Here is a 920,133-nt window from a genome sequence, read left to right as displayed (position 1 = left end):
GCTCCCCGGTGAGGTCCAGCAGGTTGACCGTGTTGGAGAACGGCTGCACCGTGAAGCCCTCGCCGTAGGTGACCACCCCGTCGCCCTCGTCCCCCGAGGCCGCGTACGTCAGATCGGCGCGCACCCCGCCCGGGTTCATCAGGGCCAGATCGGTGGACTCGTCCAGGGCCAGACCGTGCGCCAACTGCGCGTCGGCGATCAGGTCACCGGCCGGGAACTCGGGCGTGCCGGCGCCGCGTCCTGGGATGTCCCCGGCGATCCAGCCGATCGGGGCGTTGGCCACCGGATCGGCCAACTCACGCCAGTAGTCCAGCAGTTCGGTCAGCTCGGCGACCGGCTCCCGCTCCCGGTCGACGACCACGTTGGTGCCGGTGACCGAGGTGCGCACGATGTCCTTGGCGCGGCGGTCGTAGGACATCGAAAGCTCGGTGAACAGCCGCCCGTTGGAGGACGCCGACGTCACCAGCCGGTCGTCGCCGTTCGGGTCGGGCACGGTGCACACATACGGCTGGTGCGTGTGCCCGGTGATCAGCGCGTCGACCCCCGCGTCCGTCCGCTCGGCGATGTCCACGATCGGCCCGGAGAGGCCGCCGCCGTCCGCGTCGCAGTCGTGGTTGTACGCCGCCGACTCCGGATAGCCGCCCTCGTGGATCAGCGCGATCACCGCGTTCACCCCACGGCGCCGCAGCTCCTCGGTGTAGCGGTTGATGGTCTCGGCCTCGTCCAGGAACGCGAGGCCCTCGATGCCCTCCTGGGTGACGATGTCGGCCGTCCCCTCCAGGGTGACGCCGATGAAGCCGACCTTGACGCCGCGCAGGTTCTGCACCGCGTAGGGCGCCAGAATCGGCTCCTGGGTGTCCTCGTCGACCACGTTGGCCGCCAGATAGGGGAAGTCCGAACCCGTGAACTCCCGGCCGTCCGCGTAGCAGCCGTCCTCCGGGTGGCAGCCGCCGTCCTGGAGCCGCAGCAGCTCGGCATAGCCCTCGTCGAATTCGTGGTTGCCGACGCCGGCGACATCCATGCCCAGCTCGTTGAGCGCCTCGATGGTGGGCTCGTCGTGGAAGAGGCCGGACAACAGCGGGGTGGCGCCCACCAGATCGCCGGCCGCCACCGTCACCGAACGCGGCTCCCCGGCCCTGGCGTCGGCCAGCGCGCCGGCCAGGTACTCCACGCCGCCGGCCTCGATCGTCTCCGTGGTGCCGTCCTCGTGCTCGTGCACCACCTCGCCGTCCGAACCGCCGGGCGGCTCCAACGCGCCGTGCAGATCGTTGATCGCCAACACCTGGAGATCGACGGTCCGGCCGTGGTGGTGCCCGCCGCCATGGCCCTGAGGGCCCGTGGCGGCCGTCTCCGCGTCGGCCGACGGGGCGAGCGCCAGCGCCCCGACGACCCCCACGGCGACCGCGCTTGTGGCCATTCTGTACCTGCGTAGCTGCTTCACGAGCGGGGTCCCTCTCGGCGATGGGGGGCGGGATTCAGCCGCACCCTAGCGGCTACGCGCGTAGCCCCACAGGGGCCCGCATGTAACAACGGAGTGAAAGGAAAACCGCGTCCGGGGGGCATAGGGTCGCGGGTATGAGTGAGGTCGTGGTGCTGGACGAGGTGTCCGCGGATGAACAGGCCCTGGTGGAACGGCTGATCGAGGCGGCGGCCCGGGTGGACGGCCAGCCGGCCGTCTCCGAGCAGGGCCGGCTGCTGCTGCGCGGCGGCCCCCGCGAGGGCGTCCGCCATCTGCTGCTCAACCGGGGCGGCGAACTGCTCGGCTACGCGCAGTTGGACGGCACGGATCCGGTGGAGCCGCCGTCGAGCGAACTGGTGGTGCACCCCGAACACCGGGGCAACCGCCATGGGATGCGGCTCGGCCAGGCGCTGTTGACCGAGTCCGGGCAGCGGCTGCGCCTCTGGGCGCACGGCGCGCATCCGCCCGCACGCCGGCTCGCGCGCCGGCTCGGGCTGGCCGAGTTCCGCGAACTGCGCCAGCTGCGGCGCCCGTTGACGGACCTGGTGCTGCCGGAGCCGACGCTGGCCCCGGGCATCACCGTCCGCGCGTTCGTCCCCGGCGGGGACGACGCGGCCTGGCTGCGCCTCAACGCCGCCGCCTTCGCGCACCACCCCGAGCAGGGGTCGCTCACCCAGCGGGACCTCGACGCGCGCGCGGCCGAGCCGTGGTTCGACCCGGCCGGCTTCTTCCTGGCCGAACGCGAGGGCGAACTCCTGGGCTTCCACTGGACCAAGGTGCACGCCGCCGAGGGCCTCGGCGAGGTCTATGTGCTGGGCGTCGCCCCCGACGCCCAGGGCCTCGGCCTCGGCCGCGCCCTCACCACCATCGGCCTGCGCCACCTCGCGGACGAACGCGGCCTCGCCACCGCGATGCTCTACGTCGACGCGGACAACACGGCGGCGGTCCGCGTCTACGAGTCCCTGGGCTTCACCACGTACGAGACGGACCTGATGTACCGCACCGAAACGTAGCCGGAACCCGGCTGCCCTCGGCCACCACCCCCGTCCCGCCGGGCCCGCCGGGCGGGCCGGGCAGCGGCGCTGGCGCGCTGGCCCTCCGGCCGGGCCGGGCGGCGGCGCTGGCGCGCCGGGGCTGCCGGCCTGGCGGCCGGGGGCGCCCGCCCTCCCGGGCAGGGTCTGGGGGCGCCCGCCCTCCCGGGCGGGGGGCGGGGGCTGCGGGCCCAGGGCTGCCGGCCTGGCGGCCGGGGTGCCCCCGGGCCGGGGGTGGGAGCGTCCGCTTCCGGCGGGGGATGCCGCGTGCCGGGCCTTGCGGGGTCAGGGCTGCCGGCCTGGCGGCCGGGGTGCCCTTCCGGCGGGGGATGCCGCGTGTCGGCAGCGGCGCTGGCGTGCCCGCCCTGGGCTGCCGGCCTGGCGGCCGGGGCGCCCTGTGGGGGGTTGGTTTTGGGGTCGGTGTCGGCGGATTGGTTGGTTGTGGCGTGGTGGTCCGGCCCGGGGTGGCCGGGGGAGGCCGCGCGGCGGCCCGCCGGGCGGGCCGGGCAGCGGCGCTGGCGCGCGGGGGCTGCGGGCCTGGCGGCCGGGGTGCCCGCTTTGAGTGGGGGACGTGTCGGCCCGCCGGTCCGGGCAGCGGCGCTGGCGCGCCGGGGCTGCCGGCCTGGCGGCCGGGGCGCCCTGCGGGGGGTTGGTTTTGGGGTCGGTGTCGGCGGATTGGTTGGTTGTGGCGTGGTGGTCCGGCCCGGGATGGCCGGGGGAGGCCGCGCGGCGGCCCGCCGGGCGGGCCGGGCAGCGGCGCTGGCGCGCCGGGGCTGCGGGCCTGGCGGCCGGGGGCGCCCGGTCTCCCGGGGCGGGGGCGGGGGTTGCGGGCCCAGGGCTGCCGGCCTGGCGGCCGGGGGCGCCCGCCCTGCCGGGCCGGGGTCAGGGCTGCCGGCCTGAGGCTGCCGGCCTGCCGGCCTGGCGGCCGGGGTGCCCCCGGGCCGGGGGTGGGAGCGTCCGCTTCCGGCGGGGGATGCCGCGTGCCGGGCCTTGCGGGGTCAGGGCTGCCGGCCTGGCGGCCGGGGGCGCCCGCCCTCCCGGGCGGCGGCGCTGGGGCTGCCGGGCTGGGGGCCTGGGCGCTCTGTGGGGGGTTGGTTCTTGGGGTGGGCGCCGGCGGGTTGTGGTGTGGTGGTCTTGCCTGGTTCGGCTTGGCGGCCGGGTGGGGGGCTGGTCGTGGTCGGTCGTCCCGGCCGGGGGTGCCCGCCATCGGTGGGGGGCGCCGCGCTGGGTTGCCGGCCTGGCGGGTGCAGGTGCGGGCCTCGTCTTCGGCTGGGCTGGGCCGAGTGCGGCGTGAACGGGTTGGCGGTCGGGGGAGTGTTGGCAACTGGGCGGGCCGGCCCTGCTGTTGGCCGCCCCGGCCTTGGGCTTGGTGGACCTGAGCGGCCCGCCGGGCCGGGCGGCGGCGCTGGCGCGCCGGGGCTGCCGGCCTGGCGGCCGGGGGCGCCCGCCCTCCCGGGGCGGGCGGCGGTGTTGGTGGGCCGGGCTTGGGGGTGGGGCCGTCTGGACGTTGGGGGAGGTGGGTCCGACAACGGGTCGGTCCGGTCGGGGGGTTGGCCGTGTCGGCAGAGGCCGTGACGGGCGCGTCGTCGCCCTGCCCCGGTGGTGGTGGTTGGCGGGCGGGTGGTTGCTCGTGGGGGTTACCGTGTGTGTGGCTGAGAGGGGGCGCGCGTGGTGGAGTCGCCGTTCGGGCGGGCTGGGAGGTTCTGGCGGGGGAATCTGCACGCGCACTCGGATCGGTCCGATGGCGCGCTGTCGCCCCGTGAGGTGGTTGGGCGCTATCGGGAGGCCGGGTACGACTTCGTCGCCGTCACCGACCACTTCCGCGCTCGGCACGGGTTTCCGCTCACCGACACGCGGTCGTTCCGCACCCCGGAGTTCACCACCCTGCTCGGTGCCGAACTGCACCCGCCGCGCACCGAGTTCGCCAGTGAGTGGCATCTTCTCGCCGTGGGGCTGCCCCTGGACTTCCGGCCGCCCGAGCCGGACGAGGACGGCCCCGGGCTCGCGCGCCGGGCGCGCGCCGCCGGCGCGTTCGTCGGCCTCGCGCACCCCGCGGCGTCGCTGCTCACCGCCGCCGACGCGGCCACCGTGGACGCGGCCCATGCCGTCGAGGTGTACAACGCGCTCTCCGCGCGCGAAGACCGGGGCGACAGCTGGCATCTGACCGATGTTCTCCTCAACCGCGGTCACCGGCTCGGCGCCTTCGCCGCCGACGACGCGCACTTCCAGCCCCAGGATCCGCCGGCCTGCGCGGCCTGGGTGTGGGTTCGTGCGGAGTCCCGCACCCCCGAGGCGCTGTCGGCGGCCCTCAAGGCCGGCCACTACTACGCGAGCACGGGGCCCGAGTTGCACGATGTCCGTCTCAGCGAGGGGTGGTTGACGGTGCGCTGCTCCCCGGTGCGGAAGATCGTGATCAGCGGCGGGGTGCCGGGGGCGATCGTCCAGCGGGGCGAGGCGCTCACCGAGTGGCGCGCGCCGGTGGCGATGTTCCGCGACCGGCACTTCCGTGTCACCGTCGAGGACGCGGCCGGCCGCCGCGCCTGGAGCAACCCGCTCCTACCGGGCCAGTACACCTAGCTAGCTAGCCGGCGGTCAGCCACCCGCTGATGCGGGACATCGCGCGGGGGCCGTGGTCCGTGCCGACGTCGCGGACGAGGTCGGCGATGGTGACGGCGCGCAGCGCGTCGCGCCAGGCCGCGTCGGCCGTGTGCATGGCGCGGGCGATCGCGCAGGGCGCGGCGCAGGACTCGGGCGGGGTGGCCAGCGGGCCGCGCTGGCGGATCTCGGTGCAGACGAAGGCCGGGGCCGCGCCGTCCACCGCCTCCACCACGTCGAGCACCGTGATCGCCGTGGGCGCACGCGTGAGCGTGTAGCCGCCCGCCTTGCCCTGCACCGATCGCACCAACCCGGCGCGGGAGAGCGCCTGGAGCTGTTTGGCCAGATAGCTGGGCGAGACATCGTGCAGCTCGGCCAGTCGGGTCGCCGGGACCGGCTCCGCGACCGAGGTGAGGACCACGCAGCAGTGCAGCGCCCACTCGACCCCGCCGGACATCTTCACCCGGTCACTCTAACCAGGCGGTTGACCACCGGCGGGGTACTCGGACAGTTGGTGTCCGAGTATCGTCTCGGACGAAACGTGTCCGAGTTGACGGGCGCGGTGTCGCCGCTGGGGCATATTGCCCTATAGGGGCACATTCCACTCCGAAGGGCATGCCATGAAGATCGCAGTCATCGGCGGTACCGGTCTGATCGGGTCGCAGGTCGTCGAGATCCTGAACAGCGCCGGGCACGAGGCGGTGCCGCACTCGCAGTCCACCGGCGCCGACGTCATCAGCGGCGCGGGTCTTGACGCCGCGGTCGCCGGCGCCGATGTCGTCGTCAACCTGACGAACTCGCCGACCTTCGACGCGGCCTCCCCCGCGTTCTTCCGGACCTCGATGGAGCAGTTGCTGGAGGCGGCGCGCAAGGCCGGCGTCGGGCACTTCGTCATCCTCTCCATCGTCGGCGTCGACCAGGTGCCCGAGCTGGACTACTACCGGGCCAAGACGCTCCAGGAGGAGGATCTTGAGGCCGGGGGTATCCCCTACTCGATCGTCCGGGCGACGCAGTTCATGGAGTTCGTCGACGCGGTGCTGTCCTGGACCGCCGACGACGACACCGTCCGGCTGCCCGCCACGCCGATCCAGCCGATCGCCGCCGGGGACGTGGCCCAGTCGGTGGCCGACGTCGCCGCCGGGGCGCCGTTGAACGGCGTGCGGCATGTCGCGGGGCCCGAGGTCTTCCCGCTGGACGAGCTGGGGCGGATCACCCTGGCGCACGCGTCCGACGGCCGCACCGTCGTCACCGATCCCGCCGCCGGAATGTTCGGCGCCGTCCAGGGCGATGTCCTCACCAACACCAACGCCCAACTCGCGCCCACCCGTTACTCCGACTGGCTGGCGCGCCGGGGCTGACCCCGCGCGCGGTTCCGGACCGCCGCGGGTGGGGCGTTCAGGAGTTGCGGGGTACATTCCGAGACATGAGTGGTGGTGACCGGCGCGAACGGTACCTCTCGGAGGAGGAACGGCTGCGCCTCGCGCGCGCCGTGCTGCGAAACGGGTGGTCGATGCGTCGTGCGGCGGCCGAGTACGGCGTCTCGCCGCGCACCGTCAAGCGCTGGGCCGCCCACTACCGCGAGGATCCGCGCGTCACCCCCACCGCCACCCCCACTCGTCACCCACGCGTTGTGTCCCGTTCGCCCGGATGGCGGGAGAATGGTGGCATGAGCCCAGCGCGTAACGGTCAGTCGGCCCGAGTGGACGCCGAGGAACGAGCCCCCGACCCGATCGGCGCGCCGAGCGATCGCGCGCCGAGCGATCGCGCGCCGGGCGACACGGCGTTGGGCGACGGTCAGATGGGGGACCGGGCGATGTTGGCGGCGCTCGACGCCGAGATCGCGCCGGGGGGCGACGCCGCCGCCCAGGACACCGCTTTCCCGCCCCTCCCAGAGGATCGTTTCCTCGATCGGGAGCGCAGCTGGCTGGCGTTCAACGAGCGGGTCCTGGAGCTGGCCGAGGACCCGGCCACCCCGCTGCTCGAACGGGCCAACTTTCTGAGCATCTTCGCCAGCAACCTCGACGAGTTCTTCATGGTGCGGGTCGCCGGCCTCAAACGGCGGATCGCCACCGGCGTCGCCACCCGCTCGCTGACCGGCCGCCCGCCGGGCGAGGTGCTGGAGGACATCTGGTCCGTCGCCAGGGAGCAGCTCGCCCGGCAGGCCACCTGCTACCAGCGGGAGGTCAACCCGCTCCTGGCCGAGCAGGGCATCCACCTGCTGCGCTGGCCCGACCTCGCCGAACACGAACAGACCACGCTCTTCTCGCTGTTCCGCAAGCGGATATTCCCCGTCCTCACCCCGCTGGCCGTCGACCCGGCGCACCCGTTCCCCTACATATCCGGGCTCTCCCTCAACCTCGCCGTGGTCGTCCGCAACCCGGCCACCGGCCACCGGCACTTCGCCAGGGTGAAGGTGCCGCCGCTGCTCTCCCGCTTCCTTGAGGTCTCCCCCCGGCGCTTCGTGCCTGTCGAGGATGTGATCGCGGCCCACCTGGAGGAACTGTTTCCAGGCATGGTGGTCCTCGCCCACCATGTCTTCCGGGTCACCCGCAACGAGGACCTGGAGGTGGAGGAGGACGACACCGAGAACCTCATCCAGGCGCTGGAGAAGGAACTGCTGCGCCGCCGCTTCGGCCCGCCCGTCCGTCTTGAGGTGGAGGAGTCCATCGACTCCGAGGTGCTCGACCTCCTGGTCCGCGAGCTGAAGATCCGCCGCGAGGAGGTCATCGCCGTCCCCGGGCCGCTGGACCTGACGGGGCTGCACTCCATCGCCGGGATCGACCGCCCCGAGCTGAAGTACCCCAAGTTCGTCGCCGGCACCCACCGCGACCTGGCCGAGGTCGAGTCCGCCTCGGCGCCCGACATATTCGCCGCGCTGCGCACCCGTGACGTGCTGCTGCACCACCCCTACGACTCGTTCTCCACCTCCGTGCAGGCGTTCCTCGAACAGGCGGCGGCCGACCCCGACGTGCTGGCGATCAAGCAGACGCTGTACCGGACGTCGGGTGACTCGCCCATCGTCGACGCGCTGATCGACGCGGCCGAGTCCGGCAAGCAGGTGCTGGTCCTGGTCGAGATCAAGGCCCGCTTCGACGAGCACGCCAACATCAAGTGGGCGCGCAAGCTGGAGGAGTCCGGCTGTCATGTGGTCTACGGCCTGGTCGGCCTCAAGACGCACTGCAAGCTCTCCCTCGTCGTCCGCCAGGAGGGCGAGGACCTGCGCCGCTACGCCCATGTCGGCACCGGCAACTACCACCCCAAGACCGCCAGGGTCTACGAGGACCTCGGCCTGCTCACGGCCGACCCGGACGTCGGCGCCGATCTCTCCGACCTCTTCAACCGGCTCTCCGGCTACTCCCGCAGGGAGCACTACCGCCGGCTGCTGGTCGCGCCGCGCTCGCTCCGCGAGGGGCTGGTCTCCCGGATCGGCCGCGAGATCGAGCACCACCGGGCCGGCCGGCCGGCGTGGGTCAGGTTCAAGTCCAACTCGATCGTGGACGAGGCGGTGATCGACGCGCTCTACCGCGCCTCGCAGGCCGGCGTCCCCGTCGACATCTGGGTGCGCGGCATCTGCGCGCTCCGCCCCGGGGTGCCCGGCCTCTCCGAGAACGTCAGGGTGCGCAGCGTGCTGGGCCGCTTCCTGGAACACTCCCGGGTCTACGCGTTCGCCGCCGGCGGCGAGGCGGAGGTGTGGCTCGGCAGCGCCGACCTGATGCACCGCAACCTGGACCGCCGGATCGAGGTGCTGGTCCGCGTCACCGACCCGGCCCACCGTTCCACCCTCACCCGGCTGCTGGCCGCCGGCACCTCCGACACCACCGAGTCCTGGCATCTCGACTCGGAAGGCCACTGGCGGCGACACGCCACCGACGAGGACGGCCAACCACTGCGGCGCGTTCAGGAAATGCTCATCGAGGCACGGAGGAAGCGGCGTGGCACGTCGAGTTGACGGGGGCGCGACGGGGGCTTCGGTGATCCTGGCGGCGGGGTGCGTCCTCTGGCGCGAGGGCCCCGCTGGCGGCGTCGAGGTCGCGCTGATACACCGGCCGAAGTACGACGACTGGTCCCATCCCAAGGGCAAGCTCGACGCCGGCGAGAGCGCGGCGGCGGCGGCCCGCCGCGAGGTGTTCGAGGAGACGGGGATGCGCTGCGAGCTGGGCGCTCCGCTGGCCAGCCAGCGGTATGTGGTGCCCGAGGGGTTCAAACAGGTCAGCTACTGGCTGGCGCGGGCCACGGGGGGAACGTTCACCCCCAACGACGAGGTGGACGCCCTCCGCTGGCTCCCCACCCCCGACGCCGCCCCCCACCTCACCCACCCCCAGGACCGCGCCCTCCTCACCCAGGCGACCACCCTGCTGCCCAGGCCCTGACCCCCCGCGTCGGCCTGCGGCCGGCTGTCGCGGTACGCGCTGGCGCGCGGTTGCCGCCTGCCGCCTGGCGGCGGGCATACGGGCCAGGTCCGGGCCACCCGGCGGGCCGGCGTCGGCCTGCGGCTGGGTTTTGCGGCGCGGCTGCCGTCTGCCGGCGGGAGCGATCGGCCCGCGGCCGGGCCGGCGTCTGCTCCCGGTCGGCTGTCGCGGGAGGCGCTGGCGCGCGGTTGCCGCCTGGCGGCAGGCATGTGGGCCAGGTTCGGGCCACCGGCTTTCGCCCGGCCGAAAGCCGCTTCCGTGGCCGGGGTGGGGTCTGGTGTGTGGTCAGGGGGCGAGGGTGGGCCAGGGGAGGGTGATTTCGCCCTGGCGCCAGCGGTGCGGGGTGTCGGTGACGGGCCAGTCCGTGGTGAGGGCGTGGACGGCGTGCAGCCATCGTTGGCGCGCGCCCAGCGGAGCGTACGGCGCGGCGGCTGCCCACGCGTGGTCGAAGTCGCGCAGGAAAGCGTGCACCGGCTGGCCGGGAACGTTGTGGTGGATCAGCGCCTTGGGCAGGCGTTCGGCCAGGTCGGACGGTGTGCGCAGGGAGCCGAGCCGCGCGGCGAACGTCACGGTGCGGGGGCCCTCGGGCCCCAGCGCCACCCACACCTGGCGCCGGCCGATCTCGTCGCAGGTGCCCTCGACCAGCAGGCCGTCGGGGGCCAGCCGGCCCCGGAGGCGCGCCCAGACGGCCGGCACCTGTTCCTCGTCGTACTGGCGGAGCACGTTCGCCGCGCGGATCAGCAGCGGGCGTTCGCCGCCCGGCAGCGGCAGCTCGAAGCCGCCCCTGACGAAGTCGAGGCCGGGCTCGGCCCACCGCTGGGCCGCCGTCACCCGGTCCTGGTCGATCTCCACGCCCGTCACCCGAATGTCGGACCGCACCCGGCGCAGTCGGTGCAGCAGTTCGACGGCCGTCCAGGGCGCCGCGCCGTAGCCGAGGTCGACGGCGAGCGGCCCCGGGCCGCCCGGCGCCCGCCGCAGCGCCGGTCCCTGCACGGCGGCGATCCAGCGGTCCATCCGCCGCAGCCGGTTGGGGTTGGTCGTCCCCCTGGTCACAAACCCCTCCACCATGCGCCGGAGCGTAACGCCTCCCGGCGGGAACAGGGCGGGGCGTCGGATGGTTGTAATCGCGGTAGCCCGCCCCGCTCGCCGTTGAGGAGACGTTGTGCCGCACATCCGCCGGGTAGCGATGCTCAGTGTGCACACCTCGCCGCTGCACCAGCCGGGTACCGGCGACGCGGGTGGGATGAACGTGTACATCGTGGAGTTGGCGAAGCAACTGGCCCAGTTGGGTACCGAGGTGGAGATCTTCACCCGGGCGACCACCGGCGGTCTCGACCCGTGTGTGGAGCTGGCGCCCGGCGTGTGGGTGCGGCATATCGACGCGGGTCCCTACGAGGGGCTGAGCAAGGAGGAGCTGCCCGCGCAGCTGTGCGCGTTCACCCATGGCGTGACCCAGGTCTGGGCGGCCAGGGCCCCCGGCTACTTCGACGTGGTGCACTCGCACTACTGGCTGTCCGGGCACGTCGGCTGGCTGGCGGCCGAGCGGTGGGGGGTGCCGCTGGTGCACGCGATGCACACCATGGCGCGGGTGAAGAACGCCGCGCTGGCCACCGGCGACGCCCCCGAGCCGCTCGCGCGGGAGATCGGCGAGGCGCAGATCGTGCGGGCCGCCGACTGGCTGATCGCCAACACCGAGGCGGAGGCCGGCGATCTCGTGCGCCACTACGACGCCGATCCCGAGCGCACGGCCGTGGCGCATCCCGGGGTCAACCTCGACGTGTTCCGGCGCGGCGACGGCCGGCCGGCCGCCCGCCGGCGGCTGGGGCTGCCGGAGGAAGCCGTGGTGCTGCTCTTCGCCGGCCGGATCCAGCCGCTGAAGGGGCCCGACATCCTGCTCCAGGCGGTCCGTGAACTGCTGGACGCCGACCCGTCGTTGCGCGGCCGGCTGGTGGTGCCGGTGGTCGGCGGGCCCAGCGGTTCGGGCCTGGCCAGGCCGGAGCGGCTACAGAAGCTCGCCGCCCGGCTCGGCATCGCCGATCTGGTGTGGTTCCGGCCGCCGCTGGCGCAGGAGCGGCTCGCCGACTGGTACCGCGCGGCGAGCGTGCTGGTGATGCCCTCGTACAGCGAGTCGTTCGGCCTGGTGGCGGTGGAGGCCCAGGCGTGTGGCACCCCGGTGGTCGCGGCCTCCGTCGGCGGGCTGCCGCTGGTGGTGCGGGACGGGGAGACGGGGTTCCTGATCGACGGGCACGATCCGGCCGCCTACGCCGTCGCGTTGCGCCGCTTCTGCGAGCGGCCGGCGCTCACCGACTCGCTCGGCGCAGCGGCGGAGCGGCACGCGGAGCGGTTCGGCTGGGCGGCGACGGCGGGCAGCACGTCGCGGGTGTATGAGCGGGCCGTTGACGAGCGCCGCTTCGCCCGCTCGGGCCTACGATCGGCCCATGGCTGACTCCGCTGACCCCGCCGGGCCGACGCCCGCCGACGCCCCGTTCACCGAGGCCACCGAGATTCTTGAGGCCGCGCTGCGTGACTCGGGCGCCGAGTGGGAGTCGCCAGGACCCGGGCACTACGTGGTGTCGCTGCCGGGCAGCCGCAAGCTCTCCACCACCTGCTCCCTGGTCGTCGGGCGGCACGCGCTCTCCGTCAACGCGTTCGTGATCCGGCGCCCCGACGAGAACCACGCCGAGGTGCACCGCTGGCTGCTGGAACGCAACACCCGCCTCTACGGCGTGGCCTACGCCGTCGACCGCCTCGGGGACGTCTATCTCACGGGCCGGCTGCCGCTGGCGGTGGTCACGGCGGACGAGATCGACCGGCTGCTCGGTGTCGTGCTGGAGAACGCCGACGGCCCGTTCAACACGCTGCTTGAGCTGGGCTTCGCCGGCGCCATCAGGCGCGAGTACGAGTGGCGGGTGTCGCGGGGCGAGTCGACCCGCAACCTCGACGCGTTCCACCGGCTCACCCGCCCGTCCGAGGGCGAGGAGCAGCGCTGACCTCGGCCGTGGCGCACGGTCACCGCCGGCCGGGGAGCCGCTGTTCCGCCCAGATCACCTTGCCGCCCCTGGCGTGCCGGGTGCCCCAGCGGGTGGCGTACTGGGAGACGACGAAGAGCCCCCGGCCGAACTCGTCGGTCATCGACGCGTTCCGCATCTGCGGCGAGGTGCCGCTGTTGTCGGACACCTCACAGATCAACGAGCGGTCCCGCAGCAGCCGCACCCTGACCGGGCCCGAGCCGTGCCGGATCGCGTTGGTGACGAGTTCGGTGACGATCAGCTCGGTGACCTGCGAGGACTCCTCAAGGCCCCAGGCCGCCATGGTCTCCCTGGCGCGGGCGCGCGCCGCCGGCACCGAGGCGTAGGAGAGCGGCACCTCCCAGTCGACGACCTGGTCGGGGGCGAGCCGCGCGGTGCGGGCGATCAGCAGCGCCACATCGTCCGTCGGGCGTTCCGGCAGCATCGCCGCCAGCACCGCGTCGCAGGCGTCCCCCGGGTCCCTCGGCGCCTCGGCCATGGCGTCGGCGAGCAGCGCGAGTCCCTCGTCGATGTCCCGGTGCCTGGACTCCACCAGGCCGTCCGTGTAGAGCGCCAGCCGGCTGCCCTCTGGCAGCCACAGGGTGACCGTCTCGAACGGCATGACGCTCACCCCGAGCGGCGGATGCGCCGGCAGGTCGGGGAACTCCGTCGAGCCGTCGGGCCTGACCACCACCGGCGGCAGATGCCCGGCCCTGCCCATCACACAGCGGCCGTCGACCGGGTCGTAGATGGCGATCAGGAAGGTCGCGCCGGTGATCGGCCCGGTGATGCCGAGGCCACCGCTCTCGTCGCGGTCGGTCCGCTCCGCCAACTCGTCGAGCCGGCCCAGCAGATCCTCCGCCATCAGATCGAGCGCCGCGAAGTTGTGCACCGCGGTACGCAGCAGGCCCATGGTGACGGCCGCGTGCAGACCGTGCCCCACCACGTCGCCGACCACCAGCGCCACCCGGGCGCCGGAGAGCGGGATCACGTCGAAGAAGTCGCCGCCGACCCCGGCCTGTGCCGGCAGATAGCGGTAGTCGGCGCGCACCGCCGACTGGTCGGGCACCGCGGTCGGCAGCAGGCTGCGCTGGAGCGCCTCCGTCATGTCGTGCTCGCGGGTGTAGCGGCGCGCGTTGTCGACGGCGACGGCGGTGCGCGCGGCCAGCTCCTCGGCCAGCGACAGATCGTCCATGTCGAACGCGTCCGCCCGGCCCCGGCCGCGCCAGAACTGGGCGATGCCCGCCACCACGCCCCTGGCCAGCAGCGGCGCCGAGACCAGCGAGTGCAGGCCGTGGGCGAGCACCACCCGCCCATGCTCCTCGTCGTCCCCGCGCCACCAGCCGCTCTCGTCCAGATCACCCGTCAACACCGCCCGGCCGGAGAGGAGTTCACGCTCCTGCGGGGTATCGGGCTCCAGCCGGAACGCGGTGCCGACGGGGTGCAGCGGCTGCCCCTCCGCGCTGCCGCCGATCGCGGCGCGCCGCAGCCGGCCCTCGGAGCCGCGCGCCTCCTCGCCCTGGAGCACCGCGTGCGAAAGGTCGACGGTGACCAGATCGGCGAACTCGGGGACCGCCACCTCGGCCAGCTCCTCGGCGGTGCGGCCCACGTCCAGCGTGGTGCCGATGGCGACGCTCGCCCGGTAGAGCAGCGAGAGCCGCCGCTGGGCGGCCTCGGTCTGGTCGTTGAGCGCGCGCATCTCGGTGGTGTCCCGCAGCGTGGTGACGGTGCCAGGACGGGCACCGCCCTCGTCGATCAGCCGGTGGTTGACGGTGATCAGCCGGTCGGCCCAGAGATGGACCTCGTCGGTGACCTCCCGGTCGGAGGCCAGCAGCGCCACCGTGCGGCGGTCGAGGCCCAACTCCTCGACGGGCCGCCCCGCGGCGTCGGTCGGCAGGTCGAGCAGCCGCTCCGCCTCCTCGTTGACCAGGGTGAGCCGACGGTGTTCGTCCAGGATCAGCACGCCCTCACGGACCGCGTGCAGCACCGCGTCATGATGTTCGTACATGCGGGTGATCTCGGTCGGCCCGAGGCCCCGGGTCTGGCGCAGCAGCCGCCGGCTGACCAGCGCGGTGCCGCCGGTCACCAGCCCCACGGCGCCCGCCGCCGCGCCCACCACGATCGGCAGCTCGTCCGACAGCAGCAGGTTGATGGTCCGCACGGTGACGCCGGCGCAGATCATCCCGACGATCTCGCCGTCGTCGTCCCGGACCGGGACGGTCGCCTGGTGCAGCGGACCGAGGGTGCCCTCCACCGACTCGGTGACGACCTCGCCCTCCCGCACCGGATCGAGCGTGCCGATGAACTCCTTGCCGATCCTGTCCTTCTTTGGATGGGTGTAGCGGATTCCCTTCATGTTCAGAACCACGATGAAGTCGAGATCGGATGCCTTTCTGGCCGCTTCGGTATGCGGTTGCAGCTCCGCCGTGGGGTCGTCGGACGCGAGCGCCTCGACGAGCCCCGGCGCGTTGGCGAACGCCTCGGCGGCGGCGACGCTGCGGTCGAAGGCCCCGTCCGTCTTCTCCCGACGGGACTGGAACATCAGCGTGGTCACGGCGGTGGCGGCCAGCAGCAGCACGATGGCCAGCTGGATCATGAACATCTGGCCGACCACACTGCGCCCGCTCAGCACCGAGCCCGACAGCCGATCGCGCAGCCGGCGCGGCAGCCTGGGGCGGAAGAAGGGAAATGCACGCATTGCCTTACTTTGCACCACGGTGAGTTCGGGGGCCGGACATCCCGCCGGACGGCCTCGTCTACGCTCGACACATGGCCGACGCACCGTACAAGCTGATTCTGCTCCGCCATGGCGAGAGCGAGTGGAACGCGAAGAACCTCTTCACCGGGTGGGTGGACGTCAACCTCACCGAGAAGGGCGAGAAGGAGGCGGTCCGCGGCGGCGAGCTGCTGAAGGACGCCGGGCTGCTGCCCGACGTGCTGCACACCTCACTGCTCAAGCGGGCCATCCGCACCGCCAACCTGGCGCTGGACGCGGCGGACCGCGCCTGGCTCCCGGTGCACCGGGCCTGGCGCCTCAACGAGCGGCACTACGGCGCGCTCCAGGGCAAGGACAAGGCCGCCACGCTCGCCGAGTTCGGCGAGGAGCAGTTCACGAAGTGGCGCCGCTCCTACGACACCCCGCCGCCCGAACTGGCCGACGGCGCCGAGTGGTCGCAGAGCGACGACCCGCGCTACGCCGGCATCCCCAGCGAGCTGCGTCCGCGCACCGAGTGCCTCAAGGACGTCGTCGAGCGGATGCTGCCGTACTGGTACGACGCCATCGTGCCGGATCTGAACGCCGGCCGCACCGTGCTGGTCACGGCGCACGGCAACAGCCTGCGCGCCCTGGTCAAGCACCTGGACGGGGTCTCGGACGAGGCCATCGTGGGCCTCAACATCCCCACCGGCATCCCGCTCCTCTACGAGCTGGACGCCGACTACCAGCCGGTGACCCCCGGCGGTCGCTACCTCGACCCGGAAGCCGCTAAGGCGGCCATCGAGGCCGTGGCGAACCAGGGCAAGAAATAGGGCGGGGAACAGCCGCCGGAGCGGCCCCCTCGCCTTCGCCCAACTCGGCCAGCCGGCCCAGGAGATGATCGGCGGCACCGAGTGCCGGGCCAGCGAGGGCCCGCCGACCGCGCCCGGCCGCCCGGCGAGCCAGCTCGCCGGGCGGCCGGAGCGGTCTCCCGGGTCAGCCGCAGCCGCCGCCACACTGGCAGCTGGACCCCGACTGGCAGCCGCAGGAGCAGCCGGAGCCGCAGCCGCAGGCGCCCAACAGCGGTAACGAGCGCCGCGCGCCCGGAGCCGGCACGGTCGGCTCGATTGGCTTGATCGATCCGGCCGGGCCGGATGAGGTCGGTGAGGCAGCCATGGGTGGAATCCCCTCCTCGGTGGTGTGTCCCCCTCATTGGATGTCCGCGCCACCCGGGAGCGTCAACCGCGCGTGACAAGCGCGCGGGGGCGAGGAACACGCGCCCCCGGGCGCACACCACCCCGGCCCCAGGCGCGTCGCCTCAGGCCGTCGCCTCAGGCCGTCGCCTCCGGCTCCGGCGTGAACTCGTCCGCGTGCTCCCCGGTCACCAGGAACACCATCCGCTGCGCGATGGACACCGCGTGGTCGGCGAACCGCTCGTAGTACCGGCCCAGCAGCGTCACATCCACCGCCGTCTCGATGCCGTGGTTCCACCGGTCGTCCAGCAGGTGACTGAAAAGCGTGCGGTGCAACGAGTCCATCTCGTCGTCGTCCTGCTCCAGCTGCATCGCCAGGTCCACGTCCTTGGTGAGCAGCACCTCGGTCGCCTTGGCCATCAGCCGCTGCGCCAGCTGCCCCATCTCCAGGATGGTCGCCGACAGATCGCGCGGCACCGCCGAGTCGGGGAAGCGCAGCCGCGCCACCTTGGCCACATGCTGGGCCAGATCCCCGCAGCGCTCCAGATCCGCGCTCATCCGCAGGCTGGTCACCACGATCCGCAGATCCGTGGCCACCGGCTGCTGCCGCGCGAGCAGCGCGATCGCCGCGTTCTCCAGGTCGCGCTGCATCTCGTCGACCTTGTCGTCGCCCTCGATCACGTTCTCCGCCAACCTCAGGTCGGCGTCCAACATGGCCGTGGTCGCCCGCCCTATGGCAGACCCGACGAACCGCGCCATCTCGACCAGATTGTCGCTGATCGCATCCAATTCCTCGTGATACGCGTCACGCATGACTGTCCTTCCTCACCCGACACAAAGGTCCACGTCCCAAGCTCTGTCCGGAAAGCAGCCGTTTCCGCCCCGTCAAGTGAACCATCGCTGTCGCCAAGGTGAACTCTCACAGGCGTGTGGACGAGCATCTTCGGTCACCCCTGTGGCACCCGGCCCACCGCGCATAACCTGAGGATATGGACGTGAACGCGGCGGTGGCCGCAGTGGCGGCGGTGGCCGGGGTGTGCACCGGCGTCATCGCCATGCTGGCCTTCCGGCTCAGCGAGCGCGAACGCACGCGTCCCCTCCGCAACCCCCAGCAGACCGAGCAGAACCTGCCACCCGGCGTGGACACCGTCCTCTCCGTGCTGCGCTCCTCGGCCGTCGTCCTCGACGAGAGCGACGCGGTCCTCAAGGCCAGCTCGGCGGCGTACGCGCTCGGCCTCGTCAGAGGCGGCCGGCTGGCCGTCGAACCGATGCTCAAGATGGCCAGGGACACCCGCAGGGACGGCGAGATCCGTCAGCTGGAGCTCGACCTCCCGCGCCGCAACCGCCCGGGACGCACCGACCTCCTCGCCGTCTCGGCGCGCTCCGCGCCGCTCGGCGCCCGCCTGGTGCTGCTGCTGGTCGAGGACCTCACGGAGGCCCGCAGGATCGAGGCGGTCCGCCGCGACTTCGTGGCCAACGTCAGCCACGAGCTGAAGACCCCGGCCGGCGCCCTCTCGCTGCTCTCCGAGGCCGTGCTGGACGCGGCCGAGGACCCGGAGGCCGTCACCCGCTTCGCCGGCCGGATGCAGAACGAGGCCACCCGCCTCACCAACCTCATCCAGGAGCTGATCGACCTCTCCCGGGTGCAGGACAACGACATGCTCAGCCAGGCCGAGCTGGTCTCGGTCGACGAGCTGGTCACCGAGGCCATCGACCGCTGCCGCCAACAGGCCGACGGCAAACAGATCACCATCGCCTCCGGCGGCACCGCCGACCTCTCCGTCTGGGGCAACAGGGGCCAACTGGCCGCCGCCCTGGGCAACCTGGTCGAGAACGCCGTCAACTACAGCCCGCCGCACACCCGGGTCGCCATCGCCGGCTCCCGGGCCAGCGGCCCCGGGCGGGGGCAGATCGAGATCGCCGTCACCGACCAGGGTCTCGGCATCCCGGAGACCGACCGCGAGCGCGTCTTCGAGCGCTTCTACCGCGTCGACCCGGCCCGCTCCCGGGCCACCGGCGGCACGGGCCTCGGCCTGGCCATCGTCAAACACGTCGCCGCCTCCCACGGCGGCGAGGTCCTGGTATGGAGCGCCGAGGGAGAGGGCTCCACGTTCACCCTGCGCCTGCCGGAGCCCGGCAGCGCCCGAGAACGCCATCTGGCCGTCCAGCGTGATCTGGACGGCCTGGGTGGCACCCTGCACGAACCCGCCGAGTTCCCCGAGTCGGACGATCCGGAGAACTCCGAGGCCGAACGGCCGGCGGGCGCCCACCCCACCCGCACCAACGAAACAGCCCGGGAGGTCCTCCCGTGACCCGAGTGCTCGTCGTCGAGGACGAGGAGTCGTTCAGCGACGCTCTGTCGTACATGCTCCGCAAGGAGGGCTTCGAGGTCGCCACGGCGGCCACGGGGCCCGAGGGGCTGGACGAGTTCGAGCGCAACGGCGCCGATCTGGTACTGCTCGACCTCATGCTGCCGGGTCTCCCCGGCACCGAGGTCTGCCGCCAGCTTCGGGGCCGATCCAACGTCCCGGTCATCATGGTGACCGCCAAGGACAGCGAAATCGACAAGGTGGTGGGCCTGGAAATAGGGGCTGACGACTATGTGACCAAGCCCTTCTCCTCACGCGAACTGGTGGCCCGCATCCGTGCGGTGCTGCGCCGCAGGGGCGAGTCCGAGGAGGAGAGCCCCGTCGCGCTTGAGGCGGGCCCGGTCCGGATGGACGTGGACCGGCATGTGGTCACCGTCGACGGCCGGAAGGTCGATCTGCCGCTCAAGGAGTTCGACCTGCTGGCCATGCTGCTGCGCAACGCCGGGCGGGTGCTCACCCGGATGCAGCTGATCGACCGCGTCTGGGGTGCCGACTACGTGGGCGACACCAAGACGCTGGACGTCCATGTGAAGCGGCTGCGCGCCAAGATCGAGCCCGATCCCGGCGCGCCGCGCTATCTGGTCACCGTGCGTGGGCTCGGCTACAAGTTCGAGCCGTAGGCCGGCCCGGCCGGCCGTAAAGCGGTGGGGCGCGTCGCCTTGGGCGACGCGCCCCACCGCTTTCCCGCGCGTGCGCGGGCGACGTCAGTCCTGCGCGGGGACGCCGTCCGCCGTGTCCTCGGGGTCCTCCGCGTTCTCGGGGTCTCCCGCGTCGGGCGGCGTGCCGTCGCCGGCGTCCTGCTCGTCGTTCCGCTGCTCGTTATCCGGGGTGTCCCCGGCGGCGCCGTCCCCTGGCTCCTCGCCGTCCTCGCCGTCCTCAGGAGTCCCGGCGTTCTCGTCGGGAACCCCCGGGAGCTCGGGGAGCTCGGGGAGCTCGGGCTCGACGGGGCGCGGTGCCCAGTCCTGGTAGTAGGCGAAGGCACCGGTGGCCGGGACCACGCGGGCGGAGAGGCTGACCTCGCCGGTCTCGCTCAACAGGAACACCAGATGCTGGGCGTTGCCGAGACGCACATCCGCCGCGACGGGATCGGCGATCACCGCCTCGGCGTTGCCCTCACCGCCCAGCGCGACCGAGCCACCCGCCGGCACCACCACCCGGGTCTCGTTCTCCGCGGGCAGCAGCTCGAAGGCGGTGCCCGAGCCCGGCAGCCCGACGGCCTCCAGCGTCTGGTCCTCGGTGCCCGAGTTGAAGAGGCTGGCGCTGATCCCGACCGGGCCGCCCTCCTCGGGCACGATGATGTTGACGCTCTGCACCTTGATGTCCTCCACCTGGGCGGAGGCGTTGTCGGGGCGGACGTTGCCGGTCTCCGCGTTGTGGCCGGCCCCGCAGGCCGTCAGCGCGAACAGCGGGAACGCGAAGAAAGCGGCGGCGACGCCGCGTCGAAGGCTGCTGCTCACGGCGGCGGCATCTCCTCGGACGGTCTAGGTGATCTACATCGGCCGCCTCAGGGTACCCAGCCCCTCTGACAGGCCCGCACCCGGGCCCGGGTGTGCGAAGTGAAATGGCGATCAAGAGGCTTTCCGTTGATCAATTCTTCGACTCTTCCGCATGCTGCGGGAAGGCATTCTGTCAACCATGACAAAACGGACACCTTTCCATCTTCGGGGGAACTTCTTTCTCTTCTTCGACGCGCCGGGGCGGGAAGTTCTTGCTTTGGCAAACCGGGCCCCCACCTGCGGATACCCGCCGCCGGAGGCTTCCCGAAGCACGCCACGGGCGCCCTTGTCAACCCCCGAGATGCGGCCTGACCTGCGGAAACGTCATTCAAAGGCGCGTCTCGCCGTGTTAGGATGGAGAGCCACGGAAGGGGTACCTGTCACATGACGTTCAAGGTTGGCGACACCGTGGTCTATCCCCATCACGGCGCCGCGCTGATCGAGGCTATTGAAACTCGCCAGATTAAAGGCGTGGACAAGACTTACCTGGTGCTGAAGGTCGCACAAGGCGATCTCGAAGTGCGTGTGCCGGCGGAAAACGCCGAACTCGTCGGAGTGCGCGACGTGGTTGGGCAGGACGGCTTGGAGCGGGTCTTCGAGGTGCTGCGCGCGCCGTATGCCGAGGAGCCGACCAACTGGTCCCGCCGCTACAAGGCCAATCTTGAGAAGCTGGCGTCCGGCGACGTCATCAAGGTCGCGGAGGTTGTGCGCGATCTGTGGCGCCGGGAGCGCGAGCGTGGTCTTTCCGCAGGTGAGAAGCGCATGCTCGCCAAGGCTCGGCAGATCCTGGTGAGCGAGCTGGCCCTGGCCGAGTCCACCAACGAGGACAAGGCCGAGTCCCTGCTGGATGAGGTTCTCGCTTCCTGAGGTTCGTTCGCGATCCCTCGGCGTCCGCCGCGCACCGTTGACACCTCCGTCCCCGCGTGTCCGCCGGCTCTCCGAGCTTCGCGAGCCTGTCTCGGCGCGCGTTCATTCGGCCCGGGAATACATCCACTGCGGTGCGCCGCGCGTGCCACGCGCGGTAATCCCCAGGGAGACAACGCGAGTTGCCCCGGCTGTTCCCGTCTCGGTCGCATGAGGTACCTGGCACGCGACCGATGAACGTGCGACAACATAACGTGCTACAGCGCCCGAAGGTATGCGATGCCACACCGGGCGCTGTGGCACGTCTGGAACCTGGCCGATCGGCCCGTGAACGCTGGGGCCACGGCGATCGACACCTCAGAAACGTGCCGGGCTTGGTCGGACTCTGTGCGACTGGTCTGTCACGGAAGGGCCAGTCATGTGCGCCCGGCACGCTCAGGCCATACCCATCACCCCACCGAGAACAAACCTGCACCGGTTATCAATGACTGACGTCACACCGTTCATCGAACAGCCGCCGCCCGCCCGCGCCGCCGCCGTCATTCCGGCCGCCGGGCTCGGCCTGCGGCTCGGCCCCGGCGCGCCCAAGGCGCTGCGCCCCCTGGGCGGCACGCCCATGCTGGTCCACGCCGTGCGCGCGATGGCCAGGGCCAGGGCGATCGCCCTGGTCGTGGTGGTCGCGCCCGCCGAACAGGTCGCCCTGGTCCGCTCGTTGCTCGACGAGCACCCACCGCCGCCGGCCGTCGAGCAGCTGGTGGTAGCCGGCGGCGCGACCCGGCAGGAGTCGGTGCGGCTCGGCCTCGCCGCGCTGCCCGAAGAGATAGAGGTGGTGTTGGTGCACGACGCGGCGCGCCCGCTCGTGCCGGTCGGCACGGTGGACGCGGTGGCCGCCGCGGTGCGGGCGGGCGCCCCCGCCGTGGTGCCCGCGCTCCCCGTCACCGACACCGTCAAGAGCGTCGCCGCCACGGCCGCCTCCGGGGATCCGGAGCCGGTGGTCGCCACGCCGGATCGGTCGCTGCTGCGCGCGGTGCAGACCCCGCAGGGGTTCGACCGGGCGACGCTGCTCGCCGCGCACCGCGCCAACACCGCGGACCAGGCCACCGACGACGCCGGGCTGGTCGAACAGCTCGGCGTGCCGGTCGTGTTGGTCCCGGGGCACGAGGAGGCGTTCAAGGTGACCCGCCCCCTGGATCTGCTGCTCGCCGAGGCCGTGCTCGCCCGCCGGAGGACCACCGATGACTTCTGAGCCCACCCCCGAGCCGACGGCGGCGCCTGCCGCGCTGCCCCTGGTCGGCATCGGCACCGATGTGCACGCCTTCGAGGCGGGCCGGGAGCTGTGGTGTGCCGGGCTGCTCTGGCCCGAGGCCGGCTTCGGTCTGGCCGGGCACTCGGACGGGGACGTCGCCGCGCACGCCGCCTGCGACGCGCTCTTCTCGGCGGCCGGGCTCGGCGATCTGGGCGCGCACTTCGGCACCGACCGGCCCGAGTGGGCGGGCGCCTCGGGCGTCGCGCTGCTCGGTGAGGCCGCGCGGGTCGTGCGGGCGGCCGGTTTCACCATCGGTAATGTGGCGATCCAGGTGATCGGTGTCCGGCCCAAGATCGGCACCCGGCGTGCGGAGGCGCAGCGCGCGCTCTCCGACGCGGTCGGCGCGCCGGTCGCGGTCTCGGGCACCACCACCGACGGGCTCGGTCTCACCGGTCGGGCCGAGGGCCTCGCCGCGCTCGCCACCGCCCTGGTGCTGCCGACGTCCGGCGCGGACCGCGGCTGAACGAGGGGCCCGCCCCGCCCGCCGTCCCGGGGTGCGAGGCACCGGCCGACGGGGTAGCCGTAACCGGACGACTCGAACACCCCGAACACCCCGAACGACTCTAACGACTCTAACGACTCTAACGACGAGGAAGGTGCCACCGTGGCAGTCGCGCTCCCGGAGAAGCTGAAGACGGTGCTGGACGGCAAGGTCTTCGTCACCATCGCCACCATCCAGCCGGACGGCAGCCCGCAGCTGTCGCCGGTGTGGGTCAGTCGCGACGGCGACGACGTGCTGATCTCCACCACGGTCGGCCGCCGCAAGGAGACCAACCTGCGACGCGACCCCCGGGTCACCGTGCAGGTGCTCGACCACGAGCGGCCCTACAACTACGCCGAGATCAGGGGCACCGCCGAGCTGACCACGGAGGGCGGCCAGGAGCTGATCGACGAGCTGTCGCTGAAGTACGTGGGCAAGCACTACGCCGAGTTCAACCCGGCCTCCGAGCAGGACGCCCCCCGGGTGGTCGTGCGGATCAGCGCCCGCAAGATCGTCGGTCAGGGGATCGTCTAGCTAGCTAGGCCCCGTCCCGTCGATCTTGGGCGAGGGCGCCCGGGGCCGAGGTGTGCCGCGCCAGGGGGGCGCGGCACACCGGTCACGCCTACTACTCTTGAGCCGTGAGCATTCGCCTGTATGACACCAGCACCCGGCAGATCCGTGACTTCAGCCCGCTCGTTCCCGGCTGTGTCTCGATCTACCTCTGTGGCGCTACCGTCCAGGCCGCGCCGCACATCGGCCACATCAGGTCCGGGCTGAACTTCGACATCATCCGACGCTGGTTCGCCTATCGCGGGTTCGATGTCACCTTCATCCGCAATGTGACCGATATCGACGACAAGATCATCGCCAAGAGCAACGAGTTCGGTCGCCCCTGGTGGGCCATCGGGTTCGAGAACGAGCGGGCCTTCGACGCGGCCTATGACGCCCTGGGCTGCCTGCCGCCCGACTACCAGCCGAGGGCCACCGGCCATATGCCGGAGATGATCGAGATGATGCGCACCCTGATCGGTCGTGGCCATGCCTATCCGGCCGATGGCAACGTCTATTTCGATGTGCGCAGCTTTCCCGACTATCTCCAGCTGTCCAACCAGGAGTTGGACCAGCTCCTCCAGCCGAGCGAGGGCGGGACCGGGAAACGCGACCCCCGTGACTTCGCGCTGTGGAAGGCCGCCAAGCCCGGTGAGCCCACCTGGGAGACGCCCTGGGGCCGTGGCCGCCCCGGCTGGCATCTGGAGTGCTCGGCCATGGCCCACAAGTACCTGGGCCGTGCCTTCGACATCCACGGCGGCGGGATCGACCTGGTCTTCCCGCACCACGAGAACGAGATCGCCCAGTCCCGCGCCTACGGCGACGCGTTCGCCACCTACTGGGTGCACAACGCCTGGGTCACCATCGACGGCGAGAAGATGAGCAAGTCGCTGGACAACTCGGTGCTGGTCGCCGACATGGTCCGGCAGTGGCGGCCCATCGTGCTCCGCTACTACCTGGGCACCCCGCACTACCGCTCCGCCGTCGACTACAGTCCCGGCGCCCTCAGGGAGGCGGAGGCCGCGTTCAACCGGATCGAGGGCTTCCTCCAGCGCGGCGTCGAGCAGGCCGGCGAGGTCGAGCCGGCCGCCGCGGTGCCCGACGACTTCGCCGCCGCCATGGACGAGGACTTCGGCGTGCCCCAGGCGCTGGCCGCCGTGCACACCACGGTGCGTCAGGGCAACGCGGCGCTCGCCGCCGGCGACAAGGAGTCGGTGACCGCGCTGCTCGGCCAGGTCCGTGCGATGCTGGGCGTGCTGGGCCTCGACCCGCTCGACCCCGCCTGGTCGGGCGCCGCCGAGCGCGGCGCCGAGCTGACCGGAGTGGTCGACACCCTGGTCGCCATCGTCCTCGGACAGCGCCAGGCGGCCAGGGAACGCAAGGACTACGGCACCGCCGACGCCATCAGGGACCAGCTCAAGGCTGCGGGACTGGTCATCGAGGACACCCCCAACGGCCCCCGCTGGGAGCTCGGCTGACCGCCGAGCCCACCCCAGCGCCCCAACAGAGAACACGAGACACCCATGCCAGGCAACAGCCCGCGCCCCAACCGTCGCACCAGTAACAAGAAGGGCCCGCAGATCGGCAGTGGTGGCCAGCGCCGGCGTGGCCTGCGCGGCAAGGGCCCAACGCCGCCGGCTGAGGCGCGCACCGGCCATGTCAAGAAGCGCGCCGCCGACGCCAAGGCCCGTCAGCAGGCCTCCCGTCAGGGCGGCCGGCGCGGCAAGTCGCCCGCCGAGATCGTGGTCGGCCGCAACCCGGTGCTTGAGGCGCTGCGGGCAGGCGTCCCGGCCAGCGCGCTCTATGTGCAGCAGTTCCTGGAGAGCGACGACCGGGTGACGGACGCCGTCAAGCTGGCCGTGGCCCGTGCCGACCTGCACCTCGTCGAGGCGGGCAAGCCCGAGCTCGACCGGCTCACCGCCGGGCTCAACCACCAGGGCCTGGTGCTCCAGGTGCCGCCCTACGAGTACGCGCACCCCGACGATCTGGTCGCCGCGGCGGCCGAGGCCGGCGACGATCCGCTGATCATGGTGCTGGACGGGGTCACCGACCCGCGCAACCTGGGTGCCGTGGTGCGCTCCACGGCCGCCTTCGGCGGGCACGGCGTGGTGGTCCCCGAGCGGCGCGCGGCCGGCATGACGGCCGGTGCCTGGAAGACCTCGGCCGGCACCGCGGCCACCACCCCGGTGGCCAGGGCCACCAACCTCACCCGCGCCCTCCAGGGCTACCAGCGGGCCGGGCTCACGGTGGTCGGTCTCGCGGCGGACGGGGACGCCGAGCTGGCGGATCTGGCGGCGCTGGACGGGCCGGTCGCGATCGTGGTGGGCAGCGAGGGCAAGGGGCTCTCCCGGCTGGTCGGCGAGACCTGCGACATCCGGGTGCGCATCCCGATGCCGGGCGGCGCCGAATCGCTGAACGCCGGCGTCGCCGCCGGCATCGTGCTCTACGCGGCGGCCACCCGCCGCGCCTGAGCTCCCGTCCGCAGGGGCGGCCGTCCACAGGGGCGTCCTTCGAACTGCTGGGCGGCGCGCGGGAGAAGGCGCGCGCCGTCTCGTACCCCCGTGCGCCGCAAGGGATTTGACGGGTCGCGGACAGAGTTTTGGGCGCCAGGCAGTGTCTTAAGCCTGGGTCACTCGGTTAGATGAGTGTGGACACCAGAACACTCCCTGGGCGACCGATGGACGAACCGGTGCTGAGCATGGCGAAAGTGCCATGCGATCCCGCGCAGGTCATCGTGAACCACGCCAGTTTCCGGGTGCGGCTCGCCACTCCGCCCCCCGTGAGCATCGTCGTCCCCGACAGCGCGCGGCTGCCCGGCGTGTCGGGCTCGGTCGGCCGGCGCAAGCCGCTGGTGTGGAGTGGTCGGGGCGAGCCGGGGGACGCGGCGGCCGGCACGCTGCTGCGGGCCGTCCGGGAGGCCGGCCGACCACGGCTGAGCCCACCGACGGACGGGCTCGGCACCCGGGTGCTGCCCAGGGCCGGCACCGTCCTCGCCCCCAGGCCGCCGCTCTCCGAGGAGGGCACGCGCCCGCTGCCCACGGTGCCAAGGCCCACGCCCGGCACCCACGACCGGGCGCCCGAGCGCAGCTGGGCGACCAACCCGGCGGACGACGGCGAGTTCGTCTCCCCGCTGGCCGGGGGGCGCAGGTCGGACGGCGCCGGGCGCGGGGGCGCGCGCAGCCGGCAGCGCGCCCGCGCGTTCCACCCGGACCGACGGCTCTCCCTCGGTCTCGTGCTGCTGCCGCTGCGGCTGCTGCTCGGCTTCATGGCGATCTACGCCGGCATGGGCAAGCTCACCGATCCCGTCTACTTCGACGGCGGGGAGCGCGGCTCGCTCTCCACCTGGCTTGCCGGGCTTGAGCCCTGGGCGCTGGCCGAGCCGCTGCACCAGTGGACGCTGGCGCACCCGGTGGGCGCGGGGCTCACCGTCGCCTTCACCCAGATCGTGGTCGGCGTGCTGACCCTCTTCGGGCTCTGGCAGCGGCTGGCCGCCGCGCTCGGCGCCGCGCTCTCGCTGGCGCTGCTGACGACGGTCAGCTGGGGCAACGGCCCGGCGTACGACACCCCGGAGGTGGTGCTCTTCGCCGCCTGGACGCCGCTGTTGATCGCCGGCGCGCCGGTGCACTCGCTGGACGCCCGTCTCTCCGGCGAGGCCTGGCGCCGGCTCGGGCCGCGCGCGCCGCTGTCCCAGCTGCGCCGCCGGGTGCTGCGCCGGGGCGGGCTGCTGGCCGCGCTGCTGCTGGGCGTGGCGCTGCTCGTCGGCTCGCTGCTGGGCAGCGCGGTGCGCTCCTCGCAGTTCGCCACGGTGCCGCAGCCGGGCGAGCCACCGCGCAACCACCTGCCGGGGCAGCCGCTGCTCGACGAGGCGGAGGAGGAGCGCGAGGCCGCCGAACGCGAGGCGGTGCGGGCCGAGCGGGAGGAGGCCGAGGAGGCGGCGGCGGAGCGGGACGCCGAGCCCGGGCCGACCGAGCAGCCGGAGCGGAACGCCCCCGGCACCGAGCCGCCGGCCCAGTCCGAGCCGGAGAGCACGGAGAACAGCCCCACGCCAGAGCCCGTGCCAGCTCCCCAGGACTCGGCGCCGGCCGAGAGCCCGGCCGCCCCGAGAGACGAGTCGGGCACCGGCCAGGAAGCCGGCGAGCCGAGCCCGGAGAACGGCGGCGGTCAGGACGACGGGGGTGATCAGAGCAGCCTCGACCCCCTCGGCGGGCTGCTCGGTTAGCGGCCTCCTCGGAGAGTGACGGAGCGACGGCCGGGAAGTCGGTGGCGACTGCCCCGCCGCGCCATGCAGACTCGTTCGGGTGAGCGAGGAAGCGACAACGACACATCCCGACACGGCCGTTGGAGCCGCGCTCGGCCCGCTCGGGCGGCGCGCCCTGCGCCATGTGGCCGCCCTCGCCAGGGGCGGGCCCGTTGACCCTTCGCTGCCGCTGACGCTGAACTTCCACCCGGACCGGCTCAGCGGCGGCCTGCCGATCCTGCGCCGGATGGCCGAGGACGGCGTCTATGTCTCCCAGTTCGTCACCGGCACCAGCAACGGCGGGCTCACCGCCCGCCCCGGCGGGGACCGCTGGCGCTGGGAGAGCCGGATCTTCGGCGGCGCCTACGACGCCGCGCCCGCCGAACAGCGGCCGGTCTACGGCGGGTTGAACGCCCTGCGGCGCTCCACCGGGGCGGCGCCCCGGTTCGGCTCGGCGCACTTCCGGCTGGCGCCCGGGGTGCTCTCCCGCACCACCTTCTGCTACCCGGACAGCGCGATGGAGCCGACGGCCTTCGGCGTCGCCGAGCGCTGCGATCTGGTCGCGCTGGCCGGCGCCGAGCTTGGCGATCCCCTCGACGGCCATATCGAGGCCCATGTCCATGGGCCGGTCGGCTTCGCCCGCGATGTGGCGGCGCTGGTGCTCGACCCCTGCTACCTGGACACCCCGGTGGCCGAGGCCGCCGCGCTGCTGCCGTTCCCCGTGGAGTGGCACGGCGGATACCGGCTCTCCACCGAGGAGTTGAGCGCCCGCTCCGAGTTCCGGCCCCCGCCCGCCGTCGCCGTCGGCCGCCGGATCGCCGAGGACGGCTGGCTCACCCCCCGCGTCATCGGCGACGCGGCCCGCAGCGGCCGGCACGACCCGGGGACCCTCAAGTGGATCTGGCACCACCTGGCCCGCTTCGCCCCGCCACCCGAATCGACGCCGCCGGCGGGGCGCGGCGGCCCCGAGGCTTGACCCTCACACCGTGTCACCCGGTGAAGTGGACGACGTCATGTTTGGTATCGGAGCATTCGCCACCTATGGCGGCGTCTCGGTGCGCATGCTGCGCCACTACGACGCCGTGGGCCTGCTGCGCCCGGCCCGGGTCGACCCGCGCACCGGCTACCGGTCCTACGAGGCCGACCAACTGGCCCGGCTCAACCGCCTGATGGCGCTCAAGGAGCTGGGTTTCACGCTGGACCAGGTGCGCGTCATCCTCGACGAGGAGCCGGACGCGAGCGAGTTGCGCGGCATGCTGCGGTTGCGCAGGGCCGAGTTGGAGTCGGCCCTGGCGGCCGACGCGGCGCGGCTGGCGCAGGTCGAGGCGAGGCTCCGGACGATCGAGAGTGAGGGACGGATGTCGTCCGACGATGTGGTGATCAAACAGCTGCCGGCGATGCGGGTGGCGGAGTTGACGGCTGTGGTGGAGAGCTTCGAGCCGCTCCTGGTCACCCCGGTGATCACCTCGCTCTACGAGGAGCTGTGGGGCCGGATGCGGGCCGCCGGGCTCCGGGCGAGCGGGGCGGCCGTCGCCTACTACGAGCACCCCGAGGGGCCCGTGACGGTGCACGCGGCCATCCCCGTGGACGCCGACCCCGAACCGTCCCACGACTTCGCGGTGGTGGAGCTGCCGGCGGTGACGGCCGCGACGCTGGTGCACCGAGGGCCAGACGAGCAGGTCATCCCCAGCGTCCAGGCGCTCGCCCGCTGGATCGAGGCGCACGGCTACACGTCGACGGGCCCGGCGCGCGAGGTCACCCTCTCCTGCCCCGACTGCGGCGGCCACGCGGTGACCGAGTTGCAGGAGCCGGTCGTCCACCGCTGACCGGCTCGGGCCGCCGGCCGTGGCGCGTCGCCGTGCGCGTGTCGCTGCCCGGGATGCCGTGGCCCCCGCGGTGGGTGGGATCAGCCCTGGGTGAGTTCCTTGGCGGCCTCGGTGAGGTCCTTGGCGGTGTCGATGGCGCGCCAGTAGGCGCCCTGGGAGAGGGGGAAGCCGGCCAGGCGGCGGTTGCGGGCCAGCCGGGGGAACGTGTGTCGTTCGTGGTCGCCGCGATCCGGCAGCAGGGCGGTGAACTCGGCGGCGAACACATAGACGCCCGCGTTGATCAGATACGGCGAGGGCGGGGCCTCGATGAAGTCCAGCACATGGCCGAACTCGTCGGTCTCCACGGCGCCCCAGGGGATGCGGGGCCGGGCCAGCGCCAGCGTGGCCAGCGCGTCGCGCTCGGCGTGGAACGCGGCCATCTCGCGCAGCGAGAACCTGGTCCAGATGTCGCCGTTGGTGGCGAACCAGGGCTCGTCGGGGCGCGGCAGCGCCTTCGCCGCGTGCTTGAGGCCGCCGCCCCGGCCGAGCGGCTCCGGCTCCACGACCGTGGTGACGCGCAGTGGCAACTCCGTGGCGTCGAGCCACTCCTGGAGCACCTCGGCGAGGTGCCCGCAGGAGATCACGGCATCGGTGACGCCCTCGGCGGCGAGCCAGCGCAGCTGGTGGCCGATGATCGGCTCGCCCGTGCCCGGGATCTCCACCATCGGCTTGGGGCGGTCGTCCGTGTAGGGCCGCAGCCGGGAGCCCTGGCCACCGGCCAGGACCACGGCCTGCGTCGGGTGGTTCGTGTCGTCGGTCGCGGCGTTGCTCATGGCCGCAGCCTATGTGGGGTCAGTCGTTCCCCGCGACGCCGGCTGCGAAGGAGGTGTCACAGACCGGGCGGGCGAAGCGCTGGGCGCGCTGCGCGCTGCCGTACTTCTCGACCGCGGCCTCGCCGAGCGAGCTGGCGATGTCGGCGCAGTGCGGGGCCAACGAGGGGTCCTCGTCCACCGCGGTCTGGAGGGCGGTGAGGGCCACGGACGGGTCCTCCTGGCGGAGGGTGGTGTGCAGTTGGTCCCGCAACAGCTCGTGCGGGGCCTGCTGTTCCTGCTCGGCGGCGGCCGTCAGCATCTGCACCTCGGAGGGCTCGGAGGCCCAGGGCACACGGGTGACGGCCAGGGTGCCGGAGAGCACCAGCACGGCGGGCAGGGCGATGGCGAGACTTCGGCCGATGTGGCGGAGTGCCTGGTTCACGGTGTCTTCCTCCGCTTCCTCGCGAAACGGTGACGCGAAACGATGGGGGCAGCGACGGGCCAAACCGGGCCGAGGGAAGGGTCCTTGACGACCGTCGGTGTTGGCACTGCCGAATCGTAGCGAGCCGTGGCGACTCCACCACACTCCGCCACTCTCCCGGGTGACGGCCTGCTGGGCGTTCTCCCCGCGAGGTTGACGCGCGCGTTGACGCGGGCGCGTCCAGGGGCGGCCCCGGGCACGGCGAACGGGGCCGCGCTCCCGCCATGACGGCGGGGCGCGACCCCGTTCGGGTCAGCCGGTGGTGGGCGCGGTCAGTCGCTGAGGCGCTCGCCGGAGCCGGTGGCGAAGACGTGGGTCTCGCCCGGCTTGGGCTCGACGTGCAGCTTGCTGCCCTTCTCCGGGACGTCGCGGCTGTCGACCCGGATGACCAGGTCCTTGACCTCGCCACCGAACTCGGCGGTGCCGTAGACGTAGGCGTCGGCGCCCGTCTCCTCGACGACGTTGACCGTCACGGCGAGGCCGGCGGCGGCGCTCTCGTCGGCCTTGGCCAGCGCGGTGCTGGAGGCGTCGTCCCTGACCACCGAGAAGTGCTCGGGGCGGCAGCCGACGACGACCTTGCTGTCGCCCTTGCTCTGCGCCTCGGTGAGCGCGGCGCGCTCCACCGGGACCACGCTGTTGCCGAACTTCACGCCGCCGTCGGTGATCGGCACCTCGACCAGGTTCATGGCGGGGGAGCCGATGAAGCCGGCGACGAAGAGGTTGGCGGGCCTGTCGTACATGTTGCGCGGGCTGTCGATCTGCTGGAGCAGACCGTCCTTGAGCACAGCCACCCGGTCGCCCATGGTCATGGCCTCGACCTGGTCGTGCGTCACATAGACGGTGGTGACGCCGAGGCGGCGCTGGAGGCCGGCGATCTGGGTGCGGGTCTGGACCCGGAGCTTGGCGTCCAGGTTGGAGAGCGGCTCGTCCATCAGGAAGACCTGGGGCTCACGGACGATGGCGCGGCCCATCGCGACACGCTGCCGCTGACCACCGGAGAGCGCCTTGGGCTTGCGGTCCAGGTACTCGGTGAGGTCGAGGATCTTGGCGGCCTCTTCGACCTTGGTCCTGATGTCCGTCTTGTTGACGCCGGCGATCTTGAGCGCGAAGCCCATGTTCTGGGCGACGGTCATATGCGGGTACAGCGCGTAGTTCTGGAACACCATCGCGATGTCCCGGTCCTTCGGCGGAAGGTGGGTGACATCGCGGTCACCGATGTGGATCGAGCCACCGTTGACGTCCTCAAGGCCGGCGAGCATCCGCAGCGAGGTGGACTTGCCACAGCCGGAGGGGCCGACGAGGACGAGGAACTCGCCGTCCTCGATCTGGATGTCGAGCTGGTCGACGGCGGGGGTTTCGGAGCCGGGGTAGACCCGGGTCGCCTTGTCGTAGGTGACCGTAGCCATGTCGTGTTGTCTCCTTCTACCGGCAGGAACGTGCCGGACGATCCGAGTAGGAAGGTGTTACGACCATGTATATGGACGCAGGGTGAACCTAACTCGAAAGCAATATAAAAGTCAGTACCCACCGGCAAAAAAATCCTCCGCCCTCCCACCGGCCCATGCCCCTCACCTGGCCGTGTAGGCTGGTCCGGCCGGTACGGCAGCCAAGCGCCCGTGGGCACCCGCCGCCTTAGCTCAGTCGGCCAGAGCAGCTGTCTTGTAAACAGCAGGTCGTCGGTTCGAATCCGACAGGCGGCTCTCGCCACGCATATGGTCCGACCAGTATCGGGGCGCCTGGAGACGCCCCCACACTGGAGTGTCACCTCGCCCCGGTCCGCGCTCCGACGCCGCGCTCCCCTCGATCCTCGGACCGACCCGGTGGCCGTCCACCCGACGCCGCCGCGCCACACCGCAGCGCGGGGTAGCCCCGCATCCGGTACCCGAGGTGCTGGGCCAGGCGTTGGGCGGGCCGACTGCACCTGCGCCTACTTACTGACGACCGGTCACAACATCATCACGGTGCGCGGATAGCGCTGCGCCACAGCGTTACGCCGCGCCATGATCGCCGCACCCCCCCACACCACGCACTCGCACGCACCCTGAGGGGGGAAACCCATGGCCGATCAGCCCAGTTGGGCACAGGGGCAGGGCCCCGGCAACATGCCGCCGCACGCCCAGCACCCCGGCCCTCACCCCATGCACCCCATGCCGCCCGTCCCGCCCCGACGCCAGCGCAAGACGATCCTCACCCATGGCGCGGTCGGAGTCGTCTGCCTCTTCCTGGGCGTCGGCATCGGCGCCGCGGGCAGCAGCACCGAGGACGACAGCAACGCGCGCGCGGAGCAGTCAGCGTCGGAGACGGACGAACCCCCGGCCGATGACCCCGCAGCGGCGGACGCGCCCGCCGACGACGCCGAGCCCGAGGCGGAGCCCGAACCAGAACCCGAACCGGAGCCGGAGCCGGAGCCGGAAGGACCGGCCCAGACCTTCTCCGACGGCGTCTACCTCGTCGGCGAGGACATCTCCCCCGGCGAGTACACCACCGCCGGCCCGGACCCCGACAGCATTTGGCCCATGTGCTACTGGGCCCGCAACAGCGACGCCAGCGGCGAGTTCGAGGCGATCATCGCCAACGACAACATCGAGGGGCCCGGCCGAGTCACGATCAACGATGGTGAGTACCTGGAGGCGTCCGGCGGCTGCGACTGGACACTCGCATAGCCCCCCGGGGCGCACTCCCGGCCGGTCCGGCGTGAGGGCGCCCCGGGGCCGCGCACGATCACTCAGGATCCGCCCAGTCGGGCGCCCCCGTACCCCAGAGAGGGGACGTCGGCGGGTGGCCGCGGGGAATGTGGTCCTCGTGATCCCACCGTCGATCCGTCTCATACCACCAGAGGCCGTACCCACAGAACTCGCAGCTCGTGGGGTCACGGAAGTGGGAACATCCGCAGGCGCAGCGCAGCGCGGCCTTCGGGCTGCCGCCGCCCCAGCCGAGCCCGGATGGCCCGTCGACCAAGCTGTACGGGGATCGGCCGTGATCCCGACGCGGATGAAGGCATTTGGCACACTTCAGCTCACGGGGGTTGTAGCCCAGGAAACCAGCGTTCATGCCACTGTCGTTCCCGCCCTGTCCTGCCGCCATCCCCACCCCCTGACACAGCCGCCCGGCGGCGCTCAGCCGATCCAGGCGCCGTCGATCAGGGCCTTGGCCACCTCGGGTGAGAAGACCCCGGCCGGTGTGTCCGGGGCGATGCCGCACTCCCCGTCCGAGTTGCCCGGCACCTTCACCCACAGCAGCAGCTCCGCCTCGCCGCCCACCTGGGGAGGGGTGCCGAGCTTCCGTCCGTCGGGGTTGCACCACTCGCCGATGGAGCCGTGGCCGTTGCGGCTGGTGTCCACGGCGAAGCTCGGCCGGTAGCCGTGGCTGGCCTCGATATGGGCGGCCACCGTTCGGGAGTATCCGGCCGACTCCTCGGTCGTGTAGTAGTTCGAGACGTTGTTGACGAAGCCGTGCGCGTTGCGCTGTCCGGCGTTGTCCAGGCGTTCCGCCATCTCCTCGGCGGGGACCCAGCGAGCCGTCCCCGAGTCCAGGTACGTCCAGGTGTTGACGGCGTGTTCGCTCAGCTGCTCGGTGGCGTGCCGGATCAGCTCGGTCCTGACCCGCCGTTCGTCGTCGCTGGGCATGCAGTCCAGCTGGGCCAGCGCGTCGGGTTCCAGGATGACGATCGCGGGGCGGTCGCCGATCGACGTGGCGAAGTCGGTGATCCACTGCCGGTATGCCTCGGGGCTGCCCGCGCCGCCGTCGGAGTGGCCGCCGCAGTCCCGGCCGGGGATGTTGTACGCGACCAGCACCGGGAGTTCGCCCGCCTCCTGGGCGGCGGTGGTGTAGCCGGTGACGCCCTCGACGACGTCGCCGCTGGTGTCGGTGAACCAGCGGGCCGTCGGCTGCTGGGCGATCGCCTCGTCGATCTCCTGGGCCCGGCTGTCCCCCGGGTTCGCGCGTACCCAGGCGGCGGGGGTGGAGTCGGGATTCACATAGAAGCCGTCGGTCAACTCCAGCGGGTTGCCCGCCGTGGCCCGCGCGTCCTCCCGTTCAGCGGCCGGCTCGGCGTTCGCGGCCACCGGCAGCAGCAGTGTCGCCGCGAGCGCCGCCGTCGCGGTCAGTGCCATGGAGTGTCGTCCGCGTCCCATGCTGAGACCTTCCCTGTCCTCGTGGCTGTCGAGACACGGAAATACTGATCGACCGACCGTATGCGGTCAATGGATCGATCAGAAGAAAATGAATGCGCGCAAATGATCAGTCGGTGGTTCGGTCGAGCCGCTCCGTCGAGCCGCGCACCTGCAACTCCGGGAGCAGCTCAAGGCGGCGCACCGGCTGACGGCCGGCGCCGGCGGGGGCGCGCAGCCGACGCAGCAGCAGTTCGGCCGCCGCCTCGCCGATCTCAGCCCGCGGCGCCGCCACCGAGGTCAGCGGCGTGCTGCCGAGCCGCGCCACCGTGCCGTCGTAGCTCACCACCGAGCAGTCCCGCGGCACCCGCACCCCTCGGCTGTTGAGCTGCTGCGTCAGCAGCAGCGCCTCGATGTCGCCGTGCAGCACGGCCGCCGTCGCCCGCCGCTCGGCGAGCAGCGCGGCGAGGTCGATCGGCCCGCCGCTCTCGTCCGGGGGATAGTCGGGCCCCGCGTCCGGGGAGCTGAGCACCACCGACCAGTCCGCCACCTCGGGCCGCGCGGCGGCGATCTCGGCGAACGCCGAGCGCACCGCCCGCGCGGTGGGGCTGTCGTCCCGCGCGGCCAGCACGATCCGCCGATGACCGAGCCCCACCAGGTGGTCCACGGCGAGACGCGTCCCGTACCAGTGGTCGGTGCACACCGAGTCCAGCGCGTGCAGGGCGCCGCCCGCCCCTGGCCGGCGCTCCATGAGGACGGTCGGCACCGCCACCCGGCCCAGCCAGCCGGAGTCGGCCTCCTCGGCCGCCGCGCTGCGCCACTTGGGCGCGATCAGCAGCCCGTGGGCCCCGCCGGCCAGCGCGTCCGCCACCATGGGCCGCTCCGCGCCCGGCGTCTGCGGGGCCACATGCAGCGCGACGCGCACCCCGGCGCCCTCCAGCACCCGGCGGGCGCCGTGCAGGATCTCGTGCAGATAGATGTGCCGCGCCGGGACCACCAGCGCCACCGTCAGCCCCTCGACCGTCGGCTCCTCGACGGCCCGCCCGGCCGCGCCCGCGTCCTCGGCGGACGCGGGATCGACCGAGCGGGCCACCCCGTGCCCCCGCCGCAGCCGACCGTCGTGGGCGAGCTCCTCCACATCCCGGCGCACGGTGACCACCGAGACGTTCAGTTCGGCGGCGAGATCGCTCACCCGCACCGTGCCCCGCGACCCCACGATGTCCAGCACCCGCCGGCGCCTCGCCTCGACCGGCTCCCGCATGTCGCCCCTCGCCCGGCCCGCCGTCCGCCGCCCACCCGGCCGAGCGGTCCGTTGTTCGTTTGACTGTTTGGTCCGTAGCCTAGCGATCGAATGCCATCAGGCGATCACCGACGGGGAGGCGGGCGGGCGGCGGGGCGTGGGGTCAGTCGGCCACCGAGGTCGAGCCGAGGAGCGCGCGGATGCGGCTGGTGATCCGTTGGAACTCGTGGCTCTCCAACGTCGGCTCGTAGGCCCGGTGGCCCGGGATGTCGATGGTGAACTCCTCGATCACGCGCCCGGGGCGTGGCCCCATGACGACGGCCCGGGAGGCCAGATAGACGGCCTCGGCGACCGAGTGGGTCACCAGCACCACGGTCATGCCGGTGGCCTCCCAGATCCTGCGGAGCTCGACATTCATGTTCTCCCTGGTCAGCGCGTCGAGGGCGCCGAAGGGCTCGTCCATCAGCAGGACATCGGGCTCGTGCAGCAGGGCGCGGCAGAGCGAGACGCGCTGCTGCATCCCGCCCGAGAGTTCGAACGGCATGGCCTTCTCGAAGCCGGTCAGGCCCGTCATCTCGATCAGCTCGTCGGCGCGTCTGCGGGCCCATGCCTTCTTCAGGCCGCGCATCTCGGCCTGGAACAGGATGTTGCCCCGGGCGGTGCGCCAGTCCAGCAGGGCGGCCCGCTGGAAGACGAACCCGACGTCGCGGCGCGGGCCCGTCACGGGTGTGCCGCGCAGCGCCACCCGGCCGGCGCTGGTCTCGGTCAGTCCGGCGATGACCCGCAGCAGCGTCGACTTCCCGCAGCCCGAGGGGCCCGCGATGCTGAGGAACTCCCCGGGTTCGATCGCCAGGTCGATTCCGCTGAGCGCGTGCACCGTGCGGCTCTTGGTGCGGAAGGTGACGTCGACCCCCTGGATGTCGACCATCGGGCCGGTCGGCGCCGGCGTTCCCGCACGCGTCCCGCCCAGGTCGCCGTCGGCGGTTCCGGCGAGCACGTTCACTCACCACCCGTGGTGAACGACGCGTCGAAGTAGGCCTCGGTCTCCCGTGGTTCGGCGATGAGACCGGCCTCGGCCAGCACCTCGACGGTTCCTCGCCAGTCCTCCTCCGTGGTGTGTCCCGGCGCCTGCCCCGCGCTGTTCTCCGTGGTGAGCAGCGCGGTCGTCTCCTGCCACTGGGCGAGGAGCACGCTCTCGTCGGGCATCTGCGGGTCCCCGATGTCCATCGCGGCGACCGCGTCCTCGGGGGACTCCTGCGCTGCGGCGAACGCCTCCGAGGTGGCGGCCACCATCCGGCTCACCAGATCGGGGTCGTCGGCGATGGTGGAGGTGTGGGCGATCAGCCCGTTGCTGAAGAAGTTCAGCCCGGCGTCGGTGTACCGCAGATAGGTGACATCCCGGCCGCTCTCCGCCGAGATGGTGGGGCCCTGGTCGTGGGCGAAGCCGATGAGGCCGTCGACCCGGCCGCTCAACATCGCCGCGTTCTTGCCGGCGGAGTCGAGGTTCTGCTGCCGCACATCGGCCTCGGCGAGCCCGACGGCGTCCAGATACATGGGGAAGGTGAGGGTGACCGCGTCCCCGGCGGAGACCGCGATCGTCCGGCCGCTGAGGTCCTCGGGACCCTCGATGCCGGTATCGCTGAACACCTGGACGGCGGACGGTGTGGACTGGAGGAAGACGCCCACGGACCGCACGTCGACCCCGCTGTCGATGTTGGCCAGCACGGCCGGGGTGTCGGCCCAGCCGAAGTCGAAGTCCTGCTGACCGATGGCCTGGACCGTCCTGGCCGACCCCTGCCCGGCCTCGATCGAGAGCGAGATCCCGTGCTCCTCGAAGATCCCCTCCTCCACGCCGTAGTAGAAGGGTGCGTGCTCGCCGTAGGGATACCAGTTGAGTTGCAGGGACACCTGGTCGTTGCTGTCGTTGCCTTCGCCGCCACTCGTGTCCCCGCCGCCGCCTCCGCAGGCGACGAGGGCCAGGGCGCCGGCCCCGGCGACGAGGGCGGTCAGGGTGGTGCGCGCCGGCCTGAGGGATGTGCGAATGGCCATGAGGCATCCTTCGGTCGTTGACTGGCGGTGGGGGTTGGCTCGGTTCGAATGGGCTCAGCGCCGGTTGCGGCGCGAGGCGTGCCAGGGGATCAGGAGCATCTCGGCGATCTGGATCACCGCGAAGAGCAGGATGCCCAGCAGCGACATGATGATCAGCGCGGCGAAGAGCATGGCGGTGTCGAGGTTGCCGTTGGCCTGGAGGATCACGTAGCCGAGACCGGAGTTGGCGCCGACGAACTCGCCGACCACGGCCCCGGTGACCGCCAGGGTCGCCGCGACCTTGAGACCGGACAGCAGCTCGGGCAGCGCCGCGGGGAACCGGACCTTCCAGAACGTCTTGACGGGGGAGGCGCCCATGGTGGAGGTGAGTTCGATGAGCTCGGGGTCGACCGAGCGCAGGCCGCTGATGCCGGAGATCACGACGGGGAAGAACGCCATCAGGACGGCGACCAGGATCTTCGGGCTGGCGCCGAAGCCGAGCCAGACCACGAACAGCGGCGCGATGGCGATCTTCGGGATCACCTGGGCGAAGAGGATCAGCGGATAGAACGTCTTCTCCAGCGTGGCCGAATAGACCATCAGGACGGCGAAGAGGACGCCGACCACGCTGGCGATCGCGAATCCGGCGAGCGTCTCGCCGGCCGTGACCAGCGTGTGCTCCCAGAGGTAGTCGGGGTAGTCGGCGAACGCCTGCCAGGTGTCCTGGGGCGACGGGATGATGTACGGCTCGACCAGCTCGGTGGCCGTGACGAAGAACCAGGCCGCGACGAGCAGCGCGAGAAATGTGGCCGGATAGACCGCCGCCATCAGCCCACGTGTGGTGCGGCGGCGCTTCGGTTCCTTCTCCTGGTCGGACACCTGGACTGGCGGAAGGGCTGGAGCATGCTGTGCCTGTTGGGTCATGCGGTCCTCGCGTCGCACTTCAAGGGACGGTGGGATGAGGCCTCGCTATGCTTGGAAAGCGCTTACCCAAGGTGCCCGCAGAAGTGGGATAGCGCTTTCCCAATTCCGGGATACTAGGGTCGGCTTCGCTGGAGGGTCAATGCCTGTGCAAGGGTCGGGTCGGGGGAAGCGGAAGCGGTCCAGGGTCTCCAGCGGCAACCCGACCCTCACCGATGTGGCCGCCCGGGCCGGTGTCTCCCTGGCCACGGCGTCCCGGGTGCTCAACGACAGCGACCGCAAGGTCGGCCCGGCCCACCGGGAGCGGGTTCTGCGCGCGGCGCGGGAGTTGGACTACCGGACGGATCTGTCGGCGCAGGCGATGGCCCGCGGGATGGCCCCCGTGCTCGCGCTGCTGGTCAGCAGCATCGACGACCCGTACTTCTCGGCCATCGCCGAGGGGGTCGCCACCTCCGCCCACGCCCACGGTGTGATCGTCACGATCGCGATCACCGCGCGGGAGACCGCGTGGGAGCTGGCCTCGCTGAGGATGATCCGCGGGCAGCGACCGCGCGCCATCCTGGTGAGCGGGAGCCGTGTCTCGGGCAGCCCGCACGCCGAGGCGCTCCTCGCCGAGCTGCGGGGATTCGCCGAGAGCGGTGGCCGGGCGATCTTTCTGAGCCAACCGGTCGGTGGCGTCGGCGCGGTGCGCCCGGCCAACAGCTCCGGCGCCCGGGCGCTGGGCGCCGCCGTCGCGCGCCTCGGCTATCGCAGAGCCGCGGTGATCACGGGCGCCGAGCGGCTGGTGACCGTGGTGGAGCGGACGGAGGGGCTGCGGCAGGGGCTCGCCTCGCTGGACGGCGGGATCGCGATGGTGGAGAGCGACACGTTCGACCGGGTGGGCGGCTACCGGTCCACCCGGCGGTTGATCGAGTCCGGCCGGATCGCGGAGGCCGATGTGCTGTGCGCGGGCAACGACTTCATGGCCGTGGGCGCGATGACGGCGCTGCGGGACGCGGGGATCGAGCCGGGGCGGGATATCGCCGTCACCGGCTTCAACGACATCGAGACGGCCGCTGACGTGACGCCCCGGCTGACCACGGTGCGCTTTCCGCTGGCGGAGATCGGCCGGCGCGCGGCGGATCTGGCGCTGGACGCCACGGCGCCGCTGGGGGAGGACATCAGCGTGCCGGGCCAGGTGATCCTGCGGGCGTCCTGCCCACGGCGCGCGGGCTGACGTTCCCGCGCGCGCACCGGCTGACGCCGCCTGCACGCTCCGAACCCCGTCGGGGTGGGCGTTGCATGGGGGTATGGGGTTTTTCTCGGTCCGGAGATGTGAGTTTTCGTCAGTTCCTGTTGTCCGGCGGGTTGACAGTCCTCTGGGGCGGTCGTAATTTTCGGCAGCAGAAAGCGCTTACCCGAGCCGCGTGACCCCCACCCCCCACCCACCCCGGGTCCCCGCAGGGCCCGCCAAGGGCCGCCCGCGCCCTTCGCCGACGTTCCGTCCGCCCGTGCAGTAATCGATGTAAACGCGCACTCCCGACATATCAACGACCCCGGTCGGCGGTCGAGTTGACGAGCCGTCCACGCTCACCGCGCTCTTTCCGCAATCGATTTCCCCCCGCCGTCGCCCACCCATGTCCCGGCGCTGTCCCGGGCGCCCGAAGCACCAGATGAACCCGATTTCCCCAGCCGTGCAAAGGAGTCAGTTCATGCGTGTAAGACCACGTCGCCTACCGGCGGTGACCCTGGGGGTCGCCCTGGTGGCCGCGGTGATCCTGCCGGTCGGAGCCGCCAACGCGGCTGCGGAGGATCTGCCGCCACAGGAGCCGGGTGTCACCCTCCGCGCGTTCGACGTCGGATTCGAGCCGGAGGAGATCTGCGTTCTGACCCAGGGGCAGACGCCGAACATCGATGTCCTGCGGCCGACGGTCGACTGGGAGTCGGACGAGGACTTCGGCGGGATCGCCAACAACTTCATGGCGCACGTGATCGGGAACATCCACGTTCCCGAGGACGGCACCTACGACTTCCGGATCATCAGCGACGACGGCTCCCGGCTGTCCCTCAACGGCGAGGAGATCATCGAGAACGACCGGCGGCAGCCCCCGACCCCGGCCGACGGTTCGGCCGAACTGACCGAGGGCGCCCACGCGTTGTGGATCGACTACTTCCAGGGCGCCTTCGGCAAGGCGCTGCGCCTGGAGTGGCGCCCGCCGGGGCAGGACGAGTTCGTGCTGGTGCCCGAGTCGGCGCTGAGCACCGACGCCGATGTCACCCGGGTCACCTCGCCCGGGGTGAAGAGCTGTGAGGGCGTCGACGCCAGCCCGGGGGACGGGATGCCGCTGGCCGAGATGCACCCGAACTACACGCTGACCGATCTGCGGCCCGAGGGGTTCGAGCCGAAGGTCACCGGCATGGACTGGTTCGACGACGGCCGCATGGTCATCACCACCTGGGCCGGCCGGGAGAGCTTCGACGGCGCCGTGGAGATCGTGGACGGCACCGTGGGGGAGGACGCCGGTCCGGAGACGGTCACCACCGAGGTCGTGGCGACGGACATGAACGAGCCCCAGGGGGTGCTGGTCGAGGACGGCGAGGTGATCGTCGCGGAGAAGCACCAGCTCAGCCGGCTGATCGACGCCGAGGGGGACGGGTTCTACGAGGACAAGGAGGCCATCGCCAGCTGGCCGAGCGGGGGGACGTACCACGAGTTCGGGTTCGGCCTGCTGGCCGACGAGGAGCACTACTACCTGAACCTGTCCGTCGCCATCACCCCGGGCGGTAGGACCACCGTGCCGCAGCATGTCGAGAACCGGGGCACCTCGGTCCGGATCGACAAGGGGACCGGCGAGGTGGAGTACGTCGCCGGCGGTCTGCGCACCCCGAACGGCATCGGCTGGGGCCCCGAGGGCGAGATCTTCGTCGCGGACAACCAGGGCGACTGGCTGCCCTCGTCGAAGCTGGTCGAGATCCAGGAGGGGGCGTTCTACAACCACTACACGACCCCGCCGGGACCGTTCGACGACCAGCCGGTGACCGAGCCGGTGCTGTGGCTGCCGCACGGTGAGATATCCAACTCGCCGACCAACCCGGTGCTGGTCGAGCAGGGTGCTTTCGAGGGCCAGCTGGTGTTCGGCGACGTCACGTACGGCGGGCTCCAGCGGGCGTTCCTCGAAGAGGTCGAGGGGCAGCGGCAGGGCGCGGTGTTCCGGATGACCCAGGGCCTGGAGTCCGGTGTCAGCCGGCTGGCGCTCGGCCCCGACGGCGCGTTCTACGTCGGTGGCATCGGTGGTGGCGGCAACTGGGAGCAGCCGGGCAAGTTCCCCTACGGCTTGCAGAAGTTGACGCCCACCGCCGAGGACGCCATGGACATCCTGTCGATGGAGGTCACGGAGAGCGGGTTCGACCTCACCTACACCAAGCCGGTCGCCGACGACGTGATCGGAAACCTCGCCGAGCGGTACGAGGTGGAGCAGTGGAACTACAACCCGACCTCGCAGTACGGCGGGGCGAAGCAGAACCAGGAGGTGCTGACCGTCACCGGCGCCTCGGTCTCGGCCGACGGGCGCACGGTGAGCCTGGAACTTCCCGGGCTGCGTGAGGACCGGGTCGCCCACGTCCGTTCGCCGCGCCCGTTCGAGGCAGCGGACGGCACGGCGCTGTGGAGCACCGAGGCGTGGTACACCGTCCACACCATCCCGAACTACGTGGAGCCGCCGAACGAACTCGGTCTCTACGAGGCCGAGAACGGGACGCTGCGCGGCGGCGCCGACATCGACGACGAGCACCCGAACCACACCGGGGGCGGCTATGTCGACGGCTTCGACAATATCGGCGCCGAGCTGACCTGGGACGTGTCGGTCGACGAGGCCGGCACCTATCCGGTGACCTTCCGCTACGCCAACGGCCCCAACCCCTTTGTCGGCACCAAGACGATCTCGCTGGACGTCAACGGCACCGACCTCGGGCAGATCGCGGTCGAGACCACCGAGATCTGGCAGGCGTGGGCCGACCACACCGAACAGCTCGACCTCCAGGCGGGGACGAACACCGTCACCGTCTCGGCCGGTGAGGACGACGACCGGCATGTGAACTGGGACCATCTCCGCGTCCAGCGGGACCAGTGCGTCCCGGCCGAGCCAGGCGCCGGCTACCGGATGCTCTTCGACGGGACGGAGGAGAGCCTCGCCGACTGGCAGATGGCCGCGCCCGGCGACTTCATCCACCAGGCCGACTGCACGATGCGTTCCGTCGGCGGACTGGGTCTGCTCACCCATCCCGAGGAACTGACCGACTACAGCCTGAAGTTGGACTGGAAGATGGCCGGGGACGACAACTCGGGCGTGCATATCGGCGTCCCGGACCCGCAGGGCGATCCGGCGGCCCGCAACCAGGGCTTCGAGGTGCAGATCGACGCCACGGACGCGCCGGAGCGCACCACCGGCGCGATCTACGACTTCCAGGGCGCCGACATCGAGGCGCGGGACGCGGCGCTGAACCCGCCGGGGGAGTGGAACACCTACGAGATCGTGGTCGAGGGGCTGCATGTCAGCGTCTATCTCAACGACGTGCTGATCAACGAGTTCGACACCGAGGGCGCGGACCCGAACCGGGATCTCAGCTCGGGCCGCGTCGGGTTGCAGAACCACCACACCGGATCCGACGTCTGGTTCCGGAATGTGCAGGTGATGGACCTCTGAGGGCGGCACGGGAGATGATCACCGCGTCGTGAACCGTGGGAGGGCGGACACCCGGCAGGGTGCCCGCCCTTCCGCGCGGTTCGGACCGGCTGTTTGACCCGGGCCGGCGAACGCGGAAAGAATCGCGCAGGTATCAACAGGAGCGAACAAGGGGATCTCCGATGCACGATGGGCCCTACCTGAACTTTCGGTCGGCGGGGACCGGGCTCGTCCTGGACCGCACGGGAAGCGGGCTGCCCCGCGTCGTGCACTGGGGCGTCGACCTGGGCGAACTCTCACAGGAGACCATGGCGGAACTGGCCCTGGCCCAGGTGCCCCAGGTGGCGTCCAACAACGTCGACCTCGCCGTCCCGCTCGCGCTACTCCCCGAGCACTCCGCCGGCTGGCAGGGCACCCCCGGCCTCACCGGGCACCGCGCCGGCGCCGACTTCTCCACCGCCTTCACCGTGACCGCGTCCGAGGTCGGGGAACGTTCGCTCTCCCTCACCGCCGAGGACGTCGTCGCCGCGCTCGAACTGCGCCTGGAGATCGAGCTCACCCCCAGCGGCCTCGTCCGCCAGCGCGCCACGTTGACCAGCCAGGCCGACGAGGCCACCGCCCCGTTCAGCCTCGGCGCGCTGCTGCTGGCCCTGCCGGTGCCCGAGCGGGCAACGGAACTGCTCGACATGACCGGCCGCCACCTGCGGGAACGCACCCCGCAGCGGCACGAGTTCACCATCGGCACCCATCTGCGGGACAACCGCAAGGGCCGCACGGGCACCGACGCGGTCACCGTCCATATCGCCGGCGAGGCCGACTTCGGCTTCCGCGCCGGCGAGGTGTGGGGCCTGCACGTCGCCTGGAGCGGCAACCAGCGCTCGCTGGCCGAGCGCACCCACACCGGCGTCTCCCTGCTCGCCGGCGGCGAACTGCCGCTGGCCGGCGAGATCACCCTGGGCTCAGGCGACTCCTACACCACCCCCTGGATCTACGGCAGCTACGGCCGGGAGGGTCTTGACGAGCTGGCCGCCCGCTTCCACGGCTTCCTGCGGGCCCGCCCCCACCACCCCACCGGCGCGCGCCCCGTCACCCTCAATGTGTGGGAGGCCGTCTACTTCGACCACCGCCTCCCCAAGCTCAGGGAACTCGCCGACGCGGCGGCCGAGATCGGCGCGGAGCGGTTCGTCCTGGACGACGGCTGGTTCCGGGGGCGCCGCGACGACCACGCGGGCCTCGGCGACTGGTATGTGGACGAGGACGTCTGGCCCGAGGGGCTGCACCCGCTGGCCGAATATGTACGCGGCCTCGGCCTGGAGTTCGGCCTCTGGGTCGAGCCCGAGATGGTCAACCAGAACTCCGACCTCGCCCGCGCCCACCCCGAGTGGATCATGGCCACCGGCGACCGGCTGCCCCCCGAGTCCCGCAACCAGCAGGTCCTCGACCTGGGCCACCCAGGGGCCTACGCGTACATCCTTGAGCGACTCGACGCCATCGTCGGCGAGTACGCGCTGACCTACCTCAAGTGGGACCACAACCGCGACCTCGTCGAGGCCGGCCACAGCCCCACGGGCCAGGCCGGCGTCCACCGGCAGACGCTCGCCGTCTACCGCCTCCTGGACGAACTGCGCGCGCGCCACCCGGGTCTTGAGATCGAGTCCTGCTCCTCCGGCGGCGGGCGCGTCGACCTCGGCGTACTGGAGCGCACCGACCGCGTCTGGACCAGCGACTGCATCGACGCCCTGGAGCGGCAGCGCATCCAGCGCTGGACGGGGCTCCTGCTGCCGCCTGAGCTGATGGGCTCCCATGTCGGCGCGCCCCGCGCCCACACCACGGGCCGCACCCACGGCCTGGAGTTCCGCGCCGGAACCGCGATCTCCGGCCACTTCGGCATCGAGTGGGATCTCACCAGTGCGTCCGCCGACGACCGCGCGGCGCTCGCCGAGTGGATCACCCTCTACAAGGAGCTGCGCCCGCTGCTGCACACCGGGCATGTCGTCCGCGAGGACCACCCGGACCCCGCGCTCTGGGTGCACGGCGTGGTCGCCCAGGACGGCGCCCGCGCGGTGTTCACCCTCGCGCAGGTCGCCACCAGCGTGCAGGCGCCGCCCGGGATGGTGCGACTCCCCGGGCTCGACCCCGAGGCGCGCTACCGGGTCACCCCGCTCGCCCCTGCCGCCCGTTCCGTCGGCCCCGCGATGAACGCGCTCAGCTGGTGGGACCGGGGCGTCACCCTCCCCGGCCGGGTGCTCGGCACGATCGGCGTGCGCGCCCCGATCCAGCACCCCGAGCGGCTGCTGCTGCTCGACGTGGTCCGCGTCGACGGCTGACCGCACGCACCCCGGGGGTGGCCGGCGCCGGCCACCCCCGAGGGGGCCGTTCAGGGAACGAGCACGACCTTGCCGACGGTGGCGCGGGACTCCAACGCGCGGTGCGCGGCGGCGGCCTCGGCCAGCGGGAAGGTCTGGGTCAGGGGGACGGCGACGCCCTCGCGGGCGAGGTCGAGGGCCTCCTCCTCCAGGACCCCGAGGTTCTCCATCCCGCCGATCCGCTCGAACAGCGCCGGGCCCAGGACGACCTCCGAGGTGATGCCCCGCTCGGCGAGCTCCTCCTTCGGCAGGGTGGCGCTCTCCGCGTCGCCGATGCCCTGGGACGCCGTGCCGTAGGCGAGATGCGCGCCGCCCGGGGCCAGCAGCCGGATGGCGGCCAGGGCGCGCTCCCCGCCGACCCCCTCGAAGACATAGCGCACCGGCCGGTCGCCGAACGCGCCGCGCACCGTGTCCGCCCAGTCGGCCCTGTCGTAGTCCACGGCCAGGTCCGCGCCGAGACCACGGACGGTCTCGACCTTCGCCGGCCCGCCGGCGGCACCGATCACCGTCGCGCCACGGTGCCTGGCCACCTGGGTCAGCAGCGCGCCGATGCCGCCGGCGGCGGCCAGCACCAGGACGGTGTCGCCCGGCTGGATCGCGGCGAACCGCAGAATGCCCATGGTCATCCGACCCGTGCCCAGCAGCGCCACGGCGTGGGTCTCCGGCAGATCGTCCGGCAGCGGATGGAGCTTCTCCACGGCGGTGACGGCCAGTTCGGCGTAGCCGCCCGGCACCATCCCCAGATGGGCGGAGACCCGACGGCCCAGCCAGGCGGGGTCGACGCCGTCGCCCAGGGCGTCGACGGTGCCGGCGACCTCCCGCCCCGGGACGGTCGGCAGCGGCGTCGGCTTCCAGTGACCGCCGAGCGGGACGCCGCTCCGCAGCGCCGTGTCCACCAGGTGCACGCCGGCGGCGGCCACCGCGATCCGCACCTGTCCCGGGGCGGGAACGGGGTCGTCGACGCGCTCGTGGACCAGGTTCTCCGGCGGGCCGAACGCGTGCAGACGGATGGCGTGCATGGGTGCTCCTCGGGTGTGGTTCTCGTCCTGGTGCTGGTTGCCTGATGGCGGGACCAACACTGGTACTTCAAGGAAGCTTGAAGTCAAGGGGGTGTCTCGCGGTCGGGCCGACTGTCAGTGGTGGGGGGCAGGATGGGCGGTATGGCGAGTAAGAGCGTGCGGGGCAAGCGGGCCAACGGCGGGGTGGTGGCGGCCCCTCGGCGGCCGTCGATCTCGCTCCCCGAGGAGCCGGTCCCCTTCGAGGCGTCGGCGGCCTTCGGGGCCGAGGAGGACTACGACGGCGTGGAGTTCGTCTCCCACGACCTCACGGGCGCGGAGGCGGGCGGGGTCAGCCTGCTGGACTGCGCGCTCCGGGGCTGTGTGCTCGACGGCGTGCGGCTCAAGGGGGCGCGGCTGCTGGACAGCCTGCTCCAGGAGGTGCGCGGCGTCGGCGTCGACCTGATGGACGCGGAGCTGCGGGACGTCGAGATCAGCGACGCGCGCCTCGGCGGTGCGCAGTGTGGCGGCGCCACGCTCACCAGGGTGCTGCTGCGCGGCGGCAAGATGGACTATCTGAACCTGCGGCAGGCCAGGCTGATCGATGTCACCTTTGAGGGCTGCGTGCTGATCGAGCCGGACTTCGGCGGCGCGACGCTGGAGCGGGTCTCCTTCGACGACTGCGAACTGCGCGGCGCGGACTTCTCGTCGGCGACGCTGCGGGACGTGGATCTGCGGGGCGTGTCGTCCCTCTCCATCACCCGCGGAGTGGGACGCCTGTCCGGCGCGGTCATCAGCCCCACCCAACTCCTGGAGCTGGCCCCCCTCCTCGCCTCCGAACTCGGCCTCCACGTGGCCCCTGCCGGGGCGGCCTGACCCCACCCCCGAGGCCCTGGCGGGCCCGGGGGAACTGCCCCCTGCCGGGGTGGCTGTGGCCCTGGCGGGGTGGCTGTGGCCCTGGCGGGGCGGCTGTGCCCCTGGCGGGGTGGCCGTGCCCCTGGCGGGGTGGCCGTGCCCCTGGCGGGGCTGCCGGTTGCGGGCCCCGGCGGGCCCGCGCCGGGCGCGCCGGGCGCCACCGGTGGGCCCTGGCGGACCCGTGCCCGCTGGGGGCGGGCCGGGCCGGGCCGTGCCGCGATGGTGGTGCCCCGGCGGGCCCGCGCCCGCCGCGCCGGGCGCGCCGGTGCGCCTTGGCGGGCCCGTGCCCGGTGGGGCCGGGGCGCCGCCGGTGGGTGGGAAGAGGGCGCGTGTGGGTGGGGGAAGGCCCAGTTCGGTGCGGCTGAGCCCCTGCGGGTGGCCGTGCCCTTGGCGGGACGGCTGGCCCCCTTGTGGGGTGGCCGGTTGCGGGCCCTGGCGGGCCCGTGCCCGCCGCGCCGGGCGCCGCCGGTGGCGGACGGCTCGCCGGTGGGTGGGGATAACGCCCCGCGCGGGCGGCCGTGCCCCTGGCGGGGTGGCCGTGCCCTTGGCGGGACGGCTGTGCCCCTTGTGGGGTGGCCGGTTGCGGGCCCCGGCGGGCCCGCGCCCGCCGCGCCGGGCGCCGCCGGTGGCGGACGGCTCGCCGGTGGGTGGGGATAACGCCCCGCGCGGGCGGCCGTGCCCCCGGTGGGGCCCGGCGCCAGCCGGTAGGCGAAACGAGGGCGGGTGGGTGGGGATAACGCCCCCGCGGGGGCGGCCGTGCCCCCTTGTGGGGCTGCCGGTTGCGGGCCCTGGCGGGCCCGGACCCGCTGGGGCCGGGCGCCAACTGCTGGCGGGCGGCCTGCCCTTGGCGGGGGCGGACGGCCGCAGGCCCTGGCGGGGCGGGGTGCCGCCGGCAGGCGGGAAGGGGGCGGGCGGGTGGGGATAACGCTTGGCGCGGGGCGGCCGTGCCCCCGGCGGGCCCGTGCCCGCTGGGCCCCGGCGTCAACCGGCGGGCGGTGGTTCGCCGGTAGGCGGGAAGGGGCCCCGGCGCCAGCCGGTGGCGGGGGGCTCGCCGACAGGCGGAAAGAGGGCGGGTGGGTGGGGAAAAACCCGGCGCGGGGCGGCCGTGCCCCTGGCGGGCCCGTGCCCGCTGGGCCCCGGCGCCAGCCGGTGGCGGGGGGCTCGCCGGTAGGCGAAACGAGGGCGGGTGGGTGGGGGAAACGCCCCCGGTGGGGCTCAGCGCCGCGTACCGGCGGCGCAGGCTCAGCGCCGCGTACCGCTCGTGCGGCGATGTTGGCCGGTCGGGCGGGAGTTGAGCCAGCGGCCGAAGACGGCCGTCGTCGGCCCCACGGCCAGCGGGCCCAGCAGGAGAAGCACCGCCGCGGCGACCGAGGCCCCCAGCGCGGTGCCCGCGACCACATCGTGCGGATAGTGCACCCCCACCATCACCCGCAGCAGCGCGCCGAGCGCGGCCAGCGGCAGCGTCAGGGCCGCCAGCCGGGGCAGCAGGACGGCGAGGCCGACGCCCAGGGCGACCGCCAGCGTCGAGTGGTTGCTGGGGAAGGACCAGTCGCCCACCGGCGGGCACTCGGCGAGCGCTTCGGCGCCGGGCACGGCACGGCAGGGCCGCTCCTCGTCCACCAGCAGCTTCAGCCCCTCGCTGGTGCCGTAGGCGGCGAGCATGCCGACGCCGACCACTATGGCGCCGGCGACCCGGCGGGCGTTCCCGTCGCGCAGCCCCTGCCACCACACCCACAGCAGTATCAGGCCGAGGATCACCAGGGTGCCCTCGGTGGCCAGTTCCAGCAGGTGGCCGAACCAGGACGGGGTGTCGGCGACCCGTTCGGTGATCGACCGGTAGATGTCGACCGAGGTGCCGCCCACCACGTGCACCGGCTCGTCGTTGACCAGCCCGCCGGGTGCGAGCCAGACGATGAGCAGCGCCCCCACGACCAGCGAGGCCGCCGCACCCAGCAGACGACGGCCGGGCCCGCCGAATTCAGGATCTGTTTCCATGGCAGCTGAACGTAGGCCATCCGGGGGCCATATGCCCAAGTCGCATGGCCAACCGGAACCCCTCCCGCCGCTGGGAGCGGCCGATGTTCACCGGCTGGGATGTCCGAAAACACGCTGTTGGTGCGGGCACTCCATCATCTCCCGTGCGGACAGGGGGTGTTGGCGTGAGGCCGCTGTGTCAGGCGTCACACCGAAGCCGTGTCACGAACGGGAGGGCGGCACCCGTCTGCTGGTGGTCGACAGCGAGCGGCAGCGAGAGGGAGCGAGACGATGAGCGCACAGCAAGCGGACGGTGCCGCGACCGAGGTGTTCCACCGGCATCGGAACCTGCTGTTCTCGGTGGCCTACCGCCTCCTCGGCTCGGCCGCCGACGCCGAGGACGCCGTCCAGGACGCCTGGCTCAAGTGGTCGGCCGCCGACCGTTCGGACGTGGTCGAGCCGCGCGCGTATCTGACCCGGATCGTGTCGAACCTCGCGTTGGAGCGGCTGCGTTCCGCCCGGTACCGGCGCGAGACCTATGTCGGCCCCTGGCTGCCCGAGCCCATCCTCACCAGCGGCGAACCCGTCGGGACCGCCGCCGGAGCCGCCGCCGAGACCGCCGATGTCGCCGACACCGTCACGGCCGCCGAGTCCGTCTCGATGGCGATGCTGGTGGTGCTGGAGACGCTCAGCCCGCTGGAACGCGCCGTGTTCGTGCTGCGGGAGGTCTTCGCCTTCGGCCACGCCGAGATCGCCGAGGCGGTCGGCCGCTCGGAGCCAGCCGTGCGCCAGGCCGCGCACCGCGCCAGGGAGCATGTGCGGGCCAGGCGCCCGCGGTTCGCCGCCGACCGGGCGCGGCAGCGCGCCGTCACCGAGCGGTTCGTCGCCGCCGCGTCCGGCGGCGACGTCAACGCCCTGATGGAGGCGCTGTCCCCGGACGTCACCCTGTGGACCGACGGTGGGGGGAAGGTCTCCCAGTTCATGGACCCGCTGGTGGGCGCCGAGGAGCTGGCCTCCTGGTTCGTCTCCCTGGGCACGTTCGCCTATGAGGGCGTCGAGCCCGAGGAGATGGCCGTGGAGCTGGTCGAGATCAACGGCGCGCTCGGCATGTTGTTCACCGGGCGGGGGCGGGTCTTCTCGACCATCACCTTCGACTTCGACCCGGAAGGACGCATCGCCGGCGTGTACGGGGTGGTCAACCCGGAGAAGCTGCGCGCCGTGGCCGGCGGCGTCGCGCGCGACGTCTCGACGGCGTGAGCCGCCGGCGGCGGGCGCGACGAGGCGGGTCAGCGGGCGAACAGCTCCCCGAGGAGCGGCACCCCGCCGAGCAGCGTGCGCGCGCTGGCGCCCTCGCTGATCGGCCCGGTGACCAGGTCGGTGCCCACCGGCTTGAAGTCGGCGACCTGGGTGCCGACCGTGTTGTCCAGCGGGTCGGTACCGGTGTTGGCCAGCGGGTAGAGCTGGAGGTCGAGGGCCGGGTCGAGGGCGCTGCCCAGGGACTGCTGCGTGACGTCGGTGGTGGTGCCCAGGGTGTTGCCGAGGGTCTCGGGGAGGACGTTGGCGGCTGCGGCGCCGGCGCCGACGGCGAGCAGCGCGCCGGTCGCGGTCGCGGTGACGGAGGCCAGGCGCAGCGTGCGTGCCGCGCGGGAGTGCTGAGTCATGCCACGCACCGTAGTTGGCCGACCCCGTCCCGCTCATCCCGCTGTCCGGGGATGTCCCCCGAACGAGTAGGAGGGGCATCCGGGACAATGGTCGGGTGACACGTGCCTCGCTGGAGAAGCAACCCAAGGAAGTCGCCGCCATGTTCGACGCGGTGGCGGCGCGCTACGACCTCACCAACGACGTTCTCGCCATGGGCCAGAACCGCCGCTGGCGCAAGGCGGTGGTGCGCGCGGTCGCTCCGCGCCCGGGGGAGTTCGTCCTCGATCTGGCCGCCGGCACCGGCACCTCATCCGAACCCTTCGCGGCGGCGGGCGCGTTCACGGTGCCCTGTGACTTCAGCCAGGGCATGTTGGGCGAGGGCAAGCGGCGCCAGCCCTGGCTCCCGTTCACCGCGGGGGACGCCACCCGGCTGCCGTTCGCCGACGGCGTGTTCGACGCCGTGACGATCTCCTTCGGCCTGCGCAACGTCGCCGACCCGGACGCCGGGCTACGGGAGCTGCTCCGGGTCACCAAGCCGGGCGGCCGGCTGGTGGTGTGCGAGTTCAGCCACCCGACGTGGGCCCCGTTCCGCACCGTCTACAGCGAGTATCTGATGCGGGCGCTGCCCGCCGTGGCGACGCGGGTCTCCAGCAGCCCCGACGCCTACACCTATCTCGCCGAGTCGATCCGCGCGTGGCCCGACCAGCCCGGGCTGGCCCGGCGGTTGCTCGGGGCGGGGTGGGAACGGGTCGCCTGGCGCGATCTGACGGGCGGCATCGTCGCCCTGCACCGGGGCACCAAGCCCGGGGAGTAGCGGGGCCCGCCCCGGACTGACGGGCCGCTTCACCGGGCAGTCGTCCCCTGGGGCCCGCCTTCGTCGGCGTCCAGGGGCGCGCGCCGCGCCCCGGCCGCGCCGGGCTGCCGTCGCGCGGGGCCACCCGCCGAATAGACTCCAGCACTGTCTGCCTCTGACGCCGATGGGAGAGCCGAACGTGGCTGAGACCGCCGAGAAGACCCCCTCCGAACACCGCGCCGATGTGATTGTGGTGGGGGCCGGGCCAGCAGGCTCCACGACCGCCTACCACCTCGCCCAGGCCGGACTTGACGTGCTCCTGTTGGAGAAGACCGCCTTCCCCCGGGAGAAGGTCTGCGGCGACGGACTCACGCCCCGGGCCACCAAGCAGCTGATCGCCATGGGGATCGACGTCTCCGAAGAGGCCGGCTGGCTGCGGAACAAGGGGCTCCGCATCCTCAGCGGCGGCCAGCGCGTCCAGCTGGACTGGCCGGAGTTGGCCTCGTTCCCCGACTACGGGCTGGTCCGCAAGCGCGACGACTTCGACGAGCAGCTGGCCAGGGCGGCCGAGAAGGCCGGGGCCAGGATCCACGAGCGCTGCAACGTCTCGGCGCCGATCCGCGACGAACGCACCGGTCGGATCATCGGCGTGGAGGCGAAGCTGGGTCTTGAGAAGACCCCCACCACCTTCCGCGCCCCCGTGGTCGTGGCGGCCGACGGCAACTCCTCCCGGCTCTCCCTCGCGATGGACCGGCACCGGGACGAGCGCCGCCCCATGGGCGTCGCCGTGCGGACGTACTTCACCACCCCGCGCCACGACGACGACTATCTGGAGTCCTGGCTCGAACTCTGGGACCGGCGAGGCGACAAGCCCAAGCTGCTGCCCGGCTACGGCTGGGTCTTCGGCATGGGCGACGGCACCTCCAACGTCGGCCTCGGCGTGCTCAACAGCTCGCCGGCCTTCCGCGACCTGGACTGGCGCGAGGTGCTGCGGGCCTGGTGCGCGGGGATGCCGGAGGAGTGGCAGTTCACCCCCGAGCACATGACGGGCCCGATCCGGGGCGCGGCGCTGCCGATGGCGTTCAACCGCAAGCCGCACTACGGCCGTGGCCTGATGCTGGTGGGTGACTCCGGCGGCCTGGTCAACCCGTTCAACGGCGAGGGCATCGCCTACGCCATGGAGTCCGGCCGGATCGCGGCCGAGGTGATCAGCCAGGCGATGGCCCGACAGACGCCCACCCAGCGGGAGTTGGCGCTGCTCGGCTACTCCAAGGTGCTGCGGGAGACCTACGGCGGCTACTACACGATGGGCCGCGCCTTCGTGAAGATCATCGGCAACCCCCGGGTGATGAAGCTGGCCGCCGAGCGCGGTCTCAGCCACCCGATGCTGATGCGCTTCCTGCTGAAGCTGCTCGCCAACCTGACCGACCCGGCCGGCGGCGACGCCTCGGACCGTGTGATCAACGGCCTCACCAAGCTGGCCCCCCGCGCCTGAACGTCTCTGAACGGACACCGCGCCCCCGCGCCCGGCCTGTCGCCGGGTGCGGGGGCGCGGTGCTGTCGTGGGCGGGGTCAGAGCACGCGGACCGCGCCGGAGGGGGCGTCGTAGTCCAGCTCGCGCTCCACCACGCCCGTCGAGGGGTTCTGCGCGCCGACGAACGTGCCGTCACCCGTGTAGATGGCGACGTGGTACGCGCTGCTGGGGCTGCCGCCCCAGTAGAGGATGTCGCCGGGCTGGAGGGCGTCCAGCGAGACGGAGGTGCCGGCCGTCGCCTGGGCGCCGGAGACGCGGGGCAGGGAGACGCCGACGGTCTGGAACGCGGCCTGGACCAGGCCCGAGCAGTCCCAGCTGTCGGGTCCTGTGCCGCCCATGACGTAGGCGTCGCCCAGTTGGGAGCGGGCGAAGTCGATGACGGCCGCGGCGCCGCCGGACGCGGGCGCCGACTGGGTCTGGATCTGCGGCTCCTCGGCCGGCGCCGACTCCGCCTCGGCGGCGGTGGCCTGCTCGGCGGCCTGCGCGGCGGCCTCCTCGGCCTGGGCGGCGGCCTCCGCCTCCTCGGCCGCCAACCGCTCGGCCTCGGCGCGGGCTTCCGCCTCGGCGCGCTGCTCGGCGGCGGTGCGCTGGGCGGCGACGATGGCGCGCTCCTGGGCCCAGGCCAGGGTGCGGCGCTGTTCGGTGTGGGTGGCCAGGTCCTCGGTGGCCTGGGCGGCTCGGATGTTGCTGGTGGCCAGCGCGGCGGTGACCGTGGGCAGTTCACCGGTGGACTCGGCGGGCTGCTCGGTCGCGGAAGCGGGACCGGCCGTGCCGGTGACCGCGACCGAGCCGACCACGCCCGTGAGGACGCCGCCGCGTATCAGGCGCAGGCCGCTGATGCGGGAGGTCCGGGGTTTGCGGTGCCGGCCTCGGTAACGGATTGGGGACATGGGAACAACGGCTATCAGCCCGTCGGGGTTGAGCTCAATCCTCGTGGAATCCGCCACATTGGGCGTGTACGCGACGAGTTGAGGGGGCATTTGCCCGAAGTGTCGCTTGCGCGGCAAGTTGATCTTTCCAGCCGATTCACCGCGCTGTCCTGCTGATTGTCCGATTTTCCAGGGGCGACCGGACGGCTAACACGTAAACCCCTCGGGGATCAATGTTGCCCTCTCGTTACCGAACCCCACTGTGGCGCACCTCACGAACCCACCGGCGTGGGGGTCGGTGTGAGTGTCGGCTTGGGTGGCGGTCTGGACGCGTTGGTTCGGCCGTTACATTCGAGGGGAGAGTCGTGCGTCCCTCCTTCAACGATCTCGCCACCGCCCAGGACGATGGTCCGGTCGGCGGTGCGGGGAGAACAGAGCTGGTGGGCGATCAGAATGACGGACCGGTTCGCGCTGAGGTTTCGAACGAGCTCGCAGCCGGCTTCCTCAACCAGCGGAGGTCGGCCGTCGCAGATCAGCAGCATGGGCGGCGATGCGTTGCCACGCGCTGCGAGGGGCGGTCGTGTCTGCCCACCAGGAGATGGACTGTGGAACGAACTGTAAGATGCGCCTGCGACCATCGCGATAAGGTCAAGGGTCGTTCTTGTGGGAGCTGTTGAGCCTGCGGGGTCGCGGAAGGGCTCATGGTGGTCTGCGACGGGCACAAGACCCCTTCAAATGTAGTCGGGACCCCTGCCTGGCTAGAACCCGCCGCTCTGTTCCTGAGCGGGCCCAGACCAACTGTCCGTCACTGGCCGCAGTCCGCCCGATATCACTGACTCACGCCAGTTCCTCCATGCGTCGTGCTTACCAGCGCTTACCTACTACCGTCATGTACCCGGCCGGACCCGGGAAATACGAAGTGCCCGTCGAAAAACTTCAGAACGTGGCGCGGCAGCACGGCGGAGCTAGCCGCGTTTCGTCGAGGGGCCCGTCGCGGCCGCTGGGTAATGATGCGGCGGTGGCCCGTGCCCGATCGCGCTCAGGTGCCGACCCTATGTGGATACCGGGGGACTATCGGCACCTCCTGACATGTCCTCGGCGAGGACCATCTCGCCTGCCACGTAGTAATGGCGCGCGCTCTCGCTGCGCAATTCCCTTGGGTACATGACCACGTAGCCCGGTAGAGCCATGATCTGCCACGGCTCCGGTAGAGACCCACTAACGAACTGGAAAAAGTCGCCGGCGGTCATCTGCGGCTTCGAGATCTCTACCTCGAACTGTTCATAGATATTTTCCTTTGCCTTCCGGTAGTAGGCGTACCGGAAGGTGTATGGGAGCGCGTCCTTCGCGATCTTCAACAAGGTGCGCAGGTTCTGCGTTCCAAGAGGGAGACCGTCTATGATCCAGTCGAGCCTCGCCGGGTACAGTTGGTCGAAGTGGTTATCTGCGAAGACCGTGGTGTCACGCTTGTCGCCAGGATCGTTGATGCCAAATCCATTCTCGTTCCACGGAGCCTCCCCGGCGCCCTGAAACCTGTTGATGAGCAATTTCTCAGGAGCGACGGCGGAGAAGTCTTCGTCGACGGAAAGTGCGGTGAAGGTGATCTCCTCAAGGCGGATTCCTTCGCGGCCGCTCAGTTTTCGCAGATGCTTCCCGAGGCGTTGGGACAGGGTGACTTCAGCTTTGCCGACGTATAGAAGTTTGCTGCCCCGACGCAGCTGATAGACGCCCTTGGTGGGCGGCAACAGGCGGATGTTCGTCTCGGTAAGGGGAGCGGGCGTGAGTTTCTCAAGTTCCTCGGCCAACTGGTCGCCGAGAGCCTTTGTGATGCTTAGCTTGAAATCGGCGTGGTTCCCCAACTGCATGGCCTGTGGCCCCCTTCGTCAAGTGATCAACTTCACTCTAGCCGGTGCGGGCAGGGGGCACGGTGCCAGATTCTCTGGATGCTGCCTTGGAGATCATGAACTCCGCGGTATGCTTTCTGTATGTCTGAGCTGCGAGAAGAGCGTCATGAAGTGGGCACCTGCGTCGAGCTGTTCGCCGGCGGCGGAGGGCTCGCGATGGCCGTGCATGCGGCGGGCTTCCGTCCGCTCCTGGTGAATGAGTACGCCAAGCGGGCCTGTGAGTCCCTGAGTAGCAACCCGCCGAACCCTGCCGAGCCCGAAAAGCGTTGGCCTCTTGTTTCAGGTGACGTGCGGTATGTCCACTACGCGGACTACATCTCGGAGAAGGTCGATGTACTCGCGGGTGGGCCGCCGTGTCAGCCGTTCAGTCTGGGCGGTATCCATAAAGGCGTAGAAGATGAGCGGAACATGTTCCCCGAGATGTTCCGCGCCATCCGAGAGCTGAAACCCAAGGCGGTCATCTGTGAGAACGTGCGTGGTCTTCTCCGGCCTTCTTTCCGGCCGTACTTTTTGTATATTTTGAACGAAATGCGTTTGCCGTTCGAGGAGCGAAAAATGGAGGATACATGGGAAGAGCATAACGAAATTCTTGAAAAGTTGATCGCCAATGAAACGGTTGACTTGTCGAAGCGTTATGTGGTGAAGGAGCTGGAGGTTAACGCGGCCGACTACGGGGTACCGCAAATTCGAAATCGAGTGATCATCATTGCGTTCCGTGCTGACCTGGAGGTCAACTGGGACGATTTCAAGCCCAAGAGGACTCATTCATATGAGTCCATGATCCATTCCATGCGTGAAGGCGGGCCTTACTGGACTGAGCGACACACCAAGGTGCCCGCCGAGGTCCGCAAGCATGTTATCGCCAACCTTCCTGAGCTGGACTATGAAGACGCGAAGGTCAAGGAGGGGCTGAAACTGGAGCCGTGGCGTACTCTGCGCGACGCCATCGAGGGAATCGACGAGAACGAGGGGAGGCCGCTCCCGTACGTCACGGAAGAAGCGGTCAAGGACAAGGTTGAAGTGGGCGGTATCCCAGATCATATCGGGTGGCCTGGAGCGCGTGCGTACGCTGGGCACACTCCGAATGTGTTGGACCGGCCCGCAAAGACCGTGAAGGCGGGCGTGCACGGTGTGCCCGGAGGTGAATCCGTCATGCAACTCGACGATGTCAACTTCGTTAATGAAGGCGGAGGAACCGGGTACCGATACATGACAGTTCGGGAGACCGCGAGAGTCATGACATTCCCGGATCATGTTGTTCTGAATGGGCCACGGGGTGAGAAAATGAGGCAGTTGGGGAACGCGGTACCGGTGAAGCTCGGGACGGTATTTTCTAAAGCCGTTGCTGAAGCACTCAAGTCCGTAGGCGCTCTGAAGGGCATGGAGGGTCAGAAGTGAGGCAGATCGGGCAGGATGGGCAGAGTTGTTGGAATGACCGAATGCCTCCTGACCGGGCGTGGAAGCCTCGAGTTGGGATGAGTAGGGAGTCCCGAGCGGCTGAGCAGGACCGCGCCGCCGGCGGTCGCCACGAACGAGCAATCGACCTTGGTGAAGGAAAGTTCGCCCGCGCCTCCGTTACGTTGCGTCTTTACCGCAGGACACGACGCATTCGCGCTTACCTGAGATGGTCGCAATCCGGTGAGACGAGAGAGCAATACGTCGGTGAGGTGGATAAGGATACGCGCGCCGCGAACTTGGAACGTGCGTGGTCGATGGCACGTTCTGCTGGTCATGTCACCGCAGAGACCGTGCCTTCTGGCTCGTGGGCCACATCTCCTGCCTCCCGTGCGGTCATGGCAGGGAACAAGGGGCGAGACACCAAGCCGGAACGCCTCCTTCGATCCGCCCTTCACCGTAAGGGGATGCGTTACAGGGTCTCGGTTCGGCCGGTCGCCGACCTGCGGCGAACCGCTGATGTTGTGTTTACCAAGGTTAAAGTAGCTGTCTTTGTTGATGGTTGCTACTGGCACGGTTGTCCGGAGCACTATCGGCCGGCCACGAAACGGGCTGAGTTCTGGCAAGAGAAGATCGCGGGAAATCAGGCACGGGACGGGGAGACAACAGCGGCCCTCGAAGAGTGTGGCTGGAAGGTCATCCGATTTTGGGAGCATGAAGACCCATTGGAAGCTGCCGAGATAGTCAACGAAGCTGTCAAAGCTAGGCGAGCAGCGACTTTGCTTAATTCATGAATCCCTGTCAACTGACCCTGCCATGGCCTCACTCCGAAGGCAATTGCTGGAAGTCAACGTCGCCCTGGTTCTTGATGCGGGAGTAGATCGGCCCGGGCTTCCGGACTCGATCAGGGGGAGTGTCACCATGCCGCACGCACTGTTGGACCACTTCCGCGTCCGTCGTTAGCGATGTTCTCCATGATGGTGTCGCTGAAGTCCAGGGTCCGTTCGGCAATCTGGCCTACTGACTGGAGAGCATCAGGTTTGAAGCACACCACGAAGTGGTCGATCTCCAGCAACCCGGTCTATGGCGCGGGTTCCTGCCTGCTGGCCGGTACGTTGCCCGCAAGCCGGGGCTCCGGGACCGCCTCACCAGCGCTCCAAGAGGGTATGCCGGACACCGTCGAGGACCACCATGGAAGCGGTGATCGCGTCCTCGTGTTCGGTCGGCTCGACAGCGAGCAGGGCACCGCGGTGAAATGCCTCGGCGAAGGCGGTGCCAGCGCCGGGAACCGGCACGTCGATGTCGGTGACTCCCTCGCCGTGCTGACCGGGGTATAGCGGAACGCGGGCCCATCACCTCGTGCGTCGAGGCCGTGCTGTATCCCGGCTGACCCGCGCTCGCGTCCACTGGGGAGATCTGCTGCCCACCGAGCCGCAATCCCGCTGTGCGACCTGGCCGTCGGCGTGTGTGAGCGGACGGATTTCCCCGCTGTACGGGAACTCCTCAGACACGTCGCCACTGCCCTGGCGGTGCACCGACGCGCGGGCCGCAGTAGGACGCCCGCCCTCATCGGGCTGCGTCCGCTCCGAGGGCAGCGCCGCCACGCGGCTTTCGCTCGCCAGGTGGCCAGGACTGCCCGTGCCGCGTCGGATGCCCACTCCTGTTCATGATGGTCAGCCCACAGGTATGCGTCGTGCGCGGTGAGCTTGACGGGGTCGCTCCTGCGGGTGGTTCAGGTGGTGAAGTGAGACTGACGGTCTTCTTACCGCTCCTATGAGAGGTTGCCCAAGGGGCCGAGGTAGGCGCAGCCACGATGACCGTGAGCCCTTCGGCGACCTGCCGTTGGAGGGCCTCGGCCAGGCTCTCGCCCGCGTCGACGCTGCCGCAGGCGAGCTCCTAAAGGCTGCCTAGACAATTGTCGGAGGCGTGACTGAGGTCGCTCAGTGGGACGGTGTTGACAGGTGCGCTCCTTCGATGAGGAACCTTGTTGTGTTAGGGACTTGGAAGCGCTTCGGCGTGGCTCACTGGCAGCAGACTCGCTGGTCGCGTCGTGCGTAACGCCGCCGAACCAAGCAGCCGCCGGGCGCCTGGTGTGTCGCATGGGTGCCGGGGAGGGGTCAGGTGGCCCACTGGTCGTAGGCGAGGCGGGCGACCAGGGCTGTGACGACGGTCAGGAGGACCACGCGGACGAAGCCGCTGCCTCGGGCGAGGGCCATGTGGGCGCCGGTCCAGGCGCCGGCCATGTTGAAGAGGGCCATCGCGGCGGCCAGTTGCCAGAACACCGTGCCGTTGGCCGTGAACACGGCCAACGCCCCGACGTTTGTTCCGACATTCACGATCTTGGCAGTAGCGGTCGCGTGCAGCATCGACATGTGCAGAAGTCCCACCAGACCGATCACCAGGAACGTTCCGGTGCCCGGGCCGATCAGGCCGTCGTAGAAGCCGACGCCCACCCCGATCAGCAGCAGCGCGGCCACCTTTCGGCGGCGGGACGGGACGCGGGGCGCCGCGCCCTCGGGGGCGAGGCCGAAGCGGGGGCGGAGCACCACAAAGCCCGCGACCCCCAACAGCACCACCATGATCAGGGGTTGCAGCGCCTCCTTGCTGACCGCCGAGGCGAAGACCGCGCCGCCACCGGCGGCGAGCAGCGCCACGACGCCGAGACGGAGCGCCAGTCGGCGGTCCAGCGGTGCCTTCCGGGCATAGGTGAGCGCGGCGATGGAGGTGCCGGTGACGGCGACCGCCTTGTTGGTGCCCAGGGCGTAGGTGGGGGAGCTGTCCGGGAGGCCGATCAACAGCGCGGGGAGCAGCAGCAGTCCGCCGCCGCCGACCACCGCGTCGATCCAGCCGGCCAGGGCCGCGGCCACACACAGCAGCACGGCCGTGGTGAGGGATATGTCTGACACGTGCCACCACTCTAGAACCGGGGTCCATCCCCGGTCGGGTCGGCCACCGGGTGCGGGCGCGCACCCCCGGGCAACGTTATGACCTGCGTGGTATCACCGAGCGATTCCGCGAGCGAATTTGCTTGGTATGGGCATCAAGTGGTACGAGCCGGGCGTTCGAAATGCCCGGCCATGTACTGTCAAGCACCGATTGTTCGGCGGATCGTTGTTGAATGACGACGTGATGTGACAGATCATGCTCCGGGGCCCGTTGGGGGAAAAGGGCGGGTGGGAGAGATCACAGACTTCATCGGCGACCCCGTGTCGAAGGTCACAGGGGTCCGGGCATAGGATGCTCTGCAGCCTTGTGAACTGACTCACATAGCGATGATCTTCGTGGTAGCGCAGTCGCCGACGACTGGAAGGAGCGAGGTGGCGTGAACGCGTATGTGCCCATCCTCGTACTGGGCGCCCTAGCGGCGGGATTCGCCGTCTTCTCCGTGGTTGCGGCTGCGTTGATCGGCCCCAGGCGGTACAACCGCGCCAAACTGGACGCCTACGAGTGCGGCGTCGAGCCCACTCCGCAACCGGCTGGCGGCGGGCGGTTCCCCGTCAAGTACTACCTGACGGCGATGTTGTTCATCATCTTCGACATCGAGATCGTCTTCCTCTATCCCTGGGCCGTGCACTTCGACGCGCTCGGGATGTTCGGGCTCGTGCAGATGCTGGTCTTCGTCGGTCTGATCGGCGTCGCCTACGCGTACGACTGGCGGCGAGGGGGCCTGGAGTGGGACTGAGGACACGGGCGTCGAGGGCCGGGACGACCGGGACGGCACCTCGGACACCGCCTCCCACCGGAGCTCCCACACGACGCGGGGCGACACCACGCGAGGAAGGGCACTGACACATGGGCCTGGAAGAACAGATCCCCAGCGGGTTCCTGCTCAGCACCGTCGAGCAGGTGGCCGGACTGGCCAGGAAGACCTCGATCTTCCCCGCCACCTTCGGACTCGCCTGCTGCGCCATCGAGATGATGACCACGGGTGCCGGCCGCTACGACCTGGCGCGGTTCGGCATGGAGGTGTTCCGTGGCTCGCCGCGACAGGCCGATCTGATGATCGTGGCCGGGCGGGTCAGTCAGAAGATGGCGCCCGTGCTGCGCCAGGTCTACGACCAGATGCCGAACCCCAAGTGGGTCATCTCGATGGGCGTCTGCGCCTCGTCGGGCGGCATGTTCAACAACTACGCGATCGTCCAGGGCGTGGACCACATCGTCCCGGTCGACATCTACCTGCCCGGCTGCCCGCCGCGCCCCGAGATGCTGATGGACGCGATCATCAAGCTGCACTCCAAGATCCGCGAGGAGAAGCTCGGCGTCAATCGCGAGCAGGCCGCCAGGGAGGCGGAGGAGGCCGCGATGAACGCGCTGCCCACCATCGAGATGAAGGGGCTGCTGCGGTGAGCGACGAGCACGAGACCCCCGGCGCCGGCGGCGTTCCCGCGGCCAGGGGCGAGGGCGAGCCGATCGCCCGCCGGCGCGGGATGTTCGGCGCCAACAACGGCGGTGACACCAGCGGTTACGGCGGGCTCAGCCGCGTCGTCCGGATGCCGGGCGCCAGCCAGCGGCCCTACGGCGGCTACTTCGACGAGGTGGCCGACGAGTTGGAGGGCGCCCTGGAGGAGCAGGGGATCGCCCCCGAGGCCGCCATCGAGAAGACCGTGGTGGACCGGGCGGAGATCACCTTCCACATCGCCCGCGAGCACCTCCCCGTGGTCTGCCGCACGCTGCGCGACGATCCGGCGCTCCGCTTCGAGCTGTGCACCGGCGTCAGCGGCGTGCACAACCCCACGGACGCGGGGCGCGAGCTGCACGCGGTCTACCACCTGCGGTCGTTGACCCATGGCCGGCTGATCAGGATCGAGGTCAGCGTCCCGGACAGCGACCCCCATGTGCCCTCGGTCGTCGACACCTACCCGACCAACGACTGGCACGAGCGCGAGGTCTACGACTTCTTCGGGTTGATCTTCGACGGACACCCGGCGCTCACCCGGATCATGATGCCCGACGACTGGCAGGGCTTTCCGCAGCGCAAGGACTACCCGCTCGGCGGCATCCCCGTCGAGTACAAGGGCGCCCAGATCCCGGCACCCGACCAGCGGAGGTCGTACAGCTGATGACCACACACGCCACCCGGTCCGCCGAGGCCAGGGAGACAACCGAAGGCACCGTCTACACCGTCACCGGAGGCGACTGGGATGAGTTCGCCGCCGCCGTCGAATCCGCGGACGACGAGCGGATCGTCGTCAACATGGGTCCCCAACACCCCTCCACACACGGGGTGTTGCGGCTGATCCTGGAGATCGACGGGGAGACGGTCACGGAGGCCCGCGCCGGCATCGGCTATCTGCACACCGGGATCGAGAAGAACCTGGAGTACCGCACCTGGTCGCAGGGCCCCACGTTCGTCACGCGCATGGACTACCTGACGCCGCTCTTCAACGAGGCGGCGTACTGCCTGGGCGTGGAGAAGCTGCTCGGCATCACCGACGACGTCCCGGACCGCGCCAGCGTGATCCGGGTGCTGCTGATGGAGGTCAACCGCCTCGCGTCGCACTTCGTGGCCGTCGCCACCGGCGGCATGGAGCTGGGCGCCACCACGGTGATGATGTACGGCTTCCGGGACCGCGAGCACTGCCTGGACATCTTCGAGCTGATCACCGGGCTGCGGATGAACCACGCCTTCATCCGCCCCGGCGGCCTCGCCCAGGACCTGCCGCCCGGCGCCATCGACGCGCTCCGCGAGTTCATCAGGACGATGCGGAAGAACCTGCCGGAGTACGACAAGCTCTGCACCGGCAACCCGGTCTTCAAGGCGCGGCTCCAGGACGTCGGCTATCTGGACCTGACCGGCGCGCTGGCGCTCGGCGCCACCGGGCCGGTCCTGCGCTCCGCCGGGCTCCCGCACGACCTGCGCAAGTCCGACCCGTACTGCGGCTACGAGAACTACGACTTCGAGGTGCCGACCACCGACACCTGCGACTCCTACGGGCGCTTCCTGCTGCGCATCGAGGAGATGCGCCAGTCGCTGCGGATCATCGAGCAGTGCATCGAGCGGCTGGAGCCTGGCCCCGTGATGGTGGCCGACAAGAAGATCGCCTGGCCCGCCCAACTGGCCCTCGGCCCCGACGGGATGGGCAACTCGCTCGACCACATCAAGAACATCATGGGCACCTCCATGGAGGCCCTGATCCACCACTTCAAGCTGGTCACCGAGGGCTTCCGGGTCCCGCCCGGGCAGGTGTACACGGCGGTCGAGTCCGCCAAGGGCGAGCTGGGCGTGCACATGGTGAGCGACGGCGGCACCCGCCCGTACCGGGTCCACTTCCGCGACCCCTCGTTCACCAACCTCCAGTCCATGGCGGCGATGTGCGAGGGCGGCATGGTCGCCGACGTCATCGTCGCGGTGGCGTCCATCGACCCCGTGATGGGAGGCGTTGACCGATGACAGCCACCGCTGAGAACCGCGGGGTGCCGCTGGGGATGCCCCAGCCGCCGGCGGCCAGCTACCCGGCCGACGTGCGGGCGCGGCTTGAGGCGGACGCCGCCACGGTCGTCGCCCGCTACCCGGACAGCCGCTCCGCGCTGCTCCCGCTGCTGCACCTGGTGCAGTCGGAGGAGGGCCATGTCACCCGCACCGGCATGCAGTTCTGCGCCGACGTGCTGGGCCTGACCACGGCCGAGGTGACCGCCGTCGCCACCTTCTACTCGATGTACCGGCGCCGCCCCTCGGGCGACTACCAGGTCGGCGTCTGCACCAACACGCTCTGCGCCGTGCTCGGCGGAGACGCCATCTTCGAGGCGCTCCAGGAACACCTGGCCCTCGGCAACGGCGAGACCACCGAGGACGGCAAGGTCACGCTGGAGCACATCGAGTGCAACGCGGCCTGCGACTTCGCGCCGGTGCTGATGGTCAACTGGGAGTTCTTCGACAACCAGACGGTCGAGTCCGCCAAGGCGCTCGTCGACCAGCTGCGCGCCGGCGAGGAGGTCGTCCCCACCAGGGGCGCCCCGCTCTGCGACTTCAAGCGCACCGCCCGCATCCTCGCCGGCTTCCCCGACGAGCGCCCCGGCGCCGTCGCCGCCGGCGGCAGCGCCGGGCCCGCCTCCCTCGCCGGGCTCCGCCTCGCCAAGGGCGAGACGGGCCCAGCCGTGGTCGTCACCCCGCACAACCCCGATGTGCCGGATGACGAGGAGCCAGCGCGCCACCCCAGCTCCCATGACGCCCCCCAGCAGACTTCGGCATCCGACCCGCAGAACCCCGCGGGCCGCACCGCCGAGGAGGGTGAGTGATGACCGTGACCACGGACGACGTCAACGAGACGACCCCGAGGAAGCTGCTCGCCCCGGTGCTGTCCGCGTCCTGGGACCAGGCCGAGTCCTGGACGCTGGACGTCTACCGGAAGAACGGCGGCTACCGCGGCCTGGCCAAGGCGCTCGCGATGGCACCGGACGACGTCATCGCCTACGTCAAGGAGTCCGGGCTGCGCGGCCGGGGTGGCGCCGGCTTCCCCACCGGCATGAAGTGGCAGTTCATCCCGCAGGGTGACGGCAAGCCGCACTACCTGGTGGTCAACGCGGACGAGTCCGAGCCGGGGACCTGCAAGGACATCCCGCTGCTCTACGCCAACCCGCACTCCCTCGTGGAGGGCATGATCATCGCCTGCCACGCGATCCGCTCGAACCACGCCTTCATCTATCTGCGCGGCGAGGTCGTGCCCGTGCTGCGCCGGCTCCAGGCAGCCGTGGCCGAGGCGCACGCCGCCGGCTACCTCGGCGAGGGCGCGCTCGGCGAGGGCGGCGATCTGGAGATCACCGTGCACGCCGGGGCCGGCGCCTATATCTGCGGCGAGGAGACCGCGCTGCTCGACTCCCTGGAGGGCCGACGCGGACAGCCGAGGCTCCGCCCGCCGTTCCCCGCCGTGGCCGGCCTCTACGCCTGCCCCACCGTGGTGAACAACGTCGAGTCGATCGCCTCGGTTCCCGCCATCATGGATCAGGGCAAGGACTGGTTCCGCTCCATGGGCAGCGAGAAGTCCCCCGGCTTCACGCTCTACTCGCTCTCGGGGCATGTCGCCCAGCCCGGGCAGTACGAGGCGCCGCTGGGCATCACGCTCCGCGAACTCCTTGAGCTCAGCGGCGGGATGCGCCCAGGCCACCGGCTCAAGTTCTGGACGCCGGGCGGCTCGTCGACCCCGCTGCTGACCGACGAACACCTCGACGTCCCGCTGGACTACGAGGGCGTCGGCGCCGCCGGGTCGATGCTCGGCACCAAGGCCCTCCAGTGCTTCGACGAGACCACCTGCGTGGTCCGCGCCGTCACCCGCTGGACGGAGTTCTACGCCCACGAGTCCTGCGGCAAGTGCACCCCCTGCCGCGAGGGCACCTACTGGCTCGTCCAGTTGATGCGCGACATCGAGGCGGGCAAGGCCCTGCTCAGCGACCTGGACAAGATCGCGGACATCGCCGACAACATCAACGGCAAGTCGTTCTGCGCCCTCGGCGACGGCGCGGCCAGCCCGATCTTCTCCTCGCTCAAACACTTCCGCGCCGAGTACGAACAGCACATCACGGAGCGCGGCTGCCCCTTCGACCCCGCCAAGTCCACCGCCTGGTCGGACAGCGCATCCCCCCAGGAGGTGAACGCATGACGGTCACCACCGACGCCAAGAACGGTGGTGGGCAGGCAGCCAAGCCGCCCCAGGCCGATCTGGTCACCCTGACCATCGACGGCATCGAGATCTCCGTGCCCAAGGGCACCCTGGTGATCCGGGCCGCCGAGCAACTCGGCATCGAGATCCCCCGCTTCTGCGACCATCCGCTGCTCGACCCGGCCGGCGCCTGCCGGCAGTGCATCGTGGAGGTGGAGGGCCAGCGCAAGCCGATGGCCTCCTGCACCATCACCTGCACCGAGGGCATGGTGGTCCGCAGCCACCTCACCTCGCCGGTCGCCGAGAAGGCGCAGCGCGGCGTGATGGAGCTGCTGCTGATCAACCACCCGCTGGACTGCCCGGTCTGCGACAAGGGCGGCGAATGCCCCCTCCAGAACCAGGCGATGTCGACGGGCGAGGCGGAGAGCCGCTTCGAAGGCGCCAAGCGCACCTACGAGAAGCCGGTGCCGATCTCGGCGCAGGTGCTGCTGGACCGCGAGCGCTGTGTGCTCTGCGCCCGCTGCACCCGCTTCTCCAACCAGGTCGCCGGCGACCCGATGATCGAGCTCATCGAGCGAGGCGCGCTCCAGCAGGTCGGCACCGGACAGGGGGACCCGTTCGAGTCCTACTTCTCCGGCAACACCATCCAGATCTGCCCGGTCGGCGCGCTCACCTCGGCCGCCTACCGGTTCCGCTCCCGCCCGTTCGACCTGGTCTCGTCGCCCAGCGTCTGCGAGCACTGCTCAGGCGGCTGCGCCACCCGCACCGACCACCGGCGCGGCAAGGTGATGCGCCGCCTGGCGGCCGACGAGCCCGAGGTCAACGAGGAGTGGATCTGCGACAAGGGCCGCTTCGCGTTCCGCTACGCGCAGCGCCCCGACCGGCTCACCGTCCCGCTGGTGCGGAACGCCGAGACGGGTGAGCTGGCCCCGGCCAGCTGGCCGGAGGCGCTGCGCGCCGCCGCCGCCGGGCTGGCCAAAGCCAAGGGCCGGGCCGGCGTGCTCACCGGCGGCCGGCTCACCGTCGAGGACACCTACGCGTACGCCAAGTTCGCCAGGGTCGCCCTCGGCAGCAACGACATCGACTTCCGCGCCCGGGCGCACAGCCCGGAGGAGGCCGCGTTCCTCGCCAGCCAGATCGCGGGCCACGGCCAGGACCTGGACGGCGCCGGCGTCACCTACCGCGCCCTGGAGTCGGCGCCCGCGGTGCTGCTGGTCGGCTTCGAGTCCGAGGAGGAGGCGCCCGGCGTCTTCCTGCGGCTGCGCAAGGCCAACCGCAAGCACGGCCAGCGGATCTTCAGCGTCGCCAGCCACATCACCCGTGGCCTGGCCAAGACCGACGGCACGCTGCTGCCGGCCGCGCCCGGCACCGAGCCCGACTGGCTGGAGGCGCTCGCCGGCAACGACCAGGCGCTCGGCGCCGAAGGCCGGCGCGCCGCCGAGGCGCTGCGCCAGCCGGGCGCCCTGCTGATCGTCGGCGAGCGGCTGGCCGGCGTGCCCGGCGGGTACACGGCGGCCGTGGCCGCCGCCGCGGCCAGCGGCGCCACGCTGGTCTGGATCCCGCGCCGCGCCGGTGAGCGCGGCGCGATCGAGGTGGGCGCGCTGCCGGGGCTGCTGCCCGGCGGGCGGCCCGAGTCGGACGTCCAGGCCCGCCGCGAGGTGGCCGCCGCCTGGGGCCTTCGCTCGCTGCCCGAGGCGCCGGGCCGGGACACCGCCGGCATCCTCGCCGCCGCGGCAGACGGCGGCCTTGACGCCTTGGTGGTGGCCGGCGTCGAGCTGGCCGACCTGCCCGATCCCGCGCTCGCCCGGCGCGCGTTGGACGCGGTCGCCGACCGCGGCTTCCTGCTCAGCCTGGAGCTGCGTCCCTCCGAGGTGACCGAGCGGGCCGACGTGGTGCTGCCGGTCTCAGCCGTGGTCGAGAAGGAGGGCACCTTCCTCAACTGGGAGGGCCGCGCCCGGCCGTTCCACGCCGCCATCAAGCCCGACCAGATGACCAGGCGGCAGACCCAGACCGACGCCCGCGCCCTCCAGATGCTGGCGGACGAGCTGGACGTCCATCTGGGCCTGCCCGACATCGACACGCTGCGCGCCGAGTTGGACGGCTTCGCCGAGTGGACGGGCGCCCTGCCGCTGGGGCCGACCGCCACGCCGACCGAGCTGCCCCGGCCCGACGCCGGTGAGGCGGTGCTCGCCGGGCACCGACTCCTGCTCGACCAGGGCCTGTTGCAGCAGGGCGACGACGCGTTGGCCGCCACCCGGCACGCGGCCGTCGCCCGGCTGTCGCCCGCCACCGCCGAGGAGGCCGGCGTCGCCCACGGTGATCCGCTCGCCGTGACGGGCCCGGCCGGCACGGTCACCCTGCCGCTGTATGTGACCGACGAGCTGCCGGACCGCGTGGTCTGGCTGCCGCTGAACTCCGTTGGTGGCGGCGCCTACCAGGACCTGGGCGCCCGCCCGGGGCAGCTGGTCCGGGTCGCCGCCTTGACTTCGGCCGCTTCGCAGGCCACCGAGGAGGTGAACGCGTGATGCTGGCCGAAGAACTGACAACCGGGCTGGCGGCGGAGGCCGACCTGTCCATGTTCGGCGACGACCCCTTCTGGCTGGTCCTGATCAAGGCCGTCTTCTGCTTCGCGTTCCTGCTGGGCACGGTGCTGGTCTGCATCGTGATGGAGCGCAAGGTGCTCGGCTGGATGCAGCTGCGCATCGGCCCCAACCGGGCCGGGCCCTGGGGTCTGCTCCAGTCGCTCGCCGACGGCGTCAAGCTGATGATGAAGGAGGACATCGTCGTCAAGGGCTCCGACAAGGTGCTCTTCATCATGGCGCCGATGCTCGCCACCATCCCCGCGCTGATGGCCATCGCGGTGATCCCGTTCGGCCCCGCCGACGATCCGGTGAGCATCTTCGGCACCCAGACGGTGCTCCAACTCACCGACCTCCCGGTCGCGTTGCTCTATGTGCTGGCCACCGCCGCGATCGCCGTCTACGGCACGGTGCTCGCCGGCTGGTCGTCAGGCTCCACCTACCCGCTGCTCGGCGGGGTGCGGGCCACGGCGCAGATCATCTCCTACGAGGTCGCCATGGGCCTCAGCTTCGCCGCCGTCTTCCTCTACTCCGGATCGATGTCCACCTCGGGCATCGTGGAGGCGCAGGAGGACCGCTGGTTCATGATCCTGCTCCCGGTGTCGTTCCTGATCTACATGATCGCGATGGTTGGCGAGGCGCACCGCCCGCCGTTCGACATGCCGGAGTCCGAGGGCGACCTGGTCGGCGGGTATCTCACCGAGTACTCGTCCATCAAGTTCGCCTTCTTCATGATGTCCGAGTACATCCACACGGTCACCGTGTCGGCCCTGATGGTCACCCTCTTCCTGGGCGGCTGGCGCGCGCCGGCGCCCATCAGCTTCTGGGAGGGCGCCAACTCCGGCTGGTGGCCGATGCTCTGGTTCACCGTGAAGCTGGTCGCGGTCATCTTCTTCTTCGTCTGGATCCGGGCCTCGCTGCCCCGGGTGCGCTACGACCAGTTCATGGTTCTGGGCTGGAAGGTCCTGATCCCGATCGCGCTGGTCTGGCTGATGCTGGTCGCCACCGTGCGGGCGATGCAGAACGAGGACTACGGCTTCCAGGACATCGTGCTCTGGGTGGCCGGGGGAGTGCTGGTCCTGCTGTTGCTCTCGCTGGTCGTCGACTTCCTCAGGGACCGCTCCGATCAGCGGCGCGAGGCCGCGGAGGAGGAGCAGCCCGAGGAGCCGTTCGACCCGCTGGCCGGCGGGTATCCGGTGCCGCCACTGCCGGGGCAGACCCTGCCGCCGGTGCCACGCCGCCGCTCCAGGGCCGAACGGGCCACCCCGGGCGACTCCGAGGGGGACTCCACCGACTCCGAGGGAGACGGGAAGGCGGGCGCCGCCATCACGTCCGAGGGAAAGGAGGGTGACGATGGCTGAGTTCCACAATCCGGTGGCCGGCTTCGGCGTGACCTTCAAGGCCATGTTCAAGAAGCGGATGACCGAGCAGTACCCGGAGGAGAAGAAGCCGACCGCGCCCCGTTTCCACGGCCGGCACCAGCTCAACCGGCACCCGGACGGCCTGGAGAAGTGCATCGGCTGCGAGCTGTGCGCCTGGGCCTGTCCCGCCGACGCCATCTATGTGGAGGGCGCGGACAACACCGAGGAGGAGCGCTACTCCCCGGGCGAGCGCTACGGCCGCGTCTACCAGATCAACTACCTGCGCTGCATCCTCTGCGGGCTGTGCGTGGAGGCGTGCCCCACGCGCGCGCTGACCATGACCAACGAGTACGAGCTGGCCGACCGCTCGCGCGCCTCCCTGATCTACACCAAGGAGGAGCTGCTCTCGGGCCTCAAGGACGGCATGGTCGAGGCGCCGCACGCGATGTACCCGGGCACGGACGACCAGTCCTACTACCGGGGCGAGGTCACGGAGGCCGCGCCTGGCACCGTGCGGCAGACCGCCTGGAGCAAGGGCGAGACGCCCGAAGGGGCCGAGGCCGACGACGCGTTGGCGGCGGCCTCCCGGCTGACCGACCCGAAGGACCCGGCCGACTCGGAGGTGCGCCCGTGAGCGCCCTCACCTCGCTGGCCGCCGAGACGTCCACCTCCACGGGCGAGGCCGTGCAGTTCTGGCTGCTCGGCCCGATCGCGCTGATCGGCGGCCTGGGCACGGTGCTGATGAAGCGCGCGGTGTACTCCGCGCTCTGCCTCGCCGGCACCATGGTCATCCTGGCGCTGTTCTACCTCGCCAACGGCGCCTACTTCCTCGGCATGGTGCAGATCGTGGTCTACACCGGCGCCGTGATGATGCTCTTCCTCTTCGTGCTGATGCTGGTCGGCGTGAGCCATACCGACACGCTCAAGGAGACGCTCAAGGGCCAGCGTTGGGTCGCCGCTGGGCTCGGCCTCGGCCTCGGCCTGCTGCTGGTCTCCGGCATCGGCCAGGCGTCGACCGGCTCCTTCACCGGCCTCGCCCAGGCCAACGCCGACGGGAACGTGCAGGGGCTCGCCTCGCTGCTCTTCACCCGGTATGTGGTGGCCTTCGAGGTCACCGGCGTGCTGCTGACCATCGCCGCGATCGGCGCCACCCTGCTCACCCACCGCGAGCGCCTCGAACGCGCCAAGAGCCAGCGCGAGCTGGCCGACGCCCGGGTGCGCGGCGGCAAGCAGCTCCCGCCGCTGCCGGCCCCCGGCGTCTACGCCCGCCACAACGGCGTGGACCTCCCCGGCCTGCTGCCCGACGGCACTCCGTCGGAGCTGACCGTCAACCCGACGCTGCGCGCCCGTGGTCATGTGCGTGAGGTGCACGAGGACGCGCTCGCCGCGGTGCGCGCGCTGGAACAGCGCACCAACCGGCACCACGGCCGCGAGGAGGCCCCCGGCCGCCCTGGCGCCGAGGGCCCCGATCGTGACGGAACAGACGGTTCCGACGGCGCCCCCGGTGACGCCAAGGACGCCGAGGAGGCCAGGAAGTGAGCCCGGAGAACTACCTCTATCTGGCGGCGCTGCTCTTCACCGTGGGCGCCTGCGGCGTGCTGCTGCGGCGGAACGCGATCGTGGTGTTCATGTGCGTGGAGCTGATGCTCAACGCCGCCAACCTGGCGCTGGTCACCTTCTCCCGTATGCACGGCAATCTCGACGGCCAGATCATGGCCTTCTTCGTGATGGTCGTGGCCGCCGCCGAGGTGGTGGTCGGGTTGGCGATCATCGTCAGCGTCTACCGCTCGCGTCATTCGGCCTCGGTTGACGACGCCAGTCTGATGAAGCTGTAAGGGGACGAGAACCAGTGGAGTCATTGATCGGACTGCTCGTCGGCGCGCCGCTGCTCGGCGCCGCGCTGCTGTTGGTGGGCGGGCGCCGCCTGGACCGGACGGGCCACTGGCTGGCGACCGGCCTGTCGGCCGTCTCCTTCGTCCTCGCCGCCGTCCTCTTCTTCGACCTGCTCGGTCGGGACGGCGACGACCGGGCCCTGCACCAGCACCTGTTCAGTTGGGTGCCGGTGGCCGACTTCCAGGCGGATGTGGCGTTCCAGCTCGACCAGCTGTCGATGACGTTCGTCCTGCTGATCACGAGCGTGGGCACGCTGATCCACCTCTACTCGATCGGCTATATGGAGCACGACGAGCGGCGGCGGCGGTTCTTCGCCTATCTGAACCTCTTCCTGGCGGCGATGCTGCTGCTGGTGCTCGCCGACAACTACCTGCTGCTCTACGTCGGTTGGGAGGGCGTCGGGCTCGCCTCGTTCCTGCTGATCAGCTTCTGGCAGCACAAGCCGAGCGCGGCGACCGCGGGCAAGAAGGCGTTCGTGGTCAACCGGGTCGGCGATGTGGGGCTCTCCATCGCCATCCTGCTGATGTTCACCACCTTCGGCAGCTTCGCCTTCGAGCCGGTGCTCGCCGGCGCCAACGAGACCTCGGAGGGCACGCTCACCGCCATCGGCCTGATGCTGTTGCTGGCCGCCTGCGGCAAGTCGGCGCAGGTGCCGCTCCAGTCCTGGCTGGGCGACGCGATGGAGGGCCCGACCCCGGTCTCGGCCCTGATCCACGCCGCCACCATGGTCACCGCCGGCGTCTATCTGATCACCCGCTCCGGGGCGATCTTCAACGCGGCGCCCGACGCGCAGACCGTGGTGATCGTGGTCGGCGCGGTGACGCTGCTCTTCGGGGCGATCGTCGGTTGCGCCAAGGACGACATCAAGAAGGCGCTGGCCGGTTCGACCATGTCGCAGATCGGCTACATGATGCTGGCCGCCGGGCTCGGGCCCGTGGGCTATGTCTTCGCCATCATGCACCTGGTCACCCACGGCTTCTTCAAGGCCGGCCTGTTCCTCGGCGCCGGATCCGTGATGCACGGCATGAACGACGAGGTCGACATGCGGCGTTACGGCGGCCTCCGGAAGTACATGCCGATCACGTTTGTCACGTTCGGCCTCGCCTATCTGGCGATCATCGGCTTCCCCTATCTCTCCGGATACTTCTCCAAGGACGAGATCATCTACGCCGGGTTCAGCCAGGGCGGCACCGAGGGCTGGATCCTCGGCGGCGTCATGCTGCTGGGCGCCGCGCTCACCGCGTACTACATGACGCGGATCATGCTGCTGACGTTCTTCGGCGAGAAGCGGTGGCAGCCGGACGCGCAGGGCCACGAGCCGCACCCGCACGAGTCCCCGCTCTCCATGACCATCCCGATGATGGTGCTGGCGGTCGGCTCGGTCGGCGCCGGCTTCTTCTTCAACCTGGACGAGCGGTTCGTGCACTGGCTTGAGCCGGTCACCGGCCTCGACCACGGGGACTCCCCGGTCAGCCATGGCACGGTCGCGCTGGCCGCCACCGGCGTGATGCTGCTCGGCGTCGCCGCCGCCTGGTGGCAGTACGGCCGCCGGCCCGTGCCCGTGGTGGCGCCGCGCGGACGCTGGATCACCAGGGCGGCCCGACGCGACCTGCTCCAGGACGACTTCAACCACGCCGCGTTCGTGGCGCCGGGCAACTACCTGACCCGTGGCCTGGTCTATCTGGACCACAAGCTGGTGGACGGCGTGGTCAACGGCACGGCCGCCTCGTTCGGCGGTCTCTCCGGCCGGCTGCGCCGGGTCCAGAACGGATTCGCCCGCAGCTACGCGGTCTCGATGTTCGGCGGTGCGGCTGTGCTGATCGCCGCGACCCTGCTGATGAGGGCGGTCTGATATGTCATTTCCCCTGCTGACGGCCACGGCGCTGACGCCCGCCATCGGGGCCGTCGTCACCGCGACGGTGCCGGCCGCCCGGCGGACCCTGGCCAAGTGGCTGGCGCTGTTCTTCTCGCTGGCCACGGTCGGCTTCGCCGCCGCCGTGCTGCTGCGCTTCGACACGGGCTCGGGAGCCGACCGCTTCCAGCTGACCGAGTCCAGGTCCTGGATCGAGGACTTCGGGGTCCGCTACGAACTGGGCGTGGACGGCATCGGCGTGGCGATGATCGCGCTGACCGCCCTGCTGATCCCGTTCCTGATCGGCGCGGGCTGGCGGGACGCGGATCCGGAGGAGAACGAGGGCGCGGAGCGCGCGGAGAACCGCCGTTGGCGGCCCACCCAGGCCTTCTTCGCCCTGATCCTGCTGGTCGAGGCGATGGTCATCATGTCCTTCGCCGCCACCGACATCTTCCTCTTCTACATCTTCTTCGAAGCCATGCTGATCCCGATGTACTTCCTCATCGGGGGCTTCGGGGACCGCGCCGGCGAACAGGGCGAGGAGGGGCAGGCGCGGCAACGCTCCTACGCCGCCGTCAAGTTCCTGCTGTACAACCTGGCCGGTGGTCTGGTGATGCTGGCGGCCGTCATCGGCCTCTACGTCGCCACGGCCGACCAGCTGCCCGAGGGCACGTTCTCCCTCCAGCAGATCCTCCAGGCGCGGGCCGCCGGCGAGTTGGACTTCGGTACCGGCACCGAGCGGTGGCTCTTCCTCGGCTTCTTCGTGGCCTTCGCCATCAAGGCGCCGCTCTGGCCGCTGCACACCTGGCTGCCCAACGCGATGGGCGAGTCGACGGCGCCGGTCGCGGTGCTGATCACGGCCGTGGTCGACAAGGTCGGCACCTTCGCGATGCTCCGCTTCTGCCTCGGCCTCTTCCCCGAGGCCAGCTCCTGGGCCACGCCGGTGGTGCTCGGCCTGGCGCTGGTCAGCATCATCTACGGCGCGCTGCTGGCGCTGGGCCAGCGGGACATCAAGCGGCTGATCGCCTACGCGTCGATCAGCCACTTCGGCTTCATCGTGCTGGGCATCTTCGCGATGACCAGCCAGGGCCAGAGCGGCGCGACGCTCTACATGGTCAACCACGGGGTCGCCACGGCGGTGCTGCTGCTGGTGGCCGGCTTCCTGATCGCCCGCAGGGGTTCGCGTCTGATCCAGGACTACGGCGGGGTGCAGAAGCCGGCGCCCAAGCTCGCCGGCGCCTTCCTGATCGGCGGTCTCGCCACTCTCTCGCTGCCGGGGCTCGGCCCGTTCGTCTCCGAGTTCCTGGTCCTGGTCGGCACGTTCAGCCGCTACCGGGTGGCCGGGATCATCGCCTGTGTCGGCATCGTGCTGGCGGCGCTCTATGTGCTGGTGCTCTACCAGCGCACCATGACGGGCCCCGTCAAGCCCGGCATCGAGAAGCTGCCGGACCTGAGGGTGCGGGAGATCGCCGTGGTGGCGCCGCTGGTCGCGCTGCTGATCTTCCTCGGAGTCTTCCCCAAGCCGATCACCGACATCGTCAACCCGGCCGTGGAGCACACGCTCTCCGACGTCGGCAAGACGGACCCGGAACCTGAACTGCCCGCAGTGGAGGCCGCACCGTGAATGAATTGCAGGCCCCGGACATCGAATGGGTCGCGCTCTCGCCGAGCCTGATCGTGTTCGGCGCCGCCATCGTAGGCGTGCTGATCGAGGCGTTCCTGCCGCGCCGGCAGCGGTACTACGCCGAAGTGGCGGTGTCCGCACTGGCGTTGGCCGGCGCGTTCGCCGCCGTGATCGGTCTCGCCGCCAGCGGGCATGCCACGGACGAGTCGCAGATCGCCGGCATGGGCGCGCTGGCCGTCGACGGGCCCGCGCTGTTCCTCCAGGGCGTGATCGCGCTGGTCGGTCTGGTGTCGGTGGCGCTCTTCGCCGAACGGCGCCTTGAGCCGGCGGTGCACGGCGCCCGCGTCGACTCGTTCGCCGCCGCGCCGGCCGCCGTGCCGGGCGGGCCCGCCGAGCAGGAGGCCGTCAAGGCCGGGCGCACCACCACGGAGATCTTCCCGCTGCTGCTCTTCGCGGTCGGCGGGATGCTGCTCTTTGTCGCGGCGAACGACCTGCTGGTGCTGTTCATCGCCCTTGAGGTGCTGTCCCTCCCGCTGTATCTGCTCTGCGCGCTGGCCCGCAGGCGGCGGCTGCTCTCCCAGGAGGCGGCCGTCAAGTACTTCCTGCTGGGCGCGTTCGCCTCCGCGTTCCTGCTCTTCGGCGTGGCCCTGCTCTACGGCTACGCGGGCACCGTCTCCTACGCCGGCATCGCCGACGTGGTGGCCGGCGAGCCGGGCGCGATCGACCCCGGCCTCGCCGGGACGATGGGCAACGACGCGCTGCTGCTGATCGGCGGCGCCCTGCTGGTGATGGGCCTGCTCTTCAAGGTGGGCGCCGTCCCGTTCCACATGTGGACCCCCGACGTCTACCAGGGCGCGCCGACCCCGGTCACCGGCTTCATGGCCGCCGCGACGAAGGTCGCCGCGTTCGGCGCCCTGCTGCGGCTGCTCTATGTGGTGCTGCCGGGGCTGAGTTGGGACTGGGAACCGGTGCTGTGGGGCGTCACCATCGCCTCCATGGTCGGCGGCGCGGTCATCGCCATCACCCAGACCGACGTCAAGCGGCTGCTGGCCTACTCCTCCATCGCGCACGCCGGTTTCATCCTGGCCGGCGTGGTGTCGCTGTCGGAGGACGGCGTCAGCTCGGTGCTGTTCTACCTGGGCGCCTACTCCCTGGTGACGCTGGGCGCCTTCGCCGTGGTGACGCTGGTGCGGGACTCCGGGGGCGAGGCGACGCACCTGTCCAAGTGGGCCGGGCTCGGGCGGCGTTCGCCGCTGCTGGCCTCGGTCTTCGCGCTGTTCCTGCTGGCCTTCGCCGGCATCCCGCTGACGTCGGGCTTCGCCGGCAAGTTCGCCGTCTTCCGGGCCGCGGCCGATTCGGGGGCGATGGGCCTGGTGGTGGTCGGCGTGCTGGCCTCGGCGATCGCCGCGTTCTTCTATGTCCGGGTGATCGTGCTGATGTTCTTCAGCGAGCCCAAGCCGGACGGTCCCTCCGTGGTGATCCCGTCCCCGCTCACCAGCTCGGTGATCGGTCTTGCCGCCGTGGCGACGGTGGTGCTGGGCGTGGCGCCGCAGTACTTCCTCGATCTGGCCGGCCAGGCCGGGGTCTTCGTCCGCTGACCACCCCCGGGCGGCGTCTGAACACGACGGCGGCCCGGCACCCTCATCCGATGTCGCGGAGAGGGCGCCGGGCCGCCGTGCCGGTTCAGCCGTGCCAGCGGGCCACGGTGCCTCCCCGGGCCCTGGGGCCCGGACCGTGGCCGCCGGTCAGAGGCCCAGCTCCTCCAGCTCCCGCTGGAGCTCCTCCAGCTCGGCGAGGTCCTCGTCCAGGCCGCCCAGGTCGCCCAGGTCGGGCATGTCCTCAAGACCGGCCATGTCGCCCAGCGACTGGTAGGTCTCGGTGGTGCCGGAGGCCCAGGTGACGTTGAGGTCCGAGCCGTTGAGCGCCAGGGTGGCCTCGCTGAAGTCGGTGGAGCCGTTGTCGCACTCAAGCGAGATGGTGTCGTCGGCGACCGTGCCGAAGCAGGAGGCCCCGGACATGTCGCTGAGGGTGTTCTCCACGAAGGTGACGGTGCCGGAGGTGAACGTCAGCACCGCGTCCGCTTCCTCAAGGCCGGTGGCCCAGAAGCCCTCCAGCTCCTCGGCGGTCGGCGCCGCACCGCCCGCGTCACCGCCCGCGGCCTCCTCGCCGCCCGTCTCGTCGCCGCCGGTGTCGCCACCGTCCTGCTCCTGGCCCCCCTGGCCCAGGCTGCCGCCGCCCTCACCGTCCTCGTCGTCACCGCCACAGGCGCTCAGCAGCAGCATGGCCGCGGCCACGGCCGGCACGGCGAGACGTATCGAGCTACGCATCTGATTCCCCTCAAAGTTGAGCATGTCGAGGGAAGATTAGCCTGTGCGGGGCGGGGTAGATGGCACTGTTACGGTCCTATTTCATCTGCGCCCCCGGGTTGAGACCTTGGGCACAACTTCCCCACTTCGCGACCGTTTTCGACGCCGGTGGCCACGCCCGCCCGTTCCGGGGCGCGCGGCGGGGTCGCGGGTCCAGGGGTCGCGGGTCAGGGGCCGTGGGTCAGAGAGGCGGGCCCACCGTGCCGCTGACCTCGCCCAGGCCGATCCGCCCGCCGCCGGTGCCCGGCGCCCAGGCGGTGATGGTGACGTGGTCCCCGTCCGCCAGGAACGCCCGTTCCCCGTCCGCGAGGCGGAGCGGACGCTCACCGTTCCAGGAGAGCTCAAGGAGCGAGCCGCGCTGCCCCTCGGCCGGCCCCGAGACCGTGCCCGAGGCGAAGAGGTCGCCGGTGCGCAGGGTGGCCCCGTTCACCGTCATATGGGCCAGCTGCTGCGCCGCCGTCCAGTACATGGAGGCGAACGGGGGCTCGGCCACGGCCTCGCCGTTGAGCAGCACGGTCAGCCGCAGATCGAGCCCGCCTGGCGGCTCGGCCGCGTCGTCCAGATAGGGGAGGAGCGGCCGGTCACGCTCGGGGGGCGCGACCCAGGCCGCGTCCAGCGCGTCGAGCGGGGTGATCCAGGCGGACACTGAGGTGGCGAACGACTTGCCCAGGAATGGGCCGAGCGGCACGTACTCCCACGCCTGGATGTCCCTGGCCGACCAGTCGTTGACCAGACACACGCCGAACACGTGCTCGCGCAGCGCGGACAGCGGCACCGGGCGCCCGGGCTCGGACGGGGTGCCCACCACGAAGCCGACCTCGGCCTCGATGTCCAGCCGCGTCGAAGGCCCGAACTCGGGCAGCGCGGCGCTGTCCGACGAGGAGGCCGGCCGCCGCTGCCCCAGCGGGCGCCGCACCGTGCCGCCGCTCACCCGGACCGTGCCGGCCCGGCCGTGGTAACCGATCGGCAGATGCTTCCAGTTGGGCGTCAGCGGCGGCTGGCCGGGCCGGAAGATCCGGCCGACGTTGCTCGCGTGGTGCTCGCTGGCGTAGAAGTCGACATAGTCGGCGACGGTGAACGGGAGCCGGAGCGCGACCGCGTCCAGCGGGTGCAGCAGCGGCTCCACCGTGGCGTGGTGCGCCGGATCGCCGAGCCATGCCCGCAGCTCGGCCCTGACGGCCTGCCAGACGGGGCGGCCGGCGGCCAGCAGGGCGTCCAGGGAGGGCGCGGAGAGCGGCGCGGCATGGGGGGAGCCAAGGGCGCGCGCGACGGCGCCCACGTCCAGCACACGCTCCCCCCACCGCACGCCCACCCGAGGCGCGTCCGGTGCGTCGGCGGGGGTGAAGACCCCATAGGGAAGGTTGTCGATTCCGAACAACGCTGCGGCGGTCGGCATGGAGACATGCTATCGAGCGCACCCACGCGCACCAGCGGTACGTCCCCGAAGTGATCGACATGCGACCGGATACGCTGCCAGGGACAACGCATCGGAGATCAGGGGAGAGCGCTCGTGACCGTCGTTGGTCCCTTCGGGGTGAGCGTGCGGGACCCGGCCCTGGACGCCGAGGTCCAGGCGGGGCTTTCCGCCGTCGAAGCGGGGCTGGTCGAGGCGACCAAGAGTGATGTCGACTTTATAACCGAGACGGCGCAGCACCTCGTCCGAGCCGGGGGTAAACGGTTCCGCCCGCTGGTGCTGCTGCTGGCCGCCCAGTTCGGCGACGCCCACGGGCCCCGGGTCGTGCCGGCCGGTGTGGTGGTCGAGTTGACTCATCTGGCGACGCTCTACCACGACGACATCATGGACGAGGCCCAGGTCAGGCGCGGGGTGCCCAGCGCCAACGCCCGCTGGGACAACTCCGTGGCCGTGCTCACCGGCGACTTCCTCTTCGCGCGGGCCTCGACGATAGTGGCCGAGCTGGGCACCGACGCGGTACGGGTCCAGTCCGAGGCGTTCGGGCGCCTGGTCACCGGGCAGATCCAGGAGACCGCCGGGCCGCGCCCCGGCGAGGACCCGGTCGTCCACCACCTCGACGTGGTCGCGGGCAAGACGGGTTCGCTGATCGCTGTGGCCGGCCGGATGGGCGCGATGATGGCGGGCGCCCCCGCGGAGGCCGTCGAGGTGCTGGGCCGCTACGGCGAGCTGATCGGCATCGCGTTCCAGCTGGCCGATGACGTGCTGGACATCGCCAGTGACCGTGCGGAGTCGGGCAAGACGCCCGGCACCGACCTGCGGGAGGGCGTCGCCACGCTGCCCGTGCTGCGGCTGCGCGAGCTGGCCGCCCGCAGCGGCGCGGCCGAGGACGTCGGCCTGGTCGAGCTGCTGGCCGGCGATCTCTCGGACGACGCGCGGCTGGCCGACGCGCTGACGGGGCTGCGCGCGCACCCCGCGCTCGAACTGGCCCGCCAGGACGCGCTGGCGTTCGCCGAGCGCGCCAGGGAGAGCCTCGCGCCGCTGCCGGACGGCGCCGCCAAGGAGGCGCTGGGCGAGCTCTGCGACGCGGTGGCGGATCGTACCAGCTGATGAGCGGAGCGTAGTTACAGGTGCTCAACGCCGGCCGCCCCCGAGCCCGAGGGCGGCCGTCCCCTACGGGTTCCCCAGGTCGAAAGGTCACAACCGTCGTCCTTTGGTAGTACCGAAGAGCCGTCCACGGGCGGATGCCTTCGAGCCGCCGTGCTGGTGCAATGGATACAGCCACAAGGCAAGCGGAGGGGCATCTGATGGCTTTGCACAGGAACATCCGGCGCGCGGGACTTCCCATCGCCGTGACAGCTGGTGTCGCGGCGATCGGTGTCGGCGTGTGGCCGGCCCTGGCCAGCGACGGCAGCCCGGAGCTGCCGGAGATGACGGCCGAGGAGTTGGTGGTGCTCGTCGCCGAGTCGGAGACGGCACAGCTGTCCGGCACGGTGCGCGTGGAGACAGACTTCGGCCTGCCCAGCCTGCCGGACTTCGGCGGGGTCACCGAAGGGGCGATAGGCGAGTTCGTCGGCGTGGACGGCCCGTTGGCCTCCCTGCTGTCGGGGGACAGCACGCTCAGGGTGGCCGTGGACGGCCCCGAGCGGCAGCGGTTGGCGCTGGTCGACGGCTCGGACGAGTTCGCCGTGATCCGCAACGGCGACGAGCTGTGGGCGTACGACAGCGCGAGCGACGTGGTCTACCAGGCGGATCTCTCCGAGACCGCCGCCCGTGCCGAGGCCCATGCCGAGGAGCGCGGCGAGCCGGCGCCCGAGGAGGAGTGGGCGGAGCTGACCCCGCAGGAGGTGGCGGAGCGGCTCCTCACCGATGTGGAGGGCACGGCCGACATCACGGTCTCCGGCACGGCCAGGGTCGCCGACCGCGATGTGTACCAGCTGACGGTCAGTCCCTCGGCCGCCGACGCCCCGGTGTCCTCGGCCCGGATCTCCGTCGACGCGGAGACGGGGGTGCCGCTGGCCGTGCGCGGCGAGGCGCCGGGCGGTCAGGTGCTCAACGTGGCGTTCACCAACGTCGACTTCGCGGCCCCGGCGGGCGGGGCGTTCCAGTTCACGCCGCCGGCGGACGCCGAGGTCGTCGAGCTGAACCCGGAGGAGCCCTTCGGCGGGCTGCTGGACGAGCTGCTGCCCGATGGCCTGCCCGGCGGGCTGGCGTTGGACCCCTCGGCCGACATCCCCGAGGAGGCCGTCGCCGAGCTGCCCGACGAGCTCGCCCAGCGCCTGCCCGAGCTGCTGGAGCAGTGGGAGGAGCTCGCGGCTCAGCACGGCTGACACCGGCGCTGGCCCCCGCGACCGGGGTGGGGTCGCGGGGGCCCGAGTGGATTCCGGGGTGCCCGGTCGGGGTGCCCGTCAGCCGATGTTGAGGCTCGCCTCGTCGACGGCCAGGTCGGGCACGTCCCAGGAGTCCAGGATCTCGGCGTAGGTGCCGTCGTCCATCATCTCCTGGAGGGCGCCCCGGATCGCGTCGCGCAGCTCACCGGCCCCGGCCGGCACGGCGATGCCGCGCGGGGTGACGCCGAGGTGGTCCGTGGTGGCCCACAGGCCGCTGTCCGGGTTCTCGTCGACATAGGTCCTGGCCCCCGAGTAGGTGACCAGCATGCCGTCGACCTGGCCGTCCCCGACCATGGAGACCATCTCCTCGATGGTGTTGGCGGCCGTCACCTCCACCGGCTCCGCGCAGCTCCCGCTCGCCTGCTCGACGATGCTCCGCAGCCGATCGGACTCCCAGGTGACGACCGACCCTCCGCAGAGGTCCGCCAACGAACGGTTCCCCGACTGGACGGGGACGAGGAGCGTCATCCCCTCCTGGATGTGGTTGACGAAGTTGACACCCTGCTCCTGGCGGACGGTCGGCACGTCCTCCAGGCCGCCCATGGCGACCTGTGAGGTGAAGCCGGCCCTGGCCGCGACCGTCAGGGACTCCAGGATGGCCCTGGCGTCCACGGAGGGCGCGAAGTCGACCCGCAGGCCCAGGCGTTCGCCGATCGCCAGCGCCAGATCGTGCTCCACGCCCGCGACGTCGTTCCCCGATTCGAGGTACATCAGCGGAGCGGCGTAGGTCCCGGCGCGGACGGTGATCTTCCCTTCCTGCCTGAGGTCCTCGGGCAGCTGGTCGAAGAACGGCGCGCCCGGGTCGCCCGGGTAGCCGGGGTCGTCGATCGGCGCGCCGCCGGACTCCTCGCCCGGCTCCTCGTCCGGCCCCGTCGGGTCACCCGTGGGGTCGCCGCCAGCGGTCGGCGACTCGTCCCGGTCCGAGAACTGGTCGACCGCCAGGAGCACGCCGCCGACCAGCGCCAGAACCACGGTGGCCGCGAGCAGCGGGGTGCGCCAGCGGCGCCTTGGCGGCGGCGGTGGGGGCGGCACGGTCGGCGCGGAGCCGGTCGGCGGGCCAAAGCCGGTCAGCGGCCCGGTGACGGTGGTCTGGCCGGGCGGCGGCGTCCCCTGGGGCCAGCCGGAGGAGGGCGGCGGCGGGGTGTCGGGGGCGTCCTTCGGCCCGTCGAGGGCGAGCAGGTTGGCCGCGTCCCTGCCGAGTTGCGCGGTGAGCCCGGGCGGCAGCCAGACGCCGCTGTTGTCGGTGTGGTGGGCGGCGAGCCGGAGGATCTGCGGCAACGTGGGCCGCTCGTTCGGGTCCTTGAGCAGGCACCGCTCGGCCACCTGGCGGAGGTAGCCGGTCAACGGGCCCTCCGGCGCGCCGAGTTCGGGCTCCTCGTGCAGGACGCGGTAGAGCACGGTGTGCAGCGACGGCTGGTCGGGGGCGAACGGCGAAACCCCGCTGGCCGCGTAGGCCACCACGGCGCCCAACGCGAAGACGTCCGCCGCCGAGTTGATGTGCTCGCCCCGGATCTGCTCGGGCGCCATGTAGCCGGGCGAGCCGACCATGGAACCGGTGCGCGTCACCTGGCTGGCGTCCACGGCGCGGGCGATCCCGAAGTCGATCACCTTGGGCCCGTCCAGGGTGACCAGCACGTTGGACGGCTTGAGATCGCGGTGCACCAGGCCGTTGTCGTGGATATCGGTGAGCGCCTGGGTGAGCCCGTGCGTCAGCGCCCAGACCGACTCCTCGGGCAGCGGGCCGTACTTCTCCACCACCTGCGTGAGCGAGGGGCCGGGAACGTAGCCCGTGGCGACCCAGGGGACGGTCGACTCGGTGTCGCTGTCCAACACCGGCGCGGTCCACTCGCCGCTGACCCGCTGCGCCGCGGCCACCTCGCTCCGGAACCGCCGCCTGAACTCGGGGTCGGAGGCCAACTCCGCGTGGACCAGCTTGATCGCCGCGGTCCGCCCCGTGGGGGAGCGGCCGAGATAGACCTCCCCCATGCCGCCGGCTCCCAGCCGACCCAGCAGCCGGTAGGGGCCGACGCTCGTGGGCTGACCCGGGCTGAGGGGCTGCACGCCATCGCCTCCCTTGTCTGTCGAGCGAACCATCTCCCGTGTCGACGGGGAGAGTTGGGGAGGAATCCTGCCACGCCGCACACCGGCCTCGCCCTCGCGGGCGCCGTTCGCGCGCTCGGAGCCGCCGACGCGGCCCCGACACCCCCCGGGACCAGGACGCCGCCGGGGCCGCGCGTGGTTGCACACCCCGCCGGCGGCGCGGGTGTGTTCAGCGGATCAGTTGGAGGGTGGGCTCGTCGCCGACGGACTCGCCCTGCCCCGCGAGCAGCCAGCCGCTCTCGCCGGGCAGCTGCCGCAGCAGCATCGCGCCGCCCCCGTTCAACGTCGGCTCGATCCGGGTCTCCCCGCGTTCCTCCCCGGTCGCCGCGTCGAAGACGCGCAGCGACGACCGGACGCCGCGGGACAGCTCGTTCAACACCACCACCTCGCCGTCCAGGGCCGTGATCCCGTTGACATCGCCGGAGAAGGCCCCCGTTCGCCACAGCTGTCGGCCGTCCGTCAGCGAGTAGGCCGCCAGCCGGGACCTGCTGTGCCAGATCTCCCCGCCCCGGTTGGACGGGACGCGGTAGACGTCGGACGGATCGCCGTGCCGCAGCACCAGCGTGTCGTCCACGATCGCCGCGCCCCGCAGCGGCACCGCGTCGAAGGCGCCGCCGGCCAGCCCGTGGCGCAACGTCAGCGCGTCGTGCTGCGCCGCCAGCGGCACGGCCCGGGCGGCGCCTTCGGGGAAGGCGTAGACGCGGCCTGCCGCGGCCACCAGCAGGGGGTCCACGGAGGCCACGTCCAGGCCGGTCGGGTCGGGGCCGTAGGGCATGACGTGCTCGGTCAGCGGCTCCCCTGTCGCCGCGTCGCGGCCGGTGAGCAGGATCTGCCGGGGCCCGTCCGCCTCGGTGCAGAACTCGACCGTGAACAGCGCCTCATCGGCGCCCGCCACCGCGACCGGGGCGCATCCGTCCGCCGCCGCCAGCCGCCACAGCTCCTCGCCGCCGGCGGCCGTCACCGCCCGGAAGCCGTGCTCCGCCTCCAGCAGCACGGCGGCCTCCCCGGCCAGCGCCAGCTGGCCGGTGACGCGGGGCTGGCGCTGTTCGGACGGCGGGCCGTCGTCCGCAGGGAACGTGGGGCCGCCGGCGAACTCGCCTTCCCAGAGCGGCGTGCCCTCGTCCGGGTCGACGGCCAGCGCCGTGCGGCAGCTGTCGCCGTCCGCTTCGCGCAGCGCCAACAACAGCGCGCCGCGAGCGGGGTGTTCGGCGGCGGCGCAGAACCGGCGGTCCGCCGGGGGCGACCAACTCCAGCGCTCGGCGCCCGAGTCGACGTCATAGGCGGTGAGCCGGTCCGAGGTGAGCCGGATCAGCTGGTCCTCGACGAGCCAGGCGCCCGCGGTGTGATCGCCGCCGGTGGGCGTGGAGCCCGTCTCCACGGCCCACACCCGCCGGGCCGGATCGGTCAGCTCCAGCATCCCGGCGACCAGCCAGGAGAGCGGCCCGAGCACCGCCCAGCAGGCCACCAGGACCCACGCGCGGCGCACGGAGATCCGCGAGCGCCGCACGACCACCAGCGCGAGGAGGGTGAGGCCGCCGAGGCCGAGCGCCGCCGGCACCAGCCAGGCCGGCACGGCGTCCGCCCCGGACGCGACTCCGGGGGCGGCTCCGGACGCGACTTCGGGGGCGACGATGAGACGGATCAACGCCGGGAGCAGGAGCGCCGAGCCGATGACCACGGCGAGGGCGAGGGTGAGCCGGGTATCGCGGCGGGTCCGCCGGACGGGCGGCGGGCCGCCCCAGGGGTGGGCGACGGGCCTGGTCGCCGGCGCCTCGGGGGGCGCGGCGGGCCAGGCCCGGCTCGCCGTCGCCGGCTCCTCCTCCTGCCCGGACTCGGGTTCGGGCTCGGGTTCGGGCCCGGGCTTGGGTTCGGGTGCCGGCTCGGGCTCGGGCTCGGGCGCCGCCGCTGGCCGTGGCGTGCGGCGCGACGGGACGGTCGCGCCCGTCAGGTGCAGGAAGGTCAGCAGCAGCCCCCAGAGGCAGACCAGCACCAGCGCGACCACGGCCGGCGTCGCGTCGCCGACCTCCGTCATCCTTGGGTGCAGCCAGTCGTTCGCCAACTGGAGGGCGCCGGCGCCCAGTACGCCGGCCGAGCCCCCGGTGAGCCAGCCGTGGCGGACGGGCGCGCGGGCGCCCCGGCGCGGCAGGCCGACCTCGCCTTCGGCCAGGGCGTAGGCGATCGCGGCGAGGATCAGCACCAGCAGCGCGCCGGCGCCCCAGTCGGTCCAACTGTCGGGCGGGCTCTCGTGGAGCGACTCCTCCAGCATGTTCAGTGCGATCGCGAACAGCACCAGTCCCCAGAGGAACCCGGTGCTGAACGAGATCATGAACCGCGCCAGGGGATAGCGCGCCCCACCTTCGCCCCCCACCGTCGCCTCCCCGAGTGGTCGCGGTCGCAAGGGCCCCGGGCGGGGGCCCTTCGCCCAGCATCTCAGATGGCTGGAAACCGCCGGTGTGGCCGGGGGACGTCAGGAGGCGCAGAACTCGTTGCCCTCCGGGTCGAGCATGATCCACCAGTGGCCCGCGGGATCCTGGTCCTCCTCCCGCACCCGGCTGGCGCCCAGGCCCTCCAACCGTGCGACCAGCGGCTCCAGTTGGCCCCGCTCGCCGTGGATGTCGATATGCAGCCGGTTCTTGACCGTCTTGGGCTCCGGCACCTCCTGGAAGAGCAGCCGCCGGCCGAGGCCGATATCGCTCGCCTCGTCGAACGGGTCGTCCGGGTGCCGCACGGCGGCGAAGCCACGGAACTCCAGCCGGCCCCGATGCTCGACGACGGCCTCCTCCGCCAACTGGCCGCCCGCGCGGAGCCGTTCCACCAGGGGGCCGTTGTCCTCCCGCCGGTACTCAAGGGCGGCGGCCCAGAAGTCCGCCTGTCGGTGCGCGTTCGCGCAGTCGATCACAAGTTTCCAACCAAGGGTCATGTAACTAGTTATAGTGGTTACATGGAGCCAACGCCAAGCAACGTGACCGGACTGCGGCTGCGTTCCCACCGTGGCGCCTGGTACCGCTTCGATCCGGGGGCGCTCTGTCTTGAGCTGCTGCCCACCGGCGGGCCGGGCGAGTTCGCGCGCTGGGAGACGCTGCACACCCCGCAGGCGCTCGACGACTGGGCACGCGCCTGCCGGCTGCGCCCCGCGCCCCAACTGACGGCGCGCACGCCCGAGGTGGCGGCGGCCCGCGGGCTGCGCGACGCGCTCTGGGGCCTGGCGCTCGCCAGGGTGGCGTCCCAGCCGCTGCCCGCCGCCGAGCTGGCCGTGGTGAACGCGGCGGCGGCCAAGGCCCCGTTGACCCCCGCCCTCACCCCGGACGGCACCCGCGCCTGGGCCGGCCAGCCCACCGTGGAACAGCTGCTGTCCACCGTCGCCAGGGACGCCGTCGAGCTGTTCACCGGCCCCTTCGCCGACCGGATACGGATGTGTGCGGCCGACGACTGCCAGCTGGTCTACGCCGACACCTCCCGCCCGGGCCGCCGCCGCTGGTGCGCCATGGAACACTGCGGCACCCTCAACAAGACCCGCACCCACCGCACCCGCCGCACCACCCCGGGGTAAAGGGCCGACTCCGGTTACCCGACAACGCGAATACCGGCAATGCCACATGGACGGTCGAGGCCGAGGCCCGTACCTTCGGATCTATCGGCCCAACAGGGCTGTATGTAAGGGGGTTGCAGCGTGGCACGCGGAGAACTCACCCGCCTCACCGGAAGCGGCAACGGGGAGTGCGGGAAGAACGACTGTCCGAATGTCTACCGCACCGCCGGAGGCTCTTTCATTGTCCAGGGCGATGTGTCCGAGGTGTTCATGCCACCGGAGGGAGAAGGGCTCGTGGAGATTCCGGAGAGAGTACTGAGGGAGGCCGTACGTGCTCTTGGCTGGTGAGGAGTGGGCGGCGCGGTTTCAGAACTTCCGGCGGGAGGCATGGCGGCTCGAAACCCTGCCGCAGTACCTCATGCCGCAGGAGGCGGAGGAGTTCGCGGCGTTCAGGGCCGGAACGCGCATCGACCCGCACGCCGTCTCCAACGAGTACACGGACCGGCTGCGTCGGCAGGTCACCGAGGGACGTTCGCAGGGGCGTGTCCATATCGTGGCTCAACCGCTCTCCGACTATCTGCGGTTCGAGTTCTCCCAGTACTACGCACCGCACGCGCTGGCCGGCGAGGAGATCCGCATTCTTGATGTGACCGACCGGGAGAACCCGCTGGCCGGTGTTCAGGATTTCTGGATCTTCGACCATGCCGAGGTGGTGCTGATGAACTACCATCCGGACGGTCGGCAGATCAATCGCGAGGTCCATGACGGGGATGTGGCCGCCTTCATCGAGTACCAGCGAGTGGCGGTCGCCGCGTCGGTGCCCTTCGAGGAGTATGTGAAGGGTCTTGACGTTTGAACCCGAGAAGCTGGGTCGGAGTAGATCGGACCTGGCTGAGGAACTGAGACATCAGCGGCGGCGAGCCGGGAGAACACAGACCTGGCTAGCTCGCCGCTGCAACATGTCCCAGACAAAGATCAGCAATATCGAAAGCGGTAAGCTCACGCCTGCGCTGGTCGATGTCGAACTGATCCTGGACGCCCTCAGGGTGGATCAGCCCATGGTGGCCGAGATCCTGTCGTTGGCGAGAACCGCCAACACCGAATGGCAGGATGACTGGTCCTCCCGCCGCAGGGGTTTGGACAAGAAGCAGAACGAGCTGGCGCGGCTGGAAGCGCTCTCGCGGGATTTCCGATTCTTTCTGCTCTCGATGATCACGGGGCTGCTCTCCACCCCCGAGTACGCGCGAGCCAGCATCGCTGACGCGCCAGGAGATCAGTCGAAGGTCGTCGCCAAGAAGATGGAACGGCAGCGGGTGCTCCACGAGCCCGGCAAGTCGTTCACGTTCGTTCTCACCGAGCAGGCGGTCAGATGGCCGCTGCTTCCCCCGATGGCGATGGCCGCGCAACTGGGGCGGCTGGTGTCGGTCTCCCGTATTCCTCAGGTGCGGTTGGGGGTCATCCCCCTGGGGGGCTATATCCCGGAGAGGCCGCTGAACACGTTCACGGTCTACGACCGGAAACTGGCCACCGTGGAAACGGGCACCGGTGTGCTGATACTGCGTGACCATCGGGATGTGACGGCGTATCTGCATGACTTCGAGCATTACGAGCGGTATGCCGTCTTCGGGGATGGCTGCCGGCAGTTGCTGGACGAGTGGTCCGAGGTTTTTACCCGACAACGCTAATACGCCTGGAGCGCTTCGGCGTGTGCCTCTAGCCTGGGAGGAGCGGAAAACCCTTTTCCACGGAGGAAGTTCATATGGGTACGGAGATCGAATTCGAGGCGAAGGTGCTCGATATCGACCCCGAGAAGATGCGGGCCCTGCTGCTCGAAGTGGGCGCCGAACACCATGGAGACCGGCTCCAGCGTCGCTATGTCTACGACATCCCCGGCAGGTCGGGAACGTGGGTGCGGCTGAGGGACAACGGCACCGTCGCGACCCTCTGCGTCAAGGAGATCCTGACGGACGCCGTTGACGGTGTGCGGGAGACGGAGACCCCGGTCGGCGACTTCGACGCCACCCACACCATTCTCGGCAAGCTCGGTTACCAGCCGGAGGCATATCAGGAGAACCGCCGTTCGTCCTGGTCACTGCTCGGCGCGGCCGTCGAGTTGGACCACTGGCCGCTGATCCCCCCTTATCTGGAGATCGAGGGAAGCAGCGCCGAACACGTCCACCAGGCGGCCCATGCCCTTGGGTTCTCTGCGGGCGACCTCACCAGTGAGAACACGACGCTGGTCTATCGCCGGTATGGCATCGACATCGCGTCGATGCCCCGGCTCACCTTCGAGTGAGCGGGCCGACGCACATGACCATGGAAAAGCGTGATCTCCCGGTCCGCGTCGTGCGGGACAGAACGGTCAGGATCAAGGTCATTGACGACTGCGGGTTGGCATGCACGTTCTGTCATAACGAGGGCACCCCTGTCACCGCCGACAACAGGGGCCGGACCCCGCTGCCGGTCGTTTCGGGCCCCGGCAGGACCGGACGGGTGTCGGTCTACGCCGAAACCAACGGCGTGTCGTTCCTCTCCGCGAAGATGCGTCCCGACATGGCCTTCCGGCGCGCGGTCAGGACGGTGGCGCGAGCGTTCGACGCCGACGAAGTGCATCTCACCGGTGGGGAGCCAACCCTCCACGCAGAGATTTCCGCGTTGGTCTCCACGCTGGGCGGCATGGGCCTGGTGGTGGGTATGACCACCAACGGTGAGCGCGGCTCACAGGTCATGAGGGCGTGCTCGGCCGCCGGGCTCGACCGGGTGAATGTCTCGGTGTTCGGCACCACGGCCGAGGAGCTTCTCACGGTGCAGGCCGAGCGCTTCGGGTCCGCCCGCCTGGCCGAGACGAAGATCAGAGCCGCGCGGCAGACCATCCGCGACGCGGTGTCCCATGGTGTGAGGGCCTCGGTGAACATCGTGGTGCCCGGCACCGACCATGTGGAGCGCACCGTGCGCCTGATCGAATCCCATGGGCAGTACGCGGACGTGAGAATGCTCTCCAGCATTCAGAACCAGGCGGAGTCGAGCGCGGCGATCGCCGAGGTGCTCAGCCGAGTTGGCGCGGAGCCGGTGCTCCGGACGTTCACCGCCGGCACCTCGGACCAGAGGACCCTCTACCGGGCCCTCGGCGGCCGGGCGGTCCATGTCAAGCGGCTGCTGCCCGTGCGACTGCCGGACACCTGCGAGGGGTGCCGCTTCAACAACGACACGGACTGCCAGGAGGGTTACTACGGCATCCGTCTCTATCTCTCGGAGGAGGGCACCTACATGCTGGGTGTCTGTATCCAACGAATGGATCTCTGCGTACCCGTCGCGGACCTGGCGGAAAGCGGCTTGGCGGCGGAGGTCCAGGCGTTCAGGGAGGCCGAGGTCCGACGCCTGCGGCGCGAACACGACACGGCCGCCTGAGCGCTGGGTGGGCAGGTCAGGTGGTGGTGTCGAGGAGTGCGGTGAGGTAGGTCTCCAGGCGGGTGGTCAGCAGGGGTGGGGTGAGGTCGGGGCGACCGCAGGCGCGCCAGGGGGTGGCGACCTTCTCCGCGTCGGGGGCGAAGGCGAGCGCGTCCAGGAGGCGCCAGTAGCGTCGTGCCTCGGCGGTCGGGGAGAGCCGGCCGCCCGCCGTCAGGTAGTGGTCGGGGAAGGAGAGGCCGACGTCGGGGCCGTGCAGCAGGGCCAACGCGGTGGCGCAGTGCGCCACATCGAGATCCGCCGGGCCGAACGACGTCTCCACCCAGTCGACCACGCCCGTGATCCGGCCCGCGTCGTCGAAGAGCACATTGCCCGGGTGGAAGTCCCGGTGCAGGAAGCGGCCTTCGAACGGTGGCGGCGGCCGGTCGATGGCCGCGATCGCCGCCCGCCACAGCGCGGGCCGCGCCGTGCCCGCCGGCACCCGCACCCGCTCGGGGCTGGTCCACGCCTGGTAGGGGCGTGGCCGCCCAGGACCGTCGGCGGGCAGCCGGTGCACCGAACGCAGCAGCTCGGCGAGCGCCACCACCCGCCCCGACACGTCGGCGTCGGCCAGCCGGATACGGCCGGGCAGCAGCGACATCAGCAACGAGGGCGCCGCGCAGTGCGCGCCGTCCGGATCGACGGCCAGCGGCTGCGGCGCCGGGATCGACGTGTCCATGAGCTGGCCCAACACCTGGTGCTCGCGCCCCAGGAGACCCGGCGCGTGCCGGCGGAAGAACGGCGTGACAAAGGAGCGCAGCACCACCTCCCGGCCGCTGCCACCGGGCCCGGTCACCGTCAGCCGGCGCATCTGGGACGTCCAACCGCCGTGCAGCGCCACCACCTCGGTGACCCGCTCGCCGGGCGCCAACCGCCTCTCGACCCACGCTCGGGTGGTTTCAGCCAGCAGGGCTGGTCGCCTCCTTCGGAACCGTCGCGGTGACGGGGTTGTGGGCCACCGTACGCCGACGGGTGCGCGCCCGGCGCAGCGCGTCCCAGGTCAGCACCGTCAACGCGAGCCACACCAGGCCGAAGCCGATCCACCGCTCGGGCGGCATCTCCTCGCCGAAGACCAGCAGTCCCAGCAGGAACATGGTGCTCGGCGCGATGTACTGCATCAGGCCGACGGTGGACAGCGGCAGCCGCACCGTCGCCGCGCCGAAGAAGATCAACGGGAGGGCGGTGGCCAGGCCGCTGCCCACCAGCAGCAGCGCGTAGCCCGGCCCCTCGACCGTGAACGAGCCCTCGCCGCGCCCGGCGAGCACCACCAGGAAGCCGAGCGCCGGCACGAACTGGATCGCGCTGTCCGCGCTGAACCCCTCAAGCCCGTCCAGGCCGGTCCGCTTCTTGACCAGCCCGTAGGTGGCGAAGGACACCGAGAGCGAGAGCGAGAGCCAGGGCACCTGACCGTAGGCCACGCTCATCACCACGACGGCCAGGGCACCGATGCCCACCGCCGCCCACTGCGCCGTCCGCAGCCGCTCGCGCAGCAGCAGCACGCCCATGGCGATGGTGAAGAGCGGGTTGATGAAGTAGCCGAGGGACGCCTCCAGCACCCGGTCCTCGGCGACGCACCAGATGAACAGGCCCCAGTTGAACGTGATCAGCGAGGCGGAGAGCAGCAGCAGCGCCAGCCGCTTGGGGTCGCGCAGCAGCGGACCTATCCAGGACCAGCTGCGGACCAGCAGCAACAGCAGCAGCGCCGTCGGCAGCGACCACACCATGCGGTGGGCGAGCACCTCGAAGGCGCCGCTGTCCTCCAACAGGCGCCAGTAGAGGGGCAGTAGCCCCCACAGACCGAAGGCCGCGAATCCCAGCGCCAACCCCGATCGGTTCGCCGCGCCCGTTCCCGCCACCGTCCACCTCCCGCACTTTCGAACCGCTGCCGCTCTCGAACAGCCCCCCGAAGGTAACGCCGGCGGTCGGGCCTGTCATTCCGGATAACCGGCCGACGCGGGTGATCCCCCGCCCAAGGACCGGACGGGGGATCACAGAGGATCAACGGGCGCCGACGGGCCGAGACGTCAGCCGGCGACCGTCCAGGTGTCGTTGCCGGCGAGCAGCGCGCCGAGGTCGCCCTTGCCCTGCCGCTCGACCGCGAGATCCAGCTGGTCGGCCATCTGGTCCTCGTACGCCGGACGCGGCACGCTGCGGAACACCCCGATCGGGGTGCGGTGCAGCGTCTGCGGGTCGGCGAGGCGGGTGAGCGCGAACGCCGTGGTGGGCGACGCCGCGTGCGCGTTGTGGACGACGATGCCGTCGGTGCCCTCGGTCGCCACGTCGATCACCCGCAGATCGCCGCTCTCCGGATCGCGGACCACGCCCTTCTCGCCGAGACCGTCCTCGGCCGGCAGGCCGAACCGGATCGGCTCGCCGTGTTCGAGGCGGATGACCGCCTCCTGCGCCTGCTTCTTGTCCTTCAGCACCTCGAAGGCGCCGTCGTTGAAGATGTTGCAGTTCTGGTAGATCTCCACCAGCGCCGAACCGTGGTGCTCGGCCGCCGCGCGCAGCACGCCGGTGAGGTGCTTGCGGTCCGAGTCGACCGTGCGGGCCACGAAAGACGCCTCCGCGCCCAGCGCCAGCGACAGCGGGTTGAACGGGGTCTCAAGCGAGCCCATCGGCGTCGACTTGGTGATCTTGCCGGCCTCCGAGGTCGGCGAGTACTGGCCCTTGGTGAGCCCGTAGATCCGGTTGTTGAAGAGCAGGATCTTGAGGTTCACGTTGCGCCGCAGCGCGTGGATCAGATGGTTGCCGCCGATGGAGAGCGCGTCGCCGTCGCCGGTGACCACCCAGACCGACAGATCCCGTCGGGACGCCGAGAGCCCGGTCGCGATCGCCGGGGCGCGCCCGTGGATCGAGTGCATCCCGTAGGTGTTCATGTAGTACGGGAAACGGGAGGAGCAGCCGATGCCGGAGACGAAGACGATGTTCTCCTTGGCGAGGCCCAGCTCCGGGAGGAAGCCCTGGACCGCCGCGAGCACGGCGTAGTCACCGCAGCCGGGGCACCAGCGGACCTCCTGGTCCGACTTGAAGTCCTTGGCGCTCTGCGGCTTGTCGGCGGTGGGGATGAGCGCCAGCGAGGTGCGGTGCTGGATAGGTGCCTCAGTGGACATCGTCCAGAGCCTCCTTGAAAGCGGACGCGAGCTGCTCGGCCTTGAACGGCAGCCCGGTGACCTGCGTCAACGACTGGATATCAACCAGGTACTTGGCGCGCAGCAGGGCGGACAGCTGGCCGAGGTTCATCTCCGGCAGGACCACCCGGTCGTAGGAGCGCAGCACCTCGCCGAGGTTGGCCGGCAGCGGGTTGAGGTTGCGCACATGGGTCTGGGCGATCTTCCCGCCGGCCTTGCGGACCCGCCGCACCCCGGCCGTGATCGGCCCGTAGGTGGAGCCCCAGCCGAGGACCAGCACCCTGGCCTCGCCGCTCGGATCGTCCACGACGACATCCGGCACCTCGACGCCGTCCACCTTGGCCTGGCGGGTGTGCACCATGTGCTCGTGGTTGGCCGGGTCGTAGGAGATGTTGCCCGTGCCGTCCTGCTTCTCGATGCCGCCGATGCGGTGCTCAAGACCCGGTGTCCCGGGCACCGCCCACGGGCGGGCCAGCGTGGTCTCGTCCCGCTTGTAGGGCCAGAACGTCTCGCTGCCGTCCGGCAGGGTGTGGTTGGGCCCGGTGGCGAACTGGACGCGCAGGTCCGGCAGTTCGGACGGATCGGGCACCCGCCACGGCTCCGAGCCGTTGGCCAGATAGCCGTCCGACAGCAGGAAGACGGGCGTCCGGTAGGCGAGCGCGATCCTGGCCGCCTCGATGGCCGCGTCGAAGCACTCCCCGGGCGTCGAGGGGGCCACGATCGGCACCGGCGCCTCGCCGTTGCGCCCGTACATCGCCTGGAGCAGGTCGGCCTGCTCGGTCTTGGTCGGCAGCCCGGTGGACGGGCCGCCGCGCTGGATGGCGATGATCAGCAGCGGCAGTTCGAGCGAGACGGCGAGACCGATCGTCTCGGACTTCAGCGCGACGCCGGGGCCCGAGGTGGTGGTCACGCCGAGCGAGCCGCCGAAGGACGCGCCGAGCGCGGCGCCGATCGCCGCGATCTCGTCCTCGGCCTGGAAGCTGCGCACCCCGAAGTTCTTGTGCTTGGACAGCTCGTGCAGCACGTCGGAGGCCGGAGTGATCGGGTAGGAGCCGAGGAAGAGCGGCAGATCGGCCTGCTGGCCGGCGGCGACCAGGCCGTAGGCGAGCGCCAGATTGCCCGAGATGTTGCGGTACGTCCCGGCGGGGAACGCCGAGACGGCCGGCGCGACCTCGTAGGAGACCGCGAAGTCCTCCGTGGTCTCGCCGAAGTTCCAACCGGCGCGGAACGCCGTGATGTTGGCCTCGGCGATGTCCGGACGCTTGGCGAACTTCGACCGCAGGAACGCCTCGGTGTTCTCCGTCGGGCGGTGGTACATCCAGGACAGCAGGCCCAGGGCGAACATGTTCTTGGAGCGCCCGGCCTCCTTGCGGGTCAGCTCGTACGCCTTGAGCGCCTCCACGGTGAGCGTGGTCAACGGCACCCGGTGCACGCGGTACGCGTCCAGCGACTCGTCGTCCAGCGGATTCGTCGCGTAGCCGACCTTGGTCAGCGCCCGCGAGGTGAACTCGTCGGTGTTGACGATGATCTCCGCGCCGCGCGGCAGATCGGGCACGTTCGCCTTGAGCGCGGCGGGGTTCATCGCCACCAGCACGTCGGGCGCGTCGCCCGGGGTGAGGATGTCGTGGTCGGCGAAGTGCACCTGGAACGAGGAGACACCCGGCAGGGTGCCGGCGGGGGCCCGGATCTCCGCGGGGAAGTTCGGCAGCGTGGAGAGATCGTTCCCCAACGAGGCCGTCTCCGACGTGAAACGGTCGCCTGTCAACTGCATTCCGTCGCCGGAGTCCCCCGCGAACCGGATGATCACCCGGTCCAGACGTCGCACGTCCTTGTCGTCCCGGCTCGCCTGGTTGACCTCGATGGTCACTGCTGTAGCCCTCCTTACGAGGCGGCTCTTGTCGGCCATGGTACGGCGGGTAAGGCTTGCCTTCCCGAGGGCGTCTCACAGCGCGGACGTGCTCTTACCCCGTGTGTTCGGACGAGCGGTGACCCCCACCACCCGGTAAACCCCCCGCTGTGGCGTGAAACGCCTCAACTACCGGCCGAATGCCGGTCGTTCACCTCACACTCCAGCGTGGCAGAGGGCTAGGAATTGAGATACGTGAGAACCGCCAGAACCCGCCGGTGATCTGTGTCACTCTGCGCCAAACCGAGCTTCATGAAGATGTTGCTCACATGCTTCTCCACCGCCCCATGGCTCACCACCAGCTGCTGCGCGACCGCCGAGTTGGTCCGGCCCTCCGCCATCAGCCCCAGCACCTCGCGCTCCCTGGGCGTCAGCCCGCCCAGCACGTCCTGCTTGCGGCTCCGGCCCAGCAGCTGGGCGACCACCTCGGGATCCAACGCGGTCCCGCCCTCCGCCACCCTGGCCACCGCGGCGACGAACTCGCTGACGTCCGCCACCCGGTCCTTCAACAGATAGCCCACACCCCGGCTGGAGCCGGCGATCAGCTCCGTGGCGTACTGCTCCTCCACATACTGCGAGAGCACCAGCACCCCGAGCTCGGGGAAGCGCTGCCGCAGCCGCACCGCCGCCCGCACCCCCTCGTCGGTGTGCGTCGGCGGCATCCGCACGTCCGCCACCACCACATCGGGCACCTGCCCGGCCGCGGCCAGCTCGTCGATCGCGGCGATCAACGCCTCCGCGTCCCCGACCCCGGCCACCACCTCGTGCCCCCGGTCGTTCAACAGGCGGGTCAACCCGTCCCGCAGCAGCACCGAGTCCTCGGCGATGACTACCCGCACCCGTCCACTCCCCGTTTCTCACCGCAGCTCAAGAGTCCGTCCCCCAGCATCTCACCTCGGTCGACGTCCGCTCGGGGAGCCGTCAGGTTCCCGCCAGGGGAGTTCGGCGGTGATGGTGGTGGGTCCGCCGTGGGGGGATTGGATGGCGAGGAGGCCGTCGACGGCGGTGAGGCGTTCGGTGAGTCCGGCGAGGCCGGTGCCGTGGGTGGTGGTGGCGCCGCCTTGGCCGTTGTCGGTGACCTGGATCATGAGGCGGTCGGTGGTGCGCCAGATCTCGATGGTGGCGTGGTGGGCGTTGCTGTGTTTGCTGATGTTCTGGAGGAGTTCCGAGGTGGTGAAGTAGGCGATGCCCTCGATGGCGGGTGCGGGTCGTTGGTCGAGGTCGATGTCGACGGTGACGGGGACGGTGCAGCGGGCGGCGACGGAGGAGAGGGCGGGGCCGAGTCCTCGGTCGGTGAGGACGGCGGGGTGGATGCCTCGGGCGAGGTCGCGGAGTTCCTGGAGGGCGAGTTTGACCTCGCCGTGTGCTTCGTCGACCATGCGGGCTGCGGCTTCGGGGTCCTCGGTGAGTTTCTCCTTGGCCAGGCCCAGGTCCATGGCCAGGGCGACCAGGCGGGCCTGCGCCCCGTCGTGCAGATCCCGCTCGATCCGCCGAAGATCGGCCGCCGAGGTGTCCACCACGACGGAGCGGTCCTCCTCCAGCTGCGACACCCGGCTCGCCGCCGCCGAGGGCCCCAGCAGCGCGCGGACCGCCAGCCGGTCGACGGCGACCATGCCCCGGATCAGCAACGAGCCGCTGATCAGCAGCAGCAGCCCGACCACCGAGACCAGCGCCAGCTCGAACGGGTTGTCCCAGATCCAGCCGTTGCCCTGCCCGTCGGTGTTGATGCCGATGTCCTCGTTCAACGTCCAGGACCACAGCGGAAGCGTCAGCGCGGCGAAGCCACCGGCCCAGGTGGTCACCACCACGGTGAACGTCGCGATCGCCCACGGCAGGTGCAGCAGGGCGTACGCCGTGGACCGCCAGGAGACGTCGCTGCGCAGCACCGCCCCGATCCAGGCCAGCAGCCCGGTCTTCCCGTCCCGGTGCCGCACGGGGCCCGGCTCGGCCACCTCCGACCCCAACAGCAGCCGCGCCCGCTGCCGCTCCACATAGCCGAAGGTGCGCAACCACAGCAACGTCAGCGCCAGCAGCGGCAGCCCGACGAACGTGATCAACAGACCGGCGCTCACCGCCAGCCCCGTCACCGCGGTGACGAAGCCGACGATCGCCATGGGGAGGTTCAACAGGGCGTAGAGGCCCTCCCGCCAGGCCCGTGCCGTGAACGGCAGACGTAGGACGGTCATCGAACCGCCCTCCCTTCGTGCTTGTGTCCGTGCCGGTCCCGCCAGGGGAGTTCGGCGGTGATGGTGGTGGGTCCGCCGTGGGGGGATTGGATGGCGAGGAGGCCGTCGACGGCGGTGAGGCGTTCGGTGAGTCCGGCGAGGCCGGTGCCGTGGGTGGTGGTGGCGCCGCCTTGGCCGTTGTCGGTGACCTGGATCATGAGGCGGTCGGTGGTGCGCCAGATCTCGATGGTGGCGTGGTGGGCGTTGCTGTGTTTGCTGATGTTCTGGAGGAGTTCCGAGGTGGTGAAGTAGGCGATGCCTTCGATGGCGGGTGCGGGTCGTTGGTCGAGGTCGATGTCGACGGTGACGGGGACGGTGCAGCGGGCGGCGACGGAGGAGAGGGCGGGGCCGAGTCCTCGGTCGGTGAGGACGGCGGGGTGGATGCCTCGGGCGAGGTCGCGGAGTTCCTGGAGGGCGAGTTTGACCTCGCCGTGTGCTTCGTCGACCATGCGGGCTGCTGCTTCGGGGTCCTCGGTGAGTTTCTCCTTGGCCAGGCCCAGGTCCATGGCCAGCGCGACCAGGCGGGCCTGCGCCCCGTCGTGCAGATCCCGCTCGATCCGCCGAAGATCGGCCGACGCCGTATCCGACACCGCCGTCCGATCCTCCTCAAGCTCGGCGATCCGCCGCTCCAGGCTCTCCGAAGGCGACAGCAACGTCCGCACCAGACCCCGGTCCACCTGGCTGAAACCACGCGCCAGCCACGGCAGCACCGGCCACGCCACGAAGAACGCGACCGACATCAGCGCGAACGTCACGAGCGCCCACGGCAGGCGCACCACCACGAAGAGCGCCGACCGCCAGCCCACCGGATCCCTCAGCGCCGACCACAGCCAGACGAAGAAGCCCGCGCCCCGCCGCGCCCGCAGCGGACTCGGCTCCTCCACCACGACCCGCAGCAGCGCCCGCGCCCTCGCCCGCTCCCAGCGACCGAACCAGCGGCACCCCACCAGGCCGAGCGCCAGCACCGGCAGACCGATCACGGTCACCGACAGCAGCACCCCCACATAGATCCAGATCAGGACATAACAGAAAGCGATCAGATCCAGCGGCCAGCTCGACAGCAGATAGGCACACTCCCGCCAGGTCACCGCGCTGAGCGGCGCCTGGGGCGGCGGCAGCACCGCGTCGTCGGGGAGGGGCCGCCGCCCCGCTGGGGAGCCGGAGCCGTAACCGGAGCCATGGCCGGAACTGATCATGTCGTCCAGACTGCCGCGTCCGTCCCACCGACACCATGGGGTGGGTCGGTGAACGACGGTAGGGCTATCCCCACCCCCCGGCCTGGTCACAACCGGCGCCTGACCCCCTAGACTCCCGTGCTGTCAGCCCTCCCTGACTCCACCGGAGGCCACAACGTGCCCGACTACTTCCACGGCTACACCGTCGTCGGTCTGGTCGCGGTGGTCGGCGTGCTCTTCGTCGCCGTGGCCTTCCTCGCCGGGCACCTGCTCAGGCCCACCGTGCCCACGCCCGAGAAGCTGCTGGTCTACGAGTGCGGCGTCGACCCGGTCGGCGAGGGCTGGGCCCACACCCAGGTGCGGTACTACATCTACGCGTTCCTGTATGTGATCTTCGCCGTCGACTCGGTCTTCCTCTTCCCCTGGGCCACGGTCTTCGCCGCCGACGGCTTCGGCGCGGCCACCCTGGTCGAGATGTTCGTCTTCCTCGGCTTCCTGACCGTCGGACTCCTCTATGCCTGGAAGAAGGGCGTGTTGACATGGACCTGAGACCGGCGGGCAGCTCCCTTGGGCCGCTGGCGCGGCTGGCCCCCGAACCGATGAAGGTCGTCCTCAACTGGGGCCGCCGCTACAGCCTCTGGGTCTTCAACTTCGGCCTCGCCTGCTGCGCCATCGAGTTCATCGCCGCGTCCATGTCCCGCCACGACTTCATCCGCCTGGGCGTCATCCCGTTCGCCCCGGGACCGCGCCAGGCCGACCTGATGGTCGTCTCCGGCACCGTCACCGACAAGATGGCGCCCGCGATCAAACGGCTCTACGAGCAGATGCCGGAACCGAAGTACGTCATCTCCTTCGGCGCCTGCTCCAACTGCGGCGGGCCCTACTGGGACTCCTACGCGGTCACCAAGGGCGTGGACCAGATCATCCCCGTCGACGTCTATGTCCCCGGCTGCCCGCCCAGGCCGGAGGCGCTGCTCCAGGGCATCCTCAAACTCCAGGAGAAGATCGCCGAGGAGTCCACGTCCGAGCGGTACGCCTTGCCGGCGGGGGCCGCCGTGGAGGGTGCGCGTTCGGCCTCGCCCGCGGGTCCCTCGCCCGCGGCGCTCAGCAGCGGGCTGGTCAGGTGGGACGCGCGGTGACGCCGCATCGGCCGGGGGTTTTCGGTCTTGGGGCGGTGGCCGGGGAGAGGTACGACGTGTTGACGGTCGGCGCGTGGCCCCTGGTGGTGCGGGGGGTGGCGTGGTGACGGTGGGGTGGTTGCCTGGGGAGGCGGCCGACGTCTTCGGGCCCGGCGCGGTGGCTGAGGAGGCGTACGACGTGTTGACGGTCGACGTGCCGGCCGGCGACGCCTGGCCGGCCGCGTTGACCGCCGCCCGCGACGAACTGGGCTGCACCTTCTTCGACTGGCTCAGCGCCGTCGACGAACCGGGCGTCGGACTGCTGATCTGCGCCCATGTGGTCGCCCTCGGCACCCCGCCGCGACGGCTCCTGCTGCGCACCACCATCCCGCACGAGGCCCCGTCCCTGCCCACCGCCACCGATGTCTACGCGGGCGCGGGCTGGCACGAACGGGAGACCCACGAGATGTTCGGCGTCGCCTTCCCCGGCCACCCGGGGCTCGCGCCGCTGCTGCTCCCCGACGGGTTCGAGGGCCATCCGCTGCGCAAGGACTTCGTCCTGGCCGCGCGGGTGGCCAAACAGTGGCCGGGCGCCAAGGAGCCGGGCGGCGAGACCCCCCGCCGCCGCCAGCCCCTGCCGCCCGGCGTCCCCGACCCCAACGACTGGGGCCCCCTCAAGGGCCAGGCCCCCACCCCCGCAGCGCCACCGCGCCGCGCCAGAAAGAGCACCCCCACCACCGACGCCGCCCCGCCGTCGCGCGGCCCGCGCCGCTCCCGTTCGGCGAGCGACGGCTCAGCGACCCAACGGCCCGCAGCGGACGCTGCGGCGCCGGCCGGGTCGGACTCCGAGCCGCCGCCGTCGCGCGGCCCGCGACGCTCTCGCTCGGCGAGCGAGGGTTCAGCGAGCCAACGGTCCCCAGCGGACGCTGCGGCGCCGGCCGGGTCGGGCTCCGCACCTTCGCCGGCGCCGGACGCGCCGGCCGCCGTCTCCCCGCCGGAGGCGGACGCTGCCACGCCGGGTTCCGTGTCTTCGGCGAAGCCGGACCCGCCGGCCGGTCCGGGCTCCGCGCCGCTGCCGGGGCGGGGCGCTGCCGCGTCGGGCTCCGCGTCGTCGCGTGGCCCGCGACGCTCCCGTTCGGCGAGCGAGGGTTCAGCGAGCCAACGGTCCCCAGCGGACGCTGCCACGCCGGCCGGGTCGGGTGCCGTGTCTTCGGCGGAGCGGAGCGCTGCCGCGCCAGCCGGAACGGGTTCCGTGCCCTCGGCGGAGCCCAAACCGGCGGTCCCGTCCGATGCCGTCTCCCCGCCGGAGCGGAGCGGTGCCGCGCCGGGGCCTGACGTGCCGCCCTCGGCAGAGCCGGGGGCCCCGGCCCTGGGCAGTTCGCGTGCCGGAGGTCCGTCGGGTCCGGGCGACCCGTCGAAGCCCGAACAGCCGGACGCGTCGGCCGCCGTTTCCCCGGCGGAGGGGGACGCTGCCGCGCCGGCCGAGTCGGGGGCTGCCCCTTCGGCGAAGCCGGAACCGCCGGCCGGACCGGGCCCCGAGCCACCGCCGGAACGGTCCGCTGTCGCGCCGGCCGAGTCGGGTGCCGCACCTTCGCCGGCGCCGGACGCGCCGGCCGCCGTCTCCCCGCCGGAGGGGGGCGCTGCCACGCCCGCCGGGTCGGGTGCCGCACCTTCGCAGGCACCGGACGCGCCGGCCGCCGTCTCCCCGCCGGAACGGTCCGCTGCCGCGCCAGCCGGAACGGGTTCCGTGCCCTCGGCGGAGCCCGAACCGGCGGTCCCGTCTGATGCCGTCTCCCCGCCGGAACGGAGCGCTGCCGCGCCGGCCGAGTCGGGGGCTGCCCCTTCGGTGAAGCCGGACCCGCCGGCCGAGTCGGGCTCTGCTCCCCCGCCGGAACGGTCCGCTGTCGCGCCGGACGCGCCGGCCGCCGTCTCCCCGCCGGAGGGAGACGCTGCCGCGCCGGCCGGTCCGGGCGCCGAGCCGCCGCCGGAACGGTCCGCTGTCGCGCCGGCCGAGTCGGGGGCTGCCCCTTCGGTGAAGCCGGAACCGCCGGCCGGGCCGGGCTCCGAGCCGCCGCCGGAGCGGGGTGCTGCCGCTTCCCCGCCGGAGGCGGACGCTGCGGCGCCGGCCGGAACCGGCCCTGAGCCCTCGGCGGAGCCGAATCCGGCGGTGCCGTCCGATGCCGTCTCCTCGGCGGAGCCGGATCCCGCGGTTCCGTCCGATGCCGCCTCCTCGGCGGAGCCGGATCCCGCGGGGCCGGGCGTCGGGGTACCGACCGCCCCGGCGGGGGCGGGCGCTGGGCTGCCGGCGGTGCCGGGGTCTCCGGCTACGGGCAATCCTGATGCCGCGGGCCCGCCGGATTCGGCTGAGCCGGGTGGCGTCGCGCCCTCAGCCTCGGTCGACGCGTCCGAATCCGACCCCGCCTCCCCGGCTGGCGAGGCCGGCCCCCGGGGCCGGCCGGAGCCGGCCGTGGCCGAACCGGCGGAGCCGCCCGCGGAGCCGCCCGCCCGGGAAGGGGACTAGTGGACGTGTGGGAGGTCGCGCTGCGGCTCGCGGTCGTGTTGGCCGCGTTTCTCGTGGTGCCGCTGCTGGTGGGGCAGGCGGAGCACAAGGTGATGGCCCATATGCAGGGGCGGCTTGGGCCCATGCACGCGGGCGGGTTCCACGGGTGGGCCCAACTCGTCGCGGACGGCGTGAAGTTCGTGCAGAAGGAGGACACCGTTCCGGAGGGTGCGGATCGGCGGATCTTCCGGCTGGCGCCGGCGGTGGCGTTGATTCCGTATCTCGTGGTGCTGATCGCGATCCCCGTCGGGCCGGACGGGTTGGTCGGGCAGAGCCTGGACGCGGGCATCTTCTTCGTGCTGGCGGTGCTGGGCATCGGGGTGTTGGGGTCGCTGATCGCGGGTTGGGCGTCGGCCAACAAGTACTCGCTGCTCGGCGGGCTCCGGACGGCCGCCCAACTGATGGCGTACGAGCTGCCGTTGCTGCTGTCCGCCGCCTCGGTGGCCATGGCCGCCGGCACGCTCAGCCTGACCGGCATCCTCAACGAGTTCGAGTGGTGGTGGGTGCCCTGGCAACTGGTGGGCGCCTTCGTGTTCTTCACCGCCGGGTTGGCCGAGCTGCAACGGCCGCCGTTCGACGCGCCGATCGCGCCCGAGGAGATCATCTTCGGCGCCTACACCGAGTACTCGGGGCTCAGGTTCGCGTTCTTCCTGCTCGCCGAGTACGCCGGCATCGTGGTCGTCTCCGCGTTGACAGCGGTGCTCTTCCTCGGCGGGTGGCATGGGCCGTTCTCGGACCAACTCGGTTGGCTGTGGACCTTGTTGAAAACCGGCGCGCTGTGTTTCGTGGTGATCTGGGCGCGCGTCGCCTGGCCCAGGCTGCGCGCCGACCAGATCCAGAAGTTCGCCTGGACGGTCCTGGTGCCGCTCGCGTTGGCCCAGATCGCGTTCACCGGAGTGATCAAGGTGGTGATGGGATGAGCCTGGGATCGGGGCTCGCCAAGGGGTTGGCCATCACGTTGCGCACCATGACCCGGCGGGCGGTGACCGCGCGGTATCCGGAAGAGCAGCCGGAGTTGCCGCCGCGCAGCCGGGGGGTGATCGGGCTGTTCGAGGAGAACTGCACGGTCTGCATGCTGTGCGCGCGGGAGTGCCCGGACTGGTGCATCTACATCGACTCGCACAAGGAGACCCTGCCGGCGGCGGGGCCCGGCGGGCGGGAGCGTAGCCGCAACGTGCTCGACCGGTTCGCCATCGACTTCTCGCTCTGCATGTACTGCGGGATCTGTGTCGAGGTCTGCCCGTTCGACGCCCTCTTCTGGTCGCCCGAGTTTGAGTACGCGACCACCGATATTCGTGAACTGACCCATGAACGGGACACGTTGCGCGCCTGGATGTGGACGGTGCCCGAGCCCCCGCCGTTGGATCCGGCCGGCGAGGAGCCCAAGGAGATCGCCGCCGCCCGCAAGGCCGCCGAGAAGCGGGCGGCTGAGGAGAGCGCCACATGAGCGGGCAGGAGTTCCTCTCGCCCTCCGGCCAGGAGATCGTGTTCCTGCTCGTCGGCGTCGTGGTGCTCGGCTCGGCCGTGCTCTGTGTGACGACGCGGCAGCTGGTGCACGCCGCGCTCTGGCTGGTGGTGGCGCTCGGCGGGTTGGCCGTCGAGTACCTGCTGCTGACCGCCGAGTTCATCGCCTGGGTGCAGGTGTTGATCTATCTGGGCTCGGTCGTGGTGCTGCTGCTCTTCGGGCTGATGCTCACCAAGGCGCCCATCGGCCCGTCGCCCGATATCGACTCGGACAACCGCTGGGTCGCCCTGGCCGTGGCGTCGGCCTCGGCGGCCACGCTGGTCACCCTCGTGGTGGACGCGTTCCGCAGCACCTGGATCGATCTGGACACGCCGCACGGCGAGTCGGCCGCGTTGGGCGACAGCCTGTTCCGCTACTGGGTGCTGCCGTTCGAGGCGCTGTCCGTGCTGCTGCTGGCCGCGCTGGTCGGCGCCATCGCCCTCTCCAGGACGCGGGCTCGCGCCGGGGCGGGTGAGCGCTGATGCATCTGGTCTATCCCACCGTGCTGGCCGCGCTGTTCTGCGTCGGGATCTATGGCGTGCTGGCCCGCCGCAACGCCATTCTCGTGCTGATGTCGGTGGAGCTGATGCTCGCCGCCGTCAGTCTCAATCTGGTCGCCTTCGACGTGTGGCTGCGGGACGAGGCACACACCGGCCAGATCTTCACTCTCTTCCTCATCGCCCTCTCCGCCGCCGAGATCGGCGTCGGACTGGCCATCGTGCTGCTCGTCTACCGCCAACGCGGCACCTCAGCCGTCGACCAGCTGCGTGAACTGGCCGACGGGGAACGGGACTCCGCCGGCGCCGCGAGCCGGGAGACCACCACCACGTGAACACCACGACCGCCGCCGTCCTCGTCCCGCTGCTGCCGCTGCTGGCCGCCGCCTGCACCCTGCTGACGGGGCGGCGGGCCCCCGGCTTCGTCCGGCCGCTGGCCGTGCTGCCGATGCTGGCCGCCACCGCGCTGGCCGTGCTGGTGGCCGTCCGGCAGTACGGCGAGGAGCCGTTGACGGCCGCCACCGAGCTGACGCCCACGGGGAACGCGACGCTGCCCATCGAACTCGCCCTGCGCCTGGACGGGTTCGCGGTGCTGGTGGCGGTGCTGGTCACCGTCGTGGCCAGCTGTGTGCAGCTCTACTCCACCGGCTATCTGCGCGGCGACGCCCGCTACCCCTCCTATGCCGCGCTGGTCTCGCTCTTCACCTCGGCCATGCTGCTGGTCGTCTACTCCGACGACCTGGTGGTGCTGCTGGTCGGCTGGGAAGTGATGGGCATCTGTTCCTACTTCCTGGTGGGGCACTACTGGGAGACGTCGGCCGCCCGTGCCGCGTCGCTCAAGGCGTTCCTGGTGACCAAGCTCGGCGATGTCCCGTTCCTGATCGGCATCCTGGCGCTGGCGTCGGAGGCCGGCAGCTTCCGGATCAGCGAGATCGTCGCCCGGGTCTCGTCCTCGCTCTCCGGTTTCGAGCTCGACCATCCGACGCTGATCGCGTTGCTGCTGCTCGCGGGGGTGGCCGGCAAGTCGGCGCAGGTTCCGCTGCACACCTGGCTGCCGGACGCGATGGCGGGCCCGACGCCGGTGTCGGCGCTGATCCACGCGGCCACCATGGTCGCGGCCGGCGTCTACTTCATCGCCCGGCTGCTGCCGGTCTTCGCCCAGTCGGCCGCCGCGCTGGTGGTGTTGGCCGTGGTGTCCGCGCTCACCATGCTGGCCTCGGCGCTCGCCGCGCTCGCCCAGGACGACGTCAAACGGGTGCTCGCCTATTCGACGATCGGCCAACTCGGTTTTATGACCGGCGCGTTGGCCGTCGCCGACCGCGAGGCCGCCGTCTTCCATCTGCTCACCCACGGCGCGTTCAAGGCGCTGCTGTTCCTGGCCGCCGGGGTGCTGATCCAGACGGCGGGCACCGGTTCGCTGACGGCGATGTCCCGGATGCGGAACCTGCGCGGCCGGGCGCCGGACGCGTTCTGGGCGATGACGATCGGCCTGCTCGCGCTGGCCGCCGTGCCGCCGTTCGCCGGCTTCTTCTCCAAGGAGGCCGTCATAGGCGCGGCCGAACACGTCGCCCTGGACAACGAGCACGGGGTCTCGTCCAGCCTGGCGGCGCCCGCCGCCGCCGGCTGGATCGTGCTGGTCGCCGGGCTCGCCGCCGCGCTGTTGACCGCCGCCTACGCGGCCAGGCTATGGCTGCTCGCCTTCCACGACCCGGTCCGCGCCCGCGAGGGGGCCGTGCCGCCCGGGGAGCGGTCAAGCCCCGTGATGACCGGTGTGCTGTGGCTGCTGATGGTGCCGTCGCTGCTGCTCGGGCTCGCCTACGGCGAACTGCCCGAGTGGTTCGACGGCGGCTCGCTGGCGCCCACCCTCACCACCTCCGTACTGGCCACGGGCGCCGCCGTGTTGGGCGGCACCGCCACCTACGCGGCCTGGCGCCGCGCCTACGAGGGCGCGGGTCCCGAGGATCCGGCGCCCGCGCTGCTCGGCCCGCTGCGCGGGCCGGCGGAGGCCGGATTCCATCTGGACGCGCTCTACGCGGCGGCCGTGGTCCGTCCGGTGCGGGCGCTCGCCGGTCTGGTGCGGTTCCTGGACCGGACGGTGGTCGACACCTATGTGCGGGGCGCCGCCGCCGCGCCGGGGCTGTTGGGAACGCTCACCCGCCGGGCCCAGACCGGCAATGTCCAGACCTATCTGAGCGCGCTGGTCGCCGGGGCCCTGGTGCTCGGGCTGGCCGCCGTACTCGTCGCGGCGGGGGATTGATCCGATGATCACGCTGTCCGACTCGGTGCAACAGTGGCTGCTGGTCGCGGTCCTGACGCTGCCCCTGCTGGGCGCCGCCGCCGCGCTGCTGCCGGCCCCGCCGGGACTGCGCGGCGCCGGCGGCCCCGACCGGGACGTGCTCCGGCACGGCGTCACCGTCACCGGCGTGGTGCTGGTCGCCACCCTGGTGCTGGCCGTCGCCTTCGACCACGACCAACCCGCCGCCGTCCAGGCCGAGACCGACGCGTCCTGGATCCCGGCACTGAACATCAGGATGCATCTCGGGATCGACGGCATCTCGCTCCCGCTGCTGGTGCTGACCGCGCTGCTGACGTTCCTCTGCGCGCTCTACTCCTACTTCCGGCCGCCGACCGGCGAGCACGTCCCGGGGCCGCGCGCCTTCGTCGCGCTGCTGCTGTTGCTTGAGACCGGGATGCTGGCCACCTTCGCCGTGCTGGACCTGGTGCTCTTCTTCCTCGCCTTCGAGACCGTGCTCATCCCGATGTACTTCCTGATCGCCCGCTGGGGCAACGGCGCCGAACGGGCCGCAGCCGCCTGGAAGTTCGTCCTCTTCACGGTGCTCGGCTCGGTGCTGATGCTGCTCGGGCTGCTCCTGATCGGGGTCCGCGCCGGCACCTTCGACATGATCGCGCTCGCCGAGGCGCACGGCACCGGGCTGACCCGGGGCACCCAGCTGATCGCGGTGCTCGCCATCGGCCTCGGCTTCGCCATCAAGACCCCGATGTGGCCGCTGCACAGCTGGCTTCCCGACGCCCACACCGCCGCGCCCACGGTGGGCTCGGTGCTGCTCGCCGGGGTCCTGCTGAAGATGGGCACCTACGGTTTTGTGCGGATCGTGCTGCCCTCGGCGCCGGAGGGGATGCACACTTTCGCGCCCTATCTGGCCGCCTTCGCGGTGGCGGGCATCATCTACGGATCTCTCGCCTGCCTCGCCCTGGTGCTGCCACCACGGGCGGACGGCTCCGCTCGCCTCGGCTCGGCGTTCCTCCCCGCCCCGGGCGAGGGCCGCGACCTCAAGCGGCTGATCGCCTACTCGTCCGTCGGCCACATGGGCTTCGTCCTGCTGGGCATCGCCACCCTCACCCACACCGGGGTCAACGGCGCGCTCTTCGCCAACATCGCCCACGGCCTGATCACCGGGCTGCTGTTCTTCCTGGTCGGGGCCCTGAAGGACCGCACGGGCAGCACCGATGTCGACACCCTCGCGGGGCCGGAGGGCGGCGCGCTCTACGCCAGGGCGCCGCGCTTCGGCGGGCTGCTCGCCTTCGCCGCCATCGCCTCGCTGGGGCTGCCGGGGCTGGCCGGCTTCTGGGGTGAACTCCTCGCCATGCTCGGCTCGTTCCACCCGGCGGACGGTCTCAGCCGGCCGGCCTTCCTCACCTATCTGGCGGTCGCCGCCGTCGGCACCCTGTTGACCGCCGCCTATCTGCTGCTGGTGGTCCGCCGGGTCTGCATGGGCCCGCGCCCGGAGCCTGACGTCCCCGCCCTGCCCGACCTGCGGGGATTCGAGTACGCGGCGTTCGGCCCGCTGGTCGCCCTCACGTTGCTCGCCGGGCTCTGGCCGGCCGTGCTGCTGAACCTCACCGATCCCGTTGTGCAGAACCTCCTGCCGGGAGCCGTCCGATGAACCTGATCCAGAACGTGGACTGGGCGGTCGTCGCGCCCCCGCTGATCGCCGCGCTCGCGGCCGTCGCGGTGCTGGTCGCCGACCTCTTCCTCCCGGCCGGCCGCAAGGCGCCGCTGGCCTGGACGGCCGTTGGCGGCCTCGCCCTGGCCGCGCTGGCGCTGCTGCCGCTGCGCGACGGGGACCGCGCGACCTTCTGTCTTGCCGACGATCCCGGGCTCTGCTCCTACGCCGCCGACCGGTTCGCCGTCATCATCCAACTGCTCGTCCTCGGCGGTGCGTTGGTAGCCGCGCTGCTCTCGGTGCCCGAGCTGCGCCCCGGCCGCTCCGCGAGCGGCGACGATGACGAGGGCGACCTGCCGGGCGGCGAGTTCTGGTTCCTGCTGCTCTCCTCGGCCGCCGGCGCCGCGCTGCTGCCGGCGGCCCGCGACATGGCCACCCTGATCATCGCGCTTGAGGTGACCACGCTGCCCGCCTACGCCCTGGTCGGGCTGCGGCGCGGCAGCCCGACCGGCCCCGAGGCGGCGCTGAAGTTCTTCCTCTCCTCGGTCACCGCGACCGCCGTCGCCCTGCTCGGCATCAGCTTTGTCTACGCGGGGGCCGGCAGCCTCCACCTGGACGAGATCGCCGGCGCGCTGCCGGACGCCGATCCCCAGCTCGCGACGCTCGCCGAGGCCGGGGTGGCCCTGACCCTCGTCGGCTTCGCCTTCAAGATCGCCGCTGTGCCGTTCCACTTCTGGGTTCCCGAGACCTACCAGGGCGCCCCGCTGCCGGTCGCCGGCTATCTCTCGGTGGTCGGCAAGACCGCCGGCCTGGCCGGGCTGGTCCTCGTCACCACCCGCGCGTTCCCCGCCTTCGGCGACCTGTGGGGTCCGGTGCTCGCCGTGCTGGCCGGGCTCACCATGACCGCGGGCAACGTCGCCGCCCTGCGCACCGCGGGCCAGGCCCCGCACAGCGCGGTGCGGCTGCTGGCCTGGTCGTCGGTCGGCCAGGCCGGCTATCTGCTGGTCCCGATCGCCGCCGCCGGCTATGCCGTGGGGGGCGAGGAGACGTCCTCGGCGGTCGGCGCCGCCGTCGCCTATGCGCTGATGTACGGCGCGGTCAACCTCGGCGCGTTCGCCGTGCTCGCACTGGTCGTTCAGGAGCGGGGCGACGGCACCGGGCGTCGCATCGCTGACTTTCGGGGCCTCTATGCCCGGCGCCCACTGGCGGCCCTGGCGCTGGCCTTCTTCCTGCTCTGCCTGGCGGGCCTGCCGCCCGGGGTGATCGGCCTCTTCGCCAAGGTGGCGGTCTTCCGCTCCGCCGTCGACGCGGGTCTCGGGGTGCTGGCCGTGGTGATGGCGGTGAACGTGGCCATCGCCCTCGTCTACTACCTGCGTTGGACGGCGCTGCTCTTCCAGCCGGCCGAGCCGGCGACCGAGGCCGACCGGGACGTCCCCGCCGAACCGGCGGATCGCCCCCCGCTCGCCACCCGCCGACCGCTGGCCGTCGGCGGCGCGATCGCGCTGACCGGCGCCGTCGCGCTCGCCCTCTCCGGCGCCCCACAACTCGTTCTCACCTTCGCCGCCGGCGGCCTGATCTAGGGCGCGCGGCGGACCCGGCCATGGTGACCCTGAAGGTGCTGACGACGGACGACGCGCCGCTGTGGCTGGCACTCCGCCGCGCGGCGCTGACCGACGCGCCGTGCGCCTTCCGGGCCCGGCTCGCCGACTGGGACGTGGGCGAGGAGGAACGGTGGCGCGCCCGGCTCGCGCTGCCCGGCGCCCACCATCTCGCCGCGCTGCTGGACGGGCGCCCGGTCGGCACGGCCAGCGGTCTGCCCGGCGCCGCCGGCGTCAGGGAGTTGAGGTCGCTCTGGGTCGACTCGGCGGCGCGCGGCCTGGGCGTCGGCGGACGGCTGATCGAGGCCGTCGAGACCTGGGCGCTGGAGTCGGGCGGGGCGACGCTGCGGCTCACCGTGCTCGCCGGCAACGAACCCGCCATCGCCCGCTACCTGCGCCACGGGTTCACCGCCACCGGCCGGCCCGGCGCCGCGCTGCCCGATGGGCGGGCCGGTGAACAGGCCATGGCGAAGGTTCTTCGCCCGGGACCCGCCCGTGCGGAGCGCTGAAACGGCGGCCACGGCCCCCATGGCGGCCCGTTCGTCACCGGTTCGACCCCGGGGCGTACGGCTCGGGTAACGGCGAGGCGGCCTGGGAACGCATCCCCTTCGTATGGCGTTGTGCACATCGGGAGTGTCCACTGTTAGTGGAGATACTCCAAAATCCGGGACGATCCGGACACCCCCATGCGCGCGATCTGGAGGGTACACCGTGCACCGCCGGCACAACGGATTGAGGACAGCCGCACTACTGGGCGGCATGTCCGCCTTGATCCTGGTGGTGGGCAGCCTCTTCGGCCGCACGGGGCTGGTGATCGCCCTCTTCCTCGCGCTCGCCACCAACGGCTACGCGTACTGGAACAGCGACCGGCTGGCCCTGCGTTCCATGCGGGCGCGCCCGGTGGGGGAGTTCGAGGCCCCCGCGCTCTACCGCATGGTGCGCGAGCTGGCCGGGCAGGCCCGGCAGCCGATGCCCCGGCTCTACATCTCGCCGACGGAGGCCCCCAACGCCTTTGCCACCGGCCGCAACCCGCGCAACGCGGCCGTCTGCTGCACCGAGGGCATCCTGAGTCTGCTTGACGAGCGGGAGCTGCGCGGGGTGATCGGACATGAGCTGAGTCATGTCTACAACCGCGACATTCTGATCTCCTCGGTGGCCGGAGCGATGGCCTCCGTGATCATGTTCCTGGTGAACTTCGCCTGGTTCCTGCCGCTCGGGCGGGACGACGACGAGGGGCCTGGGCTGGTGGGGATGCTGCTGGTGATGGTGCTCGGCCCGATCGCGGCCTCGCTGATCCAGCTGGCCGTCAGCCGCTCCCGCGAGTACGAGGCGGACGCGGCGGGCGCTCAGCTCACCGGGGATCCGTTGGCCCTCGCCAGCGCGCTGCGCAAGCTGGAGGCCGGCACGCAGCGTCTGCCGCTGCGCCCCGAGCCGCAGTTGGAGACGGCCAGCCATATGATGATCGCCAATCCGTTCCGCCGTGGCGAGGGCCTGGCCAGGATGTTCGCCACCCACCCGCCGATGGCCGAGCGCATTGCTCGCCTGGAGAGGATGGCGGGCGGCGGGCGTTGACGCCATGCTGTGTTCGTGCGAACCCTTCTGAACATTCTCTGGCTCGTCTTTTCCGGATTCTGGATGGCCCTGGGCTATGCCCTTGCCGGACTCATCTGCTTTGCGCTTGTGATCACCATCCCCTTTGGGGTGGCCTGCTTCCGTATCGCCAGATATGCCCTCTGGCCCTTCGGGTACCGGGTGACGGACCGGCCCGACGCGGGTCTCGCGTCCGGGCTCGGCAATGTGATCTGGCTGATCGTTGCCGGAATCTGGATCACCCTGGGCCATATCCTGGCCGGTCTCGCCTTCTGCGTGACGGTGATCGGCATCCCCTTCGGCATCGCCCACTTCAAGCTGGTCCCGGTGTCCCTGATGCCCCTCGGTCGCGAGATCGTCCCCACCTGACCGCTCCGGCGGTCCGTCCACAGGATGTGGACATGGCGGCGGCCCGGGCGTTCACCCCCGGGCCGCCGCCATGCGCCGTTCGACTACCGCCGTTTGGCCCGCTCCTCGGCGCGCTCGCCAGCGGCGGCGTCCTCGTCGGGCTCCCCGTCCGGCCCCTCGTTCGCCACCCCGCCCGCGCGCTTGGCCGTCACATAGCGTTCGCGCGCGTAGCGGATGCCCTCGTGCAGCAGGGTGATGCCGAGCGCGAGGCCGAGGCCCAACATCACGCCGCGCAGCGGCTCCTCCTCGAAGGCGTGGCCGCCGATATAGCCGATCGCGGTCGAGTAGACGGCCCAGGAGATGGCCGCGATGGTGTCGTAGAAGCTGAACGAGCGGAGCGGGTAACCCGTCGCGCCCGTGGTCAACGTGGCCGCCGTACGCCCGCCCGGGATGTAACGGGCGACCACCAGCACAAGGCCGCCCCGCTTCTCCAACATCTTGGCCACGCCGTCATACGCCTTGCGGGTACGGGTGCCCGGCTTGAGCTTGGCATAGATCCGGGAACCGGACTTTCTGCCTATGTAGTAGGAGATGTGGTCGCCCGAGAACGCGCCGAGCGCGGCCACCAGGACGATCAGCAGAACATTGGGCTCACCATTCGCAGCTGCGAATACCGCCAGGGTGATCACCAGCGTCTCACTGGGCACCACGGGGAAGAAACCGTCGAGCATGGCGATGGCGTACAGCGCCAAATACACCCATGGGGTGGAGACGAAGTCTTCGACCGCCTGGAGGATCGCATCGTTCATGTCCGCAAGGCTAAGTAATAGAAGCGCCTGGCGCTGCTGTTGATCCGTAACGGTCACGTCCGGTTTTTGTTCGGACCTTCCCGGTGACCGGCACGGCGGAGAGCGGGGTCGCTCCACCCGGCTCCGAGGGGCGCGGCGGAAGTGGGCGAACTCACATGGCGTAACGCCGCCTCCCGGCGGGCCGGGCGCCGCGAACGGACGCGCCATGGGGCCGATCGGGGGTTCGCCCGGTTCGTCACCCGTCCGTCGTCCGTCCGCCGCCGGCTCGCGCCCCGACCGGGACACCGGCCGGTTCGACGGCGCGCGGTCGAGCCACCCGAGCCGGACATGCCACCGGGACGTGTATTCGCTATGGCAAATATCCGGCGGGGGTGCGCTAGAGCCAGCCGTTCCGTCGGAAGCCCCGGTGGATCAGGAAGCTCGCCGTCGCGATGACCGCGAGCACCAGCGGATACCCGAACCGCCAGTGCAGCTCAGGCATATGGTCGAAGTTCATGCCGTAGACGCCGCAGACCATGGTGGGCACCGCGATGATCGCCGCCCAGGCCGTGATCTTCCGCATGTCCTCGTTCTGCGTCGCCTGCACCTGCGCCAGATTGGCCTGGAGAATCGAGTCGATCAGCGAGTCATAGCCGGTCACCTGGTCGGAGACCCGGGTGAGGTGGTCGGCGACATCGCGGAAGTAGCTGCGGATGTCCGGGTCGATCACGGCCAGCGAGGACTCGGAGAGCCGCTGGAGCGGACGGTCCAGCGGGCCGACCGCGCGCTTCAGCTCCAGGACCTCCCGCTTCAGCTGGTAGATCCGCCCGACCTCGGCGGCACTGCCGCGGGTGTCGGCGAACACCGCCGACTCGATCTCGTCGATGTCGTCCCGCACCGCCGCCGTCACGTCCAGATAGTGGTCCACCACCTGGTCGGCGATCGCGTGCAGCACCGCCGACGGCCCCTTCGCCAACTGCTCGGGCGCCCCTTCGAGCCGGCGCCGCAGCGTGCCGAGCGAGCCATGGCTCCCATGGCGGACGGTGATCACGAAGTCGGCGCCGACGAAGACCATGATCTCGCTGCTCTCCACCACCTCGCTGGTCTCGGTCAGCTCACTGTGGCCGACATAGCGAACGGTCTTGAGCACCATGAAGAGCGTCTCGTCATACTGCTCCAGCTTGGGCCGCTGATGCGCGTGCACCGCGTCCTCGACGGCCAGCGGGTGCAGCCCGAACTGCGAGGCCACACCGGCGAGTTCGTCCTCCGTCGGCTCATGGAGCCCGATCCAGACGAACGTGCCGCGCCCGCGCCGCCTGACCTGGCGGATCGCCGAGGCGGGGTCCCCCGCTTCGGGGCGACGCACCCCGTCCCGGTAGACCGCGCAGTCCACCACGGCGTTGGTCACCACCGTGCGCTCGTCGTCGACAACCTCGGCGGGACGCTGCCGCCAGGCCAGCTCGAAGGCCGCGCGGAGCGGACGAATCATGGACACGCCTACCTCCTACCCCACGCGACACCCCCTGTCAGCGGGCCACGCCTAGCGATAGTTCACAAACTGCACAGCGAAGTCGAAGTCCGCCTCCTTCACCAGGCGTTGTACCTCCTGAAGGGAGTCCCGGCTCTTCGAGCTGACCCGCAGCTCGTCCCCCTGCACCTGCGCCTTGACGCCCTTGGGGCCCTCGTCCCTGATCAGCTTGGCGACCTTCTTGGCGTCCTCGGTGGAGATGCCCTCCTTGACGCTGGACACCAGCCGGTACTCCTTCCCCGACGCCATGGGCTCACCGGTGTCCAGCGCCTTGAGGGAGATGCCGCGCTTGATCAGCTTGGACTGGAAGATGTCCAGGACGGCCTTCGTCCGCTCCTCGGCGTTGGCCCGGATCTCGATCGCCTCGCCGGACCAGCCGATGGAGGCTCCCACCCCACGGAAGTCATAGCGCTGCGAGATCTCCTTGGCGGCCTGGTTGAGGGCGTTGTCGACCTCCTGCCGATCGACCTTGGAGACAATGTCGAAACTGGAGTCGGCCATGGTGGTATTGGCTCCTCACACATCCGGATCGGGCTCGGTCGCCGACAGCCTAGCCACCACCCCGCCCGTTCGACCCGGCCGAACCGAGTGGCGAACCACCCCCACGCATCGGGTATGGTTTACCCGCAGCAAGGCGGTGTGCCCGAGCGGCCAAAGGGAGCAGACTGTAAATCTGCCGGCTCAGCCTTCCCAGGTTCGAATCCTGGCGCCGCCACAGCTCAGCGAAGGCCCTCTGACCAGCGATTACGGCTGGGAGGAGGGTCTTTTCGCTGCCCCGATTCGCGAGTCTCGAACGTGAATCGAAATGCGGCTTTCATCTCACTCTGATGCCGGGGTGTCCTGGCGGCCCAGTCCGTGTCCCCCAGGACTTTCGGCTGCGGCCCTACCGCGTTGAGTCGTTCCACTCCCGCATCGCCGTGTCGATGGGGCGGTTGGAGCGTTCCTCGCTCCGGGTGAGGACCTTGGCGTAGACGCGGAAGAGGACGGCGAGGCTGTGTCCGGCGCGACGAGCGCACTCGGCGGGGTCCACGCCGGAGCTGAGCCAGAACGAGACACCCGCGTGCCGCAGATCGTAGGGCCGGCGGGCGAGTCGTGAGGCTGCGGAACACCCCCGCTGGCGCGGGGAGGACACCAAGCACCTGCCGGAGTGCACGCAGGACTCCGGAACACCCCTGCTCGCGCGGGGAGGACCGGGTCAACAGCGCCATGGGGCTGCTCCTATTCGGAACACCCCCGCTCGCGCGGGGAGGACCTCTTCCAGGCTCCACTCGTTGCGATCGGTCCCGGAACACCCCCGCTCGCGCGGGGAGGACACGGCTACCTCTAGGGGGAGCCACGGCTACCCCGGAACACCCCCGCTCGCGCGGGGAGGACACTTTTTGACCTGCGGCGTTAGGAGGGCTTTGCCATTTCATTACCGAGTGCGTCGGGTGCAGCTGTGTAGGCGCACGATGGTTGGTCAGGCATTGCGGTGTCTCTGTTCGTCGTTGGGCTGGGGCAGGTCTTCAGGCTATCTGTCACTGCCGACGTGGGGTGCGGGAGTTGCATCTTGTCGCCCTGGCTGGATCCCACGGGTGGACGGGGCTGTCTGATGCGCCGGCGTTCGGTCGCTGTGGGGGTTGCTCCGGTTCACCCCACCCTGCTGATGCCCGCCACTCCGTAGGGGAAGTCGGGTGGGGTCCAGCCCCGGTAGGTGAGGTGCCAGGGGCCGTGGGTGAGGTGGTCCAGGGGGACGATGTCGATGCGGCCTGGGGCGACGATGTCGTTGGTGGCGACCTGGCCGTTGCCGAGGTGGAGGGCGACGTGGCCGGTGGTGTCGTCGGTGGCGTAGAAGAGGAGCGCGCCGGCTGGTGGGTTGGGGTCGCCGGGGTGGGTCTGGCCGGCGGCGTGGAGCCGGCGCCAGGCGGTGTTGGCGGTGGCCTCGCCTGACGCTCCCCAGCCGTATGCCTCGGCGACGAACGCCAGGCACCAGCGCTCCCAGGTGAGGTCGCCGGAGGCGGCCTCGGCCCTCGCCGCGTCGATGGCCTGTTGGCAGCTGCGGGGGTTGGGGCGGTCGAGGGTGAAGTCGCAGTCGCCCGCAGCTGGGATGGTGGCGATGGCCTGGTAACGGGGGAGGAGCGCGCGGACGGATTCGACGTAGTCCCGGGTTTCTGCGGTGGGTGGGCGTCCGCCGTGGAGGCGGACGGCGAAGGGGCCGGCGTTGTAGGCGGCGAGGGCCTTGTTCGTCGGGTCGCCGGGGAGGTCGGCGAGGTCCGCGAAGAGGTGGCAGAGGTAGCGGGCCTGGGCATCGATGGCGTCGGCCGGGTCGAGGGCGGAGGCGCGGCCGTCGCCGTTGGCGTCGTCGCCCCACTGTTGCCAGGTGGCGTCGGTGAACTGGGCGAGCCCCTTGGCTCCCTGGTCCGATACCGCGTTCGGGTCCCAGCCGGACTCGACGTCGATCCCTGTGGCCAGCAGCGGGGCGTTGATCTCGTCGCAGTGTCGGGCGGCTGTGACGATCAGCGCGCGGTACGCCTCGGGTACCGGTGCGTCCGGATCGAGATGGGTGGTGCTCGCCGCCGTTTGTGGATCGTCCGGGGCGAGGCCCACCAGGAGGGCCAGGCCGGCGACCGTGAGTGCCATCGGCAGTGCGAGACAACCAATTTGTTTCATACGGGTGTTCCTGCCGGGGGCCGTGCTGAACAGAGCAAGTAACGTGGCGAAAGGTTACGGCGCTTTAAAAGGGACATCACTGAGAGGCGCGCGTCTTCTCCGCGAATGGGGCGTCGATCCTTCATCGTTGCGTTTGAGTGCCGATAGGAATCGACGCGCAGAGCACCGGTTATCAATCCGGGAAGCCGCCCTCCTGTAAACAGTGAAGGAAAACGTTCGTGAGTGATTCGCCGGCTGAGGAGCCGCTGACCGAGGCGTCGTTTCGTGCGACGGCCGCCAGTCGGCTTGGCGCACCTCCACTTCCGCCCGCGCCCCCACCTCAGCTTGTGCCCGAAAAGGAGACGCCATCGGCGTTGTTGCCGGTGCAGGCGGCGGTGGCGAAGGAGTCGGGGCCGGCGCCGGCGGACTACAGCGGCTTCGCGGCCTCGCTGCGGCAGCGGGCTCGGACGGCGGCGCCGCAGTGGGGGTGGCGTGGGCGGTTGCATCGGTGGTCGGGAGGCCGTTTCTCCCCGCAGATGTCGGTGGCCGAGCGGGGGTGGAACACGGCCTTGCGCGCTGTCCAGATGACCTTCGGTGGGCCGCGTTCCATCGTGTTCGTCAACCCGAAGGGCGGGTCCTTCACGACCACATCGACGTTGATGGCGGCCCGGACCTTCGGGGTTCATCGGGGCGGTGGGGTGGTCGCGATCGACAACAACGAGACGCGCGGCACGCTGGGGGAGCGGGTCCTCCGCGCCGGCCATGCCAACACCGCGCGGGAGCTCCTCGCGGCGATGGATCTCTTCCGTGGCCCGGCCGCTCGGTTGGGTGACCTGGGCCAGTTCACGCGAGGCCAAGGGCCCGCTCATTTCGACGTGTTGGCCAGTGACGAGCGGCCCGAAGTCACTGGCCAGCTCGACGCCGAGGCGTTCGGGCAGCTCCATGAGCTGTTCCGGCGCTACTACCGGCTGATTCTGATCGACTCGGGCAACAACGTGCGTGCGCCCAACTGGATCGCCGCGGTACGTCAGGCGGACCTGTTGGTCATCACCACCACCGTGCGGGAGGACACGGCGTCCTCGGCGCTGTGGATGGCGGATGTCCTGGAGCGCGGCGTGTTGGAGCCGGGAACCCTGAAGCGGCGGAGCGTCGCACTGGTCTGTGACCCGGCACCCGACTGTGACGGTGACCTGCGTCGACTGCTGTTGGACACCTTCGGCGAGCGTTGTCACACGGCGGTGCCGATCCCTTACGAGCCGGCGTTGGTCGGCGGAGGCCAGATCGATTACACGCGGCTGTCGTCCGCCACTCACACCGCCTGGCTCTATGCCTGTGCGGCGATGGCGTCGGCTATTTCTCCGGTGTGGGAAGGCTGAGCAGTCATGCGACTCGCCGACGAGTACAACCCGTTCACCGGAATCAACCCGAGCTTTGGCCCCTTCGCTGGCCTGCTGGAATCGAAATTCGGCATGTTCTTGGCGCTTGCGTGGGTGATCGGTTTCTTCGCCTGTGCTTACTTCCTGATCGAGGCGATCGGCCGTGCGGCGAAGTCCAGGCGTAATGGGATGGTCGGCGATCTGGACGAGACGCGCGGGGAGTTGGTGCGCGTCGGTGCGGCCACCATTGGCATGGCATCTCTGCCCGTTCTCTACACCATTCTTATTAGTGCCTGAGCGGTCGAAGGCTGATTCCTTGAATGTTCGTATGGATTACCAGTCACCGAGTGCGCGTGATCGTGGCGGGGCCCTTGGTGTGAGCCGATTCGCCCTGCTGGCCGTGATGCTGGTCGCATTGCTGGGAGCGGTTTTGTCGGCGCGGTTCCTCGTCGGGGGAGAGACGCCGGACGATGACGAGCGGAACGGGGCGCTTGTCGACACGTCGGCGCCTTCGCCGGACGAGGTCGAGTGGGGTGAGGCAACGGCGACTGGTGCGTTGGCGAGCCGGGTCGTGTCCGGTCTGCCTCGGGGGTTTCCGCGCTCCGAGGCCGGTGCGGTGGAGGCGGGGACGACGTTCGCCGCCGCCACCTCCGACCTCCTGCGGATGGCCGGCGACGATCGCACCGCCTATGTGCGCGACGCGATGTTGGACCCGCCCTCGGTCCGACGTCTTGACGAGGATGCCTCCAACTTCCGGGAACGGCACGGGCTTTCGGACTCAGGGGGCAGTTCGGACGACGAGCGATTCGTCTCCGAGTGCCACCCCGAGCTGGGTGCCTACCGGGTGGTGGATTACACCTCGGAGCGGTCGGTCGTCGACTTCTGGATGCCGTGCCTGTTGGGCACGGTGGACGACGCCGGGGCAGCGGTCGAGATGGCCACGCGCTGGGAGATGGGCCGCGTCGCCCTGGAGTGGAAGGGCAACGACTGGCGCGTCGAGGAGCTGACCGCTGGCCCGTTCAACGAACCCGTCATGCCCGAGGACGCCGGCGATCCGGTGACCGAACTGACCATGCGGCTGGCGCTGTTGGGGCATGACTGGCAGCTCTACGCGGACGCCAACGAGGAGACCCCGCCGGAAGCGCGAACGGGCGAGAGCCGCTGAACATGGCTGACGAGAACGAGTGCGCGGACGCGGCCCTGGGGGAGCGGGTCTGTTCGGTGCTGAACGACATCCCGGGCGTCAGCCAGGTCTACCGCTACCTGGGCGATGTGCAGCGGGAGAAGGTCGAGGCGGTGGCGAGCGCGCTCGGCGACCTGGTTCCCGACAGCTTCATCGAGGAGTGGGTGCGGGGCATGGCCGAGTCCACGGTCAGCCTTCTCTCCTTCATCCAGCAGTTGGGGGAACGGGTCACCAGGCCGGCCTTCGATCAGGACTGGTGGGCCTCGCAGTACGCCACAAGCTTCGGTCTCTCCCTGCTCCTGCTGGGCTTCCTGCTGGTGTGGATCACGGGCAGGTTCGCGGCCTCCGGTTCCTCGTTCACGGCTATGGATCTGCTGCGGCAGTCCGGTTGGCGGCTCGTCTTCGTCGTTCCACTGATCTCGCTGGGGCCGCTGCTCCTGCTCGAACTGCAAGTGGCCAGCGCGGAGTTGGCCCGCTCCTTCGCCGACGAGGGGACGGAGCACGCCGCCAGCGCCGTGGAACGCCTGATGGATCTGATCGTGGAGAAGGCCGGCGACTGGGGGGTGTTCGGGGGAACGGTGCTGGCGCTGCTGCTGTTCCTGTGCATCCTCTGCCTGGGCCTGGTGACGCTGATCGAGATGACCGTCGCCCAGTGGGGCCTTCACCTGGCCGGCCTGCTCGTGCCCCTGGTTCTGGTCGCCTGGGTCTATCCACCGTGGTCCGGCGCGCTCAGGCGGCTGGCCGGGCTGATCGGCGGCCTGATGTTGCTGCCCGCGTTCATCTACTTCTTCTTCCACACCTTCTGGTCGGCCCTCGACTCGATGCTGGGGGACCACCCGGACGATGACGGGCTGACCGTCCTGCTCTTCCTGCTGGTCGGGCTGCTGATGATCGACGCCTTCCCGATGGTGGCGATGTGGCTGATGTCCCTGGCCATGCCGTCCGGGGCCGGAATGGACCCGGACCTGCGTGGGACGGTCTCGCATCCGTCGGGCGGGGAGATGGTCGCCGGCGCCGCAGAGCGATTCGAGGAGCGCGCCAGCCGGATCGGCGGCTCCGGGATCGCCGCGGAGCCGGGCGGAGGGTCCGACGACGACGGACAGGAGAACTCGTCCGGAGCGAGCGAGGCGGCTGCGGCTGCTGGGGCTGCCGCCGGCGGAGGTGTGGGCGCGGCGGTCTCCGTGGCGAAGCAGGCGAACGACGGCGATGACGGCGACGATGGGAACAACGGGGCGGATCCAGGGGGGAGTTCGAGCGGTCCGAGCCCTGGTGCTGTCGACCCGGGACGTCCCGGGATCCCCATGGATTCCGGCGGCGCACGCGACGAGGACATGCCCGCAGACCAGGACGACGCTTCCGGTTCCCGTGTCGACGCCGACCGACGGGACCAGACATGAGCGCGGGCGAGCGGACCTATGTATTGGGCGGCGAGACCCGCCGCCGTTCCCTCTTCGGCGCGGTGACGCCGCTCCAACTGGGCTGCCTCGGCTGCTACCTGCTGGTCTGGGTGATGCTGCTGGTGGCTACCCAGTCGGTCATCGTGCTGGTCCTGGGCCTGCTGGGTGCCGGCATCGGGCTGCTGCTGGCCCGGCGCCGTACGGGGGAGGGGGACTCGTGGCTGGCCGCGGCGCTCGACCGGGGTCACTGGCGGTTGGCGACGGGCGGGGGACAACGCCCCGACTATCAAGCGGAGTTGGGGCTGCCTCCCGAGGTGGGCGAGGTACGGGTGATGTCCTACACCCCGCCGGGGGCGCCCGACTCGCCGATGGCGTTGCTGCACCACAGGGACCACCGTCACCGTTCCTGGGCCACGGGTCATCTCTCCGCGACCTTCGAGATCGCGGGCGGGGGTGACGGGCTGCTGCCCATCCGGGCGGTGAACACGACGGGCTACCTCTTCGAAAGGCTGCTGGGCGGGCTCGCCGGCGCGAACCTGCCTGTCGACCAACTTGACCTGTGCACACGGGTGTTGCCCGTCCACCCCGACACCTACCGCGCACATATGGCCGGGCTGCTCGCACCTGATATTCCGCCCCGGCTGCGCGCGTCGATGCGGCAGCTCGCCGGCTACGCGGCCGGCAACACGGAGGAGTACCGCAGCTTCGCCACCGTTCGCGTGCCGCTGGCCCAGCTGGGGCAACGCATCGCCCAGCCAGCGGACCTGGAGGCGCTGTGCGCGGAGACGTTCGCCGTGCTCGGCGATGTCGTCGGCCGGGTCAGCCGCGCCGGCCACCCGTTGCGCGCGGTGCTGGGGCCGCGCCGGCTGGGCGCGCTGATCCGCCACCTCCACGACCCGGACCGGGACATCGACGCGTTGGACGGGATCGAGTCGTTCGCCCACGGCTGGCGGCACGCACGCGTCCCTGGCCGCGACCATGTCCGAACGGAGGGCCTGTCGAGGCCCTGGTACCACGCGATCGGCTCCGTTCCCCGGGATGCCTGGCCGCTCCAACCCGTCACCGCGAGGTGGATGGAGCACCTGGTCACCGGCATCCATCCGGCGACCATCCGCACCGTCCAGGCGCAGTGGCGGTTGGTGCCCAAGGTCCCGGCACGTGAGCGCGCCCGACTCGCGCTGACCTACGACACCGCCGACCGTCACGGGGAGCGGCGCCGAGGCCAGGTCTCCACGGGGGAGAGCGAAGCGTCGATGTCCTCCGCCCGCCGGGTCCTGGACGATCTGCTCACCCCCGTGGTCGGCGGCGTCCACCCCGCGCTGCGCATCCACGTATCGGCGCCCAGCGCACCGGAGTTGGCCGCCGCGCGGGTCCGGGTCACGGGGGCGGCCGAAGCCGCCGGCGTCACCCGCGTGCGCTGGCACCACCACCGCCACCACCAGGCCCTCCTCCTCGCACTCCCGATGGCCCGAGGGATCACCACATGACCGCCGTCGAGCAACGCCCCGAGACCGAAAAGCCGGCTGTGTGCGGGCCACGTCGGCGCGGTCGGCTGGGCGAGTTCCTGGGGCGCAACGAGCTGTCGACGGAGACGATCTTCACCTCCACCCGGCAGGCGGCGGCGCTCAACCCGGCCGTGGTCGCCACCCACCCGGCGCTGGCCGGCCCGATCACCGGAATCGACCTGGCCACCGGTCAGCCGATCACCACCGACCCGCACGCCCTCTATGACCAGGGGCGGATCACCAGCCCCAACGTCCTGGTGCTGGGCGACATCTCCTCGGGCAAGTCCTCGCTGGTCAAGACGCAGTACTGCGTGCGACAGGTCGCCTGCGGCAAACAGGTCGTGGTCCTGGACCGGAAGAACCAGCAGGGCCGAGGCGAGTACGAACGGGCCGCTGCCGAGTGCGGCGTCACCCCCGTCCGCTTCGCCCGCAGCGGCGGCACCGCGATCAACCTGCTCGACCCCCGGATCTCCACCACCTCCGAATCCGGCGGCGACGGACGCGTCGGCCAGGACCGCCTCCTGTTGATGGTCGCCGAGCACGCGCACGAACGAACGCTGTCCTCGCGCCAGCGCTACGCCCTGCGGACCGCCCACCGCACAGCCCTGGACCGGGCTCGCTCGGACGGGCGCGTGGCCACCCTCCACGATGTGGTCGCCGCGCTCTACGATCCGGCATCGGACGCCGTGCCTCGTCCGCACCTGGAAGCTGAGGGAATCATCACCCGCCGGTCGGTCATCGAATGGGGATTGGACCTGGCGCTCGACCTCGAACGGTTTATCAGCGGCGACCTGTCCGGGCTGATCGACCGCGCCACCAGCGAGGAACCTGGACCTGACCGCGCCGCTGATCGTCTTCGACACCTCGGCGTTGCCGGAGGACTCTCCCGCCCTGTCGCTGGTCATGGCGCTGGTCGCGACGTTCCTCTCGGCGGTGTGGGCCCACCGGGAGGGCCAGCGACTGATCATCTTGGAGGAGGGTTACCACACCGCCAGGCTCGACAAGGTGGCTTCCGTGCTGCGCTCACTGGCCAAACGCGGCCGAGGCATCGGGCTGGCGTTCATCACCGTCGTCCACCACCTCAGCGACATCCGCCCGGACTCCGACGCCATGCCCCTGATCCGAGAGGCCGGCGTCGTGCACGTCTACCGCCAGTCCCGCGAGGACGACGCCGAACAGGTCGTGCGCCAGTTCCGTCTGCCGGCCACCCTCAACGGTCAACTCGCCAGCCTCGCACAGGGAGTTCACGTGCTGCGGATCGGACACGAACCGGCTCGGATGGTGCAACACCTGCGCACCCCGTTGGAGATCGAGATCACCGACACCGACCAGGCCATGTCGGCGCGGGCGCGGTGAACACCGTGCCCATCCCGCTCGGCGTCCTGCTCTTGGCCTTCGCCGGGCTCTTCGTGCTCGCCTTCCTCCGCGGCTACCTCACCCGCCGATCCGGAGCCGGCTCCCAACCAGCCACCCCACACGCCGGATTCGCCACCCCGCAGCAACTCCGTGACGGTCTCTCCGAAGCCGCGGTCCGCCGCGCCGGTGCACAAGTCCGTCCTGGGCTGGTCTCGTTGCCGAAGGAGTCGATCGGTGGTTGATCAACCGGTCACCGCATACGGGTACTTCCTCGGGCACGCCGTCCGCCCGGCCTGCGGCCGGATGCCGTTGTATTCGCCCTATGACCAGGCCCTCCGCGTCATCGGCCCGATGGGCTCGGGCAAGACATTCCGCTTCCTCGCCCGCCTGCTCCGCGATGTGCCGGGACCCGCGCTGGCCACCTCCACCAAGCCCGACCTCATCGAACTCACCCTCGGCGCCAGACAACGCCGAGGCCCCGTCGTCACCCTCGATCCACAGGAACTCGTGCCGGGCCAGGAGCCGTTGCACTGGTCACCGATCCACGGCGCGGCCGACACCGTCACCGCCGAACTGCGGGGCCGCGCCTTCATCGCCGGCGCGCGGAGTCGTAGCTCGGGCGGCCAGGACGAGGCAGCCGCCCACTATCGTCAGCTCGCCGGCACCTGGCTCTCCTGCCTCCTCCACGCCGCCGCGCTCGACGGGGCCTTGCTGCGGGACGTCCTGCGCTGGGCCAAACGCCCCGAAGACCCCGCACCCCGCCAGATCCTCCAGCACCACCCCGGCGCCGGCCCCGAGTGGGCCGAGAACCTGCTCGACGCCACCACCGGCGACGACCGCGCCATCGGCAACACCCGCTCCACCCTCGCCAACGCCCTCGCCGCCTTCGCCCACCAACCCGTCATCGACGCCGTCGACGTCCCACCCGAACGCGCCACGCACATCGAGGAGTTACTGGACGCGGCCGGCACGTTGTACCTGCTCGGCAAGGACAGCGAACACTCCAGCATCTCCCCACTGGTCACCGCCACCACCGAGGACGTGTTGGACCGCGCCGAACAGCTGGCCGTTACCAAACCCCACCGCCGCCTCGACCCCCCCCTTGTAGCCGCCCTGGACGAGGCCCCCAACATCGCCCGCTACCCTCCCTCCGCCAACGCGTCGCCGACGGGCGAGGACGCGGACTGTGTGTGATCTACCTCGTCCAGTCCTGGGCCTCAGCCGAAAGCCGATTCGGGCGCGCCGTCGCCAAGGAACTCGCCGCCATCACCAACAACACCCTGGTTCTCGGCGGCTCCCACGACGTCTCCCTCCTGCGCGATCTCCAAGAACTGTGCGGCACGGCCGAGGTGTTCAAGACCTCAACCACCCTCACCCGTGACGCACGCGGCGGACCACCAGGCAGCAGCCGCGCCGTCAGCCAGGACCGCGAACCCGTCCTCCGCGCCCATGAGATCAGTCGCCTGGAAACCACCACCGGCCAGGCCCTGCTCCTCGCGGGCAACCTCCCACCGGTCCTCGTCGAACTCCCCCCACTCACCGAACACCCGGACTGGCCCACCATCCAGCAGGAGATCCACACCATCCGCACCCACGCCGACACCACCCGCGCCGCGGCCCTCGCCGAACCGAACGAACCTGCCGACCCGCCCCCGAACCCCTGGGACGTGCTCTCCGCGCGAGCGGAGGTGGACTGCTGGGCACGGTCAGGAGGCGCTCGCCGCCGGTGGCTTCGTTGATCTCCAAGGACGGCGTTTGTCGACGTTTTCCGGAGGCAGTTGGTGATCAACCGGCTCTGGAAAATGGATGAGAAATGACGGCACTGCGTGGATGCGAACGCGGGGACGGTCAGCCACCCGCAGGGCGGCTGACCGTGGAGGCAGGTAGCGGCAGTGAGAGAGTGCAGCCCTTGATGTTCGTGCGGTTTCGAACGGCGTTTGGTCACTTGACCAGGTCCGTACGGTGTTCGAGTGAAGGCCACTCTGATCACCGAACTCCGCAGCGCATATGACGCCCAACTCCGTGGTGTCACCCCGCCTGGCGGTAGCGCCCGCATCGAAAAGGACGGCCCATTGACCCGTGTCGTCGGTTGGCATCGTGGCTTCGTCACGGGCCCACACGACCTCGGTGTGTACGGGGAAGAGCTCGACACGCTCATAGCACGGCAGCGTGACTTCTACGCTGCCCGTGGCGAGGCGGTCGAATGGAAGACCCGCGCCCATGATCTGCCCGCCGACCTCACCGACCGACTCACGGCGGCCGGCTTCGTCGCCGAGGACAGCGAGACCGTGCTCATCGGGCAATCCGCAGCCCTTGCCGCCGAACCCGTCCTGCCCGACGGCGTGACCCTCCGCCGTGTCACCGCCAGATCAGACCTCCACCGCATCGTCGCCATGGAGAGCACCGTCTGGGGCGAAAACCGGAGTTGGCTCGCCGACGACCTGACCGCCCGGATCGAAAACGCCCCAGAGAACACCATCGTCCTCGTCGCCGAGGCACGCACCGAAGTCGTCTGCGCCGCCTGGCTGGTATTCAAGGACGGCGTCGACTTCGGCGGGCTCTGGGGCGGCTCAACGCTCAAGGAATGGCGTCGGCAGGGCATCTACCGGGCCATGGTCGCCCACCGAGCCCAACTCGCTGCTGCCCGCGACGTCCCCTACATCTACGTCGACGCCTCAGCCGACAGCGCCCCGATCCTCACCCGCCTGGGCCTACACACAGTCACAAGAACGACACCGTATGTCTGGTCGCCCTGAGCTCGGCCGGCCTTCGCCGGCTCCTCGGCCCGTGCCCGGGTGCTGGCGAGGCGGTAGGAGTCAGTGCCGGTCTCGATGATGGTGCCGTTGAACGCCAGCCGGCCGACGATGGCCGCGCAGAGGCGGGGATCGTTGAAGGTCTGCTTCCACTCATCTGGGGCTGGCACTTGTTCCCTCACACGAGTTGTCGCTGTCACCTGGTCGTATCCGTCTCCAGGGGTCCTCGTTGGTTCTCGCGGTAGCACCCCGGTTTCCGAGGTGCTGCCTTGACCGTTCAGCTGCGAGGAAGGTGTGCCGGTGGCGGAGGCGAGAATGCAGGTCATTGCGAGCGGGGCCGTCGAGGGGCCGCTGAGTTCGGATCCGTGGCAGTTCCAAGCCATATGTGTCGACGCGTTTGTCGCCTCGTGGCAGGCCCGCGGGTTCAGCCCGGTGACCGTCGACAACGACATCGGGCTGTTGGAGCGGACGCTCACGGCTCTGGGCTGGCCCGCGGGGGAGGTGACGCCTGACGACATCGACCGTGTCGTCGGCGATCTCGCGGTGCAGGGCCGCAAGACGTCGACCCGGCGCGAGTTTGTGTAGATCTTCAAGGGCTTCCACCGGTTCCTGCAGGCCCGCAAGTCGGCTGAGATCGAGGCCGTCGTCGCCTTCGACGCCTCCCGTAAGCGTTCCTGGCCAAGTTGCCCAGGGCCCGCAAGCGGCGGCTGACCGTGCTGCGGCAGTTCTTCCGCCTCGCCCGTGCTCAGCGCATCGTGCTGGTTGATCCGACCCGGAACCTGACCGCGAGGCGCTCGAACGGCTTCCGCGGCAGAACCCTCGCCCTCGACTAACAGCGCGATTTTTTTCTGGCGCTGGACAACCGACGAGCGCGTGCACCCGCACGAGGCACTCGTGGGCATGCTCGCCCTGCTGCACGGCGCCGAAGTCCGGCCTCAACTGCCTATCTTTCCCACGTCCTTGACGAGCGACAGCGCTGGAGGATCATACAGAATTACGGCATGACCGCCTTCTTCTGCATGAACTGTCAGCAGCGACTCAGCCCTGACCTCCGAGAACTGCCGATGCCGCCGGCGTCCACAGAGGAAGCCCCGGGACGCAGGTTCCTGCCACCGCTGATGCCACGGGGGTCGTATGCGGCCAGCCCTCACACCGGCGTGCTCGTCCTCAACCCCGACGACATCTCGGGAGTGGCCAGACACCCTGACCATGGGCGCCTCAACGGATGCTGCGGACTCGACGGCCTGGACGGCCCCAACCTCGTCTGCGATGCCTGCGGAGCCGAGCTTGCCACCCAGCAATCGGACTGCTGGTCTCAGCAACTGATCGCACTGATACCCAACGCCGTGACCGCAACCGTATCGCCCTCCGGTTGAACCCGTGAAGTTTCGACAGCACCTCGCGCGGGTTCGCCGGAACATGTGCGCTTTGCCAAAGGACTCGTTCGAGGCGATGGCGACGCGGTTCTTCTCCTCGCGTTCCGTCAGCGCCTGGAAGAGGAGTTCGGCGCCGCGGCGGTCAAGTTCCATGTAGCCGAGTTCGTCGATGCAGAGGAGGTCGACGCGGCCGTAACGGGCGATGGTCTTGTTCAGCTGCTTCTCGTCGGCGGCCTCGACCAGCTCGTTCACCAGTTTCGTGGCGAGGGTGTAGCGGACACGGTAGCCCTTCATCGCGGCCTCGGTCCCCAGCGCGATGAGCATGTGGGACTTGCCGGTGCCGGAGTCACCGATCAGGCAGAGCGGCTGGCTCTTCTTGATCCATTCGCAGCTGGCCAGGGTGTGGATCGTCGCCGCGTCGATGTTGAGGTTGGCGTCGAAGTCGAAGGTCCGAAGCGACTTCTCCCTCGGGAAGCCGGCGGCCTTGATCCGCCGCTCCGAACGGCGGCGGGCCCGGTCGTCGCACTCGGCCATCAGCAGCTCTGCGAGGGAGCCCAGGTAGCTCATCTGGTCCTTCAGCGCCCGCTCGGCGATGTCGGAGAACCCATTGCGGATCGACGGCAGCCGCAGCAGCCGACAGGCGCTGTCGATGGCGGCGTCGGCGGCCTGCTCGGTCAAGCCTCGCTGGCGGGGCAGGGTGATCGTTGGGCTTCTCCCTCACGGTGGTCACCGCCGCTGGTGCGGCGGCGTCGGAGCAATTGGTCATAGAGGGTCACCGAAGGCAGCGGCCTGGTGTCCGGAGGAAGGTGAGCGAGCCGCCATTCGTGCAGGGACGTCACCGTCGCAGACGGCTTGCCGGAAACCGGCTGGCCAACCGCAGGGGTGGGTTCCGTCTCCGCCTGGGCGGCCTTGCGTGCCTCCAGAGCGACGGCGTCTGCGGTCATGGCACCGGCCCGCAGGGCCGCGGCCAGGCCGGCGACAACATGCTCGTGGGGCAGGTGACGCCCCAGCAGGAGGACCTCGATCAGTGCCCGGGTGCCGTCCCGCTCGCCATGGATCTTGCGGGCCTGGTCCCACCAACCGTCGTGGACCGGGGTGAACCTGCCTGCCGAGCGGGCTTGTTCGAGAGCGGTAGAGCCAGGGAAGGCGCCAGGCTTGCGGACCAGGACTTCCAGGTAGTGGTCCAGGTCCAGGCGTGGCTTTGTCCACGAGAACGGACAGCGAATGTTCACCGCTTCGGGAGGCAGCTGACCCAGGCTCTGTTCGATATTTGTGATGCGGGACGAGCTGCTCCGATGGTCCGACCGTAGCGACTGGGCCGCGAAGCTAGGCTTCGGCCATGCCCCCTCAGAAGCCGTCCGCAAAACACGCCGGCGACCAGTTGTCGATAGTTGATGGCTTGATCCTTCGGCCCTTCCCTGACGAGGAGGGCCGACCGGAAGCGAACGGGCAGTGGGGCGGGCCCGGCTTCCACCTGGCGGTGCTCCGTGAGAGCCAGGACTTCTGGGAAGACCGGAGCACCGAGATCGTCGCCGCGGCCGAAGAGGAGCTGGCGGCCGACCTTGCCGCGCTGGCTGTCGTTCTCACTGGACGCTGGGGTGCCCCAGAGACTGTCGACTTGCGGCCCTATCTCGGGCTTGACGACCCGGGCTACCCCGACAACGAGGCGCCCGAGCCGTTGAGCTACTTGTGCAACGTCGCCGTGGACATGCAGGTCTGGCGGGTGCCGTCTACTGGCCGTTGGCTCGGCCTCACTATCGGCCAGGGGGACCGAGAACTCCCCTTCGAGCTTCTTGCCGCCGTCGGTCACAGTTCCGCGTTTCCAAGGTGAGCAGAGAGAAGCGGCGCCTCCGGCATGCCCCAGGCTACTGACCGTTCGAAGCGCTCGCGCCTCCCGAAGTGGTGAACATCCGCTGTCCGTTCTCGTGGACAAAGCTAACTGCTGATCGTCGGAACACCTCCGCTCGCGCGGAGAGCGCCCACGTCGCCGCCGGGTCGCTGGCGGCGGCCTCGGAACACATCCGCTCGCGCGGAGAGCACGCCGGCACGCGGCCTTCCGCAGGGTTCCTGAGCGGAACACCTCCGCTCGCGCGGAGAGCACCCGTCTCCCCTGACCTCTCCCCTACCGTCTCCCGGAACACCTCCGCTCGCGCGGAGAGCACCTCCCCAGCGGCCTGCTGCGTCGACTCGGCCTCGGAACACCTCCGCTCGCGCGGAGAGCACGGCGCCGGCCGCTGAGCAACGCCACCAGGCCGTGGAACACCTCCGCTCGCGCGGAGAGCACCGATGCAGTGGGACATCCCCAGCGTGGAGCTGCGGAACACCTCCGCTCGCGCGGAGAGCACCGGGCCGAGGCGCCAGGAAGGGGGTGGAGCATCGGAACACCTCCGCTCGCGCGGAGAGCACACCTACGCCAACGTCGAGCAGCAGGCGATCAACGGAACACCTCCGCTCGCGCGGAGAGCACGTGGCGACAAGGCGAAGTATCAGGCGCTCCACCGGAACACCTCCGCTCGCGCGGAGAGCACGTGCGCTGCTCGGCGCGGGCCATGCCGGTGGACGGAACACCTCCGCTCGCGCGGAGAGCACTGCGCCAAGTCGTCGGCGGCGGTGATCTGGTCCGGAACACCTCCGCTCGCGCGGAGAGCACGCCTCCGGGTCGGCGGTCGCGCACGCGGCCGACGGAACACCTCCGCTCGCGCGGAGAGCACGTCGCCCTCACCACCGGAGTCTGGCCGTGAACCGGAACACCTCCGCTCGCGCGGAGAGCACCCTTTTTGACCTGTGGCGTTAGGGGCGGTTTGCCATTCCTTTGCCATTGGCGAGCGCAGGCCCCAGGCCGGTCCTGTTTTCCATGCCCGCAAGTCTAGGGCCGCCCGCTGCGCCGTGCCGGGCTCCGAAGTGTGGACGCCGGCGTTGTCGGCGAGGCGCGTCGCGCACAGGGGCTATAGAGCAACGACCGTGCGATAGAGGCGTTTTCCGGACGGCGGCGGCAGGAGGCGACTTTCCCTGGCGTTTGTCTCGAAAGCGACGGCGGTGAAGATCGTCCGTAGCGCTCGTTGATGGCGCTGCGGGCGCTTCACCGCTGGTTACGGCGAGTGTGCATGATCATTCAGGCGGTAATGCCCGCATGGCGGTCTTTCCACGTATGGCCGGAAGTTGGTCGCTGCCGGGCGCCCGTCGGCGTCCGGAACCCGCTTCGGAGGGTCCGACTGTCAGTGGCGCTTGCTTCGATACCCACGTGACTGAAGAGCGACTCAGAGTGGCGACGTGCACGGCCCTGGACACCCGGCAGTGGGGTAAGGAGCACGGGCTGGACCGGCCGTACCCGGTGGTGTGTCACCTGCTGGACACGGGGGCGGTGTACCGCGTGCTGTGGGACACGGTGTTGGGCGAGACCATGCGGGCCCGTATCGCCGTGGCGCTCGGTCTCACGGTCGAGGCGGCGCGCGAAGTCACGGCGTTCTGGGCGGCCTTGCACGACCTGGGGAAGATCACCCCGCCGTTCCAGGCGCAGGTCGAGGCCGCGTTCGCACGGTTGAGTGGCGAGCCAGCGTACCGATTCAGTCAAGGGGCCGAGAAGCAGCGCGAGTTCCGGCACGAGATGGCCACCCACAGGGCGCTGGTCGGTCTGCTGGCCGAGATTGGCTATCCGGATCACGCCATGAGTCGCAGGTCCGTTGCTCACCAGGTGGCTCAGCTTCTCGGCGGTCACCACGGGCATTTCGGCGGCGTGCTCAAGCGGAGGGATCTGCTGCTGGACAGCCAGTGCCAACCGGCGTTGGGCGAGGAGGGTTGGGGCGAGCAACGGCGCGTCCATCTGCACGAGGTGCGGCGGGTCCTCGGGGCCGACGGCGTCCCCAAGGCTGGGCTTCCGGCCGAGTTGGCCGTCGTCGTCGCCGGACTCGTGGTCGTGTCCGACTGGCTGGCCAGCCAGACGTCGAGCGTCCGTGCGCTTCTCCCCCCACCCGACTGGGCCGGCACCCCGGAGCAGTTGGACGCGTACTTCGCGCGGGCCGTTCTCCAAGCCGAGGACGCCGTCGGCAGAAGTCGCCTGGGCCGAGCGCGTTTCGACGAGCGAAGCTTCGACGCGATCTTTCCCTTCTCTCCGAATCCTCTCCAGCGGGACATCGTCGAGCAGTTGCCGGCGCTGGTCGAGGAACGGGGGCCGGGGCTCGTTCTGGTGACCGCGCCCACCGGCGACGGGAAGACGGAGGCCGCTCTGTTCGCCGCGTCCGTCCTGGGACGCGCGGCGGACGCCCGGGGCCTCTACTTCGCGCTCCCCACGATGGCGACGGCCGACGGGATGTTCCCTCGCGTGCGGAAGTACGCCAAGGCCGCGCTGTCGGGCGAACGCGCGCTCACCCTCCTCCACTCCATGGCGTGGCTCAGCCCCGTCTACACCGACAGTCCCGCCGACGAGCCGGATGGCCCCGAAGCTCCCTCCGAGTTGGCGGAGGTCAGCGCGGCGCGGACCACGGTCATCGAGTCCGACGGTTGGTTGCGCGGCGCCAAGCGGCCGATGCTGGCTTCTCTCGGCGCCGGGACCATCGACCAGGCGCTGGCCGCGATGCTGCCCGTCAAGCACAACGCGCTCCGGCTCTTCGGGCTGTCGGAGAAGGTCTTCATCGTTGACGAGGCCCACGCCTACGGGCCATGGATGCAGCAGCATCTGGTGCGTCTTCTCGAATGGCTCGGAGCGATGAGGACGCCGGTGGTGCTTCTCTCGGCGACACTCACCGGGCAGGCCGCCGGCTCCCTGGTGGAGGCCTACCGCCGGGGCGCAGGCTTCACCGAACCGCTGGAGTTCGATCCCTGTTACCCGGGCTGGCTGTTCGCGGACGTGCGAACGGGTCAGGTAACCAAGCCACGCCCCACGGGCACGCTGCGTGGACGGACCCTCGACGTCGATCTCCGGATGGTCGCCTGGGACGTAAGGGAGCCGCATCTGAACCCCACCCGGAAGGGAGGACGTCGAGCGATCCTTCGCGAGGTACTCGCCCCGATCCCGGCTGAGGGCGGCACCGCGCTGGTCTGCTGCACGACCGTCGCCGAAGCGCAGCAGACATACCGCGACCTGTGCGGGGCGTTTCCCGAACTGGCGGACCGGGACGGCGGTATCCGACTGCTGCACTCCCGCTTCCCCGCCCGCGAGCGCCAACGGATCAGCGAGGCGTGCGAAGCGGCCTATGGCAAGCCGCACTCCGACCAGGACGCCCAGTCGCTTGAAGCCCGGCCGGGGTCGATTCTGGTGGCCACACAGGTCGTCGAGCAGTCACTCGATCTGGACTTCGACCTCGTCGTCAGTGACCTGGCGCCGTTGGCCCAACTTCTGCAACGCGCCGGCCGCTGCTGCCGCCACGCCCGGGGGCGGTCCGGCCGGCCCACGTGGCTCGCCGACGAGGATCGCCCACCCCTGGTGGTCTTGGCCCCGGCGGGCAGCGCCAGCGCCTCGGGACTCCCCGGCGCGATGACCGCGGTCTACGACCCGAGCCTGCTGGTCCGCACCGTGACCTTGCTCGGCCAACTCCCCGAAGGCGAGATCACCGTCCCCGACGACGTCCAGCACCTCATCGACGAGGTCTACGCGGAGGACTTCGCGCACGGGCTGGACGAGGCGGCGCTGCGCCAGCTCAAAGGGATGGATCTCGACCGGAGCGCCCGCGAGATGGTCGAGAAGAGCATGGCCACCACGGTCGACGTGGTCTCGCCCGACGGCGTGAACGGCGATCTCGGCAGGCTGAGTAAACGGGACGTCGGCGTCACGGAGGACCTCCTGACAACCCGCCTCGGCGCGGACACCGGCCGGATGCTCTGCCTCTACGAGCAGTCGCCGGACCACTTCACCCTGGACAGGGAAGGGGCTGTCCCCCTGCCACGCGACTGGGACAAGCAGCCGTCGCGCGACTCGGTGCGTCAGCTCATGCAGTTCGTGACCCCGGTCCCGGGCAAGTGGGCACGCGAGGCGGGCGGCCTCAAGATACGGCCCGCGAGCTGGGAGAAGCAGACGCTGCTACGGCAGTTGGTACTGCTTCCCATGACGTCGCCCGCCGGTGGCGGCGCCTGGAGCCTTGAGGTCGGGAGCGGCGTTCTCTCCAGCTCTCACGTCGGGCTTGAGCTGAGTGGTTGAGTGACGGCCCCGTGTTTACGCACCCGCCGTTGCCCGTCGTCGGAGTTCTGGAACCCGCCATCCTCATGAGGAGAAAACGATGTCCCCGGGCGGATGCTGCCTGCTCAACACCTCCTGGATTCCCGTGCGTTGGATCCCACCCGCAGAGGACTCCGCGACAGAGGACCTACCGGAACAGGTCGGCTTCGCCGAGCTGTTGCGCCGTGCCCACGAGATCGCCGGGTTGGCCGTGGTGGACCCGCCGGCGCACTCCGCGCTGTTGCGCGTGCTGTACGCGCTGACCGTGCGCGTCACCGGCCTGGACAGGGTGGGCACATCCGAGGACGACTGGGCCGATCGGCGTCAACAGGTATGGGAGGACGGTCGGCTGCCGGTCGACGGGATCGCGGAGTACGCCGACCGTTACGTGCACCGCTTCCGCGTGTTCGACCCCGAGGGGGGACGCCCGTGGATGCAGGACCCGAGGCTGGAGAAGCAGTGCGACCCGGCCAAGACCGCCGGGGTCAACAAGCTGGTAGTGACGCGGCCAGCGGGCAACAACCACGCCTGGTTCCGCCACAATTCGGACGCGAGGCCGGACCTGCCGACGGTTTCGGAGGCCGTTCTCAACCTGCTGGTGTGGCACTACTGGGGGCCCTCCGGGCGGTGCTCCGCCCGCGAGGTGGACGGGGAGAAGACCGCCAGCGGGACAGCTGGCCCGCTTCGGACCGCCCTGTCATACCACCCGGAGGGCGAGACGCTCTTCGAGACGTTGCTGGCCGGCCTTGTGCCGCCCGATCCACGCGACCGGCTCGATGAGGACCACTGCCCCTGGGAGTTGGCGGAGCTGCCCGACCCCGCCGCGGTGCCGAGGGAGCCGGTAGGGCCTTGCTCCCGGCTGACCGGCCGCTCCCAACACGCGCTCCTGCTCGTACCGGACGACGACTCGCGCGACAGCCACGGCACGCCGACCCTGGTGCGCGACGCGTACATCACCTGGGGAAACCGGGCGGGACGCATGGCCAGGGACGACGACTTCCTGATCTGGCAGATCAGTCAGCAGGGGAACCGCTACCCGCGCCCAGCGGACTCGCGGCGCGCGCTCTGGCGGGACCTGGACGCGTTGCTGCTCGCTGAGCCGGGGGGTTCCGCTCAGGCCGCGCGGCCGAAGGTGTTCGCCTCGGCCGCCGAGATGCCCGAGGAGGTCAAACTCCGGGTGCGCGCCCTGGGATTCGAACAGGACGGGCAGGCCAAGGACACGCAGTTCGTCGACGGCTCCACGCCGCCGGTTCTCGGATTCGTGGAGGAGCGGGTCCCGCGGATCGCTTACCCCGTTGCAGAGCTGAAGAGGTTGGGCGAACGTTACGGCTTCCGTCTGGTCAGGACGCTGAAGCGGGCCTGGGGAACATACATGGGCGATCCCAAGAGCGACGCGAGTGCGTGGACGACGCCCGCCGCCGCCCGGTACTGGCCCGGAGCGGAGGACCAGTTCTGGGCGGTCTTCCGGGAGTTGAGCCGCGATCCCGAACGGATCGACCCGGGCTTCGACTTCGAGGAAGCCCGTAGAGCCTTTCTCCGTCTCGCGGAGAACGCCTACGACGAGGTCACGCGCAGCATCACCGGGAGCCAACGAGGAGCCAAGGCTGTGTTCGAGGCACGCGTCGGCCTACGGCGGCCTCCCGGGAAAAGCCAGACGCAGAGCTGACAGCTGACAAGAGCTCAGCGGAACCAACAAGACCAAGAAGGAGGGGAAACAGACCATGATCACCACCGAGTCGCCGAAGCCCGACCGGGCGGCCAAGCACCGTCAGAAGCTCGTCGAGTACGTGACCTGGATCGACCGGACCTGTTCCGAGAACCCGGGCGCCCGTGTCGCACTCCGAGCCGGTCTTCGGCAGAACATCAACAACCGCAGCACCTTCGCGATGAACCGCTACATCGCCCCATGGCTGCCGGAGAACGCCTCCGACGCCACCCAGCGGGCCTACTTCACCGTCGCCGCGTTGATCGCCTCCCGCCCCCGGGCCGCCGAGAACGAGGACGACGAAGACGAGAACGAGGACGGGGCGCCGGACGGAGCGAGTGCCGAGCGTTCGGACAACGGCGTCCAGCGCCCCGAGAGCGGCCCCGACTCCACCGACGCCCCCGCCGGCGACGAGGCCGAGCCCGCCGTGCCGGCCGAGGCCCCCGAGCGCTGGGGGCCCAGCCTGGGCAGCGCCTTCGCCGAGGCCGTGGCGGAAGCCCCCGGCAGGGACCGGGAGATGAGGGAGAGCGCGGCGGAGAGTCGGTTGAACATGCTCACCCGACAGGGCGCAAGCGGCATTCACCGGAGCCTGCCCGCGTCCGTCCTCTATCTCCGTCAGCTCGACGTTCCCGTCGACTGGGCGCAGCTTCTGGCCGACCTCATCGCCTGGCCGGACCACTCCGGGCGAATCGCCCGGCGCTGGCTCCAGGACTACTACCGCCGTCGTCACCGCGACGCGAACCAGGCCGGCGGAGACGAGGGCTCCACCCCTGACTCCACCGAGGAGTCCCCGGAATAGCCCGGCCCGACGGCGGCCCTCACCCGCGCTAGGCGCCCGCCTTCCAGACCTTTCGAAGCCATCAACAGCAGCATGGAGAAGACCGTGTCCGCAACACCTCGTCCCGCTCGCTTCATCGACATCCACGTGCTCCAGTCGGTCCCCTTCGCCAACCTGAACAGGGACGACACGAATTCGGTGAAGACCGTCCAGTACGGCAACGCCCAGCGCACACGGGTGAGTAGCCAGTCCTGGAAGCGTGCGGCGCGGGAGAAGTTCCAGGAGGAGATCGGCGAACGAGCCCTCCGCACGCGCCGGATCGGCGAGCGCGTCACGCGCGAGCTGGCGGAGACGCGCGGCTGGCCGCTGCCTCTCGCGGAACGCGGCGGCGCCCATGTGGCCGCCGGCAGCAGCATCAAGTTCGAGCTGGCGAAGGAGAAGCAGAAGGAAGGCGCCGAGGGCGGCGCCGCGAAGAAGGACGCCAAGGTGGTCGTCCCCAACAAGGTGTTCACCAACGCGCTGGTGTACGTCCCGGAGACCGCCGTGCGCGAGCTGGCGGACATCGCCGAGGAACACCGCGAGAAGCTGGAGTCCGCCAAGGACATCAAGAAGCCCGCCGACAAGAGCGTGCTGCCCCAGCCGACGATCGACGGTGTGCTGAAGGCGCGCAACGGCGTGATCAACCTCTTCGGCCGCATGCTCGCCGAGGTCGACGACGCCGGCGTGGACGGCGCCGTCCAGGTCGCACACGCGATGACCACCCACGAGACCGACGTGGAGTTCGACTACTTCTCGGCCGTGGACGACATCAGCCAGGAGTGGAACGACGCCACCGGCAGCGGTCACATGGGGCACGGCCAGTACAGCGCCGGCACGTTCTACCGCTTCGCCACCATCGACCTGGAGGAGCTGGCGGGCAACCTCGGTGACGACCCCGCGAGCGTGCGTGAGCTGACCGGCGCCTTCCTCGCGACGTTCGTCGAGTCGTTGCCCGGCGCCAAGAAGAACTCCACCGCCCCGTACACCCCTCCCGGGCTCATCCATCTCGCCGTCCGCGCCGACCGCCCGCTCTCCTTCGCCGCCGCCTTCGAGAAGCCGGTGACGTCCTCGCGCGGTGAGGGCTTCGAGGAGCCCTCCGTCGCCCGGCTGACGGCGTACGCGGCGCAGGCCAACAAGATGTTGGGAAGCCGGCGACTGCTGGCCTCCGGCTGGACCAGCATCGGGCACGAGGACGCCCAGCACGTGGGGGACCGGTACGACGGCATCGAGGAGCTGGTCGAGGCCACGCTGCGCGGCGCCCTGGGCGAGAAGACCGGTGAGGTCTCCTCGTGACCAGCTCGAAAGCCGAAGGCCGGCCGGGTCTGCTGCTGCGGTTGGCCGGTCCGCTCCAGTCCTGGGGCGAGAAGAGCCACTTCACGGATCGGGACACCGCGCGTTTTCCGACCCGTTCGGGCGTCATCGGGATGCTCGCCGCCGCCCTCGGCCGCAAGCGCGGCGAGCCGCTGGACGACCTGACGGCCCTCTCGCTGACCGTGCGCGAGGACCGGCCGGGCGTCATGATGACCGACCTGCACACGGTGGGCGGCGGCCTGCCGAACCGCGACACCGTCACCACCGCCGAGGGCAAGAAGCGCGGTGGGGCGACCGCCACCCTGCTCAGCCGGCGCGCGTACCTCGCCGACGCGGTGTTCACCGCCGCGCTGACGAGCACTCCCGGCGGGCCGGACGCGGAGGCCCTGAGCCGGTACGCCGAGGCGCTCCGCGAGCCGCGTTGGCCGTTCTACCTCGGTCGGCGCTCCTGCCCGCCCGAGGGTCCTGTGTTGCTGGCGCAGAGCGAGCGCCCGCTGGAGGAGCTGGTCAGGCTGCCCGTCTCGGCCGAACGTGTCAGGGGCGCGGGGCCGTTGAACCTCGTCTTCCTCTCCGACCAGCCCCTGGACGTGCTGCCGGTACCCGACGAGTGGGCGTCATCTCCGGCCGACGAATCCGCGCGGCCGACCAGCACGATCAACGACGACCCCCGTTCCTTTCACCCGAAACGGCGGACCTACCGGGTGCGTCCGCTCTACCGCCGCACCGTCGCCGTTCCCGAGGAAAGGTTCGCCGGGCTGGGCGCCCCCTACCTCGTCGTGTTGGAGAAGCACCTGGCGGAGTATCGGGCGCCGTCCGAGGAAGGGGTGACCCCGTGACCGTCTGGCTCAGCCGACTCACGCTCAATCCGCGTTCCCGCGCGGTCCGAGCCGACCTGGGGAGCAGCAAAGCGGCGATCAACCTGCATCGACGCGTGATGTCCCTCTTCCCGGAGACCGAGGGCGACGACGCGCGCGCCCAGTTCGGCGTGCTGTTCCGCGTCGAGGACACACCCCAGGGGTACGCCGTCCTGGTCCAGAGCGCCCACGAGCCCGATCCCGCCCGCCTGCCCGAGGGCTACGGCGCGCTGCGGAGCAGGCCCCTCGACCCGCTGCTCGACGCGCTCAAGCCGGGGCGCCGGATTCGCTACCGCTGCGTGGCCAACGCCGTGCGCCGCCCCGGGGCGACCACCCGCGAGCTGTATCAGCTGAAGGCGGTCGTGCCGCTGAGCGGGCGGGTCGCCGACGAGTGGTGGCAACGAAAGGCGACCGCCGCCGGCCTGGACGTCGAAAGCGTGCTCTCCCACCCGGTCGACACGGTGCGCGGCCCGCGCGGCACCTCGGGCGAGGCGGCGAAGCAGCACATGCGGCACCACCGCACCCAGTTCGACGGGATCGCGACGATCACGGACGCGGACCAGCTGCGGAAACGGATCATCGCGGGCCTTGGCCGCGCAAAGTCCTACGGCTGTGGGCTGTTGACGATCGCACCGGCCGGGGGCGCGTCATGACGGTCGCGCCGCAGACCCCCGGCCAGGCACGGCGCCGACTGGCCGCGCCCACGGTCGCGATGCTGCCGCGCATCGCCGACTCCCTGTCGTTCCTGTACCTCGACGTCGTCCGTGTGCAGCAGGACGACACCGGCGTCTGCGCGGAGATCACCAGCGAACGCCACGGCACCGAGACCGTCTACCTGCCCACGGCCGCGCTGAGTTGCGTGCTGCTCGGCCCCGGGACGTCCATCACCGCCCGGGCCCTGTCCACCCTGGCTCGCCACGGGACCACGGTTCTGGTCGTGGGCTCCGGCGGCGTCCGCTGTTACGCGGCGACGCTGCCGGACTCCCTCACCACCAGTTGGTTGGAGCGCCAGGTCCGAGCCTGGGCGGACGACGGACAACGCCTGGGTGTCGCGCGGGCGATGTACGAGAAGCGGTTCGGGAGCGGAACGGTCCCGGCCGACGCCTCGCTCTTCCAACTGCGCGGCTTCGAGGGCGCGCGGGTCAAGGCGCACTACCAACTCCTCGCGAAGCAGTACAAGATCGGCCGTTTCCGCCGCAACTACGACCCGGAGTCCTGGGAGGACCAGGACCCGGTGAACCTCGCGCTCTCGGCAGCCAACACCTGCCTGTACGGGATCGTTCACGCGGCCATCGTCGCCCTGGGCTGCTCCCCGGCGCTCGGCTATGTCCACAGCGGCAACCAGCAGGCGTTCGTGTACGACGTCGCCGACCTGTACAAGGCGCAGCTCACGATCCCACTGGCGTTCTCGCTCCACGCCTCCACCAACCCGGAGGCCCAGGCCCGCCGTTCGTTCCGGGACGGACTGCGGCTGTTCAAGCTGCTGCCGCGCATCGTCGCCGACATCCAACAACTGCTGGACCCGGCGGGCGATTACGAGATCGAGGACCCCGACGAGCAGCTCGTCGACCTCTGGGATCCCATCGCCGGCGCCATCCCCGGCGGGGTCAACCACGGGGGCGGAGACATGAGAGACGAGAGGCCGCACCCATGGCATCCATGATCATGATCTCGGCGACGGCGGTCCCCGACCACCTCCGGGGCGCCCTCAGCCGCTGGCTGCTGGAAGTCACCCCACAGCTCTACGTCGGCACCGTCTCGGCCCGCGTCCGCGACGAACTGTGGACCTCGGTCTCCGCCAGCATCGCCGACGGCCTGGCCGTCCTGGCCTACCCCGACGCCAACGAACAGGGCTTCTCCCTCCGCACGGCGGGAACGCGTCGCCGACACCCGCTGGACTTCGACGGGTTGACGCTGATCGGCTTCCGGAAGGAGAGTCAAGAATCGATGAAGCCGCTCTAACGCCGCAGGTCAGAAAGTTTCCTCTCCGCACACGCGGAGGTGTTCCGGCGACATAGGTCTCGTGCGGTGCTGCCGCCGGGCCCTCTCCGCACACGCGGAGGTGTTCCGAACTTCACGAGTTGCGCGGCCGGGGCGGGTTGGTCTTCTCCGCACGCGCGGAGGCGCCCCGTCCTGTAGTCCGCTGTGGGACATGGAGACAAGCCTCCCGCGATGTCCACGTCACCCTTCGGTGACTCATTGATAGATCACATGAGCATGGGGTAACTTCGCGGTGGTCGAACGTTCGTGGGGGTGGGGTTTGGTGGGGCGTCCGTCTGATTGGTCTCCGGTGGATATGGAGCGGGATCCAACGCCTGGTGACCCGGAGGAAGTACGGGAGCTGGCTGACGAGTTACAGGTGTTCGCCGACGATGTCGGGGAGGCGTTGGGCAGGATCCGTGGGTTGGCGTCCGAGCGTGCTGTCCTGGATTGGGCGGGGCTTTCGGCGGATGCCTTCCGTGGCGAGTTCGACGGGGTTCCGGGCAATCTGACGAAGCTGGAGCAGAGTTATTCCCTCTGTGCGGGGGCGCTGCGTGCCTACTGGCCGAAGCTTCAGGCGGCTCAGGGGATGGCGGATCGCGCGCTGGACCGGGCGATCTCCGCCCAAGTCGACCTCGGTAGCGCCCAGTCGGCCCTCGGCGACGCGACGGACTGGGTCGGCCGTGCCGGTGAGGAGGCGGAGCGGCTTCAGCGGGCGGGGGAGTGGGAGAACGTCGAGCCGCCGGATGAGGCGGAGGTGCGGGACGCGGCGCGGGATCGGCAGGCCGCCGACGCGGCAGCGACCGCCGCCCAAGGACGGGTCGATGACGCTGAGGAACGCCTCTCCGCCGCACGCCAACTCGCCCAGGACGCACAGGAGATGCGCGAGGAAGCTGCCCGGCAGTGCGCGCAGGGCATTGATGAAGCCTCCGACGCCGGTATTCAGAACCGGCGTTGGTGGGAGAAGGCCATCAACTGGGTGACGGAGAACTGGGACACCTTCGTCGAGGCATGCAAGGTGATCGTGGCGGTCCTCGGCCTCGTCGTGATGATCATCGGTGGCCCGTTGGCGTGGGTGGTGCTGGCCGCCGCCCTCGTCGTCCTCGCCGACACCCTCGTCAAGTTCGCCCAGGGCAAGGTCGGGCTGCTCGACGTCGTGTTCGCCGCGCTCGACTGTATCCCCGGGATGAAGGGGATCACGACGGCCGCCGGCCTGGCACGCGGTCTCCGGTCTGCCGGCAGGGTCGGGCTGCGTGGCATGTCCCAGGGACTGCGCGGTGCGGCAAGGAGCGGTCGCCGCATGGTCACCGAAGGGGCGCGCGGTGCCTACAACCGCACCCGGGACATCGTGCGCAACGTGGCGACCGACCCCGTGGACATGGCCACGGGCGCCATGTATCTGCCCCAGACCGACCTGGTGCTGCCCGGTACTCTGCCGCTGGCGTTCCGTCGTCGGGTCGAGTCGGGATACCACGCGGGCCGGTGGTTCGGCCCTTCCTGGGCGTCCACCGTCGACCAGCGTCTTGAGATCGATGACGAGGGCGTGGTGTTCGTCACCGAGGACGGGCTGCTGCTCGTCTATCCCATGCCGCCGGAACCCGACGTTCCCGTCTATCCCGACGAAGGGTCGTCCCTTGCGCTGAGAAGGCAGTCGGACGGCGGCTGGACGGTGTCCGACTCGCTGACGGGGCATGTCAGACGTTTCGCGAGCCAGGAGCGCGGCATCGCTCCTTTGATGTCCCTGTCCGACCGCAACGGTGCGACGACCAGCTTCCTTCATGACGAGGACGGGACGCCGACACGCATCCGGCACTCGGCGGGTTACGAGTTGCGGCTCACCACCGACGAGGGGCGTGTCACCGCGCTCAAGCTGGTTGATCCGGATGACGGCTCGCTCACGACGATCCGTCGCTACGAGTACGAGGCAGGCAACCTCGTCGCGGTCGTCGGGCCGTCCGACGCGTCATTCCGGCTGAGCTATGACGAGCGGCTCCGGGTCACGTCCTGGACGGACAGCAATGGCCGTTCGTACTTCTACCGCTATGACGAGCGGGATCGATGCGTGGCGCAGCGGGGTGAGGAAGACCATCTGTCGTTGGCCTTCGCCTACGACATCCAGGACGCGGCCTGGCCCGACCACCGCGTCACCATCTCCACCAGCGCCGGCGGCTCCGTGCGGCGTTTTGTCATCGACGACTCCTGTCGGGTCGTTGCGGAGACGGACGCCTGCGGCGGCATCACCAGGACTGAGTACGACGCGCGGAACCGCGTGACCGCACGTATCGACGCTGCGGGGGGCATCAGCAGGTACGCCTACAGCGAGGCCGGGCAGCCTCTCTCCGAAACCAGTGCTGACGGCGCGACGGTCGAATTCGAGGCCGATCCCGTGGCGCGCGTCGTCACGGTGGCTGAGGAGGACGGCGCCCAGTGGTCGCGTCGGTTCGACGAGCGGGGCAACTGCACGAGCGTGACGGATCCGTCCGGAGTCGTGACGCACTACGCCTACAGCGATCTCGGGCATCTCGCGAGCGTCACCGATCCCCTCGGGGCCACCACGACCATTCGCTGCAACGACGCGGGGCTGCCGGTCGAGATCACCGATCCGTTGGGTAATCGCACCATTCAGCGGTACGACGCCTTCGGTCGACGCACAGAAGTCGTGGACCCGCTCGGCGCGATCACCCGCACCGAGTGGGCGTTGGACGGGAAGCCCGCCCGCCTGACGCGTCCGGACGGATCGTCGGAGACATGGGACTACGACGGCGAAGGCAACTGCCTGCGGCACACCGATGCCGCCGGCCAGACCACCTCGTACGAGTACACGCACTTCGACGTTCCGGCCTCTCGCACTACACCGGATGGCGTCCGGCACTCCTTCACCTACGACTCCGCGCTGCGTCTCGTCTCCGTCACCGCGGAGGACGGGCTTGTCTGGCGGTACGAGTACGACGCCAACGGCCGGGTCGTCGCGGAGGAGGACTGGGACGGGCGCCGCGTCACCTTCCGCCGTGACCTGCTCGGACGCATCGTCGAACGAACCAACGCGTTGGGCCAGAGCGTCGCCTACACCTATGACGCGGCAGGGCGCACGGCGACGAAGACGGTGGCGGACGTCGTCACCGAGTACACCTACAGCCCAGGCGGAGCGCTGCTGCGCGCCGTCGCCCCTGATTGCGATGTCGCCTTCGAGCGTGACGCGCTGGGACGAGTCACCGCCGAGACCGTCAATGGCCATGTCCTGCGCTTCGCGCTGGACGCCGCGGGGCAGCGCGTGGAACGGATCACCCCTGGTGGCGCCCACAGCCGGTACAAGCGCGACGCCGCCGGCAACCTGACCGGGCTCACCACCGTCGGACGGGCCCTCACCTTCACCCACGACGGACGAGGCAGGCAACTCTCCCGCAGCCTCGGGGAACGCTTCACCCTCGCCCAGCAGTGGGGGCCGGACGGCACCCTCGTCAACCAAACCCTGCTGAACCCGACGGGCACCGTTCAGCGCCGTGACTACGGCTACCGGGCGGACGGCGCTCTGACCGAGGTCGACGACCTCCTCCGTGGTGACGTCACCTTCACCCTCGACACCGCCTCCCGCATCACCAGCGTGCAGGCGCCCAACTGGAGCGAGAGCTACGCCTACAACGCGTTGGGCGACCAGGCACACGCCACCTGGCCGGTTCGCCAGGCGGGGAGCGACAGTTCCGGCGACCGGACGAGTCACGGCACCACGCTCACCCGAGCGGGCTCCACGCGTTACGCGTACGACGCCGTTGGCCGGCTCGTCGAGAAGCACACCTCGGACGGTGTCTGGTACTACGCGTGGGACGCGGAGGACCGACTCACCTCCTTGACCACGCCGACCGGTGCGTGCTGGCGTTACCACTACGACCCCTTCGGGCGACGGCTCTCCAAGACCCTCGGCGCCGACGAGGACGAGATCGCCGAGATGACCGTATTCACCTGGGACGGCGAGACCCTGGTCGAGGAGTCCAGAACGGACGGGACGACCAACAGCACGGTCACGCTCTCCTGGGAGCACGAGAACGGGCACGTCCTGAGTCAGGCCGAACGTCGGGTCGACTCCCTCTCCGGGGCCGAGCTCGACAGCCGGTTCTTCGGCATTGTCACCGACCAGGTCGGGACGCCCACCGAACTCGTCGACGAGAACGGCGGCATAGCCTGGCGCGCCCGCGCCACGCTCTGGGGAGTCACGGCCTGGCCGGCCGAAAGCCACGCGTACACTCCGCTGCGCTTCCCGGGCCAGTACCACGACCTCGAAAGCGGACTCCACTACAACCGCTACCGCTACTACGACCCGGCGGTGGCACGCTTCCTCTCACCCGACCCGCTCGGCCTGGAACCGGCCCCCAACCCGTTCACGTACCCATACAACCCGCACCTTTTCGTCGATCCGCTCGGCCTGTCGCCCTACGGTGGCTTCCGAGGCCGGATGAGAGCCTGGTTCGGTGGTGACAGGGTCCGACAGGAGGCTGTCGATCAGCAGATGCGTGCGGCCCGTACACCGACACGGCTAGGAGACCTGGAAGGGATTGAACTTCCCGACATAGGAACTGACCCTATGAAGGAGGGGATCATGCGCAGCATGGGTGACGAGCAGCTCCTCGAAGCCATCAACGACCCGGACGGCATCGGTCATGTGGTCACGCTGGGGGAGGACTCGGTCTCACAGGGAAACCATCGGATCAACGAGGCGCTCTCTCGGATGAACAACCCACGACATCCGGGGATCACGCCCGACACGGAGATTCTGGTGCTCGGCGACAGATGGGACGACGCTTCGTGAGATTCCGACGCCTTCGTATGCGTTTCGAGCGGCGTATCCCATCCCCCGTGGGCTGGCCGGTGCCCGCCCGCCCCAGACGTGCTACCCCACTGGAGATCGCAGAGCTGATCGAGGAGGCAAAGAAGCGAGGCGACAGCCGTATCGGACGCGGATATGTCCCGGTGAGTCAGGATGCCTGGTGTGCGATCACTCCCATTCAGTACGAAGAGTCACCTGACCCAGCCTGGATCTGCATTTTTTGGCAGTACGGGGGACAGGAGAGCTATCGTTTGGGAATCTCTCATCAAGATTTCTCTTGCTTGGACTTGCTTTCGCGTGATGAGCAGGTGCAGGTGATGCAGCGGCTCATGCTCAGAGCGTCCCTGGGGAAAAGCAAGTTTAATTAGGGGGTATAGGCAACAACGTGTGGGGTATGCGGGCCTCTGGGAGAAGCAGGGCCGGCATGAACTGTCCGATCAACCGCCGCGTTCTCTCCGCCGCCCAGCCTCCTCTTGATCAGGACGAGTTCCACTCCCTTCCCCAGAGGGACGGTGGCCACCGGATGGTGGAGGTCGTGGAACCGGATGCGACGGAGTCTTGCCTGACGGAGCAAGGCGTTTCGCAGTGCCCCGGGAGGGCGCAGACGTAGCCATTCCTTCGGGGGCGACGATGTCGTTGGTGGCGGCGCGCCCAAAAGCTGAAGTCTGACGAACTTCTTTCTGCCTGCACTTTATTTCTGTCGGGCTGGTTGGTTGCCGGTGTTGGGCTGCCAGCGCCAAGTGCGGAGAGGGGCATCGGGCGGGGAGCTGTTCAGCGACCTGTGGGTGCGGGATCCTCTGCGGGCGGCAACCGCACCTTGGTGGTTCTGCGGTGCGGGCGGAGCCCCTGGCGAGGGCAGATGGATGTTTCTCCGAAGCCGTTCACCTCGAAGTGGAGCAGCTTCGCTTGTGCGGTTGTCAAACGTTGTCCCCGCGGGTCTTCGGCTCGCTTTTTTGCTGGGCGGGATCCGCTCGATCGAGGGTGGGAGAGATGCGCTGTAGGTGCCGGTGTCGAGTCGAAGGGGAGTGCCCCTCCCGGAAGCGGTGCAGAACCAGGAGCACTCCCGATCGGGTGGGGAGGACCCACCAGCAGACGCGGCCCCGCCGGCTCCTGGAACAGTCGCACCGGTAGCCGCCGCGTATCCCGTTGGGAAACCGCTTCAACCCACCGGCCGTCCACCCGGTTGAAGGTGCGACGCGACACCACCGTATCGGCGAGTTGCCGGTCCCGGTCCGCCCCGCCAGCTTCGCCGTCGCCCTGCGGAAGTGCGCGTCGAACCTCTCAACGTCTGCCCGGTCCTGACGCAAGACCAGCTGACGAAGGAGCGTCATCCGCACCACGGCGCCGCCTTGAGTCGAGGGATCCTTGTGCCGCGTCGGGTTGATGGGCCGCGCCCAGCGGCGGCGTCAACCGGCCGATGGTGGCCACGGCTGCTGCTGGTAGGGGGGTTGGGGCTGCTGCTGTCCGACGCTGGTGAGGAAGTAGTGGAGTTCTCGCTGCCAGAGAGAGATGACGCGCATCTTGCTGGGGCGGCGTCTTCCGGGGAGTTGGTAGCGGAATTCGGCGTCGCCGTAGCCGTCCCACCTCAGGTCGCTGAAGGTGCTGAGGAACTGGGCGCGGGGGATGGTGTGTTTGACGCGTTTCACGCGGTGGAACACGCGGCCGGTGCGGATGAAGAGGACGTGGTGGTCGGTGAGGACGACGGTGTAGAGGCGTTCGACGAGCGTCTCGTAGAGGGACAGCGCCCAGACGAAGATCGTCGCCCAGGAGAGCGTCTCGCCCAACTCCCCTGAGGTGGCCTGGAACGTGACCCAGGGCCGTTCGGCTGGGTGCGCCTCGGCGGCTCGTCGGGTGCCGTTCTCCACGATGGCTGGTTTGCTGACTGGCATCTGAGCATCCTCCGTAGGGCACGCGGCCGTACCGCGGGCCGCTGATCACGTCATGACGTTCGTCAGTTGGCCGGCGGCGGCCCTGGGCGTTGCGTCGGATGAGCTCTCCCGTCCTCCACCGGGCCGGCGACAAACGCGATGCTGCGCAGCAGGCGCACGACGGATGGCATGTACGTCTCCCAGTGCGCTGGTTGGGGTGTGCTGAAGGAGACCGTCAGGAGGTACTGATCGGTCAGCGACGGCGATGTCGGTACCGGGACGTACGCCTGGAGTTCGGCGACGCGCAGCACGAACGGCTCCCTGGAGCTGTCCTGCCAGGGCACGTCGTAGGCGTGTCCACCGGTGACCACGGCGGCTGGACCGCACGGCAGGTCGTAGACACCTCCGGTCCACCCCTTGCCCTTGGCTGCCACGAGGGAGTGCATTGCCCCCTCGGCGGCGACCCGGGCGCTCTCTCCGTAGGAGAACCTGTGCGTAGCGACGACCAGTGTGGCGGTGGAACGCTCCCCGCTGATCTCGCGCAGCGCGCTGCCTGCGAAGAGCGTGCCGGTGGCGCGCAGGAGACCGGAAAGCGCGTGGAACGGACGTACCAACTCGTTGTCGACCGGATGCTCCCCCGCGCCGCGGGCGTCGAACTCGCGCCGCAGGTAGTCAGCGGTCCCCTCGGCGGTCATTCCCGCGGGCATGCCGGTGTAGGCTTCCGAAACTTCGAAGAGAGCCTGCACTACGCCGCCTCCCGGTCATGCCACGCGCGGTCGAAGCCCTGATAGAGCGGGACTTCCGGTATCGCGACAGGGCTGGGAGTCGGCATAGTGGCCAGCCCCAGTGCCTCGACATGGCTCTGGTCGGCAACCGTCTCGGACAGCACCTGCCGGGCGGAGGCGCCTGGAACGAACGCGGTCGTCTCCGCGTCGGCGGCGCTGGCCTCAAGAGGAGCACCCTGGACGAAGAACTGGTCCATGTCGACCTCCCGCGTCTCGATCTCGCCTTCCCACGGCATCTCCAGCCAGGGCCAGTCGATGTCCTCCCAGGGGTACTGGACATCGGCGCCGCCCCAGTCCGCCACGCCGTAGGCACCGAGGCCGGCCAACTGCATCGTCCAGCCGGAGATCTTGAAGCCTCTGGCGACGGCCAGAACGACACCCCTGACCTGTGGGATCGGAATGAACCTGGCGACGTTCCGCAGCACGTTGCCCACGGTGGAGTACACATCGGCAATGGTCATCAGGATGTCCCCGATGACCGCGATCTTCGCGGCGTTCTCCCGGATCCACTGGGCGACGTTCTCCAGGACTTCCTGGGCGAGGTCCGTGACGGCGTTGATGACGTCGCCGATGGCGTCGCCGATGCGCGAGAGCCAGCCTGGTTTGTTGGGCGCGATGTCGCCGGCGCTGTTCAGTCGTTCCGCGATCGACTCGCCGTATTCGGTGTAGTCCATGGCGAGTGCGAGCGCCCGGCTGCGGATGTCCTCAAGGCGCTGCTGGGCGGCCTGTTGGTCAACCTCCTGCCGACGGAACCGGGCCATGGCTTCCTCGCGCTCCTCTTCCGGCATCTCCTCGAACGGGTTCACCGGTGTGGGGGAGGGCAGAGCGTCCACCGCGGTTTGCGGCCTCGCGGGCCTCGATCTCCAGGTTTCTGGCACGGTTCTGTGCCCCCGGCATATAGCGTGACCAGTCCTCCAACGCTGAGGCAGCGACGGCGAAGGAATCGCGCGCCGCTTCGACCTTGGGTCGGAAGTCGTCGTCGAAGCTCTCGCGAAACGCCTCGGCGGACCGCCCGCGCCACTGTCCGGGGCCGGCGGTTCCGCTGAGCAGGAACACGATGTCGCTCAGGGTGGTGGCGGTCTGTCGCACGTCCTGAGCGATCCCCGTGGCGGTGGGCTCATCGCCAGGACAGGGGACGAAGCCCAGGGCCGGATAGTCCGCCTCCTGCTCGGGCGAGGGAGCCGCTGGTAAGGACCAACTCATACGGCGACCACCTCATGCGGGCTGTTGCCCGGGGCGCTGGGTCCGAGGGAGGACGCGAGCTCCTCGTCGATCCCCTGGAAGGCGCGGATCACCTCGTCCAGGGCGGCTGCGGCCTCTTCGGCGAACTCGCCGAGCTGCGAGATGCCGTACTCCCACTCGCCTCCGAAGTCATCCATCCGGTTGACGAGACGCGAGACGCCCATCGCCGTCCCGTCGGCCTCGGCCATGGCCTGACATGGCCGTTCCATCAGATCGGCGATCTGTCTGATGTTGTCCCGGGTGGCGCGGAGCATGTCGAAGTCCAGGTATAGATCGCTGGTAATCATGTCAAACCCCCTGCTCGTGGGCGAGCGAGTCTCCGGTAATGGGCTACGCGGAGATGACGGCACCCAACTCCCCATTGGGGCCGTCGAGTTAAGCAGTGTAGTCAATTGGTGACCGTAGGGGTAGGGCTTTTGACTCTCCGTGAGTGGTGGCAGGGTCGGGCATGTTCTGAGTCAGGCCGAACGTCGGGTCGACTCCCTCTCCGGGGCCGAGGTCGACAGCCGGTTCTTCGCCGTCGTCACCGACCATGTCGGAGCGCCCGCCGAACTCGTCGACGGGAACGGCGACATAGCCTGGCGCGCCCGCGCCACGGGGTCGCGGGGCGGCGAAGTTGGGATCGGTAGTGGGGGGCGGCTTCCTACGGTGACGGGGTGCTCAACCCCGAGCGCCCGTGTCGAAGGAGGACCCACGTGAAGTGGTTCGACAAGAAGATCAAAGCGCACCAGGACCAGGCCTTCCGGACCTTCGCGGAGATGCAGAACGTCCCGCCGGAGCAGCTTCAGGCGGCGCAGTTGAACGTCATCCAGGGTGCTCAGGGGCATTACGACCCGGCCATGGCCGCCGTGCTCAGCGACCAGGAGACGGCGGACTTCCTGGCTCTGCCGCAGGCCGAGCAGATGCGCCAGCAGCAGGAGTTGCAGGCCTACGGTCAGCGGCTGAGGCTGCTGTGGGAGACGGGCACCGACGTGGAGGTGACGATCACCTCGATCGAGGCAACCGGCGTCACCCTGGGTGGGCAGCGCCAGTACACGATCGGTGTGCGGGTGACCGGGGCCGGTGAGCCGTACCAGGCCTCGGCCGTGCAGATGATCGCGGCGCCGATGTTCGCCAGTTTCGCCGTGGGCGCCCGGTTCAGCGGAAGGATCAACCCGCGCGACCGCGCCGAGGTGGGGATCTTCCAGCGGATCGGCTGAGTCATGGACCCCTTCACCACACGTCCGGTCGCGCCGAACTCCCGCCCGGACCCCGGTCCTGCGAAGCGTCGTCGGGCCCTGGTGTCGCTGGTGGTGCTGATCCCCGTGACCACGGCCCTCTGGGCCCTGGCAGCTTTCGCGTCGGTGTCGTTCCTCGACACCTTCCGGCTCATGGCGACCAATGACATCGACGGCTGGGGGGACGGGGTGGGCAGCCTGGACGGCGGGCCCGTGGTGTTCTTCGGCGCGGTCTTTCCCGCCTCGCTGTTCGGGTTCGCCGTCATGTGGCAGTCCACCAGCGCGTTCGCCACGTTCAAGGCGGGGGCGACGCTGAGCGGCGCGGTCGGATCCGGCGGCGCTGCCGTGGGGTTGCTCGTCGCCTGGCTGGGGGATCGGTGGACAGAGCCGAGGGCGGTGGGGCAGTTCGCCTCCGCGGGGGACGGCACCTCGGACTGGGGTCCGCTCTCCTGGATCGCCTACCACGCGTCATGGCTGTTGCCGGTGGTCTTCGGCGGCATGGCGGCGATCGGCCTGCTGCGGTTCGTCTCTTCTCACCGGCGTGGTCGGTGGGCGGACACCAAGGCGGCGGAGATCAAGGAGCACGGGATCAGAATGCCGGGCACCATCGACCGGGTCGTTTTCACCAACACCTGGATCATGGGGAACCCGCAGTTCGAGGTCACGGTCACCTATGTGGCCAAGTACGGGCCACGGCAGGCGATCCAACGGTTCGTCACCCCCGCCATGTCCGCCCCCACCCGCGGCGGACAGGTGGATGTCTGGTACGACCCGCTGGGTGACGAGGGCACGGTGCTCGTCGAGTTGACCGAGCGCAGCTCCGACCACGGGTTCGACCCGGGTCTGTTCCCCCGCTGAGGCCCACTCGACGAGTCCGCCCCGGCGCGCGTGCGCGGCCGAGTGGGCGGGGTGCGGTGACGCCCGCCCACTCGGGGGGAGTTACGCGGTCTCGTTCGTCGCGTCGCCCGGGCGCTGGCGCAGTTCGTCGACGATGGTCTGCTCGACGACGCCCGTCCAGCCGAGGAGCGTGCCGGGCTCGGCGCCGTTGCCCTCCAGGGCCACGATGCGCTCACCGAGATAGGCGTAGGTCTCCTGGTCGAAGACCCACTCGATGCGCTCGGCGTAGGTCTCGCTCTCCAGGGCGACGGCGATGCCCTCGTTGCCCGTCGCGTCGGTGGCGTCGTCGACCACCATCACCCCGGGGATCTGGCCGGCGGCCTCGTACAGGCCGGCGCTCAGTCCGGGCGGCAGCAGGTTCTCCCGCAGCAGGGTGCCGATGGTGCTGAACGCGCGCTCCTCGGGGGAGTCGCCCTCACCCAGTCCGTCCTCGTAGATCAACTCCAGCAGCGCGTCCGGGTCGGTCGGCAGGGTGCTCAGGAAGTCGTAGGAGGGGCTGGACAGGCTGTCGCCGAGCCCCTCCTCATCACCGAGCTCGACGCCCTCCTCCTCCATCCCCGGCGCGTCCGGCTCGATCAGCCAGCCCTGGGACCCGTCCGGCGAGAGCCAGATCTCGCGGGAGCGCAGCGGCGACAGCTCCGCCGTCGGCTCGTTGGTCTCCCCGTCCTCCGAGGCCTGGATGAACTGGACCTGGGAGTGGGTGTAGATGAACTGGTCGGCCTCGGGGACCTGGGGCTCCGCCGCGTGGGCCGCGGAGACGATCTGCCCGATGGTCTCCTCCAGTTCGGCGTTCGGCGCCGGCTGCTCCCGCGCCACCGGCGGCGCGTCGCCCGGCGCGTCGTCGCCGCCCCGCAGGCCGACGACCAGGGCGCCGGCGGCCACCGCCATCGCCACGGGCACGCCGATCAGGGCCAGCCTCCGGCGGGACCGAACCGGCGCCTGGCGGGGTTCAGGGGTCTGTGCCTCGTTCATCAGGTGCTCCTCAAGGACGCGTTGACGGTCGGGAGACAGCACCGGGTTCCCGGGCGAGGGGAGCAGGCGCGCCAACTCCTCGCGCTCGGGGGTGTCCTCGTGCCTCATCGGGTTCTCTCCTCGATCGACCGGACCGCCAGCTGCCGGCGGTCACCCTGTACTTGTCCGCGCCGCCGAGAGGGTTCCGCGTTGTCCTTCCGCAGTTCCTCGGCCGCGAGCCGGCGCAGTCGCGTCCTGGCCCGGGACAGGCGGGACCGCACGGTCCCGACGCGTATCCCGAGTGCCTGCGCGGTCTCCTCATAGCTCAGACCCGACCAGACGTGCAGCATGAACGTCTGCCGCTCGCCCTTGGTCAGCCGATCCAACGCGCGCTTGACCGCGGCGAGTTGTTCCGCGTCGGCGAGGCGTCCGACCAGTTCGTCGGAGAAGTCCGGCGCCACGGGGGGTGCGGGAAGCCTGGCCATCGCCTGCTCGTGGCGGCGCTTGGCCCTGGAGGTGTTGCGCAGCACGTTGACCGCGATGCCCATCAGCCATGGACGAGGCGTGTCCCCCTCGTCCCGCAGCCGTTCGCGCAGCCGCCATGCCTCCAGGAAGCACAGCGAAACGACATCCTCGGCCAGACTCGGATCACCTGTCGCTCGTGCCGCATAGCCGTAGACCAGCCCCGCGTAGGACTGGAACAACTCCCTGAACGCGTCCGGATCGCCTGCCCGTACCCGGGCGTGCATCGTATGGTTCACTCCCCGTCTTGTCCGCGGACCCCCATGGGTTCCTGTGATGTGCGCCACACTCGCGGGGTGCGGTGGGCGCGTCCGTCACAGGGGAAGGACGACCAGGGCGGTGTCGTCGGTGGCACCGGCCGGTGGGATCAGATCGGCCAGGAGCGCGTCGGCGAGCGGTTCGGGGCCGGCGTCCCGGTGGCGGGTGAGGGAGCCGGCGAGCCGGGCCAGGCCGGCGTCGATGTCCTCGTGGCGGCGTTCGATCAGCCCGTCGGTGTACAGCACCAGGGTGGCCCCCTCGGTGAACGGGATCTCGGCCTGGGGACGGCGGACGTGTTCGGGGCGGGCGCCGAGCGGGGGATCGGTGGCCCGGTCGAGGAAGTCCACGGTGCCGTCGGCGTGCAGCAGGGCCGGCGGGGGATGGCCGGCGCTGCTGTAGGCGATGGTGTGCCCCGCGCGGTCGATGAGGGACGAGACCGCGGTGGTCGACTCGGCGCCGTCGACCGAGCGGGCGTACAGGCCGAGGACCTCCAGCGCCTCGGCGGGACCGTCCGCGACGCGGGAGGCGGCGCTGAGCGCGCTGCGCAGCTGGCCCATGACGCCGGCGGCGGCCAGGCCCTGGCCGACGACGTCGCCGACGGCCACCGCGACGCGGTCGCCGGGCAGGTCGACCAGGTCGTACCAGTCCCCGCACACGTCGAGGTCGCCGGCGGCCGGGCGGTAGCGCACCGCCGCGCGGTGGTGCCGCAGGGGCCCGAGGACCGGCAGCATCGCCTCTTGCAGACTCTGGGCGACCTCGCGTTCGTGGGCGTGGGCCTGGCGCAGCCGTTCGTTGACCGCCTGTAGTTCCCGGGCCCGAGCGCGCAGTTCGGCCTCCAGCACCGTCGCCCGGTCCTCGCCGCCCGAGCCGTCGCGGGTGCGGATCAGCTCGGTGATGTCCGACTCCAGGTGCAGCAGCAGCGCCACCCGTCCGTCCGGGCCGAGGACGGGGACGTTGACCGGGCTCCAGTACCGCTCCTCCCACACCCCTGGCCGGTCCTGGCGCTCCACGTCGTAGCGGTGCACCGCCATGGCGTCGCGCCGCCCGGTTTCGGCCACCCGCCGCAGCGACTCCCGCAGCATGCGGCTGCCGGCCACGGCGGGGGCCTCGGGGTTGTCGGCGAAGGCGTCCGCCAGGCCGCGGCCCACCACCTCGTCACGGGTGCGCCCCATGCTCCTCAGGAACGCCGCGTTGGCGTCCGCGTACACCAGGTCCGTGGTGAACAGGGCCACCGCGTTCGGCAGCGCCTGGAAGACGGCCCCGTAGTCGATCTCGGATGCGTTCACGATGCCACCTGTCCGCGGCGCTGTGCTGACCACGTGCCCTTTCACGATAAGCACCAGCGACGTTCCGGGCAGATCAGCGCCCGGTGCCAGGTCTCCCCGTCCGCCCCCCGCGTGAGTTCGCCCCCGGGCGGGTTTGCCTCCCGCGCGAGGGGGAACTCGCGGGCGATGGCCGTCTCGCAGGATTCACTGTTCAAACGTTCCCAGGTGTTCAGCGGGTTGCTCCGCGGTCTGATGGCCGGCCCCCGGCGTCCGGGCCCGGCGCTGTCCGCCATGGACCGGATCGAGGGCTCGCGCCGCGCCGACCCGCTGATCCCCCCGCTGCGCGACGCGGTGCACACGATGCCGGCCGGACTCAGGGACGCCCTGCACGGCACCTGGCTGGGTCACCCCGCGCATCCCGCCATGGTCCAGATCCCGCTCGGCACCTGGATGTCGGCGGCCGTCCTCGATCTGCTGCCGGGACGCCGGCGCGCCGCCGATCTGCTGATCGCCGTGGGGCTGAGCGCGGCGGCCCCGGCCGCGCTCAGCGGCTGGGCCGACTGGGCGGAGCTGCGCAAACCCCAGATGCGCGTCGGCCTGCTGCACGCCGCGAGCAACACCGCCGCCGTCGCGATGTACGCCGCGTCGCTGTCCGCCCGGCTGCGGGGCCGCCGCGCGGTCGGCCGGGGGTGGAGCTACGCCGGGCTGGCCACCGTCAGCCTGGGCGGCGCCCTCGGCGGGCATCTCGCCTACCGCCAGGCCGCCGGCGTCAACCACACCGACCAGGTCGCCGCCGCGCTGGACCCCGGCTGGCACCCGCTCGGCGCCCTCGACGACTTCCCCGTCGGCACCCGGGTCACCGCCACCGTGCGGGACGTCCCGGTCCTCGTCTTCCGGGAAACGGCCGACACCGTCCGCGTGCTCGCCGAGCAGTGCGGCCATGACGGCGGCCCGCTGTCCGAGGGCGAGATCGCCGACGGCTGTGTGCGGTGCCCGTGGCACGGCAGCACCTTCCGGCTGACCGACGGCTGGAACGTCACCGGGCCGGCGACGGCTCCCCAGCCGGCGTTCGAGACCCGGGTCGTGGACGGGCGGGTCGAGGTCAGGCTGCCCGCCGCGGACAAGGAGACGTGACGGCGTCGGCCCGCCACGGGGCGAGGGGCGTCATTCGAGGTCGAGGTCCAGCTCGGTGAGGTCGGGGGGGACGAGGGTGGTGGAGTCCACCAGCTCCCGCAGCAGGTTGTGGATCAGGGTGCCGTCGCTCGCGTCGTCGTCCTCGTCGCGCACCAGCTTCGTCGGCACGCGACCGCTCTGGTGCAGCCGTCTGCGCACCGCCCCGACCCGCTCCTCGATCCTGCGCTTGGTCCAGCCGAACTCGGGGCGCAGCGCCTGGAGTTGGGCGACCGCCCGGCGGTAGACCAACGGTCGGGGCTCCAGCTCGTAGCGCAGGTAGCTCTGGCCGAGCACGATCAGCGCGAGTCGTTCGTCGTCGTCGAGCGGCCACCGCTTCGGCGGCACGGTGCTGGCGGTCTCCTTGGCGTTCTGGCCCCGGTCGTCCCAGTCCGTGACATACAGCTCGATGAGGTGTTCGCGGTAGCCGGAGCCCCGGACGAAGACGGGCGTGTATCCGGGGGCGAGCGGGATGGGCTCGGTGCTGGTGTGGAGGAGTTGGCCGCGCGGCAGCCGCAGGAGCCGCTGGCCGGTGTTGCCCAGCCACCAACTCCGGTCGCTGTAGGTCAGTTCGCCATGCCGGCGGCTGACGCAGGTGTCGTCGCCGCCGACCTTCAGATCCGTCTCGGGCTTGCCGCCGCGACCGAAGCGGATGGTGCTGCCGGCCCTGGGGGCGGCCCTGATGCCGCCGGCGAGGGTGCGCGCCTGGAGCGTGCCGGGCGGCGGCGCTCCCTCGCCGTAGGGGAGACGGGCCAGGCTCGGGGGACGACGGACGCTCATCACCGCTCTCCTTCGCGTTCTCGGCTGTGGCGGGGGACGCGCGTCCAGTCTCCCGCGACCTCTCGGGACCCCTCCCCGGGACTCAGCCCGTGGGCGCCGGGGGGAGTTCGGCGGCGGCGGAGGCGGCGAGGTCGGAGGCCATCGCGCAGAGCTCGTCCATGGGCCGCCGCCCCCCGACGTACAGGCGCACCATCTCGGCGTAGGTCTCGGCGTTCTGGCCGCCGTACCTGCGGTACTCGACGAAGACCGTGCAGGTCTCCTCGCCGTTGCCCTCGGGCGTGACGAACGCGTCGTAGCCGCTCAGCCGCAGCCGCCTCTCCTCCGGGGCGTTCTTGGGCTGGTCCCGGTGGAAGGACACCTCGGTCTCCAGCCGGTCGGTGTCGCCGGACCACTCGCAGTCCCAGCTCTCGACCCCGGCCTCGGGATCGTCCACGTCGAGGCCGGGAACGACCGAGAGCGCGTCCTGGTCGAGCAGCGCGCAGGCGTCCGCCCAGACCAGTGAGGAGTCGGGGAAGGGCGTGGCGCGACGGGGGACGGGCCCCTCGTTCAGGACCGAGGCGACGCCGTTGGCGACCGCGTCGGCGACCGAGCACAGCGTGGCGTTGCCGCCGGCCACCGGGCCGTCCTCCAGGTTGACGCGCACCCCGAGCACGATGCCGTCGCTCTCCATATGGGGTGGCAGCAGCGTCAACGCGCACTCGTCGCTCTGGGCCGGCTCGTCCATGACGCCCACCGCCTCGATGGTTCGGGTGAGTTCGGAGCTCTCGGGCGGCGAGCCGGGGCGGAGGGTGACCGACACGTCGAAGCGGGTCTCCTCGTCCGGGCGGACGATCACCTCGCAGGTGTCGAAGTTCCCGAAGTCCCAGTCCACCTTGACGGCGCCGCGCCGGTCGAGCGCGTCGAGGTCGACGAGGGCGCAGAGGTCGGCGCTGCCCGGCTCGCCGATCAGGGAACGGGGCTCGTCGCCCGGCGCGGCGTCCGTGGGCCGGCCCCCGGCGCCGGTCGCGTCGCCGCCGGCGCCCCCGTTGTCGGCGAGGGTCACGATGCCGAGGGCCAGCAGGGCGACGCCGAGGACTCCGGCGAGTAACGGCCAGCGTCGGCGCGGGCGTTCGGCGGGCGCGGCCGGTGGGGCATCCCCGGCTCCGTCCGCGACGGCCGCCAACAGCCGTCCGGCCTCGGCGGCGTCGGGGCGCTGCCGGGGATCCCGTCGGAGCATGGCGGTGAGCACGGGGTACAGCGGGCCCACGGCCTCGGGGGACATCGAGACGACGCCCTGCTCCGCCCGCCAGTACCGCAGCAGTTCGGCGTCGTCCCCCTCGACCGGATCGATCGCGTCGTCCGCCTCGGGTTCGCCGCCGCGCGGCGGCGAACCGGTGACCAGCGCGTGGAGGGTGGCGGCCAGGCCGAACACGTCGGCGGCCGGCCGGGGGATGTTTCCCCTGACCAGCTCGGGGGCGGCGTAGTCGGGCGTGAAACTGGAGGGGCCGTTGACCGTGACGGTCTCGGTGCCCCGGAAGCGGTAGGCGGCGCCGAAGTCGAGCAACTTCGCCGCGCCGCGTCGGCTGAGCCCGACGTTGGCCGGTTTGACGTCGCAGTGGACGAGGCCCGACTCGTGCAACGCGGCGAGCGCGTCGGCGAGTTGGGCGCCCACCCGGGCCGCCTGGTCGGGCGGCATCGTCGGCCGGCCGTCCAGGCCGCCGCCGGGCACGTACTCCATGATGAACCAGTACGCGCCGTCCCCGTCCCCGTCCCCGTCCCCGTTCCGGGTCACGATGTCCAACAGGGTGACGACATGCGGGTGGTCGCGGAACTTCGCCAGCGCGCGTGACTCGCCCAGCAGTTGCCCCAGGCTGGTCGCGCGGGCGCCGTCGATCCGCTCCGGCTTCAGCGCGATGTCCTCCTCGACCAGGGTGTCGTGGGCCAGCCACACATCCCCGTTCCGGCCGGTGCCGATGATCTCCTTGAGGACATAACGGCCAGCGAACTCGTCTCCCGGACGCACGCACTTCCCCCAGCCTGAGCGAGACGCACGGCTACGCCACCGCGCACAGACCGAACCTACTGTCCCTGGCGGGCCGTAGGCGGCGACTTACCCAGGGTCTTTACGGGAAGCCCATATGCGGGTACCGGGACGGCCGCGCCGCCCGCCGCCGGCGGGCGGTTCAGTGGCGCTCCCTGACGAGCCCCAACTCGCGGAACACCTCGGCGCACCAGGCCATCGCGGACTCGAAGGTGTGCCACTGGGGATCGGCCGGCTCCAGATAGGGCAGCACATACGGGTCCCTGACGCCGTCCGGAAGGTCGTCGGGATGGCAGGCGTACGACGCCCACCCGTAGTCGTCCCGGCACATGCGCTCGGCGCGGTCCCGAGGGGCGCTGTCCCACACCGCGAGCCACAGCCGGCGCAGCATCGCCGGGTGGGCCAGCACGAAGATCAGACGGCCCAGGTCGAACGGCTCGGCCGCCGAGATCACCCGCGCCACCGACACATAGCGTTCGCCCTCGACATGGACGCACATGCCGGACCAGATCTCCGCGCTGTGCCCGGCGGCGATGATCGCCGAGCACAGCGCCGCCAGGGCCAGTCCCCGGTTGCGCACCGAGGCGTGCGGCGTGGCGTTGGTGTAGCCGGCCGGCACCAGGAACGTGACGACCCGCCCGCGCGTGGAGACCCGTTGCGGCGTCGCGTCCACCATGCACTCGGGCACGCCGGACAGATAGGCGCCCACATCGACCTCGCTGCCCGTGACATCCCAGGTGGGGACCAGCATGGTGGTCACCACCTCGTCGCGGACGCGCTCCCGCAGCGTGGCGATGGCGGCCTCCACCTCGGGCACCTGCCGGGTCCAGCCGTCGGTGGCGAGGCGCAGCGCCTCGGGCCAACTGGCGCCGGCCCACTCGCCCGTGTTGTGGCGGCCCTGGCCGCCCTCGATGGTGTCGGGCGCCCTGGCGCGGTCCAGGAACTCCTGCCAGGACCACATCGGGGGCAGCTCGTACCCCACTTCGCGTTCCGCAGGCGAGCCGGGGGCGTCGCCGGAGCCGTCCAGGTCGCCCGGCCCGTCCAGGCGGGCGGGCACCTCGTGCGGTCCCGGCGGGTACGCGCTCACGGGTCCACGCCCAGCGCGGCACGGTGCGCCGCCGACATGCCCCGCACGATCCGCCACCGGATGGCCTGCTCCACGCTCGCCCCGGCCTGGAGGAGCTTGGCCGCGTCGATGCTGGCGCGCGGCGAGAACATCACCGGCAGCCGCTTCTCGGCGGCCACCGCCCGCAGCCGCCGCACCTCGTCCAGCACCTCCCGCGCGTGCACCGGCCTGGACGGCGCGTGCGCCAGCGTGATCTTCTCCTCCAACTCCTCGTCCACCGGCACCTCGATGACGAGGAAACGGTCGAGGGTCGCCGCGTCCAGCGCCTGCCGGCCCACGTACTGCCGGTCGCCGCCGGTGCCGAAGGTGTTGGCGGTGGCGACCAGACGAAAGTCCCGGTGGGCGGTGACCATGCCGTCGGCGAACGCGCAGGTCCCGATGGACAGGGCCTGGTTCAGCTCGGCCAGCAGCCCGGGATGGCCGCTGTCCAGCTCGTCGAGCAGCATCAGCCCGCCCTGCTCGAAGGCGCGGCGGAACGGGGTGTCGTGGTAGTGGCCGTTGGCGTCGTAGTAGCCGAAGATCTTGCTCATCGGCGTGGTCGGGCCCAGCGAGAGCGCCTGGAACTCCAGGCCCAGCGTCTCGGCCACCTGCTTCGCCAACATCGACTTGCCGGTCCCCGCCGGCCCGACCAGCAGCACATGGCAGCGGGCGTGCAGCGCGGTGAGCACATCGGGCAGCACCTGGTGCCGGTGGCCCACCAGGCGGACCGACTCGCCCTCGGGCAGCACCACCTCCAGGATCGGGGGAGTGACCTCGGCCAGGATGCCGGCCGCCTCCACGCGGGCGAACTCCAGCAGCGCCTCCCGGCCTTCGTCCAGCAGCCCCCGCACCGTGGCGTCGCTCTCCCGCGTCAACTCCTCGATCGCCGCCGTGGCCTCCCGCCGCGCTTCCCCGACCTCGCGCAGCGCCCGTTCGGCCCGCTCCCCGACCTCGCGCAGCGCGGTGTCCGCCCCGTCCCGCACCTCCCGCAGCGCGGCGCCACTCCGCTGCCCGGCCTCCTCAAGCGCGGCGTCGGTCCGCTTCCTGACCTCGGCGAGCGCCGCGTCCGCCGTCTCCTGGACCTCCTCACCCACCGCCGTGGCCCGCTGCCTCATTTCGGACAGCGCGGAGCCCGTTCCCTCCCGCAACTCCCTGAGGGCCGAGCCGCTCCCCTCCCGCAGTTCGGCCAGCAGCGCGCGGCTGTCCGTGCGCACCTCGGCGATGGCGGCGCCGCTCTCGGTGCGCACCACCCGCAGCACCGATCTCCCCTCGGACCGCACGTCCTCAAGCGCCGCCCTGGCGCTCGCCGTTCCCGCCGCCTTCCCGTGGGTGCCGGCGATCTCGCGTACCTCGCTCGCCTCGACGCGGGACTCCGCCAGCAGCTGGCGGGTGACCTCGGTCGCCGCCTCGTGCGCCGTGTCCCGGACGAGTTGACGCACCCGCTCGCCGATGGCGGCCTGGACGCCGTGCGGTCGCACGGCGTCGAGCGCCACCTCCCAGGCGATCCGGCGAACGTCCAGCGCGGTGTTCCTGCGCATCGCGGTTCCCCTCGTAGTCGCTCCGATCCCGTCGGAGGGGAATTCTCCCGACGCTCCCCGTGACCCCTCCCGGGCGTCGCGCCGCGCCGCTCCCCGGGACCCCTCCCCGGCGACGGTGCCTAGCATCCCGCCGCACAACGAACTCGGATATTCGGATAGGGAGGACACCCCGTGAGGCAGATTCGCTCAACCCGTTCCGCGCCGCGGAGACGCGGGCGGCGGTCGTTCGCGGTTGCCGCCGTCGCCGCGGTCGCCGCGACGGCGTTCGTGCCGGCGTCGGCGCGGGCGGCCGACGAACAGGTGACGCCGGGCCCCGACGCGGTCACGGCCAGCACCAGCGACGAGAACGTCCCGGCGAACGTGGTGGACGGCGACCTCGGCACCCGCTGGTCGGGCGAGGGCGACGGCGCCTGGCTGGAACTGGACCTGGGCACGACCGCGACCGTCAGCCACATCAAGCTCGCCGTGCACAAGGGCACCACCCGCCAGAACGTCTTCGAACTCCAGCACTGGGACGGATCGCGCTGGGTCACCGTCCACGAGGGCGAGAGCAGCGGCCGGACGACGGGGTTGGAGACCTTCGCGTTCGAGCCGGTCGAGACCACCAAGGTCCGCTATCTCGGCCACGGTTACGAGAGCGACGTGGACGAGGAGGGCGACTGGAACAGCCTCACCGAGGTCGAGGTCTGGACGGGCCCGGCCGACGACGGCGGGGGCGGCGGCGCCGAGCTGCCGGCCGAGGTGCTCGACCTGAGCGACTGGAAGGTCACGCTGCCCATCGGCGACGACGAGGACCCGACGGAGATCTTCCAGCCCGAGCTGGACGGCTACTCCCACGACCCCTTCTTCACCGTCACCGACGCGGGGGACGCCGTCCGGTTCCGCGCGCCCGTCAACGGCGTCACCACCGGCGGCTCCAGCTACCCGCGCTCCGAGCTGCGGGAGATGGAGAGCGGCGGCGGTGACGAGATCGAGTGGTCGTCGACCGACGGCACGCACTCCATGACGGTCGAGGGGGCGTTCACCCACCTGCCGGAGGACAAGCCCCACCTGGTCGCCGCCCAGATCCACGGCGGCGACGACGATGTCACCGTCCTGCGCCTTGAGGGCTCCGAGCTGTGGATCACGGAGGGCGACACCAGCAACCACCATCTGATCACCGACGACTACGAGCTCGGCACGCTCTTCGAGCTGCGCTATGTGGTGAGCGACGGGGAGATCGAGGTGTACTTCGACGGCGCGTTGGAGACGACCATCGACCACTCCGACTCCACCAACTACTTCAAGACCGGCGCCTACACCCAGGCCAACTGCGGCAACTCCTCCCCGTGCGACGAGGACAACTACGGCGAGGTCGAGATCCACTCGGTGAGCGTCACCCACGACGACGACAGCCGGGACTCCGACCAGACGCAGGCGGCCGTCCGCCACGACTGGGGCACCCCGCTCCCCATCTCCGACGAGTTCGACTACGAGGGCCCGGTCGACCCCACCCGGTGGGCCGTGCCGACGGGCGAGGTCGGCGGCACGGCCGGATGCTGGGAGGGCCACGCGGGCAACGGCCGCCGGTGCGCCAAGAACAGCACCGTCGGGGACGGCGTCCTCACCATGGTCGGCGAGGCGAACGGCGACACGGGGTGGCTCAGGCAGGAGCGCGACGAGCGGTACGGCCGTTGGGAGATCAGGTCGCGTTCCGAGAACACCGGATCGACGGGCGGCCTCTACCACCCCCTGCACCTGATCTGGCCCACCGAGGGCAACCGGCTTGAGAACGGGGAGTACGACTGGGTCGAGTACTCGGACCCCGACGCCCAGTGCCTCACCGCCTTCCTGCACTACCCGCAGAGCCCGACGGACGAGAAGGAACGCCGCGACCTGTGCCCGCTGGACATGACCCAGTGGCACAACTTCGCCTTCGAATGGACCCCCGACGCGTTGGTCGGCTACGTCGACGGTGAGGAGTGGTTCCACCTCTCCGACGGCGCGAACGACGACCGCGGGGACATCCAGGACATGCCCTCGGGCCATCTCAACATCCAACTCGACAACTTCACCGGCGACACCGGCCTCCGCCCCGCCGTCTTCGAGGTGGACTGGGTCCGCGTCTACGCCTGACGACGCCCTCGGCCTCCTCCCCCTCGGGGGAGGGGAGGAGGCCGAGGGGAGTGCCCCCCGGTTCAGGGGCGGTCGTCCAACGGTTCGCCCGTGATGGGGAGTTCGGTGCCGGCGCCCTGGGTGCGGGCGCGGTGGTAGGTCTCGTGGGCCAGGGCGACGTCCCAGGCGCCCACGCCCTGGGAGCAGAACACCGTGATGCCGGTGGGGGGTCGGGCGGCTGAGAGGACCAGGGCGCCCAGGGGCTCGACGCGGGACCAGTCCACGGTTCCCTCGGCCGCCGCCATGCGGAGGTCGCCGCTCACCTCGCGGGCCTGGGCCATGTCGTCCACATAGACGGCGTCCGCGCGGGCGAAGAGCGCCGCGTCGGCCTCCCTGCGCGCCGGCGTGTTCGCCCCGGCCAGCACCACATGGGTCCCGTCCCGCACATCGGCGCCACGCAGGATCGGCTCCGTGGCCGCGGTGACGGTGACGACGATCCGGGCGCCGGCGACCGCGTCCACCGGGCGAGGGGTGACCTCGCAGCGCAGCCCCAACCGCTCGGTGACCCGGCGGGCGAGCGCGTGGGCGCGCTCCGGGGTGCGGTTCCAGAGCAGCACGCGGGTGATCGGGCGCACCCGGGCGATCGCCTCGATCTGCCCCCACGCCTGGTAGCCGGCGCCGAGGCAGCCCAACACCTCGGCGTCCGGCGGCGCGAGCAGGCCCGCGGAGACCCCGGAGGCCGCGCCGGTCCGCAGCAGGCCGAGGCGGTTCGACTCCAGCAGCGCGCGCAGTGTGCCAGCCCCGTCGAAGAGCGTGAACCACGACTTCTTCCGGGCGCCGCCGCCGGCGGAGGCGGAGATCTTGGCGCCCATCCACCCCTCGTCGGGGGAGGACACCAGCCCGTCCTCGGTGAGGGCCAGCGCCCCGCCCAGCACGTTGAGCGCGGCGTCGCCCAGCGGCAGCCGACGCCGTGGCGCGTTGGCGGCATGGCCCCGGCCCTGCGCGGCCAGCGCCCGCTCCACGCTGACCAGGGCCTCGTCCATGGTGACCAGCCGTGCGATGTCGCTGTCGTCGAGGAACAGGACCATGTCGCTTCTCCGGTTTCTGCCGAATGGGGTTCACAAACGCGTGCTCAGATGACCAGGTCGCCGTCGGGGATCGGCCTCCCCTCGCGCAGGGCGAGGGTGTTGGCCACCGCGCGGTCGACCATCTGGCCGAAGTTGTCGAGGGTCGCGCCGGCGACATGCGCGGTGAGCACCGTGTTGGCCAGCTCGGGGAGCGGGCTGTCCCGCAGCGGTTCCGCCGCGAAGGTGTCGAGACCGGCGGCCAGGACGTGGCCCGAACGCAGCGCGTCGGCGAGGGCGTTCTCGTCGATCAGCCCGCCGCGCGCGCAGTTGACGACCACCGCGCCCGGCTTGAGCGTCCGGATGCGCTCGGCCCCCAGCAGCCCCCGGGTCCCGGGGAGCAGCGGGAGGTGGAGGGAGAGCACGTCGGACGTGGCCAGCAGCGCTTCGAGGTCCAGATAGCGGACGCCGAGGTCCCGTTCCACGTCGCGGGGCAGCCGGTTCGGGTCGTGGTAGACGATCTCCACGTCGAATCCGGCGAGGCGCCTGGCCACCGCTTGGCCGATCGCGCCGAGCCCCAGCAGGCCCACCGTCCGTCCGGCCAACTGGCGTTGGATGACGCGTGCCTCCTCCTTGAACCACTCCCCGGCGCGGGTGCGCGCGTCGATCTCCGGGAGGCGGCGCAGCGCGGCGAGGATCAGCAGCAGGGTGTGCTCGGCCACGGGCACCGCGTTGCCGCCGCTGATCCGCGCCAGGCGCACACCGCGCTCGCGGCAGGCCGCCTGGTCGATCTTGTCGACTCCCGCCCCCAGCTTGTGGATGAGCCGAAGGCCAGGGACGGCCCTGATGGTGTCGCCGCGCACCTCCCACCAGTTGGCGAAGGCGACATCGGCGCCGTGCAGCGCGGCCAGCTGCCGCTCGTCGTCGTAGCCGTCGGCGAAGGCGCAGTGCCAGGCCGCCGGCAGCCGGGAGCGGATCAGGGCGCGGGTCGGCTCCGGGTAGACGTCCAGCACGGCCACGCGGGTGTCCGCGCGCCACGGGCCGCCCGGGGGTTCACTGGCGGTAGCCGAAGACACCGTTCCACTCCGCAATCCAGTCGTCGCGCAGGCTGATCCAGTCCTCCGACGCGGCGGTGACGACGTCGACCTCGTCGATGGTCGGCAGCTGCTCGCCGTTGATCTCCGCGGTGGTGGCCTCGGGGTGCACGGGGAAGTCGAGGCCCTCCTGGGACACCACGGACTGGCCGCGCTTGGACATCGCCCAGTTCAGGTAGACCTGGGCCGCGTTGGGGTGGTCGGCCTCGGCGACCTGGGCGATATAGAAGTTGAAGGTCGGGGTGCCGTCCGACGGCCAGACGAACTCGACCGGGGCGCCCTGCTCCTGGAGCCCGCCGACCTCGGGGACCCGGGCCGCCGCCACCGCGATCTCCCCCCGGCCGAGCCGCTCGGCCAGCGCGCCGACCGACGATTCGAGCACCGGGCCCGACTCGGCCAGCTCCTCCCAGTACCCCTCGCCGAACGCCTGCCGCATGAAGAGCGCCAGGCCCCAGCCGCCCGCGCCCTGGGACGCGTGCACCACGCCGATCTCGTGGCCCTGCCGGCCCACCTCGGGCAGGTCACGCCAGGAGGTCGGCGCCTCGTCCGGGTCGATCACCTCCGTGTTGTAGGCGATGACGGTGGGCGCGGAGTTCAGCGCGTAGTAGAGCCCGTCGGGCGAGGTGAACTCCTCGGGTATCAGGTCGTGGGACGGCACCTCGTGCGCGCCGAACAGACCCGATTCCACCAGCTCCTGCCAGAGCGACTCGTCGGGCATCGCGATGATGTCGGCCGCCAGGTTGCCGCCCCCGGCCTCGGTCCTGATCCGTTCGTGGAGTCGGCCCGTCGGGGTGCGCACGCCGCTGACGGAGATGCCGGTGTCCTCCTCGAAGGCGCTGGCGATGGCGTCGTTGGAGACTTCGTTGAGCGAGGTGTAGACGTTGACGCTGCCCTCGTCCAGGGCGGCTTCGAGCAGCTCGGCCGAGGCGATGACCTCGTCCTCGACGACCAGCTCGCCGCTCTCGTCGATGGCCTGGCCCTCGCTGGTGCCGCCGCCGCAGGCGGTCATCGCCAGGCCGACGGCAAGGGCCGTCGCCGTGTAGGTCAGTGCGGGCTTCGGAGGTTTTCTCATCGTGTTCTCCCACGCTTCTCGTCCGGCCGGAAGGAATGCCGCCGGCCGATTGGTCCAGTTGGCCTTGGAATAGATGGCACCAAATGGCAGGTGGTGGTCACCGGCCGCCCGGATCGCGCATTCCGAACCACCGGCGAGCCACAAAGGTCAGCACCAGGAGGAACACGACATAGACCAGGCTCATCGCCGCGACCGGCGGTAGCCGTCCGCCCTCCCAGGCGTTGTAGATGGAGATGGACAACAGCTGTGTGTCCGAGGTGAAAAGGAACATCGCGACGCTGATCTCCCGCATCGACAGGATGAAGATCAGCAGCATCGTCGAGACCACCCCGGTGCGGATCAGAGGCAGCAGGATCTCCTTCGCCGTGCGAATCCTGCCGGCCCCGCACACCTCGGCGCTCTCCTCCAGATCCCGGTGCACCTGGATGAGCGAGGACGACATCCCCTGGAATCCCTGCGGCAGGAGATTCGCGATATAGGCGAGGATCAGAATGGCCAACGTCCCGTAGATGAAGTGGAAGTCGGACCAACCCCACAGGAATCCGAGGCCGATGATCAGCGCCGGGATGGCCGCCGGCCACATGGCGATATAGGTCAGCGTCCGCCGCCCGATACCCTGGGCCCGGTGCACGTAGTAGCCGAGCACCAGATAGAAGAGCCCGCCGAATACCGCGGCGCCCGCGCCGACCATGATGCTGTTCCGCAGGCCCGTCTGGAGCGCGTCGGAGCTCAGCACCTCGCGCATGGTGTCGGTGGCGAAGTTCTCCGGGGAGAACATGGCGGCGACGTCCGCGGTGTAGGGGTTGCTGCGGAACGCGCCCTGCACCAGGGCGAAGATCGGCAGCACGATCGCGACGAACACATAGGTCATGGCGAACGCGAAGGCCGGCCAGCGCCAACGCCCCAGATCCTGCGGGTTGGGCTTGAATCCCTTTCCCGTCACCGTCACGTACTGCCGGGTGGCCAGGACGCGGCGCTGGAGGAAGACCATCACCGCCGTGATGAGCAGCAGGATCGCACCGGTCGCGCTCGCCTGGTTGGGCAGCGAGGGCGCGGTCGCCATGAGGCGGTAGATCTGTGACGGGAGCGTCTGGATGTTCTCCGGGGTGCCGAGAATCTGGGGTATGGGGAAGTTCTCCATGGAGAACACGAGAATGAGTGTCGCGGCACCGAGCAGGGACGGGGCGACCAGCTTGAACGTGATGTTGCCGAGCACGTTCCTGAAACGCCCACCGTGGACGTAGGCGGCCTCCTCCAGCTCGGGGTTGAGCAGGGTGAAGGCGCTGTAGGAGAACATGAACGCATAGGGCGCGTAGTAGAGGCCCGAGACAAAGATGATGCCCGGCAGCGAGTAGACGTTGAGGAATCCCGGCAGTCCGATATCCCGCAGGAGGATGTTGAGATAGCCCTGCTGGGGTGAGGCCAGGAGCGACCAGGAGAGCGCGCCGATGAGGGTGGAGATGAACAGCGGCATGACGCCGGCCATCTGCACGAACGCCTTGCCCGGCACATTGGTGCGGGCCGCGATCCACGCCAGGCCCGTGCCGATGAACATGGCCAGGCCGGTGGAGCCGATCCCGATGATCAGGGTGTTGTAGAGCGCGGAGCGGTTCTCCCCGGCCAGCACGGCCCGGTAGTTCTCCCAGGTGAAGCTCCCCGGCGGTGAGCCGGGGCGCGGCGGCTCGTCCACCACCGTGGCGTACAGCAGGGTGCCCATGGGCAGGATGACGAGGAAGGTCAGGATCGCGAGCAGGATCAGCAGCGGAACGCGCTTGGTCACCCAGCTCCGTGTCCGGACGACGGCCGCCCGGCTCTCCTTCTTCCGCGGAGCTGCCGGCTTCTGAAGACTCGCTGGTGGACTATTCATCGAGCAACTGCACCTTCTCTCGCGGGATGACGGCGAGCACCTTCGCTCCCGCGGCGAGCGGGGCCTCGGAGCCCGGCGACATCACATACAGGCTCGGGCCGCCGTCCACCGACAGGTGGTACCGGGTGTGGTCGCCGAGGAAGCTGGCGGAGACGACGGTCGCCGGAAGGGAGTTGGCCGCCTGGGAGGTCAGATCCGTGTCGAGCCGCACATCCTCGGGCCGTACGCAGACGAAGACGGACTCCCCGCCGGACTTCTCGGCCGCCGCCGCGAGCCGGACGGTCGAGTCCTTGAACGCGACCACGGTCTCCCCGGCGGCGTGCTCCAGGGCCTCGTCATCGCTCCCGGCCGCGCCGGAGACCACCTCGGCGGGGTAGATGTTGTCGACGCCGAGGAAGTCGGCGACAAAGGAGGTGCGCGGGCTCTTGTACATCTCGACGGGGCCCGCCGCCTGGACGATCTCGCCCTTGCTCATGACGGCGATCCGGTCGGCGAGGGCCAGCGCCTCCGACTGGTCGTGGGTGACGTAGATGGCGGTCATGCGCAGGCTCTGCTGGAGTTCGCGCAGTTCGTACCTGAGCTTCTCCCGCAGCTTCGCGTCCAGGTTGCTGAGCGGCTCGTCCAGCAGCAGCATGCGCGGCCTCATCACCAGGCTCCTGGCGAGGGCGACGCGCTGCATCTGACCGCCGCTGAGCATGCTGGCGCCGCGCTCGGCGAACCCGGTGAGCCCGACCGTCTCAAGTACCTCCTCGACCCGTGGCCTGATCTCGCTCCGGTTGAGCTTCTGCATCCGCAGCGGAAAGGCGACGTTCTGGTACACCGTCATATGCGGCCAGATCGCGTACGACTGGAACACCATGCCGATCTGGCGGGCGTTGGTCGGGACGTTGATTCCCCTGGCCGCGTCGAAGACGGTCTCGTCCCCGATGGTGATGCTGCCGGCCGTGGGCGTCTCCAGGCCCACCAGGCTGCGCATCGTCGTGGTCTTGCCGCACCCGGAAGGGCCCAGCAGGACGAGCATCTCGCCGTCCTCGATGTCGATGCTGAGATCGTTCACGGCGGTCTGCGAACCGAATTTCACGGTCAGGTTGCGAACGTTTATCTCCATGCCCACTCCTGAACCTTGGCAATGGGGTGTGGTCCGGGTTGCGTCCCGGACGGTGGTGTGACAACCGGTTGCGCTCATGCTGAGAAGGGGGCGTCCCGGGATGTTTGCCGCAGCCTAAGCCGCCTGTGTTCGGCGCCACAAGGGTGTTGCATGCGTTTTGTACACAACCTCTGCGCCGGTTCGGCGCCGGCGTCCCCCGCCGCTCCCCACGGGGGCGTCCGGCGCGCCGCGCGAGGCGTCCGCACGGTCAACGGGAGCATGAGCGTAGACGTCGGGCCAGGTGGATGGCCATCTCCCCGGGGGAGAGCGCCACTTGGACGCCGGCGGCCAGCAGCGCGTCGGCCTTGGCCGCGTACCCGCCGCCCTCCGCTCCGACCAGCGCCCCCGCGTGCCCCATGACCGTTCCAACGGGCGCTGTTCGGCCCGCGATCAGAGCCGCGCATGCAAGTGGCGAGTCGGCCAGGGCGTGCGCAGCCTCCTCCTCGTCGGCTCCGCCGATCTCGCCGACGAACGCCAGGGCCCGCGTTCCCGGGTCGGCTTCGAGAGCGGGCAGCAGATCGACGAGCGTCGTGCCCTTGAAGCGGTCGCCGCCGACGCCGATCCACGCGGACTCCCCGAGGCCCACGTCGGCCAGGGCCCGCGCCACCTCGTAGGACAGGGTTCCGCTGCGGGACACGAGAGCCACGGGCCCCGCCCGCGCCACATCGCCGGGGAGGAACCCCAGGCTCAGCCGCTCGGGCAGCAGCAGCCCCGGGCTGTTGGGCCCGACCACCAGCATGCCCGCCCGCTCGGCGTGCTCAAGAGCAGCGAGCATGCCATGGGGAGTGGCGCCCTCCGTGGTGCTGACGGCGAGCCTGATACCGGCCTCCGCGGCCTCCATCAGCCCTTCGGCCGCCGCGATCGGCGGCAGGAACGCCACCGAGACCGTCGCGCCCGTGGCCTCGACGGCACGCCGCACCGTGCCGAACACCGGCACGCCGTCGACGCTCTCGCCGTCCCTGCCGGGTGTCACCCCCGCGACGACCTCGGTGCCGTACGCGCGCATGCGCCGGGTGTGCCTGCGTGCCACCCGGCCCGTGATCCCCTGGACCACCACGGGCCCCCGGCACGCCCGCAGCACGTCGCCCGGCCGGTGACTCCCCCGCTCCGGACGGCTCATCGGGCCGCCCCCCGACCGCGCACGACCCGGCCGACCTCGTCGACAAGGGAGTCGAGGCTCTCGACCACGACGACACCAGCGGCGCGCAGCCTCTCCCGCGCCGACTCGGCGCCGGGGCCGTCGATCCTGGCCACGATCGGGACATGGGACGGCCACCGCGCCAGGGACTCGACGAGAACCGCGCCGAAGGCGTCGAGATCGGTCACCCCGGCAAAGAAGTTGATCGCGAGACAGCGCACCCCGGGACGTTCGCCGAGGTGGTCGAGGACATGGCCCAGCCGTTCCGCGGCGCCCGCCGTGCGGCCCGAGCGCAGATCGCAGAAGTTGACCGGCCGGACACCCGACTCGGTGAGCAGGTCGGCCACGAGCATGGAGGCACCGGCCCCCGTGCTCAACAGCCCGACGTCGCCGTCCGGATCCAGCTCGACCAGGTCGAACCCCAGCTCCCCGGCCCGCTCGAAGGGCGTGACCGCCGAAGGCGGGTGCGCCCTGCGGTACGCGCCGCCCTCCGTGGGAACGACCCGCACATCGCCGGCGACCAGCGCGTGGTCGGCCGTCAGGAACAGCGGGTTGATCTCCACCAGATCGGCCTCCACCTCGTGGAACAGCCGGTGCACGGCGTGCGCGGCGGGGAGCAGCCCCGGAACGGCGCCGATGTCGACGCCCGCGTCGGACGCCGCCTGCCGCACATGGAAGTCGCGCAGCCCCAGCAGCGCCGGGATCGGCACCTTCGCCACCGCGGCCGGGTCGCCCTCCACCTCCACGCCGCCCGAGGCGGAGAGCAACAGGACGGCCGAGCGGTCCCCGGGCGAGAGCGTGACCGCGAGATAGAGCTCTTCCGCCGCCGCCACCGTCTCCTCGACCAGGACCGTGGCCGCCCGGAAGCCGCCGATCGACAGGTTCAGCAGCGCCTCGGCGCAGTCGCCCACGCCCTGTTGGGGCACGATCCGCACGCCGCCCCGCTTGCCACGCCCGCCCGTCGGCACCTGCGCCTTGACGACGACCCGCGCGCCGAGCCCGGCGGCCACGGCGCGCGCCAGCGCCGGGCTGTCCGCCACCGCTCCCCGGGGGATCGTCACCCCGCCAACGCCGGCCAGCAGGGCCTTTCCCTCGTGCTCCAGCAGCTGGGTCACAGCTCCCCCAGGAGATGGCGCGCGATGCCGTTGCGCTGGATGTGGGGGGTGCCGCCGCCCAACGGGCCGTAGCGGGCCCAGCGGAGATAGCGTTCGGCCGGCACCTCGTCGATCCAGCCGTGCCCGCCGAAGAGTTGCAGGGTGTTGTCCGTGACCTTGAGCGCCATCTCGTTGGCGAACGTCTTGGCGACGGCGGACTCGTAGCGCCGGGGGAATCCGTCGCTCGCCTGGGCGGCGGCGCGGTGCACCAGGAGCCTGGCCGCCTCGATCTGGATCGCGTTGTCGGCGAGGATCCACCGGATGCCCTGGTGGGAGCCGAGGAGTTGGCCGCCGGCGACCCGGCTGCGCGCGTGTTCGAGCGCCGCGTCGTTGGCGCCCCTGGCGATGCCGACGCTGATGGCGGCGTTCAGACAGCGCTGCCCGTTGAAGGCGTGCAGCATCTTCCGGAAGCCGTCCTCGCGGACCAGGAGGTTCCCGGCCGGCACCCGGCACTCGTCGAAGACCACGCCGTAGAGCCCCTCGCCGCCGAGGGTGGAGAAGCGCTCGGCCACCTGAAGCCCGGGGGTGTCGCGGTCGACCAGCACGGCGCCGATCGACCGGCGGCCGGCGTCGTCGGCGAACCGCGTGAAGACGACGAAGACCTGAGCCACGTCGGCGCGGCTGATCAGCGTCTTGCGCCCGTTGAGCACCAGGGAGTCCCCGTCCTCCCTGACGGTGGTCGTCATCGCGGAGAGGTCGCTGCCCGAGTCGGGCTCCGTCATGCAGATGGCGCAGATGACGCGCCCGGCCGCCACGCCCGGCAGATACCTCTCGCGCATCTCCTCGGAGCCGTAGTGCAGGATCGCCTGGGTCTGCACGCCGAGTTCGCCGAGCGCGGCCATGGCCGTCGTGTAACAGGAGGCGCCCAGCTCCTCCAGGACGACGGCGGCGTGCAGCCAGGAGCCGCCACCACCCCCGTACCGCTCGGGCAGTGCCACGCCCAACAGGCCCGTCTCGGCGAGCAGGGCGATGTTGCGCCAGGGGAACTCCCCGTTCCGCTCCCAGTCCAGGGCCAGGTCCCGGAACTCGCGCTGGGCGATGTCCCTGGCCAGGGCGCGCAGTTCAGTCAGCTCGTCGTCGAGTTCGTACAGTGCCCGGCGCTGGGCCGGGGAGGCCGTGGTGTCCGTCATGGCTGCTCCTGTTCGCCGTTGTCGCTGTTCACGGATGCCTCGGGCTCGATCGCCAGGATCACGGTCTTCAACTGCGTGTACTCGGCCAGGGCCTCCACCCCCTTCTCCCGGCCCATGCCGCTTCTGCGGTAGCCGCCGAAGGGGGTGTCCACGCCGCCGGCCGGATAGGCGTTGATCTGGACCTGTCCGGCGAGCAGCCCCGCGGCGAGGCGGTGCGCCGCGGAGATGTCCCTGGTGAACACGCCGGCGGCCAGGCCGTAGTCGGAGTCGTTGGCGATGGCGAGGGCCTCCTCCTCGGTGTCGAAGGTGAGGATCGACTGCACCGGGCCGAACACCTCCTCCCTGGCCACCCGCATGTCGTTGGTGACTCCGTCGAGCACCACGGGCGCCTGGAAGTGGCCTGGCAGATCGGGCAGTTGGACGCCGCCGGCGACGTCTCTCGCCCCGTCCCCGAGCGCGCCGTCGACGAACTCCCGCACCTTCGCCGCCTGTTCGGCCGAGGCCAGCGGGCCCAGGTCCGGGTCGTCCAGGCCGTGGCCGACCGTGAGGCGGGAGACATGGGAGGCGACGAGCTCGGTGAACCGCCGATGGACCCGGCGGTGCACCAGCAGGCGCGTGGTGGCGAAGCAGGACTGGCCCGCGTTGCGCACCACCGCCCTGGCGCCGGCGAGCGCGGCGGCTTCGAGATCGGCGTCGGGGAGGACGATCGTCGGCGACTTGCCGCCCAACTCCAGGTTGCACGGCACGATCGCGTCCGCCGCCATCCGCAGGATCGCGCTTCCCGTGGCGACGGAGCCGGTGAACACGATCTTGCTGATCCCCGGATGGGTGGCGAGCGCCTTCCCCGTGGTCCGGCCCCGGCCCGGAACCACATTGCATACGCCGGTGGGCAGTCCGGCCTCGACGAAGAGCCCGGCCACCAGCGTCGAGGTCAGCGGGGTCACCTCGGACGGCTTGACCACCACCGTGTTCCCCGCCGCCAGCGAGGGGGCCACGCCCCGGCACATCTGGCTCAGCGGGGAGTTCCAGGGGGTGATGTGCGCGATCACCCCGAAGGGTTCGCGCACCGTGTAGGCGAACCCGCCGGCCGGCTGCGGCAGCGTGTGGCCCCGGATCTTGTCGGCCAGACCCGCGTAGTACTCCAGGTACCGCGCCGAGGTCTCCACGTCGGCGCGCGCCTGCGAGAGCGGCTTTCCCGTGTCGAGGGACTCAAGTCGGGCCAGGTCAGGGGCGTGTCGGCGGAGGATGCCGGCCATGGCCAAGAGCACCCGGCCCCGGTCCCTGGGCGTCGTCCTCGCCCAGACCCCCCGGTACGCGACCTGCGCCGAGTCGACGGCGCGGGCCACCGTCTCCGCGTCGGCCTCGGCGACCACGGCGAGGGTCGTGAGGCGCGCCGGATCCTGGGTCTCGAAGGTGTGGGCGGCGGAGCCGGGTTCGTCCCAACGCCCGTCGATATAGGCGGGGAGCGGATCGGGGATCTCCCAGACTTCTCGTGCATCCAGGTGGACATTGCATATACTTCGCATGCAATCATGCTAGTGACCGGGTAACTCGGTGTACAGGCTCGTGAAGTGGTGGGAATCCCGTCGGCGGAGTTCGACGGAGGTCACGGGGGCGAGCCCCGAGAGGCGGCGGACGCGGTCGTCCGCACGACATGTCAGGAGGTCTGTTCGAGCATGGACATCGCACAACGGGTGGCGCGCACGGTGGCACAGCTGGGGGTCACCCGCGCCTACGGACTGCCGGGCGAGGACCATATGGCGCTGCTGGACGCCCTCGCCGGCGCCGGCATCACCTACCAGACCGCGTACAACGAGTCGTCGGCGGTGATCATGGCCGCGACGGACGCCCAGTTGACCGGACGCCCGGGGCTCGTCGTCCTGTCGCTGGCGCCCGGCGTGAGCAACGGGATGAACGGAATCCTGCACGCCCATCTGGAGGGCCTGCCGGTGCTCGTGCTGGCCGGGCAACACCCGGCCGCCAAGCTCCCGTTCGTCGTACGGCAGGGGTTCGACACCGAGCAGATGGTGCGGCCCGCCGCCAAGTGGACCACCAGCGTCCCCGCTGGCGCGGACCCGGCCGAGCTGGTGTGCAAGGCCGTCGACATCGCCCTCGACGCGCGCCCGGGGCCCGTCTACCTCGAACTGCCCGACGAGGTGGCCGTCGCGCCAGCGCCCGTGTCGGAACGGGGCGACAACGCCACGGCCCTGCTCGCCGCCGAGTTGGACGAGGCGAGCCGGCGCCGCCCGGTGCTGACCCCGGCCGCCGCCACCACGGACGAACTGGCCAGGCGCCTCGCGGCGGCCGAACACCCCGCGCTGATCGTGGGCGGACGAGGCGCCCCCGTCTCGTCGGAGGTGCTGGCGCGCTTCAGCGAGACCTGCCGGGTCCCGGTGTTCACCACCACGGGGCAGAAGGGCGCGCTGGACGGCCGGAGCGCCTACTTCGCCGGCACCCTGCTCAACGGGAACCTGGAGGCCCGGCTCCTGGAGCGCGCCGACCTGATCCTCACCGTGGACTTCGAGGCGTACGACATCTACAACAAGCCCTGGCGCTACACCGCTCCCACCGTCTCGATCTCCCGGCGGCCCCTGCTGGAGTGGTTCCAGCCCTTCGACCTCCGCGTGGTGGCCGACCCCGACGCCTGCCTCACGGCGCTGACCGAACGGGTGGGCGGCGGCGGTCCTTCCCGCTTCACCCCGAAGGACGTCACCGCCTACCGCGACGACCTCCGCGCGACGCTGCTCGACACCGCCCCCGAAGGGCTCTCGGTGGCCCGCGCCGTTGACGCGGTGCTGCGCGGCTGCGACCAGGAGACGGTGGTGCTGGCGGACGCCGGCTTCAGCAAGCCGCTGCTGGCGCTGCTCAGCGACACCCACGCCCGGGGCCGCTTCCTCGCCTCCAGCGCGCTGTCCACGATGGGCTTCGCCATCCCGGCCGGCATCGCCGCCGCCCACGCCTCGGGCGAGCGCGTGGTCGCCTTCATGGGGGACGGATCGCTGCTGATGAGGGCCACCGAGGTGGCGGCGGCCCACAGCGCCCCCGTCCCGCCGGTGTTTGTCGCCGTCGTCGACCGCTCGCTCTCCCAGATCGAGATCAAGCAGTCCAGGCGAGGGCTGCGCACCGTCGGGGTCGGACTGCCGGAGATCTCCTGCCGCGCCCTGGGCGAGGCGCTGGGCATCCGAGGGCGGGACGCGCACTCGGTCGAGGAGATCGAGGCGGCCATGGCATCGGCCTGGGACGCGTCAACTCCCCTGCTGCTCGGGGTCCATGTGGAGCCATCGACCTCCCAGCCGATCTACGACCTGCTGCGGGGCTGAGCCATGGCGCCCACCCACGACGGCGAAGCCGTCTACGCGCGGCGGACGGACGCCGAGGACTTCGCCACCCGGCTCCTGCTCGCCCACTCCCTGCCGGAGGAGGACGCGCGAACGGTCGCCCGCTGCCTGATCGAGGCCGACCTGCGGGGAGTCGACACCCACGGCCTCGTCCGGCTGCCCGGCTACCTGCGGCGGGTGCGCGCCGGGCTGGTGAACCCGCGCCCGGAGCTGGCCCCGCGCCGCGTCGTTCCCTCGGCCGCCTCGCTGGACGGCCAGAACGGGTTCGGATTCGTCGTCGCCACCCGGGCGATGGCCGAGGCCGTGAGCCTCGCCGAGGCGACCGGGATCGGCGTCGTCTCCGTCCACCGCAGCACCCACTTCGGCATGGCGGCGACCTATGTGCTGCAAGCCGTCGAGGCCGACATGGTCTCCCTGGTCTTCACCAACGCGTCGCCGGCGATGCCGCCCTGGGGCGGCCGGGAGGCGCTGCTCGGCACCAGCCCGCTGGCCGCCGGGGCGCCGGGCGGGGAACGAGGGCCCGTGGTGCTCGACATGTCGCCCGCCGTGGTCGCGCGCGGCAAGATCAGGCGCGCCGCACGGCGGGGCGAGGAGATCCCGCTGGGCTATGCCCTGGACGCCGACGGCGTGGGAACCACCGATCCGCTGCGCGCCCTTGAGGGGGTGGTCCTTCCCGTCGGCGGGCCCAAGGGCTCGGGGCTCTCGCTGCTCATGGACATCTTCGGCGGGGTGCTCTCCGGCGCCGCCTTCGCCGGCGATGTCGGCGACCAGTACAAGGACTTCGACCGCCCGCAGAACGTCGGGCACCTCTTTCTCGCGCTGCGCCCCCAGCTCTTCCTGCCGCTCGCCGAGTACCGGAAGCGGATGGACCTGCTGGCCGACCGGGTGCGGTCCACGCCCCGCGCCGAAGGGGTGGACGCCATCACGCTGCCGGGGGAGGTGGAGGCGGGACGCGCCGCCCACCGCGCGCGCCACGGCATCCCCTACGCGCCGGGCGACCTCGCCCCGCTGCGCGCCGAGGCCGAGGAGGCGGGCGTCGACTGGCTGCCGACCGGCGGGGCACCGCTGAGTCGCTGACGCTCCGTCACCGAACGCACGATCGCCGGGGAGTGGCGGCGATTTGCCTGCATGCACTTTGGATCTCGAATGACCGGGGCCAACCCACGACGAAGGGCAAGGAAGACATGAAGGAGTCAACGGGCCACAGCGGGCCCGATGCCGAGGTGGACGTGATCGTTGTCGGGGCGGGGAACGCCGGCCTCTGCGCCGCGCACGCCGCGCGGGAGAAGGGCGCGAGCGTCGTCGTCCTGGAGAAGGCCGCCGCCGAGACGGCCGGCGGCAACACCTACTACACAGCGGGCGCCTTCCGGGTGCCGCACGGCGGACGCGACGACCTCCTCCCCCTGGTGGACGAGGAGAGCCGCGCGCGGGCGCCCCGCACCGTGCTGCCGCCCTACACGACCGACGAGTTCCACCGCGACCTCGCCCGTCTCACCGACGGCCGCAACGATCCCGAGCTCAGCGCGGCGCTGGTCGAGGGGAGCAAGGACATCCTCGCCTGGCTCGCCAGGCACGGAATCCGCTGGCAGCTGCTGTACGACCGGCAGACCTATCTCCGCGACGGCCAGTGGGTCTTCTTCGGCGGGCTCAACGTCGGCACGGTGGACGGCGGCAAGGGCCTGATCGCCCAACACACCGGCGCCGCCACCGCGTCGGGCGTCGCCATCGAGTACGAGGCGAGGGTCGTCGACCTGCTGCGCGAGGGCGAAGCCGTCACGGGCGTGGTGTACACCGACGCCGAAGGAGCCGAACGGCGGCTGCGGGCGCGCTCGGTGGTCCTCGCCGCCGGCGGCTTCCAGGCCAGCGTGGAGCGCCGCGTCCGCTATCTCGGGGAGAAGTGGTCCCACGCGCTGCTGCGCGGCAACCCCGCGAGCACCGGCGAGATCCTGGACCTCGCCCTGGCGGCGGGCGCCGCCCCCTACGGCGACTGGTCCACCTGCCACAGCGTGCAGTGGGACGCGGGCGCCGCCTCGGAGGGCGGCGAGCGGGAGCTGACCAACCAGCTCACCCGGCAGAGCTATCCGGTCGGCATCGTGGTGAACGCCGAGGGCCGTCGGTTCATCGACGAGGGCGCCGACTTCCGCAACTACACCTACGCCAAGTACGGGCGCGAGGTGCTGGAACAGCCGGGGCATATCGCCTTCCAGATATTCGACTCCAAGAGCCGACCGCTGCTGCGCACCCTGGAGTACGACAGCAGCCCCATCACGGAGTTCGTCGCCGACAGCCTGGAGGAACTCGCGACGGCGATGGGTATCGACCCGAAGGGGCTGCGCGAGGAGACGGAACGCTTCAACGAGGCGATCGACACCTCACGCCCGTTCGACCCGTCGGTCAAGGACGAACGCAGGGCAGACGTCATTCCGCCAAAATCACATTGGGCTCTCGAACTGAACAGCCCGCCGTTCTACGGTTATCCCGTACGCTGCGGAATCACCTTCACCTTCGGCGGTCTGCGGATCGATCCCGACTCGGCGCGGGTGCTCACCGAGGAGGCCGCGGTGATCCCCGGTCTCTTCGCCGCGGGAGAGCTGGTGGGCGGGGTGTTCTGGGGCAACTATCCGGGTGGCTCGGGGCTGACCCTCGGTTCCGTCTTCGGCCGCCGCGCGGGTTACGCTGCCGCCGGGTCGTAGGGGCGGCCCCGCCCCGCCCGTGACCGCGAACCGGGGGGCCGCGGGCGGACCCCGACGGGCGGCGCACCGTTGGCCGATTCTTTGGATACACTTCGTATGCAAGTATTCGGCCGCAGGGGAAATGCCGCAGTGAAAGCGCGGAGAGCCTCTTGGCGGCCGTCTTCCGCGCTGTCCATGAGGTTGTGACGAGGAGCCCCGATGAGCGACCTGCCCGACCCGTCCGCACTGGAGGTGCTTCGGAGATACGCGGTCGGCCGCCCCCAGCGGGGACGCACCACCGAAGCCGTCTCGGAAGCGCTGCGCGAGGCCATTCTCGACGGCGCGCTGGCACCGTCGACATGGCTGCGGGAGGACGAGGTCGCCGCGGTCCTTGAGGTCAGCAGGACGCCCGTGCGTGAGGCGCTGCGCCGCGTGGCCGACGAGGGGTTGGCGGTCAAGGTCGCCCATCACGGCACGGTCGTCGCGCCGATGAAGCTGGAGGACATCCTGGCCCTCTATGTGGTCAGGGAGAACCTGGAGGGAATGGCCACGCGTCTGGCGACCATTCGGCAACAGCCGGGGCTGACGGCCGATCTGGAATCGCTTCAGGAGGAGATGACCTCTCTGGTGAACCAGTCGGAACAGGTCGATCCGGACGCCGCGAAGAGAATCGCCGCGCTGAACCTGAAGTTCCACGGACGCATCAGGGAATCGTGCGGGAATCTCTATCTCGACCGTTTCCTCTTCCAGGTGGAGCAGGCCGTCCGTCGTCTCCAGCCCACCAGCTTCTCGGCGCCCGGCCGCGCGCAGCGGGCCCTCGACGAGCACATCGCCATCATCAAGGCGATCAAGGTCGGCGATCCCGCGGAAGCGGAGAGGTGCGCCAAGGACCATATGCGCAACGCGCGCGAGGTCAGGCTGTCGATGCTCCTCGGCTGACGGCTGAAACGGTCGGGTCTCAGCGGCTCTGGCGGCTGCCGCCCTCGGCGGCGGTGGTGAGGAACGTCCGGAGCGCGGCGGTGAGTTCGGCTGGGGCGTCCTCCTGGACCAGATGGCCGGCGCCGGGGAGCGTGGTCAGGGTGGCGGTGGGGATGTTGGCCGCCAGTTCGTGGGCCCTGGCCGGCGGAATCCAGGTGTCGTCCTCGCCCCAGCAGATCAGGACGGGCGGCTCGACGGAGCCGTAGCGGCCCTGGATCTCGTCGGTGAACCGCTGTTCGGCCTGGGCGATCTGGCGGTAGAAGGCCGGTTGGCCCAGGTCGCCGAGCCAGGGTTCGACGAGCCGTTCGAGGACGGCCGGGTGGAGCCCCGGGCTGCTGGCGGTGCCGATGTACTCGCGTACCAGCGCGCGGTGCAGGTGCGGCGGCAGTCGCTCGAAGACCGAGGCGTTCTCGCGGACCAGTCGGAAGAACGGCGAGCCCCAGGGCGCCAGGGCGACGGGGTCGACCAGGGCGAGTCGTCGGTAGCGCGCACCGTGCAGGAGGTGGGCGCGCAGGGCGACGGCCCCGCCGAAGTCATGTGCGACGACGAGGGGTTCGCGCAGTTCCCAGTGCTGGAGGAGTTCGGCGAAGACCCGGCCCTGGGCGGCGAGCGAGACGTCCTGGCCGTCGAACTTCGCCGAGGCGCCGTAGCCGGGCATGTCCCAGACGAACACCTGGTGGTCGGTGGCGAGGGCGCGGGCCACGCCGCGCCAGACATAGGAGGAGAACGGGGTGCCGTGGAGCAGGACCACCGCTGGCGCGGTGGGGGCGCCGAGCCGTTGCCAGCGCACCCGCCCCGAGGCGCTCTCGTAGGTTTCGGGCAGTTCCCAGTCGCGCATCGGGACCGGCCTCTCCGCGCCACGGGCGCTGCTTGTCGATGTCGCACGTCGGACGGATGCCCCCCGGCGGCGGAACGTCCGCCGCCGGACGCGGGGCATTATCCAACGGTCCGGCGCTGCCCGACTCCGGGATCGACCGGGCCGACCGGATCGACCGGGCCTTCCAGGTCGTGCTCCTTGCGGTAGGCGCTCGGGGACATCCCCATCTCCCTGCGGAAGACGGCCCGGAAATTGGCGGATGTGCCGAATCCCGCCGCTGCGGCGATCCTTTCGACCGGCAGGTCGGAGGTCTCAAGGAGCCGGCGCGCGCTGAGGATTCTCTGGAAGGCGACCCACCGCATGGGGGGCATTCCGGTCTCACGGGTGAAGCGCCGGATGAAGGTGCGCCGGGAAAGAAGGCTGTGCGCCGCCATCCTTTGCACCGTGATCGATGTGCCGAGGTGGTCGATCGCCCATTCCCGAGTCGCCCGTAGGCTGTCGCGATCCGCTGGGGGCCGGTCCGCGTACTGCGGTTCGTTCGCGCCCCGGATCGCGGGGGAGACGGCGTCCTTCGCCACGTCGTCAGCGGCGGTCGCGCCGAAATCGGTTCGAATGACATGGAGGCACGCGTCAATTCCCGACCCCGCGCCGGCGGATGTCAGTAGGGCGCCGTCCTCGACGAACAGCTGGTTCTCGACGACATCGACCTCGGGATGCGTCGCGCGGAGGCGATCGGTGTGGCGCCAGTGTGTCGTCGCGGACTTCCCGTTCAGCGTTCCGCTGGCCGCGAGGGCGAACACGCCCGTGCAGATGGCGAGGGTGCGGGCGCCCCGCTCGACGGCGAGCCGCAGCGCCTCGACATGGTCGTCGGGGACGGGCACCTCGACGTCCGCATAGCCCGGCACCACGACGATATCGGCGCTTTCCAGCTGGGCGAGCGAATGCGTCGGCCTGACGCCGATGGCCGCTTCGGTGTGCGGCGGCCCGACGCCCGAATCGCCCCTCGAATCGCCCGTCGAATCGCCCGTCGAATGCTCCGCCGAATGGTCCGCCGAATCGTTCGCCGAATGGTCCGCCGAGCGGGAGCCGATATCCCCGCACACCAGGACCCGATAACCCTCGTGCTGACCGAACACATACGCCGGAATGCTGACGTCCAGTGCGTAGGCGCGCGGCACCGCGAGGATCGCGACAACCCTGCTGCCGTCGGCAGCCGTTCCGTCGTCTCCGGATCGCACTCTCGCTCCCCTTTCCTGCTCCGTATTCGGGTCTGGCATGATCCTTGCGGTCAGTGGCACGGTCAGGACTGTCTCCGCCCCGAGTCGCCCGCATATCGTTCTGGCGATCCATACGAAACTCGCTGTCGGTGATCGGAGTTCCATGAGCGACACGGATCAGGTCGAAAGCTTTGGCGTCCCCTGGGAGGAGGACCACGGATACGTCCAGGCCGTCAGGCGCGGCGACACCATCTACCTCTCCGGTCAGGTCGCCCACGACGGGGCGCGGCTCGTCGCCCCGGCCCCCGTCGATGATGCGGGACAGGTCACCGACTTCGCCAACACGGGCGAGCAACTGCGCCAGTGCTACGCCAACGCGGCGGAGCTGCTGGGGCGTTTCGGCGCGTCGCTGGGCGATGTGGTCGAGGAGGTCATCTACGTGCGCGATATCGAGGCCGCCGGCGCCGTGGCGGGGCCGGTGCGCAGGGCGGCCTACGGCCGTCCTGACCCCCAGGTCGCGAGCACCGTGATCGGCACCCCTCGCCTCGCCTTCCCCGAACTCCTCGTCGAGGTCAGGTTCACCGCCCGCCTCTGAACGCCCGCCTCTGAACGGGGGGCGTCACGCCGGCCGGCACGCGGGTCGTCACGCCGGCCGGCCGGGCGCGGTCGGGGGGTCGGCGTGACGGATCGGGTGGCCGGAGGGGGCGGTGGTGAGCCAGGTGCCGTCGCCCAGCGGGTGGACGTCGTGGGCGGCCTTCGCGTGGGCGTGGAACTCGCCCCGGGGCTCGCCGGTACGGGCGTCGACCCGGTAGAGGCAGAACCACTCCTCCTCGTCCTCGGTCTCCCCGGTGAGTGCCGCGATGACGGTGTCCTGGTTCAGAAATCCGCCGTACCAGTCGACGAAGACCTCGCCCGGGTCGTGGCCGAAGGCGTCGACGGCGAGGCTGGACGTCACCTCGCCGTCGGGGTAGGTGTGGACGGCGAGGTCGGTCTGTTGGTGGTCGACGGTCATGAACCGGCGTCCGTCGGGCGAGAGATCGATCAGGATCCGGTCGTGCCAGGGGTAGCGGACGAGGTCCAGCCGGCCGTCGACCAGCGACGCGCGGTAGATGGCGGAGCCGTCCTGTCCCTCGCCCACGTCGAGGAGCATGGACTCGCCGGCGGGGTGCGGCAGTTGCTCGCCGCCGTGGCCGACGGTCCCCAGATCGGCCTGGGCGAGCACCCCGCCGGTGTCGGCGTCCAGGGCGACCCACTGGTCGGGCCGGTCGCGGCCGGCGATCGCGTCGGGCCGGTAGATCCACAGCACCCGCTCGTCCAGCGACAGCGCACAGCCCGGCCGGTGGCCGTACCGTTCCCGTGACCTGGGCGCGAACTCCGAACGCCAGACCTCGGCCCCGTCCGCCGTCACGCGGACCGCCGCGTCGAGCGTCGTGTAGTAGACGCGCCGCAGGTCGGCGGTGACCGCGTGCTCCACGACATCGTCGTCGGCGGTCGGCCGGCAGGTCAGGGCGGGGGAGAGCAGGCCCGTGGCGCCGGCGGCCGGCTGGTAGGCGCGGATGTGTCCGTCGACGAGCCGGGTGACGGTCCGGAGCGGGCGCGGGAGTGGGGCCATGTCCGGAGGCTAGCCGGCCGGCGGCGTCAGGGGTCGCCGGGGGCGTGGTCGCCGAGGCCGATCAGCAACTGGCGGAGCAGGCCGGCGAGTTGCCGCTGGTCGTGGTCGCTCAGCTCGGCGAGGAGCCGGGTCTCCAGGGCGAGGTGGCCGGCGACGGCTCCGTCGGCGAGTTCCCGGCCGTCGGCGGTCAGGGTGATCAGCACGCTGCGCCGGTTGGCCGGGTCGTTCTCGCGCTGAGAGCCATCGCCGCCGGCCAGCTGGCGCCCGACGCCGTCCGCGGTCTGATCCGGCGGCGCCGGCCCGGGGCGGGGTGACGCCGCGCGCCCTCGCCGAGGAAGGGCCGGCGCCGAGAGGCCCGTCCGGTGAACCACGCGTTTCGGGTGCGTGGACAACTCGGACAGAACTGGCCAACGACCACCTCTTGACTACGAACATCCCTGTACATACGCTCCCCCATGTTCAGGGTTGTCCACGTACAAAAGAGCCGGTGTGCATCAATGAAGATCGCAGTTGTCGGAAGCTACGGGGTCGGTCTCACCATGCGGGTGCCCAAGGCCCCCGCCCCCGGTGAGACCGTCTCGGACGGTGCCTTCGACGAGGGCCCCGGGGGGAAGGGCTCCAACCAGGCCATCGGCGCCGCGCGCCTGGGGGCCGAGGTGTCGTTCCTGACCGCCGTCGGCGACGACGACTACGGCCGGGCCGCCCGTGCCCTCTGGGAACGGGAGGGCGTCGACGCCGGCCAGGTGGTCACCGGCCGGGCCGCGACCATGGTCGGCTTCATCCTGGTCGAGCCCTCGGGCGAGAACCGGATCGCGATCGCGCCCGGCGCCCTGGACGAGCTCACCGCCGACTCCGTCGAGGCGTTCCGCCCCGCGATCGCCGAGGCCGACGTGCTGGTCGTCTCCATGGAGATCCCCGCCGCCGCCGTCAGCGCCGCCCTGCGGGTCGGGCGCGAGGCCGGCACCACCACCCTGCTCAACCCGGCGCCGGCCCGCCCGCTGGCCGAGGGCGACTGGCCGCTGATCGACCTGCTCACCCCGAACCAGACCGAGGCACCCGTGCTGCTGGGCCTCCCCGAGGGGCACGGCCGCACCGATGCCGAGCTGGTCGCCGCACTCCGCGCCCGCACCGGCGGGTCCGTGGTGCTGACCAGGGGCGGCGCCGGCGCGCTGGTCGCCGACGCCGGCCAGGACGGTGACCGGAGCGCCGAGGTGCCCGCCCGGCAGGCCGAGCGGGTGGTCGACACCACCGGCGCCGGCGACTCGTTCACCGCCGCGCTCGCCGTGGCCGTCGCCGGCGGCACCGAGCTGACGACGGCCGTCCGGTTCGCCGCCGAGGCCGGCGCCCACACGGTCTCCCTCGCCGGTGTCATCCCCGCCCTCCCCACCCGGGCCCACCTCAAGACCGAGATTGGAACACCCCGATGACCACGACCACCGCACCGGCGCGGGCGTCCCTGGACTTCCGCTCCCTGCTGCACGCCCGGGAGTCCGGGGTCTTCGCGGCCCTCGTCCTGCTGTTCGCCCTCGGCACCGTGCTGACGCCCAGCTTCGCCTCGTCCGACAACCTGCTCTCGGTCGGCCAGCAGATAGCGCAGATCGGCATCATGGCCATCGGCGCCACCTTCGTCATCGTCAACGGCGAGATCGACCTCTCCGTCGGCTCGATCTACGCCCTGTCGGCGATCACCACCGGAATGATCATCTCCGAGGGGGCCGCCTGGCCGCTGGCGATCCTCGCCGGGCTCGGGGTCGGCGCGTTCGCCGGGCTGCTCAACGGCCTGGCGGTGGTGGCGCTCGGCGTCCCCTCGTTCATCGTCACGCTCGGCACCCTCAGCGTCTACCGGGGGGTGGCGCTGCTGATCTCGGACGGCGCGCCGATCTCGCTCAGCTCCAGCCAGGACGGGGTCGCCGACTTCAACCTGCTCGGCCAGGGGCGGCTCTTCGGCGTGGTGCCGATGCAGTTCGTGTTCTTCGCGATCATCGCCGCCATCGGCATCCTGCTCCTCTCCCGCTCCCGCCTCGGCTTCAACACCTACGCGGTGGGCGGCAACCAGGAGGCCGCCCGGCTGGTCGGCATCAACGTCAAGCGCGTCAAGCTGACCGCGTTCGTCCTCTCCGGGTTCACCGCCGCGGTCGCCGGCGTGCTCGGCCTCTCGTTCCTCTCCTATGTGCAGGGCGTCACCGGCAGCGGCCTCGAACTCACCGTCATCTCGGCGGTGATCATCGGCGGCGCCGCGCTCTTCGGCGGCTCCGGAACGATGTGGGGCACCGTGATCGGCGTCGCCTTCATCGGTCTCCTCCAGAACATCCTGAACATCAAGGGCATCTCGTCCTTCTGGCAGACCATCGTCACCGGCCTGGTGATCATCGCCGCGGTGGCCGCCGACACCTGGCAGCGCAAGCGCAAGACCAGGGCCTGAACCCCGCACCCTCCCGATCTCTGAGCCCGGACACGACAAAGGAGTTCCGATGTCCCTTCGCTCCACCACCCGCCGGTTCCTGGCAGCCGGTGTCCTCGCCGCCACCGCGCTGACCGTCAGCGGCTGCGGCGCCATCACCTCCGAGAACTCGGGGTCGTCCGCGGAGGACGGGTTCCAGCTCGCCGGCCACATCCAGGACCGCATCGACAGCGGCGACCCGCTGCGCATCAAGCTCAGCTACCACGACCCGTCGCTCGCCTTCGCCGCCCCGATCAGCGAGGGCATGGAACGGGCCGCCGACGAGTTCGGCGCCGACGTCCAGCTGATCGGCCCGACCGGTGGCGACGCCGCCCAGCAGGTGTCGGAGCTTCAGACGCTGATCCAGCAGAAGTCCGTGGACGGCCTCGCCGTCTCCTCGTCGTCCAGCGACGCGCTGAAGCCGGTCATCGCGCAGGCGTACAACGCGGGCATCCCCATCGTCTCCTTCAACACCGACAACCCGGACTCCGAGCAGATGGGCTTCGTCGGGCAGGACCTCCCAGGGTCGGGCGCCGCGCAGGCCGAGGAGCTGCTCTCGGTGCTCGGCGCGGACGCCACGGGCAAGGTCGTCGTCTTCTCCGTGGACACCGGGGCCGGCTGGTCGCACGACAGGTTCGGCGGCTTCGAGAGCGCGCTGGCCGACTCAGGGCTCACGGTCGTCGGCCCGGTCAACGTCGGCAACGAGCCCAACGCCGCCTACAACACGGTGGAGTCCACCATGTCGGGCCAGTCCGATGTGGCCGCGATAGTCGGCCTGGACTGCTGCTCCACCACCGCCGCCGCGCAGTGGGTCCAGCAGTCGGGGAACACCGGCGAGGTCGCCGTGGTCGGCTTCGACCTGCTGCCGGCGACCGCCGAGTACATCGAGCGGGGCGTCGTCGACTTCACCATCAGCCAGAACCCCGCCGAGCAGGGCTACCAGGCCGTCAAGGTGCTGCACGACTTCCTCACCGACGACACCGAGATCACCGGCGTCGACACCGGCTCGCAGTTCGTCACCGAGGAGAACCTCGCCGACGCCGCGGTGGAGGGCTGATGTCCACCCGCCCAGCGGAGAGCGGAGGCGGCGCGCCCGCCGTCAGCGTCCGGGGGCTGAGCCGCAACTTCGGCCCGGTCCGCGCGCTCACCGATGTCTCGTTCGACGTCCCCGAGGGCGAGATCACCGCGCTCCTCGGCGAGAACGGCGCGGGGAAGTCGACGCTGCTGAAGATCCTCGCCGGGCTCCAGCCACCCAGCTCGGGCAGCGTCACCGTCTTCGGCGACGAGATGACCACGTTCGACCCGAGCACCGTGCTCAGCAGGCACGGCGTGGCGATCGTCCCGCAGGAGCTGTCGCTGCTGCCCGACCGCAGCGTCGCGGAGAACGTGCTGGCCGGCGTTGAGCCCGGGCACCGCTGGTTCCCCTCGCGCCGGCAGATGCGGGACCGCACGGTCACCCTCCTCGGCGAGCTCGAACTCGACCTCGACCCGGGCGCGCGAGCCGGGTCCGTCGACCTCGCCACCCAGCAACTCGTCGTCGTCGCCCGGTCGATCGCCCGCGGCTGCCGGGTGCTGATCCTCGACGAGCCGACCGCGATGCTCACCCCGGCCGAGGCCGAGCGGCTCTTCGGGCTGATGGGCCGGCTGAAGGACGCCGGCACCACGATGCTCTACGTGTCGCACCGGATGCCGGAGATCTTCCGCCTCGCCGACCAGATCGAGGTGCTCCGCGACGGCGGCCACGTCGCCTCGTCGCGGCGCGCCGAGACCACGCCCGACCAGGCGGTCGCCGCCATGGTCGGCCGGGAACTCGGCCAGTTCGAGGGCCGGGAGCGCGGCGGCCGGCCCGACCGCAGGCCCGCGCTCGCCCTCAACGGGCTCAGTGGCCGCCGCCACGAGGACATCACCCTCGACGTGCGGCCTGGGGAGATCCTCGGCGTCGCCGGGCTGCCCGACTCGGGCCGGGTGGAGCTGCTGCACAACATCTTCGGCGGCGACAAGGGCACCGGCGGCACCGTCGAGGTACTCGGCACCGACTACCCGACGCGCGATCCGATCGCCAGCGTGGAGCGGAAGTTGGCGTTCGTCCCCGGCGAGCGCCGCGCCCAGGGGCTGCTCTCCACGATGAGCGTCGGCGAGAACATCGGCGTGCTGACCACCGGCACGCTCAGCCGGTTCGGCTTCCTGCGGCGCCGCGCCTTCGACCGGGCCGCGGGCGAACGGGCGGCCCGGATGCGGGTGAAGACCGCCAGCCTGGACACGCCCATCACCAACCTGTCGGGCGGCAACCAGCAGAAGGCGGTGCTCGCCCGCTGGCTCGCCATCGACCCCGGCGTGCTGATCCTCGACGAGCCGACGAGGGGCGTCGACGTCGGCGCCAAGGCGGAGATCTACGAGCAGCTCTTCGCGCTGGCCGAAGGGGGCCTGGCGATCCTCTGCTCCTCGTCCGACCTGCCCGAACTCCTCACCCTCACCGATCGGATAGCGGTGCTGAGCCAGGGCCGGCTGGCCGGCGTGGTGGACAGCTCAGACGCGACGGAGGAGTCGATCATGGCGCTCGCCACCGGCCTCAAGGACGCCTCCCCCACCCAGCAGCCAGCCGCCTGACCGCCCATCCACCGAAAGGACCGTCCCGATGAAGCGCACCGGAATCCTCAACGCCCAGCTCAGCGGCGCCCTCGCCACGCTCGGCCACACCGACCTGATCATGGTCGTCGACGCCGGCTTCCCCATCCCGCGCGACGCCAACCGCGTCGACCTCGCCCTCGCCGAGAACCTGCCCGACCTGCGCACCGTGCTCGGCCTGATCGCCGACGAGCTGGTCGTCGAGGGCGTGGTCCGCGCCGACGACGTGCCGAGCAACAACCCCAGGCTCGACGCGTGGCTCCAGCAGCGGTTCACCGACGCCGAGTTCACCACCCGCACGCACGCCGAGATGCTCGGCGAGACGGCCCGTCAGGCGAAGGTCGTCGTCCGCACCGGCGCGTTCGAGCCCTGGGGCAACATCGGCCTGTTCTGCGGCGTCGACGTGCCGAAGTGGTTCGGCGGCGAGGGCGTCGTCGCCCCCGACTACTACGCCGACAAGCTCTGACCGCCCCGCCCAGGCAGGGCGCCATCCCCCCAGCAGCACCGCACGAAAGAGACGACCTGACGTGACGCAGTCCACCCTCACCAGCACGGATCTCCAGCCCGCCGAGCTGGCCCCCTACATCCAGCACACCCGGATCGACGCCGACGCCACCCGCGACGACATGGTCGCCCACGCCCGGGAGGCCGTCACCCACGGCTTCAACGCCGCCATGGTCGCCGCCTCCTGGGTGCCCGTGGTCGCCGCCGAGCTGAAGGGCACCGGCATCGAGGTGGCCTCGGCGCTCGACTTCCCGACCGTCGGCGTGATGACCAGCGCGGGCAAGGCGGCCGAGGCGGCGGAGATCGCCCGCCTCGGCGCCACCCAGATCGACATAGGCGTCCAGATCGGCTGGCTCAAGAGCGGCCGGTACGACGACTTCCGCGAGGACATCGCTGGCGTCGTCCGGGCCAGCGGCCTCCCGGTCAAGGTGATGCTCGAACTGCCCCTGCTCACCGAGGAGGAGAAGCAGACGGCCGTCGAACTCGCCATGGAGGCCGGCGCCACGTATCTGAAGAACGCCAGCAGCGGGCAGATCGAGACGGCGAATCCCGACAGCATTCGCTACCTTGTCGAGCGGGCCCGCGAAGGGGTCCTCGTCAAGGCGTCAGGGTCGATCAAGACCTACCGGCAGGCGCTCGGCCTGCTCCGTGCGGGCGCGGTCCTGCTCGGCACCAGTGCCGGGATCTCGATCGTCACCGACACGGGGGACGAGAACACCACGAGCTACTGACCGCCCGACCCGCGGCCCCGGCCCGACAGCCGCCGGGGCGGCGGGCACCGGCGCTCGGCCCGCCGGAGACGGCACGCGGATGACGGCGATGAATGGGAGAGAAGAGCGACAGTGAGCGCCAGGCCGAACGAGGCGGACCGCCCCGACATCAAACGCGATGTCCCCATGGCGATCCACGCCCAGATCTCGGAACACATCAGGTCGCGCATCGCCATGGGCGAGTGGCCGGCTCACTACCGCCTCAAGAGCGAGCCCGAACTCGCCCAGGAACTCGGCGTCAGCCGGGGCACCGTGCGCCGGGCGCTCGCCACGCTGATCGAGGAGGGCCTGCTGCGCCAGGTGCGCGGACGCGGCACGTTCGTCACCTCCACCACCATCGAGCCGGCGATCGCCCAGAAGCTCACCACCCTCTCCGAGGACTTCGCCCACCAGGGCGTGGTGACCAGCACCGATGTGCTGCGCTGCGCGCTGATCGAGCCCCCGAGGCCGGTGGCGGCGCTGCTCGACATAGTGCCGGGCGTCACCGTCCTCGAACTGGTCAGGTCGCGTCGCACCGGCGAAGGACCGGTCGCGCTGCTCTACAACTACGTGCGCAGCGACATCACTCCCGGCATCGAACAGGTCGACTTCACCAGCTCAAGCCTCTTCGGCGTGCTGGAGGGCACCTACGGCCTGAGGATCGCCACCGCCCGCCGCACGTTCAGCGCCGAGTCCGCGTCCCCCGACGTGGCCGCCGCCCTGGACCTGGCGCCCGGGTCGCCCGTGCAGTACCTCCAGCAGGTGACCTACCTCGCCGACGACCGGCCCGTCGAGTACTCGGACGTCTGGATCCACAGCGGCCGGCTGCATGTCACCTCGCTGCTGTCCCGGCGGTGACCGTCTCCAGCTCGAAGTCCAGTCGAGGGGCGAGGGAACGGAGGAAGCCGGCCGCGTCGAAGAGCGCGCCGGCCGAGGCGACGCCGACCGTCCTGGTCCGGCCGGTGAGGATCCGGTGCACCGCCTCCACGGCGAGCGGCGCCGTGACGGCGTAGATGTCCTGGCCGCGCGCCACCGCCCGCCGTTCCACGCCCCCGGCGCGCACCAGGGCGTGGACGAGGAAGGTCTCCGCCGTGCGCTCGGCTGCGGACTCGGCGGCTCCGGCGGCCAGTTCGGTGGCCGCCGCCACCGTCATATAGGTGGTCACCTCCGGCACGGCCAGATGGCTTGGGACGGTCACCAGATCGGCCATGGAGAACTCGCGAAGCACCGGGCGTTCGCCGAGCGGCTCGGGAAACGGCCAGCTCAGCGCGGGCGACGGGGCGTCGTCGTGGTAGGTCAGCCGCCCGCCGGTGTAGCGGACCCGGCGGCCGGCCCTGCGGTCGTGGGAGACCGCGCCGGCGGCCCGCGTTCCTGGCGTCGGCTGCCAGCCGCTCAGCCCGTAGGCGACATGCACCTCGTCGGCCGCCGTCCCACCGTCCAGCGCCGCGGTGACCAGCAGATCGCCGAGCCCGCCGTAGAAGGCCATCGCCGGCAGCACCACCGTGCCCGCCTCGCGCGCCCGGTCGGCGAAGTGCGTGAACGTGTCGACGTTGGCCTCGATCTCGGCCGCCACATCCACATAGGGGACGCCGGCGCGCAGCGCCGCCTCGACCAGCGGCGCCGCCGTGGTGGCGAACGGGCCCGCGCAGTTGACCACGGCGGCGGCGCCGGCCAACGCCAGGTCGAGGGCGGCGGGATCGTCGACGGTGGCCGGGCGGACGTCGAGCCCGGCCCCGATCGCCCGCAGCTTCCCGGGGTCGCGCCCCGAGAGCACCGGGACGAACCCGCGCCGCCGCAGCTCCGCCACCACGAAGCGCCCGGTGTGCCCGGAGGCGCCGAACACCGTCACCGAACGGTTCTCGCCCATCAGTTCTCCCGTCCTGGAAAGTTCAACCGTGAACATCCTGCGGGTGGATATCGGTCCACACGAGTGGCCGGAACGACGGCATCCGTACACTTTCGGACATGAGCACCGTCGCGCTGGTCGTCACCGAGGGCATGCTGCCGCTCGAACTCTCCCTGGCCCACGAGGTCTTCGGCGCCGAGATCAACGGGGTGCCAGAACCCTGGTACCGGGTCGCCGTGCACGCCAGCGGCCCGGTGCGGCTCGGCCGGTTCCAGGTGCTGCCCGACGCCGGGCTCGACCAACTCGCCGACGCCCACACGGTGATCGTCCCCGGCTGGGCCGATGTGGACGCGCCACCGCCGGCCGATCTGGTCGACGCGGTCGGCGCCGCCTACCGGGCCGGCGCCCGGATCGCCTCCCTCTGCACCGGCGCCTTCGTGCTGGCCGCCGCCGGGCTGCTGGACGGCCGCCGCGCCACCACCCACTGGGCCCACACCCGCACCCTGGCCGCCCGCCATCCCCGGATCGAGGTCGACCCCGACGTCCTCTATGTGGACAACGGCCAGGTCCTCACCTCGGCCGGCAAGGCCGCCGCCCTCGACCTCTGCCTCCATCTGGTGCGCGGCGACCACGGCTCGGCCGTCGCCAACACCGTCGCCCGCAACCTGGTCGTCCCCCCGCACCGGGCCGGCGGCCAGGCCCAGTTCGTCACCGCCCCTGTGCCCGCGCGGGACGACCACCCGCTCGGCGAGCTGCTCCCCTGGGCGATGGCCAGGATCGACCAGCCGCTGACCGTCGAGGACCTGGCCCGCCGCGCCCATCTCAGCACCCGCCACCTCGGCCGCCACTTCCGCGCCGCGACCGGCACCACACCGCTGCGGTGGCTCCAGGACCAGCGGATTCGCCGCGCCCAGGAGCTGCTGGAGAGCACGGACGAGAGCGTCGACGCCATCGCGACCGCCACCGGGCTGGGCACCGCGACCAGCCTCCGCCGCCACTTCCGCCGGGCTCTCGGCGTCCCCCCGGACACCTACCGCCGCACCTTCCGCGACGCGCGGCGGTGACGCGAAGGGCCATGGGAACCGGCGAGGGACAGGCATCCGTCAGCAGCGTTACGGTGTGGGCTCGTTGGGGCGATCACGAGGGGGGTGCCGGGTGGAAGGGCTTGAGCCGACCGATCCGCGGCGGGTGGGGCGTTACCGGATCACCGCGCGGCTGGGCGCTGGCGGGATGGGGCGGGTGTATCTGGGCCACTCGCCCGGCGGGCGGCTGGTCGCGGTGAAGGTGGTGCGGCCCGAGCTGGCCGACGACCCCGGCTTCCGCCGCCGCTTCGTCCAGGAGGTCAAGGCGGCCCGACGGGTCAACGGCTTCTTCACGGCCGCCGTGGTCGACGCCGACCCCGAGGGCGCGCCGCCCTGGCTGGCCACCGCCTATGTGCCGGGCCTCGCGTTGGACGAGGCCGTCGCCGCGCACGGGCCCTGGCCGGCGGCCTCGGTGCGGGCGCTTGGCGCGGGCCTCGCCGAGGCGTTGGAGGCGATCCACGCGGCGCGGTTGGTGCATCGGGACCTCAAGCCGTCCAATGTGCTGCTCGCCTCGGACGGGCCCCGGGTGGTGGACTTCGGGATCTCGGTGGCGGCGGAGGCCACGGCGCTCACCAGGACCGGAACGGTGCTCGGCACCCCGGGCTTCATGGCCCCCGAACAGTTGCTCGACCGGCCGGTCACCCCGGCCACCGATGTGTTCGCCCTCGGCGCGGTGCTCACCCATGTCGCCACCGGCACCGGCCCCTTCGGCACCGGATCCGCCCAGTCGCTCAACTTCCGGATCGCCTACGAGGCGCCTGACCTCTCCCGACTGCCCTCCCCAGGGCTTGAGTTCATCGCCCGTTGTCTGGCCAAGGAGCCGACCCAACGCCCGACCGTGCCCGCCCTGCTGGACGAACTCGCCCTGTCCGCACCGGAGTCGGGGGCCGCCACGGCGCCCTGGATCCCCGATGCTGTGGCCCGCGCCCTGCCGGCCGCCGGCAGCGTCCCCGAGCGGCCAACCGCCACGGCGACCGCCCCCGACCTCCCCCGACAGCCGGCGCCCGCGCCGGCCCCGTCGTCGCCCCCGTCGCCGTCGCCGGCCGCCCGGCGGGAGGACGGGGTGGGCACGGTGGTCGGCCTGGGGTTCGCCCTGGTGGCCTTCGCGGTGGCCATGGTGCTGCCCGCCGTCAACGGCGAATCGGTGGTCACCGGCCCCGAGGGCGGCTGGCCGTTCGGCCTTGGCGCCCTGCTGAACGTGGCCACGGCGGTGGGGTTGCTGGCGGCGCTCAGGCCCGGCGCCGACAGGGCCGGCCGGCGGCGGGCCCGCGCCCTGCACTGGGCCAGCGGCGGGCTCGCCACCTTCCTGGTCGTGGGCCTCACCGTGTTCTTCCTCGTCGAGGACGGCGCGCTGGACGACATCGGCCCCGGCGTGTGGGTCTACTACGTCGGCTGCGCGGCCACGCTCTTCGCCGCCGCCCGCTTCCCCGTCACCCCTCCGCCGCGTCCGGCTCGGCCGAAGTGACCGTCAGGGTCAGGTCGTTGTCGCTGGTGAAGCCGAGGCGCAGCGCCGAATCGCCGTGGACGACGGTGGGGTGGACATCGCTCTTGCGGCGGTCGGCGGTGTCGCCGGCGATCCGGGCCAGGGGGGCCGAGCGGCCGGCGGGGGTGGTGAGGCGCAGCCGCCAGGTGCCGAGGGCGGCGTCCCGGTGGGCCAGGGTGGCGCGCAGGCCGTCCGGGGTGGCCGCGACGGCCAGCGGTATCTCCTCGCCGGACTGGCCCCGGGCGATGACCCGCGCGCCGGCGCAGGCGGCCGTCGCCAGGGTGACCGTGGAGGCGTGGACGCCCGTCTCGATCGCGGTGACCTCGGCGTGGTCGGGCCGCCGCCAGGCGCGGAGGGTGAGGTTGCCGTCCTTGGTGGGGTAGGGGATCCAGGCGGTGGCGCCCTCGGCGGTGTCCCGGGGAAGGGCGTTGACCAGCGCGGCGGTCTCCACCAGGCGGGCGGCGAGGCGTTGCGGCTTGGCCGCGACCTCGGTGACCAGGAAGGCGTCCCAACGGCCCTCGGCGAGGGTGTGGTCGGCGCGGCGCAGGGTGGCGCGCCCCTGCCGGTCGAACGGGACGCGGACGGTGCGGCGCGCCGGGTCCTTGCGGAGGCGCAGCAGGAGTTCGCCCCGGCCCGGCTGGTCGAGCGTGACGCTGAGGCTGCCGTCGGGGGCGGCCACGGCATGGGTGCCGGGGCGGGCGGGCTCCGGCGGGACGGGGGCGGCCGGCGGGGCCGGCGCCGCCGCGCGGGGGGCGAGGAGGCCGCGCAGCCGGGCCAGGCCGCGGGCCCGGGGGCGGGTGTCGGGGCGCAGCCGTCCGACCAGCTCCTCGAACTGCGCCGCGATCAGGTCGGGGGCGTAACTCCGGGCGGTGGCCAGGGCGTTGCCGGCGATATGGCGGCGGAGCTCCGGGTCCTTCATCAGGGTGCGCAGGCCAGCGGCGATACCGGGGACCGGATCCTCGTCGAGGGGGACGAGGTAGCCGTCCTCGCCGTGGGTGATGATCTCCGCCGGGCCGTGCGGGCAGTCCGTCGAGACGACGGGGACGCCGCAGGCCATGGCCTCGATGATGGTCAGGCCGAACGACTCCCACTGGGAGGTGACGGCCGCGACGGCGCCCTTGGCCCACTCGGTCTCGATGGGGGCGACGGCGCCCATCAGACGGGCGCGGTCGGCCAGGCCGCGCCGGTCGATACGGGCGCGCAGCGCCGGGCGTTCGGGGCCGCGCCCGTAGATCCGCAGCCGCCAGTCGGGGAACTCGTCGGTGAGCTGGGCGAACGCGTCGATCAGCCGGTCGTACCGCTTGGTGGCGACGAGACGCCCGGCGGCGACGATGGTGCGGGTGTCGCCGGTGGCGGGGGAGACCCCGGGCAGCGGCGAGCAGTTGGGCAGCCGTTCGATCACGGTGGTCGCGTCGGGCAGGGCCCGCCGGTAGGCGGCGGCGTCGGCGCGGGAGACGGGCGTGAACGCGTCGAGCCGGGGCACCGCTTCGAGGCGCAGCGCCTGCCCCTCGGGCGGACGGGTGGCGAGCGGCGCGTGCTCCTGGCCGACGCGCAGATAGCGGGCGGTGCCGTAGTGGCCGAGATAGACGCTGAGCGTGGGGCGGGTGGAGACGACCACATCGGCGTCGACCGCGGCGAGATGGGCGCGCATCCGCTGGTCGCTGAGGAGCGAGACGTCGTCCTGCCAGGCGGGCAGCACCTCGCTGGGGCGGTCCGCCGCCGGCGACGCCAGATCGGCTGAGCCCTCCCTGCGGTCGATCAACGTCTCGATGGGCACCCGGGGATCGAAGGCGAAGCTGGCGCTGTCGCGGTGCCGGTAGAGGCTGGTGACACGCACCGTGTGGCCGCGTTCGGCCAGCCCGGCCGAGAGGTTGGCCACGGAACGGATCGTTCCGCCGATCCCGTACGCGTTGTTCAGCAGGAACACGATCTTCACGAAGGACCCCCCACAGGTCAGCCGCCCCCGGCCGTTCCCCCACGTCCGAGGCGCACACATGTCAACCGGCTCATATTGGCACGACATGTGAGGAGGTTGTGGCGAGTGTGGATCGCTCGGTGTCGGCGGTGAAACGTTTGCCGTCGCACAGGCGACCGGGTGGTGACACGCCGTCTGCGCTGTGTGTTCGCCGCCGGGGGCGGGCCGAGTGACGCGTCATGCACATGCTGTGAAATCGTCGAATCGACGTGCCAAACATGACATAGATCACGCGAGGGAAAGGCTCAACCGGCCCCGTCGGCAGGGGGTTAAGCGGAGGCGCTGTCGGTCAACACCTGACGGATACCGGCGAAGTGCTGGCGCATGGCGATGACGGCGCGCGGCGCGTCCCCCGAGGTCAGCGCGGTGACGATCTCCTGGTGCCGGGCGCAGGTGACCCGCGCGTCCTGGGCTTCCTCGCGCAACTCCTGGCGCACCCGGTGGAAGGCGGCCCAGAAGGCGTCGAGCACCTCGCTGAGCAGGTGGTTGCCCCGTGAGCGGTAGAGCGTCAGATGGAACGCGCGATCGGTGGCGGCGCTGACCCGGCCGTCCTCGGCCGCCTCCCGCTCCATGGCGGCGACCAGCTCCCGCAGCCGGGCCAGATCCTCCTCGGGCACCTCGCCGGCCACGCCGCCGATCAGGCCGACCTCCAACGCCTCGCGCACCTCAAGGAGTTCGGCCAGGCTGGCCTCGCCCCTGCGGTGTCGGACGGCGGCCCGGAAGACCATGCCGTCCACGAACGAGTCCAGGCTGAGGCTGCCGACATAGGTGCCGAAACCGTGCCGGATATCCACGATGTTGACCGCCTGGAGGGCCTTGAGCGCCTCCCTGACCGAGTTGCGGCTCACCTCGAAGAGGGTCATCAACTCGCTTTCGGTGGGCAGCGGATCGCCGGGCGCCAGGCGGCGGGTGAGGATCAGCTCCCTGATCTGGCCCTGCACCTCGTCGGACATCATGCGGCGGGCCATGGAGCCCCTCCCTCTGCTGCGCGCACCCGCCGCGAACCCCCGGGGGCGGGCGGTGATCACGTGAACCTCGGCCTTCGGTTCACATTCTGCCACTGGAGATAGGACATGGGACGTCCTGGCTCTTGACCGCTGTCCTGAAACCCTCCTAGGTTCCTAGGACGTACAACGTAGGACCTCTTAGAGTTTGCCCGGAGAGACGGAGATACAACGTGGTTCCTCCCCTCGATCGTCCCGTCGATCGCAGATCCTTCCTCCGGTTCACCGGCGCCCTGGGGGCCGCCGGGGCGCTCACCGCGGGGCTCGGTGCCTGCACCGGGCCGCCGTCCACCATCGGCACCGGCGGCGGGGGCGGTTCCGCCCTCGACACCCTCACGGCCGTCATCGGCTACGGCAACGACCAGAGCTGGGACCCCACCCAGACCGCGTCCGCGTTCTCCATGGCGGCCAACCACCACATCTACGAGGGGCTGTTGGACACCGACCCCCTCACCCGCGTCCCCTACCCCGCCCTGGCCACCGCGCTCCCCGCCGATCCGACCGCCACCACCTGGCGGTTCACCCTCCGCTCCGGCGCGAGCTGGCACGACGGCGAGCCGGTGACCGTGGACGATGTGCTGTTCACCTTCGAGCGGGTGCTGGACCCCGAGGTCAACACCCTGGCCAGGTCGTTCTTCGCCAGCTGGCTGGCGGGGGTCAGGGCGGTCGACGAACGCGTCGTCGAGCTGGACTTCCGCTTCCCGTTCCCCGACGCCGCGCCCCGGCTGACCATCGCCAAGATCATGCCGCGCCATGTCTTCGGCGAGGAGGGCGCCTGGGACCGGGCCACCGGCGGCCTCGCCGTCGGCTCGGGCCCCTACCGGCAGTCCGCCCACCACCCCAGGTCCAACACCACCTTCGAGGCGTTCGAGGGGTACAACGGCCCCCGCCACCCCGCCTTCCGCGCGATGAACTGGCGCTCCGTGGTGGACGCCGCACCCCGGGTGGCCGCGATATCGGGGGACAACGCGGAGGCCCAACTGGCCGAGAACATCCCCTATGCGAACGTCGAGCAACTGCGCGGCGACGGCCTCCAGGTGGAGGGCGGCGCCGGGATGAACCACCTCTTCCTGATGTTCAACACCGAGAACCCGCCCTTCGACGACGTCCGGGTGCGGCAGGCGCTGCTGCACGCCCTGGACATCGAGCAGTTGATCGAGGTCGGCCTCAAGGGCTACGGCCGCCAGGTGAGTTCGTTCCTGGACGAGGGCAACCCCGCGCACCGGGCCGCCTCCACCGTCTACACCTACGACCCGGAGCTGGCCAGGCGGCTGCTCGACGAGGCGGGCGTCGACGAGATCGACGTCAACCTGATGTCGGTCAACGTCAGCTGGGCCGTCGACTGCCTGCCGACCATCAAGGAGTCCTGGGACGCCATCGGCGTGCACACCACCCTGGAGCCCCAGGAGACCTCCGCGCTCTTCACCAAGATGGACCAGGACCGCGCCTACCAGGTGGTCGCGGGCGTCTCCAACCCCAACCAGTTCGGCCTCGACGCCGATCTGATCCTCCGCTACAACTACACGCCGGGCGGCCTGTGGATGGCCTACACCGGCTGGGACGGCGGCGAGGCGGCCGGCGAGCTGTTCGCGCTGATGGACCAGGCCACCGAGGAGCCGGACGCCACCCGCAAGCTGGAGCTGACCCACCGCTGCCTCGACCTGGTCGCCGAGGCCGCCGTGCTCTACCCCGTGGTGCACAACGAGCTGCTCACCGCCTGGAACCCGCGCGCCGTCACCGGCATCAGGGCCCAGGCGTACCCCGGGGTCAACGTCCTCCAGTCCGGGGCGGTCGTCTCGTGACCGTCGTCCTGCGGATGGTGCTGCGCCGGGTGCTGCTGCTGGTGCCGCTGCTGCTGGGCATCATCCTCTTCGTCTTCCTGCTCATGCGGTTCTCCGACATGGACCCGGCCTCCGCCTACTTCCAGGGCGCCAACCCCACCCAGGAGCAACTCCACGAGTTCCGCGAGGAGAACGGGCTGCTCGACCCGCTGCCGGTGCGCTACTTCGCCTTCGTCGGCGATCTGGTCACGGGCGACATGGGCATCAGCGTGCTCACCCGCGCCCCCGTCTGGGACCAGGTCACCACCGCGCTGCCGCTCACCCTCCAACTCACCTTCCTGGGCCTGGGGATCGCGGTGCTGATCGCGCTGCCGCTCGGCGTGCTGGCCGCCCTCTACCGGGACCGGCTGCCCGACCAGGTCATCCGCGTGGTCTCCCTGGTCGGCGTCGCGGCGCCCGCGTTCTGGCTGGCGCTGCTGCTGATCCAGTACCTGGCCGTGGGCCGGGGCTGGTATCCCACCGGCGGCTACATCAATCCACAGGACTCGCTGCGGGGTTGGCTCAACAGCCTGACGCTGCCCGCGCTGGCGCTCTCCCTGCCGGTCGCCGCCCAGCTGATCAGGGTGGTCCGCACCGCCGTGGTGGAGGAGCTGGACCGCGACTACGTCCGCACCGCCATCGGCGGCGGACTGCCCCCCGTGATCGTCGTCGGGCGCAACGTCCTGCGGAACGCGCTGATCAACCCGCTCACCGTGCTGGGCCTGCGGGTCGGCTACCTGCTGGGCGGCGCCGTGGTGATCGAGACCATCTTCTCGCTGCCGGGGATGGGCAAGCTGATGATCGACGCGGTCCGCAACGGGGACCCGGCCGTCGTCCAGGGCGTGGTGCTGACCACCGCCGTCGGCTTCGTGCTGGTCAACCTCGCCATCGACATTCTCTATCTGCTGGTCAACCCCCGGCTGAGGAGCGCCGCGTGAGATTCCTCAAGTCACCTTCCCTGACACGGGCGTTGACCCGTCCGCTGCTCAAGCTGACCTCGGTGCGCCGGCTGCCGACGCTCTCCAGGATCGCGCTGGTCGTGCTGCTGCTGGTGGCGCTCACCGCGCTGTTCGCCCCCTGGCTGGCGCCACACGACCCCTATGCCCAGTCCGGCACCTCCGAGGGGCCGTCCGCCGAACACTGGATGGGCCAGGACAGCCTGGGCCGCGACATCCTCAGCCGGCTCATGCACGGGGCCCGTTGGTCCCTGGCCATCGGCCTCGGCGCCACCGGGCTCGCCCTGGTCGCCGGCGCGGTGGTCGGCGCCATCGCCGCCACATCGAGGAAGGCGATCGACGAGGCACTGATGCGCTGCCTCGACATCGTCATGGCGTTCCCCGGTGTCGCGCTGGCCGCCGTCCTGATCTCCGTCTTCGGCGGCGGCATCCCCGTGCTGGTCTGCGCCATCGCCTTCCTCTACACCCCGGCCATCGCCCGGGTGGTGCGCGCCAACGTCCTGGCCCAGTACGGCGAGGACTACGTCACCGCCGAACGCGTCATCGGCGCCCGCACCCCGCACATCCTGATCCGCCATGTCGCCGTCAACTGCGCCGCGCCGATCCTGGTGTTCTGCACCGTGATGGTCGCCGACGCCATCGTCTTCGAGGCGTCGCTCTCCTTCATCGGCGCCGGCGTGCGACCGCCGGAACCGTCCTGGGGCAGCGTCATCGCGGACGGCAAGAACCTGGTCCTGCTGGACGGCTGGTGGGCCACCGTCTTCCCCGGGCTGCTGATGCTGCTCACCGTGCTGGCGCTCAACATCCTCGCCGAGGGCGTCTCCGACCGCTGGGCAGCGCCCGCGACGCCCAGGGAACGGCCGCGGGACGCCGAGGCCGCCGACCCGGTCGAGCGGGCCGCCGCCCCGAGCGGCGAGGTGCTGCCGCTGCCCGGCCTGGAACGCGCCGGCGAACGGCTGCGCGCGCTGGCCCGGCCGCCCGTCACCGCCGAACCGGTGCTCAGCGTCCGGGACCTGACGGTGGGCTTCGCCGACCGGCACGGCGGCACCGAGGTGGTCGCCGGCGTCGGCTTCGACGTCCGCCCCGGCGAAGTCGTCGGCCTGGTGGGGGAGTCGGGCTGCGGCAAGTCCCTGACCGCGCTCACCGTGATGGGCCTGGCGCCACGCGGCGCCCGCATCGGCGGCAGCGTCCGCTTCGACGGGCGCGAACTGAACGGCCTCGCGCCCCGCGCCCGCCGCGCGCTGCTCGGCCACCAGATGGCGATGGTCTACCAGGACGCGCTCTCCTCGCTGAACCCCGCCATGACCATCCGCGCCCAACTGCGCCAACTGGTCAGCAGGGGCGGCCGGCGCACCCCCGCCGAACTCCTCGAACTGGTCGGCCTCGACCCGGAGCGGGTGCTCCGCGCCTACCCGCACGAGATATCCGGCGGCCAGCGCCAACGCGTGCTGATCGCCATGGCGCTCTCCCGCGAGCCGAGGCTGATCATCGCCGACGAGCCCACCACGGCCCTCGACGTCACCATCCAGGCCCAGGTCATCGAGCTGCTGCTGCGGCTGCGCGCCGAGTTGGGCTTCGCGCTGGTGCTGGTCTCCCACGATCTGGCGCTGATCGCCGACGTCACCGACCGGGTGGTGGTGATGTACGGCGGGCAGATCGCGGAGACCGGCGTCACCGCCGACCTGGTGGGCGCGCCCGCCCACCACTACACCAGGGGTCTGCTCGGCTCCGTGCTGTCCCTTGAGTCGGGCGCGGAACGGATGACGCAGATCCGGGGCGTGGTGCCCTCACCGGCCGACTTCCCCGCCGGCTGCCGCTTCGCCGACCGCTGCCCGCTGGCCGACGACGACTGCGTCGAGCCACCGCCCCCGCGGCCGGCCCCTGGTCCAGGACACCGCGTCGCCTGCCACCACCCGGCCCCGCCACCGGACGGGAAGCGGGCCGTCGACCAGGACCAGCAGGACCAGCAGGACCACCAGGACCACCAGGAAGGCCAGGGAGCCCGATGAGCGTCGATGACGAGACCCAGGCCCCGCTGATGGAACTGCGCCAGGCGCACCTCTCCTACGCGGCGCGCGGCGGCGGCCTGTTCCGCCCCCCGCGCGTCCAGGCCCTGGTGGACGTCGACCTCGCCATCGCGCCAGGCGAGACGCTGGGCGTGGTCGGCGAGTCGGGCTGCGGCAAGTCAACGCTGGCCAGGGTGCTGGTCGGCATCGAGCGGCCCGAGTCCGGCACGGTGTCGCACCGGGGCCGCGACCTCTGGGCGATGCGGCCCGACGAACGCCGCCGCACCCTGGGCGTCGGCGTCGGCATGGTCTTCCAGGACGCCTCGACCGCCCTCAACCGGCGGCTCCCCGTGCACCGGGTGCTGCGCGATCCACTGGATGTGCACCGCCAGGGCTCCGGCAGCCAACGCGACGCGCGTGTCAGGGAGTTGCTCGGCCTGGTCGGGCTGCCCGCCGGGGTGGCCGACGCGCTCCCCGGGCAGCTCTCCGGCGGTCAGCGGCAGCGCGTCGCGATCGCCCGCGCGCTGGCCCTCGAACCCGCGCTGGTGATCGCCGACGAGCCGACCAGCGCCCTGGACGTCTCCGTCCGTGCCCAGATCCTCAACCTCCTGCTGGACCTCAAGGAGCGGTTGGGGCTGGCGATGGTCTTCGTCTCCCACGACATCCAGACCGTGCGCCGGATGAGCGACCGGGTGATCACCATGTATCTCGGCCGGATCGTGGAGGAGTCACCCGCCGAACGCGTCACCGGCCACGCCCGTCACCCCTACACCCGGGCGCTGTTCTCGGCCACGCCGGGACTGCTCGACCCGATCGAGCCGATCCCGCTCACCGGGCCGCTGCCGTCGGCCACCCGCCCGCCCAGCGGCTGCCCGTTCCGCACCCGCTGCTGGAAGGCCGACGAGCGGTGCGCCGAGTCGATGCCGGACTTCACCGGCGAACCCGGCGAGACTCCCGACGGACACCGCTTCCGCTGCCACCACCCGGTGGCCGCCTCGGAGTCCACCCGCCAGCTGGTCGCCCAGGCGACCGCGGCTGCCACCCCCGTCCCGCACAAGGAGCGTCCATGACTCTGCCCGCCCGCCTCACCGGGGTGATCCCCCCGGTCTGCACTCCCCTGAACCCCCGGGGCGAGGTGGACACGGCGTCCCTGACCCGCCTGGTCGACCAGTTGGTCGGCGCGGGCGTGAACGGGCTCTTCCTGCTGGGCTCGTCCTCGGAGGCCGCGTTCCTCACCGACCGGCAGCGGGTCACCGTCGTGGAGACCGTCGCCGCCCATGTCGGCGGCGGGGTCCCGGTGCTGGCCGGCGCCATCGACATGACCACGCCCCGGGTGGTCGAGCACGCCCGCGCCGCGCTGGCCGCCGGCGCCGACGCCATCGTGGCCACCGCCCCCTTCTACACCCGGGTCCAACCCCAGGAGATCGAACGGCACTTCAGGGAGCTGGCGCACCGGATCCAGGCCCCCGTCCTCGCCTACGACCTGCCGGTCGCCGTGCACAGCAAGCTGGGCGCCGACCTGGTGCTGACCCTGGCCGCCGACGGCGTCCTCGCCGGGCTCAAGGACTCAAGCCCGGATCTCGGCGCCTTCCGCGAGGTGCTGCGCGAACTGCGGGACGGCGCGGCGGGGGAGGGGTTCGCCGTCCTCACCGGCTCCGAACTCATCGTGGACGCGGCCCTGCTGCTGGGCGCCGACGGCGTCGTCCCGGGCCTGGGCAACGTCGACCCGCACGGCTATGTCCGGCTGGTCGCGCACTGCGAGCGCGGCGAGTGGAAGGAGGCCGGCGCCGAACAGGACCGGCTCGGGCGGCTGTTCGCCCTGGTGGACGAGGGCTCCCCAGGCCGGATGGGCCGCGGCTCGTCCGCCATCGGCGGCTTCAAGACGGCGCTCCACCTGCGCGGTTGGATCGACCACCCGACCACGGCCGAGCCGCAGATCCCGCTCGACGAACGGGAGACGGAGCGCGTCGCCCACCATCTGGCGGTGGCCGGGCTGCTCTGAGCCGACCACCTCAGAACCGGCGGCGGGCCGGCTCACCCCGGGGGGCGAGCCGGCCCGCTTCTGGTGTCAGCTCTCGTCGAGACGGCGGAACTCGACCGTCTCGTACGGGCCCTGGACACCGGTCTCGTAGAGCACGCCGACCGTGCCGTCGTCCAGACGCACCAGATCCGAGTAGGCCGCCGGCTGCTCGGAGAGCGTCACCGCCGGCTCGAACGAGGCCCCGTCGTCGTCGCTGCGCCAGACCGTCAACGCCTCCCTGGCGTCCGGGTTGGACGGCCCGGAGAAGAGCAAGGGCCCCTCCTCGCCCGGGAGTCGGAGCACGCTGCCCTGCACCACGGGCACCGACTCAAGGCCCGGCTGTGCGAGGAGCGGCCCCTCCAGGCTCGCCCCGCCGTCCGACGAGTAGCCGCCGAGACGGTTCCCCGCCGCCTCGCCGTTCTGGTCCCTGGCGCTGAAGTAGACGCGTCCGTCGGGGAGTTCGGCCGCGCTGGACTCGTTGGAGTTGACCGCCCCGTCATAGCTGTCGTCCACATAGCCCAACTCCCAGGTGACGCCCCCGTCATCGCTGTAGAGCGCGTGCGAACCGTAGTAGCGCGACTCCCGCCCGGTGTCGGGCGAGCCGGCGGGCGGGGCCGCCGAGTGGTTGGCCGGCACCAGCAGCCGCCCGGCGTGCTCGCCGGTGGTCAGCGCGATGGCGTGCCCGGGACCGGTCGCGTACCAGCGCCAGTCGGGCAGCTTCGCCTGGTCGGTGATCTCCCTGGGCGGCGTGAAGGTCCGCCCCTCGTCGTCGCTGGTCTGCACGAAGACCCGCCGGCTCTGCTCCGGGGTGACCTCGCCGCGCATGATCTCCGCCTCGGTGACCTCGCCGCTGTTGTAGCAGGTCACCAACACCAGCCGGCCGGTCGCCGGATCGATCACCGGCGCCGGGTTCCCCCGGGTGTCGCCGGCACCCTCGGCCACCACCGTCAACGGGCCCCAGGTGCAGCCGCCGTCCTCGGACCGGCGCGCCACCACATCGATCTCGCCGGTGTCGCTCGCGCCCGAGACCCGCCCCTCGGCGAAGGCCAGCAGCGCCCCTGACGGCAGCACCACGGCGGACGGCACCCGGAAGGTGTCATAGCCCTCGGTGCCGGACACGAACGGCACCGAGGAGTCACAGGCCGCAGGGGGCGTGCCGCCGTCACCACCGCCGGCCAGCGCGGCCGGTGCCGCCGCGACCAGCAGGCCGAGCGCGGCGCTGGTCGCCACCACCAGCGGCACCGCCCGCCTCCGCCGGCCGACACCCGCACGGGCGCGGGCCGTTGAGAGACGCGTCAGGGAAAACGTCAGGGGATGCATACCGAACTCACTCCTGTCGGCGAGGACTCTCGGACCACACATAGGACGCCATACGTTGGACGTTGGACGTCCCACGCACAGTAGAACGGCGTCCGCCGGCCGACAAGGCGACGGACGCCGTTCGTTCAGAGAAACCCAGGGAAGTCCGGGGAGGCTCAGGGAAGCCCGGGGACAGCCCGGAGCGGTTCAGGCCGCCTCGGCGACCGCGCGGGCGATCGGGGTGTCCCCGTTCACCAGATCCAACGTCAACCCCGCCGACGAAGGCCGCTCCAGCAACGCCGCCAGCACGGCCGCCACATCGTCTCTGGTCACCGTCGAGTAGTCGACGCTCGGCGCCAACCGCACCCGGCCCGTGCCCGGATCGTCCGTCAGCCGACCGGGCCGCAGAATCGTCCAGAACAGCCCGGTGCGCGCCCGGATATCCGCGTCGGCCGCCCCCTTCGCCCGCAGATAGGCGGCGAACACCGGATCCGTGCCGGCCGGCGGCTCGTCGTCCACCCCCATCGCCGACACCACCAACAGCCGCCGCACCCCGGCCCGCTGCGCCGCGTCGGCGAAGAGCGTGGCGGCGGCCCGATCCACCGTCTCCTTGCGGGCCACCCCGCTCCCTGGGCCCGCACCAGCGGCGAACACGGCGGCGTCCGCACCGGCCAGATGCCGAGCGACCTCCTCCACCCCCGCCGACTCCAGATCGCAGACCACCGGTTCGGCCCCGGCGTCGAGCAGCGCTCCGGCCTGCTCCGGCTGCCGGATCAACCCGGCCACCCGCTCACCCCGCCCGGACAGCAGCTTCTCCAGCCGCCGGGCGATCTTGCCATGTCCACCAGCGATGACTGTGCGCATACCTCGACGGTAACGCGCTCCGGCGCACACCCGGGGCTCCCGACCACGCTCATCCCGCCGGTTGGCGCGGCAGTTCGAGACCCACCGGGCTCGGTGGATCCGAGCGGTACTCGCGGACCGCGCTCGTCCTGGCCACGATCCGCCCCCGGTGCAGCACCACCCGGCTGTACCCCAACGACAGCGCCCCGGCCACCGACTCCCCCCGCACCGCCAGCAGTTCGGCCGGCGCCCCCACCTCGACTGCCACCGCCGCCAGGCCCAGCGCGGCCCGCGCCGCGCGGCTCACCGCCTCATAGGCGGCCAGCGGCGCCCGTTCGCCCCAGGACGCCAACAGAAACGCCGCCTCCAGCGGGTCCCCGCGCCCCACCGGATTGACGACCGAACGCAACGCCCCGCTGCCGGCCGCCACCCGCACCCCGGCCGCCGTCAGCTCCCGCACGGGCACCCGCCCGCCGCGGCTTCCCGCGCAGCCGCCCTGCGGCAGCGAGACCACGCTCACCCCGCCGGCGGCCAGGCCCTCGGCGACACCGGCCAGCTCCGCCGGCGCCAGCCGGCCGAGGCCGCCGGCCGGGCCCACCGTCAGCCGCGTCACCCCACGGGCCCGCGCCAACGCCACCAGCCGCCCCAGCCACCGCGCGTCCGCCGCGTCGGTGTGCAGATCCACCGGGCTGCCGTGTTCGGCGGCCAGCTCGACCACCTGGTCGAGATGGCCGGCCGGGTCCGGATCGAGATCGGGCGCGCCGCCGACCGCGTCCGCCCCCGAGACCACCGCCTCCCTGAGCAGGGCCCGCTGCTCAGCCCCGGCCGTGCCGGTCAGCCGCCCCGGCAGCGCCACCGTGCCCAGCTCCGTCAGCCCGGTCAGCGCCAGGGCGGCCCGCCGTGCGGCGGCGAGGGCGGCCAACCCCCGCTCGTCGCGCACCGTCACATGGCTGCGCTGCGCGGTCGCGCCATGGCCCAGCTGGGAGAGCGCCGCCTCGGTGATCCGCCGCTCCAGCACGACCGGGCCGCCGGCGGCTCCCCCCGCCTCGGCGGTCAGCGCGACATCGTGGTGCGCGTGGGGTTCGGCGGGCGCGGGCAGCAGCAGATAGCCGGCCAGATCGACCCGCTCGCCCGGAGCGCCCGCCGGCAGGGTGCCGGCCGGGGCGACGGCCAGGATCCGGCCGTCGGCCAGGGCCACATCCACCGCCCGGCCGTCGGCCAGGCGGGCACCACTCAGCAGCAGCCGATCCGAGTCCGGCATCGCTCTCCCAGGTCAGACGACGAGCAGCGGCCCGAGCGCGGTCGCGAGGGCGCTTCCGGCCACGGGCGGCGGGACGGAAGCGAGCGTAAGGGGCCGCCACCGGGCCGATCGGGAGCAACCTGGCGGATCAGCGGAATCTGGATAAAACCGAAGAAGCCAGAAGAAGCCAGCAGAAGCCGGAACAAGTCTGAAGAAGCCGGGGGAACGGGGCGGGAAAAATCGTACCGCCCCGCCCAGAGGGACCGGGTCTCAATGGATTTCGCCATCCGCCGGGGACCGTGTAATCTCTTGAGCGCTCGCCCCAATAGCTCAGTCGGCAGAGCGTCTCCATGGTAAGGAGAAGGTCAACGGTTCGATTCCGTTTTGGGGCTCTGGGGTGCCGGGCCCTTATCCGCGAGGATGAGGGTGGCTCACCCTGTGGCGGCGTAGCTCAGTCGGTAGAGCAAACGGCTCATAATCGTTGTGTCACCGGTTCAAGTCCGGTCGCCGCTACTCTCAGTAGCCGATTGCGGGGTCGGTCCTCCGATCGGCTACTCTTCTCTGTGTTCAATAGGTTTTACCCGTCCATCCGTCAAGGAGCACTCACGTGGCTGCCACCGACGTCCGCCCGAAGATCACGCTGGCCTGCGTGGAGTGCAAGGAGCGGAACTACATCACCAGGAAGAACCGGCGTAATGACCCGGATCGCATGGAGATGAAGAAGCACTGCCCGCGCTGCAACGCGCACACGGCCCACCGCGAGACCCGCTGATCCAGCGGGAGCCCCCCGGGTTCTCAAGCCCGAAGGGCCAGGAGTTCGCTGTGTGAAACCGCCCTCGGTATCCACCGGGGGCGGTTTCGTCTCTGTGGGCACGCGCCTGTCCCTACGATGGATCTCAGGATGTGAGGATTCCGCCGATGCCCCTCGACCAGTCCTTTGTCGGGCGGAGCTATCCCCCCACCGAGCCGTACGAGGTGAGCCGGGAGAAGATCCGCGAGTTCGCCGAGGCGATCGGGGACGACAGCCCGGCCTACACCCGGCCCGAGGCGGCCAGGGAGTTGGGCCACCCGGACGTGATCGCGCCGCCGACCTTTGTCTTCCTGGTCAGCTACCGCGCCGCGTTCGACGTCGTCCAGGACCCCAAGCTGGGGCTCGACTACAGCCGGGTGGTCCACACCGAGCAGCGGTTCACCTACGAACGCCCACTGCGCGCCGGCGACCGGCTCTCCGTGACGTCGACGATCGAGGCGATCAAATCGCTCAAGGGGAACGAGATGGTGACCGTGCGCGGCGAGCTGCACGACGAGTCGGGCGCCCATGTGGCGACCGCGTACACCAAGCTGGTCGCGCGCAGCGCCGACGAGGCCCCGGCGGGGGAGGGGGACCGATGAGCGCGAACACCCGTACGAAGGTCGCCTATGCGGAGGTCGAGGAGGGCACCGAGCTGCCCGCCCGCGTCTTCCCCGTCGACCGCGCCACGCTGGTGCGGTACGCGGGCGCGTCGCTGGACTTCAACCCGATCCACTGGAACGAGCGCTTCGCGGTCGAGGTCGGCCTGCCCAATGTGATCGCCCACGGCATGTTCACCATGGCCGAGGCGATCCGGGTGGTCACCGACTGGGTCGGCGACCCGGGCGCCGTGCTGGAGTACGGGGTGCGCTTCACCAAGCCGGTGGTCGTGCCCGACGACGGGGTCGGCGCCGAGATCAGGGTCGCCGCCCGGGTGGCCGCCAAGCTGGACGACGAACGTCGCACCGTCCGGATCGACCTGACGGCGCACAGCGACGAGCAGAAGGTGCTCGGCCTGGCCCGCGCCGTGGTCCGGCTCCCTTAGGGCCCCTCAACCCTCGACCGAGACGGCCAACACGGCGTCGCCGGTCGGGGGTTGACATGATTAGTGATTGACCAATAACTTACTCTCATGGCACGGGAGAGTGGCCGCATGTCGGCCGAGGAGCGGCGCGAGAGCGTCATCCGCGCGGCCGTGATCGAGTTCGGCCGCGCCGGCTACGTCGGCACCTCGACGGCGGCCATCGCCAAGCGGGTCGGCGTCTCGCAGCCCTATCTGTTCCGCCTCTTTCCCGACAAGCGTGCGATCTTCCTGGCCGCGGCCCATCGAACCATCGATGAGATGCGGCGGCGGTTCGACGAGGCCGCCGGGGGGCTCGCCCCCCAGGAGGCGCACGACGCCATGTGCAAGGCGTACTTCCCGCTGATCAGCGACCGCGCCCATCTGCTCTTCCAGATGCAGATGTATGTCGCGGTCAGCGCCAGGGAGTCGGAGGGGGACCACGAGTTCGCCGCCGAGATCAGGTCCGCCTGGGCCGAGATGTGGGATTCGATCCTGGCGAAGCTGGGCGACGACACCACCCTCACCAGGGACTTCGTCGGCATCGGCATGCTGATCAACGTGATGCTGACCATGGGCTTCCCCGAGGGGCACCGCGTCTGGGAGACCCTGACGGTCTTCGACTACCTGGAGGGCTCCAACTCCTAGGTTCTGTCTGTAGATCCTGTAGATCCTGTAGATCCTGTCGGATCAGCCTGTCGGTCCTGACCCGGGCACCCGTCTGCCCTCGAAAGTTATTGACCAATCAATACCAAGCCAGTCGCCACCAGCGGTCGGACCATCGCCGAACCGCCGTGGGGGCGGCCTTCGGCGAGCGTTTCCGGGACCTCCAAGGGCCCGGAGAGGAGGGGAACGTGAAAGAGACAGCCAGCCCACCGCGCGACGGAAGCGTCGTCTGGACGCTGATCATCGTGGGGGCCGCGACCTTCATGGCCGCGCTCGACAACCTTGTGGTCACCACCGCGCTGCCGGTGATCAGGGACGATCTCGGCGGGGAACTCGCCGATCTGGAATGGATAGTCAACGGCTACACCCTGCCGTTCGCCTGCCTGTTGCTGCTCGGCGCGGCGCTGGGCGACCGGTTCGGACGGCGCCGCGTCTTCGGCGTCGGCGTGCTGATCTTCACCGTGGCCTCGGCCGGCGCCGCCGTCGCCGGCTCCACCGGCGCGCTGATCGCGGCCCGCGCCCTCCAGGGCGCCGGCGCGGCGATCCTGATGCCGCTCAGCCTCACGTTGATCTCCGCCTCGGTCCCGCCCGCCAGGCGCGGCGCGGCCTTCGGCATCTGGGGCGCCGTCAACGGCCTCGCCGTCGCGGCCGGGCCCCTGGTCGGCGGGGCCATCACCGAACACCTCTCCTGGCAGTGGATCTTCTGGCTCAACGTGCCCATCGGCCTGGCCCTGATCCCGCTGGCCCGCCGCAAGCTCGCCGAGAGCACCGGCGGCAACGACCGGCTCGACCTGATCGGCACCGCCCTCGTCAGCTCCGGCCTGTTCGGTGTGGTGCTCTCCCTGGTGCGCGGCCACGAACACGGCTGGACGTCGGGCTCGGTGGTGACCGGTTTCGTCCTCGGCGGACTGCTGCTGATCGCCTTTGTCCGCTGGGAGTTGAGGACCAGCCACCCCATGCTGCCGATGCGCTTCTTCCGCTCCCGCACCTTCAGCGCCATCAACGCCGCCAGCCTGCTGATGTTCGCCGGCATGTTCGGCTCCATCTTCCTGCTCACCCAGTACCTCCAGCTGATCCAGGGCTACAGCCCCACCGAGGCCGGCCTGCGGATGCTGCCCTGGACGGGGATGACGCTGCTGGTCGCCCCCCTCGCCGGCGCGCTCACCGACCGGATCGGCGGCCGGGTGATCATCTCCTCGGGCATGGTGCTGATGGCCGCCGGGCTCGGCTGGCTGGCCGCCCTCGCCGGGCCCGACGCGGGCTACGCCCCCCAGATCCCGGCCTTCGTCCTCTGCGGCGTCGGCATGGCGATGTTCTTCGCGCCGGCCGGAGCCATGGTGATGGGCTCGGTCGCGCCCCGCGACGAGGGCATCGCCTCCGGCGTCAACAACGCGCTGCGCGAGGTCGGCGGCGCGCTCGGCGTCGCCGTACTGGCCTCCGTCTTCGCCAGCCAGGGCGGCTACGGGACGCCCCAGGTCTTCGTCGACGGGCTGACGCCGGCCGTCTGGCTCGGCGCGGCGGCGGTGCTGGCCGCCGGCCTCGTGGTGCTGCTCGCCCCCCGTCGCGGCGAGCAGGCGCCCCCGGCGGGCGGCGCCCCCGAGGGGAACGAGGGCGACCGCCCCGAGCCGGCCCCCGCGCTCGTCCCCTGACCGGCGACCCCGCCCGGCGGCTCCGTCCGACGGACCCCCCGGCCCCGGCGGCCCGTCAGCCGCCGGGGCCGGGGGGCCGTCACGCCAGGCCCAGTTGACGCTTCGCCGCCACCACCGTCTGCGCGAGCAGCACCGCGATGGTCATCGGCCCGACGCCGCCCGGCACCGGCGTGATCAGGCTCGCCCGCTCCCGCGCCGACTCGAAGTCGACATCGCCCACGTTCCCCTCGTTGTAGCCCGCGTCGATCACCACGGCACCCGGCTTGATGTCCGCACCCCGGATGAACCTCGGTCGGCCCACAGCGGCGAGCAGCACATCCGCCTCCCGCACCCGCGCGGACAGCTCGACCGTCCGCGAGTGGCAGTACGTCACCGTGGCGTCCCGACCGAGCAGCAGCAGGCCCGCCGGCTTCCCGAGAATCGCGCTGCGCCCCACCACCACGGCGTGCTTGCCGGCGAGATCGACGTCATACGCGTCGAGCAGCCGCATGATCCCGCCGGGCGTGCACGACACGAAGCCGGGCAGGCCGAAGGCCATCGCGGCGAACGAGTGCGTGGTGACCCCGTCGACGTCCTTCTCCGGCGCGATCGCCTCGAACGCCGCCCGTTCGTCGATATGCGGCCCCACCGGATGCTGCAACAGAATCCCGTGCACCCCGGCGTCACGCGAGAGGGCGGTCACCTCCGCCACCAGGCCCTCGGTGCTGATCGACGCGGGCAACGCCACCCGCCGGGACGCGATGCCGGCCCGCTCGCACTGCCGGCGCTTCATCCGGACATAGGCCACCGACGCGGGATCCTCGCCCACCAGGACCGTCGCCAGGCAGGGCGCCGTCCCCGTCCGCCGCAGAACCTCCGCCGCGTCCGCGGCACTGGCCTCGACCAGGCGCCGCGCCGGGCCCGTGCCGTCCATCGGGCGAGCCGACTGTGTCTGGGTCACGTACCACTCCTGAGCCTCGAAACGAGTCGCCCAGGCGCACGGCATCGACGGATGTCAGGCCGCTCCCCGGTGGTACTCCACCCCAGCGCCAGTCACGGCCCGCCCTCACCTTAGTCGACCGGCGTGGCACGTCTCGTAGGGTGGCCTGGTGCTGGAATCACCTGACGCCCCGCTCGCCCCGCTGACCACCCTCCGGCTGGGCGGACCGGCCGACCGGCTGCTCACCGCCACCACCGACGAGGAGATCGTCGAAACGGTGCGACGGGCCGACGCCGACGGCGAACCCCTGCTGCTCGTCGGCGGCGGCAGCAACCTCGTCATCGCCGACGCCGGCTTTCGGGGCACCGCGCTGCGCATCGCCACCACCGGCTACCGACTGGACGGCACCCGGCTGGAGTTGGCCGCCGGCGAGAACTGGTCGGCGGCCGTCGCCCAGGCGGTGGACGCCGGCCTCGCCGGCATCGAATGCCTCGCCGGCATCCCCGGCTCCGCCGGCGCCACCCCCATCCAGAACGTGGGCGCCTACGGTCAGGAGGTCTCCTCCGTGATCACCGAGGTCGACGTCTACGACCGCGCCGCCGGCGAGCTCGTCACCCTGCCGGGCGCCGAGTGCGGCTTCGCCTACCGGCACAGCCGGTTCAAGGCCGAGCCCGACCGCCATGTCGTCCTCCGCGTCCGCCTGGAGCTGAACGACGCCGGCGGCCTCTCGGGCCCCGTCCAGTACGCCGAGACGGCCCGCGCGCTCAGTGTCGAACCGGGCGGCCGGGTGCCGCTGGCCAACGCCAGGGACGCGGTGCTCAAACTCCGCACCGGCAAGGGCATGGTCCTCGACCCCGAGGACCACGACACCTGGTCGGCCGGCTCCTTCTTCACCAACCCGGTTCTGGACGAGGCCGCCTTCGCCGCCTTCCTCGACCGCGTCGCGGACCGCCTGGGCCCCGACGTCGCCGCCCCGGCGTACCCGACCCCCGATGGCCTCACCAAGACGTCCGCCGCCTGGCTGATCGACCGCGCGGGCTTCCCCAAGGGCCACGGCACGGGCCCGGCCCGCATCTCCGGCAAACACACCCTCGCCCTCACCAACCGGGGCGAAGCGACCACCGCCGACCTCCTCACCCTCGCCCGCGAGGTCCGCGACGGCGTCCACGCCGCCTTCGGCATCACCCTCGTCAACGAACCCGTCCTCATCAACGCCACGCTCTAACCGAGCGATCAGCGGCAACCGCCGCCCCAGCCGGCGCGCCTCGCGCTGCGCGCCCTCGCACGGGGCTGGTGCTCTGGGTCTGTTGCTTCGCGTGGCCTGGGTTTTCGTATGTTCCGCCTGCCGGCGTGCCTTGTGCTGTGCGGCTTCACGTGCGCTTCCGCGTGGCCCGCTCGCTGACGCGGCCGGCGCGCCGGTTTGCGCTGCGCGCCCTCGCACGGGGCTGGTGCTTTGGGCCCGTTGCCCCGCCCGGCTTGTGTTCTCGCAGGTTCCGCCCGCGGCGCGCTCTCCGCTTCCGCCTTGCCGACCCTGCCGGCGCTCCGCGTCCGCTGCCTTACGTGGCCTGGGCTTTCGTACGTTTCCGCCTGCCGGCGCGGCCAGCGCTCCGCGCGGGAGCGCGACGCTCCTACCCAGCCGACACCGTCGGCGCCGCACGCCTGTCATGTGACGGCCGCGCACCATGCCCGCTGCCCGACGCGCCTTGCGCTCCCACAGCCCGCGCGGCAGCGCACCGCGCTCGCTCCGCCTGGCAGGTGCCGCCGCGGGTTCCGCCTGCCGGCGCGCCTCGCGCTCCGTGCCCATTGCCCATCCTGGGCTGGGCTTTCGCACGCTGGCGCGGCCAGCACATCGCGCCCCGTCTGGCCTGCGCCTCGGCCCACCCCGCGTCGCCCGGCGTGGCCGGTGCTTCCCTGTACCCCACCTGGCGGGTGTGGCCAGTGCACTGTGGCTTGTGTCTCCGCGCGCCCCGGCCGGTGCGGCCGGTGCTTCTCCGGGGACCGCCTTGCTTGGCGCGGCCGGTGCCCCGGTCTTCGCCTTGCCGGTGTGGCCCGCACTTCCTCGGGCACTGTCCTGCCCGCACGGCCAGCGCGCCACCCGCCTGGCGATCCGCGCCCGCGCCCCGTCTCGCCTGGCGCAGCCGGTGCCTCTCCGCACCCCACCTGGCCGGCGCGGCCAGCCCCCCGTCCCGTCTGGCCTGCGCTTTCGCACACCCTGCCCGCCCGGCGCGGCCCGCCCGCCCGGCGCGGCCAGCACTCGTCGTTCCCGCTTGCCCCGGGGCGGCCAGCCCCCCGTCCCGCCCGCGCGGCGAGCGCACCGTCCTGCCGGCGCAGCCCGCCCGCCCGACGCGGCCGGCCATTGTCGTTCCCGCTTGCCCCGCCGGCGTGGCTTGCGCTCCACGCCCGCTGCCCCTCCTGGTCGGTGCTTCCGCACACCCCGGCGCAGCCGGCGCTTCCCGCCCGCGCGGCCAGCGCCCCGCGTACCCCGCCCTGTCCGCGCGGCCAGCGCCCCTGGCGATCCGCGCCCGCGCCCCGTCTCGCCGTCTGGCCTGCGCCCCTGCCCACCCGGCCTCGCCTGGCGCAGCCGGTGCCTTCCTGCACCCCACCTGGCCGGCGCGGCCAGCCCGCCGTCCCGTCTGGCCTGCGCTTTCGCACATCCCGCCCGCTCGGCGCGGCTGGCACTTGTCGTTCCCGCTTGCCTCGCCTGGTCGGTGCTTCCGTACACCCCGCCCTGCCGGCGCTTCCCGCCCGCGCGGCCAGCGCCCTGCGTACCCCGCCCTGTCCGCGCGGCCAGCGTGCCGCCCGCCTGGCGATCCGCGCCCGCGCCCCGTCTCGCCGTCTGGCCTGCGCCCCTGCCCACCCGGCCTCGCCTGGCGCAGCCGGTGCCTCCCTGCACCCCACCTGGCCGGCGCGGCCAGCCCGCTGCCCCGCCTGGCCTGCGCTTCCGCACACCCCGCCCGCCCGGCGCGGCCAGCGCACCGCGCACCCCGCCCCGCCCGCGCGGCCAGCGCCCCGCGGTCAGCGCCCCGCGCAGCGGCTAGCGCACCGCGAGCCACGTGTCGATGTCGAGGAGGGTCTTCGTCTTGATGTCGTCGGGGGCGGCGGAGGCGTGGATGGATTGGCGGGCCAGTTCCGCGAGTTCGTGGTCGGTGAAGGCGTGGTGGTCGCGGGCGATGCGGTACTGGTCGGCGAGGCGGGAGCCGAAGAGGAGGGGGTCGTCGGCGCCGAGGGCCATGGGGACGCCGGCGTTCCAGAGGGTGCGCAGGGGCACCTCCGTGGGACGTTGGTAGACGCCGAGGGCCACGTTGGACGCCGGGCAGACCTCGCAGGTGACGCCCGCGTCGGCGAGCGCGGCCAGCACCGCCGGGTCCTCCGAGGCGCGGACACCGTGGCCGACCCGGGTCGCGCCCAGGTCGACGAGGCAGTCGCGCACGCTGATCGGCCCCGCCAACTCGCCGCCGTGCGGGGCGGCCAGCAGGCCGCCGTCCCTGGCGATGGCGAAGGCGCGGTCGAAGTCCCGTGCGAAGCCCCGGCGTTCGTCGTTGGAGAGGCCGAAGCCGACGACGCCCTGATCGCGGTAGCGGACCGCGAGCCGGGCCAGGGTGCGGGCGTCGAGCGGGTGTTTCATCCGGTTCGCCGCGACCAGGACCCGCATCCCGAGACCCGTCTCGCGCGAGGTGGTGCGGACCGCGTCGAGGATGATCTCCAGGGCCGGGATCAGCCCGCCGAGGCGCGGCGCGTAGGAGGTCGGGTCGACCTGGATCTCCAGCCAGCGTGAACCGTCCTTGACGTCCTCCTCGGCGGCCTCGCGGACCAGCCGCCGGATGTCGTCCGGCTCCCGCAGGCAGGACCTGGCCAGGTCGTAGAGCCGCTGGAAGCGGAACCAGCCGCGCTCGTCGGTGGCGCGCAGCTGGGGCGGTTCGCCGCCGCGCAGGGCCTCCGGCAGGTGGACGCCGTACTTGTCGGCCAGCTCACGCAGCGTCCCGGGCCGCATCGACCCGGTGAAGTGCAGGTGGAGATGGGCCTTCGGCAGGGTTCGGAGATCACGTGCACGAGCCATTCCAGGATCTTGCCGCAAGTCCACCGTCCGCCAAAACCCGGTCGCGCCGGCCCGAACACCAACTCGGACCGGCGCGCCACCTGATGGCGCCTAGGCCAGCAGCTTCTGGATCCGCGCGATGCCCTCGACGAGGTCGTCGTCGCCCAGCGCGTAGGAGAACCGCAGAAACCCCGGGGTGCCGAACGCCTCGCCCGGCACCACGGCGACCTCGGCCTTCTCCAGCAGCACCTCGGCCAACTCCAGCGTGGTGGCGGGGCGTTGGCCGCCGATCTCCTTGCCGAGCAGTTCCTTGACGGAGGGGTAGGCGTAGAACGCGCCCTTGGGCTCGGGGCAGTTGACGCCGTCGATCTCGTTGAGCATCCGCACGATGGTGGTGCGGCGCCGGTCGAACGCCTCCCGCATGGCGGCCACCGCGTCCAGATCGCCCGAGACGGCGGCCAGCGCGGCGGCCTGGGCCACGTTGCTGACGTTGGAGGTGGCGTGCGACTGGAGGTTGCCCGCGGCCTTGACGACGTCGGACGGGCCGATGAGCCAGCCCACCCGCCAGCCGGTCATCGCGTAGGTCTTGGCGACGCCGTTGACGACGACGCAGCGGTCGGCCAGCTCGGGCACCAGCGTCGGCAGCGAGCTGAACTCGGTGTCGCCGTAGACCAGGTGTTCGTAGATCTCGTCGGTGAGCACCCACAGGCCGTTCTCGACGGCCCAGCGGCCGATGGCCTTGGTCTGCTCGGGGGAGTAGACCGCGCCGGTCGGGTTGGACGGCGAGACGAAGAGCAGCACCTTGGTGCGCGAGGTGCGGGCCGCCTCCAACTGCTCGACGCTGGCGAGGTATCCGCTGGTCTCGTCGGTGTCGACGGTCACGGGGACGCCGCCGGCCAGCCGGATCGACTCCGGGTAGGTGGTCCAGTACGGGGCGGGTACGAGCACCTCGTCGCCCGGGTCGAGCAGGGTGGCGAACGCCTCGTAGATCGCCTGCTTGCCGCCGTTGGTGATCAGCACCTGGCTGGCCTCGACCTGGTACTTCGAGTCGCGCAGGGTCTTGGCGGCCACCGCCTCCCGCAGCTCGGGGAGTCCGCCGGCCGGCGTGTAGCGGTGGAACCTGGGCTCCCGGCAGGCGGCCTCGGCCGCCGCGACGATGTAGTCGGGCGTCGGGAAGTCGGGCTCGCCGGCGCCGAAGCCGATCACCGGTCGGCCGGCGGCGCGCAGCGCCTTCGCCTTGGCGGTCACGGCCAGCGTGGCCGACTCGGAGATGGCACCGATCCGCGCCGAGACCCGGCGCTGGGCGGGCGGCGCGACTGGCGGCTGGGCGGGGGATGGGGTTGCGGCACTCATGGGGGCATCGTCGCAGACGGCCTCCCGGGCCGGCACACGGGTTGTGAGCGGTCGGCCCAGTCGTCACGCGGGAAACCCCAGCACCAACCGTTCGACGGCCGGGCTTTGAACACGTACACTCCTCACCTGTGGCGCCGGATGCGGTAGGTTGTCGTCGCCACACGGCAAAGGGTCGTAGCTCAATTGGTAGAGCACTGGTCTCCAAAACCAGCGGTTGGGGGTTCAAGTCCCTCCGGCCCTGCTACACGAAGTGAAAAGCCGTCCGGGTGGCCGGGCGGCTTATGACCATGACCGGGATCGGGTGAGGACGAGTGGCTGGGATCACGGACTCCGATGTGGCGCCAGAGCCCCGGGGCGAGGGCGCCGGTCGTCGCGGCCGTCGTGCGAAGAGAGGCCCGCTGGGCAAGCTCGCCCTCTTCTACCGCCAGGTCGTCGCGGAGCTGCGCAAGGTCGTCTGGCCGTCGCGGCGACAGCTGACGACGTACGCGACAGCGGTGATCATCTTCGTAGTCGTCGTCATCTGCATCCTGACCGTGCTTGACTGGGGATTCAGCCGAGCCGTCGACTACGTCTTCGGCTGATGTGTCATCCCTCGTAACGAAAGTCAGGAAGAAGCAGCTACCGTGTCTGACCCGAACCTGAACGACGCCTCCCCCGAACCCGTGGGCGAGGACACCGCGCGCGACACGGTCGAGGTGGCAGAGGCCGCGCAGAGCGATGTCGAGCAGGCCGACGCCGCCGAAGCCACGGCGCACGACGCCGAGGGCGTCGCGGCGGACGAGGTCGCCGAGCAGCCGGCCGAGGCGGACGAGGCCGGGGACGCCGAGGAAGCGGCCGAGGAGCCGGTCGACCCGGTCGCCGCGCTGCGCGAGGAGCTGCGGACGCTGCCCGGCGAGTGGTACGTCGTGCACACCTACGCCGGCTACGAGAACCGGGTGAAGACCAACCTCGAACAGCGGGCCGTCTCGCTGAACGTCGAGGACTACATCTTCGGGGTCGAGGTGCCGCAGGAAGAGGTCGTCCAGATCAAGAACGGCGACCGGCGCACCATCAAGCAGAACAAGCTGCCCAGCTATGTGCTGGTGCGGATGGATCTCACCAACGAGTCCTGGGGCGTGGTGCGGAACACCCCGGGCGTCACCGGCTTCGTGGGCAACGCCTACGACCCGTATCCGCTGACGCTGGACGAGATCGTCAAGATGCTGGCCCCCGAGGTCGAGCAGAAGGCGGCGGCGGAGGCCGCGGCCGAGGGCGGCGCCGGTGGCCGCCGGGTCGAGGTGCAGGTCCTCGACTTCGAGGTCGGCGACTCGGTCACTGTCACGGACGGCCCGTTCGCCACGCTTCAGGCGACGATCAACGAGATCAACGCCGACTCGAAGAAGGTCAAGGGCCTGGTGGAGATCTTCGGCCGGGAGACCCCGGTCGAGCTGAGCTTCGACCAGATCCAGAAGAACTGAGCACAACACGACGTCGGGAAGCCCTGGCCAGCGTTCCAAGCGCTGATCGGGGCTTCTCTCGCTCCCGCGCGCGTCGACCGCCGACCGCCGACCGTCGATGGTCCGACCGCGATCGTCGCGCTGATCACGGCCCGCATTTGGGGCCCGTCAGGTTACCCGCTACCGTGGTGCGGTATGCCTCCCGCCAGGTCGCCTGGTAAGCCGTCGGCGGGAGCTTCGTTACCTCTCATCTAGGACCCGGAGAGAGCACATGCCTCCCAAGAAGAAGAAGGTCACTGGGCTGATCAAGCTCCAGATCCAGGCAGGCGCGGCCAACCCGGCCCCGCCCGTCGGTCCGGCGCTGGGTCAGCACGGTGTCAACATCATGGAGTTCTGCAAGGCCTACAACGCGGCCACCGAGTCGCAGCGTGGCTGGGTGATCCCGGTGGAGATCACGGTCTACGAGGACCGCTCCTTCACCTTCATCACCAAGACTCCGCCCGCCGCCAAGATGATCCTCAAGGCCGCCGGCGTCGACAAGGGCTCGGGCACGCCCCACACCACCAAGGTCGCCAAGATCACCCGCGACCAGGTGCGGGAGATCGCGACCACCAAGATGCCCGACCTGAACGCCAACGACCTGGACGCCGCCGAGAAGATCATCGCCGGCACCGCCCGTTCCATGGGCGTCACCGTCGAGGGCTGACGGGCAGCTCAGGCTCCCGACGGCTCCCCAGTGCCGTCTCGACCTCGTGGCAGGGCCACGCGCTGGCCCGGACCACCACTCCACCGATTCACCCCAGGAGCAGCAGTGAAGCGCAGCAAGACTCTTCGCGGCGCGGACGCCAAGATCGACAAGAACAGCGTCTACAGCCCGCTTGAGGCCGTCCGTCTCGCCAAGGACACCTCCGGCACCAAGTTCGACTCGACCGTCGAGGTCGCCATGCGGTTGGGCGTCGACCCCCGCAAGGCCGACCAGATGGTCCGCGGCACCGTGAACCTCCCGCACGGCACCGGCAAGACCGCCCGGGTCCTGGTCTTCGCCACCGGTGACCGTGCCGCCGCCGCGGAGGCCGCCGGAGCCGACATCGTCGGCTCGGACGAACTGATCACCGAGGTCGCCGGCGGCCGTCTCGACTTCGACGCCGTGGTCGCCACCCCCGATCTGATGGGCAAGGTCGGCCGCCTCGGCCGGGTGCTCGGCCCCCGTGGCCTGATGCCCAACCCGAAGACCGGCACCGTCACCCCCGATGTCGCGAAGGCCGTCACCGAGATCAAGGGCGGCAAGATCGAGTTCCGCGTGGACAAGCACGCCAACCTCCACTTCATCATCGGCAAGGTGTCGTTCGCCGAGACGCAGCTGGTGGAGAACTACGCCGCCGCGCTGGAGGAGATCCTGCGCCTCAAGCCCTCGGCGGCGAAGGGGCGTTACCTGAAGAAGGCCGTCATCTCCACCACCATGGGCCCCGGTGTGCCGGTTGACCCCAACCGCACCCGCAACCTGCTGACGGAGGACGCCCTCGCCTGACCCTCGGGTCACCTCGGGCCACCTCGGGCGCCCGTCCCGGTTCTGTCACAGAACCGGGACGGGCGCTTTGTGCGCGCCTGGGAGCAAATACGGTGAAGGGTGGACGGGGAACCAACATCCACACCCAGCACAACCCTTGGGGGAGTCATGCGTTTCACGCTTCGAGCGGCGGCCGGGATAGCCGGGGTCGCGCTGCTCGCCGGCACGGCCGCCTGTGGCAGCGAGGACAACTCGTCCGAGGGCGGCGGGGACGAGCGGACGGTGTCGGACGCCGCGTCCGCGCTCCAGGCCGCCGCCGAGACGACATCGGGGATGACCTCGGCCCGGTTCGAGGGTCAGATCACCGGCCCTGCGGCTGCCGGCGGCGACATGACGATGGAGGGCGTCATGAGCTGGGAGTCCTCCCTGGTCATGGAGATGACCGCGCACTCCGACGAGTTGGCGGCCACCCCCGGCGCCCCGCCGGAGATGACCATCAGGTGGCTCGACAACGTGATGTACATGAACATGGGCGAGGAGTTCGCGTCCGAGATGGACGGCCGCTCCTGGCTCAGCATGGACCTCGCCGCGCTCGCCGAGGAGTCGGGCGACCAGGCCATCGCCGACGCCCTGACCATGGGCCTGGAGTCCACCAACCAGGACCCGGCGCAGCAGATGGGGATCATGCTCCAGTCCCCCGGCATCGAGGAGGTCGGCGAGGAGACGCTGGACGGCGTCGAGACCCGCCACTTCCAGGGCACGGTGACCGTGGAGGACGCCATCGCCGGCGACGCCGCCGGGACGGCCGCCGGGCTCACCGACGCCGAGCTGGAGCAGCTGGTGGACATGATGGAGCAGCAGGGCATCGAGAGCTACGAGATCGACGTCTGGATCGACGAGAACGATCTGCCGGTGCAGATCACGCAGAGCTACGACACCAACGAGGGACCGGTCGAGAACCAGGTGCGGTACTTCGACTACAACACCGACGTCACGGTCGAGGCGCCGCCGGCCGACTCGGTCTTCGACTTCATGGACCTGCTCGCCGAAATGGGCGCCGTCTGACCTTCGCCCGGCCCTCCGAGCCGGTCCGCCCCCGGGCGATTTGCGGATTCGCGAATCGCTCACGTACTCTTCCACGTGAAGCCAGAGACCGCTGGTTGTCGCCCCGTTTCCCTCGGATTCGGGGTGGCCGAAGGACCGCTCACGCGGCGACCCGCGCAGGTGATCGTGGAAGACCACGGGGTTCGTGTATCCCCGTGTTCCGCCCTGAGCGCCTGCGCTGAGGGCGTTTTTTTGTTGGGTCGGCCCCTTCTGCCGCGGTTGCTGAACACCTGCGGAAAAACCCGGAAGGAGGGCCGAGGTTATGGCTAGTTCCGACAAGGGCGCGGTCGTCGAGGAGATCAAGCAGCGGTTTGAGAACTCCAACGCGGCCGTGGTCACCGCCTACACGGGCCTTACCGTGGCTCAGCTCAAGGAGCTGCGCCGCTCGCTCGGTGAGAACGCCCAGTACCGAGTGACCAAGAACACGCTGACCAAGATCGCGGCCAACGAGGCCGGAGTCAGCGGGCTCGACGAGTTCTTCAAGGGCTCCACCGCCGTCGCCTTCGTGACCGGGGACCCGGTCAACGTGGCGAAGGGCCTGCGGGACTTCTCCAAGGAGAACCCCTCGCTGGTCATCAAGGGCGGAGTCCTCGACGGCAAGGCGCTCTCGGCCGCCGAGATCGTCAAGCTCGCCGACCTGGAGTCGCGCGAGGTTCTGCTCGCCAAGCTCGCCGGTGGCATGAAGGCGTCGATGGCCAAGGCCGCCGCCACCTTCGAGGCCCCGCTCACGAAGTTCGTCCGCACGGCAGACGCCCTGCGGAACAAGGTCGAGCAGGGTGGTGCCGGTGCGCCGGCCGCCGCCGAGTCCGCCGAATAGCCGGAGCGACGTCTCTCGTCTCCCGGTCCCATCGGAGGACCTCAGGCGTGGGCTGCCCTGCCCGCGTCTCACGTTCAACCGGCACCAGCCGACTCAAGTGGAAGGACCGCCATCATGGCGAAGCTGAGCCAGGACGAGCTGCTTGAGCAGTTCGCCGACATGACCCTGCTCGAACTGTCGGACTTCGTGAAGAAGTTCGAGGACAAGTTCGACGTCGAGGCCGCCGCCCCGGCCGCCATCGTCGCCGCCCCGGGCGCCGGCGGCGGTGCCGCCGAGGCCGAGCCGGAGAAGGACGAGTTCGACGTCGTCCTGACCGGTGCCGGCGACAAGAAGATCCAGGTCATCAAGGTCGTGCGTGAGCTGACCTCGCTGGGCCTGAAGGAGGCCAAGGAGCTGGTGGACAGCGCCCCCAAGGCCGTCGTCGAGAAGGTCACCAAGGAGGCCGCCGACAAGGCCAAGGAGTCGCTGGAGGGCGCTGGCGCCTCCGTCGAGGTGAAGTGACGCCTCGCGTCGCTTCCCCCCTCCTACCAGGGGCGATCACCCAGTCGGGTGGTCGCCCCTGGGCGTTCCCGCAGCGGCCTCCTTGCCCGTGACGCGGGGGCGGGTATGGTGATCTTCGGTCGTTCCTCTCGACGTGCCCGGGACGGGTGGTGCGGGAGTCGGGGCCTTGACGAACCGCGGCGGTCGCGCGATTCTCTGGTCGCACGCCGGATCGATCCGTGATCCGAGGAATGGATCGCCGGCGTAGTGGGAAAGTACTGCGGCAGACGGGTCCGTTGCCAGCCTTCGAGGCGGCTGGCGGCGGTACGGAGCAACGGCCGAGGGTGGCTCCTCGATTGATAGATATGGGCATTGGACATCAGTGGGTCTTGTGACTACACTGACCCTTTGCGCTGCCTAGCTGCCTCCTGCCCGTCACCTAGGGGGCCGGCACGCGCGCAGAGAGTCCGAGCCCTCGGAAGGACCCCCTCTTGGCCGCCTCGCGCAACGCCTCGACCAACAGTACGAACAACGGCACCAGCACTGCACCGCTGCGTGTCTCTTTTGCCAAGATCAAGGAGCCGCTAGAGGTTCCCAATCTCCTTGCGCTGCAGACCGAGAGTTTTGACTGGCTGCTCGGTAATGACGCCTGGAAAGCCCGCGTCGAGGCCGCGCTAGAGAGTGGACAGGACGTTCCGAGGAAGTCCGGTCTGGAGGAGATCTTCGAGGAGATCTCCCCGATCGAGGACTTCTCGGGGTCGATGTCCCTGACGTTCCGCGACCACCGTTTCGAGCCGCCGAAGAACTCGATCGACGAGTGCAAGGAACGCGATTTCACCTTCGCCGCCCCGCTGTTCGTCACCGCGGAGTTCACCAACAACGAGACCGGCGAGATCAAGTCGCAGACGGTCTTCATGGGTGACTTCCCGCTGATGACCGACAAGGGCACCTTCTGCATCAACGGCACCGAGCGCGTGGTCGTCTCCCAGCTGGTGCGGTCCCCGGGTGTCTACTTCGACAGCAGCATCGACAAGACCTCCGACAAGGACCTCTTCTCCGCCAAGATCATCCCGTCCAGGGGCGCCTGGCTGGAGATGGAGATCGACAAGCGCGACATGGTCGGCGTCCGCATCGACCGGAAGCGCAAGCAGTCGGTCACCGTGCTGCTGAAGGCCCTCGGCTGGACCTCCGACCAGATCCTGGAGGAGTTCGGCGACTACGAGTCCATGCGCGCCACCCTGGAGAAGGACCACACCCAGGGGCAGGACGACGCGCTGCTCGACATCTACCGCAAGCTCCGTCCGGGCGAGCCGCCGACCCGTGAGGCCGCCCAGACGCTGTTGGAGAACCTCTACTTCAACCCCAAGCGGTACGACCTGGCCAAGGTCGGGCGCTACAAGATCAACAAGAAGCTGGGCGGGGACGAGCCGCTGGACGCCGGTGTGCTCACCGTCGAGGACATCGTCGCCACCATCAAGTACCTGGTGCGGCTGCACGCGGGCGAGACCGAGACGGTCGTCGCCGGCGGCCGGACGATCGTCGTCGAGACGGACGACATCGACCACTTCGGCAACCGGCGGCTGCGCAACGTCGGCGAGCTGATCCAGAACCAGGTCCGCACCGGCCTGGCCCGGATGGAGCGGGTCGTCCGCGAGCGGATGACCACGCAGGACGTCGAGGCGATCACGCCGCAGACCCTGATCAACATCCGGCCCGTCGTCGCCTCCATCAAGGAGTTCTTCGGCACCAGCCAGCTGTCGCAGTTCATGGACCAGACCAACCCGCTCTCCGGGCTGACGCACAAGCGTCGTCTCTCGGCGCTCGGCCCCGGCGGTCTGAGCCGGGAGCGGGCCGGTCTTGAGGTCCGTGACGTGCACCCCTCGCACTACGGCCGGATGTGTCCGATCGAGACGCCCGAGGGCCCCAACATCGGTCTGATCGGCTCGCTGGCCGCCTTCGGCCGGGTGAACGCGTTCGGCTTCGTCGAGACGCCGTACCGCCGCGTCACCGAGGGCGTCGTCACGGACTCGGTCGACTACCTGACCGCCGACGAGGAGGACCGCTTCGTCATCGCGCAGGCCAACGCGCCGCTGACCGACGACTACCACTTCGCGGAGTCCCGCGTGCTGGTGCGCCGCCGTGGCGGCGAGATCGACTACGTCGCCGGCGGCGAGGTCGACTACATGGACGTCTCGCCGCGCCAGATGGTGTCGGTGGCCACGGCCATGATCCCGTTCCTGGAGCACGACGACGCCAACCGCGCGCTGATGGGCTCCAACATGATGCGCCAGGCGGTGCCGCTGATCCAGGCGGAGTCCCCGCTGGTCGGCACCGGCATGGAGTACCGCTCGGCGGTGGACGCCGGCGATGTGATCAAGGCCGAGAAGGACGGCGTGATCTCCGACGTCTCCGCCGACTACATCTCGGTGCAGAACGACGACGGCACACACGTCACCTACCGGTTGGCCAAGTTCCACCGCTCCAACCAGGGCACCTCGTTCAACCAGAAGGTCATGGTCGAGGAGGGTGACCGCGTCATCACCGGACAGGTGATCGCCGACGGTCCCTCCACCCAGAGCGGTGAGATGGCGCTCGGCAAGAACCTGCTGGTCGCGTTCATGCCGTGGGAGGGCTACAACTACGAGGACGCGATCATCCTCAGCCAGCGGCTGGTGCAGGACGACGTCCTCTCCTCGATCCACATCGAGGAGCACGAGGTCGACGCCCGGGACACCAAGCTGGGCCCCGAGGAGATCACCCGGGACATCCCGAACGTCTCCGAGGAGGTCCTGGCGGACCTGGACGACCGGGGCATCATCCGGATCGGTGCCGAGGTCGAGGCCGGCGACATCCTGGTCGGCAAGGTCACGCCCAAGGGCGAGACGGAGCTGACCCCGGAGGAGCGCCTGCTGCGCGCGATCTTCGGCGAGAAGGCCCGCGAGGTCCGCGACACCTCGCTGAAGGTCCCGCACGGCGAGACCGGCAAGGTCATCGGCGTGCGCGTCTTCGACCGCGAGGAGGGCGACGAACTGCCCCCGGGCGTGAACCAGTTGGTGCGCGTCTACGTCGCCCAGAAGCGGAAGATCACGGACGGCGACAAGCTCGCCGGACGGCACGGCAACAAGGGCGTGATCTCCAAGATCCTGCCCATCGAGGACATGCCGTTCATGGAGGACGGCACGCCCGTCGACATCATCCTCAACCCGCTGGGCGTGCCCTCCCGGATGAACCCCGGGCAGGTGCTGGAGATCCACCTCGGCTGGCTGGCCTCCCAGGGCTGGAAGGTCGAGGGCCTGGAGGCGGAGTGGCAGCAGCGGCTCGCCTCGATCGGCGCTGACGACGTCGCGCCCGGCACCAACGTGGCCACCCCGGTGTTCGACGGTGCCCGTGAGGACGAGCTGGCCGGCCTCTTCGGCGCCACCATCCCCAACCGGGACGGCGACCGGATGGTGCTGCCCTCCGGCAAGGCCAGGCTCTTCGACGGCCGCTCGGGCGAGCCGTTCCCCGACCCGATCTCCATCGGGTACATGTACATCCTGAAGCTGCACCACCTGGTGGACGACAAGCTGCACGCCCGCTCCACCGGCCCGTACTCGATGATCACCCAGCAGCCGCTCGGTGGTAAGGCGCAGTTCGGCGGTCAGCGGTTCGGCGAGATGGAGGTGTGGGCGCTGGAGGCATACGGCGCCGCCTACGCCCTCCAGGAGTTGCTCACCATCAAGTCCGACGACGTCACCGGCCGAGTGAAGGTCTACGAGGCGATCGTCAAGGGCGAGAACATCCCCGAGCCCGGCATTCCCGAGTCCTTCAAGGTGCTCATCAAGGAAATGCAGTCGCTCTGCCTGAACGTGGAGGTGCTGTCCTCGGACGGCATGTCCATCGAGATGCGTGACACCGACGAGGACGTCTTCCGCGCCGCGGAGGAACTCGGCATCGACCTGTCCCGGCGGGAGCCGAGCAGCGTCGAAGAGGTCTGACGGGCCAGGTCGGAGGGGCGGGTCCGCCCGCCCCTCCGGCTCCCCCCGGACCCCGACAGACCATTGACTGACACAACCCTGAGAGGGATTGACGAGAGTGCTCGACGTCAACTTCTTCGACGAACTGCGGATCGGCCTGGCGACGGCTGACGACATCCGTCAGTGGTCTCACGGCGAGGTGAAGAAGCCGGAGACCATCAACTACCGCACCCTCAAGCCCGAGAAGGACGGCCTCTTCTGCGAGAAGATCTTCGGTCCCACCCGGGACTGGGAGTGCTACTGCGGCAAGTACAAGCGCGTGCGCTTCAAGGGCATCATCTGTGAGCGCTGCGGCGTCGAGGTGACCCGCGCCAAGGTGCGCCGGGAGCGGATGGGCCACATCGAGCTGGCCGCCCCCGTCACCCACATCTGGTATTTCAAGGGCGTTCCGTCGCGCCTTGGCTACCTGCTCGACCTGGCGCCGAAGGACCTGGAGAAGGTCATCTACTTCGCCGCCTACATGATCACCTATGTGGACGAGGAGCGTCGCACCCGCGACCTGCCGTCCCTTGAGGCGCACATCTCCGTCGAGCGCCAGCAGATCGAACAGCGTCGCGACGCCGACCTTGAGGCCAGGGCCAAGAAGCAGGAGTCGGACCTGGCCGAGCTGGAGGCCGAGGGCGCCAAGGCGGACGTGCGCCGCAAGGTGCGCGAGGGCGCCGAGCGCGAGATGAAGCAGCTGCGCGACCGCGCCCAGCGCGAGCTGGACCGGCTCGACGAGGTGTGGAACCGCTTCAAGAACCTCAAGGTCCAGGACCTGGAGGGCGACGAGCTGCTCTACCGCGAGCTGCGCGACCGCTTCGGCACCTACTTCGACGGGTCGATGGGCGCCGCGGCGCTCCAGCGGCGTCTTGAGACGTTCGACCTGAACGAGGAGGCCGAGCGGCTGCGGGAGATCATCCGCACCGGCAAGGGCCAGAAGAAGACCCGTGCGCTGAAGCGGCTCAAGGTGGTCTCGGCGTTCCTTCAGACCTCCAACAGCCCGCGCGGCATGGTCCTCGACTGCGTCCCGGTGATCCCGCCGGACCTGCGTCCGATGGTGCAGCTGGACGGCGGCCGGTTCGCCACGTCCGACCTGAACGACCTGTACCGCCGGGTGATCAACCGGAACAACCGCCTGAAGCGGCTTCTCGACCTCGGCGCGCCCGAGATCATCGTCAACAACGAGAAGCGGATGCTCCAGGAGGCCGTCGACGCGCTGTTCGACAACGGCCGGCGCGGCCGTCCGGTCACCGGGCCCGGCAACCGTCCGCTGAAGTCGCTGTCCGACATGCTCAAGGGCAAGCAGGGCCGGTTCCGGCAGAACCTGCTGGGCAAGCGCGTCGACTACTCGGCGCGTTCGGTGATCGTGGTGGGCCCGCAGCTCAAGCTGCACCAGTGCGGTCTGCCCAAGGCGATGGCGCTTGAGCTCTTCAAGCCGTTCGTGATGAAGCGTCTGGTCGATCTCAACCACGCGCAGAACATCAAGTCGGCCAAGCGGATGGTCGAGCGGCAGCGGACCGTGGTGTACGACGTCCTCGAAGAGGTCATCGCCGAGCACCCGGTGCTGCTGAACCGCGCGCCGACGCTGCACCGTCTCGGTATCCAGGCGTTCGAGCCGCAGCTGGTCGAGGGCAAGGCCATCCAGATCCACCCGCTCGTCTGTACCGCGTTCAACGCGGACTTCGACGGGGACCAGATGGCCGTGCACCTGCCGCTGTCGGCGGAGGCGCAGGCCGAGGCCCGCATCCTGATGCTGTCCTCGAACAACATCCTCAAGCCGGCCGACGGCCGTCCCGTCACCATGCCCACCCAGGACATGGTGCTGGGCCTGTTCTTCCTCACCACCGACGAGGAGGAGCGGGAGGTCCGCGGCGAGGGCCGTTCGTTCGCCTCGACCGCCGAGGCGATCATGGCGTTCGACGCCGGGGAGCTGTCGCTCCAGGCGAAGATCGACATCCGGTTCCCGCTGGGCACCGTGCCGCCGCGCGGCTGGACTCCGCCGGAGCCGGCCGAGGGCGAGCCGGCGTGGCAGCAGGGCGAGAGCTTCCGCTTCCGCACCACGCTCGGCCGGGCGCTCTTCAACGAACTGCTGCCCGAGGACTACCCGTTCGTCGACTCGTCCGTGGGGAAGAAGCAGCTCTCCGGGATCGTCAACGACCTGGCCGAGCGGTACCCCAAGGTCGTCGTCGCCGCCGCGCTGGACAACCTCAAGGCGGCCGGCTACTTCTGGGCCACCAGGTCCGGGGTCACCGTGGCCGTCTCCGACATCGTGGTGCCCGAGGCGAAGAAGCAGATCATCGCCGACTACGAGGCCCAGGACGAGAAGGTCCAGAAGCAGTACGAGCGCGGCCTGATCACCAAGGACGAGCGCACCCAGGAGCTCATCGCGATCTGGACCAAGGCCACGGTCGAGGTCGCCGACGCGATGAGTGAGAACTTCCCGAAGACCAACCCGATCTTCATGATGGTGGACTCGGGTGCGCGCGGCAACATGATGCAGATGCGTCAGATCGCCGGTATGCGTGGTCTGGTGTCCAACGCCAAGAACGAGACCATCCCGCGGCCGATCAAGGCGTCGTTCCGCGAGGGCCTCACCGTGCTGGAGTACTTCATCTCCACCCACGGCGCCCGTAAGGGCCTGGCGGACACCGCGCTGCGGACCGCCGACTCCGGGTACCTCACCCGGCGTCTGGTGGACGTCTCGCAGGACGTGATCATCCGCGAGGAGGACTGCGGCACCGACCGCGGCCTCAAGCTGTCGATCGCGTCCAAGGGCGCGGACGGCGTGCTGCGCAAGGCGGAGGACGCCGAGAGCAGCGTCTACGCCCGCTGCCTGGCCGAGGACATCACGGTGGAGGGGAAGGTCCTGGCCCCGGCCGGCACCGACCTGGGCGACGTGTTGATCGACGAGCTGGTGCGGCACGGCATCGAGACGGTCAAGACCCGCTCCGTCCTCACCTGCGAGTCCGCGGTCGGCACCTGCGCCATGTGCTACGGGCGTTCGCTGGCCACCGGCAAGCTGGTGGACATCGGCGAGGCCGTCGGCATCATCGCGGCCCAGTCGATCGGTGAGCCCGGCACCCAGCTGACGATGCGGACCTTCCACACCGGTGGTGTGGCGGGTGACGACATCACCCAGGGTCTGCCGCGTGTGGTCGAGCTGTTCGAGGCCCGTACCCCGAAGGGCGTCGCGCCGATCTCCGAGTCGGCCGGCCGGGTGCGGATCGAGGAGACCGAGAAGACCAAGAAGGTCATCGTCACCCCGGACGACGGGTCCGACGAGACGTCCTACCCGGTCTCCAAGCGGTCCAGGCTGCTGGTGGGCGAGGGCGACCACGTCACGGTCGGCCAGCCGCTGACCGTGGGCGCGGCCAACCCGCACGACGTGCTGCGGATCCTCGGACAGCGCGCGGTCCAGGTGTACCTGGTCGGCGAGGTCCAGAAGGTCTACAACTCGCAGGGTGTGGCGATCCACGACAAGCACATCGAGATCATCGTCCGGCAGATGCTGCGCCGGGTGACCATCATCGAGTCCGGCGACGCCGAGTTGCTGCCGGGCGAGCTGGTGGAGCGCTCGAAGTTCGAGTCGGAGAACCGCCGCGTGGTCGCCGAGGGCGGACATCCCGCCTCCGGCCGTCCGCAGCTGATGGGTATCACCAAGGCGTCGCTGGCCACCGAGTCCTGGCTGTCGGCGGCGTCCTTCCAGGAGACGACGCGGGTGCTCACCGACGCGGCGATCAACGCCAAGTCGGACTCGCTGATCGGCCTCAAGGAGAACGTGATCATCGGTAAGCTCATCCCGGCCGGTACGGGCCTGTCCCGTTACCGCAACATCCGGGTGGAGCCCACCGAGGAGGCGAAGGCCGCGATGTACTCGGCTGTCGGCTATGACGACATCGACTACTCGCCCTTCGGCACCGGATCCGGGCAGGCGGTCCCGCTTGAGGACTACGACTACGGCCCCTACCAGGGCTGACATCGGGTGATGGCCGGCGGCCGGGGCGGAGCGATCCGCCCCGGCCGCCGTGCTGTCCGGCGCGGTGCGGGCGCCTCTCATGTGGCTGCCGGGTGCCGGCGGGGGCGGTTTGTCGGGGGTCGGCGGGGGGCCCGTCAAGAGGGCCGGACCTCGATCGTTTTGACCGTAGCCATCGCGCTGGGTACGCTCTGACCTTGTGCCTGGGGTGTTCCCTGCGCTTTTTCAGCCGCAGTCGGGACTCCGGGGTCCGCAACCACTTCCCTGAGCCGCCATCGAGCGGAGAGCGGAAGCCCGCGGTTTTCGACACGCCCGACCGCGTGGGTCGGGGTGTGTTCCAGGTTAGCTTTATTGAGACCGGCACAGAGAAACCGGAGATACGGTGCCAACGATCCAGCAGCTGGTCCGCAAGGGCCGGCAGGACAAGGTCGAGAAGAACAAGACACCCGCGCTTGAGGGTTCGCCCCAGCGCCGCGGTGTCTGCACGCGTGTGTTCACCACCACGCCCAAGAAGCCGAACTCCGCGCTCCGCAAGGTCGCGCGTGTCCGGTTGAGCAACGGGATCGAGGTCACCGCCTACATCCCGGGTGAGAACCACAACCTTCAGGAGCACTCCATCGTGCTGGTGCGCGGTGGACGGGTTCGGGACCTGCCGGGTGTTCGCTACAAGATCATCCGCGGCTCCCTGGACACCCAGGGCGTCAAGAACCGCAAGCAGGCCCGCAGCCGCTACGGCGCCAAGAAGGAGAAGTAAGAATGCCTCGTAAGGGCCCCGCCCCGAAGCGACCGGTGCACATCGACCCGGTGTACGGCTCTCCTCTGGTGACGTCGCTGATCAACAAGATCCTGCTGAACGGCAAGCGTTCCACGGCCGAGCGCATCGTCTACGGCGCCATGGAGGGCCTTCGGGACAAGACCGGCAACGACCCGGTCATCACCCTGAAGCGCGCCCTGGAGAACGTGAAGCCGACCCTTGAGGTGCGTTCCCGCCGCGTCGGTGGCGCCACCTACCAGGTGCCGGTCGAGGTGCGCCCCGGGCGTTCCTCCACGCTCGCCCTGCGCTGGCTCGTCGGGTACTCCCGCGCCCGTCGCGAGAAGACCATGACCGAGCGCCTGATGAACGAGCTGCTCGACGCCTCCAACGGCCTCGGCGCGTCCGTGAAGAAGCGCGAGGACACGCACAAGATGGCCGAGTCCAACAAGGCGTTCGCGCACTACCGCTGGTAGTCGCAACCCCTATCGAGACCGAGAGAAGACTGAAGCCAGATGGCTACCACTTCACTTGACCTGGCCAGGGTCCGCAACATCGGGATCATGGCCCACATCGACGCGGGCAAGACGACCACCACCGAGCGGATCCTGTACTACACCGGTGTGAGCTACAAGATCGGTGAGGTCCACGACGGCGCCGCCACGATGGACTGGATGGAACAGGAGCAGGAGCGCGGCATCACGATCACGTCCGCCGCGACCACCTGTCACTGGCCTCTCGAAGAGGTCGACCACACCATCAACATCATCGACACCCCGGGCCACGTGGACTTCACGGTCGAGGTCGAGCGTTCGTTGCGGGTGCTCGACGGGGCCGTCACCGTCTTCGACGGCGTGGCCGGTGTCGAGCCGCAGTCGGAGACCGTCTGGCGTCAGGCGGACCGCTACGGCGTGCCGCGTATCTGTTTCGTGAACAAGCTCGACCGCACGGGTGCGGACTTCTTCCGCTGTGTCGACATGATCGTCGACCGGCTGAAGGCCGTCCCGTTGGTCATGCAGCTGCCGATCGGAGCCGAGGGCGGCTTCAAGGGCGTGGTGGACCTCGTCCGCATGAAGGCCCTGGTCTGGTCCGAGGAGACCAAGCTCGGCGAGATGTACGACGTCGTCGACATCCCGGAGGACCTGCGCGAGCAGGCCGACGAGTGGCACGCCAAGCTCGTCGAGGCGGTCTCCGAGAACGACGAGGAGCTGATGGAGCTGTACCTGGAGGGCCAGGAGCCCACCGTGGAGCAGCTCTACACCGCTGTGCGCCGGATCACCCTGGCCTCCACGGGGGCCGAGGGCACGACCACGGTCACCCCGGTGTTCTGCGGTACCGCGTTCAAGAACAAGGGCGTTCAGCCCCTGCTCGACTCCGTGATCCGCTACCTGCCGTCGCCGCTGGACGTCGAGGCGGTCGAGGGTCACTCGCCGCGCGACACCGAGCAGGTCATCAAGCGGCGGCCCTCCGAGGAGGAGCCGCTGGCGGCCCTGGCCTTCAAGATCGCCACGGACCCGCACCTCGGCAAGCTCACCTTCATCCGTGTCTACTCCGGCGTGCTCCAGACGGGCACGCAGGTGCTGAACGCGGTGAAGGGGCGCAAGGAGCGGATCGGCAAGATCTACCGGATGCACGCCAACAAGCGGGAGGAGATCGACCGCGTTGGCGCCGGTGACATCGTCGCCGTGATGGGGCTGAAGCAGACCACCACGGGTGAGACGCTGTCGGACGCGAACAACCAGATCATTCTGGAGTCCATGGAGTTCCCGGCTCCGGTGATCGAGGTCGCCATCGAGCCCAAGTCCAAGGGCGACCAGGAGAAGCTGGGTGTGGCGATCCAGCGGCTGGCCGAGGAGGACCCGTCCTTCCAGGTCAAGACCAACGAGGAGACCGGCCAGACGATCATCGCGGGCATGGGCGAACTGCACCTCGACGTGCTGGTCGACCGCATGAAGCGCGAGTTCAAGGTCGAGGCCAACGTCGGTAAGCCGCAGGTCGCCTACCGTGAGACGCTGCGTCGTGCGGTCGAGAAGGTCGACTACACGCACAAGAAGCAGACCGGTGGTTCGGGTCAGTTCGCCAAGGTCCAGATCAGTCTGGAGCCGCTGGAGGGCGACGGCTACGAGTTCGAGAACAAGGTCACCGGTGGCCGTATCCCCAGGGAGTACATCCCCTCGGTGGACGCGGGATGCCAGGAGGCGATGGAGTTCGGCGTGCTCGCCGGCTACCCGCTGACCGGTGTCAAGGTGACCCTGCTCGACGGCGCGTACCACGACGTCGACTCCTCGGAGATGGCGTTCAAGATCGCCGGTTCGATGGTCTTCAAGGAAGCCGCTCGCCGTGCGAGCCCGGCCATCCTTGAGCCGCTGATGGCGGTCGAGGTCACCACGCCCGAGGAGTACATGGGCGATGTGATCGGCGACATCAACTCCCGCCGTGGCCAGATCCAGGCCATGGAGGACCGTGGTGGCGTCAAGGTCGTGAAGGCCCTGGTCCCGCTGTCGGAGATGTTCGGCTACGTCGGCGACCTGCGCAGCAAGACCTCCGGTCGTGCGAGTTACTCCATGCAGTTCGATTCCTATGGTGAGGTTCCCAAGAACGTCTCCGAGGAGATCATCGCGAAGGCCAAGGGCGAGTAGCCCTTAAGCTGGAGCCAAGGGGCATTCGGGGGCATTCCGCCCCCGGTGCCCGGCCCTTTAGCGAAGCGGTCAAGGGCATCCCCCTCGGGGTCCTGACCGGTTCGGTCGATATCTGAAAACCTTCCGCAAAGTGCGGGGGGCGTACAGCACCAGTCCACAGGAGGACCCCAGTGGCGAAGGCGAAGTTCGAGCGGACTAAGCCGCACGTCAACATTGGCACCATCGGTCACATCGACCACGGCAAGACGACGCTTACCGCGGCGATCACCAAGGTGCTGCACGACGCTTACCCGAACCTCAATGAGACGTTCGCGTTCGAGAACATCGACAAGGCGCCCGAAGAGCGCCAGCGCGGTATCACCATCTCCATCGCGCATGTCGAGTACCAGACGGAGAACCGTCACTACGCGCACGTCGACTGCCCGGGTCACGCGGACTACATCAAGAACATGATCACCGGTGCCGCCCAGATGGACGGCGCGATCCTGGTGGTCGCCGCCACCGATGGTCCGATGCCGCAGACCAAGGAGCACGTGCTGCTCGCGCGCCAGGTCGGCGTGCCGTACATCGTGGTCGCCCTCAACAAGGCGGACATGGTGGACGACGAGGAGATCATGGAGCTGGTGGAGCTTGAGGTCCGTGAGCTGCTCACGGAGTACGAGTTCCCGGGCGACGACGTGCCGGTGGTCAAGGTCTCCGCGCTGAAGGCGCTTGAGGGTGACCCGGAGTGGGCCAAGACCGTCCTTGAGCTGATGGAGGCCGTCGACACGGCCATTCCGCAGCCCGAGCGTGACGTCGACAAGCCGTTCCTGATGCCGATCGAGGACGTGTTCACCATCACCGGCCGCGGCACCGTCGTGACCGGCCGGATCGAGCGCGGCATCCTCAAGGTCAACGAGACCGTCGACATCATCGGCATCAAGGAGGAGAAGGCCACCACCACGGTGACCGGGATCGAGATGTTCCGGAAGCTGCTGGACGAGGGTCGGGCCGGTGAGAACGTCGGTCTGCTGCTTCGTGGCATCAAGCGCGAGGACGTCGAGCGCGGCCAGGTCGTCATCAAGCCCGGTTCGGTCACGCCGCACACGGACTTCGAGGCGCAGGCGTACATCCTGTCGAAGGACGAGGGTGGTCGTCACACTCCGTTCTTCAACAACTACCGCCCGCAGTTCTACTTCCGTACCACCGACGTGACCGGTGTGGTGCACCTCCCCGAGGGCACCGAGATGGTCATGCCGGGCGACAACACCGAGATGCGCGTTGAGCTGATCCAGCCCATCGCCATGGAGGAGGGCCTGAAGTTCGCCATCCGTGAGGGTGGTCGGACCGTCGGCGCCGGTCAGGTCACCAAGATCATCAAGTGAGCTGACGCTCGCCGTCGATCGCGAGCAACCCGTCAGGGCCCCGGGCCCGCCGCCACCGCGCGGCGGACCCGGGGCCCTGTGGCGTGCCAGGGCGCCCCGCGCCGCGCTTTCGGGGGCCGGAACGTTCCCGGTCGGGAAGTCCCCTGGTGCCATCGGCTGTCCCACCGTGTCGCGCCCCGCCTCCCGCCGCTGCTTCGGCCGCTCCCCGTCGCCCGCTCGGCGCGGAAAACGACCGTTCGTCGAGCGGCACCGTCAAGCACGTGTCCTGGGCCTGTGACGCTCCTTACATTCTGGGGACACCATGTCCGTGGTCCCCGAAATTTCGCAGGAGTACCTCCCGGGCCTTCCCCCTCCCGGGCCGTTTCCCGAAGGAGCCGTCGATGGCGACACACTCCGCCCCCAATCCCAGCGAGCCCCCCCAGCCCGCCGAGCGCGGTGGCCCCGAGCCACCGGCGGATGGGCTCGGCCCTGATGCGGAGTTGGAAGCTCGCGCGCTACTGATGTACGAGGATCCCCGGTTCCGCGAGTTGCGCACCCGCCTGCTGCGCTTCGTGGTGCCGGCGGGCATCGCCTTTTTCTCCTGGTTCCTGCTCTACGTACTGATGTCGGCCTATGCGCGAGGGGTGATGTCGACTCAGGTGGTGGGCAGCCTCAACATCGCATTGGTGTTTGGTCTGTTGCAGTTTGTGAGCACTTTCGGAATCGCGCTTCTCTACGCCCGTTACACCGACCGTCGCTTCGACCCGCTCGCTGACGAGTTGCGCGCGGAGTTGGAGAGCGAGCCCAAGGTTCCCGGTGCGAGGAAGGGAGAGACGGCGTGATCACCTCTGCGGCGGAGAGCGCTTCGAACGAGCGGCTCATTACTCTCATTCTGTTCGGCACCATGATCGCGGCGACACTGTGGATCACGGTATGGGCCAGCCGGCGCACCAAGTCGGCGACGGACTTCCACTCCGGCGGCCGAGGCTTCAGTGGCGTCCAGAACGGCTTCGCGATCGGCAGCGACTACATGTCGGCCGCGTCCTTCCTGGGCATCGCCGGCATGATCGCGCTCTATGGCTACGACGGGTTCCTCTACTCGATCGGCTTCCTGGTGGCCTGGCTGGTGGCCCTGCTGGCGGTCGCTGAGATGTTGCGCAACTCCGGGCGGTTCACCATGAGCGACGTGGTGTCCTACCGGATGCGTCAGCGCCCGGTCCGCACCGCCGGAGCGATTTCCACGCTGACGGTGTCGATCTTCTATCTGTTGGCGCAGATGGTCGGCGCCGGTGCCCTGATCGCCCTGCTGCTGGGTATCGAGGAAGGCGAGACCTACCTCGGGATGAACGCGGACACGGCCAAGATCGTCGGCATCGTGGTGGTCGGTCTGTTGATGATCACCTATGTCTCGTTCGGTGGGATGACCGGCACCACCTGGGTGCAGATCATCAAGGCCGCTATGCTCCTCGCCGGCGCGCTGCTGGTCACCCTGTTGGTGCTGGCGGTCTATGACTTCAATATCGGCTCGTTGATGAACGACGCGGCCGATGCGAGCGGCGCCGGCAGCTCGTTCCTGGAACCGGGGCTCCGCTATGGGGTCGAGGTCCCGGGTGACGCCTGGCAGACCCTGGTCAACAAACTGGACCTGATCAGTCTCGGCATGGCCCTGGTGCTCGGCACGGCCGGACTGCCGCACATCCTGATCCGCTTCTACACGGTTCCCGACTCCAAGACCGCGCGGAAGTCGGTCAACTGGGCTATCGGTCTGATCGGCGCCTTCTACCTCATGACCCTGATCCTGGGCTTCGGGGCCGCGGCGTTGGTCGGCCGAGAAGCGATCGTCAACGAGAACGCGGCCGGCAATACGGCGGCGCCGCAGTTGGCCGAGGAGGTCGGCCAACACTTCGGCGGGAGCTTCTTCGGCGCGGTGATGCTGGCCCTGATCGCTGCGGCTGCCTTCGCCGCCATCCTCTCCACGGTGGCCGGGTTGACCATCGCCTCGTCGTCGTCGTTGGCGCACGACTTCTACAACGCGGTGCTGCGCAAGGGGAAGGCGAAAGAGCAGGAGGAGATCCGGGTCGCCAGGTTCTCCGCGATCGGCGTGGGCGCGGTCTCCATCGTGCTGGCGGTGTTCGCACAGGATCTGAACGTGGCCTTCCTGGTCGCGCTGGCCTTCGCCATCGCGGCCTCGGCCAACCTGCCGGTGATTCTCTTCAGCCTCTTCTGGAAGCGGTTCAACACGACGGGCGCGGTGGCCGGCATCTACGGCGGCCTGGTCGGCTCCGTCGGGTTGGTGTTCTTCTCGCCCGTCGTCTCCGGCAAGGTCGACGCGGAGGGCAACAACCTGGCGCTGCTGCCCAAGAGCGTGGACATCTCCTGGTTCCCGTTGGAGAACCCGGGCCTGGTGTCCATCCCGCTCGGTCTGCTCTGTGCCGTCGTCGGCACCCTCATGTCCAAGGAGTCCGATCCCGATCGGTTCGCGAAGCTCCAGGTGCGGGCCCTCACCGGCGCCGGAGCGGAGCGAGCCAGCAAGCACTGATCGAATCGGACCAACCCACGGGGGTATCTCGCCCCACCCCCGGCGCCCGGGGCCTTGTCTCCGCCCTTCCCCGACAAGGCCCCGGGCGCCCTCGCGTCCGCCGCCGGCCCCCGCTGCCGCGACACGCGGCCGGCGGCGGACCGCGGGAGCGCGGCCGGCGCGATGGCACCCTGGCGGGGGCGCCGCGCCGGGCGGGCGCCCCTGCGGAAAGGGCGGTTTCGTCATGGCCAGGATCGCGGTCTTCGGCGCTTCGGGCAGCATCGGCCACCGGGTGGTGAGCGAGGCGCTGGACCGGGGGCACGAGGTGACGGCGGTGGTCCGCGATCCGGTGAGGGTCACCAGGACCCACCCGGCCCTGGCGGTGCTGGGCGGCGACGTGTTGGACCCGGCCAGCGTCACCGTCGCCGCCCGCGGGCAGGACACCCTGGTCAGCGCGGTGGGCGGGGACGACGCGGCGGGGCACGAGGCGCTGATCGAGCCGTCGGCCGAGGCGCTGGTCGCCGGGCTGCACGCGCTGGGCGCCGAGGCACCCCGGCTGATCATGGTCGGCGGCGCCGGTTCGCTGCGCACCCCGGGCGGCGGGCCGCTCTGGGACACGCCCGGCCTCCCCGACCAGGTGGTGCGGATCATGCGGGCGCACGGGGCGGCGCTCGACTATCTGCGGAGGATCGACGGCGAGGTCCGCTGGACCAGCCTCAGCCCCTCGGCCCAGATCGAGTCCGGCTCCCGCAGGGGCGCCTACCGCACCGCCCTCGACGACCTGGTGGTCGACGAGGAGGGCCGGAGCTGGATCTCCACCGAGGACTACGCCAAGGCCGTGGTCGACGAGATCGAACGCCCCGCCCACATCGGCCGACGCTTCACCGTCGGTTACTGACCTTCCGCCCGGATGGCCAGCGAAACGTGAACGTCGTGAACATGGGGGCAAGTTAGCCCCCCGAAAGGTGGGGGCTTTGGAGAATCCCGGGACGGAGCGCGCGGCTGCCGTCACACTGGGCATATGGAGGATCACCAGAGGAACGCGCCGCGTCACCTCACCTTCCGGGTGACCCGGCGGGAGGACCCCGTCTCCGAGGTCACCGAACAGGACGCGATCAGAGCGGCGGAACGCTATCCCCATGTGGTCATCCGCGGCCCCGTCTTCGGCTTCGCCGAACAGCGTCCCGAGGACGGCCCCGCCTGGCGGCTGCTCGACGACGTCACCGACGTCTTCGCCCAGCACGCGCGCGAGGGGCTCAACTCCCACCTGTGGTTCCGGGCCAGGGACGAGACGGCCCCCGGGGATCGGCTCCGCGCCCAACTGCGGGACGCCATCGCCAGGTTGGAGACCGAGCCGGTCAACGAGCTGACCGTCGCCGACATCCGCTACCGCATCGTGCGCGGCGACGAGTTCGCCAGAATCGGCCCCCGGGGCATCGAGGGCCCGCGCCCCACCGACCCCGACGAGCCGGCCGCCGACCTCTCCTGGGGCGAGCGCCGCTCCTCGCCCAGCCGCACCAGGGGCCTGCTGATCGACCACGCGAGCCCCACCGGGATCATGGAGTCCATCCAGCGGATGGAACTGCTCGGGCTGCGCTACGAGGCGCCCCGGATCCCCGCCGAGGCGCGCGCCGACTCCGCCATCGCGCTGGAGACCCACCCCGGAGTGGTGTTGCTCCCCGCCACCTTCACCTTCGCCGAGCGGAAGCGCGCCTCCTGGGAGCCGATGGCCGCGCTCCAGGCCAACCCCCACGAGGCGCGCGCCACGCTCTACGACTACCTGGCCGAGTTCCTGCCGAAGCTGGGCCAGGAGGTGTCGGCGGACGACGCCCGCGTCTACGCCGAGGCGGCCGACGACTTCCGCGCCCGCCCGCGCCGGGACGAGATCACCGTGCTGGGGCGCAGGTTCCAGATCATCCGGGTCGAACGCCTCGTCCGGATCGGCCCCGACGGCCCCGAGACGCCACGGCCCAGCGATCTCGACCCCTACGGCCCCTGCCCGATCCACCCCTCGCTGGCGGAGTAGGGCCTCCCGCGAGAAGCAGCCGGTCAGGAAGGGCCCGTCGTTTCCCTACAGCCGGGCGGCCCGCTGGGCTAGGTTCGGGCCATGCTGGATGGCAGACGGCGGCGCAGGGCCGAACAGGGCGAGGAGACGCGGAGCACCGCGCGCCTGCTCACCGCCGTCCAGGAGTTGGACGACGACCTCCGCGACGGGCTCACCGGACGCGGCCCCGCCCAGGCCGCCCGGCGGCTGCGCAAGCTGCTCGGCGCCGACAGCGTGCTGCTCGCCGACCTCGGCGGCCCCGTGGCCGCGGCCGGCCCCGAGCCGACCGACGCCGACTCGGGGGCGCTCCTCGCCCAGTCCTACGAGCACGGCAGCCCCGTGCACCGGCCGCCCTGGTCGGCCGTCCCGCTGCTGGTCGCCGGCGAGCTGTCCGGCGGCCTGCTGGTGCGCGGCGGCGCCGAGGCCGAGGTCACGGCGGTCGCCGCGCTGGTGGCCCGCTCCCTCGACCACGCGGCGCTGCGCCGCGCCAGGGACCGGATCGCCCAGGCCGAGCTGCGCACCCTGCGCGCCCAGATATCCCCGCACTTCCTGCACAACGCGCTGGCCGTCATCGGCGCCCGGGTGCGCACCGACCCGGACCGGGCCAGGGCCCTGCTCAGCGACTTCGCCGACTATCTGCGCTACAGCTTCTCCACCAAGGGGGACTACGCCACCGTCGCCGAGGAACTCCAGGCCATCCAGACCTATCTGGAGCTCCAGCGCGCCCGCTTCGACGACCGGATGGAGCTGACCGTCCGGATGGCGCCCGAGATCCTGCCCGTCGTCATCCCCTTCCTGGTGATCCAGCCCATCGTGGAGAATGCCGTCCGGCACGGGCTTGAGCCCAAGCCGGGTCCCGGATCCATCCAGGTCTCCGGCTTCGGCGAGGGGCCGCTGTGTGTGATCGAGGTGGAGGACGACGGGGTGGGGATGCGACCTGAGTTCGCCCAGGCGGTACTCGCCGGGGAACACGCGGCCACCGGGGGTGAGCCGCTGGACGAGCGGCGCCGCCGGGTCGGCCTGGCCAATGTGGACATGCGGCTGCGGGCGGTCTACGGGCCCGAGTACGGGCTGGTGATCGAGACCGCGCCCGACGGCGGCACCAAGGTCGTCATCCGGGTGCCCAGGTTCAGACGAGGAGTGGCCGCGCGGTGACCGCCGAGACCCGACTGCGTGCCCTGGTGGTGGAGGACGAGACGTTCACCCGCAGGGAGTTGGCCGCCATGCTGACGGCGCTGCCCGAGATCGGCGAGGTCAGCGAGGCCGACGGCGGGGAGAGCGCGGTCCGGCTGCTGGGCGAGGCCGCCTTCGACGCCGTCTTCCTCGACATCTCGATGCCTGGCCTTGACGGCATGGCGGTCGCCCGGGTGCTGGGCCGGCTCTCCGAACCGCCGGCGATCGTCTTCGTCACCGCCTCCGAACAGCACGCCGTCGACGCGTTCGGCATCGGCGCCATCGACTACCTGCTCAAGCCGGTGCGCCCCGAGCGGCTGGCCGAGGCCGTCTCCCGCGCGCTCGCCCCGCACCGCCCGCCGCCGGCGGCGCCGCGCGCCGCGCACGGCGACGAGCTGTCCGTGGTCCGGGTGGAGAACGGCCGGCACACGGTGTTCGTGCACCGCGACGACATCCAGTACGCCGAGGCGCACGGGGACTACGTCCGGCTGCACACCGCCGAGGAGACCCATCTGATCCGGATATCCCTCAGCTATCTGGAGGAGGTGTGGGCGCCGGCCGGTTTCGTGCGGGCGCACCGCGGCTATCTGGTGGCCATCCGCTGGGTCCGCGACCTGTGGGTGAGCAGCTCGTCCGGGCTGCTGGCCCGCACCCCGGCCGGCGATGTGCCGGTCAGCCGGCGGCACGCCAGGCCCCTGAAGGAGCAGCTGCTGGCGGCCGTGCGGGACGAGGAGTGAGCTGATGAGCGCGCCCCGACGGGTGCGGATCACCAGCCCGCAGACCAGGATCGCGCTGGCCAGACGGCACCGCCCCGCACAGCACCTGCTGCCGCCGACCATCCACGGCCCGGACGAGCGGGACTCGACGGAGGCCGCCCGCACGCTCTTCGCCCGTCAGCGGCGGCAGGCGCTGCGCACGCTGGGGCTGCTGGGCCTCGTGCTCTTCGGGCTGAGCGGGCTGCTCGCCGCGCTGCCGGTGCTCAGCCGGATCACGGTGGCCGAGGTGCCCATCTCCTGGCTGCTGTTGATGGGCGGCACCTACCCGGTGCTGCTGCTGATCGCGGTGCGGCATGTGCGTCGCGCCGAGCGGCTCGAAGGCGACGGCGTCCCCAGGGCCGGGCGGCCGGGGTGATCGGGCTCGCGGCGATCGGGCTGCTCTTCGTGGTGAGCGTCGTCATCGGCGCCTACGGGGTGCGCGCCGCCCGCACCACCCCCGACTTCCTGGTCGCCTCGCAACGCGTCGCACCGGGATGGAACGCGATGGCCATCGCGGGGGAGTACGTCTCGGCCGCCTCGGTGCTCGGTCTGGCCGGGCTGATGCTGAAGAACGGCGTCGGCACCCTCTGGTACGCGGTGGGCTTCACCGCGGGGTATGTGGCGGTCGCCGCGCTGGTCGCCGGGCCGATGCGCCGCTCGGGCGCCTACACGGTGCCGGACTTCGCCGACTACCGGCTGGGCTCGGAGCGGATCAGGAAGCTCTGCGCGGTGATCGTTCTGGTGATCATGTGGCTCTATCTGGTGCCGCAGTTCAAGGGCGCGGGGATGGTGCTGCACGCGGTGAGCGGCACGCCCTACTGGGTGGGCGTGGTGCTGGCAGGGCTGGTGGTGAGCGTCTCCATCGCGGCCGGCGGGATGCGTTCGGCCACCTATGTGCAGGCGTTCCACTACGGGGTGAAGCTGCTGTTCATCGCGGTGCCGGCGATCTTCCTGGTGGTGCACGCCGGCGGCGGGGCGCGCGCCGAGGCGCTGCGGTTCGACGTCGACGACGACTGGAGCCGGCCGCTGCTCGACCTGGACGGCTCCGGGGCGCCGCTGCTGGCCACCTGGTCCGTGCTGCTGGCCACCACCCTCGGCGCCGTGGGGCTGCCGCATGTGATCATGCGCTTCCACACCAGCCCCACGGCCAGGGCCGCGCGCCGGGTGGCCGTCGGGGTGATCGTGCTGCTCGGCGTCTTCTATCTCTTCCCCGCGGTCTACGGGCTGCTGGGGCGGGTGTTCACCCCGGAGCTGGTGCACGGCGGGGACACCGACATGGTGACGGTGGTGCTGCCGGGGGAGATCGTCCCAGGCGCCTGGGGTTCGCTGTTGACGGCCGTGGTGGCGGCCGGCGCCTTCGCCGCCTTTCTCTCCACCTCGTCCGGGCTGCTGATGGCGCTGGCCGGCGGCCTCTCCCACGATCTGTCCCGGGCGACGGTGCCCAGGCTGCGCTGGGCCGTGGTGGCCGGGGCGACCGTGGCCGTGGCGCTGTCACTGCCGGCCCGTAGTGTGGACATCAACGTGGCGGTCGGCTGGGCGTTCGCCGTGGCCGCTTCCACGTTCTGCCCGCTGCTGGTGCTGGGCATCTGGTGGCGGGGGCTGACCACGGCCGGTGCCGCCTCGGGTCTCGCCACCGGGGTCTGCGCGGCCACCGGAGCGGCCCTGGCCTCGGTGCTGACGGACGGCGGCCCCGGCTGGCTGGTGGTGCTGCTCGCCCAACCGGCGGCCTGGACGGTGCCGTTGGCGTTCGCGGTGATGGTGGGCGTCTCGCTGCGCGGCACCCCGCCCGAATGGGCCGAGCGAGCGGTGCTCCGGCTGCACCTGCCGGGCTGACGGCGGGAGGCCCGACCGAGGGTGGGCGAGCGGGCGGCGGAGCAGGTGAGGGAGCACGTGGGGGAGCAGGTGGGGCATACCGCCCGATTGGCGGGGGCGCGGGGCCCTATGGCACACTGACCAGGTTGCTCGGTTGACAGCCGATGCCGCGCGCCTCCCGTCGGGAGGACTGGAAGCGAGTCTCACTGTATTCGTCATCCCATGAATGCCCTGGTCAGCCGGGGTAGGGATGGAAATACCGAGATCTTCCGGGAAGCGTGGGCGGGGCTTGCGACCAGGCGCCCGGTGGAAGTTCTCCCCCCACTCCTCGCAGAGGAAACCCTCCTCCGGCCGAAAGGTCGGGAGGTTCCGCGGCGAAATCTGAGAATGAGTACGACACGCCCGACCGCGTGGGTCGGGAAGTCGCAGGGGAGGGGTGACGCCGGGTTCCAGAGCGTTGACAAAGAGACAGGACTACGAAGTAGCCATGGCGGGACAGAAGATCCGCATCCGGCTCAAGGCCTACGACCACGAGGTCATCGACAACTCGGCGAAGAAGATCGTCGAGACGGTGACCCGCACGGGAGCGTCGGTCGCAGGCCCGGTGCCGCTGCCCACTGAGAAGAACGTGTACTGCGTCATCAAGTCGCCGCACAAGTACAAGGACTCGCGCGAGCACTTCGAGATGCGCACCCACAAGCGGCTGATCGACATCCTCGACCCCACCCCCAAGACCGTTGACTCGTTGATGCGCCTGGACCTGCCGGCCGGCGTCGACATCGAGATCAAGCTCTGAGAGGCCGGGAGAGATGACCAAGCAGATCAAGGGCGTCCTGGGCGAGAAGCTCGGCATGACCCAGGTCTGGGACGAGAACAACCGTGTCGTCCCAGTGACCGTGGTCAAGGCCGGGCCCTGCGTCGTTACCCAGGTCCGCACCAACGACAGGGACGGCTACGAGGCCGTCCAGATCGCGTTCGGCGAGATCGACCCGCGCAAGGTGAACCGCCCCCTCAAGGGCCACTTCGCCAAGGCCGACGTCACCCCGCGCCGCCACCTGGTAGAGCTGCGGACCGCTGACGCCGCCGAGTACACCCTCGGCCAGGAGGTCACGGCCGAGGTGTTCGACTCCGGCGTCCGCGTCGATGTGACCGGCACCACCAAGGGCAAGGGCACCGCCGGTGTGATGAAGCGTCACGGCTTCGCCGGTCTCGGCGCCTCCCACGGCACCCAGCGCAAGCACCGCTCGCCTGGCTCCATCGGCGGCTGCGCCACTCCCGGTCGGGTCTTCAAGGGCCTGCGGATGGCCGGTCGGATGGGCAACGAGCGCGTCACCACCCAGAACCTGACCGTCCACGCCGTGGACGCGGAGAAGGGCCTGCTCCTCATCAAGGGCGCGGTGCCCGGTCCCAACGGCGGCCTCGTCCTGGTCCGTTCCGCGGCCAAGGGGGCCTGAGGTTAATCATGAGTACCCCAAAGAGCATCGTCATTCTGTCGCCCGCGGGCGAGGAGGCCGGCTCCGTCGAGCTTCCGGCGGAGATCTTCGACGCCAAGGTCAGCGTTCCGCTGATCCACCAGGTCGTCGTCGCCCAGCTCGCCGCCGCCCGCCAGGGCACGCACAAGACCAAGACGCGTGGCGAGGTCCGCGGTGGCGGTAAGAAGCCCTACCGCCAGAAGGGCACGGGCCGCGCCCGTCAGGGCTCCGTCCGCGCGCCGCAGTTCGCCGGCGGTGGCGTCGTCCACGGCCCGGTGCCGCGCGACTACAGCCAGCGCACCCCGAAGAAGATGAAGGCGGCGGCGCTGCGTGGCGCCCTCACCGACCGCGCCCGGCACGACCGCGTGCACGTGGTCAGCGGCGTGGTGGCCGGCGAGGTCTCGACCAAGGCCGCCAAGACCCTGCTGGGCAAGATCAGCGACCGCAAGAAGGTCCTGCTGGTCGCCGAGCGCTCGGACAACACCTCGTGGCTGTCCGCGCGCAACCTGCCCCAGGTGCACATCATCGACCCGGGCCAGCTGAACACCTACGACGTCGTGGACTCCGACGACGTGGTCTTCACCAAGGCCGCGTTCGACCGCTTCGTGGCCGGCCGGGCCGCCGGCGCCGTGGCGCTCGACAAGACGCCCGAAGGGAGCGACGCCTGATGAGCGACGCAACCATCGCCGAGTTCTCCAGCAAGGAGTTCTCCTCCCACCACGACATCCTGATCAAGCCGGTCGTGTCGGAGAAGAGCTACGCGCTCCTCGACGAGAACAAGTACACCTTCATCGTCGACCCCCGGGCGAACAAGACCCAGATCAAGCAGGCCGTCCAGGCGGTCTTCGCGGTCAAGGTGCTCGGTGTGAACACGATCAACCGTCAGGGCAAGCGCAAGCGCACCCGTACCGGTTACGGCCGTCGCGCCAGCACCAAGCGCGCGATCGTGACCCTGGCCGAGGGCGACAGCATCGACATCTTCGGCGGCCCGGTCTCCTAGGAGATCCGGTCGTCCGATACCGGACGAGGACTAAGAAATGGGAATCCGCAAGTACAAGCCGACGACCCCGGGCCGTCGTGGCTCCAGCGTCGCCGACTTCGTCGAGGTCACGCGGTCCACGCCGGAGAAGTCGCTGGTCCGCCCCCTGCACAGCAAGGGTGGACGGGACAACGCCGGTCGTGTGGCGGTTCGCCACCAGGGTGGCGGCCACAAGCGCGCCTACCGCGTCATCGACTTCCGTCGGCACGACAAGGACGGCGTGCCGGCCAAGGTCGCGCACATCGAGTACGACCCCAACCGCACCGCGCGCATCGCGCTGCTCCACTACGCGGACGGCGAGAAGCGGTACATCATCGCGCCGGCCCACCTGAAGCAGGGTGACCGCGTGGAGAACGGCGCCGGGGCCGACATCAAGCCCGGCAACAACCTGCCGCTGCGCAGCATCCCGGTCGGTACCGTGATCCACGCCATCGAGCTCCAGCCGGGCGGCGGCGCCAAGTTCGCCCGCTCCGCCGGCACCTCGGTGCAGCTGCTGGCGAAGGAGGGCCGCATGGCCCACCTCCGGATGCCCTCGGGCGAGATCCGGCTGGTGGACGTGCGCTGCCGCGCCACGGTGGGCGAGGTCGGCAACGCCGAGCAGTCCAACATCAACTGGGGCAAGGCCGGCCGGATGCGCTGGAAGGGCGTTCGGCCCAGCGTGCGTGGCGTCGTGATGAACCCTGTCGACCACCCGCACGGCGGTGGCGAGGGCCGGACCTCGGGTGGTCGCCACCCGGTCTCGCCCTGGGGCAAGAAGGAAGGCCGTACGCGCTCGCCGAAGAAGGCCAGCAACAAGTACATCGTCCGCCGCCGCAAGACGAACAAGAAGCGCTAGGGAGCAGGTCGATGCCGCGCAGTCTCAAGAAGGGACCCTTCGTCGACGACCACCTGATCAAGAAGGTGGACGTCCAGAACGAAGCTGGTACCAAGAACGTCATCAAGACCTGGTCTCGTCGCTCGATGATCATCCCGGCGATGCTGGGCCACACGATCGCGGTGCACGACGGCCGCAAGCACGTCCCGGTGTTCATCACCGAGTCGATGGTCGGGCACAAGCTCGGCGAGTTCGCGCCGACGCGTACCTTCCGGGGTCACGTGAAGGACGACCGCAAGTCGCGGCGTCGCTGAGCGGGGTGTGCAGATCATGACCGACTCCCCGACAAACACCGAAGGGACGACCATGGAAGCCAGGGCCCAGGCGCGGTACATCCGCGTTACGCCCATGAAGGCCCGCCGTGTGGTGGACCTCATCCGTGGCAAGGATGCCTCGGAGGCTCAGGCGGTCCTGCGCTTCGCCCCGCAGGCAGCCAGCGTGCCGGTCGGCAAGGTGCTCGACAGCGCCATCGCCAACGCCGTGCACAACTACAACCACCCGGACGCCGAAACGCTGTACGTCAAAGAGGCGTACGTGGACGAGGGCCCCACGCTGAAGCGGTTCCGGCCGCGCGCGCAGGGTCGCGCGTACCGGATTCGTAAGCGGACCAGCCACATCACCGTGGTCCTCGGCAGCAAGGAAGGAACCCGGTAATGGGCCAGAAGGTAAACCCGCACGGGTTCCGTCTCGGCATCACGACCGACTTCAAGTCGCGGTGGTATGCCGACAAGCTCTACAAGGACTACGTCAAGGAAGACGTCGCGATCCGCAGGATGCTCACTCAGGGCATGGAGCGGGCCGGCATCTCCAAGGTGGAGATCGAGCGCACCCGGGACCGGGTCCGCGTCGACGTCCACACCGCCAGGCCCGGCATCGTGATCGGTCGCCGGGGTGCCGAGGCCGACCGGCTCCGGGGCAACCTGGAGAAGCTCACGGGCAAGCAGATCCAGTTCAACATCCTTGAGGTGAAGAACCCGGAGCTGGACGCCCAGTTGGTGGCCCAGGCGGTCGCCGAGCAGCTGTCCTCCCGGGTGTCGTTCCGGCGTGCGATGCGCAAGTCGATGCAGAGCACCATGAAGGCCGGTGCCAAGGGCATCAAGATCCAGTGCGGTGGCCGACTCGGTGGGGCTGAGATGTCCCGCTCCGAGTTCTACCGCGAGGGTCGGGTCCCGCTGCACACGCTGCGCGCCAACGTGGACTACGGCTTCTTCGAGGCCCGTACCACCTTCGGTCGCATCGGCGTCAAGGTGTGGATCTACAAGGGCGATGTGAAGAACATCGCCGAGGTGCGCGCCGAGAACGCCGCGGCCCGCGCGGGCAACCGTCCCGCGCGCGGTGGTGGCCCCGGCGGCGACCGTCCGGCCCGCGGCCGTGGCGAGCGCGGTGGCCGCGGCCGTAGGCCGCAGCAGCAGGGCGCTCCGGCGGCCGAGGCCCCCAAGTCCGAAGCGGCTGCGGCAGCTCCGGCCCCCGAGGGCGCCAGCGGCTCCAACCAATCGTCCGGCTCTGCCGGAGGGGAGAGCTGAGCCATGCTGATCCCTCGCAAGGTCAAGTACCGCAAGCAGCACCACCCCAAGCGCAGCGGGGCGGCCAAGGGTGGTACCGAGGTCTCCTTCGGTGAGTACGGCATCCAGGCCGTCACCGGCGCCTACGTCACCAACCGGCAGATCGAGGCCGCACGTATCTCGATGACCCGGCACATCAAGCGTGGCGGCAAGGTGTGGATCAACATCTACCCCGACCGCCCGCTGACCAAGAAGCCGGCCGAGACCCGCATGGGTTCCGGCAAGGGTTCGCCGGAGTGGTGGGTGGCCAACGTCAAGCCCGGACGCGTGATGTTCGAGCTGTCGTTCCCGAACGAGAAGATTGCCCGTGAGGCGCTCATCCGCGCCGCGCACAAGCTTCCGATGAAGTGCCGGATCGTCCGGCGCGAGGCAGGTGAGGCGTGATGGCAGCCGGTACCAAGTCCTCCGAGCTGCGCGAGCTGAACAACCAGGAGCTGGTTGAGAAGCTGCGTGAGTCGAAGGAGGAGCTGTTCAGGCTTCGCTTCCAGGCGGCCACCGGTCAGCTGGAGAACAACAGCCGGCTGAAGGCCGTCCGTAAGGACATCGCCCGGGTCTACACCCTGATGCGCGAGCGCGAGCTCGGCATCGATTCGGTGGAGCCGGCTGAGGCTGTCGAGGCGGTGGAGAACGCCTGATGAGTGAGAAGACTGTGACTGAGACGACGACCGAGCGCGGCCGGCGGAAGACCCGTGAGGGCCTGGTGGTCAGCGACAAGATGGACAAGACCGTTGTCGTCGCTGTCGAGGACCGGGTCAAGCACGCCCTCTACGGGAAGATCATCCGCCGCACCAGCAGGCTCAAGGCGCATGACGAGCAGAATGCCGCGGGCGTTGGCGACCGCGTTCTTCTGATGGAGACCCGTCCGCTTTCCGCGACCAAGCGCTGGCGCGTCGTGGAGATTCTGGAGAAGGCGAAGTAACCAATGATCCAGCAGGAGTCGCGACTGCGCGTCGCCGACAACACGGGTGCGAAGGAGATCCTCTGCATCCGCGTGCTCGGCGGATCTGGGCGCCGCTACGCGGGCATCGGTGACGTCATCGTCGCCACCGTCAAGGACGCGATCCCCGGCGGCAACGTGAAGAAGGGTGACGTCGTCAAGGCGGTCATCGTGCGCGCCGTCAAGGAGCGCCGCCGTCCGGACGGTTCGTACATCCGGTTCGACGAGAACGCCGCCGTCATTCTGAAGAACGACGGCGACCCCCGGGGCACCCGTATCTTCGGCCCGGTGGGCCGTGAGCTGCGCGAGAAGAAGTTCATGAAGATCATCTCCCTCGCGCCGGAGGTGCTGTAACCGATGAAGATCAAGAAGGGCGACCTGGTCCAGATCATCACCGGCAAGGACAAGGGCAAGCAGGGCAAGGTCATCGTGGCCTTCCCCCGCGAGGACCGTGTGCTGGTCGAGGGTGTCAACCGGGTCAAGAAGCACACCAAGGCCGGTACGACCGCGCGTGGTTCCAAGACCGGTGGCATCATCACCACCGAGGCCCCGATCCATGTGAGCAACGTCCAGTTGCTGGTGGAGAAGGACGGCAAGAAGGTCACCACTCGGATCGGCTTCCGCTTCGACGAGGACGGCAACAAGATCCGCGTCGCCCGCCGAACCGGTGAGGACATCTGATGACCACTGCCACCACGACCGCGCCGCGTCTCAAGACGCGGTACCGCGAAGAGATCAGCGGCAAGCTGCGCGAGGAGTTCGCCTACGCGAACGTCATGCAGGTTCCCGGGCTGACGAAGATCGTGGTCAACATGGGTGTGGGCGACGCCGCCCGCGACTCCAAGTTGATCGAGGGCGCCGTGCGCGACCTCGCCACGATCACCGGCCAGAAGCCGACCGTGACCAAGGCCCGCAAGTCCATCGCGCAGTTCAAGCTGCGCGAGGGGCAGCCGATCGGCGCCCATGTGACGCTGCGCGGCGACCGGATGTGGGAGTTCCTGGACCGCCTGCTGTCGCTGGCGCTGCCCCGGATCCGTGACTTCCGCGGCCTGTCGCCCAAGCAGTTCGACGGCAAGGGCAACTACACGTTCGGCCTGACCGAGCAGGTCATGTTCCATGAGATCGACCCCGACCGTATCGACCGGGTGCGAGGCATGGACATCACCGTCGTCACCACGGCCAACACCGATGACGAGGGCCGCAGCCTGCTGCGTCACCTCGGATTCCCGTTCAAGGAAGCCTGAGGCGTCGCACGATGGCTGAGTATCGAAACAAGGAGGCGTGAGCAGCTGTGGCGAAGAAGGCTCTTATTGCCAAGGCCGAGCGCAAGCCCAAGTTCTCGGTGCGTGGGTACACCCGTTGCCAGCGTTGCGGCCGGCCGCACTCCGTGTACCGCAAGTTCGGCCTGTGCCGTGTGTGCCTGCGGGAGATGGCACACCGCGGCGAACTGCCGGGCGTCACCAAGAGTTCCTGGTAAGACCGACTACGCCGTAGGTCCGGCGGGCTCCCCCTCCCGGGGGAGCCTGCGGAAACCCCGGTGAGAGAGGCCCAAGGCCGTTCTATGACCATGACCGACCCCATCGCAGACATGCTCACTCGTCTGCGTAACGCGAACTCGGCTTACCACGACACCGTGGTGATGCCGCACAGCAAGATCAAGACGCACATCGCGGAGATCCTCCAGCAGGAGGGCTACATCACCGGCTGGAAGACCGAGGACGCCCGGGTGGGCAAGTCCCTCGTGCTGGAGCTGAAGTACGGCCCGAACCGCGAGCGTTCGATCGCCGGCATCAAGCGCATCTCGAAGCCCGGCCTGCGGGTCTACGCGAAGTCCACCGCGCTCCCCAGGGTGCTCGGCGGTCTCGGTGTGGCGATCATCTCCACCTCGCACGGTCTGCTGACCGTGCGGCAGGCTCAGAAGAAGAACGTGGGCGGGGAAGTCCTCGCCTACGTCTGGTGACGGAAGGGAACGGAGGAGAGCACATGTCGCGTATTGGCAAGCAGCCCATCCAGGTTCCCGCCGGTGTGGACGTCACCATCGATGGTGCCGTGGTCGCGGTGAAGGGTCCCAAGGGCACCCTGTCGCAGACCATCGCCGCGCCCATCGAGGTGGCCAAGGGTGACGAAGGCGTGATCGTCGTCTCCCGGCCCAACGACGAGAACCGCAACCGTGCCCTGCACGGTCTGTCCCGCACCCTGGTGGCCAACATGATCACCGGTGTGACGCAGGGATACATCAAGAAGCTCGAAATCAGCGGCGTCGGCTACCGCGTCCTGGCGAAGGGCTCCAACCTGGAGTTCTCCCTGGGCTACAGCCACCCGATCCTGGTGGAGCCGCCGGAAGGCATCGTCTTCAAGGTCGAGACCGCGACGCGCTTCAGCGTCGAGGGCATCGACAAGCAGAAGGTCGGCGAGGTCGCGGCGAAGATCCGCAAGCTGCGGAAGCCCGACCCGTACAAGGCCAAGGGCGTCAAGTACGAGGGCGAAGTCATCCGCCGCAAGGTCGGAAAGGCTGGTAAGTAGCCATGGCATACGGTGTCAAGATCGCCAAGGGCGACGCCCGGAAGCGGGCCGCCAACAAGCGGCGCCACATCCGTATCCGGAAGAAGATCTCGGGTACGGCCGAGCGCCCGCGTCTGGTGGTGACCCGCTCCAACCGCCACATGGTGGCGCAGGTGGTGGACGACTCCATCGGGCACACGGTGGCCTCGGCCTCCTCGCTCGACGTCTCCATCCGCGAGGTGGACGGCGCGAAGAGCGACAAGGCCAAGCAGGTCGGCGCCCTGGTCGCCGAGCGCGCCAAGGCCGCGGGCGTGGAGACCGTCGTGTTCGACCGCGGTGGTAACAAGTACGCCGGTAGGGTCGCCGCGTTGGCGGACGCCGCCCGCGAGGCCGGGCTCAAGTTCTGAGCCGGTCCCGTCTGAAGATTCGAGAGAGGTAGTTCCAATGGCTGGACCCCAGCGTCGCGGTGGCGGCGCCGGTGGCGAGCGGCGGGATCGTAAGGGTCGGGACGGTGGCTCAGCCGCCGAGAAGACCGCGTACGTCGAGCGCGTCGTCGCGATCAACCGTGTCGCCAAGGTAGTTCAAGGTGGTCGTCGCTTCAGCTTCACCGCGCTGGTCGTGGTGGGCGACGGCGACGGCACCGTCGGTGTCGGTTACGGCAAGGCCAAGGAGGTGCCGGCCGCCATCGCCAAGGGCGTGGAGGCCGCGAAGAAGCACTTCTTCAAGGTCCCCCGCATCCAGGGCACGATTCCGCACCCGATCAAGGGTGAGGAAGCGGCCGGGATGGTGCTGCTCAAGCCCGCCTCGCCCGGTACCGGTGTGATCGCCGGTGGCCCGGTGCGCGCCGTGCTGGAGTGCGCCGGCATCCACGACGTGCTGAGCAAGTCGATGGGCTCGTCGAACCCGATCAACATCGTGCACGCCACGGTGGCCGCCCTGAAGGGGCTACAGCGCCCCGAGGAGATCGCGGCCCGCCGCGGTCTGCCGCTTGAGGACGTGGCCCCCGCGGCTCTGCTGCGGGCCCGTGCTGGGGTGGGTTCGTGATGGCGCAGCTGAAGATCACCCAGGTCAAGTCCCGTATCGGGACCAAGCAGAACCACCGGCAGACGCTGCGCTCGCTGGGGCTGCGGCGGATCGACGACGTGGTGCTCAAGGAAGACCGGCCGGAGATCCGTGGCATGGCCAACACCGTGCGGCATCTGGTGACGGTCGAGGAGGTGGACTGAAGTGGCTGACCTCGCCAAGGGGAACAGCGGCGCGGACGGCTCGACCGGCCCGCTGAAGTTGCACGACCTCAGGCCGGCCCCCGGTGCCAAGAAGTCCAAGGTCCGGGTGGGCCGCGGTGAGGCGTCCAAGGGCAAGACGGCCGGTCGCGGTACCAAGGGCACCAAGGCCAGGTACCAGGTTCGGGTGGGCTTCGAGGGCGGGCAACTGCCGCTGATCCAGCGGCTGCCCAAGCTCAAGGGCTTCAAGAACCCGGCGCACAAGAACTTCCAGGTGGTGAACGTCGAGCGGCTGGCCGCCCTCTACCCGGAGGGTGGCGAGGTGACCGTCGCCGATCTGGTCGCCAAGGGCGCCGTGCGCAAGAACGAGCTCGTCAAGGTGCTGGGCTCCGGGGAGATCTCGGTGGCCCTGACCGTGACGGTCGACGCGGTCTCCGGTTCCGCCAAGGAGAAGATCACGGCTGCCGGTGGCTCCGTGACCGAGTTGTCCTGAAACCCGGTGGATCTTCGGCCGGTGAACTGAGTGACCGGGGGTGCCTGAGAGCAGGCATCCCCGGTCAGTCGTTCCGGCTGAGCCCATCCGCCGGTAAGGTGGCGGTCGTTGTGCCGCCGCCAGACCTGATCTGTCATATCCGTTGGAGTTCAAGACCCTAACCCCTCGCCTGACGCGCGGGGTGCAGGAGGAGCCGTGCTCACCGCGTTCGCCCGGGCGTTCCAAACGCCTGATCTGCGTAAAAAGCTGCTCTTCACGCTGGGCATCGTCGTGTTGTTCCGGTTGGGCCAGCACGTACCTGTGCCTGGTGTCAGCTTTCAGAACGTCGATGAATGTGTGAAGCAGGCCGAAGCGGGAGCGGGCTCTGGGCTCTTCGGTTTGGTCAATATGTTCAGCGGGGGCGCGCTGCTGCAACTCACCATCTTCGCGCTGGGGATCATGCCGTACATCACGGCGAGCATCATCCTCCAGCTGCTGGTGGTGGTGATTCCCCGCCTTGAGGCCCTGAAGAAGGAGGGGCAGTCGGGGCAGGCGAAGATCACCCAGTACACGCGCTACCTCACCATCGCCCTCGCGGTGCTCCAGGCCACCGGCCTGGTGGCGACCGCTCGCAGTGGCACCCTCTTCCCCCAGTGCACGGTGGGTAGCGAGATCATCCCGGACGACTCGATCTTCACCACGCTGGTGATGGTGATCGCCTTCACCTCGGCCACCGCGCTGATCATGTGGATGGGCGAGCTGATCACCGACCGGGGCATCGGCAACGGCATGTCCATGCTGATGTTCGTCTCCATCGCCGCCGGCTTCCCGGCCTCGCTCTGGCAGATCAAGCAGCAGGGCAGCCTGGCCGACGGGTGGATCGAGTTCGGCACCGTGGTCGCCTGTGGTCTGGCCATGGTCGGCCTGGTGGTCTTCGTCGAGCTGGCCCAGCGCCGGATCCCGGTGCAGTACGCCAAGCGGATGATCGGTCGCCGCTCCTACGGCGGCACCTCCACGTACATCCCGCTCAAGGTCAACCAGGCCGGTGTGATCCCGGTGATCTTCGCCTCCTCGCTGCTCTACATCCCGCAGCTGCTGGTGCAGTTCGCCGGCAGCGAGTCGGGCGGCTGGACGGACTGGGTGTCGCGGTACTTCACCGGCGGTGACCACCCGTACTACATCACCACGTACTTCCTGCTGATCGTCTTCTTCGCCTTCTTCTATGTGGCCATCACGTTCAACCCTGAGGACGTGGCCGAGAACATGAAGAAGTATGGTGGTTTCATCCCGGGTATCCGGGCAGGTAGGCCCACGGTCGAATACCTGAGCTACGTGTTGAACCGGATCACCTGGCCCGGCTCGCTCTACCTCGGTCTGATCGCCCTGGTGCCCACGCTGGCTCTGGTGATGTTCAACGCGCAACAGGACTTCCCGTTCGGTGGCACGTCGATCCTGATCATCGTGGGTGTCGGCCTGGAGACGGTGCGGCAGATTGAGAGCCAGCTCCACCAGCGAAATTACGAAGGGTTCCTCCGCTGATGCGCATCGTCCTCGTCGGACCGCCGGGTGCGGGCAAGGGCACACAGGCGGCACTGCTCGCCGAGCAGCTCGGTGTCCCGCACATCTCCACCGGCAATCTGTTCCGGGCCAACATCAGCGAGGGCACCGAACTGGGGCGCCAGGTCGAGTCGATCATGCGCGAGGGTGGTCTCGTCCCCGACGAGATCACCGTCGCCATGGCGGCCGACCGGATGGCCCAGCCGGATGCCGCCGACGGCTTCCTGCTCGACGGCTTCCCGCGCAACATCGGGCAGGCGAAGTCGCTGGACGCCTCGCTGGCCGAGGCGGGCCTGAGGCTCGACGCGGTGCTCGACCTGGAGGTCCCCGAGGACGAGGTGGTCAAGCGCATCGCCGGCCGCCGGATGTGCCGCAAGGACAGCGCGCATGTCTTCCATGTGGTGAACAACCCGCCGCGCCAGGAGGGCGTCTGCGACGTCTGCGGTGGCGAGCTGTACCAGCGGGACGACGACCAGGCGGACACGGTGCGCAAGCGTCTTGGCCTCTACCACGAGGAGACCGAGCCGATCATCGACTACTACCGCGAGCAGGGGCTTGTCTCCACCATCTCGGCGCTGGCCCCGGTGCCCGAGGTGACGCGGCGGGCCCTGGAGGCCCTGCCCACGGGCGGCTGACCGCCCGCAGCTCGCTGGTGCCCCGCCGGCCCGAGGCCGGCTGACGGCCGGCCGACCGCCGGCGCCGAAAGGAACATCCGATGGTGGAGATCAAGACCCCGGAACAGATCGCCCGCATGCGCGCGGCCGGTCTGGTGGTGGCCGAGATACACCGCAGGTGTGCCGAGGCGGCCGTGCCGGGGGCCACCACCGCTGATCTCGACCTGGTCGCCGCGCGGGTGCTCGCCGAGCGCGGCGCCAAGCCCAACTTCCTGGGCTACGGCGGCTTCCCCGGCAACATCTGCACCTCGGTGAACGACGTGGTGGTGCACGGCATCCCGGACGACGCGACCGTCCTGGCGGACGGGGATCTGCTCTCCATCGACGCCGGCGCGATCGTGGACGGCTGGCACGCGGACGCCGCGCTGACGGTCTTCGTCGGCGGCGAGCCCGAGGGCGGCCGGCCGGCCCAGCTGGCCGAGCTGAACCGGGTCACCGAGGAGTCGCTCTGGGCCGGCATCGCGGCGGTGCGCAAGGGCAACCGCCTGGTGGACGTGTCCCGGGCGATCGAGACCTATGTGCGCCGCCAGCCGCTGCCCCCGTCCGGCAAGTACGGCATCGTCGAGGGATACGGCGGGCACGGCATCGGCAGCGAGATGCACATGGACCCGCATGTGCTGAACTACGTCGACCGCCGCCGGGGCAAGGGCCTCAAGCTGGTGCCCGGCGTCTGCCTGGCGATCGAGCCGATGCTCACGCTCGGCACCCCCAAGACCCATGTGCTGGCCGACGACTGGACGGTCAAGAGCAACGACGGCACCTGGGCCTCGCACTGGGAGCACTCGGTCGCGATCACCGAGGAGGGCCCCCTGGTCCTGACCGCCGTGGACGGCGGCAAGGCCCGGCTGGCCGAGCTCGGCGTGACGACGGCTCCCGATCCCCTGGCATGATGATCTCCATCCCGGGGAACGGATCACTGATTCGTCTTTTCGGGTGGGCTGTCGTAGACTGATTCGTCGGTCCTGGTGCACCCGTCTGCCCAGGGCCATCCAGGTAGCCGATCCCGGAAGGTGAAGCGCTCAAGTATGGCCAAAAAACAAGGGGCCATCGAGATCGAGGGCACGGTCGTCGAGTCTCTCCCGAACGCGATGTTCAAGGTGGAGTTGCAGAACGGGCACCAGGTCCTCGCGCACATCAGCGGCAAGATGCGGATGCACTACATCCGTATCCTTCCCGACGACCGGGTCGTGGTGGAGCTGTCTCCCTACGACCTGACGCGCGGGCGGATCGTCTACCGCTACAAGTAAAACCACAGATCGAGACCCGGAGAGCCTCACACCCATGAAGGTCAGGCCGAGCGTCAAGAAGATCTGCGACAAGTGCAAGGTGATCCGCCGCCACGGGCGCGTCATGGTCATCTGCGAGAACCTGCGCCACAAGCAGCGCCAGGGCTGACGCACCGCACGACCCGCAGCACTCTTCGCCGCGACGACAGCGACAACAAGTAGATACGCAGACACCCGACCCCTCGCTCAGCGCGGGGACGACACCCCCGGTCGGAGGCCGGGGACCCGGCTCGTAATGCTCAAGAGTCTTACGGGAACGGTGCTGCGGCAGACCTCCGAGTATCCACACAGGAGCCAATACATGGCACGCCTCGCCGGCGTAGACCTCCCGCGTGAAAAGCGCATCGAGGTCGCCCTCACCTATGTCTTCGGCATCGGGCGCACCCTTGCCAAGGAGACCCTGGCCAGCACCGGGATCAACCCGGACACCCGCGTGCGCGATCTGGCCGAGGAGGACCTCGTCAAGATCCGCGACTACGTGGACAACAACTTCAGGACCGAGGGTGACCTCCGCCGGGAGATCCAGGCCGACATTCGTCGCAAGGTCGAGATCCAGTGCTACGAGGGTCTGCGGCACCGTCGCGGTCTGCCGGTGCACGGTCAGCGGACCAAGACCAACGCGCGCACCCGCAAGGGTCCGCGTCGCGCGATCGCCGGCAAGAAGAAGCCGGGCAAGAAGTAGTCCGCTAGGACGTCGACCACCGGTCCGTTCCAGCAGGACCGACCACCTCCATGGGAGTGAGAGAGCTACATGCCTCCAAAGGGCCGTACGGCCGGCGCCAAGAAGGTGCGCCGGAAGGAAAAGAAGAACGTCGCTCACGGGCACGCCCACATCAAGAGCACGTTCAACAACACCATCGTCTCGATCACCGACCCCACCGGCAACGTGATCTCCTGGGCCTCCGCCGGCCATGTCGGCTTCAAGGGCTCGCGTAAGTCCACTCCGTTCGCCGCCCAGATGGCCGCGGAGAACGCCGCTCGGCGCGCGCAGGAGCACGGCATGCGCAAGGTGGACGTCTTCGTGAAGGGCCCAGGCTCCGGCCGGGAGACCGCGATCCGTTCCCTCCAGGCCACCGGCCTTGAGGTCGGCTCGATCCAGGACGTCACCCCCACGCCGCACAACGGCTGCCGCCCGCCGAAGCGCCGTCGCGTCTGACCCAGCTGGATCTCCAGCCGAAGTAGGAGAACAAGAGAAAAATGGCGCGATACACCGGGGCCGACTGCAAGCGTTGCCGTCGGGAGAAGCAGAAGCTCTTCCTCAAGGGAGCTAAGTGCGAGAGCGCGAAGTGCCCGATCGAGATCCGTCCTTACCCCCCGGGTGAGCACGGACGCGGGCGCACCAAGGACAGCGAGTACCTCCTTCAGATGCGTGAGAAGCAGAAGTGCGCGCGCATCTACGGGATCCTGGAGAAGCAGTTCCGGGGCTACTACAGCGAGGCCAACCGGCAGTCGGGCAAGACGGGTGAGAACCTGCTCCGCATTCTGGAGTCCCGGCTCGACAACGTGGTGTACCGGGCTGGCTTCGCCAAGTCCCGTGACCACGCTCGTCAGTTGGTCCGGCACGGGCACATCCTGCTCAACGGCAGGAAGACCGACATCCCGTCCGCCAGGGTCGCGCCGTCCGACATCGTCGAGGTGCGGGAGTCGTCCCGTCCGCTGACGCCGTTCCAGGTGGCGCAGGCGGAGGCGGCCGATCGGACCGTGCCGGCGTGGCTGGAGACCGTGCCCTCCGGGCTGCGGATCCTGGTCCACGCGCTGCCCGAGCGCCAGGTGATCGACACCCAGGTGCAGGAGCAGTTGATCGTCGAGCTGTACTCGAAGTAGCGGTTCGGTTCGGAGCGCTCGCCGGGTGACCCGTGTCACCCGGCGGCGCCCGTACCCTTAAGACACCGCACAGCACATATCCATCTGGTTCGGCATCAAATAGCGGGTGCCGAGGACTGGAGTTCATCTCATGCTGATCGCTCAGCGTCCTTCCCTGACCGAAGAGGTCGTGGACGAGTTCCGTTCCCGGTTCGTCATCGAGCCGCTGGAGCCGGGCTTCGGCTACACCCTCGGCAACTCCCTGCGGCGCACGCTGCTCTCCTCGATCCCCGGTGCGGCGGTCACCAGCATCAGGATCGACGGGGTGCTGCACGAGTTCACGACCGTGCCGGGCGTCAAGGAAGACGTCACCGACATGATCCTCAACATCAAGCAGCTGGTCGTCTCCTCGGAGCACGACGAGCCCGTGGTGATGTACCTGCGCAAGCAGGGCCCGGGGCTGGTGACCGCGGCGGACATCGCGCCGCCCGCCGGCGTCGAGGTGCACAACCCGGACCTGGTGCTGGCCACCCTGAACAACAAGGGCAAGCTGGAGATGGAGCTGACCGTCGAGCGCGGTCGCGGCTATGTCTCCGCGGTGCAGAACAAGGCCGCCGGCCAGGAGATCGGCCGGGTTCCGGTGGACTCCATCTACAGCCCGGTGCTGAAGGTCACGTACAAGGTCGAGGCGACCCGTGTCGAGCAGCGCACCGACTTCGACAAGCTGATCGTCGACGTCGAGACCAAGGAGGCCATGCGGCCCAGGGACGCCATGGCCTCGGCCGGCAAGACCCTGGTCGAGCTGTTCGGCCTGGCCCGTGAGCTGAACGTCGACGCCGAGGGCATCGACATGGGCCCGTCCCCGACGGACGCCGCGCTGGCCGCCGATCTGGCGCTGCCGATCGAGGAGCTGGAGCTGACCGTCCGGTCCTACAACTGCCTCAAGCGCGAGGGCATCCACTCGGTGGGCGAGCTGGTGGCCCGCTCCGAGGCGGATCTGCTGGACATCAGGAACTTCGGCGCCAAGTCGATCGACGAGGTCAAGGCCAAGCTGGCCGGGATGGGTCTGGCCCTCAAGGACAGCCCGCCCGGATTCGACCCGACCACCGCCGCCGACGCGTTCGGCGCGGAGGACGAGGGCGACACCGGCTTCGCGGAGACCGAGCAGTACTGAGCGAGCGGTACCGGACCTCGTTCGGTACCGCCCACACTTCCGGGACGCCCGTCCCGGACGGCTGACACCGGTACCTGACACGGCCGGTGCAGAATGACAGGAGAGAGACATGCCGACGCCCACGAAGGGCCGCAGGCTCGGCGGCAGCCCCGCCCACGAGCGCCTGATGGTCGCGAACCTCGCCACCGCGCTGTTCGAGCACGGCCGGATCACCACCACGGTGGCCAAGGCCCGCCGGCTGCGTCCGGTCGCCGAGCGGCTGATCACCAAGGCGAAGAAGGGCGATCTGCACAACCGCCGCCAGGTGATGCAGACGATCAGGGACAAGAGCGTGGTGCACACCCTCTTCACCGAGATCGGCCCGCGGTACGAGAACCGCCCCGGCGGTTACACCCGGATCACCAAGATCGGTCCCCGTCGTGGCGACAACGCCCCGATGGCCGTGATCGAGCTGGTCGAGGCGCTCACCGTGCAGCAGACCGCGGTGAACGAGGCCGAGGGCGCCACCAAGCGCGCCGTCAAGGAGCAGCAGGCCGCCGAGACGCCGGCCGAGAGCACCGAGGCCACCGAGGCCACCGAGGCCAAGGACGAGCAGGCCGAGGAGAAGAAGGAGGACTGAGGTCCCCCCTTCTCCCGAGGTCTGACGGGCCCGCCCCCGCGAAGGGGGCGGGCCCTTGTCCGTGGGTGCGACGCGCGAGAGGAACGGTGTGGACGAGGAAGCGCGGCCCGAGTCGGTGCGGGTGCGGCTCGATCTGGCGTATGACGGGCGGGAGTTCTCCGGCTGGGCGCGGCAACGGGGCCGGCGCACCGTGCAGGAGGAGCTGGAGGACGCGCTGCGGGTGGTCACCCGGGCGGAGCGGGCGCCCGAGTTGACGGTGGCCGGGCGCACCGACGCGGGGGTGCACGCCAGGGGGCAGGTGGCGCATGTGGACCTGCCGGTCGAGGTGTGGGCCGAGCAGCGGGAGCGGCTGCTGCGCCGGCTGGCCGGCCGGCTGCCGCACGATGTGCGGGTGTGGCGGGTGACGGCGGCGCCGCCGCACTTCGACGCGCGGTTCTCCGCGCTGTGGCGTCGCTACGCCTACCGGGTGAGCGACCATCCGGGCGGCGTCGACCCGCTGCGGCGCGGCCATGTGCTCTGGCACAACTGGCCGTTGGACGTCGCGGCGATGAACGAGGCGTCCCGGCTGCTGTTGGGCGAGCACGACTTCGCCGCCTACTGCAAGCGCAGGGAGGGCGCCACCACCATCCGCCGGCTGCTGACGCTGGAGTGGCGGCGGGACGCGGACGGCGTGATCGAGGGCACCGTGCGGGCCGACGCGTTCTGCCACAACATGGTGCGGGCGCTGGTGGGCGCGCTGCTCTTCGTCGGCGACGGGCATCGGGCGCCCGACTGGCCGGCGCGCGTGCTCTCCGGCGGGGTGCGGGACTCGGCGGTGCATGTGGTGCGCCCGCACGGGCTGACGCTTGAGGAGGTGGCCTATCCGGCGGACGACCGGCTGGCCGACCGCAACCGGGAGGCCCGCACCCTGCGCACCCTGGGGGAGCGGGCCTGACGGCGGCTACTCGTCGGCGTTCTCCTCCTGGCCGCGCTGCCGCTCCTCGACCAGGGCGCTGGCCGAGGCGGACGCCTGGACCTCGCCGCGCCTGATGATCTGTGCGAAGGCGTGGTCGTTGCCGTCCCGCGCGGCCTGCTGGGCCGGGGTGCCGTCGCCGCTGTCGGGGCTGCCGTCGGCGTTGCCCGCGATGGCGAAGTAGACGTAGCGGCCCACCTGGTTGCGGGTGGTGCGGCAGCCGCCGCGGTCGCAGAGGGCGCCGGCGTCGCCGCCGGGCAGCACCTGGACGGAGCCCGGGACATCGGCGCCGTGCACCGCCAACGCGGCCTCCTCGGACGGCAGTTGCGCCACTCCGACGGTGACGCCCACGCCGCCGCCGACAAAGGTGGCGCGCAGCAGGGCGACGCAGCCCTGCTCGGTGAGCTGGGCGGCCAGATCGCCGGAGACGAAGGCGGCGCAGTCCTCGCCCGCGTCGCTGGCGACCAGGGCGTAGGAGCGGTCGCCGGCCTCCAGCGGCTCCTCGCCGTAGAAGCCGCTCACGTCGAAGGGCGCGGTGTCCTTGTCGGCGTCGCTGATGAACTCCCTGGCCGAGGGGATGGGCGGCAGGGTGGTCTCGCCGAAGGTGGGCTCGGCGTCGTCGGAGCCGGTGGCCTCGGGCAGGGTGGCGCTTGGCCCCGCGGTGTCACCGCCCTTGTCGTCGCCCTGGTTGACGATGGCGAGGGCCACCACGATGCCGATCACCGCGGCGGCGCCCACACAGGTGCCGATGATGGTCCAGCGCTTGCGGGACTTCTTGCGGTCCGCGTCGGCGGCCAGCGCGTTCCAGTCCGGCCGCGCGTCTCCCCCGGGGACCCACTGGGGTCCCCCCTGCCCTTGGCTCATGGGCGGCAGTTTAATGCGGTCGCGGCGGTGTGCACCGCCCGGTCCCGGCGGAACCGGCCGGGCCGGGAGAAGCCGTGCCAAATCCGGTTGGCGCCCGTCGGCCGTCCCCGGCAGACTTCGCCGGATGGGACATATCGAGGCGGCGCACGTCGAGTACCACCTGCCGGACGGCAGGACGCTGCTGGCGGACGTGTCGTTCCGCGTCGGCGACGGCGAGATCGCCGCGCTGGTCGGGGCCAACGGCGCTGGCAAGACGACGCTGCTGCGGCTGGCCGCCGGCGAGTTGACGCCGCACGGCGGCACGGTGACGGTCAGCGGCGGTCTCGGCGTGATGCCGCAGTTCGTGGGCAGCGTTCGGGACGAGCGCACCGTGCGGGACCTGCTGGTCTCGGTGGCCGAGCGCCGGCTGCGGGAGGCGGCCCTGGCGCTGGACGCGGCCGAGCTGACGATGATGGAGAACGACGACGAGCCGGCCCAGCTCGCCTACGCCCAGGCGCTCTCCGACTGGGGCGAGGCGCGCGGCTACGAGGCGGAGACCCTCTGGGACATCTGCACCGTGGCGGCGCTCGGCGTCCCGTTCGAGCAGGCCAGGTGGCGCGAGGTGCGCACGCTCTCCGGCGGCGAGCAGAAACGGCTGGTGCTTGAGGCGCTGCTGCGCGGCCCCGACCAGGTGCTGCTCCTCGACGAGCCGGACAACTACCTGGATGTGCCGGGCAAGCGCTGGCTGGAGGAGCGGCTGGCCGAGACGGCGAAGACGGTGCTCTTCGTCAGCCACGACCGGGAGTTGCTGGCCCGCGCCGCCAACCGGGTCGTCAGCGTGGAGCCGAGCCCGGCCGGCTCGGACGTGTGGGTGCACGGCGGCGGGTTCGGCACGTATCCCGAGGCGCGGGAGCGGCGCTTCGAGCGGTTCGAGGAGCTGCGGCGGCGCTGGGACGAGCAGCACGCGCGGCTGAAGAAGCTGGTCGTCGACATGCGGCAGTACGCCTCGCGCAGCGACGACATGGCCTCCCGCTACAAGGCGGCGCAGACCAGGCTGCGGAAGTTCGAGGAGGCCGGGCCGCCGCAGGAGCCGCCGCGCAAGCAGGAGATCAGGATGCGGCTGCGCGGCGGGCGCACCGGGGTGCGCGCCGTCACCTGCGAGGGCCTGGCGCTGACCGGCCTGATGAAGCCGTTCGACCTGGAGGTCTTCTACGGCGAGCGGGTCGCGGTGCTCGGGTCCAACGGCTCGGGGAAGTCGCACTTCCTGCGGCTGCTCGCGGGCGAGGAGGTGGCGCACACCGGCGCCTGGAAGCTGGGCGCCCGGGTGGTGCCGGGACACTTCGCGCAGACCCACGCCCATCCGGAGCTGATGGGGCGGACGCTGCTCGACATCCTCTGGAAGGAGCACGCCAGGGACCGGGGCCCGGCCACCTCGGCGCTGCGCCGCTACGAGCTGGACCGGCAGGCCGAGCAGCGCTTCGACCGGCTCTCCGGCGGGCAGCAGGCGCGGTTCCAGATCCTGTTGCTGGAGCTGTGCGGGGTCACCGCGCTGCTGTTGGACGAGCCAACGGACAACCTGGACCTGGAGAGCGCGCAGGCCCTCCAGGACGGCCTTGAGGCGTTCGAGGGGACGGTCCTCGCGGTGACCCACGACCGCTGGTTCGCCCGTTCCTTCGACCGGTACCTGGTCTTCGGCGAGGACGGCCGGGTGCGGGAGACGGCCGAGCCGGTCTGGGACGAACGGCGGGTCCGGCGGGCGCGCTGAGCCCAGGCCCCGTGGGGCCCCCGGGGCTCGTTTTGACCCGTCCGGCGGGAGCGCGGTATTCTGCCTGGTCGATAATGCGTTTGGCTTGCTCTATCTCACGTGAGGGGCCCAGCGCCGGTCCACCAGGATGGTTGCCAGGGGTCAAGTACCCGGTTGCGTCACCGGAGAACGACCAATCCTGTCCGCTCGCCAGGTGGCCTTGTCAGGAACCACTCACTGAAAAGCGAAGGCTACGACCCGTGCGTACGTACAGCCCCAAGCCAGGCGACGTCCAACGTCAGTGGCACGTCATTGACGCTGCCGATGTCGTCCTGGGCCGACTGGCCTCCCAGGCCGCCACCCTTCTGCGGGGCAAGCACAAGCCGGTGTACGCGCCGCACGTTGACACCGGTGACTTCGTCATCATCGTCAACGCCGACAAGGTGCACCTGTCCGGCAACAAGCGGACCCAGAAGCTCGCCTACCGCCACTCCGGCTACCCGGGCGGTCTCCGCTCGGTGCGCTACGGGGACCTGCTGGAGCAGAACCCGGAGCGCGCGGTGGAGAAGGCCGTCAAGGGGATGCTCCCCAAGAACACCCTGGGCCGTCAGATGCTCTCGAAGCTGAAGGTCTACGCAGGCCCCGACCACCCGCACGCGGCTCAGCGCCCTGTGCCGTTCGAGATCACCCAGGTCGCGCAGTAGTCCGGCCACAGCCCCAAGCGAAGAGAATCTGAGGAGAATCGTGGCCGAGACCACCCCCGAGAACCTGGACGCCGAGGTCCCCGAGGTTCAGGAGTACACCACCGAGAGCACGGGCGAGGAGTTCGCCGCCTCCGGTGAGGAGCTGAACGCCCGCTTCGGTGACCCGCTCCCCGGCGCCGGCACCGGCCGCCGCAAGAACGCCATCGCCCGGGTCCGGATCGTCCCCGGCTCCGGCAAGTGGCGCATCAACGGCCGCACGCTGGAGGGGTACTTCCCCAACAAGGTGCACCAGCAGTCCGTGAACGAGCCGTTCAAGGTGCTGGAGCTCGACGAGCGCTACGACGTGGTCGCCCGGATCGCGGGCGGCGGCATCTCGGGCCAGGCCGGCGCGCTGCGCCTCGGCGTGTCCCGCGCGCTCAACGAGGCGGACGTGGAGAACAACCGCGGTGCGCTGAAGAAGGCCGGCTTCCTGACCCGTGACGCCCGTGCGGTGGAGCGGAAGAAGGCCGGTCTGAAGAAGGCCCGTAAGGGGACGCAGTACAGCAAGCGGTAATCGCTGGCAGGATTTTGCAAACGCCCCGGCAGCACTTCCGTGCTGCCGGGGCGCCCCCTTTTATAGGGTCGACAGGGCATTAAGGTCACGGGCCGCGCGGGTGAACTCGGAGGAAAGAACAGTGGGACGACTCTTCGGTACGGACGGTGTACGCGGTGTCGCCAACGAGGATCTGACGGCCGAGCTGGCGCTCGGCCTGTCGGTCGCCGCGGCGCAGGTGCTGACCGGCTCGAAGAGTCCCGACGGCCGCCGACCGACCGCGGTGGTGGGCCGCGACCCCCGCGCCTCGGGCGAGTTCCTCGAAGCGGCCGTGGTCGCCGGTCTCGCCTCCGCCGGCGTCGACGTGCTGCGGGTCGGCGTGCTGCCGACGCCCGCTGTGGCGTATCTGACGGGTGCGCTGGGCGCCAACTTCGGCGTGATGCTCTCCGCGAGCCACAACCCGATGCCGGACAACGGGATCAAGTTCTTCGCCAGGGGCGGCCACAAGCTGGCCGACGATCTGGAGGACCGGATCGAGACCTGCTACCGGGACCACGCGGCCGGCCAGTCCTGGGACCGCCCGGTGGGCGCGGGCGTGGGCCGGGTCACCGAGTACACCGAGGGCTTCGACGGCTATGTGTCGCACCTGGTGGGCGTGCTGCCCAACCGGATCGACGGCCTCAAGGTCGTCATCGACACCGCCCACGGCGCCGCCTCCAGGGTCGCGCCCGAGGCGTTCGCCCGCGCCGGCGCCGACGTGATCAGCATCGGCGCCAAGCCCGACGGGCTCAACATCAACGACGGCTGCGGCTCCACCCACCTCGACCATCTGCGGGACGCGGTGCTCAGCCACAGCGCCGACCTCGGCATCGCGGTCGACGGCGACGCGGACCGCTGCCTGGCCGTCGACGGCGACGGCGCCGAGGTCGACGGGGACCAGATCCTCGCCGTGCTGGGCCTGGCGATGCGGGAGGCCGGCACGCTGCGGCACAACACCGTGGTCGCCACCGTGATGTCCAACCTGGGCTTCACCCTGGCCATGGAGCGCGAGGGGCTGCTGCTCAAGCAGACCGCGGTGGGCGACCGCTATGTGCTGGAGGAGATGAAGCGCGGCGGCTACTCGCTCGGCGGCGAGCAGTCCGGCCATGTGATCGTGCTGGACCACGCGACCACGGGCGACGGCTCCCTCACCGGGCTGCTGCTGGCCGCCAGGGTCGCCGCCACCCGCCGCCCGCTGGCGGAGCTGGCCGGCGTGATGGAGCGGCTGCCGCAGGTGCTGATCAACGTGCGGGACGTCGACAGGGGCCGGGTCGCCGAGAGCCGCGAGCTGGCCGAGGCGGTGGCCGAGGCCGAGCGGCAGCTCGGCGAGACGGGCCGGGTGCTGCTGCGGCCCTCGGGCACCGAGCCGCTGGTGCGGGTCATGGTGGAGGCGGCGGACGCCGCGCAGGCGCGGGCGGTCGCGGCCGGCCTCGCCGATGTGGTCAAGTCGGCGCTGGGCTGAGCTTTCACGTGGTGTTCGTTCACAGCTTCCGCAGCCGCAGCCCGTGCACCGCGTGGTCCGGCCCCTTGCGCAGCACCAGCGAGGCGCGGCCCCTGGTCGGCGCGATATTGTCCACCAGATTGGGCTCGTTGACCTCCCGCCAGGTGTCCGTCGCGAAGTTCAACGCCTTTTCCTCGGAGAGTTCCGCGTACTTTCGGAAATAGGAACGCGGATCGCGGAACGCGGTGGCCCGAAGCGCGAGGAAACGCTGGAGATACCAGCTCTCGATGTCCGCCGTGCTGGCGTCCACATACACCGAGAAATCGAAGTAGTCGGCGACCCCGAGCCGTCCTGGCGGCGCCGGCTGGAGCACGTTGAGCCCTTCGAGGATCAGGATGTCGGGCGCCCGGACGGCCTCCCGTTCACCCGGCACGATGTCGTACACCAGATGCGAGTACACCGGGGCGCGCACCTCGGCGCGGCCCGATTTGACCTCCGCCACGAACCGGGTCAGCGCGCGCCGGTCGTAGGACTCGGGGAAGCCCTTGCGGCGCAGCAGCCCGCGCCGTTCCAACTCGGCGTTGGGCAGCAGGAACCCGTCGGTCGGCACCAGCGCGACCCGGTACCCCTCCGGGCCCTGCGCCAGCAGCGCGCGCAGCAGCCTGGCCACCGTGGACTTGCCGACCGCCACGCTGCCGGCGATCCCCACCACGAACGGGGTCGCCGGCTGCGGGCCGCCCAGGAAGGCGCCGACCCGGCCGCGCAGCTGGCGCGCGGCGTCGATGTGCAGCCGCAGCAGATCGGCCAGCGGCAGGTAGACCTCCCTGACCTCCTCCAGGCCGATCACGTCCCCGAGGCCGCGCAGCCTTTCCACGTGTTCGGCGCTGAGCGGCGGGGTCCCGCCGTCCGGTGGACGGCTCCAGGCGGCGCGGGACAGGTCGACGTAGGGGGTCGGGCGTGCGGGGCGCCGGGACGACGGTGAGGTGGCCACCCGCCCATTGTTCCGTCCGGCTCCACGCGCCGTGCGGCGCCCCCGATACGCTGCCGACATGTGCGGGATCGTCGGATACACGGGTGTGCGGTCGGCCCTCGATGTGGTGCTCGCCCAGCTGGCCGGTCTCGGCCCGCCGGGCGAGCCGGCGGCGGGCGGCTGGGGCGTCGCGGTGCTGGCCGACGGCGGTGGCCTCGGGACCTGCGTCGCCGACGGGCCCCTGGCCGCCCTGGACGAGGCGCTGCGGCTGCGCCCGCTGCCCAGCGGCGGCTGCGGCCTCGGCCTGGCCGGCAGGCCCCAGCTGGACGAGGCGGGGCGGGTCGCCGTCGCGCTGGCCGGCGAGGTGGTCAACCTCCCCGCTCTGACCGCCGAGTTGACGGCCAGGGGCCACGCCATGCGCGGGGGCGACCCCGGCGAGGCGGGGGCGCACCTCTTCGCCGAGGCGTTCTCGTCCGCCGCCGATCCCGCCGAGGCGATGCGCCAGGTCTGCCGCGCGCTGCGCGGCGACTTCGCGCTGCTGGCCCTGCACGCGGACGCCCCCGACACGCTGGTCGCGGCCCGACGCGGGCTGCCGCTGACGGTCGGCCTCGGCGTGGGCGAGGCGCTGGTCGCCTCGGACGAGGCGGCGTTCGCCGCCCAGCCCACCGGGGAGGTGCTCCGCCTCGACGGCACCCCCGGCGAGCAGGTCGTGCTGCTGCGCCGGGAGTGGGACGAGGTCGGGTGCGAGATCACCGACGCGGAGGGGGGCGTGCTGCGCGCATGATCGTGGGCGTGGGCATCGACGTGGCCGAGATCGAACGCTTCGGCCGATCCCTTGACCGGACACCGGGGTTGGCACGCCGGCTCTTCGTCGAGGCGGAGCTGTGGCTGCCCGGCGGTGAACGGCGCGGCGTCGCCTCGCTGGCCGCCAGGTTCGCCGCGAAGGAGGCCCTGGCCAAGGCGCTGGGCGCGCCCGGCGGGCTGCGCTGGACGGACGCCGAGGTGATCCAGACCGACTCGGGCCGCCCGCGCCTTGAGGTGCGCGGCACGGTCGCGGCCCGCGCCGAGGCGCTGGGCGTCACCGGCTGGCACATCTCGCTCAGCCACGACGCGGGGATCGCCTCGGCCGTGGTGATCGCCGAGGGCGAAACCGGTCGGCCCGCGGCCGGCTAGGCCACCCACCCGCCGCCGCGCGGGCGGTGGCGTCGGGCCGGTTCGGGCGGGCGGCGCCTCGCTTGCCCGCGTGGGCAGCGCTTCGCTCGGCGGGCGGGCCGGGTGTCCGTCGTGCGGGGCGGTTGGGTTGGGCCGCTTCGGCGGCCGGTTCAGGTAGTCGGCCGCCCGCCCCGCGCGGGCGGCGCTTCGCCCGGCCGGCAGGGCACGCGGCGTGGTGACCGCTCCTGCGCGGGCCTGCGGCCTTGGTGTCGTTGGCTCCGGGGGCGGCTACTTGCTGTTGTCCGGCCGGTGTGGCGCGCGCTGTCGGGTCTGTGCGCTCGATGGTTGACGGCTCATGCGTCAAGCGCGCCGCCGGCCACCTGCCGTTGCCGGCCCCGCACGGGTGGCGGGGTTGGACCGCTTCAGATGGTCGGCCGTCCGCCCCGCGCCTCGCTTGCCCGCGTGGGCAGCGCTTCGCTCGGCGGGCGGGCCGGGTGTCCGTCGTGCGGGGCGGTTGGGTTGGGCCGCTTCGGCGGCCGGTTCAGGTAGTCGGCCGCCCGCCCCGCGCGGGCGGCGCTTCGCTCGGCCGGCAGGGCACGCGGCGTGGTGACCGCTCCTGCGTGGGCCGTGCGCCGGTGTTGTCGGGCCTGCTCGCCCTTGCTGCCGCTGGCTCCGCCGCTCAGCCCGCGCGGCAAGCGCACCGTGTGGCGAGCGCACGGCTGCCGAGCCGGTCCTCGTCCCGTGGCCACCTGCCGCCGCTCAGCCCGCGTGGCGAGCGCATCGCGTGGCGAGCGCACGGCTGCCGAGCCGGTCCTCGTCCCGTGGCCACCTGCCGCCGCCAAGCCCGCGCGGCAAGCGCATCGCGTGGCGAGCGCACCGCCGGCTCCGCCGCCAAGCCCGCGTGGCAAGCGCATCGCGTGGCGAGCGCACTGCTGGCCTCGCTGCCAAGCCCGCGCGGCGAGCGCACTGCGTGGCGAGCGCACCGTTGCCGAGCCGGTCCTCGTCCCGTGGCCACCTGCCGCCGCCAAGCCCGCGTGGCAAGCGCATCGCGCGGCAAGCGCACCGCGGCTCAACCGTCTCGGCGGTCGTCCAGCAGCTCGCGCCAGACCGTGGGGAGGCTCTCCGTGAGGGTGGAGGCCGTCGGGGGGAGGGGGGCCCGGCGGCCGGCGCGGCCGTGGAGGTGGGCGGCCACCGCCGCCGCCTCCCTGGCCGGGAGGCCGGCGGCCAACAGCCCGCCGGCCAGGCCCGAGAGGACGTCCCCGCTGCCGGCGGTCGCCAGCCAGGGGGTGCCGGTGTCGTTGACCAGCACCGGGCCGCCGGCGGGGCCGGCGATCACCGTGGTGGAGCCCTTCAGCAGCGCGGTAGCCCCGAAGCGCTCCGCCAACTCCCGGACGGAGGCCAATCGTTGGCTCTCCACCCGGGCTCGGTCGCGGCCGAGCAGCGCCGCCGCCTCGCCCGCGTGCGGGGTGAGCAGGGTCGGCGCCGAGCGGGCGCGGACCCTGGCCTCGTCCAGGCCGTGCAGCGCGTCGGCGTCCAGCAACAGCGGCACATCGGCGGCCAGCGCCTCGTCCAGCACCCGCGCCGCGTCAGGGCGGTCGCCGAGCCCGGGGCCCACCGCCCACGCCTGCACCCGGCCCGCCTCGGCCGGCGTGCCCGAGGTGACCAGCGCCTCCGGGTAGCGGGCGATCACCGCGTCGCAGGCGGGCCCCGCGTACCGGACGGCGCCGACGCCGCCGTGCAGCGCGCCGCCGACGGTGAGCACCGCGGCGCCCGGGTAGCGGGCCGAGCCGGCGGCGACGCCGAGCACGCCGCGCCGGTACTTGTCGCTCTCCCCCGTGGGGCGGGGCAGCAGCGCGGCGACCTCCGCCGCGGTCAGCGCCGCCACCTCGGGCTCGGCCGGCAGCAGCGGCCCGAGGCCGATGTCCACCAGCAGCACCTCGCCGGCGTGGTCGCGCGCCGGGTCGATCAGCAGCCCCGGCTTGTGGGTGCCGAAGGTGACCGTCGTGGTGGCGCGCACGGCGGGGCCCGTCACCTCGCCCGTGTCGGCGTTCACCCCGCTGGGCAGGTCCACGGCGACCACCGGCGCCCCGCTCCCGGCCACCAGCCGCGCCAACTCGGCGGCGGCCGGCCGCAGTCCGCCCCTGCCGCCGATGCCGACGATCCCGTCCACCACCAGCGAGGCCCGCCCCAGCAGCGCGGTCAGCTCCGCGTCGGCCGCGTCCGCGACCTCAAGGCTCCGCCCGCCGGCGGCGCGCAGCGCGGCAAGACCGCCCCGATGCGCCCGGTCGGGGGTCAGCAGCAGCGCCGTCACGCCGACGCCGCGCCGGGTCAGCCGGGCGCCGGCATAGAGCGCGTCGCCCCCGTTGTCGCCGCTGCCGACCAGCAGCACCACCCGGTGGGCGGCGCGCCGCCCACCGGCCCTGAGCAGCCCGGCGCAGACGGCGGCGAGACCGGCGGCGGCCCGGTCCATCAACGTGCCTTCGGGGAGCCGCGCCAGCAGGGCGTGTTCGGCGTCGCGCACGGTCTCGGCTCGGTAAGCAGTCCTCATGGGACCCAGTCTGGCCCCCGCGCACCGCGCCGGCACGGCCCCGCACCAGCGGGAGGGGTCCCCGCGCGCGGCGGGCTCCTGCGACACTGGTGGGCGATGAACGACGACGCACCCACCGCGCCCGCGGGGCCCGCAGCGCCGGCTCGGAGTGCCGCGCTCCGCGCGGACATCGACCTGGCCGCCCTGCGTTCCAACGTGCGCGCGCTGCGCGGCCGGCTGACCGGCGGCGCCGAACTGATGGCCGTGGTCAAGGCCGACGGCTATGGCCACGGCATGGTGCCGTGCGCCCGCGCCGCCCGCGCCGCCGGCGCCGGTTGGCTGGGCACGGCGACGCCGGCGGAGGCGCTCGCGCTGCGCGCGGCCGGCGACCGGGGCCGGGTGCTGTGCTGGCTGTGGACGCCCGAAGGGCCCTGGCGGCAGGCGGTCGAGGCCGATATCGACGTCTCCGTCAGCGGCCTCTGGGCGCTGGAAGCCGCCGTCGAGGCCGCCCGCGCGGCCGGCCGGCCGGCCAGGGTGCAGCTCAAGGCGGACACCGGTCTCGGCCGCAACGGCGCCCCGCCGGCCGACTGGCCGGCGCTGGTCGCCGCTGCGCGCGCCGCCGAGGCGTCGGGCGAGGTCAGCGTCACCGGGCTCTGGTCGCACCTGGCCTGCGCCGACGAGCCGGGGCATCCGTCGATCAAAGCCCAACAGACCGTGTTCGCCGAGGCGTTGGCCACCGCCGAGCGGGCCGGGCTCCGCCCCGAGGTGCGCCATCTGGCGAACTCGCCCGGCACGTTGACCCTGCCGGACGCGCACTACGACCTGGTGCGGACCGGCGTCTCGATCTACGGCCTCTCGCCGTCCGCCGAGGTCGGCACCCCCGAGGACTTCGGCCTGCGCCCGGTGATGACGCTGCGCGCCGCGCTGGCCGCCGTCAAGCGGGTGCCGGGCGGGCACGGCGTCAGCTACGGCCACCACTACACCACCCCTGGCCCGACCACCCTGGCGCTGGTGCCGGCCGGCTACGCGGACGGCGTCCCCCGGCACGCGTCGGGCAGCGGCCCCGTGCTGGTCGCCGGGAAGTGGCGCACGGTGGCGGGGCGGGTCGCGATGGACCAGTTCGTGGTGGACCTCGGCGGGGACACCGCGCGGGTCGGCGACGAGGCGCTGCTCTTCGGCCCGGGCGACCGGGGCGAGCCGACGGCGGAGGACTGGGCGCGCGCCGTGGGCACCATCGGCTACGAGATCGTCACCCGGATCGGGCCGCGCGTCCCCCGCGTCTACCACGGGGTCGAGCCGGCGCCGGGGGAGCCGGCGGGGTGAGCGCCAGGTGAACGGTTGGGCGAGGCGGGTCGGGATAGCCGGCGTCGCGCTGGGCGCCGTGGCCACCACGGTCGCCGTGGAACGGCTCACCGTCAGCCGTTCGGTGCGCCGCCAGGCCCGGCAGGCGCTGGACGCGGCCGGCCCGTTCGGCGGCCTGCGCGGCACCCCGGGCACGGCGATCGCCGACGACGGCACCCCGCTGCACTACGAGACGGACGAGATAGCCGACGTCGGTCGGACGGGGGCACCGACCGTGGTGTTCTGCCACGGCTACTGCCTCAGCCAGGACGTGTGGCACTTCCAACGCGCCGCGCTGCGCGGCCGGGTGCGCGCCGTCTACTGGGACCAGCGCGGGCACGGGCGTTCCGCGCCCGGGCGCGCGCAACGGGAGCGCGGGGAGCCGTTGCCCATCGACCAGTTGGGCCGCGATCTGCGCGCGGTGCTGGACGCCGCCGCGCCCGAGGGGCCGATCGTGCTCGTCGGGCACTCGATGGGCGGCATGACGGTGCTGGCGTTGGTGCAGCGCTTCCCCGACCTGGTCGCCCGCCGGGTCGCCGGCGTCGCCCTGCTGAGCACCTCGGCAGGCGATCTGGGCGAGGTCACCTACGGCTTCCCGCCGCTCGCCGTGCGCGCCGCTCGCCGGGTGCTGCCCGGGGTGCTGCGCGCCCTCGGCTCCCAGGCCGAGCTGGTGGAACGGGGGCGCCGCACGGTCGGCGACCTCTACGCCGGGCTGATCCGCCGCTACTCCTTCGGCGATCCCGACCAGGTCGACCCTGGTGTCGCCAGGTTCGCCGAGCGGCTCATCGAGTCGGTGCCGATCGATGTGGTCGCCGAGTTCTATCCGGCGTTCGCCGAACACGCCACCTGGGACGCGCTGACCACGCTGCGCGCGCTCGCCGAGGAGCTGCCGACGCTGGTGCTGGTCGGCTCCCTGGACGAGATCACGCCGCCCGCGCACAGCGAGCGGATCGCCGCCGAGCTGCCGGTCGCCACCTCGGTGACGCTGCCGGGCGCCGGCCATCTGGTGCCGCTTGAGGCTCCCGAGCTGGTGAACGCGCACCTCGCCGAGCTGCTCGCGCGTAGCATCGGCTCCCATGGGCCACCAGCTGACTGAGACGTCCACGCGCCGCACCGTGCCGACGCCGGAGGAGATGACCGATCTTGGCCGGCGGCTGGCCGGCCTGCTGAGGGCCGGTGATCTGGTGCTGCTGAGCGGGGAGTTGGGCGCCGGCAAGACCACACTCGCCCGGGGCCTCGGCGCCGGGCTCGGGGTGCGGGGCGCCGTCACCTCGCCCACCTTCGTGATCGCCAGGGTGCACCCCCCGCTCGCCGGGGGGCCGCCGCTGGTCCATGTGGACGCCTACCGTCTCGGCGGCGGCCTGGACGAGATGGCGGACCTCGACCTGGACGTGGCGCTGCCGGAGTCGGTGGTGGTGGTGGAGTGGGGCGAGGACCGCGTCGAGGAGCTGGCCGACGACCGGCTGCACGTGGTGATCCACCGCGCCCTGACACAGGCCCCCGCCGGCGAGGGCGCCGAAGACCCCCGCGAGGTCACCTTCCGGGCCGTCGGCCCCCGTTGGCAGGGCGTGGACCTGGCGGCCGGCCTGGCCGGCTGACCGGCCCCGGCTTCCCGGATCAGGGCACCACCACGACGACGGAGCCCTCGGTGGCGAACTCCCACATCACCTCGCCGTCGGCGCGCGTCTGACGGACGGCGCCGGTGCGCTGGCTGGCCTCGGGGTTGGGCGTGGAGCCGTCGACCGCCGCCGAGAAGCCGAACACCGTTCCGTCGTCGGCCGTGTGGAAGATCACCGAGTGCTCGATCGCCACCCCGTCGGAGCCGGTGCCCTGCTCCCAGCGGGAGGTGATGGCATAGCTGCCGGGATCCGGGCTCTGGGAGCTGGGGAAGACCTCGTACGTCCTGGTGACGGCCTCGCCCGTGCCGTCCTCGCTCTCGTCGACCAGCCAGATGCGCCGCTGCTCCAGCGCGTACACCACGCGGCGGCCCTCGCCCGACTCGGCCGGCAGCGCCGGCTGTTCGTCCACGACGCCGCCATCGGCGCCGCCGTCCGCGTTGTCGCTGCCGCCCTCGGTCTCCTCGGCGGGCGGCGCGGCGGGCGTGCTGGGCGGCCAGTTGTCGGCGGCCGACGCCTGGTACGCGAAGAAGCCGACGACGGCGAGCGCCGCGGCGGTCAGTGCGGTGACGAAGACACCGGAGCTTGAGCCTGAGCTGTGGCGCGCCACGGTTCGTTGCCGCCTTTCGCGATGCGGACGCCGCCTTCGCGACGGGTCGGACGCGCGGATGCGGTTCCGCGCCCGTCGACGCTACCAGGCGTCGGCGGCCCCCCGGCGGAGCCGTACGCTTGCTGCGTGCTGCTGCTCGCCATGGACACCGCCACCCCGGCCGTCACGGTCGCCCTGTTCGACGCGGACGCGGACCGCGTCCTCGCCGCCGTGGAGCGGGTGGACGCCCGCAGACACGGGGAGTTGCTGATGCCGGCCGTCGACCGGGTGCTGACCGAGGCCGGGCGCGGGCTCGACGAGGTCACGGGGCTGGTCGCCGGCACCGGGCCCGGGCCCTACACGGGGCTGCGGGTCGGCCTGGTGACGGCGGCGGCGCTGGGCGCGGCCCGTTCGCTGCCGGTGTACGGCGTCTGCACGCTGGACGGCGTCGCGTTCGCCGCCGGTCTCGACGAGCCGTTCGTGGTGGCGACGGACGCCCGCCGCAAGGAGGTCTACTGGGCCGGCTACGCGGACGCCGTGACCCGCCTCGAAGGCCCGGCCGTCGACAAGCCGGCCGAGATCGCCGAACGGGTCGCGGGCCGCCCGGTGGTGGGCGCCGGCGGGGCGCTCTACCCGGACTCCTTCCCCGGCGCGCGACCCGATCTGCCGGCGCACGCCTCGGCGGGCGCGCTGGCCGCTCTCGCCGCGCGCCGGCTCGCGGCCGGCGAGGATCTTGACGCGCCCCAGCCGCTCTATCTGCGCCGCCCGGACGCCAGGGAGCCGGCCGGCTACAAGGCCGTCACCCCGCCGCCGGCCGAAGCGGTCGCCCGCCGATGACGGAGGTCGTGCTGCGCGCGATGCGCTGGTGGGACATCGAGCCCGTGCTGGCCCTTGAGGCGGAGCTGTTCGCCCAGGACGCCTGGTCGGCGGGCATGTTCTGGTCCGAACTGGCCGGCGCCGGCGGCCCCGAGCCGACCAGGGAGTATCTGGTGGCCGACGCGGCGGACGAGGTGGGCCTGGCCGGCTACGCGGGCCTCGGCGTCGCGGGGGACACCGCCGAGGTGATGAGCATCGCCGTCACGGGGGCCCACCAGGGCACCGGGCTCGGGGCGAGGCTGCTGACCCGGCTGATCGAGAGCGCCGGCGCCTTCGGCTGCCGCGAGGTCATGCTGGAGGTCCGGGTGGACAACGAACCGGCCAAGCGGCTCTACACCCGCTTCGGCTTCCGACAGATCGGCGTGCGCCGGGGCTACTACCAGCCCGGCAACCGGGACGCGCTGGTGATGCGCAAGGAACTCGCCCCCGAGGCGACACGAGGGAAGTCCTGAGGAATGGCTGACGAACCACTGGTCCTGGGCATCGAGACCTCCTGCGACGAGACGGGCGTCGGCGTGGTCAGGGGGACCACGCTGCTGGCCGACGCCGTCGCCTCCAGCGTCGACGAACACGCCCGCTACGGCGGCGTGGTGCCGGAGATCGCCAGCCGGGCGCATCTGGAGGCGATGGTCCCCACCATCGAACGGGCCCTGGCCGAGGCCGGGGTCGCGGCGAGCGATCTGGACGGGGTCGCGGTCACCGCAGGGCCCGGGCTCGCCGGCGCGCTGCTGGTCGGCGTCTCGGCGGCCAAGGCGTACGCCTACGCCCTGGACAAGCCGCTCTACGGGGTCAACCACCTGGCGTCGCACATCTGCGTCGACCAGCTGGAACACGGCCCGCTGCCCGAGCCGACGATGGCGCTGCTGGTCTCGGGCGGCCACTCCTCGCTGCTGCTGGCGCCCGACATCACCACGGACGTCCGCCCGTTGGGCGCCACCATCGACGACGCGGCTGGCGAGGCGTTCGACAAGGTCGCCAGGGTGCTGGGGCTCGGCTTCCCCGGCGGCCCCGCGATCGACCGCGAGGCCAGGCGCGGGGATCCGGCCGCCATCGCGTTCCCCCGTGGGCTGACCGGGCCGAGGGACGCGCCGTTCGACTTCTCGTTCTCCGGGCTGAAGACGGCGGTCGCGCGCTGGGTGGAGACCCAGCGCAGGGCCGGTGTCGACGTGCCGGTCGCCGATGTGGCGGCCTCCTTCCAGGAGGCGGTCACCGATGTGCTGACCCGCAAGGCGATCCGCGCCTGCCGCGCCGAGGGTGTGGACCATCTGATGATCGGCGGCGGGGTCGCCGCCAACACGCGGCTGCGCGCGATGGCCGAGGAGCGGTGCGCCGCCGCCGGCATCACGCTGCGGGTGCCCCGCCCGGGGCTGTGCACCGACAACGGGGCGATGGTCGCCGCGCTGGGCGCGGAGATGGTGGCCAGAAACCGCCCCCCGTCCGCGCTCGGCCTGCCGGCCGACTCCTCCCTCCCGGTCACCGAACCGCTGGCCCCGGCCGGGGTGACCCGCTGATGGCGGTCACCCTGATGTGGGAGGCGAAGGCCGCCCCGGGACGCGGCGCCGAACTGCTGGCCTGGGCCCGCGCCCAGCGCCTCGACCCGCCGCCCGAGCGCCGGGAGACGTTCACCGCGCCCGGCGACCGGGTGCTGGTGCTCACCTGGTGGCCGAACGATCACCCCGACCTGCCCGAACTCCCTTCCCCCCCACCCACCTTGCTCGCCCGCCCACCCCACCACTGGCGCTTCACCCCCGTCCCCTCCTGAACCACGACCGACCGACCACCGCCCCGGCCGGGGGCGTGCGGCCGGGCGTCGCACGGGCTACAGCGGGTGCCCGATGAGCATGCTGGGGGCGCCGGCCACACGGGTGAGGAAGACGGTGGCGGTCCCGCGACCGCGTGGTTTGACGCGGCGCAGCAGCTCCTCGGGAGTGAGCGGCGAGCCGCGCTTCTTGACGGTGAGGGTGCCGATGTCCCGCTCCCGCACCAGCGCCCGCAGCCGCTTGAGGTGGAACGGCAGCACATCGGTGATCTCGTAGCCGGTCGCGTAGCGGGTGGCGGCCGGCCGGTCGCAGGTCAGATAGGCGATGCTCGGGTCCAGCAGCCGGGCGTCCAACGTTTCGGCCACCGCGCCGACCAGGCCGGCCCTGATCACCGCGCCGTCCGGCTCGTAGAGATAGCGTCCCGGCTCGCCGGCCGGCGCCGGCTCGGGGGCGCCCGTCAGGCTGTGCCCGCCCGGCAGCACGGTGGCCCGGCGGGTGCCGGGCGCGGCGCCGGCGCCGAACCACAGCACCGCCTCCTTGACCTCGCCCCGGTGGGAGACCCATTCGGCCTCGGCCGCCGCCGGGATCGCCTCGTGCGGCACGCCTGGCGCGATCTTCAGCGCGGCGCGCGGCAGCCGGGCGGCGAGCGCGGTCGCCCAGGACAGCGGCGGGGAGTAGCCCTCGGGGTCGAAGACCCGGCCCCGGCCGCCGCGTCGGGCGGGATCGACGAAGGCCGCGTCGAAGCCGCCCACCTCCAGGTCCTCGACGGCGGCTTCGACGGCGGCCTCGCGCACCTCGATCCGGTCGGCCAGGCCGAGCGCCGCCGCGTTGGCGCGGGCGACGGCGCAGGTCAGCGGGGAGCGGTCGACGGCCAGGACCCGCGCCCCTGCGCGCGCCAGCGCGATCGCGTCGCCGCCGACGCCACAGCACAGATCGGCCACCCGCGCCCCGCCCGCGCCGGCGAGCCTGGCGGCGCGCCACGCGGCGACCTCGCTTCGGGTGGCCTGTTCCACGCCGTCGGGGGTGAAGTACATCAGCGCGGCGTCGGCGCCGAACTTGGCGGCGGCCCGCTGCCGCAGCCGGGCCTGGCCCAGCGCGGCGGCGACCAGTTCGGGCGGGTGCTCCCGGCGCAGCCGGGTCGCGGCGGACAGCTCCTCGGCCGGGGTGATCGAGCGGAGCTCGTCGAGCAGCCGCTGGCCGGGTTCGGTGAGCAGGGCGCCGAAGGTCTCGGTCGCGTGCGGGGGGTCGGCGGGGGCTGGGGGAGGTGGGGCCACCCGGGTCATTCTGCCCCCGCCGTCGGGACGGGCTGCGGGGGAGTCGTCGGAAGCGGTGGCAGCATCCCGAACCATGAAGCTAATCAGACAAGTAGGACAAAATGAATGGCTGGATCGGTTCCGTCCCAAGGTCAGGACCCCGCGCCACGCCAAGCCCCGCGAGGAGGGCCGGCCGCCCGGGCGCCCGGCCTCGGTCCGGGCCCGCGCGGTGCTGCGCCGCTACGGCGCGCTGGGCGGCGCGACGATACTCGCCGTGGTCTGCTCGGGCGTCGGACTGCCGCCTCCGTTCCGTCCCGACCCACCGGACGAGGCGCCGCGCTGGCGCGCCCTCACCGCCGAGGCCGTCGCCCCCGCCGCGCTCGGCGAGCTGGCCCTCGGCGCGCCGCAGCGTGTCCAGGCGCCCGGTATCGCGGAGTCGCTGGGGGCGTACGCCGAGCGGTTGCAACGCGCCGAAGCGAGCCGGGGGGCGGCCGTCAAGGCGTGGAAACTGCGCCACGCGCCGCTGCGCGCTCCCGTGCCCCCCAAGGAGAAGCCCCGCCTCACCAGCGAGCCGGGACATCTGACCGGCGAGGGCCTGCCGCCGGTGATCGTCCAGGTGCCGACGGACCAGAAGGTCATCTTCCTCACCATCGACGACGGCGCCGACAAGGACCCGAGGCTGCTCGACATGCTGCGCGAGCTGGAGATCCCGGTCAGCGGCTTCCTGGCGGACGAGGTGGCCCGCGCCGACTACGGCTACTTCCGCGAGGCCCAGCGCGAGGGCTACGCGATGCACAACCACTCCATCAACCACCGGGAGATGAACCGTCTCTCCCTGGCCGAGCAGCGGGCCGAGATCTGTGGTCAACAGGCCATCATGGAGAAGGAGTTGGGCCACCGACCGGTGCTCTTCCGGCCGCCGTACGGCGCCTATGACGAGAACACCCTGCGGGCGGCGGCCGACTGCGGCATCGAGCTGGTGCCGCTCTGGGCGGCCGAGGCGTTCCCCGACCGGATCGACTTCGGGCGGCCCGACGGGAAGTTCCACCCGGGCGACATCGTGCTCACCCACTTCAGGGGCGAGCACGAGTGGGGAGCCGATATGACCGACATGGTCCGCCTGTTGGTCGACACGGCGACCGAACAGGGCTTCGCCATCGCCCGCCTTGAGGACTATCTCTGACCGGGACGCGGGCCGGGAACGCGCCCCGAGGCACCTCCGCCGGCCGCCGCGCTGGCACTCTAGTTGACTGAGTGCTAACTCCCGCCTAATGTCGTGGCTGGCACTCTCACTCAAGGAGTGCCAGAACGTGCGACGGGCGGACTCGGCACCCGCGACGACGGGTCCTCCAGGTCGCCATCCAGACAGATAACCCCGTGAGATCTCCGAAGGGGGAGGTCGGATCGTGACGACCGCCAGTTCCAAGGTTGCCATCAAGCCGCTTGAGGACCGCATCGTGGTCCAGCCGCTCGACGCCGAGCAGACCACGGCCTCCGGCCTGGTCATTCCGGACACCGCCAAGGAGAAGCCCCAGGAGGGCACCGTCCTGGCCGTGGGCCCGGGGCGCTTCGAGGACGGCAACCGCCTGCCGCTCGACGTCAAGGTCGGCGACATCGTGCTGTACAGCAAGTACGGCGGCACCGAGGTCAAGTACAACAACGAGGACTACCTCGTCCTCTCGGCCCGCGACGTGCTCGCGATCGTCGAGAAGTAAGCGCCCGACGCCAGGGTGCGTCGTCCGGGTCGTCGCGAGCTCGCGAAGGTCCGGACGGCGTGCCCTGGTCGCGTCGCGCCCCGGAATCCCGTGCCGAAGTCTCATGCCGGGGCCGGGGCGCGGCGTAATCCCAGCGGCCGGTGCGCGGCCTGATCCACGCGGCCTGATCCAAGAGGAAACAAAGGGACACCCACCCATGGCGAAGATCCTGAAATTCGACGAGGACGCCCGTCGGGCCCTTGAGCGCGGCGTCAACCAGCTGGCGGACGCGGTCAAGGTGACCATCGGCCCCCGGGGCCGCAACGTCGTGATCGACAAGAAGTTCGGCGCCCCCACCATCACCAACGACGGCGTCACCATCGCGCGCGAGGTCGAGGCGGAGGACCCGTACGAGAACCTCGGTGCGCAGCTGGTGAAGGAGGTGGCCACCAAGACCAACGACATCGCTGGTGACGGCACCACCACCGCGACCGTGCTGGCCCAGGCGCTGGTCCGCGAGGGCCTGCGCAACGTGGCCGCCGGCGCGTCCCCCTCCGGTCTCAAGCGTGGGATCGACGCGGCCGTCGAGGCCGTCGCCGAGGATCTGCGCGCCAGCGCCCGGCCGATCGACTCCAAGGAGGACATCGCCGCCGTCGCCGCGCTGTCCGCCCAGGACAAGCAGGTCGGCGAGCTGATCGCCGAGGCCATGGACAAGGTCGGCAAGGACGGTGTGATCACCGTCGAGGAGTCGCAGACCTTCGGCCTCGACCTGGACTTCACCGAGGGCATGGCCTTCGACAAGGGCTACCTCTCGCACTACATGGTCACGGACCAGGAGCGCATGGAGGCCGTCCTCGACGACCCCTACATCCTGATCCACCAGGGCAAGATCTCCTCCATCCAGGACCTGCTGCCGCTGCTGGAGAAGATCATGCAGTCCGGCGGCTCCCGCCCGCTGCTGATCATCGCCGAGGACGTGGAGGGCGAGGCGCTGTCCACCCTCGTCGTCAACAAGATCCGCGGCACGTTCAACTCCGTCGCGGTCAAGGCCCCCGGCTTCGGCGACCGTCGCAAGGCGATGCTCGGCGACATGGCCACCCTCACCGGTGGCACCGTGATCTCCGAGGAGGTCGGCCTCAAGCTCGACCAGGTCGGTCTTGAGGTGCTCGGCACCGCCCGCCGGGTCACCGTCACCAAGGACGACACCACCCTCGTGGACGGCGCTGGCGACAGCGCGCAGATCCAGGACCGGGTCGCGCAGATCAAGGCCGAGATCGACGGCACCGACTCCGACTGGGACCGCGAGAAGCTCCAGGAGCGCCTCGCCAAGCTGGCCGGCGGCGTGTGTGTGATCCGCGTCGGCGCGGCCACCGAGGTGGAGCTCAAGGAGAAGAAGCACCGTCTGGAGGACGCCATCTCCGCGACCCGCGCCGCGGTCGAGGAGGGCATCGTCCCCGGTGGTGGCGCCTCCCTGGTGCACTCGGCCAAGGTGCTCGAAGACGGCCTGGGCAAGACCGGCGACGAGGCCACCGGCGTGGCGATCGTCCGCCGCGCGGTCGTCGAGCCGCTGCGCTGGATCGCCGAGAACGCGGGCCTTGAGGGCTATGTGATCACCTCCAAGGTCTCCGAGCTGGACAAGGGCCAGGGCTACAACGCGGCCACCGGCACCTACGGCGACCTGGTCAAGGACGGCGTGATCGACCCGGTCAAGGTCACCCGCTCCGCGTTGCAGAACGCCGCCTCCATCGCGGCCCTGCTGCTCACCACCGAGACCCTGGTGGTGGAGAAGAAGGAAGAGGAGGCCGAGTCCGGCGGCCACGGCGGCCACGGCCACTCGCACTGACCGCGCGCTCCGCACGACGACGGCCGGGCCCCGACCAGGGGCCCGGCCGTTCGCGTGCGCGGAACCAGCGGAACCAGCGGAACCAGCGGAACCAGCGGAACCAGCGGAACCAGCGGAACCAGCGGGACTAGAGGGACTAGAGGGCGACCACGCCCAGCTGGGAGAGCAGCCCCAACTGGTCCCAGTTCCACCAGGCCTCGGCCAGCAGCCCGTCCTCGAAGCGGTGGGTGACCTGCCCGGTCACCCGCACCGGACGGCCGGTCGGGCCAAGACCCATGAACTCCCCGCTGTGGGTGCCGGTGACGGTGAACCTGGTGGTCACCAGATCGCCGTCGGCCAGCTGGTCCTCGATCAGGAACGACGGCCGCAGCGTCGCCAGCCAACGCGCCACCGACGCCTTGGAGTCCGCCAGATCCAGCGGTTCGTTGACGCTGGCCGGATCGTGCTCGCGGAAGTCGGGCGCGCACAGCTCGTCGGCCACGCCGAGGGCGCCCGCGTTGATCACCTCGTCCAGGTAGCGGCGCACCACGGTCTTGTTCTCCCTGACGTCGCGCAGCACCTCAAGGTCGGTGAACCGGGGCACGTCCTCGCACAGGGCCACCAGCCGGCGGAAGACCCGCTCGGTGTCCGGCAGGTCCGAGTTGCGCTGGGCCGCCTCGCGGGACGGGAACTCGACGACCAGCAACAGCCGGGAGAGATCGCCCAGATCCCGGGCCACCACCAGTCGGGTCGCGGTGCGCTCGCCATGGGTCGCCGAGAGCCAGGCGTCCAGCAGCCCGTTGAGTTCGTCGACCCGGCTGGTGGAGAGTTCGATTACCTGTACGAAAGTCATGGCCCGTCCATGGGTTTGCGACACATCCCCGACGGGGTTCAGTTTAGGTGTTACGGGCCATTTGATCGGTTTGCCGGTTTGTGTGAGGGTGCGCGCCGTCGGCTCAGCGGCGCGGATCGTCCCTGCGGCGCGGCCCGAAGTCCCGCCCGGCCCGCGCCGAGACCCGCCCCAGCGCCGCCACCGGCAGCACCCGCGCCGCGCCGAGCAGCGCCTTGTACCGCAGATCGGGCACGGAGACCACCCGCCGCCTGGCCAGATCCCGCATCGCCGTCGCCACCACCCGGTCGGCGTCCAGCCACATCCAGCGCGGCAGCGAGGACATGTCCATCTCGGCCCGCTGATGGAACTCGGTCCGCACGAAACCCGGGCAGAGCGCCATCATCCGCACCCCGCTGCCGGTCAGCTCCAGCGCCGCGCCCTCGGTGAACCGCACCACCCACGCCTTGGACGCGCCATAGGTGCCACGCGGCACGAAGGCCGCGACCGAGGCCACGTTGACCACGCCGCCGCGACCCAGCCGGCGCATCCCGGGGACGGCGGCCGACGTCAGCCGCAGCACCACCTCGCAGTGCACCCGCAGCATCCGCAGCTCGTCGGCGAGCGGCGCGCGCAGAAACCCGCCGCCGAGGCCGAAGCCCGCGTTGTTGACCAGCAGATCCACCGGGCGGGCCGGATCCGCCAGCCGCTCCTCCACCGCGCCGATGCCCTCGTCGGTGGCCAGATCCGCCGGGAGCGGCACCGCCCCGACGCCGTGCCGCTCGCTCAACTCGGCCGCCAGCGCCGCAAGGCGCTCGCCGTTCCTGGCCACCAGCACCAGGTCGAGCCCGTCCCGCGCCAGTCGTCGGGCGAAGGCGGCGCCAAGGCCGGCGGTGGCTCCCGTCACCAATGCTGTTGTCATGTGCCGACCGTATCGGCTCGTCCCTGGGCTCAGGGATGGGGCCGGTGGCCCCCGCTGTCGGCGAGGCCGCGCCTGGCGCGGCCGAGCAACTCCTCGCGCTCGTCCTCGGTCAACCCGCCCCACACCCCGTAGGGCTCACGCACGGACAGCGCGTGCGCCGCGCACTCGGTCCGGACCGGGCAGCGCGTGCACACTTCCTTCGCCGCCTCCTCCCTCGCGCTGCGCGCGGCACCGCGTTCTCCCTCCGGGTGAAAGAAGAGCGAGCTGTCCACGCCCCGGCAGGCGGCCATCAACTGCCAGTCCCACAGATCGGCGTTGGGGCCCGGAAGGCGGGAGAAATCTGCCATGACAGTGTCCCATCGTCATCGAGTCGTCATCGAGACCAGACCAGGAAAGTAGATGTAAATATGACTACCAGCTGAATATAGCTTGAGACACCTCAAAGCGGAAAAGAGGGCCTAAATAGGGCAAATATCAACGCCCGGCGTGTTTCCCGGGGTCCGATCGATGGGTGATGAGTCGGTCACGTACAGTGCTGATGCTGTGAGGTTGGAAGCCGTAACTCTTTCGGGTGACCATCGTTGAGAGGGCGGAGGCGGTTGGCATGGCTGTCAATCGCCACGAACGACGACTCAAACTCCCTGGAGGCTCAAGGTGACGCGCATCAGCTGCGGAGGGCGGCCATGACTTCTGTCCTTGTCTGCGACGACTCCCCGCTCGCCCGGGAGGCGCTCCGCCGCGCGGTCGCGACCGTGCCCGGCGTCGAGCGGGTCACGACGGCGGCCAACGGCGAGGAAGTCCTCCGCCGTTGGGGCGCCGACCGGTCGGATCTCATCCTGATGGACGTCCGGATGCCCGGGCTCGGCGGCGTCGAGACGGTGCGCCGGCTGCTCTCGGCCGATCCCGGCGCCCGCATCATCATGTTGACGGTCGCCGAGGATCTCGACGGCGTGGCGCTGGCCGTCGCCGCCGGCGCCCGAGGCTATCTCCACAAGGACGCCTCCCGCGCCGAACTGCGGGCCACGGTCACCCAGGCCCTGGCCGATCCCACCTGGCGGCTCGCCCCCCGGCGGCTCCGCTCCTCGGACATGGGCGCCGCCCCCACCCTCACCGCCCGGGAGATCCAGGTGCTGGAGGGCATGAGCCACGGCAGGTCCAACGCCGAGATCGGCAGGGAGTTGTTTCTCTCCGAGGACACGGTCAAGACACACGCCCGCCGGCTGTTCAAGAAGCTGGGCGCCTCGGACCGCGCACACGCTGTGGCCTTGGGTTTTCGTTGGGGGCTGGTTCGCTGACCGCGCCCGGCTCACGGGTTTGGACGGGGTGTTCGCCAGGCGGCTGCCACCCCGTCCGGTGGTGAGCGGGGCGCAAACGGTCCACCGGTGCCGCATCCTTGAGGCATGAAGCTCCTTGGGGACGAGCCAGCCGGGTGTGAAGGGGAGGGCCAGGAAAGTGACCTTCAGCGCTCCCGCGCATAACGCTTCGGTGCACAACTCCACCGCTGAGGCCACGGACCGGCCCGCGGGGGTGCACCATGGACCGATGCGCGATGACGACACCTCGGCGATTGCCGCCCTGGCTCATCGCGCCGCCACGGGCGATGCCCAGGCCACGCACGATCTGCTGGCCCACGTTCATCCGCTGGCACTGCGCTACTGCCGGGTCAGACTGTCGCGGCTCCCGGGGGAGGCCCGCCACTTCGTGGACGACCTCGCCCAGGAGGTGTGCCTCGCCGTGCTCTGCGCCCTGCCCCGCTATCGGGACACCGGGCGCCCCTTCGACGCCTTCGTGGTGGCCATCGCCCAACACAAGGTCGCCGACCTCCAACGGGCCGCGCTGCGCCACCCGGGCAGCATGGCGATCCCCTCCGACGAGATGCCGGAGCGGCCCGACGACTCGCTCGGGCCCGAGGAGCGGGCGCTGCTGAGCAGCGACGCCGAGTGGGCCAGAAAACTGCTGGCCAACCTACCCGCGCACCTGCGCGAGCTGGTGCTGCTGCGGGTCGCGATCGGCCTGACGGCCGAGGAGACGGGACACCGCCTCGGCATGTCCCCCGGCGCGGTCCGGGTGGCCCAACACCGCGCCCTCAGCCGCCTCCGAGCCCTCGCCGGCCGCTAGGTCGCTGGCGCTGGCCTCAGCCGGGTGCGGTGTCGCGCTCGGGCGGGTGCGTCCACGGTTCGCGGTTGGTTGGTTGCCGGGCGGGGTGCGGTGCTGGTCGGCTGCTGTGCTGCCGGGCAACATCCGATGCTCACCGGCCTGGCGGCCTCGGACCGCTCGTGAGCATTGACCGACCGCCGAGCCGGTGAATCACCCAACGCCTGCGCTGCGCCCGGTGTCTGTGTGTTCGACGCCCGGTGGGTCGCCCTGCCGTCCGGGCGGCCTCCGTGCGTTGCGCCCGGCTGGGTCGCGCGCCCGCGTGGCTGCGGTGTGCCCGGTGGGTTGCCCTGCCGGCGGCCCGCCGGCTTGCGCCCGGCGGGTGCGCTTTGGCTGTTGGCCTGGTGGGCGGGCCCCTCCGGTAGGCCGCCGGCCGGGCTCGCGCCCGGTTGCCCCGGTGCCTGGCGGGTGGGTGCGTTGGCCGCTGGCCCGGCCGGTAGGTCGTTCGCTGGCCTGGCCGGTAGGCCGAGTGGGTGGTCTGGGGGTCGTAAGCTGGACACCCCGGCCGGATGAGTCAGTGGGGAGTGTTCGGTTCGCCCTGTCGGAAGGGCGGACGCATGGGATAGCTGGAACGTCGGGAAAGGGCGTCATGACTGATCACGTGGGCGAGGTGCCGCCGAAATTCGCGGCGCTCGGGCTGACCTTCGACGATGTGCTGTTGCTGCCTGGCGCGGCCGATCTGGCGCCGAGCGACATCGACACCTCGTCGCGGATCTCCCGCAACGTCCGGGTCAGGGTGCCGCTGCTCTCCGCCGCGATGGACAAGGTCACCGAGGCCCGGATGGCCATCGCCATGGCGCGGCAGGGCGGCGCCGGCGTGCTGCACCGCAACCTCTCCATCGAGGAGCAGGCCGCCCAGGTGGACCGGGTCAAGCGGTCCGAGTCCGGGATGGTCACCGATCCGATCACGATCAGGCCCGACGCCACGCTGCGGGAGGCGGACGAGCTCTGTGGTCGCTACCGCATCAGTGGCGTCCCGGTCACCGACGCGGCGGGCAAGCTGCTCGGCATCGTCACCAACCGCGACATGGCCTTCGAGACGGACCGCACTCGCGAGGTCCGCGCCGTGATGACGCCGATGCCGCTGGTCACGGGCGAGGTCGGGATCTCGGCCGAGGACGCGGTCGAGCTGCTGCGCCGGCACAAGATCGAGAAGCTGCCGCTGGTGGACGGTGAGAGCCGGCTCAAGGGCCTGATCACCGTCAAGGACTTCGTCAAGGCCGAGCAGTACCCCAACGCGGCCAAGGACGCCGAGGGCCGGCTGATCGTCGGCGCCGCCGTGGGCGTCACGGGCGACTCGTACGAGCGGGCCGAGGCGCTGATCGAGGCCGGCGTCGACTTCGTCGTGGTGGACATCGCGCACGGCCACTCGCGGCTGGTGCCCGAGATGGCCGCCAAGATCAAGTCCAACTACGGTTCGGTCGACGTGGTCGCGGGCAACGTCGCCACCGGGGACGGCGCCAGGAGGCTGCTCGACGCGGGCGTGGACGGCATCAAGGTCGGCGTGGGGCCCGGTTCGATCTGCACCACGCGGGTGGTGGCCGGCGTCGGGGTGCCGCAGGTCACCGCGATCTACGAGGCGGCCCAGGCGGCCCGCGAGGCGGGCGTCCCGGTGATCGGCGACGGCGGCCTCCAGTACAGCGGGGACATCGCCAAGGCCCTGGTCGCCGGCGCAGACACGGTGATGCTCGGCAGCCTCCTCGCGGGCTGCGAGGAGTCCCCGGGCGAGCTCCAGTTCATCAACGGCAAGCAGTTCAAGTCCTACCGGGGCATGGGTTCGCTGGGCGCCATGCAGTCGCGCGGCGAGCGCCGCTCGTACTCCAAGGACCGCTACTTCCAGCAGGGCGTCGGCGACGACGACAAGCTGATCCCCGAGGGCATCGAGGGCCAGGTGCCCTACCGCGGCCCGCTCTCCTCCGTGGTGCACCAGCTGATCGGCGGGCTGCACCAGTCGATGTACTACCTCGGCGGGCGCACCATCCCGGAGATCAAGGAGCGCGGCCAGTTCGTCAGGATCACCTCGGCCGGCCTCAAGGAGAGCCACCCGCACGACATCCAGATGACCACGGAAGCCCCCAACTACTCCAGGCGCTGAGCGCTCCGGCCGGTCTTCCGGCCGTCGGCGATACTGGGGGGCGCACATCGCATGGAAGGGCTCTACCTGTGACTGAGATCGAGATCGGGCGCGGCAAGCGCGGCCGGCGTGCCTACGCCTTCGACGACATCGCCGTGGTGCCGAGTCGCCGCACCCGCGACCCGAAGGAGGTCTCGATCGCCTGGCAGATCGATGCCTACCGCTTTGAACTCCCGTTCCTCGCCGCGCCGATGGACTCGGTGGTCTCGCCGAGAACGGCGATCCACATCGGCGAGCTGGGCGGCCTCGGGGTGCTCAACCTCGAAGGTCTCTGGACCCGCTACGCCGATCCCGAGCCGCTGCTGGCCGAGATCGCCGAGCTGGACGAGGAGCGTGCCAACCGGCGCCTCCAGGAGATCTACGCTGAGCCCATCAAGGAAGAGCTGATCTTCCAGCGCATCCGTGAGGTCAGGGACGCGGGCGTGGTCACCGCCGCCGCTCTCTCGCCGCAGCGGACCGCGCAGTTCTCCAAGGCCGTGCTGGACGCCGGCGTGGACATCTTCGTGATCCGGGGCACCACGGTCTCGGCCGAGCATGTGTCGGGTGCCGCCGAGCCGTTGAACCTCAAGCAGTTCATCTACGAGCTCGACGTGCCGGTGATCGTCGGCGGCTGCGCCACCTACACGGCGGCGCTGCATCTGATGCGGACCGGCGCGGCCGGCGTGCTGGTCGGCTTCGGCGGCGGCGCGGCGCACACCACGCGCAACGTGCTGGGCATCCAGGTGCCGATGGCGACGGCGGTGGCCGATGTGGCGGCGGCCAGGCGGGACTACCTGGACGAGTCCGGTGGCCGCTATGTGCATGTGATCGCGGACGGCGGCGTCGGCTGGTCGGGGGATCTGCCCAAGGCCATCGCCTGCGGCGCGGACTCCGTGATGATGGGTTCGCCGCTGGCCAGGGCAACGGACGCCCCCGGCCGTGGGCACCACTGGGGCATGGAGGCCGTGCACGAGGATGTGCCGCGCGGCAAGAAGGTGCATCTGGGCACGGTGGGCACCACCAGGGAGGTGCTGACGGGCCCCTCGCACACGCCCGACGGCTCGATGAACTTCTTCGGCGCGCTGCGCCGGGCGATGGCCACCACGGGCTACTCGGAGCTGAAGGAGTTCCAGCGCGTCGAGGTCACGGTCGCCCTCTCCCGCTGACGGTTTCCGGCCGGCCCGCCGCCGCCGTGGGCGGTGCTGCCGCTCGCGGCAGCGGCGCTTCCGCTCGCGAAAGCGGTGGTCAGAGGCGGTGGGCCGCGCCGGCCGGGGTGGCGCCCCTGGTGTCGAAGAGCAGCTGTGCCTTGGCGGCCAGGCCCTGGAGGTCGTAGGTGCCGTGGTGTTGCAGCAGCAGCGTCAGATCCGCCGTGGCGGCCGACTCGTAGAGCGCGTCGGCGCGCGGTACCTGGCGGCCGGCCAGCCGCCATTCGGTGACGAACGGGTCGTGGAAGCTGAGCTGGGCGCCCAGGCCGAGCAGCCGGGAGGCGATCTCCCGCGCGGGGCCGCGCTCCAGATCCGGCAGGTCGGGGCGGTACGTCACGCCGAGGAGCAGGATTCGGGCGCCGCGTGCCGACTTTCCGTGCTCGTTGAGGAGCGTGGTGGCCCGTTGGGTCACATAGCTGGGCATCCGGTCGTTGAGCTCGCGGGCCAGCTCCACCAGCCGTAGCCGGTTCCCCGGGTTGACGGGGGCGCCCAGGCCGGCGACCCCTGGCCCCGGGCGGAAGCCGTGCGGGGCGACCGGCCTGGTCTCGGCGCAGCGCACCACGTCCCACAGGTCGATGCCCAACTCGTGGCAGAACACCGTCATCTCGTTGATCAGCGCCATGTTGACGTGCTGGACGTTGGTCTCCAGCACCTTCACCGTCTCCGCCTCCAGCACGCCGCGCGCCCGCACCACCTTGTCGGTGAGCCGGCCGTAGAAGGCCGCGGCGGCCTCCGTGCAGGCGGGGGTGAGGCCGCCGATCACCCGGGGGGTGCCGGCGTAGCCGCCGGGGCTGCCGGGGGAGAGGCGCCCGGGGGCGTGCGCCAGCTGGAAGTCACGCCCGGCGCGCAACCCAGAGCCCTGTTCGAGCAGGGGGCGCACCACCTGCTGGGTGGTGCCGGGGGGCACGGTGGATTCGAGCACCACCAGCGTGCGCGGGCGCAGCCGGGGCGCGAGGGTGGCGGCTGCCGCCCTGACGGCGCTCAGATCGAGCGTCCGCCGCTCGCCCGGCGGCGTCGGCGCGCAGATCAGCGCGGTGCGCACCCGGTCGAGGACGACGGGGTCGCTGGAGGCGTGGAAGCCCCCGGCCACCATCCGGCGTAGCGCGGGTGCGGTGAGCGAACCGTCAGCGGGTGGCCGGCCGGCGTTCAAGCCGGCGGCGATCCGGGCATCCGGTACGAAGGCAACGGTTCCGATGCCGGCGGCGGTGGCGGCCTGGGCAGCGGGCAGGCCCAGCGGCCCAAGACCGAGAACGGCGAGATCAGCGGGCATACGCGGGCGGCTCCCTTTCCTTCTGCCGCTCCACAGGGAGGGCATATGCACTACCTGTCAGGTTACGGGCATATATGACAGATACGGGGGATTGAGCGAGCCGACCGGGCCGACGAGACGCGCCAAACCGGACGAAATGGGAGACGATCGACAGCGGGCGTCGGCAGGTGACGCCGGCGGCGGAGAGCGGGACAGCGGGACAGCGGAGAGCGACAGCCAGGCGGCGGACGTGACCGAACACCAGGGAGGCAGCGGTGAAGACAGCGGTGCTAGGGCCGGAACAGCGAGCCGAGGCGCTCGCCCGGATGGCCGAACGGGAGCTGGACATCCTGGTGGTGGGCGCCGGCGTGGTCGGTGCGGGAACGGCGCTCGACGCCACCACCCGCGGCCTCTCCACCGGCCTGGTCGAGGCCAGGGACTGGGCCTCCGGCACGTCCAGCCGGTCGAGCAAGCTCATCCACGGCGGCCTGCGCTATCTGGAGATGCTGGACTTCGGGCTGGTCAGGGAGGCGCTGCGGGAACGCGGACTGCTGCTGGACCGGATCGCGCCGCATCTGGTCCGCCCCGTCCCCTTTCTCTACCCGCTGCAACACCGTGGCTGGGAACGGTTCTACGCCGGCTCGGGTGTCGCGCTCTACGACGCGATGTCCCTCTCCTCGGGACACGGCCGCGGCCTGCCGAGGCACCGTCACCTCACCCGCACGGGCGCGCTGCGGATCGCGCCCTGCCTCCGGAAGGACGCGCTGGTCGGGGCCTTGCAGTACTACGACGCGCAGGTCGACGACGCCCGGTTCGTCGCCGCCCTGGTGCGCACGGCCGCCAGCTATGGCGCCAGGGTGGCCAACCGCGCGCGGGTCACCGAGTTCCTGCGGGAGGGGGAACGCGTGGTCGGCGTGCGGGTCCTCGACCTGGAGAGCGGCGACGGCGAGAGCGCCGGGGACTTCCGCAGCTATGAGATCAGGGCCAAACAGGTCGTCAACGCCACCGGCGTGTGGACCGACGACACCCAGGCCATGATCGCCGAGCGCGGCCAGTTCCACGTCCGCGCGTCCAAGGGCATCCACCTGGTCGTCCCCAAGGACCGCATCCACTCGTCGACCGGGCTGATCCTGCGCACCGAGACCAGCGTGCTCTTCGTCATCCCCTGGGGCCGGCACTGGATCGTGGGCACCACGGACACCGCCTGGGACCTGGACAAGGCGCATCCGGCCGCGTCCAGTGCCGATATCGACTACCTGCTGGAACACGTCAACTCGGTGCTGGCCGTGCCCCTCACCCGGGACGATGTGGAGGGCGTCTACGCCGGGTTGCGCCCGCTGCTGGCGGGGGAGTCCGACGCCACCAGCAAGCTCTCCAGGGAGCACACGGTCGCCCATCCGGTGCCGGGCCTCGTGGTGGTGGCCGGCGGCAAGTACACCACCTACCGGGTGATGGCCAAGGACGCGGTTGACGCCGCGGTGCACGGCCTCGACCAACGCGTCGCCGACTGCTGCACGGAGGAGATCCGGCTCGCGGGGGCCGAGGGCTTCGCCGCGCTCTGGAACGGCAGGGCGCGGATCGCGTCCAGGGCCGGGCTGCACGAGGTCAGGGTCGAGCACCTGCTCCGCCGCTATGGCGCGCTCACCCAGGAGGTGCTCGACCTGGTCGTCGCCGACCCCCGACTCGGCGAGCCGCTGCCGGCCGCGGACGACTATCTCAAGGCCGAGATCGTGTACGCCTGTTCGCACGAGGGCGCCCGACACCTGGAGGACGTCCTCACCCGACGGACTCGTATCTCAATCGAGACCTTCGACCGAGGCACGCGAAGTGCGCGGGAGTGCGCCGAGTTGATGGGCGGTGTGCTCGGCTGGTCGGACGAGCAGGTGGAACGCGAGGTCCAGCACTACCTGAAGCGGGTGGAGGCCGAAAGGGAGTCGCAGCTACAGCCCGACGATCAGACCGCGGACGCCGCCAGGTTGGGCGCTCCGGACACCGTTCCTCTCTGATCCACTTCGGTCCGCCCGGCGTTGACGGCGCCGGGCGGGTCGCCCTGCGCCCCGGATGTCAGCCGCATGGGTGACAATGGGCGGGGAAGCCGGAGGGGACGCACGCATGGGCCAGCACAACGGGGAAGACGAGTCGAGGCTGCGCCGGCAGCCGACCGCCGACGCGGGCGCCGACGCCGGCGCCGACGCCGGCGAGGCGTCAGCCGCGCCGCGCCGCGAGGCGGTTGTTCCGGCGACGGACGGCCCGGACGAGCCGGGGGGAGCCGCTGCTGACGCGGCCTCCGCTGACGGCGACTCCGGCACGCGGGATCGCGCGACGACGCGGGTCGCGCCCTCGGGCGACGCGGATGAGCCGGGGACGGTTCGGGTGGGGCCTTCGGAGAGGGCGAAGCCCGGGGCGGTGGTGGAGGATCGGGCGACGACGTTGGTGGGGCGGTCGGGGAAGGGCGAGTCCGAGCCGGTGGTGGAGGACCGGGCCACCACGCGGGTCGCGCCTTCGGAGAAGGTGAAGCCTGAGGCGGGAGTGGGGGATCGTGCGACGACGCGGGTCGCGCCTTCGGAGAGGGCGAAGCCTGAGGCTGGGGTGGGGGATCGTGCGACGACGCGGGTCGCGCCTTCGGAGAGGGCGAAGCCTGAGGCGGGCTCGGAGGATCGGGCCACGACGCGGGTCGCGTCTTCGGAGAAGGTGAAGCCTGAGGCGGGAGTGGGGGATCGTGCGACGACGCGGGTCGCGTCTTCGGAGAGGGCGAAGCCTGAGGCGGGCTCGGAGGATCGGGCCACGACGTTGGTGGGGCGGTCGGGGAAGGGTGAGTCCGAGCCGGTGGTGGAGGATCGGGCGACGACGCGGGTCGCGTCTTCGGAGAAGGTGAAGCCTGAGGCGGGCTCGGAGGATCGGGCGACGACGCGGGTCGCGCGGGCGGGTGGGGCGAAGGCGGACGGTGGCGCTGGCGCGGAGCGCGAGGCGCGGGCAGGTGGGGCGAAGGCGGGCGGTGGCGCTGGCGCGGAGCGCGAGGCGCGGGCGGGTGGGGAGAAGGGGGCGCGCCCGGCGCGGTTGCTCAACGGGCGCTACCTGCTGGGCGCCGTGGTCGGGCGCGGCGGGATGGGCACGGTGTGGCGGGCGACGGACGAGGTGTTGGGGCGTTCGGTCGCGGTCAAGGAGCTGCGGCTCTCGCCCGGGGTCGAGGAGGCCGAGCGCAAGCGCATGATCACCCGCACGCTGCGGGAGGCGAAGGCCATCGCCACCATACGCAGCCGAGGCGTGGTCACCATCTACGACGTGGTCGACGAGGGCTCGCGGCCGTGGATCGTGATGGAGCTGATCGAGGGCCGGTCGTTGGCCGATCTGATCCGTCAGGACGGGCCGATGTCGCCGCACCGGGCGGCCGAGATCGGGCTGGCCGTGCTGGACGTGCTGCGGGACGCGCACGGCGCCGGCATCCTGCACCGGGACGTCAAGCCGTCCAACGTGATCGTGGCCGACGACGAGGGACGGGTGGTGCTCACCGACTTCGGCATCGCCAAGGTCGAGGGGGACCCGTCGATCACCTCGACCGGCATGCTGGTCGGCGCGCCCTCCTATATCTCGCCCGAGCGGGCCAGGGGCGCCCCCCCGGGGCCGCCGGCGGACATGTGGTCGCTGGGCGCCCTGCTCTACTGCTGCGTGGAGGGGCGCCCGCCCTACGACGAGGGCTCCGCCATCGCGACGCTGGCCGCCGTGATGCACGATCCGGTGCCGCCGCCGAGCCAGGCGGGCGAGCTGGGCGAGCTGATCATGGAGCTGCTGCGCAAGAGGCCGGACGAGCGGCCGGCGGAGCCTCGGGTGCGTGAGGTGTTCCAGGCGGTGCTGGGGGGCGGCGCCGGCGGGAACGGCTCCACCACCGACCATCTGACGGTGGTCGTCGGAAAGCGCCAGGAGGTGCCGGGCGGCGGCAAGCCGGCCACGGCAGCGGCGAACGCCCCGCAGGAGAAGGCGGGTCCGTCGGCCGCCGCACCCGTCGTCTCCCCGGACGCCGATGGCCCGCGCCCGCCGGCGCGCCCGCCGTCCAGCGGTTCGGGCGGCGGCGACAGGAACCGGCTGGCGCTGGCGATCGGCGCCGTGGTGCTGGCCCTCGCGGTGCTGGGCACCGCCGTGGTGCTCTGGCTGAACAGCGGTGACGACAGCACGAACGAAGGTGGCGCCGAGGGGCAGGAGCAGACCACCGAGGGGCAGCAGGGCGAGAACGACCCCGCGCCGGACGAGGGCGCCGAGGGCGGCACCACCGACGGTGCCGACGGCGAGGGTGCCGAGGGCGCCGACAGCGAGGGGGCGGACGCCGAGGGCGCCGGCGCGCCGGGCGGGGGAGAGGGCGACCCCGAGGGCGGGGACGACGGTCCGCCGGGTACCGCGCCGGAGAACGATCCCGACGCGCGACCCGACGGCCCGACCGGCTATGCCGAGGTGGTGGACCCCGAGTTCCACTTCCGCATATCCCTGCCCGGGGGCTGGGAGCGGGTGGGCACGGCCGGGCGGAACTCGGGCGCCATCTACAGCTCCGCCCCGGGGGAGCCGTTCAAGGTGCAGGTGGACTTCACCGACAGTCCGGGCGATGACGCCGAGGGCGCCTGGCGGGCCGCGGAGCCGTCGGTGCGCGGCAACAGCACCAACTACGAACAGATCAGCATCGAGACGATCGATTGGAATGACTATCCGACCGTCGCGGACTGGCAGTTCGAAAGAGACGAGAACGGGGAAAGAGTCCGGGTGCTCAACCGTGGCTTCCGGGTCGACGACAACCGGGGCTACGCGATCATGATCACGTGCCCGGCGGACGCCTGGGACGACAACACCTGTCGCACCTTGCGGGACACGGCATTCCAGACGTTCGAGCCGATGGACTGAGCTGTCCGGCGGGGAAGGGGACGGAGAAGAAGCGCCAGTTGACGGACCGTAGCCGCGAGGGCGCCGCTCCCCGTATCGTGGGGAAGCGTTCTGCGGGCGGGCACGTGGTGGGGAGGCCTTGTGGAGAAGTACGCGGGGCGGCTGTTGGCCGATCGCTATCGGCTGCCGCAAACCCCGTCCGACGAGTTCGAGTTCGTCGAGTCATGGGCGTTCGACACCGCCAGCGGTCATGAGGTCCTGGTGCGGCAGGTGCCGCTGCCCGAGGTGGTGGACGCCGAGCTGGTCGACGGCGAGGGGCGGCGCGGCGGCTCGTTCGGCGCCGGGCGGGGCGCGAGCGAGTGGGCCACCAGAACGCCGGACGACCCGGTGGTGCGGCGGGCCGTCGAGGCGGCGCGCACCGCCGCCGAGCTGCCCGACCATCCGCGGCTGGATCAGGTCTTCGACGTCTTCGTGCAGGGCGACGGGCTCTGGATCGTCAGTGAGTTAGTGCCGGCCCGGCCGTTGGCCGCGCTGTTGGCCGAGGAGAGCCTCGGCCCCTATCGCGCCGCCGAGGTGGCCGCCGATCTGCTGGCCGCGCTGCGCATCGTGCACGCGCACGGCTGGACGCACCGCAATGTCACCGCCCGCACGGTGCTGATCTGCGACGACGGGCGAGCCGTGCTGACCGGCCTGGCGGCCGGCGCGGCGGAGGAAGTCCTCTGCGGCTACGACCCGTTGCCCGCGTCCGACATTCCCGACACCTTCGCCGCCCATCCCGCGCCGCGCGCCCCCGCGCCCGCCGAGGTGCCGCGCGCCCCCGCGCCCGCCGCGCCCAGGCCGCCCGAGACGCCGCGACTCGCCGCCCGGGAGCGCGTGGTCGAGCAGGCGACCGAGGAGCCCGAAGGGCCGGTGGACGGCCCGGCGCCGCCCGACCCGTCGGTCGCCCCCACGGGGGCGCGGCCCTGGGACGCCTCCGACGAGGGCGCGTTGGAGCGGCGGCCCGGCGAGGGGGAGCCGCGCGGTCCCGCGATCTCCACCGGCTACGGCGCCGCCTATCCGCCGCCCGCCGGGCCCCAGCCGGGCGCGCCCGCCGGCGCCGGCTACTGGGGCGAGGCCGAGCAGCAGCCGCAGTGGCCGGCCGGCTTCGCCAGGGACGAAGCGCCGCCCGGCCTCGACGCGACGGCCGCCCAGGTCCGTGAGCAGTCCGGTCTGCCGCCCGGCTTCGAGCCCGAGCATCCGCCGACGGGCGGCGAGTTGCCCGAGGGGTACCAGCGCTGGGACGGTGGCGCCCCGCCCGGCGGTCCTTCCGGCGTTCCCGCGCCCCGCCCCGAGCAGGGCCGGGATCAGCTGCCGTCCAGTTGGGACTTCGAGGGGGGTGCGGGCGGCCAGGAGCGGGGCGGTCCGCACTCCGTCGGCGGCCCGGCGCCGCAGCCGCCGGCCGGCCATGTCCAGGAGCCGCCGACGCCCCACTCACAGACGGGGTACGACGAGCGGGCCCAGCATGTCGATCGGGCCGAACGGGTCGAGCGGGCCGAGCGCGCCGCGCGCAGCGGCGCCATCGCCGCCTACCGCGCCGGCGCGCGTGCGGGAGCGGCGCGGCGCGCCAACATGTCCGCGCGCCCCCCGGGTGTGAGCCCCACGGATCTGCCCGGCGCCCGGCGTCCGAGCCCGCCGGTGCGCACCGGCTGGGAGTTGACGGAGTCGGCCAGATCCACGCCGGCCGACGGCGGGGGCGAGCCCCTGGCCATCGAGGGGGCGCCCGTCGAGGGCTCCGCGCCGGCTGGCGAGCCCTTGCCGCGCCAGGGCGCGCGCCCCTCCGAGGGCGCCCTCCTCCCCAGGGACGGCGGCCAGGAGCAACCGCCCCTGCCGGCCTCGCCCGGCCCCGAGGCCGCACCGCCGGCCGTCTACCAGGAGGAGGAGCCCGCGCCGCCCACCGAGTTGGCCGCCGCCGGGGCGCCTCGTTACCGGGGCCCGGACAGCGCGTTGGGCGCGGAGCGCGCGCGGCAGGCGCGCATGCATACGGTGGGCGCCGTCACCGAGCGCTGGGCGCCGGAGCAGGCGGGCCCGGTCTACGAGCACTGGCGGCTGGCCCCGCCGGTCGGCCCCGCGGCCGACTTCTGGGCGCTGGGCGCCCTGTTGTTCCGCGCGGTGCAGGGCTATCCCGCCTATCCGGAGGACAGCGCCACCGAGTTGGTGCAGTCGGTCTGCGCCGAACAGCCCGCCTTCGCCGAGGACTGCGGCGCGCTCCGCCCCATCGTCGAGTCCCTGCTCCGGCAGGACCCCACGGAGCGGCCGAGCGCCGAGGCGCTCCGCGGCTGGCTGCGTTCGCTGTTGCGAGGCGCGCCCGAGCCCGACGTCGGCCGCCGCACGGTCACGGTCCCGCCGCCGGCGCTGGAGCCGGGACGTCCGGCCGACCCCAGGCGGCTGCCGATCCTGCGCCGCCGTGGTGAGTTGGTCGGCCCGCGCCGGCGCCCGCGCGGGGAGCGTGGCCCACGCCGGCTGGGCAAGGCGCTGCTGGTGCTGGTGCTGCTCGGTCTCGCCGGCGCGATCGCCTATGTGCTGGCGTTCGCGCCCGGGAGCGACGGCGGCGACAGCGCGACGGGCGAGGGCAGCGATCCGGACGCGGCGGCCCCGCCGGGGGAAGGCGACGCCTCCCAGGACCCTGGCGACGACGCTCCCGGCGGCGGCGCCGAGAACGAGGGCGAGGACGCGGGGGCGGAGCCCAGCGAGGGCGCCACCCAGCCGTCCCCCGCCGAGGGGGACCAGCAGCCGGCGCCCCCGCCCGAGGGCTTTGAGGTGGTCGAGGACCCGGCCGGCTTCGCGCTGGTCGTGCCGACGGGCTGGCAGCGCCAGGGCCCCAACGACCAGGGCCAGATCGCCTACACCGACGGCGAGAGCCGGATCGTGGTGGTGGCGGCGCGGGACAGCGTCGAGGACTTCGGCGAGCAGCCGAGGGAGTACCTGCTCGGTGATCTGCCCGAGTCGGAGGAGTTCTGGGCGGATCGCTACCGCGAGCAGAACGGCGTGATGGAGACCCGGTTGGGCAATGTGCAGATGGCCGAGGTGACCTTCCGCTGGCGTGAGGGCGAGCAGCGGCTGATGGCCCACACCCGTGTTCTGCTGATCGCAACGGATTACCATGTGATCCAGGTGAGGGGCCCCGCCGACCAGGAGGACCAACTCCGCGACATCTACGACGCCACGAAGGACGCCTACAGCCCGGCTGGTTAGCCCGCACCGCTGAGGGCCGGAACGGGGGGGCGTGAACGAAGGCGCGGGGGCGATCCCGCACTATGTGCTGGCGGACGCCGGGGGCACGCGCCTCGGCGGTCGCTATCTGCTGGTCGAGCGCCTGGGCCACGGCGGCATGGGCACGGTCTGGCGGGCCAGGGACGAGGCGATGGGTCGCGAGGTCGCCGTCAAGGAGCCCCGGCTGCCCGCGTCCGTCGAACCGGCGCGCCGGGAGCGCGCGTTCGCCCGGATGCGGCGCGAGGCGACCGCGGCCGGCCGGATCGGGCACCCCGCCGTGATCACCCTCCACGATCTGGTGATCGAGGACGGGCGCCCCTGGCTGGTGATGGAGCTGGTGCGCGGTGAGTCGCTCGCCGACCGGCTCGCCTCGGGCCCGATCGAGCGGGGCGAGGCCGCCCGCATCGGCCTCGCCGTGCTGGAGGCGCTCACCGCGGCACACGCGGCCGGTGTGCTGCATCGCGATGTGAAGCCCGCCAACGTGCTGTTGGGGGAGTACGGCCGGGTGGTGCTGACGGACTTCGGCATCGCCCAGGTCGAGGGCGAGCAGGCGCTCACCGACACGGGTGCCTTCGTCGGCTCCCCCGAGTTCGTCGCGCCCGAGCTGGCGTTGGGCGAACGTCCGGGGCCCGCCGCCGATCTGTGGTCGCTCGGGGTGCTGCTCTATATGGCGATCGAGGGCTCGTCCCCGTTCCGCAGGGACCATTTCGCCGCCACCCTCCAGGCCGTGATCGCGGCCACGCCCCGCCAGCCGGCGCCCGCCGACGACGCGTTGGGCGGCCTGGTGATGCGGCTGCTCGCCAAGCGGCCGGGGAGCCGTCCCGGGCCCGAGGAGATCCGTCGGACGCTGCTGCGCGAGGCGGCGGCCTCCGGCGCCGAGGCCGGCACAGCGACGGGGGACACCCCCCGGCCGCGGCGGTCCACGCGGCGGCTGCGCGGCTGGCTGCTCGGTGCCGGCGCGGCCGTGGCGCTCGCCACGCCCACGGCGCTGGTGTTGACCGGCGACGGAGCGGGCGACGACGGCGGCGGCGCGATCGCCCAGGCCACCGAGAGCGCGGCCGGGACGGAGGAGACCCCGAACCCCGAGGGGCCGGCCCCCACCGAGGAGGCGTCCCCCGACGCGTCCGAGGAGTCCGAGGAGTCCGAGGGGTCCGAGGAGGCCGAGGACTGGACCCGGCAGGCGGAGGCCGCGTTGGGCATCGAACTCGCGCTGCCCGCCGGCTACACCCGCGAGGCCCACCCGGACACCGACCTCATGGTGAGCTACCGCTCGCCCGACGCCTACCACTCCGTCGACCTCTGGTATCTGCCGGACGCCGGCGGGAGCGCGGAGGACTTCGCCGGATCCCAGGTCAGCGGCTACCAGGTGGACACCGCCTACGCGGCGGTCGACCACGAACTGACCATGGCGGACTTCCAACCGGACGGCGAGGCCGTCGAGTTGCGCGTCACCACCTGGGACGCCGCTGCGCCCGAAGGGCCGCCGGTGCTGCGCGCCGCGCTGCTCTTCGGCGTGCCGGGCACCGGCGCGGTCTGGCAGCTCCAACTCACCACGCTGGAGGCCGAGGGCGCCGTGGTGGACGAGGCGGATCGGCTCTTCCGACGGATGGTCGACGAACTCCGGATCGACCCCGACGCGGTCTGACCCGGCACACTGCCAGCGTTCACTGGCGGAAAAACGCTACCCATGGGTAGGCGCGGCGCGCGGCACGCCGTACTCTCCGCCTATGACGACCGCAGAGTCAGCCAGGGGATCGGTGGCCGCCCGCACGGTCACCAAGGAACTGGTCGCATCCCTCACCCGAGGCGTGACGGGAAGCGAACGGACCGCCTGCCACAGCCCGTTCACGGGTGAACGCCTCGCCGAGCTGCCCCAGGCCACCCCCGACGAGGTCGCCGAAGCCTTCGCCCGCGCCCGCGCCGCCCAACCCGCCTGGGCCGCCCTTCCGGTGGAGCGGCGGGCCCGGATCGGTCTGCGCTTCCACGATCTGCTGCTGCGCCGTCAGTCGGAGATCCTCGACATCGTTCAGCTGGAGACGGGGAAGAACCGGTTCTCCGCGCACGAGGAGGTGCAGGCCGTCGCCATGGCGGCCCGCCACTACGGCCGCGCCGCGCCCGGCTGGCTGCGTCCCCGTCGGCATCTGGGCGCCGTGCCGGTCCTCACCCAGGTCAGGCAGCACCGCCGCCCCCACGGGGTGGTGGGGCATATCGCGCCCTGGAACTACCCCCTTGAGCTGACCGCGGGCGATGTGCTGCCCGCGCTGCTCGCCGGCAACGCCGTGGTGATGAAGCCGGACACCGAGACCGCGCTCACCGCGCTCTGGGCGCGCCGCCTGCTGATCGAGGCCGGGCTGCCGGCGGACGTGTGGACGGTGGTCCTGGGCCAAGGCCCGGTGGTCGGCCCGCTGCTTGTGGAGCACGCGGACTACGTGACGTTCACCGGCTCCACCCGCACGGGCCGCGAGGTGGCGCAGCGCGCCGCCGCCCGGCTCATCGGCAGCAGCCTGGAGTTGGGCGGCAAGAACGCCATGCTGGTGCTGCGCGACGCCAACCTGGAGCGGGCCGCCGAGGGCGCGATGCGCGCCTGCTTCTCCTCGACCGGTCAACTCTGCGTGTCCGTCGAACGGCTGCTGGTGCACGAGTCCGTCGCCGACGCGTTCGTCAGCCGCCTGGTGGCGCGGGTCGAGGCGCTGCGGATGGGCTCGGAGCTCGACTACGGCATCGACCTCGGCTCGCTCAGCTCGGCCGCCCAACTGGCCACCGTCACCCAGCACGTCGAGGACGCCAGGGCGCTCGGCGCCACCGTGGTCACCGGCGGCCGGCCGCGCCCGGACCTCGGCCCCTACTTCCACGAGCCCACCGTGCTCGAAGGGGTGCGCCCGCCGATGCGCGTCTACCACGAGGAGACGTTCGGCCCGGTGGTCAGCGTCTTCCGGTTCGGTACCGAGGAGGAGGCGGTGGCGCTGGCCAACGACACCAGATACGGCCTCAACGCCAGCGTCTGGTCCCGCGACGGTCGCCGGGCCCGCCGGCTCGCCGCGCGCCTGAGCTGCGGCACGGTCAACATCAACGAGGGCTATGCCGCCGCCTATGGCAGCGTGGGCGCCCCGATGGGCGGCATGCGCGATTCGGGGCTCGGGCGCAGACACGGTGCCGAGGGGCTGCTGAAGTACACCGAGGCGCAGACGGTGGCCCAGCAGCGGCTGCTGCCGCTCGGCCCCTCGGGCCCGTTGGACGACCGCCGCTACGCACGGTTGCTGAACGTCTCCCTCCGGGCGATGAAGACGCTGAGGATCCGATGACCCCGCCCGAGGAGCAGGGGCAGGAGCAGGGGCAGGACCACGACTACGACGTGGCCGTCGTCGGCTCCGGGTTCGGCGGTGCGGTCGCGGCGCTGCGGCTGAGCGAGAAGGGCTACCGGGTGGTGGTGCTGGAGGCCGGCCGCCAGTTCGACCGGGACCAGCTCCCGCGCAGTTCCTGGCAGTTGCGGGACTATCTGTGGGCTCCCCGCCTCGGCCTCCTCGGCATCCAGCGGATCCATCTGCTGGGTAATGTCATGATCCTGGCAGGAGCCGGGGTCGGCGGCGGTTCGCTGAACTACGCCAACACGCTCTATGTGCCGCCCGACGCGTTCTTCCAGGACCGCCAGTGGGGCCGGATAACGGACTGGCGGCGGGAGTTGACGCCCTACTACGCGCAGGCCAAACGGATGCTCGGCGTCCGCGTCAACCCCACCGTCACCGCCGCCGACCGCCATCTGAGGGCCGCCGCCGAACAGATGGGCGTGGCGGACACCTTCCACGCGGCGCCCGTCGGGGTCTTCTTCGGCGACGCCGAGGACGCCGACGGGAGGACCAGCGCGCGCCCTGGCGAGGAGGTGGCCGACCCCTACTTCGGCGGCGCCGGGCCGCGCAGGACCGCCTGCCACGAGTGCGGCGAGTGCATGACCGGCTGCCGGCACGGCGCCAAGAACACCCTCAACGAGAACTACCTTCACCTCGCGCGGCGCGCCGGCGCCGAGATCCGCCCGCTGACCACCGTCGTCCGGATCGCCGAACTCCCCGAGGGACGGGGCCATCTGGTGACCACCGTCCCCACCGACGCCTCGGCGCGGCGCCGGCGGGCCCGCCGGACCACGCTGCGGGTGGGACAGGTGGTGCTGGCCGCCGGCACCTACGGCACCCAGACGCTGCTGCACCGGATGCGCGACACCGGGACGCTGCCCCGTCTCTCCGACCGGCTCGGCACCCTGACCCGCACCAACTCCGAGGCGCTGGTGGGCGCCGCCACCGTGGCGCGCCGCTACCGGGCGCGGCAGGGCGAGGAGGCCACCCTGGACTTCACCAGGGGCGTGGCCATCACCTCCTCCATCCACCCCGACCCGCACACCCATATCGAGCCGGTGCGCTACGGCAGGGGTTCCAACGCGATGGGGTTCCTCTCGATCCGGCAGTTCCCACGCGGTGGCCGGCTGCCCAGGGTGCTGTCCTACGCGCTCAGTTCGGCCCGCCACCCCTGGGTGTTCCTGCGCTCGCTCTCCAACCGCCGCTGGTCCGAGCGGACCCTCATCGCGCTGGTGATGCAGACCCATGACAACTCGCTGACCACCTACCGCAGGACCCGCCGGCCCGGCCGCGGGCTGCTCACCGCACGGCAGGGCCATGGCGCCCCGAACCCGGACTTCATCCCGGTCGGCGTGGCGGCGGCCCACCATCTCGCCGACGAGATCGGGGGGTTCGCCGGCACCAATGTCGGCGATCTGATCGGCACCCCGCTGACCGCGCACTTTCTGGGCGGCTGCCCGATCGGGGAGAGCTCCGATCGCGGCGTGGTCGACCCCTACCACCGCCTCCACGGCCATCCCGGGATCTCGGTGGTCGACGGCTCGGCGGTCTCCGCCAACCTCGGCGTCAATCCGGCGTTGACCATCACGGCCCAGGCGGAGCGGGCGTTCGCACTCTGGCCCAACAAGGGGCGGCCCGACCCGCGTCCGGCCCCCGGCGCCCCGTACCGGGCGCTGGCCCCGATCCCGCCGACGCGCCCCGCCGTCCCCGAGTCCGCGTTCGGCGCGTGGCGCCTGCCGGTGGTGCTTCCCGTCCCGCCGCTGCCGCCACGGACCACGGACGTCGAGCCGGACGCGACGGACGGCACGGAGGAGAGCGGGAGTTGAACCGCCGGGGCGGGGCGCGCCAGCGCTGCGGCGGTGGCGCGGCGGTGGCGAAGAGGCCCGCTCCTCGGGGGAATGGGAACGAGCCTCTCCGGTCATGGTGGCACGGCTTTCACATGCTTCGTGCGTGCTCTTAGACCGGCAGGATACGTAAAAGGTTGTTCGCTTATCGGTCACAGAATGGACACGAGGCGAAGAGGAGGGCCGAGGGCCCCGGCGGTCGGCCGGGGCCCTCGGAACAGCACGGCGACAGGGCGGCGCCGGTGCTGCGAGCGGCACCCGGGGGGTAGGCGCCGCTGCCGTTGGCCGGACCCATGGAGGGGGGCGCCATGGACCGCCAACATTCGTGAAGCTGAGGGGGCGGCCGGTCCTCGGCGTCCCGAGAACCGGCCGTGGGGCGTGACCGGCCTGCTGTCCCCTGCTGCCCGGTCACCGCACCGGAGCGAGGTCCCACGGCGCGCGGACCTCGCCACACCGCGAGGTCCGCCTCGCCTCATCGCCCCGGGGACAACACTTTCAACGAAGCCCCATCCGGCCGGTCACGCTCCGTACGGGTGACGCCTCGTCCCCGGGTTCGGCCGGCACCGGACGAGCCCGTGCCGGGCGCGGACTCAGACGCGGCCCCGGCTCAACTCCAGCAGCGTCATCGCCAGGGCGGTGCCCGGCTGGCCCAACTCCTCCCGCCAGCGGCGGAGTACCTCGTTCTCCCTGGCCAGGTGGACCCGCCGGCCACCGTTCGCCAGCCGGACGCGCTGCACCCGTTCCGACACCGCCACCCGCGCCCGCACCAGCCGGACGATCTCCGCGTCCAGCGCGTCGATCTCCGCCCGCCCCTGGGCGATCACCGTCTCCGGATCGTCGCCTGCGGGCTCGGTGACCTCGGTCACCTCGGCGGGCCCGGTATCCGTCTCCGTCAGTCTGGTCGTCATGACTTCTCCTTCGGGTTCCGTCCGTCGGCCCCGGTGAGCCGGTCGACCGCCCCGGACACGACGACGCCCCGGGCCGGAGGATCCGGACCCGGGGCGTCGGGGAGTTCGTGTTCAGCGCCGCGCGCGACACTCCCCATGGCCACCGGCCGGACCGGTGCCATAGGTAAAGAGGCGGTGCTGCTGCGGCATGCCCGCGAGTCTACCGGGGGCGGCTCGCCGCCGGGACAACCGCCCCGAAGGGCCCCGGTAGACTCGACGGCACACATCCCCGCACGTTCAGCGCCGCCGCCAGGCACGCGTATCACCAGGCACGAAAGGCAGCTCGTGGCAGACGTGGCACCCCAGGACACCGTTCTGGTCGTCGATTTCGGCGCGCAGTACGCCCAGCTCATCGCCCGCCGCGTCCGCGAGGCCCGGGTCTACAGCGAGATCGTGCCGTCCACCACCCCGGTGGACGAGATGCTGGCCAGGCGGCCCCGCGCCATCATCCTCTCCGGCGGCCCCTCCTCCGTCTACGCGGACGAGGCCCCGGGCATCGACCCGGCGCTCTTCGACGCCGGAGTGCCGATCTTCGGCATGTGCTACGGCTTCCAGCTGATGGCCCAGGCGCTCGGCGGCACCGTCGACAACACGGGCGCCAGGGAGTACGGGCGCACCGACCTCACGGTGACCAGGTCCGGATCCACGCTCTTCGAGGGCACCCCCGACCAGCAGCAGGTGTGGATGTCGCACGGCGACGCCTGCTCGGCGGCGCCCGCCGGCTTCCAGGTGACGGCCGCCACCGGCACCGTCCCGGTCGCCGCCTTCGAGAACGACGAACGCCGCCTCTACGGGGTGCAGCACCACCCCGAGGTGATGCACTCCACGCACGGCCAGCAGGTCCTCGAACACTTCCTCTACCGGGGCGCCGGCATCAGCCCGTCCTGGACCACCGGCAGCATCGTCGACGAGCAGGTCGCCGCGATCCGCGCCCGGGTCGGCGGCAAGCGCGCCATCTGCGGGCTCTCCGGCGGCGTCGACTCCGCGGTGGCCGCCGCCCTCGTCAACCGGGCCATCGGCTCCCAGCTGACCTGCGTCTACGTCGACCACGGGCTGATGCGCAAGGGCGAGACCGAGCAGGTCGAGAAGGACTTCGTGGCCGCGACCGGCGTCCAACTGCGGGTGGTCGACGCCGCCGAGCGGTTCCTCGACGCGCTGGCCGGCGTCTCGGACCCGGAGGAGAAGCGGAAGATCATCGGCCGCGAGTTCATCCGGGTCTTCGAGCAGGCCCAGGCCGAGCTGGTCGCCGAGGCCGGCGCGGCGGGCGAGGACGTCGCGTTCCTGGTGCAGGGCACCCTCTACCCCGACGTGGTCGAGTCCGGCGGCGGCACGGGCACCGCCAACATCAAGTCGCACCACAACGTGGGCGGCCTCCCCGACGACATCGAGTTCGAACTGATCGAGCCGCTGCGGCAGTTGTTCAAGGACGAGGTCCGGATGGTCGGCCAGGAGCTGGGCCTGCCGGAGGAGATCGTCCAGCGGCAGCCGTTCCCGGGCCCGGGGCTCGGCATCCGCATCGTCGGCGAGATCACCAGGGGCCGCCTCGACCTGCTGCGCGAGGCCGACGCCATCGCCCGCGAGGAGCTGACCGCCGCCGGCGTCGACCGCGAGATCTGGCAGTGCCCCGTCGTCCTCCTCGCCGACGTCCGCAGCGTCGGCGTCCAGGGCGACGGCCGCACCTACGGACACCCGATCGTGCTGCGCCCGGTCAGCTCCGAGGACGCCATGACCGCCGACTGGTCCCGCCTCCCCTACGACCTGCTGGCCCGGATCTCCACCCGCATCACCAACGAGGTCCCCGACGTCAACCGCGTCACCCTCGACATCACCAGCAAGCCCCCCGGCACCATCGAGTGGGAGTGACCACCGGCTCCGCCTCCTAGGGACGGACGATGGACTGGATCTCGTCGACCTGGAGTTCGTGGGTGGTGGCGAAGGTCGCGTCCGGCAGCGTCGCTCCGGTGTCGCCCGAGCCCTGCCAGCTGATGGCCCAGGTGACGCTCGCCGTGAGGGAGTAGGGCCGGCCGTCGTGGGTGGCCCGCAGATAGGTGAGCCCACACGGCGGCTCGGCGCCCTCGTCCGTCCCCCGGACGAACGGGGCGCCCACGGAGCCGTCACCCCCGATGGGGCAGCTGCCCGACGGCGGATGGCTGCGGGCGTCCTCGGTGCCGGGATCGATCCGCAGGGCGGTGGGGCGGGCCGTGGTGGTGGCCCAGATGTCCCAACTCTCCAGCCGGGCCGTGACGGAGACCTCGTCGTAGGCGCCGCCGTCGGCCCAGATCCAGGTGGCCAGATTGACGATCTGGCCGTCCACCGCCGCCGGGTTCAGCCGGATCTCGGTGTCCGGCACGCGGATCCGCTGATAGGCCAGCTCGGCCAACACCTCGGGCGACAACGCGTTCTCCACCTCCGGTATCTCGCCGGTCTCCACCCAGAACGGGATATGCGTGCAGGAGAGACGTTCGAGGAGATCCGGCTCCGCCGGGTTCTGCACCGGGCCCCACCACATGCCGTTCTCCGCCTCCTCGGCGTTGAAGTCGGTGTAGGGCTCGCCCTGTTCGTAGTGGTTCCACATCCAGCCGAGGGCCGCCGCCGCGTGCCCGGTCTGCCCGGTCGGGTCCCAGGCCGCATCGGCGAGGTCGCGTAACTGCTCCGGGCTCCAGGTGGGCGCGTACCAGCAGGGCGGCGGCGACCAGTTCCGCGACGTGCTGGTCAACGGCCCACCGCCGCCGTTGCCCCGCTCCTCGAACACCACCGCCTCCGCACGGGCCCGCGCCACGACCTCCTGGCCCTCCCGGGCCCCACCCTCCTCCTTGTCCCCCGGTGCGGCCACGGCCGAGCCCGCGCAGAGCAGGGTCAGGGCCGCCGCCGAGGCCAGACACCGGCCGACCCTGCTCCCGTTCAGGCGCCGCACCGCTCCGCGCCCCCCTCGACCTCCACGTGCGATGCCTGCCAGAAGCCCTCCACGCCAGGGGCCTCGGCCATCACGACGCGGTAGAGGTAGATGGAGACATCGTGCTGCTCCTCCGCCGGCAGGACCTCTCCGCTCGCCACGTCCTTGCCCGGCAACTGGCTGGTGTCGTTGCAGAACTCGACCAGCATGTTCGCGGACTCCCCTTCGCCCCTCTCGACGGTGGCGTCGTAGAAGTGATCCGTGCCGTACATCGTCCAGCCACCGTCAACCCACTGCCGCACCTGGGTACGCGCGTAGTCGCCGGCCTGGTCCCGGGCGTAGCCCTGGTGCACACCCCCCTCCGGGGCCTGGGCGACGATGTCCGCCGCGATGGCGCGCAGGTACTCCGACGCGCCGTGGAGGGCCGCGGCCTCGTCGGGGTCTTCGGGGGTGTCCCAGTCGAAGACCAGCTCGACGTCGTCGGGGAGTTCGATCTCCGAACCGTGCTGCGCCTCCGGCTCCGGCGTCGCCTCGTCCTCCGGGGTGGGCGATGTCTCCTCGCCCTCGTCCACGCCGGGGACCGGGTCGTCGGCGGAGTCGTCGGAGGCTCCGCCGCAGGCGGTCGACAGCAGGAGCGCGGTGGCGGCCGTGGCAGCCAGCTTTCGGCGGAGGGACACGGAACAACTCCCCTTCGGGTACACGTGTGTTGACGGGCTGTCACACGGTAGCAAGGGGCGCTACGGGGGAGGCGGGTGGCGGCGGCGGTGGTACGCCAGGCCGATCTTGGTCAGCAGACCGCCGAACATGGCGAAGAGACTGATCGCGCTGAGCGCGTACAGCATGGTGAAGACCCGGGACAGCGTGGTGCTCGGCGCCAGGTCGCCATAGCCGATCGTCAGGCCCGTGGTCACCGAGAAGTACAGCGCCTCAAGCACCGACCAGCCCTCGTGCAGGGTGTAGAAGACCGTGCCGGTGGCCAGGACCAGCAGCAGGGACAGGGTGGCACCGCGGAACGAGGGATGCCGCCACGCCTCACGCCCCGCCGTCGTCAGCGCGGCGGCGAGCACCAGAAAGCCGAACACCGACCCAGTCTTCGCCACCGGACCCGAAACGTCCGGCAGCGACGCGTCAGACCAGCCGGCGGGCGGTCGCCCAGCGGGTGAGCTCGTGGCGGTTGGAGAGCTGGAGCTTGCGGAGCACGGCGGAGACATGGCTCTCCACCGTCTTCACCGAGATGAACAGCTCCTTGCCGACCTCCTTGTACGCGTAGCCGCGCGCGATCAGCCGCAGCACCTCACGTTCGCGCTGCGTCAGCCGGTCCATGTCCTCGTCGACCGGCGGCGCCTCGGAGGACGCGAACGCGTCCAGCACGAACCCGGCCAGCCTCGGTGAGAAGACCGCGTCGCCGTCCGCCACCTGGAAGATCGCGTCCACCAGATCGGTGCCCGTGATGGTCTTGGTGACATAGCCGCGCGCGCCGCCCCGGATCACGCCGATGACGTCCTCCGCCGCGTCCGAGACGGAGAGGGCCAGGAACCGCACCGGGTCCTGCGCCGTCGACATCAGCTCGGCGCTGCGCCGCAGCACCTCCACACCGCCGCCGCCCGGCAGGTGCACGTCCAACAGCACCACGTCGGGCCTGGCCGCCTTGATCACGCTGACCGCCTGGTCCACGTCGCCGGCCTCGCCGACCACCTCGATGCCGGTCTCGTCGGTGCGGCCGATCTCGGCCTGCACCCCGGCACGGAACATGCGGTGGTCGTCCACCAGGACCACCCGGGCCCTGCGCGCCCCGCTCGCCGGACCCTTCGCCGGATCGCTCGCCGGATGTTGCGTCTCGCCGGTCGGACTCATTCGGATCGCTCCATCGTCAGCTCCACCTCTGTGCCCTCGCCTGGTGTGGACCGGACCCGGGCGCTCCCGCCGTTGCGCCGCATCCGGCCCACGATGGACTCCCGCACGCCCATGCGGTCCGCGGGCACCGTGTCCGGATCGAACCCCGGGCCTCGGTCCCGCACCGACACGAAGACGGTGCGGCCCTCCACCTCGCCGAACACCCGGATGGGCCCACCCTCCCCACCGTACTTGGCCGCGTTCACCATGGCCTCGCGCGCCGCCTGGAGGGCCGCGCCCAGCGGCTCGTCCAACGGGCAGTCACCCACGCAGACCACCTCGATCTGCACCCCGTGGTGGTCCTCGACCTCGGCGGCCGTGGCGCGCACCGCCTCGGCGAACGTCTTCGGCTGCTCGTCCTCCTCCACGGTCGCGCCGCGCTCGCTCTCCGCCGACTTGTACAGCCAGGCGCGCAGCTCCCGCTCCTGCGCCCGCGCCAGCCGCGCCACCTCCCGGCCGTTCTCCGCGTTGCGCTGGATCAACGTCAGCGTGTGCAGCACCGAGTCATGGACATGCGCGGCGACCTCGGCGCGCTCCTGGGCGCGGATGCGCATGGTGCGCTCCTCGGAGAGGTCCTGCACGATCCGCACCAGATAGGGGCCGGCGAGCAGCGCGATCCCCACCAGCACGGCGACGGCGGACTGTAGCGCGACGCCCAGGCTCTCGGTGGCCGCCGCGTTCTGCCCCAGCACGAAGGTCGCGATACCCATCCCGACCAGCACCGCGCCGGCGGCGGCGCGCAGCAGCGGCAGCCAGCGGCTGCCCCGGGTGGCCGCCGCCCACGCGGCGCGGCGCGAGTTGTCGACCTGCCGCCAGACGACGGCGGCGCCGACGCCGATGATCATCATCGGCCAGAGATAGGTGCCGGAGATCGGATACTGCACGCTGGTGACCAGCGCGAACATCGCGACCGCCACCACCAGGACGGCGATCAGCGACTGTTTGTCCGGGCGCCGCAGCCGGAACTCGCGGCGGGCCGGCGCGACCGGCGTCGTCTGTGGCGCGCCCAGCGGCACCACGAACCAGAAGATGCCATACAGCAGCACGCCGAGCCCGTTGGACGAGAACAGCACCAGCAGGATCACCCGCACCCAGGAGACCGGGACACCGAGGTGCCCGGCCAACCCCTGCGCGACGCCACCCAACCAGCGTCCGTCCGCGCTGCGGTAGAGCTTGCGCACCGGTGGCTCGTCCACGGCGCTGCCGTAGGGCGTGGCCATCGTCATGCCCAGAATCGTCACACGACCGGCCGCCCCAGTACATCAGGGGTGCCCCCCAGCCGGGGATCAGGGAACGTCGGGGGCCGCCCCGGATACCGCGCACCGCCCCTGTGACGCCACCATGGGACCCATGACCGACGAGTACAGGGCGTCGGGGGGCGCCACGCGGACGTCCCCCGCGGCGGCCACCCCGGCGGCGCACGCCGAGCGACAGCTGCGCCGGAGTCGCAAGCACAAGATGATCGGCGGCGTGTGCGGCGGGTTCGGCCGCTACTACCAGCTGGACCCGGTGATCTTCCGGGTGCCGCTGGTGGTGCTCTCGGTGATCGGCGGGCTCGGCCTGGTGGTCTACGGCATCGCCTGGCTCCTCGTCCCGTTCGAGGGCGAGGAGGAGAACGAGGGCCGTCGGCTGCTCTCGGGCCGGGTGGAGGGCCCCGGGCTCACCGCGCTGCTGTTCAACGTGGCCGGCTGCGGTCTGCTGCTGGCGTCCCTGGGCAGCGGCGGGTTCCGCACCTGGTTCTCCCTCCAGGTGTTCGCCGCGCTGGCCGGCGCCGCCTACTGGTCCCGTTACCGGCGCGGCGCCGACCTCGCCGGCGCCGAGGGCGCGCCGGCGCATCCGACGGCGGCGCACGCCGTGGCGGAGGCGCCCCCCGAGGCGCAGGCGCCGCCCGCGCCCGCGGGCCCCTCCTGGTGGCGGGGCTCCGCCGCCCCCGCCGGCACCGGCTACCTCTGGGGACCGGCCGACGCGCCCCCCGGCTCCTACGCGCCGCGCGGCGGCCCCGCGCCGCCGGTCCCGCCGGGGGCGGGACGGCCGCCCGTGCCGCCGGCCGAACCACGGGAGCTGCGGCTCGGCGGGCTGGTCTTCCTGCTGGCGGTGTTCGCCTTCGGCATCGGCCTCGCCGCCTCCTGGACCAGCCAACCCCTGGGCGCGGCCCTGGTCATCGGGCTGTCGGCGGCGCTCGCCGTCTTCGCCTTCGGGTTGGTGTTCAGCGCCTTCGTCGGCCGGGTCGGCGTGGGCACCATCACCTCGGTGCTGCTCACCGGGGCGCTGCTTGCCGGCGCCTCGTTGCTGCCCGACAACATCACCACCAGCTGGGAGGACCGCGAGTGGCGCCCGGCGCACGCCGGCGCGGTCCGCGAGGACTACGCGCTGGGCAGCGGCATGGCCACGCTGGACCTGACGGGCGTCGACATCGCGGCGGGCGAGCCGCTCGTCACCGCGGTGGAGGCCGGCGCCGGGCAGGTCACCGTGCTGGTCCCGTACGACGCCGATGTCACCGTCGAGGTGGAGATGGGCGCCGGCGCCTTCACCTACCAGGTGCGTGGCGCTGGCGACACCGACCGGGACTCCTGGGGCGGCCTCGGCCAGGAACGCACCCTGCGGTATCTGTCGCCGGCCGACCAACCCGACGACCCCGAGATCGAGTTGCGTCTTGAGATGGGCATCGGCCATCTCGTGGTCGAACGGGCGGACGCCACAGCGGCCACGGCTCCCCCGGACGCCACCGAACCCCCGGACGCACCGGACGCCCCGGACGCCACGGAACCTCCGGACGCCCCGGACGCCACGGAACCTCCGGACGCCACGGACGCCACGGAAGAGGAGCCGACCCCATGAGGCAGGGACAGCGGACGATGCGCCGCCACCGCTTCGAACCGGCCAGGCTGGTGCTGGGCCTGTGCCTGCTCCCGATCTCCGTCCTCTACATCCTCCAGGCGGTCGACCAACTCGACATCCCGGTGGTGCTCCGCTTCACGATGCTGCCGGGCGCGCTGGTGCTGGCCGGGCTGGTCGCCGTCGCCAACATCACCATCCGCAAGGCCGTCGCCGCGAAACGGCCGGCCGTGGCGGGCGGGAGCACCGACGGCGACACCATGGCGTAGCCGCCCGGGCGCGACCTGGTCAACCGAACAGCTTGCGGCTCCGGTTGGGCAGGAACCACGGCCGGCCGCGCAGCAACCCGTCCGCCGAGTAGGGCCCGCCGCCGCCCAGGACCAGCGTGACGAAGCCGAACAGCAGCGGCAGATCGGCGCCGAAGTAGTACGGGTCGGCGGACCAGGAGATCGTCAGCCAGAACGACAGCGCCAGCAACGCGCCCACCGCCGCCGCCCACCGGGTGCGCAGCCCCACCAACACGGCGACGCCCACCACGATCTCGGCCACGGCGACCCCGTGTCCCACCAGCCCTGGCGCGTCCAACGCCCGGTCGACCAGCCAGGGCACGGCCGCGGCGTCCCGCGACGCCAGCATCATCCCCTCCATGGTGTCCGTGTTCATCACCGAACTGAACGGGCCACCGTCGACGTACTTGTCGATCCCCGCGTAGAGGAAGGTGAATCCGAGGAAGAGACGGAGCGGCAGCATGGCCCACCGCGCCAAGGCGTCACCGGCCCCTCCGGGGCCACCGGGTACGGGGCCACGACCGCCGAACCGGTCCGTCACCGACATGGGCCAACGCCCTTTCGTCACGGCTGCAAGGACGGTCAGTCTGCCACCGTGACGCGGTAGCGGCCAGACTCCGTGCCGGCGGCCGTAATCACCTGAATATCGACCCGGCCCGGGTCCACCTCGGCCGGGACCCGCACCAGCAGGCTGGTGTCCCCGGGGCTGCCGAACCCGTCGGCCGTCGGCACCAGCGGGACCGGCACCGTCATCCCGCCGATCCGCACCACCGTCTCGGCCAGCCGCTCGGGGCCCCGCGCGCCCGGCGGGACGAAGCCGGAGCCGCGGATCTCCAACTCGTCGCCGTGCCGGATCGGCGCCACCAGGGTCCCCGGCTCGCGCACCCGCACCACGGACTGGATCACCGGACGGCCGCCCTCGGTGTACTTGGCCGCCAGATAGGTCAGCGCCGACACCGTCACCAACAGCGCCAACCCCCACGGCAGATCGGGCCACTCGTCGGGCTGGCGCGCCAACCGCACCCCGACCAGGACCAGCGCCGCCGCGTTCACCACCACGTACTGGACGTCGGGGAAGCTGCCGACGCCGTCGTCGTCCGTCAACAGGTCGGCGGCGCGCGGCGCCCTCGCCCGCACCTTCTGCATCCGGAAGCCGCGCACCCTCGTCGCCACCGTGTGCCGCACCCAGACCGTCACCGCGCAGCTGACGGCAACGGCCGCCAACAGCCCGCCGCCGCGCGTCACATCGAGGCCGTCCAACAGGGCGTCCCTGTCCTGGCCCCGGCCGGTGCCGGCCAGGCTGAACGCCAGCACCAGCACGGTGTACCCGGCCAGCAGCAGCCAACCGGCCGCCACCGCGCGGGAGGTGGAGAGCCGGTTGTCCTCGCCCACCAGCGGGGCCAGCGGACCGCCGCGCTCCCGGTGCGCCCGGCCGGCCAGCGTCACCACTCCGGCGAGCCCGCCGGCGGCCAGCAGCCCGGTGGTGCGGGCCAACGTCCAGCCGGAGTCGCCCAGCACGGCCGTCAGCACCTGGCCGAGCAGCAGCGCGCCGACCGCGACCCAGAGCAGCAGCACGGCGCGGTCGGCGAGCCCGACCAGCCGGAACCGGCCGACGGCGCGCGCCCGTTCGTCCACCTCGCCCGCGGCCTCGGTCAGCTCGTCCGAGATCCACTGCCGGGACGCCTCGGGGGAGTGCGCCAGCGCGGGTGGTATGCCCTCGCCGGCGGCCAGCCGGTCGCGGAGCGCCCGGAAGGACTCCTCGGCCCGACGCAGCGCCGCCCGCGCGGAGGCGGGGCAGCCGCCGCAGGCGCAGTCGGGGCCATGCGGGGGCGGCGGCGCGGGCACCGGGCCCGCGGCGCCATCGGAGTCGTCCTCGGCACCGCCGACGTCGGGGGGCGGCGCGCCGGGCGGGTCGAGCGGCCCGTCCGGCCGCTCGCCGGAGGGCTCCTCCACCGGCCCGTCCCCCGGCGCCCCGGCGGGCCGGTCCGTGGGCCGGTCCGCGCCGTGCGCGGCGTCGCGGAACGGGTCGTCGGCCACGCTGCTTCCCTCTTCCCCAGGTCCGGACAGATCCTAGGGATTCTGCCTCATCAGCGGGGGATCAGACGGGCCGGGTCGCCCCGTTGAAGGGCATCGAGTCAACATCCGCCAGCCGCACCGGCGTTCCCGACCTGGCGGCGTGCACGATCTGCCCACCCCCGATGTACATCGCCACATGGCTGTTGTCCGCGTAGTAGAACACCAGATCCCCGGGAGCGAGCTGGGCACGGGAGACCCGGACGCCCGCCGTCGCCTGGCTGTAGCTGGTACGCGGCAGGGAGACGCCGGCCGAGGACCAGGCGGACTGGGTGAGCCCCGAGCAGTCGAAGGAGTCAGGACCCGTCGAACCCCAGCCGTACGGCTTGCCCAACTGGGCCATGGCGAACGCCACCGCCGTCGCGCCCCGGACGCTGGTCGCCTCGGCCGAAGCGGCCGGCCGCACCTCGTCCCGCGCCGCCCGAGCCCGCTCGCCGTCCTCGGCGCCCTCGGCCAGCAGCCGCTCGCGCTCCTCGGCGGTGCGGGTGGCCAGCAACTCCTCGGCCTCGGCCAGCCGTTCCTCGATGGTCTCCCGCTGGCGGTCGGCCTCAAGACGCGCCTCGTCCAGCGTCTCGGCCCGCCGATCCGCCTCGTCCCGCAGCTGCTCGACGGCGAGCAGCTTGGCGCCGATGTCCGCCACCGTCCGCGCCTGCCGGTCGCCGACGCGGTCCAACACGGCGGCGCGGCGCAGATACTCGTCCGGGTCGCTCGCGAGGGCCAGGGCGAGCCCGGCCGGCAGCCCGCCAGCGCGATAGCTCGCGCTGGCCTGCGTGCCCAGCGAGTCGCGGGCGGCGTTCAACTCCTCGGTGCGCCGGGTCGCCCGATCGGAGAGCTCCGCGAGATCCTCCTCGGCCTCCTCGGCCGTCTCCGTGGCCGCGTTGAACGCCTCGGTCGCCTCGGCGGCCTCGCGGTGCAGCGCGTCGACCCGCTCCTCGACCTCGGCCAGCGTCGGCTCGGGCTCGGCCAGGGCCGGGGTCTCCAACGCGCCGGCGGTGGCGGCGCCCGCCAGCGTCAGACTGGCGGCGACCCGGATCGCGGGCCTGCCACCGGACGACCAGGGTTTTCGGTAGGTGGGGCGCCGCCAGCGGCGCTTTCGATGCTCGGCCATGAGGCAGGACGCTAGACCCGGCCGGGCCCCGAACACCGCCGTCTGACCGGCATTGGTGACAAACGCCCAAAGGTGATGCGGGTTGATCGAAACGGTCAGCTATGGCTACCGTTCGCTATTGAATTCAGACGCAGCGTGTTCGTTCCGTCGAACCGCACCGCGCGCTACTCGTCGGCCGCCGCCAACAGCTGGTCGATGGTGTCGCGGAACTCCTCCACCGGCCGCGCGCCCGGCAGCGGATGCCCGTTCAACAGGAACGACGGCGGCGAGACGATCCCCAGATCCATCGCCTCCTCCGCGTCCCGGCCCACCGCCTCGCCGGCCTCCTCCGACTCCATCTCCGTCAGCAGCGACTCCACATCCGGCACCCCCGCCTCCTCGGCGAGCGCGCGCAGCCCCTCCTCGCCGAACTTGCCGCTGTCCATATGGGCGTCCTCCGCGAACGCCGCCTCGTAGAACTCCCAGAACCGCCCCTGCCGCCCCGCCGCCCAGGCCGCCCGCGCCGCCGCGTCCGACTCGGGGCCGTTGATCGGGAAGTTCCGGAACTCGATCCGCAACAACCCCTGCTCGACATACTCGTCGATCAACTCGACATGCGTCCCCCGGGCGTGCATCCCACAGAACGCGCACTGGAAGTCCGAGTACTCGATCATCACCACCGGCGCGTCCGCCTCCCCGAGCGCCAGCGGGTCGTCCGCGTCCCTGCGCGCCAGCTCCAGCGCCGGATGCCCCTCGGGCAACGGCTGGATCGCCGCCGGATCGCCACCCCCCGGCTGACCGTCCCCGTCGTCCCCGCCATCGCTGCCGAGCAGCCCGGCGACAGCACCCATGATCAGAAACAGCACCACGGCCACCGCGACCAGACCCAGCAGCATCCGGCGCGCACGAGCAGCCCCCGAGGACCCCGGGAACCGCGACGCCCCCGAACCGCCACCGGACCCACGCCCACCCCCGCCACGGGACTTCCGACCGGCCCGGGACGAACCGCCGGCGCGGGACGAACCGCCGGCACGGGACGAACGGCCGGCCCGGGACGAACGGCCGGCTGACTTCGGCTTACGGGAACGCGAGACGGGCATGCCCCCAGCCTAGGACTCCCCACCGACAACACGGGCCCGCCCCCGACCGGGGATCCCGGTCGGGGGCGGGCGAGCCGGCCGTCACGCGGCGACCGGCCGATCCGTCGGCTACTCGGTCGAGCCCGCACCCAGGTCGTCGGTGTACGACGCGATCCAGGACAGCGGGGCGTTCCAGTTGATGGTGATCTCGTTGGTCGCGTACGACTCGATGTCGTCGATGTAGCACATCGCCGGCGCGCAACCCTGGAGCTTGTCCTCGGCCACCGGGTCCTGCAACTCGCTGTTGGGACCACCGGCCACCGAACCGGGCGCCGGGTTCGGCAGGCTCGGGTCCAGCTGGTTCGCCCAGAACCTGTGGTGCTGGTTGTGGGCGTCACGCTCGCCGTAACCGGTCACGTACGACAGGTTCAGCGGGTTGTGACCCAGCAGGTAGTCCAGGCCGCTGAGCACCGCGTCCCGGTACGTGTCGTCACCGGTGAGGTCGTGCGCCGTGGCCAACACCACCATGTTGTTCAACACCTGGGAGTTGGAACCCCAGACGTAGTTGTCGACCGTCAACGGCACCCCGTACGCCTCGGCGTCCGTGATCGCCACCAGCGCGTCGGCCGCCTCGGCCACCGAGGCACGGATCGCCGACAGCTCGTCCGCCGACAGCTCGTTGGGCACCGTGGCCAGCGAGAGGCCGCCGAGCGCCGCCGTGTCCGCCCAGGAGAACCCGCCGCTCGGGAACACCGCCTCGGTGTCGCCGTGCAGCTCCGAGCCCAACACCGCGTCCAGGTAGGCGTCCTCGCCGGTCGTGACGAACAGCTCCGCCGCGGCCCAGTAGAACTCGTCGACCACGTTCGCGTCGCTGTAGGCACCGCCGCCGACCCCGTCGTTCGGGTCCGCCAGCAGGTCCGGGTGGGCCAGCGCCGCCGCGTAGGAGGACTCGGCCGCCGCCAGCAGCTCGTCGGCGAAGTCCGCGTCGTACTCGGCGAACAGCCGGGCGCCCTGCGCCGCCGCCGCGGCCACGTTCAACGTCGCGGCGGTGGACGGCGGGTGCAGCTCACGCGGCTGGTCGTCCCGGTGCGGCAGCGTCGGCAGCGCGGTCCACCGCGCGTCGTGCAGCTTGTGGTGCGCCAGACCGGCGAGCTCCTCGCCCTCCGGAACCCGCATGGACAGCAGGAACTCCAGCTGCCAACGCGCCTCGTCCAGGATGTCCGGCACCCCGTTGCCCTGCTCGGGAATGGCCAGCTCCCCGTCGCCCAGCGGCGCGCCGTCGGCGCCCTCGGTGGTCAACGTCCGCTCGTAGGACGACAGCAGCTGCGCCACCGAGATGCCGCCGTTGACCACGTACTTGCCGTGGTCACCCGCGTCGTACCAGCCGCCGGCCGCGTCCAGGGTGTAGTCGCACTCGTTCTGCCAGCAGGTCACGCCGTCGTCGCCCTGGTTGGGCGCGACATTGAGGTGCCCGGCCTCCCGCGCGTACTCCTCGCCCACGTACTCGGCCTCGATCTCGATGCCGCTGCGGTTGTGGTAGTAGTACGCCAGCGCGTCGGTCCGCAGCGTGGAGTAGAGGTCGTCACCGATCGCGAACGGCTCGCTGGTCTCCTCCTCGATGGTGACCGTGTAGCCGTCGCCCGGCTCGGTGACCTCGTCGAAGTCGAAACGGTGCACGTTCTGGTCGGACGACGGGTCCACGCCGAGCGGGGTGGTCGTCCCGGTCGCCACCTCGGCGCCGGCGGCGTCGTGCACCGTATAGGTGAGCGCGGTGGTGGACTCGGTCACATACGTGCCCCGCTTGGGCGCGTCCGGCAGATAGCCGACCTGGTTGACCCGCACCGGGGAGCCCGTGTCCGGCTCGTAGACCGGCGGTTCCGCGCCACCGGTCAGCGAGATGTCGTCCAGGCAGAGGGTGAACGGCTCGGCCCTGCCACCCACCTGGAACACCAACTGCGCGGCGTCGTTGTCGGTACCGACGTTGAAGACGTGCGTGATGGGCTCGGGCTCGTCCGTGATCGTGTCGACCACGGACAGCTCGGTGGCGTACGGCTCCTCGGCCTGTTGCACGGCGGTGCGGCTGGTGATCGGCACGGTCGAGGTGGCGGTGTAGGTCAGCTCATAGGTCTCGCCGGCGGTCAACGGCAGGTCGTCCTGGCCGATGATGGCGTCCCAGGGGTTGACGGTGCCCCCGGGCATGTCGGCGCAGAGCTGGCCGTCGACCACCTGGCCCTCGGTGTTGCCGGTCCACCACCAGGGGGCGGTGGTGCCGTCGGCGAAGTCGCCGTTGACGATCAGCTCGGGACCGTCGGCGGCGCCGGCGCTGGGCAGAGTGACGGCCCCGGCTATCAGGCCGGCGCCCAGGGCGACGCCGAGCAGGCGCCTGCCTCTGCGCGCGCGGACCTGCCCGCGCGGGGGATGGGAAGGACGTTGGGTCACGGCTCGATCCTTCGACGGAGGGGTGGGGGGTGGGTGGGGTGTGGTGGGTCGTTGGGTGGGGGTGTGGGTGGGGGGTTGGGTGGTTGGTTGGGTGGGGTGGTTGGGTGGGGCGTGGGAGCGCTCCCAAGTATCGTCGAGTGGGTGACGGGGACCCGTCAACCCCTCGTAGGCCCCCGAGAGTTGACAAAAGTAACCACCGGTAAACTCCGCTTTCATGAATGTACTGATTCATATTGTTCTCGCGCTGCACATCATCGGTATCGCCGCGTTGCTGGGGGGTTTCCTGGAGCAGGTGAGGTCCATAAAGACAGGTGAGGTCGCTGTTACCTCTGGGATGTTGCACGGCGCGGCCAATATGCTGATCACCGGGATCGCCCTGGTCGGCCTGAACCAGGCCGACGATCAGGAGGTCAACAACACCAAGATCGCTGTCAAGTTGGGCATCCTGGTGGTCATCCTGGCGCTGGTCTATGTGAAGCGCGGCGAGAAGGTGTCGCCGGCGATCTTCGGCGCCATCGGGGTGCTGACCGCGGCCAACATCTTTATCGCCACCATCTGGTGACCGCCCCCGCCGGGGCGGCGAACCGCGTGCGGTGAGTGGTGAGTGGTGAGCGGTGAGTCGCGAACCGTGCGCCGTGCGCCGCGAGCCGTCGGGGGGTGCGGCATGCGCGGTGCGGGTGGGGTGGGTGGGGCCGGTGGTACCCGTGCGGCGATCGGTGCGGGTGGCGCGGGTGTGGCGAACGGTGCGAGTTGGCGTGAGTGGCGTGGACGGTACGAAACGGTTTCGTTTTGGGTCGTCGTTTCATGCCGAGGTGTAGTCGAACGAGCCGGTGCCGGGGCGAGGAGCCCGGGGCGCCGGCCTTTTTCGTGTGTGGGTGCTGCCCGGAGGCAGGGGGTCTCCGATCGAAACGAAACGGTTTCGTTCGGGGTGGGGCGGGGGCGGGATGGGACGCGGCTGAGTGCTGGGACGCGGCCGGGTGGGGGAGCGGCGAGGGGACTGGGTACGAAACGGTTTCGTATCTGGCGTCCCGGGTCCGGCGTCCCGGGTCCGGCGTCCGGGTCCGGCGTCCGGCTCCGAGATCCGGCTCCGGCGTTCCGGCCCGGGCACCCGGAGTCAGCGCGCGCCAGTGGCCGGTGGGGTGGCGGCCGGACCGCCGGTGGCCGCCCTCAACGAGCCCGCGCGACCAACGCTTTCGTCAGTGGTCCCGGTCGGCCGACGTCGTCGCGAAGGGCGGCGCACCGGCGTCAGCGGTGGCTCAGCACGTTGATCACCCGGCCGTCGGGGTCGCGGACGAAGAACCGTCGCACGCCCCACTCCTCGTCCCGCAGGGGATGCACGATCTCCGCACCGCTGGCCAGGACCGCCGCGTGGACCGCGTCCACGTCATCCACCTCCACGCTCAGGTCCGGCGGAACCGGTGCGGTCTTGTCGCTGGTCAGGAAGCTGACCTGGACCGCCGGGGCGGACGGCGAGGCGAACGTCGTGATCCAGCCGTGGTCCATCGCCTCCTCGAAGCCCAGCGTGCGATAGAACTCCCGGTTCTCCGGGGTCGCTTCCGAGTGGAGGATCGGCATGGCACGACGAATGGTCATCGACAACTCCCAGTGTGTGGTGGTGTACGAGCGGGACATGTCCCGGGCATGGCCGTTCTCCCTGGCCCCGGCGTGGGCGCGCACGGGCGACGCCGGCCGGCGCGCGCTTCGGAGTGCGGTGCTGCTCGGCGAGGAGCCGTCGCCACGCCCGGGTGCTCGGCGGCTCTCGCGGCCCGTCACGTGACGGGTTCGAGCAGCTTCCGGCGCAGCTGAGCGGTGAGGTCAGCGTCAACGCCCACGTGGTGCGACAGGTATTGGTGTACGGAACCGTGTCGTTCTCTTAGTCCCGCCAGGAACAGCGTCATCACCTCGGTCGGAGCGGTTCCGTAGCCGGGCCAGCTCGGGCGCTGTCCCGGGTGGTCGGCGAGCCAGTCGGCGAGCAGGTGCGGGGTGGCCAGCCGGGTGAGGGCGAAGTCCTCGACGATGGTCCGCTCTGGCACCGCCAGCAGGTCGAGGATCAGCGCGGCCAGCAGGCCCGTGCGGTCCTTCCCGGACGCGCAGTGGAACGCCACGGGCCCTTCGCTGGTGGCGATCAGCTCGATGGCCGCGCGCAGTTCGGCCACTCCGTCCTTGGCGACCTCCCCGTACCTCTCCGCGAGGTACGGTCCCGTTTCGATCTCGGGGCCGAGGCTCGCCTGGTCATAGGGGCGGTGCTCGACGCTGAGGTTGTGGTAGACGAACGAAGGGTGTTCGGGCACCCGGCCCTTGGCGGAGATCTCCCATGGGTACCTCAGGTCGATCACCGTTCCGATGCCGAGCCCCAGAAAGCGGTCCAGATCCGCGCCCTGGAGTTTGCTGAGAGAATCCGACCGAAAAAGCAGCCGGCTGCGGATCTTTTCCCCGCTTTTCGTCGAGTAGCCGCCCATATCGCGGAAGTTGTGCAGTCGTGCGAATGGTATATGTCTGTCCACGATTACCGATCCTCTCAGAGCAGACCGGCGGACCGGCGGACCGGCGAACGGGCAGACCGGCGAACGGGCGGACCCGCGAACCGGCGGGTTGGCGAACCGGTGGGCTGAACGGGGCCCGGTCAGATGAGGCCGGCGTAGTGCGCGGCGAGTGACTCCGCCCCGCCCCACGCGTCGTCCGGCGGCGCCCCGTCGCAGCAGCCGGTCAGCGCGTCGAGGATCAGATGCCAGCCGATCGCGAAGTCCGTCGCCGGTTCGCGGATCAACTCCCGGTGATCGAGGAGCAGTCGGGTACCCTCGGCGGCCGGCTCCACCCACCAGGTGACGACGGAGGTCGGCAGTCCCTCCCAGCGCCAGCTGTGTGTCAACTCGCCGGCGCCCCCGTCGGCGGTGGGAGGACGCAGCGTGAGTACGGTGCCGGTCGCCGCCCCCTCGTCGCCGAAGTCGAAGCGCGCCTCCCCGCCGACCCGCGGGTCTATCGAACAGCCCGGCAGCCAGACGGCCAACTTGGCCGGTGTGGTCAGCGCTTCCCAGACTCTGCTGGGGTGGTGTCGGAGCAGCCGGTCGAAGCGGATGTGGAAGGCGCCGTTCGCGCCGACGCCCAGTGTTCCGGCTCCCGCCGGCGGTCGTTCACCCATGATGCCGCCCCAATCCCCTTGATCCCTTGATGCCTTGATCCCTTGGTCGACCGCTCGGCCGCTCGACCGCTCGGCCGCTCGGCCGCTCGGCCGCTCGGCCGCTCCGCCGCTCGGCCGCTCGACCCCTCCGCTGGTCAGATCTCTTCTTGGTCGAGCGCGGACTCCAGGGCGTCGAGGGCCTGCGCCCAGCGGTTCGCCTGAGCGGAGAGCCAGTCGCCCGCCTCGACCAGGGGAGCCGGGTTGAGCCGGTAGATCCGCTGGGTTCCGGCGCGACGCACCGTGAGCACGCCCCCCTCGACCAGGATGCCGAGATGCTGCGAGATCGCCGGACGGCTGCTGTCGAACCGGGCCGCGATCGCGCCGGCGTTCAACTCGCCGGTGGCGAGCAGCTCCACGATCCGACGCCTGGTCGGATCGGCGAGGGTGTCAAGCGCTGACATGGCAAGAGTGTAAGCGTTTCCTTACGTTTCGGCCAGCTCGCCCCTGCCGTCCCTGTCCCTGCTGCCCCAGCCCCTGGTGCCCCGGGCCTGGGCGATCCGGGCCCCGGCGATCCAGGCCCCGGCGCCCCGCGGGGAGTTGGGGCCCGGTGGCATTGACGACGGGGGTTGTCGGACGGGCCCGTCCCGTGGACTCCCCGGCTCCCGAACTCGCGAAAAAAACTTTGGCAACTCCTGCGACATCACCAAGAGCTCGGCGCGTCAGTAAGGGTGACGGGGCGAGATTCGCGGGGGAGCGGGCTCGCCGGAGGGGCCGCCAGGCCCTAGCTGCGAGAGCCTGAAGAGAGAGGCACAGATGAGCGAGCAGGCGGACCAGAAGGTACGGGGGATGCTGTCGAAACGCCGGTTGCCGCTGGCAGCGGCGGTTGCCGCGGCGGCTGCGGTCTCCATGGTCGCGGCTTCGTCCAGCCACGCCGACGAGACGCCGCTGTCGACGGCCGGAACGGCAGGCGCCGAGCAGGCCGGCGGCGCCGAGGTCCCGGGCACGGGCGAGGAGCTGATCGCCACGCTGACGGCGCTGCTGCCCCAGGAGTTGGAGATCACCGACTCCTCGGGCTCGGGGCTCGATGAAAGCCCGGACTCCTCCGCCTGGTTGGTGGCCGAGGACGGCTCCGGCGGCACCACGTTCGATCTGAGCGTCCATCGCTGGGCCACGGAGGACTGGCACGACATCGCCGGCTGTCAGGGCTTCGGCGAGGTCGAGGAAGGCTTCACCTGCGAGGAGACCGTTCTGCCGGACGGTTCCATCCTGTCCTATGTGACCTGGGAGTTCGTCGAAGAGGGCGATGCCGAGGAGGGCTTCGAGCCCTACCACGACAAGTCATGGGAGGTCTGGCTTGAGGGCCCCGGAGGGGAGGGCCTTGACGAGCCGGGCGGTCGGACGGTGCTGCTCAGCGAGAACAAGGATCTGACGGACGTCGCCGATCCGGACGCCCACACCCCGCTGCTGAGCCAGGAGCAGCTCACCGATGTGGTGCTGTCTCCCGTCTGGCAGCAGGTGTTGGATGCCGCGGACGAGCAGTACGGCCCTCCGGAGGACTGGGAGGGGGGACCGCCCAGCGAGATTCCGGCAGCCGAGCTGCGGAGCGTCTTCCGTTCGCTGGCCCCCGAGGGGCTGGAGATCACGGACGGGTCGGACGACGAGTTGGGCAGCGCGAGCCTCACGGTCGATGACGGCGAGGGGCCGGCCCTGGTGGAGATCACCGCCTTTGACGCCGGCTTCGACGAGAGCTTCGGCGAGATAGCGGAGGGCTCGCTGGCTGGCGAGGAGCTGCACGCCGTTTTGCCCGTCGACGAGTTCGACGGCGCGATAGGCCACGAGGTGATCATCGACGAGGTGATCGATGAGGAGTGGGCCGCCGACGAGGCGCTGGACGAGCCCCGGTGCGAGGACAGCGTTCTGGACGACGGCACCGAGCTGAGCGTCTGCGACTGGCCCGCCAGCGCGGAGGACTCGACGGCGATCAGCTGGGCCGTCATCACCTACCCGAACGGCGCCTCGATCGACATCACCGCCTACAACACGGCGGATTGGGACTCCGAGCCCACCCGCGGTGACGCGGTTCTGAGTGCGGACGAGCTGGCTGAGATCGTGGTCGCCGACGAGTGGCGGGCCTTCTTCAGCTGATTTCGCCCGACGAGACAGTGGCCCGGGCGGCGCCCACCGAGGGCGCCGCCCGAGTAGGACAACACCGGACCGCTTCACGTCGATCGACGTGATGCGGCAACAGAGGAAGAGCCAGGGGGCGTGATGAGGCGGCGGGACGAAGAGTCTTATCGCCAGTTCGCCGAGGGCCGGGGCCCGGCGCTCTACCGTTCGGCATGTTTGATGACCAGCGGCGACACCCATCTCGCCGAGGATCTCGTGCAGGAGACCCTCGGGCGCATGTACACGATGTGGAATCGCAGACGCTGCATCGAAAATCCGGGCGCATACGCCAAGAAGGTGCTGGTCCGCGTCTATCTGACCCACCGAAGACGGCGCAGCAGCGACGAGCAGCCCGCCCCCTGGCTGCCGGAACAGCCCATCGAGATAGGAGACTCGTCGCTGAGGGTCACCCTGCTCCAGGCCCTCGCCGCCCTTCCACGCAAGGACCGGGCGGTGCTGGTCCTGCGGTACTGGGAGGACCTGAGCATCGAGCAGACGGCCGCCGCCATGAGCACCAGCTCCAGCGCCGTCCGCTCCCGCAGCAGCAGGGCCCTGGTCAAGCTCAGGGCCCAGCTGGAGCACACCGGCTTCGCCGAACTCACCGCCGTCTGAGGCCGGCGAAAGGGAACTTCAGATGACGAACCACCCGCACCCCAGCAATGAACCACAGCCCACCAACCAGCCGTACACGAGTCAGCCGCACCCCAACCAGCAGCACGGCAACGAGCCGCGCTCCACGCATGAGCCCTATGGCGCGGATGGTCTGACGCCCCTCGAACGTGAGCTGGCGCAGCAGCTGCGGCAGGCCGGCGTCGGCTACCACCGGGTGCCGGAGCTGCTCGCCGACGCGGGCCTGCGGCGCGGGCGGGCGCGGCTGTGGCGCCGCAGGGCGGCAACGGTCACGGGCGCCCTGGCCGTCGTCGGCATCGCCGTGGCCGCCACCCAACTGCCCGGTGGCGGGTCGGAGCGGTTCGAGGACACGCCGCCCGCCGTCGCCAGCGTGCCGGATTCCGGTTCGGAGATGGTCGAGACCCTTGAGGAGCTGCTGCCCGAGGGCCTCCAGGTGAGCGGCGGCGACGCCGTCGACGTGCGGTCCTCAGGAGATCCGTCGGTCTCGGTCCGGATCAGCGACGGAGGGGCCAGCTTCGAGCTGGATGTCATGATGCTCCGCTGGGAGACGGACGACTGGCGTTCCTTCGCGGGATGTGGCGGATTCGAACGGGACGTGGTCGGTCGCTGTGCCGACACCGAGCTGCCCGACGGCTCGGTCCAGACGATTGTGGAGACGGCCTGGGGAGGGGCCGAGGGGGTGGCCGGCTTCGACGGGGACGAGGATCTGGACACCTCCGGGGACGGGGCCAGCCCGCAGCGCGGCTGGGATGTGTGGTGGGAGGCGCCCACCGGTTGGGGGCCGGGCAAGGACGGCCTGCGGCAGCTGTCCGTCAGTCTCCGCGTCGACGGGCCCCAGGCCCTGGAGGCCGATTTGGTGCCGTTGCTCAGCGAGGAGGAGCTGATCGAGATCGCCCATGCCCCGGTCTGGCAGGAGGTTTTCCGCCTCGCCGACGAGCACCACGGCGCGCCGGGCGATTCGCTTGACGACGAGATCACCTCCGATGTTCCGACGGAGGATCTCCACGCGACCTTCGAGATGTTGGTGCCCGAAGGGCTGGAGGTCTCGGAGCGTCGGGGCCAGTACGGGGGCAGCGCCTCGCTGGTCCTGACCGACGGGGAGGTCTCCGCCGAGGTCGACATCACGGGCTACGCTCCGGGGAGTTTCGACGAGGGCGGCGAACCCGATCCCGAGTGTCTCAACGAGACGCTGGCCGACTCCACGACGGTCTCCCTCTGCCTGGTCACCGGCGAGCCCACAGATGCGTCCTCCGACGGGGCGCCCGGCATCTATGCCGATGTCTACTACCCCAACGGCGCCTCGATCGACATCCTGCACACGACCACGGAAGGCGCCGAAGGGCCGCTGAGCGAGGAGCAGATCCTGGAGATCGCCAGTGCCCCCGAGTGGCAGGAGTTGCTGCGCTGACGCCGCTCGCCGTCCACGAGGGTTCAGCGGGCGGCGCCAACCTCCGGTGTGCCGCGCCTCCCCCATTTATGTTGCCGGCCACATGGGTGTCGGGATACATTTAAGTGGCTGGCCACTTAAGCCGTCCCCGGGCGGGCCGGACTTCGCGTGACCAGCCATCCCTGGCCGTCCTCAACCGTCGAGGAGAATCCCATGACCCTGGCTCATCTGGCGCAGCGCGAGCAGCAGCAGAAGCTCGAATGGCTCGACGGAGGCACGTTCTCCGTGCTGCTCGGCAAGGACGACACCGAGGGGAAGCTCACCGTGGGCCGGTTCGATGTCCCCCGGGGCGAGGCGCCGCCGTTCCATCTGCACACGCGCGAGGATGAGGTGTTCCTGCTCCTCAAGGGCACCGCCGTGGTGTGGTGCGGCGACGAGGAACACGAGTTGGGTGAGGGAGGGATCGTCTACCTCCCGCGCGGCATCCCGCACTCCTACCGCATCACCTCCCAGCGCGCGGACCTCCTCATGATCACCACACCCGGCGGTATCGAGGGCATGTTCCGCCATGCCGGACGGGACGTGACCACACCGCGTCCCGAGGGCTTCGAGCTCTCCCCTTCCCTGCTGGCGGAGGCCTCCGAGCTGTACGGAAACGTCATCGTCGGCCCACCGCGATGACGGGGCGCATGGTTCGCACGGCGGTGGCACCCCTGTCCTCTATCCTCTTTCGCGGCGGCGGTGCTTCGGTCTCCCGCCCACACCGAGCCGAGGAGCAGCAGCGTTGAACGATCCCGGACCGCCGCTGCCGAGCTCGGCCCGCGAGGGACGCCTGAGCCACGCGGTCTTCCAGCTCGCCCGAGCCCACCGGAGCCGCGCCGCCGCCATGCTTCGCGCCATGGACCTCCACCCGGGGCAGGAGCTGCTGCTGATGCGGCTCTTCGACAAGGACGGCCAGCCCCAGTCCGAACTCCTCGGCAGCGTCGGCCTGGACCACTCCACCGTCTCCAAGTCCCTGCGCCGGATGCGGGACGCCGGACTGCTCACCCGCGAACCGGCGGCGCACGACCGGCGGGCGGCGGTCATCTGGCTTACCGAGAAGGGGCGCGCCCTGCGGGAGCCCCTCACGGCGATGTGGCGGACGCTGGAGGAAGCGTCCGTGCGGGATCTGAGCCCCGAGGAGGTCGACGCCTTTATCGACATCGCCCACCGGATCGAGGGGGCGGTCGGCGACCGTGACCGCCCACCGCCGCCGTAGCCCCGTCCGGGTATCCGGGCCCCGGGAAGGTGCCGCCTGAGGCGGCCCCGATTCGCCACGGATGACGCGAGATCAGCCGCGCGTCACCGAGCCGGGCCCGCCGACAAGGGTGGTGGTACAGGCTGCGGGCCCACGGCGATGCTCGCCCACCAGCGACAACTCGACCTGACGAGATGTGTCCTCAGACGGAGCACACGATCAGCCGAAGACCGTCTACCCGTACGGCGGTTACCGTCACGACTGATCAAGTTCGATACCGCGATCAACCCTCGGTCCAAGAGGCCAGGCTAGTGCGGCGGTTCGATCCGGCCGTCCCGCAGGGCCAGATGGCGGCCGGTGAAGCGGCTGCGGAGGAGGCGGTCGTGGCTGACGACCACGAGGGTGCCGTCGTAGTCGGCGAGCGCGGTCTCCAGGTCCTCGACCAGGGCGGGCGAGAGATGGTTGGTGGGCTCGTCCAACAGCAGCACGTCCACCGGGTCGCTGACCAGGCGCGCCAACTCGATGCGGCGCCGCTGCCCGTAGGAGAGTTCGCCGACCTTCAGGCTCAGCTCGTCCAAGCCGAACAGGCCGAGGGAGAGCAGGCTCTGGATGTGTTCGTCCAGGTCGCCGGGGTTCTCCCGGCCATGGGCGAAGGCCCGCAGCACGCTGTAGCGGGCGGGCCAGGGCGTCTCCCGCTGGCGCAGATGGCCGACGTTCCCCGCGACCCTGACGGTTCCCGCGTCGGGCGGCAGCTCTCCGGCGATCACACGCAGCAGCGTGCTCTTCCCGGCGCCGTTGGGCCCGGTGATCAGCACCCGGTCGGCCTGGGCAAGGCGCAGCGACGGCACGAGAAGCCGGTCGCCCACCCGGACCTCGGTCAACTCCACATCGGGGCCCGCCCCTTCGCCACCCCGACCGCCATCCCGTCCGCCATCCCGACGGCCAGCACGGTCGTCCGGCGCCACGGCCGGGCCGCCGTCCGCCGGGCCGCCGTCCCCCGGGCCGCCGTCCGCCAGGTCGCCGTTCGCGAGGTCGGTTCTGATGCGGGCGGTGAAGGTCAGCGGGTCAGGGGGCGGGGTGACGGGGTTGGCGGTGAGCCGTTCGACGCGCTCCTTGGCGTTTCGGATGCGGCTCATCGCGCCATGGTCCCGGTTGCGGGACCGGAAGGCGCCGGAGCCGAAGCTGGCCATCGGGTTCTTGCGGGGGATGGCGTCGAGCCGGTTGACCTGGGCGTCGGCGACGCGCTCGTGGCGTTCGAGTTCGGCGAGCCATGTCTCGTACTGCTGGAGCCGGCGGCGGCGTTCGGCCGCCTTGGCGGTCAGATAGCCGTCGTAGCCGTCGCCGTAACGGGCGACCCGGCCGGCGTCGATCTCCAGCACGGTGGTGGTGAGTTGGTCCAGGAAGACCCGGTCGTGGGTGACCGCGATCACCGTGCCGGCATGGGCGCGGAGCTGGGACTCCAGCCAGGCGACGGCCTGGTCGTCCAGATCGTTCGTCGGCTCGTCCAGCAGCAGCAGCTCAGGCTGGGAGGCCAGCGTGGCGGCCAGCGCCAACCGGGATCGCTCGCCGCCGGAGAGCGTGCCCAACCGGCGGTCCCTTGCCAGCTCCGGCAGCCCGAGCGCGTGCAGGGCGATGTCCACCCTGGCCTCCGCCTGGTATCCGTCGCGCGCCTCGTACCGTTCGACGAGGATGGCGTACTGGGCCATGGCCTCGTCCAGTGCGGGCCCCGAGCGCCGGCCGAGATCCGCCTCGGCGCGGCGCATGCGTTCCTCAAGCTGGCGCAGGTCGGCGAGGGCGAGGTCGATCGCCTCCGCGACGCTGGCCCTGGGCGGCAGCGCCAGGGTTTGCGCCAGATAGCCGAGCCCGCCGGGCGCCGAGACGGTCAACTCGCCGTGGTCCGGGCGCTCGTAGCCCGCGATCAGACGCAGCAGGGTGGACTTCCCCGACCCGTTGTCACCGATCACACCCACCTTCTCGCCGGGCTTGACCGCGAAGCTGACCCGATCGAGGACGACCTTCTCGTCGTACGCCTTGGTGATGTTGTGCAGCGTGAGCTGGGAGGGGCTGCTGGGCACGGACACGGAGGTTCTCCCGGGGTGAGTGACGGCGGAGGTCGGGCAGAGGTTCAGGGAGAACGCATTTCGGCAGGGTAGACGGGCCTCCCACGGGCTGGCAATGATCACGAGCGGCGACGGTGTCGCGACGCCTGGTCCAGCGCGGGACGGCAGGGAACGGGACCGCGCCACGGCACCGGAGTGATCGTCGACGGGCGGCGGGATCGCCGAGGGCGGGCGCGTCAGAGGCCGTTGGCGGACGCGGCACGGGGATCGCGCGACGGGCGGCGACGACGCCGGGGCGGCGGTCGCGGTCGGCGCCGGCGCTCCGCGCCGCGCCGCGCGGCCGACCGTCGTGGAACGGGGCCGTGGTCAGCCGGGGCGTACCGCGCTGTGCCAGGGCATGTTGTCGATGGACTCGTACTTGATGACATCGCCCGGCTTGGGCGCGTGGATCATCTGGTTGTTGCCGACATAGAGCCCGACATGGCTGATGTCGTCGTAGAAGAAGATCAGGTCGCCCGGCTGGATCTGGTCGCGCGGGATGGTGGTGCCGATGTTCACCTGGTCCCAGGTGACCCGGGGTATCTCCACGCCTGCGGCGCGCCACGCGGCCTGCGTCAGGCCGGAGCAGTCATAGGAGTTGGGCCCGGTGGCGCCCCACACATAGGGCTTGCCCAGCTCGCCCTCGGCGAAGGCGATGGCGGCCTCGGCCATCGAGGCGTGCTCGCCGCCGGGGGCGGGCTGCTCCGGCTGCTGCTCCTGCTCTTCCCGCTCCTCGGCCTCGGCGGCCTCCTGGGCGGCCCGTTCGCGCTCGGCCTGCTCCTGGCGTTCGCGCTCCCGCGCCAGCCTGGCCTCCTCGGCCTGGCGGGCGGCCTCTTCCTCCTCCAGCCGCTCCAACTCGTCGAGCTCGGCCTGCTCCTCGTCGCTGAGCTGGTCCAACAGGGCCCGCGCCTCGGCCAGCCGGTCCTGGACGGCGTCCTTCTGGTCCTGGAGGTCGGTCTCCCGCTGCTCCAGCTCGGAGAGCGCCTCGGTCGCCGCGTCCCGCTGGTCGTCGGCGGCCTGCTCGTGGGACTGGAAGTTGTCCAGCGCGTGCTGTTGGAGCGAGGTCAGCCGGTTGAGGGTGTGGCCGGTGTCGAAGAAGCTCTTGGGGTCGTCGGCGAGCAGCAGCGCGGCGGCGTCCGGCAGGCCGCCGGTGCCCGCGCGGTACTGGGCGGCGGCCATCGAACCGAGCGTCTGACGCGCCTGGTTGACCTGCTCCGTGGCGTGCTCCACGGCCTCCAACGCGGCGTCCACCTCGGCCTGTTGCGCGTCGACGTCCTCCTGCGCCTCGTTGTAGTACTGGGTGGCCACACCGGCCTCGTGGTAGAGCTGGTCGACCCGCTCGCGCACCTCGCGGGCCCGCTCGGCGGCGGAGTCGGCGCGGTCGCGCTGCTCCTCGATCGCCGGGGGCTCGTCGTCGTCGGCGAACGCGGGGTTGCTGAGCAGCGTTGCCGAGGCGAGAGCCGCTGCCCCCACGCTCATGGCGCCACGACGCGCGGACGGGGACTCCAGAAAGCCGCCGCGCGGCTTGCGGTGAGTGCCCAAGGCCGGTGTCTCCTATCCCTGTCCGCTCGTTGCCTCCGGCGGATTCGCCGCACGGTGGTGGGGACGCCCACGAGCGGGGCGGCCCGTGCCGCCGGGTGCGACGTCAGGGGAGCGGGCCACCTGGCGGTGCACGCTAGTCAGTCGGTGGGGCCTTTGGGAAGGCTGATGAGCGATATGACCGAAACCGTTTTGTGATCTGCGCTACCCGGGGGCCGGGGCCGGGTAGCCGTGGCCGTCCCTTCGTCACGCCGGGTTGTCGCGCAGCCGGCGGCGCTCCCAGCGGTTGGGGTTGCGCACGGTCACGCCGCCCATGCCGCAGCTGCCGGTGACCCAGATGATCGGGGCGTTCGGATTGCTCGGCACATCGCCGCCGGCCACCTTGTTGCGCAGGCCGCCCATCGAGGGATCGCAGCCCGAGGAGTCCACCCGCCAGCCCTCGGGGACGATGACGGTGACGCCGCCCATGTCGCCGTGCATCTCTATCTCGGTCTCGCCGGCGGGGATGTCCGCCCGGGTGAAGTCCAGCTTGACGCCCCCGAGTCCGGCCTTGGCGACGATCCGGCTCGGCACCTGCCAACGGCCCACGCGCTCGGCGCCGTGCATGCCGCCCTTGAGGGTCAGCACATCGGGTCCGGTCCGCGCCGGGCCCATGGCGGGCGGCCCCTGCTGGAAGGGGCTGGGCAGGTCGGCGGTGAGCGGGGCCAGTTCGCCGTAGGTCTTCGCGGCGAACGCCAACTCCAGTCGTTCCTCCAGCTCGTCCAGGTCCAGCCGGCCGTCGCCCGCCGCCTCGCGCAGCCGCTCGGCGACCGCCTCGCGGTCGGTGTGCGACGCGCGCAACCCGCTCCTGGGGTCGGTCGGCGCCCCGTGGCCCCTGGGCGCTGGGGCCGACGACGCGGTGTCGGTCGCTGGCTGCTCCGGCTCCGTCGGCTGGCTGCTGGATGTCATGGAAGGCGATCTCCTCGTTCGATCACGGGCGGGCGTTCGGGGGCGTTCGTTCACGGGCGTTCGTTCACGGGCGGGCGTTCGGGGGCGGGCGTTCACGGGCGGGGCCCGACCGCCGGGCGATCGCCGTCGCGAGTGTGTCGCCCGACGCGTTCACGGTAGCCATCGGGGAGCGGGATGTCGCTCGTCGGGAGGGGATCTCGGGGCCGAGTCCGGGCCGTCTTCAGGGAGGACCCGGAGCGGAGTCAGGGGAGGCCCGGAGCGGACGCCGGACCGTTCTCGGGGTTTTCCCAGTCGGTCGGCCGCTGTCACAGGGTGGGCCTAGACTCGGTGAGCGATGAGCGGCCTCTTCGATGACAGCGCACTGGCGGACCTCGACCCCACTCCGGACGAGGAGCCGCCGCCCGAGCCTGAGGACCCGGCGGGTGGCGCCGATCCCGGGGGCGTGCCGGACGATCTCTTCGCCGGCACCTTCGCCGGCTCACGCGCCATGGCCGCCGAGGACGCCTACTACCGCGACGGCGCGCGCAAGCCGATCGGTGATCCGGCCGCGCTGCTGGAGGGCCTCAACGAACAGCAGCGCGAGGCCGTCACCCACAGTGCCGGCCCGCTGCTGATCGTCGCCGGCGCGGGTTCGGGGAAGACCCGGGTGCTCACCCACCGCATCGCCTATCTGCTCTCCGCGCGCGGCGCGCACCCCGGGCAGATCCTCGCGATCACGTTCACCAACAAGGCCGCCGGCGAGATGCGGGAGCGCGTCGAGGAGTTGGTCGGTCCGCGCGCCAACGCGATGTGGGTGATGACGTTCCACAGCGCCTGTGTGCGGATTCTGCGCCGGGAGAGCAAGCAGCTGGGGTTCACCTCCAGTTTCTCCATCTATGACGCGGCGGACTCCAAGCGGCTGATGGCCCTGGTCTGCCGTGATCTCGAGCTGGACCCCAAGCGCTTCCCGCCCAAGTCCTTCAGCGCCAAGGTGTCCAACCTCAAGAACGAGCTGATCGACCCGGAGGACTTCGCCGTCCAGGCGGCCGGGGGCGCCTCCCAGGGGGAGTCCGGGGGCAGCTTCGAGAAGACGCTGGCCGAGGTGTACACGATGTACCAGGCGCGGCTGCGCGAGGCCAACGCGCTGGACTTCGACGACATCATCATGACCACGGTCCATCTGCTCCAGGCGTTCCCCGATGTCGCCGAGCACTACCGCCGCCGCTTCCGGCACATCCTGGTGGACGAGTACCAGGACACCAACATCGCCCAGTACACGCTGATCAGGCAGCTGGTGGGGGAGCCGGGCGGGGCGGTCGAGCCGGCGGAGCTCTGTGTGGTGGGCGACGCGGACCAGTCGATCTACGCCTTCAGGGGCGCCACCATCCGCAACATCCTCCAGTTCGAGCAGGACTTCCCGCAGGCAGGCACCCTGCTGCTGGAGCAGAACTACCGCTCCACCCAGACGATCCTGACGGCCGCCAACGCGGTGATCGCCCGCAACGAGGACCGCCGCCCGAAGAACCTCTGGACCAACGAGGGCGGCGGCGCCCGGATCGTCGGCTATGTCGCGGACACGGAGCATGACGAGGCCCAGTTCGTCGCCGACGAGATCGACCGGCTGACGGACGCGGGGGACGCCAGGCCGGGCGAGGTGGCGATCTTCTACCGCACCAACGCGCAGTCCCGGGTCTTCGAGGAGGTCTTCATCCGCGTCGGCCTGCCCTACAAGGTCGTCGGCGGCGTCCGCTTCTACGAGCGGCGCGAGGTCAGGGATGTGCTGGCCTATCTGCGGGTGTTGGCCAACCCGGAGGACACGGTCCCGCTGCGGCGCGTCCTGAACGTGCCCAAGCGCGGCATCGGCGACCGGGCCGAGGCGATGATCGAGGCGTTGGCGCTGCGCGAGCGGATCTCCTTCGCCCAGGCGCTGCGCCGGGTGGACGAGGCGTACGGGATGGCCGCGCGGTCGGCCAACGCGGTCCGGCGGTTCAACACGCTGCTTGAGGAGCTGCGCACGGTGGCGGAGTCCGGTGCGGGCCCGGCCACCGTGCTGGAGGCGGTGCTGGAGCGCACGGGCTATCTGGCGGAGTTGCAGTCCTCCACCGATCCCCAGGACGAGACCCGGGTGGAGAACCTCCAGGAGCTCGCGGCCGTCGCCCTGGAGTTCGAGCAGGAGCGCGCCCAGGCGGAGGAGGCGTCCCCCGGCACGCTGGCCGACTTCCTGGAGCGGGTCGCGCTGGTCGCCGACTCCGACGAGATCCCGGACGAGGCGGACGCCGGCGGCGTGATCACGCTGATGACGCTGCACACCGCGAAGGGCCTTGAGTTCCCGGTGGTGTTCCTGACCGGCCTGGAGGACGGCGTCTTCCCGCACATGCGCTCGCTCGGCAAGACCAAGGAGCTGGAGGAGGAGCGGCGGCTCGCCTATGTCGGGATCACGCGCGCCCGCCAGCGTCTCTACGTCACGCGCTCCGCGCTGCGCAGCGCCTGGGGCCAGCCGCAGCACAACCCGCCGTCCCGTTTTCTGGAGGAGATCCCCGAGGAGCATCTGGACTGGCGGCGCACCGGTCCGCTGGTGCGGCAGGAGCCGCCGTCCGCCGGTTCGGCCGCGCTCGGCGTCGGCCGTGGCGGCCGGCGTGTCGGGGCGGGCGGCTTCGCCACGGGGCGGATGGCGGACCGGCCCGTGGTGGCGTTGGCGCCGGGGGATCGGGTGACGCACGACAGCTTCGGCATGGGGACGGTCGTCGCCGTGCAGGGCGAGGGCGATCGGGCCGAGGCGTCCATCGACTTCGGCGGCGAGAAGCCGAAGCGGCTGCTGCTGCGCTACGCCCCCGTGGAGAAGCTCTGAACGACGCGGCTCCCGGGGCGGGCCTGGGGTGATCCCGGCGTCGTCATGGCATGTTCGCCGTGGATGCCGGCAGTGTCGCCGTCATGTCACAGACCCGAGTAAGGGCTTGTGGTGAGGCGTTGCTGAGCGATTAGCTGCTTCCGGCACGTTTCGTACTTCAGTTCCTTCCTGTCCGGAGTACGACTTCCTTCACTTTCCCCAGGGGGAACAGATGAGTCAGCCCTGGCAGCAACAGCCGGACGGTGGGCACGGGGGGCAGCAACCGCCCCAGCAGCCCGGTGGCTACCCGCAGTACGGTCAGCCGCCGCAGCAGCCTCAACAGCCCCAGCAGCCTTACGGCCAGCCGCCGCAACCGGGCTACGGCTACCCGCAGCAGCCGCAGGGCTATCCCCAGCAGCCGGGGCAACCCGCCCAGCCGGGGCAGGGGTTCCCGCACCAGCAGCCAGGCCCCGGGTTCCCACCGCAGCAGCCCCACCAGCCGGGCCCCTACGGGGCGCCGGGCGGCGGGTTCCCGCCACCGCCGCGCCCCTCCGGGCCGACCGGCAACCCGGGGCTGGCCATCCTGGCCGGGCTGGGCGCCATGTTGGTGGTCGGGTTCGTCTACGCCCTGATCTACAACGGCCTCTATGACGAGGAGGCCGACACCTTCCGGCAGATGCCCTATCTGTCGCTGCTGGTCGGCGCGGGTGTCGCGGTGGGGCCGGCGTTCCTGGCCAAGCGCAACTACCTGGTCTGGGGCTTCGCCGCCGTCTTCGCCGTCCTCGCGTCGTTCGGCGGTGAGCTGTACGGCACGGCCATGGCCATCAGCGATGTGTTCGGCCAGTTCGGGGAGTCCAAGAGCGCCATCGAGATGCTCTTCGAGGAGTTCGACTTCGTCTGGGACGTCTGGGAGTTCGACCGCGACTTCGTCAACTACCTGTTCCTGCTGCTCTCCGGCGGCGCGGCCGTCGGTGTCTGCGCCAGCGTCAGCAGAAGGTCGTAACGCGGCCCGCGTACGGAACGCGCCGGTCCCCTCGGGGGCCGGCGCGTTTTCTCGTACCCGACTCGGCTCGGACGACGATCAGGTGGGTTCGAGGCCCTGGAGGCGCAGCCACGCCAGCGGGTCGATCGGCGAGCCGCCCCAGGGCCGCACCTCGAAGTGCAGGTGCGGTCCGGTGGACTTGCCGGAGTTGCCCGAGTAGCCGATGACGGTGCCGGCCTGGACCCAACCGGACTGGTAGGCGGTGCTGTCCAGATGCGCGTACCAGGTCTCCGTGCCGTCCGCGGCGGTCAGGATGATCATGTTGCCGTAGCTGTAGTTCCACTGGGTGCGCACCTCCCCGTCGGTGGCCGCCATCACGGGGGTGCCGTAGCTGACCGGGAAGTCGATCCCGGTGTGGGTGGACATCCAGTTGACGCCGGCCTGGCCGAAGTAGGAGCTCAGGCCGCGTCGCTCCACCGGAAGGAAGAACTTGGGCCGCAGCTCCTCCTGGCGCGCGGCCTCCTCGACCGCCGCCTGCTCCTCGGCCGCCTGCTGGGCCTCCAGGTCCATCCGGCCCTGGGTGCGGCTGGCGCGCTCCGCGTAGTCGCCGGCGGCGGCCGACAGGCCCTGTAGCTGGGTGTCGAACTGCTCGTTGGCGTTGATCTGTTCGACCTCGGCCGGGTCGGGCGCCGCCACCGGCGGGGGCTCCGTCGAGTCCTGCGAGTTGGAGACGGTGGCCGCCGTGGCCGCCGCGGTGACGCCCAACACCGCGAGGGAGGGCGCCGCCACGCTCAGCAGCGCGGAACGCCTGGGCCGGGGCGAGCGCCGACGGCCGCGCCCCGCGGGCTTCGCGCCAGCGGCGCCGCCCCTGGCCGGCCGCTCGGGCTCCGGAACGTCGACCGGCACCGCGTCGCAGCGGTCCGACTCGGCCGCCGGCTCGTCCATCGGCTGTTCGGCGGCCGGTTGGGGGGCCTGGTCGGTCGCGGCCTGGTGTTCCACCGGGGCGGCGTCCGCCCAGGACGCGACCTCGGGCTGGCCTTGCTCGACGGCGGGTTGTTCGAAGGTGTCCGCGTCGCCGTGTCCGGCCCAGTCGTTCCGGCCGTCGAGCGGATGCTGTGCGCTGTGCTCCGCGTGGTGGGCGTAGCCGCCGATGTCCTGCGGCTCACCCCGCGGTTCTGCCCGGTGGTGCTGATAAGACCCGTACTCCCCTTGCTGCTCGGGGTGTTGCTGATACCCCTGATACGCCTCGTACTCCTGCGGCGCGTAGCCCTGCGGGGTTTCCCGCGCGGCTTGGCCGGAAGGGCTGGAAGGGCCGGAATAGCCGGAGTAGTCGGTGTGGTCGGAGTAGCCAGGGTAGTCGGGGTAGGCGGAGAGGTCGGGGGAGGGGGCGCCGTCGGACGGGTAGCCGTAGCCGTTCGTCCCGCCGTAGGCCCCCTCGCCGTGGCCGTCGTTGCCGTAACCCCGCGCGGCGAGGCCCGCGTCGGTGTATCCCTGGCCGTCGTATCCCTGGTCGTCGTATCCCTGACCGGGGTAGCTCCCGCCGTCGTACCCCTGAGCACCCTGGACGCCGTGTGTGCCCTGGTCGCCGTACCCCTGGGCTTCGTAGCCGTGCGCCTCATGGCCCTGACCGCCGTAGCCCTGACCGTCGTAACCCTGGGCCTGGTAGCCGCCGTTGGCCGGGTAGCCGGTGGTGGTCCGGTCGTGGTGCTGACCGTGGGGAGCCGGGAAGCCGTACATCTCTCCCATGCCCTGGGCGGTGGCGTAGTGGCCGGTGTTCGCGCCCGTGGTCGGGGGGGAGGAACCGAGGTCGGGGTAGTCCAACTGGTCGGGATATCCCGACAACAGACGATCGCTCACCGACCATGCCTTTCGGCTAGACAACAGGAGCTGGGGTGGGGACCCGGCGGCTGCTGGTCGGTGACTGTACCCGGGGGTACGCGGCACCCACAATCTTCGGCCGGTTGTTCTTGGGTTTCCAGGCATGAGGAAACGGGCAATAGCCCGCCTTTCGCCGTGACGGCCATGGAGACCCCACTCTTTGTTCGAGGCAAGTTCGAATATCTGCCGTAGGTTCCGGTCTTCCCGCCGCGCGTGAGGACGCGAGAAGAGATCGGGAACCGGGCTGCCCCCCGGGGTGTTCCGTGCGCGATCCTTGTTGTTAACGTCCGTTCGCGCCATCGGTGGCGGGTTCCTTGGGAGGCAGCTCATGGGTGAGTCAGGACCGATCCGCGTCGTCGTGGCCAAACCGGGGCTCGACGGGCATGATCGCGGCATCAAGCTCATCGCCCGCGCCCTGCGCGACGCGGGGATGGAGGTCGTCTACACCGGACTCCACCAGACGCCGGAGCAGATCGTGGCCACCGCCGTCCAGGAGGACGCGGACGCGCTCGGCCTCTCCATCCTGTCCGGCGCGCACAACACCCTCTTCGCGCGCGTGATCGAGCTGCTCCGGGAGCAGAACGCGGCGGACATCACGGTCTTCGGCGGCGGAATCATTCCCGAGGACGACATTCCGCCGCTCAGGGAGTTGGGCGTCGCCGCCATCTTCACCCCGGGGGCGCCCACCGGCGAGGTGGTGGAGTGGGTGCGCGCCCACGCGCGCACGCCCACGACCCCGAACCCGTGATCCCCGGACAGGGGGGCCGACGCGGCCCATCGCGCGTCGGCACGCCGTGTGCGGGCCGATTTGTGACAGGTCTCACCACTCAGGGGTGACCCGGAACTCAGAAGCCTCGCATCACCCCCGATACGCTCGACTTCGGACATGCCGCGTGCGCTGCGCCACCTCGCAGCACCTCGAAATCGCGGCCACGCGGCACGCCCACGTCGAGAACGAACCGCGAGATTCAACGACTGAGGACGGACGCGCGTGGACCTGTTCGAGTACCAGGCGAGGGACCTTTTCGCCAAGCATGGCGTGCCGGTGCTGGCCGGCGAAGTCATCGAAACGCCGGAGGCGGCGCGCGCGGTGACCGAGCGGCTTGGCGGTCGCGCCGTCGTCAAGGCGCAGGTCAAGACCGGTGGCCGAGGGAAGGCCGGCGGCGTCAAGCTCGCCTCCGACCCGGCGGACGCCGTGGAGAAGGCCGGGGCGATCCTCGGCATGGACATCAAGGGCCACACCGTGCACCGGGTGATGCTGGCCCAGACCGCGGACATCGCGGACGAGTACTACGTCTCCTTCCTGCTGGACCGCACCAACCGCACCTTCCTGGCGATGGCCTCGGTCGAGGGCGGCATGGACATCGAGGAGGTCGCCGCCACCAAGCCGGAGGCGCTGGCCAGGATCGCGGTGGACGCGGTGGACGGCGTGACGGAGGAGAAGGCGCGGGAGATCGTCACCGCCGCCGCCTTCCCCGCCGAGGTCGCCGACCAGGTGGCCGACGTGCTGCGCCAGCTGTGGGAGGTCTTCATCAAGGAGGACGCCCTCCTGGTCGAGGTCAACCCGCTGGTCAAGACCGGCGACGGACAGATCGTCGCGCTGGACGGCAAGGTGTCGCTCGACGCCAACGCGGAGTTCCGCCAGCCGGACCACGCGGCCCTTGAGGACCGCGCCGCGGCCAACCCGCTGGAGGCGGCGGCCAAGGAGCGCGGCCTCAACTACGTGAAGCTGGACGACGGCAACGTCGGCATCATCGGCAACGGCGCGGGCCTCGTGATGAGCACCCTCGACGTGGTCGCCTACGCGGGCGAGAAGCACGGCGGGGCCAAGCCGGCCAACTTCCTGGACATCGGCGGCGGCGCCTCGGCCGAGGTGATGGCCAACGGTCTGGAGATCATCCTGGGCGACCCGGACGTCACGTCCGTCTTCGTCAACGTCTTCGGTGGGATCACCGCCTGTGACGCGGTCGCCAACGGCATCGTGCAGGCCCTTGAGCTGTTGAAGACCAAGGGCGAGGAGGTCACCAAGCCGCTGGTGGTCCGCCTCGACGGCAACAACGCCGAGTTGGGTCGGAAGATCCTGACCGACGCCGACCACCCGCTGGTCGAGCAGGTGGACTCCATGGACGGCGCGGCCGATCGGGCCGCCGAGCTGGCCACCAAGTAGGACCTGCGACGAGACCAGACGACACAGACGAGGACATCGACTAACACCATGGCTATCTTCCTCACCAAGGAGAGCAAGGTCATCGTCCAGGGGATGACCGGTTCCGAGGGCCAGAAGCACACCCGGCGGATGCTCGCCTCCGGCACCGACATCGTCGGCGGCGTCAACCCGCGCAAGGCCGGCCAGAGCGTCGACTTCGACGGCAAGGAGATCCCGGTCTTCGGCGGCGTGAAGGAGGCCATCGACGCCACCGGCGCCGATGTCACCGTGATCTTCGTGCCGGAGAAGTTCACCAAGGCGGCCGTGATCGAGGCCATCGACGCCGAGATCCCCCTCGCCGTGGTGATCACCGAGGGCATCGCGGTGCATGACACCGCCGCCTTCTGGTCCTACGCGGGCAAGAAGGGCAACAAGACGCGCATCATCGGCCCCAACTGTCCTGGGCTGATCACGCCCGGCCAGTCCAACGCGGGCATCATCCCGGCCGACATCACCAAGCCGGGCCGGATCGGTCTGGTGTCGAAGTCCGGCACCCTGACCTACCAGATGATGTACGAGCTGCGGGACATCGGCTTCAGCTCCTGCGTCGGCATCGGCGGCGACCCGATCATCGGCACCACCCACATCGACGCCCTCGCGGCGTTCGAGGCCGACCCCGACACCGACCTGATCGTGATGATCGGTGAGATCGGCGGCGACGCCGAGGAGCGGGCGGCCGACTTCATCAAGGCCAACGTCAGCAAGCCGGTCGTCGGCTATGTCGCCGGCTTCACCGCCCCCGAGGGCAAGACCATGGGCCACGCCGGGGCGATCGTCTCCGGTTCGTCCGGCACCGCCCAGGCCAAGAAGGAGGCCCTGGAGGAGGCCGGCGTCAAGGTCGGCAAGACGCCGTCCGAGACCGCCGTGCTGGCCAGGGAGCTGCTCGCCGCCGGCTGAAGGCCACACCGTCGTCCAGCTCAGTGAGTACGGGGGGCGCCCCCGGCCGTTCGGCCGACCAGGGCGCCCCCTGACGTGTCCTCTGACGTTTCCCCTGGCGTTTCCCCGCTAGTGGAGCGCGGTCAGCAGGCCCGAGCCGACCAGAGCGACGGTGGTGCCGGTGACCAGCGCGGTCGCCGCGCCGACGATGCGCCTGGTGGTCCGCTCGCTCGCGTCGAGCGCGGCCGGTGCCGGCGCCGGCCTGACCGGCAGGGTGTCGGCGCATCTCGCCAACAGCGCGCCGATCAGGGGGCCCCGCTCCGCCGGGGCGGCGGCGGCCACCGTGGGCAGCCGCTCGGCGAGCGCCGCCCTGGCGTGCTCCACCCGGCTCTCCGTCGCCGCCGTGGTCGCCTCGCACTCGGCCGCGGTCTCGGCGAGACCGAGCCCCACCCCGTCCCGCAGCAGCAGCGCGCGCCGGTAGCCGCGTGGCAGGGCGAGCAGCCCGTCCAGCAGCGGTCGGTGCTCGGCGTGCACGTCGACGGGGCGCCGCCAGCGGTTCGGCGTCAGCTGGTGCCAGGGGGAGAGCGCGAACTCGTGGCAGGTCGCCCGCACCCAGCCGGCCGGATCCCGGTCGGTCGCCACCTCGGGCCACCGCTCCCAGGCCAGCCGGAACGCGTGCGCCAGGGCGCGGTCACCGATCTCCCGGTCGCCGCTGAGCAGCAGCGCCTGCCGGACCAGGGAGCTGGCGCGCGCCTCGTAGAGACGCTGGAACGCGACCCTCGGCGCGTGCAACTGGGCGACGGGGGTCATCGCGGGTTCGGGGCCATCGGAGGGTTCGGATCTCGTCCGTCTTCTGGCGTGCTGACCGCTGCGCTGTCCGGTGGGCAGCGAAGGTAGATAATCCTTAAAACGGGTCATAAGAACATACTGGGCGACACCACGGTGAAAACCCGTTACCCGGGCATATCGGGTGTTGTTGGCAGCATGGCCGGGTGCGACACCTCAGTCAGTGGAAAGTCCCGGGGAGCCCGCGGCCGACCTTTCGGCCGACGTTCGGCCGCACCCAGGGGCGGTGGCTCTTCGAGGGACTGCTCGCCGCAGGGCTCGGGCTCGGCGCCCTGGCCGTGCTGGTGCTGCTCTTCTGGGTGATCTCCCCCTACCCCGACAACGGCGCCACCGGCGCCCTGCGCATCGCCGCCGACCTCTGGCTCCTCGCCCACGGCTGCGAACTGGTGCGCGGCGAGACCCTCCACCAGGGCAGCGCCCCCGTCGGCCTCAGCCCCCTGCTGCTGACCGCGCTCCCCGGCTGGCTGCTCTACCGGGCCGTCCGGGTCACCCTGCTGCCCGAGCCGGAACAGGCGCACTGGGCCGCCGACCCCGGCGACGCGTTCCGCGCCGCGCTCTGGATCTGCGCCGGCTATCTGCTGGCCGGATCGGCCGCCACGCTCTTCGCCGCACGGGCCACCCTCAGCCCCGACCTGCTGGACACCGCCATCCAACTCCCGCTCTTCGCCCTGCTGGTGACCGTCGCCACGGCCTGGGCGATCAGCGGCGTGCCCCCCGACCCGCTGCTCCGCCACGCCCCCGGCGCCCGCTGGTCCGCGCTGTTCACCGCGCGGCGGCTGCACGCCGCCGGGCGCGCGGCGCTCGGCGGCGCCGCCGCCTGCTGCGGCATCGGCGCGCTGCTCGCCGCCGGCGGTCTGCTGCTCCACGCCCAGGCGGCGCAGAGCACCATGGTCACGCTGAGCGGCGACTGGTCGGGACGGCTCGCGGTGCTGCTGCTGGCCTGCGCGCTCGCGCCCAACGCCGCCGTCTGGGGAGCCGCCTACGGTCTCGGCCCGGGGTTCACCCTGGGCGGCGGCAGCCTGCTCACCCCGCTCGCCGTCACCGGCGAACCGTCGCCGCCCCCGTTCCCGCTGCTCGACGGCCTGCCGGCGAGCGCGCCCGAAGGGCCGCTGCTGTGGATCACGGCCGCCGTTCCGCTGGCCGGGCTGCTGGTGATCGCCACCCTGGTCGCCCGGGCCGCGGTTCCCGTGCCCGGCGAACGGGCCTCGGCGTCCGGCTGGTTGGGCACCTCGCTCACCGCGCTGCTGGCCGCCGCCGGCACCGGGGTGGCCCTCGGCCTGCTAGGCGCCATGGCCGGCGGCCCGCTGGGCACGGGGGAGTTGGCGCGGTTCGGCCCCGACGGCTGGCTCACCGGACTCGCCGCCGCCGGCTGGGCGGCGGTCGCGCTGCCGCTGGCCCTCGGCCTACGGCTGTGGCGGCTCCACCAGCCCAGGCTGCTGCTGGCCTCGCTGACCATCGGCGCGCTGGCCACCCTGCGCGCCGTCACCGCCCAGGCGCCCAGGCCGCGCCGCCGTCGATGCCGGGCCAGGGCCAAGGACCCGGCCCGCGACTGGCATGTCACGGACGCGCGGCACTCCCGCTGGGCGGCGCTGCGCGAGACCTCGGGCGAACTCGTCCCCGAACTCGGCCCACCAGGACCGCCGGGACTCCCCGACATCCCCCACGAGGCGGGCGCGAGGGCCCAGGACAGGTCGTCCTAGTCGTCCTCGCCGAAGATCGAGTGGAGCTGGCTGGGGAGATGCTCCTCGCAGGCCGCCTTGGACGGGGCCGTCAGGGAGTCCGAGACGCAGTCGAAGTACTCCTTGTAGACCAGCTGCGCCGTGTAGGTGGTCGCGACGATCAGCAGCGAGAGGCTGGCCATCACCACGCCGGCGATCGCCGTGCCCCGCTGGGGCCTCGACGGTTTCGGCGGGGTGCCGCCCGGCGCAGGGGCCGGCGGCTCGGGCGGTTCGCCCCCACCCGCTGTGACCTTCGCCCGCTCCTTCGCGCGGTCCCTGCCCTCGCCGTCGGCGGCCGGGCCGCCGCGCAGCGCGCTGACACCCCAGTACAGGGCGAGCGCACCCAGCAGCAGGCCCAGCCACTCCCAGGAGAGCAGCGCGGCGAAGACACCCCACATACCGGCCAACACCGAGTAGCGCGCGTGCCGTTGCCCCGGGTCGTTGGGGTCCCAACGGCGGCCCGGCCGGCCACCGTTCTCCCCCGAGCCGTCCGAGCCGCCGTTCCCCGGGGCGCCGAACGGGCCCGAGCCGCGTCCCGGCTGCTTGCGGCTCCACTGGCTGCCCCAGCGCTGCCGCTGGTTGCCGTCGTTCCCGCCCTCGCCGTCCCCGTTCCCGTTTGAACCGTCAGGATTCCGGGGGCGCCACGGCCGGTCGGGCCGCCCCTCGGGGGGCGGGGCGAAGGGGTTGTCCTCCTCGCCCGGCCGATCCTGCTGGCCTGACGCACGGGGTCCGTCGGTCATGTGGTGGTCGCATCTCCCTGTCGGGCACGCGCGCCGGGATCGCGGTGCCGGTGGCCTCCGACCGTACCTGGCTCCGCGGCGCCCACGGCACGGGGGGACCCAGCCGTAAAGGTATCGTTGCCGACGGCCGACCCGTGAGCGGCCCGCACGTCCCGGCAGCGGCACCAGCAGGTTCGACGACGACCTCGGTGCTCCGGGAGGAAAAGCACTCAAGGAAAGACCTCGTCGTGGCCTCTGCCTCCGCGGCCTCCGAAGCCGCCGACCCGTCCGCCGGATCCCCCGCCCGCCTCGTGGTCCTGGTCTCCGGATCGGGCAGCAACCTCCAGGCGCTGCTGGACGCGGCGCGGGAACGGGGCGACGCCTATGGCGCCAAGGTGGTCGCCGTCGGCGCCGACCGCAACGACATCGAAGGGCTGCGCCGGGCGGAACGCGCCGGCGTGCCGACCTTCGTCCACCGGCTCCGTGACTACGCCACCCGCCCCGACTGGGACGCGGCGCTGACGGAGTCGGTGGCGGCGCACCGCCCCGACCTGGTGGTGTCCGCCGGGTTCATGAAGATCGTCGGCGCCTCGTTCATGGCCGCCTTCGGGGGCCGGTTCATCAACACACATCCGGCGCTGCTGCCCAGCTTCCCCGGCGCGCACGGGGTGCGCGACGCGCTCGCCCACGGGGTGAAGGTGACGGGCTGCACCGTGCACTTCGCCGAGGCCGAGGTGGACAGCGGCCCGATCATCGCGCAGGGTGCCGTCGCCGTCCACGACGACGACGACGAGGACACGCTGCATCAGCGGATCAAGGAAGTCGAACGCGGGCTGCTCGTCGATGCCGTGGGCCGGATGGCCCGCGACGGCTACCGCACAGAGGGACGAAAGGTGTACATCCCGTGAGCGCCGAACAAGCCGCAGGGGCCCAGCCGGAGCACGACGCCGAGGGGCGGCGGCCGATCAGGCGCGCCCTGATCAGCGTCTATGACAAGACCGGTCTGGAGGAGCTGGCGAAGGCGCTGCACGCCGCCGGGGTCGCGCTGGTCTCCACCGGGAACTCGGCCCGCCGGATCGCCGCCGTCGGCGTGCCCGTCACCCCCGTCGAGGAGCTGACCGGCTTCCCCGAGTGCCTCGACGGCCGGGTCAAGACGCTGCACCCGAAGGTGCACGCGGGCCTGCTGGCCGACCAGCGGGTGCCCGCGCACCGCGCGCAGCTCGCCGATCTCGGCATCGAGCCGTTCGACCTGGTGGTGAGCAACCTCTACCCCTTCGAACAGACGGTCAGCTCCGGGGCCTCCTTCGAGGAGTGCGTGGAGCAGATCGACATCGGCGGCCCGGCGATGGTGCGCAGCTCGGCCAAGAACCACGGCTCGGTGGCCATCGTGGTGGACCCGGCGCGCTACGACGAGCTGGCCGCCGCCGTCGTCGCGGGCGGCTTCACCGCGGGGCAGCGGCGCGAGCTGGCCGCCGAGGCGTTCCGGCACACCGCCGGCTACGACGCCCAGGTCGCCGGCTACTTCGCCGCCCAGGACGGGCCGCGCGAGGAGTTCGCGCGGAGCGTCAGCCCGGTCTTCGGCCTCCAGCGGGTGCTGCGCTACGGCGAGAACCCGCACCAGTCGGCGGCGCTCTACACCGACGGCAGCGGGCGCGGCCTGGCCTCGGCCGAGCAGTTGCACGGCAAGGAGATGTCCTACAACAACTACGTGGACACCGAGGCGGCCCGCCGCGCCGCCCACGACCACGAGCAGCCCTGTGTGGCGATCATCAAGCACAGCAACCCGTGCGGGATCGCGGTGGGTTCGGATGTCGCGGAGGCGCACCGCAAGGCGCACGCCTGCGACCCGCTCTCCGCCTACGGCGGCGTCATCGCCGTCAACCGGCCGGTGACGGCCGAGCTGGCCGGGCAGATCGCGGAGATCTTCACCGAGGTCGTCGTCGCGCCCGACTACGAGGAGGGCGCCCTTGAGGCCCTCACCCGCAAGAAGAACATCAGGGTGCTGCGCTGCCCCGAACCCCCGGCCGCCGTCGCCGAGTTCCGCCCGGTGGACGGCGGCGCGCTGGCGCAGGTCAGCGACCGCCTCCAGGCGGCGGGCGACGACCCGGCCAACTGGCGGCTCGCCGCCGGCGAGGCGCTGACGGCCGACGAGCTGGCCGAGTTGACGTTCGCCTGGCGCGCCTGCCGGGCGGTCAAGTCCAACGCGATCCTGCTGGCCAGCGGCGGCGCGACGGTCGGCGTCGGCATGGGACAGGTCAACCGGGTGGACTCCGCGCGGCTGGCCGTCGGCCGCGCGGGCGCGGAGCGGGCGGCCGGCTCGTACGCCGCGTCCGACGCGTTCTTCCCCTTCCCCGACGGGCTTGAGGTGTTGATCGAGGCGGGCGTCAAGGCCGTGGTCCAGCCCGGCGGTTCGGTGCGCGACGAGCAGGTGGTCGAGGCGGCCAGCAAGGCCGGGGTCACCCTGTATCTGACGGGCACCCGACACTTCTTCCACTGAGCCGGCTCCGTGGCGGCAGCCCGGTCAGCACGGCAGCCAGCCACGCGCCACCGCCCGGTCCCCTCCGCCGGGGCGCCCCGTTGGGTGCCCTGGCGCGGGCCCGAGCGCGCGGCTCAGGCGGGTGGGCGGTGCAGCATCGCGACCAGGACCTCGTGCAGTACCTCGTGGTCCCTCGGGTCGTGCAGCCGGTAGGGGCCGCCCTCGACCGTGTACCACTCGTCGGCGCCCGCGTAGCGGATCCGCAGGTGGAGCGCGCCGTCCTCGCCGACGGTGCTGTGCAGCTCCAACTCGCCGGTGACCGCGCCGACCTCGGCCGTCATCACACCGCCGGCCGGGCTGCTGAACAGGGAGTAGCGTTCGTTCATGCCCGGTATTCCAGCAGCTTCCGGCCGGACCCGCGAGCGCCGCGCCCTGGGCCGTCCCGGCCGGATTGGTGACCTTGGCCCGTTATCCGCGAGGATGGACCCATGACTGCCCAGACACTCGACGGCCAGGCCACCGCGGCCGAGATCAAGTCCGACCTCCGCACCCGGATCGCCGCGCTCAAGGAGCGCGGACACGCCCCGGGCCTCGGCACGCTGCTGGTCGGCGACGATGTCGGCAGCCAGAAGTACGTCGCGGGAAAGCATCGGGACTGCGCCGCCGTCGGAATCGCCTCCATCCAGCGGGCGTTGCCGGCCACCGCCGGTCAGGCGGAGATCGAGGCCGTGGTCGACGAGCTGAACGCCGACCCCGCCTGCACCGGCTATCTGGTGCAACTGCCGCTGCCGCGCGGCATCGACACCAACCGCGTGCTGGAGCGGGTCGACCCGGACAAGGACGCGGACGGCCTGCACCCCACCAACCTCGGCCGCCTGGTGCTCGGCGAACCGGCGCCGCTGCCCTGCACCCCCAACGGCATCATCGCGCTGCTGCGCCGCTTCGGCGTCGCGATCGACGGCGCCGAGGTCGCGGTGGTCGGACGCGGCGTGACGGTCGGCCGTTCGCTGCCGCTGCTGCTGACCCGTCGCTCGGAGAACGCCACGGTCACCCAGTGCCACACCGGCACCCGCGACCTGTCGGCGCAGCTGCGCCGCGCGGACATCGTCGTCGCGGCGGCCGGCGTTCCGCACCTGATCAAGCCGGAGGACGTGAAGCCGGGCGCCGCGGTGCTCGATGTCGGCGTCAGCCGCGACGAGTCGGGGCGGATCGTCGGCGATGTGCACCCCGGCGTGGCCACCGTCGCCGGTTGGCTCTCGCCCAACCCGCGCGGCGTGGGCCCGATGACGCGGGCCATGCTGCTGAGCAACGTCGTCGAGGCCGCCGAGCGCGCGGCCGACCAGGGCTGACGGACCGAGGACGAGGGGACGAGGGGACGACGTGGGCGGTGGCGGCGGCGTGGCCTGGCGCAGGCGGTGGCGGGTGCCGGAGAAGCACAGGACCAGAAGCACGGCGCGTCCGGAAGGCGGGGGGCGCACGGCGGGCGGTGACGCGCCGGCGCCCATCCGTCAGTGGCCGCTGCTGGCGGTCCTGGGCACCACGCTCGTGGGGCTGCTGGTCACCCTGCTCGACTTCCGCATCGGCCTGCTGATCGTCGGCGGCGCGCTGCTGGGCGGCGCGGTGCTCCGCTTCTGGCTGCCGGCGGTCGGCATGCTGGCGGTCCGCTCCCGCTTCACCGACATCCTGACGTACACCGTCCTGGGCGCGCTGATCGTCCTCCTGACCCTGATGGCCGAGCCCCGCCCCTGGCTTGAGGTCCCCTTCCTCAACGACATCCTCCGCTTCTCGGCGGGCTAGCCTGCGGCGCGCCGCCGCGGCGCTCCGCGCCGGGTTTTTTCCCCCGCCCACCCGCCCCTTCGCCTGGCGGCGGGGAGGCCCCCCGGGGCTTCGCCCCGGGCCCCGATGGGGGGCGGTCCTCTGGTCCCGGTGGGTGGCTGTGGCCTTCCGGTCCTGCGGACCGGTGTTGGGGTGTGGGTTCACCCACTGACGCGGCTCTGCCGGACCCGGGCGGGGCCCTGGCTCGGCGTCTCGGTTGTGTTGTCGTAGCCGGCCCCGAGGGCCGGGCGGTCGAGGGCGTGGCTGGGGCCTGACGACCCCGGCTGCCGAAGGCAACCGGCCCTGCCCGCCGGGGCTCCGGCGGAGCCACACCGCTGGGCGAGCGGGCACCCCGGCACCGCCAAGCCCACCGGCCCCGAGGGCCGGGCGGTCAGGCAAGGGCGGCGGTTCCCGGCCGGTCCGTTCGGACCGGGTGGTCCCCGCTTGATGGTCCGGTAACCGCTCCGGCCCGGCGCCCGGGGCCCGCCCGCCGGAGGCGCTGCGCGCGCGGCGGCGCCGGACCCCTCCCGTTACGCCCGCCCGGCCAGTCCTTCGCCCACGCCCCGATGGCGGGTGTGGTCCCTACCGGGTGTGGTTCACGCCGGGGGCGGCTGCCCTGGCGGGGCTTCGCCCACGCCCCGATGGCGGTCTGGTTTCCGCCGGGGGTGACCCGCCCGGCCAGGGCACCGTCTGGTGGTGGGTGTGGGCCGCCGGGGGTGGTTGGCCCGGTAGGGCACCGCTGGGCCGGCCCGGCCAGGGCACCGCCCCGTGGGTGGTCTGGTTTCCGCCGGGGGTGGCCCGCCGGGCCTGGGCACCGTCTGGTGGTGGGTGTGGGCCGCCGGGGGTGGTTGGCCCGGTAGGGCACCGCTGGGCCGGCCCGGCCAGGGCACCGCCCCGTGGGTGGTCTGGTTTCCGCCGGGGGTGGCCCGCCCGGCCAGGGCACCGGCCCGTGGGTGGTCTGGTGTCCGCCGGGGCGAGGGTGGCCCGCCCGGCCTGGGTACCGCCTGGTGGTGGGTGTGGGCCGCCGTGGGTGGTTGACCCGGTAGGGCACCGCTGGGCCGGCCCGGCCAGGGCACCGCCCGGCCTGGGTACCGCCCGGCCAGGGCACCGTCTGGTGGTGGGTGTGGGCCACCGGGGGTGGTTGACCCGGTAGGGCACCGCTCGGCCGGCCCGGCCAGGGCACCGGCTAGGGCTGGGTGAGCCAGGTGGCGACCGTGTCCGGGTTGGCGGTGATCCAGTGTTCGGCCGCGGCGCGGGGGGTCATGCCCTGGCCGGCGATGAGTTCGGCCACCGCGTTCTGGTCCTGTTCGGTCCAGGAGAAGGCGCGGAGGAAGGAGACGACCTCGCCGCCCTCGGCGGCGAACTCCGCGTTGAGGTACTTGTGCAGGGTGATCTTCGGGTAGTAGCCCGGGAGTTCGATCTCGGCCAGGTCGATCCTGCTGGCCAGCCAGTGGGGTTGCCAGAAGTACGCCAGCAGCGGCGTGCCGCCGGTGCCGGCCTGGGCTATCCGTTCGACCAGGGCCTCCTCGCTGCCGGCCGCCACCGGCCTCAGGTCGAGGTCCAGCTCGTCGATGATGGCCGCTTCCCTGGTGGCGAACCGGGGGTCGCCCTGGAGGACCGTGCCGCCCAGTTGGTCGGCGTAGTCGTTGAGGTTGCGCCAGTTGAGGACGTCGGGGTGGCTCCTGGCGAAGTCGCCGGGGACGAACCAGCCGACGTGCCCCTCGATGCCGAGGTCGCCGGCGGTGACCACGTCCTGGCGCTGTTCGACATGGAGCCGGGTCTGTTCGGGGAGCGCGCCCCAGTCCTCCAGCAGGACCTGGGTGGTGCCCTCGCCCAGCTGGGTCCACGCGGCGGCCGGGTCGGTCTCGACCTTCTCCACCGAGACGCCCAGCTCCTCCTCCAGCAGATAGGCGACCACCGCCGCGTTGGCCCGAGCGCCCGGCCAGTCCGTCACCGCGATCCGGACCGGCTCCCGTTCCTCCTCGCCCGCCAGCTCCTTCGTCACGTCACACGCGCCGGTGAACACCAGGCTGAGCGCGCCGAGACCCACCAGAAGAGGATGACGTGCGAGGAGACGTATCCGGGGGGAGGGGCGTCGCATCGGTGTGGCTCTTCCTTCAGGCTTCGGGCCGGGAGTGGGGAGCGGGGTCGCGGGAGAGACGCAGTGTGGCCCCGACAGCGTGTGTGGGGGCCACAGATGCGTTACGTCCGCAGTGTTTCAGATGAGGTGGGTTTCGGAGTCAGCCGGTTCAGATGAGCCCGAGCCCGCGGACCGCCTCGCGCTCCTCCGCCAGCTCGCGCACCGAGGCGTCGATCCGGCCCCGCGAGAAGTCGTTGATCGCCAGGTCGGGCACGATCGCGTAGGCGCCGTTCGCCGTGGTGACGGGGAACGAGGAGATCAGGCCCTCGGGGACGCCGTAGGAGCCGTCGGACGGGATCGCCATCGAGGTCCAGTCGCCCTCCGGGGTGCCGTTGACCCAGGTGTGGACGTGGTCGATGGCGGCGTTGGCGGCGGAGGCGGCGGAGGACGCGCCCCTGGCCTCGATGATGGCCGCGCCACGCTTGGCGACGGTCGGGATGAACGCGTCGGCCAGCCAGCTCTCGTCGCCGATCGCCTCGACCGCGCTCTTGCCGGCCACCTCGGCGTGGAAGACGTCCGGGTACTGGGTGGCGGAGTGGTTGCCCCAGATGGTGAGGCGGCGGATCTCGGCGACCGGGGTGCCGGTCTTCTTGGCGAGCTGGGAGAGCGCGCGGTTGTGGTCGAGGCGGGTCATCGCGGTGAACCGCTCGGCCGGCACGTCGGGCGCCGCGGCCTGCGCGATCAGCGCGTTGGTGTTGGCCGGGTTGCCGACCACCAGCACCTTGACGTCGTCAGCGGCGTGGTCGTTGATGGCCCGGCCCTGCGGCTTGAAGATGCCGCCGTTCGCCTCCAGCAGATCGCCGCGCTCCATGCCCTTGGTACGCGGGCGGGCGCCGACCAGCAGCGCGACGTTGGTGCCGTCGAAGGCGACGTTCGGGTCGTCGGAGATGTCGATGCCGGCCAGCAGCGGGAAGGCGGAGTCGTCCAGCTCCATGGCCGTGCCCTCGGCCGCGGCCAGCGCCGGGGTGATCTCCAGCAGGCGCAGCCGGACCGGGACGTCCGGCCCGAGGAGCTGACCCGAGGCGATACGGAAGAGCAGCGCGTAGCCGATCTGGCCGGCCGCGCCGGTGACGGTGACGGTGACGGGGGTGCGGGGCATCAGGGACCTTCCGGTATGTGAATGTGGCGGCCGGGTCCACGGCCAGGTTACTCGTCCAGCGTGGCGGGGCACTCCCACGGCGGCGGGAGGTCCTCGCGCACTTTCTCGCCATATCTCATATCTCGTCATCAAGATACTGACGTCAGGGTAGTCCGCTGAACGTGGACCGGCCGCGTCGGGGTCGGCGCGCGGGTCAGCCCGCGAGCGCCTCCCTCAGCTGGGTGAGCGCCCACTGGAGGTCGTCCCGCTCGATGACCAGCGGCGGCGCGATCCGCAGCGTGTTCTCGTGGGTGTCCTTGATCAGCACGCCGCGCGCCAGCAGCCGCTGGGAGACCTCGCGTCCGCTGCCCACGCCGGGCGCCAGGTCGATCCCGGCCCACAGGCCCCGGCCGCGCACCTCGGTGACGGTGCCCTCGGTGACCAGCTTGGCCAGCTCGTCGTGGAGCAGCTCACCGAGCTCGGCGGCCCGTGCCACGATCTCGCCCTCCCGCAGCATGGCCACCACCTCCAGGCCGATCGCGCAGGCCAGCGGGTTGCCGCCGAAGGTCGAGCCGTGCTCGCCCGGCTTGAAGACGCCGAGGATCTCCGCCGAGGAGACCACGGCCGACACCGGCATCACCCCGCCGCCCAGCGCCTTGCCCAGGATGTAGACGTCGGGCACCACGCCCTCGTGCTCACACGCGAAGGTGCGCCCGGTGCGACCGAGGCCCGACTGGATCTCGTCCGCCATCAGCAGGACGCCGCGCTCGGCGGTCAGTTGACGCACCCCGGGCAGATAGCCCGCCGGCGGCACGATCACCCCGGCCTCGCCCTGGACCGGCTCCAGCAGCACCGCCACCGTGTTCTCGTCCACGGCCGCGCGCATCGCTTCGAGGTCGCCGAACGGGACGACGGTGAAGCCCGGCGCGAACGGGCCGTAGTCGCGGTAGGCGTCCGGGTCGGTGGAGAAGCCGACCAGGGTGGTGGTGCGGCCGTGGAAGCTGTTGGCCGCCACCACGATGTTGGCCCGCCCGTCCGGCACCCCCTTGACCTGATAGCCCCATTTGCGGGCGGTCTTGATCGCCGTCTCCACCGCCTCGGCGCCCGTGTTCATCGGCAGCACCATCTCCATGCCGCAGAGCGCGGCCAGCTCCGTGACGAACGGGGCGAACCGCTCGTGGTGGAAGGCGCGGGAGGTGAGGGTGAGGCGGGTCAGCTGGGCCCTGGCCTCGGCGATCAGCCGGGGGTGCCCGTGGCCGAAGTTGAGCGCCGAGTACCCGGCCAGCAGGTCCAGATGGCGCCGCCCGTCGACGTCCGTCACCCAGCTGCCGCGCGCCGAGGCGATGACGACCGGCAGGGGGTGGTAGTTGTGCGCGCTGTGCGTCTCCGCCGCTGCGATCAGGGCGGCGGCCGGGCTGTCCGGGGTCTCCGGGGGCTCCTGCACGGTCATGGTGGTATCCGATCTCTGGCTGGTTGGCCTGTGCCCTCCCTTGTAGCGGTCGCCGTCCGCTATGGGAAGAATCTGCGCGCCAGGTGTCCGAAAACCGGTGCTTCGGGGAGCCGGGCGGGCCCGCGTAACCCGCTTGGTGGACCTGAGACAATGGCTGTCATGGCCACTGATCGCCCTCGTGTCTTCTCCGGTATCCAGCCCACCGCGGGCTCCTTCCACCTGGGTAACTACCTGGGTGCCGTGCGGCAGTGGCTCCCGTTCCAGGACACCCACGACGCCTTCTACTCGATCGTGGATCTGCACGCCATCACCGTTCCACAGGACCCGGCCGCGCTGCGTGAGGCGACCAGGCTGGCCGCGGCGCAGGTGCTGGGCGCGGGGCTCGACCCGGAGCGCTGCACGCTCTTCGTGCAGAGCCATGTGCCCGAGCACACGCAGTTGGCCTGGGTGCTCAACTGCCTGACGGGCTTCGGTGAGGCGTCCCGGATGACGCAGTTCAAGGACAAGTCGGCCAAGCAGGGCGCCGAGGGCACCACGGTCGGGCTCTTCACCTACCCGGTGCTCCAGGCCGCCGACATCCTGCTCTACCAGACGGATCAGGTGCCCGTCGGCGAGGACCAGCGCCAGCACGTGGAGCTGACGAGGGACGTCGGGGCGCGCTTCAACGGCAGGTTCGGCGAGCTGTTCCGGCTGCCGTCCGCCTACATCCTCAAGGGCGCCGCCAAGATCCAGGATCTCCAGGACCCGGCCAGCAAGATGAGCAAGTCCGGCTCGTCGGCCAAGGGCATCGTCTGGCTGCTCGACCCCCCGAAGACGTCGGCGAAGAAGTTCCGCGGCGCGGTCACCGACACCGGCACCGAGATCCGCTACGACCCGGTGGAGAAGCCGGGGCTCAGCAATCTGCTCACCATCTACGCCGCCCTCACCGGAAGCACGGTCGAGGAGCTGGAGGAGAAGTTCAGCGGCCAGCTCTACGGCCCGCTGAAGACGGAGCTGGCGGAGGTGTTCGCCGACTGGGTCGCCCCGCTCCAGGCGCGCACCCGGGAGTTCCTCGACGATCCCGCTGAGCTGGACCGGCAGCTGGCCAGGGGCGCGGAGAAGGCGCGCGCGGTCGCGGCCCCCACGCTGGCGCGGGTGTACGACGCGGTCGGTTTCCTGCCGCCCGTGCCGCCGAGCTGACGTCCGTCCGACAGCTGGGGGATACGGAGGGCCCGTGTCGCCGCGCCGGCGCCGGCGGCACACTACGGGGGGACGTTCGGTGCGGCGGGAGACCCGCGGGCACCCGCGACAACCCGCAGAAACCCGCGAAGTGGAGGGAGTCGGATGGTGGGGACCGTCACGCTCGGCGTGTCCATCGCGGTCCCGGAGCCGCACGGGAGCCGGTTGCAGCGCTCCCGTCTCGGCTTCGGCGATGCCGCCGCCGCCGGCATCCCGACCCATGTGACGCTGCTGCCGCCCACGGAGGTGGTGGCCGCCGACCGGCCGGCGATCGAGGTGCATCTGGCGGCGATCGCGGCGGCCGGGCGCCCGTTCCCCATGCGGCTCTCCGGCACCGGCACCTTCCGGCCGCTGTCGCCCGTGGTCTTCGTCCGGGTGGTGGAGGGCGGTTCGGCCTGCGGCTGGCTCCAGGAGCGGGTGCGGGATGCCTCGGGCCCGCTCGCCACGGAGCTGCGGTTTCCCTACCACCCGCATGTGACGGTGGCGCACGGCATCGCCGAGGAGGCGATGGACCGTGCCCACGCCGAGCTGGCCGGCTACGAGGCGGCCTGGCAGGTCACCGGCTTCGCGCTGTACGAGCAGGACGCCGGCGGCGTCTGGGCGCTGCGCCGCGAGTTCCGCTTCGCGCCGGCGCCCAGCGCCGCGGCGCCCCGGGTGGCCTGAGGCTACGCGGCGAGCCCGGTGCGCCAGGGCTCGTAGTGCGGGTTGTCCACGCAGTCCGCCATGGTCTCGGTGCGGGTGTCCCGGTCCACCGGGCAGGCGCCGACGATGAACTCGGTGGCGATACCGCCGGGGAAGGCGACCTCGGCCTGGTCGGCCCACCGGTGCTGGTCGCCGATGGTCGCGTTGACGTCGATGCCGCCCGGCGCGTCGATGTAGTAGTTGTAGCCGGCCGAGCCCCAGTTCTTGTAGAGGTCGTGGTCGTAGCTGGTGGAGACGAACGGCGAGGGCTGGTTCACCAGGACGTACTGCTCCAGGTCGTACTGGCCGTCGACCACGTCCCTGGGCTCGAAGCCCTCGTCGAAGACGACCTCGGGCGCGCGGCGGTCGACCCGGTACAGCTGGCGGCAGTCGGTGCGGTAGGAGGGGTCGGGGGAGATCCGCTCCACGTCCACGGCGCGGTTGTTCGCGGCGTGCAGCGGGTCGTCGACCGTGGGGCAGGCCACGGCGGCGGCGGTGGGCGCGGTGGCGAGGGAGAGCGGGGTGAGGAGCAGGGTGATGGGCAGGGCGACGGCCGCCGCCCGGCGGAGGATTCGGTTCCAGGACATGGCGCCACCCTGGGGGCGCCCCGCGACGCACCCCCGCAATGTCACCCGATCGGCGGCGTGGCGGGGCGCGAACTGGACGTCGCGCCAGGGCAGTTCCCGATGCGGCCCCGTCGTACCGGTGTCGTGCGGCTCCCGGCCGGGCAGCCGCGCATAAGGTCCGACAGGCGTGACCGGCGAGGGGAGGACGGATGGAACGGCTGACGCGGTTGCCGTGGGTCGGCCCCGCCGTCGCCTGGCTGTTGCGCAGCCGGCTGTGGGCGCTCTACCAGCATCTGGACCGAAGGAACTGGACGCGCCTCGCGGCGGCCATCACGTTCACCAGCTTTGTGGCGCTCTTCCCGGTGCTCGGGCTGCTCGCCGCGATCGGGAGCACGCTGCTCAGCGACAGCCAACTGGACGACATCGAGAAGTGGTTCGCCGACCAGGTGCCCGGGATCTCCGACCAGCTGGACCTGAGCGCGCTCTTCGACAACGCGGGCGCCATCGGGCTGATCTCGCTGCTGCTGGTGCTGCCGACCGGCGCCGCCTGGGTGGACGCGCTGCGCGGCTGTCTGCGCGCGGTCTGGGATCTCGCCGACCCCGACGACAACGTGGTGCTGCGCCGGGCCAAGGACGCCGGCGTGCTCGCCGGGCTCGGCGCGGTGACGCTGCTGTCGCTGGGCGCCTCGGCCGTGGCGATAAGCCTGCTGCGCTGGGCCAGCCGCAGCCTGGGCGGCTTCGCGCCCCTGGTGCAGATCGGCGCCTACGCCGTGGCCATGGGCGTGGCGGCGTTGCTGCTGCTCTATGTCCTGGTCTGGCTGCCGGGCGTCCGGCCGCCGCGCCGGGCCACGTTGACGGCCTGCCTGCTGGGCGCGGTCGGCGTGGAACTGCTCAAGCTGCTGCTCGGCGGCTATCTGACGGAGGTCGCCGGACGCAGCGTCTACGGCGCCTTCGGCGTGCCGGTCGCGCTGCTGCTGTGGATCAACCTGGTGGCCAAGCTGCTGCTGTTCTGCTGCGCCTGGACGGCCACCGCCGTCACTGAGCCTGATCGTCCTTCCGCTGACGCGTTGGACGCCGGGTCGGCAGCGGATGACGACGGTGGAACACATAGGCCCCCGCCGCCAGCACCGCCAGAGCGCCGGCTGTGATGGTGGTGACCAGTATCCCGCCCGACGAGTCGCGGTTGCCCGCGGCGCCGGCCGCGCCGTCCAGGTTGGCGTCCTGGGCGTTCTTGCCGTCCGTCGCCGCGCCCTCGCTCCCGCCCTCGTCCGAGGCGGTGCCGTCCTGGCCCTCGGGCATCTCGCTGAGCGGGCGGACCAGCTCGCCCACCGGGGTCGCGTCGTCGGCGGCGGCGAAGCCCCAGTCGAGCAGGGCGGCGGCCTCGCGGTAGACGGCCAGGCTGTCGCCGTCCTCCGGGTCCATCACCGTCACCAGCAGCACCCGGTCGTCCCGTTCGGCGACGCCGGTGAAGGTGTAGCCGGCCTCGGAGGTGTAGCCGTTCTTGACGCCGGCGATGCCCGGGTAGGGGTCGAGCCCGGGGGCGCCGACCAGCAGCCGGTTGGTGTTCTGGACCTCGTAGGTCTCCCGGTCCTCGCCCTCGCCCTCCCCGGGGAAGTCCGCGTCGGCGGTGGCCGCGTACTCGCGGAAGTCCTCGTGTTGCAGTCCGGCGCGGGCGAAGAGCGTCAGATCGTAGGCGGAGGAGAGCTGTCCGTCGGCGTCGTAGCCGTCCGGGTTGACCACATGGGTGTCCAACGCCTGGAGGTCGGCGGCTCGTTCGTTCATCTGCGCGACGGTCAGCTCCTTGCCGCCGTTCATCGCGGTCAGCGCGTACACCGCGTCGTTGCCCGAGGCCAGGAAGACGCCGCGCCACAGGTCCTCGACGCGGTAGGTCTGGCCGTCGGCGACGCCCACCGCGCTGCTGCCCGGGCCGACGTCGGCGAAGTGCTCGGGCTGGGCGCGGTAGAGCGCCTCGCGGTCGAGCTGCGGCAGCACGGTGTCGGCGAAGAGCATCTTGATGGTGCTGGCCGGCGGCAGCCGCCGGTGGGCGTCGTGCGCGGCGAAGACCTCGCCGGTCTCGGCGTCGGCGACGATCCACGACGTGGCGGTGAGGTCCTCGGGCAGCGACGGCACCCCGTCCGTGACGCCCACCACGGTCCCCGACTCGGCGAGGCGCTCGCCGCCGATGGCGGTGCCACCGGCCGGCAGGTCCTCGGCCGAGGCCAGGGTGGGCACGAGCAGCGCGGGCGTCAGTAAGCCAAGCACCAGCGCGCGAACGGAGATCCGACAAGAGGACGAACGATTGAACGGCACACGCTGAACCTACCGCTGCCGACCTGCGTCCGTGCCAGCGGAGCGGCGCAAACCGGTGAGAGGCCGCCGTCAACCGGGCGACGCGGGTCGCCCATACTTGCCTGAGGGAGGCCCGGTGGCCCCGTCGGGCCCGGGAGGGAATCTTTCGTGTTGACCGTCGTTGTCGTGCTGGTGCTCGCCAGCGTGCTGGCCGCGCTGCACTGGTATCTGTGGCGGCGCCTGGTGCGAGACGTCTCCCGCCCCGGGGGATGGTACCGCCGGACGGGCGGCTGGGTGCTGGGCGCGCTGACCCTCGGCACGCTGCTCACGGCCGGCGGCGGGCGGATCGGCCTGCCGTTCGAGGTGCTGAGCGTGGTGGCCTGGCCCGGCTTCTACTGGATGGCCATGGTCCTGTACCTGTTCCTCGGCCTGCTGGTGGGCGAGTTGGTGCGCCTCGTCCTGCTGCGCCGGGGCGCTCGCCGCGCCGACGAGCCGGCGCCGGACGCGGAGCCGGGAGCGGTCACGGCGGTCGAGCCAGCCGGCGAGCCCGTCCCGGCCGGTGTCGCGGCCGGCGAGGCGGCCACCCAGGGCTCGGCGGGCGCGGCGAGCGGGTCGGCCGGCTCGTCCGGGCCGCCGCCGGCGGCCGAGGAGCCGGCGGCCGACGCGGCGCCCGAGGACGCGGCGCCCGAGCCGGCGCCGGCGCCCAGGGAGCTGAGCCGACGGCTGCTGGTGTCCCGTTCGATCGCGGTGGGCGCCGGGGTGCTGGCCACCGGCGTGGTCGGCTACGGCAGCCACAACGCGCGCCGGCTGCGGATCAAGCGGGTGACCGTGCCGCTCGCCAAGCTGCCGCGCGGCGGGCACGGCTACCGGATAGCCGTCGTCAGCGACATCCATCTGGGCCCGGTGCTGGGCGAGTCGCACTGCCGGCGGGTGGTCGACGCCATCAACGGGGTGCAGCCCGACCTGATCACGGTCGTCGGCGATCTGGTCGACGCCGAGGTGGACGATCTGCGCTCCGCCGTGGCCCCGCTGGCCGATCTGCGGGCCAGGGACGGCGCCTTCTTCGTCACCGGGAACCACGAGTACTTCGTGGAGACCGAGGCGTGGGTGGACCACGTCCGGGAGCTGGGGGTCACCCCGCTGGTCAACGAGCGGCGGGAGCTGCCGTTCCTCGATCTGGCCGGGGTCAACGACATCGACGGCGAGGGCACCGACTTCGGCGGGCCCGACTACGACGCGGCGCTGGCCGACCGGGATCCGGCCCGCCCCTCGGTGCTGATGGCGCACCAGCCGGTGATGATCCATGACGCGGTGGACCACGGGGTCGACCTACAGCTCTCCGGGCACACCCACGGCGGCCAGATGTGGCCGATCACCTATCTCGCCGACCTGGCCAACCCCACGCTCGCGGGGCTGGAGCGCTACGGCGACACCCAGCTCTACGTCAGCAGGGGCGCCGGCGCCTATGGCCCGCCCGTTCGGGTGGGCGCCGACCCCGACATCACCGTGGTCGAGCTGGCCTCCGGGCAGTCCTGATCCGCTGGGGGTATCCCCTAGGGGAAGAACCCTAGGTTTGTCTGGTTTTAGTTCCAGCGCACCGATGGGGTCAACTATTCGGCCGTCGTTGGTGTCCCTGATAACGCCCGGGGAACAAACTGACTGCGTGATGGACACGGAGCGCGGCGCTGGAGGAGCGTGTGGCATGACGGACCGAGTGGGTACGGGGGAGGCGCTCGCCATCAGCGGGTGGGTACGCGACTCGTTGGGGGTCGCGCTGCCCCGCGCGGTGGTGACACTCACCGCGGTGGACGGAGGCCGCAACCTCGACAAGACGAAGAGCGGTGCCGACGGCGCCTTCGAGGTGAAGGCCCCGGCTCTGGGAGAGTATCTCCTGGCGGCGTTCTCACCGCAGTTGGGCACACAGAGCGTTGAAGTGAGGCTGGACGGAAGGCCCGTCGAGGTGGAGTTTATGATCGATGTGCCCGGTGCTGTGACGGAATGACGCCTCGCACCGGGTAGTAACACGGCCACCATGTGAAGTGTGGCCGGTCCGTTGCCCCCTGCCTGCTGTGGCCCACTCGCCCCTGTGGTTGGGTGGGCACGCTACTTGTCTTTCCGAGAAAGGGCGCGGGGAGTGCGACGTTTCCGGGCCAAAGGGGCCATAGGTATCGGGCTGGCCATGGTGTTGGTCGCCGGCGCGATCGGCGGCTGGATCCTCTTCCGATCGAATGAGGACGGCAAGGACCCGATCGTGGTCGGCACCACCTCCACACCCACCATGGTGGACCCGGGCGGCGCCTATGACGCCTCAGCCTGGGCACTGATGAGCAATCTCTACCAGTCCCTGCTCACCTTCGAGCAAGGACGCGAACAGCCGGTCCCGGACGCCGCGGAGAGCTGCGCCTTCACCGACAACGAACTGACCGTCTTCCGCTGCACGCTGAGGAGCGACCTTCAGTTCAGCAACGGAAGGTCCATTACCCCGGAGGACGTCAAGTACTCCTACGAGCGGATCCTCGCCATGGCGGCACGCGCCGACGAGGAGGCGGCGGACGACTCCATACCCGAGGACGAGAAGTTCTCCCACGCGGGCCCCTCGGCCCTGCTGGCCACGCTTGAGGCCGTGCGCATCGACGGCCAGGAGATCATCTTCGAGCTGAACCAGCCCGACGCGACCTTCCCCTTCGTGGTGGCCGGCAGCGCCGGCGCCATCGTGGACATGGAGAAGTACGAGGAGCTGGAGCCACGCACCGGCTGGGAGGTCGACGGCTCGGGCCCCTTCGTCCTGCGCGACGGCAACGACGGCGACTCCGTCGAGCTGGTGCCCAACGACAGCTACCGGGGCGCCAACGAGGTCCCCGAGTTCCCCGTCACCGTGCGGTACTTCTATGAGAACGACGAGGGCGCCTCAGCCGAGGAGCAGCTGGCCGAGGCCTGGGAGAACGGCGAACTCGACGTCAACGACGGCAAGATGGCGCCGGAGGTGATGGCGGGGACCAACTTCAGCGACCCCGACCACCCCGTCACCGAGACGCCCGCCGGATCGATCCGGGTGATGGCGTTCAACACCGACGACGACATGCCGCTCGGCAGCCGGGTGGCCCGCCAGACCATCGCGGCGCTGCTGGACCGCGACAGCATCAGCAGCCGGGTGCAGTTCGGCACCGTCGAGCCGCTCTACTCGCTGATCCCGGTCGGCTTCACCGGCCACGGCACCCCGTTCTACGACCAGTACCGGGAGCGGGACCCCGACGTCCTGCGGGAGCGGATGCTGGACGCCGGGCTTGAGCTGCCCCTCCCGTTCGACCTGGCCTACTCGCGCGGCGCGGGCAACCACGCCGAGGCCGAGATGGTGGAACGCCAGCTGGAGGCCGACGGCCTCTTCGAGGTCGAGATCACGCACTACGAGTGGTCGGAGTTCATCCCCGGCGTCTACAGCGCCAGGGACTACGACGCCTACCTCATCGGCTGGCGCCCCGACTTCCCCGACCCCGCCACCTTCACCGACGGCATCCTCGGCCCGGGCGACGGCCTCGCCACCGGCTTCGCCAGCGACCAGGTCAACCGGCTGATCGCCGACGCCCAGGCCGAACCCGACCGGGGCCGCGCGGCGGAGAACTTCCTGGCGATCCACGAGCTGGCCGCCGAGGAGGCGCCGGTCATCCCGATCTGGCAGGACAAACGGTTCACCATCAGCGAGGCCAACATCACCGGTGTGCAGCTGCTGAACTCCGGAAGTGGCGTCTGGCGGCTCTGGGAGCTTCGCCGAATCTGATCCGTGCGGCAGGATGCGGCCATGGCCCGACTCAAGCACACCGTCATCCTGGCTCCCGTCGTCAGCCGAAGCGAACTGACCCGTGTGGTCTCGGTGCCCCACGACGTGTGGGCGTCCCTGCACGCCGAGGGGCACCAGCTCTTCGCCGACGACGGCCGCCTCGTCCGGGGCATCGCCCTGCTGGCGGGCGAGCACGCCCGCCCCGGCGCCCGCTACGACCGGGACGAGGCCACGGCCGCACCGCTGGCCGAGGGCGAGGTCGTGCCCCGGGTGACCCTGCTCGCCTGGGACCCGGGCGCGGAGACCGCGCTCCGGGTCGACGGCCAGCGCCTCGGCCCCGGGCCGAGCCCCCGGCTGGCCGCCGAGTTCCGGCTGCGCGACGTCTCGCACCCCAAGCGGGCCACGCTGCGCATCGACGGCTCGATGTCCCGCCCGGGGCGCCAACGCCGCCGCTGGCTGCGCTGGTTCACCCTCAAGGCCGATCTCGACGTGGCCCGCTGGTACGCGTCGGCGGCCGGCGAGAGCGGGCCGCCGCCGCTGCGGGTCCAGGTGGTGCACTCGCTGGTGCGCGCCGAGGCCAGGGCGGTGCCGAGGCCGGCCGACGGCGGCTGGGCCGTCGACCTGCTGATCACCGCCAGGGGCCGGGGCATCCTCCGCCCGGTGGTCGCGGTCCCGCTCCAGGTCGCCAAGCGGATACTGCGGCGCTCCCTGGACCGGAACCTGCCCCGCGCGGCCGAGGCCTGGCGCACCGAGATCCAGCCGGAACTCACCCGCGACCCGGCGGAGTTGCGCCGGCAGATGCTGGACGAGCTGTGCATGACGGAGGACGAACGCGCCGCCCCGGGCGGTGACGCCCCCGGCGGCCGGGAGTCCTAGCGCACCTTGCCGGGGCCTAGAGGACCTTGCCCGGGTTGAGGATGGCGAGGGGGTCGAAGACCTGGCGGATGGAGCGTTGCAACTCCAGGCCGACCGGGCCGAGTTCGCGGGCCAGCCAGTCCCGTTTGAGCACGCCGATCCCGTGTTCGCCGGTGATGGTGCCGCCCAGCTCCAGGCCCAGGGCCATGATCTCGTCGAACGAGACCCGTGCCCTGGCCGACTCGTCCGGATCGTTCGCGTCGAAGCAGACGGTCGGGTGCGCGTTGCCGTCCCCCGCGTGGGCCACCACGCCGATGGTCAGCGCCTGCCGTTCGGCGATCAGCGCGACCCCGTCGATCAGCTCGGCCAGCCGGTCCCTCGGCACGCACACGTCGTCGATCATCGTGGTGCCGGTGACCGCCTCAAGCGCCGGCAGCGTGGCCCGGCGGGCGGCCAGCAGCAGCTCGGACTCGGCCTGGTCGTCGGCCGGCACCACCTCCGTCGCGCCCGAGGCGCGGCACAGCTCGCCGACCGCCGCGAGCTCGTCCGGCGCCTGCGGGGTGTCGAACGCGGCCAGCAGCAGCGCCTGGGTGGACTCCGGCAGGCCCATCTTCGTCAGCCGGTTGACCGCCCGCACGCTGGTGCCGTCCATCAGCTCCAGCAGCGACGGGGTGTGGCCGGCGGCCATGATCCGGGCCACCGCCTCACCGGCCGCCCGCGCCGAGCCGAACTCGGCCGCCAGCACCAGCTGCCTCGGCGGCGCGGGCCGCAGCGCCAGCACCGCGCGGACCACCACGCCCAGGGTGCCCTCGGCGCCGACGAAGAGCCGCGTCAGGTCGTAGCCGGCGACGCCCTTGGCGGTGCGCCGCCCCGTGGTCAACAGCCGCCCGTCGGCCAGCACCACGTCCAGGCCGAGCACGTACTCGGCGGTCACGCCGTACTTGACGCAGCACAGCCCGCCAGAACCGGTGCCGATGTTGCCGCCGATGGTGCACTGCTCCCAACTCGACGGATCGGGCGGGTAGCTGAGGCCGTGTTCGGCCACCGCCTTGGAGAGGTCGGCGTTGACCACCCCCGGCTCCACCACGGCCACGCGGTTCACCGGGTCGATCTCCAGCACCCGGTCCATCCGCAGCAGCGAGAGCACGACGCAGCCGTCGACCGCGTTGGCGGCGCCGGAGAGCCCCGTGCGGGCCCCCTGCGGGACCACGGGCACCCGCAGCTCGGTGGCCAGGCGCAGCACCAGCTGGACCTCCTCGACGGTGCGCGGCAGGACCACGGCCGCCGGGGAGCCGGCCGGGCAGAAGCTGGCCATGTCATGGGCGTAGGAAGCGGTGACGTCGGGATCGGTGAGAACGGCCTCGGCGGGCAGTGCCTCGCGCAGCCGCGCGACAACGGTGGGGTTCTGCGCAGTGCTCATATCCGCAGCTTGGCATCTGCGCCGGCGAATTCCCATGCTGGGGGCGCGAAGCCTGGACCTGGCGTGCGAGGGTGCGGGGATGACCGACTACAACCGTCATCTGATCACGCACGCCAACCATCCGATCGCGGCGCCGTTGGCCGACGAACGGGTCGACGTGCTGCTCGACCGCGCCCTCGCCCACCGGCCGCGCGGGGGACGGCTGTTGGACCTGGGCTGCGGACAGGCGGCCTGGCCGCTGCGGGCGCTGGCGACGCGGCCCGAGGCCACGGCCGTCGGCGTCGACCTGGATCAGGGCGGCCTGGACTGGGCCGCGGCCGAGGCGGAGCGGACCGGGGTCGCCGACCGGCTCCGGCTGGTGCGGGGGGACGCGGCGGCGTTCGCCGAGGGCACGTTCGACGCGGTGCTCTGCGTGGGCGCCACGCACGCCTTCGGCGGCCTCTCGGCCACCCTGGAGGCCGCCCGGCCGCTGCTCGCGGCGGACGGCCGGCTGGTCGTCGGCGAGGGCTTCTGGGAACGCGCCCCCGACCGGGCCGCCCTGGACGAGCTCGACGCGTCGCCGGACGACTACGCCGACCTGGCCGGAACGGTGCGGCTGGCCACCGACGCCGGCTGGGTCCCCGTCCACGGGCATGTCTCCACGCTCGCCGAGTGGGACGACTACGAGTGGAACTGGACCGGCTCGCTGGCCTCCTGGGCCCTCGACCACCCCGACCACCCCCACGCACCGGAAGCCGCCACGACGGCCGCCTCCCACCGCGACGGCTGGCTCACCGCCTACCGCTCCACCCTCGGCTTCCTCACCCTGATCCTCCGCCGGTCGTCTGCGACGGCCTAGCAGCGGCCCCCGGCCCGGCGGGGCCGGTCGCGGTGCGGCAGCGCCGAGGCGTTCACCCCGCCCGGCGGCCGGAGGCTACCTGACCGCCGTGCTGAGCCGGCCACCGGCTGGAGGCCAGGCTGCCCCCGGGCGGCGCCGGAGATTACCGGCCGGCGGTGCGGCTGCCCCCGTTTGGGGGTGAAGCGGCCCGTGGGGAGGCGGTTGCCCGGCTGGAGGCCGAACGGTCACTGCCGAAGTTGCGGCGTAGCCGCCTCCGCCGGCAGGCGTCTGCACCGGCCGGAGGCCAGGCTGCCCCCGGGCGGCGCCGGAGATCACCGGCCGGCGGTGCGTCCCCGGCGTAGTCGTTCGCACCGGCCGGCGGTGCGGCTGCCCCCGTTTGGGGGTGAAGCGGCCCGTGGGGAGGCGGTTGCCCGGCTGAAGGTCGAACGGTCCGCGCCGAGGTTGCGGCGTAGCCGCCTCCGCCGGCAGGTGTCTCTCCGGCTGGAGGCCAGGCTGCCCCCGGGCGGCGCCGGAGATTACCGGCCGGTCGGTGCGTCCCCGGCGTAGCCGCCCCCGCCGGCAGACGTCTGCACCGGCCGGAGGCCAGGCCGCCCCGCCGGCAGGCGTCTGCACCGGCCGGAGGCCAGGCTGCCCCCCGGGCGGCGCCGGAGATTACCGGCCGGTGGTGCGTCCCCGGCGTAGTCGTCCGCACCGGCCGGCGGTTACCTGGCTGGCGGGCTGAGCCGGCCGCCGGCCGGAGGCCAGGCCGCCTCCGCCGGCAGGCGTCTGCACCGGCCGGAGGCCAGGCTGCCGCCGGGCGGCGCCGGAGATCACCGGCCGGTGGCGTAGCCGTCTCCGCCGGGAGGTGAACCGGCCCGCAGGCAGGCGGCTACCCGGCCGGGGGCCGGGTCCCCCGCCGAAGCTGCGGCGCAGCCGCCCCGCCTGGGAGGGCTCAGAAGCGGCGGGTGATGAGGGCCTTCTTGACCTCCTGGATGGCCTTGGTGACCTCGATGCCCCGGGGGCAGGCGTCGGTGCAGTTGAACGTGGTGCGGCAGCGCCACACGCCGTCCTTGTCGTTGAGGATCTCCAGGCGCCGCTCGCCGCCCTCGTCGCGGGAGTCGAAGATGAAGCGGTGCGCGTTGACGATCGCCGCCGGGCCGAAGTACTGGCCGTCGTTCCAGAAGACCGGGCAGGACGAGGTGCACGCCGCGCAGAGGATGCACTTGGTGGTGTCGTCGAACCGCTCGCGGTCCGCCGCGGACTGGAGGCGCTCGCGGGTGGGCTCGTTGCCCGAGGTGATGAGGAACGGCATCACGTCGCGGTACGCCTGGAAGAACGGGTCCATGTCCACGATCAGGTCCTTCAGGACCGTCATGCCCTTGATCGGCTCGACCAGGATCGGCTTGGTGGCGGTCGAGCCCTTGATCGTGGTGATGTCCTTGATCAGCGTCTTGCAGGCCAGCCGGTTCTTGCCGTTGATCCGCATCGCGTCCGAGCCGCAGATCCCGTGGGCGCAGGAGCGGCGGAACGTCAGCGTGCCGTCCTCGTCCCACTTGATCTGGTGCAGCGCGTCGAGGACCCGCTCCTTGGGGTCGATCGCGATCTCGAAGTCCTGCCATGTCGCGTCGGCGGAGACCTCGGGGTTGAAGCGGCGGATCCGGAAGGTGACGGTGACCAGGTGGTCGGCGTCCGCCGTGCCGGTGGCGGACTTCTCCATCGTCGGGGTGGCCATCAGTACTTACGCTCCATCGGCTGGTAGCGGGTCTGGACGACGGGCTTGTAGTCGAGCCGGATCGCCTCGTTGCCCTCGGTGTCCACCTCGCGGTACGCCATGGTGTGCCGCATGAAGTTGACGTCGTCGCGGGTCGGGTAGTCCTCGCGGTAGTGGCCGCCCCTGGACTCCTTGCGGGCCAGCGCCGAGACCACGAGCACCTCGGCGAGCTCCAGGAGGTTGCCCAGCTCCAGGGCCTCCAGCAGGTCGGTGTTGAACCGCCGGCCCTTGTCCTGGACCGAGACGTCGCGGTAGCGGCGGCGCAGCTCCGTGATCTCCTCAAGGGCTTCCTTGAGGGTCCCCTCGGTGCGGAACACCATGGCGTTCTTGTCCATGGTCTCCTGGAGGTCCCGGCGGATGTCGGTGACCCGTTCGCCGCCCGTGGCGTCGCGCATCCGCTCGACCTCGGTGGCGACGAGGCTCTCCGGCTCCTCGGGCAGCGGCACGAAGTCGGCCGTGGCCGCGTACTCGGCGGCGGCGATGCCGGCGCGGCGGCCGAACACGTTGATGTCCAGCAGGGAGTTGGTGCCGAGACGGTTGGCGCCGTGCACCGAGACGCAGGCGACCTCGCCGGCCGCGTAGAGCCCCGGCACCACGTCCGTGTTGTTGGCCAGCACCTCGCCCCGCACGTTGGTCGGCATCCCGCCCATGGCGTAGTGCGCGGTCGGCTGGATCGGGATCGGGTCGGTGTAGGGCTCGATGCCGAGGTAGGTGCGCGCGAACTCGGTGATGTCCGGCAGCTTGGCGTCGAGCTGCTCGGGCGGCAGATGGGTGAGGTCGAGGAAGACGTGGTCGCCCTCGGGGCCGCAGCCCCGGCCCTCGCGGATCTCCGTGTAGATGGAGCGGGAGACCACGTCGCGGGAGGCCAGGTCCTTCATGACGGGCGCGTACTTCTCCATGAAGCGCTCGCCGTCCTTGTTCCGCAGGATGCCGCCCTCGCCGCGCGCGCCCTCGGTGAGCAGGATGCCCATCTTCCAGATGCCGGTCGGGTGGAACTGGAAGAACTCCATGTCCTCCAGCGGCAGTCCGCGCCGGAACGCGGCGGCCTGGCCGTCGCCGGTCAGGGTGTGCGCGTTGGAGGTCACCTTGTAGAACTTGCCGTTGCCGCCGGAGGCGAAGACGACGGCCTTGGCCTGGAAGACGTGCAGCTCGCCGGTGGCCAGCTCGTAGGCGACGACGCCGGCGGTGCGGCGCTGCCCGTCGACCTCGGTCAGCAGCAGGTCCAGGACGTAGAACTCGTTGTAGAACTCCACGCCCTCCTTGACGCAGTTCTGGTACAGCGTCTGAAGGATCATGTGGCCCGTGCGGTCAGCGGCGTAGCAGGAGCGGCGCACGGGGGCCTCGCCGTGGTTGCGGCTGTGGCCGCCGAACCGCCGCTGGTCGATGCGGCCCTCGGGGGTGCGGTTGAAGGGGAGGCCCATCTTCTCCAGGTCGAGCACGGAGTCGATGGCCTCCTTGGCCAGGATCTCCGCGGCGTCCTGGTCCACCAGGTAGTCGCCACCCTTGACGGTGTCGAAGGTGTGCCACTCCCAGTTGTCCTCCTCGACGTTGGCGAGCGCCGCGGCCATGCCGCCCTGCGCCGCGCCGGTGTGCGAGCGGGTCGGGTAGAGCTTGGTCAGCACCGCTGTCCGGCTGCGCTTGGTGGCCTCGATGGCCGCGCGCATACCGGCGCCGCCGGCGCCGACGATGACGGTGTCGTACTTGTGGATCTGCATAGCTCGAATGCCTCGTCAGCCCCGGTGCGTCAGCGGATGTTCGGGTCGAAGGTGAAGATCACCAGGGTGCCCAGCAGCACGGTGAAGACCGTGGCCGTGTACAGCAGCATCTTCAGCCAGAAGCGGGTGCCGTCCCGCTGCGCGTAGTCGTTGATGATCGTGCGGAGCCCGTTGGCGCCGTGCAGCATGGCGAGCCAGAGCATGATCAGGTCCCAGGCCATCCAGAACGGGGAGGCCCAGCGCCCGGCGACGAACGCGAAGCTGACCTTGCTGACGCCCCCGTCGAGCACCAGCTGGATCAGCAGGTGGCCGAGGACCAGCACCACGAGGACGATGCCGGACAGGCGCATGAACAGCCAGCCGTACAGCTCGAAGTTGGTGCGGGTGGACTTCGGCGTCCTCGCCGTGCGGGCGCGCGGCGGCTCGATCAGCGGCGCGGGGTTGTCGGGGCTGATGGCGGCGGTGGTGTCAGTTGACCCTGCGGACATGGTGATCAGCTCCCGAACACTTCGCGGGCGGCGTGCCCGAGCACCGGGTAGGCGGCGCCGGCCATCAGCACGACCCAGAGACCGACGACGGTCCACAGCATCTGACGCTGGTAGTTGGTGCCCCTGGACCAGAAGTCGACGGCGACGACGCGCAGGCCGTTGAGCGCGTGGAAGAGCACCGCGGCCATCAGGCCGTACTCCATCAGGGCCACGACCGGCGTCTTGTAGACCGCGATGGTGTCGTCGTACGCCTCTGGTGAGACGCGGACCAAAGCGGTGTCCAGCACATGGACGAACAGGAAGAAGAAAACGAGGACACCGGTAACGCGGTGCGCCACCCATGACCACATGCCTTCCCGGCCGCGGTACAACGTTCCTGCCGGCACGGAAGAACCCTTCGCACGCGATATCACAGGGGCCTGCCGGCAGATCCAGTTCTCGTGGGGACGTCGGGCGGGCCCGGCCGGGTACGGTCCACCGGCCGCGCACATGGTATCGACGCGTATCGGCTCGCTTGCCCCGGGGGCCCACAGGTGCGATAAATCCGGCATCGCCGTCATCCGTTTGCCACCCGCTGGGCAACGGCTACCGTCGGATTATGCGACAAGCGCCATGGCGAATATTCGCACTGGTCGGCGCGGTAGCGGTGATAGCCACAGCTCTGGTCTTCACCGTCGCCCGTCCGTCCGGCGACCCCCACGAGTCCGCCAGGTCCCACACCCCCCAGGGCCGAGGCGACTCACCCTCCCCAGCGACCCCGCTGCCCACCGGACCGGGCGAGGCCCCGGAGACGGTGCCGGCGGTCCGTTCCTTCGAACCGGCCCCAGGACCAGGCTGGGCGCCGGCCGACTCCACCCGGGTGGTGACCGACCCGGAAGGGCCGCTCGCCGACGAGGCCGACCGGCTGGCCGACGAGCTCTCCCTCGACCGGGCCGACGAGGACCCGGGGGCAGGCGACATCGAACTGCGCCTCGACGAGGACGCCGACACGGGCGACGAGGGCTACCGGCTGGTGACCGAGGACCAGCGGGTCACCATCACCTCGGCCACCGAGGCCGGCGCCTTCTACGGCACGGTCACCCTCGCCCAGGCCGTGCGCGGCCAGGGCGGCGTGGCCCAGGGCACCATCGAGGACCAGCCGGACCGCCCCCAGCGCGGCTTCAGCCTGGACACCGCGCGCAAGTCCTTCGACGCCGACTGGATCGAGCAGCGGCTGCGCGAGATGGCCGAGCTGAAGCTCAACCAGTTCCAGTGGCACTTCAGCGACGACCAGGGCTTCCGGGTGGAGAGCGAGACCCATCCCGAGGTCGTATCGGACGACGCCCTCAGCAAGGACGAGGTCCGCTCCATCATCCGACTGGCCGAATCGCTGCACATCACCGTGATTCCCGAGATCGACTCGCCAGGACACCTCGGCGCGGTGCTGGCCGCCCACCCCGACCTCCAGCTGCGCGAGCCGGACGGCAGCGAGACCAGGGGCGCCATCGACATCTCCCAGCCGGAGGCCGCCGAGATCGTGGACGACCTGCTGCGCGAGTACGCCGAGCTCTTCCCCGGGGACTACCTGCACCTGGGCGGCGACGAGTACGCCGCGGTCATGCGCCAGGACCCGGAGGGCACCTACCCGGAGCTGACCCAGGCCGCCAGGGAGCGGTTCGGCGACAACGCGACCGTGGCCGATCTGGCCACCGGCTGGCTCAACGACCGCGCCGACACCGCGCGGGACGCCGGCAAGATCCCGCAGGTCTGGAACGACGGCATGCACGCCGGCGGCGAGGTCCAGCCCGACGAGGACCGGGAGGTCACCTACTGGACCGGGCGGGAGATCGGCGCCAGGGAGCCGGAGGAGTACCTGGAGGGCGGTTGGCCGCTGATCAACATGAACTCCGAGTACCTCTACTACGTGTTGGGCGAGCCCAACGAGTTCACCTATCCGACGGGTGAGCGCATCTACGACGAGTGGACGCCGGACGTGGTGCGCGGCAGCTCGCCGGTGCCGGACGAGTTCGCCAACCCGCGTGACGTGCCGGGCGGCCGGTTCGCCGTCTGGTGCGATCTGGCCGACGCGCAGACCCAGGAGCAGGTGGCCCAGGGCATCGTCGGGCCGCTGCGGGCGGTGGCCCAGAAGCTCTGGGACCCGCGTGAACCCGCCCTGGACTGGGCCGCGTTCAGCGAGCTGGCCGACCGGGTGACGACGAACTGAGCCCGCCGGCGGCCCCGTTCGTCAGCCGCCGGCCGGCTCGCCCTCGGCGGGGTCGCGACCCTCGGCCGGATCCGCTCCGGCCGGGGGCCGCCCGCGTCCGGCCGGCGGGCGGACCCCGGCCGGCATCCGGCCCGCCTCCCGCAGGGCCCGCCGGATCAGGTAGTCGAGCTGCGCGTTGGTGCTGCGCAGCTCGTCCGCCGCCCAGCGGGCGAGCGCCTCGTGCACGGCCGGATCGAGGCGCAACAGCACCTGCTTGCGCGCCCTTCGGGCGGAGCGGTCGGTCACTGGTAGAGGGTCCCGGTGTTCACCACGGGCTGCGGGGCGCTGCTGCCGCAGAGCACCACCAGAAGATTGGACACCATGGCAGCCTTGCGCTCCTCGTCCAGGTCCACCAGATCGAGTTCGGTCATCCTGGCCAGCGCGGCCTCCACCATGCCGCAGGCGCCCTCCACGATGGTCTCGCGGGCCGCCACCACCGCGCCCGCCTGCTGGCGTTGGAGCATCGCTGAGGCGATCTCAGGCGCGTAGGCGAGGTGGGTGAAGCGGGACTCCACGATCCGCACCCCGGCGGCCTCGACCCGCGCGGTCAGCTCGACGGCCAGCTTCTCCGTGATCTCCTCGGCGTTGCCGCGCAGCGAGAGCACGTCGTCGGCCGCGTCGTAGGGGTACTCGATCGCGATGTGCCGCACCGCCGACTCGGTCTGGGTGGCGACGAACTCAAGGAAGTCGTCCACCTCGAAGCTGGCCTGCGCGGTGTCCCGCACCTGCCAGACGATCACGGCGGCCAGCTCGATCGGGTTGCCGTGCGCGTCGTTGACCTTCAGCACCGCGGTCTCGTGGTTGCGGACCCGGGTGGAGATCTTGGCGCGGGTGGTCAGCGGGTTGACCCAGCGCAGTCCGTCCTTGCGGATGGTGCCCACGTAGCGGCCGAAGAACTGCACCACCCGCGCCTCGCCGGGGGCGACCATGTTGAGCCCGCTCATCGTCAGCAGCGAGCCGAGGGAAAGCAGCCCGCCCAGCACGATCAGCGGCACGCCCGCGCCGGCCGAGCCGTCGGCGGCCAGCACCCCGCCCAGGATCGCGGCGGCGACGCCCAGCAGGGTGCCGACGAAGGTGAGCAGCAGCGCGAGGCCGCCCGAGAGGCTGTGCGCCTCGGTCTCCCGGATCGAGGGTGCCGGCTGTGCGGGCGGTTGGGCGGCGGGTTCCGGCTGGGACATGGGGCCTCGTTTCCGTGGGGAGTGGCTGCCCGAGCCGGTGTGAGACGAGTCTCACACCGCTCCGGAGCTGCTGTCTAGCAAAGTGATAGCACATTAGCCCGAAAAGGAGGCCACGAGGAAGCCTTGCGACGGCGAGGTGTGAAGAGCGTGGCCGTCCCGCGAGAAACGGCGAGGCGCGGGGGACAGCCGGGGCCGCCACCCCCCACAGGAGAGACCCCGGCTGCCGCCGGACGCGAGCCCGTCCCGGGCCGAGTCCGTACATCTCTCTGCGTTGGGCGCGGGGATTCCGTTACCGCGCGGATGCGGCCGGATGCGCCATGGACGATGCCGCCGGGGACGCGTAGCGTTCAGACGCCAGGGACACACAGTTACCACCGCTGGAACGCGTGTGCGGCGATCAGGCCGCAAAGGGGGCGGGAGTGCAGGGGGCAGACACGGAGCTGACCGAGGCGGTTCGCGCCGCTCAGGGCGGTGACGAGACGGCGTTCCACGCCGTCTTCCACGCCGTCCATCCACGGTTACTCGGGTACGTCAGAACCATCGTGGCCGAGCCCGACGCGGAGGACGTCACCGCCGAGGCATGGCTCCACATATCGCGTGACCTCGGACGATTCGTCGGCGACGCGGATCGCTTCCGGGGCTGGGCCGCGCGGATCGCGCGCAACAGGGCGCTCGACCACCTGCGGGCGCGCGGCAGACGACCCAAGGAGTGCGGCACCGACGAGACGGTGCTCGCCGATCTACCCTCGTCGGCGGACACGGCCGAGGAGGCCATCGCCGCCCTGGGGACGAGCAGGACCATGGAGCTGGTCGCCGAACTGCCCCACGAGCAGGCCGGCGCGGTGATGCTGCGCACGCTCTTCGGGCTCGACGCGAAGCGGGCGGCGCTGCTGCTCGGCTCCCGCCCGGGCGCGGTGCGCACCGCCAACCACCGGGGGCTGCGGCGCCTCGCCGAGCTGGTGGAAGAGCCCACCACCTCGGGCGTGTAACGCAAACGGGGCCTACGGCGCAGTAAGAAGCAGGCCGACTGGTCATCGGCCGCAGGGGCGAAACCCGAGGTCCCCCCCGTACCTCAGGGAGCCCCAGGCGTGGGTGGGGCGGATTTCCCCCAGCCCCACCCACGCCGTCTCCAGGGGCCGCCCCGCGGCCCCTTCGCCCTTTCCGGGCCCCTCCGCCGCCCTCCTCGCGCCTCGTCATCGACGACGGTTTCCCGCGCGGGCCTTTCGCGCGGATGTTCCCGGCGGCATTCTGGAAATCCTCCCGATGTCATTTCTGTCGGGCCGCGCGCCTTCCCTGCTTCTCCCGGGAATACCCCGGTCAATTGCCGCCGCATTGCCGGAAGGCGTTTCGGGAGGTGCTTCGGCGGACGTTTCGGCGGACGTTTGGGCGGGCTTTCGCGCCCGGCGGGCCCAGCCCCTGAAACACGCAGGTGAACGGTGCGGATCAGCTCAGGGCACATGCTGTGAACAATGGCCCATCCCAAGGTGAACTCCTGGTGTTCCCGAGGCAGTTAGAGTTTATGTGTCGTGTTGTTAACTGGTTGTTGTGACTGAGTTGGCCCGGCACTCGAAACGGCTGCCTAATGTTCAGAACGTGCCCGATTCATCCCCCACCCCGCTCCGCGTGGCCGTGCTGGCGGATTCCGACACCCGGTGGAAATGGGGCGCCCTCACGGCGCGCCGCATAGCCCCCGAGTCGACCGTCCACGGCTACCTGCTCTGGGGCCGCGCCACGCCCACCGCGCGGCAGCTGGCGGAGATCGGCGCCGAGGCGGACGAGCTGGACGAGATCAACGCGGTCGACTTCCTCGCCGAGCAGGGCCGCCGCGCCCAGGCCGGCGCCGGCGACCCGGCCGACACCACAGCTGGCACAGCCGGCACGGCCGACACCGCCGAGCCGCCGTTCGACCTGCTGGTGCTGGCCTGCGTCGGCGGCACCACCCAGGCGATGCTGCACGGGCTCGCCCGGGTCTGGCAGGGCGTCGCCCGGCGCCCCGTGGTGGTCACCGGCTATGTCGGGGTGGTCTACGAGAAGCTCTCCGACGGACTGCTGCTGCGCCACGGCGCCGATCTGGTGCTCGCCAACAGCCGCTATGACGCCGGACGGTTCCGGGCCGTCTACGACGGGGTGCGCGCCGGCAGCGCGTCCGTCACCGAGTGCGCCCTCCCGTTCCTCGGCGGCACGCCCTACGATCCGGGCCCCGCGCGGAGCGGTGCGCGGCCGACGCGGGTCGTCTTCGCCGTGCAGCCCTCCGTGCCCCACGGGCGCGCGGAGCGCGCCTACCTCCTGGAGCGCGCGATGGCGCACGCCCGGCGCAACCCGGAGCGCGAGGTGGTGCTCAAGCTGCGCAGCAAGCCGAGCGAGCACACCACCCACATCGAGGAACTGCCCTACCAGCGACTCGCCGAACGCGCCAAGGAGACCTGGCCGGAGAACTTCCGCCTGGCCTACGGCAACATGGGCGAGGTCCTGGACGGGACCGACCTGCTGGTGACGGTCAGTTCGACGGCGGCCCTCGAATCGCTTGAGCGCTCCATCCCCACCGCGGTCCTCACCGACCTCGGCGTGCGCGAGCCGCTCGGCAACCACTACTTCATCGGTTCGGGCTGCCTCGCGTCCTGGGACGAGTTGGACGACGGACTGCTGCCGACGCCCGACCCCACCTGGCTCGCCGAACAGGGCATCACCCGGGGCGCGGAGAGCGTCGAGCACGGCTTCGCCGTCGCGCGCGGCCGGCTGACCGGGCTGCTTGACCAGCGCCGGCTCACCGGACTGCCCGCGCTGTCCCCCTACTACACGCCGCGCACCGCGCCCGGCTATCTGCCGACGCTGCTCGCCCGGCACGGCCTTGACATCAAGGGCGAGCCGCTGGCCGCGCAGCCGTCCAACGGCGCGGACGCCGGCGTGCGCGCCGCCTCACGCCGGCTGCTGCGCCGCACCGCGCGCGGCGCCTACCGCGCCGGCGCCCAGCGCGTCGCCCCGCTGATCCGCCGCTGGGGGCAGCTGTGACCACCCCTCCCGGCCAGCCGACCGACCCGCCGACCGAACCCGAACCAGAACGAAGGCGTGAGCCATGAGCACAGTGCTGGCCGTGATCCCCGCGCGCGGGGGTTCCAAGGGGGTGCCGGGCAAGAACCTCGCGCCCGTGGGGGACGCCCCGCTGATCACCCGCGCCGTCCGGGAGTGCCGCGCCGCGCGGCTGTTGACCTCGGTGGTGGTCTCCACCGACGACCCCGGCATCGCCGCGGCGGCGCACGCCGCCGGCGCCGAGGTGGTGGAGCGCCCGCAGGAGATCTCCAGCGACACCGCCACCAGCGAGGCGGCCGTGCTGCACGCCATGGGCGTCTACGAGGAACGGCACCGGGTGACGGTCGACGTGGTGCTGCTGATCCAGTGCACCAGCCCGTTCATCAGCCGCGAGGAGATCGACGGCGTCACCGCCGCCGTGCTGGACGGCGCCGACACCGCGCTCACCGTGGCCCCGTTCCACGGCTATGTCTGGCGCGAGGCGAGCGCGACCGGCGGGCAGGGCGTCAACCACGACAAGGCGTACCGGCCGCGTCGGCAGGACCGGCCGCAGGACCTGCTGGAGACCGGCGCCGCCTACGCCATGCGCTCGGCCGGCTTCCGCACCGAGCGGCACCGCTTCTTCGGCCGCACCGAACTGGTCCGCGCCGACCCCGCCCGGGTGCTGGAGATCGACGACCCGCACGATCTGGCCCGCGCCCGCGCCCTGGCCCCGCTGCTGGACGGCGGCCGGAACCCGATAGCCGGCGGCGGCGACTCCGACCGCTTCCCGCGCTTCCGAGGGTTCCAGGACGTCAGGAGCTTCTCGGACTTCAACGACTTCGGGGACTACCTCCCCACCCGCGCCGATATCGACGCGGTGGTACTCGACTTCGACGGCACCCAGACCGACGACCGGGTGCTCGTCGACTCCGAAGGACGGGAGTTCGTCGCCGTGCACCGGGGCGACGGGCTCGGCGTCGCCGCGCTGCGCCGCGCGGGGCTCGCCGTGCTGATCCTGTCCACGGAGGAGAACCCGGTGGTCGCCGCCCGGGCGCGCAAGCTGCGCGTCCCGGTACTCCACGGCATCGACCGGAAGGACCTCGCCCTCAAGCAGTGGTGCGAGGAAGCGGGCATCGCGCCGGAGCGCGTGCTCTACGCGGGCAACGACGTCAACGACCTGCCCTGCTTCCACCTGGTCGGCTGGCCGGTGGCCGTCGCCAGCGCCCATGACGTCGTGCGCTCAGCCGCCCGCGCGGTCACCTCCGCGCCAGGGGGCGCAGGCGCGATCCGCGAGATCGCCTCGTGGCTCCTCGGAAAGGAACTCAACGCATCATGACCGCAGGAAACCGGCTCCGTCAGATCGGCGACCGCATCGTGGGCCCGGGCCGCCCGGTCTACATCACCGGCGAGATCGGCATCAACCACAACGGTGACCTGGAGAACGCCTTCGCCCTGATCGACGCCGCCGCCGAGGCCGGCTGCGACGCCGTCAAGTTCCAGAAGCGCACCCCGGAGATCTGCACCCCGCGCGACCAGTGGGAGATCGAACGCGACACCCCCTGGGGTCGGATGACCTACATCGACTACCGCCACCGGGTGGAGTTCGACGAGGACGCCTACCGGTCGATCAACGACTACTGCGTCAAGCGCGGGCTGCACTGGTTCGCCTCCCCTTGGGACAACGAGGCCGTCGCGTTCCTGGAGAACTTCGACGTCCCCGCCTACAAGGTGGCGTCCGCCTCGCTCACCGACGACGAGCTGCTCAGGACGCTGCGCGCCACCGGCCGCACCGTGATCCTCTCCACCGGCATGTCCACGCCGCAGCAGATCCGGCACGCCGTCGAGGTGCTGGGCAGCGAGAACATCCTGCTCTGCCACGCCACCAGCACCTACCCGGCCAAGGCCGAGGAGCTGAACCTGCGGGTGATCCACACCCTCCAGGCCGAGTACCCCAACGTCCCGATCGGCTACTCCGGGCATGAGACGGGCCTCCAGACGACGCTCGCCGCCGTCGCGCTCGGCGCCGTCTTCGTCGAGCGGCACATCACCCTCGACCGCGCCATGTGGGGCTCCGACCAGGCCGCCTCCGTGGAGCCGCAGGGGCTGACCCGGCTGGTCAGGGACATCAGGACCATCGAGGAGTCCCTCGGCGACGGCGTCAAGCGGGTCTACGACAGCGAGCGCGCGCCGATGAGGAAGCTGCGCCGTATCAAGGGCGTCATTGCCGAGAGCGAGGAGAACGCGCCGGAGCCCGCCACGGTCTGACCTGCGGTCGGCCTGGCCGGCCCCCCGCCCGCTGGCGCGGGCGGGGGGCGGGGCCTCGGACCTCGGTGGCCGCTGGCCGCTGGGGCCTGGCGACGGATGGGCGGTGGCGGCGCGTCGGCAGCCCCGGCCAACCCCGGGGCCCCGCCCCGGACCCCGCCGGTCCGGACCCGCCGGTCCCGTCCGGGGCCGGGGGCGTCGGGGCCCTGTCCCGGGCCCCGGTGGGCCGGGGAACGGCGGGTCGGGCTTCGGTGGGCCGGGTGTGCCGGGGCGCTGCCCCGGTCCCCGGCGGTCCGGTACTGCCGGGAACGGCGGGTCGGTGCTGCCGGGGGTGGTGGCCCGGGTTCGGGCCGGGAGTGCTGGGGCGTTGTCCCGGGCCCCGGTGGGGCCGGTACTGCTGGGAACGGTGGTCCGGTACCACCGGGAACGGTGGGTCGGGCTCGGGCCGGGGTGTCGGGGTCCTGCCCCGGACTCCGGCGGTCCGGTACTGCCGGGAACGGTGGCCCGGGTTCGGGCCGGGTGTGCCGGGGCGTTGCCTCGGTCCCCGATGGGGCCGGTACTGCTGGGAACGGTGGGCCGGTACCACCGGGGACGGCGGGTCGGGCTCGGGCCGGGGGTGTCGGGGTCCTGCCCCGGGCCCCGGTGGGTCGGGAGTGTCGGGGCGGGTCTTGGGCGGTTGTGTCGGGGTCCGGGAGGGACGGTATCGCCGGGGGGCCGGGTCGGTTCCGGGTGTTGCTCTGGACGTCGACGGTCCGGGGGCGGGGGTCCCTGGGCGCCGGTCCAGGCCGGAGCCATCGGGGCAACGCCCCGATGGGGGCATCGCCCGGGGCGCCGGTCCAGGCCGGGGCCATCGGGGACGGAGGGGTGGTCGGTACGGCCGGCGGGTGGGGTGGAGGTCAGCCGGACCTCCGGCATCGTGGAGAGTTTCGGGACGGGAGAGGTCCATGAGCGAGTCCGAGGCCACCACGCTGGCCTTCGCCGAGAGCCCGGTGCAGCTGCTCAACATACTGGAGTGGGCGCGCGGCGCCGACGCCGGTCGTTGCGTGCTGGTGGTGCTGCCGCCCCGCGACCCCACCACCCGGGGGCAGCTGCGCCGGATGGCGGGGCTCGCCACCGATTCGGGCCACGAGGTCCGCTGGCAGGAGGCGCGCGGCGGCGCCGCCACGCCGACCAGGGCGCTGGCCGCGCTGGCGGGGCCCCTGCGGCGGGCCCGCCGGCTGGTGATCGGCGACCCGTTCTCCCGCTACCTCCAGCTGCTGCTCTCGCTCACCGGACCACGCGATGTGGTGGTGGTGGACGACGGCACGGCGACCATGGAGTTCGTCTCCCAACTGGCCGACGGGGAACGGCTGGTGCGCTGGCACCGGCCCGCCGGCAGGGGCCCGGCCGGGCTGCTCTTCGCGCCGGTCGCGCGCCGTGCGGTGCACCGTCTGCGCCCCGGCGCCGGCCACACCGTCGAGGTGTTCACGGCCATGCCGGTGCGGCGCCTCGACGGGATAACCGTCACCGAGAACGCGTTCCTCTGGACGCGGGAGCACTTCGGCCGGCCCCGGGTGACGGAGGGCGCCGACCTGGTCGGCACCTCGCTGGTGGAGACGGGGGTGCTCCGCGAGGACCGCTATCTGGCCGCCGTCACCGACCTCGCCAGGGAGCACGGGGTGGCCCGCTACTGGGCGCACCGCAAGGAGAGCGCGGAGAAGCTCCGCCGGCTCGGACAGGTGGCGAACGTCGAGGTGGTCAGGCCCGACCTGCCGCTCGAACTGGTCGCCCGACGCGGGCCGATAGGCGGCCGGATCCTGAGCTTCCCCTCCACGGTGGTGCACACCCTGCCCCGGGTGCTGGCGGACACCGAGGTCAAGGTGTTGGTCTGCGCGCTGGCCGAGGGCTGGTTCACCGACCGGGTGACGGCACGGGCCAGCGGCTTCCTCTCCAATGTGACCACCACGGCGCGCGGCGTGCACGGCCTGGTCTCGCTGCCGGCGCCGCAACCGTGACGCCCCGTCCGATCCCAGCCGCCCGTCAACAACCCGGGCAACAACAGCCATTCGCAAACAAGCGTGGATAAGAGAGCACTCATACCCAGTCGCCAGTGGGCGTAATCGGCCGGGATCGCTTCTGTTGCGTGAACTTTGCATGATCAACCGCCCACCGGGCGGTGATCGGGGCTAACCTCGGTCACGTGAGTGATCTGCTGTCCCCTCAGTCCACCCCCACGACGCTCGATGACGCGCTGCGTGCGGAGCTGATCGCGTTCCGTCGCGACCTCCACCGGCATCCCGAGCTGGGGAACCAGGAAGTACGCACCACCGCCGTCATCAAGGACCGCCTGGAGCGGGCCGGGCTCGCGCCACGCGTGCTGGACAGCGGCACGGGGCTGGTCTGTGACATCCGCCCCGAGGGCGCGGGGGGAGAGCTGCTCGCACTGCGCGCCGACATCGACGCGCTGCCCATTCCGGACACCAAGACCGTCCCCTACCGCTCCACCGTTCCTGGCCGGGCGCACGCCTGCGGCCACGACGTGCACAGCACGGTGGTGCTCGGCGCGGGTCTTGTGCTGGCCAGGCTGGCGGCCGAGGGGCGGCTGTCCCGCCCGGTGCGGCTCCTCTTCCAGCCGGCCGAGGAGGTGCTGCCCGGCGGCGCCACGGACGCCATCGAGTCCCGGGTGCTCCAGGGCGTCGGCCGCATCCTGGCGCTGCACTGCGATCCCAAGGTCGAGGCCGGGCGGATCGGCCTGCGCACCGGCGCCATCACCTCGGCGTGCGACCGGATCGAGATCAAGCTCGCCGGGCCCGGCGGCCACACCGCCCGCCCGCAGCTGACCACCGATCTCGTCACCGCGGCGGCCAAGGTGGTGACCGAGGTGCCCGCGCTGCTGGCCCGCCGGGTCGACACCCGCGCCGGCCTGGCCGTCACCTGGGGCCGGCTCCAGACGGGCCACGCGCCCAACGTCATCCCGGGGAGCGCCGAGCTGTCCGGCACGATGCGCTGCCTGGATCTGGACACCTGGCGGCTGGCGCCCGACCTGGTGCACGCGGCGGTGGACGAGGTGGCCACGATGTGGCGCGCCAAGTCCGAGATCCAGTACATCAGGGGTGTCCCGCCGGTGGTCAACGACGCGGTCTCCGCCGCGCTGCTCGGCGACGCGATGACGGCCAGGTTCGGCGCCGACAGCATCGAGTCGACCGAGCAGAGCCTCGGCGGCGAGGACTTCTCCTGGTATCTGGAGCAGGTGCCGGGCGCCATGGCCAGGCTCGGCGTCCGCCCCAGGGGCGAGGCGGGGGCCACCCCGCGCGATATCCACCAGGGGGACTTCGACGTCGACGAGCACGCGATCTCGGTCGGCGTCGATCTGCTGACGGCCGCCGCGCTGCTGAGTTAGCGAGCCGCGGGGGAAGTATCGGACCGGTAGGGGAGGGGAGGGCGGCCCAGGATGCGGCGATGACGTGCGACGTTGCGCGCCGGTCCGGAAAGTCGCCCTCCGGAGGCGCTCATGTTGCGTCCACGTTGCCTTAACACCGATCTGATAACAGGCGGAACTCGTGGCTTCCGCGTCTGTCTACGCGCGTTACGATCGGCCCCAACAGCGCCGTAAGAGGCGCTTCACACCCGAAGGGATCGGTCCTCTTGCGTCGCGTATCCAGGTTCGCAGCAACGGTCGCCATCGCCGCGACGCTGGCCCTGACCGCCAGCGCCTGTGGTGAGAGTTCGACGGACTCCAACGACAGCAACGACAGCGGTGAGGCCAAGGGCCCCGGCATCGCGTTCGACGTCGGTGGTCGTGACGACCACTCGTTCAACGAGGCCGCCGCCGCCGGCGCCGACCGGGCCACCGAGGCCCTCGGCCTCGACGAGGCCGAATTCCAGACGGCGCGCAGCGGCGAGACCAACGCCGACCGCGTGCAGCGGCTCTCCTCGCTGGCCAGCGAGGGCTACAACCCGGTGATCGGTGTCGGCTACCTCTACGACGCCGCCATCACCGAGGTCGCCGCCGAGTTCCCCGACACCACCTTCGGCGTGGTGGACGCCGCCCCCGAGGGCGACAACATCTACGGCATGGTCTTCGCCGAGCACGAGGTCTCCTATCTCGCCGGCGTGGCCGCCGCGTTGAAGAGCGAGAGCGGCAGCGTCGGCTTCATCGGCGGCGTGGACAACCCGCTCATCCAGAAGTTCGAGGCGGGCTTCGTCCAGGGCGTCACCGAGACCGACCCGGACATCGAGATCGAGGTCGACTACCTCTACGCCGATGACGACCGCGGCTTCGCCGACCCGGCCCGGGCGAGCCAGAAGGCCGACGCCATGCTCGGCCGGGGCATCGACGTGATCTACACCGCCGCCGGCGCCTCGGGCACCGGTTCGATCGAGCAGGTCGCCGGTGTCGAGGGCGCCTGGGCGATCGGCGTCGACTCCGACGCCTACCTCCAGCCCGGTCTCGCCGAGTACCAGGACTCGATCCTGACCTCGGGTGTCAAGCGGGTCGACGTCGCCGTCGAGGACCTGATCACCAGCGTCCACAACGGTGACGCCCCGTCCGGTGTGCACGAGTACTCGCTGGCCGAGGACGGCGTGGCGCTGGCCACCTCCGGCGGGTTCATCGACGACATCAAGGACGAGCTGGACGCCGCGACCGAGCAGATCGTCAACGGCGAGATCACCGTCAGCGACACCCCGTAACGACAGCCGGACCCGCGCCCGCGCCGTCCCCCCATGCCGGGGCGGACGGCGCGGGCGCGGTACCGTCTGCCCCACCCGTCCCGCCCCACCGCCCCCGGGCGGCGCTCCTTCGCTCCCGAGGAGAGTGCGTCATCCCAGCCTCCAGCAGTCCGCCCCAACCTCCGAAGGACGCCGAGGAGTTCGGCGCTCCGGCGGTGGCCCTGCGCGGCATCACCAAACGTTTCCCCGGCGTGGTCGCCAACCACGACATCGACATCACCGTGCGGCGCGGCACCGTGCACGCGCTGGTCGGCGAGAACGGGGCGGGCAAGTCCACCCTGATGAAGATCCTCTACGGGATGCAGCGTCCCGACGAGGGGACCATCGCGATCGACGGGGAGCAGGTCAGCTTCCGGGGCCCGGCCGAGGCCATCGCGCGTGGCATCGGCATGGTGCACCAGCACTTCATGCTGGCCGACAACCTGACCGTGCTGGAGAACGTCGTGCTGGGCGCCGAGAAGGCGTACGGCATCGGCGGGCGCGCCCGCCGGCGGATCGCCGAGCTGTCCGAGACCTACGGGCTGAACGTCAGGCCGGACCTGCTGGTCGAGGACATCGGCGTGGCCGACCGGCAGCGCGTCGAGATCCTCAAGGTCCTCTACCGGGGCGCCCGCACGCTGATCCTGGACGAGCCGACGGCCGTGCTGGTCCCGCAGGAGGTGGACGCCCTCTTCGGCAACCTCCGCGACCTGACGGCCGAGGGCCTGACCGTGCTGTTCATCTCGCACAAGCTGGGCGAGGTGCTCTCGGTGGCCGACGAGATCACCGTCATCAGGCGCGGCACCACGGTCTCCACCGTGCTGCCGGGCGAGACGGACCCCAAGCGGCTGGCCGAGCTGATGGTCGGCAGCGAGCTGCCGACCCCCGCCACCCGCGAGTCCACCGTCACCGACGAGCCGATGCTCACCATCTCGGGGCTGCACCTCTCCGGGGTCGACTCGGACGGGCGCAAGCGCGAGGTGCTCGCCGACATCGACTTCACCATCCACCGGGGCGAGGTGCTGGGCATCGCCGGGGTCGAGGGCAACGGCCAGGCCGAACTGGTCGAGGCCGTGATGGGCATCCGCAAGCCGGACGGCGGCACCATCACGCTGAACGGCGAGGAGATCTCGCAGGCGCCGACCCGCCGCCGCCGCGAGGCCGGCATCGGCTATGTCCCCGAGGACCGGCACCGCCACGGCCTGCTGCTGGACGCCCCGCTCTGGGAGAACCGGATGCTGGGCCATGTCACCGAGCCGCCCAACTCCAAGGGGCCCTGGCTGACGGGCAAGGACGCCAAGGCCGACACCCGGCGGATCGTCGCCGAGTACGACGTGCGCACCCCGGGGATCGACGTCACCGCGGGATCGCTCTCCGGCGGCAACCAGCAGAAGCTGATCGTCGGCCGCGAGATGAGCCACCAGCCGAGGGTGCTGATCGCCGCCCACCCCACCCGGGGGGTGGACGTGGGCGCCCAGGCGCAGATCTGGGACGAGATCCGCCGCGCCCGCCGCGAGGGCCTCGCCGTGCTGCTGATCTCCGCCGACCTCGACGAGCTGATCGGCCTCTCCGACAGCCTGCGGGTGATGTACCGCGGCCGGCTGGTCGCGGACGCCGACCCCGCCACCATCACCCCGGAGGAACTGGGCACCGCCATGACCGGCACCACCAGCGGCCATCTGACGGCCGAGCACGGCGAAGCGGGGTCCGAGGACTCCGACGGCTCCGAGGGAGGTGCCGCATGACCCCGGGCAAGCCAGGCGTGGTCGCGCGCCGGCTGGGCGAGCGGGACCGCGAGAAGCTGATACTCGGCTTCGCCGCCCCGGTGTTGGCGCTGGTCACCGCGATCGCGATCACCTCGCTGGTGATGGCGGCGACGGGGGACAACCCGTTCACCGCCTTCTCCGCGATGTTCGACTACGGCTCCAAGAGCGACAGCCAGGTCTGGATCCTCAACAAGGCGATCCCCTACTACCTGTCGGCGGTCGCCGTCGCCATCGGCTTCCGGATGAACCTCTTCAACATCGGGGTCGACGGGCAGTACCGGGTGGCGGCCTTCTTCGCCGCCGTGGTGGGCGGCGCGCTGAGCCTGCCGGGCTTCATCCAGATCCCGGTGATCCTGCTGGTCGCGATGGTCTGCGGTGGCGTCTGGGCCGGCATTGCCGGCTATCTGAAGGCCACCAGGGGCGTCAGCGAGGTGATCACCACCATCATGCTGAACTTCATCGCCGGCTCGCTGATCGCCTACTTCCTCCAGGCCGGACGCCTCGCCGAGCGCGAGGGCAACATCGTCCACACCCCGGACATCCCCGAGTCCAGCCACTTCTTCGAGATCCCCACCAACGTCCAGGCGATCCACGGCACGGTGGTGATCGCCATCGTCATCGGCATCGCCTACTGGTTCCTGCTCAGCCGCACCCGCTTCGGGTTCGACCTGCGGGCCGTGGGCCGCTCCGAGTCGGCCGCCGAGGCCAGCGGGGTCAGCGTCTCGCGCACCGTGATCACGGCGATGCTGCTGTCGGGCGCGGTCGCCGGTCTGGTCGGGATGCCCACGCTGCTCAACGACTCGGGCAACTACGGCAACGACTTCCCCGAGGGCCTGGGCTTCACCGGCATCGCCATCGCGCTCCTCGGCCGCAACCACGCGGTCGGCATGGCCTTCGCCGCGCTGCTCTGGGCGTTCCTCGAACGCACCGGTACCCACCTGGAGTTCCGGGGCTTCGACCAGGAGCTGGTCGGCGTGATGCAGGGCATCATCGTGCTCTCCGTCGTCGTCGCCTACGAGCTGGTGCGCCGCTGGGGCGTCCGCCGACAGCAGCGCCTGGTGGGGGAGAAGCTCGCCCAGGCCAGGAAGAGCGACGACGCGCCGGAGGTGTCCGCGTGACCAGCAATCTGAACACCATGCTGGCGAGGGTCCGCCCACGCGGCCCGGTGGAGGGCGGCGGCCGTCCGGGGCTGACGTACCCGAAGCTGCTGCTGCTGATCGCCGGCGCCCTGTTCCTGCTCTCGCTGGTCCGGGTCCTCACCGACGAGAACAGCCTCACCGCCACCTCGCAGTGGACCGCGGCGATGACGTTCGCCGTGCCCATCGGCCTGGCCGGGCTCGGCGGCCTGTGGGCCGAACGCGCCGGCGTGATCAACATCGGCCTTGAGGGCATGATGATGCTCGGCCTCTTCGCCGCCGGCTGGATCGGCTGGCAGCACGGCCCCTGGGCCGCGGTGGTGGCCGGCGTCATCGGCGGCGTGCTGGGCGGCCTGGTGCACGCCCTGGCCACGGTCACCTTCGGCGTCGACCACATCGTCTCCGGTGTGGCCATCAACATCCTGGCCCTGGGCGTGGTGCAGTTCCTCGCCAAGCAGTGGTTCGGCGGCGAGGGCAGCGAGGCGGCGGCGGCCGGCGGCAACGACAAGCAGTCGCCGCAGATGGAGCGGATAGAGCCGTTCAGCGTCCCTGGCGTCTCCGACTGGCTGGCCGACCTGGACGAACAGCGCTGGTTCCTGATCTCGGACGCGGCGGGCGTGCTGCGCGCCGTCGTGCACAACGTCTCCTGGCTGACGGTGCTCGCCGTGCTGCTCTTCGTCGGCACCTATCTGCTGCTCTGGCGCACGTCCTTCGGGCTGCGGCTGCGCTCCTGCGGCGAGAACCCGCAGGCCACCGAGTCGCTCGGGGTCAACGTCTACCTCTACAAGTACGTCGCGCTGGCCGTCTCCGGCGGGCTCGCCGGGCTCGGCGGCGCCTATCTGGCCGTCCTCATCCGGATGTACCAGGACGGGCAGACCGGCGGACGCGGCTACCTCGGCCTGGCCACCATGATCTTCGGCAACTGGCGCCCCGGCGGCGTCGCCGCGGGTGCCGGCCTCTTCGGCTTCATGGACGCGCTCCAGACCCGGGGCGGCGGCGCGGTGGTGCACGCCACGCTGCTGCTCTTCGCGCTGATCCTGCTGGGCGTCGCCGGCTGGCAGTACTACCGGGGCCGTTGGGTGGTCGCGGTCGCCCTGGTCGGCGTCGCCGCGCTGCTGTGGCTCTGGTACTCGGTCACCGAGACCATGCCGCTCGAACTGGTCACCGCCAGCCCGTATCTGACGACGCTGCTGGTGCTGACGCTCTTCGCGCAGCGCCTGCGCACTCCACGGGCGATCGGAAAACCGTACCGACGCGGGGAGGGCGGCTGATGGCCGAGCCCACCCTCGACTGGCCGGCGCTGCGCGCCGCCGCCAGGGACGCCAGGTCCCGGGCCTACGCCCCCTACTCCCAGTACCCGGTGGGCGCCGCAGCGCTGGTCGACGACGGGCGGTTGGTGACCGGCTGCAACGTGGAGAACGCCTCCTACGGCCTGGGCCTGTGCGCCGAGTGCGGCCTCGTCTCCGCGCTGCACGCCTCGGGCGGCGGCCGGCTCACCCACTTCAGCTGCGCCAACGGCGCGGACGAGGTGATCACCCCGTGCGGCCGGTGCCGCCAGCTCCTGATGGAGCACGGCGGCCCCGACCTGCTGATCGACACCGCCGAAGGCCCCCGCCCGCTGGCCGAACTCCTCCCCCTCGCCTGGGAACTCGACCGCTGACCCGCACCGCCCCACCCTTGTTTGCCCGTACCCCTTCTCACGTTCGGACGCGACGCTGCCATGGACGCCATCTCCATCATCCGTACCAAGCGCGACGGCGGAGTGCTCAGTGATGAGCAGATCGACTGGGTGGTCGCCGCCTACACGGCGGGGGAGGTGGCCGACGAGCAGATGTCGGCGCTCGCCATGGCCATCCTGCTGAACGGCATGGAACGGCCCGAGATCGCCCGCTGGACGGCGGCGATGATCAACTCAGGCGAGCGGATGGACTTCGGCGCGCTCGCGCTGCCCACCGCCGACAAGCACTCGACGGGCGGCGTCGGCGACAAGATCACGCTGCCGCTGGCCCCGTTGGTCGCCGCCTGTGGTGCGGCCGTGCCGCAGCTGTCGGGGCGCGGACTCGGCCACACCGGGGGCACCCTGGACAAGCTGGAGGCCATCCCCGGCTGGCGGGCGCAGCTCTCCAACGCCGAGATCCAGGGCGTGTTGGCCGACGCGGGCGCGGTGATCTGCGCGGCCGGCGAGGGCCTGGCCCCGGCCGACCGGAAGCTGTACGCGCTGCGCGATGTCACCGGCACCGTCGAGTCGCTGCCGCTCATCGCCTCGTCGATCATGTCCAAGAAGATCGCCGAGGGCACCGGTTCGCTGGTGCTGGATGTGAAGGTCGGCTCCGGCGCCTTCATGAAGACGCTGCCGGACGCCCGCGCGCTGGCCGAGACCATGGTGGGGCTCGGCACCGACCACGGGGTGCGCACCGTGGCGCTGCTCACCGACATGTCCACGCCGCTGGGGCGCACCGCGGGCAACGCCCTTGAGGTGCGGGAGTCCGTCGAGGTGCTGGCCGGTGGCGGGCCCGCCGACGTGGTGGCGCTGACCCTGGCGCTGGCCAGGGAGATGCTGGACGCGGCGGGGCTGCCGGACGCCGATCCGGAGCGCGCGCTGGCCGACGGTTCGGCGATGGACCGCTGGCGCCGGATGATCAGCGCCCAGGGCGGCGATCCGGACGCGCCGCTGCCGGTGGCCGGCGAGCGCCATGTGGTGCCGGCGCCGGCCAGCGGGGTGCTGTCCACGCTGGACGCCTACGCGGTGGGGCTCGCCGCCTGGCGGCTCGGCGCCGGGAGGGCCCGCAAGGAGGAGAGCGTACAGGCCGGGGCCGGCGTCGAACTGCACGCCAAGCCGGGCGACCCCGTGGTGGCCGGCCAGCCGCTGCTGACCCTGCACACCGATACGCCGGAGCGGTTCGACGGCGCCCTTGAGGCGCTGGCCGGGGCGGCCGTCGAGGTGGTGCCGGCGGAGCGGGCGCACGAGGTCGCCGTGCCGGAGACGGTGCTGGGCCGCGTCGCCTGACGGGGCGTGAGGGCGGCGGTCGAGGACCGCCGAGCGGAACCTCTCGCCACGGGCGCGCGCCGGCGCGCACCCGTTCACCACCGTTTCCTGAACCGACAGCCGTCCGCTGTCCATGATGTCGGATTTCTTGCCATGATCGTCATTGATGGCCAGGGCCTGTCTCTTAGGCCGTCGCGGGTCAGCGAGCGGCGTCAGACGTGGTGCATCGCAAGGCGCCGGATCGCAGCTCGTACTTGCCCGTACTTGCGCGATTCGGTAACGCAGCGAGGTGCCGTGGCTGTCGTCGCGAGCCCGCGACGGTCTGAGAGCCAGGCCCTAGTACCCTGTGCTGTGGCGATGACGGAACGAGGCGGCGGGAGGTGGTGCTGCGATGCGCAGTGAACCTCCCAGCCATCCACGGCGCCACGCTCTTCCGCCCAGGTAGCCGATCCGCCTGGGGCGTTGGGCGTGTGCGCGCACATCGGATGTCCGTCGCCGCCCACCGTTCCCTGGGGGTTCCCCCGTCATGACGCACCTTCCCATGCTGCTGGACGAGCAGGACCTGGCCGGCGCCCTTGAGTGGTTGGAGACCCAGCCGCCCTACGCCATCGCGGACGAGATCGCCCGGATGGACGAGGTGCAGTCCGTCGTCACCTTCCGGCTGCTCGACAAGGACCGGGCGCTTGAGGTCTTCGAGGAGCTGGATCCGGTGGACCAGCAGCAGATCCTCGAAGGGCTGCGGGACCAGGCGTTCCGCGAGCTGGTCGAGCATATGGACCCGGACGACCGGGCCCGGATGCTCAAGGAGGCGCCGGCCAAGGTCGCCCGCCGCGTGCTGGCCGGGCTGAGCGCCCACGAACGGCAGATGACGGCCGCGCTGCTCGGCTATCCGGAGGGCTCGGTCGGCCGCTTCATGACGCCCGAGACGGTCGCTCTGCAACAGGAGTTGACGGCAGGTCAGGCGCTGGAGGTGGTGCGGCGGCGGGGTGCCCACGCCGAGACCATCTACACCCTGCCGGTGGTGGACAGGGGCCGCCGGCTGACCGGCATCGTGGAGCTGCGGGAGCTGGTCCTCAGCGAGCCGGGCGCCATGGTGCACGATCTGGTGGTGACGGCCCCGCCGATGGCCAGGGCCACCGAGCCGGCCGAGGCCGCCGCCCGGCTGATGCGCGAGACCAACGTGCTCGACCTGCCGGTCGTGGACAGCGAGGACCGCCTGGTCGGGCTCCTCACCAGCGACGACGCCTTCGAGGTGATCGAGGCCGCGGACACCGAGGACGTCGCCAGGCAGGCCGGCTCCGAGCCGCTGGAGCGGCACTACATGTCGGCCAGCGTCTTCCGGCTCTCCCGCACCCGGATGATGTGGCTGATGCTGCTGCTGGTCGCGGCCACGCTCACCGTCTCCGTCACCCAGATGTACGAGGGCGAGCTGGAGGAGGTCACCCAACTCGCGCTCTTCGTCCCGCTGTTGATCGGCACCGGCGGCAACGCCGGCGCCCAGGCGGCCACCGCCGCCGTGCGGGCGCTCGCCGTCGGCGAGGTGCGCACCTCGGATCTGCTGCGGGTGATCTGGCGCGAGTGCCGCACCGGACTGCTGCTGGGCGCGATGCTCGCCGTGGTCGGCTTCCTGGTCGGCTCGTTCTTCGTGGGCCCCGACGTGGCGGCGGTCGTCGCCGTCACCCTGGTGGTGATCTGCGCCTGGGCGTCCACGGTCGGCGGCATGATGCCGCTGCTGGCGAAGAAGCTGCGGATCGACCCGGCGGTGGTCTCCGCACCGATGGTGACCACCCTCGTGGACGCCACCGGGCTGGTGATCTACTTCAGCACGGCCAAGCTGGTGCTGGGCATCTGACGGCGTTGAGGGACGGAGCGCGAAGGTTGACCAGGGAGTTGTTGCGCGGGGGCGCGGTGTTCGACGCGGCCACCGGGGAGGTCCGCCGGGCGGATGTGGTGCTGGAGGGCGGCCGGATCGCGGCCGTCGGATCCGGGCTCGACGGCGACACCTCCGTGGACTGCTCGGGCGGCCTGCTGCTGCCGGGCTTCATCGACTGCCATGTGCATGTGGCGCTCGGCGCACCGCAGACGCCGCGCGGGCTGCCGCGCTCCACCCGCCCGCTCTCCATGGTGCCGGCGCTGCGCACCCTGCTCGATCTGGGCATCACCACCGTGCGCGACGCCTGGGGCGCGGACGCCGGGCTGCCCGTGGCGCTGGCCGAGGGGTGGTTCCCAGGCCCCGAGGTGCTGCTGTCGCTGCGCCAGGTGTGCACCACGGGCGGGATCGGGGACCACTGGTCGCCCAGATACGGCCCGATGGACTTCTTCGCCGATCCCTCGATGCCCGATCCGGTCTTCGACGGGCCCGACGCGGCCCGCGCGGTGGTGCGGCGGATGGTGCGGGCCGGCGCCGACTGGATCAAGGTGACCGCGTCAGGCTCCGTCGCCCAGGGCAGGGGCGTGCACGACACCCAGCTCACCGAGGCGGAGATGCGGGCCCTGGTGGACGAGGCGGAGCGGCAGGGCGGGCGGGGCGTGATGGTGCACGCGCATGGCGCGCGCGCCGCCGAACTGGCCGCGCGCGCCGGGGCGCGCAGCATCGAGCACGGCACGTTCCTGGACGACGCGGCGGTGACGGCGCTGGCCGAGGCGGGCAGCTGGCTGGTGCCGACGCTCTCCACCTCGCAGGCCGATCCCGGCGAGACGGCGGAGCCGCATCGGGCGGCCGTGCGGCGGGCCTTCGCCGCCGGCGTGCCCATCGCGATGGGCACCGACGCCCCCGTGCGCCCCTACGCTGAGGCGCTGCGCGAGATCCACTACCTCGCCGAGGCGGCCCTGGGGCCTGCGGGCGCGCTGCGCGCGGCCACCCTGGAGTCGGCCAGGCTGCTGGGCCTCGCCGACGACCGGGGCGAGATCGCCCCCGGCAAGCGCGCCGATCTGGTGCTGCTCACCGGCGCCGAGCTGGCGACCGAGCACCTCGCCGAACGGGTGCACACCGTCTGGCAGGCCGGGCGGGTGGTCCGCGCCGACGGCGGCCGGCCCACGGGCTGAGCCGGCCGGCGGGCCCGTGCCCGGCCCGCGTTGGTCGAGGTCGTGCGCGGCTGCAACCGCGCACGACGAAGGTCCCCTGTTGGTGTCGAGTGGCAACGGCCGGGGAGGCCGCGGTTCACGCCTACGGGTGCCGAGAGCACGAGCCGTGGCGTGAGCGAGAGGCGCGAAGACAGGCCAGCGCTGGGCGGCCGGGAACGGCCGCGGGCACCGAGGGCGAAAGCCGAGCCGGAGAGCGCGGTGGGTAGGCGCACATGCCGAAAACCCCCCTGTCCCGGTCGGTTCCCATGGTGTCCGCCTCCTTCCCCTCGGCCGCAGTGGGCCTGTTCCATCCCGACCCGGGCACGGGTAGGGGATCGCGACGAGTGAGCATGTGGCTCAACTGATGGTCTCAATGATGGGACGGCCTTCGGGGCGACGCAAGGAACGTGCCGGCTCCGAACCGGGATACCCGGGCCACCGCCCGCCGCCCATGGCACGGTCACTCGCCGATGACCTGCGGTGACGTTGTTCGTTCCGTTCCGCGGAGACCGGGACAGGATGAAACGGTCGGGAAGTACGGCCTTGCCGACGTCCGTTGAGCGTCCGAAGGTAAAGCGGAGGCTCCCTGTTCCGCCGGCTCTGCAAGGCCGTCAGAACGCGAGTGGGAGCCCTTCGTCGAGTGGCAACGAGCCGAGGAGGCAACAACTTTGAGCGAACACGTTCCCGAGCGCGCGTCCTGCGTACCTGGGGCCGGCGCCGCCGGCCAGATCCTTCCCGTTCCGGTCGTCGTGGTCGTGGTGGTGGTGCTGTTCCTCACCGCGGGGCTGGTCGCGTCCGGGATGGCGGTGGAGCTGGTGGTCGCGGTCGTCGCCACCGGGGGTCTGCTGGCCAGGGAACTGATCGGCGGTCTGCTCTCCGTTCTCACCAGGCACGAGGCATAGGGAGAGGGCCGGATGGGGCGCGCTGAGAGCGCCCTGGCCCAGCACCATCCCGTGACGGCGCTGGCGCAGTGGCTGGAGTCACTGCGCCAGCGGTCGGGGATGAGCTGGAGCCAGCTGGCGCTGACGGTCGAGAAGCTGACGACGGGGCGGGACGAGGGGGCGGGCTCGCCGATCTCCCGCTCCACGCTCTTCCGGGCGGCGCGGGGGGTCGGCCCGCCCCGCTGGGAGACGGTGCGCGCCTTCACCCGGGCGTGTGGCGGGGACGAGCGCGAGGCGAAGCGCAGATGGGCCGCCGCCGACCGGCACCGCGCGGCGCGGGCCGCGCCGGAGCCGGCGGTCGGGGTGCCGGGGCCGAGGTTCCTGACGGAGCCGTGGCAGCTGGTGCGCGCGATGGTCCTGACGCGGCGGGAGCATGGCAACCCCACGCTGCGCGAGTTGGAGGACCGGGCCAGGGTGCACGGGGTGAGCCTGCTGCCGCACAGCACGCTGGGCGCGGTGCTGCGCGGGCGGATGCCGGGGAAGACGCTGCTGCTCGCCTTCTTCCGGTACTGCGGCGGGGCGTCCGACAGCCAGTTGGCCGAGTGGGCGGACGCCTGGGATCGGGTGCGGGCCCTCGAAGGCGCCCGGGCCCGGCAGACGGTGCCCCTGCCGGGCCGGCCTGGGCCGCTGACGGTCAGGCCCAGGGCCGGCGTCGCGCACCGCCCCCGCCCCCGGATCGCCGCCCGCGCCGACTGAACCGGTGCCCTTGCCGGGCCGGGCGGTGTCCTTGCCGGGCCGGCTCGGACCGGCTCGGGCCGTCGGCGGCCGGGTGCCGGGTGCCGGGTGCCGGGTCGGCTGGCCTGGTCGGGGTGCGGGCTTGGGGCGCTGGTGGTCGGGGCGGGGCGTCTTGGGGTGTGGGTGGGGGTGTGGGGCTCTGGTGCGCACGCCCGCGTGCGCCCCCAGCGCCCCCCGTTGACCTGGCCTTCCGTCACCGCCCGTGGTCCGGGCCCAACTCCGCGCGCGTCGCGGGCCGTTCCGGGGCGGTTGAGCCCAGGGCATGGCCCTCCTATCGTCATCTCGCGTAGTCGGTTGATCACGCATGGGGGTTACGGATGGCGCGGCCTTCGGACTGGAGCCCCGTCGACATGGACTCCGACCCCACGCCCGGAGATCCGGACGAGGTCAGGGAGTTGGCCGACGAGCTCCAGGAGTTCGCCGACGATGTCGGCGAGGCGCTGGGCAGGATCCGGGGCCTGGCCTCGGAGCGCGCGGTGCTCGACTGGGCCGGGCTGTCCGCCGACACCTTCCGCGCCGAGTTCGAGAGCGTCCCAGGGAACCTCGGCAAGCTGGCGGAGTCCTACGCGCTCTGTAGCCAGGCGCTCCAGGACTACTGGCCGCAGCTCCAGACCGCGCAGGGGGTGGCCGACCGGGCGTTGGACCGGGCGATCGGCGCCCAGGCCGATCTGGCCGGCGCGCAGGCCGCGTTGGGGGACGCGCAGGACTGGGTGGGGCGGGCGGGCGAGGAGGCCGATCGGCTCCAGCGGGAGGGCGGCCGGGACGGCGTCGAGCCGCCGGACGAGGCCGATGTCCGCGCCGCGACACGGGACCACCAGGCCGCCGAGGCGGCGGCCGGGGTCGCCCAGGGGCAGGTCCACGACGCCCAGGAGCGGCTGTCGGCGGCGCGGCAACTGGCCGAGGAGGCCAGGGAGATGCGCGAGGAGGCCGCCCGGATCTGCGCGAGGGGCATCGACGAGGCGTCCGACGCCGGCATCCAGAACCGCAGTTGGTGGGAGAAGCTGATCGAGTGGATCGGCGACGCCTGGTCCACGCTGGTCAGCGTCTGCAAGGTGATCGTCGCCGTGCTGGGCGTGGTCGTGATGATCATCGGCGGCCCGCTGGCCTGGGTGGTGGTCGCCGCGGCCGTGGTCGTGCTCGCCGACACCCTGATCAAGTACGCCAGAGGCGAGGCGGGTCTGCTCGATGTCGCCTTCGCCGCGTTGGACTGTGTCCCCGGGCTCAAGGGTCTGACCAGCGTGGGCGCGCTCGCCGCCGGGGCGCGCGGCGCGGCCGGGGCCGGCGCCGCCAGGACGGGCGTGCGGGGCGTCGCGCAGGGCGCGCGCGGGCAGGGCCCACGGGTGCGGGAGAGCGGGGTGGAGTTCGGCAGCCGGAGCCTCTCAAGCGATCCGGTCGACCTGGCCACCGGCGTGGTGGTGATGCCGGCCACGGATGTCGAACTCCCCGGTGTGCTCCCGCTGTTGATCGAGCGCTACCACCTGTCGAGCTACCGCGCCGGACGCTGGTTCGGGCGGTCCTGGGCGTCCACGCTCGACCAGCGGCTGACGCTGGACGAGCATGGCGTCCGCTTCTTCTCGGCCGACGGCATGACCTTGGAGTACCCCGTCCCGCTGGCCGATCCGGACGCGGTGGTCCTGCCCGTCGAGGGCCCCCGCTGGGGCCTGGCGTGGAACGGCGAGGCCGGCGCCCCGTTGACGTTGAGCCAGCCGGAGCGCGGGCGCACGTTGCACTTCGCCCCGCTCGCCGGACGGCCGGACGGCATGCTGCCGCTCGCCGCCGTCACCGATCGGAACGGCAACCGCTTCGACATCCGTCACGACGTGACGGGCGCGCCCAGTGAACTTGTGCACTCCGGCGGCTATCGCGTCGGCATCACCACCGCGCACGGCCGGATCGTCGCGCTGACGCTGCTCAGCGACCCGGAGCGCCCGGTGCTGCGCGCCTTCGGCTACGACCTGGCGGGGAATCTGGCGGAGGTCCGCGACTCCGCCGGGCGGCCCCTGCGCTTCGACTACGACGCGCGGGGCCGCCTGGCGCGCTGGGAGGACCGCAACGGCACCTGGTACCGCTACGACTACGACGCCGAGGGTCGCTGCGTCTTCGCCACCGGCACCGACCGCGCTCTGGAGTGGAGCTACTCCTACCAGACCCAGGCGCCGCGCACGACGGTGGTCAGGGACTCGCTGGGCCACGCCACGGTGTACACGTTCAACGACTGCCTCCAACTCGTCGCCGAGACCGACCCGTTGGGCCATGTCACGGCCCGTGCCTGGGATCGCTACGACCGGCTGCTGACGGTCACCGACCCGCTGGGCCACACCACCAGGCACAGCTATGACGAGGCCGGTCGGCTCATCGGGACCGTCAGGCCCGACGGGGCGGGTCCGCGGGCCGAGCTGAACGAGCTGGGCCTGCCGGAGACGATCGTGGCGGCCGACGGCTCCCGGTGGCGGCAGGCGTACGACGCGGCGGGCAACCGCACCGCGCTGCTCGATCCGCTCGGCAACCGCACCAGGTTCGGCTACGACCGGCGGGGCGCGCTGGCCTCCGTCACCGATCCGGCGGGTCACACCACCCGCGTGGAAACGGACCTGGCGGGGCTGCCCGTCGCCGTCGTCGGCCCGCTCGGCGAGGTCACCCGCTTCCACCGCGACGCGTTCGGGCGGCCCGTCAGGATCGTCGATCCACTCGGCGGCGAGACCAGGATCGGCTGGACCGTCGACGGCCGGCCGAGCAGCCGCACCGATCCGCTGGGCCACCGGGAGACCTGGGAGTGGGACGCCGAGGAGAACCTGCTCCGCCACAGCTCCGCCTCGGGCGAAGGCATTTGTTACACCTACGGCCCGTTCGATCTGCCGACCTCCCAGACCGGTCCCGATGGCGTCCGCTACACGTTCACCCGTGACACCGAGCTGAACCTCACCGAGGTCACCGACCCCGAGGGCCGCTCCTGGCGGTACGCCTATGACGCGGCGGGCCGGCTGTGCTCCGAGACGGACTACGACGACCGCACCACCCGTTACACCCATGACGCGGCGGGCCGCGTCGCGACCCGCGTCAACGCCGCTGGCCAGACGGTCAGCTACCGGCACGACGTGCTGGGCGAGCTGACCGGCTGGACGGACGGAGCGGGCCGCACCACCGACTACACGTTGGACCCGCTCGGCCGGGTCGTCCACGCCACCTCGCCCGGCGTCGAACTGACCCGCACCTTCGACCCGTTGGGCGGTCTGCTCACCGAGACGGTCAACGGCCGCACCCTCACCCTCGGCTATGACGCGCTGGGGCGCCTCGACTCCCGCACCACTCCCAGCGGGCATCTCAGCAGCTGGTCCTACGACCCGCTCGGCCAGCCGAGCCGGCTGGTCACCGGCGGGCGCACCGTCGCGTTCGCCCACGACGCGCTGGGCCGGGAGACGGGGCGCCGGATCGACGGCTCGTTGCGCCTCTCGTACAGCTGGGACGCGAGCGACCGGCTCATCGGTCAGACCGTCACCTGCGGTCCCGAGCACGCCCGGAGGACGCCGCACCGGCGGAGCTACGGCTATCGCCCCGACGGCCATCTCACCTCCCGCACCGACCCGACGGGCACCACCCGCCTCACCCTCGACCCCCTCGGCCGGGTCACCGCCGTCCAGGCCCCCGGCTGGGCGGAGAGCTACGCCTATGACGCCACCGGCAACCAGACCGCCGCGCACTGGGACATCCCGGGCCCGCCGTCGGACGCCGCCGGCGAACGGGCCTACACCGGCACCCGCCTCACCCGCGCCGGCGCGTTCCGCTACGAGCACGACGCCGCGGGGCGCGTCGTCCTCCGCCAGCGCGAACACCCCTCGCGCGGGCCCGACACCTGGCACTACACCTGGGACGCCGAGGACCGGCTGACGTCCGTCACCTCGGCGGACGGCACGGTGTGGCGCTACCGCTACGACCCGTTCGGCCGGCGGGTGGCCAAGGAACGGCTGGCCGCCGACGGCGTCACGGTGGCCGAACGGACCGACTTCACCTGGTGCCTGCTCTCCCTGGTGGAACAGTCCACCCGGGCCACGGCCGAAGACGCGCCGCCCCCCGAGACGCTCACCTGGGACTACCGGGGCCCGCACCCCGTCGCCCAGACCGAACGCGCGGGCGCCGACCTCGACCGGACGGAGGTGGACGAGCGGTTCTACGCGATCGTCACCGACCTCGTCGGCACCCCGACGCATCTCGTCAGCGACACGGGCGATATCGCCTGGGAGGGCAGGGCCGCCCTCTGGGGCGCGACGACCGCCACGCCGGAGAGCGTCACCAGCACGCCGCTGCGCTTCCCCGGGCAGTACGCGGACGAGGAGTCCGGCTGGCACTACAACCACTTCCGGCACTACGACCCGGCGACCGCCCGCTACGCCACCCAGGACCCCCTCGGCCTGGCCCCGGCGCCCAACCCGTACAGCTATCCGCACAACCCGCACACCTGGACCGACCCGCTGGGCCTCGCCCCCTACACCTTCACCACGGACCGGCTGGGCGAGCTGAGCACGCCCGGCCACTACAACTATCTGCTGCGGGACCAGAACAACAACGTCTACTACTCGGGCATGTTCGGCGGCACCTCGACCGCGGCGTCGACGCAGGTGCGACACGGGTTGAACTACGACCGGTTCATCCCGGCCAACGGCGACCGGATGGAGCTTCTGCCGGGCAGCCGTACCTATGGCGAGGCCCGGCTGCTGGAACAGGAGTACGCCGTCACCTACGGCACCTATATCGGGTCCATGGGCGCCAGCCAACGTGGCAACCGGCAGTGGCCGCTGGCCGCGGACAAGCGCCCCGAGTACGACGCCTACCAGCAGCATCTGCAACAGCGGAACCAGGGCGCCGGCCAGCCGCAACCGGGTCAACAGCCGGTCCCGCCGCCGCAGCCGCCGCAGCAACCGCAACAACAGGGCCCGAGCCGGCCGCAGACCCGGAGCCAGACCCAGGCGCAGGCCCAGAGCACCCAGGGATCGTCGACCTGAGCGCCCCCCCCGCCCAGCGGAGTCGACACGGCGGCCGGCCGGCCCGTCGCTCGTGTCGAGCGGCTCGGCGAGGAGCTCGGGGAACGGCCCACGCTCGGTGAGCTCCTCGACGGGCTCGGCCGACCGGTGCCGACGGGCGGTGCCGCGCCGGCCGAAGCGGTCGCGCTTCCACGGCGCTTCGGCGCGGAGCCGCGGGCGGAGCCGGCGAGGGAGCCTCGGGGCACCGCCGTCGAACGGACGGCGACGCGCTCGACCGCCCCCGCCCAGCGGAGTCGACAGGGCGGCCGGCTCAGGGGTGCAGGACGATCTTCCCCACATGGCCCCTGCGGGCGAGTTCCCGCTGCGCCGCCGCGGCCTCGCGCAGGGGGAACGTCGCGGCGACCAGGGGCTGGATATCGGCCCGGCGCGCCAGCTCCATCAGCAGTCCGAAGTGCGTGGGCGTGTGCATCGCCGAGCCGATCACCCGCGCGTTGTGCAGATACAGGCGGCGCACGTCGAAGGCCACGTCATAGCCGCCGAGCGCGCCGGCGACCACCCATCGGCCGCCCTCGCGCAGCAGCGGCAGCCCCTCGCCCACCAGATCGCCCGCGACGACGTCGAGGGCGACATCGATGCCTTCGGGGGCGGCGGCGCCGACCTGTTCGACGATGTCCCGTGCGCGGTCGACGACCTCGTGCGCGCCGGCCTCGCGCACCGCGTCGATCTTGGATCCGCTGCTGATGGCGATCACCCGCGCACCGCGTGCCCTGGCGATCTGCACCAGCGCGACGCCGACCCCGCCCGATGCTCCCGAGACCAGGGCGGTCTCGCCCCGCCGCAGCTGTCCCCGCTCGATCATGCCAAGGGCCGTGCCATAGGCGACTGGAAGTGTCGCGAGCTGATCGTCCGTGAGCGGGGAATCCGTCATATCGTGAACCCGCTCCGCCGGTGCGGTCACGAACTCGGCGTAGCCGCCGTCGCGTTCGCTGCCCATCAGGCCCACCGGGTTCGCGTCGGGGCCCTCGCCGTCGTAGATCGCCGGGTCGACGACCACCCGCCGGTCGACGAGGCCCTCGTCCACGCCGGTGCCCACGGCCACGATCCGGCCGGCCACATCGGCGCCCTGGACGCGCGGGAAGTCGATCGGGCCTCGCCAGCCGGACAGTGCCCCTGGGTCTCCCGGGCGGCCGTAGGCGCCCTCCCTGGTCCACAGGTCGGTGTTGTTCAGCGCCACCGCGTGGACCCTGACCAGCACCTCGCCCGCCGCCGGGGTCGGCACGGCCACCTCGGCCAGTTCGAGGACCTCGGGCCCGCCGTGCTCGGCGATCCGCACCGCGCGCATGGTCTCGGGCACAGTCATCGCTGGAACCTCCTCAAAACTATACCGATCTGTATACCCCCGCCACGCTACGCGGATCGGTGCGGGGCCGCGTACGCGGGGGTTCTCAGGGCCGGCCGCGCCGCACCTCCGCGTCGATCCAGTCCACGACCGAGCGGTGGCGGGGCGTCCAGCCCAGGGCCTGCTCGGCCGTGGAGCGCACCCTGCTGTTGGAGCCCAGGGCGTAGACCGCGGGCTCGTAGCCCCAGGCGGCGATGGCCGCCTCGATGGGCCAGCCCTCGGGGCCCGCCAGGTCGAGCGCCCGGGCGAGCGCGGTGGTCACCTCAAGGAAGGCGGCCTCGCCCGACTCCACGAAGTGGAACGTTCCGGCCGGCGCGCTCTCCAGGGCCAGTAGGTAGAGGTCGGCGACGTCGGCGATATGGACGTTGGACCAGATGTTGCGCCCCCGGCCGACATGGCGGACCACCCCGCTCTTCTCGGCCTGCCGCACCAGCGCCGGGATCTGCACGCTGTCCCTGGCCAGCCCGAGTCCATGGCCGTAGATCAGGGTGTTGCAGAGCACCACCCCGCGCACCCCGGCCGAGGCGGAGTCGAGCACCAGCCGGTCGATGGCCACCCGGGGCGCCTTGTCGGGCTCGGGGCGCCAGGACGACCCCGGCGCCACGATGTCCTCTCCGTGGACGGCCGTGGTGGCGCTCTCCCCCCGGACGTCGTCGCCCACCACGCTGGAGCCGCTGGTGTGCAGCAGCGGTTTGTCGGTGCCGGCCAGCGCCGCGATCAGCGTCTCGACGGCGCCCCTGTGGTCGCTGTCCGCCGCGTTGACCACCGCGTCCGCCGCCGTGGCCAGGCCGGTCAGCGCCTCGGCGTCGTCGAGGCCGCCCACCACGGGCTCCACGCCCAGGGCCGCCAGCCGTTCGGCCTTGGCCGGATCGCGGGTCAGCCCGGAGACCCGGTGTCCCGCGTCGTGCAGTCGGACGGCGATCGATCCGCCGATGAACCCGGTGGCGCCGGTCACGAGAACCCGCATGGGTCTGCCTCCCTGTCGTCTGGAGCATGTCCCCCGCCGCCAACGGCGCACGTCGGCACCCGGCGAAGGACCAGACCGCCCAAGGTAGTTGCATGCGCCTGTAAACGCCAAGCGCCGCTTATCGCGTTTCGCGGAGATCGGGGCCGCCTTCCGGGGCCCCGCGCGGCGGCGGTCAGGCCGCCAGGCCGGTGCGCACCGCCACCCGGGCGCGGGCCGTGGCGTAGAGCGTGATCGCCGCCGTGACCAGCAGCGCCGTCAGCGCGAAGAGGACCAGACCCGCCCAGGCGGCGCGGTGGTAGACCACCGCGCCCGCCGTGCCGCCGACGCTCGCGCCCAGGTAGTAGGCCACCTGGTAGAGCGCCGAGGCGTGCGCCTTGCCATGGGTGGCCACCCGGCTCACCGAGCCCGAGGCGATCGCGTGGCCGAAGAAGAAGCCGCCGGTGATCAGCACCAACCCCAGTAGCACGGAGGCCAGTTGGGCGGTCAGCGTCAACAGCAGCCCGGCCACGGTGGTGCCGATCGCCGCGTAGAGCGCGCCGCGCCGCCCCAGCCGGTCCAGCATCGGCCCGGAGACCGCCGAGGAACCCGTGCCCACCAGATAGATCACGAAGATCGACCCGGCGAGACCGGCCGAGAGGTTGAACGGCGCCTCCACCAGCCGGAACCCGATCACCGTGTACACCGCGCTGAACGCCGCCATCAGCAGCGCGCCGATCGCGTAGAGCCGCAGCAGCAGCGGCCTGGCCAGATGGTCGCCGACCGTGCGCAGCACCAGCCGCGGGCGCAGCGACACCGGGGTGAAGAACCGCGACGCGGGCAGCAGCAGCCGGAACAGCAGCGCGGCGACCAGCGCCAGCGCCGCCACCGCGCCCAGCGCGGCCCGCCAGCCGGCGCCCTCGGCCACCCAGCCGGTGAGCACCCGGCCCGACATGCCGCCCACGCTGTTCCCCGCGATGAAGAGGCCGACCGCGCCGACCGTCGCCCGCGCGTCCAACTCCTCGGAGAGATACGCGACGGCCGAGGCGGGAATGCCGGCCAGCGCCGCGCCCTGGAGGGCGCGCAGCGCGATCAGCGAGGACAGGTCCGGCGCCAACGGCAGCAGCAGCGCCAGGCCGACGGCGGTGGCGACCGAGACGGTCATCAGCCGCGTGCGGCCGAAACGTTCGGAAAGCGTGCTCAGCGGAAGCACGGCGACGGCGAGGCCGATGGTGGTGGCCGAGACCGTCCAGCTGGCCTGGTCGGGCGAGACGGCGAAGTCCGCGGCGATGTCGGGAAGCAGCGCCTGGGTGGAGAACAGCATCGCGAAGGTCGCCATGCCGATGGCGAAGAGCGCCAGGTTGATCCGCTTGCGGAAGGGGTGACGAAACGGCGGGGCAGGGGCTCCCACGGTGGCGGGAGCCCTGGTATCGACGGAGGGCATGCCACGAACGTACGGCGGCCGTTTTATTACGTCCAATGCGCCAAGGTGCCAGTATTGATGCGTATACGCATCAAGCCACTCCAGGGGGCACCTTGTCATCGTTCGGCAACGGAGAAGACATCTCAGAAACAGGCGCCGCGCCCTCGCCCGACATCGAGCGGGAGTCCTGGGCGGCGCTGCTCACGCCCCGGCTGGCCCAGTTCGCCGGTGTCGCGCGCCACGAGCACATCACCCAGGCGGCCCGTGAACTCGGCATTCCCCAGCCGACGTTGAGCCGGGCGATCGCCCGCCTTGAGGACGACCTCGGCGTCCAGCTGCTGGCCCGTCACGGCCGCACCATCTCCCTCACCCCGCTGGGTCGCGCCTTCGCCCGTTCCGTGGAACGCGCGCTCGCCGAGGTGAGCCGGGCCGCCGAGGAGGTCCGCTCCGACGCCGACCCGGCCGGCGGCAAGGTCGCCTTCGGCTTTCTGCACACCATGGGCCCCGAGACCATGCCCGCGCTGATCCGCGCCTTCCGCCAGGACCATCCCCGGGTGCGGTTCGCGCTGGTGCAGAGCTATGGCGAGGACATGATCGAGCGGATGCGGGCCGGCGAGCTCGACCTCTGCCTCACCTCGCCCGTGCCCGACGCGCCCGACCTGGTGACCCGCCGCCTCGACGAGCAGCGGCTCTATCTCGTCGTGCCGGCCGACCACCGCCTCGCCGGCCGCCGCAGGGTGCGGCTGGCCGAGACGGCCGAGGAGTCCTTCGTCACCCTGGAGCCCGGCTACGGGCTGCGTCGACTCACCGACGCGCTCTGCGAACAGGCCGGCTTCCGGCCGCGCATCGCCTTCGAGGGCGAGGAGCCGGAGACGCTGCGCGGTCTGGTCGCCGCCGGGCTCGGTGTCGCGCTGCTGCCCCCCGCGACCCTGCCCCGGCCGGGCGTCCACGACCTGACCGTCACCGCGCCGCGCGCCATCAGGGAGATCGGCGTGGCCTGGATGGCCGGCCGCCCGGAGACGGCCCCCGTCACCGCTTTCCGCCGGTTTCTGCTCGGCCGCCGAGGTCAGCTCACCCCGGGGTGAGTCCGTCGGGACAGCCCATCCGCGCCACCCGTCCCGATAGCACCCCTTTGGTGTGATATTCGTTTCATGGATATTCATCATATTCAGTATTTGTTTTCCTGAACACGGACACACACGTACGTTCGTTCCTCACCGGTCGCACCGTTCCCCCGAAGCGACCGTGGCCCATGTGTCCCCGTGTCCTCGTGACGCCCGTGAGTGTGCCGTCACCGCCCAGGTGGTGGCGGTCCTGGAGGCCAGCGTGTCCGAATCCCCGTCCCCGCCGTCGGTCGTCGCCCACCCCCCGTCCGCAGCCGACGCCGCCGGCGGTGGGAGAGCCCTTCAGGGGCAGCTCCGCTCGCTGCGCGCGGCCGTCGCCGGCAACGTCCTTGAGTGGTTCGACTGGACGCTCTACTCGATCTTCTCCACCTATATCGCCGCGCACTTCTTCGACAAGTCCGACCCCTCGTCCGCGCTGCTCTCCACGCTCGCCGTCTTCGCCGTCGGGTTCCTCGCCCGGCCGCTGGGCGGCCTCGTCTTCGGCCGCCTGGCCGACCGCAGGGGCCGCAAGGTCGTCCTCGTCGTGACCATCACGATCATGTCGGTCTCCAGCCTGGTCATCGCCCTGGTCCCCGGCTACGAGCAGATAGGCGTCTGGTCGTCCGTGGTGCTGCTGCTCGCGCGGCTCGCCCAGGGCCTCGCCCACGGCGGCGAGTCCGGCGTCTCCTACACCTATGTCTCGGAGATCGCACCGCCGAAGCGCCGCGGACTCTGGTCCAGCTCGGTGTTCTTCGCCGTCACCCTCGGCGTGATGCTGGCCACCGCGCTCGGCTGGTTCTGTACCACCTTCTTCGGCGACGACGGCACCCAGGAGTACGGCTGGCGCGGCGCGTTCATCTTCGGCGCCCTGCTCGGCCTGCTGGTCCTCTGGCTGCGCCGCACCGCCGAGGAGACCAGCCACTTCAACGAGAACGACAGCGCCGCCGCCGTCCCCTCGGCCGCCAAGCCCAGGCTGCCCAAGAGCCAGGCCGTCAAGATCGGCCTGCTGGTGATCCTGCTGGCCTGCGGCCACAACTGCGCCTACTACGTCTGGGCCACCTTCGCCTCCTCGTTCGCCATCTCCCAGCGCGACATGGACCCGCAGAGCGCGTTCACCGCAAGCCTCCTCGCGCAGGCCGTCGCCCTGGGCATGCTGGTGCTCTGGGGCAACCTCTCGGACCGCGTCGGACGCCGGCCGATGATCATCGCGATGGGGATCGCCGCCATCGGCCTCTACTACCCGCTCTCCCTGCTGATCAGCGACGCCCCCTGGACGCTCTTCGTCGCCCAGGCCGTGGGCATGTCCGTGTGGGCGATGGGCGCCGCCATGTACCCCGCGTTCATCTCCGAGCTGTTCCCCACCCACACCCGCGCCGCCGGCGTCGCCGTCGCCACCTCCGTCTCCGTCGCCCTCTTCGGCGGAACGGCGCCCTACCTGATGACCTGGTTCGACGACAACGGCGTCGCCTGGGTGTTCTGGATCTGGGTCGGACTGCTCTCCTCGATGGCCATCGTCGGCGGCATGATCGTCCGCGAGACCAAGGGCATCGACCTCGGCGCCGTCACCTCCCCGTTCCGCGACCGGACCGACCGGGCGCGCGCCGCGCGCACCACGGGCAGCGCGCCGGCCCCCGCCCCGAGCGGCGACGACCGGGAGGTGACCACGAGGTGAGCTGGACCCCCGACTACCCCAGGACCGTCCCCGAACGCCGCCCCGAGGGCCACCGACCCCGCGCCCCGCGCTGGACGCTCGGCTTCGACGCCCCCACCTCGCTCCTCACCAGCGACTACCTCGCCATCCAGACCGACGACGAACACGACCCCGCCGTCGAACGGTTCCTCGCCGCCGTCCGCGCCACCCACCGCGGCGGCGGGGCGGCGGACGCCCCCGAGGCATGGGAGCTGCTCGGCTTCACCGACGAGGCCGGTGCCCACAACCTGGTGCACCTCGCCTACTGGAAGGACTCGACCGCCCACGCCCGCTGGCTGGCCACCGCCCCGCTCCCCGGCTGGTACCACGGGCTCGAAGCGGCGACGATCGACCACGGCGCCTGGCACGAGACCGTCCAGGTGCCCCCGGACCGCGCCGAGACCATCTACTCCGACCCGCGCCGCGACTTCGGCATGGCGGCCTGCGCCGGCACCCGGATGGTGTCGATGACCCACAACGGCTACTTCGGCGCCGCCCGCGACCGGATGCCCGTCTCCGCCATCGACCCCCTGGAACCGGCCGGGCCGCACCGCCGCCGCACCCCGCCCCCCGACTCCGGGGGACGCAGACTGCGCGCCGAATGCGGCCACAACACCGCCGTCATCCGCTCCGGCCAGTACTGGCAGCGCGCCGAGGGCGAGCAACTCGCCGACTACGAACAGGAACTCCGACCCAAGCTGATGGCCGGCATGGACCACCTGCGCCAGGCCGCCGACACCGAGGGCACCCTGGCGCTGCGCGTCATGACCAGCCTGGACCGCACCACCCTGGAACCGCTGCGCGAGACCTCCGTGCTCGGCCACTTCCACAGCCTCGCCGCCCTGGAGGGCTGGGCCGCGGAACACGCCACCCACGCCGCGATCTACGAGCACGCCATCGCCAGGAACCGGCAGTACGGCGAGGCCCGCACCGTCGTCACCTGGCACGAGGTGTTCGTGCTGCCCCGCACCGCCGCCTTCGAGTACGTCAACTGCCATCCGGCGACGGGCATCCTGTCCCACGCCCCGACCCTGCTGGCCGTGACCTAGCTCCAGGGGAGACCCCCACGGCCCGCGCCGTGGGGGTCTCCGTGCCGTGCCCGACCAGCCCGACCAGCGTCCCAACGGAGGCAACCCGATGACCACACCATCCGGCCGCCCCGGCGCACCGTCCGACGATCCGGTCGTCGATCTGCGCGGACACGACCTCAACCTGCTGGTCGTCTTCGCCGTGCTGATGCGCGAGCGCAACGTGACCCGCACCGCCGAGCAACTGCACATGAGCCAGGCCGCCGTCTCGGCCGCCCTCGGCCGGCTGCGGAAGCTCTTCGCCGACCCGCTGTTCGTCCGCGCGCCAGGCGGCATGACGCCCACCGCCAGGGCGCGGCGCCTCCAGGTGCCCGTCCGGCGAGGGTTGGACAGCCTCAAGATCGCCATCGCCGGCGAACCCGGCTTCGACCCGGCCCAGGGCGGCGCCGTCTTCCGCCTCGGCATGTCCGACGACCTGGAGGCGCTGCTCCTCCCCGGCCTCATCGGCCAGGTCACCGCCGCCTCGCCCGACTCCTCGGTCTTCTGCCTCCAGGCCAACCGGATGACCGTCGGCGGACTCCTGGAGTCGGGCCAGGTCGAGGTCGGGGTGTCGGCCGCCGCCGCGTGGGGCCCCGAGATCCACAGCCGCACCCTCCTCACCTCCCGCTACGCCGTCCTCTACGATCCGCGCGCCCTCGACCGGACGGGCCCGCTGACCAGGGCCGAATACGTCTCCCTGCCGCACGTCATGATCAGCGCGGACGGCACCCGCGGCATCGTCGACGACGTCCTCGACTCCGACGACCAGACCCGCCACCGCATCGCCTCCACCGCCCACTTCGCGATGGTGCCGCTGCTCCTCGCCAGCACCCCGGCCGTCGCCACCATGCCGCGCCACGCCGCCGAGGTCTTCGCCACCCAACTCGGCCTTGAGGTCTGCGAACCCCCGATCGACCTGCCGCAGTTCACCGTGTCCGCGCTCTGGCACCGCAGCAGCGCCGAGGACCCCCGCGTGCGGTGGCTGCTGGGCCAGCTCACCGCACTGGCCACCCGACTCGCACCACCCGCCCCCTGACCCCCCTTTTTTGAACGACTGGAGCCGCAACCATGACCAGGATCGCCCTCGCCCAGTACGGAGCCGTCGCCTTCGACACCGCGGCCACCGTCGAGAAGGCGGTCGCCGTGATCGCCGAGGCAGCCGCCGAGGGGGCCGAGCTGATCGTCTTCCCCGAGGCGTTCCTCGGCACCTACCCGAAGGCCCTCTCCTTCGGCAGCCCGGTGGGCCGCCGCACCGAGGAAGGTCGCGACGACTTCCTCCGCTCCTGGAACGCCGCCGTCGAACTCGAAGGCCCCGAACTGGCCCTCGTCGCCGACGCCGCCAGGGAACACGGGATATTCGTCGTCATGGGCATCGTCGAACGCGCCGGACGCACCCTCTACTGCACCGTCGCCATGATCGACCAGCACGGCGCACCCGCCGGCCACCACCGCAAGGTGATGCCCACCGGCTCCGAACGGCTGATCTGGGGCCTCGGCGACGGGTCCACCCTCCCCGTCGTCGACTCCCCGGCCGGCAGGCTGGGCAGCGTCATCTGCTGGGAGAACTACATGCCGCTGCTGCGCACCGCGATGTACGGGCAGGGCGTGGAGATCTACTGCGCCCCGACGGCCGACGACCGCGAGAGCTGGCTGCACACCATGCACCATGTCGCCCTGGAGGGACGCTGCTGGGTGCTGACCACCTGCCAGGTGATGCGTCGATCCGACTATCCGGACGACTATGCGGCGCTGTTCGGCACCGATCCCGACGACATACTGATGCGCGGCGGCTCGGCCGTGATCTCGCCCACCGGCGAACTCGTCGCCGGCCCGCTCTACGACGCGGAGGGCCTGCTCTACGCCGAGGTCGACCGCGAGGAGATCATCCGCCAGAGCCTCGACTTCGACGCCGTCGGCCACTACTCCCGCCCCGACATCTTCACCCTCACCACCGACACCACCCCCAAACGCCCGGTCACCTAGCGCCTCCCCGGCGGGGGCCTCCCCGGCGGGGGCCTTCCCGGCGGGGGCCTTCCCGGCGGGGGCCGCGAGCCGCCAGCCGCCGTCCGGCGGGCGGGCGCCCCGGGGGTGGGGCTTGCCGCGTGCGCGGCGGAGGCAGGTATCGGCGCCCGGGCCGGTGGCCCGGGGCCCGGCTGCTCCGCAGGTCCCGGCTGGGGTTCGGGGTGGAGCCCTGGATTCGTTTCCTGGGTCGGGGTGGGTATCGGCTGTCAGTGGGGGCGGGGTGTTGTGGCGGCTGCGGCGGGGGTGGCAGGTGGAGTGGTGCTTCGGATCGTGCCGCGTGGGCCGGGGGCCTGGGGCGGTGCTTCGGTTATGGGAGCCCGGGCCGGTGGCCCGGGGCTCGGGTGCTCCGCAGGCCCCGGCTGGGGTCCGGGGTGGAGCCCGCGTTCGCCGTGCGTGTGTGCGGCGGCGCCCGGCACGGGCCCTGGGCCTCCGGCCCGGTCCCGGCCGGCCCGCCCGGGGGTGCGGGGCGGAGCCCCGGATTCGTTTCCTGGGCCGGCGCCCCGGGGATGGGGCTTGCCGCGTGCGCGGCGGAGGTCGGTATCGGCGCCCGGGCCGGTGGCCCGGGGCCCGGGTGTTCCGCAGGCCCCGGCTGGGGTTCGGGGTGGAGCCCGCGTTCGCCGTGCGTGTGTGTGGCGGTGCTGGCACGGGCCCTGGGCCTCCGGCCGGGTCCCGGCCGGCCCGCCCGGGGTGCGGGGCGGAGCCCCGAAACCCCCCGGGGGCGGGGTTCGCAGCCCACCCGCACCGACCACGGGCCCGGGGGCGGAGCCCCCGGTGGTAAGAGGGGGTGCGGCGCCGCGTGACTCTGCGGCAGGGCCGTCTACGCGCGTAGGAAGTACAGTGCAGGCGTGACATCGCATGAGACGACGCCGACGCCGACCGAAGAGCAGATCCTGCGTGCGCCCAAGGCGCTGCTCCACGACCATCTCGACGGTGGGCTGCGGCCGGCCACCGTCGTCGAACTCGCCCATGCGCAGGGGTACTCCGGGCTGCCGACGGAGGACCCGGAGGCGCTGGGGGAGTGGTTCCTTGAGGCCGCGAACTCCGGTTCGCTGGAGCGGTATCTGGAGACGTTCGCGCACACCACCGCCGTGATGCAGGACGCCGCCGCGCTGCGCCGGGTGGCCGCCGAATGTGTCGAGGACCTCGCCGCCGACGGGGTGGTCTACGCCGAGATCCGTTACGCCCCCGAGCAGCATCTGACGGCCGGACTCTCCCTGACCGAGGTGGTGGAGGCGGTCAACGAGGGGTTCCGAGCGGGCGAGCGCCGCGCCGCCGCCACCGGTGCGCGGATCCGGGTCGGCGCGCTGTTGACCGCCATGCGGCACGCCGCCCGCTCGTTGGAGATCGCCGAACTCGCCAACGCCTACCGGGAGTCGGGCGTGGTGGGCTTCGATATCGCGGGAGCCGAGGCCGGGTTCCCGCCCACCCGGCATCTGGACGCCTTCGAGTTCCTGAAGCGGGAGAACAACCACTTCACCATCCACGCCGGCGAGGCGTTCGGGCTGCCGTCGATCTGGCAGGCGCTCCAGTGGTGTGGCGCGGACCGCCTCGGGCACGGGGTGCGGATCATCGACGATATCGAGGTGGCGGAGGACGGCCGGGTCTCGCTGGGACGGCTGGCGGCGTATGTCCGGGACAAGCGCGTTCCGCTGGAGCTGTGCCCGACCTCCAACCTCCAGACGGGCGCGGCCAGTTCGTATGCCGAGCATCCCATCGGTCTGCTCCGCAGGCTCAGTTTCCGGGCCACCGTCAACACCGACAACCGGCTGATGAGTGGTACCAGCCTGAGCCGTGAATTCACCCATCTGGTAGAGGCGTTCGGCTATACGCTGGACGACCTCCAGTGGTTCACGGTCAATGCGATGAAATCCGCGTTCATTCCTTTCGATGAACGTCTGGCCATGATCAATGACGTCATCAAGCCCGGATATGCGGCACTGCGCTCCGCATGGTTGTTCCATGGGAAGCCCGAATCACCCCTCTGAGCTGGGGTGTTGCATGAGGGGAGGGGCGGGCGGCGAGGGATCGCGCGCTCGCCCGGGTGGGTGAGTTTCGAGCGGGGGCGCGCTTTTCGATTCATTGCGACAGTGGGTTTCACCTGACTACCTTCGGGCTCGCCGCTCACCACACACCCAAGGAAGTCCTACTGATGAAGCACGCAACTGCCAAGACCCTCGGTGTGGCCGCGCTCGGTGCCGCCTTCGCCGCCACCGCCGCCGGTTCCGCCTCCGCCATGAGCGTCAACGAGGGCCTGGCGCACGCCACCGGCCAGGTCGCCAGCGCCGTTCCCGTCGAGGACGCCGTCAGCCAGGTGGAGGGCGATGTCGTCAAGGGCGGCACCGAACTGCTCACCAGCGACGCCGTGACCGGCACCCTGGGCAGCGCCACCGAGACCCTCAGCCACACCACCAGCAACCCGGCCCCCGGCGAGCTGCTGGGCGGGCTGGCCCCCGGAGCGCTGAGCGCGGTGACCGGCGCCGCCGGGCTCTCCGGCGTCAACGGCGCCGCCGGCGCCGTGACCGGTGCGCTGGGCGCCCTGGGCTGACCCACCGCACCGCCGCCGCACCAGGGCCGTACTCCCAAGCCCCCCGTGGAGTACGGCCCTTCGCGCTGCCCGGGTCGACGAGCGGCCGGCGGTCAGTACCAGCTGGCCATCCGCGCCTGGACCGGCGGCGCCGGCGGTGCGGGCGGCGTCGGCGGAGCCTGGGGCGTCGGCGGCGCCTGGGGCGTTGGCGGGACACGCGGGCAGCGTGGCGCGCTCCGGGGCTCGGGCGTGGAGGCGTGCGCCGGCGGGCGCGCCGGCGGCTCCGGCGGGGAGGCGGGCGGCGGGTCCTGCGGCGGCTTCGTGGTGGCGAAGCGCCGCAACGGGCCGTAGCAGAGCTGGTGGACCAGGGCGATGCCCAGGGTGTTCAGCAGCACCGTGTCGATGTCGAACACCCGGCTGGGCGCCACCGTCTGACCGCATTCGAGCCCCAGCGAGACCATCGCGCCCACAAAGGCCGTGCGGGAGAGCGAACCCAGCCGCCCGCCGCCCAGGTGGGCACCGAGCAGCGGCAGCAGCGCGCCGAGCGGCGCCAGCCGGACCAGCCCGGCGCCGAGCGTCCTGGCCGCCTCGACGGGGCCACGTTCCACGTCGACCCTGATGGTCGCGAGCGGCTCCAGGTTGGCCGGGGAGACCCACATCATGGTCAGCGGGCGCAGCGCCAGCCAGGTGGCCAGCGCCAGATAGGCCAGCAGCGACAGCGACGCCGCCACCCGCACGGCGGGGGAGACGTGGGGAACGCTTCCGCGTCGGTCCCGCGCCGAACTGGGGGGCTCGGTGGGGCCCCTCTCGGCGGGTGGCGTCGGCTCGGCTGAGCCCGCAGGATGTTGCCGCACGCAGAACAGGACGCCCAGCACGTCAGGGGCGGTTCCCCCGCCGCACTGTGAGCTGGGCCCCACCCGGGACTCCGGGCCGGTCCGCCGCGTCAGCCGATCTCGTGGGCCGACTCCTGGCTCCGCTTGGCGGCGGCGCAGGAGTATGTCTGCGGCTTCTCGGAGTGCGGTCCCGGCGGGCCGCCGAGGGTCACCGTCTGGCCGTTGCCCAGCTCGCTCTTCGCGAAGGTGCAGATGATCTGGTCGAGCGCCAGCGCGGGCAGCTCCTTGGGGCGTTCGCTGAGGCGGACCACGCCCTCGGGGTCCTCGGCGGCGGGGCTGGCTATCTCAAGATCGTCGGGGACGGCGCTGCTGAACCCGGCCGTCCGCTCCGCGCGCGCCGGCTCGTTCTGCATCTCGCGGAGCAGCGCGCCGGCCACCTCCGTCCGGTTGAGGCCGCCGGTCATCGTGCTGGGCAGATAGCGGGTGACGGACGTCAGCCGCTGGGCGCAGACCAGGTAGATCTCGGCGTGGTCCGCCTCGCCCGCCGGCGCGTCGCAGGAGGCGCGGGTGGGCGCGGGGCCGGCGTCGACCGGCACGTCCGTGGGCCTGATGCCGCAGCCGACGGCGGTCGTCGCGGCCAGCAGACCGGCCAGCGCCAGCCGCGTGGCTCGTATCCGTGTCACTCCCTGCCCTCCTCCGAAGTGCCCGGCGTCGCAGGGGTGTTGCCGACGCCGTCGGCGAAGTCGTCCTCGCCGTCCTGGGGCGGGCCCGAGTCGCGGGGCAGCAGCAGGGTGAACACGGCGCCGCCGGCCGGGTCGTTGTGGACGGTGATGTCCCCGCCGTGCAGATGTGCGTTCTCCAGCGCGATGGAGAGGCCGAGACCGCTGCCGTCCGATCGGGGGCGGGACGCGCTGGCCTTGTAGAAGCGGTCGAAGACGTGCGGCAGCACCTCCTCGGGGATGCCGGGCCCCTCGTCGGCCACCTCGACCGTGACCTGCCGGCCGCGCTCCGTCATCCCCTCGCGCACCGTGACCCGCACCGGGGAGCCGCCGTGCTTGAGGGCGTTGCCGATCAGGTTCGCCAGGATGACGTCCAGGCGGCGGGGGTCGAGCCGGGCGACGATGCCCCGGTCCGCGTCCAGATGCACCGCGTCCAGCCAGGCGCGGGCGTCGATACAGGAGGTGACCTGGTCCGCTATGTTGACGTCGTCGAGCACCATCTTGGCGGTGCCGGCGTCGAAGCGGGTCACCTCCATCAGGTTCTCCACCAGGTCGTTGAGGCGCCTGGTCTCGCTGACCACCAGCTGCACCGCGGGCGCGATCCGTGGGTCGAGCGTCTCGACCTCGTCCTCCAGCAGCTCCGTCATCGCGGTGATCGCGGTCATCGGCGTGCGCAGCTCGTGCGACATGTCGGCGACGAACCTGCGGCTGGCGTTCTCCCGTTCGCTCAGATCGTCGACCTGGGCCTCAAGCGAGGCGGCGGCGCCGTTGAACGTGCGGCTCAGCTCGGCGAGCTCGTCCGTTCCGCGCACTTCGAGGCGGGTGTCCAGCTTGCCCTCGCCCAGCCGGCGGGCCGCGTTGCTCAACCGCTGCACGGGGCGGAGCACCATGGTCGCGGCGCCCTGGGCGAGCAGCACGGAGCCGACCACCGCGAGTCCCGTGGCCACGCCGAGGGACATCGCCAGCGACTTGAGGTCGTCGCGCTCGGCGGCCAGCGACGCCAGCACATAGCCGATCGGGCCGCCGCCGATCACCTGGGCGCCGCCGACGAGGTAGGGGTCGCCGTCGATGTTGATCCGCTGCCAGTACAGGTGGTAGGCGTCCTCGTCCGACGCGCCGTCCCTGCGCTCGCGGACGGCCTCCCGCAGCGATGTCGGCACCATGGCGAGCCGGAACACCGTGGGGTCGGACTCGGCGAGGCACTCCGTGCTGTCGTCGCCGCCCCGGTCGTCCGTCGCCCTGTCGTCCTCCAGCACCACCTGGTAGTTGAAGGTGTGGTTGGCCACCTCGGCCGCCATGTTCCGCAGCTCGTCGCAGCTGGGATCGTCGGAGAGCGCGCCGGCGCGGTCGCCGAGGGACTGGCTGAAGTCCCCGAGCGCCGAGTCCTGGGCGCGGGTGAGCACGGCGTCCCGGTTGAGCCAGTAGGCGATCCCGGAGACGGAGACGGCCGCGACGAGCGCCACCAGCGCGAAGACCGTGACCAGCCGCAGCCGCAGGCTGGTGAGGCGCAACAGGGTGCGCAGCCAGCCGCGCACGCGCCCCTCGGCGCGCCCCGGGGGGCGTTCGTCGGCGCGTTCCTCGGGCTGTGGGGGAGCCGCCTCGCGCATCAGCAGATCTCCGCCGTCCCCGTCATCAGGGCGCGTCCAGTCGGTAGCCCACGCCCCGCACGGTGCGGATCAGCTTGGGGGAGGACGGCACGTCCTCGACCTTGGCGCGGAGCCGCTGGACGCAGGCGTCGACCAGCCGGGAGTCGCCCAGGTAGTCGTGCTCCCAGACCAGCCGCAGCAGTTGCTGCCGGGAGAGCGCCTGCCCGGGGCGGCGGCTCAGCTCCAGCAGCAACCGCAGCTCGGTCGGCGTGAGTTGCAGATCGACGCCGTCCCTGGTGACGGTCATCGCCGAGCGGTCGATCACCAACGAGCCGAAGGACACCGAGTCGTTGGACTCGCGCTCGCCCCGGCGCATCACGGCACGGATGCGCGCGTCGAGCACCCGGCCCTGCACCGGCTTCACCACGTAGTCGTCGGCGCCGGACTCCAGGCCGACCACCACGTCGATGTCGTCACTGCGCGCGGTGAGCAGGATGATCGGCAGCTGATCGGTGCGCCGGATGCGTCGGCACACCTCGAAACCGTCGATTCCGGGCAGCATGACGTCCAAAACGATCAGGTCGGGACGCTGTTCCCGCAGGGAACGCAGACCGTCCTCACCCGTCGGCGCGGTCACCACACGATGCCCCTGGCGGGTCAGGCTCATTTCCAGGGCCGTGCGTACCGCCTCGTCGTCCTCGATCAGCAACAGGAAAGCCACGTGGCTCATTGTGGCCCATGGAGTGGGCGGAGTTCGACCGTCCGGCGCTGAGGCTTCCCCCACAGCCCGGGGACGGCGGGTTCCGCCGAACTCCCCGATAACACAAGGGAACCACCGCTACCCCTGTGACACCGCTGTGACAGTTGGGGGACCCCGTCATGAAACTGGCCCGGCAAGGTATTTCGCAACGGACAGGGACGACCTTCACGATGGGGGAGCTGATGAGCGTCAAGCAGGACACCATCGACACGATGGTGAATGACACGCACGCGACCGCCTCGTTGGTTCCCGTCCGGCACGGGGAGAAGTCCGGTGCCGCGTATCGGCTTGGGGGTCGCCGCGGCATCGGGCACCAGCGTCCTTCGCACCTCACCGCGGTGGGCGCTACGGGGGGATGTGCGGGGAAGGCGCGGCGCGAAGGGGGCACGGAGGCGGAGTTCACCGCCTATGTGCGAGAGCGCCGGGCCTCCCTGTACGCCACCGCCTACCACCTGACGGGCGACCGGCACGAGGCAGAGGACCTGCTTCAGAGTGCGCTGCTGTCCACTTACCGTGCCTGGGACCGGATCAGCGACAAGGCGGCCGTCGGGGGATATCTGCGACGGACCATGACAAACCTGCACATCAGCGCCTGGCGGCGCCGGAAGCTCAACGAGTACCCGACCGAGGAACTGCCCGAGTCGCCCGGCGAGCAGGACACCATGCGCGGCACCGAGCTGCGCACGGTCCTCTGGCAGGCGCTGGCCCGGCTCCCGGAGCAGCAGCGCACCATGCTGGTGCTGCGGTACTACGAGGGGCAGACCGACCCGGAGATCGCCGACACGTTGAACATCAGCGTCGGCACCGTCAAGAGCAGCATCTGGCGCACCCTGCGTCGGCTGCGCGAGGACCGGGCGCTCAGCCTCGGCCAGGACCAGGAGGAGTCCTTCGGCGAGTTGGTCGCCTGAAGGCTGGGGGGGAACGGGGGAAACGGGGGAACGGGGGGTGACCGGGGGAAAACGGGGGGAACGGGGATAGGGGGGTGCGGGGGCGCCCCTGGAGGGGTCCACGGGGGGATCCCTCGGGGGGAACCGGGGGGAGCACGGGGGAGGCGGGGGCGCGGGGTTCGGTCGGCCGGGGGGTCTGGCCAGCCCCCGCGCCCCCGCCGCGTTTCCTCCGTGCGCGTTGTTCGATGCGCGTGCCGTTCGGCGCGCGTGCTGTTCGGCGTGCGCGTTGTTCGGCGTGCGCGTTGTTCGACGCGCGTGCCGTTCGGCGTGCGCGTTGTTCGACCCGCTCAGACTCCGGTGGGGTGCCAGACCGTCTTGGTCTCCAGGAAGCCCAACAGCCGGCCGGTGCCGGGATCGGCCGCGAAGTCCTCCGACGGGTCCGGGCGGCGCACCCGCTTGAGGTTCTCCGCCGCCAGCACCTCCAGCTCCGTCGCCAACTCCGCGTCCGCGCCCGTCAGATCGATGGCGTTGACATCCTGGTGCGCGGCCAGGGGGCGGCCCAGCTCGGCGGTCCGCCCACTGAGCACATTGACCACCCCGCCGGGCACATCCGAGGTGGCCAGCGCCTCGGCGAACGACAGCGCCGGCAGCGGCGCGCGCTCCGAGGCGACGACGACGGCCACGCTGCCCGTGGTCAGCACCGGTGCCAGCACCGAGACCAGGCCGAGCAGCGAGGAGTCCTGCGGCGCCAACACCGCGACCACGCCCGTCGGTTCGGGCGTCGACAGGTTGAAGAAGGGGCCGGCCACCGGGTTGGCGCCGCCCGCGATCTGGGCCACCTTGTCCGACCAGCCGGCGTACCAGACCAGCCGGTCGATCGCCGCGTCCACGGCCGTGGCGGCCTTCGACTTCGACAGGCCCTCGCCCAGCGCCACCTCGGCGCGGAACTGCTCCCTGCGGCCCTGCACCATCTCCGCGATCCGGTAGAGCACCTGGCCCCGGTTGTAGGCCGTCGCCCCCGACCAGCGCGGGAACGCCTTGCGCGCGGCGACCACCGCGTCCCTGGCGTCCTTCCGCGAGGCCAGCGGGGCGTTGGCCAACCACTGGCCCTTGGCGTCGGTCACCTCGTACACCCGCCCGCTCTCGGACCGGGGGAACGCGCCCCCGACAAACAGCTTGTAGGTCTTGAGAACCGGCAGCTTGAGACCCGGCTGCGACTCAGACATCAAGGTAGGCCCCCAGACCGTGACGGCCACCCTCGCGGCCGTAACCCGACTCCTGATAGCCGCCGAACGGCGAGGTCGGATCGAACTTGTTGAACGTGTTGGACCAGATCACGCCCGCGCGCAGCCGGTTGGCCATCCACAGGATGCGCGAACCCTTCTCCGTCCAGATGCCGGCGGAGAGCCCGTACGGCGTGTTGTTCGCCTTCTCCACCGCCTCCTGCGGGGTACGGAACGTCAGCACCGAGAGCACCGGGCCGAAGATCTCCTCCCGAGCGATCCGATGCGCCTGGGTCACGCCGGTGAACACGGTCGGCGCGAACCAGTAGCCCTGGGAGGGCAGTTCACACTCCGGCGACCAGCGCTCCGCGCCCTCGGCCGCCCCGGCGTCCGCCAACTCCCTGATCCGCGCCAGCTGTTCGGCCGAGTTGATGGCTCCGACGTCGGTGTTCTTGTCCAACGGGTCGCCCACCCGCAGCGTGCTCATCCGCGCCTTGAGCGCGGCCAACACCTCGTCGGCGACGGACTCCTGTACCAGCAGCCGCGAACCGGCGCAGCACACATGCCCCTGGTTGAAGAAGATGCCCTGGACGATGCCCTCGACCGCCTGGTCGAGCGCCGCGTCCTCGAAGACGATATTGGCGGCCTTGCCGCCGAGCTCAAGCGTGAGCCGCTTGTCGCTCCCGGCCACGGTGCGGGCGATGGCCTTGCCCACCTCCGTCGAACCGGTGAACGCCACCTTGTCCACGCCCGGGTGCGCCACCAGTGCGGCACCCGAGGAGCCGTCCCCGGTCAGGATGTTGACCACCCCGCGCGGCAGCCCGGCCTGCTGGCAGATCCGGGCGAACAGCAGCGCGGTCAGCGGCGTGGTCTCGGCCGGCTTGAGCACCACGGTGTTGCCGGTGGCCAGCGCGGGCGCCACCTTCCACGCCAGCATCAACAGCGGGAAGTTCCACGGGATCACCTGCCCGGCCACCCCCAACGGGCGGGGCCCGGGACCAAATCCGGCGTACGGCAACTTGTCGGCCCAGCCGGCGTAGTAGAAGAAGTGCGCGGCCACCAACGGCAGATCGACGTCCCGTGACTCGCGGATCGGCTTGCCGTTGTCCAACGACTCCAACACGGCCAACTCGCGCGAGCGCTCCTGGATCAACCGGGCGATACGGAACAGGTACTTGGCGCGCTCCGCCCCGGGTAGCCCCGACCAGCCGGGGAACGCCTTCCTGGCGGCCCGCACCGCGGCGTCCACGTCCTCGGCGCCCGCCTGGGCCACCTCGGAGAGCACCTCCTCGCTGGCGGGGGAGACCGTCTTGAAGACCGCCTCGTCGGCCGCCGGCCTGAACTCCCCGTCGATGAAGAGGCCATGGGACGGCGCGATGTCCACGATCGCCCTGGACTCGGGGGCCGGCGCGTAAGTGAAGGTCGTCATGCTCCTCAGTCCACCGTCACGTAGTCGGGGCCCGAGTACCGTCCGGTACTGAGCTTCTGACGCTGCATCAGCAAATCGTTCAGCAGGCTGGAGGCGCCGAACCGGAACCAGGCCGGATCCAACCAGTCCGCTCCGGCGGTCTCGTTCACCAACACCAGGAACTTCACGGCGTCCTTGGTGGTCCGGATGCCGCCCGCCGGCTTCACCCCGATCTGCCGACCCGTGGCGGCCCGGAAGTCCCGCACGGCCTGGAGCATCAACAGGGTGTTGGCCGGCGTCGCGTTCACCCCGACCTTGCCCGTCGAGGTCTTGATGAAGTCGGCCCCGGCCAGCATCGCCAGCCACGAGGCCCGGCGGATGTTGTCATAGGTGACCAACTCGCCGTTCTCCAGGATCACTTTGAGATGCGCGTCGCCACACGCCTCGCGGACCGCGACGATCTCCTCGAAGACGGAGAGATAGCGGCCGGACAGGAACGCGCCCCGGTCGATCACCATGTCGACCTCGTCCGCGCCGGCGGCCACCGCCTCGGCGGTGTCGGCCAGCTTGACCGAACGGGCCGCCCGGCCGGCGGGGAAGGCGGTGGCCACCGAGGCCACCGCGATACCGCTGCCGGCCAGGGCGTCCTTGGCGACGGCGACCAGATCCGAGTAGACGCAGATCGCCGCGACCCGTGGGGTGCTCGGGTCGGTGGGATCGGGCGCGGTGCCCTTGGCGCAGAGCGCGCGCACCTTGCCGGGTGTGTCGGCACCCTCAAGCGTGGTCAGATCGATCATGGAGATGGCCAGATCGATGGCGTGGGCCTTGGCCGTTGTCTTGATCGAACGTGTCCCCAGAGCGGCGGCACGGGCCTCAAGGCCCACCGCGTCGACTCCGGGAAGTCCGTGCAGAAAGCGGCGCAGCGCGGCATCGGACGCGGTCACGTCCGCCAGCGCCGTTGCGGTGGATGGCATGGTCACCAGATGAGCATATCTACGCGCGTAGTGGCCTGTCATCCCCCCAAGGGATTCCTGCCGGAGGCTCGGCAGGACCCCCGGCCGGTGGGGGCCTTGTGCGCCGTGGCCGGCCACGACCGGCTGGTACGCGCTACCCATGGTGAACGGTGGAAGCGAGCGGTAATGGCCTGAAGGGCAAACGGGACCCACCAGGGCTCGAAGGGAATGAAGGCCCACAGCGGCCTGCCGACCCGCCTGGGGGGTGCCCGTAGCAACGTGAACGTGGGCCGATCGCGTCGAGCCGGGGGACGCGCGCCCTTTCACGCGCCCCCCCGCATGCGCTTACGGTGCGTGAGGCGAGGGACACCGAGGTGCGGGGAGACTGAACAATGCGGGTGCCGGAGCGGAAACACCGATCGCCGATCGGAGACGATGGACACCAGCCGGGGCGGCCGGTCCCCCCGCCGCTCCCCGAGGACCCGCCGCCGCAGCGAGACGATACGGCCGACCAGCCCGAGGGCGAGTCGTGACCCCGACCACCGGCACATCGCCGCAGGAGCGACTCATCGGCCAGGTCGTCGCTCATCTGGGTCGACCCGTGCCCCCGGAGTGGCTGACCGCGATGCGTACCGTGCCCCGCGATCAGTTCCTGCCGTCGCGGGTGTGGCTACGGGACGGGCGGGGCGGTTACCAGGTCTGTGAACGGGAGTTGGAGCCTGCCCGGTGGCAGGAGGCTGCCTGGGGGGATGTTCCGGTGGTGGTGCGGGTCGAGGCCGGGCTGGGCGGTGAGGTGCGGCCGATGTCGTCGGCGTCGGCGCCTGGCACAGTGATCGCCATGCTGGAGTTGGCGGATGTCAGGACCGGGGGGAGGGTGCTGGAGATCGGCACGGGCACGGGTTGGCACGCCGGGCTGCTGTCCGCGTACCTGGGTGACGCCCAGGTCGTCAGTGTCGAGCTGGACGGGGACCTGGTGGAACGGGCCCGCGCGTCGTTGGAGGCTGTGGGGCGGAGCCCTCTGGTGGTTCGGGGGGATGGCGCGAGGGGCTGGGCGGCGGGCGCCTCGTATGACCGGATCATCGCCACCTGCTCGGTGCGGGACGTACCCACGGAGTGGCTGGGGCAACTGGCAGCGGGCGGGCGGATCGTCGCACCGTGGAACAGCGCATGGTGCGCCTACGGCACCCTGGTCGCCGACCTGGACGCGGATGGGACGTTGCGGGGCCGCTGGGCCGCTGGCGGGTCGTACATGCCGATGCGCCGCGTGGGCCACGCCTCCGATGCCGCGGTGGCCGAGCCCGACCTGTCGCGTGTGCCCGCCGAGACGACCAGCCTGTCTCCGTGGTCGGTGGCCGGCGAGGACTACGAGGCCCAGTTCGCGGTGGGTCTGCTGACGGCCGGAGTGTGGCACGCCTGGGACACGGCGGACGACGAACCTGGCGTGCACGCCCAACTGTGGCTGTACGCGGAGGACGGCGACAGCACGGCGCTGGTGGAGGTGGCCACGAGCGGGACGATGACGGTGCGGCAGGCCGGCGCGCGCCGCCTCTGGGATGAGGTTGGCGCGGCCTGGCACTGGTGGCGGCGCGAGGGCGCCCCGGGCATGGACCGGTTCGGGATCGACCACCAACCGGGCGGCACGGCACGGCTCTGGCTGGACACCCCCGACCGGCTCCTCCCCGGGGACCATCCACACGCGTCCGGGGGGTAACACCTCGTGTTCATCACGGACCAGCGGATAGCCAGGCCCCGCCCTGGGTTCCGCCGAAGGAGGACTTTCGCCACGGAGAGTCAGACCTCGACGTCACTGTGCATCCCCTTGGCGATCTTCCTCAAAAGACGAATGGATGCCTTCGGGCTCAGCGCCCCCGATGACCAACGCGACGTTGAGCCCGACCCCACAGCCGCCACCCATGTCCGGGTGTTCCCACGGCCATCAGGATCCCCGCACACGGCGGGCCGTCCAACGAGGGCGAGCGGGCGAGACGGGCGTGGGCGCCGCCGGCAGGCCCGGCGGAGCCGGGTGCGCGCCGCGCGTACCCCCGCCGGGCGGTCGTCCCCAGAGGGTCCCGGTCCGCGCGCCCGGGGGGCACGGTAGTCAGACCAGATCCCCTATGCGCCAGCGAGCCGGGCCGCCCGGGAGCCTCCCGCCACCTCGCAGGAGCCGCCCCGGCGGCATTCGCCACCACTCGCAGCCGCGCGGCCACGCGCCACGTAGGCCGGACGTCGTAGCCGCACCCCGACCACCGGCCTGGCCGCGCGCGCCCTTCCCCCGTGGAGACGAGGGCCCTGCGGGGGTGCGGCATCGTGACGACAGGAGACCCTCCCCGTACGCGCCGAGAGGAGCGTGAGCTGGGGTCTTGTCCGGGGTGGGGTCTCTGCTCGCTTGTGCCGGTACGGCGACAGGCGGCCTCCCGGGGAGGGGGGGCGGCCCTCGTCGTCGGCGGCGGTTGCCGCAGAGGTCGTCGAAACCGGTCAGGACGTCAGCCAGAGGATCAGGAGGCCGACCGCGCCGAGGCCCAGTGGCGCGAGGATCTCGTAGCTCCAGCGGATCGTGACCTCGCCGCTCGCGGCCTCCGTCTCGCCATGGCGTTCGGAGAGCTCGCGCAGTTCGGCTACCGCCATGTCGCCGGGGGCCGCGCGGTCTCCGTCCGGCTCGGGGCCGCCGATGTTGCCGCCCAGGCCGAGGAAGGAGCGCGGGGTGCGGCCGGAGGCGGCCTGTTCGTTGCGTCGGTTGGCCTTGGAGCGGGCGCGCAGCGAGACCGGGATCGCCCACAGCTGGTACTTCGCGCCGCCGGCCAGCAGCTCCGTCGAGTAGCTGGCCCGGATGCTCTCCACCGTGCCCCAGGGTGCGGTGATGGTGCGGAAGGGGTTGCGCACGCGAAGGCGTTCGTCGGAGGCGAAGACCGCGGGGCGCAGGGTGAAGGCGATCACCAGGGGCGCCACGAAGAACAGCGTGGCGAGGGCGGTCACCGGCGTGCGGCCGTCGCCGCGCAGCAGGGCGTCGCCGGCGAGCCAGCCCACCAGGCCGAGCAGCAGCACGCCGGCGGCCAGCGCCGAACCGGAGCGGTAGATGCGGTCGGCGTACTTCTCGGGCTCACTCGTCATAAACACGATTCTGCCGGACCATCGCTCCGCTTCGGACAACCGTTACCCCATAGTTCCCTTTGTTCCCGTCGACCCCGTGGTGATCGGCCCGCCGACTGGACGATCGCGCTTTGTGTCACGTTCGCCGGCCGTACTCGGATGTTTCGTAGCGTCTGCGAAGCCACAGGAACCCAAGGAACCGAACACCGAGACGATCGAGGTGCGTTACCCATGCGCGTACGTCCCCTGGTGATCCCCCTGACGGCGGCGCTGGCCGTCGCCCTGACCGCGTTGGCCGGCACCGAGGCCGGCCCGGCGCCCGCCACCGTCGAAGCGGCCCCCGAGGCCCGGGGCGGTGGCGGGCACCACCGGGATGTGCCGGTGGTCTCGCACCGGGGCGCGCCCCGGCACGCGCCCGAGGAGACCGCCGCCGCCTACCGCGAGGCGCTGGCGCAGGGCGCCGAAGTCCTGGAGGGCGACGTCCAGTTGACGGCCGACGGGGAGCTGATACTGCTGCACGACGACACGCTGGCGCGGACCACCGATGTCGCGGAGGTCTTTCCCGACCGGGCGGGCGAGGACGTGGGCGCGTTCACCCTGGAGGAGATCAGGCAGTTGGACGCCGGCTCCTGGCATCGCGCGCGGTACGCGGGCGAGCGGGTGCCGACCGTCGAGGAGATCCTTCGGCTCAACCGGGGCCGCGCGGCGTTCACCTTCGAGTTGAAGGCGCCGGCGAAGAGCCCGGGGGTGGCGACCAGGCTGGCCGAGCTGCTCGACGAGTACGGCCTGGACGACGGTTCCAGGACGCGCGACGGCGCCTTCCGGATCATGGTGCACTCTCGGGACCAGGAGGCGCTGCGCGAGTTCAGCGAAGCGCTGCCCGAGGTGCCGATCGCCTATCTCACCGGTGGGACGATGTTGGAGGACGCGGAGCTCGCCGAGCTGGCCGACTGGACCGTCGGTGTCTTCGCCGACCCCAGGCAGACCCACGCCGGGGACATCCAGCGGGCTCGGGAGGCCGGGCTGCTCGTCTACAGCGACCCCGTGGACAGCCCCGAGCAGATCGAGATGGCGCTCGACCAGGGTTATGACTACCTGGTCACCAACCTCACCGACACCGCGCTGCGCGTCCGCGCCGGCCGTGACCCGCTGCCCAGGGCCGCCGGCGTGGTGGTCGACCACGTCTACCCCAACCCCTCGGGCGACGACATGCGGGAGGACGCCTCCGAGTATGTCGCGCTGCGCAACACCACGGACCGCGCCATCGATGTCGGCGGTCACTACCTGCGCGACCAGGCCGGCAACGTCCAGGTGCGCATCGAGGACGGCTACCGGATCCAGCCGGGCAGCCTGTTGCGCGTGCATATCGGCCGGGGCACCAACGGCCCGACCGACTACCACGCGGGCCTGGACACGGCGATCCTCAACAACACGCTCGGCGACACCATCCAGTACTACAACGAGCGCCATGTGATCGAGGACGTCTTCTCCTACATCGTCCCCGCCGTGGCCTAGGGATCGAGACGGCGCTGTGGCGGGTCGGCTATGCCCGGGAGGGTGTAGCCGTGGGGCTCTTCCCAGGGGATGTCGAGGTCGTCCATGTGCACATGCCAGCCGGAGTCGGGGAGGGCGCGGCGCAGTTGGGTGAGGGAGGCGAGGACATGGGCGATCACCTGTGGTTGCCGGTGGGGATCGCTCGGCAGCTTGGTGGCTCCGGCGAGTATCTCCTCCTGGGCGCGCCGCCGGCTGTCGTAGAGGAAGAGGGACTCCTCGTCGGCATGGGGGAAGGACACCTCGCGCGCGGCCAGCACCCGCTCGACCTCGGCCGCCTCCGCCGGGGTGGGCGGAGTGGCCCTGGTGGCGCGGTAGTAGAGGGAAACACTCATGACGGCAGCCTAGGACGAGGGTCTGACAACGGCCGCCCGCCGGGCGGCGCTTCAGGGGGGAGCGATCGCGCCACCCGACGCCAGGAGGGGCCGTAGGCCACCGAGGGGGCCGGCGGGCGCGCCTCCCGCACCCGGGGTCAGCAGCGCGGTTCCCGTCTTCCGCCGGTCGGGGACATGCCGTTGACGGAGGTCGGCCACGCCCCTACGTCCCCAAGGGGGTTCGGCCCCCGTGGCCAGGAGGCGGACCCCCGCCCCCGGGCGGTCGTACCGGCGCGGACGAGGCGCGGACGAGGCGGGGACGAGGCGGGGACGAAGGGGGCGACGCGCGGGCCGGCCAGGCCGTTCTCGCCTGCCCCGCGACGTCGGCTCGCCGCCTCGGGGGCGGACCGGCGGCCGGTTCGACGAGGCGGACGAGCCCCAGAGCGGCGGCGCCGACGCCGCTCAGCCGACGCCTTCCGACGCCGCTCGCGAACCCGGGCCAAGTGGCCAGTTCCCGTTCTTGTCACCGCGCGTCGCGATGGGAAGATTCTGTGCAGCGATTGTCGTGGGCATGACTTTTACGCGTATGTCCCGCACGCTACAGGCACCTCACGGTCAGCTCATCCACCGGATCCATGAATCCCTTTGGAGGCAGCAAGTGAGTTCGAAGCGCACCACCCCCCGTGGCCGAATGGCCCGTGGGCTCAGGGCACTTGCCGTAGCAACCGGCCTGATCGCCGTCTCCGCACTCGCGGTGCCGGGGGCAGCCCAGGCCGACTCCGTCCAGACGTTCAGCGCGACCCAACTCGCCACCGTGGCCCAGGCCGTCGACACCGCCGACGTGGGCGGCACCGCCTGGGCCGTGGACGAGGCGTCGGGCACGGTGCACGTCCTCGTCGACGAGTCCGTCACCCCGGCGGAGGTCGCGGCGATCGAGGAGAGTGCGGGGGCACTGTCCGGCGCGCTCGACATCGAGCACACCCCCGGCGTGTTCGAGCAGTACCTCCAGGGCGGTGACGCCATCTACGCCGACCTCGGTTGGCGGTGCTCCCTCGGCTTCAACGTCCGCTCGGGCAGCACGTTCTACTTCCTGACGGCCGGCCACTGTACCGATGACCCCTACGGCCCCACGCCGCCGTACCCGCTGTGGAGCGACGGGGTCAGCCAGATCGGCTTCACCGTCAGCTCGTACTTCCCCGGTGACGACTTCGGCCTGGTGCAGTACGACCCGCAGCCGGCCTCCGTGCCCGGCACGGTGCTCGGCGGCGGCACCATCACCTCGTTCGCCGACCCCGTGGTCGGTACGTCGGTCTGCCGTAGCGGCAGCACCACCGGCGTGCACTGCGGCAGCGTCACGGGGCTCGGCTACACCGTGGACTACGGCGGCGGCGAGGTCGTGTACGACATGATCAGGACCAACGTCTGCGCCGAGCCCGGCGACAGCGGCGGCCCGCTGTGGGGCGGCAGCGTCGGCTACGGTCTGACCTCCGGCGGCAGCGGCAACTGCTCCGTCGGCGGCACGACCTTCTACCAGCGCGTCACGGAGGCGGCGACCGTCTCCGGCGTGACGCTGCCCTGATCCGGCAGGCGCCTTGACCCGCACGGCCGTTGACCCGCACGGCCACTGACCCGGCACCCTGACCGGGTTGGCCGAGTCCCCGCCCGTTCGCACCGGGCGGGGACTCGGCGTCCGTCCCGGAGGGCACCCGGGACAGCGCCTCTAGGTAAGGCCCAACGACCTGACCAGGTCAAGCATCTCGGCGCGGTGCAGCGCCGCCGGGTTGGCCGCGACGGGGTGGATATGACCGTCGATCTCCAGGGCCACCAGCCCGTGCATCCGCCCCCAGACGCGCAGCGCGAGCGCCGCCGCGGCGGGGGGCACCTCCGGGAGGTCGGCCCGGATCTTGGCGACGTAGTCCGGGTGCAGATCGGACCAGTCGGTGTCCTCGGGCTGAAGGTGTCGCGCCTTGGGCCAGGCGGCGGCCACCAGGCCGGTCAGATCGCGGCAGACCCGGCGGGCCGTCATCTCCACAGGGCCGTCCTCGGGCGGCTGGTAGCCGGGGACGGGATGCCCGTAGAAGAGTCGGAAGCTCTCCGGATGCGCCAACGCCCACTCCCGCAGGGCCCCGCCCCAGGCCATCAGCCTGCCCGCGGGGTCGCTCGCCGGCACGGCGCGGCCGGCGCCCGTCAGCGCCTCGGCGAGCGAGTCGGCGATGCCGCTGATCAGCGCGGTGATCAGATCGTCCCGGGTGGGGAAGTAGCTGTAGATCGCGCGTGGCGTCATCCGCATCTCGCGGGCGATGCCGCGCAACGAGATCGCCCCTGGCCCCCCGTCGGCCAACTGCCGCAGCGCGATGGCCTTGATCTCCCGGCTGGTCTCCGCGCGTAGCCGCTCCCGGCGGCTCGGCACCACGGGCTCGCTCTCGTCCCTGCTCACATGGGGCAGGTTACCCGGGTGCGTTATTCTTCGGCGTGTCATTAGTACACGCCGTGTCCAAAGGGAGCGCTGACTCATGCCCGCCTATGTCATCGTCGGAGTCGATGTCCTCGACGAGGAGGCCGCGCTCGCCTACGCCGCCGTGGCCCAGCCGTCCGTCCTCGCTCACGGGGGCCGTTACCTGGTCGCCGGCCCCACGCCCGAACCGGTCGAGGGCGCCTGGGACTTCGCCCGCCTGCTGGTCATCGAGTTCCCCGACCTGGACCGGATCCGCGGGTGGTACGAATCCCCCGAATACCGGCACGCCAGGGAGCTGCGCGAGGACGCGACCCACGTCCGCATGCTCTTCGCCGAAGGCTCCCCACCCGAGGGCTTCTCCCTGCCGGCCTGAGAACGACGGCCTGGGGCGGGGGGCGGCGGGGGCGGCTCGGCGTGTGCCGCGCGCCGTTCTGGCCCGCTCAGGCCGGGAGGCCGGCCTGAGCCGCCAGGTCCTTCTTCAGGGCGTCCAGGGTGCGGGACGCGATGGCGTGGGCGGTGGGCAGGGCGGCTCGGTCGGCCGTCGGGACCACGACCTCCAGATAGCACTTGATCTTGGGCTCGGTGCCGGAGGGGCGGACGATCACCCGGGCCGCCGCCACCTCCCCCTCGCCGGTCAGGTGGTAACGCAGCCCGTCCGTCGGCGGCAGCTCGGCGCTGCCCTCGGCGAGGTCCTCGGCCGTGGCCACCGCGAGCCCGGCCAGCGCGGTGGGCGGGGTGGCCCGCAGCCGGGCCAGCGCGTCGGCGATCAGCGAGAGGTCGGCCACCCGGACGGAGAGCTGGTCCGTGGCGTGCAGCCCGTGCCGCACCGCGAGATCGGCCAGCAGATCCGTCAACGCCCGGCCCTCGGCGCGGAGTTCGGCGGCCAGCTCGGCGATCAGCAGGGCGGCCGTGATGCCGTCCTTGTCGCGCACGCCGGCCGGGTCCACGCAGTAGCCGAGCGCCTCCTCGAAGGCGTAGCCCAACTCGGGCACCCGGGCGAGCCACTTGAAGCCGGTCAGCGTCTCCGCGTAGGGCAGCCCGGCGTCCGCCGCGATGCGACCGACCAGCGACGACGAGACGATCGAGGTGGCGAACGTGCCTCGGCGGCCCCGCCGCACCAGATGGCTGGCCAGCAGCGCGCCCACCTCGTCGCCGCGCAGCATCCGCCAGCCGCCGTCGGCCGCCGCGTCCCGGACGCCGACGGCGCAGCGGTCCGCGTCCGGGTCGTTGGCCAGCACCAGGTCCGTGCCGGGGGTGGCGCGGGCCAGGTCGAGCGCCAGATCCATGGCGCCCGGCTCCTCCGGGTTGGGGAAGGCGACGGTGGGGAAGTCCGGGTCGGGCGCCGACTGTTGGGGCACCTCGACGGGGGCGGCGAAACCGTTCCTGGTGAACGCCTCGGTGAGCACCGACTGGCCCACACCGTGCAGCGGCGTGTACACCGTGCCCAGCGTGCGCGGTGCGCCCTCGGTGAGGGCGGCGCCGGTGCGGTCGAGATAGGCGGCGACGATTCCCTCGTCCAGCACCTCCCAGCCGTCCGCCGGCCTCGGCACCTCGGCCAGCGCGCCGACGGCGGCGATCTGGGCGGCGATCTCCGCGTCGGCGGGCGGCACGATCTGGCTGCCGTCGCCGAGGTACACCTTGTAGCCGTTGTCCCGGGGCGGGTTGTGGCTCGCCGTCACGGCGACGCCGGCCACCGCGCCCAACTCCCTGATGGCGAAGGCCAGCACGGGGGTGGGCAGCGGCCTGGGCAGCAGCACGGCACGCAGCCCGGCGCCGGTGAACACGGCGGCGCTGTCCCGGGCGAAGCGTTCGCTGTTGTGCCGCGCGTCGTAGCCGACGACGACCAGACCGGGGGAGCGGCCCCTGAGATAGGCGGCGAGCCCGGCGGCGGCGCGGATCACCACGGCGCGGTTCATCCGCGTCGGGCCCGCGCCCATCTCGCCGCGCAGCCCGGCGGTGCCGAACTGGAGCGTGCCGGCGAACCGTTCGGCGAGCGCCGAGGGGTCGTCCGCGTCCAGCAGCGCGGCCAGCTCGGCGCGGGTGTCCGGGTCCGGATCCTCGGCGAGCCAGCGCCTGGCCCGCGCGATCAGCTCGTCCCTGTCGCCGCCTGTGTCGCCCGCCACGTTCCCACTCCCGCCGCTCGGATCGTCCGCGTTGCCTCTTGTGCGCTTCCCGCCGAGGGACGCGTCAGGACTTGATCAGCACCTGGGCGAGGAGGTCGCCCATCCGGGCGGCCGAGTCCTGGCCGGCCCTGAGGACCTCCTCGTGGTTCAGCGGGGCCCCGGTGATCCCCGCCGCGAGGTTGGTGACCAGGGAGATGCCGAGCACCTCGGCGCCCGCCTCGCGGGCCGCGATGGCCTCCAGCACCGTGGACATGCCGACCAGGTCGCCGCCGATGGCGCGCACCATCCGGATCTCGGCCGGCGTCTCGTAGTGCGGCCCAGGGAACTGCACATAGACGCCCTCTTCGAGGCTGGGGTCGATCTCCTGACAGAGGGCTCGCAAGCGTGGCGAGTAAAGATCGGTCAGATCAACGAAGTTCGCGCCCACGATCGGTGAGGTCGCGGTCAGATTGATGTGGTCGCTGATCAGTATCGGCTGGCCGACCTGCATCCCCTCGCGTAGACCGCCGCAGCTGTTGGTGAGCACCACCGTCTTGCACCCGGCGGCGACCGCCGTGCGCACGCCATGGGTGACCGCGCCGACGCCGAGCCCCTCGTAGAAGTGGGTGCGGCCGACGAAGACCAACGCGCGTTTGTCGCCCACCTGGTAGGAGCGGATCTTGCCCGCGTGCCCCTCGGCGGCCGGCGGCGGGAAACCGGGAAGTTCGGTGACGTCCAGCTCCCGGGTCGGTGTCCCGAGACGCTCGGTGGCGGGGGCCCAGCCGGACCCCATGACCAGTGCGACGTCATGGCTGTTCACACCGGTCAACTCGCGTAGGCGAGCGGCTGCGGCGTCGCCCGAGCGGGCCATGTCAGATGCGTTCACAAGATGAGCCTAACCGCAATGTCCCTACGCGCGTAGACGGAATGCGCGCCTGGGATCGGGTACCAGCCATCGGACGGCGTTCGGCGGGTGGGCCGGGGCCCGTCTCAACAGGGGCGTTTGCGGATTTCCATCACATAGTCGTGCGGTGCCCCCGCCGACTCGGCGGCGTCGGCGATCTCGCCCAGGTACCGGGCCGACGGCAGCCCGCCCTCGTAGCCGTTGAGCACATACGCCCACGCGCCGACCTGGCCGTCCAGGGTGTCGACCCGGACCCGCATCCTGCGGTAGATGTCCAGGCCGACGCCCTCCCAGCGGTCGAGCCGCTCCTCGTCCATGGGCGCGATGTCGTAGAGGGCGACGAACACGTCGGGCGCCGGGGGGACGCCGGCCTCGGCCAGGGTGGCCAGGGCGCCCTCCCAACCCATCTCCTCCCCGCCGAAGGTGAGGCGCCAGCCGGAGATCCAGCCGGTGCCGCGCAGCGGGGAGTGCGGTGCGCGCCGGGCCATCAGCCGGGGGTCGAGGTTTCCGGCGTACGCGGCGTAGAGGGACATGGCCCTAGAGCGTACGGGAGAGGCACGCCGACACCCCCTGGTTCGGGGCGGAAGACCGCTCCCGCGAGTGACGGCGGCGCCGGGGAAGCGGCTCCGGGAGCGCCTCAGGGGGTCGGGGGCGGAAGGGGACGAGTCGTGCGGGACACTGGAATGGTGACTCGAATCGTGATCATTGGTGGCGGACCAGGCGGGTACGAGGCGGCGCTGGTGGCGGCGCAGCTGGGCGCGGAGGTGACCGTCGTCGACCGGGACGGCCTGGGCGGCGCCTCGGTGCTCACGGACTGCGTTCCGTCCAAGACCCTGATCGCGACGGCCGAGGTGATGACCGGCTTCGACTCCTCGCATGTGGAGCTGGGCATCGAGATCGACCACGACGGGGACGGCGTCGGGGACGAGGTGCGTGGCATCGGCGTGGATCTCGGCGTGGTCAACCGGCGGGTGAAGCGGCTGGCGCTGGCCCAGTCCCACGACATCACCGCCTCGGTGAAGCGGGCCGGCGTCACCGTGCTGCGCGGGCGCGGGCGGCTGCTGCCGGGGCAGGACACGGACGGCACCAGGAAGGTCGCGGTGACGGACGAGCGCGGCGCCGAGCGGGAGCTGGTCGCGGACGCGGTGCTGGTCACCACCGGCGGCCATCCCAGGGAGATCCCGGACGCCCGCCCCGACGGCGAGCGCATCCTCAACTGGACGCAGGTCTACGACCTCGGGGAGCTGCCGGCGGAGCTGGTCGTGGTCGGCTCGGGGGTCACGGGCGCCGAGTTCGCCGGCGCCTACCAGGCGCTGGGCTCCCGGGTGACGCTGGTCTCCTCGCGGGAGAGGGTGCTCCCCGGGGAGGACCCGGACGCGGCGGCCGTCCTGGAGGACGTGTTCCGGCGGCGGGGGATGAACGTGCTCTCCCGGTCGCGGGCCGCCGCCGCCAAGCGGGTCGGGGACCGGGTGGAGATCACCCTCTCGGACGGCCGGACGGTCTCGGGCACGCACTGTCTGATGGCGGTGGGGGCGGTGCCCAACACGGCCGACATGGGTCTTGAGGAGGCCGGGGTCAAGCTCACCGAGTCCGGCCATATCCACACGGACAAGGTGTCCCGCACCACGGCGTCCGGCGTCTACGCGGCCGGCGACTGCACCGGCGTCTTCGCGCTGGCCTCGGTGGCGGCGATGCAGGGGCGGATCGCGATGTACCACTTCCTCGGGGACGCGGTGGCGCCGCTCGATCTGAAGACGGTCTCGGCGAACATCTTCACCGACCCGGAGATCGCCACCGTCGGCTACAGCCAGCAGGACGTGGACGCGGGGCGAATCGACGCCCGGGTGGTGAAGCTGCCCCTGTTGCGGAACCCGCGCGCCAAGATGCAGGGCGTCCGGGACGGCTTTGTGAAGCTGTTCGCCCGTCCTGGTACGGGCATTGTGGTCGGCGGCGTGGTGGTCTCGCCTCGGGCCAGTGAGTTGATTCACCCGATAGCGATTGCCGTGGACAACAGTTTGACGGTGGAACAGATCGCAAAAACGTTCACCGTTTACCCCTCGTTGTCGGGTTCGATCGCGGAGGCGGCACGCCAGTTGCATACCCGAAAAGGGCTGGAAGAACAGTAGGCACAGGACGGCGCTGGAAGCACTGGGATGCGCCCCCGGCGCATAGCACGCCTGGGGCGTGCGTATAGACAACTTCGATAGATCCTCGCAACCTGCTGAAAGCAGATGGTCGTTGGGGTTACTGTCGGTTCCGTGTTCGCTGCAGAACGTCGTCAGATGATTCTCGAAATGGTGCGCGCCAACGGAGCCGTGTCGCTCCGCGAGCTGGCCCGCGTCGTCCAGACCTCAGAAGTGACCGTCCGGCGCGATGTCCGCGCCCTGGAGGCAGAAGGACTGCTGGACCGCAGACATGGAGGCGCGGTCCTCCCGGGTGGCTTCACCCGGGAATCCGGATTTCCCCAGCGGGCCATGGCCGCGACGGCGGAGAAGACCGCCATCGCGGAGCACGCGGCCTCGCTGGTGCGGGAGGGCGAGGCCATCGTGGTCGGCGCCGGCACCACCACGCAGGAGCTGGCCCGCCGGCTGGCCCGGGTCCCCGGGCTCACGGTGGTCACCAACTCGCTGCTGGTCGCCCAGGCGTTGGCGCACGCCAACCGCGTGGAGGTGGTGATGACCGGCGGCACCCTGCGGGGCTCCAACTACGCGCTGGTCGGCAGCGGTGCCGAGCAGTCGCTGCTGGGCCTGCGGGTCAGCCGCGCCTTCCTGTCCGGCTCCGGGCTGACCGCGGACCGTGGCCTGTCCACGTCCAACATGCTCGCCGCCAGCGTCGACCGGGCGCTGCTGCGCGCGGCGGCCGAAGTGGTGGTGCTGGCCGACCACACCAAGCTGGGCGCCGACACGGCGTTCCAGACCGTGCCAACCGACCTGATCACCCAGCTGATCACCGACCAGCCGCCGCCGGACGCGGAGAAGGCGGGAGCCGAGCTGGAGGCTCTCGCCGACCAGGGGGTGCGGATCTCGGTGGTCGGCGCGCCGCCGGCGCCGAACGTCAAGCAGCCGGCCGACCGGGGCGACGCGGTCCGCCGCGATCTGTCCCTGCCGGCGCCGAGGGCGACGGGGCATCCGGGCCTCTCCGGCACCCCGCCGATGGGCCAGCGGGTCTCGGACCTGGCGCCGCGCCGCCGGTAGCTCCACGGCCGCGGGCAGCTCCACGGCCGCGTGGCCGTGGCCGCCCGCCCTCGCCCCGGCCCGCCGGGCCGAGGCGAGGGCGGGGAAGTGCCGGCTGGGTTCGGCAGGTTCGGCCGGGTCACGGGGCGGTGAGGTCCAGCCAGACCCGGGGCGCCCTGTCCCGGTGGTGCACCCTGCCGACGGTCAGCTCGAGCGTGCTGCCCACGGCGGGCAGCGCCCGCGCCAGCCGGCGCACGCCCGGCTCGTGCCCCCGACGGATGACGTCCAACGACGCGCCGAGGTGCTCGTAACCGCGCACCCGCGCCGTGATCCCCCACGGCTGGTGGCTGGTGACCGTCACCAGCAGCACCTCGCCGACCCCCGGCACGGTGCCATCCGGCCGGGGCTCCGCCCCGGTCGCGCCTGTCGCCTCGGTCCCCTCGGTCGCCTCGGCGATGGTTCCTCCCACTGGTCCGCGCACCCACGCGCCGACTCGGCCGGCAGGGAAAGCCGGCGCGGCCGGCGGTCCGTCGCGTGGCGGGTACGGACCGGCGGCCGGGGCCGGGGGATCAGTCCTTGATCTCGCAGATGACCGCGCCCGCGGAGAGGGAGGCGCCGACCTCGGCCTTGAGGGCGCCGACGGTGCCGGCGCGGTGGGCGTTGATCGGCTGCTCCATCTTCATCGCCTCCAGGACGATGACCAGCTCGCCCTCCTCGACGCGCTGGCCCTCCTCCACCGCGACCTTGACCACCGTGCCCTGCATCGGCGACGGCAGCGCGTCGCCGGTCGGCGCCGCCGCCGCCCGCTTGCCGGCCTTGCGGCGCGCCGGCCGCGCGCCGCCGGCGACGGCCGCGCGGGCCAGCGGCATCGCCAGCGTGGCGGGCAGCGAGACCTCCAGCCGCTTGCCGGCGACCTCGACGACGACCGTCTCCCTGATGCCGCTCTCCTCGGCCTCGCTCGGCACCGAGTCGAAGGCGGGCAGGCTGTTGCCGTACTCGGTCTCGATCCACCGCGTGTGGACGGCGAACGGCTCCCCGACGCGGCCGTTCACCTCGGGGGCGAACGCCGGGTCGGTGACCACGTCGCGGTGGAAGGGCAGCACGGTGGCCATGCCCTCGACCTGGAACTCCGCCAGCGCGCGGGACGCCCGCTGAAGGGCCTGCCGCCGGTCGGAGCCCGTGACGATGAGCTTGGCGAGCATGGAGTCCCAGGCGGGGCCGATGACCGATCCCGACTCGACGCCGGTGTCGACCCGCACGCCGGGGCCGAGTGGCGGCGTGAACGTGGTGACCGTGCCGGGCGCCGGCAGGAAGTTGCGGCCCGGGTCCTCGCCGTTGATCCGGAACTCGATGGAGTGGCCGCGCAGCGGCGGGTCGTCGTAGCCGAGGGCCTCGCCCTCGGCGATCCGCAGCTGCTCGCGCACCAGGTCGAGCCCGGTGATCTCCTCCGTCACCGGATGTTCCACCTGGAGGCGGGTGTTGACCTCAAGGAAGGAGATGGTGCCGTCCTGGCCGACGAGGAACTCGCAGGTGCCCGCGCCGACATAGCCGGCCTCGCGGAGGATCGCCTTGGACGCGGCGTAGAGCTCGGCGTTCTGCGCGTCCGTCAGATAGGGCGCGGGGGCCTCCTCCACCAGCTTCTGGTGGCGCCGCTGGAGGGAGCAGTCGCGGGTGGAGACCACGACCACGTTGCCGTGGGTGTCGGCCAGGCACTGCGTCTCGACGTGGCGCGGGCGGTCGAGGTAGCGCTCGACGAAGCACTCGCCGCGGCCGAAGGAGACGGTCGCCTCGCGGACCGCCGAGTCGAACAGCTCGGGGATCTCCTCCAGCGTGCGGGCGACCTTCAGGCCGCGACCGCCGCCGCCGAAGGCCGCCTTGATGGCCACGGGGAGCCCGTGTTCGCGGGCGAAGGCGACGACCTCGTCGGAGCCGGCGACGGGGTCCTTGGTGCCGGCGACCAGGGGTGCGCCGGCGCGCTGTGCGATGTGTCGGGCGGCCACCTTGTCGCCGAGCGAGCGGATGGCGTCGGGCGACGGGCCGATCCAGGTCAGGCCGGCGTCGAGCACGGCCTGGGCGAAGTCGGCGTTCTCGGACAGGAATCCGTAGCCCGGGTGAACCGCGTCCGCCCCCGCGACGGACGCGGCGTTGAGCACCTTGTCGAAGTCCAGATAGCTGCTGGCCGGTGTGTCGCCGCCCAGGGCGAACGCCTCGTCGGTGGCCCGCACATGCAGGGCGTCCCGGTCCGGCTCGGCGTAGACGGCCACGCTGGCGATGCCGGCGTCCCGGCAGGCCCGGGCTACCCGCACGGCGATTTCGCCACGGTTGGCGATGAGCACCTTACGCACGATGGCTCCCTCCTTGGAACATAGCGATTTTAGGCACTGGCGACACCTCGCAACGAGTCGCCCACAGGGGTGACCTCGCCCACACCTGGCGTGGGAGGCAGCGCTTTTGAGCGCTTGCGGCCTTGCGATACCAAGGTACGCGCCCTGTTGACGGTGATCACTTGACCGGCGCTCCCGAGGGAGCGAGGTCACCGAGGTCAGCGCCTCGCGGCGGCGGTTGTTGTGGGGATCGCACAATGGTTCATGGAATTCTTTGCGGCTGCGAGAAGCCTTGTCCGACCCGTTACCCGGCAGTAGCGTGCGCGCCGTGAACCGAGGCAGACGAAGCGTGACGGCGCTCACCGCCGCAGTGGTCATCGGTTGGGCAGCGGCCCTCGGGCTGCTGCACGGGGTGCTCGGGCTGGCGGTCGACCGTCAGCAGATGTCGATCGCCGGAGTGCCGGCCACCACGCTCAGTGTGGCCGCCTGGGCGGCGGGCGCGGCGCTGGCCGTGTTCCTGTGGTGGGTGGGCGGGCTGTTGACCTGGATGGCGGTGCGGGACGTGGCGCCGGGACGGTTCGGGCGGGCGGCGCTCGGCGGTGCCGCCGCGCTCCAACTGGCCCTGGGCGCGCTGTCCGTCGGGCTGGTCGGCTGGTGGGCCTTCGCCGTGGTGATGGTGGTCTTCGGCCTGTTGGTGCTCTGCCTGGTGCTCCACCCTGCCGAGGGCCTGGGCGCGGCGTCAAGGCGTCCACAGGTCGGTGATGGCGACGCCGACTCCGGCGAGCAGCTTCCGCAGCAGCGGCAGGGAGAGGCCGATGACGGTGCCGGGGTCGCCGGTGACGCCGTCGACAAACGGGGCGGACCGCCCGTCCAGGGTGAAGGCGCCGGCGACGTGCAGCGGTTCGCCGCTGGCGACATAGGCGGCGATCTCCGCGTCCGAGGGATCGCCGAAGTGGACGGTGGTTGACGCGACGGCCGTGCGGCGGCGTCCGTCGGCCGTGTCGATCAGGCAGTGCCCGGTGCGGAGCACGCCGTCCCGGCCGCGCATCGCCTTCCAGCGGGCGGTGGCCTCCTCGGCGTCCGCCGGCTTGCCGAGCGCCGCGCCGTCCAACTCCAGCACGGAGTCGCAGCCCAGCACCAAAGCGCCGGCCGCGGCCGGCCGTTCGGCGACCGCCAGGGCCTTGGCCTCGGCGAGCAGGCCGGCCAACTCCTCGGGTGAGTCGGCGATCAGCGCCTCCTCGTCCACCCCGCTGACGATCACATCGGGCGTCAACCCGGCCTGTCGCAGCAGCCCGAGCCGCGCCGGGGACTGGGACGCCAACACCAGCCGCCGCGTGGCGGCCCCGCTCTCACTCACGCGCTCTCACCCATGGGCCCGAGGTTAGCCGCACCGCCCGGGACCCCGGCCGGCGGCCTGTTTGAGATCCCGGCGAGCGGTCACTCGGGGCGGCAGCCCCTCGCCGGTCGGGTGGCTGCGAGGGCTGGACGACGGTGCGCGGCCGGCGGGGAGCCGGGACGGGCCCGGAACGTTCACCCACGGCGTCGACGAGGAGGCGGTCACCATGCCCAGTGGTTCATCTCCCAAGCGGGAACGGCAGTACGAGGACATCAGGAAGAGCGCCAGGAAGCGGGGCGAGAGCGAGCGCCGCGCGGAGGAGATCGCCGCGCGCACGGTCAACAAGGTGCGCGCCAGGACCGGTGAGAGCCGCACGGCCAGCCGCATCTCGACGCGCGACATGGCGCCGTCGAGGCGCGGCGGCGAACGCTCCCACCGGGGCGCCAGCGGCCCGACCTACGACCAGCTCTACGCGGAGGCCCAGCGGCGGAAGCTGCCTGGCAGGTCCCGGATGAACAAGGACCAGCTCCGGAAGGAGCTCGGCGAGGAGTAGGGGCCAGGCTCAGAAGAGCGGGGCCTGGTCCTCCCGGTGTTCCAACGGCGTGAGCGCGGCGCTGGAGCGGGCGTCGGCAGCGGCCCGCTCCAGCGCCCAGCCGGCGAGCAGCCGGGTGTCGAGCAGCACGGACCGCCCGGAGTCCCCGTTGGGCGCGTCCAGATAGAGATCGCCGCCGATCCGGCAGCGCACCGTTCCCCTGAGCACCTGCCCGGGGGCGAGCGGCGCCACGGCCATGGCGGGGCGCAGCCCGTCGGCCGGCAGCGGGTAGGCGGCGGTGTGGTCGACGACGGCCGGGGGGTCGCGCCTGGCCTGCCCTTCCGGCCAGCCGGGCAGCCGGTGGGCCCGTTCGGCGGTGGCGAGCAGCGCGGCGGCCCGTTCGCCGGGCTCGGCGGGACGGGCCCTGGCGTCCCGCTTGCGGGTGGCGGTGACCCGGTCGGGCAGGCCGAGGGCCGTCCCGAGCAGGTGCTCGCAGCGGCGGGCGGCGGGGAGCGGGCCGGTGGACAGGACGGTGGAGGCGAGCGCGCCCTGCTCCAGCAGCCGGGCGCTGCCGCGTTCGACGGCCGTGATGCCGACCTTGACCACCGTGCCGTGGTGCGCGAGATAGACGGTGAACGGGCGCGGGTCGTCGAGGCTGGTGTCGGCGGCGACCGAGTGGAGGCGGTCCAGCGTCTGGCAGGAGGCGCACCGCGCGCCACGGGCCGCCGGGTCGATCAACGCGGCGGTCGGACAGGCCAGTTGCCGGCCCGACCGCCAGACGCCGACGCAGCGGCGGTCGGCGCCGGCGGCGAGGGCCAGCTCGGTGCCCACCGGCAGCGGGCTGGTGCGCGACACCCCGCCGGGGCCCGCCCACTCCCAGCGGGCCGAGCCGTCGCGCCAACTCACGCCGAGCGCACGCCAGTCGTTCATGCCCTCGACCGCGCTTCCGTGGGCGGGAGTTCGGCGGAGAGCAGGCGCAGCGCGTCCGCTGACGGTCCGTCATGCGGCGTGTAGATCTCCAACCGGTGGTCGACGCTGTCGGGTTGGAGCCAGACCTGGTAGTCGACATCGACCCGGCCGACGGTCGGATGGCGCAGCCGCATAGTGCCCACGGTGCAGTCGGCGACCTCGCCCCTCGCCCAGAGGCGGGCGAAGTCGTCGCTGCGGATGGCGAGTTCACCGATGAGCTCGGCGAGCCGGCGGTCCGTCGGGTACCGGCCGGCGGTGAACCGCAGGTAGGCCACGTGGACGCGGGCGAGTTCGTCCCAGTTCGCGTGGAGTGCGCGGGAGTGGGCGTCGAGGAAGAACATCCGTGGGATCGACGGCCTGCGCTCGGGGTCCAGGGGCGCATCGAAGCCGATGTGTTCGGCGACCAGGGCGTGTCCGGCGCGGTTCCACGCCAGCACGTCCCCCCGGCGCCCGAGGACGACGGCCGGCGTCAGCCGGTCGAGGGACGCCAGAAGGGCGAGGACCCGGGGGTGTGGCCGCTCGCCCCGGTGGTGGACGAGCGGCGGCACGGCCGGCCGGCGGGCCAGGTTGTGCAGGTGGGCGCTCTCCGTCGCGTCGAGCCCCAGCGTGCGGGCGAGCGCGTCGAGGACCTGTCGGGAGGCCGTTCTGGCCTGGTCCTGTTCCAGCCGGGTGTAGTAGCCGGCGCTCACGCCGGCGAGTTGGGCGAGCTCCTCGCGCCTGAGGCCCGGAACGCGGCGCGCCGTGCCATAGGTGCGGAGCCCGACGGCGGCCGGGGTGACCCGGGCGCGACGGCTTCTGAGGAACGCCCCGAGGCTCTCCGCCCCCATGGCCCGCTCCGTGGCCTGTTCTGTGGCCTGTTCTGTGGCCTCCATGGTTCCGAGCATAGGGAGGTTCCGGTCGTGCCCGGGTACCCCTGCGGGGTGTACCCATGGCGCGGGGCTGGTCGCCTTTCGCGCGGCCCCCGATCGTTTGTGGGCATGAACGAAACCGCTGTCTCCCACCGTCCCGGCCTGCGCGCCTGGCTCGGCCTGCTGGTGATCCTGGGCCCGGTGCTGCTGGTCGCGATGGACGGCTCGGTGCTGTTCCTGGCGATGCCGAAGGTCACCGAGGCCCTGGCGCCGACCGCCGACCAGGCGCTGTGGACGCTGGACATCTACGGGTTCGTCGTCGGCTCCCTGCTGATCACCTTCGGCACCATCGGCGACCGTTATGGCCGGCTGCGACTGCTGATGATCGGCGTGACCCTGTTCGGGCTCGCGTCCCTGGGGGCGTCGTTCGCCTCGACCCCGGAGGCGCTGATCGCCTTCCGGGCGCTGATGGGCCTGGCGGGGGCGACGCTGTTGCCCTCGGCGCTCGCGGTGCTCAGCGAGCTGTTCGTCGATCCACGGCAACGGGCGCAGGCCATCGGGATCTTCGCCGCCGCCTTCGCCGCCGGGTTCGCGATCGGTCCCGCCGTCGGCGGGCAGCTGCTGAGCCACTTCTGGTGGGGGTCGGTCTTCCTGGTCAACCTTCCGGTCGTCGTCCTCTTCCTGGCGCTGGCCCCGGTCCTGCTCCGCGAGGTGGCGGCCACCCGGCCGGGGCGGGTCGACGCCCCGAGCGTGGCGCTCTCCGCGGTGGGGCTGCTGCTGACGATCTACGCGGTCAAGCACACGGCGGCGCGGGGCGCGGCGGCCGACACGGTGGCCGTCGGACTCGTCGGCCTACTGCTCCTGACATGGTTTGTTCGACGGCAACTGCGGCTTGAACGACCGCTTATTGACTTCGGCCTGTTCCGCGACCGGGTTTTTACCATTGCGATCATCACCGGTCTGTTGCCGCTCGCCGCGTGGTCGGCGACGGCCTATCTCTCGGGCGTCTACCTCCAGTCGGTGCTGGGGATCTCCGTGCCGCGCGCCGCGCTCCTCACCGTTCCCGGGGCGCTGATCCTCACCGTCACCTGCGTCGTCACGCCCCGGTTCGTCGCGCGGGTCGGCAGAAGAGCGGCGCTGGTCGGCTGCCATCTCCTCGTCGCCGGCGGGCTGTCGCTGCTGCTGCCCGTCGCCTCGTCGGGCGGGGTCGGCTGGTTCATCGCCTCCACGGCGCTCGCCGGCGTCGGCTACGGCATCTCGTTCAGCGTCGTCGCCGAGACCGCCGTCGCGGCCGTGCCGGCGGACCGCGCCGGATCCGCCGCCGCGATCGCCGAGACCAGCAACGAGATCGGCAACGCCCTCGGCATCGCGCTGCTCGGCTCGCTGGCCGTCCTCGTCTTCCGCCTCCAGGGCCCCGAACTCGCCGGCACCTTCGGCGAGACGGTCGACCTGCCCGCTCTCGCCCCCGCCGTCATCGACCAGGCGAGGGACGCCTTTGTCACCGGCCTGCGGGTCGTCGCCGCCACCGCGAGCCTTCTCCACGTCGCGCTGGGGCTGCTCACCCTGCGCTGGGTGCCGACGGCGGAGAAGGCGGCGGCCTAACGGGAGTCGGGCGCGGTGCCCCAGTCCCAGAGCGCCTGGAGGACGGGGCCGAGCGCCCGCCCGCGCTCGGTCAGCCGGTAGGTGACGGTCGGCGGCCAGCCGGCGCGGCGCTCGCGGCGCACCACGCCCGAGGCCGCCAGCTGCCGCAGCCGGTCGGTGAGCACCTTGTCGGACAGCTCAGGGAGCGCGGCGGCCAGCGCGCTGTAGCCGAGCGGCGCCTGGGCCCGGAGCAACTCCCGTACCAGCAGCGTCGTCCAGCGCCCGCGCAACGCCGCCAGCGTCACCTCCACCGGACAGTCGCGGTGCGGCTGCGCCGTCCGCGCGAGCGGATCGTCCGGCAGCCCGGGGCGCGGCGGAGGGTGCGCCTGGTGGCGCACCGTTGGGTGAGTCACGTGCTGGCCTCCTAGGGTCGCCGACATGAACGCATCGCAGTCGCACGATAGTCCGACCCCGCCGCGGCCCCTGCCCCTGGCGAGGGAGCCGGAGCGGGTGCCCGAGGTCTTCGCGTCCCGCTTCAACAGCGGTGACGCGGCGGCGCTCGACGAGATGTACGCCCCCGACGCGGCGTTCGTCACCCCCGAGGGGCGGGTGGCGCGCGGCGCCGGGGCCATCGCGGTGGCCAACGCGGGATTTCTCTCCCTGGGCCGCCCCATCGTGGTGCGCCCCCGCGCGGTCACGGTGGTGGACGACACCGCGCTGCTGGTCGTGGACTGGGAGCTGTCCGGCGTCGATGTCGCCGGCACCGCGACCGACATCGCCCGCCGCGGCCCCGACGGCATCTGGCGCTACCTGGTCGACAGCCCGTTCGGCGGCGGGCCGCTCGGGGACGGCCCGCTCGGCGGCCAGCGCCCGGCGCGCTGACCGGCGTGAGGCCAACTGGCGCGCGCCCCCTGCGATCGGCGACGTTGTGGGCGGGTATGCGCCGTTGACCTCGGGCCTGTGGAACGACCTACCGTTCTGCCATGGCCACGAACAGTGAACCCGTGATCCTCGACAGCGACATCGACGCGTGTGGCGTCCCGCCCGGCACCCGGCGAAATGTGCTGTTTGTCGATGTCGACCCCAAGTTGGTCGACCTCCACACGCTGCCGGAGTCGGACGGCGTCCGGATGCGCGCCGCCCGCGCGGCGGTCGACGCCCAACTGAGGGCGCTCGGGCTGACGGTGGAGCGCTGCGTCATCGACTGCGGCGCGGCGGCGGAGTCCGTGGTGCGGGACGCCCTGTCCCGTGGCGACGTCGACTGCGTGCTGATCTGCGCCGGGGCCCGGGTGGTACCGGAGAACCTCCTGCTGTTCGAACGCGTCATCAACACCGTCCACCGCCACGCCCCCCGGGCGACCATCTGCTTCAACAGCTGCCCGGCGGACACCGTGGACGCCGCCCGCCGGGGCCTGGCCGCCGCAGCCGCCAACCGTTGACCGCGCAGCGGGACGCTCGACTGTCAGTGGCCTGGGCTAGGTTCGCCAGCATGGACTCGGCCTCGCTTCTCCACCACCTCCGCACCGAGCTGACCGCCTTCCGCGCCTGCCTCGACGGCGATCCCTCCGCGCCCGTCGCGCACTGCGGCGACTGGACGCTGCGCGATCTGGCCGAACACCTCGGCGGCGGCAACGTCTGGGCCGCCACCGCCGTGACCGAACAGCACGGCGACGGCCGGGGCGCGCCGGCCCCCCGCGAACGGGCCGCGCTGGCCCGCTGGTTCGACGACACGTCGGCGACGCTGCTCACGGCGCTTGACGCCGACCCCGCCGCCAGCGCCTGGACGTTCCACCCGCCCCACACGGTGGGCTTCTGGCGGCGGCGCCGCGCCCTGGAGACGCTGGTGCACCGCTGGGACGCCGAATCCGCCCTGGGCGTGGCCCGCCCGCTCGATCCCCTCCTCGCGGGCGAGGGCGTGGCCGAGGTCTTCGACACGATGGCCCCCCGGCAGGTGGCTCGCGGCCGGGTCCGGCCGCCGAGCCAGGCGCTGCGCCTCACCGCCACGGACACGGGCGCCAGCTGGGCCTACGGACCGGGCGGCCCGGTGGCCACGCTCTCGGCGCCCGCCGAACAGCTCCTGCTCCTGCTCTGGGGTCGCATACCCGCCGACAGCCCGGCCCTCCACTGGTCCGGCGACCACCCGGCCGCCCTCGCCTTCCTCGCCGGCCCGCTCACCCCCTGAGCCGCCGCCGACCGGGTCGCTCGGCGGCGCGCGGGCCCCGGTCCGTGGCGCGCGGTGCGAAGCCGTTGGCGTGCACCGCTATGGGCGCCGCCGGCGCGAGCCGGGAGGGTGTCAGGGGAACCCCGGTTCCGCTGGCTGCACGGCCCGACGACGCGCGCGGGAGGCGATCCACCCATGGCCGACACCTGCTGGGGCGGCGCGACGGGGGACCGGGAGGCGGGAGCATGACCTACCCGCTGTCACCCGGCCCCCTGGGCGCGAACCCGGACCTGGCGTTGGACCTGTTGACGGGGGATCGGCGGTCGGCCGAGTTCCCCACCCTCGGGTTCGTCCCCTGCCCCGGCGACGCCGACGCCGCCGATGGCCTGGCCAACGAGGTCAGGGCCGTCGCCACCAAGCTGGGCGACACCCTCGCCGAGATGAACGGCTCGGCCTTCCAGCAGAGGTGGGAGGGAGGGGCGGCGGACGCGTTCAGCGAGGGCTGGGGGCAGCTGCGGCCGAAGCTGGAGACGCTCCACCACTCGCTGGACCGCGCCGCCGACACCCTCCAGGAGTGGGCCGGGTACATGCCGGGCCGACAGAGCGAGGCGCGCGGGCTCGAACAGCGCGCCCGCGCGGCCCAGGACGCCCACGACGCGCTGCCGGCACCGCCGGGCGGCGGGGGCATCACGGGCGCGCTCGTCAGAGTGAGGATGACCGAATCCGAACGCCGTGACGAGGAGCGGCGCGAGCAGCTCGACGGCCAGCTGCGGGAGATCCGCCAGCAGGCGCTGACCCTCGCGCTGGCCTATATCGCCAGGGGCCAGGACATCGCCGAGCGGCTGCGGAGCGGGCTGGACGACATCTCCGAGGGAGGGCTCCTCTGCCGCGTCTGGCGCGCCCAGGAGCAGGCGGTGGGCATGCGGTTGGACGCCGTCCGGGGCTGGATCGTCGGGAACGCGGACCGGATCAAGAACGTGGGCGACGTGCTCGCCCTCGACAGCACCGCGATGGGGACGGCCGCCGAGCTGCCCTTTGTGCCGGGGCCGGCCAAGAAGGCCCTCGGCGCCGGGGGAGCCGTCCTCGGGCTCGGCGCGCTCGTCACCCACGGCACGGCGAAGCTCGCCGGCGCCGACGTGAGCTGGCGCAGCCTCGGCCAGGATGCCGTGGGGGCTGCGGGTCTTGGTTCGCTGGTCAGCACGTACAGGTCGGTGAGCACGACCGTCACGGCGGTGGGGCGCGTCGGGACCACGGACAGCGTGGTCACCACCGCCCAGGACCCGTCCGCGCCGCACTACCTCAAGCCACAGGGCAAGGGGCAGTGGGCCACGGCGCTCACCGGCAACCACATGCTGGTGGCGTGGGAGAACGCCTGGCGGGCCGGCGGCAAGAAGCGGTAGCAGCCCGAAGGGAGTTCATGGATGGTGCGGGTCACCTTCGAAGCGCCCGAGGACTTTGCCGAGACCCCGGTCGGGATGACCGAGGAGGAGGTTCGGAAACACGTCGCGGCCCGGCTGCGCGGGGGCGCCGACGGGGCGCGCGCCCCGAGCGCGGAGACGCTGAGCGAAGTGCGGGCACACTCGCAGCGGTTGAGGGAGTCGGGCACGCTCTACTGCGGCTCGTTCCTCGGCGCGGTGGACGCCGAACCGTCCCTGGCCACACTGACGGTGAACGTCGTGGAGTTCCCCTGTGGCGACGATCCACGGCTCGCCACGGAGGGCATGGCGCAGGCGCTGTCGGCGGCCAGGGGGCCGCTGTGGGCGGGCAGCCTCTACGAACTGCCGTGCGGGCAGCCGGCCTGCGTGCTGACCGGCCCCGTGGTCCACCGGTCGCCGGAAGCGGGCCCGGACGCCGCCGAGGTGGCCTACGCGAAGCTCCAGGCGTTCGTGCCGGTGCCCCTCAGCCGAGCCTCTGGCGAACAGCTGCTGCTGGTCGTCGACTTCAGCTCCCCGTCGCCGGGGCACTGGGACCGCTACATGGAGATCCCGGCGCGACTGCTGCGCAGCCTCTCCTTCGCCGAGACCGAGACCGAGACCAGTACCGAGACCAGTACCGAGACCGAGCGGGAGGGGCCCTGAGCATGGGTGACCTGTATGTGGAGTACCAGTCCGTCATCGCGCGGCGGCACAAGGTGCGGGAGCTGCACGGCCGGCTGCTGGCGGCGGGGCGGACCGTCCGGAACGTCAGGGGCGACGAGCTGGGGGTCGCCGAGCTGGTGTCCGTGCTGAACGACGCGGGAGAGGACTGGGAGCGGGAGACGGGAAAGCTGGCCGAGGTCTTCGACCGCGCCGTGGACTCGCTCGGTGACGTGTTGGAGCACTTCCGGGCCGTGGACGAGGAGATGCGGCAACGCGCGCGCCGCACCGCCGAGCCCGTGCCGCCCCCGGTCAGAGATAGGTGATGCCGGTCAGCTCCTCGGCCGCGTTCCAGAGCCGCCAGCCGACGTCCGGATCGGCCGCCTCCGGGCTGGGCCTGACCTCGACGACATGGCCCCTGATCTCGCGGAACCCCGAGGGGCCGAAGAACTGGCCGCCGCGCACCCCGGGCGCGGTGGCGGCGTGGAGCTGGGGCAGGGCGCCCCGCGCGGCCGAGGTGAACGCCAGCTGCGTCCACCGGTCGATCGTCCGGGCGGCCCGGCCGGCGTCCTGGAACGCCCGCGCGCTGAGGTTGGTGCGGCAGATCCCGGGATGCGCGACGACGCTGGCCACGGATGACCCCGACTGCCGTAGCCTGCGGTCGAGTTCGAGGCCGAAGACGGTGGTGGCGAGCTTGGAACGGGCGTAGGCGCGGCGCGGGTTGAAGTCCTGACACTGCATCAGATCCGCGAAGTCGAGGCGGGCCCCCCGGTGCGCCGTCGAGCTGAGGCTGACCACGCGGGCGGCGTCCGCCTGGCCGAGGCCGTCGAGCAGCAGCGCGGTGAGCGCGAAGTGGCCCAGCACGCTGACTCCGAAGTGCGCCTCGAAGCCGTCGGCCGTGGCGCGGGGCGGGCCGAGATGGAGCACGCCGGCGTTGTTGACCAGCAGGTCGAGCGCCGGGAAGTCGGCCGTCACCCCCTTCGCGAAGGCGCGCACCGAGGCGAGCGAGGCCAGGTCCAACTCCCTTGGTTCCAGGGTCGCTTCGGGGATGGTGCGGCGGATCTCCCGGACGATCGGCTCGGCGGCCCCGACATCGCGCACCGCCATCACGACGTGCGCTCCGTGCCGGGCCAGCTCGGTCGTGGTGACCAGGCCGAGCCCCGAGTTGGCGCCGGTGACGACGGCGACCCGGCCCCGCTGGTCGGGGATCTGATCGGCTGTCCAAGGGGGCGCTGTCCGTGCCGGCATAACCGTTCCTCCTGACAGGGGGGCGGGGGCTGGTGCGTCGAGCTCGTCGGGACCGTCGACGCGGCCCGGATGAGGGGAACGGTAGGGCCGGAGCGGGTGCGGCCGGTCGTACCCGTCTCCCTAGGATCACGGGACCTACCCTCGGCACCGCCGGTACCGGCATCCTGGTCGTATGGCTGTGGACCACTCGTTCGCCCGCGAACTCGGTGACTTCCTCCGCGCCCGGCGCGGCCGGTTACGCCCCGCCGACGTCGGGCTCGAACCCGGCCCGCGCCGCAAGGTGACCGGGCTGCGCCGCGAGGAGATCGCGCTGCTGGCGGGGTTGAGCACCGACTACTACCAGCGCATGGAGCAGGGCCGCGACGTGCGGCCTTCCGACGATGTCCTCGACGCGATCGCCGGCGCGCTCTGCCTCGACGACAACGAGCGCCGGCACCTCTTCACCCTGGCCAGAGCGGCCCGCCGGTCGAAGCCGGCGCCCACCAGGCGCGCCCAGGAACGGGTGCCGAACAGCACCCGGCATCTGCTGCGCGCCATGACCACCCCGGCGGTGGTGCTCGGCCAGCACCTCGACCTGCTCGCCTGGAACCCGCTCGCCGAGGAGCTGTTCGGCGACCCGACCACCATGCCGCCCGGCCACCGCAACGCGCTTGTCTCCCTCTTCCAGGACCCCGAGACCCGGCTGCGCTGCCCCGACTGGGAGCCCACAGCGCTCCAGTACATCGGCATGATGCGCGCCGCCGTCGCCACCGACCCGACGCATCCGCGCGCCACCGCGATCATCGGTGAACTCAGCATCCGCAGCGCGGACTTCCGGCGCTACTGGGCGCGGCACGACGTGCGGGAGACCGTGCACGGGACGAAGGTGTTCCGGCATCCGCGCGTCGGCGAGATCGCCGTCGAGTGGGACACCTACCCGCTGCCGGGCAGCCCGGGGCCGGTGCTGCTCGTCTACACCGCCGAACCCGACACCCCGGCCGCCGAGCGACTCCAACTGCTCGCCTCGCTCCGCGCCGCCAGGGACCGCGACCTCGAACGCTCCCCCCGCCGCCCCGAACGCACAACCGGCACCGGCTGGATCTTCGGCGACGACCCACGACCGTAGCGAGCCCCGACCCTCGCGGTCCCCTACCCCGCCCCGCCGCCCGCCGCCGGCCGCTGACCACCCGGTCCCCCACCGGGGACGGCCGGCCGGTGACCGACCGGCGACCGTCGGCCGGCCACGGCTCTCCCGCCAGTACTCCCGCACATGCGTCTGGTGGGCACGTTGCTGCCGCAGCCGCATGAACGCCGAGGACCGGACGAAGCGGTCCGACGCGCTTCCGTCCTCCCGAACCCGGGGACGGACCACCGCCTCGCCGCCGCACGCGTTCGGAGCGCTTGCCCAGGGCGGACTGCTCCTGCCGGGAGACACACCAGGGGTCGTTCAGATCCCAGCCGGCTCTCCAGCCGCCACGCGGTGGGTTCGCAGGACCGGAACACGTCCTCGAACTCGCTGTAGTCGATCAGCGTCGGCGTCCTTTCGACATCCCTGGGCGCGAAGTCGGCCAGCAGCACACGCGGCACGACGACGAACCCCTCCCTCTTCTTGACGTTCCTGAGCTGCGCCACCTCGTCGGGATCGGTCACCGCTTCGCCCTGGACCAACATCTCGCCGGTGATGATTCTCCCGACCCGGGCAGAGTCGGCCTCGCCTCATCTGGGCCAGTAGCTGGTGCGCCAGGCGTGCGGTCCTGGGGGCGGGAGGGCGGTGGGGGGCGTCGGGGTTGACCAGGTGTTCGCGGGGGTGGGGCCGGTGGGGGGCGGCTGGGTGTGGGTTCTGGCGACGGCCAGGGTCGCGGCGATGGCGGCGGCCAGTTCCTCGGGTGTCGGGTTGCCCCTGATGACGCTGATCAACGTTCCAACCTCCTCGACTCGAACCTCGACACGCCGGGCTACAGCGGGATGTTGCCGTGCTTCTTCGGCGGCAGCTGGGCCCGCTTGCCGCGCAGCGCGCGCAGGCCGCGGACGATATGCCGGCGGGTGTCGGAGGGCGCGACGACCGCGTCGACATAGCCGCGTTCGGCGGCGACATACGGGTTGAGCAGCGCGTCCTCGTACTCGGCCGTCAACTGGGCGCGCGCCGCCTCGCGTTCGGGGCCCTCGTCGATCGCGGCGAGCGTCCTGCGGTGCACGATGTTGACCGCGCCCTGGGCGCCCATCACCGCGATCTGCGCGGTGGGCCAGGCCAGGTTGAGGTCGGCGCCGAGATGCTTGGAGCCCATCACGTCGTAGGCGCCGCCGAACGCCTTGCGGGTGATCACCGTGATCAGCGGGACCGTCGCCTCGGCGTAGGCGAAGATCAACTTGGCGCCGCGCCGGATGATCCCCTGGAACTCCTGCTCGGTGCCCGGCAGGAAGCCCGGCACGTCGACAAAGGTGAGCACCGGGATGTTGAACGCGTCGCAGGTGCGGACGAAGCGCGCGGCCTTCTCCGAGGCGTGGATGTCCAGGCAACCGGCGAACTGGAGCGGCTGGTTGGCCACCACACCCACCGAGTGGCCCTCGACCCGGCCGAAGCCGGTCACGATGTTGGGCGCGAACATCGGCTGGGTCTCCAGGAACTCGCCCTCGTCCAGCACCCCCTCGATGACCCGGTGCATGTCATAGGGCTGTTGGGCGGAGTCCGGGATCAGCTCGTCGAGTTCGAGATCGGTGGCGCTGGCCGCCAGATCCGCCTGCTCGGGGAAGGCGGGCGGATCGCTCAGGTTGTTGGACGGCAGATAGGAGAGGAGCGCCTTGACGAAGTCGATGGCCTCCTGTTCGTCGCCGGCCATCTGATGGGCCACACCCGACCGGGTGTTGTGGGTGCGGGCCCCGCCCAACTCCTCGAAACCGACGTCCTCGCCGGTGACCGTCTTGATCACATCGGGGCCGGTGATGAACATATGGGAGGTCTGATCGACCATCACCGTAAAGTCCGTGATCGCGGGGGAGTAGACCGCGCCACCCGCGCACGGGCCCATGATCAGGGAGATCTGCGGCACCACGCCGGAGGCGTGCACATTGCGCCGGAAGATCTCGGCGAACAGGCCGAGCGCCGCGACCCCCTCCTGGATCCGCGCCCCGCCGCCGTCGTTGATCCCGATCACCGGACAGCCGGTCTTCAGTGCGAAGTCCATCACCTTGACGATCTTCTCGCCGTAGACCTCGCCCAACGAGCCGCCGAAGACCGTGAAGTCCTGCGAGTAGACACAGACCTGGCGCCCGTCCACCGTGCCGTAGCCGGTGACCACGCCGTCGCCGAGCGGACGGTTCGCGTCCAGGCCGAACGCCGTGGAACGGTGGAGCGCGAACTCGTCCAGCTCGGTGAACGAGCCCTCGTCCAGCAGGAGTTCGATCCGCTCCCTGGCGGTCAGCTTGCCCTTGGCGTGCTGCTTCGCCACGGCGCGCTCGGACCCTCCGTGGGTCGCCTCCTCGGTGCGCCGCCGGAACTCGGCGATCTTGCCGGCGGTGCCGTGGCTGTCAACGTCCACGCGAAGGCTCCTCCTCGTCCCAGGTCACACGGCAGCGGCCTCGGCTACCGCACCGTAGGTTAGCCGCCCCCGCGCCGTTCGGCGGGTGCGACCCCGGTCACTCCGGGCCGGGACGCCTCAGGCGCTGGGCGCCAGCCGCTCGCGCGCCCACGCGTCGAAGGCGGTGAGCCGGATGCCGAGATCCCGCGCGTACGCGGGGCGGCCCGGCTGGCCGCCCACGTTCAGCCAGGCGTGCGATGCGCCCATGGGCGGCATCCCGGCGGCCACCGCCTCCTCCTCCGTCATCCGTGGCGCGGCGAGGGGGACCCCCAGCGCACGGGAGAGGACCTCGGCGATCTCCGTCATCGACAGATAGTCGCTCGCCAGCTCCAGCTCGATCCCGTCGAACCGCTCCGGCGCGGCGATGGCCGCAGCCGCTGCCCGGCCGATGTCCTCCACCGCGACCAGGGACAGCCGGGTCTCCGGCCTCAGCACGCTGACCAGGCCGCCCTCGACGCCGCGCGGGAACAGGAACGCCATGGAGGGCAGGAAGTTCTCCATGAAGAACCCCGGCTTGAGCAGCGTCCAGTGCGGGAAGCCGGCCGTGCGGAGCCGGTCCTGGATCGCGCTCTTGGCGCCCAGGCTGGCCGCTATCCCGGGGTAGCGGCTCGCGGACCAGCCGGACGTCTCGCTGTGCTGGCCGGCGCCCGTCACCGACGTGTGCACGAACTGCGGTACGCCGGCGGCCAGCGCGCCCTCGATGAGGTTGACGCCCTGGGCGACCTCGCCGTCGAAGTCGAAGCCGCCGTCGGCCGTGATCTCGGCCATCTGCACGGAGAAGACGGCGCCGGCGCCCTCGGCGGCCCGGATCACGGAGTCGCGGTCGCGCAGATCGCCGGTGACCAGCTCGACGCCGAGCGCCACGAGGGCCTCGGCGGGAGCGGACGCCGGGTCGCGCACCAGCGCGCGGACGGGCACGCCGGCCGCGCGCAGGGCGCGGGCGGTGGCCCCGCCCTGGCGCCCGGTGGCGCCGGTGACCAGCACGGGCGCGGAGGCGGACGGGGGCCTGGGGGACGACTGGGGGGTCATGACGCTCCTTGGGGTGCGGCTGCGTGGCTTAAGTGGCGGGGCCCGCCACTTACGTTTCGGCTACGATATGGCGGGGCCCGCCATTTAGCAATCCGCCCCGTGGACCCGGAGGTGAACGCCGTGCCCGAGCGCCAGCGCGCGGACGCCCGACGCAACTACGCGCGGATCCTCGCCGTGGCCGAAGAGGAGGTCGCCGCCCACGGCGCGGGCGCCTCCCTGGAACAGATCGCCCGCGTCGCGGGGGTCGGCTCCGCGACCGTGCGCCGCCACTTCCCCACCCGGCACGCGCTGTTGGAGGCGGTCTCCCGGCAACGGATCGAGGCCCTGTCCGCCCGTGCCCACGACCTCACCGCCGCCGAGGGCGACAGCCGGGGCGCGCTGTTGGAGTGGCTGACGGACGTGGTCGCGTACTGCGTCACCGCCCGAGGGCTGGCCGTCGCGCTGGCCTATGTGGGCCCCGCGTCGGACTCGATCCACGAGAACGCCTGCTCGGCCGCGCTGGAGAGGGCGGGAGAGCCGCTGCTGAGCCGCGCCCAGCACGAAGGCGCGGTGACGCCGGGCGTCACCGTCGCCGACCTGATCGCCCTGGCGGTCGGCACCGTCCTCGCGACGGAACACCACCACGACCCCGCCGCCGCGGCCAACCGCCTCTTCCACCTGGCGGTGGAGGGCCTCACCCCCGGCCCCCCACCCACGGGTTAGCCGCCCCGGCTCGGCTCGCGCCTCCCGGCTTGCGCCGCGCCCGGGGGTGGGGTTCCGGCCGTGGCGTGGGCGTTGCCCCCGAGCCTGCCGGGGCTGTGGCTCGGTGCCGCCTGCGGCGGGTCCATGCGGGCGTGCCGGGCTGCTTGCGTGCCGCGCCTCCCGGCTTGCGCCGCGCTGGCGGGTTGGGGGGTTCCGGCTGCGGTGTGGGCGTTGCCCCCGAGCCTGCCGGGGCGGGGGCTCGGTGCCGCCTGCCTGGCGGCGAGCACGCCCACCCGTTCCGGGACGTTGCCCGAGCCCGCCGGGCTGTGGGGCTGCTTGCCTGGCGGCGTGCATGCCCACCCGTTCCGGGGCGTTGCCCGAGCCGTTTGGTTGTTCCGCGCTGGCGGGTGCCGGGTGTTCCCATGGGGGGTGGGGTTCCGGCCGTGGCGTGGGCGTTGCCCCCGAGCCCGCCGGGGCTGTGGCTCGGTGCCGCCTGCGGCGGGTCCATGCGGGCGTGCCGGGCTGCTTGCGTGCCGCGCCTCCCGGCTTGCGCCGCGCTGGCGGGGTGGGGGGTTCGGTCGTGGTGTGGGCCGTGCCCGAGCCCGCCGGGGCCGGGGCTCGGCGCCGCCTGCCTGGCGGCGAGCACGCCCACCCGTTCCGGGACGTTGCCCGAGCCCGCCGGGGCCACGCCCCAAGAGCCGCCTTCCGGCCTTCCGGCCTTCCGGCCTTCCGGCCTTCCGGCCTTCCGGCCGGAAGGCCGAATCCGCCGGCTCGTTGGCTTGCCCTTTCGGCCGGAGGCCAAAGGGCCTCGGCCGGGTGCCCCCGCGCCCGCCAGGGCGCGGCGCCCGGCGCCCCCGGCGCCACTGCGCCCCCGCACCGCCGCACCGCCGCGCGGGCCGCGGCGGCGGGCGGTAGTCGTCCCGCCGCTCTCTTCTAAGATGCTCCGATGACCATCGACATAGCGGAGTACGATCCTTCCTGGCCCGATCAAGCGGCCTCGGCGTGCGTCGAGTTGGTCGACGCGCTGCCCGGGGTGTTCCTGGAGATCGAGCACGTGGGCAGCACCTCCGTGCCAGGGCTGGCGGCCAAGCCGGTGATCGATCTGATGGCCTCGGTCGCCACCCTCGACGACGTGACCGCGGAACGCGTATCCGCGCTGGAGCGGTTGGGGTACCGGTTCGAGGACGTCGGGATGCCCAACCGGCTGTTCTACTTCCGGGAGAAGGAGTCGGGGCCGCGCAGCCACCACCTGCACATCGTCACCGCCGACAGCTGGCCGACGCGCAACGAGCGGCTGTTCCGCGACCATCTGCGGGCGCATCCGGAGAAGGCGGCCGAGTACGAGGCGACGAAGCGGCGCGTGGCGGCCGAGACCGACGACGGGTTCACCTACACCAAGCGCAAGACGGAGATCATCCAACGCGGCGTGGACGCCGAGCGCACCGCGCGCGGGCTGCCGCTGGTGACCGTCTGGGAAGAGGTGTGACGGAGCGGACTGTCGGACGTAGCTCCTAGGCTGGCGCCATGAGTGACTCCCGTGGCCGCTGGTCCGATCTCGACCGTCCCCCGCTCGGCGCCGCCGCCCTGCGCTCCGCGCTGATCAGGCCGGGCGGCCCCTGGACGCGGCTGCGGGTGGTCGAGGTGACGGGCTCGACCAACGCGGACCTGGCCGCCGCCGCCCAGGCGGGCGACGCCGCGCCGGGGGAGATCCTGATCGCCGAGGAACAGACCAGCGGACGCGGCAGGTTGGGGCGCGGCTGGAGCGCGCCGCCCAGGTCGGGGCTGTTCTTCTCGGTGCTGCTTGAGCCCGACGTGCCGACCGAGCGGCTGCCCTGGCTTCCGCTGCTCGCCGGGGTCGCCGTGGCCAGCGCGCTCAGCCGGACGGCCGGCGTCGACACGGCGCTGAAGTGGCCCAACGACGTGCTGGTCACCGTGGACGGGAAGGAGCGCAAGCTCGGCGGCATCCTGGCCGAGCGGACGCCGTCCGGGGCCGTGGTCCTCGGGATGGGGCTCAACGTGTCGCTGCGCGCCGACGAGCTGCCGGTGCCGGCCGCCGGTTCGCTGCTGCTGGCCGGCGCCCCGGTGCGGGACCGCGACCCGCTGTTGCGGGCGGTGCTGCGCGCCCTCGGCGCCTGGTACACCGGCTGGGTCGCGGCCGGCGGCGACCCGGAGACCGGCGGCGATCCGGCCGTCGGCGGGCTGCGCGACGCCTATGTCGCCGGCTGCGCCACGCTGGGCCGCCAGGTGCGGGCCGAGCTGCCGGGCGGCGAGGACGTGCGGGGCGAGGCGATCGCGCTGGACGGCGACGGCCGGCTGGTGATCGCGGACGCCGACGGCGTGCGGCACCCGCTGGGGGCCGCGGATATCGTCCACCTCCGGGCGACGTGACTTGGGGCACACCTGCCGTAGGGTTGGTGCTCGGGGACTCGTGACGGCGCGGTCGCGCCAGGGTGGCGGATCATTCCAGGTCCGCAGGGCCCGGCGCGGCGCGGCGGCGGGCCCCCAGGACCGCGCCAGTGGGGGCGTGGCGGAGCGGAACGGTAGGACAGTGCGCGACGTAGGGACTCTCCCGTCAGGGGCGGGCGGTGGCTGTGGCGGAGGCTGACCCAGGCCCGCCGGAGCCAACGGAAGGCGAGGACCCCCTCGCGTTGCGTATCGAACAGCTGATCCTCGGCGCCGGTCGGCAGTACACGCCCTTCCAGGCGGCGCGGGCCGCCGGAGTGCCGATGGATCTGGCCTCACGGTTCTGGCGGGCCATGGGCTTCCCCGACATCGGCCAGGCCCGTGCCCTCACCGAGGCCGATGTGCTGGCGCTGCGCCGGCTGGCCGGCATGGTGGAGGCGGGGCTGCTGAGCGAGTCGATGGCCATCCAGGTGGCGCGGTCGACGGGGCAGACCACGGCGCGGCTGGCCGACTGGCAGATCGACTCCTTCCTCGAAGGTCTCACCGAGCCGCCCGAGCCCGGCATGACCAGGACGGAGGTGGCGTATCCGCTGGTCGAGCTGCTGCTCCCGGAGCTTCAGGAGTTCCTGGTCTACGTCTGGCGGCGGCAGCTGGCGGCGGCCACCGGGCGGGTGGTGCAGGCGCAGGACGACGCGGAGATGGTGGACCGCCGGCTGGCCGTCGGCTTCGCCGACCTGGTCGGCTTCACCCGGCTCACCAGGCGCCTTGAGGAGGAGCAGCTGGGCGAGCTGGTCGAGGCGTTCGAGACCACGGCGGCCGACCAGGTCGCCGCGCACGGCGGCCGGTTGATCAAGACGCTGGGCGACGAGGTGCTGTTCGCCGCTGACGACGCCGGCACGGCGGCCGAGATCGGGCTGCGGCTGGTGGAGACCCTCGGGGACGACCCGATGATGCCCGAGCTGCGCGTTGGCATCGCCTTCGGCACGGTCACCACGCGGATGGGCGACGTCTTCGGCAACACCGTCAACCTGGCCAGTCGGCTTACCTCCATAGCGCCCAAGGACATGGTGCTGGTTGACGGCGCGCTGCGGGAGGAGCTGACCGCCGCCGGCCTGGCGCCCAGGTCGGAGAAGGCGGCCGAGCACAGCGAGGCGTACCGCTTCGCGCTGCAACCGCTCTACCAGCGGCCGGTCCGTGGCCTCGGCATCGTCGAGCCCTGGCTGCTCACCCGCCGAGGCTGACCCGAGGCCGCCCGAGGGCTGACGTGGGGGCGTGGCCGGTCGATAATGCCGCCCATGAGCGAGCGGGACGACACAGCGGAACAGGGTGCGGAGCAGCGGTACGGGGACGGGATCGCCGTGCTGCGGGACGAGGGGACGGGGGTGGTCCAGCTGCTCCTGGACCGGCCCGAGGCGATGAACGCGCTGTCGTCCCGGCTGGCCGCCGCGCTCGCCGAGGCGTGCGCCGCGCTCGCGGCCAACCGGACGGTACGCGCGGTGGTGTTGGGCTCCACGCACGAGCGGGCGTTCTGCGTGGGCGCCGACCTCAAGGAGCGGAACCGGCTGGACGACGCCGGGCTGCGCCGGCAGCGCGCGGTGCTGCGCGCCGCGTTCGGCGGGGTGCTCGACCTGCCGATGCCGGTGATCGCCGCGGTGCGCGGCTTCGCGCTGGGCGGCGGCTACGAGTTGGCGCTCAGCTGCGACCTGATCGTGGCCGACGAGAGCGCGGTGGTCGGCCTGCCCGAGGTGTCGGTCGGGGTGCTGCCCGGTGGCGGCGGCACGCAGCTGTTGCCGCGCCGGGTCGGCGCCGCCAGGGCCGCCGAACTGATCTTCACCGCCCGCAAGGTGCCGGCGGCGGAGGCGCACACGCTGGGCCTGGTCGACCAGCTGGCGGCGGCCGGCGAGGAGCGGACCGAGGCGCTCGCCGTGGCCCGGCGGATCGCGGGCAACTCGCCCGTCGGGGTGCGGGCGGCGAAACGGGCGCTGCGGCTGGGCGGGGGGCTCGACCTGCGGGCGGGCCTTGAGGTGGAGGACGCCGCCTGGCACGCGGTGGCCTTCTCCGCCGACCGCGTCGAGGGCATCGCCGCGTTCAACGAGAAGCGACCGCCGAACTGGCCAGGACTTGACGCCAGGCCCTGACCTCGGCCGCCGGGAGAAACGGGCAGGGAGTAGCTGAAGGTAACAAACCGGTGGGAACGGTCATAGCCTGGGCCCATGGCTGAGCAGAGGCTGTGGTCGCTGGCCGAGGTCGCGCGCGGGATGGCCGCCGAGCACGGCCTCGCCGAGGCCGCCCGGGCCGGCGCGGAGCGGGCGCGGCACGCGCTCGGCGGCTCCTTCGCGGCGATATCGGTCCACGAGTGGGAACGGGAGCCGAGCAGGCCCCGGCTGCGGGTCCTGGTCAACGTGGGGCAGTTGGGGGCGGACGAGCGGCCGTTCCCCGAGGCCGAGTTCCATCCCGTCGAGGAGTGGGTGAGTGGGCCGCCGGTCGGGTCCGAGGGCGCGGCACTGCTGGCCGAGGCCGGCGGCCAGGGTCCCCGAGCGGACGCGCTGCGCGCGCGGGGCCGGGGCAGCGCGCTGATGGCGCCGATCCTGGTGCGGGGGACGGTCTGGGGGGAGCTCTATGTCGCCAGGGGGCGCTCGGATCCCGTGTTCGGCGCGCGCGATCTGGCGTTCGCGCCGGCGCTCGCGGCGGTGTTGGCCGCCGGCCTGGCCCAGTACGAACGGCTCGCCGACGCACGGCGGTTGGCGTTCACCGACGCGTTGACCGGCCTGGCCAACCGGCGGGCCGTCGACCACGCGCTGGCCGAGGGCCTGCGGCACCACCACGCCTCGGGCGCTGAGCTGAGCCTGGTGGTCTGCGATGTGAACGGCCTGAAACGGGTCAACGACACCTATGGGCACGCGGCGGGGGACCGGCTGCTGATCCGGTTCGCGGGCGTGCTCTCGGGCGCCGCCGCCGACCTGCCGGGCGCGCTGGCCGCGCGGCTGGGCGGGGACGAGTTCTGCCTGTTCGCGGTGGGCGCCGAGGTGGCCGAGGTGGAGCGGATAGCCGGCGAGGTCTGCCGGGGGGCCTCGGCGTTGGAGCTGAGCGAGGGGGTGGCCTGCGGAGTCGCCTCGACGGTCGCGGTGCCGGGTCGGCTGCGCTCCAGCCGCCGACTCCTCCGGCTCGCGGACGCGGCCCAGTACCGCGCCAAGGCCGCACGGTCCCCCGCCCCCGTGGTGGCCGACCGTACCGACTGGGACCGCGCGACCTCCCTCCCCACCACCCCCCACCGCCGCCGCACCTTCCGCCCCCACTGACCGACTGCCGTCGCCCAAGCGGCGTGACTGCCGTCGGCTAGGCAGCCACCCCGACCCCCGCGCGCCGACTACCGGCTACCGGCTGCCGCCGGCGAAGCGGAGTGACTGCCGTCAGCCAAGCGGCCACCGGCTACCGGCTGCCGCCGGTGAAGCGCCCACCGACTGACTGCCGCCGGTGAAGCGGATTGACTGGCGTCGGCTAAGCGGCCACCTTGGCCACCGTGCGCCGGCTACCGGCTGCCGCCGGTGAAGCGGAGTGACTGCCGTCAGCCAAGCGGCCACCTTGGCCACCGTGCGCCGGTTACCGGCTGCCGGCTTCCGGTTGTCGCCGGTGCAGCGGAGTGACTGCCGTCGGCCAAGCGGCCACCGGCTGCCGCCGGTGAAGCCCCTGCCGACCGATGGCCGATTGCCGCTGCCGGCTGCCGCCGGTGAAGCGCCCACCGACTGACTGCCGTCGGCGAAGCGGAGTGACTGGCGTCGGCTAAGCGGCCACCCTGGCCATCGTGCGCCGGTTACCGGCTGCCGGCTTCCGGTTGTCGCCGGTGCAGCGGAGTGACTGCCGTCGGCCAAGCGGCCACCGGCTGCCGCCGGTGAAGCCCCCACCGACTGACTGCCGTCGGCGAAGCGGGGTGACTGACGTCGGTCAAGTGGCCAGCTCGGTCATGGCCCGTCGGACATCGGCCCGTGGATGCCGGCCGGCTATCCACTGCCACCCAGGCGGCCCCCACCCGCCCAGGACCCCGCTGCCGTGGTGTGGACCTTGCCGAGCCGGCCCTCGGCGCGTCCTTCCCCGAGCCTCGCCCGGGCCAGGGCACCGCTCGCCTGCGGCGGTTCCTACCCACCTCGCCAGCACACCGGCCCGTTCCGGGACCCTGTCCGACCGCCCGGCCAGGGCACCGCTGGCGCCGGCCCTTTGCCCAAGCCCGCCCGGCCGGGGCTCGGCTCGTCTGCGGTAGTCCGTTTCCGAGGCTTTGCCTGGTGTGCCCTGGGTGCGTCTGTCGCTGAGCTGCCGGGTTCGGGCTTCGCCCGATGGCGGTGGTTCTTGCCCGGCGGCCAGTACCTCCACCCATCGCCGGGCCTTTCCCCGCAAGCCCGCCCGGCTAGGGCTTTGCTGGATGCCGGTGGTTCTCGCCCGGTCAGGGCTCCTTTGCGTTCCTGGGCTCTTGCCCAGGCCCGCCCGGGCAGGGCTTTGTCTGTGGTGGTCTCTGCCTGGCGGCCGGTACGTCTGCCCGTTTCTGAGCTCGCTGGCCGGGGGGCACCGTTCGCCCGCAGGGCCCCCTGCCGGTGCCCGGCTAGGGCTTTGCTGGATGTCGGTGGTCCTTGCCCGGTCAGGGCGCCTTTGCGCCCCTGGGCCCTTGCCCTTGCCCAGGCCCGCCCGGCCAGGGCTTTGTCTGCCGTGGTCTCTGCCTGGCGGCCGGTACGTCTGCCCGTTTCTGAGCTCGCTGGCCGGGGGCCCCGCCTGGCGGTGCCCGGTCCTGGGCCCTTTGCCCGAGCCCGCCCGGCCAGGGCTCGGCTTGGTGCTGCCAGGGGTTCATTCATTCACCTAGGCTGATGAATATGGATATGCAAAGCGTTGTGGTGCACTCGACGCCTCCCGCCGCCGCCGAGGTGGTCGCCGTGGCCAGAGGGGGTGCCGCCGTCGAGTTGGCGGATGACGCGCTCGCCGCGATGGCGTCCGCGCGGCGGGTGATCGAGCGGTTGGCGGCTCGTGCGGAGCCGGTGTACGGCGTGTCAACCGGCTTCGGCGCGCTGGCCGTTCGTTCCATCGAGCCGGACCTCCGCACCCGCCTGCAACGGAACATCGTCCGCTCGCACGCCGCCGGGCTCGGCCCCCGGGTGGAGCGTGAGGTGGTGCGCGCGCTGATGTTCCTGCGGCTCAAGACCGTGGCCTCCGGGCACACCGGCGTCCGTCCCGAGGTGGCGCACACCATGGCCGCGCTGCTCAACGCCGGTATCACGCCCGTCGTGCACGAGCACGGCTCCCTCGGCTGCTCCGGCGATCTCGCCCCGCTCGCGCACTGCGCGTTGACGCTGCTGGGGGAGGGCGAGGCCGAGGGGCCCGACGGCCGCACGCGGTCCGCCGCCGAGTTGCTCGCCGAGCACGGCATCGCGCCGGTCGAGCTGCGGGAGAAGGAGGGGCTGGCGCTGCTCAACGGCACCGACGGGATGCTCGGCATGCTGCTGATGGCCTGCTCGGACCTGGGCCGGCTGCTCACCTCCGTCGACATCAGCGCCGCGCTGACCCTGGAGGCCCTGCTCGGCACCGACCGGGTGCTCGACGCCGAGTTGCACGCCGTGCGCCCGCATCCCGGGCAGGCCGCCAGCGCCGACAACATGCTCCGGGTGCTGGCCGGTTCGGGCCTCACCGGGCACCATCAGGACACCGCGCCCCGGGTGCAGGACGCCTACTCGGTGCGCTGCGCGCCCCAGGTCGCCGGCGCCGCCCGTGACACGTTGGCGCACGCCCGCGCGGTCGCCGACCGCGAGCTGGCCGCCGCCGTGGACAATCCGGTGGTGGTGAACGGACGGGTGGCGTCCAACGGGAACTTCCACGGCGCGCCGCTCGGATATGTGCTGGACTTCCTGGCCATCGCCGTCGCCGATCTGGCGTCGATGGCGGAGCGCCGCACCGATCGGCTGCTGGACCGGCACCGTTCGCACGGGCTGCCGCCGTTCCTGGCCGACGACCCCGGGGTCGACTCCGGTCTGATGATCGCCCAGTACACCCAGGCCGCCCTGGTCAGCGACCTCAAGCGGCTCGCGGTGCCGGCCTCGGTGGATTCCATCCCGTCCTCGGCGATGCAGGAGGACCACGTGTCCATGGGCTGGTCCGCGGCGCGCAAGCTGCGCACCGCGCTCGACCTGCTGACGCGGGTGATCGGCATCGAGCTGTACGCGGCGGCGCGCGCCGTCGAGCTGCGTGCCACGGCCGAGCTGCGGCCGGCCCCCGCGACCCGTGCCGTGCTGGCCGCCGCGCGGGGGGCGGGGCTCGGCGGCCCGGGGGCCGACCGCTTCCTGGCGCCCGAGCTGGCCGCCGCCGAGGCCCTGGTGCGTGCCGGCGGCCTGGTGCGCGCCGCCGAACGGGTGACCGGTCCGCTGGCGTGAGCTCCCGGCATCCGGCACCCCGGATGACCGCGAAGGGGGGTGAAAGGGGATGGAAGCGGCGCATGGCCGGCCCGGGTTGTACGGCAAGAGGTAAAACATAGGTAAAAAAATCGTGGAGACGGCGGGAAGAGATAGCGGGGCATCATCCGACAACTCGGGCGCCCGGCTAGCGCGTTCCGGACTCCAGCGGCTGGTCCAGGGGCATCACCGAGGGGGTCGACGAGGCGTCGCCGCCGTCTCCGTAGGCGGAGGGCAGGAGCCAGACCACACAGAGGGCGCAGGCGGCCACCATGCCGCTGATCAGCGATCGACGGTCGAGAGCACGAGGGGAACCGTTCACGGGGCGCTCCGGAATTGCTGCGTATCGGCGGCGTGGGAAGCGATGTTACGGGCCGGTGCGGGTCGTGGGGAAGAGGTGACGGCCCCGCGTCTTACGCTCCCCGTCATGAGCGAAGAGGTGGCCCCCGGGGCACGTCACGTCCGGGTTCGAGTCGAGATGGTGTTGGAGATCGCGGAGCCGGACGAGCTGATCAGCGCCGCCTGGTCGCGCATCGAGGGCGACACGCTGATGCCGGCCGAGGAACGCGAACAGGCGGCCCGCGCCGTCTCCCGCGACGAGGCCGAGGCGGTGGCCTATCTGATCGACCCCGTCGACCTCGTCGGCGAGGTCCCCGGCGTCGTCCTCGCGCAGGCGTCGTGGAGCAGCGAACGCGCCGCCTTCGACCCGGACCTCGCCTGGGACGAGCCGGACGACGCGCTGGACGACGACGGCCTGGACGACGACGCGCCGGACGAGGGGCTCGACGACGGCTACGAGAGCGACGACACCTACGACGACCCCCGTCGGCCCGGCGCCTATCGGCCCGACACCTACGAGGACGAGCTGGACGACGAGGGCCTCGACGAGGACGGTTTCGACCGGAACGGCCAGGATCCACGCGGCGAGGGGCGCGCCCATGAGCGCGACCTCTTCGAGGACGGCCTCGACCACGAGGAGCTGGCCGACCTCGCCGGCGACCCGATCGAACCCCCGCGCGGCGTCGGAGAGTTGAACGCGGGGGACGAGGGGGGCGAGAGCCGCCGCTGACCCCGGCCGGGCCCCGAGGACCCACCCGCGCACGGCCATCCACCGCGCGCCGCCCACGCACGCCCCCCGGAGAACCGCCGGCCCGCTTCGCCTATGGTGGAACAGGCTGCCGCCATATCACGTTCTCCCATAAGTCCTCCAGGGAAGCGCGGCAGCGGACGGAGAAATGATTCGGATGAGGGACGTCATGCGGCGCAAGGGCCTGACCACCGCAACCGCGCTGCTGTGCGGAGTGCTGACGCTGGCCGGGTGCAGCGGCGGAGACGACGGGGACGACACCCCGGACACCGAGGAGACGGAGCAGAGCGACGCCGACCAGGCGGCCGAGGACGCGAACACCTCGTCCGCGGTGATATCGATCACCCCGGACGACGCCGCCACGGGCGTCGGCATCAACGACGACGTGCGGGTCGCGGTCGAGAGCGGCACACTGGACGAGGTGGTGCTCACGGCGCCGGACGCGGGCGTCGAGGTCCCCGGCTCCATATCCGACGACCAGCTGTCGTGGCAGCCGGACGAGCAGCTCGACCGGGCGACCAGATACGAGCTGACGGTGGTGGCCGTCGACGCCGAGGGGCGCGCGGCGCACCAGGCCGCGGCGTTCACCACGGTCGCGCCGGAGAACAGCTTCATCGGCTACTTCACCCCGGAGGACGGCTCCGAGGTCGGGGTGGGCATGCCGGTCTCGCTCAACTTCGACCAGGAGATCACCAACCGCGCCGCCGTGCAGCAGGCCGTGGAGATCACCGCGAGCAGCGGCCAGGAGATCGTCGGCCACTGGTTCGACAACAGCCGTCTCGACTTCCGGCCCGAGTCCTACTGGGACGCCGGCACCGAGGTCAACGTCTCCCTGGACTTCGACGGCGTCGAGGGCTCGCCCGGTATCACCGGCGTCCAGGACCGCGACTTCTCCTTCACCGTGGGCCGGTCCCAGATCAGCACGGTGGACGTCGAGGCCAAGCAGATGGAGGTCATCCGCGACGGCGAGACGCTGCGCACCGTGCCGATCTCGGCCGGCAGCGACGAGACGCCCACCTACAACGGCCAGATGGTGATCTCCGAGAAGTACCGGGAGACCAGGATGGACGGCGCCACCGTCGGGTTCACCGACGACGACGGCGAGGGCGAGTACGACATCCCGGACGTCCCGCACGCCATGCGGCTCTCCACCTCCGGCACCTTCATCCACGGCAACTACTGGGGAGCCGACAGCATCTTCGGCAGCTCCAACACCAGCCACGGCTGTGTGGGGCTGAACGACAAGCAGGGCGCGGACGATCCGGACCAGGACGGCGCGTGGTTCTTCGAGGAGTCGCTGCTCGGGGACCTGGTCGTGGTGGTCAACTCGCCGGACGAGGTGATCGCGCCGGACAACGGCCTCAACGGCTGGAACATGGGCTGGGACGAGTGGGTCGCCGGCAGCGCGGTCTGAGCGGGGACGCCTGAGCATGGCCCGGGACTCCTGGTCCCGGGCCATACCCATGCGCGGGAGGCGTCGCTGACGCCCCGTCAGGAGCCGTTCCTGGGCGCCCGGTCGGCCAGTTGGGAGAACGAGCGCTCGCCGTGCACCGCCAACTCGGCGAGCACCGCCGCCGGATCGCCCGCCTCCACCAGCTCCAACAGGTAGCGGTGGCGTGCCACATGGACGTCCAGATCCTCGTAGTAGCGCTCCCTGGCGTAGAGGTTGCGGGCCATGCAGAGCAGCAACTGCCGGTGCAGTGAGGAGTAGATGTCCTCGATCCTGCGGTGCCCGGCCAGCCCCACCAGGGCCGCGTGGAACGCGTAGCCGCTCTCCACCAGCGCCGCCCGGTCCTCGGTGGCCGCGCTGTGCTCCATCCGGCCGAGCGCCTCCCGGCAGACGGCGAGCCGCTCCGGCAGCCGCACCGGCACGCCCAGCTCGATCGCGGTGCGCTCCAACGCCGAGCGCAGCGTGAGGATCTCATAGACGTCCTGGTCGGTCAGGGCGGCCACGGTGGCGCCGCGCCGAGGCTGGACCAGGATCAGGCCCTCCTGTTGGAGCAGCCGCATCGCCTCGCGCAGCGGGGGGCGGCTGATGCCCAGGCGCTCGGTGAGCGTGAGCTCGATCAGCCGGTCGCCCGGGCCGAGTTCACCGGAGAGGATCATCTTGCGGATCGCGCCGGCGGCGAGTTGCACCAGGCTCGGCGGGTCCAACTGACCTTCCCCCGTTGGTCCTTCCGGGGGTGACGCCGGGGTGCGGGCGCTGGAAGCCATCAGCAGCCTTTCTTGGCGGATCTCACGACGGTTCTCAGGGCGGTTCTCACGACGGGTTCTCGCAACGGTTCTCGCAGGAGTCCTCGCGACGGTCCGCATGACGGTTCGGCACCATGGGCCCGACGCGGCGGCGACAAGCGCGCGTCGGGCGACAGCACACCACAGGGTCGTGGCGATGACATCGTCCAGGGTCTTGTCGTCAGCCAATGACTATTGTAGACAATAGGCCAGACAACCGGGAATCGAGTCGACTGAGGACTGAGATCGATGGAGAAAGCTGAGCTGCTGCGCCTGTTCGACGGTCTGCGCGTGGCCGATGTGCGGGACGGTCTCGACTGGGCGGGGCTGCACGCCAAGGGCACCGTCTCGCCGGAGATCACCCCGCTGTACGAGGGCGCCCGGTTCACCGGCATCGCCCGCACCATGCGGTTCAAGCCCACCGAGAAGGCCGTGCCCCCGCTGACCCCCGAGGAGTACACGGGCTGGGCGAACAACTGGTACCGGAACATCTACCCCAACAAGATCACCCCGACCATCGAGGACGGCGACATCGTCGTCATCCAGTCCGCCGGGCTGCCGGTGGGCGAGATCGGCTCCAACAACTCCCTTGAGTGGCACGCCGCCGGCGCCACCGGCATCGTCACCACCGGCGGGGTGCGGGACACCGACGAGTGCGTGATGCAGCGGGTGCCGATCTTCTGCCGCTACCGCGCGCAGTCGATGGTGCAGGGCCGCGTCGAGTTCGACGCGCTCCAGGTGCCGGTGGACATCGGCGGCGTGCTGATCCGGCCGGGCGATGTGGTCGTCGGCGACGGCGACGGCGTGGTGGCGGTCCCGGTGGAACACGCCGAGACGGTCGCCAAGTACGCCAGGCAGGAGCTGGAGAACGACAAGATCGGACGTCGGCGGCTCTACGAGAAGCTCGGCCGCCCGCTGGACGACACCGTCTGACCGCCGCCCGTCACCCGTTCCCCCGTCAGGAGTTCGCACGCCATGTCACCGCACCGTGAGCACACCCGCGTCGGCTTTGTCGGCCTCGGCAATCTGGGGCTGCCCATGGCCGGGGCCCTCGCCGCGGACGGCTGGCGGCTGGCGGTGCACGATGTGGCGGCGGCACGGCGCATCCCGGCCGGCGCCCGACGAGTCGCCGAGCCGGCGGAGTTGGCGGACTGTCAGGCGCTCTGCCTGGCGGTCCCCGACGACGCCGCCGTGACGGGGCTGCTGAGCGGCGAACGCGGACTGCTGGCGCGGCTTTCGCCCGGCGCCGTGGTGCTGGTGCACAGCACCGTGCTGCCGGCGACCGCTCGCCAGCTGGCGGCCGAGGCGGAACGCGCCGGCGTCGGCCTGCTGGACGCGCCGGTCAGCGGGGGCGCCGAACGCGCCGCGCTGGGCGAGCTGTCCGTGATGGTCGGCGGCCCCGCCGACGTGCTGGAGAAGGCCCGTCCGCTGCTCGACTCGGTGGGGAACGACATCCGTCATGTCGGCCCCGCCGGGGCGGGCGCGGCCGTCAAGCTCGCCAACCAACTGATGATGTTCGCCGCGCTGGCCGGCGCCCATGAGGCGCTGGACCTGGCCGCCGCGCACGACGTCGCGGCGGACGCGGTGTTGGCCGTGGTCGCCGGCGGCACAGGTGACTCCTGGGTGGCCCGCAACTGGGGCTTCTTCGACCGGGTCGCCGACGCCTACGACGCCGGGTCCACACCGGTGCGCGAACGTCCCTGGAGCAAGGACCTGTGGGAGGTGACGGCCGCGGCTCGCGCCGCCGGCGTCGACGTCCCACTGGCCGGTCTCCTCGCCCAGATCATGGCCGACCGCGTGGAGCACCACGCGCGCGCGGCCAGGGAGCGCCCGCCGCGCTGAGGCGGGCGCTGCCCACGACCCCACGCCGAAGTGGAGGTTTCGCGATGAAGGACAACGATCCGGGGCCGGCCGGGGGAAGACCCCAGGTCCTTTCCCACCCGGAGCCGGGACCAACGGGGGAGCCCCCCGTCGAGCGGCGCCCGCGCTCCCGCCGGGCCAGCTCGGAGAACCGGGCGGCCTACGCCTTTCTCACGCCGTGGCTGATCGGGATGCTGGTGTTCACCATCGGCCCGATGCTGTTCTCGCTCTATCTGGCGTTCACCCGCTACGACCTGTCGAGCGCGCCCGAATGGGTCGGCTTCGCCAACTTCGAGCGGATGTTCACCACCGATCCGCGCTATCTGGACTCGGTGCGCGTCACCCTCACCTATGTGGCCTGGTCGGTGCCGCTGCTGCTGGCGGTCTCGCTCGGCCTGGCCATGCTGCTCAACCGGGGGCTGCGCTTTCTCACCGGCTACCGGGCGCTGTTCTACCTGCCCTCGCTGATCGGGGGCAGCGTGGCGGTGGCCGCGCTGTGGCGGCAGATCTTCGGCGAGGAAGGCATCGTCAACAAGGCGTTGGCGCTGGTCGGGATCGAGCACACCAGCTGGGTCGGCGACCCCGACTCGGCGCTGTACACCATCGTGATCCTCCAGGTCTGGACGTTCGGCTCGGCCATGGTGATCTTCCTGGCCGGGCTGCGGCAGATCCCGCAGGAGCTGTACGACGCGGCCTCGGTGGACGGCGCGGGCGCGCTGCGCCGTTTCCGCGGCGTCACCCTGCCCATGCTCTCGCCGCTGATCTTCTTCAACCTGCTGCTCAGCGTGGTCAACGCGTTCCAGGCGTTCACCAGCGCCTATGTGGTGAGCAACGGCAGCGGCGGTCCCTCGGACTCGACGCTCTTCTACACCCTCTACCTCTACGACCAGGGCTTCGCCCAGCTGAACATGGGCTATGCGGCGGCCATGGCCTGGGTGCTGGTCCTCGGCCTGGCGCTCTTCACCGCCGCCCTCTTCCTCAGCGCGCGTTACTGGGTCCACTACGGAGACGAGCGTTGACTTCCTCCCCGATCCCTACGGAGGGGGATTCCAGCGGTTACCCGCCGGGCTTCCTGCTTCATCGCCGACCGCCCCGTCCAGGAGGACTCCCGTTGAGGTCTTACACCGTCTCCACAGGCAGACGCGGCCAGCCCGGCCGCCTTGATGTTGCGTGCCGCGTTCACATCGCGGTCGTGCCTGGCTCCACAGCCGCACGTCCACTCGCGGACGTTCAACGGCAGTTTCTCGCGGACCGTGCCGCAGGTTCCGCAGAGCCTGCTGCTGGGGAACCGACGGTCGACCACGACGAGTTCGCGCCCGTACCAGGCGCACTTGTACTCCAGCATGGAGCGCAGGGTCGTCCAGGACGCGTCGGAGATGGCGCGCGCGAGCTTCCGGTTCTTCAACAGGTTGCGGACGGTGAGGTCCTCGATCACGACCGTTTGGTTCTCACGGACGAGACGAGTCGAAAGCTTGTGGAGGAAGTCGCGTCGCCGGTCGGCGATCCGGGCGTGCACACGGGCGACTCCGCGGCGGGCCTTTTCCCGGTTCGCGGATCCCTTGGCCTTCCGCGACAGTTCCCGCTGGGCCCTGGCCAGATGTACACGGTCACGCCGCTCGTGCTGCGGGTTGGCGATTTTCTCACCGGTCGAGAGCGTCACCAGCGAGGTGATGCCCGCGTCGATGCCGACCGCGCTCTTCGTGCCCGGAGCCGGGGCGATCGTGTCCTCGCACAGCAGGGACGCGTACCAGCGACCAGCCGCGTCGCGGGACACGGTCACCGTGGTCGGCTCAGACCCCTTCGGGAGAGGACACGACCAGCGGATGTCCAGCGGCTCCGCCATCTTGGCCAACGTCAGCTCCCCGTCACGCCACCTGAAGGCGCTGCGGGTGTACTCGGCCGACGCACGGGACTTCTTCCGACTCTTGTACCGGGGATACCTGGAACGCTTGGCGAAGAAATTTCCGAAAGCCGTCTGCAAGTGGCGGAGTGCCTGCTGGAGTGGAACGGAGGACACCTCCGTCAGGAAGGCCAGTTCCTCGGTCTTCTTCCACCCCGTCAGCGCGGCGGACGACTCCGCGTAGGAGGTCCGGCGCCGCTCGCTGTGCCACGCGTGAGTGCGCTCCTCCAGCGCCCTGTTGTACACGAAACGCACGCAGCCGTACGTCCGCGACAGCTCGGCCGCCTGCTCGTCCGTGGGGTAGAAGCGGTATCTGAAAGCCCGCCTGACCTGCTGCATCGTGCCTCGCACCCTACCAAGTCCCATGCCGGTCGGAGGCGTCGACGGGTGGCCGGCAGACATCGCATCGTCCCGACGCCATCTCGGCTTTCCCGGCCCTGCCCCGCAGGGGCTCTCCTTCCTCCCCCGGCTGAAGCCGGAGATATGCACGGAGGAACGCAATGAGCATCACCAGCGCGCCGAACCGCCCGCGGCGGCTGTTGTTCGGCAACCGTCCCACCCGCAGCCCGTTGCTGCGTGGACTGGCCAAGCACAGCGTCATGATCATCGCGTTGACGCTGATGCTCTACCCGCTGCTGTGGATGTTCGGCGCCTCGCTCCGGCCCGACAACCAGGTGTTCAACACGTTGGGTCTGTGGACCGGCGACTTCACCTGGGACAACTACACCGACGGCTGGGCCGGCGGCGGGCAGTTGAACTTCTCCCGGTTCTTCTTCAACTCGCTGACCATCACCGTGCTGAGCATCGTCGGGAACCTGTTCGCCTGCGCGTTGACCGCCTATGCCTTCGCGCGGCTTGATTTCCGTTTCAAGAAGACATTGTTCGCATTGGTGATCGGCACCCTGCTGCTGCCGTACCACGTGACGCTGGTGCCGCAGTACATCCTCTTCAACCAGCTGGACTGGGTCGGCACCATCCTGCCGCTGGTGGTGCCCAAGTTCATGGCCACCGACGCGTTCTTCATCTTCCTGATGGTGCAGTTCATCCGCGCCCTGCCGCCCAGCCTGGACGACGCGGCCCGGCTCGACGGCTGTGGCCACTGGGGCATCTTCTGGCGCGTGGTCCTGCCGCTGTCCGTGCCCGCGCTCGGCACCACCGCGCTGTTCACCTTCATCAACACCTGGAACGACTTCCTCGGCCCGATGCTCTATCTGACCGAGCCCAAGGCCTGGACGGTCTCCCAGGGGCTGGCCACGTTCCTGGACGCGACCGGCCAGTCGGCCTACGGATCGCTGTTCGCGATGTCCACGCTCTCGCTGGTGCCGGTGCTCGCGTTCTTCATCGCCGCCCAGAAGCTGCTCGTCGAGGGCATCGCCACCAGCGGGCTGAAGTGAGGAACCTGATGAGACATCACCGAAGCGGCCCGGCCGCGCTCGCCCTGCTCTGTGTCACCGCCCTCGCCGCCTGCGGCCAGGGGATGCCCGACCACACCCCCGAACAACTGGGCGGCCAGGGCGAGATCACCGGCGAGATCCGGCTCTCCTGGTGGGGCTCGGGATCCAGGAACGAGAAGACCAACGCCGTCGCCGACATCTTCGAGGAGGACCACCCCGGGGTCAGCGTCAGTCGGGAGACCGCCGACTTCGGCAACTACTTCAAGCGGCTCAACGTCCAGGGCGCGGGCCGCAACATGCCCTGCGTCACCCAGCTCCAGGCCCGCACCCTGGGCGACTTCACCGCCCGGAACGCGCTGCTGCCGCTGGACCCGATGATCGAGTCGGGCGCCATCGACGTCCAGGACATCCCCGACGCCGTGCTGGACACCGGCAGGGGAGAGGACGGCAAGCTCTACATGTTGCCGACCGGCGCCGCCTATGACGCGCTGATGGTGAACGAGACCCTCGCCCAGCAGGCCGGCGCGGCGCTGCCGGAGCCCGGCTACGACTGGGACGACTACGTCGACTTCCTGCGCCGGGCCGCCGAGGGGCTGCCGGACGACATCCCGGCCACCTCCCTCCGCGGCGGACTGCCCAACTTCTTCATCGCCTATGTGCAGGGCCTCGGCGAGGAGATGTTCGCCGGCAACGAGCTCGGCTTCACCAAGGAACTCCTCATCGAGTACTGGGAGTTGTGGGAGGAGATCCGCGCCGATGGGCTCGCCAACAGCCCCACAGCCAACGCCGAGGAGCCGCCGTCGCCCGAGGCCAGCTATGTGGCCAGCGGCGACGTCCTCTCCGACAACCGGCCCGGCAACGCGCTCACCCCCATCCAGGGCACCCTCGACGGGCAGGGCCAGGACCAGCGGATGACCAGCCTGCCGCTGCCCAGCGGGCCCGCCGGCGCCGGCAACGTGCTGATCGCCTCCGGCCTCTCCATCCCGCGCAACTGCGACAACCTGCCCACCGCCGCCGCGTTCATCGACTTCTGGGCCAACGACCCGCGCAGCGGCGACACCTATGCGTCGGACAACGGCGCAGTCACCAACACCACCCTGCTACAACGGCAGTTGGACGATCCCGAACTGCCCGAGCTGAAGAAGGGCGAACTCGCCCTCTACCAGCGGATCGTGGCCGACGACCCGCCCAACGTGGTCTATCCGCCGGGCTATCTGGCCGTCTTCGAGTCCGCGTTCACCCGGGCCTACCAGGACGTCGCCTTCGGCCACCAGACCGTGCCCGAGGCCGTGGACACCTTCTTCGCCGAGGCCAACGACGGACTCGCCCGCTGACCCCGGCACCCGACCCCCACGCGCACCGAGCCAGGAGAGACACCATGTCCGACGACGCGAAGGACCACTCGCCGCACGCCGCCCTCGCCGGGATGCGGGTGGTGGACCTCACCCAGGTGATGGCCGGACCGTTCTGCACCATGCTTCTCGCCGACCTCGGCGCCGATGTGATCAAGGTCGAGAACCCGGGCGGCGGCGACCAGACCCGGCACTCCTGGGGCGACAGCGGCGAGGGCCGGGACAGCACCGCGTTCTTCGCCCTCAACCGCAACAAGCGCAGCGTGCTGCTCGACCTCAAGACCGAGCAGGGCCTCGCCGACCTGCACGCGCTGGCCCGCACCGCCGATGTGGTGGTGCACAACTGGCGGCCAGGCGTCGCCGAACGCCTCGGCGCCGACTACGACACCCTCGCCGCGCTCAACCCCGGGCTGATCTACGCCAATATCTCCGGATTCGGCGGCAGCGGACCGTATGCCGACCGGCCGGGGTACGACCTGATCGCGCAGGGCATGGCCGGCGCCATGAGCATCACCGGCGAGCCGGGCGGCCGGCCCGTCAAGAACGGGCTGCCGGTCGGCGATCTCGGCGCCGGAATGCTGCTGATCAGCGGCATACTCGCCGCCTATGTGCACCGACTGCGCACGGGACGCGGCCAGCGGGTGGAGACCTCGCTCTTCGAGGCGGTGCTCGCCATGTCCATCTGGGAGTCCACCGAGTACTGGGCCACCGGCAGCCCGCCGAGGCCGCTCGGCTCCGCCAACCGGATGTCGGCGCCCTACCAGGCGCTGCGCACCGCCGACGGCTACCTCACGGTCGGCGCCAACAACCAACGACTCTGGCAACGCCTCTGCGCCGCGCTGGAGTTGACGCCCCTCACCGACGACCCCAGGTTCGCGAGCAACATGGACAGGATGCGCAACCGCGACGAACTCGCCGCGCTGCTTGAGGAACGGCTGGTCGGCGACACCACCGCCAACTGGGTCACCACCCTGCTGGACGCCGGCGTCCCCGCCGGACCGATCCAGGACTACGCCGAGGTCCTCGACCAGGACCCCCAGGTCGCCGCACGGGAGTTGGTGCGCGAGATCGACCATCCGGTGGCCGGCCGGGTGCGGGTGCTCGCCTCGCCGCTGCACCTCAGCGACAGCCCGGCCAGCATCCGCGCCCACCCGCCGTTGATCGGCGAACACACCGAGCAGGTGCTCGCCGAGATCCGCGCGGCCCAGGAGGCCGGCGAGCGGGGGGACGACGCATGAGCCCGGAACTCGACGGCGGCGTCCGGGTCACCCGCCGTGGCCCCGTGGTGGAGCTGCTGCTGGACAACCAACGCCGCCGCAACGCCCTGACGTTCCCCATGTACGAGCAGCTCGCCGCCGGTTGCGAGGTCGCCGACGAGCCAGGGGTGCGCGCCGTGGTGTTGCGCGGTGCCGGCGGCCTGGCGTTCGCCGCCGGCACCGACATCCGGCACTTCGCCGACTTCCCGACCGACCCCGAGGCCGCCGGCGAGGCGGGGCTCGCCTACGAGCGCCGCGTCGGCCGGGTGCTGGCCCGGCTGCTGGCGCTGCGCGCGCCGCTGGTCGGCGTGGTCGAGGGCCCGGCCTTCGGCGGCGGCCTCGCCCTGGCCGCCGCCTGCGATCTGCTGCTGGCCACCCCGGACGCCACCTTCGGCGCGCCCATCGCCCGCACCCTCGGCAACTGCCTGCCGGCGCCCGTCGTCGCCCGGCTCGCCGACCGGCTCGGCACCGCCCGCACCATGGCGCTGCTGCTCACCGCCGAGCCCCTGGACGCGGCGACGGCGCACACCGCCGGCTTCGTCCACCGGATCGCCGAGCCCGACGAACTGCCGGAAAGGATTGACGCGCTCCTCGAACGCCTCGTCAACCAGGCGCCGTTGACCCTCGCCGCACTCAAGGAGACGGAACGTCGGCTCAGTTCGGCCGCCGCCCGGGTCGACACCGACGACCTGCTGCGCCGCGCCTACGGCAGCGCAGACTTCCGCGCGGGCGTCGCCGCGTTCCTCGACCACCGCACCCCCCGATGGGAGGGCCGCTGAGATGCCCGCCGGCACCGCCCGCGTCATCGACGCCCACCACCACTTCTGGCAGGTCTCCCGGCAGGACCAGCCGTGGCGTACCCACCAACACCACGGCATCGCCAGGGACTTCGAGCCCGAGCAGCTGCGCCCCGAGCTCACCGCCGCCGGCGTGGACGCCACCATCCTGGTGCAGTCCGTCGACAGCGCCGAGGAGAACGACCGGATCGTCGACTACGCCCGGCGCGCCTCGTTCGTCGCCGGGCTGGTCGGCTGGCTGCCGCTCGCCCGACCCGAGGCCGCCCGCGCCGAGTTGGGTCGGCTCACGGCCGACGCGCTGTGCGGGGTGCGGACCCTGGTCGCCCGCGACCCGCTGGACTGGCTCACCGAACCGGCCACCGTCGACCTCTGCCACGAGCTGGCGGAACGCGGCCTCGCCTGGGACGTGGTGCCCGTCACCGACCAACAGGTGCGCGCCGTCACGGCGTTGGCGGGCGCGGTGCCGGGGCTGCGGATCGTCGTCGACCATCTGGCGCGCCCGCCGGTGGAACGCGGCGACCTCCGCGCCTGGGCCGACCGGCTGGCCGCGCTCGCGGCCCACCCGGCGGTGGCGCTCAAGGTCTCCGTCGGCATCGATGTGCTGACCGCCTGGGAACGCTGGGACGCCGACGCGCTGCTGCCCCATGTCACCGAGGCGGTCCGGTACTTCGGCCCCGAACGGCTGATGCTCGCCAGCAACTGGCCGGTCTCCCTGCTCCGCCGCGACTATGTCGGAACGCTGAGCGACCTCAGCGATCTGCTGGTGCGCTCCGGCCTCGACGAGGAGTCGTTGGCGCAGGTCCGTGGCCAAACCGCCGCCCGATGGTATGGAGTGGGCGCATGAGAGTGATCGAGTTCGACGGCCATGTCCCGCAGATCGCCGACAGCGCCTGGGTGGCGCCCGACGCCACCGTGATCGGCGACGCCTCCGTCGGCGAGGAGGCCGGTGTCTGGTTCACCGCCGTGGTCCGCGCCGACGCGGAGACCATCAGCATCGGTGCCGGCAGCAACATCCAGGACGGCTGCGTGCTGCACGCCGACCCCGGCTTCCCCACCCGGGTCGGCGCCGGCGTCTCCGTCGGCCACCGGGCCGTGCTGCACGGCTGCCACGTCGGCGACGACTCGCTGATCGGCATGGGCGCCGTACTGCTCAACGGCAGCCGGGTGGGCGCCGGTTCGCTGATCGCGGCCGGCACCGTGCTGCTGGAGGGCACCGTGGTACCGCCCGGTTCCCTGGTCGCCGGCGTGCCGGGCAAGGTGCGCCGCGAACTGACCGCCGAGGAGGCCGACGGCATCCGGCTGAACGCCGCGCACTACCGCGAACTGGCCCGCCGCTACGCGGGACAGGACTGAGGAGGAGACCCCACCCCGTGACCACCACCGCCTTCACCGCGTTCGAACCGGCCAGGGACCTCACCGCGCTGGCGCCCCGCGTGCTGCCCGACGACGTGGAACGCGCCACCCTGATAGCCCGCCTGCACGATCCGGCGGCCGGCGGGCCCTGCGTGGTCGCGCTGCGCGGCGACCGGCTCGTCGACCTCACCCCGCACACCCCCACCCTGACCGACCTGCTGGAACGCCCCGACGCCGCCGTCTTCGCCCAACAGGCCCCGGCCGAACGTGACTTCGACCTCGCCGAGGTGCTCGACGCCACCCTCGCCGGCCACCGGGACCGCCCCCGTCTGCTGGCCCCCGCCGACCTCCAGGTGCTCAAGGCGTGCGGCGTCACCTTTGTCCGCAGCATGGTCGAGCGGGTGATCGAGGAGCGCGCCGGTGGCGACCGGGCCGGCGCCGCCGGCGTCCGGGCCCGCGTCCTCGACGCGCTCGGCGGGCAGTTGCAGAGCCTGGTGCCCGGCTCGGCTGAGGCCGCCCGCGTCAAGGAGGTGCTGACGGCCGAGGGCCTCTGGTCGCAGTATCTGGAGGTCGGCATCGGCCCCGACGCTGAGGTCTTCACCAAGGCCCCCGTGCTCTCCGCCGTCGGGCTCGGCGCCGAGATAGGCATCTGGAGCCGCTCCGTCTGGAACAACCCCGAGCCCGAACTCGTCCTCGCCGTCAACTCCCGGGGCGAGGCCGTCGGCGCCACCCTCGGCAACGACGTCAACCTCCGCGATGTCGAGGGCCGCAGCGCCCTCCTCCTCGGCAAGGCCAAGGACAACAACGCCTCCTGCGCCATCGGCCCGTTCGTCCGCCTCTTCGACGCGACGTTCACCCTCGACGACGCCCGCCGGCTCGACATCACCCTGAACATCACCGGCCCCGACGGCTTCCAGCTGGAGGCCGTCAGCTCCCTCGCCGAGATCAGCCGCGACCCGCTGGACCTGGTGCGCCAGACCATGGGCCGACTCCACCAGTACCCGGACGGCGTACTGCTCTTCACCGGCACCATGTTCGCGCCCACCCAGGACCGGGGCGCGCCGGGCGAGGGCTTCACCCACCACCTCGGCGACGTCGTCCGGATCGCGACGCCACGCCTCGGCACCCTCGCCAACGTCGTCACCCACGCCGAGGACGCCCCGCCCTGGACCTTCGGCATCCGCGCCCTGATGGCCAACCTAGCCCAGCGCGGGCTGCTCCGATGAGCCCCCGAGTCGTCGTCACCGACCAGGCGTTCGGCCAGGTCCACCACGAGCGGGCCACCGCCGAACGGTTCGCCGCCACGTTCGCCGAACACCGCTGCGCCGACGAGCCGGGCACCGTCGAAGCCGTCCGGGGCGCCGACGTCGCCTTCGTCAACTTCGCCCCGATGACCCGCCCCGCGCTCGCCGCCCTCGCGCCGGGCGCCACCGTGATCCGCTACGGCATCGGCTACGACAACGTCGACGTGGACGCCGCCCGCGAGCTCGGCGTCCGCGTCGCCAACGTCCCCGACTACGGCACCGGGACCGTCGCCGACCACGCCGTCGCCTGCCTGCTCGCCCTGCTGCGCCGGCTGCCCGCCTACGACCGCGCCGTCCGCGCGAACGGCTGGGCGGCGCCCTCCGACGTCGGCCCGCTGCCCAGCCTCACCGCGACCACGGTGGGGCTGGTCGGCACCGGCCAGATCGGGCTCGCCGTGCGGGAACGGCTGCGCCCGTTCGGCTGCCGCGTGCTGGCCAGCGACCCCTTCGCCGATCCGGCGGCGCTGGCCCGACAGGGCATCGAGCACGTCGAGTTGGCCGAGCTGTTGGCCAGCTCGCACGCCGTCTCGCTGCACGCCCCGGCGACGCGGGCCACCCATCGGCTGATCGGCCGATCCAGCCTGGCGCTGATGCGCCAGGGCGCCGTGTTGGTCAACACCTCGCGCGGCGCCCTCGTCGACCCGGACGCGCTCGCCGAGGCACTGCGCGCCGGGCGGCTCGCCGGCGCCGCCCTGGACGTCCACGACCCGGAGCCGCTGCCGCCCGACTCCCCGCTGCGCGCCCTGCCCCAGGTGCTGCTCACCCCGCACGCCGCCTTCTACTCGACCGACTCGTTGGACGCGCTGCAACGCCTGGCCGCCGAGGAGGCCGCCCGCGCCCTGGCCGGCGAACCACTGCGCTGCCGGGTGGCCTGACCGGCGGGGAGGGCCCGTCCAGCGCCGCCATCGGCCGTTCGGCACAGGCGCGGGTCGCCTCGCTCGACGGGATCGCCACCCTCGCCCCATCGGGCGCGAGACCCGTCGGGTCGCGGGCCACGAAGTCGCTGGCGCCCACGAGGAACACGCGCGGGCCGCCCAGAACCGTCAACTGGAGCGCGAGGGTCTCGTCCTCCGGCAAGTCGGCCACGGTGAACGGCTGTTGAGCGGGCGGCTCGACCCTGACCCCGGGAAAGGCCACCGCGTGCCCGGGGTTGCGGCTGTGCGCCGAGGCGACCACCTCCACCACCTGGCTCCCGAAGGCGAGGACCTCGGCGCGGCGCCCGCCCCCTGGTCCGTCGTCTGTGGCGAGCCGCTCCCCCGCCACCGCCACCCCTGAGCCGTCGGGGGTGCCCGCAGAAGTCTGACGGAGCCGCCGAGCCCCGGCCATGGGTTCACGGAGGGTCGATCCCGGCGGCGCTTCCGCGCCCCCGTCACCGCCCGTTATCCCGCCGGGGCGGTGAGTGTCAGGCGAGCCTCCGTCGAAATCCGGCCGGCTGCCTGGAAGGTGGCGCCTCGTCAGCACTCCTGCACAGACGGGCCTCTCTCTCGATGGATCTCACGCGACGCCGCCTGCTCGGCCTGGCCGGTGCCTCCCTCTCCGGAATCGCCCTGCACGCCGCCGGTTTCAGCACCGGCAAGGTCTGGGCCGCCCCCCGGTTCGCCGGCGACCCGTTCGCCTTCGGCGTCGCCTCCGGCGACCCGGTCCCCGACGGCGTCGTCCTCTGGACCAGGCTCGCCCCCGACCCGCTGGCCCTGGACGGACGCGGCGGGATGCCCGAGCGGGTGGTGGACGTCCAGTGGGAGGTCGCCGAGGACGAGCGGTTCACCACCCGGGTACGGCGGGGCAGCACGCGCGCCACCCCCGAACTGGCGCACTCCGTCCATGCGGAGGTCAGCGGCCTCGCCCCGGGCCGCGACTACTTCTACCGCTTCCGCGCCGGCCGCGACCTCAGCCCGGTGGGCCGCACCCGCACCGCACCCACCAGCACCAGCGCGCTCTCCTTCGCCTTCGCCTCCTGCCAGTGCTGGTACGAGGGCTTCTACACCGGCTACCGCCATATGGCCGGCGAGGACCTGGACTTGGTGGTGCACCTCGGCGACTACCTCTACGAGTACGGCGTCGGCGAGACCGGCGGCGTGCGCAACGTCGCCCTCGACGCCTCGTTCCAACGCGAGACCCACAGCCTGATCGACTACCGCAACCGCCACGCCCTGACCCGCCTCGACGTCGACCTCCAGGCCGCCCACCAGGCGTTCCCCTGGGTGCTTACCTGGGACGACCACGAGGTGGAGAACAACTGGGCGGGGGACTTCGCCCAGTTGGACACCGACGGCCTCCCCGACCAGGACCCGGAGGCATGGCGGGCCCGCAAGGCAGCCGCCTTCCAGACGTACTACGAACACCTCCCGCTGCGGCTGCCCCAGCGCCCCAACGGTGCCGAGGCCCGGATGTTCCGCCGGCTGGGCTTCGGCCAACTCCTCGACCTGCATGTGCTCGACACCCGCTCGCACCGCGACGACCAGGTCTGCGGCGACGGCACCAAACCCGGCTGCGATGTGGAGCGTTCCGCGCCCGACCGCACCATCCTCGGGGCCGAACAGGAGAGTTGGCTGCTGGACGGCGCCGGGCGGTCGGGGGCCACCTGGAACGTGCTGGCCAACCAGACGCTGATCGCCCAGGTCGACCAGGACCCCGACCCGCTGGTCCACAGCTCGGGCCTGGACATGTGGGACGGCTACACGGCGGCCCGCGACCGGCTGCTCACCGGCCTGTGGGAGCGCGGCGCCAACAACCCCGTGGTGGTCACCGGCGACATCCACCGCGCCGTGGTCGCCGACCTCACGCTCGACTTCGCCGACGAACACGCCCCCGTGGTCGCCACCGAGTTCGCCGGCAGCTCCCTCACCTCCGGCAAGGACGGCTCCCCGACGGACGAGGTCGGCGCGGCCTGGATGGCCCCCGGCGTCAACCCCCACCTGCGCTGGCACAGCTCCCAGCGCGGCTACACCGTCGTCCACCTCACCCCGGACGCCCTCACCGCCGACTACCGCGTCACCCCCTTCGTCACCATCCCGGGCGCCGGCCTGACGACCGTCGCCTCCTTCCATGTCGCCGCCGGCCAGCCGGGCGCCCAACGGGCCTGAGCGGACGGCCTGTTGGCGTCTCAGGGGCGGAAAACGTTTGTGGGCCGTCGAAGTTGTTCGCGAACGTGTCGAACTTCCGGCGCCCGGTTTCGTGTTGATGTCCTCGGGTAACGCCACCGTGAACTATGGGAGCGCTCCCCTCATTCCGATACCCCCATGACCGGAAGGTGGAGAACGCAGCATGTCCGCACAGGAAAAGGTGCGACCGGCTCGCTGGTCGCCGCGCGCCATCGCGTTGTTGGCCGTCGCGCTGTTGGTGGTGCTGGTGCCGGGCGCCAACACCGCGTCCGCACACGGCTCGGTCATCGACCCGTCGTCCCGCAACTACGGCTGTTGGGACCGCTGGGGTCACGACTTCCAGAACCCGGCCATGGAGCAGGAAGACCCCATGTGTTGGGAGGCGTGGCAGTACGACACCAACGCCATGTGGAACTGGAACGGCCTCTACCGCGAGGGCGTCGCCGGCGACCACCAGGGCGCGATCCCCGACGGCCAGCTGTGCAGCGCCGGCCTGACCGGCGACGGCCGCTACGCCGCGATGGACACCCCGGGCGCCTGGAAGACCACCGACGTGAACGCGAACTTCACCGTCGACCTCTGGGACCAGGCCCTCCACGGCGCCGACTACATGCTGGTCTATGTCACCGAGCAGGGCTTCGACCCCACCACGGACGAACTCGGCTGGGGCGACCTGGAGTTGCTCGCCGAGACGGGACGCCTCGCGCCCAGTGAGCACATGACCGTGGACGTCTCGGCCCCGGGCCGCAGCGGACACCACGTCGTGTACACGATCTGGCAGGCCTCGCACTCGGACCAGTCGTACTACATCTGTAGCGATGTGAACTTCGGCTGACCGGAACGTCGTTCCGCCGGGTGGGTCGGCTACCGGCTACCCGGCGGAACGATTTCGCGGGGGGCGGAACGCCTGACCCGTTACGGCGGCGCGGTGCGCTTCTACCCTGAAGGGGTGAGTAGCAGCCATGCCTCGAATCGTCCCCCTGACCGCGCCGGCGACGATGTCGATGTCCGGGGCCGTGCCCAGCACCGCCCCGGGATCGGTTTCCTGCGGCCGGTTCCGGCCCCGGGCGCCGCTCCCGAGCCAGCCCCGGCGCCGGTGACCGTCAGGGAGCCGCTCTGGCGGCATGTGGTGGGCGCCGCGCTCCGCCGCGAGCGGCTGGCGCGCGGGCGCACGCTCAAGGAGGTGGCCGAGAAGGCGCGCATCTCCATGCCGTACCTCTCCGAGGTGGAGCGCGGCCGGAAGGAGGCGTCGTCCGAGGTGCTCGCCGCGGCGGCGCAGGCCCTCGGCCTCGGCCTCGCCGACCTCCTGGCCCTGACCCAGGACCAGTTGACGGCGGACCCGGCGGCCCGCCCCGCGAGCCGGCCGGGGCCGGAGCCGTCGGCCACATCCCTGCTCGCCCACCGCGCCCGCGCCCGTCCCCGCACCGGCGACACGGTGCTGCTGGCGGCCTGAGGCCCGCGCCCACCGCGCGGGCGCGGGGCGTTGTCGGCAACCGTCGGTGCGGCGCCGACGAGCTGGGCCGTGCGGCCGGGGCCGGGCCGGCGGGGCTCGTACGACCGGCTGTCGGGGGCGCGCGCCGGCGGTCCGACGCGTGACGTGGTCGGGCGGGGCCTGCCCCGGTGTCCGTTCGGGGTGGGGCGGAAGGACGGCGCTGGTGCGGTCGCCACCCGCATGTTCCGCCCACCGGCGGGCCGGCCGTTCCCCCGCCCCACCGCCCCACCGCCCGGCCCACCGTCCGTCCGTCCGTCCGCCGGTGTTCGCCCCCCGGCGGGGAGCCGTCAGGTGGCGACCGGGGTACGCCGGGTGACGATCTGGTCCGCGAGGCCGAATTCGACCGCCTCGCGTGCGGTGAGGACCCGGTCGCGGTCCATCTCCGCTCGCAGGGTGGCCACTTCGTGTCCGGTGTGCTCGGAGAGGACCTCCTCCACCTGGGAGCGGATGCGCAGCATCTCCTTCGCCTGGATGGAGAGGTCCGAGACCGTGCCCCGGTGTCCGCCGCTCACCGGTTGCCCGATCAGCACCCGCGCGTGGCCGAGCACCGCCCGGCGGCCCCGGTCGCCGGCCGCGAGGAGCACGGCCGCGGTGGACGCGGCCTGCCCCACGCAGAACGTGGAGATCGGCGCGTTCACGAACGACATCGTGTCGTAGATCGCCATCAGCGAGGTCGGCGAGCCACCGGGGGAGTTGATGTAGATCGAGATCTCCTGCTCCGGGTTGGCCGACTCCAGGTGCAGCAGCTGGGCGATCACGACGTTGGCCACGCCGTCGTCGATCTCGGTGCCGAGGAAGATCACCCGGTCGGAGAGCAGCCGGCTGTAGATGTCGTAGGCGCGCTCACCGCTCGACGTGCGCTCGACCACGGTGGGGATCGTGTACTGGCTCATGGGGTGAACCGTCCTGTTCCTAGAAGCCGGTCCGGCGAGGGGAGGTGGGGGCGAGGTCGGCGAGGGAGACGACGACCCGGTCGATCAGCCCGTACTCCCTGGCCTGTTCCGCCGTGAACCAGCGGTCCCGGTCGCCGTCCCTGGCGATGGTCTCCTCGGTCTGGCCGGTGTGCTCGGCGGTGATCCGTTCCACGGTCCGCTTGGTGAACTCCAGGTTCTCCGCCTGGATCGCGATGTCCGAGGTGGAGCCGCCGATCCCGGCGGACGGCTGGTGCATCATGATCCGCGCGTTGGGCAGCGCGTACCGCTTGCCCGGGGTGCCGGTGGCGAGCAGGAACTGGCCCATGCTGGCGGCGAACCCCATGGCCAGGGTGGCCACGTCGTTGGGGATCAGCCGCATGGTGTCGTAGATCGCCAGCCCGGCCGAGACCGAGCCGCCGGGGCTGTTGACGCAGAGCCTGATGTCCTCGCGCGGGTCCTCGGCGGACAGCAGCAGCAACTGCGCGCAGACCCGGTTCGCCGAGACCTCGTCCACCTGGGTGCCCAGGAACACGATGCGCTGGGTCAGCAGCCGGGCGGCCAACTCGTCGTCGATCCTGGTGGTCGGGGTGTCGCCCTCGGCGGCGGTGACCGGTATGACCATCACCTTCTCCTTCTCCTCGCATCGGCGCGACACCGAAGCCGCGCCCTCCCCACCACCATCCGCCGCCGACCGCCACATCCCGGCACCTCTAGGCCCGGAGCAGATCAGCCAACAGCAGAGTGCCCGAGGCGCGTCCGACGCGGCGACGGCCGCGTACCCGTCGGGTGGGTACGCGGCCGTCGCGGTGCCGGGGGCGGGGCGAGGTCAGTCCACGTCGCAGGTCAGACCTGTGCCGCCGAGACCGCAGTAGCCCCGGGGGTGCTTGTCCAGGTACTGCTGGTGACGGGTCTCCGCCGGGTAGAACGGGAACTCCCGGGCCGGGAGGATCTCCGTGGTGATCTGCCCGTAGCCCTTGTCGCCGAGGACCTTCTGGTAGCTGTCCCTGGTCTCCTCGGCGGCGTCGCGCTGCGCGGGGGAGTGGTGGAAGACGGCGGACCGGCAGTGGGTGCCGATGTCGTTGCCCTGCCGGAAGCCCTGGGTCGGGTCGTGGCCCTCCCAGAACACCTTGAGCAGCGCGCGGTAGGTGACCCTGGCGGGGTCGAAGACGGCGCGGACGGTCTCCGCGTGACCGGTGCGCCCGGAGGCGACCTCCTCGGAGATGGGGTGCGCCGTGCCGCCGCCCTGGAAGCCGGTCAGCGTGGTCCACACGCCGTCCGTCCGCCAGAAGCGGCGCTCCGCGCCCCAGAAGCAGCCGAGCGCGAACTCGGCGATCTCGAACCCCGCCGGGTACGGCCCCAGCAGACGTGTCCCCAGCACGGTGTGCTTCTCGGGCACCGTGAACATGGGCTCCGAGCGACCGGGTAACACCTCCTCGGACGTGGGCAGGCGGTGGGTGAAGTCGGTCAGCATCGTCGGCGCGTCCTCAAGTCCTCGGTGACGTTGGTTCGTTCCGGGAACTCCCTACCCACCCCGGTACCGGCCCACCAGCGGCATTTCGGCCGGAGTTCGTGGCGCCGAAACGCTCGACGCCCACCCCCGCGTCCCCGCCCTCAGGCCCGCGCCACCCCCACCGGGCAGGACAGGCCCGTGCCGCCGAGACCGCAAGAACCGGCCGGGTTCTTGTCCAGGTACTGCTGGTGGTACCGGTACCTCAAAGGCGGTAGATCCCTCCCCCTCCCGGAGGCTGACGTGAGCCTGATCCCACTCGTGCTCATCAGGGAAAATCAGATACTCTGATCCCATGAGGACGATGACGGCGACGGAGGTCGCACGCAACTTCGCCTCCGTGCTCGACAGAGCCGAGCATGGAGAGACGATTGTGATCACCCGTGGCGGGCGACGGCTGGCGACGCTGGCTCCCGCGCCCTCCGGCAACGGTGCGGCGATCAAGGCGTTCCTGGAGTCGCACCCGGTGGACGAGGGCTTCGCGGACGATGTGGCCGCTGCTCGGGAGAGTGTCACCGACGAGATGAGCGCGACATGGCACGACGACTGATCCTGGACACGGGCGTCGTCATCCGGGCCGAGCGTGGCCACGCCGGTCTCGCGCGGGTGCTCGACGAGGATGACGATGTGACCATCGCGGCCGTGAGCCTCGCCGAGCTGCAACTCGGGGTGGAGCTCTCCGAGGGGCAACGTCGCGTGCGGCGGCAGGAGTTCGTCGACGGCGTGCGCGCCCTGATCCCGGTGGAGGACTACACGGACGATGTGGCGCTTGTGCACGCACGGCTGTTGGCTCATGTGCGCCGCGAGGGAAAGCCCCGCGGCGCCCACGATCTGATCATCGCCGCGACCGCCGCCGCCACGGCCAGGACGCTGCTGACCACCGACGGCAAGGCGGCGTTCGACGACCTCCCCGGCGTGCACGCGGCCGTCACGCCCGCCTGACCCCGCCGGCCGGAGCGCAGCCTCAGGCCCGCGCCACCCCCACCGGGCAGGACAGGCCCGTGCCGCCGAGACCGCAGTAACCGGCCGGGTTCTTGTCCAGGTACTGCTGGTGGTAGCCCTCGGCCGGGTAGAACGGGCGAGGTGTGGCCGGGGCCAGTTCGGTGGTGATCTCGCCGTAGCCGGAGTCGGTGAGCACCCGCTGGTAGGCCTCGCGGGATCGCTCGGCCGTCTCCTGCTGGGCCGGGCTGTGGGTGTAGATCGCCGAGCGGTACTGCGTGCCGACGTCGTTGCCCTGGCGGAAGCCCTGGGTCGGGTCGTGGGACTCCCAGAAGACCCGGAGCAGGTCCTCATAGGAGACCTGGGACGGGTCGAAGACCACCCGCACGGCCTCGGTGTGCCCGGTCATGCCGCTGCACACCTCCTCGTAGGTGGGGTAGTCGGTGACGCCGCCCTGGTAGCCGACGAGCGTGGTCCACACCCCGGGGGTCTGCCAGTAGCGCCGCTCGGCGCCCCAGAAGCAGCCAAGGCCGAAGTCGGCGACCTCGAAGCCCTCCGGGTAGGGCCCCTGGAGCTCCGTGCCCAGCACCGTGTGGGTGCTCGGCACCGGGAACGGGCTCTCGGCCCGGCCCGGCAGGGCCTCCTCGGGGGACGGCAGTCGGCTCTTGAACGCGTACAGCATGTCTCTCTCCTCGTCGCTCCTTGGTCCGCGAGCCCGTCGGCTGGCTACCGGCGGGCGATGGCGATGGCCCGGTACGTCGCGTACTCACCGGCGGGGTTCTCGCCGTCGACCCAGGGGATCGCACCCACATAACCGTCGACCGCCCGCACCTGTTCCGCCGCCTCCGGGTACCGCTCCGCGCGCACCAGGAAACACAGCAACAGATGGCGCACATGCGGCTCCATCGGGTGATCGGCCCTGACGTTGTGCAACGCGAACTGAGCCGCCTCGATGGCGTCGGACACCACCGCGCCCTGGTACATGCCCTGCGAGTACTGCATGTCGGGCAGGTGGTCGTAGACGGCGAAGAGCGGCAGCGCCGGCAGCAGGCTGCCGGCCTCGGCCGCGCCGGCCGCGGTGCGGGCGAAGCCCTCGGCGTCGGCCCGGGAGCCGTGCCACTTCTCCGACCAGTAGGGCAGTGCCGCCAGATGCGCGCCCATGTGCGCCTTGTCACGCTCGGTGACCCGCTGCCAGACGGCGGCGAACTCCTCGCGCGAGTAGTCCAGGCCGCGGGCGATCACCAGCTCGGTGATGTGCGGCACCGGGTCGTCGGGGGCCAGCCCCGCGGCCTCGGCGCAGACCGTGCGGGCCTCCTCCAGGATGATCCGGTACTCGGCCGCGCCCGGGTCCGCCATCGCCTGCCAGACCAGGAACTGCGCGTACACCTGCGCGCCGCCCGGATCCCTCGGCTCCTCGGCGCGCCAGCGGCGCAGCCAACCGGCGTCCCGCTGCCCCTCGCCGGGGGCGGCGCCCGAGGCGCGCCATTCGGACAGCTCCATCGCCGCCGCGCCGGCCAGCGACTGCACCCGCTGCCAGCGCTGCTCGCTGTCGTCGGTCAGCGCGAGCAGCTGCCCGGCCGGCCGCCAGTCCTGGCTGCCCCGGGCCTCCTCCAGCGCGTGCACCAGCGCGTCGTCCGGGCCCGGCAGGCGCACGTCCAGCTCGTCGACGGGGACCAGGCCGGCGCTCGCCGCCGGCTGGTCGTCGTCCCCCTTGCTCAGGGAGATCCCGGGCGGCCCCGAGCGGGTCCGCGCGTCCGCCTGGGCCGCGGCTCGCTCGAACTCCTGCCGTTCCCGACGCCGGCGCAGCGCGGGCAGCACCAGCACGCCGAAGATCGCGGTGAAAGCGATAAGCAGCAACACGGCTTCCATGGCGGCGAGGCTCCCCCTTGCTCGTTCCTGGTTCTCCGACCGTTGTCGGACGTTGTCGGTCGTTCTCGTTGTCGTCGTTCGTTCTCGGACGTTGTCCGACGTTCTCGGGCTGACGCGTTCCGGCCGGACGGACGGGAGGCCGCCCGCGACCGTCGTGCGTCGGTTCGACACGGGACGACCGAAGTGTGACGACGGATGAACACCCTATGTCGCCGACGGTCCGGGGCTCTCCCAAGGGCGACACCCGGCTCCCACACCACCGTAAGGCCACTACCGTGGACCCATGAACGAGCAGCACTTCGGGCAGCGTTTCGAGACGTTGGCCATTCACGCCGGGCAGGAGCCCGACGCGCTGACCGGGGCCGTGGTCCCGCCCATCCACCAGGTGTCCACCTACAAGCAGGACGGGGTCGGTGGGCTGCGCGGCGGCTACGAGTACAGCCGCTCCGCCAACCCCACGCGCACCGCGCTGGAGGAGAACCTCGCCGCCCTGGAGGGCGGCGCCCGGGGTCTCGCCTACGCGTCGGGGCTGGCCGCCGAGGACTGCGCGCTCCGCACCATGCTGCGGCCAGGCGACCATCTGGTGATCCCCAACGACGCCTACGGCGGTACGTTCCGCCTGGTCGCCAAGGTGGTCGAACGGTGGGGCGTCGCCTGGTCGGTGGCCGACACCTCGGACCCGATGTCGGTCAAGGCGGCGCTGCGTCCGGAGACCAAGGTCGTCTGGGTGGAGACCCCGTCCAACCCGCTGTTGGGCATCACGGACATCGCCCTGATCGCCGATCTGGCGCACACCGCCGGCGCCCGGCTGGTGGTGGACAACACGTTCGCCAGCCCCTACCTCCAGCAGCCGCTGGCGCTGGGCGCGGATGTGGTGGTGCACTCCACGACCAAGTACATGGGCGGCCACTCCGACGTGGTCGGCGGCGCGCTGATCACCTCGGACGCGGCGCTCGGCGAGGAGTTGGCGTACCACCAGAACGCGATGGGCGCGATCGCCGGGCCGTTCGACTCCTGGCTGGTGCTGCGCGGCATCAAGACGCTGGCGGTCCGGATGGACCGCCACTGCGCCAACGCCGGCCGGATCGCCGAGATGCTCGCCGCGCACCCCAGGGTGGCCGATGTGCGCTACCCGGGGCTGCCCTCGCACCCGGGGCACGAGACCGCTGGCAAGCAGATGCGGGACTTCGGCGGGATGGTGTCCTTCCGGGTCGCCGCCGGCGAGGAGGCGGCGGTCGCCGTCTGCGACCGGACCGAACTCTTCACGCTGGGCGAGTCGTTGGGCGGCGTGGAGTCGCTGATCGAGCACCCCGGCCGGATGACGCACGCTTCGGTCGCCGGTTCGGCGCTTGAGGTGCCGGCCGATCTGGTGCGGCTGTCGGTCGGCATCGAGTCGGTGGACGACCTGCTCGCCGACCTCGGCCAGGCGCTCGCCCAGACCTGAACGGGTCCCGTTGAACGGACCCGTTGAACGGGACCGTTATCGGCGGTCGGCCTCGCCGTCGCGGCCGTGGAGGCGGCAGATGGCTCCGTTGAGACGGGCCAGGAGCGCGTGGAAGTCGGCGCGTTCCTGGCCCGTCCAGTCCTCGGTGAGCAGTGCCACCAGGGCGCGGCGCGAGGCGCGGACCTCTTCGAGGCGCTGGCGCCCCGGCGGCGTCAGCCGCAGCAGCACGGCGCGCCCGTCCTCCGGATCGGGTGCCCGGCGCACCAGACCGGCGTCCACGAGCGGGGCGACCTGCCGGGTGACGGTGGACGAGTCGATGCCCATCGCGGCTGCCAGCGCCTTGACGCCGGCGGGGCCGCCCTGGTCCAGCCGGCTGAGCAGCAGATAGGCCGCCCGGTCCATGGAGTTGCGCGCCGGGCCGAGGCCGCCGAGCCTGGTCTGCTCGGCCCGGCGGGCGAACACGGCCACCTCGTGCTGGAAGGCGTCCAACAGCGTCAGGTCCCGCTCGGTCGGGGAGCTCTGGCCGCCTGGGGAGTTCTGGCCGGTCGGCGTGCTCTGGCGGGTCGGCGGGGGAGTGGTCGGGGAGGTGGGGAGGGGGTGCGGGTCCTGGGGAGGGGAGGCTTCAGGCGTCATGTCCGTCTGAGGTAGCGGGAGGCGGGCCGTGCGGCGCCCTGATGTGGGCCATAGCGTAGCCGCCGCCCTGGGCGGCCGACTCCCGCGATGCCTGACAGACTGGGGGCATGCCCACGCACCACCGGCCCACCCTGGAGGATGTGCTCGCCGCCCGGAAGACGCTCGCCGGGGTCACCCGGGTGACCGCTCTCGAAGGCAGCCGGTATCTGAGCCGTCTGATCGGCCATCCCGTTCTGTTGAAGTGTGAGAACCTCCAGCGCACCGGCTCGTTCAAGCTGCGCGGCGCCTACAACCGGATCGCCGGGCTCTCCGCCGCCGACCGGGAACGCGGCGTGGTGGCGGCCAGCGCCGGCAACCACGCGCAGGGCGTGGCCCTCGCCGCCTCGCTGCTCGACGTCGAGTCCACCGTGTTCATGCCGGTGGGAGCCCCGCTGCCCAAGGTCGCTGCCACTCGCGACTACGGCGCCAGGGTGCGGCTTGAGGGCCAGCTGGTGGACGAGACGCTCGCCGCCGCCACCGCCCACGCCAGGGAGACGGGGGCGGTCTTCATCCACCCCTTCGACCACCCCGATGTGGTGGCCGGGCAGGGCACGTTGGGCCTTGAGGTGCTGGAGCAGTGCCCCGAGGTGGAGACCGTGGTGATGAGCGTCGGCGGTGGTGGTCTGGTCGCCGGCGTCGCGCTGGCGATCAAGGCGCTGCGGCCCGATGTGCGGATCGTCGGCGTCCAGGCCGAGGGCGCGGCGGCCTACCCGCCTTCGCTGGCCGCCGGCCGCCCGCTCTCCCTGCCCGGCGCCGCCACCATGGCGGACGGCATCCGGGTGGGCCGACCGGGTGATGTGCCGTTCGACCTGGTCGCCGAGCTGGTGGACGAGGTGCGCACGGTGTCGGAGAGCGCGCTCTCCGCGGCGCTGCTGCACTGCCTGGAGCGGGCGAAGCTGGTGGTCGAGCCGGCGGGCGCCGCGCCGATCGCGGCGCTCCTCGCCGAACCCGACGCGTTCCGGGGCCCCTTGGTGGCCGTGCTCTCCGGCGGGAACGTGGACCCGGTGGTCCTGGAGCGCTCGCTCCGGCACGGGATGGCAGCCGCCGGCCGCTATCTGTCGCTGCGGCTCCGACTCCCCGACCACCCGGGCGCGTTGGCCGCGCTGCTCGGGGTGCTCTCGGCGGTGGACGCCAACGTGCTGGCCGTCCACCATGTGCGGACCGACCCGAGGCTGGGCGTCAGCGAGGCGGAGGTCGAACTGTGGCTGGAGACCAAGGGGCCGCGCCACTGTGACGAGGTGATCGTGGCCCTCCGCGAGGCGGGCTACGTCGTGCTGTCCTAGGGCGTGCCGTTTCCCCCGGCCCCTGTCGTCGCGGTTGCTCGGGGGTTGCCGGGGGCTGCCGGGGCTGCCGGGGCTGCTTGGGGTTGCCGGGCTTCCTCGGCTGCCGGGGCTCATCGGCTGCCTGGGGCCTGTCGGTGGCCTGGGGGCGCGAGTTTGGTGGCGCGCGCTGTTCCGCACTCCCATGTCAACTGCTCGTGCCCATAAAGCCCTATCGCGATACATCGCGTTAGTTCTAGACTGGCGGCGCCGTCACAACGGGGAGACCCTGAACCTCAGCCCACCTTGGAGAAGACACATGCCAGCCGCCATCTACGCCGAGGGTCTGGTGAAGACCTTCGGTGACGTCCGCGCATTGGACGGCGTGGACATCGAAGTCCCCGAGGGGTCGGTGCTCGGCCTCCTCGGCCCGAACGGCGCGGGGAAGACCACCGCCGTGCGGGTGCTCACCACGCTGATCCAGCCCGACAGCGGGCGCGCGGAGGTGGCGGGCATCGACGTGTGCGCCCATCCGGGCGAGGTGCGCCGCTCCATCGGGCTCTCCGGGCAGTTCGCCGCCGTCGACGAGTATCTGACCGGCCGGGAGAACCTCCAGATGGTCGGTCAGCTCTACCAGCTGACCGCCCGCGACGCCAAGCGGCGAGCCGTCGAGCTGCTCGACCGGTTCAACCTCGCGGACGCCGCCGACCGCACCGCCAAGACATACTCCGGCGGCATGCGGCGCCGGCTGGATCTCGCGGCGGCCCTGGTGATCAGCCCGCCGGTGATGTTCATGGACGAGCCGACCACCGGCCTCGACCCGCGCAACCGCCAGGGCCTGTGGGCGGTGATCGAGGAGCTGGTCGCCGGCGGCACCACGCTGCTGCTCACCACCCAGTATCTGGAGGAGGCCGACCACCTCGCCGACACCATCGCCGTGGTCGACCACGGCCGGGTCATCGCCCGGGGCACCTCGGACGAGCTGAAGAGCCAGAGCGGCGGCGATGTGGTGGAGGTCGTGGTCCACGACCGGGCGCATATCGAGCTGGCCGAGCGGGTGCTCCGCCGGCTCGGCGACGGCGACACCACGCTCGTGGAGCACACCCGCAAGCTCAGCGTGCCGGCCGCCGGCGGCGCCAAGCTGCTCGCCGAGGTGATCCGCGAGCTGGACGCGGAGGGCGTGGAGATCGACGACATCGGGCTGCGCCGCCCCACGCTGGACGACGTCTTCATCTCGCTGACCGGCCACGGCGCGGACGACGCCGAGGCGGCCGAGGGGATCAAGCCCAAGCCCGAGAGCACGGAAGCGGGTTCGGGCCAGCGTTCCGGCACGGCCGGCACGGCCGGCACGGCTGGCACGGCCGGCAAGGAGGAGAAGTGAGTATCACCGCGAACGATCCCAGCCCGCGCCCCGTGGCCCGGCCGGGGGATCGGGTCTCCTTCCGGCAGAGCTGGCGGGACTCCATGGTGGTCGCGAAACGCAACCTGCTGCGGATGCTGCGCATCCCCGAGGTGGTGATCTTCGGCCTGGTCCAGCCCATCATGTTCGTGGTGCTGTTCAGCTATGTCTTCGGCGGCTCCATCGCCCTGCCGGGCGCCGGCACGGACTCGGGCGCCTACCGCGAGTTCCTGATGGGCGGCATCTTCGCCCAGACGGTCACCTTCGCCACCGCCGGTGCCAGCGCCGGCATCGCCGAGGACATGCAGAAGGGCATCATCGACCGCTTCCGCTCCCTGCCCATGGCCCGTGGCGCGGTGCTCACAGGGCGCACCTTCGCCGATCTGGTGCAGACAGCGGTGATCCTGCTGGTGCTGGCGATCGTCGCCCTGCTGGTCGGCTGGCGCATCCACGACGGGATCCTCAACGCGCTGGCCGGTTTCGGCCTGTTGCTGCTCCTGGGCTACGCCTTCACCTGGATCGGCGCGCTGATCGGCCTCTCCGTCCGCACCCCCGAGGCAGCCACCTCCGGCGGCCTGGTCTGGCTCTTCCCGCTCACCTTCGTCTCCGTTGCCTTCGTCCCCTCGGAGAACATGCCCTCGCTGCTGCAACCCGTCGCCGAGTGGAACCCGTTCAGCGCCACCGTGCTGGCCACCCGCGAGCTGTTCGGCAACCTGCCGCCCAACTACCAGGCCCCCGACGTCTGGCCGATGCAGCACCCGGCGCTTGCCTCCGTGCTCTGGTCGTTGGCGATCATCCTGCTGTTCCGCACGCTCGCCGTCCGGAAGTACAAGCGGGCCTCGGCCTGAGCCAGCCGCCGGCGCACGCCCCCGGCCGTGTTCTCGCCGCCCTCGGCCACCGCTCGGCCGAGGGCAGCGCCCTTCGTTCCGCGACATACCGGTAACGAGTTGGTCGAATTCGGCGTGACACCCCGTCGGACGGGGCAGGCGATCTCTCCGGGTCATGACCACACACTCGGGGACCACTCCGACAACTGCCCCTCGCCCAGGGGCGGAACACCACCGCCGCACGCCGGCGGAGGGCCAGCGGACAGGACGAGAACCACCGGGGAACACCGGAGATTCAACGGGGAACGGGGAGGGCACGCGCATGGCGGTGGAGACGGCGACACTCAACGAACGACACCGGACGGAGGTTGACCGACTGCTGGAGCGGGCGGCCCAGGAGGAGGCGCGCCGCTCCGAGGGCAGCTCCTCGGCCGACCAGCTCCTCCAACGCGCCCGCTCCTCGATCGACGAGATCATCCGCCCGGCGCGTGAGGAGTACACCGCCTTCGTCGAGGCCGAGCAGGAGGCGGCGCCCAGCCGGCTCGCCGACCGCTTCGCGCCGAGGGTGCTGGGCGGCCTCGCCGCCGCCGTCGTCTCGGCCGCCATCGCCACCGTGCTGCTGGTCGGCTCCCTCAACGACTCGGCCGGCGTCGCCTTCGGCGACGGCGCCATCGTGGCCGCCGCCGCCGTGCTCGGGTTCGTCCTCCAGGCCCTGCTCGCCCACTTCTGGTCCGCCGAGCGACAGGCCGGCAGCCGCCACCAGCCGGGCGGCGTCGAACAGCTGCGGCTGGCCTGGCTGACCGCGGTCGAGGTGCGGGGTATCCGCCCCTACCTGGAGCAGCAGCGGGCGGTCGCCCCGCGCCGCCGCCAGCTGCGCGCCGAACGCGGCTCCAGCCGCCAGCGCCCCAGGGACCGGGCGGCCGAGGCCCGGGGCCGCTCCGTGGTCGGCAAGTCCTTCGACCGCCTGGCCGATCTGGAGCGCCCCTTCATCGGCCGCCGCAGCCAGCTCACCCAGATCGTCCAGTGGGTCAACCGCGACCGCGCCAGCAGCGACACCCACCCCACCGTGGTCGTGCTGCACGGCGCCTCCGGCTCCGGCCGCACCACGCTGGCCAGTTGGGCGGCCCAGGAGACCCGCGAGCTGTTCCGCGGCGCCTGCCTGGTGGACCTGCGGGGTCAGAGCCAGGATCCGCTTCCCACCAGGGACGCCATCCTGCACCTGATGAACCGCCTGGGTGCCCCCCGCGACCAGCTGCTCTTCCGCGACGGCGCCGGCCGGGCCGCCGGCGTCCAGCAGCTCGGCCGGCTCGTCGAGCGCTACCAGCAGCACCTCACGGACCTCCCGGTGGTGCTCATCCTGGACGACGCCACCGACGCCGAGCAGGTCTGCACGTTGATCCCGGCCCGCTCCCCCTCCCTGGTGCTGGTCACCTCGGCCGAGCCGATGGACATCCGGCCCTCGTCCCCCGCCTCGGTCCACCACCTGTCCATCGACGCCCTGGACGACGAGGCGGCCGAGGAGCTGCTGCGGGCCTCCGTCACCGACGGCGGCGTCATCGGCCCCGGGCCCAGGGACGACACCAGCTGGCGCCGGATCAACGAGCTGTGCGCCGGCCGCCCCATCCTGCTCCGGCTGGCCGGCTCCGCGTTGGACACGCGGGCCCCCGGCGCGCTCGCCGACGACCTGGCGGCCTTCGACACCCCGGCCCCCGGCCCGGACGGCGAGGCCGGCGAGGCCGTGGCCGACCCGGCCGAGCGCGTCCTGGGCCTGCGCTACGCGGACCAGCCCGAGGCCGGGCGCCGGCTGCTGCGCCGGCTGGCGCTGGCCGGCCGCGCCAGCCTCGGCGCCCGCGCCGCCGCCGCTCTGCTGGACGTCGGCCAGCAGGAGGCCGCCGGCCAGCTGGAGTCGCTGGCCCAGGCCGGGCTCCTCCGCCGGGTGCGGGGCAACCGCTACCGCCTGCACGAGCTGGTGCGCAGGTTCGCCCGCGCCAGAATGTACGAGGAGGACAGCGACCGGCAGGTCTCCGCCGCCCAGGAACGCCTGATCCGCAGCTACGCCGAGCTGGCCGACACGGTGATCCGCCTGGTCGACGGCAAGACGTCCACCCGCGCCGATCTGCTGCCGGCAGCGGCCGGCGGCCACGGCTTCACCTCGCTGGACGCGGCGCTGCGCTGGCTGGACGAAGAGACCAGTTTCATCACCTCCACGCTGCGTTACGCCGACGAGCGGGTGGACCGCCAGGCCGTGCAACACCTGCTGGGCGCCCTCTGCGACTACTGCCTGCTGCGCGGTGACCTCTACCGCCTGGGCGAGCTGAACGAGCTGGCGGAGGCGGTCGACCAGGGCTTGCTGACGCGTTCCGTGCGCTGGCGCACGGGCGTCGCGGCCCGGCAGCTGGGTGAGCTGGACAAGGCACGGTCCACGCTCACCTCGGTCGTCTCGCTTTACCAGCAGGCCCACCATGACGCCGGCACTGCCCGCGCCCTGCGCGATCTGGGCATCACCCTGCAACACCAGGGACAGCTCCACGAGGCCGGCGAGAAGCTGCGCCAGGCGCTGGAGCTCCAGCAGGCCGAGAACCTGGCCGGCGACCGAGCCTGGACCCTGCACGCCCTGGCCGCGGTCGAACGGGAGTGCGGCCGGGTGCGCTCCGCCCGCCGACTGCTCGCCGAGGCCCTGCCGCTGCACCAGAACAGCGGCAGCGTGCACGGTGAGGCATGGACGAGGTTCCAGCTCGGCCAGACCATGCTCTGGCAGGGCCAGCTGCGCGACGGTGAGCGCGAACTGCGCCTCGCGCTGGACCTCTATGAACAGTCCCGCGATGTGCGCGGGGTGGCCTGGGCGATGAGCGAGCTGGGCCTGGCCCGCGTCCACGACGGCGAGGACGCCGCCGCCGTCGACGAGCTGCGGGCGGCCCTGGCCAGACACCAGGACACGGAGGACGCGCGCGGCGAGGCGTGGACCCTCTACTACCTGGGCCAGGCCCTGGAGGAGGCCGGCGACGCCACGGGCGCGGTACGCACCCTGGAGCGGGCCCGCACCATGTTCAACCGCATGCGCGACGTCTACGGCCTGGCCTGCACCCGACACCACTCGGCCCGGGTCACCCGCGACATGCGCGCGGAGAGCACGGGCTCGCTGCGCAACAGCGGCTTCGCCCGGCAGCTGCTCACCGACGCCCGCCGGGACTTCGAGCGGATCGGAGTCGCCCAGGGCGAGGCCTGGTCGGCCCTCGAACTGGCGGTGATCGAGGCCGGGAACGAACGGACGGGCGAGGCGCTGCGCCTCGCCGACGAGGCGCTGGCGCTCTTCACCGCCGGCTACGGCGGCGAGGGCCCCGACCAACGCGGCGCGGACTGGGCACAGTTCCTGCGCTGCACGCTGCTCCCCCTGGCCTCGCCCGGCGGCTCAGAGGTGGGCCAGGCCGTCGCCCAACAGGAGCTGGCCGAGCTGGTCCGCGCGGAACACCCCCTGCGCGACCTCCGGCTCGCGGACGCGGCCCACTCCTACGCGCTGATGCTGGAACGCGGCCAGGGCCCCGAGGACGGCTGGCCGGCCTGGCGCCTGGGCCTGGTCCCCCAACGAGCGGCCAGAGACATCATCGGAGTCACCCCCACCTCCTGACCCAGCCACCCCGGCCCCACCCACCGAAAGCCCCCACCGCGCCTCCGGCTGTCGCCCGAGCCGGGGCCCGGGCTTCGGGTGTGCGGTTCCGCCCGGCTGTCACCGGCGCGGCGGTGCTGCGGTCTCAGCTCCCGCTCATGGCCCCGGCCCCACCCGTCCGAGGGCCCTCACCGCGCCTCCGGCTGTCGCCCGGGCCGGGGCCTGCGCTTCGGGTGTGCGGTTCCGCCCGGCTGTCACCGGCGCGGCGGTGCTGCGGTCTCAGCTCCCGCTCATGGCCCCGGCCCCACCCGTCCGAGGGCCCTCACCGCGCCTTCGGCTGTCGCCCTGGCCCGGGCTTCAGGGTGTGCGGTTCCGCCCGGCTGTCACCGGCACGGCGGCGGTGCGGTCTCAGCTCCCGCTCATGGCCCCGGCCCCACCCGTCCGAGGGCCCCCACCGCGCCTCCGGCTGTCGCCCGGGCGTGCGGTTCCGCCCGGCTGCCACCGGCACGGCGGCGGTGCGGTCTCAGCTCCCGCTCACGGCCCCGGCCCCACCCGTCCGAGGGCCCTCACCGCGCCTCCGGCTGTCGCCCGGGCCGGGGCCTGCGCTCCGGGCGTGCGGTGCCGTCCGGCTGTCGCCGGTGCGGTCGTCCGGTCGAGGTTCCCGTGCGCCGTCCCGGTGTCATGCGCCCCAGCCCGCCCGTGGGTGTGGCAGGACCATCGGGCCTGCCACACCCACGGGCGGGCCCGCCGCCTCACCCCGCGCGGGCAGCGCTCGGCTCCGCGCGGCTCAGGCCGCGCGGCCCGCTTGGCGCACCGTGGTCAGGAGCTGGCGGAGGAGGCGGTGGCCGCCTCGTCCGCTCCGTCCTTACGGCCCTGGTTCTCCTCGAAGTCGATCTTGCCGAGGTGTCGGCTCATCGACTTCAGCAGGACCCAGACGCCCACGCCCAGCACCGCGAACACGATGAAGCCCAGCACGCCGGGAGTCACCGTGTACTCGTTCAGCTCCTTGGCAAGCGGCAGTACGTCAGTCATGTCATCGATTCTCGCGGATGCCCGCGAACAGGTCGGACTCGGGTAGTGAGGTGTCGACGAGCGAGCGGGCCAGTTCGAAGTCCTCGGTGGGCCAGATCTCCTGCTGGACATCCATCGGGACCCGGAACCAGCCGCCGTCCGGGTCGATCTGGGTGGCGTGCGCGATCAGCGCCTTGTCCCTGGTGGGGAAGAACTCCGCGCAGGGCACCCGCGTGGTCAACTGCCGCTCCGGCATGGAGGACTCCTCCCACCGCTCCAGCCACTCCGCGTACGGGGAGTCGAGCCCTCGCGCCAGCAGCCCCTCGTGCAGCGCCACCGTCCGCGCCCGGTTGAACCCCTGGTTGTAGTACAGCTTCTGCGGCTGCCAGGGCTCGCCCGCGTCCGGGTAGCGGTCGGCGTCGCCGGCGGCCTCGAACGCCACCATCGAGATCTTGTGGGTCATGATGTGGTCGGGGTGCGGATAGCCGCCGTTCTCGTCGTAGGTGGTGACCACCTGGGGGCGGAACGCGCGGATCAGCCGCACCAGCGGCTCGGCCGCCTCGTCCACGTCCTTGAGGGCGAAGCACCCCTCGGGCAGCGGAGGCAGCGGGTCGCCCTCGGGGAGGCCCGAGTCGACGAATCCGAGCCACTCCTGCCGGACGCCGAGGATCTCCCTGGCCTCCGCCATCTCCTTGGCCCGCACCTCGTGGATGTGCTTCTCGATATAGGGGTCGCCCTGGAGCTTGGGGTTCAGAATGGAGCCCCTTTCGCCCCCTGTGCAGGTGGCGACCAGCACCTCGACGCCCTCCGACACGTACTTGGCCATCATCGCGGCGCCCTTGCTGGACTCGTCGTCCGGGTGGGCGTGCACCGCCATGAGTCGCAGTTGCTCTGTCAAGGCTTGGTCCTCGTCGCTCGATCCTGGTCGTCTCTGCCTCCGAGACGCCTTCTATAGTGACGGATGGAGTGCGCGCCGGTATTCCTCGCCTTCGGTGTCGATCCGGGCCCCCGACGGAGAGGGCTCGCGGCCGTGACACCATGGCGTCGGACGCACCGAAGCCGCGAACAGCCGCACCGAAGCCGCGAGGAAGCCGCGAGCGGCTGAGGGAAACCGCGAGAGACGAGGAGGGGGCATGGCGCAGACGCCGACGGAGTTGCCCGAAGGGCGCTACGGTCGCTCCACCTCCGACGACGCGCGGACCGACCGTAGGCTCAAGGTGATCGGCCTGGTGCTGGGCGTCGCGTTGCTGGCCTTCGTGGGCTGGGCCGGCGTCTCGTACATCAGCGAGCAACGGGTCTCCGGCGAGCTGACCGGCTTCGAGGTGATCTCCGACGAGGAGATCGACGTCCGGGTCGCCGTCCGCAAGCAGGTCGACGTGGTCGGTGTCTGTACGGTGCGGGCCCAGGCGGAGGACGGGCTTGAGGTCGGGCGCGGACAGATCCGCTTCGACGAGCCGGACGACAGCCTGCACGGGTCCGTCGTCCTGCGCACCCTGGAGCGCGCCACCTCGGCCGAGCTGACCGGCTGCTCGGCGGCCGACGAGGACTGACCGGGCCCGGCGCGGCGGCGCGGGGGCCCAGGGCGGGACCGCCCTCTGGTTTGTCCCGGTGCGCGCAGGGTAATGCTTCCGCACATCGACCGTTTCGTTGTTAGAGTCGATATTTCGATCGATCGATCCGCCCGCCCAGGAGCGCACATGTCTGGGACGGGCCTTGTTTTTATCCCCTCTTGCTACCCGAGGAGCACCTGTGACGCAGACCAGCGACACTGTCACCTGGCTGACCCAGGAGGCGTATGACCAGCTCAAGGCAGAGCTGGATCAACTGTCGGGTCCTGCCCGCGTCGAGATCGCGAAGAAGATCGAGGCGGCTCGTGAAGAGGGCGATCTCAAGGAGAACGCCGGCTATCACGCAGCCAAGGAGGAGCAGGGGAAGATGGAGGCGCGGGTCCGGCAGCTGACGCAGCTGTTGGAGACGGCGCAGGTCGGCGAGGCCCCGGCGGACACGGGCGTGGTGGCGCCCGGCATGGTCGTCACCATCGCCTTCGACGGCGACGAGGACGACACGATGGTGTTCCTCCTGGCGTCCAGGGAGTTCGCCACCTCCGACATCGAGACCTACTCGCCGCAGTCGCCGCTGGGCGGTGGGGTGTTGGGCAAGAAGGTCGGGCAGGACGCCGAGTACGAGCTGCCCAACGGCAGCGTCGCCAAGGTCAAGGTCCTGGAGGCCAAGCCCTACCAGGCCTGATCCTGGCGCGGGGCGGGGACCTGGCCGATCGGCCGAGCGCCGAGCCCTCCCCCTTCCGTCCCAGTGAGCCGAGCCCGGCGGACCGACGGCCCTGACCTCCACGGAGGTTCAACGAGGCCCGCCGCCGGGAAGCGGCTCCACCAGCCGCCGAGCGCGCTGACGCCGGCGGCCATCGAGAATCCCGTGGGTGAACACGATCCCGGCGGCCCCCGTCTGACCTGCCGACGCGTCGCGTCGACGCACGTCCGGCCGGGGCCGCTTCGGGTGTCGGCGCCCCTGGGCCTCTTTACCCGTGGCTGTCGAGCCGTCACGCTGGGGTGACCGAACGTCAGCTCGCGAGGAGTCCACACCGTGAACAACCGACGTTCCGGCCGACGTTCCAGGCGCGCCCCCCGGCGGGGCCCGGTGGTCGGCGGGGTGCTGCTGCTCGTGTTCGGCCTGGCCCGCTGGGGCTGGGCCGCCGTGCTGGTGGTCGGTCTCGTCGCGGGGGTGGCCGTCTCGCTGTGGTGGGCGCGGCGGGTGCACCGCCGGGCGCGGGCCGGGGACCGGGAGTGGCGGCGCCAGGACGCCGTCCTGGCGAACAACCGCTCCCTCGCCGATGTCGACGCGCTGTCCGGGGAGGGGTTCGAGGAGCTGGTCGCCGCCCGGCTGCGGGCGGACGGCTGCACGGAGGTGGAACGGGTCGGTGGCGGCGGGGACCAGGGGCGGGACATCGCCGGGAAGCTGCCCGACGGCCGCGGCATGGTCGTCCAGTGCAAGCGTTACGCGCCCCACCGGGCCGTCACCGCGCCCGCGATGCAACGGCTGCTGGGCACCAGGACACACTTCGCCGCGGACATCGCGCTGTGCGTCACCAACACCAGGTACACCGCGCAGGCCGCTGAGTTCGCCCGCGCCAACGGCATCGTCCTCGTCCACCGGGACCTGTTGGGCCCCTGGCTGGGCGGCGCCAGGCTGGACACCCTGATCGAGCTGAACGGAGCCGGTCTCGGGGACCGGCGCCACCTGAGCACCTGGCGGCGCGCCTACGGCACTGGCCCCCGCCCTCGCCCCCGTCGAAAGCGCCCCCCGCGCCCCCCGCGCCCCCGGAGCCCCGCGCCATGACGGGCCCTCGGGGGGCCCGCGCCGAGCCGTCCGATCCCCCGGTCGGGAGATCCCGTCGGTGTCCTGATGGCCGCGCGGGGAACGGCCTCTGGCCCGTGTCGATGGCGGCCAGGAAGTGGCGGAAAAACGTCTGTGATACCTGGGGTGGATGGTGAGAGCGTGACGAGGACCACTGTGGTCGACGGGGGCGTGTTCCGCGCCGGGACGGGTTCGTTCGTCCCGGTGACCGCGTGGTGTCGCGGCCCCTGAGGCAGCGGGCGAAGTCCCGTGCGCAGGAAGCGAGTCGGGGGATCTGATGCGGGTTCTGCTGTTGACGTTCTTCCACGGGCTCGGCCATGTGGTGCGGACCGCGCGGGTGGGCTCCGCCCTGGTCGCCGCCGGCGCCGAGGTGCTGGTCGGCACGGCGGAGCCGGCGCGGCACATCATGAAGGCCCAAGGTCTGGACTCGTTCCCGCTGACGGAGCTGCCGCCGTTCCCGCCGCGCGAGCCGGCCGAGGAGCCCCCGCCGGCCCCCGGGGGCCGGATCCGGCTGGCCGATCCCGACTACCTCACCACCTGCCTCGCCGAGGAGCGCGCCGCGATAGCGGAGTTCCGTCCCGACATGGTGGTCAGCGACTTCCGGGTCACGGGCGCGGTGTCGGCGGCCCTGGAGGGCGTGCCGGCCGCCTGGATCGTCAACTCGGGGTTCTTCGAGTTCCCCTTCCCCCAGGTGCTGCGCGATGTGGTGCCCCAACTGGTCGAGCTGGGCGTGCCCCGGGAGACCGCGCGGCGCGTCCTGGGCGATGTCCTCTACATCCCGGACTGGTCGCGGTTCGATCCGCTCTCCGGTATCGCCGCCCGGGAGTCGGCCACGGCGCTGGGCACGCTGTCCGAGATCCGGCATGTGGGCCCGGTGTTGAAGGAGGCCCCCGACGGCGCGCCGTCCCGCGCCGAGGCCCGCGAGCGGCTCGGCGTCGCGGCGGACGTTCCGCTGGTGTACGTCAGCCTCGGCGGCACGGCCCAGGGCTACGGGTCGCTCACCACCATCGCCGCCAGGCTCGGCGCGGTCCCCGCGCACACCGTGCTGGTCACGGGCCCCAACATCCCGCCCGAGCGGCTCCGGGAGCGGACCGCGGACGTGGTGATGGCGTACACCGAGGACAGCATGGCGTGGACGCGGGCCGCCGATCTGGTCGTCACCCACGGCGGACACACCTCCACCATGGAGGCGCTCTGCCTGGGCACACCACTGCTGGCGCTGCCGGGCCACGCGGAGCAGGAGTGGAACGCCTCCCGCGCGGTCTCCCTGGGCACCGGCGAGATCCTCCCGGCCGACGCGGTCGCCGACGAGTTCGTGCCCACGGCCACCCGTCTCCTCGGCGACCAGGGCCTGGCCCGCAGGGCGCGGGAGGTCGGCGAGGTGCTGGCCGGCCGCGACGGTGCCGCCGAACTCGCCTCGCACGTCCTGGCGTTCGCCTCCCTCTCGGCGCTGACGCGAGGGCGTCGTGGCTGAGCGGGGGCCGGCGCCCGAGCTGTCGGTCGTCGTCATCGTCCGGGACGACGAGCCAGCGCTGCGCGCGCTCGTCGCCTCCCTCGGGGCCTCGGCCCAACGCACCGAAGGGGCCTACGAGATCGTCGCCGTCGACGACGGCTCGACGCCGCCCGTCCGCGCCGACCTCGCCGAGTTGGCCGGCGGCGTCCCGCTCGCGCTGATCCGCCGGAGGGGCGCGGGCAACCGCGCGGCGGCCCGCGCCGAGGGCGCGGCCGAGGCGCGCGGGCGCCATCTCGCCTTCCTCGACGCGGACCAGGAGGCCCCGCCGCACTGGGTCGCCGAGCACCTCCGCTGGCAACGCGCGCTCCCCGGGGCCGTGGTCGCCGGCCACCGGCGGCATCTCGACGCGTCCGACGCCGGCCGCTGGCGGCCCGAGGTGCGCACCCGGGTCACCGCCGAGTACTCGCAGAACTACGCCCGTATCGCCGCCGCCTGGTATCTGCCCTTCAGCTGCAACCTGTCCGTGCCGGCAGATGTCTACCGTCAGCTCGGCGGCTACAGCGATATGTTCGTCGGCTGGGGCTACGAGGACCACGACTTCGGCTACCGGGCCTGGGCCGCCGGCGTCCCCACCGTGCACAACCCTCTCGCCTGGACGTGGGACCGGCACCACGCGGTGCGCACGGACGCCGACCGGGTCGCCGAGTGGGCGGCCAACCGCGACCGTTTCCTGGCCGCCCACCCCGAGCCGCACGCCCAGGCCGTCCGGCTCATCGACAACTACCCCTCGGGCAAAGGGTCCTCCCCGGGGCAGATGTGGATGGACTCCTTCCGCCGCCTCGACGCCGAGCTGCGCCGTATCGACGGCGTCCCGGCGCCCGCGCCGCCGGCCCGCACCCTGACGGTCCTCTCCCCGGCCGACGCCGACCACGCCAGGACGCTGCTGCACGACGGCGTGCCGCTGCGGATCGTCGACGGCCTCCACGGCTCGGGTCTCGATCTGGAGATACAGCGCAACGGCCTCCGCCACATCGAGTACCACACGCTCCTGAGCTGACGGGCCGCCCGTCGCGCCCCTGGCGCGAACGCACCGGGCCCCTCGCGCCCCGGACCGGATCTGGGCCGGACCTGGATCGAACCCAGACCGGACCCAGACCGGGCCCAGGCCGGGCCCAGACCAGATCCGGGCCGCACCTACGCCGAATCTGACGGCATCTGACAGAACCTGACGGAATCTGGACGGACGGAAGATGGCTCTCCTGCTGCGTTCCCCGCTCGGCCTGTGCCTGCTGTTCGTGTCCGCGATGACGGGCGTGATCAGCGTCGGCTACCCCCTGGCGCTGGACTCCGCCGGCTTCGCCAAGGGCGATATCGCCCTGTTCTTCGTCGTCAACTCGCTGATCGCGTTCACCCTCGCCCTCTCCTCCAGCCGCCCGGTGGCGCTCCGGCACGCGCCCCGGCTGCTCACGCCCGCCCTGCTGGCCGGGGCCGTCGGGACGGCCCTGGTCAGCACGGGGCACGCGCTGCCGCTGGTGTGCCTGGGCGGCGCGCTCTCCATGGCGGGCGCCGTCTCGCTGCCGCTGATCCTCCGACGGTTGCAGACCACCCCGGGGGCCGCCGGGCTCTCCGACGCGGTGCTCGCCGCCCGCACCCGGTGGATCGCCGTGGCCGGCTATGTCGCCGGCGTCGCCGTCTTCGCCGGCTCCAGCTCCCTGACCGAGTGGTGGTCGGACTGGCCCCCCGTCGGCGCCGCCGTTCTCCTCCTGCTCGGCGCTGCCGTCCTCGCCACCCTCGACCGGCGCTCGGCCCCCGCGCCCGCGCCCCCCGCCCCGGCGGCGAGCGCCGGCCGGTCGGGCGTCGGCCCCGCCCTGGCCGTCGGCGTGCTGGCGATCGTCCTCCTCAAGGCGGCGGACAGCCTGCGCCTGGTGTACCTGCCGCTGTTCGTCGTCAACTCCGGCTGGGACCCACGGCTCAACAGCGTCCTCTTCATGCTCACCGCGCTCGTCGAACTCGCCGTGCTGCCCTGGCTCGGCCGCGCGGGCGAGCGTCACCCGGCGGCGCGGCTGCTCGCCCTGGCGGCGCTCGCCGGCGCGCTGTCCTTCACCCTCACCGCCGTCTGGACGTCCCTCGGCTCCCTGCTGGCCTCGCAGACGATCTTCGCCGTCTTCGCCGCCGCGCTCCAGTCGCTGGGGATGGTGGTCCTCGCCGGCCTGGTCAGGGGCGGACTGCCGGCCGGCGCCGGCCTCTTCGCCGGCGTGATGCAACTCGGCTCCCTGGTGGGCATCCTCGCCCCCCTCACCGTCTCCGGCTACCGCCCCGCCCTCTTCTGGATCGCCGTCGCCTTCTGCGTCGGCTCCACCCTCGTGCTGCTGCTGTTGAACCGGCTGACCGGCACGGACGCACCCTCCGTCCCTCCCCACCCCAGAGGAACCAACGATGACGCCGCCAAGAAGGCTCCCCGCTGACGCCCGACGCCGACTCCATGACACCTCACAGACCCAACTCACCCCCGATCGGCTGGCCCAGCCGGTCGACGTCGACCTCGGCCTCGACGAGGAGCGCCGGGAGCCCGTCGACGCGATCCCCGGCTGGCACAGCTACGGCGTCGCCGCCGCCGTGGAACGCGTCCGGGACGGCCACGCCCTCGGCATCGGCGAGTTCGTGCTGCGCGTCTGCGACACCGGCTCCGACGAACACCCGACGCCCGCGCGGCTCGACCGGCACATCCGGGCCATCGCCCGGCTGGTGCGGGAGGCACCGCCCGGCGTCCGCTGCACGGTCGACCCCTTCGCCCTCGCGCTCAACCCCGACGGCAGCTGGGGCCTGCGCGACGACGGCGACCGCCTCGACATCCCCGCCACCTACACGCTGCTGCGCGACACCGCCGCCGGCGTCGCGACCGCCGGGGCGCACGGCATCGTCACGCTGGGCCGGCTGCCGCTTGAGGTGTCGCACACCAGGGCCGGCGTCGACTCGGTGCGGGGCGCCACCCGGCTGTACTCGTTCTCCCAGAACAGCGAGACCAGCACCGCCTATGTCTACCTCGACGAGGACCACCGCGACACCGGGCAGAAGATCCTCCCGGGCAACCTCGCGGAGATGACGCTCTGGTCGCTGCTCGACGCCTTCCAGGGCACCCAGGTCTCGGTGACCAAACCGCTGGAGAACGCCCACGCCACCCTCGACGTGGCACGCCATATCGAGCACGAGGAGCTGACCGGCCGTCTGCTGCGCTCCCTCGAACGGGCCGACCCGGGCCTGCCACCTCTCACCGGCGCTGCGGCCGGCCTGGTCAGGGAGGTGCTGGACTCCCAGGAGACGCTTCAGAAGTCCCTGGCACAGCTGGAGTTGTACGGCTACGCCGTCTCGGGCACGACCCGTGCCCTCGGCGTGCTGGCCGCCGTGGACGGGCTGCGCCTGGCGCGCGCCAGGCTGGAGGAGTCCTGGCACAACTGGCTCGCGGCGGCCGGCCCCCACGGCGGCCGGATCATCGACCGCAACGCCATCAGCTATCTGCGGGGCGACCTGCTCGGCGTCTGACCCCCACCGCGGACGGGCGGAGGCCAGCCCACCGCCGCCCGTCCGTGGTGGGCCCGTGGGTACGCTTCCGCCATGCCCAACGCACTTCTCCGCCAGGGGAGCGAGTACCTGGCCTTCTGGACCGAGAGACATCTGTGCACCCTCACGACCCTGCGCCCGGACGGAACCCCGCATGTGGTGCCCGTCGGTGTGACGGTCGACGCGGACGCGGGGATGGCGCGCGTCATCACCCGCCGGACCAGCAGGAAGGTCGCCAACCTGAGCGGTGCGGGCCCCGCCCGGGTCGCCGTCTGCCAGATCGACGGAGGGCGCTGGGCGACGCTTGAGGGAACGGCGGCGGTGCGTACCGACGAGGCAGCCGTGGCGGACGCCGTCGACCGCTACGCGCGACGCTACGGGCGCAGGCCGACGCCCGACCCGGAGCGGGTGGTGATCGAGATCGCGGTGGACCACGCCATGGGACGCGCCACGCTCCCCCGACAGCGGCCCGCCACCGCCTGACGACGCCCGGGCCGCCGCGTTCCCGTGGCGTCGGGGAGGGGTCAGTAGCCGACGCTGAGACCGGCGGCGGCGAGGACGGGCGACACGGGCTGGTAGTAGGTCTGGCCGCCGGAGGCGCAGTTGCCGCTGCCGCCGACGAGGATGCCCAGCGCCGTGCTGGCGGCGTGGACCGGGCCGCCCTGGTCGCCCGGCTCGGCGCAGATGTTGGTGGTGAAGAGCCCGTTGACGGTGCCGTCGGGGAAGGCGATCGTCTGGTTCACCCCGGTCACGGTGCCGCAGTGGATCCCGGTGGTGGAGCCGTAGCGGCAGGCGGACTGGCCCACCGAGGGGCTCGCGGCGCCGGTGATCCGTACCGGCTGTCCGCCCCCGTTGAGCTCGCTGGGGTACTCCAGGTCGGGGTTGGTGTAGCGGACGACCGACCAGGACGAGCCGGGGAAGACCGCCATCGTGGTGACCGCGACCGGGACGGTCAGCGCGGGATCGCGGTACCACTGGGTGCCGACGCCGCCGCAGTGGCCGGCCATCAGCCCGTAGCGGTCGGTGCCGTCGGTGGCGTTGAAGGCGACGGTGCACGGCCCGGCCGCGCTGTGGAGGCGGTCCCCGCCGCGTATCGCGTCGGCGGCGGTGACGGAGGCGGTGTCCGTGGCCGGCGTGGCCGGCGCGGCGGAGGCGGTGGGGGCCAGGGCCAGCGCGAGGGCGATGAGCAGCGCGCCGAGTACGGTGCCGACCAGCGTCCGCTGGGCCGCCCGGCGGCGGCCTGGCCCTGGCGCCAGGTTCGTTGCTGTGCCTGTCATGCCATGCTCCTGTGTGGGTGAGAGCCGGTGGTGTCCCGGGGGCGGGACGGCCGGTCGGCCGCCCCGCCCCCGGGGTGGTACGGGGCGCCGTCAGCACATGTAGGGGCGCATGACCTCGTACTCGCTGCCCCAGTTGGCGCAGCCCTCGGCCGAGTGGCCGTACCAGTTGTGCCCGAACTCGTGGGCGGCCAGCAGCGCGAAGTCGCTCACCAGGCTGGAGAGCACGATGCGCTGGCCCTGGCCCCAGTTGCAGCCGACCACGTTGGTGGCGCTGCCGCAGCCCTGGACGTAGCCGCTGACGCACTCGACCGGGGTGCCGCTGCCCGAGGTCTCGGTGGCGTCGCCCCAGAAGTTGGCGCCGCTGCGGATGGAGCCCGCGTAGCCGCTGCACGAAGCGGTTATGTGGTAGCTCCAGGCCACCGGCGCGGCCGTGTCCACGCCCTCCTGGACCTGCGGCAGGTCGCTGTGGCCGTCGGTCTCGCCGGTCTCGTACGCGTCCTCCGGGTCGCTCACCAGGAGCGTCGCGTGGGGTTCGGAGTCGTGGATGTCGACCACCGCACCGGCGTTGGCCGCGGTGGGGAAGAACATGAGGATGGCGAAGGCGGCGAGCACACCGGCCAGTCTTCGCAATGGCGTGGCCATGACAATTCCTCTCGTGGGGGGCGCCATACGCGGTCGTCGGATACGGCCTGACCGGACGGAATGTGGGGTTCGCCCGGGTTCAGGGGGGTGGGGTGCGTACGGCTGATCGACAGGAAGATATTGCCAGATGCGGTGTATGCCAATCCGATTCGCCGATGTTGCGTATATGTAAGAAGACGGACCGGCCGTGTCCTGGTGCGCGCGGCGGAGTCCGCTGGGCCCGCCGCTCCCGGCCGTGCGACGATGCCGGTATGAATCGACTGGCTGACTCCCAGTCGCCTTATCTGCTCCAGCACGCCTCCAATCCGGTGGATTGGTGGCCCTGGGGAGAAGAGGCGTTCGACGAGGCGCGGCGGCGGGACGTCCCGGTGCTGCTGAGTGTCGGCTACGCGTCCTGCCACTGGTGCCATGTGATGGCCCGTGAGAGCTTCGAGGATCCGGCGCTCGCCGAGTATCTCAACGCGCGCTTCGTCCCGGTGAAGGTGGACCGGGAGGAGCGGCCGGATGTGGACGCCGTCTATATGGAGGCCGTGCAGGCCGCCACCGGGCAGGGCGGTTGGCCCATGACGGTGCTGATGACGGCCGACGGCGAGCCGTTCCACTTCGGCACCTACTACCCGCCCGAGCCCATGAGCCGACTGCCGTCCTTCCGCCAGCTGTTGGAAGGCGTGACGGCCGCCTGGCAGGAGCGCAGGGGTGAGGTGGCCGAGGTCGCCCGGCGGGTCACGACCGAGTTGGCCGGGCGGCGGATGGAGTACCGGGCGCCGGCGCCGCCGGGCGAGGAGGAGCTGGCCCTCGCCCTGGGCGCGCTGGCCGGGGAGTTCGACGAACGGCACGGCGGCTTCGGCGGCGCGCCCAAGTTCCCGCCGGCGATGGTGCTGGAGTTCCTGCTGCGCCACCACGCCCGCACCGGCTCCACCCAGGCGCTGCGCATCGTCGAGCGCACCTGCGAGGCCATGGCCAGGGGCGGCATCTACGACCAGCTGGCGGGCGGCTTCGCGCGCTACTCGGTGGACGCCGCGTGGATCGTGCCGCACTTCGAGAAGATGCTCTACGACAACGCGCTGCTCGCCCGGGTCCATCTCCATCTGTGGCGGGCCACCGGCTCCCCGCTGGCCCGGCGGGTCGCGCTGGAGACGGCCGACTTCATCGTGCGGGAACTCGGCACGGCCGAGGGCGGCTTCGCCTCGGCGCTGGACGCCGACAGCGAGACGGCGGACGGTGACCACGCCGAGGGCGCCGCCTATGTCTGGACGCCCGAGCAGCTCCGGGACGTCCTCGGCGAGGCGGCCGGCGCCGAGGCCGCCGAGCTGTACGGGGTGACGGCCGACGGCACGTTCGAGGCCGGCGCCTCCGTGCTGCGCCTGCCGGGCGCGGCGCCGTCCGAGGCGGTCAGGGCGGAGCTGCTGGCGGCGCGCCGGCTGCGCCCGGCGCCGGAGCGGGACGACAAGGTGATCGCGGCCTGGAACGGTCTGGCCGTCGCGGCGCTGGCCGAGATCGGCGGCTGCCTCGGCCGCCCCGATCTGGTCGCCGCCGCCGAGTCCGCCGCCGAACTGTTGGTCAGGGTCCATCTGGACGCGGCCACCGGCCGGTTGACCCGCACCTCAAGGGACGGCCAAGCCGGATCGAACGCCGGGGTGCTGGACGACTACGCCGATCTGGCGGAGGGCCTGATGGCGCTCTACGCGGTGACCGGCGAGAGCGCCTGGCTGGCCACGGCCGGCGAGCTGCTCGAAGTGGTGCTGACCCGGTTCGCCGGCGACGACGGCGCCTTCTTCGACACCGCCGACGACGCGGAGCGCCTGATCCGGCGCCCCCAGGACCCGACCGACGGAGCCACTCCGGCCGGCTGGACCGGGGCCACCGGCGCCCTGCTGTCCTACGCCGCCTACACCGGGAGCGACCGGCACCGTCGGGCGGCCGAACGGGCGTTGGGCGTGGTCACCGCGTTGGCGGCCGGCGCGCCCCGGTTCATCGGCTGGGGGCTCGCGGTCGCGGAGGCGGCGCTGGACGGGCCGCGCGAGGTGGCCGTGGTGGGCCCGGACGACGATCCGGCGACCGCCGAGCTGCACCACACCGCGCTGGTGGCGATCGCCCCCGGGGCCGTGGTGGCCCGGGGCGAGCCGGGCGCCGCCGACGCCCCGCCGCTGCTCGCCGACCGGCCCCTGCTGGACGGCCGTCCGGCGGCCTACGTCTGCCGGGGCTTCGTCTGCCGGCGGCCCACCACGGACCCGGGTGAACTGGCCGCCCAGCTGGGGTGATCCATCCCCGCGACGCCGTACCCGCGACGCCGTCCCCGCGACGCCGTCCCCGCGGCGCTGAGCGCCCGGCGCGCGTTCAGCCCCCCGCGCCGGTCTGCGCGCGGGGCGGCACCGGGGCGCTCAGGGGATGTGCCCTGGTCAGCAGCCAACCGGCGAGCAGCGCGGCGGCCAGCGCCAGATAGGCGCTGACGAAGAGCGCCACGTTGGTGGCATGGGTGAACGCCGCGTCAGCGGCCTCGGCCAGCTCGGGCCGGTTCAGGCGCTCGGCCCACTGGTGCGCCGAGGTGACGGAGCGTCCGGCGCCCTCGGCCGCGGCCTCAGTGAGGCCGCTGGTGTCCAGCCGGCCGCGGTAGGTGTGCGCCAGCAGGCTGCCGAGCAGCGCGACGCCCAGTGCCGAACCCAGCAGCCGCACCGTGGTCAGCATGCCGGAGCCGGCGCCGAACCGGTCCGGTGGCAGCGCGCCCATCGCGGCGTCCACCGAGGGCACCATGGCGAGACCCAGGCCGAGGCCGGTGATGGCCAGCCAGATCGCCAGCTGCCCGTCGCCCGCCTCGGCCAGCGCCGAGCTGCCGAGGAAGCCGGCGAAGGACAGCAGCACCATGCCGCTGGCGACCACCGCGCCCACGCCGAACTGCCGCACCAGCGGGCCGCCGCCCCGCACCAGCAGCAGCAGCCCGGCGAGCAGCGGCAGCAGCCGCAGCCCGGCGTCGAACGGGCCGAAGCCGCGCACGTCCTGGAGGTACTGCGGCAGGAAGAACAGCAGTCCCGCGAGCAGGAATCCGGCCACCGCGCTGAACAGCGTGGGCCAGCCGAAGCCGGGGTCGCGCAGCAGCCGCAGATCGATCATGGGGCGCCGGCGCCGGCTCTCCCTGACCAGCGCGAGCGCGGTGAGCGGCGGCGAGGCGGCCATCGCGATCAGCACCGGCGGGCTCGTCCAGCCCCGCGCGGTGCCCTCGATGACGGCGAAGACCAGGGCGCCGATGCCGGCGGCGATCAGCGCGGTGCTCAACGGGTTGACCCGGGGGGCGGCCGGATCGCTGGTCTCCGGCAGCAGGAGCCGGCAGGCGATCGCCGCCAGCGCCAGCGCCGGCAGATTGGTCAGGAACAGCGCGGCCCAGCCGAAGCGGTCCAGTAGCGCGCCGCCGACCAGCGGGCCGAGCGGCATCCCCGCCGTGAACGAGGTGGCGACCAGGGCCACCGCCTTCGGCCGGTCCGCCGGGGCGAAGATGGTCGGCAGCACCGCCAGCACCAGCGGCGAGACCAGCGCGGCGCCGAGCCCCATGAGCGTTCGGGCGGCGATCAGCTGCGCGGCCCCGTCGGCGAGCGCGCCCAACGCGGACCCGGTCAGCACGAAGACCAGCCCGACCAGCAGGGTGCGGCGCCGGCCGAACCGGTCGCCCAGCAGCCCGGCGGGCAGCACGGCGGCCGAGAACGTCACCAGATAGGCGTCCACCACCCACTGCTGCTGACCGGTGTCTATCCGCAGCTCGGCGGAGAGTGTGGGCAGCGCCACATTGAGGATGGTCAGATCGAAGCCCAGGGTCAGCATGACGAGGCCCAGCGCGGCCAGCGCCCACCAGCGGTGGGGGGCCTGCGGCGGGGGCGTCGGCTTCCCTCCTGGAGGCATCACCGAATGTTACTTACCCCCGATTCGGCCCGTCCCGGCAAGGGGGTTTTGCCCACGCTTGGCCTGTGCTCATCTGAGCTGCTCTAGACACAGAAGAGAAGTGGGTTCAGTATCAGATGAGCGGCCCATCCTTACGGATGAGCGCGATCGGCCGGCTGAAAAGCGATGCCCGGGGAGACATGTGCAGAAACGACCCGGACGTCGGGCCCGCCGGTGGCCGCCTTGCGCGCGCACAACCCTCAAACCCTCAACACTTCAGGAGCGAACGCGATGCTGACCCCAGCTCCCGTCGCCGCGACCGCCCCCACCCGACACCGGGATCTCCTGGCCTGGGTGGCCGAGATCGCCGAGGTGACCCAACCCGACCAGGTCGTGTGGTGCGACGGCTCCGAGGAGGAGTACGACCGCCTGTGCGCCGAGCTGGTCGCCCGGGGCACCTTCCGCGCCCTCGACCCGACCCGGCGCCCCAACTCCTACTACGCCGCCTCCGACCCCACCGACGTCGCCCGCGTCGAGGACCGCACCTTCATCTGCTCGCGACGCGAGGAGGACGCGGGGCCCACCAACAACTGGATGGCCCCCGACGAGATGCGGCGCGTCTTCACCGGGAAGGACGGCCTGTTCCGGGGCTCGATGCGCGGCCGGACCATGTATGTGGTCCCGTTCTGCATGGGCCCGCTCGGCTCGCCGCTCTCCGCGCTCGGCGTGGAGATCACCGACTCCGCGTACGTGGTCACCGCCATGCGCACCATGACCCGGATGGGGCGTGCCGTGCTGGACGAGCTGGGCGAGGACGGCCCGTTCGTGCGGGCCGTGCACTCCGTCGGCGCTCCCCTGGCGGCGGGGGAGGCGGACGTGGCCTGGCCGTGCAACCAGACCAAGTACATCTCCCACTTCCCCGAGTCCCGCGAGATCTGGTCGTTCGGCTCCGGCTACGGCGGCAACGCGCTGCTCGGCAAGAAGTGCTACGCGCTGCGCATCGCCTCCGTGATGGCCAGGGACGAGGGCTGGCTCGCCGAGCACATGCTGATCCTCAAGCTCACCCCGCCCGACTGCGGCCGGCCGCACTACGTCGCGGCGGCCTTCCCGTCCGCCTGCGGCAAGACCAACCTGGCCATGCTGCGGCCCGCGCTGCCCGGCTGGCGGGTGGAGACGGTGGGCGACGACATCGCCTGGATGCGCTTCGACGAGGAAGGACAGCTGCGGGCCATCAACCCCGAGGCCGGCTTCTTCGGGGTGGCGCCCGGCACCGGCGAGGACACCAACGCCAACGCGATGCGCACCCTCTGGGGCAACGCGGTCTTCACCAATGTCGCGCTCACCGAGGACGGCGGCGACGTCTGGTGGGAGGGCATGACCGAACGGGCCCCCGCCCACCTCACCGACTGGCGCGGCCAGCCCTGGACGCCGGCGGACGGCCGCCCGGCGGCGCACCCCAACGCCCGGTTCACCGTGCCGGCGGCGCAGTGCCCCACCATCGCGCCCGAGTGGGAGGACCCGGCGGGGGTGCCGATCTCGGCCGTTCTCTTCGGCGGCCGGCGGGCGAGCACGGTCCCGCTGGTCACCGAGTCGCTCTCCTGGCGGCACGGCGTCTTCCTCGGCGCCAACGTGGCCTCGGAGAAGACGGCGGCGGCGGAGGGCACGGTGGGCGAGCTGCGCCGTGACCCGTTCGCCATGCTGCCGTTCTGCGGCTACCACATGGGCGACTACTTCGCGCACTGGCTGGCCATGGGCGAACGCGCCGCCGACCCGGCGAAGCTGCCGCGGATCTTCTACGTCAACTGGTTCCGCAAGGACGAGCGGGGCGACTTCGTCTGGCCAGGGTTCGGCGAGAACATCCGGGTGCTGAAGTGGATCGTCGACCGGCTCAACGGCGAGGCGACCGGACGGGCCACGCCGGTGGGGCTGCTGCCGGCGGCCGGAGAGCTGGACATCGAGGGGCTCGGGCTCACCCCGGAGCAGCTGTCGACGCTGCTGGACGTGGACATGGACGCCTGGCGTGCCGAGGCCGAGCTGATCCCCGAACACCTGCGCACCTACGGCGACCACACCCCCGAGGGCCTGTGGGTCGAGCACCGTGAGCTGGTGCGGCGGCTCGACGCGGCCGAGGGGCACGAACGGGCCGCCGGTTGATCAGTTGCCGATGAGCTGCTGATGAGCGCCTGTTGACGGCCATCGACCGTTTGTAGGGCGAGGCTGATCAAAACGGGCGAAGGCCCCTCCTCGGACGCACCGAGGAGGGGCCATCACCATGCACCATGTTTGTCATGTTTATCGTGTTTCTCATGTTTGTCAGAACTGCGCGTAGCCGTCGAGGAAGCGGCCGATCCGGCCCACCGCGTCCGCCAGCTCGTCAACCGGGGGCAGTGTGACCACCCGGAAGTGGTCGGGCTCGGGCCAGTTGAAGCCCGTGCCGTGCACGATCATGATCTTCTCGGCCCGCAACAGGTCGAGGACCATCTGCCGGTCGTCCTTGATCTTGTAGACCTTGGGGTCGAGCCGGGGGAAGGCGTAGAGCGCCCCCTTGGGCTTGACGCAGGTGACGCCGGGGATATCGGTCAGCAGGCGGTGCGCCACGTCCCGCTGCTCCTTGATCCGCCCGCCGGGCAACACCAGCTGCTCGATCGACTGCCGGCCGAAGAGCGCCGCCGCCACCGCGTGCTGCGCCGGCATGTTGGCGCAGAGGCGCATGTTGGCCAGGATGGTCAGGCCCTCCATATAGCTGCCCGCGTTCTCCTTGGGACCGCAGACCGCGAGCCAGCCGGAGCGGAATCCGGCCACCCGGTAGTTCTTGGAGAGGCCGTTGAAGGTGAGGGTCAGCAGATCGGGCGCGACCTCGGCGGTGGAGGTGTGGGTGGCGCCGTCATAGAGGATGCGGTCGTAGATCTCGTCCGAGCAGACCACCAGCCGGTGCCGCCTGGCCAGCTCGGTGAGCTGCCGCAGCATCTCCTCGTCGTACACCGCGCCCGTCGGGTTGTTGGGGTTGATCACCACCAGCGCCCTGGTGCGGTCGGTGATCTTCCGCTCGATGTCGGCGATGTCCGGCATCCAGTCCGACTGCTCGTCACAGCGGTAGTGCACGGCCGTGCCGCCGGCCAGCGCCACCGAGGCCGTCCACAGCGGATAGTCGGGCGCCGGCACCAGGACCTCGTCCCCGTCGTCCAGCAGCGCCTGCATCGCCATCTGGATCAGCTCGGAGACGCCGTTCCCCAGGTAGATGTCCTCGACCGAGAGCTGTATCCCCTTGGTCTGGTAGTGCTGCATGACCGCGCGCCTGGCGGAGAGCAGCCCCTTGGCGTCGCCGTAGCCGTGGGCCTCGCCGACGTTGCGGAGCACGTCCTCCAGGATCTCGGGCGGGCAGTCGAAACCGAAGGCGGCCGGGTTGCCGGTGTTGAGCTTGAGGATGCGGTGTCCTGCTGCCTCAAGCCGCTGTGCCTCCTCAAGAACCGGGCCCCGGATCTCGTAGCAGACATTTGCGAGCTTGCTTGACTGGATCACCTGCATCATGCTCGCCACCTTACGACCGTGTTACGAGGACCGCCCTGTGTTTTCGCCCACCAGAGGGGGGCCGGGCCCGGGCGGCCGGTCGTGATCCGGCCGGGTCAGTCGTGGACCGGCCCGGGGCGCTCGGGCTGCGCCACCACGCCGCCGGTCAGGGTCCTGACCACCCGCTCAAGCGCGAGATGCCGGGGCAGGCCCTCGGCGTTCGCCTCCCAGCCGGCCGACAGCATGTACCAGAGCGCCCGGATGAACCAGTCGGCGTCGAACTCGGCCGCGAAATAGCCCTCCCGCTGGCCACGGACGAACAACATGGCCATCGGGACGTGCGCGCGCTCCCACTGGTCGTCATCCCAGGCGCCGTCGGTGTGCTGGGGCTCGTTGAAGAGGAAGTCGACCAACCGCCCGTGCTCGAACAGGGCGGCGACCAGGCGGCGGAAGGCGTCGGGCACCTCGCTCTGGTCCAGGTCGAGATCCCTGACGGCGCGCTCGATGATCTCGGCGCACTGCGCGTACAGGCCCTTGACCAGCGCGGACCGGTCCGGGAAGTAGCGGTGCAGCGTGCTGCGGCCGACCTCGGCCGCCTTGGCGATCTCCGACATCGGGGCGGAGCGATCCCGGCTGAGCACCATCACCGCCGCGTCCAGGATGGCCCGGCGGGTGCGGGCGATCGTTCCCGAGTGCGTTCCCGAGGAGGAGACCGGTGCTGCCATGCCCCCATCGTAAGACCGGCGGTCGCCCGGGTCAGGGGCGCCGGTTCGGGAAGCCCGGGGCGACGGTTGGGCGGCGCGGCGAGGGCGGTGAGGCCGGCGGGGGCCGGCGGGGGGTCGGCGGGCGGTCGGCGGAAAAAGCTGGAACACCGCGTCCAGTTGTGGGACACTGTGTCCCATGATGAATCATCCCGTTCCGCTCCGCGAGCCGGAGCACCGCGTGGAGCGGCGCGCCGTGGCCCTCTGGGTGGCGCGCGCGCTGGCCTGGTCGCTTCCGGTGGCGGGCGTCCTGGGGCTGCTGCACGCGGTGTGGTCGTCGGCCCGGCCCTGGACGGGTCCGCTGCTGGTCGCCGCCGCCGTGCTGATCCCGGCCTACGTCCTCGTCATGCCGAACTGGCGCTATCGGGTGCATCGTTGGGAGAGCACGGAGGAGGCGGTCTTCGCCAGGGAGGGCTGGCTGGTCCAGCAGTGGCGGATAGCGCCGATATCCCGCATACAGACGGTGGACACGGTGCGCGGCCCCTTCGACCAACTGCTCGGCCTGACCACCCTGGTGGTCACCACGGCCTCGTCCAGCGGAGCCATCTCGATCCGGGGCCTGGCCCCCGACACGGCGAGCGCCGCCGCCGACCGGCTCACCGAGATCACCCGACGCACGCCAGGGGACGCCACATGACCGAGCCGAGCGACGTTCCCTGGCGGCGCCTCGACCCCAGGCTGATCTGGGCCGACGGGCTGCGGGTGGTGCTGTCCATGCTGCCCGGCGGCTTCGCCATCCTCTTCCTCGACGCCCGGGGCTCGATGACGATCATGCCGCTGGTCGGCCTGGCCGCCTGGGGCGTCTGGGGCGCGCTCGGGGATCTGGTGCGCTGGCTGACCACCCGTTACCGCGTCACCGAGAGCCATGTGGAGCGCAGATCCGGGGTGCTGGTCCGCAGCCACCGCTCGATCAGCCGGGAGCGGATCCGCACGGTGGACGCGGACGCGCGGCTGATCCACCGGCTGGCCGGCGTCCGTCGTCTCACCATCGGCGCCGGCCAGACGAGCACCACGACGGAGGCGGCGCTCACGCTGGACGCGGTCTCCAAGAAGGCCGCCCACCAGCTGCGCGCCGAGCTCACCGGCGTCCCGGCCGAGGAGCGGGAGGAGGCCCGTCCGCCGGCCATGGCCGAGTTCGACTGGCGCTGGATCATCCACAACCTCTTCGGCGTATGGGCCCTGTTGACCGCGGCCGGGCTGCTCTGGGGCGGCTTCTTCACGCTGGGGGCCTTCGGGGTGGACGTGGGCGGCTGGGTGAGTTCGCTCGCCGACTGGGACGCGCAGGGCCCGGTGCGCACGGCCCTGGTGGCCTGGGCCGCCGTGGTGCTGGTTGGCGCGGCCGGCATGGGCGGGGCCTTCCTCACGGGCCAGGCGCACTTCCGGCTCACCAGGGAGCCGGGCGAGCAGGGCGAGGTGCTGCGCACCTCCCGCGGTCTCTTCAGGACCAGGGAGGTGGTGCGGGACGAGTCGCGGGTGCGCGGCGTCAGCCTCTCCGAGCCGCTGCTGTGGCGCTGGCTCGGCACCACGGACACCAGCCTCATCACGACGGGGGTGTTCTGGTGGAGCGAGGGGGTGGCCATCCTGCCGCGCGGCCCGCGCCGGGTGGCCCGCCGGGTCGCGGCCGAGGTGCTGCGCGCCGATCCGCTGGCCCAGCCGTTGGTCCGCCATCCGGTGGCGGCGCTGCGGCGCCGGTTGACCTGGGCGCTGCTCACCACGGCGGGCTGTGTGTCGGCGGTGGCGCCGCTGGGGCAACGCGTCTGGCTGCCCGTCCTGTTGGTCCTCGGGCCGCTGTCCGTGGGTCTTGCCTGCGCCGGCTACCGCGCCCTGGGGCACAGCGTGCGCGGCGACTACCTGGTCTTTCGGTCCGGGGCCCTCAGCCGGGTCACGTCCGTGCTGCGGCACTCGGCGGTGAGCGGGGTGTCCATCCGCCAGTCGCCGCTGCAACGGCGCCTCGGCCTGGCCACGGTGCGGGTCTCCACGGCGGCGGGGGACGGGGTCTACCAGGCGGTCGATCTCGCCATGGCCGACGCCGTGCCGCTCGCCGCCGAAGCGCTGTCCCAGGTGAAGCCGTTTCGGCGGGGTGGTGGGGACATCGAGGCCCACATAGGGTCGCAACAGCTCGTCCCCTGACCCGTCGGAACCCGGGAGCAGCCCCATGGCCAGCCCGCTCGACCAGCTCGCCAACGAGACCCTGGACAGCCGATTCAAGGGGCTGCCGCCCGATGCGGCCGGCCGCACCGTGGGCGAGTTGGCGGCCGAGCGGCGGAACTTCCAGCGAGGCGGCTTCACCACCCCGCTGCTGACGGCCTCCGCCGAGGCGCTGGACCACAACCTCCGCACCCTGGCGGACTTCGCGGCGCGCCACGGCCTGGCCCTGGCGCCACACGGCAAGACATCCATGGCGCCCGCGCTCTTCCACCGCCAACTCGACCTCGGCGCCTGGGGGATCACGGTCGCCGTGCCCCATCAGGCGCGGGTGGCCAGGGCCTTCGGGGTGTCGAGGATCTTCCTGGCCAACGAGGTGGTGGACGGCGCGGCGCTGCGGTGGCTGGCGGCGGAGTCGGACGCCGACCCCGAGTTCCGCTGCGTGGTCTATGTCGACTCCGTCGCCGGGGTCGCGCTGATGGACGAGGCGCTCGGCGCCGCCGGCGCCCGTCGCCCGCTGGAGGTGGTCGTGGAGTGGGGCGCCCCCGGTGGCCGCACCGGCGTGCGGGATGTCGCCGAGGCGACGGCCGTGGCCGACGCGGTCGCCGGCGCGGGAACGCTGCGGCTGGTCGGGGTCGCCGGGTACGAGGGTGAGCTGCCCGGGGCCGACGCCGTGTCCGTGCGCCGGTGGCTCGGTCAGCTCGGCGCCCTGGCCGCCGAGTTCGACGCCGCCGGCAGGTTCGACGGCCTCACCGAGGTGCTGGTCAGCGCCGGCGGCAGCGCCTGGTTCGACGTGCTGGCCGAGGCGTTCGCCGAGCTGCCCGCGCTCTCCCTGCCCACGGTGCGCGTGCTGCGCGCCGGCGCCTATGTCAGCCATGACCACGGCCGCTACCGGGAGATCACGCCCTTCGCGCGGGTGCCGGCGGAGGGCGAGCTGCGCCCGGCCTTCCTGCTCTGGGCCCAGGTGGTGTCCCAGCCCGAGCCGGGCCTGGCGCTGCTCAACGCGGGGAAGCGCGACATCGCCTACGACCTGGGGCTCCCCGAGGTGGTCGAGGTCCGCTCGGCCGACGGCGGCCGGCGGCCCGGGGCCGGTCTCTCCGTGGTCAAGCTCGCTGACCAACACGCCTTCGTGCGCGCCGAGGAGGGGGTGGCGGCCCCGGGAGTGGGGGAGTGGCTGGCGCTGGGGATGTCGCACCCGTGCACCATCTTCGAGAAGTGGCCGCTGATTCCGGTGGTCACGGCCGACGGCACGGTCGTCGACTGCCTGCGCACCTTCTTCTGAGCCGGGGCCGCCCTGCCGCGCCGGTTGCCGACGGCGCCGGCCCGCACCGGCCCGCCGGTCAGGGCGGGGCGGGCCGGCGCGAGGTGGGGCGGCTGAGACGGCGTCTCAGGCGGCGAGCGTCACGGCAGGCCGTGGACGTGCGGGCCGACGGTGTTCGACCAGGAGTTGCCCGCGTGCGCGTCCCAGTTCACCGACCAGGTCATCGCGCCCCGGATCTCGGGGTAGGTCTGGTCCGGCACGAACGAGCCGCAGTTGGTGCCCCGCGCCAGGCAGTCCAGCGCGTCGTTGACCACCTGCGGGTCGACATACCCCGAGCCGGCCGCGTTCGGGGTCGCCGGCACGCCGAGGGACACCTGGGAGGCGGAGAGTCCGCTCTCCAGCTGGATACAGGCGAGCGCGGTGAGGAAGTCCACGGTGCCCGACGAGTACACCTGACCGTCGCAGCCCAGCATGGAGCCGCTGTTGTAGTACTGGGTCTGCACGGCGGTGAGGAAGTCGCTGGTGTTCAGCGCCAGTTGGAAGTACTCGCTGCCGGTGTTCTGCATGTCCAGCGTCTGCGGTGCCATGGTGTACACCAGATCGTCGCCGGCCGAGGCGTGGATGGCCTCCATGGCCTGCGTCAGATACTGGGCGTTGATGCCGTGTTCGAGGTCGATGTCGACCCCGTCGAAGCCGTACTCCGCCATCAGCCCGAGGGTGCTGTCGGCGAACGCGGCGGCCGAGGCGGCGTCGTTCACCGTGACGTTGCCCAACTCGCCGCCCACGGAGATGATCACGGCGACGCCGTCGGCCTGCTTGGCCGCGATGTCGTCCTTGAACTCCTGCTCCGAGGCGTACCCGAGCACCGGGTCGAGCTCGAAGTCGATCTCGCCCGGGGTGCTGGTGGAGGAGGCGAAGGAGACCGCGAGGATGTCGTACTCGGGGGAGACCTCACCGAGTTTGAGCACGGTGGAGCCGTTGTCGAAGTTGTGCCAGTAGCCGGTCAGGGTGTGGGCCGGCACGGCCGTTGGCGCGGGGTCGTCGTCAGCGGTCACGGCGCCGGCCGCGCCGATCAGCCCGGCGGCCAGCAGCCCGCCGGCGGCGGTGGCCACGCCGAGCCGCAGCGCGACACGCGACCGCCGGCCGGCGCGACGTTCCTGGGTGGGGCTGGGTCGATGCGAAGTGAACTCGTCCACGCTCGTCTCCGTAGCAAGGTGTGGGGGTGGGGGGCCGTCCGCACCTCTCTCCCCGCTGTCCCGGGTGGGGAACGGGCGGAAGGGCGCGGACAGTTGTGCTGTGGGGAAACGGTGGCCACCGTCGCACCAGCAGATTGGTCCAGACCAGCGGCGGTGTCAATGGTCCCGACAGAGTCCGGGGTTCTCTCCGGAGTTCGTCTCCCGCGCCGCTTCGAGGAGAGCGGAGTCCGATGACGGTGTTCTCCTGTCCGTGGGAGTCGATAAGCTGCCAGGCGGGCAGACACAGCTGAACAAGAGACGGGTCCTCAGCCCAGGGGGAGCGGCATGTCGATTGCGATCGCGGTCACCAGTACCGGCCTGGTGCTGCCGCCCACCGACCAACACACCCCGGGCGCCCATGTCCTGACCCCGCCCGACCAGCAGGGCTTCCCCGACGCGCTCGACGAGATCGGGCGTCTGATCAACCAGCACGGCTACCTGATAGTGGTCTATCCGACCGCCACGCCGCTCCCGTTCGTCCAACGGCTGCACGCGGTGAGGGCGATGTTGGAGACCGACCGGATGGCCCTGCTCCCCAGCGCGCTGCCGCCGCTGGGCACGGCCGTGCTGGTCCGTCAGCTGCGGCAGCTCTCCGTCTGCGACTTCAGCCCCGGCGTGCTGGGCGCCTCGACCCGCCTGCTGGCCCACTACATCTACGCCGGCGCGCTGCTGGCCTCCGGCGGCAAGCTGTCCCGGGTGCCCATCACCCTGCCCGCCTCCCAGGAGGGCGCCCGCCCCGCCGGCCGCTCCTGCGCGGTACTCGCCGGCCCCACACCCCAGTTGGTGCGCCCCGACGGCGGGGCCACGCTCACGGGCCCGCAGTTCTCCACCGCGCTCACCTACGCCGCCGGCGGTCTCGGCAGCGAGTGGGTCAGCGGCACGCTGGCCCGTCGCTGGCAGGTGCAGGCGCTGTATCCGGTGCCGCTCCCCGAGGAGTCGGGGTCCTGGTGGGCCACGGGCAAGCTGGTGGAGTTCGCCGCCGCCATCCCCGATGTCTCGCTGCTCTACCAGATGGTCAGCTCGATGCGGCAGGAGGCGTGCCACTGGTGCGGTCTGACCCTGATCGGGGATCGCTGCGCCTTCTGCGCCTCGCCGCTGGTGCCCCTGGAGCAGCGACCGCGCGCCATAACGCCAAGCCACCGCAAGGCGCTCGCCTCCGGCCCGGTCGGATGAGCGGCGGCGATCGTCCCATGCTCACCGAAGGGCCCACTGCGGCCCGTTCCACGCCCACCGCAGCCGGGGCTGCCGGAGAAGGTAGACACGTCCTATGAACGCACGTCAGCGGCGCGGCCTGCTCCTGCTGGTGCTCTCCCTCCTGCTGGCCCTCGGCGCCTTCGCCGGGGTGATAGCGGTGATCAACGACGTGGAGTCCAAGGTGGGCCCCGAGACGAGGGCCTACGAGCTCGCCGAGGACGTCGACCCCTACCAGGAGGTGACGGCCGACCAGGTCGTCGAGGTCAGCATGCCGGAGCGCTACGTCCCCGACTCCGCGATAACGGATCTCGACCAGCTGGCGGACAAGGTCGCCGTCGGCCCGCTGCGGGAGGGGTCGCTGCTCCAGCGCGACATGCTCGCCGACCGGCCCGAACTCCAGCCCGGCCAGCAGGAGATCGCGGTGATGATCGACGCCTCCACCGGGGTGGCCGGCAAGATCTACCCGGGCGCCAGCATCAACATGTACGCGGCCTTCCGGGTCCGCCAGCAGGGCGGGGAGGACGAGGACGAGTTCGAGATCGTGCGGCTGATGGTGAACAACGCCGAGGTCATCGAGGTCGGCGAGCTGACCGAGGTGGACGGCGAGGACCGCAGCACCATGCAGGCGGTGCCGATCACCTTCGCCCTGGACAACACCGACGCCCAACGCGTCACCTACGCCGAGGCGTTCGCCGAACAGGTGCGGCTGGCACTGGTGGCCCCCGGCGAGGAGACGGAAATTCCACCAGAGGAACGCACTTACACCATCATGGGTGACATCGTCGGCAACCCGCACGCCGGTCTCGACGAGTTGTTCCCGTAAGGAATGCAGGTGGCACCGATGACGACGCGCATTCTCCCCGTGGTGGGCGATCCGGACACCGCGCGCTCCCTGATAACGCTGCTGAGCCAGCTGCCCGACAGCGAGCCCATGCGCGCGGTGCCCGACTCCACCACCCTGTTGGACACGCTGGCCTCGCTGGTGCGGGAGTCCCTCACCGGGCTGCCGGAGGTGGTGGTGATCCACGAGGCGGTGGGGCCGCTGCCCGCGCTGGAGCTGGTCCGCGAGGTCGCCCTGCGCTTCCCGGCGGTCGGCGTGGTGCTGGCCTCCGCCGAGCCCACCCCCGCGCTCTACTCCGCGGCGATGGACGCCGGTGCCCGGGGGCTCGCCGGGCTGCCCCCGTCCTATGAGGAGATCGCCGCCAGGGTCGCGGCGGCGGGCCAGTGGGCCGAGGGCATGCGCCGCCACCTGGGGGCCGGGGAGGGCGTCCCGGCCGGCCCCGGCGGGCGGATCGTCGCCGTCTGCGGCGCCAAGGGCGGCGTCGGCGGCACCCTGCTCGCCACCCAACTCGCCCTGGCCGCCCAGCGCTCGGGCGCCTTCGAACGCGGCGCGGTGCTGGTCGACCTCGACCTGCTCTGCGGGGACGTCGGCTCCTTCTTCGACGTCCAGTTCCGCCGCTCGGTCGCCGACCTGGCCGGCATCGCCGACATCACCCCGCAGGTGCTCGCCGAGGCCGTGTTCACCCATGAGACCGGCCTCTCCATGCTGATCGCGCCCGCCGAGGGCGAGCGCGGCGAGGACGTCACCGACGCCACCGCCCGCCATCTGCTGACGGCGGTCCGCGCCCGGTTCGACGTCGTCGTGGTGGACTGCGGCTCCCAGATGAACGCCGCCAACGCCGCCGCCGTCGAGATGGCCGACACCGCCGTCCTGGTCACCACGCCGGACGTCATCGCGGTCCGGGCCGTCAACCGGATGGTGCGCATGTGGGACCGGCTGCGCATCCGCAAGGCGCAGGACACCCTCACGGTGATCAACCGACACTCCAGAACCAGCCATATCCAGCCCCAACTCGTCGCCAGGATCACCGGCACCCAGGTCGCCAAGAGCGTCATCCCGGCCGCCTTCAAGGAGCTGCGGGAGGCCCTCGACGCCGGCCGGGTGCAGGATCTGGACGCGCGCGGCCAGGTCCGTGGCGCCATGACGGAGGTGGCCGCCGAGCTCGGCCTGGCCGCGCCGCGCTCCGCCCCCGCTCGCTCGCGCCGCCGCAGGGGCCGGCGGGCATGAGCGGTGGGCGGTGGCCGGGCCGGGACCGGGGCGCGGTGGTGGTGGAGTTCGCCGGCCTCTTCCCGCTGGTCCTGCTGATGATGGCGGTCATCTGGCAGTGCGTCCTGATCGGCTACACCTTCTCGCTCGCCGGCAACGCCGCCGACGAGGGGGCGAGGGCCGGTGCGGCGGCGCGCGGCGATGCCGAGTCGGCCTGCTCGGGGGCCGCGCGGGAGCATGTGCCGGGCGCCTGGGAGACATCCGTCTCCTGCCCGCTGGTCGGCGAGGTCCGCACCGCGCGGGTCGAGTTGAAGGTGCCGGTGCTCTTCCCCGGCGCCTTCAACCTGCCGATGACCGTGACGGCCACCGCCGGCGCGGCCGAGGAGGGCTGAGCCGATGCCCCGTCAGCCCAGCCGTCGGCCCCGCGGCCGGTTTCCCGGCCGGTTTCGGGCGGCCGAGCGGCGCGATCGCGGCGTCACCGCCGTTGAGTTCGCCGGCTGGCTGCCGCTGCTGGTCGCGGTGGCGCTGGCCGCGCTTCAGCTGGGCCTGGTCGGGTATGCCGCCCTCCAGGCCGGTTCGGCCGCCAGGGCGGCGGCCCGCACGGCCGCTCAGGACGAGATAGCCGACCAGTACGCGGCCAGCGGGCGCGCGTCGCTCAGCTCCTGGGCGGCGGCCGGCGCCACCTTCGAACTCGACGGCTGCGGCGAGGAGGCCACGGTGACCGCCAGCGTGGAGATCCCCACGGTGCTGCCGTTCTTCAACGGCCTCGGCCGTGCCTCCAGAACGGTGACGATGCCCTGTGACTGAACGTGCGGTGCCGCGCCGCCCAGGCGCGGCGGCCAGCCCCCGACGCCGGGCACGTGCCGGCCGTTCGACGGATCCGATGGAGGTGCGATCCAGGTGAAGGACCGTTCGATGGGCCTGCGCTCCCGCGTGCACACCCCCGACCAGCCGGCGGGCCCCGGCCTGAGCGACGGCCGGCAGGTCGCCGTCTACCGGGCCAAGCTGCTGGAGGAGATCGACCTCGCCGAGATGTCCTCGCTCGACCTCGCCGAGCGCAGGGACCGGCTGGAGCGGGTGCTCGGCCATATCCTCAGCCGCGAGGGCCCCGTGTTCTCCACCCAGCAACGCGCCCTGCTGATCCGCCGGGTGGTGGACGAGGCGCTGGGCCTCGGCATCCTGGAGCCGCTGCTTGAGGACCCCTCGATCACCGAGATCATGGTCAACGGGCCCGACCAGATCTATGTGGAGCGCTCGGGCCGGGTGGAGCGGCTTCCGCTGGGCTTCGCCTCCGAGGAACAGCTGATGCAGACCATCGAGCGGATCGTCTCCGCCGTCAACCGGCGCGTGGACGAGTCCAACCCCATGGTGGACGCCCGGCTGCCCACCGGCGAGCGGGTCAACGTGATCATCCCGCCGCTGGCGCTCTCCGGCGCCACCCTCACCATCCGCCGCTTCCCCCGCGCCTACACCCTCGCCGAGCTGATCGGCTTCGGCACCCTGGACGAGCAACTCCTCACGCTGCTCGCCGGGTTGGTCCGGGCCAAGTGCAACGTGATCGTCTCGGGCGGCACGGGGTCGGGGAAGACGACGCTGCTCAACGCGCTCAGCGGGCTGATCCCCGAGGGCGAGCGCATCGTCACGGTCGAGGACGCGGCGGAGCTCCAGCTCCAGCAGAGCCATGTGATCCGCCTGGAGTCCAGGCCGCCCAACATCGAGGGGAAGGGCGAGGTCACCATCCGCGACCTGGTCCGCAACTCGCTCCGGATGCGGCCCGACCGGATCATCGTCGGCGAGGTGCGTGGCGGCGAGACCCTCGACATGCTCCAGGCCATGTCCACCGGGCACGACGGCTCGCTCGCCACCGTGCACTCCAACAGCGCCGAGGACGCGTTGCTGCGCCTCCAGACGCTCGCCTCCATGTCCGAACTCCGCGTCCCGTTCGAGGCGTTGCGGGACCAGATCAACAGCGCCGTCGACGTGCTGGTGCAGCTGGCGCGGCATCCGGACGGATCGCGGCGGGTGTCCGAGGTCGCGATCCTCGCCTCGCACGGCCGTCAGCCGTTCCAGATCGCCACCGTCAGCGCGTTCCACGCCGAGCCGATGACCCGGGACGGCCGGGTCAACGGCCACTTCCGGCACTACCCGCTGCCGCGGGCGGTGGCCAACCGGCTGTATCTGGCGGGCCAGCAGGTGCCGCCCGCCTTCGGGGTCCAACTCGACGACTCCCACCTCGCGTTGCGGGAGGCGAACTGACCATGAGCGATCTCTCGCTGTTGGCCATCGGCCTCACCGTGCTCGCCCTGACCTGCGGCGTCGCCGGTCTGCGGCTCTACTCCTCGGGCCGGGCCGGCCACCGCGAGCTGCTGAGCCGGCTCAGCGACGCGGGGGAGCCGTCCGCCGCCCCGACGGACCCGGCCCCCGGTGGCCGCCGGCGTCCGTTCGCCGGGCTCGACCGCCGGCTGCGGGGCACCGAGTTCGGCCGGCGGCTGCGGCTCAAGCTCCAGTCCACGGGGCTCGACCTCAGCGTCGGCGAGTATGCCGGCTATGTGCTGGGCGCGGTCGCCGGGCTCTGGCTGATCGGCTCCGTGGTGCTGGCGCCGTTCTTCGGCCCGGTCTTCGGCCTGGTGGCGATCTGGGGCTCCAACACCTTCCTCAACTGGCAGCGCACCAAGCGCACCGAGCGGTTCATCGGCCAACTCCCCGAGCTGGCCCGGCTGATCGCCAACGGCACGGCGGCCGGCCTGGCCATGCGCACGGCGCTCTCCATGGCGGCCGAGGAGATGGAGGAGCCGGCGGGCGCCGAGCTCACCATCGTGGCCAACCAGCTGGCCGTCGGCCGGTCCCTGGAGGAGGCCCTGGGCGAGCTGGGCGAGCGGCTGCCGTCCCGCGAGCTGACCGTCCTCGTCTCCACGCTGGTCCTGGCCAACCGCGCGGGCGGCACCATCGTCGCCTCGCTGCGCAACCTCACCACGACGCTGGAGGAGCGCAAGGAGACCAGGCGGGAGGTGCGCACCATGCTCGCCGAGATCAACGCGACGGCGGTGACCATCCCGCTGCTCGGCCTGGGCGCGCTGCTGATGATCAACTCGATGTCGCCCGGCGCGCTGGGCCGCGTCACGTCGAGCGCCGGCGGCCAGATCGCCATGCTGGTGTCGCTCGCGCTGTATGTGGTGGGTTTCGTGGTGGTGCGCAGGTTCGGGCGTATCGATGTCTGAACGAGGCTCGCCGCCGGTCCGGATGCCGCTGTCCTTCGGTGAGAGGCTGGGTCGGTGATGGCGCTGCTGCTTGGTCTGTTGATGGGAGTCGCCGTCTTCGGCGTGGTCGCGGCGATCCGCATGCTGCGGTCCGGCACTCCGCTGCCCGCCGATCTGGCGCTCGCCCTGGAGATCGGCTCCACCCGGGTGACGGCCACCGGCTCCGCCGTCGACCGGCTCGGGATGCGCTTCGCGCCCCTGGTGCTGCGGCTGATGGGGCCGGCCGCCGTCGATCGCAAACGGCGCAAGATCGACCTGGCGGGCCATCCCGGCGGCCTGACCATAGACCGTTACGCCGCCAGGCGCGCCGTCTACGGCGCCTTCGGCCTGGCCACCGCCACGCTGTTCACCGTGGCCGGCTGGCCGCTGTTCGCCCTCTTCGGCCTCGCCTTCGGGCTGTTCGCCGCCGACGCGGCGATCTGGGAGGGCGTGCGCCAGCGGCGCGAGGTGATCGACCGCACGCTCCCCGACTTCCTCGACGTCCTGGCCGTCGTCGTCTCGGCCGGGCTCAGCTTCCGCCAGGCCCTGGACCGGGTCTCCGCACGCTACGAGGGGCCCTGGGCGGACGAGATACGGATCACCCTGCGTCAGATGGACATGGGCGTTCCCCGCCGGCAGGCGTTCGACGAGCTGCGCCGGCGCAACGACTCCGAGCCGGTCAACCAGTTCGTCACCGCGTTGCAGCAGGGCGAGGAGCTGGGCGCGCCGATCGCCGACACCCTCGTCCAGATAGCCAAGGACATGCGCCGGACGGACGCGCAGAACGCCCGCCGAAGGGCCGCGAAGGCCATCCCCAAGGCGACTCTGGCGACCTTGGTCTTCATGGTTCCCGCCACTATGATCATTATTGTCACAGGCATGCTTCTCGGGTCGGGCACCGACTTCCGCGAGCTTCTCGGAGACCGCTGAACGCCGGCCGCCCACCGCGTGGTTGCGCCTTCTGTGCGGCGGCTGTTACGAAGTCGTGGAAGCGCGGCGACGCGCCTCCGCGTAGGCTCATCAGGGAGGGGGTGTCACTATGGCCGAAGGCGACATCGACGTCACATACCAGGACATGCACGACGCGGCTGACCACCTGCTGGAGTCCAAGGACGAGATCCACACCAAGCTGCAAACCCTGCGAACGTACATCCAGGACCTGGTTCGGGACGGATATGTCACCTCCGCCTCATCGGTGGCGTTCGACCAGTCCTACGACGAGTTCAACTCCGGTGCCAGAGACGCCATCGAGGCGCTCCAGGGCATGGCCGACTTCCTCGACGGCGCCGCCGACGGCTATGCCGACCTGGACCGACAGCTGGAGGAAGGGCTCCGCGAATAGCCGCGGGTAGGCTGCTGACGGCCCTCGCCGGCGGGTGACCGCGTGGGTCCTGGGCACTGAGGGGAGCGAACGCCATGACCGACAAATGGGTCGATGCCGTCACCGTCAAGCGTGAGGGCTTCCGGATCAACGTCCCCGACTCCTGGTGGGAGTTCGACCTCCGGCCCGAGACCCGGGACAACAGCATCCGGCGCATGGTCGACGAGCGGGTGCGGGCCAACCCCGAGATGGCCGAACACCGCGACCTCATCGGCGGCTTCCTGCGCAAGCAGGCCAAACACGCCTGGGACAACGGGTCCGTCTACTGCGGCTGCATGGCGCAGAGCTTCGGCGACGGACCCCCGATCACCGCGTCCGTGACGGTCTCCATGATCGGAGCCCGCACGTCGACCGGCGAGATCCTTCCCACCGAGCCATCGGCCATTGTCGGCCAACTCGGCGCGCGGGAGGCCAAGAAGCCGGGAGACGCCTGGCGGGACGTCACGGTCGTCGACATCAAGGACGTCGGCACCGCCGCGCGCACCAAGGGCGTGGAGGACATCAAGGTCCCCAACGACAGCCGCACCGTCCGCGCGGTGCTGATGCAGACGTTCATCCCCGTCCCGGGGGACCAGCAGGCGGTGGCGCTCGTCTCGGGCTCCAGCCAGGTGCTGGACCTCGCGGACTCCTTCTTCGACGTGTTCGACGCCATCACCTCCACGTTCCGCTTCCTCTAGCGGACCCCGGCCGTCCCACGTGCACACTCGTTCCACCCGCTTCACCCGCTTCACTCGCTTCACCCGTTGATCAGTTGAACTACCTACCGGAGGGGAGGGCGGCGCATGTCCGGCAGTGAAGAGAGGATGGCGATCCCGCTCGCCGAACTACAGGAGTTCGCACCGCAGTTGCGTTCCGTAAAGGAGTACATGAACCGGACGGGGGACACCTTCGACCAGTACAACGACTCCTTCGGCGACGACCGGGTGGTCGACGCGCTGGACAGCTTCGTCAGCGGCTGGAAGGACGGCCGCAGCGACATCAGCGAGCAGCTCACCGGCCTGGCCGACATGACGGACACCGTGATCACCACCGTCACCGACTACGAGGACGAGCTGGCGCGCACCCTCCAGGACAGCGGCGGCGAGGGCGGCGGTGGCGGCGAGCAGCAGGCCGTCTGACGCACTCGTCCCGTCCGACCCGTTTCACGGCCCGCCTCGCTGGGCACGTCCTTCCGTGCCCGGTGTGGAGCGTGTGCCGCCCCGGAAGCCCGCCATCCGGCCAACCATGCTCGGGGGCCGGGGACTTGCTGACCTATCGGCACCGAATGTGGCACAGTCAGTGCGGAAGGTGTAGGGGTTGGCCTGCGGGAGGGGGTCGGGCATGGTGCGTCCCGCCATCAACGGGAGCCCCACGAGGCGCCGTTGCCCGCTGCTCCGGATACCCGCACCCCCCCTCCCGCGCTACCGTGGGAGGTGGAGGGGCAGGGCCGACAAAGGCCCGGCTGAGCCGGCGTCGGCCGGAGGAGAGGGACACCATGAGCAGGCTGCTGTCGTACATCAGACACACCATCAACACACGACTCCGCCCCCACACCACCGACCGCGGCGCGGGCTTCGTGGAGTACGCGGGCCTGCTGCTCCTGATCGCGACGGTGGTGGTCGCGGTGGTGTCGTTGAACATTCAGGACGCCATCGCGGACGCGGTCGCGAACGCGGTCGGCAATATTCTCGGCTGATCCCGAGAGGTTCGCGCGGGGCCGTCTTTCCCCTCTATCTCTGGATGATCACTGGCCTGTTGACGTTGGCCCTGCTCTTCTTCGTCTTCGCGCAGGCTGCGGTAACGCGCAGTAGCGCCCAATCTGCCGCTGACGCGGCGGCGTTGGCGGCAGCGGGAGAGTCGAGAGACCAGCTCTTCGACGAGTTTCTCGATGGCCTGGACGACGAGGACGTCGACTTGGGAGACATTCTCGACGGCGACGGCCCACGTACGGACGCGCCATGTCGGCAGGCCGCGCCGCGATTGGCGGAGCGCAACGGGGCCGAGGTGGTGTCGTGTGAAGCGGGCGACATGGAGCTGAGCTACACGGTGCGCGTAAGAACCCTCGAACCGGTCGGCGACTCCCTCATTCCCGCCACCGAGAACGAGCATGCCGAAGCGAGCGCGACCGCCGTGATTCGAGGCCTCTGTGTTCTCACCTCGGACGAGGACGACCGCGTCGAGTTCAGCTGTGAGGAAGATCGGGACTGGTCCTTCGACCCCGGAGACGAGGACGCCTTGCCGGAGGCCCGGGATATGTTCCGCGTTTTTTTGGAAGATTGACCATCGCAGACGAGTTGACAGGCAAAGGAATAGCGCCCGATGGACCTCCGTGATAGCAAATCGCGTCTCATCTTGATCGTTATTGCCCTGGGAGCCGCATTGGTCATCGCTGTGGCCAGTTGCAGCGGTGGCGGGGATGATGACGGTGGCGAGCCGGCGGCGACGCCCAGCGGCGACACCGGCACCCCCGAGGAGGAGCCGGAGGACGACGGCGCCGGGGGCGACGGGGAAGAGCAGAACGGCGATGAGAGCGAGGAGCCGGCGATTCTCGCCACGGTCACCGGCGAGGAGGACATCACCCTGACCGTCACCCGCGCGGAGCGGGAGACCGGAGGGTTCCTGACGGTCGAGGGCACGCTGCACAACGGCAGTGGCGCCGACTGGCGTTCACGAGCCTGGGCAGGCCAGGAGAACGAGTTGGCGGGCAACGACTTCTCCATGGCCGGGGCGACGCTGACCGCCATGGAGGAGGGGAAGCGCTACCTGATCCTGCGTGACACCGAGGGTCGTTGCCTGTGCACCAACTTCGCACTCCATCTGGAGGCCGCGGACACCGTGACCTGGTTCGCCCAGTTCCCGGAACCGGACGCCGCCACCACGCAGGTGGACTTCCAGATCGGCCAGATGCCCCCCGCCACCATCGAGATTCGCTGAGAGGCCAGTAATGCACACGATTCGCCATCAGGCCCGGATCGCCGTGGTCGCCTCGACCGCCGCGGCGGTGTGGGCGTTCGGTGTTCCCCTGGCCGCGGCCGACGAGTCCGACGAGCCCGTGGAACAGCCGCCCGGGTACGAGGCGCCGGCACCGCCCGAGGTCGATCCCGATGCCGCGGGGCTGATGCTGACCGACGGTGCGGCGCTGGCGGATCCGAGGGTGCTCGACGTGAAGTTCGTCGTGCAGGACATCGGAGGCGCTCAGCCTCAGGAAACCGACCCCGAGGTGGAAGAGCCGACCGAAGGGGCCACCGAGCAGCCCACGCGTCCGCCGGAAGAGGACGGGCAGGGGCCCAACGGCGGCGGGGAGCAGCGTGAGGAACGCACCAGCGGTCAGCACAAGTTCACCCTGCAGACCGATGTCCTCTTCGAGCGGGGCAGCGACGAGATCTCGGGAGAGGCCGAGGAAGCGCTCGCCGATGTGGCCGCCGCGATCGAGGAGTACCAGCCGTCCCAGGTGAACATCTTCGGCTTCACGGACGACATCGGCTCCTACGAGAGCGGCGTGACCCTCTCCGAGAACCGCGCCAGGAACACCCATCTGGTGCTCCTGGAACTGCTCACCAACGCCGACACCATCGACTTCAACGTCCGTGGCTACAGCGAGGACTACCCGCTCTACGACAACAACACCGAGGAGGGGCGACAGCAGAACCGCCGAGTGGAGATCTCCTGGCCCACCGGAGAGTGACCTGGGGCCCTCCTCCTGGTCAACGCCTGGCTCGCCCTAGCTGCGGCTCCACTGTGTCGCCGTCGTCAGATAGGTTCGCAGATCCTTGTTGTGTGGATTAGGCGTGACCCGGTTGATCCACAACAGGACAACGTTGTCCTCGGGCGTCTCGAAGCACAGGCCGGTGTTCTCCCTGAGCGTGCGGTCCTCCCAGATGTCGTCGATCGGAATCAGGTGGGGGACGTTGGGGGTGTGGGCCGCCTCGTAACACTCCTCCGCGGTGAGATCGGGATTGTCGATCAGCCCGACGAAAGTCTGCGGGTGGAACTCGATGCCCTGGTCCGTCAGTCCCGCCTCGTCGCAGTAGATGTAGACCATCTCGTCGCCGGTCGCCGGTGACAGACCGACGGCACCGAAGCCGGTGTCCACTGACAGACCGTCGAGATCCACCTCGGTGGCGTTGCCGCCGACACACCGGCCGTCCGAGTTGGACGTGGTGTCCCGATGGAAGATCGGCGCCACGATGTCCAGATCGACGCCTGCCTCGGTCAGTGTGTAGTTCGAGTCAGGGTCGGGTTCCCGGCCCGGTGGGGTGGTCGGGGGGTCGGCCGGTGGGGAGTCCTCGGGGTCGGTGCCGTCGGCGTTGTCGTCCGCCGGCTCGTCGTCGTCGGGGGTGGCCGTGTCGTCGGGGCCGCCCGCGTTGTCGGTGGCGCCGGCCGAGGGGTTGGTGGACTCCGCCTCGGTGCCGGCGAACTTGGTGGCCAGCGCGGCGCCCACGAGCGTGGCGACCACGGCGGTCGCCACCACCAGCAGGACGACGTTCCTGGTCCGCCTGTCAGGACCGTTCGGCGGCGGCGTTCCCGACCCCGACGCCTGGCCCACGGCCGGCGGCGTCGCCGGCGGCCCGAAGGCGCCGGGCGGTGGGGTCGACGGCGGCGGCGGGGTGGCCGGCGGGGTCTGGGGCGCCTCCGGCACCGGCAGCACCGCGTTGCGGCGCGCGGCGACGGCCGCCCCGACCCCGGCCGGCAGCCAGCTCTCGTCACGCTGCAACGTCTGCCCGGGGGACAGCGCCCGGCAGCCCTCGATGATCTGCGCGGGCGTCGGCCGCGCGGTCGGCTCCTTGGCCAGACAGGCCGCGATCAGCCCGTGCAACGCCTCCGGCGCCGCCGACAGGTCCGGCGCCTCCTGCACCATGCGGTACATCATCGCGTGCGCGGCGCCCTCGCCGAACGGATGGCCGCCGGTGGCGGCGAAGTAGGCCACGATGCCCAGCGCGAACACGTCGGCCGCCGGGGTGAGGGAGGTGCCGACGATCTGCTCGGGCGCCATGTAGGCCGGGGTGCCGACGCGGACGTCGGTGCCGGTCAGCGCGGTCACGTCGGCGGCCCTGGCGATCCCGAAGTCGATCACCTTGGGGCCGTCCGCGCTCAGCAGCACGTTGCCGGGCTTGAGGTCCCGGTGCACGATGCCGCTGGAGTGGATCGACTGGAGCGCCTCGGCTATGCCGCCCACCAGCAGCAGCACGGTCTGTGCCGGCAGCGGGCCGTGCGCGGCGAGCACCTCGTGGAGGGAGAGCCCGGGCACGAACGCGGTGGCCAACCAGGGCGCGGCGCCCTCCGTGTTGCTGTCCAGCACCGGCACGGTGTAGATGCCCTGGACCTCGCGCGCGGCCCGCACCTCGTGTTCGAACCTGCGCCGGAACGCCGGGTCGTCGGCGAGCTCCCCGCGCACCACCTTGACGGCGATCGGCTGCCCGCCGGGCGTGAAGGAGAGGTACACGCTGCCCATCCCGCCGGCCCCGAGCCGGGCGACCAGGCGGTATCCGGCGACCTGTTGGGGATCGGCTGGGCCCAGCGGACTGAACTGTGACGGTTCGTGCTGCGCTGCCATGAGTCGATCCCCCTGAGAACCGGTGACGGTACGGTGCATGCTATGAGGTGTCCGGTATCAACCGGCAACGAGGGGTGACGAGTTCAACTGTCCGCATCGACTTTCAACTATCGCGAACCGGGCGTGACCCGCGCCGGCGCCGTCCCGCCCGCCGGTTGGCACCGGCTGCGCTCCCGCACCCGGCTGGGTCGGGGTCCTGAGGTGTGGCGGGCGGCCGAGGAGGCGTTGTTCGACTGGCGTGTGCACCGGGCCGCCTGGGTGCCCGTCGCGGCCGGGACGCCCCGCGCCGCCCCCGGGGTGACGGCCGTGATCACGTTGGGCGTCGGCCCGCTGCGGCTGCTCCGCGCGCCCTGCCGGGTGGTGTGGTGCGTGGCCGAGCCGGACCGGGTGGGGTTCGCCTACGGCACGCTGCGCGGCCATCCGGAGTCCGGTGAGGAGTCGTTCGTCCTTGAGCGGGAGCCGGACGGTTCGGTGTGGCTCGCGGTGACCGCGATCAGCCGGCCCGCCGCCTGGTACATGCGGTTGGCCGGCCCGCTGGGGCGGCTGGCGCGGGGCTTTGTGGGCCGCCGCTACGGTCGTGTGCTGCGCCGGCTCAGCGCCGGGTGACGCCCCGCGCGTCCACGGTGGTCGTTCCGCGTCGTCACCCCGTCCGAGCTGCGGCGAAGGCGCCCGTTCCCGGAGCGGCGACGCTGGTGGTGTGCGGTATGGTTCCGTCGTGTTGGCCCTGGTCGACACCGTGGATGCCAGCGTCGCCACACCCACCCCGGCGACGGCTGGCCGGGCGGATCGTGAGCTACCCCCCCTGCTCCGATCCGACCACTCGACGGGTCGGTCCGCCCCTCTCCCCCAATGGCGCGGACCGGCCCGCTTGGCGTTTTTGTCATCTCTTCCGTGCGCCTGTCCACAGCCGCCCCGCCCGAGGGCCGGGACCAGGCCGTACGCTCGGGCCGTGCCCTACCTGCTGATCGCCGTCGCCAGCTGCTTCGGCGCGCTGGCCGGACCGCTGCTGGTGCGCCCCGGCTACCGCTTGTCCGTCGAGCCCGAGCGGTCCTGGCGTTCGGACTGTCCGGCCGGCCACCCCCTGGAGCGGGGCGCGGCCGGCTGGGTGGGCTCCGGCCGCTGCCCCGGCTGCGTGGCACAGGACGGCCCGCGCTATGGCGGGTCGGCCGTCCGGCTGGCCGCGGTGACCGCCGGCTGCTGCGGGGTGCTGGCCGCCGCGGTCGGGGGGCGGCCGGAGGTGGCCGTGTGGCTGCTGGCCGTGCCACCGCTGGTGCTGCTCGCCGCCGTGGATCTGTCGGTGCAGCGGCTCCCGGACGTGCTCACGCTCCCCCTGGCCGGGGCCCTCGCCGTCGCCCTGGGGGTGTGCGCGCTGCTGCCGGGGGCGGACGGCAGTTGGCCGCGCGCCCTGGCCGGCGGCGGGGTGCTCACCGGGGTGTACTTCCTGCTCTTCCTGATCAACCCCAGGGGCATGGGGTTCGGGGATGTGAAGCTGGCGGCCTCGATCGGTCTCGTCCTCGGTTGGTACGGATGGGACCACGTGTTCTTCGGCACGTTCGTCGGCTTCCTGCTGGCGGCCGGCTACGGCCTCTCCCTGGTGCTGACCGGTCGGGCGTCTCGCAGGACGCCGGTGCCCTTCGGCCCCTTCATGGCGCTGGGCGCGCTGGGCTCGTTGGTGGTGGCGGGACTCGCCGGTTAATTCAGCCGTCGCCGTGGGCGCGACCCACGGCCCGATGCGTTACGGTGGAAACCCCCCCTCGGGCCGGTCCGTAACCCCCCCCACGGACCGGCCCGCTTTCTGTCTCCCGGCGGTGCCCCTCGTTCCCGCCGAGCGCCCCGTGTCGTTCTTCCCCTTTACTCTCTCCCTCTCTCCTGCCGTGCCGTGTCCCGCCGTCCCCCGCCCGGCGGCTGGCTGGATCCCCCGGTGTCGGCGCTCGGGGTGGCCGGGCGGCAGTAGAGTTCCGGGCACCGGGAGCGGGCAAGAGGGGTTGGATCAGAGGCGATGAGGAACAGGCTGTACGAGACGCTGCGGCGACTGGCCGTCAGGCTGTACGCGCGACGCGTGGAGGGACGGCTCGACACCGCCGGAGCCCCCAAGCACATCGGGGTGATCCTGGACGGCAACCGCCGGTGGGCCAAGGCGTCCGGCGGCAGGACGCAGCAGGGATACGAGGCGGGCGCCGCCAAGATCAGGGAACTGCTGGGGTGGTGCGCCGAGACGGATGTGGAGGTGGTCACCCTGTGGCTGCTGTCCACGGACAACCTCAACCGGGAGCCCGCACAGCTTGAGGTGCTGCTCTCCGTCGTCGAGGGCGCGGTCCGCGACCTGGCCGAGGACGGCCGCTGGCGCGTCCACCACGTGGGCGCGGCCGAGGCGCTGCCGGAGCGGACGCGCAAGGTGCTGCGGGAGGCGGAGGACCTGGCGGGGGACCGCGACGGGATACTGGTCAACGTCGCCGTGGGCTACGGCGGTCGGCAGGAGATCACCGACGCGGTCCGCTCGCTGCTGGCCAAGCGGGCGGTGGAGGGCCAGTCGCTGGCCGAGGTGGCGGAGGGGCTCAGCGTCGAGGACATCTCGGAGCACCTCTATACCCGGGGCCAGCCGGACCCCGACCTGGTGATCAGGACCAGCGGCGAGCAGCGGCTGTCCGGGTTCATGCTCTGGCAGAGCGCGCACTCCGAGTACTACTTCTGCGAGGTGTACTGGCCCGCCTTCCGCAAGGTGGACTTCCTGCGGGCGCTGCGTGACTATGCCGCCAGGCACCGCAGGTACGGCGTCTGAGCCACGTCGAGGAACGTCGCCATGCCCGGGGTGGCCCCGGGCGGCATACGTGGACGTGTGCCGGGGACGGTCGGTGGCGGGGCCGGGCCGCGGGTCCCGAGGGAGAGCGTTTCGAGCGTCCGTCCGAGCGGACGGTCGCATGAGATGTGCGGTGTGCGGGCATATTCACGGCGGACCGTGCCGACGTACGGTCCGCCGGGAGGCCCGTTTGCGCACCACGGACATGGACCAGGCCCGGCGCCGGGCCCGTGCGTGCACGCGGGCCGGGGCCGGCCGTCAGACCCCCGGCGCCCTGGGCGCCTCGATTCCCGCACCTCTTCCGAGGGGGTTCGTCCACACGTGGCCATCAGCAAGAAGCGCGCTCATGACCGGCGCATGTACGTCCTCGACACCAGTGTCCTGCTCGCCGACCCCGCGGCACTCACCCGGTTCGACGAACACGAGGTGGTCCTGCCCGTCGTCGTCATCTCCGAGTTGGAGGCGAAGCGACACCACCCGGAGCTGGGCTATTTCGCCCGTCAGGTGCTCAGGCGCCTGGACGACTACCGGGTGCGGTACGGCCGGCTCGACACCCCACTGCCGATCGGCGACCTCGGCGGCACCCTGCGGGTCGAGCTGAACCACTCGGACCCGGCGATCCTGCCGCCCGCGATGCTCAACGAGCGGGGTCGGCTGGCTGACAACGACTCCCGCATTCTGGCCGTGGCCCGCAACCTGCAGGCCGAGGGGCACGATGTCACGGTGGTCTCCAAGGACCTCCCGCTGCGCATCAAGGCATCCTCGGTTGGCCTCGCCGCCGAGGAGTACCGCGCGGAGCTCGCCATCACCGACGCCGACGGCTGGACCGGCCTCGAAGAGGTCACGCTGGGCGGCGAGGCGGTGGACGAGCTCTTCGCCAACGAGTCCGTCCACGACCCGGGGGTGGCCGATCTCCCGGTCCACACCGGGCTGGTGATCTCCTCCGAGCGGGGGCGGGCCCTGGGCCGGGTGGCGCCGGACGGCAGCGTCCGGCTGGTGCGCGGGGATCGGGAGGCGTTCGGCATCCACGGCCGCAGTGCCGAGCAGCGCATCGCGCTCGATCTGCTGCTCGATCCGGATGTGGGCATCGTCTCGATGGGCGGCCGGGCCGGCACCGGCAAGTCGGCGCTGGCGCTGTGCGCCGGTCTTGAGGCGGTCTTGGAGCGCAGGCAGCACAGCAAGGTGATGGTGTTCCGTCCGCTGTACGCGGTGGGCGGCCAGGATCTGGGCTATCTGCCGGGCACCGAGGCAGAGAAGATGAACCCCTGGGCTCAGGCTGTCTTCGACACGCTCTCCGCCGTGACCACCCGGGAGGTCATCGAGGAAGTGGTGGCGCGCGGCATGTTGGAAGTCCTGCCGCTCACCCATATCCGCGGGCGTTCCCTGCACGACGCCTTTGTCATCGTGGACGAGGCACAGTCCCTGGAGCGCAATGTCCTGCTGACGGTGCTCTCCCGCATCGGACAGGGCTCCCGGGTGGTGCTCACGCACGATGTGGCCCAGCGGGACAACCTCCGGGTGGGGCGCTACGACGGAGTGGTCGCCGTGGTGGAGAAGCTCAAGGGGCATCCGCTCTTCGCCCATGTGACGCTGACCCGTTCGGAGCGCTCCCCGATCGCCGCCCTGGTCACCGAGATGCTGGAGGACGGCCGCGTCTGACCGCGTGAGGACGGCCGGGCACCGCCTCCGTCACGAACGCCTCTCCAAGGGACAGTTGGCGCAACCCCTGGCGCACCCGTCGATATCCGGCGGGTGCGCCGCCCAATGCGGACGAGTTGGGCGCGCCCCGGCGAATGGGGCGATAGGGCGACGATCCCTCCGCGTCGTGATCACTTTGTGATGCTTAACCGCAGGCGGGGCGCTGTTTCGCGGAATTCCGCAGCTGGCAAGGGGCAACCGCGTGTGACCTTTCCCACAGAGGGCTGAATTGCTTCCCGGTGTCGGTCTCCGGCAGTGTGTGCCTCTGTCAGGCCCCGCATACGGCGGTGGAGCCCCCCAAGGGCCCCGCAGGGACAGTGTTTTACGTTCTACCTTTCAGTCCTGAACAACTGAACAGTCGCGAGCCGTATGCCGCCCGAAGCACCATGTGGGCCCCCGTCGTCAGACGGTGGGCTCCGACCGGGCCAGCGCCTCCTGGTTGGAAGCAACAGGGGAGGCCCGTGTCAGGGGCACGATTGCGCCCACGTGGTCGTTCGCGTGGACGATGTCGGAAGGAAACCGTGTGACCGGGATTTCGGTCCGGGGATTCGCGGTGGCGTCCGCCACCGCGGTGACCAGCGTCGGCGCTGCCGTCGGTGTCGCTTCGGGAGACCAGCAGGCCTCCGTTGACGACATCGGGGTTGTCGCGGCAGACGCGACACTGCTCGCTGAGATACCCGCTGGCACGAACGCCCAGCTGCACACCGTCTCGTTGACCCAGCAGGCGGAGTCGCAGTCCACCGCGGCGGAGGCGGAGGTTCGCCGTGCCGCCCAGGAGGCGGCCCGGGTCGCGGCAGCGGAGGACGCCCAGGAGCGTCACGACGCCGCGGAGCGGGAGCGTGAGCGGGAGGCCGCCGAGCAGGCCGAGCGGGAGGCCGCCGCGGAGCGCGCCGCCCAGGAGGCGCAGAGCGCCAGTGCCTCGGCTGACATCCCCGTGCAGTCTTCGTATACCAAGGCCGAGATTCAGGCCATGGCGCGGCAGATCGTGGCGGCGGACCAGTTCCAGTGCTTCTCCGACATCGTCGAGCGCGAGAGCGGCTGGAACCACACCGCCACCAACCCCTCCTCCGGCGCCTACGGCCTGATGCAGGCGCTGCCGGGCTCCAAGATGTCGTCCGCCGGCTCCGACTGGCAGACCAACCCGGCCACCCAGATCCGCTGGGGCGTGAACTACATGGAGAGCCGCTACGGCAGCCCGTGTGGTGCCTGGGAGTTCTGGCAGGCCAACCACTGGTACTGAGCCGTCACCAGGCGCGCCAGCGCGCGACTTCGCGAGGTCCCCATGCCGAAGAGGGCATGGGGACCTCGCGCGTCGTGGCCCCGTGGCCTCCCCGCCCCGGCGCGGGGAGGTGACGGCCGGCGATCCGGATGCCCGGGCTGCCCCCCGAGTGTCGGCGGCGCGCGGTAACGTCATTCCCCGCACTGCGGTGAAAACAGGGGGGCGGAGGAGAGTGATGTCACGTCTGGGTCGGCTGCGAACCGGGATCTCGCGTGCGGTGTCGCGGGTGTCCGGTTTCCGGGCAGCCGCCGAACGCGAACAGGAGCGCAGGGAGCGGGAGGCGGGCGATCAGGGATCGGCCGCCGTGGGCTACGCGGCGAGGGACTACGGCGCCAGGGGTGAGGGCTCCGATCCCGCGGCGGCCGACGCCCCTGGGGAGCGGTTGGAGGCCAAGGCCCGCAAGGCGGTGTTGGCCGGCAGCCCGAAGCTCCATCCGCCGGGGGGCGGCGAGCCGCCTGGCGGGCGCGGGTCGATGGCGGGGCCCGAGCGGCCCGAGCCGGCGGCGGCCATCCCGTGGGGGGTCCGGGTGGCGGCCGAGGCCGGCTGGCGGACCCTGGTGCTGGCCGCGGTCATCTGGGTGCTGATCCAGGTGGTGAGCGCCGTCAGCCTGTTGGTGATCTCGTTCGCCGCCGGGCTGCTGATCACGGCGCTGCTCCAGCCGTTCGTCGGCTGGCTCAAGCGGATGGGCTTCAGCGGCGGCGCCGCCACGGCGGTCACCGCCTTCGGTGGCTTCGGCGTGATGGGCCTGATCGGCTGGTTCGTGGTCTGGCAGGTCGTGGACAACTCCGACCGGCTGGTGGACCAGGTGCAGGAGGGCATCGAGGAACTGCGCGACTGGGTCCTCGAACTGCCCTTCGACATCACCGAGGAGAACCTCGACCAGTGGGTCACCGACCTCAACGAGTGGATAAGGAACCACAGCGACGAGCTGACCTCGGCCGGCCTCGAAGGCGTCAACTACGCGGTGCAGTTCTTCACGGGCGCCGGTCTGACGCTCTTCGTGGTGCTGTTCCTGCTCTATGACGGCGGCGGGGTCTGGCAGTGGTTCCTGCGGCTGGTGCCCAGGGCGGCCAGGGACAGCGTCGCCGGGGCCGGGCCCCGGGCCTGGATCACGCTCACGGGCTATGTCCGGGGCACGGTGATAGTGGCTCTGATCGACGCGATCGGCATCGGCATCGGGCTCTTCATCATCGATGTGCCGATGGCCGTGCCACTGGCGGTGATCGTCTTCCTCTCCGCCTTCGTCCCCCTGGTGGGAGCGATCGCCTCGGGAGCGTTGGCCGTGATGGTGGCGCTGGTCACCAACGGTGTGGTCGACGCGCTGCTGGTGCTGGGCGTGGTGCTGCTGGTCCAGCAGATCGAGGGCAACGTGTTGCAGCCGTTCATCCTGGGGCGGATGGTGCGGGTGCATCCGCTGGCGGTGGTGCTGGCGGTCGGTGCCGGCACCATGCTCGCCGGTATCCCGGGGGCCGTGGTCGCCGTGCCGCTGATCGCCGTGGTCAACACGGTGGTGGGCTATCTCCGCGCCTATCAGGAGGAGGCGGATCGCCGCGCCGGATTCGACGGCAGCGGCGCGACCGTCGCCGAGCTGGCGCCGGTGCAGCCCCCGGTGCCCGAATCGGCGCTGGAGTCCCCGGCCGACCCCGAGGGGCGCGAGCCCCGCTGAGCCGGCCGTCCGGGGCGCGCTCCCTCCCGGGAGGGAGCGCGCCCCTCACCCCGCCCAGCCGTGCCGGGGTGGGTGGCGGATCTCCAACAGCCAGCTGAGGCGCTCCGTGTCGGTCTCCGACCAGTCGTCGGGCGGCGCGATGGCCGCCCAGGCGTTCACCGGGTTGGAGCCGTAGCGATGGCCGTGCGGCGCGGGTGAGCCGTAGGAGACGGCCATGTCCACCGTGGTCTGCCAGAAGGTGACGAACGGGAACCAGTCGATCGCCGTGGTCACGTCGGGGCCCAGCGGCTCGCTGAGCCACTCGGGCCGCTCGAAGAGCAGGCTCGGCGACCACCAGACCACCGGGTCCGAGGCGTTCTGGAGATAGATCACCCGGGGGTACTGCCAGGGCTGCCCCTCGGGCTCCGCCAGATCCACCTCCGGGAACTGCGCGAAGCGCACATGCCGGCCGGAGTCGTAGACCGGCCGCCAGATCGGGCTGCCGGGGTCGCGCCGCTCCGTCAGCTCGGTGTGCAGCGGACTGAAGTCGGGCGGCCCGATCAACAGCGCGCCGTCGGTGCGCTCCAGCAGATCGTCCAGGCCGTCGAAGGCCGACTCGATCGCGGAGACCGCCAGGCTCTCGCCGAACACCAGCAGCTTCGGGCGGTCGTCCTCGGGCTCCTGCTGCCAGCGCGCGTACACCGCGTCGACCAGCGCCTCGGTGGCGGTGCCCGCCTCGTTCCTGTCCACCATGAAGGAGGCCCAACTGGGCAGGTAGGAATACTGCATGGTGACCACGGCGGTGTCGCCGCCGTGCATGTACTCCAGGGCCTCGACGGTGGTCGGGTTGACCCAGCCGGTGCCGGTGGTCCCGGTGATGGCCAGGACCTCCCGTTCGAAGGCGCCCACCCGCTCCAGCTCCCGCACCGCCAACTCGGCGCCGTCCGCGTAGTCGTCGTAGGCCGCGCGCCCCACATAGACCCGCGCGGGGGGCAACGCGGGCTCGCCGGTGAACTCCGAGATCTCGTCGCTTGAGAGCGTGGAGCCGGCGAAGGTCCTGCCCTTGTTGCCCAGATCGTCCCAGTGGATCAGCGAGTCGGGGCTGCCCGAGATCTGCGGTGAGTAGGGCCGCATCACCCCGGCGTCGGTGCTGCGGTCCTTGGCGGCGGCGATCCGGTCGGCGATGCCCAGGATGCCGCGGTCCCACACCACGTCCCGGGTGCCGATCACCACGATCCCCGTGCTCATGACCAACCCCAGGGCGACCGCGACCGGCCAGGGGACGAAACGGTTCAGCAGGCGGGTGAGCAGCCCGGTGCCGAGGCGGATGGTGCGCGCCACCACCAGCAGCAACGCCAGCATGGCCAGGGCCATCAGCGCGATCATCAGCGAGTGCCAGGTGAGCGTGGGCGGCAACCCCTGGAGCTCACGCAACTCCCGCTGCATGTCGGCGCTCTGCCCCAACATCACGGCCACCGCCCAGGGCACCAGCAGCAGATAGGCAAGCCAGGCCCGCGCGCGCACCGTCTCCCCTGGCAGCCGCTTCCGGAAGACCAACCGGAACAGCCAGCTCAGCAGGGCCCCGAGGCCGTAGCCGATGGCGGCGGTGATGCCACCGATCGCCCCCTGGTAGTACCAGGGCCTGGGCACGAGCGACGGGGTGAGCGAGAGCCAGAAGAAGAAGGTGGCGACCAGGCTGGCGGTGAGGTCCGGCCACCGCCGCACCAGCCAACTCTCGTGCGGACGCTCCCAGTAGGGCCTGCGGGCGACGGCCAGCACGCCCCCCCAGGCCGCAGCGGTGGCGCGGTGGAGCGCCGGCCGGGCTCCCCGGGCCTCGTCGGCGGCCGTGCGCGCCGCGTCGGGCGGCGCGGCCAGGGGCTCCTCCGTGGTGGTGGTGGAGGCGTCGGCCGCGCGCTCCTGGCCCGAGGAGGGGCGGGCGCCGGCCGCCGGCCCCCGGCCGGAGGCGGACGTGTTCTTCGGGGCGTCGGCGCCTTCGGACTCGGCGCCCGACGGGGCCTGTTCGGTCACCGGCGGCCCCCGCGAGGAGGGACGGACCGGGATCGCCCGCTGGCGCTCTGCGACATCGACTTCTCTCCGACCCGTCCGACCCGCCGACCCGTTGGCCCGCGTTGTACACGCTGTTTCCTCACGTTAGGGGATCAGACGCCGCGCCGGCACGCGGCGTTGCCTCCTCGCTGCCTTTCCGTGCCGCGAGGGTGACGCCCGGCCGGCCCGTCGAACCGCCGAGCCACCCGGGGCATTCCCCCGAAAGGACTATACGCGAGGGGTATACATGGTGTGTATAGTCCTCGGCATGTCCATCAGTCACACCTTGCTCGGCCTCCTGGAGGCCGGCCCGCGCCACGGTTACGACCTCAAGCGCACCTTCGATGTCTACTTCGGCCAGGATCGGCCGCTCCACTACGGGCAGGTCTACGCCACCATGTCCCGGCTGCTGAAGAACGGCATGGTCGAGGTGGAGGGCGTCGAGACGGGCGGCGGCCCCGAGCGGAAGCGCTACGCGATCACCTCGTCGGGGGTCACCGACGTCGAGCGCTGGCTGTCCAGCCCGGAGAAGCCCGAGCCCTATCTGCAGAGCACGCTCTACACCAAGGTGGTGCTCGCGCTGCTCACCGGCCGCGAGGCCCAGGATCTGCTGGACACCCAGCGCGCCGAACATCTGCGCCTGATGCGTGAGCTGACCCGCCGCAAGCTCGAAGGCGACCTGGCCGACCAGCTGATATGCGACCACGCCCTGTTCCATCTGGAAGCCGACCTCCGCTGGCTGGAGTTGACGGCGGCCAGGCTCGACCAGCTCGCATCGGAAGTTCGCTCATGAACGACGCCACCCCCACCCCCACCCCCGCTTCCACCCCCGCCCTGCTCACCGCGAGCGATCTGCACAAGCAGTACGGCTCAACGCCCGCGCTCGCCGGCGCCGACTTCGGTATCAACGCGGGGGAGGTGGTGGCCGTGATGGGTCCGTCGGGATCCGGCAAGTCCACCCTGCTCCACTGCCTCGCCGGCATCGTCGCGCCGGACAGCGGGCGGGTGACCTATCGGGGGCGTGAGCTGCCCGCCCTCTCCGACGCCGAGCGCAGCGCGCTGCGCCGCGAGGAGTTCGGCTTCGTCTTCCAGTTCGGCCAGCTGGTCCCCGAGTTGACCTGCGAGGAGAACGTCGCCCTCCCGCTCCGGCTGGGCGGGGTGCCGCGCAAGCGGGCCGAGGCCAGAGCCCAGGAGTGGCTGGCCAGGCTGGAGGTGGCGGAAGTCGCGGCCAAGCGACCGGGCCAGGTCTCCGGCGGCCAGGGGCAGCGCGTCGCCGTCGCCCGCGCCCTGGTGAACGACCCCAGGGTGCTCTTCGCCGACGAGCCGACGGGCGCGCTGGATTCGCTCAACGGCGAGCGCGTGATGGGCCTGTTGGTCAGCGCGGCCCGTGACACCGGCACGGCGGTGGTCCTCGTCACCCACGAGACCCGGGTGGCGGCCTACTCCGACCGCGAGGTCGTGGTCCGTGACGGGCGCGCCCGTGATCTGGCGGGGGCGGTATGAGCCGCACATCCCCCCGGGTCTGGGCGAGGGATCTCGGGCTCGGCGTCCGGCTGGCACTCGCCGGGGGCCCGTCCGGCTGGATGCGCACCGCGCTCTCCACGGTCGGCATCGCCCTCGGGGTGGCCGTGCTCCTGCTGGCCACCTCCATCCCCCAGGTGATGAACGGCCGTTCGGAGCGCTCGGACGCCAGGGCGACCATAGGGAACGAGGTGACCGAGCCGGCTGCCGACACCCTCCGGGTCAACGACGTCTGGACGGAGTACCACGGCGAGCAGATCGGGGGCCGGGAGATCCAGCCGGAGGCCGGCGAGGACACCACGGCCACGCCGCCGCCCGGGCTGAGCGCCTTCCCCCGGCCAGGTGAGATCGCGTTGTCCCCGGCGCTGGAGCGGCTGCTGGACTCGCCCGACGGCGCGCTGCTGGTCGAGCGGCTGGGGCAGCCCCGAGCGGACACCATCGGCGATGAGGGGCTCCTCGGCTCCCAGGAGCTGTACTTCTATCTCGGAGCCGACGATCTGGTCTCGGAGGATCGGGGTGTCCGGATCGACCAGTTCGGCAGTCCGCCGTCCTCGCAGGAGGAGATATCCCCTGCTGTGGTGCTGCTGATCCTGGTGATCTGCGTGGTGTTGCTGATGCCGGTGCCGATCTTCATCACGACGGCGGTGCGCTTCGGTGGCGAGCGGCGCGACCGCCGGTTGGCCGCGCTGCGCCTGGTCGGCGCGGACACGATGATGGCCCGCCGGATCGCGGCGGGGGAGGCCGTCGTCGGCGCGGCGCTGGGGCTGGTGCTCGGCGTTCTGGTGTTCCTGGCGCTCCGACCGCCCCTGGCGCGGGTCTCGGCCGCCAACACCAGCACCTTCATCGGCGATATCGTCCCGAGCCCGGTGCTGGCCGTGCTGGTGCTCTTGGCCGTCCCCGTGCTGGCCGTCGGGGCCACGCTCTTCGCGATGCGGTCCATCGTGGTGGAGCCGTTGGGTGTGGTGCGGCAGTCGCGGCCTCGCCCGCGCCGGCTGGTCTGGCGGCTGGTGCCGGCGCTGCTCGGGCTGGCGCTGCTGCTCCCGCTGTTGGGCGGCTTCTCCGGCACCAGCGATTTGGCCGCGACGCAGGCCGTCGCCGGCGTGGCCCTGCTGTTGACGGGGGCCACCGCGCTGCTGCCCTGGCTGGTGGAGCGGGTGACCGGCTGGCTCCATGGCGGCCCCGTCTCCTGGCAGTTGGCGGTGCGCCGGCTTCAGCTGAGCAACGGCCCGGCGGTCCGCGCGATCAGTGGCATCACGGTCGCGGTGGCCGGCGCCACCGCGCTGTACATGCTCTTCGACGGGGTCAGGGTCGACGAGACGGAGCAGACCGGCGCCGATCTGAGTCGGGCCCAGTTGCAGGTCACCCTGAGCCAGGGCGACGAGGCCACCACCGCACAGGTGGTGGAGCGGGTGGACGACCTGGCCGGGGTGGAGTCCTCGCTCTTCTACAAGGAAGGCATCGTCGGCTACCCGGGGGACGCTCCCTACGCCGAGCAGTCGGTCGTGAGCATGGTGGTGGCCGAGTGCTCCGTGCTGGCCGAGATCACGGCCGTGACGGACTGCGAGGACGGCGCGGTGTTCCATGTGCCGCCCCCGCAGGAGTGGGGGGAGCCGACGCCCGCCCCGGGGGAGACGGTGGATCTCGTCGCCGACGAGGAGGGTGCCCGCTCGTGGACGGTGCCGGACACGGTGCACGAGGTCGAGCCCGTCGCCGCCGCCAACGGCTGGACGCACTACGGCCTGCTGGTGACGCCCCAGGCGCTGGGCGGGGAGTCGCTCGACGACGACTACGCCCGGCTGCTGCTGACCGCCGATCTCTCCGATCGGGACACGGTGGAGCACGTCCGCAACGAGGTGTGGGCGCCCTCGGGCGGGGGTGATGTCTGGGAGATCGAGTCGGCGCAGGTCTCCGAGGACCTGGCGCGGGTCCAGGCGGGGATGCTGATCGGCGCCTCGGGCGTGATGGCGCTGATAGCGGCCAGCATGCTGGTCACCACGCTCGAACAACTCCGTGAGCGCAAGCAGCTGTTGTCCGCGCTGGTCGCCCTGGGCACGCCGCGCGCCACGCTGGGCGCCTCGGTGCTGTGGCAGACAGCCGTGCCGGTGATGGTCGGGCTGGTGCTGGCCTCGGTGGTCGGTGTCCTGCTGGGCGCGCTGCTGATGTCGGTGGTGAGCCTTCCGCTCGGGAGCTGGCTGGCCTTCCTGCCGATGGCCGGAGTGGGGGCCGGGATCATCGGTGTGGTCACTCTGGGCAGCATGCCGATGCTCTGGCGGCTGATGCGGCCGGACGGTCTGCGCGTCGAGTAGGGGCGCGGCGAGCGGGAGGGCGCGGGGGTGTCCATGAGGCGCTGTGGGCAGGATCACGGTCGGGTCGGCGCACGCCCACGGCGCGGGGGGCCTCCGGGCGCCTGCCCACGCCCCCGCGCGCCCTGCGGCAACCGGCGCTCCGCGCGGCGCGGTTGCCGTCCGGCCTCCGCGTTCGGCCCCCGCGTTCGCCCCCGGCCCGGGGGCTTGTGCCCGCCGGGTAGATTCGTCCCCATGACTGGTACGAACGAATACCGCGTCGAGCACGACTCGATGGGCGAGGTGCGGGTTCCGGCCGACGCCAGGTGGCGGGCCCAGACCCAGCGGGCGGTGGAGAACTTCCCGATCTCCGGGCAGCGCCTGGAGCGCGCCCATATCGCCGCGCTGGCGCGCGTCAAGGCCGCCGCCGCCCTGGTCAACGCCGAGCTGGGGGTGGTGGAGAAGGACATGGCCGAGGCCATCGCCGCCGCCGCCGACGAGGTCGCCGAGGGCCGCTGGGACGAGCACTTCCCGATCGATGTCTTCCAGACCGGTTCCGGTACCTCGTCCAACATGAACACCAACGAGGTGCTGGCCACCCTGGCGACCGAGCGCCTCGGCCGGCCCGTGCACCCCAACGACCACGTCAACGCGAGCCAGTCCTCCAACGACGTGTTCCCCTCCTCCATCCACATCGCCGCCACCGGCGCGGTGATCGAGGTGCTGATCCCGGCCCTGACCCACCTCGCCGAGTCCCTGGAGCGCAAGGGCCAGGAGTTCGCCGGCGTCGTCAAGTCCGGCCGGACGCACCTGATGGACGCCACGCCCGTCACCCTGGGCCAGGAGTTCGACGGCTACGCCGCGCAGGTGCGGTACGGCGTCGAGCGGTTGAACGCCTCGCTGCCCCGGCTGGCCGAGCTGCCGCTGGGCGGCACCGCCGTGGGCACGGGCATCAACACCCCGCCCGGCTTCTCCGCCGCAGTGATCGCCGAGGTCGCGCGGGCCACCGGGCTGCCGCTCACCGAGGCGCGCGACCACTTCGAGGCCCAGGGCGCCAGGGACGGTCTGGTCGAGACCTCGGGCCAGCTCCGCACCATCGCGGTCTCGCTCACCAAGATCTGCAACGACCTGCGGTGGATGGCCTCCGGCCCGCGCACCGGCCTCGCCGAGATCGCGCTGCCCGACCTCCAGCCGGGCTCCTCGATCATGCCCGGCAAGGTCAACCCGGTCATCCCCGAGGCGGTGCTGATGGTGACCGCGCAGGTCATCGGCAACGACGTCACGGTCACCACGGCCGGGGCCGCCGGCAACTTCGAGCTGAACGTCATGCTCCCGGTGATGGCGAAGAACCTGCTGGAGTCCGTCCGGCTGCTGTCCAACGCCTCCCGGCTGCTGGCCGACCGCACGGTGGACGGCATCACGGCCAACGTCGAGCGGGCACTGGAGTTCGCCGAGTCCTCCCCGTCCGTGGTCACCCCGCTCAACCGGTACATCGGCTACGAGGAGGCCGCCAAGGTCGCCAAGCGGGCCCTGGCCGAGCGGAAGACCATTCGGGAGACCGTCCTGGACGGCGGATATGTCGAGCGGGGTGAACTGACCCTGGAGCAGCTCGACGAGGCCCTGGACGTGCTGCGGATGACCCGTCCCTGACGTTCTCCTGATGTGCCGTCAGTCATGATGCGCCCACCCCGTGCCGCGACCCGAATACCATGTGTCGATGGAGCTGGGAAACGAGGGAACGGGCGGGGCGCGTCCTTGGCGACCGGGTGACCACATTCTGTGGCGTTATCGGGCCAATGGAGCCCGACATTTCCATATCTGCCGGCCCGTCACGGTCGTCAGGGACACGCCCGATCTGCTCGCGGTGTGGTTGGCGCCGGGCACCGAGTGTGTCCGGCCGGAGCTCGCCGACGGCACACCGCCCCACCTCGAACCGCTGGCCACGCGGTACACCAAGCCGCGTGTGCTGGCCCGTTGCCGGTGGTTGGGCAACGGCCTGCTCAAGCTCGCACGCCCCGGCGACCCCTGGTCAATCTGGCTTTTCTGGGATCGGGACTGGCGCTTCAAGAACTGGTACGTCAATCTTGAAGAGCCCCGGAGCCGGTGGTCCGGCGGGGTGGATTCCGAGGATCACTTTCTCGATATCGTGGTCTACGCTGACCGCAGCTGGGAGTGGCGGGACGAAGACGAATTCGCCCAGGCAGAAATGGCGGGGCTGCTCGACGCCGATCAGGTGGCGCGGGTCCGCGACGCGGGCCGGGAAGCGGTACGGCTGATCCGCGAGTGGGGCCCGCCGTTCGCCGAGAACTGGCCTTCCTGGCGGCCCGATCCGCGCTGGCGCCGGCCCCGACTGCCGTCCCGCTGGGACCGCCTGACGTCCTCTTTGACCACTTCCGCGCAGCCCGACCGGCTGCCCGATCACCCCAGAGCCTCTTGATACGCCCCGGGGCGCCAAACGTAGGATCAGCCTCCACGACCACACAACCCAACACCCCCACCCCGCACGCTAGTTCCCGCCTGGATGGACAGCCCCTCGTGACGGACCCGACCCCTCCGCAGCCCATGGCTCGCACGGCGGACGCACCGCGCGCCGAGAGCCCAGCGCTGCCGCACGCCCGATCCGAGCCGGACACCACCGAAGCGCCCCTCGTCCGTCCGACGACCGACGAGGCCCCCACCGGCGGCATGCGGGAGTTGGAGCGGCTGCGGTTTGTGGGCTCCGCCACTCGACGCATCGCGCGCGGCATGGACCTGGACGAGATCGTGCTCGGCCTGTGCCGCGCGTCCGTGCCGACGTTCTCGGACGCCATCCTGGTCTATCTGCGCCACCCGCTGCCGGTCGGCGACGAGCAGCCGGTCAACCCCTGGGTCCTCAAGTTGCGGCGCACCGACCGCATTCCCGAGGCGCTCACGCTGGAGGCGCTCGGCGACCCGCTCCCCGACAGCGCCGAGCTGCCACTGCTGTCCGGCGCCACCCCGCTGGTCGAGGTGCGCGGGAACGGGCCGCTGGCCGAGGTGCTGCGCGGGGTCCGCCCGGTGTTCATCGAGAGCCAGGTCCCGAAGGCCGCCATGCGCGAGCTCACCGGCGCCGTGTCGCTGCCCGAGGGCCGGCGGGCGATCCTCACCCCGCTGCGTGGCCGGCGCAGGGTGATCGGCGCGGCCATCTTCCTGCGCCGCCCGGACCGCGAGGTGTTCGCCGCCGAGGACCTCCAGGTGGCGCAGCAGCTCGCCACCCACTCCGCGCTGGGCGTGGACAAGGCCGTGCTCTACGGCCGGGAGGCGTCGATCGCGGACGAGTTGCAGCGCACCATGCTCCCCGACGACCTGCCGCAGCCGACGGGCGTCCGGCTGGCGAGCCGCTATCTGCCGGCCGCCCAGTCCGCGCGGGTCGGCGGCGACTGGTACGACGCGATCCCGCTGCCGGGCAGCCGGGTGGCGCTGGTGGTGGGCGATGTGATGGGGCACTCGACGACCTCGGCGGCGATCATGGGGCAGCTGCGCACCACGGTGCAGACGCTGGCCGGGCTCGATCTGCCGCCCCTCGAAGTGCTGCACCATCTGGACGAGCAGGCGCAGCGGCTGGGGCAGGACCGCATGGCGACCTGCCTCTACGCCGTCTACGATCCGGTCGCGCACCGCATCACGGCGGCCAACGCCGGTCACCCGCCGCCCGTGATGCTGCATGTGGACGGCTCGACGGAGCTGGTGAACCTGCCGCCCAACGCGCCCATCGGCGTCGGCGGCGTGGACTTCGAGATGGTCGAGGTGGACGCGCCGGCGGGCGCCACGCTGCTGCTCTACACCGATGGACTGGTGGAGTCGCGCACCCGCGACGTCTGGACGGGAGTCGAGCACCTGCGGGAGAAGCTGGCCAGCATCTCGCAGCTGACCAGGCCGGACGCGGCTGCTCCGCTGGAGCCGCTGTGCGACGAGGTGTTGGACATCGTCGGTCCTGGCGACCGGGACGACGACATCGCGCTGTTGGCGGCCAGGTTCGAGGGCATCGCGCCCGACGATGTGGCGTTCTGTCGGCTGGACCCGCGTGCCGAGTCGGTGCGCGAGGCGCGCCGGATGGTTCGGGAGAACCTCGCCCGCTGGGATCTCCAGGAGCTTGAGGACTCGGTGGAGTTGCTGGTCAGCGAGGTCGTCACCAACGCCGTCCGCTATGCCGAACGCCCCGTCACCCTGCGGCTGCTGCGCACCGATGTGCTGCGCTGCGAGGTGGGCGACGACGTGCCGCAGCTGCCCAGGCTGCGGCAGGCGGGGCCAGCGGACGAGGGCGGGCGGGGCCTTTACCTGGTCCAGCGGTTGGCCCGGCAGTGGGGCGCGACCCGGCTGAGCACCGGAAAGCTGGTCTGGTTCGAGGTGGCCCCGCCCGCCGCCGGCTGAGCGCGGCCCGGCCGGCCGGTCGGGCCGGTCGGGTCAGTCCGCCGGGCCGTGCAGCGCCGTCTCGGCGTCCAGCGTGCTGGCCGTGGCGTTGAGCACGGCCGCCACGCGGAAGGCCTCCTGGATGGCCTCCCGTGGCAGTCCCGCCTCGCGGAGCGTGCGCTCGTGGGCTTCGAGGCAGCGACCGCAGCCGCCGACGGCCGAGACCGCGAGCGACCACAGCTCGAAGTCCACCCGTGGCACGCCGGGATCGCGCAGCGCGTTCATCCGCAGCCCGGCGGGGAGCGCGTCGTACGCCGGGTCGGCGAGGAGGTGACGGGTGCGGTAGAACACGTTGGTCATCGCCATCAGCGCCGCCGCCGTCCGCGCGGCGCCGTAGGCGTCCTCGGAGAGATGCTTGCGGGCCTCGGGCTCGACCTCACGCAGCAGCGGCGCGCTGCGGCAGGCCACCGCGCAGGCCAGCAGCGTCCCCCAGAGCTGCTGCTCCGTCAGCTGCGTGTGGGTGGTCAACGAGCCGAGGTTGAGCCGCAGATCCTTGGCGTAGGGCGGCATCGCCGCCCGGAGCTCGTCGAGGGCCATCGGGGTCACACACCCGCCAGCAGCTTGTCGGCGTCCAGCGTGGGCTCGCCCTTGGACCAGTTGCACGGGCACAGCTCGTCGGTCTGGAGGGCGTCGAGCACCCGCAGCACCTCGGTCGGGTTACGGCCGACGGAGCCGGCGGTGACCATGGCGAACTGGATCTCGTTGTCCGGATCCACCAGGAAGACCGCCCGCTGCGCGAAGCCGTCCTCGCCGCGTACGCCGCAGGCGCTCATCAGCTCGTGCTTGGGGTCCGCCAGCATGGGGAACGGCAGCTCCCGCAGATCCGCGTGGTCGCGCCGCCAGGCGTGGTGCACGAACTCGGAGTCGCCCGAGACGCCGAGCACCTGCGCGTCGCGTTCGACGAACTCGCCGGCCAGCCGCCCGAACGCCGCGATCTCCGTGGGGCAGACGAACGTGAAGTCCTTGGGCCAGAAGAAGATCACCGACCAGCCGCGCTCGCGATCCTTGCTGCTGAAGGTCTCGAACCGCAGCTTGTCGGACGGGCCGACGACGCCGGTCAGCTCATAGGTGGGGAACTTGTCACCGATGGTGAGCACGTTGGCTGCTTCCTGATCGTTGGAAAGGGGGGTGAGCCAACCGTGACATACGGGGACCTTCGCGCCCGGCGCCCCATTCGGGGAAATACCCACTTCGAGTGGTTTTCACGGAAGTTGACGGCGTGAAGGCGACGTCGCTGGACGGCTCGGGCGGTCAGGGGAACGGCGGCGGGATCCGTCCGATCGCGGCCGGGCACTGGTCGCGATGTATCGCGAGTCGCTACTCTGGCGGGGTGAACGCTGAGAATCCGCCGGCCGTGTCCCTGGAGAAGCAGTCCGGCCCGCCCGCCGCCGTCTCGCCCGTCCCTTCGGTACCGTCCGCGCCCGCCGAGGCGGCGCCGGCCGCGTCGGCCGCCGTGCCCGAGGCGAGCGGCCCGAAGGCCGTGCGCGCCTCGGACGCGGACCGGGACCGCATCGCCGACATCCTGCGCGAGGCGCTCGCGGAGGGCCGGCTTGAGCCCGAGGAGCACGCCGAGCGGCTCGACGCGCTCTACCGCTCCAAGACGATAGGCGAGCTGGAGCCGCTGATCAGCGATCTGCCGGCGGGCCAGCGGCCGTCGGCCGGCCCGTCCGTGGCGCCGCCCCATCCGGGCCCAGCCGGCGTGGGCCAGCGCGGCCCGGGCCCCGCTCAGCCCGGTGTGAAGAACATCGTGGCGGTGTTCGGCGGCGCGACCCGCAAGGGCACCTGGCGGGTCGCCGCGAAGATCAACGTGGTGGCCGTCTGCGGGGGAGTGGATCTGGACTTCACGGAGGCGATCTTCGACCAGCAGCATGTGGTGCTCAACATCGCGGCCTTCTGGGGCGGCGTGGATATCAAGGTCCCCGAGAACGTCACCCTGCGCGGCAGTGGCAGCGGCATCATGGGGGGCTTCGACGTGCACGACACGGAGTCCCCCGACCCGCGTGCGCCCGTGATCACGGTGCAGGGCGCGGCCGTCATGGGCGGCCTTGAGGCCAAGGCGGTCCCGGGCAAGCGGCTGCGGGACCTCGGCGCCGACTGATCTCCCCCGGCCGCCCGAGGCCCCGCCGAGCGGGCACCGAGTGCCGCCATGGGCGGCTGGTTCGGGTGATACGGCGGGTGACGCGGTCGCTCCGTGCATAAGCGTGCGCACAGCGGGTAGGGCTCCGGGGACCGTCACTCGTATGGCCGAGCATGGTGGGAAAGAACCGTGGGGCTCCCACGACGGGTGAGGGTCCACCAGCCAGGAGCGACCCCCCGTAGCCGTCGTCAGGAGTTGACCGTGCTGCAACCGTCACCGCCACACGAGTCCCCGTGGTCCCCAGCCGGCCCCGCCCAGCCCAGTCAAAGAGATCTGGCGGGCCCCTGGCACTCGGAGGCCGCCTGCCGACGTGATGAGGCGGGGCTCTTCTTCGCCCCGTCGCAGGAGCCCACCGCCGCTCGCCTCTCCCGCGAGCAGGCGGCCAAGTCGGTCTGTGCCCGCTGTCCCGTGCTGCTCGAATGCCGTGAGCACGCGCTTCGCCAGCCCGAGCCCTATGGCGTCTGGGGCGGTCTGACCGCCGCCGAGCGCCGGGTGGTGCTCAGCCGCCGGCGGCGCCGCGAGGCCACCTCCGGCGGGCGACAGGCGGACGTCACCCGGATCGCCTGACCCAGCGCGCTTTTCGGCCTCCCACCCCGAAACGCGCATTGATCAGGACACACCCCCACACCCGCCACGGTCGTCTTCCGGTTCCAGGGGGCGGCGGCATCCACACCGGTCACGCCGCCGCCCCCAGCCACGTCACCGGGGCCCCGGGCCGTGGCCTCGGGCCCAGGCGCCCCCGACCTCTCGGGCCGCCCCCGGGCCGCGAGCCGTCTCCGCGCCACCGGCGCTCTCGGCCTCAGCCGACCGAACTCCCGCTGGTCTCCGCCGCTCTCCGCTAGTTCCCGTTCGGGGCCTCGTCCGGCAACAGCTGGCTCGTGTGCACCGTGGCGTGTATCAGTCGCCGGGTCTCCTTGGCCAGCCGTGCCGCGTCCCCGGGATCGAAGGTGGGCAGTCCCAGGTCGACGGAGCGGCCCCGGTCGATGGCGGTGAGCGGATCGGTGGGTGGCGCGTCGATCAGTCGGCTCACCGGGTCGGCCGCCTCCTCGGGGGAGCGCGCGGCGATGCGGGCCAGCAGCCGGATCGACGCCGCGATGGGCCAGGGGAGATGGGCCACCCCGCCGGGCGTCCTGGTGAAGCCGGGGTGGTACAGCACATAGCGGGCCGGGCTGGACGGCCGGGCCGCGAAGTCCACGCCCAGCAGGTCGTTGGCCCGGCCGCTCTGCGCCTGCGCGCGCACCGTGCGGTAGCCGCGGGTCAGTTGGAGATCGTCCCAGTGCACCCGGCCCGCCTTCATGCCCGGCGCGCTGACGTTGACGATCATCGGCTCCGGGGCGGCTGCCAGCACGTCGCGCAGTCCGTGCCCGAGCAGGTACCGGCTGAGGTAGTACAGGGCGAAGGTGGACTCCAGCCCCTCCGCCGTCTCCTGGCGGCGGGTCAGTACGCGGTTGGCGCAGAGCACCAGGGCGTCGACCCGCCGATGGTCCTCGGTGATCCGCGCCACCACCCGCTCGACCTCGGCGACCAGGCTCAGGTCGGCGCGCAGGAAGGTGAGGCGCTCGGCGGCGTCCGACCGTTCGGCCTCGGCGAGGAGCGCCTCGCCCTTGCCCTGGTCGCTGCCGATGGCGACCGCCCGGTCGCCCCGGCGCAGCCGGTCGAGGACCAGGGTGCGTCCGATTCCGTCCGTGCCGCCGGAGACCACGATCGTGCGGGGTGGAGTGATCTCGTTGCTCATGCCGTCTCCTGACTGTCCGTCTGACTACGCTGGGTTCGCGACGGATTATCAGCTGATCCGGAGGAATGACGGAAGGAGGCACATTGATGTCCACAGCGGACAATGCCGTACGGATGCCCCCGGAGGCGCGGCTGGCGCTGCCGGTGCGGGCGGCGGAGCATCAGGCCTGTCCGGCGACGGACGTGCTGCGCCGGGTCGGCGACAAATGGAGCGTGCTGGTCCTGGTCTGCCTGGGCGACGGGCCGCTCCGGTTCCACCAACTCCACCGGGGCATCGAGGAGATCAGTCAGCGGATGCTCACCAGGACGCTCCGCGCCCTGGAGCGCGACGGCCTGGTGACCCGCACGGTCTTCGCGACCGTGCCGGCCACCGTCGAGTACGATCTCAGCCCGCTGGGCCGCACCCTGCTCGATCCGCTGTCGGCGCTGGCCCACTGGGCGTTGGCGCACGGCCCCGAGGTGGCCGAGGCGCGCGCCCGGCACGACGCGGCCGGCGGGGGGCCGGGAGGGTCCTAACGCCCGCTCGGGCTGTCGAAGTCGATGGCGCTGTAGGCGCGCAGCTTGGACAGCCGGTGGGTGGAGTCGATCTGCCGGATGGTGCCCGAGCGTGAACGGACCACCAGGGACTGCGTGCTGGCGGTCTCGGCGCGGTAGCGCACGCCGCGCAGGAGCTCGCCGTCGGTGACGCCGGTGGCGACGAAGAACGCGTTCTCGCCGTGCACCAGATCGTCGGTGTGCAGGACCCGGTCCAGGTCGTGGCCCGCGTCCAACGCCGCGCGGCGCTCCTCCTCGTCCTTGGGCCAGAGCTTGCCCTGGATGGTGCCGCCCAGGCACTTGATGGCGCAGGCCGCGATGATGCCCTCCGGGGTGCCGCCGACGCCCAGCAGCAGATCGACCCCGGTGTCCTCGCGCACACTCATGATGGCGCCGGCCACGTCGCCGTCCTGGATGAACTTGATCCGGGCGCCGCTCTCCCGCACCCGGCGCACCAGGTCGTGGTGGCGCGGCCGGTCCAGGATGACCACCGTCACATCCGCCGGCGAGCCGCCCTTGGCCTTGGCCACCCGGCGCACATTGACCTCGGGCGGCGCGTCGATGTCGACATACTCGGCGGCCTCGGGGCCCGTGGCCAGCTTGTCCATGTAGAAGACGGCGCTGGGGTCGAACATCGCCCCGCGCTCGGCGACCGCCAACACGGAGACGGCGTTGTCCATCCCCTTGGCGGTGAGGGTGGTGCCGTCCACCGGATCCACGGCGACATCGCACTCGGGCCCCGTGCCGTCGCCGACCCGCTCGCCGTTGTAGAGCATCGGGGCGTGGTCTTTCTCACCTTCGCCGATGACCACCACGCCGTTCATCGAGACGGTGGAGATCAGCGCGCGCATGGCCCGCACGGCCGCGTCGTCGGCGCCGTTCTTGTCCCCCCTGCCGACCCATCGCCCGGACGCCATCGCGCCGGCCTCGGTCACCCTGACCAGCTCCAACGCCAGGTTGCGGTCCGGGGCTTCGGGAGCCACCCGTAGGGGGGAGGGCAGATGCTGGTCGGTCATCGGGACGCACCTTTCCGCGCGCCGGGAGCGCGCCGTGCTGAGGCGAGGGTGCTCCGACTCTAGCCCGCCAAGCCACAGATGAGCAGAGTGCCTATCTGATGAGCGAACCAGGGGGCGGCTGTGGCGCGAGCCGCGCCGTGCGGGACCATGGCGGGGTGGCGAACGAAGACGTGACGGAGGCCGCGCCCGCGGCTCAGACGAACGACGAGCCGACGGACGGGGCGAGCCCGACCCCGGCGCCCGGGGGCGACGACGCGTCGGCCCGCCGGATGAAGCGGCTGCGTCTCCAGACCATCCAGAACATGGTGCTCTCCCTGGCCCTGATCTGCGCCGCCACCTTCGTCGCCTACTTCCTGATGTTCAACGACGGCGGCGGCCAGGACCCGGTGCGGACGGTGGAGTACGAGGTGGCGTCCGCGACCGCGGCGCGGGCGGCGCCCTACCCGGTGCTGGTGCCCGAGGGGCTCTCCGCGGACTGGCGGGCCACCTCGGTGCGGTTCGAACCCCAGGGGGCGCACGGGGCGACCTGGCGGCTCGGCTTCGTCAACCCGGACGAGGACTATGTCGCGTTGGCGCAGGCGGACGGAGCGGCGGACGACTTCGTCCGCTCCGTCACCCAGCAGGCAGAGGACACCGGCGCCACCGAGCGGGTGGACGGCCGGGACTGGGCGCGCTGGGAGGGCGAGAAGTACGACGCGCTGGTGCTCTCCGAGGCCGATGTGACCACCGTGGTGATGGGCACCGCGCCGATGGATCAACTGGCCAGGATGGCCGGCGCCCTGGAGCCCCAGGACGCCGGCGCCTGAACGAGCCGCCGTCGCGCGCTCGCCGCGCCGCCGGCGCCGCTCACAGGGTGGTGATCGCCTCGTCAGCGGCCAGCCTCGGCGCCCTGGGGCCGTAGGCGTCGGGGGCCGGGTGCCCGATGTTCGCCAGCACCAGCGAACGCTGCCGCCCGTCGCCGAAGAACTCCTTGTCCACCGCCTTGGCGTCGAAGCCCGACATGGGCCCGACGGCCAGCCCGGCCGCCCGCACGCCCAGCAGGAAGTACCCCATCTGTAGGCCGGTGTTGAGCAGGGCCTGGCTCTCCCGCACCTCGGCGTCGCCGTACACGTCGTCCTTGAGGGTGGGCAGGGCCGGCATCAGCGTTGGGAGCTTCTCGTGGAAGTGCAGGTCGGCGGAGAGGATCGCGGTGAGCGGGGCGGCGGCGACCCGCGGCCGGTTGCTCCGGGAGACCAGCGGCAGCAGGCGTTCCCTGGCCGGCCCGGTGCGCAGCACCGTGACCCGCAGGGGCGAGGTGTTGTACGCCGTGGGGGCCAGCTTGACCAGGTCGTAGATGGTCTCGACCGTCTTGTCGGACACGGGCTCGTCGGTGAACGAGCGGGCGGTGTGCGCCTCCCGGAAGAGGAGATCCTGGCTGGCGGGGTCAAGAGCGAGCGACATGAGCGGGCGGGCCTTCCTGGGCGGTGACGAACAGCCGAACTCAACGGGAACGAGAAGGCCCCCGCCGGCTATTCCTCCGCCGCCGCCTCCTCGGAGGTGTCCTCCGTCTCGTCGCGCTCCGCCAGCGCCGCGTCCAGCCTGGCCCTGGCGCCCTCCAGCCAGCGGCCACAGATCCGCGCCAACTCCTCGCCGCGCTCCCACAGCGCCAGCGACTCCTCCAGCGTCGCCCCGCCCGTCTCCAACCTGCGGACGACGTCGACCAGCTCGTCCCGCGCCTGCTCGTAGCTGAGCGTCGCACCCTCGTCCGGCTCCGTCATGGCCATCACCCTATGCCTCCCGATGTGCCGCCAGGCACGCCCTCCGAACGGCCGACGCCGTCCTCATGGCCCTCGCCCGCGTCCAGGACCCGCACTCCGAACTCCCCGTCGGCGACCCGCGCCCGCAGCGGCTCACCCGGGGCGACCTCGTCCGCCGCCCGGACCACGCCGCCGTCCGCGCGGCGCAGCACCGCGTACCCCCGGCGCAGGGTGGCGGCGGGGGAGAGGGCCACCACCCGGGCGCGGGTGTGCGCCAGATCGGCGCTCGCCGCCTCCAGCCGATGCCCCAGCGTCCGCCGGGAGCGCTCGACCAGGGATGTCAGCTCCGCCGCGCGCTCATCCACCATCCGGCGCGGCTCGGCCAGCACCGGCCGGGAGCAGACGCCGGCCAGCCCCCTCTCCTCCCGACCCAGCAGCGCCTCCACCGACCAGCGCGCCCGCCGGCGCAACTCCCCGATCCGGGACAGCTCCTCGCCCACGTCCGGCACCGTGCGCTTGGCCGCGTCGGTGGGCGTCGAGGCGCGGAGATCGGCGACCAGATCCAGCAGCGGGGTGTCCGGCTCATGGCCGATCGCGGAGACCACCGGCGTGCGGCAGTCGGCGACCGCGCGCACCAACCGCTCGTCCGAGAAGGGCAGCAGATCCTCCACGCTGCCCCCGCCCCTGGCCACGATGATCACCTCGACCCCGGGATCGGCGTCCAACTCCCGGACGGCCTCGATCACCTGGGACACCGCCTGCACGCCCTGCACCGCGACATTGCGCACCGTGAACCGCACGGCCGGCCAGCGGAGCCTGGCGTTCTCCAGCACGTCGCGTTCGGCGGCCGACGCCCGGCCCGTCACCAGGCCGATGTTCCCCGGCAGGAAGGGCAGCGGCCGTTTGCGCTCGGCGGCGAAGAGACCCTCCCCGGCCAGCGCCACCCGCAGGCGCTCCAGCCGGAGCAGCAGCTCACCCACGCCGACCGCGCGGATCTCCGAGGCCCGCAGCGACAACTCGCCGCGCGGCGCGTACCACTCGGGCTTGCCCAGGACCACCACCCGGGCGCCCTCGCCTATCACGTCGGCGACCCGGTCGAAGACGCCACGGAAGCAGGTGACCCGGAGCGAGACGTCCCGCGCCGGATCGCGGAGGGTGAGGAAGACCACCCCGAAGCCGGGCCGGCGGGAGAGCTGAGTGATCTGCCCCTCCACCCACACCGCGCCCAACCGGTCGATCCAGCCGCCGATGAGGCGGGAGACCTCGCCGACCGGGATCGGCGCCTCCGCCGAAGTCTGCGTCGCTGTCATGGGTCTCACGCTAACGCCGACCACTGACAGCGAGCCTCTTCCTTCTCCCGCCCCCGCATCTACGATGGGGCACATGGCTGAAGACACCGAGCGTCGTCGCGTCCTACTGGCCGCCCCTCGGGGCTACTGCGCGGGCGTGGACCGCGCCGTCATAGCCGTTGAGCAGGCACTCAAGCAGTACGGCGCACCCGTCTACGTGCGGCACGAGATCGTGCACAACAAGTACGTGGTGCGCACCCTGGAACAGAAGGGCGCCATCTTCGTCGAGGAGACCGCGGAGGTCCCCGAGGGCGAAATCGTGATCTTCTCCGCGCATGGGGTGTCGCCCGAGGTCCATCGGGAGGCGGAGCGCGGGAAGTTGGCCACCGTCGACGCCACCTGCCCGTTGGTCACCAAGGTGCACAAGGAGGCCGTCCGGTTCGCCAAGGACGACTTCGACATCCTGCTGATCGGTCACGAAGGACACGAGGAGGTCATCGGCACCAGCGGGGAGGCGCCGGAGCACATCACCCTGGTCGACGGTCCGGAGGATGTGGCGAACGTCCAGGTCAGGGACCCGGAGCGGGTCGTCTGGCTCTCCCAGACCACGCTCTCGGTCGACGAGACCATGGAGACCGTCGACGCGCTCAAGGGCCGGTTCCCGCAGCTGGTCAGCCCGCCGAGCGACGACATCTGCTACGCCACCCAGAACCGTCAGACCGCCATCAAGCAGGTCGCCGCCGACGCCGAGCTGGTGCTGGTGGTCGGCTCCAAGAACTCCTCGAACTCGGTCCGCATGGTGGAGGTGGCGCTCGGCGCCGGCGCGCGCGCCGCCTATCTGGTGGACAACGCCTCGGAGATTGACGAGTCCTGGCTGGACGGGGTGCGCACGGTTGGCCTCTCCTCGGGAGCCTCGGTGCCCGAGGTCCTGGTGGAGGGCGTGCTGGAGTGGCTGACCGAGCGCGGCTTCGCCGATGTGGAGATCGTTCAGCCGATGGACGAGCACATCCAGTTCTCGCTGCCCAAGGAGCTGCGCAGGGATCTGCGCGCCGAGGCCGCGGCCAAGGTCAAGAGCTGAGCGGCTGAGAGCCGCCCCTGGCAGGGCCTCAGCGGCCCCGGCGCAGCCGGCGGCGGAGCAGCTGAAGGCCCTTGCGCACCAGGGCGATCCAGAGGGCGACGCCGGTGCCCACGAAGAGCCAGGGGGCGCGGAGCGCCAGCTCGGTGACGGTGTTCATGGGCCCCGTGGTGGCCAGCAGCCCCACCGCGAAGGCGAGGGGCGCGGCGATCGGCCCACAGATCAGCTCGGCCGGCCTGACCCAGCCGGCCGCCGCGACCGACGCCAGCACGAACAGCACCCCGTAGAGGGTGGGCGCCCCGCCGAGCAGCTCGCAGAACCAGGCGGCCACCACCATGGCCGAGGTGGCCAGCACCCCGCAGCCGAGGCCGGTGAGCCGGGGGCGTGGGAGTCGGCCGAGGGCGACCAGGAGCGGTGCCCGGCGCGGCCCGCCGGTTCTGGCCCGGGCCGAGGCCGGCGTCGCTCCTGCGGGTCGAGGCACCCGCCGGCGCGCCACGGCGGAATGTTGCCGAGGGTGCCGAGTTGTGTGCGTGCTGTGTTCCACCGGTCCAACGTAAGCCGCTGGTGGGGCCACGCCGGGCGGGACACGCTTAACGGTCGATATGACCGCGCCCGGCGGGTGGTCCCGAGGGCGCCCGTAGACTGGTGAGCCGCGTCCACCCCTCACTCGTTCCGGGAAGTCTCACGTGTCGCTCACGATCGGAATCGTCGGCCTGCCCAACGTCGGCAAGTCCACGCTGTTCAACGCCCTGACCAAGAACGACGTGCTCGCGGCCAACTATCCGTTCGCCACCATCGAGCCCAACATCGGCGTGGTCGGCGTCCCCGACCCCCGCCTTGAGAAGCTGGCCGAGGTGTTCTCCTCCCAGCGGGTGCTCCCGGCCACGGTGGACTTCGTCGACATCGCCGGGATCGTGCGGGGCGCAAGCGAGGGTGAGGGCCTGGGGAACAAGTTCCTCGCCAACATCCGCGAGTCCGACGCGATTTGCCAGGTGATCCGGGCCTTCCGTGACGAGAACGTGGTCCATGTGGATGGCAAGGTCTCGCCCAAGAGCGATATCGAGACGATCGACACCGAGCTGATCCTGGCCGACCTCCAGACCATCGAGAAGGTGCTGCCCCGGCTCCAGAAGGAGGCCAGGGTCAAGAAGGACAAGCAGCCGCTGGTCCGCGCGGTGGAGGAGGCCCAGGCGATCCTGGAGGAGGGGCGCACCCTCTTCGCGGCCGGCATCGCCCAGGGCGGCGAGCGCGCCGAGCCGCTCCGCGAGCTGCATCTGCTGACGGTCAAGCCGTTCCTCTACCTCTTCAACGTGGACGAGGACGAGCTGACCGACGAGGCGTTCAAGGAGGAGCAGCGGGCGCTGGTCGCGCCCGCCGAGGCGATCTTCCTCAACGCCAAGCTGGAGGCGGACCTCGCCGAGCTGGAGGACGACGAGGCGCTCGAACTCCTCCAGACCGTCGGTCAGGACGAGCCGGGCCTCGCCACCCTGGCCCGGGTCGGCTTCGCCACGCTCGGCCTCCAGACCTACCTCACGGCCGGCCCCAAGGAGGCCAGGGCCTGGACGATCAAGCAGGGCGCCACCGCCCCCGAGGCCGCCGGCGTGATCCACACCGACTTCCAGAAGGGCTTCATCAAGGCGGAGGTCATCTCGTTCGACGACCTCGTCGAAGCCGGCTCCGTCACCGACGCCCGCGCCCGCGGCCGGGCCCGGATGGAGGGCAAGGACTACGTGATGCGCGACGGCGACGTGGTGGAGTTCCGCTTCAACGTGTGAGGGCTGGCGGAGGCGTTCCGCTAACGTCTATGTTAGTAACATCGTCGTTAGTGTCGCGGCTGGAGGTCGACGGGCATGGTGGACTTCGTGGGCCGTCGGCAGGAGCTGGCGACGTTGGGGCGGGAGCTGCGGAAGGTGGCGGCGGGGGTCGGCGGGGAGCGGCCCGGGCGGTGCCTGATGTTGCGCGGGCGGCGCAGGGTGGGCAAGTCGCGGCTGGTCGAGCGGTTCGCTGAGCGCTCGGGCGCCCCGTTCCTGTTCTACGCGGCGACCGGTGCCTCCCCCCGGGACGATCTGGCGCGGCTGGCCAGGGACGCCCAGGCGTCGACGCTGCCGTTGGCGGGGCTGGTGGCCGCCGCGCGGCCGGAGAGCTGGGACGCCGCGTTCGACGTGCTGGCCGCGGCGCTGCCGGCGGACCGGGCGAGCGTGCTGGTCATCGACGAGGTGCCGTATCTGATGGATGCCGGCGGCGCCTTCGAGGGGACCCTTCAGCGGGCCTGGGACCGGGTGCTGGAGACCAGGCCGGTGCTGCTGGTCCTCATCGGCTCCGACCTGTCGATGATGGAGGCTCTGAACGGCTATGGACGCCCCTTCCACCAGCGCGGCCGGGAGATGGTGCTGGGGCCGCTGAACCCCGCCGAGGTGGGGCGGATGCTCGGTCTCGAACCGGCGGCGGCCTTCGACGCCGCGCTGGTCACCGGCGGCCTGCCGCTGATCTGCGCGGAGTGGCCGCGAGGCGCGGGCCTGTGGGACTTCCTCGCCGAGGCGCTGAGCGATCCCGTCTCGGCGCTGCTGGTGTCGGCCGAGCGCTCGCTGGCCGCCGAGTTCCCCCCGCGGGCTCAGGCGCGTACGGTGCTGGCGGCCATCGGAAGCGGCGAGCGGACCTTCACCAACATCGCCCGCGCGGCCGGCGGTATCGGCGCCACGCCGTTGCAGCGAGCGCTGGAACTGCTCACGGACAAGCGGATCGTCGCGGCGGAGCTGCCCGTGTCGCCGCGTCCGTCGAAGGATCGCCGCTACCGGGTGGCCGATCCGTACCTCAGGTTCTGGCTGTACCTGCTCGGCCCGTCCATGGAGGAGATCGAGCGGGGGCGGGGCGATCTGACCCTGGCGCGGATCCGGGAGAGCTGGACCAGCTGGCGCGGCCGGGCGATCGAGCCGCTCGTCCGGGAGGCGCTCGCCCGGACGCTGCCCGACGACCGACTCCCCGCGGCGCCCGCCGTCGGTGGCTACTGGACCCGCACCAACGACGTCGAGATCGACATCGTCGGTGCGGATCGCGCCCCCGTCGCCAGGGAGTTGCTCTTCGTCGGCTCCGTCAAGTGGCTGGAGCGGTCGCCCTTCGACCGGCACGACCTGGCCGCCCTCCATCGGCACCGGGCGGCCCTCACCGACCAACCCGTTCCCGTCGTGGCGGTCTCGCGCGGTGGAGTCGACTGCCCGGGGCTCGACGCCGCCTACGGCCCCGGCGATCTGCTGGCCGCCTGGCCGCTGTGAGCGGTGGACGGGTCAGGCCGTGCCGTCGCCCTGGCCGGGGCGCTGCTTCCGTTCGTCGACCACGCCCAGTTCGAGCAGGGCGTACTCGTCCAGGACGGTGCCGGCCTCGACGCCGTCGCGCTCCTCGACCTGGACCTTCTGGAATCCGAGGTAGTGGAAGGTCTCCGGGGCGAAGAGGTAGGCGGACCGCGCGCCGGTCCCGGTGTCGGTGCGGGCCATGCCCAGCGCGGCGCGGCCCGCGATGTCCTCGGTGTTCTCCAGCAGTTCGATGCCCGGCACCCGCCCCAGCGCCTCGTAGACGCCGTCCTTGAGCCCTGGCGGCAGCAGATCGGAGAACGCCAGGGCGCCGAGCCCTTCGAACACCCGCTGTTCCAGGGCTTCCCCGGTCAGCCCGTCCCCCTCCCCGAACTCCCCGTACACCCGGTCCAACAGCCCGTCGGCGTCGGTGGGCAGCGTGGTGAGGAAGTCATAGGTGGGTGACTCCAGATACGGCTCCCAGGGCTCCGAGTCGAGGGACTGACCTTCTCCGGGGACGCCGCCCTCAAGGTGGTGCGACCAGCCCCTGGTGCCGTCCGGGGACATCCAGATCTCCACCTCCGCCGTGCCGACCGCCGTGGGCCCCGTCGGGACCACCACCTCGGCGTGGACCTCCGGGGTCGACGGGAGGCCGCCCGGGTCCGGCTGCTCGGGCATGGCCAGGGGGGCGCGCTCCTCCTCCCACTCGAAGACGGTCCGCAGCACCCGTGAGTAGATGTACTGGTCGGCGTCCGGCACCGGAGTGCCCCGCTCGCCCGCCGTGGTCGCCACCCGGTCGAGCAGTTGGGCCGGGGAGGCCGGCGCGGCCTGGGCGGGGGCCTCGGAGCCGCCGTTCCCGGCCAGCGAACCGGCGGTCACGGCGCCGCCCACCAGGGCCGCCGCGACCGGGATGGCCACCCACAGGGCCCGCCGCCCCCTGAGCCGGGCCGTCGCCGGTTCGGCGCCGGCCCCGTCGGTCGTCTCGGTCGTCTCGCGCATCACGAACTCCTCCAGCACTCGGGCGCGGTCCTCCGTGAGGGCCGCCACCTCGGGCGCCGGGAGCAGTCGCTCCAGCTCCTCGCGACGGGGTGTCGCCTTGTCACGCTTCACGGGATGTTCCCTCCTCGGACCGGACCGCCGTCAGCCGGCGGTCAACTGTTCCTTGTCCGCTTCCGGGGCGGCGTTTCACGGCGGTCTCGCGCGGGGCCCCGGTGGTCAGCTCCTCGTCGGTGAGCGCCCGCAGCCGTTCCCTGGCCCGGAACAGCCGGGTGCGGACGGCGCCTTCGCGCACGCCGAGTGCCACGGCGGCCTCGGCGTGGGAGAGGCCGGACCAGACGCAGAGCATGAAGACCTCGCGGTCCTTGGGCCGCAGCCGGTCCAGGGCGCGACGGGCCGCGGCGACCCGGGAGGCGTCGGTGATCCGCCCGACCACCTCGTCGGCGATGTCGGGCATGGCCTCATCGCTCGGCAGCCGGGTCAGGACGTGTTGATAGCGGCGCCTGGAACGCGCGGTGTTGCGCAGGGTGTTGAGGGCGATCCCCATCAGCCAGGGCCGGGGGCCGTGGCCCTCGTCCCTGAACCGGTCGCGGAGGCGCCAGGCCTCCAGGAACGTCAGGGAGACGACGTCCTCGGCCAGGGTCGTGTCACCGGTCGCCCGCAGGGCATAGCGGTGGATCAGCCGTGCGTGAGCGCGGAACAGTTCCCGGAACGCCTCCGGATCGCCGGCGCGCACGCGTGCGTGCATCGTTGGGTCCACACCTCTGTGATGTCCGCACGGGCCTCGACGTCACGCACGATCTCGCGGGCGGCCGGAGAGGCGGTTGGAGACGTGGTCGGAGAGGCGGCCGGAGAGGCGGTCATCACTTCGGGTGAAACTCTGGCCGTCTCTTGCGGTTGGCAACTTTCTGTTGTCAAGCTGTTGCTGTTTGTCAGCATAAAGCGGAAGCAACTGTGGGAGGGGCCTGTGTCATTCGGTGAACAGCCCGCGTATCTCCGGGTCGCGGACGACCTTCGGCAGCAGATCACCGACGGCAGCCTGCCACCACACACCCGGCTCCCCTCGCAGGCCAGCATTCGGGCCTCCTACGGGGTCTCCGACACGGTGGCGCTGGAGGCGAGGAAGGTGCTCATGGCCGAGGGCCTGGTCGAGGGGAGGTCCGGCTCCGGCACCTATGTGCGGGAGCGCCCGGTGCCGCGCACCATCGCGCGCAGCGGATATCGCACGCTGGGGGAGTGCTCGCCCTTCCGGCAGGAGCAGGCCGACGAGCGGGTGCGCGGCACCTGGGAGGCCCAGAGCGAGCGGGGCGAGGCAGCGCCGGGGATCGCCGAGCGGCTGCGGGTTGAGCCCGGCGATCCGGTGATGTGCACCCGCTATGTGTTCCGGGTGGGCACGGAGCCGTCGATGGTCTCCACCTCCTGGGAGCCGCTGGGGCTCACCGGGCGCACGCCCGTGGTGCTGCCCGAGCAGGGGCCGCTGGCCGGGCGCGGGGTGGTGGAGCGGATGGCGGCGATCGATGTGATCGTCGACAACGTCGCCGAGGAGGTCGAGGCCAGGCCGGCGCTGGCCGCCGAGGCCAGGGTGCTGGGCGGCCTGCCGGGGCATCCGGTGCTGGTCGTCCGCCGCACCTACCGGGCCGGCTGTCTGCCGGTCGAGACGGCGGATGTGGTGGTGCCGGCCGATCGGTTCCGCGTCGCGTATCACCTGCCGGTGCGCTGAGGGGGGTGTGCCCGGCCGGTCCCCGGCGGGGTGGTGTCAGTGCCACCCCGGTCCGGTGTCCGTCCCCATCGTCGCGGCGCCCGCGGCTCCGTAGCGTCAGGGGTGACGGCGCGGACGGGCGTTGTCTGAGCAGAGGAGTGGGCGATGTTCCGAGGAACGGACGTGGGGGCGGTCGGTTCGGCCGAGGCGCTGCGGATGGTCTCCGTGCACCGGGTGTACGGCGGCCACGGCGCCGAGGGCACGGCGGTCAAGGCGCTGGACGGGGTCACGCTGTCGCTGCCCACCGGAAGTTTCACGGCGGTGATGGGCCCGTCCGGCTCCGGCAAGAGCACGCTGTTGCAGTGCGCGGCCGGGCTCGACCAGCCGTCGAGCGGCCGGGTCGTGGTGGCCGGCGCCGAGCTGGTCGGCAGCGGCGAGGCGGAGCTGACCAAGCTGCGCCGGCAGCGCATCGGCTTCATCTTCCAGCAGTTCAACCTGCTGCCCACGCTCACCGTGCTACAGAACGTCACGCTCCCGCTGCGGCTGGCGGGCCGCAAGGTCAACCGCCAGCGGGCGGTGCGCACGCTGGAGCAGCTGGGCCTCGGCCAGCGGCTGCGGCATCTGCCCGCGCAGCTCTCCGGCGGCCAGCAGCAACGCGTCGCCATCGCGCGGGCGTTGGTGACGGAGCCGGATGTGATCTTCGCCGACGAGCCCACCGGGGCGCTGGACACCCGCAGCGCCCGCGAGGTGCTGGGCCTGCTCGGCGAGGTCGTGCGGGTCCATGGCCGCACGGTGGTGATGGTCACGCACGATCCGGTGGCCGCCGCCTACGCGGACCAGGTGCTCTTCCTCGCCGACGGCCGCCTGGTCGGCACGCTGGCGCGGCCCACCGCCGAGGCGGTGGCCGAGCGGATGACCAGGCTCGGCGCGTGGGACGCCGCCGAGGTGGCCGACACGATCGCGGCGGGGGCCTGAGATGTTGCTGATGGCGATGCGTTCGCTGGCCAAGCGGCCAGGCGGCTTCGTGGCGGGGTTCCTCGCCGTGTTCTTCGGCGCGGCCATGGTGATGGCCTTCGGCTCCCTGCTGGACACGGCGGGCGAGCCGGGAGTGCCGGACACCAGCGTCGAGACGCTGGAGACGATGGCCTTCGTGGTCGGTGGCTACGGCCTGGCGCTGGTGATCTTCGCCGTGGTGTCCACCATGTCGCTGACGGTCCGGCAGCGGGGCAGGGAGATGGCGCTGCTGAAGAGTGTGGGGGCCACCCCGGGGCAGGTGCGGCGGCTGATCGTGGGGGAGACGCTGCTGCTGGCGCTGGCCGCCGTGGCGCTCGCGATCCCAGCGGCGATGCCGCTGGGGCGGCTGCTCTTCGCGGCCCTGCGGGAGACCAACCAGATCGACGGCGGCATCGAGTACGTCTTCGGCCCGGCCGCCGTGTCCATGGGAGTGGCCAACGGAATGATCGCGGCGCTGGTCGGCGCCCTGTTGACGGCCCGTCGGGCCACCAGGATGCGGGCCGTCGAGGCCATGGTCGACGCGGCCGGCGCCGGGGACGCGGGCCCGTTGATGGGGCGGTGGCGCTGGATCGGCGCCCTGCTGGGGCTGGCCGCCACGGCCACGGCCGCCGTGATCACGCTGACCGTGATGGACGGCGAGGGCACGGACGTCATGATGTCGGCCGGCCCCGGGGTGGTGGGTGCCGCGATCACGGTGGCGCTGCTCTCGCCGGTGCTGCTGCGGATGACGACGCTGCTGCTGGGCTGGGTGGTGCGGCTGCTGGCCGGCGTCAGCGGCCAGCTGGCGGTGAGCAACGTCCGCCGGCGCACGGGGGAGTTGGCCAGGGCGGTGATGCCGGTGACGCTGTTCACCGCGGTCACGGCGGGCACGCTCTCCATGCAGCGGGTGGAGAACGCCCAGCTCAAGGCCGAGGGCGCGGCGGTGCTTGAGGACAGCCAGACGATGGAGACCATGAACTACGTGGTGGTCGGCATCATCGCCGCCTTCTGCTGCATCATGCTGGTCAACACCCTGGTCGCCGCGACGGCCTTCCGCCGCCGGGAGTTCGGCCAGCAGCGGCTGGCCGGCGCCACGCCGGGGCAGGTGCTGCGGATGGTGGGGGCCGAGGCCGTGCTGGTCGCGGGCGCGGGGGTGTTCTTCGGGCTGCTGGCCTCGCTGACGGCGCTGGTGCCCTTCAGCCATGCGCGGGCCGGCGTCTGGTTCCCTTCGGACGGCGTGGTCTGGGGCATCCACGGAGCGGTGGTGGGGTTCGCCGTACTGGTCACGCTGGTCGCCAGCGTGGGCACGGCGCGGCGGATGATCCGTCGCTCCTCGGCGGTGGAGGCGGTGTTGGCCGCCTGAGCCGGGGGCGAGCGCCGGCCATGGCTCAGGGCGCCGTGGTCAGCTCGAACCAGACGGTCTTCCCTGCGGAGCCGCGCCTGGTGCCCCAGCGGCGGGCCTCCCGGGAGACCAGCGAGAGCCCCCGACCACCCTCGTCGTCGGGGGTGGTCGCGCGTTCGCGTGGCGGGTCGAGCACCGGGTCGGTGACCTCGATCAGCAGCGTGGAGCCACGCACCACCCGCAGCTCCACCGGGCCGTGCGCATGCCGCACCGCGTTGGTGACCAGCTCGCTGACCAGCAGTTCAGCCTGGTCGATCAGCGCGTCCAGGCCCCAGCCGCGCAGGGTTTCGACGACCACCCCGCGCGCCTCGCGCACCACCCGACGCTCGGCGGGGAACGTCCAGGAGGCCAGCCGGTCGGGCGGCAGGCCGCCGAGCCGGGCGATCAGCAGCGCGATGTCGTCCGAGTCGTGGTCCTTGACGTTGGGGCGCAGCGCCCCGATCAGGTGGTCGCAGATCAGGCCGAGCGGGGCGTCCGATCCTGAGATGCGTTCCAGCAGCTCGCACAGCCGGCCGACCCCGACGCCGAGGTCCTCGTCCCTGGTCTCGATCAGGCCGTCGGTGTAGAGCACCAGCAGGGTGTCCTCGGGGACCTCGACGCGCGCCTCCTCGAAGGGCAGGGCGCCGACCCCGAGCGGCATGCCGGACGGCAGCTCAAGCGGCTCGGCGCGCCAGCGTTCCGTGTCCGGGTCGCGGCTGACCAGCACGGGCGGCAGATGGCCCGCCTTGGCGATGGTGCAGACCTGGGTCGCGGGGTCGTAGACGGCGTAGGCGCAGGTGGCCATCATCGGGTCGTCCGGGTGCTGGGCGATCTCCTTGCCCAGGTCGTTGATGCGGCGCAGCAGCTCGGCCGGCGCCAGATCGAGGGTGGCCAGGGTGCGCACGGCGGTCCGCAGTTGGCCCATGGTGGCCGCGGCGCGCAGCCCGTGCCCGGTGACATCGCCGATCACAAAGGCCATCCGCCCGCCGGCCAGCGGGATCACGTCGAACCAGTCCCCGCCGATCTCGGCGCCGCTGGCGCTGGGCACATAGCGGTGGCTCACCGTGACACCGGGGAGCTCCGGCAGCCACTGGGGCAGGAGGCTGCGCTGGAGCATCAGCGCGCCCTCGCGTTCCCTGGCGTAGAGGCGGGCGTTGTCCAGGGAGATCGCCGCGCGGGTGCCCGTCTCGGTGGCCAGCGCCAGATCCTCGCGGTCGAACGCGTTGCGTCGCTCGGCGCGGCTGATCAGCAGCAGGCCGAGGGTGGTGCCCCGGGCGCGCAGCGGCACGGTCAGCATGGAGTGGATGCCGAGGCCGCGGACGGACTCGGCCATCGGCGAGTCGTCGGGCTGGCCCTCGGTCAGGGTGTCCTGGTTCTCGGCGAGATGGGGGGAGCCGTGGGCCAGTACCGAGGCGAGGATCGGGCTGGGCACGAAGGCCATGGTGTAGCCGACCCCCAGCAGCCTGTCGACGTCCGGGGTGTGGCGTTTGGCGGCGACGCCCAGCTGGACCAGCCGCACCGCGTCGAGATCCTCGACGGGCTCGGGCTCGCCGCCCTCGACGAGGGAGGCGAGCAGCAGCACGCTGGAGAAGTCGCCGAACCTGGGGACCAGCTGACGGGCCAGCGTCTCCGCGATCCTGCGCACGTCCAGCAGGTCGCCGAGGGCGTTGCCGACGTCGTTGAGCAGGGCCAGCCGCTGCCGGGCCCGCTCGATCTTGGCCAGCGCCTCCCGGCGGTCGCTGATGTCCATCACGGTGCAGCCGATGCCCAGCGGCTCGCCCGTCCGGTCCGTCAGGCGGCCGAGCGAGACGGAGAGCGCGCCGTCGCCGCTGGGGGACGAGGTGACCAGGTCGATCACGGACTGGCCGGTGTCCAGCACCTCCTGCTGGAGGCGATACAGCTCCTGGGAGGCGGGCTTGGGCAGCACGTCGAGCACGGTCCTGCCCCGCAGGTCCTGGTCGCCGACGGAGTGCAGCCGGAGCAGCGCGTCGTTGACCCGGACATAGCGCAGCGACGTGTCGAAGATGGCGACGCCGAGCGGGGAGGCGGTGAACAGCCCGTCGAGGGCGGCCAGGTCCTGCTCGACGCCCCTGAGCCGGTCGACTTCGACGAGATTGGCCAGAATGAGCGGGGTGTCGTCGGCATCCCTCAGCGGGCTGGCCCGGCAGTCGAGCGCGACGGTCCGGCCGTCCCGGTGGCGCAGCGGCAGCACGCCGCGCCAGCCGCCCTCGGCCAGCACGCCGCGATGGGTGAGCAAGGACCCCGACTCCCCGTCGGGGGCCAGGAGTTCGGCCAGCCGGGTGCCGACGGTCTCCCGCTGGGAGCGGCCGAGGATATCGTCGAGCGACGGGCTCCACAGCACGATCCGGTCCGCGGAGTCCAGCATCAGGAAACCGACCCGCAGCACGTCCAGCAGTGAGTGTTGACTCGCCCCGCCTGGGGAGGCCCTGAGCCGGCCTCCCGGGCGGGCAGGTTCTGTGCGCAAGGCTCCATGTCCCCCGTCGGGTGCCTTCACCGGCCGGGTCCGGCGAAGCAGGGCTGAATATCCCTTATACCCGATTGTGCATGGGGTCAGCGGCGCCCGCGCCCTCCGGCCTCGACGCGCGCGGCTCGCTCGACCCGCTCCACGAGATAGCGCGCTTCCATCTCGGCCGGGATCGGCTCGGCCTCGATGGCCGTGCCCTCCGGGCGTAGTCGTTTGATGAGCCGCTGGGCCTCCGCCCTGGTGGCGCAGTGGCCTATTCGGTAGCGGCTGCCGTTCTTGTCCTGACGGATCACCTGCCAGGGGTGCAGGTTGCTGCCGTTCATCACTCACCCCACCTCCGCATATGCCAGACCTTACGCCAGCGCCTTACCCAGCGCACACGGATCAGGCCATAGCGTTGGTGTTATGCGCCGGCGCACACAATATGCACCCCCTGTGCGCCGTTTCGGTGAGCCGGTTCAGTCGTTCCTCTTCCGGCGCCGAATCCGCGAGCCGAGCCAGACCAGCGGGTCGTAGCGGCGGTCCACCACCCGCTCCTTCAGCGGGATCAGGGCGTTGTCGGTGATCCTGATGGACTCGGGGCAGACATCGGTGCAGCACCTGGTGATGTTGCAGAAGCCGAGGCCGTGCTCCTCCGCCGCCGAATCGGCGCGGTCCAGACCCTGACGTTCCGCCTCGTCCAGCGGATGCATCTCCAGTTCGGCCGCGCGCATCAGGAAACGAGGGCCGGCGAACGCCTCCTTGTTCTCCTCGTGGTCGCGCACCACATGGCAGACGTCCTGACACAGGAAGCACTCGATGCACTTGCGGAACTCCTGCGAACGGGCCACGTCCTCCTGTCGCATCCGGTACTCACCGGGCCCGAGGTCGGCCGGGGGGACGAAGGCCGGGATCTCCCTGGCCTTGGTGTAGTTGAAGCTCACATCCGTGACCAGATCCCGCACCACGGGGAAGGTCCGCATCGGGGTGACGGTCAACGTCTCCCCGGGGTCGAAGAGCGACATCCGTGTCATGCACAGCAGCCTGGGGCGGCCGTTGATCTCGGCGGAGCACGAGCCGCACTTGCCCGCCTTGCAGTTCCAGCGCACCGCCAGGTCGGGCGCCTGGGTGGCCTGTAGCCGGTGGATCAGGTCGAGCACCACCTCGCCCTCGTACGCCGCCACGGTGAAGTCCACCAGCTCGCCGGACGGCCCGTCCCCACGCCAGATCCGCAGCCGGGCGGGCCGGCCGGCGCCGCCATCGGCCTGCCTCTCGCCCGCTTCTTCGCCCGCCATCTCGCCCGCCTCGTCGTTCGGCCCTTCGCTCACGGCGTCCTCAGCTCCTCGTCCGTCAGGTACTTGGACAGCTCGTCCTCCTCGAACAGGGCGAGCAGATCGGCTCGGATGGGCGGCAGCGCGCGGCGGGAGAGGCGGACGCCGGCCCCGGCGGCCGGCAGTTGGCACAGCAGGTTGACGCGGCGCCAGTCCGGGTCCATCGCCGGGTGGTCGTCCCTGGTGTGCCCGCCCCTGGACTCGGTGCGCTCCCGGGCGGCCAGCGCCACGCACTCGCTGACCAGCAGCATGTTCCGCAGGTCGAGGGCCAGATGCCAGCCCGGATTGTACTGCCGGTGGCCCTCGACGACGACTCGTCCGGCGCGTTCGCTGAGGGCGCTGAGGCGCTCCAGCGCGTCGGTCATCTCCGCCTCCCTGCGGATGATGCCGACCAGGTCGTTCATGGTCTGTTGCAACTCCTGGTGGATGGCGTACGGGTTCTCCGCCGCGTGGGCCCCGTCCGCCGTGTCGTCCGTCGCGCCGAACGGGCGCAGCGCCTCGGCCGCGGCGGCGTCCAGCTGGGCCCGCGCCGCCAGCGGCCGGCGCTCGGCGGCGAGGCCAGCGGCGTGCAGCGCCGCGTGCAGCCCGGCGCGGCGGCCGAACACCAGCAGGTCGGAGAGGGAGTTGCCGCCCAGCCGGTTGGAGCCGTGCATGCCGCCGGCCACCTCGCCGGCCGCGAAGAGCCCCGGCACCCCCGTGGCGGCCGTGGTGTCCGGGTCGACGTCGACGCCGCCCATCACGTAGTGGCAGGTGGGGCCGACCTCCATCGGCTCCCGGGTGATGTCCACGTCGGCGAGCTGCTTGAACTGGTGGTGCATGGACGGCAGTCGGCGGATGATCTCGGCCGCCGGCAGTCGCGAGGAGACGTCGAGGAACACCCCGCCGTGCGGGCTGCCCCGGCCCGCCTTCACCTCGGCGTTGATCGCCCGCGCCACCTCGTCGCGCGGGAGCAGCTCGGGCGGGCGGCGATTGCGCTCCGGATCGTCGTACCAGCCGTCCGCCTCGGCCTCGTCCCGCGCGTACTGGGCGCGGAACACCTCGGGGACGTAGTCGAACATGAAGCGCCGGCCGTCGCTGTTCCGCAGCACCCCGCCGTCGCCGCGCACCGACTCGGTGACCAGGATGCCCTTCACCGACGGCGGCCAGACCATCCCGGTCGGGTGGAACTGGACGAACTCCATGTTCACCAGCGGCGCCCCGGCCAGCAGCGCCAGCGCGTGCCCGTCCCCCGTGTACTCCCAGGAGTTGGAGGTCACCTTGAACGACTTGCCGATGCCCCCGGTGGCCAGCACCACCGACGGGGCGTCGAGCACCAGGAACGTGCCGGACTCGCGCTGGTAGCCGAAGACCCCGGCGACCCGCTCGCCCGGACCGCCGTGCTCGGTCAGCACCCGGGTCACCGTGCACTCCTGGAAGATCCGCAGTCGGGCCTCGTGGTCCCCTGTCTCCCGGAAGTCCTCCTGTTGCAGGGCCACCACCCGCTGTTGGAGCGTGCGGATCAGCTCAAGGCCGGTGCGGTCCCCGACATGCGCCAGCCTCGGGTACTCGTGGCCGCCGAAGTTGCGCTGCGAGATCCGCCCGTCCGCCGTGCGGTCGAAGAGCGCGCCCCAGGTCTCCAACTCCCAGACGCGGTCGGGGGCTTCCCTGGCGTGCAGCTCGGCCATCCGCCAGTGGTTGAGGAACTTGCCGCCCCGCATGGTGTCGCGGAAGTGCGTCGCCCAGCTGTCGCGGGCGTTGACGTTGCCCATGCTGGCCGCGATGCCGCCCTCGGCCATCACGGTGTGCGCCTTGCCGAACAGCGACTTGCAGATCACCGCCGTGCGCAGGCCCTGCTCCCGCGCCTCGATCGCCGCCCGCAGTCCGGCGCCCCCGGCGCCGACCACCACCACGTCCCAGGACTCTCGTGCCACGGTGCTCACCCTCGTCACCCTCTCCTCGTCGGATCCGGACCGGCGCCTGAGCCGGTCGGCTAGAACAGCTGCGGATCGGTGAACACGTCCGTGGCCAGCAGATACACATAGAGGTCGGTCAGCCCGAGACTGGTCAGCGAGGCCCAGGCCAGCAGCATGTGGTGCCCGTTCAGCCGGCTGATCCAGTCCCACAGCCGGTAGCGCACCGGATGGCGGGAGAAGCTCCGCAGCCGGCCGCCCATGATGTGCCGGCAGGAGTGGCAGGAGAGCGTGTAGCCCCACACCAGCACGATGTTGACCAGGAACAACACCGTGCCGAGGCCCATATGACCCCACGCGTAGTCGGCGTCCCGGAAGCCGAGCACGGTGTCATAGGTGAGCAGCAGCGCGATCCCGGCCGAGGCGTAGAAGAAGTACCGGTGCGCGTTGTTGACGATCAGCGGGAACCGGCGCTCCCCCGAGTAGGAGCGGTGCGGCTCGGCCACCCCGCAGGCGGGCGGCGAGGCCCAGACCGAGCGGTAGTACGCCTTGCGGTAGTAGTAGCAGGTGATCCGGAACCCCAGGGGCAGGGCCAGGAAGATCAGCGCGGGGGAGAGCGGCCACCAGTCCCCGAACAGCGCCCAGTTGGGACCGTCGCGCATCGGCTCGCAGCGTTCGGCGAGGCACGGGGAGTAGAAGGGGGAGACATAGGGTGCCGCGTAGTAGTCGGCGTCCGAGAAGGCGCGCCAGGTCGCGTAGACGACAAAGGTCAGCAGTCCGAGCGCGGTCGCCGCCGGCGCCAGCCACCACCGGTCCGTGCGCAGATGGCGACGGCCGATGGCGGCCCGGCTCGGGGGAGCGCTGGGTTCGGTTTCGGTGGCCACGAGAACTCTCCGTAAAGCTCGTCGGGGCGGGTACGGTGCGGCGCCGTGCCCTCGGCGGCGTGCGGGTCAGGGGCGGCCAGGGCCGTGCCTGGTGCCAAGCCCTTCGTCGTCGGCGTCGTGCCAGAGCCGCCGGTCGTACGGCGCCTCGGGGATCTCGATCGGCTCGGGCGCGGGTGGTACGGGGGGCTTCCCGGCGGTGGCCATGGCCAGCAGGGCCAGCCCCTCCCGCAGGTGATCCGCGTCCGTGCGCAGCCTGCGCGTCTCCAGACCGCGGCCGAACCGCCGTTCCAGCCGGCCGATGTGGTGGGACAGCTGGTCAATACAGCGCTGTGCGGCGCGCATGTCCTCATGCGGCAACCTCACGTGCCACCTCCGTTGGTGGTGCATCGCCGGTTTCGAGTGTGACGCGTGCCACAGCGGATTGGGAAGGGGGCGTGAGGCGTTGATCGGACGGCCCGTCACCGCGTGCTCAGCGGTGGGCCGGGCGGGTGGTCTCGGCACGGTTCGACGCGGTTTGACGCCGTGTCGTCGTGGTCCTTCGGGTGCGGTCGCCTTGAGTGGCAGATACGTGTGATGAACGGGTAAGCGGATCACGCCCGGTGGGTCGGAGGGACAATCGATGGCAGGCGTCTGCGCGGGAACCGAGCACGGGACCGGATGGGGCGACCACCCGACGGGGCGCGCCCCGCGCCCACGCGCCGCACCATGGATCGCGGCGCTCACCACCGGCGCGCTCCTCGTCCCCGCGCTGGCCGGCTGCGGCGGCGGCTCCACCCCCGACGCGCTCGCCGACGACGCCGCCCAGTCGGTGGCCACCGCCCAACGCGGCGCGCTCCGCCAGGGCGGCACCGCCGGCTGGGCCATCGACCGGCTCCCCACCACCCTCAACGCCTTCCAGTACGAGGCCGACGAGATCACCGAACAGATCGCCGCCGCCACCCTGCCGACCCTCTTCACCATCGACGCCCAGGGCCAGCCCCAGCGCAACCCCGACTATCTGCGCTCCGCGGAGATCACCACCAGGGAACCCAAGCAGCAGGTGGTCTACACACTGCACCCCGATGCCACCTGGAACAGCGGCGAACCCCTCACGGTGGACGACTTCATCGCCCAGTGGGAGGCACTCAAAGGCGACGACCACGCCTACTGGTCCGCCCGCGCCCAGGGCTACGACCGCGTCGAGAAGATCGCCCAGGGCCCCGAACCCCACCAGGTGGTGGTCACCTTCGCCCAGCCCTACGCCGAGTGGCGCTCCCTCTTCAGCCCGCTCTACCCCGCCGAGGTGACCGGCGACCCCGAACGCTTCAACGAGGGCCTGCGCACCGAACTCCCCACCTCCGCCGGCCCGTTCCTGATCGAGTCGATGGACCAGGACGCCGGCACCGTCACCCTGGCCCGCGACGACGCCTGGTGGGGAGACCCCGCCCTGCTGGACGAACTCGTCCTCACCACCGTCCCTCGCGCGCAGCGCGGGGCCGCGCTGCTGGACGGAACGGTGGACATCGCCGAGGTCACCCCCGCCGACGCCGACCGCATCGACGCGGCCCGCACCGACCAGGGCGACGACGGCAAGGGCGACGACGGCAAGGGCGAGGGCCTGGGGGAGAACGACCTGGCCGCCGCCCAGGGCCCCTCGACGGCGCTGGACGCGCTCCACGAGATGGCCACCGCCCGACTCAGCGGCACCCCCGACAGCGAGGCGGCCGACCAACGCTACGCGGCGGCCGTGGCTCGTGCCGAGCAGACGAGGGAACGCACCTTCGCGACCCGCGAGGAGGCACTCAGGGAACAGCTGAGCGGCTTCACCACGCATCGCGCCTACCACCCCAGCTACACCCAACTCACCCTGAACGGCAGCTCGGAACTGCTGGCGGACGAGCAGGTCCGCTGGGCCGTCGCCCGCGCACTCGACCGCGAGAAACTGGCCAAGGACGTGCATGGTCCGGCGAGCCTGCCGGTACGGCCACTCGGCAGCCATGTGCGAGTGCTGGGCCAACACGAGTACCAGGACAACAGCGAGGCGATCGGCGGCGCGGGCGCCCGCCAGCCGGCCGACCTGCTCGACGAGGCCGGCTGGCGCCACCAGGCCCCCGGCCCCGAGGACCCGACCACCGACGGCAAGTCGGCCGCGTCCCCCACCACGGCGGCCCAACCTCTCAGCCCCCGCCTCCCCGCCGCCCACCAACGCGCCGCCCTCCTCCACCAGGCGGCCTCCTTCCTCACCTCGCCCGCCCCCGACGCGGTCGCCTCCGGCGGTTCGGCCGCGACGGCCTCCGGCGCGGCCGGCGCGGCCACGTCTCCGTCGGGGCCGTCCGCCCGGGGCGCGGCCCTTGCCGCCGGTGGCGGCGTGGCCATGGCCGGCACGGTTGGCGCGGCCACCGCCGTCTCCGGGTCGTCCGCCCAGGACGCCGCCGAGGAGGCGTCGCGGGAGGCCGCGCGGATGGCGGTGGCGGCGGAGGCGCCGGTGCGGGGGAAGGACGGGGAGGCGCTCAGCCTCCGGTTCGTGGTGCCGGACGGCACCGACGCCGAGCCGCTGCGGCAGGTGGCCCGGCGGATCGCGGCGATGCTGTCGGCCGTCGGGATCGGCACGGAGTTCATCGAGGCGCCAGCGGCGGAGTTCTTCGACGGATACGTCGTCCCCGGCGCCTTCGATCTGGCGCTCTACTCCTGGCCGGCGTCCGCGTTCCCCGCGACCGACGCGACACCGGTGTTCAGCAAGCCGCAGTCCCTCCCCGGCGGACAGCTGCTGATCGAGCAGAACTACGCCCGGATGGGCACCGACCACATCGACCAGCTGTTGGACCGGGCGAAGGGCGAGTTGGACGAGAGCGAGTACCACCGGCTGCTGGATCAGGCGGACGCCCGGATCTGGGCGGCGGCCGGCTCGTTGCCGCTGTACCAGCGGCCCCAACTGGTCGCCGTCAACGGCGACCTGGCCGGGGTGGGCGCGTTCGGTCTCGCCACCCCACGCTTCCAGGACATCGGCTTCCGCGCCTGAGAGCGGAAAGGTCAGTGCGGGGTCCGCGGGCCGATGACGGAGAGAAGTCGCAGCCGCTCGTGGCTCTCGGTGTCCGGGGCGGCCGTGTAGACGAGGAGGCGGTGCGACTGGTCCGGGTCCAGCAGCGACTGGCAGTTCAGCTCCAGCTCGCCGACCTCGGGGTGGATGAAGCGTTTGGTGTGGTGCGGACGGACCCCGATCTCGTGCTCCTCCCAGCGCCTCCGGAACTCGTCGCTCCTCTCCAGCAGCAGGTCGACATAGCGGGCCGCCCGCGAGTCCGGCCCCCGCAGCGTGGCGATCTCCCGCAGGCCGGAGGCGAACACCCGCGAGAGCAACGGGTGATCCGCCGGCGCGTAGAGCGCGCGGGTCGCCGGGTCGGTGTACCAGCGGTAGCCGACGCTGCGCGCCGGCCCGGTGTACCGGGTCGTGTCGCCGGTGAGTGCGACGCCGAGCGGGCTCTGGCGCAGCGTCTCGCCCAGTTCGGTGACGATCTCGGCGGGGGTGTCGTCCAGGCGGTCGAGGATGCGGAGCAGCCCCGGGGTGATGTGCTCGCTGACCGTCCCCCGGACGGGCGGGGCCTGGCCGGCGAGCCGGAAGAGGTGGTCCCGCTCGTCGAGGGAGAGGCGTAGGCCCTGGGCGATCGAGGCGATCATCTGCTCGGACGGCTGGGGGCCGCGTTCCCGTTCGAGCCGCGCGTAGTAGTCGGTCGACATATGGCAGAGCGCGGCGATCTCCTCGCGGCGCAACCCGCTGGTCCTGCGGCGCCGGCCGCGCGGGAGGCCGACGTCCTCCGGCTGGAGCAGTTCTCGGCGGCGCCTGAGGAACGCGGCCAGGCCGGTCCGGTCGATCTCCACGGGTCTCCTCACTCGGGGTCCCTCCTTTGTACCGCCCGCGCACCGGGGCAACCACGGATCGCCGATCCCCCCTTCCGGCGACGACGGCTGACACTGCCTGGGCCGTGCACCGGATCCCGCCCCGGTCCGACGTGGCCTCGGCTCGCCCATCAGCGGATCGAGAGTCCCTGAACAACACCGGCGATCCCCGCCACCGTGGAGTCAACGACGTTCTCAGGGAGTGCATCCATGTCACGTGGAACCATCGACATCACCGTGCCCGACCTCTCCGGAAAGCGCGCCGTCGTCACGGGGGCCAGCGACGGCATCGGGCTCGGCATCGCGGCACGGCTCGCCGCCGCGGGGGCCGAGGTGCTCATGCCGGTCCGCAACGCGGGCAAGGGGGAGGCGGCTCTCGCCGAGATCCGGCGGCGCACGCCGGCGGCGGACGTGTCGCTGCGCGCGCTCGATCTCTCCTCGCTCGCCTCCGTGGCGGCGCTGGGCCGGACGCTGCTGGAGGAGGACCGGCCCATCCATATCCTCGTCAACAACGCCGGCGTCATGACACCGCCCGAGCGCCAGACGACCGAGGACGGGTTCGAGCTACAGTTCGGCACCAACCATCTCGGCCACTTCGCCCTCGTCGCCCACCTGTTGCCCCTCCTGCGCGCCGGCCACGCACGGGTGACCTCGCAGATCAGCGTCGCGGCCAACCGCAACGCCATCAACTGGGACGATCTGAACTGGGAGCGTTCCTACCAGGGCATGCGCGCCTACAGCCAGTCGAAGATCGCGCTCGGGCTCTTCGGCCTTGAGCTGGATCGACGCAGCGAGGCGGGCGGCTGGGGCATCACCAGCAACCTGTCCCATCCGGGGATCGCTCCGACGAGCCTGCTCGCCGCCCGTTCGGAGATCAGCCGCGACCGGGACACCCTGGGCGTGCGGGTGATCCGCGCCCTCTCGGCCCGGGGCGTCCTCGTCGGGACCGTGGGGACCGCGCAGCTGCCCGCTCTCCACGCCGCCACCTCGCCCGACGCCGAACGCGGCGGCTTCTACGGGCCCCGCGGGCCCGGGCACATGGGCGGCCCGCCGGGAGAACAGAAGCCGTACAGCCGGCTCCGCTCCACGGAGGAGGCCCGGCGCGTCTGGCGGGTGTCCGAGGAGCTGATCGGCGCCCCGCGCCGGGGGTAGCCCCAGCGCGACGGCCAAGGCCACACCCCCTCAGCACGGCGCCGCTCCGCGCCGGAGCGGTCCTGTTCGGCGCCGGGCCGAGGCCGCACCTGCGTTCGCCGCCCCGCGCCGGAGCCAGGTCCTGTCCGGCGCCGGGCCGACGGCTCGCCTGCGTTCGCGGCCCCGCCCCGCCCCGCGCGGCGGGGGCTTCGGGCGAGCCTGCGGTGGCGCCGGCCTGTGTGACCCGGCCACCGCCGCCGCCCGGCGCCCCGCGTCGGGGCTCGCCGCCCCGCCCCCGGCCCGCGTGGCCGGGGCCCCGGGGCGTTCCGCCACGGCCTCGGGCGCTTGGCGGGTGCCCCTGCCGGCCCGCGCGGGCAGCGCTTGGTCTAGGCCGGCGGTGCCGCCGCCTGGCGCAGCGTGCCGGTACCGCGTGACTTGGGCCCGCCCTGTGTGGCCCGGCGCTCCGCGCCGGGGTCGGGTCCTGTTCGGCGTCGGGCCGAGGCCGCGCCTGCGTTCGCCGCCCCGCTCCGCCGGGGTCCGCGCGGCAAGCGCTCCGCCCCGCCCCGCGCTGCCCCGCCCCGCGCGGGCAGCGCTTCGCGGGCAGCGCACCCCGCTCCGCCCCGCCCCGCGTGGCCGGGGCCCTGCGGCGTTCCGCCACGGCCTCGGGCGCTTGGCGGGTGCCCCTGCCGGCCTCGCGCGGGCAGCGCTTGGTCTAGGCCAGCGGCGCCGCCGCCCGGCGCCCCGCGCCGGAGCCAGGTCCCGTTCGGCGCCGGGCCGACGGCTCGCCTGCGTTCGCTGCCCCGGCTCGCGTGGCCGGGGCCCCGGGGCGTTCCGTCACGGTCTCGGGCGCTTGGCGGGTGCCCCTGGCGGCCTCGCGCGGGCAGTGCTTGGCTTAGGCCGGCGGTGCCGCCGCCCGGCGCAGCGTGCCGGTACCGCGTGGCCTGGGCCCGCCCTGTGTGGCCCGGCCACCGCCGCCGCCCGGCGCTCCGCGCCGGAGCGGTCCCGTTCGGCGCCGGGCCGAGGCCGTACCTGCGTTCGCCGCCCCGCCCCGGCCCGCGCGGCAAGCGCTCCGCCCCGCCCCGGGCTGCCCCGCCCCGCCCCCGGCCCCGCGCGGCAAGCGCACCGCGCCCCGTACCATGGCTGTCGAGGCCGGAGCCACGGCCTGTCTGGTGCGGGGCTGGGGGGCCCAGCGGTTCGCCGGGCATGGCCCTTGTCTGCCGAGCCGTCTCAGCCACGAACTCGGGAGAACTGCCCAGCCATGCCTACGCGCCACGACATTCGCAATGTCGCCATCGTCGCCCACGTCGACCACGGCAAGACCACGCTGGTGGACGCCATGCTCCGGCAGGCGGGGGCGTTCGCCGCACACCAGCACATGGACGACCGGATGATGGACTCCGGGGATCTTGAGCGGGAGAAGGGCATCACCATCCTCGCCAAGAACACCGCCGTCCGTTACCACCCCAAGGGCGGTGGCGACCCCGTGGTGATCAACATCATCGACACGCCCGGCCACGCCGACTTCGGTGGCGAGGTGGAACGAGGGCTCTCGATGGTGGACGCGGTGGTGCTGCTGGTCGACGCCTCCGAAGGGCCGCTGCCGCAGACCCGGTTCGTGCTGCGCAAGGCGCTCCAGGCGCGGCTGCCGGTGATCCTGTGCATCAACAAGACGGACCGCTCCGACGCCCGGATCTCCGCCGTGGTGAACGAGACGTACGACCTCTTCCTCGATCTGGACGCGGACGAGGAGCAGATCGAGTTCCCGATCGTCTACGCCTGCGCCAGGGACGGCGTCGCCTCGCTGACCCAGCCGGCCGACGGCACCGTGCCGGACGACAGCGACAGCCTGGAGCCGTTCTTCAGCACGCTGCTGGAGTCGGTGCCGGCGCCGGTGTACGAGGAGGACGCGCCGCTTCAGGCGCATGTCACCAACCTGGACGCGGACAACTTCCTGGGCCGGATCGCGCTCTGCCGGGTGCGGCAGGGCAGCCTCCGCAAGGGGCAGACGGTGGCCTGGCTGAAGCGGGACGGCTCCTCGTCCCTGGTGCGGGTCACCGAGCTGATGATGACGGAGGCGCTCACCCGCAAGCCGGCCGAGGTCGCCGAGCCGGGCGACATCTGTGCCGTCGCCGGCATTCCGGACATCATGATCGGCGAGACCCTGGCCGACCCGGAGCGGCCCGAGGCGCTGCCGTTGATCACCGTCGACGAGCCGGCGATCTCCATGACCATCGGCACCAACACCTCGCCGCTGGTCGGCCGGGGCGGCAAGGGGCACAAGGTCACGGCGCGCCTGGTCAGGGACCGGCTGGACCGTGAGCTGGTCGGCAACGTCTCGCTGCGGGTGCTGCCGACGGAGCGGCCCGACGCCTGGGAGGTGCAGGGCCGCGGTGAGTTGGCGCTGGCCATCCTGGTGGAGACGATGCGCCGGGAGGGCTTCGAGCTGACCGTGGGCAAGCCCGAGGTGGTCACCCGGGAGATCGACGGGAAGGTGCACGAGCCGGTCGAGCGGATGACCATCGACGCGCCCGAGGAGCACCTGGGGGCCATCACCCAGCTGATGGCCTCGCGCAAGGGCCATATGGAGACGATGACGAACCACGGCTCCGGCTGGGTGCGCATGGAGTTCCTGGTGCCGTCGCGTGGGCTGATCGGCTTCCGCACGGAGTTCCTCACGGAGACGCGGGGCACCGGCATCGCGCACAGCATCTTCGAGAAGCACGAGCCCTGGGTGGGCGAGCTGCGCACGCGCAAGAGCGGTTCGCTGGTGGCCGACCGGCCCGGCGTCACCACCCCCTACGCGATGATGAACCTCCAGGAGCGCGGCGTGATCTTCGTCGAGCCCGGCACGGAGGTCTACGAGGGCATGATCGTGGGGGAGAATTCCCGCTCCGACGACATGGACGTCAACATCACGAAGGAGAAGAAGCTCACGAATATGCGCGCCGCGGCCTCCGACACCACGGAGAACCTGGTGCCGCCGCGCCGGCTTTCGCTGGAGCAGTCCCTGGAGTTCTGTCGCGAGGACGAGTGCGTCGAGGTGACGCCGACCGAGGTGCGCATCCGTAAGGTGACGCTGGACCAGCGGGCGCGCGGCCGGGCGACGGCGCGGGCCAAGCGGCAGTGACACCGAGCCCGTGAGGTTGGGGTGGTGAGAAGGCGTCAGTGAGCCCGAACATTGCGGGCATCGCCGACATTGGGCCGGTCATGTCAAGCGACTTTCTGGCCCGCTATGAGGTGGCTCGTCCGTTATCCGGACCATGGGGCGCGATTTACGTCACATCGGTCCGGATAACGGAGAGGGCAGTCGGGCGCTTTGTCCGATTTTGACCCCTATCCCCCTGTCATCTTCATCAAAATGAAATGGGGGGGCGGTGGTTAGCGCGAGGTTTATGCCCAATAGTTGTGGGCATTGCGAACCGGACGCGCGTGACGCGGGTAGAACGTCTCCGTGATCCGGGGTTCTCAAGTAGTGACATTGAACTCCCAAGGAGGCAAAGCCCATGCGTGGTGCGCGTAGCGCCAAATGGGTCGCCAGTGCGATAGTCGTGGCTCTTGCCGCGACCGCCTGTGGTGGCAGTGACGACGACGACTCGACGAGCGATGGCGCTTCCGACGGGAACTCGGGGGGCGGCATCGTCCGGGTCGACGGTGGTGAGCCGCAGAACCCGTTGATCCCCTCCGACACCACCGAGGCCTACGGCGGCCTGGTGATGGACAACATCTTCTCGAAGCTCCTTGAGTTCGACGAGAACGGTGAGATCTACATGCTCGCCGCCGAGTCGATCGAGCCCAACGAGGACGCCACGGCGTGGACGGTCACGCTGAAGAGCGGTTGGACCTTCCACGACGGCACCGACGTCACCGCCCAGCACTACGTCAACGCGTGGAACTGGGCCGCGAACATCGACAACAACCAGTCGTCGAGCTTCTGGTTCGCCGACATCGCCGGCTACGAGGACGTGCACCCGGAGGAGGGCTCGCCCACCGGCGAGGAGATGTCGGGTCTGACCGTCGTGGACGACCTGACCTTCGAGATCGCTCTCTCGCACCCGGTCTCGTACTACGACTACAAGCTCGGCTACACGCCGTTCACCCCGCTGCCCGACAGCTTCTACGACGACCCCGAGGGCTTCGGCGAGGCCCCGGTCGGCAACGGCCCGTACCAGCTGGACGAGTGGAACCACAACACGTCCATCAAGCTGAGCACGTACGCGGACTACGCGGGCGACAACGCCCCGAAGAACGACGGCATCGAGATCATCGCCTACACCGGTCTCGACGCGGCCTACCAGGACCTGATCTCGGACAACCTGGACGTCATCCGCCAGGTGGACCCGAAGGACCTGCCGGTCTACGAGCAGGACCTCGGCGACCGCGCCATCACCCAGGCGTACAACGGCATCCAGACGATCGTCCCGGTCAGCTACGGCGACTGGGAGGGCGTTGACCCGCAGGTGCTCCAGGGCATCTCCAAGGCCATCGACCGGGACACCATCACGCAGACCGTGCTCAACGGTTCGCGTACCCCGGCCGACAGCTTCGCGCCCCCCGGCGTGCTGGGCTACCAGGAGGGTGCCGACGGCGGCATCGCGGAGTACGACCCGGAGGCCGCGCGCGACCTGGTCGAGGCCGGTGGCGGCGTCCCGAACAACGAGATGGTGCTCCAGATCAACGGTGACGGTGGCCACCAGGAGTGGGCCGAGGCCGTCTGCAACAGCATCATCGACGCCCTTGACATCGAGTGCACGCTCGACATCAAGCCGGACTTCGACACCGACCTGGAGGCGCGTGCCGCCAACGAGGTGCAGTCCTTCTACCGCGGTGGCTGGCTCGCCGACTACCCGCTGAACGCCAACTTCATGAGCGAGCTGTACCACTCGCGGGCGTCCACCAACTACGGTCGCTTCGACAACCCCGAGGTGGACGAGCTGTTCGAGCAGGGTGACCAGGCCGCCTCGCTTGAGGAGACCGTCGCCGCCTACCAGGACGCCGAGCAGGTCCTCTGGGAGGAGATGCCGGCCATCCCGCTGTGGTTCCAGAACGTCAACGGTGGCTACTCCAACAACGTGGAGAACGTCGCCTTCGACACCGCCGGCATGCCGTTGCTGACCGAAGTCACGGTCAAGTAAGGCCAGTACGGACCAGCAGCGCAAGGGGGCCGACGGGCCACTCCGTCACCGGAGCGGCCCGTCGGCTCCGCCGACTTACATGGAGGAACCATGGGGCGCTATGTCGTGCGGCGACTGCTCCAGATGATTCCGGTGTTCATCGGTGCGACGTTCATCATCTTCATGATGATGTACAGCCTGCCCGGTGACCCGATTCGGGCTCTGTGGGGCGAACGCGCCCCGGACGAGGCCCAGATGGCCGCGATGAAGGAGAGCCTCGGGCTCGATCAGCCCATTCTCAAGCAGTACTGGGACTACCTCACCGGATTGGTCCAGGGCGACTTCGGCACCCAGATAGCCAGCCGCCGCCCGGTGTGGGACGTGATCACGGACGCGTTGCCCGCGACCGTCAGACTCACGGTCCTCGCCTTCGTGATCACCGCGGTCGTGGGCGTCTCCATGGGCCTGATCGCCGGGCTGCGGGCCGGTGGCAAGACCGACCGGGTCATCCTCTTCGGCACCCTGCTGCTCATCTCGGTGCCGGTCTTCGTGATCGGTTACCTCTACCAGACCTACTTCGGGGTCCGCTGGGGCCTGGTCAAGCCGAACGTGCAGGACTCCGAGAGCTGGTCGCAACTCCTGCTTCCAGCCGTGGTGTTGGCGTCCGTGTCGCTGGCCTATGTGGCCCGGTTGACCCGCACGTCCATCGCGGAGAACAAGCGCGCCGACTACATGCGGACCGCTCGCGCCAAGGGCCTGTCCAAGACCCGCGCGGTGCGGGTGCACCTGCTCCGCAACTCCCTCATCCCCGTGATCACCTTCCTCGGCGTGGACCTCGGCAGCCTCTTCGCCGGCGCCATCGTCACCGAGGGCATCTTCAACATCCACGGCATCGGACAGGCCGTCTACCAAGCCCTCAACTCGCGTGAGGGAGCGACGGTGGTGGGAGTCGTCTCCTTCATCATCCTCGTCTACCTCGTCGTCACGTTGATCGTCGACCTGCTGTACGCGGTCCTCGACCCAAGGATTCGCTATGCCTGAGTTCGAAGCCGCGGAGGTAAGCAAGTCCCTGAAGGCCGGGGTGCCGAAGCAGGCCGACGTCGGGGTCACCGCCGACGGCGAGCCGCCGGTGATGGCCGAGTCGGGGCCGGTGCCCGGCAGGCCGCGGAGCCTCCTGTCCGACGCGCTCCACGACCTGGTCCGCAAGCCGACCTTCCTGATCGCGGCGGTGATCATCCTCTTCCTGCTGGTGATGGCCGCCTTCCCCGGCTGGTTCACCAGCGTCAGCCCGCGCGCCGCCGACCTCCAGAACAAGTACCTGGAGAAGCCGGAGCTGACCCACTTCTTCCAGCCCGAGTGGCTCGGCTACAACCAGCAGGGTCAGAGCATCTACGCGCGGATGATCTACGGGGCCAGGGCGTCGATCATCATCGGCATCTGTGTGACCGGCCTGGTGCTGATCTTCGGCGGTCTGATCGGCATGATCGCCGGCTACTTCGGCGGCTGGGTGGACGCGGTGCTCTCCCGGATCACCGACACCTTCATGGGCATCCCGTTCCTGCTGGGCGGCATGGTGATCCTGGTGTCGTTCGACACCAGGACCATCTGGACGGTGACGTTCGCCCTGGCCTTCCTGGGCTGGACCACGATCGCCAGGGTGATGCGCGGTTCGGTGATCTCCATCAAACAGTCGGACTACGTGACGGCGGCCCGTTCGCTGGGCGCGGGCACCTGGCGCATCCTGTTGCGGCATGTGCTGCCCAACGCGGCGGCGCCGGTGATCGTGGTGGCGATGATCGCGCTCGGCGGCTACATCACGGCCGAGGCGGTGCTCTCCTTCCTGGGCATCGGGCTCTCCGACCCGGCGATCTCCTGGGGCGGCGACATCAACCGGGCGCGGCAGCAGATCCGGGTGGCGCCCCATGTGCTGCTCTACCCGTCGATCCTGCTGAGCATCACCATCCTGTCCTTCCTGATGCTGGGGGACGCCGTGCGTGACGCCCTCGACCCCAAGCTGCGCTGAGTTGGAGATACGCGCGTGTCGATTGAAATGACCAAGGCGGATATCCCCGGCGTTCCGCTGCTCGAAGTCCGGGACCTGCATGTCGAGTTCCGCACCAGAGAGGGCGCGGCCAAGGCGGTCAACGGCGTCAGCTACACGGTGGACGCGGGGGAGACCCTCGCGGTGCTCGGCGAGTCCGGCTCCGGCAAGTCGGTGACCGCGCAGACCATCATGGGCATCCTGGACATCCCGCCCGGGAGGATCACCGGTGGCGAGATCCTCTACCGCGGCCAGGACATGCTCAAGATGTCCGAGGACGAGCGGCAGTCGCTGCGCGGCGACAAGATCGCGATGATCTTCCAGGACGCGCTCTCCTCGCTCAACCCGGTGCTGAGCGTGGGCTACCAGCTGGGCGAGATGTTCCGGGTGCACCGGGGCGACAGCCGCAAGGTGGCGAAGGCCAAGGCCATCGAGCTGATGGACCGGGTCCGCATCCCGGCCGCCAAGGAGCGGGTCAACGACTATCCACACCAGTTCTCCGGCGGTATGCGGCAGCGGATCATGATCGCGATGGCGCTGGCCCTGGAGCCGGACGTGATCATCGCGGACGAGCCGACCACCGCGCTGGACGTCACGGTGCAGGCCCAGGTGATGGACCTGCTGGCCGAGTTGCAGCGGGACTTCCAGATGGGCCTGATCCTGATCACCCACGACCTGGGCGTGGTGGCGGACGTCGCCGACAAGATCGCGGTGATGTACGCGGGCCGGATCGTGGAGACCGCCCCGGTGCACGAGCTGTACAAGCGGCCCGCGCATCCGTACACCAAGGGTCTGCTGGAGTCGATCCCGCGCCTGGACCACAAGGGCAAGGACCTCTACGCGATCCAGGGGATGCCGCCCAGCCTCACCGCGATCCCACAGGGCTGCGCGTTCAACCCGCGCTGCCCGCTGGCGCAGGACATCTGCCGCGAGGAGGCGCCGCCGCTGGCCGACGTCCTGGAGCAGGACGGCGGCCCCATCGGCGGCCGGCGGAGCGCGTGCCACTTCTGGAAGGAGACGATCCATGGCTGACCGGGGCGAGCCCATCCTGGAAGTGACCAACCTGGTCAAGCACTTCCCGCTGACCCAGGGCATCCTGTTCAAGCGGAAGATCGGCGCGGTCAAGGCCGTGGACGATGTCTCCTTCGAGCTGTACCAGGGCGAGACGCTGGGCATCGTGGGCGAGTCGGGGTGCGGAAAGTCGACGGTGGCGAGGCTCCTGATGAGCCTGGAGTCGCCGACCTCGGGCACCATCCGCTACAAGGGCGAGGACATCTCCCGGCTGTCCGGGCGGGCGCTGAAGGCGGTGCGGCGGAACATCCAGATGGTGTTCCAGGACCCGTACACCTCGCTCAACCCCCGGATGACGGTGGGCGACATCATCGGGGAGCCGTTCGAGATCCACCCCGAGGTGGCGCCGAAGGGGGACCGGCGGACCAAGGTGCGCGAGCTGTTGGACGTGGTCGGGCTCAACCCCGAGTACATCAACCGCTATCCGCACCAGTTCTCCGGCGGCCAGCGCCAGCGCATCGGCATCGCCCGTGGGCTCGCGCTCAACCCGGAGATCATCATCTGTGACGAGCCGGTCTCCGCGCTGGACGTCTCCGTGCAGGCCCAGGTGATCAACCTGATGGAGCGGCTACAGAACGAGTTCAACCTCTCCTATGTGTTCATCGCCCACGACCTGTCGATCGTGCGGCACATCTCCGACCGGGTCGGCGTGATGTACCTGGGGAAGCTGGCCGAGGTCGGTACCGACACCGAGATCTACGACCACCCGACCCATCCGTACACCCAGGCGCTGCTCTCCGCCGTGCCGCAGCCGGACCCGGAGGTGCGGGAGGCGCGCGAGCGGATCATCCTGGTCGGCGACGTGCCGTCCCCGGCCAACCCGCCGTCCGGCTGCCGCTTCCGCACCCGCTGCTGGAAGGCGCAGGACCGCTGCGCCGAGGAGGTGCCGCTGCTGGCGGTGCCCGAACGGTTCCAGCCGAAGCCCGTTGAGGGCTCCGAGGGTTCCGAAAGCCCTGAGGGCCCCGCCGCCGGCGGTGCCGAGTCCGCGGGGGCCGCGCACTTGTCGGCCTGCCACTTCGCCGAGGAGCGGGACGTGGTGCACGTCTGAGACGTGCGCTCAGCCGGCGCCCGCGCGGTCCCGTCCGCCGAGGATCACGGTGCGCCAGCTGAACCCGTCGGCCGAGAGCCGGTAGTGCCCGGGCTGGCCCAGGTCGGTGAGGAGATGACCGGCCGGTGTCAGCTCGGGCAGCTCGGGGGGCGCGCCCTGGCGGGTGACGGCGAAGCTCAGGGCCCGGTCGGTGCTGGTGTAGATGGCGTCGAACGAGTAGACCGTGAGGCTGCCGTCGGCGCCGGCGATCGGCGTGCCCACCAGCGACTGCGGCCCGGGGCCCGAGCCGGGTGACCAGGTGGGCCGCCAGCTGGCGCCCTCGTCGGAGCTGCGGTAGACGGTGAGCAGGCTGGTGGTCAGCGCCGCGCCGCCGGTGCCCACCGCCCCGTTGCCGCTGGCCAGCACGTACCAGTCGGTGGGTCCTGCGGCCAGCACCAGGGAGTTGACCTCGTGCGGGTGCGGCGTCGGGATCGCGTCGAGCAGCCCGAGCCGCTGCCAGCCGCGCCCGGCGTCCCTGGTGACGGCGATGTCCGGCTGTTCCGTCTCCGGGTCGAGCCCGGCCACCCACCAGCCGCCGTCCGGCAGTGGCCCCGGGCGGCCGAGCTCGGTCAGCGGCGGCTGCTCGGCGAGCCGGCGCGCCTCGGCGGTCTCCGGCAGCAGCACCTCGATGGCCCGGTCGTCGGCGTTCTGGCCGGCCGGCCTCGGCACGGCCCCCGGGGGGATCTCGGGGACGGACTCCGTCGCGGTGGGCTCGGCGGGGGTCCAGTGCCGGCCGCCGTCGCTGGAGACCCAGTCCTGTTCGCCGCTTGAGATCCGCAGCGCCTCGGTGCCCACCGCCTCCACGGTGTAGAGGCTGCCGCCGCGCGGGGTGGGGGGCAGCGGGGTCTCCCTGACCTGCCACTGGTCGGATTCGAGGACGGCGACGTGGTAGGGGCAGTCGTCCGTGCCGTCCGCCGGGGAGCAGCCGATCAGCAGCGCGGCGGCGTGGTCAGGACCGGCGAGGCTCAGCTGTGTCACCTGGCCGGAAAGCTCAGGGGCCGAGGGGATCGGCGGTGGGGCGATCGAGGGAACGGCGCGCGGCGTCGGGGTCGGCGCCTCGGACGCGGCCGGGTCGTCGGTGGTCTGTTCGGTAGCGGTGCAGCTCAACAGGGCCAGCGTGGCCAGCAGCAGCACCTGCGGGAGGGGGGACCTGCGTGCCATGGCCGGACGATAACCCAGCGGGGCGGTCCGGCATATGGGGGTTTTCGGGCAACACTCCGGGATGATGCGCGTCTGATTGGCTGTAAATAGGGATACAAGGGACGGACGCGGCGTGAACCCGGGATATTTCCCCCATCGCCGGATAACCGCATCCACTCCCCTCGCAGGAGGCGCCCATGCCCGGCAGCATCCGTCTGCGCTCAGTCCTCGTCGGGGCGACGGCCGTCGCCCTGGTCGCCACGGGCTGCGGCGGCGGCGACTCGGGAGGCGACGGGGGCGGCTCCGGGGTGATCCGGGCCTCCTGGGGCGATCCCCAGCATCCGTTGGAGCCGGCCAACACCAACGAGGTGCAGGGCGGCAAGGTGCTCGACATGATCTTCCGGGGGCTCAAGCGGTACAACCCGGAGACCGGCGAGGCCGAGGACATGATGGCCGAGTCCATCGAGACCGAGGACCAGCGGAACTTCACCGTCACCATCAAGGACGGCTGGCAGTTCCAGGACGGGACGCCCGTCACCGCCGACTCCTACGTGGACGCCTGGAACTACGGCGCGCATCTGGACAACGCGCAGGTGGCCAGCTACTTCTTCCAGTTCATCGAGGGCTATGACGAGGTCCACCCGGAGGAGGAGGGGGCCGAGGCCACCGCCGACACCCTCAGCGGCCTTGAGGTGACCGGCGAGCACACCTTCGAGGTCCGGCTCTCCGAACCCTTCGCGCTCTGGCCCGAGACCCTGGGCTACGCCGCCTACGCCCCGCTGCCGCAGGCGTTCTTCGAGGACCATGACGCCTGGCTGGCCAAGCCGGTCGGCAACGGCCCGTACCAGATCGACTCCTACCAGCGCAGCCAGCGGATGAACCTGGTCCGCTACGACGACTACAGCGGCCCGGACGACGCGCGGAACGACGGAGTCGAACTGCGGGTCTACACCGACAACAACACCGCCTACACCGACCTCCAGGCCGGCAACCTCGACCTGATCGACGATGTGCCGGCCTCGCAGCTGAAGAACGCGCGGTCCGATCTCGGCGACCGCTACATCAACCAGCCGGCGGGGATCATCCAGACCGTCAGCTTCCCGCTGTACGACGACGCCTGGTCGGGCGACGACGGCGTCAAGCTGCGCCAGGGCCTGTCGATGGCCATCAACCGCGAGGAGATCACCCAGCGGATCTTCCAGGACACCCGCACCCCGGCCAGCGACTTCACCTCGCCGGTGCTCGGCGACGCCGGCGGCTTCCAGGAGGGGCTCTGCGGCGAGGTCTGCGAGTACCACCCGGACCGCGCCAAGGAGTTGATCGACGAGGCCGGCGGCCTGCCCGGCGGCCGGGTCACCCTCTCGTCCAACGTGGACACCGGCTCGCACCGGCAGTGGCTCGACGCGGTCTGCAACAGCGTCAACAACGCCCTGGAGAGCGAGAACGCCTGCACCGTCAACCCGGTGCCGACGTTCGCCGACTTCCGCAACCAGATCTCCAACCGCGAGATGACCGGGATGTTCCGCACCGGCTGGCAGATGGACTACCCGCTGATCCAGAACTTCCTCCAGCCGCTCTACTACACGGACGCCTCCTCCAACGACGGCGGCTACAGCAGCGAGGAGTTCGACGCGCTGGTCGACGAGGCCAACTCGGCGGACAACGAGGACGATTCGGTGAGCCTCTTCCAGGACGCCGAGCAGGTGCTCGTGGACGATCTGCCGGCCATCCCGCTGTGGTACCAGAACGGCACCGCCGGCTACTCGGAACGCCTGCGGGACGTGCGGCTGAACCCGTTCTCGGTGCCGGTCTTCACCGACATCACCGTCGGCTGACCCCGCCTCGCTCCCCATCGGAGGCCCCATGGGACGCTACGTCATCCGGCGCCTGCTCCAGATGATCCCGGTCTTCATCGGCGCCACCTTCCTGATCTTCCTGATGGTCTACGCGCTGGGCGATCCGGTGGCCGCCCTCTTCGGGGACCGCGGTCCCGACCCGGCGACCGCCGCCGCGCTGCGGGCCGAGTTCAACCTCGACAAGCCGGTGTGGCAGCAGTACGTGCTCTACATGGGCAAGATCTTCACCGGCGACTTCGGTACGGCCTTCAACGGCGAGCCGGTGATCGACCTGATGGGACGGGCCTTCCCGATCAGCGCGCGACTGATGTTGGTCGCGCTCATCTTCGAAGTGATCATCGGCATCACCCTGGGCGTCATCACCGGCCTGCGGCGCGGCCGTTCGCTGGACACCTCGGTGCTGGTGCTGACCCTGGTGGTGATCGCGATCCCGACCTTCGTGCTGGGCACCACGCTCCAGTACTTCCTCGGGGTCGAGTTCGGCTGGATCGATCCCGCGGTCGGGCCCGAGGGCCGGATCGACGAGCTGATCGTGCCGGGGATGATCCTCGCGCTGGTCTCGCTCGCCTATGTCACCAGGCTGACCAGGACCTCGGTGGCGGAGAACATCCGCGCCGACTACATCCGCACGGCCGTGGCCAAGGGGCTGCCCAGGCGGCGGGTGACCGTGCGGCACCTGCTGCGCAACTCCCTGATCCCGGTGGTGACCTACCTCGGCGCCGACATCGGCAACCTGATGGCCGGCGCCATCGTCACCGAGCGGATCTTCAACATCCAGGGCGTCGGCTACCAGCTCTTCCAGGGCATCCTCCGGCAGAACTCCCCGACCGTCGTCGGCTTCGTCGTGGTGCTGGTGCTGATCTTCCTGCTGGCCAACCTGCTGGTCGACCTCCTCTACGCCGTGCTCGACCCGAGGATTCGCTATGCCTGAACCCACGTCGCAACCGCCGTTCGGGGGCCAGGAGGACGCGGGCGCCAAGGCGTTGGGGGTGACCGGCGTCGAGCCGGTGCCGGAGGAGGCGCGCAGCCTCTGGTCGGACGCCTGGCACGATCTGCGTCGCAACCCGATCTTTGTGATCTCGGCGCTGCTCATTCTCTTTCTGGTGCTGATCTCCCTGTGGCCGTCCCTGATCGCCTCGCGCAGCCCCGTCCACTGCCAGCTGGGCCGCTCCCTGGAAGGGCCCAGCGCGGGGCACTGGTTCGGCTTCGACACCCAGGGCTGCGACGTCTACACCCGCACCGTCTACGGCGCCCGGGCCTCGATCGCGGTCGGCGTCTGCGCCACACTCGGCGTCGCCCTGGTCGGCGCGGTGGTCGGCAGCCTGGCCGGCTTCTACGGCGGGTTCTGGGACACCCTGCTCTCCCGGCTGACCGACGTGTTCTTCGGCATCCCCATGGTGCTGGGCGCCATCGTCTTCCTGAGCATGATCACGCTCAGCGGGATCTGGCCGGTGGTGCTGGTGATCGCCGCGCTTGGCTGGCCGCAGATCGCCCGCATCGCCAGGGGAGCGGTGATCACCGCCAAGCAGAACGACTACGTGCAGGCGGCCCGCGCCCTCGGCGCCAGCAACACCAGGATGCTGCTGCGGCACATCATGCCCAACGCCATCGCCCCGGTGATCGTGATGGCCACCATCATGCTGGGCACCTTCATCGCGCTTGAGGCCACGCTCAGCTATCTGGGCGTGGGCCTCCGGCCGCCCACCGTGTCCTGGGGCGTGGACATCTCGGCCGCTTCGGACGGCATGCAGTTCCGCAACGCGCCCCACATCCTGCTCTATCCGGCCGCCGCGCTGAGCATCACGGTGCTGGCCTTCATCATGCTGGGCGACGCGGTACGCGATGCCCTCGATCCCAGGCTGCGCTGAGGGGCGAAGGGAAGGAGACGCGATGCTGCTCGAAGTCCGCGATCTGCGCGTGGAGTTCCAGACCAGGGACGGGCTGATCCAGGCGGTCAACGGGGTCAGCTACTCGGTGGACGCCGGCGAGACGCTCGCCGTGCTGGGGGAGTCGGGCTCGGGCAAGTCCGTCACCGCGCAGGCGGTCATGGGCATCCTGGACTCGCCACCCGGCCGGATCGCCGGGGGCGAGGTGCGCTTCCAGGGCCGGGACCTGCTCACCCTCCGCGCCGAGGAGCGCCGCCGGATCAGGGGCGAGAAGATCGCGATGATCTTCCAGGACGCGCTCTCCTCGCTCAACCCGGTGCTGAGCGTGGGCTACCAGCTGGGCGAGATGTTCCGGGTGCACCGGGGCGCGGGCCGCAAGGAGGCGAAGGCCAGGGCCATCGAGCTGATGGAGCGGGTGCGCATCCCGGCCGCCAGGGAGCGGGTCAACGACTATCCGCACCAGTTCTCCGGCGGTATGCGGCAGCGGATCATGATCGCGATGGCGCTGGCCCTGGAGCCCGAGCTGATCATCGCGGACGAGCCGACCACCGCGCTGGACGTCACCGTGCAGGCCCAGGTGATGGACCTGCTGGGGGAGTTGCAACGCGAGTTCCGGATGGGACTGATCCTGATCACCCACGATCTGGGCGTGGTCGCCGGAGTGGCGGACCGGATCGCGGTGATGTACGCGGGCCGGATCGTGGAGAACGCCCCGGTGCACGAGCTGTACAGCCGGCCGGCGCATCCGTACACCAAGGGCCTGCTGGAGTCGATCCCGCGCCTCGACCACAAGGGGGGCGAGCTGCGCGCGATCAAGGGCCTGCCGCCCAACCTGGCGCGTATTCCCGCGGGTTGCCCCTATCACCCGCGCTGCCCGCTGGCGCGGGACGTCTGCCGGGTCGATCCCCGCCCCCCGCTCTACGAGGTCGCGCCCCTGCGGTCGAGCGCCTGCCACTTCTGGAAGGAGACCGTCGGTGAGTGACCCACGCGGCGAGCCGATCCTGGAGGTCGTCGATCTGGTCAAGCACTTCCCGCTGACCCGGGGCATCCTGTTCAGGCGGCAGATCGGCGCGGTCAAGGCGGTGGACGGGGTGTCGCTCTCCCTCTACCCCGGCGAGACGCTGGGCATCGTGGGCGAGTCGGGGTGCGGAAAGTCGACGGTGGCGAAGCTCCTGATGAACCTGGAGTCGCCGACCTCGGGCACCATCCGCTACAAGGGCGAGGACATCTCCCGGCTGTCCGGGCGGGCGCTGAAGGCGGTGCGGCGGAACATCCAGATGGTGTTCCAGGACCCGTACACCTCGCTCAACCCCAGGATGACGGTGGGCGACATCATCGGGGAGCCGTTCGAGATCCACCCCGAGGTGGCGCCGAAGGGGGACCGAAGGACCAGGGTGCGCGAGCTGTTGGACGTGGTCGGGCTCAACCCCGAGTACATCAACCGCTATCCGCACCAGTTCTCCGGCGGCCAGCGCCAGCGTATCGGCATCGCCAGAGGTCTGGCCCTCAATCCGGAGATCATCGTGGCCGACGAGCCGGTCTCCGCGCTGGACGTCTCCGTGCAGGCCCAGGTGATCAACCTGATGGAGCGGCTACAGAATGAGTTTGGCCTGTCGTATATGTTTATCGCCCACGATCTTTCGATTGTTCGCCATATCTCCGACCGTGTCGGCGTGATGTATTTGGGGCGGGTCGTGGAGATCGGCAGCGACGAGGAGATCTACCGGTTTCCGACCCATCCGTACACCCAGGCGCTGCTCTCCGCCGTGCCGGTGCCCGATCCGGTGGCGAGCAGCCGGCGGGAACGGATCATTCTCGCCGGAGATGTGCCTTCTCCGGCCAATCCGCCCTCCGGATGCCATTTTCGTACCCGGTGTTGGAAGGCCCAGCAGAAGTGCGCCGACGTGGACCCGGACCTGGTCGTTCCCGGGCATCTGCGGGCCGAGGGGCCGCCCGTCGCGCATCCGTCGGCCTGTCACTTCGCGGCCACCAAACCCGAGGTCACGGCGGACTGAACGGGCTGAGGCAGCCCAACGGGCAGCGGAGGCAGCGGAGTTGGAGGTACCGAGGCGGTGCGGTCCCATGGCCGCACCGCCTCGGTCTACGGCACCCGCACGGCCGTACCGCCACAGTCTGGGACGTTCGGATATCGGTGCCGGGTCGGGGGCGTTGCCGCCTTGTTAACAGGCCGCCTCCCGCCTTATCCGTACATTTCTGATTGACTCTGGTCCGGTCAAGCGCGATATGGCGTCAGTTCGCCTTCGTATTGGCCTGCTCGGGCACCTTCAGAGGTTTATACCTTTGTTATCCCTTGACGGGAAACTCCACCCCTTGCCAAAGTCGCGCTCTACACGCATCGCACGCGAGAGCGCCATCGGGGGGCCATCTGATGTCCAGCGATACCCAGGTCGTCGCCGCCGAACTGGTGGGCCGGTCCCCTGGGCAGCTGATGTGGCGCCGATTCCGCCGCGACCGGATCGGGGTCATATCCGCCTGTATCGTGCTCTCCTTCTTCCTGGTGGGACTGCTGGCGCCCGTCATCTCCTGGCTGTACGGAAAGGACCCCTACACCCGTTACGGCCAGATAGAACCGGATCTGCTGAACGAGTTCGGCTATCCGGTCAAGCCCAACGGCGGAATCGACGGGGAGTTCTGGTTCGGTCTCGAACCCGGCATGGGGCGGGACGTGTTGACCCAGCTGGTGTACGGGATCCGCACCTCGCTGCTGATCGCGCTCGCGGTGACCGTGCTGGCCACCCTCACCGCGATCGTGCTGGGCATCGCCGCCGGCTATCTGGGCGGCAAGACCGACTTCCTGATCAGCCGGTTCATCGACCTGCTGATGGCCTTCCCCAACCAGCTGTTCTTCGTGGCCTTCCTGCCGATCGTGGCGACGCTCTTCGTGGACCCGAGAGAGGAGACGCCCACCTATGTGCGGGTGGTTTCGATCGTCGTGGTGCTCTGGGTGCTGGGCTGGATGACGCTGGGCCGCATCCTGCGCGGCGCGACGCTGGCCCTGCGGGAACGGGAGTTCGTCGAGGCGGCCAAGGTGAGCGGGGCCTCGCCCTGGCGGATCATCCGCAAGGAGCTGCTGCCCAACGTGGTCTCCCCGATGCTGGTGCAGGCGACGTACATGTTGCCCAACTTCGTGACCACGGCCGCCGCGCTCTCCTACCTCGGCGTGGGCCTGGTGGAGCCCACCCCCGACTGGGGGCGGATGTTCGCCATCGGTGCCGAGGTCTACCGCGCCGACATCACCTACATGTTCTTCCCCGGAGTGTCGTTGGTGGTCTTCGTGGTCGCCTTCAACCTGCTCGGGGACTCGGTGCGCGACGCGTTCGACCCCAAGACCATCCGCTGACACAACGAAACGGGCAGGTGCGTAAGAACCCATGAGCAAGAGATCACTGCGCCAGGTGCGCCTGACGGGGGCGGCCATCGCCCTGACCGGCGCGCTGATCCTCAGCGCGTGTAGCAGCGGCGGAGGTGGCGGGGGCGACGGCGGCGGGGGCCAGGAGAACGGGGGGCCGGCCGCCGAGGCACCCGAGGAGATATCCTTCGGCGACGTCGAGGCGTCCACGGGACCGGCCGAGGAGGTGCCCGGCGCCACCCCGGGCGGCACGGTCTACGTGCTTCAGGAGGTCTCCCCCAACCACCTGGACCCGGGGCAGATCTATGTGGCGGCCGAGTCCACCATCGCGTCCCTGATCCACCGGGGCCTGACCGCCGTCCGGTTGGACAACGAGGGCAACTACACCGTGGTCGGCGACCTGGCCACCGACGCCGGCACCGTCTCCGAGGACGGCCGCACCTGGACGTACACCCTCAAGGACGGCATCCACTTCAACGACGGCACGCCGATCACCTCGGCCGACGTCCGCCACACCTTCGAGCGCACCTTCGCCCCCTTCGTCACCAACGGCCCGACCTTCGTCCAGCAGTGGCTGGCCGACGCCGAGGGCGCCGAGTACCGCGAGCTGCTGCCCGAGGGGCCCTACGAGGGCGACCACCTGCCGGACACGGTGCTGGAGACCCCGGACGAGAAGACGGTGGTCTTCCACTTCGAACAGCCGCAGACCGACCTCCCCTACGCGCTCTCGATGGTCGGCTACGCGCTGGTCTCCGAGGCGGGGGACACCCAGGAGACCTACGACCAGGAGCCGTTGACCACCGGCCCCTACGCCATCGAGGACTTCCGGCCCGACCGCTCGATGACGTTGGTGCGCAACGAGCACTGGGACCCGGCGACCGATCCGGCGCGCAACGCCTACCCGGACCGGTTCGAGATCACCTTCGGCCACAGCGCGGACGACTCCACCACGCGACTGATGGCCGACAACGGGGACGACCGCTACGCCCTCAGCTTCAACAGCAGCGTGGACCCGGGCAACGCCCCCGAGGTCGCCTCCAACCCGGAGTACCAGGAGCGCCTGGTCCAGGGCTACCAGCAGTATGTGGCCGCCCTGGCGATCAACATGGACCGGGTCACCGACGTCAAGGTGCGCCAGGCCATCGCCTACGCCCTCCCGTTGAACGGCGTGCTCAACGCCTACGGGGGCGCGTTCTCCGGCGAGTACGCCGGTGGCCTGATCAGCCCGCTGCTGCCCGGCTACGAGGAGGGCTACGACCCCTACGGCAAGCTGGCCAACCCGCAGGGCGACATCGAGCGGGCCAGGGAGCTGCTGGAGGAGGCGGACGCGGTCGGCTACGAGCTGAACTACGTGCACCACACCAACAACGAGGACGCCAGGGCCGCCGTGGCCGTGGAGGACGCGCTGGAGGAGGCCGGCTTCGTGGTCAACCGCAGCGATGTGCCGCAGACCTCCTACTACGACACGATCGGCGTGGTGGACAACGGCTACGACCTGTACCGCAGCAACTGGGGCCATGACTGGCTCTCCAGCGCCACGGTGATCCCGCCGCAGTTCGACGGCCGGCAGATCCAGGACCAGGCCAGCAACTACACCCATCTCAACGACGAGCACGTCAACGCGGAGATCGACCGCATCAGGGAGATCACCGACCCCGCCGAGGCGGCTGCCGAGTGGTTCGGGCTGAACAAGTACCTCGTCGAGGACGTGGTGGCCCAGATACCGCTCTACTACTACAAGATGAACATCCTGCACGGCTCCCTGATCGGCGGCGCCGAGTTCAACGCCGGCCTGGGCACCGTGGACATGCAACGTATCCATGTGATCCAGGACGAGAGCTGACGGTCGCTGACCTGAGGGGCGTCCACCCAGCGCGGTGGGCGCCCCGCCCGGACCCCGGCCGACCGATCGTAAAAGGGCTGCTACCCGATGCTCCGATTCCTGCTGCGGCGATCGCTGGGCGCCATCGCCATCCTGCTGATCATCAGCGCCGTCACGTTCTTCCTGTTCTACGCGATCCCGCGCAACCCAGCGCTGCTGGCCTGCGGAAAGACCTGCACGCCCGACCAGTTGGCGATCGTGGAGCGGAACCTGGGCATCGACAAGCCGGTGCCCGTGCAGTACTGGGAGTACATGGTGGGGCTGTTCGCGGGCCGGGACTTCCCGGCCGGCTCCTGTCCCGCGCCCTGCCTCGGCTTCTCCTTCACCGACAACCGGCCGGTGCTCGACACCATCCTGGACCGGCTGCCCACCACCCTCTCGCTGGCCAGCGGCGGCGCCGTGGTCTTCCTGATCGTCGGCCTCGGCCTCGGCATGCTGGCCGCCTGGCAGCGCGGCACCCTGCTGGACAAGACGGTCAGCTCCGCCTCCCTGGTGCTCAGCTCGGCGCAGATCTACTTCATCGGCCCGCTGGCCCTCGCGCTGCTGGTGCACAACACCCAGATCCTCAGTCAACCCAAGTACGTGCCGTTCACCGACGATCCGATGGGCTGGTTCAACGGGCTGCTGCTGCCCTGGCTGGTGCTCGCCACCATCTTCACCGCCAACTACACCAGGATGGCCAGGGCGACGCTGATCGAGCAGCTGCGCGAGGACCATGTGCGCGCGGCCAAGGCCAAGGGCATGTCCCGGCCGACGGTGTTCTTCCGCTACGCCTGGCGCGGCTCGCTGATCCCGATCGTCACCATCTTCGGCATCGACCTCGGCTCGCTGTTCGGCGGCGCGATGATCACCGAGATCACCTTCAACCTGCCGGGGCTCGGCAGACTCGCCGTGAACTCCGTGATCGAGTCCAACCTGCCCATGCTGATGGGCGTGATGCTCTTCGCCGCGCTGATGATCGTGCTCTTCAACATCCTGGTGGATGCCTGTTATGCGCTGATCGACCCGCGTGTGCGGCTGGCCTAGGAGCGTTTGAGAATGACCGTTACCAGCCCGGAAACCGGCCCGAACACCGACCCCTTTCTGACCGTGTCCGATCTGCGGGTGCACTTCTCGACCGAGGACGGCGTGGTCAAGGCCGTGGACGGGCTGTCCTTCGAGGTCGAGCGCGGCCGGACCCTCGGCATCGTCGGCGAGTCGGGTTCCGGCAAGTCCGTGGCCACCCAGACCATCCTGGGCCTGCACGGCCAGTCCACCACCACCATCTCCGGCGAGATCAAGCTGGAGGGCGAGGAGCTGACGACCGCGCCCGAGCGGCGCCTCGAACGGCTGCGCGGCAACACCGCGGCCATGATCTTCCAGGACCCGCTCACCGCGCTCTCGCCCTACTACACCGTCGGCCGCCAGATCGGGGAGCCGTACCGCAAGCACCGGGGCGCCTCCCGCAGGGCGGCCAGGGAGCGGGCCATCGAGATGCTGGCCAAGGTGGGCATCCCCAACCCGGCCAGGCGGGTGGACGACTACCCCCACCAGTTCTCCGGCGGGATGCGCCAGCGCGTGATGATCGCCATGGCGCTGATCTGCGACCCCGACCTGTTGATCGCCGACGAGCCGACCACCGCGCTGGACGTCACCGTGCAGGCCCAGATCCTGGACCTGCTGATGGACCTCCAGCAGGAGTTCGGCTCGGCGATCATCATGATCACCCACGACCTGGGCGTGATCGCGGGCGTCGCCGACGACGTGCTGGTGATGTACGCCGGCCGGGCCGTGGAGCGCGGCACGGTGCACGAGGTGCTGGCCGCCCCCCGCCACCCCTACACCTGGGGCCTTCTCACCTCCATGCCCCGGCTGACCGCCGATGTGGAGAAGGAGCTGGTGCCCATCGCGGGCACCCCGCCCAGCCTGCTCTCCCCGCCGCCCGGCTGCCCGTTCGAGCCGCGCTGCCGCTTCGTGGACGAGGTGGCCGACGGGCGCTGCGCCGGCGAGCGTCCCACGCTGCCCGAGGGGCGCGGCGCCGCCTGCCACCTCACCGACGCGCAGCAGCAGACGTTCTACGGCGAACGGATCAGGCCCAGGCTCGCCTGAGGCCCGGCACCGCACCACCCCGGCGGCAGCGGCCGGGCCCGAGCCAGCGTGAGGACTTCAACCATGAGCACCGTCAGCACGTCCGAGAAAGAGCGGGAGGCGCCCGCGGGGGACCCCCTGATGACCGTCGAGGGGCTGACCAAGCACTTCCCGGTCAAGGGCGGCTTCCCCTTCAAACGGACGGTCGGCGCCGTCAAGGCCGTCGACGGCCTCGACTTCACCGTGCACGCCGGGGAGAGCTTCGGCCTCGTCGGGGAGTCCGGCTGCGGGAAGTCCACCACCGGACGGCTGCTGGCCCGGCTGCTGGAGCCGACCGCCGGCCGGATCACCTACCGGGACCGGGACATCACCCGCGCCACGCGGCGCGAGCTGGCCCCCGTCAGGTCCGAGATCCAGATGATCTTCCAGGACCCCTACTCCTCGCTCAACCCCCGGCAGACCGTGGGCTCCATCGTGGGCGCCCCGCTGGAGATCAACGGAGTGCACCCGCCCGGCGGTCGGGAGGCCAGGGTGCGCGAGCTGCTGGAGACGGTCGGCCTCAACCCCGAGCACTACAACCGTTTCCCGCACGAGTTCTCCGGCGGCCAGCGGCAGCGGATCGGCGTGGCCAGGGCGCTGGCCCTGGAGCCCAAGCTGATCGTCGCCGACGAGCCGGTCTCCGCCCTGGACGTCTCGATCCAGGCCCAGGTGATCAACCTGCTGCGGCGGGTGCAGCGCGAGCACGGCATCGCGTTCCTCTTCATCGCCCACGACCTCGCCGTCGTCCGGCACTTCTCCCAGCGGATCGCGGTGATGTACCTCGGCAGGATCGTGGAGATAGGGGATCGCGAGGCGATCTACGAACGCCCCCGCCACCCCTACACCCACGCGCTGCTCTCCGCGGTGCCGGAGGCCGAGTCGGTGCTGGCCGATCCCGCGCCCCCGACCGAGGCGGACGGCTCGGCGCAACCCCAGAGTTCGGGGGCCAGGGGGGCGCGTGGGAGGAGGGAGCGCATCCGCCTGGAGGGGGACGTGCCCTCGCCCATGAACCCGCCCTCCGGCTGCCGCTTCCGCACCCGCTGCTGGAAGGCCCAGGCCCGCTGTGCCAGCGAGGAGCCGCCTCTGGTCCGGCTGGGCGGCGACGCCGAAGGGCATCTGACCGCCTGCCACTTCCCCGAGGAGGGCACTGTCCTGGTGGAGTGAGCGGGGGGCGTGCGCCCCTGGTCTGCTCCTGTGCTCCGCGCCATGCGAGGGCCACGGAACGTTATGATCCGTGGCGCATGGCGAGAAGGCGTGTCCCTCCTGCGGCGTCGGACGCGCCGTCTCACCGTGCCCTGAACCAGGCACGATTCCATGGAGGTGATCTCGGGTGGCGCTCTCCGTCTCAGCGGTGTTGCTGCTTCTGGTCATTGTCGTTCTGCTGGTCAGGCGAGCGGGGCTGAACACGTTGCACGCGGTGGTCTGCGTGCTGCTCGGCTTCTACCTCGCCAGCTCCAACATGGCCCCGACCATCGACAACTTCAGCAGCGGAGTAGCCGACATGATCAGCTCACTCAGCTTCTGAGCGACCCCCGCCCGTGTAGGGGGAACGTAGGCTGCCCCCCATGAGTTCCGGTCAGCCCGGCGTGCTGCTCGTGCACGCGCACCCCGACGACGAGACGATCACCAACGGTGTGACCATGGCCGCCTGTGTCGCGGCAGGGGCCAGGGTCACGCTGGTCACCTGCACCCTGGGCGAGGAGGGGGAGATCATCCCCGACTCGCTCGGGCATCTCGCCGCGGACCGCGAGGACGCCCTCGGCGGCTACCGGGCCGAGGAGTTGGCGACCGCGATGGCCGCCCTCGGCGTCACCGACCACCGGCTGCTCGGCGGCCCCGGCCGCTACCGGGACTCCGGCATGATGGGGCTGGCCGGCAACGACCGCCCCGAATCCTTCTGGCGGGCCGACCTCGACGAGGCGGCCGACACCCTCGCCGAGATCGTCGTCGAGACCCGCCCCGACGTGTTGATCACCTACGACCCCGAGGGCGGCTACGGCCACCCGGACCACATCCAGGCCCACCGCGTCGCCATGCGCGCGGTCCAACGCGCGGGCGACCGCCACCGGGTGGCCCGCGTGCTGTGGAACTGCCTGCCGGCCGCCGAGGCCGAGGCCCGGCTCGAGCGGCTGCGCGCCGACGGGCCCGGACGGTTCCCCGACGTCGCCGAGGTCGGCGACCTCCCCGGCGTGACCGACGAGGCGTCCGTGGCCGTCTCGGTGCGCGGCACGGCCGCCGCCTACGCCGCCAAGCAGGCCGCGATGGCGGCCCACGCCACCCAGATCGAGGTCGCGGGGGAGACCTTCGCGCTCTCCAACGGGCTGGCCCAACCCCTCTGGGAGACGGAGTACTTCCGGCTGGGCGCCGGCCAACCCCCGCCGCCGGGCGCCCGGGACGACATCTTCGCCGGCCTGACCGGGGGAGCGTCACGATGAGGATCGCCGCCTATCTGGGCCTGGGTGTGCTGGGCCTGCTCGCCGGCGTCGCCGGCTCGCTGGTGCAGGGCGGATGGTTCCCGCTCGGCGCGCTCCTCGCCCTGGCCGGCTGCGGCGGCCTCTTCTGGGGCGGCGCCCTGCTCACCCGCACCCGGGTCGGCGCCGCCGCCCCCGCCGGCGGCTGGATGCTGGCGGTGCTGCTGCTCACCGTCAGCCGCCCCCAGGGCGACTTCGTCTACGCCGCGGGCGCGAGCAGTTACCTCTTTCTGCTGGGCGGTATGACCGTCGCCGTGCTCTGTGCCACCCTGGCCCCCACCGAACGCCCCATGTTCGCCGTGCCCGAGACGCGTTCCCCCAGGTAACGGGCGCGTCGGCGACGGATGTCGGGCACGGGTACGGATGTGCCAATCCTGTGGTGAGGGCGTGGCGACTGTCCGACCCCAGTATCGTGGGGCCAGCCGCCGTCCCCGGTAGTGTCCGGGCCGGCTGGTGAAGCCCAACCGGGAGATCCTGCCTTGAGTCGTGAAACTGACAATCCGCCCAACCCCCGGGGATGGGGTGACCCCCACCGCAACGAGGGGGACGGAGAGGCCCGCCCCGGGCCCCCGCCGGCGGAGGAGAAGAAGACCGAGACCACGATGACGACCCGCGCGCGGATCAACATCCCAGGTTCCCGGCCTATTCCCCCGATCGTGGTGCGGGAGACCGTGGACGACGAGGCGGTGCGCGCCGCGCCGCCCCCGCCCCTGCCGACCCGGAACAAGCCGGGCTCCGGCCCCCGCGCCGAGTCGGCCGGCCGCCCCGCCCAGGGCGCCCCGGCGTCCGCCGCCGGTGACCCGGGCAAGAAGACGAGTTCCTGGTTCGAGCCGCGCAAGCCGCCGGCGACGGGGGCCATGCCCCAGGTCGACGCGCAGGGCCGCCAGGAGGCGCCGTCGGATGACGGCCCCCCCACCCCGCCGGGAGGACACCCGCAGTTCTCCGACACGCCGCCGGAGGGCGTGCCGGGAGTGGATCAACCGCCGGGCACCCCCGCCTGGTTCGGCGGCTCGTCCGACGGGCCGCCGGCGGTCACTCCGCAGGGTCCGTTGCCGCCCAGGCCCGTCGGCCCGACCACGGGGCCGGCCGCCGGCACCATGGCGGTGCCGCCCGTCCCGGGGCAGACGGTCGCCCCCCACTCGGGCGCGCCGGCGGGATTCCCGCCGGACGACCCGGCGCCCCGGCCCGGCGGCATTCCCCCGCAGGCCGTGGGGCATCCGCCGCCCGTCGACGACCCCGTGGGCACCACGATGGACCTCGGCGGTCCCTTCCCGCCCGCGCCGCCCAAGGGGCTCGGCGCCGAGAGCGATCTCACCGCCACGGGCGCGCTGCCGAGCCCGTTCGCCTCCGACGACCCGGCCTCCTCCGGGTCGGGGCCCGCGGTCCCGCCGCCCGGGCCGCGCCCCGAGCCGGGCTCCGACGGCGAGCGGCCCCCGGCCGAGCCCAAGGCGGCCAAGGCCGCCCCGCGCGGCAGGTCCAAGGTGAAGCTGCTGGTCGTCGCCGTGGTCGGCCTGGGCGTGATCGCCTATGGCGCGGGTCTCTTCCTCAACCCCGAGGACGTGTCCAAGGGCACCACCGTCCTGGGCGCCGAGATCGGCGGGATGAGCACCCAGGAGGCCCAGAGCCACCTGGAGTCGCGCCTCGACGCGGCCAACAACGAGCCGCTGATCCTGCTGATCGACGGGCAGGAGGTCGAGTTGAAGCCCAGCGTGGCCGGTCTCGCCGTGGACACGGAGGCCACCGCGCGCGCCGCCTCTGGCACGGACTACAGCCCGGTCGCCGTCATCGGCTCGCTCTTCGGCTCCGCCCGCGAGGTCGACGCCGTGTTCTCCGTCGACCGCGAGAAGCTGACCGTGGCGCTGGCCGACGTCACCGCGGGTGCCGGCGGCAACGGCCCGGTCGACGGCACCGTCGTCTTCGAGGGCGGCCAGGCCATCGGCCGTGCGGGGCAGGCCGGTTCGGCCATCGACCCGCAGGGCGCGGCCGACGCCGTGGAGGCGGCGTTCAGGGAGCGGGCGGCGGGCGACGGCGACTCCGTCGTCGAACTGCCCGTCACCACGCAGGAGCCGCTGGTCGGCGAGGAGCAGGTGGCGCAGGCGCTCGCGGAGTTCGGCGAGCCGGCGATGTCCGGCTGGGTCTGGCTCTCCGCCGCCGGCGTCGAACTGCCCATGAGCCCCGACACGTTGACCCGGGTGCTCAGCATGGAGCCCAGCGACCAGGGCAACCTCCAGCCGGTGATCGACCCGGACGCGCTGGCCGAGGTGTACGGCTCCACCTTCGACGGGGTGCTGATCGACGCGGGCAGCGGCCTGGTGGAGATGACCCCCGAGCACGCGGCTGCGGCGCTGATCCCGGCGCTGCGCGAGGCCGCCGTGGCCGACGACGGTCCTGACCGCCGGGTCGCCGAGGTCGAGGGCGCCACCTTCGGCTGACGAGGCCCCGTTCTCCCCACGAGGCGGCGTCCACCCTTCCCCGGGTGGGCGCCGCCTCGTGCGTCAGGCGTCTTCGGCTGGGGCGGTGCGGTAGTGGTAGTGGTGGTGCGCGGCGAAGCCGAGCCGGTCGTAGAGCGCGCCGGCCGCCTGGTTCTCCAGCGTCACCTGGAGGTAGGCCGCCGACGCGCCCTCGGCCAGGGCGGTGCGGGCGAGTTCCGCCATCAGCGCGGTGGCCAGCCCCCGGCGGCGGTGCCCGGGCGCGACCTCGATCGAGGCGAAGCCGGCCCAGCGCCCGTCCACCACACAGCGCCCCACGGCCGCCGGCGGTTCGCCGGGACCGGCCGGCACCAGCGCGAACCAGACCGAGGGGCCCGCGCTCAACACCCGGCGGGCCGTGGCCGGATCACGCAGCGCCGACGGGTTCGCGGCCAGCCACTCGTCGGTCAGCTCCCGGCCGATCCGCACCCGGGGGTCCGGCTCCCGGTCCGCCAGCGGCGCCAGCGCGCCGACCAGCAGCGCGGTGAAGGCGTCGCCCGGCCAGCCCCGTTCCGCCAGCAGTGCCACCAGCGCCTCGTCCGCGTCCGCGGCGCCCGTGGCCAGTTGGACGCGGGGCGGCAGCCCGCGCTCTTGGTACCAGCGGCAGAGCTGGTCGAGGTCGGGCATGTCCGGGCCCAGCGGCACCGCCGAGTTGGCCCGCCTGGTCCAGCCGGCCCCTGCCCTGAGCAGCAGGTCGCCGCGCCGTTCGGCCTCGGGCGCCGGCCAGCTCCTGGCGGCGACGGCGACCAACTCGCGGACTCCGGCGGCCGGTATCCCCCGGCGCCTGGCCGGCGCCTGGGGCACCACCTTGCCGGCGACCAGAGCGGACTCCGACAGCCTCACGGACCGCCCCGTGCGTTGTGTGACATAGAGCACACCATTCGTCCACGAGGTGAGCACGCCCAGGGTGTCCGTGAATCGCCCGGAACGGCCGTCCGGCTCCGCAAGCGTCCGAATCGAGACGCGTTTCCCCACGTCAGCGGGGGTGATACGGACTTCGAGCCGAGCCCGGAACGTGAATTCCATCGTGTGAGCCAACCCCTCAGGTGTGCGCATGGGCCTCAACCGGCGATACTAGGTCGGAGCATCAGCGACACCGCGCCACGTGCGCCCAGGCGGATCGCCGCCCCAACGAGGAGGACTGACAGCGTGACCTACGTGATCGCCGAGCCTTGTGTCGATCTCAAGGACAAGGCATGCATCGAGGAATGCCCCGTCGATTGCATCTACGAGGGGCAGCGCGCTCTCTATATCCATCCCGACGAGTGTGTGGACTGCGGTGCCTGTGAGCCCGTCTGCCCGGTCGAGGCCATCTTCTACGAGGACGATGTCCCGGACGAGTGGAAGGACTACTACAAGGCCAACGTCGAGTTCTTCGACGAGCTGGGTTCCCCCGGCGGCGCCAGCAAGTTGGGCCTGATCGAGCGGGACCATCCGCTGGTCGGCGCGTTGCCGCCGCAGAGCCACGACGAGTGAGGCGCTGCCTCGGGCCGCCGCCCGAGGCGTGTGCCACCCTGAGCACCCGGTCTCGCACAATCGAGGAGATCCATCCGTGTCGCCCGCCGTCTCCCCCCGCCTGCCGGTCTTCCCCTGGGACCGCCTTGAGCCCTACAAGGCGACCGCCGCGGCGCACCCGGACGGGATCGTGGATCTGTCGGTCGGCACCCCGGTCGATCCCGTCCCCGAGCTGGTCAGGCGAGCGTTGACGGAAGCCGCCGACAGCCCCGGCTACCCCACCGTCTGGGGGACGCCCCGGCTGCGGGACGCGCTGGTCGACTGGACCGCCCGCCGCACCGGCGCGGCCGGCCTGGACCACCACGGGGTGCTGCCGGTCATCGGCTCCAAGGAGCTGGTGGCGTCGTTGCCCGCGCAACTCGGCCTCGGCCCGGGGGATCGGGTGGCGTACCCGGAGCCCGCGTATCCGACGTACGAGGTCGGTGCGCTGCTGGCCCGGAGCGAGCCCGTTCCCTACCGCGCGTCGCCCACCGCGCTCGATCCGAACGGGCTGCGGCTGCTCTGGCTCAACTCCCCCGCCAACCCCACCGGGCGCGTGCTGGGCGTCGCCGAGCTGCGCGCCGTCGTGTCCTGGGCGCGGGCGCACGGGGTGCTGGTGGTCAGCGACGAGTGCTATCTGGAGCTGGGTTGGGAGGCTGAGCCCGTCTCGGTGCTGCACCCCGAGGTGTGTGGCGACAGCCATCAGGGCCTGGTCGCCGTGCACTCGCTCTCCAAGCGGTCCAACCTGGCCGGCTATCGGGCGGCCTTCCTGGCCGGCGACCCGGCCGTGCTGGGCGAGCTGCTGGCCGTGCGGAAGCACGCCGGGATGATGCTCCCGGCCCCCGTGCAGGCGGCGATGGTGGTGGCGTTGGGCGACGACGAGCACGTCGTCGAGCAGCGGGCCCGCTACGCGGCCAGGCGCGCCGCGCTCCGCGAGGTCCTGCTCGCCCGGGGCTTCACCGTCGAACACAGCGAGGCGTCGCTCTATCTGTGGGCGACCCGGCAGGAGCCGTGCTGGGACACGGTGGCCGAGCTGAGCAAGCTGGGCGTCCTGGTCGCCCCTGGGGACTTCTACGGCCCGACGGGCGAGCGTTTCGTGCGCGTCGCCTTCACCGCCACCGACGAACGCGTCGCCGCCGCGGTGGCCCGCCTCTCCTGAGCCTCCCCGGGGTTCCCGGGGTATCCGCGACCGTGCCGGCCGGGCACGGCCGTCGGCCGTGCCCGGCGCCGGGGTCAGCCGGTGGCCAGGGCGGTGAGGGCTCGCCCGCCGGCGGAGAGCCGGGGCGCCACATCGACGCCCGCCTCGTTCACCACGTCGACGGCGGCCCGGCCGACGCCGTTCACCGTTTCGGTGAGCACGTCGGCGTCGCCGCTGCTCGCGGCCGGCCGGGTGTCGGCGGCCTGGGCCACGGCCGCCGTGCCCAGCAGGCCGGCGGCGCCGGCGACACAGCACATGGCGGCCCTGGCCAGGGTGTGACGTGCGGGATGCGACATGGGGAATCTCCTTTGCCGGCCGCGGACGTGCGACGGCCGCGGGCCTGGAAGGGGGCGTGAACGCCCCTCGTGGACGCCGTGCCTATCGTCCGTCGGGGCGATCGGTTGCGGTGGCGGCGGGTAAAGAATGCGTAATGCGCCGCACGGCCCAGCGGCCGTTCGTCGGCGAAACCCCCAACCCCGCACCCGCGCAGGTTATTTGACATCATGTCAACAGGCTGTTTCCGGCGTCGGGGAAGAACGACGTCCTGGCAAGGGCAACGCGGGGAGATTCGCGAAGAGTTCCGTGTGGGTGCTGGAAAAACGCGTGCCGATGTCCGGAGTTGACGGAGCGATGCCGAAGAACGGGATGCCGTGGTCTCTTTTGACGTGTCCCGTTCGGCGAGCGATTCCGGGCTTCGGAGTCGCGCCGCGCGGCGGCGGTACGGGGGTGCGCTTTGGCGGCGCTATGTGGCCGCGAAAAGCGAAATCCGCACGATCGCCGGGGAAGCCGTGGAATTGGCGTCGGAATCCCCGGCCTCCGCTGAATCCTCGGGTATCGCACGCCAGCCCTCGTCGGACCGCGCGGACTCCCAGACCCGACCGTCCCAGACGACGCGTTCGATGCCCAACTCGGCCGCCCGGGTCATCGACCAGTGCGCCACCCGCCACCCCGACTCGGCCGTGGCACCGGCGGGCATCGGCACCCACACGTCGCCGTCGCCGACCGGCGAGACGGTCAGTTCGGCGCCGAAGTCGCGGGTGAGCAGCCGCTCCAGCGCGGCCGTGTCCCCGGCGACCCGGTCGTTGCCCGTGGTGCAGTGGAGACCGGCCGCCACCCGCCCGGTCAGCGCTCCGGAGAGCAGCGCCGCGTTGGTCTCGTGCTTGGCGTACTCGTCGGGGTGCGCGCTGCGCTGCACCTCCTGCGCCGCCACCGTCAGCGGCAGCGTCAGGTAGTCGGGGACGTCGAGCAGCTCGTCGTAGAACGCGTCCGAGGCGTACACCGGGTCGGTGACCTCCTCGGGAGTGCCCCACCCCATCGAGGGGCGCTGCTGGAAGAGGCCGAGGGAGTCCCGGTCCCCGTAGTCGAGGTTGCGCAGGCTGGACTCCTGCATCGCGGTGGCGATCGCTATCGTCACCGCCCGCTCCGGCAGCTCGCGGGTGGCGCCGACGGCGGCGATGGTCGCCGCGTTGGCCGCCTGGGCCGGGGTGAGCTCATGGCTTCCCTCGCCGTCGGCGCCACGCGCCACGCAGTGCGGCTCACTGCGGGAACCCGCCTCGTACTGGATGGCGGCGTAGGCGCCCACGCCGAGCAGCACCAGGGTGGCCCCGGCGCCACGCACCAGGCGCCGTCTTCGCCGTGGGGCGGTCGTCCGTTCGGGCACCCGACGAGGGTAACGGCTGCGTCGAGTCCCGCTGGCCGCGCGGGTACCGTGACCCCCATGGAACGAGCGGCATCCACACCCAGCGACCTCGCCCGCCGGCCGGAGAAGGGCCCCGCCCCGCGCCTTGACCTGCGGCTCGACGCCGCCGAGCTCACCGCGCGGCTGGTGGACATCCCGTCGGTGAGCGGCGCCGAGGGCCCGCTGGCCGACGCGGTGGCCGACGCGCTCGGCGCGCTGCCCTGGCTGCGCGTCGACCGGTTCGGGGACAACGTGGTGGCCCGCACCGAACTGGGCCTGGCCGAGCGGGTCGTGCTCGCCGGCCATCTGGACACCGTGCCGGTCGCCGACAACCTGCCCTCCCGGCTCGACGCCGACGGCGTGCTGTGGGGCCTGGGCACCTGCGACATGAAGTCGGGCGTCGCGGTCCAGCTGCGCCTCGCCGCCACCCTGCCCCGGCCCAACCGCGATCTGACCTTCGTCTTCTACGACAACGAGGAGGTCGAGGCGGAACGCAACGGCCTGGGCCGGCTCGCCGCCGCCCATCCCGACTGGCTCGAAGGCGACTTCGCGGTGCTGCTCGAACCCTCCAACGGGCAGGTCGAGGGCGGCTGTCAGGGCACCCTGCGGGTGCTGCTGCGGCTGCCGGGGCAGCGTTCCCACTCGGCGCGCTCCTGGATGGGCGTCAACGCCATCCACGCCGCGGCCCCGGTGCTGACCAGGCTCGCCGCCTACGCCCCGCGCCGGGTGGACATCGACGGCCTCGAATACCGCGAGGGCCTCAACGCCGTCCGGATCGAGGGCGGCGTCGCCGGCAACGTGATCCCGGACTCCTGCGTGGTCACCGTCAACTACCGCTATGCCCCCGACCTGGACGAGGAGCGGGCGCTCGCCCATGTGCGGGAGGTCTTCGACGGCTGCGGCGTCACGGAGTTCGTGGTCGACGACCACTCGCCCGGCGCGCTGCCCGGCCTCTCGCATCCCGCCGCCCGCGCCTTCGTGGACGCGGTCGGCGGGCAGCCGATGCCCAAGTTCGGCTGGACGGACGTCTCCCGGTTCAGCGCCCTGGGCGTGCCGGCCGTCAACTACGGCCCGGGCGACCCGAACCTCGCCCACCGCCAGGACGAACGCGTCGCCACCGAGGCCGTGCTGGCCTGCGAGGAACGACTGCGCGCCTGGCTGACCGGCGGCTGACCCTCGGCGGGCCGCCAACTACTCCAGCAAGAGCCCAGCAAGCCCATGTGACCTATGGAACAGCGACGATTAGGTGAGGAGCGCGCCATGAGCAGCGCACAGCCCACGGGTGGGGACCCGGGAGACCAGCGGCGATCGGCCGTCGACGAGCCGCGCGAGCAGCGGCTCGGCCCGGTGGTGCGCCGCCGGGCCCAGGTGACGGTCGGCACGGCCGACCAACGTCTGCTGGACTCACGAGGGCCTTCGGACTGGGTCCACCAGGACCCCTGGCGGGTGCTGCGCATCCAGTCCGAGTTCGTCGAGGGCTTCGGCGCGCTCGCCGAACTCGGCCCGGCCGTCTGCGTCTTCGGCTCCGCCAGGACCAGGCCGGGCGCGCCCGAGTACGAGACCGCGCGGCAGATCGGCCAGGGCCTGGCCGAGGAGGGCTTCGCGGTGATCACCGGCGGCGGCCCCGGCGCCATGGAGGCGGCCAACCTCGGCGCCAGCGAGGCCGGCGGGGTCTCCGTCGGGCTGGGCATCGAGCTGCCCTTCGAGCAGGGCCTCAACCCCTATGTGGACGTCGGGATCAACTTCCGCTACTTCTTCGTCCGCAAGACGATGTTCGTCAAGTACGCCCAGGGCTTCCTGGTGCTGCCCGGCGGCCTCGGCACCATGGACGAGCTGTTCGAGGCGCTCACCCTGGTCCAGACCCAGAAGGTGACCCGCTTCCCGATCGTCCTCTTCGGCTCGGCCTACTGGGGCGGCCTCGCCGACTGGCTCCGGGACACCGTGATCGCGCAGGGCAAGGCGTCCCCGCGCGACGAGGAGCTGTTCCGGATCACGGACGACGTGGAGGAGGCCATCCGCCTGGTCACCAAGCCCTGACCACCCGGCCGGCGGTCAGGCCAGGCCCCGCCTGGCCACCGCCGGCGGGCGGTGCCCCGCGATCGAGGCCACCATCTCCAACACCTGCCGGGTCTCGGCCACCTCGTGCACCCGGTAGACCCGGGCACCCAGCCAGGCCGAGATCGCGGTGGTCGCCAGCGTGCCGATCAGCCGCTCCTTGACCGGCCGGTCGAGCGTCTCCCCGACGAAGTCCTTGTTGGAGAGCGAGACCAGCACCGGCCAGCCCTGGGCCGCCATCTCGCCCAGCCGCCTGGTGGCCTCCAGGGAGTGCCGCGTCGACTTCCCGAAGTCGTGCCCGGGATCGATCAACACCGCGTCCCCGCGCACCCCGAGCGCCACCGCGCGCTCCGCGAGGCCGACGGTGACCCGCAGGATGTCCGCCATCACATCGTCGTACCGCACCCGGTGCGGACGGGTGCGCGGCCTGGCGCCGCCCGCGTGCGTGCAGACCAGCCCGACGCCGTGCCGGGCGGCCACCTCGGCCAGCTTCGGATCGACGCCGCCCCAGGCGTCGTTGAGCAGATCGGCACCCTCGGCGCAGGCCGCGTCCGCCACCTCGTGCCGCCAGGTGTCCACGCTGATCACCACCTCGGGGTGCCGGGACCGCACCTCGGCGACGAAGCCCGCGGTGCGGCGGATCTCCTCCGCCGCGTCCACCTCGGCGCCAGGACCCGCCTTGACCCCGCCGATGTCGATGATCGCCGCGCCCTCGTCCACCGCGCGGTCCACCCGCTCCAGCGCGGCCCGCTCCTGGAAGGTGGCGCCCTGGTCGTAGAAGGAGTCGGGCGTCCGGTTGACGATCGCCATGATCACCGGCTCGTCGGCGGCGAACTCCCGCGTCCCCAGGCGCAACACGCTGCTCAGCTCTCCCTCTCCCGGCCCGGCGCCCCACGGGTCTTCGGGGGTGCCCGACCTCCGAACCTACCTGCCCAGCGGTGTCGGTGCCCCATGGGAGACTCCGAGGAGGCACACACAGGGGAGATCACGGTGTTCTGGTTCTTGATGGTCGCGATGGTCGTGGTGATCGCGGCGGTGACGCTGGCGGTGCTCAGCAGCGGCGACGGCACGGGCGCGCCGGCCACCGGCGGGCTGCGGGACGTCGAGCCCGACCGGCCGGCCGATCCGCTGCCGCTGGACCGGCCGCTGGCGCCGGCCGACGTGGTGCGCGTCCGCCTCCCGGTCGCCCCGCGCGGCTACCGCATGGCCGAGGTGGACGACGTGCTCGATCGGCTCGCCGCCGAGCTGGCCGAACGCGACGCCCGCATCGCCGACCTCCAACACGCGCTCGGCCAGGCCCAGTCCACCCAGGCGCCACCCCCCACCTCCGACCCCCACCCCTGACCGGCCCACCCCGGCGCACCCCGGCGCGCCGGCCCCGAGCGGGGCGCCCTGCCCCACCGCCCTGGCTCGGTCGATGACCGCCGGTGCCGGCGGGCGGTCCGGATCGGGTTCCGGCCTGACCGGGTCTGCCCGAACGGGCTCGCCGCGCCGGCCGAGCGGTCGCGCCCTCGTCCGGGTGGGTCGGCGGGGCCCGCCGCGCCGGCCGGCGCGCGGTCAGGCGCCGTCGAAGTCGGGCCGCCGCTTGGCGAGGAAGGCGGCGACGGCGCCGCGGTGGTCCCGGGTGGCGCCGAGCGCGGACTGGAGCTCCGCCTCCTTCTCCAGGCTCGCCGCCAGACCGTGTTCGGTCGCGAAGTCCAGCGCGTCCCTGAGGGCCGCGTAGGCGAGCGTCGGGCCCCGGGACAGCTCCACCGCGACGGCCCGCGCGCTCGCCGCCAGCTCCTCGTCGGGCACCACGCGCTGCGCCAGTCCGAGCTGTTCGGCCTCGGCCGCCTCCACCGCTCGGGGAAACAGCAGCAACTCCGCCGCCCTGGCCCGCCCCACCGTGCGCGGCAGCGTCCAGGAGAGGCCGGAGTCGGCGGCCAGACCGATTCCCGCGAAAGCGGTGTGAAAAGAGGCGCCGCGGGCCACCACCCGGTAGTCGGCGGCCAGAGCGAAACCGAAACCCGCGCCCGCCGCCACTCCGTTGACGGCGGCCACCACCGGTTTCCGCATTTCGCTCAGCGTCCGCGCGATCGGCGAGTAGTGCGCGCGGACGGTGGCCAGCGGGTCGCCGTCCCCTTCGAGCGCCGCCGCGTGTTCCCTGAGGTCCTGTCCGACGCAGAAGGCGCGCCCGTTTGCGGCGAGCAGAACCGCCCGCACTCGCGAATCCGCCGCCGCCTCGGCGAGCCGGTCGCGGAGCGCCTCCTTGGTCTCGTGATTGAGGGCATTCATCGCCTCGGGGCGATTCAGTGTGACAGTCGCCAGACTCTCGGTCACCTCGTAGAGCACCGTCTCCGTCATGCCGCTCAGCATGACGCGCGGAACACGTCGGGAGAACCCCGCAGGAGCGGGCGATCGCCGAATTGAGTGGTTTTGCGTGTGTGCGTTGCCGAAGGGAGACCGCCCAATGTTGGTCATGGGACCCATTCATGCGGGATAATGAAGTCAAGCAATGTGTTCGACGCCGACGGCGCTCGCGTCATCGGCTGCGACGAGCTGGTTCAGGAAGGGGAACGAGCATGGCGGCCATGAAGCCGCGGACGGGCGATGGTCCGCTTGAGGTGACCAAGGAGGGGCGGGGCATCATCATGCGCGTTCCGCTCGAAGGCGGTGGCCGACTCGTTGTCGAGCTGACCCCGGACGAGGCGGTCGCACTCGACGAGGAGCTGAAGAAGGTAACCGGCTGACGCCGCGCCGTTCCGCGTTGATCCTGTGGCGCCGCCCCGGAGAATTCCTCCGGGGCGGCGTCGTTTGTCGTGTCGCCGCCGGTGCGGGGATCAGTGATGCGCCGCACACAGCAGCCCGTCGCCGACCGGCAGCAGCGCGGGGGCCAGCCGGTCGCTCTCCCGGACGGCGCGCAGCAACTCCCGCAGCCGGCGCACCTCAGTGGGCTGCGCGGCCGAGTCCACGGTGCGTCCGCCGGCGAAGACCCCGGCGAGACAGACCAGCCCGCCGGGGCGCAGCAGCCGCAACGATTCTGCGAGATAGTCCAGGTACTCAAGGCGGTCGCCGTCGCAGAACACCAGGTCGTAGCCGCCGTCGGTGAGCCGGGGCAGCACGTCGAGGGCGTGGCCCGGGATGATCCTGGTGCGGTTGGCGGGGAAGCCGGCCAACCGGAACGCCTGCCGCGCGAACTGCTGCCGGTCGGGCTCGGTGTCCACGGTGGTGAGCACCGCCTCCGGACGCATCCCCGTCAGCAGGTGGATGCCGGAGACGCCGGTGCCGGTGCCGATCTCGACCACCGCCCGCGCGCCCGAGACCGTGGCCAGCAGCCGCAGCGCGTCGCCCGTGCCGGGGGAGACCGCGCGCACCCCGGCCTCAAGCGCCCGCTCACGGGCCCAGGCCAACGCCGTGCCCTCGGCGCTTTCGGCGTCCGGTGCGCCATACGCCTCGGCGAACGCCCAGCTCGTCAGCCGGTTGCCGGTAATGGCCCTCTCCTGTCCCCGTCTGTCACGCGCCTTGACTGTATCGACTTCGGTGGGGAACAGGATGCCCGCCTCTGACGTTGGTCAGGGCAGTTGGTCTGTGTCCCCAGGGTGTTCCGGGGGTCCTTCGGGCGCTCGCCCGGGGGCTCCACGGAAAAGCAGGCCAAAAATGCTTATCCGGAGCTAACGGGCGAGGTGGCTATGGTAGGGGCTCCACTGGACACCACCAGAGCCGACAGGGGAGGTGCGGCCGCGTCCACCGGCCAGGGAGTGTTCGCGCGCTTCCGGTGGTCCTTCGGCGGGCCGAATTCCGTGACAGACAACGCTGACAGCGACCGAGCGCAGGGCACCACCGAGACCGCCGACGGCACCACCAAAGCCGTGGCCACCTTCAGCACGGGCGCTGACAGCCAGGGGTGGGCTCCCCCCAGCTGGGAGGAGATCGTCAGCACCCACAGCGCTCGCGTCTACCGCCTGGCCTACCGGCTCACGGGCAACCAGCACGACGCGGAGGACCTCACCCAGGAGGTCTTCGTCCGGGTCTTCCGCTCGCTGTCCACCTACACCCCCGGCACGTTCGAGGGCTGGCTGCACCGCATCACCACCAACCTCTTCCTGGACTCGGTGCGCCGCAAGCAGCGCATCAGGTTCGACGCCCTCGGCGACGACGCGGCCGACCGGCTGCCCAGCAAGGAGCCCACGCCCCAACAGCACTTCAACGACACCCACTTCGACGCCGATGTGCAGCAGGCACTGGACACGCTCGCCCCCGACTTCCGCGCCGCCGTGGTGCTCTGCGACATCGAGGGGCTGAGCTACGAGGAGATCGCCACCACCCTCGGCGTCAAGCTGGGCACGGTCCGCAGCCGTATCCACCGGGGCCGCTCCCATCTGCGCAAGGCGCTGCGCCACCGCTCGCCGGGGGAGCGCGCCGCCCGCGACGCCACGCCCGATCCGGTTCTCGCCGCGGCCCCAGCCGCCTGCGGAGCAGCGGAAGGCGCGATGGAGTGACCGCTGTCCCCGAGTCCGGCCCCGCGGACCGTCATCTGGGAGAGAGCCTCGCCGCCCTGGTGGACGGCGAGCTGTCCCATGACCGAAGAGACCGGGTGCTGGCCCATCTCGCCACCTGCGCGCACTGCAAGACCGAGGCGGAGGCCCAGCGTCGGCTGAAGAGCGCCTTCGCCGCGAGTCCGCTCCCCGGGCCTTCCGCCGGCCTGCTGGCCAGGCTGCAGAACGTGCCGGCCGAGAGCGTCGAGCCGACGCGGTCCATCGGCGAAGGGCCTCCGCCGCCCGGCGAGGACGGCCCGCCGTCCGCCGGCACCCCTCCCAAACGTTCGAGCGCGTTCCGGCTGGACATGCTGCCCGGCGGCCGGGGCCGCTCCTCCCTGTTGCCCCCCGCCTCCCTCGGCGGGGATCGTGGCTTTCGGATACATGAGTCGCCGGTGCTCGGCCGGGCGAACCGCGGCCATCGGATCGCGTTCGCCGCCGCGGGCGCGGTGTCGCTCGCGGCCTTCGCCATCGGCGGCGCGGTCAGCAACGCGGGCGCCGGTGGCCCGGCGGTCACCGCCTCCGCCCCGAGCACCATCACCGCCGGCAGCGGCGTCGCCCCCGGCGGCGGGCCGCGCCCGATGACGGCGCGCGCCGACGACGAGGGCCAGGCGGCCGGGGCGCTGCGCGCCCAGCCGGTCGCCGACGGCGGCCCGGCGGCGCCCTCGGCCTCCCCTGTGCGGCACTTCACCCTGCTGGGCAGCAGTCTTCCGGCGGACCACGGCCCCTCTCCGGTGCCCGAGGCCACGCCGCCGGTCACCACGGCATCGCCGCTCATAGGCCCGCTGCGCCCCGAGCACACCACGCCGAGCGCTCTCGGCGCTGTGAGTCCGCGCTGAGATCGCCTGATCGACCTGGTTGAATGCAGCCCGGGGAAGAGGACGGCGCGGACACGATGGGGACGGCGGCCATGGACAAGGGGAACGGTGTCGAGCGGCGGGATGGCCCAGGTCATCCCTGGGGCTCGCCCGACCGCGCCGATCGCGGCGCGGCCTCCCCGGCCGAGCCGGCCGGCGCCGCCTCGGGCGCCGCCAGCGGCAGCGAGGACCCGTACAGCACGCCGCCCTACGGCCAGCCCGGCCCCTGGGCGCCGGCGCCGCCCGTGCAGCGCCCCGATCCGACGCCGCCGGCCGGCGTCCGCCTGCCGCCCCCGGCGGACGGCGGCAGCCTCGGCGGCGCGGCCCCGCTGGCCGCGTCGTCCGGTGCGGCAGCGCCGCCGGACGGGCCGTCCGGCCGTTACAACCCCTGGGCCGCTTCCGCCCCCGTGCCCGCCCCGGTGCCGCTGGCCGCGACCGCGACCGCGTCGCAGGAGAGGCCGCCGCGCTCCCGGGGCAGGTCGTTCAGGCTGGTGGCCGGCGCGGCGCTGTTGGCCCTGGTGGCCGGGGTGCTGGGCGGTGTGGTCGGGGTCCAGTTGGAGCGGGGCGGCGCCTTCAGCGAGGTGCGGTTGCCGCAGACCTCGGGCGAGGTCGTCGCAGCGCCCGATGGCAGCATCGCCGCCATCGCCAACGCGCTGCTCCCCGGCGTGGTCACGCTGCACGCCGCCGGCGGCCAGTCGGGCACCGGCTTCGTGCTGGACGACCGCGGCCATATCCTCACCAACTCCCATGTCGTCACGGGCGCTTCGGGGGCCAGCCGGCTGGTCGACGTCACCTTCAGCAGCGGGGACACGGTCAGCGGTCAGGTGGTCGGCGGGCACGGTGGCTACGACCTGGCCGTCGTCAAGGTCTCGGGTGTCTCCGGGCTCACCCCGCTGGAGCTGGGCGATTCGGATCTGGTGCGGGTGGGCGATCCGGTGGTGGCCATCGGCTCCCCGTTCGGCCTCGCCGGCACGGTCACCTCCGGGATCATCAGCGCCACCGAGCGTCCGATCACCGCCGGCGGCGAGCAGGCGGACGGCTCCGACATCAGCTATGTGAACGCCCTCCAGACGGACGCGCCGATCAACCCGGGCAACTCCGGTGGCCCGCTGGCCGACGCCGACGGTCGGGTGATCGGCGTCAACAGCGCGATCCGCAGCGTGGACAACGGCGGCTCCGAGGCGGGCAGCGTCGGCCTCGGCTTCGCCATCCCCATCAACCAGGCGAAGGATGTCGCCGAGCAGCTCATCAACACCGGGCGGGCCACCCACCCGGTGATAGGGGTCACCCTGGACACCCGCTACGCGGGCGAGGGCGCCCGGGTCGGCAGCTCCACGGACGATCCGTCGGTGGTGCCGGACAGCCCGGCCGACCTGGCCGGCGTCCGGGACGGCGATGTGATCACGGCGGTCGACGGTCAGCGGGTGCTGGGCGCCGACGAGTTGATCATCAAGATCCGCAGCCACCGCCCCGGGGATCAGCTGACGCTGACCATCGAGCGCGGCGATCAGGAGCTGACGCTGGATGTGGTGCTCGGCGAGTCCGCCGGCTGACGGAGGCGGTGTCCCGCGCATCCCGAGGTGCCCGAACCATCCCTTTACCCGTTGCTCGTTCCGATGGTCTCCCCTCCGCCAGGCACCCCGGGGTACCGTGGCCATCTACTCGTTTGCGTGAGGGAGCTGTCCGGTGTTCTTCGATATAGGGTCCCTAGAGTTCATCACGCTGATCATCCTGGCCATTCTGGTCTTCGGTCCGGAAAAGCTGCCCAACATGATCCGCGAGGTGGTGCAGTTCGTTCGGAAGATCCGCGCGTTCTCCGACAACGCCAAGCAGGACATCCGCTCGGAGTTGGGACCGGAGTTCAAGGACTTCGAGTTCGAGGACCTCAACCCGAAGACCTTCGCCAAGAAGCACCTGATGGACAACGACGACCTCGGCCTCCGCGAGCTGGCGAACGACCTCGATGTGCGCAAGGAGCTGACGGAGGTCACGGACGCCATCAACGGCCGCACCTCCGTCGAGCGCAACAAGCCGGGCGGGGCCCGCCCCGGCACCAGCCTCGCCAAGCAGCGCAAGCCGTCCAGCGCCCAGGGCGCCCAGACCGCCGAGGCGGCCAAGCCCACCACCAGCCTCGCCAAGGACGGCCAGGAGCCGGCGGGCACGGTCAAGCTCGGCAAGGGCGCCGACCGGCTCGCCAAGGACACCACCCCTTCGGACGCACCGCGGGCCGCGGCCCCCGCCGCCGAGGCGGCGCCCGCCGAGGCCCCGGCCTTCGACCTCGACGCCACCTGACTGGATCGAGCCCCTTTGGGGCATATGCCGGCCCCCGCTCACCGGCCGCGCCCGACAGCGCGTAGCGGGATGGCTATCCTCCCTATGTCCGGGGTGTGCCCAGGACAAGGGCAATGAGGAGGCGTCGGCACATGGAGACGACGAGTCGGGCGGAGCCGCACGACGCGACAGGTGACGATTCCGGTAGTGGGGGCAAGGTCCGGGGTGTGCCGGGGGCCCGCCCGGTGCTCGCGGGCTATCTCGCCGCCGACTTTCCCTGGTACGGGCTGGACGACGCGTTCACCGGGCCCCGTTGGCTGACCCAGGTCGGCATGGCGGCCGACGGCTCGGTCGAGCACGGCGCCACGGGACACGGCCAGGAGCCGACGCTGCGCGCCGAGCTCGGCCACGAGGACCAGCGGTTCACCAGCGTGGTCACCGTCGCGGGGCGGCCGGTGCGGCGCAGCCCCGACGGCCATGGCGTGCTGGAGGCCACCTCGCCGGCCTCAGCGGCCTGGCTGGCCGGCTCCGGGCTGCTGGCCTGCACCTGGCCGGCCCAGATGGAGCGGGCGCTCCGACAGGACTGGCTGGAACAACAGACGTCCATCGCCTGGGAGTTGGCCGACGACCTGGAGAGCAGCGGCTGGAGCGAGCTGTCCCTCCCGGTGGACGGGGTGCCCACCTCGTTCCACTACCGCGAGTCGGAGTACGGCTGGGTGCTCGCCGGGGCCGCGCCGCACGGCGTGCACATCGGCGCCTACGGCCGGGGCATGAGCGCCTATGGCCTCGGCTTCGCCGTGATCAAGGACATCGAGAGCTACTCGGTGCGCGGCTAGCCGCGCAGCTGGGCCGGGCCGAGGCCCGGCCCAGGCGGATCCCCGGAACCGTCGGACCCCCGAGACCCCCGAGACCCCTCAGAACTTCGCGCGCGGAGTGATCCCCAGGGACATGCCGGCCAGGCCGCGCTGCCGCGCCCCCAGCGCCGAGGCGATCGAGCGCAGCGCGACGCCCGCCGGCGAGTCCGGGTCGGAGAGCACCACGGGGCGGCCGTCGTCGCCGCCCTCCCGCAGCCGCACATCGATCGGGATGCTGCCCAGGACCGGCACCTTGGCGCCCGTCGTCCGCGTCAGGCCCTCGGCGACGCGCTCGCCGCCGCCGGTGCCGAAGACGTCCACCAGCTCGCCGCAGTGCGGGCACGGCAGGCCCGCCATGTTCTCCACCACCCCGACGATCTTCTGGTGGGTCTGCACCGCGATGGAGCCGGCCCGCTCGGCGACCTCGGCCGCCGCCTGCTGGGGCGTGGTCACCACCAGGATCTCGGCGCCCGGCACCAGCTGGGCCACCGAGATGGCGATATCGCCCGTGCCGGGCGGCAGGTCGAGCAGCAGCACATCCAGATCGCCCCAGAAGACGTCGGCGAGGAACTGCTGAAGCGCCCGGTGCAGCATCGGGCCGCGCCAGACCACCGGCGCGTTGCCCGGCGTGAACATCCCGATGGAGATCACCTTCACGCCGTGCGCGGTGGGCGGCATGATCATGTTCTCCACCTGGGTGGGCCGCGCCTCCGTGCCCAGCATCCGGGGCACCGAGTGGCCGTAGATGTCGGCGTCCACCACGCCGACCTTCAGCCCGTCCGCCGCCAGCGCCGCCGCCAGGTTGACCGTGACCGACGACTTGCCGACGCCGCCCTTGCCCGAGGCGACCGCGTAGACCCGGGTCAACGAACCCGGCTGGGCGAACGGGACCTCGCGTTCGGCCTGGCCGCCCCTGAGCGTGTTGGCCAGCTCCTTGCGCTGCTCGTCGCTCATCACGTCCAGCTCGACCCGCGCGTCCCGCACGCCGGCGACGCCCCGCACGGCCTCCGTCACCTCGGCGGTGATGGACTCGCGCATCGGGCAGCCCTGGATCGTGAGATAGATCGCCACCGTGACGACGCCGTCCGCGTCGATGGCGATCGACTTCACCATGCCGAGGTCCGTGATGGGACGGTGGATCTCCGGATCGTTCACCCGCCCCAGCGCGGCCCGCACATCGTCCTCGGTGGGCAGGGTGCCGGTGGCGCCGGGCGCTGGGGGAATATCGGTAGCCATGCCCCCGATGGTACGGCGCACGGGATCGGCACAGGGACCGCCCCTTTCCCCGCGTCGCGGGGAGCCCGGTACGCTGCCGCCACATCAGCCCCACGGGACGAGAGGCAGCCACCGTGATCGCTCGCGCGTCCGCAACACACCCCCGGTGGCGCAGGGTTCTGGCGGGCGTGGTGTCCGGGGTCACGCTGCTCGTCGGCTCATCCGCGTGCGGCTCGTCCGAGGAGCCGCCGGAGGAGACCAACGGCGTGGACGAGCTGTCGCCCGACGAGATCGAGGAGACCGCCAGGACGGCGGCGGCCGAGGCCACCAGCGTGCGGCTGTCCGGCACCGTGGTCGCCGACGGCGCCTCCTACCGGCTGGACATGCGGCTCGGCCCCGACGGCGCCGTGGGCGAGGTCTCGGCCGAGGGCGCCACCTTCGAACTGCTGCGGGTCGGCGACGAGATGTACATGCGGGCCGACGCCGCGTTCTGGGAGACCGAGGGCATCCCCGAGGAGCTGGAGTCCGACCCCACGCAGAAGCTCGACGGCAAGTACGTGCTGGTCGTCACGGACGACCCGGCCTACGCCGAGCTGAGCGGCTTCACCGAGAAGGACGCGCTGCTGGAGGCGGTGCTCACGATGGAGGGCACCAGGACCGCCGGCGAGGAGGGCGAGGTGGACGGGGTCCGCACCATCCAGCTCGACGCGGCCGAGGGCGCGGGCGGCACCCTGGACGTCTCCCTGGACGGCACGCCCTATCCGCTGCGGCTGCGCAGGGGCGGCGACGCCGGCGACCTCAAGCTGACCGACTGGGGCGAGGACTTCACCCTGCACCCGCCGGCCGACGACGAGATCGTCGACTACGGGGACGCGCTGCTGCCGCGCGAGTGACGGCCCGATCGAGGAGGTCAGCCGCGCTTCCGGCGCCGGCGGCGGGTGGGCAGGCCGGTCGGCGTCGGCACCCGGGTGCTGGCGGGTGTCGGCAGGGGCGGCGCCGCGCCGCCGTCGTCCGGCATCGTGCCGGGGCCCTGGCTGGTCCCGCCGGCCGGCGTGAACCGCAGCACCCGGCACTCCGCGTTCCACCGCTCGGCCAGGGCGGCGGTGTCCGGCGCGTTGAGCCGCTTGGTGGCCAGCTCGACCACCGCCGCCGCCCTCACCTGATCGTCCGGGGCGGGCTCCGCCACCTCGGCCGGCCAGACCACCAGCCGGCCACCCTTGTCCTTGCTGCGGCAGCTCACCGTGGCCCGCGCCCCGTCGGCCAGGCCGAGGCCGTCCAGCGGCTGCTCGCCCGGGCCGCCCACCAGCCAGACGGCGCCCTCGTGCCAGACATGCCACAGGGCGCGGGGCGGCCCCTCGGGGCCGCGCACCCACACCAGTGCGGACTTCTTCGCCGACTCCTCGATCAGGGCCCGGTCGAAGCCGGGTTCAGCCGCTGTCGCCATGGCGCGAGCCTAGCGGCGTCAGCCGCTACGCCGACAGGCCGAGAGCGGCCATCCGCTTGGTGTGCGCCTCGGTGATCCGGGAGAACATCCGGCCGATCTCGGCCAGATCGAAGCCGTCGGCGACGCCGCCGACCAGCATGGTGGAGAGCGCGTCCCGGTCCGCCACCACGCGCTGGGCCTGGGAGAGCGCCTCGCCCATCAGCCGCCGCGCCCACAGCGCCAGCCGGCCACCCACCCGGGGCTCGGCCTCGATCGCCGAGCGCACCCGCTCCACGGCGAACGAGGCGTGCCCGGTGTCGTCCAGCACCCCCAGCACCAGCCGACGGGTGTCCGAGTCGAGGCGGGAGGCCACCTCGCGGTAGAAGTCGGCCGCGATGGCGTCCCCCACATACGCCTTGACCAGGCCCTCCAGCCAGTCCGAAGGCGCGGTCAGCCGGTGGAACTCGTCGAGCGGGGCGGCGAACGGGCGCATCGCGTCCGTCGGGTCCTCGTCGATCTCCCGCAGCCGCTCGGTCAACTGCTCGAAGTGCTGGAACTCGGCCGTCGCCATCCGGGCCAGGGCCGCCTTGTCGGTCAGCCCGGGAGCCAGCTTGGCGTCCTCGGCCAGCCGCTCGAAGGCGGCCAGCTCCCCGTAGGCGAGCGCGCCCAGCAGATCCACGACGGCCGCCCGATACCGGGGGTCGGCGGACGCCTCGGCCCAGTCGGTCGCGGCGATCCCGCTCGGGGGCGCCTGCGCGGTATCGACCTGTTCCGCTGCGTCGTCGGTCGGATCCGCGGGTTCTGCGGCTGAGTCGGGGTTCTGCGGCGTCTCCATGGCCAAGGAGAATAGTCCCAGGGCAGGGAACCGGGGACCCTCGGAAGTCCGCCTCCGAAACGGGGCCTGACATATGTGCGTGGTTCCGAGGTACAGTGCTATAGAGGCTCGCCCGGATGCGGTGGGTCCCATTCCAAGCTGGAGTCTCCTGGGCCCGGGTAATGCGGAGCCCCAGGGCCCCTGCGGATGTCCGGTCGGTGGCCCGATCGGCTCCGACTTGACCAGCCCTCACGCGGATCGTGCGCCCCGCACGGACCGCGGCCCGAGGGACCCGCTCGCGCGGTGCGTGCGCTTGAGCGAGACGACCGGGTCCCGCGCCGACTGGCCGGCCCTCCAAGGCCGCCCAGGCAACGACGCGGTACGCAGACCCGCCTCGCCGCCGTGTGCCGCGTCACACAGAAGAGGCAACCACGCTGTCCGCTACCACGACATTTCGAGATCTCGGCATCCTCGCCGAGACCGCCGAGGCCCTTGAGGCCGTCGGCATCGTCAGCCCGTTCCCCATCCAGGAGATGACGCTTCCCGTCGCCCTGGCGGGCAAGGACGTCATCGGGCAGGCCAAGACCGGCACGGGCAAGACCCTCGGCTTCGGCCTGCCGCTGCTGGAGGCCGTCACCGTCCCCGCCGACGTCGAGGCCGGCCGCGCCACGGCCGACCAGCTCACGGACGCCCCCCAGGCGTTGGTCGTCGTCCCCACCCGTGAGCTCTGTCAGCAGGTCACCAACGACCTGCTCACCGCCGGCAAGGCGCGCAACGTCCGCGTGCTCTCCATCTACGGCGGCCGGGCCTACGAGCCGCAGGTCGACGCCCTGAACAAGGGCGTCGACGTGGTCGTCGGCACCCCGGGCCGGCTGCTCGACCTGGCGGGACAGCGCAAGCTGCGCCTCTCCCACGTGCGCAGTCTGGTGCTGGACGAGGCCGACGAGATGCTCGACCTCGGCTTCCTGCCGGACGTCGAGAAGATCATCGAGCACCTGCCGGCCAAGCGGCAGACCATGCTCTTCTCCGCCACCATGCCGGGCCAGGTCATCGGCCTCGCCCGCCGCTACATGAACCAGCCCACCCACATCACGGCCACCGCGCCGGATGACGAGGGCGCCACTGTGGCGAACACCACCCAGCACGTCTACCGGGCCCATTCGATGGACAAGCCCGAGCTGGTGGCCCGGATCCTCCAGGCCGACGGCCGGGGCCTGGCCATGGTCTTCTGCCGCACCAAGCGGACGGCCGCCGATGTGGCCGACCAGCTCGCCCGCCGCGGCTTCGCCGCCGGCGCGGTGCACGGCGACCTCGGCCAGGGCGCCAGGGAGCAGGCGCTGCGCGCCTTCCGCAACGGCAAGGTCGACGTGCTGGTCTGCACCGATGTCGCCGCTCGCGGCATCGATGTGGACGGCGTCACCCACGTGATCAACTACCAGACGCCGGAGGACGAGAAGACCTACCTGCACCGCATCGGCCGCACCGGCCGCGCGGGCGCGGCCGGCATCGCCGTCACCCTGGTGGACTGGGACGACATCCCGCGCTGGCAGCTGATCAACAAGGCGCTGGTGCTGGCGTTCCCCGACCCGCCGGAGACGTACTCCACGTCGCCGCACCTCTTCGCCGAACTCGGCATCCCCGAGGGCACCCGAGGCACCCTGCCGCGCGCCGAGCGCACCAGGGCGGGGCTTGACGCCGAGGAGGTCGAGGACCTCGGCGGCCCCCAGGCCAAGCGGGGTGGCCGACGAGGCCAGAGCGCGGCGGCCGAGGCGCCGGCGAAGCGGCCGGCCAGGCCCAAGCGGCAGCGTCGCCGCACCCGGGCCGGCGAGCCCCTCGCCGACGGCGCGACGGCTGCCCCGGCCGCCGCCCCGGCGGATGGCGCGGCGGCGGACGGCGCGGCGGCGGAGGGCGATGCCCCCCGCGCGCCCCGGCGACGTCGCCGCCGCACCCGAGGCGGCGCCGGCACCCCGGCGGGCAGCTGACCGGGCACCGGCCCGAACGGTTCGCCCGACCGACCAAGGCACACCAGGCATGACCTGTCCGGTCCCCGGCCCCAAGGCCCGGAGACCGGACAGCGCCGTTTCCGGCCCCACGGAAGCGGACGCCTCGGCGGCCGGCCCCGCCACCGACCGCCGCCCGTTGTCCCCTCGGTGAAGCCTCCGGCCCTCCGGCCCGAGGGGCGGCTGGGCGCGGCCGGGGGGTCGGCGGGCGGTACTGTTCTGCGCGTGAGCAGACCGCCGTTTCTGGTGCCGCCGCCGGGCGTGCGGGCGTACCCGTTGGCCACCCGGCGGGGTGAGTTCGCCGTGTTGGACATCGAGCCCGGCGGCCCGCCGGCCGGGACCGTGCTGTTGGTGCCGGGGTTCACCGGCAGCAAGGAGGACTTCATCGCGCTCCTGGAGCCGATCGCCGCGGCCGGCTACCGGGCGGTGGCGGTGGACGGGCGCGGTCAGTACGAGTCGGCGGGCGATCTGGCCCGCCGGTCCTATGGACTTGGCGCGCTGGCCGAGGACGTGTTGGCACAGGCCGACTCGTTGTCGGGGTCGTTGTCGGGGTCGGGGTCTGGCCCGGGGGCTGGGTCGGCGCCGCATCTGGTGGGGCATTCGCTCGGTGGTCTGATCGCGCGGGGTGCCGTGCTGCGGTCGGCGGCGGCCGGGCCGGTGCCGTTCGCGTCGTTGACCCTGATGGCCTCGGGGGCCGGCCGGGTGGCCGCCGGCCAGCGGTGGCGGGCGCGGGCGCTGTCGGTGGGGCTGCCGCTGCTGGGGCAGCGGCGGCTGTGGTGGATGCTCCAGCCGAAGGCGGACACCTCGGCGTCCTGGGAGTTCCTGCGCCGCCGGTGGTTGGCCACTTCGCCGGGGCAGCTGCGGAACACGGGGCGCACCCTGCGGCACGAGCCGGACCGGGTGGCGGCGCTGGCGGCGACGGGGCTGCCGGTCCATGTGCTGTCCGGGGAGCGGGACGCCGCGTGGCCGGTGTCCGAGCTGGATCTGATGGCGGAGCGGCTGCGGGCGCGCCGCACCGTGATCGAGGGTGCCGAGCACTCGCCCAACGCGGAGCGCCCGGCCGCCACGGCCGCCGCGCTGGCGGCGTTCTGGGGGTCGGTCAGCGGGTGATCGGGGCGCTGCCCGAGGCGCGTTCCAGCAGGGCGGCGTAGGCGTCGGGCGCCGTGGTGTTGAGGCCGAGCGGGCAGGGCTTGCGCGTGCCGTGGTAGTCGCTTGAGCCGGTGGCCAGCATGCCGACGTCGGCCGCCATCCCGTGGAGCCGGTCGCGGGTCGGCTGGTCGTGGTCGTGGTGGTCGGCCTCGACGCCGTCCAGGCCGCCCTCGGCCAGGCGCAGGATGGCGCTCTCCGGCACGCATCTGCCCCGTTTGACGGCGAGCGGGTGCGCGAAGACGGCGACGCCGCCGGCCTGGTGGATCAGCCGTATCGCCTCGAACGCGTCCAGTTCGTGCTTGCCGACGTGGGCGCGGCCCCCGTCCCCGATCCACTCCAGGGTGAACGCGGCGGACACGTCCTCGATGACGCCGGCCTCCACCATCGCCGCCGCGATATGCGGCCGGCCGACCGTGCCCTGGGCCAGCTCGCGGACCCGCTCCCAGCTGATCGGGACGCCGCGCTCCTGGAGGCGGCGGACGATGGCCTGGGCGCGGGGCACCCGGTCGTCGCGCAACAGGGCGCGTTCGGCGGCGAGTCGGGGCTCGTCGGGGTCGAAGAGGTAGGCCAGCATGTGGAGGCTGACGCCGTCGAGGCGGCAGGACAGCTCGGCGCCCGGCACCAGGGTCAGCCCGGGGGGCAGCGCCTCGGCGGCCTCGCGGTGGCCGGCGACGGTGTCGTGGTCGGTGAGCGCCACGATGTCGAGCCCGGCGGCGGCAGCCGCCAGCACGAGCTCGGCGGGCGAGTCGGTGCCGTCGGACGCGGTGGAATGGGTGTGCAGGTCGATGCGCACGTGGCCCAGGATAGCCGCCGGACGGGTGCGGTCACTCCAGCAGCCGGGGGGAGAGCGCCCCGCAGGGGACCAGGTCGAGATCGGAGCCCGCCTCGCGCAGGTCGGCCAGGACGAGCTCCTCGTCGACGGTCAGCCCGGAGCGCTCGGGCCAGATCACCGCCCAGAGCCGGACGCCCAGGGACTCGCCGACGAAGACCGTCCGGTCGTCCGGGGCGCCGCGCGGCTGGCGCAGGGAGGTGGGGCGGCCGGCGGCCACCACCCTGACCTCGCTGACGGACTCGTCGGTTCGGTCCGCGTCGGGGTCCGGCTCCGGCACGCCGGCGAAGCGGGCGCCGAGGCCGACGCCTGACTCCTCGGCGACCAGCAGCAGCTCACCCGAGCCGCCGAGCGGCCCGGGGCCGCGGCAGGCCAGCACCGTGGCCCGGGCGCCGGCGCCGTCCGAGCCGGCGCTGGTGACCCCGGTGAAGAGCCAGCCGACGGGCAGCGGCCAGGGCATCCAGACCGGGACCCGGCTCCGGTTGGCCACCGCCCCGAGGGAGGGCGCGCTGGGTGGTACCACGGGTTGCAACGGGTGGACGGCGCCGTGGGAGGCGCACCGCCACGAGTCCGCGAAGAGCCCCGGCGCCCGTACCCGGCCACCGCACTTCGGGCAACTCGGTTCGCCCCTCATGGGCACCTACAGTCGCGCCGCCGCGCGCCCCCGTCAAGCTGGTTCACTCAGCGAGCGAAACCGCCATTCGGGTGGGATCTCTGAGATCTGTGCCCTGGGACAGCCAACGCTCCTGAAGCGCCTCGGCTCCGCGCGCGCGTTTCCAGGCCGCCTCGTTGGGCGTCATCGGCAGCAGCGGCAGGAACCGCACCGGGGAGAGCGGCTCCGGCAGTTCGAGGTCGGGCACCAGGCCGCCGCCCTCGCCGACCAGCACCGAGTGGAACGGGGCGTCGGGCCACAGCGGTTGGCCCAGGTCGAGCGAGCCGCCCGGCGCCACCACCAGCCCCTCCACCTGGGGCGTGGCGGCGAACGTGGCCAGCGCGCGCAGCGCCTGGTCGGTGGGGGCGAGCCCGCCGCGCAGGGTCAGCAGCAGCTCGGCGCGCGGGCCGCGCTCGGGATCGGCGAGTGTCGACGTCGGATCGGCCATCGGCGCGGCCGACATGCCGAGCGTGGCATAGCGGACCAGCCCCGCGGACGCGTCGGCGAAGCGCAGCACCTCGATCCGCTCGGTGCCGAGGAAGGTGACCGAGGCGCTGGCGTCCGGCTCGCCGAGCGCCGAACGCAGCCGCGCGGCGACCAGGTCAAGCGGGGGCGCGGGGGGTGGTGTGGGCACGGGGCGGCTCTCTCGACGGGGCGGGTGGGGCGGGCGGAGCGGTGCCGGCGCGCTCGGCCCTGATGACCAGGACCAGGCCGAGCAGGATCACGGCCAGCGCGGGATAGGCGGCGGGCGGCGGCAGCTGCCCCAGCCAGACGGCGGCGATCACCGCGGCCCCCGGCGTCTCCAACAGGATCGCGGTGGAGGTGATCGAGGGGCCGAGGCCACGGACCACCCGGTTGAGCAGGGAGTGGCCGAGCAACTGGGAGGCGACCGTCAACAGCAGCAGCTTGCCCCATGTCTCGGCGGAGTAGCCGGTGAGCTCGGCGCCGGTGGCCAGGGCGGCGCCCAGCAGGGGCACCGCCGCGGCGGTGTAGCAGAGCAGCGTGTAGCTGGTGGTGCTCGTGGTGCGGCGCACCTCGGCGCCGATCAGCACATAGACGGCGCCGGCCAACCCGCCGCCCAGCGCCAGCGCGTCCCCGGCGAGCGCCCGGCCCGATATCGCCAGATCGACGCCGGTGAGCAGCAGCACCCCGGAGAAGGAGAGCAGCGTGCCCCACCACACGAGGCGGGGCGGCCGGTGGCCGAGCAGCCGCAGCAGCACCGTGGTCCAGATCGGGGTGGTGGTGACCAGCGCGACCGAAGAGGCCACGGAGGTGAGCCGCAGGCTGGGCAGCCAGAGCGCGAAGTGCGCCGCCAGCGCGCCGCCGGCGGCGATCGAGAGCAGCACCGTGCGCCGGCTGAGGCGGCCCAGCTCCCGCCGGACCGAGCGGCGCAGCAGCGCCGGCGTCAGCGAGGCGACCGCGAGCGCGTTCCGCCAGAGGGCTATGGCCAGCGCCGGCGCCGCCACCGTGGCGATCAGCGGCCCCGAGAGGGAGATCCCGACGATCGCCGTGGCCAGCAGCAGCCCGTCCAGGGTGTGGCGTCCCGCGGGCGCCTCGGCGGCGATGGCACGCACCCGAACCTCCTCCACGCGGCTGTGACGACCGGTACCCAGCGTAGGCGGGGGCACTGACACACCAGACGGCGGCTGGTCGGCCGACCGATCTCCACATAGGCGAGACGATCCCCGGGGACCACTACCTTGCGGCCCTGCACATCGACCAGGGTGAGCAACTTGCCGGTGCCGGAGAGGGCGTCAGCGACCGCGCTCTCCACCTCCTCGGCAGACTGTCCGCTGTCAAGAACGATCTCGCGCGGCGTGTGCTGTACGCCGATCTTGATCTCCACGGCTTGTCCCTCCGCTGGTCATCCACGTGCGCGATGGTCCGCGCCGTACTGCAGCACAGGTTAGCCGCGTGAACCCGATGGCCGTCGCGGATCTGCCACGCCCTGAGCGAACAGTTGGGCGCCGCCGCCGGCCCGTGCCTCAGTGCTGGATCGGGAAGCCGGCGATGCCGCGCCAGGCGAGTGACGCGATCAGCCCGTGGGCCACCTCGCGTGGCACCTTCTGCCCGGTGCTCAGCCAGTGTCTGGCCGTGACCTGCGCCATTCCGCAGAGGCTGACCGCCAGCAGCATGGCCTGCTCGTGCGGCAGGTCGGTGTCCTCGGCGATCACCGCGCAGACCAGCTCGGCGCAGTCCAGGGAGACCTGGTCCACCCGCTCGCGCACCGAGGGCTCGTTGGTCAGATCCGACTCGAAGACCAGCCGGAAGGCGCCGCCCTCGTGCTCGACGAAGGCGAAGTAGGCGTCCATGGCGGCGGCGACCCGCAGCTTGTTGTCGTTGGTCGACGCCAGCGCCTGGCGCACCGCGGCGACCAGCGCCTCGCAGTGCTGGTCGAGCAGCGCCAGATACAGCTCCTGCTTCCCGGGGAAGTGCTGGTAGAGGACCGGCTTGCTCACCCCGGCGCGCTCGGCGATGTCGTCCATGGCCGCCGCGTGGTAACCCTGCGCGACGAACACTTCCTGGGCCGCGCCCAACAGCTGGTTGCGGCGGGCTCGGCGCGGCAGGCGGGTGCCACGTGGGCGCGCCTCGGTCTGCTCAGTGGCTGTCACGCCGCCTCCCGGGCTGCTTCTCTGGTTGCGCGCTGTGGCGCCGTTCGTGTGGTACCCCGTGCGGTCATCGTACGTTCGAGTCGTCGCACAGCGTGCATCGTGTGGGGATGATTTCACTCTGTGGACACCGCGGCTCAGCGGTACTCGTCATCTCCCGGGTCCACGACACGGGACTGCTCGGCCGCGTCGGCCGGATCGCTCTCGGCGAGACCACGCTCGGTGAGCGGGGTGTCGCGCAGTCGCAGCAGCTCAAGGCGCTGCTCGGCGGCGTCCTCTGGGGGCGCCTCGTCGGAGACCTCCTCCGAGCCGGCTTCGTAGGTGTCCGGGTCCGCTGTCTCGTCGAGGAACTCGTCGAGGGACTCGGGGTCGGTTGGCTCCTGGGTCATGGTTCGTCACCTCCGGATGACCGACGGGTAACTCCAGCCTAGGCGCGTGCGGGCCGAGGGGCGAACGGGGAGACCCGAGGGGGCCGACGCGCCCGGCGGCCCAACACCGACGCGTGTCATGGGGGATGAGGGCTCGTACTATGGCGTCCATGCCATCCACCGAGGAGCAGCGCGTCGAGGCGGCACTCGCCGCAGCAGAGGGTTGGCCCGGGGTGCGCGCCGGGGAGACCATCAGAACCGTGACGCTGCCGGGGATGACGCTGGCGGTGCGGCGTCGTGCGGCCACCGCTGACGGTCTTGAGCCGGCGCTCCTGGTGCACGGCCTCGGCGGTTCGTCGCGCAACTGGTCGTCGCTGATGGAGCTGCTGGCCGGCGATCTGGAGTGCGAGGCCCTCGACCTGCCGGGGTTCGGCGCCTCCCCGCCGCCGGACAGCGGCGACTACTCGGTGATCGGCCACGCCAGGGCGGTGCTGCGCGAGTTGGAGGCCTCCGGGCGCGGCCCCGTGCATCTCTTCGGCAACTCGCTCGGCGGCTCCGTGGTCACCCGGGTCGCCGCCCTCAGGCCCGATCTGGTGCGCACGCTGACGCTGGTCTCGCCGGCGCTGCCCGAGCTGCCGCCGCAGCGCACCGCGTTGCCCACCGCGCTGCTCGGCGGTCCTGGCATGGGACGGCTCTTGCGGCGTATGACGCGCGCCTTGTCGCCTGAGCAGCGTGCCCGTGATGTCCTACATCTGTGCTACGGAGACCCATCGCGGATCACGCCCGAGGAATTCTCGGCGGCCAAGGCCGAGCTGGAGCGCCGCCAGTCCCTGCCCTACTTCTGGGACTCGCTCACCCGCTCCGCCCGGGGCCTGGTCAACGCCTACACGCTGGGCGGTCAACAGTCCCTGTGGCGCCAGGCCGAACGGGTCATGGTGCCCACGCTCCTGGTGTACGGCGTGCGGGACCGCCTGGTCTCCTACCGGATGGCCAGGCGCGCCAGCCGGGCGTTCGGCGCCTCGCGTCTGGTGGTGCTGCCCGAGGCGGGGCATGTCGCCATGATGGAGTTCCCCGATCTGGTGGCCGACGCGTTCCGCGAGTTCCGCGCGGCCACCGCGCCGGGGGGCTGAGGGCACCGGATGGAACGTCGTGACGGCCGAGTACCCGCACCCGATCGGCATCGGGGCGGGCCTGGCCCCGCCGAAGGCCGCGCCGGTGACCCCGGCCCGCGTCAGGACTATCTGGACGCCTTCGATGTCTTCGGGGCCCACGACACCTACGACCCGCTGCGGAGAACCGGCGAGCAGGCGGACGGCGTCCAGCGGGCGCCCTCCGTTCCGGCGCAGCGTTCCGGCGGCCGTCGGGCGCGCCCGATGAGCCCGGCCGCGTCCGGCAAGGGCGCTGGGCACCGCAAATCCCGGCAGGGGTGGGCGCGTTCGCTGCTCGGGGTGACATCGGCCGCGCTGGTCACGGTCCTGGTGGTGCTGCTGGCCGGGCAGCTGGCCCGACCGGACGAGGAGGACGCCCCCGGCCGGGCGGAGCGCTTCGCGCTGGAGCCGGACGGCGGTGCGGACGCGCGGCCGATGCCACCGGACGGGGCCGAGAACAGCGGCGAGGCCGGCGGCGGTGGTTCCGAGCAGGTCGACGAGCCGGTGGTCGAGCCCGGCCACGACGAGTTGATGGAGACGACCTTCCCGCTCGATCCCGATCTCACCGGATCGGGTGAGCTGGTCCCGGTGGCCGGCTCCGAGCCGGCGGCCGATCCCGACGCCCGCACCCTGCTGCGCTACCGGGTGGACGTGGAGGAAGGGCTGGGCATCGACGCGGAGTTCTTCGCCGAGGTGGTGCACCGCACGCTGAGCGACGAGCGCAGCTGGGGCAACGCGGGGGAGCGCGGCTTCGCCCGGGTCTCCGAGGGCGACTACGACTTCGTGGTCACCCTGGCCAGCCCGGGCACCACGGCCGACTGGTGTGCCCGCTCGGGCCTCGACACCACCGAGGACAACGTCTCCTGCAACTCGTCGAGCACCGAACGGGTGATGATCAACGCCTGGCGGTTCGCGCAGGGGTCGGAGACCTATGGCGACGAGATCGCCGACTACCGCAGGATGCTCGTCAACCACGAGGTGGGCCACCGGCTGGGCTACGGGCACGCGGTGTGCCCCGGCGAGGGCGCGTTGGCGCCGGTGATGATGCAGCAGACGAAGTTCCTCAGCATCGACGGCGTCACCTGCGCGCCCAACGCCTGGCCGCATCCGAACAACTGAGCAGGCGTCGGCCCCGTTGGTCCGATTCGTGCAAACGAGTGAACCCCTACGAAGTCACGATTATTCACCCCTTCTGATGGCGTGGCGGACAACCGTCCGGCGAGCCTCGCTGTCCCGGACATAGCGTCTCAGTCGCCGAGGTCCTCTTCTCGCGAGGTGATCAAGGCCCGTCGAGATCCTTCCTCCAGAGACGACGTCAGGGGGTGCGCCGGTGCGTGTGGCACTGCTCACCGAGGGTGGCTATCCGTATGCCCAGGGCGAGTTGGTCGGTTGGACCGACCGGCTGGTGCGCGGTCTGCCCTGGCACGACTTCGAGGTCCGCGCGCTCAGCCGAGGCCGACAGCAGGCCCGGGGCCCGCGCTGCCCGACGCCGCCGCAGGTCAGGCTGGTGCGCACCGCTCCGCTCTGGGGCCCGCCGCCAGGCGGCCGGCCGGGCCGGGCCGTGGCCAGGGGCTATGCGGCGGCCTTCGAGGAGTTAGCGATCGGCCTCACCGAGGACGAGCCCAGCGGTCCCGGCATCCTGAGGGACCGTTTCACCAACGGCCTGCTCGGGCTCGCCGAACTCGCGGCCGAGCACGGCGGTCTGCCGCGCTGGCTCGCCTCCGACCAGGCGATCGCCGTGCTGGAGAGCGGCTGTCGGCTGCCCGGCGCGCCGCGCGCCGCCGTGGGCGCCGGCATCGGGGATCTGCTGACCGTCGCCGAACGGCTGGAGCGCGCGCTCCGCCCGCTCTCGCTCGACTGGTACGGCGGCCCAGGTCTCGCGCCGGGGCTTGACGCGGTCGACCTCTGCCACGCGGTGGGCGGCGGCCCCGCCGCGTTGCCCGGGCTGCTCGCCCGGCATCTGCACGGCACCCCGCTGCTGGTCACCGAGTTCCGGGTGCGGCTGCGCGAACACCATCTGACCGCGCTGGCCGGTGCCGGGGCCGGGCATGTCGTCTCGCCGTCCGCTGCGCGGGCGCCGGTGCGCGCGCTGCTGGCGGCCTTCCAACTCCGCCTGGCCCGGGCCGTCTACGCCGCCGCCGAGCTGATCACCCCGGGCGACGCGCGGGCCGGCCGCTGGCAGCGGCGCTGCGGCGCCGACCCGGCGCGCCAGCGCCAGGTCCGGCAGGGCATCGATCCGCGCCCGCTGCTGGCCGCCGCCGAACGGGCCGCACCGCCACCCCTGCCGCTGCTGGTCACGGCAGGTCCGGTGGACGAGGAGCGGGACGCCGACGGGCTGCTCCGGGCGTTCGCGCTGGTGCACGCGGCCGAGCCGGCGGCCCGGCTGCTGGTGGTCGGCGGGCCCGCCGACTCCGGGGGGCTGCCGGGCGCCACGCCCGCCGTCCGCTGGTGCCCACCTGGCTCCGTGCTGGCGGGGGCGCGGGCCAGGGACGGCGGCCGGGCCGACTCCTGGGCCGGCGCCACCCTCGCGGTCTGCGTCGCGCCCCCCGACGGGTTCCCGCTGGCGCTGGTCGAGGCGATGTTCTGCGGCCTCGCCGTGGTGGCGCCCGAGCGGGGGCGCGCCGCCGAGACGCTGGGCCGGGCCGGGATCCTGGTGCCGGCGGGCGATCCCGCGGCGCTGGCCGCCGCCTGCCTCGCGCTGCTGCGCGATCCGGGCCGGCGCGAGCTGTTGGGTGCCAGGGCGAGGGCCAGGGCGCTGGAGCTCTTCACGGTCGAACGCGGCATCGCCGCCGTGGACGCCGGCTACGCCGAGGCCGCGCGCGGCGCGGTGCCCTTCGCCCAGGAGCGGGCATGAACGCCCCGGCCGATCCGGTGCGCGCGCTGCTGCGCGAGCACGACGAGCTCTGCGCCCAGGCCGTCGATCCGCTGGAGATCGCGGCGGGGCTTGAGGCGCGCGGCGTCGACGAGGCGACGGTCGCCCGCTGCCGGCACCGGGATGTGTTCTCGCTCGCCGAGGAGCTGCACGCGCGGGCGCCGTGGTCGCGCCCCCCGGCCTCGCGTCCGGTCGCGCGCCGGCCGGGTGCCGCCGCGCTGCTGCTGCCGCTGCTGCCCGGCGCGCTCACCGCGGCGGGGCTCGCGCTGCTGGCCAGGCTGCCGGCGGAGGCGGCGCCAGGGCGCACCGCGCTGGCGCTGGCCACCGGGGCGCTGACGCTGCTCGTCGTGCTGGCGCTGCTGGCGCGCCGGTCCCCGCCTGGGCTCGTCGGCCTGCTGGCGCTGCCGCCGGTGGCCTACGCCCTGGCCGGCGACGGGCTGTTGGACGAGCTGCTCCCCGGGCGCCAGCAGGAGACGGGCCCAGCCGCGGCCGTCGCGCTGCTGCTGGCGCTGGCCGTGGCGCCGGTCGTCTGGTGCCGGGACGGCTTCGGCCGGCGGGCGGGACCGCTGCTGGAACGGCGCCGGCTGCGGGAGTTCCGGGCCGGCGTCAGGGCGCTGTTGGCCCGTACGACGCTGCTGCTGGTCGCCGGTCTGCTGCTGGCGCTCGCGGTGGTGCGGTGCGCGCCGGCCTCGCTCACCGGCGGGGCCCAGCCGGGCGTGACCGCGCTGGCCTGCCTGGCCCTCGGGCTGCTGCTCGGCCTCGCCGCGCTGCTGGTCGGGTACGGCCAGCGGCGGGTGGCCGCCGGTGGTCTCGCGTTGGCCTGCGGGGCGGAGGCGCTGGCGTTGGCGCTGGTCAGCGCCTCCTGGGTGCCCGGGCTCGGCTCGTTGGCCGACCCCGTGGCCCGGCTGGTCGAGGCCGGTGGCCCCGCCGCCGTTCCGCTGCTCTCCTGCCTGGCCGGCTGCTGCTGGCTGCTGGCCCGCGCCGCCGTGGTGCTGCCCCGGGCCAGCGTGCACCGCGCGCGGCTGCCAAGGGCGCCGGCGCCGCGCCCGTTCGAGCTTTCCCTTCCCACGGCTACGGCCGAACCGTTCACACGCGAGGAGCACGACAAGCGATGACCGCACCACCCCCCACCGCCGTCCCGACCCCTGTGGGTTTTCGGGAGGTCGGCCGATGAGAGTGCTGTTGCTGGGCGCCGGTGGGTATCTGGGCCGTTTCGTGGCCGACCGGCTGCTGGCCGATCCCGCCGTGCAGCTGACCGCGCTGGGGCGCGGCGACGACGCGGATGTCCGTTTCGACCTGTCCACCGGGAGCCCGGGGGCGCTCACCCGTTTTCTCGACGCGGTGCACCCGGGGGTGGTGATCAACTGCGCCGGCGCGATCCGGGGGACGGCCAGCGAGCTGGCCAGGCACAACACGGTGGCCACCGCGACGCTCTGCGAGTCGCTGCGCCGCAGCGGCTGCCGCGCGCGCCTCGTGCATGTGGGCTGCGCCGCCGAGTACGGGCCCTCGCAGGTGGGCTCCTCGATCGCCGAGGACGCGGTGGCCCGCCCCGGCGGCCCCTACGGGGTGAGCAAGTTGGCCGCCACGGAGCTGGTGCTCGGGTCAGGGCTCGACGCGATCGTGCTGCGGGTGTTCTCGCCCACCGGCCCCGGCACGCCGGCCGGTTCGCCGCTCGGCCGGCTGGCCGACTCGCTGCGCCGGGCGATGCAGCACGGCGACAGCGAGCTGAAGCTGGGCGGCCTCGGCGTCCAGCGGGACTTCGTCGATGTGCGGGATGTCGCCAGGGCGGTGCACGCGGCGACGCTCTCCGCCGCCCAGGGCGTGGTCAACATCGGCACCGGGCACGCGGTGCGGCTGCGGGAGGCGGCGGCGGCGCTGGCCCGTATCTCCGGCTACGGCGGCACGCTGCTGGAGTTGGAGGGCCCGCCGGTGCCCCGGCAGCAGCCGGTTGCCGACGCCGCCGGCCTGTCCTCGCCGGCCTCGCCCTATCCGGACGGCTGCGGCGGCTGGCAGCAGGCGGATGTGCGCACCGCGCGGGACCGGCTCGGGTGGCGGGCCAGGATCGGCTTCGAGGAGTCGCTCGCCGACATCTGGATGGAGGCCGCCTGCCGGATGTGAGGGCCCCAGGCCCGGCCGCGGGGTCCCGGCCGCCGGTGCTCACCCGGTGGCCGGGCCCGTCTCGCGGGCTGGGACCGGTGTCTTGGAATGAGACCGTTCGTGGCAGTGTTGACGACAGAACGAGTGTTTCCCTATGACCATACGGAGTCCCCGTGTCGCTGCCCCCGCTGGTAGAGCCGGCCGCCGAGCTAACCGTCGATGAGGTCCGCAGGTACTCCCGCCACCTGATCATTCCCGATGTGGGGATGGCGGGGCAGAAGCGGCTGAAGAACGCCAGGGTGCTCGCCGTGGGAGCCGGCGGGCTCGGTTCGCCCGCCCTGATGTATCTGGCCGCCGCCGGCGTCGGCACGCTGGGCATCGTCGAGTTCGACGAGGTGGACGAGTCCAATCTGCAACGGCAGATCATCCACAGCCAGTCGGACATCGGCCGCTCCAAGGCGGAGTCGGCGAAGGACTCCGTGCTGGGCATCAACCCGTATGTGCGGGTCAACCTGCACCAGGAGCGTCTCGACTCCTCCAACGTGATGGAGATCTTCGCCCAGTACGACCTGATCGTGGACGGCACGGACAACTTCGCCACCCGCTATCTGGTCAACGACGCCTGTGTGTTGCTGAACAAGCCCTACGTCTGGGGTTCGATCTACCGCTTCGACGGTCAGGCGTCCGTGTTCTGGTCCGAGCACGGCCCCTGCTACCGCTGCCTCTACCCGGAGCCGCCGCCGCCCGGCATGGTCCCCTCCTGCGCCGAGGGCGGCGTGCTCGGTGTGCTGTGCGCCTCGGTCGGCTCGATCCAGGTCACCGAGGCGATCAAGCTGCTGGCCGGCGTGGGTGACCCGCTGGTCGGGCGGCTGATGATCTACGACGCCCTGGAGATGAACTACCGCCAGGTCAAGGTCCGCAAGGACCCGGACTGCGCGGTCTGCGGGGAGAACCCGACGGTCACCGAGCTGATCGACTACGAGGCGTTCTGCGGCGTGGTCTCGGACGAGGCCCAGGCCGCCGCCAGGGACTCCACGATCACTCCCGGGCAGCTCAAGGAGTGGATCGACGGCGACGAGAAGATCGACATCATCGATGTCAGGGAGCCCAACGAGTACGAGATCGTTTCGATCCCGGGGGCGCGGCTGATCCCCAAGAACGAGTTCCTGATGGGCACCGCGCTCAGCGATCTGCCGCAGGACCGGCGGATCGTGCTGCACTGCAAGACCGGCGTCAGGTCGGCCGAGGTGCTCGCGGTGCTCAAGGACGCGGGCTTCGCGGACGCGGTGCACGTCGGCGGCGGAGTCATCGGCTGGGTGAACCAGATCGAGCCGGAGAAGCCCGTCTACTAGGGACGCTCGTCCACCACGGCGCCGGCCCGGGACCTCGTGCGAGGTCCCGGGCCGTGGCGCGTTCCCGGCGCGGGCTCAGCCCTGGCAGACCAGGCCGTCCTCGGGGACGGCGCCCGTCAGCAGGTGCGCGTTGACGGCCTCCACCACGCAGGCGTCGCCGCCGGTGTAGGCGCCGTGGCCCTCACCGTCATAGGTGAGCAGCGGCGCGACCTCGGGGCCGCCCATGGCGTCCCGCATCCGTTCCGCTCCCGAGTGCGGGGTCGCCGGGTCGCCCGTGGTGGCCACCAGCAGGATCGGCTCGGCAGCGCCGGTCGCGTCGTAGTCCTGCGGCTCGGCCACCTCGGTCACCGGCCAGTGCTCGCCGCAGCCGGCCAGCCCCCACACCATGTAGCGGCCGAAGACCTCCGAGGTCTCGATGAACTCCTCCTCGTGCGCGAGCAGTTCCTCCGTCGACATGCCGCCTGGCTGGTCGGCGCAGCGGATCGCGGTGAACGAGTCGTTCTGCGAGGAGTACGCGCCGGTCGCCGGGTCGCGGCCGTTGTAGAAGTCGGCGAGGAAGAGCAGCAGCGAGCCGGCACCCTGCTCCCGCACCTCGGTCAGCCCCAGCGTGAGGTACTCCCAGGTCTCCTCGGAGTAGAGCGCGGAGACGATGCCGGTGTAGGCGAGCAGCGAGGTCAACAGCCGGCCGTCGGGGTCGTCCGTGGGGAGCGGCTCCTCCTCCAGATCGTCGAGCAGCTGGCTGAGCCAGCGTGTGCCGGCGGCGACATCGTCGCCCACCGGGCAGCTCGCCCGCTGGACGCAGTCCTCCAGGTAGTGATCGAGCGCCAGTTGGAAGCCACCGGCGTCCAGCAGGCTCTGGTGCAACGGATCGGGGTCGGGGTCGACCACCGCGTCCAGCACGGTGCGGCCGACCCGTTCGGGGAAGAGGTTCGCGTAGGCGGCGCCCAGCTGGCTGCCGTAGGAGATCCCCACGTAGTTCAGCCGTTCGTCGCCCAGCACATGGCGCATCAGGTCCAGGTCACGGGCGGTGTTGGCCGTGGTGACATGGGGCAGCAGGGGCCCCGAGTCGGCGACGCACCCCTCGACGTACTCCAGGTCCTGGCGGTCGGCGACGGCCTGTTCGGCCTCGGTGTCGGGGAGCCCGGTCAGCTCCTGGGAGGCGGCGTCCCTCGTGGGGCCGTCCTGGCATTCGATGCCCTCGCTCTCGCCGACCCCGCGCGGATCGAAGCTCACCAGGTCGAAGCCGCCGACGCGCAGCTCCTCGTAGTCCTCGGCGGCGAGCGGCAGGGTGGCGACGCCTGAGCCGCCGGGGCCGCCGAAGTTGAAGAGCAGCGAGCCGATCCGGTCCTCGCCGCCGGCCGGCGAGACGACCCGGTTCAGGGCCAGGTCGATGGTGTCGCCCTCGGGCTCCGCGTAGTCCAGCGGGACGGTGAGGTCGGCGCACTCCCAGCCGGTGCCGTCCGGGAGGTCGTCGGGCGGCGCGGTGGCCATCGGATCCTGCGCCGCGGACGGGGTGGGGCAGTCGGACCAGTCGAGCGTCTGGGTGCCCAGGGCGTCCGGCAGTTCGGGATAGCTCCCCGGCTGGTCGGCGCCCGCACGCTCCGGCGGCCGGCCCGAGTCGTCCGAGCTACAGGCGGCGGTGAGCGCGATCAGTGTGGTCGCGGCCACGCCGACGGATATGGACTTCCGCGAAATCATCATCGTCAACACACGGTACCGTCGGCCGGCGCGGTGCCGGCGAGCAGATAGGCGAGCACCGCGTCCGTCACGCAGGAGTCGCCGCCGCCGAACGCGCCATGGCCCTCGCCCTCGTAGGTCAGCAGCACGCCGACCCCCGCGCCCAGCTCCTCCCGCATCCGTTCGGCGCCGGCATACGGAGTGGCCGGATCGCCCGTGGTGGCCAGCAGCAGGATGGGGCCCGCGCCGTCGGCCGCCACCGGGGGCTGCTCCCGATCCCCGACGACCGGCCAGTCGGCGCACGACAACAGCCCCCACAGCAGCCGTTCGCCGAAGACGGGCGAGGCGGCGAGAAACGCGTCGCGCTGTTCGTCGACCGTCGCCACGGTGGGGCGGGACGCGAAGTCGGCGCAGTTCACGGCGGTGTTGGCGGAGCTCAGATTGCGGTAGCGGCCCTCGCTGTCCCGCCCGTTGTACCGTTCGGCGGCGCGGAGCAGCAGATCGCCCCTGCCGTCCTCCCGCGCCTGTCTGATGGCGTCGGTGAGATAGGACCAGGAGCCCTGCGAGTAGAGCGCCGACAACACGCCGGTGATCGCCAGGTCCTGGGTGAGGTGCCGCCCCGACTCGGTGGGCAGCGGTGTCGCCCGCAGCTGGTCGAAGAGCGCGGTCAGCGTCGCGTGGCCGGCGGCGCCGCCCTCGCCGGTCGGGCAGTCGGAGACGACGATGGCGCAGTGGTCCAGATAGTTGTCCAGGGCGAGTTGGAAGCCCTCGGCCTGGAGCAGCAGCCGCTCGGCATGGCCCCTGGTGGGGTCGACCACCGCGTCCAGCACGGTACGGCCCGCCCGGCGGGGGAAGAGGTGGGCGTAGGCCGCGCCCAGCCGGGTGCCGTAGGAGACGCCGAAGTAGTGCAACTGCTCGTCGCCCAGCGCCCGGCGCAGCAGGTCCAGGTCACGGGCGGCGTCGACGGTGCCGACATGCGCCAGCAGCTCACCGTTGCGTTCGGCGCAGTCGGCGGCGTAGTCCCGGTTCGCCGCCAGCAGCTCGCGCTCCTCGTCCTGGGTGCGCGGCGGACCGGGGTACTCCTGGGCGGCGCGGTCGAGCTCGTCGTCGTCCCGGCAGACCACGCCCGCGCTCTCGCCGACCCCGCGCGGATCGAGACTGACCAGGTCGTAGGCGGCGCCGAGCGTCTCGTACCGGTCCGCCGAGCGCGGCAGGGAGGCGACGCCTGAGCCGCCGGGGCCGCCGAAGTTGAAGACCAGCGAGCCGATCCGGCTGCGCGGATCGGTGGCGGGCGCCATGATCAACGCCAACTCGACGGTGTCGCCCTCGGGTTCGGCGTAGTCGACCGGCACGGTCAGGGTGCCGCACCGCCAGGGGTCGCCCGGCGGGTCGCCCGAGCCCTGAAGCGGCGAGGGGGCCGGGCACGCGCCCCAGTCCACGGTCTGCTCGGTCAACCGCTCGGGGAGCGGCGGCAGGACCTCGTCGCGGGGCTCGGGGCTGGCCGGCGCCGCGTCCTGGGGGGTCGGGTCCCCCGGGTCCTGCGGGGGCGGCGAGCCGGAACAGCCCGCGACCAGCAGCGCGGCCACGGCCAGGGTGACGACCGTACGTATCCCACCCCCGGGCATATGCCAACTCCCTGTCGGTTACCACCAGTTTTGACCTCCTTGGAGGCTACCCGCCCGACCGCCGGCCGGGCACGGGCGGTCGGGGGGCGGTCAGTCGCAGGTGGTGTCGTCGTCCGGCACCTCGCCGTCCAGCAGATAGGCGTTGGTGGCGTCCCGGACGCAGCCGTTGCCGCTGTTGTAGGCGCCGTGGCCCTCGCCCTCGTAGGTCAGCTCGACCGCCACGTCGTCGCCCAGCGCCTCCGCCATCCGCGCGGTGCCCGCGTAGGGGGTGGCCGGGTCGCCCGTGGTGCCGATCAGCAGGATGGGATCCGCGCCGTCCGCCGAGACGTCCGGGTGCGCGGCGGCGCCGTCCACCGGCCAGTAGGTGCAGTGGAGCAGCCCCCAGGCCATCGGCGGGCCGAACACCCGCGACGAGTCCTCGAACTCCTCCAGCGCGTCCCGCACATCCCGCTCGGTGTGGCGGCGGTTGGAGTCGGCGCAGCCGATCGCGGTGAGCGAGGACTGGAGCGTGGTGTAACTCCCGTCCGGGTTACGTCCGTTCATCGCGTCGCCCAGGGCCAGCAGCACCGTGCCGTCCGGCTCGTCGTCGGCGAGCGCGTCGTCGAGGCCCTGGCTGAGATAGGGCCAGAAGTCCTCGGAGTAGAGCGCCTGGGCGATGCCGCCCCAGGCCAACGCCTCGGTGAGCTCCCGGCCTTCGGGGTCCCGGGTGGCCAACGGGCGTTCGCGCAGCTCGGCGAGCAGCTCCGTCAGCCGGTCCTCGGCCTCGTCCTGATCGCCGCCGAGCGGGCAGTCGTCCGATTCGGCGCAGCTGTCGAGGAAGCTCTCCAACGCCAGTTGGAAGCCCTCGGCCTGTCCTCTGGCCCCCTCCTCGGTGCTGCCCGACGGGTCGACCACGGCGTCGAACACCGCCCGGCCCACCCGGTGGGGGAAGAGGTGCGCGTAGACCCCGCCCAGCTCGGTGCCGTAGGAGATGCCGAAGTAGTACAGCCGGTCGTCGCCGAGCACCGCGCGCATCAGGTCCAGATCGCGGGCGGTGGCCGTGGTCGTCAGATGCGGCAACAGCTCTCCCGAGCGCTCCTCGCAGCCGTCGGCGAACTGGCGCAGCCGATCGGTGTACGCGCGCTCGGCGGCCCGGTCCCGCGGGGCCAGCTCGGCGGCGAAGTACTCGTCCAACTCGGCGTCGTCCAGGCAGCGCACGCCCTCGCTGTCCCCGACGCCCCTGGGGTCGAAGCTCACCAGGTCGAAGCGTTCCCGCAGTTCGGCGTAGTCGTCGCCGAAGGCCGGCAGGGTGACCACGCCGGAGCCGCCGGGGCCGCCGAAGTTGAACAGCAGCGAGCCGATCCGGTCCTCGTCGTCGGCCTCGCCGCGCGCCCGGACCAGGGCCAGGTCGATGGTCTCGGCCGCCGGCTCCGTGTAGTCCAGCGGCGCGGTCATCGTGGCGCACTCCCACGCGCCGCCGTCCGGCAGCGGGGTGGGCGTCGCCGCGTCGTCGCCCTGCGAGGCGTCCGGCGGCGGGCAGGGCGCCCACCGCAGCCGCTGGTCGGTGAACGACGCCGGTAGGTCGTCGGTGTCGACGGCCCCACCGTCCCCGTCGTCCTCGGCCTCGGCGCTGCCGCCGGCACAGCCGACCAACAGGGCGCCGGCGACCACGGCCGCGGGAACGAGCAGGCGGGCTCGGATCATGGTGACGGCTCCCATCGCACGCTTCCGACGGCTCCCACGCTGGTCCCCTCGCCGGTCGGGCGCACCCGGGCACCGGTCAACCGGGTGAGCGCCACCGAAGCGGGACGCCTCCCGGCGCGGCCGGCGGCGATGGCCTGGTGGGCTGTCCGGTGCCGGGCGTGGGGCCTGCCGGGGTGGGCCGTGTGGCGTCAGCGATGTCAACGGCCCGATGGCCGGGCCGACCACGCGTACCGCTCCCGCACCCTCACCCAACTGGCAACCCGTCGGCCGCCACTCGGCTGACCGGCGTCTGTTCGCCGGCTGGCGCTGGGCTTCGTCCCGGCCGGCCAGGACCGTCCCCAACGGCCGACTCGGTGCCCCGGCCCCTCGGGCTGGTCGGTCGCCGGCCATCGCCCGACGAGGGGGCGCCTTGGCCAGCCGGGCCCCCGGCCAGGCCGGGCCTTCGGTACGGCTCAGCCTCGGGGGTGGAGGGCGCCGACCCATCGGCCGCGGAGGGCGATCAGCACGGCCGCGGCGATGACCAGCAGCAGCAACGAGACCGCCGTCGCGCCGGCCGGATCGCCCTGGAGCAGCAGATACACCTTGAGCGGCAGCGTCTGCGTCACCCCGGGCAGGTTCCCGGCGAAGGTGATGGTCGCGCCGAACTCGCCCAACGCCCTGGCCCAGCAGAGCGCCGCCCCCGCGGTCAGCGCGGGCCGCAGCATCGGCAGCGTCACCAGCCAGAGGGTGCGCAGCGCGCCGGCGCCCATGGTCGCCGCGGCCTCCTCGAAATGCGGGTCGAGACCGCTGAGCGCGCCCTCCAGGCTGATCACCAGGAACGGCATCGCCACGAAGACCGCCGCCACCACGGCGCCCGCCGTCGTGAACGACAGCTGCACGCCGAACCGTTCGAGGTGCTCGCCCAGCACACCGCGCCGGCCGAAGCCCTGGGCGAGCGCCACGCCGGCCACCGTCGGCGGCAGCACCAGCGGCAGGATCACCAGGCACCGCACCAGCGTGCGACCGGGGAACTCGGTGCGCGCCAGCAGCCACGCCAGCGGCACCCCCAGCAGCAGCGAGATCAACAGCGCCCAGCCGGAGACCAGCAGCGACAGCCGCAGCGCCTCGGTGACGGCGGGCGCCGTCAACCGTTCGCCCAACTCGCCCCACGGCGCGTCGACCAGCACGCCGAGCAGCGGGACCAGCAGGAACGCCACCGCCAGCAGAGCCGGCAACGCCAGCGTCAACGGCGGGCGCCGCCGCCTCACGGCGCCAGGAAGCCGGCGGCGCCGAGCAGCTCCTGGGCCGTCTCCCCGGTCAGCCAGGCGACGAAGTCCTCGGCCGCCGCCGGGTCGCCCGCGTCGTTCAACGTGGCCGCCGGATAGGAGGCCGTCACGTTCTGCTCCTCGGGGATGGGCACCACCGCGACGTCGTCGCCGGCGACGGTCGCGTCCGTGACGTACACCAGGCCGGCGTCCGCCTCGCCCAGCTGCACCTTGCCCAGCACCGAACGGACGTTGACCTCCAGCGAGTCCGGCTCGGCCTCGATGTTCTCCGCCGCCAGGATCTCCTGGCCGTACCGGCCGGCCGGCACCTCGGGCGCCGCCAGCACCAGCCGCAGCTCCGGATCGCCCAGATCCGCGAGCCCGGTCACCCCGGCGGGGTTGTCGGGGGGCGTGACGATGGTCAGCTCGTTGCGGGCGATCACCGCCGGCTCCCCCGTCAGCTCGGCGACATCCGCCATCGTCCGGGTGTCGGCGGTGACCAGCACATCGCCGGGGGCGCCCCCGTTCAGCTGGGCCACCAGCTCCTGGGAGCCGGCGAACGAGAACCGCACGGTCGTCCCGGGGTTGGCCGCCTCGTACTCCTCGCCCGCCGCCTCGAAGACATCGCTCAACGAGGCGGCGGCGAGCACGGTGAGCGTGACCTCGGGCTCGTCGCCGCCGCCCCCGCCGCCGCCCGCGCCGTCGGGGGCGTCCGAGTCGTCGTCGGAGCCGCAGCCGGCCAGGCCGAGCAGCAAGGGCAGCAGCAGCGCGGCGGACAGCGCGCGGCGCCGGGGTCCTGAGCGTGTTCCTGGGCGGGACGAGGGGGACATCGTGTGTCTCACATCCGATCGATATGCACGCTGGTGGCCTTGACCCGGGCGATGGCCTCGTGCCCCACGGCCAGCCCCAACTCCTCGACGGCCTCGCGGGTGAGCAGCGAGACCAGTCGGTGCGGGCCGGCCTGGATCTCCACCTGGGCGGCGACATCGCCGACGGTGACCTTGGTGATGATGCCGGGAAAGGCGTTGCGAGCGCTGGTGTAGGGATCGCCGGGCTCGCCACCCGGCGGCGCCTCGGCGGCCAACTCGACGGCGAACGCGGCCAGATCGTCGCCGGCGACCTGCCGTTTGCCGGCGTCGTCCCGCCGGGTGGGCAGCCGACCGGCGTCGGCCCAACGCCGCACCGTGTCCGCGCTCACCCCGAGCAGCCGCGCCGCGCGCCCCATGCTGTAGAACCGCATATGCGGGACCGTACGGCTATTCGAGCCGCATCCGCAAGCGAACTCCTGCTATTCGCCGGGCATCTGCTGCCGTCGGGCTGCTCTCCGGGTCAGATCTGTTCCTTGCGGGTGAGTTGGGTGAAGGCCAGCCAGCCGGGGAGGACCGGCAGCCAGAAGGTCATCAGCCGGAACAGCAGCACCGCGCCCAGGGCCACCTGAGGGGGGACCTGGAAGGCGGTGAGCCCCGCGCTCAGGGTCAGTTCGATGGCGCCGATACCGCCCGGGGTCGGCGCGGCCGAGCCCAGCGCGTTGCCGGCGAGGAAGACCACGGCGATCGTCGGATAGCTCAGCTCCCAGCCGAACGCGCGCAGCGAGGCGTCAAGACACATCACGAAGGCGAGCGTCATCAGCAGCATCCCGCCGATGCCGGCGAGCAGTTTCTTCGGCCGCTGCACGACGTCCAGCATCCGGGGCACCACCCCAGCGAACAGGGTGCGCACCCGCTCCAGGATGGCCTTCCGCAGGCTGGGCACCGCGGTGACGATCAGCGCGGCGACGGCCACCGTCAACAGGCCGGCGATCACCGTGCGGGAGGGGGAGAGGTTGGGCGTGTGCTCGGTGCCGGTGAGGTAGCCGAAGGTGAGCAGCAGCACCACATGGCTGCCCAGGCCGAACAGCTGGGAGGCGCCGACGCTGGCCACCGCGTGTCCTGGGCGCAGCCCCTGCCGTTGCAGATAGCGGGCGTTGAGCGCGGCGCCGCCGATCGCCGCCGGCGCGACCAGCTTGACGAAGGAGCCCGCCACCTGCGCCATCACCGTGCGCAGGTAGTTGACCTTCTCGGGCACGAAGCCCAGCAGGCTGAGCGCCGCCGCGAAGTAGGTGAGGGCGGAGAAGCCGGCGGCCACGAGCACCCAGCCCCAGTTGGCGTCGTCCCACACCCGCTGGAACTCGGGGTTGATCAGCTGGCTGATCAGGAAGTATCCGGCGAACACCGCCGCGATCAGGCTGACCAGCGTGCGCGGTCTGATCCGTTCGATGCGGGCGGGCTCTATCGGCGCCTGCGGCCTGATCAGCAGCACCTGTTGTCGGATGAGCGCCAGCAGATCCAGCTCCCTGGCGTTCTCCAGGGCCACCTCCATGACCTGCTTCTCGGCCTGCTTGGCGGCCTTGACGGTCTTGCGGTCCGCGTTCTCCGGCAGGCTGCCGCGTGCCTCCCGGTAGGTGCGGGTGGCGTCGAGCACCGCCTCCCGCTCCCGCTGGGAGCGCTCCTTGGAGAGCTGCCGCAGGGTGGCCCTGGTGGTGCGGCTGAGGGCGATCGGCTGGAGCAGCGGCAGGCTGTCGGCCACCGCGTCGGGGCCGAGCACCGTGACGGCGGCGGCCACCGCGCGTTCGGCGCCGACCCGCAGCCCGAAGGTGGTCAGCAGCTGCGCCACGTCCATCCGCAGCAGCAGATCCCCCGCCGCGATCTCGCCGCCGCGCAGGCTGGTGAGGTACACCGTGCCCGACCTGTCGACCAGCAGCGCCCGGCCGTCCAGCCTGCGGTGCGCGATCCGGCGCGACTGGAGCGCGGTGACCTGCCGCCAGGCGGCCTCCATCAGCGCGTCGCTGACCTCGTCGTCGGGCAGCGAATCCAGATCGCGGCCGGGGATGTGCTCGTAGACCAGCATCACCGCGTCCGGGCCCAGCTCCGAAGTGGCGATCAGCTTCGGCGCGTTGGCGCCGGCCGCGATCGCCGCGTAGGCGAGCAGGGCCTCCTGCTCAAGGGCCTGGCGCAGCGACGGCAGACTGCGCCGCTGGGTGATGCCGCGCAGCGCGAGCCGGCGCCAGGCGCGGTAGAAGAAGCCCCTGGCCTGCTGGGCCCGGTCGACCACCGTGACATCCAGCGGCGGGCCCGACTCAAGCGTCACCAGATAGCGGCGGGTCGGCTCGTTGCCGCGCTCCCGTTCGCCCTCGTCTGATCCGGGCGGCTCCTCGGCGCGCAGCGCCGTGACCGGGCGGAAGCCGACGTGCCGCAGGCCGGCGAGCAGCTGTTGGCCGGTGGCGCGGACGTTGGGGGAGCCGACGGCGTAGAGCGTGGCGTAGGCGATGGTCCAGCCGATCAGCACCGTGACCACGATGGCGAACGGCGTGGTGTAGCCGGCGACCAGCACCGCCAGCGCGTCCAGCGCCACCACGGACCACATGACCAGTCGCCAGCCGGGCCGGTGCGTCATGCCGACGGCCGTGGCGTAGGCGATCACAGGCGCCAGATAGCCGTGCACCGGCTCCGTGAGGCCGCCGCCCGGCGCGTCCCTGATCAGCGCGTCCCGCACGGCCTCGGGCGCCATCCGGGCGACCCAGAGGCTGAACGACAGCGAGACGCCGTGCGCCAGCACGGCGGCCAGCACCCCGTCCGCGATGCGCAGCCCGTCCCGGCGGATCAGCCGTTCGATGGCGAAGGCCATGGGCACGATCAGGACGGCGACGGCGGAGGCGAAGCCGGCGAAGTCGATCAGCAGCGATGGCGCCTGCTCGGAGCCCTTGTGGACATCCCGCTCGATGCCCTCGGTGGTGCCGATGGCGAACGTGGCCACCGCCAGCAGGGCGCCGATGGCCAGCAGCCCGAGCAGGGTGCGCAGCAGATCGGCCGGCCGGTGCACCCGCGCGGTGAGGATCGGGTCGTCCACCTCGACCAGTTCGCTCCTGGTCGGGTCGGCGCGTTCCAGCGCTTCGAGCGGAGGCGGCGCCGCCTCCGGCTGTTCCTCCTCCGAACGCTGGGTCCGGTCTTCCTCGCCCCGTATCACTGGCCGCATCCCTGGAAACGATCTCGCGCTGGAGCGACTGCCACCAACCAGCTCTCCCCCGTACGGGGACGATACTTGCATGAGACACCGACAACGCGGTGCCCTCCGTGAGATACGGCACCATGGTCGGCATGGTCCCCGCCACCCAGGAACCCGCCCCGAAGCCACCGTCCGAGCCGCGCCGGCCGCCGGGCCAGGCGTCGCCCGCCCGGTCCGCGCATCGGCTGACCGACTACGCCGACACGGTGCTCGGCCTGGTGGAACGCATCCCCGAGGGCAGCGCGCTGACCTACGGGGACATCGCGGGGCTGGTCGGCAGCGGCGGGCCCCGACAGGTCGGCACCGTGCTGGCGCGGTACGGCGCGGCGGTGCCCTGGTGGCGTGTGGTGCGCGCGGACGGGCGGCCCGCACCCGGGCACGAGCGGCGCGCGCTGGAGCACTACCGCGCGGAGGGCACCCCGTTGCGCCCCGGCTGGGACACCGGCACCGTCCGGCTCGACCTGCGTCTGGCCCGCTGGGACACCGCGTCCTGAGCCTCGCCGCCCACCGGGCGGCGCCGCCGGTCGGACGGCCCGGAAGGATCCGACGAAACGCCCCGCCCCGACCGCCCACTGGCGTACCGTCTTCCCCAACCTCCACGAGAATCCGCGATGCACGTGAGCCTCTCCGTCCCGTCAACCGACCGGCCGCCGTCCGCCCCGGGAGCGTACCGACTGGTGCGCACCCCGATCGCCGACGCGCGCGACACCGCTGTGGACGCGAGCCAGCGCGCTGTGGTTGATCACCCCGGCGGTCCGCTGCTCGTGCTGGCCGGCCCGGGAACGGGCAAAACGACCACCCTGGTCGCCGCCGTCGCCCGTCGGGTGCGTGCCGGAGCCGACCCCGAGCGGCTGCTGGTGCTGACCTTCAGCCGCAAGGCGGCGACCGAGCTGCGCGACCGGCTGACGGGCGCGCTCGGTGGCCGCGCGCCGCGCGCCACCACCTTCCACTCCTTCGCCTACGCGCTGGTCCGCGCGCACCAGGACCGCGAGCTGTTCGCCGAACCGCTGCGCCTGCTCTCGGGCCCCGAACAGGACCTCTATCTCAGGGAGCTGCTCGCCGGCCACCAGGATCTGGAGCGCTCGGGGCGCGGCGTGCGCTGGCCGGACGAGCTGCGCGCCTGCCTGACCACCCGGGGGTTCGCCGACGAGTTGCGCGCCGTGCTGGCACGCAGCCGCGAACTGGGCCTGGGCCCCGACACCCTCGCCGCCTTCGCCCGCCGCACCGGACGCCCGGACTGGGAGGCGGCGGCGCGCTTCATGGCCGAGTATCTGGACGTCACCCAGGCGCAGGGCGTCCTGGACTACACCGAACTGCTGCGCGACGCGGTCCGGCTGACGGAGCTGCCCGAACACGCGTCCAGGATCAGGGCGCGCTATGACGCGGTCTTCGTCGACGAGTACCAGGACACCGACCCGGCGCAGGTCGCGCTGCTGCGCGCGCTCGCGGGGGACGCCCGTGACCTGGTCGTCTTCGGCGACCCCGACCAGTCGATCTACGCCTTCAGGGGCGCCGACCTGAACGGCATCCTCGGCTTCCGCGACGCGTTCCCCACCGCGTCGGGCGAGCCGGCGCCCGTGGTCGCGCTCGGCGTGGCCCGCCGCTCGGGAGCCGCGCTGCTCGCCGCGACCCGGACGCTGGCCGGCCGGATGCCGCTGGCCAGGCTGCCGGCCGAGGCGGTGCGCCGGCACCGGGCACCGACCGCCACCCGCGAGGGCGGCCGGGTCGACGTGTTCACCTACCCGTCGGCCGGCGCCGAACTGGCCAACATCGCCGACCTGCTGCGCCGCGCCCATCTGGAGGACGGCCTGCCCTGGGGCGAGATGGCGGTGCTGGTCCGCGCGGGAGCGCACAGCATCCCGGCCGTCCGCCGCGCCCTGACCTCCGCCGGCGTGCCGCTTGAGGTCGACGGCGACGATCTGCCGCTGCGCCGCGAGCCGGCCGTCGCGCCGCTGCTCACCGCGCTGCGCGTGGTCGCCGAGCCGCGCGCCGACGACGAGCCCCTCGACCCGGAGACGGCCGCCCGGCTGCTCACCTCCCCGCTCGGCGGCATGGACGCGGCCGATCTGCGGCGCCTCGGCCGCGCGCTGCGCAACGAGGAGCGCGCCGCTGGCGGCGGCCCGCCCCCCGCGTCCGATCTGCTGATCGCCAGGGCGCTGGCCGAGCCCGAGCGGCTGGTCACCCATGAGCCGAGCTATGCCGCCGGCGCCCAGCGGCTCGGGCAGCTGCTGCGCAAGGCGCGCGAGGCGCTGGCCGGCGGCGGCACCGCCGAGGAGGCGCTCTGGCTGCTGTGGGACGGCACCGGCTGGCCGCAGCGGCTGGAGCGCGCGGCCCGGCGCGGCGGCGGGGCCGGGCGCAACGCCGACCGCGATCTGGACGCCGTCTGCGCCCTGTTCGACGCGGCGGCCAGGGCCGAGGAGCGAATCGGCGGCCGGGGGGCGCTCAACTTCCTGTCCGAGCTGGAGGCGCACGACATCGTCGCCGACACCCTGGCCGCGCGCCCCACCCGCCCGGACGCCGTGCGGCTGATGACGGCCCACCGAGCCAAGGGCCTCGAATGGTCCCTGGTCGTGGTCGCCGGTGTGCAGGAGGGCGTCTGGCCGGATCTGCGCCGCCGGGGCTCGCTGTTGGAGGCCGACCGCATCGGCAGGGAGGGCCTGGCCGAGCCGCTCACCCCGGGCGCGCTGCTCGCCGAGGAACGCCGCCTGTTCTATGTGGCCGCCACCCGGGCCAGGGACCGGCTGGTGGTGACGGCCGTGCGTGGCACCGACGACGGCGACCAACCGTCCCGCTTCCTCTCCGAGTTGGGCGTGGACCCGGTTGAGATCAGCAGCCGCCCGCACCGGCCGCTCTCGCTCTCCGCGCTGGTCGCCGAGCTGCGCGCCACCACCGTCGACCCGGCGGCCTCGCCCGCGCTGCGCGCCGCCGCCGCCGAGCGGCTGGCCCGGCTGGCCGCGCTGCGCGACGACGAGGGCCACCCGCTGGCCCCCGCCGCGCACCCGGAGCGCTGGTGGGGGCTGCGCGAGCCGACCCGTTCGCAGGTGCCGCTGCGCGACCCCGAACGCCCGGTCGCGCTCACCGGAAGCGCCCTCGACCAGCTCGTCAACACCTGCTCCCTCCAGTGGTTCCTGGGCCGCGAGGTGCACGCCGAGGGGCCGCCGAGCACCGCGCAGGGCTTTGGCAACGTGCTCCATGTGCTGGCCGACGAGGTCGCCTCCGGCACCACCCCCGCGGACCTCTCCGTGCTGATGGCCCGCCTCGACACCGTCTGGGACGCCCTCGCCTTCGAGGCGCCCTGGCAGTCCCGCCGCGAACAGGCCGAGGCCAGGGCCGCCCTGGAGCGCTTTCTGCGCTGGCATGTGCTGCGCTCCGAAGCGGGCGGCGAACCGCTCGTCAGCGAGCGGGAGTTCGAGGTCACGCTGCCGGCGGGGCCGCATCAGGTGCGGGTCCGAGGCGTGCTGGACCGGGTCGATCGGGACGCCGAGGGCCGCGCCTATGTGGTCGACTTCAAGACCGGCCGCACCCGCCCCACGGCCGAAGCCGTGGCCCACCACCCGCAGCTCGCCGTCTACCAACTCGCCGTCCGGCACGACGAGACGGTCGCCGGGCCCGACGCGGAGCTGTCGGGGGCCGCCCTCGTCCAACTGCGCCAGGGCGCGGCCAAGAAGGACGGCGGCGAGGCGCTGCCCGTCGTCCAACGCCAGGAGCCGCTGACCGACGGCGTCACCGGCGACTGGGTCGGCGAACTGCTGGCCGAGGCCGCCGGCCGGGTCCTCGACGAACGCTTCACGCCGAGCACCGGAAACCACTGCGGCGCCTGCGCGTTCAAGGGCTCCTGCGCCGCGCGCCCGGAGGGCCGGCACACCGTGGAGTGAACGCGCCGCCCGGACTGTCGGTGCCGGCGACTACCCTCACTCGGGTGCCAGCGCCACTCAGCGATCCCCGGCAGCTCAGCGAGCTATTGGGGATCCCGTTCACCCCGGAGCAGCTGGCCTGCGCCACCGCGCCGGCGGCGCCGCAGGCCATCGTCGCCGGCGCCGGCTCGGGGAAGACCACGGTGATGGCGGCCCGCGTCGTCTGGCTCACCGGCACCGGACGGATCGCCCCCGACCGGGTGCTCGGCCTCACGTTCACCAACAAGGCCGCCGGCGAGCTGGCCGAACGCGTCCGCACCGCGCTCGCCAAGGCCCGGATCGACACCTCCGAGACGGGCGAGCCCACCATCTCCACCTACCACGCCTTCGCCGGCCGGCTGCTCACCGAGCACGGGCTGCGGCTCGGCATCGAGCCCGCCTCCCGGCTGCTCGCCGACGCCGGCAGGTTCCAGCTGGCGGCCGAGGTGCTGCGCGGCGCCCCCGCCGACTTCGAGCCGCCGAGCCCCAGCTTCACCACCCTCGTCACCGACCTGGTGGCGCTGGACGGCGAGCTGTCCGAACATCTGGTCCCCCCCGAGCGGCTGCGCTCCTTCGACGGGGAGCTGCTCGCCGAGCTGGCCGAGGCCCGGCTCACCAACGCCGCCCTGCGGCAGGTGCCGCGGGCAGCCGAGGGGCGCTTGGCGCTGCTCGGCCTGGTCGAGGAGTACCGCGCCCGCAAACGCGCCCGCGACCTGCTGGACTTCGGCGACCAGATCGCGCTGGCCGCGGCCCTGGCCCGGGAGCGGCCCGAGGTCGGCCAGGCGCTGCGCGAACAGTTCGGCGTGGTCCTGCTGGACGAGTACCAGGACACCTCCGTCGCCCAACGCGTGCTGCTCGCAGGGCTCTTCGGCGACGGCACGGGCCATCCGGTCACCGCCGTCGGGGACCCCTGCCAGGGGATCTACGGCTGGCGCGGCGCCTCGGTCGCCAACCTGGACGACTTCCCCGAGCACTTCGCCGCCGCCGAAGGGGTCCCAGCCCGGGTGCTGCGGCTCAGCCAGAACCGCCGCAGCGGCGGCCGGCTGCTCACCCTCGCCAACGCCCTGGCCGCGCCGCTCCGCGAGCGACACCCGTCCGTCGCCCCGCTGCGCCCGGCCGAGGACGCGGAGGGCGCCGGTCTGGTCCGCTGCGCGCTGCTGCCCACCCACGCCGAGGAGTTGGCCTGGCTGGCCGACGCCGTGGCCCATCAGGTCCGCACCGGCACGGAGCCCGGCGAGATCGCCGTGCTCTGCCGCACCGCGAGCGACTTCCCGCTGATCCAGAGCGCGCTGGTCGCGCGGGACGTGCCGGTCGAGGTGGTCGGCCTCTCCGGGCTGCTGCACCTTCCCGAGGTCGCCGATCTGGTCGCGGTCTGCGAGGTGTTGGCCGATCCCACGGCCAACGCGGCCCTGGTCCGGCTGCTCACCGGGCCGCGCTGGCGGATCGGGCCGCGCGATCTGGCGCTGCTGGGCCGGCGGGCCCGGCTGCTGGTCCGCCGGGTGCGCGCCGGGGAGGCGGACGCTCCTGGCGGCGAGGCCGCCGCGCTGGCCCGGCTGGCCGACGCGGTCGCCGGCACCGACCCGGCCGAGGTGGTCTCGCTGGCCGACGCGCTCGACACCTTCGTCGGCAGCGGCGGGGGCTCCGGCGCCGATCCCGGCTCGGCCGAGCCCGACGACCGGCTGCCGTTCTCGCCCGAGGCCCGCGTCCGGTTCGCCCACCTCGCCGCCGAGCTGCGCGATCTGCGCCGCTCGCTGGGCGATCCGCTGATGGACGTGCTGCACCGGGTGCTCACCCACACGGGGCTCGACGTCGAGCTGTCCGCCTCGCCGATGGCCCTGGCCGCCCGCCGCCGGGAGACGCTCGGCGCGTTCCTCGACGTGGCGGCGAGCTTCGCCGCGGGCCGTGCCGGCACCGCCGTGCACGGCGACGCCACCCTCTCGGCCTTTCTCGGCTTCCTGCGCGCGGCCGAGAGCTTCGACCGCGGCCTGGACGGCTCGCTGCCCAGCGGCGGCAACGCGGTGCAGGTGCTGACCGCGCACAAGGCCAAGGGTCTGGAGTGGGACGTGGTCGCGGTGCCGGGCCTGTGCGCCGGCCTCTTCCCCGCCGTCCGCTCCCGGGACTCCTGGCTGCGGCAGGCCAGAACGCTCCCGCACCCGCTGCGCGGCGACGCCGAGACGCTGCCGCCCACCCCCGAGTGGACCGCCGCCGGCTACAAGCGGTATCTGGCCGAGACCGCCGGCGAGTTGGAGCTTGAGGAGCTCCGCCTCGGCTATGTCGCGGTCACCCGGCCACGCCGGCTGCTGCTCGGCTCCGGACACTGGTGGGGGCCCAGCCAGAAGAAGCGGCGCGGCCCCTCCGACTTCCTGACCGCGCTGCGCGAGCACTGCGAGCGCGATCCGGGGCACGGCGAGGTCGAGCACTGGGCCGAGCCGCCGCCCGAGGAGGCGGAGAACCCGGCGCTCGCCAGGGACGAGGAGGAGCTGGCCTGGCCGCTGCCCCTGGACAGCGAGGCACTGGCCCGCCGCCGCGAGGCGGCCCTGGCGGTCCTGTCCCGCCTGCACCGGATGCCGTCCCCACGCCCCGACGAGCCGGACGGTACGCCTCCGGACGACGAGCCGCCGCCGGACGAGTTCCCGCCCGATGAGCCCCCGCCGGACGAGTTCCCGCCGGACGAGCCCTCGCCGGACGGGCTTTCGTCCGACGAGCTGACCCCGGAGGAGCGCCGCACCATGGCCTCCTGGGACCGGGACCTGACGGTGCTGGCGAGCGAGCTGCGGCAGGCCAGGGCGGGGGTGCGGGAGGTGCCGCTGCCCGTCTCGCTCTCGGCGACCCAGCTCCAGCGGCTGGCCACCGACCCGGACGGCTTCGCCCGCGAGCTGGCCCGCCCCATGCCCCGCCCGCCCCAGCCGGCCGCCCGCCGGGGCACCCGTTTCCACGCCTGGGTGGAGTCCCGCTTCGACTCGGTGCCGCTGCCCATGCTCGGCCCCGAGGAGTTGCCCGGGGGCGATCCCGACGAGGACGCGGAGATCCGCGACGAACGTGAACTGGCGGCGCTCAAGCAGGCGTTCCAGCGCACGCCGTACGCCGACCGGCGCCCCTACCGGATCGAGGCCCCGTTCCAGCTCACCCTCGCCGGGCGGGTGATCAGGGGGCGGATCGACGCCGTCTACCGCCTGCCGCCCCGCCGGGGATCGGACAGCGAGCGCTGGGAGATCATCGACTGGAAGACCGCGCGCCGCCAGGACGCCGACCCGCTGCAACTGGCGATCTACCGCCTCGCCTGGGCCGAGCGCCACCAACTGCCGCTGAGCGAGGTCACCGCTGCCTTCCTCTATGTGCGCAGCGGCGAGCTGGTGCGCCCCAGCGTGCTGCCCGGGCGCCGGGGTCTGGAGCGGCTGCTGATGGGGGAGGACTCCTGGGAGCCCAACGATCCCGGTTAGGCTCTTGGTATGAGTACCACCCCGGCCATCAAGGACAGCGTCGTCCAGCCGATCCCCCTCACCACCTCCGGCGGAATCGACCGGGACGCCGGCCACCGGATGGACGAGGCGTGGCTGGGGGCGGCCTGGAGCCACCCCAGCACCCGGGTCTTCGTGGTCTCGGGCGGCCAGGCACTGATCGAGGAGACGCCGGACGGCCGCACCGAGCTGGTGATGATGCCGTCCTTCGACGCCCCGCTCACCGAGGCACACCGCTACTTCCTGGGCACCGACGCGGACGGCGTGCGCTACTTCGCCCTCCAGAAGGACGCCCTCCCCGGACGGATGGACGCCGTGGCCCGCCCGGCCAGCCTCCGGGAGGCCGCGTCCCTGCTGTCCGACCGGGACAACGAGCTGCTGGTGCACGCGGTCGCCCTCGAGAACTGGCAGCGGCTGCACCGGTTCTGCTCCCGCTGCGGCGAGCGCACCGTGATCGCCGCGGCCGGCCATATCCGCCGCTGCCAGGCGTGCGGCGCCGAGCACTACCCGCGCACCGACCCGGCCGTGATCATGCTCGTCCTCGACGACCACGACCGCGCCCTGCTCGGCCGCCAGCTGCACTGGCCCGAGGGCCGCTTCTCCACCCTGGCCGGCTTCGTCGAGCCGGGGGAGTCCATCGAGCGGGCGGTGGTCAGGGAGGTCGCCGAGGAGGTCGGCGTGACGATCGGCGACGTCGAGTACGTGGCCAGCCAGCCGTGGCCGTTCCCCTCCAGCCTGATGCTGGGCTTCGTGGCGCGCGCGACCTCGACCGAGGTCACCGTGGACGGCGACGAGATCGACGAGGCCCGCTGGTTCACCAGGGACGAGCTGCGGGAGGCCATGGCGTCGGGCGAGGTGCTGGCCCCGTCCGGCGTCTCCATCGCCTCCCGCCTGGTCGAACGCTGGTACGGCGAACCGCTGACCACCTCGATCTGGTGACCGGCCGGGGGCCCACCGCCCCTGGGCTCAGGCGGCCAGCGCCTTCTTGACGTCGGCCAGCGAGGGGTTGGTCATGGTGGTCTCGGCGCCGCCCCCGCCGGTGACCACCACCGTGGGCACGGTCTGGTTGCCGTTGTTGGCGGCCTCGACGAGCTTCACGGCCGCGGGGTCCTGCTCGATGTCGATCTCCGTGAAGGCGATGCCCTCGCGGTTCAACTGGCTCTTCAGCCGACGGCAGTAGCCGCACCACGGGGTGCTGTACATCGTCACGGTGCCCTGCATGGGATGACTCCTTCACGACTTCACGACTTCACGACTTCACGACTTCACGACTTCAGATTCACGACTTCAGAACTTCAGAACGGTGTTCCGCTACTACAACGGTGCCCGGTGCCCCGCGCCTGGTGTCCACAGAACGCCGGGCGCGGTATGAGTAATTCCACGGGCTGTGGACGGCACGCCCCACCCGCCCCTGAGAACCTGGCAGCATGGCGGGGTGACATCAGCACCGCACGCCTCAGCCAACCCGCCGGAGGGCTTCGCGCCCGAGAGCCTCCCGCCGGAGAGTCGAGCGGGCGGCGGCCAGCACGGGACGCTACCGCATGGCGCCTTCCCCGAGCCGCCCAGCACGGCGGACGCCGTGCTCGACGGCCTCGATCCGGAGCAGCGCACGGTCGCCACCACCCTGCGTGGCCCGGTCTGCGTCCTGGCCGGCGCCGGCACGGGCAAGACCCGTGCCATCACCCACCGCATCGCCTACGGGGTGCGCGCCGGCGTCTACCAGCCCAACACCGTGCTCGCGGTCACGTTCACGGCCAGGGCCGCGGGCGAGATGCGCGGCCGGCTCCGGCAGCTCGGCGCCGGCGGCGTGCAGACCCGCACCTTCCACGCCGCCGCGCTGCGGCAACTCCAGTTCTTCTGGCCCAAGGCCGTCGGCGGGGAGCCGCCTAGGCTGCTGGAGCGCAAGGTCCAGCTGGTCGCCGAGGCGGGCGCCCGCTGCCGGATCCGGCTGGAGCGGCTGGAGCTGCGCGATGTGATGGGCGAGATCGAATGGGCCAAGGTCACCCAGGTCACGCCCGAGGACTATCCGGCCACCGTGGTCAAGGCCGGCCGGGACGCCCCGCGCGACCCGGCCGAGACCGCCCGCGTCTACGCCACCTACGAGCAGCTCAAACAAGATCGCGGCGTCATCGACTTCGACGATGTGCTGCTGCTGATGGTCGGCATCCTCAGCGACCGCCCGGACATCGCCGACACCGTCCGCGGCCAGTACCAGCACTTCACCGTCGACGAGTACCAGGACGTCAGCCCGTTGCAGCAGCGCCTGCTCCAGCTCTGGCTGGGCGAGCGGGACAGCGTCTGCGTGGTCGGGGACGCCAGCCAGACGATCTACTCCTTCACCGGCGCCACCCCGGACCACCTCCTCAACTTCCGCACCCAGCACCCGGACGCCACCCTGGTGAAGCTGGTGCGCGACTACCGCTCCTCGCCCGAGGTGGTGCATCTGGCCAACGGGCTGCTGGCCCAGGCCAGGGGGCGGGCCGCCGAGCACCGTCTTGAGCTGATCTCCCAGCGCCCGTCAGGCCCAGAGCCGCACTTCTCCGAGCACGCGGACGAGCCGGCCGAGGCGGAGGCCACGGCCAAGCGCATCAAGCAGCTGCTCACCCCCGTCGCCCAGGGCGGCTCGGGGGTCCCGGCCAGCGAGATCGCCGTCCTCTACCGGGTCAACGCCCAGTCCGAGATCTACGAGCAGGCGCTCGCCGACGCCGGCGTGCCCTACCAACTGCGCGGTGCCGAGCGCTTCTTCGACCGGCAGGAGATCCGCCAGGCCGGCCTGGCGCTGCGCGGTGCCGCTCGTGCCGGCGGCAACGACGCCGCCCTGGACGGCGCGCAGGGGCTGGCCGACGAGGTCGGCGCGGTGCTGGCCACCCTCGGGTGGACGCATCAGCCGCCCGCCGGCTCGGGAGCGGTGCGGGATCGGTGGGAGTCGCTGCGGGCGCTGGTCCGCCTCGCGGAGGACTTCCAGCGCGCCCGCCCGGACGCCGTCCTCGCCGACTTCGTCGCCGAGGTGGACGAGCGCGCCGCCGCCCAACACGCGCCCACCGTCGAGGGCGTCACCCTGGCCTCGCTCCACACGGCCAAGGGCCTGGAGTGGGACGCCGTGTTCCTCGTCGGCCTCACCGACGGGATGCTGCCCATCACCCATGCCAAGACGCCGGAGCAGATCGAGGAGGAGCGTCGGCTGCTCTATGTGGGGGTCACCAGGGCGCGGGCGCATCTCTCGCTCTCCTGGGCGCTCGCCCGCTCGCCCGGCGGGCGGGCCAGCCGCCGGCCCAGCCGCTTCCTGGACGGGCTGCGCCCCGGCTCCGCCTCGGACGCGGCCCGCTCGCGGGGCGGGGCCGGCGGAGTGGAGCGCGGCGGCGCCAAGGGGCGCAAGCCGCGTGGCCCCGTGCCCTGCCGCGTCTGCGGGCGCACCCTCACAGAGGCCACCGAGCTGAAGCTCCGCCGATGCGCGGACTGCCCCTCGGACATGGACGAGGCGCTGTACGAGCGGCTGCGGGAGTGGCGGCTCGGGCAGGCCCAGGAACTGGGCCGCCCCGCATACGCGGTGTTCACCGACGCCACCCTGATGGCCATCGCCGAGCAGGTGCCGGGCAGCGAGCGCGAGCTGGCCAAGATCTCCGGCGTGGGCCCCCACAAGCTGCGCCAGTTCGGCCCCGAGATCCTGGCGCTGTGCGCGGGCGAGGAGCTGCTGGGGGAGCCCGAGGAGCCCGGGGAGCACTCGGAAGAGGCTTCGGCTGAGGGCGCCGATCCCTTCTTCCCGCAGGACGACGAGCAACTCCCGGCGGGCGATGGGGAATTTTCCGAAGAGGACCCCGAAAAATAGATTGCGTGCGCGCGAGACATCCGCATAGCGTGCTGCACGTGGCGCTGAGGGAGGGTTTCCCTTCCCTCAAACCCATGTTGTACTGAGAGAACATCCCGGGTAGGAGTGCCTGCCCCCGAGACGCTGAAGGAGGCGATCCCTGTGGTCACGTTGAAGCAGATCAAACTGTCCGGCCCGGCTTTCGCCTGCCCTAACGCTCTCGGTGCGGCGCGCCCGTTTGCCGTGGCCATGCTGCCCGTCCCGTCCGTGCGCCCCGAGTCCGCAGCCAGGGATCTCTCCCGTGGCGAGCGAACGATGTCGGCGCGCGAGATGGCCGTAGCGGCAGCAGCCGTGGGAGTGGACGCATATGCGACCACCCCGAATCTCGTCGGCGCCGGGCACCAGATTTTCGGACAGCAGAGCAAGTCTCACTCGATGTGGGCCCTCCGCGGGCTCGAACCCTGGAGTGATCCCACCTGATCGGCGAGATCAGGTCGGCACCTTCCAGGGCCGCGGAACCCACACCGGGTTTCGCGGCCCTTTTGCTTTCCGCCGCCCGACAACCGTCGAGCGGCTCGACACGACACGAGGACAACACCGTGCCACTCGCGCCGTACGCCCGACCTGACCTGAACCCGCCACCCGATCCGGAGACTTCTGTGACCCCGCTGTTCACGCTGAACGAGCTCGATGAGGCCATCGAGCGTCTCGGCGAAGGCGTGCCCTGCCGTTCGTACGACCCCGAGGTGTTCTTCGCCGAGTCCCCCGCGGACGTCGAGTACGCCAAGTCGCTCTGTCAGACCTGTCCGTTGCGCGAGGCGTGTCTGGCCGGCGCCAAGGACCGCCGCGAGCCCTGGGGGGTGTGGGGCGGCGAGCTGTTCGTCCAGGGCGTGGTGGTGCCGAGGAAGCGGCCTCGTGGCCGTCCCCGCAAGAACCCGGTCTCGGCATGAGCACCCACGGAACCATCGGCCGGCCGGCTCCCTACGGGCCGAGACGGCACAGCCAACTGATCAAGAACGATTCCAGCACGGAAGCGGCCACTCGCCGCCGACCTGCCGATGTACGCAAGTCCCGGCAGGAACAGAACAGGACCAGGAAGTTGCAACTCATCCCAGAAGCCATGGCGCGTTCCCATATGGCGGAACGCGCTCGGGAAGCCGAGTCCCAACGGGTCGCCGGCCGTGTCGCTGACGCTCAGCGACACGCTCGCCGGTCCGACCGGTTCCAGCGGCGGGCGGAGCGCGCCTCCCAGCGCGCCCGCCGGGCGTTGGCCCGGGCGGTCATGCACTGACCGCTTGACCCCTTCCCCGATATCCCGCCGCCGGTCGGCCGGGTCGCCTCAGGCGGCTCGGGCCGACCGGCGGCTCTCATATGCGTGGCCGAGCATCGCCTCCGCCTTCCCCGACGCCGCCCTCCGCCGACGCCGAGCCCTTGCGCGTCCGCTCGGCCGTCTTGGCCGTCTTCTTGGACGTCTTCCCGGGGGCCTTCTTGGGGGCTTTTTTGGCTGTCTTGGCCACCTTCTTCGCCGGTGCCGGGCGCTTGGCCGTTCCGGCCTCCGCGTCCTCGGCCTCGGCGCCCTCCGCCTCGGCTGCCGGCGCGGTGGGCGCGGTGGGCGCGGTCGGCTCCGCGAAGCCGGGGAGGCCAGCGGCCATCTCCTCGCGGATCCGCACCGTCGCACCGAGCTGACAGAGCACCCCGACGGTGCTCATCGTGACGCGGTGGATCAGGAGATACGCCGGCGGCAGATTGAGCTGCCGGCCCAACTGGTGTGCCTCGGAACGGGGATCGGCTATCCGGGCGGCCTGGCCGCGCAGCCACTCCCGGCTGAACGTGAACGCCTCCACCCGGGCCGGCTCGATGACCGGCGCGAGATACCTCAGCACCTCCTCCGGATCCAGCTCCCTGGACTCGGTGACGAACCCCTCGGCGCGCAGCCGGGCGTACACCTCCTCCGCCGAGTCGTGCAGCGACAGCCGGAGGGCCTGGCCGATGGCCGGCGGCAGTCCTTCGGGAAGCCTGCTGACCGCGCCGAAGTCGAGCACGCCGAGCCGCCAGCGCTCCACCGGCTCGTCCGGGGCCGGCACCAGCCGGAAGTTGCCCGGGTGGGCGTCCGCGTGGAGCAGCCCCGTCCTGCTCGTGCCGGAGAAGAGGAACCGTGCCAACAGCTGTCCCGCGCGATCCCGCTGCGGCTGGTCGCCATCCGCGATCACCTCGGAGAGCGGTATGCCGGAGAGCCAGTCGGTGATCAGCACACCCTCCCGCTGGAGGACCACATCGGGAACCACCACATCGGGGTCGTCCCGGAACTCGGCGGCGCAGATCCGCTGGGACGCCGCCTCCAGCTCGTAGTCCAGCTCCTCGGCGACCCGATCCCGCAACTCCTCGACCAGTGGCTTGATCTCCAGGCCGGGCGCCCAGGTCCCCACCACTCTCGCGAGGCGGCCGAGCTGGGTGAAGTCGGAGAGCAGGGCCTCGCCCGCTCCCGGATACTGGATCTTGACGGCCACCTCCCGCCCGTCGCCCCAGACCGCGCGGTGCACCTGGCCGATCGAGGCAGCGGCGGCCGGCCGTTCGTCGAACTCCAGGAACAGCTCGCGCCAGTCCGGGCCCAGGCGTTCGGCCAGCGTCTTGTGGACCGAGGCGGCCGGCATCGGGGGCGCGGCTTCCTGGAGCTTGGTCAGCGCGGTGCGGTAGGGGCCGGCGAGCGACTCCGGCAGGGCCGACTCGAAGACCGAGAGCGCCTGGCCCACCTTCATGGCGCCGCCCTTCAGCTCTCCGAGGACGGAGAACAGCTGCTCGGCCGTGCGCTGGCGCAGCTCCTGGGCGACGCGCTCGGCCGAGCGCCCGCCGATTCTCTTGCCCAGGCCCCAGGTGGCGCGGCCGGCGAAGCTCAGCGGCAGAGTGGCCAGCTTGGCCGTTCTGGTCACCGCCTTGCGGGGTAGGTCAGACATGTCCCCTCCAACTCCCGGCGAACGCAAGGCGAAAGCCCTCGGTACTCCTCTCATTGTGGACCCGTTCGGGCGGGGCGTGTGGGGTCGGGGGCGTGCGATCGCGCGGCGCCGCAGGGGCAGTCCGGGTGGGCGTCGAAGGTGTGGCTCGTCATGGTGGGGCCTGGCAGCACCAGCTCCGTCCGGGTGTGCGGGCTCTGCGGTCCGTGGCCGTCGATGAAGGCGAGCGCGCTACAGGCCGTCAGCCCAGCCACCGCCGTGGCCAGGGCGCTGTCGCAGGCGGGGATGCCGGGAGCGCGGCCGTTGCGCCACTGGGCGACGAGCAGCGGCCATGCGGGCTCGCGGTCCGTGAGCGTCCTCAGAAGGCAGTTGGCGCAGGTGGTGATGCCGGGGAGGACCAGCGGGCCGACGAATCCCGTGGCCTCGACCACACCGGCGTACAGATGTGGCGTGCGCTCGGCCATCAGCTCTTCCGCGCGCACCGGATCGGGCACATAGGCGGCCAGCCCCTCGCGCGGCGCGAGGATCACCAGCCTCGGGCCCGTCGTCTCCTCCCGGCCCGGCGCTCGGCGCCAGGGCGTGACCGCGCGCACCACCGCCCGGGCGGCCTGGGCCCGGCGTTCGCCCACCCCCTCGGGCCGGATGCCGCCGTGGGCGGTGTCCACCCGGGAGACCCGGCCACCGTCCGCCACCTCGACCCGGCCCACCCCGGCCTGGGCCAGGGCGCCGGCGATGGCCGTGCCGACCCGGCCGGCGCCTCGCACCAGGACCCGCGCCGAGCGGCGAGCCAGCAGGGCGCGCAGTCCGCCGCCCGGCTTGGAGTACAGCAGGGAGAGCGAGGCGAGATCGGGGCGCATCGCCTCCGTGATCTGGCTGGCGGCCTCCCGCTCGGCCGTCGCGTCCTCCAGCACGCCCGCCTCCTCCAGGCGCCGCGTCACCCGGTCCGCCGCCTCGGCGCCGAGGCCGAGGGCAGCCGCCGCGTCCCGCAGCGCCGGCAGGCCGCGCGTGCCGTCGAGGAGGGAGAGGAAATTCTCCGTGGCGTTGTCCAGCGGACCGAAGAGCACCGAGTGTGCCGGTGTCACTCCGTACCGCACGGTCTCGCGGTCCCGCCATCCGCGGCGGAGCGACGGCTTGATCATCGGATGCATGGGAGAACCCCCCTTGGCCCGTGCGGGCCTTCGGTGAACTGTCGGGGCTCATCATGACGGGAACGGAGCGGGCGTGTGTGATGTTATCCACAGGAAGCGGAGAAAATAATATTAATGGTGCATTCCTCGGGGTGGTTGACTTTTCACGCCCCCCATCCGCTGAACGACAGGCGGGACATATCAGGCCCGTACCGGGTAACGTCGACATGTGCCCGCCGAACCGCTGAACAGCGCCGGCCCGTCGCAGCGCAGTTCCTCGGCGGGACGCTCGGTGCTGAGCGGAGACCGTTCCGAGCGCGTCGAGGTCCGCCGCAGCTCCCGCCGGCGTCGCACGGTCTCCGCCTACCGCGAGGCCGACCGCACCGTGGTGCTGATCCCCGCGCGGATGACGGCGGAGGAGGAGCGACGCTGGGTGACGGTGATGCTGGAGAAGCTGGCCGCCCAGGAGGAACGCCGCGTCCTGGACGACGAGGATCTCGCCCGGCGGGCCGAGGAGCTCTCCGCGCGCTACTTCGACGGGGGCGCGCGGCCGGACAGCGTGCGCTGGGTGACGAATCAGAACGCCCGCTGGGGTTCCTGCACGCCTGCTCTGGGCACCATCCGGCTCTCGCACCGCCTCCAGGGCATGCCGGAGTACGTGATCGACTACGTACTGTTGCATGAGCTGGCGCATCTGCTGGTGCCAGGACATGGCCCGGGCTTCTGGGCCCTGTTGGAGCGCTATCCGCGCACGGAGCGCGCGCGGGGCTTCCTCGAAGGCGTCGTCGCAGCTGAGCGCCTCCCGCACAGTCGCTGCCCCCAGGGAGACTGACGGCAGAGCTGTCGCTGTCGGTGGCATTGGCTAGTCTGGCGCAGCAGAATGTGCGGCTAGTTGATGGGGGGCGGTCGTTACCAATGGTGACGCACTTCAAAAAGGGGCAGAAGTCTCGGCTCAGCGATCTGACCCTGGGCACGGATCTGTATGTGGGTGTGCAGGTCTCCGGGCCCGGGATGGTCTTCGACATCAGCTGCTTCGGGCTCGACGCGGCCGAACAGCTCTCCGACGACCGGTACTTCATCTTCTACAACCAGCCGAAGTCCCCCGAGGAGTCGCTTCAACTGCTGGGCGCTCAGGCGGGGGACACGGAGTCCTTCCGGGTCACTCTCGACCAGGTGCCGGCGAGCATAGACCGGCTCGCCTTCACCGCGACCATCGACGGCGCTGGCACGATGTCGCAGGCCTCGCCCGGGTATCTGCGGATCGTCGCCGGGGGTGAGGAGGTCGCCCGGTACGCGTTCGACGGATCGGAGTTCTCCTCCGAACGCGCGCTGATGATAGGCGACTTCTATCGGAAGGACGGTTGGCGATTCGCCGCCGTGGGGCAGGGCTTCGACGGGGGTCTTGAGGCGTTGCTCCGTCACTTCGGCGGTGAGGTCGAGGAGGAGGAGGAGGAGGCTCCGGCCGCGCCGGCCGCCGCGGCGCCGGGCTTCGCCCCGCCGGGCGGCGCGCCCCCGGCGCCCCCGGCGTTCGCGGCCCCCGGCGGCGCACCGCCTCCGCCGCCCGCTCCCGTCGCACCCGCACCCGCGCCCACTCCCGCACCGTCGCCCGTCGCCCCCCTCCCCGAGCCCGTGCCAACCCCGCCGCCCGCGCCGGTTCCTCCCGCGGTGCCGCAGGCCCCCGGGCAGTTCGGGCATCCCCCGGAGCCGTACGGCCAGCCGCCACAGCCGTTCGGGCAGCCGGCCGCCGCTCCGCAGGCTCCGCCGTACGGTCAGACAGCCGTGCCTCCGCAGCAGCACGGCTACCCCGTCCCGCCGCCGGGGGCCGCCCCGCCGCAGCCGAGCGGCTCCGCCCCGCCTCCCGTCCCCCAGTCGGTCGGTGACCTCGGCAGCGTCCTCGGCGCCTATGGGGCGGCCGTCGAGGGCCAGCGCTGGAGCATGCAGAACCCGCAGCTCGTCCGCGCCGATCTCGGCACGGACGGTCAGCCGGTGATGGCCAGGCTCGGGTCCATGGTGCTCTACGAGGGCGAGGTGGAGTTCGGCTTCAAGGGAGCCGGCTTCAAGCGACGGATGGTCGCGGGGGCCACGGGCGAGGGCTTCCCCTCGCTGATGCGGTGCACGGGCAACGGCCGCGTCTATCTCGCGGAGGAGGCCACCCGGCTGTTCCCCGTGGAGTTGCAGGGCGACGCCATCTGCGTCTCCTCCCAACACGTGCTGGCCTTCGACGAGTCGCTTGAGTACGACGTGCGGCGGATCGACGGCCATGGCCTGCCGGGCGGCAGCCTCTTCGCTCTGCAGTTCTCGGGCCACGGCACTCTGGTGCTCACCGCGCACGGCGAGCCGCTGGTCATGCCGGTCACGGCGATGACCTTCGCGGACGCCAGCGCCCTGGTCGCCTGGTCGGCCGCCGCGCAGGTGTTGGTGGCCAACCAGGTCAGGCTGCGCCGACAGGCCTACCCCGGCCACACGGGGGAGACCACCCAGCTCCAGTTCCGCGGTGCCCCGGGGAACTTCGTCATCGTCCAGCCCTACGAGATCTGACAGGAGCCCGTGATGGACCAGCGGATGACCGCGGGCTACGCCCCGACCGCCCCCGCGGCGCGGATGGAGAACCACGGCCCCACCATGGCCAAGGTGGCCATGGCGAGCGGGCAGGACGTGCTCGCCAGGAGCGGCTCCATGGTGGCGTACGAGGGATTCGTCCAGTACGAGTCCAACCCCTCCGCCCTCGGGCGCGCCGTCGCGGGCCGGCTGTCGGGGGAGAGCGTGCCCCTGATGCGGTGTCACGGCGACGGTCTGCTCTATCTCGCGGACTACGGCGCCCATGTGCTGTGTCTCCCGCTCAACGGGGAGAACATCTCGGTCAACGCCACCAATGTGCTCGCCTTCGACGCGCATCTGGAGTGGGGTGTGCAGCGGGTCAAGGGCATGGCCAAGTTCGCCGGGCAGGGGCTGTTCAACATCGGCATCACCGGCACCGGCTGGGTCGCGATCACCAGCCGGGGCACCCCCGTCGTCGTGGACTGCTCCCGGACGCAGGGGGAGACCTATGTGGACCCGGACGCGCTCGTGGCCTGGTCCACCGGCCTTGAGGTGCGGGGGAAGCGCAGTTTCAAGGCCAGCTCGCTCATCGGACGCGGCAGCGGTGAGGCCTACCAACTCGGCTTCTCCGGCCAGGGGTTCGTGATCGTGCAGCCCAGCGAGGACAGCGTCGAGCGCCTCAGCGGCAAGCAGAACTGACGGGGGAGTGGCCAGATGCAGAGCCTGATCTTCAACAACGCGTCCCAGCAGACCGCCGAGCGGTTCACCACCCAGGGCGCCCATATGCTGCGGGTCGGCCTCCAGGACGGGGACGACGTGGTGGCCAGGGCGGGCAGCATGGTCGCCTTCGAGGGCATCGTCGAGTTCGACGGTGAGTACCAGTCGCAGCGACAGCACCACAGCCAGCTGATGACAGGCGAGGTGCTGCCGCTGATGCGCTGCTTCGGGCAGGGCACGGTCTACCTCGCCAACCTCGCCCAGCACGTCCATGTGCTGGACGTCGACCACGAGGGGCTCACCGTCGACAGCTCCTATGTGCTGGCCATGGACGCCCATCTGCACTGGGACGTCGTCTCCGTGGAGAGCCAGCACGGCATACCGGGGGTGGGCGCGTACAACATCCTCATCAGCGGTCAGGGGAAGGTCGCCATCACCACCTCGGGCAGCCCGCTCGTCCTGCGGGTGACGCCGCAGCAGCTGTGCAGCGTCGACGCCGATGCCGTGGTGGCCTGGTCCTCCTCGCTCCGGGTGCAGATGCAGGCGCAGACGAGCAGCAAGTCGATCTGGCGCCGCCGCGGCGGCACTGGCGAGGGCTGGGAGCTGAACTTCATGGGCGACGGCCATGTGGTGGTGCAGCCGAGCGAGCTGCTGCCGCCCCAACAGACGTCCTTCGGCCAGCGGTTGCAGTTCCAGCAGGGGGCCGGCCCCGGGCTCGGGCAGGGCGGGGCCTGGGGGCCGCGCTAGCGAGCCCACGCGGCGGGCCGCGCGGTGCGCCTCAGAGCACCGCGCGGGCCCCGATCACCAGGGCGCGCACCGACGCGTCCGGCAGCCGCTCCGCCTCGTCGAAGTCGAACCACCGCAGGGCGAGGGACTCCTCGCTGATCACCGGGTCGGCGTCGGCCGGCGCCAGCGCGGCGTACTGCACGTCGAGGTGGGTGGCGCAGGGGGTCTCGTGCCGGTCGAGGCGGACCGGCGTCGCCAGCAGCCGCAGCCCGGCGATGCCGGACTCCTCGCTCGCCTCCCGCAGCGCCGCGTCGGCCAGCGACGCGTCCGAGGACTCGCAGTGCCCGCCGGTCTGGAGCCAGCGGCCGAGCTTGGCGTGCAGCGTGAGCAGCACCCGGCCGGCCGCCACGTCGACCACCAGCGCGCTGGCGGTGATGTGGCCGGCGGCGCAGCGCTTCCACACCCCGTCGGGGTGCGCGGACAGATGCGCGGTGTAGGCGGCCCGCAGCTCCTCCTGCCGCTCGTCGGGCGCCGGCCAGTCGCGCAGCACCCGAGCGGCGTCCTCATGCAGACTCACGCGCCGCGCCCGCCGCCGCCCTCGGGGCCACGCTCGTCGCCCTCGCCACGCTCGTCCTCCGAGCCGCGCTCCTTGTCGAGGCGGGGCGAGGAGCCGCCGCCGGCCGCGTCGCCCAGCAGTTGATCCAGCTCGGAGAAGTCCAGCTGCTCACGGTGCACGAAGCCGTCCGGATCGTCCAGATCCTGGGCCGTGGGCAGCATGTCGGGGTGCGTCCACAGGGCATCGCGGCCCTGCGAGCCCCGCGCGTCCGTGAGCGAGGCCCAGAGCCGGGCCGCGTCCCGCAGCCGTCGCGGGCGCAGTTCGAGACCGATCAGCGTCGCGAACGTCTGCTCGGCCGGGCCACCGGAGGCACGGCGCCGGCGCAGCGTCTCCCGCAGCGCGGACGCGGACGGCAGATGCGGCTGGGCCGCCGCGTGCACCACCGCGTCCACCCAGCCCTCGACCAGCGCCAGGGCCGTCTCCAGACGGGCCAGCGCGGCCTTCTGCTCCGGGGTGTCCTCCGGCTCGAAGAGGCCCTGCTGCAACTTCTCCTGCAACTCCTCGGGGCGGCCGGGATCGATCTGCCCGACCAGGCCCTCCAGCTTGCTGGTGTCCACCTGGATGCCCCGCGCGTAGCCGTCGACCGCGCCGAACAGATGCGAGCGCAGCCACGGGACATGCGCGAACAGCCGCTGGTGCGCGGCCTCCCGAAGGGCCAGGTACAGCCGGACCTCGTCCTGGGGGACGCCCAGGCCCTCGCCCAGGGCCGCGACGTTCTGCGGCAGCAGCGCGGCCTTGCCCGCCGGGCCCAGCGGCAGCCCGATATCCGTGGAGCCGACGACCTCCCCGGCCAGCGTGCCGACCGCCTGGCCGATCTGGGTGCCGAACATGGCACCGCCCATGGAACGCATCATGCCCATCAGCGGGCCCGCCATGGCCCGCATCTCCTCGGGCAGCACCTGACCCATGGCGGCACCCACCCGTTCGGCCACCGGATCGACCAGTTCACGCCAGACCGGCAGCGTCGCCTCGACCCACTCCGCACGGCTCCAGGCGACGGCGGACCCGGCACCGGACGGGAACGAGGTGACGGAGTCCAGCCAGAGATCGGCCAGCCGCATGGCCTCCGCGACCTGGGACCTCTCCTGGCTGTCCACCGAGCGGTCGCGGGAGCCGTCGGGCGCGCCCTGGGCCACCGTCTGCCGGGCCACGTTCTGCGCCAGATCCCAGTTCACCGGGCCGCTGTCGTTCGACAGCAGCTGCCCGAGCTGCTGGAAGGCCGCGCCCAGATCCTGGGAGTTCATGCCGCCGCCGCCCCCGAACAGGGCGGCCAGCGGGTTGTCGGCCGGGCCCTGGCCGCCGCCCCTGTCGTTGCGGGAGCTCTTGCCGGATTCGCCGTCCTCCGGCTCCTGCGGGAGGCCGAATCCGAATGGGAAGTCACTCACGGGAATCCTCGGGTCTTGTCATCGGACGTCCTCGGACGCTGGTGGAACGGAGCGGACGCGCCGGTCGTTCGCTGGTCTTGGCCCCAAGCCTAGACACCTCTCAGGCAGGATGGGCCTGCGCACGTCGTACTGAAACAACCGCTGGAGAGGTCCTGTGAGTTCCCCGGAACCAGCCGTTCGCGCAACGCGAAACGGACCAACCACCCCACTGACCGTCGCGGTGACCGGTGCGGCGAGCGGCCTCGGAGCGCTGCTCACCGAACGGCTGCTGGACTCCGCCGGGATCAGGCGGGTGCTCGCCCTGGACGAACGGCTGGGCGAGGCCAGGGGTGCCGAGTGGCACACCCTGGACATCCGCGACCCCGCCATCGCCGATCTGCTGCGCACCTCGGGGGCCGCCAGGGACGCCGAGGCCGACGGCACCAGGGAGACCGAGCCGACCCATGGCCCGGTCGACGTGTTGGTGCACCTGGCACTCGACCTCGATGTCGAGTCCGACCCCGCGGCCCGCACCGCGCTGAACGTGCGCGGCACCCAGACCGTGCTCACCGCCGCGGCAGCCGCCGGGGTGCGCCGGGTGGTGCTGTGCACCTCGGCCATGGTCTACGGCGCGCTGCCGGACAACGATGTGCCGTTGGCCGAGGACGCGGAGCTGCGCGCCACCGAGGACGCCACCTGCGTCGGCGACCTGCTGGAGATCGAGCGGCTCGCCCAGCGCGCGCCCCGCGCACACCCCGGGCTCAACGTCACCGTGCTGCGCCCCGCGGTGTTGGTGGGCGGCGTCGACACCGCGCTGACCCGCTACTTCGAGTCGCCCCGGCTGCTCGTGGTCGCGGGATCGCGGCCGAGGTGGCAGTTCTGCCATGCGGAGGACCTGGTCAGCGCGCTGGAGTTCGCGGTGCACGAGAAGGTCGACGGCGAGCTCGCGGTCGGCTGCGACGGCTGGCTGGAGCAGGAGGAGGTGGAGGAGCTGTCCGGGATCCGGCGGATGGAGCTGCCGTCCTCGGTGGCGCTCGGCGCCGCCACCCGCCTGCACCGGCTGGGCCTCACCCCCTCGCCCGCCGGCGATCTCGCCTTCACCATGCACCCCTGGGTCGTCAGTGGCAGCAAGCTCTACGAGGCGGGCTGGCGGCCGAGTTGGAGCAACGAGGAGGTGCTGGCCGAGCTGCTGGCCGAGGTGGCCGGCCGGCACACCGTCGCCGGACGCCGGTTGGGTCGCAAGGACGCGGCGACCACCCTGGGCGCGGCGGGCGCCACGGTCGCGCTGGTCGGCACCGCGGCGCTGGTGCGACGCGCTCGGCGGGCCCGCCGCCGATGAGCCGGAGGCCATGGGGGATCATGGGGTCATGACGATCGGCGACCCGGTTCGGCTGCTTGCCATCCGTGACACGCCCCTGTCGGTGGACGAGGTCCGCCTGGCGGTGGGCGACGCGGCGGCCGGCGCCACCGTGCTCTTCGTCGGCACGGTGCGGGACCACGACGGGCACGCCCAGGGAGCCGCCGTCACCTCCCTGGAGTACTCGGCCCATCCGACGGCGGAGGCGGAGCTGCGGCGGGTCGCCGAGGAGGTCGTGGCCGAGTTCCCCGGGTGCGCGGTCGCGGCCACGCATCGGGTGGGCGAGCTGGTGGTCGGCGATCTCGCGGTGGTGGTCGCGGTCTCAGCGGGCCACAGGGGCGAGGCGTACCACGCCTCCCGCCGCCTGATCGACCAGCTCAAGCGGCAGGTCCCGATCTGGAAGCACCAGGGCTTCGCCGACGGAAGCCACGAATGGGTGGGCGCGGGCGCGGGCCGTTCGGCGGGCACTACTCCGGTTGCGTAACTCGTACGCGCGGCTGAGCGTTGGAGTGACAACGCCGTGGTGGGCGCAGGTGGGAGGTAGGACATGGCTGTTCTCGTGTGGTTGTTGATCCCGGTCGCCGGGGGCGTGGTGGCCGGCATATGGAGCGCCTGGGCCACCCGACGTGGCAACAGCGCGGGGCGGAACGTGCGGGACAGCGTGGGGGTGCGCGGATACGAGCGCTTCCGGGCGGCGATGGAACGAGCCCCGGCGGACGGCTGACAGTGCCGTCACGTAATGTCAAGACATGCCACGCCGCACCGCGACACTGCTGACGTCGATCCTGTTGCTGATCGGCATCCTCTGCGCCGGAGTGCTGATCCAGGTGCCCTACGCCGAGATGTCTCCCGGCCCCACGGTGAACACGCTGGGCGAGCACGAGGGCGAGCCGGTGCTGTCGGTCGAGGGCGAGGAGACATACGAGGCGGCCGGGCATCTCAACATGACGACCGTCAGGGTCACCGGGATCAACTACCGGATGAACCTGCTGGAGGCGATGCACGGCTGGCTGGCGGACGACCGCGCCGTGGTCCCGCACGAGACGCTCTATCCGGAGGACGTCTCGGCCGACCAGGTGGAGGAGCGGAACGCCGAGGAGTTCACCCAGTCGCAGGAGAGCGCCAAGGTCGTGGCGCTCCGCGAGCTGGGGTACGAGGTGCCGGAGCAGACGGTGGTGGCGGCGGTCGTGGAGGGCAGCCCGGCGCAGGACGTGCTGCACGCGGGCGACGCCGTCATGGCGGTGGACGGCACCCCGGTCACCGATCCGGGCCAGGTCGCCGAGCTGGTGACCAGACACCAGCCGGGCGAGGACGTGGTGTTCACTGTGGTGCCGGCCGAGGAGGCCGAGGCCGCGTTGAGCGGCGCCGGCGAACTCCCCGACGAGACCACGGACGTCACGGTCACCACGGCCGCGGCCGAGGACGACCAGCGGGCGATCGTGGGCATCCAGGCCGGGCTCGCCTACGCGCTGCCCTTCGAGGTGGAGATCAAGCTGGCCGATGTCGGCGGCCCAAGCGCCGGCCTGATGTTCGCGCTCGGCCTGATGGACCGGCTGACCGAGGAGGACCTCACGGGTGGCGCGTTCGTCGCCGGCACCGGGACCATCGACAACGCGGGGGCGGTCGGCCCGATCGGCGGGGTGTCGATGAAGACCATCGCGGCCAGGCAGGCGGGTGCCGAGTACTTCCTGACGCCCGAGGAGAACTGCGCGACGGCCGCCGAGCACGTGCCCGACGGCCTCACCCTGGTCGAGGTCGCCACGCTGGACGACGCCCTCGACGCGCTGCGGCTGATACGCGACGACGACACCGACCGGCTGACCACGTGTGACGCCGCCGGCTAGGCCGGCGGCGTTCTTCCGGGCCGTTGTCACCGGCAGGTCCTCGGCAGGTCCCCGGTGAGCGCCCGGAGTTACTCCTCGAAGGTCGCCGCCAGCGCCCTGGCCAGTCCCGGCACGAGATCAGGGCCGGTGAGCACCTCGGTGTCGGAGTCCTTCTCCCGCCGGCGCACCGCCGACTCCCGCGTACCGTCGCGCAGTACGGCCACGGTGAGTCGGACCTCCTGCCGCTGGGGGTGTTCGGAGACCCAGCGGGTCAGCTCGCTCTCGTCCAGCCCCTCGGGGACCGCGCCCTCGACGGACGGCGGCAGCATCAGCCGCTCCAGGGTGAGCGCGCAGCCGGCCACGGCGTCGGGCCAGGCGATGGTGGCGAGGAACTCGTCAAGCGGCACGCCCGGCGGCAGCTCGTCCTGCTCGACGGGGGTGAGGCCCTCGTCGGCGGTCTCGTCGAGGTCCAGACGCTCGGCCAGACCTGGCTCCTCCACCCGCAGTCGTGCCGTGTCCACCAGGGCGAACAGTTGGGCGGGGCGGTCCCAGCCGAGGCCGGCGACGTAGGAGTCGATCTCCAGAACGGTTCTGGTGAGGGGTTGCACGGCCAGGTGAGCAGAGGTGGGTACGTCGGGGGGAGTGTTGTCCATGGGCATATCGTGCCGTCTCATACCCCGAAAACGGGAACCGAGTAAAGGTTGAGTAAGTTAGTTCAGTGGGCCGTTCCCAGGATTGGCCCGGATTCAGATCCCGCGAATCTTTGAGGTGCGCACCTTGGCTTTCCAGATGCCGGACCGGGGCTCGGGCTCGGGCCGCCCCAACGGTCCGAACGGACCCAGAGGACCAAGAGGCCCTGGCGGGCCTAGGTTCAGCGTCGGGCGCCCGTCCCGAGGCGCGAAGACCCTGCTGATCACGGCGGCCATCCTGGCCGCGTTGGCGATCCTGTTCGCGATGTTCGCGGGGTTCTGGACGGATTGGTTGTGGTATCGCTCGGTGGATTACACCAGCGTGTACCGCACCCAGATGCTGACCAGGGCCGTGATGTTCGTGGTCTTCGGTGTGCTGATGACCCTCGCGGTCGGATTCAACATCTGGCTGGCGCATCGGCTCCGACCGCCGCTCAGCGCGATGTCGATGGAGCAACAGAACCTCGACCGGTACCGGATGAGCATCGCCCCCTTCAAGAAGTGGGTGGTGCTGGCGGTCTCGGTGGTGATCGGCCTCATCGCCGGCGGTTCGGCCTCCAGCCAGTGGCGCACCTGGCTGCAGTGGCTCAACGGCGAGTCCTTCGGGGTCACCGATCCGCAGTTCAACATGGATGTGGGCTTCTTCGCCTTCGACTACCCCTTCTACCGGTTCCTGCTGGGCTTCGGCTTCGCCGTCGTGGTGCTCTCCACGCTGGCCGCCGCGCTCACCCACTACCTCTACGGCGGGGTCAGGCTCACCACCCCCGGCAGCCGGATCACCACCGCGGCCACCGGGCATCTGTCGGTCCTGGTCGGCCTCTTCGTCGCGCTGAAGGCGGTCGCCTACTGGCTGGACCGCTACGGGTTGGCGCTCAAGAGCGGCGACTTCCGGGACAACGAGGGCTGGACGGGTCTGCGCTACGTGGACGCCAACGCCTATCTGCCGGCCAAGACGATCCTGGCCATCATCGCCGCGATCTGCGCGGTGCTGTTCTTCGCCACCCTCTGGCGGCGGGTCTGGCAGCTGCCGGTGATCGGCCTCGGCCTGATGGTGCTCTCCGCCGTGCTGATCGGCGGGGTGTACCCGGCGCTGGTCCAGCAGTTCCAGGTGAAGCCCAACGAGGTGGCCAAGGAGACTCCGTACATCCAGAAGCACATGGAGTCCACCACCCAGGCGTACGACATCGACGACGCGCAGTTCGAGGACTACACGGGTACCAGCGACGCGGAGCCGGAGGAGCTGAGGAACTCGGTCTCCGAGACGGCGAGCATCCGTCTGCTGGACCCGAGCGTGGTCTCGCCGGCGTTCCAGCAGATCCAGCAGGTCCGTGGCTACTACCAGTTCTCTCCGACGCTGGACGTGGACCGGTACGCCATCGAGGGGGACGAACGGGACACCGTGATCGGCGTTCGCGAGATGAACGTCAACAACGTGCCCGAGCGGAACTGGATCAACGACCACTTCCGGTACACCCACGGCTTCGGCATGGTGGCCGCCAGCGGCACCGAGATCCAGTCCAACGGCCAGCCGGACTTCCTGGAGCGCGACCTGCCGCCGGAGGGCGATCTGGGCGACTACGAGCCCCGGATCTACTTCGGTGAGTACACCACCCAGTACTCGATCGTGGGCGGTCCCCAGCAGGAGATCGACTACGCGGGCGAGGACGGCGAGGTCGAGTACAGCTACTCGGGCGACGCCGGGATCAACCTGGACAACTACTTCAACCGGGCGGCGTACGCGCTGACCCTGGGCGAGCCGCAGATCCTGTACTCCGGCGCCATCGGCGAGGGCTCCCGCATCCTCTACAACCGCACGCCCAAGGAGCGGGTCGAGGCGGTGGCCCCCTGGCTGACGATCGACGGGGACCCGTATCCGGCGGTGGTGGACGGGCGCGTCCAGTGGATCGTGGACACGTACACCACGACCAACGGCTACCCGTACTCCTCGCGCACCACGTTGGGTGACGCCACCGAGACGTCGTTGACGGAGAACCAGGGCGAGGTGATCGCCCAGGAGAACAACGTCAACTACATCAGGAACTCGGTCAAGGCGACGGTTGACGCCTATTCGGGTGATGTCGTGCTCTACGAGTGGGACACCGAGGACCCGGTGCTGAAGACCTGGCGCAGTGCCTTCCCCGGCACCGTGGTGGACCGTGAGGAGATCAGCGACGAGCTGCTCGACCACCTGCGGTACCCGCAGGACCTCTTCAAGGTGCAGCGCGATCTGCTCCAGCGCTACCACGTGGACAACGCCGGGCAGTTCTACAGCGGTTCGGAGCGCTGGGCGGTGCCCGACGACCCGACGCACGGCGACCAGTCGGTGCCGCCGTACTACCTGAGCATGAAGATGCCCGACCAGGACGAGCAGGTCTTCTCGCTCACCACCACGTTCACGCCGCTCAACCGCGACACCCTGGCGGCCTATATGGCCGTCGAGGCGGACGCGAGAAGCGACGGATACGGAACGATGAGAATCCTGACCCTGCCGTCCAACACGACGGTCTGGGGTCCACAGCAGGTGCAGAGCAGATTCAACTCCGATCCGACGATCGCCGAGAGCATCAACCTGCTCTCCAGAGGCGACTCCGAGGTCGAGTACGGCAACCTGCTCACCGTGCCACTGGAAGGCGGCCTGCTCTACGCGGAGCCCGTCTTCGTCCGCGGCGCCGGCACCAACTACCCGCTGTTGCGCAGGGTGCTGGTGACCTACGGCGAGAGAACGGCCTTCGAGGACACCCTTGACGAGGCCTTGGACGTCGTCTTCGGGGTCACCGAATCCGGTGAGGAACCACCGGAGTCCCCGCCGCCTGGCGAGGGCGAGGAGGAGCCGCCGCCGGACGGCGAGCAGACCGTCGAGGAGGCCATCGCCGAGGCCCAGGAGGCCTGGGACGACAGCCAGGAGGCGCTACAGAACGGCGACTGGGAGGCGTTCGGCGACGCGCAGGGCCGCCTTGAGGAGGCGCTGGAGCGGATGCAGCAGGAGGACGCCGCGCGCAACGAGGAGGAGGAGACGCCGCCGGACGAGGAGCCGGCTGACGCCAACTCCTAGCCATCAGGGGGACGTTCACAGCGTCCCAGGAGGTTCGACATCCGAGGGCCCGACGCCGGGGACGGCGCCGGGCCCTCGGCCGTTCCCTGACGGTCCGCCGCCGCCCGTCCGGTCCGCTACGGAGCGGACGGGACGTCAACCCTGGGCGTGTGTTCGGCCGTTGGCCCGGATGGCGCTGGCCGGCACTGTCAGTGGGAGGGGCCATACTGCGACACGATTCTCGATAACTCGCCCTGGCCAACGGCGTTTGGGTGTTTCCATATCGGGAAGTCGATAAACCGCTGAAGTGACTTCACTGGCTGCGGTATACCAGGTGTACGCAGGTTTCAGGTGGTGCGACTATGGACCTTATGGGGGACAAGGCCAGGTTCGGGAGCAGTCGAGCCGCCGCTCAGGAGGGCGCGCGGCTGCTGCTTCTCGGCGACCTGGACGGTGCCGAGGGGCCGCTGCGCGAAGCGGCGGCGGACGGCGAGCGGTCGGCCGCCAACAATCTGGGGGTGTTGCTGCATCAGTCCGGGCGTTCCGGCGAGGCCGCCGAGTGGTGGCGGATCGCGGCGGTCGGCGGCTCCGCGCCGGCGGCGCACGCGCTCGGCCGGTTCTGCCGGGAGCGCGGCGACGAGGCGGCTGCCGAGTTCTGGCTGCGCCACGCGGCCGAGTCCGGGCACGCGTCCGGCGCCTACGCGCTGGCCGACCTGCTCGACCACCGGGGGCACGAGGACGCGCCCGCCTGGTTCCTGAAGGCGGCCGAGCGCGGCCACCGCGAGGGCGCCTACCGCCACGCCTGCCTGCTGGCCCGTCAGGACGAGACGGCGGCCGAGCCCTGGTTCCGGCAGTCGGCCGCGCGCGGCCACCGCAGGGCCGCGCTGCGGCTCGGGGCGCTGCTGGAGCGGCGCGGTGCGGCGGCGGAGGCCGGCCGCTGGTATCTGGAGGCCGCCGAGGCGGGCGAGGTGCGGGCGGCCAGCGCGCTGGGCTTCCTGCTCCGGGACTCGGGCGACGAGACCAGCGCCGAGCAGTGGTGGCTGAGCGCGGCCCAGGACGGCGACGGCCCCGCGGCCAACGCGCTGGGCGCGCTCTACGCGGAGCGTGGCGAGCGGCAGGAGGCGCAGCGCTGGTACCGCGCCGCGGTCGAGGCCGGCGATATCAACGGCGCCTTCAACCTCGCGCTGCTGAGCTCGGGTCAGGGCCGCAGCGCGCAGGCCGAGCAGTGGTACCGCCGCGCCGCCTACGCGGGGCATCGGGAGGCGGCCAACGCGTTGGCCGTGCTGCTGTTGCAGCGTGGCGACGCGGACGGCGCGGAGCCGTGGTTCTCCAAGGCGGCCGAGGCCGGCAGCGTGGACGCCGCGTTCAACCTGGGCATCCTGCACGCGGGGCGGGATCAGCCGGAGGCCGCCGAGCGCTGGTACCGGCGGGCCGCCGAGGCGGGGCACGCGGAGGCCGCGCTGCAACTGGCCGTCGGGCTGCTGCGGTCCGGCACGACGGAGGAGGAGCAGGGGCTGGCGGAGAAGTGGCTGCGGCAGGCCGCCGAGGGGGGCAGCGTCGAGGGCGCGTTCCGGATGGCGGTGTTGCTGGAGCGGGACGCGGCGGCGCCCGAGCCGGGCGGTGAGCCGCCCGAGTACGAGCGCTGGTACGCCGCGGCGGCCGAGCAGGGGCATCGCAGGGCGCAGGTGCGGCTGGGCATGTGCGCGGCGAGTCGCGACGACGTGACCACCGCCGCGCACTGGTATCGGGAGGCGGCCGAGGCCGGCAGCCCCAACGGGGCGTTCAACCTCGGGTTGCTGCTGGCCCGCGAGGGCAGCGAGCCGGAGGCCGCGCTCTGGTGGCGGCGGGCGGCGGAGGCCGGGCACGGCCGCGCCGCGCTGCGGCTGGCGCTGCTGGCCTCGCGGCGCGGGGATCTCGCCGAGGGCGGCGCCTGGTGCACGCGGGCGATCGAGCTCGGTCCCGAGGAGGTGGCCGGCCGCGCGGCTCGCCTCCGTGACGCCCTGGTCCAGGAGCTGACGGCCTGACCGGCCGGGGCTTGGCGACGTTAACCCGCCCGGCGGAGCCCCTGCCGGGCGGGTGGTGGCTCGGGCCAGGTGCGTGCTCTGGTGCGCTGAACGGTCGGGTTCGCCTGGCCCCGGCCCGGCGGAGCCCCTGCCGGGCGGGTGTTCGGCCGGTGTTGGCGGCTGCCGAGGCTCGGGGGCACCCGGGCCGGGCAAGCGCTCGGGACAAGCGGTCGCGCTGCGCGCCGCCGGCGGTGGCCCGGTCCCGCGCCGGCGGACCCTGCGGGGCCGGCAAGACGTCCCTGTTCAACTCGCTGACCGACGCGTATGTGCCGCAGGAAGGGAAGATCACCGTCCGCCCCCGCGGGAACCTGCCCGGCGGCGAGGAGGGCGGCGCGAGCGGCACTCTCACGGCGCTGAGAGCCCTCTTCCGGTCGCGCTGCGCGCCGCCGGCGGTGGTCCGCCCGGCGGAGCCTGGGGGGCCGGGCGGGTGGTGGCTCGGGCCAGGTGCGTGCTCTGGTGCGCTGAACGGTCGGGTTCGCCTGGCCCCGGCCCGGCGGAGCCCCTGCCGGGCGGGTGTTCGGCCGGCGCTGGCGGCTGCCGAGGCTCGGGGGCTCCCGGGCCGGGCAAGCGCTCGGGACAAGCGGTCGCGCTGCGCGCCGCTGGCGGTGGTCCGGTCCCGCGCGCCGGCGGACCCTGCGGGGCCGGCAAGACGTCCCTGTTCAACTCGCTGACCGACGCGTATGTGCCGCAGGAAGGGCAGATCACCGTCCGCCCCCGGGAACCTGCCCGGCGGCGAGGAGGGCGGCGCGAGCGGCACTCTCACGGCGCTGAGAGCCCTCTTCCGGTCGCGCTGCGCGCCGCCGGCGGTGGTCCGGTCAGGCGTCGGCGGTGGTCCGGTCAGGCGGCGGTGAAGGCGGCGAGGGCGAGGCGGCGGAGTAGTTCCGCGGTCTCGGCCCGGCTGGGCAGCGCGCTGGGGCGGGAGAGGTGTCGGGTGGAGTTGAGCAGGCCGAAGACGGCGTGCACGGAGGCCAGGGCCCGCTCCGGAGCCAGCTCGGGCCGCACCTCGCGCAGCACCTCGACCCACAGCTCCACGTACTGCCGTTGCAGCTGCCGCACCCGTTTGCGGTCCGCCTCCGGCAGTCGGTCCAGCTCGCGGTCGTGCAGGGTGATCAGCGCCCGGTCGTCGAGGGCGAAGTCGATATGGCCCGCGATCAGCGACTCCAGGGCCGCCGAGGGCGGCTGCCCCGCCGCCCTGGCCTCGGCGACGCGGTGCCGGCCGCCGTCGCGGAGCCGGGTGCTGATGCCCACCAGCAGTTCGGTGAGCATCGCGTCCTTGCCGGCGAAGTGGCGGTAGAGCGCGGGGCCGCTGATGCCCACGGCGGCGCCTATCTCGTCCACCCCCACGCCGTGGAAGCCGTGCGCGGCGAACAGCCGTGACGCCTCCTGGAGGATCTGCTCACGGCGCGAGGGGGCCGGCGATCCCGAAGCGCCAGGGGAGGCTGACGAACTGGACGTAGCGTGCATGCCCATAAAGGTATTGTAGACACGGTGGTTAGCGGACGTTAACCTGGCGGCTATGCGGCAGGCACCGACGCTGAGCAGCACCTCCGATCCGACCTCCGACGCGTTCTCCGCCAACGAGGCGGTCCATCGAGAACGCGCCGCCCGACTGCGCGAGAGGCTGGCCACGGCCCGCCTGGGCGGCGGGGAGCGCGCCCGCGCACGCCATCTGGCGCGCGGCAAGCTGCTCCCACGGGACCGGGTGGACGCCCTGCTCGACCCCGGCTCCCCCTTCCTCGAACTGGCCCCCCTGGCGGCCGAAGGCCTCTACGACGGGCAGGCCCCCGCCGCCGGGGTGATCGCCGGGGTGGGCCGGGTCAGCGGGCGGGAGGTGATGATCGTCGCCAACGACGCGACGGTCAAGGGCGGCACGTACTACCCGATGACGGTCAAGAAGCATCTGCGCGCCCAGGAGGTCGCGCTGGAGAACCGCCTGCCCTGCCTCTATCTGGTGGACTCGGGCGGCGCCTTCCTGCCGATGCAGGACGAGGTCTTCCCCGACCGCGACCACTTCGGGCGCATCTTCTACCACCAGGCCCGCATGTCCGCCGAGGGCATTCCGCAGATCGCCGCCGTGCTCGGTTCCTGTACGGCGGGCGGCGCCTATGTTCCCGCGATGAGCGACGAGGCGGTCATCGTGCGCGGTCAGGGCACGATCTTCCTGGGCGGCCCTCCGCTGGTGAAGGCGGCCACCGGCGAGGTGGTCACGGCCGAGGAGCTGGGCGGCGGCGAGGTGCACGCGCGCGCCTCCGGCGTGACCGACCATCTGGCCGAGGACGACGCCCACGCGCTCCGCATCGTGCGCACCATCGTCGCCACCCTGCCCGCGCGCGGGCCGCTGCCCTGGCAGGTCGCGCCGGTCGAGGAGCCCGCGGTGGACCCGGCGGGCCTCTACGGGGTGGTGCCGGCCGATCCCCGCACCCCCTACGACGTGCGCGAGGTCATCGCGCGGCTGGTCGACGGCTCGCGGTTCCAGGAGTTCAAGGCCGAGTTCGGCGGCACGCTGGTGACGGGGTTCGCCCGGCTGCACGGCCATCCCGTCGGCATCGTGGCCAACAACGGCATCCTGTTCTCCGAGTCGGCGCAGAAGGGCGCCCACTTCATCCAGCTCTGCGACCAGCGGGGCATCCCGCTGCTCTTCCTCCAGAACATCTCCGGGTTCATGGTGGGCCGGGCCTACGAGGCGGGCGGCATCGCCAAGCACGGCGCCAAGATGGTCACCGCCGTGGCCTGCGCCCGGGTGCCCAAGCTGACGGTGGTCATCGGCGGCTCCTACGGCGCGGGCAACTACTCGATGTGCGGCCGGGCCTACTCCCCCCGCTTCCTGTGGATGTGGCCGGGCGCCAAGATCTCCGTGATGGGCGGCGAGCAGGCGGCGGCGGTGCTGGCCACCGTCAAACGCGACCAGCTGGCCGCGGCCGGCCAGGAGTGGCCGACGGACGACGAGGAGGCGTTCAGGGCGCCGATCAGGGAGCGCTACGAGGCCCAGGGCGACGCCTACTACGCCACCGCGCGGCTCTGGGACGACGGCGTGATCGATCCGACCGAGACCAGGACGGTGCTCGGGTTGGCGCTCACCACCTGCGCCAACGCGCCACTGGCCGACGCCGGGTACGGCGTCTTCAGGATGTAGGGGGCGGGCCATGACCCGAGGGACGGCATTCGACACGGTGCTGGTGGCCAACCGGGGTGAGATCGCCGTGCGGATCATCCGCACGCTGCGCCGCCTCGGCCTGACCTCCGTCGCCGTGTACAGCGACGCGGACGCCGACGCGCGCCATGTGGCCGAGGCGGACAGCGCGGTGCGCCTCGGCCCGGCGCCGGCGGCCGAGAGCTATCTCGACGTGGCCCGGCTGCTCGCGGCGGCCGAGCGCGGCGGCGCCCAGGCCGTGCACCCCGGCTACGGCTTCCTCGCCGAGAACGCGGCCTTCGCCCGCGCGGTCACCGAGGCCGGTCTTGTCTTCGTCGGCCCGCCGGCCGAGGCGATCGAGGTGATGGGCGACAAGATCCGCGCCAAGGACGCCGTCCGCGCCGCCGGCGTCCCCGTGGTGCCCGGCGGGCACGGCGCCGACCTGGCGTCGGCCGCCGTCGCGTTGGGGATGCCGGTGCTGCTCAAGCCCTCGGCTGGCGGCGGCGGCAAGGGGATGCGGCTGGTCAGGGACGCCGCGCTGCTGCCCGACGAGATCGCCGCCGCCCAGCGGGCCGCGCTGGCCGCCTTCGGCGACGACACGTTGCTGGTGGAGCGCTGGATCGACCGGCCGCGCCATATCGAGATCCAGATTCTGGCGGACGACCGGGGGCGCGTCCTCCATCTGGGGGAGCGCGAGTGTTCGTTGCAGCGCCGGCACCAGAAGATCGTCGAGGAGGCGCCCAGCCCGCTGCTGGACGCGGAGACGCGGGCGGCGATGGGCCGGGCGGCGGCGCGGGCCGCCGAGGCCTGCGGCTACCGGGGCGCGGGCACCGTGGAGTTCATCGTCGCCGGCCACGGGGTGGGCGCCGAGCACTACTTCATGGAGATGAACACCCGGCTCCAGGTCGAGCATCCGGTCACCGAGCTGATCACCGGGCTCGATCTGGTGGAGTGGCAGCTGCGGATCGCGGCCGGTGAGGAACTGCCGTTCCGGCAGGACGAGATCACGTTCGCCGGCCATGCCGTGGAGGCCAGGATCTGCGCCGAGAGCGCCCGGGTCACGGAGGTGGACGGGGCGCGCCGGGTGGACTTCCTGCCCTCGTCCGGGCCCGTGCTGCTGCTGCGGGAGCCGGCCGGCGAGGGGATCAGGGTGGACTCGGGGATCGCCGAGGGCACCGAGGTCAGCGCGCACTACGATCCGCTGCTCGCCAAGGTCGTCGCGCACGGCCCCGACCGGCCCACCGCGCTGCGCCGGCTGCGCGCCGCGCTGGCCGACACCACCGTGCTGGGCGTGGACACCAACACCGGTTTCCTGCGGGCCCTGTTGGACCACCCGAGGGTGGTCTCCGGGGCGTTGGACACCGGTCTGGTCGACGCCTGCGCCGGCGATCTGGTGGGCGACGAGGTGCCCGACGAGGTGTATGTCGCCGCCGCCCTGCTGCGGCAGCGGGAGCTGGCCCCCGCGCCGCGCGCCGACGGCTGGACCGATCCGTTCTCCGCGCCCTCCGGCTGGCGTCTCGGCGGCGCGCCGGCCGAGGTCCCGCATCGGCTGCGGGCCCAGGGCGGCGAGCCGGTGACGGTGTGGCTGCGCGAGGGGCGGGCGCGCGTCGGGGAGGGCCCCGAGGTGCCGGCGCGGCTCCTCTCGGCGGAGGAGGGGAGCGCGCGCCTGGACTACGGGGGGCGCGTGTCACGTCTCACGCACGCCCCTGGCGCCGGCGGCCGTTGGCTCGGTCTCGACGGCACGGCCTGGCAGGTGCGGGAGCACGATCCGGTGCTCTCCCGCGCCTCGGCGGGCGAGCCGGGCGCCGAGTCCCTGACCGCGCCCATGCCCGGCACGGTCACGGTGGTCAAGGCCGCCGTGGGCGACGAGGTGGTGGCCGGTCAGAGCCTGCTGGTGGTGGAGGCCATGAAGATGGAACACCCGATCGTCGCCCCGCACGACGGTACGGTCTCCGCCTGCGAGGTGTCCGTCGGGGACACCGTGGCGATGGACCAACCGCTGGCCCGGGTCACTCCGCACGCGGCGAAGGAGAAGGCATGACGGCACCGACCCTGCCCGCCCGGGTCAGGATCCACGAGGTGGGTCCCCGGGACGGGTTGCAGAACGAGTCGAGGGTGATCCCGGTCGAGGTCAAGGCGGAGTTCATCCGCCGGCTGGTCGACGCCGGCCTCGACACCGTCGAGGCGACCAGCTTCGTCCACCCGAAGTGGGTCCCCCAACTGGCGGACGCCGAGGAGCTGTTCCCGCTGGTGCGGGAGCTGCCCGCGCAGCTGCCGGTGCTGGTGCCCAACGAACGGGGGCTGGCGCGGGCGCTGGAGCTCGGCGCTCGGCGGGTCGCCGTCTTCGCCTCCGTCACCGAGTCCTTCGCGCGGGCCAACCTCAACCGCACGGTGGCCGAGTCGCTCGCCATGTTCGCGCCCGTGGTGGCCCGCGCCAACGCGGAGGGGCTCGCGGTGCGCGGCTATCTGTCGATGTGCTTCGGCGACCCCTGGGAGGGCGAGGTCCCCCTCGCCCAGGTGGTCGAGGTCGCGGTGCGGCTGCGCGAGCTCGGCTGTGGCGAGCTGAGCCTGGGCGACACCATCGGGGTGGCGACGCCGGGACGCGTCGTCGAGCTGCTGACCGCGCTGAACGCCGCGGGGCTCCCGACGGACGGTCTCGCCGTCCACTTCCACGACACCTACGGCCAGGCGTTGGCCAACACCCTGGCCGCCCTCCAACACGGCGTCACCGTCGTCGACGCCTCGGCCGGCGGTCTCGGCGGCTGCCCGTTCGCCCGCAGCGCCACCGGCAACCTCGCCACCGAGGACCTGCTGTGGATGCTGCGGGGCCTCGGCATCGAGACCGGCGTCGATCTCGACCGGCTCGTCGCCACCAGCCGCTGGCTCGCCGACCGGCTCGGCCGGCCGAGCCCCTCGCGCACGGTCACCGCGCTCTCCCACAAGGAGCCCTGACGGCCCTGAGCCTCTGACAAAGGAGTCACCCATGTCCCTCGACCACCGCCTCACCCCCGAGCACGAGGAACTCCGCCGCACCGTCGAGGCGTTCGCCCACGATGTGGTGGCTCCCAAGATCGGCGAGTTCTACGAGCGCCACGAGTTCCCCTACGACATCGTCCGCGAGATGGGCCGCATGGGCCTCTTCGGGCTGCCGTTCCCCGAGGAGTACGGGGGGATGGGGGGCGACTACCTGGCGCTGTGCCTGGCGATCGAGGAGTTGGCCCGGGTGGACTCCTCGGTGGCGATCACGCTGGAGGCCGGCGTCTCGCTCGGCGCCATGCCGATCTTCCGGTTCGGCACCGAGGAGCAGCGCCGGCGCTGGCTGCCCGGGCTCTGCTCGGGGGAGGCGCTGGGCGCCTTCGGCCTCACCGAGCCGGACTGCGGCTCGGACGCGGGCGGTACCCGCACCACGGCCAGGCGGGACGGCGGAGACGACGGGGAATGGGTGATCAACGGCACCAAGAGCTTCATCACCAACTCCGGCACCGACATCACCGGGCTGATCACGGTCACCGCCGTGACGGGCCGCAAGCCGGACGGGGCGCCGCTGATCTCCACCATCGTCGTGCCCTCGGGCACCCCCGGGCTCACCGTGGCGCCCGGCTACTCCAAGGTGGGCTGGAACGCCTCGGACACCAGGGAGCTGTCCTTCGTCGACGTACGCGTCCCCGCGTCGCATCTGCTGGGCGAGGAGGGCCGCGGCTATGCCCAGTTCCTCAGCATCCTGGACGAGGGCCGGATCGCGATCGCGGCCCTGGCCACCGGCCTGGCGCAGGGCTGCCTGGACGAGTCCCTCTCCTACGCCGCCAGCCGCACGGCCTTCGGCCGGCCGATCGGCGACAACCAGGTGATCGAGTTCAAGCTGGCCGACATGGCGACCCGGGCGTACACCGCGCGGATCGCCTGGCGCGACGCGGCCTCCCGGCTGCTGGCCGGCGAGCCGTTCAAGACGGAGGCGGCGATGGCCAAGCTGCACGCCTCGGACATCGCGGTGACCAACGCCCGCGAGGCCACCCAGATCCACGGCGGCTACGGCTTCATGAACGAGTACCCGGTGGCCCGGATGTGGCGCGACGCCAAGATCCTCGAAATCGGCGAGGGCACCAGCGAGGTCCAGCGCATGCTGATCGCACGCCACCTCAAGGCGAACAAGTGAGGCACTTTCTGCTGGGCTTCCCTGGCCCGTTGCGGGACCGGCTGGTGGCCGCCGTCCTCAGCGGGTCGAAGGTCGCCACCACCGGCCTGCTGGCGGAGTACCAGCGGGACGACGAGCCGCTCGCCCGGGTCGGTGAGCGGCAGCTGCTGATCGACTCGGACGGTCGGGCGGTGGCCGAGCTGGAGATCACCGGGGTCCGGGTGGTGCCGCTCGGCGAGATCGACCTCGCCCACGCCAGGGACGAGGGGGAGGGGCACCGCACCGTCGGCGAGTGGCGGGCCGATCACGAGGCGTTCTGGCAGGGCGCGGAGCTGCGGGCCGAGCTGGGGCAGCCGGACTTCGCGGTGACGGACGCCACCGAAGTGGTCGTCGAACGCTTCCGGGTGGTGCGGCTGCTGGATCAGCCGGCGGGCGGCTCCGTGCGCTGAGGGGCGGGGAGGCCGAAGAGGGGGAGGCAGGGGGCGAGTCCGGTGAGGGTGGCCCGGTGGTGCTCGACGGTGCGCCAGCGGTCGGCGGTCAGGCGGACCCGCCGCATGACGGCTGGCCGGCCGCGGACCAGCTGGCGCTCCACGCCGTCCGCGACATAGCCGAGCTTGGTCGAGACGCGGTGCGAGGCCGGGTTGTCCTGGAAGGCGCCGGAGACCGCGTCCCCGGCGCCGAGCCCGTCGAAGGCCAGCGTGAGCACGGCGGCGCGCATCTCGGTGCCGATGCCCCGGCCCTGGTGTGCCCGGCCGACCCAGGAGGCGGTGGCCACCTCCCGCAGGCTGCGGAAGTCGCGTGCCCACAGGGACTGGCGACCCACCGCCCGTCCGTCCTCGAAGACCGTGAGGTTCAGCTGCCAGTTGTCCGGGGTCCAGTTTCCCAACCTGCGCCAGTGGTGTTGGACCACCGAACGGGCACGTTCGGCCGGTGGGAGGTCGCTCCAGGGCACGCTGAACGGCATCAGCTCCGGATCGTGCAGCCCGGCGGCGGCGAGGTCGGCCAACTCGGCCAGCTCCTCGGGCCCGGGCAGCCGTAGCCGCAGGCGGGGCGTGTCGAGGCGAAGCCCCAGAAGCGGCCAGTGATCGATCAGCATGGGGCATTCTCGATACCAACGCGCCACCCGCGCATCCCATTTGGTCGGCGGATCTGTCGGAAAGCCGGCCGATGAACGGACACTCTCTGGCATCCCGCCCGGGGGCGGCTGCGAGAATCGGACCATGGTCGCCATGGCAGAGATCAGTCAACCGTCCGGCGCTTGGTACTTCGAGGGCGATGTGCTGCGCATCGTGCCCGGACACGGCAAGGGCGTGCATCTGTTGCGTGCCTCGCTCGGCGAGCTGGTGGTGCCGCTCACCGCCGTGGCGTCGATCTCCCACGAGTCGGGACGCAAGAGCGGCCGGCTCCGGCTGCGGCTGCGCGGCGGCGCCGATCCCCTGGTGCAGGCCACCGGCGGCCAGCTCCCCGACGCGGCCGACCCCTACCAGCTTGAGGTGCGGGGGGACCGCTCGGGGGTCGCCGAGTACCTGGTGGAGGCGGTGCGGGACGCCCTGCTGATCGAGCAGGTGCAGAACGGTCCGTGCGACCGCTATCTGCTGCCGGGCCCGAGCGTCCCGCTGACCCTGCACGCCTCCGACGGCGAGGTGGTCTTCGACGGGGACGAGGTGCGGATCTCCTGGAACTGGGGCGCCGAGGAGAGCAAGAAGAGCGCAGGCCCGCGCACCCTGGCCCTCGACGACCTGGCCGCCGTGCAGTGGACCCCGCCCGTCGGCTGGGAGAACGGTTCGGTGCGCTTTCTGCCCAAGGGCGCGGCGCACGCCGCCGTGAAGCCGGCGCACGACCCCAACAGCGTGGTGCTCTGGGGGCTGAAGATGGCCAAGGACATCGCCGAGTCCGCCCTGCTGGCCGCCGCGGTGATGGCACGGCTGCCGCATCCGCTGGCGTCCACGCTGCGCGAGTTGGAGAAGGCCCCGGCCGAGACGAGGGAGGCGCCGGCCGGCGACCACGACACCGTCCTGCGCCGGCTGCGCGAGTTGAGCGAGCTGCACCGTTCGGGGGTGCTGACGGACGAGGAGTTCACCGCGGCCAAGAAGGCGATGATCGATCGGCTCTAGCCGTTCTCCAGCGTTTGCGACACGTCCCTGCCCGATATCGGGCAGGATTGTTGCGAAAGTCGGCGACGATCCGCACTATCGAGGAGTGCCCGAACGTCGTACGCCTCATGATGACCTCGTGGACCACCTGGTGCGCAGCAGCACGCTCACGCGTGGCGAAGCAGCACGGGTGGTCCTCGATGTGTTGGCGTATTTCGACGAGACCACCGAGGAGTTCGTTCGTCGTCGGCACCGTGAGCTGCGCGCCCACGGGCTGACCAACGAGGGGATCTTCGAGCGGATCGCGGACGAGCTGCCCCACCGCGCGGTGGCCCCGCCGACGCTGTCCCTGCGGCAGTTGCGGCGGATCGTCTACGGATAGCGGGGCCGTCCGGAGGGCGCGGACGGATGGGCAGGCAGCCAGGAGAACAACCAGCAGGAGGAAACCCCATGTGCGGAATCGTTGGATATATCGGCAAAAGGGATGTCGCCCCGCTCCTGCTGGAGGGCCTCCAACGCCTTGAGTACCGAGGCTATGACTCCGCCGGTATCGCCATCCACAGCAGTGGCAAGGGCGGCGGGCTGAAGACGACGAAGGCCGCGGGCCGGGTGCGCGAGCTGGAGCAGCGGCTGCCGGCCAGGTTCGCCGGCACCGCCGGCATCGCGCACACCCGCTGGGCCACCCATGGGGCGCCCAACGACACCAACGCCCACCCGCACCTGGACGGCGCCGGCCAGGTCGCCGTCGTACACAACGGCATCATCGACAACTCGGCCGAGCTGCGCGCCAAGCTCGCCGCCGACGGCATCCCGCTGGCCTCCGACACCGACACCGAGGTGCTGGCCCATCTGATCGCCCGCGCCCAGGCCGCCACCCTGGAGGAGAAGGTCCGCGAGGCGCTGCGCTATGTCGAGGGCACCTACGGCATCGCGGTGCTGCACGCCGAGTTCCCCGACCGGATCGTGGTGGCCCGCAACGGCTCCCCCGTGGTGCTCGGCATCGGTGAGAAGGAGATGTTCGTCGCCTCCGACGTGGCGGCGCTGGTCAGCCACACCCGCCAGGTGATCACCCTGGACGACGGCGAGATGGCCACCCTCAAGGCCGACGACTACCGCACCTACACCACCGACGGCAGCCGCACCGCCGCCGCGCCCACCACCGTGGAGTGGGAGGCGGAGAGCTATGACATGGGTGGCCACGACACCTATATGCACAAGGAGATCGCCGAGCAGCCCGACGCCGTCGACCGGGTGCTGCGCGGCCGGATCGACGACCGCTTCGCCACCGTCCGGCTGGGTGGGCTCAACCTGGACGCCCGCGCCGCCCGGGGGGTGCGCCGGGTGAAGATCCTCGGCTGCGGCTCGGCCTACCACGCCGGCCTGATCGGCGCCCAGCTGATCGAGGAGCTGGCCCGCATCCCGGCCGACGCCGAACCGGCCAGTGAGTTCCGCTACCGCAACGCGGTGGTGGACCCCGACACCCTCTACATCGCGACCAGCCAGTCGGGCGAGACCTACGACACCCTGGCGGCCGTCCAGGAGCTGAAGCGCAAGGGCGCCATGGTCCTCGGTGTGGTCAACGTGGTGGGCTCCGCCATCGCCAGGGAGACCGACGGCGGGGTCTATGTGCACGCCGGGCCCGAGGTGTGCGTGGTCTCCACCAAGTGCTTCACCAACACCGCCGTCGCCTTCGCCCTGCTGGCGCTCCACCTCGGCCGGATCCGCGACCTGTCGGTCGCCGACGGCCGACGGATCATCGAGGGCCTGCGCAAGCTGCCCGAGCAGATCGGCGAGGTGCTGAAGGAGGAGGCGCGGATCGCCGAACTGGCCCGCGACATCGCCGGTTCCAAGAGCATGATGTTCGTCGGCCGGGTGCGTGGGTTCCCGGTGGCCAAGGAGGCCTCCCTCAAGCTCAAGGAGGTCTCCTACATCCACGCCGAGGCGTACCCCGCCTCCGAGCTGAAGCACGGACCGCTGGCGCTGATCGAGCCGGCGGTGCCCACCGTGGCGATCATCCCCAACGACGAGCTGCTGGAGAAGAACCGGGCCACCCTGGAGGAGATCAAGGCCCGCAGCGGGCGCATCCTGGCGGTGGCCCACGAGGAGCAGGCCAAGGCGGACGACACCATTGTGGTGCCGCGCAACGAGCCGGAGCTGGACCCGGTGCTGATGGGCATCCCCCTGCAACTGCTGGCGTACCACACGGCGTTGGCCCTGGGCCGGGACATCGACAAGCCGCGGAACCTCGCCAAGTCGGTGACCGTGGAGTGAGCCTCCCCGCCGACGGCTGAGGTCTGCTGGTCGACAGCCGGACCGCGACGAAAGGCGGCGGCCCCCGGGGGAGTGCGTGCCACCATACGCATCCCCGGGGGCCGCCCCAGGTTGCCGGCGTCGCCCATTACGCCGGCAGGGGAGAGCCGCGACCGGGTCCGTCACCTCCCGGCCGGCGGCCTGAGCCGTCAGATCCGCCCCGCTGAGAGCGGATATGCGGAGCTGGTCTCACCTTTATGCCCATCACAAACGCACAATCCACGTCCGGGAGTCGGTGAATTTGGTGAATGGTCGGTGAGTGCGGCCGGGAGACCGGCCCCGAGGGGCCGGTGAGCACCCGGAGGTCGCGAGGGGCCCCTGTGACGGCGCGGACGGCGCGGATGGCGCCGAGGGCGCCGATGGCACGGACGCGGGCGGGCCGGGTCAGGGGATGACGATCACCGGGCGCTGGGCGCGGCGGGCCAGGCGGCCCGAGACCGAGCCGAAGACGCGGCTCAGCAGGCCCTGGGTGGTGCCGACGACGATGGCGTTGGCCGCGTACTCGCGGCCCACCTCCTCCAGCTCGTGGCAGATGTCGCCGCCACGCTCCAGCAGCACCCAGGGGAGCTCCGAGAGGTGCTCGGCGCAGGACAGCTCCAGGCCGAGCACCTCCGTGCGGTGATCGGGCACATCGACCAGGGCGGGCGGCTCGCAGCCGGCCCAGACCGTCGTCGGCAGCCGGTTGGCCACATGCACGATGATCAGGCCCGCCTGGGAGCGCTGGGCCAGCCCTGCGGCGTACGCGAGCGCGCGTTCACTGGACGTGGAGCCGTCGAAGCCGACGACCACGCCGTGCTGGAACGCGGGATCACGCGCGGCGTGGTCCTCGGGCGCCGGGTCGGGCGTGTCGGAGGGTTCGGCGACGCGCCTGCGATCCGCTGGTTCGGGGAACTCGTATCCAGCCATCGGAGCCTCAGCGGTGGGTCGGTGAGAAAACCTCGTGAATGTGTACAAGCTGGGGGCGGAGCGGGTGAAGGGGGAGGAGGATACTCCATCTCCTCACAGGTTCCACCTCCAGAGTACGGCGTTCAGGTACCTAGTTCCCAGAGATGGTGTGTACAACCCTGCAAACCGGCCCGGTGACCGTGACCGTGCAGGATGCCGCATCGGGGACGGCCGATGCAACGGTTTCGGACACTTTCGGATACCCGTGCTGCCCCAGGGTGATCGGCTTCGGTCGGGGGCGCCGAGGTCCGGGGGGAGGGGCGCATGGGTGCTCCTGTTCTGGACATGATCACACTCCGTGCCCGAGGGGATGCGGCGCGGGCGGGCGTCGAGCGCCCCCGGCGTACGCCCGGCGTGCGGTCTGAAGGTCGTGCTGACGGGTTTTATTTTCAGCCAACTTCCATGTGGACGCCTCGCCTTGCTCGCGAGACACTCCAACACCTCGGGTATACCGGCCGGATAAGCCGCCCCTGGCCTGCTGCCTTCAGAAGCGGGTGCCCGAGCGGAGAGGCGTACTTCCCCCAACTGCCGCTACGTGAAACGCTTCCTGATCGAATGCTTCGCGCCACGTTGTCATGTCGATTTAGCGCCGAGTGATGAACTTGTCCCGCCGACCTCACCCGACACAGTAGATTCGATCTTGGCAATCACGTCGGGGGAAACGTGCAGGACCGAGAGGATGCGACGACCGAGGGAACTGAGGAGCATGAGCCAGGACCCAACGCACGGCCCCGAGCCCGCTGTCAAGCTGGCTGCCCGACGCCGCCGCGAAGTCGTCGCGGTGCTGCTGTTCAGCGGCAGTCCGATGTTCGAAAGCTCCATCCCGTTGTCCGTCTTCGGCGTCGACCGCCAGGATGCCGGGGTGCCGCGTTACCGTCTGCTGGCCTGTGCCGGCGAGGACGGACCCCTGCGTACCACCGCGGGGCTCGAGCTGCGCGCGCCCTATGGGCTCGGCGCCGTGGCACGGGCCGGAACGGTGATCGTGCCAGCGTGGCGGTCCATCACCGGACCGCCGCCGGTGGCGGCGCTCACCGCCCTGCGCAGGGCGCACAGCGAGGGAGCCAGGATCGTCGGCCTGTGTACCGGGGCATTCGCCCTGGGCGCGGCCGGTCTGCTGGACGGCCGACCGGCCACCACGCACTGGATGTACGCCCCGACGCTCGCGAAGCGCTACCCGTCGGTCCATGTGGACCCCAGGGAGCTGTTCGTCGACGACGGGGACATCCTGACCTCGGCCGGCACCGCGGCCGGGATCGATCTCTGTCTCCACATAGTCCGCCAGGACCACGGTCCCGAGGCCGCGGCGGCGCTCGCCCGCCGCCTGGTGCTGCCGCCCCGCAGGGGCAACGGCACGGACGGTGGCGCGCACCGCCATCTGGACCGGTCTTTACCAGAGGACATCGGAGCCGATCCGCTGGCCGAGGTGGTGGCCTGGGCCCTGGAGCACCTCCACGAGCAGTTCGACGTGGAGACGCTGGCGGCTCGCGCGTACATGAGTCGGCGCACCTTCGACCGGAGATTCCGTTCGCTCACCGGCAGCGCGCCGTTGCAGTGGCTGATCACCCAACGGGTGCTCCAGGCGCAGCGGCTGCTGGAGGTGTCGGACTACTCGGTCGACGAGGTCGCGGGGCGCTGCGGCTTCCGCAGTCCGGTGGCTCTGCGCGGCCACTTCCGGCGGCAGTTGGGCGCCTCCCCGGCGGCGTACCGCGCCGCCTACCGGGCGCGGCAGCAGGACGGCTCCAGCCGTAACAAGCCGCTCACGGACGGCTACACGCCCCGGGTGCCGGGGCAGCGTCCACGCCCGGAGCGCTGAGGGGGGAGCGGCGAGTACGTGCCAACACGGGCCCGGAGCGGATGGACCGCGACGGGCCCGTCGCGGTGCGCGACGTAAGGTTGTTCGCATGAACGATCGCATGGTGTGGATCGACTGCGAGATGACCGGTCTCTCGCTGGCCGACGACGCGCTCGTGGAGGTCGCCGCCCTGGTGACCGACTCCGAGCTGAATGTGCTGGGCGAGGGGGTGGACGTGGTGATCCGTCCGCCGGACGCGGCGCTGGACTCGATGCCCGAGGTGGTGCGCGCCATGCATACGGCCTCGGGGCTGCTCGACGAGCTGCCGGGCGGGCGCACGCTCGCCGAGGCCGAGGAGCTGGTCCTTGAGTACGTCCGCTCGGAGGCCCCCGAGGCGGGCAAGAGCCCGCTCTGCGGGAACACCATCGGCACCGACCGGGGCTTCCTCGCCAGGGACATGCCCGCGCTCGAAGGGCATCTCCACTACCGCGTGATCGATGTGTCCTCGGTCAAGGAGCTGGCCAGGCGCTGGTATCCCAGGGCGTACTTCAACAGCCCGCAGAAGAGCGGCAACCACCGCGCGCTGGCGGACATCAGGGAGTCCATCGCCGAGCTGCGCTACTACCGCGAGGCGATCTTCGTTCCGCAGCCGGGGCCGGACTCCGAGACGGCCCGGCGGATCGCCGCCCAGCAGGTGCCCCCCGGCTAATGGCGGGCGCGAGCACCCTCCCCGAGCCTGTACACTTGTGGAGCGGTTGGCGGCGGTGCGCAGCAGGTGGAGCCCCTAGTGGGCCACCGGTGCACACTGCCCAAGCTGGTCGTGGTGGGTGTAGCTCAGTTGGTAGAGCACCTGGTTGTGGTCCAGGTGGCCGCGGGTTCAAGTCCCGTCACTCACCCCAGGAACCAAGGCCCGGCTCGCGGCGACGCGGTCGGGCCTTCGGCGTTCTCCGGCCAGTTATCCGTTCCCTGGCGACAACTTCCGGGCCCGGCCTGGTCGGTTGGCGCGCCGGGCGAGGGGGCGCGGCGCGGAGGGCGCCCCGTCCGGCGCGGCGCCGACGGATGCCGGTCGGGGCCGGGTCGCGGGTGTCCGGGGATATACGGAACGTGAGCGGGCGGCCGGCGCGCCGGGCCCTGGCATCGGGATCCACGGCGGCGCGCGGGCTTTCGTCCTCTTTGTTCGTGTGGCGGGGTGCGGGCAACGGCGCGGCGGGGCCGGTGAGTTGCCCGCAGAGGGGTAAGGGTGCTCCGGCCCGCCGCACCCGCCGCCGGCGGCGGTCAGGCCCGGTGGTGGCCCGTGCGCTGCCGGGGCAGGGCGTGCCGGGGCGGGTTGGTCAGCGTCAACTGCCGGACGATCTGGTGGAAGGCGACCAGCGCGGAGATCGGGGGCACGGCGGCCACCGCGATGTCCACCGCGGTCAGCGGCGCCTGGGCCACACAGAGGCAGACGGCGAGGCCGGAGAAGAGCACCACCACGACCCAGGAGTGCCGGGTGGTGCGCTGGTGCAGGGCGCCGCGCAGGATGCAGAGCGAGGCGACCAGCCAGGGCCCGTAGACCAGCAGCGGCCAGTAGGCGTTCAGCAGATGCGACTGTCCCGGGGCCGCCGCCTCGCGCAGCGGCTGGTAGCTCACCAGCCCGCCGAGAACGCTGAGCATCGCCACCAGCACGGCGGCCAGCGCGGCCAGGAACAGGCTCGCCCAGCGCAGCCACCGCACCTTGGCGGGCTCCCGGGCGGCGGGCACCCGGGTCCTGGCCCGGCGGTGGCGGGGCGGCGGCTGCGTCGGCAGCTCGTCCTGCTTCAGCAGGTCGGTGAGCCGCGCCGTCTCGTCGGCGAAGCCCCAGCCGCCGGCGACCGGATGGAGATCGGGGGGCAGGAAGACGCCCGTGTCCTCCGTGCCGGGCGACCAGGTCGCGCTTCGGGAGTCGTGCATCATCGGTCGCGGTCCTCGCCCTCGCGTGGCAGTGCGGTCACATCCCGCCAACGAGGCTGGCCCCTCCGGGATGTGAGGCATTGGGGTGAATGGCGTCCTGCGGGTGGCCCAACGTGCGCCCCCTTGACCGAACCGTTTCTTCCGTCCTCCGGAGTCGTTAGGACGCCTCGTTCTCCGCCGGGTGGGGCGGGGCTAGGGTTGGGCAGTCATGGACATCGCGGATTTCGAGGAGCTGTGGGATCGGGTCACCGGGACCCAGCCCACCCCCGAGTTGTGGCTCATAGTCGGGACGGCCGTCGTCGCGTTGGCGGCGGTCGTGCCGTTCGGCGCGTGGCGGTTGGCCCGGAACACCATCACCATCGCGCACGAGGGCGGGCACGGCCTGGTGGCGTTGCTCAGCGGGCGGCGCCTTGAGGGGATCCGGCTGCATTCGGACACTTCAGGGCTGACCGTTTCCCGGGGCAAACCCACCGGGATCGGCATGGTCCTCACCGCGGCGGCCGGCTACACGGCCCCCTCGCTGCTGGGTCTCGGCGGCGCCGCGCTGCTCGGCGAGGGGCGGATCACGGCGCTGCTGTGGGGGGCCACGGCGCTGCTGCTCGCCCTGCTGGTGATGGTGCGCAACGCCTACGGCCTGCTGACCGTGCTGCTCACCTGTGCGCTGTTCCTGCTGGTCTCCTGGCTCACCGAGCCGGAGGTGCAGGCCGCCTTCGCCTATCTGGTCGTGTGGTTCCTGCTGTTGGGCGGGGTGCGCCCGGTCTTCGAGCTACAGACGAAGCGGCGCAGGGGCGCGGCGCGCGATTCGGACGCCGACCAGCTCGCCCGGCTGACCAATGTGCCGGCCCTCGCCTGGCTGATCCTCTTTCACGCGGTCACGTTCGCCTCGTTGATCGGTGGCGCGGGGTGGCTGCTTGACCGTTGAACACCGACGATCACGGTCTGTCACGCACTAGAGTGAGGGCCATGACCGATCGCAGTGAGACCCTGGCCCACTGGCCCGCGCCTTTCGCCTCAGGCGCGGTGGACGCGACCGTGACGGTGCCCGGCTCCAAGTCGGTCACCAACCGCGCCCTGATCCTGGCGGCGCTGGCCGCCGACCCCGGCTGGCTGCGCCGCCCGCTGCGCTCCCGGGACACCCTGCTGATGGCCGAGGCGCTCCGCTCCCTCGGCATCGCCATCGAGGAGACGGTCTCCTCCAGCTCCGCCGTCTCCGGGCTGCCCGAGGGGCGGGGCGAGGCGTGGCGGGTGTTCCCGGCCAGTCCGCAGGCCCCGGCCCGGGTGGACGTGGGCAACGCGGGCACGGTGATGCGCTTTCTGCCTCCGCTGGCCGCGCTCGCCGAGGGGCCCGTCCGCTTCGACGGCGACGCCCGGTCGTACGAGCGCCCGTTGCACGGGGTGATCGACGCGCTGCGGGTGCTGGGCGCGCGGATCGACGACGAGGGGCGCGGCTCGCTGCCGATGACGGTGCTGGGCGCGGGATCGCTGGACGGCGGCCGGGTGTCCCTCGACGCCTCGTCGTCCTCGCAGTTCATCAGCGCGCTGCTGTTGTCGGCGCCGCGCTTCAACCAGGGCGTCGAGGTCCGGCATGTGGGCGAGCGGCTGCCCTCGCTGCCGCATATCCGGATGACCGTCGACATGCTGCGCCGGGCCGGCGCCCAGGTGGACACCCCGGATTCGGGGGGCGAGCCCAACGTGTGGCGGGTCACGGCGGGCGCGCTGCTCGGCCGCGATCTGGTGATCGAGCCCGATCTCTCCAACGCCCAGCCGTTCCTGGCCGCCGCGCTGATCACGGGCGGCCGGGTCACCATCCCCGACTGGCCGGCCCGCACCACGCAGCCGGGGGACGCGCTGCGTCGCCTCTTCACGGAGATGGGCGGCGTCTGCGAGCTGGACGAGCGGGGGCTGACCTTCACGGGCAGCGGTCGGGTGCTGGGCATCGACGCGGATCTGAGCGAGGTGGGGGAGCTGACCCCCGGCATCGCCGCCGTCGCGGCGCTGGCCGAGGGGGAGTCCACCCTGCGTGGCGTCGGCCATCTGCGGCTGCACGAGACGGACCGGCTGGCCGCGCTCACCGAGGAGATCAACGCGCTGGGCGGCGATGTCACCGAGACGGAGGACGGGCTGCGCATCCGCCCGCGCCCGCTGCACGGCGGCGTCTTCCGCACCTACGAGGACCACCGGCTGGCCACGGCGGGCGCGCTGCTCGGCCTGGTGGTGAAGGACATCGAGGTGGAGAACATCGCCACCACGGGCAAGACCATGCCGGACTTCCCCGAGCTGTGGCACGGCATGCTGGCCCCCGAGGGGCCAGGGGCGGCAGGGGCGAGGGACTAGGCGCGGGGCGGGCGGCGATGCGTCGCTACGGCAAGCACACGGACGAGGACGACGTCCCCTTTCGCCCCAGCCGCCGGAACACCAGGCCGCGCACCCACCGCCGGCCGGCGCACGAGGACGCGGCCGAGGGCTTCGTGCTGACCGTGGACCGCGGTCGGATCACCTGCCTGGTCCACGAGCGCCGCGTGGTGGCCATGAAGGCGCGGGAGCTGGGCCGGAAGAGCGTGGTGGTCGGGGACCGGGTCGCGGTGGTGGGCGATCTCTCCGGCACCCGGGACACCCTGGCCCGGGTGGTGCGCGTCGAGGAGCGCAGCTCCACGCTGCGGCGCACGGCGGACGACGACGACCCCTTCGAGCGGGTGGTGGTCGCCAACGCCGACCAGCTGGCCATCGTCACGGCGCTGGCCGACCCCGAGCCCAGGCCCCGGCTGATCGACCGCTGCCTGGTGGCGGCCTTCGACGCGGGCCTCGAACCGCTGCTGATCCTCACCAAGGCCGATCTCGCCTCGCCGAAACCGCTGTTGGACACCTACGCCCCGCTGGGCGTGAGCCATGTGGTGACCAGCGCCGAACGCTTCGACGAGGCGTCGGTCGGGGCGGTGCTCCAGCTGCTGGCCGGCCGGATCACCGCCTTCGTCGGGCACAGCGGGGTGGGCAAGACCACGCTGGTGAACGCGCTGGTGCCCGAGCGGCAGCGGGCCACGGGACATGTCAACGCCGTCACCGGGCGCGGCCGGCACACCACCGTCTCGGCGCTGGCGCTGCCGCTGCCCGACGCCTCGGGCTGGGTCATCGACACCCCGGGGGTGCGTTCCTTCGGGCTGCACCATGTGGACCCCTCGCGGGTGATCCACGCCTTTCCCGATCTGGCGCCCGGCGCCGTCAACTGCCCGCGCGCCTGTAGTCATGACGAGCCGGACTGCGCGTTGGACGCCTGGGTCGCCGAGGGCCACGCGGACCCGCAGCGGCTGTACTCGCTGCGTCGCCTGCTGGCCACCAGGGAGCGGCACGAGGGGGACTGATCAGCCGCTTCTCCCCGGCGGGGCGCCCGCCGGGTCCTTCGGCGGCGCCGGTTCCGGGGGCGCGATCAGATGCGAGAGGGCGAGCCTGACCGCCGTCTCGCAGGCGTCGGGGAAGGCCGCCGGCCGGGCGCGCGGTGCCAGGGCGCGCAGGGCGCTCTCCCGCAGCTCGGCGACGAGCCGGCCCGGCGGTCGGACGGGCGGCGGGAGTTCGGCGCAGCGGCAGCCGGTGAGCGAGGCGCGCACCAGGCGGTCCGCCCGGGCGCTGCGCACGATCCAGTCGGTGGCCTCGGCCAGCGCCTCGCTCCCCGCGTCGGCTCCGCGCTCCGCGCAGAACGCCCGGAAGCCGTCCAGGAAGACCGTCACCCGGTGGTCGGTGAGGGCCTGGCCGAGCCCGGCCTTGTCGCCGAACTCGTTGTAGAGCGTCTGCCGGGAGACTCCGGCCCTGGCGGCCACCTCGACCATCCTGACCACCGGCCACGGGCGTCGCTCGATGGCGCTGGTGGCGGCCTCCAACAGGGACTCTCGCGTGGTGGGCATCGTCGCCTCCTCGCTTCCAGGTGCGGCACAGCCCTGGTCCGGGGACAGAATTGACGTGCTCGCGCCCGGTGTCAAGGGTGGGGGACCTCCCGCCCGTCGGGGCGGGGGCCTGGTCCCGGATACTGGGGACATGCCCGACTACCACGATGATCTGCGCCTCGCGCATGTGCTGGCCGACGCCGCCGACGCCACGACCATGGGCCGGTTCAAGGCACTCGACCTGAAGGTCGAGACCAAGCCGGATATGACGCCGGTGAGCGATGCGGACCGGGCCGCCGAGGAGTTGATCCGCTCGTCGCTGCGGCGGGCCAGACCGCGTGACGCGGTGTCGGGCGAGGAGTACGGCAGCGAGGGCCACGGGCCGCGCCGTTGGGTGATCGATCCGATCGACGGCACCAAGAACTATGTCCGCGGCGTCCCGGTCTGGGCCACGTTGATCGCGTTGCTGGAGCGGGGTGAGGGGGGCGACGAGGCGGTGGTCGGGGTGGTCTCGGCGCCGGCCCTCCAACGGCGTTGGTGGGCGGTGCTCGGCGGCGGGGCCTGGACGGGCCGCAGCCTGACCTCGGCGAGCCGGCTGCGGGTCTCCGGGGTGCGGAGCCTGGCGGACGCCTCGTTCTCCTACTCGTCGCTCGGCGGCTGGGCGGACCGGGGGATGCTCGGTGGCTTCCTCGATCTGACGCAGTCGTGCTGGCGCACCCGCGCCTACGGGGACTTCTGGTCCTACATGATGGTGGCCGAGGGCGCGGTGGACGTCTGCGCCGAGCCGGAGCTGTCGCTCTGGGACATGGCGGCCCCCTCGATCGTGGTGCGGGAGGCCGGCGGCGTCTTCACGGGGCTCGACGGCGTCTCCGGCCCGCACGGGGTGGACGCCGCGGCCTCCAACGGGCTGCTCCACGAGGAGCTGCTCGGGTATCTGCGGCCCTGAGGCGCCCTTGTCGACCGAACGCCTTCGGCCGAACGGACCGGAGCGGCCGGCGCCTTGAGGCAGCCGGCCGCTCCGGGGCATCGGCAAGCGGTGTCTCCCGCGAGGAGGATCAGGCGCGGAGGGCCTGGACCGCGGCCTGGAGCCGCTTGCCGAAGTCGTCGTCCGCGGCGCGGAAGTTGTCGATCGCCCGCTCGGCGATGTCGTCGCGGGAGACCTGCGCGATGTCGGCGGCCAGGTTGCCGATCAGCCGCTCCTTCTCGTCCTCGGACAGCAGCCGGTAGAGGTTCCCGGCCTGGACGAAGTCGTTGTCCTCGGCGTGCGTGGGCGCCGCGTGGTCGCCGGTGGGCCCGGAGACCGCGGTGGACTGCCACAGCGGCTGGTCGGTCTGGGCCGGGCCGCCGAAGCTGTTGGGCTCGTAGTTCTTCGCGCCGCCGTGCCGGCCGTCGTAGCCGAGGCCGTCCCGGCCGTGGCTGTTGGCGACGGTGGCGTGCGGACGGTTGACCGGCAGGTGGTCGGCGTTGACGCCGACCCGGTAGCGGTGCGCGTCACCGTAGGCGAACAGCCGGCCCTGGAGCATCTTGTCCGGGGAGGGGCCGATGCCGGGCACGAAGTGGTGCGGGGAGAAGATCGACTGCTCGACCTCGGCGAAGACGTTCCGCGGGTTGCGGTTCAGCTCCAGCTTGCCGATCTCGACCGGCGGGTAGTCCTCGTGCGGCCAGACCTTGGTCAGGTCGAACGGGTTGAACCGGTAGCCGGCGGCCTCGGCGACGGGCATGATCTGCACCTGGACGGTCCAGCTGGGGAAGTCGCCGTTCTCGATCGAGACCCGAAGGTCGCGCTGGTGGCTGTCCGGGTCCTGGCCGGCCAGCGCCGCGGCCTCCGCCGCGGTCAGGTTCCTGATGCCCTGGTCGGTCTTGAAGTGGTACTTGACCCAGAACGCCTCGCCGGCCTCGTTCGTCCACTGGAAGGTGTGCGAGCCGTAGCCGTTCATGTGGCGGTAGGAGGCCGGGATGCCCCGGTCGCCGAAGAGCCAGGTGACCTGGTGGGTGGACTCGGGGGACAGGCCCCAGAAGTCCCAGACGTTGTCCGCCTCCTGCGAGCCGGTGTACGGGTCGCGCTTCTGGGTGTGGATGAAGTCGGGGAACTTGATGGCGTCCCTGACGAAGAAGACCGGGGTGTTGTTCCCCACCAGGTCGTAGTTGCCCTCCTCGGTGTAGAACTTCAGCGAGAAGCCCCTGGGGTCACGCACCGCGTCCGCCGCGCCGAGGTTGCCGGCGACGGTGGAGAAGCGGAGGAAGACCTCGGTCTCCTTGCCGATCCCGGAGAGGAACGCGGCCTTGGTGTACGGGGTGACGTCGGCCGTCACGGTGAACGTGCCGTAGGCGCCGGCGCCCCTGGCGTGCACCACGCGCTCGGGGATCCGCTCGCGGTTGAAGTGCGCGAGCTTCTCGATGAGGTGCTGGTCCTGGATCAGAACGGGGCCCCCGACGCCCGCTACCTGGCTGTTCTGGTTGTCCGCGACAGGGGCGCCCGACTCGGTGGTGAGGGGGCCCGCAGCGATCTGGTCGGTCATTTACCGGTCACGCCCTTCAGCTGGTGGAAACGGTGGAGACGGTGGAAAACGGTCCGGGTGCCGCCGGGGCACTTGGCCTTCTGATGACTCGATCCTATATTGGACTATGTCCAAGTCAAGACGGACCCTTGATCGAGACGGCTGCCGGAGTCGGACGGGTCCCAGAGCCGTGCCCGGCCGGGCTAGGGTGGAGCCATGAGCGACCTGCTTCAGCGACTGCGCGACCGCGGCTGGCGGCTGACCGCCCAGCGGCGGGTCATCGCCGAGGTGCTGGACGGTGAGCATGTGCACTTCACCGCCGACGAGGTGCACGCCAGGGCGGTCGAGCGGCTGCCCGAGATCTCCCGGGCCTCCGTCTACAACACGCTGGGCGAGCTGGTGGCGATCGGCGAGGTCGTCGAGGTGGCCACGGACGGCCGCGCGCGGCGCTACGACCCCAACGCCCACCATCCGCACCAGCACCTGGTCTGCTCCGGCTGCGGCGCGATGCGCGATGTGCGGCTGACCGAGGATCCGTTGGCGGCGCTGCCGGCGGCGGAGCGGTTCGGCTTCACCGTCTCCGAGGTGGCCGTCACCTACTACGGGCGCTGTCCCGCGTGCGTCGCCGGCGGCTGATTTGCCTGGCCAGGCGCGGGGGGTCTAGAGTGGAGAACACGACGCGGGGTGGAGCAGCTCGGTAGCTCGCTGGGCTCATAACCCAGAGGTCGCAGGTTCAAATCCTGTCCCCGCTACCAGTACCGAAGGCCCGGCCCTCTGTGAGGGGCCGGGCCTTCGTGTTGCCCCGGGCCTGGGGGGCGCACTCCGGACGACCGCGTTCTCGGCGACCATGGACAATCGACCCATGGACGCTACTCTCCAGTATCTTCTCGGTCTGCTCGACCTGGAGCGCATCGAGCGCGACATCTTCAGGGGCGACAGTCATCAGTCGGTGATCCCCCGGGTCTTCGGCGGGCAGGTGGCCGCGCAGGCCCTGGTCGCCGGCTGTCGGACCGTGCCGGAGGGGCGGCTGGCCCACTCCCTGCACTCCTACTTCCTGCGTCCCGGGGATCCGGGGGCGCCCATCGTCTACACCGTGGACCGGATCAGGGACGGGCGTTCCTTCACCACCCGCCGGGTCGTCGCGGTGCAGCACGGCCAGCCGATCTTCCATCTCTCGGCCTCCTTCCAGGAGTTGGAGGAGGGCCTTGAGCACCAGGAGGAGATGCCGGCGGTGCCGGACCCGGAGACGCTGCCGACGGCGGACGAGATGCTCCCGCGCTTCGCCGACCGGTTCGTCGACCCCTCCGTGGTGGAGCTGCTGCTGGACGCCAGGAGGGCCGTCGACCTGCGGTATGTGAACGAGCCGCCGTTCGCGACCCCGGGAACGCCGCGCGAGCCGCGCTCGCAGGTGTGGTTCCGGGTCAACGGGAAGCTGGACGGGGAGTACGACACCCCCGTCTCCCATCTCTGCCTGGCCACCTACGTCTCGGACATGACGCTGCTGGACTCGGTGCTGCTCGCGCACGGCCGGGGCGGCTGGATGGTGGGGGACATCGTGGGGGCGAGCCTCGACCACGCCATGTGGTTCCACCGCCCGTTCCGGGCCGACGAATGGCTGCTCTACGACACCGACTCGCCGACCGCCCAGGGCGGCCGGGGGCTCGCGCGAGGCCGCATCTTCACCAGCGACGGCCGGTTGGCCGTCTCGGTGATCCAGGAGGGGCTGATGCGGGTGCCGCGCGGCTGAGACGGGTCAGAGCCGCGAGCCGGCGCCGGCGAGGCCGGCCGCCTCCAGCAGATAGTCGGTCATCGGCTCGTAGAACCGCGGATTGATCACATGGTCGTCCAGCGGCACGCAGACGCTGAGCGTGCCCTCCTGCTCGCCGAGGAAGAGCGCCGGATCGTTGCAGTCCGCGTAGCCGATGGTCTCGATGCCGAACTGGGCCGCGCAGCCGGCCCAGCCGTGGTCGGCCACCACCAGGTCGGGGAGCGGCTCGCCCTCCTGGGGCAGGGCGCCGAGGATCTCCGCCATCGGCTGCGGCGAGTGCGTGTGCCAGAGCGTGGCGCCACGCTCGTACATCGCGACCCCCGCCATCTGGGCGACGACCCCCTCGTCGGCGGTCAGCCCCAGCGGGACCCCGACCAGCTCGCAGCCGGCCGCGCGCAGCGCCGCCGCCGTCTGCGCGTGCACGTCCAGCAGGCCGCCGGGGTGGCCGGTGGCCACCAGCACCCGCTGTCGGTCCTGCGCGGCCTTGCGCAGCAGGGTGGCCGCGCGGTCCAGGCCCTCCACGGTCAGTTCGGGGTCGATGGTGTCCTGGCCCTGGCGGTGCTCCGGATCCCCGTCGACGCCGCAGCGCTCGGCCATCACGGCCAGCACGTCCTGCTCGTCGGACCAGCGGTCGCCCAACTCCAGGCCGAGCCAGTAGTAGCGGTTGCCGTTGGCCAACTCCCGGTAGTGCGCCAGGTTGTTCTCCCTGGGGGTGGCGACCTCGCCGGCGATCCGGGTGCGTATCAGGTGTTCGATCAGTTCTCCACGCGAGGGGGCGGCGATGGTCGGCATACGCCCAGTATCGCCCGGACGGGTCCATTCCGGTGCGGGCGTCGCCGAGCTGTGATCTCCGCCGGACGGCCCCTGGCCGCTGGTCGGGGGGCGTGCGTGGCACGCGTGCCCCCCGACCGGTGGGGCCGAGGGGCACGGGGGTGGGACGGCGGCGCGGGCGTCAGGAGGGGGAGCCACCGGCGCGCGCTCTGGTCTCGCGCGCCGCCTGGCTCGCCGACTCCCGCAGCTCCTCGGCCGCCTGGCGCACGGTGCCCTTGGCGTCCTCCCCGAAGTCGCGGGCGGAACGGGCCGCCGCGTCCGTGAGCGGGTCGACGCGGGGGGCGGCGCGCTCGGCGACGCGGTCGGCGGCCCGCCGTTCCGGCGCGCTGCCGGGGAGCACGGCGGCGGCCAGCACGCCCATGGCGAAGCCGATGGCGCCGCCGGCCAGCGGGTTGTTCCGGGTGCCGGTCGAGGCCCGGTCCCTGGTGCGGCCCAGGGCCGCGGTGGCCTGACCCGTGCCGTCGCGCAGCGCCTGGCCGGTGTCCTGGCCGCGCTCCCTGGCCCGCTCGCGTCGCTCGCTCATCCCGCCGCGCAGCTGTCCGCCGCCACGGCGGACCGCGTCCATCGGGCTGACCCGGTGGGCCAACTGGTCGAGGTCGCTGGCCAGTTGCGATCGGGTGTTCTCGATATCGCTCTTTATGTCCTTGGATGACGTGCCCATGAGGCGTCCTCCTTCAGGCTGTCCAGGGTCTTGGTGGGTTTGGGCGAGAAGGCGCGCAGCCGGCCTCGGCCCAGCAGGAACAGGGCCCCGCCGATCAGCGCCCAGGCGCCGGTGACGATCAGCGCGGCCCAGCCCAGGTCGAGCACGTTGCCGAGCGCGAACATCAGGGACAGGGAGAGGAAGAGCACGACCAGGGCTCCGGCGACGCCGGCGGCGGCCATCATGCCGGCGGCCTTGCCCGCCTTGCCGAACTCCTCCCGCACCTCGGTCCTGGCCAGCTCGGCCTCCTGGCGGAAGAGCCGCTGGATGTCCGCCGTCACCTCGGCGAACAGGTCGCCGACCGAGCCGCCCGAGTGGTCGTCGGTGCGTTCGGCGGCGCCTGCCCCGGTGGTCGGCGCGGTGCGTTCGTCGGTGTGCTGGGCCATGTCACGCCTCCGGGTAGCCGGTCCGCTCGGGGTGGTCAGCGGTGTCGAACGGGCCGCGTTCGGTGATCCTGTCGACCGGGGCCGGTTCGTCCGCGCCCTCGTTCTCGCCGTCGCGGCTGGTGGCGCCGCCGGCCGCCAGGCCGGCCTTGGCCAGGCGGCCCACGGCGAAGCCGGCCAGCGCCGTGGCGCCGACGAAGGCGGTGGGGCGCTGCCTGGCGAACCGCTGGGTGTTCTCCAGCAGCCCGTCGACGCCGTGCTCGTCGAGATAGCTCGCGGCCCGGTGGCCCCCGTTCGCCGCCTGGGAGACCAGGCCGCGGGTCGGTGAGTCCTCGGGCGCCTGCCGGGCGAGCTCGGCCAGCTCGTCGGCTATCCGACGGACCTGGTCCGCCGCCCGGTGGGTCTGGCCCTCGGCCTGGTCGCCGGCGCGTTCGCGCACCTGGCGGGCGGCGGCCCTGGCCTTGGCCGCGGGGGCGTCCCGCTCGCCGGTCCACAGGTCGCTGCTCAGTGAATCGCTCATGGTTCGCTTCCTCGTTCTGGATTCCGGATTCGGGCTCGCTTCCGAAGCGCTCGGGTAACCCCGCGCCGACGATGGAAACCCGCCCCGAGGACTCAGCCCTCCCGGCGGAGGGCGCGGTGCACCCGCAGCCACTGGGGCGGGGTGATCCGGCCCACCGTCGCGTCGGGGTCGATCCCGGCGGCGGCCAGGGCGGCGCGGACGCGGTCGGCGCGGCGGGTGCGGCGCAGGGTGGCGCCCAGCGAGCCGCCGATCCCGGTGAACCCCTCGGCGACCAGCGCCCGGTACGCCGCCAGCTCGCGGTGCGGCAGCAGCGGCGCCGGGCGGCGGACCAGCCGGAGCAGCGCGGAGTCGGTGCGCGGCACCGGGGTGAAGTGGTGGCGCGCGACGCGCGGCCCCAGCCGCCAGTCGAACTCCGGCCAGCTGCTCACCGTCAGCAGCGGCCAGCTGCCGAAGTCCCCGGTGCGCTTGCGGGCGTACTCACGCTGGGTGACCAGGGTCGCCGAGGTCAGCGCCGGTGCGGCGAGGCACCAGCGGACGATGTCGGTGGTGCGGGAGTAGGGGATGTTGCCGACCACGGCGAACGGGCGCCGGGGTGGCCTAGCGCGCAGGAAGTCGCCCGGCACCACCCGGACGTTGCCCTCGCGCGCCAGTCGGCGGGGCAGTGCGGCGGCGAGCCCGGGGTCGATCTCATAGGCGATCACCTCGCGCACCTCGCGGGCCAGGGCGCGGGTGACGGTGCCCTCGCCCGCGCCGGGTTCGAGCACCAGGTCGGCGGGGGTCAGCTCGGCGGCGCGGACGATGCCGCGCAGCACGGCGGTGTTGTGCAGGAAGTTCTGCGAAAGGGTCTTGCGGTGGCGGGCCACGTGAGTCCTCGAAACTGCGAGGACAGGCCGGAGGGGAGCTTCCCTGAGCGGGAGGTTCCCGAAGGGGGGCGTGGAGCCAGGCGGCCTGTCCGGTCGACGGGGGACACGGACGGCCCTGGTGGGAGAGGCGGGACACGAACGGAGCGCGACGTACGGCGCTCGGGTGTCGGTGCCCGGCGGCTTAGCGGACCAGGGCCTGGCGCCGGGGGCGGGGACGTCGAGACGGGGTGCTCGCAACGAACGTCCGCGCGCCGGCGCGACGTCCGTTGATCAACGTGAAGGCTCCCATGGCGGCGATCCTAGGGTTCGCTTCCTGGGCGGTCAATCCGGTTCCGGTGGGTTCGCGCGCGGTCCGGAGTGAGTACTCACTCACACTTGACGGAGTGAGCACTCACTCCGTAATCTCCGGGCATGACCAGCACCGGACGGAACCGGCGCCGTGCGCCGGGCATGAGCCCGGAAGAGCGCCGCGAGATGATCGTCAAGGCGGCGTTGCCGCTGCTCGGCGAGTACGGCGCGGCCGTGACCACCAGCAGGATCGCGCGGGCCGCCGGCATCGGCGAGGCCACGATCTTCCGCGTCTTCACGGACAAGGAGGAGCTGCTGGACGCCTGCATGGCCGAGGCCCTCCGTCCCGACCACGCCGTCCGCGAGTTGGCCTCCATCCCTCTCGACCAGCCGCTGCCCGACCGGCTGGTCGAGGCCGCCGAGGCCCTGCGGGCCCATCTGGAACGCATGGGGAGCGTGGCGACGGCGCTGCACGCCTCGGGTCACCGCCGCCGGGCCGGCTCCCCCGACCAGCAGGTGCGCGGGATGGGCCGGGCGGAGTCCCTGGCCAGCATCAGGAGCGCGGTGGGCGAACTCCTGGAACCCGACCGGGAGTCCCTGCGGCTGCCCCCCGAGCAGATCGCCGGGGTGTTCCTCGGGCTGCTCTTCACCCAGCTGCGCGAGGAGGAGCCGGGGCTGGCCGTCCACACCGTGGTGGAGGTCTTCCTGCATGGCGCGCTCGGCGGCCCCGGGGAGTCGTCATGACGGACCGGCGTCCGCGGCGGGGCGGGGCCGTGCTCGCGGCGACGGCCGCCGCGCCGCTCGTCTGGCTGGTGGCCGATCCGCTCCTGGGGCGGGAGCCGCGGATCAGCGAGGGGCAGGGGGCGGACGAACGCGTCCTGGAGATCGGCCCGGTCGCGGTGGTCGCGGGGTCCCTGGCCGCCGGTCTCGCCGGGTGGGGCCTGCTCGCCGTGTTGGAGCGGTGCACGCGGCGGGCGCGTGGGATCTGGCTCGCCGTGGCCGGCGTCGTGCTCGCGCTGTCGTTCCTGCCGCTGACCGGCTCGGGGATGAGCGGCTCCACGCGGATGGCGCTGGCCTGGACGCATCTGGCGGTCGCGGCCGTCCTGGTGCCGGGGCTGGCCGGCCGGCGCGTCCGCGCGGGGGCGCGGAGCTGAGCGCCGGCCGCGCGCCATGGCACGCCGAGTGTGACGTTCATATTGTTGCGATGGGATGAAATGGCCGGCCAGCGGTGTTGGGCCTACGGCGGATTCGAAGATCACTCATCGGAACAACGGCGGAAGCTCGGGCCCGGGAGGCACAGCGGTGGCGGAACGTGAGGCCGGTTGGATACGGCGGCTGGTCGGCTACTGCTGGCGGCATCGGCGCAATCTTCTGCTCTCGCTGACCGCCTCCCTGGTGGGCATGGGCGTGATGGCCCTGATGCCGTTGATCATCAAGGTGGTCATCGACGACGTGGTGCTCGGCGAGGAGGGCGGCCTCGGCCTGTGGGTCGGCCTGCTGCTGGGCGCCGCCGTCGTGGTCTACGCGCTGACGTTCGTCCGCCGCTACTTCGGTGGCCGGCTCGGCATCGATGTGCAACACGACCTGCGGACCGAGATGTTCGCCAGCATCACCCGTCTTGACGGCCGCCGGCAGGACCGGCTGAGCACCGGGCAGGTGGTCGGGCGGGCCACCAGCGACCTCCAGCTGATCCAGGGGCTGCTCTTCATGATGCCGATGACCGTCGGCAACGTGATGCTCTTCGCCGTCTCCCTGGTGGTGATGCTCACCCTCTCGCCGCTGCTGACCCTGGTGGCGCTGGCCGTCGCGCCCGCGCTGTGGGCGATCGCCCGGCGTTCCAGGACCCGGCTCTTCCCCGCGACCTGGCACGCGCAGGCCCAGGCCGCCGAGGTGGCCGGGGTGGTGGACGGCGCGGTCGGCGGCGTCCGGGTGGTCAAGGGCTTCGGCCAGGAGCACCAGGAGATGGGGCGGCTGCGGGGGGTGAGCGAGCGGCTCTTCGCCGCCCGGATGCGGAGCGTGCGGCTGGCCGCCCGCTACACCCCGGCCCTCCAGGCGGTGCCCTCGCTGGGGCAGGTCGCGATGTTGGCCCTCGGCGGCTGGATGGCCACCAGGGGCGAGATCACCCTGGGCACCTTTGTGGCGTTCTCCACCTATCTGGCGCAGCTGGTCGGCCCGGTCCGGATGCTGACCGTGATCATCACCGTGGGGCAGCAGGCCAGGGCCGGCGTGGAGCGGGTGCTCGAACTGATCGACACCGAGCCCGTGATCCGGGAGGCCCCCGACGCCACGCCGCTGCCGGCGGATGTGCCGGCCACCGTCGAGATCGACCGGGTCACCTTCGGCTACGGCACGGACCGGCCGGTGCTCAGCGGGCTGTCGCTGCGGGTGCACGAGGGCGAGACGCTGGCCGTGGTCGGCCCGTCCGGCAGCGGCAAGTCCACCGTCTCGCTGCTGTTGCCGCGCTTCTACGATCCGGACAGCGGCAGCGTGCGGGTCGGCGGCCTGGACGTGCGGACGTTGACGGCCGACTCGTTGCGCGGCGCGATCGGTCTGGTGCCCGAGGACAGCTTCCTCTTCTCGGACACCATCAGGGGCAACCTCGCCTATGGGCACCCCGAGGCGACCGAGGAGCAGATCAGGGCCGCGGCCAGGGCGGCGCAGGCCGAGGGCTTCATCGAGGAGCTGCCGGACGGCTACGACACCGTGATCGGCGAGCAGGGGCTGACGCTCTCCGGCGGTCAGCGCCAGCGGATCGCGCTGGCCCGCGCGATCCTCACGGACCCCCGGCTGCTGATCCTGGACGACGCCACCTCGGCCGTGGACGCGCGGGTGGAGCACGAGATCCATGACGCGCTGCGCTCGGTGATGCGCGGGCGCACCACGCTGCTGATCGCGCACCGCGAGTCGACCCTGCAACTGGCCGACCGGGTAGCCGTGTTGGACGGCGGACGGCTCGTCGACACCGGCACCCACCAGCAGCTGCTCGGCCGCTGCGAGCTGTACCGGCGGCTGCTGGCCGACCCGGGCGAGCTGGGCGGCGTGGACCGCGACCCGGCCGGGATGGCGGCGGCCGAGCGCGAGGCCGCCTGGACGCCCGGCCAGGTGACGGCCGAGGCATGGCAGCGCCCGGACACCGGCGACGCTGTCGACGACGGGAACCCGCCGCCCACCCCCGAGCTGCTGGCGCAGCTGGCGGCGCTGCCGCCGGCCGACGATCTGCCGGCCGTCGACGAGCGGCGGGCCGAACGCGGTGAGCACACCTACGGGCTGCGCCGGCTGCTGTCCGGGCTCGGCGTTCCGCTGGCCGGGGCGCTGCTGCTGGTGGTGGCCGACGCGCTGGCCTCGCTGCTGCTGCCGGTGCTGATCCGGCACGGCATCGACGAGGGCGTGCGGCAGACCGCGCTGGGCGCGGTGTGGGCCGCGGCCGGGCTCGCCCTGGTGGTGGTGTTGGCGCAGTGGGCCGCGCAGTACGGCGCGACGCGCGCCATGGGCCGCACGGGGGAGCGGGCGCTCTACACGCTGCGGGTGAAGATCTTCGCCCATCTCCAACGTCTCGGCCTGGACTTCTACGAGCGGGAGCTGGCCGGCCGGGTGATGACCCGGATGACCACGGATGTGGACGCGCTCACCACCTTCCTACAGACCGGGCTGGTGCAGGCACTGGTCTCGGTGCTGACCTTCCTCGGCATCCTGGTGGTGCTGTTCGCGCTGGACGTCCAGCTGGCGCTGGTGGTGCTGGCGACGCTGGTGCCGCTGGTCGTCGGCACCTTCTTCTTCCGCCGACTGAGCACCCGCGCCTACGAGTTGGCCAGGGAGCGGGTCGGCGGCGTCAACGCCGACCTCCAGGAGTCGGTGGCCGGCCTGCGGATGGTGCAGGCGTTCCGGCGGGAGCGGGACGGCTATGAGCGGTTCGTGGCCCGTTCGGACGGCTACCGGCAGGCGCGGGTGCGGGGCCAGTGGCTGATCTCGGTCTACTTCCCGTTCGTCCAGCTGCTGGCCACGGTGGCGACCGCCGGCGTGCTGGTGGTGGGCGCGGGACGGGTGAGCGACGGCACGCTGACGGCGGGCGCGCTGGTCGCCTACCTCCTGTACATCGAGCTGTTCTTCGCCCCGGTGCAGCAGCTCTCGCAGGTCTTCGACGGCTACCAGCAGGCGGTGGTCTCGCTGGGCCGGGTGCGCGAGTTGCTGGCCGAGCGCACCACGACGCCGGCGGCCCGGCGGCCACGGCCGGTGGAGAGCGCGGCCGAGGAGCTGGCGTTCGACCAGGTGCGGTTCGCCTACCGTGGGGCGGACGAGGACGCGCTCGACGGGATCGACCTGCGGATCCCCGCCGGCCAGACGGTGGCCTTCGTCGGGGAGACGGGAGCGGGCAAGTCCACCCTGGTGAAGCTGGTGGCGCGGTACTACGACCCGACGGGCGGCGCGGTGCGGCTCGGCGGCGTCGATCTGCGGGAGCTGGACCTGACGGAGTACCGGCACCGGCTGGGCGTGGTGCCCCAGGAGCCGTATCTCTTCGCCGGCACCGTGCGGGACGCCATCGCCTACGGCGACCCCGACGTCGACGACGCCCGGGTGGAGGCGGCGGCCAGGGCGGTCGGCGCCCATCGGATGATCGTGGCGCTGGCCGGCGGCTACCGCCATCGGGTGGCCGAGAAGGGACGCAATCTGTCCGCCGGACAGCGCCAGTTGATCGCTCTGGCCAGGGCCGAGCTGGTGGACCCCGACATCCTGCTCCTGGACGAGGCCACCGCCGCGCTCGACCTGGCCACCGAGGCGCTGGTCAACGACGCCACGGACCGGCTGGCCGGCAGCCGCACCACGCTGGTGGTCGCCCACCGGCTGACCACGGCCGCCCGCGCCGACCGGGTGGTTGTGCTGGACCAGGGGCGGGTGGTGGAGGACGGCGACCACGCCGGACTCCTCGCCGCCGACGGACGTTACGCCGCGCTGTGGCGGGCCTACGTCGGCGAGCCGGCCGCCCCGATCGTCGGCTGATCGTGGCTGATCAGCGCGCGTTGCGGGGGTGCGAGCGGGCGACGCGCTCGTTGCCGTGCTTGTAGTTGCCCGTCCAGCGGGCCATCACCAGCTGGGCGTCGCCCGCCTCGACCTCGTTGAGAAAGCGGGCGGCGCGCCCGCCGCGCAGCACCCCGGCCGCCCGGCCCTGATGGGTGATGGTCACCGTGCCGTCCGGACGCGTCGTGTAGGCGAATCCGCCTGGTCTGTTCCCCATGGGAGCAGCCTACGGCCGGGCCAGGCGGGCCAGGTAGGCGTCGACGGTCTGGAGTTGGCCGCCGGGCGGCTGGCCGTTCAGGTCCCACCAGTGCAGGGCCGCGATCTCCTCGTTCTCCCGCCAGGGCGCCGGCTCGTCGATCTCCGCGCTGTACAGCGCGCCGCGCAGCTCCTTCTTGTTCGGGAGCAGGGTGCGCGCGTGGCCGGCGAAGCGCAGCCGCTCGGGCGCCAGCCGTTGGCCGGCCTCCTCCCACAGCTCGCGCACGGCCGCCTCCCTCGACGTCTCGCCTGGCTCGATCCCGCCACCGGGCAACTCCCAGCAGTTCCGCCCCCGCTCCAGCACCAGCAGCAGCCGTTCCCCGTGCCAGAGCGCCACCAGCGCGTAGCCGACCGGCGCGGTCGCGAACACGCTGTTCTCGGGGGCGCGGTCGAACGAGAGCAGCCGCATCCCCAGCGGACCACTGGCCAGGACGTCGTCGGGGCCCCCGTGTTCGTCTGCAGTCATCTCAACAGCGTAGTCAGACCTAGGGCGCCAGTTCGGCCCAGATGGTCTTGCCGCCGGCGCGGTGCCGGGTGCCCCAGCGTTCGGTGAGCCGGGCGACGATGAACAGGCCGCGTCCGCTCTCGTCGAAGGCACGGGCCCGGCGCAGGTGGGGGGAGGTGCTGGTGCTGTCGGAGACCTCGCAGATCAGGCCGCGCTCCCGGATCAGCCGCAGCTGGATGGGGCCGTCCGCGTGCCGGATCGCGTTGGTCACCAGCTCGCTGACCACCAGTTCGGTTGTGAACGCCGACTCCGCCATGCCCCAGCCGTCCAGTTGGCTGGTGACCAGATCGCGGGCGCTGGCCACCGCCGTGGGATCGTCCGGGATCTCCCAGGTGGCCACGTGCGAGGCGTCCAGCGCGTGGGTCCTGGCGAGCAACAGCGCGACGTCGTCCGTGGGTTGCTGGACCAGGACGGTCTTGACCACCTCGTCGCAGAGCTGGTCGAGGGAGGGCGTCGGCCGGGACAGCACCTGCCGCAGATCGTCGTAGGCCCGGCTCGGGTCCCGGCCCCTCGACTCGATCAGGCCGTTGGTGTAGAGCGCCAGCAGGCTGTTCTCCGGCAGGTCCAACTCGGTGGCCTCGAAGGGCAGTCCGCCCAGGCCGAGCGGTGGCCCCGCGGACAGTTCGAGGAACTCGGCGCCGCCGTCGGGGCGCACCAGCACCGGCGCCGGATGGCCGGCCCTGGCGAAGGAGCAGTGTCGGGACACCGGGTCGTAGACCACGTACAGGCAGGTGGCGCCGAACTCGCCCGTGGTGTCCTCGCTCCCGTTCCGTTCGCTGTCCGCGGGCTCGGTCTCGAACCGCAGTCGGATCACCACATCGTCCAGATGGGTGAGCAGCTCGTCCGGGGGGAGGTCGATATCGGCCAGCGTGCGCACCGTGGAGCGTAGCCGGCCCATGGTGGCCGACGCGTGCACGCCGTGCCCGACCACGTCGCCCACCACCAGCGCGACCCGGGCGCCGGAGAGCGGGATCACGTCGAACCAGTCGCCGCCGACGCCCATCGCCGAGTCGGCGGGCAGATAGCGGCTGGCCACGTCGACGGCGGCCAGCCGGGGCAGCCGGCGGGGCAGCAGGCTGCGCTGCAACGCCAGCGAGGTGCGGTGCTCATGGGTGAAGCGGCGCGCGTTGTCCACACAGACGGCGGCGCGCGCCACGATCTCCTCGGCCAGCAGCAGGTCGTCCGCGTCGAAGGACTCCTGACGCCGGTGCCGCAGGAAGACGGCGACCCCCAGCGTGGCGCCCCTGGCGCGCAGCGGGATGGCGATGCCCGAGTGGAAGCCGTACTCGCGCCAGACCGCGTCGGCCCGCTCGGGGGAGACGCCCAGCCAGCCTGCCAACTCCTCAAGCCCGTCCAGCAGGGGCGAGCACCGCGCCTTGCCGGAGGCCAGCACCTGGGCCGGCACCGAGTCGGCCAGGGAGTGCGTGGTGTCGCCCGTCTCCAGCACGGCCTCCGGCGCGCCGTCCAGCACGGACCGCTGGGCGACCCGGCGCAGCGCGAAGGGAGCCTTGCCGTCCAGCCAGCCGGCGCTCGGATCCTTGCCGCGCAGCACCGGATCGGCCAGGTCGACGGTGGCCAGGTCGGCGAACCTCGGCACGGCGGCCTCGGCCAGCTCACGCGCGGTGGTGTCGACGTCCAACGTGTTGCCGATATGGGTGGTGGCCACGCTGAGCAGCGTCAGCCGGTCGCGGGCGATCATCACCCGGCGCAGCTTGGCCTCCCGGTTGGCCCGCACCCAGCAGCTCAGCAGGCTGATGACGACCGCCAGGACGATGGTGACGATCACCACGATCCGGGCGCCGGTCCGCTCCACCGGGAGCAGGAAGCCGAAGTTGAGCACCACGGAGACGATCGAGGCGAGGCCGAGCACGGCGGTCGGCAGCAGCGGCAGCAGCGCGCTGGCGACCAGCGGCGGCAGCAGCGAGAGGCTGGCGTAGCGGATCGTGGCCTCCGGCTGGCCGGCCCAGTTCTGGTAGGCGCCGATCAGCAGGACGGACAGCAGCAGCAGGACGAAGAGGCCGCTCTGCCCACCGCGTCGGAGGGAAGCCACCCGCGTACCTCCCGGCCCGGTCACAAGGGGCCCGTGACGTTCCGTGCCCTGCGGTCCACCGTAACCGCGCTTCGTCGGGGCGGCGACGGCTCACGTCCGCCCGGGGGACGGGAGGGGATGTCCTCCCGTCCCCCGGGCGGGGCGTCCGGGGTTCAGCGGGGGATGGCGCGGTAGCGCGCGACCGTCTCGGCGAGCACGGCGAGCCCCTCGCGGGCCCAGAGGCCGTCGTTGAACAGCTCGACCTCCACCGGCCCTGTGTAGCCGGCGGCGCGGACCGCCTGGTCGAACCAGGGGAAGTCCACCGCCCCGTCGCCCAGCTGGCCGCGCCCGTTGAGGACGCCGGCCGGCAGCGGGGTGGTCCAGTCCGCCAGCTGGTAGCAGTGGATCCGCCCCGAGGCCCCGGCCCTGGCGATGCCGGCGGCCAGCCGGTCGTCCCACCACAGGTGGTAGGTGTCCACGACGATCCCCACCTGCTCGGCGGGGAAGCGCTCCGCCAGGTCGAGGGCCTGGTCCAGCGTGGAGACCACACAGCGGTCGGCCGCGTACATCGGGTGCAGCGGCTCGATCGCCAGCCGCACCCCGCGCTGGGCCGCGTAGGGGCCGAGCTCGGCCAGCGCGTCGGCGATCCGTTCCCTGGCGCCGTGCAGATCCCGGCTGCCGGCGGGCAGCCCGCCCGAGACCAGCACCAGGGTGTCCGTGCCCAGCGTGGCCGCCTCGTCGATCGCGGCCCGGTTGTCGTCCAGCGCGGCGGCCCGCTCGGCCGGGCGCTCGGCGGTGAGGAAGCCGCCCCGACAGAGCGAGGTCACCGTGAGCCCGGCGTCCCGCACCAGCCTGGCGGCGGCCGTCAGCCCGTAGGAGGCCACCGGCTCCCGCCACAGCCCCACGCCTGGCACGCCCAACCCGGTCAGGCCCTTGACCAACTCGGGCAGGGACAGCTGCTTGACGGTCATCTGGTTGATCGAGAAGCCGGCCAGATCGTCGGCCGCCGTGGTGTCGGTCACTGGGGCACTCCGTGCAGGGCGAGCAGTTGGGACATCCGGCCGCGCGCCAGCTCCGGATCGGGGAAGAGGCCCAGGCCGTCGGCCAGCTCGTAGGCGCGGGCCAGATGCGGCAGCGAACGGGCCGACTGGAGGCCGCCGACCATGGTGAAGTGCTCCTGGTGGCCGGCCAGCCACGCCAGGAAGACCACACCCGTCTTGTAGTAGCGGGTCGGCGCCCGGAACAGATGCCGGGAGAGCGCGACCGTCGGGTCGAGCACCGCGCGGAAGCCGGCCGGATCGCCGGCGTCCAGCCTGCGCACCGCGTGCGCCGCCAGCGGACCGAGCGGGTCGAAGATCCCCAACAGGGCGTCGCTGTAACCCTGTTCGTCGCCCGCGATCAGCTCGGGATAGTGGAAGTCGTCGCCCGTGTAGCAGCGCACGCCAGCCGGCAGGCGCCGGCGCAGCGCGACCTCGCGCCCCGCGTCAAGGAGCGAGACCTTCACCCCGTCGACCTTCTCCGGATGCGCGGCGATGATCTCCAGGAAGGTCTCGGTGGCCGCGTCCAGGTCCGTGCTGCCCCAGTAGCCGGTGAGCGCCGGGTCGAACATCGGGCCGAGCCAGTGCAGGATCACCGGCTGGGCGGCCTGCCGCAGCAGCTCGCCGTAGACCGCCGGATAGTCCTCGGGGCCAGAGGCGGCCTGGGCCAACGCGCGCGAGGCCATCAGGATCGGCCGCGCGCCCGTCTCCTCGACCACCGCCAACTGCTCCTCGTAGGCGGCCCGCACCTCGGCCGTCGTGGCGGGCCCGGTGAGCTGGTCGGTGCCCACGCCGCAGGCGATCAGCCCGCCCTCGGCCTTCGCCTCCGCCCCGGAGCGGCGGATCAGCTCCGCCGCCCCGGCCCAGTCGAGACCCATGCCGCGCTGGGCGGTGTCCATCGCCTCGGCGACGCCAAGCCCCTGCCGCCACAGATGCCGACGGAAGGCGAGGGTGCGCTCCCAGTCGACGGCGGCCGGCTCTTCGGGCGTGACATCGGCGAACGGGTCGGCCACCACATGGGCGGCCGAGTAGACGACGCGCGAGGCGAGGGGCGCGTCCGCCGGCGCGAACACGGCGGGCTCGGCGCGCGGCCGATACTCGCGCAACGCGCCGGTGGCGTCGGGCAGTCGGATCACGGGGGCGGTCTCCTTGGTCGCTCTGGTCGCTCTCGGGGCGGACGGGGGCACGGTCACAGGGACAGCTCGGGCACCGGCAGCCGACGGCCCTCGGCCGACGACCGCAGCCCGAGCTCGGCCAGCTGCACCCCGCGGGCGCCGGCCAACAGATCCCAGCCGTAGGGCTCGTCCGCCACCACATGGCGCAGGAACAGCTCCCACTGGGCCTTGAACCCGTTGTCGAACTCGCCGTTGTCCGGCACCTCCTGCCACTGCTCGCGGAACCGCTCGGTGGCGGGCAGGTCCGGGTTCCAGACCGGCTTGGGCGTCGCCGACCTGTGCTGCGCCCGGCAGCCGCGCAGCCCGGCCACGGCCGAGCCCTCCGTGCCGTCCACCTGGAACTCGACCAGCTCGTCGCGGTTGACCCGCACCGCCCAGGAGGAGTTGATCTGCGCCACGGCCCCGCCGGCCAGCTGGAAGACGCCGTACGCCGAGTCGTCCGCGGTCGCCTCGTAGGCCGCGCCCGCCTCGTCCCAGCGGCGCGGGATATGGGTGGTGGCCAGCGCCTGCACGCTCTCCACCCGGCCGAACAGCTCGTGCAGCACGTACTCCCAGTGCGGGAACATGTCCACCACGATGCCACCGCCGTCCTGGGCGCGGTAGTTCCAGGAGGGGCGCTGCGCCTCCTGCCAGTCGCCCTCGAAGACCCAGTAGCCGAACTCGCCGCGCACCGACAGGATCTCGCCGAAGAAGCCGCCGTCGATCAGGCGCTTGAGCTTGAGCAGGCCCGGCAGGAACAGCTTGTCCTGCACCACGCCGTGCTTGATGCCGGCGTCCCTGGCCTGCCGGGCCAGCGCGAGCGCCCCGTCGAGCCCGGTGGCGGTCGGCTTCTCGGTGTAGATGTGCTTGCCGGCCGCGATCGCCTTGCCGATGGCCTCCTCGCGGGCGAGGGTCACCTGGGCGTCGAAGTAGACGTCCACCTCGGGGTCGGAGAGCACCGCGTCCAGATCGGTGCTGACCACGTCCTGGTCCAGGCCGTGGCGGGCCGCCATCTCGCGCAGCGCGCCCTCCCGGCGGCCCACCAGCAGCGGCTCGGGCCAGATCACCGTGCCGTCGCCCAGGGGCACCCCGCCCTGTTCCCGGATGGCGAGGATCGATCGCACCAGGTGCTGGCGGTACCCCATGCGACCCGTCACGCCGTTCATGGCGATCTTGACCGTTCTGCGTTCGGCGACCGACTGCGTCGTCATAGTCCTTGCCCTCCCAGGACGGTAAGCGCTTTCTATCTGGGGAGAAGCTAACCTCTTCGCAGCGGGCTAGGCAAGTGGGAGCAGACGATGGCAGTGACGCTGGCGGACGTTGCGGTCCGCGCGGGGGTGTCCGCGGCGACCGTCTCGCGGGTGCTGAACGGGAACTACCCGGTGGCCGGCGCCACCAGGAACCGGGTGCTGCGGGCCGTCGAAGAGCTGGAATACGTGGTCAACGGGCCGGCCAGCGCGCTGGCCGCCGCCACGTCCGACCTGGTCGGCGTTCTGGTCAACGACATCGCCGACCCGTTCTTCGGCATCATGGCCGGCGCCGTCCAGTCCGAGATCGGCGAACCGGCCGCGGACCGGGGCGGCCCCAAGCTGGCCGTCGTCTGCAACACCGGCGGCTCGCCCGAGCGCGAACTGCACTTCCTCACCCTGCTGCAACGACAGCGCGCCGCGGCCGTCGTCCTCACCGGCGGCGCCCTGGAGGGCGGCGACCACCGCGCCGCGCTGACCACCCGGCTCAACCGCCTGGAGGCGGCGGGCGCGCAGGTGGTGCTCTGCGGACGCCCCCCGCTGGAGGGCACCGACTTCCCGGCCATCACCTTCGACAACCGCGCCGGGGCCCGGCTGCTGACGGAACATCTGCTGACGTTGGGCCATCGGCGCCTCGGCTACCTCGCGGGCCCCGCCGCCCGCACCACCACCCGGCACCGCCTGGAGGGCCACCGGGCGGCGCTGGCCGCCGCCGGCCTCGACCAGGACGCCGAGCGGCTCACCGTCCGGGGCAGCTACGACCGGGCCGCCGGCTATGAGGGCGCGCTCGAACTGCTCCGCAGGGAGCCGGAGTTGACGGCCATCGTCGCCGCCAACGACACGGTCGCGCTGGGCGCCTGCGCGGCGCTGCGGGACAAGGGCGTACGGATTCCCGACGATGTGTCGGTGGCCGGCTTCGACGACCTCCCCTTCGCGGTCGACGCGACGCCGGGGCTGACCACCGTCCGGCTCCCGTTGCACGAGGCCGGCGCGCGGGCCGGACGTCTGGCGCTGGGGCGCGAGGAGGCGCCCCCCGGCGCCCCGATCACCTGCCCGGGCGAACTGATGCTCCGCGGCTCGACCGCCGCGCCCGGCCGGCGCGGTGCGCCCGACCGGCGCGGGCTGAACCACGGGCCGGTGGGGGGAGTTTGAACGGCGCGGGGTGAGTCTCGGGGTGGGGTGGGTTTGCACGGCGCGGGGTGTTGTAGGGCACCTGGCCGGCGCAGGGTGGGGTGGTTGAACGGCGGCCGGGGTTGTTGGGGGCGCTTGGCCGGTGCGGGGTGTGGGGTGGCGTGCTTGGCCGGCGTGGTGCGGGGTGGTTGAACGGCGGCGGGGTTGTTGGGAGCACTGACCGGCGCGGTGCGCTGTGCGCCTGACCGGCGTGGGAGGGGGCACGGGCCCGGTGTGGGGTGTGGGGTGGTGCGTCTGATCGGTGTGGTTCTGGGGGGCTTGGACGTTGGGGGCGGGATTTCTCGGTGGGGGGTGGGCTGGTTGGCGTGGGCGGTCTCGGGCCTGGGCGGCGGGTGTTGGGTGTCGTTGTGCTTGTCCGGTGCGGGGGCGTGTGTGTCGCTTCTTGGCCCGGGGCTCGTGTCAGGTGAGCGGCCGGCGCCTCGGGGTGGTGAGGCGCGGTCAGGTGCCCCCGGGGCACCGATGCGCGGTGCGCGGCTCCCCATGTCGGTCGAGACGCGGGGTTCCGTCGGCCGGGCAACGCTTCCGGCCGTGCGGGCCCGGGCGGGGCTCGTCGGAGCGGCCACGGGGCCGTAGTTGGCGCTTGTAGCATGAACGCCCCTCGCGGCTCCCCCGGGAGCTGCGGTCTCTCTTCTTGAGGAGGAGCGCGTGACGGAGCCCAGCACGTCGTCGAAGGCGGCGGCCAGGTCCACGTCGCCGCAGGTCGCGGTGCGGGGCGAGGCGCGCCTTGAGGTCGATCCCGAGACGGCGCGGATCGGGATCACCGTGGGCGCGCGGGGCAGCGACCGGCGGGCCGCGTTGAACGATCTGACCCGCCGCAACAACGCCGCCCTGGAGCTGCTGAAGTCCTACGGCGAGGCGGTCGAGAAGATCGAGACCGGGGCGTTCGCGATCACCCCCGAGCTGAGGTCCGGCCGCACCGAGCGGGTGCGCGCCTACTACGGCAAGGTCCATCTCCAGGCCGTCGTCGCGGACTTCACCGCGCTGGGCGAACTCACCACCCGCCTCGCGGACCTGGAGTTGACCAGCGTCTCAGGACCCTGGTGGGGGCTGCGGCCGGACTCGCCCGTGCACCGGCGGACCCGGCAGCAGGCGGTACGGCAGGCCGTCGAACGGGCCCGGGAGTACGCGGAGGCGCTGGGTGCCGAGCTGGTCGGCCTGATCGACCTGGCCGACCCGGGGGCCGAGGCCCTGCCGGAGATGGCCCCCGCGAGCTTCGGCGGAACGCGCGGCGCCGCAGCGCCGGGAGCCGCGTCGGGCCAACCACCCGCACTGGACCTGGAGCCCCGTCGCCAAACCGTCTACGCGCGGGTCAACGCCCGCTTTACGATCACCGCCCCCATCCTCTGAACCGCCTACCTGCCGAGGCCGGCCAGCCCCAGCCGGCGGCAGCCCGGGCCCGGCCTGAGTCCCGCTCGGCCGCCGGCCCCCTGCCCCCGGAGCTGTCACCTCGCCCTGACCGGCCCCGCACGGCACCCCGCTGGGGCGTCCGACCGGCTCGGCCGGGCCAGCCTTTGGCCGGGTACTTGGCTCGGCCCTGCCCGGTTCGGGGCTTGGCCCTTGCTCGTTCCCCGGTTCGCCGCTCGCTCATGGGCGCGTGACGTCCTGGCACTGGGGTGTGCCGTCTCTGGTCCCTGCTGGCCGCCCGCCCGGAGCCCGTCCGCCCGCCCCGGCCGGGGCCATGGGCGCCCCACCGGGGCGTTTGTCCGGCTCCCCTGCCAGGCCGTGAGGCCCTCGCCCCCGCTGGACCTCCCGTCGCCCGACCGGCTCGGCCGGGGCGGTCTTTGGGCGGGTGCTGGGCTCGGTCCTGCCCGGTTCGGGGCTTGGCTCTTGCTGGTTCCCCGGTTGGCCGCTCGGCCGGGGCTGTGTGGCGTCCGGACCGGACCTCCCGTCGCCCGACCGGCTCCGCCGGCTCCGCCGGGGCGGCCTGGGCGGCCCCTTGGGTCCCGACCAGGCGCCGTGGCCCGCTCGGCCAGGGCCCCCGGGCCCTGGCGTGGTTGCCCCCGGAGGGAAACGTGTTGTGGGGGTGGGGAGTTGGCGGGTAGACCAGGGTGATGAGTGAGAGATCGCCAGCGCGGGATGATGGGTTGGATCCGTTGGGGCGGCTGGTCGCCGAGCGGGCGTGTGAGCGGGTGATCCTCGACGTGGTCCACTGCCTGGACCTGGGGGAGCCCGCCTCCGCCGCCGAGTTGTTCACCGTCGACGGGGTGTGGGAGTGGCCGGCGGGGGAGCGGCGCGTCGAGGGGCGGGCGGCGCTGCGGCGTTACTTCGGCGGCCGGCCCGAGTCGCGGCTCTCCCGCCGCGTCTCCAGCAACGTGCGGGTCACCGTGCGTTCGGCCGAGACGGCGGGCGCCACCAGTTACCTCACCACCTTCCGGGTGGACGGGCACCGGGGTGAGCTGGTGTCGGCCGGCCCGCCCGTGCAGGTGGGGCACTACACAGACACCTTCAGCTTCGACCGCGAGTCGGGGCGCTGGCTGTTGGCGCACCGCGTCCTGCACCTCGCCTTCGGCGGCCCGACGCCGAAGGCGCCCACCGGCTGAGCCGGCCGGGGTCAGTCGTCGGCGGGCGATATGCCGCCGGTGCCCAGGACCGTGAGCTGGACGCGGTCGATGCCGGCGTCCTGGAGGCAGCCGACGAGGCGGTGCCGGTCGTGGTCGCTGAGCGAGGGGTGGATGGTCGCCGCGTAGAGCTGGCCGTCCAGGGTGGTCATGCCGGCCTGGGCCAGCGGTATCGCGGTGGCGTCCCGGCAGCGTTCCCAGAGCTGGTGCGCGGCGAGGTTGGCGCGGGCGTCGGGCACGTTCCTCGTGGTCACCGTGAACAGCACCGAGGTCGCCGTGGCCTGGCCGCGTGCGGGCGGCTTGGTCTCCGTCAGCTCGGAGAGCACCGCGATCAGGCCCGCGCACAGCAGCAGCGCGATCGCCACCGCCGCCGGGGTGCGCCAGCGGGGCGGGCCGAGCGGCGGCTCCTTCGGCAGATCCGTCGTCAGCCCGTCGCGCAGGCCGCCGGCCGGTGCCGTGAGGGGCACCAGACGACCGGCAAGCCGGCGGCGTCCGACGGGGCCGGCCGTGGTCCTGGCCAAGCGTTCCACCAGCCAGGCCAGCCCGGACAGCGCGGCGCCCGTCGCCATCAGCACGGGCACGAACACATAGGTCCGGCCGCTCTCCTCCAGCCAGGAGAACCGGGCGCGCGCGTCCGGCCCGCCCGGCTCGCCCCGGGAGCCCCCCTGGCGTTCGCCGGCGCGCAGCAGGGCGAGGATCTCCTCGTGTCTGCGGTCGTTCTCGCGGACCCTGCGCTCCAGCCGGCCCAGCCGGTCCAGCATGGCGAAGCCCAGCAGCAGCACCTCGATCACCAGCAGCAACACCCCGCACAGCAGGGTGCGTTGCCACTGCCAGCGGTAGAGGTAGATCACCAGATAGACGGCGGCGCCGAACGCGGCGACGCCGCCGAACAGGTAGACCGCGATCCTGACCGATCTCATACCCGCACCCCAGATCTCCTCGGTCCTCTCGTCCTCGCGCTCAACCGCGTATCTCGCAGGTCAGCTCGCGCACCGCGATCTCGCCGCTGCCGCCGTCCACGACCAGCGGGGTGCCGGGCGGGAAGCGCTCCACGGCCGCCGCCGCTCCCGTCACCATGGGCAGCCTCAACTCCCGTGCGAGCACCGCGAGATGGGACAGCGGGCTGCCGGTCTGCGCGATCAGGCCGACCAGCGAGGGCAGCGTCGGGGCCAACGCCGGGTCGAGATGGCGGACCACCAGCACCGCGTCCGCCGGCGGCTCGCCGCCGCCGTCCCAGGCCACGCCCCAGACCCGGCCGGCCGAGACACCGACCGCGCCCTCGCCGCCGCGCCGGTCGCTGGCCACCACCGCCTCGTCCCCGGCCAGCCGGAACGCGTCCGGCAGCGGTGCCCCCGGCTGTCTCGGGCGGCGCCAGGCGAGGTCGGTGGGGAGCGGCTGGCCGCGTGCCACATCGAGCAGTTCAGGCCAGCGCAGCAGCGCGATCCGGTCGATCGCCACCGTGCGCGCCGCGACCTCGCGCACCAGCCGCGTCTGGAACTCCTGCACCCAGCGCACCCGCAGCCGCAGCCCCTCGCGCGGGGTGAGCGTGCCGGGGGCGGGGCCGCCGTCCGTGGCGTGCGCCGGCAGCCGCAGCGGGCGGGTCAGGCTGGGCGGGACCAGCGCCAGCACCTCGGGGCGGGACGCGGCCAGCGCCGCGTCCGACAGCCCCTCGGCCCGCCCGTGGCGCAGCGCGGCCAGCGCCGCGGCGGCGCCGCCGCCGGCCTCCTCGCTGTCCGTGAGCAGCGCTCCGGCCAGCGCCTCCTGGGCGTGCAGCGCCAGCAGGACGCCGCGCGACCAGCGCAGCGCGGCCACCAGATCGGCCGGGGTCAGCTCGGCCAGCGGCGGCGTGGTGGCCAACTCCCGGTCCACGTCGGCCTGGAGAGCGAGGGCGAGCCCGGGGAGCGCGCCCCGCAGCCGGCCCATCCGCCAGGCGGCGGCCAGCCGGCGGGCCGGCGGCAGCGGGTTGAGCAGGGAGAGCAGCCGGCTGCGCGGCGGGACCAGGCCGAGCAGCCCGAGATCGGCCACCGCGCGCCCCTGCACGGTGCGCACCACGGGCAGCGCGCGCAGCCGGTGGCGGGCGGCGGCGCCGCCGAGGTCGAGCGCGGTGGCCAGGCCGTGGGAGAGCGGGGTGACCCAGAGATCCTCCTCCAGCGGCAGCAGCGGCTCGGGGAGCGTCTCGGCGACAGGGCCGGGGCCGAGCAGCCGGGCGCCGCGCCGGGGGCGCGGGCCCATGGCGGTGATCGGGCGGGACTGGAAGACGTGGAGGCGGCCGGTGTCGGCGGCGAAGCCGAACTCGATGTCCTGCGGGGAGCCGAAGATCCGCCGGGTCCGGCGGGCCAGCGCCGCGAGTCGACGCAGCTCGGCGCGGGCGAGGAGGCCGGACACCGTGTCGTCCAGCGGCCGGCCGCGCGGGGTGAGCCGGGCGCTCTCGCCCTGCGCGGCGCCGCTCACCAGGCGGTCGGGGCCGCCGGGCAGCGCGCTGAGCAGCAGCCGGTCGGTGCGGCCCGCGACCGGGTCGGCGCCGAACAGCACGCCGCCGACGCGGCATTCGAGCATCGGCTGGACCAGCACCGCCATCGGCGCCGGCGGCCCCTCGACGGCCGCCGCCGACTCCCGGACGGCGCGCAGCGCGGCGCGGAAGGCGTCGAGGCCGCGCACGTCGAGGACGGAGACGAACCGGCCCGCCATCGCGGAGTCCGCGGTGTCCTCGGCGGACGAGGAGGAGCGCACCGCCAGCGGGCGGCGCCCCTCGTCGCTCAGCCGCCGCCACAGCTGCTCGGGGTCGGCGCCCCGCTGGTTGGCCCCGGCCGGGAGCACCACGAAGCCGGGCAGCACGGGCAGCCCGGCGGCCGAGGCCCGGGCCAGCGCCGCGGCCTTCCCGCCGGTGAGCTCCGCGCGCGCGGCGCGCGGATCGGTCAACTCGACGGCGACACCGGTCAGCTGGGGACGGGATATGCGCTCGCCCGTCACGAAATCCTTACCCTTCATCGTCCGCCTCCTCAAAAGCCACACGGCCGACCCCTCGGAGGAAGGACGCGTACCGGGGGCGGACACCTGACAGCCGGCAGAAGGTGACGCGATCTTTACCCTGCGCAAGCCGTTCGCGCTCCGGCGCGCGGGCCTGGGGGCGTGAACTCCGGCGTGCGAGCCGCGGTACGCGCCGGGCGAGGGCGGGGCCCCGTCACCGCAACCGTTCGTCGCCGCGTCGAGTCTCAGTCCGTGGTGACCTGGGGCGCCCGTTCGGGCGTGGGGACAGGAGGGGAGCCGAGGGGCCCGCCAAGGGCGTCGGGCCCTTCGGCCCGCCGGGGCGACTGTCGGTGGCTGGCGCTAACGTCGGGGTATGTCGCAAGGTGCCGTGCTGGAAGGTGTGCTGGAGCGCATCACCTACGCCAACGACGAGAACGGCTACACGGTCGCGCGGGTCGACACCGGCCGTGGCGGTGGCGAGCTGTTGACGGTCGTCGGCGCGCTGTTGGGGGCCCAGGTCGGGGAGTCGCTCCGGATGACGGGGCGTTGGGGCTCGCATCCGCAGTACGGCAAGCAGTTCCATGTGGACAACTACACGACGGTGCTGCCGGCGACGGTCCAGGGCATCCGCCGCTATCTGGGCTCGGGGCTGATCAAGGGCATCGGCCCCAGGACGGCCGAGCGGATCGTGGACCACTTCGGGACGGAGACGCTCGAGGTGATCGAGGAGGATCCCAAGGCGCTGATCGCCGTCCCCGGGCTCGGCCCCAAGCGCACCGCGCTGATCGCCGAGGCGTGGGAGGAGCAGAAGGCGATCAAGGAGGTGATGGTCTTCCTCCAGAGCGTCGAGGTCTCCACATCGATCGCCGTCCGCATCTACAAGAAGTACGGCGACGCCTCCATCTCGGTGGTGAAGAACCAGCCATATCGCCTCGCCACGGATGTCTGGGGCATCGGGTTCCTGACGGCGGACCGCATCGCCCGCGCGGTCGGCATCCCGGAGGACAGCCCGGAGCGGGTGAAGGCCGGCCTCCAGTACGCGCTCTCCCAGGCCACCGACCAGGGGCACTGCTACCTCCCCGAGGAGCGGCTGATCGCGGACGCGGTCAAGCTGTTGCAGGTGGACACGGGCCTGGTGATCGACTGCCTGGGCGAGTTGGCCGACGATCCCGAGGGCGTGGTGCGGGAGCCGGTGCCGGACCCCCAGGGCGAGCCGGGCACCGACGCGAGGGTGACGGCGGTCTATCTGCTGCCCTTCCACCGCGCCGAGCTGTCCCTCTCGGGCCAGCTGCGGCGGCTGCTGGAGTCGCGCGAGGACCGGCTGCCCGCGTTCCAGGGCGTCGACTGGGCCAAGGCGTTGGGCTGGCTCGCCGGCCGCACGGGCACGGAGCTCGCCGAGGAGCAGGAGCAGGCGGTGCGGCTGGCGCTGACCGAGCGGGTCGCCGTGCTCACCGGCGGCCCCGGCTGCGGCAAGTCGTTCACGGTGCGCTCCGTGGTGGAGCTGGCCAGGGCCAAGGGCGCCAAGGTGCTGCTCGCCGCGCCGACCGGCCGGGCGGCCAAGCGGCTCGCCGAGCTGACCGGCGCCGAGGCGTCCACGGTCCACCGGCTCCTTGAGCTGCGTCCCGGCGGGGATGCCGCCTTCGACCGGGATCGGCCGCTGGACGCGGATCTGGTGGTGGTCGACGAGGCGTCGATGCTGGATCTGCTGCTGGCCAACAAGCTGGTCAAGGCCGTCGCCCCCGGCGCGCATCTGCTGCTGGTCGGCGATGTCGACCAGCTGCCGTCGGTCGGCGCCGGCGAGGTGCTCCGCGATCTGCTGGCGCCCGGCAGCCCGGTGCCCGCGGTGCGGCTGACGCGGATCTTCCGGCAGGCCCAGGAGTCCGGCGTGGTCACCAACGCGCACCGGATCAACGAGGGCCTGCCGCCGGTCACTTCGGGGCTGGCCGACTTCTTCCTCTTCGTCGAGGAGGACACCGAGCAGGCCGGCCGGCTCGCGGTGGATGTGGCGGCCCGCCGGGTGCCGGCGAAGTTCGGCCTCAACCCCCGGCGCGACGTCCAGGTGTTGACCCCGATGCACCGCGGCCCGGCCGGCGCCGGCGCGCTCAACGGGCTGCTCCAGGAGTCGATCACCCCGCCGCGTCCCGGGCTCGCCGAGAAGCGCTTCGGCGGGCGGGTCTTCCGCGTCGGCGACAAGGTCACCCAGATCAGGAACAACTACGAGAAGGGGGAGAACGGCGTCTTCAACGGCACGGTCGGCGTGGTCACCGGGCTCGATCTCGACGAGCAGCGGCTCACGGTGCTCACCGACGAGGACGAGGAGGTCGGCTACGACTTCGCCGAGCTGGACGAGCTGGCGCACGCCTACGCGGTGACGATCCACCGCTCGCAGGGCAGCGAGTATCCCTGTGTGGTCATTCCGGTCACCACCAGCGCCTGGATGATGTTGCAGCGCAACCTGTTGTACACGGCGGTGACCCGGGCCAAGCGGCTGGTCGTGCTCGTCGGCTCCCGGCGCGCGCTGGCCCAGGCCGTGCGCAGCGTGTCCGCGGGTCGTCGGTGCACGGCACTGGACGCGCGCCTCACCGGGGTGGTACATCCCTAAGGTCCTACTTGGTGCGGCACGCCGTGCCAGAAAGTGGCCTATTGGCCGACCCCGAGTGCACATCTTGACGCCAGATGGGGGACAGTAGGAGAGAGTCAGGGCACCTCGAAGAAGAGGCACTACGTCGGTGAGGGATGACGTGAGCGAAAACCGCTACGGCGACAATGCAGACAGTGCAGTAGTAGTGCGCTACGGCGACGGGGAGTACAGCTACCCGTTGGTGGAGAGCGCGGTCGGGGACCGCGGCTTCGACATCGGCAAGCTGCGTGCGCAGACCGGTCTGGTGACCCTGGACTCCGGTTTCGGCAACACGGCGGCCTGCGAGTCCTCGATCACCTACCTGGACGGCGAGCGGGGCATCCTGCGCTACCGGGGCTATCCGATCGAACAGCTCGCCGAGCACGGCTCGTTCATCGAGACCGCGTATCTCCTGATCAACGGCGAGCTTCCCACCGTGGACCAGCTCGCCGGTTTCCGTGGCGAGATCACGCAGCACACGCTGCTGCACGAGGACGTCAAACGCTTCTACGACGGCTTCCCCCGGGACGCGCATCCGATGGCGATGCTCTCCTCGGTGGTCAGCGCGCTGTCCACGTTCTACCAGGACAGCCACAACCCGTTCGACGAGCAGCAGCGTCATATCTCCACCATCCGCCTGCTGGCGAAGCTGCCCACCATCGCCGCCTACGCCTTCAAGAAGGCGTCCGGGCATCCGGTGGTCTACCCGCGCAACGACCTGGGCTATGTGGAGAACTTCCTGCGCATGACCTTCTCGGTCCCGGCCGAGGAGTACGCGCTGGACCCGGTCGTGGTCAACGCGCTGGACAAGCTGCTGATCCTGCACGCGGACCACGAGCAGAACTGTTCGGCCTCCACGGTCCGGATGGTCGGCTCCTCCCAGGCCAACCTGTTCGTCTCCATCTCGGCCGGCATCAACGCGCTCTGGGGCCCCCTGCACGGCGGCGCCAACGCGGCGGTGCTCGACATGCTGGAGAGCATCCAGGCCCAGGGCGGGGACGTCGACACGTTCATCCGCAAGGTCAAGAACAAGGAGCAGGGCGTCCGCCTGATGGGCTTCGGGCACCGGGTCTACAAGAGCTTCGACCCGCGCGCCAAGATCATCAAGGCCGCCGCGCACGATGTGCTCTCGGCGCTCGGCAAGTCGGACGAGTTGCTGGACATCGCCCTCCGCCTGGAGGAGCGGGCGCTCAGCGACGACTACTTCGTCTCCCGCAACCTCTACCCGAACGTGGACTTCTACACCGGGCTGATCTACCGGGCCATGGGCTTCCCGACCAGCATGTTCACCGTGCTGTTCGCGCTGGGCCGGCTGCCCGGCTGGATCGCCCAGTGGCACGAGATGATCACCGACCCGAGCACCAGGATCGGCCGTCCCCGGCAGATCTACACCGGCGTGGTGGAGCGGGACTACCGCTCCGTCGAGCAGCGCTGAGCAGTGTGACGCAGGTCACATCATAACGTGTGCAACCTTTGACGGAGCTGTGGGTCTTACCGGTCAGAGTTGGCGCGGATTCGGCTGGATTCACGCCAACGGTCGTCCGGCCGGGGTCCCGTGGGGGGACGCTCTGAGCGGACGGCAGGAAACGCCCCGCGCCGGGCCCTGTGGGGGGACCCGCCGGCGGGGCGTTTCCATGTTCTCCGAGGTCTCCATGTTCTTCAGGGTCCCCGGTTTCTCCATGTTCTCCATGTTCTCCAGGTCCGCCGAGGCGACCGTCCGGGGCCACCGCCCGGCGCGCGGGGGTCAGGCCCGGTCGACCAGCTCGTAGCCCGCCTCGTCCACCGCCGTACGCACCGCCTCGTCGTCCAGCGGTGCCCGGGCCACCACGGTCACCAGCCCCGAGGCGGCCGTGGCCGAGACCTCGGTGCCCCCGGCGGGGTCTTCAACTCGGCGCTGACCGCGCCCTCGCGGTGACCGCGCTCATCCCGGAAACCCGGTAGGTGGGTGCTGCTCATGGCGCGCTCCCCGGTCGTGTGCGGCGGTGGACCGACGGCCCGAACGTGTACCCCCACAGGGTATGCGTGGGATTGGGTCCTACCCTGCGGGGGTATACCGCGAGGTCGGGGGCGTCGGCGCGTTCCCCTAAGGGCCACCCGGCACCGTCCCCAAGATCCCCCGGGCAGCCTTTGCTTCACCTCCCCAACGTGTCAGGTTTATTTGACAGGTTGACCTCCCCGAGGGCGGCCACAACGTGGATCGGAGACGGGTGGGGCATGGACGGCGGGCTCTGGATCTACGTTCTGCTGGCCCTCAGCACAGCGCCACCCCTGGTGCCCAACGCCGCCCTGATCGCCTCCGCCGGCATGCTCGCGCAGTCCGGTGACCTCAACCTCTGGCTGGTGCTCGCGGTGGTCGGCGGCAGCGCGCTCGCCGGCGACGCGGCGGTCTACGGTCTTGGCCGGCTCGCCGGGCCACGCGCCCACCGCTGGCTGCGCGGCACCCGGCGCCGCAGGTCAGCGCTGGACTGGATGGCCGCGCGGATGAACCGGCACGGGGTGCCCTTCGTGGTCGGGATGCGCTTCCTGCCGAGCGGCCGGCTGATCGGCGGCCTCACCGCCGCCCTGGTCGGCTTCCCCCTCCGCCGGTTCCTGCTGGGCGCCGGCATCGCCGAGGCCGTCTGGGCCTCCTACAGCGTGGCCCTCGGCTACTGGGGCGGCGCCGCGTTCGACGGGGCCTGGAGCGGTCTGGTGATCGGCACCGCGGTCTCGCTGCTGGTCGCCGGCGTCGCCCACCTGCTCAGTGGCACCTCCCGCACCCCTGAGCACACCGGCCGGCCGCCGCGCTCCTGCCCGGCCGACGGCTGAGCCCCGGGGGCCCCGCGCCCATGCCGGCAACGGGCCTGGTGCAGGCTGGAGCGGTCGTTGCGGCGATCGGGAGAGGGCCGGTCGAGAGAGAGTGCCGGTCGAGAGAGTCAGGGGAGTGCCGCTTATGCCACCGCTCGTGTCGTCGTCCTTGCCGCCGTCCTTGCCGTCGGCCGCACCGCTCGGCGTCGCCGTGCTCGGCGCGGGGAAGATGGGCGCCGACCACATCCGCCGCCTGGACACCGTCATCAGCGGCGCCCGCGTCGCCGCCGTCGCCGATCCGGACGAGGCCCGCGCCAAGTCGCTGACCGCCGACATCGAGGGCTGTGTCGCCCTCACCGACCCGCTCGCCGCCCTCGAAACCCCGGGCGTGGACGCGGTGTTGATCGCGTCCCCAGGACCGGCGCACGAGGCGGCGCTGCTGGCCGCGCTCGAACGGGATCTGCCGGTGCTCTGCGAGAAGCCCATGGTCCCCGACGCCGAGGCGGCGCTGCGGGTGGTGGACGCCGAGGCGCGGCTGGGCCACCGCAGGATCTCGGTCGGCTTCATGCGCCGCTACGACGCCGAACACCAGCGGCTCAAGGCCCTGTTGGACGCCGGCGAACTGGGCGCCCCCCGACTGCTGCACTGCCGCCACCGCAATCTCGCGGTGCACCCGTACTTCACCGAGGCGATGCTGATCACCGACTCGGTGGCGCACGAGGTGGACGCCGCGCGCTGGCTGCTCGGCCAGGAGATCACCGCGGTGCAGGTCTTCCGGCCGACCGCCCACCTCCCGGGCCGGACGGGGATCCCCGACCCGCAGCTGGTGATCCTCGAAACGGACGGCGGCGTGGTCGTCGACGTGGAGATCCTGGCCAACGGCGGCTTCGGCTACCAGGTGGGGACCGAGGCGGTCTGCGAACGCGGCACCGCCCGCATCGGCGAGGCCCACGGCCTGCTGACCAACACCGCGGGCCGCTGGGGCGGCGAGATAGCCCAGGACTACCTCGTCAGGTTCGCCGACGCCTATGACCGCGAGCTCCGCGCCTGGGTGGCGGCGACCCGCCGGGGCGAGACGATGGGCGCCGACAGCTGGGACGGCTACGCGGTCGCCGCGATCTGCGCCGCCGGCGTCGAGGCCCAACGCACCGGCCACCGCGTCCCGATCGAACTCGCCCCCGCCCCTTTCATGAACGGCGTATGACGCCCGGTGCCAATCCCGTGCCATCCCGACCGGTCCCCTTGACCACCCCACCTGACCAGGGCAGTCTCAACAGCGGCAACACCAACGGCCGTGTGCCCGAGTGGTTCAGGGACTCGCCTGCAAAGCGAGTTACGCGGGTTCGATTCCCGCCACGGCCTCCGACGTTCGACAACCGACCGACCCGCACATGCGGGTGTGTCGCCCCTCGAACGTCCGTGGTCGCAGGTCACCACAAGGGCCGCTCTGGCCCGGCGGCTCAGTGTGCCACCCTCCACAGGAAGCCGTCCGGGTCGGCGAAGCACCCGGAGTAGCCGTGGCCGGTCTCCCCGGCCGCGGCGGTGATCCGGCCGCCGGCCGTGGCGGCGGCCTCCAGCAGCGTCTCGACGTCGCCGCGGGACGCGGCCCGGTGGGTGAGGACCAGCCCGGGGAAACCGCTGCCGTCGTGGCTGGTGCCGGCGTCCTTCGCGAGTACGGCGCGGCCCATCAGGCAGAGCCGGGCGGCATCGGCCGTGGGCCGGAAGTCGATGTACTTGTTGCCGTAGTCCCGGTCGACCGTCATCCCCAGGGCCTCGTAGAAGACCTTGGACTTCTTCGGCGCCGCGACGCCAAGGATGGCGGTGGTCTCGACGGGGCGCGGTGCGGCTGCCGGGGGGCCGGTGTCCTTGTTGGTGCCGGCGGCCAGCTTCCAGACGGCTCCGTCCGGCGCCCGGAACGATCCGGAGAAGGAGCCGAACAGCGCCCTCTTCGCCGGCTTGAGGGTCTCCGCTCCGCTGCGGGCGGCGGCGTCCATCAGCGTCCTGACCTCAGTGGGCTGATCAACGCCGCAGGTCAGGACGTAGCCACGGAAGCCCGATGTGGTGGACCCCACTCCCGCCTCCGCGGCGAGCGCATCGTTCGCTGACAGGGCGAACGGTGCGGTTTCGCGCGTCTCCGAACCGGCTGGGTCCTCCTGGTCGGCGACGTCGAGGGAGAGCGCGGCGGTGTAGAACGCGCGCGCCCTGTGCACGTCCGGGGCCGCGAGGGCGACGGTGTCGAGGGACAGGTTCATGGTCGACTCCTTGAGCGGTGGGGGTCAGCTGACGGCCTTCTCGACCAGTTCGCGGATCGTCTCCTCGCCCGCTTCGGTCAACGTGCTCACGGCGTAGGAGGTCGGCCACAGGCCGCTGTCGTCGTCGAGGTTCGCCTCCTCGGACGGCGTGTTCTTCCGGCCCTTCCCGCTGGGCTTCGGCACGGCATTCATGGCTGGTGCTCCTGAGGCTCTGTCGACGCGCTGGTGCCCGTCACGCTATGTGCCTCGGGAGGATCGACGCTTCTTCGATCCTGACCAGATCCGCCGCGCCCGCCGCACGTGGGCGCACGACCCCTCTTTGATGCGCGGGGTCTGCCGTCAGCTGTCGGCGGTCAGGGCGGTGGCCAGGTCGGTCAGGGTGGTCGTGTGCCAGTCGAAGGCGTCGGAGTCCCTGGGGGCGTCTCCGCCGGGGCGGTGGACGTAGGCGGTGCGCAGGCCCGTGGCCTGGGCGCCGCGGAGGTCCCAGGCGTGGGCGGCGACCATCAGGACGCGCTCGGGCGGGCAGCCCGCGGCGTCGATCGCGAGGCGGTAGACCTCGGGGGCGGGCTTGTAGGCCCTGGCGTCCTCGGCGGAGAGGGTCTGGTGCCAGCGCAGTCCGGCGTGCGCGTTGAGCCGGAGCAGGGTCGAGCGGCTGGCGTGGGAGAGCGCCAGCACGGGGAACCGCGCCGCCAGGCGCGTGAGTCCGGCCGGGGCGTCGTGCCAGGGCCTGAGCCGTTGGCTCGCGGTGGCCAGTCGCTCGATGGCCGTCCGGCCGGTGAGCCCGGCGTGTTCGGCCACCTTCTCGGCCGCCTCGCGGTCGATGGCCTCGGAGTCGGCGTAGGCCCGATCGCGCCTCTCGACGCGTAGCTGTTCGTGCTGGACATGCTCCCGCCACACGGTGAGCAGTCGGTCGACGGCGGCGGCGTCGGACCCGGGCGCCGCTTCGTGGATGGCCGCTCGCAGCCCACCCGGTTCGTCGACCATCGTGCCGAGGACGTCGAAGACGATGACCTCGATGTCGGGTACCTCGGGCATCCGGTCTCCTCTTCGCGTTCGCGTCACCTGTTCAACGGGTGACGAGTCTTGTTCCGGGCTGCGTCACCTGTCAAGATGGTGACGTGGAATTCGCGTTCGTGAGTGGCGATCCGGCTCTGGATCTGGTCGGGACCGTCGAGTCCCGCCGAGGCGCGGCCGTCGACCGACTGGCCGCCCCGGGGGATCTCGAACGGTGGATCGGCGCGTGCGACGAGCTGCCCGACGGGGTGAGCGTCGACGCCGCGAGCTTCACCGCGGCGCTGCGGCTCCGCGAGGCGTTCTACGGGCTGGCGCTCGACCGCCTGCGGGGGCATCGCTTCTCGCCGGCCGGCCTGGAGATCGTCAACGAGGCCGCCGCCGGGCCGGCGCTGGTGGTCGGGCTGAGCGACGTGGGCCTGCGGCTGTCGGGCGACGCGCCCGCCGTGCTGGCGCAGGTGGCGCGTGGCGGGATCACCGTACTCGCCGACCGCCACGCGTCGCTGAAGGAGTGCGGACGTCCGGACTGCACCCGCCTCTATCTCGACCGCTCCCGTGGGGCACGCCGCGCCTGGTGCGGCATGGACGCCTGCGGCAACCGCGTGAAGGCCGCGGCGTACCGGGCCCGCAGGAGAGCGGCCGACTCCGCCGAGTCGCGCTGACCCGGCCGCCGGGCCCGGCGCCCGAAGGACGCCGCGCCGGGTTCAGGCGTCGAGTGGGGGCATGCCCGCTCCGGCCGTGGTCAGCCGGTTGGCCAGGTCGGTGCGGTGTTTCACCTGGAGCTTGCGGTAGATCCGGGTCAGATGCTGCTCCACCGTGCTGACCGTGATGAAGAGCGTGCTGGAGATCTGCCGGTTGGTGTGGCCCTGGGCGGCGAGGGCGGCCACCCGTCGCTCCGCCTGGCTCAGGCGGTGCTCGGTCTCCCGTGACCTGGTCGTCCGGAGCGGCGGGGGCGGGGCGCCGACAGCGGCCAGCACGTTCTGGGCGAGCACGGAGGCGCCGGCGTTCTTGGCCACCCGGTGGGCGCGTTGGAAGAGCTGGTGGGCGGCCTCGGTGTCACCCGAACCACGCTTCATCTGGGCCATGTTGGCCAGGGCGCGGGCCAACTCGACCTGGTCCCCGCAGGACTCCAGGATCTCCACCGCCGCCGACAGCAGCGAACGCGCGCTCGCCGCCGGCTCCAGGGTGGCCAGCAGCCGCATGGTCGCACCCCGGGTGCGGTCGTCCAGGCCGGTCTCTCGGGAGAGCTGCGAGGTGAGCAGCCGGACGGCCTCCTCCCGGTCGTCGAGACCGATCTGCACCCGGGCGAGTTCCAGGCGCCAGGGGACGAGGGTCGCCGTGTCCATCTGCCACCTGCGCATGGTCTCGCCGCACTGACGCAGGTCGTTGGCCGCGGCGTGCCGGCGGCCGGCGGCCAGGCGGTAGCGGGCCCGGGCGGCGAGATAGTGCAGCCCGACCGTGGTCTGGAACGCCTCGGCGGGGACGGGCCTGGCCAGCCAGTGGCTGGCCTCGTCCATCCTGCGGGCCTCGGTCGCCAGCGAGATCAGGGTGGAGAGCGGGCCGACCGCGCAGACACCCCAAGCGGCCTGCGGGGTCAGCTCCTCCAGGGCCAGGCGGCCCTGCTCCTCCGCCTCCTGGAGCTGACCGAGCCGCAGCGCCGCCTCGGCGCGCAGGGTGCGCAGCTTGGCCTTCCAGGTGGGGGAGTGGTGCGCGGTGGCGCGCTCGAACAGCGCCCGGGTCCAGCGGGTCACCAGATCGGGCCGGCCCGCGTACAGGGACGCCAGCAGCGTCAGCCCCAGGGGCTCGGTCGGCCCCTCCTCGGCGAGGTGGCGCTGCATCAACCGCCCGGCGGACGCGACCACATCGGACGGGGCGGCGTCCTGGGACAGGGCGTCGGCGAGCAGCGTGAGGGCCGCCAGTTGCTGGCCGCCGGCCGAGGTGCCGGACTCCGGTTCGGTGAGCGAGGCGAGGCGTTCCCTGGAGCGCGCCTCGGGCAGGTAGTCGGGGCGGGACAGCGAGATCAGCAGCCGGGCGGCCTCCAGCCGATCCTTGGTCTCCGGGGTGTGCCCGCCCTGGGCGCCGAGCCGCGCCACGATCTCCAGCGCCGAGTCGGCCGGCCCGCGCCACAGCAGGAACGGCACGGCCGACAGCGCGGCCGGGCCCAGCTCGCCGCCCGAACAGGCCGTCTGCTCCAGCTGGTTGAGGTCGGTGGTGATGGAGAGCGGGTTGATCTGCCAGCGGGAGTGCAGCAGCAGCGCGTTCTCCTCGGACCAGCGGGGGGTGCCGACATCGCAGGGGTGGACCAGCCGGAGGCAGGCGCCGGTGATGTCGGGGCGTCCGCGCGCCATGGCCTGCTCGGCCGCCTCGCGGAGCACCTGGGCGGCCCAGGCCGGCTCCGCCCAGTCCGAGCTGACCAGGTGTTCGGCGACGATCCCCGGCTCGGTGCCGTGCTCGTGCAGGATCTCGGCGGCCCTGCGGTGCAGGCGCCGGCGTTCGTCGGCGGGGAGGTCGGTCAGGATGGTCCCGGTGATGTGCGGATGCCGCAGCCCGTTGGCCTCGGCGAGCCCGGAGGCGCGCAGCAGCCGCACGGCCTGGTCCGTGAACTCCGGCGTGTGGTCGAGGAGCCGGGCGAGTATCTGGAGGGACGTGGGCCTGGCCAGCACGGCCATCGCCCGCGCGGTGGCGCGCACCTCGGGCTCGTGCCGGTAGAAGCAGCGCAGGATGGCCTGGGCGAAGGTGCCGGTGGTCGGGTTGACGTCCGAGCCGTCCCGGCGCCAGAGCCGTTCGTCGTCGAGCAGGCCCCGCACCAGCAGCGGGTTGCCGCCGGTGGCGGCCAGCGTCTCCTTGGTGACCTTGCGGAAGAGGTCGGTGGTGGGGCGGGAGCCGACGAGCTGGCCGATGGCGGTGGCGTCCAGCGCCGGCAGGGTGAGGCCGGTCAGGTGCGGTTGACTCATCAACTCGGCCCAGAACAGCGGGTAGCGCGAGCGGGGCGTCTCCGACTCGGTGAGCACCACCATGATCCGGTAGGGCCGCAGCCGGCGGATGACGTACAGCAGACAGTTCAGCGACGGGATGTCCGCGTGGTGGACGTCATCGACGGTGAGCACGAGCGGGCTGGTCCGTGCCGCCTCCTCCAGCGGGCCGAGGAAGCGGTTGACCGCCGAGGTGAACTCGCGGTCGGCGTCCCGTGGCGGCCGGTGCTCGTTCGCCGCGCCCTGCCCGTCCGGGTTGGCCCCGAGGGCCTGCCGCAGCACGTCGATGATCTGCCACGCCGATTCGAAGTCCAGGCCGGCGCTGGAGATCAGCTGGCCCATCACTCCAAAGGGAAGATCCCGTTCCGCCCGTGACCCGACGGCGCTCACCACGGTGCTTGAGCGCCGTGTCGCGTAGTCGCCGAATGCCTCCAGCAGGGTGGTCTTGCCGCTGCCGACAGCTCCGGTGACAAGGCAGACCCGGCCACCTTGTTGAGCGGTACAGTTTTCGAGTACGGAACGCAGATGCGTCAACTGCGCTTCTCTTTGCATCAGAACCACTCGCGTTTTTCCCCCTTGCACGCGACGACGCCGAGCCGATGGACAGCTGCATTCACCGACACGACCTGCCCTGTGGACACGGATGTGGATCAGCCGGACGCGCCCCGGGGCACCTCATTTGGAATGCGAGAGGCAGGTGACGGTGGGTGGCAATGGTCAGTTGCCGTCCTGTGTCAACGCTGTCTCATATGTAGACAAAGGTCATTTGGAGTGAACGGGACGGAAAGAGCGGGAATCCGTCCGATGTTCTGTTTGGAGACTGGTAATCCGGCCCCGCTGGTTCCCGATCCGCTCCACGACGGGCAGACCGGGGTGACCGGGGTGAATCGGGGTAATCGGGGCCTCAGGGGCACCGATGGTCCGAGTTGACCGCGTCCGTTCGCCGGATGGTCAAGGCGTCCCGTGCTCGGTCGAGACTCATGGAGATCACCTCCGCGCTGTAGCCCGTCAGTCCTCGCGGCTTCGACGAAATCCGCCGGGGCACTTGCTCGGGTCGCGCCTCACGTCCGTCGAGCCACCCGTGGGACGTGGAGCGCGGGAGAGCTCTTTGCGACGGTGTCGTGTGGTGCGTGCGACCGGATCGGCGAGTGTGTTGGGAGGACTTCGACGAACACCCCTGATGTGGCAGGGTCGCACACCGGGGCAGTCGTGGGACTGCTGTTCAACGGCAGACAGCTTACAGGGGGAGGGGGTGCGGATCGCTTTCGAGCATATTGCGACTGCCGAACGGGAGGGTGGACGGCACCTCTGTGTAGGGCGCCTATGACGCGGCGGCGATCAATGATTAGGGGTTGACGGTTCAGCGTTGAACAAACCTGTCCGCATGGTTGCGTTCGGTCAAGTCGGATAACAGCGGGCAACATTGTCTTTCTCTTGTCTTAGGGTAAAAAATGGGCAAATGCGGTTCGAACCCTACGTGATGAACGAGGCAATGGGGGAGTAAAGCAGCGCCATGGATCGGCGCCGGCCGGCCGCGTCGCGCGGCCCGTGCGACGGTCCGGGGGCGCCGCGCCGGTCCGACGCCGTCGGCTCCGGTAGGGGGTCCGGGCGCCGGGACGTCCTCGGGGTTTAGGGGTGGGTCCCGATCGCCCGTGGCGCGCGGCGAAGGCCCCTACCCGGCGGGCCGGCCGCCTCGCCGGACGGTCGCGGAATAGCGTGCCGGGGCCCGGTGTTGTGAGCGGTGACCGTGCCTTCGCCGACCCGACACTCGCGACGCGAGAGAGGGAGACCGCCAGATGGGTTCCATCGCCTGCCCGTCACGCCCGACCCAGCAGACCCGTCCCAGGGCCAGCGAGGTGGACTGGGCGACGTTGCGGTTGGCCGCCGAGGGCCTGTCCGCACCGGCGGAACGTCGGGTTCGTCTATCCTCCGAATCGAGCGAGCCCACGCTGGGGCTCGGCAGGTACGGAAGGGAGGTGGGTCACGTCACCGCGACCGACGATGACGCGCACGAGGAGACCGACGCCGAGCGCAACGCCAGATTCGAGCGGGACGCCCTCGGCTACCTGGATCAGATGTACTCCGCGGCCCTGCGGATGACCCGCAACCCGGCCGACGCCGAGGACCTGGTGCAGGAGACCTACGCCAAGGCGTACGGCTCGTTCCACCAGTTCCGCCGGGGTACCAACCTCAAGGCGTGGATGTACCGCATCCTCACCAACACCTTCATCAACTCCTACCGCAAGAAGCAGCGGGAGCCGCAGCGGAGTGCCGCCGAGGACATCGAGGACTGGCAGCTCGCCAGGGCCGAGTCCCACATGTCCACGGGGCTGCGCTCGGCCGAGTCCCAGGCGCTCGACCACCTGCCGGACTCCGATGTGAAGCAGGCGCTCCAGGCGATCCCGGAGGAGTTCCGCATAGCGGTATACCTCGCGGACGTCGAGGGCTTTGCCTACAAGGAGATCGCCGACATCATGGGTACCCCCATCGGTACGGTGATGTCCCGGTTGCACCGCGGTCGGCGTCAACTGCGCGACATGCTTGAGGACTACGCGCGGGAGCGCGGCCTCGTACCCGCCGGAGCGCAGGAGGGTTCAGGATCATGAGCGGTGACCAGCCCAACCCCCCCGACTGCTCGGAGGTCCTGGACCACCTCTACGAGTATCTCGACCACGAGATGCCCGACGGGGACAGCGCGAAGATGCAGGAGCACATCGACGAGTGCTCTCCGTGTCTGGAGAAGTACGGACTGGAGCAGGCGGTGAAGAAGCTGGTCAAGCGCTGCTGCGGCCAGGACGACGTGCCGTCGGATCTGCGGGCCAAGGTCCTGGAGCGGATCGACACCATCAGGGACGAGGCCAGGGCCGCGTCCCAGGCCGCCCCCGGGGACCGCGAGGCCGTTTCCGAGGTCCGCGAAGCCGACCGCTGAGCCCGCGCGGGGAGCCCGTCCGCATACCCCCCTCGCCACCTGCCGCCCGGAGCGCCCACCGCGCGCCGGGCGGTCTCTTTTTCACCCGCTGGTCTTCCGTCGTCTCGCGCGCGACGGCGGACTGACCCATGCTGTGAGCAGGCACCTGTCGCCCCATGGTTGGATGCGGTCCGGGACGGACAGGAGAACTGTGAAGTGCACGCTACAAGGCGGGAATCAGGCAGGACACCGTGAGGATCTTCGGCAGGGTCCGGCAGCGCCCGTCCACGGACTGGCGGCTGGCCACCAACCGGGCGTTCACCCTCATCGACGACGGTCGCTACGAGGACGCGGACGCGCTGCTCACCCGTGCCGCCGATCTGGAGCCATGGCTCTCCGAGTCCTGGTTCAACCTGGCGCTGCTGCACAAGTTCCGCCACGACTGGGAGCAGGCCAGGTCCGCCGGCCTGCGCGCGGTGGCCCTGCTGGAGAAGGACACCGGCGCACCGGACTGGTGGAACGTCGGCATCGCGGCGACCGCGCTCCAGGACTGGCCGCTGGCCCGCCGCGCCTGGCAGGCGTACGGGCTGCCGGTGGCCGGCGGTCCTTCGGTCGCCGACGAGCCGCTGGGCATGCGGCTGGGCGGGGCCGCCGTCCGGCTCTCGCCGGAGGGGGAGGCCGAGGTGGTCTGGGGCCGGCGGCTCGACCCGGCCAGGATCGAGGTCCGCAACATCCCGCTGCCCTCGTCCGGCCGCCGCTGGGGTGAGGTGGTGCTGCACGACGGCGCGCCCAGGGGCGAGCGGACCACGGCGGTCGCCGGCGGCTCGGCCGTGTTCCCGGTCTTCGACGAGATCGAGCTGTGGGCGCCGTCCGCCGTCCCGACCTGGGTGGTGCTGATCGAGGCGGCGACGGAGGAGGACAGGGACGCCCTGGAGCGGCTGGCGTCCGACGCCGGCTACGCGGCGGAGGACTGGTCCTCCTCCGTGCGGCTGCTGTGTCGCGCCTGTTCGGAGAGCCGGATGCCGAGCGAGGAGGGGGACGGGCTGGCGCAGCACGATCCCCATGACCACAGCGTGCCCGGCCGGCCGGGGCCGCTGGGGCACACCGGTGCCGGGGCGCTCTGGTCGCCGGAGCGGGAGTGCGGCATCGCCGCGCCGAGCGGGCTCGTCCGGGGGCTGCTGGACGGCTGGGTCGCCGACCGGCCGGACGCCAGGGACTGGCGGGATCTGGAAGAGGTCTGCTGACGCAGGCCCGGGGCGCCGGCCGGTCCGGCCCACGGGAGGGAGCAGTCGGCGGCGCGCCTTAAGCTGGGGGCGGCAGTGCGGGCCATGTCCCGCGAGCATGACCCGAAAGGCGAACGTCGGACCATGGCGCAGCAAGACACCGATGAGCGCGGCGGCGAGTTCATCGACGACACGCAGGACGCCGCTCAGCGTGAGCGGGAGCACCGGGAGCGCGGCACGGTCCGGCCCATCACGGTGGTGGGGCATCCGATGCTGCACCGGGAGTGCCAGGACGTCGCGGAGTTCGACGAGGAACTGGCCGCGCTGGTCGACGACATGTTCGCCAGCCAGCGCGCGGCGGCGGGCGTCGGCCTGGCGGCCAACCAGATCGGCGTCGACCTCAAGGTCTTCGTATACGACTGCGAGGACGACGACGATGTGCGGCACGTCGGCGTGGTCTGCAATCCGGTGCTGGACGAACTTCCGCCTGAGCGCCGGGTGCTGGACGACAGCAACGAGGGCTGCCTCTCCGTGCCCACCGCGCACGCCGAGTTGGCGCGCCCCGACTACGCCGTCGTGCGTGGTCAGGACGTTTCCGGCAAGCCGATCGTGGTGCGCGGCACGGGATACTTCGCGCGGTGCCTCCAGCATGAGACGGACCATCTCTACGGCCGCCTCTATCTGGATCGGCTCACCAAGCGGGAGCGCAAGCGGGCGCTGCGGATGATGGACGAGGGAACGCCGCGTTACGAGACGGTTCCCAACGCGGAGTGATCCGGGACACTTCCGGCGGGACGCCAGTGGCCTGGTCCACTGGCGTCCCGCAGAAGGTTGACGCGCGTTGACAACCTCGGGCACTCTCATTGCGAACTTCCTCTTCCCCCTCGGAGGTAAGCATGTTGAGACGTCTCGTCAGAGTGTTACTCACGATTGTCATGGTCGCATCAGCCGCCGTGGTCGGTACCGTCGCCACCGCGGGCACCGCCCAGGCGGACGGCTGCTACACCTGGAACCGCACGCTGAACCAGGGCAGCTCCGGCGAGGACGTGCGGCAGTTGCAGATCCGGGTGGCCGGATACCCGGGCTACGGCTCCGTGTTGGCCATCGACGGCCAGTACGGTCCCGCGACCGCCGCCGCCGTCACCCGCTTCCAGCAGGCCTACGGCCTGTCGGCGGACGGGGTCGCCGGCCCGCAGACGTTCGGCAAGATCTACGATCTGCAGGACAACGACTGCACGCCGATCCACTTCACCTACGCCGAGATGAACCGCTGTAACTCGGACTGGTCGGGTGGTGCGGTCAACGCGGCCACAGCACGGGCGAACGCGCTCCAGCAGATGTGGAAGCTGGAGGCCCTCCGGCACGCGCTCGGTGACCGGCCGCTCAACACCAGCAGCGGCTTCCGTTCCTACGCGTGCAACAGCGCGGCGGGCGGCGCGGCCAACAGCAACCACCTGTACGGGCGTGGCATCGACCTGGTCGGCTCGCCGACCTTCTGCCAGATCGTCACGCAGGCCAGGAACCACGGCTTCAACGAGATCCTGGGCCCGGGCTACCCGGGGCACAACGACCACGCGCACCTCGGCAGCATGAGCAGCCGTTTCTGGTCGGCCCCCAGCTGCGGTATCTGAGCGGCTGGTCCACTGATCGAACCGAGTGACCGAACACCGCTGGCAACGGCCGTGCGGCCGGCGCGAAGGCGCCGGCCGCACGGGTATGTTCGAGGGGGCTCCCCGGAAGGGGGCGCTGCCTAGAAGTCGTCGTCGAAGGAGACGTTGCCCTCCACCGCGACCTGGTAGGCCGACGGGCGGCGCTCGAAGAAGTTCGTCAGCTCCTGGACGTCCTGCAACTCCATGAAACCGAACGGGTTCTGCGAGCCGTAGATCGGCTTGAGGCCGAGCCGCGCCAGCCGCTGGTCCGCCACGCACTCCAGGTACTCGCGCATCGAGTCGGTGTTCATCCCGGCCAGCCCGTCGCCGCACAGGTCACGCGCGAACTGCAACTCGGCCTCCACGGCCTCCCGCAGCATCTCGGTGACCTGCTCGGCCAGCTCCTCGTCGAACAGCTCGGGCTCCTCCCGGCGGACCGTGTCCACCACCGAGAACGCGAACTCCATGTGCATGCTCTCGTCCCTGAACACCCAGTTGGTGCCGGTGGCGAGGCCGTGCAGCAGACCGCGGGAGCGGAACCAGTAGACATAGGCGAAGGCGCCGTAGAAGAACAGCCCCTCGATGCAGGCGGCGAAGCAGATCAGGTTGAGCAGGAACCGCCGCCGGTCCGCCTTGCTGTCGAGCTGCCTCATGTCCTCGACCGAGTCCATCCAGCGGAAGCAGAACTGTGCCTTCTCCCGGATGGACGGGATGTTCTCCACGGCGGCGAAGGCAGCGGTCCGCTCGTCCGGGTCGGGCAGGTAGGTGTCGAGCAGCGTCAGATAGAACTGGACGTGCACGGCCTCCTCGAACAGCTGCCGGGAGAGATAGAGGCGCGCCTCGGGCGAGTTGATGTGCTTGTAGAGCGTCAGCACCAGGTTGTTGGCGACGATCGAGTCGCCGGTGGCGAAGAACGCGACCAGCCGGCCGATCAGATGTTGCTCCCCGGGCGAGAGCTTCGCCAGATCGGCGACATCGGAGTGGAGGTCGACCTCCTCGACCGTCCAGGTGTTCTTGATCGCGTCCCGGTAGCGCTCGTAGAACTCCGGGTAGCGCATCGGGCGCAGGGTCAGCTCGAAGCCGGGGTCGAGCAGGTTCTTCGTGGCCGATGGGGTGGCCGACGGGGTGGTCGGCGCCGTCTGTTCGGGCTGGCTCTGGGTGGGGGCGCTCACTGGCATGCCTCGCAGGACTCGGGGTTCTCCAGGGAGCAGGCGACGGCCTGCTCGGGGACGGGGATCTCGTCGACGACGGCCACGCCGACGGGGGGCGCGGCCGGCTCGGGAACGGAGGCGGCGGTCGCGCTCGAACGGGCGGACTGCGCGATCCGGGTCGCCGGGCGGGACCGCAGGTAGTAGGTGGTCTTGAGACCGCGCTTCCAGGCGTACGCGTACATCGAGCTGAGCTTGCCGATGGTGGGCGACGCCATGAAGAGGTTGAGCGACTGGCTCTGGTCCAGATACGGGGTGCGGTCGGCGGCCATGTCGATCAGCGCGCGCTGCGGGATCTCCCAGGCGGTGCGGTAGAGCGCGCGCACCTCCTCGGGCAGCCCGGACAGCTCCTGCACCGAGCCGTTGGCGGAGCGCAGCTCCTGCCTGGTCGCCTCGTCCCAGCGGCCAAGGCGCTTCAACTCGGCCACCAGGTAGGTGTTCACCTGGAGGAACTCCCCGCTGAGTGTCTCCCGCTTGAAGAGGTTGGAGACCTGCGGCTCGATGCACTCGTAGACGCCGGCGATCGAGGCGATGGTGGCGGTCGGGGCGATCGCCAGCAGCAGCGAGTTCCGCATTCCGGTGTGCGTGATCCGCTCGCGCAGCGCCTGCCAGCGCTCGGGCCAGGTGTGCTCGACGCCGTGGTAGTGGTCCGGGTGGAGCACGCCGTCGGCCGTGCGGGTGTCGGCCCAGCCGTCGTGCGGCCCGTGGCGCTCGGCCAGCTCCGCCGAGGTCTCGTAGGCGGTGAGCATCACGCGCTCGGCGATCCGGGTGGAGAGCGCGCGGGCCTGGGGCGAGTCGAAGGGGAGGCCGAGACGGAAGAACACGTCCTGGAGGCCCATCACGCCGAGACCCACGGGACGCCAGCGGGAGTTGGAGTTCTCCGCCTGCTCGGTCGGGTAGAAGTTGATGTCCACCACGCGGTCGAGGAAGAGCACGGCGGTACGCACGGTCGCGTCCAGCCGGGCCCAGTCCATCGCGCCGTCCGGGCCCAGATGCGCGGCCAGGTTGACCGAGCCCAGGTTGCACACGGCGGTCTGGCCGTCGTCGGTGACCTCCAGGATCTCGGTGCAGAGGTTGGAGGAGTGCACCACGTTGCCGGGCCGCGCCGTCTGGTTGGCGGTGCGGTTGGCCGCGTCCTTGAAGGTCATCCAGCCGTTGCCGGTCTGCGCCAGCGTGCGCATCATCCGGGCGTAGAGCTGCCTGGCCGGCACCTGGCGCTGGGCGAGGCCCCTGGCCTCGGCCTCGCGGTAGGCCGCGTCGAACGCCTCGCCCCACAGGTCGGTCAGCTCGGGAACGTCGGCGGGGGAGAAGAGGGACCACGGGGCGTCCGCGTCGACCCGGCGCATGAACTCGTCCGGGATCCAGTGCGCGAGGTTCAGGTTGTGGGTGCGCCTGGCCTCCTCGCCGGTGTTGTCCCGCAGTTCGAGGAACTCCTCGATGTCCGCGTGCCAGGTCTCCAGGTAGATACAGGCGGCGCCCTTGCGCCGGCCGCCCTGGTTGACGGCGGCCACCGAGGAGTCCAGCGTGCGGAGGAAGGGCACGATGCCGTTGGACTTGCCGTTGGTGCCCCGGATCAACGAGCCCCGCGCGCGCACCCGCGTGTAGGAGAGGCCGATGCCACCGGCGTGCTTGGAGAGCCGGGCGATCTGGTGGTAGCGCTCGTAGATCGAGTCCAGCTCGTCCAGCGGGGAGTCCAGCAGATAGCAGGACGACATCTGCGGGTGCCTGGTGCCGGAGTTGAACAGCGTGGGGGACGACGGCAGATAGGAGAGGGTGCTGGTCAGCCGGTACAGCTCGGCGACCTGCTCCAGGGCCTGCTCGGTCTCGTCCGGGGCCAGGCCGCAGGCCACCCGCAGCAGGAAGTGCTGCGGGGTCTCGATCACCCGCCGGCTGATGGGGTGGCGCAGCAGATAGCGGGACTGCACGGTGCGCAGCCCGAAGTACTCGAAACGGTCGTCGGCGCCCTCGTCCACGGTGCGGGCGAGCAGCGCGTCCAGCGCGTTCGCGTGCCGGCGTACGAAGGCCGCGGTGCCGTCCCCGATCAGGCCCTCGCGGTGGCCGACGGCGATGGAGTCGACGAACGAGACCGCGCCCTGCCCCGCGGCCTCCTCACGGATCGCCAGGGTGAGCAACCGGGCGGCCAGCCGGGAGTACTCGGGCTCCTCGGCGATCAGACCGGCCGCCGCCTCGATGGCCAACTCACGCAACTCGGCCTGGTCCGAACCGGGATGGCGGCCCCGTTCGACCGCGGCGGCGACCCGCGCGGGGTCGGTGGCCGGCAGATCGGCGGTGAGATCGGCCAACGTGCGCGTCAGCGCCGCTGTGACCGGCTCTGCGGGGGCGGCGGGTGCGATGGTCACTCGGTGCTCTCCCTCGTGTCGCGGTGCGCTCCACGAGCGGGGCGCGACGGATGCGGGCATGGCTGTGCCCCAAGGCAGTTCAGCCGCACCGCGTCCTTCGGCCCAGCCCGCGAGGCTTGGACGTGATCAGCCGTCGGCAGGCACTCGGACTCGTCAGGGCACGGCGAAAACCGGCCATGACACACCGTTGCGGGACAGTTCCGGACTCGCACCGGATTCCCCTGCGGCGACAGCGAGCACGAGCATACATCTTGTGCCGCTGCCCACGAGCAGCCCTATATGTTGTGTTCTCCGTCTCGTTGCGCGGGGAGTTCACCTGCGAACACCCAGAGCTTCACTCCCGGCACGGGCTCCCAGTCCCGCTCCGGCGCCCGAACGAAGCCCAGGCGGCGGTAGAGACGCATCGCCGTGTGCAGGTGCGACTGACAGGAAATCACGACACGCCGACGACCCGCCGACGAGGCTCGGCGGAGGCACTCCCGCACCAGCGCCTCACCCACCCCGTGGCCGCGACGCTCGGGCGCCACCGCCAGCATCCGGAACTCGGCCTCGCCCTCCCCGGCCACCTCGGCCAACTCCCCGCCCGCCACCGACAGGCTGACGGCCCCCCACAGCCCGCCCGGCCGGGACGGATCCTCGGCGACCAGCAGCTCGGCCACCTCGGCGCGCCGACGCACATCCCCGAGCACCGCCAGATAGGCGTCCTCGGGGCCGCTGACCAGCCCGTCCGCCAGATAGACCGCCGTGGTCAGCGAGGCCACGGCGGCGAAGTCGGCCGGCTCGGCCGTTCTCACCAACACGTTCATGGCACCAGTCTGCGTCCCACCACTGACAGTCGGGCCGGCGGGCGATCGCCGTCACTTCCGCCGCAGCACGAAGTAGCCGGAGTCGTCGGCCACCACCGAGTAGACCGTCTCCGGATACAGCCCCGCCGCCCTGCGCAGCATCGCGTCCCCGCTCATCCCCTGGCCGTAGTAGGCCAGGTACTCCGGCGCCGGGACCGAGGGGTCCCCGATCCAGAACACCCGGCAGCGGCCGGTGAGTTGGGCGATGGGCCGGACGTTGGCCGCCACCTCGGCGCCGTCGGGGACGGTGGCCAGCACCTCCCGCCCCGCGACCGCCACGGCCCCGGGACGGTACGTCTCGGACTCGGCGAGCGCCGCCACCGGCAGCGTGGGCGCGAGCGCCAGCGCGGCGCCCAGCAGCCCCGCGGGGACGAAGCGGGCCCCCTGCCGCAGCCAGACCCTCGGGGAGCTCCTGGAGTGCGCCAGCGCGTCCGTCAGCGCCAGCGCGACCACCGGCATCAGCACCGCGCTGTAGTGCCAGTCGGTGCCCCAGTAGTGCGGCTCATGGGAGACGAAGCGCCAGCCCAGCGTCGGCAGCGCGACGAGCAGCAGCGGCGAGCGCAGCGCCAACAGCGCGCCCGTCGGCAGCAGCAGCCACAGCACGGTGCGCAGCTTCTCCCCGCCGCCGGCCAGCAGCGCCCCCCACGGGCCGCCGCCGCCGCTCTCCTCGTTCAGCTTGTTCCAGTAGTCGTAGTCGCCCGCGCTGTTGAAGAACGGGATCAGCACGGTCAGGGTGAGCACGCAGGCCAGCACCCCGAAGAGCGCCACCAGGCCGGCGGTCCGCAGCAGTTGGGGCGCGCGGTGCCGTGCCCGCACCGCGACCACCAGCGCGATGGCCGCCAGGGTCAGCCCCAGGTCCTCCTTGACGAGCACCAGCGGCAGCGCCCAGCCGAGCGCGGCGCGCCAGCGCTGGCGCAGCACCGCCTCCAGGGCGAAGGCGATCAACGGCACGGCGAAGCAGATCTCGTGGAAGTCGAAGTCCACCGCCTGCTGGATTCCCCAGGAAAGCCCGAAGACCGTCCCCAGGGTCAGCCCGGTGGCCCGGCCCAGCAGCGAACCGCTGACCCGCGCCACCGGGATCACGGCCAGCGCGAAGAGCGCGGCCTGGGCGACCAGCAGGGTGACGGGGGTGGGGAAGACCCGGTAGGCGGGCGCCAGCAGCGCGGTGACGGGGCTGAAGTGGTCGCCCAGGATGGGGAAGCCGGGCCCCTTGAGATCGGATACGGGCGTCCGCAGATGAGCGTAGGAGCGCACCGCCTGCTCGAATATGCCCAGATCCCAGGAGCGGGTGCGCAGATCGCGGTAGCGCCCCACGGAGATCACCGTGTAGACGACGAAGAACCCGGCCGCGAGGAGATACGGGTCCCGCACGCCCGGCCGGCCGCCCCCCGTCCGGGCGGAGGCCGGCGGCGCGGCCGTCCACCGGCCCGCCACCCGCCGTTCGATGGTCGCCATCCGTCCTCCCCCGAACCGGGGCGGCCCGGCTCGGGGCGCCCCACCACAACAGCACTCCCCAGCCACAACGCGTGGCGCGGGCGCTTGGTTCGCCCGGCGGGCCCGGGAGTTGTGTCCGTCACCCGGGCCCGCCCGCTCGGCACGGCCCGTCAGCAGCAGCCGTGGTGGGAGGTGGGGTCGGCGTACTTGTGGTCCTGGCGCAGCCGTTCGAACTCCCGACGGCCCAGCACGGGCGCCGACGGATCGTCGCCGTGGGCGCGCTCCCGGTAGCGCTGGTAGGCGTTCTCCCCGGTCAGCTCGGTGACATACCAGCGCAGCCAGGCGGCTGCCCGGCGTGGCGCCGCGATCAGACGCATCAGTGGGACTCCTCCTCCGTCGAGCTCTCCCGCTCCCGGGGCGCCCGCTGCTCGGGGACGCCACCGCCGGGGCCAAGACCGGCGCGGGCGAGTTCGGCCTTCTCCGCCTTGGTGGCGATCAGCTCGGCCGGCGCGATCAGCCGGGACTCGGTGTAGGGCGCCTCGTGCAGCCGGACCGAACCGGGGGCCCGGGCCGCCCTGAGCGTCACCCGGGCGGCGTCCACGAAGATCACCAGCACCAGCAGCGCCAGCACCGCCGTCAGCGCGGCGTCCAGCGTCGCGTTGTTGACGATGGTGCGCATCTCGCTCATGTCGGCCGCGCCGGGCAGGAGTTCGCCCCGGTCGATGCCCTCCTGGTACTGGTCGCGCCGCGCCAGGAAGCCGACCGCCGGGTCGCCGGAGAACACCTTCTGCCAGCTGGCGGTGAAGGTGACCAGGGCGACCCAGGTCATCGGCACCGCTGTGACCCAGGCGTAGCGCAGCCGCCCGGACTTGACCAGCAGCACCGTGCAGACCGCGAGCGCCACCGCGCCGAGCAGCTGGTTGGCGATGCCGAAGATCGGATAGAGCGTGTTGATGCCGCCGAGCGGATCGTTCACCCCGACCCACAGCAACCAGCCCCAGAGCCCCACCACCACCGCGCTGGTCAGCAGGATGCCCGGCAGCCAGGCGCTGGAGCGGAACCGGCCGAGCCGGGGGTGCGCGCTGGCCAGCGCGTCCTGGAGGATGAAGCGGCCGACCCGGGTCCCGGCGTCGATCGCGGTCAGAATGAAGAGCGCCTCAAACATGATCGCGAAGTGGTACCAGAAGCTCATCATCGCGTCGCCGCCGAGGATGTCCGAGAAGATCGCGGCCAATCCCAGCGCCAGTGTGGGCGCGCCACCGGTCCTGGAGAGCAGTGAGCCCTCCTCGACCGAGGCGGCGGCCTCGGTGAGCTGCTCGGGGGTGATCACAAAGCCCCAGGACGAGATCGTCTCCGAGGCGGCCTGCACGGTGTCCCCGATCACCGCGGGCGGCGCGTTCATCGCGAAGTAGACGCCCGGGTCCAGCACACAGGCCGCGGTGATCGCCATGACGGCCACCGAGGACTCCATCAGCATCCCGCCGTAGCCGATGCTGCGGACCTGGGTCTCCTTCTGGATCATCTTGGGCGTGGTGCCCGACGAGATCAGCGCGTGGAAGCCGGAGAGCGCGCCACAGGCGATGGTGATGAAGACGAACGGGAAGAGCGACCCCGCGAACACCGGGCCCTCGCCGTTGCTGGCGAAGTCCGTGATCGCCTCCATCTGGAGGGTCGGCAGGGTGATCACCAGGGCGAGGGCGAGCAGCCCGATGGTGCCGATCTTCATGAACGTCGAAAGGTAGTCGCGCGGCACCAGCAGCAGCCAGACCGGGACCACGGAGGCGGCGAAGCCGTAGAGCACCAGGCAGATGACCAGGGTGCGCGGCTCCAGCGTGAAGGTGTCCGCCCAGCGGGAGTTGGCCACCCAGCGGCCGGCGACGATCACGAAGAGCAGCAGCGCCACCCCGATCCCGGTGACCTCCGCGACCCGCCCTGGCCGGATATAGCGCAGGTAGACGCCCATGAAGAGGGCGATGGGGATGGTCATCCCGACGGAGAACGTGCCCCAGGGCGACTCGGCGAGCGCGTTGACCACCACCAGCGCCAGCACGGCCAGCAGGATGATCATGATGGTGAAGATGGCGATGACGCCGGCGACCCCGCCGACCGGGCCGATCTCCTCGCGGGCGATCTGCCCCAGGCTCTTGCCGTCCCTGCGGGTGGAGAAGAACAGCACCACCATGTCCTGGACCGCGCCGGCGAAGATCACGCCGACGATGATCCAGATCGTTCCCGGCAGATAGCCCATCTGCGCCGCCAGCACCGGGCCGACCAGCGGCCCGGCGCCTGAGATGCCGGCGAAGTGGTGGCCCAGCAGGACCCGCCGGTCGGTGGGCTGGTAGTCGAGCCCGTCCTCCAGCCGCTCGGCCGGGGTGGCCCGGGTGTGGTCGGCGCGGAGCACCCGTCTGAGGATGAACCGGGAGTAGAACCGGTATCCGATGGCGTAGGAGCCGAGGGCGGCGGCCACCATCCAGGCGGCGGAGACGTCCTCACCTCTCGACAGGGCCAGCATGGCCCAGCCGATAGCCCCAACGAGGGCGACAAGGGACCAGATGATGATGGACCGTGGACGTACCTGACGTGTCTGGCCTAGGAGTTGCACGATTCCTCCCGCCGTCGTCTTTGACTGACGCGGGGAATCTAGAGCACCCGAACCTCCTTGACCATGGGGCCCGCGCGACGGAGGCGCGGCAGGAGACGCCCGGGCCCGGTGGGACGAGCCGTGCGTACGAACCCGACACGACTCCGACACGAATCCATCGCGCCCACGACGCGAATCCGTGGCGGCCACGACGCGCCCACGACGCGAATCCGACCCCTCCGCCGACGCGGTCGACCCGGATGGCTCAGGTGGGTCGGGGCCGCTCCAGGTTGGCGACGAACTTGTAGCGATCCCCCCGGTAGACGGAGCGGACCCACTCCACCGGCTCACCCTGGGTGTCCCGGGAGTGGCGGGAGAGCATCAGCATCGGCAGGCCCACGTCCGTGCCCAGCAGCCCGGCCTCGCGCGGGTTGGCCAGCGAGGTCTCGATGGTCTCCTCGGCCCGCGCCAGATGCACGTCATAGACCTCGGCCAGCGCGGTGTAGAGCGAGGTGTAGCGCACCAGGCTGCGGCGCAGCGCGGGGAAGCGCTCCTGGGAGAGGTGGGTGGTCTCTATGGCCATCGGCTCCCCGCTGGCCAGCCGCAGCCGCTCGATGCGGAGCACCCGGCCGCCCTCCGGCAGGTCGAGCAGCCGGCTCAGCCGCTCGTCGGCGTTGATATAGCCGATCTCCAGCAACTGAGAGGTGGGCTCCAGACCCTGGGCGCGCATATCCTCGGTGTAGGAGGTGAGTTGCAGGGTCTGTGAGACCTTGGGTTTGGCCACGAAGGTGCCCTTGCCCTGGATGCGTTCCAGCCGGCCCTCCACCACCAACTCCTGGAGCGCCTGGCGCACGGTGGTTCTGGAGGTGTCGAACTCGCTCGCCAGCGAACGTTCCGGCGGCACCGGCGTGCCGGGCGGCAGGGTCTCCGTCATCTGCTGAAGATGGCGCTTGAGACGGTAGTACTTCGGCACACGTGCGGTGCGGACCCGGTCGGCGGCGTCGGCGGCACCTGATTCGTTGGCCATGTCCCACCCCTCCGACTCCTTGTGTTCTGCCGTCACCGGCTCCTCCGAAAGATCGCGGTTGACATGGTGACACGGGCCACGCCGGGGCGCCGCCCCGGGACAGATGTCGGTCCTGTAACGGACCTGTCAGGCGGCCCGTGGGCCCTTGACACCTTTCCTGGTCTGGTCCAGGCTCCCGTGCAACTGGTCTACACCTCTTGTCTACACCACTAACGTAACGGCCGTCCCGGCGCACCACGATGTGGACCGGGCCCGGCTTTTGAAGGAGGGTGACGTGAAGCGCAAGCTGATCGCTGCTATCGGCGTGGCCACCATGGCGGCCACCGTCGCCGCCTGCGGCTCCGGCGACGACGGTGGGGGTGGCGGCGGCGGCAGCTCCGACGCCATCACCGTCTGGCTGATGGACGGGTCCGCTCCCGATGACTGGCTGAGCGAGCTGAACGAGGCGTTCGAGGCGGAGCACGGCGTCTCGGTGAACGTCGAGATCCAGCAGTGGGACGGCATCCAGGAACGCGTCACCACCGCGCTCTCCGAGGACGGCACCGTCGACGTCCTGGAGATCGGCAACACCCAGACCGTCGGCTACGCCAACACCGGCGGCCTCGCCGACCTCGGCGACCTCGCGGGCGAGCCGTGGAACGAGGCGATGCTGGAGTCGGCCGAGGTGGACGACACGCTCTACGCGGTGCCGTGGTACGGCGCCAACCGCGTGGTGGTCTATGACAAGGGCATCTGGGAGGAAGCCGGCGCCGAGGTGCCCACCACGCGGGACGAGTGGATCACCGCGCTGGAGACCATCCAGGAGAACACCGATGCCGAACCGATCTATCTGCCAGGGCAGAGCTACTACGTGATGGGCGGGTTCGCGGCGGACGAGGGCGGCGCCTTCGCCGTCGAGGAGGGCGACGGCTGGGCCGGCTCCCTGGCCTCGCCCGAGGTGCAGGCCGGCATGGAGTTCTACGCCGAACTCCAGTCCTTCTCCGACTCCCCGACCGACAACGACGAGGCCGAGCCGCAGCAGTCCACGGAGATCGTCCCCAACGGGAACGTCGCCTCCTGGATCGGCCTCGGCTGGGAGGCCGCCGGCGCCATCGCGGCCATCGAGGAGCAGGGCGGCGAGGCCGACTTCGGCTACTTCCCGGTGCCGGGACCGACGGCCGACCAGCTGGGCCATGTCTTCCTCGGCGGCTCCAACCTGGCGGTCTCGGGGCGCGCCGGCGACTCGGAGCTCGCCAACGAGTGGCTGGCCCTGGCCACCTCGCAGGAGTGGGCCCAGAAGTTCGTGGACGCCAACGGCGGCGGTGTCGTCCCCAACCGCACCGACGTCACGGCATCGCCCGAGGAGGGCAGCTTCGCCGAGGCGATGGTGGCCGCCCGCGACGTGGGCTACCTGCCGCCGCTGACCACCGGATGGGCGAACGTCGAGACCGACCCCAACCCGATCAAGGAACTGATGACCAAGGCCCTCAACGGGGATGACTACCAGTCCGCCGCCGAGGCCGCGGACTCGGAGATCACCAGCCGCATCAACCGCGAATAGCCCGTGCTCGGGGGCGCCGCAGCCCGGCGGCGCCCCCGTCCTTCTTCGCCACCCGAGGGAAGACACCGCATGACCGTGCACATCGAGGAAGCGCCGGCACCACCGCCCCCGGTCCGTGGCACCCCGGGCCACGGCGAGGACCGGCGCCCGCCACGCCGGTGGCTGCCCTCAAACTGGGTGCCCTACCTGCTGATCGCCCCGGCGATCATCGCGATCCTGTCGGTTCTGGGCTACGCCCTCTTCCGGAACCTGCTGATCTCGTTCCAGGAGTTCGGCCGGAAGCAGCTGATCTCCAGGACCACCGAGTGGATCGGCGTCGAGAACTACCGGACCGTCCTGCAGAACGAGCGTTTCTGGGACTCGGTGGTCCGCACCTTCCTCTTCATGGCGGCCAACGTCGTGCTGATCATGATCATCGGCACGCTGCTCGGGCTGCTGCTCAACGCGCTCGGCAAGAAGATGCGGCTGGTGCTCGCGATCTCGCTGGTCGCCGCCTGGGCCATGCCGGTGGTCGCCACCACCACCGTCTTCCGCTGGCTCTTCGACACCCAGTTCGGCGTCGCCAACTGGATGATGCGCACCCTGGGCTTCTCCGGCTACGACCAGCACAACTGGTTCAGCAGCGGCCTCTCGACGCTGGCCATCGTCACCCTGCTGATCGTCTGGACCTCCGTGCCCTTCGTCGCGATCAACCTCTACGCCGGCCTGACCACGGTCAGCGGGGAGATCAGGGAAGCGGCCCGGATGGACGGCGCCTCCTCCTGGCGGATCTTCTGGTCGATCCTGCTGCCGATCATGCGACCCTTCTTCATGATCACCACATTCCTGGAGATCATCTGGGTCTTCAAAGCGTTCGTGCAGGTCTACGCCATGAACGGCGGCGGGCCCGACCGGGAGTCCGAGACCCTTCCGGTCATGGCGTACGTCGAGGGCATGGGGCAGAACCAGTACGGCGTGGCCGCGGCGATCTCCGTGCTGACGCTGCTCATCCTGCTGATCGCCATGTCCTTCTACTTCCGGCTGATCCTCAAGCAGGAGAAGGAGAACTCATGAGGAAGCTCTGGCTCAACGGCACGGCTCTGGTGCTGTCCGTGCTGTTCATCTTCCCGGTCTACTGGATGTTCAGCACCTCCTTCAAGAGCAACTCCCAGGTGCTCACCAAGGACCCGGTCTTCTTCTTCACCCCCACCTTCGACCACTACTCGACGGCCACCGGGGTCGATCTGTTCTGGACCTTCGTGACCAACAGCCTCGTGGTCACCATCGCGGCGGTGCTGCTGGCGCTGGTCGTGGCGCTCGCCGCCAGCTTCGCCATCGCCCGGATGGAGTTCAAGGGACGTCGGGGCGTGGTCATCGCGGTGATGATGGCCCAGATGGCGCCCTGGGAGATCCTGATCATCGTCGTCTACCTCAACGCCCGCGACGCCGAGATGCTCAACAGCCTGGTGACGCTGACGCTGATCTACTTCGTGATGGCGCTCCCCTTCACCATCTGGACGCTGCGCGGCTTCATCGCCGCCGTGCCCAAGGAGCTGGAGGAGTCCGCGATGATCGACGGCTGCAACCGGGTGCAGGCGTTCATCCGGGTGATCTTCCCGCTGCTCGCCCCCGGCCTGATGGCCACCTCGCTGTTCGGCTTCATCGCCGCCTGGAACGAGTACGCGATGGTGCTGGTGCTCAACAAGTCGCCGGACGCCGCCACCCTGCCGCTCTGGCTGACGCAGTTCCAGACCAACTTCGGCAACGACTGGGGCGCCACCATGGCCGCCTCCTCGATGTTCACCATCCCCGTGCTGATCGTCTTCCTCCTTCTCCAGCGACGGGTCACCGGCGGCCTCTCCGCCGGGGCCGTGAAGGGATAACGCGCATGACCACCGTGGTTCCGGACTCGGACACCCTCACCAGGGACGCGCTGGCCGTTCTGCAACCCACCTTCGTCGGCACCAACCGGGCGCCGGACTGGCTGCTGGCGCAGCTGGACAACGGCATGACCGGCGTGGGGCTGTTCGGCAGGAACGTCGTCTCGACGGAGCAGCTGGCCGAGCTGACGGAGCAGCTGCGCGAGGCCAGACCCGATGTGCTGGTCGCCATCGACGAGGAGGGCGGCGACGTCACCCGGCTCGATGTGCACGGGGGCTCCTCGGTGCCGGGCAACCACGCGCTGGGCAGCGTGGACGATCCGGAGCTCACCCGGGCGGTCGCGGCCGAGATCGGCCGCCGCCTCGCCGCCGGCGGCGTCAACGTCAACTGGGCGCCATCCGCCGACATCAACTCCGACCCGGAGAACCCGGTGATCGGGGTGCGCTCCTTCGGCGAGGAGCCAGGGCTGGTCTCCCGGCACACCGTGGCCTATGTCGAGGGGCTCCAGTCCGCCGGTGTCGCCGCCTGCGTCAAGCACTTCCCCGGGCACGGCAACACCAACGTGGACTCGCACCACGCGATGCCGCGGATCGACATCGACCTGGACACCCTGCGCAGCAGGGAGCTGGCTCCCTTCCAGGCCGCGATAGCCGCCGGCACCCGCTGCGTGATGAGCGCGCACATCCTGGTGCCCGCGCTGGACCCTGAGCGGCCGGGAACGCTGAGCCCCGCCGTCCTCACCGGACTGCTGCGCACCCCCGTCGCCGAGGGCGGGCTCGGCTTCGACGGCCTGATCTACACCGACGCCATCGAGATGCGGGCGGTCGCCGGGACCTATGGCCTCGACCAGGGCTGTGTCCTGGCCATCGCGGCCGGCGCCGACGCGCTCTGCATCGGCGGCACCCCGTCCGACGAGGCCGAGGTGCTCCGGCTGCGCGACGCGCTGGTCACCGCCGTGCGGACGGGTGAACTCCCGGAGGAGCGGCTGCACGAGGCGGCCGAACGGGTGCGCGCCCTGGGGCGTTGGACCACCGCCGAGCGGCAGCGGATCGCCCGCCGACCGAACGCGGGGCCCGTCGGCGCGGAGATCGGGCTGCTCGCCGCTCGGCGCGCGGTGCGCCTGACACGATCGGCGGACGCCGACGCCTTCCAGCCGGTGGCCCGGCCCCCGCATGTCGCCGCGTTCACCCCCGGCGCCAACATCGCCGTGGGCGACCAGACCCCCTGGGGGCCCGGCACCGAACTGACCCGGCTGCTTCCCGGCACGACGACCGGCGACCACTCCCGCTCCGACGCCGAACGCCTGGGCCCGGCCGAGCTGGCCGCCGAGGTGTTGGCCACGGCGGGGGAGCGACCCCTGGTGGCCGTGGTCCGGGACAGCCATCGCCACCCCTGGATGGCCGCGACGCTGACCGCCCTGCTCGCCGCCCGGCCGGACACCATCGTGGTGGAGATGGGCGTTCCACACGCCGCGCCGGTGGGCGCCACCCATATCGCCACCTATGGCGCGGCCCGGGTCTGCGGCCAGGCCGCGGCGGAGATCATCGCCGGCCACCACCCCGGCTGAGCCGCCCGGCCCGAGCCAGGCGGGGGCGCCCCGTCACGCCTTCCCGCACGACCGTCCGTTCCGCTTCCGGCTGGGAGATTCCTGATGTCCGCCACACAGCCAGGCCGGCTGATGTTCGCCGAGATGACCGAGCAGCCCTCCGTGCTGCGCCGCCTGCTGGAGGAGGGCGCGCCCCGCATCGCGGAGGTGGCCGAGCGCATCGCGGCCCGCCGCCCGCGCTTCGTCCTGCTGACCGGCCGCGGCACCTCCGACAACGCGGCGCTCTACGCCAAGTACCTGCTGGAGATCCAGCTGGGTCTGCCCTGTGGTCTCACCTCCATGTCCACGACGACCGCCTACGGGGCCAAGCCGGACCTGACGGACTGCCTGGTGATCGCCGTGAGCCAGTCCGGCGGCTCACCCGACCTGGTGGCCTCCACCACCGCCGCCCGCGAGGGCGGCGCCCTCACCCTGGCGGTGACCAACAACCCGGACTCCCCACTGGCCAGGGCCTGCGAGTTCGCCATCGATGTGATGGCGGGGCCCGAGAAGGCGCTGCCCGCCACCAAGACCTACACCGCCGAGCTGCTGGCGCTTTATCTCTTTGTCGCCAGCCTGCGGGGCGAGGACGGCGTCGCCGCCGCCAGGGCCCTGCCCGAGCTGGCCGAGCGGGTGCTGGCCCGCCAGGGCGAGGTGCGTCAGCTCGCCGGGCGGTACCGCTTCGCCGAGCGCATGGTCCTCACCTCGCGCGGCTATGGCTATCCGACGGCGAGGGAAGCCGCCCTCAAGCTGATGGAGACCAGCTATATCCCCGCGCTCGCCTACTCGGGAGCCGACCTCCTCCATGGCCCGCTGGCGATGGTGGACAACGTCTCCCCGGTGATCGCCATCGTGACGGGAGGGCGGGGTGGTGAGGCCCTGCGCCCCGTGCTGGACCGGCTCCAGGACCGGGGCGCCGATCTGATGGTGGTGGGGCCGGAGAGCGCCGTCGCCGGGGCATCGGCCGGCTTCGCGCTGCCCACCGACCAACTGGCCGAGGAACTCCAGCCGATCCTGGAGATCATCCCCCTGCAACTGCTGGCCTATGAGGTGACCCGCGCCCGGGGCCAGGACCCCGACGCTCCTCGGGCACTGGCCAAGGTCACCGAGACCCGCTGAGCGCCCAGCTCAGAGCAGCGCGCCGCCGGTGGCGTCCAGCCACTGCCCCGTGACCCAGCGGGAGTCGGCGGAGGCCAGGAAGCCGGCGATGTCCGCTATGTGTGCGGGCTCCCCGACCTGGCCCAGCGGGGACATCGAGGCGATGGCGGCCCTGCGCTCCGGATCCGACAGCCCGAGCCCGGTGTTCATCTCCGTGTCCACGATGCCGGGGGCCACCGCGTTGACCGTGATCCCGCGCGGCCCCAGCTCCTTGGCGAGGGCCGAAGTGAACGCGTCCACCGCGGCCTTCGTCATCGAGTAGGCGAGGATGGCCGGCATCGCCCCCGGCCGCTGGGAGAGGCCGGAGGAGAGATTGATGATCCGGCCCCCGTCACGCAACCGGCTGAGCCCCAGCTGGGTGATGAAGAACGGCGCTCTGACGTTGATCGCCTGAAGCCGGTCGAACTCCTCGGGCGAGGTGCCGACGAAGTCGACCGCGGTGCCGACGCCCGCGTTGTTCACCAGGATGTCCAGGCCGTCGGCCTGCTCGTCGAAGGCCGCCCAGAGCGCCTCGGCATCCCCCGGCTCGCCCAGCCTGGCGCGCAGGGCGAAGGCGCTGCCGCCCGCCTGCTCGATGGCCGCGACCGTCTCCTTGGCGGCGTCCGCCCGCTCCCCGTAGTGGACAACGACGCGCGCGCCGTCCGCCGCCAACCGCTCGGCGACCGCCCGCCCGATGCCCCGGCTGCCGCCCGTGACCAGGGCCGTCTTGTTCTTCAGCGTGCTCATGTGTCGTACGGCCTTCCCCAGAGAATTATCTAGTGATCGCTACAGAAGAACCGTAGCAGCCTTTCTGAAGCGAGCGCTATAGAATGAGGGTCATGGTCACTCGTTCGCGTGGACGCCCCCGTTCCTTTGACCGCGAGACGGCCCTGGAGCAGGCCACCCACGCCTTCTGGGAGCACGGCTACGAGGCCACGTCGATCGCCGATCTCACGGCGGCGATGGGCATCGGGGCGCCCAGCCTCTATGCCGCCTTCGGTGACAAGCGCAGCCTCTTCGAGGAGGTGGTGGCCTTCTATGTCGAGCGCTACGGCTCCTTCATCGGCCGGGCGCTGGCGGAGGAGCCCACCGCCCGCAGCGGCGTGGCCCGGGTGCTGCGCGAGGCCGCCGTCGAGTACACCAGGCCGGGGCGGCCCGCCGGCTGTCTCGTGGCCTCGGCGGTCACCAACTACGCGGAGTCGGCCCGGGAGGTCGCCGAGGAGCTGCGGGTCCGCCGGCTGGGCAACTTCGGGGCCGTGCGCGATCGGGTCCGGATGGACATCGCCGCCGGCGTGCTGCCGGCGACGGTCGACGCCGAGGGCCTGGCCCGGTTCACCGGCGCGGTGATCCAGGGGATGAACCAGCAGGCCAGGGACGGCGCCACGGCGGCCGAGCTGGCGGTGGTGGCCGAGGCCGCGCTGCGCGCCTGGCCCGAGGAGTTCGACGGCCCGGTGATCGAGATCCCCTGAGCTGGGCGGCCTGCCCACCCAAGGGCCGAAGAGGGCCGAGGGAGCAAGGGGGGCGAGGGCTAAAGGGGGGCCGAGGGAGAAGCCCCAAGAAACACCCACGGGCCGCGGCACCGAAGAGGGACCCTCAACCCTCTTGGCACCGCAGCCCGGAGCGATTTCGGGCCCGGGGCGCCGTCAGGGCAGAAAGCGCCGGGCCCCGCTCTGCTCTCCTGTGCGGGGAGAGCAGAAGACTGTGCTGGTCCCTTCCATTCTGGACCGGGCCCGTCTCATGTGTCCATGCTCTGAACGGACTTCCTGCGTGGTTTCGTCGTTCCCCGTCACAACTTGATCACAAGGAGCATCCGGACCGTCGCAAGACGCTCGCCGGTAAGCTCCGAGTGTGCCCTCCATGAACGACCTCGTACGTCAGCACACCGCCCTGGGAACCGGGGACCTGGAATGGCTCCATCTCCTGGTCTCCGAATGGCAGCTGCTCTCCGACCTCTCCTTCGCCGACCTGGTCCTGTGGCTCCCCACCGAGGACGGCACCCGCTTCGTCTCCGTGGCGCAGATGCGGCCCAACACCGGGCCCACCTCCTACCAGGACGACATGGTCGGCCATCTGGTGCCCCGGGGCCGCCGGCCGTTGCTCGACGTCGCCCTGGACGAGGGGCGGATCGTGCGCGAGGGCGATCCCGAGTGGCGTGAGGAGGTCCCGGTGCGGGTGGAGTCCATCCCGGTGCGCCGGGAGGGCCAGGTGCTCGGCGTGATCGCGCGCAACACCAACCTGCTGACCGTGCGCACGCCGAGCCGGTTGGAGCTCACCTATCTGCAGAGCGCCTCCGACCTGGCGCAGATGATCGCCGGCGGCGCCTTCCCGTTCCCCGGCCAGCAGGTGGGGATGGACCGGGCGCCCCGGGTGGGGGACGGTTTCATCCGCCTGGACGCCGACGGCGTGGTGCAGTACGCCAGCCCCAACGCGCTCTCCGCCTACCACCGGCTGGGCCTGGCCACCGATCTGGTCGGCCTTCCGCTGGGCCCCACCACGGCCGAACTGGCCCCGACCCGTGGCCCTGTCGACGAGTCCCTGGTCAAGCTGGCCAGCGGCTGGGCGCCTCGGGAGGCGGAGATCGAGGGCGCCGACTGCGTGATCCAACTGCGCGCCATTCCCCTCAAACCCAAGGGCGAACGCATCGGTTCGTTGATACTGCTCCGCGATGTGACGGAATTGCGGCGCAGAGAGCGCGAGTTGATTACCAAGGACGCGACAATCCGCGAGATCCACCATCGCGTGAAGAACAATCTACAAACCGTGGCCGCGCTGCTCCGCCTACAGGCGCGACGGATCGGCGCCGCCGGTGACTCCAACGCTAGGGCGGCGCTGGAGGAGGCCGTTCGCCGGGTCGGTTCGATCGCCATCGTGCACGAGACCCTCTCGCAGAACCTCGACGAGCGGGTGGAGTTCGACGAGATCGCCGACCGGGTGATCGCGATGGTCGCCGAACTCTCCCCGGACGGCCGGGTGGTGGGCCGGCGTACCGGCCGGTTCGGGATTCTGGAGGCGGAGACGGCGACGCCGCTCTCCATGGTGCTCACCGAGGTGTTGCAGAACGCCCTTGAGCACGCCTTCGGCCCGGGGGAGCGGGGCACGATCGACGTGGCGGCGACACGCGCCGAGGCGACGCGCTCGGCGCACCGGCTGCTGGTCACGGTGCAGGACGACGGGCGGGGCCTGCCGGCGGGCTTCGATCCGCGGGGCGGCGGGAATCTCGGGCTACAGATCGTCCGCACCCTGGTCGAGGGGGAGTTGGGCGGCCGGTTCGACATGTTCCCCGCCGAGGGCGGTGGCACCCGGGTGGTCCTCGACCTGCCTCTCGAACCCGAGAAGCGCTGAGGAGGGAAGATCTGTAAGGGAGTTGACGAGCCGTCAATTCCCCTACGGGGAAGGCGCGCACCGGGAAGGCCGGTGGACAGCACTGAGCCCCGGCGCCCTGGCCTTTCGGCCTGGTGCCGGGGCTCATCACGTTCTACGCGATGTGCACCTCGGTCGGTGCGGGTGCTGCGGCTCGGGGCAGCGAAGGGGCGGCGGCGCCGGCCTGTGTCAGGCGGTGGCCTTGCGCGCTCGGTTGCGGGCGGCGCGGCGCTTCATGGCGCGGCGCTCGTCCTCGCTCATGCCGCCCCAGACGCCGGAGTCCTGGCCGGACTCCAGAGCCCACTGCAGGCACTGCTCCATCACGGGGCAGCGGCGGCAGACGGCCTTGGCTTCCTCGATCTGCAGCAGCGCGGGACCGGTGTTGCCGATGGGGAAGAACAGCTCGGGGTCTTCCTCGCGGCAAACGGCGCTGTGACGCCAGTCCATGTCTGCTCCATCTCCTGCACGTTGCAGTTACATTGCTTGTGAATGTGAACGCTTTCACGAATCCCCTCACAGGGAACGAGCCGTCGGTTGGACGTCGCTCAGAGTGAAGCCCCTCATGCGATCCCGCAGGATGGGAGGGAAGGATTCGGGCTCTCAAGGGGGCCAAGGGCTTGGCCGTCCCGATCGCCATGAAGAGGTTCGCAAACCTCGGCGACGGATACAACCCCTTCCGACAAGTTTTTTTTGAATCCTTGGTGTCGCCTAGCTCACAACCCTAATTCCCTTGGGTGGAGTCTGCGCTAAACGTTCGACTAGAAGGAGTTTTCGCGGTTCTGCTCACACAATCACACGCAGTGCACGGCGCACGCCTGTGAAGGAGACGCTGTTTCGCAGTCCCAGGTGGTCACCATCAAGCTGAAACGGCAGTGGCGCCTGCGATTGCAAGGTGAACTCCGTTTCGTCATGCAACGACACGACATGTCGGCCATGTGGCCCTCGGTCCGGGCTGGAGCGCAGCAGTTGGGTTCCGTAGCGCGTGACGGCGGCCGAGGAGAGGCGGGAGAGGCCGAGCAGATCGAGCCCCGTGTCGAACGAGGCGCGCGGCGCGGCGTACACCGGCCGGTTCCCCAGGAAGGTCCAGGGTGCCGTATTGCAGATTATCGACAACACCAGCCCCTCGACGGGCTCTTCGCCGGGGCGGGTCAACGAGATGGTGCCGTGCGTCCGCTGCCGGTCGCCGAGGAAATGCCGCATCGCCTGCCGCACATACAGCGCGTGGGTGGAACGTTTGCCCCGCTCCCGCTGCCCCTCCACCCGGCCGATCACTCCCGCGTCGAAGCCGTAGCCGGCGCAGAACGTGAACCAACGGCTCGGCACCTCCGCGTCCGGGGTGCCGGGGGTGCCCGTGGCCAGGCCCAGGCCGACGGTGCGCTCGGAGCGGGCGTGCAGGGCGTCGAGCAGCGCGCCGGTGGCCTCCACGGCGTCGTTGGGGAGCCCGAGCGCCCGGGCGAAGACATTGGTCGAGCCGCCGGGCACCACCGCCAGCCGGGGCAGCTCGCCGCCGGGGTCGGGCCCGTTGTGCAGCAGCCCGTTGACGACCTCGTTGACCGTGCCGTCCCCGCCGAGCGCGATCACCACATCCGTGGTGCCCGACTCCGCCGCCTGGCGGGCGAGACGCCGGGCGTGGCCCCGGTACTCGGTGGCGGCGACATCGAGCTTGAGGTCGCTGGCCAGCGCGTGGCTGAGCACGTCACGGGTCCGCGCACTGGTGGTGGTGGCTACGGGGTTGACCACGAGAAGTGCGCGCATGGTGGCAGGGTACCCAGGTCAGGCGCCTCGGCGTGGGGGCGGTGCCTTATACCCTGGCCGGGTGAGCGAGAAGAGCCCGCGGGAAGCGGAGCGGATGGAGGCCCGTCGGCCGCGTCGGATCGCGTTGGCCGCCGTGCTGTGCGGCGCGCAGGGAGCGGTGTTGGCCGGGGTCGGCGCGCTGCTCCTGGTGTTCGCCGTCGGTGGGGATTCGGATGATCTCGGCCAGGCGGTGGCCGGCGGTCTCACCCTGCTGGCGCTCGCCGGCATACCGCTGATGGCGGGGCACGGGCTGTGGCGGCTGCGGCGCTGGAGCCGGGGCCCGGCCGTGATGGCGCAGTTGCTCGGGCTGCCGATCTCCTTCACGCTGCTGGGCAGCGGAGGCGCCTGGGTGGTGGCCGCGCTGGCCCTGGCGGGCTCGGTGGCCGTGGTGCTCGGCTCCCTGCTCAGCCCCACCGCCACCGAGGCGCTCGGCGTGGGTCCTGAGCGGGCCTGATCCGGGCGGGCGACCGTCCGGTGGCGAAGGACGGTCGGGCCCTCACTCCTCGACGAGCAGCTTCTCCCGGAGTTGGGCCAGGGTGCGGGCCAACAGCCGGGAGACATGCATCTGCGAGATGCCGACCTCCTGGGCGATCTGCGACTGGGTCATGTTGCCGAAGAAGCGCAGCAGCAGGATCTTCTTCTCCCTGGGCGGCAGTTGCTCCAGCAGGGGCTTGAGCGACTCGCGGTACTCCACGCCCTCCAGCGCGTCGTCCTCGGCGCCCAGCGTGTCGGCGACGGCCGGCGACTCGTCGTCGGTGTCGGGGACGTCCAGGGAGAGCGTGCTGTACGCGTTGGCCGACTCCAGGCCCTCCAGTACATCCTCTTCGGAGATGTTCAGCCGCTGGGCCAGCTCGTGCACCGTGGGGGCCCTGCCGTGCTGTTGGGACAGCTCAGCGGTGGCCTGGCTCAGCGAGAGGCGCAGCTCCTGGAGCCGCCGGGGGACCCGCACGGCCCAGCCCTTGTCCCGGAAGTGCCGTTTGATCTCGCCGACCACGGTGGGCGTGGCGTAGGTGGAGAACTCCACGCCGCGCTCGGGGTCGAAGCGGTCGACGGACTTGATCAACCCGATGGTGGCGACCTGGGTGAGGTCGTCCAGCGGCTCGCCCCGATTGCGGAAGCGGCGCGCGAGATGCTCCACCAGCGGCAGATGCATGCGCACCAGGGTGTCGCGCAACTCCGCCTTCGCCGCTGAGCCTTCGGGCAGCTCGCGCAGCCGGACGAAGAGGGCCCTGGCCGCGCTGCGGTCCTGCGGATCGGCCGACAGACGGCGTCGCGTCTGTGGTTGGTCGGCTCCGAACCGCCGGATCGGCGGGTCGGACTGCCCGGGAATGGCCGCGCCGGCCGGCTGTTGGTGTGCCGCCGTGCGCGCTGTCTGGTCCACCTCGTTCACCTCGGCCCCCTCGTCCCGTGGCGGCCCCTGGGCGCCGGTCACGGCGCTCCGGGGGCGGCGCCGCGCTTCTTGTGCAGGCTGATGCTGACCGTCTTGTCCTCGGCGACGGTCGATTCGACTTCGCCGGCGAGCGCGGTGAGCACTGTCCAGGCGAAGGTGTCACGCTCCGGCGCGTGCCCCTCCGTGGTCGGGGCGGAGACCGTGACCCGCAGCGCGTCGCCGACCAGCGTGAAGACGCAGTCGAGCACACTGCCGTGGATGGCCTGCTGGAGCAGAATGGCGCACGCCTCGTCCACCGCGATGCGCAGATCCTCGATCTCGTCGAGGGTGAAGTCCAGTCGGGCCGCGAGCCCGGCCGTGGCCGTCCGCAGCACCGACAGATACGCACCCGCGGCCGGTAGCCGGACTTCGACGAAGTCCTGCGATCCGGGCTCACCTGGGAATTGGGACACCCTCACCTCCACAGAGACTCACAGTTCGTAAGCGCTCCAGGGCACCACCGAGGTGCCCTGGCCGCCCTGCGACGCTACCGCGATCCACAGCGCGCTGTCGCCTGACCCGGGATGTGGCCGACCGACCCGACCACCTCAGCGGTATTACTCATCGTAATGCACTCAGTGCTTACTGTGCCCGGTGGGGTGGCGTCAAATCCCGTGTCCACGACAGATGTTGTGCGTGATCACCGCGATGGTCGTTGATCGTACTGCCCCAGGGGCCCCACGCGTCACGGCCAGCCGAGGAGGGTCAGGTCGACCTCGTCGCTCAGGCAGCGCTCCACCAGGCGGTCGCCGCCGAAGACCATGGTCGCCGAGTACGCGGGCAGCGCGTCGACGTCCACCCAGCGCACCTCGGAGTGCTTGGCCGGTTCGACGTTGCGCGGCTCGCCGCTCCAGTCCTCGGTCCTGAACACCACCGTGACGAAGCCGTTGGGCGCCTCGACGCCGCGCGCCACATGCAGCACATGGGCCAGCCGGAGCGCCGACTCCTTCACGACCAGCCCCGTCTCCTCGCGCAACTCCCGTACGGCGGTGGTGGTCACCGGCTCGCCCGGATCGCTCTTGCCGACCGGCAGATCCCACTGCCCGGGCGCGAACTTGGCGGCCGGGCCGCGGCGCAGCAGCAGCACGCGGTGCGTCGCCGGGTCGTGCACCAGCACGGCGGCGGCGAGCATGGTCATGGACTGGACGGCCGGGGGCAGCGCTGAGGACATGCCGGCAGCGTAGCCAGCGAGGCGGGCCGCGCGGCAGCGGGTTTCTCCGCCGGTCACCAGCCGCGCGGCCCCGGGTGCGGCCAGGGGTGCGGGCTGGGCGCGCCGCCGGCGTGCCCGCGGGAGCCGGCCGCGGCCAGGGCGCCGACCGTGGCCAGCAGCGCGGCGACGGAGACGAGAACGGTCGTCAGCAGCAGGGTGCCGCGGGTGGTCTCCAGGAGGTGGTCCCAGCTGTCCTCCCTGATGACGCCGATCAGTTGGCGCAGCTCCAGATAGAACAGCATGCCGGCCAGGGCGAGCCCGCCGCCGCGTGCCACGGGACGACCGGCGACGGCCAGCGCGCCGACCGCCAGCAGGGAGATCGGCAGCGCGGCTTCGTAGAAGCCGATGCCGCTGGTCAACGAGGTGGGCGAGTGGAAGAGCGCGGGGTCGACGAGGTCTCTGAAGTAGTCGGTCCAGCTCTTCCAGCCGTATTCGGCCGCCAGTCGCTGGTTGTCCAGGACCCAGGCCAGGTCCACCAGCGCCAGGACGATCATCAGCCCGCCGCCGATGCCGAGGAGGCGTCGGCCGGTGGGGGACGGCCCCGGCGCCGTCGCGGCCCGGCCCCGTTCGCCGGCGGGCAGCAACAGCAGCAGCAGGGCGATGGCGATGGCCAGCCCCGAGGCGTAGGTGACCAGCGTCCAGGCACCGTAGTCCGGCACCTCGAAGCCCGCGCGGTACCGGTCGTCCAGCGCGCCGACCGCCTGCCGCAGGCAGAGCCCCAGCAGGAGGAACGCCAGCACCAGCGCGCCGCCCCTGGCCACCTGGCGCTGGCAGAGCGCGAGGACGCCCACGGTGAGGAGCGCGGCGGCGAACACCCACTCGTACGGGGTGAGGGCCAGGGGGTGCACCTGCCGCAGCGGATCGAACAGGAGCGCCTGGAACAGGTCGCCCGGGCTGCTCCAGGAGTCGTTGACGCCGGTGATCACCCAGGCGCTCACGCCGCCGGCGAAGAGCAGCAGCAGGACGCCGGCGATCAGGTAGCGCGGGGCGTGTTCGGCCGGCGCGCGGCCGTGGACGGCCGGCGGCCTGGGGCCGGACGGGGGCGGTGCGTGGGGCGGCGGTCCCTGGGGCGGTGTCGGTGGGCCCTGCGGGATCGGGTCCGAAGTGGTCATGAGTCCCCCCGTGCTGCGATGAGCGACGCCTCGGAAGCGGAAGCGGCTGGCCGCCTCCGCCGAAACGGCGCTTCGACCATGTCAGGGGCCGTCGGGCGGGGGGAAGCGACGGGGCGGGGCTTGTTGCCAAGGCGTTGCACGCGCGGGGTGGGCGGCAGCGGTCCGGAAAAAGGAAAACCGCCCCTTGAAAGGGCGGCGAATTCTTCGCTATATTGCTGGGTTTGATGCGCCTGAAAAGGATCGGCGAGTCAACTCACAAGCTAATTCTAGCGAATTTCTGGCGAGTAGAGGAAAGCGATGTCAAGTCGCCAGGAAAACGGGGACCTCGATGCCGAACGCCGCTATGTGAATGGCCTGTACGAGCGGCTCGACGCCCTGCGCGAGCAGGTGGCGCGGCAGCTGGACGCCACCCTGGCGAGCACCGGGCTCGGCCATCAGGGGCTGGCCGAACGCGATGTCACGGCACAGGAGTTGGCCAGCCGGCTGGCGCTGCTCGACGGTGTGGAGAACGGGCTGTGCTTCGGCCGACTCGATATGCGGGACGAGGAGCGCCGCTATATCGGCCGGCTGGGGCTGCGGGACACGGACGGAACGTACAACCCGTTGCTCATCGACTGGCGGGCGCCCGCCGCTCGTCCCTTCTATGTGGCCACCGCGCTCAATCCGTTGGAGGTGCGTCGGCGTCGGCATATCCAGTCACAGGGGCGCGTCGTCGTCGGAGTGTGGGACGAGGAGTTCGCCGGCACCGCCGAGGTGAGCGGGGACTCGGCGCTGCTGGACGCGCTGAACGCGGCCAGGACGGACCGGATGGGCGACATCGTGGCCACCATCCAGGCCGAGCAGGACGAGGTCATCCGTGCCCACCACCGTGGGGTGCTGGTGGTGCAGGGCGGCCCAGGCACGGGAAAGACCGCCGTCGCGCTCCACCGCGCCGCCTACCTCCTCTACACCCGGCGTGAACAACTGGCCAGGAGCGTGGTGCTGGTGGTCGGCCCCAACCCGACGTTCCTGCGCTACATCGGCGACGTGCTGCCCTCGCTGGGCGAGACCGGCGTGCTTCTTGCCACCGTCGACCAGCTCTACCCCGGCGTGCGCCCCCAGGGCGCGGAGCATGCGGCGGGCGCGACGCTCAAGGGGCGGCGCGCCATGGTCGAGGTGCTGGAACGGGCCGTCGCCGACCGTCAACTGGCCCCGGACGACGGCTGTGTCGTCGAGGTCGACCGCCAGCGGCTCCGGCTGGCGCCGACCACCTGCGCCGCGCTCAGGCGGGCGGCCAGGGCGAGCGGACTGCCGCACAACCAGGCCAGAGACGTCTTCGCGAAGCTGCTGGTCGACGCCCTGACCGAGCTGTCGGTGGCGGAGTTCGGCACGGATGTGCTGGACGGCGGCCCGCTGTTGGGCGAGGAGGAGATCGCCACCGTCCGCGCCGACCTCGTCGCCGAGCCCGCGGTGCGGGCGACCCTCGACGAGCTGTGGCCCACGCTCAGCCCGACGACGCTGCTCGCCGGCCTCCTCGGCTCGCTCGACCGGCTGGCCGTGGCCGCGCCCGGGCTGACCGAGGCGGAACGCGCCGCCCTGCACCGCCCCGAGGCGCCCGACGGCTGGACGGCGGCGGATGTGCCCCTGCTGGACGAGGCGGCCGAGCTCCTCGGCCCGCTGCCCGAGGCGGGCCCCGGCCCCGAGGACGAGGAACGGGCCCACGCGCTGCGGCTGGCCGGGGAGGCGCTGGCCGTCGGCTACGGCTCCCGGACGGTCGACGTCGACGACGGCGAGGAGTCGGAACAGCTCGCCGGCTGGGACCTGTTGGACGCCGAGGCGCTCGCCGAGCGGCAGGCCGCCGTGGATCACCGCACCCCGGCGCGGCGCGCCGCGGCCGACCGCACCTGGGCCTTCGGCCATGTGGTGGTGGACGAGGCGCAGGAGCTGTCCCCGATGGCCTGGCGGCTGCTGATGCGCCGCGCTCCCGCCCGGTCGATGACGCTGGTCGGCGATATCGCGCAGACCGGTGACCCGGGGGGCGCGCCGTCCTGGGACGACGTGCTGCGGCCCCATGTGGGCGACCGCTGGCGGCTGGCCGAGCTGACCGTCAACTACCGGCTGCCGACGGAGATCGCCGAGGTCGCGGCCGAGGTGCTCGGCCGGATCGACCCGTCGCGGCGGGCGCCGCGCGCCGTGCGGGAGAGCGGTGTGCGCCCCTGGTGGCGCCGCGCGGCGGACGCCTCGCCCGCCGGGCTGGCCGCCGAGGCGGCGCGGCTCGCCGCGCTGGAGTGCGAGGCGCTGCCGGCGGGACGGGTCGCCGTGCTGGTGCCCCGGGCGCTGCGGGGCGCGGCCGGGGCGGCGGTCGCGGCCCTGGGGCGCGGCGAGCGGATCGTCGCGTTGGACCCGGGCACCGCCAAGGGGCTTGAGTTCGACGCGGTGGTGGTCGTCGACCCGGAGCGGATGGTCGCCGATGGGCCGCGTGGACTCGGCGACCTCTATGTCGCGCTGACCCGCCCGACCAGGCGTCTTGGCGTGCTCCACCCGGGGTCAGCGCCGCCGGTGGGGCTGGCGGGCCTGGTCGGGCCGCTGGGGTGCGAGCGGGGCACGGGTCAGTGCGCGTCGTAGATGCCCTGGTAGTGGCCGAGGGCGGTGGCGCTGATCCGTTCGTCGCTCCAGGAGGCGAAGCGGTCGGGGGCCAGCCGCTCGGGGTCGACCAGCGGGTCGCCGGTCTCCAGGAGCTGGCTGGCCAGCTGGCGGCCGACGCCGCCGGCGTGGGTGACCCAGGACGCCTCGGCGCACCACAGCCCCGCCACCCCGGCGGCTGGCCCGACCAGTGGGAGTTCGTCGGGCGTCAGGGCGAACACCCCGTTGAGGCGGCGGCCCACTGGGGCCGTGCGGAAGACCGGCACCAGGGCGGTGGCCGCGGCCGGGGCGGTGCCGAAGTCCTCTTCCCTGAAGGGGAGTTCCGCTGAGGTGAGGGCGGCTGAGGGAGTCAGCGGAAGCGGTGGGTGGGCGTAGGAGCCGAGCCCGTAGCGGCGGCCGTGGCGGCGGGTGTAGACGGCGTGGTCGGGGTAGCGGACGATCGGTCCGTCGATGGGGGTGTCGTCGAGTTCCGGCAGTTCGGCGGTGTAGAGGTAGGGGTGTTGGACGGCGGCCATGGGCAGGCGCACGCTGGCCGTCGCCGCCAGCACGGGGCCCCAGATCCCGGTGGCCAGCACGGTCCGGCCGGCGCGCAGCAGCTCGCCGTCCGCCCCGGCGCGCACGCCCACCACCCGGCCGTCCTCGATCTCCAGCGCGCGCACCGGCGCGTCGAAGCGGAAGCGCGCTCCGCCGTTCGTGGCGGCCTGGACGAGGGCGTGGGTGAGCGCGGCCGGGTCGGCGGCGCCGTCGGTGGGCAGGTGCAGCGCGCCCAGGGCGCGCTCGGCGTCGATCAGCGCGGGGGCCAGCGCTGCGGCCTCGGTGGGGTCGAGCACCCGGGCCGGCAGTCCGGCCCGTTCGCCCTGCTCCACGTCGTGGTGGGCCTGCTCAAGGCGGGCGGGTGTGGTGGCGACCTCAAGGCAGCCGACCTGCAAGAAGACCGGCTCGGGCGTGGTCTTGGCGAGCGCGCGGTAGGTGGCGACGCTGTCCCGGGCCAGCACGGTCAGCTCGGGGGTGGCGCTGAGCTGGCCGACGAAGCCGGGCGCCAGACCGGTCGAGCCGGGCAGCCGGGCGCGGTCACGGGCGTCGAGCACCGTCACCCGCTCGTGCCCCAGCCGGGTGAGGTGGTAGGCGACCGAGGCCCCCACCACGCCGGCGCCGACGATCAGGATCTCTTCGGCGAACCGCTTTCCCGCGCTCCTGTTCACGTCCATCTCCCCTGGTTCGGGCGCCCGCTGACCGGGCGCCTGGCGGACAGGGGAATCCTCCGTCACCGGCCCCCGGCCGGCCAAGAGGGGCGGCGGGCGGCCGGTGCACAAGAGCGCACCCGGACCGCCATGGCCGCCGGGTTGGGCGGGCCGCGATCCGGGTGCGGAGGGGATGGACGCCCTGAGGGGGCGTCAGCCCTTCTTGGTCTCCCAGAAGATCTTGTCGATCTGGGCGATGTAGTCCAGGGCCTTCTGGCCGGTCGCCGGGTCGGTCGAACCCTTGGCGGCGCTCAGGGCCTTGAGGGTCTCGTTGACCAGCTGGTGCAGCTCGGGGTACTTCTCGAAGTGCGGCGGCTTGAAGTAGTCGCTCCACAGCACCGAGACGTGATGCTTCGCCAGCTCGGCGCGCTCCTCCTTGATGACGGTGGCCCTGGCACGGAAGTGCGGGTCGTCGTTGGCTTGGTACTTCTCCTGGACGGCCTTGACGGACTCGGCCTCGATGCGGGCCTGGGCCGGGTCGTACACGCCACACGGAAGGTCGCAGTGCGCGCTGACCTTGACCTTCGGGGCGAACAGGCGGGAGAGCATAGAGCTGTCCTTCCTCGTGATCGTCTTCTCACCGGCGAGGTTACTCCGTACAGGGCCGGTTTTCTCCGTCGACCCGGGGGCTCGGCGGGGTCTTGGATCGAAAGTCCCATGCCGTGGCGGGCCCTGAGGCGGAGCCTGGCGGGTGGGGGCGCGAGGATGGTTCGGGCCCGGGGTACGGGCCGGTCCGAGGCGCCCGCATGCGATCAACGGGCGTTCCGGGCACGATGGCTCATGGACGACAAGTGAGGGTGCGATGAGGTTTGGGTTGGCCGAGGTCTACAACCCCTCGATGCTGCCCACCCTGCGTCCGGGTGACCAGTTGCTGCTCGCCTATGGTGCCAGGGTGCGTCCCGGGCATGTGGTGGTGCTGCGCCACCCGTTCCAGCACGATCTGCTGATCGTGAAGCGCGCGGTGGAGCGGCGGGACGAGGGCTGGTGGGTGCTGGGCGACAACGGCGCGGTCACCAACGACAGTCGGGAGTTCGGCGTGGTGCCGGACGGGCTGCTGGTGGCGAGGGCGCTGGTGCGGCTGCGCTCGCCGTTGGGTCAGCGTTCCCCGGCTGACGCCGTCGGGTCGCCCGGCGTCTCCGGGCTGGTCGAGGCGCCGGCGCCCGCCGGCTCCCCGGGCCGGGTCGGCTCCCTGGTGGGGGCGCTGGGCCGGCTGCCGTCCACCGTGCGCCCGCTCTCCGCGCGCTCCCGGCGCTTGCGCGCCCGGTAGGCGGCGACGTTGGCGCGGGTGGCACAGCGGTCGGTGCAGTAGCGCTTGGAACGATTGGTCGATGTGTCGATATAGGCGTTGCGGCAGGGGGCCGCTTCGCAGATGCCGAGCCGGTTGACGCCCAGATCGGTGAGCTGGAAGGCGAGCCCCATGCAGGCGATGGCGGCATAGCCGGCGGTGGCGTTCGACGGATGCTCGGCGAGGTGCAGGTGCCAGCGGGGCCGACCGGCCTCGTCGAGGTAGTCGTGCCCCGAGATCTGGGGGCTCGCCGGGTATTCGAGCAGCAGGGCGTTCAGCAGGTCGACGGCGCGCACCTCCTCGCCCTCGTGCGCGGCGGTGAAGACGGCGCGCAGCCGGCCGCGGACGCCGCGCAGTCGGGTCACATCGCCCTCGCCCGCCCGGCGGGCCGCGTGCTGGGCCTCGCCGAAGAGCGCGCGGACGGCGTCCACCGAGGTGAGGGAGTCGGTGCCGCGCTGCGGCTGCTCCGTGTTCACCAGGCGTACGGCGAAGTCCGCGTAATAGGTCAACTCCATTGTGATTCCTTACCGGCGCGGTTTATAGTCGGCCCGGGCCATAGTAATGGGCCGATCCGGATATCGGCCCTTACTGACGGCTCTCGCGTCTTCTCGACCGACACCGAGCCCAGGGGAGCGGATATGACGGACTGGTCTGTTTGGCAGCAGAGTTGGGACGATCAGCAGGAGTGGTACCTGCCGGATCGGGAGGAGCGGTTCCGGGTGATGCTCGACGCGGTCGAGGCCGTCGTCGGGGACCGTCCCCGCGTGCTCGATCTCGCCTGTGGCACCGGCAGCATCAGTGCCAGGGCGCTGCGCAGGTTCCCCGACGCGGTCAGCACGGGCGTCGACCTCGACCCCGCGCTGCTGACCATCGCCAGGGGCAGCTTCGCCGACCACCCCAGGGCCTCGTTCGTCGCCGCCGATCTCACCGACCCCGACTGGACGGCCGCGCTCCCGCACCCCTCCTATGACGCGGTGCTGACCGCGACCGCACTGCACTGGCTGCGCGAGGAGTCGCTGCGCGCGCTCTACGGCCGGCTGGCCCAACTGGTGCGGCCCGGCGGCGTCTTCCTCAACGCCGACCATATGCCGCACGAGCGGGCGCCCCGGATCAACGCGGCGATCAGGGCCTTCGACGAGGCCAGGCAGCGCCGGGAGAAGGAGCGGGGCCGCGCCGACTGGGCGGAGTGGTGGCGGTCGGCCGCCGAGGCGCCCGAGTTGGCCGCCCCCACGGCGGAGCGGTTCCGGATCTTCGGCGACCCCAGCGAGGGCGATCACTCCGACGGGCAGATGTTCTCCATCGACTGGCATGTCGACGCCCTGCGCGAGGCCGGCTTCGCCGAGGCCAGGCCGGTCTGGGCCTCCCCGAACGACGCCACCGTGCTGGCCCTGCGCTGAACCCGCACCCCCGCCGCCCGGCCCGCACGGGCCGGACGGCGGGCGCGGCGGGTCAGATCCGCGCGACGCCCTCGGCGCGCGCCGCCTCGGCGACGGCGGCGGCCACGGCCGGCGCCACCCGCTCGTCGAACGGGGAGGGGATCACCCGGGTGGGGCTCAGCTCGTCAGCGACCACCGAGGCCAGGGCCTCGGCGGCGGCCAGCTTCATGCCCTCGGTGATCCGGGTGGCCCGCACCCGCAGGGCGCCGGCGAAGATCCCGGGGAAGGCCAGCACGTTGTTGATCTGGTTGGGGAAGTCGCTGCGCCCGGTGGCCACCACCGCCGCGTGCCGGGCGGCCACCTCGGGGTGGACCTCGGGGTCCGGGTTGGCCATGGCGAAGACGAACGCGCCCGGGGCCATGCTCGCCACCGCCGACTCGGGAACGGTGCCCCCGCTGACCCCGACGAACACGTCGGCGCCGGCCAGCGCGTCCGCCAGCGAACCGGTCAGTCCCGTCCGGTTGGTCAGCTCGGCCAACTCCCGTTTGACGTCCGTCAGATCCGTGCGGTCCGCCGAGACCACGCCGCGCCGGTCGCAGACCACGACGTCGCCGACGCCGGCGCCCATCAGGATGCGGCTGATGGCGACGCCGGCCGCGCCGGCGCCCGAGATGACCACCCGCAGATCGGCCAGGTCACGCCCGGTGAGCCTGGCCGCGTTCCGCAGCGCGGCCAGCGTGACCACGGCGGTGCCGTGCTGGTCGTCGTGGAAGACCGGGATGTCCAGGCGCTCCTGGAGCCGCCGCTCGATCTCGAAGCACCGCGGGGCCGAGATGTCCTCCAGGTTGATGCCGCCGAAGGACGGCGCCAACCGGACGACGGTCTCGACGAGTTCGTCGGGCTCGCGGCAGTCGAGCGCCACCGGGACCGCGTCCACGCCGCCGAACTGCTTGAACAGGATGGCCTTGCCCTCCATCACCGGAAGCGACGCCTCGGGCCCGATGTCGCCCAGGCCGAGCACCGCGCTGCCGTCGGTGACCACCGCGACCGTCCCCGACTTCCAGGTGTAGTCGTGGACCAGCTCGGGCCGTTCCGCGATCGCCTCGCAGACCCGGGCGACGCCGGGGGTGTAGGCGAGCGAGAGGTCGTCCGCGTCGCGCAGCGGGACGGTGCCGCGCACGGCCATCTTGCCGCCCCGGTGCAGGGCGAACACCGGGTCGATGCCGGCGTCGACCAGCCCGGCCGACGGGGCATGGGTGGGCTGTTCGCGGGTGAGTTCACCGCGTGGGTTGATGATCTCCGATGCCACTGGCTGAGAACCCCTTTGTCTCATGCAATCTCATGCGGGTCGGCGCGGTGTCGGTGCTCCGAGGCACAACGCGCCGCACCGTGACTGTTCGCGGGTGGCCGCTCTCCGGTCGGAGCACGGGCGGCACCACGTCCGCCGCCCGTCCGGCACGTGGCTGCCGGCACGGGGAGGGTGCGGACGCCGGGCGCTTCGCACAGACGCCCAGGTCCCCGGGTGAGGGGTGTAAGGGTCGGTTCTACCGGATGGAGGGGCCGGGACACGAATGGGTTCGGCGTCCGGGCGAACCGCGCCGGCCCGGCCGGCGGACGCGCGCCGCGCCGGGCCACGGGGCGTGCTCGGCCTCCGCTGACCTGCGGTGGCGGGGGTGCGTGACGCATCTCTCAGGAACGCGCAAGGAACAACCCGCGCCCACGAGTTGTCCACCTCCGCTCTCCGGTGTCGGTTGTCCGTTATCCGATCTTGATCTACTGGCCGGTGAAGTTCCGCTTTCGGATGGCAGGATGTCCTCTCATCGACCGTTGAACCCCGTCGCGACACTCGAAGACGCGTGCCCGGCCCCCCTCGGTTTTTCGCCCCAGGAGGATCACGCCATGACCGCCAGCCTCACTCGCCGCTCCCGTCTGGCCGCGGCAGGTGCGCTCGCCGCCGCAGGCGTTCTGCTGCTCGGTGCCTGTGGTGACCAGACCGACGACGCCGGGGACGACTCCGGCGGCTCCGGCGGTTCGGAGTCCTCCGACACCGGCGAGGGCACGGAGGAGCGCGGCGAGCTGTTCGAGCTGTTGCCGCAGAGCATCCAGGACGCCGGCGAGATCAAGGTCGGCTCGGACATCGCCTACGCGCCCATCGAGTTCATCGACGAGAACGACGAGATCGCCGGCATCGACCCGGACATCGGCGCCGCGCTCGGCGAGGCCCTCGGGGTTGACTTCGTCTTCGAGAACGGCACCTTCGACGGTCTGATCCTGGGCCTGAACAACGGCCGCCACGACGTGATCATGTCCGCGATGACGGACACGGCGGAGCGCCAGCAGGGCATCAGCGAGGACGCCGAGGGCGGCGCGGACTTCGTCAACTACTTCCAGGCCGGCTCCGCGATCCTGGTCCCCGTCGACAACCCGCACGGCGTCGAGTCCGTGGCCGACCTCTGCGGCCTCAACGTCGCGGCCCAGCAGGGCACCGCCAACGAGGCGGTCGTCGAGGCGGCGCAGGAGTCCTGCGACGAGGCGATCAGCCCGGTGATCAACCAGGTGGACAGCGACTCCATCGCCGCGCTCCAGAACGGCCGCGCCGACGTGGTCATCACGGACTACCCGGTGGCGCTCTACAACGAGCTGACCGCGGGCGACGGCGAGCTGTTCAAGGTAGTCGGCGAGCAGATCGACGCCGCGCCCTACGGCATCGCGGTCGCCAAGGACAACACCGAACTGCGCGACGCGCTCCAGGCCGCCGTCCAGGAGATCATCGACAACGGCACCTATGCCGAGATCCTGGCCGAGTGGAACGCGGAGGCCGGCGCGATCGACGAGGCGACCGTCAACGCCGGCGAGTGATCCAGCGGCACCCGTCAGCAGCGACAGTCAGCGAGGGCGATCTTCGTGTCAGACTTCCGCGAGCCACCGTCCCCCGCCTCGAAGGACGAGCCCCCGGCCGTCGATGAGTCGGCGGCCGAGGTGCCGCCCGAGGACATCGTCGCCATCCCGGTGCGGCACTGGGGACGGTGGATCGGCGCCGTCATCGTGCTGGCGCTGCTCGGCGCGGTGGTGTGGGCCTTCGTCCAGGCCAAGATCAACTGGGATGTGGTGGGGGAGTACCTCACCTACGACACCATCGTCGAGGGCGCCGGCAAGACGCTCTGGATCACGCTGCTCGCCATGCTCCTGGGCGTGGTCCTCGGCGTGATCCTGGCCGTGATGCGGCTCTCCGCCAACCCGGTGCTCTCCAGCGTGGCCTGGGGCTATATCTGGTTCTTCCGGGGCACTCCGGTGCTGGTGCAGCTGTTCCTCTGGTACAACCTGTCGTACATCTTCGACACGGTGAACCTCGGGTTCTACAAGGACGAGATGAACGACGTCATGACGCCGTTCCTCGCCGCGCTGCTGGGCCTTGGGCTCAACGAGGCCGCCTATATGGCGGAGATCGCCAGGGCCGGCATCCAGTCAGTCGACCGTGGGCAGACCGAGGCGGCGCACGCGCTCGGGATGAACAACGGCAAGACGTTGCGCCGGATCGTGCTCCCGCAGGCGATGCGGGTGATCATCCCGCCCACCGGCAACGAGTTCATCAACATGCTGAAGACCTCGTCGCTGGTCTACGCGATCCAGTACAACGAACTGTTCCGCGCCGGCAATACCATCAGTTCCCGAAACCTCGCGGTCATGGAAATGCTGCTGGTGGTCACCGCCTGGTACTTGGTGCTCACCACGGTGTTCAGCATCGGTCAGTACTACCTGGAACGGCACTTCGCCAAGGGCAGCCAGCAGGAGCGGTCGCCCACCGCCTGGCACCGGGTGCGCACCCAGCTGACCAGCTTCCGCACCAAGAGTCCCACCGGCCCGGCCGGCGGCTCGGGCGATTCCGGTGGCTCCGGCGGCTCCGGCGGCTCTGACGCGAGTGGAGGGTGAACGCGATGTCCGACGAAGCGGCGTCCGAGCGGCCGGCATCCGACCCGGCCCTGGCCGAGCGACCGACCGTCGACGCCACGGTGGTCGACCTCGCGAAGCCCGGCGAGCCGGCGTCCGACCATCCGATGGTCAAGGCCGAGCGGGTGCACAAGCGCTTCGGCGTGGTCGAGGTCCTCAAGGGCATCGATCTGGAAGTCGCCTTCGGCGAGGTCTCCTGCGTGGTGGGCCCCTCGGGGTCCGGCAAGTCGACCCTGCTGCGCTGCGTCAACCACCTGGAGAAGATCAACGCCGGCCGGCTCTGGGTGGACGGCGAGTTGGTTGGGTACCGGCAGCGCGGGGACAAGCTCTACGAGATGCGGGAACGCGAGGTCGCCCAGCAGCGCCGCGATATCGGCATGGTCTTCCAGCGCTTCAACCTCTTCCCGCACATGACCGCCCTGGAGAACGTGATGGAGGCGCCGGTCCAGGTCAAGCGGGTGCCCAAGGCGGAGGCCAGGGAACGCGCCGCGCTGCTGCTGACCAGCGTGGGCCTGTCCGACCGGATGCTGAACTACCCGGCGCAGCTCTCCGGCGGGCAGCAGCAACGGGTCGCCATCGCCCGCGCGTTGGCGATGGAGCCGAAGCTGATGCTCTTCGACGAGCCGACGTCGGCGCTCGACCCCGAGCTGGTCGGCGAGGTGCTGGACGTGATGCGCAAGCTCGCCGAGTCCGGCATGACCATGATCGTGGTCACCCATGAGATGGGCTTCGCCCGTGAGGTGGGCGACAGCCTGGTCTTCATGGACGAGGGCGCGGTCGTGGAGACGGGCGCCCCGCGCGATGTGCTGGGCGATCCCCGCGAGGAACGCACCCGCGCGTTCCTGTCCAAGGTCCTCTGAACCCCGGGGTGCGCTGAGGCGGCGACGCCGCGACGTTCGGACGTTTGGACGTTCCGGCGTTTGGACGTTCCGGCGAGCCGCCGCCGTGCCGTGGCCGGCCCGCGCCGTCGCGGCGCGGGCCGTCGTAACGGCGGCCGTCGCCGGGCGGGCCCGGGATCGGCCGTCTGGGGTCAGCCGCCGGTCAGCGGGATGGTCCAGGCGCCCAGGGGGGTGCCGTCCACCGGGGTCAGCTGGCCCGACTTGCTCCACCCCTGGGACTGTGCCGTGGTCTGCCCCGCGACGTTGTCCGGCTCGATCAGCGCCAGCGCCACGGAGGCCGTGCCCCGGGAGAGCAGCTCGCGCAGCAGCCGTCCGGCCAGCCCCTGGCGCCGCCGCCGCGGGTGCACCAGCAGCCCGGAGACCACGAACACGCGGCGGGAGTCGGCCAGTTGAGGCAGATCCCGCGCCTCCTCGCGGAATCCCGGCCACCATGAGCCGTACTGCTCGGCGACGAAGCCATAGGCATAGCCGGCCGGCTGTGGATCGCCCGCCAGCACCAGATCGAAATCCGGCTGCTGCACCTCGAAGTCGACGAAGCGGCGCAGAAAGGCCGCCCGATCCGGCGGCGCGCCCGGGATGTCGTCACGCGAGGCGGCGGCATACAGATCACCGAGCTGCTCGCGCTCCGTCTCGGCCTGCCATCTGCTGAGCCGGCGAATGAACAACGTCCCCATGTCAACCTCCCCGAAAAGATTCATCTTTCCACCTCAGGACCGCTTCGGGAATGGGACCGTGCGGTTCTGTATGGAACATGCGGTGGGTGGGGTGGCCCCTGGGCGGTGACCCGGCTAGCGTGCGCGGCATGTTCGCCGCATATGTGAGCCATTTTGACCAGGACCAGCCGCTCAGCGGACTACGTCTCGGCGACCGGCCCGTTCCCGAGGTGGCACCGAACTGGGCACGGGTGCGGGTGCGGGCGGCCTCGGTCAACCACCACGACCTGTGGTCGTTGCGCGGGGTCGGCCTGGGCGAGAGCGCGCTGCCGATGATCCTGGGCTGCGACGCCGCCGGGGTGGACGAGGAGGGGAACGAGGTGGTGCTGCACTCGGTGATCGGTGACACCGGCCACGGGGTGGGCCCGGACGAGCGCAGGACGCTGCTCACCGAGAGGTACCAGGGGACGTTCGCCGAGTATGTGACGGTACCTCGGTGGAATCTGCTGCCCAAGCCGCGCGAGCTGTCCTTCGAGGAGGCCGCCTGCCTGCCGACGGCGTGGTTGACGGCCTACCGGATGCTCTTCAGCCGGGCCGATGTGCGGCCGGGGGACAGCGTGTTGGTGCAGGGCGCGGGCGGCGGGGTGGCCACGGCGGCGGTGATCCTGGGCGCGGCGGCCGGGTTGCGGATGCTGGTCACCAGCCGGGACGAGGGCAAGCGGGCACGGGCGTTGGCCCTGGGCGCCGAGGGGGCCTACGAGCCGGGGGCCCGACTGCCCCGGCGGGTGGACGCGGTGCTGGAGACGGTGGGCTCCGCCACCTGGCGGCATTCGGTGCGCTCGCTGCGGCCCGGTGGCACCCTGGTGATCTCGGGCGCCACCTCGGGGCAGAGCCTGCCGGAGGCCGAACTGAACCGCGTCTTCTTCCTGGAGCTGCGGGTGGTGGGGTGCACCATGGGCAGCAAGGAGGAGCTGGCCTCGCTGCTCTCCTTCTGCCAGGCCAAGGGGGTGCGCCCGCTGATCGACTCGACGCTCCCGCTGGACCGGGCCGGCGAGGCGCTGGGCCGGATGGAGCGCGGTGACCTCTTCGGGAAGATCGTGCTGACTCCCTGACCCGCCGGCCCGCCGGCGCGGGGCCGATCACGCGGGGCCGACGGCGGCGGGGGCCGGCGTCAGGGCCGGGGTGAGCGCAGCATGGCCACCAGATGGGCCGAGGCCACCGAGAGATGGCGGCGGGCCTCCCGCAACTGCTCCTGGCTGACGCCGTGGTCGCGGGCGGCGTCGCGCACATCGTCGCGGAATCTGTCCAACAACTGTTCCAGGGCCCGCGCCGGATCCGCCGGGGGCTCGCCACCCTCCCGGGCCGTGGCGGCGTCCTCGGCCGTGGGCGGCGCCTCGTCCTCCGGCGGCTGGGACCAGCCCCCCGGCCAGGGCGCGTGCGGTTCGACCCAGCGGCTCCAGCCGCCCAACTCGCCGCTGAGGCCGTCGAACCCGGCGCGGACCGCGCCGGGCCAGTCTCCCGCGCTCGCGCGGGAGCGCACCTGCTCCTGGATGCGGCGGGCGGCCTGCTCGAACTGCTCCCGGCCGACCCCGTCGGGGCCGCCCTCAGGACCCTCAGGCCCCTCCGACGCCGGAGGCGCCGTGGAGCGCGCCCGCCTGGCCCCCTGCCTGGCCCATCGGGCGTGCCGCCGCCAGTCCTGGTGGCCCTCGGGGCCCTGGCCCTCCGCCCCGGGGCCGCCGCCGGCCCTGGCGCGGAGGATCTCCTCCCTGAGCTCCTCGGCCGAGCCGCTGACATCCTCGCGGATGCCGGCGGCCAGCGCGGCCAGCGACTCCCCCAACTCGCGTTCCAGCGCGGCCAGTTCGTGCTGGCGGTTGGCCAACTCCCGCTGGCCGTCGGGAGTCAGCGAGTAGACCTTTCGGCCGCCCTCCTCCGTGTGGCTGACCAGGCCCTCGGAGGCCAGCTTCGCCAGCCGGGGGTAGACCGTCCCGGCGGAGGGCGCGTAGAGGCCCTGGAAGCGCTCCTCAAGCAGGCGGATCACCTCATAGCCGTGCCTCGGGGCCTCCGCCAGCAGCTTGAGCAGGTAGAGGCGGAGCCGGCCGTGGCCGAAGACAGGAGGCATCTCACATATCCTTACGGGCGGTGGTGGGGCGGTCGTCTCGCGCCTCGTCGGCGGGGGGCGAGGACGCCTCCACCGCCGGGCCTGGCAGCAGCACCACGGGGCCCGACACGGAGGAGCAGCTGATCGTGCCGGCCCCGGAACCGAGCCTGGCGGAGAGATGCCTGGGGCGCCAGCCACCGACCCGCATCCCGGGAATCGCGCAGGAGATGGCGCCCGTGATCGTCTGCCCGCTGATCGCGGCGTTCGTCTGCTCGGGGACGCGTACCGCCAACTCGCCCGAGATCGTGCCGAGTCGCACATCGGGCGGGGGAGCGGCGTCGGCGATATCGACCACCAGGCTCCCGCTCACGGACTCGGCCTTGAGGCTGGGGCCGCCGCTCTCCAGGGCCGTCAGATCCCCGGAGACGGAGTGGAAGCGCAGCGGCCCCGTGATCGACTGGGCCGCGACGGCCCCGGAGACCGACTCGACGGAGACCCGGCCGCTGAGCCCCACCAGGGTGATGTCCCCGGTGATCGTGTTGACCTCGCAGGGGCCCGAGGCGCCGCTGATCATCATCTCGGCGCCGACCGCGGCGAGCGCGATCCGGCAACCGCGCGGCACTGAGAGGGAGATCACCGCCTCCCGAGGGGCGCGTCGGCGGGAGAGCCAGGGCAGGAAGCCCTGCCACGGCAGATCGCGATAGCCCACGACCAGGCGCTCGCCCGACAGGCTGACCAGCAGCGGTGGGCCGCTGACCGCCGAGACCTCCAGACGGGCGACCGGCTCATCCGTGCCCACCACGTTGACCGTGCCGCCCATCACCCGGACCTCCAGCACCTGGACCGGGTCCTCCGAGAAGGAGAGCTCGCTGGGCTCGGCGATGGACCACTCGTCGTTCCGCGCCATCGCGCCTCCCTTGGATCACGGCCCACCGGCCGGCCACACACGTCCCTGTCGCTTCCGACAAGGAACACGATATATCGCGTGTGGCTCGCGTCAAGGGTCGGGACCGCTCTCGACGTTCGGGCAGTTGCGCGTTCATACCGTGCGCGCCGGCGCGCACCGGCGCGCAAGCCTGTCGTCCTCCGACGCGCCCCCAGCTACGCTCCGGTCTTCCTCGTCTCCCGCGTCTCAGACCCTCAGTCGTCTCCGTCGTCCTCGTCGTCCAACCTGGCCAGCCAGGTGGCGAGTCGCTCGATCGGCACCTCGAAGTCCGGGTTGAGATCCACGAAAGTGCGCAGCTGCTCGGCGAGCCAGTCGAAGCTGACCTCCTCCTCGCCACGTCGCTGGGCGAGTTCCTCGATGCCTCGGTCGGTGAAGTACACGGCGTGCTCCAAGCTCCACTAGGGGGACGCGGTTACGGACGTGATGACGGGGTGGCGGCGTAAAGAAAGCTCAGGATAGGCAACTGTCGGTGGCGGCCGGTAACCTGCCTGCACACGAGGAGCGACGGGGGTCTCATGAGCAGCGAAGTCACCCGGGTCAGCCTGCCGGACGGCACCCCGGTCTGGGCCAGGATCTCGGATGCCGAACAGGTCCAGGTGCCCGAACAGCAGCCGCGCTCCGGCTTTTCGGGCTCCGGCTACACGGACACGGGCATCGCCCAACGCGCGGCGGCCCAGCTGGACAGCTTCCGTGACCTCATCAGCGGCGTCGCCGCCTCGGTCGCCGACGGCGTGCGGGACGCCCGCCCCGACGAGGTCAGCGTGAGCTTCGGCATCGAGCTGACGGCCAAGGCGGGCAAGGTCGTTGGCCTGCTCGCCGACGGCGAGGCCAAGGGCGCCATCACGGTCACGCTCACCTGGCGGGGCACGCCGGGCGTCGGGCCCACCGGGGACGCCACGTGACATGGGGGGACATCGGGGGCGCACGGCCGGTGGGTGAGGACCCCTTCGAGACCCTGGCGCCGCTCATCGCCGCCGCCACCGTGCGCATCCATCCGCCGCCGACCGGGTATGCCGAGGGCGAGCCGCCGCCGCCACCGCGCGGCAGCGGGTTCTTCGTCGCTCCCGAGTGGGTGCTCACCTGCGCTCACGTGGCCCTGGGCGGGGGTGGCGGTCGGGAGGGGAGGCGCGAGGTGGGGCTGACCTTCAAAGGCGTGGACCGCCCGGTCGCCGGCCGGGTGGAGTGGGCCGAGCCCGAGGAGCCGCCGCCCGGCGGCGGCTTCTGGCCGGCCCCCGATCTGGCGCTGGTCCGGCTGCTCGAACCGCCGCCGCCAGGCCCTCTCGGCCCGGGCTGCGTCTGGCTCACGGAGCGCACCGCCCGCGTGTTCACCCGCGATGAGGTCGCCTTCTTCGGCTTCACCGAGGTGGCCGGCGCCTTCGAGGACATCAGCGGGCGCTGCACCATCAAGGGCCAGATGGGCGGGGACGGGCTGCTCCGGCTCGGCAACGAGGACGAGATGCTCGCCGGCGTCTCCGGCGGGCCGCTGGTCGATCTGGCGCGCGGCGAGGTGATCGGTGTGATCAAGGCCCGCAGGGACGGCAGTGACGGCGGGCTCGCCACCTCGGTCGTCCAGTTACGGAGCCTCCCGGACCCGGTCGGCCCGGTCACCGCGCTCGCCGACGACGGCTATCAGCGCGTGCTGCACGCCCATGACACGTTCCACGTCGAGCGCCACCGGGACGGGGCCTCGGACGAGACCACCTGGACGGACGCGCAGAGCGAGCTGACCGCCGGCGCGCCTGGCGCCCTCACCCCAGGCCAACGCGTCGAGTTGCTGGGCCTGTTCGCCGATCTGCCCCCGCCGGTCTCGACCAAGCAGCTGGCCGAGGTGATCACCCGCGTGCGTGGTCGCCCCTACGGGGGCACGCTGCCCGCCCCCCGCGCCTGGCGGGACGGCCTCGGCCTGCTCTACGACCTCAGACAGGGCGTCACCGAGCTGGAGGCGGTGCTGCGCTACGCGATCTTCGTGGCCACCGAGGAGCGGCCCTTCCCGGCGTCGGCTCAGGCCGAGAAGGCCCTGCGGGAGTGGGTGCACCGGCTGGCCGCGGTACTGCCGGGCCTGCCGCGCCGGGTGCGCAACCAGCTGGGCCTTGAGGAGGAGGAGCAGCTGCGGCGCCGCGCCGACCAGCAGCGCCGATCCGCCAGGTTCGACCCGCTCCTGGAGACGGAGTGGGAGCTGCTCGACCTCCCGGAGGAGCGGGCCGGCGAGGTGGATTCCCATGTGCTGCTGGAGATCACGCCGCACGGCTGGGAGCAGGGCCGTTACGACTGGCGGGTCTGTGCCGTCAGGGGCGACGGCCAGCTCACCTCCATCGCGGAGGAGTTCAGGGCGGTCGGCCCGGGCGATCCGCCAGGACCGCTGCGGGCGGCGCTGGCCGAGGCGTTCCGGCGCGGTGACGAGCCGCGCAGCCCGGTGCCGCTGCATGTCGCCGTGCCCTACTCCCTGCTCGGCTTCCCCGTGGAGCGGTGGCGGCTGGCGCAGGACGGGCCCACGCTGGGCGAGCGCCGCCCGGTGGTGGTGCGGTGCACGAACCCGGTGGCGGGCGCCGAGGACAGCGAGGAGATGCGCACGCTGCGGCTCAACCGCTGGACCAGTCAGCATCAGGGGCGGATGGTTCCCGACATACTCGACTGCCACGCCGAGTCCACGGGTTCGCTGCCCAGGACGGTTCCGCTGATCGCTCGCGATCCGGCCACCGTTCCGGTGCTCTGCCACACGCCGGCCAGCGGTGGTGAGCCGGCCGCGCTGCATCGGGTGATGGCCAGCGGGTACAACGTGATCCTGTGGCGACGGGAGATCGCGGAGCGCGATCCGGAGTGCGGCGACTTCCACCAGGGGGTGGCGGGCGCGGTCGGCGGCGCCGGGCAGGCGGGGCGGCTGCCCGCGGCGCTGTGGCGGCTGCGCGAGGCCGCGGCTGGCAGCGCCGCCGAGGCCGGCTGGTCCAGGCAGCTGGCGCTGCTCTACGCCGACCCCCGGGGGCCGTTGCTCGGCGAGGACGACTTTCTGGAGGCGCCGTGAGCGAGCGCGGCCCGGCCAGGTTGACCCGATCCGCCCCGCCCTTCCTCTGGGCGTGGTCCTTCTCCCCGGCTACGGTCGGGAGCGTCGAGGCCGGGCGGTCGCCTGCATGGCGGACAACCGATGAGGAGTATGCGGTGGCAGTCTCTGAAACCAATGGTCAGGAAGGTACCGCCGCCCACGAGTCGGCCGGCGGCGAGTGGTTGATCTACCGCGGCACGGGGGAGCGGCACGAGGGCATCCACGCGCTGCCCAAGCCGCCGCCCTGGCGGGACTTCGACGGTCAGCCGCTGGTCGCGCCGGGCCCGGACACGGACAGCGCGTCGGCGCGTCGGCTGGGCGCGTTCCGGCATCTCGCGGAGATGCATCGGCCCAGCGCCGAGGAGCTGGAGATCATAAACGCGGCGCTCTATCTGCGCCGCCCCCTGCTGGTCACCGGAAGCCCAGGCACCGGCAAGAGCACCCTGGCCCACTCGGTCGCCTTCGAGCTCGGCCTCGGCCGGGTGTTGCACTGGCCCGTCGTCAGCCGCAGTCGGCTGGAGGACGGCCTTTACCACTACGACGCCATCGCCCGCCTCCAGGACACCCAGATCGCCGCCAGCGGCCGGGCCGCCGGGGTGCCGGCGCCCCTGGTGCCCGGCGGGATCGGCAGCTATCTGCGGCTCGGACCGCTGGGCACGGCCTTGCTGCCCACGGCGAAGCCGAGGGTGCTGCTGATCGACGAGTTGGACAAGAGCGACATAGACCTCCCCAACGATCTGTTGAACGTGTTGGAGGAGGGCGAGTTCACCATCCCCGAGCTCCAACGGATCGCGGAGCGCGAGCCCGAGGTCGAGGTGCTCACGGACGACGGCACCCGGGTCACCGTCAGGGACGGCCGGATCCGTTGCCACTCCTTCCCCTTCGTGGTGCTCACCAGCAACGGCGAACGCGACTTCCCCGCCCCGCTGTTGCGCCGCTGCATCCCGCTGGAGCTGGGCCGCCCCGACCACGAGCGGCTGGCCACGGTGGTCAGGGCACATCTCGGCGACGAGCTGACCCGGGTCGGGGAGGATCTGATCAACCGTTTCCTGGAGCGCTCGCGCACCGAGCAACTCGCCACCGACCAGCTGTTGAACGCCATCTACCTCACCCACCACGCCGAGCTTCCGACCCGCGACCGGCTGGCCGACATGCTCATCCAGCGCCTCGATCAACCCAGGTAGGCTCCGATGTCCCAAGCGGCCGGCCGAGACCAACTGGCGTCCCTCATCGGGGCCCTGCGCGGTGCGGGGTTCGATCCCACCTGGGCCGAGCTGTCCGACGCCCTGTGGCTGGCGCAGTACACCGGCGCTTCGGCGCCCGACGCCGGCCACCGGGCCGGCGCGGGTCCTTCGGGGGCGCCCGGCGGCGCGCCGGACGCCCCGGCGCGCGCCGCCCGGGAGAGGCGCACCGACGAGGACGCGCGCCAGGGGAAGGACCAGAAGCGCCCCCGCGCCGGCGCCGGCAGGCTGCCGCGCCCCGAGGACGCCTCGGTGCTGCTCTACGCCGATCCGAGCGGCTCGGGACAGCCGGTCGACGGGCCGCCGGGCGAGGCGCTGCCGGTCGGCGTGCCCGAGGCCAGGGCGCTCCCCGGGCTGCTGGGAATGGAGCGCGCGCTCCGCCCGCTGCGCCGCTACACCCCACCCTCCAGGCCCTCGAACACCGGCCGTGGCCTGAGTCTCGACGAGCAGGCCACCGTGCACCAGACGGCGCGCGCCGGCGGGCTTCTCACGCCGGTCTTCCGTGCCGAGCCACGCGGTCACACGGATCTCCAACTGCTGATGGACGCGGCCCCCGCGATGCGGGTCTGGCAGCGGATGCTGGGCGAACTGGCCGAGGTCTTCGGCCGGTTGGGCGCCTTTCGGGACATCCAGGTCCACTATCTGCACCGCTCGCCCGACGGCAGCCCGGCGGTGAGCCGCCGGTTCGCCCCGGGGGACGCCGCGCTCCGCCCCGCCCGTCAGCTGCGCGACCCCACGGGCCGCCGGCTCACGGTGGTGGTCAGCGACTGCACGGGACCCCTCTGGCGGGAGGGCACGGCGCACCGCCTGCTGCACGCGCTGGCCCGGCACGCCCCCGTCGCCGTGGTGCAGCCGCTGCCCCAGCGGCTGTGGGCGCGCACCCGGCTCCCCGCCAGCTACGGCACCCTGCTGCGCGAGGAGGGCCCGGCCGCCTCGGTGCGGCTGCGGTTCACCGTCGACGGGATGGCCGCCGCGCCGCCGGTCGACCCGGCCGCCGTCGCGGTGCCCGTGCTGCCGCCGACCGCCGTCGCTCTGGGGGCCTGGGCGAGCCTGCTCGCCGGCACCGGCGTGGGCTCGGCGCCAGCCGCCGTGGGCTGGGTGCTGGCCGACCAGCCGTCAGCCGCGCGCCGCCGCGCCCCGGCCGGGGGCGGCCGTTCGGCGGCGGCGCTGCTGGCCAGGTTCCGCGCCACCGCCTCGCCCGGCGCGGTGCGGCTCGCGGTCTGTCTGGCCGCCGCGCCGCTCTTCCTGCCGGTGATGCAGCTGATCCAGCGCACCATGCTGCCCGACTCAGGCCCTGCCGAGCTGTCCGAGGTGCTGCTCAGCGGCCTGCTGCGCCGGCTGGACGGCGCCCTCTCCGACGGCCTCTGGTACGCCTTCGTCGACGGGGTGCACGACGAACTGCTCGCCGAACTCGGCCATGACGAGGCCCTGTTGGTGCTCAAGCACTGTTCCGGCTATGTGACCAGGCGATTCGGCGGCAGCGGCCCGAACTTCCCCGCCCTGGCGCTGGCCCAGCTCGCCGGCGAGGAATCGGGGGGCCCCGCGCGGAACGCCGAAGGCGAGGCCGACGAGGACGGTCGCCCGCTGCCCAGGCCGTTCGCCGAGGTGGCCGCGAAGGTGCTGCGCCGGTTCCTGCCCGAGGCCCCGCTGCCCGCCGGCAGCCCGCCGGGCGCCACCACGCCGCCGCCCTCCCGCACGGTGGGCCGGGCCAGGGCGCTGGCCGCGGCGTACGCCGCTGACGGCCAGGTGCGGCATCTGCTCGACGCCGTCCGGCTGCTGCGGCAGGCCACCGGCCGACGCCCGGCCGAAGGCCACCGCACCGACCCGGAGCTGTGGAGCGAGCTGGCCGAGCAGCTGCTGCGGCTCTGGCGGGTGCAGCGCGACGGGGAGTTGCTCGACGAGGCCAGGGTCGCGGCGGCGACGGCCGCCGCGCATCTCGGCCCGCCGCGCGGTCGGACGGTGCTGGCCCGGGTGTTGCACGCGGCGGCCGGGGAACGCCAGGCCGCCGGCGATATCAGGGGCGCGCTGGAGCTGTGGCGGCAGGCGGACCGCGAGTTCGCCGCCGCGCACGCCACGCCAGGACTCGACCGGGAGGCCGCCCTCGGGATCACCCTGGACCGCGTCGAGGTGCTCACCGCGCGGTGGCGCCTCGGCGGCGACACCGCCCTCCTACAGGAGAGCGTGGGCATGGTCGAGGCCGTGGCGGACGCCTGGCCGGCGGACGAGCGCCAGCCCAGCGGGCTGTGGCTGGCGCACGGCCGGGCGCTGCTGCGGCTGGCCGACGCGGCGGTCGAGGCGGAACGGGCCCGGGTGCACGCGGGTCAGGCCGCGGACTCGCTCCGCCAGGGCTGTTGGGCGCTGGAGAGCGAGAACGCGCCGGCGCACGCCCGGGTGCGCGCCCTGCTCGATCTGGTCGACGCGCTGCTCCGCACCGAGCACGAGTGGCAGCGCGCCGCCGAAGTGGTCGAGTCCGCCTCCCGGTTGGCGGAGGATCCTGGGCAGCACGCCGCCTGCCTGACCAGGGCGGGCCGCATCGAGATGCGTCGGTTCGGGGCCGAGGGCGAGGCGTCGGCCCTGGAGGCGGCGGCGGCACGGTTCGAGCAGGCGAGCCGCACGGTCTCCCGTGACCGCCCGGAGTACAGCGCGCTGATCGAGGAGTGGGGCGAGGCCCTGCTGCGCCGGGCCAGCCGCGAGGACGGCGGGCCGTTCGTGTCCCGCGCGGTCCGGGTGCTGCGGGACTGCCGCATGGAGACGGCGGCGGACGACGTCAGGTTGCCGAGAAGGCTGTTGCTGCTGGGGCAGGCGCTGACCGCCCGCTACCGGGACACCGTCGACATGGTGGATCTGCGGGAGGCCGAGTACCTCTTCCAACGCGCCGCCCGGCACGCGGCGGAGCCGTTCACCGAGGCCACCGCCTATCTGGAGCTGGGCGACACCCATCGCCGGTCGTTCGGGCACACCCGGAGCGTCGAGCGGCTCGACCAGGGGGCCGAGGCGTATCGCCGTGCCGCGACGGCCGCTCGGGCCGCCGAGGCGGACGCGATCGACCCGAAGGAGCCGGTGCGGCTGGCCGCGACGGCGCTCCACCGGCGCGGCCTGGCCTTCGAGTCGGCCAGGCGTCCGCTGGCGGCGGGTGAGGCGTATCGCTCCGCGCTCCAGCAGTGGCGCCGACTTCCCGATGGCGAGAAGGCCGGCGCGGAGACGGTCACCCGCCTGGAGGCGCTGCTGCGCTCCCGCTGAAGCCCGCGCGGCGGACGGGGGCCGCTGACGGCGGTCGGGGCGACTGCGGCGGGGTGCACGCGGCTCGCCGCCGTCCGGCGAGGTGCTGGTGCTCGGGTGGGGGACGGGGAGTTGGTGGCCGCTCGTCGGGTCCCGGTGTCGGGTGTGTGGCGGTCCTCCGCCGGGAGCGGTCCGCTTGCCGCCCGTCGGCTGGTGGGAGGTTGCTGGTCACGATGGTTGGGGCGCGGGGCGCGGGGCGCGGAGCGCGCGTGGCTCGTCGGGTGGGCAGTTGGCCGATCGCGGGTCGTCGGTGCGCGGCTTGCCCGCCCGTGAGGCTGGTGGTGGTCCGCCGGGAGGCCGTGCGCGGTGTCGGGCGATCGTGGGGCGGCGCGTGGTCGTTTCCCGGGAACTCGCTGGCCGGTCCGGTGGGGAGCGGAGCAGAGTGGTGGGTATGACGGCGATGACTCCGGAGTTCCTGCCCGGCCTGCGGCTCTCCCGGATCCTCTACGAGGAGGCGGTGCGCCCGCTGCTCGACAAGGAGTATCAGGGGCTGCGGTACGCCGCCGCGCGGGTGGGCGCGGGGTCGGAGGTGCTCGGGTTCGACACCGCGCGCTCCCCCGACCACGAGTGGGGGCCTCGGCTGGAGCTGTTCCTGACGCCGGAGGAGGCCGCCGAGCACGGCGCCGAGCTGCGGCGGCTCTTCCGGGAGCGGCTGCCCAAGGAGGTGCGGGGCTGGCCGACGCACTTCCACCACGAGGATCCGGACGATCCGGTCGGACTGATGCGGCCCACGGACGGCCCCGTCAACCACCGGGTCTCGGTGGGGGACGTCCACGGGTGGTTGACGGAGTGGCTCGGGAGCGGCGCCGGGGCCCTGGTCGGCGCGGGGCCGCGCGACTGGTTGGCGATGCCGCAGCAGCGGCTCGCCGAGGTCACCGGCGGGGCGGTGTTCCACGACGGCCTCGGCACGCTGACCGAGGCGCGGCGTCGTCTGGCGTGGTATCCGGACGAGGTGTGGCGGTATCTGCTGGCCTGTCAGTGGCAGCGGATCGGGCAGGAGGAGGCGTTTGTCGGGCGGTGCGCCGAGGTCGGTGACCAGCTCGGTTCGGCCGTGGTCGCCGGCCGGTTGGTGCGGGATCTGATGCGGCTCTGTCTGCTGCTGGGGCGGCGGTACGCGCCCTACAGCAAGTGGTTGGGGAGCGCGTTCGGGCGGCTGCCCGTGGCGGAGCGGCTCACGCCCTCGCTGCTGGGCGCGCTGGGCGCGACGGAGTACCGGGAGCGGGAGGCGCATCTGTGTGACGCCTACGAGGCGGTGGCCGGGCTACAGAACGAGGCGGGGCTGGCCGAGTGGGTGGATCCGTCGCGTCGGGGTTTCCACGGACGGCCGTTCCTGGTGCTGGGAGCCGACCGGTTCGCGCGGGCGTTGGCCGCGAAGGTCACCGATCCGGTGCTGCGGGGGCTGCCGCTGTCGGGCGGGGTGGACCAGTGGTCGGACAGCACGGATTTCCTCGGGCTGCTCGGCCCGGGGCGGGCCGCGATCGACGCCCTCGGGTGAGCGCCCGGGCGCCGGCGCGCGCCCGGCCGGGGCCCTCGGGAGGGGCGGTGCGCGTTTCTGAGGGGAGTGGGAGGGGAATCTCCGGTGAGGCTCACTGTGCGGGATCGGTGGGGAGGGGTCATGTTCATTCGTTCGCAGGAAACAGTTTCGGCTGGGGCTCTGTCGGAGCTGCCCGATGTGTTGGGGCTGAGCCTGGCGGAGCTGCGGGAGATCGACCATCCGGTGCTGAACACCGTGCTGGCCGAGCTGCGCGAGCGGGTCGCGCGTCCGTTGGAGACGATGTGGGACTTCACCGAGACCCCGCCCCTCTAGCTGACCGCTTGCCCCGGGTAACTTTCAGCCCGGTTGCGGTAATTACCCGACCGGAAAAGACCGGTTGAGTTTCGGTATTCGGCCGGATCGGAATCGTCCCCTTCCGACGATCCGGCATGGGACCTGGTTCGGAGGGGACGGACGCGCGGTGGAGAGCAGGGGAGAGGGAGCGGGCGCCGGGCGGGTCGCCCCGGTGCCGTTCCGGCAGTTCGTCGTCAAGGTGAACAGCCGTTGCAACCTCGCCTGTCGCTACTGCTACATGTACTTCGCCGCCGACGACGGCTGGCGCGAACAGCCCGTCAGCGCCTCCCCCGAGACGCTGCGATGGATCGCGCGGCGGATCGGCGAGCACGCCGCCGCCCATCGACTGCCCGCCGTCTCCCTGGTGTTGCACGGCGGGGAGCCGCTGCTCACCGATCCGGCGGTGCTCGGCGGCTTCGCCGAGCGGGTGCGGGCCGAGGCGCCGGCCGGATGCCGGGTGCATGTCAGCCTGCAAACCAACGGCACCCTGCTCACCGAGTCGATCCTCGGCGTCCTCGCCGAGCACCGGGTGCGGGTGGGGCTGAGCCTGGACGGTGGCCTGGCACACCACAACCGGCGGCGGGTCGACCACGCCGGCCGCGCCGCCTGGCCGGGAGCCAGCCGGGCGGCCAGGATGCTCGCCCAACCCCGCCACCGCGACGCCTATGCGGGCGTGCTCTGTGTGATCGATCCCGCAAGCGATCCGATCGAGGTCTATCAGTCCCTCCTGGAACTCGATCCGCCCGCCGTCGACTTCCTGCTGCCGCACGGCAACTGGACCCATCCGCCCCCCGGACTCGACGGGGCGGCCGAGGACACCGACCGGGCGACCCCCTATGCCGACTGGCTCTGCGCGATCTTCGACCGCTGGTGGCACGACGACCGACGCCGGGTGAAGATCAGGATCTTCGAGGAGTGCCTGGCCGCGCTGCTGCGGCTGCCCACCGCCGGCGGGCTGTTCGGGCTGCGCCCGTTCACCGCCGTGGTGATCGAGACCAACGGGGACATCGAGCAGATCGACTCGCTCAAGACGGCCTACCCGGGCGCCGCCGCCACCGGACTCTCCATCGCGCACCACACGTTGGACCAGGCGCTGCGGCATCCGGGAGTCGCCGCCCGCCAGGCCGGCGCCGCCGCGCTGGCCGACGCCTGCCGCCGCTGTCCGCTGCTCGCCGTCTGCGGCGGCGGGCACTACGCGCACCGCTACCGCGCCGGAGCCGGCTTCCGCAACCCCTCCGTCTACTGCGCCGACCTCACCAGGCTGATCCGGCATCTCGCCGCGGCGCTGCGGCAGGCGGTTCCGTCATGACCGGGCGGCCGGCCGGCGCGCTGAGCGCCGCCCAGCTCGCCGAGCTGGGCCGCACCGAGGGGGCCCCATCCACCCTCGCCGCGCTCAGCGCCGGCCAACACACCCGCAGGCTGCTGCTGTTGCGGGTGCTCCTCGACGCCATCCCGGCCGCGCCGCCCGAGGCCGCCGCCCGCGCCGCCGAGCACACCGCGCTCCTGGAGAGCGCCGAGCGGGCCGCGCCGGAGGCCGCCCGCCGGGTGCTGTTCTACCCCCTCACCGGCACCTGGGCCGAACGCTGCGCCCACCGCCTCGCCACCGGCGCCGGCGACGCGGCGGCCCGCGATCTGGCGCATCTCGGCGGGCTCGCCGCCGCCGCCGCGATCCGCGCCGGGCTCGACTTCCGCATCCGCACCACCGTCACCGCCGGCCGGGTCGCGCTGCCCACGCTCGGCGCGCTCACCACCGCGTCCCCCGACGGCGGCCCGGTGGAACTCGCCGCCCATGCCGGCCGGTTGACGCTGCGCCTGCCGGACGAGGCCCCCGTCTCGCTGCGTCCCGACCCGGCGGGGCACTGGCGCTCCGGGGACCCGCGCTGGGTCGGGCTGCACGCCCTGGACGGCGGCCCGCACCCCGTGCTGCTCGACGATCTCCACCCCGGCCGGCCCGCCCCCCGGGACACCGGGCACGCGCACGCGCTGCGCCCCGCCGAACGCGCCAGATGGTCAGGGCTCTGGCGCGCGGCGCTGCCGCTGCTGAGGCTGGGCGGCGCCGCCCGAGCCGCCGAACTCGCCCTGCTCGACTGCATCGTCCCGCTGCTGCTGCCGGCCGATGAGCACCAGGGGCACATCAGCTCCACCAGCCCCGGGGCCTTCGGCGCGGTGCTGGCCAGCGCCCCGCCCAACGCCGCCCTGCTGGCCGCCGGGCTCACCCATGAGCTGCAACACGCCAAGCTGGCCGCCGTCGGCACGCTGAACCCGCTGCACCACGAGGGGCCGAAGGCCCGGCACTGGGCCCCCTGGCGCCCCGACCCCCGCCCCTTCGACGGGCTGTTGCACGGCGCCTACGCCCATCTGGCGCTCGCCGGCTTCTGGCAGCAACTCGCGCTGGGGTTGCGCGATCCGGGGGCGCGCGAGACGGCGTGGGCGGCGCACAGCCGTTGTCATTTGCAGGTGGGCGCCGTGCTGCCCGCCCTGCGCGCCGCCCGGCGGCTCACCGACGACGGCCGGGTGTTCGTGCGCGCCCTGGCCGAGCGGCACGAGGAGTTGGGCTCGCCCGCGCCCCCCGAGGGCCACCTGGTGCGCGCCCGGGCGTATGTGGACACAGCGCGGACCGTCTGGCTGCGACAGCACGCCCGCGGCACGGTTACCTGACAGAGCTGAGGTGTATGTTTCCCAAGGGGGTAGCTGACGGGGCGTCGGCTCCGCTCCGCATCCGATCGAGCGGTCGACGCCGATCGCCGCAGTCGATGAAGTCGGTCGCGTGGCCGCTGAGGGAGGGCTCCGTGCAGGGTTCGGCTTACACCGTGGTTCCGGCCGCCGAGGGCGAGCAGATCACCGTCAGCTTCGCCGGGTACAACAGGCCCTGGGCGGTATGGATCGCCGACCGGCTGGAGCGCTACGGCTGGCAGGTCGCGTTCCAGCGCTGGGACCCGCCGATCGAGGCGCCGCTGGCCGAGGCGCTCAGCGATCTGCTGCTGGTCGAGGGCCGGATCCTGGTGATCCTGAGCGACTGGTACTTCAAGCTGGGCCCGCGCACCGACCAGGAGTGGAACGAGGCGCTGCGCGCCGTCGTCGCCCCCAACACCCGCCGGTTCACCGCCGTTTCCGTCTCCACCAGCCCGATGCCCACCGCGTCGGCCGCCTTCGGGGGCACCACCGAGCTGTGGGGCCTCGGCGCGCGGGAGGCCGAGCGGCGGCTGATCCAGCTCTTCGGCGGCGTCCGGGACCGCGATCCCTCCTTCGACACGCTCGGCGGCGCCCACCGGCCGCGCTTCCCGATGGACCTGCCCCATGTCTGGGGCGGGGTGCCGCGCCGCAACACCCGGTTCACCGGCCGGGAGCGCACCCTCCAGGAGATCCACGACCAGTTGCAGAGCGCCGAGCCGGGCGCGGGCGTGGTCGCCCTGCACGGCCTCTCCGGCGTGGGCAAGACCCAGGTCGCCGCCGAGTACGCGCACCGGTTCGCCTCCTCCTACGACCTGGTCTGGTGGGTGCCGGCCGACCAACGCGGCACGCTGCGCCAGCGGTTGGCCGAGCTGGCCCCCGCGCTCGACCTCAACACCGGCCCCGAGTACGGCGAGCGGCTGCGGGCCGTCGGCGACGCGCTGCGCCGGGGCGCCCCGTATCGCCGCTGGCTCGTGGTGCTGGACGACGCGGACCAGCCGGACGCCATCGCCGATCTGCTGCCCTCGGGCCCCGGCCATGTGCTGATCACCTCACAGAACCAGGAGTGGAGCGCCTACAACAGCAGCCCGCTCCCCGTCCCGGTCTACGAACGCGAGGAGTCGGTCGCCTTCGTCCGCCGCCGCGCTCCCCGAATCCCCGCCGCGGACGCCGACCGGCTCGCCGAGGCGCTGGGCGATCTCCCGTTGGCGCTCGACCAGACGGCCGGCTGGCTCAACGACTCCACGATGACGGTCGCCGAGTATGTGGAACTCCTCCACGACGACGGGGACATCGAGGTCGGCCTGCGCGTCGCCGGCGATTTCCGCAAGTCCTATCCGATGACGTTCTCCATCCTGCTCAACCGGCTGCGGGAGACGGTGCCGGAGGCGGTGGAACTGCTGCGGCTCTGCGCCTTCTTCGCGCCCGGCGCGCTCCCCGTGCAACTGCTGCGGGACATCCCGGCCGAGCAGCTGCCCGAGCAGCTCACCGGCCTGATGTCCGATCCGCTGCGCTGGAACACCGCGATCAAGAAGCTGGCGCAGTACTCGGTGATCCAGTTCGACCCCTCCAACGACGAGGACGATCCGGAGGCCGCCGGCACCATCCACCTGCACCGCATGGTGCACCAGACGGTACGGTCCGGTATGTCCGAGGCGGATCGGGAGCTGTTCTCCCGCGCCGCGCGGCGCGGGCTCGTCGCCGCCGATCCGGCGGTCGCCACGGACACCCGCCGCTGGGCCAGGTTCGCCCGCATCGTGCCGCATCTGGACCCCTCGGGCGCGCTGCGCAGCCGGCACGCCTCGATGCACCGGCTGATCTACAACTGCCTCCAGTACCTCTACCTCGCCGGCGAGTACTCGGCGGGCATCCAGCTCGCCGAACGCACCGAACGCGCCTGGCGCGAGGTGTTCGGCGAGGAACACCCGCTGATGGCCGGCCTGGCCTCGCTGCACGCCACGCTGCTCCGCGCCACCGGCGAGTACGCCCGCACCGAGCGGATCAACCGCGGGCTGCTGGCCCGCCTGGAGGCCGAGGGGCAGACGCAGGGGCTCGACGCCCTGCGGGTGTTGGAGGGCCTCGGCGCCGACCTGCGTGGGCTCGGGCGCTACTCCGAGGCCCTCCAGGTGAGCGAGCAGGTGCTCGCCGGCTGCCGGCGGCTCATCGACGAGGAGGACTTCCGCACCCTCAACGCCCACAACAACCTGGCCGTCACCCTGCGGCTGCTCGGCCGCTACCAGGACGCGCTCGCCGAGGACCGCCACACCCTCAGGGCCCGCAGGGAGCTGCTGCGCGCGCGCAACAACGCCTCCCTCTCCTCCGAGATCGCCTACGCGCTGGATCTGCGCCTGCTGGGCCGCTACTCCGAGGCCCAGTCCGTCCAGGAACAGAGCGTGGAGGTACACCACGCGGTGATGGGGCCCGACAACCCCCAGACCCTCCACGGCGAGCTCAACCTGGCGCTCTGCCTGCTGCGTTCGGGCGACCGCACGGCCGCCAACGAGCGGCTGGCCGCCCTGCTGGAGCGCGCCGAGCGGGTCCTGGGGGATCGCTCCCCGCTCACCCAACGCATCGCCGCCTGCTACTCCTTCGTGCTGCGCGCCCATGGCCAGCTGGATCTGGCCCGGAAGATCGGCGAACGCACCATGCTGCGCTACCGCGAGGCGCTGGGCCCGCACCACCCGTACACCATCGGCACCACGGCGAACCATGCCCTGTTGCTGCGCGCCGCCGGCGAGCGGGCGGAGGCGCGGTCCATCAACGAGACATGCCTGACGCGGATGACGGAGGCGCTGGGCCCCGACCATCCCTGGACGTTGGGTACCGCGCTCAACCTCAGCGCCGACCGCAATCTGGACGGCGATGTGGAGAGCGCGGCCCAGCTGAGCCGGGACACGGTGCGCAGGGCCGGCCGATTCCTCGGCGGGAAGCATCCGTTGGCGCTCTCCGCCAAGGTCGCGCACGCCACCGATCTGCGGAACCTCCGGCAGCGCGCGGAGGCGGACCGGGCGGAGACCGAGGCGATCTCCGGCCTGATCGCCACCCTGGGCTCGCAGCACGCCCACACCGTCAGCGCCCGCGCCCGGGTGCGCCCCTTCTGGGACTTCGAGCCGCTGCTCACCTGACCCGGCCCGGTATCGAAGAGGCACAGAAGCAAGGAAGCACAGAAACGGGGCCACCGCGTGTGCGGTGGCCCCGTTCCGTATCCCTCAGCGCGTCAGCGGCGCCTCAGGGCCTGTCACAGCCCGAACACCTCGTCCAACAGGGCCTGCTGCTCCGCCTGGTGCCGCTTCGCCGAGCCGACGGCCGGCGAGGAGGAAGCGGGGCGGGTCACCGGGATCAGCTGGCCGGGGATCTCCACCGCCTGCGGCAGGTTGAGCGCAACAAACGGCCAGGCGCCCTGGTTGGCCGGCTCCTCCTGGGCCCAGACCACGCGCTCGGCGTGCGGGAACCTGGCCAGCTCGGCGCGCAGCTCCTCGCTGGGCAGCGGGTAGAGCCGCTCAAGACGCACCAGCGCCACATCGTGGGCGCCGCGCTTCTCCCGCTCGGCCGCGAGGTCGTAGTAGACCTTGCCGCTGCTCAGCACCACCTTGCGCACCTGCTGCGGGTCGGCCTCGGCGTCCCCGATCAGCGGCCGGAACCCGCCGGAGGTGAACTCCTCGGCCCGCGACGAGGCGGCCTTCAGCCGCAGCATCGACTTGGGGGTGAAGACCACCAGCGGCTTGTGGTGCGGGTTGTGCACCTGCCAGCGCAGCAGATGGAAGTAGTTCGACGGCAGGGTCGGCGCCGCCACCGTCATGTTGTTCTGCGCGCACAGCGCGAGGAAGCGCTCGATCCTCGCCGAGGAGTGGTCGGGCCCCTGGCCCTCGTAGCCGTGCGGCAGCAGCAGCGTGACGCCGGAGGTCTGGCCCCACTTCTGCTCGGCCGACGAGATGAACTCGTCGATCACGGTGGCCGCGCCGTTGGCGAAGTCACCGAACTGCGCCTCCCACATGACCAGCGCCTCGGGCCTGGCCAGCGAGTAGCCGTACTCGAAGCCCATCGCCGCGTACTCGCTCAGCAGCGAGTCGTAGACGTTGAACCTGGCCTGGTCGTTCGACAGGTAGAGCAGCGGGGTGTAGTCCTCGCCGGTCTTGCGGTCGATCAGCACCGAGTGCCGCTGCCCGAAGGTGCCGCGCCTGGAGTCCTGGCCGGCCAGCCGGACCGGGGTGCCCTCGATCAGCAGGGAACCGACGGCCAGCAGCTCGCCCATCGCCCAGTCGATGGTGCCTTCCTCGACCATCGCCGCGCGCCGCTGCAACTGCGGCAGCAGCCGCGGGTGCACGGTGATCCGCTCGGGGATGTTGACCTGCGACTCCGCGATCCGCTTGACCACCTCGCCGGAGACGCCGGTCTCCACCGTGACGGGGAAGTCGGGGCGCGGCAGCTGGACCTCGGCGGGGGCCGGGGTGACCGTGGCGTCCCTGACCTCCTTGAAGACCTTCTCCAACTGGCCCTGGAAGTCCTGAAGGGCCTGCTCGGCCTCCTCCAGCGTGATGTCGCCCCGGCCGATCAGCGACTCGGTGTACAGCTTGCGCACCGAGCGCTTCTTGTCGATCAGGTCGTACATCAGCGGCTGCGTGAAGGACGGGTTGTCCGTCTCGTTGTGGCCACGGCGCCGGTAGCAGACGAGGTCGATCACGACGTCCTTGTTGAACGCCTGCCGGTACTCGAAGGCCAGCCTCGCGACCCGACACACCGCCTCCGGGTCGTCCCCGTTGACGTGGAAGATCGGGGCCTCGATCATCCGGGCCACATCGGTGCAGTAGGTGGAGGACCTGGCGGCGGCGGCCGTCGCGGTGTAGCCCACCTGGTTGTTGATCACGATGTGGATGGTGCCGCCCGTGCGGTAGCCGCGCAGCTGCGACATGTTGAGCGTCTCGGCGACCACCCCCTGACCGGCGAAGGCCGCGTCACCGTGCAGCAGGATCGGCAGCACCGTGAAGTCCTTGCCGCCCCGGCCGATGATGTCCTGCTTGGCCCTGGCGACGCCCTCGACCACCGGGTCGACGGCCTCCAGATGCGAGGGGTTGGCGGTCAGCGAGACCTTGATCTGCTCCCCCGACAGGCCGGTGAACGTGCCCTCGGTGCCCAGGTGGTACTTCACGTCGCCCGAGCCGTGCATCGACTTGGGGTCGAGGTTGCCCTCGAACTCGCGGAAGATCTGCGCGTAGGACTTGCCCACCACGTTGGCCAGCACGTTGAGCCGGCCGCGGTGCGCCATCCCGATGACGGCCTCGTCCAGCTTGTCGGCGGCGGCCTCGTCCAGGACCGTGTCCAGCAGCGGGATAACCGTTTCCCCGCCTTCGAGCGAGAAGCGCTTCTGGCCCACGTACTTGGTCTGGAGGAACGTCTCGAACGCCTCCGAGGCGTTCAGCCGGCGCAGGATGCGCAGCTGCTCCTCGCGCTCGGGCGCGCTGTGCGAACGCTCCACCCGGTCCTGGATCCAGGTGCGCTCCTTGGGGTCCTGGATGTGCATGTACTCGATGCCGGTGGTGCGGCAGTACGAGTCCCGCAGCACGCCCAGGATGTCCCGCAGCGTGAGCATCGACTTGCCGGCGAAGCCGCCGACCGCGAACTCCCGCTCCAGGTCCCACAGGGTGAGCCCGTGCTCCGTGATGTCCAGGTCGGGGTGGCGCCGCTGCTTGTACTCCAGCGGGTCCGTGTCGGCCATCAGATGGCCGCGCACCCGGTAGGAGTGGATCAGGTCGAAGACCCGGGCCGCCTTGGTGACCTCGTCGTCGTGGTTGACGTCGATGTCCCGGTGCCAGCGGATCGGCTCGTACGGGATGCGCAGCGCGGCGAAGATGTCGTCGTAGAAGTCGTGCTCGCCCAGCAGCAGCTGGCTGAGCTGCCGCAGGAACTCGCCCGACGCCGCGCCCTGGATCACCCGGTGGTCGTAGGTGCTGGTCAGCGTCATGACCTTGGAGATGCCCAGGCGGTTGAGGGTCACCTGCGAGGTGCCCTGGAACTCCGCCGGGTACTCCATGGCGCCGACGCCCAGGATGACGCTCTGCGCCGGCATCAGGCGGGGCACCGAGTGCACCGTGCCGATGCCGCCCGGGTTGGTCAGCGAGGCGGTGACGCCGGAGAAGTCCGCCATCGTCAGCTTGCCGGTGCGGGCGCGGCGGACGATGTCCTCGTACGCCTGCCAGAACTCGAAGAAGGAGAGCGTCTCGGCGCGCTCGATCCCGGCCACCACCAGCTGGCGGTCGCCGTTCTTGTTCACCAGGTCGATCGCCAGGCCGAGCTTGACATGCTCCGGCTTGACCAGGGTGGGCTTGCCGTCCTTCTCGACGAACGAGTGGTTCATCGCCGGCATCGCCTTCAACGCCTGCACCATCGCGTAGCCGATCAGGTGCGTGAAGGAGACCTTCCCGCCCCTGGCCCGCTTGAGGTGGTTGTTGATCACGACGCGGTTGTCGAAGAGCAGCTTCACCGGGACCGCGCGCACCGAGGTGGCGGTGGGCACGTCCCGGGAGGCGTTCATGTTCTTGACGACGGCGGCGGCCGGGCCGCGCAGCGTCACCAGCTCGGGACCGGCCGGCGCCTCCTTGGCCTCCGCCTTGGGGGCGGCCTGGGGAGCCGGCTTCGCCTCGGCCTTGGGGGCCTGTGCCTGTGCCTGTGGCTTGGGCTCGGGGGCCTTGGCCGGCGCGGCGGGCCGCGCTGCCTGGCTCGGCGCCGGCGTGGCCGGCCCGCTCGGCGCGGCCGGTTGGGCCGGCGCAGCCGCGGGCGCGCTCGACCGCGGCTCGGCGGCGGCCTGCCCGTCGGCGGCCGGCTTGGTCTGGGCCGAGTCGCCTCCCGGCTGGTAGTCGGCGAAGAAGTCCCACCAGGCCCGGTCTACCGAGTTCGGGTCCTGGAGGTACTGCTGATAGATCTCGTCAACAAGCCATTCGTTGGCTCCGAAGCCGGCGGCAGAGTTCTTCTGCGCTTCTCGATCGGCGTCAACGCTTGAGGTGTTCGGGGACTGTGGCGACACGGCGGCAACCGCCCTCTTCCGCTTCGCAAGGTCATGGACAGCGGAAATCAAGGCTACGCCCCTGGGCGCCCCCGGCGCAGTCCGCACCCGCCATACGTGGCCTACACCACACCGAAGTCCGTGTTTCGAGGCAAGAAAGGACGGGAATTGCATCAAGTTCGGTGTGAACTGGCAACAAAATGGCAACGAAAGGATTGCGGTCGAACGTGACCGCGAGCACCCCCACGTTCAACTGCGGCGATGCCGGCCGGTGGGGCACGCGCTCCGTCGCGCGTGGTGAACCACGCCCCGAGGCGCCCGAGGTCGACGGGCGCCCAGCAGAGGCGTAGCCGCGACCCTACGTCAATTATTTGCCTGTGCGTTACCCGGCAGGGTGATCCTGATCCGGCAGCCCTTCCTGGACTCCGCGACCCCGATCGTCCCGCCGTGCAGATCGACCGCCCAGCGGGCGATCGCCAGGCCGAGCCCGGTGCCCCCGTCGCGCGCCTGCACGCCGTCGATGGTGCCCCGGCCGAAGCGCTCGAAGACCAGCTCCCGCTGCTCCTGGGGGATGCCGGGGCCCTCGTCCCGCACCTCGATCACCAACGCGCCCGGCGCCTGCCCGGGGCGCGCCACCACGGTGACCAGGCCGTTGCGCGGGCTGTGCTTGACCGCGTTGTCCACCAGGTTGGTGACCACCTGGTCAAGACGCTCGGGATCGGCCGTGGCCCGCAGCCCGCCGGGCACCACGTCGAGCCGCAGCTTGACGTCCGTCCTGGCATGGCCGCGCCCGAACGCCATCCGGGCGTCGCCCAGCACGGTGCTCAGATAGGACTCGACGCGGAAGTCGCGCGACTGGAGCGGCACCACGCCGTTCTCCAGCCGCGACAGGTCGAGCAGCTGCTCGACCAGCCGACCGAGACGCTCGGTCTGCCGCAGCGCCGTGGACATGGTCTCCGGATCGGCCTCCGAGACCCCGTCCACCACGTTCTCCAGGACCGCGCGCAGCCCGGCGATCGGGGTGCGCAGCTCGTGCGAGACGTTCGCCACCAGCTCCTTGCGCTGCCGGTCGGCGGCCTGGAGGTCGGCGGCCATCCGGTTGAAGGCGTGCGCGAGATCCCCCAGCTCGTCCCTGCGGGTGACCCGCACCCGGCGCCCGTAGTGGCCGCGCGCCATCGCCCGCGCCGCCGACGTCATCTCCAGCACGGGCGACGCGAGGCCCTGCGCCACGAACTGCGTGACCAGCAGCGAGGCGATGATCGCGATGATGGCGATCACCTGGAGGCCGATGTCGGAGCGATAGGCGAGCAGCAGCAGGACCGTGGTGATCCCGACGGAGATGATCACCAACCAGCCGAGCGCCGCCTTCACCGAACGGAACGGGTCGAGGGGGCGCAGCACCCGCCACAGCGTGTGGCCGTAGCGTCGCGCGGTCGACTCCCGAAGCACCTGCCGGTCAGCCCTCGGCGGTGGCCTGGCCCGTGGCGCCGTTCTCCCCGGCGAACCCGGGCGGCGTCTCCAGGGCGTAACCCACTCCGTGCACGGTCCTGATCCGCTCGGCGCCGATCTTCCGGCGCAGCGCCTTCACATGGCTGTCCACCGTTCTGGTGCCCGAGGCGTCGGCCCAGTCCCAGACCTCGGCCAGCAGCTGCTCCCTGGTGAGCACCGCGCGGGGCGAGCGGGCCAGGCACATCAGCAGGTCGAACTCGGTGGGGGTGAGGTGGATGTCCTTGCCGGCGGCGCGCACCCGGCGCTGGGTCCTGTCGATCTCCAGGTCACCGAGCCGGACGCTGCCGGGGCGCGGCGTGGTGGCCGCGACGGCGGCCCGCTCGATCCTGCGGAGCAGCACATGTGATCTGGCGACCAGCTCCCGCATGGAGAACGGCTTGGTCATGTAGTCGTCGGCGCCCACGCCGAGGCCGACCAGCATGTCGGTCTCGTCGTCCCGCGCGGTCAACATCAGGACGGGCACCGGGCGTTGCGACTGAACGCGGCGGCACACCTCCAGGCCGTCGAAGCCCGGCAACATCACGTCGAGGATGAGCAGGTCGGGGTGCCAGGAGCTGGCGGTCTCCACGGCGGCGGGGCCGTCCGCGGCGGTCTGCACCAGGAAGCCCTCGGCGCGCAGCCGGGCGGCGATGGCCTCGACGATGGTGGGGTCATCCTCGACAACCAGGACACGCCGCTGAGCCCCGGGGGTCGCCACGGTCGCGTTGTGGTGGCCAGCCCGCTCCGCCGCCTCCGGCTCGGACAGGCCGCCCGTGGGCGACGGCTTCTCCTGGTGCTCTCGATCCATTGGCGTTGTCCTGATTTCTGTTTGAGTCATCTATCCCGCCCCCGGGAAGGTCGTCATGCCAGACGGCTGGTGCTGGCGGTCAATGCCCTGATGAGCACTGCACAGCAGCGTAAGGCGGAAACTCAGGGCTCGGCTACGCGCTCCGGCTGGCGAGATGATGGCTGGCGAGAAACAGCACGTCGGGAACGCCTCGGACAACGGGCACCTCTTCGGTGCGAACGCGATCGAAGCCGGCATCTCGCAACATGTCAGGGAATGTCGCTGACGGTTGTGCGGACCACACAACGAGCGCCCCACCGGGGGCGAGTGCCGCACGGCACGCCGCCAGCCCCGTCGGGGAGTAGAGGCTCTCGTTGTCCTCGGTCACCGTCCAGTCGGGGCCGTTGTCGATATCGAGACAGAGAGCGTCATAGCGGGCACGGGTCTCGGCTTCGCGCAGATGGGCCAGTAGGTCGTTCTCGACCAACTCCACCCGGGGATCGCTCAACGCGGCGCCGGAGATGTCCGAAAGCGGTCCGGAACGGTGCCATTCGATGATGGCGGGCTCCCGTTCCAGCACGGTGATCCGTCCCCAACGCGGTTCGGCCGCGGCCTCGGCCAGCGAGAAGCCCACGCCGAGGCCGCCGATCAGCAGCCTCGGGGCCCGGGCGGCGAGCGCGCCGAGCGCGGACCGCACCAGCAGGCGCTCGGAGCGGCCGTCCGAGGTGTCCATCAGGAAGCAGCCGTTGGCGATGATCTGCAACAGCTCCCCGTGCCGGCGCAGCACCACCTCGCCGAAGGGGCCGGTGCGGCGGTCCAGCACGAGGGGGCGGCCGTCGTCGGGAGCCGTGCGCTCGTCGGGGGGGTGTGGGGGGTGTGGGGGGTGCGCTGGATCTTCTGGAGGTGCGGGGTGCCCGGGGGAGGAGGCCATGGGGACATCCTTCCGCATGGCGCTGCCCTCCCCCGGGCGGGCGGTCAGCCGTTGGCCAACGCCTGGAGTCGGTCGTAGGCCCCGTTGAAGAGGTTGTGGTCGCCGACGGTGGGCCCGGTCGAGGTGTACTGCCAGAAGGTGTGGAAGCCCCAACCGGCCGGCAGCGTCCCCGGGGTCGACGCGTAGCGGGCGATCCAGAGCGGGTTGGTGTTCCCGAAGCTCGCGTTGTTGCCCGTGCACTGGGTCCACCAGTCGGTGGTGGTGTAGATCACCACGTCACGTCCGGTGTGCGCCCGGTAGGTGTCGCTGAAGTCGCGGATCCAGTTGACCATCGCCGACTGGCTCAGGCCGTAGCAGGTGGAGCCGTACGGGTTGTACTCCAGATCCATCACCCCCGGCAGCGTCTTGCCGTCGGCCGACCAACCGCCGCCGTTGGTGGCGAAGTAGGTGGCCTGGGCGGCGCCGCTCGACGCGTTGGGCAGCGCGAAATGGTAGGCGCCCCGAATCATCCCGACGTCGTACGAGCCGTTGTACTGCTGGGTGAAGTAGGGGTTCTTGTAGCTGGTGCCCTCCGTCGCCTTCACATAGGCGAACTTGACGCCGCTGTTCCAGAGCGTGGACCAGGCGACGTTGCCCTGGTGGCTGGAGACGTCCACGCCCTCGACCGAGGCCAGCGGGTCGATGTCGCCGGGCGGGACGTAGCTGGTGTTGCCGCCCTCGTGTTCGAGGACGGTGGAGCCCAGGTGGGCGGAGCCGAAGTCCGGGTGGTGCTCGGGGTTCTCCGGGGGGCCGCCGTCCTCGGCGCTCGCCGCGCTGGGGGCGGTGAGGAGCAGCGCGAGGGCCGCGCAGAGCGCGCCGACGAGGGTGAGCAGGGTGCGGGGTGTGTGGGGGGTGTGGGGGAAGCTTCGGGTGCGGCGGCGGAGTGGACCGCCGTGCGCGACCGAGCCGGGAACGGGCATGGGACTGCCTTCCGGGACCGTGGTGTGGGGGGACGAGATGGTGCGCGCCGGCGGCCGTGGGGTGGCCGTAGCCGATGCGTCTTCTTCGACGGTAACGCGGGTAGACAGCCCGGGACATGGGGGTGCGCAGTTGCCTCGGGCCCGGTCCGCTGAACGACGTGAAAGCGGGGCCCTGCTCGGGCGGAGCGGTGCCGCGACGGGGTGCCGCTCGGCGGCGAACGGACGGCGGCGGGGGGCGGGTTGCTCCCGGGCGGCGGGGCCCTGCTCGGGCGGAGGGGAAGCGGCGGGTGTGTTTCTGGGGGGCGGTGGCTGGTTGGGGCGTGGATCGGCGGGGTGGGTGCCGGGGAGTCGGGTGGCCTGATCGGGTGGGGGAGTGTGGCGGTGGGGTGCTGGGACGGCGTTCCGGTGGGGCGGGGCCTGGAGTTGGGTGCCTCGGGTGGCCGGCTGGGGCCCTGCTCGGGCCGAGGTCTGCTCGGGGCGGTTCGGTGACGCGGTGTCGGCGGAACGTAGGAAGGCGAACTCCCGGCCTCTGCCGCGCATATGGGGGCGGCGGCCGGGATCGGGCGGGCGTGTCCGGGGCTGCCCGGGTGGGGCATGTATGTCCGCTCTCGGTCGGGGCGCGCGGGCCAGCGAAAGGGGACGGGGCGCGCGCCGGGAGTGGGAAAGCATGTTCCCGGCGCGCCCCCTTGAGGGCGGGCGTCAGCCGGCCAGGCCCACGATCACCCCGGTGGCGTCGTCATGGGTCTTGCCCCGCGGGTGCGCCTCGCCTTCGGGGTCGGCGGACTCGGCGGCCCTGACCTCGGCGATCATCGCGGCCGGGCCCCGCTCGGCCAGTGCGGTGAGCAGCTCCGGCCAGTCGCCGAGAGTGAACGTCTCCACCCAGCGGCCGAGCCCGTCGGTCAGGGCCGCCACCGTGTGCACCCGTTCCCTCGGCAGCGAGCCGGTGACGGCGAGGGTGGCGACCGACGGGTCGGCCGCCGCGGTGAAGAATCCCCCGGGCGCGTTGCGCGCGCCCTCCACGAAGGCGACCCGCTGATCGGGCGGCAGCCGGCGGGCGGCCGGCCGCAGTTGGTCCAACCGGTCGTCAAGCACCGCGCGCACCACGCCCGTTGACTCCCGAATGAGCAGAATAGAGTCGGAGAGCACCAGATATTCCACTGACTGGGCGTTCCAACGAACGCACACCACCGTGGCCTGGGGAGTGCGTCGGTGAGAAAGGTCACAGCTGGCCCGGTGGGCGTCCGCGGTGCGTGTGATGGAGTGGGCCAGACACTCCGTCAGGGGCACGCTGGGTGTCGCGCCGATCGCCGTCAGCAGCGCCCCGCCGAGCCGGGCCGAGAACCACGCCACCCCGTGTTCACAACCGGAATCGCCCGCCGGAGCGGTGACTCCGTCAAGCACGACCAAGGCGCCGCCGCCGGCCTCGGTCGGGGTGGCGAACGCCGCGAAGTCCTCGTTGGGGTGCCCGGTTGCTCCGGGCTCGGTGGCCGACTGGATGCGCATGTCCAACAGTCTGCCGTAGGGTGGCATTTGTTGGCGTTCGCTGCGGAAAGAGCCGATAGGTGCTGGGCCGGAGCTGATCTTGCCAGGAGCTGGGACGGAACACCAGCGAAAACCAGCCGAACTCATGGAGTCACCACCCCGACCGGCTGCCCTGAGCTTGTCCGCCAACTCCGGGGTGTTGTTCACTCCTTCGGGTGGCGAGGTCGGCCAGACCGCCTCCCGCCTGGTCGGCGCTGGCAAGGTCGGAGCCGAAGTGACGAGAATGCGAGCACAGGTGCGGAAGACGACATCGCGGGACGACGACGTTCCTTCTCCTTCCACACCGTCGGGTTCCCGGTCTCACGCGGCACGCCGACGGAGGGCCCGGGTCCGTACCCGGCTGTTGATCGCCCTGCTGTTGACCGGCATCGCCGTGCTGACGGCGGGGGTGCCGGCGGCGGTCGATCGTTATCGGGATCTCAGCGACACCCAAGCGCTGCTGGACGAGGCGGCGTTGGGGCAGCGTGCCGTCTCCCTGTCCCATATCCTGGCCGACGAGCGGGACGCGCTGGTGGTCGCGGCGGCCACCGGGGGCGCCGCGCTGGAGACGGCGCTCACGGACGACGCGGTGGCCCGCGCCGACCGGCGCACCGCCGAACTGCGCGAGGGCGTGGACGCCCAGCTCAGGGAGCTGCTGGAGACGCTGCCCGAGACGCGCGAGCGGGCGCTCGCGGGGGAGAGCTCGCCGGTCGAGATCCACGACGGCTACACCGCGCTGGTCGAGGAGTTGGACGGCGTGTTGCGCGCCGTCAGCCGGCGCACGTCGGGGGACGCCACCAGCGCCACCAGCGACGCGCTGCCCGATCTGGCCCGCGCGGTGCACGCCTCGTCGGCCACCCGGGGCCTGTTCGCCGCCGCCCAGGCCGGCGAGGGCGGTCCGGACGCGGAGCTCACCGCCCTGGCGCGGCGGGAGGCGATGCGCGAGGCGGCGGCCCTGGCCGACTTCCACGCCATCGCCGACCAGGCGGGCAGGGACGCCTACCAGCGGACGGTCACCGGCGGCGACGCGGAGGCGGCCGAGGAGTTCCTCCTCGCCCTCACCGACCCGCTGGCCCAGGACGCGGCCGGTGTCGACGGCGGCATGGCCGAGGTCGCCGAGGCGCTGGAGGCCAGGACGGGGCTCCAGCGCGGTGTGCTGGCCTCGTTGGCCACCGAGTACACCGAGGACGTCGAGGCGCTCAGCGATGAGGAGTTGACGGAGCTGATGATCACCGTCGCGGTGATCATCGTGGCCCTGTTGCTGGCCCTGGCGGTCAGCGTGCAGACGGCCCGTTCGTTGACCAGGCCGCTGGCCGCCGTCCGTCTCGGCACCCGTCGGGTCGCCTCCGACCCGGTGGGTCAGGAGCCGGTCAGATACGTCGGCCGCAACGACGAGTTCGCCGAGGTGGTCGCCTCCGTCAACGCCCTGCGGTCGCGGGCCGAGGAGCTCCAGCGCTATGCCGCCGAGGCCGAGCAGGACAGCGGCGGGCTGCGCGCCGAGCGGGATCGACTCCTCGCCGAGCAGCGCGAACTGACGGCCAGGCTGGCCGCCTTGCACGGCGCCGTGCACGGCATGTTCGCCCACCACGCACAGCGGCTGTTGGATCTGGTGGAGGAACAGCTCTCGGTGATCGAGGGCCTGGAGGAGCACGAGACCGATCCCGACCAGCTGGCGGTGCTGTTCTCCGTCGACCACCTCGCCGCGCGGATGCGCCGGCACAGCGAGAACGTGCTGCTGCTCGCCGGTGCCGAGCCGGTGCGGCTGCTGGACGCGCCCATGCCGCTGATCGACGTGGCGCGTGCCGCCGTCAGCGAGATAGAGCGCTACGACCTGGTGGAGACGGTGCCTCCGCCGCCGGTGCGGATCGTCGCGAGGGCGGCCCGGGACATCAGCCACCTGCTGGCCGAACTCCTCGACAACGCGGCGGTGTTCACCCCGCCGGGCGCCCGGGTGCGGCTGTCGGGGGCCTGGCGGGCCAGCGAGCTGATGCTGACCGTGGAGGACGAGGGCCGCGGCCTGTCGGAGGGCCGCCTCGCCGCATTGAACGCGCGGCTCGCCGACCCGGTCACCCCGCCGCCAGGATCGGACGCGGGCAACGGGCACGGCATCGGAATGGGCCTGTACACGGTGGCCAGGCTGGCCGCCCGGCACGGGTTGCGCTGCCGGCTGGTCGCCCGCCCAGCGGGCGGCACCACGGCCGAGGTGCTGGTGCCGGCCACGCTGGTGGACCAGGGCGGCGCGGCCGATCCCGGCCTCGCCGGCGAGACGATGGCGGGCCCCGGCACCGGTGGCTACCCCACCGTCCCCGCCGCCCGCACGGGCGCGATGCCGATCGTCCAGCCGCACCCGGGGCCCGGCTACGGCGGGCACGACGCGATGCCGGTGGCGCCCGACGAGGCGCCGCGCCCCGGGCGGCACGCCAGCCCGCCGGCGCACAGCGGACTTTCGGGCGCCCCCGGCGCCCCGGTGCCCGGCGGCGAGCTGCCGTCGCGTGAGCGACACCCGCACGCCCAAGAGCACTCCAGGGCGCCCGACAGCGCGCCGGCGGTCACGCACAGCGGCCTGCCGCTCAGGACCAGGGTGGCCTCCGCCTCGTCGTCGGGGCAGGACACGGGACGCAACCGCACGGTGGACGCCGAGGAGCTCCGCCGCCGGCTCGGCGGCTTCCAACGGGGGGCCAGGGAAGGGCACCGGGACGCCGCACGGGCGGCGGACGGGCAACTCGGCGGGGAGATCGGCGGTCACCCCGGCGAGCGGCCCGGCCCATATGGAGAGGAACAGCCTTCATGACCTCGGGGACTGGAACGCGGCAGCAGGCACAGAGCCACGGCGGGCGGAACCTGCGCTGGCTGCTGGCCAAGCTGGTGGACGAGGTGCCCGGGGTGATCTCGGTCGCCGTGGTCTCGACCGACGGTCTGCCGCTGCTCTCCTCGGAGACCGGCCAGGACGGGCAGCCGGGGCCGGGGGGCTTCACCGGGCCGCCCACCCCGCGCTGGCCAGGCGGGACGCCGAGCGGCGCCGCGGCCGACCTGGCCACGGTGGTCTCGGGCCTCGGCAGCCTCACCAACGGGGCCGCCTCGCTGATGGACGGCGGCTCGGTGAAGCAGACCATGGTGGCGATGGAGACGGGCAACCTGCTGGTGATGGCGATCAGCGACGGCTCCCTGCTCGGCGTCTACACCGAGCCGGACGCCGATATCAGCGTGGTCACCTACCAGATGGCCCTCCTGGTCGGCCGCGCCGGCCACCTCCTCACCCCGGAGCTGCGGGCGGAGCTGCGGCAGGCGACCAGCCCGATGCGCTGACCGCACGCCGGCGCGCGGGCCCCGGGTTCACGCCCGGGTCGTCGGCCGCACCGCGCCCTGGACGGGGAGGACCGCCAGCGGGGTGACGGCCACCGGCTCGCCGGGGGCCGGCGGGTGCACCACCGAGCCCTCGCCCGCGTAGACGGCGATATGGCTCGCGTCGTCGTGGTAGATCACCAGGTCGCCGGGCTGGAGTTGGTCGAGCGGCACCCGAGGCAGTCGCTCCCACGCCCGCGCGCTGGTGCGCGGCACGGTCGCGCCGGCGTGCTCCCAGGCGCGCATCGCCAGGCCCGCCGGATCGAAGGCGTCGGGTCCCTCGGCGCCCACCTCGTACGGCTTGCCGCGCTGCGCGAGGGCCCAGTCCAGCGCGCGCTGCCCGGCGGCGGATCCCGGACGGTCGTCCGTCGGGGGGTGCTCGGCGAGGAACTCCCGCTGCGCCTCCGCTGTGGTGCGCTCCTCCAGCGTGGCCAGCTCGGTCAGCCGCTCCTCGTCGAGCCCGGCCAGCAGGCCCGCCACCTCGTCCAGCCGCCGGTGCGCCTCGTCCCGCTGTGCGCGCTGTCGCTCGACGAGCGTCCGCTGTTCGTCCAGGGCCGCCGTGGCCTCGCCGGCGAGGCCGGCCGCTTGGCTCTCGGCCTCGGTGAGCCTGCTGATCTCGGCCAGCTGGGCGCTGGCCGCGCGGCGGGCCACCGTCCCGTCGTGCAGCGCCCGAGCCGGGTCGTCGCCGGTCAGCAGCAGCCGCAGCACCGGCGGGAGGTCGGCGGCCCCGCCGTGGCGGTACTGCGCGGCGGCCAGCGCCCCCGCCGTGCGCCGGGCGTCGGCCAGGCCGCTCCTGGTGTCGGCCAGTCGCGCGGTGAGCCGGTCCACCTCGGCGCGCTGCTCCACGAGCCGCTCCTCGGTCTCGTTGAACGCCTCGGTGGCCGCGCCTGTCTGTTGGTGGAGGGCGCGCAGCTCGGTCAACAGGGCGCCGACGTCGCCCGGTTCGCCGGGCGGCCGGCCGCTCTCGGCCGCCGCCGGGCCGCTGACCGAAGCGGTGGTGGCGAACAGCAGCCCGGCCAGGGCCACGGTGCCTCGGCGCATCAGATGACCTCTCCGTCGTCGTGCCCCCCGCGGGCGCGAGCGACGCAGCGATGGTGCGCACGGCTTCGCGCCGGGCGCGCGCTGGGAGGCGCGAACGGGTGACCGCGCTATTCGCCCTGCTCCGGCTGCCCGCGCTGCTCCGGCTGCTCGGGCTGTTCGTGTCGCTCGCGCTGTTCGCGCTGTTCAGGGCGGCCGTCCTGGGCGGCCGGCTTCGGCCGCAGCCGCTTCCGGTAGGCGCGGCTCGGGGTCGCGTCCGGGGCGTGGACGTAGCGCCAGCCCTTGGGCAGCGCGAGCCGCCGGGTGTAGCCGGCCGGCTCCAGGTGGTAGACGTGCACGGCCTCGATGGTGCCGTCGTCCCCCGGCACCGGCACCTCGTAGACCTTGGACGGCTTGCCGGTGGCGCCCACCAGCACGGGCAGCGTCTCACCGTCGAGCGGGCCGCCGACGAAGAGGGTCTCCAGGGATCTCATCCGCCGCAGTCTAGGTCGCGCGCGCCGGCGTCCGCCGGCCCGGCCGCGCCGGCGTTCGGGCGTCCACGGGCGCCGGCGCTCAGCTGTCCACGGGCGCTGGCGCGAGCGCCCCTATCGCGCGCTCCAACAGGGACGCCACCCGGCCGTCCGGCGGCTCCAGCGCGGATGCCGCACGCAGCATCCGCGCGGTCTGCCGGTCGTGGGTGGCCGTCACGGTCAGCTGTGCGACAAACAGCTCGACCAGGTAGTCCCGCAGCTCGGCGAGGGTCAACTCGCCCTCGTCCAGGGAGAGCAGCGACATCGCCTCGACCGAGGTGATCCAGGTGCGCACGGAGGTGCGCAGCCAGGGCCCGGGGCGGCGCACGCTCATATGACGCAACACCTGTTGCGCTGCCGCGCGCCGTACCCCGTCAACGATCGCCGTGGTGTGCGCCGTCTCCACCACGCTGCCGCCGCGCAGCAGGGCGGTGAAACCCTCGCCGTGTTCGGCCACGAAGGAGAGATAGCGGTCGAGCGCACGGCCCAACCGGTCGCTCAACGGCCCGTCGGCCGGTACGTCGAAGCAGTGTTCCAGCTGGTCGGCGGCGTTGCGCAGGGCGGCCTCGTAGAGTTGCTGCTTCCCGCCGGGGAAGTAGCGGTAGACCAGCGGACGGGAGACCCCGGCCCGCCGGGCCACCTCGTCCAGCGACACCTCCTCGGGAACGCTCCGCGCGAACAGGTGTTGCGCCGTGGTGATCAGCTGAGCGCGCCGCTCGTCCACGGTCAGGCGGCGGTAGGCCGGGACGCGTGGTTCGGGGTGGCCGGTCATGGGATGCAGCGTAGTCGCCCGGGCACGTCACGCGAGGGGGCGACCGAGCGGCGGACGGCCGCGATGGGCCGCCGATGGTTCAGGCCAACAGGCCCGAGCGCCGCCACATATGGCGGGCCGGACCGCGCAACACCCCGATGTCGTCGAGGAAGTCCGTCAACCGTCGCGCCCCCTCCCGCATCACCTCACGCCGGTGTGCGCTCTCCCGCGCCTGGGCCACCGCCTCGCGCCGGTCAAGACCCACGTCGGTGTACACCTGAGGGTTCACAAAGGCGACGGAGAAGATCCGCGCGAACTCGCCGCTGGTCAGCCGCGTCAACTCCCGCTCCCAGCGCGGCGCGGTGAGCATCTGGCGGCGCAACTCCTCCCTGGCGTATCTGACATGCCGCGCCTCCTCCACCACATGGATCCGGGTGACGCCCCGGATCAGCGGCTGCACCCGCTCGTCGGGGAAGGTGAGCCGCTGCATCCAGTCGAGGATCTCCTCGCCGAGCAGGGTCGCGACAAACGACCCAGGCGTCGTCGAGAAGGTCTTGAACACCCGCGCCAGCTGGTGGTGCGGGGCGGCCGGTGGATAGTTGGGCGTCCCACCCTTTTTGATCACACGTGCGAACATCATCGAGTGCCGGCACTCGTCGGCGATCTCGGTCAGCGCATAGCGGACATGCGCGCTGGTGGCGGGTTTGTCGTAGATGTGTCGCACCAGCAGCTGCATCAGGATCAGCTCGAACCAGATGCCCAACGAGGCCAGCGCCGCCGCCTCGTGGCGGGAGAGCGCGATCCGCTGCTCGGGGGACATCCCGTACCAGAGCGGCGTGTCGTAGAGCGACACCAACTCCGGTGGCCAGTACCAGAGATCGGGATCCCAGGGCTGGTCCCAGTCCAGCTCCCGATCGGGATCGAACGAGTGCAGCGCCGACGCGGCGAGCAGGCGTTCCGCCACCTGCTCCCGGTCCTTGAGCGCACCCAGCGAGTCCCGCGGCGTCGTCAGATCCGCCACTTCACCGGTGATACCCATGCTCTTATGAGACTCCGCGTCAACAAGACCGTCAATCCCGCGCACCCGACTTTTCCGAAACGGGCCGCGCCACGGGCGGCACGGACAGCTGACGCGGACAGCAGACGCGGACGGGCGGCACGGACGGGTGGCGCGGACGGTGGCGCGTATGGAGGGCGTGGACGGGGGGCGCGGGGATGTAGAACGGGACCGTGAACACCGCCAGTTGGGAGACCGCCGGGCAGCTCGTCGCCTGGCTCGACGAGCACAGCGCCGCGACCACGCCCGAGGTCACCCGTCTGCTGCGGGTCCTCAAGATCCAGGAGGAGGCGGGCGAGGTCGCCGAGGCGCTCCACGGGGTGATGGGCTCCAACCCGCGCAAGGGCGCGAGCCATGACTGGGCGGATGTCGAGAAGGAGCTGTGCGATGTGATCCTCACGGCCATGGTCGCGCTGGCCACGGTCAGCGACCGGGCCGAGGAGGTCTTCCAGCACCACCTCGCCCGGGTGGCCGCCCGTTCGTTGGACGCCTCGGCCGTCGACCGGCCCCACCCCCTCCCGAGGAGAGGGGATCCCGATCGCGTCACGGGCGCCGGCGGGCGCCATGACCTGGGAGGTCATTGAGTCGGCCGCCGGTTCGATGCGACCTTCGTGTCAGACGACGCGGGCTGCGATCCGGTGCGGTCGGCAGGGAACAGGGAGGTCCAGCGATGAGTACCTACACGGCAGTTCACGCCACGTCCGGGAGTTCACTGCGCACGGTTCTGCGCGTCGACGGAGTGAGCACCATGCTCTTCGGGGTGCTGTTGGTGGCCGGCGGCTCGTTGCTGAGCGATCCACTGGGCCTGCCGGTTCGGTGGTCGCTGCCGCTGGGTATCGGGATGCTGGCGGGTGCCGCGCTGCTGCTGTGGATCGCCGCCCGCCCGAGCGTCAGCCCGGGCCTGGCCCTGACCGTGACGGTCGGCAACGGGGTGTGCGCCATCGGGATGGTGGCGCTGGCGGTGAGCGGGGTTATCGACCTGACGGGCCTCGGCGTCGCCTTTATGCTCGTCGGCGCCCTGGTGGTCGCGGTGTTCACCGAGTTCGAGTACCTGGGCTACCGCCAGGTCGCCCGGACCTGACGCGCGCACCACGAGCGGAGCAGCATGAGCGGCACCAAGTGGACCACCAGGCCCGAGACCGACGCGGATGTGGCGGCCGTCCGTCGGATCAATCTGGCGGCGTTCCCCACCGCCGAGGAGGCCGACCTGGTCGACGCGCTGCGCGCCGACCCCGCGTGGATCCCGGGCCTGTCGCTGCTCGCGGTGGCGACGGACGGCACGCCGGTCGGCCATGCGCTGCTCACCCGCTGCCGGGTGGGGGAAGGACCGGCCCTGGCCCTGGCCCCGGTGGCGGTCCTCCCCGAACACCAGGGCCAGGGCGCGGGTTCCGCCGCCATCGAGGCGGCGCTGGGCGCGGCCAGGACCCGCGACGAGAATCTCGTCGTGGTCCTGGGACACCCCGCGTACTATCCGCGCTTCGGCTTCGGCCGGGCATCCCAACAGGGCATCAGGGCCACCTTCGACGTCCCCGACGAGGCCCTGATGTCCCTCGCCCTCCACCCCGACCGCCCCACCCCCACCGGCACCATCCACTACCCGGTGCCCTTCGGCATCTGATTTACATCAGGTTCATGTGGCGGGGAGTTGAATGCTGATGTCGGCGTCGGCGGCGTCCAGGGCTTCCTGGATGGCTTGGTTCTCTGTGAGGGAGGTGATCGGTGCCCAGCGGGTGTGGGGGTGGGTGTCCTCGGTGGCGTCGGGGACGGTGGGGGTGTGTCCGCCGTCGAGCACGTAGGTGAGGGACACCGGATCGGTGTGGGTGACGCTGATGGCGTAGGCGTCGGTCACTCCCCGGTCGTAGCCGGTGGTGTCCATCAACGTCTGCCGGGCGGTCAGGACCGGACAACTGCCGGATGGAACGGTGCCGTTGGGGAGCGTCCAGCCGTCCGTGCCCTGGACCATGAGGAGGTGGCCGTCCCGGGTGGTGGACAGCGTCATAAAAGTGATGTGCACGAAAGGGGTTGTCCTTGTTGGTCAGTTGAGGGCGATGAGGTAGCCGGTCAGGGCGGTGCAGAGGCACATCAGCCCGACGAACGCGGGTCCGAAGGCGCGGTCCAGAAACGCGACCACCGGCTTCTGCGGCGCCGGCCCCGGGCTCTCGTCCTCGTGCCGACGGCGCACCACGCGCCAGTGCTTCTCGGCGCGAGCCAGGAACAGGTCATGGTCCGGCTCCTGGGCGGTGTGCTGGATCGCCCACACGGCAACGGGGTGCGCGTCGTTGTCGAAGAGCGGCGAGCGCGCCGGGCAGGACATGCACTCCACGCCGTAGATCCCATCCGGCGCCCCGGGCCCCAGCTCATCGGTGAGCACCCAGTCCGCACCCCTGATGATCGGGTTGCCGGTCATGTCGCCGCACCAGCCTCGAACCGGTAGGCCCGCGTGAGGTGTTCGCGATAGGCGAGGTGCTCCGGATGCAGGGCCAGATGTTGCCCGGCCCACTCCGCCCCGTCCTCCGCGTCCTGCCCCTTCGGCCCAAAGAACCCGCACGCTACGCACTCCATGACAAACGAAGTTGCTTCGCCGTCGTCCGGCACGAGCCTGAGGTCCGGCGAGTCGCAGCCGCGCAACGTCACGGCAACTCCCCGCTCTTGACGCGGTAGTTGACCTCACTGGCCGCGTTCCGCGCCCGCAGCCGGGCGAGCAGCGCGGCGTGCGGGTCGGGCTCCGAGGTGCGCTCGGGCTCCTCAGGCGGAGCTTCGGTCGGTTGTTCGTTGGGTGGATTCGTCATCAACTGCCCCAGGTTCGGTGATCAATGGCTCACCGAACGTAAGGCGCCCCAAGGTGGGGAAGAGGCAGGGAATGTGCCCCTGGAACAGGTGTTCAGGTGGTGAGTAGGCCGATCTTCACCGCCAGCGTGGCGGCTCGTTCGCGTCGGGAGGGGGACCTGGCCTCGGCTTCCTCCAGCACGATGCGTCGTGCGTAGCCGTTCCACCGGATGGTCTCCGGAGCGGCTTCGTATGCCTTCTCCAGCGTGGCCAGCGCCGCCTCCGGCTGTCCGTCGAGTTGGTAGCCCCTGGCCTCCTCGATGCGATGGCGTGCGCGGCGGGGCCTGGAGGGGATGGCCGTCCCATCGGCTCCTGTGGCCTGGCGTACCGCCTCGCCGCCGGCGTGGAGTTCGACGGCGATCGTCACCGCGTGCGCCCCCATGATGGCCTGGGAGAAGGAGGTGATGGGGTGGAAGTACTGAGAGGGAAGCCGGTCGGCGATCCCACGGGCGAGGTCCCAGTGGCGCCAGGCGGAGCCGGCGTCGCCCCGCCGGGCCGCCGTGTAGCCGGTTTCGAAGCTGAGCGCGCCCGCGATGGCCCGGACGTCGTTCGACGCGTCAGCAAGGCGTGGTTCGAGAAAGCGAAGGGTGTCACGGGTGAGTCGGTCCGCCGCCTCGTAGTGCGAGGGGCCGGTGTCGCGGTGCGCCTGGGCCATCAGCCAGGCCGCCACCCCGATCGCGTGCGGGTCCTCGGACTCCTGTGCCGCCACCATCCCTCGTTCGGACACCCGCCACACCAGGGCCGACTCCGGTTGGTACGCGAGAAAGAACTGCGCCAGCTGGTAGGTCTCCGCGAGGAGCACCTGGGCACCCCTGCGGTCCGCACTGGTTTCGGCATGGCGTACGAGCAGTTGGGCATCGTGCATCAGCCCGGGCAGCATGCTCCCGATGACCTCGCGGTGGTGCGAGGACGAGTGCCGAGCCGACCAGGCCCGCATCAGCCGGGCCTTGAGGTGGGCCTTCGGTGGGGGCTGCCCGCTCTCCATGGGGAAGGTGTTCACCGCGTCGGCGACGGCGCCGAGCCGCTTGTGGCCGGGGCCGATGAAGAGGGCGGCGTGCGTGGGATGTTCGCCGACCAGCTCGGACAGGTCGCGGACCCGTAGCGCCTCGGCGATGCGCAGGATCATGGGGAGTCGCGGGGTGTGGAGTCTGCCCGCCTCCACCTGTTTGACCCAGGAGGGAGACATGCCGACAAGTCCGGCCAGCAGAGGGCGGCTCATGCCCCGCCGCGTGCGCAGCAGTTGCATGCGCTGACCGAACGAGAGCGGATCGGTGCCGGGAATCGAACCGGGTTCCATGGACATGCCGCACGCCTCTCCTTGAAGGGCAGGACACAGCCAGAGTAGAAGGAGCGCGCCGGCGCGGGGAGCGAACTCGCCCCGACGATGGACCACAGCCGGATCGGGGCCTCCCGGCCGCGTCGATGGAGCGTTCACGACTGCCTGCGGTGCTCTGGTCCGGAGGAGCGAGTGGGACGGTGACCCACGCACCTCCGGACCGGCGACGCGGCACCACATGGCGTTCTTTCGACCGAGCCGGCCGCCGACGCGGGGTGCGTGCCGACGGCCGGTGCTGTCAGTGGAGGGCCACGGCTAGGGGCGTCATTTAGGTGTCATTGAGGGCCCGTTCTGGCTATCGTTTTCGCATGAGCGCACCCAACGCAGCGCTGAAGGCGGTCCGGATGGGCCTGCTGATGAGTCAGGACGATCTGGCGCGGGCTCTGCGGGACGCGGGGGCTCCCGGGGCGTCCAAGCGCCTGGTTCAGCGGTGGGAGGCCGGCGATATCCAGACGCCCCGCCCCCTGCACGCCCGAGCGCTGGAGAAGGTGACCGGCGCGCCCATCGAGGCCCTGGGGTTCGCAACGCCCGTTCCCCTGGCGCGCATCAGCGACGACGGGCGGGGCGGACACGATGTGGAGAGCCCGGAGGCGCGGTCCCAGGCGATCCTGCCGAGGTCCGTTCCCGAGCCCTCCACGGCACAGGCGCGGGGTGCCTTCTCAGGGATCTGGCTGTCCCGTTACGAGTACTTCAGTTCCGGCCGCGACGGGCGGTATGTCGGTCAGCACTACGTTGTCCTGCTCCAGCACGGGGACGCGTTGACGGTCCGCAGCCTTCCGGGCTCCTCGGACTCCGCGCTGTCGATCGATCTCCAGTTGGACGGCGGGGTCGTCACCGGCACCTGGTCGGAGCAGACGTCCCCCGAGAGCTACTACTCCGGGGCCCGATACCACGGCGCCATACAGCTTCTGGTCGATCCGACGGGGCGCAGGATGGCCGGCAAGTGGATCGGATTCGGGAAGGAGTTCGACGTCAACACGGGCCCGTGGGATCTGATCTTTCAGGACGCCTCCACATCGAGAGCCACGATGGGCTCCTTCAACCAGCCCCCACCCGAGCCGTCTCCCGACCAGTAGATGGCGTGGTGGGGGGTCCCGGGAGGAGGGGGATGGTGAGGAGGATGACGAGGAAGGTGGCTGTGGTGAACCAGAAGGTGTGGCGGAAGCCGTCGAGCACCCCGTTCGAGGTTTGGAAGATCAGGGTCACCACGGCGACGCCGAGGGCCGCGCCCAGTTGGTTGAGCATGTAGAGCACGGAGCTGCCCTGGGCCACCTGGTGTTCGGGCAGGGTGCGGTAGGGGGAGCCCATGGTGGGGGCGGCGAGGAAGCCGAGGGCCACGCCGAGGAGCAGGGCCGTCGCGGAGAGCTGGAGTTCGTGGGTGCCGGCGTCGACGCGGGTGAAGCCGAGCGTGCAGAGGGCGGCGAGCAGGGTGCCGCCGGTGGCCAGTTGGCGGGAGCCGACGCGGTCGGAGAGGCGGCCGGCGATCGGCATCGACAGGGAACCGCCGATGCCCACCGGGGCCATCAGCAGTCCGGCGGCCAACACGCCGTGTCCGTGCGCCTGTTGGAAGTAGAGCGGCAGGGCGAAGAAGGCCGCGAAGTTGATCAGCCCACTCAGGCCCATGATGGTGACGCTGGCCGTGAAGCCCCTGCTGCCGAAGAGCCGCAGGTCGATCAGGGGGTGTGCGGCGCTCGTGCGCAGCGCGTGGGTGGTGTAACCGAGCATCAGCGTGGCGCCCAGGAGCAGTGGCAGCAGCGCCTGCCAGGCGGAGAGGCCGCCCTGTTCGGCCGTCTGGGAGAGGGCGAGCACCAGCGCGGCGAAGCCGGGGGCGAGCAGCGCCAGCCCCAGGACGTCCAGCCGGACATGGCCGCGCCGCTCCCCGGCGGGCGGGTCGGCGGGCAGGGCCCGGTGCGCGAGCAGCAGGGCGACCAGGCCGAGGGGGACGCTCAGCAGGAACATCCAGCGCCAGGAGAACACCTCAAGGACCGCTCCGCCGGAGACGGGGCCGAGCGCCGGGCCCAGCGCCAGGACCACGCCCATCAGCCCCATCACCCGCCCGGCCCGCCGAGGTCCGGCGGCTCGGGCCAGCAGGATCAGCACCAGCGGGTCCAGCACGCCTGCGCCTATGCCCTGGAAGGTACGGAAGGCGATCAGGCTGCCGACGTTCCAGGCCAGACCTGAGGCCAGCGAACCGGTCACGAACAGGCCGAGTCCGATCAGCCACAGTCGTTTCCCGCCGTAGCGGTCCACGGCCCAGGTGGTGAAAGGGATGGTCGCCGTGACCGCCAGCAGGAAGCCGGTGGAGGTCCAACCCGCCGTGCTGAGCGAGGTGTCGAACGAGACCGCCAGGGTGTCCGTCGCCACCGCGGCCATGGTGCTGTTGAGGATCCCCAGCAGTCCGCCCAGCAGGACAACGCCGATGAGCGCGAGCAGGCGGGGGTCCAGACGATCGCCATCCGGCGAGAGTGAACTCATGGGTTCAAGTTAGTGATCCCGCTGGTTCGCACGCAACCCCGGGCCGACCATAAAAATGAACCGACGGGTACACTCGGTTCATGGCAGCGACCCCGACGGCCCATGGACGGATCGACAGGCGACAGGACAGGCGGCAGGCCATCCTCGACGGCGCGTTCACCGTCTTCGCGCGCAAGGGCTACGCCGACGCCTCCGTGCGGGACATCGCCACCGAGGCCGGCGTCGCCAAGCCGACGGTCTACAACCACTTCGCCGACAAGGCCGCGCTCTTCCGGGGCGCCCTTGAGGCCACCGCCCAGGCCAAGCTCGCCGAACGCGTCGCCACCATCGAGCCGCTCTACGACCCGGGCGACGACCTCCTCGGCACGCTGGAGAGCGTTGGCCACCAACTGCTGCGCGCCCATGGTGACTCCAGGTCCTGCGCGCTGCGGAGGCTGCTCTACGCCGAGGTGACCCGCTTCCCCGAGGCCCTCGACCTGGTCAGCGCGTCGGGGCCGCACCGCGTGGTCCACGCGTTGGCCGATCCGCTCGGCCGCCTCACGCTGGCCGGTCGCCTGGGCGCGCGGGACCCGGCGCGCGCCGCCGAGCATCTGATGGCGCTGCTCAACGGCCCGATGGAGGCCCGCTCCCGGATGGGCACCCGGGACGTCCCCGACGAGGAGTTGCGGGAGGTCGCGACGGCGGCGGTGGCCACGTTCCTCCTCGCCTACGGCCCGGCGGCGTAGCCCCAGGCGCGGCCCACTCCGGGGCCGAGGCCCATTGCGTGGCGGTATCCCGCTCGTTTGGGGCGTTGCTCAACAGTTCGGGCGTTGGCGTTGGCGTTGGCGTTGGCGTTGCGGTCGCGGATCGTGCTGGCTTGCACCGAGGGGCTCAATTCTGGAGACATCCCGTCGGCTCGACATTGCCGCGAAAGTGGTCCGCACCTGGCGGCGTTTCCTGAAGTGTGGTCCCGACAGCTTGTCCGACGAGCCTGGCTTGGCGCGCCAAGGAAGATCACCGAGGTCGTCGTGGAACGAGTGACTATCAAGACGCTGGAAGAGACAGCCGGAAAATGTTACTCACTGGCCACTAGGGCGGTGGCCGTGGCACAGACATTGTCGCAGTTCGCGACCTCCCGGACCTGGCAGGCGTTGGCCCTTTCCCCGCCCATCCGCAGGCATTTCATGTTGCCGACCCGTTTATCGTCGGCAAAGCCGTCGACGTCGTAGTCCCCTATCTCGATCCGCCCGGAGAGAGTCCTAGCTACGTGCATGGATGAGAAGTCGGAGGTCCAGTCCCGGAACCCGTTCTCAGCCGGTCCTGTTGACGAATCCCGGCATTCCCGAGCGACGCGTACGCAGCTATTTTCGCGCCGGTGCTGCCACCTTGTTCGCCCCACTGGAAGTCCTTACAGACAAAGTGATCGACTCCTGTGCCATCGCCACCGCGTCACGGAGTTCACACCCATTTTGAAGTGTGTTTGATGTGGCCAACTACGCCGCTTACAAGTGGCTATGAGGTGGTGTTGCTGGGATGGCGGTTCGCGGGTCGACACGTGTTCGTGATGCACCACAATCGGGAGCAATCCGCTGCGGTGCCCGGTCGGGGGACGCGAACACACTTCGCGCAGGAGCCGAGCCTTGGCGAGCCTCCTAAGCGTCCGTCCGGATCGCGGCTCACCAGCGCATACCATCCTCCCTGCAAGACCAAGTCTGGCTCCATCACATGAGCGATGGAGCCAGAGCCCACGGTCTTCAGCCTTTTGGTGGACCGGGGGATCCTCAGTCGCGCACTGTCCGAGAGGCAGTCAGGGAACTTAGTGGGGCCCATCCTACCTGTAGTCCAATATTCAGACGTTCATTCGTCAGAATGGCCTCACCTGTACGACGGTGGATGACCGTTGACATCTGCTCATTCGAGGACCAGGGGCAGTCTCAGCTGTGGTTCCGGGAACGCCCGAGCGAACAGGTCCTCGAATTCCGCCCTGTCCTTCGAGATTCTCATCAGCATGATGACATGCGAGATCTGCTTGTCAAGGTGACTATTTCCCGTATCGGCGCTGAGTCGTTGGTGATGTTTGTATCGCCGGCGCCCATTCGCTTGGCGCGGGTTAACCTTCTGCAGCTCTTCCAGGACGCCGTGCGGGAGTTGCTCATAAATGTATCTATTGACCAGGGTTCCTACATACGGACTTCTCTTCGACGTTCCGGGCTTGTATTCCCATCCTTGAAGTCGGTAAATTTGCTCGAAGAATTCGTCAGGAAACGTCTTGATCCAGGGGCGATATTCCGTCGCCACGTAGGCTTCCAGTACCTTCTGTAGCTCTCGGCGAGCTCGAACCTCCTGGTAGCCTGTCGCTTCATCGACTAGTGCAATAATGCCTACGCGTGCGAGCCCTCTCACAAGAGTCTCTGCAGCGTCGACTGCACGTTCTTGACTCTTGAGGAGTACGCCGTTCTTCCGAGCCTCAAGATAAACTTCACACATATCCGGAAGTACGCTCGCCGGATAACCAAGGGCGCGCGTTCCAGAGGGTGTACGGTAGCGGATAAGTTCATTGAGTACGTCGTTGAGCGTGTCTGAGGCGAACGGGCGGAGATTTGCAGCCAGAATACTCGAACCCGCAGACCCGCCCTTGGCTCGACTGTTGCGGCCAAGAGCCGTTAGCATCGTCCCCTGGTTGATTACGCGGATTCCTCCGTCTAGTACCGCGCAAACAATTCGCGTGTTTCCGATCTGAATTTCTCCGGCGTGAGTCGCCTGTGCGCACCCGCCAGGCAGGCGATCGGTTTCACCGGCAGAGTGGAGACGGACTGCTGTCACTTCCTGTCTTTTCGTCAGGCTTGTGGGTGACGTGTTGAATTTCTCTCTCACCTTATTCTCCGCCGCTTCACTCAAGCGCCCAACACGAAAAATGCCAGATCTAGCATACAGGGATATGTGGTTCTCGGGGAGCCGCTAGCTGAGAGGATCAGTCGAAAGAGTGAATAATGGCGGCGTTGCCGCCAGTTCGTGAGTAGAGTGCAAGTAGGTAGGTCGAGTATCCGTCTCTAGGGGCTCAGCAGATTAGGGGGTGTCAGCGACTCCATGGTGTAACTGATGTGTACACGGCGGGCGAATTCTGGAGTCAGTCAACTTTGCTAGTGGTGACAATACTTTTCGAGGCGGCTATCCTGCGCTTGATGTAATGTGCCGAATCTGATGCGGTCGCGGTATTGTTTACGTGTCTATGTATCTATATTTGGAATTCTTGTATCCGCATAGCATGTGTGACATTACGGCGTGGCCGGCGATGTGTGTCGGAATCGCTATCAGGGTGGGCTGCGGAGTGCGTGATGGATAGGCGCCTCCGCTGATTATTGGTTTGCCATGTCCACTCGTTGCGGATTGCGGCCAGCGCAGTCGCCTCGTGGAATTATCTCAGCTACCCGCTCCGAGACTGGGTCTTTCTCCGCCCCCCGCTGTGCCTCGCGGTAGCTGCGGGAGACGGCCATCAGCCCGTCGAGGGCGTCGCGGGTGCGGATCAGCTCCTCGATATGGGTGGAGAGCCGGTCGCGCTCCTCCGCCATCCGCTCCAGCGCGATATCGGAGTTCTCCGCGCTCGGCTTGTCGACGCAGGGCAGCAGCTCGGTGATGGTGCGGCTGGACAGCCCGGCCGCGAAGAGCCGTTGGAGGAAGCGGACCCGGTCGACGTCGTGGTCCGTGTAGTGCCGCTGCCCGCTGGCGCTGCGGGTGCTGGTGAGCAGTCCGCGCTCCTCGTAGTAGCGCAGCGACCGGACGCTGACTCCGGCGCGGGTGGCCAGTTCGCCGATGCGCATGGGGTCTCCCGGGTGTGAGGTGGGACACGGAACTTGCCTCTGACGTCAATGTCAGGTCTTAGCGTAGCGCCCGTGCCCGAGATCCGGGCGCCACACCTGACGTGAGCCTTTCGAGGAGTCCTTGACGTGACTGCCCTGTTCGACGGTTTTCCGCTTGGTGACCTGGCCCTGCCCAACCGGGTGGTGATGGCCCCGATGACCCGGGTCAGGGCCGCCGCCGGCGGCTTGGCGACGCCGTCCATGGCGACCTACTACGCCCAGCGGGCGACCGCGGGCCTGATCGTGAGCGAGGGGGTGCAGCCGAACCTGGTCGGTCAGTCCAACCCGGGGACCCCGGGGCTGCACACCGACGAGCAGGTCGCCTCCTGGCGGCAGGTGACCGCGGCCGTGCACACCAACGGCGGCCGGATCTTCGCCCAGCTGATGCACGGCGGCCGGGTCTCCCACCCCAGCACCACGGGCGAGCAGCCCGTCGGCCCGTCGGCGCTGCCCGCCGTCGGCGACGTGTTCACGCCGAACGGGCCCCGGCCCGCGCCGATCCCGCGCGCCCTGACCACGGACGAGGTGCCAGAGCAGGCTCAGTCCTACGCGCTGGCGGCGCGCCGCGCCGTCGACGCCGGGTTCGACGGGGTGGAGCTGCACGGCGCCAACGGCTATCTGATCTCGCAGTTCCTCTCCAGCAACGCCAACGCGCGCACCGACCGCTACGGGGGCTCGGTGGCCAACCGCATCCGGTTCGCCGTCGAGGCGGTGTCGGCGACGGTCGAGGCCGTCGGCGCGGCCAGGACCGGCATCCGGCTCTCCCCGGGCGCCACGTTCTGGGGCGTGCGGGAGACCGAGGTTCCCCAGCTCTACGCCGCGCTGCTGGCCGAGTTGGCCCGGCTCGATCTCGCCTATGTCCATGTGGAGGCCACCGCGGACGAGGAGGTGCTGCTCGGCCTGCGGCGCGGGTGGCCCGGCACGCTGATCATGAACCCCACGCTGCCCATGGGGCCCAAGCAGGTGGAGCGGGCCGACGCCGACCACTGGCTCGGGCTCGGCGCCGAGCTGATCAGCTTCGGGCGCGCCTTCATCGCCAACCCCGACCTGGTCGAGCGGCTGCGCCTGGGCCTGCCGATCGCCCCGGTCGACGACGCCGCCTACTACCAGGGCGGTGACGAGGGCTATCTGACCTACCCGGCCTACCAGCACACCGCCTGACCCACGGCGCCCGTCAATGTCCGCCCGCATGCCCGAGTCTGTTTACTTCCGGGAGATTGCGACGTAATCTCGCCAGTGTCAACAGACTCGGGCGAGGAAGCGGGCGCAAAACAACATGTACGCAGCAGAGCGTCAGCAGGAGATCCTGCGCCTTGCCCATGAGGGCGGGCGGGTCGACGTGCTGTCGTTGGCCGAGACGTTCCAGGTCACAGCCGAGACGGTGCGGCGCGATCTCAAGGTGCTCGACCGGGCCGGGCTGGTCCGCCGGGTGCACGGCGGGGCCATCCCGGCCGGACGGCTCGACTTCGAGCCCAATGTCGCCGAACGCGAGGGCGTCTCGGCCGACGAGAAGAACCGCATCGTGCGCGCCGCGCTCAGCGAACTGCCCGCCGACGGCAGCGTGATCATCGACGCCGGCACCACCACGGCCCGGCTGGCCGCCGCCCTCCCGGCGGACTGCGCCCTGACCGTCGTCACCCACGCGCTGCCCGTCGCCGCCCGGCTCGTCGACCACCCGGGGATCTCGCTCCACCTGGTCGGCGGCCGGGTGCGGCACCGCACCAGCGCCGCCGTCGACGCCTGGGCGCTGCGCGCCTACGGCGAGATCAACGCCGACCTGCTGCTCCTCGCCACCAACGGCTTCTCCCTCGACGACGGCCTCACCACCCCCGACCTGGCCGAGGCCGCCGTCAAACGCGCCATGGTCGCCGCCGCCCGCCGCACCGTGCTGCTCGCCGACTCCACCAAGCTCCGCCAGCAGTACTTCGCCCGCTTCGGCGACTTCTCCGACGTCGACCTGTTCGTCACGGACACCGGGCTCGGTGACGAGGACGCCGCCGCCATCGAGCGGCGCGGTACCGAGGTGGTGCGCGCATGATCCTCACCGTCACCCCCAACCCCAGCCTGGACCGCACCTACGAGGTGCCGGCGCTGCGCAGGGGAGCCGTGCTGCGCGCCGAGACGGACCGCGTCGAGCCGGGCGGCAAGGGCGTCAACGTCTCCCGCGCCGTCGCCGCCGCCGGCGGGCGCACCACCGCCGTGCTGCCGCTCGGCGGCCCCGAGGGCGCGCTGCTCGCCCGGCTCCTCGACGGCCGGGGCGTCGAGGTCGCCGGCGTGCCGCTCGCCGGCTCGACGCGGGTCAACATCACGCTGGTCGAGCCGGACGGCACCCTCACCAAGGTCAACGCGGCGGGCCCGGCGCTCACCCCCGAGGAGGCCGCCGCCCTGCTGGCCACGGTCCGCGCCCGCGCGGCCGACGCCGGCTGGATCGCCTGCTGCGGCAGCCTGCCGCGCGGCCTGGAACCCGACTGGTACGCCGAGTTGGTCGCCCACGCCCACCGCGCCGGCGCCCGCGTCGCACTGGACACCTCGGGCGCGGCGCTGCTCGCCGCCCTCGCCGAACGCCCCGATGTGGTGAAGCCCAACGCACAGGAGTTGACGGAGGCGGTGGGCCGTCCGCTGGCCACCGTGGGGGACGCCGTCAAGGCCGCCGAGGAGCTGCGCGCCCGAGGCGCGGGCGCTGTGCTGGCCAGCCTGGGGCCCGAAGGCCAGCTGCTGGTCTCGGCCGCCGGCACCTACTGGGGCCACGCCCCGGTGGCGTGCGTCCGCAGCGATGTCGGCGCCGGCGACGCCTCGCTCGCCGGCTTCCTGGCCGCCGGCGGCCAGGGCCAGGAGGCGCTCGCCGCCGCCGTGGCGCACGGCGCGGCGGCCGTCGGGCTGCCCGGCAGCGCGATGCCGGCCGCCGGCGATCTCGACGCCGCAGCCGTCGTGACCACGGCCGACGTCCCCGTCGACCGCCCGCTGACCTGGCCGGGTGAGCGGTGATGAGCCCGAGCCCCGTCGTCCACCTCCCCGTACCACCCCCGTTGCCGCCCTTGGGGCGGGCCGCGAGCAAAGGAGCCGCGTGATGGCCGAGTTGATCGTTCCCGAACTGGTGGTACCGGCGCTCTCCGCCACCACCAAGGACGAGGCCGTCCGAACCCTGGCCGAGCGCCTGGTCGCCACCGGCCGGGTGACGGACCTGGACGGGTTCCTCGCCGATGTCGCCGCCCGCGAGTCCCAGATGCCCACCGGGCTTGAGGGCGGCATCGGCATACCCCACTGCCGCAGCGCCCATGTGACCGAGCCGACGTTGGCCTTCGGCCGCAGCGCCGTCGGCATCGACTTCGGCGCTCCCGACGGCCCGGCCGATCTGGTCTTCCTGATCGCCGCCCCGGCCGGCGGCGACGCCGACCACCTCGGCATCCTCTCGGCGCTCGCCCGCCGCCTGATGGACCCGGCGTTCACCGAGGCGCTGCGCGCCGAGAACGACCCGGCGACGCTCGTGGCGCTGGTGCGCGGCGACCAGGCGCCCGAGCAGCGGGAGCCGGCGGCCGAGCCGACGGTCGAGCCGGCGGCCCCGTTCCGGATCGTGGCCGTCACCTCCTGCCCCACCGGCATCGCGCACACCTATATGGCCGCCGAATCCCTGGCGCGCGCCGGCGGCGAGGCCGGCGTCGAGGTGACCGTCGAGACCCAGGGGTCGGCGGGCTTCAGCCGGCTCGACCCGGCGGTGATCGCCGCCGCCGACGCGGTGATCTTCGCGCACGACGTCGAGGTGCGGGAACGCGCCAGGTTCGCCGGCAAGCCCACCGTCGACGTCGGCGTGAAGGCCGCCATCAACCGGCCGGCCGAGCTGATCGACGAGGCCAGGGCCAGGGCCGAACGCGGCGAGACGAGCGCCGCCGCCCCCGCAGCCGAGGACGACGCCGGCCCCCAGGCCGCCGGCGGCGAGGGCTTCGGCTCCCGGCTGCGCCGCTATCTGATGAGCGGCGTCAGCTACATGGTCCCGTTCGTGGCGGCCGGCGGGTTGCTGATCGCCCTCTCGTTCGCCATCGGCGGCCATGGGATCGCCGACGCGCCCTCCGTCGCCGACCACTTCCTGTGGACGGAGGGCGACAGCTGGGCCGCCCTCTTCCACCAGATCGGCGGCGCCGCCTTCGCCTTCCTGGTGCCCGTGCTGGCCGGCTATATCGCCTTCGGAATGGCCGACCGACCAGGGCTTGTGCCCGGCTTCGTCGGCGGCTCCATCGCGGTGACCATCGAGGCCGGCTTCCTCGGCGGCCTGGTCGCGGGGCTGCTCTCCGGCGCCGTGGTGATGGGCCTGCAACGGGCCCAGGTCCCGCCCGCGCTGCGCGGCGTGATGCCCGTGCTGGTCATCCCCCTCATCGGCTCGGCGCTCGTCGGCTTCCTGATGTTCGTGGTGGTCGGCGAGCCGCTCGCCGCCCTGCAACGGTCGCTCACCGACTGGCTGGACGGGCTCTCCGGATCCAACGCGATCCTGCTGGGCGCCGTGCTCGGCGCGATGATGTGCTTCGACCTGGGCGGACCGCTCAACAAGGTCGCCTACGCCTTCGCGGTCGGCGGCCTCGCCGAGGCCGGCGACGGCAACCTGAGGGTGATGGCGGCCGTGATGGCCGCCGGCATGGTCCCGCCGCTGGCGATGGCCCTGGCCACCACCGTGCGCGCCCGGCTCTTCACCAAGGCCGAACGGGAGAACGGCAAGGCCGCCTGGGTGCTCGGCGCCTCCTTCATCACCGAGGGCGCCATCCCCTTCGCGGCGGCCGACCCGCTGCGGGTGATCCCCTCGGCGATGGCGGGCGGCGCCCTCACCGGCGCGCTCAGCATGGGCTTCGAGGCCACCCTGCGCGCCCCGCACGGCGGGATCTTCGTCGTCCCGCTGATCGGCTCCCCCTTCCTCTACCTGCTGGCCGTGGCCGCCGGCACGCTGCTCAGCGCCGCGCTGGTGGTGTTGCTCAAGTCCCGCCGGAGGCTGCCGAGTCCGGACGCGGCGCCGGCCACCGCCGAGCCGGTAACCCGGTAACCAGGTAACCCAGTCATCCGCCCACCGTCTCGTCAGGAGTGAGAAACCATGCCTCAGCGCACCGTGGTCATCGGCTCGCGCAGCGGCCTGCACGCCCGTCCCGCCTCGCTGTTGGTGCGGGCCGCGGCGCGTCAGCCGGTCGCCGTCACCATCGCCCGCCAGGGCCGGCCGCCCGTCGACGCCCGCAGCCTGCTCTCCGTGCTGGCGCTCGGCGCCGCCGCCGGCGAGCCCGTGGTGCTCGCCGCCGAGGGCGAGGGCGCCGAGGCGGCCATCGCCGAACTCGCCGCGCTGGTCGCCGACGACCTGGACGCCCCGGAGCCCGCCGCGGGCGCGGGGGAGTAGCCATGGCCACCGTCCAGCGGGGCATCGGCATCGGCGGCGGCACCGTCTCGGGCCCGGTGGCCAGGATGGCCCGCCCACCCGTGCCGCCGGCGCCGCGCACCGTTCCCGCCGATCAGCTGCCGGCCGAGGTGGACGCGGTCCGCGCCGCGTTCACCGACGTGGCCGAAGCGCTTCAGCGGCGCGCCGACGCGGCGTCTGGGCCGGCGGCCGAGGTGCTGTTCGCCCAGGTCATGATGGTCGCCGACCCGGCGCTCGCGGACCGGGCCGAGGCCCTGGTGCGCGGCGGCGACGACGGCCCACGCGCGATCGACGCCGCGTTCGGCGAGTTCCGCTCGGCGCTGGCGGCGGCCGGCGGCCTCTTCGCCGAACGTGTCGCCGACCTGGACGACCTGCGCGACCGCGCCGTCGCCGTGCTGCTCGGCCTCCCCATGCCGGGCCTGCCGGAACCCGGCCACCCCCATGTCCTGGTCGCCGCCGACCTGGCCCCGGCCGACACCGCGCTGCTCGACCCGGCATCGGTCATCGCCCTGGTCACCGAGCAGGGCGGGCCCACCGGACACACCGCCATCCTGGCGCGCGGCCTCGGCATCCCCGCCGTGGTCGGCTGCGCGGGCGCCGAGGCGTTGACGGACGGCCGACTCGTCCTGGTGGACGCCGACGCCGGCACCGTCGAGGCCGATCCGACGCCCGAGGCCGTCACCGAGGCGGCGGAGCGCGCCGCGCGCCGCCGGCGGCGCGCGGCCGAGCTGACCGGACCGGGGCGCACCGCCGACGGCCACCCCGTCAAGCTCCTCGTCAACCTCGGCGCGCCACACGAGCTTTCGGCGGCGGCAGCGGCCGACAGCGAGGGAGTCGGGCTGTTCCGCACCGAGTTCCTCTTCCTGGAGCGGACCGAAGCGCCCTCCGTCGCCGAACAGACCGACGCCTACGCGCGGGTCTTCGCCGCCTTCGCCGGCCGCCGCGTCGTCGTCCGCACCCTGGACGCCGGCGCGGACAAACCGCTGCCGTTCGCCACCGCGACCGACGAGCAGAACCCCGCCCTCGGCGTCCGGGGCCTGCGCACCGCCACCCGTGACCCCGAACTGCTGGAGGACCAGCTCCACGCCCTCGCCCTGGCCGCCGATGGCGCGTCAGCCGAGGTGTGGGTGATGGCGCCCATGGTCTCCCTGCCGGGCGAGGCCGCCACCTTCGCCGACCGCGTCCGCGCCCACGGCCTGGCCACCGCCGGCGCCATGGTCGAGGTGCCGGCGGCGGCGCTGCGCGCCGGGGAGCTGGCCGAAGCCTGCGACTTCCTCAGCATCGGCACCAACGACCTGTCCCAGTACGCCTTCGCCGCCGACCGCACGCTCGCCTCGCTGGCCGGCCTGCTCGACCCCTGGCAGCCCGCGCTCCTCGACCTCGTCCAGCTCACCGCCGCCGCCGGAACACGCGGCGGCCGACCCGTCGGCGTCTGCGGCGAGGCGGCGGCCGATCCGGCGATGGCCCTGGTGCTGACCGGCCTCGGCGTCACCAGCCTCTCGGCCGCCCCGGCGGCACTCCCCGAGGTCAGGGCCGCGCTGGCGGCCCACACCCTCGCCGACTGCCAGGCCCTGGCCGAAGCGGCCCGCACCGCCCCGGACGCGTCGACGGCACGAGCCCGGGTAGCCGACGCCCTGCCGGAAGCCCGGCTGCCTTGAGCAGCCACCCCCGGCCCGTGGCCGGACACCGTCCGGTGGTCTGTGGGGTTGGTTGGATGCCCCACCGGGACCCGGCCGCGGCCGGATTGACGGCCTCTCTCGACGGGCGCGGCCCGGCCGCGTCCACGCGTGGCCGGGCGCCGGCAGCCGGCCTGCGGCGCGGGCCCTGTCCGTTTGGTTGGATGCCGGTCTGGTCGGGTGTGCCACGACGCGGACCCGGTCGTGGCCGGTTCACGTGCCCGGCCGTTGGCCGGGTTGGCCGCTCGTCGTCCACGCGTGGCCGGGCGCCGGCAGCCGGCCTGCGGCGCGGGCTTCGCCTGTACGGAAGCGACGCGTGGCCGGGCGGCGGTAGCCGGCTGCTGGCCGGGTTGGCCCTTCGTCCCATCGGGCGTGGCAGACCCGCGTGCACGTGGGGGAGCTATGGCTCGCCGGCGGCAGCCGCCCCGTGCCCCGGCCGCTGGCCGAAACGACCGCCCGTGCCCGAGCAGGCGACGCCGCCCACCGCTTTCCCGTCCGCCGCGCAGTGCGCCCGCGCCACGCTCGCCCGGCCGGCGCGCAGCGTGCCCGTGCCCGCGTCATGGCGCTGCCGGGTCGTAGTCCGAGAGCTGGTCGGCCGCTGCCCCGGCCGTCTTGAGCAACCCGGGCCGTTGGTCTGGTGGATGTTGTCACGACGCCGGTCCGTGCGTGGCCGGGCGGCGGTAGCCGGCCGCTGGCCGGGTTGGCCCTTCGTCCCATCGGGTGCGGCAGGCCCGCGTGCACGTGGGGGAGCTATGGCTCGCCGGCGGCAGCCGCCCCGTGCCCCGGCCGCTGGCCGAAACGACCGCCCGTGCCCGAGCAGGCGACGCCGCCCACCGCTTTCCCGTCCGCCGCGCAGTGCGCCCGCGCCACGCTCGCCCGGCCGGCGCGCAGCGTGCCCGTGCCCGCGTCATGGCGCTGCCGGGTCGTAGTCCGAGAGCTGGTCGGCCGCCGCCCCGGCCGTCTTGAGCAACCCGGGCCGTCGGTCTGGTGGATGTGTCACGACACCGGTCCGTGCGTGGCCGACCGGCGGCAGCCGGCCTGCGGCGCGGGCTTCGCCTGTACGGAAGCCACGCGTGGCCGGGCGGCGGCAGCCGGCCGCTGGCCGGGTTGGCCCTTCGTCCCATCGGGCGTGGCAGACCCGCGTGCACGTGGGGGAGCCATGGCTCGCCGGCGGCAGCCGCCCCGTGCCCCGCCCGCTGGCCGAAACGACCGCCCATCCCCATGCAGGCGACCCCGCCCACCGCTCCACCACCCGCCCCGCCGCCGCCGCGCCGGCTTACCGCCCGCCCGGCCGCCGCCGCGCAGCGTGCCGGCTCTACCGCCCGCCTGTCCGCCGCCGCGAAGCCCGACCGCCCAGCTGCCACGCAGCGTGCCCGCGCCCGCCCCGCCCGCCGCCGCGCAGCGTGCCCGTGCCCGCGCCCGCCCGCCTTGTCCGCCGCCGCGCAGCGTGCCCGTGCCCGCCCCGTCCGGCCGCCGCGCAGCGTGCCCGCGCGCCCGCCCCGTCCGGCCGCCGCGCAGCGTGCCCGTGCCCGCCCCGCCCGGCCGCCGCGCAGCGTGCCCGCGCGCCCGCCCCGTCCGGCCGCCGCGCAGCGTGCCCGTGCCCGCCCCGCCCGGCCGCCGCGCAGCGCGCCGGCTCTACCGCCCCGCCGCCGCGCAGCGAGCCCGCGCAGCGTGCGCGCGCCCGCCCGCCCGTTCGGACCGGGAAGGTCACAGCGCTGAGAGGCCGTAGTCCCAGAGTTGGTCGGCCGCCGCCGGGTCGAGTGCGTGGGCGGCGACGCCGGTGGGGGTGTCCTCGTCGCCTCGGACGGTCGGCGCTTGCTGGTTGTCCTCGAAGTAGCGGCCGGTGACGCCAGCCAGCAGTGGCGAGGCGGCCAGCAGCACGGAGGTGGCGGCCCCCTGCTCGGGGGTCTTGTAGTACGACAGCGGCCGTACCCTGCCCTCGCCGTCCATCACGCCGAACGCCCGCATCGTGTCGTCGTCGACGTGCCGTTGCAGGCCGGTGAGGATATAGCCGGGGTTGAGCGCGTTGGCCGTGATCCCGTCGGCCGCCCAGCGGCGGGCGCCCACGGCGAAGAGGATGTCGGCGGACTTGGACTGGCCGTAGGCCGCCCACGGGTCGTACGGCCGATCCTCGAAGTGCGGGTCCGCGAAGTCGAACGGGTCGCCCCGGTGGGCGCCGGAGCTGACCACCACGACGCGGGCGGAGCCGGCCTCCCGCAGGGCCCCGTGCAGGCCGACGGCCAGCGCGAAGTGGCCCAGGTAGTTGGTGGCCAGCTGCGTCTCCCAGCCGCCGGCCGTGAGGGTGCGGGTGGGCAGGGCCATGATCCCCGCGTTGGCGACGAGGATGTCGAGCCGTCCGTGCCAGGCCCGGGTGAAGGCGTCGACCGACGTCAGATCGGACAGATCGAGGGGTTCGGCGTGCACCGGGCCCGCGCCGTCGACGGCGGCCAGCTCCTGGATCAGCGGCTGCGCGGACCCCGGGCGCCGCGTGGCGATGGTGACCTGCGCCCCCGCGCCCGCCAGCGCCCGGACGGTCTCGGCGCCCAGGCCGGAGGCGCCGCCCGTGACCACCGCGCGTCGGCCGCTGAGGTTCACGCCGTCGATCACCTCCCGCGCGGTGGCCTGGGCGGAGAAGGGAGTGGTCAGCGGAGCGGAGTCGTCTCGCGATGGCCCGTCGGCCTGGGGATTCGTTGCCATGGCTCCACGCTACGACGCGTGAGCTGGACACCTTATGATTGAGAGTCCCTGATTCTTTAGCAATCGTCCAAGCTGTCCAGCCGTCCAGGCTGTCCGAACTGGTGGTGGTGATGGATCCTCTTGAGGATGTGCTGACCCTGCTGGAGACGCGCGGCCGGCTGTCCGCGAGCCTGTCGGCGGGCGGGCGTTGGGCTCTGCGGTTCGACGCCCCCCACGCGGTCAAGTTCAACGCCGTCAGGCGCGGCTCCTGCCTGCTGGAGGTCGACGGCGTCGACGGGCCGATCGAGCTGGCCGAGGGCGACTGCTGTCTCCTCACCCGGCCACGCGCCTTCACGCTCCGCGGCGATCCGGGGGCCGTCCCCGTCGCCGCCGGGCCCGTGTTCGCGGGGGCCGCGGACGGTGTCGCCAGGGTGGGTCAGGGCGAGGACGTGTTCCTCGTCGGCGGCGGCTTCTCCTTCGGGACCCGCGCCCAGGAGCTGCTGCTCGACCGGCTGCCCCCGGTCGTCCATGTGCCGGCCGGCACCCGGCACGCGGAGACGGTGCGGTGGGCGCTGACCGCGATCGACGAGGAGCTGACGCGCCGGCCGATGGCCGCGACCCTGGTCGCCGAGCACCTCGCCGTCGTCATGCTCGTCCATGTGCTGCGGCTGCACCTCGCGCGCGAGCCGCGCGCGGTGACCGGATGGCTGGCCGGCCTCGGGGATCCCGTGGTCGCCACGGCGTTGACGTCGCTGCACCGCGATCCGGCGCACGCCTGGACGGTGGCCGAGCTGGCCGGCGCCGCCGCCGTCTCCCGGTCGACGCTGGCCGCCCGCTTCAAGGCCACGGTCGGTCTCGGCCCCCTGGAGTACCTCACCAGGTGGCGCGTCGAGCTGGCCGCCAGACAGCTGCGCGAGGGGAGCGGAACGCTCGCCTCCATAGCCCACTCCGTGGGATACGGCTCCGAGAGCGCCCTCAGCGTCGCCTTCAAACGCGTCCTGGGCATGCCGCCCGGCGACTACCGCAGGCATCCGCCCGGGCCGTGAGAGGGCACGGGGCCGCCGGCGCGCGTGGCGGCCCGCCCCGCTCCGGCCGTCACGTAAAGAGAGCAACTTCGCACGCAAAGTCGCGAGTTACTCGGTTAAGTGGTGTCCGGTATCGCAACACACCGACTGTTAGGCACCTTTGATCCCCTGTCGAATCCCTCGCGCTCTGTCCGTTGCCTTGACAGTCGCGAGCGGCGGTGGCCTGATGGGTGGGCGACTACATGGGAGCGCTCCCAGATTCCTGGGTCGCGCATGCGTCACCCCCACCCGAGTGGGCCCACGGGACGGGCCCTTGAGGAGACGACCGTGAAAAGCAGGAGAACTTTCGGTGTCCTGGTCGCGGCGGGCCTCGCTGGCACGCTGGGTACGGCGCTCGCGGTGCAGCCCGCGACCGCCGACGAGCCGGGCGCCAGCGCCGTCGGACTGAGCATCGAGGACGGCCGGTTGGTCGAGAGCAACGGCAACGACTTCGTGATGCGGGGGGCCAACCACCCGCACGCCTGGTACACCAGCCAGTTGGGCGCGCTCGGCGACATCAAGTCGCTGGGCGGGAACACCGTGCGCGTGGTGCTGAGCAGCGGCCACCAGTGGGAGCAGACCTCCCCGCAGCAGGTGTCCCAGATCGTCTCGGAGTGCAAGGCGAACCGCCTGATCTGCGTGCTGGAGGTGCACGACACCACCGGCTACGGCGAGGAGGGCGCGGCGGTCTCGTTGGACCAGGCCGCCGACTACTGGATCAGCGTCCAGGACCAGTTGGCGGGCGAAGAGGACTACGTCATCGTCAACATCGGCAACGAGCCGTTCGGCAACAGCGGTTACGAGGCGTGGACGGCCGACACCCAGGCGGCCATCGGGAAGCTGCGGAACGCCGGCTTCGAGCACACCATCATGGTGGACGCGCCGAACTGGGGCCAGGACTGGACCGGCACCATGCGTGCCAATGCCCAGTCGGTGTACAACGCGGACCCGACCGGGAACACCATCTTCTCCATCCACATGTACGGCGTGTACAACACGGCGAGCGCCGTCGAGGACTACCTCACGTCCTTTGTGGACGCCGGACTGCCCATCCTGGTCGGCGAGTTCGGGCACAACCACTCGGACGGTGACCCGGACGAGGACGCCATCATGGCCGTCACGGAGCAGCTGGGGCTCGGCTACCTCGGCTGGTCCTGGAGCGGCAACGGCGGTGGTGTCGAGTATCTGGACATGACGGTGAACTTCGACCCCAACCAGCTGACCGAGTGGGGCGAGCGGTTCTTCCACGGCGCGAACGGTGTCGCCGAGACCTCTGAGGAGGCGACGATCTACAACTGAGGCCCTGCGGCCGGGAGTTGTGTGCGGCGGGGCCGCCCCTTGGAGTTCCGGGGGGCGGCCCCGTTCCCGTCCGGGTTCCGCGCCACGCTCAGTGCACCCGGCCGCCGCCCACCGAGCCGGCCGGCTGGCGGGCCTCGGCGGTCAGCCGCCTGATGGTGCGGTTGACGTCGGAAGGGGAGACGATCCCCAGCAGCCTCGGCCGCCCGGCGCGCTCGCGTTCCCCGGCCCGTCCAGCGGTCTGTTCGCCGTGGGGTCCGTCGTGGGCTTCGATCACCAGCACCCGGTGCTCGGGGCCGGGTTCGAGCTGCGGCAGCAGGTCGGCGAGGTCCGTCTCGGGCTGGGTGGTGCGGACCTGGTCCAGGGGCAGCATGATCTCGGCGACGGTCAGCACCCGGTGCTTCTCCAGGGGCACCTCGTTGAGCTGGTCCTGGGTGACCAGGCCGATCGGCGCGCCGCTGGACGAGACCACCGGCAGCGCGGGGTGGGTGAGGCCGTGGGACGGTTCGGAGAGCAGGGCGCCGACGGTCTCGTCGGCGGGCACGGTGGCGGGCCCCGCCGTCATGGTCTCGCGGACGGGGACGCCGGCGAGCAGTTGACGCATCCGCGCCTGCTCCCCCTCCAGGGATGCCGCGCCGGCCACAAACCATCCCACCAGGGCCAGCCACAGGGCACCGAAGGCGCCCGTGAAGAGGAAGACCACCAGTCCGGCGACGACCAGGACCCAGCCGAACGCCTGCCCGGCCGCGCTGGACTGGGCGGTGGCCCTGGGGCGGTTTCCCGAGCGGCGCCAGAGCGCGGCGCGCAGCAGCCGGCCGCCGTCGAGTGGCGCGGCGGGGAACCCGTTGAAGAGCGCCAACAGGAAGTTGATCACCGCGAGCCAGGCGAACACCTCGACCACGGGGCCCGCGTCGGCGGCGACCAGGATCCAGGTCAGCACCGTGAAGAGCACGCCGAGCGCGAAGCTGGCCGCCGGGCCGGCGCCGGCGATCCTGAACTCGGCCTTGGGGTCGGGGGCTTCGGTCCTGGTGCGGGTGGCGCCGCCGAGCAGCCACAGCACGATGTCGTGGACGGGCACCCCCGATCGACGGGCGAGCAGCGCGTGGGCCATCTCATGGGTCAGCAGCGAGGCCAGAAACAGCACCCCGGCGAGCAGCGCGAGCAGTGTGTAGCTCAGCGCACTCCGATCCGGGTAGGCCTCCGGCAGCCGTCCGGTGCCCAGACCGATCGCGATCACGGCGAAGATCACCGCGACGCTCCAGTGCACCCCGATCCGGACGCCGGCGATCCGTCCCAGCGTAAAGGTCGCCCGCACTTCGCTCACCTGCCTCGATGGGTTTCGGTCTGGAGTCAAGGTTTCCTTCTGGCGTCAACGGCGGCGTTCACCGTGGAACGTCGCAGGTCAGGACGCCGAGTACCCGCGAAGTCGCTCGCCATGCCGGATCCGGCCGCGCTCCCTAGACTGGGGACATGGCCCGGCCGAACGACGAGGTCGAGGCGCTGCTCCGTGAGTACGCCGACCTGCTCTCCATCACCGGCGAGGGCGCGTTCAAGCAGCGCGCCTACGAGCGCGCGGCGCGCGCCATCGGTGGGCACCCCGCCGATGTCGCCACGCTGGACGCCGAGCGGCTGCGGGAGATCCCGGGCGTCGGCCGGTCGATCGCCGACAAGGTCGCCGAGTTTCTGCGCACGGGCCGGGTGGCGGCCGTCGAGGAGACGCGCTCCTCGATCCCGCCGGGGGTGCGGGCGCTGCTCGACATCCCCACCCTGGGGCCGAAGAAGGCGATGACGCTCTACCGCGAGTTGGGCGTCTCGTCCGTGGACGAGCTGATGGCGGCGCTGCGCGACGACCGGGTCGCCGGGCTGAAGGGCTTCGGGCCCAAGGCACGGGAGAACATCGAGCACGGGGTCGCGGTGCTGCGCCAGTCCGGCGGTCGCATCCGGCTGGACGTGGCGCTGGGGGTGGCGGAGGAGGCCGTGGCGCGGCTCGCCGAGGTGCCTGGCTGTGCGCGCTGCGCCTGGGCCGGGTCGGTGCGGCGGATGCGGGAGACCATCGGCGACATCGACATCCTGGCCGCCGCCGACGATCCGGAGCCGCTGATGGCGGCGTTCTGCGCCCTCCCGTTGGTGGACGAGGTGGTCTCCCGGGGCCGGAAGAAGACCACGGTGCGCACGGTGGACGGCCTGCAAATCGACCTGCGGGTGCTGTCGGCCGACTCATGGGGCGCCGGAATGCTCTACTTCACCGGCTCCAAGGCTCACAACATCCGCATCCGCGAGATCGCGGTCCGCAAGAAGCTCAAGCTCTCCGAGTACGGCCTGTTCGACGCCGAGAGCGGCCGGAAGCGGGCCGCCCGCACCGAGGAGCAGGTCTACCGCCGTCTCGGCCTGCCCTGGATTCCGCCGACGCTCCGCGAGGACCGGGGCGAGATCGCGGCGGCCCAACGCCGGGAGCTGCCCACGCTGGTGACCGAGCGGGATCTGCGGGGCGATCTGCACAGCCATACCGATCTGACGGACGGCGTCGCGCCGTTGACGGAGATGGTCGCCGCCGCCTCGGCGCGCGGCTACCACTACTACGCCGTCACCGACCACGCCCCGAAGCTGCGGATGCAGCGGATGACCACGGAGAAGGCGCTGGCGCAGCGCGCCCGACTGAGGGAGTTGGCGGGGCGTTACGGCCGGCTGAGGCTGCTGCACGGCACAGAGCTGAACATCGACGAACGGGGCGACGTGGACTGGCCGGCGGAGGTCCTGGCCGAGTTCGACCTCTGTGTCGCGTCCATCCACTCGCACTTCGAGCTGGGGCGGGACGCGCAGACGCGGCGGTTGATCAGGGCCTGCGAGAACCCCCATGTGCACATCATCGGCCATCCCACCACGCGGAAGCTGGGCCGCCGCACCGCTGTCGACATCGACCTGGACGCGGTCTTCGCCGCCTGTGCGAGGACCGGCACCGCGCTGGAGATCAACAGCCACCCCAACCGGCTGGACCTCAACGACGAGCAGATCCTGCGCGCCCGCACCCATGGCGTGCGGTTCGCCATCGACTCCGACGCCCACGCCCCCACCCATCTGGGCCATGTGCGCTTCGGGGTCGCCCAGGCGCAGCGCGGCTGGCTCACCAAGGACGAGGTCATCAACACCTGGACCCTCACCCGGCTGCGCCGCTTCCTCAAGAAACGGTAGTGGCCGCCGGCCAGGGGAGCCGGTGCCCTGCCGGCGGATCTCCGCGTCCGGCGAGCGGCTTCCCCAGCCTGGCGGCTGGGAGCCGCCCCCGCGATCCCCTCGGACGAAGTCCGGGGGAGCACCGCCGAGACTCCCCCCCACAGACGTCCCGGCGCCTCGCCCGACAGGGGTTACGGTGCCTCGCCGACCTGCGTGCGGCGTTCCGCCCGGTAAGGGCTGCGGTGCCTCGCCGGCCGGCGTGTGGCGTTTCGCCCGGTAGGGGCTGCGGTGCCTTGCCGGCTGGCGTGCGGTGTTTCGCCCGGTAGGGGCTGCGGTGCCTCGCCGGCCGGTGTTCGGTGTTTCGCCCGGTAGGGGCTGCGGTGCCTCGCCCGACAGGCGTTACGGTGCCTCGCCGGCCTGCGTGCGGCGTTCGGTGTTCCGCCGGCTGGCGTGCGGCGTTCCGCCCGGTAGGGGCTGCGGTGGCTCGCCGGCTGGCGTGCGGTGTTTCGCCCGGTAGGGGCTGCGGTGCCTCGTCGGCTGGCGTGCGGCGCCTCGCCCGGTAAGGGTTACGGTGCTTCGCCGGCCGGCGTGCGGCGTTCCGCCCGGTAGGGGCTGCGGTGCCTTGCCGGCCGGCGTGCGGTGTTTCGCCCGGTAGGGGCTGCGGCGCTTCGCCGGCCGGCGTTCGGTGTTCCGCCCGGTAAGGGCTACGGTGCTTCGCCGAGGTGGTGGAGGAAGAAGTCCCTGGCCTGGGCGGTGACCTCGGAGAGGGTGCCCGGCTCCTCGAAGAGGTGGGTGGCGCCGGGCACCACGGTGAGCTCGTGGGGGCAGTGCAGCGACAGTTCGGCGGCCCGGTTCAGCTCCAACACCCGCTCGTCGTGGCCGCCCACGATCAGCAGCGTGGGGCAGCGCACCTCGGAGAGCCGCCGGTCGGCCAGGTCGGGACGGCCGCCCCTGGACACCACGGCGCCCACGGGCGAGCCGGGGTCGGCCGCCGCCCACAGCGCGGCGGCGGCGCCCGTGCTGGCCCCGAAGTAGCCGACGCGCAGGCCGTCATGGGGCGTCACCCCGCCCGTCAGCAGCCACTCCGTCGCCCGGGTCAGCCGCTCGGCCAGCAGGCCGATGTCGAAGACGTTGGCCCGGTCGTCCGCCTCCTCCTCGGTCAGCAGGTCGAAGAGGAGCGTGCCGAGGCCGGCCTGGGCCAGGGCCTCGGCGACGAACACATTGCGCGGGCTGTGCCGGCCGCTGCCGCTGCCATGCGCGAAGACCACCACGCCGCGCGCCCTGGCCGGCAGGGTCAGCGTGCCGGCCAGCTCCACCACGCCCGCCGGGACGGTCACCTCGCGGGCGACACCCCGGCGCAGAAACTCCACCACCTGCTCGTCGGTGGTCTGCGCGAAGTCGTCGTAGAACTGGCCGACGGCCAGGAAGTCGTCCTCCACATGGGGACAGACCAGCTCGTCGGCCGCGTCCCCGATCCGGCGCTCCCAGTCGGCCGGGGCGACCGGCACCGCCAGCACCACCAGGGCCGCGCCGCGCTCCCGCGCGGAGCGGCAGGCCGCCCGCGCGGTGGCACCGGTCGCGATGCCGTCGTCCACCAGCACCACCGTGCGGCCGGCCACCGAGATCCGGGGCCGCTCGCCCCGGTAGGCGACGGCGCGGCGGTCCAGCTCCGCGCGCTCCCTGGACTCGACCTCGGCGAGCCGGTCCCCGGGCACCCCGGCGCCGCCGACGACCTGGTCGTTGAGCACCCGGGCGCCGTCCTCGGCGATGGCGCCCATCGCCAACTCCGGCTGCGCCGGCAGCCCCAGCTTGCGCACCACGGCCACGTCCAGCGGGGCGCGCAGCGCCGTGGCCACCTCGGCGGCCACCGGGACCCCGCCCCTGGGCAGCCCGAGCACCACCACATCGCGCCCACGCAGTGACGTCAACGCGTGGGCCAGCCGCTGCCCGGCCTCCCGCCGATCCGCGAACCGCATCGTCGGCCACCTTCCTGGTCACGTCCCGGCGCGCACCGCCCCGTCACGACCTGTCGGAGTGCTGGGTCCATCGAACCGCGTCGCGGCCGGCGGCGCGCGTCGGACTCCCGCACCCGGGCGTACGACGGGCTTCCGTCAGGGGCGCGGCAACCGGTGCACGAAGTCGGCGACCGCCGTCGCCAGCTCCTCCGGCGCGTCATCGTGCACCCAGTGCCCCGCGCCGGGGAAGTCCACACGTTCCGTTCCGGGACGGCGCGCGACCATCGCGTCGGCCAGCTCCGCCGGCAGCAGGGTGCTCTCCGTGCCGCGCAGCAGCAGTGCCGGGCAGTCCGAGCCCAGCCAGTCGCCCCACCAGTCGCCGACGCCGCCCTCCTGGACCGCCATCATCACGTCCCAGTCGAAGAGCAGCCGCCAACCGTCCTCCGCCGGGACCGCGCTGCGCAGGAAGTAGGCCGCGTCCGGCACCCCCCTGGCCTCGATCAGCGCGCCCAGCGCGGCCCGCGTCTCGGCCCGCGACGGCCAACCCCGCACATCGAGCGTCGGATGCTCCACCTCGGGCCGCCGCATCACGGGGCCCACGTCCTCAATGATCAACGCCGCCACCAACTCCGGGTGTCGGGCGGCCAGTTGGTAGGCCGTGATGCCGCCGAGCGAATGCCCGAGCACCACCAGCGAGCCGAGCTCCAGGGCGTCGACCAGCGCGGCGGCGTCCTCGACGAACGCGTCCCTGCCGTAGCCGCCGGTGGCCGGCTCGCGCCAGCCGTGGCCGCGCTGGTCGGGCGCGATCAGCCGGGCCCGGCCGGCGAGATCCCGGGCCAGCCGCTCGAAGACCGCCCCGCGACCGAACGTCCCGTGCAGCGCCAGCACCACGGGCAGCGCGGCGTCACCCCCCGAGTCCAACACCGGGACCCGGCGCCCCCGTACGAGCACCGTCCCCATCTCGGCCAACGCGTCGTTCCCCTGGTACCCCTGATCTGTCACCCCTCCAAGCTAGCGCCGCCCGGCGGCTTCCACACCGGTCCGGGGGACCGGGTCCGCGCACGGTGCCGGGCGGCTACGCTCGGCGCAGGACACCCGCCGCCGTCTCCCAACGGAGTCCCCGTGCCGCTCTTCCGCAGCCCGCTCCGCCGCCGCGCCCGCGCGCCGGAACGGGACGGCGCGGTCGAGGTGTTGGGCGTCGCCCGCAACCTGACCTCGGCCACCAGGCTGCTCGACGTGCTGCCGCTGCTGCGCGCCGAGGACGGCGTCGCCGTGTCCTTCACGGTCAACCCGGGCTCCGCCTTCGACGGCGGCCTCACCGAGTACCTCGCCGGGCAGCGGGCCACCGTGCTGCCCTGGCGGGAGGCCACCCGCCGCCGCTTCGACCTGGTCGTCGCCTGCGCCATCAACCGTTCGATGCGGCGGCTGAGTCGGCCGCTGGTGGTGCTGCCGCACGGCGCCGGCTACAACCGGCTGGTCAGCCGGTCCACGGGCGACGTCAGCTCGTCCGCCGGCCTCTCCCGGCGTGAACTCCTGTACCGGGGGCGGGTGGTGCCCGATGTCATCGGCCTCTCCCACGAGGAGCAGCTCGGCCGGCTGGCCGCCAGCTGCCCCGCCGCGCTGCCGCGCGCCCGCGTCGTCGGCGACCCCTGCTTCGACCGGATGCGGGAGAACCTCGACTGGCGCGACCACTTCCGCGCGCCGTTCGGCGCCGTCGGGGGCCGCCGGCTGGTGGTGCTCAACTCCACCTGGGGCCCGCACTCGTTGATCCGCCGTCACCCCGACCTGCCGCTGCGGCTGGTCAACGCGCTGCCGGTGGACGAGTACGTGGTCGTGGTCGTGCTGCATCCCAACATCTGGTCGGACGACACGCCGTTCAACGTCAGTCAGCGGCTGCGCGCCGCGCGGGACGCCGGGCTGCGGGTGGTCAGCCCCGACAACGGCTGGCAGGCCGCGCTGATCGCCGCCGACCTGGTCGTCGGGGACACCGGCTCGGTCAGCTTCTACGGCGCCGGCCTGGAGCGGGCCACGATGCTGGCGGCCAGCGGCGAGGCCGAGTTGGACCCGGGCTCGCCCATGCACGCCTTCGGCCGCACCGCCCCACGGCTCGACCCCGAGGGCGATCTGCTGGCCCAGCTGCGCGCCGCCGAACGCGACCACCGGCCGGGCGAGTTGCGCGCGGTCACCGAGGACGCGCTGGGCCTGCCGGGCGAGTCGGCACGGGTACTCCAGGGCGTCTTCCACGAGCTGCTGGGCGACCGGGTCCAGCCGCCGGCCCCGCACCCGCGCCCCACCCGCTACCCGGACCCGTCGCCCGCGACCGGCCACGGGCCGACCGCCTTCGACGTGGTCGGGCGGGTCCGCGCGGGGCGCGTCGAGCTGTGCCGCTACCCGCTGGACCAGCGGCGCGCCGGCGCCCGTGGCTTTCTCGCCGTGACCGCCGAGGAGGGCACCTGGTCCGCCCTCGCCCAGACCGCCGAGGTGGCCGCGCGCCGGCAGCCGCACGGCGAACTGCCGCCCCGCGCCTGGCTCGACCGGCGGTTCGCCGACCAGCCGTGGCTCTCCGTCGCGGTGGCGGCGCTGGGGGAGCGGCGGCATCTGCTGCGGCTGCGGGACGGCGCGCTGTGGGAGGCGTGGGTCCCCGAGGACTGGGCCACCCCCGAACAGGTCCTCGACCCCGTGGTGTTGGGCGCGGCCGTGTACCTCTGGCTCATCGAGGGCCAGCCGGGGGGACGCCTCCCCGCCGAAGGACTCCCCCTCCACACCGGCCACACCCGCACCACCGTCCACTTCCGCCCCCGATGACCACGCGGCGACCCCGGTTCCGCACGCGCCGTGTTCAGCGGAAGGCGGCCTCGGGACGGTCGCCGTCGACGAGGAGGGGCAGGGCGCGGCGGCGTCCGGCGGCGATGATGGCGTACTGGTAGAGGCCCGGGGGCTCGTGCAGCTCCCGCAACGGCACCCATCCGACGTGGGCGTTGGGCTTCATCGACGGCACCTCGGGCAGCTCTTCGCCGTCCAGGACGTAGGTCACCCCGTTGGGCAGGCCCTGGTCGTCGGTGGTGAGGGTGAAGGCGAGGACCTCGGTGAGGGCGCGGTCGTAGCCGGTGGTCTCCCTTAGGGCCTTGCGCGCGGTGAGGATGGGGCAGTGCCCGGGGAGCACGGTGCCGTGTGGCAGGACCCAGCCCTCGTCGCCCGGGGTCTTCTCCCCGCGCACCATCAGCGCGTGGTTGTCGCCGGTGGTGGCCAGGATGTGGAAGGTGACGGGCAGTCCGCTCGGTCCCGGAAGGGGCAGGGACATCGGTAGGTCTCCTCGGATCGTCAGCTGTCAGTGGGTGAGGGCGGGCAACAGCCCGGCGGCGGCGGTCAGCAGGCACATCGCGCCGACGAACGCCGGCCCGGCCGTCCGGTCCAGGAACGCCCCGACCGGACTCGCCCGCCCGTGCGCGCCGTTCTCCTCGGGGCGGCGCTCGACCCGCCAGTGCCGCTCCGTCCTGGAGAGGTACCGGGTGTGCGTCGGTTCCTGCTGTGAGTGTTGGAGGCACCAGACCGCGACGGGCAACGCGTCGTCGTCGAAGAGCGGCGAGAGCTGCCCACAGTGGAAGCACTCCGCCCCGTAGATCGCCTCCGGCGCACCCACGCCCCGCTCCTCACACAGCATCCAGTCCGCGCCCCGGACGATCGAGACCGGCTCAGCCGCCTCGCTCCCGCCCGGCGACGGCTGGTTCCGCTCACTCATCGCGTCGATCTCCCTTGCTCGGTTGGTCGGTTGGTCGGTCGGGGCCACGGCTCGGCCGTGACGAGCTGGGCCAGTCGGCCGCCGAACGGGGTGCGGGGCAGCGGGTCCCGGCATCGGTAACGGAGCGGTTCGGGCGGGCCGCCCGCGCCCAGCGGCCGGTAGAGCGGGACCAGCCGCCCCGTCCCGTCGACGGGCGCGTCCCGCGACGCCTCGCTGAAGTCCCAGGCCATCGCGTGCAGTTGCCCCAGGCAGCCGTCACACGCGTACAGCGGGGCCGCCACCCCAGCCGAGGTCAGCCAGCCGATCCACACCACCGGCGCGATCCGATGTCCGCAGAAGAACCAGCAGGGCCCCAGGGCCCGTTGCTCCTGCCCCACCAGCCCAGGCATGGGTGCCTGGAACTCCCACTCGCCGGCGCTCACCCGTCGCCCGCCTCGGGTACCGCGCCCCAGCACGAGAACCAGACGACCTTGCCCAGCCGACAGGACGTGCCGGCCACGAACGGCATCGGCATATAGCCGAACCCGTCGGCCATCTCCCGCAGCAGCCACAGGCCACGGCCGCCCTCCGCGCACCAGTCCGGCCTGCGCAGCACGGGCAACTGCCGGGACTCGTCGAAGACCTGCACCAGCAGGTCCTCCTCCACCCGCACCATCCGCAGACCGCACCGCCGACTCGCGGTGTGCCGCGCGACATTCGCCAGGAGCTCCGTGACCCCCAGCCGCGCCAACTCGACGGCCTCCCCCGAGACCCGCCAGTCGACCAACGCGGCGGCGACCGTGCGCCGCCACTCCTCGATCTCGTGCGCGCTGACGGTTAAGAACCAGCTGAGATCGTGCGGAGCGTCGACGGGACCATCAGGAGCGGTCATGGTTCCTCCAGCCAGGGCCATCACCCATCCGGGTGAGTTGTGGGCCCGGTCAGGAAGCGTCGGCGGGTTGGGATGGGGCCGTTCCGCCGTCTCGGTGGCCCGCAGGTCGGGGCCGCTCGCGCCAGGCACAGCCGTCTCCTCTCCGTAGTGTCGCCACTACCCGGGGTGGACAGGCTGCCCCACGGTCCGCGAGCATTCAACGTGCCGGATCTGAACGGAAGGCTGGTGCACGGCTTTTGAACCGCAAGGACTTGGTCCCCGAGAGCTCTCCACAGGCGGCGTATGGCGCGCGTTTGCGCGGATTGCGCGAGAGTCGGCAGTGGACGCAGGAGGAGCTGGGGGACCGGATGGGATATTCCAGCACGCATATTTCGTCAGTGGAAACTGGTCGGAAGCTGTCAACTTTGCGTTTCTCGCGAAGTGCGGATCGGGTGCTGGGCACGGAACACACCGCGGACTCGTTCGAGCGCGAGTGGCGCGAGGTGCGCCATGGCAGCCTGCTGGAGGGGTCCCCGGAGTACATCGACTGCGAGAGGCGCGCCTCGGAGATCAGGCTGTTCGAGATCGGCATCATCCCCGGGCTGCTCCAGACCCCTGAGTACGCGAGGGAGTTGGCCAGGAGCGCCGTCAACCGGGGGGCGATCGGCGCCGAACAGGCGGAGGAGCGGGTGTCGCTGGTCGCCGAGCGGCGAGCGGCGCTGGAGCGGACGCCGGCGCCGCTGATCTCCGTGGTGCTGGACGAGAGTTGCATCCGGCGGCCCATCGGGGAGCCGGCGGTGATGGCCGCCCAGCTCGCCTATCTGGTGGAGTTCGCCCAGCGGCCCCACACCGTGCTCCAGGTCGCCCCCTTCGAGATGGGCGTCCGCCGCACCCTCAACCTGCCGCTTTACATACTGACCATGGCGGACCGCTCGCTGATGTCCTACGCGGAATCCGCCCTGCGCGGAAACGTCGAGCGCGATAACGGTTCCGTGGTGCCCCTGCTGGCGGCCTACCATCAACTACAGGCGGAGGCGCTCTCCCAAGCGGCGTCTGTCGCCGCGATCCGGCAGCTATGAAAGGGCACCCCGTGACATCCGAAGCCCCGCGTTGGTTCAAGTCCTCCTACAGCGACAACGGTGGCGTCTGCCTGGAGGCCGCCGCCAATCTCGCCGCGACGCGCGGCGTGGTTCCGGTCCGTGACTCCAAGAGCGTCGAGGGTCCGATACTGACGTTCTCGACCGCCGCGTTCTCCTCGTTTGTGTCCGGCGTCAAGTCCGGCGAGAACACCGCCAGTTGACCGTCGGTCCCCGACCGCACCCGGCCCCGAACGTCGCCCCGCCGCCCGACGCGGCGGGGCGACCACCCCCGGGCAGCGCCGTTCCGGTCGAGGCCCGTCGCCGTGATTCAGCAGCTACGAAAGGGCACCCCGTGACTTCCGAAGCCCCGCGTTGGTTCACGTCCTCCTACAGCAACAACGGTGGCGTCTGCCTGGAGGCCGCCGCCAACCTCGCCGCCACGCGCGGCGTGGTCCCGGTCCGCGACTCCAAGAGCGCGGACGGCCCGATCCTGACCTTCGGATCGGCCTCCTGGCAAACGTTCCTCACCGACGTCGCCGACCACACCACGGCCCACTGAGCCAAGCCGACCACCATCCCCCCGGGCCCACGCCCGGGGGGATGTCGGCATGCGCCGGCGGCCCGCTGTCCGCCCAAGGACATCCGCGACTCGCCCGCCTCTCAAGCGGTGTCGGCGCCCGACGGGGTGCCTAGGAGGTGTTCCAACGCCGTGTGGTAGGTGGCTTGGACGGCGGGGATGGTGTCGGTCTGGATGCGTTCGTCGGTGGCGTGGAGTCCTTGGTAGGTGACGCCGAAGCCGGCGGTGGCGGGGATGGCGAGGCCGGCGAGGTAGTTGCCGATGTTGGAGGGGCCGGCGACCTTGGGGCGCACCCGGAGGCCGTGGGCGCCCGCCGCGTCGATGAGGGCCGTGCGCAGCGGGGAGGTGGGCGGGAGGGCGTAGGGGGGCCAGGTCTGGTGGTGTTGGAGCAGGGTGGGTGGGGTGCCGGGCCATTCCTTGTCGATGTCGCTGGCCGACTGGGCGAGGAGTTCGGTCGCGGCGGTGGCGTCGAAGGTGGGGGTGGTGCGGATGTCGATGCTGAGGGTGCACAGGTCCGGGGTGACGCTGTAGCCCTCGCCGCCGGAGATGGCGGTGACGGTGAGTTTCGGGGGGAGTGGGAAGTGCTCCGTCGTCTCCGCCGGCAGCGGACGGCCGGTGAGTTCCCGAACGAGGTGGGCGGCCTTGGCGATGGCGCCGGGGGTGGTCCTGCTGCCGCCGGAGTGGGAGGCGACGCCGTGGACGTGGAGTTGGGCGCGGTGGACGCCTCGGCCGCCGGTGACGAGATGGTCGTTGCCGGGGTAGCCGATCATGACGCCGGCCACGTCGCCTGGTGCGTCGGGACCTTCGAAGAAGGTCTTCGCGCCGGCGAAGCCGCCGGTGTGTTCGTCAAGGTCGAACAGCAGGGTCAGCCGTCCGTGCAGACGGCCGGCGGCCGTTGCGAGGCGGGCGGCGAGATGGCTGAAGATCGCCACCGCGGCCTTGGAGTCGCTTGAGCCCCGGCCCCACAGCCAGCCGTCCGCCAGATGCCCTGACGCCGGTGGGTGGGTCCAGCGGTCCTCGTCGCCGAACGGCGCGGTGTCCAGGCAGGCGTCTAACACCCAGTGCGGCCCCGGCCGTTCCCCGGAGACCTCGGCGGTCACGGCCACGGGCGCGCCGGTGTCGTCACGCAGTACCGCCGGGGTCAGCCGATGGCGACTCAGCCAGGCGGTGAGGTGGTCGATGACCGGCTCGTAGGAATCGATGCCGGCACGGCTGGGAATGCGCACCAACTCACGGGTGAGCTCGACGACGCCGGCGTGGTCGGCCTCAGCAACGACCCGGACACCGACCGGGTCCGGGGGTTGCGGGGATCGCTGAGCGGCCAGGGTCAATCCTCGTCCGTCGGGGGGAGGCCCGCGCGTTGGCGGAGGTGGGTGCGGTGGGTGGTCAGTTGGTGGGCCGTGGCCGTGTCGCCGGCCTGTTGGGCCAGGTGTTCCAGGATCGTGAGGGCGCCGTCCGCCTTGGCCCACTGGCCGAGGCTCTCGGCCAGCCGCGCCGCCTCCGTGAGGACGGTCCTGGCGCGTTCCGGCTCGCCGGAGTCGAGGAGGGCCGTGCCTCGGGTGAGGCCGATCCTGGCGTGCAGGGCCGCGTGGGCCGGGCCCGGGACCAGGGCCTCGGCCGTCGCCAGCTCGGCGAGGGCGTCCCGTGGTCGGCCGAGCGCCAGCAGGGCCCTGGCGAGTTGGTAGCCCTGCATCGCCTCGCCGCGCGGATCGCCCGCGTTGGCCGCCTTCGCCTCGGTGAGGTGGGCCACCGCGTCCGCCGCCCGGCCGCTCGCCAGCGCCAGCAGGCCCCTGGTCTCCTCGATCACCCCGCGCAGCTGCGCCGAGCCGACCCGCTCCAGCAGCGCCTCGGCCGGCGTGAGCGCCGTCTGGGCGGCTGTGAAGTCCCGCGACTCCAGGTAGGCGCGGGCCAGTTGGTTGCGGATGCGCAGCTCGGCATCGGGCCGGCCCGCCCAGCCGGCCGCCGTGATGCCCAGCTGGTGGGAGTCGATCCAGCCCGCATAGCGCTTACGGCTGTGGTAGAAGGCCCACAGCGCCTGGCACATCCGCCACACCGGCTCGTGCCAGCCGCGTTCGGCCGCGGCCCGCAGCAGCGCCAGCACCGTGCCGTGCTCCCGCTCCAGCCAGTCCAACGCGGCGGCGGGACCGGCCAGTTCGGGCAGCGCCGGCGGGCCGTCCCAGCCCTCGCCGCCCGCAAGGCGCAGCCGGTTGCCCAGCACCGCCCGGTCCACCAGCTCGCAGACGGCCAGCGCGAAGGCGACCGCGCCGCGCAGCGCGCTCTCGCGGTCCGCGCCCCTCATGGCCAGTGTGGAGACCAGCGCCCTGGCCTCGTCGTGGAACGCGTAGTGGCCCGGCGCCAGTTCGCGCACCAGCCCGGCGCGCAGCAGCTCGGCGAGGCCCGCCGCCGGCTCGTCGGCGCCGGTGGCCAGCGCCAGCTCGACGGTGAACGTGGGGCCCGGGAGCGCGCCCAGCAGCCGGCAGAGCCGGCGGGTGGCGGGCGGGAAGCCGTCGTGGACCAGCCGCAGCGCGTCCGTCATCCGGGTGTCCCCTCCGTCGCCGGTCACCGCCCGCCGGTGCCGGCCGTCCCGTTCGGCGGCCAACTCGGCGACCACGCGGGGGAGATCGTCGTCGGGCCCCGCCAGCAGCCGTTCGCCGACGGCCCGCAGCGCCAGCGGGCGCCCGCCGCAGAGCCGCACCAACTCGTCCAGCGTCGCGGTGTCGACCTCGCCGTCCTCCCACCAGGAGGCGACCAGGGCCCGGCCCGCCGCCGCGCCGAGCTCGCCGACGACCAGCTCCCTGGCGCCGTCCATCCGCAGCGCCGGCAGCGGCCGGCGGCTGGTGACCAGCACCATCCCGTGACGCGGCAGCAACGCCCGCACCTCGGACGCGTGTTCGGCGTTGTCGATCAGGAGCAGCAGGCCGCGCCGCCCGGTGGTGGCGGAGCGGTAGATCGCGGCGCGCTCGGCCGGCGTCGGGCCGATGAACGAGGCGTCCACGCCGAGCGAGCGGGCGAAGCGGGCCAGCACCGCGCCCAGATCCACCCCGCCGCCGCCCTGACGTTCGGCGGCCAGGTCGACATGGAGCTGTCCGTCGGGAAAGCGCTCCCGGGAGCGGTCGCCCCAGTGCGCGGCCAGCTCGGTCTTGCCCATGCCGCCGGCGCCCGGCAGCACCACCAGCGTCAACCCGTCGGCGCCGCCGGCCCAGCGCGCCCACTCGGCGTCCAACCAGGCGAGTTCACTGGAGCGGTTGACGAACCCAGGCCGGACGACCGGGAGTTCGTAGGGCGTCGGGGCCCGCGCGGGGCCGCGCAGCTCGACGGTGTCGATCCGGTTGGCCTGGATCACGTTCCTGGCCATGCCGTCGAAGTGGTTGTGCGTGCCCCCGGGGAACGCGCCGCCGCCCCGCCGGGCCCCGTCCCCGTCCCCGACCCCGTCCATCCGCTCAACTCCTTCTGCGGCCCGCCCCTCGCGGGGGAAGCCTGCCCGGCTCCCGGGGCGTCAGTCCCCGGGGTACCAGGGTGTCAGCTCCGTCAGCCCTCCGAGGTCACCTGGATCGAGAGGTCGTTGTCCACCGTGTAGTACGGCCAGAAGGCGGCGCCCCGCACGGTGGCCGTCGGGTAGACGAAGACCGCCTTGCGGTCGGCCACATCGTCCAGCAGCCTGGCGACCCGCACCGGGCGGGCGTCCGCGCGGGGGCGGACGAAGACGTTCCACACCGCCTGGGCGCCCGCCTCCACCGGGAGTTCGCGGTAGTCGGCGGTGAAGGAGAACCCGCCGGCCTCGTCCAGGGTCATCGGCGCCTCGCGCTCGGGGCCCTCCTTGCCCCGGCGGCGCAGCACCGCCGCCGCGCCGTCGCCGGGATCGACGCCGTACAGCCGGCCGGTGACGGTGAGCCCGTGCTCGCCCGGTTCGACGCGGTGCGCCTCGGCGTGGCCGACGCGGCGCCAGGCGCGCACCGCGAGGGCGCCGTCCTTGGTGGGGTACGGCAGCCGGACCCGCAGGGTGCCGTCGTCGGCGAGGCGGGGGTCGGGCGCGGCGGGGGCCAGCAGCCGCAGATCGCGCAGCCCGGGGCGGAGCCGCTCCCTCGGCTGGTCGGCGGCCGGCAGCAGATAGGCGTCCCAACGGCCTTCGTCGAGCCGGGGGTTGTCGCCCAGCTCGGCGCGCCAGCGGCCCGGCGTCCCGGGCAGCTCGACCAGCTCGACGGCGTGCCCCGTGGTCTCCTGCTCGCCCTTCTTGGGCCGCAGCCGCAGCAGGAGTTGCGGCGCGGTGGCGTCGGGCAGGCTGATCTCGAAGGTGACGCGCCCGTCGGCCGTCACGGCGCAGTCGGCACGGGGGGCGTTCTCAAGGACGGTCGGGCTCAACGGTTGCCCCTTCGCATGGTGCGCATGGTGGAGACGGCGGCGGCGAACGCGGCGTCACGGACCACATGGCCCCGGTTGGCCATCCGTGCGCCGACCCTGACGTGCAGCGGGATCCGGACCCGGCGTCCGCTGGACTTGACCTCGTGGAGCTCGGTGAAGAGCGCCTCGGCCTGCTCGATGATGGGCACCGGGTCGTAGCGGCGGGAGTTGGCGAGCGCTGCCTCGCTCATGGTGCGGCGCAGGCCGTCGTCCTGGATGAGATCCAACAGCGCCTCGCTGAGGGCGTGTTGGTCGCCCACCGGGACGAGCCTGCCGTCCTTGCCGGGGGTGATGATCTCGGCCGGGCCGTGCGGGCAGTCCGTGCTGACGACGGGCAGGCCGCAGCGCATGGCCTCGACCAGGGTCATGCCGAACGGTTCGAAGCTGGAGGTGGAGGCGCCGATGGAGCCCTTGACCCACTCGGCCTCCATCGCGGAGGCGGTGCCCATCAGGAAGACGTTGTTGTAGAGGCCAAGATCGTCGATCAGGGCGCGCAGCCGGTCGCGCTCCTCGCCCCTGCCGTAGATGCGCAACTGCCAGTCGGGGCGCTCGGCGGCGACTCGGGCGAAGGCGCGGATCAGCAGGTCGTAGCGCTTGACGCGGACCAGCCGGCCCGCGGCGATCACGATCTTGGCGCCGCTGTCGGCGGGCGGCAGGGCGGGCGGCGGCACGCTGTTGGGGAGCGCCTCGACGCGGACCCCCGGCAGCCGCATCCGCCGCCGGTAGGCGTCGGCGTCGGCCTGGGTGACGGTGGTGAGGGCGTCCAACCTCGGGTAGACGCGGCGCAGTTCGTTGCGCAGCCCGGGCGGGTGGTTGTCCAGGGTGAGGTGTTCCTGCCCGACCAGCACGGCGTTCTTCGGGCCCTGGAGCGCCAGATGGACGTTGAGCCCGGGGCGGGTGCCGATCACCACATCGGCCTCCAGGGAGGCCAGGCAGTGCGAGATCCGCTCGTCGCTCAGCGCGCTGTACTGGTCGAAGCGGTACTCGGCGGCGGGGAAGATCTTGGGCGGTCTCTTGTGGCGGGGGTCGTCGCGTTCCGTGCGCAGGTCGATCAGGGGGCGGACACGCACCCGTGGGTCGAGGGAGAACACGGGGTCGGTGCGGTGCCTGAGGATGGAGATGATCTCCACCTCATGCCGGGGGGCGAGGGCCTGAGCAAGGTTGAACGTGGTCTTGATCGTGCCCCCGATCCCATAGGCGTTGTGCAACAGGAACGAGATCCTCATGCCGGTTTGACCTCCAGGACTGCGACTTCGGTTTCCGGTGACCGGGTGACGCTGGTCACTCCCCGCGGTCGCGGTGCCGTCGGGCGCTGCGGGTACGGTCCAGCGCTCTCATCAACGAGCGGTCCGGCGGGAGGATGCGCCGGACGCCGGCGGGCCGTCCCCCGACCGGGTCAACGGGCGGCTCGCCAGTGCCAGTCGGCGACCTCGGGCAGATCGGTGCCGTGTTCGGTGACATGGCGCCGGTGCCGGTAGCGGGTCTGGACCATCCGCTGCCGCAGCCGCGCGGCGCGCACCGCGAGCCCGGGCACCCGGTCGATCACGTCCATCACCAGGCGGTAGCGGTCCAGGTCGTTGCGGACCACCATGTCGAACGGCGTGGTGGTGGAGCCCTCCTCCAGATAGCCGTGGACATGCAGCTGCGGATGGTTGTCGCGGTGGTAGGTGAGACGGTGGATCAGCCACGGATAGCCGTGGTAGGCGAAGATCACCGGCCGGTCGCGGGTGAACAGGGCGTGGTAGTCGCGGTCGGAGAGGCCATGCGGATGGTCCTCCTCGGACATCAAGCGGGCGATATCGACCACGTTGACCACCCGTACGGTCAGCTCGGGGAGGTGACGGCCGAGCAGGTCGGCCGCCGCCAGCACCTCCTGGGTGGGCACGTCGCCGGCGCAGGCGAGCACCACGTCCGGTTCGTCCAGGCCGCTCTCGGAGCCGGCCCACTCCCAGATCCCGGCCCCGGCCGCGCAGTGCGCCCGCGCGGACTCCAGGTCCAGCCAGTCGAAGCAGGGCTGCTTGCCGGCGACCACCACGTTGACGTAGTCCCGGCTGTGCAGCACGTGTTCGGCGACGGCCAGCAGGGTGTTGGTGTCGGGCGGCAGATAGACCCGCACCACCTCGGGCGCCTTGTTGAGCACCTGGTCGACGAAGCCGGGGTCCTGGTGCGAGAAGCCGTTGTGGTCCTGCCGCCAGACATGCGAGGTCAGCAGGTAGTTGAGGGAGGCGACGGGCCGCCGCCAGGGCAGCCGGCGGGCGGTGCGCAGCCACTTGACGTGCTGGTCGGCCATCGAGCCGACGATATGGGCGAACGCCTCGTAGCTGGAGAAGAGGCCGTGGCGGCCGGTCAGCAGATAGCCCTCAAGCCAGCCCTGGCACAGGTGCTCGGAGAGCACCTCCAGCACCCGGCCCTCGTGCGAGAGGTGTTCGTCCACCGGGAGGATCGCCGTCTGCCACACCTTGTCGGTGGCCTGGTAGACGTCCTGGAGCCGGTTGGACTCGGTCTCGTCCGGGCCGACGAGGCGGAAGTCCCTGCGCTCCGCCGTCGCCTCCATCACCCGGGCCAGCAGTTCGCCCAGCGCCCTGGTCGGCTCGTGGCTGCTCGCTCCCGGGGAGGGCACGGGCACGGCGCACTCCTCAAGCGGCGGCAGCGGCAACGCGCGCAGCAGCAGCCCGCCGTTGGCGTGCGGGTTGGCGCCGAGCCGCCGTTCACCGGTGGGCAGCCAGGAACGCACCGGCTCGGTGGGGAAGCCCGCCGGGTCGAAGAGCTCATCGGGCCGGTAGGAGCGCAGCCACGCGGCCAGCTGCCGCAGGTGGTCGGGGTTGTTCCTGGGATCGGAGAGCGGGATCTGGTGCGCCCGCCAGGTGCCCTCGACGGGTTTGCCATCCACCTCGGCGGGCCCCGTCCAGCCCTTCGGGGTGCGCAGCACGATCACCGGCCAGCGGGGGCGGGCCCGGACGCCCTGTTCCCGCGCGGCCCACTGGAAGTCGGCGATCCGGTTGAGCGCGGTGTCCAGGGCCGCCGCCAACTCCCGGTGCACATGGGCGGGTTCGTCGCCGGTCACATAGATCGGGTCATGGCCGAGGCCGCGCAGCAGCTGGTCGAGCTCCGCTTCGGGGATGCGGGCCAGCACCGTCGGGCCCGCGATCTTGTAGCCGTTGAGATGGAGGATCGGCAGCACCGCCCCGTCCCGCACCGGGTCGAGGAACTTGTTGCCGTGCCAGGACGCGGCCAGCGGCCCGGTCTCCGCCTCCCCGTCGCCGATCACACAGGCCACCAGCAGCCCCGGGTTGTCGCTGGCGGCGCCGTAGGCGTGGGCCAGCGAGTAGCCCAGCTCGCCGCCCTCGTGGATGGACCCCGGAGTGTCGGGCGCGACATGGCTGGGCACCCCGCCGGGGAAGGAGAACTGCCGGAAGAGCCGCGCCATCCCCTCGGCGTCCCTGGGCACGTCCGGGTATGTCTCGGTGTAGCTGCCGTCCAGCCAGGAGTTGGCCAGCGGCGCGGGCCCGCCGTGTCCCGGGCCCCAGACGCAGAGCGCGTCCAGGTCGCGGGCGACGATGGCGCGGTTGAGATGGACGTGCACCAGGTTGAGCCCCGGCGTGGTGCCCCAGTGGCCGAGCAGCCTCGGCTTGATGTGCTCGGGACGCAGCGGCGTCGCCAGCAGCGGGTTGGCCAGCAGATGGATCTGGCCGACGGCGAGGTAGTTGGCGGCCCGCCACTGGGCGTCCAGCGCCGCTACCGTCTTGTCGTCCAGCGCGGAGACGGGCTGGTGCGCGGTGCCCTCCCGGGCGGCGCCCTCCCGGGGGGTCAACGGGACCCGGCCGGCGTCGCTGGCGGTTCGTTGGCTCCCGGCGTCTCCCGGCATGGGGTCACCTCCTGGTTCGGGCCCGCCGCGAGTACCCCTCCGGGGGGAGGCGAAACGCAGGGCGGGGCGAACCAGGAGGTGACCCGGGTGGTGGGGCCTGGTGGGCCTACGCCGTCCAGGTGAAGGTGGCGACCGCGCCGGCCGGCAGGGTGTAGTTCAGCGAGCCACCGTCCTCCGTGATGGAGAAGGTCCGCTCACCGCCGGAGGCGTTCACCACATAGGCGACCCGGGTGCCGTCGCCGTTCTCGAAGACCACGTTCTGGAGCCCGCCGGGGCCCTCGCTCGACGAGGAGACCCGCTGGGCGCCCGGGTCGGTGAACTTGGTGAGGTGGCCCAGCACATAGAACTCGGCGCCCCTGTTCACCTGGTCGCCGGCGATCTCGACGACGCCGTTGCAGCGGTCGTCGCAGTGGCCCTGGTGCGGGCCGCCGTTCTGGTCCAGGGCGAGGTTCCAGGTGATCACGGTCTCGCCGCCGTGGCGCATGTTCCGCACCACCAGGTTCTCGGCCTGCCAGCGCAGGGTGTCGGAGAAGGTGTTGGCCTGGTTGTCGCTGTCGGTCCCCGAGCACTCGGTGAAGTACACCCGCTCACCCGCGTCGACCAGCTGGCCCTGGGCCTCGGGCTGCCCGCCGTAGCAGTGGAACGCGGCGCCCGCCACCCGGTCGATGTCGGAGGTGGCGGCGAGGACCTGAAGGGGGTAGCCCGGCTCGTCCCAGTTGTGGTCGTAGGCGAAGAGGCTGGTCGGCAGCCCCGCCTCGGTGAGGGCCTCGTCCAACACCCGGAAGAACGCGGCCTGTTCGGACGCGCTCATGGAGGTGGACGGGTAACTCGTCGCGAACAGCGGCTCGTTCTGCGCGGTGAGGTCATGCAGCTCGATGCCCTCGGCCGCGTACGCCTGGACGGCGTTCACCAGGTAGTCGGCGTAGGTCCCGTAGTGCTCGGGCAGCAGGCCGCCGCCGTTGAGGGAGTTGCCCGACTTCATCCAGGCCGGGGGTGACCAGGGGCTGCCCATCAGCCGGATGTCCGGGTTGCGGTTCAGCGCGTCCCGCACCACCGGGATGATCTCCTGCCGGTCCCGGTCGATGGAGAACTGCCCCGGGGTGTCCTCGTAGGTGTAGAAGCCGCCGGAGTTGAAGTCGGTGCTGCCCAGCGGCTGGCGCAGATAGCTGAGCCCGATGCCGTCGCCCTCGGTGGTGAAGAGGGCGTCGAGCAGCGCGTCGCGCTCGCCCTGGGGGAGGCCCTGGATCAGATGGGCGGACGCCTCGGTGACGGAGGCGCCGGCGCCGCTGAACGACTGGTGGCGCTGGCCCGTGTCCACCTGGATGTCGGTGGACTGCGGCTGCCCGTCGAAGGCGACCTCGCCCTGGGCGGCCAGCCGGGACTGGCCGTCGGATGTGGTCAGCCACACCTCGGCGCTGGTGGGCGCGGCCTGCGAGGTGCCGGCGGTCAGGCCGAGCCCGCCGGCGACCAGCGCGGCGGCGCTGACGCCCAGCAGGGCGGTGCGGAGTGCGGTGCGTTCTCTCATGCTGCGGCTCCCTTGAGTGGGGGGTTTCTCTTCGTCGAGAAGGGGAGTTCCGGGCCCGGCCGCGGGGAGCGCCGGGCCTGGCCGTTGTAGGCATGCCCATGACATCCCGCGGGCGGGGTCGATCCGCCGTGCCGCGCGCGAGCGGGCGCGCGCGGCACGGACGCCGTGGGGTCAGCCGGTGGTGCCCACACGCACCTCCCGGGTCAGCCGGATGTCCCGGCTGGAGCGGCCGACGAGCAGCTGGCAACGTCCGGGCGGGGTACGCCAGTCGGCCTTCCGCCGGCTCCACACCTGGAACGCCCGCGCCGGCACGGTCACCGTGGCCGTGCCGCCGCCGCCAGCGGCCACCGCGAGCACGGCCGAGCCGGCCAGCGCCCGCAGCGGCCGGCCGTCCTCGCCGGGCGGCGGGGCCAGATACACCTGGACCACCTCCCTGGCGTCGCGGCCCGACGTGTTGCGCACCGCGACCTTGACCGTGAGGTCGCGGCCCTCCGGGAGGTCGTCGGTGTCGACCTCGACGGACTCGTAGGACCAGGCGCCGAAGCCGAGGCCGTGGCCGAAGGGGAACGCCGGCTCGCGCCCGGCGCGGTCCCAGCCCCGGTAGCCCACGTCCCGGCCCTCGGCGTAGCGGACCAGGCCGGCCTCGGGGACGGCGTGCGGCACCGGGACGTCGTCGGCGCGCGCCGGCAGCGTGAAGGGCAGCCGTCCGGTGGGCTCCGCCCGGCCGAGCAGCACATCGGCCAGCGCGTGGCCCGCCTCCTGCCCCGGCAGCCAGCCCCAGAGCAGGGCCCCCACCTCGTCGGCCCAGGGCAGCAGCACGGGGGCGCCCGCGTTGACCACCACCACCGTCCTCGGGTTGGCCGCCGCGACCCGGCGCACCAACTCGTCCTGCCGGCCCGGCAGCGCCAGCGTGGACCGGTCCCAACCCTCGGACTCGACCTCCTCGTTGGTGCCCACCACGACCACCGCCACCTCGGCGGCCCGGGCGGCGGCGACCGCCTCGGCGATCTCCTCGTCGGCGCCGGCCCCGGGCCGCAGATGGCGCAGATGGCAGGTGACGATCCGGCCGTAGCCGCCGGCGTCCACCACCGTCAGGTCGATCTCCAGCGGCACCGCGCGCGGGCTCTCGCCCACCGTCAACTCCACGGTGTGGCCCGGGGGATGGCTGTGGCTGGAGTCCAACACCAGGCCCACGCCCCGGTCGTCGTCCCCGGTGGCGACCTCGTCGTCCGCCACCCGGACGGCGAACCGGCCCATGGTGCCGATCTCCAGCTGGTGGCGGCCGGGCTCGGTGAGCGTCACCGTGCCGCGCAGCAGCACCCGGTGGGTTTCGGCGGGGAAGGAGCGGTAGTCGGTCAGATCGCCCGTGTCGAGTTCCTCGGCGCCGAGGAAGTGGCCCTCCGTGTCCAGGAACTCGGCGCGCAGGACGAGCGACTCCGGGTCGACAAACGGCGCGTGGCGGCGCGCGTCGCCGCCACGCGCCACGGTGACCCGCGCTTCGGGCAGCGCGGCGCGCAGCCCCTCGGCATAGCCCACCAGCCGGTTGGGCGGCACGAAGGCGCTGCCGCCGCCCTGGAAGTAGGGCCGCACCGCGTTCGGCCCGATCAGCGCCACCCGGGAGAGGCTCGCGCCGTCGAGGGGAAGCAGCCCCTCGGTGTCGCGCAGCAGCACCGTGCCCCGGGCGGCCACGGAGCGCAGCAGCGCGAACTCCCGCTCGGTGGGCGCGCCGCCGGTCGCCGGACGCGGTTCGGGGGCCTCCTCGTCCGGGTCCCAGGGCGCGACCAGCCGGCCCACCCGGCCGGCCAGCCACAGCAGGCGAAGCACCTTGTCGTCCACCACCGACTCGGGGACCTCGCCCGCCTCGACGGCGGCGACCAGCGCGTCGCCCCAGGGGCCGCCGGGCCCCGGCATCACCAGGTCGAGGCCGCCCAGCGCGCTGGGCACGGTGCTGCGCGTGGCGGCCCAGTCGCTGATCACCGGGCCGTCGAAGCCCCATTCGTCCTTGAGCACCCCCCGGAGGAGCCCGGTGTGCTCGCCCATGGGCGCCGACAGTTCGCCGTCGTCCACGCCCGAGTAGGCGGACATCACGCTCCAGGCGTCGGACTCGGCCAACACCGCCTCGAACGGCGCCAGATACACCTCGCGCAGGGTCCGCTGGTCGACCTGGGCGCGGTAGGCGGTGCGCTCGGTCTCGGAGTCGTTGGCCACATAGTGCTTGAGGCAGCCGGCGACGCCGTGCCGCTGGAGGCCCCTGACCAGACCGCCGGCGACGGCGGCGGTGAGCAGCGGGTCCTCGGCGAAGTACTCGAAGTGCCGGCCGGCGACGGGGGTGCGCTGGAGGTTGACCGCCGGGGCGAGCAGCACGTCCACGCCCTTGCGCCTGGCCTCGGCGGCGAACAACTCGCCGAGGCGCTCGGCGAGTTCGGGATCCCAGCTCGCCGCGACCGCACTGGGCGCCGGCGCCAGCAGCCCGGTGGCGTCCGGCACGTCGCCGATGCCGCGCACCCCCTGCGGGCCGTCCGAGAGCACCACGGGCAGCAGGCCGAGACGGGGTTCGGCGCCGGTCGACCAGAGCGCGGCGCCGGTGAGCAGGCGGACCTTGGCGGCGACGTCCAGCGCGCGGACCCGGGCCACCAGCTCGGCGTCATCCCGGTCCCTGGGCCGTCGGTCCTGGCCGGCGTCGTCGGCGGCGGACGCGGGCGGAGTGGGCATGGGGTTCCTTTCGAGCGGGCGGTACGGAAGGATGAAAGCAGACTGACTGAGTACTTAGTAAGGGCCGGGTCGCGGTTCCGGAACCGAGGCCCGTGGTTCCGGAACCTGGCGGACCCCCGCGTGGTCGGCCGTACACTGCCACCCGACGAAGCCGAAGGTAGGAGCGGTCATGCCCGAAGCAGCGCCGCCACGTCCGGTAGGTGCCCGGCGGCGTGACGAGATTCTGCGCATCGCCATGGAGACCTTCGCGACCCGTGGCTACCACAACGCCTCGCTCGCCGAGATCGCCGAGCGGTCCGGGCTCACCCAGGCCGGCGTCCTGCACCACTTCCGCACCAAGGCGGGACTGCTGACCGGGGTGTTGGAGCTGCGGGACAAGTCCGATATCGACGCGCTCGGCGACGGCCGCCCGCACGGCCTCGGCCTGCTGCGGCACCTGGTGGCCACGGCGCGCCGGAACGCCGAGCGGGAGGGCATCGTCCGGCTCTACACGGTGCTTTCGGCGGAGAGCGTCACCGAGGGGCATCCGGCGCAGGAGTACTTCCGCAGCCGCTACGAGGGGCTGCGCGCGATGGTGATCACGGCGCTCGAAGAGGCGGCCGAGGTCGGCGAGTTGCCGCCGACGCGGGAGCTGCCCGAGCTGGCCAGCGCGATCATCGCGGTGATGGACGGCCTCCAGGTGCAGTGGCTGCTCGACCAAAGCACCGTGGACATGGCCCGGGCCACCGACCGGGTGATCACCGCCCTGATCGGGGTGCCGCTGCCGCCCGAGGAGTGAGCGGCACCCGGGATCGGCACCGCGAGGGGGCCATGGCCGACGCACACCGCTGGGCGGGACGGCGTGCGTAGTTCGGCGCGCTCACTTTGTCCGGTTGGAGGATGAAGTTGGCACAGCTTGTTTCAAAGGGGTTTCCAGTTCGGGGGAAAGTCGTTACCTTCCCTGTGGTGTACCAGTCAATTCCGAACAGTCCGAACAGAGCGGGCGTCCCCCTCATCTGACGTCCACTCCGTTCACCATGGCGCGACGGCGCGCGCCTGTGCGACAGCTTCACCCCCACCCCCGTGCGCTCTTACGGAGGAACGCTCGTGCACAGGAGATTCAGAGCCGCACTCGCGGCAGTGGCGGGCCTCTCGCTCGCCGCCGTGGGTACGGTCGTCAGCCAGCAGGCGGCCACGGCCGCCCCCCCACCGCTGGAGGAGTTCCAGCAGGTCACGCTCGCCAAGGGCGAGGCCGAGATGGGCGAGCCCATGACGCTCGCCGTGCTGCCGGACACCTCGGTGCTGCACACGTCGAGGGACGGCACCGTCCGGCTCACCGACGCGAACGGCTCCACCAAGGTGGCCGGTCAGGTGCCGGTCTACAGCCATGACGAGGAGGGCCTCCAAGGCATCGGGGTCGACCCGGACTTCGAGGACAACCGTTTCGTCTACCTGTACTACGCACCGCCGTTGGACACCCCGGGCGGCGACTCGCCGGCCGAGGGCACCCCGGAGGACTTCGCGCCCTACGACGGCGTCAACCGGCTCTCCCGTTTCGTGTTGAACGAGGACGGCACCCTCGACAGCGGCAGCGAGGTCGAGATCCTCGACGTCGCCGCCAGCCGGGGCCAGTGCTGCCACGTCGGCGGTGACATCGACTTCGACGCCGAGGGCAACCTCTATCTCTCCACGGGCGACGACACCAACCCGTTCGCGTCCGACGGCTACACGCCGATCGACGACCGGGACAACCGCAACCCGGCGTTCGACGCCAGGCGCTCCTCGGGCAACACCAACGACCTGCGGGGCAAGGTCCTGCGCATCCATGTCGAGGACGACGGCAGCTACACCATCCCGTCGGGCAACCTCTTCGCGCCCGGCACCGAGGGCGCCCGCGACGAGATCTACGCGATGGGCTTCCGCAACCCGTTCCGGATGAGCGTGGACAAGGCCACCGGCGTCGTCTACGTCGGCGACTACGGACCCGACGCCGGCTCCGCCGACCCGGGCCGCGGCCCCGGCGGCCTGGTGGAGTTCAACCGCATCACCGAGCCGGGCAACTTCGGCTGGCCCTACTGCGTGGGCGACAACGAGCCCTATGTCGACTACGACTTCGGCAGCGGCACCTCGGGCAGCACCTTCGACTGCTCGGCGCCGGTCAACGACTCGCGCAACAACACGGGCCTCGCCGAGGTGCCGCCGGCCCAGCCCGCGTGGATACCCTACGACGGCACCTCCGTCCCCGAGTTCGGCGGCGGCTCCGAATCGCCCATGGCGGGCCCGGTCTACAACTACGACCCGGACCTCGACTCGGCCGTCAAGTTCCCCGAGTCCATGGACGGCACGTTCTTCGCCACCGAGTTCGGCCGCCAGTGGATCAAGGCCATCGAGCTGGACGCCGGCGGCGGCGTCGACGGCATCCACGACTTCCTCTGGGAAGGCACCCAGGTCATGGACAGCGCCTTCGGCCCCGACGGCGCGCTCTACGTCCTCGACTACGGGCTCGGCTGGTTCTCGGGCGACGAGAACAGCGCCCTCTACCGCATCGAGTACACCAGCGGCGTCCAGTCGCCCATCGCCGAGGCATCGGCCGACGTGAGCTCGGGACCGGCCCCGCTGGAGGTCGGCTTCAGCTCCGAGGGCAGCCGCGACCCGGGCGGCGCCGAACTCAGCTACGCCTGGGACTTCGGCGACGGCGCCACATCGGACGAGGCGAACCCGACCCACACCTACACGGACACCGGCACCTTCACCGCCGAACTGACGGTGACCAACCCGTCGGGAGCCACCGGTGGCGCCTCCGTGCGGATCGCCGTCGGCAACAGCGCCCCCGAGGTCAACATCGTGCTGCCGGGTGACGGCGCCCTGGTCGACTTCGGCGAAGCCGTGCCCTTCGAGGTGGAGGTCACCGACGCCGAGGACGCCGAGATCAACTGCGACAACGTCACCGTGACCTTCATCCTGGGCCACGACTCGCACGGCCACCCGCAGACCTCGACCACCGGCTGCTCCGGCACCCTCCAGACCCTCGCCGACGGCGAACACGACCCCAACGCCAACATCTTCGGGGTCTGGAACGCCGAGTACGTCGACTCGGGCGCCGGTGACGCCCCGCCGCTGACCGGGAGCGACCAGGTCGTCTCCCAGACCAAGCAGCGGCAGGCCGAGCACTTCGGCGACGCCGAGGGCGTCCAGTCGGCGACCGCGCCGGGGGCCCACGGCGGCAGCGTCGCCGCGGTGACGGACGGCGGCTGGATCTCCTTCGAGCCCTATCTGCTCAGCAACGCCCAGGACTTCACCGCACGCGTCGCCTCCGAGGGCGGCAGCGGCACCATCGAGGTCCGCGCGGACGCGCCGGACGGCGAACTCCTCGGCACCGTCGAGGTGGGCGACACCGGCGGCCTCGACAGCTACGAGGACGTCAGCACCGCGCTGTCCGGCCAGCCGGCCGGGACCGTGACCCTCCATCTCGTGTTCAGCGGAGGCCCGTTCCACCTGGACGACTTCACCTTCAGCACCAGCAGTGAGGAGTGATCACCATGCGTGAAGTGACCACCCGCACCACCCCCACAACCCGGATGAGACGGATCGGCTATCTCGCGGCCGGCGGCCTGCTCGCCGCCGCGGCGCTGCCCGCGGTCGCCGCCAGCGCGTCGACCGACGCCGGCGCGACGGCCGACGGCGGCACCGCGATCGCGGCCGACCCCTTCGACGTGCTGGTCTTCTCCAAGACCGCGGGATTCCGGCACGACTCGATCGAGACCGGCATCGAGACCATCACCCAACTCGGTGCCGAGAACGACTTCTCGGTGACCGCCACCGAGGACTCGGCCGAGTTCACCGAGGAGAACCTCGCCCAGTACGAGGCGGTGATCTTCCTCTCCACCACGGGCGATGTCCTCGACGACACCCAACAGGCCGCGTTCGAGGGCTACATCCAGAGCGGCGGCGGCTACGTCGGCGTCCACGCCGCGGCCGACACCGAGTACGACTGGGCGTGGTACGACGGCCTGGCCGGCGCGCTCTTCGACTCGCACCCGCACATCCAGGAAGCCACGATCAACGTCGAGGACCACGACCACCCGGCGACCGCCCACCTGGGCGACACCTGGGACCGGACCGACGAGTGGTACAACTACCGCACCAACCCCCGGGAGACCTCCCGCGTACTGGCCTCGCTCGACGAGTCCAGCTACGAGGGCGGCAACATGGAGGGCGACCACCCGATCGCCTGGTGCAAGGAGTACGACGGCGGCCTCGCGTTCTACACCGGCGGCGGCCACACCATCGAGTCCTTCGCCGAGCCGGACTTCCGGCAGCACCTGCTGGGCGGCATCCAGTACGCCGCCGGCCAGACCGACGCGGACTGCTCCGTCGACGGCGGCGAGGACCCGGACCCGGGCCGCACCCCGATCTTCGACGGCTCGGGCACCGAGGGCTGGACGCAGGCAGGGCCCGGTGAGTTCGTGCTCGACGAGGAGGAGGGCACCCTCACCAGCGTCGGCGGGATGGGCCTCTTCTACTACGAGGCCCAGGAGTACACCGACTTCTCGCTGGTGCTTGACTGGCGCCAGGAGGGCGACTCCAACTCCGGGATCTTCGTGGGCGCCCCCGTCAGCGACGACCCGATGGACGCCGTCAACCAGGGCTACGAGATCCAGATCGACGACACCGACGAGCCCGACCGGACGACGGGCGCCGTCTACGGCTTCCAGTCGGCCGACATCGAGGCCAGGGACGCCGCGCTGAACCCCAACGGCGAGTGGAACACCTACGAGCTGCGGGTCGAGGGCGACCGTCTCCAGATCTTCCTCAACGACACCCTGATCAACGACTTCACCAACACCGACGAGGCCCGCACCCTCGCCGGCCACATCGGGATCCAGAACCACGGCAACGAGGACACCGTCCAGTTCCGCGACATCAGCGTCCAGGAACTGGCCCCCGCGGCCGACTACACCCCGATCTTCGACGGCTCGGGCACCGAGGGCTGGACGCAGGCAGGGCCCGGTGAGTTCGTGCTCGACGAGGAGGAGGGCACCCTCACCAGCGTCGGCGGGATGGGCCTCTTCTACTACGAGGCGAAGGCGTACACGGACTACTCGCTGGTGCTTGACTGGCGCCAGGAGGGCGACTCCAACTCCGGGATCTTCGTGGGCGCCCCCGTCAGCGACGACCCCTGGGACGCCGTGAACCAGGGCTTCGAGATCCAGATCGACGACACCGACGCGCCGGAGCGGACGACGGGTGCCGTCTACACCTTCCAGTCGGCCGACATCGAGGCCAGGGACGCCGCGCTGAACCCCAACGGCGAGTGGAACACCTACGAGCTGCGGGTCGAGGGCGACCGTCTCCAGATCTTCCTCAACGAGGTGCTGATCAACGACTTCACCAACACCTACGAGGGCCGTAGCCTTGCGGGACACATCGGACTCCAGAACCACGGCGACGCCGACACCGTGCAGTTCCGCGACGTCCGAGTGCAGGAGCTGACCCCCACCCCCCCCCCCCCCCCCCCCCCCCCCCCCCCCCCCCACCCCGCCCCCCCCCCCCCCCCCCGCCCCCCCCCCCCCGCCCCCGCCCCCCCCCCCCCCGGGGCCGCCGGGCGCCCCCCGGGGGGCCCCCCCCCCCCCCCCCCCGGGGCCCCCGCCCGCGCGGAGCCCGGCCACGCCGCACACGTGGCCGGGCCCCGCGCCCTTCCCTTCCGCAGCTGCACAGAAAGCCGCGACATGACAACAGCACCCCAGGAGCGCGTCGGAGTCTGGCTGATCGGCGCCCGTGGCTCGGTCGCCACCACCACGGTGGCCGGCCACGCCGCCATCGCCGCCGGCCTCCACCCCTTCACCGGACTCGTCACCGCAGGCCCTGAGTTCGCCGGGGCGGTACTGCCCCCGCTGGACGGGCTGGTGTTCGGTGGCCACGACACCGCACCCACCCCTCTCCCGAAACGCGCCGAACAGCTCGCCGAGGCGGGGGTGTTGCCCCCCGGGCTGCCCGCCGCCGTCGCCGACGACCTCACCCGCGCCGAGGCCGAGATCCGCCCCGGCGGCCCCCAGGCGGACGATCCCCGCGACGACCAGGAGCTGATCGCGGCCTTCGCCGCCGACATCAGCACCTTCCAACGCCGCAACGACCTCGCCCGCACCGTCGTCGTCCACCTGGCCAGCACCGAACCGGTGCCGGCGGCCGACGAACCCCGCGCCCCGGCCAGCTCGCTCTACGCGGCGGCGGCCATCGAGGCCGGCTGCTCCTATGTCAACTTCACCCCCGCCAGCGGCATGCACGCCCCCGGCCTCGCCGAACGCGCCGCGCGCGCCGGCCTGCCGCACGCCGGGCGCGACGGCAAGACCGGGCAGACCCTGCTGCGCGCCGTGCTCGCCCCGATGTTCGCGCAGCGCGCGCTCGCCGTGCGGGCCTGGTCGGGCAGCAACCTGCTCGGCGGCGGCGACGGCGCCACGCTCGCCGACCCGCAGGCCGCGGCGGCCAAGAACGCCGGCAAGGCCAGGGCGTTGGCCGACAACCTCGGCGAAACGCCCGAGGGCACCACCCATATCGACCATGTGCCGGCGCTCGGCGACTGGAAGACCGCCTGGGACCACATCGCCTTCGACGGGTTCCTCGGCACCCGGATGGTGCTCCAGACCATCTGGCAGGGCTGCGACTCGGCGCTCGCCGCACCCCTCGTCCTCGACCTCGCCCGACTCGTCTCCCGCGCCCACGCGTCGGGGATGGCGGGCCCCGTGCCGGGGCTCGGCTTCTTCTTCAAGGACCCCGACACCCCACCGCCAGGACTGGCCGAGCAGTACCGCGAACTGCTCGGGCTCGCCGAGCGGCTGGCCGGCCGCTCGTGACCGGCGGCAGCGCCCGCGCCTGGCTTGAGCTGGTGCGCGGGCCGGCCGCGCTGACCGTGCCGGGGGACACCCTGGCCGGCGCCGCCTCCGCCGGCGGGGTGCCACACCGCGAAGCGGCGCTCGCCCTGGGCAGTTCGGTCTGCCTCTACTGGGCCGGCATGGCGCTCAACGACTGGGCCGACCGGGCCGAGGACGCGCGCGACCGCCCGCACCGCCCGCTCCCCTCGGGACGGATCCACCCCGCCGCCGCCTTCGGCGCCGCCGCGGGGCTCACCGCCGCCGGGATCGCCCTGGCCGGCGCCGCCAACCGGGCCCAACTCGCCACCGCCACCGCCCTGGCCGCCACCGTCTGGGCCTATGACCTGGGGCTCAAGCACACCCCGGCGGGCCCCGTCGCCATGGGCGCCGCCCGGGGCCTCGACCTGCTGATGGGCTCGGCCGCCAGCGGCCGGGTGCCGCGCGCCGCGCTGCCCCCCGCCGCGCTGCTCGCCGCCCACACCACCGCCGTCACCCATGTCTCCCGGCACGAGGTGGACGGCGGCTCGCGCGCCGCGCCGCTCGCCGCGCTCGCCACCACGGCCGGCGTGGCCGCCGCCGTGGCCCGCCCCGGCGGTCCTGACGCCGGCACCGCGCAGGGCTGCGCCGCCAGCTATCTCCTCACCGCCGCCCCCGCGTTGGCCCGCGCCGCGCGGCAGCCCACCGGCGAACACACCAAGCAGGGCGTGGTCAACGGCCTGGCGGCCCTGGTGCCGCTCCAGGCCGGGCTCGCCGCCAGGGCCGGCGCCCGCCGCTCCGTCCCCGTGCTGCTCACCCTGCTGGCCGCCACCCGCCGGCTGTCGAGGAAGGTGACCCCCACATGAGCCCGCCGCCAGGGCCCCTGCTCGCCTACGGCACCAACGGCCTCACCGACCTGCGACTGGCCGACGCCCTCGCCCTCCTCGCCGACCTCGGCTACCAGGGCGTGGCGCTCACCCTCGACCATATGCATCTCGACCCGCTCGCCCCCGAGTTGGCCCGCCGCACCGCCGAGGTCGCGAAGCTGCTGGACCGCCACGGCCTGGCCGTCGCGGTGGAGACCGGCGCCCGCTACGTCCTCGACCCGCGCGCCAAGCACGGGCCCAGCCTGCTCGACCCCGACCCGGCCGCCCGCGCCCGCCGGATCGGGCTGCTCACCGACGCCACCCGGGTCGCCGCCGACCTCGGCGCCACCGCGCTGCACTGCTTCAGCGGCCACCAACCGCCGCGAACCCCCGACGACGTGGCCTGGGCGCGGCTGGCCGACGCCTTCACCCCGCTGATCGAGGCCGCCGACCTGGCCGGCGTCCCGCTCGCCGTCGAACCCGAACCCGGCCACCTGCTCCAGGACATCGCGGGCTTCCACCGGCTGCGCCGGGCGCTCGGCGGCCCCGAGGCGCTGCGGCTCACCCTGGACATCGGCCACTGCCAGTGCCTGGAACCCCTGCCGGTGACCGACGCCGTCACCGCCGCCGGGCCCTGGCTGGCCCATGTGCAGATCGAGGACATGCGGCGCGGTGTGCACGAGCATCTCCCGTTCGGCGAAGGCGAGATCGACTTCCCCCCGGTGCTCGCCGCGCTGGTCGCCACCGGCTACGCGGGCCTGGTCTCGGTCGAGCTCCCACGCCACTCCCACGCCGGCCCCCAACTGGCCACCGAATCCCACGCGTTCCTCGCCCCGACGCTGGCCGCCGCCGCCCAGGCGTCCGCCGGTTCGGGGGGTGGCGTTCCGGACGCCGCCGGCACGGCGTCCGTTGGCCCGGTCGCCGGCCCGGAGGCCGTTGGCTCGGCGTCCGTTGGCGGACAATCCGCCTCCCCGGCCGCCGGCCAGGCGTCCGCCTCTCCGGCCGCCGGCCAGGCGTCCGCCTCTCCGGTCACCGGCCAGGCGTCCGCCGTCCGCGCAGCCGCCGGCCAGGCGCCGGCGTCCGCCGCCGGCTCGGCGTCGTTTGCGGGTCAATCGGCCGTCCCGGCCTCCGTCCCGGCCTCCGTCCCGGCCTCCGGCCCGGAGGCCGGCGCCCCGGTCGCCGCCCCGGATGCCACCGGTCCAGAAGCCGCCCTCCGCGAAGCCGCCGGCCGGGCGTCCGCCGCCGGCCGGGCGTCCGCCTCCGGCCCGGAGGCCGTTTCTGGTACCGCCCGTCAGGAGGTCGTCTGATGCCGTTCCCCAGCACTCCCGACTCCCCCCGTGCCGGCCTCGTCGATGGCGTCGCCCCGCCGGCAGGCGAGGCGTTGCGTGCCGCGCTCCTCGACCACCTCGCGCCGGCGGCGGGCGAGTGGCTGGAGGCCGCGCTCGACGAGGGCGCCGACCGGGAGGCCGCGTTCGCCGTCGCGGCCCGCCGCGTCGGCCGTGAGCCGCTGCCCGGCACCGGGCTGCCGGCCGCCGACGCCGCCCGGATCCTGCTGCTGACCGCCGCCGCCCCCGACGCCGCCACCGTCACCCGCCTCTACCAGCAGGGCGACGCCGCCGAACGCCGCGCCGTGCTGCACGCCCTGCCCCAGCTGCCGGTCGGCGCCGACGCCGTCCCCCTCGTCGAGGACGCGCTGCGCGCCAACGACAACCGGCTGATCGCCGCCGCCGTCGGCCGCTACGCCGCCCGCCACCTCGACGCGCACCAGTGGCGGCACGCCGTCCTCAAATGCGTCTTCACCGGGGTCCCGCTCACCGCCGTCGCCGGCCTCACCGACCGCGCCGACGCCGAACTCGCCCGGATGCTTGAGGACTTCGCCGCCGAACGCCGAGCCGCCGGCCGCCCCGTACCCGACGACGTCGCGCGCGCCCTCGCGCTGACGCCGCACCCCCAGGAGTCCTGATGCGCATCTTCGACCCGCATATCCACATGACCTCCCGCACCACCGACGACTACCGCGCCATGCGGGACTCGGGCGTCCAGGCCCTGGTCGAGCCGTCGTTCTGGCTCGGCCAGCCCCGCACCTCCGTCGGCAGCTTCCTCGACTACTTCGACGCGCTCCTCGGCTGGGAGCCCTACCGCGCCTCCCAGTACGGCATCGCCCACCACTGCGCGCTGGCCCTCAACCCCAAGGAGGCCAACGACCCGCGCTGCGTCCCCGTCCTGGCCGAGCTGGACCGCTACCTCCGCAAGGACAGCGTGGTCGCCGTCGGCGAGATCGGCTACGACTCGATGACGCCGGCCGAGGACGAGGCGCTCGCCGCGCAGCTGCAACTCGCCGTCGACCACGAGCTACCGGCCCTGGTGCACACCCCGCACCGCGACAAGGTCGCCGGCGTCACCCGCACCGTGGACGCGGTCCGCGCCTCGGCGCTGCCCACCGAGCGGGTGCTGCTCGACCACCTCAACGAGACCACGGTCAAGGCCGCCAAGGACAGCGGCTGCTGGCTCGGCTTCTCCGTCTACCCGGACACCAAGATGGACGAGGAGAGGATGGTCCGGCTGCTGCGCGAGTACGGCCCCGAGAAGGTGCTCGTCAACTCGGCGGCCGACTGGGGCAACAGCGACCCGCTGAAGACCCGCAAGGTCGCCGACGCCATGCTCGCCGACGGCTTCGACGAGGACGACGTCGACCTCGTCCTGTGGCGCAACCCGGTCGCCTTCTACTCCCTCTCCGGGCGGCTCGACCTCGGCGAACGCCCCGAGGCCGACGACTACGCCGGCAACGTGCTGCGGCGCGGCACCCCGATCGACGGCTGAGAGGACACCCGGTGCGCTTCCGCCACCCCAGCGGCGAACTGGTCCACCTCGCCTACTGCACCAACGTGCACCCCGCCGAGACGCTCGACGGGGTCGTCGCCCAACTCTCCGCGCACTGCGCCCCGGTGCGCCGCCGGCTCGGCCGCGAACGCCTCGGCATCGGCCTGTGGCTGGCCGCCGACGTGGTCGCCGCGCTCAGCGACGACCTGCCGGCCCGCCGCACCCTCGCCGACGCCCTCCGCCGCGAGGGCCTTGAGGTTGTCACCCTCAACGGCTTCCCCTACCGGGGCTTCGGCGGCGCCAAGGTCAAGTACCGCGTCTACCAGCCGGACTGGACCACCGACCAGCGCCGCGAACACACCCGCCAACTGGCCACCCTGCTCGCCTGGCTGCTCCCCGACGACATCGCCGACGGCACCATCTCCACCCTGCCGCTGGCCTGGCGCACCCCCTACGACGCCACCGACGCCGCCCGCGCCATGAGCCAACTCAACCGGCTGGCCGGGGAGTTGGACGAGCTGGCCGAGCGCACCGGGCGCTCCGTGCGGCTCGCTCTTGAGCCCGAGCCCGGCTGCGTCGTCGAGACCACCGCGCAGGCGGCCCGCGTCCTCACCGGCCCCGACGCGCCCCCCGCGCACCGGGTCGGCGTCTGCCTCGACACCTGCCATCTGGCCACCGCCTTCGAGGACCCGGACGAGGCCCTTGACCGCCTCACCGGGCAGCGGGTGCCCGTCGTCAAGGCGCAGCTGTCCGCCGCCCTGCACGCCGAACACCCCGAGCGGCCCGAAGTGCGCGCCGCCCTCGCCGAGTTCGTCGAGGACCGCTTCCTCCACCAGACCAGGGAACGCGGCGCGGACGGCACCGTCGACGCCCGCGACGACCTGGACGAGGCGCTGGCCGGCGTCCACCCGCTCCCGGCGGCGGGCCCCTGGCGCGTCCACCACCACATCCCGCTGCACGCCACCCCGGCCGAACCGCTGGCCACCACGCTTCCCGTGCTGGAACGGACGCTTGCCCGGCTGGTCGGCGGCGACCGGCCGCTGACCCACCACCTGGAGGTGGAGACCTACACCTGGCAGGTGCTCCCGCCCGCCCTGCGCCCCACCGACGCCGACCAGCTCGCCGACGGCATCGCCGCCGAACTGGCCCTGGCACGGGACATGTTGACCGCCCTCGGCCTCACAGAGCTGCCGTGAAACGAAAGGAGCCGCTGCCATGACCCGCCGCCTGGTGGTCATCGACGTCGTCGGCCTCACCCCGGCCCTGCTCGACCACATGCCGACCCTGAGATCCCTCGCCGCCCGGGGCTCCCAGGCCCCCCTCGGCACCGTGCTGCCCGCCGTCACCTGCTCGGCCCAGGCCACCTTCCTCACCGGCGAACCGCCGTCGGGGCACGGCATCGTCGGCAACGGCTGGTACTTCCGCGAGCTGGGCGACGTGCTGCTGTGGCGCCAGCACAACGCGCTGGTCGGCGGTGAGAAGGTCTGGGACGCGGCCCGCAAGGTCGACCCGGACTACACCGTGGCCAACATCTGCTGGTGGTACGCCATGGGCGCCGACACCGACTACACGGTGACGCCCCGGCCGATCTACCACGCCGACGGCAAGAAGGAACCCGACTGCTACACGAGGCCCCCCGAGCTGCACGACGAACTCACCTCGCGGCTCGGCGAGTTCCCCCTCTTCACCTACTGGGGGCCGACCGCGGCCATCGACTCCTCCCGCTGGATCGCGCACGCCGCGCGCCGGGTGCTCACCACCCGCGAGCCGGACCTCACCCTGGTCTACCTCCCGCATCTGGACTACGACCTCCAGCGCTACGGCCCCGACTCCCCCCAGGCCCGCGCCGCCGCCGCCGAACTCGACGCGGAACTCGGCCCGTTGCTCGACGCCGCGCGCGAGAAGGACGCCACGGTGCTGGCCCTCTCCGAGTACGGCATCACCCCCGTCAGCCGCCAGGTCCACATCAACCGCAGGCTGCGCGAGGCGGGCCTGCTCGAGGTCCACACCCAGGCCGGCATGGAGTACCTCGACCCCTGGGTCTCCCGTGCCTTCGCCGTCGCCGACCACCAGATCGCGCATGTCTACGTCCGCCGCCCCGAGGATCTGGCCCCCGCCCGCGAGGCGCTGACCGGCCTGCCCGGCATCGCCGAACTCCTCGACGACGAGGGCAAGGCCGCCCAGGGGCTCGACCACCCCCGCGCCGGCGACCTGGTCGCCGTCGCCGAACCCGACGCGTGGTTCACCTACTACTACTGGCTGGACGACGCGGTGGCCCCCGACTTCGCGCCCACCGTGGAGATCCACCGCAAACCCGGCTACGACCCGGCCGAACTCTTCTTCAACCCGGAGGACCGCCTGGTCAAGGCCCGCGCCGGCGCCGCCCTGGTCCGCAAGAAGGTCGGCCTGCGCTACCGCATGAACGTCATCCCCCTGGACGGCGCCCAGGTGCGCGGCAGCCACGGCCGCCTCCCCACCGACCGCCGCGACCAGCCCGTCCTGATCTGCTCCGACCCCGAGGCCCTCACCGGCGACGAGGTCCCCGCCACCGACGTCAAGGCCCTCCTCCTCCACCTCGCCGGCCTCGACAAGACCTGACCGGAACACGAGGACCCCGCCGTCCCGCGAGGGGTGGGACGGCGGGGGAGTTCGCGGCGCTAGCGGCCGGACTGGAGGGCGCCCCAGGTGAGGGGGCCGACGATGCCGTCGGCGGCCAGATCCCGGGAGCCCTGGTAACTACGCACCGCCGCCAGGGTGTTGGGGCCGAACTGGCCGTCGATGGCCAGGGCGTCGCCCAGCGCGGCGGTCAGCGCGCGTTGCAGTCGGCTGACCGCCTCGCCGCTGGAGCCGTTCTGGAGCTGCGGCGTCGAACCGGCGGACAGCAGCGCCGTCCAGGTGCCACGGTCCACGACGCCGTCGACCGGCAGCCCGACCGTGCTCTGGAACGCCTCCACGCCGGCGGCCGTCGCGGCGTCGAACTCGCCGGTCGGGGTGTCGTCCGGCATCCCTACGCCGGCCGAGCGCAGCAGGCACTGCGCCGCCGAGACCTCCGCGCCCGAGGCGCCCGTGGCCAGCTCGGGGTAGGCGGAGAAGTTGAGGTTGATCCCGCCGCAGCTGGCCGGCGGCGGGGTGCCGGCGCCCACGTCCAGGTAGTTGCGGTCGATGTTGATGGTGACCCCGCCGTGGGTCTCCGTCACCTCGCCGACGTACTGGTGGATGCGCTGGTGGTCGGCCCAGTACTCGTTCGGCGCGTACTGTCCCGTGTCGGTGTCGGCGCGCCCGTTCCACCAGGCGAACCAGATGTGGTCGACCCGGGTGTAGGCGGTGTTGTCGTAGGCGTTGGCCACGTCCCTGATGCCGGAGGCGGCGCTGGAGTAGACGCCGGAGAGATAGCCACCCGCGTGCAGCCCCTCCGTCCAGCCGGAGAGGTAGTGGAGCACGCTGGTGGTGCAGCTGCCGCCCGGGGTGTACGCCTCGATATCGCTGTAGAGCACGCTGCCCGCCGGGATGCCGAGCGCGGCGGCGGCCGAGATCGATCCGCCCGCGGCGGTCACGCCCTGCTGGTGGGCGGTGGCCGGGTCGGTGGAGATGCGGTTGGCGTAACTGGTGCACGGCGCCTGCCGCCCGACGTCGATCGGGATCAGGTGCCAGCCGGCGGACGTCTGGGCGTCCACCCAGCTCGCGGTGAGGTTGGGCTGCGCGCAACCACGGGTCGCGCCGCTGATGTAGACGCCGATCGCCTGGAACGGGGAGCTGGCGCGCCAGGCGTTCATGGCCGACTGCGAGGGCGCCGTGCAGGCGTCGAAGCCGAGGCCGAGGAAGTCGCCCGGCTGCGGTCCGGCCGCGGTGGCGCCGACCCGCTCCTCGGCGGGCGCCGGCACGGCGGCCGGTTCGGCGTCACCGGTGAGGGTGGCCCGGCCGATGATGTCCCTGACGGTCCGCTCGGCGGACGGCGCGTGGGCGGCCGTCACCAGAACGCCGGCCTCCTCGACGGCGATCTCGATGGTGCCGTCCTCGGACACGGCCCGCTCGGCCGCGTTCGCGAGGCCGACGGCGGTGCGGGCGGTGATCCGCTCGCCGGCGACCTCGGCCAGCGGCTCGACGACCAGCCCCGCCGTGCGACCGACGACCCGCGCGGGGCAGTCCTGTTGGTCGCCCGGGGTGCCGACGTAGACGGCCGGTTCGTCGAAGCGGAGGCAGGCGGACGGGTCGGTGTCGAGGTTCACCACCCGCCAGTCGGCGGGCACCTCGACCTGGTAGCCCCGGTAGGTGACGGTCTGTTGGACATGGCCGCCGTCGCTCTCGGCGAGGGCGGTGGCGGGCGCGACGCCCAGGCTGGTGGCTGTCAGTCCGGCGAGCGCGGCCAGGACGAGCGCCCTGGCCCGGCCGGTGCGGCGGCGGTGGGGGAGTGGCACGGAGTCTCCCTGAGGGGTGGGGGTGGGGGTGGGGAGCTTTCCCTCGCCGCTGGTGTATGGCGATGGGTACGGCGATGGGTACGGCGATGGTGAAAGATTTTGACATGCTCACCACTTTGGGCGGAAGGTATCGCCGCCCGACGATGTAGCTCGTGCCCCCCATCCGCCGTATCTCCGCCCGGAGTTCGCCGTCCGTTCGCCTCCGCGAACGGCGGCGGGGACCTAACCTGCCCGGAACCCCGGAACCCCGACGCACGGTCCACGCCACCCGAAACGCCTGACGGAGGACGCATGCCCCGCCGCCGCCCCCTGCCGGCAGCCCAACTGATCCTGGCCACCGTCGCCCTGCTCCTCGCCGGGCTCCTCGGCGCACCGGCCGCCACCGCGAACCCGGCGACCGCCGAACTTCCCGGCGGCAAGGAACGGTTCGCCGTCGCCGTCGGCGGTCTCGCCGCCGGCTCCACCACCAACTGGGTGCGCCTGGGCACCTACGAACTCGCCGCCGACGGCACCGTCACCGAGGACCACTGGCACTGGACCCAGCGCCGCCGCGAGACCCGTTCCTCCACCGGCGTCGAGGCCGCCGGCTGCCCCACCCGCTCCTGTGTGGTCCGCACCGCCCACGGCTACCAGTCGACCGGCGCGCCCCAGTCGCTCAGCGGGAGCTACACCCTTGACGCCGGCCTGCTGCGGATCACCTGGGACGGCGGCCAGGGCTGGGAGGAGTGGCGCGTCGCCGAGGCCGCCGACGGGGCGCTGGCCACCCTCGACTTCGAGCGCTCCAGCTTCGGCGCCACCCACGGCTTCGGTTACGGCAGCAACGCCGCCTGGAGCGCGCGGGCCTCGGCCGCCACGGTCGCCGCCGCCGACCACGCCGCCTTCGACCACGACTACTTCCTGTGGAAGGTGAGCGCCGAGAACACCAGCCCGCACATCGACACCGGCTCCGGCAGCCCGTTCTGGATGCGGGACTGGTCGGTCTGCGGCTCCGGCCGGTGCCTCGCCGGCCGGACGGCCAGCGCCACCGACTACTACGTCACCCCGGCCAACACCGCGACCAACCACCGCCGCGACACCCTCTGGCACTGGCGCACCTCGCTCGCGGACGGCCGCGGCGAGCACTGCTACACCGGCAACTCGCATGTCAAGCCGATGATCCAGATCATCGACGACGAGGGCACCTTCCACGGCTGGGTCGGCGTCGAGGCGTCCCTCAACCAGACGGTCCCCAGCGAGGGGGTCTACGGGGACGACATCGGCGTCTTCCGCATCGCCGCCCACTGAGACGGCGCGCCGGCCGGGCCTTCGGGGCCCGGCCGGCCCACGCGTCACGGCTTGCGCGCCACCAGGCCCCACTGGAGCATCTGGTCGTGGGGCGGGTCCCCCGCCGTGTCGGGGCGCCAGAGCGGGATCGGCAGCAGCCCGGGGTCCACCAGCTCCAGGCCCTCGGCGGTCGCCGCCAACTCGGCCTCGCTGCGCGGATAGTAGGGGACGGCCCCGCTCGCGGCGTAGTGCTCGTTGAGCTCCATCATGGTCGGGTCGTCGATGCTGTCGCAGGTGACCAGGTAACTCCCGGACGCCAGCCGGCTGGTGTACTCGTGCACCAGCTCGGCCGCCGGGCCGGGACGGATATGGCCGAGCATGGACAGCAGCATCAGCCCGACCGGTTGGTCCAGGTCGAGCGTCTCGGCCGCCGCCGCCAGCACGCTCTCCGGATCCCGCACGTCCGCCTCCACATAGGCGGCCGAGCCGTCGGGCGTCGACGTCAGCAGCGCACGGGAGTGCAGCAGCACCAGCGGGTCGTTGTCCACATAGACGATGCGCGCGTTGGTGGCGTACCGCTGGGCCACCTGATGGGTGTTGTCCGCGGTGGGCAGCCCCGAGCCGATGTCGAGGAACTGGAGGACGCCCTCCTCCCGCACCAGATGCCGCACCGCCCTGACCTGGAACGCCCGGGAGGCGAGGGCCAGCCCCGCGGCCTGCGGATAGTCCCGCATCAGCCGGTCGACCAGCTCCTTGTCCACCTCGTACCAGTCCTCGCCGCCCACCATGTAGTTCCACACCCGAGCCGAGTGGGGAACGCTACGGTCGATCCGCGAGATCACCTCCTCCCGGCTGCTTTCGTTGTCGTCCCTGTCCGCCATGCCGCTCACTCCGTCCTGTGGTTCGCGCTACGGGGTGTCCCGTCGACCCCAGGGAGCCCGTGGGCTCACCGGCGCCACGAACAGTCACGCTCGCACGCCGCCCCGTGGGAGTCCATCGCCGACTCGGCCTGCCACGCGAGTGTTTGGTAGGCATATGGACCTATTTCCCGGTCGTCCGCCGATCGACGATCCGGGGAGTGGGCGAGGCGAGCGGGACGGTTGACCGCCCGGGCCAACGCGCTCGGTCAGACGGTGAGGTTCACCCGGGACAGTCCGGGCCGGGTCGTCGAGGTCCGGGAGGCTTCCTCGGCCACGACTTCGGGGGTGGGCACGTCGTTTCGACTCATGTCGATATCAAGGGGCCCGGACTGGATAAACGTACTCATTTGTTCTATTGGGGAGTTGTCGCGTACCGCCGAAACCCGCGGTATGCGCCCGGGGGCGGACCGCGTGGCGCCGCGTGGCCGGGGACTTGTAGCGTCTCAGGTGTGATCGTATCCTCCGCACCTCACCAACTCGCTTCGGCCGAGGACCCCGGCGGCATCGCCGGGTGGGCCACCGACCTGATGGAGGCGATGGGAGCGCCGGGCGCTGGCCTGGCCATCGCCCTGGAGAACCTCTTTCCGCCGCTGCCGAGCGAGGTGATCCTGCCGCTGGCCGGCTTCACCGCCAGCCGGGGCGAGATGGAGCTGTGGGCGGCCCTGCTGTGGACCACGATCGGTTCCGTGGTGGGAGCGATGGCCCTCTACTGGGTGGGCGCGCTGCTGGGGCGCGACCGGCTGATCGCCATCGCGGCGAAGCTGCCGCTGGTGAAGATCTCGGACATCGAGAAGACCGAGGCCTGGTTCGCCAAGCACGGCAACAAGGCGGTCTTCTTCGGCCGGATGATCCCCATCTTCCGAAGTCTGATCTCCGTACCCGCCGGTGTGGAGAGGATGCCGCAGCGCACGTTCCTGCTGCTGACCACGTTGGGCAGCGCCATCTGGAACACGATCTTCGTGCTGGCCGGTTACCACCTCGGCGAGAACTGGGAGGAGGTCACCGACTTCGTCAGCGTCTACTCCAAGGGCGTCCTGGTGCTCGTGGTGCTGGGGCTGATCGGCTTCCTGATCTTCCGGGCCACCCGGCCCGGTGGCGGCAAACGACGGGCCTCGTCCGGGCAGGGTTCCGACAACGGCTGACGGGAGGCCGTTCAGCGCCTGGGGCGCCCCGACCCTTCGAGGCCGGGGCGCCCCAGGCGGTTGGGCGTGCCCTCAGTAGGCGACGGGCCAGCCGCTGCTCCAGTCCAGCAGGTTGACGCCCAGCTTGGGCGCCCCGTTGTCCTCGCCGTCGTAGTAGTGGTAGACGAGCAGATCGCCGTCCACGTCGTTCAGTACGCTCTGGCCGCCGGGTCCGATCCATCGGCCATGGCTCTCCAGGACGGGGGTGCCGCCGTTGTTCCGCAGGTCCACGCCGTTCTGGTCGAGGAAGGGGCCCGTGGGGCCGGTGGCCCGGCCGACCCTGATGCGGTAGGTGCTGTCGGTGCCGGCGCAGCAGGTGCCATAGGAGTTGAACAGGTAGTAGTACCCGTCGCGCTTGATCAGCGCCGGGCCCTCGATGCCGCCGCCGGCCGAGGCCAGGTCGTAGAGCTGCGCGTTCCCGGGGTGGCGCTTTCCGGTCGCCGGGTCGATCTCGATCAGCTTGATACCGGTCCACCAGGAGCCAAAGGCAAGCCACCAACGCCCGTCGTCGTCCACCAACAGACTCGGGTCGATCGCGTTGTAGTCAGAACCGGACGTGGTGCGGTGCACCTCGCCCTGGTCGTCCCAACTCCCCGGCAGGCCGGTCGCGCTGGTGGCCAGGCCGATGGCGGACGTGTTCTGACCGAAGTTGGAGATCGCGTAGTAGAGGTAGTACCGACCGTTGTGGAACGAGACATCCGGCGCCCACGGGTTCTGGTCGGGGGAGATCTCGGCCCACCAGGACTCGGGCGCGGTGAACGCCGACCCCGCGTCGGTGAACGCGGTCCGGTCGGTGGAGATCCGCGCCTCCAGCAGGTCGTTGGATCCATAGACCACATAGCCCTGATCGGTTCTGATCATCGACGGATCGTGAATGCCGACAGCGCCGGTGACCAGGCCCGGCGCGGGATAGGCGGCGGCGGTCGGCTGCCAGAGCAGCCAGCTGAGCGCGACGGCCAGCAGGGTGGCCATCCCGGCACGCCACAGGGGACGCCGGGACCGCCGTGGCGCGGCACGGCTCGACAAGCGGAAACGCACGGAACTCTCCTCGCCTAGAGAGATGTTGACGGAAAGAGGTGGTTTCTCTGTGCGAAACAGTTGCCATACGTGCGATGGGTGGACTGTGATCCGCGTCACAGTCTCCGGGGGTGCCGGGGGAGATCAACGAGCGCGGCGCGGGTCCAGCGGAGAGGCTGGAAGGGTGGAGAACCATCGCACCGACGTGGGCCGCAGGGTCGCGCTGCGGAGGGAACAGCTGGGCCTCGACCGGGCCACCGTCGCCGAGCGCGCCGGTGTCGCCCCCGAGTACCTCCGCTATCTGGAGGAGCGGCCCGCGTCGCCCTCCCACGCCTCGCTGACCCGCGTGGCGCGCGCCCTCGACACCACGGTCGCCGAGCTGAGCGGCGCCCCCCGGCCGGCCGGCGGCGCGCCGCCCGAGCTGAGCCACAAGGAGGGGCTGCGGGTGCTGGACGAGGCCACCTGCTGGGAGCTGCTGGCCGGGCACAGCGTCGGACGGGTGGCCGTGGCCACCCCGGGCGGGCCGGCGATCGTCCCCGTCACCTACACGCTGGACGACCACACCGTGGTCTACCGCACGGCGCCAAAGGCGTCGCCCTCCTTCCTCCCCGAGGCCGACGACCTGGCCTTCGAGGTCGACCACCTGGACGAGGCGCAGCGGCTCGGCTGGAGCGTGCTGGTGGTGGGCCGCGCCCGGCGAGTCACCGAACCGGCGGAGCTGGCGGCGCTCACCGAACGCCACCCGGCCCCCGAGGAGCCCTGGGCGGACGGCCACCGCGACGTCTGGGTCCGCCTCACCCCCGACCGCGTCACGGGGCGTCGGGTGACGCTGACCTGAACGGCACCGGACCGCTGCCCCCTCCTGCCTGCCGGCCCGGCCCCCTACGGGGCGATGTCGGAGCCCCGACCAGGCTTGAGCGGCCCCGAAGACCCGCCCGGGTGCGGGGCCCACGCTCGTGAACGGCCACCAGGTCCGGCGCCCGGTGCCCGCCCTGCGGCTGGGTCTGCCCCCGATGGGTGCGGGCCCCATGCTCGTGAACGGCCACCAGGTCCGGCGCCCGGTGCCACTTCGCAGGTCCGCGCTTCGCAGCCCGGTGTTGCCCAGCAAGGGCTCCGGCGCCCGGTGCCCGCCCTGCGGCCTGCCCCGGCCGTGCTTCCAGGGTCTTGGGGGCCGCCCAGCCTGGTCGTGGCTCCGACATACCCCGTCCGGTGCCACCCCGCAGGCCCCCGGCCCGCCGCCCCCGCAGGGGGCACACCACGCCCGCCCGCCCCTGCCGCAGGGCCGACGCCGCCCCGCAGGGGGCACGTCACGTTGCTCCGCAGGTCCGGGCTTCGTAGCCGCGATATCGCTCGTCGGGCGCCGCCTCGGAGGGGCCCCGGCCCGATGCCCGCCGTCCGCCCTGCGGCTCGGCCCGCCTCCGCAGGGGGCACATCACGCCGTCCGACCCCGCCACAGGGCCGGTGTCGGTGGACGGCCCGCAGGGCTCCGCCCCGCAGGACCCGGCCCGGCGTCTGCTGGTCCGCCCCCGCAGTGGGGGTACACCACGCCCGTCCGCCCCTGCCGCAGGGCCGGCGCCGCCCCGCAGGACCCGGCTCGGCGTCTGCTGCTCGCCTGCCCCCGCAGGGGGGTACACCACGTTGCTCCGCAGGTCCGGGCTTCGTAGCCGCGATATCGCCCGTCGGGCGCCGCCCCGCAGGCCCCGGCCCGACGCCCGCTGTCCGCTCTGCGGCCGGGCCTGCCTCCGCAGGGGGCACATCACGCCGTCCGACCCCGCCGCAGGGGCGGTGTCGGTGGACGGCTCGCAGGGCTTCGCCCCGCAGGCCCCGGCTCGGCGTCCGCTGGTCCGCCCCCGCAGGGGGGTACACCACGCCCGTCCCCCCTGCCGCAGGGCCGGCGCCGCCCCGCAGGGGCACACCACGTAGCTCCGCGGGTCCGGGCTTCGTAGCCGCGACACCGCCCGCAGGGCGCCGCCCCGGAGGGGCCCCGGCCCGACGCCCGCCGTTCGCTCTGCGGCTCGCTCGGCCCGCCCCCGCAGGGGGCACAACACGCCCCGGCCCGCCACCGCAGGGGGCACGTCACGTTGCTGCCGCAGGTCCGGGCCTCCTGGCCCCCGCCCCCGCCCGTCGGGCGCCGCCCCGCAGGGGCTCCGGCGTCCGCTGTCCGCTCTGCGGCTCGCTCGGCCCGACCCCGCAGGGGGCTCAACACGCCCCGGCACGCCCCCGCAGGGGGTGGGCCAAGCCGTGGGGTGTTGCGCCGCGAGGGTCTTGGGCCGTTCCGGAGGCGCTCCGCCGGGGGTGGGGGGCGGCTCGGGGCAGCCGGGTTCCGGCACCGTTTGCGGGGTTGTGGTGGGCGGGGTCCCATGGAGGGAGGGCCTCGGGGTTCGGTTCCGTGGCCGTCATGGGAGGCGGTGGTGGTCGGTGAGCGTGCCGGATCTCTGGGCGTGCGACGCGGTGGTCTTCGACACCGACGGGGTGATCACCGACTCGGCCTCGGTGCACGCCTCCGCGTGGAAGGAGGCGTTCGACGAGGTGCCCGGCGTCGATCCGCCCTTCGACGCGGGGGAGGACTACCGGCGCCACGTGGACGGCAAGTCCCGCCTCGACGGCGCCGCCGCGTTCCTGGCCGCGCGGGGGATCGACCTCCCGGTCGGTGACGTGGAGGACAGCGCCGGCGTCGAGACCGTCTGCCAGGTCGCGGCCCGCAAGGAGGAGGCGTTCATGCGCCGCCTCCACGAGCGCGGCGTGGAGGTGTTCGCCGGAACCGTCCGGCTGTTGAACAAGCTGCACGAGGCGGGGGTGCCGTGCGCGGCCGTCTCCTCGTCGCGGCATGCCAGGGACCTGCTGGCCAGGGCCGGGGTGCGGTCCCTGCTGGGGACGGTGGTGGACGGCAACGACATGGCCAGGCTCGATCTGCCGGGCAAGCCCGATCCGGCGCTCTTCCTTGAGGGCGTGCGCCGGTTGGGCTGCGAGCCGGCGGGGGCCGCCGTCGTCGAGGACGCGCTGGCCGGGGTCGAGGCCGGGCACCGGGGCGGGTTCGGACTGGTGGTCGGCGTGAACCGGTCGGCGACGGACGAGGGTGCGGAAGACCTGTCCGAGCACGGCGCGGACATGGTCGTGGGGGATCTCGGCGAACTCGTGCGGAGGTGACGCCCCGATGAGGTGGCGGAAGCGGGCGGCCCCCAAGGCGCGGTCGAGCGCGGGCGATCCGGTGGACACCTGGGACGAGTGGGCGGAGCGGACCCGTCAACTCGACGGCTGGGAATGGGAGTACGAGGGGTACGACCCACGTGAGGAGCGGCTGCGCGAGGCGCTGTGCACGTTGAGCAACGGCTACTTCGCCACCCGGGGCGCGGCCCCCGAGGCCAGTGCCAGCCCGGCGCACTACCCGGGCACCTATGCCGCCGGTCTCTACAACCGGCTGACGTCGTCGCTCGCCGGCCGGCGGCTGCCGCACGAGGAGATCGTCAACCTGCCGAACTGGCTGCCGCTGCGGTTCCGCATCCACCCCGACGAGGGGCCGGCCGGCGAGTGGTTCAACCCCGACCAGCATCCCGAGGGGCTGCTGCGCTACCGGCAGGTGTTGGACCTCAAACGCGGGGTGCTCACCCGCTGGGTGCGCTACCGCGATCCGCACGGCCGTCATCTGGGCATCACCCAGTCCCGTCTTGTGAGCATGGCCGATCCCCATCTGGCCGCGCTGCGCACGGAGTTCAGCGCGGAGGACTGGTCGGGCGGCATCGAGGTCGAGTCGATGATCGACGGCCTGGTCGGCAACACGGGGGTGGCCCGTTACCGGGATCTGGCCAGCCACCATCTGACCCGGATGGGCACCGGCGGCGAGGACCCCGACGTGGTGTGGCTGCGCTGCCGCACCGGCACGTCGGACGTGCGGATCGTGCTGGCCGCCAGGACCCGCACCTGGCCGGAGCAGCCGCCCGAGTCCGTGCACACCCGGCTCGCCGACTACCAGGTCGGACAGCGGGTGACCCTGCCGTTGACGCCGGAGGAACCGGTCGCGGTGGAGAAGGTGGTGGCGCTGTACACGTCGAGGGACCGGGCCATCTCGGGCCCGCTGCCGGCCGCTCTCGACGCGGTGCGCACCGCCCCTGACTTCGATGGGCTGCTGACCGGGCACGCCGCCGCCTGGGCGCGGCTGTGGCGGCGCGCCGATCTTGAGGTGCCCGGGGAGCCGGGCCATGTGCTGCGGGTGCACATGTTCCATGTGTTGCAGACGCTGTCCCCGCACAGCGCGGATCTGGATGTGGGGGTGCCGGCGCGTGGGCTGCACGGGGAGGCGTACCGGGGGCATGTCTTCTGGGACGAGCTGTTCGTGCTGCCCTATCTCAACCTGCACTTCCCCGAGTTGTCCCGCGCCCTGATGGGCTACCGCCACCGGCGGCTGCCCGCCGCCCTGCGGGCGGCCGTCGCGGCCGGCCGGGAGGGCGCGATGTACCCGTGGCAGTCGGGCAGCGACGGTCGTGAGGAGACGCCCGAGGTGCATCTCAACCCGCGTTCGGGCCGTTGGCTGCCGGACAACTCGCGGTTGCAGCACCATGTGGGCTCCGCCGTCGCCTACAACGTGTGGCGCTATGGACAGGCCACGGGGGACACGGAGTTCACCCACACCAAGGGCGCCGAGATGCTCACCCAGATCGCCCGTTTCTGGGCGGCGCTGGCCGAGTTCGACCAGTCCGAGGGGCGTTACCGCATCCGGGGCGTGGTGGGCCCCGACGAGTACCACGAGGGCTATCCGGACGCGGAGCGCGCCGGCCTCGACGACAACGCGTACACCAATGTGATGGCCTCCTGGACGTTGGCCAGGGCCGCCGAGCTGACGCGTACCCTGCCGGCCTCGCGCCGCCGGGAGTTGGCCGACGCGATCGGCATGGTGGACGGCGAGCCGGAGCGCTGGGAGGAGGTCTCCCGACGGCTGCGGGTCCCGTTCCACGAGGGGGTGATCAGCCAGTTCGACGGCTATGGCGAGCTGGAGGAGCTGGACTGGGAGTGCTACCGGCGCCGCTATGGCGACATCCGCCGGCTGGATCGGCTGCTGGAGTCCGAGGGGGACTCCGTCAACCGCTACCAGGCGTCCAAGCAGGCCGATGTGCTGATGCTCGGCTATCTGCTGCCGCCTGGCGAACTCACCGAGCAGTTCGCCAGGATGGGGTACGAGCTGACGGAGGAGCAGTGGCGGTGCACCGTTGATTACTACCTGCGGCGCACCAGCCATGGTTCGACGCTCAGCGGGGTGGTGCACGCCTGGGTGCTGGCCCAGGCACGGCACGCGGACGCCTGGGACCATGTGAAGGAGGCACTGGCCAGCGATGTCGCCGATGTGCAGGGCGGCACCACGGCCGAGGGCATCCATCTGGGCGCGATGGCCGGCACGCTGGATCTGGTGCAGCGCGGGCTCACGGGGCTCCGCTCCCGCGAGGGGGCGCTCTGGCTCGATCCGTCGCCGCTGCCCCAACTCCAGGAGTTCGGCTTCTCGTTGCGGCATCTCGGGGTGGGCCTGCGGCTGCGGATGAAGCCGGGCCAGCTGTGGATCGGGGTGCCGCCCTGGGAGGAGGGCTCGGTGCGGGTGGTGCTGGCCGACCGGACGGTGGAGATCGCCCCCGGCGAGGACACCCTGCTGGCCCTGCCCGAGAGGTGACGCGGGGCCTGGCGCGTTCAGGCGCTTTCAGGCGCTTTCAGTCCTCGTGGGGGACCACGGCCACCGGCGGGCGGGCGTGGTGCACCGCGGCGTGGGTGACGGGTCCCGCGCGCATGGCCAGCAGCGGACGCCGGACGCGGCGCCCCGTCACCACCAGGGCGGCCTGTCCTGCCGTCGCGTCCAGCAGCACCTCGGCGGCGTTGCCGTAGCGCAGGTGCTCGATCACGGGGACGCCCGGATAGCGCTGCCGCCAGGGCGCCAGCACGGTGACCAGCTCCTCGGCGTGGCGGGTCTCCAGATCGAGGTGGCGGTCGCGCTCATCGCCCTCCAGGTTCTCCGGCGGGTTGGCGCCGAACAGCGAGGGCGCGCCCCAGGCCCGCACGGCGCGCACCGCCGCGCCGCGCGCCGACGCGCTGGTGAACGCGAACTCCAGGAGGGTGGCCGCCGGTTGGCCCAGATCCTTGAGGCCGACCACGATCTCGTCCCCCTCGCCGCCGTTCCCCGGCACCTGGTCGGCCGGCTCCTGGTCGGTGCCGCTCGTCCGCACCAGCACCACGGGGCGGGAGCTGTGGGTGATCACGGGCAGGCCGACCGAGCCGAGCAGGAAGCCCATCACCGGTCCGTGGCCCCGGGTGCCGAGCACCAGCAGCTCGGCGCCCGCGGCCTGTTCGACCAGCCCGGCGGTGGCCATCTCGGGCAGCAGCGCGGTGGTGATGGTGAGTCCCGGGTGCCGGTCGGCGACCTCGCCCTCGTGGTCCTCCAACAGCTGACGGGAGGCCGGTTCGTCCGGCACCGGCGGCGCGTACAGCGGCTCGTTGATCCAGGCGTGCACCAGGTGCAGGGGCAGTCCGCGACGAGCCGCCTCGCGGGCCCCCCACTCAGCGGCGGCGCGGCTCTGCGGGGAGCCGTCCACGCCGACGACGACAGGGCGAGTCATGGGCCATCCCTCTGTTCCGGCAGTAGTGACCTTCGCACCCACTGTGACGCGGTTTGTCGACAGGGGCGAGCCGGGCGGGGCGCACGGGGCATCGGGGATCGCGCGCGCGGCTACCGAAGCCGGACGGGGAAGGTCGGCAGCGCCCTGGCGGGATCGTCGGGGGCGTCGAGGCAGCTGCCGTCGGTCAGGTCGAACCGCTGCTTGAGCAGCGGGGAGGCGACGAAGGGACGGCCGTCGTTGCCCGTCGAGCCCAGCAGCCCACGGGAGAGCACGAAGGCGCCGGTGAACGGGTCGCGGTTGCCGACGGCGTGGACCGCGCCGCGCCGGTCGAGGAAGACGGCGGCCTGCCGGCCGTCCGGGAGCAGCACGGCGACGCCCCGGCCCGGGGTCAGGGCGGCCAGTTCGCAGACCGGCACCCAGGCGCCGTCCACGGCGATCTGGACGGCGGTCTCCACGGGGGAGTCCGGGGTGGCTGTGGCGGCGGGGCGGGGCGGCAGGGCGGTGACGGTCATCGGGAGGTGCTTCCTTCCAGGGTGCGGACCGGGAGCGTGGGCCCGGCCAGAACGGTCAGATCGGGCTTGTGCTGCTCGCGCTCCTCGACAAAGCGCACCGAGGGATCGGGCGTGCCCGGCGCGTTCACAAAGGAGACAAAGCGTGCCAGCTTCTCCGGATCGCTCAACGTCTGAGCCCACTCGTCGCGGTAGCTGGCCACATGGGTGGCCATCTGGGCCTCCAACTCGTCGCAGATGCCCAGTGCGTCGTCCACCACCACGTCCCGCACATGGTCGAGACCGCCGCCGATGCGCTCCAGCCACACCGAGGTCCGCTCCAGCCGGTCGGCGGTGCGGATGTAGAACATCAGGAAGCGGTCGATCAGCCGGACGAGTCCGGTGTCCGTGAGGTCCTGCGCCAGCAGGTCGGCGTGGCGCGGGGTCGCGCCGCCGTTGCCGCCGACATAGAGGTTCCAGCCGCCGGCCGTGGCGATCACCCCGAAGTCCTTGCCCATCGCCTCGGCGCACTCCCTGGCGCAGCCCGAGACGGCGGACTTCAGCTTGTGCGGGGCGCGCAGCCCCCGGTAGCGCAGCTCCAGGTCGATCGCCATCCGCACGCTGTCCTGCACCCCGTACCGGCACCAGGTGGAGCCCACACAGCTCTTCACCGTGCGCAGCGCCTTGCCGTAGGCGTGCCCGGACTCGAAGCCGGCCTCGACCAACCGCGCCCAGATCGCCGGCAGTTGGTCGACGCTGGCGCCGAACATGTCGATCCGCTGGCCACCGGTGATCTTGGTGTAGAGGTGGAAGTCCCGCGCCACCTCGCCGATCACGATCAGCTTCTCCGGGGAGATCTCACCACCCGGCACCCGGGGCACGATCGAATAGGACCCGTTGCGTTGGAGATTGGCGAGGAAGTGGTCGTTTGTGTCCTGGAGCGCGGCCTGTTCGCCGGCGAGCACATGGTCGTCGGCGCCGATGCTGGGCGCCAGCGACGCCAGGATCGAGCCGACCGTCGGCTTGCAGACCTCGCAGCCCTCGCCGCCGCGCGCCTCCTCGCGCCCGTGCCCGTCCAACAGCGCCTGGTAGGAGGTGATCCGCAGGCTGGCCACGATCTCGAACAGCTCCTGCCTGGTGTGCGCGAAGCAGCCGCAGAGGCCGCGGTCGACGCTGACCCCGTTCGCCGCCAGCTCCGCGTCCACGAGCTGACCCAGCACCTTGACGCAACTCCCGCAGCCGGTACCGGCCTTGGTGCAGGACTTCACGGCGGCGACCGAGCCGCAGCCGTGGTCGGTGACGGCCGATCCGATGGCGCCCTTGGTGACGTTGTGGCAGTTGCAGACCACCGCCGAGTCCGGCAGCGAGGCCGGGCCGAGCGCGGCGGCCGGGGCAAGCCCTGCGGGGAGCACCAGCTGTTCGGGCGCCGCCGGCGGCACGCTCCCCGTCAACGGGCGCAGCAGGCCGTAGGAGTCCGCGTCGCCGACCAGCACCCCGCCCAGCAGCGTCCCGTCCCGGCCCACCACCAGCTTCTTGTAGACGCCGGCGCGGGAGTCCGCGTAGACCACGTCGAGACAGCCGTCGGTGCGGCCGTGCGCGTCGCCGAAGCTGGCCACGTCCACGCCCAGCAGCTTGAGCTTGGTCGAGGTGTCGGCGCCGGTGAACGTCGCGCCGTCCCGCCCCGCCACGGCGTCGGCGGCGGCAGCGGCCATCTCGTAGCCGGGCGCCACCAGGCCGTAGACCGTACCGTCGCTGGCCAGCGCGCACTCACCGATGGCGAACACCCGGGGGTCGGAGGTGCGGCAGCGGTCGTCGACGGCGATGCCGCCGCGCTGGCCGACCGTCAACCCGGCCTCCCTGGCCAGCTGATCGCGCGGGCGGACCCCGGCGGAGAAGACCACCAGATCCGTGGCCACCGTGGAACCGTCCGAGAGCGCCATCCCCTCGACGGCGCCCGAGGCGTCGGTGACGATCTCCTGTGCGCCCACGCCGGTGTGCACGGTGAGGCCCATTCCCTCAACGGTGCGGCGCAGCGCGCTGCCGCCGCCCTCGTCCACCTGGAGCGCCATCAACCGGGCGTTGAACTCCACCACATGGGTGTCGAGGCCCAGGCCGCGCAGCGCGCCGGCCGCTTCGAGGCCGAGCAGCCCGCCGCCCACCACCACACCGCCGCGCGCCGACCGGGCGCCGGCCCTGATCGCCTCCAGATCCTCGATGGTGCGGTAGACGAAGCAGCCGGCGGCGTCCGATCCCGGCACCGGCGGCACGAACGGGTAGGAGCCGGTGGCCAGCACCAGCGTGTCGTACCCGACCACCCGCCCGGAGCGCGTGGCCACCGTGCGGGCCGCCCGGTCCACGGCCACCGCCGGATCGCCCAGGCACAGCTCGATGCCGTGCCGCGCCATGAAGCCCTCGGGCGTCAGGGAGAGTTCCTCGGCGCTGGTCCCGGTGAACCAGGAGGTGAGACGCACCCGGTCGTAGGCCGGCCGCACCTCCTCGGCGAGCACCACCACCCGGGCGCGCCCGGTCACCCCACGGTCGACCAACTCCTCAAGGAAACGCTGGCCGACCATGCCGTGGCCGATCACCACGATGGTCTCGCCCGGCTGCGAACGACTCGCGGACGTGCGCGCGGACGTGCTCGCGGACGTGTGGGACATGGGTCACAACCCTCCGTCGTGGGTGAGCAGATGGAGCAGGGAGGTGTCGGGCAGCGGCTCGTCGCCCTCCCAGGCGCGGGCCAGCGTGCCGACGCTCGCGAGATCCCCGACGAGGATCCCGCCGCGCAGCCGGTCGCCACGGACCACGAGCTTGCGGTAGGCACCCCGGGTGGCGTCCGTGAGCCGCACCTCGTCGTCGCCCGGCTCCGCCGAGGTGGCGCCGAAGGCGGCCAGATCGAGCGGCCCACCGGCGGCGGCCGGCAGCGTCAGCCTGGTCAGCGCCCTGGTCCCGGCGTAACGGGCGGGCCCGCCGGTCAGCACCGAGGCCAGCACGTCGGCCTGGTCCTGCGCCGGCCCCGCGAGCCCGTAGAGCCGGCCGGCGTGCTCGGCGCAGTCGCCCACCGCGTGGACGGCGGGATCGCTGGTCGCGAGCCGGTCGTCGACGGCGATCCCGCCGCGCGCGCCCAGCGTCAGACCCGAGGACCGGGCCAGGCCGACGCGGGGCCGCACCCCGCAGGCCAGCACCACGAGGTCGGCGTCCAATACGAAACCGTCGGCCAGCTCAACGCCCCGCACCCGGCGGCGCGCGCCGTCCCGTTCGACGCGCAGCGCCCGCACCCGGCACTCGGTGTGGATCTCGACACCGCGCGCGGTCAGATGTTCGGCGAGCAACGTGGCCGCCGAGGCGTCCAGTTGACGCTCCATCAGTGATCCGCCCTGCTGCGCCAGCACCACCCGCGCGCCCCTGGCCGCCAGCGCCCTGGCGGCCGAGACGCCCAGCAGCCCGCCGCCGACGACCACGGCCTGGCGGCCGTGCCCGGCCTCGTCGGCCAGCGCCAGCGCGTCGTCCAGGGTGCGGAACGCGTGCACCCCGTCCGGGAGTTCGCCGCCGGCGGGCGGGGTCAGGCCGCGCAGCGGCGGCAGCACCGGGTTGCTTCCGGTGGCCAACACCAGTGCGTCGTAGGGAAGTTCGGCGCCGTCGTCGCAGCGGACCAGCCGGCGGCCACGGTCGATGCCCACCACCCGGGTGCCGCCCCGCCAGTCGATGGCGGGCCCGGCGGCGGGCAGTTCGATCACCTCCGCCGGGTAGCGCCCGGCGAGCACCTCGGCCAGCAGCACCCGGTTGTACGCCGGATGCCGCTCCTCGGCGACCACCGTCACCTCCGGAGCCTCAGGACCGCCAGCGCCCAGGGCACGGGCGAGCCGGGCGCCGGCCATGCCGCCGCCGACGATCACGACCCGGGATCTCGACCTCATGGGGTGAGCGTGCGCGGCGGCTGTTTCCCGACCGCATCGCGTCCGTTTCCCGGGCGCAACGCTGCGCTCCCCGGCCCGAGGGGCCCGTTGTGAGCAGGTGAACGACGCGGCGGACGCCGTGGTGAGATCGGGGGCGTGCCGGGGCGCGCCCCCGCGTGCTCGGGCGCGAAGGCGCTCTTCACCCGGCTCGCATGATGATCCACTATTTTCTCAATGGCCTCACCGGCCCCCACTGGCCCCCAGCGGACCCACCAGACCCCACCGTGCACCGTCGGGTCCGACCCAACACGGCGCCGTCACCGCACAGGCAAAGGCCGTCCGGCGCACGCCGACACCGGCGGCCCGCCGCCTGGTGTCGGTGGTGGCTGCGAGGATGGCACACATGACCGAGCTGCGTACCGCGCACACCGCTGACCTGGACGTCCCCACGCTGTCCGCCGCGAGAGCCCTCCTCGACACGGTCTTCGGCGGCGATATGACCGACCAGGACTGGGAACACGCGCTCGGCGGCGTCCACGCCCTGCTGTGGGAGGACGACGAGCTGATCGGGCACGCCTCGGTCGTGCAACGGCGGGTCCTGCACGGCGGCCGGGCGCTGCGCACCGGCTATGTGGAGGGCGTGGTGGTCCGCGCCGACCGCCGCCGCCGGGGCCATGGCGCCGCGCTGATGGCCGCGTTGGAGCGGGTGATCCGGGGCGGCTTCGAACTGGGCGCCCTCTCCGCCACGGAGGAGGCCCTCGGCTTCTACGCCGACCGGGGCTGGCGCCGTTGGCAGGGGCTCACCTGGGCGCTCACCCCGCTGGGCATCGCCCGCACCGAGGAGGACGACGACGGTGTCTTCGTCCTCCCGCTCTCCGGGGTTCCGATCGATCTCACGGCCGAGCTGGTCTGCGACTGGCGCGACGGCGACGTCTGGTGACGCCCGCCGGGCCGCGTTCCCGTCACTCCGGGGCCCAGGCGCCGGTGGCGGCGGCCCGGGTGGCGTAGTCGGCGAAGTCCCTGGCCGGGCGGCCCAGCAGGGTGGGCACATCGGCGGTGACCGGGGTGTTCCTGCCGTCGAAGATCTCCGTGAAGAGGTGGACCAGCAGATCCGCCTCCTCGCCCGGGACGCCCTGGGCGACGAGCGCCGCCCGGTAGTCGTCGGCAGCCACCGAACGGAAGGCGACGGGGCGGCCGACGGCCGCCGACAGGACCCGGGCGGTCTCGGTCATGGTGAGCGCCCTCGGCCCGGTCAACTCGTGGACGCGGCCCGCGTGTCCGGGCCGGGTCAGGGCGGCGACCGCCACCTCCGCCAGATCGTCGAGGTCCACGAACGGCTCGGCCGTCGAGGCCGGCACCGGCAGCGTGAACGAGCCGGCGCGCACCTCGTCGCGCAGGAACTCCTCGCTGAAGTTCTGGCTGAACCAACTGCCGCGCAGCACCGTCCAGTCCAGCCCTGAGGCGGTGATCGCCCGCTCCGAGTCGGCGGCCCACGGCATGCCGCGCCCGGAGAGCAACACCAGGCGCCGCACGCCGTGTTCGCGGGCCAGGCCGGCGAACGCCGCGAGGTCGTCGGCCGCGCCCGGCGCGGCCACGTCCGTCGGATAGCTGAGGTAGACGGCCCGGACGCCGTCGAGGACGGGCGCCCAGCCGCTCGGCGTCCGCCAGTCGAACGGCGGCGTGCCGGAACGGGAGCCGATCCGGGCGCCGGGCAGCAGGGCGGCGACGCGGCGTCCGCTCTTGCCGGTGCCGCCGACGACCAGGATCTCGTGCGGGGCGATCTCTTGCCGGGGGTGGGCGCTGTTCGTTGTCATGTGGCCAGTTCAACAGCGGTGCGCGCCCGGGGACATGGCTCATCGGCTCGCCGCCATAAGCGAGCGTCTAAGCTGTCGGCCATGGACCCGCTGACCAGCCTGTTGGAGGGCCCCAGGGCCCGGGGCGCCTTCCTGCTGCGCGCCCTGATGAGCCCGCCCTGGGCGGTGACGGTGCGGGACGAGGCGCCGTTGACCCTGGTGTGCGTGGTGCGCGGCACCACCTGGGTGGTGCCGGCCGAGGGCGAGCCACGGCAGTTGACCGCCGGCGGGGTCGCCGTGCTGAGCGGCCTCTCGCACTATGTGGTGGCGGACGATCCGCTCACCGAACCGCAGGCCGACATCCGTCCCGGCGGCTGCTGTGTGGCCCCTGACGGCACCGACATGTGCGCGACGCTCACCCTCGGCACCCGCACCTGGGGCACCGACGAGGACGGCAGCCACGAGCTGCTGATCGGCACCTACCCGATGGCCAGCGGGGTCTCGGGCGGGCTCCTCAAGGCGCTGCCCCCGCTGCTGACCCTGCGCGAGCGCGACTGGGACTCCACGCTGATGCCGCTGCTGAGCAAGGAGATCGCCAGGGAGGCCGCCGCGCAGGACGTGGTCCTCGCCCGCGTCCTCGACCTGCTGCTGATCTCGGTGCTGCGCGCCTGGTTCGAACGGCCGCACAGCGAGCCGCCCGGCTGGTACCGCGCGCATGTCGACCCCGTGGTCGGCCCGGCGCTCCGGCTGCTGCACGAACACCCCGCGCACCCCTGGACGGTCGCCTCGGTGGCGGCGAAGGTCGGTGTCTCCAGGGCCGCGCTGGCGCGCCGCTTCAGCGAGCTGGTCGGCCGACCGCCGATGGCCTATCTCACGGACCGCCGCCTCGACCTGGCGGCCGAGCTGCTGGGCAACCCCGACCTCACGGTCGAGGGCGTCGCCCGCCGCGCCGGCTACGGCAGCGCGTTCGCGCTGAGCACCGCGTTCAAACGGGAGCGCGGCGTCACACCGAGCGGCCACCGGGGCCTGGTGGCCAGCGACAACGGGAGACCCTGACGTCCGAGGCGCCGTTCCTCACCGACATGCTGCTGGAGGCGTTCAACTGGCGGGGCCAGGCGCGGTTCTCCAGGGAGCGGGCGCTGGCCGACCCGGGGGCGGCGACTTCGGCGTGATCGCCGAGGACGGCGCGGCGGGGCGTCCGCCGGCTCAGCCTGGGCGTGGAGGACGGCAACGCGGCCGTCTCCCTCTACCGCTCGCGCGGCTCTGTCACGGTGGGGCGTGACGGCGACTCGGACACCATGCTGGTCACCCTCTGAGGCCGGTGGGCGCGGCGCGCCCGCTCGACCGTCAGCGCCGGCGGTAGACGGTGAGCGGGCGGGGGTGCTTGTCGATCAGCAGATCGTCGGGGGCCGGGCCCGCCTCCCCGTCGTAGGCCAGCGCGTTTCCCTCGCCCAGGCCGGAGAGACGCAGCCTGGGCAGCCGTGCGGCGGCGTAGACGCCCGACTGCCCCAGGGTGCCGGTGAGCGCCGCCAGCACCACCCGCGTGCGGGCCAGCCGCCGGTCCGCCCGCACCGTGCGGACGTCCAGCAGGCCGTCGTCGAGCTGGGTGCGGTGCGCCGGGGCGAAGCCCTCGGGGGAGTACAGGCCGTTGCCCGCGAACAGCAGCCAGAGGCGCTGGGCCCGGCCGTTGATCTCCACCTCGATCGGCCGCCCGGTGCGCAGCACCCGCGCCAGCGACACCACGGCCGACGGCCACTTGCCGATCCTGCCCTCCAACGCCTCCCGGGCGCGGACCAGTTCGGGGTAGAGGCCGATGCTGAAGGTGTTGACGAAGTGGGTGGTGGGGCCCTTCGCGCGCCCCACCGGGCGGACCCGGGCGAGGTCGACCGCTATGGCACGGCCCTCCGCCACGGCCTCGACCGTGCTCTCGAAGGTGTCTATCCCGGTGTCCAGCGCGAAGTGGTTGAGCGTGCCGCCGGGGAAGACGGCCAGCGGCACCCCCCGGTCGACGGCCCTGGCCGCCGCCGCGTTGACGCTGCCGTCGCCGCCGCAGATCCCGAGCGCGCCGCCGCGTTCGGCCGCCAGCTCGACCGCCTCGTCGAGCAGCGCCAACAGATCGCCGTCCTCGGCGCGTTCCCTGACCTCGGCCTCCGGCAGCAGCTCGCGCAGCCGGGTGGCGTCCGAACCGCCCTGCCCCGCGCTCTCGTTGACCACGATCACCAGGCCCGCGCCGCCTGGCAGCGCGGGCGCGGCGGCCGAGTGGTGCCGCAGGCCCGTCTCGGCGGCGCGGCGCGGCCACCAGCGGTGGGTGATCAGCGCGGCGCCCACGCCCAGCGCGCAACCGACCAGCACATCCGCCGGATAGTGCACCCCGACATAGACCCGGGAGACGGCCACCGCCCCGGCGACCGGCGCCACGGCCGCGCCGATCCGGCCCGACTCAAGGGCGACACCCGTGGCGAAGGCGGCGGCCGAGGCGGCATGGCCCGAGGGGAACGAACTGCTGCGCGGCGGCGTCGCCAACCTCCGCGCCAGCGGCACCCCGTCGATCAGCGGACGCTCCCTGCGGGCGGCGTACTTGACGAAGACATTGCTGGTCAGCGACGCCAGCGCGAGCGCGGCGATGCCGCGGGCGGCGGCCCGCCGCCCCGGCCGGCCGCCGAGCGCGGCGATCGCGCCCGCCGACGCCAACCAGAGCCGGCTGTGGTTGGCCGCCCGGCTCAGCCGGGGCAACACCGCCTGCACTCCCGGCGGCTCGGCCGCCGCCACCCGCGCGAAGATCCGTCGGTCCAACCGCCCCAGGGCACCCATCCGCAGCCACGCTCCTTCCGCCGACCGGCGTCACTGCGTGCGAACGTACCCGAACCTCTCCGATCAACTCCGCAACGGCCCCGGGCAACCCCGTCGGCCCCTCGGCCCTCAGCCGCGTTCGCCCTCCGGGGGCGGGCCCACCAGGTCGAGCTCGCGCCGTCTGCTGTGGCCCCGGTTGGCCGAGAGCAGCGCCGACCCCAGCAGCAGCGTCGCGCCTATCCCGCCGAACCACAGGGGCAGCGCCAGATCCGGCACCGAACGGGCCGGCGGCACCCGATCCTCCGGATCGTGGAACACCTCGATCCAGGCGCCGACCGGGAGATCACGACAGCCCGAGAGCCGCTGGGAGAGCGGATCGCGCTCCCCCTCGGGGCGCACCCCGCACGTGACCCCGCCGCGCGGCGGGTTGCGCCTGTCCACCACCTCGGCCGAGATCCACTCGCCCCGGTCCCGCAGGGCCAGATCCCGATACCCCTGCCAGGCCATGATGACCAGCGCCACCCCGCCCAACACCACCACCACGAGATAGCCCGTGCGGCTGCCGTAGTGCACCAACTCCAGGAGCAGCGCCAGCAGCGAGCCGATGGTGAGCAGCAGCAGCGGCCAGATCGCCAGATCCCCGACGCGCGGCGGCAGCACCGCCGTCGCCGCCGCCAGCGCACAGGCCAGCAGGCACCCCAGGCAGGTGAGCGCGAGCACCTGCCAGCGGGACAGCGCCGGGATCCATCGGCTCAGCCGCCGGCTGAGCCGATGCGCGGCTATCGGCTCGGTGTCCACCTTGTAGCCGGAGTAGAGCTGCGCCATGCGGCCCCGATAGCTGTGCGGGGGGTGCCGAGGAGGCTCGACGGCGGGCGAGGAGCCCGCCCGCCGCTGGCCGGGCAGCCCGGCGATCTCGCCGCCCGGGGCGGGGCGCGACCGATGGCGCAGGGAACGCACCAGCACCACCACCCCGGCGACCACGAGGAGCACCCCCCAGGAAGCCAGCCCGGCCGCCACATAGGTGTCGCCCGTCCGCGGGCCCTCGAACACCACCTCGCGCAGGGCCGTACCGCCGCAGACCAGCCCCATCAGCAGCAGGGCGACGGAGACCAGCCCCCACAGCAGCCGGCGCCCCGCCAGCCTCGGCGCCGCCCCCGGGGCCTCCCGCAGCCGCGCGGCCAACCAGGCGTCCGAACCACGGCTCCGGCGCACCAGCACCGTCAACCAGGCCGTCAGCGCGGCCAGCAGCGGGATGCCGATGGCCAGCGCCGTCAGCGCCTGCCCGTCCTCCCCTTCGGCGCTCATCTCCAGCGCCGCCACCAGGAACGCCGCGTCCAGGCAGAGCAGCGAGAGCAGCGCCAGATGGCCGAGCAGCCGCAGCGGCGACAGCAGGGCGCCCAGCCGCTCAGCGACCGCCGCCCGCACCTCGGGCGGCACCTCCGGCGGCCGGGACACCGCGCGCGCCGGGAGCGGCGGCGGCCATGGCGGAAGCGAACTCGTTTCCTCGCTCCCCGTCGGTTCGTTCATGCTGGGCCCCCCGGCTCGTCGCTCGCGGTCACCTTATAGCGCCCCTCTGACAACGGCACACCGGACGAAGTCGCCCCGAACAGAGGGCAGGAGGGCCCCGGGAGCCGTCCGGGGGAGACGGGCCCTCAACCGCTACGCGGAGTCACCTTCAGCGCCGGGTGTCGTATACGACCACCGGCTCGGGGTTGGCCGTCACCGAGGTGAGCAGCACCACCGCGTCGCTCACCGCCGTCAGATCGTGCCGCTCCCGCGGCACCCGGGCCAGCTGGCCGGCGCGCAGCGTGACCTCGTCCGCGCCCCAGCTGATCACCACCTCGCCCCGCAGCACCTGGACGCTCGCCGCTGGCGGCGCCTCGTGCTCGTCAAGACGCGCACCGCCGGCCAGCGCGATGACGCTCTGCCGCAACGGGCCGTCCCGCAGGAAGAGATGCGCGCTGCGCCCGTGATCGGCCGTGAGAGCCTGCGCCAGATGTTCGTCGGCGAGCCGGGTGAGGTCGTCCATGCCCTCCATGCTGCCCGCCGCCCAGCGGCCCGCAACCCGACGCCCGTCCACCCGTCAGTCCCCGCCGACCAGCTCCACCCGCACCGCGCACACCTTGAACTCCGGCATCCGCGACGTCGGATCCAGCGCCGGGTTCGTCAACGAGTTGGCCCGCCCCTCACCCGGCCAGTGGAACGGCATGAACACCGTGTCAGGCCGGATGTCCGGACTGATCCGCGCCGGCGCCACCGCCCGCCCGCGCCGCGACACCACCGCCAGCGCGTCCCCCTCGACCGCGCCCAACCGCCCCGCCAACCGGGGATGCAGCTGCACGAAGGGCCCGGGCGCCGCCGCGTTCAACTCGGCGACCCGCCGGGTCTGCGCCCCCGACTGGTACTGCGCCAGCACCCGCCCCGTCGTCAACAACACCGGGTACTCCTCGTCCGGCTCCTCGGCCGAGGGGCGGTGGCTGACCGGCGCGAACCTGGCCCGGCCGTCCTCGGTGGCGAACCGGTCCAGGAACATCCTGGGCGTCCCCGGATGCGGCGGCCCGCCGTCCCCTTCGGGACACGGCCAGAACACGCCGTCCTCCGCCTCGATCCGCGCGTAGGTGATACCCGAGTAGTCCGCCCTGCCGCCGGCCGAGGCGCGCCGCAGCTCCTCGAAGACCTCCGCCGGATCGCTGGGAAATCCCTTCTCCCACCCCAACCTGGCCGCCAGCGCGTGCAGCACCTCCAGATCGCTGCGGCACCCGGGCGGCGGATCCACCGCCCGGCGCCGCAACAGCACCCGCCCCTCCAGATTGGTCAGGGTGCCCGTCTCCTCGGCCCACTGCGTCACCGGCAACACCACATCCGCCAGCCGCGCGCTCTCCGAGAGCACCACATCGCAGACCACCAGGAGGTCAAGCGCCCGCATCCGCTCCTCCACATGCGCCGCCCGAGGCGCCGAGACCACCGGGTTGGACGCCAACAACAACAGCGCCCGCACCCCGTCCGGGGTGTCCCGCCCCAACGCGTCCAGCAACTCGTAGGCGCTGCGCCCAGGCCCCGGCAGCGACTCGGGCGCCACCCCCCACACCCCAGCGACATGCGCCCGCGCCGCCGGATCGGCCAGCAGCCGGTAGCCGGGCAGCTGGTCCGCCTTCTGCCCGTGCTCCCGGCCCCCCTGCCCGTTGCCCTGCCCCGTCAGACACCCGTAGCCGGAGAACGGGCGCCCCGCCCGGCCCGTCGCCAGGCACAGATTGATCCAGGCCCCCACCGTGTCCGTGCCCTTCGCCTGCTGCTCGGGGCCGCGCGCCGTCAGCACCATCGCCGCCTCGGGCGCGCAGAACATCTCGACGGCCGCCCTGAGTTGGGGCACGGACACCCCCGTGATCCGCTCGACCCACTCCGGCCAGTGCGCCATCGCGGCGGCCCGCGCCGCGGGCCACCCCGAGGTGCGCTCCGCGACGAACGCCTCGTCCACCCGGCCCTCGGCCACCACCAGGTGCAGCATCCCGAGCGCCAACGCCAGATCCGTGCCGGGACGCGGCGCCAGATGGAGATCCGCCTGCTCGGCCGTCCGCGTGCGCCGCGGATCGACCACGATCAACGTGCCGCCGTTCTCCCGCAGCTCCGTGAAGTACCGCAGCGCCGGCGGCATCGTCTCCGCCGGATTGGACCCCACCAACAGCACACAGCCCGTGCGCGGCACATCGGCCAACGGGAACGGCAGCCCCCGGTCCACGCCGAACGCCCTGGTGCCGGCCGCCGCCGCCGATGACATGCAGAACCTGCCGTTGTAGTCGATCTGCGAACTGCCCAGCACCAGCCGGGTGAACTTGCCCAACGCGTACGCCTTCTCGTTGGTCAGCCCACCACCCCCGAACACCCCGACGGCGTCCGCGCCATGGAGCGCCCGCACCCCGGCGAGCCCCGCCGCCACCCGGTCCAACGCCGTCTCCCACGAGGCCGGCAGCAACGCGCCCGACGCCTCGTCCCGCACCAGCGGCTCCGTCAACCGCACCGCCGACGACAGCACCTCGGGCGCGGTCCGCCCCTTCCCGCAGAGCGCGCCACGGTTCACCGGGAACTCCGGACGCTCCCGCACCTCCACCCCGACCCCGCCGCCGGGCGCCAGCCGCATGCCGCACTGGAGCGCGCAGTACGGGCAGTGCGTGTCGATGGCCGGCCGTGCCGTGGCGTGCGTCATGGCGCTCATGGTGCGGCGCGCGTGTTTCGTCCCCGCGCGCGGCGCGTTACCCGCCGGGTGCGCACGGCTCAGTCCCCCCGCCACGCGAAAGTGAGCAACCGCACGAACGGTCGTGACACCTCGGCAACACGCACGCAACGCCCCGGCCCGAAGCTTGGCCCATGACCGACCGCAGCCTGCCCACCCTGGTCGCCGTCGCCCACGGGTCCCCCGACCCGCGCGCCGAGCCGTCGGTCCGCGCGCTGCTGCGACTGGTCCGCGCCCTCCGCCCCGCCGTCCGCGTCGAACTCGGCCACCTGGACGTGGACCGCCCCCTTCTCGGCGACACGCTCGCCCGGCTGGGCGGCACCGCCGTCCTGGTGCCGCTGCTCTTCAGCCGCGGCTACCACGTCAAACACGACATCCCCGGCGCCGTCGCGGCCGTCTCCCACCGGCTGCGCGCCACCGTCGCCGGCAGCCTCGGCCCCCACCCGCTGCTCGCCGAGGCACTCCACAGCCGACTCGTCGAAGCCGGCTACCGGCCCGGCACCGCCGTCGTCCTGGCCGCCGCCGGATCGCGCGACCCCGAGTCGGCGGCCGGCACCGCCTACACCGCGGCCATGCTCGCCACCCGCCTCGGCGGCGTGCCGGTGCTCCCCGCCTACGCCTCCGCCGCCACCCCGACCGTCCCCGACGCCGTCGCGGCGCTGCGCGCACAGGGCCACCGGGAGATCGCCCTCGCCTCCTGCTTCACCGCCCCCGGCCGGTTCGCCACCCGCTGCGCCGAGCAGGCCCCCGGCGTGGCGGCGGCCCCCCTCGGCAACCACCCGGCGCTCGCGCGGCTGCTGCTGCACCGCTACGACCAAGCGCGAAGCGCTCTGGCCGCGCCGGCCCTGGCGACGACGGCGGGCTGACCCGACCGGCCCTTTTTTCTCCCACCCACCCGCCCTTTTTGCCTGCGGCGGGGTGCGGACCGGCGCTGCCACGCGGGCCCCCGCCGGCGGGGTTTTGCCCCCGCCCACCCGCCCCCTTTGCCTGCGGCGGGGTGCTGTGGGTGGGCCGGCTGCCGGCGTTGCGCGCCGGGCTTTCGCCGGCGGCCTCGGGTTCGTCCGCGGCGCGGCGCTGTGCGCCGTGGGCTTCGCCCGCTCTCCCGCCTGCGGCGGTGCCGGCGGTTCTCGTCGACCGGCCAGCCGCGGTGGCGTCCGGCAGCACCTCGCCGCAGGCAAGAGGGGCGGTGGGCTGACACCGGAGTGCCGGGGCGCCCCGGCGGTAGGTAAACGGGGTGGGGCACCAGCCGGGGTGCAGCGCCCGCCGGCAGCGCCCTGCCGGCGGGCAAATGGGGCGGGTTGGCGGGACTGAAGACCCCCGCGCGGCAGCGCCCACCCACAGCACCCCGCCGCAGGCAAAAGGGGCGGGCGGGCGGGGAAAAAGCCCGGCGCGCCAGCGCGCCCACCCGCAGCACCCCGCCGGCAGGCGAAAGGGCGGGCGGGTGGGGACAAGAACCTGGCGTGGAGCGCCAGCGCGCCCACCCGCAGCACCCCGCCGGCAGGCGAAAGGGCGGGCGGGTGGGGAAAAGAACCTAGCGCGGAGCGCCGGCGCGCCACCCGCAGCACCCGCCGGCAGGCGAAAGGGCGGGTGGGCGGGGACAAAAACCAGGCGCGGAGCGCCGGCGCGCCCGCCGGCAGCACCCCGCCGCAGGCAAAGGGGCGGGCGGGTGGGGGAGAGACCCCCCGCCGGCAGGCGGCGGGCGGCGGGCGGCTGAGCCCCCCGCAGGGGCTACCGTCGGAGACATGAGCGGATATGAGCCGGAAGCGGCCCAGCGGTTCGACGCGGAGCCGGACAAGCGGCCAGGTCGCACCGCGTTCCAGCGGGATCGCGCGCGGGTGCAGCACTCGTCCGCGCTGCGCCGGCTCGCCGGCAAGACGCAGGTGGTCACGTTGGACGAGAGCACCGTCCGGCCGGACTGGGACGCGGCGCCGCGGACCAGGTTGACGCACTCGTTGGAGTGCGCGCAGATCGGCCGCGATCTGGGCGCCGCGTTCGGCTGCGATCCGGACATCGTGGAGGCGGCGTGTCTGGCGCACGATCTGGGGCATCCGCCGTTCGGTCACAACGGTGAGCGGGTGCTGGACGAGGTGGCCGCCGCCTGTGGCGGCTTCGAGGGCAACGCGCAGTCGTTGCGGCTGTTGACGCGGTTGGAGCCCAAGCACCTGACCGGCGCGGGCGGCGACCAGGGCGGCGACCGGGACGGCGCCGGACCGCGTTTCTTCGGGCTGAACCTGACCAGGGCCACCCTGGACGCGGCCACCAAGTACCCGTGGCCGCGTGGCGGGAACGAGGCGGATCCCGGGTCGCCGAAGTACGGGGTGTACGACGACGATCTGCCGGTCTTCCGCTGGCTGCGGGCCTCGGCGCCGGCCGGCCGGCGGTGTTTCGAGGCGCAGGTGATGGACTGGGCGGACGATGTGGCGTACTCGGTGCACGATGTCGAGGACGGTCTGCACGCCGGGCATCTGGCCCCGAAGGCGCTGGTGGCCGGCCCCGAGCGGGAGGCGGTCTTCGCGGTGGCGGCGCGGCGCTACGCCCCGGCGGGGACCGCGCGGGAGGCGTTGGCCGAGGCGTTGGACCGGCTGCTGGCGCAGGAGTGGTGGCCGCATGACTACGACGGTGGCGCGTTGGCGCAGGCCAGGTTGAAGGGGGCGACGAGTCAGCTGATCGGCCGGTTCTGCCTGGCGGCCGAGGGCGCGACCCGGGAGCGGTACGGTCCTGGCCGGCTGCGGCGCTACGCGGCGGATGTGGTGGTGCCCCCGGGCACCCGCCTTGAGTGCGCCGTGCTGAAGGCGGTGGCGGATGTGCATGTGATGCAGCGTCCGGAGCAGGCGCGGGCGCGCGGTGAACAGCGCGCGCTGCTGGCCGAGTTGAGCGCCGCGCTGGTGCGGCGCGCGCCCGAGGGGCTCGATCCGCAGTACCGGGCGCTGTTCGCCGGCGCGCGGGGGGACGAGGAGCGGCTGCGGGTGATCGTCGATCAGATAGCGGCGTTGACGGACGGCGCCGCGCGGGCCCGGCACGCGCGGCTCACCGGCTGACGGCGCGTCGGGCGGCGGGGGCGCGCGGCGGGGGCGCGCGGCGGGTTCGAGCGGCACCGCCCTCTTCCGGTGCCGCGCCCGGTGGGGCAGGCTCCCAAGGGGGATTCGAGCCGGTCAGGGAGGCAGTGGGTGGACGGGACACACCGAACATTTGTCATCATCGGCGGTGGGCTCGCGGGTGCCAAGGCGGCGGAGACGCTGCGGGCCGAGGGCTTTACCGGGCGGGTCATACTGATCGGCGACGAGCACGAACAACCGTATGAGCGACCGCCGTTGTCCAAGGGCTACCTGGCCGGCCGGGCGGTGCGGGAGAGCGTCTTCGTGCATCCGGCGGGCTGGTACGCGCAGAACCGCGTCGAGCTGCACCTGGGGCAGCCGGCCGTGGCGATCGACCGGGAGCGGCGCGAGGTGCGTCTCGGGGACGGCACCCGGCTGCCGTATGACGCGCTGCTGTTGACCACGGGCGCCGAGCCCCGGCGGCTCGGCGTCCCGGGGACCGAGCTGGCCGGCGTGCACCATCTGCGTCGGCTCTCCCACGCCGACCATCTGCGGGGCGTGCTCACCGGCGGCGGTCGGGACGACGATCCGCTGGTGATCGCCGGCGCCGGCTGGATCGGCCTTGAGGTGGCGGCGGCGGCCAGGGAGCTGGGCGTGCCGGTCACGGTGGTGGAGCCGGCGCCTGGGCCGCTGCACCGGGTGTTGGGCCCCGAGGTCGGCGCGGTGTTGACGGAGCTGCATGTGGCGCACGGGGTGCGGTTCCTGTTCGGCGATCGGCTGGCCGCCGTCGAGGGCAGGAACGGCATCGTCTCCGGGGTGCGCACGGAGGCGGGCGAGCGGCTGCCGGCCCGCGCGGTGCTGGCGGCGATCGGCGCCGGGCCGCGCACCGCGCTGGCCGCTTCGGCCGGCCTGGAGCTCGCCGCCGAGGGCGTGGGCGGGATCGCGGTCGACGCCTCGCTGCGCACCAGCGATCCCTCGATCTTCGCCGCCGGGGACGTGGCCGCGCAGGAGCTGGGCGCGGGCCGGGACCTGCGCCGGGTGGAGCACTGGGCCAACGCGCTGCACGCCGGTTCGGCGGCGGCGCGCGCCATGCTGGGGCGCGAGGTGGTCTTCGACCGGGTGCCGTACTTCTTCTCCGACCAGTACGACATGGGCCTGGAGTACTCGGGCTGGGCGCCGGCCGGCGACTACGACCGGGTGGTGTGGCGGGGGGACGTCGAACAGCGGGCGTTCGTCGCGTTCTGGCTGCGGGAGAACCGGGTGCTGGCCGGCCTGAACATGAACGTCTGGGAGGTGACGGACGCCATCCAGCGGCTGGTGCGCAGCGACCGCCAGGTGGACCCGGTGGCGCTGGCCGATCCCGGGGTGCCGCTCACCTCGCTGCTCGACGACCTGCCGGCCGAGGAGGCGCGATCGGCGCGGGGGAGCTAGTGCCGCGTCAGTCGGGGTTTGTCCGGTAGCGAGGTGTCCTGGTGCGTGCGATCGTAAGGCAGCCGGGAGCCGCATGTAGTTGTCCTACCTGGGCTCTCGGCTAACGCAGCGAGTGTGCGTGCCAGGGCGGCGAGCGGGGCAAACCCTGGCTGACGCGGCACTAGAAGGCCCTATGGCGGGCCGTGACGAGAGGCGGCGTCGCCGGGGCGCGCGGGTGGAGGTGCGGTGGGAGTGCGGACGGAGATCCCCTCGGAGCGGACCCTGACCTCGCTGGTCGAGGCCGCCACGGCCGCGCCCTCGCTGCACAACGCGCAGCCGTGGCGGTTCCGCTACCGGGTCGACAGCGGGACGCTCCAGCTGCGCGCGGCGATGGAGCGGGTGCTGCCGCACTCCGACCCGGACGGCCGGGCGCTGCACATGGGCTGCGGCGCCGCGCTGCTCAACCTGCGGGTGGCCGCCGCCGCGGCGGGCTGGCGCGCGGACCACCGGGTGCTGCCCGATCCCTACGATCCGCGCCTGCTGGCGACGGTGCGGCTGGCCAGGCCGCCGGCGGACGACGATCCGCACGGGGCGGCGGAGCTGGCCGCCCTGGCGGAGCTGGCGGCGCAGATCGACCGCCGGCACACCAGCCGCGAGCCCTACGGCGAGGAACGGGTGCCGGACCCGGTCAGGGGCGAGCTGCGGCGGGCGGCGGAACGGGAGGGCGGCCAGCTGCTGTTCGCCTCGCCCTGGCACGCCAGGGGCGTGCTCGAACTGGTGCGGGACGCGGAGGGCCGGGACTTCGCCGACCCGGGCCGGGTGTCGGAGCTGGCCGGCTGGACGGAGGTCGAGGATCCGCGCGAGCCGGCCGACGCGCCGGCGCACCAGCCGGTGCGGGTGCGGGACTTCGCCGGCCGGCAGGCGCCGGCCGAGGCTCCGCCGGGTGGCGCCGAAGGGCCGCCGCCGCAGCTGGCGCTGCTGTCCACGGCCGAGGACCGGCCGGCGGACTGGGTGCGCGCGGGGCAGGCGCTGGAGCGGGCGCTGCTGGTGGGCACGGCGCACGGGCTGTCGGCCGCGGTCAGCTCCGCCTCGCCGGCCTGGATCGACCTGGGCTGGATCGCCCGCGATCCGCTGCTGCCGGCCGGCCAGCCGCACGCGGTGCTGCGGCTCGGCTATGGCGCCGAGGCCCCGGCGACGTCGAGGCTGCCGGTCCATCAGGTGTTGGACATCCGCTGAGCCGCCGGGCGTGGCGGAGGATGCCAGGTCAATGGCGGTTCCCGCGCTGACGGGGCCGGCCGGGTGGATGCGAGGCTGGCCGGATGACGAACACCGTGGACCGCGCGACCGCCGATGTCTGGGCCGCCCTGGGCGGGCCGGCCGAACTCGTGCGGGGGGTGTCCTTCGAGGGCGCCGACGGCGTGTTGCCGGCCCGGCTGCCGGTGCGGGAGCTGGCCAGGGCGACGGTCGGGGCCTGCTCGCTGGCCGCCGCCGAACTGCTGTGGCACCGTCGGGGCGGCGAGGTGCCGGCCGTGCGGGTGCGGGAGGCCGCGGTGGCGACGGCGTTCGTCAGCGAGCGGTGGCTGCGCGTCGACGGGCGGGTGCCGACCTCGTTCGCGCCGCTCTCCGGGTTCTGGCGGGCGGCGGACGGCTGGGTGCGGACGCATGCCAACTATCCGCACCACCGTGCCCGGTTGCTGAGCGCGCTGGGCATCCCGGACAGCGGGGACGAGCGCGGGCTGGTCGAGCGGTTGCGGAGCGAGCTGGCGGGCCGCCCGGCGGCGGCGGTGCGGGAGGCCGTGCACGCCGAGGGCGGCCTTGCCGTCGTGGTGGCTCCCGAGGCCCGTCCCGCCGATCTGCCGCTGGTCGAGTCGTGGCGCGTCGGGTCCGGGGCGGCGCCGGTGCCCAGGGACGGGGGGCTGCCCGCCAGCGGGGTGCGGGTGCTGGACCTGACCCGGGTGATCGCCGGCCCCGTCGCCACCAGGAGCCTGGCGCTGCTCGGCGCCGACGTGCTGCGCGTTGACTCGCCCCGGCTGCGGGAGGACGAGGACGCGCACGCCGACACCGGGATGGGCAAACGTTCCACGTTGCTCGATCTGGCGGCGCCCGGGGATCTGCGGCGCTTCGACGAGCTGCTCGCCTCGGCCGACGTGGTGGTCACCGGCTACCGTCCGGGCGCGTTGGACCGCCATGGCCTGGCGCCCGAGGCGCTGCTGGCGCGGCGTCCCGGGCTGGTCGTCGCCCAGCTCAACGCCTGGGGCTGGAGCGGCCCCTGGGCCGGGCGCCGTGGCTTCGACAGCCTGGTCCAGGCGGCGAGCGGCATCGCGGCCGTCGAGGCCGCCGACGACGGGACGCCCGGCGTGCTGCCCGCGCAGGCGCTGGACCACGGCACCGGCTATCTGCTGGCCGCCGCCGTGCTGCGGGCGCTGACCGAGCGCGGAACGGACGGCGCCGGGCGCCAGCTGCGGCTCTCGCTCGCCGGCACCGCCTCCTGGCTGCTGGGCGGCATCGCCCCGCAGCCGTTGGACGGCGCCCCCTACGCCGCCGAGCCCTGGCTGACCAGGACCGCGTCCCCGCACGGGCTCCTCGACCACGCCAGGACGCCGCTCGACTACGCGGGCGCGCCCCGCGACTGGGCCAGCCCGTCGGGCCGCCTCGGCACCGACGAGCCCAGCTGGCGCTGACGGCTCAGGGCCGGGGCACGTTCCGCAGGTTGGAGCGGGCGAGTTGGGCCATCCGGCCGACCCCGCCGTCCAGCACCATCCGGCCGGCGGAGAGCGCGAAGCCCGTCACCATCTCGGCCTTGATCTTGGGCGGGATGGAGAGCGCGTTGGGGTCGGTCACCACATCCACCAGCGCGGGGCCCTTGTGGCGCAGCGCGTCGCGCAGGGCGTGCCGCAGGTCCTTGGGCTTCTCCACGCGGCTGGCCCGCACCCCCACGGCCTCGGCCATCGCGGCGAAGTCCGGGTTGCGGTAGCTGGTGCCGTAGGCCGGCAGGCCGCCGACCATCATCTCCAGCTCGACCATGCCGAGCGACGAGTTGTTGAAGAGCACCACCTTCACCGGCAGGTCGTACTGGACCAGGGTGAGGAAGTCGCCCATCAGCATGGTGAACCCGCCGTCCCCCGACATGGACACCACCTGGCGCCGCCGGTCCAGGAACTGGGCGCCGATGGCCTGCGGCAGCGCGTTGGCCATCGAACCGTGCCGGAAGGAACCGATCACCCTGCGCTTGCCGTTGGGGGTGAGATAACGGGCGGCCCAGACGTTGCACATCCCGGTGTCCACGGTGAACACCGCGTCGTCGGCGGCCTCCTCGTCCAGCACCGAGGCGACATACTCCGGATGGATCGGGACGTGCTTCTCCACCTTGCGGGTGTAGGCGTGCACCACGCCCTCCAGGGCGTCGACGTGCTTCTTCAGCATCCGGTCCAGGAAGCGGCGGTTCTTCTTCTCCTTCACCCGGGGCGTCAGACAGCGCAGGGTCTCCCCGACGTCGCCCCACACCCCGAGGTCCAGCTTGGAGCGCCGCCCCAGGTGCTCGGGGCGGACATCGACCTGGACGATCCGCACATCGTCAGGCAGGAACGCGTTGTACGGGAAGTCGGTGCCCAGCAGCATCAGCAGATCGCACTCGTGGGTGGCCTCATAGGCGGCGCCATAGCCCAGCAGCCCGCTCATCCCCACATCGAACGGGTTGTCGTACTGGATGAACTCCTTGCCGCGCAGCGCGTGCCCCACCGGGGACTTGACCCGCTGGGCGAACTCCATCACCTCCCGGTGCGAGCCGGCGACGCCGCCACCGCAGAACAGCGTGACCCGCCTGGCCTGGTCCACCATCTCCACCAGCTGGTCGATCTGCTCGTCCGAGGGGCGCACGGTGGGCCTGCTGGTGACCAGCGCGTGCTCCTCGGCCCGCTCGGGAACCTGCTGGTCGGCGATGTCCCCCGGCAGCGCCACCACGCTGACCCCGCCCCGGCCGATCGCGTGCTGGATGGCGGTCTGGAGCACCCTGGGCATCTGCTCCGGGTTCGAGATCAGCTCGCAGTAGTGGCTGCACTCCAGGAAGAGCCGCTCCGGATGGGTCTCCTGGAAGTAGCTGGTGCCGATCTCCGCGCTGGGGATGTGGGAGGCCAGCGCCAGCACCGGGGCCATGGAGCGGTGCGCGTCGAAGAGGCCGTTGATCAGATGGAGGTTGCCCGGGCCGCAGGAGCCGGCGCAGGCGGCCAGCGTGCCGGTGAGCTGCGCCTCGGCGCCGGCGGCGAACGCGGCGGTCTCCTCGTGCCGCACCTGCACCCAGTCGATGCCCTTGGTGCGCCGCACCGCGTCCACCACCGGGTTGAGGCTGTCGCCGACCACCCCGTACAGCCGTCTCACGCCCGACCGCAGCAGGATCTCCACGAACTGCTGCGCCACCGTCTGCTTGGCCATGGCCACCAACCACCTCTCGGACGTCCCTGCCGACCAGTGGGCAACTTATCCCGTATTGCCCCTGATTATTCGCAGCGGTGGCGCATGCCGTGGACCGCCGGTCGGCCCCGGCAGCCGTCGGGGGCCCGTCGGAGTGTCGGTGGTGCGCCGTAGACTGCGGTCGTGGCGGGCAGGATCAACGATGACGACGTGAAGACGGTGCGGGACGCGGTCCCGATCGACGCCGTCGTCTCGGAGTACCTCCAGCTGCGTCCCGGCGGCGGCGGCAACCTCAAGGGCCTCTGCCCCTTCCACGACGAGAAGTCGCCCTCCTTCCACGTCAGTCCGAGCAAGGGCCTCTTCCACTGCTTCGGCTGCCAGGAGGGCGGGGACACCCTCGCCTTCGTGATGAAGATGGAGCATCTCTCCTTCTCCGAGGCGGTGGAGCGGCTGGCCGCCCAGGCCGGCGTCACCCTCCGCTACGAGCAGGGCGGATACAACCCGGGCCGGCAGCAGGGCGAGCGCACCCGGCTGATCGAGGCGCACCGCGCCGCCGCCCGCTTCTACGCCGAGCGTCTCGGCTCGCCCGAGGCCGAGATCGGCCGCGCGTTCCTCGCCGAGCGCGGCTTCGACCAGGCCGCCGCCGAGCACTTCGGCGTGGGCTACGCCCCCGTCGGCTGGGATCATCTGGTCCGCTATCTGCGCGGCTCCGGCTTCACCGACCGCGAGCTGTTGCTCGCCGGCCTCGCCCAGGACGGCCGGCGCGGCCCGATCGACCGCTTCCGGGGCCGGTTGATCTGGCCCATCAGGGACATCACGGGGGAGGTCGTCGGCTTCGGCGCCCGCAAGCTCCGCGACGACGACAACGGCCCCAAGTACCTCAACACCCCGGAAACCCCGATCTACAAGAAGTCCCAGGTGCTCTACGGCATCGACCTCGCCAAACGGGACATCGCCAACAGCAACCGCGCGGTGGTCGTCGAGGGCTACACCGACGTGATGGCCTGCCACCTCGCCGGCATCACCACCGCCATCGCCACCTGCGGCACCGCCTTCGGCGGCGAGCATGTCAAGATCCTGCGCCGGCTGCTGCTGGACAGCTCCACCGCGCACAGCGCCGGCGAGGTGGTGTTCACCTTCGACGGGGACGCGGCCGGCCAGAAGGCCGCGCTGCGCGCCTTCGAGGACGACCAGAAGTTCGCCGCGCACACCTTCATCGCCGTCTCGCCCGGCGGCATGGACCCCTGCGAGCTGCGCATCGCCCAGGGCGACCAGGCGGTCAAGGAACTGATCGAAACCCGCGCCCCGCTCTTCGAGTTCGCCATCCAGTCGATCGTCGCCAGCCACAACATGGACACCGCCGAGGGCAGGTCCGCCGCGCTGGAACACGCGGCGCCCATCGTCGCCCAGATCAAGGACTCCGCGATCCAACACGAGTACGCGGTCCGGCTCGCCGGCCTGGTCGGCATCCAGGACACCGGCTTCGTGGTGCGCCGCATCGGCCAGCTGGCCCGCTGGAACCGGGGCCGCGCGCAGCAACGCCCCGCCTCCAGGACGGCCGCGCCGTTCGCTTCGTCCCCCGAGCCCACCCGCCCCGCCGCCCCCGGGCCGGCGCTGAACCTCCGCAACCCGGCGCACGCCGGGGAGCGCGAACTGCTCAAGCTCGCGCTCCAGTTCCCCGAGCTGGTCGCCCCCGCCTTCGACGCCTATGGCGAGGACGAGTTCACCGCCCCGCCGTACGCGCTGGTCCGCCGCGTCATCCTGGACGCCGGCGGCGTCGTCTCGGCCGATGACGACTATCTGGCCCGGGTCCGCGAGGCCGCCCCGGACGACACGCTGCGGGTGCTGATCAACGAGCTGTCCGTCGAGCCGCTCCAGGTCTCCCGCCGCCGGCAGCGCGAGGTCGACGGCTACGCGGGGCTGCGCCTCGTCGAGGTGCGGCTGGCCGCCGTCAACCGCCGCATCCAGCAGCTTGAGTCGGACGCGCGCCGCGCGGAGGCCCAGTCGGGCAACACCAGGGCCGCCGAGGCGCGCCACGAGCTGTGGACGCTGGAGCAGTACCGCACGGCCCTCAGGGAGCGCGGCGTCGAGGCGCTCTACTCCGCCTGAACGCCGGCCCTTCGGGCCATCTCACCGGGCCTGGGCGCACCGCGCGCCAAGCCGGCGAAAATAGTGGTCGCACGCATCTCGTGGCCGGACTCAGGTGTACCTCACACTGGGGGCGGTGCCGCTCCGCTCCCGCCGCGACCCCCTGGAGGTCGTCCACGTGCAGTCCCCCACACTCAAGCGTGCGGCGCCAGCCGCCCCCACCCCGGACGAGGCGGACCCGCCCCCGCCGGCCGCGTCCGCCACGCGGGCCGAGAGCCAGGGCGGTGCGGCCAGCGACCTGTTCCGCCAGTACCTGCGGGAGATTGGCCGGATACCGCTGCTCACCGCCGCCGACGAGGTGGAGCTGGCCCGACGCATCGAGGCGGGTCTCTTCGCCGAGGACCGGCTGGGCACGGCCACCGATCTGGACGAGCGGCTCGCCCTCGACCTGGACCGCCTGGTGGTCCGTGGCCGGCTGGCCAAGCGGCGCCTGATCGAGGCCAACCTGCGGCTGGTCGTCTCGGTCGCCAAGCGCTACATCGGCCGGGGCCTGACCATGCTGGACCTGGTCCAGGAGGGAAACCTGGGCCTGATCAGGGCCGTCGAGAAGTTCGACTACACCCGCGGCTTCAAGTTCTCGACCTACGCGACCTGGTGGATCCGGCAGGCCATGTCGCGCGCCATCGCCGACCAGGCCCGCACCATCCGGGTGCCCGTGCACGTCGTCGAACAGATCAACCGCGTGGTCCGCGTCCAGCGCCGGGTCCTCCAGGAGCGCGGCTACGAACCCAAACCGGAGGAGGTCGGCGCCCTGTTGGGGCTGACCTCGGCCCGGGTCAGCGAGATCCTGCGACTGGCCCAGGACCCGGTCTCCCTCCAGACCCCGATCGGCGACGAGGACGATGTCGCGCTCGGCGATCTGATCGAGGACGTCGACATCCCGTCCCCGGCGGAGTCCGCCGCCTTCATGCTGCTCCGCGAGCAGTTGGAGGCCGTCCTCTCCACCCTGGGCGACCGCGAACGCCGCGTCGTCGAACTCCGCTACGGCCTGCTGGACGGCCGCCCCCGCACCCTGGAGGAGATCGGCGGCCTCTTCGGCGTGACCAGGGAACGCATCCGCCAGATCGAACACAAGACCCTGGGCAAACTGCGCGACCACACCTACGCCGACCAACTCCGCGGCTACCTCGAATAACCCGAACCGACCCCGAACCCGGGCCGGCCCCCACGGCGACCGCTCGACGGCGAGGTGCCCTTGCGGGCCGCCGCGGGCCGGGGTTCGTCCGCCGGCGCGACGGCCGCCGGCCGGACCGTCCGGCCGGGCCGGCCAGGGCATCGCTAGGGCATCGCCTGGGGGTGGGTCTCCTCCCGCACGGCGACGAACTGTTGGCGGACGGCGGAGCCGACCGCGGTTTCCTCGTCGTCGGGCTCGAAGATCTCGCCCCTGGCCTCGGGCCAGGCCGGTGGTTCGTCCGCCGTGAGGCCGCCGTCCGCCACGCCCTGGGCCCACGCGGCCTGGCGGGCCGCGCCGAGCGCGGTGTAGTCGGCCGGCTCGGGGATCACCACGCGGGCGCCGAGCAGCCCGGCGGCCAGCTGTTTGACGGCCGGCAGGGTCGCGGTCTGGCCCAGCAGGAAGACCCGGTCGATGACCACGCCGCGCCGGCGCAGAACCTCCGCCGCGTCGGCGAGGCCGCAGAGCATGCCCTCGAAGGCCGCCCTGGCCAGGTGCTCCGGCTTCATGCTCTCCCGCCGCAGGCCGGCCAGGGTGCCGGCGGTGTGGGGGAGGTCGGGGGTGCGTTCGCCCGCGAGGTAGGGGAGGAGGACGAGGCCGTGGGCGCCGGGGGTGGAGGTGAGGGCGAGCTCGGAGAGCTCGGTGAGGTCCCGGCCGAGCATCTCGGCGGCTCCCCGCAGCACCCGGGTGCCGTTGAGGGTGCGCACCACGGGCAGGTGGTGGCCGGTGGCGTCGGCGTAGCCGGTGATGGTGCCCGAGGGGTCGGTCAGCGCCTCGTGGTGGACGGCGCAGACGGATCCTGAGGCACCGAGCGAGACGACGGCGTCGCCCTTGCCGACGCCCAGGCCGAACGCGGCGGACATGGTCTCGCCGGTGCCGGCGGAGATCAGCAGGCCCTCGGGGGTGCGGCCGGCGGCCTCGGCCGGGCCGAGCACCTCGGGGAGGCTGACGGGGTGGCCGATGGCGAGTTCGGCCAGCTCGTGGCGCCAGTTGCCGGAGACGGCCGACCAGTAGCCGGTGCCGGAGGCGCCGCCCCGGTCGGTGGTCCAGCGGCCCGGGCGGCCGAGCAGTTGCCAGACGAGCCAGTCCTGCGGCTGGAGCACGGTGGTGGTGCGCCGGGCGGCGTCCGGCTCCTCGCGGGCCAGCCAGCGGAGTTGGGCCACCGGGTGGGTCGGCTGGGGGACGGAGCCGACGGCCTCGGCCCAGGCGGCCTTGCCGCCGAGCGCGTCGACCAGGCTGAACGCGGCGGACCGCGCCCGGTCGTCGGCGCCGGCCAGCGCGGGCCGCACCGGGGCGCCGTCGGCGTCCAGCGGGACGACGCTGTGCGGTTGGGCGGAGACGCCGATCGCGGAGACGTCCTCCAGCATGCCGCCGTCGGCGGCCTCGCCGAGGGAGAGCAGCCAGGACTCGGGGGCGGACTCGCCGGTCGGATGCTCGGCGTGGCCGTGGCGCAGGATCTGCCCCGTGGTCGCGTCACAGACGACGATGCGGGTGTAGGCGGACGAGCTGTCGAGGCCGGCGACGATTCCCATCAGGACCTGTCCAGGGGACGTCCCGCTTCAGCGGGGTGGGGAACGGCTTCTCCGGGCTGTTCCGGCCTTTGCTGTGTGTGCGGATCTGCGCTGTTCACCTGAGCCCATCTCTCTGCCGCGCTGGACCTGCGGCGTGTGTATAGCGATCGCGTGGCCGTGACCAGGGAGGTTCGCCGGTTCTCCGGCGGAGTGTATGACCTCGGGCTCCACGTGGTGCGGTGCCCGAAGTACGGCCGTCCGGCCCTCGACGGCCGGGTCGCGGAACGACTGGACGAACTGATCCGGCAGAACGCCGACGAACGGGGATGGGAGATCGTGGCACTCGACGTCATGCCCGACCACGTCCACCTGTTCGTGAGGCACGACCCGAAGTCGTCGGCCCCGTACGTGGCCAACCGGTTCAAGGGCTTCACCTCCCCAAGCCGCCCGGCGGCTTCCCGCCGAACGGCGCTGCCGCGCAGGGGAACCGCGTCACCCAGGACAGGTTCCCGTGCACGGCCCGCGGGTTCGCCGCGAACGCGGACCACGTCGGGGCGACGAACGTCCGCAACGGGGCCGGGCTGGTCCTCCGCGCGGCGGCCTGGCCACCGACACAGGAAGCCCGCGCGTTCACGCGTGGGTGGGGTCACGATTCCGAATCATGCCTCATCCCTTCGGCCTAACGAGGCATCTCCCCGGCACAGCTCGAAGCGGGCACGTGGGAGGGCCCCGCCGACTGGACAGGCAACTGTTTGGTTGCCTATTGTCGGGGGTCAGGATGGAGGCCATGGACGAGGTGTTCAAGGCGCTCGCCGACCGCAGCCGTCGGCAGCTGCTCGACCGGTTGCGCGCCCGCGACGGCCAGACCCTGCGGGAGCTGTGCGCGGGGCTGGGGATGACGCGGCAGGCCGTGGCGAAGCATCTGGCGGTGCTGGAGGCGGCGCTGTTGGTCACGACGGTGCGGCGCGGGCGGGAGAAGTTGCACTACCTCAACGCGGTCCCCGTCAACGACATCGCCGAACGCTGGATCGGCCGTTACCAACGCCCGCGGCTACGGGCGCTGGCCGAGATGCGCGACACCCTGGAGAGCGAGATGCCCCACCCCGCCTTTGTCTATGTGACCGTGATCCGCACCACCCCTGAACGTCTGTGGCAGGCGTTGACGGAACCCGACTTCATTCGACGCTACTTCGAGGACACCGGGCCCGAGTCCGACTGGCGGCCGGGGGCGCCGGTGCGCTGGCGGATGGATCCGGCGCGGCCCTACGAGGACTGGGGGCAGCGGGTGTTGGCCGCCGAGCCGGGGCGGCTGCTGAGCTACGGCTGGCACGGCTACCGCCCTGAGATGGCCGAGATGTTCGGCTGGAGCGAGGAGCGCCTCGCCGAGTTGCAGCGGGAGCCGGTCTCGCGGGTCACCTTCGAGATCGAGCCGCTGGGCGAGGCCGTCAAGCTGACCGTGACACACGACGGGTTCGGCCCGGACAGCGAGATGCGCGATTCGGTCAGCCAGGGCTGGCCGGTGATCATCTCCAACCTCAAGACGCTGCTGGAGACGGGGGAGACGCTGCCGCTCGCCGAGGGCTGACGGCGGTCGGCCGGGCCGCGACGGCCCGGCCGTGCCGCGGTCGCGTCAGGAGCCGGCCCCGGTCGCCGGGCGCGCCTCGTTGACCAGCGCCACCTGCGCCTGCCGCGCCGCGCGCCGCTCCATCAGGTGGCGGGCCACCGGCTCCGTCCAACGGGCGGCCAGCGGGCCGACGATGACCAGGATCAGCACATAGGCGGTGGCCACGGGCGCGACCCTGGGCTCGCTGGCCGTGGCGAGGCCGGCGATCACGATGGAGAACTCGCCCCGTGCCACCAGCGCGCCGCCGGCCCGCAGCCTGCCGCGCGGCCCGATGCCCGCGCGGCGGGCCGCGTACCAGCCCGTCGCGATCTTGGTGAGCGCGGTCACCACGGCGAGGACGAGCGCCGGCACCAGCACCGGCGGTATGTCGCTTGGCGTGGTGGAGAGCCCGAAGAACACGAAGAACACCGCCGCGAAGAGGTCGCGCAGCGGCATGAACAGCCGGCGGGTGGTGTGTGCCACCTCGCCGGAGAGGGCGATGCCGACGAGGAACGCGCCCACCGCGGCCGACACCTGGAGGCGCTGCGCGATCCCGGCGACGAGCAGCGTCAGCCCGAGCACGACCAGCAGCAGCATCTCCGCGTTGTCGGAGGAGACCGCCTTGCTGATCCACCGGCCGTGTCGCAGCGCGACAAAGAGCGCGACGCTTGCGGTGCCGAGGGCGATGGCCAGGGTGACGCTCCCGCTGGCGAGCCCGACGCCGGCCAACACCGTGGACAGGACCGGGAGATAGACCGCCATGGTCAGGTCCTCGATCACCAGGATGCCCAGGATCACCGGGGTCTCCCGGTTGCCCAGCCGGTTGAGGTCGGTGAGCACCTTGGCGATCACCCCGGACGAGGAGATGTAGGTGACGCCGGCCAGCGCCAGCGCCCCCACCGGGCCCCAGCCCAGCAGGAGGCCGAGCAGCGCGCCGGGCGTCGCGTTCAGGGCGAGGTCGACGATGCCGGAGGGGTACTGCGTCTTGAGGCTGTCCACCAGCTCGGGCGCGGTGTACTCAAGGCCCAGCATCAGCAGCAGCAGGATGACGCCGATCTCGGCGCCCACCTCGATGAAGCCCTCGGTGGTGTCCAGCGGGAGCAGCCCGCCGTGGCCGAAGGCGAGTCCGGCGAGCAGGTAGAGCGGGATGGGGGAGAGGCCGAGCCGCCCCGCGAGTCGCCCCACCAGGCCGAGGCCCAGGACGACCGCCCCCAGCTCGATCAGCATGGTTGTGGTGTCGTGCAAGAGTCACCGCACTTTCAGTTCGCCCTGCCGCGCTGGGCGCCGCATGTGTCGTCGGTGGTCGGCTCCGGCGCGTGGCCGCCCGCGCGGTGGGCGGGTTCGGCGCCGGGCGCGGCGCTGAGGCGGGCCGTCGGCGGCCCGCCGGTCACGCGCCGGCGATGATGTCGGAGAGGTCGTCCACGCCCTCGCGGGTGCCGACGACCAGCAGCGTGTCGCCCGCCTCCAGCCGGAAGTCCGGGCTGGGCGAGGGGTGGGTGCTGGTCCTGCGCAGCACGGCGACGATGGAGGCCCCGGTGCGGGTGCGGGCCCTGGTGTCGCCCAACGGCCGTCCCCGGTAGGGGGAGTCGGGGCCGATCGGGACGCGTTCGGTCACCAGGTCCAGGCCGAGTTCCCCGCCGGGCAGGGCGTGGTCGGCGTGGTCGGGCGCGATGATCGAGGCCAGTCGGGCGGCCTCCTGCGCGTCCAGGGGGACGGTGCCCTGGCAGGCGTCGGGGTCGTCCGACGCGTAGAAGCCGACGAAGCGGCGTCCGTCGTCGTGGGCCACCACCGAGATGTGGCGGCCGTCCCGGGTGGCGAGGTCGTACTGGGTGCCGACGCCCGGCAGTGGGGTGCGCCGCGTCACCATGAACGTGCCCTCCGCAGGCGGGAATTCGTGCTGAGCATAAGGACAAAGAGATCCCCAGGACGTTGCCCGAGTCAACAAAAAACCTGGCAAAGCGGACCCTGGAAGAGGTAAAGGCGGACGTCAGGGAGATTGCCAACAACTCTTTGCAAAGAAGTGTTGGCAATCTAGGGTGGTGCCATGAGCGACTCGGACGACGAAGTGGCCGCCTCTCCCCGAGGTCCCGAAATCCCCCTCAAGTACGTTGAGTTGGACGCGAAGGGGCTGCGCGCCCTGGCGCATCCGGTGCGGGTGCGGCTGGTGGGCCTGCTCCGGATACACGGCCCCGCCACCGCCACCCGTTTGGCGCAGCGCCTGGAGCTGACCTCCGGCGCGACGAGCTACCACCTGCGCCAACTCGCCGCCGCCGGCTTCGTCGAGGAGGACACCGAGCGGGGCAACGGACGCGACCGCTGGTGGCGTTCGGTCTACCAGGCCACCTCCTTCCACGACCGGGAGCTGGCCGCCCGCGAGATGGACGCCACCCTCGGCTATCTGCGCTCCATCGTCGCCTCGCACACCCTGCTCGCCCAGAAGGCGCTCAACGAACTGGAGACCATGCCCGAGCCGTGGAGCGCTGTCGTGTCGTTCAATGACGCGCTGCTGCGGCTCACCCCGGGCGAGGCCAAGGCGCTGCGCGGGGAGATCTCCGAGGTGATCGGCCGGTACCGCCGATACGATCTGGCCGACGAGAACGCCCCGGAAGACGCCGAGCGGGTCTCCCTGGTGCTGCATGTGCTCCCCGGGTTGGACGGGGCCGATTCGGACGAGCCGTCGTGAGCGTCCCCGTCGAGGTGTCCCGGAGCCAACGACTCCGGCCGCTGGTCGGGGTGTTGGCCGGCTTTGGCATAGCCCAGCTGGGCAGCAGGATCGCGGCCATCGCGCTGCCCTGGTTCGTCCTGGTCTCCACCGGCAGCGCCGCCCAGACCGGGCTGGTCGCGTTCTGCGAGATGGCGCCCTATGTGCTGGCCAAGGCGCTCAGCGGGCCGGTGGTGGACCGCATCGGGCCCCGGGTGGTGTCCTGGACGACGGACCTGGTCAGCGCGCTGTCCATCGGTCTCGTCCCGCTGCTGGACGCCGCCGGCGCGCTGCCGTTCCCGATGCTGCTGGCGCTGGTCGCCCTCGTCGGCGCCACCAGGGGGCCGGGCGATCTGGCCAAGCAGGTCCTGATCCCCGAGGCCGCCGAGCGCTCCGCGGTGCCGCTGGAGCGGGCCACCGGGATCTCCGGCGCGATGGAGCGGCTGGCCAGCACGGCCGGCGCCCTGGCCGGCGGCGGTCTGGTGGCGCTGATCGGCCCGCTCGCCGGGCTCGGCTTCAACGCGGCCTGCTTCGTGCTCGGTTCGGTGATCATCGGGCTGACGCTGCCCCGGGGCATGGGGCGCGCGGTGCCGGCGGAGCCGGGCTCGGAGGGCGAGGAGCGGGGCTACTGGGGCCAGTTGGCCGTGGGCTTCCACCATCTGCGCCGCACGCCGCTGCTGTTGACCCTCGCCGGGGCGATCACCCTCACCAACCTGCTGGACGCCGCCCTGGTGGCCGTGCTCCTGCCGGTCTGGGCCAACGAGACCGGGTTCGGGCCCTCGGCGATCGGGCTGCTGGGCGCGGCGATGGGGACGACCGCCATCCTCGGCAGCGTGATCGCGGCTTCCTTCGCCCACCGGCTGCGCCGACGGCCGGTGCTGGTCATCGGCATTATCGCGACCGGCCTCCCCCGCTATCTCGCGCTGGCCTGGGCGCTGACCGGTCAGCTCCCGCTCTGGGGGGTGGCCGCCGTCTTCGCGGTGTGCGGGTTCGGCGCCGGCTTCCTCAACCCGATCATCGGCGCGCTGGCCATCGAGCTGGTGCCGCGCCCGCTGTTGGGGCGGGTGACCGCGCTGTTCGGCTCGCTGGCCTGGGCCGGCATCCCGCTGGGCGGCGTGCTCGGCGGGCTGGCCGTCGCCGGCGTGGGCGTGGGCCCGGTGCTGGTGGCCTGCGCGGTGCTCTACCTGCTGCCAGGGCCGGTCATCTGGGTGCGCCCCGAGTGGCGCGCGATGGAGCGCGCGCGCCGCCGTCAGCGAACCGACGCCACCGACGCCACCGCCGGCACCGGCACCGAAGCGGAGGGCGGCGACGGCTCCGCTGGCGACGCCGAGGACCGGGGCCGCCTGGCCACGTAGACCAGCGCCGGCGGCACGTTCCGCCACACCGTCCTCGTCACCAGCAGCTCCTCGAACGCCGCGCGCAGCTCGGCCCGTTGACGCCGCGCCGGCGGGGCCCAGGCGGTCCAGGGATAGCTGAACTGCGTCAGCACCCCGGTCGGCGCCAACACCTCGGCCAGCGCCTGGGCCAGCGGGCGCGGCCCGTCGAAGTACACCGTCCAGGGCAGCCCGCTGACGATCGCGTCCACCGCGCCGACGCCGCGCTCGGCGAGCAGCTCGGGAAGGAGGCCCGCGCTCCCCGTGATCACCTCGACGCCCGGATGGCGCGGACGCAGATCGGCCGCGAGACGCTCGTTCACCTCCACCGCCAACTGCCGCCCCCGACCGCCCAGGCTGGCGCTGATCGCGCCGGTGAACGCCCCGGTGCCGGGGCCGAGCTCGACGACCACCGGGTTGCCCCTGGCCGGCAGCCCGGCCACCATGCGCGCGCCGAGCGCCCGCGAACTCGGCACCAGCGAGGCGGTGCGCAGCGGGCTCCGCAGGAACTCCCGCGCGAAGAGGGCACGGTTCGAGGGGCGAGCGGCGGTCGCGGTGGAGGGCATGGCGTTCGTTCCCTGATCGGACGGGGCCGGCGGCGATCGGACGGGGCCTGACGGCGCCCTGAGCTGATCGGACGGGCCGTGTTGGGGTCGGCACCGGCCACTCTGCCCGCTTCCCCGGCCCCGGCGCATCGGCGCGCCGGCCGGACCCACCGGCCCTCGGGAGGAGACCGGCGTCGTCCCCGGGCAGGAGCCGCGCGGGGCGGCGGCGGGCTACCTTCGGGGGCATGCGGATGAACTGGCTGACGCACGCGGCGGGCCACCGGACGGGACCGGTACGGCTGCTGCCGCTGCTGATCGGCCCGGGC

Annotated in this window: 801 protein-coding genes, 8 tRNA genes, 13 pseudogenes, 2 CRISPR repeat arrays and 2 riboswitches (2 of these 826 running past the window's edge); of the genes and pseudogenes, 516 read left to right on the top strand and 306 right to left on the bottom strand. The window is 72.1% G+C overall.

Annotated elements, in window-relative coordinates; all coding sequences use genetic code 11:
- Positions 1–1,417, bottom strand: the 5' portion of a protein-coding gene (locus K4G22_RS11995) for a bifunctional metallophosphatase/5'-nucleotidase (RefSeq protein ID WP_228080016.1). Its footprint begins 359 nt before the window's first position; only the first 1,417 of its 1,776 coding nucleotides appear in the window; it begins with the start codon at positions 1,415–1,417; its stop codon lies beyond the left edge, outside the window.
- Between the two features lie 158 nt (positions 1,418–1,575).
- Here K4G22_RS11995 and mshD point away from each other — a divergent pair, with 158 nt between their 5' ends.
- Positions 1,576–2,472 carry a mycothiol synthase gene (gene mshD, locus K4G22_RS11990; protein WP_228080015.1) on the top strand — a complete coding sequence of 299 codons (897 nt, stop codon included), beginning with the start codon at positions 1,576–1,578 and terminating at the stop codon, positions 2,470–2,472.
- A 1,686-nt stretch (positions 2,473–4,158) separates the two neighbouring features.
- Positions 4,159–5,067, top strand: coding sequence for a PHP domain-containing protein (locus tag K4G22_RS11985; RefSeq protein WP_228080014.1), 909 nt, complete (start codon positions 4,159–4,161; stop codon positions 5,065–5,067).
- 4 nt (positions 5,068–5,071) lie between these two features.
- Here K4G22_RS11985 and K4G22_RS11980 read toward each other — a convergent pair whose 3' ends face one another.
- Positions 5,072–5,542, bottom strand: a complete 471-nt coding sequence (locus tag K4G22_RS11980) for an RrF2 family transcriptional regulator (RefSeq protein ID WP_228084060.1) — start codon at positions 5,540–5,542, stop codon at positions 5,072–5,074.
- A gap of 163 nt (positions 5,543–5,705) precedes the next feature.
- Here K4G22_RS11980 and K4G22_RS11975 point away from each other — a divergent pair, with 163 nt between their 5' ends.
- The 4 genes and pseudogenes from K4G22_RS11975 (at position 5,706) to K4G22_RS11960 (ending at position 9,455) form a co-directional block, all read left to right on the top strand.
- Entirely contained in the window at positions 5,706–6,443 is a 738-nt protein-coding gene (locus K4G22_RS11975) for an SDR family oxidoreductase (RefSeq protein ID WP_228080012.1), read from the top strand.
- Between the two features lie 65 nt (positions 6,444–6,508).
- Positions 6,509–6,655: pseudogene (locus K4G22_RS11970) on the top strand (helix-turn-helix domain-containing protein); the annotation flags it as partial.
- 159 nt (positions 6,656–6,814) lie between these two features.
- Positions 6,815–9,034, top strand: coding sequence for an RNA degradosome polyphosphate kinase (locus K4G22_RS11965; protein WP_425336794.1), 2,220 nt, complete (start codon positions 6,815–6,817; stop codon positions 9,032–9,034).
- Positions 9,018–9,455 (top strand): NUDIX hydrolase, encoded by a 438-nt coding sequence (locus tag K4G22_RS11960; RefSeq protein WP_228080010.1) that lies wholly within the window; start codon positions 9,018–9,020, stop codon positions 9,453–9,455. Before K4G22_RS11965 ends, K4G22_RS11960 begins: the two co-directional genes overlap by 17 nt.
- Before the next feature lie 324 nt (positions 9,456–9,779).
- Here the strand turns inward: K4G22_RS11960 and K4G22_RS11955 are convergent, their stop codons facing one another.
- Complete coding sequence (locus tag K4G22_RS11955) at positions 9,780–10,562, bottom strand: class I SAM-dependent methyltransferase (protein ID WP_228080008.1); 783 nt, start codon at positions 10,560–10,562, stop codon at positions 9,780–9,782.
- Between the two features lie 118 nt (positions 10,563–10,680).
- On the opposite strand from K4G22_RS11955, the gene mshA reads away from it, so the two are divergent.
- Positions 10,681–11,940 (top strand): D-inositol-3-phosphate glycosyltransferase, encoded by a 1,260-nt coding sequence (gene mshA, locus K4G22_RS11950; protein ID WP_228084058.1) that lies wholly within the window; start codon positions 10,681–10,683, stop codon positions 11,938–11,940.
- Positions 11,933–12,484: a type III secretion system chaperone family protein gene (locus K4G22_RS11945; protein WP_228080006.1), complete on the top strand. Its 552-nt coding sequence runs from the start codon at positions 11,933–11,935 to the stop codon at positions 12,482–12,484. Before mshA ends, K4G22_RS11945 begins: the two co-directional genes overlap by 8 nt.
- 19 nt (positions 12,485–12,503) lie before the next feature.
- Here the strand turns inward: K4G22_RS11945 and K4G22_RS11940 are convergent, their stop codons facing one another.
- Positions 12,504–15,200 carry a SpoIIE family protein phosphatase gene (locus K4G22_RS11940; protein ID WP_228080003.1) on the bottom strand — a complete coding sequence of 899 codons (2,697 nt, stop codon included), beginning with the start codon at positions 15,198–15,200 and terminating at the stop codon, positions 12,504–12,506.
- Positions 15,201–15,271: 71 nt separating this feature from the next.
- On the opposite strand from K4G22_RS11940, the gene K4G22_RS11935 reads away from it, so the two are divergent.
- On the top strand, positions 15,272–16,030 hold the full coding sequence (locus K4G22_RS11935) for a phosphoglyceromutase (RefSeq protein ID WP_228080000.1): 759 nt from the start codon (positions 15,272–15,274) through the stop codon (positions 16,028–16,030).
- A gap of 163 nt (positions 16,031–16,193) precedes the next feature.
- Here the strand turns inward: K4G22_RS11935 and K4G22_RS11930 are convergent, their stop codons facing one another.
- Entirely contained in the window at positions 16,194–16,373 is a 180-nt protein-coding gene (locus tag K4G22_RS11930) for a hypothetical protein (RefSeq protein ID WP_228079997.1), read from the bottom strand.
- 155 nt (positions 16,374–16,528) lie between these two features.
- Positions 16,529–17,203 (bottom strand): phosphate signaling complex protein PhoU, encoded by a 675-nt coding sequence (phoU, locus tag K4G22_RS11925; RefSeq protein ID WP_228079995.1) that lies wholly within the window; start codon positions 17,201–17,203, stop codon positions 16,529–16,531.
- A gap of 176 nt (positions 17,204–17,379) precedes the next feature.
- Between phoU and phoR the strand changes: the two genes are divergently transcribed.
- Positions 17,380–18,702, top strand: coding sequence for a two-component system sensor histidine kinase PhoR (gene phoR / locus K4G22_RS11920; protein ID WP_228079993.1), 1,323 nt, complete (start codon positions 17,380–17,382; stop codon positions 18,700–18,702).
- A 5-nt stretch (positions 18,703–18,707) separates the two neighbouring features.
- Positions 18,708–19,379 (top strand): two-component system response regulator PhoP, encoded by a 672-nt coding sequence (gene phoP, locus K4G22_RS11915; protein ID WP_483414803.1) that lies wholly within the window; start codon positions 18,708–18,710, stop codon positions 19,377–19,379.
- Between the two features lie 84 nt (positions 19,380–19,463).
- Here the strand turns inward: phoP and K4G22_RS11910 are convergent, their stop codons facing one another.
- The gene (locus K4G22_RS11910; protein WP_228079991.1) at positions 19,464–20,216 is read right to left on the bottom strand and encodes a DUF461 domain-containing protein; all 753 of its coding nucleotides are present in this window, start codon (positions 20,214–20,216) and stop codon (positions 19,464–19,466) included.
- A 423-nt stretch (positions 20,217–20,639) separates the two neighbouring features.
- Between K4G22_RS11910 and K4G22_RS11905 the strand changes: the two genes are divergently transcribed.
- From K4G22_RS11905 to K4G22_RS11865, 9 genes are all read left to right on the top strand, one after another.
- Entirely contained in the window at positions 20,640–21,122 is a 483-nt protein-coding gene (locus K4G22_RS11905; protein ID WP_228079989.1) for a CarD family transcriptional regulator, read from the top strand.
- A gap of 481 nt (positions 21,123–21,603) precedes the next feature.
- Positions 21,604–22,365, top strand: a complete 762-nt coding sequence (gene ispD / locus K4G22_RS11900; protein WP_228079987.1) for a 2-C-methyl-D-erythritol 4-phosphate cytidylyltransferase — start codon at positions 21,604–21,606, stop codon at positions 22,363–22,365.
- Positions 22,355–22,888: a 2-C-methyl-D-erythritol 2,4-cyclodiphosphate synthase gene (gene ispF / locus K4G22_RS11895; RefSeq protein ID WP_228079985.1), complete on the top strand. Its 534-nt coding sequence runs from the start codon at positions 22,355–22,357 to the stop codon at positions 22,886–22,888. The genes ispD and ispF overlap by 11 nt, the downstream gene beginning before the upstream one ends.
- A 141-nt stretch (positions 22,889–23,029) precedes the next feature.
- Positions 23,030–23,440 carry a PPOX class F420-dependent oxidoreductase gene (locus tag K4G22_RS11890; protein ID WP_228079984.1) on the top strand — a complete coding sequence of 137 codons (411 nt, stop codon included), beginning with the start codon at positions 23,030–23,032 and terminating at the stop codon, positions 23,438–23,440.
- 104 nt (positions 23,441–23,544) lie between these two features.
- Complete coding sequence (gene cysS, locus K4G22_RS11885) at positions 23,545–24,933, top strand: cysteine--tRNA ligase (RefSeq protein WP_228079982.1); 1,389 nt, start codon at positions 23,545–23,547, stop codon at positions 24,931–24,933.
- A 45-nt stretch (positions 24,934–24,978) separates the two neighbouring features.
- Positions 24,979–25,926, top strand: a complete 948-nt coding sequence (rlmB, locus tag K4G22_RS11880) for a 23S rRNA (guanosine(2251)-2'-O)-methyltransferase RlmB (protein ID WP_228079980.1) — start codon at positions 24,979–24,981, stop codon at positions 25,924–25,926.
- 227 nt (positions 25,927–26,153) lie between these two features.
- Positions 26,154–27,674 (top strand): DoxX family membrane protein, encoded by a 1,521-nt coding sequence (locus K4G22_RS11875; RefSeq protein WP_228079978.1) that lies wholly within the window; start codon positions 26,154–26,156, stop codon positions 27,672–27,674.
- A gap of 79 nt (positions 27,675–27,753) precedes the next feature.
- Complete coding sequence (locus K4G22_RS11870) at positions 27,754–28,668, top strand: DUF3626 domain-containing protein (protein ID WP_425336655.1); 915 nt, start codon at positions 27,754–27,756, stop codon at positions 28,666–28,668.
- A 37-nt stretch (positions 28,669–28,705) separates the two neighbouring features.
- Positions 28,706–29,518, top strand: coding sequence for a MerR family transcriptional regulator (locus tag K4G22_RS11865; protein ID WP_228084056.1), 813 nt, complete (start codon positions 28,706–28,708; stop codon positions 29,516–29,518).
- Between the two features lie 80 nt (positions 29,519–29,598).
- Here the strand turns inward: K4G22_RS11865 and K4G22_RS11860 are convergent, their stop codons facing one another.
- From K4G22_RS11860 to K4G22_RS11850, 3 genes are all read right to left on the bottom strand, one after another.
- Positions 29,599–30,330 (bottom strand): nucleotidyltransferase family protein, encoded by a 732-nt coding sequence (locus tag K4G22_RS11860; RefSeq protein WP_228079976.1) that lies wholly within the window; start codon positions 30,328–30,330, stop codon positions 29,599–29,601.
- 19 nt (positions 30,331–30,349) lie between these two features.
- Complete coding sequence (locus K4G22_RS11855) at positions 30,350–30,751, bottom strand: hypothetical protein (protein WP_228079974.1); 402 nt, start codon at positions 30,749–30,751, stop codon at positions 30,350–30,352.
- Between the two features lie 311 nt (positions 30,752–31,062).
- Positions 31,063–32,196: an ABC transporter ATP-binding protein gene (locus K4G22_RS11850; RefSeq protein WP_228079972.1), complete on the bottom strand. Its 1,134-nt coding sequence runs from the start codon at positions 32,194–32,196 to the stop codon at positions 31,063–31,065.
- Between the two features lie 220 nt (positions 32,197–32,416).
- Between K4G22_RS11850 and K4G22_RS11845 the strand changes: the two genes are divergently transcribed.
- A tRNA-Thr gene (locus K4G22_RS11845) sits at positions 32,417–32,490 on the top strand.
- Positions 32,491–32,847: 357 nt separating this feature from the next.
- Complete coding sequence (locus tag K4G22_RS11840) at positions 32,848–33,453, top strand: Rv1352/Rv1906c domain-containing protein (protein ID WP_228079970.1); 606 nt, start codon at positions 32,848–32,850, stop codon at positions 33,451–33,453.
- Positions 33,454–33,906: 453 nt separating this feature from the next.
- Here the strand turns inward: K4G22_RS11840 and K4G22_RS11835 are convergent, their stop codons facing one another.
- The 5 genes from K4G22_RS11835 to K4G22_RS11815 form a co-directional block, all read right to left on the bottom strand.
- Entirely contained in the window at positions 33,907–34,923 is a 1,017-nt protein-coding gene (locus K4G22_RS11835; RefSeq protein ID WP_228079961.1) for a glycoside hydrolase family 6 protein, read from the bottom strand.
- A gap of 106 nt (positions 34,924–35,029) precedes the next feature.
- Positions 35,030–36,160, bottom strand: a complete 1,131-nt coding sequence (locus K4G22_RS11830) for a substrate-binding domain-containing protein (RefSeq protein WP_228079959.1) — start codon at positions 36,158–36,160, stop codon at positions 35,030–35,032.
- Positions 36,161–36,302: 142 nt separating this feature from the next.
- Positions 36,303–37,067: an ABC transporter ATP-binding protein gene (locus tag K4G22_RS11825; protein WP_228084055.1), complete on the bottom strand. Its 765-nt coding sequence runs from the start codon at positions 37,065–37,067 to the stop codon at positions 36,303–36,305.
- Between the two features lie 71 nt (positions 37,068–37,138).
- Entirely contained in the window at positions 37,139–38,188 is a 1,050-nt protein-coding gene (locus K4G22_RS11820) for an ABC transporter substrate-binding protein (protein ID WP_228079957.1), read from the bottom strand.
- A 54-nt stretch (positions 38,189–38,242) separates the two neighbouring features.
- Positions 38,243–39,091 (bottom strand): ABC transporter permease, encoded by an 849-nt coding sequence (locus tag K4G22_RS11815; RefSeq protein ID WP_425336654.1) that lies wholly within the window; start codon positions 39,089–39,091, stop codon positions 38,243–38,245.
- 139 nt (positions 39,092–39,230) lie between these two features.
- Here K4G22_RS11815 and K4G22_RS11810 point away from each other — a divergent pair, with 139 nt between their 5' ends.
- The 3 genes from K4G22_RS11810 to K4G22_RS11800 all read left to right on the top strand — a co-directional run bounded on the left by K4G22_RS11810 (position 39,231) and on the right by K4G22_RS11800 (position 46,076).
- Positions 39,231–40,304: a LacI family DNA-binding transcriptional regulator gene (locus tag K4G22_RS11810; protein WP_228079955.1), complete on the top strand. Its 1,074-nt coding sequence runs from the start codon at positions 39,231–39,233 to the stop codon at positions 40,302–40,304.
- A 475-nt stretch (positions 40,305–40,779) separates the two neighbouring features.
- A complete protein-coding gene (locus K4G22_RS11805) occupies positions 40,780–43,770 on the top strand; it encodes a 3-keto-alpha-glucoside-1,2-lyase-like domain-containing protein (RefSeq protein ID WP_228079947.1) in 2,991 nt (996 codons plus the stop codon).
- 161 nt (positions 43,771–43,931) lie between these two features.
- On the top strand, positions 43,932–46,076 hold the full coding sequence (locus K4G22_RS11800) for an alpha-galactosidase (protein WP_228079945.1): 2,145 nt from the start codon (positions 43,932–43,934) through the stop codon (positions 46,074–46,076).
- A 50-nt stretch (positions 46,077–46,126) separates the two neighbouring features.
- Here the strand turns inward: K4G22_RS11800 and K4G22_RS11795 are convergent, their stop codons facing one another.
- The gene (locus K4G22_RS11795; RefSeq protein WP_228079944.1) at positions 46,127–47,134 is read right to left on the bottom strand and encodes a zinc-binding dehydrogenase; all 1,008 of its coding nucleotides are present in this window, start codon (positions 47,132–47,134) and stop codon (positions 46,127–46,129) included.
- Between the two features lie 141 nt (positions 47,135–47,275).
- Between K4G22_RS11795 and K4G22_RS11790 the strand changes: the two genes are divergently transcribed.
- On the top strand, positions 47,276–47,986 hold the full coding sequence (locus tag K4G22_RS11790) for a pentapeptide repeat-containing protein (protein WP_228079943.1): 711 nt from the start codon (positions 47,276–47,278) through the stop codon (positions 47,984–47,986).
- Positions 47,987–49,267: 1,281 nt separating this feature from the next.
- Here K4G22_RS11790 and K4G22_RS11775 read toward each other — a convergent pair.
- A complete protein-coding gene (locus tag K4G22_RS11775) occupies positions 49,268–50,020 on the bottom strand; it encodes a phosphatase PAP2 family protein (RefSeq protein ID WP_228079942.1) in 753 nt (250 codons plus the stop codon).
- Positions 50,021–50,290: 270 nt separating this feature from the next.
- Between K4G22_RS11775 and K4G22_RS11770 the strand changes: the two genes are divergently transcribed.
- Positions 50,291–51,256 (top strand): RNA polymerase sigma-70 factor, encoded by a 966-nt coding sequence (locus tag K4G22_RS11770; protein WP_228079941.1) that lies wholly within the window; start codon positions 50,291–50,293, stop codon positions 51,254–51,256.
- 29 nt (positions 51,257–51,285) lie between these two features.
- Here K4G22_RS11770 and K4G22_RS11765 read toward each other — a convergent pair whose 3' ends face one another.
- The gene (locus K4G22_RS11765) at positions 51,286–51,660 is read right to left on the bottom strand and encodes a hypothetical protein (RefSeq protein ID WP_228079940.1); all 375 of its coding nucleotides are present in this window, start codon (positions 51,658–51,660) and stop codon (positions 51,286–51,288) included.
- A 95-nt stretch (positions 51,661–51,755) separates the two neighbouring features.
- On the opposite strand from K4G22_RS11765, the gene K4G22_RS11760 reads away from it, so the two are divergent.
- Together K4G22_RS11760 and K4G22_RS11755 are read left to right on the top strand one after the other, a co-directional pair.
- Complete coding sequence (locus K4G22_RS11760) at positions 51,756–52,454, top strand: demethylmenaquinone methyltransferase (protein WP_228079939.1); 699 nt, start codon at positions 51,756–51,758, stop codon at positions 52,452–52,454.
- A gap of 163 nt (positions 52,455–52,617) precedes the next feature.
- Positions 52,618–53,928 (top strand): geranylgeranyl reductase family protein, encoded by a 1,311-nt coding sequence (locus K4G22_RS11755; RefSeq protein WP_228079938.1) that lies wholly within the window; start codon positions 52,618–52,620, stop codon positions 53,926–53,928.
- Positions 53,929–54,005: 77 nt separating this feature from the next.
- On the opposite strand, the gene K4G22_RS11750 is transcribed toward K4G22_RS11755, so the two are convergent.
- A complete protein-coding gene (locus tag K4G22_RS11750) occupies positions 54,006–54,857 on the bottom strand; it encodes a C40 family peptidase (RefSeq protein WP_228079937.1) in 852 nt (283 codons plus the stop codon).
- 1,031 nt (positions 54,858–55,888) lie between these two features.
- Positions 55,889–56,701, bottom strand: a complete 813-nt coding sequence (locus tag K4G22_RS11745) for a GIY-YIG nuclease family protein (RefSeq protein WP_228079936.1) — start codon at positions 56,699–56,701, stop codon at positions 55,889–55,891.
- 120 nt (positions 56,702–56,821) lie between these two features.
- On the opposite strand from K4G22_RS11745, the gene K4G22_RS11740 reads away from it, so the two are divergent.
- From K4G22_RS11740 to K4G22_RS11730, 3 genes are all read left to right on the top strand, one after another.
- Positions 56,822–58,138 carry a DNA cytosine methyltransferase gene (locus K4G22_RS11740; RefSeq protein ID WP_228079934.1) on the top strand — a complete coding sequence of 439 codons (1,317 nt, stop codon included), beginning with the start codon at positions 56,822–56,824 and terminating at the stop codon, positions 58,136–58,138.
- Between the two features lie 41 nt (positions 58,139–58,179).
- Entirely contained in the window at positions 58,180–58,929 is a 750-nt protein-coding gene (locus K4G22_RS31800) for a very short patch repair endonuclease (RefSeq protein WP_322785155.1), read from the top strand.
- 246 nt (positions 58,930–59,175) lie between these two features.
- Positions 59,176–59,472 carry a hypothetical protein gene (locus tag K4G22_RS11730; RefSeq protein ID WP_228079924.1) on the top strand — a complete coding sequence of 99 codons (297 nt, stop codon included), beginning with the start codon at positions 59,176–59,178 and terminating at the stop codon, positions 59,470–59,472.
- Between the two features lie 780 nt (positions 59,473–60,252).
- Here the strand turns inward: K4G22_RS11730 and K4G22_RS11725 are convergent.
- Entirely contained in the window at positions 60,253–61,041 is a 789-nt protein-coding gene (locus K4G22_RS11725) for a sulfite exporter TauE/SafE family protein (protein WP_228079922.1), read from the bottom strand.
- A gap of 416 nt (positions 61,042–61,457) precedes the next feature.
- Here K4G22_RS11725 and K4G22_RS11720 point away from each other — a divergent pair, with 416 nt between their 5' ends.
- The 14 genes from K4G22_RS11720 to nuoN all read left to right on the top strand — a co-directional run bounded on the left by K4G22_RS11720 (position 61,458) and on the right by nuoN (position 77,636).
- Complete coding sequence (locus K4G22_RS11720; RefSeq protein ID WP_062207856.1) at positions 61,458–61,817, top strand: NADH-quinone oxidoreductase subunit A; 360 nt, start codon at positions 61,458–61,460, stop codon at positions 61,815–61,817.
- A 110-nt stretch (positions 61,818–61,927) separates the two neighbouring features.
- Positions 61,928–62,482 carry a NuoB/complex I 20 kDa subunit family protein gene (locus K4G22_RS11715; protein ID WP_228079920.1) on the top strand — a complete coding sequence of 185 codons (555 nt, stop codon included), beginning with the start codon at positions 61,928–61,930 and terminating at the stop codon, positions 62,480–62,482.
- Complete coding sequence (locus K4G22_RS11710) at positions 62,479–63,195, top strand: NADH-quinone oxidoreductase subunit C (protein WP_228079918.1); 717 nt, start codon at positions 62,479–62,481, stop codon at positions 63,193–63,195. Before K4G22_RS11715 ends, K4G22_RS11710 begins: the two co-directional genes overlap by 4 nt.
- Positions 63,192–64,526: an NADH-quinone oxidoreductase subunit D gene (locus K4G22_RS11705; RefSeq protein WP_425336793.1), complete on the top strand. Its 1,335-nt coding sequence runs from the start codon at positions 63,192–63,194 to the stop codon at positions 64,524–64,526. The genes K4G22_RS11710 and K4G22_RS11705 overlap by 4 nt, the downstream gene beginning before the upstream one ends.
- A complete protein-coding gene (gene nuoE / locus K4G22_RS11700; protein ID WP_228079915.1) occupies positions 64,523–65,371 on the top strand; it encodes an NADH-quinone oxidoreductase subunit NuoE in 849 nt (282 codons plus the stop codon). Before K4G22_RS11705 ends, nuoE begins: the two co-directional genes overlap by 4 nt.
- Positions 65,371–66,729, top strand: a complete 1,359-nt coding sequence (gene nuoF / locus K4G22_RS11695) for an NADH-quinone oxidoreductase subunit NuoF (protein WP_228079913.1) — start codon at positions 65,371–65,373, stop codon at positions 66,727–66,729. The genes nuoE and nuoF overlap by 1 nt, the downstream gene beginning before the upstream one ends.
- Positions 66,726–69,254 (top strand): NADH-quinone oxidoreductase subunit G, encoded by a 2,529-nt coding sequence (locus K4G22_RS11690; protein WP_228079911.1) that lies wholly within the window; start codon positions 66,726–66,728, stop codon positions 69,252–69,254. Before nuoF ends, K4G22_RS11690 begins: the two co-directional genes overlap by 4 nt.
- Positions 69,254–70,669: an NADH-quinone oxidoreductase subunit NuoH gene (gene nuoH, locus K4G22_RS11685; RefSeq protein ID WP_228084052.1), complete on the top strand. Its 1,416-nt coding sequence runs from the start codon at positions 69,254–69,256 to the stop codon at positions 70,667–70,669. Before K4G22_RS11690 ends, nuoH begins: the two co-directional genes overlap by 1 nt.
- Positions 70,662–71,303: an NADH-quinone oxidoreductase subunit NuoI gene (gene nuoI, locus K4G22_RS11680; RefSeq protein WP_228079909.1), complete on the top strand. Its 642-nt coding sequence runs from the start codon at positions 70,662–70,664 to the stop codon at positions 71,301–71,303. The genes nuoH and nuoI overlap by 8 nt, the downstream gene beginning before the upstream one ends.
- Positions 71,300–72,208 carry an NADH-quinone oxidoreductase subunit J gene (locus tag K4G22_RS11675; RefSeq protein WP_228079907.1) on the top strand — a complete coding sequence of 303 codons (909 nt, stop codon included), beginning with the start codon at positions 71,300–71,302 and terminating at the stop codon, positions 72,206–72,208. Before nuoI ends, K4G22_RS11675 begins: the two co-directional genes overlap by 4 nt.
- Complete coding sequence (nuoK, locus tag K4G22_RS11670) at positions 72,205–72,504, top strand: NADH-quinone oxidoreductase subunit NuoK (RefSeq protein WP_228079906.1); 300 nt, start codon at positions 72,205–72,207, stop codon at positions 72,502–72,504. The genes K4G22_RS11675 and nuoK (K4G22_RS11670) overlap by 4 nt, the downstream gene beginning before the upstream one ends.
- A gap of 14 nt (positions 72,505–72,518) precedes the next feature.
- Positions 72,519–74,414, top strand: a complete 1,896-nt coding sequence (gene nuoL, locus K4G22_RS11665) for an NADH-quinone oxidoreductase subunit L (protein ID WP_228079904.1) — start codon at positions 72,519–72,521, stop codon at positions 74,412–74,414.
- A gap of 1 nt (position 74,415) precedes the next feature.
- Positions 74,416–76,038: an NADH-quinone oxidoreductase subunit M gene (locus tag K4G22_RS11660; RefSeq protein WP_228079902.1), complete on the top strand. Its 1,623-nt coding sequence runs from the start codon at positions 74,416–74,418 to the stop codon at positions 76,036–76,038.
- The gene (nuoN, locus tag K4G22_RS11655) at positions 76,035–77,636 is read left to right on the top strand and encodes an NADH-quinone oxidoreductase subunit NuoN (protein WP_228079900.1); all 1,602 of its coding nucleotides are present in this window, start codon (positions 76,035–76,037) and stop codon (positions 77,634–77,636) included. Before K4G22_RS11660 ends, nuoN begins: the two co-directional genes overlap by 4 nt.
- A 147-nt stretch (positions 77,637–77,783) precedes the next feature.
- Here the strand turns inward: nuoN and K4G22_RS11650 are convergent, their stop codons facing one another.
- Both K4G22_RS11650 and fahA read right to left on the bottom strand, forming a co-directional pair.
- A complete protein-coding gene (locus tag K4G22_RS11650) occupies positions 77,784–78,365 on the bottom strand; it encodes a hypothetical protein (protein ID WP_228079898.1) in 582 nt (193 codons plus the stop codon).
- Between the two features lie 220 nt (positions 78,366–78,585).
- Entirely contained in the window at positions 78,586–79,800 is a 1,215-nt protein-coding gene (gene fahA, locus K4G22_RS11645) for a fumarylacetoacetase (protein WP_228079896.1), read from the bottom strand.
- A gap of 114 nt (positions 79,801–79,914) precedes the next feature.
- On the opposite strand from fahA, the gene K4G22_RS11640 reads away from it, so the two are divergent.
- Positions 79,915–80,925: a polyprenyl synthetase family protein gene (locus K4G22_RS11640; RefSeq protein WP_228079895.1), complete on the top strand. Its 1,011-nt coding sequence runs from the start codon at positions 79,915–79,917 to the stop codon at positions 80,923–80,925.
- Positions 80,926–81,122: 197 nt separating this feature from the next.
- Positions 81,123–82,145: a LolA family protein gene (locus tag K4G22_RS11635; protein WP_228079893.1), complete on the top strand. Its 1,023-nt coding sequence runs from the start codon at positions 81,123–81,125 to the stop codon at positions 82,143–82,145.
- Positions 82,146–82,223: 78 nt separating this feature from the next.
- On the opposite strand, the gene K4G22_RS11630 is transcribed toward K4G22_RS11635, so the two are convergent.
- From K4G22_RS11630 to K4G22_RS11620, 3 genes are all read right to left on the bottom strand, one after another.
- On the bottom strand, positions 82,224–84,266 hold the full coding sequence (locus K4G22_RS11630) for a serine/threonine-protein kinase (protein ID WP_228079891.1): 2,043 nt from the start codon (positions 84,264–84,266) through the stop codon (positions 82,224–82,226).
- Between the two features lie 208 nt (positions 84,267–84,474).
- Complete coding sequence (locus K4G22_RS11625; RefSeq protein ID WP_228079889.1) at positions 84,475–86,673, bottom strand: outer membrane protein assembly factor BamB family protein; 2,199 nt, start codon at positions 86,671–86,673, stop codon at positions 84,475–84,477.
- A gap of 99 nt (positions 86,674–86,772) precedes the next feature.
- Positions 86,773–87,225: a VOC family protein gene (locus tag K4G22_RS11620; protein ID WP_228079887.1), complete on the bottom strand. Its 453-nt coding sequence runs from the start codon at positions 87,223–87,225 to the stop codon at positions 86,773–86,775.
- A 21-nt stretch (positions 87,226–87,246) separates the two neighbouring features.
- On the opposite strand from K4G22_RS11620, the gene K4G22_RS11615 reads away from it, so the two are divergent.
- The 6 genes from K4G22_RS11615 (at position 87,247) to K4G22_RS11590 (ending at position 91,242) form a co-directional block, all read left to right on the top strand.
- Positions 87,247–87,855 (top strand): CGNR zinc finger domain-containing protein, encoded by a 609-nt coding sequence (locus tag K4G22_RS11615; RefSeq protein ID WP_228079885.1) that lies wholly within the window; start codon positions 87,247–87,249, stop codon positions 87,853–87,855.
- A gap of 120 nt (positions 87,856–87,975) precedes the next feature.
- Positions 87,976–88,182, top strand: coding sequence for a hypothetical protein (locus K4G22_RS11610; protein WP_228079883.1), 207 nt, complete (start codon positions 87,976–87,978; stop codon positions 88,180–88,182).
- Positions 88,166–88,690, top strand: coding sequence for a DUF6879 family protein (locus tag K4G22_RS11605; RefSeq protein ID WP_228079881.1), 525 nt, complete (start codon positions 88,166–88,168; stop codon positions 88,688–88,690). Before K4G22_RS11610 ends, K4G22_RS11605 begins: the two co-directional genes overlap by 17 nt.
- On the top strand, positions 88,680–89,519 hold the full coding sequence (locus tag K4G22_RS11600; RefSeq protein WP_228079879.1) for a helix-turn-helix domain-containing protein: 840 nt from the start codon (positions 88,680–88,682) through the stop codon (positions 89,517–89,519). Before K4G22_RS11605 ends, K4G22_RS11600 begins: the two co-directional genes overlap by 11 nt.
- Positions 89,520–89,593: 74 nt before the next feature.
- Complete coding sequence (locus K4G22_RS11595; RefSeq protein WP_228079877.1) at positions 89,594–90,130, top strand: class IV adenylate cyclase; 537 nt, start codon at positions 89,594–89,596, stop codon at positions 90,128–90,130.
- Between the two features lie 20 nt (positions 90,131–90,150).
- Positions 90,151–91,242, top strand: coding sequence for a radical SAM protein (locus K4G22_RS11590; RefSeq protein WP_228079875.1), 1,092 nt, complete (start codon positions 90,151–90,153; stop codon positions 91,240–91,242).
- A gap of 16 nt (positions 91,243–91,258) precedes the next feature.
- Here K4G22_RS11590 and K4G22_RS11585 read toward each other — a convergent pair whose 3' ends face one another.
- From K4G22_RS11585 to K4G22_RS11555, 7 genes are all read right to left on the bottom strand, one after another.
- Complete coding sequence (locus tag K4G22_RS11585) at positions 91,259–92,149, bottom strand: phosphotransferase family protein (protein WP_322785087.1); 891 nt, start codon at positions 92,147–92,149, stop codon at positions 91,259–91,261.
- Between the two features lie 28 nt (positions 92,150–92,177).
- The gene (rarD, locus tag K4G22_RS11580) at positions 92,178–93,134 is read right to left on the bottom strand and encodes an EamA family transporter RarD (protein ID WP_228079873.1); all 957 of its coding nucleotides are present in this window, start codon (positions 93,132–93,134) and stop codon (positions 92,178–92,180) included.
- A 168-nt stretch (positions 93,135–93,302) separates the two neighbouring features.
- A complete protein-coding gene (locus K4G22_RS11575; protein ID WP_228079871.1) occupies positions 93,303–94,391 on the bottom strand; it encodes a 2-oxoacid:ferredoxin oxidoreductase subunit beta in 1,089 nt (362 codons plus the stop codon).
- A complete protein-coding gene (locus K4G22_RS11570) occupies positions 94,381–96,276 on the bottom strand; it encodes a 2-oxoacid:acceptor oxidoreductase subunit alpha (RefSeq protein WP_228079869.1) in 1,896 nt (631 codons plus the stop codon). The genes K4G22_RS11575 and K4G22_RS11570 overlap by 11 nt, the downstream gene beginning before the upstream one ends.
- Positions 96,277–96,494: 218 nt before the next feature.
- Positions 96,495–97,154 (bottom strand): LuxR C-terminal-related transcriptional regulator, encoded by a 660-nt coding sequence (locus K4G22_RS11565; protein ID WP_228079867.1) that lies wholly within the window; start codon positions 97,152–97,154, stop codon positions 96,495–96,497.
- 51 nt (positions 97,155–97,205) lie between these two features.
- Positions 97,206–98,501 (bottom strand): sensor histidine kinase, encoded by a 1,296-nt coding sequence (locus K4G22_RS11560; RefSeq protein ID WP_228079865.1) that lies wholly within the window; start codon positions 98,499–98,501, stop codon positions 97,206–97,208.
- On the bottom strand, positions 98,498–99,736 hold the full coding sequence (locus tag K4G22_RS11555) for a sensor histidine kinase (RefSeq protein ID WP_228079863.1): 1,239 nt from the start codon (positions 99,734–99,736) through the stop codon (positions 98,498–98,500). Before K4G22_RS11555 ends, K4G22_RS11560 begins: the two co-directional genes overlap by 4 nt.
- Positions 99,737–99,892: 156 nt before the next feature.
- Here K4G22_RS11555 and K4G22_RS11550 point away from each other — a divergent pair, with 156 nt between their 5' ends.
- From K4G22_RS11550 to K4G22_RS11490, 13 genes and pseudogenes are all read left to right on the top strand, one after another.
- The gene (locus tag K4G22_RS11550) at positions 99,893–100,264 is read left to right on the top strand and encodes an NADH-quinone oxidoreductase subunit A (RefSeq protein ID WP_228079861.1); all 372 of its coding nucleotides are present in this window, start codon (positions 99,893–99,895) and stop codon (positions 100,262–100,264) included.
- Positions 100,255–100,854 carry an NADH-quinone oxidoreductase subunit B gene (locus tag K4G22_RS11545; protein ID WP_228079859.1) on the top strand — a complete coding sequence of 200 codons (600 nt, stop codon included), beginning with the start codon at positions 100,255–100,257 and terminating at the stop codon, positions 100,852–100,854. The genes K4G22_RS11550 and K4G22_RS11545 overlap by 10 nt, the downstream gene beginning before the upstream one ends.
- Positions 100,855–100,954: 100 nt before the next feature.
- Positions 100,955–102,001 (top strand): annotated as a pseudogene (locus tag K4G22_RS31940) (NADH-quinone oxidoreductase subunit C); the annotation flags it as partial.
- Between the two features lie 1,352 nt (positions 102,002–103,353).
- Entirely contained in the window at positions 103,354–104,313 is a 960-nt protein-coding gene (locus tag K4G22_RS11535; protein WP_228079857.1) for a complex I subunit 1/NuoH family protein, read from the top strand.
- The gene (locus tag K4G22_RS11530; protein WP_228079855.1) at positions 104,310–104,840 is read left to right on the top strand and encodes a NuoI/complex I 23 kDa subunit family protein; all 531 of its coding nucleotides are present in this window, start codon (positions 104,310–104,312) and stop codon (positions 104,838–104,840) included. The genes K4G22_RS11535 and K4G22_RS11530 overlap by 4 nt, the downstream gene beginning before the upstream one ends.
- On the top strand, positions 104,837–105,379 hold the full coding sequence (locus K4G22_RS11525) for an NADH-quinone oxidoreductase subunit J family protein (protein WP_228079853.1): 543 nt from the start codon (positions 104,837–104,839) through the stop codon (positions 105,377–105,379). The genes K4G22_RS11530 and K4G22_RS11525 overlap by 4 nt, the downstream gene beginning before the upstream one ends.
- Positions 105,379–105,729: an NADH-quinone oxidoreductase subunit NuoK gene (nuoK, locus tag K4G22_RS11520; RefSeq protein ID WP_228079851.1), complete on the top strand. Its 351-nt coding sequence runs from the start codon at positions 105,379–105,381 to the stop codon at positions 105,727–105,729. Before K4G22_RS11525 ends, nuoK (K4G22_RS11520) begins: the two co-directional genes overlap by 1 nt.
- A complete protein-coding gene (locus K4G22_RS11515; protein WP_228079849.1) occupies positions 105,726–107,651 on the top strand; it encodes an NADH-quinone oxidoreductase subunit 5 family protein in 1,926 nt (641 codons plus the stop codon). The genes nuoK (K4G22_RS11520) and K4G22_RS11515 overlap by 4 nt, the downstream gene beginning before the upstream one ends.
- A gap of 4 nt (positions 107,652–107,655) precedes the next feature.
- Complete coding sequence (locus K4G22_RS11510) at positions 107,656–109,299, top strand: complex I subunit 4 family protein (protein ID WP_228079847.1); 1,644 nt, start codon at positions 107,656–107,658, stop codon at positions 109,297–109,299.
- On the top strand, positions 109,296–110,879 hold the full coding sequence (locus K4G22_RS11505) for an NADH-quinone oxidoreductase subunit N (RefSeq protein ID WP_228079846.1): 1,584 nt from the start codon (positions 109,296–109,298) through the stop codon (positions 110,877–110,879). The genes K4G22_RS11510 and K4G22_RS11505 overlap by 4 nt, the downstream gene beginning before the upstream one ends.
- Before the next feature lie 20 nt (positions 110,880–110,899).
- On the top strand, positions 110,900–111,406 hold the full coding sequence (locus K4G22_RS11500) for a GNAT family N-acetyltransferase (RefSeq protein ID WP_228079844.1): 507 nt from the start codon (positions 110,900–110,902) through the stop codon (positions 111,404–111,406).
- Positions 111,407–111,608: 202 nt separating this feature from the next.
- Positions 111,609–112,469: a zinc metalloprotease HtpX gene (gene htpX, locus K4G22_RS11495; RefSeq protein WP_228079842.1), complete on the top strand. Its 861-nt coding sequence runs from the start codon at positions 111,609–111,611 to the stop codon at positions 112,467–112,469.
- A 15-nt stretch (positions 112,470–112,484) separates the two neighbouring features.
- Entirely contained in the window at positions 112,485–112,856 is a 372-nt protein-coding gene (locus K4G22_RS11490) for a YccF domain-containing protein (RefSeq protein ID WP_228079841.1), read from the top strand.
- Positions 112,857–112,939: 83 nt separating this feature from the next.
- On the opposite strand, the gene K4G22_RS11485 is transcribed toward K4G22_RS11490, so the two are convergent.
- The 3 genes from K4G22_RS11485 to K4G22_RS11475 all read right to left on the bottom strand — a co-directional run bounded on the left by K4G22_RS11485 (position 112,940) and on the right by K4G22_RS11475 (position 115,652).
- Entirely contained in the window at positions 112,940–113,644 is a 705-nt protein-coding gene (locus K4G22_RS11485) for a DedA family protein (RefSeq protein WP_228079840.1), read from the bottom strand.
- A gap of 376 nt (positions 113,645–114,020) precedes the next feature.
- Entirely contained in the window at positions 114,021–115,112 is a 1,092-nt protein-coding gene (corA, locus tag K4G22_RS11480; protein ID WP_228084050.1) for a magnesium/cobalt transporter CorA, read from the bottom strand.
- Positions 115,113–115,163: 51 nt separating this feature from the next.
- Complete coding sequence (locus tag K4G22_RS11475; RefSeq protein WP_228079839.1) at positions 115,164–115,652, bottom strand: YajQ family cyclic di-GMP-binding protein; 489 nt, start codon at positions 115,650–115,652, stop codon at positions 115,164–115,166.
- A gap of 132 nt (positions 115,653–115,784) precedes the next feature.
- Between K4G22_RS11475 and K4G22_RS11470 the strand changes: the two genes are divergently transcribed.
- Positions 115,785–115,866: transfer RNA gene (locus K4G22_RS11470), tRNA-Tyr, on the top strand.
- A gap of 168 nt (positions 115,867–116,034) precedes the next feature.
- On the opposite strand, the gene K4G22_RS11465 is transcribed toward K4G22_RS11470, so the two are convergent.
- Positions 116,035–116,181, bottom strand: coding sequence for a hypothetical protein (locus tag K4G22_RS11465; protein WP_425336652.1), 147 nt, complete (start codon positions 116,179–116,181; stop codon positions 116,035–116,037).
- A 71-nt stretch (positions 116,182–116,252) separates the two neighbouring features.
- A CRISPR array of direct repeats spans positions 116,253–116,525; the repeat unit is 29 nt; unit sequence CGGAACACCCCCGCTCGCGCGGGGAGGAC.
- 255 nt (positions 116,526–116,780) lie between these two features.
- Positions 116,781–117,800 carry a lytic transglycosylase domain-containing protein gene (locus tag K4G22_RS11460; protein WP_228079838.1) on the bottom strand — a complete coding sequence of 340 codons (1,020 nt, stop codon included), beginning with the start codon at positions 117,798–117,800 and terminating at the stop codon, positions 116,781–116,783.
- A 515-nt stretch (positions 117,801–118,315) separates the two neighbouring features.
- On the opposite strand from K4G22_RS11460, the gene K4G22_RS11455 reads away from it, so the two are divergent.
- The 10 genes from K4G22_RS11455 (at position 118,316) to K4G22_RS11410 (ending at position 127,352) form a co-directional block, all read left to right on the top strand.
- Positions 118,316–119,155 (top strand): MinD/ParA family ATP-binding protein, encoded by an 840-nt coding sequence (locus K4G22_RS11455; protein ID WP_228079837.1) that lies wholly within the window; start codon positions 118,316–118,318, stop codon positions 119,153–119,155.
- A gap of 6 nt (positions 119,156–119,161) precedes the next feature.
- Positions 119,162–119,452 (top strand): hypothetical protein, encoded by a 291-nt coding sequence (locus K4G22_RS11450; RefSeq protein WP_228079836.1) that lies wholly within the window; start codon positions 119,162–119,164, stop codon positions 119,450–119,452.
- Between the two features lie 79 nt (positions 119,453–119,531).
- The gene (locus tag K4G22_RS11445) at positions 119,532–120,320 is read left to right on the top strand and encodes a DUF8175 domain-containg protein (RefSeq protein ID WP_228079835.1); all 789 of its coding nucleotides are present in this window, start codon (positions 119,532–119,534) and stop codon (positions 120,318–120,320) included.
- Positions 120,321–120,322: 2 nt separating this feature from the next.
- Positions 120,323–121,735, top strand: coding sequence for a hypothetical protein (locus tag K4G22_RS11440; protein WP_228079834.1), 1,413 nt, complete (start codon positions 120,323–120,325; stop codon positions 121,733–121,735).
- Entirely contained in the window at positions 121,732–123,222 is a 1,491-nt protein-coding gene (locus K4G22_RS11435; protein ID WP_228079833.1) for a hypothetical protein, read from the top strand. The genes K4G22_RS11440 and K4G22_RS11435 overlap by 4 nt, the downstream gene beginning before the upstream one ends.
- Positions 123,223–124,110: 888 nt before the next feature.
- Entirely contained in the window at positions 124,111–124,596 is a 486-nt protein-coding gene (locus K4G22_RS11430) for a hypothetical protein (RefSeq protein ID WP_228079831.1), read from the top strand.
- 5 nt (positions 124,597–124,601) lie between these two features.
- Positions 124,602–124,838, top strand: coding sequence for a hypothetical protein (locus tag K4G22_RS11425; RefSeq protein ID WP_228079829.1), 237 nt, complete (start codon positions 124,602–124,604; stop codon positions 124,836–124,838).
- The gene (locus K4G22_RS11420) at positions 124,831–125,790 is read left to right on the top strand and encodes a type IV secretory system conjugative DNA transfer family protein (RefSeq protein WP_228079827.1); all 960 of its coding nucleotides are present in this window, start codon (positions 124,831–124,833) and stop codon (positions 125,788–125,790) included. The genes K4G22_RS11425 and K4G22_RS11420 overlap by 8 nt, the downstream gene beginning before the upstream one ends.
- On the top strand, positions 125,787–126,335 hold the full coding sequence (locus K4G22_RS11415) for a TraM recognition domain-containing protein (RefSeq protein ID WP_265590223.1): 549 nt from the start codon (positions 125,787–125,789) through the stop codon (positions 126,333–126,335). Before K4G22_RS11420 ends, K4G22_RS11415 begins: the two co-directional genes overlap by 4 nt.
- Before the next feature lie 231 nt (positions 126,336–126,566).
- Complete coding sequence (locus K4G22_RS11410; RefSeq protein WP_228079825.1) at positions 126,567–127,352, top strand: GNAT family N-acetyltransferase; 786 nt, start codon at positions 126,567–126,569, stop codon at positions 127,350–127,352.
- Between the two features lie 8 nt (positions 127,353–127,360).
- Here K4G22_RS11410 and K4G22_RS11405 read toward each other — a convergent pair.
- Positions 127,361–127,501 (bottom strand): annotated as a pseudogene (locus K4G22_RS11405) (ATP-binding protein); the annotation flags it as partial.
- A 163-nt stretch (positions 127,502–127,664) separates the two neighbouring features.
- On the opposite strand from K4G22_RS11405, the gene K4G22_RS11400 reads away from it, so the two are divergent.
- Positions 127,665–127,934: a hypothetical protein gene (locus tag K4G22_RS11400; protein ID WP_228079823.1), complete on the top strand. Its 270-nt coding sequence runs from the start codon at positions 127,665–127,667 to the stop codon at positions 127,932–127,934.
- A gap of 845 nt (positions 127,935–128,779) precedes the next feature.
- On the opposite strand, the pseudogene K4G22_RS11395 reads toward K4G22_RS11400, so the two are convergent.
- Together K4G22_RS11395 and K4G22_RS11390 are read right to left on the bottom strand one after the other, a co-directional pair.
- Positions 128,780–129,427: pseudogene (locus K4G22_RS11395) on the bottom strand (ATP-binding protein); the annotation flags it as partial.
- Positions 129,400–129,918: pseudogene (locus K4G22_RS11390) on the bottom strand (IS21 family transposase); the annotation flags it as partial. The pseudogenes K4G22_RS11390 and K4G22_RS11395, both read right to left, overlap by 28 nt.
- Positions 129,919–130,064: 146 nt before the next feature.
- On the opposite strand from K4G22_RS11390, the gene K4G22_RS11385 reads away from it, so the two are divergent.
- The 10 genes from K4G22_RS11385 to K4G22_RS11340 all read left to right on the top strand — a co-directional run bounded on the left by K4G22_RS11385 (position 130,065) and on the right by K4G22_RS11340 (position 146,341).
- On the top strand, positions 130,065–130,556 hold the full coding sequence (locus K4G22_RS11385; protein ID WP_228079819.1) for a hypothetical protein: 492 nt from the start codon (positions 130,065–130,067) through the stop codon (positions 130,554–130,556).
- A gap of 119 nt (positions 130,557–130,675) precedes the next feature.
- Positions 130,676–131,497: direct repeats of the CRISPR family, unit length 29 nt; unit sequence CGGAACACCTCCGCTCGCGCGGAGAGCAC.
- A 469-nt stretch (positions 131,498–131,966) separates the two neighbouring features.
- On the top strand, positions 131,967–134,855 hold the full coding sequence (gene cas3, locus K4G22_RS11380; protein ID WP_228079817.1) for a CRISPR-associated helicase Cas3': 2,889 nt from the start codon (positions 131,967–131,969) through the stop codon (positions 134,853–134,855).
- Between the two features lie 79 nt (positions 134,856–134,934).
- The gene (gene casA, locus K4G22_RS11375) at positions 134,935–136,539 is read left to right on the top strand and encodes a type I-E CRISPR-associated protein Cse1/CasA (protein WP_228079815.1); all 1,605 of its coding nucleotides are present in this window, start codon (positions 134,935–134,937) and stop codon (positions 136,537–136,539) included.
- 55 nt (positions 136,540–136,594) lie between these two features.
- A complete protein-coding gene (gene casB, locus K4G22_RS11370) occupies positions 136,595–137,377 on the top strand; it encodes a type I-E CRISPR-associated protein Cse2/CasB (protein ID WP_228079813.1) in 783 nt (260 codons plus the stop codon).
- A gap of 72 nt (positions 137,378–137,449) precedes the next feature.
- On the top strand, positions 137,450–138,688 hold the full coding sequence (gene cas7e / locus K4G22_RS11365) for a type I-E CRISPR-associated protein Cas7/Cse4/CasC (RefSeq protein ID WP_228079811.1): 1,239 nt from the start codon (positions 137,450–137,452) through the stop codon (positions 138,686–138,688).
- Positions 138,685–139,542, top strand: coding sequence for a type I-E CRISPR-associated protein Cas5/CasD (gene cas5e, locus K4G22_RS11360; protein WP_228079809.1), 858 nt, complete (start codon positions 138,685–138,687; stop codon positions 139,540–139,542). Before cas7e ends, cas5e begins: the two co-directional genes overlap by 4 nt.
- Complete coding sequence (cas6e, locus tag K4G22_RS11355; protein ID WP_228079807.1) at positions 139,539–140,213, top strand: type I-E CRISPR-associated protein Cas6/Cse3/CasE; 675 nt, start codon at positions 139,539–139,541, stop codon at positions 140,211–140,213. Before cas5e ends, cas6e begins: the two co-directional genes overlap by 4 nt.
- 59 nt (positions 140,214–140,272) lie before the next feature.
- A complete protein-coding gene (gene cas1e, locus K4G22_RS11350) occupies positions 140,273–141,223 on the top strand; it encodes a type I-E CRISPR-associated endonuclease Cas1e (RefSeq protein ID WP_228084048.1) in 951 nt (316 codons plus the stop codon).
- Positions 141,211–141,522 carry a type I-E CRISPR-associated endoribonuclease Cas2e gene (gene cas2e / locus K4G22_RS11345; protein WP_228079805.1) on the top strand — a complete coding sequence of 104 codons (312 nt, stop codon included), beginning with the start codon at positions 141,211–141,213 and terminating at the stop codon, positions 141,520–141,522. The genes cas1e and cas2e overlap by 13 nt, the downstream gene beginning before the upstream one ends.
- Before the next feature lie 334 nt (positions 141,523–141,856).
- Complete coding sequence (locus K4G22_RS11340) at positions 141,857–146,341, top strand: DUF6531 domain-containing protein (protein ID WP_228079803.1); 4,485 nt, start codon at positions 141,857–141,859, stop codon at positions 146,339–146,341.
- A gap of 1,424 nt (positions 146,342–147,765) precedes the next feature.
- On the opposite strand, the gene K4G22_RS11335 is transcribed toward K4G22_RS11340, so the two are convergent.
- From K4G22_RS11335 to K4G22_RS11320, 5 genes are all read right to left on the bottom strand, one after another.
- Positions 147,766–148,248 (bottom strand): hypothetical protein, encoded by a 483-nt coding sequence (locus K4G22_RS11335; protein ID WP_228079801.1) that lies wholly within the window; start codon positions 148,246–148,248, stop codon positions 147,766–147,768.
- 62 nt (positions 148,249–148,310) lie between these two features.
- Complete coding sequence (locus K4G22_RS11330) at positions 148,311–148,934, bottom strand: hypothetical protein (RefSeq protein WP_228079800.1); 624 nt, start codon at positions 148,932–148,934, stop codon at positions 148,311–148,313.
- A gap of 38 nt (positions 148,935–148,972) precedes the next feature.
- On the bottom strand, positions 148,973–149,800 hold the full coding sequence (locus K4G22_RS11325; protein ID WP_228079799.1) for a hypothetical protein: 828 nt from the start codon (positions 149,798–149,800) through the stop codon (positions 148,973–148,975).
- Complete coding sequence (locus K4G22_RS31935) at positions 149,745–150,215, bottom strand: putative T7SS-secreted protein (RefSeq protein WP_425336650.1); 471 nt, start codon at positions 150,213–150,215, stop codon at positions 149,745–149,747. The genes K4G22_RS11325 and K4G22_RS31935 overlap by 56 nt, the downstream gene beginning before the upstream one ends.
- On the bottom strand, positions 150,212–150,541 hold the full coding sequence (locus K4G22_RS11320; protein WP_228079798.1) for a hypothetical protein: 330 nt from the start codon (positions 150,539–150,541) through the stop codon (positions 150,212–150,214). Before K4G22_RS11320 ends, K4G22_RS31935 begins: the two co-directional genes overlap by 4 nt.
- Positions 150,542–150,680: 139 nt before the next feature.
- On the opposite strand from K4G22_RS11320, the gene K4G22_RS31930 reads away from it, so the two are divergent.
- The 3 genes from K4G22_RS31930 to K4G22_RS11310 are packed head-to-tail and all read left to right on the top strand — an operon-like array spanning position 150,681 to position 152,329.
- Positions 150,681–150,953, top strand: coding sequence for an RHS domain-containing protein (locus K4G22_RS31930; RefSeq protein WP_425336649.1), 273 nt, complete (start codon positions 150,681–150,683; stop codon positions 150,951–150,953).
- Entirely contained in the window at positions 150,950–151,453 is a 504-nt protein-coding gene (locus K4G22_RS11315; protein WP_228079797.1) for a hypothetical protein, read from the top strand. Before K4G22_RS31930 ends, K4G22_RS11315 begins: the two co-directional genes overlap by 4 nt.
- A gap of 3 nt (positions 151,454–151,456) precedes the next feature.
- The gene (locus K4G22_RS11310; protein WP_228079796.1) at positions 151,457–152,329 is read left to right on the top strand and encodes a hypothetical protein; all 873 of its coding nucleotides are present in this window, start codon (positions 151,457–151,459) and stop codon (positions 152,327–152,329) included.
- A gap of 81 nt (positions 152,330–152,410) precedes the next feature.
- Here K4G22_RS11310 and K4G22_RS11305 read toward each other — a convergent pair whose 3' ends face one another.
- From K4G22_RS11305 to K4G22_RS11295, 3 genes are all read right to left on the bottom strand, one after another.
- Positions 152,411–153,448, bottom strand: coding sequence for a CU044_5270 family protein (locus tag K4G22_RS11305; protein ID WP_228079795.1), 1,038 nt, complete (start codon positions 153,446–153,448; stop codon positions 152,411–152,413).
- Positions 153,445–154,068 (bottom strand): RNA polymerase sigma factor, encoded by a 624-nt coding sequence (locus K4G22_RS11300; protein ID WP_228079794.1) that lies wholly within the window; start codon positions 154,066–154,068, stop codon positions 153,445–153,447. The genes K4G22_RS11305 and K4G22_RS11300 overlap by 4 nt, the downstream gene beginning before the upstream one ends.
- 87 nt (positions 154,069–154,155) lie before the next feature.
- A complete protein-coding gene (locus K4G22_RS11295) occupies positions 154,156–155,388 on the bottom strand; it encodes a PP2C family protein-serine/threonine phosphatase (protein ID WP_425336792.1) in 1,233 nt (410 codons plus the stop codon).
- Between the two features lie 162 nt (positions 155,389–155,550).
- On the opposite strand from K4G22_RS11295, the gene K4G22_RS11290 reads away from it, so the two are divergent.
- On the top strand, positions 155,551–156,498 hold the full coding sequence (locus K4G22_RS11290) for a Rieske (2Fe-2S) protein (protein ID WP_425336648.1): 948 nt from the start codon (positions 155,551–155,553) through the stop codon (positions 156,496–156,498).
- Positions 156,499–156,528: 30 nt separating this feature from the next.
- On the opposite strand, the gene K4G22_RS11285 is transcribed toward K4G22_RS11290, so the two are convergent.
- The 4 genes from K4G22_RS11285 to K4G22_RS11270 form a co-directional block, all read right to left on the bottom strand.
- A complete protein-coding gene (locus K4G22_RS11285) occupies positions 156,529–157,314 on the bottom strand; it encodes an FHA domain-containing protein (protein WP_228079791.1) in 786 nt (261 codons plus the stop codon).
- Positions 157,315–157,396: 82 nt separating this feature from the next.
- Positions 157,397–159,316 (bottom strand): serine/threonine-protein kinase, encoded by a 1,920-nt coding sequence (locus K4G22_RS11280; RefSeq protein ID WP_228079789.1) that lies wholly within the window; start codon positions 159,314–159,316, stop codon positions 157,397–157,399.
- Positions 159,317–159,476: 160 nt separating this feature from the next.
- Complete coding sequence (locus tag K4G22_RS11275) at positions 159,477–160,421, bottom strand: DUF7192 family protein (RefSeq protein ID WP_228079787.1); 945 nt, start codon at positions 160,419–160,421, stop codon at positions 159,477–159,479.
- Positions 160,418–161,977 (bottom strand): AAA family ATPase, encoded by a 1,560-nt coding sequence (locus tag K4G22_RS11270; protein WP_228079785.1) that lies wholly within the window; start codon positions 161,975–161,977, stop codon positions 160,418–160,420. Before K4G22_RS11270 ends, K4G22_RS11275 begins: the two co-directional genes overlap by 4 nt.
- A 171-nt stretch (positions 161,978–162,148) precedes the next feature.
- On the opposite strand from K4G22_RS11270, the gene K4G22_RS11265 reads away from it, so the two are divergent.
- On the top strand, positions 162,149–164,092 hold the full coding sequence (locus tag K4G22_RS11265; protein ID WP_228079783.1) for a polysaccharide lyase family 7 protein: 1,944 nt from the start codon (positions 162,149–162,151) through the stop codon (positions 164,090–164,092).
- A gap of 62 nt (positions 164,093–164,154) precedes the next feature.
- Here K4G22_RS11265 and K4G22_RS11260 read toward each other — a convergent pair whose 3' ends face one another.
- From K4G22_RS11260 to K4G22_RS11220, 9 genes are all read right to left on the bottom strand, one after another.
- Entirely contained in the window at positions 164,155–165,159 is a 1,005-nt protein-coding gene (locus K4G22_RS11260; RefSeq protein ID WP_228079781.1) for an ornithine cyclodeaminase family protein, read from the bottom strand.
- A 44-nt stretch (positions 165,160–165,203) separates the two neighbouring features.
- Entirely contained in the window at positions 165,204–166,154 is a 951-nt protein-coding gene (locus K4G22_RS11255; protein ID WP_228079779.1) for a 2-hydroxyacid dehydrogenase, read from the bottom strand.
- A gap of 34 nt (positions 166,155–166,188) precedes the next feature.
- Positions 166,189–167,301, bottom strand: coding sequence for an ABC transporter substrate-binding protein (locus K4G22_RS11250; RefSeq protein WP_228079777.1), 1,113 nt, complete (start codon positions 167,299–167,301; stop codon positions 166,189–166,191).
- Positions 167,302–167,398: 97 nt separating this feature from the next.
- A complete protein-coding gene (locus tag K4G22_RS11245; RefSeq protein ID WP_228079775.1) occupies positions 167,399–169,081 on the bottom strand; it encodes an ABC transporter permease in 1,683 nt (560 codons plus the stop codon).
- A gap of 79 nt (positions 169,082–169,160) precedes the next feature.
- Positions 169,161–170,276, bottom strand: coding sequence for an ABC transporter ATP-binding protein (locus K4G22_RS11240; protein ID WP_228079774.1), 1,116 nt, complete (start codon positions 170,274–170,276; stop codon positions 169,161–169,163).
- A 247-nt stretch (positions 170,277–170,523) separates the two neighbouring features.
- The gene (locus K4G22_RS11235; protein ID WP_228079772.1) at positions 170,524–171,435 is read right to left on the bottom strand and encodes a succinate--CoA ligase subunit alpha; all 912 of its coding nucleotides are present in this window, start codon (positions 171,433–171,435) and stop codon (positions 170,524–170,526) included.
- Positions 171,432–172,568 (bottom strand): ATP-grasp domain-containing protein, encoded by a 1,137-nt coding sequence (locus K4G22_RS11230; protein WP_228079770.1) that lies wholly within the window; start codon positions 172,566–172,568, stop codon positions 171,432–171,434. The genes K4G22_RS11235 and K4G22_RS11230 overlap by 4 nt, the downstream gene beginning before the upstream one ends.
- The gene (locus tag K4G22_RS11225) at positions 172,565–173,737 is read right to left on the bottom strand and encodes an acyl-CoA dehydrogenase family protein (protein ID WP_228079769.1); all 1,173 of its coding nucleotides are present in this window, start codon (positions 173,735–173,737) and stop codon (positions 172,565–172,567) included. Before K4G22_RS11225 ends, K4G22_RS11230 begins: the two co-directional genes overlap by 4 nt.
- Positions 173,734–175,263, bottom strand: a complete 1,530-nt coding sequence (locus K4G22_RS11220) for an aldehyde dehydrogenase family protein (protein WP_228079768.1) — start codon at positions 175,261–175,263, stop codon at positions 173,734–173,736. The genes K4G22_RS11225 and K4G22_RS11220 overlap by 4 nt, the downstream gene beginning before the upstream one ends.
- 150 nt (positions 175,264–175,413) lie before the next feature.
- Here K4G22_RS11220 and K4G22_RS11215 point away from each other — a divergent pair, with 150 nt between their 5' ends.
- The 4 genes from K4G22_RS11215 (at position 175,414) to K4G22_RS11200 (ending at position 180,686) form a co-directional block, all read left to right on the top strand.
- Positions 175,414–177,057 carry a thiamine pyrophosphate-binding protein gene (locus tag K4G22_RS11215; RefSeq protein WP_228079767.1) on the top strand — a complete coding sequence of 548 codons (1,644 nt, stop codon included), beginning with the start codon at positions 175,414–175,416 and terminating at the stop codon, positions 177,055–177,057.
- 3 nt (positions 177,058–177,060) lie between these two features.
- Positions 177,061–178,152, top strand: a complete 1,092-nt coding sequence (locus tag K4G22_RS11210) for an Ldh family oxidoreductase (protein ID WP_228079766.1) — start codon at positions 177,061–177,063, stop codon at positions 178,150–178,152.
- A 107-nt stretch (positions 178,153–178,259) separates the two neighbouring features.
- Entirely contained in the window at positions 178,260–179,768 is a 1,509-nt protein-coding gene (gene tcuA, locus K4G22_RS11205) for an FAD-dependent tricarballylate dehydrogenase TcuA (RefSeq protein ID WP_228079765.1), read from the top strand.
- A 198-nt stretch (positions 179,769–179,966) separates the two neighbouring features.
- Positions 179,967–180,686 carry a GntR family transcriptional regulator gene (locus K4G22_RS11200; RefSeq protein ID WP_228079764.1) on the top strand — a complete coding sequence of 240 codons (720 nt, stop codon included), beginning with the start codon at positions 179,967–179,969 and terminating at the stop codon, positions 180,684–180,686.
- A gap of 19 nt (positions 180,687–180,705) precedes the next feature.
- On the opposite strand, the gene K4G22_RS11195 is transcribed toward K4G22_RS11200, so the two are convergent.
- Both K4G22_RS11195 and K4G22_RS11190 read right to left on the bottom strand, forming a co-directional pair.
- Entirely contained in the window at positions 180,706–181,563 is an 858-nt protein-coding gene (locus K4G22_RS11195) for an alpha/beta fold hydrolase (protein WP_228079763.1), read from the bottom strand.
- 98 nt (positions 181,564–181,661) lie between these two features.
- Positions 181,662–182,780 (bottom strand): GlxA family transcriptional regulator, encoded by a 1,119-nt coding sequence (locus tag K4G22_RS11190; RefSeq protein ID WP_228079762.1) that lies wholly within the window; start codon positions 182,778–182,780, stop codon positions 181,662–181,664.
- A 142-nt stretch (positions 182,781–182,922) separates the two neighbouring features.
- Between K4G22_RS11190 and K4G22_RS11185 the strand changes: the two genes are divergently transcribed.
- Positions 182,923–183,354, top strand: coding sequence for a Rid family hydrolase (locus tag K4G22_RS11185; RefSeq protein ID WP_228079760.1), 432 nt, complete (start codon positions 182,923–182,925; stop codon positions 183,352–183,354).
- A gap of 48 nt (positions 183,355–183,402) precedes the next feature.
- Here K4G22_RS11185 and K4G22_RS11180 read toward each other — a convergent pair whose 3' ends face one another.
- Both K4G22_RS11180 and K4G22_RS11175 read right to left on the bottom strand, forming a co-directional pair.
- Positions 183,403–184,371 carry a hypothetical protein gene (locus tag K4G22_RS11180; protein WP_228079758.1) on the bottom strand — a complete coding sequence of 323 codons (969 nt, stop codon included), beginning with the start codon at positions 184,369–184,371 and terminating at the stop codon, positions 183,403–183,405.
- A gap of 26 nt (positions 184,372–184,397) precedes the next feature.
- Positions 184,398–184,574, bottom strand: a complete 177-nt coding sequence (locus tag K4G22_RS11175; RefSeq protein ID WP_228079756.1) for a hypothetical protein — start codon at positions 184,572–184,574, stop codon at positions 184,398–184,400.
- A 294-nt stretch (positions 184,575–184,868) separates the two neighbouring features.
- Between K4G22_RS11175 and K4G22_RS11170 the strand changes: the two genes are divergently transcribed.
- From K4G22_RS11170 to K4G22_RS11140, 7 genes are all read left to right on the top strand, one after another.
- On the top strand, positions 184,869–185,798 hold the full coding sequence (locus K4G22_RS11170) for a ribokinase (RefSeq protein ID WP_228079755.1): 930 nt from the start codon (positions 184,869–184,871) through the stop codon (positions 185,796–185,798).
- A complete protein-coding gene (locus K4G22_RS11165; protein ID WP_228079753.1) occupies positions 185,795–186,793 on the top strand; it encodes an ABC transporter permease in 999 nt (332 codons plus the stop codon). The genes K4G22_RS11170 and K4G22_RS11165 overlap by 4 nt, the downstream gene beginning before the upstream one ends.
- A gap of 49 nt (positions 186,794–186,842) precedes the next feature.
- The gene (locus tag K4G22_RS11160) at positions 186,843–187,868 is read left to right on the top strand and encodes a sugar ABC transporter substrate-binding protein (protein ID WP_228079751.1); all 1,026 of its coding nucleotides are present in this window, start codon (positions 186,843–186,845) and stop codon (positions 187,866–187,868) included.
- Positions 187,868–189,418 carry a sugar ABC transporter ATP-binding protein gene (locus K4G22_RS11155; protein WP_228079749.1) on the top strand — a complete coding sequence of 517 codons (1,551 nt, stop codon included), beginning with the start codon at positions 187,868–187,870 and terminating at the stop codon, positions 189,416–189,418. Before K4G22_RS11160 ends, K4G22_RS11155 begins: the two co-directional genes overlap by 1 nt.
- A gap of 28 nt (positions 189,419–189,446) precedes the next feature.
- Entirely contained in the window at positions 189,447–189,902 is a 456-nt protein-coding gene (rbsD, locus tag K4G22_RS11150; protein WP_228079747.1) for a D-ribose pyranase, read from the top strand.
- 61 nt (positions 189,903–189,963) lie between these two features.
- Positions 189,964–190,671, top strand: a complete 708-nt coding sequence (gene deoC / locus K4G22_RS11145; RefSeq protein WP_228079745.1) for a deoxyribose-phosphate aldolase — start codon at positions 189,964–189,966, stop codon at positions 190,669–190,671.
- 165 nt (positions 190,672–190,836) lie between these two features.
- Positions 190,837–191,547 carry a GntR family transcriptional regulator gene (locus tag K4G22_RS11140; RefSeq protein ID WP_322785154.1) on the top strand — a complete coding sequence of 237 codons (711 nt, stop codon included), beginning with the start codon at positions 190,837–190,839 and terminating at the stop codon, positions 191,545–191,547.
- Here the strand turns inward: K4G22_RS11140 and K4G22_RS11135 are convergent.
- Positions 191,522–192,556, bottom strand: a complete 1,035-nt coding sequence (locus tag K4G22_RS11135; RefSeq protein WP_228079742.1) for a saccharopine dehydrogenase NADP-binding domain-containing protein — start codon at positions 192,554–192,556, stop codon at positions 191,522–191,524. The two genes, K4G22_RS11140 and K4G22_RS11135, sit on opposite strands and share 26 nt — an antisense overlap.
- A gap of 98 nt (positions 192,557–192,654) precedes the next feature.
- On the opposite strand from K4G22_RS11135, the gene K4G22_RS11130 reads away from it, so the two are divergent.
- Entirely contained in the window at positions 192,655–193,599 is a 945-nt protein-coding gene (locus tag K4G22_RS11130; RefSeq protein WP_228079740.1) for a helix-turn-helix domain-containing protein, read from the top strand.
- 91 nt (positions 193,600–193,690) lie between these two features.
- Positions 193,691–195,082 carry a serine/threonine-protein kinase gene (locus K4G22_RS11125; protein ID WP_228079738.1) on the top strand — a complete coding sequence of 464 codons (1,392 nt, stop codon included), beginning with the start codon at positions 193,691–193,693 and terminating at the stop codon, positions 195,080–195,082.
- On the opposite strand, the gene K4G22_RS11120 is transcribed toward K4G22_RS11125, so the two are convergent.
- Both K4G22_RS11120 and K4G22_RS11115 read right to left on the bottom strand, forming a co-directional pair.
- Entirely contained in the window at positions 195,048–197,036 is a 1,989-nt protein-coding gene (locus K4G22_RS11120) for a glycosyltransferase family 4 protein (RefSeq protein WP_228079737.1), read from the bottom strand. The genes K4G22_RS11125 and K4G22_RS11120 overlap by 35 nt on opposite strands.
- A gap of 308 nt (positions 197,037–197,344) precedes the next feature.
- Complete coding sequence (locus K4G22_RS11115; RefSeq protein WP_228079736.1) at positions 197,345–198,043, bottom strand: FadR/GntR family transcriptional regulator; 699 nt, start codon at positions 198,041–198,043, stop codon at positions 197,345–197,347.
- A 209-nt stretch (positions 198,044–198,252) separates the two neighbouring features.
- On the opposite strand from K4G22_RS11115, the gene K4G22_RS11110 reads away from it, so the two are divergent.
- The 5 genes from K4G22_RS11110 to K4G22_RS11090 are packed head-to-tail and all read left to right on the top strand — an operon-like array spanning position 198,253 to position 204,863.
- Positions 198,253–199,881 (top strand): ABC transporter substrate-binding protein, encoded by a 1,629-nt coding sequence (locus K4G22_RS11110; RefSeq protein WP_228079735.1) that lies wholly within the window; start codon positions 198,253–198,255, stop codon positions 199,879–199,881.
- Positions 199,878–200,837, top strand: coding sequence for an ABC transporter permease (locus K4G22_RS11105; RefSeq protein WP_228079734.1), 960 nt, complete (start codon positions 199,878–199,880; stop codon positions 200,835–200,837). The genes K4G22_RS11110 and K4G22_RS11105 overlap by 4 nt, the downstream gene beginning before the upstream one ends.
- Complete coding sequence (locus tag K4G22_RS11100) at positions 200,834–202,864, top strand: dipeptide/oligopeptide/nickel ABC transporter permease/ATP-binding protein (protein WP_228079733.1); 2,031 nt, start codon at positions 200,834–200,836, stop codon at positions 202,862–202,864. The genes K4G22_RS11105 and K4G22_RS11100 overlap by 4 nt, the downstream gene beginning before the upstream one ends.
- Complete coding sequence (locus K4G22_RS11095) at positions 202,861–203,931, top strand: oligopeptide/dipeptide ABC transporter ATP-binding protein (protein ID WP_228079732.1); 1,071 nt, start codon at positions 202,861–202,863, stop codon at positions 203,929–203,931. Before K4G22_RS11100 ends, K4G22_RS11095 begins: the two co-directional genes overlap by 4 nt.
- Positions 203,928–204,863 (top strand): dihydrodipicolinate synthase family protein, encoded by a 936-nt coding sequence (locus K4G22_RS11090; protein ID WP_228079731.1) that lies wholly within the window; start codon positions 203,928–203,930, stop codon positions 204,861–204,863. Before K4G22_RS11095 ends, K4G22_RS11090 begins: the two co-directional genes overlap by 4 nt.
- 66 nt (positions 204,864–204,929) lie before the next feature.
- Here K4G22_RS11090 and K4G22_RS11085 read toward each other — a convergent pair whose 3' ends face one another.
- The 3 genes from K4G22_RS11085 to K4G22_RS11075 all read right to left on the bottom strand — a co-directional run bounded on the left by K4G22_RS11085 (position 204,930) and on the right by K4G22_RS11075 (position 208,284).
- Positions 204,930–206,123: a sialidase family protein gene (locus K4G22_RS11085; protein ID WP_425336646.1), complete on the bottom strand. Its 1,194-nt coding sequence runs from the start codon at positions 206,121–206,123 to the stop codon at positions 204,930–204,932.
- A gap of 264 nt (positions 206,124–206,387) precedes the next feature.
- Positions 206,388–207,044: an NAD(P)H-binding protein gene (locus tag K4G22_RS11080; protein ID WP_228079730.1), complete on the bottom strand. Its 657-nt coding sequence runs from the start codon at positions 207,042–207,044 to the stop codon at positions 206,388–206,390.
- A 49-nt stretch (positions 207,045–207,093) separates the two neighbouring features.
- Positions 207,094–208,284 (bottom strand): amidohydrolase family protein, encoded by a 1,191-nt coding sequence (locus tag K4G22_RS11075; protein ID WP_228079728.1) that lies wholly within the window; start codon positions 208,282–208,284, stop codon positions 207,094–207,096.
- Positions 208,285–208,582: 298 nt separating this feature from the next.
- On the opposite strand from K4G22_RS11075, the gene K4G22_RS11070 reads away from it, so the two are divergent.
- From K4G22_RS11070 to K4G22_RS11040, 7 genes are all read left to right on the top strand, one after another.
- Positions 208,583–208,655: transfer RNA gene (locus tag K4G22_RS11070), tRNA-Thr, on the top strand.
- A gap of 48 nt (positions 208,656–208,703) precedes the next feature.
- A tRNA-Met gene (locus tag K4G22_RS11065) sits at positions 208,704–208,776 on the top strand.
- 94 nt (positions 208,777–208,870) lie between these two features.
- Positions 208,871–209,035 (top strand): 50S ribosomal protein L33, encoded by a 165-nt coding sequence (rpmG, locus tag K4G22_RS11060; RefSeq protein WP_062207566.1) that lies wholly within the window; start codon positions 208,871–208,873, stop codon positions 209,033–209,035.
- 146 nt (positions 209,036–209,181) lie between these two features.
- Positions 209,182–209,655 carry a MaoC family dehydratase N-terminal domain-containing protein gene (locus tag K4G22_RS11055; RefSeq protein ID WP_228079726.1) on the top strand — a complete coding sequence of 158 codons (474 nt, stop codon included), beginning with the start codon at positions 209,182–209,184 and terminating at the stop codon, positions 209,653–209,655.
- Positions 209,652–210,098, top strand: coding sequence for a MaoC family dehydratase (locus K4G22_RS11050; RefSeq protein ID WP_228079724.1), 447 nt, complete (start codon positions 209,652–209,654; stop codon positions 210,096–210,098). Before K4G22_RS11055 ends, K4G22_RS11050 begins: the two co-directional genes overlap by 4 nt.
- Positions 210,099–210,185: 87 nt before the next feature.
- Positions 210,186–210,761, top strand: a complete 576-nt coding sequence (locus tag K4G22_RS11045; RefSeq protein ID WP_228079722.1) for a TetR/AcrR family transcriptional regulator — start codon at positions 210,186–210,188, stop codon at positions 210,759–210,761.
- Positions 210,762–210,967: 206 nt separating this feature from the next.
- On the top strand, positions 210,968–212,428 hold the full coding sequence (locus K4G22_RS11040) for an MFS transporter (RefSeq protein ID WP_228079721.1): 1,461 nt from the start codon (positions 210,968–210,970) through the stop codon (positions 212,426–212,428).
- Between the two features lie 79 nt (positions 212,429–212,507).
- Here the strand turns inward: K4G22_RS11040 and K4G22_RS11035 are convergent, their stop codons facing one another.
- Entirely contained in the window at positions 212,508–213,368 is an 861-nt protein-coding gene (locus tag K4G22_RS11035) for a bifunctional 5,10-methylenetetrahydrofolate dehydrogenase/5,10-methenyltetrahydrofolate cyclohydrolase (protein WP_228079718.1), read from the bottom strand.
- 21 nt (positions 213,369–213,389) lie between these two features.
- Positions 213,390–213,474: riboswitch (ZMP/ZTP riboswitch) on the bottom strand.
- 42 nt (positions 213,475–213,516) lie between these two features.
- On the opposite strand from K4G22_RS11035, the gene K4G22_RS11030 reads away from it, so the two are divergent.
- Complete coding sequence (locus tag K4G22_RS11030; protein WP_228079716.1) at positions 213,517–214,572, top strand: UDP-N-acetylmuramate dehydrogenase; 1,056 nt, start codon at positions 213,517–213,519, stop codon at positions 214,570–214,572.
- Between the two features lie 1,809 nt (positions 214,573–216,381).
- Here the strand turns inward: K4G22_RS11030 and K4G22_RS11025 are convergent.
- Entirely contained in the window at positions 216,382–217,404 is a 1,023-nt protein-coding gene (locus tag K4G22_RS11025; protein WP_228079715.1) for an adenosine deaminase, read from the bottom strand.
- A 90-nt stretch (positions 217,405–217,494) separates the two neighbouring features.
- Positions 217,495–218,736 (bottom strand): pyridoxal phosphate-dependent aminotransferase, encoded by a 1,242-nt coding sequence (locus K4G22_RS11020; RefSeq protein WP_228079713.1) that lies wholly within the window; start codon positions 218,734–218,736, stop codon positions 217,495–217,497.
- A 168-nt stretch (positions 218,737–218,904) separates the two neighbouring features.
- On the opposite strand from K4G22_RS11020, the gene K4G22_RS11015 reads away from it, so the two are divergent.
- From K4G22_RS11015 to truA, 54 genes are all read left to right on the top strand, one after another.
- Positions 218,905–218,977: transfer RNA gene (locus tag K4G22_RS11015), tRNA-Trp, on the top strand.
- A gap of 79 nt (positions 218,978–219,056) precedes the next feature.
- Positions 219,057–219,317: a preprotein translocase subunit SecE gene (secE, locus tag K4G22_RS11010; protein ID WP_228084045.1), complete on the top strand. Its 261-nt coding sequence runs from the start codon at positions 219,057–219,059 to the stop codon at positions 219,315–219,317.
- A 42-nt stretch (positions 219,318–219,359) separates the two neighbouring features.
- Positions 219,360–220,193, top strand: a complete 834-nt coding sequence (gene nusG / locus K4G22_RS11005; RefSeq protein ID WP_228079712.1) for a transcription termination/antitermination protein NusG — start codon at positions 219,360–219,362, stop codon at positions 220,191–220,193.
- A gap of 250 nt (positions 220,194–220,443) precedes the next feature.
- Entirely contained in the window at positions 220,444–220,878 is a 435-nt protein-coding gene (rplK, locus tag K4G22_RS11000; protein WP_062207522.1) for a 50S ribosomal protein L11, read from the top strand.
- A gap of 105 nt (positions 220,879–220,983) precedes the next feature.
- Positions 220,984–221,700, top strand: coding sequence for a 50S ribosomal protein L1 (rplA, locus tag K4G22_RS10995; RefSeq protein ID WP_228079711.1), 717 nt, complete (start codon positions 220,984–220,986; stop codon positions 221,698–221,700).
- 147 nt (positions 221,701–221,847) lie between these two features.
- The gene (locus K4G22_RS10990) at positions 221,848–222,744 is read left to right on the top strand and encodes an SCO4651 family lipoprotein (RefSeq protein ID WP_228079710.1); all 897 of its coding nucleotides are present in this window, start codon (positions 221,848–221,850) and stop codon (positions 222,742–222,744) included.
- 301 nt (positions 222,745–223,045) lie between these two features.
- Positions 223,046–223,600 (top strand): 50S ribosomal protein L10, encoded by a 555-nt coding sequence (rplJ, locus tag K4G22_RS10985; protein WP_228079709.1) that lies wholly within the window; start codon positions 223,046–223,048, stop codon positions 223,598–223,600.
- 114 nt (positions 223,601–223,714) lie between these two features.
- Positions 223,715–224,101 carry a 50S ribosomal protein L7/L12 gene (gene rplL / locus K4G22_RS10980; RefSeq protein ID WP_228079705.1) on the top strand — a complete coding sequence of 129 codons (387 nt, stop codon included), beginning with the start codon at positions 223,715–223,717 and terminating at the stop codon, positions 224,099–224,101.
- 470 nt (positions 224,102–224,571) lie between these two features.
- Entirely contained in the window at positions 224,572–228,057 is a 3,486-nt protein-coding gene (gene rpoB / locus K4G22_RS10975; protein ID WP_228079703.1) for a DNA-directed RNA polymerase subunit beta, read from the top strand.
- A gap of 97 nt (positions 228,058–228,154) precedes the next feature.
- Entirely contained in the window at positions 228,155–232,054 is a 3,900-nt protein-coding gene (locus tag K4G22_RS10970; RefSeq protein WP_228079701.1) for a DNA-directed RNA polymerase subunit beta', read from the top strand.
- 379 nt (positions 232,055–232,433) lie between these two features.
- Positions 232,434–232,805 carry a 30S ribosomal protein S12 gene (gene rpsL / locus K4G22_RS10965; RefSeq protein WP_062207506.1) on the top strand — a complete coding sequence of 124 codons (372 nt, stop codon included), beginning with the start codon at positions 232,434–232,436 and terminating at the stop codon, positions 232,803–232,805.
- Between the two features lie 2 nt (positions 232,806–232,807).
- The gene (rpsG, locus tag K4G22_RS10960; protein WP_228079699.1) at positions 232,808–233,278 is read left to right on the top strand and encodes a 30S ribosomal protein S7; all 471 of its coding nucleotides are present in this window, start codon (positions 232,808–232,810) and stop codon (positions 233,276–233,278) included.
- A 39-nt stretch (positions 233,279–233,317) separates the two neighbouring features.
- Positions 233,318–235,441 (top strand): elongation factor G, encoded by a 2,124-nt coding sequence (gene fusA / locus K4G22_RS10955; protein ID WP_228079698.1) that lies wholly within the window; start codon positions 233,318–233,320, stop codon positions 235,439–235,441.
- 170 nt (positions 235,442–235,611) lie between these two features.
- Positions 235,612–236,805, top strand: coding sequence for an elongation factor Tu (gene tuf / locus K4G22_RS10950; RefSeq protein WP_062207500.1), 1,194 nt, complete (start codon positions 235,612–235,614; stop codon positions 236,803–236,805).
- 380 nt (positions 236,806–237,185) lie between these two features.
- Entirely contained in the window at positions 237,186–237,626 is a 441-nt protein-coding gene (locus tag K4G22_RS10945; protein ID WP_228079696.1) for a DUF485 domain-containing protein, read from the top strand.
- Positions 237,623–239,323: a solute symporter family protein gene (locus K4G22_RS10940; protein ID WP_228079693.1), complete on the top strand. Its 1,701-nt coding sequence runs from the start codon at positions 237,623–237,625 to the stop codon at positions 239,321–239,323. The genes K4G22_RS10945 and K4G22_RS10940 overlap by 4 nt, the downstream gene beginning before the upstream one ends.
- A 223-nt stretch (positions 239,324–239,546) precedes the next feature.
- Complete coding sequence (locus tag K4G22_RS10935) at positions 239,547–240,200, top strand: NAD(P)-dependent oxidoreductase (RefSeq protein ID WP_228079692.1); 654 nt, start codon at positions 239,547–239,549, stop codon at positions 240,198–240,200.
- 123 nt (positions 240,201–240,323) lie between these two features.
- Complete coding sequence (locus K4G22_RS10930) at positions 240,324–241,328, top strand: DUF5954 family protein (protein ID WP_228079690.1); 1,005 nt, start codon at positions 240,324–240,326, stop codon at positions 241,326–241,328.
- 81 nt (positions 241,329–241,409) lie between these two features.
- Positions 241,410–242,501: a sensor histidine kinase gene (locus K4G22_RS10925; protein ID WP_228079689.1), complete on the top strand. Its 1,092-nt coding sequence runs from the start codon at positions 241,410–241,412 to the stop codon at positions 242,499–242,501.
- Positions 242,498–243,256: a LytR/AlgR family response regulator transcription factor gene (locus K4G22_RS10920; RefSeq protein ID WP_228079688.1), complete on the top strand. Its 759-nt coding sequence runs from the start codon at positions 242,498–242,500 to the stop codon at positions 243,254–243,256. The genes K4G22_RS10925 and K4G22_RS10920 overlap by 4 nt, the downstream gene beginning before the upstream one ends.
- 4 nt (positions 243,257–243,260) lie before the next feature.
- On the top strand, positions 243,261–243,650 hold the full coding sequence (locus K4G22_RS10915; RefSeq protein ID WP_228079687.1) for a hypothetical protein: 390 nt from the start codon (positions 243,261–243,263) through the stop codon (positions 243,648–243,650).
- Positions 243,647–245,107 (top strand): sodium/solute symporter, encoded by a 1,461-nt coding sequence (locus K4G22_RS10910; protein WP_228079686.1) that lies wholly within the window; start codon positions 243,647–243,649, stop codon positions 245,105–245,107. Before K4G22_RS10915 ends, K4G22_RS10910 begins: the two co-directional genes overlap by 4 nt.
- 466 nt (positions 245,108–245,573) lie before the next feature.
- Positions 245,574–245,882: a 30S ribosomal protein S10 gene (rpsJ, locus tag K4G22_RS10905; protein ID WP_016473429.1), complete on the top strand. Its 309-nt coding sequence runs from the start codon at positions 245,574–245,576 to the stop codon at positions 245,880–245,882.
- Positions 245,883–245,895: 13 nt separating this feature from the next.
- Positions 245,896–246,540, top strand: coding sequence for a 50S ribosomal protein L3 (rplC, locus tag K4G22_RS10900; RefSeq protein ID WP_228079685.1), 645 nt, complete (start codon positions 245,896–245,898; stop codon positions 246,538–246,540).
- A gap of 8 nt (positions 246,541–246,548) precedes the next feature.
- Positions 246,549–247,226, top strand: a complete 678-nt coding sequence (gene rplD, locus K4G22_RS10895) for a 50S ribosomal protein L4 (protein WP_228079684.1) — start codon at positions 246,549–246,551, stop codon at positions 247,224–247,226.
- On the top strand, positions 247,226–247,558 hold the full coding sequence (gene rplW, locus K4G22_RS10890) for a 50S ribosomal protein L23 (RefSeq protein WP_062207484.1): 333 nt from the start codon (positions 247,226–247,228) through the stop codon (positions 247,556–247,558). Before rplD ends, rplW begins: the two co-directional genes overlap by 1 nt.
- Positions 247,559–247,595: 37 nt before the next feature.
- Positions 247,596–248,432: a 50S ribosomal protein L2 gene (gene rplB, locus K4G22_RS10885; RefSeq protein WP_228079683.1), complete on the top strand. Its 837-nt coding sequence runs from the start codon at positions 247,596–247,598 to the stop codon at positions 248,430–248,432.
- Between the two features lie 11 nt (positions 248,433–248,443).
- Complete coding sequence (gene rpsS / locus K4G22_RS10880) at positions 248,444–248,725, top strand: 30S ribosomal protein S19 (protein WP_062207479.1); 282 nt, start codon at positions 248,444–248,446, stop codon at positions 248,723–248,725.
- Between the two features lie 52 nt (positions 248,726–248,777).
- Positions 248,778–249,125 carry a 50S ribosomal protein L22 gene (gene rplV, locus K4G22_RS10875; protein WP_228084044.1) on the top strand — a complete coding sequence of 116 codons (348 nt, stop codon included), beginning with the start codon at positions 248,778–248,780 and terminating at the stop codon, positions 249,123–249,125.
- Positions 249,125–249,994: a 30S ribosomal protein S3 gene (gene rpsC, locus K4G22_RS10870; RefSeq protein ID WP_228079682.1), complete on the top strand. Its 870-nt coding sequence runs from the start codon at positions 249,125–249,127 to the stop codon at positions 249,992–249,994. Before rplV ends, rpsC begins: the two co-directional genes overlap by 1 nt.
- A gap of 3 nt (positions 249,995–249,997) precedes the next feature.
- Positions 249,998–250,417, top strand: coding sequence for a 50S ribosomal protein L16 (gene rplP / locus K4G22_RS10865; RefSeq protein ID WP_228079681.1), 420 nt, complete (start codon positions 249,998–250,000; stop codon positions 250,415–250,417).
- Positions 250,417–250,668 carry a 50S ribosomal protein L29 gene (gene rpmC / locus K4G22_RS10860; RefSeq protein ID WP_228079680.1) on the top strand — a complete coding sequence of 84 codons (252 nt, stop codon included), beginning with the start codon at positions 250,417–250,419 and terminating at the stop codon, positions 250,666–250,668. Before rplP ends, rpmC begins: the two co-directional genes overlap by 1 nt.
- A complete protein-coding gene (gene rpsQ, locus K4G22_RS10855; protein ID WP_097230398.1) occupies positions 250,668–250,952 on the top strand; it encodes a 30S ribosomal protein S17 in 285 nt (94 codons plus the stop codon). Before rpmC ends, rpsQ begins: the two co-directional genes overlap by 1 nt.
- A 3-nt stretch (positions 250,953–250,955) precedes the next feature.
- On the top strand, positions 250,956–251,324 hold the full coding sequence (gene rplN / locus K4G22_RS10850; RefSeq protein WP_019433424.1) for a 50S ribosomal protein L14: 369 nt from the start codon (positions 250,956–250,958) through the stop codon (positions 251,322–251,324).
- Positions 251,325–251,327: 3 nt separating this feature from the next.
- A complete protein-coding gene (gene rplX, locus K4G22_RS10845; RefSeq protein WP_228079679.1) occupies positions 251,328–251,651 on the top strand; it encodes a 50S ribosomal protein L24 in 324 nt (107 codons plus the stop codon).
- On the top strand, positions 251,651–252,214 hold the full coding sequence (gene rplE / locus K4G22_RS10840) for a 50S ribosomal protein L5 (RefSeq protein ID WP_062207467.1): 564 nt from the start codon (positions 251,651–251,653) through the stop codon (positions 252,212–252,214). The genes rplX and rplE overlap by 1 nt, the downstream gene beginning before the upstream one ends.
- 47 nt (positions 252,215–252,261) lie before the next feature.
- Positions 252,262–252,447, top strand: a complete 186-nt coding sequence (locus K4G22_RS10835; RefSeq protein ID WP_062207465.1) for a type Z 30S ribosomal protein S14 — start codon at positions 252,262–252,264, stop codon at positions 252,445–252,447.
- An 84-nt stretch (positions 252,448–252,531) separates the two neighbouring features.
- Positions 252,532–252,930 carry a 30S ribosomal protein S8 gene (rpsH, locus tag K4G22_RS10830; protein WP_228079678.1) on the top strand — a complete coding sequence of 133 codons (399 nt, stop codon included), beginning with the start codon at positions 252,532–252,534 and terminating at the stop codon, positions 252,928–252,930.
- Between the two features lie 23 nt (positions 252,931–252,953).
- Positions 252,954–253,493, top strand: a complete 540-nt coding sequence (gene rplF / locus K4G22_RS10825) for a 50S ribosomal protein L6 (RefSeq protein WP_228079677.1) — start codon at positions 252,954–252,956, stop codon at positions 253,491–253,493.
- 2 nt (positions 253,494–253,495) lie between these two features.
- The gene (rplR, locus tag K4G22_RS10820; protein ID WP_228079676.1) at positions 253,496–253,879 is read left to right on the top strand and encodes a 50S ribosomal protein L18; all 384 of its coding nucleotides are present in this window, start codon (positions 253,496–253,498) and stop codon (positions 253,877–253,879) included.
- Positions 253,880–253,916: 37 nt separating this feature from the next.
- Positions 253,917–254,516: a 30S ribosomal protein S5 gene (gene rpsE, locus K4G22_RS10815; protein WP_228079675.1), complete on the top strand. Its 600-nt coding sequence runs from the start codon at positions 253,917–253,919 to the stop codon at positions 254,514–254,516.
- A complete protein-coding gene (rpmD, locus tag K4G22_RS10810) occupies positions 254,516–254,698 on the top strand; it encodes a 50S ribosomal protein L30 (RefSeq protein WP_228079674.1) in 183 nt (60 codons plus the stop codon). The genes rpsE and rpmD overlap by 1 nt, the downstream gene beginning before the upstream one ends.
- A gap of 1 nt (position 254,699) precedes the next feature.
- A complete protein-coding gene (gene rplO, locus K4G22_RS10805) occupies positions 254,700–255,188 on the top strand; it encodes a 50S ribosomal protein L15 (protein ID WP_228079673.1) in 489 nt (162 codons plus the stop codon).
- A 195-nt stretch (positions 255,189–255,383) separates the two neighbouring features.
- Positions 255,384–256,706 carry a preprotein translocase subunit SecY gene (gene secY / locus K4G22_RS10800; RefSeq protein ID WP_228079672.1) on the top strand — a complete coding sequence of 441 codons (1,323 nt, stop codon included), beginning with the start codon at positions 255,384–255,386 and terminating at the stop codon, positions 256,704–256,706.
- On the top strand, positions 256,706–257,359 hold the full coding sequence (locus tag K4G22_RS10795; RefSeq protein ID WP_228079671.1) for an adenylate kinase: 654 nt from the start codon (positions 256,706–256,708) through the stop codon (positions 257,357–257,359). Before secY ends, K4G22_RS10795 begins: the two co-directional genes overlap by 1 nt.
- An 80-nt stretch (positions 257,360–257,439) precedes the next feature.
- Positions 257,440–258,288, top strand: a complete 849-nt coding sequence (gene map / locus K4G22_RS10790; RefSeq protein ID WP_228079670.1) for a type I methionyl aminopeptidase — start codon at positions 257,440–257,442, stop codon at positions 258,286–258,288.
- A gap of 135 nt (positions 258,289–258,423) precedes the next feature.
- On the top strand, positions 258,424–258,645 hold the full coding sequence (infA, locus tag K4G22_RS10785) for a translation initiation factor IF-1 (RefSeq protein ID WP_003948620.1): 222 nt from the start codon (positions 258,424–258,426) through the stop codon (positions 258,643–258,645).
- A 34-nt stretch (positions 258,646–258,679) separates the two neighbouring features.
- Entirely contained in the window at positions 258,680–258,793 is a 114-nt protein-coding gene (gene rpmJ / locus K4G22_RS10780) for a 50S ribosomal protein L36 (RefSeq protein ID WP_049567412.1), read from the top strand.
- A gap of 192 nt (positions 258,794–258,985) precedes the next feature.
- Positions 258,986–259,366, top strand: a complete 381-nt coding sequence (rpsM, locus tag K4G22_RS10775; protein WP_228079669.1) for a 30S ribosomal protein S13 — start codon at positions 258,986–258,988, stop codon at positions 259,364–259,366.
- Positions 259,367–259,435: 69 nt separating this feature from the next.
- Positions 259,436–259,840: a 30S ribosomal protein S11 gene (gene rpsK, locus K4G22_RS10770; protein WP_016473404.1), complete on the top strand. Its 405-nt coding sequence runs from the start codon at positions 259,436–259,438 to the stop codon at positions 259,838–259,840.
- Between the two features lie 41 nt (positions 259,841–259,881).
- Positions 259,882–260,508 carry a 30S ribosomal protein S4 gene (gene rpsD, locus K4G22_RS10765; protein WP_228079668.1) on the top strand — a complete coding sequence of 209 codons (627 nt, stop codon included), beginning with the start codon at positions 259,882–259,884 and terminating at the stop codon, positions 260,506–260,508.
- A gap of 130 nt (positions 260,509–260,638) precedes the next feature.
- Positions 260,639–261,661: a DNA-directed RNA polymerase subunit alpha gene (locus K4G22_RS10760; RefSeq protein WP_062207442.1), complete on the top strand. Its 1,023-nt coding sequence runs from the start codon at positions 260,639–260,641 to the stop codon at positions 261,659–261,661.
- Positions 261,662–261,770: 109 nt separating this feature from the next.
- On the top strand, positions 261,771–262,280 hold the full coding sequence (gene rplQ, locus K4G22_RS10755) for a 50S ribosomal protein L17 (protein ID WP_228079667.1): 510 nt from the start codon (positions 261,771–261,773) through the stop codon (positions 262,278–262,280).
- An 88-nt stretch (positions 262,281–262,368) separates the two neighbouring features.
- A complete protein-coding gene (truA, locus tag K4G22_RS10750; protein ID WP_228079666.1) occupies positions 262,369–263,214 on the top strand; it encodes a tRNA pseudouridine(38-40) synthase TruA in 846 nt (281 codons plus the stop codon).
- 6 nt (positions 263,215–263,220) lie between these two features.
- On the opposite strand, the gene K4G22_RS10745 is transcribed toward truA, so the two are convergent.
- On the bottom strand, positions 263,221–264,096 hold the full coding sequence (locus K4G22_RS10745) for a hypothetical protein (RefSeq protein WP_228079665.1): 876 nt from the start codon (positions 264,094–264,096) through the stop codon (positions 263,221–263,223).
- 124 nt (positions 264,097–264,220) lie between these two features.
- On the opposite strand from K4G22_RS10745, the gene K4G22_RS10740 reads away from it, so the two are divergent.
- From K4G22_RS10740 to glmM, 4 genes are all read left to right on the top strand, one after another.
- Positions 264,221–265,840, top strand: coding sequence for an ABC-F family ATP-binding cassette domain-containing protein (locus K4G22_RS10740; protein ID WP_228079664.1), 1,620 nt, complete (start codon positions 264,221–264,223; stop codon positions 265,838–265,840).
- Between the two features lie 239 nt (positions 265,841–266,079).
- Positions 266,080–266,523 carry a 50S ribosomal protein L13 gene (rplM, locus tag K4G22_RS10735; RefSeq protein ID WP_062207431.1) on the top strand — a complete coding sequence of 148 codons (444 nt, stop codon included), beginning with the start codon at positions 266,080–266,082 and terminating at the stop codon, positions 266,521–266,523.
- Positions 266,524–266,563: 40 nt separating this feature from the next.
- Entirely contained in the window at positions 266,564–267,076 is a 513-nt protein-coding gene (gene rpsI / locus K4G22_RS10730) for a 30S ribosomal protein S9 (RefSeq protein ID WP_228079663.1), read from the top strand.
- Positions 267,077–267,197: 121 nt separating this feature from the next.
- Complete coding sequence (glmM, locus tag K4G22_RS10725) at positions 267,198–268,556, top strand: phosphoglucosamine mutase (protein ID WP_228079662.1); 1,359 nt, start codon at positions 267,198–267,200, stop codon at positions 268,554–268,556.
- 19 nt (positions 268,557–268,575) lie between these two features.
- Here glmM and coaA read toward each other — a convergent pair whose 3' ends face one another.
- Positions 268,576–269,586, bottom strand: coding sequence for a type I pantothenate kinase (gene coaA / locus K4G22_RS10720; protein WP_425336645.1), 1,011 nt, complete (start codon positions 269,584–269,586; stop codon positions 268,576–268,578).
- On the opposite strand from coaA, the gene K4G22_RS10715 reads away from it, so the two are divergent.
- Positions 269,585–270,289 (top strand): glucosamine--fructose-6-phosphate aminotransferase, encoded by a 705-nt coding sequence (locus K4G22_RS10715; RefSeq protein ID WP_228079660.1) that lies wholly within the window; start codon positions 269,585–269,587, stop codon positions 270,287–270,289. The genes coaA and K4G22_RS10715 overlap by 2 nt on opposite strands.
- Positions 270,286–270,678, top strand: coding sequence for a holo-ACP synthase (locus K4G22_RS10710; RefSeq protein ID WP_228079659.1), 393 nt, complete (start codon positions 270,286–270,288; stop codon positions 270,676–270,678). The genes K4G22_RS10715 and K4G22_RS10710 overlap by 4 nt, the downstream gene beginning before the upstream one ends.
- A gap of 1,048 nt (positions 270,679–271,726) precedes the next feature.
- Here K4G22_RS10710 and K4G22_RS10705 read toward each other — a convergent pair.
- Positions 271,727–273,205: an NAD(P)H-hydrate dehydratase gene (locus K4G22_RS10705; protein WP_228079658.1), complete on the bottom strand. Its 1,479-nt coding sequence runs from the start codon at positions 273,203–273,205 to the stop codon at positions 271,727–271,729.
- A 96-nt stretch (positions 273,206–273,301) separates the two neighbouring features.
- Between K4G22_RS10705 and alr the strand changes: the two genes are divergently transcribed.
- The 3 genes from alr to tsaE are packed head-to-tail and all read left to right on the top strand — an operon-like array spanning position 273,302 to position 276,123.
- Entirely contained in the window at positions 273,302–274,507 is a 1,206-nt protein-coding gene (gene alr, locus K4G22_RS10700) for an alanine racemase (protein WP_228079657.1), read from the top strand.
- 7 nt (positions 274,508–274,514) lie between these two features.
- Positions 274,515–275,621 carry an alpha/beta fold hydrolase gene (locus K4G22_RS10695; RefSeq protein ID WP_228079656.1) on the top strand — a complete coding sequence of 369 codons (1,107 nt, stop codon included), beginning with the start codon at positions 274,515–274,517 and terminating at the stop codon, positions 275,619–275,621.
- Positions 275,602–276,123: a tRNA (adenosine(37)-N6)-threonylcarbamoyltransferase complex ATPase subunit type 1 TsaE gene (tsaE, locus tag K4G22_RS10690; protein WP_228079655.1), complete on the top strand. Its 522-nt coding sequence runs from the start codon at positions 275,602–275,604 to the stop codon at positions 276,121–276,123. The genes K4G22_RS10695 and tsaE overlap by 20 nt, the downstream gene beginning before the upstream one ends.
- A 19-nt stretch (positions 276,124–276,142) precedes the next feature.
- On the opposite strand, the gene K4G22_RS10685 is transcribed toward tsaE, so the two are convergent.
- A complete protein-coding gene (locus K4G22_RS10685) occupies positions 276,143–276,751 on the bottom strand; it encodes a hypothetical protein (RefSeq protein WP_228079654.1) in 609 nt (202 codons plus the stop codon).
- A 126-nt stretch (positions 276,752–276,877) separates the two neighbouring features.
- Here K4G22_RS10685 and tsaB point away from each other — a divergent pair, with 126 nt between their 5' ends.
- The 4 genes from tsaB to K4G22_RS10665 are packed head-to-tail and all read left to right on the top strand — an operon-like array spanning position 276,878 to position 279,368.
- A complete protein-coding gene (tsaB, locus tag K4G22_RS10680; protein WP_228079653.1) occupies positions 276,878–277,567 on the top strand; it encodes a tRNA (adenosine(37)-N6)-threonylcarbamoyltransferase complex dimerization subunit type 1 TsaB in 690 nt (229 codons plus the stop codon).
- On the top strand, positions 277,564–278,058 hold the full coding sequence (rimI, locus tag K4G22_RS10675) for a ribosomal protein S18-alanine N-acetyltransferase (protein WP_228079652.1): 495 nt from the start codon (positions 277,564–277,566) through the stop codon (positions 278,056–278,058). Before tsaB ends, rimI begins: the two co-directional genes overlap by 4 nt.
- Positions 278,059–278,061: 3 nt before the next feature.
- Positions 278,062–279,117 carry a tRNA (adenosine(37)-N6)-threonylcarbamoyltransferase complex transferase subunit TsaD gene (tsaD, locus tag K4G22_RS10670; RefSeq protein WP_228079651.1) on the top strand — a complete coding sequence of 352 codons (1,056 nt, stop codon included), beginning with the start codon at positions 278,062–278,064 and terminating at the stop codon, positions 279,115–279,117.
- Positions 279,117–279,368 (top strand): hypothetical protein, encoded by a 252-nt coding sequence (locus tag K4G22_RS10665; RefSeq protein ID WP_228079650.1) that lies wholly within the window; start codon positions 279,117–279,119, stop codon positions 279,366–279,368. The genes tsaD and K4G22_RS10665 overlap by 1 nt, the downstream gene beginning before the upstream one ends.
- A 57-nt stretch (positions 279,369–279,425) precedes the next feature.
- On the opposite strand, the gene K4G22_RS10660 is transcribed toward K4G22_RS10665, so the two are convergent.
- Positions 279,426–280,649, bottom strand: a complete 1,224-nt coding sequence (locus K4G22_RS10660) for a THUMP-like domain-containing protein (RefSeq protein WP_228079649.1) — start codon at positions 280,647–280,649, stop codon at positions 279,426–279,428.
- Between the two features lie 199 nt (positions 280,650–280,848).
- On the opposite strand from K4G22_RS10660, the gene K4G22_RS10655 reads away from it, so the two are divergent.
- The 3 genes from K4G22_RS10655 (at position 280,849) to groL (ending at position 284,156) form a co-directional block, all read left to right on the top strand.
- Entirely contained in the window at positions 280,849–281,802 is a 954-nt protein-coding gene (locus K4G22_RS10655) for a polysaccharide deacetylase family protein (protein ID WP_228079648.1), read from the top strand.
- 223 nt (positions 281,803–282,025) lie between these two features.
- A complete protein-coding gene (groES, locus tag K4G22_RS10650; protein WP_062207400.1) occupies positions 282,026–282,334 on the top strand; it encodes a co-chaperone GroES in 309 nt (102 codons plus the stop codon).
- 196 nt (positions 282,335–282,530) lie between these two features.
- Positions 282,531–284,156: a chaperonin GroEL gene (groL, locus tag K4G22_RS10645; RefSeq protein ID WP_228079647.1), complete on the top strand. Its 1,626-nt coding sequence runs from the start codon at positions 282,531–282,533 to the stop codon at positions 284,154–284,156.
- Between the two features lie 136 nt (positions 284,157–284,292).
- On the opposite strand, the gene K4G22_RS10640 is transcribed toward groL, so the two are convergent.
- The 3 genes from K4G22_RS10640 to K4G22_RS10630 all read right to left on the bottom strand — a co-directional run bounded on the left by K4G22_RS10640 (position 284,293) and on the right by K4G22_RS10630 (position 286,233).
- Complete coding sequence (locus K4G22_RS10640) at positions 284,293–284,988, bottom strand: ester cyclase (protein ID WP_228079646.1); 696 nt, start codon at positions 284,986–284,988, stop codon at positions 284,293–284,295.
- A 103-nt stretch (positions 284,989–285,091) separates the two neighbouring features.
- Positions 285,092–285,886 (bottom strand): SDR family NAD(P)-dependent oxidoreductase, encoded by a 795-nt coding sequence (locus tag K4G22_RS10635; protein WP_228079645.1) that lies wholly within the window; start codon positions 285,884–285,886, stop codon positions 285,092–285,094.
- Positions 285,887–285,915: 29 nt separating this feature from the next.
- Positions 285,916–286,233 (bottom strand): WhiB family transcriptional regulator, encoded by a 318-nt coding sequence (locus K4G22_RS10630; RefSeq protein ID WP_228079644.1) that lies wholly within the window; start codon positions 286,231–286,233, stop codon positions 285,916–285,918.
- Between the two features lie 336 nt (positions 286,234–286,569).
- Here K4G22_RS10630 and K4G22_RS10625 point away from each other — a divergent pair, with 336 nt between their 5' ends.
- From K4G22_RS10625 to K4G22_RS10610, 4 genes are all read left to right on the top strand, one after another.
- Positions 286,570–287,181, top strand: coding sequence for a response regulator transcription factor (locus K4G22_RS10625; protein ID WP_019431595.1), 612 nt, complete (start codon positions 286,570–286,572; stop codon positions 287,179–287,181).
- 247 nt (positions 287,182–287,428) lie between these two features.
- On the top strand, positions 287,429–288,004 hold the full coding sequence (gene shbA, locus K4G22_RS10620) for an RNA polymerase sigma factor ShbA (protein ID WP_322785085.1): 576 nt from the start codon (positions 287,429–287,431) through the stop codon (positions 288,002–288,004).
- A 625-nt stretch (positions 288,005–288,629) separates the two neighbouring features.
- Positions 288,630–290,135 carry an IMP dehydrogenase gene (gene guaB, locus K4G22_RS10615; RefSeq protein ID WP_228079642.1) on the top strand — a complete coding sequence of 502 codons (1,506 nt, stop codon included), beginning with the start codon at positions 288,630–288,632 and terminating at the stop codon, positions 290,133–290,135.
- A 68-nt stretch (positions 290,136–290,203) separates the two neighbouring features.
- The gene (locus K4G22_RS10610; RefSeq protein ID WP_228079641.1) at positions 290,204–291,319 is read left to right on the top strand and encodes a GuaB3 family IMP dehydrogenase-related protein; all 1,116 of its coding nucleotides are present in this window, start codon (positions 290,204–290,206) and stop codon (positions 291,317–291,319) included.
- A 79-nt stretch (positions 291,320–291,398) separates the two neighbouring features.
- On the opposite strand, the gene K4G22_RS10605 is transcribed toward K4G22_RS10610, so the two are convergent.
- Positions 291,399–292,628 (bottom strand): nucleotide sugar dehydrogenase, encoded by a 1,230-nt coding sequence (locus tag K4G22_RS10605; RefSeq protein WP_228079640.1) that lies wholly within the window; start codon positions 292,626–292,628, stop codon positions 291,399–291,401.
- Between the two features lie 254 nt (positions 292,629–292,882).
- Between K4G22_RS10605 and K4G22_RS10600 the strand changes: the two genes are divergently transcribed.
- The 6 genes from K4G22_RS10600 (at position 292,883) to K4G22_RS10575 (ending at position 305,889) form a co-directional block, all read left to right on the top strand.
- Positions 292,883–294,613 (top strand): glycerol-3-phosphate dehydrogenase/oxidase, encoded by a 1,731-nt coding sequence (locus tag K4G22_RS10600; RefSeq protein WP_228079639.1) that lies wholly within the window; start codon positions 292,883–292,885, stop codon positions 294,611–294,613.
- 865 nt (positions 294,614–295,478) lie between these two features.
- Positions 295,479–297,491, top strand: a complete 2,013-nt coding sequence (locus tag K4G22_RS10595; RefSeq protein WP_228079638.1) for a serine/threonine-protein kinase — start codon at positions 295,479–295,481, stop codon at positions 297,489–297,491.
- A gap of 120 nt (positions 297,492–297,611) precedes the next feature.
- Positions 297,612–300,701, top strand: coding sequence for a protein kinase family protein (locus tag K4G22_RS10590; RefSeq protein ID WP_228079637.1), 3,090 nt, complete (start codon positions 297,612–297,614; stop codon positions 300,699–300,701).
- A gap of 31 nt (positions 300,702–300,732) precedes the next feature.
- Positions 300,733–302,364 carry a serine/threonine-protein kinase gene (locus tag K4G22_RS10585; protein WP_228079636.1) on the top strand — a complete coding sequence of 544 codons (1,632 nt, stop codon included), beginning with the start codon at positions 300,733–300,735 and terminating at the stop codon, positions 302,362–302,364.
- Between the two features lie 82 nt (positions 302,365–302,446).
- A complete protein-coding gene (locus K4G22_RS10580; protein ID WP_228079635.1) occupies positions 302,447–304,021 on the top strand; it encodes a succinic semialdehyde dehydrogenase in 1,575 nt (524 codons plus the stop codon).
- A complete protein-coding gene (locus K4G22_RS10575; protein ID WP_228079634.1) occupies positions 304,018–305,889 on the top strand; it encodes an FAD-dependent oxidoreductase in 1,872 nt (623 codons plus the stop codon). Before K4G22_RS10580 ends, K4G22_RS10575 begins: the two co-directional genes overlap by 4 nt.
- 608 nt (positions 305,890–306,497) lie before the next feature.
- On the opposite strand, the gene K4G22_RS10570 is transcribed toward K4G22_RS10575, so the two are convergent.
- Positions 306,498–306,815 (bottom strand): chorismate mutase, encoded by a 318-nt coding sequence (locus tag K4G22_RS10570; protein ID WP_228079633.1) that lies wholly within the window; start codon positions 306,813–306,815, stop codon positions 306,498–306,500.
- Positions 306,816–307,139: 324 nt separating this feature from the next.
- Between K4G22_RS10570 and guaA the strand changes: the two genes are divergently transcribed.
- On the top strand, positions 307,140–308,717 hold the full coding sequence (gene guaA / locus K4G22_RS10565) for a glutamine-hydrolyzing GMP synthase (RefSeq protein WP_228079632.1): 1,578 nt from the start codon (positions 307,140–307,142) through the stop codon (positions 308,715–308,717).
- 16 nt (positions 308,718–308,733) lie between these two features.
- Here guaA and K4G22_RS10560 read toward each other — a convergent pair whose 3' ends face one another.
- Genes K4G22_RS10560 through K4G22_RS10540 form a run of 5 tightly spaced genes read right to left on the bottom strand, consistent with a single transcriptional unit; the run spans position 308,734 to position 312,866 of the window.
- Complete coding sequence (locus K4G22_RS10560; RefSeq protein WP_228079631.1) at positions 308,734–309,768, bottom strand: hypothetical protein; 1,035 nt, start codon at positions 309,766–309,768, stop codon at positions 308,734–308,736.
- Positions 309,756–310,424 carry a hypothetical protein gene (locus tag K4G22_RS10555; RefSeq protein ID WP_228079630.1) on the bottom strand — a complete coding sequence of 223 codons (669 nt, stop codon included), beginning with the start codon at positions 310,422–310,424 and terminating at the stop codon, positions 309,756–309,758. The genes K4G22_RS10560 and K4G22_RS10555 overlap by 13 nt, the downstream gene beginning before the upstream one ends.
- A 60-nt stretch (positions 310,425–310,484) precedes the next feature.
- Positions 310,485–310,847, bottom strand: coding sequence for a potassium channel family protein (locus tag K4G22_RS10550; protein WP_228079629.1), 363 nt, complete (start codon positions 310,845–310,847; stop codon positions 310,485–310,487).
- Between the two features lie 28 nt (positions 310,848–310,875).
- Entirely contained in the window at positions 310,876–311,601 is a 726-nt protein-coding gene (locus K4G22_RS10545; RefSeq protein WP_228079628.1) for a LuxR C-terminal-related transcriptional regulator, read from the bottom strand.
- Positions 311,598–312,866, bottom strand: a complete 1,269-nt coding sequence (locus tag K4G22_RS10540) for an ATP-binding protein (RefSeq protein ID WP_228079627.1) — start codon at positions 312,864–312,866, stop codon at positions 311,598–311,600. Before K4G22_RS10540 ends, K4G22_RS10545 begins: the two co-directional genes overlap by 4 nt.
- Before the next feature lie 124 nt (positions 312,867–312,990).
- On the opposite strand from K4G22_RS10540, the gene K4G22_RS10535 reads away from it, so the two are divergent.
- Both K4G22_RS10535 and K4G22_RS10530 read left to right on the top strand, forming a co-directional pair.
- Entirely contained in the window at positions 312,991–314,478 is a 1,488-nt protein-coding gene (locus K4G22_RS10535; RefSeq protein ID WP_228079626.1) for a PspC domain-containing protein, read from the top strand.
- Positions 314,475–314,744, top strand: coding sequence for a hypothetical protein (locus tag K4G22_RS10530; protein ID WP_228079625.1), 270 nt, complete (start codon positions 314,475–314,477; stop codon positions 314,742–314,744). Before K4G22_RS10535 ends, K4G22_RS10530 begins: the two co-directional genes overlap by 4 nt.
- Before the next feature lie 19 nt (positions 314,745–314,763).
- Here K4G22_RS10530 and K4G22_RS10525 read toward each other — a convergent pair whose 3' ends face one another.
- The 5 genes from K4G22_RS10525 to K4G22_RS10505 form a co-directional block, all read right to left on the bottom strand.
- Positions 314,764–315,225 carry a DoxX family membrane protein gene (locus K4G22_RS10525; RefSeq protein WP_228079624.1) on the bottom strand — a complete coding sequence of 154 codons (462 nt, stop codon included), beginning with the start codon at positions 315,223–315,225 and terminating at the stop codon, positions 314,764–314,766.
- Between the two features lie 119 nt (positions 315,226–315,344).
- Complete coding sequence (locus tag K4G22_RS10520) at positions 315,345–316,607, bottom strand: hypothetical protein (RefSeq protein ID WP_228084043.1); 1,263 nt, start codon at positions 316,605–316,607, stop codon at positions 315,345–315,347.
- Between the two features lie 253 nt (positions 316,608–316,860).
- Positions 316,861–317,943 carry a C40 family peptidase gene (locus tag K4G22_RS10515; RefSeq protein ID WP_228079623.1) on the bottom strand — a complete coding sequence of 361 codons (1,083 nt, stop codon included), beginning with the start codon at positions 317,941–317,943 and terminating at the stop codon, positions 316,861–316,863.
- 164 nt (positions 317,944–318,107) lie between these two features.
- Entirely contained in the window at positions 318,108–318,818 is a 711-nt protein-coding gene (locus K4G22_RS10510) for a DsbA family protein (protein ID WP_228079622.1), read from the bottom strand.
- 312 nt (positions 318,819–319,130) lie between these two features.
- Positions 319,131–321,380, bottom strand: coding sequence for a glycoside hydrolase family 9 protein (locus tag K4G22_RS10505; protein WP_425336791.1), 2,250 nt, complete (start codon positions 321,378–321,380; stop codon positions 319,131–319,133).
- A gap of 274 nt (positions 321,381–321,654) precedes the next feature.
- Here K4G22_RS10505 and K4G22_RS10500 point away from each other — a divergent pair, with 274 nt between their 5' ends.
- Entirely contained in the window at positions 321,655–322,002 is a 348-nt protein-coding gene (locus K4G22_RS10500) for a hypothetical protein (RefSeq protein WP_228079621.1), read from the top strand.
- Positions 322,003–322,685: 683 nt separating this feature from the next.
- Here K4G22_RS10500 and K4G22_RS10495 read toward each other — a convergent pair.
- Entirely contained in the window at positions 322,686–323,033 is a 348-nt protein-coding gene (locus K4G22_RS10495; protein WP_228079620.1) for a VOC family protein, read from the bottom strand.
- Between K4G22_RS10495 and K4G22_RS10490 the strand changes: the two genes are divergently transcribed.
- The gene (locus tag K4G22_RS10490; protein WP_228079619.1) at positions 323,014–323,217 is read left to right on the top strand and encodes a hypothetical protein; all 204 of its coding nucleotides are present in this window, start codon (positions 323,014–323,016) and stop codon (positions 323,215–323,217) included. The genes K4G22_RS10495 and K4G22_RS10490 overlap by 20 nt on opposite strands.
- Here the strand turns inward: K4G22_RS10490 and K4G22_RS10485 are convergent.
- The 3 genes from K4G22_RS10485 to K4G22_RS10475 all read right to left on the bottom strand — a co-directional run bounded on the left by K4G22_RS10485 (position 323,210) and on the right by K4G22_RS10475 (position 325,019).
- Entirely contained in the window at positions 323,210–323,944 is a 735-nt protein-coding gene (locus tag K4G22_RS10485; protein WP_228079618.1) for a tyrosine-protein phosphatase, read from the bottom strand. The genes K4G22_RS10490 and K4G22_RS10485 overlap by 8 nt on opposite strands.
- Positions 323,945–324,063: 119 nt before the next feature.
- Positions 324,064–324,579: an SRPBCC domain-containing protein gene (locus tag K4G22_RS10480; protein ID WP_228079617.1), complete on the bottom strand. Its 516-nt coding sequence runs from the start codon at positions 324,577–324,579 to the stop codon at positions 324,064–324,066.
- A gap of 134 nt (positions 324,580–324,713) precedes the next feature.
- Complete coding sequence (locus K4G22_RS10475; RefSeq protein ID WP_228079616.1) at positions 324,714–325,019, bottom strand: ArsR/SmtB family transcription factor; 306 nt, start codon at positions 325,017–325,019, stop codon at positions 324,714–324,716.
- 352 nt (positions 325,020–325,371) lie between these two features.
- Here K4G22_RS10475 and K4G22_RS10470 point away from each other — a divergent pair, with 352 nt between their 5' ends.
- From K4G22_RS10470 to K4G22_RS10450, 5 genes are all read left to right on the top strand, one after another.
- Positions 325,372–326,703: a hypothetical protein gene (locus tag K4G22_RS10470; RefSeq protein ID WP_228079615.1), complete on the top strand. Its 1,332-nt coding sequence runs from the start codon at positions 325,372–325,374 to the stop codon at positions 326,701–326,703.
- A 123-nt stretch (positions 326,704–326,826) separates the two neighbouring features.
- A complete protein-coding gene (locus K4G22_RS10465) occupies positions 326,827–327,336 on the top strand; it encodes a SigE family RNA polymerase sigma factor (protein ID WP_228079614.1) in 510 nt (169 codons plus the stop codon).
- Between the two features lie 22 nt (positions 327,337–327,358).
- Entirely contained in the window at positions 327,359–328,762 is a 1,404-nt protein-coding gene (locus K4G22_RS10460; RefSeq protein WP_228079613.1) for a hypothetical protein, read from the top strand.
- Positions 328,763–328,954: 192 nt separating this feature from the next.
- Entirely contained in the window at positions 328,955–329,422 is a 468-nt protein-coding gene (locus K4G22_RS10455; RefSeq protein WP_228079612.1) for a cupin domain-containing protein, read from the top strand.
- Positions 329,423–329,525: 103 nt separating this feature from the next.
- Complete coding sequence (locus tag K4G22_RS10450; protein ID WP_228079611.1) at positions 329,526–329,999, top strand: MarR family winged helix-turn-helix transcriptional regulator; 474 nt, start codon at positions 329,526–329,528, stop codon at positions 329,997–329,999.
- A gap of 287 nt (positions 330,000–330,286) precedes the next feature.
- Here K4G22_RS10450 and K4G22_RS10445 read toward each other — a convergent pair whose 3' ends face one another.
- The 3 genes from K4G22_RS10445 to K4G22_RS10435 all read right to left on the bottom strand — a co-directional run bounded on the left by K4G22_RS10445 (position 330,287) and on the right by K4G22_RS10435 (position 334,564).
- On the bottom strand, positions 330,287–332,053 hold the full coding sequence (locus K4G22_RS10445; protein WP_228084041.1) for an ABC-F family ATP-binding cassette domain-containing protein: 1,767 nt from the start codon (positions 332,051–332,053) through the stop codon (positions 330,287–330,289).
- Between the two features lie 351 nt (positions 332,054–332,404).
- On the bottom strand, positions 332,405–333,556 hold the full coding sequence (locus K4G22_RS10440) for a C40 family peptidase (RefSeq protein ID WP_228079610.1): 1,152 nt from the start codon (positions 333,554–333,556) through the stop codon (positions 332,405–332,407).
- A 306-nt stretch (positions 333,557–333,862) separates the two neighbouring features.
- Positions 333,863–334,564, bottom strand: a complete 702-nt coding sequence (locus tag K4G22_RS10435; RefSeq protein ID WP_322785083.1) for a DUF1707 SHOCT-like domain-containing protein — start codon at positions 334,562–334,564, stop codon at positions 333,863–333,865.
- Positions 334,565–334,898: 334 nt separating this feature from the next.
- On the opposite strand from K4G22_RS10435, the gene pcrA reads away from it, so the two are divergent.
- Entirely contained in the window at positions 334,899–337,391 is a 2,493-nt protein-coding gene (gene pcrA / locus K4G22_RS10430; RefSeq protein WP_228079609.1) for a DNA helicase PcrA, read from the top strand.
- 211 nt (positions 337,392–337,602) lie between these two features.
- The gene (locus tag K4G22_RS10425) at positions 337,603–338,373 is read left to right on the top strand and encodes a hypothetical protein (RefSeq protein WP_228079608.1); all 771 of its coding nucleotides are present in this window, start codon (positions 337,603–337,605) and stop codon (positions 338,371–338,373) included.
- 78 nt (positions 338,374–338,451) lie between these two features.
- On the opposite strand, the gene K4G22_RS10420 is transcribed toward K4G22_RS10425, so the two are convergent.
- Positions 338,452–340,209 (bottom strand): M23 family metallopeptidase, encoded by a 1,758-nt coding sequence (locus K4G22_RS10420; protein ID WP_228079607.1) that lies wholly within the window; start codon positions 340,207–340,209, stop codon positions 338,452–338,454.
- Positions 340,210–340,558: 349 nt separating this feature from the next.
- Between K4G22_RS10420 and icmB the strand changes: the two genes are divergently transcribed.
- The 3 genes from icmB to sucD all read left to right on the top strand — a co-directional run bounded on the left by icmB (position 340,559) and on the right by sucD (position 343,333).
- Positions 340,559–340,978 carry a coenzyme B12-dependent isobutyryl CoA mutase small subunit gene (gene icmB / locus K4G22_RS10415; RefSeq protein WP_228079606.1) on the top strand — a complete coding sequence of 140 codons (420 nt, stop codon included), beginning with the start codon at positions 340,559–340,561 and terminating at the stop codon, positions 340,976–340,978.
- 243 nt (positions 340,979–341,221) lie between these two features.
- The gene (gene sucC, locus K4G22_RS10410) at positions 341,222–342,397 is read left to right on the top strand and encodes an ADP-forming succinate--CoA ligase subunit beta (RefSeq protein WP_228079605.1); all 1,176 of its coding nucleotides are present in this window, start codon (positions 341,222–341,224) and stop codon (positions 342,395–342,397) included.
- A 48-nt stretch (positions 342,398–342,445) separates the two neighbouring features.
- A complete protein-coding gene (gene sucD / locus K4G22_RS10405; RefSeq protein WP_228079604.1) occupies positions 342,446–343,333 on the top strand; it encodes a succinate--CoA ligase subunit alpha in 888 nt (295 codons plus the stop codon).
- Positions 343,334–343,441: 108 nt separating this feature from the next.
- Here sucD and K4G22_RS10400 read toward each other — a convergent pair whose 3' ends face one another.
- Positions 343,442–344,122, bottom strand: coding sequence for a sigma factor-like helix-turn-helix DNA-binding protein (locus K4G22_RS10400; protein ID WP_228079603.1), 681 nt, complete (start codon positions 344,120–344,122; stop codon positions 343,442–343,444).
- A 182-nt stretch (positions 344,123–344,304) separates the two neighbouring features.
- On the opposite strand from K4G22_RS10400, the gene K4G22_RS10395 reads away from it, so the two are divergent.
- Entirely contained in the window at positions 344,305–345,858 is a 1,554-nt protein-coding gene (locus tag K4G22_RS10395) for a cell division protein PerM (protein ID WP_228079602.1), read from the top strand.
- Here K4G22_RS10395 and K4G22_RS10390 read toward each other — a convergent pair.
- Positions 345,855–346,616 (bottom strand): hypothetical protein, encoded by a 762-nt coding sequence (locus tag K4G22_RS10390; protein ID WP_228079601.1) that lies wholly within the window; start codon positions 346,614–346,616, stop codon positions 345,855–345,857. The two genes, K4G22_RS10395 and K4G22_RS10390, sit on opposite strands and share 4 nt — an antisense overlap.
- Positions 346,617–346,843: 227 nt before the next feature.
- On the opposite strand from K4G22_RS10390, the gene purN reads away from it, so the two are divergent.
- Positions 346,844–347,503 (top strand): phosphoribosylglycinamide formyltransferase, encoded by a 660-nt coding sequence (purN, locus tag K4G22_RS10385; RefSeq protein WP_228079600.1) that lies wholly within the window; start codon positions 346,844–346,846, stop codon positions 347,501–347,503.
- Positions 347,500–349,092: a bifunctional phosphoribosylaminoimidazolecarboxamide formyltransferase/IMP cyclohydrolase gene (gene purH, locus K4G22_RS10380; protein WP_228079599.1), complete on the top strand. Its 1,593-nt coding sequence runs from the start codon at positions 347,500–347,502 to the stop codon at positions 349,090–349,092. Before purN ends, purH begins: the two co-directional genes overlap by 4 nt.
- Positions 349,093–349,205: 113 nt before the next feature.
- Here purH and K4G22_RS10375 read toward each other — a convergent pair whose 3' ends face one another.
- Positions 349,206–349,457 carry a hypothetical protein gene (locus K4G22_RS10375; RefSeq protein ID WP_228079598.1) on the bottom strand — a complete coding sequence of 84 codons (252 nt, stop codon included), beginning with the start codon at positions 349,455–349,457 and terminating at the stop codon, positions 349,206–349,208.
- A gap of 102 nt (positions 349,458–349,559) precedes the next feature.
- On the opposite strand from K4G22_RS10375, the gene K4G22_RS10370 reads away from it, so the two are divergent.
- Together K4G22_RS10370 and K4G22_RS10365 are read left to right on the top strand one after the other, a co-directional pair.
- Positions 349,560–350,420, top strand: a complete 861-nt coding sequence (locus K4G22_RS10370; protein ID WP_228079597.1) for a bifunctional methylenetetrahydrofolate dehydrogenase/methenyltetrahydrofolate cyclohydrolase — start codon at positions 349,560–349,562, stop codon at positions 350,418–350,420.
- 31 nt (positions 350,421–350,451) lie between these two features.
- Positions 350,452–350,868 (top strand): DUF3017 domain-containing protein, encoded by a 417-nt coding sequence (locus tag K4G22_RS10365; protein WP_425336644.1) that lies wholly within the window; start codon positions 350,452–350,454, stop codon positions 350,866–350,868.
- A gap of 1,204 nt (positions 350,869–352,072) precedes the next feature.
- Here K4G22_RS10365 and K4G22_RS10360 read toward each other — a convergent pair.
- The 3 genes from K4G22_RS10360 to rocD all read right to left on the bottom strand — a co-directional run bounded on the left by K4G22_RS10360 (position 352,073) and on the right by rocD (position 355,554).
- Entirely contained in the window at positions 352,073–352,987 is a 915-nt protein-coding gene (locus K4G22_RS10360; protein ID WP_228079596.1) for a glycine betaine ABC transporter substrate-binding protein, read from the bottom strand.
- 148 nt (positions 352,988–353,135) lie between these two features.
- A complete protein-coding gene (locus K4G22_RS10355; protein WP_228079595.1) occupies positions 353,136–354,125 on the bottom strand; it encodes a malate dehydrogenase in 990 nt (329 codons plus the stop codon).
- A 193-nt stretch (positions 354,126–354,318) separates the two neighbouring features.
- Positions 354,319–355,554, bottom strand: a complete 1,236-nt coding sequence (gene rocD / locus K4G22_RS10350; RefSeq protein WP_228079594.1) for an ornithine--oxo-acid transaminase — start codon at positions 355,552–355,554, stop codon at positions 354,319–354,321.
- Positions 355,555–355,713: 159 nt separating this feature from the next.
- On the opposite strand from rocD, the gene trpS reads away from it, so the two are divergent.
- Both trpS and K4G22_RS10340 read left to right on the top strand, forming a co-directional pair.
- A complete protein-coding gene (gene trpS, locus K4G22_RS10345; RefSeq protein WP_228079593.1) occupies positions 355,714–356,733 on the top strand; it encodes a tryptophan--tRNA ligase in 1,020 nt (339 codons plus the stop codon).
- A gap of 147 nt (positions 356,734–356,880) precedes the next feature.
- Positions 356,881–357,435 carry a 2'-5' RNA ligase family protein gene (locus K4G22_RS10340; RefSeq protein ID WP_228084038.1) on the top strand — a complete coding sequence of 185 codons (555 nt, stop codon included), beginning with the start codon at positions 356,881–356,883 and terminating at the stop codon, positions 357,433–357,435.
- Positions 357,436–357,437: 2 nt separating this feature from the next.
- On the opposite strand, the gene K4G22_RS10335 is transcribed toward K4G22_RS10340, so the two are convergent.
- Complete coding sequence (locus K4G22_RS10335) at positions 357,438–358,040, bottom strand: ADP-ribosyltransferase (RefSeq protein ID WP_228079592.1); 603 nt, start codon at positions 358,038–358,040, stop codon at positions 357,438–357,440.
- Between the two features lie 188 nt (positions 358,041–358,228).
- Here K4G22_RS10335 and K4G22_RS10330 point away from each other — a divergent pair, with 188 nt between their 5' ends.
- Positions 358,229–359,167 carry a YihY/virulence factor BrkB family protein gene (locus K4G22_RS10330; RefSeq protein WP_228079591.1) on the top strand — a complete coding sequence of 313 codons (939 nt, stop codon included), beginning with the start codon at positions 358,229–358,231 and terminating at the stop codon, positions 359,165–359,167.
- Here K4G22_RS10330 and K4G22_RS10325 read toward each other — a convergent pair.
- Entirely contained in the window at positions 359,055–360,281 is a 1,227-nt protein-coding gene (locus K4G22_RS10325; RefSeq protein WP_228079590.1) for a D-alanyl-D-alanine carboxypeptidase family protein, read from the bottom strand. The two genes, K4G22_RS10330 and K4G22_RS10325, sit on opposite strands and share 113 nt — an antisense overlap.
- A 198-nt stretch (positions 360,282–360,479) precedes the next feature.
- Between K4G22_RS10325 and K4G22_RS10320 the strand changes: the two genes are divergently transcribed.
- From K4G22_RS10320 to K4G22_RS10305, 4 genes are all read left to right on the top strand, one after another.
- Positions 360,480–361,844: a metallophosphoesterase gene (locus K4G22_RS10320; RefSeq protein WP_425336790.1), complete on the top strand. Its 1,365-nt coding sequence runs from the start codon at positions 360,480–360,482 to the stop codon at positions 361,842–361,844.
- A 166-nt stretch (positions 361,845–362,010) separates the two neighbouring features.
- Positions 362,011–362,310, top strand: coding sequence for a carboxypeptidase-like regulatory domain-containing protein (locus tag K4G22_RS10315; RefSeq protein ID WP_228079588.1), 300 nt, complete (start codon positions 362,011–362,013; stop codon positions 362,308–362,310).
- A gap of 177 nt (positions 362,311–362,487) precedes the next feature.
- The gene (locus K4G22_RS10310) at positions 362,488–364,083 is read left to right on the top strand and encodes an ABC transporter substrate-binding protein (RefSeq protein WP_228079587.1); all 1,596 of its coding nucleotides are present in this window, start codon (positions 362,488–362,490) and stop codon (positions 364,081–364,083) included.
- 21 nt (positions 364,084–364,104) lie between these two features.
- Positions 364,105–364,959, top strand: coding sequence for a hypothetical protein (locus tag K4G22_RS10305; protein ID WP_228079586.1), 855 nt, complete (start codon positions 364,105–364,107; stop codon positions 364,957–364,959).
- Positions 364,960–364,975: 16 nt separating this feature from the next.
- Here the strand turns inward: K4G22_RS10305 and K4G22_RS10300 are convergent, their stop codons facing one another.
- Positions 364,976–366,358, bottom strand: coding sequence for an FAD-binding oxidoreductase (locus tag K4G22_RS10300; RefSeq protein WP_228079585.1), 1,383 nt, complete (start codon positions 366,356–366,358; stop codon positions 364,976–364,978).
- Positions 366,359–366,437: 79 nt separating this feature from the next.
- Here K4G22_RS10300 and K4G22_RS10295 point away from each other — a divergent pair, with 79 nt between their 5' ends.
- Positions 366,438–367,196, top strand: coding sequence for an SAM-dependent methyltransferase (locus K4G22_RS10295; protein WP_228079584.1), 759 nt, complete (start codon positions 366,438–366,440; stop codon positions 367,194–367,196).
- A 931-nt stretch (positions 367,197–368,127) separates the two neighbouring features.
- Here K4G22_RS10295 and K4G22_RS10290 read toward each other — a convergent pair.
- Genes K4G22_RS10290 through sdhC form a run of 4 tightly spaced genes read right to left on the bottom strand, consistent with a single transcriptional unit; the run spans position 368,128 to position 371,535 of the window.
- Entirely contained in the window at positions 368,128–368,907 is a 780-nt protein-coding gene (locus K4G22_RS10290) for a succinate dehydrogenase iron-sulfur subunit (protein WP_228079583.1), read from the bottom strand.
- A complete protein-coding gene (gene sdhA, locus K4G22_RS10285) occupies positions 368,907–370,661 on the bottom strand; it encodes a succinate dehydrogenase flavoprotein subunit (protein WP_228079582.1) in 1,755 nt (584 codons plus the stop codon). The genes K4G22_RS10290 and sdhA overlap by 1 nt, the downstream gene beginning before the upstream one ends.
- A 29-nt stretch (positions 370,662–370,690) precedes the next feature.
- Complete coding sequence (locus tag K4G22_RS10280; protein ID WP_228079581.1) at positions 370,691–371,149, bottom strand: succinate dehydrogenase hydrophobic membrane anchor subunit; 459 nt, start codon at positions 371,147–371,149, stop codon at positions 370,691–370,693.
- Positions 371,150–371,154: 5 nt separating this feature from the next.
- Positions 371,155–371,535: a succinate dehydrogenase, cytochrome b556 subunit gene (gene sdhC, locus K4G22_RS10275; protein ID WP_228079580.1), complete on the bottom strand. Its 381-nt coding sequence runs from the start codon at positions 371,533–371,535 to the stop codon at positions 371,155–371,157.
- A gap of 212 nt (positions 371,536–371,747) precedes the next feature.
- Between sdhC and K4G22_RS10270 the strand changes: the two genes are divergently transcribed.
- A complete protein-coding gene (locus K4G22_RS10270) occupies positions 371,748–373,352 on the top strand; it encodes a family 20 glycosylhydrolase (RefSeq protein WP_228079579.1) in 1,605 nt (534 codons plus the stop codon).
- A gap of 21 nt (positions 373,353–373,373) precedes the next feature.
- On the opposite strand, the gene K4G22_RS10265 is transcribed toward K4G22_RS10270, so the two are convergent.
- Both K4G22_RS10265 and K4G22_RS10260 read right to left on the bottom strand, forming a co-directional pair.
- Complete coding sequence (locus K4G22_RS10265) at positions 373,374–373,637, bottom strand: type II toxin-antitoxin system antitoxin (RefSeq protein WP_228079578.1); 264 nt, start codon at positions 373,635–373,637, stop codon at positions 373,374–373,376.
- Positions 373,634–374,569, bottom strand: a complete 936-nt coding sequence (locus K4G22_RS10260) for an SPFH domain-containing protein (RefSeq protein WP_228079577.1) — start codon at positions 374,567–374,569, stop codon at positions 373,634–373,636. The genes K4G22_RS10265 and K4G22_RS10260 overlap by 4 nt, the downstream gene beginning before the upstream one ends.
- 419 nt (positions 374,570–374,988) lie before the next feature.
- Between K4G22_RS10260 and K4G22_RS10255 the strand changes: the two genes are divergently transcribed.
- From K4G22_RS10255 to K4G22_RS10175, 17 genes are all read left to right on the top strand, one after another.
- A complete protein-coding gene (locus tag K4G22_RS10255; RefSeq protein WP_228079576.1) occupies positions 374,989–375,558 on the top strand; it encodes an RNA polymerase sigma factor in 570 nt (189 codons plus the stop codon).
- 604 nt (positions 375,559–376,162) lie between these two features.
- Positions 376,163–377,578, top strand: a complete 1,416-nt coding sequence (locus K4G22_RS10250) for a DUF6716 putative glycosyltransferase (RefSeq protein WP_228079575.1) — start codon at positions 376,163–376,165, stop codon at positions 377,576–377,578.
- A gap of 64 nt (positions 377,579–377,642) precedes the next feature.
- The gene (locus tag K4G22_RS10245; protein ID WP_228079574.1) at positions 377,643–378,914 is read left to right on the top strand and encodes an acylneuraminate cytidylyltransferase; all 1,272 of its coding nucleotides are present in this window, start codon (positions 377,643–377,645) and stop codon (positions 378,912–378,914) included.
- On the top strand, positions 378,911–379,843 hold the full coding sequence (locus tag K4G22_RS10240; RefSeq protein WP_228079573.1) for an N-acetylneuraminate synthase family protein: 933 nt from the start codon (positions 378,911–378,913) through the stop codon (positions 379,841–379,843). The genes K4G22_RS10245 and K4G22_RS10240 overlap by 4 nt, the downstream gene beginning before the upstream one ends.
- Positions 379,844–380,784: 941 nt before the next feature.
- Positions 380,785–381,834: a hypothetical protein gene (locus K4G22_RS10235; RefSeq protein ID WP_228079572.1), complete on the top strand. Its 1,050-nt coding sequence runs from the start codon at positions 380,785–380,787 to the stop codon at positions 381,832–381,834.
- A gap of 185 nt (positions 381,835–382,019) precedes the next feature.
- Positions 382,020–383,219, top strand: a complete 1,200-nt coding sequence (locus K4G22_RS10230; RefSeq protein WP_228079571.1) for an amidohydrolase — start codon at positions 382,020–382,022, stop codon at positions 383,217–383,219.
- 245 nt (positions 383,220–383,464) lie between these two features.
- A complete protein-coding gene (locus K4G22_RS10225) occupies positions 383,465–384,511 on the top strand; it encodes a BMP family lipoprotein (protein ID WP_228079570.1) in 1,047 nt (348 codons plus the stop codon).
- Between the two features lie 131 nt (positions 384,512–384,642).
- Positions 384,643–386,274: an ABC transporter ATP-binding protein gene (locus K4G22_RS10220; RefSeq protein WP_228084037.1), complete on the top strand. Its 1,632-nt coding sequence runs from the start codon at positions 384,643–384,645 to the stop codon at positions 386,272–386,274.
- Positions 386,271–387,413, top strand: coding sequence for an ABC transporter permease (locus tag K4G22_RS10215; protein WP_228079569.1), 1,143 nt, complete (start codon positions 386,271–386,273; stop codon positions 387,411–387,413). Before K4G22_RS10220 ends, K4G22_RS10215 begins: the two co-directional genes overlap by 4 nt.
- A gap of 17 nt (positions 387,414–387,430) precedes the next feature.
- Positions 387,431–388,702 carry an ABC transporter permease gene (locus K4G22_RS10210; RefSeq protein ID WP_228084036.1) on the top strand — a complete coding sequence of 424 codons (1,272 nt, stop codon included), beginning with the start codon at positions 387,431–387,433 and terminating at the stop codon, positions 388,700–388,702.
- Positions 388,702–389,091, top strand: a complete 390-nt coding sequence (locus tag K4G22_RS10205; RefSeq protein ID WP_228079568.1) for a cytidine deaminase — start codon at positions 388,702–388,704, stop codon at positions 389,089–389,091. Before K4G22_RS10210 ends, K4G22_RS10205 begins: the two co-directional genes overlap by 1 nt.
- A 60-nt stretch (positions 389,092–389,151) precedes the next feature.
- Complete coding sequence (locus K4G22_RS10200) at positions 389,152–390,438, top strand: thymidine phosphorylase (protein WP_228079567.1); 1,287 nt, start codon at positions 389,152–389,154, stop codon at positions 390,436–390,438.
- Positions 390,439–390,943: 505 nt separating this feature from the next.
- Positions 390,944–392,269 (top strand): magnesium transporter, encoded by a 1,326-nt coding sequence (mgtE, locus tag K4G22_RS10195; RefSeq protein WP_228079566.1) that lies wholly within the window; start codon positions 390,944–390,946, stop codon positions 392,267–392,269.
- A 26-nt stretch (positions 392,270–392,295) separates the two neighbouring features.
- Positions 392,296–393,462, top strand: a complete 1,167-nt coding sequence (locus K4G22_RS10190; RefSeq protein WP_228079565.1) for an amidohydrolase family protein — start codon at positions 392,296–392,298, stop codon at positions 393,460–393,462.
- A 686-nt stretch (positions 393,463–394,148) separates the two neighbouring features.
- Entirely contained in the window at positions 394,149–394,382 is a 234-nt protein-coding gene (locus K4G22_RS10185; RefSeq protein ID WP_228079564.1) for a hypothetical protein, read from the top strand.
- 12 nt (positions 394,383–394,394) lie between these two features.
- Positions 394,395–395,117 (top strand): hypothetical protein, encoded by a 723-nt coding sequence (locus tag K4G22_RS10180; protein ID WP_228079563.1) that lies wholly within the window; start codon positions 394,395–394,397, stop codon positions 395,115–395,117.
- A gap of 356 nt (positions 395,118–395,473) precedes the next feature.
- Positions 395,474–400,153: a DUF6531 domain-containing protein gene (locus K4G22_RS10175; protein ID WP_228079562.1), complete on the top strand. Its 4,680-nt coding sequence runs from the start codon at positions 395,474–395,476 to the stop codon at positions 400,151–400,153.
- Between the two features lie 289 nt (positions 400,154–400,442).
- Here the strand turns inward: K4G22_RS10175 and K4G22_RS10170 are convergent, their stop codons facing one another.
- From K4G22_RS10170 to K4G22_RS10160, 3 genes are all read right to left on the bottom strand, one after another.
- Positions 400,443–401,492 carry a zinc-binding dehydrogenase gene (locus tag K4G22_RS10170; protein WP_228079561.1) on the bottom strand — a complete coding sequence of 350 codons (1,050 nt, stop codon included), beginning with the start codon at positions 401,490–401,492 and terminating at the stop codon, positions 400,443–400,445.
- Between the two features lie 85 nt (positions 401,493–401,577).
- Entirely contained in the window at positions 401,578–402,498 is a 921-nt protein-coding gene (locus tag K4G22_RS10165) for an NAD-dependent epimerase/dehydratase family protein (RefSeq protein ID WP_228079560.1), read from the bottom strand.
- A 172-nt stretch (positions 402,499–402,670) separates the two neighbouring features.
- Positions 402,671–403,918, bottom strand: coding sequence for an MFS transporter (locus K4G22_RS10160; protein ID WP_228079559.1), 1,248 nt, complete (start codon positions 403,916–403,918; stop codon positions 402,671–402,673).
- Positions 403,919–403,953: 35 nt separating this feature from the next.
- Here K4G22_RS10160 and K4G22_RS10155 point away from each other — a divergent pair, with 35 nt between their 5' ends.
- The 7 genes from K4G22_RS10155 to K4G22_RS10125 all read left to right on the top strand — a co-directional run bounded on the left by K4G22_RS10155 (position 403,954) and on the right by K4G22_RS10125 (position 412,324).
- Positions 403,954–404,982, top strand: a complete 1,029-nt coding sequence (locus tag K4G22_RS10155) for a LysR family transcriptional regulator (protein ID WP_425336643.1) — start codon at positions 403,954–403,956, stop codon at positions 404,980–404,982.
- Between the two features lie 241 nt (positions 404,983–405,223).
- Entirely contained in the window at positions 405,224–406,672 is a 1,449-nt protein-coding gene (locus K4G22_RS10150) for an MFS transporter (RefSeq protein WP_228079557.1), read from the top strand.
- A complete protein-coding gene (locus K4G22_RS10145; protein ID WP_228079556.1) occupies positions 406,669–407,739 on the top strand; it encodes a phenylacetaldoxime dehydratase family protein in 1,071 nt (356 codons plus the stop codon). Before K4G22_RS10150 ends, K4G22_RS10145 begins: the two co-directional genes overlap by 4 nt.
- Positions 407,740–407,827: 88 nt before the next feature.
- A complete protein-coding gene (locus K4G22_RS10140) occupies positions 407,828–408,793 on the top strand; it encodes a LysR family transcriptional regulator (RefSeq protein ID WP_228079555.1) in 966 nt (321 codons plus the stop codon).
- A gap of 32 nt (positions 408,794–408,825) precedes the next feature.
- Positions 408,826–409,740, top strand: a complete 915-nt coding sequence (locus K4G22_RS10135) for a carbon-nitrogen hydrolase family protein (protein WP_228079554.1) — start codon at positions 408,826–408,828, stop codon at positions 409,738–409,740.
- An 884-nt stretch (positions 409,741–410,624) separates the two neighbouring features.
- A complete protein-coding gene (locus K4G22_RS10130; protein WP_228079553.1) occupies positions 410,625–411,764 on the top strand; it encodes an adenosine deaminase in 1,140 nt (379 codons plus the stop codon).
- A gap of 164 nt (positions 411,765–411,928) precedes the next feature.
- The gene (locus K4G22_RS10125) at positions 411,929–412,324 is read left to right on the top strand and encodes an ATP-binding protein (RefSeq protein ID WP_228079552.1); all 396 of its coding nucleotides are present in this window, start codon (positions 411,929–411,931) and stop codon (positions 412,322–412,324) included.
- A 92-nt stretch (positions 412,325–412,416) separates the two neighbouring features.
- Here the strand turns inward: K4G22_RS10125 and K4G22_RS31630 are convergent, their stop codons facing one another.
- From K4G22_RS31630 to K4G22_RS10105, 4 genes are all read right to left on the bottom strand, one after another.
- Entirely contained in the window at positions 412,417–413,157 is a 741-nt protein-coding gene (locus K4G22_RS31630; RefSeq protein ID WP_265590222.1) for a VanZ family protein, read from the bottom strand.
- 89 nt (positions 413,158–413,246) lie between these two features.
- Positions 413,247–413,819 (bottom strand): hypothetical protein, encoded by a 573-nt coding sequence (locus K4G22_RS10115; protein ID WP_228079551.1) that lies wholly within the window; start codon positions 413,817–413,819, stop codon positions 413,247–413,249.
- The gene (locus K4G22_RS10110; RefSeq protein ID WP_228079550.1) at positions 413,816–415,462 is read right to left on the bottom strand and encodes a sensor histidine kinase; all 1,647 of its coding nucleotides are present in this window, start codon (positions 415,460–415,462) and stop codon (positions 413,816–413,818) included. Before K4G22_RS10110 ends, K4G22_RS10115 begins: the two co-directional genes overlap by 4 nt.
- Before the next feature lie 25 nt (positions 415,463–415,487).
- On the bottom strand, positions 415,488–416,162 hold the full coding sequence (locus K4G22_RS10105; protein ID WP_228079549.1) for a response regulator transcription factor: 675 nt from the start codon (positions 416,160–416,162) through the stop codon (positions 415,488–415,490).
- A 209-nt stretch (positions 416,163–416,371) separates the two neighbouring features.
- Between K4G22_RS10105 and K4G22_RS10100 the strand changes: the two genes are divergently transcribed.
- A complete protein-coding gene (locus K4G22_RS10100; protein WP_425336642.1) occupies positions 416,372–417,109 on the top strand; it encodes a SigE family RNA polymerase sigma factor in 738 nt (245 codons plus the stop codon).
- A gap of 326 nt (positions 417,110–417,435) precedes the next feature.
- Here the strand turns inward: K4G22_RS10100 and K4G22_RS10095 are convergent, their stop codons facing one another.
- Genes K4G22_RS10095 through deoC (K4G22_RS10085) form a run of 3 tightly spaced genes read right to left on the bottom strand, consistent with a single transcriptional unit; the run spans position 417,436 to position 420,693 of the window.
- Positions 417,436–418,314, bottom strand: a complete 879-nt coding sequence (locus K4G22_RS10095; protein WP_228079548.1) for an aldehyde dehydrogenase family protein — start codon at positions 418,312–418,314, stop codon at positions 417,436–417,438.
- Positions 418,307–419,740: an aldehyde dehydrogenase family protein gene (locus K4G22_RS10090; RefSeq protein ID WP_228079547.1), complete on the bottom strand. Its 1,434-nt coding sequence runs from the start codon at positions 419,738–419,740 to the stop codon at positions 418,307–418,309. The genes K4G22_RS10095 and K4G22_RS10090 overlap by 8 nt, the downstream gene beginning before the upstream one ends.
- A 5-nt stretch (positions 419,741–419,745) precedes the next feature.
- Complete coding sequence (gene deoC, locus K4G22_RS10085) at positions 419,746–420,693, bottom strand: deoxyribose-phosphate aldolase (RefSeq protein WP_228084034.1); 948 nt, start codon at positions 420,691–420,693, stop codon at positions 419,746–419,748.
- 508 nt (positions 420,694–421,201) lie between these two features.
- Here deoC (K4G22_RS10085) and K4G22_RS10080 point away from each other — a divergent pair.
- Positions 421,202–422,383: a methyltransferase domain-containing protein gene (locus K4G22_RS10080; protein WP_228079546.1), complete on the top strand. Its 1,182-nt coding sequence runs from the start codon at positions 421,202–421,204 to the stop codon at positions 422,381–422,383.
- A gap of 764 nt (positions 422,384–423,147) precedes the next feature.
- On the opposite strand, the gene K4G22_RS10075 is transcribed toward K4G22_RS10080, so the two are convergent.
- The gene (locus K4G22_RS10075) at positions 423,148–423,780 is read right to left on the bottom strand and encodes a PH domain-containing protein (RefSeq protein ID WP_228079545.1); all 633 of its coding nucleotides are present in this window, start codon (positions 423,778–423,780) and stop codon (positions 423,148–423,150) included.
- 210 nt (positions 423,781–423,990) lie between these two features.
- Between K4G22_RS10075 and K4G22_RS10070 the strand changes: the two genes are divergently transcribed.
- Positions 423,991–425,274 carry a glycerophosphodiester phosphodiesterase family protein gene (locus K4G22_RS10070; protein ID WP_228079544.1) on the top strand — a complete coding sequence of 428 codons (1,284 nt, stop codon included), beginning with the start codon at positions 423,991–423,993 and terminating at the stop codon, positions 425,272–425,274.
- Here the strand turns inward: K4G22_RS10070 and K4G22_RS10065 are convergent.
- A complete protein-coding gene (locus K4G22_RS10065; RefSeq protein ID WP_228079543.1) occupies positions 425,271–425,645 on the bottom strand; it encodes a hypothetical protein in 375 nt (124 codons plus the stop codon). The genes K4G22_RS10070 and K4G22_RS10065 overlap by 4 nt on opposite strands.
- A 670-nt stretch (positions 425,646–426,315) precedes the next feature.
- Between K4G22_RS10065 and K4G22_RS10060 the strand changes: the two genes are divergently transcribed.
- Entirely contained in the window at positions 426,316–427,203 is an 888-nt protein-coding gene (locus K4G22_RS10060) for a S1 family peptidase (protein ID WP_425336641.1), read from the top strand.
- A 141-nt stretch (positions 427,204–427,344) separates the two neighbouring features.
- Here K4G22_RS10060 and K4G22_RS10055 read toward each other — a convergent pair whose 3' ends face one another.
- Positions 427,345–428,061, bottom strand: a complete 717-nt coding sequence (locus K4G22_RS10055) for a TetR/AcrR family transcriptional regulator (RefSeq protein WP_228079541.1) — start codon at positions 428,059–428,061, stop codon at positions 427,345–427,347.
- 76 nt (positions 428,062–428,137) lie between these two features.
- Between K4G22_RS10055 and K4G22_RS10050 the strand changes: the two genes are divergently transcribed.
- On the top strand, positions 428,138–428,452 hold the full coding sequence (locus K4G22_RS10050; RefSeq protein ID WP_228079540.1) for a DUF1330 domain-containing protein: 315 nt from the start codon (positions 428,138–428,140) through the stop codon (positions 428,450–428,452).
- 67 nt (positions 428,453–428,519) lie between these two features.
- Here the strand turns inward: K4G22_RS10050 and K4G22_RS10045 are convergent, their stop codons facing one another.
- The 3 genes from K4G22_RS10045 to K4G22_RS10035 form a co-directional block, all read right to left on the bottom strand.
- On the bottom strand, positions 428,520–430,202 hold the full coding sequence (locus tag K4G22_RS10045; RefSeq protein ID WP_228079539.1) for a phospho-sugar mutase: 1,683 nt from the start codon (positions 430,200–430,202) through the stop codon (positions 428,520–428,522).
- A gap of 64 nt (positions 430,203–430,266) precedes the next feature.
- Entirely contained in the window at positions 430,267–431,052 is a 786-nt protein-coding gene (locus tag K4G22_RS10040) for a purine-nucleoside phosphorylase (RefSeq protein WP_228084033.1), read from the bottom strand.
- 119 nt (positions 431,053–431,171) lie between these two features.
- On the bottom strand, positions 431,172–431,618 hold the full coding sequence (locus tag K4G22_RS10035; protein WP_228079538.1) for a gamma-glutamylcyclotransferase family protein: 447 nt from the start codon (positions 431,616–431,618) through the stop codon (positions 431,172–431,174).
- A gap of 150 nt (positions 431,619–431,768) precedes the next feature.
- Here K4G22_RS10035 and K4G22_RS10030 point away from each other — a divergent pair, with 150 nt between their 5' ends.
- Positions 431,769–433,211, top strand: coding sequence for an NAD(P)H-quinone dehydrogenase (locus K4G22_RS10030; protein ID WP_228079537.1), 1,443 nt, complete (start codon positions 431,769–431,771; stop codon positions 433,209–433,211).
- 156 nt (positions 433,212–433,367) lie between these two features.
- Positions 433,368–434,279 carry a DeoR/GlpR family DNA-binding transcription regulator gene (locus K4G22_RS10025; protein WP_265590221.1) on the top strand — a complete coding sequence of 304 codons (912 nt, stop codon included), beginning with the start codon at positions 433,368–433,370 and terminating at the stop codon, positions 434,277–434,279.
- A 118-nt stretch (positions 434,280–434,397) separates the two neighbouring features.
- Here K4G22_RS10025 and K4G22_RS10020 read toward each other — a convergent pair whose 3' ends face one another.
- The 3 genes from K4G22_RS10020 to K4G22_RS10010 all read right to left on the bottom strand — a co-directional run bounded on the left by K4G22_RS10020 (position 434,398) and on the right by K4G22_RS10010 (position 437,909).
- Complete coding sequence (locus K4G22_RS10020) at positions 434,398–434,727, bottom strand: hypothetical protein (protein ID WP_228079535.1); 330 nt, start codon at positions 434,725–434,727, stop codon at positions 434,398–434,400.
- A 100-nt stretch (positions 434,728–434,827) separates the two neighbouring features.
- Positions 434,828–436,603 (bottom strand): acetyl/propionyl/methylcrotonyl-CoA carboxylase subunit alpha, encoded by a 1,776-nt coding sequence (locus K4G22_RS10015; RefSeq protein ID WP_228079534.1) that lies wholly within the window; start codon positions 436,601–436,603, stop codon positions 434,828–434,830.
- A gap of 718 nt (positions 436,604–437,321) precedes the next feature.
- Positions 437,322–437,909, bottom strand: coding sequence for a Maf family protein (locus K4G22_RS10010; protein ID WP_228084032.1), 588 nt, complete (start codon positions 437,907–437,909; stop codon positions 437,322–437,324).
- A 235-nt stretch (positions 437,910–438,144) separates the two neighbouring features.
- Here K4G22_RS10010 and K4G22_RS10005 point away from each other — a divergent pair, with 235 nt between their 5' ends.
- Positions 438,145–438,471: a plasmid stabilization protein gene (locus K4G22_RS10005; RefSeq protein WP_228079533.1), complete on the top strand. Its 327-nt coding sequence runs from the start codon at positions 438,145–438,147 to the stop codon at positions 438,469–438,471.
- A 9-nt stretch (positions 438,472–438,480) separates the two neighbouring features.
- Here K4G22_RS10005 and K4G22_RS10000 read toward each other — a convergent pair whose 3' ends face one another.
- On the bottom strand, positions 438,481–439,380 hold the full coding sequence (locus tag K4G22_RS10000) for a DUF2797 domain-containing protein (protein WP_228079532.1): 900 nt from the start codon (positions 439,378–439,380) through the stop codon (positions 438,481–438,483).
- Positions 439,377–440,246, bottom strand: a complete 870-nt coding sequence (locus K4G22_RS09995; RefSeq protein ID WP_228084031.1) for a helix-turn-helix domain-containing protein — start codon at positions 440,244–440,246, stop codon at positions 439,377–439,379. The genes K4G22_RS10000 and K4G22_RS09995 overlap by 4 nt, the downstream gene beginning before the upstream one ends.
- A 150-nt stretch (positions 440,247–440,396) precedes the next feature.
- Here K4G22_RS09995 and K4G22_RS09990 point away from each other — a divergent pair, with 150 nt between their 5' ends.
- Positions 440,397–441,869: an MFS transporter gene (locus K4G22_RS09990; RefSeq protein WP_228079531.1), complete on the top strand. Its 1,473-nt coding sequence runs from the start codon at positions 440,397–440,399 to the stop codon at positions 441,867–441,869.
- Here K4G22_RS09990 and K4G22_RS09985 read toward each other — a convergent pair.
- Positions 441,866–442,261, bottom strand: coding sequence for a winged helix-turn-helix transcriptional regulator (locus K4G22_RS09985; protein ID WP_228079530.1), 396 nt, complete (start codon positions 442,259–442,261; stop codon positions 441,866–441,868). The genes K4G22_RS09990 and K4G22_RS09985 overlap by 4 nt on opposite strands.
- Before the next feature lie 25 nt (positions 442,262–442,286).
- Between K4G22_RS09985 and K4G22_RS09980 the strand changes: the two genes are divergently transcribed.
- The 6 genes from K4G22_RS09980 (at position 442,287) to K4G22_RS09955 (ending at position 446,410) form a co-directional block, all read left to right on the top strand.
- Positions 442,287–442,730 (top strand): YybH family protein, encoded by a 444-nt coding sequence (locus K4G22_RS09980; RefSeq protein WP_228079529.1) that lies wholly within the window; start codon positions 442,287–442,289, stop codon positions 442,728–442,730.
- Between the two features lie 101 nt (positions 442,731–442,831).
- Positions 442,832–443,287, top strand: coding sequence for a hypothetical protein (locus K4G22_RS09975; RefSeq protein WP_228079528.1), 456 nt, complete (start codon positions 442,832–442,834; stop codon positions 443,285–443,287).
- A gap of 50 nt (positions 443,288–443,337) precedes the next feature.
- Complete coding sequence (locus K4G22_RS09970) at positions 443,338–444,030, top strand: maleylpyruvate isomerase family mycothiol-dependent enzyme (RefSeq protein WP_228079527.1); 693 nt, start codon at positions 443,338–443,340, stop codon at positions 444,028–444,030.
- A 224-nt stretch (positions 444,031–444,254) separates the two neighbouring features.
- Complete coding sequence (locus tag K4G22_RS09965; RefSeq protein WP_228079526.1) at positions 444,255–445,409, top strand: WXG100 family type VII secretion target; 1,155 nt, start codon at positions 444,255–444,257, stop codon at positions 445,407–445,409.
- A gap of 21 nt (positions 445,410–445,430) precedes the next feature.
- Positions 445,431–446,087 (top strand): hypothetical protein, encoded by a 657-nt coding sequence (locus K4G22_RS09960; protein ID WP_228079525.1) that lies wholly within the window; start codon positions 445,431–445,433, stop codon positions 446,085–446,087.
- Positions 446,088–446,089: 2 nt separating this feature from the next.
- Positions 446,090–446,410: a hypothetical protein gene (locus K4G22_RS09955; RefSeq protein WP_228079524.1), complete on the top strand. Its 321-nt coding sequence runs from the start codon at positions 446,090–446,092 to the stop codon at positions 446,408–446,410.
- Here K4G22_RS09955 and K4G22_RS09950 read toward each other — a convergent pair.
- Complete coding sequence (locus K4G22_RS09950) at positions 446,397–447,332, bottom strand: oxidoreductase (RefSeq protein ID WP_228079523.1); 936 nt, start codon at positions 447,330–447,332, stop codon at positions 446,397–446,399. The two genes, K4G22_RS09955 and K4G22_RS09950, sit on opposite strands and share 14 nt — an antisense overlap.
- Positions 447,333–447,504: 172 nt before the next feature.
- Here K4G22_RS09950 and K4G22_RS09945 point away from each other — a divergent pair, with 172 nt between their 5' ends.
- Positions 447,505–448,437, top strand: coding sequence for a helix-turn-helix transcriptional regulator (locus tag K4G22_RS09945; RefSeq protein ID WP_228079522.1), 933 nt, complete (start codon positions 447,505–447,507; stop codon positions 448,435–448,437).
- A gap of 590 nt (positions 448,438–449,027) precedes the next feature.
- On the opposite strand, the gene K4G22_RS09940 is transcribed toward K4G22_RS09945, so the two are convergent.
- The 3 genes from K4G22_RS09940 to K4G22_RS09930 form a co-directional block, all read right to left on the bottom strand.
- Positions 449,028–449,228, bottom strand: a complete 201-nt coding sequence (locus K4G22_RS09940) for an acyl-CoA carboxylase epsilon subunit (RefSeq protein ID WP_228079521.1) — start codon at positions 449,226–449,228, stop codon at positions 449,028–449,030.
- Between the two features lie 38 nt (positions 449,229–449,266).
- On the bottom strand, positions 449,267–450,847 hold the full coding sequence (locus tag K4G22_RS09935) for an acyl-CoA carboxylase subunit beta (RefSeq protein WP_228079520.1): 1,581 nt from the start codon (positions 450,845–450,847) through the stop codon (positions 449,267–449,269).
- A gap of 117 nt (positions 450,848–450,964) precedes the next feature.
- A complete protein-coding gene (locus tag K4G22_RS09930; RefSeq protein ID WP_228079519.1) occupies positions 450,965–451,915 on the bottom strand; it encodes an NmrA family NAD(P)-binding protein in 951 nt (316 codons plus the stop codon).
- A gap of 120 nt (positions 451,916–452,035) precedes the next feature.
- Here K4G22_RS09930 and K4G22_RS09925 point away from each other — a divergent pair, with 120 nt between their 5' ends.
- The 7 genes from K4G22_RS09925 (at position 452,036) to hutH (ending at position 461,403) form a co-directional block, all read left to right on the top strand.
- A complete protein-coding gene (locus K4G22_RS09925; RefSeq protein ID WP_228084030.1) occupies positions 452,036–452,617 on the top strand; it encodes a TetR/AcrR family transcriptional regulator in 582 nt (193 codons plus the stop codon).
- A gap of 925 nt (positions 452,618–453,542) precedes the next feature.
- Positions 453,543–454,082: a GrpB family protein gene (locus tag K4G22_RS09920; protein WP_228079518.1), complete on the top strand. Its 540-nt coding sequence runs from the start codon at positions 453,543–453,545 to the stop codon at positions 454,080–454,082.
- 38 nt (positions 454,083–454,120) lie between these two features.
- A complete protein-coding gene (locus tag K4G22_RS09915; RefSeq protein WP_228079517.1) occupies positions 454,121–454,984 on the top strand; it encodes a biotin--[acetyl-CoA-carboxylase] ligase in 864 nt (287 codons plus the stop codon).
- Between the two features lie 197 nt (positions 454,985–455,181).
- A complete protein-coding gene (locus K4G22_RS09910; RefSeq protein ID WP_228079516.1) occupies positions 455,182–456,240 on the top strand; it encodes an adenylate/guanylate cyclase domain-containing protein in 1,059 nt (352 codons plus the stop codon).
- Positions 456,241–456,294: 54 nt separating this feature from the next.
- Positions 456,295–457,137, top strand: a complete 843-nt coding sequence (locus K4G22_RS09905; RefSeq protein WP_228079515.1) for an enoyl-CoA hydratase/isomerase family protein — start codon at positions 456,295–456,297, stop codon at positions 457,135–457,137.
- A gap of 75 nt (positions 457,138–457,212) precedes the next feature.
- Positions 457,213–458,298 (top strand): GGDEF domain-containing protein, encoded by a 1,086-nt coding sequence (locus K4G22_RS09900; RefSeq protein ID WP_228079514.1) that lies wholly within the window; start codon positions 457,213–457,215, stop codon positions 458,296–458,298.
- 1,563 nt (positions 458,299–459,861) lie between these two features.
- On the top strand, positions 459,862–461,403 hold the full coding sequence (hutH, locus tag K4G22_RS09895) for a histidine ammonia-lyase (RefSeq protein WP_228084029.1): 1,542 nt from the start codon (positions 459,862–459,864) through the stop codon (positions 461,401–461,403).
- Positions 461,404–461,569: 166 nt separating this feature from the next.
- On the opposite strand, the gene K4G22_RS09890 is transcribed toward hutH, so the two are convergent.
- Positions 461,570–461,743 carry a hypothetical protein gene (locus K4G22_RS09890; RefSeq protein WP_228079513.1) on the bottom strand — a complete coding sequence of 58 codons (174 nt, stop codon included), beginning with the start codon at positions 461,741–461,743 and terminating at the stop codon, positions 461,570–461,572.
- 105 nt (positions 461,744–461,848) lie between these two features.
- On the opposite strand from K4G22_RS09890, the gene K4G22_RS31790 reads away from it, so the two are divergent.
- Both K4G22_RS31790 and K4G22_RS09880 read left to right on the top strand, forming a co-directional pair.
- Positions 461,849–462,490 carry a hypothetical protein gene (locus tag K4G22_RS31790; protein WP_322785082.1) on the top strand — a complete coding sequence of 214 codons (642 nt, stop codon included), beginning with the start codon at positions 461,849–461,851 and terminating at the stop codon, positions 462,488–462,490.
- A gap of 175 nt (positions 462,491–462,665) precedes the next feature.
- Positions 462,666–463,922: a L,D-transpeptidase gene (locus K4G22_RS09880; RefSeq protein WP_228079512.1), complete on the top strand. Its 1,257-nt coding sequence runs from the start codon at positions 462,666–462,668 to the stop codon at positions 463,920–463,922.
- 77 nt (positions 463,923–463,999) lie between these two features.
- On the opposite strand, the gene K4G22_RS09875 is transcribed toward K4G22_RS09880, so the two are convergent.
- The gene (locus K4G22_RS09875; protein WP_228079511.1) at positions 464,000–464,662 is read right to left on the bottom strand and encodes a GntR family transcriptional regulator; all 663 of its coding nucleotides are present in this window, start codon (positions 464,660–464,662) and stop codon (positions 464,000–464,002) included.
- Between the two features lie 327 nt (positions 464,663–464,989).
- On the opposite strand from K4G22_RS09875, the gene K4G22_RS09870 reads away from it, so the two are divergent.
- The 3 genes from K4G22_RS09870 to K4G22_RS09860 are packed head-to-tail and all read left to right on the top strand — an operon-like array spanning position 464,990 to position 467,619.
- On the top strand, positions 464,990–465,673 hold the full coding sequence (locus K4G22_RS09870) for an RraA family protein (RefSeq protein ID WP_228079510.1): 684 nt from the start codon (positions 464,990–464,992) through the stop codon (positions 465,671–465,673).
- Positions 465,674–465,715: 42 nt separating this feature from the next.
- A complete protein-coding gene (locus K4G22_RS09865; protein ID WP_228079509.1) occupies positions 465,716–466,582 on the top strand; it encodes an NAD(P)-dependent oxidoreductase in 867 nt (288 codons plus the stop codon).
- A 44-nt stretch (positions 466,583–466,626) separates the two neighbouring features.
- Positions 466,627–467,619, top strand: coding sequence for a carbohydrate ABC transporter permease (locus tag K4G22_RS09860; RefSeq protein WP_228079508.1), 993 nt, complete (start codon positions 466,627–466,629; stop codon positions 467,617–467,619).
- Here the strand turns inward: K4G22_RS09860 and K4G22_RS09855 are convergent.
- Positions 467,601–468,839, bottom strand: a complete 1,239-nt coding sequence (locus tag K4G22_RS09855; RefSeq protein ID WP_228084028.1) for an RNA-guided endonuclease InsQ/TnpB family protein — start codon at positions 468,837–468,839, stop codon at positions 467,601–467,603. The two genes, K4G22_RS09860 and K4G22_RS09855, sit on opposite strands and share 19 nt — an antisense overlap.
- A gap of 161 nt (positions 468,840–469,000) precedes the next feature.
- Here K4G22_RS09855 and K4G22_RS09850 point away from each other — a divergent pair, with 161 nt between their 5' ends.
- The 11 genes from K4G22_RS09850 to K4G22_RS09800 all read left to right on the top strand — a co-directional run bounded on the left by K4G22_RS09850 (position 469,001) and on the right by K4G22_RS09800 (position 480,510).
- Entirely contained in the window at positions 469,001–469,894 is an 894-nt protein-coding gene (locus tag K4G22_RS09850) for a carbohydrate ABC transporter permease (protein ID WP_228079507.1), read from the top strand.
- An 8-nt stretch (positions 469,895–469,902) separates the two neighbouring features.
- A complete protein-coding gene (locus K4G22_RS09845; RefSeq protein WP_228079506.1) occupies positions 469,903–471,228 on the top strand; it encodes an ABC transporter substrate-binding protein in 1,326 nt (441 codons plus the stop codon).
- 44 nt (positions 471,229–471,272) lie between these two features.
- Positions 471,273–472,484, top strand: coding sequence for a CaiB/BaiF CoA transferase family protein (locus K4G22_RS09840; RefSeq protein ID WP_228079505.1), 1,212 nt, complete (start codon positions 471,273–471,275; stop codon positions 472,482–472,484).
- Positions 472,481–473,281, top strand: coding sequence for an enoyl-CoA hydratase (locus tag K4G22_RS09835; RefSeq protein ID WP_228079504.1), 801 nt, complete (start codon positions 472,481–472,483; stop codon positions 473,279–473,281). Before K4G22_RS09840 ends, K4G22_RS09835 begins: the two co-directional genes overlap by 4 nt.
- 1 nt (position 473,282) lies before the next feature.
- Positions 473,283–474,143, top strand: a complete 861-nt coding sequence (locus tag K4G22_RS09830) for an amidohydrolase family protein (protein WP_228079503.1) — start codon at positions 473,283–473,285, stop codon at positions 474,141–474,143.
- Complete coding sequence (locus K4G22_RS09825) at positions 474,140–474,652, top strand: gamma carbonic anhydrase family protein (protein ID WP_228079502.1); 513 nt, start codon at positions 474,140–474,142, stop codon at positions 474,650–474,652. Before K4G22_RS09830 ends, K4G22_RS09825 begins: the two co-directional genes overlap by 4 nt.
- A gap of 17 nt (positions 474,653–474,669) precedes the next feature.
- Positions 474,670–475,878, top strand: coding sequence for a fumarylacetoacetate hydrolase family protein (locus K4G22_RS09820; protein ID WP_425336640.1), 1,209 nt, complete (start codon positions 474,670–474,672; stop codon positions 475,876–475,878).
- Complete coding sequence (locus K4G22_RS09815; RefSeq protein WP_228079501.1) at positions 475,875–476,831, top strand: C-terminal binding protein; 957 nt, start codon at positions 475,875–475,877, stop codon at positions 476,829–476,831. The genes K4G22_RS09820 and K4G22_RS09815 overlap by 4 nt, the downstream gene beginning before the upstream one ends.
- 612 nt (positions 476,832–477,443) lie before the next feature.
- The gene (locus tag K4G22_RS09810) at positions 477,444–479,039 is read left to right on the top strand and encodes an alkaline phosphatase D family protein (protein WP_228079500.1); all 1,596 of its coding nucleotides are present in this window, start codon (positions 477,444–477,446) and stop codon (positions 479,037–479,039) included.
- Positions 479,040–479,220: 181 nt separating this feature from the next.
- Positions 479,221–479,892: a lytic polysaccharide monooxygenase auxiliary activity family 9 protein gene (locus tag K4G22_RS09805; RefSeq protein ID WP_228079499.1), complete on the top strand. Its 672-nt coding sequence runs from the start codon at positions 479,221–479,223 to the stop codon at positions 479,890–479,892.
- 201 nt (positions 479,893–480,093) lie between these two features.
- Positions 480,094–480,510, top strand: a complete 417-nt coding sequence (locus K4G22_RS09800) for a helix-turn-helix domain-containing protein (RefSeq protein WP_425336789.1) — start codon at positions 480,094–480,096, stop codon at positions 480,508–480,510.
- Between the two features lie 326 nt (positions 480,511–480,836).
- Here K4G22_RS09800 and K4G22_RS09795 read toward each other — a convergent pair.
- From K4G22_RS09795 to K4G22_RS09780, 4 genes and pseudogenes are all read right to left on the bottom strand, one after another.
- Positions 480,837–481,514: pseudogene (locus K4G22_RS09795) on the bottom strand (ClpP family protease); the annotation flags it as partial.
- The gene (locus tag K4G22_RS09790) at positions 481,462–482,085 is read right to left on the bottom strand and encodes a ClpP family protease (protein WP_228079497.1); all 624 of its coding nucleotides are present in this window, start codon (positions 482,083–482,085) and stop codon (positions 481,462–481,464) included. The pseudogene K4G22_RS09795 and the gene K4G22_RS09790, both read right to left, overlap by 53 nt.
- Before the next feature lie 204 nt (positions 482,086–482,289).
- Positions 482,290–482,934 (bottom strand): peptide-methionine (S)-S-oxide reductase MsrA, encoded by a 645-nt coding sequence (gene msrA, locus K4G22_RS09785; RefSeq protein WP_228079496.1) that lies wholly within the window; start codon positions 482,932–482,934, stop codon positions 482,290–482,292.
- Positions 482,935–483,074: 140 nt separating this feature from the next.
- Positions 483,075–483,167: pseudogene (locus K4G22_RS09780) on the bottom strand (peptide-methionine (S)-S-oxide reductase MsrA); the annotation flags it as partial.
- 98 nt (positions 483,168–483,265) lie between these two features.
- Here K4G22_RS09780 and K4G22_RS09775 point away from each other — a divergent pair.
- Both K4G22_RS09775 and K4G22_RS09770 read left to right on the top strand, forming a co-directional pair.
- Positions 483,266–483,520: a type II toxin-antitoxin system Phd/YefM family antitoxin gene (locus tag K4G22_RS09775; protein ID WP_228079495.1), complete on the top strand. Its 255-nt coding sequence runs from the start codon at positions 483,266–483,268 to the stop codon at positions 483,518–483,520.
- The gene (locus K4G22_RS09770) at positions 483,505–483,912 is read left to right on the top strand and encodes a PIN domain-containing protein (protein ID WP_228079494.1); all 408 of its coding nucleotides are present in this window, start codon (positions 483,505–483,507) and stop codon (positions 483,910–483,912) included. Before K4G22_RS09775 ends, K4G22_RS09770 begins: the two co-directional genes overlap by 16 nt.
- Before the next feature lie 22 nt (positions 483,913–483,934).
- On the opposite strand, the gene msrA (K4G22_RS09765) is transcribed toward K4G22_RS09770, so the two are convergent.
- Together msrA (K4G22_RS09765) and K4G22_RS09760 are read right to left on the bottom strand one after the other, a co-directional pair.
- On the bottom strand, positions 483,935–484,591 hold the full coding sequence (msrA, locus tag K4G22_RS09765) for a peptide-methionine (S)-S-oxide reductase MsrA (RefSeq protein ID WP_228079493.1): 657 nt from the start codon (positions 484,589–484,591) through the stop codon (positions 483,935–483,937).
- 44 nt (positions 484,592–484,635) lie between these two features.
- Complete coding sequence (locus K4G22_RS09760; RefSeq protein ID WP_228079492.1) at positions 484,636–485,778, bottom strand: hypothetical protein; 1,143 nt, start codon at positions 485,776–485,778, stop codon at positions 484,636–484,638.
- A gap of 283 nt (positions 485,779–486,061) precedes the next feature.
- Here K4G22_RS09760 and K4G22_RS09755 point away from each other — a divergent pair, with 283 nt between their 5' ends.
- Complete coding sequence (locus K4G22_RS09755) at positions 486,062–487,222, top strand: cystathionine gamma-synthase (protein ID WP_228079491.1); 1,161 nt, start codon at positions 486,062–486,064, stop codon at positions 487,220–487,222.
- 36 nt (positions 487,223–487,258) lie between these two features.
- On the opposite strand, the gene K4G22_RS09750 is transcribed toward K4G22_RS09755, so the two are convergent.
- Positions 487,259–487,855: a MarR family winged helix-turn-helix transcriptional regulator gene (locus K4G22_RS09750; RefSeq protein ID WP_228079490.1), complete on the bottom strand. Its 597-nt coding sequence runs from the start codon at positions 487,853–487,855 to the stop codon at positions 487,259–487,261.
- Between the two features lie 107 nt (positions 487,856–487,962).
- Here K4G22_RS09750 and ilvA point away from each other — a divergent pair, with 107 nt between their 5' ends.
- The 4 genes from ilvA to K4G22_RS09730 all read left to right on the top strand — a co-directional run bounded on the left by ilvA (position 487,963) and on the right by K4G22_RS09730 (position 495,004).
- Positions 487,963–489,177 carry a threonine ammonia-lyase gene (gene ilvA, locus K4G22_RS09745; RefSeq protein WP_228079489.1) on the top strand — a complete coding sequence of 405 codons (1,215 nt, stop codon included), beginning with the start codon at positions 487,963–487,965 and terminating at the stop codon, positions 489,175–489,177.
- 295 nt (positions 489,178–489,472) lie between these two features.
- Positions 489,473–490,534, top strand: coding sequence for an ATP-binding cassette domain-containing protein (locus K4G22_RS09740; protein ID WP_228079488.1), 1,062 nt, complete (start codon positions 489,473–489,475; stop codon positions 490,532–490,534).
- 32 nt (positions 490,535–490,566) lie between these two features.
- Complete coding sequence (locus K4G22_RS09735; protein ID WP_483414802.1) at positions 490,567–491,400, top strand: ABC transporter permease; 834 nt, start codon at positions 490,567–490,569, stop codon at positions 491,398–491,400.
- A 301-nt stretch (positions 491,401–491,701) separates the two neighbouring features.
- A complete protein-coding gene (locus K4G22_RS09730; protein WP_228079487.1) occupies positions 491,702–495,004 on the top strand; it encodes a tetratricopeptide repeat protein in 3,303 nt (1,100 codons plus the stop codon).
- 798 nt (positions 495,005–495,802) lie between these two features.
- Here the strand turns inward: K4G22_RS09730 and K4G22_RS09725 are convergent.
- Both K4G22_RS09725 and mca read right to left on the bottom strand, forming a co-directional pair.
- Positions 495,803–496,015, bottom strand: a complete 213-nt coding sequence (locus K4G22_RS09725) for a hypothetical protein (RefSeq protein WP_228079486.1) — start codon at positions 496,013–496,015, stop codon at positions 495,803–495,805.
- A gap of 1 nt (position 496,016) precedes the next feature.
- Complete coding sequence (mca, locus tag K4G22_RS09720; protein WP_228079485.1) at positions 496,017–496,892, bottom strand: mycothiol conjugate amidase Mca; 876 nt, start codon at positions 496,890–496,892, stop codon at positions 496,017–496,019.
- Between the two features lie 235 nt (positions 496,893–497,127).
- On the opposite strand from mca, the gene K4G22_RS09715 reads away from it, so the two are divergent.
- The 8 genes from K4G22_RS09715 (at position 497,128) to K4G22_RS09680 (ending at position 504,857) form a co-directional block, all read left to right on the top strand.
- The gene (locus K4G22_RS09715) at positions 497,128–497,544 is read left to right on the top strand and encodes a DUF4307 domain-containing protein (protein WP_228079484.1); all 417 of its coding nucleotides are present in this window, start codon (positions 497,128–497,130) and stop codon (positions 497,542–497,544) included.
- Between the two features lie 199 nt (positions 497,545–497,743).
- Positions 497,744–498,241: a transcription elongation factor GreA gene (gene greA / locus K4G22_RS09710; RefSeq protein ID WP_228079483.1), complete on the top strand. Its 498-nt coding sequence runs from the start codon at positions 497,744–497,746 to the stop codon at positions 498,239–498,241.
- A 351-nt stretch (positions 498,242–498,592) separates the two neighbouring features.
- Entirely contained in the window at positions 498,593–499,345 is a 753-nt protein-coding gene (locus K4G22_RS09705; protein ID WP_228079482.1) for a restriction endonuclease, read from the top strand.
- A 295-nt stretch (positions 499,346–499,640) separates the two neighbouring features.
- Positions 499,641–500,837, top strand: coding sequence for a glycosyltransferase (locus tag K4G22_RS09700; RefSeq protein WP_228079481.1), 1,197 nt, complete (start codon positions 499,641–499,643; stop codon positions 500,835–500,837).
- Positions 500,830–501,873, top strand: a complete 1,044-nt coding sequence (locus K4G22_RS09695) for a glycosyltransferase family 2 protein (protein ID WP_228079480.1) — start codon at positions 500,830–500,832, stop codon at positions 501,871–501,873. The genes K4G22_RS09700 and K4G22_RS09695 overlap by 8 nt, the downstream gene beginning before the upstream one ends.
- Before the next feature lie 193 nt (positions 501,874–502,066).
- The gene (locus tag K4G22_RS09690) at positions 502,067–503,281 is read left to right on the top strand and encodes an MFS transporter (protein ID WP_228079479.1); all 1,215 of its coding nucleotides are present in this window, start codon (positions 502,067–502,069) and stop codon (positions 503,279–503,281) included.
- Positions 503,253–504,356 (top strand): hypothetical protein, encoded by a 1,104-nt coding sequence (locus tag K4G22_RS09685; RefSeq protein WP_228079478.1) that lies wholly within the window; start codon positions 503,253–503,255, stop codon positions 504,354–504,356. Before K4G22_RS09690 ends, K4G22_RS09685 begins: the two co-directional genes overlap by 29 nt.
- Positions 504,357–504,428: 72 nt before the next feature.
- Positions 504,429–504,857 carry a pyridoxamine 5'-phosphate oxidase family protein gene (locus tag K4G22_RS09680; RefSeq protein ID WP_228079477.1) on the top strand — a complete coding sequence of 143 codons (429 nt, stop codon included), beginning with the start codon at positions 504,429–504,431 and terminating at the stop codon, positions 504,855–504,857.
- Positions 504,858–504,898: 41 nt separating this feature from the next.
- Here K4G22_RS09680 and K4G22_RS09675 read toward each other — a convergent pair whose 3' ends face one another.
- The gene (locus K4G22_RS09675; RefSeq protein ID WP_228079476.1) at positions 504,899–505,651 is read right to left on the bottom strand and encodes a S1 family peptidase; all 753 of its coding nucleotides are present in this window, start codon (positions 505,649–505,651) and stop codon (positions 504,899–504,901) included.
- 90 nt (positions 505,652–505,741) lie between these two features.
- Positions 505,742–506,293, bottom strand: coding sequence for a hypothetical protein (locus K4G22_RS09670; protein ID WP_228079475.1), 552 nt, complete (start codon positions 506,291–506,293; stop codon positions 505,742–505,744).
- A gap of 251 nt (positions 506,294–506,544) precedes the next feature.
- On the opposite strand from K4G22_RS09670, the gene K4G22_RS09665 reads away from it, so the two are divergent.
- Entirely contained in the window at positions 506,545–508,554 is a 2,010-nt protein-coding gene (locus tag K4G22_RS09665) for a thioredoxin domain-containing protein (RefSeq protein WP_228079474.1), read from the top strand.
- Positions 508,555–508,630: 76 nt separating this feature from the next.
- Here the strand turns inward: K4G22_RS09665 and K4G22_RS09660 are convergent, their stop codons facing one another.
- Complete coding sequence (locus tag K4G22_RS09660; protein ID WP_228079473.1) at positions 508,631–510,181, bottom strand: MFS transporter; 1,551 nt, start codon at positions 510,179–510,181, stop codon at positions 508,631–508,633.
- A 270-nt stretch (positions 510,182–510,451) separates the two neighbouring features.
- On the opposite strand from K4G22_RS09660, the gene K4G22_RS09655 reads away from it, so the two are divergent.
- Positions 510,452–512,314, top strand: coding sequence for a phosphoenolpyruvate carboxykinase (GTP) (locus K4G22_RS09655; protein WP_228079472.1), 1,863 nt, complete (start codon positions 510,452–510,454; stop codon positions 512,312–512,314).
- A gap of 159 nt (positions 512,315–512,473) precedes the next feature.
- Here the strand turns inward: K4G22_RS09655 and K4G22_RS09650 are convergent, their stop codons facing one another.
- Together K4G22_RS09650 and K4G22_RS09645 are read right to left on the bottom strand one after the other, a co-directional pair.
- Entirely contained in the window at positions 512,474–513,685 is a 1,212-nt protein-coding gene (locus tag K4G22_RS09650; RefSeq protein WP_228084024.1) for a pyridoxal phosphate-dependent aminotransferase, read from the bottom strand.
- Positions 513,686–513,783: 98 nt separating this feature from the next.
- Positions 513,784–514,392 carry a TetR/AcrR family transcriptional regulator gene (locus K4G22_RS09645; protein WP_228079471.1) on the bottom strand — a complete coding sequence of 203 codons (609 nt, stop codon included), beginning with the start codon at positions 514,390–514,392 and terminating at the stop codon, positions 513,784–513,786.
- A 175-nt stretch (positions 514,393–514,567) separates the two neighbouring features.
- Here K4G22_RS09645 and K4G22_RS09640 point away from each other — a divergent pair, with 175 nt between their 5' ends.
- Genes K4G22_RS09640 through K4G22_RS09630 form a run of 3 tightly spaced genes read left to right on the top strand, consistent with a single transcriptional unit; the run spans position 514,568 to position 517,855 of the window.
- Complete coding sequence (locus tag K4G22_RS09640; protein ID WP_228079470.1) at positions 514,568–515,065, top strand: PH domain-containing protein; 498 nt, start codon at positions 514,568–514,570, stop codon at positions 515,063–515,065.
- The gene (locus K4G22_RS09635) at positions 515,062–516,558 is read left to right on the top strand and encodes a PH domain-containing protein (protein WP_228079469.1); all 1,497 of its coding nucleotides are present in this window, start codon (positions 515,062–515,064) and stop codon (positions 516,556–516,558) included. Before K4G22_RS09640 ends, K4G22_RS09635 begins: the two co-directional genes overlap by 4 nt.
- Positions 516,559–516,583: 25 nt before the next feature.
- Positions 516,584–517,855, top strand: coding sequence for an alanine racemase (locus K4G22_RS09630; protein ID WP_228079468.1), 1,272 nt, complete (start codon positions 516,584–516,586; stop codon positions 517,853–517,855).
- A gap of 119 nt (positions 517,856–517,974) precedes the next feature.
- Here K4G22_RS09630 and K4G22_RS09625 read toward each other — a convergent pair whose 3' ends face one another.
- Positions 517,975–519,030, bottom strand: a complete 1,056-nt coding sequence (locus K4G22_RS09625) for a chitinase (protein WP_228079467.1) — start codon at positions 519,028–519,030, stop codon at positions 517,975–517,977.
- A 324-nt stretch (positions 519,031–519,354) separates the two neighbouring features.
- Here K4G22_RS09625 and K4G22_RS09620 point away from each other — a divergent pair, with 324 nt between their 5' ends.
- From K4G22_RS09620 to K4G22_RS09550, 15 genes are all read left to right on the top strand, one after another.
- Positions 519,355–520,242 carry a hypothetical protein gene (locus K4G22_RS09620; protein WP_228079466.1) on the top strand — a complete coding sequence of 296 codons (888 nt, stop codon included), beginning with the start codon at positions 519,355–519,357 and terminating at the stop codon, positions 520,240–520,242.
- Positions 520,243–520,336: 94 nt separating this feature from the next.
- A complete protein-coding gene (cpaB, locus tag K4G22_RS09615) occupies positions 520,337–521,086 on the top strand; it encodes a Flp pilus assembly protein CpaB (RefSeq protein ID WP_228079465.1) in 750 nt (249 codons plus the stop codon).
- An 18-nt stretch (positions 521,087–521,104) separates the two neighbouring features.
- Complete coding sequence (locus K4G22_RS09610) at positions 521,105–522,331, top strand: CpaE/TadZ family protein (RefSeq protein WP_228079464.1); 1,227 nt, start codon at positions 521,105–521,107, stop codon at positions 522,329–522,331.
- A complete protein-coding gene (locus K4G22_RS09605) occupies positions 522,328–522,702 on the top strand; it encodes a TadE/TadG family type IV pilus assembly protein (protein WP_228079463.1) in 375 nt (124 codons plus the stop codon). The genes K4G22_RS09610 and K4G22_RS09605 overlap by 4 nt, the downstream gene beginning before the upstream one ends.
- 4 nt (positions 522,703–522,706) lie before the next feature.
- Positions 522,707–523,117: a TadE/TadG family type IV pilus assembly protein gene (locus K4G22_RS09600; RefSeq protein WP_228079462.1), complete on the top strand. Its 411-nt coding sequence runs from the start codon at positions 522,707–522,709 to the stop codon at positions 523,115–523,117.
- A 108-nt stretch (positions 523,118–523,225) separates the two neighbouring features.
- Positions 523,226–524,566, top strand: coding sequence for a TadA family conjugal transfer-associated ATPase (locus K4G22_RS09595; protein ID WP_228084023.1), 1,341 nt, complete (start codon positions 523,226–523,228; stop codon positions 524,564–524,566).
- Between the two features lie 2 nt (positions 524,567–524,568).
- Positions 524,569–525,528 carry a type II secretion system F family protein gene (locus K4G22_RS09590; protein ID WP_228079461.1) on the top strand — a complete coding sequence of 320 codons (960 nt, stop codon included), beginning with the start codon at positions 524,569–524,571 and terminating at the stop codon, positions 525,526–525,528.
- Between the two features lie 57 nt (positions 525,529–525,585).
- Complete coding sequence (locus K4G22_RS09585; protein ID WP_228079460.1) at positions 525,586–526,476, top strand: DUF5936 domain-containing protein; 891 nt, start codon at positions 525,586–525,588, stop codon at positions 526,474–526,476.
- A 109-nt stretch (positions 526,477–526,585) separates the two neighbouring features.
- Positions 526,586–526,888 carry a WXG100 family type VII secretion target gene (locus K4G22_RS09580; protein ID WP_228079459.1) on the top strand — a complete coding sequence of 101 codons (303 nt, stop codon included), beginning with the start codon at positions 526,586–526,588 and terminating at the stop codon, positions 526,886–526,888.
- Positions 526,889–526,962: 74 nt separating this feature from the next.
- The gene (locus K4G22_RS09575) at positions 526,963–527,604 is read left to right on the top strand and encodes a hypothetical protein (protein ID WP_228079458.1); all 642 of its coding nucleotides are present in this window, start codon (positions 526,963–526,965) and stop codon (positions 527,602–527,604) included.
- A gap of 105 nt (positions 527,605–527,709) precedes the next feature.
- Positions 527,710–528,045, top strand: coding sequence for a hypothetical protein (locus tag K4G22_RS09570; RefSeq protein ID WP_228079457.1), 336 nt, complete (start codon positions 527,710–527,712; stop codon positions 528,043–528,045).
- 356 nt (positions 528,046–528,401) lie between these two features.
- Positions 528,402–528,602: a hypothetical protein gene (locus tag K4G22_RS09565; RefSeq protein ID WP_228084293.1), complete on the top strand. Its 201-nt coding sequence runs from the start codon at positions 528,402–528,404 to the stop codon at positions 528,600–528,602.
- On the top strand, positions 528,599–529,186 hold the full coding sequence (locus K4G22_RS09560; RefSeq protein WP_228084022.1) for a pilus assembly protein TadG-related protein: 588 nt from the start codon (positions 528,599–528,601) through the stop codon (positions 529,184–529,186). Before K4G22_RS09565 ends, K4G22_RS09560 begins: the two co-directional genes overlap by 4 nt.
- A gap of 99 nt (positions 529,187–529,285) precedes the next feature.
- Positions 529,286–529,840 carry a hypothetical protein gene (locus K4G22_RS09555; protein ID WP_228079456.1) on the top strand — a complete coding sequence of 185 codons (555 nt, stop codon included), beginning with the start codon at positions 529,286–529,288 and terminating at the stop codon, positions 529,838–529,840.
- A 10-nt stretch (positions 529,841–529,850) separates the two neighbouring features.
- Complete coding sequence (locus tag K4G22_RS09550; RefSeq protein ID WP_228079455.1) at positions 529,851–530,591, top strand: OmpA family protein; 741 nt, start codon at positions 529,851–529,853, stop codon at positions 530,589–530,591.
- 36 nt (positions 530,592–530,627) lie between these two features.
- On the opposite strand, the gene K4G22_RS09545 is transcribed toward K4G22_RS09550, so the two are convergent.
- Positions 530,628–532,460 carry a serine/threonine-protein kinase gene (locus K4G22_RS09545; protein ID WP_228079454.1) on the bottom strand — a complete coding sequence of 611 codons (1,833 nt, stop codon included), beginning with the start codon at positions 532,458–532,460 and terminating at the stop codon, positions 530,628–530,630.
- 87 nt (positions 532,461–532,547) lie between these two features.
- On the opposite strand from K4G22_RS09545, the gene K4G22_RS09540 reads away from it, so the two are divergent.
- From K4G22_RS09540 to K4G22_RS09515, 6 genes are all read left to right on the top strand, one after another.
- Positions 532,548–533,066 carry a DUF1990 domain-containing protein gene (locus K4G22_RS09540; protein WP_265590265.1) on the top strand — a complete coding sequence of 173 codons (519 nt, stop codon included), beginning with the start codon at positions 532,548–532,550 and terminating at the stop codon, positions 533,064–533,066.
- 343 nt (positions 533,067–533,409) lie between these two features.
- Positions 533,410–534,156, top strand: a complete 747-nt coding sequence (locus K4G22_RS09535; protein WP_228079452.1) for a prepilin peptidase — start codon at positions 533,410–533,412, stop codon at positions 534,154–534,156.
- A gap of 303 nt (positions 534,157–534,459) precedes the next feature.
- Complete coding sequence (locus K4G22_RS09530; protein WP_228079451.1) at positions 534,460–535,239, top strand: isoprenyl transferase; 780 nt, start codon at positions 534,460–534,462, stop codon at positions 535,237–535,239.
- Between the two features lie 375 nt (positions 535,240–535,614).
- Positions 535,615–536,916 (top strand): RNA 5'-3' helicase PhoH2, encoded by a 1,302-nt coding sequence (gene phoH2, locus K4G22_RS09525; protein ID WP_228084021.1) that lies wholly within the window; start codon positions 535,615–535,617, stop codon positions 536,914–536,916.
- Positions 536,917–537,478: 562 nt separating this feature from the next.
- On the top strand, positions 537,479–538,195 hold the full coding sequence (locus K4G22_RS09520; protein ID WP_228079450.1) for an aggregation-promoting factor C-terminal-like domain-containing protein: 717 nt from the start codon (positions 537,479–537,481) through the stop codon (positions 538,193–538,195).
- Positions 538,196–538,409: 214 nt separating this feature from the next.
- Positions 538,410–539,900, top strand: a complete 1,491-nt coding sequence (locus K4G22_RS09515) for an AI-2E family transporter (protein WP_228079449.1) — start codon at positions 538,410–538,412, stop codon at positions 539,898–539,900.
- A gap of 45 nt (positions 539,901–539,945) precedes the next feature.
- On the opposite strand, the gene K4G22_RS09510 is transcribed toward K4G22_RS09515, so the two are convergent.
- Positions 539,946–541,658, bottom strand: coding sequence for an alpha/beta hydrolase (locus K4G22_RS09510; protein ID WP_228084020.1), 1,713 nt, complete (start codon positions 541,656–541,658; stop codon positions 539,946–539,948).
- Between the two features lie 535 nt (positions 541,659–542,193).
- Here K4G22_RS09510 and K4G22_RS09505 point away from each other — a divergent pair.
- The 6 genes from K4G22_RS09505 (at position 542,194) to K4G22_RS09480 (ending at position 550,117) form a co-directional block, all read left to right on the top strand.
- Entirely contained in the window at positions 542,194–542,718 is a 525-nt protein-coding gene (locus K4G22_RS09505; protein WP_228079448.1) for a PadR family transcriptional regulator, read from the top strand.
- Entirely contained in the window at positions 542,715–543,428 is a 714-nt protein-coding gene (locus tag K4G22_RS09500) for an ABC transporter ATP-binding protein (RefSeq protein ID WP_228079447.1), read from the top strand. The genes K4G22_RS09505 and K4G22_RS09500 overlap by 4 nt, the downstream gene beginning before the upstream one ends.
- A complete protein-coding gene (locus K4G22_RS09495) occupies positions 543,425–545,752 on the top strand; it encodes an ABC transporter permease (RefSeq protein ID WP_228079446.1) in 2,328 nt (775 codons plus the stop codon). Before K4G22_RS09500 ends, K4G22_RS09495 begins: the two co-directional genes overlap by 4 nt.
- A gap of 231 nt (positions 545,753–545,983) precedes the next feature.
- On the top strand, positions 545,984–547,378 hold the full coding sequence (locus tag K4G22_RS09490; protein WP_228079445.1) for a class II fumarate hydratase: 1,395 nt from the start codon (positions 545,984–545,986) through the stop codon (positions 547,376–547,378).
- Between the two features lie 67 nt (positions 547,379–547,445).
- A complete protein-coding gene (gene fomD, locus K4G22_RS09485) occupies positions 547,446–548,165 on the top strand; it encodes a cytidylyl-2-hydroxypropylphosphonate hydrolase (protein ID WP_228079444.1) in 720 nt (239 codons plus the stop codon).
- Between the two features lie 125 nt (positions 548,166–548,290).
- Positions 548,291–550,117: an ATP-binding SpoIIE family protein phosphatase gene (locus K4G22_RS09480; protein WP_228079443.1), complete on the top strand. Its 1,827-nt coding sequence runs from the start codon at positions 548,291–548,293 to the stop codon at positions 550,115–550,117.
- A 33-nt stretch (positions 550,118–550,150) separates the two neighbouring features.
- On the opposite strand, the gene ahpD is transcribed toward K4G22_RS09480, so the two are convergent.
- Positions 550,151–550,693 (bottom strand): alkylhydroperoxidase, AhpD family, encoded by a 543-nt coding sequence (gene ahpD / locus K4G22_RS09475; protein WP_228079442.1) that lies wholly within the window; start codon positions 550,691–550,693, stop codon positions 550,151–550,153.
- 5 nt (positions 550,694–550,698) lie between these two features.
- Complete coding sequence (locus tag K4G22_RS09470) at positions 550,699–551,253, bottom strand: peroxiredoxin (protein ID WP_228079441.1); 555 nt, start codon at positions 551,251–551,253, stop codon at positions 550,699–550,701.
- A gap of 257 nt (positions 551,254–551,510) precedes the next feature.
- Between K4G22_RS09470 and K4G22_RS09465 the strand changes: the two genes are divergently transcribed.
- Positions 551,511–552,254 (top strand): DUF1707 SHOCT-like domain-containing protein, encoded by a 744-nt coding sequence (locus K4G22_RS09465; RefSeq protein WP_425336788.1) that lies wholly within the window; start codon positions 551,511–551,513, stop codon positions 552,252–552,254.
- 240 nt (positions 552,255–552,494) lie between these two features.
- Positions 552,495–552,860 carry a WhiB family transcriptional regulator gene (locus K4G22_RS09460; protein WP_228079440.1) on the top strand — a complete coding sequence of 122 codons (366 nt, stop codon included), beginning with the start codon at positions 552,495–552,497 and terminating at the stop codon, positions 552,858–552,860.
- A gap of 271 nt (positions 552,861–553,131) precedes the next feature.
- Here the strand turns inward: K4G22_RS09460 and K4G22_RS09455 are convergent, their stop codons facing one another.
- A complete protein-coding gene (locus K4G22_RS09455) occupies positions 553,132–554,028 on the bottom strand; it encodes an SDR family NAD(P)-dependent oxidoreductase (RefSeq protein WP_228079439.1) in 897 nt (298 codons plus the stop codon).
- An 86-nt stretch (positions 554,029–554,114) separates the two neighbouring features.
- On the opposite strand from K4G22_RS09455, the gene K4G22_RS09450 reads away from it, so the two are divergent.
- The gene (locus K4G22_RS09450) at positions 554,115–554,543 is read left to right on the top strand and encodes a winged helix-turn-helix transcriptional regulator (protein ID WP_228079438.1); all 429 of its coding nucleotides are present in this window, start codon (positions 554,115–554,117) and stop codon (positions 554,541–554,543) included.
- Here K4G22_RS09450 and glpX read toward each other — a convergent pair.
- Positions 554,540–555,577 (bottom strand): class II fructose-bisphosphatase, encoded by a 1,038-nt coding sequence (gene glpX / locus K4G22_RS09445; protein ID WP_228079437.1) that lies wholly within the window; start codon positions 555,575–555,577, stop codon positions 554,540–554,542. The two genes, K4G22_RS09450 and glpX, sit on opposite strands and share 4 nt — an antisense overlap.
- Before the next feature lie 155 nt (positions 555,578–555,732).
- Between glpX and K4G22_RS09440 the strand changes: the two genes are divergently transcribed.
- Positions 555,733–556,383, top strand: a complete 651-nt coding sequence (locus K4G22_RS09440; protein WP_228079436.1) for a DUF4245 domain-containing protein — start codon at positions 555,733–555,735, stop codon at positions 556,381–556,383.
- A 40-nt stretch (positions 556,384–556,423) separates the two neighbouring features.
- Here K4G22_RS09440 and K4G22_RS09435 read toward each other — a convergent pair whose 3' ends face one another.
- The 3 genes from K4G22_RS09435 to xseA form a co-directional block, all read right to left on the bottom strand.
- Entirely contained in the window at positions 556,424–557,017 is a 594-nt protein-coding gene (locus K4G22_RS09435) for a malonic semialdehyde reductase (RefSeq protein WP_228079435.1), read from the bottom strand.
- 68 nt (positions 557,018–557,085) lie between these two features.
- Entirely contained in the window at positions 557,086–557,334 is a 249-nt protein-coding gene (locus tag K4G22_RS09430; RefSeq protein WP_228079434.1) for an exodeoxyribonuclease VII small subunit, read from the bottom strand.
- A gap of 5 nt (positions 557,335–557,339) precedes the next feature.
- Complete coding sequence (gene xseA / locus K4G22_RS09425; RefSeq protein ID WP_228079433.1) at positions 557,340–558,623, bottom strand: exodeoxyribonuclease VII large subunit; 1,284 nt, start codon at positions 558,621–558,623, stop codon at positions 557,340–557,342.
- A 73-nt stretch (positions 558,624–558,696) separates the two neighbouring features.
- On the opposite strand from xseA, the gene K4G22_RS09420 reads away from it, so the two are divergent.
- Entirely contained in the window at positions 558,697–559,680 is a 984-nt protein-coding gene (locus K4G22_RS09420; RefSeq protein ID WP_228079432.1) for a 4-hydroxy-3-methylbut-2-enyl diphosphate reductase, read from the top strand.
- Positions 559,681–559,708: 28 nt separating this feature from the next.
- Here the strand turns inward: K4G22_RS09420 and K4G22_RS09415 are convergent, their stop codons facing one another.
- A complete protein-coding gene (locus K4G22_RS09415; RefSeq protein WP_228079431.1) occupies positions 559,709–560,173 on the bottom strand; it encodes a DUF6542 domain-containing protein in 465 nt (154 codons plus the stop codon).
- A gap of 190 nt (positions 560,174–560,363) precedes the next feature.
- Here K4G22_RS09415 and ychF point away from each other — a divergent pair, with 190 nt between their 5' ends.
- Entirely contained in the window at positions 560,364–561,452 is a 1,089-nt protein-coding gene (gene ychF, locus K4G22_RS09410; protein ID WP_228079430.1) for a redox-regulated ATPase YchF, read from the top strand.
- Between the two features lie 75 nt (positions 561,453–561,527).
- Positions 561,528–562,946: an ATP-binding protein gene (locus tag K4G22_RS09405; RefSeq protein WP_228079429.1), complete on the top strand. Its 1,419-nt coding sequence runs from the start codon at positions 561,528–561,530 to the stop codon at positions 562,944–562,946.
- 12 nt (positions 562,947–562,958) lie between these two features.
- On the opposite strand, the gene K4G22_RS09400 is transcribed toward K4G22_RS09405, so the two are convergent.
- Together K4G22_RS09400 and K4G22_RS09395 are read right to left on the bottom strand one after the other, a co-directional pair.
- The gene (locus tag K4G22_RS09400; protein WP_228079428.1) at positions 562,959–564,071 is read right to left on the bottom strand and encodes a CU044_5270 family protein; all 1,113 of its coding nucleotides are present in this window, start codon (positions 564,069–564,071) and stop codon (positions 562,959–562,961) included.
- Positions 564,061–564,705: an RNA polymerase sigma factor gene (locus K4G22_RS09395; RefSeq protein WP_228079427.1), complete on the bottom strand. Its 645-nt coding sequence runs from the start codon at positions 564,703–564,705 to the stop codon at positions 564,061–564,063. The genes K4G22_RS09400 and K4G22_RS09395 overlap by 11 nt, the downstream gene beginning before the upstream one ends.
- 219 nt (positions 564,706–564,924) lie before the next feature.
- Here K4G22_RS09395 and K4G22_RS09390 point away from each other — a divergent pair, with 219 nt between their 5' ends.
- From K4G22_RS09390 to K4G22_RS09380, 3 genes are all read left to right on the top strand, one after another.
- Positions 564,925–565,677: a GntR family transcriptional regulator gene (locus K4G22_RS09390; protein WP_228079426.1), complete on the top strand. Its 753-nt coding sequence runs from the start codon at positions 564,925–564,927 to the stop codon at positions 565,675–565,677.
- A gap of 144 nt (positions 565,678–565,821) precedes the next feature.
- Entirely contained in the window at positions 565,822–566,631 is an 810-nt protein-coding gene (locus K4G22_RS09385) for an ABC transporter ATP-binding protein (RefSeq protein ID WP_228079425.1), read from the top strand.
- A gap of 10 nt (positions 566,632–566,641) precedes the next feature.
- Complete coding sequence (locus K4G22_RS09380) at positions 566,642–568,012, top strand: FtsX-like permease family protein (RefSeq protein ID WP_228079424.1); 1,371 nt, start codon at positions 566,642–566,644, stop codon at positions 568,010–568,012.
- A gap of 25 nt (positions 568,013–568,037) precedes the next feature.
- Here K4G22_RS09380 and K4G22_RS09375 read toward each other — a convergent pair whose 3' ends face one another.
- The 6 genes from K4G22_RS09375 to K4G22_RS09350 all read right to left on the bottom strand — a co-directional run bounded on the left by K4G22_RS09375 (position 568,038) and on the right by K4G22_RS09350 (position 574,961).
- Complete coding sequence (locus K4G22_RS09375) at positions 568,038–570,515, bottom strand: SpoIIE family protein phosphatase (protein ID WP_228079423.1); 2,478 nt, start codon at positions 570,513–570,515, stop codon at positions 568,038–568,040.
- Positions 570,516–570,601: 86 nt separating this feature from the next.
- Positions 570,602–570,838, bottom strand: a complete 237-nt coding sequence (locus K4G22_RS09370) for an SPOR domain-containing protein (protein ID WP_228079422.1) — start codon at positions 570,836–570,838, stop codon at positions 570,602–570,604.
- A 135-nt stretch (positions 570,839–570,973) separates the two neighbouring features.
- A complete protein-coding gene (locus tag K4G22_RS09365; RefSeq protein WP_228084018.1) occupies positions 570,974–571,789 on the bottom strand; it encodes a succinate dehydrogenase/fumarate reductase iron-sulfur subunit in 816 nt (271 codons plus the stop codon).
- A 29-nt stretch (positions 571,790–571,818) separates the two neighbouring features.
- On the bottom strand, positions 571,819–573,744 hold the full coding sequence (locus K4G22_RS09360; RefSeq protein WP_228079421.1) for a fumarate reductase/succinate dehydrogenase flavoprotein subunit: 1,926 nt from the start codon (positions 573,742–573,744) through the stop codon (positions 571,819–571,821).
- Between the two features lie 50 nt (positions 573,745–573,794).
- A complete protein-coding gene (locus K4G22_RS09355) occupies positions 573,795–574,598 on the bottom strand; it encodes a hypothetical protein (RefSeq protein WP_228079420.1) in 804 nt (267 codons plus the stop codon).
- Between the two features lie 66 nt (positions 574,599–574,664).
- Positions 574,665–574,961 carry a hypothetical protein gene (locus K4G22_RS09350; protein ID WP_425336638.1) on the bottom strand — a complete coding sequence of 99 codons (297 nt, stop codon included), beginning with the start codon at positions 574,959–574,961 and terminating at the stop codon, positions 574,665–574,667.
- 256 nt (positions 574,962–575,217) lie between these two features.
- Between K4G22_RS09350 and K4G22_RS09345 the strand changes: the two genes are divergently transcribed.
- On the top strand, positions 575,218–577,596 hold the full coding sequence (locus K4G22_RS09345) for an ABC transporter family substrate-binding protein (protein ID WP_228079419.1): 2,379 nt from the start codon (positions 575,218–575,220) through the stop codon (positions 577,594–577,596).
- 11 nt (positions 577,597–577,607) lie between these two features.
- On the opposite strand, the gene K4G22_RS09340 is transcribed toward K4G22_RS09345, so the two are convergent.
- Positions 577,608–578,450 (bottom strand): helix-turn-helix transcriptional regulator, encoded by an 843-nt coding sequence (locus K4G22_RS09340; protein WP_228084016.1) that lies wholly within the window; start codon positions 578,448–578,450, stop codon positions 577,608–577,610.
- Positions 578,451–578,678: 228 nt separating this feature from the next.
- On the opposite strand from K4G22_RS09340, the gene K4G22_RS09335 reads away from it, so the two are divergent.
- The 7 genes from K4G22_RS09335 (at position 578,679) to K4G22_RS09305 (ending at position 588,870) form a co-directional block, all read left to right on the top strand.
- Positions 578,679–579,620: an SDR family oxidoreductase gene (locus K4G22_RS09335; protein WP_228079418.1), complete on the top strand. Its 942-nt coding sequence runs from the start codon at positions 578,679–578,681 to the stop codon at positions 579,618–579,620.
- A gap of 1,237 nt (positions 579,621–580,857) precedes the next feature.
- Positions 580,858–582,726 carry a translational GTPase TypA gene (typA, locus tag K4G22_RS09330; RefSeq protein ID WP_228084015.1) on the top strand — a complete coding sequence of 623 codons (1,869 nt, stop codon included), beginning with the start codon at positions 580,858–580,860 and terminating at the stop codon, positions 582,724–582,726.
- 376 nt (positions 582,727–583,102) lie between these two features.
- Entirely contained in the window at positions 583,103–584,731 is a 1,629-nt protein-coding gene (locus K4G22_RS09325) for a peptide ABC transporter substrate-binding protein (protein WP_228079417.1), read from the top strand.
- A gap of 90 nt (positions 584,732–584,821) precedes the next feature.
- On the top strand, positions 584,822–585,751 hold the full coding sequence (locus tag K4G22_RS09320) for an ABC transporter permease (RefSeq protein ID WP_228079416.1): 930 nt from the start codon (positions 584,822–584,824) through the stop codon (positions 585,749–585,751).
- Positions 585,744–586,733: an ABC transporter permease gene (locus K4G22_RS09315; RefSeq protein WP_228079415.1), complete on the top strand. Its 990-nt coding sequence runs from the start codon at positions 585,744–585,746 to the stop codon at positions 586,731–586,733. The genes K4G22_RS09320 and K4G22_RS09315 overlap by 8 nt, the downstream gene beginning before the upstream one ends.
- Positions 586,734–586,760: 27 nt before the next feature.
- Positions 586,761–587,783 carry an ABC transporter ATP-binding protein gene (locus K4G22_RS09310; protein WP_228084014.1) on the top strand — a complete coding sequence of 341 codons (1,023 nt, stop codon included), beginning with the start codon at positions 586,761–586,763 and terminating at the stop codon, positions 587,781–587,783.
- Positions 587,776–588,870 (top strand): ABC transporter ATP-binding protein, encoded by a 1,095-nt coding sequence (locus K4G22_RS09305; RefSeq protein WP_228079414.1) that lies wholly within the window; start codon positions 587,776–587,778, stop codon positions 588,868–588,870. The genes K4G22_RS09310 and K4G22_RS09305 overlap by 8 nt, the downstream gene beginning before the upstream one ends.
- 9 nt (positions 588,871–588,879) lie before the next feature.
- On the opposite strand, the gene K4G22_RS09300 is transcribed toward K4G22_RS09305, so the two are convergent.
- The gene (locus K4G22_RS09300) at positions 588,880–590,070 is read right to left on the bottom strand and encodes a beta propeller repeat protein (RefSeq protein ID WP_228079413.1); all 1,191 of its coding nucleotides are present in this window, start codon (positions 590,068–590,070) and stop codon (positions 588,880–588,882) included.
- Positions 590,071–590,246: 176 nt separating this feature from the next.
- Here K4G22_RS09300 and K4G22_RS09295 point away from each other — a divergent pair, with 176 nt between their 5' ends.
- The 14 genes from K4G22_RS09295 (at position 590,247) to K4G22_RS09230 (ending at position 606,052) form a co-directional block, all read left to right on the top strand.
- Positions 590,247–591,884 (top strand): peptide ABC transporter substrate-binding protein, encoded by a 1,638-nt coding sequence (locus K4G22_RS09295; RefSeq protein ID WP_228079412.1) that lies wholly within the window; start codon positions 590,247–590,249, stop codon positions 591,882–591,884.
- A gap of 28 nt (positions 591,885–591,912) precedes the next feature.
- Positions 591,913–592,836 (top strand): ABC transporter permease, encoded by a 924-nt coding sequence (locus K4G22_RS09290; RefSeq protein ID WP_228079411.1) that lies wholly within the window; start codon positions 591,913–591,915, stop codon positions 592,834–592,836.
- Entirely contained in the window at positions 592,829–593,773 is a 945-nt protein-coding gene (locus K4G22_RS09285; protein WP_228079410.1) for an ABC transporter permease, read from the top strand. Before K4G22_RS09290 ends, K4G22_RS09285 begins: the two co-directional genes overlap by 8 nt.
- 22 nt (positions 593,774–593,795) lie before the next feature.
- Positions 593,796–594,773 carry an ABC transporter ATP-binding protein gene (locus K4G22_RS09280; RefSeq protein WP_228079409.1) on the top strand — a complete coding sequence of 326 codons (978 nt, stop codon included), beginning with the start codon at positions 593,796–593,798 and terminating at the stop codon, positions 594,771–594,773.
- Positions 594,766–595,806, top strand: coding sequence for an ABC transporter ATP-binding protein (locus tag K4G22_RS09275; RefSeq protein ID WP_228079408.1), 1,041 nt, complete (start codon positions 594,766–594,768; stop codon positions 595,804–595,806). Before K4G22_RS09280 ends, K4G22_RS09275 begins: the two co-directional genes overlap by 8 nt.
- Before the next feature lie 374 nt (positions 595,807–596,180).
- Positions 596,181–597,152: an ABC transporter permease gene (locus K4G22_RS09270; RefSeq protein WP_228079407.1), complete on the top strand. Its 972-nt coding sequence runs from the start codon at positions 596,181–596,183 to the stop codon at positions 597,150–597,152.
- A 31-nt stretch (positions 597,153–597,183) separates the two neighbouring features.
- Complete coding sequence (locus tag K4G22_RS09265; RefSeq protein WP_228079406.1) at positions 597,184–599,004, top strand: ABC transporter substrate-binding protein; 1,821 nt, start codon at positions 597,184–597,186, stop codon at positions 599,002–599,004.
- 87 nt (positions 599,005–599,091) lie between these two features.
- Positions 599,092–600,069 carry an ABC transporter permease gene (locus tag K4G22_RS09260; RefSeq protein WP_228079405.1) on the top strand — a complete coding sequence of 326 codons (978 nt, stop codon included), beginning with the start codon at positions 599,092–599,094 and terminating at the stop codon, positions 600,067–600,069.
- A 12-nt stretch (positions 600,070–600,081) separates the two neighbouring features.
- The gene (locus K4G22_RS09255) at positions 600,082–601,131 is read left to right on the top strand and encodes an ABC transporter ATP-binding protein (RefSeq protein ID WP_228079404.1); all 1,050 of its coding nucleotides are present in this window, start codon (positions 600,082–600,084) and stop codon (positions 601,129–601,131) included.
- 63 nt (positions 601,132–601,194) lie between these two features.
- Positions 601,195–602,313: an ABC transporter ATP-binding protein gene (locus tag K4G22_RS09250; protein ID WP_228079403.1), complete on the top strand. Its 1,119-nt coding sequence runs from the start codon at positions 601,195–601,197 to the stop codon at positions 602,311–602,313.
- Positions 602,314–602,479: 166 nt separating this feature from the next.
- Positions 602,480–602,674, top strand: a complete 195-nt coding sequence (locus tag K4G22_RS09245) for a hypothetical protein (protein WP_228079402.1) — start codon at positions 602,480–602,482, stop codon at positions 602,672–602,674.
- A gap of 40 nt (positions 602,675–602,714) precedes the next feature.
- Positions 602,715–603,584 (top strand): N-acetyl-1-D-myo-inositol-2-amino-2-deoxy-alpha-D-glucopyranoside deacetylase, encoded by an 870-nt coding sequence (gene mshB / locus K4G22_RS09240; protein ID WP_228079401.1) that lies wholly within the window; start codon positions 602,715–602,717, stop codon positions 603,582–603,584.
- Complete coding sequence (locus tag K4G22_RS09235) at positions 603,581–603,946, top strand: DUF6113 family protein (RefSeq protein ID WP_228079400.1); 366 nt, start codon at positions 603,581–603,583, stop codon at positions 603,944–603,946. The genes mshB and K4G22_RS09235 overlap by 4 nt, the downstream gene beginning before the upstream one ends.
- Positions 603,947–604,099: 153 nt before the next feature.
- Positions 604,100–606,052 carry a hypothetical protein gene (locus tag K4G22_RS09230; RefSeq protein WP_228079399.1) on the top strand — a complete coding sequence of 651 codons (1,953 nt, stop codon included), beginning with the start codon at positions 604,100–604,102 and terminating at the stop codon, positions 606,050–606,052.
- A 63-nt stretch (positions 606,053–606,115) separates the two neighbouring features.
- Here K4G22_RS09230 and K4G22_RS09225 read toward each other — a convergent pair whose 3' ends face one another.
- On the bottom strand, positions 606,116–607,114 hold the full coding sequence (locus K4G22_RS09225) for a GNAT family N-acetyltransferase (protein ID WP_228079398.1): 999 nt from the start codon (positions 607,112–607,114) through the stop codon (positions 606,116–606,118).
- 123 nt (positions 607,115–607,237) lie between these two features.
- On the opposite strand from K4G22_RS09225, the gene fdxA reads away from it, so the two are divergent.
- Both fdxA and dapC read left to right on the top strand, forming a co-directional pair.
- Entirely contained in the window at positions 607,238–607,564 is a 327-nt protein-coding gene (gene fdxA, locus K4G22_RS09220; protein WP_228079397.1) for a ferredoxin, read from the top strand.
- A 76-nt stretch (positions 607,565–607,640) separates the two neighbouring features.
- Complete coding sequence (gene dapC, locus K4G22_RS09215) at positions 607,641–608,741, top strand: succinyldiaminopimelate transaminase (RefSeq protein WP_228079396.1); 1,101 nt, start codon at positions 607,641–607,643, stop codon at positions 608,739–608,741.
- Positions 608,742–608,815: 74 nt separating this feature from the next.
- Here dapC and K4G22_RS09210 read toward each other — a convergent pair whose 3' ends face one another.
- Both K4G22_RS09210 and K4G22_RS09205 read right to left on the bottom strand, forming a co-directional pair.
- Entirely contained in the window at positions 608,816–609,076 is a 261-nt protein-coding gene (locus K4G22_RS09210) for a hypothetical protein (RefSeq protein WP_228079395.1), read from the bottom strand.
- Positions 609,077–609,522: 446 nt separating this feature from the next.
- Positions 609,523–610,440 (bottom strand): VldE C-terminal domain-containing protein, encoded by a 918-nt coding sequence (locus K4G22_RS09205; protein ID WP_228079394.1) that lies wholly within the window; start codon positions 610,438–610,440, stop codon positions 609,523–609,525.
- Positions 610,441–610,497: 57 nt separating this feature from the next.
- On the opposite strand from K4G22_RS09205, the gene dapE reads away from it, so the two are divergent.
- Both dapE and K4G22_RS09195 read left to right on the top strand, forming a co-directional pair.
- Entirely contained in the window at positions 610,498–611,631 is a 1,134-nt protein-coding gene (gene dapE / locus K4G22_RS09200; protein ID WP_228079393.1) for a succinyl-diaminopimelate desuccinylase, read from the top strand.
- A gap of 87 nt (positions 611,632–611,718) precedes the next feature.
- Entirely contained in the window at positions 611,719–612,495 is a 777-nt protein-coding gene (locus K4G22_RS09195; protein WP_228079392.1) for an LOG family protein, read from the top strand.
- 15 nt (positions 612,496–612,510) lie between these two features.
- Here the strand turns inward: K4G22_RS09195 and folP are convergent, their stop codons facing one another.
- Entirely contained in the window at positions 612,511–613,371 is an 861-nt protein-coding gene (gene folP, locus K4G22_RS09190) for a dihydropteroate synthase (protein ID WP_228079391.1), read from the bottom strand.
- Between the two features lie 132 nt (positions 613,372–613,503).
- Here folP and K4G22_RS09185 point away from each other — a divergent pair, with 132 nt between their 5' ends.
- The gene (locus tag K4G22_RS09185; RefSeq protein ID WP_228079390.1) at positions 613,504–613,857 is read left to right on the top strand and encodes a DivIVA domain-containing protein; all 354 of its coding nucleotides are present in this window, start codon (positions 613,504–613,506) and stop codon (positions 613,855–613,857) included.
- Between the two features lie 213 nt (positions 613,858–614,070).
- Here K4G22_RS09185 and K4G22_RS09180 read toward each other — a convergent pair whose 3' ends face one another.
- Positions 614,071–614,856, bottom strand: a complete 786-nt coding sequence (locus K4G22_RS09180) for an enoyl-CoA hydratase/isomerase family protein (RefSeq protein WP_228079389.1) — start codon at positions 614,854–614,856, stop codon at positions 614,071–614,073.
- Between the two features lie 218 nt (positions 614,857–615,074).
- On the opposite strand from K4G22_RS09180, the gene K4G22_RS09175 reads away from it, so the two are divergent.
- Positions 615,075–615,242 (top strand): DUF3117 domain-containing protein, encoded by a 168-nt coding sequence (locus K4G22_RS09175; protein WP_019434894.1) that lies wholly within the window; start codon positions 615,075–615,077, stop codon positions 615,240–615,242.
- 90 nt (positions 615,243–615,332) lie between these two features.
- On the opposite strand, the gene K4G22_RS09170 is transcribed toward K4G22_RS09175, so the two are convergent.
- Positions 615,333–616,043, bottom strand: coding sequence for an O-methyltransferase (locus tag K4G22_RS09170; protein ID WP_228084013.1), 711 nt, complete (start codon positions 616,041–616,043; stop codon positions 615,333–615,335).
- 138 nt (positions 616,044–616,181) lie between these two features.
- Between K4G22_RS09170 and sigE the strand changes: the two genes are divergently transcribed.
- The 5 genes from sigE (at position 616,182) to K4G22_RS09145 (ending at position 620,991) form a co-directional block, all read left to right on the top strand.
- Complete coding sequence (gene sigE / locus K4G22_RS09165; protein ID WP_228079388.1) at positions 616,182–616,991, top strand: RNA polymerase sigma factor SigE; 810 nt, start codon at positions 616,182–616,184, stop codon at positions 616,989–616,991.
- Entirely contained in the window at positions 616,988–617,866 is an 879-nt protein-coding gene (locus tag K4G22_RS09160) for an anti-sigma factor family protein (protein WP_228079387.1), read from the top strand. The genes sigE and K4G22_RS09160 overlap by 4 nt, the downstream gene beginning before the upstream one ends.
- Before the next feature lie 71 nt (positions 617,867–617,937).
- Entirely contained in the window at positions 617,938–619,437 is a 1,500-nt protein-coding gene (locus tag K4G22_RS09155; RefSeq protein WP_425336787.1) for a S1C family serine protease, read from the top strand.
- A gap of 133 nt (positions 619,438–619,570) precedes the next feature.
- Positions 619,571–620,176: a sec-independent translocase gene (locus K4G22_RS09150; RefSeq protein ID WP_425336636.1), complete on the top strand. Its 606-nt coding sequence runs from the start codon at positions 619,571–619,573 to the stop codon at positions 620,174–620,176.
- Between the two features lie 131 nt (positions 620,177–620,307).
- Positions 620,308–620,991: a hypothetical protein gene (locus K4G22_RS09145; RefSeq protein WP_228079385.1), complete on the top strand. Its 684-nt coding sequence runs from the start codon at positions 620,308–620,310 to the stop codon at positions 620,989–620,991.
- Positions 620,992–621,069: 78 nt separating this feature from the next.
- On the opposite strand, the gene K4G22_RS09140 is transcribed toward K4G22_RS09145, so the two are convergent.
- Positions 621,070–622,245, bottom strand: a complete 1,176-nt coding sequence (locus tag K4G22_RS09140; RefSeq protein WP_228079384.1) for an Mrp/NBP35 family ATP-binding protein — start codon at positions 622,243–622,245, stop codon at positions 621,070–621,072.
- Positions 622,246–622,412: 167 nt separating this feature from the next.
- Here K4G22_RS09140 and K4G22_RS09135 point away from each other — a divergent pair, with 167 nt between their 5' ends.
- On the top strand, positions 622,413–623,117 hold the full coding sequence (locus K4G22_RS09135) for a hypothetical protein (protein ID WP_228079383.1): 705 nt from the start codon (positions 622,413–622,415) through the stop codon (positions 623,115–623,117).
- 17 nt (positions 623,118–623,134) lie between these two features.
- Here K4G22_RS09135 and K4G22_RS09130 read toward each other — a convergent pair whose 3' ends face one another.
- Together K4G22_RS09130 and K4G22_RS09125 are read right to left on the bottom strand one after the other, a co-directional pair.
- Positions 623,135–623,668 carry a hypothetical protein gene (locus K4G22_RS09130; RefSeq protein WP_228079382.1) on the bottom strand — a complete coding sequence of 178 codons (534 nt, stop codon included), beginning with the start codon at positions 623,666–623,668 and terminating at the stop codon, positions 623,135–623,137.
- 25 nt (positions 623,669–623,693) lie between these two features.
- Positions 623,694–624,482 (bottom strand): ferritin-like fold-containing protein, encoded by a 789-nt coding sequence (locus K4G22_RS09125; protein WP_228079381.1) that lies wholly within the window; start codon positions 624,480–624,482, stop codon positions 623,694–623,696.
- Between the two features lie 512 nt (positions 624,483–624,994).
- Between K4G22_RS09125 and K4G22_RS09120 the strand changes: the two are divergent.
- A pseudogene (locus K4G22_RS09120) lies at positions 624,995–626,615 on the top strand (DEAD/DEAH box helicase).
- A 71-nt stretch (positions 626,616–626,686) separates the two neighbouring features.
- A complete protein-coding gene (locus K4G22_RS09115) occupies positions 626,687–627,571 on the top strand; it encodes an alpha/beta fold hydrolase (RefSeq protein ID WP_228079380.1) in 885 nt (294 codons plus the stop codon).
- Here K4G22_RS09115 and K4G22_RS09110 read toward each other — a convergent pair.
- The 7 genes and pseudogenes from K4G22_RS09110 to K4G22_RS09080 all read right to left on the bottom strand — a co-directional run bounded on the left by K4G22_RS09110 (position 627,561) and on the right by K4G22_RS09080 (position 632,089).
- Positions 627,561–628,403 (bottom strand): PHP domain-containing protein, encoded by an 843-nt coding sequence (locus K4G22_RS09110; RefSeq protein WP_228079379.1) that lies wholly within the window; start codon positions 628,401–628,403, stop codon positions 627,561–627,563. The two genes, K4G22_RS09115 and K4G22_RS09110, sit on opposite strands and share 11 nt — an antisense overlap.
- Positions 628,404–628,434: 31 nt before the next feature.
- A complete protein-coding gene (locus tag K4G22_RS09105; protein ID WP_228079378.1) occupies positions 628,435–629,073 on the bottom strand; it encodes a DUF6758 family protein in 639 nt (212 codons plus the stop codon).
- A gap of 43 nt (positions 629,074–629,116) precedes the next feature.
- On the bottom strand, positions 629,117–629,725 hold the full coding sequence (locus K4G22_RS09100; protein ID WP_228079377.1) for a suppressor of fused domain protein: 609 nt from the start codon (positions 629,723–629,725) through the stop codon (positions 629,117–629,119).
- Positions 629,694–630,665, bottom strand: coding sequence for a DMT family transporter (locus tag K4G22_RS09095; RefSeq protein ID WP_228079376.1), 972 nt, complete (start codon positions 630,663–630,665; stop codon positions 629,694–629,696). Before K4G22_RS09095 ends, K4G22_RS09100 begins: the two co-directional genes overlap by 32 nt.
- A gap of 62 nt (positions 630,666–630,727) precedes the next feature.
- Positions 630,728–630,937, bottom strand: a pseudogene (locus tag K4G22_RS09090) (DUF3107 domain-containing protein); the annotation flags it as partial.
- Between the two features lie 139 nt (positions 630,938–631,076).
- Positions 631,077–631,703: a TetR/AcrR family transcriptional regulator gene (locus tag K4G22_RS09085; protein WP_228079375.1), complete on the bottom strand. Its 627-nt coding sequence runs from the start codon at positions 631,701–631,703 to the stop codon at positions 631,077–631,079.
- Positions 631,704–631,837: 134 nt separating this feature from the next.
- Positions 631,838–632,089 (bottom strand): hypothetical protein, encoded by a 252-nt coding sequence (locus K4G22_RS09080; protein ID WP_228079374.1) that lies wholly within the window; start codon positions 632,087–632,089, stop codon positions 631,838–631,840.
- A 149-nt stretch (positions 632,090–632,238) separates the two neighbouring features.
- On the opposite strand from K4G22_RS09080, the gene K4G22_RS09075 reads away from it, so the two are divergent.
- The 6 genes from K4G22_RS09075 to moeZ all read left to right on the top strand — a co-directional run bounded on the left by K4G22_RS09075 (position 632,239) and on the right by moeZ (position 639,537).
- A complete protein-coding gene (locus K4G22_RS09075) occupies positions 632,239–633,198 on the top strand; it encodes an alpha/beta fold hydrolase (protein ID WP_425336635.1) in 960 nt (319 codons plus the stop codon).
- A gap of 9 nt (positions 633,199–633,207) precedes the next feature.
- Complete coding sequence (locus K4G22_RS09070; RefSeq protein ID WP_228079373.1) at positions 633,208–634,335, top strand: DUF3152 domain-containing protein; 1,128 nt, start codon at positions 633,208–633,210, stop codon at positions 634,333–634,335.
- Positions 634,336–634,546: 211 nt separating this feature from the next.
- Complete coding sequence (locus K4G22_RS09065; RefSeq protein WP_228079372.1) at positions 634,547–636,070, top strand: DUF3492 domain-containing protein; 1,524 nt, start codon at positions 634,547–634,549, stop codon at positions 636,068–636,070.
- Positions 636,067–637,203, top strand: a complete 1,137-nt coding sequence (locus K4G22_RS09060) for a hypothetical protein (RefSeq protein WP_228079371.1) — start codon at positions 636,067–636,069, stop codon at positions 637,201–637,203. Before K4G22_RS09065 ends, K4G22_RS09060 begins: the two co-directional genes overlap by 4 nt.
- A 55-nt stretch (positions 637,204–637,258) precedes the next feature.
- Positions 637,259–638,206 carry an SDR family oxidoreductase gene (locus K4G22_RS09055; RefSeq protein WP_228079370.1) on the top strand — a complete coding sequence of 316 codons (948 nt, stop codon included), beginning with the start codon at positions 637,259–637,261 and terminating at the stop codon, positions 638,204–638,206.
- A 152-nt stretch (positions 638,207–638,358) separates the two neighbouring features.
- Entirely contained in the window at positions 638,359–639,537 is a 1,179-nt protein-coding gene (gene moeZ / locus K4G22_RS09050) for an adenylyltransferase/sulfurtransferase MoeZ (protein ID WP_228079369.1), read from the top strand.
- Between the two features lie 75 nt (positions 639,538–639,612).
- Here the strand turns inward: moeZ and K4G22_RS09045 are convergent, their stop codons facing one another.
- From K4G22_RS09045 to K4G22_RS09015, 7 genes are all read right to left on the bottom strand, one after another.
- Positions 639,613–641,238 carry an alpha/beta hydrolase gene (locus K4G22_RS09045; protein ID WP_228079368.1) on the bottom strand — a complete coding sequence of 542 codons (1,626 nt, stop codon included), beginning with the start codon at positions 641,236–641,238 and terminating at the stop codon, positions 639,613–639,615.
- A gap of 2 nt (positions 641,239–641,240) precedes the next feature.
- On the bottom strand, positions 641,241–642,839 hold the full coding sequence (locus tag K4G22_RS09040) for an alpha/beta hydrolase (protein WP_228079367.1): 1,599 nt from the start codon (positions 642,837–642,839) through the stop codon (positions 641,241–641,243).
- Positions 642,840–642,929: 90 nt separating this feature from the next.
- Positions 642,930–644,522 (bottom strand): alpha/beta hydrolase, encoded by a 1,593-nt coding sequence (locus K4G22_RS09035; RefSeq protein WP_228079366.1) that lies wholly within the window; start codon positions 644,520–644,522, stop codon positions 642,930–642,932.
- Between the two features lie 452 nt (positions 644,523–644,974).
- Entirely contained in the window at positions 644,975–645,769 is a 795-nt protein-coding gene (locus K4G22_RS09030) for an ABC transporter permease (protein WP_425336634.1), read from the bottom strand.
- A complete protein-coding gene (gene modA, locus K4G22_RS09025; protein WP_228084011.1) occupies positions 645,766–646,596 on the bottom strand; it encodes a molybdate ABC transporter substrate-binding protein in 831 nt (276 codons plus the stop codon). Before modA ends, K4G22_RS09030 begins: the two co-directional genes overlap by 4 nt.
- Before the next feature lie 8 nt (positions 646,597–646,604).
- Complete coding sequence (locus tag K4G22_RS09020) at positions 646,605–647,006, bottom strand: TOBE domain-containing protein (protein ID WP_228079365.1); 402 nt, start codon at positions 647,004–647,006, stop codon at positions 646,605–646,607.
- An 89-nt stretch (positions 647,007–647,095) separates the two neighbouring features.
- Positions 647,096–649,777, bottom strand: a complete 2,682-nt coding sequence (locus K4G22_RS09015; protein WP_228079364.1) for a lysylphosphatidylglycerol synthase transmembrane domain-containing protein — start codon at positions 649,775–649,777, stop codon at positions 647,096–647,098.
- Between the two features lie 89 nt (positions 649,778–649,866).
- Between K4G22_RS09015 and K4G22_RS09010 the strand changes: the two genes are divergently transcribed.
- The 4 genes from K4G22_RS09010 to nudC all read left to right on the top strand — a co-directional run bounded on the left by K4G22_RS09010 (position 649,867) and on the right by nudC (position 658,097).
- Positions 649,867–650,301: an MGMT family protein gene (locus K4G22_RS09010; RefSeq protein WP_322785081.1), complete on the top strand. Its 435-nt coding sequence runs from the start codon at positions 649,867–649,869 to the stop codon at positions 650,299–650,301.
- Between the two features lie 117 nt (positions 650,302–650,418).
- On the top strand, positions 650,419–653,682 hold the full coding sequence (locus tag K4G22_RS09005; RefSeq protein WP_228079363.1) for an ATP-dependent helicase: 3,264 nt from the start codon (positions 650,419–650,421) through the stop codon (positions 653,680–653,682).
- Between the two features lie 44 nt (positions 653,683–653,726).
- On the top strand, positions 653,727–657,140 hold the full coding sequence (locus K4G22_RS09000; protein WP_228079362.1) for an ATP-dependent helicase: 3,414 nt from the start codon (positions 653,727–653,729) through the stop codon (positions 657,138–657,140).
- Between the two features lie 9 nt (positions 657,141–657,149).
- A complete protein-coding gene (gene nudC, locus K4G22_RS08995; protein ID WP_228079361.1) occupies positions 657,150–658,097 on the top strand; it encodes an NAD(+) diphosphatase in 948 nt (315 codons plus the stop codon).
- A gap of 27 nt (positions 658,098–658,124) precedes the next feature.
- Here the strand turns inward: nudC and K4G22_RS08990 are convergent, their stop codons facing one another.
- Positions 658,125–658,379: a mycoredoxin gene (locus K4G22_RS08990; RefSeq protein WP_228079360.1), complete on the bottom strand. Its 255-nt coding sequence runs from the start codon at positions 658,377–658,379 to the stop codon at positions 658,125–658,127.
- A 358-nt stretch (positions 658,380–658,737) separates the two neighbouring features.
- Between K4G22_RS08990 and K4G22_RS08985 the strand changes: the two genes are divergently transcribed.
- The 3 genes from K4G22_RS08985 to K4G22_RS08975 all read left to right on the top strand — a co-directional run bounded on the left by K4G22_RS08985 (position 658,738) and on the right by K4G22_RS08975 (position 661,913).
- Complete coding sequence (locus tag K4G22_RS08985; protein WP_228084009.1) at positions 658,738–660,984, top strand: ATP-dependent DNA helicase UvrD2; 2,247 nt, start codon at positions 658,738–658,740, stop codon at positions 660,982–660,984.
- 141 nt (positions 660,985–661,125) lie between these two features.
- Complete coding sequence (locus tag K4G22_RS08980) at positions 661,126–661,443, top strand: hypothetical protein (RefSeq protein WP_228079359.1); 318 nt, start codon at positions 661,126–661,128, stop codon at positions 661,441–661,443.
- 119 nt (positions 661,444–661,562) lie between these two features.
- Positions 661,563–661,913 (top strand): WhiB family transcriptional regulator, encoded by a 351-nt coding sequence (locus K4G22_RS08975; protein WP_062206853.1) that lies wholly within the window; start codon positions 661,563–661,565, stop codon positions 661,911–661,913.
- Between the two features lie 417 nt (positions 661,914–662,330).
- On the opposite strand, the gene K4G22_RS08965 is transcribed toward K4G22_RS08975, so the two are convergent.
- The gene (locus tag K4G22_RS08965; RefSeq protein ID WP_228079357.1) at positions 662,331–663,914 is read right to left on the bottom strand and encodes an ABC1 kinase family protein; all 1,584 of its coding nucleotides are present in this window, start codon (positions 663,912–663,914) and stop codon (positions 662,331–662,333) included.
- 50 nt (positions 663,915–663,964) lie between these two features.
- A complete protein-coding gene (locus tag K4G22_RS08960; protein ID WP_228079356.1) occupies positions 663,965–665,059 on the bottom strand; it encodes a ThiF family adenylyltransferase in 1,095 nt (364 codons plus the stop codon).
- A gap of 208 nt (positions 665,060–665,267) precedes the next feature.
- Between K4G22_RS08960 and K4G22_RS08955 the strand changes: the two genes are divergently transcribed.
- The 4 genes from K4G22_RS08955 (at position 665,268) to K4G22_RS08940 (ending at position 669,040) form a co-directional block, all read left to right on the top strand.
- On the top strand, positions 665,268–665,870 hold the full coding sequence (locus K4G22_RS08955) for a M48 metallopeptidase family protein (protein WP_228079355.1): 603 nt from the start codon (positions 665,268–665,270) through the stop codon (positions 665,868–665,870).
- Between the two features lie 83 nt (positions 665,871–665,953).
- The gene (locus K4G22_RS08950; protein WP_228079354.1) at positions 665,954–667,576 is read left to right on the top strand and encodes a TerD family protein; all 1,623 of its coding nucleotides are present in this window, start codon (positions 665,954–665,956) and stop codon (positions 667,574–667,576) included.
- 12 nt (positions 667,577–667,588) lie between these two features.
- A complete protein-coding gene (locus tag K4G22_RS08945) occupies positions 667,589–668,275 on the top strand; it encodes an AIM24 family protein (protein WP_228079353.1) in 687 nt (228 codons plus the stop codon).
- Positions 668,276–668,290: 15 nt separating this feature from the next.
- Positions 668,291–669,040, top strand: a complete 750-nt coding sequence (locus tag K4G22_RS08940; protein WP_228079352.1) for an AIM24 family protein — start codon at positions 668,291–668,293, stop codon at positions 669,038–669,040.
- Between the two features lie 31 nt (positions 669,041–669,071).
- Here K4G22_RS08940 and K4G22_RS08935 read toward each other — a convergent pair whose 3' ends face one another.
- Entirely contained in the window at positions 669,072–669,596 is a 525-nt protein-coding gene (locus K4G22_RS08935; protein WP_228079351.1) for an NUDIX hydrolase, read from the bottom strand.
- Positions 669,593–671,020, bottom strand: a complete 1,428-nt coding sequence (locus K4G22_RS08930; RefSeq protein ID WP_228079350.1) for a zinc-dependent metalloprotease — start codon at positions 671,018–671,020, stop codon at positions 669,593–669,595. Before K4G22_RS08930 ends, K4G22_RS08935 begins: the two co-directional genes overlap by 4 nt.
- 154 nt (positions 671,021–671,174) lie before the next feature.
- On the opposite strand from K4G22_RS08930, the gene K4G22_RS08925 reads away from it, so the two are divergent.
- From K4G22_RS08925 to K4G22_RS08910, 4 genes are all read left to right on the top strand, one after another.
- The gene (locus K4G22_RS08925) at positions 671,175–672,338 is read left to right on the top strand and encodes an NAD-dependent epimerase/dehydratase family protein (RefSeq protein WP_228079349.1); all 1,164 of its coding nucleotides are present in this window, start codon (positions 671,175–671,177) and stop codon (positions 672,336–672,338) included.
- Between the two features lie 28 nt (positions 672,339–672,366).
- On the top strand, positions 672,367–672,840 hold the full coding sequence (locus tag K4G22_RS08920; RefSeq protein ID WP_228079348.1) for a molybdenum cofactor biosynthesis protein MoaE: 474 nt from the start codon (positions 672,367–672,369) through the stop codon (positions 672,838–672,840).
- A gap of 63 nt (positions 672,841–672,903) precedes the next feature.
- Positions 672,904–673,080, top strand: coding sequence for a hypothetical protein (locus tag K4G22_RS08915; RefSeq protein ID WP_228079347.1), 177 nt, complete (start codon positions 672,904–672,906; stop codon positions 673,078–673,080).
- 25 nt (positions 673,081–673,105) lie between these two features.
- Complete coding sequence (locus K4G22_RS08910; protein WP_228079346.1) at positions 673,106–674,200, top strand: YlbL family protein; 1,095 nt, start codon at positions 673,106–673,108, stop codon at positions 674,198–674,200.
- Between the two features lie 68 nt (positions 674,201–674,268).
- Here K4G22_RS08910 and K4G22_RS08905 read toward each other — a convergent pair whose 3' ends face one another.
- Positions 674,269–674,832: a PPA1309 family protein gene (locus K4G22_RS08905; RefSeq protein ID WP_228079345.1), complete on the bottom strand. Its 564-nt coding sequence runs from the start codon at positions 674,830–674,832 to the stop codon at positions 674,269–674,271.
- A 136-nt stretch (positions 674,833–674,968) separates the two neighbouring features.
- Between K4G22_RS08905 and K4G22_RS08900 the strand changes: the two genes are divergently transcribed.
- Positions 674,969–677,920: a UPF0182 family membrane protein gene (locus K4G22_RS08900; protein ID WP_425336786.1), complete on the top strand. Its 2,952-nt coding sequence runs from the start codon at positions 674,969–674,971 to the stop codon at positions 677,918–677,920.
- 350 nt (positions 677,921–678,270) lie between these two features.
- Positions 678,271–679,923, top strand: a complete 1,653-nt coding sequence (locus K4G22_RS08895; protein ID WP_228084007.1) for a tetratricopeptide repeat protein — start codon at positions 678,271–678,273, stop codon at positions 679,921–679,923.
- Between the two features lie 876 nt (positions 679,924–680,799).
- Here the strand turns inward: K4G22_RS08895 and K4G22_RS08890 are convergent.
- On the bottom strand, positions 680,800–681,432 hold the full coding sequence (locus K4G22_RS08890; protein WP_425336633.1) for an SACE_7040 family transcriptional regulator: 633 nt from the start codon (positions 681,430–681,432) through the stop codon (positions 680,800–680,802).
- 46 nt (positions 681,433–681,478) lie between these two features.
- Here K4G22_RS08890 and K4G22_RS08885 point away from each other — a divergent pair, with 46 nt between their 5' ends.
- Genes K4G22_RS08885 through K4G22_RS08865 form a run of 5 tightly spaced genes read left to right on the top strand, consistent with a single transcriptional unit; the run spans position 681,479 to position 687,673 of the window.
- Positions 681,479–683,095 carry a carboxyl transferase domain-containing protein gene (locus K4G22_RS08885; protein WP_228079344.1) on the top strand — a complete coding sequence of 539 codons (1,617 nt, stop codon included), beginning with the start codon at positions 681,479–681,481 and terminating at the stop codon, positions 683,093–683,095.
- A gap of 10 nt (positions 683,096–683,105) precedes the next feature.
- On the top strand, positions 683,106–685,133 hold the full coding sequence (locus tag K4G22_RS08880) for an acetyl/propionyl/methylcrotonyl-CoA carboxylase subunit alpha (protein ID WP_228079343.1): 2,028 nt from the start codon (positions 683,106–683,108) through the stop codon (positions 685,131–685,133).
- Positions 685,130–686,044 carry a hydroxymethylglutaryl-CoA lyase gene (locus tag K4G22_RS08875; protein WP_228079342.1) on the top strand — a complete coding sequence of 305 codons (915 nt, stop codon included), beginning with the start codon at positions 685,130–685,132 and terminating at the stop codon, positions 686,042–686,044. The genes K4G22_RS08880 and K4G22_RS08875 overlap by 4 nt, the downstream gene beginning before the upstream one ends.
- Positions 686,045–686,075: 31 nt before the next feature.
- Entirely contained in the window at positions 686,076–687,245 is a 1,170-nt protein-coding gene (locus K4G22_RS08870) for an acyl-CoA dehydrogenase family protein (protein ID WP_228079341.1), read from the top strand.
- Complete coding sequence (locus K4G22_RS08865; RefSeq protein ID WP_228079340.1) at positions 687,242–687,673, top strand: ASCH domain-containing protein; 432 nt, start codon at positions 687,242–687,244, stop codon at positions 687,671–687,673. Before K4G22_RS08870 ends, K4G22_RS08865 begins: the two co-directional genes overlap by 4 nt.
- Here K4G22_RS08865 and K4G22_RS08860 read toward each other — a convergent pair.
- The gene (locus K4G22_RS08860; protein ID WP_228079339.1) at positions 687,646–688,320 is read right to left on the bottom strand and encodes a GNAT family N-acetyltransferase; all 675 of its coding nucleotides are present in this window, start codon (positions 688,318–688,320) and stop codon (positions 687,646–687,648) included. The genes K4G22_RS08865 and K4G22_RS08860 overlap by 28 nt on opposite strands.
- A 133-nt stretch (positions 688,321–688,453) precedes the next feature.
- Between K4G22_RS08860 and K4G22_RS08855 the strand changes: the two genes are divergently transcribed.
- The 3 genes from K4G22_RS08855 (at position 688,454) to glmS (ending at position 691,588) form a co-directional block, all read left to right on the top strand.
- Positions 688,454–689,338, top strand: a complete 885-nt coding sequence (locus K4G22_RS08855; protein WP_228079338.1) for a DUF4429 domain-containing protein — start codon at positions 688,454–688,456, stop codon at positions 689,336–689,338.
- An 85-nt stretch (positions 689,339–689,423) separates the two neighbouring features.
- Positions 689,424–689,699: a hypothetical protein gene (locus K4G22_RS08850; RefSeq protein ID WP_228079337.1), complete on the top strand. Its 276-nt coding sequence runs from the start codon at positions 689,424–689,426 to the stop codon at positions 689,697–689,699.
- 68 nt (positions 689,700–689,767) lie between these two features.
- Positions 689,768–691,588 carry a glutamine--fructose-6-phosphate transaminase (isomerizing) gene (gene glmS / locus K4G22_RS08845; RefSeq protein WP_228079336.1) on the top strand — a complete coding sequence of 607 codons (1,821 nt, stop codon included), beginning with the start codon at positions 689,768–689,770 and terminating at the stop codon, positions 691,586–691,588.
- Positions 691,589–692,011: 423 nt separating this feature from the next.
- Here the strand turns inward: glmS and K4G22_RS08840 are convergent, their stop codons facing one another.
- Positions 692,012–692,533 carry a universal stress protein gene (locus K4G22_RS08840; protein WP_062206816.1) on the bottom strand — a complete coding sequence of 174 codons (522 nt, stop codon included), beginning with the start codon at positions 692,531–692,533 and terminating at the stop codon, positions 692,012–692,014.
- A 745-nt stretch (positions 692,534–693,278) separates the two neighbouring features.
- Here K4G22_RS08840 and K4G22_RS08835 point away from each other — a divergent pair.
- From K4G22_RS08835 to K4G22_RS08825, 3 genes are all read left to right on the top strand, one after another.
- Positions 693,279–694,385, top strand: a complete 1,107-nt coding sequence (locus K4G22_RS08835) for a GlxA family transcriptional regulator (protein WP_228079335.1) — start codon at positions 693,279–693,281, stop codon at positions 694,383–694,385.
- 88 nt (positions 694,386–694,473) lie between these two features.
- Positions 694,474–695,073, top strand: a complete 600-nt coding sequence (gene orn / locus K4G22_RS08830) for an oligoribonuclease (RefSeq protein WP_228079334.1) — start codon at positions 694,474–694,476, stop codon at positions 695,071–695,073.
- Positions 695,074–695,187: 114 nt separating this feature from the next.
- A tRNA-His gene (locus K4G22_RS08825) sits at positions 695,188–695,263 on the top strand.
- A 376-nt stretch (positions 695,264–695,639) separates the two neighbouring features.
- On the opposite strand, the gene K4G22_RS08820 is transcribed toward K4G22_RS08825, so the two are convergent.
- A complete protein-coding gene (locus tag K4G22_RS08820) occupies positions 695,640–696,296 on the bottom strand; it encodes a DUF2637 domain-containing protein (RefSeq protein WP_228079333.1) in 657 nt (218 codons plus the stop codon).
- A gap of 205 nt (positions 696,297–696,501) precedes the next feature.
- Between K4G22_RS08820 and K4G22_RS08815 the strand changes: the two genes are divergently transcribed.
- From K4G22_RS08815 to rsgA, 3 genes are read left to right on the top strand one after another with little or no spacing between them, the layout of a single operon-like run.
- On the top strand, positions 696,502–697,215 hold the full coding sequence (locus K4G22_RS08815; protein WP_228079332.1) for a M50 family metallopeptidase: 714 nt from the start codon (positions 696,502–696,504) through the stop codon (positions 697,213–697,215).
- 41 nt (positions 697,216–697,256) lie between these two features.
- Positions 697,257–698,627 (top strand): 3-phosphoshikimate 1-carboxyvinyltransferase, encoded by a 1,371-nt coding sequence (gene aroA / locus K4G22_RS08810; protein ID WP_228079331.1) that lies wholly within the window; start codon positions 697,257–697,259, stop codon positions 698,625–698,627.
- A 17-nt stretch (positions 698,628–698,644) separates the two neighbouring features.
- A complete protein-coding gene (gene rsgA, locus K4G22_RS08805; RefSeq protein ID WP_228079330.1) occupies positions 698,645–699,649 on the top strand; it encodes a ribosome small subunit-dependent GTPase A in 1,005 nt (334 codons plus the stop codon).
- Here rsgA and K4G22_RS08800 read toward each other — a convergent pair whose 3' ends face one another.
- Positions 699,650–700,186, bottom strand: coding sequence for a TetR/AcrR family transcriptional regulator (locus K4G22_RS08800; RefSeq protein WP_228079329.1), 537 nt, complete (start codon positions 700,184–700,186; stop codon positions 699,650–699,652).
- Between the two features lie 130 nt (positions 700,187–700,316).
- Here K4G22_RS08800 and hisN point away from each other — a divergent pair, with 130 nt between their 5' ends.
- Positions 700,317–701,111: a histidinol-phosphatase gene (gene hisN / locus K4G22_RS08795; RefSeq protein ID WP_228079328.1), complete on the top strand. Its 795-nt coding sequence runs from the start codon at positions 700,317–700,319 to the stop codon at positions 701,109–701,111.
- 109 nt (positions 701,112–701,220) lie between these two features.
- Here the strand turns inward: hisN and K4G22_RS08790 are convergent, their stop codons facing one another.
- Entirely contained in the window at positions 701,221–702,684 is a 1,464-nt protein-coding gene (locus K4G22_RS08790; RefSeq protein ID WP_322785080.1) for a catalase, read from the bottom strand.
- Between the two features lie 195 nt (positions 702,685–702,879).
- Between K4G22_RS08790 and K4G22_RS08785 the strand changes: the two genes are divergently transcribed.
- The 3 genes from K4G22_RS08785 to K4G22_RS08775 all read left to right on the top strand — a co-directional run bounded on the left by K4G22_RS08785 (position 702,880) and on the right by K4G22_RS08775 (position 704,410).
- The gene (locus K4G22_RS08785) at positions 702,880–703,299 is read left to right on the top strand and encodes a Fur family transcriptional regulator (RefSeq protein ID WP_228079327.1); all 420 of its coding nucleotides are present in this window, start codon (positions 702,880–702,882) and stop codon (positions 703,297–703,299) included.
- Between the two features lie 42 nt (positions 703,300–703,341).
- Positions 703,342–703,418: transfer RNA gene (locus tag K4G22_RS08780), tRNA-Met, on the top strand.
- Positions 703,419–703,525: 107 nt separating this feature from the next.
- Complete coding sequence (locus tag K4G22_RS08775; RefSeq protein WP_228079326.1) at positions 703,526–704,410, top strand: acyl-CoA thioesterase; 885 nt, start codon at positions 703,526–703,528, stop codon at positions 704,408–704,410.
- Between the two features lie 6 nt (positions 704,411–704,416).
- Here K4G22_RS08775 and K4G22_RS08770 read toward each other — a convergent pair whose 3' ends face one another.
- From K4G22_RS08770 to erm, 5 genes are all read right to left on the bottom strand, one after another.
- On the bottom strand, positions 704,417–705,214 hold the full coding sequence (locus tag K4G22_RS08770) for a phosphatase (RefSeq protein WP_228084004.1): 798 nt from the start codon (positions 705,212–705,214) through the stop codon (positions 704,417–704,419).
- A 169-nt stretch (positions 705,215–705,383) separates the two neighbouring features.
- Positions 705,384–705,923, bottom strand: a complete 540-nt coding sequence (locus tag K4G22_RS08765; RefSeq protein ID WP_228079325.1) for a DUF3618 domain-containing protein — start codon at positions 705,921–705,923, stop codon at positions 705,384–705,386.
- The gene (locus tag K4G22_RS08760) at positions 705,899–706,348 is read right to left on the bottom strand and encodes a phage holin family protein (RefSeq protein ID WP_228079324.1); all 450 of its coding nucleotides are present in this window, start codon (positions 706,346–706,348) and stop codon (positions 705,899–705,901) included. The genes K4G22_RS08765 and K4G22_RS08760 overlap by 25 nt, the downstream gene beginning before the upstream one ends.
- 1 nt (position 706,349) lies before the next feature.
- Entirely contained in the window at positions 706,350–706,865 is a 516-nt protein-coding gene (locus K4G22_RS08755) for a hypothetical protein (RefSeq protein ID WP_228079323.1), read from the bottom strand.
- A 92-nt stretch (positions 706,866–706,957) separates the two neighbouring features.
- On the bottom strand, positions 706,958–707,728 hold the full coding sequence (gene erm, locus K4G22_RS08750) for an ErmE/ErmH/ErmO/ErmR family 23S rRNA (adenine(2058)-N(6))-methyltransferase (RefSeq protein ID WP_228079322.1): 771 nt from the start codon (positions 707,726–707,728) through the stop codon (positions 706,958–706,960).
- 411 nt (positions 707,729–708,139) lie between these two features.
- Here erm and K4G22_RS08745 point away from each other — a divergent pair, with 411 nt between their 5' ends.
- Genes K4G22_RS08745 through K4G22_RS08735 form a run of 3 tightly spaced genes read left to right on the top strand, consistent with a single transcriptional unit; the run spans position 708,140 to position 713,011 of the window.
- Positions 708,140–708,760: a TetR/AcrR family transcriptional regulator gene (locus K4G22_RS08745; RefSeq protein WP_228079321.1), complete on the top strand. Its 621-nt coding sequence runs from the start codon at positions 708,140–708,142 to the stop codon at positions 708,758–708,760.
- Positions 708,757–709,170, top strand: coding sequence for a DUF6069 family protein (locus K4G22_RS08740; protein ID WP_228079320.1), 414 nt, complete (start codon positions 708,757–708,759; stop codon positions 709,168–709,170). The genes K4G22_RS08745 and K4G22_RS08740 overlap by 4 nt, the downstream gene beginning before the upstream one ends.
- A gap of 55 nt (positions 709,171–709,225) precedes the next feature.
- Complete coding sequence (locus K4G22_RS08735) at positions 709,226–713,011, top strand: ABC transporter ATP-binding protein (RefSeq protein ID WP_425336632.1); 3,786 nt, start codon at positions 709,226–709,228, stop codon at positions 713,009–713,011.
- Positions 713,012–713,021: 10 nt separating this feature from the next.
- On the opposite strand, the gene K4G22_RS08730 is transcribed toward K4G22_RS08735, so the two are convergent.
- The 6 genes from K4G22_RS08730 to K4G22_RS08705 all read right to left on the bottom strand — a co-directional run bounded on the left by K4G22_RS08730 (position 713,022) and on the right by K4G22_RS08705 (position 719,220).
- Positions 713,022–713,246 carry a hypothetical protein gene (locus tag K4G22_RS08730; RefSeq protein WP_228079318.1) on the bottom strand — a complete coding sequence of 75 codons (225 nt, stop codon included), beginning with the start codon at positions 713,244–713,246 and terminating at the stop codon, positions 713,022–713,024.
- Between the two features lie 9 nt (positions 713,247–713,255).
- The gene (locus K4G22_RS08725; protein ID WP_228079317.1) at positions 713,256–713,750 is read right to left on the bottom strand and encodes an NUDIX domain-containing protein; all 495 of its coding nucleotides are present in this window, start codon (positions 713,748–713,750) and stop codon (positions 713,256–713,258) included.
- A gap of 19 nt (positions 713,751–713,769) precedes the next feature.
- Positions 713,770–715,839: an ATP-binding SpoIIE family protein phosphatase gene (locus K4G22_RS08720; protein ID WP_228079316.1), complete on the bottom strand. Its 2,070-nt coding sequence runs from the start codon at positions 715,837–715,839 to the stop codon at positions 713,770–713,772.
- Between the two features lie 152 nt (positions 715,840–715,991).
- Positions 715,992–716,789 carry a sugar phosphate isomerase/epimerase family protein gene (locus K4G22_RS08715; protein WP_228084003.1) on the bottom strand — a complete coding sequence of 266 codons (798 nt, stop codon included), beginning with the start codon at positions 716,787–716,789 and terminating at the stop codon, positions 715,992–715,994.
- A 47-nt stretch (positions 716,790–716,836) separates the two neighbouring features.
- Positions 716,837–717,991, bottom strand: a complete 1,155-nt coding sequence (locus K4G22_RS08710) for a dihydrodipicolinate synthase family protein (protein WP_228079315.1) — start codon at positions 717,989–717,991, stop codon at positions 716,837–716,839.
- Between the two features lie 53 nt (positions 717,992–718,044).
- Positions 718,045–719,220, bottom strand: coding sequence for a Gfo/Idh/MocA family protein (locus tag K4G22_RS08705; protein WP_228079314.1), 1,176 nt, complete (start codon positions 719,218–719,220; stop codon positions 718,045–718,047).
- A gap of 87 nt (positions 719,221–719,307) precedes the next feature.
- Here K4G22_RS08705 and K4G22_RS08700 point away from each other — a divergent pair, with 87 nt between their 5' ends.
- The 3 genes from K4G22_RS08700 (at position 719,308) to K4G22_RS08690 (ending at position 722,987) form a co-directional block, all read left to right on the top strand.
- Positions 719,308–720,408 (top strand): LacI family DNA-binding transcriptional regulator, encoded by a 1,101-nt coding sequence (locus K4G22_RS08700; RefSeq protein ID WP_228079313.1) that lies wholly within the window; start codon positions 719,308–719,310, stop codon positions 720,406–720,408.
- A 684-nt stretch (positions 720,409–721,092) separates the two neighbouring features.
- A complete protein-coding gene (locus tag K4G22_RS08695) occupies positions 721,093–721,794 on the top strand; it encodes an SIMPL domain-containing protein (protein WP_228079312.1) in 702 nt (233 codons plus the stop codon).
- A 704-nt stretch (positions 721,795–722,498) separates the two neighbouring features.
- On the top strand, positions 722,499–722,987 hold the full coding sequence (locus K4G22_RS08690) for a nuclear transport factor 2 family protein (protein ID WP_228079311.1): 489 nt from the start codon (positions 722,499–722,501) through the stop codon (positions 722,985–722,987).
- 11 nt (positions 722,988–722,998) lie between these two features.
- Here the strand turns inward: K4G22_RS08690 and K4G22_RS08685 are convergent, their stop codons facing one another.
- Together K4G22_RS08685 and K4G22_RS08680 are read right to left on the bottom strand one after the other, a co-directional pair.
- Entirely contained in the window at positions 722,999–723,925 is a 927-nt protein-coding gene (locus tag K4G22_RS08685; protein WP_228079310.1) for a hypothetical protein, read from the bottom strand.
- 40 nt (positions 723,926–723,965) lie between these two features.
- Positions 723,966–725,993, bottom strand: a complete 2,028-nt coding sequence (locus K4G22_RS08680; RefSeq protein ID WP_228079309.1) for a PEP/pyruvate-binding domain-containing protein — start codon at positions 725,991–725,993, stop codon at positions 723,966–723,968.
- A gap of 352 nt (positions 725,994–726,345) precedes the next feature.
- Here K4G22_RS08680 and recD2 point away from each other — a divergent pair, with 352 nt between their 5' ends.
- From recD2 to K4G22_RS08650, 5 genes are all read left to right on the top strand, one after another.
- Positions 726,346–728,574: an SF1B family DNA helicase RecD2 gene (gene recD2 / locus K4G22_RS08675; protein ID WP_228079308.1), complete on the top strand. Its 2,229-nt coding sequence runs from the start codon at positions 726,346–726,348 to the stop codon at positions 728,572–728,574.
- 127 nt (positions 728,575–728,701) lie between these two features.
- Positions 728,702–730,027 carry a citrate synthase gene (locus K4G22_RS08670; RefSeq protein WP_425336631.1) on the top strand — a complete coding sequence of 442 codons (1,326 nt, stop codon included), beginning with the start codon at positions 728,702–728,704 and terminating at the stop codon, positions 730,025–730,027.
- A 779-nt stretch (positions 730,028–730,806) separates the two neighbouring features.
- Positions 730,807–731,397 (top strand): DedA family protein, encoded by a 591-nt coding sequence (locus tag K4G22_RS08660; RefSeq protein ID WP_228079306.1) that lies wholly within the window; start codon positions 730,807–730,809, stop codon positions 731,395–731,397.
- Between the two features lie 124 nt (positions 731,398–731,521).
- The gene (locus K4G22_RS08655; protein WP_228079305.1) at positions 731,522–732,580 is read left to right on the top strand and encodes a Gfo/Idh/MocA family protein; all 1,059 of its coding nucleotides are present in this window, start codon (positions 731,522–731,524) and stop codon (positions 732,578–732,580) included.
- A gap of 86 nt (positions 732,581–732,666) precedes the next feature.
- A tRNA-Cys gene (locus K4G22_RS08650) sits at positions 732,667–732,738 on the top strand.
- A gap of 98 nt (positions 732,739–732,836) precedes the next feature.
- Here the strand turns inward: K4G22_RS08650 and K4G22_RS08645 are convergent.
- The 3 genes from K4G22_RS08645 to K4G22_RS08635 all read right to left on the bottom strand — a co-directional run bounded on the left by K4G22_RS08645 (position 732,837) and on the right by K4G22_RS08635 (position 734,663).
- Complete coding sequence (locus K4G22_RS08645) at positions 732,837–733,628, bottom strand: VOC family protein (RefSeq protein ID WP_228079304.1); 792 nt, start codon at positions 733,626–733,628, stop codon at positions 732,837–732,839.
- 24 nt (positions 733,629–733,652) lie between these two features.
- Entirely contained in the window at positions 733,653–733,820 is a 168-nt protein-coding gene (locus K4G22_RS08640; RefSeq protein WP_228079303.1) for a hypothetical protein, read from the bottom strand.
- Between the two features lie 147 nt (positions 733,821–733,967).
- Positions 733,968–734,663 (bottom strand): haloacid dehalogenase type II, encoded by a 696-nt coding sequence (locus tag K4G22_RS08635; RefSeq protein WP_228079302.1) that lies wholly within the window; start codon positions 734,661–734,663, stop codon positions 733,968–733,970.
- Positions 734,664–734,746: 83 nt separating this feature from the next.
- Between K4G22_RS08635 and K4G22_RS08630 the strand changes: the two genes are divergently transcribed.
- Positions 734,747–735,301, top strand: coding sequence for a CGNR zinc finger domain-containing protein (locus K4G22_RS08630; RefSeq protein WP_228079301.1), 555 nt, complete (start codon positions 734,747–734,749; stop codon positions 735,299–735,301).
- Between the two features lie 42 nt (positions 735,302–735,343).
- On the opposite strand, the gene K4G22_RS08625 is transcribed toward K4G22_RS08630, so the two are convergent.
- The gene (locus K4G22_RS08625; RefSeq protein WP_228079300.1) at positions 735,344–738,163 is read right to left on the bottom strand and encodes a helix-turn-helix transcriptional regulator; all 2,820 of its coding nucleotides are present in this window, start codon (positions 738,161–738,163) and stop codon (positions 735,344–735,346) included.
- A 1,244-nt stretch (positions 738,164–739,407) separates the two neighbouring features.
- On the opposite strand from K4G22_RS08625, the gene K4G22_RS08620 reads away from it, so the two are divergent.
- From K4G22_RS08620 to K4G22_RS08600, 5 genes are all read left to right on the top strand, one after another.
- Positions 739,408–740,217, top strand: coding sequence for a sigma-70 family RNA polymerase sigma factor (locus tag K4G22_RS08620; protein WP_228079299.1), 810 nt, complete (start codon positions 739,408–739,410; stop codon positions 740,215–740,217).
- The gene (gene rsrA / locus K4G22_RS08615) at positions 740,214–740,540 is read left to right on the top strand and encodes a mycothiol system anti-sigma-R factor (RefSeq protein ID WP_228079298.1); all 327 of its coding nucleotides are present in this window, start codon (positions 740,214–740,216) and stop codon (positions 740,538–740,540) included. Before K4G22_RS08620 ends, rsrA begins: the two co-directional genes overlap by 4 nt.
- A gap of 230 nt (positions 740,541–740,770) precedes the next feature.
- Positions 740,771–741,763, top strand: a complete 993-nt coding sequence (locus K4G22_RS08610) for a tetratricopeptide repeat protein (RefSeq protein WP_228079297.1) — start codon at positions 740,771–740,773, stop codon at positions 741,761–741,763.
- Between the two features lie 123 nt (positions 741,764–741,886).
- Positions 741,887–742,516: a peptide deformylase gene (gene def, locus K4G22_RS08605; RefSeq protein ID WP_228079296.1), complete on the top strand. Its 630-nt coding sequence runs from the start codon at positions 741,887–741,889 to the stop codon at positions 742,514–742,516.
- 122 nt (positions 742,517–742,638) lie between these two features.
- Positions 742,639–743,373, top strand: coding sequence for a D-Ala-D-Ala carboxypeptidase family metallohydrolase (locus tag K4G22_RS08600; RefSeq protein WP_228079295.1), 735 nt, complete (start codon positions 742,639–742,641; stop codon positions 743,371–743,373).
- Positions 743,374–743,492: 119 nt separating this feature from the next.
- Here the strand turns inward: K4G22_RS08600 and K4G22_RS08595 are convergent, their stop codons facing one another.
- From K4G22_RS08595 to K4G22_RS08565, 7 genes are all read right to left on the bottom strand, one after another.
- Positions 743,493–744,449: a ribonucleotide-diphosphate reductase subunit beta gene (locus tag K4G22_RS08595; RefSeq protein ID WP_228084002.1), complete on the bottom strand. Its 957-nt coding sequence runs from the start codon at positions 744,447–744,449 to the stop codon at positions 743,493–743,495.
- 110 nt (positions 744,450–744,559) lie between these two features.
- The gene (locus K4G22_RS08590) at positions 744,560–746,959 is read right to left on the bottom strand and encodes a ribonucleoside-diphosphate reductase subunit alpha (protein ID WP_228079294.1); all 2,400 of its coding nucleotides are present in this window, start codon (positions 746,957–746,959) and stop codon (positions 744,560–744,562) included.
- A gap of 118 nt (positions 746,960–747,077) precedes the next feature.
- Positions 747,078–747,241, bottom strand: a riboswitch (cobalamin riboswitch).
- Positions 747,235–747,765: a GNAT family N-acetyltransferase gene (locus tag K4G22_RS08585; protein WP_228079293.1), complete on the bottom strand. Its 531-nt coding sequence runs from the start codon at positions 747,763–747,765 to the stop codon at positions 747,235–747,237. (Overlaps the previous riboswitch by 7 nt.)
- A 51-nt stretch (positions 747,766–747,816) precedes the next feature.
- Entirely contained in the window at positions 747,817–749,259 is a 1,443-nt protein-coding gene (locus K4G22_RS08580) for a DUF2079 domain-containing protein (protein WP_228079292.1), read from the bottom strand.
- 149 nt (positions 749,260–749,408) lie between these two features.
- Positions 749,409–749,615 carry a YbdD/YjiX family protein gene (locus K4G22_RS08575; RefSeq protein ID WP_228079291.1) on the bottom strand — a complete coding sequence of 69 codons (207 nt, stop codon included), beginning with the start codon at positions 749,613–749,615 and terminating at the stop codon, positions 749,409–749,411.
- Positions 749,615–751,750: a carbon starvation CstA family protein gene (locus K4G22_RS08570; RefSeq protein WP_228079290.1), complete on the bottom strand. Its 2,136-nt coding sequence runs from the start codon at positions 751,748–751,750 to the stop codon at positions 749,615–749,617. Before K4G22_RS08570 ends, K4G22_RS08575 begins: the two co-directional genes overlap by 1 nt.
- A gap of 334 nt (positions 751,751–752,084) precedes the next feature.
- Positions 752,085–752,846 carry a GntR family transcriptional regulator gene (locus tag K4G22_RS08565; RefSeq protein WP_062206741.1) on the bottom strand — a complete coding sequence of 254 codons (762 nt, stop codon included), beginning with the start codon at positions 752,844–752,846 and terminating at the stop codon, positions 752,085–752,087.
- Positions 752,847–753,120: 274 nt separating this feature from the next.
- On the opposite strand from K4G22_RS08565, the gene K4G22_RS08560 reads away from it, so the two are divergent.
- The 5 genes from K4G22_RS08560 (at position 753,121) to K4G22_RS08540 (ending at position 758,950) form a co-directional block, all read left to right on the top strand.
- A complete protein-coding gene (locus tag K4G22_RS08560) occupies positions 753,121–754,386 on the top strand; it encodes an extracellular solute-binding protein (protein ID WP_228079289.1) in 1,266 nt (421 codons plus the stop codon).
- Between the two features lie 69 nt (positions 754,387–754,455).
- The gene (locus tag K4G22_RS08555) at positions 754,456–755,439 is read left to right on the top strand and encodes a carbohydrate ABC transporter permease (RefSeq protein WP_228079288.1); all 984 of its coding nucleotides are present in this window, start codon (positions 754,456–754,458) and stop codon (positions 755,437–755,439) included.
- Positions 755,436–756,248 (top strand): carbohydrate ABC transporter permease, encoded by an 813-nt coding sequence (locus tag K4G22_RS08550; RefSeq protein ID WP_228079287.1) that lies wholly within the window; start codon positions 755,436–755,438, stop codon positions 756,246–756,248. The genes K4G22_RS08555 and K4G22_RS08550 overlap by 4 nt, the downstream gene beginning before the upstream one ends.
- A gap of 5 nt (positions 756,249–756,253) precedes the next feature.
- Complete coding sequence (locus K4G22_RS08545; protein ID WP_228079286.1) at positions 756,254–757,813, top strand: glycoside hydrolase family 3 protein; 1,560 nt, start codon at positions 756,254–756,256, stop codon at positions 757,811–757,813.
- An 84-nt stretch (positions 757,814–757,897) separates the two neighbouring features.
- Positions 757,898–758,950 carry an SIS domain-containing protein gene (locus K4G22_RS08540; RefSeq protein WP_228079285.1) on the top strand — a complete coding sequence of 351 codons (1,053 nt, stop codon included), beginning with the start codon at positions 757,898–757,900 and terminating at the stop codon, positions 758,948–758,950.
- Positions 758,951–758,959: 9 nt separating this feature from the next.
- On the opposite strand, the gene K4G22_RS08535 is transcribed toward K4G22_RS08540, so the two are convergent.
- Entirely contained in the window at positions 758,960–759,715 is a 756-nt protein-coding gene (locus tag K4G22_RS08535) for an SDR family oxidoreductase (protein ID WP_228079284.1), read from the bottom strand.
- A 92-nt stretch (positions 759,716–759,807) separates the two neighbouring features.
- On the opposite strand from K4G22_RS08535, the gene K4G22_RS08530 reads away from it, so the two are divergent.
- Complete coding sequence (locus K4G22_RS08530; protein ID WP_228079283.1) at positions 759,808–760,437, top strand: TetR/AcrR family transcriptional regulator; 630 nt, start codon at positions 759,808–759,810, stop codon at positions 760,435–760,437.
- 379 nt (positions 760,438–760,816) lie between these two features.
- Positions 760,817–762,310: a sensor histidine kinase gene (locus K4G22_RS08525; protein ID WP_228079282.1), complete on the top strand. Its 1,494-nt coding sequence runs from the start codon at positions 760,817–760,819 to the stop codon at positions 762,308–762,310.
- Positions 762,311–762,517: 207 nt separating this feature from the next.
- On the opposite strand, the gene K4G22_RS08520 is transcribed toward K4G22_RS08525, so the two are convergent.
- Positions 762,518–762,775: a WhiB family transcriptional regulator gene (locus K4G22_RS08520; RefSeq protein WP_062206726.1), complete on the bottom strand. Its 258-nt coding sequence runs from the start codon at positions 762,773–762,775 to the stop codon at positions 762,518–762,520.
- A 336-nt stretch (positions 762,776–763,111) separates the two neighbouring features.
- Entirely contained in the window at positions 763,112–764,083 is a 972-nt protein-coding gene (locus K4G22_RS08515; RefSeq protein ID WP_228079281.1) for a diacylglycerol/lipid kinase family protein, read from the bottom strand.
- 61 nt (positions 764,084–764,144) lie between these two features.
- Here K4G22_RS08515 and K4G22_RS08510 point away from each other — a divergent pair, with 61 nt between their 5' ends.
- Positions 764,145–764,576: a hypothetical protein gene (locus tag K4G22_RS08510; RefSeq protein WP_228079280.1), complete on the top strand. Its 432-nt coding sequence runs from the start codon at positions 764,145–764,147 to the stop codon at positions 764,574–764,576.
- Positions 764,577–764,618: 42 nt separating this feature from the next.
- Here the strand turns inward: K4G22_RS08510 and K4G22_RS08505 are convergent, their stop codons facing one another.
- The 4 genes from K4G22_RS08505 to K4G22_RS08490 form a co-directional block, all read right to left on the bottom strand.
- Positions 764,619–765,554, bottom strand: coding sequence for an RNA polymerase sigma factor SigF (locus K4G22_RS08505; RefSeq protein WP_228079279.1), 936 nt, complete (start codon positions 765,552–765,554; stop codon positions 764,619–764,621).
- Positions 765,551–765,964, bottom strand: a complete 414-nt coding sequence (locus K4G22_RS08500; RefSeq protein WP_062206720.1) for an ATP-binding protein — start codon at positions 765,962–765,964, stop codon at positions 765,551–765,553. Before K4G22_RS08500 ends, K4G22_RS08505 begins: the two co-directional genes overlap by 4 nt.
- A gap of 272 nt (positions 765,965–766,236) precedes the next feature.
- Positions 766,237–766,722: an NUDIX domain-containing protein gene (locus tag K4G22_RS08495; RefSeq protein ID WP_228079278.1), complete on the bottom strand. Its 486-nt coding sequence runs from the start codon at positions 766,720–766,722 to the stop codon at positions 766,237–766,239.
- Between the two features lie 53 nt (positions 766,723–766,775).
- Positions 766,776–767,873, bottom strand: a complete 1,098-nt coding sequence (locus K4G22_RS08490) for a hypothetical protein (RefSeq protein WP_228079277.1) — start codon at positions 767,871–767,873, stop codon at positions 766,776–766,778.
- A 297-nt stretch (positions 767,874–768,170) separates the two neighbouring features.
- On the opposite strand from K4G22_RS08490, the gene K4G22_RS08485 reads away from it, so the two are divergent.
- Positions 768,171–770,477, top strand: coding sequence for a HelD family protein (locus K4G22_RS08485; RefSeq protein ID WP_228079276.1), 2,307 nt, complete (start codon positions 768,171–768,173; stop codon positions 770,475–770,477).
- Here the strand turns inward: K4G22_RS08485 and K4G22_RS08480 are convergent.
- Together K4G22_RS08480 and sodN are read right to left on the bottom strand one after the other, a co-directional pair.
- Positions 770,462–771,703 (bottom strand): NAD(P)/FAD-dependent oxidoreductase, encoded by a 1,242-nt coding sequence (locus tag K4G22_RS08480; protein ID WP_425336630.1) that lies wholly within the window; start codon positions 771,701–771,703, stop codon positions 770,462–770,464. The two genes, K4G22_RS08485 and K4G22_RS08480, sit on opposite strands and share 16 nt — an antisense overlap.
- A gap of 186 nt (positions 771,704–771,889) precedes the next feature.
- Entirely contained in the window at positions 771,890–772,285 is a 396-nt protein-coding gene (gene sodN, locus K4G22_RS08475) for a superoxide dismutase, Ni (RefSeq protein ID WP_228079274.1), read from the bottom strand.
- Between the two features lie 253 nt (positions 772,286–772,538).
- Here sodN and sodX point away from each other — a divergent pair.
- A pseudogene (gene sodX / locus K4G22_RS08470) lies at positions 772,539–772,841 on the top strand (nickel-type superoxide dismutase maturation protease); the annotation flags it as partial.
- Here the strand turns inward: sodX and K4G22_RS08465 are convergent.
- Positions 772,832–773,536: a CGNR zinc finger domain-containing protein gene (locus K4G22_RS08465; RefSeq protein ID WP_228079273.1), complete on the bottom strand. Its 705-nt coding sequence runs from the start codon at positions 773,534–773,536 to the stop codon at positions 772,832–772,834. The pseudogene sodX and the gene K4G22_RS08465 overlap by 10 nt on opposite strands.
- A gap of 123 nt (positions 773,537–773,659) precedes the next feature.
- Here K4G22_RS08465 and K4G22_RS08460 point away from each other — a divergent pair, with 123 nt between their 5' ends.
- Complete coding sequence (locus tag K4G22_RS08460; RefSeq protein WP_228079272.1) at positions 773,660–774,418, top strand: class I SAM-dependent methyltransferase; 759 nt, start codon at positions 773,660–773,662, stop codon at positions 774,416–774,418.
- 52 nt (positions 774,419–774,470) lie between these two features.
- Here the strand turns inward: K4G22_RS08460 and K4G22_RS08455 are convergent, their stop codons facing one another.
- On the bottom strand, positions 774,471–775,706 hold the full coding sequence (locus K4G22_RS08455) for an NAD(P)-dependent malic enzyme (RefSeq protein ID WP_322785079.1): 1,236 nt from the start codon (positions 775,704–775,706) through the stop codon (positions 774,471–774,473).
- Between the two features lie 590 nt (positions 775,707–776,296).
- On the opposite strand from K4G22_RS08455, the gene K4G22_RS08450 reads away from it, so the two are divergent.
- The 3 genes from K4G22_RS08450 to K4G22_RS08440 all read left to right on the top strand — a co-directional run bounded on the left by K4G22_RS08450 (position 776,297) and on the right by K4G22_RS08440 (position 779,205).
- Positions 776,297–777,256: an ABC transporter substrate-binding protein gene (locus K4G22_RS08450; RefSeq protein WP_228079271.1), complete on the top strand. Its 960-nt coding sequence runs from the start codon at positions 776,297–776,299 to the stop codon at positions 777,254–777,256.
- Between the two features lie 45 nt (positions 777,257–777,301).
- Positions 777,302–778,327: an ABC transporter permease subunit gene (locus tag K4G22_RS08445; protein WP_425336629.1), complete on the top strand. Its 1,026-nt coding sequence runs from the start codon at positions 777,302–777,304 to the stop codon at positions 778,325–778,327.
- A 125-nt stretch (positions 778,328–778,452) separates the two neighbouring features.
- Positions 778,453–779,205, top strand: a complete 753-nt coding sequence (locus tag K4G22_RS08440; protein WP_228083999.1) for an amino acid ABC transporter ATP-binding protein — start codon at positions 778,453–778,455, stop codon at positions 779,203–779,205.
- Between the two features lie 170 nt (positions 779,206–779,375).
- Here the strand turns inward: K4G22_RS08440 and K4G22_RS08435 are convergent, their stop codons facing one another.
- Entirely contained in the window at positions 779,376–779,918 is a 543-nt protein-coding gene (locus K4G22_RS08435; protein ID WP_228079270.1) for a GNAT family N-acetyltransferase, read from the bottom strand.
- Positions 779,919–780,046: 128 nt separating this feature from the next.
- Between K4G22_RS08435 and K4G22_RS08430 the strand changes: the two genes are divergently transcribed.
- A complete protein-coding gene (locus K4G22_RS08430) occupies positions 780,047–781,009 on the top strand; it encodes a zinc-binding dehydrogenase (protein WP_228079269.1) in 963 nt (320 codons plus the stop codon).
- 59 nt (positions 781,010–781,068) lie between these two features.
- Here the strand turns inward: K4G22_RS08430 and K4G22_RS08425 are convergent, their stop codons facing one another.
- The 3 genes from K4G22_RS08425 to K4G22_RS08415 all read right to left on the bottom strand — a co-directional run bounded on the left by K4G22_RS08425 (position 781,069) and on the right by K4G22_RS08415 (position 783,321).
- Positions 781,069–782,016 carry a PadR family transcriptional regulator gene (locus K4G22_RS08425; protein WP_228079268.1) on the bottom strand — a complete coding sequence of 316 codons (948 nt, stop codon included), beginning with the start codon at positions 782,014–782,016 and terminating at the stop codon, positions 781,069–781,071.
- 1 nt (position 782,017) lies between these two features.
- Entirely contained in the window at positions 782,018–782,902 is an 885-nt protein-coding gene (locus K4G22_RS08420) for a DUF4097 family beta strand repeat-containing protein (RefSeq protein WP_228079267.1), read from the bottom strand.
- Positions 782,903–783,135: 233 nt separating this feature from the next.
- The gene (locus K4G22_RS08415) at positions 783,136–783,321 is read right to left on the bottom strand and encodes a DUF6104 family protein (protein ID WP_228079266.1); all 186 of its coding nucleotides are present in this window, start codon (positions 783,319–783,321) and stop codon (positions 783,136–783,138) included.
- Between the two features lie 135 nt (positions 783,322–783,456).
- Here K4G22_RS08415 and K4G22_RS08410 point away from each other — a divergent pair, with 135 nt between their 5' ends.
- The 9 genes from K4G22_RS08410 to fxsT all read left to right on the top strand — a co-directional run bounded on the left by K4G22_RS08410 (position 783,457) and on the right by fxsT (position 798,121).
- On the top strand, positions 783,457–783,843 hold the full coding sequence (locus tag K4G22_RS08410) for a CU044_2847 family protein (protein ID WP_228079265.1): 387 nt from the start codon (positions 783,457–783,459) through the stop codon (positions 783,841–783,843).
- Positions 783,844–783,872: 29 nt separating this feature from the next.
- Entirely contained in the window at positions 783,873–785,960 is a 2,088-nt protein-coding gene (locus K4G22_RS31625) for a VMAP-C domain-containing protein (protein ID WP_265590220.1), read from the top strand.
- 134 nt (positions 785,961–786,094) lie between these two features.
- Positions 786,095–787,162 carry an AAA family ATPase gene (locus K4G22_RS08395; RefSeq protein WP_228079264.1) on the top strand — a complete coding sequence of 356 codons (1,068 nt, stop codon included), beginning with the start codon at positions 786,095–786,097 and terminating at the stop codon, positions 787,160–787,162.
- Between the two features lie 6 nt (positions 787,163–787,168).
- The gene (locus K4G22_RS08390) at positions 787,169–790,459 is read left to right on the top strand and encodes an SAV_2336 N-terminal domain-related protein (RefSeq protein ID WP_228079263.1); all 3,291 of its coding nucleotides are present in this window, start codon (positions 787,169–787,171) and stop codon (positions 790,457–790,459) included.
- 430 nt (positions 790,460–790,889) lie between these two features.
- The gene (locus K4G22_RS08385; protein WP_228079262.1) at positions 790,890–791,993 is read left to right on the top strand and encodes a DUF4037 domain-containing protein; all 1,104 of its coding nucleotides are present in this window, start codon (positions 790,890–790,892) and stop codon (positions 791,991–791,993) included.
- Positions 791,994–792,113: 120 nt separating this feature from the next.
- Positions 792,114–792,305 (top strand): FxSxx-COOH cyclophane-containing RiPP peptide, encoded by a 192-nt coding sequence (fxsA, locus tag K4G22_RS08380; protein WP_228079261.1) that lies wholly within the window; start codon positions 792,114–792,116, stop codon positions 792,303–792,305.
- A 148-nt stretch (positions 792,306–792,453) separates the two neighbouring features.
- Complete coding sequence (locus K4G22_RS08375) at positions 792,454–793,635, top strand: FxsB family cyclophane-forming radical SAM/SPASM peptide maturase (RefSeq protein WP_228079260.1); 1,182 nt, start codon at positions 792,454–792,456, stop codon at positions 793,633–793,635.
- A complete protein-coding gene (locus tag K4G22_RS08370; RefSeq protein WP_228079259.1) occupies positions 793,632–794,984 on the top strand; it encodes an aKG-HExxH-type peptide beta-hydroxylase in 1,353 nt (450 codons plus the stop codon). The genes K4G22_RS08375 and K4G22_RS08370 overlap by 4 nt, the downstream gene beginning before the upstream one ends.
- A gap of 131 nt (positions 794,985–795,115) precedes the next feature.
- Positions 795,116–798,121, top strand: a complete 3,006-nt coding sequence (gene fxsT / locus K4G22_RS08365; RefSeq protein ID WP_228079258.1) for an FxSxx-COOH system tetratricopeptide repeat protein — start codon at positions 795,116–795,118, stop codon at positions 798,119–798,121.
- Positions 798,122–798,234: 113 nt separating this feature from the next.
- Here fxsT and K4G22_RS08360 read toward each other — a convergent pair whose 3' ends face one another.
- The 6 genes from K4G22_RS08360 to K4G22_RS08335 form a co-directional block, all read right to left on the bottom strand.
- Positions 798,235–802,014, bottom strand: coding sequence for a multifunctional oxoglutarate decarboxylase/oxoglutarate dehydrogenase thiamine pyrophosphate-binding subunit/dihydrolipoyllysine-residue succinyltransferase subunit (locus K4G22_RS08360; protein ID WP_228079257.1), 3,780 nt, complete (start codon positions 802,012–802,014; stop codon positions 798,235–798,237).
- Positions 802,015–802,356: 342 nt separating this feature from the next.
- Positions 802,357–803,442 (bottom strand): sensor histidine kinase, encoded by a 1,086-nt coding sequence (locus K4G22_RS08355; protein ID WP_228079256.1) that lies wholly within the window; start codon positions 803,440–803,442, stop codon positions 802,357–802,359.
- Positions 803,443–803,449: 7 nt separating this feature from the next.
- Positions 803,450–804,289 carry a response regulator transcription factor gene (locus K4G22_RS08350; protein WP_228079255.1) on the bottom strand — a complete coding sequence of 280 codons (840 nt, stop codon included), beginning with the start codon at positions 804,287–804,289 and terminating at the stop codon, positions 803,450–803,452.
- Between the two features lie 133 nt (positions 804,290–804,422).
- Positions 804,423–805,199, bottom strand: coding sequence for a spermidine synthase family protein (locus K4G22_RS08345; protein WP_228079254.1), 777 nt, complete (start codon positions 805,197–805,199; stop codon positions 804,423–804,425).
- Positions 805,200–805,243: 44 nt separating this feature from the next.
- Positions 805,244–806,158, bottom strand: a complete 915-nt coding sequence (locus K4G22_RS08340; protein ID WP_228079253.1) for a lysozyme — start codon at positions 806,156–806,158, stop codon at positions 805,244–805,246.
- Between the two features lie 699 nt (positions 806,159–806,857).
- Positions 806,858–807,661 carry a protein phosphatase 2C domain-containing protein gene (locus tag K4G22_RS08335; protein WP_228079252.1) on the bottom strand — a complete coding sequence of 268 codons (804 nt, stop codon included), beginning with the start codon at positions 807,659–807,661 and terminating at the stop codon, positions 806,858–806,860.
- 382 nt (positions 807,662–808,043) lie between these two features.
- On the opposite strand from K4G22_RS08335, the gene K4G22_RS08330 reads away from it, so the two are divergent.
- Positions 808,044–810,470 carry a sensor histidine kinase gene (locus tag K4G22_RS08330; RefSeq protein WP_228079251.1) on the top strand — a complete coding sequence of 809 codons (2,427 nt, stop codon included), beginning with the start codon at positions 808,044–808,046 and terminating at the stop codon, positions 810,468–810,470.
- A complete protein-coding gene (locus tag K4G22_RS08325) occupies positions 810,467–810,985 on the top strand; it encodes a roadblock/LC7 domain-containing protein (protein ID WP_228079250.1) in 519 nt (172 codons plus the stop codon). The genes K4G22_RS08330 and K4G22_RS08325 overlap by 4 nt, the downstream gene beginning before the upstream one ends.
- A gap of 27 nt (positions 810,986–811,012) precedes the next feature.
- On the opposite strand, the gene K4G22_RS08320 is transcribed toward K4G22_RS08325, so the two are convergent.
- The 4 genes from K4G22_RS08320 to K4G22_RS08305 form a co-directional block, all read right to left on the bottom strand.
- Positions 811,013–812,062, bottom strand: coding sequence for a C40 family peptidase (locus K4G22_RS08320; RefSeq protein ID WP_228079249.1), 1,050 nt, complete (start codon positions 812,060–812,062; stop codon positions 811,013–811,015).
- Positions 812,063–812,169: 107 nt separating this feature from the next.
- Positions 812,170–812,532, bottom strand: a complete 363-nt coding sequence (locus tag K4G22_RS08315; RefSeq protein WP_228079248.1) for a hypothetical protein — start codon at positions 812,530–812,532, stop codon at positions 812,170–812,172.
- A gap of 79 nt (positions 812,533–812,611) precedes the next feature.
- The gene (locus tag K4G22_RS08310; protein ID WP_228079247.1) at positions 812,612–813,340 is read right to left on the bottom strand and encodes a TetR/AcrR family transcriptional regulator; all 729 of its coding nucleotides are present in this window, start codon (positions 813,338–813,340) and stop codon (positions 812,612–812,614) included.
- A 79-nt stretch (positions 813,341–813,419) separates the two neighbouring features.
- On the bottom strand, positions 813,420–814,358 hold the full coding sequence (locus K4G22_RS08305) for an AurF N-oxygenase family protein (RefSeq protein ID WP_228079246.1): 939 nt from the start codon (positions 814,356–814,358) through the stop codon (positions 813,420–813,422).
- Positions 814,359–814,549: 191 nt separating this feature from the next.
- On the opposite strand from K4G22_RS08305, the gene K4G22_RS08300 reads away from it, so the two are divergent.
- The 3 genes from K4G22_RS08300 to K4G22_RS08290 all read left to right on the top strand — a co-directional run bounded on the left by K4G22_RS08300 (position 814,550) and on the right by K4G22_RS08290 (position 815,994).
- A complete protein-coding gene (locus K4G22_RS08300) occupies positions 814,550–814,960 on the top strand; it encodes a MazG-like family protein (protein WP_228079245.1) in 411 nt (136 codons plus the stop codon).
- A gap of 86 nt (positions 814,961–815,046) precedes the next feature.
- The gene (locus tag K4G22_RS08295; protein ID WP_228079244.1) at positions 815,047–815,457 is read left to right on the top strand and encodes a hypothetical protein; all 411 of its coding nucleotides are present in this window, start codon (positions 815,047–815,049) and stop codon (positions 815,455–815,457) included.
- 24 nt (positions 815,458–815,481) lie between these two features.
- Positions 815,482–815,994: a GNAT family N-acetyltransferase gene (locus K4G22_RS08290; RefSeq protein ID WP_228079243.1), complete on the top strand. Its 513-nt coding sequence runs from the start codon at positions 815,482–815,484 to the stop codon at positions 815,992–815,994.
- A 12-nt stretch (positions 815,995–816,006) separates the two neighbouring features.
- Here the strand turns inward: K4G22_RS08290 and K4G22_RS08285 are convergent, their stop codons facing one another.
- The 5 genes from K4G22_RS08285 to K4G22_RS08265 all read right to left on the bottom strand — a co-directional run bounded on the left by K4G22_RS08285 (position 816,007) and on the right by K4G22_RS08265 (position 818,505).
- Complete coding sequence (locus K4G22_RS08285; RefSeq protein WP_228079242.1) at positions 816,007–816,390, bottom strand: hypothetical protein; 384 nt, start codon at positions 816,388–816,390, stop codon at positions 816,007–816,009.
- A gap of 21 nt (positions 816,391–816,411) precedes the next feature.
- Positions 816,412–816,783 carry a DUF7848 domain-containing protein gene (locus tag K4G22_RS08280; RefSeq protein WP_228079241.1) on the bottom strand — a complete coding sequence of 124 codons (372 nt, stop codon included), beginning with the start codon at positions 816,781–816,783 and terminating at the stop codon, positions 816,412–816,414.
- Positions 816,780–817,010 carry a DUF7848 domain-containing protein gene (locus K4G22_RS08275; RefSeq protein ID WP_228079240.1) on the bottom strand — a complete coding sequence of 77 codons (231 nt, stop codon included), beginning with the start codon at positions 817,008–817,010 and terminating at the stop codon, positions 816,780–816,782. Before K4G22_RS08275 ends, K4G22_RS08280 begins: the two co-directional genes overlap by 4 nt.
- Complete coding sequence (locus K4G22_RS08270; protein ID WP_228079239.1) at positions 817,007–817,165, bottom strand: hypothetical protein; 159 nt, start codon at positions 817,163–817,165, stop codon at positions 817,007–817,009. The genes K4G22_RS08275 and K4G22_RS08270 overlap by 4 nt, the downstream gene beginning before the upstream one ends.
- 92 nt (positions 817,166–817,257) lie before the next feature.
- Positions 817,258–818,505, bottom strand: a complete 1,248-nt coding sequence (locus K4G22_RS08265; RefSeq protein WP_425336628.1) for a helix-turn-helix domain-containing protein — start codon at positions 818,503–818,505, stop codon at positions 817,258–817,260.
- A gap of 341 nt (positions 818,506–818,846) precedes the next feature.
- On the opposite strand from K4G22_RS08265, the gene K4G22_RS08260 reads away from it, so the two are divergent.
- On the top strand, positions 818,847–819,614 hold the full coding sequence (locus tag K4G22_RS08260) for a helix-turn-helix domain-containing protein (RefSeq protein WP_228079238.1): 768 nt from the start codon (positions 818,847–818,849) through the stop codon (positions 819,612–819,614).
- On the opposite strand, the gene K4G22_RS08255 is transcribed toward K4G22_RS08260, so the two are convergent.
- Complete coding sequence (locus tag K4G22_RS08255; protein WP_228079237.1) at positions 819,577–821,013, bottom strand: DHA2 family efflux MFS transporter permease subunit; 1,437 nt, start codon at positions 821,011–821,013, stop codon at positions 819,577–819,579. The two genes, K4G22_RS08260 and K4G22_RS08255, sit on opposite strands and share 38 nt — an antisense overlap.
- A gap of 80 nt (positions 821,014–821,093) precedes the next feature.
- On the opposite strand from K4G22_RS08255, the gene K4G22_RS08250 reads away from it, so the two are divergent.
- Positions 821,094–821,738, top strand: a complete 645-nt coding sequence (locus tag K4G22_RS08250) for a TetR/AcrR family transcriptional regulator (protein ID WP_228079236.1) — start codon at positions 821,094–821,096, stop codon at positions 821,736–821,738.
- A 1,165-nt stretch (positions 821,739–822,903) separates the two neighbouring features.
- Here K4G22_RS08250 and K4G22_RS08245 read toward each other — a convergent pair.
- The gene (locus K4G22_RS08245; RefSeq protein ID WP_228079235.1) at positions 822,904–823,890 is read right to left on the bottom strand and encodes a P63C domain-containing protein; all 987 of its coding nucleotides are present in this window, start codon (positions 823,888–823,890) and stop codon (positions 822,904–822,906) included.
- A gap of 560 nt (positions 823,891–824,450) precedes the next feature.
- Positions 824,451–824,810 (bottom strand): annotated as a pseudogene (locus K4G22_RS08240) (MerR family transcriptional regulator); the annotation flags it as partial.
- Between the two features lie 126 nt (positions 824,811–824,936).
- On the opposite strand from K4G22_RS08240, the gene K4G22_RS08235 reads away from it, so the two are divergent.
- From K4G22_RS08235 to ptsP, 6 genes are all read left to right on the top strand, one after another.
- The gene (locus K4G22_RS08235; RefSeq protein WP_228079234.1) at positions 824,937–826,010 is read left to right on the top strand and encodes an alkene reductase; all 1,074 of its coding nucleotides are present in this window, start codon (positions 824,937–824,939) and stop codon (positions 826,008–826,010) included.
- A 115-nt stretch (positions 826,011–826,125) separates the two neighbouring features.
- Positions 826,126–826,887: a DeoR/GlpR family DNA-binding transcription regulator gene (locus tag K4G22_RS08230; RefSeq protein WP_228079233.1), complete on the top strand. Its 762-nt coding sequence runs from the start codon at positions 826,126–826,128 to the stop codon at positions 826,885–826,887.
- On the top strand, positions 826,884–827,834 hold the full coding sequence (gene pfkB, locus K4G22_RS08225; RefSeq protein WP_228079232.1) for a 1-phosphofructokinase: 951 nt from the start codon (positions 826,884–826,886) through the stop codon (positions 827,832–827,834). Before K4G22_RS08230 ends, pfkB begins: the two co-directional genes overlap by 4 nt.
- A gap of 82 nt (positions 827,835–827,916) precedes the next feature.
- Entirely contained in the window at positions 827,917–829,872 is a 1,956-nt protein-coding gene (locus K4G22_RS08220) for a PTS fructose transporter subunit IIABC (protein WP_228079231.1), read from the top strand.
- Positions 829,873–829,920: 48 nt separating this feature from the next.
- Positions 829,921–830,214, top strand: a complete 294-nt coding sequence (locus K4G22_RS08215; RefSeq protein ID WP_228079230.1) for an HPr family phosphocarrier protein — start codon at positions 829,921–829,923, stop codon at positions 830,212–830,214.
- Positions 830,215–830,216: 2 nt separating this feature from the next.
- Positions 830,217–831,890: a phosphoenolpyruvate--protein phosphotransferase gene (gene ptsP / locus K4G22_RS08210; RefSeq protein ID WP_228079229.1), complete on the top strand. Its 1,674-nt coding sequence runs from the start codon at positions 830,217–830,219 to the stop codon at positions 831,888–831,890.
- A gap of 1,725 nt (positions 831,891–833,615) precedes the next feature.
- Here the strand turns inward: ptsP and K4G22_RS08205 are convergent.
- On the bottom strand, positions 833,616–834,605 hold the full coding sequence (locus K4G22_RS08205; protein ID WP_228079228.1) for an SDR family NAD(P)-dependent oxidoreductase: 990 nt from the start codon (positions 834,603–834,605) through the stop codon (positions 833,616–833,618).
- A gap of 110 nt (positions 834,606–834,715) precedes the next feature.
- Here K4G22_RS08205 and K4G22_RS08200 point away from each other — a divergent pair, with 110 nt between their 5' ends.
- Positions 834,716–835,630, top strand: a complete 915-nt coding sequence (locus K4G22_RS08200; RefSeq protein ID WP_228079227.1) for an AraC family transcriptional regulator — start codon at positions 834,716–834,718, stop codon at positions 835,628–835,630.
- 306 nt (positions 835,631–835,936) lie between these two features.
- Complete coding sequence (locus tag K4G22_RS08195; protein ID WP_228079226.1) at positions 835,937–836,947, top strand: glycoside hydrolase family 5 protein; 1,011 nt, start codon at positions 835,937–835,939, stop codon at positions 836,945–836,947.
- An 88-nt stretch (positions 836,948–837,035) separates the two neighbouring features.
- Here K4G22_RS08195 and K4G22_RS08190 read toward each other — a convergent pair whose 3' ends face one another.
- Complete coding sequence (locus tag K4G22_RS08190; RefSeq protein WP_228079225.1) at positions 837,036–838,259, bottom strand: site-2 protease family protein; 1,224 nt, start codon at positions 838,257–838,259, stop codon at positions 837,036–837,038.
- A 155-nt stretch (positions 838,260–838,414) separates the two neighbouring features.
- Here K4G22_RS08190 and polX point away from each other — a divergent pair, with 155 nt between their 5' ends.
- Positions 838,415–840,133 carry a DNA polymerase/3'-5' exonuclease PolX gene (polX, locus tag K4G22_RS08185; RefSeq protein ID WP_228079224.1) on the top strand — a complete coding sequence of 573 codons (1,719 nt, stop codon included), beginning with the start codon at positions 838,415–838,417 and terminating at the stop codon, positions 840,131–840,133.
- 683 nt (positions 840,134–840,816) lie between these two features.
- Here polX and K4G22_RS08180 read toward each other — a convergent pair.
- On the bottom strand, positions 840,817–842,088 hold the full coding sequence (locus tag K4G22_RS08180) for a phosphoribosyltransferase (protein ID WP_228079223.1): 1,272 nt from the start codon (positions 842,086–842,088) through the stop codon (positions 840,817–840,819).
- Positions 842,089–842,223: 135 nt separating this feature from the next.
- Positions 842,224–843,069: an alpha/beta fold hydrolase gene (locus tag K4G22_RS08175; protein ID WP_228079222.1), complete on the bottom strand. Its 846-nt coding sequence runs from the start codon at positions 843,067–843,069 to the stop codon at positions 842,224–842,226.
- Between the two features lie 120 nt (positions 843,070–843,189).
- Between K4G22_RS08175 and K4G22_RS08170 the strand changes: the two genes are divergently transcribed.
- Positions 843,190–844,872 carry a hypothetical protein gene (locus K4G22_RS08170; RefSeq protein ID WP_228079221.1) on the top strand — a complete coding sequence of 561 codons (1,683 nt, stop codon included), beginning with the start codon at positions 843,190–843,192 and terminating at the stop codon, positions 844,870–844,872.
- A gap of 34 nt (positions 844,873–844,906) precedes the next feature.
- On the opposite strand, the gene K4G22_RS08165 is transcribed toward K4G22_RS08170, so the two are convergent.
- Genes K4G22_RS08165 through K4G22_RS08150 form a run of 4 tightly spaced genes read right to left on the bottom strand, consistent with a single transcriptional unit; the run spans position 844,907 to position 846,677 of the window.
- A complete protein-coding gene (locus tag K4G22_RS08165) occupies positions 844,907–845,368 on the bottom strand; it encodes an NUDIX hydrolase (protein WP_228079220.1) in 462 nt (153 codons plus the stop codon).
- A 27-nt stretch (positions 845,369–845,395) separates the two neighbouring features.
- On the bottom strand, positions 845,396–845,806 hold the full coding sequence (locus tag K4G22_RS08160; protein ID WP_228079219.1) for a DUF7848 domain-containing protein: 411 nt from the start codon (positions 845,804–845,806) through the stop codon (positions 845,396–845,398).
- Positions 845,803–846,228, bottom strand: coding sequence for a hypothetical protein (locus tag K4G22_RS08155; RefSeq protein ID WP_228079218.1), 426 nt, complete (start codon positions 846,226–846,228; stop codon positions 845,803–845,805). The genes K4G22_RS08160 and K4G22_RS08155 overlap by 4 nt, the downstream gene beginning before the upstream one ends.
- Positions 846,225–846,677 (bottom strand): ATP-binding protein, encoded by a 453-nt coding sequence (locus tag K4G22_RS08150; protein WP_228079217.1) that lies wholly within the window; start codon positions 846,675–846,677, stop codon positions 846,225–846,227. The genes K4G22_RS08155 and K4G22_RS08150 overlap by 4 nt, the downstream gene beginning before the upstream one ends.
- Before the next feature lie 236 nt (positions 846,678–846,913).
- Between K4G22_RS08150 and K4G22_RS08145 the strand changes: the two genes are divergently transcribed.
- The 3 genes from K4G22_RS08145 to K4G22_RS08135 all read left to right on the top strand — a co-directional run bounded on the left by K4G22_RS08145 (position 846,914) and on the right by K4G22_RS08135 (position 848,294).
- Positions 846,914–847,735, top strand: coding sequence for a helix-turn-helix domain-containing protein (locus K4G22_RS08145; protein WP_228079216.1), 822 nt, complete (start codon positions 846,914–846,916; stop codon positions 847,733–847,735).
- 11 nt (positions 847,736–847,746) lie between these two features.
- On the top strand, positions 847,747–847,956 hold the full coding sequence (locus K4G22_RS08140) for a DUF397 domain-containing protein (protein ID WP_228079215.1): 210 nt from the start codon (positions 847,747–847,749) through the stop codon (positions 847,954–847,956).
- A 131-nt stretch (positions 847,957–848,087) separates the two neighbouring features.
- Positions 848,088–848,294: a DUF397 domain-containing protein gene (locus tag K4G22_RS08135; protein WP_228079214.1), complete on the top strand. Its 207-nt coding sequence runs from the start codon at positions 848,088–848,090 to the stop codon at positions 848,292–848,294.
- A 101-nt stretch (positions 848,295–848,395) separates the two neighbouring features.
- Here the strand turns inward: K4G22_RS08135 and K4G22_RS08130 are convergent, their stop codons facing one another.
- The 7 genes from K4G22_RS08130 to K4G22_RS08100 all read right to left on the bottom strand — a co-directional run bounded on the left by K4G22_RS08130 (position 848,396) and on the right by K4G22_RS08100 (position 860,812).
- A complete protein-coding gene (locus tag K4G22_RS08130; protein ID WP_228079213.1) occupies positions 848,396–849,643 on the bottom strand; it encodes a M20 family metallopeptidase in 1,248 nt (415 codons plus the stop codon).
- A complete protein-coding gene (locus tag K4G22_RS08125; RefSeq protein WP_228079212.1) occupies positions 849,640–851,748 on the bottom strand; it encodes an ATP-binding protein in 2,109 nt (702 codons plus the stop codon). Before K4G22_RS08125 ends, K4G22_RS08130 begins: the two co-directional genes overlap by 4 nt.
- 92 nt (positions 851,749–851,840) lie before the next feature.
- A complete protein-coding gene (locus K4G22_RS08120; protein WP_228079211.1) occupies positions 851,841–852,671 on the bottom strand; it encodes a transferase in 831 nt (276 codons plus the stop codon).
- Entirely contained in the window at positions 852,668–853,936 is a 1,269-nt protein-coding gene (locus K4G22_RS08115; RefSeq protein ID WP_228079210.1) for a glycosyltransferase family 4 protein, read from the bottom strand. Before K4G22_RS08115 ends, K4G22_RS08120 begins: the two co-directional genes overlap by 4 nt.
- 170 nt (positions 853,937–854,106) lie before the next feature.
- A complete protein-coding gene (locus tag K4G22_RS08110; RefSeq protein WP_228079209.1) occupies positions 854,107–856,575 on the bottom strand; it encodes a phosphoketolase family protein in 2,469 nt (822 codons plus the stop codon).
- A gap of 106 nt (positions 856,576–856,681) precedes the next feature.
- Complete coding sequence (locus K4G22_RS08105; protein WP_228079208.1) at positions 856,682–858,100, bottom strand: glycoside hydrolase family 30 protein; 1,419 nt, start codon at positions 858,098–858,100, stop codon at positions 856,682–856,684.
- 171 nt (positions 858,101–858,271) lie between these two features.
- Complete coding sequence (locus K4G22_RS08100; RefSeq protein ID WP_228079207.1) at positions 858,272–860,812, bottom strand: glycoside hydrolase family 3 protein; 2,541 nt, start codon at positions 860,810–860,812, stop codon at positions 858,272–858,274.
- A 169-nt stretch (positions 860,813–860,981) separates the two neighbouring features.
- Here K4G22_RS08100 and K4G22_RS08095 point away from each other — a divergent pair, with 169 nt between their 5' ends.
- The 9 genes and pseudogenes from K4G22_RS08095 to K4G22_RS08055 all read left to right on the top strand — a co-directional run bounded on the left by K4G22_RS08095 (position 860,982) and on the right by K4G22_RS08055 (position 873,920).
- On the top strand, positions 860,982–861,590 hold the full coding sequence (locus K4G22_RS08095; RefSeq protein ID WP_265590219.1) for a TetR/AcrR family transcriptional regulator: 609 nt from the start codon (positions 860,982–860,984) through the stop codon (positions 861,588–861,590).
- Between the two features lie 308 nt (positions 861,591–861,898).
- Entirely contained in the window at positions 861,899–864,325 is a 2,427-nt protein-coding gene (locus K4G22_RS08090; protein WP_228079206.1) for a PQQ-dependent sugar dehydrogenase, read from the top strand.
- A gap of 44 nt (positions 864,326–864,369) precedes the next feature.
- Positions 864,370–867,642 (top strand): ThuA domain-containing protein, encoded by a 3,273-nt coding sequence (locus K4G22_RS08085; RefSeq protein ID WP_425336785.1) that lies wholly within the window; start codon positions 864,370–864,372, stop codon positions 867,640–867,642.
- The gene (locus K4G22_RS08080) at positions 867,639–868,502 is read left to right on the top strand and encodes an SCO3242 family prenyltransferase (protein ID WP_228079204.1); all 864 of its coding nucleotides are present in this window, start codon (positions 867,639–867,641) and stop codon (positions 868,500–868,502) included. Before K4G22_RS08085 ends, K4G22_RS08080 begins: the two co-directional genes overlap by 4 nt.
- A pseudogene (locus tag K4G22_RS08075) lies at positions 868,499–869,374 on the top strand (sugar phosphate isomerase/epimerase family protein); the annotation flags it as partial. The gene K4G22_RS08080 and the pseudogene K4G22_RS08075, both read left to right, overlap by 4 nt.
- 434 nt (positions 869,375–869,808) lie before the next feature.
- Positions 869,809–870,465: an EboA domain-containing protein gene (locus tag K4G22_RS08070; protein ID WP_228079203.1), complete on the top strand. Its 657-nt coding sequence runs from the start codon at positions 869,809–869,811 to the stop codon at positions 870,463–870,465.
- Positions 870,465–871,322, top strand: coding sequence for a TatD family hydrolase (locus K4G22_RS08065; RefSeq protein ID WP_228079202.1), 858 nt, complete (start codon positions 870,465–870,467; stop codon positions 871,320–871,322). Before K4G22_RS08070 ends, K4G22_RS08065 begins: the two co-directional genes overlap by 1 nt.
- Before the next feature lie 11 nt (positions 871,323–871,333).
- Positions 871,334–872,518: a metabolite traffic protein EboE gene (gene eboE / locus K4G22_RS08060; protein WP_228079201.1), complete on the top strand. Its 1,185-nt coding sequence runs from the start codon at positions 871,334–871,336 to the stop codon at positions 872,516–872,518.
- A 19-nt stretch (positions 872,519–872,537) separates the two neighbouring features.
- On the top strand, positions 872,538–873,920 hold the full coding sequence (locus tag K4G22_RS08055; RefSeq protein WP_228079200.1) for an alkaline phosphatase family protein: 1,383 nt from the start codon (positions 872,538–872,540) through the stop codon (positions 873,918–873,920).
- Between the two features lie 59 nt (positions 873,921–873,979).
- On the opposite strand, the gene K4G22_RS08050 is transcribed toward K4G22_RS08055, so the two are convergent.
- Positions 873,980–875,737, bottom strand: coding sequence for a glycoside hydrolase domain-containing protein (locus tag K4G22_RS08050; RefSeq protein WP_228079199.1), 1,758 nt, complete (start codon positions 875,735–875,737; stop codon positions 873,980–873,982).
- A 291-nt stretch (positions 875,738–876,028) separates the two neighbouring features.
- Between K4G22_RS08050 and K4G22_RS08045 the strand changes: the two genes are divergently transcribed.
- On the top strand, positions 876,029–877,021 hold the full coding sequence (locus K4G22_RS08045) for a hypothetical protein (RefSeq protein WP_228079198.1): 993 nt from the start codon (positions 876,029–876,031) through the stop codon (positions 877,019–877,021).
- A gap of 44 nt (positions 877,022–877,065) precedes the next feature.
- On the opposite strand, the gene K4G22_RS08040 is transcribed toward K4G22_RS08045, so the two are convergent.
- Positions 877,066–877,881, bottom strand: a complete 816-nt coding sequence (locus K4G22_RS08040; RefSeq protein WP_228079197.1) for an SAM-dependent methyltransferase — start codon at positions 877,879–877,881, stop codon at positions 877,066–877,068.
- 566 nt (positions 877,882–878,447) lie between these two features.
- Between K4G22_RS08040 and K4G22_RS08035 the strand changes: the two genes are divergently transcribed.
- The gene (locus K4G22_RS08035) at positions 878,448–879,062 is read left to right on the top strand and encodes a DedA family protein (protein ID WP_228083995.1); all 615 of its coding nucleotides are present in this window, start codon (positions 878,448–878,450) and stop codon (positions 879,060–879,062) included.
- Positions 879,063–879,134: 72 nt separating this feature from the next.
- Here K4G22_RS08035 and K4G22_RS08030 read toward each other — a convergent pair whose 3' ends face one another.
- Positions 879,135–880,073 (bottom strand): arabinan endo-1,5-alpha-L-arabinosidase, encoded by a 939-nt coding sequence (locus K4G22_RS08030; RefSeq protein ID WP_228079196.1) that lies wholly within the window; start codon positions 880,071–880,073, stop codon positions 879,135–879,137.
- Positions 880,074–880,302: 229 nt separating this feature from the next.
- Between K4G22_RS08030 and K4G22_RS08025 the strand changes: the two genes are divergently transcribed.
- The 3 genes from K4G22_RS08025 to K4G22_RS08015 all read left to right on the top strand — a co-directional run bounded on the left by K4G22_RS08025 (position 880,303) and on the right by K4G22_RS08015 (position 885,771).
- Positions 880,303–880,956, top strand: coding sequence for a helix-turn-helix domain-containing protein (locus tag K4G22_RS08025; protein WP_228079195.1), 654 nt, complete (start codon positions 880,303–880,305; stop codon positions 880,954–880,956).
- Between the two features lie 1,580 nt (positions 880,957–882,536).
- The gene (locus K4G22_RS08020; protein ID WP_228079194.1) at positions 882,537–883,265 is read left to right on the top strand and encodes an HAD family hydrolase; all 729 of its coding nucleotides are present in this window, start codon (positions 882,537–882,539) and stop codon (positions 883,263–883,265) included.
- 7 nt (positions 883,266–883,272) lie between these two features.
- The gene (locus K4G22_RS08015) at positions 883,273–885,771 is read left to right on the top strand and encodes a glycoside hydrolase family 65 protein (protein ID WP_228079193.1); all 2,499 of its coding nucleotides are present in this window, start codon (positions 883,273–883,275) and stop codon (positions 885,769–885,771) included.
- A 37-nt stretch (positions 885,772–885,808) separates the two neighbouring features.
- On the opposite strand, the gene K4G22_RS08010 is transcribed toward K4G22_RS08015, so the two are convergent.
- From K4G22_RS08010 to K4G22_RS07995, 4 genes are all read right to left on the bottom strand, one after another.
- A complete protein-coding gene (locus K4G22_RS08010; protein ID WP_228079192.1) occupies positions 885,809–886,708 on the bottom strand; it encodes a universal stress protein in 900 nt (299 codons plus the stop codon).
- A gap of 110 nt (positions 886,709–886,818) precedes the next feature.
- Positions 886,819–887,220 carry a nitrite reductase small subunit NirD gene (locus K4G22_RS08005; protein ID WP_228079191.1) on the bottom strand — a complete coding sequence of 134 codons (402 nt, stop codon included), beginning with the start codon at positions 887,218–887,220 and terminating at the stop codon, positions 886,819–886,821.
- The gene (nirB, locus tag K4G22_RS08000) at positions 887,217–889,856 is read right to left on the bottom strand and encodes a nitrite reductase large subunit NirB (RefSeq protein ID WP_228079190.1); all 2,640 of its coding nucleotides are present in this window, start codon (positions 889,854–889,856) and stop codon (positions 887,217–887,219) included. Before nirB ends, K4G22_RS08005 begins: the two co-directional genes overlap by 4 nt.
- 3 nt (positions 889,857–889,859) lie before the next feature.
- The gene (locus tag K4G22_RS07995) at positions 889,860–891,113 is read right to left on the bottom strand and encodes an NAD(P)/FAD-dependent oxidoreductase (protein ID WP_228079189.1); all 1,254 of its coding nucleotides are present in this window, start codon (positions 891,111–891,113) and stop codon (positions 889,860–889,862) included.
- A 373-nt stretch (positions 891,114–891,486) separates the two neighbouring features.
- Between K4G22_RS07995 and K4G22_RS07990 the strand changes: the two genes are divergently transcribed.
- A complete protein-coding gene (locus K4G22_RS07990) occupies positions 891,487–892,032 on the top strand; it encodes a GNAT family N-acetyltransferase (protein ID WP_425336627.1) in 546 nt (181 codons plus the stop codon).
- Positions 892,033–892,054: 22 nt separating this feature from the next.
- Here the strand turns inward: K4G22_RS07990 and K4G22_RS07985 are convergent, their stop codons facing one another.
- Positions 892,055–892,906, bottom strand: coding sequence for an NmrA family NAD(P)-binding protein (locus K4G22_RS07985; protein WP_228079187.1), 852 nt, complete (start codon positions 892,904–892,906; stop codon positions 892,055–892,057).
- Positions 892,907–892,987: 81 nt separating this feature from the next.
- Between K4G22_RS07985 and K4G22_RS07980 the strand changes: the two genes are divergently transcribed.
- Entirely contained in the window at positions 892,988–893,941 is a 954-nt protein-coding gene (locus K4G22_RS07980; RefSeq protein ID WP_228079186.1) for an AraC family transcriptional regulator, read from the top strand.
- Between the two features lie 291 nt (positions 893,942–894,232).
- Here K4G22_RS07980 and K4G22_RS07975 read toward each other — a convergent pair whose 3' ends face one another.
- The 4 genes from K4G22_RS07975 to K4G22_RS07960 form a co-directional block, all read right to left on the bottom strand.
- Positions 894,233–895,696, bottom strand: coding sequence for a bifunctional phosphatase PAP2/diacylglycerol kinase family protein (locus K4G22_RS07975; RefSeq protein WP_228079185.1), 1,464 nt, complete (start codon positions 895,694–895,696; stop codon positions 894,233–894,235).
- 108 nt (positions 895,697–895,804) lie between these two features.
- Positions 895,805–897,202, bottom strand: a complete 1,398-nt coding sequence (locus K4G22_RS07970) for a hypothetical protein (RefSeq protein WP_228079184.1) — start codon at positions 897,200–897,202, stop codon at positions 895,805–895,807.
- A gap of 148 nt (positions 897,203–897,350) precedes the next feature.
- Positions 897,351–897,704 (bottom strand): cupin domain-containing protein, encoded by a 354-nt coding sequence (locus tag K4G22_RS07965; RefSeq protein WP_228079183.1) that lies wholly within the window; start codon positions 897,702–897,704, stop codon positions 897,351–897,353.
- A gap of 54 nt (positions 897,705–897,758) precedes the next feature.
- Positions 897,759–899,876: a molybdopterin oxidoreductase family protein gene (locus tag K4G22_RS07960; RefSeq protein WP_228079182.1), complete on the bottom strand. Its 2,118-nt coding sequence runs from the start codon at positions 899,874–899,876 to the stop codon at positions 897,759–897,761.
- A 161-nt stretch (positions 899,877–900,037) separates the two neighbouring features.
- On the opposite strand from K4G22_RS07960, the gene K4G22_RS07955 reads away from it, so the two are divergent.
- From K4G22_RS07955 to K4G22_RS07935, 5 genes are all read left to right on the top strand, one after another.
- Positions 900,038–900,769, top strand: a complete 732-nt coding sequence (locus K4G22_RS07955; protein ID WP_228079181.1) for a sirohydrochlorin chelatase — start codon at positions 900,038–900,040, stop codon at positions 900,767–900,769.
- A gap of 876 nt (positions 900,770–901,645) precedes the next feature.
- The gene (locus tag K4G22_RS07950) at positions 901,646–902,941 is read left to right on the top strand and encodes a deoxyguanosinetriphosphate triphosphohydrolase (RefSeq protein WP_228079180.1); all 1,296 of its coding nucleotides are present in this window, start codon (positions 901,646–901,648) and stop codon (positions 902,939–902,941) included.
- 129 nt (positions 902,942–903,070) lie between these two features.
- Complete coding sequence (locus K4G22_RS07945) at positions 903,071–904,369, top strand: NAD(P)/FAD-dependent oxidoreductase (RefSeq protein WP_228079179.1); 1,299 nt, start codon at positions 903,071–903,073, stop codon at positions 904,367–904,369.
- Positions 904,370–904,600: 231 nt separating this feature from the next.
- Entirely contained in the window at positions 904,601–905,584 is a 984-nt protein-coding gene (locus tag K4G22_RS07940) for an Acg family FMN-binding oxidoreductase (protein ID WP_228079178.1), read from the top strand.
- 83 nt (positions 905,585–905,667) lie between these two features.
- Positions 905,668–907,029, top strand: a complete 1,362-nt coding sequence (locus tag K4G22_RS07935) for a CoA transferase (RefSeq protein WP_228079177.1) — start codon at positions 905,668–905,670, stop codon at positions 907,027–907,029.
- 4 nt (positions 907,030–907,033) lie between these two features.
- Here the strand turns inward: K4G22_RS07935 and K4G22_RS07930 are convergent, their stop codons facing one another.
- Positions 907,034–908,776 (bottom strand): pyruvate dehydrogenase, encoded by a 1,743-nt coding sequence (locus tag K4G22_RS07930; protein ID WP_228079176.1) that lies wholly within the window; start codon positions 908,774–908,776, stop codon positions 907,034–907,036.
- Positions 908,777–908,938: 162 nt separating this feature from the next.
- Between K4G22_RS07930 and dnaG the strand changes: the two genes are divergently transcribed.
- Positions 908,939–910,864, top strand: a complete 1,926-nt coding sequence (gene dnaG / locus K4G22_RS07925; RefSeq protein WP_228079175.1) for a DNA primase — start codon at positions 908,939–908,941, stop codon at positions 910,862–910,864.
- A gap of 157 nt (positions 910,865–911,021) precedes the next feature.
- Entirely contained in the window at positions 911,022–912,038 is a 1,017-nt protein-coding gene (locus K4G22_RS07920) for an RNA polymerase sigma factor (RefSeq protein ID WP_425336784.1), read from the top strand.
- Positions 912,039–912,181: 143 nt separating this feature from the next.
- Here K4G22_RS07920 and K4G22_RS07915 read toward each other — a convergent pair whose 3' ends face one another.
- On the bottom strand, positions 912,182–913,606 hold the full coding sequence (locus tag K4G22_RS07915; protein ID WP_228079173.1) for an FGGY family carbohydrate kinase: 1,425 nt from the start codon (positions 913,604–913,606) through the stop codon (positions 912,182–912,184).
- Between the two features lie 150 nt (positions 913,607–913,756).
- On the opposite strand from K4G22_RS07915, the pseudogene tnpA reads away from it, so the two are divergent.
- Both tnpA and K4G22_RS07905 read left to right on the top strand, forming a co-directional pair.
- A pseudogene (gene tnpA / locus K4G22_RS07910) lies at positions 913,757–914,023 on the top strand (IS200/IS605 family transposase); the annotation flags it as partial.
- Positions 914,024–914,372: 349 nt separating this feature from the next.
- Complete coding sequence (locus tag K4G22_RS07905; RefSeq protein ID WP_228079172.1) at positions 914,373–915,170, top strand: ArsR/SmtB family transcription factor; 798 nt, start codon at positions 914,373–914,375, stop codon at positions 915,168–915,170.
- Positions 915,171–915,215: 45 nt separating this feature from the next.
- On the opposite strand, the gene K4G22_RS07900 is transcribed toward K4G22_RS07905, so the two are convergent.
- Together K4G22_RS07900 and K4G22_RS07895 are read right to left on the bottom strand one after the other, a co-directional pair.
- Positions 915,216–916,433, bottom strand: a complete 1,218-nt coding sequence (locus K4G22_RS07900) for a cation:proton antiporter (protein ID WP_228079171.1) — start codon at positions 916,431–916,433, stop codon at positions 915,216–915,218.
- A gap of 142 nt (positions 916,434–916,575) precedes the next feature.
- Positions 916,576–917,055, bottom strand: a complete 480-nt coding sequence (locus K4G22_RS07895; protein ID WP_228079170.1) for a cation:proton antiporter regulatory subunit — start codon at positions 917,053–917,055, stop codon at positions 916,576–916,578.
- 177 nt (positions 917,056–917,232) lie between these two features.
- Between K4G22_RS07895 and K4G22_RS07890 the strand changes: the two genes are divergently transcribed.
- Entirely contained in the window at positions 917,233–917,871 is a 639-nt protein-coding gene (locus K4G22_RS07890; protein WP_228079169.1) for an ArsR/SmtB family transcription factor, read from the top strand.
- On the top strand, positions 917,868–919,244 hold the full coding sequence (locus K4G22_RS07885) for an MFS transporter (protein ID WP_228079168.1): 1,377 nt from the start codon (positions 917,868–917,870) through the stop codon (positions 919,242–919,244). The genes K4G22_RS07890 and K4G22_RS07885 overlap by 4 nt, the downstream gene beginning before the upstream one ends.
- Here the strand turns inward: K4G22_RS07885 and K4G22_RS07880 are convergent.
- Complete coding sequence (locus tag K4G22_RS07880; RefSeq protein WP_228079167.1) at positions 919,139–919,828, bottom strand: class I SAM-dependent methyltransferase; 690 nt, start codon at positions 919,826–919,828, stop codon at positions 919,139–919,141. The two genes, K4G22_RS07885 and K4G22_RS07880, sit on opposite strands and share 106 nt — an antisense overlap.
- Positions 919,829–920,052: 224 nt before the next feature.
- Between K4G22_RS07880 and K4G22_RS07875 the strand changes: the two genes are divergently transcribed.
- Positions 920,053–920,133 carry the start of a sensor histidine kinase gene (locus K4G22_RS07875; RefSeq protein ID WP_228079166.1) on the top strand. It continues 1,125 nt past the right edge of the window, so the window shows 81 of its 1,206 coding nt (coding positions 1–81); it begins with the start codon at positions 920,053–920,055; the stop codon falls past the right edge of the window.

The sequence above is a fragment of the Streptomyces profundus genome, from assembly GCF_020740535.1.
GTDB classification, from domain to species: domain Bacteria; phylum Actinomycetota; class Actinomycetes; order Streptomycetales; family Streptomycetaceae; genus Streptomyces; species Streptomyces profundus.
The sequence above is the reverse complement of the archived record's forward strand: the minus strand, read 5'-3'. Positions and strand labels throughout refer to the sequence as shown.

Coding starts and splice junctions, on each gene's coding strand:
- K4G22_RS07960 (WP_228079182.1), bottom strand. CDS start 899,876: ATGACGCACGCCACGGCACGGCCGGCCATCGACACGCACTGCCCGTAC.
- K4G22_RS09810 (WP_228079500.1), top strand. CDS start 477,444: ATGGATCTCACGCGACGCCGCCTGCTCGGCCTGGCCGGTGCCTCCCTC.
- K4G22_RS10925 (WP_228079689.1), top strand. CDS start 241,410: ATGCTGGATGGCAGACGGCGGCGCAGGGCCGAACAGGGCGAGGAGACG.
- rlmB (WP_228079980.1), top strand. CDS start 24,979: ATGCCAGGCAACAGCCCGCGCCCCAACCGTCGCACCAGTAACAAGAAG.
- K4G22_RS09270 (WP_228079407.1), top strand. CDS start 596,181: ATGTCCAGCGATACCCAGGTCGTCGCCGCCGAACTGGTGGGCCGGTCC.
- K4G22_RS10315 (WP_228079588.1), top strand. CDS start 362,011: ATGACGGACCGAGTGGGTACGGGGGAGGCGCTCGCCATCAGCGGGTGG.
- K4G22_RS07935 (WP_228079177.1), top strand. CDS start 905,668: ATGACGAACACCGTGGACCGCGCGACCGCCGATGTCTGGGCCGCCCTG.
- K4G22_RS08010 (WP_228079192.1), bottom strand. CDS start 886,708: ATGACTCGCCCTGTCGTCGTCGGCGTGGACGGCTCCCCGCAGAGCCGC.
- K4G22_RS08420 (WP_228079267.1), bottom strand. CDS start 782,902: ATGGCGCGGAACGACGAGTGGTCCATCGCCGAGCCCAGCGAGCTCTCC.
- K4G22_RS09860 (WP_228079508.1), top strand. CDS start 466,627: ATGAAGGACAACGATCCGGGGCCGGCCGGGGGAAGACCCCAGGTCCTT.
- K4G22_RS09870 (WP_228079510.1), top strand. CDS start 464,990: ATGGAGAAAGCTGAGCTGCTGCGCCTGTTCGACGGTCTGCGCGTGGCC.
- groL (WP_228079647.1), top strand. CDS start 282,531: ATGGCGAAGATCCTGAAATTCGACGAGGACGCCCGTCGGGCCCTTGAG.
- K4G22_RS11935 (WP_228080000.1), top strand. CDS start 15,272: ATGGCCGACGCACCGTACAAGCTGATTCTGCTCCGCCATGGCGAGAGC.
- rplD (WP_228079684.1), top strand. CDS start 246,549: ATGAGTACCCCAAAGAGCATCGTCATTCTGTCGCCCGCGGGCGAGGAG.
- cas2e (WP_228079805.1), top strand. CDS start 141,211: ATGGCATCCATGATCATGATCTCGGCGACGGCGGTCCCCGACCACCTC.
- K4G22_RS08690 (WP_228079311.1), top strand. CDS start 722,499: ATGAGTGAGAGATCGCCAGCGCGGGATGATGGGTTGGATCCGTTGGGG.
- K4G22_RS11095 (WP_228079732.1), top strand. CDS start 202,861: ATGAGCGTCGATGACGAGACCCAGGCCCCGCTGATGGAACTGCGCCAG.
- K4G22_RS08775 (WP_228079326.1), top strand. CDS start 703,526: ATGGACGCTACTCTCCAGTATCTTCTCGGTCTGCTCGACCTGGAGCGC.
- K4G22_RS11320 (WP_228079798.1), bottom strand. CDS start 150,541: ATGATTACCAGCGATCTATACCTGGACTTCGACATGCTCCGCGCCACC.
- K4G22_RS11170 (WP_228079755.1), top strand. CDS start 184,869: ATGAAGATCGCAGTTGTCGGAAGCTACGGGGTCGGTCTCACCATGCGG.
- alr (WP_228079657.1), top strand. CDS start 273,302: ATGAACGACGACGCACCCACCGCGCCCGCGGGGCCCGCAGCGCCGGCT.
- tcuA (WP_228079765.1), top strand. CDS start 178,260: ATGAAGGAGTCAACGGGCCACAGCGGGCCCGATGCCGAGGTGGACGTG.
- K4G22_RS11210 (WP_228079766.1), top strand. CDS start 177,061: ATGGCGCCCACCCACGACGGCGAAGCCGTCTACGCGCGGCGGACGGAC.
- K4G22_RS10475 (WP_228079616.1), bottom strand. CDS start 325,019: ATGTCAGCGCTTGACACCCTCGCCGATCCGACCAGGCGTCGGATCGTG.
- K4G22_RS09930 (WP_228079519.1), bottom strand. CDS start 451,915: ATGACCCCCCAGTCGTCCCCCAGGCCCCCGTCCGCCTCCGCGCCCGTG.
- K4G22_RS10540 (WP_228079627.1), bottom strand. CDS start 312,866: ATGACGATGGCCACGCCCTACGGCAGCGCCGTGGACGAGCCACCGGTG.
- K4G22_RS08965 (WP_228079357.1), bottom strand. CDS start 663,914: ATGTCTGACCTACCCCGCAAGGCGGTGACCAGAACGGCCAAGCTGGCC.
- K4G22_RS09480 (WP_228079443.1), top strand. CDS start 548,291: ATGGCTCGCACGGCGGACGCACCGCGCGCCGAGAGCCCAGCGCTGCCG.
- icmB (WP_228079606.1), top strand. CDS start 340,559: ATGGGTGAGTCAGGACCGATCCGCGTCGTCGTGGCCAAACCGGGGCTC.
- K4G22_RS11505 (WP_228079846.1), top strand. CDS start 109,296: ATGAACCTGATCCAGAACGTGGACTGGGCGGTCGTCGCGCCCCCGCTG.
- K4G22_RS09635 (WP_228079469.1), top strand. CDS start 515,062: ATGACCGAGCCGAGCGACGTTCCCTGGCGGCGCCTCGACCCCAGGCTG.
- K4G22_RS10335 (WP_228079592.1), bottom strand. CDS start 358,040: ATGTCCTGGAACCGAATCCTCCGCCGGGCGGCGGCCGTCGCCCTGCCC.
- K4G22_RS10580 (WP_228079635.1), top strand. CDS start 302,447: ATGACGACCGCAGAGTCAGCCAGGGGATCGGTGGCCGCCCGCACGGTC.
- K4G22_RS10070 (WP_228079544.1), top strand. CDS start 423,991: ATGCGCGTACGTCCCCTGGTGATCCCCCTGACGGCGGCGCTGGCCGTC.
- K4G22_RS08085 (WP_425336785.1), top strand. CDS start 864,370: ATGAGACGGATCGGCTATCTCGCGGCCGGCGGCCTGCTCGCCGCCGCG.
- K4G22_RS09655 (WP_228079472.1), top strand. CDS start 510,452: ATGCTGACCCCAGCTCCCGTCGCCGCGACCGCCCCCACCCGACACCGG.
- K4G22_RS07905 (WP_228079172.1), top strand. CDS start 914,373: ATGGACGAGGTGTTCAAGGCGCTCGCCGACCGCAGCCGTCGGCAGCTG.
- K4G22_RS08725 (WP_228079317.1), bottom strand. CDS start 713,750: ATGACTGCAGACGAACACGGGGGCCCCGACGACGTCCTGGCCAGTGGT.
- K4G22_RS10510 (WP_228079622.1), bottom strand. CDS start 318,818: ATGCTGCTGGGTCTGGTCGCGGTGGCCGTGGTGCTGTTTCTGATCATG.
- K4G22_RS09920 (WP_228079518.1), top strand. CDS start 453,543: ATGACCATCGACATAGCGGAGTACGATCCTTCCTGGCCCGATCAAGCG.
- K4G22_RS11240 (WP_228079774.1), bottom strand. CDS start 170,276: ATGGAGATAAACGTTCGCAACCTGACCGTGAAATTCGGTTCGCAGACC.
- K4G22_RS08655 (WP_228079305.1), top strand. CDS start 731,522: ATGCCACCGCTCGTGTCGTCGTCCTTGCCGCCGTCCTTGCCGTCGGCC.
- K4G22_RS10060 (WP_425336641.1), top strand. CDS start 426,316: ATGGCCCGTGGGCTCAGGGCACTTGCCGTAGCAACCGGCCTGATCGCC.
- rplN (WP_019433424.1), top strand. CDS start 250,956: ATGATCCAGCAGGAGTCGCGACTGCGCGTCGCCGACAACACGGGTGCG.
- K4G22_RS09395 (WP_228079427.1), bottom strand. CDS start 564,705: ATGCACGCACGCGTGCGCGCCGGCGATCCGGAGGCGTTCCGGGAACTG.
- rpsC (WP_228079682.1), top strand. CDS start 249,125: ATGGGCCAGAAGGTAAACCCGCACGGGTTCCGTCTCGGCATCACGACC.
- K4G22_RS07965 (WP_228079183.1), bottom strand. CDS start 897,704: ATGGACGACCTCACCCGGCTCGCCGACGAACATCTGGCGCAGGCTCTC.
- K4G22_RS07930 (WP_228079176.1), bottom strand. CDS start 908,776: ATGGCCAAGCAGACGGTGGCGCAGCAGTTCGTGGAGATCCTGCTGCGG.
- K4G22_RS08540 (WP_228079285.1), top strand. CDS start 757,898: ATGTCCGCCACACAGCCAGGCCGGCTGATGTTCGCCGAGATGACCGAG.
- K4G22_RS09175 (WP_019434894.1), top strand. CDS start 615,075: ATGGCGGCCATGAAGCCGCGGACGGGCGATGGTCCGCTTGAGGTGACC.
- K4G22_RS10000 (WP_228079532.1), bottom strand. CDS start 439,380: ATGAACGACTGGCGTGCGCTCGGCGTGAGTTGGCGCGACGGCTCGGCC.
- K4G22_RS10125 (WP_228079552.1), top strand. CDS start 411,929: ATGAAGCACGCAACTGCCAAGACCCTCGGTGTGGCCGCGCTCGGTGCC.
- K4G22_RS08840 (WP_062206816.1), bottom strand. CDS start 692,533: ATGGCTGGATACGAGTTCCCCGAACCAGCGGATCGCAGGCGCGTCGCC.
- K4G22_RS09380 (WP_228079424.1), top strand. CDS start 566,642: ATGGCGATGCGTTCGCTGGCCAAGCGGCCAGGCGGCTTCGTGGCGGGG.
- K4G22_RS10740 (WP_228079664.1), top strand. CDS start 264,221: ATGGGACATATCGAGGCGGCGCACGTCGAGTACCACCTGCCGGACGGC.
- K4G22_RS10270 (WP_228079579.1), top strand. CDS start 371,748: ATGCGACAAGCGCCATGGCGAATATTCGCACTGGTCGGCGCGGTAGCG.
- K4G22_RS10575 (WP_228079634.1), top strand. CDS start 304,018: ATGACCCCGCCCGAGGAGCAGGGGCAGGAGCAGGGGCAGGACCACGAC.
- ptsP (WP_228079229.1), top strand. CDS start 830,217: ATGGCCACCGTCCAGCGGGGCATCGGCATCGGCGGCGGCACCGTCTCG.
- K4G22_RS07880 (WP_228079167.1), bottom strand. CDS start 919,828: ATGCCCTCCACCGCGACCGCCGCTCGCCCCTCGAACCGTGCCCTCTTC.
- K4G22_RS11940 (WP_228080003.1), bottom strand. CDS start 15,200: ATGCGTGCATTTCCCTTCTTCCGCCCCAGGCTGCCGCGCCGGCTGCGC.
- K4G22_RS10625 (WP_019431595.1), top strand. CDS start 286,570: ATGACTTCTGTCCTTGTCTGCGACGACTCCCCGCTCGCCCGGGAGGCG.
- K4G22_RS11340 (WP_228079803.1), top strand. CDS start 141,857: ATGGAGCGGGATCCAACGCCTGGTGACCCGGAGGAAGTACGGGAGCTG.
- cas7e (WP_228079811.1), top strand. CDS start 137,450: ATGGAGAAGACCGTGTCCGCAACACCTCGTCCCGCTCGCTTCATCGAC.
- K4G22_RS11790 (WP_228079943.1), top strand. CDS start 47,276: ATGGCGAGTAAGAGCGTGCGGGGCAAGCGGGCCAACGGCGGGGTGGTG.
- rplB (WP_228079683.1), top strand. CDS start 247,596: ATGGGAATCCGCAAGTACAAGCCGACGACCCCGGGCCGTCGTGGCTCC.
- K4G22_RS09310 (WP_228084014.1), top strand. CDS start 586,761: ATGACCAAGGCGGATATCCCCGGCGTTCCGCTGCTCGAAGTCCGGGAC.
- K4G22_RS11025 (WP_228079715.1), bottom strand. CDS start 217,404: ATGGCTCGTGCACGTGATCTCCGAACCCTGCCGAAGGCCCATCTCCAC.
- K4G22_RS11650 (WP_228079898.1), bottom strand. CDS start 78,365: ATGCGTAGCTCGATACGTCTCGCCGTGCCGGCCGTGGCCGCGGCCATG.
- K4G22_RS09210 (WP_228079395.1), bottom strand. CDS start 609,076: ATGTCGCATCCCGCACGTCACACCCTGGCCAGGGCCGCCATGTGCTGT.
- K4G22_RS08490 (WP_228079277.1), bottom strand. CDS start 767,873: ATGACCACTTCGGACCCGATCCCGCAGGGCCCACCGACACCGCCCCAG.
- K4G22_RS09620 (WP_228079466.1), top strand. CDS start 519,355: ATGTCGATTGCGATCGCGGTCACCAGTACCGGCCTGGTGCTGCCGCCC.
- K4G22_RS09055 (WP_228079370.1), top strand. CDS start 637,259: ATGAGAGTGCTGTTGCTGGGCGCCGGTGGGTATCTGGGCCGTTTCGTG.
- K4G22_RS08325 (WP_228079250.1), top strand. CDS start 810,467: ATGACCTCGGGGACTGGAACGCGGCAGCAGGCACAGAGCCACGGCGGG.
- K4G22_RS11200 (WP_228079764.1), top strand. CDS start 179,967: ATGAGCGACCTGCCCGACCCGTCCGCACTGGAGGTGCTTCGGAGATAC.
- K4G22_RS07990 (WP_425336627.1), top strand. CDS start 891,487: ATGGCACACATGACCGAGCTGCGTACCGCGCACACCGCTGACCTGGAC.
- K4G22_RS08715 (WP_228084003.1), bottom strand. CDS start 716,789: ATGACCGTCAAGCAGCTGTCCCTGCCCGAGTTGGTCAAGGGCCTGACC.
- K4G22_RS09430 (WP_228079434.1), bottom strand. CDS start 557,334: ATGACGGAGCCGGACGAGGGTGCGACGCTCAGCTACGAGCAGGCGCGG.
- K4G22_RS09280 (WP_228079409.1), top strand. CDS start 593,796: ATGCTGCTCGAAGTCCGCGATCTGCGCGTGGAGTTCCAGACCAGGGAC.
- K4G22_RS31800 (WP_322785155.1), top strand. CDS start 58,180: ATGCCTCCTGACCGGGCGTGGAAGCCTCGAGTTGGGATGAGTAGGGAG.
- K4G22_RS09915 (WP_228079517.1), top strand. CDS start 454,121: ATGAGTGACTCCCGTGGCCGCTGGTCCGATCTCGACCGTCCCCCGCTC.
- K4G22_RS10525 (WP_228079624.1), bottom strand. CDS start 315,225: ATGCTGCCGCTCCGTCTCTTCCTCGGATTCACCTTCCTCTACGCGGGG.
- K4G22_RS09980 (WP_228079529.1), top strand. CDS start 442,287: ATGAACGCATCGCAGTCGCACGATAGTCCGACCCCGCCGCGGCCCCTG.
- K4G22_RS09495 (WP_228079446.1), top strand. CDS start 543,425: ATGAGCCGCACATCCCCCCGGGTCTGGGCGAGGGATCTCGGGCTCGGC.
- K4G22_RS10930 (WP_228079690.1), top strand. CDS start 240,324: ATGGAGGATCACCAGAGGAACGCGCCGCGTCACCTCACCTTCCGGGTG.
- modA (WP_228084011.1), bottom strand. CDS start 646,596: ATGTCCCCCTCGTCCCGCCCAGGAACACGCTCAGGACCCCGGCGCCGC.
- K4G22_RS07895 (WP_228079170.1), bottom strand. CDS start 917,055: ATGGTGACGCGGCGCACCCCACTGCCGGGCGTCGGCACCCAGTACGAC.
- K4G22_RS10500 (WP_228079621.1), top strand. CDS start 321,655: ATGAATGTACTGATTCATATTGTTCTCGCGCTGCACATCATCGGTATC.
- K4G22_RS09815 (WP_228079501.1), top strand. CDS start 475,875: ATGAGCCCCCGAGTCGTCGTCACCGACCAGGCGTTCGGCCAGGTCCAC.
- K4G22_RS11440 (WP_228079834.1), top strand. CDS start 120,323: ATGGCTGACGAGAACGAGTGCGCGGACGCGGCCCTGGGGGAGCGGGTC.
- K4G22_RS08755 (WP_228079323.1), bottom strand. CDS start 706,865: ATGAGCGATTCACTGAGCAGCGACCTGTGGACCGGCGAGCGGGACGCC.
- K4G22_RS11635 (WP_228079893.1), top strand. CDS start 81,123: ATGGCTTTGCACAGGAACATCCGGCGCGCGGGACTTCCCATCGCCGTG.
- casB (WP_228079813.1), top strand. CDS start 136,595: ATGATCACCACCGAGTCGCCGAAGCCCGACCGGGCGGCCAAGCACCGT.
- K4G22_RS09260 (WP_228079405.1), top strand. CDS start 599,092: ATGCTCCGATTCCTGCTGCGGCGATCGCTGGGCGCCATCGCCATCCTG.
- K4G22_RS09040 (WP_228079367.1), bottom strand. CDS start 642,839: ATGCCCGGGGGTGGGATACGTACGGTCGTCACCCTGGCCGTGGCCGCG.
- rplK (WP_062207522.1), top strand. CDS start 220,444: ATGCCTCCCAAGAAGAAGAAGGTCACTGGGCTGATCAAGCTCCAGATC.
- K4G22_RS08870 (WP_228079341.1), top strand. CDS start 686,076: ATGTCCCTCGACCACCGCCTCACCCCCGAGCACGAGGAACTCCGCCGC.
- K4G22_RS10530 (WP_228079625.1), top strand. CDS start 314,475: ATGAGGCAGGGACAGCGGACGATGCGCCGCCACCGCTTCGAACCGGCC.
- map (WP_228079670.1), top strand. CDS start 257,440: ATGGTGGAGATCAAGACCCCGGAACAGATCGCCCGCATGCGCGCGGCC.
- K4G22_RS09180 (WP_228079389.1), bottom strand. CDS start 614,856: ATGACGGAGACGGTGCTCTACGAGGTGACCGAGAGTCTGGCGACTGTC.
- K4G22_RS09825 (WP_228079502.1), top strand. CDS start 474,140: ATGAGAGTGATCGAGTTCGACGGCCATGTCCCGCAGATCGCCGACAGC.
- K4G22_RS08270 (WP_228079239.1), bottom strand. CDS start 817,165: ATGACGAATCCACCCAACGAACAACCGACCGAAGCTCCGCCTGAGGAG.
- mshB (WP_228079401.1), top strand. CDS start 602,715: ATGAGTTCCGGTCAGCCCGGCGTGCTGCTCGTGCACGCGCACCCCGAC.
- K4G22_RS11815 (WP_425336654.1), bottom strand. CDS start 39,091: ATGACCCAACAGGCACAGCATGCTCCAGCCCTTCCGCCAGTCCAGGTG.
- msrA (WP_228079496.1), bottom strand. CDS start 482,934: ATGCTGACCGACTTCACCCACCGCCTGCCCACGTCCGAGGAGGTGTTA.
- rplV (WP_228084044.1), top strand. CDS start 248,778: ATGGAAGCCAGGGCCCAGGCGCGGTACATCCGCGTTACGCCCATGAAG.
- K4G22_RS10110 (WP_228079550.1), bottom strand. CDS start 415,462: ATGCGCGAGGCGGCTCCCCCACAGCCCGAGGAACGCGCCGACGAACGC.
- K4G22_RS08115 (WP_228079210.1), bottom strand. CDS start 853,936: ATGAGGATCTCGTTCCTGTTGCACAACGCCTATGGGATCGGGGGCACG.
- K4G22_RS09650 (WP_228084024.1), bottom strand. CDS start 513,685: ATGCAGGTGATCCAGTCAAGCAAGCTCGCAAATGTCTGCTACGAGATC.
- K4G22_RS10460 (WP_228079613.1), top strand. CDS start 327,359: ATGACGAACCACCCGCACCCCAGCAATGAACCACAGCCCACCAACCAG.
- K4G22_RS09420 (WP_228079432.1), top strand. CDS start 558,697: ATGGCTGAAGACACCGAGCGTCGTCGCGTCCTACTGGCCGCCCCTCGG.
- K4G22_RS09975 (WP_228079528.1), top strand. CDS start 442,832: ATGGCCACGAACAGTGAACCCGTGATCCTCGACAGCGACATCGACGCG.
- cpaB (WP_228079465.1), top strand. CDS start 520,337: ATGAACGCACGTCAGCGGCGCGGCCTGCTCCTGCTGGTGCTCTCCCTC.
- K4G22_RS09020 (WP_228079365.1), bottom strand. CDS start 647,006: ATGCGGTTCTACAGCATGGGGCGCGCGGCGCGGCTGCTCGGGGTGAGC.
- K4G22_RS11750 (WP_228079937.1), bottom strand. CDS start 54,857: ATGTCCCCAATCCGTTACCGAGGCCGGCACCGCAAACCCCGGACCTCC.
- K4G22_RS11975 (WP_228080012.1), top strand. CDS start 5,706: ATGAAGATCGCAGTCATCGGCGGTACCGGTCTGATCGGGTCGCAGGTC.
- coaA (WP_425336645.1), bottom strand. CDS start 269,586: ATGTCGGCAGCGTATCGGGGGCGCCGCACGGCGCGTGGAGCCGGACGG.
- K4G22_RS09265 (WP_228079406.1), top strand. CDS start 597,184: ATGAGCAAGAGATCACTGCGCCAGGTGCGCCTGACGGGGGCGGCCATC.
- K4G22_RS08095 (WP_265590219.1), top strand. CDS start 860,982: ATGCCCGAAGCAGCGCCGCCACGTCCGGTAGGTGCCCGGCGGCGTGAC.
- K4G22_RS07970 (WP_228079184.1), bottom strand. CDS start 897,202: ATGAACGAACCGACGGGGAGCGAGGAAACGAGTTCGCTTCCGCCATGG.
- K4G22_RS09320 (WP_228079416.1), top strand. CDS start 584,822: ATGGGGCGCTATGTCGTGCGGCGACTGCTCCAGATGATTCCGGTGTTC.
- infA (WP_003948620.1), top strand. CDS start 258,424: ATGGCCAAAAAACAAGGGGCCATCGAGATCGAGGGCACGGTCGTCGAG.
- K4G22_RS09595 (WP_228084023.1), top strand. CDS start 523,226: ATGGGCCTGCGCTCCCGCGTGCACACCCCCGACCAGCCGGCGGGCCCC.
- K4G22_RS09840 (WP_228079505.1), top strand. CDS start 471,273: ATGTCCGACGACGCGAAGGACCACTCGCCGCACGCCGCCCTCGCCGGG.
- K4G22_RS08785 (WP_228079327.1), top strand. CDS start 702,880: ATGAGCGACCTGCTTCAGCGACTGCGCGACCGCGGCTGGCGGCTGACC.
- K4G22_RS10235 (WP_228079572.1), top strand. CDS start 380,785: ATGAGCGAGTCCGAGGCCACCACGCTGGCCTTCGCCGAGAGCCCGGTG.
- K4G22_RS11220 (WP_228079768.1), bottom strand. CDS start 175,263: ATGCGAAGTATATGCAATGTCCACCTGGATGCACGAGAAGTCTGGGAG.
- K4G22_RS08920 (WP_228079348.1), top strand. CDS start 672,367: ATGACGATCGGCGACCCGGTTCGGCTGCTTGCCATCCGTGACACGCCC.
- K4G22_RS08350 (WP_228079255.1), bottom strand. CDS start 804,289: ATGGATCGAGAGCACCAGGAGAAGCCGTCGCCCACGGGCGGCCTGTCC.
- K4G22_RS11770 (WP_228079941.1), top strand. CDS start 50,291: ATGAGCGCACAGCAAGCGGACGGTGCCGCGACCGAGGTGTTCCACCGG.
- K4G22_RS31790 (WP_322785082.1), top strand. CDS start 461,849: ATGAGCGAAGAGGTGGCCCCCGGGGCACGTCACGTCCGGGTTCGAGTC.
- K4G22_RS07995 (WP_228079189.1), bottom strand. CDS start 891,113: ATGAGGTCGAGATCCCGGGTCGTGATCGTCGGCGGCGGCATGGCCGGC.
- K4G22_RS08070 (WP_228079203.1), top strand. CDS start 869,809: ATGCCGTTCCCCAGCACTCCCGACTCCCCCCGTGCCGGCCTCGTCGAT.
- rplL (WP_228079705.1), top strand. CDS start 223,715: ATGGCGAAGCTGAGCCAGGACGAGCTGCTTGAGCAGTTCGCCGACATG.
- nuoE (WP_228079915.1), top strand. CDS start 64,523: ATGACAGCCACCGCTGAGAACCGCGGGGTGCCGCTGGGGATGCCCCAG.
- mshD (WP_228080015.1), top strand. CDS start 1,576: ATGAGTGAGGTCGTGGTGCTGGACGAGGTGTCCGCGGATGAACAGGCC.
- K4G22_RS09610 (WP_228079464.1), top strand. CDS start 521,105: ATGACGACGCGCATTCTCCCCGTGGTGGGCGATCCGGACACCGCGCGC.
- K4G22_RS10155 (WP_425336643.1), top strand. CDS start 403,954: ATGCGCCAAGGTGCCAGTATTGATGCGTATACGCATCAAGCCACTCCA.
- K4G22_RS11155 (WP_228079749.1), top strand. CDS start 187,868: ATGTCCACCCGCCCAGCGGAGAGCGGAGGCGGCGCGCCCGCCGTCAGC.
- K4G22_RS07950 (WP_228079180.1), top strand. CDS start 901,646: ATGAGCGGATATGAGCCGGAAGCGGCCCAGCGGTTCGACGCGGAGCCG.
- K4G22_RS09760 (WP_228079492.1), bottom strand. CDS start 485,778: ATGGAAGCCGTGTTGCTGCTTATCGCTTTCACCGCGATCTTCGGCGTG.
- K4G22_RS09730 (WP_228079487.1), top strand. CDS start 491,702: ATGGCGGTGGAGACGGCGACACTCAACGAACGACACCGGACGGAGGTT.
- K4G22_RS09960 (WP_228079525.1), top strand. CDS start 445,431: ATGGTGCGGGTCACCTTCGAAGCGCCCGAGGACTTTGCCGAGACCCCG.
- K4G22_RS09845 (WP_228079506.1), top strand. CDS start 469,903: ATGAGACATCACCGAAGCGGCCCGGCCGCGCTCGCCCTGCTCTGTGTC.
- K4G22_RS10245 (WP_228079574.1), top strand. CDS start 377,643: ATGAGCACAGTGCTGGCCGTGATCCCCGCGCGCGGGGGTTCCAAGGGG.
- K4G22_RS08570 (WP_228079290.1), bottom strand. CDS start 751,750: ATGCTGGCCCTGTCGAGAGGTGAGGACGTCTCCGCCGCCTGGATGGTG.
- K4G22_RS09865 (WP_228079509.1), top strand. CDS start 465,716: ATGTCACCGCACCGTGAGCACACCCGCGTCGGCTTTGTCGGCCTCGGC.
- K4G22_RS10090 (WP_228079547.1), bottom strand. CDS start 419,740: ATGACGACCTTCACTTACGCGCCGGCCCCCGAGTCCAGGGCGATCGTG.
- K4G22_RS08915 (WP_228079347.1), top strand. CDS start 672,904: ATGGCTGTTCTCGTGTGGTTGTTGATCCCGGTCGCCGGGGGCGTGGTG.
- K4G22_RS08945 (WP_228079353.1), top strand. CDS start 667,589: ATGGACCAGCGGATGACCGCGGGCTACGCCCCGACCGCCCCCGCGGCG.
- K4G22_RS09550 (WP_228079455.1), top strand. CDS start 529,851: ATGCACACGATTCGCCATCAGGCCCGGATCGCCGTGGTCGCCTCGACC.
- K4G22_RS11305 (WP_228079795.1), bottom strand. CDS start 153,448: ATGAGGCACGAGGACACCCCCGAGCGCGAGGAGTTGGCGCGCCTGCTC.
- K4G22_RS09725 (WP_228079486.1), bottom strand. CDS start 496,015: ATGACTGACGTACTGCCGCTTGCCAAGGAGCTGAACGAGTACACGGTG.
- orn (WP_228079334.1), top strand. CDS start 694,474: ATGAACGATCGCATGGTGTGGATCGACTGCGAGATGACCGGTCTCTCG.
- pfkB (WP_228079232.1), top strand. CDS start 826,884: ATGATCCTCACCGTCACCCCCAACCCCAGCCTGGACCGCACCTACGAG.
- K4G22_RS11195 (WP_228079763.1), bottom strand. CDS start 181,563: ATGCGCGACTGGGAACTGCCCGAAACCTACGAGAGCGCCTCGGGGCGG.
- K4G22_RS09955 (WP_228079524.1), top strand. CDS start 446,090: ATGGGTGACCTGTATGTGGAGTACCAGTCCGTCATCGCGCGGCGGCAC.
- K4G22_RS11135 (WP_228079742.1), bottom strand. CDS start 192,556: ATGGGCGAGAACCGTTCGGTGACGGTGTTCGGCGCCTCCGGGCACACC.
- K4G22_RS11310 (WP_228079796.1), top strand. CDS start 151,457: ATGGACCCCTTCACCACACGTCCGGTCGCGCCGAACTCCCGCCCGGAC.
- K4G22_RS08495 (WP_228079278.1), bottom strand. CDS start 766,722: ATGTCCTCAGCGCTGCCCCCGGCCGTCCAGTCCATGACCATGCTCGCC.
- K4G22_RS11435 (WP_228079833.1), top strand. CDS start 121,732: ATGAGCGCGGGCGAGCGGACCTATGTATTGGGCGGCGAGACCCGCCGC.
- K4G22_RS10355 (WP_228079595.1), bottom strand. CDS start 354,125: ATGCCCCGCACCCCCGTCACCGTCACCGTCACCGGCGCGGCCGGCCAG.
- K4G22_RS08835 (WP_228079335.1), top strand. CDS start 693,279: ATGAGCCAGGACCCAACGCACGGCCCCGAGCCCGCTGTCAAGCTGGCT.
- K4G22_RS09435 (WP_228079435.1), bottom strand. CDS start 557,017: ATGTCGCTCGCTCTTGACCCCGCCAGCCAGGATCTCCTCTTCCGGGAG.
- K4G22_RS09300 (WP_228079413.1), bottom strand. CDS start 590,070: ATGGCACGCAGGTCCCCCCTCCCGCAGGTGCTGCTGCTGGCCACGCTG.
- K4G22_RS11385 (WP_228079819.1), top strand. CDS start 130,065: ATGCCCCCTCAGAAGCCGTCCGCAAAACACGCCGGCGACCAGTTGTCG.
- K4G22_RS08635 (WP_228079302.1), bottom strand. CDS start 734,663: ATGCCCGAGGTACCCGACATCGAGGTCATCGTCTTCGACGTCCTCGGC.
- K4G22_RS09060 (WP_228079371.1), top strand. CDS start 636,067: ATGAACGCCCCGGCCGATCCGGTGCGCGCGCTGCTGCGCGAGCACGAC.
- K4G22_RS08030 (WP_228079196.1), bottom strand. CDS start 880,073: ATGGCCACCCTGCTGGCCGTCGCGCTCAGCTGGCTGCTCTGGCAGCCG.
- K4G22_RS11745 (WP_228079936.1), bottom strand. CDS start 56,701: ATGCAGTTGGGGAACCACGCCGATTTCAAGCTAAGCATCACAAAGGCT.
- K4G22_RS08520 (WP_062206726.1), bottom strand. CDS start 762,775: ATGGACTGGCGTCACAGCGCCGTTTGCCGCGAGGAAGACCCCGAGCTG.
- K4G22_RS08640 (WP_228079303.1), bottom strand. CDS start 733,820: ATGAATGCCGTGCCGAAGCCCAGCGGGAAGGGCCGGAAGAACACGCCG.
- K4G22_RS10455 (WP_228079612.1), top strand. CDS start 328,955: ATGACCCTGGCTCATCTGGCGCAGCGCGAGCAGCAGCAGAAGCTCGAA.
- rpsH (WP_228079678.1), top strand. CDS start 252,532: ATGACCATGACCGACCCCATCGCAGACATGCTCACTCGTCTGCGTAAC.
- K4G22_RS09130 (WP_228079382.1), bottom strand. CDS start 623,668: ATGGCGACAGCGGCTGAACCCGGCTTCGACCGGGCCCTGATCGAGGAG.
- K4G22_RS11510 (WP_228079847.1), top strand. CDS start 107,656: ATGATCACGCTGTCCGACTCGGTGCAACAGTGGCTGCTGGTCGCGGTC.
- K4G22_RS11050 (WP_228079724.1), top strand. CDS start 209,652: ATGAGCGCGAACACCCGTACGAAGGTCGCCTATGCGGAGGTCGAGGAG.
- fusA (WP_228079698.1), top strand. CDS start 233,318: ATGGCTACCACTTCACTTGACCTGGCCAGGGTCCGCAACATCGGGATC.
- K4G22_RS10660 (WP_228079649.1), bottom strand. CDS start 280,649: ATGACCCGGGTGGCCCCACCTCCCCCAGCCCCCGCCGACCCCCCGCAC.
- K4G22_RS09195 (WP_228079392.1), top strand. CDS start 611,719: ATGAGCAGCGCACAGCCCACGGGTGGGGACCCGGGAGACCAGCGGCGA.
- K4G22_RS08550 (WP_228079287.1), top strand. CDS start 755,436: ATGAGGAAGCTCTGGCTCAACGGCACGGCTCTGGTGCTGTCCGTGCTG.
- K4G22_RS10630 (WP_228079644.1), bottom strand. CDS start 286,233: ATGGCAGATTTCTCCCGCCTTCCGGGCCCCAACGCCGATCTGTGGGAC.
- K4G22_RS08040 (WP_228079197.1), bottom strand. CDS start 877,881: ATGGCGGACAGGGACGACAACGAAAGCAGCCGGGAGGAGGTGATCTCG.
- K4G22_RS09590 (WP_228079461.1), top strand. CDS start 524,569: ATGAGCGATCTCTCGCTGTTGGCCATCGGCCTCACCGTGCTCGCCCTG.
- K4G22_RS09640 (WP_228079470.1), top strand. CDS start 514,568: ATGATGAATCATCCCGTTCCGCTCCGCGAGCCGGAGCACCGCGTGGAG.
- K4G22_RS08290 (WP_228079243.1), top strand. CDS start 815,482: ATGAGCGGCACCAAGTGGACCACCAGGCCCGAGACCGACGCGGATGTG.
- K4G22_RS11450 (WP_228079836.1), top strand. CDS start 119,162: ATGCGACTCGCCGACGAGTACAACCCGTTCACCGGAATCAACCCGAGC.
- K4G22_RS08305 (WP_228079246.1), bottom strand. CDS start 814,358: ATGGGTATCACCGGTGAAGTGGCGGATCTGACGACGCCGCGGGACTCG.
- K4G22_RS09500 (WP_228079447.1), top strand. CDS start 542,715: ATGAACGACGCCACCCCCACCCCCACCCCCGCTTCCACCCCCGCCCTG.
- K4G22_RS08320 (WP_228079249.1), bottom strand. CDS start 812,062: ATGCGCCGAGGCACCGTGGCCCTGGCCGGGCTGCTGTTCGCCACCACC.
- K4G22_RS11225 (WP_228079769.1), bottom strand. CDS start 173,737: ATGACGGACACCACGGCCTCCCCGGCCCAGCGCCGGGCACTGTACGAA.
- rplJ (WP_228079709.1), top strand. CDS start 223,046: ATGGCTAGTTCCGACAAGGGCGCGGTCGTCGAGGAGATCAAGCAGCGG.
- K4G22_RS11865 (WP_228084056.1), top strand. CDS start 28,706: ATGTTTGGTATCGGAGCATTCGCCACCTATGGCGGCGTCTCGGTGCGC.
- rplC (WP_228079685.1), top strand. CDS start 245,896: ATGACCAAGCAGATCAAGGGCGTCCTGGGCGAGAAGCTCGGCATGACC.
- phoH2 (WP_228084021.1), top strand. CDS start 535,615: ATGTACGTCCTCGACACCAGTGTCCTGCTCGCCGACCCCGCGGCACTC.
- K4G22_RS10440 (WP_228079610.1), bottom strand. CDS start 333,556: ATGAGCGTGGGGGCAGCGGCTCTCGCCTCGGCAACGCTGCTCAGCAAC.
- corA (WP_228084050.1), bottom strand. CDS start 115,112: ATGATTCGTCCGCTCCGCGCGGCCTTCGAGCTGGCCTGGCGGCAGCGT.
- K4G22_RS08900 (WP_425336786.1), top strand. CDS start 674,969: ATGCCGGACCGGGGCTCGGGCTCGGGCCGCCCCAACGGTCCGAACGGA.
- K4G22_RS10470 (WP_228079615.1), top strand. CDS start 325,372: ATGAGCGAGCAGGCGGACCAGAAGGTACGGGGGATGCTGTCGAAACGC.
- K4G22_RS10545 (WP_228079628.1), bottom strand. CDS start 311,601: ATGAGTCCGACCGGCGAGACGCAACATCCGGCGAGCGATCCGGCGAAG.
- K4G22_RS08875 (WP_228079342.1), top strand. CDS start 685,130: ATGACGGCACCGACCCTGCCCGCCCGGGTCAGGATCCACGAGGTGGGT.
- K4G22_RS09125 (WP_228079381.1), bottom strand. CDS start 624,482: ATGGAGACGCCGCAGAACCCCGACTCAGCCGCAGAACCCGCGGATCCG.
- K4G22_RS10760 (WP_062207442.1), top strand. CDS start 260,639: ATGCTGATCGCTCAGCGTCCTTCCCTGACCGAAGAGGTCGTGGACGAG.
- def (WP_228079296.1), top strand. CDS start 741,887: ATGGCGCAGCAAGACACCGATGAGCGCGGCGGCGAGTTCATCGACGAC.
- K4G22_RS08035 (WP_228083995.1), top strand. CDS start 878,448: ATGGAGGCGATGGGAGCGCCGGGCGCTGGCCTGGCCATCGCCCTGGAG.
- K4G22_RS09585 (WP_228079460.1), top strand. CDS start 525,586: ATGGCGCTGCTGCTTGGTCTGTTGATGGGAGTCGCCGTCTTCGGCGTG.
- K4G22_RS09325 (WP_228079417.1), top strand. CDS start 583,103: ATGCGTGGTGCGCGTAGCGCCAAATGGGTCGCCAGTGCGATAGTCGTG.
- K4G22_RS07955 (WP_228079181.1), top strand. CDS start 900,038: ATGACCGACCGCAGCCTGCCCACCCTGGTCGCCGTCGCCCACGGGTCC.
- K4G22_RS10140 (WP_228079555.1), top strand. CDS start 407,828: ATGACCACACCATCCGGCCGCCCCGGCGCACCGTCCGACGATCCGGTC.
- K4G22_RS11955 (WP_228080008.1), bottom strand. CDS start 10,562: ATGGTGGAGGGGTTTGTGACCAGGGGGACGACCAACCCCAACCGGCTG.
- K4G22_RS08645 (WP_228079304.1), bottom strand. CDS start 733,628: ATGAACCTGTCCCTCGACACCGTCGCCCTCGCGGCCCCGGACGTGCAC.
- K4G22_RS09005 (WP_228079363.1), top strand. CDS start 650,419: ATGCACGTGAGCCTCTCCGTCCCGTCAACCGACCGGCCGCCGTCCGCC.
- K4G22_RS09715 (WP_228079484.1), top strand. CDS start 497,128: ATGGCGCAGACGCCGACGGAGTTGCCCGAAGGGCGCTACGGTCGCTCC.
- K4G22_RS11830 (WP_228079959.1), bottom strand. CDS start 36,160: ATGCGGGAGCCGGTCGAGGCGAGGCGCCGGCGGGTGCTGGACATCGTG.
- cas1e (WP_228084048.1), top strand. CDS start 140,273: ATGCTGCCGCGCATCGCCGACTCCCTGTCGTTCCTGTACCTCGACGTC.
- K4G22_RS08880 (WP_228079343.1), top strand. CDS start 683,106: ATGACCCGAGGGACGGCATTCGACACGGTGCTGGTGGCCAACCGGGGT.
- K4G22_RS09645 (WP_228079471.1), bottom strand. CDS start 514,392: ATGGCAGCACCGGTCTCCTCCTCGGGAACGCACTCGGGAACGATCGCC.
- sodN (WP_228079274.1), bottom strand. CDS start 772,285: ATGCTCTCCCGCCTGTTCGCCCCGAAGGTCAAGGTCAGCGCGCACTGC.
- K4G22_RS09660 (WP_228079473.1), bottom strand. CDS start 510,181: ATGCCTCCAGGAGGGAAGCCGACGCCCCCGCCGCAGGCCCCCCACCGC.
- rpsJ (WP_016473429.1), top strand. CDS start 245,574: ATGGCGGGACAGAAGATCCGCATCCGGCTCAAGGCCTACGACCACGAG.
- K4G22_RS08065 (WP_228079202.1), top strand. CDS start 870,465: ATGCGCATCTTCGACCCGCATATCCACATGACCTCCCGCACCACCGAC.
- K4G22_RS08730 (WP_228079318.1), bottom strand. CDS start 713,246: ATGGGGAACAGACCAGGCGGATTCGCCTACACGACGCGTCCGGACGGC.
- K4G22_RS10175 (WP_228079562.1), top strand. CDS start 395,474: ATGGCGCGGCCTTCGGACTGGAGCCCCGTCGACATGGACTCCGACCCC.
- K4G22_RS08015 (WP_228079193.1), top strand. CDS start 883,273: ATGAGGTGGCGGAAGCGGGCGGCCCCCAAGGCGCGGTCGAGCGCGGGC.
- K4G22_RS11185 (WP_228079760.1), top strand. CDS start 182,923: ATGAGCGACACGGATCAGGTCGAAAGCTTTGGCGTCCCCTGGGAGGAG.
- K4G22_RS10065 (WP_228079543.1), bottom strand. CDS start 425,645: ATGAGTGTTTCCCTCTACTACCGCGCCACCAGGGCCACTCCGCCCACC.
- K4G22_RS10305 (WP_228079586.1), top strand. CDS start 364,105: ATGGCCCGACTCAAGCACACCGTCATCCTGGCTCCCGTCGTCAGCCGA.
- K4G22_RS09155 (WP_425336787.1), top strand. CDS start 617,938: ATGGACAAGGGGAACGGTGTCGAGCGGCGGGATGGCCCAGGTCATCCC.
- K4G22_RS08600 (WP_228079295.1), top strand. CDS start 742,639: ATGTTGAGACGTCTCGTCAGAGTGTTACTCACGATTGTCATGGTCGCA.
- K4G22_RS09225 (WP_228079398.1), bottom strand. CDS start 607,114: ATGGAATTCACGTTCCGGGCTCGGCTCGAAGTCCGTATCACCCCCGCT.
- rpmD (WP_228079674.1), top strand. CDS start 254,516: ATGGCGCAGCTGAAGATCACCCAGGTCAAGTCCCGTATCGGGACCAAG.
- K4G22_RS08705 (WP_228079314.1), bottom strand. CDS start 719,220: ATGACGACGCAGTCGGTCGCCGAACGCAGAACGGTCAAGATCGCCATG.
- casA (WP_228079815.1), top strand. CDS start 134,935: ATGTCCCCGGGCGGATGCTGCCTGCTCAACACCTCCTGGATTCCCGTG.
- K4G22_RS11500 (WP_228079844.1), top strand. CDS start 110,900: ATGGTGACCCTGAAGGTGCTGACGACGGACGACGCGCCGCTGTGGCTG.
- rplF (WP_228079677.1), top strand. CDS start 252,954: ATGTCGCGTATTGGCAAGCAGCCCATCCAGGTTCCCGCCGGTGTGGAC.
- K4G22_RS09250 (WP_228079403.1), top strand. CDS start 601,195: ATGAGCACCGTCAGCACGTCCGAGAAAGAGCGGGAGGCGCCCGCGGGG.
- K4G22_RS08535 (WP_228079284.1), bottom strand. CDS start 759,715: ATGAGCACGCTGAAGAACAAGACGGCCCTGGTCACGGGCGGCAGCCGG.
- K4G22_RS11090 (WP_228079731.1), top strand. CDS start 203,928: ATGACTCTGCCCGCCCGCCTCACCGGGGTGATCCCCCCGGTCTGCACT.
- K4G22_RS09850 (WP_228079507.1), top strand. CDS start 469,001: ATGAGCATCACCAGCGCGCCGAACCGCCCGCGGCGGCTGTTGTTCGGC.
- ispD (WP_228079987.1), top strand. CDS start 21,604: ATGACTGACGTCACACCGTTCATCGAACAGCCGCCGCCCGCCCGCGCC.
- K4G22_RS09880 (WP_228079512.1), top strand. CDS start 462,666: ATGAGGGACGTCATGCGGCGCAAGGGCCTGACCACCGCAACCGCGCTG.
- K4G22_RS08295 (WP_228079244.1), top strand. CDS start 815,047: ATGAGTACCTACACGGCAGTTCACGCCACGTCCGGGAGTTCACTGCGC.
- K4G22_RS10050 (WP_228079540.1), top strand. CDS start 428,138: ATGCCCGCCTATGTCATCGTCGGAGTCGATGTCCTCGACGAGGAGGCC.
- K4G22_RS09515 (WP_228079449.1), top strand. CDS start 538,410: ATGTCACGTCTGGGTCGGCTGCGAACCGGGATCTCGCGTGCGGTGTCG.
- K4G22_RS09685 (WP_228079478.1), top strand. CDS start 503,253: ATGACGCCGCCAAGAAGGCTCCCCGCTGACGCCCGACGCCGACTCCAT.
- K4G22_RS09830 (WP_228079503.1), top strand. CDS start 473,283: ATGCCCGCCGGCACCGCCCGCGTCATCGACGCCCACCACCACTTCTGG.
- K4G22_RS09075 (WP_425336635.1), top strand. CDS start 632,239: ATGCCATCCACCGAGGAGCAGCGCGTCGAGGCGGCACTCGCCGCAGCA.
- deoC (WP_228084034.1), bottom strand. CDS start 420,693: ATGCCATCCACCGCAACGGCGCTGGCGGACGTGACCGCGTCCGATGCC.
- K4G22_RS11620 (WP_228079887.1), bottom strand. CDS start 87,225: ATGACCCTTGGTTGGAAACTTGTGATCGACTGCGCGAACGCGCACCGA.
- K4G22_RS09835 (WP_228079504.1), top strand. CDS start 472,481: ATGAGCCCGGAACTCGACGGCGGCGTCCGGGTCACCCGCCGTGGCCCC.
- K4G22_RS08760 (WP_228079324.1), bottom strand. CDS start 706,348: ATGGCCCAGCACACCGACGAACGCACCGCGCCGACCACCGGGGCAGGC.
- K4G22_RS11335 (WP_228079801.1), bottom strand. CDS start 148,248: ATGCCAGTCAGCAAACCAGCCATCGTGGAGAACGGCACCCGACGAGCC.
- recD2 (WP_228079308.1), top strand. CDS start 726,346: ATGTCGCAAGGTGCCGTGCTGGAAGGTGTGCTGGAGCGCATCACCTAC.
- K4G22_RS08005 (WP_228079191.1), bottom strand. CDS start 887,220: ATGACCGTCACCGCCCTGCCGCCCCGCCCCGCCGCCACAGCCACCCCG.
- K4G22_RS09045 (WP_228079368.1), bottom strand. CDS start 641,238: ATGATGATTTCGCGGAAGTCCATATCCGTCGGCGTGGCCGCGACCACA.
- K4G22_RS10300 (WP_228079585.1), bottom strand. CDS start 366,358: ATGAGCACTGCGCAGAACCCCACCGTTGTCGCGCGGCTGCGCGAGGCA.
- K4G22_RS10260 (WP_228079577.1), bottom strand. CDS start 374,569: ATGTCCCAGCCGGAACCCGCCGCCCAACCGCCCGCACAGCCGGCACCC.
- K4G22_RS08250 (WP_228079236.1), top strand. CDS start 821,094: ATGGCAGCGACCCCGACGGCCCATGGACGGATCGACAGGCGACAGGAC.
- K4G22_RS10030 (WP_228079537.1), top strand. CDS start 431,769: ATGGTGACTCGAATCGTGATCATTGGTGGCGGACCAGGCGGGTACGAG.
- K4G22_RS09965 (WP_228079526.1), top strand. CDS start 444,255: ATGACCTACCCGCTGTCACCCGGCCCCCTGGGCGCGAACCCGGACCTG.
- K4G22_RS11525 (WP_228079853.1), top strand. CDS start 104,837: ATGAGCGGGCAGGAGTTCCTCTCGCCCTCCGGCCAGGAGATCGTGTTC.
- K4G22_RS09630 (WP_228079468.1), top strand. CDS start 516,584: ATGGCCAGCCCGCTCGACCAGCTCGCCAACGAGACCCTGGACAGCCGA.
- K4G22_RS08265 (WP_425336628.1), bottom strand. CDS start 818,505: ATGTCCATGGAACCCGGTTCGATTCCCGGCACCGATCCGCTCTCGTTC.
- K4G22_RS10570 (WP_228079633.1), bottom strand. CDS start 306,815: ATGACGACCAGACTGACGGAGACGGATACCGGGCCCGCCGAGGTGACC.
- K4G22_RS09365 (WP_228084018.1), bottom strand. CDS start 571,789: ATGGCGGGCGAAGAAGCGGGCGAGAGGCAGGCCGATGGCGGCGCCGGC.
- K4G22_RS11755 (WP_228079938.1), top strand. CDS start 52,618: ATGGGAGAGCCGAACGTGGCTGAGACCGCCGAGAAGACCCCCTCCGAA.
- K4G22_RS09505 (WP_228079448.1), top strand. CDS start 542,194: ATGTCCATCAGTCACACCTTGCTCGGCCTCCTGGAGGCCGGCCCGCGC.
- K4G22_RS08450 (WP_228079271.1), top strand. CDS start 776,297: ATGACCGCCAGCCTCACTCGCCGCTCCCGTCTGGCCGCGGCAGGTGCG.
- K4G22_RS11285 (WP_228079791.1), bottom strand. CDS start 157,314: ATGAGCGTCCGTCGTCCCCCGAGCCTGGCCCGTCTCCCCTACGGCGAG.
- K4G22_RS10495 (WP_228079620.1), bottom strand. CDS start 323,033: ATGACCATTCGTCGTGCCATGCCGATCCTCCACTCGGAAGCGACCCCG.
- K4G22_RS08340 (WP_228079253.1), bottom strand. CDS start 806,158: ATGCCCGTTCCCGGCTCGGTCGCGCACGGCGGTCCACTCCGCCGCCGC.
- rimI (WP_228079652.1), top strand. CDS start 277,564: ATGACGGAGGTCGTGCTGCGCGCGATGCGCTGGTGGGACATCGAGCCC.
- K4G22_RS11905 (WP_228079989.1), top strand. CDS start 20,640: ATGACGTTCAAGGTTGGCGACACCGTGGTCTATCCCCATCACGGCGCC.
- K4G22_RS08790 (WP_322785080.1), bottom strand. CDS start 702,684: ATGACCGACCAGATCGCTGCGGGCCCCCTCACCACCGAGTCGGGCGCC.
- rplW (WP_062207484.1), top strand. CDS start 247,226: ATGAGCGACGCAACCATCGCCGAGTTCTCCAGCAAGGAGTTCTCCTCC.
- K4G22_RS08430 (WP_228079269.1), top strand. CDS start 780,047: ATGTTCGCCGCATATGTGAGCCATTTTGACCAGGACCAGCCGCTCAGC.
- K4G22_RS10210 (WP_228084036.1), top strand. CDS start 387,431: ATGCTGGCGAGGGTCCGCCCACGCGGCCCGGTGGAGGGCGGCGGCCGT.
- sigE (WP_228079388.1), top strand. CDS start 616,182: ATGGTAGGGGCTCCACTGGACACCACCAGAGCCGACAGGGGAGGTGCG.
- K4G22_RS09680 (WP_228079477.1), top strand. CDS start 504,429: ATGCCCAACGCACTTCTCCGCCAGGGGAGCGAGTACCTGGCCTTCTGG.
- K4G22_RS09405 (WP_228079429.1), top strand. CDS start 561,528: ATGGTGGACTTCGTGGGCCGTCGGCAGGAGCTGGCGACGTTGGGGCGG.
- K4G22_RS11180 (WP_228079758.1), bottom strand. CDS start 184,371: ATGGCCCCACTCCCGCGCCCGCTCCGGACCGTCACCCGGCTCGTCGAC.
- K4G22_RS10330 (WP_228079591.1), top strand. CDS start 358,229: ATGGAACGGCTGACGCGGTTGCCGTGGGTCGGCCCCGCCGTCGCCTGG.
- K4G22_RS08555 (WP_228079288.1), top strand. CDS start 754,456: ATGACCGTGCACATCGAGGAAGCGCCGGCACCACCGCCCCCGGTCCGT.
- K4G22_RS11805 (WP_228079947.1), top strand. CDS start 40,780: ATGCGTGTAAGACCACGTCGCCTACCGGCGGTGACCCTGGGGGTCGCC.
- K4G22_RS11850 (WP_228079972.1), bottom strand. CDS start 32,196: ATGGCTACGGTCACCTACGACAAGGCGACCCGGGTCTACCCCGGCTCC.
- K4G22_RS11575 (WP_228079871.1), bottom strand. CDS start 94,391: ATGTCCACTGAGGCACCTATCCAGCACCGCACCTCGCTGGCGCTCATC.
- K4G22_RS11560 (WP_228079865.1), bottom strand. CDS start 98,501: ATGACCGTCCTACGTCTGCCGTTCACGGCACGGGCCTGGCGGGAGGGC.
- K4G22_RS08890 (WP_425336633.1), bottom strand. CDS start 681,432: ATGGGCATGCACGCTACGTCCAGTTCGTCAGCCTCCCCTGGCGCTTCG.
- K4G22_RS09600 (WP_228079462.1), top strand. CDS start 522,707: ATGCCCCGTCAGCCCAGCCGTCGGCCCCGCGGCCGGTTTCCCGGCCGG.
- rpsM (WP_228079669.1), top strand. CDS start 258,986: ATGGCACGCCTCGCCGGCGTAGACCTCCCGCGTGAAAAGCGCATCGAG.
- K4G22_RS08180 (WP_228079223.1), bottom strand. CDS start 842,088: ATGCGGTTCGCGGATCGGCGGGAGGCCGGGCAGCGGCTGGCCCACGCG.
- K4G22_RS31935 (WP_425336650.1), bottom strand. CDS start 150,215: ATGAGTTGGTCCTTACCAGCGGCTCCCTCGCCCGAGCAGGAGGCGGAC.
- nuoK (WP_228079851.1), top strand. CDS start 105,379: ATGCATCTGGTCTATCCCACCGTGCTGGCCGCGCTGTTCTGCGTCGGG.
- K4G22_RS10465 (WP_228079614.1), top strand. CDS start 326,827: ATGAGGCGGCGGGACGAAGAGTCTTATCGCCAGTTCGCCGAGGGCCGG.
- K4G22_RS08530 (WP_228079283.1), top strand. CDS start 759,808: ATGGTCACTCGTTCGCGTGGACGCCCCCGTTCCTTTGACCGCGAGACG.
- K4G22_RS08220 (WP_228079231.1), top strand. CDS start 827,917: ATGGCCGAGTTGATCGTTCCCGAACTGGTGGTACCGGCGCTCTCCGCC.
- K4G22_RS11715 (WP_228079920.1), top strand. CDS start 61,928: ATGGGCCTGGAAGAACAGATCCCCAGCGGGTTCCTGCTCAGCACCGTC.
- K4G22_RS08105 (WP_228079208.1), bottom strand. CDS start 858,100: ATGAGAGAACGCACCGCACTCCGCACCGCCCTGCTGGGCGTCAGCGCC.
- K4G22_RS08660 (WP_228079306.1), top strand. CDS start 730,807: ATGGACGGCGGGCTCTGGATCTACGTTCTGCTGGCCCTCAGCACAGCG.
- K4G22_RS11775 (WP_228079942.1), bottom strand. CDS start 50,020: ATGGAAACAGATCCTGAATTCGGCGGGCCCGGCCGTCGTCTGCTGGGT.
- ahpD (WP_228079442.1), bottom strand. CDS start 550,693: ATGGCCCTCGACGAGCTCCGGGCGGCGATGCCGCCCTACGCCAAGGAT.
- K4G22_RS08700 (WP_228079313.1), top strand. CDS start 719,308: ATGGCAGTGACGCTGGCGGACGTTGCGGTCCGCGCGGGGGTGTCCGCG.
- K4G22_RS10705 (WP_228079658.1), bottom strand. CDS start 273,205: ATGAGGACTGCTTACCGAGCCGAGACCGTGCGCGACGCCGAACACGCC.
- K4G22_RS11835 (WP_228079961.1), bottom strand. CDS start 34,923: ATGGGACGCGGACGACACTCCATGGCACTGACCGCGACGGCGGCGCTC.
- K4G22_RS11555 (WP_228079863.1), bottom strand. CDS start 99,736: ATGATCAGTTCCGGCCATGGCTCCGGTTACGGCTCCGGCTCCCCAGCG.
- K4G22_RS10095 (WP_228079548.1), bottom strand. CDS start 418,314: ATGTCTGAGTCGCAGCCGGGTCTCAAGCTGCCGGTTCTCAAGACCTAC.
- K4G22_RS08855 (WP_228079338.1), top strand. CDS start 688,454: ATGGCAGAGATCAGTCAACCGTCCGGCGCTTGGTACTTCGAGGGCGAT.
- tsaD (WP_228079651.1), top strand. CDS start 278,062: ATGGCTGACGAACCACTGGTCCTGGGCATCGAGACCTCCTGCGACGAG.
- K4G22_RS08485 (WP_228079276.1), top strand. CDS start 768,171: ATGTCAAGTCGCCAGGAAAACGGGGACCTCGATGCCGAACGCCGCTAT.
- K4G22_RS08425 (WP_228079268.1), bottom strand. CDS start 782,016: ATGCCTCCTGTCTTCGGCCACGGCCGGCTCCGCCTCTACCTGCTCAAG.
- K4G22_RS07975 (WP_228079185.1), bottom strand. CDS start 895,696: ATGGGTGCCCTGGGGCGGTTGGACCGACGGATCTTCGCGCGGGTGGCG.
- K4G22_RS11080 (WP_228079730.1), bottom strand. CDS start 207,044: ATGCGCACAGTCATCGCTGGTGGACATGGCAAGATCGCCCGGCGGCTG.
- K4G22_RS09570 (WP_228079457.1), top strand. CDS start 527,710: ATGTCCGGCAGTGAAGAGAGGATGGCGATCCCGCTCGCCGAACTACAG.
- msrA (WP_228079493.1), bottom strand. CDS start 484,591: ATGCTGTACGCGTTCAAGAGCCGACTGCCGTCCCCCGAGGAGGCCCTG.
- rpsQ (WP_097230398.1), top strand. CDS start 250,668: ATGAGTGAGAAGACTGTGACTGAGACGACGACCGAGCGCGGCCGGCGG.
- K4G22_RS08280 (WP_228079241.1), bottom strand. CDS start 816,783: ATGACCGGCAACCCGATCATCAGGGGTGCGGACTGGGTGCTCACCGAT.
- hutH (WP_228084029.1), top strand. CDS start 459,862: ATGCAAAGCGTTGTGGTGCACTCGACGCCTCCCGCCGCCGCCGAGGTG.
- K4G22_RS11045 (WP_228079722.1), top strand. CDS start 210,186: ATGGCACGGGAGAGTGGCCGCATGTCGGCCGAGGAGCGGCGCGAGAGC.
- K4G22_RS10635 (WP_228079645.1), bottom strand. CDS start 285,886: ATGACAACAGCATTGGTGACGGGAGCCACCGCCGGCCTTGGCGCCGCC.
- K4G22_RS11930 (WP_228079997.1), bottom strand. CDS start 16,373: ATGGCTGCCTCACCGACCTCATCCGGCCCGGCCGGATCGATCAAGCCA.
- K4G22_RS10205 (WP_228079568.1), top strand. CDS start 388,702: ATGGCCGAGCCCACCCTCGACTGGCCGGCGCTGCGCGCCGCCGCCAGG.
- K4G22_RS11055 (WP_228079726.1), top strand. CDS start 209,182: ATGCCCCTCGACCAGTCCTTTGTCGGGCGGAGCTATCCCCCCACCGAG.
- K4G22_RS09315 (WP_228079415.1), top strand. CDS start 585,744: ATGCCTGAGTTCGAAGCCGCGGAGGTAAGCAAGTCCCTGAAGGCCGGG.
- K4G22_RS11260 (WP_228079781.1), bottom strand. CDS start 165,159: ATGGTCCTGTTCCTCGACGACAGCGACATCGCACGGCTGGTCACCATG.
- K4G22_RS10490 (WP_228079619.1), top strand. CDS start 323,014: ATGGCACGACGAATGGTCATCGACAACTCCCAGTGTGTGGTGGTGTAC.
- K4G22_RS11530 (WP_228079855.1), top strand. CDS start 104,310: ATGAGCCTGGGATCGGGGCTCGCCAAGGGGTTGGCCATCACGTTGCGC.
- hisN (WP_228079328.1), top strand. CDS start 700,317: ATGCCCGACTACCACGATGATCTGCGCCTCGCGCATGTGCTGGCCGAC.
- K4G22_RS09235 (WP_228079400.1), top strand. CDS start 603,581: ATGAGGATCGCCGCCTATCTGGGCCTGGGTGTGCTGGGCCTGCTCGCC.
- rpsG (WP_228079699.1), top strand. CDS start 232,808: ATGCCTCGTAAGGGCCCCGCCCCGAAGCGACCGGTGCACATCGACCCG.
- fahA (WP_228079896.1), bottom strand. CDS start 79,800: ATGCCGACCGCCGCAGCGTTGTTCGGAATCGACAACCTTCCCTATGGG.
- K4G22_RS09775 (WP_228079495.1), top strand. CDS start 483,266: ATGAGGACGATGACGGCGACGGAGGTCGCACGCAACTTCGCCTCCGTG.
- K4G22_RS09335 (WP_228079418.1), top strand. CDS start 578,679: ATGTCACGTGGAACCATCGACATCACCGTGCCCGACCTCTCCGGAAAG.
- K4G22_RS10215 (WP_228079569.1), top strand. CDS start 386,271: ATGACCCCGGGCAAGCCAGGCGTGGTCGCGCGCCGGCTGGGCGAGCGG.
- K4G22_RS10160 (WP_228079559.1), bottom strand. CDS start 403,918: ATGCCCTCCGTCGATACCAGGGCTCCCGCCACCGTGGGAGCCCCTGCC.
- K4G22_RS09670 (WP_228079475.1), bottom strand. CDS start 506,293: ATGGCCACGCCATTGCGAAGACTGGCCGGTGTGCTCGCCGCCTTCGCC.
- K4G22_RS08595 (WP_228084002.1), bottom strand. CDS start 744,449: ATGCGCTACCCGGAGTTCTACGAGCGCTACCGGGACGCGATCAAGAAC.
- glpX (WP_228079437.1), bottom strand. CDS start 555,577: ATGACCGACCAGCATCTGCCCTCCCCCCTACGGGTGGCTCCCGAAGCC.
- K4G22_RS11800 (WP_228079945.1), top strand. CDS start 43,932: ATGCACGATGGGCCCTACCTGAACTTTCGGTCGGCGGGGACCGGGCTC.
- K4G22_RS11980 (WP_228084060.1), bottom strand. CDS start 5,542: ATGTCCGGCGGGGTCGAGTGGGCGCTGCACTGCTGCGTGGTCCTCACC.
- K4G22_RS10035 (WP_228079538.1), bottom strand. CDS start 431,618: ATGTCCCTCTACGCCGCGTACGCCGGAAACCTCGACCCCCGGCTGATG.
- K4G22_RS09945 (WP_228079522.1), top strand. CDS start 447,505: ATGGCTGTGGACCACTCGTTCGCCCGCGAACTCGGTGACTTCCTCCGC.
- aroA (WP_228079331.1), top strand. CDS start 697,257: ATGACCGATCGCAGTGAGACCCTGGCCCACTGGCCCGCGCCTTTCGCC.
- K4G22_RS11765 (WP_228079940.1), bottom strand. CDS start 51,660: ATGACTCAGCACTCCCGCGCGGCACGCACGCTGCGCCTGGCCTCCGTC.
- K4G22_RS08230 (WP_228079233.1), top strand. CDS start 826,126: ATGTACGCAGCAGAGCGTCAGCAGGAGATCCTGCGCCTTGCCCATGAG.
- K4G22_RS08310 (WP_228079247.1), bottom strand. CDS start 813,340: ATGACCGGCCACCCCGAACCACGCGTCCCGGCCTACCGCCGCCTGACC.
- K4G22_RS11215 (WP_228079767.1), top strand. CDS start 175,414: ATGGACATCGCACAACGGGTGGCGCGCACGGTGGCACAGCTGGGGGTC.
- K4G22_RS09565 (WP_228084293.1), top strand. CDS start 528,402: ATGAGCAGGCTGCTGTCGTACATCAGACACACCATCAACACACGACTC.
- K4G22_RS09990 (WP_228079531.1), top strand. CDS start 440,397: ATGAACGAAACCGCTGTCTCCCACCGTCCCGGCCTGCGCGCCTGGCTC.
- K4G22_RS09345 (WP_228079419.1), top strand. CDS start 575,218: ATGGCAGGCGTCTGCGCGGGAACCGAGCACGGGACCGGATGGGGCGAC.
- K4G22_RS08960 (WP_228079356.1), bottom strand. CDS start 665,059: ATGCATCCGATGATCAAGCCGTCGCTCCGCCGCGGATGGCGGGACCGC.
- K4G22_RS10370 (WP_228079597.1), top strand. CDS start 349,560: ATGACTGCCCAGACACTCGACGGCCAGGCCACCGCGGCCGAGATCAAG.
- K4G22_RS09450 (WP_228079438.1), top strand. CDS start 554,115: ATGTCCACAGCGGACAATGCCGTACGGATGCCCCCGGAGGCGCGGCTG.
- K4G22_RS11590 (WP_228079875.1), top strand. CDS start 90,151: ATGGAAAAGCGTGATCTCCCGGTCCGCGTCGTGCGGGACAGAACGGTC.
- K4G22_RS09015 (WP_228079364.1), bottom strand. CDS start 649,777: ATGCGGCCAGTGATACGGGGCGAGGAAGACCGGACCCAGCGTTCGGAG.
- K4G22_RS11160 (WP_228079751.1), top strand. CDS start 186,843: ATGTCCCTTCGCTCCACCACCCGCCGGTTCCTGGCAGCCGGTGTCCTC.
- K4G22_RS08680 (WP_228079309.1), bottom strand. CDS start 725,993: ATGAAGGGTAAGGATTTCGTGACGGGCGAGCGCATATCCCGTCCCCAG.
- nuoF (WP_228079913.1), top strand. CDS start 65,371: ATGACCGTGACCACGGACGACGTCAACGAGACGACCCCGAGGAAGCTG.
- K4G22_RS11875 (WP_228079978.1), top strand. CDS start 26,154: ATGGCGAAAGTGCCATGCGATCCCGCGCAGGTCATCGTGAACCACGCC.
- K4G22_RS11460 (WP_228079838.1), bottom strand. CDS start 117,800: ATGAAACAAATTGGTTGTCTCGCACTGCCGATGGCACTCACGGTCGCC.
- K4G22_RS10515 (WP_228079623.1), bottom strand. CDS start 317,943: ATGGCCGAGCATCGAAAGCGCCGCTGGCGGCGCCCCACCTACCGAAAA.
- rpsE (WP_228079675.1), top strand. CDS start 253,917: ATGGCTGGACCCCAGCGTCGCGGTGGCGGCGCCGGTGGCGAGCGGCGG.
- nudC (WP_228079361.1), top strand. CDS start 657,150: ATGAGTACCACCCCGGCCATCAAGGACAGCGTCGTCCAGCCGATCCCC.
- K4G22_RS11740 (WP_228079934.1), top strand. CDS start 56,822: ATGTCTGAGCTGCGAGAAGAGCGTCATGAAGTGGGCACCTGCGTCGAG.
- K4G22_RS09080 (WP_228079374.1), bottom strand. CDS start 632,089: ATGACCCAGGAGCCAACCGACCCCGAGTCCCTCGACGAGTTCCTCGAC.
- K4G22_RS10290 (WP_228079583.1), bottom strand. CDS start 368,907: ATGGCCACCCCGACGATGGAGAAGTCCGCCACCGGCACGGCGGACGCC.
- K4G22_RS08150 (WP_228079217.1), bottom strand. CDS start 846,677: ATGACCGCTCCTGATGGTCCCGTCGACGCTCCGCACGATCTCAGCTGG.
- K4G22_RS11325 (WP_228079799.1), bottom strand. CDS start 149,800: ATGCCGGAAGAGGAGCGCGAGGAAGCCATGGCCCGGTTCCGTCGGCAG.
- K4G22_RS08580 (WP_228079292.1), bottom strand. CDS start 749,259: ATGGCGACCATCGAACGGCGGGTGGCGGGCCGGTGGACGGCCGCGCCG.
- K4G22_RS09905 (WP_228079515.1), top strand. CDS start 456,295: ATGAGCGAGCGGGACGACACAGCGGAACAGGGTGCGGAGCAGCGGTAC.
- K4G22_RS08435 (WP_228079270.1), bottom strand. CDS start 779,918: ATGGGGACGTTGTTCATTCGCCGGCTCAGCAGATGGCAGGCCGAGACG.
- K4G22_RS08200 (WP_228079227.1), top strand. CDS start 834,716: ATGGATCCTCTTGAGGATGTGCTGACCCTGCTGGAGACGCGCGGCCGG.
- fxsA (WP_228079261.1), top strand. CDS start 792,114: ATGTTCATTCGTTCGCAGGAAACAGTTTCGGCTGGGGCTCTGTCGGAG.
- K4G22_RS08860 (WP_228079339.1), bottom strand. CDS start 688,320: ATGCTGATCGATCACTGGCCGCTTCTGGGGCTTCGCCTCGACACGCCC.
- K4G22_RS08820 (WP_228079333.1), bottom strand. CDS start 696,296: ATGATGCACGACTCCCGAAGCGCGACCTGGTCGCCCGGCACGGAGGAC.
- K4G22_RS09575 (WP_228079458.1), top strand. CDS start 526,963: ATGACCGACAAATGGGTCGATGCCGTCACCGTCAAGCGTGAGGGCTTC.
- K4G22_RS08390 (WP_228079263.1), top strand. CDS start 787,169: ATGTCCCAAGCGGCCGGCCGAGACCAACTGGCGTCCCTCATCGGGGCC.
- rsgA (WP_228079330.1), top strand. CDS start 698,645: ATGCGTCGCTACGGCAAGCACACGGACGAGGACGACGTCCCCTTTCGC.
- K4G22_RS10535 (WP_228079626.1), top strand. CDS start 312,991: ATGACCGACGAGTACAGGGCGTCGGGGGGCGCCACGCGGACGTCCCCC.
- K4G22_RS10605 (WP_228079640.1), bottom strand. CDS start 292,628: ATGCCCGCTGATCTCGCCGTTCTCGGTCTTGGGCCGCTGGGCCTGCCC.
- K4G22_RS07985 (WP_228079187.1), bottom strand. CDS start 892,906: ATGACAACGAACAGCGCCCACCCCCGGCAAGAGATCGCCCCGCACGAG.
- K4G22_RS07980 (WP_228079186.1), top strand. CDS start 892,988: ATGGACCCGCTGACCAGCCTGTTGGAGGGCCCCAGGGCCCGGGGCGCC.
- K4G22_RS09690 (WP_228079479.1), top strand. CDS start 502,067: ATGGCTCTCCTGCTGCGTTCCCCGCTCGGCCTGTGCCTGCTGTTCGTG.
- K4G22_RS10915 (WP_228079687.1), top strand. CDS start 243,261: ATGAGCGCGCCCCGACGGGTGCGGATCACCAGCCCGCAGACCAGGATC.
- K4G22_RS09305 (WP_228079414.1), top strand. CDS start 587,776: ATGGCTGACCGGGGCGAGCCCATCCTGGAAGTGACCAACCTGGTCAAG.
- K4G22_RS08205 (WP_228079228.1), bottom strand. CDS start 834,605: ATGGCAACGAATCCCCAGGCCGACGGGCCATCGCGAGACGACTCCGCT.
- K4G22_RS09455 (WP_228079439.1), bottom strand. CDS start 554,028: ATGAGCAACGAGATCACTCCACCCCGCACGATCGTGGTCTCCGGCGGC.
- K4G22_RS10390 (WP_228079601.1), bottom strand. CDS start 346,616: ATGACCGACGGACCCCGTGCGTCAGGCCAGCAGGATCGGCCGGGCGAG.
- K4G22_RS09070 (WP_228079373.1), top strand. CDS start 633,208: ATGGAACGTCGTGACGGCCGAGTACCCGCACCCGATCGGCATCGGGGC.
- K4G22_RS10310 (WP_228079587.1), top strand. CDS start 362,488: ATGGTGTTGGTCGCCGGCGCGATCGGCGGCTGGATCCTCTTCCGATCG.
- K4G22_RS08895 (WP_228084007.1), top strand. CDS start 678,271: ATGGGGGACAAGGCCAGGTTCGGGAGCAGTCGAGCCGCCGCTCAGGAG.
- K4G22_RS08740 (WP_228079320.1), top strand. CDS start 708,757: ATGACGGACCGGCGTCCGCGGCGGGGCGGGGCCGTGCTCGCGGCGACG.
- K4G22_RS11235 (WP_228079772.1), bottom strand. CDS start 171,435: ATGAGCCGTCCGGAGCGGGGGAGTCACCGGCCGGGCGACGTGCTGCGG.
- K4G22_RS09290 (WP_228079411.1), top strand. CDS start 591,913: ATGGGACGCTACGTCATCCGGCGCCTGCTCCAGATGATCCCGGTCTTC.
- K4G22_RS11825 (WP_228084055.1), bottom strand. CDS start 37,067: ATGGTCGACATCCAGGGGGTCGACGTCACCTTCCGCACCAAGAGCCGC.
- K4G22_RS11485 (WP_228079840.1), bottom strand. CDS start 113,644: ATGAACGATGCGATCCTCCAGGCGGTCGAAGACTTCGTCTCCACCCCA.
- K4G22_RS09255 (WP_228079404.1), top strand. CDS start 600,082: ATGACCGTTACCAGCCCGGAAACCGGCCCGAACACCGACCCCTTTCTG.
- K4G22_RS10165 (WP_228079560.1), bottom strand. CDS start 402,498: ATGCGGGTTCTCGTGACCGGCGCCACCGGGTTCATCGGCGGATCGATC.
- rpsK (WP_016473404.1), top strand. CDS start 259,436: ATGCCTCCAAAGGGCCGTACGGCCGGCGCCAAGAAGGTGCGCCGGAAG.
- K4G22_RS11945 (WP_228080006.1), top strand. CDS start 11,933: ATGGCTGACTCCGCTGACCCCGCCGGGCCGACGCCCGCCGACGCCCCG.
- K4G22_RS08255 (WP_228079237.1), bottom strand. CDS start 821,013: ATGAGTTCACTCTCGCCGGATGGCGATCGTCTGGACCCCCGCCTGCTC.
- rplQ (WP_228079667.1), top strand. CDS start 261,771: ATGCCGACGCCCACGAAGGGCCGCAGGCTCGGCGGCAGCCCCGCCCAC.
- nuoI (WP_228079909.1), top strand. CDS start 70,662: ATGGCTGAGTTCCACAATCCGGTGGCCGGCTTCGGCGTGACCTTCAAG.
- K4G22_RS10665 (WP_228079650.1), top strand. CDS start 279,117: ATGGCGGTCACCCTGATGTGGGAGGCGAAGGCCGCCCCGGGACGCGGC.
- K4G22_RS09750 (WP_228079490.1), bottom strand. CDS start 487,855: ATGACGCCTGAAGCCTCCCCTCCCCAGGACCCGCACCCCCTCCCCACC.
- K4G22_RS09605 (WP_228079463.1), top strand. CDS start 522,328: ATGAGCGGTGGGCGGTGGCCGGGCCGGGACCGGGGCGCGGTGGTGGTG.
- K4G22_RS09790 (WP_228079497.1), bottom strand. CDS start 482,085: ATGGTCATACCGGTCACCGCCGCCGAGGGCGACACCCCGACCACCAGG.
- K4G22_RS07890 (WP_228079169.1), top strand. CDS start 917,233: ATGAGCGACTCGGACGACGAAGTGGCCGCCTCTCCCCGAGGTCCCGAA.
- K4G22_RS09145 (WP_228079385.1), top strand. CDS start 620,308: ATGGAGACGACGAGTCGGGCGGAGCCGCACGACGCGACAGGTGACGAT.
- K4G22_RS09970 (WP_228079527.1), top strand. CDS start 443,338: ATGGACTCGGCCTCGCTTCTCCACCACCTCCGCACCGAGCTGACCGCC.
- K4G22_RS10715 (WP_228079660.1), top strand. CDS start 269,585: ATGTGCGGGATCGTCGGATACACGGGTGTGCGGTCGGCCCTCGATGTG.
- sdhA (WP_228079582.1), bottom strand. CDS start 370,661: ATGCAGATCCACAAGTACGACACCGTCATCGTCGGCGCCGGCGGCGCC.
- K4G22_RS08165 (WP_228079220.1), bottom strand. CDS start 845,368: ATGTCCCTGCCCCTTCCGGGACCGAGCGGACTGCCCGTCACCTTCCAC.
- K4G22_RS08765 (WP_228079325.1), bottom strand. CDS start 705,923: ATGGGCACGTCATCCAAGGACATAAAGAGCGATATCGAGAACACCCGA.
- rsrA (WP_228079298.1), top strand. CDS start 740,214: ATGAGCGGTGACCAGCCCAACCCCCCCGACTGCTCGGAGGTCCTGGAC.
- K4G22_RS09105 (WP_228079378.1), bottom strand. CDS start 629,073: ATGAGGGGCGAACCGAGTTGCCCGAAGTGCGGTGGCCGGGTACGGGCG.
- rplP (WP_228079681.1), top strand. CDS start 249,998: ATGCTGATCCCTCGCAAGGTCAAGTACCGCAAGCAGCACCACCCCAAG.
- tsaE (WP_228079655.1), top strand. CDS start 275,602: ATGGGCCACCAGCTGACTGAGACGTCCACGCGCCGCACCGTGCCGACG.
- rbsD (WP_228079747.1), top strand. CDS start 189,447: ATGAAGCGCACCGGAATCCTCAACGCCCAGCTCAGCGGCGCCCTCGCC.
- rocD (WP_228079594.1), bottom strand. CDS start 355,554: ATGACCGTGCAGGAGCCCCCGGAGACCCCGGACAGCCCGGCCGCCGCC.
- fomD (WP_228079444.1), top strand. CDS start 547,446: ATGGAGCTGGGAAACGAGGGAACGGGCGGGGCGCGTCCTTGGCGACCG.
- K4G22_RS09545 (WP_228079454.1), bottom strand. CDS start 532,460: ATGGCAGCGCAGCACGAACCGTCACAGTTCAGTCCGCTGGGCCCAGCC.
- K4G22_RS11075 (WP_228079728.1), bottom strand. CDS start 208,284: ATGCCGGACTCGGATCGGCTGCTGCTGAGTGGTGCCCGCCTGGCCGAC.
- K4G22_RS11690 (WP_228079911.1), top strand. CDS start 66,726: ATGACGGTCACCACCGACGCCAAGAACGGTGGTGGGCAGGCAGCCAAG.
- K4G22_RS11330 (WP_228079800.1), bottom strand. CDS start 148,934: ATGCCCGCGGGAATGACCGCCGAGGGGACCGCTGACTACCTGCGGCGC.
- mshA (WP_228084058.1), top strand. CDS start 10,681: ATGCTCAGTGTGCACACCTCGCCGCTGCACCAGCCGGGTACCGGCGAC.
- K4G22_RS10180 (WP_228079563.1), top strand. CDS start 394,395: ATGGGGCGCGCTGAGAGCGCCCTGGCCCAGCACCATCCCGTGACGGCG.
- K4G22_RS11840 (WP_228079970.1), top strand. CDS start 32,848: ATGGCCGATCAGCCCAGTTGGGCACAGGGGCAGGGCCCCGGCAACATG.
- rpsS (WP_062207479.1), top strand. CDS start 248,444: ATGCCGCGCAGTCTCAAGAAGGGACCCTTCGTCGACGACCACCTGATC.
- K4G22_RS08620 (WP_228079299.1), top strand. CDS start 739,408: ATGGGTTCCATCGCCTGCCCGTCACGCCCGACCCAGCAGACCCGTCCC.
- K4G22_RS08905 (WP_228079345.1), bottom strand. CDS start 674,832: ATGGACAACACTCCCCCCGACGTACCCACCTCTGCTCACCTGGCCGTG.
- K4G22_RS10375 (WP_228079598.1), bottom strand. CDS start 349,457: ATGAACGAACGCTACTCCCTGTTCAGCAGCCCGGCCGGCGGTGTGATG.
- K4G22_RS08990 (WP_228079360.1), bottom strand. CDS start 658,379: ATGCAGGGCACCGTGACGATGTACAGCACCCCGTGGTGCGGCTACTGC.
- K4G22_RS08685 (WP_228079310.1), bottom strand. CDS start 723,925: ATGAGATCGGTCAGGATCGCGGTCTACCTGTTCGGCGGCGTCGCCGCG.
- K4G22_RS09530 (WP_228079451.1), top strand. CDS start 534,460: ATGAGGAACAGGCTGTACGAGACGCTGCGGCGACTGGCCGTCAGGCTG.
- K4G22_RS10435 (WP_322785083.1), bottom strand. CDS start 334,564: ATGACATCCAGCAGCCAGCCGACGGAGCCGGAGCAGCCAGCGACCGAC.
- K4G22_RS08940 (WP_228079352.1), top strand. CDS start 668,291: ATGCAGAGCCTGATCTTCAACAACGCGTCCCAGCAGACCGCCGAGCGG.
- K4G22_RS10005 (WP_228079533.1), top strand. CDS start 438,145: ATGCCCAGTGGTTCATCTCCCAAGCGGGAACGGCAGTACGAGGACATC.
- K4G22_RS08125 (WP_228079212.1), bottom strand. CDS start 851,748: ATGGACGGGGTCGGGGACGGGGACGGGGCCCGGCGGGGCGGCGGCGCG.
- K4G22_RS08370 (WP_228079259.1), top strand. CDS start 793,632: ATGACCGGGCGGCCGGCCGGCGCGCTGAGCGCCGCCCAGCTCGCCGAG.
- K4G22_RS09995 (WP_228084031.1), bottom strand. CDS start 440,246: ATGGGGGCGGAGAGCCTCGGGGCGTTCCTCAGAAGCCGTCGCGCCCGG.
- dapE (WP_228079393.1), top strand. CDS start 610,498: ATGGAACGAGCGGCATCCACACCCAGCGACCTCGCCCGCCGGCCGGAG.
- K4G22_RS09490 (WP_228079445.1), top strand. CDS start 545,984: ATGACTGGTACGAACGAATACCGCGTCGAGCACGACTCGATGGGCGAG.
- K4G22_RS09140 (WP_228079384.1), bottom strand. CDS start 622,245: ATGGCTACCGATATTCCCCCAGCGCCCGGCGCCACCGGCACCCTGCCC.
- trpS (WP_228079593.1), top strand. CDS start 355,714: ATGGCCACTGATCGCCCTCGTGTCTTCTCCGGTATCCAGCCCACCGCG.
- K4G22_RS11020 (WP_228079713.1), bottom strand. CDS start 218,736: ATGAGTGCCGCAACCCCATCCCCCGCCCAGCCGCCAGTCGCGCCGCCC.
- polX (WP_228079224.1), top strand. CDS start 838,415: ATGGCCCGGCCGAACGACGAGGTCGAGGCGCTGCTCCGTGAGTACGCC.
- K4G22_RS11270 (WP_228079785.1), bottom strand. CDS start 161,977: ATGCGCAGGAACACCGCGCTGGACGTTCGCCGGATCGCCTGGGAGGTG.
- K4G22_RS10280 (WP_228079581.1), bottom strand. CDS start 371,149: ATGTCCGCAGGGTCAACTGACACCACCGCCGCCATCAGCCCCGACAAC.
- K4G22_RS08055 (WP_228079200.1), top strand. CDS start 872,538: ATGACCCGCCGCCTGGTGGTCATCGACGTCGTCGGCCTCACCCCGGCC.
- K4G22_RS08950 (WP_228079354.1), top strand. CDS start 665,954: ATGGTGACGCACTTCAAAAAGGGGCAGAAGTCTCGGCTCAGCGATCTG.
- K4G22_RS09370 (WP_228079422.1), bottom strand. CDS start 570,838: ATGAACGGCAGCAACCTGCACCCCTGGCAGGTGATCCGTCAGGACAAG.
- K4G22_RS08110 (WP_228079209.1), bottom strand. CDS start 856,575: ATGCCGGGAGACGCCGGGAGCCAACGAACCGCCAGCGACGCCGGCCGG.
- K4G22_RS09770 (WP_228079494.1), top strand. CDS start 483,505: ATGGCACGACGACTGATCCTGGACACGGGCGTCGTCATCCGGGCCGAG.
- guaB (WP_228079642.1), top strand. CDS start 288,630: ATGACTGATCACGTGGGCGAGGTGCCGCCGAAATTCGCGGCGCTCGGG.
- K4G22_RS08335 (WP_228079252.1), bottom strand. CDS start 807,661: ATGCGCATCCAGTCGGCCACCGAGCCCGGAGCAACCGGGCACCCCAAC.
- K4G22_RS11250 (WP_228079777.1), bottom strand. CDS start 167,301: ATGAGAAAACCTCCGAAGCCCGCACTGACCTACACGGCGACGGCCCTT.
- K4G22_RS09665 (WP_228079474.1), top strand. CDS start 506,545: ATGAATCGACTGGCTGACTCCCAGTCGCCTTATCTGCTCCAGCACGCC.
- K4G22_RS09900 (WP_228079514.1), top strand. CDS start 457,213: ATGGCTGAGCAGAGGCTGTGGTCGCTGGCCGAGGTCGCGCGCGGGATG.
- K4G22_RS08465 (WP_228079273.1), bottom strand. CDS start 773,536: ATGGAGTTGACCTATTACGCGGACTTCGCCGTACGCCTGGTGAACACG.
- K4G22_RS08735 (WP_425336632.1), top strand. CDS start 709,226: ATGAAATGGCCGGCCAGCGGTGTTGGGCCTACGGCGGATTCGAAGATC.
- K4G22_RS10480 (WP_228079617.1), bottom strand. CDS start 324,579: ATGGGTGAACGACCGCCGGCGGGAGCCGGAACACTGGGCGTCGGCGCG.
- nirB (WP_228079190.1), bottom strand. CDS start 889,856: ATGTCCCACACGTCCGCGAGCACGTCCGCGCGCACGTCCGCGAGTCGT.
- K4G22_RS08745 (WP_228079321.1), top strand. CDS start 708,140: ATGACCAGCACCGGACGGAACCGGCGCCGTGCGCCGGGCATGAGCCCG.
- K4G22_RS10710 (WP_228079659.1), top strand. CDS start 270,286: ATGATCGTGGGCGTGGGCATCGACGTGGCCGAGATCGAACGCTTCGGC.
- K4G22_RS11820 (WP_228079957.1), bottom strand. CDS start 38,188: ATGGCCATTCGCACATCCCTCAGGCCGGCGCGCACCACCCTGACCGCC.
- K4G22_RS09675 (WP_228079476.1), bottom strand. CDS start 505,651: ATGACAGGCACAGCAACGAACCTGGCGCCAGGGCCAGGCCGCCGCCGG.
- K4G22_RS08565 (WP_062206741.1), bottom strand. CDS start 752,846: ATGGCCAACGAATCAGGTGCCGCCGACGCCGCCGACCGGGTCCGCACC.
- K4G22_RS11115 (WP_228079736.1), bottom strand. CDS start 198,043: ATGGCCCGCCGCATGATGTCCGACGAGGTGCAGGGCCAGATCAGGGAG.
- K4G22_RS11860 (WP_228079976.1), bottom strand. CDS start 30,330: ATGAGCAACGCCGCGACCGACGACACGAACCACCCGACGCAGGCCGTG.
- K4G22_RS11475 (WP_228079839.1), bottom strand. CDS start 115,652: ATGGCCGACTCCAGTTTCGACATTGTCTCCAAGGTCGATCGGCAGGAG.
- rpmC (WP_228079680.1), top strand. CDS start 250,417: ATGGCAGCCGGTACCAAGTCCTCCGAGCTGCGCGAGCTGAACAACCAG.
- K4G22_RS10040 (WP_228084033.1), bottom strand. CDS start 431,052: ATGGCCCGCTCGGGCGACGCCGCAGCCGCTCGCCTACGCGAGTTGACC.
- K4G22_RS11595 (WP_228079877.1), top strand. CDS start 89,594: ATGGGTACGGAGATCGAATTCGAGGCGAAGGTGCTCGATATCGACCCC.
- K4G22_RS08910 (WP_228079346.1), top strand. CDS start 673,106: ATGCCACGCCGCACCGCGACACTGCTGACGTCGATCCTGTTGCTGATC.
- K4G22_RS10240 (WP_228079573.1), top strand. CDS start 378,911: ATGACCGCAGGAAACCGGCTCCGTCAGATCGGCGACCGCATCGTGGGC.
- nuoH (WP_228084052.1), top strand. CDS start 69,254: ATGCTGGCCGAAGAACTGACAACCGGGCTGGCGGCGGAGGCCGACCTG.
- ispF (WP_228079985.1), top strand. CDS start 22,355: ATGACTTCTGAGCCCACCCCCGAGCCGACGGCGGCGCCTGCCGCGCTG.
- K4G22_RS10795 (WP_228079671.1), top strand. CDS start 256,706: ATGCGCATCGTCCTCGTCGGACCGCCGGGTGCGGGCAAGGGCACACAG.
- K4G22_RS08545 (WP_228079286.1), top strand. CDS start 756,254: ATGACCACCGTGGTTCCGGACTCGGACACCCTCACCAGGGACGCGCTG.
- xseA (WP_228079433.1), bottom strand. CDS start 558,623: ATGACAGCGACGCAGACTTCGGCGGAGGCGCCGATCCCGGTCGGCGAG.
- K4G22_RS09580 (WP_228079459.1), top strand. CDS start 526,586: ATGGCCGAAGGCGACATCGACGTCACATACCAGGACATGCACGACGCG.
- K4G22_RS10025 (WP_265590221.1), top strand. CDS start 433,368: ATGATTCTCGAAATGGTGCGCGCCAACGGAGCCGTGTCGCTCCGCGAG.
- K4G22_RS08160 (WP_228079219.1), bottom strand. CDS start 845,806: ATGAGTGAGCGGAACCAGCCGTCGCCGGGCGGGAGCGAGGCGGCTGAG.
- K4G22_RS08585 (WP_228079293.1), bottom strand. CDS start 747,765: ATGAACGTGTTGGTGAGAACGGCCGAGCCGGCCGACTTCGCCGCCGTG.
- K4G22_RS11165 (WP_228079753.1), top strand. CDS start 185,795: ATGACCACGACCACCGCACCGGCGCGGGCGTCCCTGGACTTCCGCTCC.
- K4G22_RS09805 (WP_228079499.1), top strand. CDS start 479,221: ATGTCCGCACAGGAAAAGGTGCGACCGGCTCGCTGGTCGCCGCGCGCC.
- K4G22_RS07915 (WP_228079173.1), bottom strand. CDS start 913,606: ATGGGAATCGTCGCCGGCCTCGACAGCTCGTCCGCCTACACCCGCATC.
- K4G22_RS10295 (WP_228079584.1), top strand. CDS start 366,438: ATGACCGACTACAACCGTCATCTGATCACGCACGCCAACCATCCGATC.
- K4G22_RS10400 (WP_228079603.1), bottom strand. CDS start 344,122: ATGACCCCCGTCGCCCAGTTGCACGCGCCGAGGGTCGCGTTCCAGCGT.
- K4G22_RS09700 (WP_228079481.1), top strand. CDS start 499,641: ATGCGGGTTCTGCTGTTGACGTTCTTCCACGGGCTCGGCCATGTGGTG.
- K4G22_RS08315 (WP_228079248.1), bottom strand. CDS start 812,532: ATGAGATCCCTGGAGACCCTCTTCGTCGGCGGCCCGCTCGACGGTGAG.
- rpmJ (WP_049567412.1), top strand. CDS start 258,680: ATGAAGGTCAGGCCGAGCGTCAAGAAGATCTGCGACAAGTGCAAGGTG.
- K4G22_RS10200 (WP_228079567.1), top strand. CDS start 389,152: ATGGACGCCATCTCCATCATCCGTACCAAGCGCGACGGCGGAGTGCTC.
- K4G22_RS08885 (WP_228079344.1), top strand. CDS start 681,479: ATGCGGCAGGCACCGACGCTGAGCAGCACCTCCGATCCGACCTCCGAC.
- K4G22_RS09035 (WP_228079366.1), bottom strand. CDS start 644,522: ATGATCCGAGCCCGCCTGCTCGTTCCCGCGGCCGTGGTCGCCGGCGCC.
- K4G22_RS09855 (WP_228084028.1), bottom strand. CDS start 468,839: ATGCAGCAGGTCAGGCGGGCTTTCAGATACCGCTTCTACCCCACGGAC.
- K4G22_RS08480 (WP_425336630.1), bottom strand. CDS start 771,703: ATGGACGTGAACAGGAGCGCGGGAAAGCGGTTCGCCGAAGAGATCCTG.
- phoU (WP_228079995.1), bottom strand. CDS start 17,203: ATGCGTGACGCGTATCACGAGGAATTGGATGCGATCAGCGACAATCTG.
- rplR (WP_228079676.1), top strand. CDS start 253,496: ATGGCATACGGTGTCAAGATCGCCAAGGGCGACGCCCGGAAGCGGGCC.
- K4G22_RS11660 (WP_228079902.1), top strand. CDS start 74,416: ATGTCATTTCCCCTGCTGACGGCCACGGCGCTGACGCCCGCCATCGGG.
- rpsD (WP_228079668.1), top strand. CDS start 259,882: ATGGCGCGATACACCGGGGCCGACTGCAAGCGTTGCCGTCGGGAGAAG.
- shbA (WP_322785085.1), top strand. CDS start 287,429: ATGCGCGATGACGACACCTCGGCGATTGCCGCCCTGGCTCATCGCGCC.
- K4G22_RS08410 (WP_228079265.1), top strand. CDS start 783,457: ATGAGCAGCGAAGTCACCCGGGTCAGCCTGCCGGACGGCACCCCGGTC.
- K4G22_RS09755 (WP_228079491.1), top strand. CDS start 486,062: ATGAACGAGCAGCACTTCGGGCAGCGTTTCGAGACGTTGGCCATTCAC.
- K4G22_RS11400 (WP_228079823.1), top strand. CDS start 127,665: ATGCAGGTCATTGCGAGCGGGGCCGTCGAGGGGCCGCTGAGTTCGGAT.
- K4G22_RS09740 (WP_228079488.1), top strand. CDS start 489,473: ATGCCAGCCGCCATCTACGCCGAGGGTCTGGTGAAGACCTTCGGTGAC.
- pcrA (WP_228079609.1), top strand. CDS start 334,899: ATGAGCGGCCTCTTCGATGACAGCGCACTGGCGGACCTCGACCCCACT.
- K4G22_RS10745 (WP_228079665.1), bottom strand. CDS start 264,096: ATGAGCCAAGGGCAGGGGGGACCCCAGTGGGTCCCCGGGGGAGACGCG.
- K4G22_RS08215 (WP_228079230.1), top strand. CDS start 829,921: ATGCCTCAGCGCACCGTGGTCATCGGCTCGCGCAGCGGCCTGCACGCC.
- K4G22_RS11140 (WP_322785154.1), top strand. CDS start 190,837: ATGGCGATCCACGCCCAGATCTCGGAACACATCAGGTCGCGCATCGCC.
- K4G22_RS08045 (WP_228079198.1), top strand. CDS start 876,029: ATGCCCCGCCGCCGCCCCCTGCCGGCAGCCCAACTGATCCTGGCCACC.
- phoR (WP_228079993.1), top strand. CDS start 17,380: ATGGACGTGAACGCGGCGGTGGCCGCAGTGGCGGCGGTGGCCGGGGTG.
- K4G22_RS10075 (WP_228079545.1), bottom strand. CDS start 423,780: ATGACGAGTGAGCCCGAGAAGTACGCCGACCGCATCTACCGCTCCGGT.
- K4G22_RS09385 (WP_228079425.1), top strand. CDS start 565,822: ATGTTCCGAGGAACGGACGTGGGGGCGGTCGGTTCGGCCGAGGCGCTG.
- K4G22_RS08515 (WP_228079281.1), bottom strand. CDS start 764,083: ATGCGCGCACTTCTCGTGGTCAACCCCGTAGCCACCACCACCAGTGCG.
- K4G22_RS08440 (WP_228083999.1), top strand. CDS start 778,453: ATGGTCAAGGCCGAGCGGGTGCACAAGCGCTTCGGCGTGGTCGAGGTC.
- K4G22_RS08260 (WP_228079238.1), top strand. CDS start 818,847: ATGAGCGCACCCAACGCAGCGCTGAAGGCGGTCCGGATGGGCCTGCTG.
- K4G22_RS08460 (WP_228079272.1), top strand. CDS start 773,660: ATGACGGACTGGTCTGTTTGGCAGCAGAGTTGGGACGATCAGCAGGAG.
- K4G22_RS10945 (WP_228079696.1), top strand. CDS start 237,186: ATGGCGACACACTCCGCCCCCAATCCCAGCGAGCCCCCCCAGCCCGCC.
- K4G22_RS11545 (WP_228079859.1), top strand. CDS start 100,255: ATGGACCTGAGACCGGCGGGCAGCTCCCTTGGGCCGCTGGCGCGGCTG.
- K4G22_RS11615 (WP_228079885.1), top strand. CDS start 87,247: ATGGAGCCAACGCCAAGCAACGTGACCGGACTGCGGCTGCGTTCCCAC.
- K4G22_RS11810 (WP_228079955.1), top strand. CDS start 39,231: ATGCCTGTGCAAGGGTCGGGTCGGGGGAAGCGGAAGCGGTCCAGGGTC.
- K4G22_RS10990 (WP_228079710.1), top strand. CDS start 221,848: ATGCGTTTCACGCTTCGAGCGGCGGCCGGGATAGCCGGGGTCGCGCTG.
- K4G22_RS10135 (WP_228079554.1), top strand. CDS start 408,826: ATGACCAGGATCGCCCTCGCCCAGTACGGAGCCGTCGCCTTCGACACC.
- K4G22_RS10360 (WP_228079596.1), bottom strand. CDS start 352,987: ATGCGACGCCCCTCCCCCCGGATACGTCTCCTCGCACGTCATCCTCTT.
- K4G22_RS10640 (WP_228079646.1), bottom strand. CDS start 284,988: ATGACTTTCGTACAGGTAATCGAACTCTCCACCAGCCGGGTCGACGAA.
- K4G22_RS10170 (WP_228079561.1), bottom strand. CDS start 401,492: ATGACTGTGCCCGAGACCATGCGCGCGGTGCGGATCGCCGAGCACGGC.
- ilvA (WP_228079489.1), top strand. CDS start 487,963: ATGCCCACGCACCACCGGCCCACCCTGGAGGATGTGCTCGCCGCCCGG.
- K4G22_RS11795 (WP_228079944.1), bottom strand. CDS start 47,134: ATGCACGCCATCCGTCTGCACGCGTTCGGCCCGCCGGAGAACCTGGTC.
- rplX (WP_228079679.1), top strand. CDS start 251,328: ATGAAGATCAAGAAGGGCGACCTGGTCCAGATCATCACCGGCAAGGAC.
- K4G22_RS08100 (WP_228079207.1), bottom strand. CDS start 860,812: ATGCCCACTCCGCCCGCGTCCGCCGCCGACGACGCCGGCCAGGACCGA.
- sucD (WP_228079604.1), top strand. CDS start 342,446: ATGGCTATCTTCCTCACCAAGGAGAGCAAGGTCATCGTCCAGGGGATG.
- K4G22_RS11290 (WP_425336648.1), top strand. CDS start 155,551: ATGGCCGTCTCGCAGGATTCACTGTTCAAACGTTCCCAGGTGTTCAGC.
- K4G22_RS09295 (WP_228079412.1), top strand. CDS start 590,247: ATGCCCGGCAGCATCCGTCTGCGCTCAGTCCTCGTCGGGGCGACGGCC.
- K4G22_RS09285 (WP_228079410.1), top strand. CDS start 592,829: ATGCCTGAACCCACGTCGCAACCGCCGTTCGGGGGCCAGGAGGACGCG.
- K4G22_RS10935 (WP_228079692.1), top strand. CDS start 239,547: ATGGCCAGGATCGCGGTCTTCGGCGCTTCGGGCAGCATCGGCCACCGG.
- typA (WP_228084015.1), top strand. CDS start 580,858: ATGCCTACGCGCCACGACATTCGCAATGTCGCCATCGTCGCCCACGTC.
- glmS (WP_228079336.1), top strand. CDS start 689,768: ATGTGCGGAATCGTTGGATATATCGGCAAAAGGGATGTCGCCCCGCTC.
- K4G22_RS08625 (WP_228079300.1), bottom strand. CDS start 738,163: ATGCAAAGAGAAGCGCAGTTGACGCATCTGCGTTCCGTACTCGAAAAC.
- K4G22_RS10425 (WP_228079608.1), top strand. CDS start 337,603: ATGAGTCAGCCCTGGCAGCAACAGCCGGACGGTGGGCACGGGGGGCAG.
- K4G22_RS08800 (WP_228079329.1), bottom strand. CDS start 700,186: ATGCCCACCACGCGAGAGTCCCTGTTGGAGGCCGCCACCAGCGCCATC.
- K4G22_RS08575 (WP_228079291.1), bottom strand. CDS start 749,615: ATGCGTCTGATCGCGGCGCCACGCCGGGCAGCCGCCTGGCTGCGCTGG.
- K4G22_RS08815 (WP_228079332.1), top strand. CDS start 696,502: ATGGACATCGCGGATTTCGAGGAGCTGTGGGATCGGGTCACCGGGACC.
- K4G22_RS08345 (WP_228079254.1), bottom strand. CDS start 805,199: ATGGCCTCCTCCCCCGGGCACCCCGCACCTCCAGAAGATCCAGCGCAC.
- K4G22_RS08385 (WP_228079262.1), top strand. CDS start 790,890: ATGACGGCGATGACTCCGGAGTTCCTGCCCGGCCTGCGGCTCTCCCGG.
- rplE (WP_062207467.1), top strand. CDS start 251,651: ATGACCACTGCCACCACGACCGCGCCGCGTCTCAAGACGCGGTACCGC.
- K4G22_RS11300 (WP_228079794.1), bottom strand. CDS start 154,068: ATGCACGCCCGGGTACGGGCAGGCGATCCGGACGCGTTCAGGGAGTTG.
- mgtE (WP_228079566.1), top strand. CDS start 390,944: ATGACGCACCTTCCCATGCTGCTGGACGAGCAGGACCTGGCCGGCGCC.
- K4G22_RS11455 (WP_228079837.1), top strand. CDS start 118,316: ATGTCGGTGGCCGAGCGGGGGTGGAACACGGCCTTGCGCGCTGTCCAG.
- K4G22_RS10100 (WP_425336642.1), top strand. CDS start 416,372: ATGGGGGAGCTGATGAGCGTCAAGCAGGACACCATCGACACGATGGTG.
- K4G22_RS11130 (WP_228079740.1), top strand. CDS start 192,655: ATGAGCACCGTCGCGCTGGTCGTCACCGAGGGCATGCTGCCGCTCGAA.
- K4G22_RS09950 (WP_228079523.1), bottom strand. CDS start 447,332: ATGCCGGCACGGACAGCGCCCCCTTGGACAGCCGATCAGATCCCCGAC.